Consider the following 922,746-nt stretch of genomic DNA (forward strand, 5'->3'; position numbering starts at 1 on the left):
AGGGCCGACAATGGTCGTGATCGAGCGAGCATCAACACGCAAATTGATTTTCTCTAAGATATTTTTCTCTCCGATAGTGACTGAAATATCACGTAATTCAATCAAGGTTTTTGGTTGTTCGGTCATTTTTATCCTTTAATTTTTTGGCGAGGTTGAAATTAAATATAAAGAGAGATAGGGGATTATTCTATGCAAATAACAGTATAGAGAAAAGAAAAACCATAAAATTATTAGGGTAAAAGATTTTTTCAACCGTTAAATTCCGCTAAAATGACGGCAATTTTGTTGATAAAAGGAGCAAAAAATGAATTATCTTGAAATTGCTAAACAAACGTTAGCAGTTGAAGAACAAGCTTTAAACCGTTTACAACATCAACTTCCTGAAAATTTTAATCAAATTATTGAATTAATTTTGAATTGTCAGGGAAGATTAGTGATAGGTGGTATTGGTAAATCAGGTTTAGTTGGCAAAAAAATGGTTGCAACTTTTGCCTCAACGGGAACGCCAAGTTTCTTTTTACACCCCACCGAAGCCTTTCACGGTGATCTTGGTATGCTCAAACCAATAGATGTTGTACTTCTGATTTCTTACAGTGGTGAAACTGATGATGTCAATAAACTTATTCCGAGTTTAAAGAATTTTGGGAATAAAATTATTGCAATGACGGGGAATTTACAATCGACATTAGCGAAGCACGCAGATTATGTATTGGATATTTCAGTTGAACGAGAAGTTTGCCCAAATAATCTTGCTCCAACAACATCGGTGTTAGCGACTATGGCGTTAGGTGATGCGATTGCCGTTGCATTGATTAGAGCAAGGGATTTTCAACCTGCGGATTTTGCTAAATTCCACCCGGGAGGCAGTTTAGGGCGGCGTTTACTTTGCAAGGTGAAGGATCAAATGCAAACACGTTTACCTATTGTTAGTCCAGATAGTCCGTTTACCGAATGCTTATCAACAATGAATGTAGGCAGAATGGGGGTAGCGATTGTGATGGAGGATCAGCAATTAAAAGGCATTATCACTGATGGGGATATTCGGCGTGCTTTATCGGCAAAAGGAGCGGAATGTTTAGGTTTGACCGCTAAGGCTTTGATGACCTATACTCCAAAAGTGATTGATGCAGATGCCTATTTATCTCAAGCAGAAGAATATATGAAACAGCATAAAATTCATTCATTAATTGTTGTCGATCATCAAAAACAGGTGGTCGGTTTAATTGAGTTTTCAAGTTAAGGAACGAAAATGCAAGCGAAATTAAGTAAGATTAAATTAGTGATTACCGATGTTGATGGGGTTTTAACTGACGGCTCTCTGTATTATGGGGCTGATGATAGTGTGGCTAATGCTGGTGTTGAAATTTTAAAAGTATTTAATGCTAGAGATGGCTTAGGAACTAAAATGTTGCTAAATAATGGTGTACAAGTTGCAATATTATCTGGACGAGATTCAAAAGTGTTACGAAAACGGATTGCAGATCTCGGTATATCATTATTTTCATTAGGAAAATTAGATAAGCAAACTGCCTGTTTAGATTTAATTGAACAGGCAGGCGTAACCGCCGAGGAAACTGTATTTTTAGGTGATGATAGTATTGACCTTCCTGCATTTGAAATTTGTGGTCTAGCTTATGCTGTGGCTGATGCAGCAGATTATATCAAAGCAAAAGCTGATGGAGTCTTAAGTAAAGCGGGAGGAAAAGGTGCATTTCGGGAGCTAGTGGATTTAATTCTCACCGCACAAGGTAAAGCGAATGTATTTACAACGGCAGAAGGTTTTTTAAGCAGCGCTAATAAAATGAAACAATAATTGATAAAAGTGACTAGATTTTTTAATAAGTAAAGAATAGCAAATCTAGTCTTTTTATTTTTATTGGTTTTTATACAAATGATAATAATTATTATTGACAGGTCGCAAATTGCGATGTAGTCTTACCGCAGATTTTTTAACACTAATTTGTTAAATTTGAGAGGAACTATGAAAAAGTCAGTTATTACCGCTGGATTATTAGCCGCAGTATCAATGGGTGTCGCAACGACATCTTTTGCATCGAATGAAGTAAATGTTTATTCTTTCCGTCAACCATATCTTATTCAGCCTATCTTAGATCAATTTACGCAAGAAACAGGGATTAAAGTTAACTTTATTTTTGATAATAAAGGCTTAGTTGAACGTGTAAAACGTGAAGGCGAATTAAGTAATATGGACGTTTTACTGACCGTTGATATTAGTCGCATTATGGAAGCGGTAAATGCTGGCGTTACTCAACCTGTACATTCTAAAGTGTTAGAAGCAAATATTCCTGCTCAATATCGTGATAGCCAAGATCGTTGGTATGGTTTAACTGTCCGTGCAAGAGCAGTCTATTCATCAAAAGATCGTGTTGGTAAATTACCACCTTCTTTCACTTATGAAGATTTAGCTAAACCAGAATTTAAAGGTAAAGTCTGTGTACGCTCAGGTAAACACCCTTATAATGTTTCTTTAGTTGCTTCAATGATTGCTGAAAAAGGTGAACAGAAAGCAAAAGAATTTTTAGTTGGTTTGAAAAATAACTTAGCGAAAAAACCACAAGGTGGAGACCGTGATCAAATCAAAGCCATTAGCGAAGGTGTATGTGATTACTCATTAGGTAATAGCTACTATTACGGTAAAATGCTAACAGACAAAGATCCTGCGACTGTTGCTGCAGCAGAAAATGTGTATATCAATTTCCCTAACCAAGAAACAACAGGAACCCACGTTAATATTAGTGGTGGTGTAGTAGGAAAATATGCACCAAATAAAGAGAATGCGATTAAATTACTTGAATATTTAAGTAGCGATCACGCTCAAGAATTATATGCTGATTTAAATAGTGAATACCCAGTTAAACCGGGAGTTAAACCATCTAAATTAGTTCAATCTTGGGGAACATTCCGTGCAGATAAATTACCATTAGTGAAAATTGCAGAAAATTACGATAAAGCACTGAAGTTAGTTGATGAAGTGCAATTTGACTTGGTTAAATAGATATTCAATTAAGCATAAGTTATCAATTTAGGTGGTTGTTTTCACAGCCGCCTTTTACTTTTTCGTTGCAGTCATATTTTTAAATGAAGACTTTTTTCTCTAAGATTTTCTCATCAATTCGGTTTGATAAGATTAAAATAAATTTACTAATTATTTTAATTAGTGCCTTTTTTTTAATGCCAATTTTAGCGATTTTTAGGCAGTCAATTGGTGATAGTAGTACAAGTATTCGCCATTTATGGCAAACCGTCTTAACAACATATTTAGAAAATTCATTATTATTGGTGTTAGGTACGGTACTTATCAGTTTAATCCTTGCTTTGCCTTGTGCTGTTTTGGTCTCACGTTATCAATTCCGTAGTCGAGCAGTATTACAATGGTTATTGTGTCTCCCTTTAGCAATTCCAGCGTATCTGTTAGCCTATTTTTATACTGATTTTTTAGACTATTCAGGGGTTTTACAACGTAGTTTGCGGGCGTGGTTTGGTTGGAAAACTGCTCAAGATTATTGGTTTCCATCAATCAGAACCTTAGAAGGGGCTTGTATTATCCTAGGGTTGTCGCTTTATCCTTATATTTTTCTCTTAAGTCGGTTAGCTTTGTTAGAGCAAGCTGAAAATTTAAGCCAAAGTGCAGCTTTACTTGGTGCAAAACGCTGGCAGATTTTTTATCGGGTTACTTTACCTTTAATTCGCCCAGCGATTGCTGTTGGTTGTGCTTTAGTCGCTATGGAAACTTTAGGGGATTTTGGAACAGTATTTTATTTTGCCGTTCCGACCTTAACTACTGCAATTTATGATACTTGGTTAGGTTTTAGCGATTTACACGCTGCTTCACAGATTTCTTTAGCAATGCTCGGTTTAATTACGCTGTTTATCCTGTTGGAGCGTTATGCTCGGCGGCGTCAACGGCACTATCAACGTGGAAGTGAAAAAACACATAGTTTAAAACCTTTAAAGGGAATCGCAAGATTACTGCCAATTTATGCTTGGACAATCGTTATTTTTGCTTTTTTTCTGCCAATATCTCGTTTGTTATATTGGTCTTGGTTGTATTTCGATCAAGCGTGGAGCGAAAATTTTGGGCAGTATGCATTAAATAGTCTTTTAGTTTCATCTCTTGCGATGGTGGTTTGTGTCGTATTAGCTTTATTACTCCATTTTTATCGCCGTTTACAACAAAAACAGATTGCTAATTATGGTTTACGTTTTGCAACTTTAGGCTATGCCATTCCGGGAACAGTATTAGCAATCGGTTTATTAATTCCATTGACTGGTGCGGATCATTTATTACATTCCCTAACAAAATTTTTAGGATTGCCTTCTTTCGGTTTGATTTTTTCAGGTTCGATAGTCGCTTTAGTGGTTGCCTATGTTATCCGTTTTTCAACAATGGCTGTAGGGAGTTTGGATACGGCATTAGCCAAAATTCCACCATCATTAGATATGGCAGGTAGAACGTTAGGGCATTCCCCTTTTGCAGTATGGCGAAAAATTCATTTTCCATTGTTACGTAAAGGCATACTGACTGCATTATTGATGGTGTTTATTGAGAGTATGAAGGAATTAAATGCGTCATTATTACTACGTCCATTTAATTTTGATACGCTAGCCACTCACGTTTTTACCTACACTTCTGATGAACAGTTAGAAAAAGCGGCATTACCAGCAGTAGTCCTAGTTTTAGTGGGATTATTACCTGTTATTTATATTACCCGTTCTTTGTTATCTGAAAGCACTACTAAACCTTTTATAAAAATTGAAGATAAGTGTCAGCAAGAGTAATTATATGAAAACTTTAACTTTAAATGCGATTTCTTGTCGCTATGATCGTCAAACGGTATTAGAAAATCTTAATTTAGAATTAGAAGGTGATGATATTGTATGTTTGCTTGGTGCGAGTGGTTGTGGCAAAACGACTTTGTTAAAAGCGATTGCAGGCTTATTACCATTAACACAAGGCGAAATCCTTTTAAAGGAAAAGGCACTCCATCATATACCACTTGAACAACGTCAGATCGGATTAATTTTTCAAGATTATGCACTTTTTCCGCATTTAACTGTGGCAGAAAACATTATCTTTGGTCTATGTTACCAGCCTGCTTGTTGTAAAGGTAAGGTATTACGCAAAATGACTGATTTAGTGCAGTTGACAGGGTTAGAGCAGCGTTATCCACATGAACTTTCAGGTGGACAGCAACAAAGGGTTGCTATTGCTCGTGCTTTGGCGTGTGAACCACAATTGCTTTTATTAGATGAGCCTTTTTCTAATATTGATAGTCAAGTTCGTTATCAATTAATTGCTGAAATGCGACAAATTTTGAAGCAGCACGCTATTCCCGCTATTTTTGTTACTCATAGCAAAGATGAAGCCTTTATTTTTGCTGATAAATTAGCACTTATGGATCAAGGAAAAATTGTTCAGTTTGGTTCGCCTCAACAGTTGTATCAATTTCCAAATAGTCGTTTTGTTGCTGAATTTTTAGGGAAAACCAATTATTTTCCTTGTCATTTTCAATCTGAAACACACTATCATACCCCATTAGGTCACTTTGATTTAGAGCAACCTGCAAAGTTTGCTGACCGAGTTGATGGTAACATTCAAGCTGGAATGCAAGCAGAATGGTTACTTCGTCCTGAAATGCTACGCTTGTCATCGGTTGATGATCCTAGTTTAGCAAATGTTACCTTAAAGCAACGCCTATTCTTAGGTGGTGTTAGCCGTTATCTCGTTGAAGTGGATAATCAGATGGATAATCAAGCTAAGCCACAACTTTGGTTACAGTGTTGTGAGCCATATACTGTTGGTAGTCGTTTACGTTTGACTATTCGCCCACATCAAAAGGTATTTTTTACACCACGTTAATTTTTAACGAAAGTGTTAGATATTTTGGAGTTTACTCAATGCCAATTAATTTGTGTGTTTGTAAACTTAATTGCCAATGAATTGGGCTAGATTGATTTAATTTTCCTAGTAGTTGAACGGTATCCAATAAGTTAAATTTGCCTTCAATTTCGCAAGGCGAAAGATAGTAATGTTCGGCTTTGATTTTTTCGGCAATTTGGTGGCAGAAAGAGAGAATTTCTTGTTGTTCTTGTTCATTACTAAGACTGTCATTAACAATCCGTACTTCATTTGCACGCTTTAGGCAGTTTTGCTGGTATTTTTGCCGATATAAGCGTTTGGGACTAGTGGCAATATAATCAATTTCGGTAGGGACTGGTCTTATTCCATTGGTTTCAATCGCTAAGAAATAGCCTAGTTGTTTAAAGTGGGTCAACAATTTTGTTAAATTAGCGACAATTGTAGGTTCACCACCAGTGATAATGATATTTTTGGCTTGAAAAGCTGTAACTTGTTGGCTTATCTGCTCCAAAGTCATGGATTTGAAACAATTATATTCCGTATCACACCAAGGACAAGTTAAGTTACATTTACCAAAGCGAATAAAAATACTCGGCATACCAGTATTGAAGCCTTCTCCTTGCAAGCTTTCAAAAATTTCAACAATGTTGTAACGTGTTTGCATAGTTAATCTGATATTTCCTTGTATTCACAATAAGAAGTTGGTGTTTCCCATAAACGAACACTAGAGATAGGTAAATTGGCTTTTGTTTTTAATTGATTGAAGATAAAGCGAGCCATTTCTTCGGCGGTGGTTCTTGTTTCTAAAGCGAAGGTTTTTAATTGCATACTTTCGAGTAATTGTGCGATTTTGCATTCTCTTTCGCTGAATTTGTCGTAAATAAAAGCGTGATCAAGTTGATCGATAATGAGTTCTTTTACTGCTTTCTTTACATCACTAAAGTCCATTACCATGCCACGTTTGGCACCCGTAGTATGTAACTTACCTGTGAGTTCAACTTGTAATTTATAAGTATGTCCGTGTAAGTTTTGGCATTTACCATCATGTCCATCAAGTAGGTGTGCCATATCAAAACTAAATTCTTTACTAATCTTTATCACTTTCTTCACCTTAATTCTTCTTTTTGCTGCTTTTCGGCTAAATATTGCTTTAAGCCTTTTTCACGTAATTGACAACTAGGGCATTGATGACAGCCACCTTCAATACCGAGATAGCAAGTGTGAGTATTTTTGATGATATAATCTAGGACACCTAATTGATCGGCTAATGCCCAAGTTTGTTTTTTCGTCAGCCACATTAATGGAGTAATCAGATTGAAGTGATAATCCATGGCAAGGTTTAAGGTGGTATTCATCGATTTAATAAAAGTATCTCGACAATCGGGATAACCGCTAAAATCGGTTTCACATACACCAATAATAATATCGTGAATGTTTTGGCTTTTAGCATAGATTGCACTATAAAGCAGAAAAAGTGCATTACGTCCATCAACAAAGGTATTAGGTAAGCCATTATCATTTTGTTGAATTGCCGTTTGTTGATCAATTAAAGCATTATGCGTAATACTTTGCATTACGCTGGTATCGATAATGGTCTGCTTTAGGTTTAAATCTTTTGCGATTGCTTTTGCTTTTTCAAGTTCGACAGCGTGGCGTTGACCATAGTGAAAACTGATGACTTCAACATTTTCTACGCCATAATGGGCAATGGCTTGAAATAAACAGGTGGTAGAATCTTGTCCGCCAGAAAAGATTACAATGGCTTTATCCGTAGTAGGAGTGAGAGAAGAATTAAGAATATTGAGGTTTTTGGCTGTTGTTGGGGTATTATTTGACATATATTTTCCTAGTTTTTTTACGTGGGAGGGTTGCGAACCACGAGTAATAAAAAACTATATTGTAATATAAAATTCGTTATCTAGCAAAAACTTAGAAGTGAGTTACAACGCAAAGATAAATTTTGTAAAAGCATATTAAGTCTAAATTTATTAAATTTTCATTTTTAATTAAGAGGAAAAGAAATGAATACAATAATTGAAATAAATCAACAAAATATTAATGATGTAATGATGAGTAGTCAGGAACGAGCCGTCATTTTCGTTTTTTATGCACCGAGTCAGCAGGAGTCTGTAGAGTATGTTACACAATTAGAAAGTTGGGTTAACCAACAACAAGGCGCAGTGTTATTAGCAAAAGTAAATTGTGAAAACGAAGCGATGTTAGCAGCTCAGTTTCGCATACAAGCGTTGCCAACTACCTATCTTTTTCGTGATGGTTCTCCCATTGATGCTTTTCAAGGGCGTTTAGTAGATGAACAACTATTTCAACGCTTAAATGTCATTTTACCGAAAGAAGATGAAGTTAAATTTAACCAAGCATTAGATCTATTAGCCTTGAATGAATATGAGAAAGCGTTACCTTTATTAAAAGAAGCGTGGGAGTTTGCGGATAAAAAGAATAGTGATATTGGTTTATTGTATGCAGAAACTTATATTACTTTAAAAAATATTGAATCTGCTCAAGCGATTTTAAAACAAATTCCTTTGCAAGATCGTGATAGCCGTTGGCAAGGATTGCAAGCCCAGATAGACTTATTAAAACAGGCAGCAGATACCCCAGAAATTCAACAGTTACAACAGGATTATCAACAAAATCCAACTGATGCTATTGCAATTAAATTGGCAATTCAACTGCATCAAGCTCATCGTAATGATGAGGCATTAAGCCTATTATTAACCATTTTAAAAAGGAATTTAAACGCAGAAAATGGTGAGGTAAAACAGCAATTTCTCTCGATTTTAGCGGCGATTGGTAATCATGATCCAGTAGTCCAACAATATCGTCGCCAATTTTATTCTTTACTGTATTAATTATTCGGTGAGATTTGATAGCGAATGTAGTGATGATTCGCTATAATGTTGCGAATTTTTGGCAGGGCGTTAGCCGCTGCCTTCACCGAATAGATGAAAGAATACCAGAGGTAAGAATGGTAAAACACGCTAAATTACTTATCTTAGGCTCAGGACCAGCAGGTTATACCGCAGCAATTTATGCAGCGAGAGCGAATTTAAATCCAGTGTTGGTTACAGGAATGCAGCCCGGAGGGCAATTAACAACAACTGATGAAATTGAAAATTGGCCGGGTGATGCAGAAAAAACAACGGGAACAGGTTTAATGCAGCGTATGCTTGAACACGCTGAAAAATTTGCGACAGAGATTGTTTACGATCATATTCATCGAGTTGATCTTTCAAAACGCCCTTTTACCCTATTTGGCGATAGCCAAACTTTTACCTGTGATGCTTTAATCATTGCAACAGGGGCATCGGCAAAGTATTTAGGTTTACCTTCAGAAGAAACTTATAAAGGTCGTGGCGTGTCTGCTTGTGCAACTTGCGATGGCTTTTTCTATCGTAACAAAGAGGTCGCAGTTGTTGGTGGAGGAAATACAGCAGTTGAAGAAGCATTGTATTTAGCCAATATTGCGAGTAAAGTTCATCTAATTCATCGCCGAGATACCTTCCGTAGTGAAAAGATTTTACTTGACCGTTTAGCTAAAAAAGTAGCAGAAGGTCAGATTGAATTACATACTGATCGCACCCTAGTAGAAGTTTTAGGTGATGATATGGGCGTAACAGGCGTTAAACTTCAGGATACAAAATCTGAATTTAGCGAACAACTTGTAGTTGATGGGGTATTTATTGCAATCGGACACGCTCCAAATACCGCTATTTTTGCTGATCAATTAACCCTCAATAATGGCTATATTGTTGTTAAATCAGGTTTAGAGGGGAATGCTACTGCAACTTCGGTAGAAGGTGTATTTGCGGCAGGTGATGTTATGGATCATAATTATCGCCAAGCAATTACATCTGCGGGTACAGGCTGTATGGCAGCTTTAGATGCTGAACGTTATCTTGATAGTCTTGCAGGCTAAGTGATCCCTAATACCCAAACCAATTAGGTTTGGGTTTTAATTTTATGTAAACGTTATGGATAAAGTACGACAAAAGCAACTACAAAAGTGGCTTAAAGCACAACAAAAAAATATCAAACCAATTCTTTATTTAAATGTGATCTTAGCCGCTGTTTCAACAGTAGTCTTAATCAGCCAAACTTGGTTATTAGCAACGGTTTTTCAAAAACTTATCATTGAACAGCAATCTAACCAGAGTTTGCTGAGTTATTTTTTAGTGATGATAGGCTTATTTGCCGTACGTGCAGGGTTGTTATTGTGGCGAGAAAAGTTAGGTTATCGGTGTGGGCAACAACTTCGGCAGCAAATCCGCCAACAAATTTTAACTAAATTAAACCAAGTTGGTCCAGCAAGTGTAGCTTATCGCCCTGTGGGGAGTTGGGCAACAATGGTATTAGAGCAAGTCGAAAATTTACATAACTTTTATGCCCGTTATTTACCACAGCAATATTTATCCGTTATCGCCCCTTTTTTAATCGCTATTGCTGTATTTCCAGTTAATTGGGCTGCTGGAATAATTCTTTTAGGCACCGCACCACTGATTCCAATTTTTATGGCATTAGTTGGAATGAAAGCGGCTGAAGCTAACCAAAAAAATGTTGATGTTTTAGCAAGATTAAGTGGACAATTCTTAGATCGCTTACAAGGTTTACAAAATCTTCGCATTTTTAATCGTACAGCAGAACAAACCGAACAACTTGAAGAACGTACGGAAGATTTTCGTGCAACAACTATGGACGTATTAAAAGTTGCTTTTCTATCATCAGCAGTGCTTGAGTTTTTTACATCAATTTCAATTGCATTAACAGCAGTATATTTTGGTTTTAGCTATTTAGGGCAATTTCATTTTGGCAGTTATAGTACGACAGTAACTTTATTTGCAGGTTTTTTCTGTTTAATTCTTGCCCCCGAATTTTATCAACCATTGAGAGATCTTGGTACTTATTATCACGACAAAGCAGCGGCGGTTGGTGCTGCGGATACTATCGTAACCTTTTTAGAGCAAGACTTTTTTATTCATTCAGCGAAGCAAGCAGATAAAAATTTAGTGCTTGCGAATGATGGTATTAATCTGATTGCAACTGATCTGGTAATTTTATCGCCACAAGGACAAGCATTAAGTAAAAAATTAAATTTTCAATTAAGTGCAGGGCAGAGTGTTGCTCTGGTTGGGCAAAGTGGAGCAGGAAAAACATCATTATTAAATGTTTTGTTGGGTTTTTTACCTTATCAAGGGAGCTTAACTGTCAATGGACAAGAATTAAATCAATTAGATCTAGTGCAATGGCGACAAAGAATTGCGTGGGTAGGACAGAATCCTTTATTACTACAAGGCACAATTAGAGAAAATCTATTATTAGCAAATCCCAACGCAGATGATAGGACAATACAACAAGCCTTAATTGAGGCTTATGCCGATGAATTTACACAAAAATGTGGTTTAGATAAGCCTCTACAAGATGGTGGGATAGGAATCTCAGTTGGACAAGCACAACGTTTAGCAATTGCAAGAGCGTTACTTAAAACATCTACTGATTTCTTACTATTAGATGAACCAACTGCGAGTTTAGATAGTCGTTCGGAACAATTAGTTTTACAAAGTTTACAAAAATTAAGTGAGAGTAAAACAACCTTAATGATTACCCATCGGATTGAAGATCTAAAACAATGTGATCAAATTTGGGTGATGCGACAGGGAGAATTGGTACAGCAAGGTAGCTTCCAACAGTTACAGACAGAGGGTTATTTTGCTGACTTATTAAGTCAACGTATCGCCGATATGGGCTAACGTTGAGGAGAATTTATGCGTGTATTATTTCCATTCTTAGCTCTTTTTAAATATGCACCGGGACGATTACTCGGTGGATTGATTTTAATGATTGTAGGTTTAGCCGCAAGTATTGGTTTATTAACCTTATCTGGTTGGTTCTTAGCGGCAACTGCTATTGCGGGTACAACACTTTTTTTTAATTTTTTCTATCCTTCAGCGGGGGTAAGAGGGTTAGCTATCGGACGAACTGTTACTCGCTATTTTGAAAAAGTTGTAACACACGATGCGACTTTTCAAATTCTGGCTAAGTTGCGTGTGATGATTTTTCAAAAACTCATACCACTTAGTCCTGCAGTTTTACAGCGTTATCGTAATAGTGAACTATTAAATCGTTTAGTTGCTGATGTTGATACCTTAGATTCCCTCTATTTACGCCTTATTGCACCATTTATCAGTGCATTAGCTGTGATTGCTTTTTTAATATTAGGTTTAAGTTTCATTGATCTGACTATTGCTTATATTATTGGTGGTAGCTTAACGTTATTACTCATTATTATTCCCATTCTATTTTTTCAGTTAGGTAATAAATTTGGTGAAGCTTTGACTCAAAGTCGTTCACAATATCGAACACAATTTATTGAATATATTCAAGCACAAGCAGAGTTAATGTTATTTAATGCCGATCAGCGTATTAAACAACGATTAGATCAAACAGAGCGGGCTTGGCAACAATATCAAGCGAAAGAAACATCGTTAAATGGTTTATCCTCCGCTATTTTACTCTTTGCGAATGGTTGTATTGTTCTTTTAACTATTTGGTTAGCGGCTAGTGCAGATCTCGGAAAAGGTGATTTTCATTTAGCATTAATTGCATTATTTGGTTTTAGTGCTTTAGCATCATTTGAAATATTTATACCGATAGGTGCAGCATTTCTACATCTAGGGCAAGTGATTTCAGCTGCAAAACGAGTTGATGATATTATTAATCAACGTCCGTTAGTTGAATTTAAACAAGAACAACATCTCAATTTAGCAATAGACAAAACGCAACCTTTAATTTGTTTTGAGAATGTTTCTTTTTGTTATCCAAGTTATTTTTCAAATAAAAATCAACAGGAAGAATATAGCTTAAAAGCAATTAATTTAGCGATCTACCCTAATCAGAAAATTGCAATTTTGGGAAAGACGGGGAGTGGTAAGTCAAGTTTATTAAAACTCTTAGTAAGAGATTATAATCCAACTCAAGGACAAATATTGTGTGCGGGGCAACCGATTGAAAATTATCAAGAAGCAAGTTTACGTCAGCATATTTGTTTATTAACCCAAAAAATTCATATTTTTAGTGATAGCTTAAAAAATAATTTGTTGTTAGCCAATGATCAAGCTACAGATCAACAACTCATTCAAGTATTAGAGCAAGTTGGGTTGGGGTATTTAATTGAACAAGACGAAAGGCTTGAATTATGGTTAGGTGATGGTGGTCGACCATTATCAGGTGGAGAACAACGCCGTTTAGGTATCGCACAAATCTTACTTAGTCAAGCACCAATATTATTATTAGACGAACCAACCGAAGGATTGGATCGTGAAACCGAGCATCAAATTCTTACTTTATTACAACAACATTGTAAGGATAAAACCATTATTATGGTAACCCACCGTTTAACCTCATTAGAATATTTTGATCAAATTTGTGTTATGGATAATGCTGAATTGATCGAGCAAGGTAGTTATCAGCAATTATTACAACAAAAAGGTCTATTTTTTAATTTATTAAATCGAATTAAATAATTATTATGTCTAAAAAAGAAAGTCGAACATATAAAAGTTTAAAAAATATTCGAGTAGATATTTTCTTTTTTTTAATTGGAATATTGCTTAGTTTTTTTTCCCGTAAAATATTTATTGAATATTTAGGCTCAGAAGTGGTTGGTTTAAATTCAACTATTGCGAGCTTAATTGGTTTTCTAAGTGTTGCGGAGTTAGGAATATCTTGGATAATTTCCTATTCTCTTTATAAACCAATGCGGGATAATGATAGTAAAACAATCAGTGAGATTATTTCAATTCAAGCCTATTTTTACCGAAAAATAGGTTATTTCATATTAGCCTGTTCTATTATTTTAGCCCTATTTTTTCCGATTATTTTTGCTAAAGCAAATGTAGTCAAATATTATCCTTATCTTACCTTAGCTGTAATGTTATTTTCTTCTTTAATTGGCTATTTTTTCAATTATCGAAGTATTTTATTTTTTGTCGATCAGAAAAATTATAAATTAACCTATATTTTTGAAGGTATATTAAGGTTAAAAGTTTTAGCTCAAATTATTTTACTTTTTTATATTCGAAGTAATGCCTACGTATATTGGCTATTAATTGAATTTTTATCTAGTATTATTATGGCAGTTTTATTACATTTTGAGGTAGAAAAAGAATACTCCACTATCAAGATAGATCTCACTACAGCGAAAGGATTAATAACAAAATATAAAGAAATTTTTAATAAAATTAAACAAGTATTTGTACATAAAATTAGCTCAGTTATTGTTACTCATCTATCACCACTGATTGTCTATTCTTTTTTCAATTTAACATTAGTCACTATTTATACTAATTATGTAATTATTACAGGCATACTAAACCGTTTTATGGAAATGGTATCTAATAGTATTTACTCTAGTATTGGAAATTTAACGACAGAAAATGATATAAAGAAAGAAAAAATTATCTTTTATAAATACCTCTCAATCCGTTTTTTTATCTCTTCCATTTTAATTTGGGGTTTTTCTACTTTTGTTAATCCGTTTATTTCTTTATGGTTTGGTAAGCAATATATTTTAAATGATAGTAGTGTTTATCTTTTTAGTGCCGTGCTTTTTGTTTCCTTAACTCGAGGTGTAGTAGATAGTTTTTTATCTATTAAAGGTTTATTCCACGATATATGGGCACCAATTACAGAAGCTAGCATTAATTTGTCTTTATCTTTTCTTCTTGGTTATTTCTTTGGTATCAATGGTATTTTAATCGGAACATTAATCAGTTTTATACTTATCGTTGTATTATGGAAACCATTCTTTTTAGCCACAGAAACGAAAATTATTAAATTATCAGAATACTTTTTTTCTTACTTCTTTTATATTTTGCTTTTAATATCTTCTAGTTATTTATATCAATGCTTTCATTATAGTCAAGTATATATTGAATCAACTTTGTTTAATTTTATTATTGATGTTGCTATTCAAACTATTCAATATATTAGCTTGTTATTTATCTTATATTTATTATTTGATAAGCATTTTAGAATATTATTAAAGCATATATTTGCTTATGTAAGAAGATAATATATTTTTAGGAGTTATTATGTTTTCATTGGTACTTTCCTTAGAGCGTGATTTGTTAAGACGCAAAAAGTTTTTTCAACAAAAGTTTGCGAATACTTTTGAAGTTTTTACAGCAATTGATGCCAAATCTCAATTAGGAAAGGAATATATATTAAAACATTTTGATTTCAACTTAGCTAAGAAATTATATAAAAGAGAGATAACTTTAGGTGAAGCGGCTTGTACTTTATCTCATTTGGCTATGTATCGCTATTTCTTACAGTCATCATTAGAGGAATATTTAATTATTTGTGAAGATGATGCTTTATTTAGTAATGATTTTGCTTTTATTGAGAAGATTATACAGGAACAAAAAGGCTTTGATGTAGTATTATTTGGTGAGTCTAAAGTAAAGAATTTTAATGGAAATTGGAAATATAAATTGATCTATCCGCTACAATTATTCCCACAAAAAATAGGGAAATATAAATTAGGAAAATTATATTATAACTATACAGCTGGTACTGTTGGTTATGTTATTAGTCGAAAATTGATTGAAACATTACTAGGAGTAGATTCAGTTTATTGGCTGGCGGATGATTTTCAAACTATCATTAATAAAGTTAAAACTGAACAAAAGAATTTTTCTGTTGGCTATTTATTTCCCAAGTTAGTGATTGAAAATTTAGATATTATTTCTAACCTTGAAGATGAGCGTGTGATTGAACAGAAAAGAAATGAAAGTATTATAAACATTAATATATTACATAAATTAATAACTTTATTTAAAGCAGTTGTATATTATTTTCCTAAAAAATATATTGCCTATATAAGAAGGTAAGAAGATGAGAAAAATTAGTATAGTCATTCCAGTATATCAAGCAGAAAAATTTATCATAGAGGCGATTGAAAGTTGTATTAATCAAACTTATCAGAATATAGAGGTAGTAATTGTTGATGATGGCTGTACAGATAATTCTATTAATTTAATTTTGCCTTATTTGTCAGATACTAGATTAAAACTAATTCAACACCCGTGTAATTTAGGTACTTTTGCAGCGAGAAAAACGGGTGTACTTAATTGTAGTGGTGATAATGTTTTATTTTTAGACCCCGATGATAAATTAGAATTACACGCTTGTGAGGAATTAGCTAAATATTCAGATAAAGATTTAGTTATATTTCAAATTTTTTGGCAAAAAGATAATACTTGTATACCAAAAAAACTTAGTAATAGAAATGTATCTAATATAGCTAATTTTATTATAGATAATAAATATTATATAAATTATTCATCTGCTGGAAAACTTTATAACATAGATGTTTTAAAACAAGCATTAAACTCTCTAGATTTTGTTCAAGAAAAATTTATTTTAGCTGAAGATGCAGTATTATTTTTGGCTACTTTACCATATATTAAGCAGGTTTATTTTTTAAAAGAAGTATTATATTTTTATCGTTATAATGTTAATTCTATAACAGCAATAGGGGCTACTAATCATATTTTAAATCAATATGATTTTGCTTTAATATATATTACACAAGTAAATAAAAATAATATTAAAATTAATCCCTCTCTATCTAAGGTAGGAGAGTTATTCTATCTTTATATTAAACGAGATAGTTATTATAAAAAATTTAGTAATAAAAGTTTTAGATTATTTCTAAATTTAATTTGTTTATATATTAGAACTTATGGATTAAGTAGGTTTATAAAGGTGGCAATGAAAAAATTATTTAGGAAATTTAAATGAGAAAATTTTCTGTATTAATGTGTGTATATTATAAAGAAAAGCCTGAATATTTATCTCAGGCGTTAGAAAGTATTTGGGATATACAAATATTAAAGCCAACAGAAATTGTTTTGGTTGAAGATGGCATTTTAACAACAGATTTATATTTAGTAATTAAAGAATGGAAAGAAAAATTACAAGATAAACTTATTATTGTTTCATTAGAAAAAAATGTTGGATTAGGGAAAGCAAAAAATATAGGTTTAAAATATTGTCAGTATGATTATGTTGCAATGATGGATAGTGATGATATTTCATTACCTGAACGTTTTCTAAAACAAATGGAATATATAGAAAATAATCAAAATATAGCTATTTTAGGTGGGCAAATAATAGAATTTGAAGAAAATAAGCAAAATAAAAAAATAGTGCCTATAAATTATCAAGAAATTTATACCAAATGTGTGATTAGAAATCCATTTAATCATATGACTGTGGTAATTCATAAAGATACAATAATAAATTGTGGTGGTTACCAACATCATTTATATATGGAAGATTATAATCTTTGGTTAAGAGTGATTGCAGCTGGTTATAAATGCGTTAATTTATCTGAGGTATTAGTTAATGTGAGAGCAGGTAATGCAATGTTATCTAGACGTAGAGGGTTAGAGTATATAAAGAGTGAATTTCAATTAGCAAAATTGAAATATTCTTTAAAGTTACAATCATTATATTTAACCAGTTTTTATTTCTTATTAAGAATGATACCTAGATTATTACCTATTTGGTGTTTAGGAAAAATATATAAATTTATACGTCATAAATTAAGGTAAAAATTTAAAATGAATTCTACTCAATTTATTATTAATAAACGTCATTATAGATGGTATGAGCAATTATGTATAAGTTGGATTATACAAGTTATTTTAGCGATAGGAATAATAGATATTATTCCTGCTATTATTTTATGGGGAAAAGAGAGTATTCTTCAGCCAAATGAACCACAATTAAATAGTATCATCATTGTAGGTATAATTTTACTTTCTATTATTTTAACCTTACGTGTACTTACTCGCTATCCTGGGAATAAATCTGCTAGTTTTATTTTATCTTCTATTGGTGGTTTATATTCAGTTGGTTTATTTATTTTGTGGGGATTAAGAATACAATACTCTGTATATTTGATTTCTTTTTCATTTGTTCTAACTTTATTATTTTGTTTTCTAGGTTATTTTCTATTGAAACGTTTAATTATTCCTAAAATTGCTTATATCCCTTTGGGAGATATAGAGGAATTAATTAAGATTAAAAATATCATTTGGGTTAGATTAGATGATCAATTCACTAATCATTCAATTAATATTGATGCTGTGGCTGTTGATCTGTATTCACCTAATTTAACCGTAGAGTGGCAGAAATTTTTAGCTTTTTGTACTTTAAATTCTATTCCTGTTTATAACTCAGCACAATTAAGGGAGTCTTTAACAGGAAGAGTAAGAATTCGGCATATTTATGAAAATAATTTAGGGCAATTATTACCTTCACCATTTTATTTTTTTATCAAACGGTTGATTGATATAATTTTAGTATTAATAAGCTTACCTTTTGTTATTCCAGTGATGGTTTTAACTGCTATTTTAATTAAATTAGAAAGTAAGGGAGATATTTTATTTACTCAAAAAAGAGTTGGTCAGAAAGGGAAAGAATTTACTATTTTTAAATTTAGAAGTATGTGTATGGATTCAGAAAAATTAGGTGCTAAATTAGCTGATGTTAATGATGTTCGAATTACTCGGATTGGTAGATTTATTCGTAAGACTCGAATAGATGAATTACCCCAATTTTTTAATGTTTTAAAAGGGGATATGAGTTTAATTGGACCTCGTCCTGAACAATTAGTATTTGTTCAGCAATTTGAAAAAGAGATTCCTTTTTATAGTTATCGCCATATTGTTAAACCGGGTATTTCTGGTTGGGCACAAGTAATGCAGGGATATGCAGGTAATACAGAAGATACAAAATTAAAAATAGAATATGATTTATATTATATTAAAAACTTTTCTTTATGGTTGGATATTTTAATTGTCTTTAAAACAATTAAAACTATGTTGACTGGATTTGGTTCTAGATAATTTAATACTTAAGGGAGTAAGTAGCGAATGATAAGGTTTTTGCGATTAGACTATGTTGTTAATTTTTTAATTACTTTTTATTTTATTTCTCTTTTAACTTTGGATAAGGGGTATAACTATGCGCCTGTTGGCTTGTTAATTTTAGCGGTTGGTTTTCTTATCTATGCCAAGCTAACGCAACTACCATTATTAAAATTAGATCGCAGAATAAAAATAATCTTTTTTTCTTTTTTAGCTTATTTTTTAGTTCATCTAATCTCAGTTTTAATTCATTCAGATAGCACTAAATATTTAGATGGTCCTAGTCGTGGGTTATTATTCTTTTTATTATTTTATTTATTTAATTATACTGGGATTTCTTTACGTAATCTTTTACACGCAATTCCTATTGGTGCTTTTTTAACTGGATTAGTTGCTTGTTATCAGCACTATGCTTTAGGAATGGAAAGAGCTTTTTCTGCAGGACAGATGCCAATTCAATCCGGTGATATTGCAATGTCATTGGGCGTTTTTTCCTTTGCAATTTCTATTTATCTTTTAGCTAAGAATAATTTAAAAATTTCTGGTTTATATTTTATTTTTTCATTATTTGGTATGTTAGCAAGTTTCCTTTCTGGTTCAAGAGGAGGTTGGCTTGCGTTTATTTTCCTAATTATTTGGGTATTATATTTAAACCGTCATTATTTGAATTTAAAGGTGATTGGTTTATTTATCGGAGTAATGATCGTTGGTTTAGGTTTATTGTTAGTTTCTTCATCATCAAATGTATTAAATAAACTTGATGAAGCGAGAAGTGAAGTCTCAGGGTATTACACTAAAAAAGAGAGTGAAACCTCGGTTGGGGCGAGATTAGAGTTGTGGAAAGCAGCATATTTAGAAATAAAACAGAAACCACTATTAGGTTGGGGAGTAGTAGGCGGACAACAAGAGCGTAAAGTGCTAGCTGAACAAGGTAAAATTAGTCAATTTGTCAGTGGCTTTGGGCATGTGCATAATCAAATATTAAATAATTTAGTTGAACAGGGTCTTTTAGGACTATTGGGATTATTAGGTGTTTTTTTAATACCTTGTTGGGCATTTGCAACAGCCTTAAAAACAACGAATTTGGAAATTCGTTTGTTGGCAAGTTTAGGCATTATTCATATTTTATCCGTTATTTCTTATGGTGCAACACAAGTATTTTTTGGGCATAATTCAGGAAATATGTTCTATTTCTTTGTATTAGTATTATTTTATGCGTTATTAGAACAATTAAAACAGGAAGATATTAGAAATTAGGATTATAAAATAAAAAACCTAGTTAGATAACTAGGTTTTTTATTATTAAGATAAAACTTCTTGTCGTTGTAATGGTGTAAGGGAATTTAATTTTTTGATAATATAATTTAACACAACTCCATAAGCAGGAACAAAAAATAATAATCCAACACAGAGCTTAAATAGGTAATCAACAAAACCGATTTCTATCCAGTTTTCTGCCATAAAAGGATCACTAGAACGATAAAATGCAATGGCAAAGAAAGCAAATGTATCACAAAGGCTACCAAAAACCATTGAACTTGCAGGGGCAATCCACCATCGTTTTAATTGGCGGAGACGGTTAAATACCAGTACATCTAAGAGTTGTCCAAAAACGTAGGCGGTAAAACTTGCAAATGCAATGCGAAAAACAAAAAGATTAAAATCCAATAAAGCATTAAAACCTTGGAATTGTGCATCAGAAAAGAGTATTGAAATAATATAACTGATAATTAAGGCTGGGATCATAACGATAAATATAATCCAGCGTGCTTCTTTAGCACCGAATACTCGAACAGTAAGATCGGTCGCTAAAAAAATAAATGGAAAAGTGAATGTTCCCCAAGTAGTATGAAAACTAAATTGAGTGAGGGGTATTCTTACTTCAAATGCAATTTGTACTAGATAATTACTTAATGTAATAATTAGGATATGAAAAATACTTAATATAATTAAAGCACGTAGTTTTTCTTGTTGATTAAATAGTGAATTGGCAGAGATCATTGGTTTTTCCTTTTTTCTGTTAAATTGAGTTGGGGTTAGGGAACCCAACGTTAAAAATTAGGTTGGCAATAATACGCTTTTATTTAAAAATTGCAACTAAGTATAAATTTATATATTGGATATTTAATTTTACAAAGTTTATATAATTTATTATTTATAATTGGTAATATTTTATTTTTATTTATTATGTATAGGAAAAATAATGTCCGTTACTGTTATTATTCCAACTACTGGTGCAGTAGAATTAGAACAAGCTGTTAGCTCAGTATTAACACAAACATATCCTACACATTGTTATTTAGTTTGTGATGGAGCTGAATATGTATCCCAAAAAGGGATAGAAAAGGTGCTAGAGAAATATGTTAACAATAAATATTTTCACTTTTGTTGTTTGCCTATTAATGTTGGTGCTAATGGTTTTTATGGGCATCGAATTTATGCCGCATTTAGTCATTTAATTCAAACCAAATATTTAGCTTATCTCGATCAGGATAATTGGTTTGAGCCTAATCATATCCAAGATTGTATTAATAGTTTAGAACATCATAATGCGGATTGGGGATATGCTTTACGCAATATTGTTTTATCTGATGGGAGATTTGTTTGCCGTGATGATTGTCAATCATTAGGTGCTTGGCAGAATTTTTACGGTGAAAATATGGTAGATACCAATGCTTATTTTCTTAAAACAGAAATAGCTATTCGGATTGCATCAAATTGGCATGGCGGTTGGGGACAAGATCGTCATTTTTTCAATATATTATCTCAATATTTTCCTAATTATATTTGTACGCATAAATATAGTGTTAATTATCGTTTAAGTGGTAGAGTGAATACGCCAGAGCCAGCGTTCTTTTTAAATGGAAATCAATTGATGCGAGATAAATATAGCGGTAAGTTGCCTTGGTTATTGTCTAAGTAAAAGGGCTGAATAACAGCCCTAAAATTTATTTGCGTGGTAATTGAATTTTTTGTTGTTCGCTTGGACGATATAAAGCCAGAATATGTCCGATGGTTTGAACAGCCACTGCATCAGTTTCCCGCACAATGGCATTGATAATTAACTGTTTTGTTTCTCTTTCTGTACCTGCAATTTTTACTTTGATTAACTCGTGGTGATTTAAAGCGTTATCAATTTCGGCTAAGACACCTTCGGTTAAGCCATTGCCGCCGAGCATGACAACAGGACTTAAATGATGAGCAAGTCCTTTTAGATATTGTTTTTGTTTGGTTGATAATGTTATTGGCATTGTTATATCCTAATTTTATTATTCAAAAGATTATTAATTTTACCGTTTAATCCTCTGAATAGAAAGCAAATAATCTATCGTATAGATCCCCTGTTGTTGTATAATTTCTTTTTTGATAAAAATTCAAGATAAAAAAATAGTAGTATTATCGGTTTTACCTATCATTTTACTTAGTGATTTAGATAATAAGGCTAACTTTTTGATATACAATAGAAATTAGATGAAATAATAAGAAAGTGGTAATAAGGTTTGAATTTACAACAGTTTATACTTGAAAATTGATTTATAATCACCATATTTAATCGCAATTCGCTTAAAAAACATCTTTTACCACTAAAAAATAGATAAGTAATAGGATTCCTAATGGGTAAAAAGAAACGTTCAGCCAGTTCAACTCGTTGGTTAAATGAACATTTTAAAGATAAATTTGTGCAACAAGCACATAAACAAAAATTGCGTTCTCGAGCATATTTTAAATTAGATGAAATTCAACATTCCGATAAATTGTTTAAACCCGGTATGACCATTGTTGATTTAGGGGCAGCACCGGGTGGTTGGTCACAATATGTAGTCAGTCAAATTGGTGATAAAGGACGGGTAATCGCTTGTGATATTTTAGAGATGGATCCCATTGTTGGTGTTGACTTTCTACAAGGAGACTTTCGTGACGAAAAAGTGCTCAATGCTTTATTAGAGCGGGTTGGTGAAGGGAAAGTAGATGTTGTTATGTCTGATATGGCACCTAATTTTAGTGGTATGCCATCGGTTGATATCCCAAGAGCAATGTATTTGGTTGAGCTAGCATTAGATATGTGTAAACAAGTGTTAGCAACGAAAGGAAGTTTTGTGGTAAAAGTATTTCAAGGAGAAGGATTTGATGAGTATTTAAAAGAAGTACGCTCTCTCTTTACAAAGGTGAAAGTACGCAAACCTGAAGCTTCAAGAGATCGTTCAAGAGAAGTTTATATTGTCGCAACAGGTTATAAATTGTAGCCTGATGCTTATTTATCAATAACAACAAAACGGGGTTTAGCCTTGAAAAACAATAATATGTTAAAAAATATAATGCTTTGGAGTGTAATTGCCGTTATTTTGATGACAATTTTTCAAAGCTTTGGTAGTGGTACACAAAATACGGTAGATTATTCCACCTTTATCAATGATATTGGTGCTAATCAAGTAAAAGATGTACGTTTTGATGGCACTGAAATTAATGTAACAAAAACGAATGGTAATAAGTATGTTACTGTAATGCCAATTCGTGATGATCAAGTGTTAAATGATCTATTGAAGAAAAATGTCAATGTTTCAGGCACATTACCAGAAAAACGTAGTTTATTGGCACAAATTGTAATTTCTTGGTTCCCAATGTTGCTTTTTATTGGTATTTGGCTATTTGTGATGCGTCAAATGCAAGGCGGTGGCGGCGGTGCGATGAAGTTTGGTAAAAGTCGTGCCAGAATGATGACCCAAGATCAGATTAAAACAACTTTTGCTGATGTTGCAGGGTGTGATGAAGCAAAAGAAGAAGTAGGTGAAATTGTTGATTTTCTACGTGATCCTGCAAAATTCCAAAAATTAGGCGGAAAAATTCCAAAAGGAATTTTAATGGTTGGTCCACCGGGAACAGGGAAAACATTATTAGCAAAAGCAATTGCTGGTGAAGCAAAAGTCCCATTTTTTACAATCTCAGGTTCAGATTTTGTGGAAATGTTTGTTGGGGTTGGTGCTTCTCGAGTACGAGATATGTTTGAACAAGCAAAGAAAAATGCACCTTGTTTAATCTTTATCGATGAAATTGATGCTGTTGGTCGTCAACGTGGTGCAGGTTTAGGTGGTGGGCATGATGAGCGTGAACAGACCTTAAACCAAATGTTAGTAGAAATGGATGGATTTGAAGGAAAAGAAGGGGTGATTGTTATCGCTGCAACTAACCGCCCAGATGTTCTTGATCCAGCACTAACACGTCCGGGACGTTTTGACCGTCAAGTTGTGGTTGGGTTACCAGATGTTCGTGGTCGTGAGCAGATCTTAAAGGTACATATGCGTAAAATCCCTGTTGGTAATGATGTTGATGCAATGACATTAGCACGAGGAACACCGGGGTATTCAGGTGCAGACTTAGCTAACTTAGTCAATGAAGCGGCACTCTTTACCGCACGTTCAAATAAACGCTTGGTAACAATGGTTGAATTTGAGAAGGCGAAAGATAAGATCAATATGGGACCTGAACGCCGTACAATGATGATGACTGATAAGCAGAAAGAAGCGACTGCTTATCATGAAGCAGGGCATGCGATTGTCGGTTATTTAGTGCCAGAACACGATCCTGTTCATAAAGTTACTATTATCCCACGTGGACGAGCACTGGGTGTAACTTTCTTCTTACCTGAAGGGGATCAAGTCAGCATTAGTCAAAAGCAGTTAGAAAGTAAGTTATCAACCCTTTATGCAGGACGAATTGCAGAAGATCTTATTTATGGCAAAGAAAATATTTCGACTGGTGCATCTAATGATATTCAAGTTGCAACTAATATTGCGCGTAAAATGGTTACCGAATGGGGTTTTTCAGATAAGTTAGGACCAGTGTTGTATGCTGAAAATGAAGGCGAAGTATTCTTAGGGCGTTCAATGGCGAAAGCTAAGCATATGTCTGATGAAACCGCACATTTAATTGATGAAGAAGTGAGAACGGTAGTTAGTCGTAACTATGAACGTGCAAGAAAATTATTGCAAGATAATATGGATATTCTTCATGCAATGAAAGATGCGTTAGTTAAATATGAAACGATTGATGAACTCCAAATTAAGCAATTAATGGAACGTCAAGAAGTTACACCACCTGCAGGTTGGGCTGAAAAATCGAATGTGACTGCTTCTACAGATACAACGGACACTGCAGCTGAAACAACCACTGTAAAAACAGATGAGCCAGAACAAAATGAAAAATAAGTGATAATTTTTATCACAGTATAGAGAGAAAGTGCGGTATTTCCGCACTTTTTTATTAAGAGCTTACTCTTGATTGATCACTTCAATTTCAACTGAGGAATTTAATCCACGAGGCAGAGTTGAACCCTTACGCCCTCTTTCCGCTCGGAATTTGGTTAAATCTTCAGGTGTAAGTGTGATTTTACGTTTACCTGCATGGAAGATAAGTGTTGATTGTTCATTTATGAGGAGTAAACGAGATAAGCGTTCTTCCCCTGTTTTTGCTTTCTCAGCAGGAATCGTAACAATTTTATTTCCTTTCCCTTTTTGTAGTGCAGGTAAATCTTGTACTGGGAAGATTAGCATACGGTTGGCAGACGTGAGGGCAACCAATAAGCTTTTATCTTGTTCGACTGGTAAAGGGGGTAAAATTTGTGCATTTTCTGGTAAGTTTATTAATGCCTTACCTACTTTATTACGTGAAATAAGATCTTCATATTTACAAATAAAACCATAACCACAATCTGATGCTATTAAGAGTGGTTGATCGTTATTTTCCATTAAGAGATGTTTGACACTAGCCCCCGCCGTAATATTAAGTTTTCCTGTCAAAGGTTCTCCTTGTGAACGGGCAGAAGGGAGAGTGAGAGGATCTAAGGTGTAACTGCGTCCATTACTATCAAGAAAGCATACAGGTTGGTTACTTTTACCACAAGCGTGAGCGAGATAGGCATCTCCAGCTTTGTAATTCAAATTTTTCGGATCGATTTCATGCCCTTTTGCACAACGTACCCACCCCATTTCAGATAGAATTACCGTCACAGGTTCAGCAGGAACAAGATCGCTTTCATTGATTGCTTTAGCTTCACTGCGTTCAACAAGAGGAGAACGTCGTGGACTCGCATAAAGTTTCGCATCTTGTTGGATTTCTTTTTTTAGTAATTTATTTAGTTTTACCTCTGAATTTAGGAGTTGTTGTAATTCTCGCTGTTCTTCTGTAAGTGTTTGTTGTTCTGCTTGTAATTCGTGTTCTTCAAGTTTTGCTAAATGCCGTAACCGTAGGTTTAAAATCGCTTCGGCTTGTTCTTCACTTAGTTGAAAACGTTGTATTAACTCATTTTTAGGATCATCGTGGTTACGGATAATCTCAATTACTTCATCAATATTCAGATAAGCAATTAATAAGCCAGCTAAAATATGTAAGCGAGCAGAGACTTTATCCAAACGATATTGTAAACGGCGAGTAACGGTGGTACGGCGGAAAGTGAGCCATTCCGTGAGAATAGTTAGCAGATTTTTGACCGCAGGTTTATGATCAAGACCAATCATATTCATATTTACCCGATAACTTTTTTCAAGATCGGTGGTCGCAAATAGGTGTGCCATTAATGCATCGGTATCAACTCGATTAGAGCGAGGAACAATCACAATCCGTGTTGGATTTTCGTGATCCCCTTCATCACGTAAATCTTCTACCATTGGAAGTTTTTTATTACGCATTTGGGTGGCAATTTGATCTAATATTTTGGCACCAGAAGTTTGATGCGGTAAGGCATCAATAATAATTTCACCATCTTCTTTTTTCCAAGTTGCTCGCATTTTGATTGAGCCACGCCCTTGTTGGTAAATTTTTCGAATATCCGCTTTTGATGAAATAATTTCAGCATCAGTTGGAAAGTCAGGACCTTGTATCACCTCTAACAGTTGATCTAATGTAGCGTCAGGCTTATCCAGTAATAGTATCGCAGCGTTAGCAATTTCATTTAAGTTATGGGGTGGTATATCTGTTGCCATACCTACTGCAATCCCAGTCGTACCATTTAATAAAATATGTGGTAAGCGAGCAGGGAGGTATTGTGGTTCTTCTAATGAACCATCAAAGTTTGGTTGATAATCTACCGTTCCTTGCCCCAATTCAGCTAAAAGAATTTCTGCAATTTTGGCTAAACGTGATTCTGTATAACGCATCGCAGCAAAAGACTTAGGATCGTCTGCTGCTCCCCAGTTTCCTTGTCCATCAATTAATGGATAGCGATAAGAAAAAGATTGTGCCATTAAAACCATTGCTTCATAGCAAGCACTATCTCCATGGGGGTGAAATTTACCGAGAACGTCCCCAACAGTGCGAGCAGATTTTTTATATTTGGCATTCGCATTCAAGCCTAATTCTGACATCGCATAAATAATACGTCTTTGAACGGGTTTTAAGCCATCACCAATAAAAGGCAAGGCTCGATCCATAATTACATACATTGAATAATTTAGATACGCACTTTCGGTAAAAGTGTGAATCGGCATCTGTTCTACACCTTCGTAATTAATTTGATTATCCATTTTATTATCCATTTATTTATATAGCAGGCGTCTAGTTACACCGTTAATTCAGCGTGATTGCCTTTTGTTTGTAACCAATTTTTGCGATCTTCGGCACGTTTTTTAGCGAGCAACATATCCATTAATTCTAAAGTTTCATCGGTAGTATCGCCTGGTTTTTGTTCATCTATCATACTTGGCTGATAGGTTAACTGCACTAAACGGCGAGTATTAGGATCCATTGTCGTTTCTCGTAATTGTAGAGGGTTCATTTCACCTAACCCTTTGAAACGCTGAACATTAATTTTGCCACGTTTACGTTTTAGGCGATCTAAAATGACATTTTTTTCTTCTTCATCTAAGGCATAATACACTTCTTTACCTAAATCAATTCGATATAGTGGTGGCATTGCGACATAAACATGCCCCGCTTCGACCAATTTTGGAAAATGGCGTAAGAACAAAGCACATAAAAGTGTGGCAATATGTAATCCATCTGAATCCGCATCTGCTAAAATACAAATTTTTCCATAACGTAATTGTGATAGATCATCATTATCAGGATCGATACCTAAAGCGACGGCAATATCGTGTACTTCTTGTGAAGCTAAAACTTGATCTGCGGATACTTCCCAAGTATTTAAAATTTTACCTCTTAGTGGCAAAATTGCTTGATATTCACGATCTCGAGCTTGTTTTGCCGAACCACCCGCAGAATCCCCTTCTACTAAGAAAAGTTCAGTACGGTTTAGATCTTGAGATGAACAATCGGCAAGTTTTCCGGGCAGAGCGGGGCCACTTACCAGTTTTTTACGTACAACTTTTTTGGCTGCACGCAAACGCCGTTGTGCAGAGTTAATTGCCATTTCTGCAAGTTGTTCTGCTTGTTGAACGTGTTGGTTTAACCATAGGCTAAAAGCATCTTTCACCACGCCAGATACAAAAACTGCACTTTGACGAGAAGATAAGCGTTCTTTAGTTTGCCCTGCAAATTGTGGTTCTTGGATTTTTAAGGATAGGACATAAGCACAGCGATCCCAAATATCCTCAGCGGTTAGTTTTACCCCTCGAGGTAAGAGATTGCGAAATTCACAAAATTCTCGGATTGCATCAAGTAAGCCTTGGCGTAACCCATTGACGTGTGTTCCACCTAATGCGGTTGGAATTAAATTCACATAACTTTCAGCAATTAAATTTCCGCCTTCAGGTAACCATAATAACGCCCAGCTTACTGCTTCCGTATCGGTATTAAAATTACCCACAAAAGGTGTTTCGGGAAGGGTAATAAATCCATTGACCGCTTCACTTAAATAATCGCTTAGTCCATCTTGATAACACCACTGTTCTTCAGTGTGATTGACTTTATCAATAAATTTAATTTCTAATCCTGAGCAAAGTACGGCTTTCGCACGCAGAAGATGGCGTAGTCGGCTAACAGAAAACTTGGCTGAATCAAAATATTTTGGGTTGGGTTGGAATTTTACTGTTGTACCAGTGGTACGGCGTCCACAGCTACCAATAACTTCTAATTCTTTGATTTTTTGTCCGTTTTCAAAGGCAATATGATAAATTTCACCATTACGTTTTACCGTAACATCAACTCGAGAAGATAAAGCGTTTACCACTGAAATGCCTACGCCGTGTAAACCACCAGAGAATTGATAATTTTTATTTGAGAATTTTCCACCCGCATGCAGTTTTGTGAGGATTAATTCTATACCAGATATTTTTTCAATCGGGTGAATATCTGTTGGCATACCACGTCCATTATCAATTACTTCAAGAGATTGATCAGGATAGAGAATCACTTCAATTTTGCTTGCAAAACCAGCGAGAGTTTCATCGACACTGTTATCAATTATTTCCTGTCCTAAGTGATTAGGGCGACTGGTATCGGTGTACATTCCGGGGCGTAGTTGTACTGGTTCAAGATCTTTTAAAACGGTAATATCTTGAGCGTTATAGGCTGTTTGAGTCATAAATAAATATAGCGGTATCAATAAAAAAGTAAAAATGACAAAATTCTAACAAAAAACTAATCTAAAGGTTAAGTGGTTTATTGGCTTTTAAAAAATGAGTGCTAAATTTTTATCGCATAAAACATTACAATTTGGTGTTTATTTCAGCAATGATGAAATGAATTTAGGGTGTTTTTATGATCTTGTTTGCAAAAATGGGTGAAGATGATTGCTTTTCTTTTCTCTATTGTTATCGTAACAAGGCTGTTAATATTGAAGAGATGGAAATTAAATAAGAGGGAAGGTATGAAAATAGTATTTTTAGATAGCACTGCAATTCCAAAGCATATTTCTATTCCACGTCCAAATTTTGCCCATCAATGGGTGGAATATGAACATACCGCAGCAGAACAAACCGTTGAACGCTTGCAAGGAGCTGAAATTGCAATTACCAGTAAGGTAGTTTTTAGCCGAGAAGTTATGCAGCAGTTACCAGACCTTAAGTTAATTGCGATTACAGCAACAGGAACAAATAATGTTGATCTTAAGGCAGCAGAAGAATTAGGTATTTGTGTCAAAAATGTAACAGGCTATTCTTCGGTAACGGTTCCTGAACACGTTCTCGGTATGATTTATGCGTTAAAACATAGTTTAATGGGGTGGTATCGTGATCAGTTAACGGATCGTTGGGTCAGTAATAAGCAGTTTTGTTACTTTGATTATCCGATTACTGATGTAAAAGGTTCTACCTTAGGGATTATTGGGAAAGGCAATTTAGGCAGTGAAGTTGGACGTTTGGCTACTTTATTGGGAATGAAAGTATTATATGCAGAACGTCAAGGGGTAACAGAAATTCGAGAGGGCTATACAAAATTTGAAGAGGTGTTAGCCGAAGCCGATATTTTAACACTCCATTGTCCATTAACTGACACAACACAAAATATCATTAATACAAAGACACTTGCTTTATGTAAGAAAGGGGCATTACTCATTAATACAGGTCGAGGTCCGTTAGTTGATGAGCGAGCATTATTAAAGGCTTTAGAAAGTGGACAATTAGGTGGTGCGGCAATTGATGTTATGATTCAAGAACCGCCTGAAAAAGGAAATATTCTAATGGAAGCGGCGAAAGTATTACCGAATTTATTAATTACACCGCATATTGCTTGGGCATCTGATTCAGCGGTAACGACTTTAGTGAAAAAGGTCAGTCAAAATATCGAGGAATTTGTCGCAACAGGGAAATAGCGATAGAAAAGTATAAAACAGCAATGCTTTTTATAAAAATTTCACTATAATGATCAAATCTAGAAGGCATAGTATTATGCCTTTTTTGTTGAAGAGAGATTAAAAAGGAAAAATAATGCAAGTATCTTTTTTGATTGCATTACGTTATTGGCGAGCAAAAAGTGGCGATCGTTTTGGACGTTTAGTTACCACATTAGCTACTGGTGGTATTATTTTAGGGGTTAGTGCACTAATTATTGTGTTATCGGTTATGAATGGGCTAGAAAATTACCAGAAAGATAGAGTATTAGAAAATATTCCACATGCCATAGTACTACCTAAAGCTGAGCCAGCATTTTTATCTCCACAAGCTATCAATCACCCACCTTTTGATCAGTTACCGCCTTTTGTCACCAAAGCAGTGGTAATTAACCAAGTTAATGCGATTTTGCAAAGTGCGGGGGCTTTGCAGCCTGCTAAATTATTAGGTATAAGTCAATTTAGTGATGATCCGTTATTGTCTTCTATCGAACAACCGTTTTCCCAACTTTTACCAGCAGGGCAATTCAATTTAGTGATCAGTTCACAATTAGCCACTCAATTACAATTAAATGTAGGTGATAAAGTACGTTTAATCCTTAGCCAAAATAGTGTCTATACGCCTTTTGGCAGAGTACCACAACAACGTCTTTTTACATTATCAGCGATTTACGAGGATCAAGGGCAAAGTAGTGCGAATGAAGTTTTTGCTAACATCAATGATGTTGGGCGATTATTGCGTTTAAAGCCACAACAGTTGCAAGGTGTAAGGCTATTTTTAGATGATCCATTCAAAATTACTCAGTTATCCCACTATTTTTCAACGGATAAATGGCAAATCGAAGATTGGCGGCAACAAAAAGGAGAGTTTTTTCAAGCCGTACGAATGGAAAAAAATATGATGGGGTTACTTGTTAGTTTGATTATTATTGTTGCTATTTCCAATATTGTTACTTCTCTAAGTTTGATGGTGGTTGATAAACAAGGTGAAATTGCCATTTTACAAACTCAAGGCATGACGAAACGACAGATTATGCAAATTTTTATTTATCAAGGTATGTTAGTCGGTGTTAGTGGAACTTTTATCGGTGGCTTGTTAGGTGTGGTATTAACAAACTATCTTGATCTGTTTATCGGTATATTTAATCCAAATGGTTTGTCTTTGCCAACATTCATTGAACCTTTCCAAATTGGACTTATTTTAAGTCTATCTTTGCTATTTTCTTTATGTTCAACTATTTACCCTGCTTATCGTGCTGCAAAAGTTGAACCTGCAGAGGCATTACGTTATGAATAAAAAGATCGAACAATCTGCTGTATTATTACGTTGCAGTGAATTATCGAAAACTTATCAAGAGGGCGAAAAACAGACAGAAGTTTTAAAATCTGTTTCTTTTGAATTACAAGATCAAGATTTAACTGCAATCGTTGGTTCATCAGGTTCAGGCAAAAGTACATTATTACATTTACTTGGTGGGTTGGATCAACCAAGTAGTGGTACAGTTTTTCTTAAAGAACAAGATCTTTCGTTATTATCGGATCGTAGGATTGCACAATTACGTAACCGTCATTTAGGGTTTGTATATCAATTCCACCATTTAATGGCGGATTTTTCAGCATTAGAAAATGTAATGATGCCCCTCTTAATTGCAGGGGAAAAACGAGATCAGGCGGCAGATCGAGCTGCACAAATGTTACAAGCTGTTGGGCTTTCTCATCGTATTTCGCATAGACCATCGGCATTATCGGGTGGAGAACGTCAGCGAGTGGCAATTGCAAGGGCTTTGGTTAATCAACCTGATATTGTGTTAGCTGATGAGCCAACAGGCAATTTAGATCGTAAGACCACTGAAGCGGTGTTTGAATTAATTCAACAATTAAACCAAGAACAGAAAACGGCATTTCTTTTAGTTACTCACGATTTACATTTAGCACAGAAATTCAAACAGTGTTATTTGATGCAAGATGGTAGCCTAAGGACTAAGGTGTAAGGTGAATATAATGAATACACCTTTTTTTATTAGTTGGCGTTATCAACGTGGGCAAAGACATAATCGTCTTGTTGCCTTGATTGCATTTTTTTCAACCATTGGAATAGCACTTGGTGTTGCTGTTTTAATCGTTGGTTTAAGTGCAATGAATGGTTTTCAGCGAGAATTGGATAATCGAATTTTATCGGTCGTACCACATATTGAGATTAGCACGTTAGGAACAGAGAGTTTAATTAATGATCAACAGCAAATAGCACAGCTATTGCAAAAAAATCCTGAGGTAAAAGCGACTTCCCCCTATGTTTCATTTACAGCGTTAGCCGAAAATGCAGGGAAGTTAAAGGTTGTGTTAGTCAAGGGGATTGAACCTCAGTTATTCAATAAAGTCAGTAATTTAGGGCAATTTGTCTTAAACCACGCTTGGCAAAATTTTGGACAGGATAATGGCATTATTCTTGGCAATGGGATTGCGAAAGAATTGGGGGTAGGCGTTGGGGATTGGATTTCGCTTTTAATCTCACCTCAAACAGCACATTTAGATCAATTATTACAACCACAACGCCAAAGAATACAGGTGAGTGGTATTTTACGCCTTGATGGTCAGTTAGATTATAATTTTGCGTTAATTCCGATTGGTTTAGCTCGTCATTATTTAGGTTATCAACCTGAACAAGCAACAGGGATTGAAGTTGCAGTCAACGATCCTTTTCAGGTACGTTCATTTGATTACAGTGAAATACAAGGTTATCCTCAACCACTTTATGCCAAAACTTGGATTAGTCAGTATGGCTATATGTATAATGATATTTCTTTGATTAGAACAGTAATGTATCTTGCAATGGTGTTAGTGATTGGGGTAGCGTGTTTTAATATTGTTTCAACTTTAATGATGGCAGTGAAAGATAAACAAGGGGATATTGCGATTTTACGCACGCTGGGTGCTGATCGGCATTTTATCAAACGAATTTTTTTATGGTACGGGCTTTGGGCTGGTATGAAAGGGTGTTTGATTGGTTTAGTACTTGGAGTCTTAGTTGCATTAAATTTAACTGAATTAGTTAAAGCAATAGAACATCTTTTTGCGATAAAAATCCTTTCCGATGGTATTTATTTTATTGATTTTTTACCTAGTGAATTAGATTGGCGAGATGTAATACTTGTTTTTATTTCAGCGTTATTATTGAGCTTACTTGCTGCAATCTATCCAGCAATACGGGCAGAAAAGTTACAACCAGCTAAAGTGCTGAGTAACTATTAATATGATAGATAAGTAATAGAAAATAAATGTAAAATTAGATATTGTTATTATACTAGTTTACAAGTACAATCCGTTTCAATAGAGAATTTGATACTCTATAAGCAGGAAGTTTAAATTATTAATCGTATATAGGTAAAATTATGAATTGCAATAATCCAGTTAGCAAAAATGACATCAAAATTGAGAATGACGATCTTCGGATTGTGAAAATAGAAGAATTATTACCACCAGTTGCATTGTTAGAGAAATATCCTGCGAGTCAAGTTGCAGTAGATACTGTGAAAAATACCCGTCAAGCTGTACATAATATCTTACATCAGCAAGATGATCGTCTGTTAGTAGTGATTGGACCTTGTTCTATTCACGATCCAGTAGCTGCGATCGAATATGCAAAACGTTTAAAAGTGATGCGAGAGAAATTTGCTGATAGACTAGAAATTATTATGCGAGTTTATTTTGAAAAACCAAGAACAACTGTTGGCTGGAAAGGTTTGATTAATGATCCTAATTTAGACAACAGTTATGCGTTAAACGATGGTTTAAGAATTGCACGCAAACTGTTATCCGATATTAATGATCTGGAAGTACCAACTGCAGGGGAATTTTTAGATATGATCACCCCACAATATATTGCTGATTTTATGAGTTGGGGAGCAATTGGTGCAAGAACGACTGAGTCTCAAGTTCATCGGGAGCTCGCATCAGGACTTTCTTGTGCGGTAGGCTTTAAAAATGGAACCAATGGTGGGGTACGTATTGCATTAGATGCAATTGGTGCCGCTGAAGCACCACATTATTTCTTATCTGTAACTAAATTTGGGCATTCTGCGATTGTGGCAACAAGAGGGAATCAAGATTGCCATATTATTTTACGAGGTGGGGATAAAGGACCTAATTATAGCGAAGGAGATGTTACTGCCGTCTGCGATGCGATTGCAAAAACAGGGCGTATTCCTCATGTTATGGTTGACTTTAGCCACGCTAATAGTGAAAAACAGTTTAAAAAACAGCTGAATGTTTGTGACGATGTTTGCAAGCAAATTAGTAAAGGTTCAACAGGTATTTTTGGGGTGATGGTTGAAAGCCATTTAGTAGAAGGACGCCAAGATCTTGTTGAAGGTCAACCACTTACTTATGGACAAAGTATTACTGATTCTTGTCTTGGTTGGGAAGACAGTGAAAAAGTGTTATCTGCATTAGCAGATGCAGTCACTGCAAGAAGAAATAAATTAGCTCAGTAAAAATTATTTTGGGGTATTATGGGGTGTAATTAATTAAACATTTAGCTCGTGATTAGCCTTATGTATGCAAGAAAACAGCCCATATTTTTGCTACAATTTTCGTTGAAATTACTAGCAGAAAGAGTCAATAAAGGCAGATTAAGATAATCTGCCTTTATTTTATCTGCAAAATACCACCTAGAATTACATAATGATGTTCGCTAAATTTACGCCAATACAGCAAGCAACGATCACACCGATTAAACCCGGTAGCATAAAACTATGGTTGAAGTAGTATTTACCAATTTTGGTTGTACCTGAAATATCAAAGTTGACGGTTGCAATATCTGAAGGATAATTTGGAATAAAGAAATAGCCATAAGTAGCAGGCAATAAACCGATTAGCAGAGGTGCAGGTAAACCAAGAGCAATACCTACTGGCAATAGCATTCGACCCGTTGCTGCTTGGCTATTGATTACCACCGAAACACTAAATAACGCCAAAGCGAAAGTCCAAGGATAGTTATTTACCATATCAGTAATGCCAGATTTAAAAGAAGGTAAAGCAAATTTAAAATAGGTATCACTCATCCAAGCAATACCAAAAATCGCAATGGTTGCTACCATACCTGAACGGAAAACGACACCTTGAGGGACATTTTTAGCAGGTGTTTTGGTTGCAATGAGAATAATGCCTGCAAAAGCGAGCATCATCATTTGAATTACTAATCCCATTGAGATGGGTTTGCTTTCGTTACCTAGTGTTCTGATTTCAGGAAAGATTGCAATTGCAACAATGGATATCAGTGCAAGTAAAAATAACAAGACGGCATTTTTAGCAGAGCTAGGTAACACTTCATTTAAACTTGTACTGGTTGTTTCTCTAATGAGTTGACCAAATTCAGGATCGTTAAGACGGCGTTGATATTCAGGATCATCTTTTAATTCTTTACCACGACGTAAGCTATAAAGTGATAATGCGATTACACCACCGAGTGTTGCAGGAATAGTAACAGAAATAATGTTTAATAAAGTAATTTGTTCAAATCCCGGTAACTCAATGATTTGTCCGAGATAGTAAACGACTGCTGCAGAAATTGGGCTAGCTGTAATCGCTAATTGTGAAGCAACTGAGGCGGCAGCCATTGGACGTTCTGGACGAATATTATTTTTCAGTGCGATATCACTAATAATTGGCATAATAGTATAAACTGCGTGTCCTGTACCTAAGATCACGGTCATAAAATAGGTAGTTAAAGGTGCGAGAATAGTTACTCGTTTTGGATTTTTGCGTAAGATCCGTTCTGCGATTTGCAGCATATATTTTAAGCCACCAGCCGCTTCTAAGACGGAAGCACAGGTAACCACCGAAATAATAATCAACATAACGTTGATAGGGGGAGATGATGGTGGCATACGTAAAACAAAGACTTCAAATACTAAGCCAATACCAGAGACGACACCTAATCCGATCCCACCATAACGGCTACCGACATAGAGAAAACAGAGTAATAAAATAAACTCAAAATATAACATAACTTCCCCTCCAAAATATTAAATATGAATATCTATGATCATAGGTTAAATATAATGTTTAGCAATTCTCAAATATATTTTTTATTGTATTTTTGCGTAAATATTTACTTAGATCAAAAAATTAAAAGGGGAAATAGCAAGATAAAAATAGACGAAAAGAAAGCTAGATTTTTTACTGGTGAATATCTAATAAAGATTAAAAATCTAGCTATTTAGCTTATAACTTTTTATTTTGATGGCGTTTTGCCCTTGGATGGGCGGAATCGTAAACTTCAGCGAGGTGTTGAAAGTTCAAATGGGTATATATCTGGGTGGTAGATAAATTAGCATGCCCTAAAAGTTCTTGTACTGAACGGAGATCAACGCCAGCTTCTAACAGATGAGTTGCAAAAGAATGGCGTAGCTTATGTGGGTGTAAATGGCTGGCTAAGCCTTGACGTATTCCCCATGCTTTCATACGAAGATGGATAGCACGGTGTGAAATTCGACGCCCTAACTGACTAACAAACAGTGCATTATTGGAAGGATTAAAACGAGGGCGAACTTCAAGCCAAGCTCGAATTGCAGCTAGAGCATATTTCCCAAAAGGAAGTAATCGTTCTTTATTTCCCTTACCTAAAACTCTTAATTCACGATTGCGTAAATCCAGATCTTCTAAATTTAGACTTTGTAACTCGGAGAGACGTAACCCTGCACTATACATTAGTTCCAACATCGCACGATCCCGAAGATCAATAGGCTCTTGGCTTTTATTCTCTAATAATTGAAAAACTTCTTCTGTGGCAATATTTTTTGGAAGGTGGCGTTTTTGTTTTGGAGCAGAAATGCCTTCTGCAGGATTAACGTTGATGACACCTTTTTCAAGTAGATAATGAAAAAAACTACGTAAAGTTGAAAGGCGTAAGGCGAGACTTTTTGCACTTAACCCCGCTTTTTTACTATTGGAGAGAATAAAACGTACAACACTGGCATCAACTTGTTGCCAATTTTCAATTTGATGTTGTTGTAAGATCTCAATACAAGCCGATAATTGACGATAATAGTTTGTCAGTGTATGAGGGCTTAATTGGCGTTCGATGCGTAAATAGTCATAATAGCGTTGGAGCCAATAGGTAAATGAAGTTTGTGTATCCGTCATTGTTATCCCTAATTACTCATCATCTTTTTCATCAATCCAACGCCAAATATGCTGGCTTAATAATTCCATAAAACGGAGAAGAAAAGTGGTTTCTTGTGCTTGATAAAAATGTTCTTCCGCATGTGCAGCGAATAATACGACTGCGGTGTAAGGTTTGTGTGGATAGGCACTTTTTAATAAACAAAGTGCGGTAGAACCAACAGGTAATTCATCTGGCAGAAATAATAATGATTTTTCTCGAGGATTTAATCGTCCTAAATAGATAGAACGTAAGCCAAAACGTTCTAAGCGGATCACTTCAAAGGCTTTACGATCAAGACGATTAGTTGCGGCAATTTGGTCAATATCAATCCACGCATCATTAATTAGGAAGATTTTGCTTAATTTTAACCCCAGATCTTGTGTCCACTCATTTAAAACGTTACAGGCTGTATCAAAATCTTCTGCTTGATTGAATTTTTGTTGTAAGGGTAACAAACTGTAAAACATCTGTTCATTATGGCGAGCAATACGGCTGAGATTTTCTAATTCTTCTTCTAATTCTTCAATACGTTCTTGTTGAAGACCAAGTTTAGCTTCAACTAAAGAAATTCCACCTTTGCGTTCGTGTTGAACATATAAGCTTTTGAGTAACTCTGTATGCCGACTAAAAAAATCAGCGTGGTGAATTAGATAGTGTACAATTTCTTGTTCAGTGATTTTATCGGTGATTTTTCTCATTTTTTATCCCTATAATTATAAGCGAATAAACCCATCATAAACGTGAGTTGCCTCACCACTCATATAAAGAGGCGTATTTTCACCTTCCCATTCAATCCATAATGAACCACCGGGGAGATCAACTTGGACTTTTGATGCAAGTAATCCTTGCATAATGCCGACTGCAACTGCACCACAAGCACCACTACCACAGGCTTGTGTTTCACCTGCTCCACGTTCAAAAACACGTAATTTGATATGGTTTCGATTCACTACCTGCATAAAGCCAATATTAGCTCGAGCAGGAAAGCGTTCGTGGTTTTCAAGTAATGGACCTAATTTCTCAACAGGGGCAGAAGTAATATCTTCAACTTGAAGCACACAATGTGGATTTCCCATTGAAACAACACCGCAAAAAGCGGTTTGTAATTCAGTCCGTAGGATATAATTTTTTTCAAAACGATTGGCAATAAAAGGGATTTTGGCAGGTTCCCAAATAGGTTCTCCCATATTAACACGTACTAAATTGTTATCTTGTAGTGTTAACACAATTTTTCCTTTCGCTGTACTGACAAGGATTTCTCTTTTGTTGGTTAAACCTTTTAGATGCACAAAACGAGCAAAACACCTAGCACCATTGCCACATTGTTCGACTTCACTGCCATCGGCATTAAAAATACGATAATGAAAATCTAGATCTGGATCATAAGGTGGTTCAACGATAAGTAGTTGGTCAAAACCGATACCTCGGTGGCGATCAGCAAGACGGCGGATCAATTCTGGTGGAAAAAAGACACTTTGTGTAATGCCATCGACAACCATAAAATCGTTGCCTAATCCGTGCATTTTGGAAAACTGCATGCTGGGTTTCCTATTGATAATATTATTATTTTGTTTCGCATTATAAAGAGATTAGTTACTAATGTCTAAAGAGTTAAGTAGTGTTTTCTAGATAATTTGCGATGAATTTACAGCTTGTGATACTATCGCCAACATTTTTTATGTTATCACTTCCTAACAGGGATAAAATTAATATGGCAAAACTTTATTTTTATTACTCATCGATGAATGCGGGGAAGTCAACTACGCTTTTACAATCTTCTTATAATTATCGTGAACGTGGAATGAATACCTTAGTATATACTGCGGCGATTGATGATCGTTATGGCGTTGGGAAAGTTACTTCTCGTATTGGTATTTCTGAAAATGCCTGTTTATTCCATCGAGAAACTGATTTGTTCCAAGAGATTTCTTGCAATTTAGAACAAAAAACTTTGCACTGTATTTTAATTGATGAAGCACAATTTTTAACTAAAGAACAGGTATATCAATTAAGTGAAGTAGTCGATAAATTAGATATCCCTATATTATGTTATGGTTTACGCACTGATTTTCAGGCAGAGTTATTTGAAGGTAGCCGTTATTTATTAGCTTGGGCAGATCAGTTGGAAGAGTTAAAAACAATTTGTGCTTGTGGACGAAAAGCAAATTTCGTTTTACGTTTGAATCAACACGGCGAGGTTGTAAAAGATGGCGATCAAATTGAAATAGGCGGAAATGATCGTTATTTGTCAGTTTGTCGAAAACATTACAAAGAAAAAATGGGACGTTAAATTGTTTAAAATTCAAGGCTAGAACATTATTTTCTCCGATAAAGTCCCTAAATAAGGTAAAATGTTTGCTATAATACCAACAATTTTTATTACCGTATTTAACCTATAAAAATAAGAGAAATAACAAAATGGCACAAAAAGACCGCTTACCAACGGCTAAAAAAGGTGCAAATAAATATAAACCAGACTCAGCCCTTGAGGAAATTAACATTCCACCACATTCATTAGAAGCAGAACAAGCTGTCTTAGGTGGTATTCTATTAAATAATGAACATTGGGAAAGCATTACCGATCAAGTCGTTGCAGAGGATTTTTATAACCACGCCCATCGTTTAATTTTTCAAGCCATAGAAGAATTGTTCCGTCATAATAATCCTGTTGATTTAATTACAGTCGATCAATTATTAAAAAATAAAGGGATTATTCAAGAAGTCGGCGGATTTGCTTATCTCGCCGAGTTATCAAAAAATACCCCAAGTGCTGCCAATATTGTTGCTTATGCAAAAATTGTACGAGAAAAAGCGGTTTTACGGGAATTGATAGCCGTTGGGAATAAAATTGCTCAAACTGCTTACACACCGAAAGGTCAAGATGTTAAAACGATTTTAGATCAAGCTGAGAGAGATGTTTTTCAAATTGCAGAAAAACGCACAACCAATAATAATGAAGGACCAAAAAATGTATTGGGGATTTTAGAAACCACTTTAGCCAAGATAGAGATGTTATCTAACATGAAAGAAAATAGTGGGATTACAGGCATTTCTACTGGGTTTAGTGATTTAGATAAAAAAACCATGGGGTTACAACCTTCAGATTTAATCATTGTTGCGGCTCGTCCTTCAATGGGAAAAACGACTTTTGCAATGAACCTTTGTGAAAATGTCGCAATGTCAAGTGAAAAACCCGTACTGATTTTTAGCCTTGAGATGCCTTCTGAACAGATTATGATGCGTATGGTTTCATCATTAGCGTTAGTCGAGCAAACTAAAGTGAGAACAGGAAAAATTGACGATGATGAAGCGTGGTCTAGAATTGCAGGTGTCTTTTCTATGTTTAAAGATAAACCGAATATTTACATTGATGATTCATCGAATTTGACCCCAACAGAAGTACGTTCTCGAGCAAGACGGGTATATCGTGAGAATGGCGGTTTAAGTATGATTATGGTCGATTACTTACAATTAATGCGAGCACCAGAGTTTGGGGATAATCGTACTTTAGAGATTGCAGAAATATCTCGTTCATTAAAAGCGTTAGCAAAAGAATTAGAAGTCCCCGTTATTGCTTTATCACAGTTAAACCGTAGTTTAGAACAACGTGCAGATAAACGCCCGATTAATTCAGATTTGAGGGAATCAGGCTCCATTGAGCAAGATGCTGATTTAATTATGTTTATTTATCGTGATGAGGTCTATCACGAAAATTCAGAAGATAAAGGGATTGCAGAAATTATTATTGGAAAGCAGCGGAATGGTCCTATTGGGAAAGTGAAATTAACATTTCGTGGGCAGTTTTCTCGTTTTGATGACTATGCCAATCCAAAGTATGACGAAAATTATTAAAATTACACTATTGTTTAGTGTAAGAAATGAAACGTGGCTTTTTCAGTCGCTAAGATAAAAGAGGTATAGCATAGTGATAAAAGCAGCAACGGCAAAAATTAGTCCCACAGCTTTATGCCATAATATTCAACGGATTAAGCAACTCGCTCCTCAGAGTAAAATTATTGCCGTAGTAAAAGCAAATGGATATGGGCACGGGATAGAATTTGTTGCAACCACGCTTGAACAAGATATTGATGCAATTGGTGTGGCTAGATTAGAAGAAGCGTTACGTTTACGCTCTCACGGTATCGTTAAGCCTATTGTTTTATTGGAAGGTTTTTTTTCTGCAAAGGATTTACCTATTTTAGCAGTAAATAATTTAGAAACAGTCATTCATTGCCAAGAACAATTAACCGCATTACTTGCGGCAGATTTACCTCAACCAATAAAAGTTTGGTTAAAAATTGATACGGGGATGCACCGTTTAGGAATATTACCAGAACAGGTTGAGGCATTTTATCAAACTTTAAAAGCGAGTTCTCAAGTTAGTCAGATCAATTTTATTAGTCATTTTAGTCGAGCTGATGAAGTTGATAATAATTATACCTTAATTCAGTTAGATCGTTTCTTAACTGCTTGTGCTGGAAAGGTAGGGGATAAAAGTATCGCCGCTTCAGGAGGCATTTTATTTTGGCAACAAGCTCATTTAGATTGGATTCGTCCAGGGATTATTATGTATGGTATTTCACCTGATAGTCGCCCTGCAAGTGAGTATGGTTTAATGCCTGTGATGACTTTAACTTCATCTTTGATAGCGGTTAAAGAGCATAAAAAAGGTGAACCTGTTGGCTATGGTGGTCATTGGGTTAGCCCTACTGATACTAAAATTGGGGTGGTAGCCATCGGCTATGGTGATGGCTATCCAAGAGATGTACCAGCTGGCACACCAGTGATTATTAATGGACGCCGAGTTCCTATTGTTGGACGTGTATCGATGGATATGTTGACGGTTGATCTAGGGAAAATGGCGACAGATAAAGTTGGTGATGAAGTGATTTTATGGGGAAAACAGTTACCGATAGAAGAAGTAGCAACCATTATCGGTGTGATTAGTTATGAATTGGTGACTAAACTTACCCCTAGAGTATTAATTGAATATATTGATTAAGAAAGAAGGACAATTTATGCAAAATATTAATCCAACCACAACCCAAGCTTGGGCGGCTTTAACACAACATAGCCAAGAGCAAAGTACCACTATTGCACAGCTTTTTGCTCAAGATCCCCAGCGTTTCACACGGTATTCATTAAAATTTGAGGATCAAATCCTTGTCGATTATTCAAAAAATCGGCTTGATGAGAAAACGCTTCACTTATTACATCAGTTAGCTGAAGAGTGTAAACTTAGCTCAGCGATTACAAGTATGTTTAATGGTGAAAAAATTAATCGGACAGAAAACCGTGCTGTGTTACATACTGCGTTACGTAATCGAGCAAATACGCCTGTTTATGTTGATGGTAAAGATGTGATGCCTGAAGTAAATGCCGTGTTAGCAAAAATGAAAGATTTTTGTCAGCGTGTTATCAGTGGTGAATGGAAAGGCTATACAGGGAAGGCGATTACTGATGTGATTAATATCGGTATTGGCGGATCTGATTTAGGACCTTATATGGTAACAGAAGCTTTAAGACCGTATAAAAATCACCTTACAATGCACTTTGTTTCAAATGTTGATGGAACACATATCGCTGAAACACTTAAAAAAGTTAATCCTGAAACGACCTTAGTTTTAGTTGCTTCTAAAACATTTACCACCCAAGAAACTATGACTAATGCCCATAGTGCCAGAGATTGGTTTTTAGCACAGGCGAAAGATGAAACACAGGTAGCCAAACATTTTGTTGCTTTATCAACCAATGCCACTGCAGTTGCAGAATTTGGCATTGATACGAACAATATGTTTGAATTTTGGGATTGGGTTGGCGGACGTTACTCTTTATGGTCGGCAATTGGTTTATCTATTGCTTTATCTATTGGCTTTGAACATTTTGAACAGCTTTTAAATGGTGCTCACGCTATGGATAAACATTTCCGTGATACGCCATTAGAACATAATATTCCTGCCACTTTGGCATTAGTTGGTTTATGGAATACGAACTTTTTAGGTGCACAAACAGAAGCCATTTTACCTTATGATCAGTATTTACACCGCTTTGCCGCCTATTTCCAACAAGGTAATATGGAATCAAATGGTAAGTATGTTGATCGTAATGGTAAAGTTATTAATTATCAAACTGGACCAATTATTTGGGGAGAACCCGGAACAAACGGACAGCACGCTTTTTATCAGCTTATTCACCAAGGGACAACATTAATTCCTTGTGATTTTATTGCACCAGCGAAAAGCCATAATCCACTTGGTGATCATCACCAAAAATTACTTTCAAACTTTTTTGCTCAAACTGAAGCATTAGCTTTTGGTAAGGGTAAAGAGGAAGTAGAAGCAGAATTTCTTAAAGCGGGTAAAACGTTAGAGCAAGTAAAAGAGATTGTACCGTTTAAAGTATTTACAGGTAATAAACCGACAAATTCAATTCTACTTGAAAAAATAACACCATATAGCTTAGGAGCATTAATTGCAATGTACGAGCATAAAATCTTTGTACAAGGTGTTATTTTTAATATTTTCAGTTTCGATCAATGGGGGGTGGAATTAGGTAAACAATTAGCTAACCGAATTTTACCTGAATTAACCGATAAACAACCTGTTAATAGCCATGATAGCTCAACAAATGGATTGATTAATCAATTTAAATTGTGGAGCCAAAAATAAAGATTTATTAATGGGTATCTAGATAATAGAGTAAGCTAAACCTAATCTTAAGGTTTAGCTTTTTTAAACTTTTTATTTCCACCAATCTTCAAATTTAACTTTTGCTTTTGCATATTTAACTGCAACAACCGCATTACAATAAGCATTTTGTGGATTTTGCTTGAAATATCCTTGATGGTAGTCTTCAGCAGGATAAAAAGTAGGAGCAAGAGTGATTTTAGTAACAATTTTATTTGCAAAATGGGGTTGTAATTCAGCAATAGTGCGTTCTGCAATCTCTTTTTGCGTTTCGGTGAGATAGAAAATTTCACTGCGATATTGATCGCCAATATCATTGCCTTGTCGGTTGAGTTGAGTTGGATCGTGAAGGGCGAAAAAGATATCTAAAATCGTTTGATAACTAATAATCGCAGGATCAAACTCAATTTTGACGGCTTCAGCATGTCCAGTATTAAGTTTACATACATCAGTGTAACTAGGATTGCTAGTTTTTCCACCAATATAACCTGAAGTTGCTTGCCTTATCCCTTTAATATCGTTGTAAACTGCTTCAATACACCAAAAACACCCACCAGCAAGAATAGCCGTTTCCGTTGTCATACTTTTTCCTTATTGTGTTTGCAATTAAAACTGAATTTATCTTTTAACGGAGTTAGTATTAGAATGCAAGAAAAATTATTTTATTTTAAAAATAATAAAAAACGCTTAATCTTAAGAGATTCAGCGGATGAAGCATAGATAATAGATTGTCTTTTTATTGAAGATTAAAAATCCTATTTAATAGGCAGAGTTATTTATATTACAACTGTTTTAACATTTTGAATGTAAGATTGAATAAAGTTCGATAATTACAACTTCAACATTAGTGACATATCATCAATTGGAGATGGTTGAAAACCATAATGTAAATAGAATTGCTTTGCTTTATTATTCAAAGCATGAACTAGCAATGCCCTTACTCCAATTTGTTCTGATATGGATTTCGATCTTAACACAACATCTTTGAGTAGTGCAGCACCTAATTTTTTTCCTTGATGTTTTACATCTATGGCTAATCGCCCTAAAACAACGACAGGGATAGGTTCTGGCATATTACGTCTTAATGTACTTGATGCAAATTGATGAGTAACCGCCCCTGCTGCTAAAGCATAAAAACCAACAACAATATTTTCCTTACAGATCACAAATGTTCTACTTGCTTGGTTTTGTTGATTTTTAAGTGCATTTCGTCTAAGCCATATATTTAATGATTCTTCTCCGCAATCAAAGAAATCTAGACGATGATTATGCGTTAGTAATTCAGGTGCTGAATACATTTTATACTTCCCAAGGGGATTTAATAGCCATTAATTTTTCTAATTTAGTATTAGCGATGTTAGGTTGTTCTAGTACCTCAATAAAACAGTTAAATTTCTCTTCACTTAATTGAAATACTGTTCTCTCTAAAATGACGTTTTGTGCATAGGTACAAGCCGCATCTAGCATAAAATCAGAACGTGTTTTGCCTAATAATGCAGCAGCTTGATCGATCAAATCACGTTGCATTGGTTTGGCTCGTAAATTAATTGCAGCGGTACGCATAATTATCTCCATATCTTATTTATCTTATAATCTATTAGAAAGTATAGTGTATAGCTATTGTATATGCAATCAGAATTTGGGATGCTGTAATGTTACCGTATATTATTGTTAAGTTTAGATAAGGAGAAAAAGGTATTATAGCTAAAACAAAGGATAAATAATAAAAAACGCTTAATCTTAAGAGATTAAGCGTTTGATTTTATAGGGAATGGGTATTTTTATAATGTTTCAATGCGAGCATATTGATTACGCAATTTATCTAAACCTGCTTGATAGTCTTGCATTTTTTCCCGTTCTTTGGCAATGACCGTTTCTGGTGCTTTAGCGACAAAGTTTTCATTGCTTAATTTGTTTTCAATACGTTTGATTTCTGCAATTAGTTTTTCACTTTCTTTTTGCAAACGGGCTAGTTCTGCTTGTTTATCAATCAAACCCGCCATTGGGATTAATAGTTCAGCATTGTCGAGTAATTTGGTTACTGCTAATGGAGCCTCTTCATCGTTAGTAAGCAGTGTAATACGCTCTAATTTAGCCATTGCTTGAATTAATGTACGATTTTGCTCTAGTGTCATTTTATTTTCATCGCTAATACTACGTAGTAATACTTCTAAGCCTTTGCTTGGTGCGATGTTCATTTCAGCACGAACATTACGAACATTAATAATTAGCTCTTTAATCCAGTTAAGCTGTTTTAATGCTGTATCGTCAGACAATGTTGGATCAAATTTCGGGAAAGGTTCAAGCATAATTGTTGCTGTATTTTTTCCAACTAAAGTTTTTACCCGCTGCCAAATTTCTTCAGTGATAAATGGAATAATTGGGTGAGCAAGGCGTAAAATCCCTTCTAATACTGTAATAAGAGTGTGACGAGTACCACGTTGTTCAGTTTCATTACCCTGTGCTAAGACTGGTTTAGTTAATTCTAAATACCAATCACAGAATTGATTCCAGATAAATTCGTAAAGTGTGGTAGCAGCAATATCAAAACGATATTGATCTAAAGCTTGACGGAAAGCTTTTACTGTATTGTTATATTCAGCTAAGATCCAACGATCTGCTAGAGATAACGTCATTTCTTGATTGTCGCCAAAACCACAATCGTGATTTTCTGTATTCATTAAGACGAAACGACTAGCATTCCAAAGTTTATTACAGAAGTTACGATAACCTTCAAGGCGTTTCATATCCCAGTTAATATCTCGACCAGTTGAGGCGAGAGCGGCTAAGGTAAAGCGTAATGCATCGGTGCCGTGTGCTGTAATACCTTGTGGAAATTCTTTACGAGTTGCTTTTTCAATTTTAGCTGCTAATTGAGGTTGCATCATATTACCAGTACGTTTAGCCACTAAGCTTTCTAAGTCAATACCATCAATCATATCTAAAGGATCGATTACATTCCCTTTTGATTTAGACATTTTGGCACCGTTTTCATCACGGATTAAGCCTGTTACGTAAACGTTTTTAAATGGTACCTGTGGTTTGCCGTTTTCATCTTTGATGAAATGCATGGTAAACATAATCATACGAGCAACCCAGAAGAAAATAATATCGAAACCTGTGATTAATACATCGGTTGGGTGGAACATTTTTAGATCTTTCGTTTGTTGTGGCCAACCTAAAGTTGAGAATGTCCATAAGCCCGATGAGAACCAAGTATCAAGCACATCTTCATCTTGGGTTAAGGTTATATCATCTGCTAATTGGTATTTTGAACGAACTTCATTTTCATCACGTGCAACATAAACGTTACCCTGTTCGTCATACCATGCAGGGATACGATGCCCCCACCATAACTGGCGAGAAATACACCAATCTTGAATATCCCGCATCCAAGAGAAGTAGAGGTTTTCATATTGTTTTGGAACAAATTTAATTTCACCTTCTTCCACAGCTCGAATAGCTTCTTTAGCGAGAGGAGCAACACTTACATACCATTGATCGGTCAGCATTGGCTCAATTGGTACTCCACCACGATCACCATAAGGTACTTTTAAGTCATGGGGTTTGATTTCTTCTAATAAACCAAGTTGTTCAAAATCAGCTACAATTTTTTTACGTGCAGCAAAGCGTTCTAGCCCTTGATAATCTTCAGGAATGATTGCTTGATAATCTGGGTGTAATTTGCCATCAAAAGTAAGTACTTCAGCTTGATCACGAATATCTGCATTTAAGGTAAATACATTTACCATCGGCAAGTGGTGGCGTTTTCCTACTTCATAGTCATTAAAATCGTGAGCTGGGGTAATTTTTACCACACCAGTTCCAAATTCTTTTTCGACATAGTCATCGGCGATGATCGGAATTTCACGATTAACGAGTGGTAAGAGAACTGTTTTACCAATTAAATTTTGATAGCGTTCATCTTCTGGATGAACCGCAACAGCAGTATCTCCAAGCATAGTTTCAGGACGAGTTGTGGCAACAACTAAATAATCTAAACCTTCAGCCGTTTTTACACCATTAGCAAGTGGATAGCGAAAGTGCCATAAACTACCTTTAGATTCTTTATTTTCAACTTCTAAATCAGAAATTGCGGTGTGAAGTTTTGGATCCCAGTTTACTAGGCGTTTTCCTCGATAAATTAAGCCTTCTTCGTATAAACGGACAAATACTTCTTTTACTGCATCAGATAAGCCTTCATCCATAGTGAAACGTTCACGTTCCCAATCAACCGAGTTACCTAAACGTCTCATTTGTTGATTGATTGTACCACCTGATTCCGCTTTCCATTGCCAGATTTTATTAATAAAGTTTTCACGTCCATAATCATGTCGTGTTTTGCCTTCTTCTGCGGCAATTTTCCGCTCGACCACCATTTGAGTAGCGATACCAGCGTGATCTGTACCTGTTTGCCAAAGCGTGTTGTCGCCTTGCATACGGTGATAACGGATCAAGGTATCCATTAATGTTTGTTGGAAGGCATGCCCCATATGTAAACTACCTGTAACATTAGGAGGTGGAATCGCAATGCTATAACTTGGTGCATTTTCATTTTCGGAAGGTTTAAAGTAGCCTTTTTCTTCCCAAATTTGGTAAAGGCGTTGTTCAATATTTTGTGGATTATAAGTTTTTTCCATAGTATTTAACTTGTAATGTAAAACGAAAGTGAATAGTTATGCTTGTTCGGTTTTCATTTCAAAACCTAAAGCACGATATTGTTTATAACGTTCACGTGCGAGTATTTTTTTCTGTTCATCGCTAGCAACAAAATCAATGACTTGATGAAATAAATAGACAAAATCAGGCACAGTTTGCTGTAAATTAATCAGAATATCTCGTTGCTGTGAGTTACGCTTACCTACCCAACAGATTTCTACTGGCGTCCCTGCATAGCCAGTCAGTTCCCCCGAAAGGTTGTGAGGCACGAATTGATCGGGATGACGTTGCCATAGTGCATCATCAAGGCGAAAAGCTTGCTGTTCATCTTCACAAGCGAGTAGTACTTTTTTACCTAAACGCCACGCTTGTGCCGCTAAATCACAGGCGAGAGCTTCATCTGCAGTAAGTTGGTTTAGCGTATTATTTTGTTGAAGTAGGTAAAAAAGTGCTTGTTTTGCCATGGTTTTCTTTAAAAATTGAGTTTGCTAGCTATCATCAATGATTGCAAAATGAAAGATTAATTCTATCTAAAAAATACCATAAGATAAAGTAACCGTCTTATTAAGCCTTGGTCGTATAAAAGTGGTTTTGATAGAGATTAATCTTCTCCTGACATTTCACGCCGCCCAATAAAAGAGTGAATAAGTGTCGTACCATCAACCATATCTAATTCACCACCGACAGGAATACCGTGGGCAATACGGCTCACTTTAATGCCTTGCATTTGGCAGAGGTTAGCAATGTAATTTGCAGTTGCATCACCTTCAATTGTCGGATTTGTCGCTAAAATTACTTCATTAAAGTGTTCTGTTTGCAAATAATGATTAAGTTGATCTAATCCAATTTCTCTAGGCCCTATACCATCAAGTGGCGATAGATGCCCCATTAAGACAAAGTAGCGACCAGAAAATTGCCCTGTTTGTTCAATGGCTTGAATATCGGCAGGTTGTTCAACGATACACAGTTGTTTATTATTTTGACGGCGAGGATTATTGCAGATGGTACAAATATCTTCCTCGGTAAAAGTACGGCAGTATTGACAATGCCCAATTTGTGACATTGCTGCAGTTAAAGCTTGGGCTAATGCCATACCCCCACTTCGATCACGTTGTAATAGGTGATATGCCATTCGTTGTGCTGATTTAGGACCAACACCGGGTAAGCAACGAAGGCTTTCCATTAATTGTTCAAGTAAAGGACTCGTTTGCATAGTGAGATCTTAAAAGGGCGTAAATTTACGCCCAGATTGTTGATTAGAATGGCATTTTGAAACCGGGAGGTAACTGCATACCTGCAGTGACAGAAGACATTTTTTCTTGTTGCATTTCGTTTGCACGACGTACCGCATCATTAAAAGCAGCGGCAATTAAGTCTTCTAACATTTCTTTATCATCTTCAAGTAAAGAAGGATCAATTTCAACACGGCGACAGTTGTGTGCACCATTAACAGTAACTTTGACTAAACCTGCACCAGATTCTCCAGTTACCTCTAACTGTGCAATTTCTTCTTGCATTTTTTGCATACGTTCTTGCATTTGTTGGGCTTGTTTCATTAAGCCACCTAAGCCACCTTTTCCAAACATAAATTTTCCTATTGTTAAAACGAATGTAAGAGTTAAAGTTTAAAGTAAAGTTGGCATTTTAACTGAAAAGCTTTAGCTTGAAAACAGTTAGCCTACCGGGCGAATACTTTGCAGATCTAATTTGGCATCAAAAGCATCTTGAATAGATTGTAATTTGGGATCTTTTAAAAGAGCAGTGTGTGCTTCTTCCCTTAATTGTTGATAACATTTTCGTTGTAACTCTAATGGGGTTATAAATTGGTTATCTTGGATATGGGTAATTTCAAGTTGTATTTCTTGGGCGTAATATTGGTTTAGTGCTTGGTTTAGATCGCTAACCGAAGTGGAAGTAACACAGTTGGTCGCATTTTGTGGTACGCCTAGTACGATTTTATTTGCAGTATGTTCAAGTAAAACACTATTTAATGCAAATTGACGTAAAAGGCTTTGTAGTTTTAGTTCACTAATTAATTTTGACCAAGGATCTTGCTCTTCACATAATTTAATAATTTTTGTGATTAATTCGGGGGTTTTTTCTTGCAAAATTGCCCGCTTAATCTCAGAGGGGCGAATCTCTTGATGTTCTTGCTCTAATTCTGGGTTACGCCATTCCCAACGATATTCTTCCGCTGAGAGTTGTTCTTCATTTTCAAGATCATTTTCTATATTTTCAACCGTAGATTGTTGAATTTTTGGTTGTGCTGTAAATGTAGGTTGTGTTGGTGCTTTATTTTCAATTACAGCTAAGTGGCTCAGTGTTGTGCTTAATTTATCTTGTCCAAAATCTCGAATTGGTAAACGATCTAGTGTATGAACCGTATTATTTACTATTTTTTCACACTTTTTTTTTTGCTCTGAGAGTTGATTTTTTTGGCTATTTAACACTTTTAACGCTGAAATAGCGCCTGCAACAGGAGAGTCAAAACTCATTGTGGTATTTGTTGAAACCTCATCTTGTGCGGTAGGGGGGATTTCAACTGGTTCTTGGGTTGGTATTGCATTAGCATTACCACCGATCTCAGGCTGTATTATCGTTTCAGTGCTTGTTTGCTGTGAAACAGAACTGCTTGGAATAGAGGCGATAATCTTTTCTTTCGGTGGTGTTGCAGCAGGGAGTTGATAACTAAGAGGATGAAAAGCCAAAGCACGCAACATTGTCATTTCAACACCAATTCGCCGATCAGGTGCATAAGCGAGATCTTTTCGTCCATTTAGCATTAATTGGTAATAAAATTGCACATCTTCAGGGGCAAGCATTTTGGCAAGAAAAGCTAGTTGTGTGTTAGCGGTATCAGGTGTTTGTGGGAGCAGTTGTAGTAGTGCAATTTGGTGTAGTTGTTCTGCAATTTCAATTAATAATTGTTCCCAATCAGCCCCTTTTTTCGCTACATTCTCAATGATAGCCATCATTTGTTCACCGTTTGCTTGTGCTAAAGCTTGAATTAATTCAAGGGCTTGATCATTATCAAGCACGCCAAGCATCGTATTCACTTGATCAAGATTAACTTGACCATTACCAATTGCAATCGCTTGATCTGTAAGGCTTAATGCATCACGAACACTACCTTTCGCTGCTTTAGCAAGTTTTTCTAATGCAAGTTGCTGATAAGCGATATTTTCTTGCGTTAAAATATGTGCTAGGTGTTGTGTAATTTGGGCTTGCTCCAAGGCTTTTAAATGGAATTGGATACAGCGAGAAAGCACCGTAATCGGTAATTTTTGTGGATCTGTTGTTGCTAAAAGAAATTTAACATATTCGGGTGGTTCTTCTAAGGTTTTCAAAAGGGCATTAAAACTGTGGCGTGACAGCATATGCACTTCATCTATAAGGTAAATTTTAAAGCGTCCTCGTACGGGTTTATATTGAACGTTATCTAATAACTCTCTTGTATCTTCAACTTTTGTACGAGAAGCTGCATCAATCTCTATAAGATCAACAAAATTACCTTGTTCAATCGCTTGACAGTTATCGCACTTACCACAGGGTTCAGCGGTAATCCCTGTTTCACAGTTTAATCCTTTGGCAAATAAGCGTGCGATAGAGGTTTTACCAACCCCTCGAGTACCAGAGAAAAGATAAGCATGATGTAATCTATTTTGATTCAAACCGTTGGCTAATGCAGTGAGGACATGTTCTTGCCCAACAACATTACTAAAACGATTTGGTCGCCATTTTCGGGCTAAAACTTGATAACTCATACTTATCTATACCTGCTACAACAAATTAAAAATTAGTGTCCTGTAAAGTTGATTAAGGTGAAAGGCTCAACCCCAAATTGACGCAAACGATCTTCCCCACCTAGTTCAGGTAGATTAATAACGAAAGCAGCATGTTCGACTTTTCCACCTAAGCGACGGATTAATTTAATAGTCGCTTCAACTGTACCACCTGTTGCTAATAAATCATCAATGATGAGTACATTATCATCTGGTTGAATCGCATCTTTATGCATTTCTAAGGTGTCTTGACCATATTCTAATTCATAGGATTGGGAAACAGTTTCGCAAGGTAGTTTTCCCGGCTTGCGTACTAATACAAAAGGACAATTTAAAGCTAAAGCAATAGGAGCACCAAAAATAAAACCACGAGATTCAGTTCCTGCCACTTTAGTAATTTTAATATCTTTAAATTGTTCAACAATAAGATCAATGGTAGTACGAAAAGCCGCTGGGTTTTCTAATAGTGTTGTAATATCACGAAAAATAATACCTTGTGCTGGATAATCGGGAATAGATCTAATTGATGATTGAAGTAAAGCTTTTTGTTGTTGGTTCATATTTTTGTCCAAAATGTGGAGTAGTAACCTGAATTAGAGGCTAATGAATTTAATCAAATTTATTAGCCTTTTTATCGCAAAGGTGAAAATTTAGAGAATATTTCACTATATTGCAAGAGTTAAATTAAATTTAGCTAAAGATTAATTTTAACTGTAAATATCTTCGCCATTTTTTCGGGTTTTTAATAAACGTAAAATCCAAACATATTGTTCAGGAGATGGCGTAACTAATTGTTCAATTTTAGTATTCATAATATTCGCCATTTGTTGCGGATCTGAAGATAATTCCAAAGGTGGGTGTAATTGAATTTCATAATAACCATTTTGGGCGTTGTAACAAGAAAACATTGGAATAACAACGGCTTTCGCTACTCGACTCATTTTAAATAAGCCGGGTAAGGTTGCCTTGTAGGTTGCAAAAAAATTTGCATAAACGCTTAATTGTTCACCATAATCTTCATCGGGTAGATAATATCCCATTTCACCTTGTCTTATGGCTTGGAGGAAGGGTTTAATGCCATTTTGTCGAGCGTGCATTTGCCCGCCAAAACGTTGGCGAGTCCAATTCCATAGCCAATCAACTAAAGGGTTACGATGTGGATTATACATAGCAGTCATTGGAATATTTTGAGTATGTAAAATAATGCCTGATGCATCAATTGACCAAGTGTGAGGGACAAACAAAATAATGTTTTTTCCTTGTTGCTGTGCTTGATGTAAATATTCTAAACCTGTTATTTTACTTCGAGTTTGAAGATGTGTTTTTGAACGAATAGCTATTTCACCAATCCCTAACATCGTTTGCCCAACAGTTGCAAACATCTGATCCAGTACTTTTTGTTGTTTTTCTTGAGACCACTGAGGAAAACAGTATTGTAGGTTAATTTTTGCTTTGTGCCGTTGTTTTTTAGCAAGGCGTCCAACTAGAATCCCTAGTTTAGCCGCAAATTTATCTCGCCAACGAAAAGGTAGGTAGGCGAGTAAGACTAAAGCAAAAATACCTAACCATATCCCCCAATATTGAGGTAAAAGATAAGACCAACGGAATTGAGGACGATAGCCCACTTGAGCTGTTAAACGTACATCTTGTTTAGACATAATATCACTATATGTAATTCAAATAAGGAGTAAAGGTGTTTTGATTAATCTAAAAAAATAATGACTTAAAATTGAAACCAACCATGATCATACACCATTTTAGCTGTAATCAGAAAAGACATTACCACCACCATTGGACGAATGAGATGTTGCCCACGAGTTACTACCATTTTGGCACCAAAATAAGCTCCGATAAATTGCCCAAGCATCATGATAAATCCTATACTCCAAAGGACTTTACCACCTAAAATAAAAAAGAACAGCGCGGTAATATTGGAGGTTAAATTGAGTACCTTAGCGTGAGCAGTTGCTTTAGTTAGATTAAAGCCTAATAGGGTTACAAAGGTAAGTGTAAAGAAAGAACCTGTGCCGGGACCGAAAAAACCATCGTAAAAACCGATTGTGAAAGCAATTGTTAAACCAAATAAGAGATAACTTAGACGTTGATGGCGATCTTTTTCACCAATTTTTGGGGTTAATAAAAAATAGATTCCAATAGTAAGTACTAAGAATGGGAGTAGTTTTTTTACAACAGAAGCATCAATACTTTGTACTAAAAGGGTACCAATCATCGCCCCTAAAAAAGCACAAAGAATTAAAAACCAGATAGTTTTTGGGGCAACGACTTTTTTACGAATAAAATAAAGACTTGATGAAAAAGAGCCACCACAGGCTTGTAGTTTATTTGTGCCTAATGCCATTGTTGGCGGAATACCAACTGCTAATAAGGCGGGAATAGTGATTAAACCACCACCGCCAGCAATGGCATCAATAAAACCTGAAATAGTAGCTAAAATAAATAAGATTGTTAGTATTTCTGCACCAAATTCCATTTTTCCTCCCAAATTTAGGTTAATAAATATTCTACCTTGTTGAAAAATTATGTGTGTAATTATTCCTTTTTATTTAGTGAATCTAACACTTGTTGACATAGAGGAGGTGGTGGTGGGGCAGATTTTTTAGGTGCTAGTTTTTTATTTGGTGGTGTTGGTAAGAACCATGAATCTAATGTTGCATCACACCCATCACCTTCTGGAATTGAGGCTTGTTCTTCGCAATAAGGTGCATCTTTAGGACAGTGTAAACGGACATGAAAATGGGCATCGTGTCCAAACCAAGGGCGGATTTTGTGCAACCAACCACGATCTTCTTTTACCGTTTCGCATAATTTCTTTTTAATTGCGGGATTAATAAAAATTCTTGCAACACTAGGATCTGTTGCTGCAAGTTTTAGTAATAATGTATGTTGTTGACTCCACAGGGTATGTTCGACAATCTGTAATTTGCGATTCACCATTAAAGTTGCTGTTGGATTTTGTGTTTGTTCTTTAGGTAATGGACCAAAACGTAGCCAAATATCTGCATCTAAGCCAATTTGATGGCTAGCGTGTCCTGTTGCAAACCGCCCTCCAGCAGGCATTGCAATATCACTGATTAAAATAGGCGGTAATCCAGCTTTTTGAGATCGCTTACCTAGATTTTCTAAATAGGTAATCATTGTTGGGTGGCCAAAATAACGTTTTTTTTGCCAGCGAATAATTTGATATCCAGTCCCTTCTAAGGGTAAAGCTTTTGCTCCAATAAGGCAGCCATTAGTGTACGAGCCTATTGGGGAAGGTATTCCTGAAATAGGATGTTCAATTTTCTGCCATTCTGTTTCAGTAAAACGAGTTTGAATTTCAGCAGAACTCGTTTTAACAAGAGAAAGCATACCGCAGAGTAAAATAAGTGGGTGCTTTAGCTTAAGAATCAACATAAAGGGATATAGTTTGTAAATTTCTGTTATTTACGATGATTAAATATTATTACTCACCTGCCCACGATAGCGAAGTAAATGATCAAGTAAAACAATAGCAACCATTGCTTCAGCAATAGGGACTGCACGAATACCGACACAGGGATCGTGGCGACCACGAGTGATGACTTCAGTTGCTTGATTTTCAAGGGTTACTGTACGCCCGGGGAGAGTAATACTTGAAGTAGGTTTAAGTGCAATGGTTGCAATGATTGGCTGTCCTGTACTGATCCCACCTAGAATACCACCTGCATGATTTGAGCAGAAACCATTTGGAGTCATTTCATCACGGTGTTGACTACCTTTTTGTTGCACAACCGCAAAACCATCACCAATTTCAACCGCTTTTACAGCATTAATCCCCATTAAAGCATGAGCAAGATCGGCATCTAAACGGTCAAAAACGGGTTCACCTAAACCAACGGGAACATTTTCTGCAACGACAGTTAATTTTGCACCGATTGAGTCGCCTTGCTTTTTTAATTCTCTAATAAGATGATCAAATCGTTCAATCGCAAGTGGGTCAGGGCAGAAAAAAGGGTTGCTATTTACCTGATGCCAATCAATTTGATCGAGTAGCTGAGGGCGAATAGCAATTTCCCCTATTTGTGATAAAAAGCCCCTTACTTCTATGTCAAAATGCTGTTTTAGGTATTTTTTTGCAATTGCACCTGCTGCAACTCGCATAGCAGTTTCACGAGCAGAAGCACGTCCACCACCACGATAATCACGTAATCCATATTTTTGTTGGTAGGTGTAATCAGCGTGTCCGGGACGGAAGCAATCTTTTATTTCACCGTAATCTTGTGAACGTTGATCGCCATTTTTAATGATTAAACCAATACTTGTACCTGTTGTTTTCCCTTCAAAAACGCCAGAAAGAATTTGTACTTGATCATCTTCTCGCCGAGCAGTGGTATAGCGAGAAGTACCGGGTTTACGGCGATCGAGATCAGGCTGAATGTCCATTTCACTAAGCTCTAATCCGGGTGGAACACCATCTACAATACAACCTAAGGCAATGCCATGAGATTCACCAAAGGTTGTAACACGAAAAAGTTGTCCAATACTATTACCAGCCATAATATTATCCTTGAGTTGTGTTTGTTGTTGGTTTATTTAGTTGTATTTCTTCTTGTGTCGCAAGATTTTTAATATAGACATCAAGTTGATTAAATGCAATTTCAATATTATGTTGTTTAAACAGCTGATCAATTCGGCGGTTAATGAAATCCATGGTTGAAAGACGATCAGAAATTTGTCCAACATAAACTCGTAGTTCGTGATCAAGTGTACTTGCACCAAAGGATAAAAAGTAGGCTTTTGGTTCAGGATCTTTTAATGCACCAGAGGCTTCATTTGCGGCTTGAAGTAATAATTTATTCGTTAATTCTAAATCAGAGCCATAAGCAACCCCAACTTTTATGACAATACGAGTAATAGTATTAGATAATGCCCAGTTGGTAAGGCGTTCTGTCACAAAGGCTTTATTCGGAACGATGACTTCTTTACGGTCATAATCAATTAATGTCGTTGCACGAATACGAATTTTTGAAACTGTCCCAGAAAATTCACCAATAGTAATGGTATCACCGATACGAATTGGGCGTTCAAAGAGAATGATGATACCTGAAACAAAATTAGCAAAAATTTCTTGTAAACCGAAACCGAGACCAACTAAAAGGGCGGATACTAGCCATTGTAAATTTGACCAAGCAACGCCTAGTGTTGAAAATGCCCAAATAGAACCGATTGCAACTATAAAATAGGTAAATAAGGTTGTGATTGTATAGGGAGCACCTTGGGATAGTTTCATTCTTGAGAAAATAAGTACTTCCAGTAAACCACCAATATTACGAACTAATGCGTACATTACCACTAAAATTAAAATTGCAACAAATAGGTTAAAGAGGGTAACAGATTCAACAGCTGTACCACTTTCAGTGGTGATATGTTGTTGCCAAAGTGTAATACCTTGCAAATAGTAGGTTACAGTTAATAGATCTGACCAGACCCAGTAATAAAGGCTAAACAAGACTGCCCACATTGTGAGATCTGCAACTTGAGTAATTTGTTGCTTAATTTGGCTTAACTCAAGTGTTTCATCATTCACTTCAATGATAGGTTCATCACTATTTGTATTAGTTGGTGTTTCTAATTTAGCTTGTAATTGCTCTTTTTTCTCTTGTAAACGCTTATAAGCTAAACGGCGAGCAGAAACAGTTAAAGCTCGGTTGAGTACTTGTTTGGCAATAAACCAAATAACAGTTACTAAATAACTTAAAATAAGATGATTAATTAAGTTTAGTGCCGTGTAATAATAACCTAAAGCAATCAGTAAAACTAAACTAATAGGAATTAAAATTAATAAGATGAGGACAATTTTTAAAACAGTACCGTCACCATTATTTTGGTTTGAATTATTAAGTGTCTGATATTTCTTAACTGCTTGACCAAAATTTGGGCTAATAACAATTAAGCAAAAAAGGAGTGAACTAATAGTAATGGTTTGACCAATAACATCATTAATCGCACCACGATTTTCGATATTTCCGAAAACTGAGGTATTTACTAAGACAATAATAATCCAAATAGATTTTTTTAATACGGCGAGAAATGTTTGGTTACTTTCCTTAGATTGTCCAAAATGTCGATATCCTAATCCGTCTGGTTTTAATGTTGCGATTAAAAAGGCAAAAAACCACCAGTAAGCAGCCATTTCTATTGACCAATACCATAATTCAGTTGGATTCTTTAAAAAGAATATACCACACAATATTGTAATATTGAGGAATATTAAGGCATTAGGTAAGGTTAATATTAAAGTTAATAATAATGCAATAGGGGTGTGCCATTGGCTGTCAGAGGATACAATTCTAACTTCACGGTTAATTTTGGTTAACTGTGCTTGTAGTTTTTCCTTTTTCCATAAAATTAACCCAATTAAAATAGAAATAAAGGTAGTTAAAGTAACTGGTATTGTTAAGTTTTTTTCTTTGGTTGAAAAAACAAATTGTTTTCCAATATCTTTTAATTGAGAAAGTGCTGTTTTTGGAAAATTTTTTAACCATTCCCAATCAATCGGGCTATTACTTTTTACCCAGAAACTTTGTTGTTGTAATTTTTTCTGTAAATTATCACTGATTAATGTTACTTGGCGTTGATTTAATTCTATTGTAATGGCTAAATTTAATTCATTATTTAATGTTTTGATTATCTCAGATAAAATATTTTTACGTTTATTTAGAATATCTTTCAACTGTTCAACTTCATGTTCTGTTAAATTTTTACCTTCAAGTTGTAGTTTATTTAGATATTCTTGAGGAGAATAGAGTTGATCTCTAGTTTGTGTTAAATCAAAGATTTGTACACGTAAATCAGAGATACGTTTAGATAATCCTTTAATGGTTTTTTCAGCAGGTAGATTCTGTTTTTGTTTATTAATAATACGGGAAAGTACTAAGGTTCCTTGTAAAGCACTAATTTGTTCGTTAATTGTTCTTTGAGTTTGAGTTAAATTATCTAATACATTTTTAATTCGTAAACTTTCTTGTAATAAAATATTAGAGTTTTCAGTTTCTTTTAATAAACTACGACTTAAATTATTATTTAGATCTAATTCTTCTTGAATAATTGGATTTGTTTTTTCAGCATTTTTTTGTGATTGTTCAAGCTTCTCTAATTGTTGTTGAGATTGTTGCTGATGTTTAATATTAATTTGATCTTGTAATTGTTTTAGTTCCTGTTGAGATTGTTGTAAATAATAATTCTGTTCATCACGTTGTAAACTATATAAATTAGTGAAGATGTTATTATCTTTTAATAAACTTTTAGTATAGTTATTTTCTAATTCAATATAGGCTAATTCAGTTTGATATCTATTAGCTGTAATTTCGCTAATTTCAGAATTTAATAATTCTTGATTAATTTTTTGTGAACGGGTTAAATTTTGCCCTAATACTATTTGAGTTTTTTCAGGCAATGTTTGCTGATTAACTAATTCTGAATTAATGTTATTCAGTTTAGTTTGGATCATTTGAATTTTATGTAATGTTTGTTCTAACCTAGTTTGTAGATCCTCAGCAGATAATTCGGCTAGATATTGGTTATTCTGTTTATTTGTATCGCTTTGTAGAGATTTTAACTGTAATTGTAGTTTAGGGATCTCTATTTCAGCTTGAGCGATGTTTTTATTTAATTCATTAATTTTCTTTTTTTGATGTTCAATTTTTTCTAAAAACATCAATGTTGTTTCTAAATCTAAGATCTGTTGTTGATCTGGTGTAGAATCTTTTTTCGCAGACTCTAATTGTTCTTCAATTATTGCTTTCGCTGGTAAATTATCAACAGCTAAGGCAGTAGAATTGAAAATTAACAAAGAGAATAATAATAAAAAATAAGATAATTTGAATTTCATTATTAATTTTCCTATTTAAATTTAATTTGAATTGATTTGTTGCGATAGCCAAAGTGCTAATTGCGAACGTGAAATTTTTATGCCATTAGTACTCGTATTAGCGAGGTCAAGTGAAAAATAACGGATTGGGAATTTAAATTTTTCTAATTTGCCAACTAAATTTTGTTCTAATTGTTGTACTAATGTTAATGAAAATGGTTGTTTGAATGCAATGATTGCAACAGGTCGATGTCCAAATTCTTGATCGGCTTGTGGTAGGATAAAAACTTGTTCAACATTAGGTTGTTGTAAAATAATTGCTTCAATTTCTTCGGGTTGAATATTCTCACCACCAGAGATAAACATATTATCAAACCTGCCTAAAATAAACAATTCGTTATTAATCATCTTGGCTTTGTCTTTGCTTTGATACCAGCCTGTAGCATTGGTTAATGGTCTAATTTTTCGATGATTGTTTTTTTGCCAATAACCAAGTGCAAGACAATGACCTTTTAACCAGACTTCCTGTTCAACCAATTTTGTTTGGCGGTGAGGAAGAAGAAAACCAACACCACTGCTTGTATCACTTTTTTTCGCAAAAACGGTTGATGCCATTTCTGTCATACCATAACCTGAATAACTACAAATACCTAGTTGATGGAGTTGAGTTGTCAATGCAGTTGGAATATGCGATCCCCCCAGCAGAATATGCTGAATCTGAGGTTGTTGTGGATTTTCGTTCAGATAGCTTAAAAAGCGTTGTAGTTGGGTTGGTACTAATGAAGCGTGTGTAACTTGGCATAATGCGGCATAAAATTCTTCACCAACTAAGTGAAGTTTTGATGCTTGATGTAACCAACGCCAAAGAATTGCCTGCCCAGAAACGTGAAAGAGAGGTAATGATAATAACCAAACACTTTCTGCTTTTACTTGCATTAATTTTACAACACCAGTGGCATTAGCTAAATGTGCAGTGAGAGTATGTACCGCAGCTTTAGGTTGCCCAGTTGAACCAGATGTAAGTGTGAGGGTTAAAGGACAATTATTTAATATTTCAACAGGCAAGTTGGTCGTATTATTTAATTGTGTAATTGCAATAGAAAATGGATTTTGTGATTCGTGTGAACAGTCGATTAGATAGTCAATATCATTTTGCTGACACAAAAGATCAATTTTAGATGCAGGAAAATTTGGGTTTAAACACAATATTCTCGCATTGCTATGCAAACTGGCAAGATAATATAGCACTTGGGTAAAACTGTATTTACCTATCAAAGCAATACCACTGCCTTTTTGTACACCCGCCTGTTTTAAATGCTGGCTTAGTTGTTCGATAAGTGTGTTTAACTCTTGCCAAGTCAGTTGAGACTTGGTGAATAAAAAAGTTGGATAGCGAGAAGAGATCTCGCTTTTATTTGTATTGGTATTTTTGCTGATTTGCTTTGGCAAAATAATGGCAATATCTTGTGGTTTTTGCCTTGTATAGCGTTGCCAGAGAAACATCATTAATTTACAAAATAAGGTTTAATTTGTTCAATTAGTTGAGGTGGTAATTGCATTGCTTGCATTGTGCCTTCTAGCATTAACATTTTTCTTGCACTGTTTGTATTCGTAATTACCCAGTATGGGGTTTCTGGAATTTGTTTTGGCTTAGTGTGATTACCAGTAGTGAGTAGCGTTGCTTCATCACGAGCAAAATAGGTTCGTGAACGTCCTACTATTGATTCAACTGCTTGTGCAAAACTCTCAGGGTTAGAGCGATAGAGTGCGGTGAGAATCAGTAAAAATCGGTTAACAGTTTTATTTTCATTTTGAAATGTGTTGCTATGAAGTACGGTATTGACACGTTTTACACTTAAATTAATCGCATCATCGGATAATTTTTTTATTTTGGGAAAAATCCCTTCATTTGCTGTAATTGAAGTAGGGGTATTTAAAGTGATAGGGAGTTCTTCCTGCTGATAGGCTAATTTTTTGGTAGAAAGAGGAGCTTGAGAGGCCGAAGGTGGTAAATTAAGGAGACGGCGTAAAATATCTGAAGCACCTTCACCAATTGAACGTGTATTGCTAGCTAGGTATTGATAAAGTTCATCATCTATTTCTATTGTTCTCATTTTATATTCCCCATTGACTAATTTAATATTTATTTTAACTATTATACGAAATTCAAATAAAAATCAAAGAGAGCAACAGATTTTTTCTAAGTTTAAATCTAAAAGCATTTTAAACTGGAATATATTTGGTTATTTTTTGAGTAAAAACATCTTGTTAAAGATAAATGTTTTTATTGTTGTTTATTAATAATTATTTAGTTTTATTTTATCACGCTATTATTTAGTTATATAAATTAGAAAGAGTATAAACAACCTTATTTGAAAGTGATATTTAGTGCCTAACTTGATTTCACTATTGGGATCTACTAAGGTTAGTAATCCATTTAATTAGTTTAGATATAATGATATGAAAAAACACTTAAATTTTGATTATTCTCAAAGAGATGAGAGTTCAGCACCAACCTTAGTTTTTATTCATGGATTGTTTGGCGATATGAATAATTTAGGTGGGATTGCTAAAGCTTTTGCGGATAATTATTCCTTATTGAGAATTGATTTAAGAAATCACGGTAGCAGTTTTCATAGTGATGAAATGAATTACAGTGTAATGGCAGAAGATCTGTTAATTTTAATTCAAACCTTGAACCTGCATAAAGTCATATTAATTGGTCATTCAATGGGTGGAAAAACAGCAATGGTATTTGCTGATCGTTACCCTGAATATGTTGCAGGTTTAGTCGTGATTGATATTGCACCTGTGAGTTATCACGCCCATCGACATCATGATGTTTTTCAAGGACTTTTTGCCGTACAGAAAAGCCAAGTTGCAACACGGCAACAAGCAAAAACTGAAATGGCAAAATATATTAATGATGAGTCTGTACAACAGTTTTTATTAAAATCTTTTACAACACAATCCCCACAGCGTTTTCGTTTTAATACACAAGTACTTTTTCAACATTATGTCGATATTATGGATTGGCAACCAGTTAAAGTTAATTTACCGACTTTATTTATTAAAGGCGGAAATTCAGATTATATTTTGCCCGAATATCGGAATGTTATTATGGAACAGTTTCCACACGCCACCGCTTTTGTTATTGCTGGTGCAGAACATTGGGTTCACGCTGAAAAACCAGCATCGGTTATTCAAGCAATCAGCAAATTTTTGTCGAAAATAAGAAATTTTGAAGGAAAATAACATTGCAGTTTTTGTTTAGTAAGTAATTTATGGTATAGTTCGCATTTACAAAAGCTAATTCTTATTAGTTGATTAATTTAGAGATCACTTTAAGTGTATTTGGACAGATCGTTGTAAACAATGGCAAAACAAGAAGCAGACTGTATTACGTTAGATCTGTTCGCTAATATTGCAAAAGTTGGACGACCTAAGACAAATCCGTTAACTCGGGAACAACAAATTCGGATTAATAAACGAAATCAACTGCGTCGAGATCGTGCGGTGGGGTTGAAAAGAGTTGAACTGAAATTACATACGGCAATGGTTGAGAAACTTGAAGCGATGGCGGTAGCAGAAAATTTAAATCGTCAACAATTTATTGAACAGATCTTACAAGCATACTTAAATACATATTCGGAGAAATAACAGGTATTACTTATGGCAATCGTTGGCTTATTTTATGGAAGCGATACTGGCAATACGGAAAATGTTGCCAAGATGATTCAAAAAAATTTGGGTAGTGAATTAGTCGATATTCGTGATATCGCAAAAAGTACCAAGGAAGATATTGAAGCTTATGATTTTATTATGATCGGAATACCAACTTGGTATTATGGCGAAGCTCAATGTGATTGGGATGATTTTTTCCCTACTTTAGAACAAATTGATTTTTCAGATAAATTAGTCGCTATCTTTGGCTGTGGTGATCAGGAAGACTATGCTGAATATTTCTGTGATGCTATGGGAACGGTGCGTAATATTATTGAACCGAAAGGGGCAACAATCGTTGGGTATTGGTCAACTGAAGGATATAGTTTTGAAGCCTCTCAAGCATTAGTAGATCAAGAGAACTTTGTTGGGTTATGTATTGATGAGGATCGTCAACCAGAATTAACAGCGACACGAGTAGAACAGTGGTGTAAACAAGTCTATAACGAAATGTGTTTATCAGAATTAGCCTAATTTTTAAGTTAAACTAATAGATAAAAGATATTTTAATTATCGTTTGCATTAAGTATCAAGATAATCCATACTAACAAACACGCAAAATTAGTATGGATTTTTTTCAACTAGTTGCGAGATGATCAACAATATGACTATAGAGGCGGATATGGCAATTTCTACTGAAGAAAATATCAAAATCTTAAAAAAAGTTGGTTTGAAAATTACAGAGCCACGTTTAAAAATCCTTGCACTAATGCAAAAAAGTGATATGCAACATTTCTCAGCAGAAGACGTTTACAAATTGTTATTAGAAGAAGGAGAAGAAATTGGTTTAGCTACCGTTTATCGTGTATTAAACCAATTTGATGAGGCTGATATTTTAACACGCCATAATTTTGAAGGAAATAAATCTGTTTTTGAATTAGCACCAAAGAAACACCACGATCATATTATTTGTATGGATTGTGGTAAAGTCTTTGAATTTAATGATGATGTCATTGAAAAACGTCAAAAAGAGATCAGTGAACAACACGGAATTAAATTAGCAACTCATAACTTATATTTATATGGTAAATGTTCTGATATTGATAATTGTTCAGAACCTAAAAAATAGTTGGCGTGAATGAAAATAAAAATAGCACCTTAATGGTGCTATTTTTTTATTAAGTAATGGGTTTTAGTTAATTGTTACAGATGTAATAATAACTTCATCTACGGGAACATCATCGTGCCAACCTTTGCGGGTAGTTTTAACGCTTTTAATTTTATCCACGACGTCCATACCCTCAATCACTTCACCAAAAACACAATATCCCCAACCATGCAGGCTTTCTTCTTTGAAGTTTAAGAAATCGTTATCTTTTACATTAATAAAAAATTGTGCTGAAGCAGAATGAGGGGCTTGAGTGCGTGCCATTGCAATCGTACCACGTTTATTACTTAAACCATTATTTGCTTCATTTTTAATTGGATCACGGGTGGTTTTTTCTTTCATATTTGTTCCCGCTTCCATTCCACCACCTTGAATCATAAAACCGTCAATTACACGGTGGAAAATTGTGTTATTATAGAAACCGTCTTTACAATAAGTAAGAAAGTTTTCTGCTGTAATAGGTGCTTTATCAAAATTTAATTTAATTTTAATATCGCCGAAATTAGTGTGTAATGTTACCATTATTTTTTTCCTATTTTGGAGTTAAAAAACAGCTATATTATTCCATAAAATCAAGATATGGTCTATTTGATAAGAGTATAAGGTAGTTATATGTTAAAAATTTTTAATACATTAGAACGAGAAAAAACAGAATTTAAGCCAATTCAGCCTAATAAAGTAGGCATGTATGTTTGTGGTGTAACAGTTTATGATTTATGCCATATCGGTCATGGACGGACGTTTGTATGTTTTGATGTGATCGCACGTTATTTTCGTTATCTTGGTTATGACTTAACTTATGTACGTAATATTACTGATGTTGACGATAAGATTATTAAACGAGCAATTGAAAATAAAGAAAATTGTGAACAATTAGTTGATCGCATGGTCGTTGAAATGTATCGAGATTTTGATGCTTTAAATATTCAACGTCCTGATTTTGAACCACGAGCAACGCATCATATTAAGGAAATTATTGCCTTAGTTGAAAAACTGATTAATAAAGGGCATGCCTATGTTGCAGACAATGGTGATGTAATGTTTGATGTTGATTCTTTTAAAGAGTATGGCAAGCTTTCTCGTCAAGATCTCAGTCAACTTCAGGCTGGAGCTAGAGTTGAAATTAATGGTATTAAGAAAAATCCAATTGATTTTGTTTTATGGAAAATGTCAAAAGAGAATGAACCAAGCTGGCCTTCTCCGTGGGGAAATGGACGTCCCGGGTGGCATATTGAATGTTCTGCAATGAATTGCAAGCAATTAGGTGAACATTTTGATATTCATGGCGGTGGTTCAGATTTAATGTTCCCTCATCATGAAAATGAAATTGCACAGTCTTGCTGTGCTCACGGTGGAGAATATGTTAACTACTGGATCCATTCAGGTATGATTATGGTAGATAAAGAAAAAATGTCTAAGTCATTAGGTAATTTCTTTACTATCAGAGACGTTTTAAACCATTATGCTGGTGAAAGTGTTCGTTATTTTCTGCTTACAGCACATTATCGTAGCCAATTAAATTATAGTGAAGAAAATTTAAATTTAGCTCATGCAGCATTAGAACGTCTCTATACCGCATTACGTGATACAGATTCAACCGCTGAAGCAAAAGGGTTTGAACAATATGTAACAGCGTTTCAAGCCGCAATGGATGATGATTTCAATACACCGGGTGCATTAGCGGTATTGTTTGAAATGGCAAGAGAATTGAATAAATTAAAAACTGAAGATAGTCTGCAAGCGAATGCTTTAGCTGCAACAATGCGTCAATTAGCGAGTGTTTTAGGATTATTATATCAAGATCCCGCTACTTTTTTACAAGCAGGGGCAGATCAAGATCAGATTGCTGAAATTGAAAGATTAATTGCACAACGAAACCAAGCACGTGCGGAAAAAGACTGGGCAACAGCAGATCAAGCTAGAGATAAATTGACCGCTTTAGGTATCGTCTTAGAAGATAGTGCAACAGGTACAACTTGGCGAAGAGCTTAAGAGCAAATTCTATTTTATTTATCAAAAAGGAAAACAGAAATGTTGAAAGATATTTTCAAGAAAATAGGGTTGTATCTTTTATTATTTGTTGGATTATCCCAACAATTATCAGCAAAAAATATTACCGTTTATTTAGATTATGCAACTTTGCCTGCATTAAATACATTGTTAGACTTTGCTCAAAATAAAGATGATCGCTCAACAGTACGGATTTTTGGACTTTCACGTTTTCCATTAAGCCAAGAGATTGTTGATCAATATCCAGCTGGTGTGATTAAAGTAGCTAAGATGAAACGTAATGATCAAACAGATTTTGATCAGTTATTGTTTAAAGAGATTGAAGATTCAAAAGAAACAGTGAATTTAACTATCTATGCGAACTTGACTTGGGCGGCGAAAATGTTAAGCCCATTAGCTGCTTATATGCACACCCACCCAAATAAAGTAAAGATTAAACATTTGTATTTATATGATGATGGATCGGGGGATTATTTAGCACTGTACCAAAATAGAAATAAAAATATTCAGCAGGAATTAGAGCAAGCTGAAAAACTGTTACCTTACCTACTTGTGGCGAAAGAAAAAGAATTTTCAGCTGAACAATTTAATTTGCCTGCATTTTATCGTTATGTTTGGCACAAATCCGTTCCAACTACTTACATTATGTTACGTCCAGATTATTTAACTAAAGATCCATTAATGCAACCGTTGAAAACTTATTTAGGAGATCGGATTGAACAAATGGATTGGACAAAATATCAGCATTTAACAGCAGAACAACAACAATTCTTTTTACAATTAGTTGGCTTTACACCTGAAATTAAGCATTCATTGGAGACAAAACAGAAAAAGTTTGTTTTCACTGGTACCACAACGTGGTTAGGAGATAGTAAAGATCGGGAATATTATGCTAAAGCTCAAACCAATATTTTAAATAATTTTATTCAACCGAATGGCGCTTTATATATTGGGGAAGGGTATCAAAATTATTTTAAAGGACATCCTAGAGGTTTAGATATTAATGATTATATTTTAGCTCATACGAAAGAATTGATTAATATTTCAGCAAATATTCCATTTGAATTATTAATTATGACTGACTTACTCCCTGAAAAAGTAGGTGGTATGGCGAGTTCACTTTATTTTTCTTTACCCGAAAAGAATATTAGTCACCTTATTTTTACTACGAGTAAAGAAGTAAAAACAGCTTTAGATGCCTTTAATACCGATTTATTAAAGATGATGTTGTTATTAGAGATAGTAAAGCCAGAACAAGTGGTATTTTGGGATCAATTACCGCAGCTTCCACAATAATTATATTTTGGAGAATGATGAATAAACAACTAAAGATACCGACTTATCTTTGATTAAAATAGGACTGAATATTTATATCCAGTCCTATTTTTTATAGGAGAATATTAATTTAATGCTACACCACCAGTATTGAATGCTTCGAGGTGAATTTGTGTTGTAGGTACACCTAAATTTACTAAAGATTGATACTGTGCTTGCATAAATGCTAATGGACCACAAAGGTAATAATCAGCCTCTTTTGGTAAGAGCGAGGTTGGAATCTGGCTTAAATTTAAATGTCCTGTAGCATCAGCTTGCGGATCTTCCTCTTCATAAACTGTGAAGGTGCTGACATTTGAATATTGTACTTTTAAGTTATTAACGTGATTTTTCATTGCGTGTACATCCGCATTACGGCAAGCGTGAATAAAACTCACTGGTGAAGGTACATTTTGTTCCACAAGCTGGTTAAGCATTGCAATCATTGGTGTCAAGCCCACACCACCGCTAATAAATACATTTGGTTTTTGGCTATCAATTAAGAAAAAGTTACCTGTTGGTGCTGTTGCCTCAATTTCCTCACCTTCATTTAATCCGTGTAAAACGGTTGAAACCCAACCACCTGCAAGCTCACCTTTTGGATCTTCACGTTTTACGGAAATGCGTAAGTATTCTGATTTTGGATTATCTGAAAGTGTATATTGACGTGGCTGTTTTAAGCCTAATTCTGGAACGAAAACACGTACAGAGATATATTGCCCCACTTTATAGGTTGGTAAATCCCCACCATCAGTAGGTTGTAGATAGAATGAGGTAATTTCACTGCTTTCTTCGACTTTTTTAGCAATTTTAAATTTACGCCAGCCTAACCAACTTCCTTTGGTTTGTTGGTGTTCGTCATAAATTGCTTTTTCAGTGCTGATTAAAATTTCTGCTAATTGATGATATGCGACTTTCCAGGCTTCGATTAGAGGATCGTCCATTGAAATTTGTAAAACTTCACTAATAGAGTGTAGTAGATTACTGCCAACAATATCATAATCTGGAGCTTGAATATCCAAGCTAACGTGTTTATGAGCCATTAATTCAACAGCTGGCAATAGTACTGCAGGATTTTCAATATTTTCGGCATAGGCTAGTACTGCATTAGCTAAAGAACGAGCTTGTGCTCCGCTACGTTGATGCCCTAGATTAAAGACTTCTTTTAATTCGGGATGATTGGTAAGCATTCTATTGTAAAAATAAGAAGTCAATGCGACACCATTTTCACGTAATACTGGCACAGTAGCCTTTATTAATTCAATTTGATTTGCTGTTAATGACATAAAAATACCTTTTGCTTTTTAAATGGACGTTTAACATACATTTTTAGCATTAGGCTGACAAGTGATATTTATCAATAAGTATTGTAAAGTAATAGGATAGGAGACTTATTAGGTAGTGAGAGAAAAAAGATGCTTGCTGATTTAAAAGTGAGTAAAAAACCTTATTTACTCACTTTTTGGCTGAAAGGATTAAATGATTTTAGAGGTATGTTTCTTATTTTTAGGTGATTTATTCAGATCGGGCATCATTTTACCCGAGTTTAAATGCAGAGGTTTTATGAAGTCTTGAATGAGAGCTTGAGGATCATATTGACTGACTGGAATAGAATGTCCAATATAGTCTTCTATTGCGGGTAAATTCATCGCATATTGTTCACAAGCAAAACTAATTGATTTTCCCATTTCCCCAGCTCGTCCTGTTCGTCCTATACGATGAACATAGTCTTCTCGATCATCAGGGAGATCGTAGTTAAAAACGTGTGTCACATCGGCGATATGTAAACCACGAGCAGCAACATCTGTTGCAACAAGAATATCAAGTTTACCTTCAGTAAACTGTTTTAGTAGAGATAAACGTTTTTTTTGAGCAACATCACCAGTTAATAAACCTACTCGATGCCCATCAGCAACTAAATGTTTCCAAACCTGTTCACACGTAAATTTAGTATTCGCAAAAACGATACAGCGATCTGGCCATTCTTCTTCAATCAGAGTGAGTAATAGACTAAGTTTATCTTGGTTAGAAGGGTAAAATAGTTCTTCTGTAATGCGATGACCTGTTTTTTGTTCTGGTTCAATTTCAATATATTCGGGTTGATTCATATCTTCGAAAGCTAATTCTCTAACTTTAAAAGAAAGTGTAGCTGAAAAAAGCAAGGTCAAACGTTCTGTTGGAGCAGGGCATTTGCGTAATAAGTAACGAATATCTCGAATGAATCCAAGATCAAACATACGATCAGCCTCATCTAAGACAACCGCTTGAACCTGATCTAAACGAATAATAGCTTGTTTTGCATAATCAATGGTGCGACCAGTTGTGCCAATTAAAATATCAACCCCTTGGGCTAACGTTTGGACTTGTTTGTCATAGCCATCACCACCATAAGCTAATCCCATTTTTAATCCTGTGATTTGAGAGAGTTCTTTGGCATCTTGATAAATTTGCACAGCTAATTCTCGAGTTGGTGCTAAAATCAAAGCTCGGATATGGTTAGTTGAAAGGTTATCTGCTGGGGGAACCGTTAATAAATGATGGAAAACAGCGGTTAAAAAAGCAATAGTTTTACCTGTTCCTGTTTGTGCTTGCCCAGCAATATCTTTGCCTTTTAACGCATAGGGTAGGGACAATGCTTGAATTGGTGTGCAAAATTGATATCCCTTATTTTTTAGCGCTTGTTTTACTAAAGGATGTAGTGGTAATTGATTAAAACGAGTTTGAGTTAAATGATTATTCATATGAAAATTATTTCAATTAAATGGTATAAAAAGTATTCTTATTATTTTTAAATTAGAACAAAAAAATAAAATTGTTTATTTAGAATAACACGCTGAGAAGAAAAGTGTAGAATAATTTGTTTGCAAGGCTAGACACTTAGCGTTTTTAATGGTAATTTTAGCCCGAATTTTTGTTTTTACATATCTAATTCAATTCTAATTTTAATTATCTAACCTTGATTTAACCTTCATTATGAATCTTACACAATTAAAAAATACACCAGTTTCTGAGCTTGTAAAATTGGGCGAAGAACAAATGGGTTTAGAGAATTTAGCCCGTTTACGCAAACAAGACATTATTTTTGCTATTTTAAAACAACATGCTAAAAGTGGAGAAGATATCTTTGGTAATGGCGTATTAGAAATTTTACCTGATGGGTTTGGTTTCTTGCGTTCTGCTGATAGTTCTTATCTCGCAGGACCTGATGATATTTATGTATCACCAAGTCAAATTCGCCGTTTTAATTTACGTACAGGGGATATGATTGAAGGCAAAATTCGTCCACCAAAAGAAGGAGAACGTTATTTTGCTTTATTAAAAGTGAATCAGGTCAATGATGATCGTCCCGAAATTTCTCGTAATAAGATCTTATTTGAAAATTTAACACCATTACACGCTAATTCTCGGTTACGAATGGAACGTGGAAATGGATCAACAGAAGATTTAACCGCAAGAATTTTAGATTTAGCCGCACCTATTGGGAAAGGACAACGAGCTTTAATTGTTGCACCACCTAAAGCGGGTAAGACTATGTTTTTACAAAATATCGCACAAAGTATAACCTATAATTACCCTGAATGTATTTTGATGGTACTTCTTATTGATGAACGCCCAGAAGAAGTGACTGAAATGCAAAGAATGGTGAAGGGCGAAGTGGTTGCTTCTACTTTTGATGAACCAGCAGCACGCCATGTTCAAGTTGCAGAAATGGTGATTGAAAAGGCTAAACGTTTAGTCGAGCATAAAAAAGATGTCGTTATTTTATTGGATTCAATTACCCGTTTAGCTCGAGCTTATAATACGGTAACACCTGCTTCAGGAAAAATTTTATCTGGTGGGGTTGATGCTAATGCATTACATCGGCCAAAACGTTTTTTTGGTGCCGCTAGAAATGTTGAAGAAGGGGGAAGTTTAACCATTATTGCAACCGCATTGGTTGATACTGGTTCGAAAATGGATGAAGTAATTTATGAGGAGTTTAAAGGCACTGGTAATATGGAGTTACATCTTTCACGTAAGATTGCTGAAAAACGTGTATTCCCTGCCATTGATTTTAATAGCTCAGGAACTAGAAAAGAAGAGTTACTCACATCGCCTGATGAATTACAAAAAATGTGGATCTTGCGTAAAATTGTTCATCCTATGGGTGAAATTGAAGCGATGGAATTCTTGATTGATAAACTTTCAATGGCAAAAACCAATGAAGAATTTTTTGAGATAATGAAACGTTCTTAATAGATTGACTATTCACTAATTATTTATTGCATTACCGTTTTGGTTGCTATTATCCTAGATGGGTATTAGCACCAAGTTATGCTGATACAAGGTTTTGAATGTAAATAACTTAATAGTAAGGATAAAATATGAGCTTACATAACTTATTCGATTTATCAAATAAAGTTGCTATCGTTACTGGTGGAGCCAATGGTATTGGCAAAGCGAGTGCCTTATTGTTAGCTGAAGCTGGTGCAGATGTGGTCATTGGGGATTTGAACCTTGAACAAGCTGAAGAAGTCGCAAAAGAAATTCGAGCAATGGGACGTAAAGCAATCGCTGTATCTTGTAATATTCTTGATGATGCTGAAATGGTAAAAGCAGTTGAGACCACCGTTGAACAGCTAGGTGGTATTCATATTTTGGTCAATGTCGCTGGTGGCGGTGGTGGTGGACGAGAAGTTCCAGAAAAAATCACTGTGACGGAAATAGAAAGAGATTTTAAACTCAATGTTTATTCTGTATGGCGAATGATTCAACTTTGTGCACCACATATGAAAAAAGCTGGTTATGGCTCGGTGATTAATATTGCTTCAATGGGAGCTATTACACATAGCCCGGGTATGAGTGGATATGCGTCATCAAAAGCTGCCGTTGTGCATATGGGTGCTAATTTAGCGTTTGATTATCCTTATTTACGTATCAATGCCATTGGACCGGGTGCAACAAGAACAAATGCGTTAGCAACCGTATTAACACCAGAGATTGAAAAAGCGATGTTAGCACATACGCCAATCAAACGTTTAGGAGAACCTGAAGATATTGCAGGTGCAGTTTTATATTTTGCTTCCCCTATTTCATCTTGGGTGAATGGACAAGTTCTATATGTTAATGGTGGTGGTGTACAAACACTCGCTTAGTACATAATTCTTTTTATTCATATTTGGAAGTACAATCTACAATATATTGAGATTGTACTTTTTCTATGCAAGTAATAAGCAAAATAGATTATTCTAGATTTTTTTCTTGCCATTTCGATTTAGTTCCGTATAATACGCCACATATTTCAGACGCGGGGTGGAGCAGCTTGGTAGCTCGTCGGGCTCATAACCCGAAGGTCGTTGGTTCAAATCCAGCCCCCGCAACCAGATTTATTATCCTAATGGTAATCAGGATAAACTAAGAGCAGATCACAAAAATAGTGATTTATTCGCTCCGAACATAAGATACCCCAAAATTGGGGTTTTTTTGTGGCATAAATTTAAGGTTCAATAGTGAATTGAACGGTAAAACGGGGCATAATGCCCTTTTTTTGTATCCTTTTTTTAAGGAGGTTATTTTGGCAACACTAGAACAGACGTTAGAGCAGTTATTAAACCCAAGTGTAGAAGATTTGGGTTGTGAGTTAGTAGGAATTGAAACTCAACGTGCGGGGCGTTATTTCACTGTACGTCTTTATATTGATAAAGAAGGTGGTGTGACAATTGATGATTGTGCTGATGTTAGCCGTCAAGTTAGTGCAATTTTAGATGTAGAAGATTTAATTAAAGATAAATATAACCTAGAAGTATCATCACCCGGGTTAGATCGTCCATTATTTACCTTAGCACATTATCAACGTTTTATCGGTGAAGAGGTTGCATTACATTTACGCATACCTGTTTTAGATCGTCGCAAATGGAAAGGGCAACTTGTTAAGGTTGAAGGGGATACGATTACATTAATGATCGATGATATTCCGCAAGCCTTTGCCTTTGGAAATATTCAGAAAGCTAATATTGTACCAAAGTTTTAAACTATTGGTGAGTTTAAGTATAAAAGAGAGACATTAACGAATGAGTAAAGAGATTTTATTAGCAGCAGAAGCTGTTTCAAACGAAAAATTATTACCTCGTGAGAAAATTTTTGAAGCATTAGAAAGTGCTTTAGCAATTTCTACCAAGAAAAAATATGAACAAGAAATAGATGTTAGAGTGGTAATCAATCAAAAAACAGGCGAGTTTGATACTTTCCGTCGTTGGTTAGTTGTAGAAAATGTAACTAATCCAACAAAAGAAATTACGTTAGAAGCCGCACAACTCGATGACCCAGAAATTCAGTTAGGGGACTATGTTGAGGATATGATTGATTCGATCGCCTTCGATCGTATTACGATGCAAACCGCACGCCAAGTGGTAAGTGCAAAAATTCGTGAAGCGGAAAGAAATAAAGTAGTTGAACAATTCCGTTCACAAGAAGGAAAAATCGTTAGTGGTGTGGTAAAGAAAGTGTCTCGTGAGAGTGTAATGCTAGATTTGGGAAATCAAGCCGAAGCGGTAATTTTAAGAGAAGACTTATTACCACGTGAAAATTTCCGCCCGGGAGATCGAGTCAGAGGAGTACTTTATCGTGTCAGCCCTGAATCAAAAGGAGCACAACTTTTTGTAACACGTTCAAAACCTCAAATGTTAAAAGAATTATTCCGTATTGAAGTACCGGAAATTGGGGAAGAAATGATCGAAATTAAAGGAGCTGCTCGTGATCCGGGGTCCCGTGCGAAAATTGCGGTTAAAAGTAATGATAAGCGAATTGATCCAGTTGGCGCTTGTGTAGGAATGCGTGGTGCAAGAGTACAGGCGATTACAAATGAATTGGGTGGTGAGAGAATTGATATTGTTCTTTGGGACGATAATCCTGCTCAATTTGTTATTAATGCAATGGCGCCTGCTGATGTTAGCTCAATCGTTATTGATGAAGATAATCAAGCAATGGATATTGCAGTTGAAGAAGCAAATCTAGCCCAATCAATTGGACGTAATGGACAGAATGTCCGTTTAGCAACTCAATTGACTGGCTGGAATTTAAATGTCATGAGTGTAGAAGAACTGGCACGTAAACATCAGGCAGAAAGCAGTAAAGTAACAAATTTATTTATTAATACATTAGATATTGATGAGGAATTTGCCCAGTTACTGGTTGATGAAGGCTTTACTTCATTAGAAGAAATTGCCTATGTCCCGTTAGAAGAACTGATCAATATTGATGGATTTGATGAAGATTTAGCTGAAGAGTTAAGTAACCGAGCTAAAGAGGCTATCGGTAAAATTGCACAAGCAGAAGAAGAAGTGTTAGCTAAAGCAAATGTAGAACCAGCGTTATTAAAATTAGAAGGAATGGATCGTCATTTAGCCGTAAAATTAGCCGAAATGCAGATTACTACCTTAGAGGAATTGGCTGAACAAGGGGTTGATGATTTGATTGAAATTGAAGGTCTAACTGCGGATGCTGCTGCAAAATTAATTATGGCTGCACGCAATATTTGCTGGTTTGGTGAAAATGCTACTGAGGGAGAAGAATAATGAGTAATACGAAAGAAACAGAAACTCAAGTGACAGAGAAAAAACCAACAAAATTAACTTTAAAACGTCAAACCCGCAGTACAGTAAAAGTACAACAAAATGGTATGGGTAAAGAAAAAGAAGTGACGATTGAAACCCGTAAAACAAGGGTGGTTAATACAAAAATTAAAGAAGAACAGTTAAAAGCTGAAGCAAAAGCGAAAGAAGAAGCAGCTAAGGCGAAACAAGTCGCTGAAGCAAAAGCAAAGCAAGAAGCTGAACTAAAAGCAAAACAAGAGGCAGAAACCAAAGCGAAACAAGAAGCCGCTGCGAAAGCAAAAGAAGCTGAAACAAAAGTGAAAAAAGCAGAAAAAACGGTTGATTTAGATAAACAAAAACGTAAAGAAGAGGAGGCTCAACTTCGCCGTAAAGCAGAAGAAGCTGCACGTCAGAAAGCGGAAGAACAAGCTCGTAAAGCCGCAGAAGAAGCGAGACGGTATGCAGAAACAGTAGAAGAACAAGAAGAAAATCAAGATAATGATGATTACTCTGATTATCATTTAACCTCTTCTTATGCAAGAGAAGCAGAGCACGAAGAAGAGCGCCGTAAAGAGAATCGTGGCCGTGGCAAAAAAGTTGTCAAAGATAAAAAAAGTAGCCGTGATGATGAATCTGGTAAGAAAGAACGTGAAGCTAATCGCCGTAATCAACAAGGAAAAGCTCGCAAAGGGAATAAGAAAAGTAGTGCTTTACAGCAAAGCTTTAATAAACCTGTTCAGCCAGTTACACGTGATGTTGTTATCGGTGAAACAATTACCGTTGCTGAATTAGCGAATAAAATGGCGGTAAAAGCGACTGAAGTTATTAAAACTATGATGAAAATGGGTGCAATGGCAACCATTAATCAGGTTATTGATCAAGAAACAGCACAATTAGTTGCAGAAGAAATGGGGCATAAGGTTGTTTTACGCCGTGAAAATGAATTAGAAGAAGCGGTAATGAATGATCGTGATGTTAATGCTGTTGCGGTTGCAAGAGCACCAGTAGTAACTATTATGGGACACGTTGACCATGGTAAAACCTCATTACTTGACTATATTCGTAAAGCAAAAGTTGCAGCAGGTGAAGCGGGTGGTATTACCCAACATATCGGGGCATACCATGTTGAAACTGATAATGGCATGATTACTTTCTTGGATACACCGGGACATGCGGCTTTTACCTCAATGCGTGCAAGGGGAGCAAAAGCAACAGATATCGTTGTGCTTGTAGTAGCGGCTGATGATGGGGTAATGCCACAAACTATTGAAGCAATTCAGCATGCTAAAGCTGCTGAAGTGCCTTTGGTGGTTGCAATTAATAAAATTGATAAGCCAGAAAGTGATCCTGATCGTGTTAAAACAGAACTTTCTCAACACGGTGTTATTTCTGAGGATTGGGGTGGTGATACACAATTTGTACATGTTTCAGCGAAGAAAGGTATTGGAATTGATGAGTTGCTAGATGCTATTTTATTACAAGCAGAAGTATTAGAACTTACCGCAGTAGAAGATGGTATGGCAACAGGGGTGGTTATTGAATCATACTTAGATAAAGGTCGTGGTCCAGTCGCAACTGTGTTAGTCCAATCAGGTACTTTACGCAAAGGTGATATTGTTCTTTGTGGCTTAGAGTATGGGCGTGTGAGAGCAATGCGAAATGAACTTGGAAAAGAGGTTACAGAGGCTGGTCCATCTATTCCAGTAGAAATTTTAGGCTTATCAGGTATTCCTGCCGCAGGTGATGAAATGACGGTGGTACGTGATGAGAAAAAAGCCCGTGAAGTAGCACTTTATCGTCAAGGTAAATTCCGTGAAGTTAAATTAGCCCGTCAACAGAAAGCAAAATTAGAAAATATGTTTAGTAATATGACGGAAGGAGACGTATCTGAATTGAATGTGATTGTTAAAGCTGACGTTCAGGGTTCTGTCGAAGCAATTTGTCAATCACTTATTGAACTATCCACCGACGAAGTAAAAGTCAAAATTGTTGGTTCAGGAGTGGGTGGTATCACTGAAACAGATGCGACTTTAGCTGCAGCTTCTAATGCTATTTTGGTTGGCTTTAATGTTCGTGCTGATGCAACCGCTCGTAAAGTTATTGAAAGTGAAAGCATTGATTTACGTTATTATTCAGTCATTTATGATTTAATTAATGAAATTAAAGCAGCGATGAGTGGTATGTTACAACCTGAATTTAAACAAGAAATTATCGGCTTGGCTGAAGTTCGAGATGTCTTCCGCTCACCGAAATTAGGTGCAATTGCAGGTTGTATGGTTGTTGAAGGTATAGTGAAACGTCACAATCCTATTCGTGTTTTACGGGATAATGTTGTCATTTATGAAGGTGAATTAGAATCTCTACGCCGTTTCAAAGACGATGTGAATGAAGTCCGTAATGGTATGGAATGTGGTATCGGTGTGAAAAACTATAATGATGTCCGTGTAGGCGATCAGATTGAAGTATTTGAAACTGTTGAAGTTAAACGTACTATCTAGTTAATTTTTTATCATTAAATGATAGAGAAGCGGTAAGTTACATTACCGCTTTTTTTGGATATAAATAAGGAGAATTAATTTTAGAATAAGATGTAGAGATTATCTAAACGGAAATTAAGTGTCTCTCTAAATATCTATTTTATTTTTTACTGATTATTAGATTTTTTTAAAACAAATTCAAACAGTTGTAGGATAGCAATTAAATCACTACGGGCAATAGGTTTACATAGATTGAGAAAATAATAGATCCCCCGATAATGGTGTAAATAATCTTTGGTTGCTAGCCAGTTATCCATTCCTCCTGCCTGACAGTAGGCTTGCATTGTTTGTTGGATAATTGTGATATCGAGTTGTTTTAAAAATAGACTATGTATAAAGACTAAAATATCTCGAATTTTACGTTTGTTTAGTTGGGTAGGTGAATTGGATTTTAAACAAACGGTTTCAAAATCAATAAAATAGACTTTTTCAGCTTGCCAAGTGATGTCTCGCAAAGCAGGACGTCCGTGGGTTAATTGTTGTTGATGGAGTTGTGCTAGTGCTTTCGCACTATCACACAGAATACGTTGTTTTTGAGCTACTGAAATAGGCTTTTTTAACCAATCATCTACCCCAGTGCCAACGTCTTCTGTGACAAAATAATCTTCACCATAGGCAACCACTTTGGCAATCGGTGCTTGTCGTTGATTCAGGTATTGTAAGGCAGAAAGCTCTCGTTGTAATGCTTTTTTGGGATTAAATTTTAGTAAGCGCATTCCACCACTTAGCTTTTCAACTTGTTTTAGCCAGTATTTTTTTTGGTTAAAAATAAAAGGAAAAACACGTTTATCAGGATTTTCTTTTCTTTGTAAAGTAACAATTTGTTCAAAAGTCATAAGTTATATGAAAGTGTCAATAACACTTTGAGTTATTTTGGATTAATTATTTTAGATTATTGTTTAGTTAAGGATAAGAGTGTAACTCGATTATGTTTTATCAAGCAGTCCATAGCATAAAAATCTTTGCCGTTTAAACGAATATTGGCGGTGAGGCGATCATTGCTTTCTGCAAAGTTTTTAGTATAACGAAAAACCCTTTTAGTTTTAGTAACTTGCTGTAACTTACTAATACACAGATAATTTAATTTTGCATCTTCTCCAGTGTCAATTTGGTCAATTTCCTTATCTGCTTGATTGTAGTTAAAACGTGAGGCGAGTTTTTGTGCATACGTTTTGACTTTTGTACTATTTTTAATTGGTGGCTGAGAGGGTTGATTAAATAAATACCATTGCTGATCATATTCAACTGCAATTACTTTGCCCGCTTGAAGATAAATTTTATTTTTTTGTTTTGTATCTTGATCAAGAATTAAAATAGGTCCTTCGTCATCTAAATAACTAACATATTGATGCCCTTGATAATTAAAAATAAATGGTTGAAGCTCTTGGGCAGTTTTCTCTATTTCCAGTATTGCTTGATCTTGTTGCGTTGTATTAATCTCAGCTTTAACGGTTTTAGTTGGTTCTGGTGATGTTGTAGTAGGGAGCGTACAGCCAGTTAAAGCTAATGTTATCAGTAAACTACTTAATTTAACTATTTTTTGCATTCATTATTTCCTTCGGATTAACGGCTTAAAAATAATGCTGCAGCACCTCGCACACCACCCGAATCGCCATATTTAGCGGATCGAATTAATGGTACTTGGGCATTGCGTAATAGATGTGCTGGTAAAGCTTGAGGTAAAGCGGTATAGAGATGGTCAAAATTAGATAATCCACCTCCTAAGACGATGACTTCAGGATCGAAAGCAGTAATAATATTCCCGATTGAAATTGCCATTAATTCAATAAATAAGTTAACAAATTCAATCGCTTGTGGATTGTTTTGGTAGAAGTGTTTAATAATGGTTTTGGCATCTTTCTTTTCGGCATAAAAATGTTGGTAGAGTAATTCAAAGCCACGTCCAGATAAATATGTATCTAAACAAGCCTGATTGCCACAACCGCAGGAAAAAATCGGGGCTTTATTCCAGCCAAGTAATTTTAATGCGTGATAATTGAGTTGCATATGCCCTAGTTCTCCAGCCATACCAGTTTGACCAGAATAAACTTTACCATTGAGAATTATTCCACCACCGAAGCCAGTACCAAGGATCAAACCTAATACTGAATTAGCGGTTTTATAGTCTTCATCCCAAGCTTCAGATAGTGCAAAACAATTTGCATCATTTTCTACTCGAATTTCTCTTTCTAATAAGCGAGTTAAATCACTCATTATAGGTTGTTGATTAGCCACTTTAATATTCGCGATTTCAGTAATCCCTGTATCAGGGCGTACGAATCCCGGGATACCAATCCCAACCGAACCAGTACAGTTGAATTGAAGATCGGCTTTTTTAACTAAATTGACGATGGCATCTAACCAAGATTGATAGCTATCTTGTGGTGTTGCTATACGTTCACTATATCGTTTTTCTAGTTTCTGGTTAAAAACGGCAAATTCAATTTTGGTACCGCCGATATCAAATCCATACAACATAGTTGCTCCTATACAGATCTAACTTATATTGGTTGTTAGTATTGTGTTGAGGTTAATTATAGTTTGTTGATGTAAATTTTTGTAACCACAGTAGGAGTGGTAAATTAATGATATAGGCTAGGATTATACCGAACAATAGATCTATCGGATAGTGCATACCGAGTTTTATACGACTATATAGCACGGCTATAGCCCAACAGGCTGTAATAATTTGTAAAATTTGACTTGATTTCTGTGTTGTTTGCCCAAGGTGCAACAAGCCTACGACAAGCAATAACCAAGTGGTAGCAAAAATAGTATGGCCAGAAGGGAAACTATAGCCTACTTCGTGCATTCTATGTTTGACTAACCATTCTGGTTGTTGCTTTTGATGATCTTGTACTAATTGTTGACGAGTTGGTTTAGAAAAATGGTAAAAATGCTGGATTGAAACGGGGTCACCTGCAAACATCGCAACAACATAAGGACGAGGTTCAGCAAAAAAATGTTTTAAGCCAGTTTTTATGCCCTGAGTAAGACCAAGAGAAACAATAATGGTTATAAGAATTAATTTCCAGTTTAAACGACGAATTAACAGCAAGAGTAAACAAAATAGAACAAGCGAGGTGAGAATAGCCCAAGGGTTACCACCACTTTGAGTAATTAAAAACCAGAAATAGTCGTTTGTAGAGATAGCATTATCGTTTTGCCATTGAGTGTGGGTTAATAAAAGACCAATAGGCAGAATTAATAAGAGTAAAGTGTAAAAGGTAAGTTTTTTAAACATATTAAACATTCTTTGAAATTAATTATGGTAAAAATGTAGTTATTATGGCAGAAAATACCTTCCCTGCAAGGCGATTTAGAGAAAGAGTAATAAAATTTTATAAAAAACAAGATATAATCAATCTATTTAGGGAATATTGTCAAACTATTTTCTTTATAACAATAGAATTCTATTTAGGAGCAAATTATGGCAACGATTAAAGATGTTGCAAAATTAGCTGGGGTTTCAACCACCACTGTCTCGCATGTGATTAATCGCACTCGATATGTGGCTGAAGATACGAGTAAAGCAGTTTGGGCGGCAATTGAACAACTTCATTATTCACCTAGTGCAATAGCACGTAGTTTAAAGATGAATTCAACAAAATCTATTGGAATGATCGTTACATCTAGCCAAGCCCCTTATTTTGCTGAAATTATTTTAGCAGTTGAAAATTATTGTTATCAGCTTGGTTATTCTCTGTTGTTATGTAATAGTCAAAATCATTTTGAACGCATTCAGAATAATTTGGTGGTATTAGAGAAAAAACGGGTTGATGGGGTATTAGTTATGTGTTCTGAATATACACCAGACTGCCTTGATTTATTGGAAAATTTTTCAATGTTACCAATGGTGGTGATGGATTGGGGGCCTAGTAACGCTAAAACAGATCTTATTCAAGATAATAGTTTTAAAGGTGGATATTTAGCTACACAGTATTTATTAGAATGTGGTCATCGTCAAATAGGGATTATTTCTGGTGATTTAAATAAAACAATGGCAAAAGCACGTTACCAAGGTTTTCTTACTGCATTAACAGAAAATGGTTTAAAGGTGAATCCAGAATGGGTGAAAGAAGGGCATTTTGAACCTGAAGATGGTTATGAATGTATGCAACAAATTCTAGCATTAGAGCAACGTCCAACTGCAATTTTTTGTTGTAATGATACAATGGCATTAGGTGCAATGTCAGCAATTAATCAAGCGGGGTTAAGCGTACCAGAAGATTTTTCTATGATTGGTTATGATGATATTCATTCATCTCGTTATTATTCTCCGCCCTTAACAACAGTACATCAATCGAAGGTTCGATTAGGGAAAATGGCAATGGATCTTTTATTAAAACGTATTGAAGATAAAAATTGTCAGTCAGAAAAATTACAGCTACAGCCTGAGTTAGTAATTAGAAAATCGGTAAAAAAATTGAGTAGTTTTTACTACTCAATTTTTTAATGATAGTAAAAGATTAGATAATTTGTAATTTCGTTTGTAATTCTTTCGCACGTTGCAAGAAATCTTTACGTTCTTTACTGTTTAACGTGTTGTTAGTGCTAGGTAGTTTGACTGTCATTGGATTGACCGACACCCCATTAATTCTCAATTCATAATGTAGATGTGGTCCTGTTGAGCGACCTGTATTCCCTGAAAGGGCAATTCGCTGACCTTTTTTTACTTTTTGTCCGATTTTAACTAAAGGTTTGCTTAAGTGCATATAGATCGTTTCATATTCTCGACCATGTCGCAATACTACATAATGCCCAGCCCCTGCTTTTTGATACGAAATGCGAGAAACAGTGCCATCACTTGGTGCAATAATTGGAGTGCCAATTGGCATGGCAAAATCTACGCCTTTATGTGGGCTAATGCGACCAGTAATAGGGTGCTTACGTTTTGGATTAAATGGTGATGAAATACGATATGGACGTAAAGTAGGATAGCGAGCAAAACCAGTACCAATCGTTTCACCATGTAAGTTATAGTAAGAACCATTGTTTGCCTGAATTGCATAATAACTTTTCTTACCTGTAATAATATGAATAGCTAAAACATTACCTTGTCCTGTCAGTTTACCATCAATATATTCACGAGAGATAAGTAACGAAAAACGATCACCTTTTTTTAGGCGTGTAATTTCAACTTGCCATTGTAATGCTGAACTTAATTGTTTTATTTGTCGAGCAGTAAGTCCAAGATTTTTTAATGCAACATAAAGAGAAGAGTTAATTTCACCTGTTAAGATTTCTTCTTTCCAAATACCTTTTTTACTTATCATCTCTTTGGTAAATTTTCCATCTGCTTGGCGTTGAAAAATATATTCTTCTTTTTGTGAAATTTGCCAATCTAAATATTGCAAATTTCCATTTTTATCTATGGTCCAGTAAAATTGTTGACCTGGTTGTAAATTAGATAAAGATTTATCCACTTGCAATAATTCATGAACAGTATCAGCTTCTAAACCTGAAGAAGATAGAATATCGGCTAAAGTATCTCCTTTGGAGACGGTAGCATTGAATTGATTTTTAATTCGAATGGCTTGTTCTGCGGCATTTAATAAGTCATTAATAGCATCTTTCGCATCTTCAGGGAGATTAGCTTCATCATCATGAAAGTCTGTATCTATATCCTCATCATAAGAGGTAGGGTTAGGATCATTATTATCTGATGAAGCAATACCATCATTATAAGATTGACTAATTGGAGTACCTTGATTATTTGAAACAGTATTTGATTGATGATGTTGAATAAAAGGATATAAAACAGCAAATATTACTAAGGTTAGTAAAAAAAGTAATGTTACCGATTTAATCCTCGCTTGATGTTTTAACTGCTTCAATCTTTCCCTGGCTAATTTTATATGTTTCACAATATTCCTATTTCTTAATTGTCATAAATTTTGGCATTGTACCCTATAATTTGATAATGAACAAAATAATAAAATTAAATTGTGGGTTATTTACGCTTAAATGATTGGTTATGATCTATATTTACAACTTATTACATAAAATAAATGCAGAAGTTGACTTCTGCATTTTTTTATTCAATTTAAACCCGCTAAACGAGCCGCTTCTGGATTATTACCAACGATGGCATAGATATAATGTCCCAAACGAGTTTTATGGCAGTGCTATAGCCAAGAATTGCGACTATTGCAAAGATAATAACGGGTATAGGAATACCAAGTAGCAAGTAGATAGCCACGTCCCCACAAATGATAGCCTAAATCAAAGCCAGCTATTGGTGTACCATCATTAATCACAAGTGTTAAACCACGCCAAATAGTCATACCACCAAGTGTAATATAGACTCATCGGTAAGAATAACAAAGGCCATACCAATAGCCATAATCCTGAAAATAGAGACTTCAGTTAAGATATTGAAGTTATTTCGTTCAGATAAGAAAGCACTATTTGTAGCCAAAATAAAAATTAAGTAGATAAACAGTATTTGTACTGTTTATCTCAAAAACTTTAAGAATAATAATGAATACAATTATTAGTAACCTTTTATTTATTATACTTTTTACTGTAGATATGAAATATTGTGATAAAAATTAGCATACAAAAGATTCCAGATATAAAAATTATTTTGCTAAAATCCAAATAGTTAGATAACACGCCAATTAACCAAAATGAGAAAATCATTATCAAAGAGCATAGTGAGTTTACTGTAGATAAAATAGTTCCTCTATCATTTGGTGAAAGAGAGTGATTTAATAATACTCCGAGAGATGTATCTATAATCTCATAACTAATCAAAATTATAATGAAAGTTAAGGCCACCCATATACCGCCAAACATAAGAGAAATACTTAGAAAACATAACAATAGTAAGGAAAATAGTATTATTGACCTTTTTTCTCCAATTAAATTAGCAATCCATCCTGAAAATACCGATGAAAAAGCACTAAATAAAAAAGAAATAGAGTATATCCCGGAAATAAACAATAAAGAGAAATTATTATCTTTAAGAACCGTTTGATAATATAAGGTAATAGAAGAAAATACTCCTTGAAATATGGCAAGAGAAATGATCAATATATATATGTTTAATGATATATTGCGCAACATTTTAAATGTAGGAATATTTTCTCTGTCATGAATAAAATTTCTCTTATAAAAGTCTACTACAGAAAATAGAACAATTATTGCAATAAATTGACTAATAATTCCTAAATAAAATACTATATCCCACGCATTATTCTCTGCGATTACTCCTCCTAAGAAAGAGCTTATTGCCAAAGCAGATATAGAAATGAAGTTATATCTCCCTATAATCTTATGATATAACTTTTTTCTTTTCTTAAATAAAAGTTCATCATAAATTAATGATTGTTCTGTTCCTGATAGTAATGCAATACCAAATCCATAAATAATGAAGAAAATAAATACAGAGATATTATTTTCGGCAACAAGCATTCCTATAAGATAGATTATAGTACATACTAATCCTAAAAACATTGATATTTTTCGTCCAAACTTATCAGAAACGATTCCAGATGGAATTTCAAATATAAACATTGCTATATTTAATCCAATCTGAAAAAAAGGATATTTCATACATGGAAAATCCTTTACCTTGCAAATATATCATCCATAAGCTTCTTTCAAAAAACAGGCTACTAAAAAAACCAAAAATAAGTACCTTTGATATATTATTTAATTTCATAAACAAACCTTTTCATCTCAAATAATTCTAAACATTCTATAATAAAATCAATATCATCTTCAGTAAATTCATTTTTTAATGAGGTAAATATATCATTTATATCTATCGTTGGATTAATATTTCCTATCATACAAAAATCAATGTATTTATTGTAAATCATATTAGATAAACTATGTAGTAAATAGTCAATATTTCTACTCTCTAAATTAAGCCCTCTAGTATATTGGAATTTTGACTCATCTAAGCAGACCCATCCTATGGATTCAAAAATAGGTATGAATTTAGCTAATGCAGATTCGACATATAATATTTTATTAGGGTATATTTGGTAAATATGTTCTAAAAATACTCTTAACATACCGCATCCTCTTATAATGGGATGGAAGATTATTCTATATAGCACTTTTATTTTATTGTTTATATTTAGCAAGCTATTATTTTCTTCATCATTAGAATAGGGTTATCTAAAAACTAAAACGCCAACAATATTTCCTTTATATACTAATTTATAGTAATCTGCATTATAACTATTATTTATATGTTCTTCTGTTGAAGGGAAATAATGATATTTTTCTAATAATTTATATTCATGATATGTAGATTCTTCTATTATTATATCTTTTTTAAATGGATTACTTTGTGAGATAGGGATTAGTTTTAGATTAATGTTTGAATATAAATCAAATGATAAGTGGCAATCAGGGAAAAGATATTCCTTTATATTCTCATTATTTGATATTAATATAAATTTAAATTTATTAGAAAACCGTCTTAAATTGTAACTAATAAAATAGGCTGTATCTCTATCCAAATCACTGCAAAACTCATCACAATAAACATTTTTTATTCCATTGGAAAGAATTAAGGCAATTAAGAATCTGAACTTTTGGCCAGAAGAAAGGTTATTATATGGAGTTAAATATAAGTATGGTTCTGATAATCCAGAGATATTCAGAAAGTATATAGATTTTTTAAAAGAATATTTTAAAATATCTATTATAGGAAGATCACCATTACTTATTTTTATATCTTTTATACCTAGTCTCAGTAAGTTATCCAAAACAACGCATCCAATACCTCCAATCCCTAATAATAGAATTCTACTATTCGAGATAGTATTTTGAATATCAATTGGAGATCTAGGGTCTCTAGAGTCCATTAAACTTTCAATGAGGTAAATATTTCTGTCTAATTCAGAATTTCAGAATTTTCATAATAATGAGTATAGTTTTTTATAATTAAATTATATTCAATTAAAACTTCTACTAGGTCATTGGGTAAGTCGCTTAAACTCCATTCTCTTTTTTTAAGGAGAGAAAAATATGTTTGAGTATCATCAAAAATCTCAACACATTTAGTACCTAAAAGAATTTTGGTACTAAACTCATCATAGTAAAGCAAAGCATCTGTCTTTAATTTATAATTTTTCCCCATTTTAATAGCTCCAAACCTATTGACAAGAAACTAGCTTAATAGTGTAAGCAAAAATTCCTTTTAATTATAAAAGGTCTATATTCATTACTTTCTAAGTGAGGATATTTATGAACAATAATGCAACTCAAAATAAACCAATGAAAGTTACTGCAAAACACGTTAGAGAAACTGTCACTCGTTGCTAGTTTCTTTTAACTTCAATAATAAAAAAAGAGTTGGTTTCCAACTCTTTTTTTATTATAGGTCAACATAGTTGGCTCATGAAAATCATAAAACTATGCATATGGATAAAGAACTTTAGCGTTGAGTACAATAAAAAATATTCTAGGGTAGCCTAAAATCTGCCTATTCCATGGGCGGATTATTATGATGAATAAACAAGAAATTAAAGACTTAGCCTTTCTCATAATACTCATAATGTATATATATCTACGTTTCCCTTTTTTGAACTACAGTTAGTGAGGAAAATGAAGTTTTATCTAGAATGTATGCACACGGTATCATGAATAAGGAATGATAGCAGGTATTTACAAGGTTCTATTCGATATGGTGGCACAGACTATTTAGAAAATGATGTGTTAGTGTTGTATATTAGTTCAGTTTAAGCTCACTTATACTGTATTTGAACTAAGAGCAGATTTAGATATGCCGAGTATTTTTGCTGCATAAAATGCAAGTAGGAAACAAGCAAAAATTTGGGGATTATTAGAGGAATACAATTGAAACAACCCAACTAATCAAGTTGATCTCAAATATGTATCACATAGCTTAACTTCAGTGTATCAAGCACAAAAAATGTAATGAACTTAATTTTATATGTTTCACAATATTCCTATTTCTTAATTGTTATAAATTTTGGTGTTGTACTCTATAAATTGATAATGAACAAAATAATACAACCGATTTGTTGATTATTTACGCTTAAATAATTGGTTATGATCTATATTTACAACTTATTACATAAAATAAATGCAGAAGTTAACTTCTGCATTTTTATTCAATTTCAATTTAATTTAGCTTTAAATGGCTCCACGGCGATTTTTGGCATAGGTGTCGAAAGATACTGCGAGAATAATCACTAAACCGATAATAATTTGTTGATAGTATGCAGAAACGTCCATTAATACTAAGCCATTAATTAAAACACCCATAATAATAGCACCGAAAATTGTACCAGTGACTCGTCCATATCCCCCCATTAATGATGTTCCACCAATAACAACGGAAGCGATAACACGGAGTTCAAATCCAACACCAGCAACGGATTCAGCACTACCTAATCTAGCACTTAAAATAAACCCCGCTAATCCTGCTAATGCCCCCATCACAACATAAACACTGATTAAGGTGCGGTTAATATTTACACCCGCTAAACGAGCCGCTTCTGGATTACCACCGACTGCATAGACATAACGTCCCCAACGAGTTTTATGTAGTGCTATGTAGCCAAGAATTGCGACTATTGCAAAGATAATAACGGGTACAGGAATACTGAATAGATCGCCACGTCCCCACCAACGATAACCTGAATCAAAGCCAGCTATTGGTGCACCATCATTAATTACAAGTGTTAAACCTCGCCAAATAGTCATACCACCAAGTGTAATAATAAACGGAGGTAGTTTTAATTTTGTGATACCTAAGCCATTTAGCCAACCAATCGCAGTCCCCATAGCTAAGCAAACCACAATACCAATTAACCAGCTATATCCATGCCAAGCACCAACTTCAACCGTAACGGTATTGCTTCCTTTAATAATGTGGGCGGCAAAAATTGCACAAACGGCTAAAATTGAGCCGACGGAGAGATCTATCCCAGCGGTAAGAATAACAAAGGTCATACCAACAGCCATAATCCCGAAGATAGAAACTTCAGTTAAGATATTGAAGATATTTCGTTCAGATAAGAAAGCACTATTTTGTAGCTGAAAAAAGATAATTAATAAAAAAAGGAAGATCAAAACCCCAAAACGTTCAAAAAAAGCAACCAGATCTTTTTTTCCATTTTCATCAATAATACTAAGATTTTTTAACATATTCTCAAACATAAACGATTCCTTATATTGAGCTTAATTCATGGCGATTGACGCCTATAGCCATCATCGACATTAATTTTTCTTCAGTAGCATCATCACCGTGTATTTCTCCAGTAATTCGTCCTTCAGAAAGGGTGATAATGCGGTCAGAAATTGCCATAATCTCAGGTAGATCAGATGAGATAACCAAAATAGCAACCCCTTTTTTTGCCATATCAAAAAGAACTTGATGTACTTCAGACTTTGCCCCTACATCAATGCCACGAGTAGGTTCATCAACAATAAGTACTTTGGGATTCAGTGACATACATCGGGCAAGAATAATTTTTTGTTGATTACCACCCGATAATTTTCGTGCTTCTAAAGTAGTGCTTGCCATTTTTATTTTTAACGCATCACGATAGGCTTCAATTAAGTCCGTTTCTCGATTTTCATTGACGAACCAACGCAAGCTCAGTAAATTTTTCAGATTAGAGAGCGTCATATTAGTACGGATTGGCAAGCCTAAGACTAATCCTTCTTTTTTGCGATCTTCAGGTACTAAAGCAATGCCTTGGTCTAGTGCATCAAGTGGTGATTTAGCATGGTATCTTTGACCATTGAGTATGATCTCACCTTTTTGATAAGGATCTGCTCCAAATAAGCAACGTGCGATTTCTGTTCTTCCTGCACCGACTAAACCTGCAATTCCAAGAACTTCACCTTGATGAAGATCAAAATTAATATCATAAAGGGCAATGCCATGCGGATCTAATTCGGGTTTGTCTTTACATAAATTGCGAACAGAGAGGACAACAGGTGCATTTTCGTGGTGAGTCTCTGTGGCAGGACGGCGTGTAAAAGCAACATTTCTTCCCACCATCATTCTAATAATTTGATCTACTGTTGTTTCTGCTACTAGACCTTTTCCAGCAAATGTTCCATCTTGGAATACCGTAAAACGGTCACAAAGTGCAAAAACTTCATTTAAGCGGTGAGTAACATAAATAACACTTACGCCTCTCTGTTTTAAATCTCGTACAATTTGATGCAATGTTTCTACTTCTTTATCACTTAGTGCAGCAGAGGGTTCATCCATAATGATTAATTTAGCATTGAGCGTTAATGCTCGAGCAATTTCAACCATTTGTTGTTGTGCAACACTTAACCGTGAAACTTGAGTATTGGGAGAAATATTGAGTTTGAGATTGTTTAAAACTAATTGGGCTTCTTGTTCTAATACTTTTTTATCAACAAAACCGTGTTTAACAGGTTCTCTGCCTAAGAAAAAATTCTCAGCAACAGTCATATTAGGTAGGAGATTAAATTCTTGGTAAATAGTCACAATACCTTGTAGTTGTCGTTGATAAGGAGAATCATTTGTTGAAAGCTCTTTTCCTTGGAAGATAATTTGACCACTTGTTTGAGGTTGTGCACCAGATAATGCTTTTAATAAGGTTGATTTTCCTGCCCCATTTTCACCTAAAAGTGCATGAACTTCACCTTGGTTTATTTCAAGATGTACACCTTTTAGTGCCATTACGCCTGAGAAACTTTTCGTTAAATTTTTAACTAATAATAAGGGATTAGACATACTGACCTCACAAGATTGGTCTTTATCTCATTGGAGATAAAGACCTTTATTTATTATTACTGAACTTCGCTGATACGTTCGGCTTGAGATAGATTACTTTTAGTAATAACAATAGGAGCAAAATCTAATCCTGTAATTTTTATACCATTACGAATTTTGGCAGTAACTTGTTCTAATGCTGTTCTAACCGCATAACCCGGGCGTTGATCAGCTGTTGCGTATAGCCAGCCGTCTTTGATTCGTGCTAATGATTCAGGCGAAGCATCAAAACCTGTGACTATAATTTGCCCAGGTTTATAACCTAAAGAGGTAAGTGCTTCGATTGCCCCTAAAGCCATATCATCATTTGCAGCAACTATAACTTCAGGTTTAACTTTTAAAGTAGGTAGAGTACTTTCAATAATGCGTAAACCTTCGGAGCGAAGCCAATTCCCGGTTTGGTCAATGATAATCTCATATTGGCTACCACCTGCTTTAAAACCATCTCTAATGCCACGAGTACGTTCAATATTCGAACTTGAGCCAGGTTGTCCCGTCAACAAAATAATTTTAGCTCCTTGTGGGAATTTCGCTTTCACTGCATTAGCGATTTCCTCGCCCCCTTTATAATTATTTGCACCAAAATGTGGTACAGGTTGGCTTACTTGGACTTTACGATCTATGGTTACTACAGGGATTTTCTCAGCAATAACATCTTCAACGGCACTAGCAATAGCATTAACATCGTTTGGAGCGACAATCATTCCTTTTGCTCCTCGGATAATTGAATTTTCTAGATCTGAAACTTGTTTAGTGGAGTTAGTTTGACCATCTAATACTTGTAAATTAATGTTAAGATCTTTTGCTGCACTTTGTGCCGATTTAGAGAGTTGTACTTCAAAAGGGCTGGAAAGGTTAGGTAGACTAAAAATAACGAGTTCATTTTTAGCATAGACATTGCAAGCTAAACCTAAAGTTAATAGTGAAAGTGCAAACTTGTTAATTTTTTTCATATATTCCACCTATGATGCTGAATAAGTTGATGATTAGAATTTACATCAGCAGATACTGCATTTTGATGTGTCATTAATTAGAAATTGTATAATATGAATTATTTTATAGAATAAAATAATCATTAATTTATATTTATAAAATATTTATTTCATATTATATGAAAAGAATAACAAGATTTGTGTTACTGTCAATTTAGATTGCAATATTTATTTCATTTTTGTTAACCAGATCGCATAAAATGATTAGTTTTACAGAGAAAAGTAAAAAAACGAGCAAAAATAATTTACTCGTTTTGATGCCATAATTAGTTGTATTTAATGTGAAAAATTTAATTTTGTAATCGGTTTATATTAAGAAATAAATTTTTCTTCAAATTGTTTTATATCAATCCAACATCTTTGTTTAGCTGATTCGGCAATCGCTTCTAAGATCAGTGACACTTTATAACCTTCAAGAAAATCAGGGTATAACGGTTGATTATCAAGAATACCACAGACTAGATCTCGAATTTCTACCGTTTTTTGATCGTTGAAACCAATGCCATGCCCAGCACTGATACAAAAAGCTTGATAATCAGGGTGAGTTGGTCCAGTTAGAATAGTTTTAAACCCTTGTCGAGAAGGATTTTGATCGTGCAAATAGAGTTTTAATTCAGCCATTCTCTCTTGCGTAAAACTAATCGCCCCTTTTGTTCCTGTAATGACATAGGTGAGTCCCATTTTGCGACCACAAGCAATCCGAGAAGTTTCAATTGTTCCCATTGCGCCATTTTTAAAACGGAGTAGTGCAGAAGCTTGATCTTCATTTTCGACGGGAATTAAATGCGTTAAATTGGTTGGATCTGGGCGTTGGGTAATTAGCGTTTGCATATCACCACTTACACTAATGATATCTTCACCAACAAGATATTGTGCCATATTAATAATATGCGCTCCGAGATCACCGAGTGTTCCTAGCCCTGCTGTGGCTGTTAGACAATGCCAGTCAATGGGGGTATTAGGGTTAGCTAAATAGTCTTCATTGTGTGTGCCATAAAAATGGATAATCTCTCCTATTTCACCATTTTGGATAATCTGACGAGCTAATTGAGTGGTCGGATTTTTACTATAATTAAACCCAACAAGGGTTTTTACCCCATATTGTTGAGCTAATTGAGCCATTATTTTTGTATCTTTTGCCGTTAAGGCTAAAGGTTTTTCCGAATAGACGTGTTTGCCTTGTTTAATTGCGGCAATCGCAATGTCTTTATGTAAGAAATTTGGTGTACAGATATCTATCACATTGATATCAGGATCGGATACGATTTCACGCCAATCTCCGGTAGAGCGTTTAAAACCAAACTCTTTAGCTCGTTGAGCAGCTAATTCAGGTGTAATTTCGGCAAGGAAGTCCAATTCAATTTTATTTTGTAAATTAAAGACTGTTGGGGCTTGAGCATAAGCAATGGCATGGCATCGACCGATATATCCTGTGCCAATTAATCCAACTTTTAGTGTTTGCATAATTAGTCCTAGTGTTTTTAATGATAAAAAGCTAGAACAATGAGATGTTCTAGCTGATTAGGAAATTAAAGCGTTGGCATACTAAAAGCCGCACTTTCACGTAAATTATGATTTGTCCAACGAGAAGTAATGGTTTTCATTTTAGTGTAGAAACGCACACCATCTGGGCCATAAATGTTCAATGATCCAAAAATTGATGCTTTCCAACCACCAAAACAGTGGAATGCCATTGGAACAGGAATAGGTACGTTAATTCCCACCATACCAGCTTTAATATCGTGACTGTATTGTCGTGCGGCATCACCATCACTAGTAAAAATTGCACTACCATTACCATATTGATGAGCGTTAATTAAGTTTACAGCTTGCTGATAACTTTTAGTTCTAACAACGCATAAGACAGGGCCAAAGATTTCATCTTGATAAATTTTCATTTCAGGGGTAACGTGATCAAAAAGGGTGCCACCAATAAAATACCCATTTGGGTAGCCATCTACTTGATAGTTTCGTCCGTCAACAACAAGTTTTGCCCCTTCGGCAACACCTGAATTGATATAGTCAGTTACCCTAGCTAAATGGTCTTTTGAAATAAGTGGTCCCATATCATTTTCAGTTTGATCTTTAGATACAGTACCAGCACCAATTTTTAACGCTTGTATTTTTGGAATCAGCGTTTGAATGATTTTATCAGCCACTAGATCATCTGTTGTAACAGCAACCGATAATGCCATACAGCGTTCACCCGCTGCACCAAAAGCAGCACCTAATAGTGCATTTGCAGTTGTTTCAATATCTGCATCAGGCATAATTAGAGCGTGATTTTTTGCACCACCTAACGCTTGAACACGTTTTCCATATGCCGAACCAACTTGATAGATATATTGTGCAATAGGGGTTGAGCCTACAAAGCTGATTGCTTGAACACGAGGATCTTTTAGTAATACATCAACGGCTTCTTTATCACCTTGAATAACATTAAAGACCCCTTTAGGAAGACCCGCTTCAGTTAGAAGTTGAGCAAGGCGGAGAGAGAGGGACGGATCTTTTTCTGATGGTTTAAGTACGAAAGTATTACCACAAGCGAGGGCAATAGGGAACATCCACATCGGTACCATTGCTGGAAAATTAAAAGGAGTGATACCAGCAACAACCCCTAGTGGTTGCATCAATGAATAACTATCAATACCTCGCCCAACATTTGCTGAATATTCACCTTTTAATAGGTGTGGGATACCCGTTGCAAACTCTACCACTTCTAAACCTCTGGTTAATTCACCGATTGAATCGGAATAGGTTTTACCGTGTTCTTCTGTGATTAAACGAGCAAGTTGATCAAAGTGTTTTTCTAATAATTCTTTAAATTTAAATAAGATTCTAGCTCGGCGGAGAGGGGGCGTTTGAGACCAAGCAAGAAAAGCGGTTTCGGCGGCATTAATCGCACTTTCAACTTCATTGATTGTACTGAGTTTAACTTGTCTGATTTGTTCTCCAGTAGCAGGATTAAAAACTGGACTGATTCTATTACTTTGACTTTCAATCAGAGAACCATTAATAAAATTAGAAATAGTTTGTTGCATAGTAGCCTCACTAAGATAATGTAAGTGGGAAGGGAGAGATCCTATTTTAGGTTCTTTATAAGTTATACCGTTCAATACAATAAAACGATGAAATTTTTTTTTCAAATATAAAATAGTTAAATGAAATTTTTATTTCATTTTTGTGATCTAGGTAGAAATTTGAGAAAGATTTTCTATTCTGAAGAGAGAGAGTTGCTTATACTTAACTCCAAAATAAGTCTTTCTGAGATTGATTATGAGGAGCTTATAATGAGTAAGTTATTACTAAAATCGACTAAAACAAAGAGTGGTTTTCGGCAACAAGTGATGGCTAAAAATGTTGGTTGGGAATATGTTGGTTTTCAACTTCTCGCTTTAGAAAAAGGTGAGCAATTTATTTTTGATACCACAACCAATGAAGCTTGTTTAGTGTTAGTTTCTGGTTATGCAAGTTTTACTGTTGATGGCGTGTCCTATGCAGGTTTAGGAAATCGTCAAACACCATTTGAGCGTATTCCACCTTATTCCTTGTATGTGTCTTGTAACAAAATGGTTGATATTCGGGCAGAAAGCCCATTGGAATTAGCAATTTGCTTGGCACCAAGTCAAGGGAATTTTCCCGTCAGAGTAATTACTCCTGCTGAAGTTGGAGTAGAAAGACGGGGATATGGGAATAATAAACGTTTAGTTCATAATATTTTACCTGAAACAGAACCAGCAGAGAGTTTATTAGTCGTCGAAGTATTTACAGATGAAGGGAATACCAGTTCTTTTCCAAGTCATAAACATGATCAGAAAAATAGTTTACATGAAACTTATTTAGAGGAGACCTATTATCATCGTTTTAATCCCCCTCAAGGATTTTGTTTACAGCGAGTTTATACTGATGATCGTAGTTTAGATGAGTGTATGGCAGTTTATGATGGTGATGTGGTAGTTGTACCTAGAGGTTATCATCCTGTTGCCACTATCGCAGGTTATGATAACTATTATTTAAATGTTATGGCAGGTCCAGTAAGACAATGGCGTTTTAGCTGGGAGAAAGATCATCAATGGATTAATAGTGAAGATTACGCTAGAAAATTTAAATAATTAGTTTTTGCTATTGTCAAAAATTATCTTGTTATAATAAGAGTAATAATTGATCGATTGCTTGGGATAAAAGTAAGCGATCATGGCGATAATTAATATCATCAGCATTCAGTTTTCTTGCAAGGACTTTGATATTTAAACTTGTTTCAATGACAGTATTAGGTTGAGTGACAATACCATCAATGATAGAACCGCCTAATTGACGATGAATCCAATTAATACGTTGAGTGAGAGATAGGAAAGCAGCAGGACTATGTTCTAATCCTAAATTATCAATAAAGATTTTTTTTGCCTTGCTTTCGAGTAAGGCCATTTTAATTTCATCTAATAATAGCGGTGGCATAATACTTGTTAGAAAACTACCCGGACCAAATAAAATCACTTCGGCTTGCCTGATCGCATTTACCGCTTCTGTAGTTGCTGGGACTTGAGGAATTAAAGTTAAATTTTTAGGGGCGGTAGAAAGTTGATCAATGTTCACCTCACCGACAATTTTATTCCCTGAAGATAAAACAGCGGCTAAATGTACGGGGTGTTCAGACATCGGAATAATATATGGCTTAACTTGGAGTAATTCTCGGATCAGATTGACCGCTTCTAAAGGGCGGATCTTTATATTTTCTAATGCTTTAAGCATTAAGTTACCTAGGTTATGCCCAGCAAGTTCCCCTTCCCCTGTAAAACGATATTCAAATAAAGCGGATGCTGTACTAGGTTGGGTGATAATTTGATTTAAACAATTACGTAAGTCTCCCCATGCAATCCCCCCTTGCTGGTCTCTAATTCTTCCAGTTGAGCCACCATTATCGGTGGTGGTAACAATTCCGGTTAAACGTTCTTGCATAAAATTTAAGGCAGACATCACTCGCCCTAAACCATGACCACCACCAATAGCCACAATACGTTGTACTTGATTCAAGTAGCGAGTGTTATTGAATGTAGGTAGATGGGTAGGTATTGCGTTCATAAGTAATCCTTTTGTTAATTGCCATATAGTCTAACATTTTTTCGTTATTTTTTACATTTTAAAGGTATTCTTCTAGCTAAAAGCTTGTTTTTTCAGCTAAAATGGCAAATTCTATAATAGTTAGGTAACTTTATCTCAGGATAAGATGTAGCGATTGGGGGCAAGATGTTGGAAAGTTTAATGATCGTGTTATTACCATTATTTTTAGGATATACGATTAAAATACGCCGATTAGATTGGGTGAAAAAAATTAATCAAGGTATTACTAGCTTGATGTTTTTTATTTTATTTTTGATAGGAATTTCATTAGGTCAACTTGATGATTTTCTTCAACAATTACCTGTGATTGGCTTTACAGCTTGTCTCTTTGCTAGTGCAATTTTGATATGTAATCTGATCGTTTTATTTTTTTATGATAGAGCTTTCCCTCATACAGTAGTTGTACGTAAAGTTGAAATACCATCAAGGGCAGCATTATTTATTGAGTCGTTAAAATTTCCATTGGTGATTTTTATTGGCTTTATTTGTGGTGTGATAACTAAAACATGGTTAATTTTACCTCACGCATTGAGTACTTATGTTTTAGTATTGTTAGTTTTTTTAGTTGGAATACAGTTACGTAATAATGGGATTACATTACGTCAGGTATTTTTTCATCGTAGAGGCATTATTATTGCATTACTTGTTACTGTCAGTTCTTTGATTGGGGGGATTATTGCAGCATTATTCACTGATATGCCGATTGTACAAGGACTTGCTTTAGCATCAGGAATGGGGTGGTATTCGCTTTCGAGTGTTTTAATTAATGATGCTTGGGGAGCTGTATTTGGTAGTATCGCTTTTTTTAATGATCTGCTGCGTGAAATGGCTAGTTTTCTCTTAATTCCATTGTTGATCCATCGTTTTCGTTCAATTGGTGTTGGTATTTCAGGGGCGGCAGCATTAGATTGTACATTACCGATCATTCAACGTAGTGGTGGTATTGAGGTTGTCCCTTTAGCGATTAGTTTTGGTTTCGTGCTTAATTTAATTGTACCGATTTTTTTAGTATTGTTTACCAGTATTCCAATTAACTAATATCACGATAAAATTAAATTGCCATAAAAAATCCTATTTTGCAGTATAATAGATGCAATTAAAGAGTAATGAGTTAGTGAACCTAAATTTTGTATAGAGATCAAAATAAGGACTGAGAATGAGCCAGTTTTTCTATATTCACCCTGATAACCCTCAAACTCGTTTAATTAATCAGGCGGTTGAGATTTTACAGCGTGGTGGTGTGATTGTTTATCCAACCGATTCTGGTTATGCCTTAGGGTGTAGTTTGGGAGATAAAATCGCAATGGAGCGGATTATTGCCATTCGTCAATTACCCGAACAGCATAATTTTACTTTAGTTTGTAGTGATCTTTCTGAATTATCGACCTATGCAAATGTAGATAATATCGCATATCGTTTGATTAAAAATAATACCCCGGGAAAATATACGTTTATTTTAACTGCCACCAAGGAAGTACCACGTCGCTTAATGACGAAACGTAAAACGATTGGTTTAAGAGTACCAGATAATCGGATTGCATTAGCGTTATTATCAACCTTAGGCGAACCTATTTTATCCTGTTCTTTGATGTTACCTAATGAAGAGTATATAACCCAATCTGATCCCGAAGAAATTCGGTCTTTACTTGAAAAACGGGTAGATTTAATTATTCACGGCGGTTATCTTGGACAGCAGCCAACTACGGTGGTGGATTTAACACAAAGCACCCCTAAAATTTTACGTGAAGGTAGTGGTAGCATTACCCCTTTTATTTAAATTAATTTGAAAAGACGCTTGTGAAAGCGACAAGAGGAAAAAATGAATTTTAGAACAACAACCAAAAATAGTCGTACTTTTAACCGTACTTCTCAAGCTAGCAATAAAAAAGCTGGTCATAATCCTAAGCCAAATGATGAACGAAAAAATCACCGTTCTCCAAAGCGCCCTCTAAAGGTAGCTCAATCTTCTAAGTTAGTAGATGTTAGAACAACAGAGCAAAAAGTGGAACGAAATCGCAATGCTAATGTTCGAGCCAAAGCAAATACGACAGGGGAGAAATTACAAAAAGTTTTAGCAAGAGCGGGGAAAGGATCTCGGCGTGAATTAGAAACAATGATTTCTGCAGGTCGAGTTAGTGTGAATGGAAAAATTGCAAGTTTAGGTGATCGAGTTGAAATTAATGATGGCTTAAAGATTCGCATTGATGGGCATGTGGTTAATCTTGCTTTAGCACAGCAGGCAACTTGTCGGGTTTTAATGTATTACAAGCCAGAAGGGGAACTTTGCACACGCCACGATCCTGAAGGGCGTGCAACAGTATTTGAACGATTACCACGCTTAAAAGGTTCTCGCTGGATTGCCGTTGGGCGTTTAGATATTAATACATCAGGATTATTGCTGTTTACCACTGATGGCGAATTAGCTAATCGTTTAATGCACCCAAGTCAAGAAGTAGAACGGGAGTATTCCGTTCGCATTTTTGGGGAAGTGGACGAGAGTATGCTCCAACGTCTTAAAAAAGGTGTGCAGTTAGAAGATGGACCAGCTTGTTTTAAACAAATTAAAATAGGTGGTGGTAATGGGCTTAACCAATGGTTTGATGTTACTTTAACTGAAGGACGTAATCGAGAAGTCCGTCGATTATGGGAATCACAGGGTGTTCAAGTGAGTCGTTTAATTCGCATTCGTTATGGCAATATCAAGCTAAAAGGGCTACCTCGAGGAGGGTGGAGTGAATTACCCCTTGAAGAAGTGAATTATTTACGCCAATTAGTTGGATTACCACTGGAAACAACGACAAAAGTGGCAGTAGAAAAAGAGAGACGAAAAGTAAAAACGTCACAAATTAGAAAAGCAGTTCGCCAGCATAGTGCGATACGGAAAAAATCTGCCTATTAACATTATATGTGGTGGCTATCAGTGAGTGTAAAGGAGATATTTGATGAAATTACAACAACTTCGTTATTTAGTTGAAATCGTAAATCAAGATCTAAATGTTACCGAAGCCGCCAATAAACTTTATACCTCACAGCCGGGGATTAGTAAGCAAGTACGTTTATTGGAAGATGAATTGGGGGTTGAGATTTTTGAACGTAGTGGGCGGCATTTACGTAGTGTGACGCCCACTGGTGAAAAAATTATTGCTTTAGCTAGAGAATTATTAGTTAAAGCTCAAGGGATTAAATTAATTGCTGAAGAACATAATGATCCAGAAAAAGGTGGTTTACGAATTGCTACTACTCATACGCAAACTCGTTATGTTTTACCTGAGGTGGTTAAACGTTTCCGACAACGTTATCCTCATGTTAGTTTACATATTCATCAAGGTTCACCTCAGCAAATTTATCAAGCTTTGATTGCTGGAGAAGTTGATTTGGCAATTAGTACCGAAGCACAATATCTCTTTGAAGAAGCCATTCTACTTCCGTGTTATTTTTGGAATAGATCAGTGGTGGTACCGCTAGACCACCCTCTTGCTCAGAAACAAAATATTACTTTACAAGATCTTGGGCAATATCCACTGATCACCTACACTTTTGGATTTTATGAACGTTCTGAGTTAGATTTTGCTTTTAACCAAAAAGGCATTATTCCTAATATTGTTTTCACCGCCACTGATACCGATGTGATTAAAACATATATCAGAATGGGATTAGGTATCGGTATTATTGCATCAATGGCATATACTGAAAGTGATCAAGATTTGATTGCAATTAATGCTTCACATTTATTTAATCCAAGTATGACACAAATTGCATTTAAGAAAGGTAGTTTTCTTAGAAATTATATGTATGATTTTATTGAATTTTTTTCACCTCATTTAACACGTCAGCGTGTCGAACAAGCAGAAAGAGGGCGAAATAACCTTGAAGTGCAACAGCTTTTTGCCGATATTGAATTAATCTATAAATAATACTCTTTCTAAATATTGACATAATTTTACATAAATAAATTGAGTGAAATAATAAAATATTATGCTGCCAGACAATAACTATTAAGAGTTAAAAGCTGTTTGAAATGTTTTAGGTGGAATATTATAATTTAGCCTTTTTTAAAATAACATCAAAGTAAACTAACTATTTTTACTAAAATTAACTTAGTAAAAGAATAGTTTACGGTAAGAGTGATAAGGGGCGTAAAATGGATGTTATTAAGGGAACGATATTACTATTAATCGTTTTAGCAAGCTTTTCATTTTTCAGTATGAAAATGCCAAAAGGAATGAAAGCGATGGAGGCTTTGGCTGGAGCTGCAACTGCAAGTTTTCTGGTCGAAGCCTTTCAACGTTTTGTCGGTGGTGATTTACTAAAAATAGCGTTTTTAGGTCAAGTTGGTGATGCTGCTGGTAGTATGGGAGGTGTTGCAGCAGCTATTTTAGTGCCATTAGCATTAGGGGTTAATCCTATATATGCGGTTTTAGTTGGGGTATCGGTAGCAGGATTTGGTATTTTACCCGGGTTTATTGCTGGCTATGTTCTTTCCTTTGTGATTCCAATTTTAGAAAAACGCATTCCAAAAGGAGTAGATTTGATCGTTATGATCTGTTTTATTGCACCTTTAGCGAGGTTAATTGCAACAGGTTGTGATCCTTTGGTTAGTTCTACTTTGTTAAATATTGGTAAAATTTTAGAATCAGCCTCACAGTCAAGTCCGATTTTAATGGGAATTATTTTAGGTGGGGTGATCACTGTGGTTGCAACTGCACCCTTATCTTCAATGGCATTAACTGCAATGATGGGGTTAACTGGTGTACCGATGGCAATAGGTGCATTATCTGTTATGGGATCATCTTTTATGAATGGGGTGTTTTTTCATCGAATGGGATTTGGTGATCGCAAAACGACAATAGCGGTTGCGATTGAACCTTTAACACAAGCTGATCTAATCTCAGCCAATCCAATTCCAATTTATGTGACTAACTTTATTGGTGGTGCATTAGCTGGAGTGATTGTCTCACTTTTTGGCTTAGTTAATGATGCAACTGGGACTGCAACACCAATTGCAGGTTTAATGGTTATGTACGGTTTTAATGATCCAATGACAGTAACCAAAGTCGCCTTAATGTGTGCAACCGCAGGAATTTGTGCTGGTTTCTTGGGTTCAATAATCTTTAAAAATTATAAAATTAAAACGGTTGAGCAAATTAGAGGAACAAATTACCGTTAAATTGAAGTGAATTAGGGAGAAAGGAGAATTATAAATAAAAAATAATTTTCCTTTTTATAAAATAAAGCCTTGTAGATACAAGGCTTTATGCTAAAGGCTTCCTAATTTTGCTTACAGATCATCAATAATTAAATAAACCTGTTTGACAGGACCGTGAACACCAATCACTTTTACTAATTCAATATCCGCTGTTGCACTTGGACCAGAGATAATATTGATACAAGAAGGCATACGTTCTCCTTGTTGTGCTTTTTCATCTAGAATTTTAGCTAATTGAGCTACACGAGGTAGAATAGTACTCTTTCTTAACACAATAATCGAGACAGGTGGTAAAAGGCTAACAGAACGTCCATTGTGTGGTGATGAGAAAAGTACAACTCCGCCTGATTCAGTTAATCCGTACTCTGCAAAAACAATCCCAATATTCGCATTTGCTGCAAAATGACGATCTTCTTCCGCTGTTGTAGATGACCAAACACGATGCGGATATTTCTCACAAACTGTATTTGTAATGCCATACTGTTGTAAACGTTCATCATCATTTAAGATGACATCACCTTCACCATATTTTTGACACAGTTCTAAAATCGTTGTTGAAACTTGCTCTGGTTTAGTTGTAACACAATCAACGGTTAAATCATTTGCTGTTTGCACAAACTTTTGATAACGCTCTTCAAAGGAAAGATCTGTTAATCGAGTAGTAGGATAATCATTGATATGAGGATAGCTGCCGACAGCTTCGGTTCGCATTGGACGTCCTAACTTATTTGCGAGGCGTTCTAAAAATTGTTGACGGTTATGTTGATCCATAATTATCCCCTTCCTTATTTACTACCATTTGTTTTGTTTGAACGTTGTTTAAACCAACTACGGAAACTTTCACCGTCTGGTTTTGGTAAATCACGGGCTTTAGTCCATTCACTGATGGCACCAACATTGATCGGTGCTTTACCATTTTTAATAAATTGCCCCATGACTTTAGCTCCAACATTCATCCCGACTTTCCAAAAACTTGGGTGTGAATTGGCAAAAGCAAAGGCTTTGACAGATAATTTTTCGATGTTATCTGTTTTACCGAGGCTAACAATTTTACGACGATGTTCTAGTAATAAGTTTGATAATGGAATTTTCACTGGGCAAACTTGATTACAAGCCGTACAGAGTGAACACGCATAAGGGAGTTCTTTAAATTTCTCATATCCACCAATCAGAGGCGAAATAACAGAACCAATTGGTCCCGGATAGATAGAACCGTAACTATGCCCACCAATTTGGCGATAAACAGGACAGGTATTTAAGCAAGCACCACAACGGATACAACGTAATACATCATTAAATTCACTTCCTAATGCTTTAGAACGCCCATTATCGACAATGACTAAATGGAATTCTTCTGGACCATCAGTTTCACCAGTAAGGCGAGGACCAGTTAACCAAGTGTTATAGCCAGTTAATTTTGCTCCTACCGCACTACGTGCTAATAAAGTGATTAATACATCGACCGCTTCAAAACTTGGTGCTAGACGCTCCATTCCCATTACTGCAACGTGGATTTTAGGTAGGGTAGTAGCCATACGCAAGTTACCTTCATTGGTTACTAAGCAGATACTGCCAGTTTGAGGAACCGCAAAATTACAGCCACTGACTCCCATATCGGCGGTTAAAAATTCTTCACGAATTTTATTGCGGATAAAGAGCGTCATATCTTCAGGGGTTTCAGCACCTTGATAGCCCAATTTTTCGTGTAATACTTTACGAATTTGATGGCGATCTCGGTGAATTGCAGGGACAACAATGTGTGAGGGTTTATCATCAGCAATTTGAAGAATATATTCACCAAGGTCAGTTTCAACAACCTTAATGTTTTCAGCTTCTAATGCATGGTTCATACCGATTTCTTCAGTAACCATTGATTTTGATTTTACGACTTTTTTAACCCCTTTTTTTACCGCAAGATCTTTAATATAACGGCGAGCATCTTCATCTGTTTCAGCAAAATAAACATGCCCACCATTTTGGGTTACTTTTTCTGATAATTGATAGAGATAAGCATCTAGGTTTTCTAAAACGTGGTTACGGATAGCTTTTGCTTGGTCACGCCAATTTTCCCAATGGCCTAATTCATCCACCATTCTTTGACGATTACCACCAATACGTTCTTGTGCCATTGCCACGGCTTTACGCATAATTTGATCGTGAAGTTCTTCATTGACGTGCGTTTTAAAAGGAATTTGACTGGTTTGAATAGACATATTTTCTCCTTAGCGACTCATCAACACTTCAGCAATATGTAATACTTTAATTGGGCTACCTTCACGATGCAAACGTCCCCCAATATTAATTAAGCAACTTACATCCGCACCGATCAAATAATCTGGTTGGACTTCATTAATATGTTGTACTTTTTCAGTTACCATTTCTCCTGAAATCGCTGCCATTTTTACTGAGAAAGTACCACCAAATCCACAACAAGTTGTTTGATTGTGGATAGGTAATAATTCCAATCCCTCTACTTCTTTTAATAATGCTAAAGGCTCATCCACAATACCAAGTTTACGGAATAGGCTACAAGATGGGTGGTAAACCGCTTTTCCCGGTAATTTTGCACCAACATTAGTGATACCAATGTGGTTTACGATAAAGTCTGTTAAATCATGAAAGCGATCTGCAACTTTTTTTGCACGTTCCGCCCAATCAGGCTCATCTTTTAGATATTCAGGGTAATTTTTAATCGCATAAACACAAGAGCCAGCGGGTGCAACGATAGGGTAGTCATTTACTTCAAAAGTGGTAATGGTATTTTTAATCCCTGCGATTGCATCATTCAAATAACCACTATTTAGTGCAGGTTGCCCACAACAGCCTTGTTTTTCAAGGAAAGTAATTTCACAACCGAGCTGTTCTAGTAATAGAACACTTTGTTTGGCAACGTTCGCTTTTACTGCATCACCAATACAGGTGGCAAAAAAATTGACGTTCATAAAGCCTCCAACAATAAAAATATAGATCTAATAAAGGTCTATTTAATTCCCTAAATAGACCCTGAAATAAAAAATTAGAGATAAGATAATATTAATTAGTAATGATTGAACAGCATTATTACTACTAGGGGTGTATCTTATACTTTAATCCTTATTTCGGCAATGCCATAGGATTAAAGAATAGTACGGCAACGATTGCTGCGATAATACCGTAGATCACCATAGGGATAACTGTTTTCTTAATAATATTTCCTTCTTCTTTTTTCAGATTTAGGATTGTACATACTGCAACGATATTATTAATACAAACCATATTACCCATTGCACCACCAATAGATTGTAATGCAAGGATTAAAGAGGTTGATAATCCTGTTGTTTCAGCAATCGAAAGTTGGATACCGCCGAAAGTTAAGTTTGAAACAGTGTTTGAACCAGAGAAGAATGCACCAATAGCCCCTAAATATGCTGAGAAGTAAGTCCAATATTGTCCTGTTGCATCAGCAAAGCCTTTACCAATGGTCTGTACCATAGAGTCTGCACCACCTACGAGCATTAATTTCACCATAATTAAAGCACCAAGTAAGGCAAAAAATGGTTTTTTCACTTGCTGAAAACTGACTGAGAAAATAGATCCTGTATCTTTCGCACTGGTTTTAAAGATAGCGATAGAGATCAATACAGTGATAACAAAAGGAATAAGTGCAGGAACATATAGGGTTTTATAGCTACCACCAACAGCTTGCCCAAAGATATTTTTCAGACTTAGGATTAAAGCATGGCTAATTTCAAATTGACCTAAATAGCCAAGAGAAACACTAAACCAAGTTGTCGCATCATTTAACATACCTTTAATGCCTAGTTGTTGAATACGAGTAACTATTAAGATTGCAATCAACAATACCGTTGGCAATAATGCTTTGATTACTGCACGAGTTTCCATGGATTGTTTCATTTCTGAGTTATCAATTTTTTGTAACCCAACACCTAAGTTTGCTAAGAAGATAGAAATTAATAGTCCAATTGCACCACCCACTAATGCTGGAAATTCATAATTTACTTGTGCTAACAGGACATAAGGAATTGTACAAGCAAGGATACTTAGATAGATGAAGACGATATTTTTCTTAATATCTTTAGTATCAATGACAAAACGTAATGCCATTAATGGAATAATGAGTGCGGCAAAGAAATGAATAATAGAGGTCTGTTGACCAATTTCAAGCAGTGTTTGGTTACCTAGATTTAATGGTGCAAAACCAAACCAAGTTGGTGTCCCCACAGCTCCGAAAGATACAGGTACAGAGTTCATTACTAAGGCAAAAATAGCAACACGTAATGCTGGAAAGCCTAAACCAACTAAGATTGGTGCAGCAATAGCAGCAGGTGTACCAAATCCAGAAGCACCTTCGATCATAAAGGCAAAAGCCCAACCAATAATCATAAGTTGGGCTACGGGATTAGGATTGATATTAGATAACCAGCTACGTAATACATTCATTGAACCAGTTACTTCCATCATTCGGTTGAAAAGAATTGCACCGAAAATGATGGTAATTGGGGTTAATGTTGAAATTAAGCCTGATACGATATTCGCATTTAAAAGACCAAAATCATTTTGGAAGTAGAATATTTGTAGTAGATAGACCAACAGTGCAGTAATTGGTAATGCAATGTAGGATGGTAAACTATTACGTTTTACCATTAAATAAATGAGTAAAACGATAGGAAAAATACTTAGAAATAGGCTCATAAGTAGTCCTCAAATTTTAAATTAATGGTTTTATTCATAAAAATGAAAAGAATTTCATATTCTGTTACAACAATGTTAATGATAAAGCAATTTGAAATTATTGCTATATTATATCTGTGATAAACTTCACAAATTAGAAACAAATTTGTAATAATTCCACTAATTGTAAAAAAAATAAGCAAAAGATGTTGTTTTTACTAACATTAAATAATCTATTTAACATTAATTAGAGATTGAAATATGAACATATAATTAAATTTATTTAAACATTTTTTTAAATAATATTTATTTTTTTGAATGAGTATTTTTTTAAGAAATATTATTTTTATCATATCCCCATTGTTTGATTAAAAGTGTAATAGCGGCTTCTAATTCTTGAGGAGAAAAATGACCAAAGCCTAAAACAAATAATGTTTGTTTAGGGTGTTTGATAGGATAGGTTTTAATTCCACCAGCTAATGCTAATTGTTGTAATTCCAGCAGAGAACGCTGTTCTTTGCTGAGTTCAATTAATAAATAAAAACCAACTTGTTCACCATAGTAATGAATTTTATCTCGATATGGGTGGAGTAATTTACATAATAATTCCATTTTTTTTCGGTATGTTGTTCGCATACGATAAAGGTGTTTTTCAAAATCACCCGATTGGATGAATTTTGCTAACAGTTGTTGGTTAATTCGAGGAACGGTGCAGTGAGAATGGTAATTTAGCTGGCGATATTGTGCTAATAATATAGGTGGTAGGACCATAAAGGCTAATCGTAAAGAAGGCATTAATAATTTAGAAAAAGATCCTAAATAGATTACTTTACCTTGTTGATCTAAATATTGAAGTGCGGGGATTGGTCGTCCTTTATAACGAAATTCACTGTCATAATCATCTTCAATAATAAAACGAAAATTTTCTTGAGATGACCAATTTAATAATTGATGGCGTTCTGCGATGGGTAATACATTTGAGTATGGGTACTGATGCGATGGTGTTAGATATAATAAATTGACGGGTAACTGGTTAAGTGATGCAAAATCAGTTTTATATTGCCCATTTTTTTGTTCATCAGCAATCAGGGGAAATTTAATGACTTTTTTCTTTCGTTCTAAAAAAAGTTGTTCAACACTAGAATAGCCATAATATTCCATTCCACACACAATATCTTGTTTAGGATCAAGCTGTTCTAACAGGATTAATAGTTTTGATAAGCAAACTTCAACGCCAGCACCTATAATAATTTGATCAATTTCACAATTTACTCCCCTTGAGTGATAAAGATATTGACGGATTTGTTCTCTTAATACCTTATCTCCTTGTGGATCGCCTAAGTCTAATAAATTGTTATCAGTTGATGCAAATAAGAGTTTGAACTGTTTTTTCCAACTGGCAAATGGAAAAAGAGTGGTATCAATTCGATGTGGAGTGAAGTCATAACGATAATGGTTTTTAGGATTATCAGTTGGTGGTGTCGGAGAAATCGCTGGAGGAGTGAAATAAATCGAGCTATCGAAACTAACAAAAAAACCACTGCGTGAGCGGGATTCGATATATCCTTCTGCTTGTAATTGTGCGTAAGCAGTCTCAATCGTTGTTTGGCTTACGGCTAGAAAATCAGCGAGTTTACGTTTTGAAGGTAGTTTGGTTGCAAGTTTTAATCTTCCGTGATCAATATCTTGTTTAATTTGCTGGTAAATTTGTAGATAGAGAGGAATAGGTAACTCTTTATCTAATTTGCACACAAAATTTTGCATAACAATTAACTGACCCTTTTAATTTTAACAAAACTGATACTTTTAATCATACCTGAATGGATCAAAATAGAGCAACTAAATTAACAAATAATTAGTTTTAATTGTTAAACATTTCTAATCATTAACCAAGAGGAAAAGATTATGCAAAAGATCGCAGGGAGTGAAATTGTAAAACGAGGTATGGCACAAATGCAGAAAGGTGGTGTGATTATGGATGTCGTCAACGCCGAGCAAGCCAAAATAGCTGAAGCAGCTGGGGCTGTTGCTGTTATGGCATTGGAACGAGTGCCTTCTGATATTCGAGCTGCAGGTGGTGTAGCAAGAATGGCAAATCCTAAAATTGTGAAAGAAGTGATGAATGCGGTATCAATACCTGTAATGGCAAAAGCGAGAATAGGGCATATTGCTGAAGCAAGAGTATTAGAAGCGTTAGGGGTTGATTATATTGATGAAAGTGAAGTATTAACACCCGCCGATGATGAGTTTCATTTACTAAAAAGTCAATTCACTGTGCCTTTTGTTTGTGGGTGTCGTGATCTAGGTGAGGCGTTACGGCGTATTGGCGAAGGAGCTGCAATGTTACGTACAAAAGGTGAACCGGGAACGGGGAATATTGTTGAAGCTGTACGTCATATGCGAAAAGTTAATGCACAAGTTCGTAATCTTGTTGCAATGAATGATGATGAATTAATGACAGAAGCAAAACGCCTTGCAGCACCATATGAATTACTATGCCAGATTAAAGCGTTAGGACGTTTACCTGTGGTTAATTTTGCTGCAGGTGGGGTTGCAACTCCAGCTGATGCTGCTTTAATGATGGAATTAGGAGCTGATGGTGTATTTGTAGGATCGGGTATTTTTAAAGCTGAAAATCCAGAGAAATTTGCTCGAGCTATTGTCCAGGCAACAACCCATTATCAAGATTACGATCTGATTGCACGTTTATCTGAAGAATTAGGTGAACCAATGCGTGGTATTGATATTGCCACTTTGAATCCAGCAGACAGAATGCAAGAACGGGGTTGGTAAATGGACATTAAACCAAGCATTAAGGTGGGTGTATTAGCCTTACAAGGTGCAGTTAGCGAACATATAGACCAGCTAAAATCACTCGGAGTAGAAGGAGTAGCGATTAAACAGGTTGAACAATTAGAGCAAATAGATGCTTTAATCTTACCTGGTGGTGAAAGCACTACGATGGGTAAATTGATGCGAGAATATGATTTTATTCGTGCGATTCAACATTTTGCTGAAACAAAACCAATTTTTGGTACTTGTGCGGGGATGATTTTACTAGCAAAAATTATTCAAGGAGGAGAAGATCCTCATCTTGGATTAATGGATATTGCAGTGCAACGAAATGCTTTTGGACGTCAGATTGACAGCTTTCAAACGGCATTACCCGTTATCGGATTAACAACCCCTTTTCCTGCAATCTTTATTCGAGCTCCTTATATCGCTGAGTTGTTGAAAGCTGATCAAATAGAGGTTTTAGCAACGATAGATGGTAGCCCTGTATTGGCACGACAGAAAAATCTACTGGCTTGTGCCTTTCACCCTGAATTAAGCCAAGATAATCGGATTATGCAACTTTTTCTGACAATGATCCCAAATTATCAAGGCTAAGAGTTTAGCTTGCAGAAAAGACACTTTTTTTTGCTTAAAAATAAAACAGGCAATAAAAATGTCTGTTTTATTTTTTTAACTTAAATTAATGATTAAAGAAAATAGTAATGACTTTTTTTACACCATCTACTTTACTTGCAATTTGAGCCGCAGTTAGTCCTTGTTCTGGTGTAACTATTCCTAATAGATAGACAATCCCATCTTCAGTAATTACTTTTAAACGACTAGATTTAACTTTAGGATTAAGAAGTAAATCAGATTTAATTTTGCTTGTAATCCACGTATCTTTTGTTGCTTGCGTTAAGCTAATTCGTGGTGATACTTGGATATAGTTATAAATATCTATGATATTTTTTACTTCACGTGCGAGATTATAAGCGGTTTCTTTTAATGCTTCAGTTGGTACAGTACCAATTAATAATACTCGCCCACTATACACCACTGGTGTTACAGATCCTTGTTGCTGTAATTGTTGGTTACGTTGTAACACTCGGATTATCTCAAATTCAGTATTTTGATCATCAAGTTGTGTTCCTGTACTTCTTGGATCGGCTGCAATGTTGGCTACAACTGCTGTTCCACCGACAACAGCAGCGACACAGCCTTGTAATCCTAAACTGACACTAAGTAAGAGGGCTAATTTTGTTAGTTTCATTCCAATTTCCTTATAGTTAATGCTGATCTGGATTAGGATCTGAGATGTGGAAACAGTTCCTGTTCTAATAATTCAGATAAGGTATTAATAATAAATAAATGTTGTTCTAATACTCTTGGCTCAAGTTGTGCTGACACACTAATTTCAACATCATCTGCTGTCAGTAATTCACTAATTTGAGTGGCATTAGTTGTAGAGATGGCAAGTATTGGGATAAATTTATTTTTTGCTATTCGTAATAATGGAAGGACATCTTGTGTATTGCTCTTTGATACTAAAACAACCAAAAGATCACCTTTATTAGCACAGGCGTTGAATTGTTTTTTAAAAAATTCTTCTGAGGTGTTATCTGCTAAAATTGTTGTCCCAACGGTGCCATCAAAAGATAATAAGATAGCAGGAAAGCTGGGGCGGTGGCAATGATAACGGTGAAGTAGATTGGTTACCAAAAGCTGTGCATTACTATTTGACCGTCCTAGCCCACAAACAATAATTTTATTCCCATTTATTAAGCAAGACGTAAGTGCGTTGACCCCTTGTTGAATTGCAACGGGTAGTTGTTCTGCATCAGATTGTTGTTGTTGAATGCTTTGCTGATAAAGGGATTTGATTTTATTTAACATAGTATTTTTTTATCTCGAAGGCGGCTATTGTTGTTCAAATTATTTTAATTATTTATTTCAATAAAATTTTTCCACCAGTGTAACTGATGTTGATTACCATCAAAAGTGATTAAATCAAAACGACAATCTATGGTTTCTAAACTTAATTGATGTTGTGCCAACCATTGATTAGCCGTATTGATTAAACGTTGTTGTTTATTATAAGTAACACTTTCAATTGCTGAGCCATAATGTTGGTGTTTACGTTGGCGAACTTCAACAAAAACTAGCGTTTGCTTTTCTTGCATAATTAAATCCAATTCACCTCTTTTAAATCGTTGATTCGCAGCAATAAAACGTAACCCTTGTTGTTCAAGGTATTGTCTTGCCTTTTGTTCAAAGATTGCACCTTGTTGAGTGGTATTGAATTTATTTCGCATTATTAATTAATCGTTTTTAATGTGCCATTATCATAAAGATACCAAGTCAGTTTACGTTCGATTTGACAAGCACTGTTTGCGGTCAATTTACCCGTAAAACCATTAAAATGATAATCAGGGATAGCTTGGAAGGCTTGTAGGTTATTAATTAAACTCCAAGCATCTGCTCCCATCGCATATAAACGAGTAAGAGAGTAATCTCCGTTCGTTGCCATTAAGGCTGTTTTATAATCACGACTATCAGTTTCACTTAAAAGAGGAATATCGCTGAATTTTACGCCATTCATACCTAAGCGGTAATCCACTCCTGCATTAGGGGAATGGCTACGTGAAGAAGCATATAAAGTAATTTGATCGGCAACAACGGAATTATTTAAAGTGGTTTTTAATTGTTGTGATTGGAGAGCATTTGCTGTTGCAGCGTAGATAGCATCATTAGGTGCAGTGATATTGACAGGGATATATACTTTGTTTTTATCTTCATTTTTTGGTGGTGGCGGTAAAATACCAGCAAGGATATCACTGATGTTGTCATCATTTTCATAGTAATTTGTTTCGGCATCATATCCACTGAGTTTTCGCCATTCATTATTAAAAGCAATAGCAATCCGACGACCTAACGTATTTTGAGGAGCAAAAATTAATGGTGTACGACGCCCATCTTGCCAGATCTGTTGTGCTGCATTGATTGCTTCATCTTCAGGTGATAGAGCAAAATAACAGAGATTAGTTTTGGTTTGTGGCGTAGTTGAGGTATTTAAAGCAAGCACTTTAAGTTGTTTCAGGTTTGCTCGTTGTAGCATTATATCTACGTTTGTTTTTAAGAGAGGACCAACAATCGCCTCTGCTCCTTCTTGACGTGCTTTTTCTATAATCTGAATAATATTACCTTGTTGGCTATCATAAATTTTTACACTGATAGGGGAGTTTCCTTTTGCGGCTAGAAAACCTTGTTCAATTGTTTTTCCAATTAATTGCCCATTCCCACTTAATGGTAGGATCAGAGCGATTTGATGTAAATTACTTGCTTGAAAAGTAGCGACACGCTGTAATGCCGTAGGTAATAAATAAGTTGCAATATGGCGAGGGTGAATCACTTTCCATTGTTGTAGTGAGGCACTTAATTGAGCTGGGTAGCTTAAATTATCATTATACAATTTGATCAGATCTAGCCAGCCTTGTAGTTCAAGTTGATTATCATTTACTGTAATATTATTTAGTTGATCTGCTGGGATTTGACGTAATATAGCCCAGATTTGATCATTATTTTGTTGTTTTTGTGCTAGATCGGTGGTGAGACTTTGGTGTTTAATTAAGGCTTCTATCGCTTTTATATAGTTGCCTTGATTTAACTCTACTTGAGAATCAATTTGATAGTAACGACTTTGTTGTGTTGGCGTTAATTGATTAAAAGGAAGATCTGACAATAAATTTTGTGCTAGTTGATTGTGAGTTTGTGCTGCAGCCAAAGCGGCATTTAACAAATTTTTCTCTAACATTTGTTCAGGTGTATTTAGATTTGTAAGTGAGGTTAATAAACTTTCTGCTTGAGCTAGTTTATTTTCTCTGATTAATGCCTGTACTGTTAGTAAAGCAAAATCATTGCGAGAGGTATGATTGGTTGCTATTTGCATTTGATTACGATAGTAATCAGCACTAGCATAAGCGGTTTGTTGTAAGAGATTATTTGTTTGTTGTGTGAAAGTTGAAAGACAACCTGTTAGACTGTATCCGATGAAAAAAAAAGCTAAAAATTTCTTGACATTAAGATGTGGTAATGAAATAGCCATAAAATATTGCCTAAATTGGGTTAAATTACATTAAAATATACACTATTTGCCGATCTTACTTATCTTGATAAGTAAAATCAATTCATTAGCACAATCTAATTTATTTGCCTAGAAAATTATTAAGCCTAGAGAGAAAGAAATGAATAATACATTTGGGACACTTTATATTGTTGCCACCCCAATTGGGAATTTGCAAGATATTAGCCAAAGAGCATTAGAGGTTTTCCAACAAGTTGATCTCATTGCTGCTGAAGATACTCGGCATAGTGGTTTATTATTAAGCCACTATGCGATTAAAAAGCCGTTCTTTGCTTTACATGATCATAATGAACAGCATAAAGCGAGTTTATTAATACAAAAATTACACCAAGGACAGAATATTGCTTTGATTTCAGATGCTGGTACACCATTAATTAGTGATCCCGGTTTTCATTTAGTACGGCAGTGCCGTCAAAATGGGATTAAAGTTGTGCCTTTACCCGGAGCTTGTGCTGCAATTACAGCATTATGTGCATCAGGGATAGCATCTAATCGCTTTTGTTTTGAAGGTTTTTTACCAGCGAAAAGTAAAGGCAGACGTGAACGTTTACAACAAATCGCTAAAGAAGAAAGAACCTTAATTTTCTATGAATCTCCTCATCGAATTTTAGATACTTTGCAAGATATGTTGCACTGTTTTGGTGAGAAACGTTACTTAATGCTCGCTAAAGAATTAACCAAAACGTGGGAAACTTTTTATGGCGATCAAATCGGAGCAGTAATTGAATGGTTATTAGCGGATCCTAATCGTCAAAAAGGTGAAATGGTATTAATTGTAGAAGGCGTGAGTGCGAGTACAGAAGAACAGTTGCCTGCTGATGCTTTATTTGCCTTAGAGCGTTTATCTCAGGAGCTACCACTCAAAAAAGCAGCCGCTTTAACTGCAGAATTATATGGTTGTAAGAAAAATGATTTATATCGTTATGGCTTAGAACATTTTTAACATTTATCCTGTTTAAAGAAGGTGTAACTTTGTATTTTACCTTTTGTCTAATGCTTTTGTTATTTAAGGAAAAGATGTAGAATGCACGGTTCATTATAAAATTGTAAATTAATGCATAAATTTTTATTTTTTAAATGTTTTCCGAACCGCAGTGAAATGAGGGTGTTATGACAAGTACGGAACAAGTAAAAACCACGATAGAAACTCAAGATAAACCGACAAATTTTATTCGCCAGATTATTGATGCCGATCTTGCGGCAGGAAAACATCAGCAAGTTCATACTCGTTTTCCACCAGAACCTAATGGGTATTTACATATCGGTCATGCGAAAGCAATCTGTGTAAACTTTGGGATTGCACAAGATTATAACGGACTATGTAATTTACGTTTTGATGATACCAATCCAGTCAAAGAAGATTTAGAGTATGTTGAATCGATCAAACGTGATGTTGAGTGGCTAGGGTTTCACTGGCACGGTGAAATTCGTTATTCTTCAGACTATTTTGATGCTTTTTATCGTTATGCGATAGAATTGATTGAAAAAGGGTTAGCTTATGTAGATGAACTTTCTCCAGAAGAAATGCGTGAATACCGTGGAACTTTAACCCAAGCGGGTAAAAATAGTCCATATAGGGAGCGGAGTATTGCTGAAAATCTTGCTTTATTTGAAAAAATGAAAAATGGTGAGATTGAAGAAGGAAAAGCGTGCTTACGAGCTAAAATTGATATGGCATCACCATTTATAGTAATGCGTGATCCTGTGTTATATCGTATTAAATTTGCCCACCATCATCAAACAGGAGATAAGTGGTGTATTTATCCAATGTACGATTTTGCACATTGTATCTCTGATGCTATTGAACGGATTACTCATTCAATTTGTACGCTAGAGTTTCAGGATAACCGCCGTCTTTATGATTGGGTTTTAGAAAATATCTCAATTGAACGCCCATTACCGCATCAATATGAATTTTCTCGCCTCAATCTAGAAGGCACTTTAACCTCAAAACGTAAATTATTACAGCTAGTACAAGACGGGGTAGTTGATGGTTGGAATGATCCTCGAATGCCGACAATTTCAGGATTACGTCGTCGTGGCTATACTCCAGCATCATTACGTGAATTTTGTCGTCGTATTGGGGTAACGAAACAAGATAATATGATTGAATATAGCGCCTTAGAATCTTGTGTACGTGATGATTTAAATTTGAATGCACCACGAGCGATGGCGGTATTAGATCCATTACGGATTGTAATTGAGAATTTCACCGCTGATCTTGAAATCTTACAAGCCGCAAATCACCCTAACCGTCCTGAATTAGGTACACGTCAATTACCTTTCACTCGAGAATTATTTATTGATCGTGCTGATTTTCGTGAGGAGGCAAACAAACATTATAAACGTTTGGTCTTAGGCAAAGAAGTGCGTTTACGTAATGCTTATGTTATTAAAGCTGAACGGGTAGAAAAAGACGAAGAAGGCAATATTACCACCGTATATTGTCGCTATGATGCTGAGACTTTAGGTAAAAATCCTGCCGATGGACGGAAAGTGAAAGGTGTTATACATTGGGTTTCAGCAACGCATAATCACCCAGCAGAGATTCGGTTATATCAACCATTGTTTACCGTGGCAAATCCGGGGAGTGCTGAAAATATTGAAGATGTCCTTAACCCAAATTCATTAGTGATTAAACAAGGCGTCGTGGAGCAAAGTTTGGTTTCAGCACAACCAGAACAAGCTTATCAGTTTGAACGTGAAGGATATTTCTGTGCAGATAGTAAAGATAGTTCTGCGGAGCATTTAGTCTTTAACTTAACTGTTAGCTTAAAAGAGAGTGGTAATTTTTAATTTTATTCAGATCAATTAAGGTTACGATGAAAGCATCAATTATTGCAAAATTAGAAAGCTTGAATGAACGTTATGAAGAATTGCAAGCTTTATTAGGTGATCCTTCAATTATCAGTGATCAAGAAAAATTTCGTGCTTATTCGAAAGAATATTCACAATTAGAAAGTGTTGTACAATGCTTTAGTCGTTGGCAACAGTTACAACAAAATATTGAAGAAGCTAAATTTCTACTTGATGATCCAAGTATGAAAGAAATGGCAGAAGAAGAGTTAGAAAGTTGTAAAGCAGAAGTTATTGAAGTAGAACAACAGTTACAGATCTTATTACTACCAAAAGATCCAAACGATGAATATAACTGTTATCTGGAAATCCGTGCAGGTACAGGTGGAGATGAAGCGGGGATTTTTGCTGGTGATTTATTCCGTATGTATAGCCGTTATGCTGAAAGTAAACGTTGGCGGATTGAACTCTTGAGTGCGAATGAAAGTGAACAAGGGGGATATAAAGAGATCATTGTTAAAATCAGTGGTGAGGCTGTTTATGGGCAGTTAAAATTTGAATCTGGGGGGCATCGTGTGCAACGTGTTCCGAAAACAGAATCTCAAGGGCGTATTCACACCTCTGCTTGTACTGTCGCTGTAATGCCAGAATTACCAGAATCTGAGTTACCTGAAATTAATCCAGCGGATTTAAAAATTGATACTTATCGTTCATCTGGTGCAGGTGGGCAACATGTTAATACCACCGATTCAGCTGTACGAATCACGCATATTCCAACGGGGATTGTGGTTGAATGTCAAGATGAGCGTTCACAGCATAAGAATAAAGCCAAAGCAATGTCGGTGCTGGCTTCCCGTATTGTTCAAATTGAACAAGAACGTCAAGCCGCAGTACAGGCAGATACTCGCCGTAATTTATTAGGAAGTGGTGATCGTTCGGATAAAATCCGTACTTATAATTACCCACAAGGTCGAGTGACGGATCATCGAATTAATTTAACCCTTTATCGTTTAGATGAAATTATGAATGGTAAAATTGATGAATTAATTCAACCTATCATTACTGAATATCAAGCAGATCAACTTGCTGCTTTGTCAGATAATTAATGATGAGTGGTATTTCCTACCAAACTTGGTTGCAGCAGGCTATCAGCTTGTTGCAACAACAACGATCAGATAATCCTTATATAGATCCTAAACGTGATGCACAAGTGTTGTTACAGGCAGTGACAGGTAAGTCAAGTGCTTATTTACTCGCTTTTTCGGAAACAATTTTAAGCCGTCAACTAGAGCAAGAATTAACAGATTGTTTACAACGACGATTACAAGGAGAGCCGATAGCTTATATTTTAGGTGAAAAAGAGTTTTGGTCATTACCATTAGCGGTAAGCCCAGCAACCTTGATACCTCGTCCAGATACTGAAGTATTGGTTGAAGAAGCACTTCAATTAGCCAAGCTTGCTATCTCCACATTGATAGACAATCAGAAGCAATATCGAATTTTAGATTTGGGAACAGGTACGGGGGCAATTATTTTATCGCTAGCTAGTGAGTTATTCCCAATCGTAAAAGCAAAACAGATTGAATTAGCTTTGGTGGCAGTAGATAGTCAAATGCCAGCGGTTAGTTTAGCCCAGAAAAATGCACAACGTTTAGGAATTGAAAATATCACCATTATGCAAAGTGATTGGTTTTCTGCTCTCAATCAGCAAGAAAAGTTTGATTTAATTGTGAGTAATCCACCATATATTGATGCACAAGATCCGCATTTACAATTAGGAGATGTTCGTTTTGAACCAAGATCTGCATTGGTTGCCGCTCAACAAGGTTATGCTGATTTAAGTAAAATTATTCAACAAGCACCGAACTATTTAAAGCAACAAGGTTGGTTGATTTTAGAACATGGTTGGCAACAAGCAGAGGGAGTTCAAGCACTTTTCAGACAAGCAAATTCAAATTTATCAAGACAACAGTTACAATGGCAAAATATTCAATCTAAACAAGATTATGCTGGTTATCCACGTATTAGCTTAGCACAATTAAGGTAAACGTGAATTGGTGATTAAATAAAATAGAGAAAGTAAGATGAAAAATAAAATAATTCAATTAGATCATATTCAAATTGGGAATGATAAACCTTTTGTTCTTTTTGGTGGTATGAATGTTCTAGAAAGTCGAGATCTTGCGATGGAAATCTGTGAACATTACGTTAAGGTTACTGAGAAATTAGGCGTTCCTTACATTTTTAAAGCCTCATTTGACAAAGCAAACCGTTCTTCTGTCCATTCTTACCGTGGCCCGGGATTAGAAGAAGGTTTAAAAATTTTTCAAGAATTAAAACAGATTTTTGGTGTAAAAATTATTACTGATGTCCATGAAACAGCGCAGTGTCAACCTGTTGCTGAAGTGGTTGATATTATTCAATTACCCGCCTTCCTCGCACGACAAACCGATTTAGTGGTTGCAATGGCAAAAACAGGTGCGGTGATTAACGTTAAAAAACCACAATTTTTAAGTCCGGGACAAATGGGAAATATCGTTGAAAAATTTGCTGAATGTGGTAACGAAAAAGTGATTTTATGTGATCGAGGGACAAATTTTGGTTACGATAATCTTGTTGTAGATATGTTAGGGTTCAACATTATGAAGCAAGTTTCACACGGTTGCCCAGTTATCTTTGATGTAACCCATTCATTACAATGTCGAGATCCATTTGGTGTAGCTTCAGGTGGGCGTCGTGGGCAAGTTACTGAATTAGCTCGAGCTGGTATGGCGGTTGGTTTAGCAGGTTTATTTCTTGAAGCGCATCCAAACCCTACTAAAGCGAAGTGTGATGGTCCTTCAGCTTTACCTTTGGCGAAGTTAGAACCTTTTGTCGCTCAAATGAAAGCAATTGATGATTTAGTGAAAAGTTTCACTGAAATTGATACAAATAATTAAGATGGAGAAAGAATATGGCGAGAGAATTTAGCCGTTCACAACGTGTGGCTCAAGAAATTAAAAAAGAAATTGCCGTTATTTTACAACGAGAAGTGAAGGATCCTCGCATTGGTATGGTGACTGTTTCTGATGTTGAAGTCTCCAAAGATCTTGCTTATGCTAAAATTTTCGTTACTTTTCTTTTTGATGATGATGTTCAACAAGTGAAACAAGCGATGCTTGGTTTAGAAAAAGCCTCAGCATATATTCGTACTTTATTAGGTAAAGCGATGCGTTTACGCATTGTGCCTGAATTACGTTTTGAATACGATCGTTCTTTGGTTGATGGTATGCGAATGGCAAACTTAGTTAGTCAAGTGGTACGCCAAGATAATCAGCGTCATCATAAAGAGCAAGAGGATTAAACGGTGGCAAGACCTAAAAAACGAGGACGAGATTTAGATGGTGTTATTCTCTTGGATAAACCACAAGGTATAAGTTCTAACGATATTTTGCAACGAGTAAAAAGGTTATATCAAGCGAATAAAGCAGGGCATACTGGTGCTTTAGATCCTTTAGCAACAGGAATGTTGCCAATCTGTTTTGGTGAAGCAACCAAGTTTTCTCAGTTTTTACTTGATGCAGATAAGAGTTATCGGGTTAAAGCAAAATTAGGCGAACGCACTGATACTTCTGATGCTGAAGGACAGATAGTCGAACGTAAAGAGGTAACTGTTAGTTTAGACGATATTTTACAATCTTTACCTCATTTTCGTGGCGAATTACAACAAGTTCCAACGATGTTTTCTGCCTTGAAACATCAAGGAAGACCATTGTATGAATATGCCAGAGCAGGCATTAGTATTGAACGTCCAGCTCGGCCAATTACAATTTTTTCTTTAGAATTGATTGAATACCAAGCCCCCTATTTAACTTTAGATGTTCGTTGTTCAAAAGGGACTTATATTCGCACTTTAATCGATGATTTAGGTGAGTTTTTAGGCTGTGGTGCACATGTTGTTGCATTACGCCGAACCAGCGTGGCAAATTACCCGCTGGCTCAAATGGTAAGTTGGGAACAGTTACAACAATTAGCAGAACAACAAGCGTTTGAGAAATTGGAACAGTATCTCTTACCTATTGATAGTGCTGTGGCAAATTTACCTGTATTAACCTTAACGGCACACCAAGGGCGACTTATCAGTTTTGGGCAGAGAATTAAAGTGGATAATGTAATGGTTATGCAAGGTTTAGTCCGCTTAAACCTCTACGATGGACGTTTTTTAGGGGTTGCTGAAATTGATCATAATGAGGTTATTCATCCACACCGTTTAGTGAATACGGCTCAAATTTTAGGAGAGATCGATGATAAATAAGCGGTTGTTACTATTGTTGGAACAATTAGAAGCAACAATGCAACGTTTAGATATTTGGCAAATAGATAGCCCTAGTTTTGACGCATTATCTAGTACTCAACCTTTTGCCTTAGATCATTTAACCGCAACAGAGTGGTTACAGTGGATCTTTATTCCAAAATTGCGAGGATTAGCCACACAAAAACAGCCATTACCGTCAAAAATTGCGGTTACGCCTTATTTAGAGGAGGCATGTAAAGAGAGGGATTATTTAGCAGAGCTTTTGCCAGCCGTTGCAGCTATTGAAACTTTTCTTCTATCCGCATCTAATCCAGAAGATGAAGTGTGATGGCAGATCAAACATTAGAAATCTTATATCAAGATGATCTCTTAGTGGCGGTAAATAAACCTGCAGGTATGTTAGTTCACCGTAGTTGGTTAGACCGCCATGAAACCCGTTTTGTTATGCAAACGTTGCGAGATCAAATTGGGAAGCATGTTTATCCTGTACATCGCTTAGATCGTCCGACTTCAGGAGTGCTGTTATTTGCATTAACAACAGAAGTGGCAAATAGTGTATGTCTTCAATTTGAACAGAAAAAAGTTAAAAAAGAGTATTTAGCCGTAGTTCGAGGATATTTGGAGACAAGTGGTCGGATTGATTATCCATTAAAACCTAAGCTTGATAAAATTGCAGATAAATTTAGTTCTGAAGAAAAAGAGGTTCAGCAAGCGGTAACTGATTATCAGTGTATAGCAACAGTTGAACTGGATTATCCTGCTGGACGTTATGCAACTGCACGTTATAGTTTAGTAAAGTTAATCCCTCATACAGGGCGAAAGCATCAATTAAGGCGTCATTTAAAACATATTTTTCACCCTATTTTAGGTGATACTCAATATGGTGATTTAGTGCAAAATCGTTGTTTAAAACAACAAACAGGTATTGGGCGTTTATTGCTTCACGCACAAAGCCTGACTTTTCAGCACCCTAAAACAAGGGAAACTTGCTATCTTACAGCAGGTTTAGATCATCAATGGCAGAAAGCAATTAATTTATTTAATCTAGAATAGTGGTTAATTAAGTTAAAAATTTGTGATGTAATTCAAATATTGTTAAAAATTTTTAACCTTTAGTTTGAATAATCGTTGCGAAAGCTGATGTTGTATTGTATATCTTAGAACGTTTTAATTATTTTAAGAACAAATATTGTGCGATTTAGCCCGCTAATTAAGGAGTTTTTATGAAAAAATTATTTAAGCTATCTCTACTAACCGCACTGATGATAACCTCAGCAAATGTTATGGCAGACGATAAATTTGTTACCATAGGTACTGGTGGACAAACAGGGGTTTATTATGTGGTTGGACAATCTGTTTGTCAGTTAGTTAATCGTAATACAGCAAAAACAGGAGTTAAATGTAATGCACCATCAACAGGTGGTTCTGTTGCAAACTTAAATGCAATTGCGGCGAAACAAATAGATATGGGAATCGCCCAATCAGATTGGCAATATCACGCTTATAATGGAACGAGTTTATTTGATGGTAAGAAAAATGATAAATTACGGGCGGTCTTTTCAATTCATCCCGAGCCTTTTACTGTAATGGCACGAGATGATTCAGGAATTAAAACATTTGATGATTTAAAAGGTAAACGTGTTAATGTAGGGGATCCCGGTTCAGGCACACGTGCTACAATGAAAGTTATTTTAAAAGCAAAAGGTTGGGATGAATCACAATTTAAAATTGCTTCAGAGTTAAAACCAGCAGAAATGGCTTCAGCAATGTGTGATAATAATCTTGATGCTATTACTTATAACGTCGGACATCCGAATGGTGCTTTAAAGGAAGCGGCAGCATCTTGTAATGCTCATTTAGTGCCTGTAACTGGTGCTGAAATTGATCAATTAGTTATAGAAAATCCTTATTATGCTAAAGCTCAAATCCCAGCTGGATTATATAAAGGTTCTGATAAACCAACGGATAGTTTTGGGGTTTATGCGACTTTAGTTAGTTCAACCGATGTATCACCTGATGTAGTGTATGTGGTGGTAAAAGCAGTCTTTGATAATTTTGATCGCTTTAAACGATTGCATCCTGCCTTTGCAAATTTAAAAGAACAAGATATGATAAAAAACGCATTATCTGCACCGTTACACGAAGGTGCTGTACGTTACTATAAAGAAAGAGGCTGGATGTAAATTTAAGCGTTTGATGGATAAAGGCGGGATTATCCTGCCTTTTTTCTTATTAAACTCAGTTTAATTTTGATTAATAAGTAAATAATAAATATGGAGGAATGTGTGTCATCAACAACAAAAAAAGCACACCATATTGATTTTGAGGATTTACAAGATTTAGTTACCTCAAATGATGCAGGTGGAAGAAACCCAAGTGGGATAGCAAAAAAGGTCATTGTTGGTACGGCTATTTTATGGTCGTTATTTCAAATTTATTATGCTTCTCCTTTTCCTTTTTATTTACAGGAATTGATTCGTAGCTGGGGATTACATCTTAATGTTGTAGTTGATGATACAAAAGCACGTTCAATTCATTTATCATTTGCCCTTTTTCTTGCTTATTTATCTTACCCAGCGTTTTCTCATTCTCCTAAGCAACATATTCCAAGTATAGATTGGGCTTTTGCAACCTTAGGTGCCTTTTTGAGTGCTTATCATATCTTTTTTTATGATGAACTGGTGCAACGTGTTGGTGCACCAAACGGTCAGGATATTATAGTTGGTGTTATTGGAATATTATTGTTACTTGAAGCAACAAGACGAAGTTTAGGTTTACCATTAGTTATTATTGCTATTGTATTTTTGCTTTATAACTATATTGGTCAGTTTTTTCCGAGTAGTTGGCTGGTAAGTCATCGTTCAGGTAGCCTATCTAATATCATTGATCAACAGTGGATTACTACTCAGGGAATATTTGGTGTGGCGTTAGGTGTTTCCACTAAGTATGTTTTTCTCTTTGTTTTATTTGGTGCATTGCTCGAAAAAGCAGGGGCGGGTAATTACTTTATTAAAACAGCGTTTGCTTATCTAGGGCATTATCGTGGTGGTCCAGCTAAAGCGGCAGTTGTTGCATCAGGATTAACTGGACTAATATCTGGGTCATCAATTGCAAATGTGGTAACAACAGGAACCTTCACTATACCTATGATGAAACGTGTAGGTTTTAGTGCTGAGAAAGCTGGAGCAGTAGAAGTCGCTTCTTCTGTTAATGGACAAATTATGCCGCCAGTAATGGGAGCAGCTGCTTTTATTATGTTGGAATATGTTAATATGCCATATAATGAATTGATTAAGCACGCATTTTTACCAGCAATTATTTCTTATATCGCATTGGTTTATATTGTCCATTTAGAGGCTTGCAAGGCAAATTTACAAGGTTTAGAGCCACAAGATATTGCAAAACCTTGGGTAATCTCATTACTCAGATTTTTATCTAGTATTATTATTATTGGGGCACTTTATTTTATTGTGAAATTTACGTTAGGTTGGTTAAAAAATGTAGTACCAGATCTCGCATTAAGTATAGTTTGCATATTATCTGCGATCATCTATTTATTATTACTTTATCGTGTCTCTAAATTTCCTGATTTAGAAGCGGATGATCCTAATTCACCGATTGTTACCTTGCCAAAAATTAAGCCAACAGTAAATGCAGGATTACATTTCTTATTACCAGTGGTTATTTTAATTTGGTGTTTAATGGAAGAGAAGTTATCGCCAGGTACCTCCGCATTTTATGGTTCACTAGCTTTAATCTCAATTTTATTAACCCAAAAACCTTTATTAGCATTCTTTCGTAAGCAAGAAGGGCAATTTTTGCATACTTTTCTTGAAGGTTGGCGTGATCTGATAGATGGTTTAGAAACTGGTGCAAGAAATATGATTGGTATTGGGATTGCAACTGCCACTGCTGGTATTATTGTTGGCGTTGTTGCCTTAACGGGATTAGGTGCTCAATTATCAACTATTATTGAAACCTTATCGATGGGAAACATTTTATTAATGTTAATCTTGGTTGCGATTTTTAGTTTGATCTTAGGTATGGGATTACCGACTACGGCTAATTATATTGTTGTATCATCACTAATGGCTGGTGTTATTGTCGAAGTAGGGCGTTTAAATGGGCTAATTGTTCCTTTAATTGCGGTGCATTTATTTGTTTTCTATTTTGGTATTATGGCTGATGTAACACCACCAGTAGGCTTAGCATCTTTTGCAGCTTCAGCGGTATCAGGTGGTGATCCGATTAAAACGGGTATGGTAGCGTTCTTTTATAGTTTGAGAACGGCATTATTACCTTTCTTATTTATATTCAATACTGACCTTTTATTGTTAGATGTTGATTTTCCACATGCAGTATTAATTTTCATTATTGCGACCATTGCAATGTTAACCTTTACAGCCGCAACAATGAATTGGTTCTTTACCAAAAATCGTTGGTGGGAAACTATCTTGTTATTATTGGTTGCCTTTACGCTATTCCGACCGGGATTCTTTATGGAATATATTTCACCAACGGAAAGACATATTCAACCCTCTCATTTAGTACAAGAAATAGAAAAAGCACCAATAGGTGAAACTTTAACCTTAAAGGTCGCAGGATTAAATCCTTATGGAAAACCAATAGAATTCTATGCTGAAATGAAAATACCAGAGGGAAAAACGGGGGCAGAGAGAATTCAGAAACTGGGATTAGAATTATTGAATACAGACGAGAAAATTAATGTTGATGGTAAGCAAATTGACAAAATTTTGATCGATAATGTTGTTCATGATTCACCTGCTGCAAAAGCAAATTTAGATTGGGATCAAACAATTCTTGAAGTTAAGTTACCAATTAAAGAAGCGTTAGCGAAACAATGGATTTTCATTCCAGCATTATTGTTATTATTTGTGATAGGCTGGAATCAATGTAGACGTAGTCGGCAACAATTAGTATAAGTTTATTTATTAAGTTACTAGAGGCTTTTATGGCATTTAATAAAATTTTAATTGCAGTAGATCTCAGCCATTTAGAAAGTGCTAAAAAAGCGGTGAAAACCGCTTTAGAATTGGCACAGCATAATCCTGATGCTGTTTTTCGAGTGGTGAGTATTATTAAACCATTGGAAAATAGCTTTGTTTCATCACTGTTACCACGTAATTTTGATAAAGATGTCTTAAATGAAGCAAATCGAAAATTGCATCAATTTACGCATGATAATTTTCCAGCGGGAACGAAAGTACAGCATATCGTGATGCATGGTACAGTTTATGAGGAGATTAATACCTTAGCTCAGCAAAAAAATGTCGATCTAATTATTATGATGGCAACTAAACCAAATAAAGAGGGATTAAGTTCGAATACGGTAAAAGTTGCTCGTTATAGTGATAAACCAATTTTAATTTTACGTTTGTAACCAACCACACAAAGTGAGAAATTAGGAATTATATTGAATTAAACGGAATTAAGTGGATTAAAGTCTTATGGGATAAGGGGTTAAGAAAGTTTAGCCCCTATTTTATTTGAAAAATTTAAGAATGAGAAAATTAAAGCAATTTGCTGATTTACACGATTTTAACCGTTAAAAATGAGAAACGTTAATTGACGTTTAAAAGCGTTTAAATAATGTTTAAATTCAAATTATGAGAAGTTCTTCACAAAAGTAAAAAAAAGTAAAACAGTCATATTTCAAGTAACAACATAATTAAGTACAATGATACAGTCAAAGAAATCAAATAGTTAGGTAGTAAATTATGATTTTACTACCTCAGTTTATATCTTCAAAATTTTCATTATGCTACTTGATGATCCTTAAATATCTCCGTGCTCTCTTTTTCTTCCTTTTCAGTCTGGGCTGCTAACGCTTCAGCCGTTGCCAACAAACCAACTTGTCTATCCTCATTACACCGTCTGAACGCACACACAAGCTGCCATTCATCATTCGTTAAGCCCTCGGGTGGCTTAGGCAAAACAAAGCCCTGTGCCTTAGTTTCAAGGGCTTGTAGCTTGTTTTCTAGTTGATCTATCCGTTTTTGCAAGTCTTCTTGGCTTGGTGTTATGGGATTACCCACTTCTTTTGTTAGAGGTTTTAAAAATCCCAAAGCTCGTTGAACTTTGTCTGGCAGGCTAGAATAATGAAACTCAAAGCCACCACCTTTTATTCCTTTAGCCTCTCTTTTTATCCAGCCTTCTTGTCTTGCTTTTCTAGTTACATTTGATGGAAATGGAGAAAGCCCACCAATACCAGCCAAATCCTTTGGTAAATACCATTCTTTTTTTGATTTCATAAATCACCTTATTAAATCAAAATTGACTTAATTTGATTTGAAAATAAATATCAATATAAATCAATAAGTTAATCGAAAATAAGGTAAATCATTAAAAATTTTATCAAATCAAATATTGACTTGATAATGAATTGGTAACATAATGCCGATATAGTTAAATGATTTACATTGTCGAAGTAGTTATAAAAACTAATTTTTAAGGATCTCACATAATGAGCAGAAATAAAAGATCTCAAGATATGAGTAACCACGAAATTCGTGGTGAGCTGATGAAAAGAGGCAAATCCTTATCTCGATTAGGAATTGAAAACGGGTTAGCAAAAACGACTGTTCGCAATGCGTTAGATAAACCCTACCCCAAAGGAGAGAAGATTATCGCTGATGCTTTAGGTCTTGAGCCTTGGGATATATGGCCTAGTCGTTACGCCAATCAAAGATAAAGGTTTGGATTATGAAAGAATGGGTTACAGCTAAAGAAATTGCTGGAATTGCTGGCTTATCAACACACCCAAGTAATGTAAATAGACTGGCAAGAAAAGAGCAATGGAAGTTTAGAAAAGTAAAAGGAGTTCAAGGGGGAGGATACGAATACGCCTTCTCTTCTCTTCCCCAAGAAGTCCAAGCAGAACTATTACTTAAAAATGCAAAAGAAACCATTAGTGAATTATCAGTTCCTACTCAATGTGTTAAAGGTAAAAACTACTTACCCGAAGTGATTTGGGTACCATTTGATAAAGCAACAAACCGCCAAAAAGAAGTAGCTCAAAGACGACTAGCAGCGGTTATTGCCGTCGCTAATTTAATAGATAATAAATTACCTTTAATGGAATCACTTCAACGTGTTGCTGATGAATATAACGAATCAGTAGGCTCTATAAAACGTTGGTTCTATAAAGTAAAAAAATTTGAACGTTCTGATTGGCTACCTTTATTAATTGATAAACACAGCAACAAACGCAAAGAACGTGAGGCTGAGTTTACTGAACAAGCGTGGGAGTTCTTTAAAGCAGATTATTTTCGCCCAGAGCGTCCACAATTCGGCAGTTGTTATGAACGCCTAAAAAGAGCTGCGATTGAAAATGCGTGGGTTATTCCCTCAATATCTAGTCTAAAACGCAAAATTGCTAGGGAAATTCCACTTGTACAACAAGTCTATTTACGAGAAGGAGAACACGCATTAAGTCAGTTTTACCCAGCTCTACAACGCAGTGTAGAAGATATTGAGGCACTAGAATGGATTAATGGTGATGGCTATCAACATAACGTCTTTGTTCGCTGGCACAATGGTGAAATTGTTCGCCCTAAAACATGGATTTGGCAAGATGTCCGCACTCGCAAAATCCTCGCTTATCGCACAGACATTAGCGAAAACTCAGACACCATTCGCCTAAGCTTAATGGACTTAGTGTACAAATATGGCATACCTCGCAAATGTACGATTGATAACACCCGAGCAGCTGCCAATAAGTGGATGACTGGAGGCGTTAAAAACAGATATCGCTTTAAAGTGAAAGAAGATGAAGTGCAAGGCATTATTCCCCTACTTGGCATTGAATTGCACTGGACATCTATTCAATTTGGCAAAGGACACGGACAAGCCAAACCGATTGAGCGAGCATTTTCACACGGCGGGCTAGGTGAATTAATCGACAAGCATCCAAAACTTGCGGGCTTTTTTGCAGGCGAAAACATCTACAACAAGCCAGATAACTACAATGGTGGTAAAGAAGGTGTCGCTTATGAAGATTTTATCATAGCCCTTGAAGACGGTATTCAAACTTTCAACCAACGAGAAAAACGTAAAACAGAAATCTGTCAAGGCGTATACAGTTTCTCGCAAGTTTTTGCTCGTGATTATGCCAACACCCAAATTCGCAAAGCAAGTCCCGAACAAATGCGGTTACTTATGTTAATGAGTGAAGCGGTTACGCTCAAAAAAGACGGCACATTTGAACTTTCTTGTGGAGGAAAAGTGTTCGGTCGTAAAAACCGCTATCTCGCCACAGACTTAATTGGCTCACACCACAAAAAAGTCGTTATCAAGTTCGACCCACAGCACCTACACAGCACAGTCTATGTTTACAGCCTTGAAGGCATTTTCCTAGCGGAAGCGACTTGTACTGAAAAAGTTGCCTTTGGCGATAAAGCAGCAGGGCGAGAACACGATAAAGCACGCAAACAGTTTACAAAAGCTAATAAAGCGGCAGCTAAAGCCCAACAAACAATGAATGCTCAACAAGCCAGTCGCTTAATGCCAGAACTAGAAATAGACGATGAAACTACCCCAACCCCAAGAATCATCGAAATGTTCCAACAAGTTGGTAACACCGTCCGCAAAGTTGAAGTCAATCTTGAAGAAGATGAAATCAGTGAATTTGAACAACGTTTTATCAAAATTAAACACCAAAGAGGTTAAAAATGACATTAGCAGAACAAATCAAACAACTTATTAACGATGAAAACCTAACTCAAGTAAAAATAGCGAAAGAAGTTGGTGTTTCAACTGCAATGCTCAGTACTTATTTAAAAGGTACCTATCAGGGCTCACGAGAAACCATCGAAACAGCCTTAAAAAATTGGCTACAGACAAGAGAGAAAAAACAACGTGAATTAGTTATCGCCCCATTATTTATTGAAACTGCCACCGCTAAACAAATCTGGGCAACCTTAGATTTTGCAAAAATGTTTGCGACTATTGCAACTGTATACGGAGCTAGCGGAGTGGGCAAAACCAAATCCGCCCAAGAATACCGAAAAAACACCCCTAATACTTGGCTTATCACCGCTAGTCCAAGTCGTGCAACATTAAGCTCTATTTTATATGAAATGGCATTAGAGCTCGGGATCAATGATGCACCACGTCGCAAAGATAAACTCTCTCGTTTAATCATCAAAAAACTACAAGGTACCGCTGGTTTAATCATCATCGATGAAGCTGATCACCTCCCTTATGATGCTCTAGAAGAAATTCGCATAATGCAGGAACAAGCTGAAATTGGCTTTGTACTCATTGGTAATGACAAAGTCTATAACCGTCTTAGAGGTGGCATTAATCAAGCCCACGAATTTGCTCGATTATGGTCTCGAATCGGTAAAAACACCAGCATTCAAAAATGTAAAAAAGCAGATATTAAAGCGATTGCCAATGCTTGGAATTTAGACACAACTGACACCGATTTAATGAATACTTTATACCAAATTGGCAGTGTTGCGGGCGGTTTACGCAGTCTCACTCAATATTTACGTCTAGCAGGTTTTATTGCGAAAGGCGAAAACAAACTCATCACCTTAGATCTTATTTTATCCGCTAAACAACAAATGGAAGGAGAAAACTAATGAATGCTCGTACCTTAAATGAAATTGTATTTGCTCTACGTCGGCAAGGTTTGGAAGTCGTTGATGTTAAAGACTCTGATCGTAAATACCCACGAATTGTAATTAAAAAACCGAACCAAACCCTTTTAGATAAAGCGATTAATTTTCACATCACTATAAAAGGAAAACGGCAAATAAAACAGATTTATCTGATGGATCATTGCTCAGTTATCTGGTCTTAACTGGTCTTAAATAAGGAGAAAACTATGAAAAAAACTCGTATAAAAAGCGATACTATCCGCTATCAAAACCGTCAAGAAGTAGAAATAGCCATTAAAGAAATTGGCGACTTACAGCGAGAGTTATTGCGATTAGCAACGCATCAAAATGATGAGTTAGCCGCAGTTACTGAAAAATATTCACCACAAATAGTTGCTATTCAAAACAAGATAAAACCGTTACAGAAAGCAATTGAAATCTACTGTGAAGCAAACCGCTCAGAGCTAACAAACAACGGCAAAACTAAAACAGGTTTATTTAATACCGGCGAAGTACAGTGGCGAGCTCGCCCGCCAAGTGTTTCTATTCGCAAAGTCGACGAAGTATTAGCACGCTTACGAGCATTGGGACTCACTCAATTTATTCGTACCAAAGATGAACCAAATAAAGAAGCAATGCTTGCTAATCCAACAATTGCCGCCACCGTAACGGGGATCACTATCAAAACAGCAGTAGAAGATTTTGTGATTAAGCCGTTTGAACAGGAGATAAAAAAATGAACCGCATAGAACGCGAAAATCTTGCTGAAGAGATTGCCGAAATGATCAGCACATTTGAACACGCTCTTTGGGCGTTGCACGATAACAATGATAAAGCGGTAAAAAGTCAATTTAACTATGGTTACAAGATTGCTCAAAGACTTTCTTATCAAATCCGCTTAAAGCTTGATTAAAGCTTATTTATAGCCCTTTAACTTTTTTATTTTAGAGGGCTAAGTAATAAGTTTTCATAAAAATAACAAGGGAACATAATGCACTATACAAAACAAAAATTGATCCAGCTTATTCATATTGCTAAGCATCAACTTAAACTTGATGAAGAGACCTACCGAATGATTTTGATGAATCAAACATGTAAAGTCAGCTGCAAAGCGATGACTGTTGCTGAATTGGTGATTGTATTAGAAAAATTAAAAAAAGCAGGATTTAAAGTAAAACCAACACTCAACAAATCACCAAGTTCAAAAGAAGCGATAGTAAAGCACACTATCGCATTAAAAATCCGAGCAGAATGGATACAAATGTATAAAGAAGGAATTATCAAAGATGGTAGTGAAAATGCACTCAATACATTTGTCCGCAATCTCATCAACCCCGTTTTAAAAAAACAAGGTTCAAATCGCATCATACTCAATGTGCAATCACTCGATTATCAAAACGGCACAATTGTCTTAGAACGGCTTAAGAAATGGAAAAAGCGTGTAATTAAAATAAAAAAAGAGGAGAATTATAATGAACAAAGATGATGTTGAATCATTTGAAGAGACAGTACCTGAAATTCTTCTTGATTTAGCAAAAGATATTGAACTTACACTCGTCAAAAAAACAGATATAAAAACAGAAAGTGCGCGTGAAATTGGTATTGAGATTGCTCAAGCAATTTCAAAAAATTGGGGCGGTTCAGTGGTATATATTCCGCGGAATTTGATTTTCAGACTAAATGAACGTGATAGAAAAATTTTCAATGAGTTTAATGGTAAAAACCACAGAGAACTGGCTAAAAAATATGGTGTTTCAATGCAATGGGTATATACAATTATAAAACGTATTAATAAACAAGAAATTGCAAAACGTCAATTTAATATGTTTGAATAATTGTGAATTAAGACACAAAATAAATATAAAAACGCCCTAATGGGCGTTTTTATATGTGAAAATACTGGATTTCAGAGTAGTATATAACAATTTATAACATAGGAGTTGATATGAAACGTTTAGGATTGATTTTATTATTATGCAGTGTACTAATTACAGGTTGTTCAGAAGAAAAAGGAAAACCAACATACAAAGAAATGGAAGCAATAACGCTTGCTTTTATTAAAATCACGCCACAAAACACTGACTTTGCAGCACAATGTGATTCAAAGAAAATCGGAGAACGCTATTATGTTGCTTGTAATTTTATGGGCGTAGGTAGACGAACTAAGCTTAATATTTTCTTATACAATAACGAAAAAGATAGTACAAAACGTTTTTATGCTCTTAATGGTCCTGCTATGACTATATACGATAATTATTTAAAAAATGAAACAGTATTAGGTTCGTATAAAGATACATTTGGCTTGCCACTTGAACAAGATATTAATTTATCTACTGTGAATAAACAATTTAATCATTTAATGGAATAAAAACTGTAAATATAGAATAGGTTAAATTATTCTTTAAACCACTTTAAAATCAATTTAAAGTCAATTTTATTATACTCCAGTTATTAATAATCACTTGATAACTGGAGTTTTTTTATGCGACAAATCAACAAAATTGTGATCCATTGTGCAGCAACGGCAAATGGTAAACCACTAGGTAATTCACACCAAACCGCCGCCCAAGTTATTGATAACTGGCACGCTAAACGAGGCTTCAAACGCCAAGAAAACAATCTACATTTCAATCCAAGATTGCCCCATATCGGCTACCACTTTGTAATCGACACAGACGGCTTAGTTGAAAGTGGTCGAGCAATTAATGAAATCGGAGCTCACGTCAAAGGACATAATCACAATTCAATCGGTATTTGCCTCATTGGTGGGGTTGGTGTAGGACGAGAAAAAGCCCACGGACGTTACACCGTCGAACAATGGAATAGCCTTGCAAACCTCTTAAGTAACCTTGCTGAACGTTTCCCTCACGCAGAAATTTATGGACACCGTGATTTATCCCCCGATCTAAACGATGACGGTGTAATTACACAAAATGAATGGTTGAAAACCTGCCCAAATTTTGATGTTGCCAGTTGGCTTGACCAATATAACGGCACAGTTAACTACGACCATTTATATACAGAGGGATAAATATGAAATATTTTTTTGCTTCAGTTTGCATTGCAGCAGCAGCCTATTTATTAGCAGTAGGAAATAGCTATTGGGGATGGTTTTTATTTATGGGTTTTTTAGCTGTTTTCTAATACCTGAAAGGAGAAAACATGAAATTTACTGAATTAATTACAAACGATAGCGGCAGACTTAGCACTACTGCATTTATTCAGTTTTTTGGTGCTGTATTAATGGCAGGAATATTACTTTATTCCGTCTATTTAGATCGAGCTAATGTCAGTGAAATGTTTACCACCTTTGCATTATTTTGTGGAGGAGGTGTGGCAACAAAAGGCTTTGCTAATGCAATTAACCGTAAACGACAACAAGGAGAAAGTGAATGATCGGATTAGCTTATTCATGGGGAGCAATTGGGATTGTAATACTTACAGGCTATTTTTATTTACGCTGTCAAAGTAAAAAAATTGCAGAACAAAAACAACAAATAGAACGTATCAAAGTTGAAGCGAAAGCCATTGCAGAGGAAATGGAAAATGCAGAAAAACGTAAGCAAATTGAGCAAGCTAATCAGCGCCTTAATGATGATTCTATTGATAAGCAGTTGCAGTCAAAAAGTTACTTCCGTGACTAAAATCACAGGTTGTCGTGCTTTTGGGCTGATTTATCCGAGCTCAAAAGATACGGTAGAAACCAAACGGCAGGTGCTTAACCATAATTTAACTTATGAAAAAGTGTGTCAGGTAGAAAAATAATGGATTTGGCAGATATTACCCAACAACGTGATGAACAAGCCTACCAACGGTTTTTAGCTCGCCATAAACCGATACAGGTAGATATTGATACCATAACTGAGCGCTTTTGTGTCGATTGTGGTGAGCTTATTCCAGTAAAAAGAGTGAAAGCCGTACCGCACTGTTGTCGTTGCATATATTGCCAAGAAAAGGTGGAACGAAAATGATAGAAGTTTTAGAAATTATTAAACAACACTGGGGCATTATTTTAACTATCGCAGGGCTATTAGCATCTTTATTTTGGCTAAAAATGGATAGTCGTTATGTCAAAAAAAGTGATTTTAATAAATTGAGTGGTGAGTTATCTGGGACAGTACAGAAAGTCAGTGAAATTGAAAATGAAATATTACACTTACCGAGTTCAAAAGATGTAACCGATTTACGTCTAGCCGTTGTTGAAATGAAAGGCGAAACAAAAGCCTTGAGAACTGAAGTAATGGGTTTAACTCATCAAGTACGTTTATTAATTGAAAAGGAAGTAAGCAAACAATGAAAACAAAAGATATTTTTACTCAAGATCAGCGTCTAGTCATTTTACGCTCATTAGTTGATGCGGGTTATGACGCTAATGAGTCAATCTTAGATGACTGTTTAGCTCTCTATGGACATAACATCAGCCGTGATTTAGTGCGTAATCACCTAAATTGGCTAGAAGAAAACGGGCTTGTTCATATTGAACGCTTACAAGGTGGTTTTATGGTCGCAACTATTACTCAACGTGGATTTGATGTTGCAAATGGTGAGGCATTTATAGATGGTGTAAAACGTCCTCGCCCAAAAATTTAAACGTTTTTTAAACGAAATTTAAGGAGCGTTTAAATGACCGAAAAAATCAAAAGAGGGCGAGCATCAAAAGTAGATTTATTGCCAGTGAATATCAAAACGCAATTAGCAATGATGTTGCGTGACAAACAGTTTTCACAAGCAGAAATCTTGGAAGAAATTAATGAGTTAATCCGTGATTGTGGCTTGCCCGAAAGTGCATTATTAAGCAAAACAGGGCTGAATCGTTATGCAACCAGAATGGAAAAAATGGGGGCGAAAATCCGTCAATCCCGTGAAATAGCAGAAATTTGGACGAAGCAATTTGGTGAGGCCCCACAGTCAGACATTGGCAAAATGCTGATGGAAATTGTGAAAAACATTGCATTTGAAACCTCACTGGGAATGAGTGAAGACGGCACGGCTGATCCAAAATCTATTGCCTTACTTTCTGCCGCTGTACAACGCTTAGAACAAGCAGAAAGTTTGAGTTTTAAACGTGAACAGGCTATCCGACAAGAAACAATTAAGCGTGCAGCGGAAGCGGTAGAAGAAGCAGCAAAAGAAACAGGGGCAAGTATAGAAGACGTGACAAAAATGGTGAAAGCAGTCTATGGTATCGAATAACACTGTTCTCTGCGACTATCAGAAAAAATGGCTACAAGATAACAGCCGTTTCAAAGTGGCAATGTTTGCTAGACAAACAGGTAAAACTTTTACTACTACCCTTGAAATCGTACTAGATTGTTTAAAAGCCGAAGCTCGTGGCGAGAAAACTCGCTGGGTTATTCTATCTCGAGGAGAACGTCAAGCCAAAGAAGCGATTAACGAAGGGGTAAAAGTCCATCTTAAAGCTATGGGGATTGTTTGTAAAATTATGGAAGTCCCCTTTAGTCCAACTATCAATGCCTTAGAAGTCATCTTCCCTAATGACTCTAAAATCACCGCATTACCTGCAAACCCCGATACCGCAAGGGGATTTTCTGCCAATGTCTTTTTAGATGAATTTGCCTTTCACCAAGATAGCCGAGAAATCTGGAAAGCCCTATTTCCTGTTATTTCAGCAGGCTGGAAATTACGGGTGGTGAGCACCCCAAATGGTAAGGGCAATAAGTTTTACGAATTGATGACCGACTTGGGAAACACAGAATGGTCACGCCATCAAACAGATATTTATCAAGCAGTCGCTGATGGCTTGCCACGTGATATTGAACAGCTTCGCAAGGGCTTGAATGATGAAGATGCTTGGGCACAAGAATTTGAACTTAAGTGGTTAGACGAAGCCAGTAGCTGGCTCTCTTATGACTTAATTGACAGCGTGGAGCATCCACAAGCAGGAAAACCCGAAAATTATACAGGCAATCCTTGCTTTGTAGGAATGGATATCGCTGTAAGGACCAATTTAACCGTGATTTGGGTACTGGAATTAGTGGGTGATGTGTATTGGACACGTGAATTTACCACCTTAAAACGCACTAAGCTACGTCATCAATTAGAAGAGTTAAACCGTGTGATGTGCCAATACAATGTGATTGCTTGCAATCTCGACCAAACAGGAATGGGTGAAAAGATGGTAGAAGATGCCCAATATCAACACGGCAAGCAACGCGTACAAGGGGTGTTATTTAATGTGGCAACCAAACTCAATATGGCAACCATTGGTAAAAAAGTCTTTGAAGATAAGCAAATCCGTATCCCACAGGGCGATAGCGATTTGCGTGCTGATTTGCATAAGCTCAAAAAAATTACAGGCTCAACAGGACAACCGCGCTTTGTGGCTGAAAATGATAGTCAAGGACACGCTGACCGTACGTGGGCGTGTTTTTTAGCCTTGCTTGCGGCTAAAGATGCCGTATTAACGCCAGTGAAAGCCCATAGCCGAAGACCAAGAACCAGTCGAAAACTCACACAAGGGTATTAATGATGATTGCATTTATCACTTTAGTTAGTGCAGCTACGGTATTAAATATCTATGACAAACCGTATTGGTGGGTATTTTTATTGCTTGCCACCTTTGTGCATTATGAAAAATAAGGAAAGCCGATGACACCAAAAAAACAAGATTTAGTGCGTGAAATTGCCACACGTGCCAGCGCTGTAGATTATTGGGCATTTATGCACTATTTACCCAATCCAGACCCTGTGTTGAAGAAAATGGGCAAAGATATTGCAGCATACCGTGAAATTTTATCCGATAGCCACGTAGGTGGGTGTGTACGCCGACGTAAAGCTGCAATCAAAGGGCTGGAATGGCGACTTACGCCAACAGGTAATAAAAAAGTAGATGAAATTTTGACTACGCTATTTGAACGCTTACCCCTTAATAGCATTATTAACCAAATTTTAGACGCTACACTGTTTGGTTATCAAGTGTTGGAGGTGATGTGGGCGGAAGAAAATGGCTTGCTATTGCCTACGGAAATAGTCGGCAAGCCGCAAGAATGGTTCATGTTTAGTGAAGAAAATAAACTTTTACTTCGCAATAAAAAAGAACACGATGGCAAGCCTGCACCTGAAATGAAGTTTTTACTGGCTACGCAACAGGCAGATTATATCAACCCTTATGGGCGTGCAGATTTGGCACTATGCTTTTGGGCAGCAACTTTTAAAAAAGGTGGATTAAAATTTTGGCTTCAGTTTGTCGAAAAATATGGTACACCTTGGCTCATTGGTAAACACCCAAGGCAAACCCAACCACACGAAATTGAAGACTTGCTAGATAGCATGGAAAAAATGCTGGGAACTGCGGTTGCGGCTATCCCGAATGATAGTACCGTTGAGCTAGTAGAAAGCAGCAGCAAAGGTGGCTCATCACAAGTCTTTGATGATTTTCTACGTTATTGTAAATCTGAAATTGCGATTGCTATTTTGGGACAAAACCAAACTACTGAAGCGGAAGCCAATCGTGCGAGTGCGACAGCAGGTCTTGAAGTGGCAAAAGCTATTCGGGATGAAGATGCCGCGATTGTCAAAGACTGTTTTAACCAACTTTTAAACTGGGTTTGCAAACTCAATTTTAATTTAGAAAAATACCCCACTTTTGAACTCTTTGAGCAAGAAAGTATTGATAAATTGCAAGCCGAACGTGATCAGTTACTCGCTAATATAGGGGTGCAATTTACCGAGCAATATTTAGTCCGTACTTATGGATTTGAGCAAGGTGATATTACGTTAGTTTCAAAACCAAATGAGGAACAAAAATCTACCGAATTTAATGAGTCTATGTCATCAATCCCTCGTAATATCGCTGATAGTATTGTTGAGCAACTAGAAATTGAAGCAGAAAGTCATGTGGATAATTGGTTACAGGCAATACAAGATAGACTGGCATCAGCTGAAAGCCTTGAGGATTTTCGCACTCAATTAGACAGCCTTATCCCAGAACTTGATTTTAGCGAATACGCCCAAGTAATGGCGTGGGCATCGACCAGTGCGGAGCTTGCTGGACGCTTTAGCGTTGCTCAAGAAAATCAGCAAAAAATTAACAAAAAGGAACGCTAAATGGCAATAGAAAACGGTTTCACCTTTAAAGAGCAAGTGCGCTATTTTGAGAAAAAGCTCAATTTGCCCACCGACAGCTATTTAGATGTATTAGGCGAAGAACACGACTATTTTTTTATGGTCGCAGGGGCAAATCGTAATGAATTAGTTAATGCTTTTCGTCAAGCTGTAGATGAAGCGATCACTAACGGTGAAACGCTACAAAGCTTTCGCAAACGCTTTGATAAAATTGTCGATAAAACAGGTTGGCAGTATAAAGGTGGACGTAACTGGCGCACACGGATTATTTACGACACCAATGTGTATGGCGCTTATAACCGTGGACGGTTAAAACAGCATTTAGATTTAGCCGATGTGATGCCTTATTGGGAATACATTCATAATGATAACAGCCACCCACGACCTCATCATGTAAAACTGCACGGTACTATCCGCCCTGCAAACGATCCTTTCTGGCGTTATTACTATCCAATCAAGGCGTATGGTTGTCATTGTACAGTAATCGCCCACGATAAAGATGATTTAGTGGAAATGGATAAGCACGTTTCACCACCTGTTGAAATTGAATTTGAAGATAAATTGGTTGGTGTGAGAAGTGGTAATCCAAGAACCATTAATCTCCCCAAAGGCTATGATGCAGGTTTTTCCCCACATAATTTTGACAACCTCACTGCAAGCAGAAATCAATCTGTGGATGCGGTGCTAATGCAAAAATTAAGTCAGTCTGAGCCACGCTTTGCGAGCCGTTTGATTAATGATGTGATTCGCCAACGCCCACAAGCAATCGCAATGTTAAACACCGCAATGACAGAGATGGTTGAAAGCGTTGCGAAAGAGAAACTCGCACGCGGTCAAATGAAGTATGTAGGTGTGCTGCATGATGATGTCTTGACTAAGTTAGATGGACTAGACAAAGCCCCGCAAAGTGCCGTGATTGCCGTGCGTGATCAAGATGTGTTACACGCCTTACGAGAAAGCAAGCAAGCTAAAGGCATTAATCTGCCGATTGAGTTTTGGAAACAGTTACCTGAAAAATTGCGTAATCCTAAAGCGATTTTACTCGAAAGCCAACAAAAACAGCCAACGTTAGTGTTTGTGTATGATACAGAACAAGGCAAGGTAGCGATCAAAATGGATTATGAGATACAAAAGCAAGATCCTCTAACGCAGAAAAAACAACGGGTCAAAGTAAATATGGTAAGAACGGCAAGCACAATAAAAAGCGATGTTGAATGGAATGATTTTAAGAAAAGCTATGACTTATTATGGGGGAATTTAGATTAGTGCGGTGGTTTGCCTGATTCGAACAGGATAATGACGGATGAAACATTGCCGCCAACCTTTCCAGTAGGAAACCCCCACCGCCGCTTGGTTTGCCTGATTCAAACAGGATAATACGGGCAGAACCGCAACCTTTCCAGTAGGAAACCTCCAAGCTCAAATACTATAAGCTAAACCCTTTTTTTACGCAATAGGTCGCCAATGATTAAAATTCAGCTTAAAAACGAACTTGCCAGCAAGCAAATCGCCCAAATTGCCACTCAGTTACAAAAGCCTCGCCAGCTCTATGGCGTGTTGGGCGAAACGTTGAAAAAAATTCACCAAGAACGCTTTAAACAAGAAGTTGATCCAGAGGGAAAAAAATGGCAAGCCCTTTCCCCGCAAACCAAAGCCCAAAAAGCTAAACGTCGAAAAAGTACAAAAATTTTACGTCAAGACGGTTATTTAAGTGATAAACTTGCTTACAATTATGATGAACATAGCGTGGAGTTTGGTAGCGATGCCAAATATGCTCGTCTTCATCAATTTGGCGGTAAGACGGGGAAAGGGAAAAAAGTTACTATTCCACAACGTCGTTGGTTAGGTGTCAGTCAACAAGATAAACAAATATTGCTGAGAAAAGCTACTGCACTTTTACAACGTCAAATTGAGCAAGTGTTATAGGATTTAAAATAACGCCATAATCACTCGCTGTGGCGTTTTTATTTTTAAGTAGGGTGATTCATTATCTAAAAAAATTTAAACGCTATTAAACGCATTTAAACGTCTTTTAAACGATTTGTAAAATAACATATCGACCAAATTTTAAAAATCCCCCAAAAAATCTTTAAACCACTTTAAAATCTTTTTTATTTCTCTTTCGGTAATCTATCAGTGTTTTAGCAATCAAGGACACTGATATGACCGTTATTGATATTTTTCGTGCAGGGCGTCGCCATGATGCCAATGGTAACTTAGTAGAGATTACTACTGCGTCGTTGCAGCAGGCAATTGATGCCTATGATCCACAATTTCACGAGTCCCCCGTGGTGATCGGACACCCTAAAGACAATCACCCTGCTTATGCGTGGGTGAAAGGCTTACAGCTTAACGGGGATACGTTACAAGCAGAACTTACTCAGATTGATCCTGACTTTGCCGAAATGGTACAGAACGGACGATTTAAAAAGGTGTCCGCGTCCTTTTATTTACCTGATAGTCCCAATAACCCCGTCGCAGGCAAGTTGTATTTACGCCACGTAGGTTTTCTTGGTGCTGTGCCACCTGCGGTAAAAGGTTTGCGTAATCCTGAATTTAGCGAAGAAGAACAAGGCATCGTTGAGTTTAGCGATTGGGCACAATCAAGCCTTTGGCGGCGACTAAGGGATTGGGTGATTGGTAAGTATGGACAGGATGAGGCGGATAAAGCCCTGCCTGATTATTTAGTGAGTTCGGTGCAAGAAGAAAGTATCCGTGGGGAATATCGCCATACTGATGCCCTTGTCCCTGACTTTAACGAAAACAATGCACAATCAGAAGGAGACCCCACAATGAGTGCAGAAGAAAAAGCTGAGCTTGACCGCCTACGTCAAGAAAATGAGCAACTAAAAGCGATACAAGCCAAAGTGGAAGCAGAAAAAGCCGAAGCAGAGCTTAACTCAGCCAAAGCCGAGAATGCGAGCTTTGCGGAAGCCTTAATTTCGGAAGGCAAACTTGCCCCGAAAAATAAAGACAAGGTGGTGTCAATGCTCAATGCAATGACAGTACAAGCAAAAGGTGGTGTTGTGGAATTTGAAGAAGGTGAAAGCCTTGTTCAGCAATTTAAAACCTACCTTAAAGAGCAGCCGAAAGTGGTGGAATTTGAGGAGGTAGCAACCAAAGACAAAGCTGTACCGCCTGCTGATGAAACAGTGGACTATGCTGAAGGTACAAGCCCAGCCAGCATTGATGCGGATAAACGCATTCGCGCCTATATGGGTGAGCACAATGTGGATTACACCACCGCATTTAATGCGTTATTTAACTAATTAACCAACAAGGAGCAATTTTTATGGCACTGGATTTATCAAAATTACGCGTACAAGACCCTGTACTCACCAATTTGGCTTATGGCTATCACAACAATGAACTGATTGGCGATACCTTAATGCCTATTGTCGAAATTGACAAAGAAGCGGCAAAAATCCCGACCTTTGGGCGTTTAGCCTTCCGTATTCCAACAACAACCCGTAACCTACGAGGTGCATCAAATCGCTTAGAGCCTGAAGATTTAGGTGCAATTGATGTCGCATTAGAAGAACATGATGCGGAATATGCTATTGATTATCGTGAAAGCAATGAGGCAAGTTTCCCACTGCGTCAATATGCTTTAAGCGTTATCCAAGATGTGATTGCTTTAGATCGTGAAAAACAAATCGCTACCCTTGCGCAAAACGAGGCGAGCTATGAAAGCACCAATAAAGTGGCATTATCTGGCACGAGTCAATTTAGTCACAAAGACTCCGACCCGTTTGTTGTCTTTGATGCTGCAAAACGTGCGATTAAACGCACCATTGGGCATAAAGCCAATGTGTGCGTGATTGCAGGCGACGTATGGGAAGTGCTGAAATCGCACCCGAAAGTGATTGAAAAAATTAAGTATGTACAAAAAGGCGTAATCACCCCTGAAATTTTTGCAGGCTTAATTGATATTGATACGGTGAAAATTGGTGAAGCCGTTTATGAAGAAAGTAGCCAATTAAAAGATATCTGGACAAAAACAGTCGTGCTGGCTTATGTACCGAAAACGGCCGATAAGAAAGGCACGGTGTATCAGCCAAGTTTTGGTTATACCGTCCGCCGCCGCAAAGGCTTGTTTGTGGACACCTACCAAGAAAGCGGTGGCAAGTTAGAGGTGGTGCGTTGTACCGATATTTATAAACCGCATTTAGTGGGCAAACCTGCGGGTTATTTAGTCAAAGACTGTATCGCTTAACCCTTTAAACCGCATTTAAACTGAATTTAAGTGCGGTTGAAAATATCAATTTTGGGAGAATGCTATGAACGAAAAATTACTCTATGCCGTGATTGGGGTTGCTATTTTGCATAACGGTAAACGTTATGAAGTGGGCGACACCCTTGAACTCACGCAAGAAGAAGCAGAAAACATCGCCTTGTATGTGGAATTAACAGAAAGTGCGAAAGAAAAGCTAGCACAGCAACAACGTCAAGCAGAAGAGGAAAAACGCCAAGCGGAAGAGGCTCAGCGTAAGAAGGAGGAAAAACAACGCAAGTCCAATACAGATAAAAATACCGATGAAACAACCGCATAGGAGCAGTGATGTATATCCAAACAACTGATCTGTTAGAGCTAATGAGTGAGCGAAGCCTGATTGATTTATCTAATGACAGTAGCCGTCCCACGGAAATGAACACCAACGTATTAGAAAAAGCTTGCTTACACGCCTGTGAAATAGTTGATGGGTATTTACGCTCTCGCTACTTGTTGCCATTAGAACAGGTGCCGACTTTAGTACGTAACATCTGTTTACAATTGGCACGCTATTGGCTCTATTCACGTCGCCCAGACGGTAAAGCCTTTCCCGAGCAGGTCAAAGACAGTTATACGCAGGCACTGAAAGATTTAGAGCGTATTCAGTCGGGCAAGTTACATCTTGGTCTGACAGAAATTACGATCGGCGACGATAGCGTGCCTACTGCACCACGTTTTGTCGCACGTGCACCCGAAAAAGTGGATTTATCAGGGTATTAATATGTCTGCCACGTTGCCTATTTTAACGAGTATCCAACAACGCTTACTCAAACAGCTCGATCGCTTTACTGTGGAATTATTTCCTGATGATTTAGCCAATTATTATGTCAGAGATGAATACGGCACGATTTTAGTGCAATACGCTGGCTCAAAATTTGAATTGCAAGGCAGTACCGACCTTATTCATCAACGTCGTTATGTCAATATTGCATTGACAGTGATCGCACGTAGTCAACACGATGACAGTGGCGCATTAGAGGTGCTAGATAAGGTTCGTTTAGCAATAGTGGGATTTCGACCAACTAATTGCGAACCATGCACGCTAATTAGCGAACAATTTGGGGGTGAAGACGAAGGGCTTTGGCAGTATCAGATCATCGTACAAACTAGCACGTGGCAAGTAGAGCAACGTGAACACAAGATTTAACGAAATTAAACACCGCACTGCTTACAGTGTGTGGGAACATAGAGGAGAAAGAAAATGGCTTTTCACCACGGAACAGAAACAAAACGTGTAACAGGTGGATCCGTCCCTGTACAAACTGTTGATGGTGCAATTATTGGTATCGTTGGCACCGCACCAATTGGGGTAGTTAATGACCTTACACTTTGTCAGACTAAAAAAGATTTTGCCCGTTTCGGTACAATTACAGGTAAAGGTTTTACTCTACCTGATGCCTTTGATATTTTGAGTCGCTATGCCAGTGGGCAAGTGTATGTCGTCAATGTATTAGATCCAACACGACACCAAACACAAGTGAATGATGAGACTTTGACACCAGATCCTAACACGCTAATTACTAATACTGCACATCCCGCTTTATTAACGCTTACCGTTAAAGCAGATAGTACGCCTTTGACAGAAGGTACAGATTACATTGTAGATATGCAAACAGGTGAAATCCGTCTAAAAGCGAGTCAGTCAAATTTAACGGCAACTTATACCTATGCTGACCCAACGAAAGTAACGGAAGCAGAAATTAAAGGTGGTGTAGAAAGTAGCACAGGCACACGTAAAGGTTTTGAGTTATTGCGAGATGGCTTTAATAAATTTGGTGCTGATGCCAAAATCCTCATTTGCCCCGAATACGACAAAACCGCTAGCGGTGCAGCAGCGTTACAAGTTCTTGCAGAACAATTAAAAGCCGTGGCATACGTTCAACTTCCTCAAGGCACCAGCTTGTCTAAAGCGATTGAAGGACGAGGGCCACTTGGCACAATCAATGCGAAAGCCAGTTCCGAACGAGTTCGCCACTTCTATCCTTATACACAGGGTATGAGCAATGGACTAGAAAGTCTTGCCACTCACGCCGCAGGGCTTCGAATGAAAACCGATGTAGAACAAGGTTACTGGTTCTCAACTTCCAACCGAGAATTACTCGGAGTAATCGGTATGGAAATACCACTTACAGCGAGAATTGATGATATTCAATCCGAAACTAACCGCCTCAATGCCGTAGGCATCACCACCATTTTCAACAGTTTTGGTACAGGGTTTAGACTCTGGGGTAACCGATCAAGTTGCTATCCAACTGTTACCCACATCATCAACTTTGAAACCGCCCTACGCACAGGGGATTTAATTGATGAATCCATTCGTCGTACTGAATTACAGTTTATAGACCGCCCAATTGATGATGCACTCATCGACAGCTTACTTGAAACTATCGACACCTACCTACGTTCTTTGAAAAGCATAGTCGGCTACAACGTAAACTTCGATTACGACTACGATCTAGTAGATGCATTCAGTAAAGGACAAGTCCCAATTGTCTATGATTATACGCCTAAAATACCTGCAGAAAGGATAACGAATACCAGCATAATGACCCGTAAATACCTAATAAATTTAGTGTCAAAAGGATAAGGAGAAAAAATGAGTATCGCAATCAATCAAATTGTCAATGCTAACGTTTACTTAAATGGTAATTCATTATTAGGCAAAGCCAAAGAAGTTAAACTTCCTGATATTGAGTTTGAGCAAATTGAGCACAAAAGCTTAGGGTTAATCGGCACAATTAAACTGCCAGCAGGATTAAATGCACTTCAGGCAGAAATCACTTGGCAAAGCTTTTATCCTGATATACGTCGCCAGAATTATAATCCAATGAAAAACCAACAATTAATGATTCGCTCTAATCTACAAGCCTTTAATTCTCAAGGCTTAATTGATGAGCAATCAATGGTAACCATTATGAATGTTCAGTTTTCTAAAACCACTGGCGGTTCTATAAAACCGAAAGAAGCAACAGAACACCAAGATACTTGTGAAGTCTATTCAATTAAACAAAGTGTCGGCGGTAAAGAAATCTTATTCTATGATGCCTTTGCCAATATCTTACGGATTGATGGCAAAGATGTTTTACAAAAATACCGCACTAACATTGGGTAGCCATTCTTTAAACAAGTTTAAAATCTATTTCAATTCAAATTGATTAAACTCCTAATAACAAGGCATTAATGATGAAACTATGAAGGAATTTTTTATGAATCAAGCCACGACTTTACTTAAAAATCTTCAAGCATACACAACCTACACGTTAAGTTATCCAATTACTCAACCAGACGGCACTCAAATTAAAGAAGTTGTTTTACGACGGATTAAAGGAAGTGATCAAGCTGCTTTTGAAAGTCAACAATTTGATATGGAAAAAGACAATTACAAAATTAATAGATTTTTCATTGTCCGTCTCTCAAATTTACTTCCAGAAGACGTTGATGAGATGGATTTAAAAGATATCTTGGGACTTGGAGAGCTTATTACTAAGTTAATTAATGAGGGAAAGTCAGACAAATAAGCGATCTTGATGAAGTATTTGCTGATCTCGCTTGGTGGTTTGGTTTTTCTCCAAGCGAGTTAATGGAGATGGATTTAGTCGATATTCCTAAATGGGTAAAGCAAATGCAAAGACAAATTAAAGCAGGTTATGGGCAAATTTTTCGATAAATTTTTTCACCAAGCCAAATGATACCACCGAATATAAAGGAGATACCTGTAATCAGTGGTAAATAAATAAAGCTTAATCCGAGTAAAATCAAACAGTAAAGTGCGATCAATAGACAAGCTAAGATAATGCTACTGAAAAGATTGCCTGTTAACATCGGAATAACATTTGCCCAATAAAGCCAGCTAATCCAAAGTATGCCTCCAATCAGCAAAGTTAGCAGACAAATTTTAAGGCTTTTTTCTGCTAAACCTTGCTTTTTCCAATCAGCAAATAACAGGTAAACACTCTCTATCAAATCGTAAAAGTTATTCAACATTGATTTTCCTTAATAAAGAATTTTATGTCATTTTCTAACATAGGTACACGCTTATGGCAAATAATTTAGCAATCGGCTTAGTAATAGGTGCAAGTTTACAATCAGGCTTTCAAGCCGCCTTTAGTAAAACTGAAAATGCTTTAAAGCGAGTTAATCAAGCCATAGCCAAAGGTACAGAACGTCAACAAGGGTTAAGTGCTGCATTAGTCAAGTTAAAACAACGCCAAAAAGAAGCTGTGCAAGCAGTTACACAGGCTAGAATGTCTGGCAGTAACCTTGCCAATGCCATTACTCAATATCGCCGTTTAAGCCAACAAATAAAACTTGCCGAACAAAACCAGCTTGCCTATGCCAATGCACTAAAGCGTGCTGAAGCAATACAAAGTAAATTAAATCAAGCTTTAATCAAGCAACAAGACCAACACGCCTATCGCCAAGAACTAAAAGGTAAAGCCCTTGGCACGTTAGGTTTTGCCATAAGTGCCGCTGCTCCAATTAAAGCTGCCATTGATTTTGAAAGTGCAATGGCGGATGTGAAAAAAGTGGTAGATTTTGATACGCCAGAAGGCTTTAAAAAACTGAGCAAAGAGATTTTAGAACTAACTAATACTTTGCCTATGACCGCAGAGCAACTCGCTACCATCACGGCAACAGGTGGGCAATTAGGCGTTGCTGAAAAAGATTTAAAAGCCTTCACCACAACCATTGCTAAAATGTCAGTTGCCTTTGATATGTCGGCAGATGAATCAGCTGATGCAATGGCGAAACTTGCCAACGTTTACGCCATCCCGATTAACGAAATTGACAAACTAGGTGATGCGATAAACGAACTATCCAACAATAGCCCAGCTAAAGCGGAACAAATTGTTAAAGTACTAGGGCGAATTGGTGGAACAGCGAAAGATTTTGGTTTAACACAAAATGCTGCTACAGCCTTATCTTCTGCTTTTATCAGTCTGGGGAAACCTGCTGAAGTCGCAGGGACAGCCATTAATGGTATGTTGACGAAATTAGCAACCGCAGATAAAGGCGGAAAGAAATTTCAAGAAGCCTTAAGTATTATTGGGATTTCAGCCAAACAACTGAAAGCAAATATTGCTAAAGATGGCGAAAAAGCCTTGGTCGATTTTCTCAATAAAGTGGCGAAACTGCCAAAATCGCAACGCACTGGCATATTGGTTGATATTTTCGGCTTAGAATATGCCGATGATGTCAGTTTATTAGCAGGTAACGTCAATGTACTTGAAAAACAATTAGGATTATTAAAACAAACCGATCAAAATGGGCAAGCAAGTTATCTTGGTTCAATGTCGAAAGAGTTCTCTGCTAGAGCGGCAACTACTTCTGCTCAACTTCAAACCCTCAAAAATAATGTTGTAGCATTAGCGATTACTATTGGTTCAACAGTTTTACCTGCAGTAAATCAATTCGTTAGTTACTTAAAGCCAATGGTTAAATCTATTACCAACTGGGCAGAACAACACCCAACTTTAGTTAAAGGTTTGATGGGATTTGTATCAGGACTGGTTGGCTTAAAAGTCGCAACCTTAGGGGTACAATTCTTATTTAGTGGACTGATTTCAACTTTCAACGGCGTAAATATTGCTTTAAACAGTATTAAAGCACTGCACGTCTCCGCTCAAATCCTACAATTAAGCGGTTGTGCAGGTAGCTTAGCAAAAGCTTTTGGTGTAGTGAAAACCGCTGTTTTTGCTTTAGGTCGTGCCATGTTAGCCAATCCCATTTTATTAATTGTTACTGCCATTGCAGGTGCCGCTTATCTCATTTATCAATATTGGGAACCGATTAAAGGCTTTTTCTCTCATCTTTGGCAAAATTTGAAAGACTTTTTCACCTCAGGCATTGGAAATATCACCCAAACTATTCTTAATTGGTCGCCATTTGGCTTGTTTTACAAAGCCTTTAGTAAAGTATTGGGCTGGTTTGGTATTGAGTTACCAAATAATTTTAGTGAATTTGGTAAAAATATTATTGATGGTTTAGTGAATGGGATCAGTAATGCGTGGAATACAGCCAAAGAGAAAGTCAGTGAATTAGGTACAGGAGTAAAAAATTGGTTTAAAGAAAAACTGGGTATTCATAGTCCTAGCCGTGTATTTATGGGGTTTGGTCAAAATACCGTTGAAGGATTAGCAATCGGGATCACTCAAAAAACAGCGTTAGCCAATAAAGCCAGTGATAATCTTGCCCAATCAGTTACTCAATCTTCTAAAAAATTAGATATCAGCACCGAGTTTGCAAATCAAGAAAGTAATGAACAAATTAGAAGTAACTATCGTCCTCTTTCTGAGAGTGTAACCTCCCCCCTAAATTCAGCACAACAAGAACCATCAAGGGTATTTAATATTAATTTTAATCCTACTATTAACCTTACATCTCACCAAGATAGTGCAGTTTTAAATCAGGTTAAACAAGGGTTAAATATGAGTTTAACTGAGTTTGAACGATTGTTAGAACGTGTACAAGATCAAAAACGTCGGAGAGCCTATTAATGTATCTAATGCTAGGTAAAGTTATTCTTGAACCGATTAACCTCACCGCTTTTAGTGAAACTCAAAGCGCCAACTTTGCCGAACATCCAGTGCTAAAAGGTAGACCCTTATTGCAAGCAATGGGTTTAAATTTGGCAGAAAAAAATCTTGAAGTAAGATTACATTATCAACTTGGCAAAGTTGAACAACGTTATCAAGCATTATTATCTGCTAAAAATAGTCAACAAGCATTAGCATTCATCTTTGGTAGGGGAAAATTCATTGGTTATTTCGTTATTACTGAATTGAACTCAACCACAGTATTTACCGATCAATACGGTAATGTATTGTGTCGGGAAATATCACTCAAACTCAAAGAATATGCGGGGAAAATTAAACCACCAAAACAAGGTGTAGCCCTTCAAAAAGGGAAGGACGATATTTTAGGTTCAATTATCCCTAAAGACGTGATCAAAACCCTGAATCAAGCTAAAGCTACTTTAAAAAAAGGCGTTGAAACTTTTCAAAAGACAATGCGAACGCTTAATGCTGTACGTAACACGGTTAGCGTTATGCAAAATTTAGTTCACGAACCACAATTAGCGTTAGCTCAACTACCAAATGTGGTCAGTGATCTAAATTCTGCATTAGGTGGTATTGGTGAACTAGTTGGTATGCAACAGACGTTTAGCCAACTACAAGATGGATTAAGTGTAGTTGGTGAATTTACGCAAGGCGTTGCACAAACTCATCATTATTTGCAACAAACTAGCCATATTTTCCAATCTGAATTTAATCTGGAAAATCTGGAGGATTTACTTAATCTAGGTTCAAATGCCTTAGATAACACCTTAGAAACAATCAATAATCTCTCCGCTTCAGTACAAAAAATGGGGGCTTTTGTCGTATTGCGACAAGATGAAATCCTATCTAAAGAGATTGTTGAGCAATCACAACTGTATAAGCCAAAGGAAATACGCAATGGATAATACTGGTAAAACAGCTTTAATTCATCAGGTTAAACAATGCGAACGCTGGGATAATCTGGCTTACCATTATTATGGTGATCCGTTGCTATATAGTCACATTATTGATGCAAACCCTCAACTCGCTTTTTATGAAGTGTTACCTGTTGGGGTTACTGTATTTATTCCTGTTTTGACTGTAACACCTACATCTAATGATACTATGCCACCTTGGCTAAGGGAAAATAATGAATAAATCTAATATACCAACACCTGATTTTTCGTTGTTTTATCAAAAAACGAATATTACTGCTGACCTTGAACCATATTTACTTTCTATTAGTTATACCGATTATTTAGAAGGGCAAAGCGATGAACTGTCACTTGAATTTACCGATCCTGATGGTAAATGGATTAGAAGTTGGTTTCCAACCCAAGGTGATAAACTCAGCCTTTCATTAGGCTATAAAGGTTCGCCATTAGTCAATCTAGGGGATTTTGAGATTGATGAAATTGAGTATCTTTATCCCAGCTCACAAATTCATATTCGTGCATTAAGTACAGGAATTTCAAAAAGCTATCGTACATTAAAACCAAAAGCATATGAAAATACAACCCTAGCTCAAGTTGTTGCTACTATCGCTAAACGTATGAAGTTAAAAGTAATTGGACAGATAAAACCTATTCCAATTGTGCGCGTTACTCAGTATCAAGAGCGAGATTTAGAATTTCTTACTCGACTGGCTAGGACCTATCATCATTCTTTTAAGATTGTGGGTGAACAGCTAGTTTTTACAGACAAAGCGACATTTATTGAACGTCAAAGTGTATTAACCTTAGAACCAGAACAGATTAAAACTATTCGCTTGCGAGATCGCATTAGAGATACGGTGAAAAAAGTCAATGTATCAGGCTTTGATAGTAATGGTAAGAAAGTATTAAAACAATCCAAAGAGGCATCAATACAACGTCAAACTATTCAACAAGCAGCTATCTCAAATGGGGATACATTGAATATTACGACTCGAGGAGAAAGCCAAGAGCAAATTAACGCAATGACTGATGCAGCATTAGCACAACAAAATGAAGATAGACAAGCAGGTACAATCACATTACTAGGTGATCCTAAATTAGTCGCAGGCAATACATTACGATTGCGTAAACTCGGTGTATTTAGTGGCAAGTATTTAATTACCTCTTCACGCCATCATTTAACCCGTTCTTCTGGTTTTACCACTGAAATTGAGGTGAGAATGCTGGAATTTATCCCCGATAATATTGTTGAGGAAAAAACATCACAACCAAAAAACGTGAAAGAAATTATTAAACAAACACCACACCAGCCTAAAACATATCAGCAAACGATGTCTGCCTTAATTAATCTTGTTGGAGAGAAAGCGAATGCTAACTAATTTATGTTCCCATAATTTTTCAGCGACTTATCAAGAAGGGATTATTAGTCAAATCGATCCTAAAACACACAAAGTACGTTGTGTGTTACCTGCATTAGATAACTTAGAAACGGCGTGGCTTTCTTATCTTACTCCCAATGCAGGCGGTAATCAGTTTTATTGTCTGCCCGACGTAGGCGCATTGGTCGCAATACTCCTCGATGCACGCGGTGAGGGCGGTTGTGTGTTAGGAGCAATTTATAACCAACAAGATCCTGTGCCTGTGGCAGACAGTGAGGTGTTTATGCTCAAATTTAAAAATGGCACAATCATCTCACACAATCGCGCAACAGGTGATGTGGTAATTGATGCGGTGGGAACGGTATTAGTCAAATCCCCTAGCCTAATCACGCTTGATTGCTCGGAGACAAAAACCACAGGCAACTTGCTTGTAGAAGGCTCATTAACCTACATGCAAGGCATGACGGGTAACGGCGGTTCTGGTGGTACAACGGCGGTGATCAATGGCTCACTTAAAACACAAGGTGGTGATATTACAGCCGATAATATCAGTCTGAAAAAACACGTGCATACTGAGCAAGGCGACGGTAATGATACAAGTGTCGCCAAATAAAAATCTTTAAACTACTTTAAAATCAATTTCCTTTCTTGTCCTGTAATATCAGGGCTATGAATACACATACTCACTTAACGACACATTGGCAACTTGCCCCGAATAATGAAACACAATCTATTATTCAGGGTATTGAAGACATTCATCTTTGTATTGCCAACATTCTCAATACCATAAAAGGCAGTGATATTTTACGTCCTGATTTTGGCAGTGATCATTTTCAATATCTTGACCAGCCTGAAGATATTGCTATTCCAAATATCGTCCGAGAAATTGTCTTAGCATTACAAACTTGGGAAAAACGTATTCAGATTGAAAATATCCGTATCACAGGTACCGCTCCCCATTTTTACTTTATGCTGGAATGGGTTGTAACCGATGATGTTTCTCAACAACTATACATTACAGAAATCAAGGCTAGTTAAATGAAACAGATTCAAGCAACTGATGTTAAAATAGTCGATGATGATCTGCAAAAAATCCTTACGGAAACTATTACAGATTACGAAAACCGCACGGGTAAAACCCTGCAACCCGCTCATATTGAACGTTCTATTATTCAAACTTATGCCTACCGTGAATTTTTAGTACGTAAAGGTATTAATGAAGCGTTTTTACAAACATTTCCACAATTTGCAACAGGGCTAGCATTAGATCTGTGTGGAGAGATTATTGGTTGTCATCGCCTAGAAAATCAAGCTGCTCGTTGTCTTATTCGTTTTAGTCTTAACGGTGAACATGATGATCTCACTATTGAAAAAGGGACAAAAGTTTTTGCCACTGATACTTTATACTTTTCGACCCTTACAACGGTTAAAATTGCACGCAATCAACAATATACTGATGTTGAAGCTATCGCTAATTTAACAGGAGAAATTGGTAATGATTGGCAAATTGGACAAGTAAAAAAACTTGTCAATGTTAATCCAGCTTTAACCGCGAGTAATTTAGATGTAAGTTCAGGTGGAATTATTACAGAATCTGATGATGATTATCGTAAACGTATTTTACTTGCTCCTGAAGCATTAACAACCTGTGGTTCTATCGGGGCTTATACTTATCACACCTTTAGTGTCTCTCCCTCTATTGCCGATGTCGTTATTTCAACACCAATTGCTGGTACAGTACAAATCACAGTCTTAACCAAAAATGGTTTACCTTCAGCGAGTTTATTAAAACAAATTAAACAAGCATTAAATGCTGAAAATGTTCGTCCTCTTTGCGATAACGTTGAGGTTGTTGCACCAGAAAAAATCAATTATCAAATTAACGCCCGTTTAGATTTATTTTCAGGTTTTATCGCACAAGATGTTCTTGTTCGAGCAAATCTTGCGATTCGCCATTATCTATCTAATCGTAGTAAAAAATTGGGTATTGATATTATTCCACTTGAAATTCAAAGCATTTTAAAAGTTGAAGGCGTCTATAACGTGCATTTAACGTCTCCTGCCTTAATTGAAGTCGCCTCAAACCGATGGGCGGAATGTAGTGAGGTTCAAATTAGTTTAGGAGAGGTAAAAAATGGCTAAATTAGTTTATCCAAATATGATTGCCAAAGATAAAAAATTTAGTGCATTAGCCGATTTAGGTTTATCTCTGTATCAACTAAAACAACATCAACTACTGACTAATTTTATTGATTTAATGCCAACAGAATACCTCTTTTTGCTTGCTGAAAAATGGTCAGTAATAGGCGAAGATGGATGGGATTTAGCTGAAAGTGAAACTGCAAAACGCAATTTAATCAAACAAGCCGTTGAATTACATCATTATAAAGGAACACCTTATGCTATTCGCCAAGTTATTCGTCAATTAGGGTTTGGTGAAGTAGAAATCATTGAGGGACTAAACAATAAAAAATATAACGGGGAAATTAACTATAGTGGAATTTTTACTCATAACGCTCCAACAGCATGGGCAAGTTATGTAGTAGTGTTAAGAAAGATTATTACTCGTGATCAAGCACAACAATTGCGACAAATATTACGTTACTTTGCTCCCGCTCGTTGTCAGTTAGTCGCCCTTGATTATCGTGAAACCGCATTACGTTATAACGCTACGGCTACGTTTAATGGGGAATTTTCTTTTGGTACAGCGTGATGGCATACCTAATTTTTAATTATAGAAGGAACAGAAAACATGGCAAATCTTCAAGTTAGTCCCAGCTGGGAAACAGGTATTTATCAAATAGAAACCTCAGATCCAGTGGTTGGCGGAGAAAACGGCATTGCAAATCGACAAGCAAAACAACTTGCTGCACGTACGCTCTATCTTAAACAACAATTAGAAACACTAGCAAACAAACGTGCTAGCACAACACAGATCGGGCAAGTACAATTAACTAATGCAACTGATTCAAACAGTGAAACACTTGCATTAACTGCCAAAGCAGGAAAAACTCTAGCTGAGCAAATTCTCCAAGTTTCACGTGCTATTCCAACTCAATACACACCCACAGCAGCTACTACAACACAAGCAGGGATAGTACAACTTTCAAATGAAACAAACAGCAATGCTGAAAACAAAGCTCCGACGTTGAAAGCTCTAAAAAGCTTAAATACTAAAATTGAGGGCAGAATATTAGATGCTGATTCTTCCCAGAATGTACGTCCCTATTCGATACCTGCAAACGGAAAATCCCAGTTTTATAGATCAGCCGGGTATGAAAAACCAAGCGATTTACAACAAGCACATAATTATGGGTGTGGAATTGCGATTAGAACAGGTGCAACAAATAGTGGATTTGCAGATATTTATATCCCTCACACTGCGAACGGAAATGCTGAATTTTGGGTAAGAAACGGCTATCAGGGGTTTGCACACAGCAACTGGACTGTTTTTAAGCCACTGCCACCTATAACCTCAGTAGTGAATGATAACTCTGAAAATAAAATCGCAACAGCAAGGGGCGTTAAAACAGCGTATGACAAAGCTGTTGAAGCATTAAATAAAGCAAATGAAAGCCAATTCACGCAAAATTTAGCACAAAATGGTTGGTGTCGGATGCCTAATGGTTTGATTCTGCAATGGGGCTTTCTTTCTAAATCATCATTGAGTGGTTCTTATGCGACAGTAACTTTTCCGATTTCTTTTACAGAAATATTTAATATTTCTTTAACTGCAGCTGCTAGGGGAGTCGATGGAGATAATAGTCATTATATTGATACTGGAGTACATAATCTTACAAATCAATCGTTTAGGGTTTTTTCATGGTGGAATGGCGGAAATTTTGATGGATTTTACTGGACAGCAATCGGGAAATAAAAAATGGATAAGAAGTACATCATTATTTTAGATAAAAACGGAAAAAGAATAACATCGTTAGTTATTGGTATTCATGCTGATACGCTAGAAATGTTAATTGAATTTGCAAAGCAAAATTACTCGGATTTCTCTTATATAGAAGCTGATGAAACATTGCAAAATCAACTGTTAGACCCACAATCAGTTTATCAAAATGGCCAAGTTATTGTGCTTGAAGTTGATAGAGAGGCATTAAAAGCTGAACAACAAACTCAAATGTGGGAACAAATCAAACAAAAACGCTATCAAAATTGTCGATCTGGTGTCTATGTAAAAAGTGTGGATAAATGGTTTCATTCTGATGACGCAAGTCGTCAGCAGTACACCTTTATGCGCACGCTCCCAGATTTTCCACCAACACAATGGAAAACGATGGATAACAGCTTTGTCGAGATGACAAAAGATTTACTAAATGAGTTATCACTCGCAATGTTTGCACACGAGCAAGCGGATTTTGCTAATGCAGAGCGTCATCGCGCAGCAATGTTGGCGGCGGAAAACCCGCTAGATTATGACTACAGCACAGGTTGGCAGGAGGTTTTTAATGGCTAATCAAGTTTATTTAGCCTTGTATAAGGGCAATCGCAGTGGTAAGGGCTTTGGAGCGCTAAAGGCTCGATTAGGCGATTGGCTGACACGCAAGCTCACCAAGGGCAAATACTCGCATTGTGAGATAGCAATCGAGACCTTTGATAAATGGGGGCAATACGATTGGCGCAAGCGTTACCAATGCTACTCTAGCTCTACCAGAGATGGTGGTGTGCGCAGCAAGGAGATTGATTTAGATAGTGGCAAATGGGATTTAATCCCGCTCAATGGCATCACCGAGCATCAAATTAAACGCTATTTTGAGCAAACCCAAGGCAAACGCTATGACTGGCTTGGGGCGTTAGGTGTGGTGTTCTTTATCCCACAATCCCGCGACAAATTTTTTTGCAGCGAGTGGTGTGCGAATGCAATGAATGGCGGTGATGAGGGCTGGCGATTTAGCCCAAATCATTTAGCCGCAATTTTCAAACAAGGAGCAAAATAAAATGAATAAACTAACAAAAGACTATTTAGACAGCTTAGTCGTAAATACTCAGTATGTACATCAAGATTTACTGACTATTTGCACCATTACCCTTAAAAATGGTTTTAAACTGGTTGGTACCAGTGCGTGTGCAGATAAGCAAAACTATGACGCCAAGATTGGTGAGCAAATTGCTTATCAAAATGCCTTTGCAAAACTCTGGGAGCTTGAGGGGTATTTACTCAAACAACGCTTGCACGAGCAATCGCAAGGCTTTGTCACATTACGCAACGGCAATCAGGCTCAAATTGTTTACACAAGCCCTTTTGGCAAATTGCTTGTGGTTGAGCAAACGGGTGATGAGTTGCCCACAGTACATTGGCATAATTCCGATGGCAGTTAACGTCCGAAAGGGCGTTTTTTTGTTTTTTCAGAATATAACTGTTGACAAAAATTAATCTGCAGGTTAAATTAAACCTCAAGGTTAACTTATTGTTAGCGTACTACTAGGAGAAAAATATGAAAAAGACTAATTTTGGAGAATTTATCAGGGGGTATCGGCGCGCCAATAAGATCCTATTAAAACAAATGGCTGACGCTTTAGGCTTTAGTTCTGCATTTTTATCATCTATTGAAAATGGAAATAAGCCAATTCCGCAAGGTATTGAGCAAAAGCTTGTAAATAGCTTCAGTTTTTCAGAACAGGATAAAGAGCGCTTATTTGAGTCAGTTGATACAACAAGAACACAAAGCACGATTACAATCCCTCAAAACTCATTAGATCAAATGATTGTAGGAGCATTTTGTCGGAATTTTAATGAGCTTGATGATACTAAAAAACAAGAATTATTAAATTTATTAAAAGGGGTCAAATAGTGAGTTCAATTTTTTATAACGAAGGGTTTTCAGTTAGCCCTATGTCAAAAAAACAAATAGACTCAATTACTCAAGCTATTCGTGAAATAGCTGATAAGTATGGATGGATAGATTCTAACGGAGCCGTTGATGTTATATCTCTTTTAGAATTTGGTTACGAAAAATTTCGCGTTATACCGGATCATGAAATGACGGGAACGTTAGGACTAACATTACCAACCGGAGAAATTCTTTTAAGGGAAAGTGTCTATAATGGAGCTTGTGATGGTAATGGGCGAGATCGCTTTACAGTTGCTCATGAATTAGCGCACGGTGTTATACATAAGGAACAGATAGGATTTGCTCGACCAGTGGATAGCAATACTAAAATTTATTGCAATGCTGAATGGCAGGCAAATGAATTTGCAGGGCGGCTTCTATTACCTGACAGTAGCATCGAGCGTTTTCACTATATGACGGTTTCTGAAATTGCTGATTTGTTTGGGGTAAGCTACGAATGCGCTCAAACAAGAATTGCCAAATACGGAAAATAAAAACCCAATCACAAAGACTGGGTTCATAAGATTTAGTAAAGTATTGCAGTACTTTATTAAACAGTAAGCAAAAAAATCAGTTCCACAGGGCGTTACTGATTTTCTTAACCTGAAGGTGATGCGAATTTTACTCTTTTAGTAGATTTTCGCAAGGATTAAGTTTGTAAAATGAGATATTTCTCACAAATTACAATAATAAATACGCCCTCCTAACAATTAAGGAGGCTTCAAATGATATTTGAAACTAACCCTAATGGTGAGCAAGTGGCAGTAATTTTTACTCCATACATCACCAAGAAAGGTAAGCGAATTTATCATCCTCACGGCGGTGTTTTCCGCATTGAGATTCCCGCAGATAAATATCGCAACCATTAATTTAAAGGCTGTCTTATGACAGCCTTTTCTTTAAACCTATTTAATACCTCAACCCTCCATTATTTCTTAAAATTTCTTTAGGTAATATTAAAGAGGTTTAAAGAAATGTCCTTATCACTCCCCATCACCAAAATTGTGATTCGTTTACGCGGAGCGACTAGCGCATATTGATGACATTAACAAGTTACGCTCCTAGCTTTACTCCGCAGTTGGTAACGCTACGCCAAAAAACAAACGAATGGCGAAGGATTACAAAGCAGAATACGTCAGAATCATTCAAGCGTTTGATGGTTACAAAGACTTGAACTGCTTGGCGAGCTGGTTGTTATTCAGCGGACAACAAGTTGCAACGCTTGAGGACTTGTTCCAGCATGATTTTTGGCATTGTATTCGCCAAACGGATCATCCGAAAGCGGATGGCTATTTAGACGGTGTTGAGATTATGCGCGAATCGTTTCACACACTCTTGCCTAAGTTTGCAGATGACCCTAAAGCCTTATTTGTGCTAGACCCGCCTTACCTTTGCACAAGGCAAAATAGCTACAAAATGGCAAATTATTTTGACTTGATTGATTTTTTACAGCTTATTGACCTAACGCGACCGCCTTATGTGTTTTTTAGCTCGACTAAGTCAGAGTTTGTGCGATTTATTGAGTATATGGTACAGGCTAAAAAGGATAACTGGCAGGTATTTGACAGCACCGAACGGGTAACGATTAAAGCGGCGTTAAATTATCAGGTGCAATATGAAGATAATCTCGTTTATAAATTCTAAAACAAAGGGGCTAATACCCCTATTTTTGTTTTCCTGCGTTATAGGCTGCCTTCATCATTGCTTTCATACACCATACGGGCATATCGTAAAAATCAAGGTGATCACTCATTCTGGTTTCCAGCGTATCAATACGCCCCACATCTTTAGCAATGGTTTCTAATACGTTGTTAATAGCTTTTTCAGTTGGTTTTTTCATTGTTTATTCTCCTGTTTTTGTGTTGCCGACATCATTGCTCTGTGTGGGGGAAGAGTAAAGGGGAAATCAGTGGTAATGAGTCTGAGTGGTTAGGAATAAAACTGGGGAGGTATGGAGGTCTATTTCAGAAAGTTTAAAGGCGGTTTAAATGGCGTTTAAATATTATAAAAAATCCACATAACGTGGGAAAATTTTTTTCTCAAGTTATGTGGACGCGTTTCTCATTTTGCGCGGACGGCTTCAACGTTAGAAAAGCTCTATGCTACTTAAAAGCCCGATTTTTATATCGGGCTTTTATTTTTGGTAAAATAAAATAAACAAAAATAATGTTTAAAATTGTTTTTTTAATAAAAAAGTTATTTATATTTTACATTTTTATTGCAACTTTAAGTTTGAGTGATAGAATTAGATCAACAAAACAGCGTATTTAACGCTTTATTAACAGAATAATTATAGGATAGTTTATGTCTATAATCGGTTTTAATACTGTTTCTCCTTTGGGGTATAATTTAATTTTAGATGCTGATGCGTATAAAAATGATCATGGTAGAATGTTACCAGCCAATACGCATTATATTTTTTCTACGATTTCTGCACGTAAAGCGAGTGGTTATAATTCACATATTGTTGCTTTTGGCATTCGCTATTTAATTCAAACCTATATTTCTCAACCCATTACTCAAGCTCATATTGATCAAGCGGAGTATTATATTACATTACATGGATACCAATTTGATCGCCGACGTTGGCAGTATATAGTTGATCAACATCAAGGTATTTTACCGTTACAAATTACGGCTATTGCAGAAGGAAATGTTGTACCAGTAGGTGTCCCTTTGGTAAATATAGTTAATACTGATCCAAATTGTGCTTGGCTTGTGAGTTATATTGAAACTCTTTGTTTACGTGTGATTTGGTATATGACAACTGTTGCTAGCGATAGTTTTGCTTTAAAAGTGTTATTGGAAAGTAAATTACGTCAACATAATGGTATAACTGGCAATTTTTCCGATTTATCAGCATATCATTTACATAATTTTGGTGCGAGAAGCTGTGCAGGGCACGAAAGTGAAATAATGAGTGGTATGGCTCATGCTCTTTGCTTTAAAGGAAGTGATAGTATGACCGCTAATTTGAGTATCGATCATTATTATTATCCTCAACATAGTGGTATTGCTTTTGTGAGTTCCGTTATTGCAAGCGAGCATTCAGTCAGTAGTGCTAATTCAAATACTGATACTCAAGATGATTTTGGCATTGCGGTTAAAATGTTAGATTTATTAGATCAGGAAATAATGAGAAAAAAACGAGCAGGAGATGAAAGTCAAACGATTATTTCGGTAGTGATTGATACCTATGACCCCTATCGTTTTGTTAAACAGTACATCGGAGAGCGTCTCAAATCACGAGTAGAACAATTAAAAGAGAATAATGCTAGATTAGTATTGCGTGTCGATTCAGGCAATCCAATTGAAGAACCAATTAAAATTATTCAACTATTGATGGCACAATTTGGCTATCACACTAATGCACAAGGGTATAAAGAATTACCACCTTATCTAGGTGTATTACAAGGTGATGGAGTAGAGGTTGAAAGTATTCAAGGTATCTTAGAACGCTTAGAAGCAGAAAAATTATCTTTGAATAATCTTGTATTTGGTATGGGAGGAAAATTAACTCACCCAACAAAAGGAAGAGATACTTATAGTTTTGCGATGAAGTCAACAGCATTAGGCACTATCACCGAAAAAGGAGAAGTAATCTGGCAAGATTTATTCAAAAATCCTATTACAGATAGTGGGAAACGTTCTTTAAAAGGGCGTTTTACTACGATGAAAAATCATCAAACAGGTGAAATACAGGCAATTTCTTTTAATCAAAAAGAAACGGCATTAAAACAAGGTTTTGAGGATTTAATGATCGAAGTATTTAATGGGAAAAAACAACTTGCAGGAAAACCTGTTATTTTTACCCAAGATTTTGAAGATGTGCGATTACAGATACAAGAAAATCTGATTAAATTATTGTCGCAATAATACAGAAATAATATTGAATAACAGTAAATTCTAGTTATTTAGAAAGATTGGCACCCTACCAGTTTATATTTTGTATTACTGATAGGGTGTTTTTTTATTCTGTTGGCATATTGGGATTAGGTTTAATCGCTAGGAGATTACAATTTAGCTGGCTAATAACATGTTCTGCTGTGTTACCTAATAGAACAGCAGATAATCCAGTGCGACCAATGGTTCCAAGTACAACTAATTCCGCTCCAATTTTTTCAGCAACTTTAGGAATTACTTCTTCAGGTAGCCCTTCGTAAACATGAGTATGATCTTCATCAATACAGAAGTGTTGACGTAACGCTTTCATATTAATTAGATGTTGACCTCGAATGCTGTTTCCATAATCAGGAACACTAAATTCGGGTAAGTCTAATGCAATACTAATGGGTGTTGTAGGATAGGCGGTGACTAAGTGGATATTTCCGCGATCTAAACTTTCCGCTAAACTCATACTTAACCCAACTAATTGCTTATTGAAAGCATCATGATAGCTTTCATCATCAGCAACATTTACTGCGACTAAGATCCGTCGTTGATGTTGCCAGTCTCCGTCTTTGACCATAAAAATAGGGCAAGGTAATTTGCGTAATAATTGCCAATCGGTTGGGGTAAAAATTAAAGAACTAAAATCTTCTTTTTGATGGGTAAATTTGACAACAAGATCGTAATGGTGTTGTTCAATAATATCTTCTATTGCTTGAACTTCATTACTACACCAAACCACTTTTATTTTAAAATGAACATTATCTATATGATGTTGTTCTAATATTTCATTCACCCAAAGTTCTTTTTGGCGAATAATATTATGTTGCATTTCTTCACGCTCTTGATTTCCCGTAACACTAATTGCATAGGATAAATCATAAACAGAAAGAAAAGCTGTAAGTGTAACAGGTTGAGAACTTTGTTGTTGCTTAATTAAAGCAATAGCTCTTTCTAGAGCGGCTTGCTTTTTGTATTCAGGATCGATAACAACTAAAATATTATTGAAGTGCATAAAACCCCCTTATTGATAGTATTATTATAAGGAGGTCAATGTCGAAAGCAAGAAAAAGGATAATAAGTGTTAAATTATTCGTTTTCCTCGGTGGCTTGCACCAGCTAATGCAATTAAAGCAGGCATATCATTGATAGTAATATATTTTCCTTGTACGCTTAATAATCCACTTTTTTGAAAGCGTCCAAGTAAACGGCTAATGGTTTCCACAGTTAAACCGAGATAGTTACCAATATCACTTCTTGTCATTGTTAAACGAAATTCTCTAGCTGAAAATCCCCGAGCAGAATAACGACAAGAGAGATTATGAATGAAAGCAGCCAGTTTTTCTTCGGCACTCATTTTAGAAAGGAGAAGAATCATATCTTGATCACTGCGAATTTCACCACTCATTAAACGCATAATTTGTTGTCTAAGTTTTGACATTTTTCCAGATAGATCATCTAAAACATCAAAAGGAATTTCACATACCATTGATGTTTCTAAAGCTTGGGCAAAACTTGGATGCTGCATATTAGTAATTGCATCAAAACCAACGAGATCACCGGGTAAATGAAAGGAAGTAATTTGTTCTTCACCATTCTCGCTAATAGTGTAACTTTTAATCGTACCAGAGCGGATTGCGTATAGAGATTTTAATTCATCACCAGCTTTAAATATAATCTGTGCCTTAGGAATAGGTTTTTTACGTTCGATGATATTATCTAGTTGATCTAATTCATGTTCATTTAGTGTGAAAGGAATACATAATTGACTTATACTACAATCTTGACAGTGAATTGCACAACCTCCGGATTGCACCCGACGACCGATTTTGCTTTCCGCTGTGGCTCTCATAAAGGACTCCGCAAATATATTATAAAGATATAAAAAAGTATGTTAGACTGCGTTAGTTTTATTTGGTTTAATCCAAAAGATCCTAGCATAAAAAGGTTAAAGGCGAAAGCAGATTTTCGGAGGGAGAAATGCCAGCAGAACATTTAACGAAAAAACGGTTAATTCAACTTTTAGTTATGATGATCTTATTATTATCAGCATTTTTTTATCGCACTTTTTACCCCGTAAATCACCATCAAGGCGTAAAAAAGATACCTGAAGTTTCAAATAGCGTGAAAAAATAAAACTACCAGCTTGATTAGCTGGTAGTTTTATAACTAAAGAGAGGGATATTATAATAGGGAGGGATATTATAATGTTGAGATCGAACCTAGCTCTTTATCAATTAAATATAATCCTTCACCTTCTGAACCGACTAGTTTTAATTTATCTAAAATCCCACTAAATAATTTTTCTTCTTCGTGTTGTTCAGCCACATACCATTGTAGGAAGTTGAAAGCGGAGAAGTCTTTTTCTTCCCAAGTGGCACTCACTAATTCATTGATTTTACGAGTAACTAATTTTTCATGCTCATAAGTTAAGTGTAATATTTCAGGTAATGAAGAAAAATCGTGTTTTGGCGCTTCAATCGCATCAATAATGGCTAATGCACCAGTTTCATTTAAATAGGTGAAAAGTTTACGCATATGTTGCATTTCTTCTGCTGCATGCTCAGCCAAAAACTTTGCAGCACCTTCAAAACCATTATGCTCACACCAAGCACTCATTTGGAGATAGACATTAGATGAATAGAATTCAAGGTTTAATTGATCATTTAACATTTTAACAATTTTTGCTGATAACATAATGCTTTCTCCAAATTATTCTTCAGGGTCTAAAGTGGCTAATTCACGGTCAATAAAATATAAAGCACGACCATCTTCACCAAGTAAATTAAATTTTTCTAAAATAGAGCTAAACAATTTTTCTTCTTCATGTTGTTCTGCTACATACCATTGTAAGAAGTTAAAGGTTGAATGATCGTGATGCATTGCGGTTACTTCAACTAATTCATTAATTTTAGAGGTTACTAATTTTTCATGCTCAAGTGTAATTTCAAAAATTTCTTTTAAAGACACATAGTCATGTTTAGGTGCTTCAATTTTACCTAAGAGTGGTAAACTACCTGTTTCATTCACATAGGTAAATAATTTTTGCATATGCATCATTTCTTCATCTGCATGACGTAAGAGAAAAGCCGCAGCACCACTGAATCCGTGATTTTCACACCATGCACTCATTTGTAGATAAACATTAGAAGAATAAAATTCTAAATTAATTTGTTCGTTTAATTTATCAACGATAGCTTGTTTTAACATTTTTCCTCCCATTTAAGGTAAGTAGAATTAAAGAGTAAGCAAACAGATGTAATACTAACCATTAAATTTTAAAAATCAAATCTTTTTTAGAAGTATAAGTTATTAATTTATAAAGGGAATAATGAAAATAATTTTTATTTTATTAATCAAATAGAAATTATTTCCCTAATATAAAATAAGAATAAAGATGCTATTTTTTAGACAAAAAGAAAAATATTTAAAAATTCGGCTTGACGGATCAATTCAATCTCGTTATTATTCGCCCCGCTTAAAGCCAATCTTGATGCGGAGGAATGGTCGAGTGGTTGAAGGCACCGGTCTTGAAAACCGGCGAGGGTTTACGCCCTCCGTGAGTTCGAATCTCACTTCCTCCGCCACTTTAATCTATTTAAAATTATAAATTCCAGCATCTCATATTTTTCGTTTTTTTACCATTTCTTTTTATCCTATAAAAATAGGATTTATTTAGAATTACTAAATAGCACTATTTATATTATCAGATACTAAGCCAAACGTTACACTTAATCCAATAAGTGTTATTTAAATTAAGTTAATTCCGTAGTTTTAACTTTTATCATTTTTATTTTATTGAATAGAAATTAGACATATGTTGGCTTTTTTGTTAATGTACGACAAAATTTTTTCTATCTTTATCTCAAAAAATCTAATAAAATTTCTCAAAATAGTTAATAAAATGTAAATTGACCTAATATTTTTTACATTTTATTTATAAGTTGTAAAGCTATTATTAAAGCATAAAGCAGGGTGAAATCTATTTAAAAGCAGAGTGAATGGAACACTTATGGGGTTTCGTTTGCTAGTTTTTTTAAGTAGTTTTTACTACATTTTTTAACTTTAAAAAAAGGAACTTACCATGTCAGATATGGTCAGATATGATATCGATCCACCAGAGACTAATGATTGGTTAGATGCGATTGATTCAGTTATTCGTGAAGAAGGTGTAGAAAGAGCACAATTTATTATTGAACAATTACTTCAACGTGCTAGATCTAACAATGTTTCTCTGCCAACAGGTACGACAACAGATTACATCAATACTATTCCAGCATCAGCTGAACCAGCTTATCCAGGAAATATCGATCTTGAGCGCAGAATTCGTGCCGCAGTACGTTGGAATGCGATGATGATGGTCTTAAGAGCTTCAAAAAAAGATTTGGAATTAGGTGGTCATTTATCATCATTCCAATCTGCAGCAACTATTTATGAAGTTTGCTTTAATCATTTCTTTAAAGCACGGACTGAAAAAAATGGTGGTGATTTAGTCTTTTTCCAAGGTCATATCTCACCGGGTATCTACTCTCGTGCTTTCCTTGAAGGACGTTTAACTGAAGAGCAGTTAGATAATTTCCGTCAGGAAGTTGGCGGTAAAGGATTATCTTCTTATCCTCATCCTAAATTAATGCCTGAATTTTGGCAGTTCCCAACAGTATCAATGGGATTAGGTCCTCTAAATGCAATTTATCAAGCTCGTTTCCTAAAATACTTACATAATCGTGGCTTAAAAGATACAGCAGATCAAACCGTTTATGCTTTCTTAGGCGATGGTGAAATGGACGAAGTTGAATCAAGAGGTGCAATTTCATTTGCTGCTCGTGAGAAGTTAGATAACTTAGTCTTTGTAATTAACTGTAACTTACAACGTTTAGATGGTCCTGTTACAGGTAATGGTAAAATTATTCAAGAACTTGAAGGCTTATTCAATGGTGCTGGTTGGGAAGTTATCAAGGTTATTTGGGGAAATCGTTGGGATAGTTTATTACAGCGAGACACTTCTGGAAAATTATTAAAATTGATGATGGAAGTGGTAGATGGTGATTACCAAACATTTAAGTCAAAAGATGGTGCTTATATCCGTGAACATTTCTTTGGACGTTATCCAGAAACTGCAGCCTTAGTTGCAGATATGACAGACGATGAGATTTGGGCATTAAATCGTGGTGGGCATGATCCAATTAAAGTCTTTGCTGCATTCAACCAAGCGAAACAAGTTAAAGATAAGCCAACTGTCTTATTAGTTAAAACAGTCAAAGGCTATGGTATGGGTGAAGCCGCAGAAGGTAAAAATATTGCTCACCAAGTTAAAAAAATGGATATGTCAGGCGTACGCCATGTACGTGATCGTTTTGCATTACCATTTACAGATGCTGAAGTTGAAAAATTACCATATATTAAATTTGAAGAAGGCTCAGAAGAGTACAATTATTTACACCAACGTCGTACTGCTTTAAATGGTTATTTACCAACACGTTTACCACGCTTTACTCAAGCACTAGAAGTCCCATCATTAGATGAATTTTCTCAATTATTTGAAGCACAATCACGCCCAATTTCAACGACTATGGCGTTTGTCCGTTCATTAAACGTATTATTGAAAAATAAATCTGTTGGGAAACATATTGTACCAATTATTGCAGATGAAGCCCGTACTTTCGGAATGGAAGGTTTATTCCGCCAAATTGGTATTTATAATCCGCATGGTCAAAACTATGTTCCACAAGATCGTGAACAAGTTGCTTATTACCGTGAAGCAACCGATGGACAGGTTTTACAAGAAGGTATTAATGAACAAGGTGCTACTGCATCTTGGATTGCAGCTGCAACTTCTTATAGTACCAATGATGTTCCAATGATCCCATTCTTTGTTTACTACTCAATGTTTGGTTTCCAACGTATTGGGGATTTAATGTGGTTAGCAGGTGATCAACGTGCTAGAGGCTTTATGATTGGTGGTACTTCAGGACGTACTACATTAAATGGTGAAGGCTTACAACACGAAGATGGTCATAGTCATATTCAAGCATTAACGATTCCAAGTTGTGTTGCTTATGATCCTGCTTTTGCCTATGAAGTGGCTGTTATTATGCAAGATGGTGTTCGCCGTATGTATGGTGAAGCCCAAGAAGATATTTATTATTATATCACCACCTTAAATGAAACCTATGAACAACCAGCAATGCCAGCTGGTGCTGAAGACGGTATCCGTAAAGGTATTTATAAATTTGAAACGGTTGAAGGTAAAGGTTCAGCGAAAGTTCAATTACTCGGTTCAGGGGCAATCTTACGTCATGTTCGTGAAGCAGCTCAGTTATTAGCAACAGATTTCGGTGTGACTTCAGATGTATATAGTGTGACTTCATTTACTGAATTAGCACGTGAAGGCTCTGCAATTGAACGTGAAAATATGTTACATCCAGAAGCAGAAGCGAAAGTACCTTATATTACTCAAGTAATGAATGATGCTCCAGCTGTTGCCGCAACGGATTATATGCGTTTATTTGCAGAACAAGTTCGTGCTTATGTTCCAGCAAGTAGTTATCGTGTATTAGGTACAGATGGTTTTGGTCGTTCTGACAGTCGTGAAAACTTACGGGAACACTTTGAAGTGAATGCACATTATGTTGTTATTGCTGCATTAACTGAATTAGTGAAAGCTGGTACTTTAGATAAGAAAGTTGTCAGTGAAGCGATTGAAAAATACGCAATTAATCCAGATAAAGTATATTCGCTATACGCATAATTGAGTCAAGCGAACAAAATAAAGGAAATAGAGATGTCAAAACAAATTCAAATCCCTGATATCGGTGGTGATGAAGTTACCGTTACTGAGATTATGGTAAAAGTGGGCGATACAATCGCCCTTGATCAGAGTGTGATTAACGTTGAAGGGGATAAAGCTTCAATGGAAGTCCCAGCACCAGAAGCTGGGGTAGTAAAAGAAATTTTAGTTAATATTGGTGATAAAGTTTCAACTGGTACACCAATGTTAGTTTTAGAGTCGCTAGATGCTGCACCAGCACAAGTAACAGCATCAGCAGCTCCAGTTGCAACAGCAGCAGAGATTGTTGAAGTGTATGTGCCAGATATTGGTGGTGATGAAGTTAATGTCACTGAAATTATGGTGAGCATTGGCGAGCAAGTTACTGAAGAGCAATCTTTAATCACAGTTGAAGGCGATAAAGCCTCAATGGAAGTGCCTGCACCATTTGCTGGTGTAGTTAAAGAAATTTTAATTAAGTCAGGTGATAAAGTTTCGACTGGTTCATTGATTATGAAATTTGAAGTTGCAGGTGCGGTTTCTGCTCCGGTTGCTTCTTCTGAGACTACCACTCAAGTTCAAGCAGCATCAGCAACAACCGCAATTAAAGATGTTGCAGTACCAGATATTGGTGGTGATGAAGTTAATGTCACTGAAATTATGGTTAGCATTGGTGAGCAAGTTGCCGAAGAGCAATCTTTAATTACGGTTGAAGGCGATAAAGCCTCAATGGAAGTTCCTGCGCCATTTTCTGGTGTAGTCAAAGAAATTTTAATTAAATCGGGTGATAAAGTTTCGACTGGCTCATTAATTATGCGTTTTGAAGTTGCAGGTGAGTCAGTGCCTGCAGCACCAGTGGCACAAGTAGCGCCAACACCAGCAGCAAATGCTGCACCGGTACAAACACCAGTTGCAGCAGCACAAGAGACTAATGATGTTGATAGTGCGGCAAGTTTTGCTCATGCAACGCCTGTTGTTCGTCGTTTAGCACGTGAGTTTGGGGTTAACCTTGATAAAGTAAAAGGAACGGGACGTAAAAATCGTATCTTAAAAGAAGACGTACAAGCTTACGTTAAAGATGCTTTAAAACGTTTAGAAAGTGGTGCAACTCAAAGTGGTAATGCAGGTGCAGGTTTAGGTTTATTACCTTGGCCGAAAGTTGATTTTAGTAAATTTGGTGAAACTGAAGAAGTCGAATTAGGTCGTATCCAAAAAATCTCTGGTGCAAATTTACACCGTAACTGGGTGATGATCCCACACGTTACACAATGGGATAAAGCGGATATTACCGAATTAGAGAAATTCCGTAAAGAGCAGAATGTATTAGCTGAAAAACAAAAACTAGAGGTTAAAATCACGCCGTTAGTCTTTATTATGAAAGCGGTTGCAAAAGCATTAGAAGCTTATCCTCGTTTCAACAGTTCCATTACTGAAGATGCTCAGCGTTTAATCTTGAAAAAATACATTAATATCGGTGTGGCAGTCGATACACCAAACGGTCTAGTTGTACCTGTATTTAAAGATGTAAACAAAAAAGGCATTATTGAACTGTCACGTGAATTAATGGAAGTATCGAAAAAAGCACGTGCAGGTAAATTAACGGCGTCTGATATGCAAGGTGGCTGTTTTACTATTTCTAGCCTCGGTGGTATTGGTGGAACTCACTTTACTCCAATTGTAAATGCACCTGAAGTTGCGATTTTAGGGGTTTCTAAGTCAGAAATGACACCAGTATGGAATGGTAAAGAATTTACCCCTCGCTTAATGTTACCATTATCGTTATCTTACGATCATCGTGTGATTGATGGTGCTGATGGTGCGAGATTCATTACCTTTATCAACGGTGTATTAAGCGATTTACGTCGTTTAGTTATGTAATCTTAAATAGCAGGCTAACCTATGCAAATTTAAGCTGAGATCTTAAACAGTATATCGCATAGTCAGCCTGCTTTTGTTTACAGAATATTTGCATTTGTGCAAACAACAAAGAGGTTCATATGAACAAAGAAATTAAAACACAAGTAGTAGTATTAGGTGCAGGACCAGCAGGGTATTCTGCCGCATTCCGTTGTGCTGACTTAGGTTTAGAAACCGTACTTATTGAGCGTTTTTCGACTTTAGGTGGTGTCTGTTTAAACGTCGGTTGTATTCCATCTAAGGCATTATTGCACGTTGCAAAAGTTATTGAAGAAGCAAAAGCATTAGCAGAACACGGGGTGGTTTTTGGTGAACCTAGAACTGATGTTGATAAAATCCGTGGTTGGAAAGAAAAAGTAATTAACCAGTTGACAGGCGGTTTAGCTGGTATGGCTAAGATGCGTAAAGTTCAAGTGGTGAATGGTTATGGAAAATTCACTGGTCCAAATAGTATTGTGGTAGAGAGTGAAGAAGGCGAAACGAAAGTAACTTTTGATAATGCGATTATTGCAGCGGGTTCTCGCCCAATTCAATTACCTTTCATTCCACACGAAGATCCACGTGTTTGGGATTCCACTGATGCATTAGCATTAAAAGAAGTACCGAAAAAACTTCTCATTATGGGTGGTGGTATCATCGGTTTAGAAATGGCGACTGTGTATAAAGCGTTAGGTTCAGAAATTGATGTCGTTGAAATGTTCGATCAAGTGATCCCTGCTGCAGATAAAGATATTGTTAAAATTTATACAAAACGCATTGAGAAGAAATTTAATCTTTTACTTGAAACAAAAGTGACTGCAGTTGAAGCTAAAGAAGATGGCATTCACGTTTCAATGGAAGGTAAAGGTGCAAATGAAACTCGCTGTTATGATGCCGTATTAGTAGCGATTGGGCGTACACCAAACGGCAAATTAATCAATGCAGAAGCCGCAGGAATAGCAGTTGATGAGCGTGGTTTTATTCGTACCGATAAACAAATGCGAACTAATGTTCCTCATATCTTTGCAATTGGCGATATAGTAGGTCAACCAATGTTAGCCCATAAAGGCGTGCATGAAGGTCATGTTGCTGCTGAAGTGATTGCGGGTAAAAAACACTATTTTGATCCGAAAGTGATTCCATCAATTGCTTATACTGAACCAGAAGTGGCGTGGGTTGGTAAAACGGAAAAAGAGTGTAAGGCAGAAGGTATTAATTATGAAGTTGCAACCTTCCCTTGGGCGGCTTCAGGGCGAGCAATTGCATCGGATTGTTCAGATGGTATGACGAAACTCATTTTCGATAAAGATACGCATCGAGTTATTGGTGGTGCTATTGTTGGTACGAATGGTGGTGAGTTACTAGGTGAAATCGGATTAGCGATTGAAATGGCATGTGATGCAGAAGATTTAGCCTTAACCATTCACGCTCACCCAACTCTACATGAATCAGTAGGATTAGCGGCAGAAGTATTTGAAGGAACTGTTACTGATCTACCAAATGCGAAAGCAAAAAAGAAAAAATAATCGCTCCTCTTTTTTCATAAAATGAACAAAGACCTAGTGTAAACCTAGGTCTTTATTTATATTTAAATTCGTTATTTTCTCACTTTAATTTTTTATTCTTACCTACCAGTAGGTTAAATAATACTCTATTACATTTTTTATCACTTCAGAGTACCGTTTATTATATGGATTTTTATTAGTTTGAATAGAATAACTTGACATTAAGTTTTTTTGTACTAGTTTAATAGAACAAATAATAGTTTGAATGAGATGTTAGGAAGTGAAAATGAAAAGTCCCTTTTTGCAGGTTAGTCAGCAACCTATTGCCTACCAACCAGATACCACTAAATTATTTTCCCAGCTTTGTTATGATAGTTCAGCGGCATTGCTGTTAGATTCTGCAGAAATTGGCAGTAAAAATAGCTTAAAAAGTTTACTGTTAGTCAAGGCTGCGGTGAGAATTAGTTGTGAAGGACAGCAAGTTAGTTTTCAAGCTTTAACCGCAAATGGTAGAGCTGTACTCACCGCCCTCTATGCTGAATTAAGTCGTTTCTTTCCGTCCACTGTTTCATATGATTTTATGAATAGTGATACATTATTGTTAATTTTTAATCCGTTAAATTTAAGTTTAGATGAAGATACCAAGCTCCACGCCAAAACAGTTTTTGATGGTTTACGTTGTCTAATTAATCTGTATTCTGCGGATACAGCACAACAGATTTTTCTAGGTGGTTTATTTGCTTATGATTTGGTAACGAATTTTATTCCGATGGAAGGAATTGAATTACAAGATGATCATTTAAATTGCCCAGATTATTGCTTTTACTTAGCAGAACAATTAATTGTGATTGATCACCAAATGCAACAAGCGAGTTTGAAAACATTTTGTTTTACTGCCACACAATTAGACAAGTTAGAACAAGATAAACAGGCGATTATTAGTCAGTTAGCGAGTTCAGTCGATTTTCCTCTTCAATCTGCAAATACTGATGTTACAGTGAATTTATCTGATGATAGTTTTAAACAAATTGTTGAGAAATTAAAACATCATATCAACATTGGTGATGTTTTTCAGATTGTACCATCTCGCCGTTTTTCAGTGGCTTGCCCTAATTGTTTAGCAAGTTATCGTCAGTTAAAGCATAACAACCCTAGCCCATATATGTTTTTTATGCAGGATAGTGTTTTTACCCTTTTTGGAGCCTCTCCTGAAAGTGCCTTGAAATTTAATCCTGTTGATCGGCAATTAGAAATTTATCCTATTGCAGGTTCTCGTCCTCGAGGTTTTGCTGAAAATGGTGAGATAGATCCAGAATTAGATGCACGTTTAGAACTAGAGTTACGCTTAGATCACAAAGAACAGGCGGAGCATTTAATGTTAGTCGATCTTGCTCGCAATGATATTGCTAGAGTGTGTGAGAGTGGAAGCCGCAAGGTGGCTGAATTAATGCAGGTTGATCGTTATTCACATATTATGCACCTTGTTTCTCGGGTGGTAGGTAAGTTACGCCCAGAATTTGATGCCTTGCATGCTTATCAAGCTTGTATGAATATGGGAACTTTAACTGGGGCACCGAAAATTAAGGCGATGCAATTAATTTATCAAGTTGAACAACAAAAACGGCATAGCTATGGCGGTGCGGTGGGATATTTAACTTCTGATGGTAGTTTTGATACTTGTATTGTAATACGTTCTGCATTTGTGCAGGAGAATGTCGCTTATATTCAAGCGGGTTGTGGTGAAGTATTAGATTCAGATCCACAAGCAGAAGCGGATGAAACTCGTCATAAAGCTGCAGCTGTGATTAAAGCAATTAGACAAACACACCAAATGTAATCAAGATAAAAGGGAAGAAAAATGGCAAAGATTATATTTTTAGATAATTTTGACTCTTTTACTTATAACTTAGTCGATCAATTTCGAGTGTTAGGTCATCAAGTAACAGTGTATCGTAATGATTGTGATCTTGAATTATTAATTCAGCAAGTATGCCAACCTGATACCTTATTAGCACTTTCACCCGGACCGGGAACTCCACAACAAGCAGGAAATATGATGGCATTAATTCAAGCAGTGAAAACACAAGTGCCTATTATTGGAATTTGTTTAGGGCATCAAGCCTTAATAGAGGCTTTTGGCGGTAAAGTAATTCATGCTGGTGAAGTGTTGCATGGTAAAGTTTCAAAAATCACACACGATCAACAAGCAATGTTTTCAGGATTAGTACAACCATTACCTGTTGCACGTTACCATTCATTAATGGGAAGTGAATTACCAGCAGAGTTAGTAGTTAATGCTGAATACAATGGTATTGTAATGGCAATTCGTCACCAAAAATTACCGATTTGTGGTTTTCAATTCCACCCTGAATCTATTTTGACTGTTCACGGCGGAAAGTTATTACAACAAGCGATTGAATGGTTATTACTAAAACGCAGTGAAGAATTAAAAAAGTAGTTTTGGTGAGGTATTTATGCAAACACAAGTCTTATTAAATAAATTATTTGATCAACAGACTTTAACTCAGAGTGAAAGTGAAGTGTTATTTAGCCGTATTGTGCAAGGTGAATTAGATCCTGTACAGCTTACTGCAGCATTAATTGCAATGAAAATGCGAGGAGAAACCATTGAAGAAATAAGTGGAGCAGTAAGTGCATTACAGCAATATGCTCAACCTTTTGCAATACCTGAATATATTTTTGCTGATATTGTTGGGACTGGTGGTGATGGTGCTGATACGATTAACATTTCAACAGCGAGTGCGATAGTTGCTGCTACAATGGGGGCTAAAGTAGCGAAGCACGGCAATCGTAGTGTATCAAGTAAGAGTGGTTCTAGTGATGTTCTCGCTGCATTAGGAGTAAATATTAATATGACAGCAGAAAATGCACGCCAAGCTTTAGATCAGATCGGGATCTGCTTTTTATTTGCTCAGCAATACCATCTAGGCTTTAAACACGCAATGCCAGTACGTAATACCTTGAAGACTCGAACAATTTTTAACATCTTAGGCCCTTTAATTAACCCAGCCAAACCCAAGCACCAGTTATTAGGTGTTTATACACCGCAATTATTAAAACCTTATGCCGAAACGGCATTAGCTTTAGGGCATCAACATACTATCGTGGTTCATGGAAGTGGTTTAGATGAAGTGGCTTTACACGGTGTTACTGAAGTGGCTGAAGTAAGACAGGGCAAAATTGAATATTACCAACTGACACCAGCAGATTTTGGATTACCATCGCATTGTTTAGAAGAATTGAAAGGTGGAGACGCTTCTGAAAATGCCCGTATGCTGTTAGATATTTTTCAAGGGAAAGGAAAAGTTGCCCATAATCATGCTGTAGCGGCAAATACAGCATTACTCTTACGTTTATTTGGGCAAGAGGATTTAAAACACAATGTTGAAAATGTATTAGCAACCTTGAATAGAGGACAAGCATTTACCTGTTTACAGCAGTTACAACGGTATTAAATAGGAATGTTTTATGTTAGAGATTAAAAAAAATTTGACTGGACAAGCAACTGTTCTACAACGAATTATTCAAGATAAATTAGAATGGTTAGAAAAAAAGCAACAGCATTTACCTTTACAACATTTGCAAGCAGAAGTAACTAAAAGTGATCGTTGTTTTTATACTGCATTAACAGAGAACAGTGATAAACGTCCTGCTTTTATTTTAGAGTGTAAAAAAGCTTCGCCTTCTAAAGGGACGATTCGTACTGATTTTGATATAGAAGCTATTGCTGAGGTGTATAAAAATTATGCAACAGTAATTTCAGTATTAACCGATGAAAAATATTTTCAGGGAAACTTTGATTTTATTCAGCAAGTGAGAAAAATTGCCCAACAACCTATTTTGTGTAAAGATTTTATTCTTTCTGAATATCAAATTTATTTGGCACGTTATTATCAAGCTGATGCCGTGTTATTAATGTTATCTGTATTAGATGATAAACATTATTTGCGTTTAGCTGAACTCGCTCATTCACTCTCTATGGGAGTTTTAACTGAAGTGTCTAACCAAGCAGAATTAGACAGAGCAATTAAATTAAATGCAAAAGTAATAGGTATTAATAACCGTAATTTACACGATTTAACGACAGATCTTACCCGAACACCACCATTAGCTAGCCAGATTCCAACAGACCGAATTATTATCAGTGAATCTGGTATTTATACTCATCAACAAGTTCGCTACTTACAACCTTATGTACACGGTTTTTTAGTTGGAAGTAGCTTAATGGCGGAACAGGATTTAGTACTGGCGGTAAGAAAATTAATCTTTGGTGAAAATAAAGTTTGTGGTTTAACTTTACCGCAAAATGCGATTGATGCTTATCAAGTGGGAGCAGTTTATGGCGGTTTAATTTTTGCTGAAAAATCGCCACGAAAGTTAAATTTATCCCAAGCACAAGAAATTGTTGCAGCAGCACCTTTGCAGTATGTTGGAGTATTCCAGAATCAAACAGTAGATGAAATTAGCTATTTAGCTGCTCAATTACCGTTAGTTGCAGTCCAGTTACACGGAGAAGAAGATCAGGCTTTTGTTGACCGGCTACGCTTAGTTTTAAATGATGCGTGTCAAATCTGGAAAGCGGTGTCAGTTAATGTTGAAACGGTAGAAGATTTTGAAACGCTACAATGGCAATATTCGCAAGTCGATCGTTATGTCTTTGATAGCCAAGTCGGCTCAAATCAAGGTGGAACAGGACAACAGTTTGATTGGGTAAGGCTTCCACAACAAGACAGAGCGAAAATTATGCTAGCAGGTGGCTTAAAGCTAGAAAATATTCGACAAGCAGTGGCACAAAATTGTTTAGGTTTAGATATTAATTCAGGAGCAGAACAAGCGGTAGGTATCAAAGATCCTATTAAATTAAAGGCTATCTTTACTCAGATTTTAACGAGGCAATAAGTTATGACGACAACAATTCTTAATCCCTACTTTGGTGAATTTGGTGGAATGTATGTTCCTGAGATTTTAGTCCCTGTATTACAACAGTTAGAGCGAGCATTTGTTAATGCTCAGCAAGATCCTGCATTTCATCAGCAATTCCAAACCTTATTAAAAGAGTATGCAGGGCGTCCAACTGCTTTGACGTTATGCCGTAATTTAACTCAAGGGACAAAAACAAAGCTTTATTTAAAACGAGAAGATCTATTACACGGCGGTGCTCACAAAACAAATCAAGTGTTAGGGCAGGCGTTATTAGCACAGCGAATGGGAAAAAAGGAAATTATTGCTGAAACAGGGGCGGGGCAACATGGTGTAGCGACAGCTTTGGCTTGTGCAATGTTAGGTTTGAAATGCCGTATTTATATGGGAGCAAAAGATGTTGAACGTCAAGCACCGAATGTTTTTCGAATGCGTTTGATGGGAGCTGAAGTGATCCCTGTTAAGAAAGGTTCTTGTTCTTTGAAAGATGCTTGCTGTGAAGCGATACGAGATTGGGCGGCGAATTATGATAAAGCCCATTATTTACTTGGAACCGCAGCAGGACCACACCCATTCCCAACCATTGTTCGAGAATTTCAAAAAATGATTGGAGAAGAAACTAAACAACAGATTATGGCAAAAGAAGGGCGTTTACCCGATACAATTATTGCCTGTGTTGGTGGTGGTTCAAATGCGATAGGTATGTTTGCAGATTTTATCGATGAGAAAAGCGTTCACTTAATTGGCATAGAGCCTGCAGGAAAAGGTATAGAAACAGGGAAACACGGTGCACCATTACGCCATGGTTCTGTTGGGATTTATTTTGGAATGAAATCCCCATTAATGCAAACAAAAGATGGGCAGATTGAAGAGTCTTATTCTATTTCAGCGGGGTTAGATTTTCCATCGGTTGGGCCACAACATGCTTATTTAAATGCAATTGGGCGAGTGGAGTATCAGTCTATTACTGATGATGAAGCCCTTGAGGCTTTTCAAGCTTTAGCCCGTAATGAAGGGATTATTCCTGCTTTAGAATCATCACATGCCTTAGCCTATGCCTTAAAATTGATTCGACAAAATCCTGATAAAGAGCAGTTGATTGTGGTTAATTTATCAGGGCGAGGAGATAAAGATATTTTTACCGTAGATAAGATTTTACAACAGAGGGAGGCAGAATAATGCAACATCAGAGCATACCACGTTTTCAACAGCTATTTGAACGACTACAACAACTTAATCAAGGTGCTTTTGTCCCTTTTGTTACTTTAGGTGATCCCAATTTTGACCATTCTTTTGAGATTATTTGTACTTTAGTGGATAACGGTGCTGATGCACTGGAATTAGGGGTTCCTTTTTCAGATCCATTGCTTGATGGACCAGTGATCCAAGCGGCAAATAATCGAGCATTACAGGCAGGTTGTAGTACAGAACAAGCCTTTCAACTACTCGCAAAAGTACGTAGCAAATACCCTGATATTCCAATTAGCTTACTTTTATGTGCTAACCTTATTTATGCTCAAGGACTAGAACATTTTTATCAGCGTTGTCAACAAGTTGGCGTTGATGCTGTCTTGGTTGCAGATATTCCTCTTTTTGCGAGTCAAGAATATCGCCAAGCTGCTGAAAAGTATCAGATTCAACCTGTATTTATCTGCCCACCTAATGCAGATTTAGCTACGATTAAAGCAATTGCTCAACATAGTCAAGGTTATACCTATCTTGTTTCTCGTGCTGGGGTAACCAGTGCGGAAAATCAAGTTTATGCCGCTAATTTAGCCGAATTAATAGAGCAGTTAAAACAAGCACAATCCCCACCTCTTTTACAAGGTTTCGGTATTTCTCAACCTGATCAAGTAAAAGCGGCATTAGAGAGTGGTACTGCTGGTGCGATTTCAGGTTCAGCCGTAGTCAGAATTATTGAGCGAAATTTATCCGATCACACAAAATGTTTACACGAATTGGCTAGCTTTATACAAACGATGAAGGCAGCAACGGTGAAATAAAACGTCCCCCTGTTAGGTTTAACAGGGGGATTTTTTTGTTGCGATAGTTTTTAATGGCGTAAGCCTTTTCCGCTAGTAATAAGATAATATGCAAAGCCGTATAAAGCTAAGATAAACAGGCTAAGGACAGCAAAAGTATAGCTAAGTGAAAGATCACTGTGTCCAAGAAAACCAAAACGGAAACCATTAATCATATAAACAATTGGGTTGAGTTTAGAGATAGTTTGCCAAAATGGTGGTAGTAAACTGATTGAGTAAAATACACCACCTAAATAGGTTAATGGCGTGAGAATAAAGGTTGGAATAATACTGGTATCATCAAAAGAACGTGCAAAAATAGCATTAATTAAACCACCCAATGAAAAAGCTGCTGTGGTCATTAAAAGAATAAGACTAATAACAAGCCAAGAATGAATATGTAATGGGACAAAAAACAGTGATACGATGGTAACCAAAAAGCCGACTAAGATTCCTCGAGCCATACCACCTGAGATATAGCCGAGAATAATGGTATGGGCAGAAACAGGGGCAACAAGTAATTCTTCAACGTTACGAGCAAATTTAGTGCTATAAAAAGAAGAAGCCACATTACTAAAAGAATTGGTTAATGCTGACATCATAATTAGCCCCGGAACGATAAATTGCATATAACTAAACCCGCCCATAGTGCCAATTCTTGCTCCTATAAGTTGTCCGAAAATAATAAAATAGAGTGTCATAGTGATTACTGGCGGGACTAATGTTTGTACCCAAATTCGCATAAAACGAGTAATTTCTTTCCGTAAAATAGTCTGATATGCAATCCAAGATAAAGACATAGTGCTTCCTTTTATTCCTTATTTTTTATCATTCATTCCAACAAATAACTCTTCAAGGCGATTAGCTTTATTCCGCATACTTAATACTTCAATTTGTTGTTGTGCCAGTTGTTGAAAAAGTGCTGTTAATCCTTGTGTGCGTTTCACTTCAACTTCAATAGTATTTTCATCAACTTGTACTAACTTATATCCCTCTAATTCTTTGATGCCATTATTAGGGGCAAGATCGAGGATAAAAATCTCACTTTCTAATTTTGCTAGTAGATTTTTCATTGAGGTATCTACAACTAATTGTCCTTGTTGGATTATCCCAACATTACGACAAAGCATTTCGGCTTCTTCTAAATAGTGAGTTGTGAGAATGATGGTTGTACCTTGTTGATTCAACTCTTTTAGGAATTGCCACATACTACGGCGTAATTCAATATCAACACCTGCAGTAGGCTCATCTAAAATAAGTAATTTAGGCTGGTGCATTAAAGCTCGAGCAATCATTAAGCGTCTTTTCATACCACCTGAAAGCGCCATAGATTTATGTTGACGTTTATCCCACAAATCTAATTTCTTTAGCCAAAATTCGGCACGTTGCAATGCTGTATGTCGATCGACACCATAATAGCCAGCTTGGTTTAGCAAAATATCTTGCACTTTTTCAAATTGGTTAAAGTTAAATTCCTGTGGTACCACGCCAATTTGTTTTTTTAACTCACTGAGTTGACTATCTAGGTCATAACCAAATACTTTGACATTACCACTGGTTTTATTGACTAATGAACAGATAATGCCAATAGTGGTTGATTTTCCTGCACCATTGTGTCCAAGTAGAGCGTAAAAATCACCTGCTTTTACTTTAAAATCAATTCCTTTTAGGGCTTTAACACCATTTTTATATTCTTTAGTTAATTGACTAATTTCTAATGCATACATACTAAGCTCCATTAGTTATTCTTGAGAATAGAGTTATTCATCTACTTCAAGTAATATTTTTAAATATTGAAAGAGTTCTCTAAATGCTTTTGGTGGTTTATTTTGTGCTTTTTCTTTGTGTACCATACGAATTAGATTGCGTAAGTGTTGGCGATCTAGCATCGGATAATCGGTAGAAAGTTGACTAAATACAGCTTTTGCTGATTCATTGTCAGCGACAAGTTGTTCTCTAAGTTGTTCTAATTGATGAAAGAGCACTTTTTGCTGATTATGTTTGTTTTCTATTTGTTCTAACACCGCATAAATTGGATCGGTATCACATTTTCTTAATAATTTACCAATAAATTGTAATTGACGGCGTAAACTTTCACGTTGTAAACGGCGAGCAAGTTGAATAGCATCAAGTAATTGATCGTCTAGAGGGATTTTGGCTAATGTGGCTTCGGGTAAGGCGATAAGTTTGGCACCAAGTTGTTTGAGTTCTTCCGCATCACGTTTTAATTCACTTTTACTTACCCAAATAATTTCTTCCTCTTCTTCGGTTAACCTTCCTTTTACTTCCGCTTCAATGCTATCCCAATCGATGGTATTTTTCTTATGTCGCATAATGTTTATTCCCATTTATGGCTGAATTAAAATGTTAAAAGCGTTTATTCTAGCGAAAAATGGAATTTTAATCAGTATCTTTTATTTGCAATTAAAAGAATAATCTTTACAATAAACCACTGTTTTTTTATACAGTTATAATCCCTAAGATTAGGGGATAGTTAAGGGTTAAAGTAATGCAAAAGATCATTCATATTGATATGGATTGTTTTTATGCGGCGATTGAAATTCGCAATAATCCAGCTTTGCGAGGTAAGCCTGTTGCAGTTGGAGGTGATCCTCATCGAAGGGGAGTGCTAACAACTTGTAACTATGAAGCACGTCATTTTGGTTTACATAGTGCGATGCCTTCAGCACAAGCAGTTAGACGTTGCCCTAATTTAATTTTATTACCTGTTAATATGCCATTGTATCGTCAAGTATCCGCCGAAATTCACCAAATATTTCAACGTTATACTCAATTAATTGAACCTTTATCATTAGATGAAGCTTATCTTGATGTGACAGAATGTCGAGCTTGTAATGGATCTGCAACTTGGATAGCGAATGAAATTCGACAAGCGATTGCAACAGAATTACATTTAACCGCATCTGCTGGAATTGCACCCTTAAAATTTTTAGCCAAAATTGCTTCCGAACAGAATAAACCAAATGGTCAATTTGTGATTCCACCAGAACAAGTTGACGCATTTATTGCTACTTTACCACTGAAAAAAATACCGGGTGTTGGCAAGGTTTCCGCAGAAAAACTGGCTCAATTAGGTTTACATACTTGCGGTGATATTCGTCAATTTTCTCAACATCGTTTATTCGATCTTTTTGGTAAAGCAGGGCAGCGGATTTGGCAATTTAGTCATGGCATTGATGAACGTAAAGTTCAACCACAAAGAATTCGGAAATCTGTTGGTATTGAAATTACGTTAGAACAAGATATTGAATTACTAGAACAAGGAATAGAAATTGCTTTTCAACTTTATCCTAAATTATTACAACGTTTACGCCAGACAAAATGTCAACTTTCGGCTTTAGCGGTAAAGTTAAGTGTCAAATTAAAATTTGATGATTTTCAAACAACAACAATAGAAAAAACCTTTCAACGTTTAACAGAAGATAATGCTCCTGTGTTTGATGACTTTCAGCAATTATTAACCACAATATGGCAACGCCGACAACACAGAAAGATTCGTTTAATCGGTTTACAAATTAATTTACCCGATCCCAATATATTACCTGCTAATCAGCTCAGTTTATGGTAAATATTTTGTTACATTGTAACAAATAAAGATATTAATTTTTATGATAGAGATAAATCTACTTGTAAAAATTTTTTCTCTTCTCTACACTTGAAACGCTTAATTTAACAACCATTTAACACATTGATTTTTTATCTACCCCATTGATTAAGAGGTACTATTTTATGATGCGAATTTTGCTATTTCTTGTAACGAATATGGCGGTTTTATTCGTTTTCAATATCATTTTAAATTTACTTGGCATACAACCTCGTAGTGCAGAAGGATTATTAATTTTTGCGTTACTTTTTGGTTTTGCAGGATCTTTTGTTTCACTGATTTTTTCAAAATCAATGGCACTTCGAAGTGTTGAGGGTGAAATTATTACAACGCCTTCTAATCAAGAGGAAAAATGGCTATTAGATACTATTCAGCAACAAAGCCAAAAAGCAGGTATTCCAATGCCTGAAGTGGCTATTTATCCTTCTCAAGAAGTCAATGCCTTTGCTACAGGAGCAACCAAAAATAATTCATTAGTGGCTGTTAGTTCAGGATTGATGCAGCAAATGAGTAAAGATGAAGTTGAAGCCGTTTTAGCACACGAAATTAGCCATATAGCCAATGGTGATATGGTAACAATGACGTTATTACAGGGTGTATTAAATACCTTTGTTATTTGGTTATCCCGTTTAATTGCTACTGTTGCTTCTAGTACAAGAAATGATGACGAAGAAGAGAGCAGTAATAGTGGTATCTACTTTTTAGTTTCTCTGGTGTTAGAAATTGTATTTGGTTTCCTTGCAAGTCTAATTGCAATGTGGTTTTCTCGTTATCGTGAGTTTCGTGCTGATGCAGGATCTGCACAATTAGTCGGAAAAGAGAAAATGATCGCTGCATTACAACGTTTACAAAGTTTACACGAACCAGTTGAAAGTACAGGAACTTTAGCAGCGTTTGCGATTAATGGTAAAAGAAGTGGTAGCTTCACTGAGTTATTGATGAGCCACCCACCATTAGAAAAACGTATTCAAGCTTTGCGTGAATTATAATAGTTTTTATCTTTAAAATTCCGTCAGTGTTTGGCGGAATTTTTTTAACTAAAATAAAAGTCATCATACATAAACAATCAAATGTAGGTGATAAATTCTGATTGAATTAGGTAGAAATTTAGTTATAATGCCCTCCGTTCTCAACGGGGTGCTTTATTTTTAATTTAATGAATAAAAATAACGCTGAGATAATACCCGTCGAACCTGATCTGATTAGTCGCAGCGAAGGGATTTGAGAGCGTTTTCTGCTATTCAAACTCCTTTTCAGCCACAAATATCTTTTTTATGTGATGAATAAGGACTCACTATGAACAACTTATCAAAGTTTCTTTTATCTACTTTTTGTGTTGGTCTTTTTAGTATTTCAACCGTTTTTGCGGATAAGCCTAGTTTAAACGTCTATACTTATAGTTCTTTTGGCGGTAAGTCTAAATTAAAAAAGGCTTTTGAAGAGAAGTGCGGATGTGAAGTTAAATTTGAAAAATTTGATGATGCAATTTTAGTCTTTAATAAATTACGTTTAGACGGCAACAAATCCAAAGCAGATGTTTTAATCGGCTTAGATGCAAACTTAATTGATGAAGCAAAAAAATCAGGATTATTTGCAGCGAATAATCTTAATTTGAACCATTTACAGTTACCAATTAAATGGACAGATCAAACCTTCCTACCTTATGATTTTGGGGAATTTGCTTTTATTTACAACCAAGATAAATTGAAAAATCCGCCAAAAAGTTTAGCTGAATTAATTAATCGTCAAGATTTAAAAGTTATTTATCAAGATCCACGTACAAGTTCAGTTGGGCGAGGGTTATTACTATGGATGAATAGTGCATTTCCAGCAAATCAAATTGCTGATGAATGGAAAAAACTTGCTAAACATACGGTTACTGTTACGAAAGGTTGGTCGGAAGCTTATGGGGCTTTTTTAAAAGGGGAGGCTGATTTAGTCTTAAGTTATAATACCTCTCCGCTATATCATCAGTTAAACGAGAATGAGTATAAATATGTAGCCACGAAATTTAATCAAGGGGGCATTTTACAAATTGAAGTGGCTGCAAAATTAAAACATAGCCCACATCAAAAATTAGCTGATGAATTTTTAGCTTTTCTGGTTAGTCCAGAAGCTCAGAAAATTATTGCCTTAAATAATGTGATGTTACCAGTGGTCGATGTTAAAATTGATGCAGGATATGATCAGTTAAGACAACAACAATTAAAAGCAAATGTTGTTGATACAACTAAGATTAATCAAGCAATGATTAAAAAATGGTTGACAACGTGGCAAAATGCTTTAGTGGATTAAGTCATTGTTAATGTTAAAAAAATTCTATAAGAGTGTGTTATATCGCTATTCTCAAATCAAAAGTTATTTCTGGGGAATAGCGGTATTTATTTTTTTACTATTTTTTTATGCTTCAAGTCTCATCGCTCTTTGGCAACAAAACGGAACACAGTGGGGCGAGTTATGGCAGGATCCTTATTTATGGCACGTTATCCGTTTTAGTTTTTATCAAGCGAGTTTATCCGTTGTTTTATCGCTGATTTTAGCAATACCAGTTGCAAGAGCATTATTTTATCTTGAATTTTTTGCGAAACCTTTATTATTAAAACTGTTTACCTTAACTTATGTTTTGCCATCATTAGTGGTGATTTTTGGGATTATTGGAGTTTATGGTAATAATGGCTGGTTATCTCATTTCTTTCACTGGTTTAATCTCACTTTACCCAGTGTTTATGGCTTGAATGGGATTTTGCTTACTCATCTCTTTTTTAATATGCCGCTGGCAAGTAAAGTCTTATTACAAAGTTTACAAAGTATCCCACCACAACAACATCAGCTTGCAGCACAATTAAACATTCGAGGTTGGGCATTTTTCCGCTTAATTGAATTGCCGTATATTCGTCAACAACTTCTCCCTTTGGCTAGTCTTATTTTTTTACTTTGTTTTACAAGTTTTACAATAGTCTTAACTTTGGGTGGTGGTCCTAAATATACAACATTAGAAGTTGCGATTTATCAGGCAATTACCTTCGATTTTGATCTTAGCAAGGCAGCCTTTTTTGCCGTGTTACAATTTATTTTTTGCTTTGGCTTATTTACTGTAACGACCTTTTTTCACCAAGCACCTCCTAGTTCACCACATAATAGTTGGTGGATAGCACCAATCTCTCGGTTAAATAAAGTGGTTTTAAGCCTTATCCTCATATCTGCTATGCTTTTTATCATTTTACCGTTATTAAATACATTATATTCAGCCTTGAAAGTATCTGATTTTTGGGCTGTTTGGTTCAATCCAGAATTATGGCAAGCGATTGGTTTTACTATAATACTGGCTCCAACTGCAGGTATGATCAGTGTCTTTTTCTCTTTAGGATTATTATTAACCGCACGTCAGTTACGCTGGCAAAAATATCGTTGGCTGGCAGAGAATTTTCTTAATATTGGTACGTTAATTTTAGCTATCCCAACCTTAGTATTAGCAATTGGTTTGTATTTAAATTTACAATATTTTGATGTAGATATTATTTTGTTATTTTTGATTGTGGCAATTTGTAATGCTTTAATGGCAATGCCATTTGTGATCAGATTGCTAGCCGTTCCATTAAATAACAATATGTTACATTATCAAAATTTATGCTTGTCATTAAATATTCGTGGGTGGAAACGTTGGTTATTAGTCGAAAAGGCAACCTTATTAGCACCTTTAAAATCTGCTTTTGCTTTCGCAACAGCATTATCTTTAGGTGATTTTACAATCATGGCATTATTAGGCTCACAAGATTTTACTTCTCTGCCTCGTTTGTTATATCAACAATTAGGGCATTATAAAACGCAAGATGCAGCAGTAACCGCACTGATTTTATTGCTGATGTGTTGTTTTATTTTTTTATTTATTGAACGTCAAACAATGGAACAGAGAAATGCAACCGATGATTTTAGTTAAACAGCTTGTTTTCGATTATAAAACTATGTTGATGCAGTTTGATTTTTCTGTACCAGAAGGGCAGAAAGTTGCTATTGTTGGTGCAAGTGGGGCGGGTAAAAGTACTTTACTCAATTTGATCGCTGGTTTTGAAAAGGCGACATCAGGAGAAATTTGGTTAAACGGCCAAGAGAATACTGATACCCAACCATATCAACGCCCTGTTTCAATGCTATTTCAAGAAAATAATCTTTTTCCTCATTTAAATGTATTACAAAATATTCTTTTAGGGCTTAGACCAACATTAATTCCTACTTCTCAAGAGCTAGTAGCAGTGGAGCAAGTAGCGGAAAAAGTTGGTTTAGGGCAATATCTCACTCGTCTTCCAACAGCATTATCTGGTGGACAAAAACAGCGAGTAGCGATTGCACGTTGTTTATTGCGAGATCAACCTATTTTATTGCTAGATGAACCTTTTTCGGCGTTAGACCTTGTGTTAAGACAAGAAATGCTTGAACTGCTCGATCAACTTTGTAGCGACAAAAATCTGACTTTATTGATGGTAACTCATCAATTAAAAGAAGTAGAGTCTAGGATTAATCGTGTTATTTCAATTGAAACTGGTCGGATCAATGCAAATTATTTGGTTAATATGAATAGCTAAAGTAGAATAGTCAACTTACTTTTTTAAAACGGCTTGACGATGTTTCTTAACCAAAGTGAATGATAGATTTTATCATCATTTAATTAAACCAAGGTTAATTATATTTATCGTATGTGCTTAAGCTATTTTTAGCTTTGCTAATGCTAGGCTAAATTGAGTAGTTGAGTGATTTTATTACAAGATAATGTTTTATTTAAGTATTTGATTTTATTTATAATCAAATTATTTTTATCAAGGATTTACTATGACAATAACACCAATTCAACTGAGTTCTATTACCCCACATCCATCAGTGGAGTATTGGTCTGTTTGTAAGGTTGAAGCGCTCTTTGAAACTCCTTTTTTAGAGTTAGTATATCGTGCAGCCCAAGTGCATCGAGAAAATTTTAATCCTCAGGCTATCCAACTATCAACTTTAATGTCTATTAAAACAGGGGGTTGTCCTGAAGATTGTGGTTATTGTCCTCAATCAGCTCGTTACCAAACAGGAGTACAAAATCAAAAAATCTTGGATATTGAGGAGATTGTTGAAAAAGCGAAAATTGCGAAAGCTCGTGGAGCAGGACGGTTTTGTATGGGGGCAGCTTGGCGTGGTCCAAAACCGAAAGATATTGAAAAAGTAACAGCTATTATTAAAGCCGTAAAAGAATTAGGGTTAGAAACTTGCGGAACTTTTGGTTTACTTCAAGATGGTATGGCTGAGGAGTTAAAAGAGGCTGGATTAGATTATTATAATCATAATTTGGATACTTCCCCAGAATACTACCACGAAGTTATAGGTACTCGCCGTTTTGATGATCGTATTAATACCTTAGGTAAAGTAAGACAAGCTGGCTTAAAAGTCTGTTGTGGTGGTATTGTTGGTATGAATGAAACCCGTAAAGAACGGGCAGGTTTAATTGCAAGTTTAGCAAATTTAGATCCGCAGCCAGAATCTGTTCCTATCAACCAATTAGTGAAAGTAGAAGGGACACCACTTATGGAAGCAGAAGATCTTGATTGGACAGAGTTTGTAAGAACAATCGCTGTTGCAAGGATTACAATGCCTAAAAGCTATGTTCGTCTATCTGCAGGGCGACATGGCATGCCAGAAGCGATGCAAGCAATGTGTTTTCTTGCTGGTGCAAATTCTATCTTTTATGGCGATAAATTATTGGTGACAGGTAATCCAGAAGAAGATACCGATCAATTATTAATGGCTAAATTAGATTTAGAACCTGAAACCGAACATAATCGTAAATTAGAAGTAGATAATTAAAATTATTTTATTGTGATTCTTTTTTATGTAAAAAAGAATCAAAGAGTGGCGTGATGTTCTTCGCTTAATAACATGAATCCACTTTATATAGTTGAAAGGGGGGCGTTTTATTGCGATAATAACGCCCTTAATCCCGAGATAAAAGGGGAGTTTAGTTAGGGGATCTTTTCTTACTGTAAATTGAGTGGAAGGAATAATTATTCTACTTAATTCATTTTATATGCAGTAATTTTACCGTTGATTAGAGGTATTTTTTGTAAAAGATCAATTACGTATTTTTATTAATATTAGTGTAAAAGCATAATGACAGAAAAAAGAAATATTTTTTTGATAGGACCGATGGGGGCAGGCAAGAGTACTATCGGACGGCAGTTAGCTCAATTACTCAATATGGACTTTGTCGATTCTGATCAGGAAATAGAGCAACGTGCTGGAGCAGACATTGGTTGGATTTTTGATGTTGAAGGTGAAGATGGCTTCCGTAAACGTGAAGAGCGGATTATTAATGAATTAAGTCAACGCCAAGGTTTAGTTCTTTCTACTGGTGGTGGTTCGATTTTATCTAAAGAAACAAGAAATCATCTTTCAGCACGTGGAATCGTTATCTATCTTGAAACAACAGTAGAAAAACAATATCAACGGACTCAGAGAGATAAAAAACGTCCTTTATTGCAAGGTGTTGAAGATCCACGCCAAGTATTAGAAGATTTAGCAAAAGTACGTAATCCTCTATATGAAGAAATTGCTGATATTACATTACAAACAGATGATCAAAGTGCAAAATTAACAGCAAGTCGTATTATTGAATTATTGCAAAATGATCAAAATTAAATAATTTATAGGGGATAGTGTATGGTTTGTGTCAATGTAGCCTTGCAAGAACGAGAATATCCAATTTATATTGGACGTGGTCTGTTATCACAAACTGATTATTTTCGTGGATTAAAGCAAGGCGATAAAGTAATGATTGTTTCTAATCCAACTATTGCTGAGTACTACTTACCAACACTAACCCAAACCCTCCAAAAATGTGGCTGCCAAGTTGATAATGTTCTTTTACCTGATGGTGAAAAATATAAAACATTGGACTCTTTGAATTTAATATTTACTGCTTTACTTGAAAATAAACATGGGCGTGATACCACGATTATTGCATTGGGTGGTGGTGTAATTGGAGATATTGCAGGTTATGCTGCAGCTTCTTATCAAAGAGGTGTACGCTTTATTCAAATTCCAACCAGTTTACTTGCTCAAGTAGATTCTTCGGTAGGTGGTAAGACAGCAGTCAATCATTCTTTAGGGAAAAATATGATTGGAGCTTTTTATCAGCCTGAAATGGTAATTATTGACACAGACACTTTAACGAGTTTACCAGATAGAGAGATTAGTGCTGGTTTGGCTGAAGTCATTAAATACGGTGCGATCTTTGATGCTGAATTTTTTGCTTGGTTAGAACAACATATTGAACAAGTTATTGCGTTAGAGCAAGATGCTTTACAATATTGTATTCAACGTTGTTGTCAGTTAAAGGCTGAGGTTGTTGCCCGAGATGAAAAAGAAAAAGGTGATCGTGCATTATTAAATTTAGGTCATACATTCGGGCATGCGATAGAAGCCCATCTTGGTTATGGTAATTGGCTACATGGTGAAGCTGTTGCCGTAGGGATGTTAATAGCTGCAGAACAATCCTGTTTATTAGGCGATCTTAATCAGCACGATTTACAACGCTTACAACAGTTGTTAGAAAAAGCAAAATTACCTATTTATTCTCCAGAAGGAATGACAGCAGAACAGTATTTACCTTATATGATGCGAGACAAGAAAGTATTATCAGGTAAATTACGTTTGGTCTTACTCAAAGATCTTGGGCAAGCCTATGTTTCCTCAGATAATGCTCAAGCACTAGTAATTAAAGCAATTAGTAAGCGTATTCATTTAAATTAATTACGTAAAAATTATGTCGCCCAGATCTGTTTCAAAAAAGAGTATTAAAAAACATCGTTCTTTTCTTAAATGGGCGGGAGGAAAATTTCGTTTAATTGATGAAATCACTCGGCTACTACCGAAAAAAAAGAAAGGTTGTTTGATTGAACCCTTCGTTGGTGCGGGTTCAGTTTTTTTGAATACTGATTTTGAACATTATATTTTAGCGGATATTAATCCTGATTTAATTAATTTATTCAATATTATTAAACTACATAGTGAAGATTATATTGAAGAAAGCAAAAAATTATTTCAACATCCACAAGCGAATAGCCGACAATATTATTACGATCTCCGCACAGAATTTAATAATACGGATAATCTTTTTAGAAAAGCGATAATTTTTCTTTATTTAAATCGATTTGGTTTTAATGGTTTATGCCGTTATAACAGTAATAATCAATTTAATGTTCCGTTTGGATCTTATCAACGTCATTATTTTCCCGAAAAAGAATTATATTTTTTTGCAGAAAAAGCGCAAAAAGCAGAATTTATATGTGCTTCCTTTGAAAAGACATTGGAACTAGCCGATGAACACACCGTTGTTTATTGTGATCCTCCCTATGCTCCTTTAATCCAAGATACAAATTTTACCAGTTATGCGGGTAATGAATTTGGTTTAGAGCAACAACAACATTTAGCCGAATTAGCACGCAAAATAGCTATTCAAAATGCGAGTACGGTTTTAATTTCAAACCATGATACTCCTTTTACCCGTTCACTTTATGTTGGTGCTAAATTGCGTAAAATTAAAGTACAACGTTCTATTAGTCATAATGCAAAACAACGTGTTAAAGTAAATGAATTAATCGCTGTTTTTAATCAGAATAAACGTTAAATAAAACTTTTAAATAAATAATAGAAGTTATGAAATTCTTAATTAGAGAATTCAGAATATAATTTGAATAACTTAAACTAGATCGATCGTTTTATGATCGAAAATTAGGATTAATTTTTATTTCTAATTTTTTTATATTAGGGGCAAGTTTCTGGAGAGCAAGAAGTAAGGTGTTTTGTTGAAATAACAGTGCTTGACGAATAACGGCATTACTTGTTTCTAAACTGGCAACATCATCTCGAATATTTGCAAGATGAACCTGATATTTATATTCAGGTGGGATTATTTGCGATAGTTTTTGGTTTATTTCAACAATTTTTAATCCTTTCTCAAAGATATTTGCTAATGAAGAGTTATTCATAATATCTCGGATATTTTTGATTTTCTGTGTTTTTTTAAGCATTTTATACTCTTTCTTTTTAAATTGAGAATAAATTTATCTTGCTAAGTATTAAATTTGCTAATCTAAAGCAATACCTTTGTTATTAACAATGACATTGTAGCGGATTTCTTTTATAATGCAGCAATTCTTTTTAGTATAAAGTTAGTTGTTTAGGATTCATTAATGCAACAAGTAGGATTGGGAAAACAGCAATTTTGGTCTCAACTTTTGTTGGGAATGCTCGCTATCTTTGTTTTTCCTCTGCATACCGAACATAAATTAACCGAAACAACGGAAGTAAATTATACTTTTACGTATGAAAAACGATCTCATCGTTATAACTTACTTGCTGAAAATCTGATTATTTCAACCCAAAGATTGATCAAACAGCAAAATGCTAAATATCGTACGAGTAATTTATCATCATTAAATACCCAATATTTTCAAATTCCAATCAAAATTTATACTAAATTCATTAAACGACAATATAGTATTCGAGCAGGGCCATTTTTTTAACTTGTGTAATTATATGTTTATGAAGAAATTATCTTTATATTATTAATATTATTAACTTAACTGTAAGAAAAAATTATGCTTAGAGCCCTTATAACTAAATTATTTGGTAGTCGTAATGACCGTATTTTACGTCGTTTAAATAAACGTGTTGCCCTAATTAATAAAATTGAACCTGAATTTGTCGCATTAACTGATGATGAATTAAAAGCTAAAACAGGGGAGTTTCGTCAACGGTTACAAGATGGCGAAACATTAGATCAAATTTTACCAGAAGCCTTTGCCACTGTACGAGAAGCCAGTAAACGTGTTTTAGGTTTACGTCATTTTGATGTGCAATTAATCGGTGGTATGGTGTTGAATAATCGTTGTATTGCAGAGATGAGAACAGGGGAAGGGAAAACCTTAACAGCAACCTTACCTTGTTATCTTAATGCTTTGACTGGTAAAGGAGTTCACGTTGTTACGGTTAATGATTATCTTGCTCGCCGTGATGCTGAAACAAATCGTCCTTTATTTGAATTTTTAGGAATGAGTGTGGCTGTTAATCTTCCGGGTATGTTACCTGAAGAAAAACGTCAAGCTTATCAGGCGGATATTACCTATGCAACGAATAGTGAATTAGGCTTTGACTATTTAAGAGATAACTTAGCCCGTTCTCCACAAGAGCGTTATCAACGTCCTTTACATTATGCGTTAGTAGATGAAGTTGACTCTATTTTAATTGATGAAGCAAGAACACCGTTAATTATTTCAGGTCAAGCAGAAGATAGTTCTAGTTTATATATTGCGGTTAATAAACTGATTCCTAAATTGATGAAACAGGATAAAGAGGATTCTGAAGAATATCAAGGGAAAGGGCATTATACCGTTGATTTAAAAACTAAACAGGCACATTTAACTGAACGTGGTCAACTAAAAATCGAACAATTATTAGTTGAAGCTGGCTTAATGGAAGAAGGGGAGTCTTTATATTCTCCTGCCAATATTAGTTTATTACATCATGTTTATGCTGCATTGCGAGCTCACTCTCTTTTTGAGCGTAACGTTGATTATATTATTAAAGATGGTGAAGTGGTCATTGTCGATGAACATACTGGACGAACAATGGCAGGACGTCGTTGGTCGGAAGGGTTGCATCAAGCTATTGAAGCAAAAGAAGGGGTTAAGATTCAAAGCGAAAATCAAACTGTTGCTTCTATCACCTATCAAAACTACTTCCGTTTATATGAAAAATTAGCTGGAATGACAGGAACGGCAGATACAGAAGCATTTGAATTCCAACATATTTATGGTTTAGAAACCATTGTTATTCCAACCAATCGTCCAATGATCCGTGATGATAGAACAGATTTGATGTTCTCTGATGAAAAACATAAATTTGATGCCATTGTAGCGGATATTAAAGATTGTATTGCTCGCCAACAACCTGTACTTGTCGGGACTGTGTCAATTGAAAAATCAGAATTACTTTCTGAAATATTAACCAAAGCAGGCATTAAGCATAATGTTTTAAATGCGAAGTTTCATGCTCAAGAGGCAGATATTGTTGCTGATGCAGGGTATCCCGGGGCTGTTACCATTGCAACTAATATGGCAGGACGTGGTACGGATATTGTTTTAGGTGGTAACTGGAAAGCTGAAGTTGCAAAATTAGATAATCCAACGGAAGAACAAATTGCTGCAATAAAACAAGCTTGGCAACAACGTCACGATATTGTCATGCAAGCGGGTGGTTTACATATTATTGGCACTGAACGTCATGAATCTCGCCGAATTGATAATCAGCTAAGAGGACGTTCAGGACGACAAGGGGATCCCGGTTCATCACGTTTTTACCTCTCACTTGATGATGCATTAATGCGAATTTATCTTTCTGAGAGTCGTTTAAACTTTATGAGAAAAACCTTTACTGATCCTAGTCAGGCGATGGAATCTAAGATGCTAGCTAAGGTTATTGCATCAGCTCAGGCAAAAGTTGAAGCATTTAACTTTGATGGACGGAAAAACTTATTAGAGTTTGACGATGTAGCGAATGATCAACGGCATGCAATTTATGCACAGCGGAATGAATTGCTTGAAAATGAAGATATTAAAGAAACGATTGATACTATCCGTAAAGATGTTTTCAATATGGTGATCGATCAATATATTCCACCTCAGTCTTTAGAAGAATTATGGGATATTGAAGGATTAGAGCAACGTTTGAAACATGACTTCCATATGGAATTACCTATTGCTGATTGGTTAGAACAGGATCATAACTTGCATGAAGAAACTTTGCGTGAACGTATTCTTGAACAAGCGGTTGAGGATTATCAGCATAAAGAAACATTAGTTGGTAGTGAAGTTATGCGTAGCTTTGAAAAAGGTGTGATGTTGCAAACCTTAGATGATCTGTGGAAAGAACATTTATCTGCAATGGATCATTTACGTAAAGCTATTCACTTGCGAGGTTATGCACAAAAAGATCCAAAACAAGAGTATAAAAAAGAGTCATTCCAGATGTTTACTGAAATGCTTGATGCACTGAAATTTAGTGTGATTAGTACACTTACTAAAGTGCAAGTGCGTTCTCAAGAAGAAATTGAGGAAGCCGAACAAGCAAGAATTGCAGCGGCAGAACGTAATGCCAAGCGTATGAAAAATTTAGGTGCTGAAACGTCAGATGATGAAATAGAAGATGGTAAGCCTAAAATTGGTAGAAATGAACCTTGTCCTTGTGGTTCTGGCAAAAAATATAAACATTGTCATGGACGGATTAGCTAATGTATTGGTTTAATCAAATCAAATAGAAAATAAACTGGTGTTTGTTATCACAACACCAGTTTTTTTATCTAAAAAATTTAAATAATTTTCGTAGGCTACTTAAAAGGATAATAACTATGTATCGTTTAATTCGACAAATGCTTTTTCGAATGCAAGCAGAAAACGCACATGATTTCAGTTTAAAAGCATTGCATTATGCAGGGAAATTTCCTTTCAACCGTTGTTTACAACGTTATTATAACGCAGTTGGGCAAAAAAGAACTTGCATGGGAATCTCCTTTAAAAATCCAATTGGATTAGCCGCTGGTGCAGATAAAAATGGAGAAGCTATAGATGGATTTGCAGCATTAGGTTTTGGTTTTATTGAAGTAGGAACAGTAACACCTTTAGCACAAGATGGTAATCCTAAGCCACGTCAATTCCGTTTAATCGAAGCAGAAGGAATAATCAATCGAAATGGGTTTAATAATCATGGTATTGATTATTTAATTGAAAATATAAAAAGGGCAAAATATGATGGCGTGTTGGGAATTAATATTGGAAAAAATACTTTTACTCCCGTTGAGAAAGGAAAAGAGGATTATTTAATTTGTTTAAAGAAAGCGTATTCTTATGCCGATTATATTACTATTAATATTTCTTCCCCTAACTCTCCCGGATTAAGAAATTTACAATATGGGGAATTATTAGATGATCTATTACTATCGGTTAAAAATAAACAAGCTGAACTGAGTCAACAATATAAAAAATATGTACCTATTGCAGTAAAAATTGCACCAGACTTAACTGAAAAAGAATTAATTGCGATAGCGGATAGTTTAAAACGGCACAAAATAGATGGTGTAATTGCAACAAATACCACCTTAGAACGAGGAATGGTTAAAGGATTAAGCAATGCGGAACAACAAGGTGGGTTAAGTGGTAAACCATTACAAAATCTTAGCACTCAGGTAATTACTCGATTATTTGCTGAATTAAAAGGCGATATTCCAATTATTGGTAGTGGGGGCATTGATAGTGTGATAAATGCTCAGGAAAAAATCACCGCTGGTGCAGAATTATTACAACTTTATTCTGGTTTAATTTATCATGGCCCTAAATTAGTTCAGGATTTAATCAAATATATCAAATAATTTTAAAAATTTGTCAAATTAGATATTATTTTTAGATAAATAGTAGATTTTTCTAATTTAAATCAGTAGGATATAGCGGGTTTAATTTAAATAATTAGGTATTTTCAATGTTTTTTGATGAATTATGTAAATGGCAATATGATGCGGACAAAGATTGTCTGACGGTATTATTGTCTTCAAAAAATAGCGTGAAAACAACATTGAAAAAACATCATTTAAATCATATGGGATTACAACAAAATACTTGCGATTTGCCAGATTTTGAACTTTTCTCAGATTTTATGCGACAGTTAGAAGTACTTAATTTTAATTATCGAGATTGTGAAATGTTGGCTTATTCAGCTGTCGCAGCTAACCGCTTTTTAGTACCTAATCAACCAAAAAGTTGGTATTTTCACGAACAAAGCACTTCCTTAGACCCAGAGAATAAACTTGCACGTGCAATGATAAAGCAAGATCGGCGGTGGTGTAATTTTTTAATTGCAGCAATTGATGGTGCAGTAGCAACAGTTTTATTACTTGATAATAGTTTACAATTACCGGGTTTAACACTTTCATTTGGTGAACCTTTTAGAATTTTTACCAATCGTTTAGAAAGTAGTGAAATTGTGACAGCATCACATTATTATCTTCAATCTGCTTAACATTTCTTTTTTAATAGTATCTATTTGATTTTTAATGGTTAGTACTCCTATTTCTCACTTAATTCCCGCTTCACCACGTTATGATTTACATTGTCATAGCACAGCATCAGATGGTATGTTATCGCCGACAGAAGTTGTATTACGTGCTGCTGAATACGGCGTAACAACATTAGCGTTAACCGATCATGATACCGTTACGGGCTTAGGTGAGGCACAAATAGCGGCAAAACAAGTTAATCTAAAGTTAATTAATGGTGTTGAAATCTCAACCCAATGGGAAAATCATTCAATCCATATAGTTGGGTTGAATTTTGATCCTACCCATTCGGCAATGGTCGAATTATTACAACAACAGCAAGATTTACGACAACAGCGAGCAAAAGAGATTGGTGAAAGATTAGCAAAAATTGGTGTTGAAAATGCTTTTTTTGAAGCTTCAGCCTTAACACAGGGAGAAGTAACTCGGGCGCATTATGCACGTTATTTAGTTCAAATTGGTAAGGCAGCGAATCAACAACAAGCTTTTAAGAAATTTTTACGTCAAGGTAAAGTTGCTTATGTTAAGACGGATTGGTGTGATATTCCAACAGCGATTCAAACTATTCACGCCAGTGGTGGTATAGCTGTAGTTGCTCATCCTTTACGTTATCAAATGACTACGAGAAAAATAAAAAAATTATTGTTTGAATTTAAGCAGTGGGGTGGTGATGCTATCGAAGTTGCTGGTTGTGGTCAAACGCAAGAACAACGTCAGTTATTAATTCGTTGGGCAAAAGAAAATGGATTAATGGGATCGGTTGGCTCAGATTTTCACTTTCCTTGCCAATGGATTGAATTGGGTAAGTCTTTGTATTTAAATGAAAATGATCCTGAATTGCCAGTTGTTTGGCAATTATTTTAATTGGTAAAACTGATAAACTAACTATATCTGATTAAATGATTATCTATTATAATTCGCTGGATTTTTTGTTCTCCCAATACCAGAAATTATAAGAGGTAATTATGAATTTAAAACATTCAGCAAAAATATTGTTAGCTTGTGGATTATTATCTTTTAGTGCATTTAATCCAGTAATGGCTGCATCACTTGATCAAGAAATGTACGTGATGCAAACTAATGTAGGTGGAATGCTTAATGCAACTGATGCAAGTTCATTCCTAAAGCATTTAGATGCAATGAAACAAGCTGCAACAGTTTCACTTGATCTTGTTCCTACTAGTTTATTAGGTAAAGCATCAGACAGTGCTGAAATTCAAGATTATAAACATGGTATGCAGTCTTTTATTGATGTTCTTGAACAAGCTGAAACACTTGCTAAGAATGGTGATCTTGAGCAAGCTAAAGCAAAAGCAAGAGAAGTTTTATCAATTCGTAATGAATATCATAAGAAATATCGTTAATTTCATTGGATAAAATGGATTAGATTTGAAGACCGTTTTATTAAAAACGGTCTTTTTCATTTCAGAAAAAATACGGTATGCTATTAAAAAGATTGTAGAATTTAATTTAAAAAAGAGGATTGATGATGTGGTCAGAAATTTTAATTAATTATGGTGTATTTATCCTTGAAATTATCACTTTATTACTGGTTATAGTCGCTATCGCTGGTATTATTCTGGCGGTTAGAAAACAGGATAAAGATAAAGCGGGTGAATTAAAAATCATTGATTTGAAGGAGCAATATCAAGAAAATCAAACTAAATTAAAAAATTTTCGCTTGTCTGAAACAATATTAAAAGCACAGGAAAAACAAGAGAAAAAATTAATTAAAGAAGAAGAAAAAGCTGAAAAAGCACGGTTAAAAAAAGCAACTAATAATTTATCCGAGCCTGAATTAAAAAGTTGTTTATTTGTGATTAATTTTAATGGCGATCCAATGGCATCACAAACTTCTTCCTTAAGAGAAGTAATCAGTGCTATTTTACAGGTTGCTCGCCCTGAAAAAGATGAAGTTTTGTTACGTCTTGAAAGTCCCGGTGGGGTTGTACAGGGATATGGTTTAGCAGCTTCCCAGTTAAAACGCATCAAACAAAAAGGGATTAAATTAACTATTGCGGTTGATCAGGTAGCTGCAAGTGGAGGATATATGATGGCTTGTGTGGCAGATAAGATTGTCTCCGCCCCTTTTGCTATTGTCGGTTCTATTGGTGTGGTTGCACAATTACCTAACATTCATCGTTTTTTGAAAAAACATGATGTTGATGTCGATGTTATGACTGCTGGGGAATTTAAACGCACTATGACGGTGCTTGGTGAAAATACTGAAAAAGGAAAACAAAAATTTCAACAAGACTTGGACAATATTCACCAACTTTTTAAACAATTTGTGGTTGAAAATCGTCCGCACATTACAATTGATACTGTTGCAACAGGGGAGTATTGGTTTGGACAACAAGCATTAGAATTAGGATTAATTGATGAGATTGCAACTAGCGATGACTTAATCTTAGCGGCTATTGAAAATGAAGATAAAGATGTACTTGAAGTTAAATATCATACAAAACGTACGTTAGGGCAAAAATTAGGTAAGCAAGCAGAACAAAGCGTTGATAATTTATTAATTCGATGGTGGCAACGTACACAAAAACCTTGGTTATAAATTTCTCTTTATGTAATAACAAGAGCTACATTTGTGTAGCTCTTACTTAGATAAATATTTTTTACTGAAAGTTTTATCTTTTAACTTTAAATTGATTTTTATTTTTTTCTTTCCACAATGAAACGAGCAAGTTGTGCTAATGGCTGAGTGTTGAAAGGTAAATTAGCTAATAAAGTTAAAGCTTGCTGTTGTAATTCTAACGCTTTTTGTTGTGCTTGTTCTAAGCCTAATAGTTTTGGATAAGTACTTTTATCTGCAATTAAATCAGAGCCTGCTTTTTTACCTATTTGTTCGCTACTTGCAGTAATATCCAAAATATCATCTTGTACTTGAAAAGCTAAACCTATTATTTCTGCATATTGAGTTAGTTTTTGTTCTAATTCAAAATGATTAAAATGAGGAGAGGCATAAAGTCCGAGTTTTACTGCTGCAACAATTAATGCCCCTGTTTTATTACGATGAATACGTTCTAATTCTGCTAATGAAATCGTTTTATGTTCTGAAATCAGATCTAGACTTTGCCCTAAACACATTCCGTTTGCACCAGCAGCTTGGGCTAATGTTTTAATTTGTGCTAATTGTTGTTGGGTGGAAAGTGAAGAATGCGTTAATAATTCGAAAGAAAAAGCTTGTAGTGCATCGGCGGCGAGTATTGCTGTGGCTTGATCAAAGACAATATGGCAAGTGGGTTTGTTACGACGTAACGTATCATTGTCCATTGCTGGTAAATCATCGTGAATTAATGAATAACAGTGCATACATTCAATCGCAGCAGCTGCATAATCAAGGTGGTTTAAATCAGCCCCTAACATACGACCAGTCGCATAAATTAGGAATGGTCGAATGCGTTTTCCTCCTAATAACACGCCATATTTCATTGCTTCAGCCAGTGGTGCAGGTGAACTATCAAAAATAGCTAACTTTTCAGTTAAAAAATGATTAATTCGTTGTTGAAAGGTTGTTAGATCTGATGAAAATTGATACATAATTTTACTTTAGCCTAAAAATAGTCATCTTCTGGTTGATATTGGCTTAATTCACCATCAACATTTTTACTCAATAAAATTTGAACTTGTTGTTCAGCTTGTTGTAAGCGTTCTTGCCCTTGCTGTGCAAGTTGTATACCTTTGCTAAATTGGCTAACCGCTTCTTCTAATGATAAATCGCCACTTTCTAGACGATTAACCACCGCTTCTAATTCTTTTAGAGTTGTTTCAAAATCAAGGTTATTAGTTAAATTATCCATAAAAAATGATCTCTATCAAAAATAATATTGTTTTGAATAAATGTTTGTTATTGTAATGGATTTTTTCTTAGTTTGAAATTTATTTCAAATTGACGAACCTACTTATTTTTTGTTATACCTATCCGCCATAAAATAAGATTAATTTTATTTAATAAAGTAAAGGACAAAAGATGATTGAGCAATATTCAGCAATGCGAAATAACGTGAGTATGCTAGGGTATTTATTAGGTGAAACCATTAGTGAAGCTCAAGGTAGTGATATTTTAGATTTAATTGAACAAATTCGTGTTTTATCACGTAATTCTCGTTTGGGGGATAATTTAGCACGTCAAGAATTGTTAGATACTTTAGCTACAATCTCCGAAGATAATATTATTCCAGTAGCAAGAGCATTTAGCCAGTTTTTAAATTTAACAAATATTGCAGAACAATATCAAACAGTCTCTCGTCATCATCAAGATTGTTCGGAGCAAAATCGTTCTTTAGTTTCTTTATGTCAACGTTTAAAACAACACCCTGAAATTACCGATAAAGAGATTTTACAAGCTGTTGAAGGGCTATTGGTCGAGTTAGTTTTAACCGCACATCCAACAGAAGTAACACGTCGTTCTTTGGTGCATAAATATGTTGAAATTAACAAATGTCTTAGTCGTTTGGAAAATTCAGATTTAACAACATCTGAAGAACAAGAAATTAAACGTCGTTTATTGCAATTAATTGCTCAAGCTTGGCATACAAATGAAATTAGAACGCAACGTCCCACTCCATATGAAGAAGCGAAATGGGGGTTTGCAGTGATTGAAAATAGTTTATGGCAAGCAGTACCAGAATTTTTACGAGAATTAAACCAGACGTTTGAACAGCACTTTTCTCTCTCTTTACCTGTTAATTTAGCACCAGTACGTTTTTCTTCTTGGATGGGAGGGGATAGAGATGGGAATCCGTTTGTTACCGCAGAAATTACTCAACAAGTAATTTATTTAGCACGCTGGAAAGCTGCAGAATTGTTTTTAGGGGATATTCAGTCACTGATTAATGAATTATCTATGTTAGATTGTACGCCGGCATTTAAAGCTAAGTATGGCGAGTATGATGAACCTTATCGAGTTATTACGAAAACTTTACGTACTAAATTACAAAAAACATTATCGCACTATGATACGTTATTAGCTGGAGGCGTACCACAAACGACTGAAAGTGAAATTATCACTCAAGATCAACAGTTATGGGAACCGTTATTTGATTGTTATCAGTCTCTTTGTCAATGTGGTATGCGTATAATTGCGAATGGTTTACTTTTAGATTGTCTCAGACGTATTCGTTGTTTCGGCGTTACTTTATCTCGCTTAGATATCCGCCAAGAAAGTAGTCGCCATACCGCTGCATTAGCAGAAATCACAGAATATATTGGTTTAGGTAATTATGCTCAATGGAGTGAAGAAGAAAAGCAGGCTTTTTTAATTAGAGAATTAAACTCTCATCGTCCTCTAATTCCTCGAGAATGGCAGCCTTCCGAGCAAACAAAAGAAGTTTTAGAAACCTGTAAAGTTATTGCAAAGCAACCTAAGGGTGTTATTTCTTGTTATATCATATCAATGACACAAGCCGCTTCTGATGTATTAGCCGTACATTTACTTTTAAAAGAAACCGGTATTACTTATCATCTGCCCGTAGTACCATTATTTGAAACACTTGATGATCTTGAAGCTTGTGAAAGCGTAATGCGGCAATTATTTGACTTAGAATGGTATTATCAAGCGATTGATCATCATCAGATGGTAATGATTGGTTATTCTGATTCAGCGAAAGATGCAGGAATGTTGGCTGCAAGTTGGGCACAATACCGTGCTCAAGAAGCGTTAGTTAATTTATCGGAAGCACGAAATATTAATTTAACTCTCTTTCACGGACGTGGAGGAACTATCGGACGAGGTGGGGCACCAGCACATGCTGCATTATTATCCCAACCACCAAGATCATTAAAAAATGGACTAAGAGTAACAGAGCAGGGGGAAATGATTCGTTTTAAATTAGGTTTGCCTGCAGTTGCAGTTAAAAGTTTAGATCTATATGCTTCGGCAATATTGGAAGCCAATTTGTTACCACCACCACAGCCCAAAATAGAATGGCGGCAAGCAATGGATCAATTAGCTTTAATTTCATGTCAACTGTATCGGGGGGTAGTCCGAGGTAACCCTGATTTTGTGTCTTATTTCCGAGCGGCAACTCCTGAACAAGAATTATCTAAATTACCTTTAGGTTCTCGCCCAACAAAACGTAATCCAAATGGTGGTGTTGAAAGTTTACGTGCTATTCCTTGGGTATTTGCGTGGATGCAAAACCGCTTGTTATTACCAGCGTGGTTGGGGGCTGGTGCAGCATTACAAACTCTGATTGATCAAGGGCAACAAGCAGTTATCAAAGAAATGTACCAATGGCCTTTTTTCTCAACTCGATTGGGTATGTTGGAAATGTTATTTAGTAAAACTGATTTATGGTTGACAGAATATTACGATCAACGTTTAGTACCTAAACATTTATGGAAATTAGGCGAATCTTTGCGGCAGCAGCTACAACAAGATATTAAAACATTATTATCGCTATCTTATGAAGATAAATTAATGGCAGATTTACCTTGGATTGCTGAGTCAATTAAGCTACGTAATATTTATACCGATCCATTAAACCTATTACAGGTTGAGTTACTCCATCGTATTCGTTCGAATCCACAATCAAATCCAGTGTTGGAACAAGCCTTAATGATTACCATCACAGGGATTGCTGCCGGTATGCGTAATACGGGATAATAATTGAGATTGATAAAACGTCTTGCAGTGTGGGCATTTTTTATGAATTATTAATAAAATTTGACCACATTTTATTTTTTATCTTTGAGGTTACTGCTGTATGGCATTATCGCATACTATTTTAGCCATTTTGGCACATGAAGAAGTGAGTGGTTATGATATTGGCAAGAAGTTTAACCAAACATATGGCTTAATTTGGCACGCATCGCACCAACAAGTTTATCGAGAATTAAGCCTTTTAGAAAAACAAGGGGATATTGTTTTTACTTTAAGAGCCCAAGTTGGCAAACCAGATCGCAAAGTGTATCAAATTACAACACAAGGTGAACAAAATTTACGTCAATGGCTATTACAGACCAGTTTAAAAAGTGGTATTAATCGAGATGAATTTACTTCTCGTTTGCTTGCTGCAATTAAATTTCACCCAGAAAATGCACTTGAAGTTGTGCAAGCGAGAATTGATAGCCATCGGCAAAATATTAATAATATGAGTTGTTTACTAGAAAAGTTAGAAAAAGATCCAAACAAAAAGCATTATGATAATTTGATGATGTTAATTCTCAAAAAGAATTTAAAGCAAGAAAAGCTTAACTTAGAATGGGCGGAACAGGATTTTTTACCTTTTTTAAATGATATTATGAGTTTATAAGAAAAAAGCACAATATTTGTCATTTTTATTCTTTTATCCGAGTTTTTACCTTTTACAAAAAAGAGAGCAATAAAAATTCCCTCTTAAAGAGGGAATTTTTATTTGTATGATCTATCTAAATATGGGTAAGGTATTGGCGAATTTGTTGTTCAATACCGATAGCATCAAGTTTTAATTCAGCCCAAAGCTCAGCTTGAGATCCTTGAGGAATAAAGATATCAGGCAAACCTAATTGTAAAACATTAACTGGTTTCCCATTTTGTTTGGATAATGCTTCTAATACAGCAGATCCTGCACCACCTTGAATCGCATTTTCTTCAAGCGTCACTAATAATTTGTATTGTTGTCTTACGTACTCTAGCATTTCTAGATCTAAAGGTTTGACAAAACGCATATCTATAACCGTTGCATTGAGTTTTTCAGCAGCTTCTAATGCAAAGGGTAATAATGTACCAAAATTAAGGATAGCAATCTCTCGTCCTTCTCGTACTATCTTCGCTTTTCCAATCTCAACACCAGTTAATTGAGTTAATTGAGCACCACGACCTGTTCCTCGAGGATAACGAACGGCAACAGGACACTGGCTTAAATAACCAGTATGTAACATTTGACGACATTCATTTTCATCACTAGGGGTCATCACAATCAGATTAGGAATACAACGTAAGAAACTAATATCAAAAGCCCCTTGATGAGTTTGACCATCGGCACCTACGATACCAGCACGATCAATCGCAAATAAAACAGGTAAATTTTGAATTGCAACATCGTGTATAACTTGATCATAAGCACGTTGCAAAAAGGTAGAGTAGATGGCGACTACAGGTTTATATCCTCCGATTGCAAGTCCAGCGGCAAAGGTTACTGCATGTTGTTCTGCAATGGCGACATCGAAAAATTGATCGGGAAAGCGTTGCGAAAATTCCACCATATGTGAGCCTTCTCGCATAGCTGGTGTAATACCAATAATTTTCTGATCTTGTTCAGCGACTTCGCATAACCAATCTCCAAATACTTTGGAATAGGTGAGTGGTAAATGGGTTTCGGGTAATTTACCACTGATATGATCAAATTTAGGTACACCGTGAAAGCCAATAGGATCTGCTTCAGCGGGGGCATAACCTTTCCCTTTTTTGGTTATAACATGAAGAAATTGCGGTCCTTTTAGTGATCGCATATTTTTTAAGGTGGAAATTAATTCATCTATATTATGCCCATCAATAGGCCCAATATAGTTAAATCCTAATTCTTCAAATAGCGTACCACCGGGAGAAATAAAACCTTTCATATGTTCTTCTGTTTTTTGGATAAATTCCCGAATAGGGGGTAAACCTGACAGAATTTTTTTCCCACTTTCACGCAAAGATGAATAGAAAGAACTAGAAAGTAAACGAGCCAAATGATTATTTAATGCGCCGACATTCTCAGAGATTGACATATCATTATCATTTAAAATGACTAACATATCGGTGTGTAATGCACCTGCATGATTCATCGCTTCAAATGCCATACCTGCTGTAATAGCACCATCGCCAATTACACAGATTGTTTTTCGCCCAAGATTTTCTTTTTGTGCAGCAATGGCAATTCCTAATCCAGCACTAATTGAAGTTGAAGAATGACCAACGCTTAAAACATCAAATAAACTTTCTTCACGCCAAGGGAATGGGTGGATACCATTTTTTTGCCGAATAGTATGCATTTGATCTCGTCGGCCAGTAAGAATTTTATGTGGATAAGCTTGATGTCCGACATCCCAGATAAGTTGATCGAATGGTGTATTAAATACATAGTGCAATGCAACGGTTAATTCAACTGTACCTAATCCAGATGCAAGATGCCCACTACTTTGACTGACGGTTTTTAATAAAAATGCACGTAATTGTTGGCATAATTCACCTAATTGTTCACGCCGAAGTTGGCGAAGATCTTCAGGAGAGTTAATCAACGATAAAAGTGAAATATCTTGCTTAGCGTACTCTTGCATAGTTGTTATTAATTAATATAGAAAAATAAATAGAGATTTTAACTGAAAAAAGCTAAACACAAAATAGTAAAAGACTTTTGAGAATGGTTAATAGATGAAAAATAAACGAATAAGAGATTAGAATCCATTCCTAATAATAAATTATGGGGAATGGATTCAAAATTAAATTAACTATTTACAAATCGTTCGCCTAGTTCTATATCTGCTTGTAAAGTCGATAACATTGCATCAATCGCTTGTTGTTCAAATTGACTTAATGTTCCAATAGGGAGTAATTCTTCAACCCCAAATTTTCCTAACCGTACTGGTTGGGCGAAGAAACGTGCATATTTGCCATCTCCTTCAACATAAGTATATTCCACTACATTTTCACCATTGAGACCACGTAAAAGTGAAAGAGCAAAACGTGCAGCCGCTTGTGCCATTGATAATGTTGCTGACCCTGCTCCTGCTTTTGCATTAACGACTTCAGTTCCTGCATTTTGAATACGTTGCGTTAAGAGCGAAATTTCTTCATCACGCCAATTTACAGCGTGAACTTGTGATAATAATGGTAGGATGGTTACTCCTGAATGACCACCAATAACAGGTACTTGCACTTTATTAAGATCAATATTTTTTAATTCAGCGACAAAAGTCTCAGCTCTTAGCGTATCTAAAGTAGTTACGCCAAACAATTTACGCTTATCATATACTCCTGCTTTTTTTAAGACTTCTGCAGCAATGGCAACAGTGGTATTTACTGGATTAGTAATAATACCAATACAAGCTTGTGGGCAAACTGTTGCAACTTTTTCAATCAAATTTTTCACAATCCCTGCATTAATATTAAAAAGATCTGAGCGATCCATACCGGGTTTACGTGCAACACCTGCTGAAATTAATACAATATCCGTACCTTCTAATGCGGGAGTTGGGTCTTCACCAGCGAACCCTTGTACTTTTACATCTGTTGGAATGTGGCTAATATCAGCAGCAACCCCAGGGGTAACGGGTGCAATATCGTAAAGTGATAATTCTGATTTTGCGGGTAATTGTAATTTTAAAAGAAGGGATAAAGCTTGACCAATGCCACCTGCTGCACCTAATACTGCAACTTTCATTTTCTACTCCTTATAAATGTAAGAATCTATCGCTTAGAATCTACGGTTAAAAATTAACAAAATTTTATGCTTGATAAGTTAGAAATTCAAATGGATAAATTGAATATTGAGAGATATAGCACATTTATTATCAAAAATAAGAGCCTCTTCAAAAATCACTGTAAGGGAAGAATATAGAATTAAATTGCATTTTTATGAATTATTATGCAGAATTTATGCATTTTAGTTGTTAGAACTGGTTAAAATAATGAGATAATTTTATGGAAAATAAACAAGATAATTTAGTATCAGCATTTAAAGCCTTATTATTAGAAGAAAAATTTGGTTCACAAAGTGAAATTGTGGCAGCATTGAATCAACAAGGTTTTAATATTAATCAATCGAAAGTCTCTAGAATGTTGAATAAATTTGGCGCTGTGCGTACCCGTAATACTCGAATGGAAACTGTTTATTGTTTACCAAGTGAATTAAGTGTACCAGCGACAAGTAGCCCTTTAAAAAATTTGGTTTTAGATATTGATGCCAATGATCAACTGATCGTGATTAAAACAACTCCCGGTGCGGCTCAATTAATTGCACGTTTATTAGATTCTATTGGAAAAACAGAAGGGATTCTAGGCACCATTGCGGGAGACGATACCATTTTTGTATCGCCGACGAAAGATGTGAATATTGCTCATTTAATTGAAAATATTCAGACACTATTTGCTAATTCTTTTTAGCCACAATTAAAAAATTTTAACTGCTAGTTTATTCAGATTAGAAAGGAGGCGGTATGAAAATCTTTCTAACAGGAGGAAGTGGGTTTATTGGACGTGCATTAGTGCAAACTTTATTAGCAGAAGGACATCAACTCACTTTACTTAGTCGTAATCCGATCAAAACTCAACAATTGTTCCAACATACTGAACTACTGACTACTGTGGCGAGCTTGGATAATTATTCAAATTTTAATGATTATGATGCGGTGATTAATCTTGCTGGTGAACCCATTTTTGATAAACGTTGGACAAAACAACAAAAAGAACATTTACAACAAAGTAGGGTAAATTTAACTACAACTCTGAGTCAATTAATTAATCAAAGCACCATTCCTCCTAAAACTTTTATTTCAGCCTCTGCAGCAGGTTATTATGGTAATCAACCTCATTTGGTTTTAAATGAACAGAGTAAAAAAGGAAAAGGCTTTACCACAACATTATGCGAAGCTTGGGAAAAAGCTGCATTACAGACAAAGAATAGTCGAGTCTGTTTGGTTAGAATGGGGATTGTTCTAGGTAAAGGTGGTGCATTGGCAGCGATGTTACCTTTATACCGTTATTGTTTAGGGGGAAAACTGGGTACAGGAAAACAGTATTGGGCGTGGATAAGCATAATTGATGTTGTAAATGGATTACTTTTTTTACTTAAACAACCTCACTGTCAAGGTGTATTTAACTTCTGTTCTCCAAATCCTACTCAAAATCAAGAGATCAATACGCTTTTATCTCAGTTATTATCTCGCCCAGCTTGGGGAAAAGTACCTGCTGGGATTTTACGATTTTTTTTAGGTGAAAGAGCCTGTTTATTATTAGATGATCAATATTTATTGCCACAACACTTGTTAGATTGTGGCTTTAAATTTCAATATCCAGAGATAAAACAAGCCTTAACTATCGCATTAGATGAATTTACACCTAAAAACAGTTAGAATTATCAGCTTTTGTAACAACTGAGTTAAAGGATAAAAAATGGCACAAACCTTTATTTTGGGCAAAGATGCAGCCCTTGAGGAAAGTATTACTCATTTTCAACAAAAATTAAGTGAGCTAGGCTTTAATATTGAAGAAGCTTCTTGGTTAAACCCTGTACCAAATGTATGGTCGGTACATATTCGTGATAAAGATTGTCCCCAGTGTTTTTCAAATGGGAAAGGTGCAAGCCAAAAAGCCGCTTTAGCATCGGCGTTAGGTGAGTATTTTGAACGTCTTTCAACAAACTATTTTTTTGCAGATTTTTATTTAGGGAAGGCATTAGCTAATGCACCATTTGTACATTATCCTAATGAAAAATGGTTTAAAATTACGGATCAAACTCAGTTACCAGAAGGGATTTTAGATCCTTATCTCTTAAATTATTATGATCCTAACCGAGAGTTAACATCAGATTTTTTAATTGATCTACAAAGTAGTAATTGTGAAAGAGGGATAGTCGCACTACCATATGTTCGTCAATCAGATCAACAAACGGTTTACATTCCACAAGCCATTATTGCAAATTTATATGTTTCTAATGGTATGTCTGCGGGTAACACCGTAAATGAAGCGAGAGTACAGGGGTTATCTGAGGTATTTGAACGCTATGTTAAAAATAAAATTATTGCTGAAGCTATTAGCTTGCCACAAATTCCAACAACTGTTTTAGAAAAATATCCTTCTATTCAAGCTTCAATTGCAAAATTGGAAGAAGAAGGATTCCCTATTTATGCTTTTGATGCCTCTTTAGGAGGACAATATCCTGTCATTTGTGTCGTATTGCTTAATCCACAAAATGGTACTTGTTTTGCTTCTTTTGGTGCTCATCCTAATTTTCAAGTTGCATTAGAGCGTACTGTCACAGAATTGTTACAGGGTCGCAGTTTAAACGATCTTGATGTATTTTCACCACCAGCGTTTGATAATGACGAAGTCGCAGATCATGCGAATCTTGAAACGCATTTTATTGATTCCAGTGGTTTAATTTCTTGGGATTTATTTAAGCAAGATCCTGATTATTCTTTTGTAGAATGGGACTTTTCAGGCACAACCGAGTTAGAATTTAATAATTTAATGCAACTTTTTGCTCGTGAGGAGAGAGAAGTTTACATTATGGATTATCAACATCTAGGGGTTTATGCTTGTCGAATTATTGTTCCCGGAATGTCAGATATTTATCCAGTAGATGATCTAATTTATGCAAATAATAATGCAGGAATGGAATGGCGAGAAATTTTATTGGATTTACCGTATTTTCACCACGATAAAGCAACTTACCAAGAATTGTTGGCACAGTTAGATCAACAAGGAATCGATGATTTAACTCGAATTCGTGAATTTATTGGGCTTGTTGCTCCTAAAAATAGTGGTTGGCAAACATTGAGAGTTGGCGAATTAAAATCAATGTTAGCCCTTGCAATAGGAGATTTGGAACTAGCGTTAGATTGGGCAACTTGGACAATAAATATGAATGGTTCAGTCTTCAGTGCGAAACGAAGCAATTATTATCGTGCTTTAATTGCTGGATTAGAATTACACTTAGATTCCAATAGAGATCCGGTGCAATATCGTGCTGTTTTCAACAGAATGTATGGTGAAGAAACGGTTGATTTTGTTTGGAATACAATTCGTGGTGGTAATCCATTCTATGACTTAGTCGCCAGTGATGAGAATTTCACCAATTTTAATGAACATCAGCAATTGTTAAAGGCATATCATAAATTGCAACAAGCGAAAGAAAAATATTGGAAAAATTAGTTTCATAGTTAATAAAAAAATAAGCTCAAATAATAATATTTGAGCTTATTTAATTTTCACCTGTACTTTTTATTTCTTTTCACCAATAGGTAAAATACTACGACCATAGCATTCATTAATCATTTCTGCCGCTGCCAAATAAAAAGCGAGTAGTGCAGTGATTAAACCTAAAATTCCACCAAGACGGCTGATAGTATGAATCGCTGTTGCATCACCTAATGCTAAAGCATAAAACGTTAAAGTTAAAAAGAAAAAGATCGCTTGCAAAGCTTTTGGTTTTGAGAGTGAGGCAATAAACATCATTAGTGTAAAGGTTCCCCAAATTGCTAAATACCACGCAATAAAAGTTGCATCAGCACCATCATTGAAAAAACGAACAAATAATGCCCAAGACCACCAAAATGCACCATAACTGATAAAAGCAGTAAAACCAAAAGTATTACCTTTTTTAAATTCTAAAATGCCAGCTATTGCTTGGGCGGTACCACCAAATGCAAAAGCCATCGCAATGACTAAACTTACATTATTTGCAGTGTAAAAACCGCCATTAATTAAACTCAATAACCAAGTTGTTAAAGCAAAACCACATAAACCTAAAGGGCCCGGGTTTGCTAATTTTTCTGTTGTAGATATAGACATAAATAATCCTCCATTGTAAAAGGTGGAGGATTATATCAGAAAAAATTTTTTTCTGTAAAAATACTTTAACTTTCTTGCATAAATTCTTCAGCTTTTTTAACCATTTGTTCAGAACCAATGAAAAGAGGCGTTCTTTGATGCAGTTGAGTAGGTTGAATATCTAAAATACGCTGGTAACCATCACTGGCTTTTCCACCTGCTTGTTCCACTAAGAATGCCATAGGATTTCCTTCATATAATAAACGTAATTTTCCGTTTGGATAACGAGTGCTTGTTGGATAAATATAAATACCGCCTTTAAGCATATTACGATGAAAATCAGAAACCAAAGATCCAATATAACGTGAAGAATAAGGGCGTTTGCTGCTTTCATCTTCTTCTTGGCAATATTTAATATATTTTTTCACCCCAGTTGGGAATGTTAAGTAGTGTCCTTCATTAATAGAATAAATATTGCCTTCTTGTGGAATACGAATATTTTCATGGGATAAAATAAACATACCAAGAGAGGAGTCGTAGGTAAAACCATTAACACCATTTCCTGTGGTATAAACAAGCATTGTCGAAGAACCATAGACAATATAGCCCGCTGCAACTTGTTGACGTCCAGCTTGTAAAAAATCTTCCTGCGTGACACATTGTCCAATTGGTGAAACTCGACGATAAATTGAGAAAATAGTACCAACAGATACATTAGTATCAATATTTGATGAACCATCAAGTGGATCGGTAAGAAGAATGTATTTTGCGTTACGCCCACGTTCAGTATCAAAGGCAATGAAATGTTCTTCTTCCTCTGAAGCAAAGCCTGCTACTTCACCCCGAGCAATTAAAGCGGCTTTCATTTTTTCATGAGCAAAGACATCAAGTTTCATTTGCGTTTCACCTTGAATGTTTTCTGCACCTGAATGACCAATAATATCATTATTTAAGCCAGCTTTATTAATATCACGATGGATAATTTTAGCCACTAAACGAATTGATGCTAAAATGCTGGTTAATTCACCTTTGGCTGTAGGGTAGTCTGCTTGTTTTTCAACAATAAATTCACCTAATGTTTTCATTATTTACCTCTAATAGGTTAAAAGCTACCTGTTCAAGATAACAATTTATTTTAAAATTTACAGATAAATTTGAATGAAATAGCAGAATTTTTATAATTTTGTGGGCAAGATCACTTTTTCTTTGGGTATAAGACAAAAAAAGCCACTTAGTTTTAAGTGGCTAATGAATATGTTTAATGTTATTTAGAATGCTGCATTACGTGGTGAACGAGGGAATGGAATAACGTCTCGGATATTTTGTAACCCTGTCACATAAACGATTAAACGTTCAAAACCTAAACCAAAACCTGAATGAGGAACAGTACCATAACGGCGTAGATCACGATACCAGCCATAGTCTTCTTTATTTAAGCCCATTTCTTCCATACGTTGATCTAATATCTCTAATCGTTCTTCACGTTGTGATCCTCCGATGATTTCACCAATTCCCGGTGCTAAAACGTCCATAGCCGCTACAGTTTTTCCATCATCATTTAGACGCATATAGAAAGCTTTAATATCTTTAGGGTAGTTTTTTACTACGACAGGTGATTTAAAGTATTCTTCGGCTAGATAGCGTTCATGTTCAGAAGAAAGATCGATCCCCCATTCGACTGGGAATTCAAAGTTTTTGCCTGATTTTAATAACACCTCAATTGCATCAGTATAATCAATCTGAGCAAAGTCAGAATTGATGAACGCTTGCAAACGATTGATAACGCTATTATCAATATGTTTTTCAAAGAATTTAAGATCATCTAGACGTTCTGTTAGCACAGCATTAAAAACATATTTCAACATATCTTCGGCTAATTTAGCATTATCAGCTAAGGTTGCGAAAGCAACTTCAGGTTCTACCATCCAGAATTCGGCTAAATGACGACTGGTATTTGAATTTTCTGCCCTAAAAGTTGGACCAAATGTATAAATTTTACTTAATGCACAAGCATAAGTTTCTCCATTAAGTTGACCTGATACAGTAAGGAAGGCTTCTTTACCAAAAAAGTCTTGATTAAAATCAATTGCTCCTTTGTCATCACGTGGTAAATTTTCAAGATCTAAGGTGGAAACACGGAACATTTCTCCAGCACCTTCAGTATCTGATGCGGTAATCAATGGTGTTGCTACCCAATAAAAACCTTGTTCGTGAAAAAAACGGTGAATTGCTTGTGCTAAACAGTGACGCACTCGAGCGACGGCACCAATAATATTCGTTCTAGGGCGTAAGTGAGCGACTTCTCGTAAATACTCAATTGAATGACGTTTAGCAGCCATTGGATATGTTTCAGGATCTTCAACCCAACCACAAACCTCAACGTTTTCGGCAGCAAGTTCAAGAGCTTGACCTTTTGCTGGTGAAGCAACAATTTTACCAGTGACAATCACAGAACAACCCGTTGTAAGACGTAACACTTCGGATTGATAATTTTCTAAAGATTGTTCAATTACAACTTGAATTGGATCAAAACAAGAACCGTCATAGACGGATAGAAAAGAAACGCCTGCTTTAGAATCACGACGAGTCCGTACCCAGCCACGTACAGTAACACTTTCACCGATAGCGATTTTTTCTTTTAATACTTCGGCAACAGTAGCAATTTGTGTCATTTTTTACCTCAGAAATTTGGATTAACTCAAGAGAGTAGCTAAAAATAAAATAATTAGAAAAAGTGGGAGGTATTCTACCCCAGTTTACAGCGTTAACCAAACTTTATCCTTGATTTTAGCTAGCTAATTGAACAATAAAGTGAAGGTTAATGAGAAAAAATGTGAAATATTTCTCAAATTTAGATCCTGTATCTTGAGTTTACTTTTTAGCTAGATAAAATTTGAAATATTGTCTTATGGAGTATAAATAAATTTAAATAAAATAGTATTTGGTAAATATTATGCCTAGAACAAAAAATTCTAATTTAACCTCAATACAAAATTTAGGCGAAATTTATCGTTTAATTGAACAATTTGAATTAATTTCACGGATCGATTTATCTAAACTTTCAGGTTTTGCCCCAGCCAGTATTACTAATTTAATTAGAAAATTAATTGATTTAAAACTTGTTATTGAACGAACAGCACAAACTTCTTTAGTACGTGGTCGCCCAGCAGTAGGGCTAACTGTATCGCCTTTCTATTGGCAGACAATTTGTGGGATTATTTCAGAACAGGGGATAGAGCTTTTTCTTTGTGAATTAAATGGCAATGTCGTTGAGCAATGTTTTTATCCTATTGAGAGGGAACAAATTTCACAATTAGATAAAGTATTATTAGAAAAATTACACGCTTTCCAAGAACGTTATCAAGCTAAGTTATCAAAGATATTAGCACTTTCAATTTCAGTTATTGGACAATTAAACCGTTGTCGCACAGGGATAGTTAAACTGGGTAGTTCAAAGCTAGAACTGGATCTGCAAACACCTTTATCTGAATATTTTTCAATACCAATTCTTTTATCTGAATATTTCTCTGCTTGGGTCTTTGCAGAATCAACTTTTGGTAGTGCAATAAATAGTAATAATGTCATTTTTTTACAACTTGATGATGTTATTAATATGAGTGTTTTGTCAAAAGGAGAGGTATTACACAATGAAAAAGAAATGAGAATGAATATAGATCGAGTTTGTCTGCCAAAAATGAGTCCTTTAGCAGAATATATTGGTCAAAATTTACCTAAAATTGAACAGCAACAACTACAACATCATGTCACCTATACAACTATTTATCGCTTAGTTGATCATCTGTTACCTAACACCATTCCTGATGGAAAAAAGAAATTAGAATATTTATGCCAGCAAGTTGCTCAAAATAACCAGAAAGCTATTGATATTCTTTATTATATTGCAGATAACTTATCATATATTTTAATGAATCTAGTTAATATTTTTTCCTCAGAGAAAATCATTGTTAAAGCAGGAATACTTGGAGAAGAAGAAATTTTTCTGCAACGATTAAAACAAAAATTAAACGAAAATTTATTACTCGATCACCATAATATTGATATTGTTACAGGACATTATAATTATTCTGAGCCTGAGGTTGCGACCGCAACAATTAAACAATACCTATATAATGGACGATTACTAGAAAAGATTATTTAATCCTCAATCTGTAAACAAATTGTTTAAAATGTTACTAAATATTGTTTTGGCACAATCTTTTCACCCAAAATTTAGGCTAGAATTGTAAATTAGTTATTGAAAGGAAGGAAAGATGAGTAGTTTTTTTGTAACTGGTACTGATACAAATGTTGGCAAAACAATAGTAAGTCGAGCGATTATCCAAGCTTTACAAAGTCAAGGGATTAAGATTGTTGGCTATAAACCTATTGCTTGTGGTGATGAAGATAGTAGTTATCCGACTTTACCCCAAGAAGGGGATTATACGAATTACGATAATCCAGATGTAAAAGTATTATTAGATAGCACTGAACAAGCTGTTACTTATCAAGAAATTAATAGCTATACTTTTACTCAAAGTAGTACACCAGTTTTAGCTGCTTTGAATGCCGTGCAAAATATTAATATTGAAAAAATTGATAATAATTTGTCAACACTGAACCAAAAATACCAAGCCGTATTGGTTGAAGGAACATATGGTTGGCTCACGCCAATGAATGAAGAAATTAGTTTTGCTAAATGGGTACAACGCCATCAAATGCCAGTCATTTTAGTTGTTGGTATAAAGGAAGGGTGTATTAATCATGCGTTATTAACTGCCCAATCAATTTTAGCAATGGGGTTACCATTAGTTGGTTGGGTTGCAAATCGAGTTAATCCTTGTTTGCGTAATTATGCTGAAATTATTGAATTACTAAAAAAAGAAATTGAAGCACCATTACTAGGTGAAATTCCTTATGTTCATCGCCCTGAAAAACAACAATTAGGGAATTATTTAAATAGCAGTGAAGCATTTTCAATAATACAGAAGATGATTAAATAAAATGCTTATATACTTTTTTATATAACTGTTTTTAAAGGCTTTTTTGTGTTTTTGGATTGCATAGTCAACAGTTAATCCGTAAAATGCTATCCATTATTTTTTATTAGCATATCACTCCGAGCTTGTTCACCTAAGTCTTATTTCACATTTTATAAGGTATGGTAGCAATCCCAGTAAAGTTATTATAAAGGTAACTTTACGCCGGATAAAAGGGAAACGGTTTATCCGCTCGTGTTTAGAAAGGTGTCTTATGCGGAAGATTATTCCAATCCAAAATGTTGGCTATGATCAATTAGTTGATCGTTTTGACCGACACTATTATTACCTACGTTTATCTATAACAGAAGTATGCAACTTCCGTTGTAATTATTGTTTACCGAATGGTTATCAGAGAGATAATCATCGTCCCTCTTTTCTTACACTGGACGAAATAAAACGTCTAGGACGAGCATTTACTGCGATGGGAGTTGAGAAAATCCGTTTAACTGGTGGAGAACCGACCTTACGTAAGGATTTTTTAGCCATAGCTGAAAGTTTAAGCCAGCAAGCAGAGATTAAAACATTAGCCTTAACAACGAATGGCTATCGTATGTTGCGTGATGTTGGTGCTTGGAAAGAGGCTGGTATTACAGCGATTAATGTCAGTGTTGATAGTTTAGATCCCCGTCTTTTTCATACCATTACTGGTGAAAATAAGCTGCAAGATATTTTGCAAGGAATAGATAAGGCTTTTGCGGTTGGTTATAACAAAATTAAAGTGAATGCTGTTTTGATGAAAGGATTTAATCAGAATGCACTTAACCAATTTCTTGCTTGGATTAAAGATCAACCGATTCAACTTCGTTTTATCGAATTAATGCAAACGGGTGAAATGGATTTGTTCTTTCAACGCCATCATCTAGCAGGGCAAGAACTCTTAGATCAACTGCTTCAAACTGGCTGGCAATTACAAGTTAAAGATAAAACAGATGGACCTGCAAAAGTATTAAAACATCCAGATTATCTAGGTGAAATTGGTTTAATTATGCCTTATGAAAAGGATTTTTGTACTTTTTGTAATCGTTTACGGGTTTCTGCTACGGGTAAATTACATCTTTGCTTATTTGGTGATGAGGGGATTGAATTAAGGGATTTACTCCAAGCTGATGATCAGCAATTAAATTTACAAGCTAGACTTTTTTCAGCACTCGCTGGTAAAAAGAAACATCATTTATTACACCTAGGTTATACAGGTATTAGACAACATTTAGCCTCTATTGGTGGTTAATTATTAATAGGATTGAATATGAAATTTACCCATATTAACACGGCTGGTGAAGCAAATATGGTGGATGTTTCAGCAAAAACTGAAACGATACGGGAAGCAAGAGCGGAAGCATTGGTAACAATGTCGGCACAAACTTTAAGTATGATTGTCGAGGGAAAGCACCATAAAGGTGATGTTTTTGCAACGGCTCGCATTGCGGGCATTCAGGCGGCTAAAAAAACTTGGGATCTCATTCCATTATGCCATCCTTTATTACTTTCAAAAGTAGAAGTGAAACTCACAGCTTTACCAGAAACAAATCAAGTTAGAATAGAAAGTTTATGCAAATTAAGTGGTAAAACTGGGGTAGAAATGGAAGCGTTAACCGCTGCATCTGTAGCCGCTTTAACTATCTATGATATGTGTAAAGCGATTCAAAAAGATATAATGATCGAAAATGTACGCTTATTAGCTAAAAGTGGTGGTAAGTCGGGTACTTTTGTTGCTGATTAATTCATTTTAGAAGGAATATTATGCTCACTGTATTATTTTTTGCTCAAACAAGAGAGTTGATCGGTTTAGAACAATTAGAAATTGAGAATAACTATCCAACAGTTGAAGATCTACGCCAAGCATTAATACAACGTGGAGATAAATGGCAGTTAGCTTTAGAAAAAGGCAAATTATATGTCGCAGTTAATCAAGTATTAGTTGATCTTAATACAGCTTTAAATGATGGTGATGAAGTTGCCTTTTTTCCACCTGTTACAGGAGGATAATGACGGATGAAAAATTGCCAGACTGAAATAAAAATTGCAGTACAGACAGAAAATTTTGATCAAAATGATATTTACCGTTGGGTGTCAGCGTCGAATCAAAGTGGTGCGGTTGTTCTTTTCATTGGTAAAGTTAGGGAGATGAATTTAGGTGATCAAGTTTCTTCGCTCTATCTTGAACATTATCCTGCAATGACTGAAAAAGCATTACATAATATTGTTGTCAAGGCGACACAGCGTTGGCAATTACAGCGAGTCTGCGTAGTACATCGAGTAGGGCAATTGAATAGCGGTGATGAAATTGTTTTAGTCGCAACATCTTCAGCACATAGAGAGAGTGCTTATCAAGCAAATCAATTTATTATGGATTATTTGAAAACTAAAGCACCTTTTTGGAAAAAAGAGCAGGTAGGTAATCAACAACGTTGGGTGGCTAGTCGTGAAAGCGATCAGCTAGCTATCCAAAAATGGCAGGATTAACTTTATATAAATGGGGTATCAAAATTGATACCCCAATAGGTCTTAATATTTGCATTGATAGCAGGGTTGATAGGCCTCACCACCCGGTAATTTCATACGATGTTGAGTAATAAAATCACGTAATACCTTATCCATTTTTTCTAAAATATCTGGATCACCATGTAGTTCAAAAGGACCTAATTGTTTAACTTGCTGAATGGCAGCAGGTTTAATATTACCAGCAACAATACCTGAGAATGCTCGGCGTAGGTTCGCAACTAAATCAATTCGTTTTTGATTTTTATGCAAATTAAGCTTTGCCATATTCTGGTGATTAGGTTCAAAAGGAATTTGTAGAGATTCATCTATTTTTAATGACCAGTTAAAGCCATAAGAATCGCCTTGACGACGACGATAAATTTCGACATCAGTCATTGCATTACGCATTTTTTTTGCTACTAGAGCAGGAGCATCGATAATAATTTCATATAACTGCTGAGCATCCTTTCCCAGAACTTCTCCCACAAAACGATCAATGGTGGCAAAATAATCTGCACATTCTTTTGGCCCTGTTAAAATTAATGGTAAGGCTTGTTGATTATTTTCTGTATTCAGTTTAATCCCAAGAATATATAAAAATTCTTCAAATGTACCGGGACCACCCGGGAAAATAAGAATACCGTGCCCCATGCGTACGAAAGCTTCAAGGCGTTTTTCTATATCTGGCATAATAACTAATTCATTTACTATTGGATTAGGGGGTTCTGAAGCAATAATAGATGGTTCAGTTAAGCCAATAAAACGACTGTCTTTATAACGTTGATTAGCATGCCCAATTGCTGCACCTTTCATCGGTGCTTCCATTACTCCCGGACCACAACCAGTCATAATATTTAACTCTCGTAACCCTAATTCTAATCCGACCGCACGACAATAATTATATTCATTTTCATTAATTGAATGCCCACCCCAGCAAACCACAATATTTGGTTTTTCCCCAACATGTAATACTTTAGCATTGCGAGCAATTGAAAAAACTTGATTGGTCAAGTGTTTACTTTTTTCTGAGACCTCAACTTCGAGACAATTTTTAAGCCTATCTTTCATTACTTGCACGAATAAAATATCTCTCAATACAGCAAATAAATGGTATTGAATATTCCGAATAATTTTATCATCAACAAAAGCACTCTTTGGAGGATTATGTAATTCAAGTGCGACACCTCGTTCTCTAGCAATAAGATGAATATCAAAATCAGGATAACGACCGAGTAGAGCATTACTATCATCAGTAACAGCACCTGAATTTAATACGGCTAATGAACAGTTTCGATATAGTGAATATAGATCACCTTTAGCACCTTGTTTAAGTTGTTCTACTTCAATATGGGAGAGCTGATCCATACTTCCTTTAGGATTAACATAATGTATATTCATACCACTACCTTCATTAATAATAGATGGTTATTGTCGAGCTAAACGAAAATTAGCTGGAATAGTCTCAAAATTTGAACGGAATGGATTAATATCTAAACCACCACGTCGAGTATAACGAGCATAAACGCTTAACTTGGTTGGCTGGGCATATTTCAATAAATCACAAAAAATTCGTTCAACACATTGTTCATGAAATTCATTATGTTGACGGAAAGAAACTAGATAACGTAATAACTTTTCTTGATTTATTGCTTTACCTTGATAGTGAATTTGTATGCTTCCCCAGTCTGGTTGCTGTGTAATTAGGCAGTTAGATTTTAGCAAATGGCTGACTAAACATTCTTCTACTTCTTCATCAGCGGTACAGTTTGCTAAAAGTTGAGGATTAAATTGGTAATTTTCAATTTCAATATCTTGGTTATCAATTAACTGACCTGATAACGTATTAATCTGTTGTCCTTGATAATAGTGTAGTGGATTAAGGCGAACGACCACATTACCTTGTACACATTGGCTAAGATCATGTTGAATAATTTGAGCTACTTCATCAATATTTTCAAACTTAGTTTGATTAAAACTATTTAAATATAATTTAAAACTTTTTGATTCAATCAAATTGAGACTACGAAAATCAACCTCAACTTCACCAATTGCCACTTGTGGTATTCCTTTAGAGTTTAACCAAGAAAGTTCATATAAAGTCCAAATATCTGCACCTTGTGTAAAAGGTTGAAGTTCTACAATACCTAATTGTTGGCGATTTAATTGGCGAGCAACAGGCTGGAGTAAAGTAGGATCATAAAATTTGGGATAATGGGTTGTTTTTCCTAATTTCAAATTGGCTAAAACTTGACTATCGTAATTCGTCATAAATTTCCTATCCTAAATAAAAATTTTTAGTTTTTTAAGTAACAATATAAAAAAGTTTAATTCATTTTAGAGTAGATTCACAAGGAATCTGGTTAAATAGCCAAAAGATATGTTTAAACTTTATCAAAGTTTAAAAGAGAAAAATTTACTTCAATAAGCTTAAGCTTAGTTCCTTTGATTATTGTTTTCAATTAATTCTACAATATTTTTACTTTGATTAAGTCTCAGATTTCACGTAGCGTTACCAATTTGAATAAATGCCATTTGAATTGGCAGAGTAGAGTATCAAATCTTGAGAAAATCAATTCTGTCATTATCCTAATTTTAATTCTATTTAGAATTATAGAAATTTTTTACCTCAAAAGTTAATGATCTCAACAAAACTATTAAATTCAAAAAACATCACAAAATATTATCACTTTTATTCTATTTAACATAATATACATTATAAGAATATTGTTACGGTGAGGTATTCAGGGTTAAATTAATATATTTATAAAAATATTAATAGATTTTTGACCATAACATTTTGACTAAGATAGACTTTATTGGCTTATGGTTGATTTTTATTTATGTTGTTTATAATAAAAGTGATGTTCTTAACTAATTAAAGATAAGTAAAACTATAATTATAAAAGATTTCTGATTTCTATCGTGGATAAGAATTGTAGGCAATAAAAAAGCTATTACAAAAAAGTAATAGCTTAAAATGAGAAATTGATAACGCTAGATAAAATCTGGAAATTTATTAAGCTAATTATATTGCAGATTTTAAGTAGCGTGCTCTAGATGGTGATCGTTATTTAAAATATCTAAGATTAAATAATATGTTTTATTTTTCTAATCTTATCATTGTCAAAAACTCTTTTCTGGTTTCACGATCTTGCTGGAAGATACCACCAAACGCCGATGTTACGGTGTAACTATTGGTGTCTCTCACTCCCCTACATTTCACACAAAAATGAGTAGCTTTAACATAAACAGCAACATCATCAGTTTCTAGTAAAGTTTGGAATGCCGTAAGTAATTGTTCGGTTAATCGTTCTTGTACTTGTGGACGACTTGCAAAGAATTTTACAACACGATTAATTTTAGATAAACCAATCACCCAATTTTTAGGATAATAAGCAACGGCAACTGAACCATCAAAAGTAACAAAATGGTGTTCACATGTACTGGTAAGAGATACATCATTAACTAGAACCATTTCACTTACTTTCATTCTATTCTCAATTAAAGTGATTTTAGGAAAGGTGCGATAATCTAAACCACTAAAAATTTCATCAAGATACATTTTAGCTAAACGTTTTGGTGTTTCCTCTAAACTATCATCATTTAGATCTAAACCAATTAATTTCATCACTTCACGCATATGTAGTTCAACTTTCTCTTTACGTTGTGCTACATCTTGTTGCACTGGTATTACTGGTGTTTCAATCCCTTTTGCAATTAAAGCTTGCTTAACTTTATGGGCTTCACTAGAAATGTTATTCATTTATTACTCCGCTGTTAAAAATTTGGCATATTCTAACAAACTACATTTAATTTATAAAACTTGTTTAAAAACAAAATGTAACGATTATAGATTAATATTTCCTTTTTATATTGGTAAAACTGACAAGTTACGCTCATTGAGATAAAATAATTAGTTATTCTATATTTAAAAAGTTAAAAAGGGAAAAGAATGAATCATTTACTTTCACTAGAACAAGCATTAACACAGCTTCTGACTACTCTCCCCGAGCCTAAGATTACTGAAATATTAAATTTAAACGATTGTTATCAACGTATTTGTGCTGAAGATATTTATTCTCCAATTAATGTTCCTTCTTTTGATAATTCGGCTATGGATGGATATGCTGTGCGGTTGGCAGATTTGCAACAAACAACGACTTTAACTGTTGCAGGTAAAGCTTTTGCTGGGCAACCTTTTACACAACAATGGCCACCATTAACTGCGGTGAGAATTATGACTGGTGCAATGTTACCAGAAGGTGCGGATGCCGTAGTTATGCAAGAAAATGTTACGTTAAATTCTGATGGAAGTATTACATTTAACCAATTGCCAACAATAGGACAAAATATTCGTCGTATTGGCGAAAGTGTAAAAAAAGACGATGTTGTTTTAACCGCTGGCACGAAATTAAATGCTGTTTCTCTCCCATTATTGGCATCACTTGGTATTGAAAAAATCAAGGTCTTCCCAAAAATCAAAGTTGCTATTTTATCTACAGGCGATGAATTAGTGCCTGTTGGACAACCTCTAAAAATGGGACAAATCTATGATAGTAATCGTTTTTGTATCAAGCTAATGCTTGAAAATTTAAATTGTGAAATCTTAGATTTTGGCATTTTACCTGATGATCAAGAAAAATTTGAAAATATCTTTACTCAAGCAGAGCAAGAAGCTGATGTTATTATTACCAGTGGTGGTGTATCTGTTGGAGAAGCTGATTTTACTAAGGGTGTTTTAGAAAAATTAGGTCAAATAAATTTCTGGAAATTAGCGATTAAACCGGGAAAACCTTTTGCCTTTGGGAAATTGGATAATGCTTGGTTTTTCGGACTGCCCGGGAATCCTGTTTCTGCATTAGTTACTTTTTATCAGTTGGTTCAACCAGCACTACGAAAATTAAGTGGACAGCGAGAAAGGAAAAAATCATTATTTTTAGCTAAAACAACAACGAAAATTAAAAAAACAGTTGGGCGTTTAGATTTTCAACGAGGATTTTATCAGTATAACGTTAAGGGAGAATTGGAAGTTAAACCTGTTGGATTACAAAGTTCACATATGTTTAATTCTTTTGTTGAAAGTAATTGTTTTATTATCTTAGAACGAGACCGTGGTGATGTTGAGATAGGTGAAACGGTTACAATTGAATTTTTCAATGAGTTATTAAATTAAAGGTGCAAAATGACGACACTAAATGATCATGAAATACTACGCTATAACCGACAAATTATTATGCGAGCTATTGATTTTGAAGGACAAGAACAATTAAAAAAGAGCAAAATATTAATTGTTGGCTTAGGCGGTTTAGGTTGTACTGCTGCACAATATTTAGCGGTTGCAGGAATTGGGCATCTAACATTACTCGATTTTGACCACGTTTCTCTTTCAAATTTACAACGTCAAGTGCTGCATAATGATAGCCGTTTAGATATGCCAAAAGTTGATTCGGCAAAACTTAGCTTAGAACAATTAAACCCGAATATCCAAATAAATGCTTTAAATGCTCTTTTAACTAAGGAGGAATTAAATACACTTGTTCAACAATTTGATCTTGTATTAGATTGTACAGATAATGTGGAAACTCGCAATAATTTAGATTCAGCTTGTGAACAAGCTAAAATCCCACTGGTATCTGGTGCTGTTATCCGAATGGAAGGACAAATTTCTGTATTTACTTATCAAAAAGGTACACCAACCTACCGCTCTCTTAGCCGTTTATTTGGACAAAATGAATTAAGTTGTGTTGAAGCTGGTGTACTAGCACCAATGGTTGGTATCGTAGGTTCAATTCAAGCCTTGGAAGCGATCAAAGTTAGATTAAATATAGGAAAAAATTTATCAGGTCGTCTATTAATGATTGATGGTATGACTATGCAACTCAGAGAGTTAAAATTACCAGCTTAAATTCATAAAACAGGCTATCTTAGATAGCCTGTTTCTATTATATTATTATTTTTTTCTTTCCGTCCATTTACCATCAATATAATCTAAAATCCATTTTGTGGCTTTACCATTTTTTTCAGAAGTAATATATTGACGTTTTTCTTTACGGCTAAAACGAATTATAGTTGGATTCCCTTCTGGATCTTGTATTGGTGCTTCAGTTAGATAGCGTAATTTTTCAGGTAAACGTTGGCGATATTCAACTAATTCAGCGACTAATGGAGAACGAGATTCCCTCGATTTAGGGAAATTATGTGCAGAGAAAAATACCCCACTCGCTCCATCTCTTAAAACAAAATAAGCATCAGATTTTTCACATTTTAATTCTGGAAATGGAATAGGATCTTCTTTCGGTGGTGCTACCTCACCATTTTTTAATATTTTTCTTGTATTACTACATTGAGTACAACCCATATAATTGCCAAAACGCCCCTGTTTTAACTGCATATCTGCACCACATTTATCGCATTCAATAACAGGACCATCATAACCTTTAATCTTATACTGCCCTTTTTCAATTGAATATCCATCACAATTTGGATTATTCCCGCAAATATGTAATTTTCTTTCTGTATCAAGTAAATAGCTGTCCATTGCTGTACCACATTTTGGACAACGTTGGCGTTCCATTAATGCTTTCGTTTCTGAGCTATCATCTAAAATATTAATTAATTCAGCTTCAGGAATAAGATTCATTGTTGTTTTACACCGTTCTTTAACAGGTAATGAATAACCTGAACAGCCTAAGAAAACACCTGTTGCGGCAGTACGAATTGTCATTTTGCGACCACAATCAGGACAATCAATATCAGTTAATACAGGGGTATTAGGTTGCATACCACCCGAACTTTGATCTTTTTCAGCAGTTAATAATTTATTTGAAAAGTTTTTAAAAAATTGATTCAACTCATTTTTCCAGTCAGCTTTACCTTCAGCTATCTGATCTAAGCGATTTTCCATATTTGCGGTAAAATCATAATTCATCAAATCATCGAAAGAATCATTTAATCGATCGGTGACAATTTCTCCCATTTTTTCAGCATAAAAACGGCGATTTTCACTCCGAACATATCCTCGTTCCTGAATGGTTGAAATAATACTTGCATAAGTTGATGGACGGCCAATTCCTCTTTTTTCTAATTCTTTTACCAAAGATGCTTCGGTAAAACGTGCTGGTGGTTTTGTAAAATGTTGCGTTGGTAAAATTTCTTTCAGTGATAAAAGCTCTTGTTTTGCTACCACTGGTAAGATTTGATCTTCGTTTGCTTTGCCTAAAGGCGATAAAATTTTTGTCCAACCATCAAAACGTAATACACGACCTTTAACTTTTAAACTATACTCCCCTGCCTGTATGGTTAATGTGGTAGAATCATATTGGGCTGGTGGCATCTGGCAAGCAAGGAATTGTCGCCAAATGAGATCATAGAGCTTTACTGCATCTTTATCCATTCCCTGTAATTCATCTGCTTTCAAATTTACATCCGACGGTCTAATTGCTTCGTGAGCTTCTTGTGCATTACCTTTGCTGGAATAAAAATTTGGTTTAGCAGGCAAATATTCCTCACCTAAATGAGATAAAAGATAATCCCTCGCCATATTTAAAGCATCTTGACTCAAATTGGTCGAATCGGTACGCATATAAGTAATATAACCAGCCTCATATAGACGCTGAGCTAACATCATTGTTTTCTGTACACCAAAACCAAGACGGGTACTAGCGGTTTGCTGTAAAGTTGATGTTGTAAAAGGAGGTTTCGCTTTTGAAGTTGTTGGTTTAGTCTCTATTTCAGTTACAACGTAACTACTATTTTTTAATATATTGACTGCTAATTTAGCCTCCTCTTCACATTTAGGTAAGAAAGCTTTATTTTGATAATGGGTTACATCTAAATGCAGTATTTCACCAGAATCTGTTTGAGTATCAACTTTTACTTCCCAATATTCTTCTGGACGAAAAGATTTAATTTCACGTTCTCTTTCAACCAATAATTTAACTGCAACAGATTGAACACGCCCAGCCGATAAACCTCTAGCTACCTTTTTCCATAACAAAGGGGAAACCATAAAACCAACAATACGATCTAAAAATCGTCTTGTTTGTTGAGCATTCACTTTATCTAAATTTAATTGTTCAGGTCGTTCAAAAGCTTGAGTTATTGCATTTTTGGTAATTTCATTGAAGACAACCCGACTAAAACGTTGAGTATCACCACCAATTACCTCTTGTAAATGCCAAGCGATAGCTTCCCCTTCTCTATCCAAATCGGTTGCCAGATAGATATGATCAACTTTTTTTGCTAAAGATTGTAATTCGGCAACAACCTTTTCTTTATCTGGTAAAATCTGATAATTGGCTTGCCAATCGTGATAAGGATCAATTCCCATTCGTTTAACTAGTGCTGTTTGCTCTTTCTGTTTTTTTACTTTTTCTTTTTCTGCACTACTAAGCCCTTTAGTTGAAATAGGTTTAGCTTTTTCACCAGCCGCTGAACCAGCTTTAGGTAAATCACGGATATGCCCTACACTAGATTTAACAATATAATTATTTCCCAAATATTTATTGATCGTTTTTGCTTTTGCTGGTGATTCTACAATAACCAATGATTTACTCATATTTAACCTGATTATATTTTGATTGTAATTTTAATGAATAAAATATATGACTGATAAAAAGAAAAGAAGTTACATTTAAAGGTTGTAACTTGAATAAAATTCACTCTAAGAATAACTTAGTACCCTATCATATTTTAATTTATATGATTTTTTTTATTAAAAAGCAATACATCAGTTTTTATTTCATACTATAATTTATACAACATTTAAGATCTGTTTTGGAAATAAACAATGCAATTGCAATTTTGGCAAACAAAACCTTTAACCGCAATGAATGAACAAGAGTGGGAAGCACTTTGTGATGGTTGTGGAAAATGTTGTTTTCGTAAATTTATTAGTGGGCATGGGAGAAAAGAAAAATTATACTATACACGTATAGCCTGTAACCAATTAAATTTAAATACAGGCAAATGTCTTAACTATCAAAATCGTTTCCAACTTGAAGCTGATTGTACAAAATTAACTAAAGAAAATTTAACAGAATTTCATTGGTTGCCTTCAACTTGTGCTTATCGCCTATTAAGTGAAGGAAAACCATTACCCGATTGGCACCCTCTTGTAAGTGGTGATCCAAATTCAGTTGCTAAACATAAACATCTTATTCAAAATGGGATTCACGAAAAAGATGTTATTGATTGGTTTGATTTCATTATTGAACGTGTCTAATTCACTTTTCTATTGTTTAAACACTGAAAAATAGTCATGATAAATATAAAAAAATCTGAAAATACATAATCTTTCAGATTTTTTTAACAGAGTTTAAATAGCCATTAATTTTTCCAAATAACGTGATATTCTGGATTTTCTCGATCGTGAGAAATTAAAAATTTAGCAAAAATATCATCCATTTGATCTTGCTGATTTACTAAGCCAATCCAAACTTCAGCAAAAGCTTCTGGATCAATTAATACTCCAATTTCAGCGTCCCAATCCTCTGCTGTTTCAACCATTTCAACAGCACCACGTTGTTCAAACTGTAAGTTAAAAAGCAAAATATCCGCAGGATCAAGTTGTTCTGGTGCCATTTCAAGAAAAATATCATAGGCAATATCTATTGCTGTATCAGGATCTAATTTATTCATTCCATCTTTCATTTTGAGATACCTTTAAATTATTTAAGTTAGATAGTGTACTACATTTTGCTTAAAAGCTAGATCGACTTCTGTAATATATGCTGAAAATTCAAACTATCCCTTTATATTTGTAAGTTTTTATAAAAAATTTGAATTTAACTGAACTTTTTCACTGATTACTACTCTAATATAATGCTAATGTTTTGTAATAAAGATTCCTTTTTAGAGCTATACTTACTCAAATCTTTCGCCCGAGTTATCGGGCTTTTTTTATTCAAGTTTTCATCATCTCAATCAGCTAAACTTTTTCTCTGCATAAATAGGTGGTATAGTGGCGACGAAAATGACCGACCTATTAAATACACACAACTTACATCATCGAGAGTTATATATGATTGATTACATTATTATCGGTATCGTTCTTTTTTCAATATTCATTAGTCTTTTTCGTGGCTTTGTGCGTGAAGTATTGTCATTAGCAACCTGGATTGTTGCTTTCTTAGTATCATCAAATTTCTATCCAAATATCGCTGATTACCTTACCGAGGTAAAATCTGACTATGTACGTAATGGAACAGCGATTGCACTACTATTTATTGCAACATTAATTGCAGGGGTAATTGTTAATTTTACTGTTTCAAAATTAGTTGATACAACAGGATTAACAGGAACAGATCGTGTTTTAGGTGCTTGTTTTGGTTTATTACGTGGTATTTTAGTTGTCGCCGCTCTTTTATTTTTCCTTGATACCTTTACCGATTTTAGTCAAACAGACTGGTGGAAAGAGTCCAAACTTATTCCTCATTTTGGCTTTGTTATCGATTGGTTTTTTCAACAATTACAACAACATTCAGACTTTATCCAAAATAAATTTAATTTAGATCTTAATCAATAATCAGCTTAACCATGAAAAAACAACGATTAATTATTGGTATCAGTGGTGCATCAGGTGCAATTTATCCTATTCGTTTATTAGAAATATTAAAAAATACTGAAATTGAAACCCATCTCATCATCAGCGATTCTGCTCGTTTGACGATTAACACAGAAACTGAATATACATTTCAGCAGATTAAAGCATTAGCCGATGTTGTTTATGATAATCGCAATCTTGCTGCAGCAATTTCTTCTGGTTCATTTCAAACTATGGGTATGATAATCCTACCTTGCTCGATCAAAACATTATCAGCCATTACTCATAGCTATACAGATGATTTAATTAGTCGAGCGGCTGATGTCTGCTTAAAAGAAGGAAAGCCTTTAATTTTATGCTTAAGAGAAACACCCTTGCATCTTGGACATTTACGTTTAATGACCCAAGCCGCCGAAATTGGTGCCAAAATAGCACCATTAATGCCCGCTTTTTATCATCGGCCACAAACAGTTGATGATTTAATTAATCAAAGTATTAATCGATTATGTGATCAACTGAATATTTATTTAGCACAGGATTTGTTCCAACGTTGGGGAGAACCCCCTCTCTTTGATAAACACTAATTAGATCTCTTGCCAAAATGATTTGTCTAAACGTACCGAAGCTTTCGCCAGAATTTCAGCTAAGTCTTGATAATTAGGAAGCGATGATGCAGGAGGTAATGTTTCTTTTTCTGCTAAACGTTGGCGAATGTGATGAAACCACGTTGCGGTGGTTAAAGGTAAAGGTGTAACGGCTCGTTTACCCAACCACCAATAACCTTGTAGTGGTAAAAGTAATAAAATAATAATTGTTATACTTGTTGCCGCCCAAGAAAGATATTGATAACCAGAAATAAAATATTGCCAACCTAAAGTGAGTAATATCATAGGCAGAATTAAGTTTTGGGCAAATTTTGTCATTTTAATAATTCTATTTTCAGGAAAAATCATACTTAATCTAGGTTCAAGAACCCAAGTTTTTAAATATTTTCGACCATTTTTTAACGTAAGCAGCATAAAACCTCTTATATTTTGAAATAAAACTTTATTTTCGTATCGAATTCTGTATTTTTTACGCTATTTCCCAATCAATATGCTATCATAGTTAGGATATTTCTATCACTCAATAGAGAAAAATGCTTATTCTTTGCAATTAATGACAAAAAAATTTATTAAATTTTTTTAAATTTTAAACTTTTTTATTTTTCTTGATTGCAACAATTTATTTTCAGTAGTTAAACGTGTATCCTATCACGCAACATTTTTCTATCAGCTTATCATTTAAGCAAATGTTATTTATTACAACTCAAGGTGAACTTTATGACACAAAAATTAGTGCTTATTCTTAACTGCGGTAGCTCGTCTTTAAAATTTGCAATTTTAGATCCTAAAACGGGTGAAGAAAAATTGTCAGGTTTAGCTGAAGCATTTCATTTAGATGATGCTAGAATTAAATGGAAATTAAATGGTGAAAAAGGCACTTCTGCCTTAGGCGCTAAAGCAGCACACAGTGAAGCATTGAATTTTATCATCAACCAAATCTTCCCATTAGATCCAAGTTTGAAAGAAAACGTAGTTGCAATTGGACATCGTATTGTACATGGGGGTGAAAAATTTACGTCATCAGTGGTCATTAATGATGAAGTGATTCAAAGTATTAAAGAGGCAATTCAATTTGCACCATTACACAACCCAGCCCACTTAATTGGTATTGAAGAAGCATTCAAAATGTTCCCAGAATTAAAAGAAAAGAATGTTGCTGTATTTGATACCGCTTTCCACCAAACTATGCCGGAAGAAGCCTTTTTATATGCTCTGCCATATTCATTATATAAAGAACACGGTGTCCGCCGTTATGGTGCTCATGGTACTAGCCATTTATTTGTTGCACGTGAAGCTGCAAAAATTTTAAATAAAGCTGAAGATCAAGTAAATTTAATCACCTGCCATTTAGGTAACGGTGCTTCTGTCACTGCAATTCGTAACGGAAAATCGGTTGATACTTCAATGGGATTAACACCACTTGAAGGTTTAGTCATGGGAACACGTTGTGGTGATATAGATCCTGCTATTATGTTCTATATGCACAATAATTTAGGTATGGATGTGGCAGAAATTGAAAAAACATTAACGAAACAATCAGGGTTATTAGGATTAACAGAAATCACCAGTGATTGCCGTTATGCTGAAGATAACTATGATACTGAAATTCCTGCAAAACGTGCATTAGATGTTTTTTGCTACCGTTTAGCAAAATATATCGGTGCTTATATGGCAGCTGTTGGTGAAAAAATTGATGCAATTATCTTTACTGGTGGTATCGGTGAAAATTCAGGGCATGTACGTGAATTAACATTAAGACATTTAAAAGCATTTGGTTATGAAATTGATGAACAACGTAATTTAGCCGCTCGTTTTGGTAAAGATGGCATAATTACAACAGATAATTCACCATTAGCAATTGTTATTCCTACTAACGAAGAATTAGTTATCGCACAAGATACTGCTAACTTGTGTATTGATGCTTAATCATTATCTCCGTACTGCCGACATTTGTCGGCAGTTTATTTTTGCTTAAAAAATATCAAAAGGTTAAATATGTCTCGTACTATTATGATTATCCCAATTAGTCTTGGGGTTGGTTTAACTAGTATTAGTTTAGGCTTAATCCAAGCCTTAGAACAAAAAGGGGTAAAAATAGGGTTTATAAAACCTATTTCTCAGCCATCTAACGGTGGAGAAGATGGTTTAGATCGTACTACTACTATCCTCTATCATACTCCAACAATAGAAACAGCTAAAACCTTCACTTCTGGTTTAGCCGAAAATATGATTAGCCAAAATCAAACTGACGTATTATTAGAAAAAATTGTTGAACGTCATCAGAAATTGGCTAAAAGTAATGAAGTTGTAATTGTTGAAGGTTTAGTGCCTACTCGTAATCATTCATATGCCAATAGCATTAACTATCAAATTGCACAAGCTCTTGATGCTGAAATCATTTTAGCAGCAACACCGGGTTTAAGTTCAGCCTCAGAATTAAAAGAACGTGTTGAGGCAGCAGCATCTTTATTTGGCGGTAAGAGAAATCCAAATTTATTAGGTGTAATCATTAATAAATTTAATGCACCAACAGATTCTATCGGACGCATTCGTCCAGATTTAGCTGAAATTTTTGATTCCTTCCAACACGCTCATATCAGCGAAAATGAAATTATTCAACAGTTTAATCACAGCCCAATCAAATTACTTGCATGTATCCCTTGGAATGCAAATTTAATTGCAACACGAGCAATTGATATTGCAAAACATTTAGGGGCATCAATTATTAAAGAAGGCGAGATACATACTCGTCGTATCAGTGGTATTACTTTCTGTGCGAGAAGTTTACCAAATATGGTCGAACATCTACGCAGTGGTAATTTAGTTGTAACTTCTGCAGATCGCCCTGATGTAATTGTTGCAACTGCTCTTGCGGCAATGAATGGGATAAAAATCGGTGCAATGCTACTTACTGGTGGTTATAAATTAGATAGTCATATTGCAAAATTATGTGAACAAGCATTTGAAACAGGCTTACCTATTTTCAGAGTTGAAGGCACCACTTGGCAAACAGCGTTAAGTTTGCAAACCTTCAATCTTGAAGTCCCAGCAGACGATAGAGAACGTATTGAAGCAATCAAAGAATATATGGCAGCACAAATCGATCAAGAAACCATTAATTCATTGGTAGCTGATAGTGCTCGTGTTCATCGTTTATCTCCACCTGCATTCCGTTTCCAATTAACTGAGTTAGCACGTCAAGCGAAAAAACGTATCGTTTTACCTGAAGGTGATGAACCTCGTACCGTTAAAGCAGCTGTACTTTGTGCTGAACGTGGTATTGCACAATGTGTATTATTGGCAAATCCTGCAGATGTACAACGTGTTGCTGAAGCACAAGGGATAGAATTGGGTAACGGAATTGAAATTATTGATCCTGCTGAAGTCCGTGAAAAATACGTCGCTCGCTTAGTAGAATTACGGAAAAATAAAGGTATGACGGAAGAAAAAGCCCGTGAACAGCTAGAAGATACCGTTGTATTAGGTACAATGATGTTGGAAGCTGATGAAGTTGATGGCTTAGTATCAGGTGCAGTACATACCACCGCAAATACCATTCGCCCACCATTACAAATCATTAAAACTGCTCCGGGTAGCTCTTTAGTTTCTTCAATTTTCTTTATGCTTCTTCCTGATCAAGTTTTAGTTTATGGAGATTGTGCGATTAATCCTGATCCAACTGCAGAAGAACTCGCAGAAATTGCGATTCAATCTGCTGACTCAGCAAAAGCCTTTGGTATTGATCCTAAAGTTGCAATGATCTCTTACTCTACTGGTACTTCAGGTCAAGGTGCTGATGTTGAGAAAGTAAAAGAAGCGACCCGTTTAGCACAAGAAAAACGTCCAGATCTTATGATCGATGGGCCGTTGCAATATGATGCTGCAGTGATGGAAGATGTTGCTCGTTCAAAAGCACCTAACTCCCCTGTCGCAGGAAAAGCAACTGTTTTTGTGTTCCCAGATTTAAATACGGGTAATACTACTTATAAAGCAGTACAACGTTCTGCGGATTTAATCTCTATTGGCCCTATGCTACAAGGTATGCGGAAACCAGTAAATGATTTATCTCGTGGTGCGTTAGTTGATGATATTGTTTATACAATCGCATTAACTGCTATTCAAGCTACACAATAAATAATAATTCAAATACATTCCCCCACTGCTACAAGGAGGGGGAATTTTTCAGAATAATATCCCTCCCGTCCTTGAAGATTTAGCTTGCTTATAAGATAATAAGTTAATTTAATTTATACTAAGGAACAAATAGATATGAGTGATGTTGCCGTACCACTTAATTTTACTGATGCAGCAGCAAATAAAGTAAAATCCTTGCTTGAAGGGGAAGAAAATCCAAATTTAAAACTACGTGTTTATATTACGGGTGGTGGTTGTAGTGGTTTCCAATATGGTTTTACTTTTGATGAACAAGTCAATGAAGGCGATATAACAATAGAAAAAACAGGTGTAATGCTAGTTGTCGATCCAATGAGCTTACAATATTTAATCGGAGGAACGGTAGATTATACAGAAGGTCTCACTGGTTCTCGTTTTATTGTTGATAATCCAAATGCGACAACAACGTGTGGATGTGGTTCTTCATTTAGCATTTAATCATTAGCCCGCTTAGCGGGCTTTCTAATAACTTTAAAGGTGTAGTAAAAATGGAATATCAATTTTTAAGTGATCGATATGCTAAAGTAAATGTGAAATGCTCAATGGAACACCAAGCTATTGCTCATTGGATCAATACAGAAATTCACGGCGATTTAACTAAATTAAAGCAAGTCATTGACCTTATTCAACAATCTAAAATTCATCATACAAAAGAATACCAATTTTTAGGGCGAGAATACTCTCTTTTTCTATCTCAAATGGAAGTGATAGTAAAAGCTAATGGGTTAATGGAAGATGAAAATCTTGATGAAATAAATGAAATGCTAGATGAAGGCTTGCATCTTTATGATGAAGAAAGTTTTGCAATTTGTGGTCTAGACGATTTTTATCATTTTATCTTAGCTTATCAACAATTTTTACAAGCATAACTTAGCAATACTTTTGTGACAATGTCACTTAACTATCCTTTAATTAAGTTATTCTCTGATAGACTATCTATCTTCTCTAATTTACGCTTAAAATTCTCTTTGATTTACTGATATTTAACTATGCAATATGGTAATATTAGCTCGCCAAAATAAATAGAAATAAAAATATAGGTATGTATGATTAGTGTATTTGATTTATTCAAAATAGGGATTGGTCCTTCTAGTTCTCACACTGTAGGTCCAATGAAAGCAGGGAAAGCATTTATTGATCACTTAAAACAAACAAATCAATTACCGCTTGTCGATCGGTTACAAGTTGAAGTCTTCGGCTCCCTTGCAATGACAGGAAAAGGACATAGCACTGATATTGCCGTCATAATGGGATTAGCAGGTTATCTTCCCCATAATGTAGAAATTGATTTTATACCTCAATTTGTTGAACAGGTAAGAAATAGCGGACGTTTACCGTTATTACAAGGAGAATATGAAGTTGAATTCGTTATTGAACGAGATTTAATTTTTCAGTATCGGTTTTTACCTCGACACGATAATGCAATGATTATCCACGCATATAGTGCAGATGAGATAATTTATAGCCAAACCTACTACTCTATTGGTGGTGGTTTTATTGTTGATGAAGATCATTTTGATCAAACTGTTGAAGAAAAAGTACGCGTCCCTTTTCCATATCAAAATGCGGCAGATATTATTTCTCATTGCCATAATAGTGGCTTACCTATTTCAGGTATTATGCGACAAAATGAGTTAGCCCTACACTCAGCAGATGAATTAAGCCAACATTTAAGTTCGATCTGGGAAACAATGCATAATTGTATTAAACGGGGTTTATCCACAGAAGGCTTATTACCGGGACCATTAAAGGTACAACGCCGAGCGACCGCTTTGCGGCGAGTACTAGAAGCAAATAACAATCTCTCTAATGATCCAATGAAAGTTATCGATTGGGTAAATATGTTTGCTTTAGCTGTCAGTGAAGAGAATGCCGCAGGTTCAAGGGTAGTTACCTCGCCAACTAATGGTGCTTGTGGCATTGTTCCAGCCGTTTTAGCCTATTATGATAAATTTGTTACCCCTTTAACTGATGAAATGAGAGACTGTTATTTTCTAGCCTGTGGTGCAATAGGTTCTTTATATAAGATGAATGCTTCTATCTCAGGGGCTGAAGTTGGTTGTCAGGGAGAAGTAGGGGTAGCGTGTTCTATGGCAGCAGCAGGACTTACTGAGATTCTTGGTGGTTCACCCGAACAAGTCTGTATGGCAGCCGAAATTGCGATGGAACATAACCTTGGTTTAACCTGCGACCCAGTCAGTGGACAAGTTCAAGTCCCATGTATTGAACGTAATGCGATTGCATCAGTCAAAGCAATTAACGCAGCTAGAATGGCGTTACAACGTACAACAGCACCCCGAGTCACATTAGATAAAGTGATTGAAACAATGTACGAAACAGGAAAAGATATGAATGCTAAATATCGAGAAACTTCACAAGGTGGTTTAGCCATTAAAGTCATTTGTGATTAATTTATTATTCAATAAAATTAAAGCAGGTTATCTAACCTGCTTTTTTATAAACTCTAAATTAGATGTGATAAAAAGAATATTCCTTTTTAAAAAGCTGAAGTATCTTGGAAAAGTCCTACTTTTAAATCTGTAGCGGTATAAATCACTTTACCATCGACTTCAACTTCTCCATCAGCAACACCCATCACTAATTTACGATTAATCACACGTTTCGTATGAATACGATAGACCACTTTTTTGGCTGTTGGTAAAATTTGCCCTGTAAATTTTACTTCTCCAACACCTAAAGCACGCCCTTTTCCTTTACCACCGATCCAACCGAGATAGAATCCTACTAATTGCCACATCGCATCAAGCCCTAAACAACCCGGCATAACAGGATCGCCAATAAAATGACAATCAAAAAAGAATAAATCTGGTCGAATATCCAATTCTGCTTCAATATATCCTTTACCAAATAATCCTTTTTCTTCATTCATTTCAATAATACGATCCATCATTAACATTGTTGGCGCAGGTAATTGTGGACCATCAGCTCCAAATAACTCACCTCGAGATGAAGCTAATAACTCTTGATAAGAATAAGAAGGTTTTTTATAACTTGTTTGTACAGCTTCTTCTGTATTGAGTGTTTCAGTGTGTTGCATTCGTAATCCTCTAAAATAAAAAATAAACCCTAAATATAGGAATTATGACGATTTTTCAATTCTAGCAAACTCTTAAATAAAAGAAAATAGCTAACACTTGTTAGCTATATATCAATTTAGTTAATTATTTTTTGCTATTTTTTCTTCTGTTTTTTCTTTATATAATCGTTGAAAATAACGATATACGCGAAAAGGAACAGATGTAAGCCAATTTTTATATTTTATGCGATGTAAACTGCTATTTTGTTCAATTCGATTTGAGATTAATTCAATTAATGATGACTCTTTTTGACGGTTATGTTGATTCTCCTCTGTATCTAAAAGTTCTCGTTTAAATAGGATTTTTATCACTTGTTCAACATTTTCAACTGCCCAGATATGAAATTGTTGCTGTTCTAGTGCAACCAATACCTCTGGTGATAAACTCAATTGTGAAATGACTACCGCAGGAATGATAACACCTTGTTTCCCAGTTAATCCTCTCTGTTGGCAAATTGAGAAAAAGCCTTCTATCTTTTGGTTTACACCACCAACACTATGAACTAAACCAAATTGATCGATGCTTCCTGTTAATGCAATGTTTTGCGGTAAAGGTAACTCAGCTAAAGCACTGCATAAGACGCAAAATGCCGCTAAAGATGCACTATCTCCGTCAATTTCAGTATAGGACTGTTCAAAAACTAATGACGCAGAAAAAGGAAGTTGAGATTGTAATTCCAATAAATTAGCAAGGCACGCTTCTGCAATCATCATACCTTTTGCATGTAAATTACCCGCTAATTCATTTTTTCGTTCAATATCTAATAATTCGCCTTCACCAAAACGTACCACACAACTTATCCGACAAGGTTCCCCGAAACTGAATGGTAAACCATCATACTCTACAACAGATAAACCATTGATTTGCCCAATCTCTTCACCATCAGTAGCAATATAAACTTGTTCATTTAAAATTTCAGCATAAACCCGTTGTTGTAATAAATTCCGTTGAGCAACTTTTGCTTGCCACCAATTATCTATATCTTCTACCTCAATTTGAGAAGAAATAGCACTTAAATGGGATATTTGCCGTAACTGATCTGATAATGAAACTGGTAGTGGTAATAAATAGCGATCTTCACTTTCTCGAATACTTAACTGGTATAAACGGTTAATTGCCTGATCGCTAATTGTCGGTTGTATAGTATCAACAGCAACAGGTAAATTTTTAACTAAACTACGAATATAGTTCACCCATTTTTCAGTAATCAACTTTTGTTCTTCTGAAAACATAAGGTATTGGTCAAGTTCAGCATAGTCAGCAAAAGAATACAGGTGTGGAGAAAGTGTATTTAATAATCCTAATTCTTCTCTATCACCAATTAAGATAACTTTAAGATCGAGATTATAACCGGGAATTTGACAAGGTAATGGTTTAAAAGGATTGCAACTCACCCATTCAAAACGTTGAGTAAGTAATATTTTTTCTAAACGTTGCCATAACGCTGGATTTTCTAAAAATGGTGCTACTGGTAAGATTAAGATACCACCATTAGTTTGATGAACTAAACCTGCTTGTAACTGCAATTCCACTGAAACAGGCGGTTGTAGTACATATCCAAACAGCAGATTTTCATCAAATACCATCGTACTTTTTACTTGATAATGAGCAATAAAATTATCTTGTTTAGATTTAGCGGTTTCAAGCGTAATTCTATATTCCCCTGAAGCATGATGACTCACTCGATAATGAACACCAGTCAACTGCTCTGTTTCAGTAAAATAAGCCAAAAGATACTTTTCAATATTTTGAAAAGTTGTAATATGATTTTCTCCTTTTAAGATTAATAATTTAGATACAGGATCTGTAACAAAATTTTGTAACGCTTTTTCAGCTCTAGGTTGTAAGTCAAAATAAGAAACAGATTGATACTCTACGGGAATAGTTAACTGAGGTTCAAGATTTTCTCGACTTAAACGAAATAAATTCACATTTTTCTCACTTTTAAATAGCTGTTTAAATTTACTGGGTTAAGCGGATATTATACACAAGATAAGTCCAAAACGACTAAATAAAGCTTGTAAATTTAGCTTCTCTATTCTACACTTTTAGTTACACTGTAACTCTAAATACTAATAATTTTACTATCAAACAGGCATTTATAATGAAATATCAAAAATTAGATAATCAAGAATCACATTGGAAATGGCTTTATTTAACAAGAAAAGCACGTGAAGGAGAAAACATCACTGCCTATCAAGAAAAAAGTCGTGCCGTTGCAGAGACGGAAAGATTAATAGAATTACTTCACCAACCTGAAGCAATTAATCAATGGATAGCCAATTATCTATCGCCAGAATTAATTGTTAAACTTGATCAAGCAATCAGAGCAAAAAGAAAACGCTTTTATAATGCTGAAAAAAAACATACGAAAAAAAAATCAATCGATTTAGACTACAAAGTCTGGCTTCGTCTTTCACGTTATTCAAAAAAAATGAAAATGACTTTATCCGAAACAATTATGTATATGATTGATGAAAGAGAAACAAAAGCTCGCTATGCTGATCAAGTATCCATCATGCGAGCAAGTTTAAAAGAGTTGTTAGAACAGGAGAAAAAATAGTCTTCCTATTAAAGCATGAAATAACCATAGGCAGTATAAATTAAATACCCACCAAAACAGCTAAAAACAATACCAGCAAAACGATCTAACCACAGGCTATAAGTAGCATAAAGATGTTTTGCGATTTTGTGGGAAAATAAAATCGCAACTAAATAAAAATAGAGAAAGGTTTCGACAATAATAAGGAAAAAAACAATAAGAATTTGTTCGATACCATTTAAGCCAGATAAATATAAAGACATAACGCTACTAAAATAAATAACGACTTTTGCATTAGATAAATTTACCATTAATCCTTTTATAATTTCGTGCCACCAACTAGTTTGACGATTAATTTCAACCTCTGTTAATGCACTAAAAACTACTTTCTGTTTTGAACGCAACATTTTGCTTCCAATATAAGTTAAATAACTTCCACCTAATAAGACAATAATACCGTGTAATTCTGGATTATTATGTAGAAGAATCGCTAAGCCTAAAATTGCGGAAGCCGCCCAAAAACATACTCCAATTGTAATCCCTACCACAGCACAAATAGCATTACGCCGACTACTACCTGTTGATGTTTTAGTGATATAAAAAAAATCAGGTCCCGGTGTCATTAAACCAATTAAATGTACAAATAAAATATTCCACAACATCTTATTCCTCTATGCTTTACTAAAATAACCACTGTAATAATAATAAGCCTAAAATTGTATAAATTGCAGCTAGAAGATCATCAAACATAATACCAAAACCATTATCTAATTTATGATCAAAATAACGAATAGGTTTAGGTTTGATAATATCGAAGAAACGAAAAAGAAGAAAAGCAAAACTCACCCACACTAAATTAATGGTTGGAATTGTAGTTAATACCAGCCAAACAGCCACAATTTCATCCCATACAATCGCACCGTGATCGTGAACTTGCATATCATCAGAGGTTTTTTGACAAAGATAGCAACCTAAAGCAAAAGAAAAAAGGATAAATAATAAAAAGAAAGGAATAGAAAATAATTTTAATAATATTACACCAGTAACTAGTCCTACTAAAGAACCCCAAGTCCCCGGTGCAACTTTTATTAATCCTGAACCAAAGCCAACCGCTAAAAAATGAATAGGATTACTTAATTTTATACGTTCTAATGCAAGTTGATATTGTTGATCTGCCATAGATATTCTAACCTTTAAAATGATCGAACCCCTGTAAGTTTGGAAACTCAACGAGTTGACCTTTACGTTCAAAAAATAACTGACTACCTTGGATAATCTGTCCAATCTTAGTATAAGGTTGTTGTAAATTATTTAGCACCCTTTCTACTTCAGTGCAATTTTCTTCACTTACCGTAAAACATAATTCATAATCTTCACCACCACTAATCGCACTGATTTCAGCTTGCTGTTTTCCTAACTGACGCAATAATGGGGCAGATAAAGGTAAATTTTCAAGCGCAATAACTGCACCACATTGACTACGGTTTAAAATATGCCCTAAATCAGAAATTAACCCATCAGAAAGATCAATAGCAGCATTAGCAATGCCCGCTAAAGCCGTACCAATTAATACCCTAGGCGTTGGTCTTAAATGTCGTTCAATAAGATATTTTTGATCTTTATTCCAATTTTGAATATTGCTATTTGTATTTTGTTCTAACAATAACTGACATCCCGCTGCACTATCTCCTAAATAGCCTGAAACATAAATCCAGTCTCCAACCTTAGCAGTATGCCGATACAAAATTTTATTTTCAGTTAATATACCGTGAGCAGTTAAGGTAAGCGAAAGTTTTCCTCGAGTGGTATCACCACCGATTAAATTAACATTATATTGATTGAGAATAGAAAATAAGCTTTCACTAAAACGAGATAACCAACTATGTTCAACACTAGGTAAAGTTAAAGCTAATGAAATCCAAGCAGGTTCTGCTCCCATTGCTGCTAAATCACTTAAATTAACTGCAACTGCTTTATAAGCTAAATCGGCAGGATCAATTGAAGGCAAAAAATGCGTATCTTCAACCAAAGTGTCTGTTGTCATTGCTAAATATTGATTTGATTTTAAACAAGTTACAGCACAATCATCGCCAATTGCTAATTTAACATCTTGGCGTAAACTACCGTTTAAGCTATTAGTATTTTCCCGATTAAAATAGTAACGAATTAAATCAAACTCTCCGTTATGTTGATTTTGTCTATCTTGCAACATTCTCACTTTGTTCCTTAAAAATTATTTTTGCAAAGATAAATAATCCTCTAAATTATCCATCTCTCCAGCATCATTTTGGTCTAGAAGAATAGTTTTCACTTGTAAGTTTTCTAATAAACCTCTTGGAATATCGTCCCAATATAATTTAGGGTTTGATAATAAATCAGGCATCATAAAATTATTTAAGGCTTTTTTTATTTTTCCACTCTCAACGGGTTTCCAATATGAAACACCCAATAATGACGGACGATTTTCACTGCTAACCATAATTTCTTCAACAAACCCTTGTGAATTAACCTGCGGTATCCACTCATTATGAGTTTTTTCACGTTGAATTAAAAAATAACTACTATAGTCATTTTGAGGTAAAAATATATTTTTAAATAATACTACATCAGCATCAATAACATAAGAATGATGAAAATTATCTATCGCTTTAAAAAAAGAATAAATATTATTATATTCCGCATATTTTTCATTATAAACTAACTTTACTTGGTATTTATCAGTTAGATATGATAATAAGTGGCTATTATGTCCCGTTACGATTGTAATATCATAAATTTTTGCTTGATGTAAATATTCTATTGTTCTCTCTAAATTAGGCTTTCCTTTAATATTAAATAAAGCTTTATGGTTATTTTCAGTTAATTCTTTAAAACGAGATCCTAATCCTGCTGCTAAAATAATTGCATTCATTTTTTATTCCTTTTAAGAGATACGGTTATGACTGAAAATAAGATAAAACTAGCACCTAAAATAGTTTCCCAGCTTATTGATTGATAAAATAATGAAAAAATCACCACCCACAACATATAACTAATATTTAAATTAATTGCATATACAGCACCAATTTTGTTAATTGCTTGATAATAACAAAAATAAGATAATAAACTTAAAATAGAAATAGGTATTAATTTTAATAAAAAAATAAATAAATTTATTTCTGTTAAAAAAATCTTTTCTTTTAGAAAGATAAAAAATAATATTATCCCTATACTGCCTAATCCTATTGAACAGCAATACCTAATTGCAAGTAGTAATTCTGGTGGAAATAATTGTATATTATCTTTCTGATTAGAATAATAATCACATAAAATAGCCTCAGCTCCCCAACACATTGCACTACTAAAAGCAAAAATAAAACCTAATACACTTAATAGATCTAGATGAATACCACCTGATAAAATGATGATACCAATAACAGTCAATATAATAGCAGAATATTGAATGAAGGCGAGTTTTTTACCTAAGATGAAACGGCTTAACAATACCGCTATCACTGGATAGATAGATGAAATAATGGCTGTATTTTCTGCTCCCATACTAATTAATGCAATAACATAACAGAGCATTCCAAGAGGACAAATCAAGAAAAACCATCCGTGAGATAAAATAGTTTTCTTCTGTTGAACTATTTGATTAATAATATTCTTTTTATAAAAAATCAATAAAATTAAGGCATATAACTCGGTAAATAAAAAAATAACAATGGATATAAAGCCTAATTCATATAAAGAATTAGGGAAATTAATAATATGGTTAATCAGTGTAAGATTACAAGCCCATAAAAAACCTGAAAGCAAACCAAAATAAGTACCCTGTACTGAGATATTAAATAGATCTAATTTTAATTTCATTTAAATACCACTTAATATTTTATTATATAATCAGCATATAAAGCTTTAGCTTGCTCTAAACGACGATATTTGTATGAGCCAAAATTATCCCCATTTGCTTCTTTAATTAAAGTCCACAAATACCATAATGTATTTTGTAATATTTTATAAATAATAATTTTTTGCTTTTGTTTTTCTCTTTCTAATTGAGTTAAATCAGAGAAATAAGACACAATAAAATCATTTTCTGCTTGAGGACTAATACTAGTTTCTAAAAATAATGAAGCCAAATCCCAAGTAGGGTCATTCATAGATGAATATTCCCAATCAATTAAATATAATTTTTCCTCATTATTGCCTTCCCCCATCACAAAATTTTCTGCGACTAAATCATTGTGGCAAGGTTTATTTTCTATCCCTAATTCAACTAATTTATCATATAAAGAAAGTGCTTTTTCTTCAAATTCAAGAAAATCTTTTTCGAGAATAATTCCATATTTTTTAATTAAATTTTTATAATGTTTATACTCTTGAAGATAGTCTAACTTATTTGAAAATTTTATCTCTGAATTATGCAATAATTTTAGTAATGATAATATTTTATCTAATTTAGCTGAAATTGAATATGGTGATAATGTCCTTGCTGATGGAATATATTCAGTAACTTTATAACCATTTTTTTCATCAAAGAAAACTATTTTGGGATTAATACCTAAATTTTGAGCTAAAACACTATTTTCATATTCATTATATCTGTTAATTAAATCATTAGAACCATTTCCAGAAACTCTGAAAACAAAGCGTTCTAAATCCTTTGTTGTAATTAAATAATTACAATTTGTCATTCCTCCAATTATCTGACAATCGATTATTTTCTCTTGAGGATAATGAAGAAATTGACAAAATAAATTCACTATTTGTGCTATATTCATCGTAAATATACCTCAACATTATGCCCAATACGCTCTTCTTTAGGTGGTAGTTTCATATAATCACCATAATATTGAGATAAAAAACGGTCATATTCTGCAATCACAGGAAATTGATACCCTTCAAAGTCAAGATTAATCATATTAGTAAACATCTCTTTGGTATAAATATTTTTACTAATATCTCTATCTGGTACGGTACAAGCGGCAATGTAATTTGTATTTGGGTAGGTGTAATTTAATTTGGTTATTTTATCTAAGAAATAATAAATTGAAGGGATTTTTCGACTATATTTTTTAGCAATTAAATTAAGTAAAGCACCATGTCGATAAAAATGAGTTAACATCTTCTTATAAAAACGATGCTTACGTAAAATCTTTTGCTGTTCTTCTTGGTTAGAAGGAATATTATCTAAAGGAAAAATATCAATAAAAATACCGTACTCTATAGCACGTTTATTTATTTGTTCGATCAATAAAGTGTCTTTATCAAAAAACTTTGCAACATATCCAATAAAAAAATTTTCTGGGCTTTCTATATCCCATAATTTATATTTAGTTGTTAATGAATTATTTTCTTTTTGCCAACAAGTTACAAATTTATCATATTGCTCTCTTAGCATAAAGACATCAATATCATCATCCCAAGGAATAAAACCTTGATGACGTACAGCTCCGAGCATTGTTCCGTAAGCAAGGGAATACTGAATTTGGTGTTCTTTACAAAATTGATCAAAGATAAGAAGAGTGTTGAGTAATAACTGCTTATGTTCTATTGCGGTTATTTTTTGTTTCATTTATAACAACCTGATAAATATACAATAATAAATTTGGCTATTATATATAAAATTACATATTGTGTAAAAACATCGGCAGTGACTTTAAGTAATTTGGCTTGATAATATGTATGATTAAATTCAATAGTTAAGAACTTTTTCTTAACCATTGAATTTTATTGACAACATTAACGAGCAGATAAGCAATTTTTCTCCCCTCGAGATAAACTAATTAAGCCAGAGCGAGCAATTTCGATAATATTCGTTTCATTTTTGACTGCTTTGATAAATGCATCTAATTTATCCGTATCCCCACTTAGTTGGATAGTGTACGATTTTGGTGTGATATCAACTATTTGCCCACGATAAATATCACACATACGTTTTAATTCATCTCGTGTATTACCATGTGCTTGAACCTTAAGTAGTAGAATTTCTCGTTCAATATGTTCCACTTCACTTAAGCTAATGACTTTATAAACATCAATCAATTTATGGAGCTGTTTTTCAATCTGTTCTAAAATTGTTTCATCTCCAACGGCTTCAATCGTCATTCTTGATAATGTTGGATCGTCTGTCGGTGCTACGGTTAAACTTTCAATATTAAAAGCTCGTTGAGAAAATAACCCTACTACTCTAGATAATGCCCCTGTTTCATTTTCTAATAAGACTGATAAAATTCTACGCATTAGCTTCTCTCCGTTTTACTTAAAAACATTTCATTCATTGCACCACCACGAATCAGCATTGGATAAACGTGTTCGGTTGCATCAACATTAATATCAACAAATACCAATTTGTCAGGTATTGAAAATGCTTGTGTGAGTTTCTCTTCTAATTCTGAAAAATGATTAATTTGGATCCCTATATGGCCATAGGCTTCAGCCAATTTTACAAAATCAGGTAAAGAATTCATGTATGACTGTGAATGGCGACCTGAATAGATCATATCTTGCCACTGTTTTACCATACCTAGAAAACGATTATTTAAACTAATAATTACGATCGGAATTTCGTACTGCTGTGCGGTAGATAATTCCTGAATATTCATTTGGATACTTCCATCACCTGTTATGCAAATAACCTTTTCTTGTGGGTGAGCCAGCTTAACGCCTAAAGCTGCAGGTAAACCAAAGCCCATTGTGCCTAATCCACCAGAATTGATCCAACGACGTGGTTTATCAAAAGGATAATGTAAAGCGGTGAACATTTGATGTTGCCCAACATCAGAAGCAATATAAGCCTCCCCTTTGGTTAAACGATAAATTGTTTCTATAACTTGTTGCGGTTTGATAACTTCTTCAGAGATTTGATAAGCAAGGCATTTTTTTGCTTTCCATTGAGTAATTTTTTGCCACCAATCCACCAAACGGGTCTGTGCTTTAATAATGTCATCTTCATTTAAGAGCATTAGGAATTCATCTAAGACATTTTCAGCATTCCCTACAATTGGGATATCCGCTTTTACATTTTTTGAAATGGAGGTTGGATCAATATCAATATGAATGACTTTGGCATTTGGACAATATTTCGCTAAATTATTTGTAGTACGATCATCGAAACGGACGCCTATTCCAATAATCAAATCACTATGATGCATTGCATTATTCGCTTCATAAGTACCATGCATACCTAGCATACCTAAAAATTGTTGATGACTGCCAGGAAAACCACCTAATCCCATTAATGAGGAGGTTACGGGTAAATTGAGATCCTGTGCAAATTGAGTTACCTTCTCAGCACAATTAGCTGCAATCACACCACCGCCAATAAAAAGAACAGGTTGTTTTGCCACTTGAATAGCTTTTAATGCTTTCTTAATTTGCCCCTTATGCCCTGTAATAGTTGGATTATAAGAACGTAAATAGACTTTTTCAGGATAATTATAAGGATATTTCACTTCTGGATTTAACACGTCTTTTGGAAAATCGATCACCACAGGACCGGGACGACCACTCGCAGCGATATAAAAAGCTTTCTTCATTACCTCTGGAATGTCAGTCGCATTTTTTATCATAAAGCTATGCTTCACAACGGGACGTGATATACCAACCATATCACATTCTTGAAAAGCATCACTGCCGATTAAGTTACTCATAACCTGACCTGACAAAATAACCAGTGGTACGGAATCCATATAAGCGGTAGCGATACCAGTGATTGTATTGGTTGCTCCTGGTCCTGAAGTAATTAAAACACATCCTACTTCTCCAGTTGAACGTGCATAACCATCTGCCATATGAACAGCACCTTGTTCATGGCGAACTAAAATATGTTCAATACCACCTAAAGTATGGATAGCATCATAAATATCTAATACTGATCCACCGGGATAGCCAAATAAATATTTGACCCCTTGATCACGTAATGATTGCACCACCATTTCTGCCCCAGATAATTTTTTCATACTTCCCCTCCTTAATAATGCCAAATTGCAAATTACTCTTTTTTGAGTGTAATTTCTTTTTACTGTAAGTTTTTTAGTTTGTCTATGTTTATTTTTTGACAGGACAAGAAAGAAAAAAGATTAAAATATCGAAATATTTAAATTTTTAGAATTAAATAAAGAAAAATTATCTAAAAATAAAAAAAATGCGACTTAATGTCGCATTTTATAAAATAATTAGAATTAAATTTTTTTATATTTATTTCGTTTTTATACTTATCTTGACACCGTATTCAGCACTGACGATTTATTTTTAAATAGCCATAGCAAGATGCTTAAACTTATTCCGCTGACAAGGAAGCCTAATCCTGTTGATTCCGTGAATCCTAAGCAGATAAAACCTAATAACGAAGCGACCGCAACAATTACAGCATAAGGTAATTGGGTTGTGACATGATCGATATGATGGCAAGATGCCCCTGTGGATGAAAGAATAGTTGTATCAGAGACTGGTGAACAATGATCACCACAAACTGCACCAGCCATTACCGCTGCCATGCAAGGTAAAATCATATTAGGATCGGCATTAGCCGCAATAGAAGCTGCAATTGGTAACATAATGCCAAAAGTTCCCCAACTTGTTCCTGTAGAAAATGCCATAACTACCGCAAGAATAAACAGTAAAGCAGGTAAAAATTCTGTGGTTAATGTTCCTGATACTAAAGTTGATAAATATTTTCCTGTTTGCATATCACCAACAACGGCATTGATTGTCCAAGCAAAGAATAAAATTGTAATTGCACCAGACATTGATTTAAACCCGACAAAAAATGCTGTGATATATTCTTTAAAACTAATTAATCTGAATACACATAAACTAACGACAACTAATGCAGCAATACCACCAACAACTAATGAAATTCCTACTGTTGTATTTTCAAAAGCACCTAAAATACTAAATGCCTTTCCATCTGCAATTAATGCCTGATAGCCAGTAAATATCATCATAAATACAGTGACAAGAATTAAAGTTAATATTGGTAATAATAATGCGTAAACTCGTCCATTCGTTGCTGAGTTATCCTCATTTGTTGCGATATTATTTGAACTTTCTAATGCTTTTTGTTCATGTTTTGCCATTGAACCAATATCAAAAGAAAAATATGCAACAATAAATACGGTAATTAATGCAAATAAAGCATAATAATTCATAGCACTCATTCTAATAAAAGCACCAATTGGGGAATAATCAGTCACAGCGTGAGTTGTTAATAAGCCAGCGACTAATGTCATTATATAAGCTCCCCAACTTGAAATAGGCATTAAAACACACATAGGTGCAGCCGTTGAATCTAAAATATATGCGAGTTTTGCACGAGAAACTTTAAATTTATCCGTAACTGGGCGAGCAATTGCACCAACTGCTAAACTATGAAAATAATCATCAATAAAAGTAAAAAAGACTAAAGATGCAGTCATTAATTTTGCACCTTTTCTATCTTTAATATGTTTTTGTGCCCAAGCCGCAAAGGCTTGATTACTACCTGAAATAGTTAAAATAGATGTTAATGCGCCTAATAAAAGTAAAAATATAATAATGTTTAAGCTATCATAATTAATACCTTCATCATACACCAAAGAAACAACACTATTTTTTATATAAATAATCGTATTTATCATATTGCCTTGAGTTAACATAAGTGAACCAACAATAATTCCAAGGCTTAAAGATAATAAAACACGACGTGTAATCATTGCTAAAGCTAATGCTAAAATTGGTGGTATTACCGACCAAGCTGATGTAGAAAAATTAGCTAATTCCATTGACCTCTACCTATAAAAATAAAGTGGGAGATCTACAGTAGTTATAACCCTGAATAAGAGGGATTTAAAAGGTGGGATAACAGAGATAATATTAACCAACCCTAACTGTAGCGCTCCATAGTTATAAATAATAAAAATACTATGGCAGTATCGCCCCTTTCGATAACGATACCAACCAATCAAGATGACGCTTGATTGATTTCGGCGGTTACTCCTTTCCCTTTTTTTCAACGTTGTCAGCTCGAAAAAGATACTTATAGTAATCGCACCTCTACAAATGTAGGATAGATAAAAGATTACAATAAGATAATGAAAATGCCAAGTTATTATTTAATAAAAAAGATAAATTACTTTTGTTTAAGATTATATCTGATTATTCTTTTTTAAATATATTAGATTTTATTTCAAACCGAATAATTTTCATATTTACCTCTAATTCTATTTAAGTTATGATTAGCGAACAATAATGCTATTTTACCTATTGGTACATTGAAATTTAATTTAATGGAGGTTCAAAGATGAACGAAACTTTAAAAGTATTGACCAATATTAGAAGTTTACGTGTATTAGCACGTGAATTAAGTTTAGAACAATTAGAAGCAATTGCAGAAAAAATTAATGCTGTTTTAGATGAACGTCGTCATGATGAAAAACAACGTTTAGAAGAGATTGCAGCGAAAAAAGCGAAAATTAATAAATATAAAGAATTATTAGAGCAAGAAGGTCTTTCTGCTGAAGATTTATTTGATTTAAATACAACAACAAGAGAAATATCCACGTCGAAAAAACGTGCAACTCGTCCTGCAAAATATAAATATATTGATGAGAATGGTGAAAGTAAAACTTGGACAGGACAAGGTCGTACACCAAAAGCAATTCAGATGCATTTAGATCAAGGTGGTAGTTTAGAAAGTTTTGAGATTAAATAATATTTTTAAAAAATAAAGATTATATAATCTTATCTATTATAAGTATTCATTCAAAATTAAAAGTTATTTAAAGTGCAATAAATTTAATTATTTATTGCACTTTTATTTTTACTATAAAAGTTTAATTATTACTCAATTAAAATTAGTATAACTGCTGTCATCTGTTTAGATCATCAGCAAACGTTTTACTTTCAACCTCAAGAGAATATTTTCGTATTGAGATATATTCTTATTTATTAACAAGTTAATTAATGTCAATAAATAATCGAAATTAAAAGTGCTTGAACTTTTTCAAAAACACACTATATTGTTGCTGCTTTCAAAAAAAACACTATATATTGTGTTTCTAATCTACAACACATCCACTTCTATACGGGTAAAATCAACATGAATAAAGCATTAATGGTAACAAAACGTGATGGCAGTCTAGAACCGTTAGATTTAGATAAAATCCATCGTGTAATTGCTTGGGCTGCTGAAGGATTAAATAACGTTTCTGTTTCACAAGTTGAATTACGTTCACAAATTCAATTTTATGAAGGTATTCGTACATCAGATATTCATGAAACTATTATTAAATCAGCGGCTGATTTAATTAGTAAAGATACTCCTGATTATCAATATCTTTCTGCTCGCTTGGCAGTATTCCACTTACGTAAAAAAGCCTATGGTCGCTTTGAACCTCCTCGTTTGTATGATCATGTTAAAAAATTAGTACGCATGGGAAAATATGATGATGCACTATTAACCGATTATTCTCGTGAAGAATGGGATTTAATGGATAGCTATCTTGATCACTGGCGTGATATGAATTTTTCTTATGCTGCAGTAAAGCAACTTGAAGGTAAATATTTAGTTCAAAATCGTGTAACAGGTGAGATTTACGAATCTGCACAATTTTTATATATTCTTGTAGCGGCTTGTTTATTTGCTCAATACCCGAAAGAAACCCGTTTGGATTATGTTCGCCGCTTCTATGATGCAACATCAACCTTTAAAATTTCACTACCAACACCAATTATGGCTGGTGTTCGTACCCCTACTCGTCAATTTAGCTCCTGTGTATTAATTGAATGCGATGACAGTCTAGATTCTATTAATGCAACATCTGCTGCAATAGTTAAATATGTATCACAACGTGCAGGTATTGGTATTAATGCAGGTGCAATCCGAGCTTTAGGTAGCTCAATCCGTGGTGGTGAAGCCTTCCATACTGGCTGTATTCCTTTTTATAAACACTTCCAAAGTGCTGTAAAATCTTGTTCACAAGGTGGTGTTCGTGGTGGTGCTGCAACTGTTTATTTTCCATTTTGGCATCTAGAAGTTGAAAGCTTAATGGTGTTAAAAAATAACCGAGGGGTGGAAGATAACCGTGTACGTCATATGGACTATGGTGTACAACTTAATAAATTAATGTACCAACGTTTAATCAAAGGTGGGGAAATTACTCTTTTTAGTCCATCTGATGTGCCCGGGTTATATGCGGCATTCTTTGAAGATCAAGATCAATTTGAAAAACTTTATACCAAATACGAACAAGATCCAACCATTAGAAAACGCCAAGTTAAAGCGGTTGAATTATTTTCGCTATTAATGCAAGAACGTGCGTCAACTGGTCGCATTTATATTCAAAATGTTGACCATTGCAATACACATTCACCGTTCGATCCTAAAGTGGCACCAATACGTCAATCCAACTTATGTTTAGAGGTTGCTTTACCAACTAAACCACTAACACATATTTATGATGAAAATGGTGAAATAGCACTTTGTACCCTTTCAGCCTTTAATTTAGGTACAATTGAAACACTTGATGAGTTAGAAGAACTCGCTGAATTGGTTGTGAGAGCTTTAGATGCATTATTAGATTATCAATATTACCCTGTTAAAGCAGCTGAAGTCAGTTCAAAAGGACGGCGTTCTCTTGGTGTAGGTGTCATTAATTTTGCCTATTATTTAGCAAAAAATGGCGTTAAATATTCAGATGGTAGTGCAAATAATCTGACTCACCGTACCTTTGAAGCAGTCCAATATTATTTATTAAAAGCATCAAATAAATTAGCTAAAGAAGTTGGAGCTTGCGATCTCTTTGATCAAACAACTTATGCAAAAGGTATTTTGCCTATTGATACTTATAAAAAAGATGTCGATGCTCTCACCCAAGAACCTCTGCATTATGATTGGGAAACATTACGTCAAGAAATCAAAACTTATGGTCTGCGTAATTCAACCTTAACAGCGTTGATGCCATCAGAAACATCATCACAAATATCTAATGCAACCAATGGAATTGAACCACCAAGAGGGTTTGTAAGTATCAAAGCTTCAAAAGATGGTATTTTACGCCAAGTTGTTCCTGAATATGAAAATCTTAGTGAAAATTATGAACTCCTTTGGGATATCCCAGATAATGATGGTTACCTCCATTTAGTTGGTATTATGCAAAAATTTGTTGACCAAGCGATTTCAACCAATACCAACTACGATCCACAACGTTTTCCAGATGGTAAGGTACCAATGAAACAGTTATTAAAAGATTTACTCACTGCGTATAAATATGGTCTAAAAACGCTCTACTATCAAAATACACGAGATGGCGCTGAAGATGCTCAAGAAGATCTAGATGATGGTTGTGCTAGTGGTGCATGTAAAATCTAAGTCATCATTTTAACTAAAAAGTATGATTGAGTGATTATTCATACTTTTTGAATAAATAAGCTAAAAATTGGAGTCTATTATGGCATATACTACCTTTTCTCAAACTAAAAACGATCAATTAAAAGAACCTATGTTTTTCGGTCAAAACGTGAATGTAGCACGTTATGACCAACAGAAATACGAAACATTTGAAAAATTGATTGAAAAACAACTCTCTTTCTTCTGGCGTCCAGAAGAAGTAGATGTTTCTCAAGACAGAATTGACTATCAATCTTTACCTGAACATGAAAAACATATTTTTATTAGTAATTTAAAATACCAAACTTTACTTGATTCAATTCAAGGTCGTAGTCCAAATGTCGCATTATTACCTTTGGTCTCAATTCCTGAATTAGAAACTTGGATTGAAACTTGGACATTCTCTGAAACGATTCACTCACGTTCATATACCCATATTATCCGTAATATTGTTAATGATCCTTCAGTTATCTTTGACGATATTGTCACTAACGAAGAAATTATTAAACGTGCGAGAGATATTTCATCTTATTATGATGACTTAATTCGAGATACTCAGCTTTACACTCTATATGGTGAAGGTAATTACACTGTTGATGGGAAAGAATGTAACGTTACTTTACGTAGTTTAAAACGTCAATTATACCTTTGCTTAATGAGTGTTAATGCACTAGAAGCAATTCGCTTTTATGTTTCTTTTGCCTGCTCTTTCGCTTTTGCTGAACGCAAACTAATGGAAGGAAATGCTAAAATTATTAAATTTATTGCTCGAGATGAAGCATTACATCTTACTGGCACACAGCATATCCTCAATATTATGGCGGCAGGCCAAGATGATCCAGAAATGGTTGAAATCGTAGAATCTTGTAAACAAGAAGCCTATGATCTCTTTGTAGCGGCTGCAGAACAAGAAAAAGAATGGGCAGAATATCTATTTAAAGACGGTTCAATGATTGGTCTTAATAAAGATATTCTATGTCAATATGTTGAATATATTACTAATATTCGTATGCAAGCTGTAGGCTTACCACTTCCATTTGAAACACGTTCTAACCCTATTCCTTGGATCAATGCTTGGTTAGTTTCAGATAATGTACAAGTAGCCCCACAAGAAGTAGAAGTTAGCTCCTATCTTGTAGGACAAATTGATTCTAAAGTTGATAGTAATGATTTTGATGATTTCAATCTGTAAAAAGCATAATTACTAGGTTAGAAAATAAAAATGGAACAATTAATGTTCCATTTTTTTATTTTATAAAGATGAATTCTCACCATTCATAACATGATAATTAATCTGCCATTTTAATAATTTAATATATGCGTGAATTTGTTTAATCTCTGCCTCTGAAATAGTTTCTGGTTTATCTCCAACGGTGAGTTTTTCTATATCTTGCCATAAATATTTTACCGGTTGATCGTTAGACAAATCATAAACCGCTTCATTTGTAATCCAAAGTGAATCATTAAAGCCAAAATTCAAATACTGCTCTGCTTGTGGAGCAAATAAATTTCGACCACCTAAATGCCAATATTCAACCTCAGATAAACTAATCGAATACAAAGTTGGCATAATATCTTTATGTGAACCAATAATTTCAGGACGATAGTTAAGAGATATTTGTTGTTGTATCGCAGTTGGAATATGTAAAATAAAAGGTACCGCTTTGGCTAAAAAAAGATCCTTTGGTAAATCTGCCTTCATAGATCGCATATGATGATCGCCTGTTGCAGCAAGAATAGTTTTATCTGCTATTTCACTACAACTAATCCGATCAAAAAATTCCCCTAACGCATTTGCCGCATACTGAAAAGTTTTTAATATTTGAGAACGTTCATCATGTTTTTTTATTTCTAACCTATCCCCAATAAAATTTTCATCAACGGGATACCCTTGATAACCTGCAGGAACTTGGAACGGTGGATGATTAGTAATAGTTAAAATATTAATAAAAAGTGGTACTGTACTTTCTTTTAATAATTTTTCTGCTAATAAAAAACAGAATTCATCTGCAACTCCCCAATAAGTCATTTTTTCTTTAGCTTCAGGAAATAGATCGAGAATCGTTGTCTGATCATAAATTTCATCAACTCCCTGTAAGGGTAAATAATTCCCAAAATTTCTCCATGCAATGTTATCCCCTGTAATAAATATAGTTTTATATCCTTTTGATTTATAGATTCTAAATGGGGTATAAGGGAGAGATGTTTTTTGTGCAATTGATTGGCTAATATTTTGAATCGGACTGTGAAAATAAATAGAAGCAAAACTTGGTGCGGTACCATCATAGCTTGAAACAAAACGAGAAAATAAATAACTATTAGTAAAATAGTAACGTAATTTACCTAATAAATTATTTTTTTCAGGGTGATCAAACGCAAGAAAGTTACTTCCTAAACTCTCCATTAAAGTTACAACAACATGAGGAGGATTGTCTGCTAAATAATCATTTTTTTCTGTCTTTGCAATTAGACTATCAATATTTAATGCTTGCTGTATTAAGTCCTGTCCTTCAGATGAACTGACTTTTTCAAATAAAATATTTTGTTTACGATCATCTAATGCCCAATCTATCGCAATCACACCATTAACAACCATTTTATTAATTATACTTAATGATGATACTTTAGCTTGTAATCGTCCTAATGGATGATTGAAAAATGATCCTCTCGCAAAATAAGCAAGACTAATTAACATTAAACAATTAATTGTAATGGCCAATGTTATTGAATTGGGTAAGAAATTAATATTATTAATAATCTTTAGAAGTATTAAAACAGGAATAAATGCAAGCAAAAAGAGAGAAATAAAAAAACGAATAACAGGATAATCATCCCAAATATTTCTTAAAACAGCTGTTGTCTTATCATCAATTAAGCCAAACATAAAAATATCATAATGATTTTGATAAGTTTGAAAATAATAATAATTACCAGCGAGAATCCCTATATAAAGAAAAGAAATAAGAAAGATATATCCACTAATTAATTTAAATACTATTGTATTTTCTACTTGAAAAAGAAATAAAAAGTTACCAAAAATAAAAGGAATGGTGAGAATTATTGCAATAATTTTTGCATCATAACGAAATCCTAGCCACCACATTCGTCTAAAACTTTCTTGGTAAGTTGGATCATCCTTGATATTTTGGCTAATATAGCTATTTACCATATATTTCCTAATTAAAAAACTAATAAATAATAGGTAAAAGCTAATCACTAATAAAAAAAAGGTTAAATTTATGCTTGATTGAATTAACATAACATCATATTTAATAATATAAAACGTTTATTCTATAAAACAGGTCCAAGAGTTGCAATCACATTTTGCCAAATTTGTTTCCATATAGGTTGATTTTTAATTTGTGTTAAAGTCACTAATTCTGATTGGCTAATATAATCTAATTGTCTCTGATAAATAGCCGTAGTCGTTTTTTCATCCTGCAACAAAATATTATTTTCATAATTTAAATTAAAGCTACGTAAATCTAAATTAGTGGAACCAATAAAACTCACCTTATTGTCAATCGTTAATGTTTTTGCATGTAATAACCCTAACTTATATTCATAAATAGTAACCCCTGCATTTAATAATGCAAAATAATGACTACGACTTGCAGCAGATACAATCCACGAATCATTATATTTAGGAAAAATTATCGTTACTTTTATTCCTCTTAATGCTGCAGCACAAAGAGATTCAATCGTCATTGGATCTGGCACAAAATATGGTGTAGATAGTATAATTTGCTCTCTGGCAACACTAAATAAAGTCGCAAATAATTGTGGGCTTGCATTTTTTCGTTCAGTAGGTCCATCGCCTACAACTTGAGCTAAAATTCCTTTATCTTGTATTTCAAATGGTTGTGGTTGGAACTCCAAGGGAATTAAATTTTCTCCCGTGGCAACCAACCAATCAGAGAAAAAAAGTAACTGCATTTGCTGTACCACCTCTCCTTCAAAACGCAATAAAATATCTACCCAAGGTGCAAATTTAGGTTTAATTCTAAATTCAGGATCAGCACAATTTTGACTACCGCAATAAACAATTTTGTTATCAATTAATGTAATTTTACGATGATTTCTGAGATCTAAACGGCTTGTTAAAATTGTTTTAAGCGGATTTTTCAATGAAAAAGCAACAGCTAATTGTATGCCAGCCTGCTCCATTTGTTGCCAATAGCTAGATTTTATAAATAATCTTGAGCCTAAACCATCAACCATTACTCGGCAAGTAACTCCACGCTTAGCTGCATCAATTAATGCTTGAGCTACCGCTATGCCTGTATGATCTTCTAACCAAATATAATAGAGAATATGTACACTATCTTTTGCTTGCTGAATATCTTTAATTAAACGTTGTCTCGCTAATTGAGCATCAGGCATTAATTCAGCACTATTGCCAGATAAAGTATGAAACCCATTAATTGAACTCGCATAGTTAAATGCAGGTTGGTAAGGTAACTCGATTAGTTTTTGTGCTGGAGAATAATTTGTCGTGCTAATTAAAGTCGGATAACGTTGTTTAAATTGCTGAAAAAGTGCCTTATATTTAGCACTTGCTTCTTTACCAATATTGTTTTCACCAAATAACCAATAAATAGCAATACCAATATAAGGTAATAACATTAATACAGCAAACCAAGCTAATCTCGCAATGGGATCAAGATCATTACGCCATAAAATACGTGCGGTAAAAAGTATAATCAAACAAATATGAAGTATAATTAATAACATAACATTCCCTTAAATAAATGAAAGTGAATTTAAAATCTAGCCTACCACTAAATTTGGTAAAAACGTACTATTTGCGAATAAAATAGCTGTCATTTTTTATTTTATTTGGAAGTAGTTATCAAACAATGTTTGATATAGATCACAAAAAAATCTGTAATTCTCGTGGTACTCAAAGGAGTTGACCTTTTGGTAACGTATAATTTTATGCTATACTATCACCCGTGAATTTTAAGGGGATATCCCCACCCATTTTTGTTTAACTTAAAATATAGGTGAAAATACTATGACTATTAAAATTGGTATTAATGGCTTTGGTCGTATCGGCCGTTTTGTATTCCGTGCTGCTTGTCAACGTAATGATATTGAAGTAGTTGGTATCAACGATTTAATTGATGTTGAATATATGGCTTACATGCTTAAATATGATTCAACTCATGGTCGTTTTAACGGTGAAGTTGAAGTTAAAGACGGTAAATTAGTCGTAAATGGTAAAGAAATCCGTGTAACCGCTGAGCGTGATCCTGCTAACTTAAAATGGAACGAAATTGGCGTTGATGTTGTTGTTGAAGCTACTGGTTTATTCTTAACTGATGAAACAGCTCGTAAACATATCACGGCGGGCGCTAAAAAAGTTGTTATGACTGGTCCATCTAAAGATAGCACACCTATGTTTGTAAACGGTGTAAACTTTGATACTTATGCAGGTCAAGATATTGTTTCTAACGCATCTTGTACAACTAACTGTTTAGCACCGATCGCTAAAGTATTAAATAATAAATGGGGTATTAAAGATGGTTTAATGACTACCGTTCACGCAACAACTGCAACTCAAAAAACAGTTGACGGTCCATCAGCAAAAGACTGGCGTGGTGGTCGTGGTGCAAGCCAAAATATTATTCCTTCTTCTACTGGTGCAGCTAAAGCAGTAGGTAAAGTTATTCCTGAATTAAATGGTAAATTAACTGGTATGGCATTCCGTGTCCCTACCGCAAACGTATCTGTTGTTGATTTAACTGTAAACTTAGCAAAACCAGCGACTTATGCTGAAATTTGTGCTGAAATGAAACGTGCTTCTCAAGAAGAATTAAAAGGCGTTTTAGGCTACACTGAAGATGATGTTGTATCGACTGATTTCAATGGTGAAACTTGCACTTCAGTATTTGATGCTAAAGCAGGTATTCAATTAACTGATACTTTTGTAAAAGTTGTTTCTTGGTACGATAACGAAATTGGTTATTCAAACAAAGTATTAGACTTAGTTGCTCATATCTCTAAATAATTAAGTCTTTTAAATAAAAAATACCGCTTTAAATGCGGTATTTTTTTATCCTATTTTTTGTTAACCTTCAAATAATTCTGCATGCAAGGATTGAACTACTTGATCTGCGGCATTTGAATGTACTAATAAACAGATATTATTTGTACTAGCACCATAACTAATCATTCTAATATTATACTGCTCTATCGTACTAAATAAACGTTTTGCAATCCCAGCAGCAAGATGCAAGTTATTACCTATAAGTGCTACTAACGCCAAATCCGTATCAACTTTAACGTTACATAATTCGCTTAATTCTGCTAATAATTCGTTTGAAAGCAAATCAGCCCCTGATGACGCTGAACCTGTTTTATCCAAGGTTAATGCCACACTTACTTCAGAAGTAGTGATGGTATCTACTGAAATTTTATGTTTTGCTAAGATATTAAAGACATTGGCTAAAAAGCCCTGTGCGTGTAACATACTCAAACTGGATAAAGTCAGCAAAGTTTGATTCCGTCTCAATGCTATTGCTCGAAAAGTTGGTAAGACATCGGGTTTTTGAGTAACCCAAGTACCGCCTTGTTCTGGCGCTTTACTGGAACCAACATAAACAGGAATATTACTTCTTACTGCTGGTAATAATGTTGCAGGGTGTAATACTTTTGCACCAAAAGTTGCCATTTCAGCAGCTTCATTAAAACTCATAGTATCAATGCGTTGTGCCGCTGAAGCCACTCTAGGATCAGTTGTATAAATTCCCGCTACATCAGTCCAAATTAATACATCTTTTGCATTTAATACTTCTGCTAGCAAAGCAGCCGAATAATCACTGCCCCCTCGCCCTAATGTTGTGGTTTTCCCTGTTAAATCACGCCCAATAAAACCTTGTGTAATAACTAATTCACCACGTTCAACCAATGGTTTTAAAACACGATCACAATTTTTTTGTGTTAATTGATCATCTGGGGTTGCTTTTCCATAATGATTATTTGTCGCTATCACATTACGCACATCTAACCAAGTTGCTGTACAGTTTAATTCTCGTAACACTTCCACAAAAATTAATGTTGACATCATTTCGCCGTGACTAATTAATTCATCAGTTAATGCTGGAGAAGTGGCTAATGCTGCAGCTTCAGCTAAAGACTCAATATTTTCTAAAAGACGATCAATCTCTTGCTGTACTACTTCAGCTTGTTTAAGTTGCGATAAAATTGCATATTGAATATCTCGGATTTGTTGCAACTTTTGTGATCTTTCTACACTTTCACAACCATTCGCTAAGTCCACAAGCAAATTAGTGATTCCTGCAGAAGCAGATAAAACCACTACTCGAGTATTAGGATCAGCAATCACAATCTGAGCACAAGCCTGCATTGCTGTATAATTTGCAACACTTGTTCCACCAAATTTTGCGACTGATAAATGTGCCATATGTTTGTTCCTTCCTTGTATTAATTAAAAATAAAATTTAACCGTGTTTGTACTTATCTTATAGAGATGATTTTAAGGAAAGGGTACTGATAGAAATGTATAAGATACAACAATGAAAAGATTGTTTTATCAGAAGCACTCCACCGTGTAACGATGACAGCCTTAGGGATTCAGCCCTAATAGCCGATAAAATTTCCGCTGGTCGGAATTTCTATCTCGGCGAAAACTCCCCTGATTATTTTTCACTGGCTCCAGAGCCTAAAATAACTGCCTGAGTTTCGCACCTCTCCTGCCATAGCGTGCTTTGCTACGGAATGGTAATATAAATACCCGTTAATAATAATGATGTCAAATAAATTCTTATATATCTTGTACTTCAAGTAAGAGGAATTTAGTGTTTGTAGAATATTTAGCCAAATATTGACGTAAATATTGTTGAGTGTCTTGATCAATTATAGGATCTCTTCTCGGATAAAGATTATAAATTACTGTATCAACTTGAATATTGCGTTGCTGGCACGCAAATAAGCTTAAAAGAGTATGATTGATACTGCCTAATTTTCCAGAAGTGACTAAAATGACAGGATAGCCTTGTTGTTCAATATAATCTAAGCTAGTTTGATATTGATTGTAAGGCACCGCCAGTCCCCCTGCTCCTTCTACTAAAACATAATCATATTTAGTTGCTAATTTATCCGTAGCTTGTGTAATTTTTTCTATTTCTATTACTCTATTTTCAAGTTCTGCTGCAAGATGGGGAGAACAAGGATAATCAAATAAATAAACACAGGTTTCACCTTGTAAATCTTCTTCTGTTAAAGAAATTCCTTGTAACTGACGATGCATTAAAATATCTTCAGAAATTCCCGTATTTCCCGTTTGTACCATTTTTTGTGTAATCACCGAAAAACCTTGTTGCATTAAATGTTTCGCATAAAATCCCGTTGCAACACTTTTTCCAACATCTGTATCAATCCCACTAATAAAAATAACTTTTCCTGACATAACATATCCCTACTCTATTAATATATTTATTTTCTTATCGCCAAACAATATATTGGGTGGTAAGTTAAACTTACCTGCTGTTGAGTTGTGGTAAAAGATTGTCGATATTGCTGACAAAAAGTGGTTAAACGTTGTTTGTTCCAAGGCTGCTGTTTAACTGCTGTTACCCCCGTCTGTTTTAAATGTTGTAACACCGCTAATGGTGATGAAAAATCTAAGTTAATCTGATCTTGCTCTAGAGAAATAATTGTAAATCGCTGCTCTAACCATTGTCTCCATTGTTGCAACTTAGGATAAGTTAGACCTATCTCCGTTAAAAAGCGAATTTCATTTAAATTCTCTGGTGCAAAAGTACTAAATAATAACATTCCATTAGGAGATAAATGACTTGCAACCATATCTAAAAAACGCTGTGGTTGCTCAAACCATTGAAAAGTTGACGCACTTACCACTAGATCAAAATCGCCACTAAATGGCCACTGTTCTGCATCACCTTGAATAAAACGATAAACCGAATTTTGACACAGTGCTTGAATATACTGACTAGCATAGAGATCATTAACTATCCACTGTTCGCTTGAAATAATATCCATTAATTGGCGAGTTAATTCGCCTGTACCACAACCAATCTCTAATACTTTCTTACATTGCAACAAATCTACTTGCTGTAAAAGTAATTGCCGTAACTTTTGACAAATGTGTTGTTGCGCAATAGCACTTTGATCATAACTCTTCTCTGCCTTGGCAAAACGTTGAGCAATCTTCGATTTTTCCAAAGGATATAAGGGTTGTGCTATGCCCATAATTGTTCCCAGTGTTGAAATTGATTAAACAGATAATGCCCACTCTCAATATAGCTGATAGGGCAACGTTTCTGCCAATAAACTGTTTGATTCTGCACAGGAAATATCCGATCTTGTTGACCAATAATCGCCTTTTTCCAAGTTAATAAATCAATCCTTCGATCTTGTTGTATTTGATGAAAAAGAAAATGCAATTCGCTATTAACGTCTTCAAATTCTCGACTAGGATAGCTACGGTACTGTGCTAAACTTATCGCATTATCACACATTCTACGTTCAAATTTTTGTCGTGAATTTGGTGTTAAATTTTCAACTGTTGCTTGAAATACTTGAGTTGGAATACCTTGCTGATCATCTATAGGTAGCCCAGTACCATTAATTGCAACCGCTGAGGTTAATTTTTCTGCTGTTACAATACCACCCAAAACACGTTCTGCCACCCAAACGCCTAATGACCAAGCAATTACATAGATCTCTTGATAAGGGATAAAATTAAAATCTAACGTTAATTGTTGATAATCATAACAAATTAAAAGGTCATATTCTGGTGATAATGTTAAATGTGATACGGCTTCTGGTGGTGTTCCCCAACCTGCAAAATAAATAATTAATTTTGAAGCACAATTATTAGTAAAAACAGTTTTCATAAACTCATATTGATACAAAAAATAAAGAGTTAAATTTTAACATAAATTAAAACAAAGAAGAGATGAAGTCGTTTATTCAAACTAACATTCTGATAAAACAGTAATAAAGTCTTTCATCTCATTTTCTGTTAAATCTGCCGTTAAAGAAAAACGAATTCTTGATGTCCCTTGTGGTACCGTTGGTGGGCGAATAGGTAAACAATAATACCCTTGTTGCTGTAAATACTCTGCCCGCTCAAGAGTACGTTGATTATCGCCTAAAATATAAGGAATAATACAACTTTGACTTGGCATTTGTATGCCTTCTTTTTGTAACAAAGCTTGTCTTAATTGTTGACTAATATTAGCTAAATATTGCCGTTTCTGCGTTAATTGAGGTAGTTGTTCAAATAAAAAATAACTCCAAGCAATATTAAATGGCGGTAGCGCTGTTGAAAAAATCAGTGGTCGCATATGGTTGATTAAATATTCTTTAATAATTTGATCACACACAAGGTATGCCCCCATTGAGGCTAACGCTTTGCCAAAAGTCCCCACGAGTAAATCAATTTCTGCAAGGCAAGCATAACTTTCCGCTAATCCTAATCCATTATCGCCATAAACTCCCACGGCATGTGCTTCATCAACATACAGTAAAATTTGGGAATAATCCTCTGCATATTGTTGTTTTAACTGAACCAATTTAGGAAGATCTGCAAAATCACCATCCATACTAAAAAGACTTTCAGTCACGATAATTACTCGCTGAAATTGCTGGCGATAATGCTGTAAAATATGTTGCAAATGCTGGTAATCATTATGCCGATAACGAACAAATTTAGCCCCACTTAATTTTATTCCGTCAATTAAACTCGCATGGACTAATTTATCCGCAATGATTAAGGTTTTTTTATTGGCTAATGCAGGTAAAATACCAATATTTGCGTGATAACCACTATTAAATAATAAACTTGGTCTGCCAAATCGAGCAGATAATAGTTGTTCTAAATCGGTATGAAATGGAAAATTTCCTGTCAATAAACGTGATGATGAGCTAGTAAATGCAGGAAAATTTGTCCCAAATTGAGATAAAAAACGCTGCTGTAATTGAGTATCTGCCGCTAATCCTAAGTAATCATTTGAAGATAGGTTTAACATTAACTGCCCATCTCGTTCAATATATTTTCCTTGCTGTTTTAACACTGGTAAAGCTCGATACTGCTGTTGCTGTTTTAATTTATTTAATTGTTGAGAAAAATCCGCTAAATCTACCATTGTACTACCTACTCACCTAGCCCATTAGATTTTCATTATATTCTTGTTGAATTGCCCTTAACATTCCTTGTGTTAACGCAGAAAGTTGTTCAGCTTGAATAATAAAAGGAGGCATTAAATAGATTAAGCGACCAAAAGGACGCAACCAAACTCCCTCTTTAACAAACCTAGCTTGTAAGCTACTTAAATTAACGGGTTGATGCATTTCTAATACCCCAATTGCACCTAAGACCCGTACCTCTTTTACCGCTTTAAACTTAGTAGCAAAGATTAATTCTTGTTTCAACTGCTGTTCAATTTGTTGAATCTTAGCTTGCCAGTCCATTTCTAATAACAGAGTAATTGATTCAGCAGCAATTGCACAAGCCAAAGGATTTGCCATAAAAGTTGGTCCGTGCATAAAACATTTTGCTTCGCCAGAACAGATGGTATCCGCAATCGTCTTTGTCGTAATGGTTGCAGATAGAGTGAGATAACCACCAGTTAATGCTTTGCCGATACACATAATATCAGGAACAACATTAGCATGTTCACAAGCAAATAACTTTCCTGTTCGCCCAAATCCAGTTGCAATTTCATCAAAGATGAGTAATACATCATATTTTTCACATAATTCTCTGGCTTTAACCAAATATTCAGGAGAATAAAAATACATACCACCAGCACCTTGTACAACGGGTTCAAGAATAAGCCCTGCTAATTGTCCCGAATGCTGTTGTAAGAGATCCTCTAATGGTTTTATCGCTTCATCAGACCAACTTTGTCCAAACTTAATTGATGGTTGTGGTAAAAAATATTGAACAGGCAAACTTTTAGCAAAAAGTGAGTGCATTCCAGTCGTTGGATCACATACTGACATTGCATGCCAAGTATCACCGTGATAGCCAGATTTAATAGTTGCAAAATGTTGCCGTTCAATTCGTCCTTTGGCATGTTGATACTGCACTGCCATTTTCATTGCCACTTCGACAGCGACCGAACCACTATCTGCAAAAAAGATCTTTTCCATACCCTGTGGCAAAATTTTTACTAAGAGATCAGCCAATTTTGCCGCTGGTTCATGCGTAAAACCACCAAACATAATATGACTCATTTTATTCAATTGGGCGGTAGCTGCTGCATTTAACCTAGGGTGATTATAACCGTGTAATGCCGCCCACCATGATGACATTCCGTCCAGTAAACGTTGCCCATTTTTTAACTCTATGATAACGCCCTCCGCCCGTTCTACTGGATAGACTAATGATGGTTCCACTGTGGAGGCATAAGGATGCAGAATATGTTCTCGATCAATTCGGGATATTTCGTTATGATTCATCGTCTTACTTTATTTGTCTTTCGGATAAAGGAAAAGGAATGAAGATTTCCCCCATTCCTTTCTGGCATTAATCAATACCGATAATAATCCATTTACTGATTTTGGTTAATAAAAGATTGATTAATTTCAATTTTCGCTTGTTCACGTAATACTTTTAGCAAAGTTTCTTGCAAATCTTGTGCTTTTAGCAGTTGTAATTGTGAAACCAATTCTTGCTGTTGTTGGACACCAATCGTCCCATCAACGACTTTGTCTAAAGCAATAATGACCACTTCACCTTGAGCATTTTGTGCAATCGCATAACTAGGTTTTCCATTTTTTGGTAATGGCATCGCAAAAATAGTCTGATCTAATGCAGGATCATTTCCTTGAGCATAAATAACTTGCAATGTTTGATTAAAATTAACTGCAGTTTGATCCCCTGTTTCTAATTTTTTCACCAATTCCATTGCTTTTTCTTGTTCAACCTTCACTGCTTTTTCGTGTTGTAACAGCTTTTCAATTTGTGTTTTCACTTGTTCTAAGGTTTGTGTCGTTGCTTCTTTATGATCCACAACTCTTACAACAATAGAATGATTTTCTCCAACCGTAATGGTGGTTGAATTTTCTCCACCTTGGATTAAATCTGAACTAAAAATTTGGCTGATTAAATTCGGATAATTCAAACTTGAAGGAACATCATTTTGCGAAAAATAACCTGTCTCTTGTACAGATAAATCCGCCACTTTAGCTGCAGCTTCTAATGAAGATTGATCTTCAAAAGCCTTATCCGCAACTGCTTTTTGTACTTTAAAGAATGCTTCTAATCCTCGTTCCTGACGAATAGTTTTTATAATTTGTTCTTTTACTTGATCAAAAGGTAAGATTTTTCCTTGATGACGATCTAATACCTCAATAATATGATAACTATCGCCAACTTTTACTGGTTCACTATATTCTCCCACTGCGGTTTTATCTGCGGCTTGTTCAAATGCTTTTGGCATTTCGCCCGGTACTACCCAACTTAAATCTCCACCATTTACGGCTGAAGGGCTATCAATAGAATATTTTTTAGCTAATTCTGCAAAATTTGCTCCCGATTTTAATTGTTGGTAGAGCTTATCAGCTTCATCTAAATTATTAACTTGAATATGGGCTAAATGCTGTTCACTACTTCCAAGATATTGGGATTGATTATCTTGGTAATATTGAGCCGCTTCAACATCAGTTACCTGAATATTTTTTGCAATATCTTTTTCATTTAAATCAATATATTGTACTTTGACTAATTCTGGTACTGCAAAAGCAGATCTATGGCTATTATAATAATTCTCAATCTCCTGTTGCGATACAGATTGCTGTGCTAGAGCTTCCGTTAGTGGTAAAGTTGCCAAACGTACACTACGTTTTTGATATAATAGTTTCACTAATTCATCAATTTGTTTTGGGGTTATAAAGTCACTTAACAATAATGATGAGTTTAATTGATTTGTAATTAAATCTTGTCTCACTAATCCAGCATATTGATCAGGTTGAATTCGGTTACCCTGTAACAAGCGTTGATAACGTTCATTACTAAATTTACCATCAACTTGGAAAATTGGGCTAGAAACAATAGCGACTTTTATTTGTTCATCGCTAACACCTAATTTTAACTCTGTCGCATATTGACGTAACAGTTCTTGATCAATCATTCGATTAATGACTGATTGTCTTAAACCAGTAACAAATTCTGGTGAATCGGCAACATTAGCAAATTGAGCGCCCATTTGACTTGCTAATTGTTGATATTGTTGTTGATATTCTTGTAAAAAAGAACGTTGTGAGATTTCTGTACCATTGACTGATGCAGCAGACGTATTCTGACGGGAAATTAAATACCCTCCCACACCACTCAACACAAATGAAACAGTCACAACCCCCATAATGATTTTCCAGACAATTCCATTTGAATGTCCGTGCAATTTTTCCATCATAGCTAAAAATTCCTTACTTAAATAAATTACAATAATTATTTGATTATACAAAAAAGCAATGATCAATCATAATCAAGTAAAGCAAAAAGTCTAAATAGCAAAAGCCATTTATTTGCTACAACTTTAAAACAAAATAAATGGCTAGTTATTACCTAATTTACAATTAAATTTGTTCTCTTTTTCGAACGTGCTTTTTTCAGCGGTACAAGGTTAAACGGTTCAATCCCCGTTGGTGGATTTTCCAATGCTAACGATAATACCTGATCAATATTTTCAACAGCATGAATTTGTAACGCTGCTTTTACATTCTCAGGAATATCTTCTAAATCTTTCAAGTTATCTTTTGGAATCAAAGCAATTTTTATTCCACCACGATGGGCTGCTAATAATTTTTCTTTCAAACCACCTATCGGTAAAACTTTTCCTCTTAAGGTGATTTCTCCCGTCATCGCTACATCAGCTCGAACAGGATTACCCGTTAAGCAAGAAACTAAAGCAGTACACATTGCAATACCTGCACTAGGCCCATCTTTCGGTGTTGCACCTTCAGGAACATGAATATGAATATCACGTTTTTCATAAAAATCAGGATTAATACCTAATCTTTCAGCACGTGATCTCACCACAGTCATTGCCGCTTGAATAGACTCTTTCATTACATCACCAAGAGAACCCGTAAAACTGAGTTTTCCTTTTCCTAATACTGATGCAGTTTCGATAGTAAGCAAATCACCACCGACCTCTGTCCAAGCTAAACCTGTTACTTCTCCAATTCGATTTTGACTATCTGCACGACCAAACTCAAAGCGTTTAACACCTAAAAACGTTTCTAAATTTTTAGACGTAACTTTAATGCTTTTTAATTGTTTATCTAATAACAGATTTTTAACTGTTCTACGGCAAATTTTTGACAATTCTCGTTCTAAATTACGTACGCCAGCTTCTCGTGTATAGTAACGAATAATATCTAAAATGGCACTGTCATCAATTTTTAATTCATTTTTCTTCACACCATTACGCATCATCTGTTTTGGTAATAGATGGCGAGTAACAATATTTAATTTTTCATCTTCGGTATAACCAGAAAGGCGAATAACCTCCATACGATCAAGTAATGGTGCTGGAATATTCATTGAATTTGAAGTTGCAACAAACATTACATCGGATAAATCATAATCAACTTCTAAATAGTGATCATTAAACGCATTATTTTGTTCTGGATCTAATACTTCTAATAATGCCGAAGCAGGATCGCCTCGCATATCAGAACTCATTTTATCAATCTCATCTAGCAAAAAGAGTGGATTTTTTACGCCTACTTTTGCCATTTTTTGCATTAGTTTTCCCGGTAATGCCCCAATATAAGTACGACGATGACCTCGAATTTCAGCTTCATCTCTCACACCACCCAAAGCCATTCTAATATATTTTCTGCCTGTCGCATGTGCTATTGATTGCCCCAAAGAAGTTTTCCCTACACCGGGAGGTCCAACTAAACAAAGAATAGGTCCTTTTATTTTATTAAGGCGAGTTTGTACCGCCAAATATTCTAAAATTCGTTCTTTAACTCGCTCTAAACCATAATGCTCAGCATCTAAGATTTTTTCTGCTTTAGTAAGATCTTTACTAATCTTACTACGTTTATGCCAAGGCACCTTTGTTAACCATTCTACATAACTTCGAATTACTGTTGCCTCAGAAGACATTTGTGGCATTAATCTTAGTTTTTGCAATTCAGATTCTGCTTTTTCTAATGCCTCTTTTGGCATTTTAGCGATCAAAATTTTCTGTTTTAATTCTTCTAACTCTCGATCGGTTGCTTCGTTATCACCTAACTCTTTTTGAATTGCCTTAATCTGTTCATTTAAGAAATAATCGTGCTGATTTTTTTCCATCTGTTTTTTAATGCGATCACGAATACGTTTCTCTATTTCACTTTTTTCCATAGCAGACAACATATTGCTAATTAAAAATTCAAATCGCATTTTAAGATCTAAGATCTCTAAAGCTTGTTGCTTATCCTCTAGCGATAAAGGTAAGTGTGCCGCAAGTGTACTCGTCAATTGTTCATAATTGGTTACCGAATGCATGGCTTGAACCACTTCAGCTGGTATTTTTTTGCTTGACTGTACAAATAATTCAAATTCTTTTAAGGCGGTTTCACGTAGTACCTTTAATTCTTCGTCATCATATTCGATACTCTCTAATATTTTAACCTTAGCGATAGGGTAATCATTTTCAGTATTTAAATACTCAATTTTTACTCTTTCGCCTCCCTCAACCAAGACTTTAACGGTATCATCAGGCATTTTTAATAATTGAATAATATTAACAACAATCCCAATTTGATAAAGGTCATCTTGTTTTGGATCTTCATTTGCTGAATCTTTTTGAGTAACTAATAAAATTTTACTACCATTATCTACCGCCGCATTTAAGCTACGAATTGATTTTTTACGTCCAACAAATAACGGCATAACCATAGCGGGAAATGCCACAACATCTCGTAATGGTAAGACTGGAATTTCAAACTTTGTACGTTTAGCGCTCATACTTCACTTACTCTTATACTCTGGGATTAATGATATTTGTTCTAGATTGGGATAACCCTTAGGAATCTCAAGTCCTTTTTTTCAAATAACAAAAATTTAACGATGAAAATAATACGTTTGCATTATAGCAATACAATTAAGAAAAATCTGACTTATTAATCTTAAGCCATAAACAATTTAATACTGATCGCTGTTTTCAACTCGCTTTAAGCATAAAATCTATTATTTTTTTTGATTTTAAGCTATCCTATACCACATTTTTTGGTTATTCATTAAAAACACGCAAGGTAATTTAATCTTATGCAAGAACAATATTGTCCAAGTGCTATTGAACCTAATGTTCAAAAATATTGGGAAGAAAATCAAACTTTTAAAGCAACTCAAGATCCAAACAAAGAAAAATATTATTGTCTTTCTATGTTCCCTTATCCATCAGGATACTTACATATGGGACATGTTAGAAATTATACCATTGGTGATGTCATTTCCCGTTATCAGCGTATGAATGGTAAAAACGTATTACAACCTTTTGGTTGGGACGCTTTTGGTTTACCCGCTGAAAATGCAGCAATTAAAAATAAAACTGCACCAGCACCATGGACTTATGACAATATTGACTACATGAAAACACAACTTAAAATTTTAGGTTTTAGTTATGATTGGAGTCGAGAAATTGCAACTTGTAAACCTGAATATTATAAGTGGGAACAATGGTTTTTTACTGAATTATATAAAAAAGGGCTTGTTTACAAAAAAACGGCAACCGTGAATTGGTGTCCAAATGACCAAACTGTGTTAGCAAATGAACAAGTAAATGAAGGATGTTGTTGGCGTTGTGATAGCCCTGTTGAACAAAAAGAAATTCCACAATGGTTTATCAAAATTACCGATTATGCAGAACAGCTCTTACAAGACTTAGATAATTTACCTCATTGGCCAGATCAAGTTAAAGCGATGCAGCGTAACTGGATAGGTCGTTCTGAAGGTGTTGAAATCACCTTCCAAATAAAAGATAGCGATCAAAAAGTTGACGTTTATACTACTCGTCCAGACACTTTCTTTGGAGTTTCTTATCTTGCAGTTGCAGCAGCACACCCTTTAGCAACTAAGGCGGCAGAAAATAATCCTGAGTTAGCCCAATTTATTCAAGAATGCCGTAATACCAAAGTTGCTGAAGCTGAATTAGCCACAATGGAAAAGAAAGGTATGGCAACAGGTTTATTCGCTATTCATCCACTGACAGGTGAAATGATCCCTGTCTGGGTTGCAAATTTCGTTTTAATGCACTATGGCACTGGTGCGGTGATGGCAGTACCTGCACATGATCAACGAGATTATGAGTTTGCGACTAAATATGGTTTAACCATCAAACAAGTGATTAAACCTATCAATGATAATGAATGTGATATCACAAAAACAGCATATACTGAACATGGGATAACAATTAATTCTGGTGAGTTTAATGGTTTAGAGTTTGAACAAGCCTTTAAATCAATTGCAGATAAATTGGAAGCTCTTGGCATAGGTAAACGTCAAATTAATTACCGTTTAAGAGATTGGGGTGTTTCTCGTCAGCGTTATTGGGGAGCACCAATTCCAATGCTAACATTAGAAAATGGTGATGTCGTACCAGTACCACTGGAAGATTTACCTGTTGAATTGCCAGAAGATGTTGTTATGGATGGTGTACAAAGTCCAATTAAAGCCGATCCTGAATGGGCTAAAACCACCTATAATGGGCAACCTGCATTACGTGAAACAGATACCTTCGATACCTTTATGGAATCCTCATGGTATTATGCTCGCTACACTTGCCCTCAATACCACCAAGGCATGCTTAATAGTGAAGAAGCAAATTATTGGTTACCTGTAGATCACTATATAGGTGGTATTGAACATGCAACAATGCATTTACTTTACTTCCGTTTCTTCCATAAATTACTCAGAGATCATGGCTTAGTAACAAGTGATGAACCTGTAAAACAGCTAGTTTGCCAAGGTATGGTACTTGCTGATGCCTTCTACTACACGGCTGAAAATAATGAGCGGATTTGGGTTTCACCAACTAAAGTAACTCTCACTCGAGATGAAAAAGGCCGTATTATAAAAGCAGTTGATGATGAAGGACACGAATTAGTACATACTGGTATGACTAAAATGTCTAAATCAAAAAATAATGGCATTGATCCTCAAGAAATGGTTGAAAAATATGGTGCTGATACTGTACGTCTCTTTATGATGTTCGCTTCTCCTGCAGAAATGACGCTTGAATGGCAAGAATCAGGTGTTGAAGGGGCGAATCGTTTCCTACGTCGCTTATGGAAATTAGTCTTTGATTACACTAAAAATCCAGCTACTCAAGCATTAGATCCTTCTCAATTAACGCCTTCTCAAAAAGGGTTACGCCGAGATCTCCATAAAACAATTGCGAAAGTAAGCGATGATATTGGTCGTCGCCAAACCTTTAATACAGCAATTGCTGCAATAATGGAATTAATGAATAAATTAACCAAAGCACCACTTAATGAAGAGCAAGATCGTGCAGTAATGGCAGAAGCTTTAAATGCTGTTGTTAGAATGCTTTATCCGATTACGCCACATATTTGCTTCCAATTATGGCAAGAATTAGGCAATCAAGAAGGCATTGATTTTGCACCATGGGTAGTCGCCGATCAAACCGCAATGATTGATGATGAGAAACTTATAGTCATTCAAGTCAATGGTAAAGTAAGAAGCAAAATTACCGTTGCTGCTGATACAGATGAAGAATGTATTAAACAACTTGCTTTTACCGATGAAAACGTTACTCGTCATTTAGAAGGATTAAATATCCTCAAAGTCATTTATGTGAAAGGCAAATTACTCAATATTGTTGCTAAATAACATCATTTGTACAACTATTACCTGCACTTTTGATAAAGTGCAGGTTTTTCTAGGAAATTAATATGAAATACCTTCGTTCCTGTCTGCTTTTAATGCTTACAATTTCACTGTCTGCTTGTGGTTTTCATTTTGAAAATCAAAGTGAATTAGCACAGAAACTACAACATTTACATTTAGAAAGTAATGATCCCTATGCTGATATGACCGTTGCTATGCGACAAGAATTAAAACGTCACCAACTCCTAGTAAATGAAAATCAAGTAAAAGATTCCACTGCACCAATCTTGCGTATTAATTCCGTCCAAACTAACAGCCAAGTCGCTTCCGTCTTTCAACAAGGTCGTGCGGCAGAAACGATCCTTTCATTAACAGTTAATGCAGTTTTAATTATTAACAATCAACGTTATCCAATCCAAGTAAAAAGTAATCGGGTTTTCTTTGATAACCCTCGAGAAGCCTTAGCGAAAAATACAGAAAAATCAGCTATTTCACAAGCATTATATCAACAAGCAGCACAACAAATTTGGTTGAAATTATTAACTATTCAAAAACAACTCAATTAATAGTGAATTGACCTAATGCAACGTATTTATCCTGAACACTTATCTCATTCTCTACAACAAGGCTTAAAAATAGCTTATCTTATTAGCGGACAAGATCTACTTCTTTTGGAAGAAAGTAAACAACTGATATATCAAACAGCAATCCAACAAGGGTTTGATGAAAAAAAAGAGATAACGATCAATAACTCTACTGATTGGAATGAGATATATGATTGCTGCCAAGCGATGGGCTTATTTTTCACTCGTCAAATTCTAGTTTTGAATTTACCTGAAAATCTTAATCATTCTCAGCAAACTAAATTAAATGACCTAATTAAATTACTTCATAATGATATTTTACTGCTATTAACTTCCCCTAAATTCAATAAAAGCAGTGAAAAACAACCATGGTTTATTGCCTTTTCTCAATTAAATACAGCCTTAATTAGTTGTAACACGCCTACAGTTGAGCAATTACCACAATGGATCATACATCGAGCAAAAACAATGGGATTAACCATTGAAGCAGAAGCTGTCCAATTATTAGCGTATAGCTACGAAAGCAATTTATTGGCATTAAAACAAACATTACAACTCCTTCAACTACTTTATCCTGATAATAAACTTAGTTTTAATCGTGTAAAATCTTGTGTTGAACAATCATCAGTTTTCACCCCTTATCAATGGATTGATGCCCTTTTAATGGGGAAAAGTTATCGTGCTTTGCGTATCCTTAATCAACTACAACAAGAAGACTTACAACCTGTTTTACTGCTTCGCTTGCTACAACGAGAGCTTCAAATTCTCCTTGAATTAATCAATGAATGTAGCACTCAAACTAAACATGAAATTAATTTTGAACAATTACGTATTGCATTTGATCGGTTAAAAATATGGAAAAACCGCCGTCCTTTATATACCAATATGCTTAAACGTTTAAATAAAGAAAAATTATATAAGCTATTTCAACAACTTGCAGATATAGAAAGAATCTTGAAACGTGATTTTTCAAATAATATTTGGCAACAAATAGAAAATATTTCTCTTACCTGTTGCCAATAAAATTATCGTGAAACCTCAGCTAATAGCTGTTGTACAATCCTTGCATTAGCAGGTGGAAATTGTCCTGCATCAAGTTCAGCTTGATCAACCCAAAAACCTTCTTGTCCTTCTCGTCCAAAAGGTTCATCGATCCACTCCTCAATCAAATAAAACCAAAATTCGATAATTTTCGTTGGATATTCAAAATGAAAATGTTGATATAACTTCTCTTTCCCTAATAAATGAATACCAATTTCTTCCTCTAATTCTCGCTTTAATGCTTGTTCAGGCGTTTCACCTTTATCTACTTTACCACCGGGAAATTCCCAAGATTGGGCAAAATCCTTCCCTTCTAATCGCTTGGTTAAATATATTTGTCCAAATTCATTGCGAATTATACCTGCAGAAACTTGTATTAAAGGCTTATTTCTAGCTTCACTTTGCATAGTTTTTCCTTGTAACAATAAAACACTTTACTTTTTTAATAAAAAAACTGAATTCTGTCTAGCCTAGAATTCAGTTTTTATTTACTTTTCGCTATTATCAACAATTAGAATAGCTTACTGATGTAGTGCTTTATCCACTTTTTCAAATAAGTTTTTCGATAAATTTTCTACTTCAGCTAAACGCTCTAATCCACGTTTCATCAAGGTTTGACGTTGGTTATCATAACGAGAAAAACGAATTAGTGCTTCAACCAGTCTTGCTGCTACTTGAGGATTAATTTCATTTAATTTAATTAAAATATCAACTAAAAAACGATATCCAGAACCATCAATTGCATGGAAAGCATTTGGGTTATGCATCACAAAACTACCGACTAAGGCTCTTACTCGATTTGGATTATTTAAATTAAAACTTGGATGTTCTAATAATTGAATAACCAGTTGTAATACATCTTCATCTGGGCGTGTTGCTTGCAAACTAAACCATTTATCCATCACCAAACCATCGGTGTGCCATTTTTGTTCAAAATCTTGCAATAAGCTATCACGACAAGGCAATTTAGCTGTTGTTGCTGCTGAAAGTGCAGCTAAAGTATCTGTCATATTATTCGCATCTTGATAATGTTTATTTACTAAAACATTGCCTAGCTTAGTGAAAGCCAGATAACTTAAACAAACATTATTTAATGAACGCAATGCAATATCTTGCTGAGTAATTTGATATTGTTCTAAGCGAGTGCGGTTATATGTAACAAGTAAAATATCTTCAAGATGATTTGCAATATTTTGTACCATAAATTGACGCACAGCATGGATACCAGATGGATCGATAGTTTTAAATAATTCTGCAAATTCAGTTTCCTTCGGCATCGTTAGAATTAAAGCGGTTAATTCTGGATCTTGAGAATGTTGTAACACATCTTTTAATGCAGATAATACAGCATCTGAAAATTCAAGCGGTAAGCCTTGTTGATATTGGTGCAAATTATATTGTAATTCATTAGCCAATAACATTTGAGCCGCATCCCAACGTACAACACCACTATCAGCAAAACGTAATAAGGCAATTAACTGCTCGGTGGTATAGTCATAATCTAAACGTACTGGTGCAGAAAAATCACATAATAATGCAGGTACAGGTTTACTAAAAACATTATGAAACTCAAAAGTTTGTTCTTTTTGAGTTACATCTAGTACTTCACTGACTTGTTGCTTACCATCAAATAATGGTTGGGATACACCGTTTTCATCGTATAACGCTATTTTCAATGGAATATGCAAATTCACTTTTTCCATCTGATCTGCAGTTGGAGGGGTAACTTGAGTAACATTGAGGCGATAAATTTTACAACTTTCATCATATTCATCATTAATACGTAACTCTGGTGTCCCTGATTGACTATACCAGCGACGGAATTGGGTCAAATCTATTCCAGATGCCCGCTCCATCGCAGAAACAAAATCTTCACAAGTTGCCGCTTTACCATCATTCTCGGCAATATATAATTTCATACCTTGTTGGAATTTTTCCTCACCTAAAAGGGTATGCAACATACGAATAACTTCCGATCCTTTTTCATATACTGTTACCGTATAGAAGTTATTCATCTCAATCACTTTTTCTGGACGAATTGGGTGAGACATTGGGCTTGCATCTTCAGCAAACTGGATACTACGCATAAATTTAACATTATTAATTCGATTAACTGTACGAGAACCTGTATCTGATGAAAACTCTTGTTCACGAAAAACCGTTAATCCTTCTTTTAAACTTAATTGGAACCAATCACGACAAGTTACTCGATTGCCCGTCCAATTGTGAAAATATTCGTGGGCAATAACCCGTTCTACATCAAGATAATCATCATCGGTTGCGGTTTGTGGATTCGCTAAGACAAACTTAGAATTAAAAATATTTAACCCTTTATTCTCCATCGCCCCCATATTAAAGAAATCTACTGCGACGATCATGTAAATATCTAAATCATATTCCAAACCGAAGCGTTCTTCGTCCCACTTCATCGATTTTTTTAGGCTTTCCATTGCCCAACCAGCACGATCAAGATTTCCTTTATCAACATAAATCTCTAGCTTCACTTCTCGACCACTACAAGTGGTGAAAGTATCTGTTAACAGATCAAAATCCCCTGCAACTAATGCAAAAAGATAGCTTGGTTTTGGAAAAGGATCCTGCCATTTTACCCAATGCTGACCATTTTCTAATTCACCTTGTTCAACTCTATTCCCATTTGATAATAGATAAGGATATTTTGTTTTATCTGCAATAATTTTAGTTGTATAGCGTGCTAAAACATCTGGGCGATCTAGCATATAGGTAATTTGCCGAAACCCTTCCGCTTCACATTGAGTACAAATCCCATCACCAGACTGATATAACCCCTGTAATGAGGTATTTTCTGCTGGAACGACCGTAGTAACGATTTCTAATTCAAAACGCTGATCATCAATACCTGATAAATTTAAGGTAATCCCTTCTTTATCTAATTGATAATCAGTAAAAGGTTGTTGTGCTAATTTAATCGAACATAACTGTAAACTATGCCCATCTAAACGTAATGTTGTTGCTTGTGGATTCAATTTTTGAATAGAGGTTGTGGCTGTAACTTTGGTATTTTGTGGATCTAATTCAAATTCTAAGAAAATATCAGTTACCGTATAATCAGGGGCTTTATAATCTTTTCTATATTTAGCTTTAGGTAGCATAAATCCTTCCATACAATAAAATTAAATAAAACAGTATCTAGGATAAAATTTTCCGCTTTAACTTTCAATCAGATTAGATCTTTTCGACTAAAAAGATAAAAATAACGTAATAGATACTTTTGATAATGTATGAAAATCAGACAAAGTATACACCTAAATAAGTAGAAAAAAGAAAACCGTTTTAATTCTTAAAACGGTTTTAAACTATAATTATCCGACTAACATTAACCTAAAATTTCTCGTAATGCTCTACCTATCTCGGCTAAACTACGAACAGTTTTCACACCTGCGGCTTCTAAAGCGAGGTATTTTTCCTCGGCAGTACCTTTTCCACCACTAATAATCGCTCCTGCATGCCCCATACGTTTGCCTTTTGGTGCCGTAGTCCCAGCAATATAAGCAACAATAGGTTTAGTAACATTTGCCTTAATAAAAGTAGCTGCTTCTTCTTCCTCTGAGCCGCCTATTTCACCAATCATAACAATCGCATCAGTATCTGGATCTTGTTCAAAGAGTTGTAAAATATCAATAAAGCTTGAGCCGGGAATAGGATCACCACCAATACCTACACAGGTAGATTGTCCAAACCCTTCATCTGTTGTCTGTTTTACAGCTTCATAAGTTAACGTGCCTGAACGAGAAACAATACCAATCCGTCCCTTTTTATGAATAACTGCAGGCATTATTCCTATTTTACATTCATCTGCCGTAATTATTCCCGGACAATTAGGGCCAATCATTCTAATCCCTGTTTGGTTTAATTTCTGCTTTATAACTAACATATCCAGTGTTGGAATCCCTTCTGTAATACAAACAATCAGTTGTATGCCAGCATCAATCGCTTCTAAAATGGCATCCTTACAACCAGATGCGGGAACATAGATAACTGTTGCCGTTGCTCCCGTCATTTCCACCGCTTCTTTTACTGTATTAAACACAGGTAAGCCTAAATGAATACTTCCACCTTTTCCGGGAGAAACGCCGCCCACTAATTGGGTTCCATAAGCTAAAGCTTGTTCTGAATGAAAGGTGCCTTGTCCACCAGTAAAACCTTGACAGATAACTTTGGTATTTTTATCAATTAAAATAGCCATTACTTTTTCTCCTCGATTGCTGCTTCGACAACTAATTCAGCGGCTTGACTTAAACTCTCGGCGGCAATAATTTTTAAGCCACTCTCTGCTAAAATTTGTTGTCCTAATACGGCATTATTCCCTTCTAAGCGTACCACCACGGGTACCTTCACCCCTACTTCGCTAACCGCTTCAATAATGCCATTGGCAATTAAATCGCACCGCACAATCCCGCCAAAAATATTAACCAATACCGCTTTAACATTTTGATCAGAGAGAATGATTTTAAATGCTTCAGCAACACGTTCTTTAGTTGCACCACCACCGACATCAAGAAAATTAGCTGGTTGACCGCCATATAATTTAACCATATCCATTGTTCCCATAGCTAAACCAGCACCATTTACTAAACAACCGATATTGCCGTCTAAAGCGACATAATTTAGTTGATGAGCTTCTGCTTGAGCTTCCCTAGCATCTTCTTGAGTAAGATCTCGCATCGCTTGCAAGTCGGGGTGACGATATAAAGCATTACCATCAAGCACCACTTTTGCATCAAGGCAATGTAATGCACCATTTTCTAAAATAACCAAAGGGTTCACTTCTAACAAAGACAGATCTTTTTCGATAAAAAGTTTAGTTAATTGGCAGAAAATATGAGTAAATTGTTTAATCTGATCACCTTTTAAGCCTAACTTAAACGCTAATTCTCGACCTTGATATGGCATTCCACCTATCAACGGTTCTACTTTTACTTTATGTAATAAATGTGGTGTTTTCTCAGCAACTTCTTCAATATTAACACCACCTTCAGTTGATGCCATAACAACAATCGCTTGAGATCCACGATCAACCACAGCACCAAGATACAACTCTTGTTTTATTTCAGAAAGAGGCTCTACATAAATTGTATTTACAGGTTGACCTTTACAATCTGTTTGGAATGTAATTAAACGTTGTCCTAGCCACTTATTCACAAATTCTATAAGTTCTTTTGCATTAACAACTTTTACGCCACCAGCTTTCCCCCGTCCTCCTGCATGAACCTGACATTTAGCCACCCATAAATCACCACCTAATTGTTCGATTGCTTGCATTGCTTCTTCAACACTACGGCAAACAACACCTTGACTAACAGGTAATTGATATTCAGCAAAAATCTGTTTGCTCTGATATTCATGTAGATTCATGCTATTCTCCTATTATGTTGTTTAATGAGACCCACTTTAGTTATTTTATTAAGACTTTATGCAAATTTATTCATATAAAAAATGGCAGATAAAAATTATCTGCCATTATGTTGCTTGATTAAATTTCTAATAAAATCCGTGTTGGATCTTCTAATAACTCTTTAATTGTTACTAAAAATCCAACAGATTCTCGACCATCAACTAAACGATGATCGTATGATAAGGCTAAATACATCATTGGGCGAATGACCACTTGCCCATCTATCGCAACAGGGCGATCTTTAATTGCGTGCATCCCCAAAATAGCACTTTGTGGTGGATTAATGATTGGTGTGGACATTAAAGAACCAAATACACCGCCATTAGTAATGGTAAAATTACCACCAGTTAAATCTTCAACGGTTAATTTACCATCTCGCCCTTTCTCTGCTAATGCTTTAATTTGCTTTTCAATTTCAGCCATACTTAGCTGATCACAATCACGTAATACTGGTGTAACCAAGCCTCTTGGGGTGGAAACTGCAATACTAATATCAAAATAATTGTGATAAACAACATCATCACCATCAAGTGACGCATTAATTTCAGGATAACGTTTTAAAGCCTCAACCACTGCTTTTACATAAAAAGACATAAACCCTAAACGTACACCGTGCTGTTTCTCAAATTTCTCACCGTATTTTTTACGTAAAGCCATAATCGGTGACATATCCAATTCATTAAAAGTTGTTAGCATTGCCGTATTATTTTTAGCTTCTAATAAACGTTCTGCAATCCGTTTACGCAAACGTGTCATTGGTACACGTTTTTCACTCCGATTAGCTAATAATTCTGGCATATCAATTGGCATAGTTGTTATATTTTGCTGTGCTAGATGGGCTTTTATATCCTCTCGACTAATACGACCATGTTTACCACTGCCTTTTACATCATTTGAATTTAACTGATGTTCTGCCAATAAACGGCGTACTGCTGGTCCATAAGGATCCTCATTACTTACGCCAGAGGCTTGCTTCTCTTCAGCTTTTTCAGAAGGTGAAACTGTTGGTGAGGTATGGGGCGTTATTGCTGAGGATAAAATCCCTAACAACTGTTTACTTACAACACTACAGCCCTCATCTTGTTTAATTTCAGTTAATACACCATCAATAGGTGCAGGCACTTCCAATACCACTTTATCTGTTTCAATTTCAACTAATAATTCATCACGTTGAACCTGATCTCCTACTTTTTTATGCCAAGTCGCTACCGTTGCATCGGCAACAGATTCTGGTAGATCAGGGGTAAGAATTTCAACATTTGTATCTGCTAAACTCATTTTCAATTCCTCTTATGAAACATTATTTTCCTAATTAAGCTAAAGTTAAAGCATCATCAACCAGTGCTTTTTGTTGTTTTAAATGTAATGACATATAACCGACTGCTGGTGATGCTGATGCAGGACGCCCGGCATAACGTAATTTTGCCCCTTCTGGTATAGAAGCATGGAAATTATGTTGACTACAATACCATGCACCTTGATTTAAAGGCTCTTCTTGGCACCATACAAAATCTTGTACATGCTGATATGGTGCTAAAATTTCTTTCATTTCCGCATGTGGATAAGGATATAATTGCTCTATCCGAATAATAGCTACATCAGTTTGCTGCCGTTTGCGTCTTTCTTCTAACAAATCGTAATAGACTTTACCTGAACACAAGACAACCCGTTTTACTTGTTGAGCTTCAATTGGATCAATTTCACCTATAACGTTTTGGAATTTACCGTGATAAAGTTCCGCCATTTCAGATGTTACTAATGGATGACGTAATAATGATTTTGGTGTAATCACAATTAATGGTCGTCTAACTTTACGTAGAATTTGACGGCGTAACATATGGTAAACTTGTGCAGGTGTAGAAGGAATACAAACTTGAATATTATCTTGGGCACAAAGTTGTAAATAACGTTCCAAACGTGCAGATGAATGTTCTGGACCTTGTCCTTCATAACCGTGAGGTAATAACATCACCAAACCACACATTCTGCCCCATTTTTGCTCGCCTGAACTAATGAATTGATCAATAACAACTTGGGCAACATTCGCAAAATCACCAAATTGTGCTTCCCATAAAGTTAAAGTCGAAGGAGCAGTAGCAGCAAAACCATATTCATAAGCTAATACCGCTTCTTCAGATAATACCGAATCCCATACTTCAAAACGACCTTGTTCAGTTTGTAAATGGTTTAATGGAATATGAGTGCTGGCATCTTGTTGATTATGTAATACCGCATGACGATGAAAAAATGTTCCCCGACCAGAATCTTCACCTGATAAACGAATATGGTGACCACTATCAAGTAAAGTAGCATAAGCCATTAATTCAGCCATCCCCCAATCCAAAGGTTTTTCACCTTTTGCCATTGCTTGACGATCAGCATAAATTTTTGCTACTCGGCTCTGTAATGGATAATCACAAGGTACTTCACTGACTTTTTGGGCTAAAAATTTAAAATGTTCAGGATCAAAATGACTATCATAAGAACAAGTCCAACTTTGATTTAAATACGGCAACCAATCAATTTTATTCATATCAATCGGACTATATTCAGGGACAACACATTCCCCCCGATCTAACGCATCTCGATACTCATTGATTAAACCTATCACTTCAGCTTCCGTTAAAACGCCTTCGGCAATTAAACGATCCGCATAGACTTTACGTGGTGTTGGATGCTGTTTAATTTTTTTGTACATTAACGGCTGTGTTGCTGATGGTTCATCAGCTTCATTATGTCCATGACGACGATAGGAAACTAAGTCAATAAAAATATCTCGTTTAAAACGTTCTCTATACTCTACTGCTAACTGTGCTGCAAATGCGACAGCTTCAGGATCATCACCATTAACATGGATAATCGGTGCTTGAATCATCTTCGCAATATCAGTGCAATATTCGGTTGAACGGGTATCTTGTGGATTGGAGGTAGTAAAACCAATTTGATTATTAATCACAATACGAATTGTACCACCAACACTATAACCTCGTGTTGCTGACATATTTAAACTTTCTTGTACCACCCCTTGACCTGCAACCGCAGAATCACCATGTACTGTAATCGCTAAAACTTGTTGTCGATCAATATCCCCCATTTTATTTTGTCTTGCTCGTACTGAACCTAAAACAACGGGATTAACAATTTCCAAATGAGATGGATTGAAGGCTAAGGCTAAATGTACAGTACCATTTTCAGTCATATAATTGGCTGAAAATCCCTGATGATATTTCACATCACCTGTTCGGCTTTCATCGTGTTTACCTGCAAATTCATCAAAAAGCTCGCTTGGCTTTTTACCAAGGACGTTAACTAACATATTTAAACGCCCACGATGTGCCATTCCCATTACAACTTCTTTTACCCCTTTACGGCTAGCATGGCGGATAATTTCTTTCATTAATGGAATAAATGCATCACTACCCTCTAATGAAAAACGCTTCGCACCCGGGAATTTTGCACCAAGATAACGTTCCAAACCATCTGCGGCAGTCAACTCTTTTAAAAAGGTCATTTTCTCTTTTGGGCTAAAAAGAGGTTTATCTAGAACACTTTCAATTTTAGTTTGTAACCAACGTCGAACCTCAATATCAGTTACATGCATAAATTCAAAACCAATATGACCACAATATGTCTCTCTTAATGCTTGATTAAGTTCATTAAGTGTCATATTTTCTCGTCCATAGACTAATTGCCCTACATTGAAACTTTCATTTAAATCTTCTTCAGTAAAGCCATGAGTACGATAATCTAAATCTTCAATCACGGGACGTTGCCACATCTCTAGTGGATCTAATTTTGCATTAATATGCCCACGAAAACGAAACGCATTAATCCACATTAATAACCGTACTTGTCTTGCACTTGCTTGCGGATCAATCACGGTACACTGCCCTCTACTATTTTCTCTAGCAAGTTTTTTAAAATAGTCTTTTACTTGAGAATGTAGTTGTTCAGCAGATTGCGAAGTGGAAGCAAGATCTTGAAAAATTTTTGCCCAACTCTCACCTACACTTGTTGGATCATTCAGATAATCTTCATAGAGAGCTTCAATATAAGATTGATTAGCTCCTCCTAAAGCTGTTGTCGCTTTCCACTTTTCCATTGTTGTGATATTTGGTACATCGTTGTATTGCATTTATAAACCCTTTTTAGTTCCTGCATTCACACATAAAACGTTATTATCATTTTATCTTTTTGCGAAGTAGTGTGATAGCAATTTAACGTTTCTATTCTACCTCATTAATTTGATGTGGCTATTATCACTAATTTAAAATAAAAATTCTGTGAACCTTGTAACAAATTTAACAAAAAGAAAACATTTCTACTCCAACTATTTTTTGATCCATGTCTAATTTTTGAAAAAATCTTGTCGTTAATTTAATTTTTGGTGGTATTGTTAGTTTGACTTAACAAAAATTTAACACTAATTATTGTTAATCCTCAAACACAACATGAATATTCTTCACCAAAGGAGTAGTCTATGTCAGATCTAAAAGCAACCTTAAAAATTAGTGATGGTCGTGAATATGAATTGAATGTCTATCAAGGTTCACTTGGTTATGATGCAATAGATGTCCAATCTTTATCCGCAAAACATTTATTCACCTACGATCCCGGATTTATGTCAACCGCATCCTGTAATTCCTCAATTACCTATATTGATGGTGAAGCTGGAATATTATTACACCGTGGTTATCCTATCGATCAACTAGCTGAAAACGCAGATTATTTAGAAGTTGCATACCTACTACTCTTTGGCGAACGCCCAAATAAAGAAGAATATCAAGATTTTGTTAAATTAGTAAAAAGCCACAGTTTAGTACATGAACAACTCAGTCGTTTTTTCCACGGTTTTCGCCGAGATTCTCATCCAATGGCTGTAATGTGTGGTGTAAGTGGTGCTTTAGCTGCGTTCTACCATGATTCTCTGGATATTTCTAATGCTCATCATCGTGAACTTACCGCTATCCGACTCTTAGCAAAAATGCCTACATTGGCGGCTATGTGTTATAAATATTCCATCGGGCAACCCTTTATGTTCCCACAAAACCGATTGTCTTATGCTGGTAATTTCCTATATATGATGTTTGCAACCCCGTGTGAACCTTATGAAGTCAACCCTATTTTAGAACGAGCAATAGAACGTATTCTTATTCTTCACGCTGACCACGAACAAAATGCTTCAACCTCAACCGTACGTACAGCGGCTTCTTCTGGTGCTAATCCATTTGCCTGTATTGCAGCAGGTATTGCATCTTTGTGGGGACCTGCTCATGGTGGTGCAAATGAAGCCTGCATCAATATGCTAGAAGAAATTGGTTCTGTCGAACGTATTCCTGAATTTATCGCTCGAGCAAAAGATAAAAATGATCCATTTCGTTTAATGGGATTTGGACATCGAGTGTATAAAAATTACGATCCTCGAGCTAAAGTTATGCAACAAACTTGCCATGAAGTATTAAATGAATTAAAAATTAACAATCCTCTGCTCGATGTTGCAATGGAATTAGAACGAATCGCACTAAGCGATCCTTATTTTATTGAACGTAAACTCTACCCAAATGTCGATTTCTATTCAGGCATTATCCTTAAAGCAATTGGTATCCCAACATCAATGTTTACTGTAATGTTTGCACTAGGGCGTACTGTTGGCTGGATTGCTCATTGGAAAGAAATGTATAACCAAGGTAATTTTAAAATTGTCCGCCCACGTCAAATTTATAATGGGGAAAAACAACGAGAATTTATTCCAATGGAAAAATAAAAATAGATGTTTATACTTAAAAAGACGTGAAAAGCAATCAAATTTCAGATAGAATAACTACCTAAAATTAGTATACCTCCTATATAGCCTTCCCTGTGTTTTAATCCTCCTTTTAACAGGGAAGGATTTTTTTATCTTTTTTATTCATCTTTAATCAATATTAATAATATTTAACGATTAAAATAGTTAAATTTCATTACTTTTGCTTATTCTTCAAATGAGAAGCAAATTTTTCAATTAATTCAATAATTAAATCTCTATCTGCCTTTTCGAGATCCTGCAACAAAGCAAGAATATAGTCATTTTCATCGCTTACTCTCTCACTTTTACGTGTAATCAAATCGGCTAGACTACATTTAAAAATATTCGCAAACTCAATCAGCCTAATTAAACTCGGAATAACAACGCCTCTTTCAATTCGAGATACTGCTTCATTCCCTATTCCTAACAACTCAGCCAATTGTTCTTGAGTTAATTTCGATTTTTGACGGTATTCCGCAATATTTGCACCAAGTTGTTTAGAAAATTTTTCTTTGTTGATATCCATTTTTACTACCTCTATAACTTTGAGATAGTGAATAAAAGATTAAATACTAATTAAAGGACTTTTAAGGTTGATAATTCAACTTAAAAAGTTGATATAAGAATGTAAATATTGTAATATTCGACTCCACTATCTAATTAGATAGTGAAATAAACTATTTCATAAATATTATTTTTTAAGGAGTTTTTAATGAAAAAACTATTAATTGCCTCTCTATTAACTTTATCAGCCATTCCAGCTTTTGCCTCTAAAGGCAATATTTATGTACAAGGTGATTTAGGTTATTCAGAAGTTTCTACTGATCGTGAAGAAATTAATGGAGAGAAAATCAATTTATCAAATAAATCTTTTACTCAACGTCTTAGTGTTGGTTACAATTTTGGAAATGGCTTTAGAGTAGCTGGTGATTTTACGAATTTCGCTAATATTAAAGGTGAAGTTAATATATTAGGTATTAATGTTGATTACACCGCAAAAATAAAATCTTTTGGTATTTCAGCTTTTTATGATTTTGCTAATAGCACACGTTTTACCCCTTATCTCGGTACTAGACTTTCTTATAATCACGGTTCAATGAATGTTAGCACTAATGTGATTGAAGTAGATGTTTCAAAATCAAGTACAGGTTTCGGTGTATTAGGTGGTATTCAAACTAAACTCACTAATAATTTGAGTATTAACACTGGCTTAGAATACAACCGCTTATTCTCTGATGTTAATCAATTCGGTGCTAACTTAGGCTTAAGTTATAACTTCTAATCTCATTCAGATACCTTACTTATTTCTTTAAGAATAATAGTTAGATCATATTTAACCTAACTATTATTCTTTAAATCAGCCCTTATATTAAGAAAATTATATGAAAAAATATTTTATTTTATTCATTGCAATATTAAGTCTATTTTTATCCGCATGTAGTTCACAAAATAGCCAAGTTAATTTAAAACCATTTGATAAGCGTTATAAAAACTATTATTTAGAAAATATTTCAATTCAAAAATTTGATGATAAAGTAATTAAAACTTTTTCTACAGAATTAGATACTGCATTAAAAGGATACGGCTATGAAACTGGCGATCAATTAGGTATCAAATATGAAATCCTAACATTTGATAAAGGAAATCGAGCCTTAAGATATTTTGTCGGTTTTGGTGCTGATAAAGCAACTGCTACCATTAAAACAACATTAGAGAATAAACAAAAGAAAGCACTAGGATCAATTATTACTGATGCCTCCCTAAGTATTGGTGTTTTTGGTGGTGATGATCTTATTCCAATTATCAATGCAGCAAAAGATGTTGCGAAAAAAATCCACGAATCAGGTATTCTTATAAACAAATAATTAAAAATTCCTCTTACAATACCGCTTAAAAGTAAGGGGAATAATGATTGTTTCAACACCATTCTCCTCTATTTCTACTATTCCTACATTTTGTTTTGATTTTATACTGCCTTTATGCTGTTAATCAGCTATAATAACAACCATTTGTTCTCTTTCATTATTTATTAAATTCGAAAAGACTATGACAGCAAAATTTAATATAAAAACTTTTCAAGGTATGATCCTTGCACTTCAAGATTATTGGGCAGAACAAGGTTGTACTATCGTTCAACCTCTAGATATGGAAGTCGGAGCAGGAACTTCCCATCCAATGACCTGTTTACGAGCAATTGGACCAGAACCAATGGCAAGTGCTTATGTACAACCTTCACGCCGTCCAACAGATGGTCGTTATGGTGAAAACCCTAATCGTTTACAACATTATTATCAATTCCAAGTAGTGATTAAGCCTTCTCCCGATAATATTCAAGAGCTTTACCTCGGTTCATTAAAAATGCTTGGTTTTGATCCAACTCAACACGATATCCGTTTTGTGGAAGATAACTGGGAAAATCCAACTTTAGGTGCATGGGGACTTGGTTGGGAAGTGTGGTTAAATGGTATGGAAGTTACCCAATTTACCTACTTCCAACAAGTCGGTGGTTTAGAATGTAAGCCTGTAACTGGTGAAATTACCTATGGTTTAGAACGTTTAGCAATGTATATTCAAGGGGTAGATAGCGTTTACGATCTCGTTTGGTCTGATGGCCCACTTGGTAAAACGACTTATGGTGATGTATTCCACCAAAATGAAGTAGAACAATCTACTTATAATTTTGAATATGCCGATGTCGATTTCTTGTTCCACTGTTTCGAACAATATGAAAAAGAAGCAAAAGCATTACTTGAACTAGACACCCCATTACCACTACCCGCTTATGAACGTATTTTAAAAGCCGCACACAGCTTTAACTTACTAGATGCACGTAAAGCGATTTCCGTTACTGAACGCCAACGCTATATTCTGCGTATCCGAGCCTTAACTAAAGGGGTTGCAGAAGCATATTATGCCAGCCGTGAAGCATTAGGCTTCCCGGGGTGTAAGAAATAAGTGAAGTCTTATTTTTAAAGCAAGAGATTTGTTACTAAGTTAAAAAAGTATGAATTTCTTGGATAGTTCTATAAAAGATATTTTAAATATAATTCTTAAAAAGAACTTGTTAATAGAATGATGAAATTAAATAGGATTATTTCAAAATGACAAAAAACTTCCTTGCCGAGATCGGTACTGAAGAGCTACCACCGAAGGCTCTGAAAAAATTAGCGGTGGCGTTTAAGGACAATGTTGAGCAAGAACTGAATCAAGCGGGTCTAGCATTTGATAAAGTCAAATGGTTTGCTACCCCACGCCGTTTAGCGGTGAAAGTATTAGGGCTAGCAGAAGCACAGCCAAGTAAAGAAGTGGAAAAGCGTGGACCAGCAATTACAGCAGCCTTTGATGCGGAAGGTAAACCAACCAAAGCGGCAGAAGGTTGGGCAAAAAGTTGTGGCATTAGTGTTGAACAGGCTGAACGGTTCAAAACAGACAAAGGCGAATGGCTAGTGCATCGTGCAGTGATTGAAGGGCAACCAACCAAAAATCTTCTGCTTGATATTATCAGCAATGCCCTTGCGAAATTACCTATTCCCAAAACAATGCGTTGGGGGGATAAAACCGAGCAATTTGTTCGTCCCGTGCATACAGTAACCCTGTTATTTGGTGATGAGTTGATTGAAGGTGAAATTCTTGGCATCGCCAGTGGCAAAACTATTCGTGGGCACCGTTTCTTAGGGGAGCAAGCATTTAGCATTGACAATGCCGATCAATACCCTGAGATTTTGGCACAAAAAGGTAGTGTGATTGCTGATTTTGAACAGCGTAAAGCGATTATTTTGCAAAATTCGCAACAAAAAGCGAATGAGCTTGGTGGTATTGCGGATATTGAAGAAAGCCTGCTTGATGAAGTGACTGCTTTAGTCGAGTTTCCTAACGTACTTACGGCAACTTTTGAAGAACGTTTTCTTGCCGTACCAGCCGAAGCGTTGGTTTACACAATGAAAGGCGATCAAAAATATTTCCCGATTTACGATAAAAACGGCAAATTATTACCGCACTTTATTTTCGTTTCTAATATTAATCCAGAAGATCCAAGTAAAATTATTGCAGGAAACGAAAAAGTCGTACGCCCACGCTTAAGTGATGCAGAGTTTTTCTTTAAAACGGATTTAAAACAGCCTCTAATTAGCCATTTATCTCGCTTAGAAAGCGTATTATTCCAACAACAGTTGGGAACTTTAGGCGATAAAACTAAACGTATTGAAAAATTAAGTGGGATAATCGCAGAACAGATAGGCGCAGATAAAAATAAAGCGGAACGTGCAGGTTTATTATCCAAATGTGATTTAATGACCAATATGGTGTTTGAATTTACTGATACACAAGGTGTAATGGGTATGCACTATGCTCGCCACGATGGAGAAGATGAAGAAGTGGCAGTGGCATTAAATGAACAATATATGCCTCGTTTCGCAGGTGATCAATTACCGCACTCTTTAGTCGCTTGTTCTGTCGCATTAGCAGATAAATTGGATACCTTAACAGGTATTTTTGGTATTGGTCAGCATCCGAAAGGTGATAAAGATCCGTTTGCTTTAAGACGGGCTGCACTTGGCGTATTACGGATTATTGTTGAGAAAAAATTACCTTTAGATTTAGAACTCTTGGTAAAAAATGCAGCAACTCTATATTCAGATAAATTAACCAATCAAAATGTGGTGAATGATGTTGTTGACTTTATTCTTGGGCGTTTCCGTGCTTGGTATCAAGATGAAGGGTATCGTGTTGATGTGATTCAAGCTGTATTAACTCGCCGTCCAACAAAACCTGCCGATTTTGATGCAAGAGTCAAAGCGGTTTCCTATTTCCGTCAATTAGATGCCGCACAAGCTTTAGCCGCTGCGAATAAACGTGTTTCTAATATTCTAGCCAAAGTGGAAAGTGAGATACCATCAGCCATCAATCCAACACTTTGTACTGAAAATGCGGAGATTACCCTTGCTAATCAAGTTGCGACATTACAACAGCAACTACAACCTCTATTTGCAAACGGAGAATATCAAACTGCACTAGAGCAATTAGCAACATTACGTGAACCAGTAGATAATTTCTTTGATAATGTAATGGTTAATGTTGACGATCCTACTTTACGCAACAATCGTTTAGCATTGTTATTTAATTTACGTCAACTTTTCTTACAAATTGCAGATATTTCCGTATTACAATAATGACAACAATCAGCCCCTTATTTTTCATTAGGGGCTTATTTCTCTAATTCTCTTGTTTTTGAATCGAACTATTTCTGCGTAATTAGATTTGTTGTTTTGGTTTAACAACAGAGAAAATATGATTATCTGGTATGGTTTATTCAATAATTTCTACACCCTGAGGTGTACCCACAATGGTGATATTAGCTGGACGAAGTGCAAAAATACCGTTTGTAACAACGCCTGCAATATTATTTAACTCTTTTTCCATTTCAACAGGATTGAGAATTTTAAAATTGTGTACATCTAAGATGACATTGCCATTATCTGTTACCACACCTTCACGGTATTCAGGAGAACCACCTAAACTCACTAATTTACGAGCAACTTGAGAGCGAGCCATCGGAATGACTTCAACTGGTAAAGGAAAAGTAGAACCTAGAATATCAACTTGTTTTGACCTATCTACGATACAGATAAATGTTTTCGCTAAATTAGCAACGATTTTTTCACGAGTTAAAGCAGCACCACCGCCTTTAATCATCATTTTATGTGGTGTTATTTCATCTGCACCGTCAATATAAATATCTAAACTCGAAACTTCATTAGGGCTAAATACTTCAATACCTAACTGACGCAATAATTTTGCTGAATGTTCCGATGCTGCAACTGCTCCTTTAATTTGATCAGCCATTGAACCTAACGCTTCAATAAAACAGTTTACGGTAGAACCGCTGCCAACGCCGACAATGGTATCTGGTTTAACATATTGGAGAGCAGCTTGTGCCGCTGCTTTTTTCATTGTAAGTTGATCCATAATTTGATATTCCTTTCTTGAAAAATGATATTTAGCAGGAGAAAATGTTTGGCAGTGTACACCTTTTGTTGAAAAAACGATAGCATTACACCCTTTTTAGTCTAAGAAAACCTCAAGTAATTCATTAAGAAATAGCTTGCCTTTGTCTGTAATTTGCCAATGATTTTTACTATCCAATATATAGCCTTTTTCAATGGCTAAATTGATTTGAGGTTTCACTGTATTTAATGATAAGCCAGTTAAGGCTTCAAATTGTCGTTTAGGAACAGGTTCAAGCAAACGAAAACGGTTCATAAAAAATTCAAAAGGGCGATCTTCCGCTTTTACTTCCTGTTGTTCAAATAAAAAGTTACCTTGTAAATATCCCTTAGGATGCTTAGTTTTACTGTAACGTATGATACGCCCATCAGGAAAACTAATTTTAGCGTGTCCGCCACAGCCAATTGCAAGATAATCACCAAATCGCCAGTAATTGAGATTATGTTGACACTGATATTCTGCTTTTGCATAAGCTGAGGTTTCATATTGTTGATAACCAGCAGAAAGTAATAATTGATGCCCTTGAGTAAAGATCTCCCAGAGTTGATCATCATCGGGTAATTGAGGTGGACGAGATGCAAAGAGAGTATTAGGTTCTATGGTAAGTTGATACCAAGAGAGGTGAGGGGGAGAAAGTGCAATAGCTTGTTGTAGATCTTCTAGTGCTTGTTGTGGTGTTTGATCAGGTAAACTGTGCATTAAATCTAAATTAAAGCTTTGTAGTTGTGCATTTTTAGCATAACTTACTGCCAGTTTAGCTTCTGCTGCTGAATGAATACGCCCAAGACGTTGTAGTTTGCGATCATCAAAACTTTGAATCCCGATTGAGATACGATTAACACCTGCTTGATGATAACCGACAAAACGGCTTGCTTCTGCTGTGCCGGGGTTTGCTTCTAATGTAATTTCAATATTAGGGCTGAAAGGGATAAGTTGTTCAATCCTCTGTAAAAGAGAATGGATACTTTCGGCAGAAAAAAGACTAGGTGTTCCACCACCAATGAAAATAGAGTGTAGTGGACGTCCTTGGACATAGTGAAGATCAGCTGTTAAATCAGTGAGTAAGCAATCGATATAGTGTTGCTCGGGAATTTCATGCTTAAGTGTATGCGAGTTAAAATCACAGTAAGGGCATTTTTGTACACACCAAGGAATATGAATATATAAACTTAGAGGGGGTAAGATGATTGGGTTAAGCATAATATTATTTGGATAATTTTTGTTTAAGGATATTTAATGCCATAGCACGGTGAGAGATTTTCTTTTTCTCACTGGTATTAATTTGTGCAAAGGTAGCCCCCATTTGTGGTGAATAGAAAAGTGAATCGTATCCAAAACCATTGTCGCCTTGTTCAATAAACGTAATTTCACCTAGGCATTCCCCCTCGGCAATAATAGGACTTGGATCGGTTGCGTGTTGTAAAAAAACGATACAGCTGACAAACTTTGCTTGGCGTTTTTCTTGAGGAACATCTTGCATCTTCTCTAATAATTTAGCACGATTTTTAGCATCATTTCCTTCTTCAGCATAACGTGATGAATAGAGCCCCGGTTCCCCATTCAGTGCAGTAACAACTAAACCAGAATCATCGGCAATAGCGGGTAAGCCACTGATTTTTGCGGCATAACGTGCTTTTAATAAAGCATTTTCAACAAAAGTTAAGCCTGTCTCTTCAGGGCTTTCAATGCCTAATGCCGTTTGAGCGATTACTTCAAAACCAAATTCAGCTAAAACGTCAGACATTTCTTTTACTTTGCCTTGGTTACCAGTAGCAAGAACAATTTTTTGTTTCATAGTTTTCCTTTATGTTATTGATAAACGAAGTGAGATTAATCAAATTCAAGTTCTACTTGGTTTTCACCGAGCATATTGGATAATGCGTTTAATAGTTCATCAGTTGGCTGTATTCGCCACTCTAAGCCAAAGTCTAATTTTACTCGACCGTGTGTACTATCATAATAGAGGTGGATTGGTAATGTACCATTTTTATATGGTTGAAGGATCTCCTGTAATTGTTTAATAAAATCAGGCGTTACTTGATTTTCATGAATGGCAAGCGCCAAACTTGTTGCATAACGACTACGTACTTCATCTAGTGTTGCGATTTCTCTGACTAACATACGTAACCCACCACTAAAATCATCAACAGAAACCTGCCCTGTGGCGATAATAATCGTATCTTTTTCTAATTTATGTCCGTATTTTTCAAGTGCTTCAGAAAAAAGAGTAATATCCAATTTACCTGAGCGATCATCTAAAGTTGCAATTCCCAAACGATTTCCTTTTTTCGTGATTGCGATTCGACTATTTACCACCAAACCACTGACAGTTGTAGAATGATTCTTACCACGAGGAGTTGGGGTGAGCTCCTTTAAGCGTACAGGACTATAATGAGATAATTCTTTTAAATAGCGACTGATAGGGTGGCTGCTTAAATAAAGTCCTAGGGTTTCCTGTTCACCATCTAAGATAGTTTTTTCAGACCATTTAGGCGTATTAGCATAAGCAATTTCAACCGCTTCAGGAGCTTCAGTTAGAACACCAAACATATCTGTTTGCCCCAATGCTTCATCTTTAGCGTGTTGATCAGAGGCTTTTAAGGCGTCTTCTAAGTTTTTGGCAATTGCGGCACGATGTGGTCCTAATTTATCTAGAGCACCTGATTTGATGAGATTTTCAAACGTGCGACGGTTAATTTTTTTTAGGTCAACTCTTGCACAAAGATCGAATAAATCTTTAAAAATACCACCACTTTCTCGTGCAGCAACGATGGTTTCAATGGGACCTTCACCTACGCCTTTAATTGCACCAATTCCATATACGATCTCGCCTTTTTCATTCACACTAAAATGGTGTTTACCGGTATTAATATCAGGTGGAGCAACAGTCAATCCCATACGTAAGCATTCATCGTATAAACCCACAATTTTATCGACATTACCCATTTCGGAACTCATTACAGCTGCCATAAATTCGGCTGGATAGTGGGTCTTCAGCCATAAAGTTTGGAATGAAACCAAAGCATAAGCGGCAGAGTGAGATTTGTTAAAACCATAGCCGGCAAATTTTTCTACAAGATCGAAAATTTTCATTGCAAGGTTGCCATCAACCCCATTTTTAATTGCACCAGCTTCAAAAACAGAACGTTGTTTCGCCATTTCTTCTGGTTTTTTCTTACCCATTGCTCGGCGAAGTAAGTCAGCGCCTCCAAGTGTATAGCCTGCCAAAACTTGAGCGATTTGCATCACTTGCTCTTGATAAAGAATGATCCCATAAGTAGGGTCTAAGATTGGTTTTAAAGAGGGATGTTGATATTCTGCATCTGGATAAGAGATCTCCTCTTGACCGTGTTTACGGCGGATAAAATTATCTACCATTCCCGATTGTAATGGTCCCGGTCGAAATAGGGCTACCAATGCAATAATATCTTCAAAACAGTCAGGTTGTAGCCGTTTAATTAAATCTTTCATACCACGAGATTCCAACTGGAATACAGCGGTAGTTTCAGCTTTTTTTAAGAGTTCAAAAGAGGCTTCATCTTTTAATGAAATGGTATTGATATCTACTAACGGTTTTCCTTCTTTGCTTAAACGAGCATTAATCATTTCCAATGCCCATTTGATAATCGTCAGTGTTCGTAAGCCTAAGAAGTCGAATTTGACTAAACCTGCATATTCAACATCATTTTTATCAAAATGTGTAACAGGGTGCTTTCCTTCACTATCGCAATAGAGGGGAGAAAAATCAGTAATTAATGTTGGTGAAATAACCACACCACCAGCGTGTTTGCCGGCATTTCGAGTTACGCCCTCTAAGATCCGAGCCATATCAATTAAGGCTTTGACCTCTTCATCATTTTCATAGAGTTGTTGCAATGCGGGTTCGATGGCAAATGCTTTTTCTAAGGTCATACCCGGGTCGGCAGGGATTAATTTTGCTATTCTATCTACAAACCCATAAGGGTGTCCGAGTACTCGCCCAACATCTCGAATAACCGCTTTTGCTGCCATGGTACCGAAAGTAATAATTTGTGAAACTGCACCTCGGCCATAAGTATCAGCAACGTGATCTATTACTTGATCTCGCCCATCCATACAAAAATCAACATCAAAATCGGGCATAGATACCCGTTCTGGATTAAGAAAGCGTTCAAAGAGTAGATCAAATTCTAGAGGATCTAAATCAGTGATTTTTAAGGCGTAAGCGACTAGCGACCCCGCACCTGAACCACGTCCGGGACCAACGGGAATATCGTTATCTTTCGACCACTGGATAAATTCCATCACAATCAGAAAGTAGCCGGGAAACCCCATTTGATTGATAACATCAAGTTCTACTTGTAAGCGTTGATCATAGATAGGACGCCGTTCTGCACGGATTTTTTCATCAGGAAAAAGAAATTGCAGACGTTCTTCTAATCCTTCTTGAGATTTTTTAATCAAAAATTCTTCCGTGGTTAGGCTTCCTGTTGGGAATTGAGGCAGGAAATATTCCCCTAAACGTATATTGACGTTACAGCGTTTGGCAATTTCAATGGTATTGTCTAAAGCTTGAGGTAAATCAGCGAACAGCTGACACATTTCTTCTTCTGTTCGAAAATATTGTTGTCGGTTATATAGTTTTGGGCGTTTAGGATCGTCTAGGGTATAACCATCATGAATTGCCACTCGAATTTCGTGTGCTTCAAAGTCTTGAGGAGAAAGGAACATCACATCATTGGTTGCAACTAATGGGATTTGCATCATTTCAGCAAATTTAACCGCATGATTGAGATACAGTTCTTCTTCATTCCGACCTGTACGGCTGATACTTAAATAGAAATGATTTGGAAAATGGGTTTGATAAAACTGCAAGGCTAATTTTGCCTGTTCAAGATTATTCCTTAATAAACATTGACCAATATCCCCATTTTTTCCGCCAGAAAGAACGATAATTCCTTCGGCATATTCTGCTAACCATTCTGGATTAACCAGTGGGAGTTCTGCATAACCTTGTTGATACGCTTTTGATAAAATTAGGGTGATATTTTTATAACCAATATCATTTTTAGCGAGTAAAGTTAGTTCAACTTGTTCTTTACATAGTTCACTATACATTAGAATATCTGCACCAATAATTGGTTTAATCCCGTTTGAGATAGCTTCGCTATAAAACTTAACTAAGCCACAAAAATTGGTGAAGTCAGTTAATCCAATTGCTGGCATACCCGCATTAGCACAAGCTTTAATCAATGGTTTAACTTTAGCAATGCCATTGATCATTGAAAAATCACTGTGAACCCGTAGATGAACAAAACGTGGTTGCGACATAACGATACTTTTCCCTATTTTTTTATTAAACAGTTATTATAAACGAAATTCCTGTTTTTCTGCTAATAAAAGCCTTGTGAAAGCGTAATAGCTAGCATAAAGAATTTACCATTGATTGAAATAGACATAACCTTTTAGATTAATCATCAGTTTTTTCGTTGATCAGTATAGAATATTTTCAAATTTTAGATCTTAAATGACATTTAAAAGGAGAAAATATGGATTATTTAGATCAGCTAATCCAACTAGCTCAAATTGAGGGAGTGCTTAAAACATTAGATTGTTTGTGTGAGGATTGGCAGATTGGAGGTTCAACCGAACTAAAACGAGGTATTTTCCATATTATTTCTGATGGGGAGTGTTGGGTGACGTTAGGGGAAGAAACGTTGCATTTAACCACTGGTGATGTGCTTTTTTTACCACATGGAAAAGACGAGATAATTATCAGAGAAAATACCTTTAATCCTACTACCAGCCAATATATCACCTCTCAATATCAACAGCGACAAGCCAACCCAAGCCAACTCTTTATCGGAAATAAGATAAAAACAGACCAGCAAAAATCACAAGAAAGAAGAAAAGTTGAGATATTTGGTGGGTATTTCCATTATACACAACATTCTGCATTATTAGAGATTTTGCCCAATTATTGGGTGTTAAGACAGAATAAAACGGTTATTCAGCTTTTAGCTTTATTACAAAATGAAGCTACCAACGGATTAGGCTCAGCTTCTATTATTAATTCCCTTTCAAGTGTTTTATTCACTTACCTAGTGCGAGATTTTATTGAAAAGCAAAAGGGAGATATTGCGATAGGGATTTTAGCTGCTTTACAAGATAAGCGGTTGTATCACGCTGTAAATGGTATGTTGCAAGAACCCGGGAAAAACTGGAATATGGAAAATCTGGCTGAAATCTGTTCAATGTCAAGAGCGACTTTTATTCGTCTTTTTAAACAAAAAAGTGGTATTTCACCGGGAAGATTTTTAACAGAATTACGTATGCAAAAGGCAAAATTTTTGTTAAGTCTGCATAATCATTCGATGTTAAATATTGCATTAGAAATTGGGTATCAATCTGAATCTCATTTCAGTAAGGCATTCAAAGCATATTATGGTATTTCACCGGGGAAATATCGTTCTGAGCTACTAAGGAATACGATATGACCAATAAAGTTTCGCTTGATAAAGATAAAATCAAATTTCTTCTATTAGAAGGCGTCCACCAAAGTGCGGTAACTACCCTCCAAAATGCAGGTTATACTAATATTGAATATCATAAAAAAGCTTTAGATGAAGATGAATTAATTGAAATTATTAAAGATGTACATTTTATCGGTATCCGTTCTCGTACTCACCTTACCGAAAAAGTTTTAGCACACGCCCATAAACTCATTGCGATTGGTTGTTTTTGTATTGGAACCAATCAAGTTGATCTGAATGCAGCAAAAACAAAAGGTATTCCTGTGTTTAATGCCCCTTTCTCTAATACCCGTTCAGTTGCTGAATTAGTGTTAGGTGAAATCTTATTACTTATTCGTAACGTACCAAAAGCGAATGCAGAAGTTCATCGAGGTATTTGGAATAAATCAGCATCAGGTTCAAATGAAGCTCGTGGCAAAATTTTAGGCATTATTGGATATGGTCATATTGGATCACAACTAAGTGTTATTGCGGAATCATTAGGAATGCAAGTCTGCTTTTATGATATTGAGAATAAATTACCACTGGGAAATGCACGTCAAATAGCTAATTTAGATGACTTGTTAGCCATGAGCGATGTTATTTCATTACATGTGCCAGAAAATTCATCGACTAAAAACTTATTAAATGCAGACTGTTTCAACAAAATGAAAAAAGGCGCTATTCTTATCAATGCAGCGAGAGGAACGGTTGTAGATATTGAGGCATTAACTATCGCATTGCAAGAAGGAAAACTACGTGGTGCAGCAATAGACGTTTTTCCACAAGAACCTGCCTCAATTGGTGAAAGTTTTGAATCACCTTTACGTGCCTTTGATAATGTGATTCTCACACCTCATATTGGTGGTTCAACGGCAGAAGCACAAGAAAATATCGGCTCTGAAGTTGCAAATAAATTCATCAAATATTCTGATAATGGATCAACCTTATCCGCAGTTAATTTCCCCGAAGTTTCATTACCAAGCCACAGCGGAGCAAAACGTTTATTACATATTCATCATAATCGCCCGGGTATTTTGAATAAAATTAATCAACTTTTCGTTAACCAAAATATCAACATTGCCTCACAATATCTACAAACTGATGAAACTATCGGCTATGTTGTTGTAGATGTTGAAACAGATGATACCACTGAACTAAAACAACAACTCCAGCAAATTGATGGTACTATTCGAGCAAGAGTTCTATATTAATTTTCAATAAAATAAAAGCTGAAATTTTTTATTTCAGCTTTTATTCTTTTATATATTTCTCTTCAAAAATGAAAATAATTAAAATAACCAAGTTTGACTATCTCTGATGGGTTCAGCCTTATTAAGTGCCATAAGCCCTTTTACATTACGCACGATATACCAAATAACAGTTAACAGTAAAAGAATATAGCCAATAAAAATAATACATAAGAAAACCGAAATAACGGAATATAATAAAGATAGCCAGAAAGTACGAATTTGATATGTTGCATGACTTTCAAGATAAGTTCCTTGTAAATTACCACGATAAACATACGGAATAATCACAGCAATAACACTTAAAACCTGAATGAAAATCGTACCAATAATACTTGAAACCTGAATTAAAATCGTACCAATATTTAACCAATACACTATCATGATCATTTTCCCTGAATTATCAGGACGTGGAATAATAGGATCTTGCATTTTTCCCTCTTAATAAATATTTAAAATAAGATTCCTTTAACGCATTTTTACTTTTAAAATAATTGGCATAACAACAAAAGTAATCAAAATACCAACTGATAATATTGTAGCAAAACTTACCAATACTTGGGTACTACTTAATAGTAATAAACCAAAAGAACATTAAATATTAATTAATCCCAAACTTTAGAATCAATTTACAATATATTTTTAAGTGAATAAAATAATTTTAAATTTAAAATAAAAAAACCAAACTTAAAAAAGTTTGGTTTTATCTCAAAAATTAAAAGAATTAACCTGCAACCGCAATACGTTTCATATCTTTCATATAATCACGCAATACTTTACCTATTTTCTCAATTGGGTGGTTGCGAATTGCTTCATTAACCTCTCTTAATTGAATATTATCAACTTCACTTTCTACTTTTTCACCTAAATCACCACGAACTAATAATGGTACTAATTTTTCTGCCATAATCGGTCCTGCCACAAATGCAAATAGATAGTTACCATATTCAGCGGTGTCTGAAATGACAATATTCATTTCATAAAGACGTTTGCGAGCAATTGTATTCGCAATTAATGGTAATTCATGTAAAGATTCGTAATAGGCAGATTCTTCCAAAATACCAGTTGCAACCATTGTATCAAAAGCTAATTCAACACCTGCTTTTACCATAGCAACCATAAGCACACCATAATCATAGTAATCTTGCTCTTTAATTTTACCTTCATATTGCGGTGCTTTTTCAAAGGCAGTTTGCCCCGTCTGTTCACGCCAAGTAAGCAATTTAATATCATTATTTGCCCAATCTTCCATCATAATACGTGAAAATTCGCCACTAATAATATCATCCATATGTTTTTCAAATAATGGTTTTAGCATTTGCTTAATTTGTTCTGCTAATTCAAAAGCACGAATTTTAGCACTGTTGGAAAGGCGATCCATCATTAAAGTGATACCACCTTGTTTAAGTGATTCAGTAATAGTTTCCCAACCATATTGTACTAGTTTCGCAGCATAAGCTGGATCTTTTCCATCTGCCACCAGCTGATCATAACAAATCAATGAGCCTGCTTGTAACATACCACAAAGGATAGTTTGTTCTCCCATTAAATCAGATTTTACTTCAGCAACAAAAGAAGAAGCTAAACAACCTGCTCGATGTCCGCCAGTAGCTGCTGCCCAAGCTTTTGCAATTTCCCAACCTTCATTTTTTGGATCATTTTCAGGATGAACAGCAACTAATGTTGGCACACCAAAACCACGTTTATATTCTTCTCTCACTTCTGTACCGGGGCATTTTGGTGCAACCATTACAACGGTAATATCTTTACGAATTTTTTCACCAACCTCAACAATATTTAATCCGTGTGAATAACCTAAAGCTGCACCTTCTTTCATTAATGGCATTACAGCTTGTACAACTGCAGAATGTTGTTTATCTGGTGTTAAATTAATAACTAAATCTGCATTTGGAATTAATTCCTGATAAGTACCAACCGAAAAACCATTTTCAGTTGCTCGGATATACGAAGAACGCTTTTGGTCGATCGCTTCTTGACGTAATGCATAGCTGATATCTAAACCACTATCTCGCATATTTAGTCCTTGATTAAGACCTTGAGCACCACAACCGACAATAACAATTTTTTTTCCTTTCAAATAGTTGGCTTCGTTAATAAATTCATCACGAGCCATAAAACGACATTGCCCTAATTGTGCCAATTGCTGACGTAAATTTAAGGTATTGAAATAGTTAGACATATTAAATTCCTCTTTACTTATTTTTAGAGATGTTGAGTGCTAGATTTCCAGTATATTGATCTATCTACTTTAAGCAAGATAAATTAATCGTTTATATTGATAAAGGCATACAAGAAAATTATCAAAATATCAGATTAAAATCTTTTACTACCCAAATAGGTTAATAAATTTAATCTTTTATATTACTCATTTTATTATTTTTATCTTCTCTTGAAGCAAAAAAATTCGCTAAAATAGGTCCTGAAACATTATGCCAAAAGCTGAATACAGCACTAGGTACAGCAGATACTGGATTGAAAAATGCTGTGGCAAGTGCCGCACCTAAACCAGAATTTTGCATTCCGACTTCTAAAGAGATTGCCTTACTGTCATATAAATTTAATTTAAGTATTTTAGCGATCCAAAAACCAATTAAATACCCGAAACAATTATGTAAAACAACAACTGCAAAAATAATTAAACCAGAGTCAATAATTCTATTTTTACTAACAGCAACTACTGCAGATAGAATTAAAACGATAGCAACCACAGATATTAAAGGCATACTTTGACTAATTTTAGCAACACTATGTTTAAAAAATGTTCTAATGATTAATCCCAAAAAAACTGGCAGTAAAACAATTTTAAGCACAGACACAAACATCGCTACGGCATTAATATCAATCCATTGACTAGCTAATAAATAAAATACTAAAGGTGTTAAAATTGGTGCTAATAATGTCGATAATGTTGTGCAAGCAAGAGATAATGCGGTATTTCCTCTTGCTAAATAAGTCATCACATTTGAAGATGTTCCTCCTGGACAAGATCCTACTAAAATAACCCCAACTGCTAATTCAGTCGGTAAAGAAAATATTTTTACTAAAATAAAAGCGACACTAGGCATCACTATAAATTGAGCAACTACACCGATAAAAACAGCTTTAGGATTTCTTATAACCTCAGAAAAATCTTTGAAAGTTAATGTTATCCCCATACCAAACATAACTATCCCTAAAAGATAAGGAATATAGTGTAAAAATGGAGAAAATAAACTTGGTAATTGATAAGCAAGAAAAGCAAAGAATAGTACCCAGAATGCAAAAGTTTTACTTAAAAAATGATTAAGTCTAATCAGTGTTTGCATAAATTATCCTTATTAAATTTTATTTATAGGAGAAATTATCCTAACAAAGGATTAAAATTTTGCAATAATAAGATAATTGATAAAATATATTGCTGCTATCTAATATCGCCTATTTAACTATACTAATCTGTTAAAAATATAGGCTTATAAAATAAAAAACGGTCACTAATAAAATATTAGTGACCGTTTTCTTTTAAGTTACAATTTTAAATAAAATTAGAACCTTAATGATAATTTTAAAAATTTAAAATTAGCGACGAAGACCTAAACGTTCAATAACAGATAAATAAAGATTACGATCTGTACGTTTTAAGTAGTCTAATAATTTACGACGGCGAGAAACCATACGTAATAAACCACGGCGACCGTGGTGGTCTTTCTTATGTACAGCAAAGTGCTGTTGTAAATGGTTAATTTGTGCAGTTAATAATGCAATTTGAACTTCTGAAGAACCAGTATCTTTCGCATCACGACCAAATTCAGCAACAATTTTTGCCTTTGCTTCTGCATTTAGAGACATAAATAACTCCTAGTTATAAGTTAAAATACATCGTTAGCCGATCTCTAATCCAGCTACGACAAGGAATCGGCATTGTAATAGTGAACCTTTCACTTTGCAAGCAAATTCCTTCTTAGAATTCAACTAATCTCATACCTATTTCCTAATACCATTTCTAATTTTAACTGTAATTGCCTTATTTGAGTGCGATCTAAGGCTTGACCATATTGATCAGTTAAAATAAAAAAATCCTCAACTTTCTCGCCATTAGTCGTAATTTGGGCATTAACCAAATTCAGTTTTTGTTGGCTAAAAATATCACTAATTGAAGCCAATAATCCCGGTTTATCTAAAGTAATGAGTTCTAATTCTGTTTGATCATTTCTTTCTGTTTGTAAAAAGCGTATTTGTAATGGTACATCAAAATGACGCAATCTGAGATCACAACGACTACTCTGCTTTGGTACAGCTTGTTTCCCCGTTAGTACAGCTTTTAGCGTCAACATAATTTGCTGTCTTCTTTCTTTCGTTGCTGGTACTCCACTAGCTTCAGTTACGATAAAACTATCAAAAACAACACCTAAACGATTAGTAATAATTTGTGCATTATGAATCAGGAAATTTTTAGCATCTAATGTTTTTACAACTTTATTAAATAAATTAGGCTGATCCTGACAATGAATAAAAATTTCAGTTGCACCTCGAGAAAAATGATTACTAACTAGAATGTGGAATTGTGTTTGTTCTAATAATACCTCTTTTTGATCGGAAGAACGTTCAATAGTTTGGCATAATGCCTGTGCATGCCAAGCTAATTGTTTTGGTGTATTACGTAAAAAATAATCATCTGGGCAATCCTGCCACAACGCATTCACATCACTTACTTTTATCTCACCATCAGCTAATTTCGTTTGGAGTATCTCTAATGCTTTTAAACGATGTTGTAAAACATATACTCGATTATCTAAAGGAATATTAATTCCTTGAGCTAGTTGTTGTGTGGTGTATTTATATAAAGTAGTGATTAAACTCCGTTTCCAACTATTCCATAATTTTGCATTTGTCGCACAAATATCAGCAACAGTTAAACAAACTAAATAATCTAAACGCTGTTGTGTTCTTACCATACTGGCAAAGCGTTGTACCACCATCGGGTCATGAATATCTCGCCTTTGAGCTATCGTTGACATTAAAAGATGATCTAATACCAGCCATGCCATCAATTTAGCCTCCCCTTCACTAAAACCATGTAACAACGCAAAATCATACACAGCTATTGCTCCATTTTCGGAATGATTACCACCTTGTCCTTTTGCAATATCATGAAATAAAGCGGCTAATAACAATAAGTTTTTATTTGGTAAGCTCGGATAAACTCGATGGCATAATGGATGTATTTCTGCATTTTCTGCTTCAACAAATTTTTCAAGTTTTAATAAAAGGCGAATAGTATGTTCATCCACACTATATTCATGAAAGAGATCAAATTGCATTAAACCAACAATATTTTTCCATTGTGGTAAATAAGCTTCTAATACACCGTAGCGATGCATTGGTACAATAGCACGAGTGATCACATTAGGTTTGGAAAATAACGCAATAAACTTTTCACGTGCAAGCGGAATATCAACTAAAAATTGCTGTTGTTTTAATAATGCTAAACGCAAAGCCCGTAACGTACTGGAATGAATATAAGCATTAGGAAAAGTGATAAGATGAGAAAAAAGATCTAAAATAATTTCAGGTTTCTTCTCAAAAAGATCTTTCTGCTTGATAGATATCCCCTCATTAATCAATTCAAAATGTTGATCAATATTTTGTGGTATCTCGTGATTATGCTGAGTAAGAAAATGTTCTTGATAATATAAAATCAAGACTTCACTTAATTGTATAACGGCTTGGGTATGACGAAAATATTCTTTCATCATCAATTCAACCGCACGATTTTGTTCTGTGGTTACTGTTGTATAACCTAATAATTCACTAATGGCTAACTGTCGATCAAATAATAGACGGTTATCGTAACGTTTTAATAATAAATGTAAGGCAAAGCGTATTCTAAAAAGAAAACGTTGACAACGCTCTAAGGCTTGATATTCCTCAGGATAAATAATCTTTGCAGACAATAACTGAGCAAAATTTTGTAGATTAAAACAACGTAGTGCAATCCAAGAAAAAAGATGTAGATCTCGCAAACCACCGGGACTGTATTTTAAATCAGGTTCTAAATTATAAGCTGTATTATGGTAACGTTGATAACGTTGCTCTTTTTCGGCTAATTTTGCTTGTACAAAAGCGGTCTTATCCCAAAAATCATCTTGTCTAACAGTTTGTACTAGTGTATCAAATAAAGTTAAATTTCCATTCAAAAAACGTGCTTCTAAAAGATTAGTTGCAATAGTGATATCCGTTTTTCCTTCACTTACACATTGTGCGATAGTTCTCACACTACAACCTATTTCAAAATGACAATCCCAAAGAAAATGAACAAAATTTTCTATTTTTTTTTGTAACTTAGGATCAGGTTCTTGTTCACATAAAATCAAGAAGTCTATATCAGACAAAGGGAACATTTCTTGCCGTCCATATCCCCCTACAACAATTAGGCTTGCACTACTTTCATTTAAATTAAACTGATACCATAGATGGTTTAATAAATGATCATAATATTGGGTACGACGAGCAAGTAATTGATAAATATCTGTGGTTTGAAACTCTGCTAACTCAGTTTGCTTTAAGTTTTGAAATATTTGCTTTACTTGTTGCACACTAAGAGGGTGATCAGCTAAAAATATTGATGTCTTTTGTTTCATTCTTAATCCTTAGATAAAGCAAAAATTATTCAACCAAGGAAAAATAATTCCTATACCACAAAGAGTAAATTTAAATTCATAGAATTTATTAACGAAAACGTGTAGAGAAAATGATGGACAAATTATCATCAATTTGATTATACCAATAAATAAAAAAATAAGCCCCAAAAGGGGCTTGTTTTTTTAAGATTTTATGAAAACTTATTGATTGTTGATTATATTGATAATAAGAATATTATTAACAATTAATCATAAAACGACTAATCTCGCCGAGTTTCTCTTCTTCCTCACGGATTGTCATAATTTCACATCCCGATTCAGTAACAACAATTTGATGTTCATATTGTGCAGAATGGCTACGATCTTTCGTTTTTACCGTCCAATTATCTCCCATTAAACGCACTTCTTTTTTACCAGCATTAATCATTGGTTCAATGGTAAAGACCATTCCGGGCTGCAATATCACACCACCATCATCAGCATAATAATGTAACACTTGTGGTTCACAATGGAATTGATCCCCTATTCCATGACCACAATATTCACGTACTACAGAAAAACCTTGTTTTTCAACAAATTGTTGAATACATTTACCAATTTCATTAAGACGAATTCCCGGTTTTACCGTTTTTAATGCAAGATATAATGCTTGTTGACTCACTTCACATAAACGGCGACTGCGAACTGGTACATCACCTACCAAATACATTTTTGAATTATCACCAAAATACCCATCTTTGATGACAGTTACATCAATATTAACAATATCACCATTTTTTAATTTTTTGCTTTCGCTTGGAATACCATGACAAACCACCTCATTAATTGAAATACAAGTTGATTTTGGAAATCCATGGTAATTTAAGCAAGCTGGAATAGCCTCTTGTTGGTTGACAATATAATCGTGGCAAATTTGATCTAACTCACCTGTTGTGATCCCTGCTTTTACATAAGGCTCTATCATCACCAGCACATCAGCAGCCAATTTACATGCAACTCTTAATTTTTCTAATTCCGCTTCTGTTCTTAAAGGAATTGCCATTTTCATCACCTTTTATACACAAAATTTGGGTTATGATAACATTATTATCTTTAATTCGCATTATTCTTAAAATTTCAATTTAAATTTATAAATAAAATGAATGATTTCTGATCGATTTAATGCTTAAAGATTGTAATGTTACCACCTTAGCAGTATATTAACTGATATTTTTGGATAGGCTTACATTGGTTGTTTAATACCAGAACACAATATCACTTATAAAACTAGCAGAGACTTTAAACACTATGAAGCAATGTCTATCAACCATATCTGTATCTTCGATTATTCAAGGTAAAAATTCACCTTTCATTTTATTCACAACACTCAACTTAATAACTATCTAAAAGGACTTTTTATGTTTGAACAAATTAAGCAAGCACCAGCAGATCCTATCTTAGGTTTAGGCGAAGCCTTTAAAGCTGATTCTCGTCCCAATAAAGTTAATCTTGGCATTGGTGTTTATAAAGATGCTCAAGGGCAAACTCCCATTATTAAAGCTGTCAAAGAAGCTGAAAAACGTCTGCTTGAGAATGAAACCAGTAAGAATTATTTAACTATTGATGGTATTGCTGAATTTAATATTCAAACACAAAAATTACTTTTTGGTGAAAATAGTACAATTATTACCCAAAAACGTGCAAAAACAGCACAAAGTTTAGGGGGAACAGGGGCATTGCGGATTGCTGCTGAATTTATTAAACGTCAAGTAAAAGCTAAAAATATTTGGATCAGTACCCCAACTTGGCCAAACCATAATGCTATTTTCAATAGTGTTGGTATTAATATTTGCGACTACCGTTATTATAATCAACAAAATCATAACTTAGATTGGGAAGGAATGTTAGCCGATTTATCCCAAGCCGAAGCAGGTGATGTCGTTCTTTTTCATGGCTGCTGCCATAATCCAACTGGTATTGACCCAACACCAGAACAATGGGCAATTTTAGCGAAAATGTCGCAAGAGAAAGGGTGGTTACCGCTATTTGATTTTGCCTACCAAGGTTTTGCCAATGGTTTAGAACAAGATGCAATAGGTTTACGTACTTTTGCTGCAAATCATCAAGAATTATTAATCGCAAGCTCATATTCAAAAAACTTTGGCTTATATAACGAACGAGTTGGTGCTTTCACTTTAGTAGCGGCAGATCAAGAAATTGCTGAACGTGCTTTTAGCCAAGTAAAAACTATTATCCGTACACTGTACTCTAACCCCGCATCTCACGGTGGTAGTGCGGTAGCCTTAGTGTTAGCAGATCAAGCATTAAAAACACAATGGCAAGCAGAATTAGATCAAATGCGAGATCGGATTAAATTAATGCGTCAAAAATTTGTTGAAGGACTAAAACGATATGGTGCAACCCAAAACTTTGATTTTATTATTCAGCAAAATGGCATGTTTTCGTTCAGTGGTCTAACCCCCGAACAAGTTGATCAACTAAAAACAGATTTTGCAATTTATGCTGTTCGTTCTGGTCGCATTAATGTTGCAGGAATTACTGAAGATAACCTTGATTATCTTTGTCAAAGTATCGTAAAAGTATTATAAATATCAGCTTAACATAAAAAACCGAAGTACTCCCCTTCGGTTTTTTATTTTTATCCTTAAAGATCTTTCAACATAAATGACTTACTATGACTTTTTAGCTCAGCAATGATATACTTTCACTTTTTATCATAAAAGGCACTTAGAGGTTTAAGTGTCATTAAAATCAGTTATTAATTACATCATAATTTTTCAATAACTATCGTTAATTATTAGAATAAATACTATGACTACTAGCTCAACTCAAGCACTCACCAAAAAACAAACTTATAACTTTAATAAATTACAGAAAAAATTACGCCGTGATGTTGGTAATGCTATTGCCGATTTTAATATGATCGAAGAAGGTGATCGAGTAATGGTTTGCTTATCTGGTGGAAAAGACAGTTACACCCTGTTAGATATTCTCCTTAATCTAAAACATAATGCCCCGATCAATTTTGAGATCATTGCAGTAAACCTAGACCAAAAACAACCCGGTTTTCCTGCCGAGGTCCTACCAACCTACCTTACGTCATTAGGTATTGAATTTAAAATTGTTGAAGAAAATACCTACGGCATCGTGAAAGAAAAAATCCCAGAGGGAAAAACAACTTGTTCGCTTTGTTCACGGTTACGCCGTGGCATTTTATATCGTACAGCAAGCGAATTAGGTGCAACTAAAATCGCTTTAGGACACCACCGTGATGATATGTTAGAAACACTCTTTTTAAATATGTTCTATGGTGGAAAAATGAAGAGTATGCCACCTAAGTTAGTGAGTGATGATGGTAAACAGGTGGTAATCCGTCCTCTCGCTTACTGTCGTGAAAAAGATATTATTAAATATGCTGAAGCAAAACAATTTCCAATTATTCCTTGTAATCTTTGTGGTTCACAACCTAACTTACAACGTCAAGTCATTAAAGAAATGCTACAAACTTGGGATCGCCAATACCCGGGGCGAATTGAAACGATGTTCAGTGCATTACAAAATATCGTGCCTTCACATTTATGCGATCCTACACTGTTTGACTTTAAAAACATTAAAGCAGGGCAAGAATTAGTTGGTGTTGAAGGCGATATTGCGTTTGACAAAATTGAATATTCAAGCTCACCATCACATAACCTCGATAGTTCAGCATTAAATATTGAGATCAAGCAGGTACAATAAAAAATGCAAAGCTGGCAACTTTACAAAATACAAATAAAACAATTAATTAAATTAGCTTATCCAATTTTAATCGCTCAAATAGTACAAAGTTTAATGGGGGTGATTGATGTCATTATGGCTGGTCGAGTGAGTGCAAAAGATATGGCAGCTATTTCTATTGGTACATCAATCTATTTTCCGCTGATCTTATTTGGGCAAGGCTTATTACTCGCTCTACCACCAACTATTTCTTACTTAAATGGTGCAGGTAAACGTGCTGAAATTGCACATCAAGTAAGACAAGGCTTGTGGATTGCTATCCCCATTAGCATTCCTCTCTTTTTGATTATTTATCATAGCCATTTTATTATTGATCTGATGAAAATGGATCAAACACTCGCCACTATCAGTGCCGACTATTTAAAATTTATGGCATTTGGGATCTTTCCTTATTTAATTGCTATTACTTTTCGAGGATTAAATGATGGCATTGCAAAAACCAAACCCGCAATGGTAATTGCCGCTATAAGCTTAATTCTCAATATTCCACTAAATTATGTTTTTATCTATGGTAAATTTGGTATCCCTGCTTTTGGTGGCGTTGGTTGTGGTATCGCTACTATGCTAATTTACTGGTTTCAAGCTAGCTTATTAATCCTTTATTGCTATAAAACACCGAATCAGAAAGATTTAAAAGTTTTTCAACCCATCATTGAAAAACCTGCACCACAAACCTTGCTTAAACTCTCACGTCTAGGGTTACCTATTGCTTTAGCAATTTGCAGTGAGGTCATTCTCTTTACGATTGTCTCTTTATTATTATCTCCGCTAGGTGCTGAAGTGGTTGCCAGCCACCAAATTGCACTTAATACCAGTTCATCAATCTATATCATTCCATTATCAATCGGAATGGCAACCACTATCCTAGTTGGGCAAAGTTTAGGTGAAAATAACCTCTTAAAAGCTCGACAATTTACCTTCTCTGCCCTTAGTTTAGGATTATTAATTACCCTAATCACTGCAGTATTGACCTTTTTCTTACGAGAAAAAATTGCATCAATTTTTGTTGATGATTTTGATGTGATTGCAATGGCGGCTTCTTTACTACTTTTTGCTGCGTTATACCAAGTTTTTGATACTACACAAGTAATTATCGGTGGAGTATTGCGTGGATATAAAGAAACAAAGCCCGTATTATGGATTTCAGTACTAGGGTATTTAGGCTTTGGTTTACCAGTCGGTTATCTATTAGCATTAACTGATCTGATTACCACACCACTTGCTGCCAAAGGTTTTTGGATCGGATTTGTACTCTGCTTAATTTTAGTATCAATTTTGTTATCTATTCGTCTCTACCGTTTACAACATTTACCTGATAAAGAGATCTTACTTCGTTTACAAAAAAGACAATAATAGTTAAAAATAATAGATAAAATGATGATTATAGTTATATAAAACAAACCGTCAAAAACTCACTAAATAAGGATCATTGATTTGCATACTACTAGTTCAACAAAATTAACAAATGCTATTATTATCACTGGCGCAGGGAAACGGATCGGCTTTGCATTAGCTCAACATTTAGTAAAAAGCTATCCGATTATTATCTCTTACCGTACTTTTTATCCAGAAATTGAACAATTACAACAACTAGGTATTACTTGCCTTCAAGCTGATTTTAGTCAGCTAGATGGCATCATGACTTTTATTGAACAAATTCAAACTCGCTGTCATAACCTAAAAGCAATCATTCATAACGCTTCAGATTGGGTTGCAGAACCAAAGGCAATATTATCAACCGATATAAAAAATAATTTACAAACTTTAGAGGCTCTATTTAACCAGCAATTTCAAATTCATACCAAACTGCCCTATCTATTGAACTTTCAGTTATCCCCTTTACTGCAAAACTATGCAACACAAACAGGATTAACTGCCGATATTATTCATCTAACTGATTTTGTGGCTGATAAAGGTAGTGCCAAACACCTTGCTTATGCAGCAAGCAAAACGGCTTTAGAAAATTTAACACGCTCTTTTGCTAGTCGTTTTGCACCCTATATTAAAGTCAATAGTATCGCCCCAGCCTTAATTGCTTTTAATCCACAAGATGATCAAGCCTATCGTCAAAAAGCATTAACAAAATCACTGATGCAAAAATGTGGTGGTTATCAAGAGGTATGTTTAGCAGTTGATTATCTACTCAACAGTCAATATGTAACAGGTGAATCTTTACCAATTAACGGCGGGAGAGGGTTAAAATAACCCTCGAAAAATTTCGCTTAAACCTCCTCTCCCAAACCAAAACGAATTTTGGTTGCAAAACGTTCTTCGTCAACCAAAAAAGCATCGTGTCCAAAATCAGAGCTTATTTCATAATAAGCTAATTCCACTCCTGCTTGCTGCAACTGATCTCGACTTTTTTGCATTTCATTCAATTTAAATAATTGATCGGTAGTCACTGCCACTAAGGTATAGCGTGCTTTAATTTGTCTTAACGCTTGTTGTAAATTGTCAAATCCAATCGCAGGATCAAAAAGATCTAATGCTCGTAACAGTTGAAGATAGCTATTTGCATCAAAACGGCTTAAAAATTTTTGTCCTTGGTAACTTAAATAAGACTCAACTTGAAAATAATCACCCAACAGAGCAGTATCCTGTTTTACTGCTCGTCCAAACGCTTTCGCTAACTGTTTATCAGTACGATAAGTCAACATTCCCAACATTCTTGCTGTTGCTAAGCCTTTATTAGGTGGTGATTGGTGATAATAATCTCCCCCATTAAAATTAGGATCCTGTACAATAATTTGCCGCATTACATGATTAAAGCCTATCGCTTCAGGACTAAAATGTAACGAAGAACAAAGATTAATTACATTACTGACAAAATCAGGATAACTAATCGCCCATTGTGTTGCTTGCATACCACCAAAAGATCCACCAACAACAGCGTGTAAATGTGGAATATTTAAACAATCTAGCAATGCTTTCTGTACTTGTACAATATCTCGAACTGTAATTTGCGGGAAGCGTGAACCATAAGGGCGTTGATCCTCTGGGTGTAGGGAAGATGGCCCTGTCGTACCTTTACACCCCCCCAATACATTACTACAAATCAAAAAATATTTTTCAGGATCTAATGCTCGTCCTTTACCAATAAACTGCTGCCACCAACCTTGCTTACCTTGTTTTAGTTCAAAATCAGCATAATAAGGTTCCGCATCTCCTGTTAAAGCGTGGCAAAGTAAAACGGCATTATTGCGTTGAGGATTTAATTTTCCATAAGTTTGATACGCTACCTGAATCTGCTGTAATTGACCACCTAATGATAAAATAAGCGGATTTTCAACAAAAAGTGTCATCTGTTTTGGCATAAGACTTTCCATAATTAAGTAATTTTTATTGCCAGCATAGAAGTCTAGACTTCTAAAATTGTCAAATAAAATTAACAGTTTTCATCTGAAAGTCAAGAAAAAATAGCCATCTAAACATCTAGAATGATAAAACTACTAAATATAGGTAATAAATGTGAATAAATATAGTCTGAGCATGACGCTATCTTTTCAAAATAAAAGAAATATTTACAAAATTGTTTTTAGGAAAATAGCATTGATTTTTTCATTTTACCCTTTATCCTATAAAAATCTCTTAACATTAATGGAATATATTATATGACTCACTATCCAATTAAAGGTGCTATCGCAATGGTTTCAGCTGGGGTATTTTTTGCTGTCATCAATACCCTCACCCCTTTGCTTAGTCAAACATCTAATATCGCCTCAACCAATGTTGCCCTCTATCAATATCTAATCGCTTTGGTTTTTCTCTTACCTAGTTTGCTTAAAAATACCAGTAGTTTAAAGACACACTATTTTCTCTGGCATTTATTAAGGGTTTTTCTATCTGTTATCGGTATTCAATGTTGGGTAAGTGCCCTAACACACGGTATTCCGATTTGGCAAGGCATTGCTCTTTTAATGACTTCACCATTATTTGTTATCATCGGTTCAGCTATCTTCCTAAAAGAAAAAGTGGATACAAAACGCTGGCTAGCAACCGCTTTTGGTTTTACTGGTGCAATGCTTATCTTAGAACCTTGGTCTGATAAATTTCAATGGCTCAGCCTATTACCCGTATTAGCAGCCTTTTTCTGGGCGGCTTATTCGGTGATGGTAAAAAAACTTTCAGCTAATGACTCTCCTACGACTATGGTTGCCTATCTCTTTATCTTAATCACACCGTTTAATTTTATTATCGGTTTTAAAGATCTCGCTTTTCCAACTTCAATCGAATTAGGTTATTTACTTTTACTAGGTTTCTTAACTGCTTTAGCACAATTAGCGATTGCAAAAGCATATAGCTATGCAGATGCTTCCTATTTGCAAACATTTGATTTTTTTAAATTACCTTTAAATGTTTTTGCTGGCTGGTTGGTCTTTGAATGGGTACCACCGGGTCGTCTCTGGTTAGGGGCTGCAATTATTATTGCCGCAACAATCTACATTACTCGAGAAGAAAGTCGTGATAAATTTGTGGAACAGAAAAACTAATCCTTTCGTTCCTTCTGTATCACCAGTGAGATATAAATAAACCTAATGGTAAATCAACAATTTAAACCCCCAGTTAATACAACTGGGGAAAATAACGTGCGATATTATTCTTTTCTTCAAGCTTTAAAATTTACGCTAAAAATCATCTTACTTATTCTAGGGCTGAGTGTTGTTATCGCCATTCTCATCAATTTCTATATTAGTTGGTCAACCCGAGAACAAATCTATATTCAACTCGAAAATACACCATATCGTCCCTATGCTATTGTCCTCGGAACAGCAAAATATAGTATTAATAATGGAATTAATCCGTTTTATCACCATCGGCTACTTTCTGCCTATCAACTCTTTACTCAGAAAAAAGTCGATCATCTACTTTTAAGCGGTGATAATCGTACCATTCGATATAATGAACCCAAAAGTATGTATCAAGATCTACAAAAAATGGGAATTCCCTTCTCTGCAATGACATTAGATTTTGCTGGATTTAGAACCTTAGATTCTGTTATTCGTGCTAAAAAAATCTTTCAAGCCGAACCTTTTACGCTGATTAGCCAAAAATTCCACTGCGAGCGAGCTTTATTTATTGCAAATTATCATCATATCAATGCGATCTGTTTCGCTACACCAACACCAGTAGGCTATCAACAGGTGCAGATACGGGAATTTTTTGCTAGAATACGAGCTGTTTGGGATGTTTTAACCAATAAAGAACCTTATTATCTCGGTAAGCCAGAACCTTTACCAACACCACAAGTTCTCAATAAAGACGAGTAAAATAAGTGCTAACTATTGTTATCTTTTTGAGAAAAAACGATAATAGCCAATCAATTTTTTAACCATAACAATCTTTATGATCGAGTATATATTACTAATAATCAGTACTGCTCTGATTAATAATTTTGTATTAGTCAAATTTTTAGGGCTATGTCCATTTATGGGGGTTTCAAAAAAAGTTGAAACCGCAATAGGAATGGGGCTAGCAACTACCTTTGTTTTAACTGTTGCATCACTATGTAGCTATTTAGTTGAACACTACTTATTAATGCCTTTTAACGCTGGCTTTTTGCGAACATTAGTCTTTATATTGGTAATTGCTGTTGTTGTACAATTTACCGAAATGGCTATCCATAAAAGTAGTCCTTCGCTTTATCATTTATTAGGTATTTTCTTACCCTTAATTACCACTAATTGTGCCGTTCTTGGCGTTGCACTTTTAAATACAAATTTAGGACATAATTTACTACAATCTATTCTATATGGCTTTAGTGCTGCTTTTGGATTTTCATTAGTTTTAGTTTTATTCGCTGCAATGCGAGAAAGATTAGAAGCTGCTGATATACCTGTTCCATTTCAAGGAGCATCGATCGCTTTGATTACCGCTGGTTTAATGTCAGTCGCATTTATGGGTTTTAGTGGTTTGGTGAGAGTCTAATGTCTTGGCTATTACAACTTCCAGCAATTTATCTTGTTATTTTATTTATTGCACTCCTTGCACTTATTTTTGGTGCTATTCTCGGTTTTGCTTCAATTAAATTGAAAGTAGAAAGCGATCCTATGATCGATCGTATTGATGCTCTTTTACCCCAAAGCCAATGTGGACAATGTGGTTATCCCGGTTGCCGCCCTTATGCCGAAGCAGTTGCAAATGGCGAACAAATCACAAAATGTGTACCCGGAGGACAACCCTTAGTAGAAAAATTAGCAGATTTACTCGGTGTTGAAGCTCCACAGGGAGATTTTGAGCAAACACCTGTTGATAAAGTTGCAATTATTGATGAAAGTATGTGTATTGGTTGCACTAAATGTATTCAAGCCTGTCCAGTTGATGCGATTATTGGTGCCAATAAAGCAATTCATACTGTTATTCCCGATCTCTGTACAGGTTGCGAATTATGCGTACCACCTTGCCCAACAGACTGTATTACAATGAAAGTAGTTCCTCAAACCTTAAATCAATGGAATTGGAAATTTAATCCCGATCTGATCATTCCAATTTTAGAAAAACAACCTACTTCACTCCAGCGGAGGGAAAATGACTGATATTCTCGCTCGCTTGCAACTAAACCGACTTTGGGATTTTCCCGGTGGTATTCACCCTCCAGAGATGAAACAACAATCAAATGGTTCCGTATTATCCCGCGTAGCAGAACCCTCAACTTACTATTTGCCTTTACAACAACACGCTGGTAACGCAGGAATAGTATTAGTAAAAGCGGGAGATTATGTTTATAAAGGGCAAGCTTTAACCCAAGGGGAAGACTATCGCACTCTACCTATTCACGCTCCTACCTCAGGGACAATTATAGGATTAAAAGATATTGTTGCTCCTCATCCGTCTGGGCTTACTGAACCAATGCTAGTGTTAGAAGCTGATGGTAAAGATCAATGGCGAGAACAATATCCAGTTAAAGATTTTTTAACACTAACTCCACAGCAAATTCTGGAAAAAATTTATCAAGCAGGTATTGCTGGGCTTGGTGGTGCAGTGTTTCCAACAGCAGCGAAATTGCACAATGGTGAGAATAAAATTAAATTACTCATCATCAACGCTGCCGAATGTGAACCTTATATCAGTTGTGACGATCGTTTAATGCGAGATTGTGCCTCTGAGATCATTGAAGGAATTAGAATTTTACGCTACTTACTACGTCCCGAACAGGTCATTATTGCCATTGAAGATAACAAACCCGAAGCAATTCAAGCCCTCCAAATTGCTTTACAAGGCGCCAATGATATTGAGATTAAAGTTATCCCAACCAAATATCCATCTGGTGCGGCAAAGCAATTAATTCAGATCCTAACAGGTTTAGAAGTACCAAAAGGGCATCATGCTTCAAGTTTAGGTATTCTAATGCAAAATATTGCAACAACTTTTGCCATAAAACGTGCAATTATTGATGATGAACCCTTAATTGAACGAGTTGTAACCTTAACAGGCGATAAAATCCCTCAACCTCGTAATCTATGGGTACGATTTGGCACGCCAATTTATCATTTATTACAACAAGTTAACTATCAATATGATGCTCGCTTCCCTGTTTTTATGGGAGGACCTATGATGGGATTTATTCTGCCCGATTTAAACGCTCCTGTAACTAAAGCAACTAACTGTTTAATTGCACCAGATCATTTTGAATATAGTCCACCTGCGGCAGAAAGAAATTGTATCCGTTGTTCATCTTGTTCTGATGCTTGCCCAGTGCAACTCCTACCCCAACAACTCTATTGGTTTGCTCGTAGCGAAAATCACGAAAAGGCAAAAGAATATTCGATTAAAGAGTGTATAGAATGTGGTATTTGTGCTTACGTCTGTCCAAGTAATATCCCTCTAGTTCAATATTTCCGTCAAGAAAAAGCAAAATTAACCGTCATTGAACAAAAAGCACGTTCAGCAGAAGCGGCTAAACAACGTTTTGAAGCACGGCAAGCAAGATTAGATCGTGAAAAATTGGCGAGAGAACATCGTACTCAACAAGCTGCAGCACTTCGCCGTGCTGAAATAGCAAAACAGCAAGGTATTGATCCTGTTCAAGCCGCCCTTGAACGTTTAAAAGCCAAAAAAACTGTAATTCAACCTCAACCAATAGCAACTAATCTCAATGCAAAAGGTGAATTAGTACCTGACAATAGTGCGATAATGGCGGAACGAAAAGCTCGCCGTCTTGCTCGTCAACAAGCAATAAAAGATAATTCAGAAACAACACCACAAACAAATACAACAGTTGTAGATAACTCCACTGCTGCTAATCCAGAACAACCGCTTGATCCAAGAAAAGCAGCGATTGCTGCAGCAGTCGCTCGTGCAAAAGCAAAAAAAGCACAACAACAACTAAATTTATCTACGTATTCTCATCGTGATAACGAAGGAGACACAAATGTTTAAAATAGCGAGTTCACCACATACTCATTCAAATAACCTCACAAGCCGAATTATGTTGTGGGTGATGATTGCAATGCTACCTGCAATTGCAGTACAAACCTATTTCTTTGGCTTTGGAACATTAATTCAAATTAGTTTAGCACTCGTTTTTGCCTGTGGTTTAGAATGGTTGGTAACTCGCTTACGCCAAAAATCATCTTGGTTTTATCTTTCTGATTTAAGTGTCGTCTTAACTGCTTTAATTCTCGCAGTATCTATTCCGCCCTATGCACCATATTGGATTATTTTAGTCGGTACTTTTTGTGCGGTAATTTTAGGCAAACACGTCTATGGTGGACTGGGACAAAATTTATTTAATCCAGCTATGGTTGGCTATGCAATTTTATTAGTTTCATTTCCAGTACAAATGACCGCTTGGGTGCCAGCAAATCCTCTTTTACTTGAACCTATCTCTTTTCACGATGCTTATTTATTGATCTTTAAAGGATTGAGTAGCGATGGTTATTCTTTACATCAAATAGCCACCTCAATTGATGCGATTTCACAAGCAACACCACTAGACAGTGTTAAAACAGGTATAAAAAAAGGACTGACTTTAAGTGAGATTTCTCAATCTCCACTCTTTACTCAAAATGGTTTAACTATTCATTTAGGGATCTTATTTTCACATATGGCAGGACTAGGTTGGTGGCAGATTAATTTTGCTTTTCTCATTGGTGGAATATTTCTAATCTGGAAAAGAATCATCCATTGGCAAATTCCAACTGCTTTTTTAGTCACTTTTGCCCTATTAACTACGCTAACTTGGCTGATTGAACCAAATCGTTTTCCTTCTCCTCTTTGGCAGTTATTTAGTGGTGCAACAATGTTTTGTGCATTTTTTATCGCCACAGATCCTGTTACTGCTTCAATCACGCCAAAAGGAAAACTCATTTTTGGTGGTTTAGTTGCATTATTACTTTATGTTATTCGTTGTTATGGTGGCTATCCTGATGGTGTTGCATTCTCTATCTTATTAAGTAATATTTGTGTTCCTTTGATAGATCACTATACTCGCCCACGCATCTATGGTCATTAGAATTGAGCTCAAAATAGTGAAGGAATAAATAATGAATATCAATATTCGCAAAACGACCATTAAATATGGCTTGATCCTAGCGTTAGTTGCATCAATTTGTGTTTCGATTAGCTCACTTGTTTATTTTCTTACCAAGGGAAAAATAGAACAAGATTTAATCAAACGGCAACAGATGTTACTCGCCCAAGTTATTCCGGCAGATTATGCAGATAATGATCTGCAACAAAGTTGTTATCAACCGATAAAAAATACAAATTTATCTTATATCAAACATATCTATTTAGCACAAAAATCAGGTAAAACAACAGCTTATGCAGTAGAAACTATTGCTCCTGATGGTTATTCTGGTGATATTAGATTATTAATTGGCATAACACCTCAAGGTAAAATATTAGGTGTACGTACGTTAGAACATTATGAAACACCGGGATTAGGCGATAAAATTGATTTACGCATTTCTGACTGGATCTTAAATTTTACGAATAAAATCTTTGATCCTAAAAATACAAAAATATGGGCTGTAAAAAAAGACGGCGGTGAATTTGATCAATTTACTGGTGCGACTATCACCCCTAGAGCCGTGGTGAATGCAGTTAAATACACAGCGGAAACAATGCTAATCCGCTATCCAACACTCCAACAAGAAGCCCTACAACCTTGTCAAAGGTAGTTTCAGAAAAGGTAATGGCTATGCAAATAAAACATATCGAAATTAAGGATATTACCCTTGAATCACAACCTACCACCTCAACGACCGAAGCTTCCATCTGGAAAACGCTGTTGTTACAAGGTGTCTGGAAAAATAATGCGACATTAGTGCAGTTACTTGGATTATGTCCTTTATTAGCGGTATCAAATACCGCTACCAATGCTTTAGGTCTAGGTTTAGCAACAATGATCGTATTAATCTGTACAAATAGCATTGTTTCACTTTGTCGAAAAATTGTGCCGAAAGAAATTCGTATTCCAATTTATGTTATGATCATTGCAACCACAGTAACCGCAGTCCAACTTTTAATGAATGCTTATACCTATCCGCTTTATCAGGCATTAGGGATTTTTATTCCTTTAATTGTAACTAACTGTATCATCATTGGGCGAGCGGAAGCCTACGCCTCGAAAAATACAGTGATGCTTGCTGCATTTGATGGCTTTGCTATGGGACTAGGTATGTTACTAACGTTGGTGATACTAGGTTCTTTGCGTGAAATAATTGGTAAAGGAACGCTCTTTACTGGATTAGATCAATTACTGGGAAGTTGGGCAGAACATTTCCACTTAACCTTATTTCATACTGATAGCAAATTTTTACTCGCAATTCTTCCTCCTGGAGCATTTTTAGGATTAGGAATATTGCTTGCACTTAAAAATATGATCGATCATAAAAAGAATAGGCTTTAATAATTATGAATAAACAAAAAAGGATCGAAATCTTAACACGTTTGCAACAACAAAATCCTCATCCAACTACCGAGTTAAACTACAACTCAGTTTTTGAATTATTGATTGCAGTGATCCTCTCTGCACAAGCAACAGATGTTGGCGTCAATAAAGCCACTGCTAAGCTTTTTCCTGTTGCTAACACCCCACAAGCAATTCTTGATCTGGGTATAGATGGATTAAAAAGCTATATCAAAACTATTGGTTTATACAACAGTAAAGCAGAAAATATTATCAAAACCTGCCGTGATTTAATTGAAAAACACCAAGGTGAAGTACCTCAAACTCGATCTGAACTTGAAGCACTCGCTGGTGTTGGGCGAAAAACAGCGAATGTTGTTCTCAATACAGCTTTTGGGTTACCAACCATCGCAGTCGATACGCATATTTTTCGTGTATCTAACCGTACTAATTTTGCCCCGGGTAAAAATGTCGTTGAAGTGGAAGAAAAGCTCAATAAAGTTGTACCCGATCAGTTTAAAGTAGATGTTCACCACTGGCTCATACTTCATGGACGTTATACTTGTATCGCTCGCAAACCTCGCTGTGGGGCTTGCTTAATTGAAGATTTATGCGAATACAAAGATAAAACGGAAATCTAAATACCCCATTTCTATTTTTAACAAGGTGCAAATTCCTTATTTGCACCACCATTTTTTATTGATAGGTTATCTATGACAACAAAAAAACAACGACAAACCTGGTCGAGTAAATTAACTTACATTTTAACAGTTGCTGGTGCTACTGTTGGCTTTGGAGCAACTTGGCGTTTTCCCTATTTAGTCGGAGCGAACGGCGGTGGCGCCTATGTTTTACTTTTCTGTATTGCAATGCTTTTAATCGGTATTCCAATGATTTTAGTTGAAAATGTGATCGGTCGTCGAATTAGAGTCAATGCAATAGATGCTTTCAGTGGAACAACAAATGGGCAAGCAATAGCCAAGTATTGGAAAATTATTGGCTATCTGGGATTACTCGGTGCATTTTGCATAATGTCATACTATATGGTACTTGGCGGCTGGGTAGTTAACTATATCGTGAGCCTTATCGATGGAACACTCAATGTAAGCAATCCTCTTACAGCTAGCCAAACAAAAAACTTTTTTACTCAAAGTATTACCTCTCAACCTTGGCTTATTTGTTTCTATACTTTTTTATTTGTCTTTGCTAACTATATTATTCTAGTCAAAGGGGTGATTGATGGTATTGAAAAATCAGTGAAATACCTTATGCCCCTCCTCTTTATCTTCTTAATTTGTATGGTGATACGCAATATTACTTTACCCGGTGCTTGGGAAGGTATTCGTTTTTATCTTCAACCTGATTTTAGTAAAATAACCCCTAAATTATTTATTTTTGTCTTAGGGCAAGTCTTTTTCGCTCTCAGTCTTGGTTTTGGTGTCATCATCACCTTATCAAGCTATCTCAATAAAGGCGAAAACCTAGTACAAACAGCAATTATCACAGGTTTTACTAATACTATCATCGCCGTTCTCGCTGGTTTTATGATATTCCCTTCTCTATTTAGTTTTGGCATAGCACCAAATTCAGGACCTACTTTAGTATTCCAAAGTTTACCTATTGTATTTTCGAATATGTGGGCAGGAAAAATATTTGCGATCATATTTTTTACTTTATTACTGATTGCCGCATTAACTACTTCATTAACTATTTATGAAGTACTAATTACGGCACTGCAAGAAAAAACTAAAATGAACCGCCGTCTAGCAATTCTATTCGTTTTAGGTTCAATTTTTATCTTAGGAAATATTCCCGCTATCTTAAGTTATGGTCCGTGGCATCATATTTCTATTTTCGGACAGAATATTTTCGATGCTTTTGATTTTCTCAGTGGTAATATTCTCTTTATGTTAACCGCTTTAGGTTGTGCGATTTTTGTTGGTTTTGTAATCAAAGAAGAAGCAAAACAAGAATTACGTCTTTCCCCTAATTCCCGCTTTGCAACTATTTGGTTTAACTATGTTAAATATATTGTCCCACTTATTATTTTCACTATATTTATTAGTAATTTAATTTAAAATCAAAATAGCCCATTCTCTACTGGGCTATTTTATAAATAACACTAAAATTTAAAATATTTTTAATTCACTCAAACTTAATCTCTAAGAGTAAAACCTGCTTTCTTATACTCATAAGCTATTAAAAAATACAATTAAAATGTCGAATAATAAATTTATTGCAATAAAAAAGGATGCTTAAGCATCCTTTTTTATCTTAATCTAAAATTAAAGCGCTGATTTTGCTTTTTCAACTAAAGCAGCAAACGCAACTTTATCAAATACTGCGATATCAGCTAAGATCTTACGGTCAATTTCAACAGATGCTTTTTTCAAACCATTGATAAAACGGCTGTAAGATAATCCATTTTGACGAGCTGCTGCATTGATACGTGCAATCCATAATTGACGGAATTGACGTTTACGTTGACGACGGTCACGATAAGCATATTGACCAGCTTTGATCACTGCTTGGAATGCAACACGATATACACGAGAACGTGCACCATAATAACCTTTAGCCGCCTTAAGCACTTTCTTATGACGAGCTCTTGCGATAACACCACGTTTTACACGGGCCATAGGAATCTCCTTTGTCTATATTTTAAATAATCTATAACTAAACGTTGCAAAAACCTAGTGGCTTATGCGTATGGTAAACAAGCTACTACTAAAACCTGATCAGCTTTAGCAACCATTGATTTATGGCGTAGATGACGTTTACGCTTAGTTGTTTTCTTAGTCAAAATATGACGTAAGTGAGATTGTTTACGTTTAAAACCGCCAGAAGCTGTTTTTTTAAAGCGCTTTGCAGCACCACGTACTGTTTTAATTTTAGGCATGAGAATTTAACTCCGCATTGTTACTCTGTTAATCAATAACAGAAAGTTTACTCAACTAATAACTAGGCGAACTAAGATAAGATAAAATTTATCTTAATCTAGCTACTTGAATTGCACTAATTATTTCTTTTTAGGGGCAAGTACCATAACCATTTGTCTTCCTTCAATTTTTGAAGGTGATGATTCAACAACTGCTAAATCTGACAAATCAGTTTTGATACGTTCCAACATTTCGATACCAATTTGTTGGTGAGCCATTTCACGGCCACGAAAACGTAGCGTAATTTTGGTTTTATCCCCATCTTCTAAGAAGCGAATCAGGCTGCGTAGTTTTACCTGATAATCGCCTTCATCAGTACCGGGACGGAATTTTATTTCCTTCACCTGCACAACTTTTTGCTTTTTCTTCTGCTCTTTTGCAGTTTTGCTCTTTTCATAGAGGAATTTACCGTAATTCATAATACGGCAAACTGGAGGTTCTGCATTAGGGCTAATTTCTACTAGATCAAGATCGGCTTGCTCTGCCATATCTAATGCTTGTTGAATACTTACAATTCCCGCTTGCTCACCATCTTGGTCTATCAAACGGACTTCTTTCACCCGAATTTCATCATTAATACGGTTCGGGCGATTCGCTTGAACACGTTTTGCAGTTTTAATAATCTTATTCCTCTACAAATGCTAAAAAGAAGATCATCTGCATCAAATGCAGATGATTATATATACGATATAACCCTAATCTTAGGACGGCGGAATTTTATAGGATTTTTTTTAACTATGCAAGTATCTTAAACTGTTTTATTTTTATTAAAATCTTATTTGGCATTATTAAACATAAAATAACTTGCAAATTAATTTCACAATTTAATTGTTTTCAAATCAATATAGCTCAGAAAAATATCTAAATAAATTCGCTTATTATTCAAGATAGATTATTAATTATTTAAATATACAATATTTTTATATTTTCTTACTATTTATCTCTGATAATAGATAGTAAAAAATGACTATTTCAAATGACCAACTCAAATAATACTAAAAAAGCTTAAAAAAATATTATTTCAATATAAATAAAGGCAGAAAATTTTCTGCCTTTATTTTATTGATGATTATTCTTCATTAAGTAATTTTAGTTCTCGATTTTTTACTTGAGTTTTTAGGCATGCTAAAAATTCATCGATAGTAAAACTACCTAAGTCTTGCCCTTTGCGAGTGCGAACAGCAACTTTACCTGCTTCAATCTCTTTATCACCACAAACTAGCATATATGGTACACGGCGAAGGGTGTGTTCACGAATTTTAAAACCAATTTTTTCATTACGTAAATCTGATTTTACCCGTAAACCTGCATCACTCAATTTTTTTGTTACCGCTTGTACATAGTCGGCTTGACTATCAGTGATATTCATAACAACCGCTTGCGTTGGTGCTAACCAAGTTGGGAAAAACCCTGCATATTCTTCTGTAATGATACCGATAAAACGTTCTAATGAACCTAAAATCGCACGATGAATCATTACTGGTGTTTTACGTTCATTATCTTCAGCAACATAAGAAGCATTTAAACGCCCCGGTAATGCAAAATCTAATTGGATTGTACCACATTGCCATTCACGTTCTAAACAATCTCTTAATGCAAACTCAAGTTTAGGCCCATAAAATGCGCCTTCACCTTCTTGAATCTGATACTCAAGATTATTATGTGCTAATGCTGCAGCTAAGCTCGCTTCAGCTCGATCCCACATTTCATCTGAACCAATTCGTTTTTCTGGACGAGTAGATAATTTCACCTCAATATTAGAAAAGCCGAAAGTGCTATATACATCATAAACCATCTTAATACAGCTTGTAACTTCACTCTCTATTTGATCTTCGGTACAGAAAATATGTGCATCATCTTGAGTAAAGCCTCTCACTCGCATTAAGCCATGAAGTGAACCTGATGGTTCATTACGATGACAAGAACCAAATTCTGCCATACGCAGTGGTAAATCACGATAAGATTTTAATCCCTGATTAAAGATCTGTACATGCCCCGGACAATTCATTGGTTTAATAGCATATTCACGATTTTCCGATGATGTAGTAAACATCAGATCACCGTAATTTTGCCAATGCCCTGTTTTTTCCCATAACACACGATCCATCATAAATGGACCTTTCACTTCTTGATAATCGTATTCTTTTAATTTAGTCCGAACAAAGGTTTCTAATTCACGGAAAATTGTCCATCCATCATTATGCCAGAATACCATTCCCGGTGCTTCTTCTTGCATATGATATAAATCTAATGCTTTCCCAATCTTACGATGATCACGCTTTGCTGCTTCTTCTAAACGTTGGAGATAAGCAGCGAGTTGTTTTTTATCCGCCCAAGCTGTTCCATAAATTCGTTGTAACATTTTATTATTACTGTTACCACGCCAATATGCACCTGCAATTTTTTGTAATTTAAAATGATGACAAAAACGCATATTCGGTACATGAGGTCCACGGCACATATCAATATATTCTTCATGATGATATAACGCTGGCGTTGCTGTTTTTTCAATATTTTCATCTAAAATAGCTAATTTATAATCTTCGCCACGTGCCGCAAAAGTATCTCTCGCTTCCTGCCAAGTAACAGGTTTTTTGATTACATCATAATTTGTTTTTGCTAACTCAAGCATACGTTTTTCAATTTTTTCAATATCGTCTTGAGTTAATGAGTGTTCTAGATCAACATCGTAATAAAACCCATTGTCAATCGTTGGACCAATTGCCATTTTTACATTTGGATATAGTTGTTTAATCGCATGACCTAGTAAATGAGCACAAGAATGGCGAATAATTTCTAAACCATCTTCATCTTTGGCTGTAATAATTTCTAAGTGGCAATCTTCGGTAATTAGATCACAAGCATCTTTACGTTCACCATTTACTCGTCCAGCGATACAAGCTTTTGCAAGACCACTACCAATACTTGCTGCTACTTCAAGAATTGAAATAGGTTGTTCAAATTGACGTTGAGAACCGTCAGGTAAAGTAATAATAGGCATTAATTTTTTCCTTACAGTGGTAACCCATACTAGAGGTTACTTGTTATTAACAAATCACTATTCCCTGTAAAATAAAAAGATACGGTAAAATACTATCTTGACAAGCTTATTACCGTATCAATGACTACTGAATATAAAAAGGGAAATAATCAAACAAAGTACGATCTTTCGATCAAGTCCATTTTTATAACACCTACAATGTGTCATAGAAATGAGCTTGCCATTCTAACATAGTAAAATAGCAACTTCAGCTACAAAAGTTTAAATTTTAAACTAATGTTTAAAAACTTTTGGCTTAAACCCTTGTTCTTGTAAATAAAGAACTTGTAATTTACTCATTACACCACGATCACAATAAAGCAGATAATTCTTACTTTGATCTAAGTTTGCATATTGAGTTGATAATCGATAGAAAGGCATTTCAATCACCTTCGCTCCTTCGATTCTTAATGGTTTTTCATCACATTCTTCTGGGCTACGAATATCAAGAATAACATCATTCTCACCCAATACAGCTGATTCTTCAACTTCAACAATATCTTGAGCCGTTTGCTCTGCAATTTGTCGAATATCTAAATAGGTCGCTTGTTGCACTACTTCATCTAGCAAATCAAAATTAAAATTTTGTTCTTCTTGTTCAATACGAGATTTAACCGCTTTCACAGTTGGATTTTTTGAAATCACTCCACAAAATTCTGGCATTGATTTTGCTATATCATCAGTGCCAATCTCTTTAGCCATTGCAATAATTTGCTCTTTATCATGAGTAATTAAAGGGCGTAATACTAAACTTTCAGCTGCTTGATCAATTAAACGTAAATTAGTTAAGGTCTGGCTAGATACCTGCCCTAATGCTTCTCCAGTAACAATAGCTTGAATACCAAAACGCTCTGCGACTTTAGATGCGGCTCGCACCATCATTCGTTTTAATATGACCCCCATTTGTCCATTGTCAATTTTTTCTAAAATCTCAGCGACAATAGGTTCAAAATTTATTGCAACAAAGCGTACTTTATGCGAGCCACTATATCGTTGCCAAATATGATAAGCCATCTGTTTTACGCCAATTTCGTGGGCAGAACCACCTAAATTGAAGAAACAATAATGTACTCGACAACCACGACGAATCAACATATAACTAGAAACCCCCGAATCAAATCCACCTGAAATCAAGGATAAAACATCTTCTTGTGTCCCAATCGGATACCCACCTAACCCTTGATGGCGTTGTTTAATCAATAGCATCTGATTCTGTTCTATATCAATACGTACTGTTACATCTGGTTTAATTAAACGCACCTTAGCACTTTCAATATGCTGATTTAGACCACCACCGATATAACGTTCCGCTTCAATTGAGGTAAAATCATGTTTTCCTTTACGCTTTACTCTGACACAAAATGTTTTATTCTCTAATTCATCTCTTACTTGCTGAAGGGTATGTTGAAAAATATCGTGTAGTGTTGTGAACGTTTTTTCCTCAACTTCTAGAAAATGATGAATACCGGGGATACATTGTAAGGTTTCAATTAATACTTGACGATTATTTTCATCCTTAGAACGTACTTCGATATAGTCCCAATGACGAACTACAGCGACACTCTCATCACATTTCTTTAAAACATTACGAATATTTCCCGTTAAAATTTTAACAAAGCGTTTCCGAACGGATTCGCTTTTAATCATAATTTCAGGAAAAAGTTTAATTACAAATTTCATATGTCACTTTAACTTATTTAGTAATAAAAAATTGAAATATTATACACTAAAATTGATAAAAAAGCAGAATCTTCAAGAAGATAGGAGATTAACATTCAAACATAAAACGACATTTAATCTCCTAATTGATAAACAAATGTTTAGACACGTCGAGCTTGCCAGAATACTTTTTTCCAGTAACTATTATTCAAAGATGAATAAGTCACCCCTTTGCTTGTGGAAGCATGAATAAAATGCCCCTCTTTCACATAAATACCAACATGATAACCATTTGGTCCTTGTCCTGTTTTGAAGAAAACCAAATCTCCAGTTTGAAGCTGATCTTTTGTAATTCGGATACCTGCTTTTGATTGCCCAACTGTGGTACGGGGTAAGTGAACCGTAAACCCTTCTGCAAAAACTCTCATAACAAAAGCTGAACAATCTATTCCACGATGAGAATTACCACCCAATCGATATGGCGTATTCTCCCACTGTTTATACTGTTCATCTAAGGTCATTAAGGTATAAATTTGATCTGAAAGAGAACGCTTGTTAGTAGAAATAGATTGAGAACTAGAGCAGCCACCCAAAAACACAATAAAAAATAAAATACCACTTAGTCTTATCAGATTTTTGATCATCACGCTTCCTTAAGATAAAAAAAGTACCTAGATATTAGGTACTTCTTTATACTTACTATCTTTTATTTAACCTTCGCATTTTCGACCCGAGCTCTTAACTTCTGCCCAGATTTAAATACGACTACACGACGTGCTGATACTGGCACACTTTCTCCTGTTTTAGGATTTCGTCCCGGTCGAGAGGCTTTATTTCGTAGTTCAAAGTTGCCAAAACCTGATAGCTTAACATCTTTTCCAGATTCCAAAGCGACACGTAGTTGCTCAAAAAAGCTATCAACTAGAATTTTAGCCTCTTCTTTGCTCAAATCCAGTTTCTCAATCAAGTTTTCAATGAGTTCATTTTTGGTCAAAGTCATAAGTTAATCTCTCAAATAAGCATTGAACCGTGCCTTCAATTCAGATAAAACTTTTTCAATTACTAAGTTAATATCATCATCTTCCAGCGTTTTTTCATTATCTTGTATCGTTAATGTGATCGCTAAACTTTTCTCTCCTTCTGGAATACCAACGCCTTGATAAACATCAAATAAATTCACTTGAGTTAATGTTTCACCACCAGCTATACGACAAGCTTGCAATACTTCTGCTGCTGCTACATCTGTTTTGACAACTACTGCTAAATCTCGTTTATTGGCAGGAAAACGAGAAATCTCTTTTGCTTGAGTAATTTCTTGCCGTGAAATTTTATCCCAAAGAATTTCAAATACAATCGCCGTACCATTTAAACCGAGTTGTTTGCTAATCTTTGGATGTAAAGTCCCAATAAAACCAATTTCTTCGTCATCACAGACAATAGCAGCTGACTGCCCGGTATGTAACGCAGGATATGTTTTTGCGATAAATTGAACTTTCTTTCCAATATTAGTTAAGTCTAAAAGACTTTCTAGATCTCCTTTTAAATCAAAAAAATCAACCGTTTCTGTTTTACCCAACCAACTTTCTGCTTTTTTCGTACCAGTAATTACAGCTCCTAATACAACTTCTTGTCGAATCCCTGCTTCTGCATTTGTATCAGGAATAAAGCGTAACCCTGTTTCAAATAAACGAATACGATTTTGTTGGCGATTTTGATTATATACCACAGCACCAAGTAATCCTGTTAGTAATGATACTCGCATCGCTGACATTTCTTGTGAAATAGGATTTGGCAACACTAAAGCATCTTGTTCTGGATGTAATTTTTGCTGTATTTTGGGATCAACAAAACTATAAGTTACTGCTTCTTGATAATCACGATCGACCAATGCAGTTTTAATTCGATTCAGTTCAAGATCAGCCTCTTGATGTGCTCGCATAGTTAAGTGTGCTAAAGGTGCACAATTTGGAATATTGTTATAACCATAAATTCGAGCAACTTCCTCGATCAAATCTTCTTCTATTTCAATATCAAAACGTTTACTTGTCGGTTTTACATGCCAAGTATCATTCGCATAGTCAACCGAAAAGCCTAAACGGGTTAAAATATCTGTTACCGTTTCCGTGTCAATATGATGACCTAAAATACGATCTAATTTAGATCGAGTTAATTGTACTTGATGCAAGCTTGGTAAATATTCTTGATTAACTACTTCACAAATTTCGCCTGCATTACCTCCGCAAATTTCAAGTAATAAAGCAGTTGCTCTTTCCATTGCACAACGTTGTAATTCAAAGTCAACACCACGTTCAAAACGATGAGATGAATCCGTGTGTAATCCATATTGGCGAGCTTTCCCTGCGATAGCTAATGGGGCGAAAAAGGCAGATTCTAAAATGACATCTTTCGTTGTTTCACTAACACCACTTTTTTTACCACCAAAAATACCCGCTATTGCTAGTGGTGCATTTTGATCTGCAATAACTAAGGTATTTGCTTTTAATTTAGCTGTCGAACCGTCCAAAAGAACCAATTCTTCACCTTCATTTGCCATACGAATTTGAATCGGTTGAGCCACTTTTTCTGCATCAAATGCGTGCATTGGTTGACCAAGCTCTAACATGACATAATTTGTAATATCAACCACTGGATCAATTGAACGAATACCACAACGACGTAATTTTTCTTGCAACCATAAAGGTGATTGGACTTGAGGATTAATATTTCTAATAACACGAGCTAAATAACGAGGACAAGCTTGTGGTGCTTGTAAATTAATCGTAACTTTATCACTGATAGTTGACGTAACAGGTACGATATTAATAGGAGTTAATTCTGCCCGATTAATAACTGCAACTTCATTTGCAATCCCTGCAATACTTAAACAATCCGCCCGATTTGGGGTAAGACTAATTTCAATTTGTTGATCATTTAATTGTAAATAATCACGCAAATCCGTCCCTACTGGTGCATCAAGAGGTAATTCAATAATCCCTTCGGCTTCAACATCAATCCCTAACTCACTAAAAGAACATAACATACCTTCTGATGGTTGACCACGTAACTTAGCTTTTTTTATTTTAAAATCACCAGGTAAAACGGCACCAACCGTTGCACAAGCCACTTTTAACCCTTGACGGCAATTCGGTGCACCACAAACAATATCTAATAATTGGCCACCACCGACATTGACTTTAGTTACTCTTAATTTGTCCGCATCTGGATGTTGCTGACATTCAACCACTTCCCCAACTATAACGCCACTAAATGTACCAGCAACATTTTCCACACCATCAACTTCTAAACCTAACATTGTAATTTGTTCACACAGTTGTTCAGTGCTAATTGCTGGATTCACCCACTCTCTCAACCATAATTGACTAAATTTCATTCATTATCTCCCACACCTAAATTATTTGAATTGTTTTAAGAAACGTAAATCATTTTCGAAAAAAGCTCTTAAATCAGTAACGTTGTAACGTAACATAGTTAATCGCTCCACCCCCATACCTACGGCAAAGCCTGAATATTCATTTGGGTCAATACCAACATTACGCAATACATTAGGGTGAACCATACCACAACCTAATACTTCTAACCACTTACCATTTTTCCCCATTACATCAACTTCTGCTGAAGGTTCTGTGAATGGAAAATATGATGGACGGAAGCGGACTTGCAAATCTTCTTCAAAAAAGTTACGCAGAAAATCGTGTAACAAGCCTTTTAACTCAGTAAAATTCGCTTTTTTATCTACAAATAACAATTCAATTTGATGAAACATTGGGGTATGGGTTTGATCATAATCATTACGATAAACTCGTCCCGGTGCAATCACTCGAATAGGGGGTTGTACTTTTTCCATTGTACGAATTTGCACGCCTGAGGTTTGAGTCCTCAATAATCTTTCTGCATCAAACCAGAAAGTATCATGATCAGCTCGAGCGGGGTGATGAGCAGGGATATTTAACGCATCAAAATTATAATAATCTGTTTCAACTTCAGGGCCATTTTCAACAGAAAAGCCTAATTCAGAAAAGAATTTAACCACACGATTAATGGTAATAGATACTGGATGTAAGCCACCATTTTCAACTTTTCGTCCAGGCAAACTAACATCTAATCTTTCTGCTACTAACTTCGCTTCCAGTTCAGCTTCCTCTAACTCAACTTTTTTCGCATTTAATGCATCTTGAGCTTGCTGTTTTGCTTGATTAATTTTAGCACCAACTGCAGGACGTTCAGCTGGATCCACATCTCGTAAACCTTGCATTAAAGCAGTAAAAGGCCCTTTTTTACCAAAATATTCAACTCGAATTGCATCAAGTGCTTTTGCATCATTTGCTGCAGCAATTGCAGTTAATGCTTGTGCGGTAATCTGTTCTAGATTTTGCATATTTCCTCTACTTATCTGTCAACTATTCCATCACTTGCATAATCCAAGCATGATCAAACACAACTTAAACAACAGCAAGCAACAAAACAATTAATATTAAAGTTCAACTATAATTCCACTAATAATAATCGTAAAACCTATAAAAATCATCTTTTATTTATCTGCTAAAAATAAAATTTTACTATTAATTTCAATAACTCCCCTGTTTTAGTTAGCGATGCTATCTATTTTAATATTATTTAATACGGTAGCCTTTCTAAATAGTTTCCATTAAAAAAGTAACAGCAGAAACCATATACCTCTGTATTATTACATTTTGAATGTGCTATAATTTACACAGTCTTTAAGAAACAGAGGTTTTATTCATGAACAAATTGACTAAATTAACAACCGCTTTACTACTTGCTGGCGTACTCACCGCTTGTGCAGATCTTGATAGTTCCTTGAAAGCTACCGATCAAAACTACCAACAATATGTCAATACCACTGCAGAATATAAAGTGAATGAACAATGGTGGAAAAATTATCACGATCCACAATTAGATCAACTGATTGAAACCGCTTTAAACAATAATCTTAATTTAGCTAAAAGTGCGATTGCTGTAAATTTAGCACTCTATAATGCTAATTTAATTGGTGCCGACTTAGTACCAACTTTTAGTGGTAAAGGCAGCACTTCTGCGACGAAAGATTTACAACATAATGGAAATAGCCAAATAAATTCTACAGCCCAATTTAATCTAAGTTATACCCTTGATTTATGGAGAAAATTATCTGATGCAACTTCAGCAGCAGAATGGGAACATAAAGCAACAGTAGCGGATCTTGCTGCGGCACGCTTAGTATTAATCAATGCGGTTGTAAATACTTATTACACCCTAGCCTATTTAAATAGTGCAATTAATGCCACACAAGATTCTGTTACATACTACAAGCAAATCCAAAATGTTATTGAAAATAAATACAAAGCAGGGATAACCGACGATCTTTCAACAGCACAAGCAATGCAAGCTGTGTTAGTGGCACAAAATAATTTACTTTCTTTACAATCTCAACGAGAAACTGCATTAAATACTATGCGGAATTTATTAAATTTAAAACCTAATCAACCATTAAATTTAACTTATCCAGATATTTTAAAAGTCAAAACTATTGGTGTAAATCTTGATGTACCTGTTTCCGTCATTGCTAATCGTCCTGATGTACAAGCCGCTAAATACCGTTTACAAAGTGCATTCAAAAGTGCCAAAGCAACCCAAAAAAGCTGGTTTCCATCAGTTTCTTTAGGTGCTAATTTAAATATTACAGGTACTCATCTTAATGATATTACAGATACTGTAACAGGCAGTGGCTTAATTGGTATAAGTTTACCTTTCCTTTCTTGGCAACAAGTCAAATGGAATGTCAAAATTTCGGAAGAAAAATATCAACTTGCCTTAATTAATTTTGAACAAGCTATTACTTCCGCATTAAATGAAATTAATAAATTATATTTTAACTACCGTCAATCGGGGAATAGTTTAAAGAATATTCAAGAAAAATATAATTATGATCGAAAAATCAGTAGTTATTATAAAAAACGTTATGATGCGGGTATCTCAGAATTAAAAGATTGGCTTACTGCCGAAAATACAGCAAAAATTGCTGAGATTTCATTATTAAATGCTAAATATAATCAAATTAAAAATGAAACAGCAGTTTATCAGGCTATGGCTGGTTACTATTCTAAATAAGCGCTAAGAAATATCCTACATACCCTGTTTAAATAACGGGGTATTTTTTCGGCGTTATTCTATAGTAAGAAAGTGAAATTAATAACTAGTATTGATGACTAGAATAGGTTAAAAGAGCATTGACAAAAGGAAATAAGGTATGGAATATTATTTGTACTTGCGTAGCCCGTCTGGTGAGAAAATGATTGCAACTGATACAGAAGGCTATTTATTAAATATAAATGACTGGTCAAAAGAAGTTGCAATCGCAATAGCAGAAAAAGAAAATTTAGAATTAACTGATGCTCATTGGGAAGTTATTACGTTCATTCAAAATTTTTATGCAGAATATAAAACCTCACCCGCCATTCGTATGTTAGTCAAAGCAATGGCTCAAAAATTTGGCGAAGAAAAAGGAAATAGCCGTTATCTACAACGTTTATTTCCCGATGGACCGGCAAAACAAGCAACCAAATTAGCAGGGTTACCAAAACCCATTAAATGCCTATAATAATATTCAAAATAAATGATAATCATTCGTATTATCATTTGATGGAGAGATTAGTATAGGCAATTATCTAAAATAATTTAAGGAAACATTATGTTAAAACGTACTATACTTTTCTCTACACTTATCTCCCTAGCTGTTAGTGGTATAACTTTCGCTAAACCCTTCAAAGTTGTTACCACTTTCACTATTATTCAAGATATTGCACAAAATGTTGCTGGGGATTCAGCTATTGTTGAATCAATTACTAAACCGGGAGCTGAAATCCATGACTATCAACCAACTCCAAAAGATATCGTGAAAGCACAATCTGCAGACCTCGTTTTATGGAATGGAATGAACTTAGAACGTTGGTTTGAAAAATTTTTTACTAATATCAAAAATAAACCAGCAGTCATCGTTACCGAAGGTATTACTCCTCTTTCAATTTATGAAGGTCCATACAAAGATTTACCTAATCCACACGCTTGGATGTCCCCATCAAATGCCTTAATTTATATTGAAAATATTCGTAAAGCATTGGTGAAATACGATCCCCAAAATGCGGATAAATATAATCAAAACGCTGCAATCTATGCAGCCAAAATCAAAGCACTTGATGCACCATTACGCCATCGTTTCGATCAAATTCCACCAGAAAAACGTTGGTTAGTTACCAGTGAAGGGGCGTTTTCTTATTTAGCCAATGATTATGGCTTAAAAGAACTTTATTTATGGCCAATTAATGCAGATGAACAAGGTTCACCACAACAAGTAAAAAAAGTTATTGATAAGGTAAAACAATACCATATCCCAGTTGTATTTAGCGAAAGTACCGTATCGGATAAACCAGCTAAACAAGTAGCCAAAGAAACCGGAGCTGCTTATGGTGGCGTGCTTTATGTTGACTCACTCTCAACTGCTGATGGTCCAGTTCCAACTTATATCGATCTACTAAAAACAACAGTGAGTACCATTGCTGATGGCTTTAAAAAATAGGAGTATATGTTATGCAGTTAAGCCACCAAGAGACCTCGGTATCAATTAACGTTGATAATATTACTGTTCGCTATAATAACGGTCATACCGCCATTCACGATCTCTCATTTTGTTTATCTGGCGGGACAATTTGTGGTTTAGTTGGGGTTAATGGGAGTGGAAAATCCACTCTCTTTAAAAGTATTATAGGGTTAGTTCGTCCACAGATTGGTAAAGTTGAATTATGTGGTTTACCAGTAAAAACGGCTTTAAAACGTAATTTAGTGGCTTATGTTCCTCAAAGTGAAGAAGTAGATTGGCAATTTCCTGTGTCTGTTTATGATGTCGTAATGCAAGGGCGTTATGGCTATATGAACTTTTTACGCCAAGCAAAAGATGCGGATAAAATCGCCGTACAACAAGCAATGGAGCGTGTGCAAGTTTCTCATCTTGCAGATCGGCAAATTGGCGAGTTGTCTGGCGGTCAAAAAAAACGTGTCTTTTTAGCACGAGCTTTAGCACAAGCAGGAAAAGTGATCTTACTTGATGAACCATTTACAGGTGTTGATGTCAAAACAGAAAATGCAATTATTGACTTATTACAACAATTACGAGCAGAAGGACATTTAATCCTAGTTTCAACCCACAATCTTGGAAGTGTCCCAGATTTTTGTGATCAAGTTGTGATGATCAATCGTACCATAATTGCTGCTGGTGCAACGAATACCACCTTTACACAAGCAAACCTTGAAAAGGTCTTCAGTGGTGTGTTACGGCACGTCAAACTACTTGGTCAAGAATTACACGAAGATCAAGATGAACGAGCCGTAACTGTTCTCACAGATGATGAACGTCCAGCAGTATTCTATGGGAAAGCAAAAGATGATCCCCCTGCCCCAATAGTTAAACACTGCAACAATGACAAGGAGTAACAACGAATGTTAGCTCTCTTAGTTGAACCATTTCATTATAATTATATGGTTAAAGCAATCTTAGTCAGTGCGGCAGTAGGTGGTGTTTGTGCTTTTCTTTCATCCTATTTAATGCTAAAAGGCTGGTCTTTAATTGGAGATGCGCTCTCTCATTCAGTAGTACCGGGTGTAGCCATCGCTTATGCTTTAACATTACCCTATGCAGTGGGTGCCTTCTTTTCAGGTTTATTGGCGGCGATATCAATTCTTTCAATCAAAGCCATTACTAAATTCAAAGAAGATGCCATCATTGGTTTTATCTTTACCACTTTTTTTGCACTTGGATTATTTATTATTTCACTTAATCCAACATCAATTCGTGTTCAATCGATTATTCTAGGGAATATTCTAGGTATTGCAGATAGCGATCTTATTCAAGTATTGATTATTTTAGGTATTTCATTAGGTTTATTATTAATCTTTTGGAAAGATCTACTCCTAATCTTTTTTGATGAAATTCAAGCTAGTTCTGTTGGCTTAAATCCAACCTATTATAGAATTTTATTTTTTACCCTACTCAGTGCTTGCATTGTTACCGCACTCCAAACTGTTGGAGCAATCTTAGTCATTGCTATGGTAGTAACACCGGGAGCGACAGCTTACCTATTAACCGATCGTTTTGGTAAATTGGTTTCATTAGCAGTCTTATTTGGAGCAACAACATCAGCTGTTGGTGCATATCTAAGTTATTACTTAGATGGTGCAACAGGGGGATTAATTGTGAGTTTACAAACCCTACTCTTTTTACTCGCCTTCTTTTTTTCACCAAAATATGGGTTATGGGGAAAAGAACGAAACTCACATAAAAAATCTTTAGCTAAAAATACAAGCGTTGGGGAATAAGATGGGAATAGTTACAACATTCTTTAATGGTCTATTGGAGCCATTTCAATATCCTTTTATGCAATACGCACTTGGTACAGCTTTGATGATTTCGGCGGTTTGTGCTGTATTATCTTGCTACCTCGTCTTAAAAGGCTGGTCTTTAATGGGTGATGCCATTTCTCACGCAGTATTACCCGGTGTTGTCATTGCTTATATCCTTTCCATTCCACTTTCAATTGGTGCATTCTTTGCAGGGTTATTTTGCGCTGTTTCGGTTGGGTTTATCAAAAATAACTCAAGAATAAAAGAAGACACTGTGATGGGGATTGTCTTTTCAGGTATGTTTGCCGCAGGGTTAGTTCTGTTTAGCAAAATAGAAACTGATCAACATTTATTGCATATTCTTTTTGGTGATATTCTTGGTATTTCATTTGAACAGATGCTGCAATTTAGTATTCCTGCTGCATTTATCTTACTGATTGTCTATCTTAAAGGTAAAGATCTCCTCCTCTATTGCTTTGATGCTAACCACGCTAAAGTGATTGGCTTAAATACCACTTTACTCCACTATGGTCTATTAAGCCTGTTAGCGTTAGCAATTGTTGGTGCAATGCAGATTGTTGGTATATTACTGGTGATTGCAATGCTAATAGCCCCGGGGATTACTGCAGCAGTTTTAACCAAACGTTTTGATAAGATGCTCCAAATTGCACTAAGTGTTTCGTTGGGATCAACGATAAGTGGTATCATCATTAGCTACCACTTAGATGCCTCGCCGGGTGCAACAATTGTATTGGTTCAAGCCTGTTGTTTTTTTAGTGCTGTTGTTATCAGCCGAATACGATTGAATCGTTTAACCACAGTGGAAAACACACAAAAATGCAAAACTAATTAGCATAATCATAAGCCTAATTCTTAATTAGGCTTATTTTTATCCTCTATTTCTACCGATATATTTGATAAACAAGACATTTCTTTTTTATACCAAGAGATAAAATGAGCAAAATTTAGAAGACATTTTTGTATTTAATCAAAAACTTGATATAAAAAATAAAATTTTTGTTTTCATTTTATAAACTTTTGCATAGGATAGGCAGGTTAATTAGGTGGTATGCCTAAAGAATATAATTTTAATTATCAAGGAGTATCTAAATGAAATTAAAATCCTTTGCGTTGGCTATTATGCTTGCTGGTGCCGCTGTTTCTAGTTTTGCCGCTAATCTTAGTAGCTCATCAAACATTACATTTTTAGCGATTGATGGAAAAAAACCTGAAAAATCAGTAAATAAAATGCACAATGTAAATTTAAGTGATAATCAAACTCATCAAGTGGTTGTCAGAGTTTCTGAAATTGTACGCAACGGCTCCGATAGAACATTATTTGAATCAAGTCCTATTATTGTTACTTTTGAAACTACAAATCAAGATCTTACGTTATCTGTACCTCGCATTGATACAGCACGTGATGCAGATAAATTTAGTAGTAATCCAAAAATCACGCTGAAAAATACAAATGGTCAAGAAATTAGCTCTAAACAAGAAGTGCTAAAACAAGAAGGTTTATTCCCTGATAGCCATATTTTAGAAGATCTAGCAACGTATAACACCGCCAAAAATACAGCATCTGTGTATGGCTTTGCAACAACGGTTATTCCAGCAATTCAGCAAGGCTTAGGTAAAACCACAAAAGGAAAAGTAACAGTCCAAGGCGAAAATGTTGCAGAACAGATGTTACAATACTGGTACCAGCAAGCAGATAAACAAACTCAAGCTCGTTTCTTAAAATGGGCTAATCAACTTAAGTAAGAAAATTTAATAATAAAATAAAGCGGGCAAAAGCTCGCTTTTTTACGTTCAATTCAATAATTAATTAATACTTTATTAGAGAAATCATATGCAAACGACCTTTCGTACACTCAATAAATATAAAAATATTGCTCTTGTAGCTCACGATCACTGTAAACAAGATTTAATTAATTGGTGTCAAAAACATTCGGCATTATTAATCGAGCATAAATTATTTGCCACTGGTACCACTGGGCATTTAATTAATAAAATGACAAAGCTTGAAATTCATAATTTATTAAGTGGCCCGATGGGGGGTGATCAACAACTTGGTAGTTTAATTGCTGAAGGTAAAATTGATATTTTAATTTTTTTCTGGGATCCAATGAGTGCCGCACCTCATGATCCTGATGTCAAAGCATTAATGCGTATAGCAAATGTTTGGAATATACCAACAGCGACTAATCAAGCAAGTGCAGATTTCTTAATTTATAGCCCATTATTTAATACAGAAACTAAAATAAAAATCCCAGATTACGCTGGTTATTTAGCTGAACGATTACAATAATAATATTTAAATTCTAAGGTAATTTATGGACTATCAAAGCCCTTTGTATTTATTTCGAACTTGGTTTAATACTAAAATTATTGCCATTATTCCCATTTTTATTGCTGTAAATATCGCTGCTATTTTTGTCTGGTATTTTGAGATTACTAAAATTAGTATGCCCTTAATTCTAGGGGTTATCGCAGGGGGGCTTGTTGATTTAGATAATAATTTAAAAGGGCGAATCTCTAATTTATTTTATACACTTATCGCATTTTCAATTTCATCATTAATAGTGCAATTAACCTTTATTAATCATTCTTTATTTATTCTTAGTATGGCACTTATGGCTTTTACTTTTACCATGTTTGGTGTCATAGGACAACGCCATAATACCATAGCCTTTGGCTCGTTAGTTGTCTCACTTTATACAATGTTAACCTATAATGATGCACAGATTTGGTACCTTAATTCCGTATTAATTTTAATCGGTACAATTTTATATAGCCTATTATCAATGCTGATTTATCTGTTATTTCCATTACGCCCTATTCAAGAAAAACTAGCAAAAACTTTTTTTGATCTCGCAGAATATTTAGATTGTAAAGCATCTTTTTATGATCCTGATGATGATCTAAGCCATCTCAATAAAAAGCAACTTACCTTAGCAATGAAAAATAGCCAATTAATTGATAGCTTTAATAATTGTCGTACATCCCTGCTCTATCGGCTTGGCAGCCAATATTATCATAACAATACAACACAAATGATTAATCAATTTTTTGCGGCACAATCTATTCATGAACAAATGAATTCTAATTATTTTCGCTATCCTGAATTACTCCAAGAATTAAAATATAGTGATCTTCTTTTTCGTATTCAACGTTTATTAGAATTACAAGCGCAAGCATGTCGAGATATTGCAAATGATCTCCAACAACACCGTCAATACCACTACAATCAACGTTTGGAGCAAGTATTTAATCACCTTGAAGCCTCTTTTGAACAATATCGTCAATCACATCAGCAAAGTAAAAATTTAGCTAATTTTGCAATTCTGTTAACCAGTTTACAATCTATTAATCACCAAATTCGTTATCTCAATGACAATAATTCCGCTCAATCAAATGATTCTATCCTTTCTTTACAAGCTAAAGAAGAACACACCTTAAATTTAAAAGAGATTTGGCAGTTATTAAAAAGTCAATGTAGTTTTGAATCACAATTCTTTCGCCACGCATTACGCTTAGCCATAGTCGTTGCAATTTGCTGTTCAATCGTAAAAGGTTTAAACCTAGAACGTGGATATTGGATTTTATTAACCGCTGTTTTTGTTTGCCAACCGAATTACACTGCCACTCGAACTCGTTTAAAACAACGAATTATTGGGACATTACTTGGCGTACTTGTTGGCTCTCTGCTACCTTATTTTACTAGCAGTATTGAAAGCAAACTAGGCATTGTTGTTGCCACCAGTACCTTATTCTTATTTTTCCGTACCAATAATTATAGCTTTTCAACTTTCTTTATCACGATCCAAGTCCTAATGAGTTTTAATATTCTAGGCTTAGATATTGCTTCCGCTATCATACCAAGAGTAATTGATACGCTAATAGGCTCAACAATAACTTGGCTAGCTGTTTCCTATTTATGGCCAGATTGGAAATATTTACGCCTTGATTATATTTTAGATAAAACCATTAAATATGATGCACGTTATCTTCTAATTGCAATTGTACAATTACATTTTGGCCAACGAAACAATAGTCAATACCGTCAAATTTATCATATGGTATATAACAGTGCTTCAGCTTTAAGCACCACGGTCTCTAATATGAATTATGAAGCAAATAAAGATCGAGATAGACTCAATAATGCCTTTGAATTACTTAAATTAAATTCCTCTTTGGTAAGTTATATCACTGCATTATCTGCTTGTTATCAACATATTAATACACACTTCCCAGCTGACTTATACTTATTAGCACGCCGTTTAATGACCCTATTAGAACAATTAGACAGGTTGGAGCAAACTGAATTTAACGATAATATCACCAGTATTCAAAAAGGGTTAACTGAATTCAGTATGCTCCCTGAAGCAGAAAGTAAAGGCTTTAATCTGCCTGTACAACAACTACAAATGCTTACACAGGTATTGATACTCTTTTATACCGCCTATCATCAAGAAAAATGCCTAACAAAAAATAGTTCCAAATAATATGATAAGCCATGCTTTATTCTTGCAAAGCTAACGCATTTTCTTCTAGCTCGTCTGCCATTGAAGCTAAAGCTACTCTGGTTAAACGAGCTAATGCTCGATAAAAAACCGTCTTAGCATGTGCTTCAATTTTTCCCAGAAATTTGGCCATTGTTGGTAATAAATATTGTTCAAATAACTGCTGTTGAGCCTGTAACGAACCGCTATTATCTTCTAACCAAGAAGCAGTTAAAAGTAATAAACCAACTTGATCAGCTTGTGCAACATCTGGAATGCCTCTTTCTTGGCGAAAAGCAACAAACTGCTCGACTGAAATAGCATAATCACTAATACGAAAACTTACCGCTTGATTAAGTGTTTGATAATCTTCAACTAAAACCGCAAGATCTTGTTTTTGTTGCAACTGTTTTAATGCAACTGAAATTTGATCATCCTCAACCAATGCCCAAACCTGACTCAACCCTTGCTGTTCTAACCACTGTAATACCCCTGTTAGCACGGGATCTTGAGGGGAACGGTAAAATAAATTCCCAAATAAGCGACATAATAACGAAAAATCATTAATTTGATTTGACATAACTACTCCATTACATTTAAACGATAACAATTTTAATCATAGGTATAATATTTCGCTAAGAATAAGCATTTCATTTATAATAAAAAATTTTAACGATATTCAAAGGAAAGAGAAAGTGAAATATATTGGTGCCCACGTTAGTGCTGCTGGTGGTGTTGAAAATGCGGTTATACGTGCAGTAGAAATTAATGCAAATGCTTTTGCTTTGTTTACAAAAAATCAACGTCAATGGCAAGCACCTGCTTTAAAAAAAGATACCATTGAGAAATTTAAACGCTTCTGTCAGGTCCATCATTTTACCCCAGATCAAATTCTCCCTCACGATAGCTATCTCATTAATCTTGGACACCCTGAAACAGAAGGATTAGAAAAATCTCGTTCTGCCTTTATTGATGAAATGGAACGTTGTAATCAACTAGGCTTAACTCGACTTAATTTCCACCCGGGAAGTCATTTAAAAAAAATTGATGAACAAGCCTGCTTACTGCGAATTGCTGAATCAATTAATCTCGCCATAAGCCAAGTGCCAAATGTTATGGCTGTAATTGAAAATACTGCAGGACAAGGCTCTAATCTAGGTTGGCAATTTGAACATCTAGCTAAAATTATTGAATACGTGGAGGATAAAAGTCGTGTTGGTGTATGTTTAGACACTTGCCATACTTTTTCTGCAGGGTACGACATCAGTACAACGCAAGGTTGCGAACAAACTTTTAATGAATTTGAACAAATAGTAGGTTTCCAATTTTTAGCAGGCATGCACCTAAATGGTTCAAAAACACCGCTTGGTAGCCGAGTTGATCGACACCACTGTTTACAACAAGGCACTATTGGTACGGCCGTTTTTGAATATATTATGAATGATAATCGCTTTGATCGTATTCCCTTAATTTTAGAAACAATTAATCCTGATATTTGGAAAGAAGAAATAACTTGGTTACGCAGCTTACAAAATTAAAAATCATACATCATATTCTATTTATTTTTTAATTTGTTTGAATTATGTTCAAAAATAATTTGAACATAATTCTATATTTAAATAATTAAAGATCTAAAAAGATATAATCTTCTCTAAATATACTAAAAATCTAAATTTTTTCTCTATATTATTCTATTTTTTATTGGCAGATCTTATTTTTTCCGTTATCTTACCAAAGGGGTAAAACTCAAATAAGAGTTTTGCATATTTAACACAATATCAAATAATAGAAAACTACCTATGACTAATAAAACTTCTTCTCGTTTTCTCACTTTGCTTTATCAGGGATCTCTAGTAAAGAGAATTGCTAGTGGACTGGTTTTAGGAATTGCACTAGCCCTTATTTCACCTTATTTCGTTACCCATTTTGGCTTCAATCCAGCATCTGAAGCAGGCATTTTAGGGCAAATTTTTGTTCGCTCATTACGCTCAATTGCACCTATTCTAATTTTTATTTTAGTAATGGCTGCTATTGCGAATAAAAAAGCGGGAAGTAAGGGAAATTTTAATTCAGTTATTCAACTTTATTTAGTTGGTACTTTCCTTGCCGCTTTAGTTGCAGTCATTGCAAGTTATTTATTTCCAACTAAATTAGATTTAGTTGTTTTAAAAGATACCATCGCACCACCTAAAGGGATTGAAGATGTATTAAAAGTCTTAATTTTTAGTGTGGTAGATAATCCATTTAGTGCATTATTTAATGCGAATTTTATTGGTATTCTAACTTGGGCTATTGGTTTAGGATTAGCTTTACGTCATGCCTCTGATACTACTAAAAATCTAATTAACGATCTTGCAGCTGCAATTTCAATGATCGTTAAATTTGTTATCGCCTTTGCTCCCGTTGGTGTCTTTGGTTTGGTTGCATCAACCTTAGCAGATAATGGTATTTCTGCTCTAGCTGGCTATATTCATATTTTAATTGTTTTACTTGGTACAATGGTATTTATGGCATTAGTGGTTAATCCAATTCTAGTCTTTTGGAAGATCCGTCAAAATCCATACCCATTAATTTGGAAATGTATTCGTGTCAGTGGTGTTACTGCCTTTTTCACTCGTAGTTCTGCTGCAAACATTCCTGTTAATATGTCATTGGCAAAATCATTAGGGCTTAAAGAAGAAACCTATTCAGTCTCTATTCCACTAGGTGCAAGTATCAATATGGAAGGAGCAGCCATCACAATTACCACCCTTACCCTTGCAGCAGTATATACATTAGGTATTGATGTCAATTTACCAACCGCATTACTACTCAGTATTGTTGCTAGTGTTTGTGCTTGTGGTGCTTCAGGTATTGCAGGTGGTTCATTATTATTAATTCCACTCGCTTGTAGCTTATTTGGTGTTTCTAATGATATTGCAGCTCAAGTAATCGGGGTTGGATTTATTATTGGGGTTTTACAAGATTCGACTGAAACCGCATTAAATTCTTCTACTGATGTTATCTTCACTGCCGCAGCCTGTATCGGTGATGAACGTAAGCAACAGTTAAATAGCTAATCAACATAATTAATACCCCAAAGAAATTTTGGGGTATTTTTTCTACCATTTCATACCATTCAAACTTTTTAAACAAAAGAGCCTTTCTCTTTAACCTCTCATTTTTAAATTAACTACAAAATAAAAAGGTTAAACTCCATTCAATGGAATCTAACCTTAAATACAGCTAAAGAATGAGAGAAAATTATTCTCTCGCTCCAAAACCTTTTAAGCCGACTACATGAACAAACTCTTGATTATGTGCGATTTTACGCACTAATTTATAAGTTGTTCCTTTTTCTGGGCTGATATTTTCTGGTGCAGCGATTAATAACTGCATATCCAAACGGTCACATAATTCAAATAAGGTTGAAATTGATTTTGCATCAAGCCGAGCCGCTTCATCAAGGAAGAGTAAACGACACGGAATAATATCTTTTCCTCTTAAACGGCGAGATTCCTCCTCCCAGCTTTGAACAACCATCAATAGAATTGACATTCCTGTACCAATCGCTTCTCCCGTTGATAATGCACCACTTTCTGCCCGCAACCACCCATCAGCACCACGGAATACTTCTACCTCTAAATCAAGATAATTACGATAATCTAATAATGCCTCACCAATAGTTTGTGGGCTACGTTGTCCCATATCAATATGCGGGTTTAGACGTTGGTATAATTTTGCCAATGCCTCGGAAAAGGTAATTTTACTGTTATTGAAAAGATCATCATGTTCGTTTTGCTGATTTGCTAAAGCATCAAGTAACATTGCATGAGTATCACGAATATTCACCATTAAACGCACGCTTTTTACCTGTCCGAAAGCAATATTTTGTAATCCTTGATTCAGCAAGCGAATTCGATTTTGCTCTCGCTGAATCGTTTTTCGCATAATATTCGCTACACTTTCTGCACTAATCGCTAATTTTTGCTCTCGTCCAGTTAACTCCTCAGTAAGACGTGCCAATTCAATTTCCATTTGCTCAATAGCATCAATTGGATCATCAGTGCGAAGAATATCTTGACGAATGCGTTGACGTAAGTGTTGATAAACCTCAATAAAGAATTTCACTTTATTTTCAGGTTTACGATTATCTTCAGATAAACGTAAGCTATCACGCAGATATTCATTATCCGCCACCGCATTACGTAATGCTCCCAATGCCTTATCTGACATCGAACGTAACTCTTCTGCAGATAAATAAGCTAATTCACGCCGATTCAAGCGTTTCTCTACACCACTTTCTCGTGAAAGTCTTAACACTGCACACCAGCTTACTTTGGCTTCAACCACAATTTCTCGTTGTGTTTTATATTCCCGTTCTGCTTTGCGAATTTGTTTATTTAAATTTTCTAATTCACTTTCAATGACAGCTAATTGTTTCTCAACATAAGAATGGCGTTGACGTGTTGTTAAGAGTTGTTGCTGTAAGTGATCTCGCTTCTCTCTTGCTCGCTGTTCAGCATTCTCATCAGCCCTTACGCCAAGCTCACCAATTTCACTCAGCAGTTCATTTAACATCTGATTTTTACTTTCAAATGAACTGCGTAATATAGTAAGTATTTGATGATATTCAGTATATTTGTTCTGCAGTTGGCGAAAAATTTCTTTTTCTTGTTGACGTTTATGCGACATTTGCTCTAAACGTTGGCGTAACTGTTGGTTTAAATCCGAACCTTGTGAAACCATACTCGTTGCATAAGCAAAATGAGGTAATCGATTCACAACATCAGAGAGTGCGAATAAACGTTGTTGAACTAATTTTTGTAGATTAACGGCTTGCTGATAATCTTGTTCTAGCTGTTCATACTGTTGTGGATCAGTTTGTAAGGTCGTTGCAATCGGTTCTAATTGCGCCAAACTTGCACCATATTGACGAATAAATAACGCATCTTCCTCCGCCTGTTCTCGTTGTTCACGACAAATTTCAAGACGATCATACAAACTATCATCAGCGAATAAATGCAAGTGTGGGATAATTTTATGCAAGAGCTGTAACAGTTCTTTTGCTTGAGTTAACTGCTGACGTATTTGCTGTTCTTGTTGATTAATTTGGCTAAGCTTTCTCTCAATCCCACTTCGTTGTTGATTAACCTCTTTTATACTTTGTTCAGGATTAACATCAAAAGCCAGTGCCAAATGAGAACCAACAAACTGAGTTAATTTCTGATGTAAACGTTGGCATTTTTGAACATCAAATGCTACTTGCGCAAACTGTTCGGTAATTTCTTCCCGTTCTATTCTTAATGTTTCTAAACGTTTTTCACGTGCAGCCCGACCGAATAATGGAATTTCAGGGAATTTTGAATAACGTAACTCTCGTTCTGAAATTTGAACTACCACCCCATCATTTAATTCCTGAGCCGAAAACACACTGTCATCAAATGCCGTTGGATCTCCCTCAATCAAGTAAAGATCATCTGGGCAATCTTCTATATCTGCCAACTGAGCCTTTACCACATTCAAATCTCTCACCACTATCGCATGGCGAGCTGGGCCATATAATGCTGAGAAATAAGGGGCATCGTCAAACTCAACATCATCATATAATTCAGATAATAAAACACCACCAAAACGCTCTGCTAAGGTATTTAAACGAGCATCTTCTGCACCATCAGGTTGGGTTAGGCGGGCAATTTGCTGATCAAGTGAATTTTTTCGCTGTTCTAGCTGATCACGTTGCATTGTCAACTGGCGTTCTAATTCAACTTGATTTTGCATAAACGTCATAACGTGCTGAGTAGAACTAAAATGTTGATCGCTTTGTTCTTCTAAGCGTTCCAAAGCGGCTTGAGCGGTTAACCAAGCAGGTACTTTCGCTTGATATTGTTCAATCAGACTAGAAAACGAATTATCTTGCTGACGTAACGCAGAACGTTGTTCAACGCAATCACTTAATTGTTGATTCAGCTGTTCAACCAAAGCTTCTTGTTGTTCATATTGGGCTTCGATTTCAACTTCTTGCGTAAGGACTAAACCACTTTTTTGATTAAACTCTTTTAACTGGCGTTCTAGTTGTTGTTGTCCTGCCAAACGCTGTTCTAATTCGTGCAATTTAGAACGTAGCTGTACTACTTGCTCTGCTTGCATTTTTTGGGCTGGATACGCTTTCAACAAATCTTTTGCATATTGCCAAGCATTTGCTCTTGGTACCTCACCAACAATTTGACAAACTAACTGATATGCCTTATCAAACTGTGTTTTTGCCGCCACTGAAAGCGACATTTTCTGCTCTAATTCCAGCACCCGTTCTGTTAAAATTTCTGCTTGCTGAGCAAATTCATCACAATAAATTTCAACATTTTCTTGATTTAGATCGGCTAAACCGCATAACATTTTCGCCTTTTCTAACGCTTGCACAGCTTGTTGATATTGCAAACTTCTTGTTTGTTCTGCATCAAGGGCTTGTTGATAATCAGCTAATTGGGTTCTAATTTGATCGATTTCAGTTTCAAGCTGTTCAACCACAACTTCCTGTTCTTCAACCTCAAATCTGGTATCCTCTACCACCATTTGCTGTTCTTCAATCTGTTCCTTTAGATTAGCAATATCATCTTGATAACGTTCTATTTTTTCTTGATGACGAACAGCATTAAGCACTAAATTAAGGTGATCGTTCGCACTTTGTGTTTCTATTTCAAGATTTTTTTCTGCTTCAACTAATTCTGCATTTTCTCGGCTTAAATTAACTAATTGATGCTGAGATAAATTCAATGCCGATTTTGCCTGATATAGTTCCTGACGGCACAATAATGCGGTTTTAATGTTATGCTGACGTTCATTCACATTCCGCATATAATCCGCTGCAACATAATCCGTTGATTGGGTAATTAAATGTTTAAAGAGATTGCGATCTGCTTGAGTAACCTTAATTGCTTCTAAGGTCATACGATTTTCTCGCAATGCCACTTCCATATCCTGAAACGCTTTTTTCACGCCAACATTTTCAGGCAATAAATACTCACGTAAAGAACGCGTAATCGCCGATGAAATACCACCATATAAAGAGGCTTCAATTAATTTATAGAATTTACTTCTCTCAGCAGCAGAACGTAATCGTTTTGGAATGATCCCTAGATCAAACATAAAACTATGATAATCACCAATTGAATGATATTGCTTAAAGCTTACACCTTCTACGCTACCTAATTTTTCTTTCAAGCTATTTAGGTCTATCACTTTGGCTTGTGTATCACTGACTTTTTCAGTCAATACCTCCGTTGGAGTCATTTGTACGGGTAGTCCTTGAATAGAAAACGCTTTAATATCTACTTTGCGATCTCGTCCCGCAATCTGCTGTAAGCGTACCCCAACTAATACACGTTGAGACCTAGAATTTACCGCCTCTAGCACTGCATAACATACCCCGGGGCGTAACTTACCATATAACCCTTTATCCCTTGAACCACCCGATGCACCCGCTTCTGTGGTATTACGAAAATGTAATAAAGTTAAATCGGGAATTAACGCAGTAACAAATGCTGCCATCGTAGTTGATTTTCCTGCACCATTTCCGCCTGATAGAGTTGTAACTAATTCATCAAGATCAAAAGTACGAGCAAAAAAACCATTCCAATTCATTAACGTCAGGGATCTAAATTTTCCACGTTCTACCATTGGTATAGTTTGAGAAGGAGAAGTTGTTGTAGTGGTATCCATCACTGTTGCTTGTTGTTCCATTATTCTGCTACTCCACTAAAATTCGTTGTTTGTTCGTCCTCACCATTTTCAATTTCCGCTTGGTCTTGATTTTTGGCTTGTTTTTCTAAAGACAATGCTTCTGGATTTGTAGCCTCACCATCACGAATTAAGCGTAACTGTGCCTCTCGTGGATCATCACCAAGACGAACATCAGCCCCAAAACGAAATACCGCCTCAGTAATGGTAAACTTACCACTATGCTGTTCACCGATATGATGCACCATTCCTAACCGCCGTAAACGCCCTATTGCTGCTCGAACTTTTTCTGCTAATTTTTGTTTATCTAAATCCGAACCACTAGAGCGTTGATTGACCACTTTCAATAATTTATTTTCATCTGCTAAATTCAATAACTCATCATACACCTCTTGCACACTAAAAATCCCTTGTTGTGCTAAACGTTCGGGGCTGAGATAGAGGTAACATAATACTTTGCCAACTAGCATTTCTAATTCAGATAATGCTGACCGTGCAATTAAGGTTGTTGCTTTAGGGCGTAAATAAAAGAAACCTTCTGGTGCAAGGATCAATTCAACATTATAACGCCGATAGAAAAGTTCCAAATCAGACTGAAAGTCCATTAAGAAAGCGTGAGCATCAAGACTATCAATACTTATATGTCGTCCTGACCGTAATAAACTGTCAACTTGAGGAAAAAGAGGATTTGCAATCGCCTGTATTAATTTACTCGGCATTACATCGGTATCAGTTAATGGATTTTTCTCTAACATAATTTTTATCTATTTAGTCAATAATATAAGAATAATTTGCTCGATTTTATCTACTTCAATAGAAACTCAAAATAGCATTATTTATATTCATCAATTGGGTGTGCCTGTACGGCTGCTCCTTGAGCATTAATTGCCTGCCATTGTGGATTAATGCCACTAAAATCTTGGCTAGCAATTCCTAAACGTACCGCTTGATCAACAATAATCCGTGCAACATTAAAATGATATGAAAGTGGATAACGCTCTAATTGCTGGCTAAGCAGTTGGCTTAAATCGATCGGTTCAGAACGTTCACGATATCCGACTAATAAGGTCTGCATCTGTTCGACAATTTGATCCTGTACATTTTGCAAGGATTCATACTCTAATGCTGCTGGTAATTCACCAATTGCACTTTCCTCGTGTAAAATAACCTCTTCTTCTCGTAGATCGATCAATCGTTCGGCTTGTGCACTCCATAAATACCAAGGTAAATCAAAATAATCTGCAATAGAACGGCGTAAGCGTTGTGAAAAAACACGATTTTTATCTAAATCAATCGCTGTACGAATAAATTTATGTACATGCCGATCATAACCAATCCATAGATCAATAGCTTGTTGTCCCCAACTAATAATTCGATCTAGTTTTGCCTGTAAATCAATAATCAACTGTTCAACAAAATAAAGCTTTTCTTCACCAATTATGCAATCTTGAATACGTAACAATCCCGCCTGTAACTTATCACCAGCAGCATTTAAGGTATCTTGTAACTCACGTAAATTGCCAGAAGTTTGATCTAACAACTGTTCACAACTTGAAATAGCAGCTTGCCAATCTTTCGTTAAAAGCTCGGCGATTGCCGCTTTCGTTGTTTGTTGATTTTCATCCATAATTCTTTGTGAAAGGTCGATACTATCGAAAATCTCTGCCACAGAATATTTCAGTGGTGCAAAAACCTTACGCCGCCAATAATGTTCATCACCACCAACTTCTGCCGCTTCTGCCGCTTGTTGAATACCATCAGCAACGATAGATAATTGAATAGATAAGCGTAAAGCGGAAAACTCACGTTGACGAATGTAAAAGTCCGAAATACCAACCCCTAAAGGGGTTAAACGATAGATAGCTAAACCTTCTGTAAATTCACTACTGAAACGATTCAAAAAATTTTGTTTTACCAGTTCATTAATTGCATTGTTCGCCCGAGAAATTAGCGTTTCTTCTGCCTGCCCAAATACGACTGAAACGTGGCGAAACATATCAATTAAGTCACTTTCTAGCATTTCACCATCTGAACGTTCGTTATTATAAATGGCAATTGCCAATAAAAATGTTAACCTTTCGGTGGTTAAATTTAACGAAAATTCTCGTTCTTTTGCCCAACTGACTAATTCTGGGATCGTCTGGTTTAATTCCTTCATCGGTTTATCTTGCTCACTTTTATCTTTACTCAGACTGACTTATTAAATGTTAAGGTATGATTAATTATGAATCAGGGTAAATTTGATTAAGCAAATCACTTATCCCAAACTTAATCGACTTTATACCTAATTAATTTAGAAAAATTGCGACATTTTACCTGATTTTTGGCTGAAATATCAGTAGATATATTTAGGATATCCAAAATTTTTTGATTTTTTACCACTGATATGTAAATAAAAGTTGATTATTTGATCGAATTTTTTTGTATAAATTATTTGTCTAAATACCTCTAAAAGGGGAGGAGTGAAAAATTTTATCTTTTTACATAATATCAAAGTAAAATATTACCATTCCGCAAAATAATCCGTATAATTCTCAATTTCAGTTAAAATATAACAACAAATTAGTAAAGACTTAATCGGTAAATATAGAGGCGGAAATGAAGAATATTCAGCAATCCTATGATGAAATTCCATACAAATCTTATGCTCATGCAAATAGTTCTATTTATAAACTAGAAGGTATTGCTACTTTTCTAGGATTAGCTCCCGTTCCTGTTAATCAAGCAAGAATATTAGAAATCGGCTGTAGCTCAGGTGGAAATTTAGTTACCGCAGCAATTGAAAATCCAAATTCGACCTTTGTTGGGATAGATTTATCGAATATACAGATTCATTTTGGTCAACAAGCAATTAAACAATTAGAGTTAAAAAATCTTTCATTATACCAAATGGATGTCCTTGAATTAGCTAATAAATTTAGACATAATTCTACCCCCCCCACGAGGTTTTTCAGCAAAAATTTGATTATATTATCACCCACGGTGTATATAGTTGGGTGCCAGATGAAGTTAAAGATGCGATTATTTATCTTTCTTCTCAATTACTGTCAGAAGAAGGATTAGCTTATATTTCATATAATGTCTATCCCGGTTGGAAGAGTAGAGAAATCGTGCGTGATTTAATGCTTATTTCATCTAAAAATGAAACTAACCCAATACAAAAAATAATCACTTCTAAAGCTGCACTAACTAATTATATTGAAACGATTAAAGATATTGATGATCAAAGCGTACCATCACTGTGCAAAAATGCTCAAGAAGTGTTAGATAATCCAAATGACTCTTATGTATTTCACGAATATTTAGAAGATTATAATAATCCTTGTTATTTTGAACAATTTATACAACGAGTAAGAAAGTATAATCTGGATTATTTAATTGATGCTTCCATTCTACCAAGCTACAACATCAGAACACAAATTGTAGAAGGAGAAGATCGGATTGCACGTGAACAAATCAATGATTTTCTATTTAACCGCACATTCAGAGCAAGTATTTTAACTCCGAAAGCTAATGCCATTAAGGCTAAAGATAGTTTAAATTTAGTTTTTGCAAAAACTAATTTAGATAAATTAGAGTTTTTTGGGCAATTTACTTTTGAGGATAATAAGATTAAAGATATTACAGGAAGTGCTCAATATCCAGAAAGTTTTACCACTATCACCAAAGAATTGACAGAAAATTATCCAAACACCATTACCACTCAATATTTAATCGATAAATATCCAGAATTAAAAGACATAGTCCACGACCAATTACTTAAATTAATCGCTTATGCAAGTGTTAATTTTACAACTCATAAACTAGAAAAAATTAAGTATGAAGTAGGAAAAAGTCGTTTAAAAAACGGTTACATTCAATACTTTAATTATTTTGCAAATGAAGAAGCCCCAAACTTAATGCCAGCAAATATACTAAATGGTACGCTGAAATTAACGCCTAGCCATGCACGATTCGCTGTAATGTTTGATGGCAATAATAGTGTTGATGAAATTATTGCTGCAGTAAAAGCTTATATGCAGGAATATGACCTTCACTTTACTCAAACACAAGCTGATGGAACAGAGCAAAAAATTCTAGATACTGACGAAATTGAAAAAACTTGTTATACCTTTATTAATGAAATTAAAGCAACATTAGAACTAAACTACTTCTTTGAATATATTAATCACTAAAGCATTTAAATTGTTAATTAATTGTTAACAACATATTAACAATAATTTATGAAAAGCGTGTTTTATAAATAAACACGCTTTTTATTTTAAATTTTTATTACAAAAAATAAAAAACAAGCATTACTTTTAATCAAAATATCTATTTATTACTCAATTAAGAAAATGTAATCACTTATAGGTATATAATGTTTAATTTATTATCTATATAATGTATTAAAGTAATTTTTTTATTATTTTAGTAAACTTATTTATGAATCAAGTGCAACAATCCTATGATAGAACACCATATCTCTCTATGGCATATACAGAAAGTTCTATTTATAAATTAGAAGCAATCGCCACATTTTTAGGTTTAAAACCAGCCTCTATTGAACAGGCAAGAATATTAGAAATAGGCTGTGCATTTGGTGGTAATTTAATCCCTATGGCATTAGCCAATCCCGATTCTGAATTTATTGGTATAGATATTTCCGCCACTCAAATTAATCATGGAAAAAAGATTATTCAAGAACTGGGGATAAAGAATATAAAACTGATTCAACAAGATATTTTAAATTTAGCCGGTAGTTTCAGAAATGCAACTACCCCCCCCCCCAACTGTCTATTTTTCAAACAAAATTTGATTATATAATTACACACGGTGTTTATAGTTGGGTACCAGACGATGTAAAAAATGCGATTCTCTTTTTATCTGCAAAACTATTAAAACCAACTGGTTTAGCATATATTTCTTACAATACTTATCCGGGATGGAAACAACAGGATATTATAAGAGACTTAATGAATTATGCCAGTAGAGATACTACCAATGATTCAAGAAAATTATCCTTAGCAAAAAAAGTATTAAAAACTTATGCAAAGAGTATGCTGCAATCAGACGATGCTTATCGTCAAAAATCCTTCCACCCACTGTTAAATGAAACAATAGAATCAGTATTAAATAATAATAACGACTCTTATATTCTGCACGAATATTTAGAAGAATATAATGACCCTTGTTATTTTACTGATTTTGTCACTCAAGCTAGAAAATACGGTTTGGAATATTTAATTGATGCATTAATGATTCCAACTTATGTTACCTTTACAAATGATTTTGGCCATTTAGATAGAATAGAAAAAGAGCAATACGGTGATTTTTTATGTAACCGTAATTTCCGTGCAAGTATATTAACTCATCCAAGTAATATTCCTACAACGAATCAAAGTCTAAATTTACATTTTGCGCATACTGACTTAGATAAACTAGAATTTTTTGGTAGTTTTATTATTAAAGATGACCATATTACAAATGCAGCTGGAACATCTAAACATCCAAAATCATACGCAACTTTAGCTCAAGAATTAACCGCACATTACCCAAATACAATTACACTAAAATATTTAATTGATAAATATCCAGAAAAGAAAAAAGAATTCTATCAACAAATAGCCTGTTTAATAAGTTATTCGGTCATAGGTTTTCTTAAACACAAATTAGAAACCTTTGATTATGAAAAAGGTAATGTCAGATTAAAACCTAGATATATTAAATATTTCGATTATTTTGCTCGCAATGAGAATCCTTTTATCTGTCTTTCTAATCTGTTAAACAATAATGTCAAATTAAATGCTAGCCAAGCAAAGTTTGCACTGATGTTTGATGGTATAAATAGCAAACAAGATATTATTAACGCTGCTAAAAAATTTATGCTTGATACTAAGCAATACTTTATTATCACTCGCCAAGATGGTTCAAAATATACTATTACAGATCCAGTTGAAATGGATAAAACCTGTAATATTTTTATCACTGAAATAATGGATACGTTGAAAAATCATTATTTCTTTGAAAAATTTTAAGCTGTTAAATAGGTTATGTAACTTAAATTAACTAGAAAGCCCGAAAACCAAGCAAAATCTCGTTTTCAAACAATAGGCTTTCTAGTTGTTTTGTCTCCCTCCAAGAACAAAAATTTATTTTCTTTTGCTATGGTATTTTCCCCTACTCTGTTCTACAATGCGGATACTTTAAAGTTGCTACTTTCTAGTCATAATCTAAATTAAAATATCTGCATAAATTCCTATGCAAAATCAGCAAAGAGTAAATATTTTTAGGTTGAAACACAACCTGTAAGTGGTATTTTTAAATGGTGCTACAATCCTATAAATCTCAATTAATTCAATTAACTAGACTGGCTTTCCCTATCTTAATTGCTCAACTTGCTCAAAATTCAATGGGATTAGTTGACACCATTATGGCAGGGCAGGTAAGTACTGATGATATGGCGGCAATTTCCATCAGTGCTTCAATTTGGCTACCTTTAATCTTATTTGGACAAGGATTATTACTCGCTTTACCACCAACAATTTCGTATCTCAATGGTTCGGGTAAACGGCATTTAATTGCCCACCAAATCCATCAAGGTATGTGGATTGCTTTTTTTATTAGCATTCCAGTTATGCTTATCTCTTATTATAGTGAAGTCATTATTAATACGATGAAAATGGATCAACATCTTGCTGATATCAGTATTAATTACCTAAAAGCAATGGCATTTGGTGCTTTTCCCTATCTATTAATGATTACATTTCGTGGCTTGAATGATGGTATTGCAAAAACAATGCCAGCAATGATTATTGCGTTCATTATGTTGTTACTCAATATTCCGTTAAACTATATTTTCATTTACGGAAAATTCGGTTTACCTGCTTATGGTGCGGTGGGTTGTGGCATTTCAACTACAATATTAAGCTGGGTTGGCTTATTTTTAATCCTTATTTACTGCTATAAAACTCCATCACAAAAAGATTTAAATGTTTTCCATCATTTTTTTGAACTACCGCATAAAAAAACATTAAAAAAATTACTTCGCCTTGGAATACCAATCGCTTTAGCGATTTGTAGTGAAATATTCTTATTCCGAATTATTTCAATCCTTATTGCTCGATATGGTGCAAATGAAATTGCAAGCCATCAAATTGGCTTAAATACCAGCTCTTTTATCTATATGTTGCCCGTCTCAATCGCTATGGCAACAACCATTTTAGTCGGGCAAAGTTTAGGGCAACATAAACCTGAACAAGCCAAACAATTTACCAATACAGCGTTGGTATTAGGTTTATCGGTTACGGTCATTACGGCAATTCTTGTTTTTTCATTCCGCTATCAAATTGCGGAAATTTTTGTCAAAGATCCTGTTGTTATCAAAATGGCAGCTGTTCTCCTGATCTTTGAAGTTATTTATCAATTTCCTGATGCCGTTCAAGCCATCACTGGTGGTGCATTAAGAGGATATAAAGATATTAAACCAATCCTTTGGGTTACCCTTTTCAGCTATTGTCTTGTCGGCTTACCAGTGGGCTATATATTAGGTATGACAAATTTAATTGTCCCAAATATGATGGCAAAAGGTTTTTGGATTGGCTTTGTTCTTTCTTTAAGTTTAGTGGCAATTATGCTTTATTTCCGCTTAAAAAAAATTCAAGCTATACCAGCAGAAAAATTATTAGCCGATTTAGATAAAATCCGTTAGCTCTATATCTAATAAAAATTAAATTTTCAAAATGATATTTGAATTTTTAACTGAGAGGTATTAAAAGGCGAAAGGTGTTATTAATAAAATATAATTAGTTCTAAAACTATTATTTTAAATAATATTCTAATTTTAATAATAAAGAATGGTAATTACTTAGAAATATCTCTCTTTACAATTAAAATAAACAATTTAAACATCCAATTTCAATTTGACAAATAAATACCCAAATTGTAGAATTTTTCGATCATTTTTAATTAAACATAAATATTTTTAAAAAGAGAAATATTATATGCAACAACATAATGCCCTTTCCTTTCCAGTCTCTCGATTAGCAATGAGTATTGCTCTTGCGATTACGTTATCTGCCTGTAATGGAGGGGGCGGTGGTAGTAGCGGGAATAGTAATGCCGAAAAAAACTTTCACACCAATAGTACACCACCTTCATATATTACTACTACCAAAGAAACAAAAAATACACTTGAGACGGATCATAACACCACTACAAAACAACCTCGTGTTAATTTGCCTAAAGACAATCCTCCCAAAGATCCTGATATTACACATAATACAATAGAAGATGTTTTTTCTAGCAATACAGAAGAAACGAAAACAGCTGGTTTTGTTGAAACCAGTGTGACAGAAAATATTCCTTCACCATCTTTGCCTTCATTAAATACGGATTATCACAATCCTTTTAGCAATACTGGAGCAGAAAAAAATACTATTCCTCAATCTGCTGTAAATGATTGGCTCACTGCAGGGGAAAAAAATAAACTGATTAATCAAGAAATATATAATACAAACCACCAAAAAACCTATCGACTACCAAAGAATACAGCGAATCAATACGATGGCATTAAAAAATATTCAACCCATTCAGCCAACACTTCAATCGTGGTAAATGAGAAAACTAAATGGACAAAAGAACAACTAGAACAAGCGTTTAAATGGGATCGATTAGAACGTGATTTTGAAAAACCTAAAGATATTATTACATTCTTAAATGGCATAGATTACGATCTATCTTCTCTCAAAGATAAAATCAATGAAAATTTAGCCAAAATCGCTATCTTAGATACTACAATGACTAAGAATGCTGATCTTTATCAAGATAGATTAAAAAGTGTTGACTATATCTTATCTAAATCCCAAACCCTTAACCTTACTGGTGGCTTAGGACACGGAGATAAAGTAGCGAGTGTATTAATAGGTAAACCAAATAATGCTTTCATTGAAAAATATCATTTAAACAATTATGACTATCGCCTCGGCTTTTTAAGTGAAAAAGGCAGTATTGCATTTCTTGGTTTTCAAAAAAATAACTCTAAATATTCAAGTTTTACAAGCCTAATTTCATCGAATAAACTTAAAGACCTAATCCAACAAGGATATAATATTTTAAATATATCTTTATCTAATTCTTTTACCAAACAATCTCTTGAACTGGCTAAAAATAATCCTCTGGTTACAAGATTAGAACAACAAATTAAATTATTGAATCAATACTCAAAAGAAAATGATATTTTGACCGTGATTTCTTTAGGAAATCAAGCCAACAGACAAGTATCTGCGTTCAACTATGCTTCTTTGACATTTAAAGATAAATATCCAGATTACTATAATGCTCAATTATCCGTTGGTGCTTATGATCCTGAATCTGCAAGCGGTGCTCGCTATACAAATCATTGTAATGACACCAAAGAAACCTGTATTTTTGCCCTTGGTACAACTTTAGTCTATAAAAACTCTGAATATTTAAAATATAGACCTGAAGGCTCAGCTATATCAGAGTTTGAAAAATCTTATGGTACATCGTTTGCAGCACCTTACGTTGCTGGAACACTCGCATTAGTCCGTAGTGTTTTCCCTTTTATGAACAATTACAACGTGCAACAAACAGTTCTCACTACCGCTCAAGATTTAGGTACCCCGGGGATTGATGATAAATATGGTTGGGGGTTAATTCAGCCATTAAGTGCAATTCGAGGTCCAAAACAATTTTATAAGTCTGATTTTATCGTTAATTTATCCCACAACGAAAATTATCAAACCAATAATGAAATATACCGTTTTTCAAATGATATTAGCGGTAATTATGGACTGAAAGTTTATGGTAATAATAAACAGAATGTACTTTCTTTATCTGGTGTAAATACTTATAAAGGCGATACAGTTTTATATTCTAAAGCGATTGTCAATATTGATGGTGTTATTACAAATTCAGATATTATCATTAATCAAAATAGTTATCTTTATGGCTCAGGCTGGGTTAATAATGTCTATAATCAAGGCACACTAAGTAATTATAGTATTTTTGCCACCAAACCAAATCATATTAACGAAACTCGTAGTCATTATGGTATGGTAATTAACGGCGATTATATTCAAGATGAAGCTGGAAAATTAAATGTTCTTTTAGGACAACCACTATTAATTAAAGGCAATGCGACTTTAGCAGGAACATTAAATATTACTGGTTTTAAGAAAATATTTGTTAATCACAATACGCTGATTGGTGATGCTTTAGTTGCTCAAGGTGATTTAAAAGGTACATTTGAACACTTCACTAGTATTCCTTTATTAGAAACTAACACTATCAATACCGAAAAAATAAACGTTGATAATAAAACAATCAATGTTATCTCTGTTACCGCAACTTATGCTGGTGCGATAAATAAATTAAATGAATTTATCTCACCTAAAGAAGAAACTTATTCTATCGCTAAAACTGGTGCAGAAAATCTAGATGCCTTACATCGTAGTGTATCAAACTCACCTCGTACAGAACATCTAGCTCGGGCGGCATCTAGTGATGAAACGGATCAAGAAAATAATTATTCTCCATTAACAACATTAATTGCTGAAATTCAAGCTGAACCTAATAAAGACAGTATTAAAAATTCATATTTCTCTTTATCAGGTAATGAATTTATTAATGCTTATCAACAAAACCAAAGATTAGTTAATTTTACTAACCAAAAAAATCGAGAAAATTTATTAACCAATAATACGCAAGGATTCCAACTTGGCTATACATATTCTCAATTATTTGGCAAAAATAAAAATAATATTCAATTAAACCAATTAAATTTGAATTATCTTTCCTCAAATAATATATCACTTTTATTAGGATTAAATACGGCGAATATCAGTAACCAAGAAGCTGTCTCTAATGCGGATAATAGTGGTAAGAGTAAAGCTATTAATTTGGCAATTAGTTACCCTTTATTAGATAAATTAAATTTAAATTATCAATTTAGTTATAGTGATTTAAAAGGTAAATTAGATCGCCAAGGAAATTTAGATAATCAATCTTATACCTATCAGCATAATTACCACTATCAATCTCTCAGCAATGAATTTTTTATTTCTCATAAATTAACTTTAACTCCAAAACAATGGTTTACCCCCTATTATGGTTTAAGTTTTACTACAACGAAAATGAATAAAATCAATGAAACGCATACAGGGAATTTTAATCTAGTATTAGATCAACAAACTAAAAATTCTAAAGCGTGGTTTGCAGGTCTTATTTACCAATATCAAAACCCTTTCGATTTAAGAAATACACATTTTTATCTTGCATACCAATTAAGTAAAACCTTTAATACGAATAATCAGTTAAAAGGTTATTTACAAGATGACACACTGATTTCTCCATTAAAATTTTATAATAGAGATAGTAAAAAATTAGTGCAGAATTTAAATTTAACGTTAGAAACGAAGTTGACTAAGAAGATAACTTTTAATGGTAGTTTCAACACAAATTTAAAACAAGAAAAAGGATTTAATTTGGGTATTTCTTATCAATTCTAACCATTAATATTTAATCAGATATAAGGCTATTTTTTATAAAATAGCCTTTTATTTTAAATAAACTATTTACTTACCTGATATACTTTAAATTTATTATTTTTCGCTAAAACTTGATGATTACCAAAATATTGATCTAATAAATGAGGATAAGGTAAAAAAGCATTTGCAACAATACGTAATTTTCCGCCAGAAATAAGGTATTCTTTTGCCTGACTAATTAACTTTTCAACCGCTTGATAAGTTATTTCCATACCATTATGAAAAGGAGGATTAGAAACAATAAAATCAAATTTTTCATTAATATGACTAAATACATCACTAGCAACAATCTCACCCGTTGCAGTATTTTGTTCTAATGTTTTCTCTGCCGAAAGTAAAGCTAAAGCATGAATATCACACATTGTTAACTCAATAGAAGGAAAAGAAGATTTCAAATAACTGCCAATAACACCAGCCCCACAACCGAGATCTAACACCTTACCTGTAATTTTGGTCGAATTGTCAAAGCTCTCAAGCAATAATTCTGTACCTTGATCCAAAGCATTGGCACTAAATACCCCCGGTAGGCTCATTACATTCAAATTATAACGAGTTACAGAATATTGTTGCCACCATTGGTTTAAATTAAATTGTGGGCGTTTTTGTAATGAAAAATAATATAAACCACAACGGCGTGCTGAATCTATTTTGCGAACGATACCAAAAGGTTTTAATAAATTTTCAACCGCACGAACACCACTTCGATTTTCACCAACTAATAAAATTTCCTGACAAGCAGATAAATTTGCTAAAAGATAAGTTAATAAAAATAAATTTTCTTGTTTATTCTTTGTCCAATAATACAAAATAAGATCGGTTTCAGCGATAATCTGATTAGATAATGATAAACCAAAAATTGTTGCTGAATGGTGATTAATATAATCAAAATATAAACTCTGTTGAGTTACTTTATCAGCGATTTTATTTAATTGCTGTGCAAAATTATCATTTACTCCACCAGAAATTAAAACTTTTTTACCTTGAAAAAAAGGTAAATGACGTGCAACTACTTCACTTTCAATTGAAATCATTGGTTCTCTCTGTTAATTAAATTTAATTATTATACTAATTTTATAGCGTAAATTCCTCGTTTTTCTCGATAAAATAAAATGGTATGATAATATTTAAGAAAATAAGTCAAATAATAAATAACTACCATTTATGCGAAAAGCGTTATTACTACAAGAAATGGGAATTACTCGCTGGCAATTACGTCGTCCCGAGATATTCAAAGGCTATGCTACTATGTATGTCCCTAGCCACGTTCGCCTTTTAATGATAACTACACAAAAAATTGATCCTTCATCGATTCCACTCTTTCAAGATATTTTACGTGCCTGTCAATTAACTTCGGAACAAGTAATGTGGCTTGAAAAAAGCCAACTTAATCGCCTAAAAACTCACGCTAAATTAATCTACTGTTGTTGGGGAGAAATGCCCGAATTAAAAACACTTTCAAGCGAAAATTCATGGCAATTACCTGAAATCAGCCAATTTTGCCAATCTCCTACGGCTAAACGAGATTTATGGAAAAAAATCCAACAGTTTTTAAATGCTACCCTTGAATAAATATTATGTCAGATCTCAATATCACACCACTTACACTGAATGATTTACCAATTATTTTACAGATTGAACAAAGTAGCCAAGTGATACCTTGGCGCTTACAAAGTTTCCAAGAATGCTGTACTGAGCAATATATAAATTTAAAACTGACAAAAAATCAGGAAATTATTGGTTATTGTATCTGCCACCACCTCTTAGATGAAGCAACACTCTTTAATATTGCAATCTCACCTAATTTTCAAGCAAAAGGCTACGGAAGATTATTATTACAATATTTAAATCAACAATTACAGGCTAAAGGCTGTTCGACACTCTGGTTAGAAGTAAGAGAATCCAATCTAGCCGCCCAGCATTTATATCAAACTATTGGCTTTCAAACGCTTACCGTGCGTAAAGAATATTACCGCACACCAGATAATGGTCGGGAAAATGCGGTAATAATGGCATACTATTTTTAATATTGGTTATGCAACTAAACTTTAGGGCGTAAACCAAGGGTGTGGCAAATCGCATAGGTTAATTCAGATCGATTTAATGTATAAAAATGGAAATCTTTCACACCTTCTTTTGACAGGATTTTTACCATATCAATAGCTACGCTCGCCCCAACTAAGTTACGTGTTGTTTGATCTTTTTCCAAGCCATCATACAATTTACTTAACCAACTTGGAATTTTAACATTGGTCAGTTTTGCCATTTTTTGTAATTGTATAAAATTCGAGACTGGCAAAATACCGGGGACAATCTCAACATCAATACCAACAGTAACGCAACGATCTCGAAAACGTAGATAACTATCAATATCAAAGAAAAATTGTGTAATTGCTCGACTTGCCCCTGCTTCAACTTTTTGTTTCAAATAAATAAGATCAGATTGTGCCGATTTTGCTTCTGGATGTACTTCTGGATAAGCCGCAACAGAAATATCAAAATCTGCTACCTCTCGTAAAAGTTTAACTAAATCAACCGCATAAAATGGTTTCTTAGCATAACCTGCTGGCTCATCACCCCGTAAAGCAACAATATGGCGAATACCATTTTGCCAATAATCTTGAGCTATTAATCTTAATTCATCAGGGCTAGCATCAATCCCTGTCAGATGAGGGGCAGCCTCAATCCCTGTTTCCTGTTTAATATTTTTAACAATACTATGGGTACGATCACGTTCCCCTGAATTTGCACCATAAGTTACTGACACAAACTTAGGCTTTAATACCTCTAAACGATGAATAGAATCCCATAAAATTTCTTCCATTTTTTCATTTTTGGGTGGGAAAAATTCAAATGAAACATTAATATTCCCATTTAAATCTGCAACACTTTGGTTTAGTAAATTAATTTCCTTTGCATAACTCATTTTCGCCTCCTTTTTAACCTTTAGATGTTTAGACGTCTAATTTTTAAATTAAAAAGAATTGGCTTTAAAGTCAATTTAATATTTTTTCTATTCAAAATGAATATTATTCATACTAATGAGTTAATGTAATGAAATAATCGATATAAGAAACAACAATCAAGATAAAAAAACAGCACCCTAAGGTGCTGTTAAATTAGAAATAGTAATTATTCTACACTCAATTCTTCTTCGCAATCCTCATCAACATCACAAACTCGTTCAAGACTAACAAGTTGTTCTGTATCACTGGTACGTATTAAACGTACCCCTTGAGTATTTCGTCCCACTATACCAATTTCAGCGACTCTTGTTCTCACTAGAGTACCAGCATCTGTAATTAGCATAATTTGATCTCTTTCTTCAACCTGAGTTGCTGCAACGACTTTACCATTACGTTCACTCACCTTGATTGAGATCACCCCTTTCGTATTCCGTGACTTAGTTGGATATTCATCTAGCTTAGTGCGTTTACCATAACCATTTTGAGTTGCAGTTAGAATTTCTCCTGTTGTTTTTGGAATAACAAGTGAAACAACTTTATCAATGCTTAAATCTAAGGTTTGTTCGTTATCATCTGTACTCTCTTCAACATCATTCTGATTTTCTTCCTCAGTAAAATCATTTGTTAAAGCAAGTTTAATCCCTCTTACTCCTGCCGCTGTTCGTCCCATCGCTCGAACTGCTGTTTCATTGAAGCGGACAACTCTACCTTGAGCCGAGAATAACATAATTTCGTTATCCCCATTGGTAATATCTACGCCAATTAATTCATCTTCATCACGTAAATTAACAGCAATAATACCACTGGATCTTGGACGACTAAATTCAGTCAGAGCCGTTTTCTTGACGATACCACCTGCCGTTGCCATCACGATATACTTATCATCAGCATAATCATTGACTGGTAAAATAGCAGTGATACGTTCGTTTTCCTCTAATGGTAAAAGATTAACGATTGGACGTCCTCTTGAACCTCGGCTAGCCTGTGGTAATTGATATACTTTCAGCCAATATAAACGCCCACGGCTTGAAAAACATAAAATGGTGTCATGCGTATTGGCAACTAATAATTTTTCAATAAAATCTTCTTCTTTCATTTTAGTTGCCGACTTCCCTTTACCACCTCGACGTTGGGCTTCATAATCATTAAGTGGTTGATATTTAACATATCCTTCGTGAGATAAAGTAACAACGACATCTTCTGGGGTAATTAAATCTTCAAGATTAATATCACCACTTGCGGTCGTAATTTCTGTACGGCGAGGATCATTAAATTGCGTTTTAATTTGTTCCAATTCCTCACGAATAATCGACATTAATCGTGCAGCATTTTGTAAAATATCTAAGAGATCAACAATAATATCTAGCAGAGACTTATATTCATCAAGGATTTTATCGTGTTCTAATCCCGTTAATTTTTGTAAACGTAAATCTAAAATTGCTTGGGCTTGAACTTCCGTTAGATAGTAATAACCATCACGAATACCATATTCTGAGGATAATTCTTCAGGTCGTGCAGTATCAACACCACTTGCCGCTAACATACCGCTTACCTGCCCTAATTGCCACGCTTGCGATAATAGCCCTTCTTTAGCAATAGCTGGTGTCGAGGCTTGACGGATAAGTTCAATTACTGGATCGATATTAGCTAAAGCGATTGCTAAACCTTCTAAAATATGTGCCCGTTCTCTTGCTTTGCGTAACTCATAAACAGTACGGCGAGTGACAACTTCACGGCGATGTAATACAAAAGCTTCTATCAGTTGTTTTAAATTGAATAGCTTTGGTTGTCCGTGATCTAATGCAACAATATTAATCCCAAAAGTAACTTGTAACTGGGTTAAAGCATAAAGGTTATTAAGCACAACTTCACCGACTGCATCACGTTTTACTTCAATAACAATTCGCATTCCGTCTTTGTCGGATTCATCACGTAAGGCACTGATACCTTCAACTTTTTTATCCCGAACCAATTCAGCAATTTTTTCAACTAAACGAGCTTTATTCACTTGATATGGAATTTCGTGAACTATGATGCTTTCACGGCCCTTTTCATCTGTTTCAATTTCAGCTCTAGCACGAATATAGACTTTGCCTCGTCCTGTTTTATAAGCTTCTTCAATCCCTTTACGTCCATTAATTAATGCTGCAGTTGGAAAATCAGGACCGGGAATATAAGTCATTAATTCATCAATGGTAATATCTTCGTTATCAATATAAGCTAAGCAACCATCAACAACTTCCCCTAAATTATGAGGTGGGATATTCGTTGCCATTCCAACCGCAATACCACTTGAACCATTGACTAATAAAGCAGGTACTTTAGTCGGTAAGACATCTGGAATCATTTCTGATCCATCATAATTTGGGACGTAATCGACAGTTTCTTTATCTAGATCAGCAAGCAGTTCATGGGCTATTTTGGTCATTCGAGCTTCGGTATAACGCATTGCTGCAGGTGAATCCCCATCAATAGAACCAAAATTACCTTGCCCATCAACCAATGGATAACGCAATGAAAAAGGCTGTGCCATCCGCACTAAGGTATCATAAACAGCGGAATCACCATGTGGGTGGTATTTACCAATCACGTCCCCCACTATACGAGCAGATTTACGATAAGGTTTGTTGTAATCATTACCACCGACACTCATTGCAAATAATACTCGGCGATGAACAGGTTTTAATCCATCTCGAACATCTGGTAATGCTCTTCCAACAATGACCGACATTGCATAGTCTAAATATGAAGACTTCATTTCTTCTTCAATATTAACTGGAATAATATCTTTCGCTAAATTGCTCATTTAGGCTTATCCTATTTCTTGATTTTTGGTAGAAAAATTGTGTCGATTATAGCAAAATTTTGCTGATAAGTCAGGTATAAAAGGCTTGGGTGTTAATATTTATACTATTTAGTGATATTGATCCCAAAGCCTACATTTTAATTACTCAGCCACTAAGAAGGTTTCTCTTAATTGTTGCAACTGATCTCGAATAGCTGCCGCTTTTTCAAACTCTAAATTCTGAGCATATTTATACATCTGTTGTTCTAAGTGTTTCATCTGTTTTTGTTGTTCTTTTGCTGTTTTTGGCAAATTATACTCAGCCATAGATTCGGCAACTTTCGGCGTTTTTGCTTTTGTTTTACCTTTATAATTTGTTGGTTGCCCAATATCCAATAACTCTCCCACTTTTTTATTCAACGCTTGTGGTACTATGCCATGTTTTTGGTTATAAGCTTGCTGTTTTGCTCGCCGCCGTTCCGTTTCATCTATCGCCCTTTGCATTGAATTAGTAATACGATCCGCATACAAAATCGCCTTACCATATAAATTCCGTGCAGCTCGCCCAATTGTTTGGATTAAAGAACGTTCTGAACGTAAGAATCCTTCTTTATCTGCATCAAGAATAGCGACTAATGATACCTCTGGCATATCTAGCCCTTCTCGCAATAAGTTAATCCCCACTAAAACATCAAATTCACCAGCTCGTAGATCGTGAATAATTTCAACACGTTCAACGGTATCAATATCAGAATGTAAATAACGCACCAATACACCATGTTCAGCTAGATAATCTGTTAGATCTTCAGCCATTTTTTTAGTTAATGTTGTAACCAAAACTCTCTGATTAAGTTCAACTCTTTTACGAATTTCTGAAAGTAAATCATCTACTTGAGTGGCTACTGGGCGAACTTCAATTTCAGGATCAAGTAAACCTGTTGGACGAACAACCTGATCGATGATCTCTCCGCCTGATTTTTCTAACTCATAAGCTCCGGGGGTAGCTGAAACATAAATTGTTTGAGGAGCAAGACATTCAAATTCTTCAAAACGTAGTGGACGGTTATCTAATGCGGAAGGTAAACGGAAACCATATTCGACTAAAGTCTCTTTTCGAGAACGATCACCACGATACATACCTCCAATTTGAGGTACGGTAACATGTGATTCATCAATAATTAGCAAAGCATCACTGGGAATATAATCAAATAATGTGGGTGGTGGTTCTCCCTCTTTCCGTCCTGATAAATAACGGGAGTAATTTTCAATCCCTGAACAATAGCCTAATTCATTCATCATTTCGATATCAAACTGCGTTCGTTGTGTGATCCGTTGCTCTTCAACTAATTTATTATTTTTGAGTAGATATTCACGTCTTTCGGCTAATTCCTGTTTGATTTTATCAATCGCATCTAAAATCCGTTCTCTTGGCGTTACATAATGTGTTTTCGGATAAACAGTATAACGTGGCACAACGCCTAAATGACGCTGTGTTAAAGGATCAAAAAGACTAAGGCGTTCAATTTCATCATCAAATAATTCAACTCTCAAGGCAACATCATCAGATTCCGCAGGAAATATATCAATTACCTCACCTCTCACTCTGAAAGTACCACGTTGAAAAGCTTGATCATTACGAGTGTATTGTAATTCTGCCAACCGAGATAAAATCTTACGTTGGTCAATAATTTCCCCCGTTTGTAAGTGTAACATCATCTTCAAATAAGATTCAGGATCACCTAAACCATAGATTGCTGATACTGATGTTACGACTATCGTATCTCGCCGTTCTAAAAAAGATACCGTGGCAGATAAACGCATTTGTTCAATTTGATCATTTACTGAAGCATCTTTTTCAATAAAGGTATCACTAGAAGGAACATAAGCTTCTGGCTGGTAATAATCATAATAAGAAACAAAATACTCAACCGCATTTTCAGGGAAAAAGGCTTTCATTTCAGCATAAAGTTGTGCAGCTAACGTCTTATTCGGAGCAAAGATCATTGCTGGACGATTTAACCGAGCAATCACGTTTGCAATGGTAAAAGTTTTCCCTGAACCAGTTACTCCAAGCAAGGTTTGATGGGCTAATCCATCATTAAGATTTTCAATGATTTTTTCAATTGCGGTAGGTTGATCACCTGAGGGTTTAAACTCTGAATGTAAAATAAAAGGCTTACTTGTTTTATTCATTTTTTAGGCTCTTGAAACTGTTTTTCAAGATATTCAATCAAATCATTTTTTGTGAAGATAAGTAGTGTATCACTATCAAAGCTTACTTTAAAAGTATATCTAACCTAATTTGTACGAGATGTGTTAGAATAGTATCACTATTTACTATTCATAAGGTGATAAAAACATATGTTATTGAATAAAATTACTAAATTTATACCTGGACTGCTGTTGTCTGGTGGTATAACCATTATTGCCAATCAACTATATGCAATGCATATCGGCAGTAGTATTGGCTTAAGTTCTCTCACTTTTGCTATTTTGCTAGGAATGCTAATTGGCAATACTTTCTATGCTAAGATTGCAACTTATTCGCATACTGGTATTACCTTTGCAAAAAGTTTTCTGCTGCGAGCAGGTATTGTTCTTTACGGTTTTCGGATTACTTTTCAACAAATTAATGCTGTTGGACTTAATGCGGTAATCACTGATGCGATTATGCTGATTTCTACTTTTTTTATTACACTTTGGTTAGGCTATTACTGGTTAAAAATTGACAAACAAACAGTCTATTTAAGTGCTGCAGGTTGTAGTATCTGTGGTGCAGCCGCCGTTATGGCAAGCGAGCCTGTCGTAAAAGCTGAATCTCATAAAGTGGCAGTTGCTGTCGCAATTGTGGTTATTTTTGGTACGGCGGCAATGTTTCTATACCCTGCATTATATACTTGGCTACTTCCTTATTTAGATGATCATCAATTCGGAATTTATATCGGTTCAACTGTCCATGAAGTTGCACAGGTTTATGCAGCTGGGGATAATATCAACCCAAGTGTTGCCGATAATGCTGTCATTACTAAAATGATTCGAGTGATGATGTTAGCCCCATTCTTACTTGCTTTATCCTATTTTCTTACTCCTAAAAATACTCCCCAAGCAAAGAATAAAATTAATATTCCATGGTTTGCAGTTTTCTTTATTTTAGTGGCTATTCTTAACTCATTTCCAATTGTACCTGCCCCAATTGTACAAATTTTAGTTGAAATTGACGGTATTTTATTAATGATGGCAATGGCGGCTTTAGGAGTTACCACTCATATCGGTGCAATTAAACAAGCTGGGATTAAACCTTTAATCTTAGGATTAATAGTATTTGTATGGTTAGTAATAGGTGGTTTTTTAGTGAATCAAACTATGGGACAGCTGTTTAGCTAACATTTCAAACAAATCTATACCTAAATAAGCTAAAAAGGATTGTTCTTATCCAGAACAATCCTTTTTTATAGCAAATAAAGCTGATCTTAATTTAACGCTTTTAAAATCTCATCAACACTTTCTTTCGCATCACCAAATAACATTTGGGTATTTTCCTTAAAGAAAAGTGGGTTTTGAACGCCTGCATAACCTGTATTCATAGAACGTTTGAAGACAACTACATTTGCTGCTTTCCAAACTTCTAATACGGGCATACCCGCTATTGGACTATTTGGATCATCTTGAGCGGCTGGATTGACTGTATCATTTGCCCCAATCACTAAAACAACATCAGTATCAGCAAAATCATCATTAATTTCATCCATTTCTAAAACAATATCATAAGGCACTTTTGCTTCTGCAAGTAAAACATTCATATGCCCCGGTAAACGCCCTGCTACTGGGTGAATACCAAAACGAACATTAATGCCTTTATCACGAAGTTTTTGGGTAATTTCAGCAACTGGATATTGAGCTTGTGCAACTGCCATACCATAACCGGGAGTAATAATCACAGAACTAGCATTGCGTAACATTTCGGCAACTTCTTCTGCTTTAACTTCACGATGCTCACCTTGCTCTTCATCACCAGAAACGACAACTTCTGTTCCAAAACCACCAGCAATAACACTGATAAAGGAACGATTCATCGCTTTACACATAATATAGGAAAGAATTGCACCCGATGATCCGACTAATGCCCCAGTAACAATTAATAAATCGTTGCTTAGCATAAAGCCTGCTGCTGCGGCTGCCCAACCCGAATAAGAGTTCAGCATTGAAACAACAACTGGCATATCTGCACCACCAATTGATGCAACTAAATGCCAGCCAAAGGCTAATGCAATCAATAACATAAGGATCAAGTAAAATAATCCCGGCGATGAAAGAAAGCCTAACATAAGTACAAATGAAACCACTAAAGCCGCTAAATTCATTTTATGACGGTGGGGTAACATTAGCGCTTTTGAATTGATAAATCCTCTTAATTTACCAAAGGCAACAATTGACCCTGTTAAAGTAACCGCACCAATGAAAATACCTAGAAAGACTTCTATGTTATGAATATTTTGCAAACTTTGATCAAGTGGCTGATGTGCTAAATAGCTGTTAAAACCAACCAATACTGCGGCTAATCCCACAAAACTATGTAATAACGCTACCAATTCAGGCATTTCAGTCATTTCCACTTGAATTGCTTTGCGTATTCCAATAATTCCTCCAATAATCATAGCGAGAATGATCCAAAATTGCCCTTCAGTTTGTGGCCCATAAACAGTGGTAAATAGGGCTATCCCCATTCCAACAATACCATACCAACAACCAGCTTTAGCTGTTTCGTGTTTAGACAAGCCAGCTAAACTCATAATGAATAATACCGCAGCGATAATATAGGCGGAATGAACAAAACTCTCTGACATGACTTCTCTCCTTATCCTTTTCTGAACATTGCCAGCATACGCTGAGTAACTTTAAAACCGCCAAAAATATTGATACTAGCAACTAAAATGGCGATAAATGCGAGAAAAGATACCACTAGGTTGCCTTGTCCAATCTGTAATAAAGCACCGACCACAATGATGCCAGAAATCGCATTCGTAACCGCCATTAAAGGGGTATGTAAGGCATGGCTGACATTCCAAACCACGTAATACCCAACAACACAAGATAATACAAATACGGTGAAATGTGATAAAAAGGCTGGTGGTGCAACAGCTAAGACACAAAAATAAAGAGCTATCGCAGTGGCGATGATTCCCCATTTCTTCACAGGATTTTTGACTACTTCTTGTTTTTCAACAAGTTTAGCTGTCGGGGTACTCTGTTTTGGCTGTGCTGAAACTTGAATTGGTGGTGCTGGCCAAGTAATTTCCCCCTCTCTAATCACAGTAACCCCACGTTGTACGACATCATTAAAATCAATATTAATCTTACCATCTTTCTCTTTACACAATAATTTCAATAGGTTAACCAGATTGGTGGCATAAAGTTGAGAGGATTGAGTTGGTAAACGACTTGGTAAATCTGTATATCCGATAATTTTTACTTGATTTTCTGTTATCGTAATTTGATCGGCTTGTGTTAATTCACAATTCCCCCCAGTAGCTGCGGCGAGATCGACAATAACACTACCCGGCTTCATAGTGGCAACCATTTCTTTAGTAATCAAGCGTGGTGCAGGTTTCCCCGGAATTAATGCCGTAGTGATAATAATATCCACCTCTTTAGCTTGTTCAGCATATAAAGCCAAAGCTCGGCGATTAAACTCTTCAGACATTACCTTGGCATAACCATCGCCACTTCCCCCTTCTTCTTGAAAATCAAGTTCGAGGAATGATGCTCCCATACTTTCGACTTGCTCTTTCACTTCGGGACGAGAATCAAAAGCTCGCACTATCGCACCTAAACTATTCGCCGCACCAATAGCCGCTAGTCCCGCAACACCTGCACCAATCACTAACACTTTTGCAGGTGGCACTTTACCAGCAGCAGTAATTTGACCAGTGAAGAAACTACCAAATTCATGTGCTGCCTCAACCACTGCACGATACCCTGCAATATTTGCCATTGAACTTAGTGCATCTAGAGATTGAGCCCGAGAAATCCGTGGGACGGCATCCATCGCTAACACATTAATTTTTTTCGCCGCTAACTTTTCCATTAATTCAGGTTGTTGAGCTGGCCAAATAAAACTAATTAAAGTAGCACCTTCCTTAATTTGAGTAATTTCCTCTTCTTGCGGTGGATTTACTTTCAAAATAATATCCGCCTGCCACACATCATTGACACTACCTATCGTTGCACCAGCAGCCTCAAAAGCACTATCTTCAAAACTTGCTTTAAAACCTGCGTTATGTTCTATCAGCACATCAAAACCAAGTTTTTTTAACTGCTGTACAGTCTTTGGCGTTGCCGCTACCCGACTTTCTTTTTCCAGTAATTCTTTAGGTATAGCAATCAGCATAAACATTCCTTTCTTGATTTATAGATATTAGGATACCCAGATCCTCCCCAAACGATGACTTTGACGTCAAACACAGTCAATTTAACACTAAACCTTCAAAAAAGAATAATCTTTTTTGATTCAAAATAGCTATTGCTCTAAAAACTTTCTGCTCTATAAAAAAGGTTGAACATCAAGCTCTTTCTAACAGCTATACCACAAACACTTTGTAAAAAAATGTAAATAAAATATTATTGAGAACTATTATCATTTATATTTATTTCCGTCTCAAAACCGAGATTACTATAAAAGTAGTTAATACTCCAACATCTTGCACCTCTCCCCCACACTGAGGTGCTTTTTTTTATCTAATCCCTCCACCTACTTTGAATAAGCCTTTTCATTTAACAAATAAGTCTTATAATGATAAAACTTTCGTCTTTATCTAACTTAGATTCGAGAAATAAAAATGAATGACTTAAATACTATATTAGCTGAATTAAAACGTGGAGTAGATGAAATTCTCTCTGAAAATGATCTCATTGAAAAATTAAAAGAAAATCGCCCTTTAAAAATCAAATTAGGGGCAGATCCTACTGCACCAGATATTCATTTAGGGCATACAGTTGTACTAAATAAATTACGTCAATTCCAACAGCTTGGGCATGAAGTTTACTTCTTAATTGGAGATTTTACAGGAATGGTTGGTGACCCTACCGGTAAAAGCACCACCCGACCACCACTCACACGAGAAGATGTTCTACGCAACGCTGAAACTTATAAAGAACAAATTTTTAAAATCCTTGATCCAGAAAAAACCAAAGTGGTCTTCAACTCTACTTGGTTAAGTGAATTAGGGACTGAAGGAATGATTCGTTTAAGTTCTCAATATACCGTAGCTCGTATGTTAGAACGTGATGATTTTAAAAAACGCTTCACTAACCAACAACCTATTGCAATCCACGAATTTATCTATCCACTGCTACAAGGTCACGATTCAGTTGCATTAGAAGCCGATGTTGAATTAGGTGGTACAGACCAAAAATTCAATTTATTAGTTGGGCGTGAATTGCAAAAATCAGCAGGACAAAAACCACAAGTTGCGATTACTCTGCCTCTGCTTGAAGGTTTAGATGGTGAGAAAAAAATGTCTAAATCATTAGGTAACTACATTGGTGTTGCTGAATCACCAACTGAGATGTTTGGTAAGGTAATGTCGATTTCAGATGATTTAATGTGGCGCTGGTATGATCTACTTTCATTCCGCCCATTAGCTGAAATTGCCCAGTTAAAACAAGAAGTAGCTGATGGTCGCAATCCTCGTGATGTTAAAGTATTATTAGCAAAAGAAATTATTACACGTTTCCACGATCAAGCTGCTGCGGATCAGGCTGAACAAGAATTTATTAATCGCTTCCAAAAAGGTGCAATGCCCGATGAGATGCCTGAATTTAACTTTGAGGGTGAAATGCCACTCGCAAATCTATTAAAAGAAGCAGGCTTAGTGAGTTCTACCTCTGAAGCTCTACGAATGATTAAACAAGGTGGTGTAAAAATAGATGGTGAAAAAGTAGAAGATAGCAAACTACTTATTACTGCATCAACAGCGATCTACCAAGTTGGAAAACGTAAATTTGCTCGAGTAACAATAAAATAATTCAAATGACCTCCCCCGTAATAACGGGGGATTTTTTTATTGCTTAGGTGAGATAAATATCAAAACGATGATTTTTAGTAGTATGGCTAAAACTCGGTTTTTTCTCTGCCAAGAAAGGAGCATAGTCAGGACGTTTTACAACCACCCTTTTTCTCGCCAAATTTAACGCAGGCTCTAATAACAGATCTGCATCTAAATCCGCACCAACTAAATGCTGAAAAACCCGCATTTCTTTCTTAACCAAAGCACTTTTCTGTTTATGCGGATACATTGGATCGAGATAAACAACATCATATAATTTTTTGCCTTGTTCAGCCTGTAATGCCATAATGGTCGAAAAAGGTAATAACCGCATTCGCTCTTGCATAAAACCACCTATTTCTGGATCTTGATAAGCTCGCTGTAATCCATCTGCTAATAAAGCTGATACCACAGAGTTACGTTCAATCAAATCGACCTGACATCCTATTGAGGCAAGAACAAAAGCATCTCGCCCTAATCCAGCAGTGGCATCAAGTACAGTAGGTAAATACCCCTGTTTAATCCCAACTGCTTTGGCAACAGCTTCACCTCGACCACCACCAAATTTTCGCCGATGTGCCATTACCCCAGTAACAAAATCAACATAAACGGCTCCCTGTTTAGGTTGATCTAATTGATACAAAGCCAGACAATCTACACTGAATACTAAAGCCAATCTCGCTTTAGGATCGTGCAATAACTGCCAACGCTGGGTGAGTTCCTCAAATTGCTGAGGATCTCTACCTTGATTAACTAATTGAATTTGCATCACAACTTACCGTCTTACTAGCCAAACACCGCTTTCAATATGATCAGTATAAGGAAACTGATCAAAAAGTGCCGCCCGTTCAATACGATGGGTTTGAGTTAGACTCACTAAATTCTCGGCTAATGTATGTGGGTTACAAGAAATATATAAAATATGTTGGTAACCTTGTACCATTGCTAAGGTTTTTTGATCTAATCCTGCTCGTGGTGGATCGACAAAAATCGTATTACACTGATATTGAGTAAGATCGATACCTTTTAAACGATTAAACTGACGTTCTCCATTAATCGCTTGTGTAAATTCTTCGGCAGACATTCGGATTATCTGTAAATTTTCAATTTGATTTGCAGCTATATTATATTGAGCTGCCATAACAGATGGTTTAGCAATTTCCGTTGCTAATACTTGACGAAAATTCTGTGCTAATGCAATTGAAAAATTACCATTCCCACAATACAGTTCTAATAAATCGCCCGAGCTATGACGAGTGCAATCCAATGCCCACTGCAACATCTTACAATTCACCCTTGCATTAGGTTGGGTAAAACTATTTTCTACTTGGCGATAGATATATCTTTTATCGCCAACTGGTAATATTTCATCAATATAATCTTGTTCAAGACAAATTTTTTGTTTAGAAGCACGCCCTATAAGGTGTAAATCAAAGCCTAATGCCATTAACTTCGCTTTTAATTGTTCTGCTTTATCCTGCCATTCTGACGTTAATTTTTTATGATATAACAAACTAATAATTAACTTATCACTTAATGTACTTAGATAATCAATTTGAAAAAGCTTCTGACTAAGTATCTGTTCTTGTTGTAATAAATTAGGCAACAGCTGCATAGCTCGATTAATTAATTGGCTTGCAATCGGAAATTGATCGACACGGTAGCGTTGTTTAGTATCAGGATCAAACATAATGTGATAGAGTTGATCACCATCGTGCCAGATTCTAAATTCAGCTCTCATTCTAAAATGCTGGGGTTCAGATTCAAAAATATCTAATTGCAAATCAGCATTAAATGGATGTAATAATTGTTTTAATTTTTCTACTTTTTTATTTAACAAAAGCGGATAATCCGCAACAGGTAACAAGTTAATATTACTCATAAATTCTGGTCAATTTTTTCATCATTTATCGTCAAAATAGTGCAAAAGTCTAGCATATCTCACTAAGTGGGTAAAATGTACTTTCGTTGCTTTCTTTTAAATATTAAATATTCTAAAATACCTAAACCTAATATTTTCAATAATCTAAGAATTATGTTGAAGAATTATGCCAAACAAACAAATGATCCTATCCAAATGCTTTGGATAGGTAAAGCATTAAGCCGTATTGAATACCTATGTATGCAATCTTTTTTGTCTAATGGACATCCTGTACATTTATATGCTTACGAAAAGATTGACAATGTTCCTCAAGACGTTACTTTCTGTGATGCCAACCAGATCCTACCACAACATACTATTTTTAAGCATATGGGATCTTACGCTGCTTTTGCGGATCTATTCCGTTGGAAATTAATGGTAGAGAAAGGCGGGTGGTATTGCGATACCGATGTTATTTGTCTTCGTCCCTTTGAATTTAATCAAGAAATTGTGCTAGGTTGGCAGGATAAAAATGAATGTACGCCTACTATAATGAAATTTCCAACTAATCACCCTTTGGCAAAAGAGTTATTAAATGCAGCTAAATATCCGAGCATGCCAAAACCCTATGATTCTCTTCGAGTAAAAACACTAAGATTAATTAATAGGCTATTTACTCAACAACAAAATGCGCTTGGTTGGGGAGAAACTGCGGGGCCCTCAGGCTTAACACGTGCATACTTTTACTTACTAAAACAAGGAAAAATTGACTTTCAACCTATCTCTCCAAACTATTTTTATCCTATTGCTTGGCAAAATTGGCAAGATTTAATCACTGCCAATAAAATTAATCTTGAACAACTTCCAAGTGAAAGCTGTGCCATTCACCTTTGGAATGAAATGTGGCGACGTGGCAATATTGATAAAAATAAGCCTTTAGATCCCAATTGTTTAGTGGAAAAGTTATTTAAACTTTATTGCCCAAATTATCCTGCATAATAAAAAATGGCACTGTAATAATATTTAACACAGTGCCAATCTATTCATTTTACCGTTCCAAAACTGATTTATAGGAACTTCTGTTTTAACTCTTTTGCAATTGCTAACTGTTGTTCTGTTGCTGATTTTGTCATTGGTTCACGGCAACAACCAGCTTCTACTCCTTCAAGTTTTAATAACTCTTTTAAAGTGAGATATAAGCCATTTGCTAATATCCCTTCAATTAAGTCATTGGTGGTATGCTGAATCTTTAACGCTTCTTCTAATTTTCCAGCTTGAGTTAATTCAAAGATTTGTCTTGCTCTAATACCATTAACGTTGAAGGTACTACCAATTGCCCCATCAACACCTAAAGCAGCCGCTGGCAACATCATTTCATCAAAACCCGCCCAAATCAGGTGATTTGGATAGTTTTTCTTCAATCTTTCCAGTAAATAAAAATCCCCTGCGGTAAATTTTACGCCTAAGATTTTTGGATTTTTATACAACTCTCCGAATTGTTCTACACCAATATTGACACCTGTTAAAAACGGTATTGAATAAACAATCATATTATTGCCCGTTTCCGCAATAATGGTATCGTAGTAATGTTTAATTTCCGCAAAACTAAATTTATAATAAAAAGGAGTTACCGCTGATAAGCTATCGTAGCCTAATTCTGTTGCATATTTACCAAGCTCCACCGCTTCGTGTAAACTTACACTACCAACTTGTGCAATTAATCCAACTTGATCTTGTGCTTCATCTTTAACAATACGAAAAATCTCTTTTTTCTCGGCTGTTGATAGCATAAAGTTTTCGCCCGTACTACCTCCAACATATAATCCATCGATCTTCATTTTATCGATATTATGTCGAACAATCTGGCGTAAACCTTTTTCATTAATACTGCCATCAGGATTAAAAGACACTAATAATGCACTAAAAATTCCTGTTAACTTTTTCATTATATTCTCCTAAAAGGTTCTTTATTTAATACGTTGTTCCATAATCACATTGATTGTTTTTTGTTTTATTTTGATAGCTTTATCTTCTTCAGCCTGCACTAACAAGGCATAAACCAGATCTAAAACAAATAGCTGTGCCATTTTTGTTCCAATTGAATCCCCTTGCATTTGCCCTTGGCGATTACCGTTAATTAAAACAATATCAGCAATTTGGGTGATCGGGGAACGTAAATTATGGGTAAGGGCAATCGCAGTAGCATTATTACGTTTCGCTATTTTTAAAGCTTGCACCGTTTCTTCAGAATAGCCTGAATGACTTATACCAATCACGACATCATCTTTTTTCATTAATGCTGCTTGCATATACATAAAATGATTATTAGTAACAGCATCAACTTGTAAACCTATCCGCATAAATTTATGTTTAGCTTCTTCTGCCGTTAATCCTGAAGATCCCACTCCAAGCAAGAAAATCCGTTTTGCGTTGCGTAATGCTACAACCGCTTTTTCTAATTCATTGAAATCTAATAGGTTAATTGTTTCAGTGATGACTTTACCTAATGATCGCTGTAATTTCACCGCAATATCTTTTGAGGTATCACTCTTATCAATTTCGGTATCTAATAGCGAACATTCTTGTTTTTCTTGTGTCGCTAATTCAATCGCCAATTCTAATTTAAAATCCGTATATCCTTTAAAACCTAGAGTACGGCAAAAGCGAATAAAAGTTGCTTCACCAACATCAAGTTGTGCTGCCACTTCAGATAATGAGGCTTGACTAAGTAAATTTGGCGATGCCAAAATTGCTGAAGCTATCCGTTTTTCAGTTTTAGTTAAGCTACTATGCAATGCACCTATGGTATCTAAAATTTTACCGCTTCCACTCATATTTATTCCTTATTAATCACGAGAAACTAATTCGACTGGAATTTTTACCACTAACTTTTTTAAAGTGCAAACTGAATTATTAATATAGCAACCGGGTTTATGCGGTTCGTATGGATAAAAGACAGCAAACATCTTCGGTTTTAGCAAAATACCGTTCTTATCTGTTATTTTATCAATTAATTGATAATCATCTTGTGTATTATATTCTGTACAAAGCTGGAGATCAGGATAAGCCACACCATACTCAATATATTCAGTGCCTTGAATAAGTACCTGTAAATCAATATATTTTCGATGGAATTCCGCTTGTTTACTTTCAACCGCTACCGTTTCAAATTCCATTACATTCATATAAATTTGCTCATTTATATGATGTTGTCCATTTTCTAGTGTTGTCAGATCTAAACTATTTAAATATTCACAAACCTCTGCAATCACAGGTGGTAACCCTAGTTTATAATCTGAACGGGTTAAATCGCCTAAAAACATTTTTCCTTCCTATCTTTCGTTTAAAGTTTTAATCCTTGTTGTAAGCGTGATTTCACCCACAACGCAGCACCAATTAATCCCGCATCAGCACCATAATAAGCAGGCTCTAATTCGCAATGATAAAATGTTGGTAATTTTTTTAAGTAACTCTCTACCAAAGGTAAATATCCTTCAGCCAATCCAATACTACCACCGAGAATCACTTTTTGAATATCTAAACTAATCACTTGATCTGCAATTAAATTTGCAATTGCTTTTGCCGAACGTTGTACTAATGCTGTTGCTTGTGGATCATTTTTTCTAAAACGTACAAAAACTTGTTCTGGTTTGCAAGGCTCCGCCCACTGCATTGCCTCAAATTCAATTGCTCTGCCTGAAGCGACAGCTTCAACACAACCTTGACGCCCACACCCACAGATAGGTCCATTTGGATCTGCTAATGTATGCCCAATATGCCCTGCTATCCCTCGTGGTTGCGTTACAAGTTGACGATCTAAAATAATACCGCCACCAACACCAGTTGAAACGGTAATAAATACCATATTTTGTAACTGTTCATTCTGTTTACTGTATTCTGCATAAGCCGCTGCTTGTACATCATTTAATAAACCTATTGGTTTATCTGTATAACGTGCAAGACTGGTATGTAAAGGAAAATATGCTAAACCACCAAGATTTTTAGGGTTAAGAGCGGTTAAAATACCTTGATTAATAATCCCCGTTGAAGCAACGGCAATATAATCAAACTCTCCTTGATATTGTGATAATATCTTGGCTAAGGTCTGTTCCATTGCTCGACTAACATCTATTTGAGGGGTACTCATCTGATGACGCTGAGTAATTTCTCCATTAACCACCAAAGCCGAAGCTATTTTAGTCCCACCGATATCTAAGGATAAACAACGATTAAAGGCATTATTTTGGTCTAACATTTGGTATCTTCCTTTGACAATTACTCAGCTACTTTTCATTTTTTGCACTCTTCACAGCTTGCACAAACCAACTCACAATATGCTCCAAACGAGTCAATGCTGAACCCACTGTGACAGAATAAGCCCCTAATTCAATCGCCTTTTGAGCCAATTCAGGACTATTATAACGACCTTCAGCCATTACTCGGCAACCTGCCTGAACCAATTCTTGAACTAGCTGATAATCAGGTTCAACAGGGACAACGCCACCGGTATAACCAGACATTGTGGAACCAATAATGTCTACACCTAATTGCTGACAATAAAGCCCTTCAGCTAAATTAGAGCAGTCTGCCATTGCAAGGCAGCCTAAATGGTGAATATATTCCACAATCTCTTTTCTTGTGGTAGGACGAATACGGTCAGTTCCATCAAAAGCAATAATATCAGCCCCCGCTTTGGCTAACGCTTCCACATCAGCTAAAAATGGAGTAATCCGAATAGGACTATCTTCTAGATCACGTTTAATAATACCGATGATAGGCACATCAACAACCTTACGGGTTGCAATTAAATTATCAATTCCTTCTATTCTTAAACCAGCTGCACCACCATTAACCGCTGCTTGAGCCATTGCTGCAACAATTTCAGGCTGATCCATCGGACCATCATCAACTGGTTGGCAAGAAGCAATTAAACCATTTTTAATTTGTTCTAACACCTGTTGCTTTGTCATTTTGATACATTAACTCCAATATTTTAAAAAATGTAGAAGATAAACTCCATTGAAACAATAATAATCACTATTTTATGAATCAACAAGCAAAATAATAAATATTTTAGAGATTGATCACAATTTAACTAAGTACACTTTTTTTAAAAAGATAAACTTTAAACAGTCTTTCATCTAATTTAATTGAAATAAGCGGATTCTTTTTTTAAAGTCGGCGATATTCTGCTAAACTAGCCACCAATTTTATCCCTAACTTTTAACAACCATTTTAATCATCATCAAATGAGTCAAGATTTATCCCATATTTTTAGTTCTAACGGCACGCTAAGCCAAAAAATTAAAGGCTTTCAGCCAAGAGCAGAACAAACCACTATGGCGATAGCGGTTGAACAAGCAATTAAAACAGACTCTACTTTGATTGTTGAAGCGGGGACAGGAACGGGAAAAACCTTCGCCTATCTTGTTCCAATCATTTTAACGAAACAAAAAACAATTATTTCTACGGGTTCAAAAAATTTACAAGATCAACTTTATAAACGTGATCTTCCCACAATTTGTCATGCACTGAAATTCTCAGGAAAAATAGCCTTACTTAAAGGGCGATCCAATTATTTATGTTTGGAAAAACTTGCCCAAATTAATGCCCAAGGGCTGCGGGGGGATAAAAATTTACTACCTGAATTAGCTAAAATCCAAAAATGGCGAAACGGAACTCAAACAGGCGATTTAAGCGAATGTCATACTATCGCTGAAAATAGCCCTATTATTCCACAAGTCATCAGTTCTAACGATAACTGCTTAGGTAGTGATTGTCCTTATATAAAAGATTGTTTTGTAAGTAAAGCGAGAAAACAAGCATTAGATGCGGATATTGTCGTTGTTAATCACCACCTTTTTTTTGCTGATATGGCTGTTAAAGAAAACGGTTTTGGAGAATTAATTCCAACAGCTGAAACCATTATTTTTGATGAAGCGCACCAACTTCCTGATATCGCAACACAATATTTTGGTGAATCTCTCACTTCCTACCAATTATTTGAATTAGTCAAAGATATTCAACTCTTACAACGTGTTGAATTGCGTGATATGGAACAGTTAGCCAAAGCAGCTGATTTACTTCAAAAAACTATTCAAGATTTTCGTTTACTATTTGGTGAAAACAATAGTAAAGGTAATTTACGGGAATGGTTAATACCAACTGGGTTAAATTACCACTCCCAGTCAGATCATCAATATGATACAAATGCAATGGAAAAAGGCGTTGTATTACTTAGACAACGATTAGAATTTATTCAAGAAATTGCAAAATCTGCCCTAGGGCGTTCACTGGCTTTAGATGCCATCTTTGAACGTACAAGTACAATTAAACTTTTATTAGAACGCTTAACTAATACCACTCAGATAGGCTATTGTTATTGGTATGAAACAAAGGGCAAGCACTTTGCATTACATATTACACCACTCTCAATTGCTGAAAAGTTTAGCGAGCAAATAAAAAAACAATCCGCTAGTTGGATTTTTACTTCGGCAACTCTTGAAGTTGATGGCAATTTTGAGCATTATCGACGGCGTTTAGGCATAGTACAAGCAAAGGAATTAGTTCTACAAAGTCCTTTTAATTATCCAAAGCAAGCTATGCTCTGCGTACCTCGTTATCTACCTGCAACTAATCAAAAACAAACCTTAAACCAGCTCGGTGAAATGCTCTTACCTGTAATTGAAACAAACCAAGGGCGTTGTTTTCTCCTCTGTACTTCCTATTCAATGATGAAAGGCTTAGCTGAATTTTTACGTGAAAAAAGCACATTAAATATTTTACTGCAAGGAGAAACCGCTAAAAGTCGCTTACTTGAACAATTTTTACAACAGCCACAAAGCGTCTTAGTTGCCACTCAAAGTTTTTGGGAAGGCATTGATGTTCGAGGTGATGCACTTTCTCTAGTTATTATAGACAAACTTCCCTTTGCCTCACCCGATGAACCACTTTTAAAAGCTCGGATTGAAGATTGTCAACTACAAGGTGGTGATCCCTTCCAGCAAATTCAAATTCCCCAAACTGTTATCACTTTAAAACAAGGCGTTGGGCGTCTTATTCGGGATATTAATGACCGTGGGGTAATTATTATTTGTGATTCTCGTTTAGTAACTCGAGCTTACGGTGAAACTTTTTTGCGTAGCCTCCCACCTGCTTACCGTACACGAGATCTATCACAAGCAATAAAATTTTTACAAACAATTCAAACAGATCACTTAAAAAATCAAAAGGAGCAATAATGTTATTACCACAAGATCTTACGCTTTTAGCCCTAGATACAGCCACAGAAGCCTGTTCAGTCGCTTTATTACATCAAGGTAAAATTACCACTTACGCTGAAATCGCCCAGCGTACTCATACCCAACGGATTTTACCTATGATCGATCAAATCCTTACCGAAGCAGATATAAAAATCAATCAAATTAATGGGCTAGCTTTTGGGAGAGGACCGGGAAGTTTTACTGGTGTTCGAGTCAGTGCTGGTATTGCACAAGGATTAGCCTTTGGTTGCCAAAATGGCAATCTTCCTGTTTATCCAATCTCTAATTTAACCGCAATGGCAGAAGCGGCATATCGTCAAATGGGGGTTAAAAAAGTACTCTGTGCCATAGATGCCCGTATGAATGAAATCTATTTTTCGGTACTTGAACGCCAAGAAACAACCACTACTCCTACACCTTACTCTAATTGGCAAACCATTATTAAAGAACAAGTCCTTTCACCAGAACAAGCGATTGAACAAATCCAAAACACGATTAAACCAGAACAATTGCCAGAATGGGTTACCGTAGGTACAGGTTGGCAAGCCTATCCTATTTTAGCCACCATTAATGCACAAAAAAGCGAAATCATCTTACCATCTGCACAAGATATGTTGACTTTAGCTCTGACAGCGATTCAGCAACAACAGCAGATTACTGCATTAGAAATTGAACCTATTTACTTACGTAACCAAGTTACTTGGCAAAAATTACCCGGTAGAGAATAAAAATAAAAAGTCTGTTATCACTAACAGACTTTTTATTTTAACTCTATATGAATTATTCTTTTTCTTCTTCAAGACCTATTTCACCAGATACAGATTTAGAACCTGTATGATTTTGGTGAGGAGAAATTGAACGTGCTGGTACAACAGTTGAAATAGCATGTTTGTAAACCATTTGACTGACGGTATTTTTTAATAAAATAACGAATTGATCGAACGACTCAATTTGACCTTGTAATTTAATTCCGTTAACCAAATAAATTGAAACAGGAATACGCTCACGACGGAGTGAATTTAAATAAGGATCTTGTAGAGATTGTCCTTTTGCCATCTTATGTTCCTTTTTTGATTATAGTGTCAAGGGTTTAATAATATAAAATAACTTCAATTCTTCAAAAAAGTTATGATCAATGCGTTTATTAAAGAAAATAACGTTATTTTTAAATTACCACTCAGTAATATAACAATAAAGCTTAACAATGTCATTAGCTAACAAGAAAGTTTACACATTTTATCCCATTTTTGTTGTATATTATCAATCACTTCCTGTTCTGCACGCTCCATTTGCAAGCTATCTAGCCAAATCAGGGGAGATTTCCAGCCTCTTAACCAAGTAATTTGTCGTTTTGCTAATTGCCGAGTAGCACAAATTCCTCGGTAAATCATTTCTTGATGCGAATATTCACCTTGCAAAAATTCCCACATTTGCCGATATCCGACACAACGCATTGATGGTAAATTTAAATGTAAATCACCTCGTTGATACAGTTTTTCAACTTCTTGTTGAAATCCTTGATTAATCATCGTATGAAAACGTTGTTCTATTCGATGGTGTAAAATACTTCGCTCTTGTGGTGCTAAGGCAAATTGCAGTAATTGATAAGGTAATTCCTCACCTTTTTCAGTTGTTAACTCAGTTAAAGATTTGCCAGTTAAATAATAAACTTCTAATGCTCGATTAATTCGCTGTGGATCATTTGAATGAATACGTTGTGCCGAAATAGGATCAATTTTTGCTAATTCAGTATGCAACGCTTGCCAACCAAATTGTGAGGCTCTCTGTTCTATTTCCGCTCTTAAAGTCGGATCGGCTTTAGGTAAAGGAGATAACCCCTCTAATAAAGCTTTATAATATAACATTGTTCCACCAACTAAAACAGGGATCTTCCCCTCAGCGGTGAGTTGTGCCATTTCTCGCAAAGCATCAGCACGAAAATCAGCTGCAGAATAACTTTCAGTAGGATCTTTAATATCAATCAATCGATGGGGTGCTAATGCTAATTCTGTTGCAGTAGGTTTAGCTGTACCTATATCCATTCCACGATAAATTAACGCAGAATCAACACTAATAATCTCTAACGGTAAACAAGTGCGTAAACGTTGACGAAGCCGAATCGCCAATGCAGTTTTACCTGAAGCAGTTGGCCCCATTAAAAAAATAGCTAAGGGTTTAGTTTTCATCATTTAAATATGGCGTAAAATCTAGTGGGATTAATAAAGCATTTAAAGCTTGTCGATCTGTTGTGGGTAATAATTGTTCTGTTTCAGTTAATAAACGCAGAGCATCAGTATAAACTAATGGTGCTTCAAATTCAGTTAACTGGGATAATCTATCAACAAACGCCTCAAAAGTTGCAAAAGTATTAAACAAAATTTGGCTAATAAGGTGCTGCAAATTCTGTTGACGTAATAAAAGTGGCACAATATTAATTCTTAAACGTTGATTAATCTGCTCTAAATCAAATCCAACTCGACTAAAATGTTGTTGTTGCTGGTGATAATTTTGCCACTGTTGTTCTGTTAAATTTAAATTGAGTGGGATCAATAACCGTTGTTGTTCTATTTTTTCTGTTGTTAAAGTCAGATAAACTTTCAAATGTTGTAGTGCTTTCACTTTCATTAGATAGCAATGTTCGTCTTGTTGTAACAAAATACCATTAGGTTGAACTAAACTTAATAAACGTAAATGTGACGTTAATAACGACTTTGTTTGATTAATTTCTGAACTAACTGCTTGAGTTGTTGGAATACCAGTAGTTAATAATTGATCATACCCTTTTAAATATTGTGAACTTATTTTCTCTGGTGAAATTTGCTGCTTTACTCCCAAACTTGTTTGTTCTGCCTGCTTAAATGAAACATTTTTCTGCATAGCAAAAACATTATTTCCAGCAGCTTGACGATTTTTTACTGGATTAAAATAAGTATTTGGCTGTTCTGCGACTTGAGCTAAGTTACTCTCTGAATTGTTTTGATCATACTGCACCACTATTTTTTTTGTATTTACTGGTGCAGCTTGAGAGAAATCCATTTTCTCTTCTGGTTGAAGTGATAAATGTGTTGCTGTTTGTAATACATTTAACACACCTTGATAAATAAAGTCATGGACTAAGCGTGATTGATGAAAACGCACTTCTTGCTTTGCGGGATGAACATTAACATCAACTTCCGTTGGATTAATATCTATAAAAAGTACAAATGCTGGATAACGATCTAAGGATAAACGATCTGCAAAAGCTTGTCGTACGGCATGGTTAATTGTCTTATCTTTCATACTCCGACCATTGACATAGCTATAATTAAAATCATTTTGTAGGCGATAAAACTTCTCTGTTGCGATCCAACCATAAAGATGCAGATCACCATATTGCCAATCAAGCTGTAATACATTATCGACAAATTCTTGCCCACAAATCGCCGCTAAACGCTTTAATTGCTGATCTTTCGTGGTTGCAATTTTATAATTCCTAACCTGTTTAGCATTATGCGTTAGAATAAATTGTGTTTGTGGTTTTGCTAATGCAATACGCCTTACTACTTCATCAATATGAGCAAACTCTGTTTTATCTGTGCGTAAAAATCTTCGCCGTGCGGGAGTATTAAAAAAAAGGTTTGCGACTTCAACTGTCGTACCTATAGGATGCGAAGCAGGGTTTATAATCGTTTCCATCTCACGTCCTTGAGCAAAAACTTGCCACGCTTGAGTTTGCTCTGCTGGACGAGATGTTAAGGTTAAACGAGAAACAGAACTAATACTCGCTAAAGCTTCACCACGAAAACCTAAACTTAAAATCGTTTCTAGATCTTCTAACGTTACAATTTTACTGGTTGCATGGCGAGCTAATGCAAGAGAGAGATCACTTTTGCTGATACCACAGCCATTATCTCTAATCCGAATTAAATTTGCTCCGCCTTGTTCAATATCGATTTGAATTTTATTCGCACCAGCATCTAAACTATTTTCAATTAATTCCTTAACAACTGATGCTGGACGTTCAACCACTTCACCTGCTGCAATTTGATTGGCTAACTGTGGTGATAAAATTTGAATTGCCATTTTGTTATCCTTTTATCATTCATCAGAGTAAGATTTAAATAAAAATAATTATTTTTAATCTCAAATTGATACAATAAGAATTATTAATCTGCTATTTTTATCTTTTGTCCAACTTGGATATAACCATTTTTAATATGAGGGTTTAATTTTTGCAACTGCCCTAAACTTAAATGATAACGACGAGCAATTGCACTCATCGTCTCTCCTTTTTTCACTTGATGATACATACTTGTTGAAGATTGAGTATCAGGAATTAAAAATAGATTAAGATTATGCTTGCGATATTCAACCAAACCTTGATAAATAGCCTTAGCAATTTGTCGCCGATACGCTAGAGAACTTAATTTTTTCTCCTCAATTTTATTACTGAGAAATCCTGTTTCAACTAAAATCGATGGAATATCAGGTGCTCTTAATACCCCTAAACTTGCGTGCTGTGGTGTTTTATGACTTAGACGTGCTATTTTGCCGAAACTATTTAAAACTGATTTACCTAATTCATATCCAACACGTTGCGAATGCCCAAACTGTAAATCAAGTACGGTACGGTCTAAATATTTCTCATTATGATCGGATAATACTGTCCCTGCACCACCAAGTAATTCAGATTGTTTTTCTTGATCTTCTAACCAACGAGCCGTTTCAGTATTTGCTCGCCGATTAGATAAAACCCAAACTGACGCTCCTTTTGCCTGACTATTAGGGGCTGAATCTGCATGAATTGAAATTAAAAAATTTGCTTTATGTTGACGTGCAATACTTGAACGAGCTTGTACAGAAATATATTCATCTCTATCTCTGGTCATCACTGCCGTAAAATTAGGATCTTTATCTAGCAATGCTTTTAGTTCTTTAGCAATGGATAACGTTACCTCTTTCTCTTTGAGATGTAAAACCCGACCGATTGCTCCGGGATCTTTCCCTCCATGCCCCGGATCGATCGTTACCACCAATTTAGTATAGCGAGGTGTAGAAACTTTTTTCGCCTGATTAATAGAAGTGATTTGTGTCAGTTTAGAGGATTGATTCGTCTTTCCCAAAGCAAGATCTGGCACGGAGATAATAACAATATTATCTCGAGGATTACCACCATTCTTGTTTCGATGCTGAAAACGAACTTGTACATTTTTACGCAAATCCACCACAATACGTAATGTAGTCGTCTTAGGCGGTTTGGATATCCTCACTTTTTCTACACTGCTCTGCTGATTAGCATTCTGTTTAGGTAAAAGTGGTTTCACCATTTGGCTATTAGCAATATCTATTACTAATCTATCGGGATTTTTCAAATAAAAATAACTATATTTGACGGGTAAACTAAAACTTAAATGAATCTCTGTTGACTTATCTTGTTGTTCTAAATGAATAGAATTAAGTGTCGCAGCAAAAGCTGTTGGCATAAAACAACCTAATAATAAAATAAGTAAGTAGAAAAATGATAATAACAACTTTTTCATTTCAGTCTCAATAACCTATAAAATTCAACACAATTTATCTTTAAATTTTTGAGTGGCTATTTTGCGTGATCTACATCTAATTGGCAAATAATTTGCTGACCTAGTTCTGAATGAGCAAATAAGGATAGCTTACGCCCTGTGCCATCATAAGCTATATCTATCACTAAATCTGCTGTTGGAATTGCTCCCAACCCTTTTTCAGCCCACTCTAATAGACCTAATGTATTAGGTCGAAAGTAGTCTCGAATCCCCATAAACTCTAATTCTTCTGGATCACTTAAACGATATAAATCAAAGTGATAAACGATTTTATCAGCCAATGAATATTCTTCTACTAAAGTATAAGTCGGACTTTTAACCTTACCCTGATGCCCCATCGATTGGATAATTCCTCGACTCAGTGTTGTTTTTCCAGCACCGAGATCCCCGTTCAAATAGATAACAATATTTTCTGAAAATTGTGAAAGGATTTGACTCAAACGCCTCCCAAATTCGAGCATAAAAAATTCATCTTTAACAGACATTGAAAAAGTTTTAAACATAATATTTCTCTTTTAAAAATTAAACATAAAAAAACAGCTGCTTACTAATGCGAAAAACGGCTGTTGGAACAAAATATCTATATTAAGAAAAAATTAATCTACTACTAAAGTACGGCAAGTATTAGTACCACCAGCAATAAACTCATCACCTTGTGTTAATAATACTAAATCACCGCTGATTAAATATCCTTTATCTTTCAAAATTTGAATTGCAGCTCTTGCACCTTCTACTGTACGACTCATTTCATCACAAAATACAGGCACAACACCACGATATAATGCACATAAATTTAATGCTTCTTGATTACGAGAAAGTGCAAAAATAGGCAAGCCTGAACTAATACGGCTCATTAAACGTGCTGTTAACCCCGTACTGGTCATTGCAATAATTGCCGCAACACCTTTCATATGATTAGCTGCATACATCGCTGACATCGCTACGGATTCTTCAATTGAAGTAAATTCAACATCCATACGATGGCGAGAAACATTCACACTTGGCATTTTTTCTGCACCTAAGCAAACTTTTGCCATTGCAGTTACAGTTTCAGCTGGATACTGACCAGCGGCTGTTTCCGCTGATAACATTACCGCATCAGTTCCATCTAATACTGCATTTGCCACATCCATCACTTCCGCACGAGTCGGCATAGGATTACTAATCATTGATTCCATCATCTGAGTCGCTGTGATTACAACACGGTTTAATTTACGTGTACGACGAATTAATTTTTTCTGTACTGCAACTAATTCAGGATCACCAATTTCAACACCTAAATCACCACGTGCAACCATAATTACATCTGAAGCAAGAATAATATCATCCATCGCTGCTTCTGTGGCAACGGTCTCAGCTCGCTCTACTTTTGCAACTATTTTTGCATTTAAACCAGCTTCTTGAGCTAAGCGACGTGCATAATGAATATCCTCCCCATTACGTGGGAAAGAAACTGCTAAATAATCTACACCAATTTTTGCTGCGGTAAGGATATCCGCTTTATCTTTTTCAGTTAATGCCGCTGCTGAAAGTCCACCACCTAACTTATTGATTCCCTTATTATTAGATAAAGGTCCACCAACAGTTACTTCTGTATATACCTTTGTTTCATCTGTACTTAATACTTTTAACTGTACCCGACCATCATCTAATAATAAAATATCACCTGGCACAACATCCTGTGGTAAGGTTTTATAATCTAGACCAACTGATTCTTGATTACCTTCGCCTTTTGGCAATTCTGCATCTAATACAAACTTATCACCAATATTTAAAAAGATTTTACCATCTTTAAAAGTTGAAACACGAATTTTCGGTCCTTGTAAATCGCCTAATAATGCAACTTGTTTACCTAGTCTTTTTGCGATTTCTCGTACTTTCTCTGCACGTTGGATATGATCTTCTGCTGTACCGTGTGAGAAGTTCATGCGTACAACATTAGCACCCGCTGCAATAATTTTCTCTAAGTTATTGCCACGATCTGTTGCAGGTCCTAGAGTAGTAACAATTTTGGTTCTTCTTAATCTTCTCGACATTGAATTGCTCCATAATTCCACACTCAACTTTCAAGTGTAAGTATTTTAGTAATAATAAAAAAGATAGTGTTGTTAACCTATTTTACTTAAAATAAAACTAACATTAGAAATAAAATAGGTGGATATTATACGACTATTTCTTAGTAAGATCGAGATCACATTATTGAAAATTTTCTTGGCTTAAATTAAATTTTGAAGTACAAAGACAAATTATTTTCAAATAAACGGTTAAATAATATCAAACTCAAGATTAAATTTAATAAATAACAGGAAAATATAATGAAAATTATTATTATGAGACATGGTAAAGCCGTCACTTTTTCACACAAAGATGCAGCAAGAACTCTTAGTGAAGAAGGAATACAACAAGCTAAAAATCAAGCTATTTATTTACAACAGCAAGGCATTATTCCACACTATATTTTAGTGAGTCCCTATACCAGAACACAGCAAACAGTTGAATATTTAACTCAAACCGCTGACTTTCAGCCCTCTCCAATAATTGAAATTACAGCAGATCTCACTCCCTATGGAGATCCACAAGTCTTGGTTGACTATTTATATGCACTATCCACTAAAGGTATTCAAACTATTTTACTTATCTCTCATCTACCGCTAGTTGAATACCTTGCTTCTAGCCTAGGCGTAAATAATTATATTGGGTTTTCTACCGCAACATTAGCTATTCTAGACTGGAATGGTGATCCTAATGAAAGCGCAAAACTAATTGAGGTTAAACACGCCAATTAGTTAAATTTAATCCTTTAGAGGAATATTATTACACATTAAAATATTTACTTTTCTTTATTAGTTTGTTATATAAAATAAATCTAATAATCTTTAGAAAAAGATGACAGATAATAGATAACTATTAATTTTTTATAAACTTTAATCAACAAATCAGTAACATTTTCTATACATTTATCTTATTCATTCTTTCATGTTGTAATTATTAGAATCTCCACTTATGAATCATATTTTGCAATATATTTTTCCGTCATTAATTTGGTTATTCTCGCTGAGTATTAGTCTGCGAATTTTAACTAAAAAACAATCAATTTCTGTTACATTATCTTGGATTTTAATTATTTATCTTATCCCTATCGTAGGCATTCTAGCCTATTTACTTTTAGGAGAAATCCGCCTAGGAAAACAACGTGCACAACAAATTCGCTACCTAGCACCTAAATACAATAACTGGTTATCTCAACTCTATAAACACCCAAACTTAGTAGAAACAGAACAAAGTTTATACTACAAATCACTTTTTCAGCTATGTAGCCAGAGACTTAATATTCCTTGTATTGTCGGCAATGAACTTCATATTCTCTCAACACCAGAACAGATTTTCCGCAGCTTAATTAATGATATTCAACAGGCTAAAGAAAGTATCAATATGGTTTTTTATATCTGGCAACAAGGTGGATTAATTAATGAAGTAGAAGAAGCACTATTAATAGCGGTACAACGTGGGGTAAAAATCAATATTCTACTTGACTCGGTAGGCAGCCGTACTTTTTTTCGTAGCACCTCTTACCAACGTTTAAATAATGCTGGGATTAACATTAAAGAAGCTATTCATGTCAATATTTTTCGTTTTTTTCTACAACGCTTAGATCTACGTCAGCATAGAAAAATCGTTGTAATTGACAATCAAATTGCATATACCGGCAGTATGAATATGGTAGATCCTAATTATTTCAAACAAACTGCGAATGTAGGGCAATGGATTGATCTGATGGTTAGAATTAACGGGCCTGTTTCAGCAATCTTAAATGTTCTTCATTCTTGGGATTGGGAAATTGAAAGCAATACCTCCCTACCACTCAACATTCCTAACACAACATATTTACCTCTAGAAAAAGATAACTCACACGCAGTACAAGTTTTAGCGACTGGACCGGGATTTCCTGAAGATCTTATGTCTCAATCTTTGCTAACTGCTATTTTTGCTGCTCGACGCTCAATTTCAATTACCACACCTTATTTTGTACCAAGTCAAACAATATTAGAAGCATTACATATTGCAGCACTTAGAGGGGTAAAAATAGATATTATCTTACCTCAAAAAAGTGATTCAATTATGGTGCATTGGGCAAGTAGAATGCTTTTTGAAGAATTGTTAAAAGCTGGTATTGAAATACATTTATTTAATAACGATCTACTCCACACAAAAAGCATCTTAATTGATGATCGCTTAGTCCTTGTTGGTACAGTCAATATGGATGTAAGAAGTTTTACACTAAATTTAGAAGTAACAACTATTGTTGAAGATCCTTCTTTTGCCAATGAAATATCTCAACTACATTGCCAATATCTACAAAAAACCGAGAGTTTAAATTTAAAACAATGGCAAAAACGCCCTTTCTATCACCGAATATTAGAACACTTCTTCTTCTTTTTTAGTCCATTATTATAAAAATGTTCAATGATCAATTACTTCACTAAATGACAACAAAATGCCATTAATAACGGATGATTATTTTTAATCATATTTTCTATATCAGTCATAATCCGACCTTTTTCACTTTTATTCCAACTAAATGATAAAGCAGAATTACTACGATAGTTAATAACTTGCCGACTAATTAATTGACCAGATTCTAAATATGGTTTCACCATTGGATAAGGTAAAAAACCAACACCAACACCAGCAATATGCAGTGCTAATTTTGTTTCAATATTTGGCACAATTAGCTCTTGTTGACCTTTTAATAACCAAGCTTTCCGACGACGGATATAAGTACTCGTATCTTCTATATTTATGGCAAGATATTGCTTTAAAATACTATCAGGTAAAATACCATGATACTGTCGAATGGCATGATGTGGAGCAGCAACAAATACCCACTGTATTTCTCCCATAGAAATTGAATCAAAACGACTGCTAATTGAATTAGCTCCGGGTGTTCCTATCGCAAAATGAGATTTCTCAGCTAATAATGAACTCCATACGCCATTATAGACTTCCCGTCTTAAACGAAATGTTGTTTTAGGATAAGTGGTAGTTAAATAATGTAATAATTGGGTTACCGCTTTAGAATCATACAATAAATTATTAATTGCTATATCAAATTCTAATTCAATATTTTGATTCAACTGGATTAATTCATCTTCTAATCGATCTAAGTCATTTAAAATATTTTTTAATTTGGATTGTAGATGTTCCCCTTCTTTGGTTAACTGGACTAAACGTGTATTACGTTTAAATAAAGACATACCCAAATGATTTTCTAAAGATTTAATACGATAAGTAATAGTTGCAGCTGTTTTATGTAACTCTTTTCCAGCCAAATTAAAAGATTGTAACTGAGCTACTGTCAAAAATGTTTTAATTGTCTCAAGATCAAATTTTGACATCACTACCTCACAAATATTACTTATAATAAAAAATAATAGGAATAAACTAATTATAATAGATACTTTCGTTTATTCCCATCTCATAATTTCCTTTAAAAAATAATGCTATATATCTAATTCCTTTAATTTATCAATAATTTCTAATAATCTTATATTACCATTCGCTTCTGGCTTCCACTTAACTTGAATAACCTCAACGTCTTGTTTTTTTAATGCATCCTCAAGAATTTCTAGCCCTACATTCAATACTTTTAATTGCTTAACTTCTAAAATAGACATAATTTTCTATCCTTTTAAAATTGTCATTGCGAGCTCTACCGCCTCTGAATTAGATGGTGCTACGATAGCACCTGCTTTCTCAAATAATTGTTTTTTCTCATCATAATTTTGATAATCATCTTTACTACCACAAATTATAACGATAATAACAATATCTGAGCGTTGCTGATAAATTGCTTCAATATCTTTGCATAAAATTTCAGCAGCAGAATCATTGGAACCATATCCTAATTCAACATCTGCAAGTAAAATAGATACATTACTATCTAATGCCTCCTGAAGAAATCTTTCACTTCGCTGGATCGGATCTATCATCGGATGAGGTTTTCCTAAGGTAAATTCATCATCCCCCATATCTATTACAGTATGTTCTCTTGAATTTTGTTTGCTGGTTAACTTTTTATCCTTATCTTTAGACAAATTAGAATAAACTGTATAACCATTACTTTTTAGCATTAATAATGTTTCATACGCTAATGTTCCACCACAATATATTCCACGAATATATTTAAACTGCCGGTTATTTCTATTTAGCTCTTCAGATATTTTTTCTATATTAAAATCGTTTTTAATCATTATTCCATTTGCTTCCAATGCCTTTTTAGCTGCACCAGCTAAACTTGGGGAAAAAATAATATTTGAATCTTTGAAAATCTCAGGATCTGCCCCTAAAAAGCAAGCAATAACTATTTTATTAACCTCTCGCAATTTTTCTTTAATTTTATTTAATACCTCTGCTTGTGGAGGTTTAGATACTATAACAATAATATCTGTATTTTTATCTTTAATTAATAAATCTAGGCAATACAACATCATCTTACCACCAACAATATCCTGAATATCTCTCCCCCCTGTACCAAAGGCATTAGATATTCCCCCACCGTGATTAGAAATAATTGTTGCAACTTCCTGTAAACCTGTTCCTGACGCAGCAACAATACCAATATTGCCTTTATTAACTTTATTGGCAAAACCTAACCCTACACCATTAATAATAGCTGTACCACAATCTGGTCCCATCATTAATAAATCTTTTTCAATAGCTAAGTTTTTTAAATTAATTTCATCTTCAATACTTACATTATCACTAAATAATAATATATGCTTTCCTGCATTTAATAATTTTTTAGCTTCTCTTGCTGCATATAAACCGGGCAAAGAAATAACCGCAAAATTAATATCATTATCATATAATGCCAATGCTTCTTGTATTGAAGTAACTGCTTTATTTTTTTCTAATTTCTTATTGTTTTTCTGACTTAATGTCTTTTCAATTAATTCCAATATTTTTTCTTGTTCTAATTCAGTTCGAATTGCAATTAAAACATCACCAGGGTTTGCATTTTCTCCTATTTGGTCTAATAATGCCGATTCAGCTATAATTCGCTTATTCATTTCGGTTGCCATCATTATAGCAATGTCTTCAGGGTTCAACCCTAAACTCTCTTTTACTTTGTTTGTCAGTAACATTAATGTTGCTGAATCATAATATCTATTTTTAATAACAATATTCTTTAACATAATTTATATTCCTAATTCATCTGCCAATGCATATAAAGCGTCTTCAAAAGGTTTTAAAGGCACCGTTGACATCCCCGCCCCCACCATACCAGCTCCAGCTTTATTAGAAGCTATCGCAGTATTCAATACTGGGGTAATTCCTGTTTCAACTATCTTGATCGCATCAAGTCCCAAAGGGATGCCTTTAAAATCATAAATAGGAATTTGATATTTAGGATTTGTACTAGCAGCAATTTTATACATATTATTTGTAGTAGTATGGGCAATATCTACCGTATCATGACCTAAAAATTTAATAATAGCTGGTGATGCAATCATTGCACATCCTCCAAATCCACCAACCTCCATAATGGCACTATCACCTAAATCTGGGTTAGCATCTTTCTCGGTATAGCCGGGAAAATATAATCCTTCTATCATTGGTGCTGGTGCAGTAAACCATCTTCCTTTTAAACCACTAATTCTAATACCAACTTCGACACCATTTCGAGCAATAGCAGTAACAATAGTTGATCCTCTAATACCATCTGCCATATCTGCAATTAATTTATTCGCTCCCATCGCTAAATTAAGGAAAAATTGATCATTACCAATAGAAATAAATCGCAGAATATCAGCCGTATGCTCTCCAGCATATTTTCCTATCGCATGAGAAAAATGCTTTAATATTAATGAAGTTGTTGCAATATTTCTCATATGTAATTCATCTCCCATCGCTAGACCTTGTGCCATAATAGGAGCTAAATCTACAGGACCATCTTGTTGTAAAATTTTCTGAAAAATTGGCATAAAAACATCTTTAATCCAATTCAATCGCTGCAGTGTTTTTTGACTATATTCGCCAAAACGCAATCCTACCCCTTGTCCTTCACTCACATTAACATAAGCTTGTTGTTGAGTATTTTTATCCTCAATAACCCAAAGCGGCATTGACCAAGTCGTTAAACCAGTCATCGGACCAACAACCCCAAATTCATGACAAGGCTTATAAATAATCTGACCACTTACAGCTATTTCTTTAGCTTCTTCAATATCTTTTGCAAAACCTTCATTAATCAATGCACAATATACTGCACCCTTCATCGGCGGACACATCTTTTCAAACTCAATCGGCGGTCCTGCATGTAAAAAGATATTTTTACTAAATCCTTTTAATACATCTTTTGCCTGCTTAATATTCACCAAGATAGGATCTGCTTGAGCCATTCTAGTAATAGCTTCTTTATTTGCTTTTAACATATTTACTCCTTCTATCCTAACAGATTAAAAAAATTAATAACTGCTTGACGTATCCCTTGTATTCCTAATGCTAAAGTCAAGATCACAACTAACCCACCAACAACATTTTGCAATGGTTTATTGACATATCTTCCTAATACTTGCTTATTATTTGTAACAATTAAAATTAAAATTGTAATCAATGGTAAAAAGAAACCACTGGTTGCCTGAGCTAAAATAATTATCTGTTGTGGATTTTTACCAATAATGGCTAGAACTGCACCAAAAAGAATAGCAATAATTGCTAAAATATTCGCTTTTCTTCCCTGAGCACCATCTTTAAACTGAAAAACCCCAGTAGTAATTTTCTTTAATGTAAATGGAATAGCTATTGCTGAAGATAAGCCTGCAGCAAACAGTCCTAAATTTCCTAACAAACTAGCATAATCACCGAGTACTGGTTTTAATGATTGAGTAAACATCAATGCTGGATTACCCGTGATATTTGTACCTTGCAATACGGTTGCACTGGTAACAACAATCGAAAATGTAATTAATCCACCAATAAGAATATTAATACCTATATCCCATTTAGCCTCAATTAAATCAGTTTCTTTACTCCAACGATCTTTCGAAGTAATAGAATGTAAAATTAAATTAATACCAATTAATGTAGTGCCTATTAATGCTAAAGTTAATACATATCCTCCTTCAGGAATATTTGGAATAACCCCTTTTAATATAGCAAATACATTAGGTTGAATAAAAAGAAATGTAATTACAAACACAATTCCCATAAAGCCAACAAATAACTTCATTATTAACTCTAATAAATGACTAGAACCCAATAAAGTAATAAGTAACACAATCATAGTCATTAAAATAACAACATATTTCTGTTCAAGACCTAATGCATTGGCTAAACCTAATGAACCACCAGAAAAATTACCTGCTTGGAATGCGAAACAAACAGTTAAAACGGCAAGTAACATTAAACCTTGAATAAATCTTTTCCAAATAATACTATTTGGAATAACATTAATTGTTGCTTGAATAAGATCTTGTTTAGTAATGATTGCTACTCTTGATGCCATTTCCATTAAAAACATCAATGAAATAACGGCAAATATAACCGCCCAAATCAAACTATATCCAAAAGCAATACCTGCTTTAGTAGAAACTATTATTGTTCCTGGACCAATAAATGCACTTGTTATAATTGCTGCTGGCCCACTAGATTTAATTTTTCTTATTAACGCATTCATAATTAATAATTCCCATTGATTAATTTTTAAAATTTTAACCAAAGTTAAAACCCAATTTAAATTAATTTTTTAAAGTAATAAATAAAACCTTTTTTCAATAATCATATAAAACTCTAAATAAGCCCTCCTATTCGCTGTTTAAAATCATAACATTTAAAATAATCATAAATTCCATAAAGAATATCTTGACCAGAAGAAAATCCCATATTTAATAAATTATTAATACAGTCTTCATCACTAATGTTATTTACCACATCAAGTATTTCTTGTTTAAATAATCTATTACTTGCATTATTTAAATAATTGGCACTAATCTCATTTGTTTTACTTTGAGATAAATTTGCTAATAATCTAAATTCTGGTAATATCCCTTGATGCTGTGAATAATAACCAGCCATATAACCTACAATATAATCATCACCACTTGGTGTTAAACCAATACCTAATCCTAATAAATCTTTTAATATTCCATCTTTCCTTCTGTTTTGAAATGCAATTTCAATTAATCCAAATTCTCTATTTAAACTCTTCAATTTGTTTTCAATACAGGATAATTCTATTAACTTATTATGATTTTCAAGATAACAACTAAATTCCTCTACGTCTAAATTAGGAATAAAGATTGTTTTATTGCTTGAATACTTAAGCTTTAAAAAGTAATCACCATCTACAATTAATGAATATGGTGCTTTATTTATTTTCTGGTTAAAAATAGAATAAATTCTATTTTGATATCTTAAATTAATAACATTATTAAATATACTCACAACCTGATAAGTACAATCTAATTTAAAATTTTTATCTTTTTTATACATCTTTTCACCATAAAGAAAATTTAATCATACTTATTTAAAGAAAAAGAAACACCAAAAGCAATAAATAACAATACCACAGAAAACATAAAACTCATATCTAATGATCCCGTATATTCTAGTACTTTTCCACCCACATAAGGTGCAATAATTGAACTTAATAATCCTACAAAATTAAAAATAGATAATGTAGTACTTAAGTTATTATTTGTATTTAATTTCGATACAGCGACTATTAATATAGGATCCAATGCCATCTTACCAAAAATACCATACATTACTAATGAAAATATTAAAACATTTAACTTATCACTATATACAAAAATACAAATAGATATAACAGTAAAAAATAAAAGAAATTTAATAAAAACACCTATTGCATTATATTTATCAACTAAAAGAGAAAAAATCAAAGAACTAAAAATAGAAATCACTGATATTAATAAAATAGAAATAGAAATAATACTTGTTGATATTAATTTTTCCTCTGACAAATAAACCTGAATCCAGGTTAACAAATGAAAGAAAGCATATAAAGATGAAAATGAAATAAAAAATATCTTTATAAGTTCTTTATTAACTTTAAACTGATTATGTTTATATCCATCTTGGATAACTGGTATATTTTTACCTAACAAATAAACTAAAAATAATGAGATAAAAAATACTATAAAATACAAAAATTTATAATCAATAGAATAATTATCAACTAATAAAACAGGGATCGTATTACCTAGTATAATTCCTATTGACATACCACTATTTATTATAGTAGTAGCAAATGTTTTATATTTTCCTACCACATATTTAGAAGATAATGAAAACTGTGGACCATAATAAATCCCCTCAAAAGCGCCAGCTAAAAATCTTAAGATAATAAAAAAATAAAAACTAGTAACCAATCCATTTAATAAACTTATAATTGCTAATCCTAAAAAACTTATCTTAATTATTTTTTCTATTCCAAATTTACCAGCCAATATTCCACCGGGTATTTGAAGCAATGTATAACCAAGAAAAAAAATACTAAATATTATTCCAACCTCACTAATAGAAATATTAAAATCCGTAAGAACATATTTTATTACTGGTGTTAACATTACCCGATCAAAATAAATCAAAGCCCAACCAAAACTAAAAATAAATGATAACTTTACCCAGCTAACACCATTATTCTTCATTATAATCCCTATAATATAAAACCATACTGCTTTATGTATAAGCACATAATATCAAATTTAATTAGTTCTATCTAAAACAAAATAGACTGTTCTTTAATAATATAGAATTAATTAATAAAAAACACCATATTGTTTAATTTTTTTTAATAATAATTAAAACATTAATTTCTGAATGGATTTTATGCTTACAAAGGTTAAATATAATCACTTATCTACGAATTTATTATCCAGATAATAAATACTTTAATTTAGGAGAAAAGAATGATAACAGCTGCGATCAAACCAAATTGTTTTCAAGATTCTGTTAGCTTGATGATTATCTCTAAAAAATTATCTAGCATGAATTGTGTAGAACAAGTCTCTGTTATGATGGGAACACCTGCAAACAAAGAACTACTGAAAAATACAGGGCTATGGCATGATATATTTAATAATGCAACACCAAATGATATTTGTATCTCAATAAATACAAAAGAGCATAATGATTCTATTATAGTAGAAGTAGAAAAAGCTTTAGATCAAGAATTAACCAATCTTGCTAACCATTCCAAAGGTAAAACATTACCAACTGTACGCAGCTGGACAAGGGCAACCAAAATTTTTCCACAAGCTAATATCGCTCTCATTTCTATTGCTGGAGAATATGCAGCTGATACAGCACATCAAGCTTTAGATAAAGGGCTAAATGTTATGCTTTTCTCTGATAATATTCCCTTAGAACAAGAACGTCAGTTAAAACTTAAAGCCAAAGAAAACAATTTAATTGTTATGGGACCCGATTGTGGAACATCTATTATTGCGGGTATTCCATTAGCTTTCGCCAATAGAGTACCTGAAGGTTGTATTGGAATAGTTGGTGCTTCTGGAACTGGTATCCAAGAGTTATGTTCTCAAATTGTCTTACAAGGAGAAGGTATTTCTCATGCTCTTGGTTTAGGCGGACGAGATCTATCCGAAGAGATTGGTGGAATTAGTGCTGAAATTGCTTTAGATATGCTCAATCAGGATACTAAAACAAAAGTCATTGCTTTCGTTTCAAAACCACCTTCACCATCTGTTAAAGAAAAAATTATTCAAAAAATGCAATCTTTGACTAAACCTGTGATTGCCATTTTTCTTGGTCACAGGCCAACACAACAAAATTTAGGTAATGGCGTTGAACTCGCTTACACTCTTGATGAAGCAGCCAAAAAAGCTGTTATGCTTGCCAAAATACAGCGGATTATCACTTCTCAGAAGACCTCTTTGTATCAAGGAAAAATCTATGGATTATATACAGGAGGTACTCTTGCTACAGAATGTGCGATTCTGATGGCAGAAGCGCTCAATTTACAAGTAGACAATAGCCATCATCAGGGAATTATGCTTAATGCAAAAGGGCATATGATCATTGATTTAGGCGATGATTTTTATACGCTTGGCAGACCGCATCCAATGATAGACCCTTCTACTCGTACAGATCAGATCGAAAAATTAAAAGATACTGAGTTTTCAATTCTTTTAGTTGATATTGTTCTTGGATTTGGTGGACATATCGATCCTGCTGGAGCGATTACACAAGCAATTATTCGCTTACGCCAACAACGTCAACAAGATTTTATTGTGATAGCAACAATCACAGGTACAGATCAAGATCCTCAATCTCGTCAAAAACAAATTCAAATTCTCAACGAAGCCGAAATTATTATTGCTAACAATATTAGAGAGGCTGTTGAACTTGCTGTTGGTTTAATTCATACCAAACCACAAGACCAAATTAGCAAAACAAACACTTTATTAAAACAACCTAAAATCATCAACATTGGTCTAAATAACTTTGCTCAAGATTTATTAAATTGCCAAGCAGAAGCAATTCATTTTCGTTGGGCACCTATTGCAGGTGGCAATCAGAAAATGATCGAATTATTAGCAAAACTCTCTTAATCCCGATAAAAATAAGGAATAACACAATGAAATATGATATTAACCAAGCAAATCTAGAAGTTATTACAAAAATCAAAACTGCTCGTCCTTTCTGGATCGGCGTTAAATTAGCTAAAGAGGTAATCCCTGAACTCAACCAAGGAAAAGTACTCCTGCATGCTGGTCCACCAATTGAATGGCAAGAAATGACTGGTCCAATGCAAGGAGCTTGTATTGGAGCTACTTTATATGAAAATTGGGCGACAACTGAAGAACAAGCAATTGAACTACTATCAACAGGTGAAATTACCTTTATTCCTTGTCATCAAGTCCATGCCGTTGGACCTATGGGAGGTATTACCTCAGCTACAATGCCTGTGCATATTGTTAAAAATACACAACATCAAAATTTAGCTTTTTGCAATCTCAACGAAGGTATAGGCAAAGTAATGCGTTTCGGTGCTTATGGTGCTGATGTTCAACAACGCCTAAGATGGATGCGAGATGAATTAGCACCTGTTTTAAACGAAGCCTTAGAAGATACTGATGGCATAGATCTTACTGCAATTATGGCTCAAGCTATTACAATGGGTGATGAATTTCATCAACGAAACATTGCTGCTTCAGCATTACTCGCCAAAATATTAGCCCCTAAAATTATGCAGCAACAACGTGAAAGATCCATATTAACCCGAGTAATGGATTTCTTAAGTGTAACCGATCAATTCTTCCTAAACCTTGCAATGGCTTATGCTAAATCTGTAATGGATGCTGCTGCCTCAATTGGAAAGGGCTCTATCGTAACGGCACTATCTCGTAATGGCAAAGATTTTGGCATAAAAGTAAGCGGATTAGGTGATCAATGGTTTACCGCTCCCGTCAATACTCCTCAAGGCCTATTTTTTACAGGTTATGATCAAGCTGACGCAAATCCAGATATTGGCGATAGTGCCATTACCGAAGCATTTGGTATTGGTGGTGCAGCAATGATTGCAGCGCCGGGAGTTACTCGCTTTGTTGGAGCTGGTGGGTTTAATGCAGCATTAGACACCTCTGATGAAATGAGTGAAATCTACCTTGATAATAACGAAATGCTACAAATTCCAACCTGGGATTTTAAGGGATGTTGTCTAGGATTAGATATACGTCGAGTGATTGAAACAGGTATTACACCTCTTATCAATACAGGAATAGCACATAAAAAAGCGGGGATCGGACAAATTGGTGCAGGAACAGTTAGAGTACCACTTGCTTGTTTTGAAAAAGCACTTGAAGCCTTAGCAAAAAAATTAAATTAATCTACTTAAATCATTTTTGCGATTATTAATAGCTAATAAAAGGAAACTATTACAATGAAAAAACCAACCATTGTTATTGCTTTAGGTGGAAATGCCTTATTAAGGCGTGGACAAATAATGTCTTACCAAAATCAACTTGAAAATATCCGTATCGCTGCAGATGCTATCGGAAAATTGACTAAAGAATATCGAATTGCAATTGTTCATGGAAATGGTCCACAAGTGGGGCTACTAGCACAACAAAATGAAGCTTATTCGGCAGTTCCTGCTTATCCATTGAGCTGTTTAGTGGCTGAAACACAAGGTATGATTGCCACAATGCTTGTTCAAGAATTACAAAAAATTTGTGATAAGCCCATTACCTCCATTCTTACTCACGTTGAAGTGGATCCTAATGACTTAGCTTTTATCGAACCAACCAAATTTATTGGTGCAGTTTACGACCAAACACAAGCTGAAACATTAGCGAAGAAATATCATTGGCAAATTAAAGCTGATGGTAACTTTTATCGTAGAGTAGTTGCCTCTCCTAAACCTTTAGCCGTCAGAGAAAGCTCGGCTATTCGTACTGCTTTGGATAACGATAACATCGTTATTTGCGCTGGAGGCGGTGGTATTCCTGTTGCCAAACAAGATGGCATTTTTACCAATATTGATTGTGTTATTGATAAAGATGCCACAGCATCTTTATTAGCTACACAAATTAAGGCTGATTACTTCTTAATCCTAACAGATGGTGACGGTATCTATCTTAATTGGGGGAAAGAAAATCAAACTAAATTAACCAAAATTACCGCCTCTGAATTAGCAACTTATCAATTCGATCCGGGGTCAATGCAACCAAAAGTAAATGCTGTCATTAATTTTGTCCAACAAACCCCTGATGGAAAAGCGATTATTACTGACCTAAATTTAGCAAATCAAGCTCTCAAGGGAAAATCGGGTACTTTAATCATTAATTAATACTTATCGCAAGGACAAGTTTTTCTAAAAAATCTTGTCCTTTATTTCAGCATAATAATTAAAATTTAATCACAGCATACTATTTTTTCAAACAATATTTTTTCATCACAAATATACTACATAAAAACACAAATTTAGAATAAAATAACAATTCATAGATAATAAAAGAATATTATTCTATTTAATTGTAAATATTTTCTATATTTTAACCAAAAAACAGAAATTTATTCGTTGACATCCTAAGGTAATTAAGTAAGATGAAGAAAAATCAATATACTTTACTATAAATTAATTAACTGGAATTTTTTATGAAAATGATTTTTTCTTCTTTATCACTCCTCCTACTATGCACTCATTTAGTATGTGCGGTTTGATTGTGGAAGAAAAAAATAAACTTGCAATCACAACATCAACAAACCCGCACTTATAGCGGGTTTTTTTATAACTATTTTATGTTGATAAACATAACTTTAAGAGGAAAATGCAATGAAAGACCGTGTCATTATTTTTGATACCACTTTGCGTGATGGTGAACAGGCTTTAAGCGCAAGTTTAACCGTCAAAGAAAAATTACAAATTGCTTTTGCTTTAGAACGTTTAGGCGTAGATATTATGGAAGTTGGCTTTCCTATTTCTTCAGCAGGTGATTTTGAATCAGTGCAAACTATTGCTAAACATATCAAAAATTCTCGGGTTGCAGCCCTTTCACGTGCGATTGAAAAAGATATTGATGCGGCTTATGAAGCATTAAAAGTCGCTGAAGCCTTTCGTATCCATACTTTTATTGCAACCTCGGCTTTACATGTTGAAGCAAAATTAAAACGGCATTTCGATGATGTCGTTGAAATGGCTGTCCATGCAGTTAAACATGCAAGAAAATATACTGATGATGTTGAATTTTCTTGTGAAGATGCAGGACGTACAGGAATTGATAATATCTGTCGCATTGTTGAAGCTGCTATTAATGCTGGTGCAACAACTATTAATATTCCAGATACCGTTGGTTATACCCTACCAAATCAATTTGGCAACATCATTCATCAGATAATGAATCGAGTACCAAATGTTGATAAGGCGATAATCTCTGTACATTGTCATAATGATCTCGGTATGGCAACCGCCAATTCGTTGACTGCTGTCCAAAATGGTGCAAGGCAAATTGAGTGTACGATTAATGGTATTGGCGAACGTGCCGGAAATTGTTCATTAGAAGAAGTTGTTATGGCATTAAAAACCCGTCAGGATCTTTTTGGTATTGATAGCAAAATTAATCCTAAAGAAATCTATCGTGTCAGCCAAATGGTCAGTCAAATCTGTAATATGCCAATTCAACCGAATAAAGCCATTGTTGGTAGCAATGCCTTCTCTCACTCTTCAGGTATCCACCAAGATGGTATGTTAAAAAATGCCAATACCTATGAAATTATGTCGCCAGAAAGTATCGGTTTGAAAAAAGAAAAATTAAACTTAACCGCTCGTTCTGGTCGTGCAGCGGTTAAAAGTCATATGGCGGAAATGGGATATAGTGAAACAGATTATGATCTAGATAAATTATATAGTAACTTCCTAAAACTTGCCGATAAAAAAGGGCAAGTCTTTGATTATGATTTAGAAGCCCTTGCTTTTATTGATATGCAAAAAGGCGAAAATAATCGCTTAAAGTTAAAAACTATTTCAGTTCAATCCGTAAGTAACTTACCTGCCACCGCTTCAGTCCAATTGATGTTAGATCAAGAACAACAATTAGATGCTGCAACAGGCAATGGACCAGTTGATGCCGTATATAACTGTATTTTACGTATAACAAAACTTGATTTAAATATTCGCAATTATAAATTAAGTGCTAAAGGAGAGGGAAAAGATGCATTAGGGCAAGTCGATATTGTTGTTGAATATAAAGGACGCCGATTCCATGGTGTCGGTTTAGCAACAGATATTGTAGAGGCTTCTGCACTTGCCTTGATCCATGCAATTAATGCAATTTATAGAGCAAAACAAGTAGATGATTTTAAAGAAAAAAGACAAAAAATGGAGACGTTATAATGCAAACTTACAACATTGCTGTATTGGCAGGTGATGGCATTGGCCCTGAGGTGATGGCTGAAGCATTAAAAGTACTTGCTAAAGTTGAGAAAAAGTTTAATTTTAAACTAAATTACCACCACTATGATATTGGTGGTGCAGGCATCGATAATCACGGTAAAGCACTACCTGAGATCACACTACAAGGATGTGAAAATGCTGATGCCATTCTATTTGGTTCAGTCGGTGGACCAAAATGGGAACATTTACCACCTCAAGAACAACCTGAACGTGGTGCATTATTACCACTACGGAAACATTTTTCTCTCTTCTGTAATTTACGTCCAGCAACCTTATACAAAGGATTAGAAAAATTCTGTCCATTGCGTGCAGATATTGCTAACACAGGCTTTGATATGGTTGTTGTACGAGAATTAACTGGTGGTATTTATTTTGGTCAACCCAAAGGAAGAGAAGGTCAAGGTGCAACAGAAAAAGCATTTGATACAGAAGTTTATCATTGTTATGAAATTGAACGCATTGCTCGAATTGCCTTTAAAACAGCTCAGCAACGAAAAAAACACCTTACTTCAGTGGATAAAGCAAATGTATTAACCAGTTCAATTCTATGGCGTGAAGTGGTAACAGAAATTGCTCAAGAATACCCAGATGTTCAGTTAGATCACCTTTATATTGATAATGCAACCATGCAGTTAATTAAACAGCCTGCATTTTTTGATGTGTTACTTTGCTCTAATATTTTTGGCGATATTATTTCCGATGAATGTGCAATGATTACTGGCTCAATGGGAATGTTGCCTTCTGCAAGTTTAAATGAACAAGGTTTCGGATTATATGAACCTGCAGGCGGATCTGCACCAGATATTGCGGGAAAAGGGATTGCTAACCCTATTGCACAAATCCTCTGTGCAGCCATGATGTTACGTCATAGTTTTAATTTAGAAGCCGCAGCACAAGCCATTGAAACAGCAGTACAAACCGTCTTAGCGAATGGTGCACGTACTATTGATTTGGCTGATAACAACCCCGCTATTTCAACAACAGAAATGGGCGATTTAATTGCCGCAGCGATTTAATCAATCTTGCCCGTCATAGGAGATTAATGATGAAAAAAACACTTTACGAAAAATTATTTGATTCGCATATCGTTTATGAAGCTGAAGGAGAAACGCCTATTTTATACATTAATCGTCATTTAATGCATGAAGTAACCTCTCCTCAAGCCTTTGATGGACTGCGTGTTGCTGGTCGATCTGTTCGACAGGCGAATAAAACATTTGCCACTATGGATCACAGTATATCGACCCAAAGTCGTGATCCTTCAGCCTGTGGAGAACAAGCTAGAATTCAAGTATTAGAACTTGATAAGAACTGCCAAGCTAATAATATTTCTCTCTATGATTTAAAAAGCAAAAATCAAGGAATTGTCCATGTTGTTGGTCCTGAACAAGGATTAACTTTACCCGGAATGACCATTGTATGCGGTGATTCTCATACCGCAACGCATGGAGCTTTCGGTGCATTAGCCTTTGGAATTGGTACCTCTGAAGTCGAGCATGTTTTAGCAACACAAACGCTAAAACAAGCACGAGCTAAAAAAATGAAAATTGAAGTCCGTGGGAAAGTTGCAGCGGGAATTACCGCTAAAGATATTATTCTTGCGATCATTGGAAAAACGACTATGGCAGGTGGTACAGGGCATGTTGTCGAATTTTGTGGCGAGGCAATCCGAGATTTATCAATGGAAGGCAGAATGACAGTATGTAATATGGCAATCGAAATGGGAGCAAAAGCTGGATTAATTGCTCCCGATGAAACCACTTTTGCTTATTTAAAAGAACGACCTTTTGCCCCTAAAGGTGAAGAATGGGAACAAGCCGTAGCTTACTGGAGAACTTTATATACCGATGAAGGTGCTGAGTTTGATACAGTAGTCACATTAGAAGCCAGTGAAATAGCACCACAAGTTACTTGGGGAACAAATCCGGGGCAAGTTGTGGCAATTGATCAAGCTGTACCAAACCCTGCTGGTATGTCTGATCCAATCGAAAAACAATCGGCAGAAAAAGCATTAAAATATATGGGATTATTACCAGAAACCGCTATACAAGATATTACTGTCGATAAAGTTTTCATTGGTTCTTGTACTAACTCTAGAATTGAAGATTTACGTGCTGCCGCAGCTGTTGTTAAAGGACGAAAAGTAGCAGCTGGTGTTCAAGCACTAGTAGTACCCGGTTCAGGTTTAGTCAAACAACAAGCTGAAGATGAAGGACTAGATAAAATTTTTATTGAAGCTGGTTTTGAATGGCGATTACCCGGTTGCTCAATGTGTTTAGCAATGAATGATGATCGTTTAGGTGAATGGGAACGTTGTGCCTCCACCAGCAACCGCAATTTTGAAAGTAGACAAGGACGAAATGGTCGAACCCATTTAGTCAGTCCTGCAATGGCTGCGGCTGCGGCTGTTTTTGGTAAATTTACTGATATAAGACAAATCGAATTATTATAAGGAGAGAAGAATGGCTGGTTTTAAACAACATTCAGGCTTAGTGATACCATTAGATGCCGCTAATGTTGATACAGATGCGATCATACCAAAACAATTCTTACAAGCCGTTACTCGAGTAGGATTTGGCAAACATCTTTTTCACGAATGGCGTTATCTAGATGCTGAAGGCACACAACCTAATCCTGAATTTGTACTTAATTATCCACAGTACCAAGGTGCCACTATTTTGTTAGCAAGAGAAAATTTAGGCTGCGGTTCTTCACGTGAACACGCTCCTTGGGCATTAGCTGATTATGGTATAAAAGCAATGATAGCACCTAGTTTTGCAGATATCTTTTATGGTAATAGCTTAAATAATCACCTTTTACCTATTCGTCTTAGTGAAGAAGAAGTCGATGAAATCTTTACTTGGGTAAGATCACACGAAGGAATACCTATCCATATCGATCTAGAACAACAAAGTGTTAATGTTGGTGAAAAAACTTATCATTTTTACCTAGATCCATTTCATCATCATTGCTTATTAAATGGACTAGATAGCATAGGGTTAACGCTTCAACATGAGGAAAAAATAGCGGAATATGAAAAAAATATTCCAACATTTTTACGCTAACTTGCTAGCTCAAAATACAAAAAATTTTAAAGAGTGAATATAAAGATACCTTATTATCAGTAAATTTAAGTTAAAAACTTCTTAAATTTATACTCACAAAATCTATTCACTCTTTTTAATTTTTTTACTAAAGAATAAAAAATAAGCGTGTTTTAGTAAAAATTTACGCTTAGTATAAATTTTAGACTTCACTATTTAAGCAAAACAGAGTATTATTGCCGCCCTTATCGACAATGATAAATTTGGTACAAATTTAGGGAAAGCTTTTAAGCACTTCCCTTTTTTAAGTTTTATAAAAAGTCTTGGGAGTAAAAATGAAAATCGGACAGTTTGAAATAAAAACACCGGTATTTTTAGCTCCAATGGCTGGCATCACAGATCAACCCTTTCGGAGGATCTGTGCCAATTATGGTGCTGGCTTAACTTTTTCTGAAATGATGTCAACCAATCCCCAAGTTTGGCATACCGAAAAATCAAAATTTCGCTTGGCTCACCACCAAGAGATAGGCATTAATGCCGTACAAATTGTCGGAAGTGATCCCATTGAAATGGCTATGGCAGCACAAGTCAACGTTGAATATGGTGCTGAAATTATTGATATCAATATGGGCTGCCCAGCTAAAAAAGTAAATCGTAAAATAGCTGGTTCTGCACTTTTACAATATCCAAATTTAGTACAACGTATTCTTGAAAATGTTGTTGATGCAGTTAGTGTGCCAGTAACCTTAAAAATAAGAACAGGTTGGGATCAAAAAAACCGAAACTGCATACAGATTGCTAAAATTGCAGAACAGGCTGGCATCCAAGCATTAACAATTCACGGTAGAACCCGAGAATGTTTATTTCAAGGAAAAGCCGAATATGAACATATAAAAGCAGTTAAGCAAGCCGTAAGCATTCCGGTAATTGCAAATGGTGATATCGACTCAGCACAAAAAGCTGAATTTGTTCTTGACTATACGGCAGCGGATGCGGTGATGATCGGGCGAGGTGCTTTAGGTCAGCCGTGGTTGTTCCGTGAAGTAAAAGAATTATTAGAGTCTAATACGAAAATATCTACACCAGATATTACTGAAAAACGAGAGGTAATCTTACAACATATTGCTGGATTGCACCAATTTTATGGTGCTGAAAAAGGTTACCGTATTGCTCGAAAACATGTTGGCTGGTACCTAGATCATTTACAAATAGACTCTGGTTTTAAGCGGGCTTTCAATATGATTACAAACCCTAGTGAACAACTAGCGACATTGAAAGCATTTTTAATGAAAATCCAATAAATTGGATTCAACAAACGACTATTAAGGTAAAAAATGTTCGAACAACAACGTAGTAACCCAAGTGTATTAACCGTTCCAACAATCAATGCACAACAACAAATCACTAGTAAACCACTTCGTGATTCCGTAAAACAAGCATTAAGAAATTACTTATCACAATTAAATGGTCAAGATGTAAACGATCTTTACGAAATTGTATTAGCAGAAGTTGAACACCCAATGTTGGATATGATTATGCAATACACACGTGGTAACCAAACTCGTGCAGCTTTAATGTTAGGCATCAATCGTGGTACTTTACGTAAAAAATTAAAAAAATATGGTATGGGTTGATCCTATCACCTAATATAGTTTAAAACCTAAACCGTCGATATTATTCGGCGGTTTTTTCTCATTACGACTCTGATAAATCCTTCTCTGATGAAAAAATAAGTTAAATAATCTAAAAAAACGTTTCGTTTTACACAGTTTGAAAAAGTCAATATGTTTATATCATCTTTTTAAGAAAAAAAAGTGAAAATATTACTAGACTAAAATTAAGTTGTTGATAAATAAAATAATGTTATTTTATAATCAATTTATTCCAATCAACCCTCAAGCCTTACTACATCTACTATCCTTTGCCTTTCCCCTCTCTTATTCCACAGAGTTATCCACAACTTCTGTGAATATTATTTTCTAGCCATTTATTTCTTCTTCAAAGAAGAATTTTTGCAATTTTGAGGTTGACAATACCTTTAACAATCCTTATCATACGCACCTCAATTAGGTAATGAATTATTCCTCCTTAGTTCAGTCGGTAGAACGGCGGACTGTTAATCCGTATGTCGCTGGTTCAAGTCCAGCAGGAGGAGCCAGTTTTCTTTTGGTACTATTTTTATTTGTCTCCTTTTATAAAAATCTAGTGTTTGTTACCAAAAGAATATTTTGCCCGTTATTGTTATAACGGGTATTTTTTTGTATAAAAAAACTCTAGATTAAAACGCATTTAAATTCACAACTCTACTCACTTAATGTTTGGATATAAATCATGTTACTTCCTATTCTTGCCGTAGTCAGTGGACTTATTTTATTAGTTTGGAGTGCAGATCGTTTCGTTGATGGTGCAGCAACGACTGCATATCACTTTAATCTATCCCCATTATTAATCGGTATGCTAATCGTTGGTTTTGGTACCTCATCTCCAGAAATTGTGGTATCTTCTCTTTCCGCATTACAAGGGGCTTCTAATCTTGCCTTAGGAAATGCATACGGTTCGAATATTACGAATATTGCATTAATTCTCGGTATTACAGCACTTATCACACCTATTGTTGTTCAACCCAATATCATTAAAAAAGAGCTACCACTACTCACATTTGTTACCTTGATTACATTAATGATCTTATATAGTGGTAAAATTACTCGGATTGATAGCGCTATTTTACTTGCTATTTTTGCTATATTTATTTTCCATTCTATTCGTCAAAATCGACAAAATACAACAGAGATAACTGAAACAGTTCAAACACCATCACAACCTTTATCTCGGGCAATCTTTTGGTTAATAACAGGGCTTATTCTTCTTATTACCTCTTCACAAGCCTTAGTTTGGGGAGCGATTGAAATCGCTCGCTATTTCAATATCAGTGAAATGGTTATTGGACTAACAGTTATAGCTATCGGAACTTCCCTGCCTGAATTAGCTTCCTCCATTATTGCTGCACGAAAAAAACAACATGATATCGTATTAGGTAATATTATTGGTTCAAATTTATTCAATACCTTAGCAGTTGTAGGATTAGCGGGTATCATTCGCCCTTTCAATGTACCAACCGAAGCTTTTTACCGAGATGGAATTATTATGTTAGGATTAACGCTTGCACTATTTTGCAGTGCAATTCATTATCGTATAGGGCGTTTCTTTGGCTTATGCTTATGCCTAACATATCTCGCATATACCTTATTACTTGCTTATCAAACATTTTAATTAATTGTGGGTAAATAAAAGAAATTTGCTCATAATCAATCCTTTATTCAAAAAAGAACATATAATTTATGCTTATTAATTATTTATTCTGAATAAAGGGCTTATTAATGGGCAAAGAAGATCTATCGCATAATCAGTTATTAACCCGCTTTTTAAATTATATTAGTTACGATACTCAAGCCAAAATAAGTGGAAAAAAATCGCCAAGTAGCTCAGGACAATGGCTCTTAGCTAAACTCTTACAACAAGAATTACTGCAGCTTGGATTAGAGCAAGTCGAATTAAGCCAATACTGTACACTAACTGCTTATTTGCCAACCAATCAGAAACAACCTCAACCTACCATTGGTTTCATCGCCCATTTAGATACAACGACTGACTTAAAAGGTAAAAATATTCAAGCCGAAGTGATTGAACAATATCGTGGTGGAGATATTGCATTAGGTTTAGGTGAGGCATTCATTAGCCCAGTTGAATACCCTTTTTTGCAAAAACTAGTCGGTCATACACTTATTGTTAGTGATGGAACAACATTACTTGGTGCTGATAATAAAGCAGGTATTGCAGAAATAATCACGGCACTTGAACAATTACGCTTATCTGATCAACCTCGTCCAAACCTTAGAATAGCCTTTATCCCTGATAAAAATACTGGATTGGGTATGCAATTTTTTCCTTTAGAACAATTCCATTGTGATTGGGCTTATACTCTTACTGGAGGGGAAGTTGGTGTGCTAGAATATGAAAATGTTTACACAGCATTAGCGACAATTAACATCATAAAACCATCTTCTAAGACAAACAATACTAAAAATAACCCACTTGCCATCGCATATCAATTTCAGCAAGCATTACTTAATGATAACAATACAAAAGAAACAGAACATCAAACAAGTTCTTTCCTGCTACAATCATTCCAAGGTGACCTTGCAAACTGTAAACTAGATTATCTTATCCAAGATTCTGAACCACAAACTTTTCTTCAATGTAAAAACTTATTAAAGGATATTGCCAATAATCTTTCACAACTTCATCATTTATCACCAACAATTGAAGTCGCCTTACAAGATAGTTGCCAAAATATCTCCTCTATCTTTGAGAAAGTACCACAAAGTATCTCTTTAGCTGATCAAGCAATAAAAAATTGTGCGATAACACCAATCCATAAAACCACTCGGCATAATCCTCTGGAAGCTTGGTTCGCTCAGCATGGCGTTGCCTGCCCTAATCTTTTTGCAGGTTGCTATAATCCCCATAGCTATCACGAACTAGCAAGCTTAAATATTATGCAACAGGCGATAGAAGTTATCTTAGAAATTTGTCGTCTAGGAATTAATAAGCAATAAAAAAGGGGAAACATTGATCCCCTTTTTATACTATCAATATTCTCTAATTAATTATCCAACAACTGCGGGTAAATAACCTGCTTGGATTAAAAACGGAATCGCAATAATTAAAATCCCTACCACTAAGGCTAAGATTAATGCCGATGAACCACCCATTACACGGTAATTTAATTTTGGATACTGACGACGAGCTTTCCAAGCCAAACCAATTGGTAATACCAATCCATAAAAAGCAAACATAATCCCTGCATACCCTAATGCTACATAAAAACCTTGTGGGTAAAATAAAGCAAAGGCTAATGGTGGAATAAAGGTTAAAATCCCCAAGCTAACACGATTAGCTTGTAAATTTACTCGACCAAGTAGATCTCTTAGACAATCAAATAACGCTAAAGATACACCTAAGAATGAAGTGATTAAAGCTAATGCTGAGAAAATTCTTACCGCTTCACTTAATACCTTACTTCCTGTCAATTCAAGGGTTGCATTCACTAATCCATTTAAACTCGGATCAACCTTAATAATTTCTAAAAAACGAGTTTGATTTAATACACCGTGGGTTGCGAGTTGCCATAATAAGTAAGCAATTAATGGAATACCTGTTCCAACAATAATTGCAATTCTCAAACGTTTAATATCACCGTCTAAATAATCAACAATACTTGGAATCACAACGTGGAAACCAAAAGCAGTAAAAAAGACTGGTGCAGCTGATAAAATTAAGGCATTGCTCACTGGAACTTCAAGTAAGTTTTGAGTTTTTACCAAAGGTAACATTAAAGCCAATACCAAAATAAAAACAGCAATTTTAGTAAAGAAAAATATGCGGTTTACAACATCAACACTCCCTGTACCAATAACAACGAATCCCCCCAAAATGAAAGTAAAAAGTAACACACCAACTAATGTCATATCCCAACCTTCAACACTAGGTAATAAGCCACTAATTAATGGACCACCACTAGTAACATAGAAAGAGAGAATAGCGTACATAAAAATTAACAATGATAAGGTTGAAATTAAACGTCCAACACCACCAAAATATTTCTCGGCAAGGCTTGCAATACCATCTTTATGGCTAGCAGTTTGATAAACCTCTACAAACAGTAATGCACTAAAGCATAATAAAATCCACAGTAAAAATAATAGCAAAACCGTCATGCCAAAGCCCATTCCAGCGGAAGTTAATGGCATTGCTAACATACCACCACCGATAGTGGTACCAGCAACAATTAAGGTGCTTCCTAATGTTTTATTCTTCATAATTTTCTCTCTTGGTTAATTAACTACTGAAAAACAACCTCATTCTATATAAAACAACTTTACAATGTCATTTATTTTTTACATTTATTTTGCAATTTCTTTTTATTAGCTTATTTTTTAAACCAACCTAAATTAGGTTGCATCAAAGATAGCTATAATCTTTTATAGGAATAACAAGCCAGATATGCTAGAATTGACATTTATTTTCTAACAGATAAACGATTAACTATCTGTTCTGATCTTTAAAAAATAATTACGAAAAAATGGAAAAAATAACTATGACTCAAGTAAAACAACCAAAAAAAATCTCACCTCGCCACCGTGCTAGAGAATGCACCACCCAAGTACTTTATTCTTGGTTAATCAGTAAAAACAGTCCAGAAAGAATTGAACTTGATTTTATAACCAATGAAAAAACTAAAGGGGTAGATTTACCATATTTTCGTAAATTATTTCGTCAAACAATAGAAAATGTTGATCGCCTTGATACCATCATACAACCTTATCTAGATCGCCAATTACAAGAATTAGATCCTATTGAATACGCTATCTTATTAATGGCTGTTTACGAATTGAAATTTGAATTAGACGTACCTTATAAAGTGGTGATTAATGAAGCGATTGAGGTTGCCAAATCTTTCGGTGCTGAAGAAAGCCACAAATATATTAATGGTGTTTTAGATAAAATCGCACCCACAATTCGTCATTAATCATCAATAGAATAACAATTTAAAGCGTGCAGAATGTACGCTTTTCTTTTATGTAAGAAAAGAGATAAAAAAAGATAAAGAAATAGAAAAATTATGATTAACTGTTAAGAAGTCAAAAAAGATAAGATGATTGGTTAATTAAGATATGGAATTGGTTGCGGGGGCTGGATTTGAACCAACGACCTTCGGGTTATGAGCCCGACGAGCTACCAAGCTGCTCCACCCCGCGTCCGATGGCAGCTACTATACCTAACAATATTTTTATTGCAACTTTTTTTTAATATTTATCAACTTAATTGAGAGAAAAAACAACAATTTGATTATTTTTTATAAGAAATATGAGGATTGATTGAAAATCTTATCTCAAAAAATAAAAAAGTTATCTATGCTAACACTTTTTATTAATTTAGGTTTAAAATATCCTTATTTTTCAAATTATTAATAATATTACTTGTCTTTCCATCAGCAATTGACTTGAGGTAAAAATGCAAAAATCTTGGCGACTGCTTCTATCATTCCTAATCGCAATCTTCTTATTAGGCTGTCATTCGACAACAACATTAGAGAATTTACCATCTTCAGCATCTAAACAAATAGCATTTGGAGCAATATATCAAGATCGCCAGTATATGAGCCAGCCTATTCAAGCTATTAAAGCGATTAACTACCATACTCAGGTAAAAAATCAAGCTGACTTTATTACTCAAGTTAACTATATCAGACAAAGTGGAGTTACATTCTTACCTCAGTTTGATCCCACTTATAATAAAATCACTCGGTGGATTACCTCTGGTGAAAATATAGAAAAACTGACTAACTATGGTATTAAATTAGAACAACTCGCTGGTGTCGATGGCTACCAAAATGTTTTAATGACAGGCTATTACTCTCCCGTTATCAATGTCAGCCATAAAAAACAAGGAAAATATCGTTACCCTATTTATGCTTTGCCAAAGAAAAAATATCGTTATAGTCGTACTAAAATCTATGCTGGTGCATTACGAGGAAAAAAACTAGAAATAGCTTACAGTGATTCTTTACTAGATAATTTCTTACTTGGCGTACAAGGAAGTGGCTATCTTAACTTTGGAAAAGGAAAACTGACTTATATTGGATATGCGGGTAAAAATGGCTACCCTTATACCAGTATCGGTCGAATCTTAGTAGAACAAAATAAAATAGAAGCAGATCAAGTTTCTATCCCAACTATCCGTCAATGGGCAGCTAAACATCCCGCACAATTACGCAAACTGCTTGAACATAATCAATCTTTTGTCTTTTTTAAACCCAGCCCTAACAAAAATGTAACAGGTGCTGCTGGTGTCCCTTTAGTTCCATTAGCAGCGGTTGCCTCAGATCGTCAATTAATCCCATCAGGCTCAGTCTTATTAGTTGAAGTACCAGAACTTACCTCTGAAGGAAAATGGTCTGGCAAACATCATTTACATTTAATGATAGCACTTGATATTGGCGGTGCAATTAAAGGGCAACATCTCGATCTTTATCAAGGCAAAGGAAAACAGGCTGAACACACCGCAGGTTATCTACGTCATTACGGTCGAGTTTGGATTCTAAAATAGAAATAGATTACACTACCCTCTTTTTACAACTAGTATGATAACAATATGGAAAAAATAACAACTTTCGAACAACGCTTTGGTGGTATAGGTCGTTTATATGGTAACGAAGAACTACAACGTTTACGTCAAGCACATATCTGTGTAATTGGCATTGGTGGTGTTGGTTCATGGGCTGTGGAAGCGCTCGCTCGCAGTGGTATTGGTAAACTCACATTAATTGATATGGATGATATTTGCACCACCAATATTAACCGCCAAATTCATGCTCTGACAGGAAATATTGGTAAACTCAAAACGGAAGTCATGCAGCAGCGTGTTCAATTAATCAACCCTGAATGTCAAGTAACCATAATTGATGATTTTCTAAACCAAGAGAATTTACAAGATTATCTTCTAGGCTATGACTACATTATTGATGCAATTGATAATGTTAAAGTAAAAGCAGCAATGATCGCCTTTTGTAAGCGTCATAAAATCAAACTTATTACCACAGGGGGAGCTGGAGGGCAAACTGATCCAAGTCAAATCAAAATTGCCGATTTAAGCCGTACTATTCAAGATCCGCTTGCCTCAAAAGTACGCTCTCTCTTACGCAAAGAATATCATTTTAGTGATAACCCTAAACGTAAATTTGGGATTGATTGTGTCTTCTCAACTCAACCCTTAATTTTTCCCAAAACAACGGAAAACTGCCAAATTTCAGCGACGATGAATTGTGCAAACGGCTTTGGGGCAACCACTGTCGTTACAGCAACTTTTGCCTTCTTTGCCGTTGCACGAGTGATTGAAAAACTACTAAAAAATTTACCGAATATTGAACATCAAAAATAAACTTATTTTTTTACAAAAAAAAAGATAGCCAAAAAGAAAAAATCAGTATAACCTACTGGCTGTTTTAACCACTGCTATCTTGTAAAAGGAAAAAATAATGTCATCTCTTTGGAAAAAAACGTTATTCGCTACCTTAATTAGCGGACTTAGCTATACAGCAAATGCAAATATTCTCACGTCTATCCAACCACTTGGTTTTATCGCTTCCGCTATTGCCGATGGTGTAACCACAACTGAAGTTTTAATCCCTGCTACTGCCTCTCCCCATGATTATAGTCTCAAACCTTCAGATGTAAAAAAATTACAAAATGCAGGTTTAGTAGTTTGGATTGGAGAAGATATTGATGGTTTTTTAGAAAAAGCGGTCAAAAAACTACCTACCAATAAAGTGATTACACTTGAAGATGTAAAACAAATTGAGCCTTTATTAGGTCAAGCAGCAGATGATCATGAACATGGACATCATGATGATGATCACCACCATAAAGATCAGCACGATGACGATCATCACGAACACGAACACGAACACGAACACCACCATGATAAGCATGATAATAAACATGAAAATGCCCATCACCACGATGATGAAGATGATTTAGAAACAAACTGGCATATTTGGCTTTCTCCAGAAATTAGTAAAATTATTGCCAGTGAAATTGCCGAGAAGCTGATTAAACAATATCCTGCTAAAAAAGGACTAATTGAAAGCAATCTTGCTGAATTTAATGCCGATCTTAAGGCAAAAAGTGCCAAAATCACCACTCAATTAAAACCAGTAGCAAATCAAGGTTTTTATGTCTTCCACGATGCTTATCGTTATTTTGAAGATGCTTATGGTTTAAAACAGACTGGCTATTTTACAGTAAATCCGTTGGTTGCTCCGGGAGCAAAAACCATTGCGGAAATTAAGCAAAAACTAGCGGAAAACAAAGTAAAATGCCTCTTTACTGAACCACAATTCACCCCTAAAGTTGTTGAAACTTTGAGTAAAAATACAGGTGCTAAAATTGGTCAACTTGATCCTCTTGGCAGCACCATTCCACTAGGAAAAAAAGCTTATACTCAATTTTTACAACAACTAGCAGATAATTTTGAATCTTGCTTAAAATAACTCTTTTCTATTAAAAAATCCCCCATATTTAGAGATGGGGGATTTTTTATTCTAGCAAGGAAAAAGTTTTATTCCTGTTCCACTTGATGCGAACGTTTCACTCCTAAAGAAATTGCTAAAGTTTGAGCTAAGGTCATAGTTGCGCATTGAGAACGAAAACCACTGACTTGTGCTTCTTTAATGATAAAGGCAACATCACTGAAACTGACCAAAGGGCTAATTTGACTATCTGTAATGGCAATATGTTTAATTCCATTACGAGAAGTTGCTTCGACAATCTTTAATGTTTCTTCCGCATAAGGAGAAAAACTAATCGCAACTATTACATCATTTGGGCGTATCATATTAAGTTGTTCTTCAAACATTGCCGCAACACCATCTATGAGAAAGGAACGACAGCCTAAATGTTGTAAAGTATAATTCAAATAATTAGCAATACTAAATGAACGTTTTAAACCAAGAATAAAAATTGTATTGGCAGCATCAAGTAAATTAACCGCTTGTTGTAACTGCTCTACTTTGGTGTGTAAATTTAATTGTTTCAGTGCCAATGTATTTGATTGGACAAAAGAGTTTAAAATATGGCTAGGCATATCTAACTCACTGATATCAATATCAGCTTGATCTAATAAACGAATCCGATCAGGATAATTCATAGTTTCTTCTAATAAATTATCCCGAAAAACCTGTTTCATCTCATTAAAGCCACTAAAACCAAAAGCATTAGCAAAACGAATTAACGTTGAAGGCGGAACATCAGCTCGTTCAGCAATAGTCGCAACAGTATCAAAAACAACACTATTCGTATTATCCAAAATATACTTAGCAACTTGTTTTAACCGCTTAGTTAATCCATCATAGCGTTCTCTGATTTGATTTTCTAATTGTTCTAATGCAATCGATTTATTCATATTCATCATAAAAATTTACCCTAATTCAACATACCGCTTTTGATGGATTATAAATTAGCCATTACAAAATAAAATTATTTTTCTCCATTTAATCCGTCTATTCGCTTCTGCTCTAATTCTTCCCAACGTAAAAAAGCATCCTCTAAAGCTTGTTCCTGTTGAGCTAGATATTGCAGTTTTTCAGTGGTATAAAGATGTGGTTGGCTAAAGAAATCTGGCGAGCTAACCTCTTGTTGTAATTGTGCAATCTGTTGTTCTAATTCTTCAAGTAACGCAGGAAGTTGCTCTAATTCTCGCTGTTCTTTGTAAGATAATTTTACCTTAGGTGGTGTTTGTTTTGGTTTAACCTTTATTGCTGTAACAACTTTCTGGTTTCCTTTCTGTGGTTGTTGAGATTGATTTTCTAAGCGTTGTGCTAATACATTTGCCTGTTGCTGTTTTGCCTCATGGTAGCCACCAACATATTCATTTAACACACCTTCCCCTTCAAAAATAATACATTCGGTTGCTGTATTATCAATAAATTGGCGATCATGGCTCACAATAATTAAAGTTCCTTGATACTCGGTAAGAAGCTCCTCTAATAACTCTAAGGTTTCAACATCTAAATCATTAGTCGGTTCATCTAAAATCAATAGATTATTTGGTTTTAATAATAATTTAGCGAGTAATAATCTATTTCTTTCTCCACCAGATAATGCTTTAACAGGGGTCATCGCACGTTTAGGTGGGAAAAGAAAATCTTGCAAATAGCCAAGGACATGGCGTTTTATGCCATTGACTTCAACATCTTGTTTACCATCAGCAACATTATCCATCACCGACTTTTCAGGATCGAGTTCGGCACGATATTGGTCAAAATAAGCTATCTCTAATTTTGTCCCACAACTCACTTTACCTGAAGTTGGTTGTAATTCTCCTAATAGCAATTTAATCAAGGTTGTTTTTCCACACCCATTTGCACCAACTAATGCAATTTTATCGCCACGCATAATGGTGGTAGTGAAATCTTTAATTAAGATTTTATCTTCAATTTGATAATTTACATTTTCCAATTCAAAGACAATTTTGCCCGAACGCACGCTATTATCTAATTGAATTTTAGCCTTACCCACCAGATCTCGGCGTTGTTTTCTCTCCTCACGCATTGCCTTTAAAGCTCTAACTCTCCCTTCATTCCGTGTTCGGCGAGCTTCAATGCCTTTTCTAATCCAAATTTCTTCTTGGGCTAATCGTTTATCAAACAATTCATTTTGTAAGGCTTCAACACGTAAATTTTCTGCTTTTGTCTCAAGATAAAGTGCATAATCTCCCGGGTAAGAAACTAATTTACCACGATCTAAATCCACTATTCGTGTTGCCATTTTGCGAATAAACGCTCGATCGTGTGAAATAAAAATAATGCTACCATCAAAGGTTAATAGAAATTCTTCCAACCACGCTATCGCTTCAACATCAAGGTGATTGGTCGGTTCATCTAACAAAAGAATATCTGGCTTACAAACTAATGCTCTAGCTAATGCCGCTTTTCTCTGCCAACCACCTGATAACTCTGATAATAAAATATCAGGTTCTAACTGCAACTTGGCTAAAACCTGACGAATTCGATTCTCAGATTGCCAACCATTTAGGTGATCTAATTTTGCTTGTATATGAGCTAATTGATTAAGCAAAGTTTCACTATAATCCCGTTCTAATCTGACTGATAAATGATGATATTCTTTTAACAAATCAGCCAGATCCTGTATTCCTTCAGCAACATAATCAAAAACGGTACCAGCTACATCTCGGGGAGGATCTTGTTCTAACCGAGAAACTACAATCTCTTTTTCAAGGATTACTCTGCCATCATCAAGCCCCATTTCTCCACCAAGAATCTTCATTAGGGTTGATTTGCCCGCCCCATTACGTCCAACCAGACAGACTCGCTCTCCAGCTTCAATACTAAAATCAGTATGATCTAATAATGGGTGGTCGCTGAAAGAAAGATACGCTTTGCTTAATGTTAAGATTGCCATAATTTATTTTTCGCTCTGTTATACATCTAACGTTACTAACCAGCAATTATGAATATGCTTATTCCGTGCAAAATCAAGGGGCAAAGTTTTAGGTGTAATATCAACCGCTGTTAATCCAACTTCTGCTAACCCAGCTAAATCCATTTTAAAACCTCGTTTATTATTTGAAAAAATAATTGTACCCGTTGGAGATAAAATGCTTTTTAATTGTTGTAATAATTGTAGATGATCTCGCTGTACATCCCAACTTTGTTGCATACGTTTAGAATTAGAGAAAGTTGGCGGATCAACAAAAATAACTTCATATTGCTGATGACATTCTTGAATCCATTGTAAACAATCGGCTTGAATAAAAGTATGTTGACTACCTTCTAAGTCATTTAATAGCATATTTTGTTCCGCCCAATTCAGATAGGTATTTGACATATCAACCGTTGTAGTGGTTTTTGCCCCCGCTAAAGCAGCATGAACAGTACAAGAACCTGTATAGGCAAAAAGATTAAGAAAAGTCTTTCCTTTTGCCATTTCCCCTACCATCTTACGAGTTAAGCGGTGATCTAAAAATAACCCAGTATCCAGATAATCCGTTAAATTGACCCACAATTTTGCACCATATTCTTCGACAAAAAAATATTCGCCCTGATTAGCCAATTTTTCATATTGATTCAATCCTTTCTGCTTTTGTCGCACTTTTAATACTAATTTATTGGTGGCAACTCCCGTTACCTGTAACGTTGCCGCCACCGCATCAAGTAAACGTTGTCTCGCTTTTCGTTCATCAATATTTTTCGGTGCAGCATACTCTTGTATAACAATATGATCCGCATAACGATCAACTGCTAAATTATATTCTGGCAAATCAGCATCGTATAAACGATAAGCTTCTAGACCTTGTTGCTTCGCCCATTTTTCAAGTTTTTTACAATTTTTTTGTAATCGATTTGCAAAATCAACCGCAACAATCTGATTCTCTATTGAAGTAGAAAAATTATTTGATTGTTCAACCGATGGAGTATCACCTTCTTCTTCATTTAATGCCTTCCGTGCACTAAGTTGATAATTTTTTTGTACACATTCCAAAGGCCCATTTTTAGCTTTAAATTGGCGATATGCTCGCAGTCGTAAATAATCTAGTAACGTCACATCACCAGTAAAAATAGAGACTTGCCAATTTGAAAATTGTTGTTTCAAACGTTGCCCCAAAACAGAATACAGTGCAATTAAGGCTGGGGTAGTGCCTAATCGTTCTCCATAAGGTGGATTAGAAACTAGCGTACCTGTAACTTCATCTGGACAAGGGTTAACTAAATTCGCAATATCAGCTTGGCGAAAACGAATTAAGTGAGCCACCCCCGCATTTCTGGCATTCTGTTCAGCTTTTGCCAATACCTTGCGATCTATATCCAATCCCCAAAAATGCGGTTGCGGATTAGTTGAAAAACGACTATCGGCTAACTGTTCTGCTTCTTGCTTTACTTGTTGCCAGACAGATTGGTTATGTCCTTTCCAGTGATTAAATCCCCAATGTACTCGCTGTAATTGTGGTGCAATTTTCGCTTCCATTTGAGCAGCTTCAATTAATAACGTCCCTGAACCACACATTGGATCAACTAAGGGAGTACCTAGTTGCCAGCCAGAACGAACAATAATCGCTGCCGCAAGTGTCTCTCTTAATGGTGCGGCACCAGTATCTTGCCGATAACCACGTAAATGTAATGCTTCACCACTTAAATCTAATGAAATAACCGCATCATCACGCTGTAAATAGACGTGAATCCGAATATCAGGATAATGACGATCTACATTAGGACGGGCAACGCCTTGCCGTTCAAAATGATCGACTATGCCATCTTTTACTCGCATAGCCCCATATTGCGTATGGCGTATTTGACGATTAGTCCCATTAAAATCGACTAAAAAGGTACTATTGGCATCAAAATGTTGTTGCCAATTAAAATTGACTACCGCCGTATAAAGATCTAAATCGGTAAAAACTTTTGTTTTCACTAACGGTAACAAAATCCTTGAACTTAATCTGCTCCAAAGCAAGCTTTTATACAACACTTCATCACTTGCCTTAAAATGTACCCCACCTTGAGCAATACAACATTCTGTTGCACCTAATTGTGTTAATTCTGTTTTTAATAATTCTTCAAAGCCACGTGCAGTGGTTGCAAATAGAGATTTCATAAAATTTACTTAAACATTAGAAATAAAAAGTTAGCCAGAGTATAACAAATCTCGCCTCTATCTAGAAACCTAATACAGTTGTCATACTGGATTAAATTCCCTACTTAAATTGATATACCACCTTAAATTAAGGGTGGGTAATTTGTTGCTTCACCATAGCGATGATCTCTTCTACCTCAGATGGAGTTAATTTTCCTTCTTTGATAAAACGAATTCGCCCTTTACGATCCAAAACCATTGTCATTGCCGTTTTCGCTTGTAACCCCCACGCTGCTTTGACTCTACCGTCATTGTCAATAATCACTTGAGAATGAGGGGCTGTTCTTTTCCCATTTTCAGTTTTACTGCGTGCAAAACCTGTTGTTCCCCAAATAGCATCATCAAGATTAACAATCGTTGTTGTTTGATACCGATCTTGAGGAAAATGTGCTGCAGTAATGGCATTAATAAGCTGATCATTTAATGCTTTTGCCGAACTACGAGCAGCAAAATGCTGAACAATGCGTACCTTTCCACTTAAATCAAAGCTATCCCACGGACGATAGATAATTTTTTCCGATGTCAATAATACTTCACCATCTACAACCTTTCGTATCTCTTTAGGCGGCTGCCCCACCATTAAATTATGAGCAGATACACTGATAGAGAATACAGACACCACCAACAGCATCGCAAAATAAATAAATTGTTGCATAAATTAAATTCCTTCTTGTTGTAAAAGAATCAGTAATTGTTCACCAAAGGGTTTACGCCAATTTTGTAACAATTTAGGCACTTTTTCTGTTTTATTTTTTTGCCAATACCAAGTTAATAATTGATGTAACAAACGTTTACTGCCAATTAATTGTGGTGCTAAACCTGTTGGTGTAAGTTTTTTGATGTTATTTTGTAACAAACGTATTGCTTTTTTATAATTCGGATTCAAAGCAATATTTGCGACTAAAGGCGGATATTGTGTAGGATCAATCCGTTGTGCTTGTGCAATTAAACTCAGTAATTTTTTCCCATGATGCCGAATTTCATTTGGATGTAGCTCTAACTCAAACAACTGTGAAGTATGTTTCGGTTGAGTTTGTGCAAGCCGATATAAAGACTCACTTTTAAGAACAAAATTCGGTGCAAGATCCCGTTTAATCGCTTCAGTTAAACGCCATTTTGCTAATTTTTGTAATACCGCAAGTTCTTGTCTATTTAATCGCCACGCATTACCTATTTCCAGATAAGCTAAATCTGGATCGATTTGCCGTTGACGCTTATAGATTAACGCTTCACTCTCATCAATAACCGCTTGATACCATTGTGTTTCAACTAGCTGTTGCTGTAATTTTTGATAAATAGGTAATAAATAAAATACATCGCTTCCAGCATAATAACACTGCTTAAGCGATAAAGGGCGAGCTAACCAGTCCGTACGAGAAATCGCTTTATCAATATGAATCTCAAAAAAATGTTCAACTAACTTGGCAAACCCTACTGATGGTGGAAAACCAAGAAAATCAGCCATAATTTGTGTATCTACCATTGGTATTGGCATTTGTTGAAATTGATGTTGAAAAATCTCCAAATCCTCACTCCCTGCATGTAATAATTTCAGCACCTTAGAGTCTGCAAGTAACTCAATAAAAGGAGTAAAATCTGAGATTTGCAATGGATCGATCAAACTTACTTGCTGTCCGTCATACAACTGAATTAATCCCAATTTTGGATAATAACTCCGAATACGAATAAATTCCGTATCCAATGCAACTACAGGTTGTTGACGAGCTTGTTGGCAGATCTGCTCTAACTCAGTTTCTGTTGTAATTAAAACATAATCAAAATCTGATAGTTTTTGTTTCATTCTCTTTCCATACATTTGTGCAAGAAAGGATCGTTCTCAAGATCCTCTCTGATTTTAATTCATCAAAATAAAAGGGTATGCCTTTAACATACCCCTTATTGTAACGATAATAACACCTTAATTAACTGAAGTTGTCGTACGTTTAGCAAGTTCTTCTTCTCTCACTAAACGACGTAAAATTTTACCTACATTACTTTTTGGTAGCTCATCACGAAATTCAACTTCTTTAGGAATTTTATAGCCAGTCAAATAATGGCGACAATGTTGGCGTAATTCTTCTGCGGTTAAACTAGGATCTTTTTTCACCGCAAAGACTTTGATTATCTCACCTGATACAGAATGCGGTACCCCAATCACCACCGCTTCTGCTATTTTCGGATTCAGCATCACAACATCTTCAATTTCATTTGGATAAACATTAAAACCAGAAACAATGATCATATCTTTCTTACGATCAACCAGTTTCAATTCATAATCATCATCCATTATGACAATATCTCCAGTTGCCAACCAACCATCTTGTAAGACTTTAGCGGTTTCTTCAGGCATATTCCAATAACCTTGCATCACCTGCTGACCTTTCACCCAAAGTTCTCCCGCCTGATTCAAGCCAACTTCTTCACCATCATCATTTACAATTTTAATCTCAGTATTAGGGACTGGAACCCCGATTTTACCAACATGCCGACTAAACCTAGCAGTATTACAAGCGATTAATGGCGAACATTCAGTCATACCATATCCTTCTAAGATTGGGTTACCCGTTAAATCAAACCAACGTTGTGCAACTGCTTGTTGTATAGGCATTCCACCGCCAACTGTTAATTTTAACTTTGAAAAATCAACATCTTTAATCTCATCGTAATTTAATAAAGCATTAAATAATGTATTAACGCCAGTGATAGCAATAGGACGATAACGTTTTAATTCTTTGATAAAATTTGGAATATCACGTGGATTGGTAATTAAAATCCCCGTTAAACCTAATTCAATCCCTAATAACGCATTCATTGTTAAAGAAAAAACATGATATAGCGGTAATGCTATCGTCATAAAACGATTTTCTTTATCTACATCTGCCCCAACAAAAACTGCAGCTAACCATTTTGCTTGTGCAATATTGGTTATCATATTACCGTGAGTCAACATTGCCCCTTTTGCAATCCCTGTCGTACCACCTGTATATTGTAAAAAGGCAAGATCGTCTTGCACAATTTCAGGGCGAACATATTGGCGATATTTTCCAATCCGCAAGACTTCACGAAAAGTAACTGCGTGGGGTAAACGATATTTAGGCACTAACTTTTTAATATATTTAACGACAAAATTAACTAAAGTCCGTTTTCCAAAAGAGAGTTGATCACCCATTCTGGTCAAAATGACGTGCTTTACTTCAGTATCAAAAACAACTTTTTCTAACGTTGAAGCAAAATTAGAGACCACCACTATCGCTTTTGCACCACAATCTTGCAACTGATGCTTCAATTCCCGTGGGGTGTATAAAGGATTAACATTGACAACAATCAAGCCTGCACGTAGCACGCCAAACAAGGCAATCGGATATTGCAAGATATTCGGCATCATTAATGCTACTCGATCACCTTTTTCTAGTTTTAATTCATTTTGCAAATAAGCGGCAAAAGCTCGACTACGTTCTTCTAGTTTACGATATGTTAATACTTGTCCCATATTGACATAAGCCGCTCGATCAGGGTGTGCGACCACCGCCTTTTCAAACATTTCAACTAAAGATTGATATGCTAAAGTTTTTTCATCCATCACTGATTCAGGCGGATAATTTTTTAACCATAACTTTTCCATTTTATTCACTATTTATTATTAATCTACGACAAGTTATTGTATTTTAACATAAAACAAGCTTGATGTTTATTTAATCCTTCCTCATACCATATCAGGACAATTAAACCGCTTTTCAAACTGGATTATTCCTCGAAAATAGTCACGTTTAAGAAAAATACAACCCCACAGGCTGAAATAGCTATTTCAGCCTTGCTCTAATCTATAATTGCAAGAAATGTTGACGATAATAGGCTAACTCAGCAATAGATTCACGAATATCATCTAATGCTAAATGTGTATTTTGTTTAGTAAAACCAGATAAAATCTCTGGTTTCCAACGAGTCGCTAACTCTTTTAATGTACTGACATCTAAATAACGATAATGAAAATAATCGGCAAGTTCTGGCATATAATTAAATAAGAAACGTTTATCTTGAGCAATACTATTGCCACAAATTGGTGATACCCCTTTAGGAACATATTTTTTTAAGAAATCTAACGTTTGTAACTCTGCCGCTCTTTCAGTTAAACGACTTTGGCGAACACGTTCAACTAAACCATTAGCACTATGTGTTTTTATACACCATTCATTCATTGTAGCTAACACGCTTTCAGATTGATGAATCGCAAGTACAGGTCCTTCCGCTAAAATCGTCAAATTCTTATCTGTTACTATTGTTGCTATTTCAAGAATACGATCCTGATTAGGGTTTAATCCTGTCATTTCTAGATCAATCCAGATTAGATTTTGTTTATCTAATTGCATAATTGTTACTTATCCTATATAAATAGTCGCATTTTCTTTCATTTTATCTTAAAACTCATATTATTTTAAGGATTTACTTTGGCAAAGCGTAGATTAACCCAAAATCAACAAAGACGAATTAACGCAAATCGACAAAAAGCACTAATGCTAAAAAAAGCAAGAAATCAAAACCATAATGAAGCCAGCAAGTTCTCTGATGAAATAGATGGTCTCTTTGGTGAAGCACAAGAAGGGCTAGTTGTTAGTCGGCATGCAACCCACGCAGATGTTGAAAATCACAATGGGGAAATTATACGTTGTAATATTAGACGCACACTAGATAGTATTGTTGTCGGGGATCTGGTGGTATGGCGTGCTGCCAATCAACAATTACAAGGGGTTGGTGGTGTCATTGAAGCAAGACATCATCGAATGAGTGAATTAAGTCGCCCAGATTATTATGATGGATTAAAACCTATTGCAGCAAATATCGATCGTATTATTATTGTTGCTACCGCTTTGCCTCAATTATCTCTCAATATTATTGACCGTTATTTAGTTATCTGTGAATTAATCAAGATTGAACCGATTATTATTTTAAATAAAATCGATCTTCTCTCACCAAAAGAACGAGAAGATGCTCAACAAATGTTATCAATTTATAGCCATATTGGTTATCAAACCCTCTCTCTTTCAGCTAAAACAGGGGAAAATATTCCTGAATTAATTCAATTCTTAGCCAATCACACCGCTATTTTTGTTGGGCAATCGGGGGTAGGTAAATCTAGTTTAGTCAATACTATTCTCCCTAATGTAAACGCCTTAACTGGAGATATAAGCTCTCTTTCTGGTTTAGGACAGCATACCACTACCGCTTCACGTTTATATCATTTACCCCAAGGTGGAAAATTAATTGATTCTCCGGGTATCAGAGAATTTGGATTATGGCATTTAGAACCTGATCAAATCACTCGAGGCTATCGAGAATTTCTCCCTTACTTAGGAACTTGTAAATTTAGAGATTGCAAACACGCTAAAGATCCAGCCTGTTCAATTAGAGAAGCCGTTGAAAGTGGTAAAATCAGCACAATACGATATCAAAATTACCACCGTTTAATTGCAGCAAGATCAGAAACAAAATCTCAACGCCATTTCTCCATCTGAATAATTTAAATAAGAATAATGATGATCTGTAACAATATTGAAACACAGATCATCAAAGCATTTTTAGCGTATCTGATACTTATCTTACATAACTTTACCACTTAAAAAGTGTTTATTTATTAATCTGTTTTATGTTTTTTTTGTGCGGTATCTCAAAATTTTTGTGTTTTTTGCTTGATTATCGAAAAAGAATATTGATACTTACCTCACAATTTATTTTAGAAAATAAAATAAATATTAAAAAGTTGTTAAAAAGCTAACACTTAACCTTTTTCAGTTGTTTTTATCCATAAAAATAAGCTAAAAAGAAGTGTTATTTTGCTATTCATCCACATATTTAATTAGGAGATTCCTATGTACAGCAAAGAGATTACTATTACTGCCCCTAATGGTTTACACACTCGTCCAGCAGCTCAATTTGTCAAAGAAGCAAAAGCATTCACCTCTGAAATTACTGTCACTTCAGGTGAAAAAAGTGCGAGCGCAAAAAGTTTATTCAAATTACAAACACTAGGCTTAACGCAAGGTACTGTCATCACTATCTCTGCAGAAGGTGAAGATGAGCAAAAAGCGGTAGATCATTTAGTTGCTCTTATCCCAACTTTAGAATAATTCTATCTTTATTAATAAATACAAAAGGTTACATTATGATTTCTGGTATCTTAGCTTCCCCTGGCATTGTCTTTGGCAAAGCTTTAGTGTTGAAAGAAGAAAAAATTGAGCTTAACTCACGCAAAATTAACGAAAATGAAGTAAATACGGAAATAGATCGTTTTTATGCTGGACGTAAAGCAGCAGTTGCACAACTGACAGCCATTAAAGAGAAAGCAAGACATACATTAGGAGAAGAAAAAGAAGCCATTTTTGAAGGTCATCTAATGATTCTTGAAGATGAAGAATTAGAAGATGAAATCATTAATTATCTTAAAGAAAATTTAGTTACTGCAGATACTGCAGCAGCGACCATTATTGATCAACAAGTTGCAATGCTAACTGAAATTGATGATGAATATCTAAAAGAACGAGCAGGTGATATTCGAGATATTGGTAACCGATTATTAAAAAATATTTTAGGTATGCCAATCATTGATTTGAGTGAAATTGCTGAAGAATCAATTTTAGTTGCTTATGATCTTACTCCATCAGAAACCGCACAGCTTAATCTAGATAAAGTATTAGGATTTATCACCGATATCGGTGGTCGTACTTCCCACACTTCTATTATGGCTCGTTCACTAGAATTACCAGCTATTGTGGGAACAAATAATGTAACTTCTCAGGTCAAAAATGGTGATTTTCTTATTTTAGATGCGATTAATAATGCTGTTTATGTTAATCCAAGCCAAGCAGACATCGACCGTTTACGCATCTTAGAACAAGATCTGGCAGAAGAAAAAGCAGAACTGGCTAAATTGAAAGATCTACCTGCTATGACGTTAGATGGACATCAAGTTGATGTTTGTGCCAATATCGGAACGATCCGTGATGTTGAAGGTGCAGAACGTAATGGTGCGGAAGGAATAGGTCTATATCGTACCGAATTCCTTTTTATGGATCGTGATCAACTTCCGACTGAAGAAGAACAATTCCAAGCTTATAAAGCCGTAGTTGAATCAATGAATAATCGTTTGGTTATTTTACGTACGATGGATATTGGTGGAGATAAAGAGTTACCTTATCTTAACTTACCAAAAGAGATGAATCCATTCCTCGGTTGGCGTGCCATTCGTATTGCTTTAGATCGACGTGAAATTCTTAATGCTCAATTAAGAGCTGTATTGCGTGCATCTGCTTTCGGAAAACTCGCTGTAATGTTCCCTATGATTATTTCAGTTGAAGAGATTCGCCAGCTGAAAGAAATTTTAGAAAATTTAAAACAAGAATTACGTAACGAAGGCAAAGCCTTTGATGAAAACATTCAAGTTGGTGTGATGGTTGAAACTCCGTCAGCCGCTGTCAATGCTAAATTCTTAGCGAAAGAAGTTGATTTCTTTAGTATTGGTACTAACGATCTTACTCAATACACCTTAGCAGTAGATCGTGGTAATGAACTTATTTCTCATTTATACAATCCAATGACACCATCGGTGTTAAACCTTATTAAACAGGTAATAGATGCTTCACACGCTGAAGGTAAATGGACAGGTATGTGTGGCGAACTTGCAGGTGATGAAAAAGCAACTATTCTTCTACTTGGAATGGGATTAGATGAATTTAGTATGAGTTCAATGTCAGTTCCACGCATCAAGAAATTAATTCGTAATGTTAATTATGAAGATGCAAAAGAATTAGCCGAAGAAGCCCTAAAACAACCTACTACAGCAGATATTGAACGTTTGCTTACAGATTTTTTAGCGGAAAAAGCATTAAATTAGATACAAACGTTAATTTTTAAGCTATATTATCAGCTACTTTTAGTGGCTAATTTAGGAGAACAAAAATGGGTTTTTTTGATAAATTATTTGGTTCTAAAGATAGCAAAAGCGTAGAAGTTGAAATTTTTGCACCACTTACTGGCGAAATTGTTAATATTGAAGATGTACCAGACGTTGTCTTTTCTGAGAAAATTGTTGGTGATGGTATTGCAATCCGCCCTACTGGTGATGAAATTGTTGCTCCTGTTGATGGCGTAATTGGTAAGATTTTTGAAACTAATCACGCTTTTTCAATGGAATCTGATGATGGTATTGAACTATTTGTTCATTTTGGGATTGATACTGTTGAGTTAAAAGGTGAAGGTTTTCAGCGTATTGCTCAAGAAGGTCAAAAAGTGAAAAAAGGTGAGACAATAATTAAGTTGGATTTACCATTATTAGAATCAAAAGCCAAATCTATCCTTACCCCTGTTGTGGTCTCTAATATGGACGAAATAAGCCATATGGATAAAAAAACTGGCGAAACAGTCGCTGGTAAAACTGTTGTATTAGTGTTAAAAAAATAAGTAAATTAAACCACAGTAAATACTGTGGTTTTTTTATATCTCAAAATATTAAGTGATCAAAAAACTGCACCAAGTGCAGTTTTTTTGATCTATCTTATAGAACCATTGCCGCAATCCAACCAAAGACAAGTAAAGGAATATTATAATGAATAAAGGTTGGTACAACGGTATCCCAAATATGATCATGTTTTCCATCGGCATTAAGTCCTGATGTTGGCCCTAATGTAGAATCAGAGGCTGGCGATCCTGCATCACCTAATGCTGCAGCCACACCGACTATTGCCGCTGTTGCTAATTCAGAGAAACCAAAACTAATACATAATGGCACGTAAATAGAAGTAATAATTGGTACGGTAGAAAATGAAGAACCAATCCCCATAGTAATAAACAACCCAACTAATAACATCAAAAATGCGGCTAATCCTTTATTATTAGCCCCTAAAGTATGATTAAAACTTTGTACTAGTTCTGTTACACCACCTGTTGCATTAATCACTTTTGCAAAACCAGAAGCCGCAATCATAACAAAACCAATCATCGCCATTAAACGTAATCCTTGCTGAAAAACATCATTACTCTCTTTTAAGCGGAAAATGCCACCTAAAGCAAAAATCATCAAGCCGACTAAAGCCGCAATAATGGTTGATTCAGTAAAGAGTTGTAGTGCAAAAGTTACCAAAATTGCTATAACACTGACCCAAATTTGAGTGGATTTAATCTGAGCAATACGCTGTTCTAATTCAGTGGTTGTTTCCTGAGTTACAGATAGATATTCTCTTGGTTTACGATAGCTAACAAATACCGCAAATAATAAGCCTAAAATCATACCCATCACAGGAATTAACATCGCAAGTGACACTTGAGTGGTAGTAGTATGTAAGTTAAACGACTGTCCAACTTGATTAATATTTGCCACTAAAATACTTTCAATAAAAATTTTACCAAAACCAATTGGCAATAACATATAAGTTGCGGTTAAACCAAAAGTTAACACACAAGCAACTGCACGACGATCTAATTTTAAACGGTTAAAAATTTCCAATAATGGCGGAACAACAATTGGAATAAAGGCAATATGCACAGGAATAATATTTTGTGAAGAAATTGAAAAAGATAATAATATTGCTAAAAGAATATATTTAAACCACATCACCGTTTTTACTTGTGGTTTACTGCCGATTCGCCGAATAAAATTATAAGCGAGTAAATCGGTCAATCCCGAACGAGAGATAGCGACTGCAAATGCACCCAACACCGCATAATTCATTGCAACAGATGCACCACCACCTAATCCATCCGTAAAAACATTAATTGTTTTATCTAATCCCAAGCCACCGAGTAGCCCTGCAACCATTGCCGAAATAATTAGGGCAATAACAACATTGATCCTCAATAAACTTAAGCCGAGTAAAACGATGATCGACACCACCACTTCGTTGGCTAATATCATAAAATCACTTCCTTGGTTAATATCTTGCTAAATTAATACGAACTATACAATCTACAATATTTTTTACATTTGTCGAGAGTTAAGTGATTAATTTTTTAGGATTATTTACGCTTTTGCGTTATTTTGTGAAAATAATGGCAAAAAACCGCCTACTTCTTTGAGTCGATTAACCATTAAACAAAAAAGTTCTGCTGTTTTTTCAGTATCATATAAAGCAGAATGGGCTTGATGTAAATCAAATTCAAGACCAGCCATTTCACAAGCCTTACATAATACAGTTTGACCAAACATAAAGCCCGCTAAAGTCGCTGTATCAAAGCTAGAAAACGGATGAAAAGGATTGCGTTTTAAACCACAACGTTCTACCGCCGAATTTAAAAACGCCTGATCAAAAGACGCATTATGTGCAACAATGATGGAACGTTGACACCCCGCTTTTTTCTGTTCTTTTCGAATTACTTTAAAAAGCTCGCTTAATGCAATATTTTCATGCACCGCTTGTCGAAAAGGGCTATCCAGTTCAATTCCATTTATTTTCATACTTTCTGGATTAATATTTGCCCCTTCAAATGGCATTATATGGGCGTGATAACGCTGATCTATCTCTAAAATACCTTGTTCATTCATTTTTAAAGTAATTGCGGCTATTTCTAATAAAGCATCTGTTTGAGCATTCACGCCTGCCGTTTCAACATCAATCACAACAGGAAAATACCCCCGAAAACGATGTTTTAAGAGATGATAATTCACCTGTTCCGCTTCTGTCTGTATTTCAATTTCTGCAACAGCTAAATGGCCATTACTTTGTTTCAGATTTTCTCTTATCATAGTTCGATTAATTACCTAATCCTGCTTTTGCACTTTTTTTCTCAATAAATTCAATTTTATAGCCATCAGGATCTTCAACAAAAGCGATCACTGTCTTTCCGCCTTTCACTGGGCCCGCTTCTCGAATAATCTTTCCTCCCGCAAGGCGAACGCTTTCACACACTTGATAAATATCATCAACACCAATTGCAATATGCCCATAAGCATTACCTAAGTCATACTGTTCAACGCCCCAGTTATAGGTTAATTCTAATACTGCACTACTATCTTCATCAGCATAACCTAAAAAAGCTAAAGTATATTGATATTCAACATTTTCACTCTGGCGTAATAAACGCATACCCAATACTTCAGTATAAAATTTGATTGAGCGTTCAAGATTCCCTACTCGTAACATTGTATGTAAAATCTTCATTTTCATTCCTTTTTCACTTGATACTTACAAAAAATAACAAGATTATGCCATAATTAGTGATACAAATCAGGTTTTTCAAAAAAATTAAGGAAATCTATGGCTTCCGTTCCATCTAGTTTACAAGATAAAAGTAAAAATATTCTTTTATCTCTATTACCAATATTACTATTGCTCTCAGCCGATTATGCTTTTCTTTGGTTCACGCCAACCTCTGAATTAATTATGTCGCATTTTATTTTTGCGGTCTTATTGGCACAATCTCTCTTTCAACTTATCTTTTTTAAAGGACAACTATGCAATGGACAACGCCATCGCCTAAGTAAGTTTAATCTCTTTTTTTTAATTTTTTGGATTATCTGGTTAATCTTAAGTCTGTTACAGGTTAATGCTTTTGTCCCTTTACGTTTAGCCTATTGTTGCGGTATTTTGCTAACAATAACCACTTGGCAACAACCAAAAGAAAAACAATTACGTCATTCCGTACTCTTACTCGGTGCTTTAGTTGCAGGTTTAGGATTTATCTTGGCACTGTTTCCATTGGTACTACAAAATTTAAATACCACTTTAATTTACAATCCTTTCTGGCAAGCCAATATCGCTATTGCACTTTGCTATTGGGGATTAATTGTTGCACGTAGTCGTTTACAGGTTTTTATCTCACTACTGCCTCTGATTGCGACCATTTTATTACTTACTAGTGCTATTTTTGCTGCTGGCAGTCTATTTTACTTATACCTAAATAAAATCAATATCGCCGAACCGATCTTCATCTCAGGATACTTTATTGGGCATTTAATACTACTTGCCTTATGGGCGATACCTCTACTACAACAAAAACCACTTTCATTAAGTGTAGTCTTGGTTATTTTAGGAATAGCCTCAATCTTGCCTATATTATTCTATTAAAAGATCTGTTCAGAATATAAAATTTCCCCCTTTATATTCTGAACATAACGGCTTCTTTTTATTTATGTTAAAATAGGTTCAATCTCCTTGATAATAGGGCAAAAAATCACTTCAAGGTTAATTAAAGCTATTTAATAAGATAAAAAGTTTAACACTGAATTAACTGTTTATTTAAAGAGAATAAGGATAATCAATGAAACAAAAACATATTCATATTTTAGGCATTTGTGGCACATTTATGGGTGGTGTTGCTATGATTGCCAGAGAAATGGGATATAAAGTAACGGGTTCTGATACTAATGTATATCCACCAATGAGTACGTTTTTAACTCAAAATGGAATTGAGATTATTCCACACTTTGATCCTCAACAACTTCAACCAACTCCAGATATTATATTAATTGGTAATGCGTTAAAACGTGGGAATCCTTGCGTTGAATATATCTTAAATAACAATCTACCTTATACTTCCGCTCCACAATGGTTACACGATAATTTACTCAAAGATCGCTGGGTTCTTGCGGTTTCTGGTACACATGGAAAAACCACCACTACCAGTATGTTAGCGTGGATCTTAGAACAATGCGGTAAAAAACCCGGATTTTTAATTGGTGGGATTAGTGGTAATTTTGGTTTATCAGCTCGTCTTGGCGATAGTGAATATTTTGTTATTGAAGCAGATGAATATGATACTGCCTTCTTTGATAAACGCTCAAAATTCATTCATTACAACCCAAAAACCTTAATTATTAATAATATTGACTTTGATCATGCTGATATTTTTGATGATCTCAATGCTATTCAACGTCAATTTCATCATATGATCAGAACGATGCCAAGTGAAGGACAAATTCTATCATTTGCAGATGAAACCAGTGTTAAAGAAACACTAGCAATGGGATGTTGGAGTCAACAACAATTTATCGGTAAAGATAAAGCGTGGTTTGCAGAACGTCTTCGTAACGACTGCACCCAGTTTAGTGTTTTTCATCATCAACAAAAGATCGCCGAAGTTAAGTGGAATATTATTGGTCAACACAATATGTTCAATGGCTTAATGGCTATTGCTGCCGCACATCAAATAGGTATTAAAATTGAAGATGCTTGCCAAGCACTTGGTAGCTTTATTAATGCCAATCGCCGACTAGAAATGAAAGCAAAAGTCAATGATATTACTATCTATGATGATTTTGCTCACCATCCAGCAGAAATATCCGCTACACTTACCGCTTTAAGAGATAAAGTAGGGGGTGGTGTTAGAATTCTTGCCGTACTAGAACCTCGTTCTAACAGTATGAAAATGGGTATTCATAAAACTGCTCTTGCTCCATCATTAATTCGAGCCGATCATATTTTTATTTTACAACCTGATGACATTCCGTGGGACGTTGTAGATATTACTAACCAATGTATTCAACCGACAACTTGGACTGCCGACTTAGAAATGCTAGTTGATAAAATTGTTGAGGAAGCTAAACCAACAGATCATATCCTTGTTATGAGTAATGGTAGCTTTGGTGGTATCCATCAAAAATTATTCGCTAAGCTAAAAGAAAAAGCACAAGTAGAAAATGATGCAAATTAGTCTGCAAGACTAATTTTACATCAAATTTCTATTATCAAGAAAATAAAAAAATCCCCCTTAAAACAGGGTTTTAAGGGGGATTAAATTAACGATTAAAGATTATTTAGTTAATCCTAAATGTTTACGAATATCATTCGCTAAACGTGGATCAACTTTTTCAAAATGTGCTAATTGAGTTTGCACAGTGTTTTGATCTTTAACATCAGCTAATGATGCTGCAAAGTTAGCCGCAGTACGTGCTTTTTGTTCATCATTGAATAGATTATATAACGCAGCTGGTTGGCTATAATAATCAGTATCATAATCTCTGAAGTTAAAATGCGCAGCTTCACGTTCTAAAGTTAAAGCTGGAACCTGATCGTGTGTTGGTACATAGGTATTAAAACGATTTGGTGCATAGTTAGGATGCTCACCACCATTATAATCAACACGCATTGCACCATCACGATGTGTAGTGTGATATGGGCATTTTGGTGCATTTACTGGAATTTGATGATGATTCACACCTAAACGATAACGTTGTGCATCTTGGTAAGAGAATAAACGACCTTGTAACATACGATCTGGTGAGAAACCAATTCCCGGAACGATGTTAGATGGTGCAAACGCTGCTTGTTCAACTTCAGCAAAATAATTTGCTGGGTTACGATTTAATTCAAGAATACCAACATCAATTAATGGATAATCTTTGTGTGGCCATACTTTAGTTAAGTCGAAGCTATAGTTGTGTTTCGCTGCATCTGCTTCAGGCATAATTTGAACTTTTACTTCCCAACGTGGGTAATCGCCTTGTTCAATCGCATTGAATAAGTCTTCTTGTGCTGATTCTCTGTTTTGACCTACCACTTTCGCTGCTTCTTCATTAGTATAATGACGATGACCTTGTTGATTTTTGAAGTGGAATTTTACCCAGAAACGTTCGTTATTTGCATTGATGAAGCTATAAGTATGGCTACCATAACCGTTCATATGACGATAATCAGTTGGAATACCACGATCACTAAATAAAATCATAATTTGGTGAAGTGATTCAGGGTGTTTTGACCAGAAATCCCAAGCTGCATCTGCATTGCGTAAGTTAGTTTTTGGATCACGTTTTTGTGTGTGAATGAAATCAGGGAATTTTAATGGATCACGGATAAAGAAAACTGGTGTGTTGTTACCAACTAAGTCCCAGTTACCTTGTTCAGTATAAAATTTTAATGAAAAACCACGTACATCACGCTCAGCATCTGCTGCACCACGCTCACCTGCTACGGTAGAGAAACGTAATAATACTTCAGTTTGTTTTCCAACTTCAGAAAACACTGCTGCTTTAGTATAAGCACTAATATCATTTGTTACAGTAAAGGTACCAAAAGCCGCTGAACCTTTTGCGTGTACAACCCTTTCAGGAATACGCTCACGTGCAAAATGAGCTAATTTTTCTTGAAACCAAACATCTTGCAATAATAAAGGACCTTTTGCGCCAGCGCTCATTGTATTGTCATTATCAATAACTGGTGAACCAGCTGCAGTAGTCAAAGTAGCTGAATGATGATCAAAAGGACATTTTGACATAGTAAAATTCTCCAAACATAAGATTTAAGAAAAGGCAAAATAGAATAAAAACATAAAAACTATTTTTAATCTTTTCGCTACTATACTTATCTACCCAAGATTCTCAAGCTATCTGTTTGATAGGCTATAAAAATCAAAATAGATAAAATTAAAAGGAAAAATCTTTCATTATTTATGACAACACTCCTAATTCGTTGTTGTCATATTTTATCAATAAATTATAAAAGTAGATTATAAACTATACTGTAATAATTCCAATGGGTTACACTGACTATTCTCTGTTTTAGTATGATTTATTAGCGAATAAATTCAAGATCTTTGATAGCGTTGTAATTGGCTTTCTTGATCTAATTCTCTTAACCAAGCTAATTTTTGTTTGATTTTAGCTTCCATTCCTCGGTCGGTCGGAAAATAAAATTGTGTCTTTGCCAATTCAGCTGGAAAATAATTTTCTCCAGCCGCATAAGCATTAGCTTCATCATGTGCATAGCGGTATTCAGCCCCAAATCCAAGCTCTTGCATTAATTCTGTTGGTGCATTACGTAAATGGAGAGGAACATCATAATCAGGTGTTTCTTGAGCAAGACGTTTTGCCTGTTTAAAGGCGGTATAAACAGCATTACTTTTTGCCGATACAGCCAAATAAATAATCGCTTGTGCAATCGCTCTTTCCCCTTCCGCTGCCCCCACTTTGGTATAACAATCCCAAGCATTTAAAGCAATCTGCATCGCACGAGGATCAGCATTACCAATATCTTCAGAAGCAATTGCTAATAATCGACGTGCGACATAAAGTGGGTCACCACCAGCCGTAATAATACGTGCATACCAATACAGTGCAGCATCTGGTGCTGAACCACGAATTGATTTATGTAAGGCAGAAATCAAATCATAATAGCGATCCCCTCGCTTATCAAAACGAGCTTGGCGTTCCCCTAATACTTCAACCATTAATTGCTGAGTCAGTTTCTTTCCGTCTTGATCTTCAACCGCCATATCTGCCATTAATTCCAAGCAGTTTAAAGCAAAACGTGCATCGCCATTTACATATTCTGCCAAGAGCGTCAGCAAATTATCTTCAATCACAAGCCTCTGCTTTTTTAAACCAACCTCTTGATCGTTGATCGCTCGAAGTAAAATCTGCTCTATTTCCGTGGTAGTTAAAGCCTTTAGTCGATAAACTCTTGCCCGAGATAACAGGGCATTATTGAGTTCAAATGATGGATTTTCAGTTGTTGCTCCAATAAAAATTACCGTGCCGTCTTCAATATAGGGTAAAAAAGCATCTTGTTGACTTTTATTAAAACGATGCACTTCATCAACAAATAAAATCGTACGCTGTTGTGCTAACTTATTCTGTTTTGCCCTTTCGATTGATTCACGAATTTCTTTCACTCCTGATGATACAGCGGAAAGGCGTTCAACTTGTGCATCAAGACGTTTAGCAATTAGCTCCGCTAAAGTAGTTTTTCCTGTACCGGGTGGTCCCCATAGAATCATTGAGTGCAGAGAGCCTGCTTCTATCGCTTGGCGTAAAGGTTTACCAATACCTAATAAATGGCTTTGTCCACAATATTCATCTAATGTTGTTGGACGCATTCTCGCCGCTAAGGGACGAAAATCTTGTTCAACAAAATTAAACGACATATTCGACTGCATAACATTCCCCACCATTATTTACGTTGATCATCAAGCTCAACGCCTTGCGGTAATTTAAATTGGAACAGACTATCCGCTAACACTTTTGTGCTGATATTTTTCAACTGATACAAATTAATTTGTCCATCTTGTTCAACGGCATTAAACCCTTTTAATTCGCCTTTAGCCGTAATTTCTAAATTAAATTGCCGTAACCGATTTTGCTTTAATTTTGGTGTGAAGGTAAAGGTATCGCCTTTTTGACTGACTTGATACTGTTGCCAAATATTCTGATCATTACTGCTAATTAAGATAAAGGGAGTATTACTTATCACCTCACTGAGCCAATTTGCAGTAACCTGTTCAATAAAAGGATCATAAAACCATAAAGTTTTACCATCTGAAACAATCAAGCTTTCCTGTGGAGATTGATTATCCAAGCGAAATAAATTTGGTCGTTTTAACTGCAAAAGACCACTGCCTTGTGTAATAACCTTACCACTTGGATCTTTAACCGTTTGCTGAAAGGTTGCAGAAAAAGAGTTTAATAAGCCTAAACGTTGCAGTAAAACCTGTTGTGCTGTGGGTGCAGCGAATCCTAACGGTAGGCTTAACAAAAGGCAGAGAAATCCGCCTAAAATATGCCCTATTTTTTTCATTCCAATATCCTCTAATATTCACCACGGCGGTCTAAAATTTCTCTTTTGCCGTTTACAGGTGATGATACAATCCCTTGTTCTTCCATTTGATCCAAAATTCTTGCTGCCCGTGGAAAACCCACACCTAATCTACGTTGTAAATAATTCGCCGAGGTATTGCCTGAATTAAGAACCAATGCAACCGCTTCATCAAAACGATCATCTAACTCCCCACTACCATAACGATTGACAGAATCATTCTGTTCATCTTCTGAGGTTTCCAAAATTTCAGTTAAATACTGTGGCGTACCTCTTGCTCGCCAATCATCAGCCACCCTCACGACTTCATCAGTGGTCATAAATGCACCGTGTACCCGAACTAATTGGTTACTATTAGTGCCAGAATAAAGCATATCCCCCTTTCCTAATAAAGATTCAGCACCTGAAGTATCTAAAATCGTGCGAGAATCAATCTTACTTGCAACGGTAAACGCAATCCGACTAGGAATATTGGATTTAATCAGCCCCGTGATTACATCAACTGATGGACGTTGAGTAGCTAAAATGAGATGAATACCAATCGCTCGTGCTTTTTGGGCTAAACGTGCAATCAATTCTTCGACAGACTTACCAACAATCATCATCAGATCAGCAAATTCATCAACAATAACCACAATATAAGGTAATTTCTCTAAAGCTGGTGGCATTTGATCCATCGTATCACCGGGACGCCAAAGCGGATTTGGAATAGGTAATCCCATCTCCTCTGCCTGTTCTATTTTTTCATTATATCCTTCTATATTCCGTACTCTTAATACCGATAATAATTGATAACGGCGTTCCATTTCATCAACACACCAGCGTAAAGCATTAGCCGCTTTTTTCATATCAGTTACAACTTCCGTCAACAGATGTGGAATATCATTATATACATTTAATTCCACCTGTTTCGGATCGATCATAATGAATTTTACTTGATCTGGCTTAACCTTAAATAACAGGCTTAAAATCATCGTATTCACCCCAACAGACTTGCCCGAGCCTGTTGAACCAGCAACCAATAAATGTGGCATATTCGCTAAATCAACAACCACTGCTTTACCACTAATATCCTTACCCAACGCCATTGATAGCGGAGAGGTTGCATTACGAAACTCTTCACTATCTAAAACATCACGCAGTGCCACAATTTGTCTATGCCGATTCGGAGTTTCAATCCCAACATAAGGTTTTCCCGGGATCATCTCTGCAATCCGTATTGCCCCCAACATCAAAGAACGAGCTAGATCTGTTTCAATACTGGTTACTCTTGAGGCTTTTACTCCAGGGTGGAGTTCAATATCATAGCGAGTAACAACGGGACCAATTAAGACATCTTTAACCGTTGCCTTAATATTAAAGTTACGCAACTGTTGTTCAATACGTTGAGAGATAGAGGTTATTTCACCTTCTGTTACTACCGCTTGCTCAGTTTTCGGCTGTTCTAATAACGCCAAAGAGGGCATTGGTGTCGTCGGTTTTTCTAATGTTTTTGGTTGTAATAACGGGTGAATCAAACTGTTAGCATAAGGTTTATAATGTGGTTTTTGTGTTTCAGCTCTATTTTCTTCCACTTGTTCCGCTACTGCCGAAGTTACCACTACATCGTGTTTCACTTCATCTGCTTGTGGCTGTATCATCGGCTGTGGTATAGCCTCAGTTATTCCCATTTCTACCACTGACGACTGCTCTGCCACCTGTTTGACTTGCAAGATAGACGCTTCTACCAAAGATACCGTTGGTGTTTCTGCCAACGCTATTGGTTGCTGGGCGACCTCATCTTTATTAGGTTGATCAACATTAGGCTGGGTAATAACTTCTGTTGCAACAATACTCTCTTGAGGTGTCGTTGGTGGGATTTGTTCTTCACCTAATAAGATTTTTAAAGTATCTTCTGCATTTAATGCTTTTGCTCGCTGTTCTAATTCTTGACGTTTTTGCCGCTCTAATTCTTTAAACTGGCGAACTAATTCTGCGTGATGCTCATTTTCAAGCTCATCGGCTTGATCTTCACTTGCCAAAGCTAAATTTGAGTTTTCCGCTATTGTTTCAACGATTGAAGTATCTGCTTGTGCAGATAAGTCCTCATTCCTATTCTCTACACTAACAATAGGTAAAATACTCTCTGCGATTTTTTCTACTTGCTCTGTATTTTCTTCTTGTGCTTTCTGTTCTATAACAGAAAAATCTAGTGGATTTTTTTCAGTGGTACCCGTTTCAACAGGATCTACCGTTTTGGATAAACCAATAATATTTGGTGGAGTATAATTATTATCAACAGTAACCATTTCCACTGCTTTTGAAACGCCTTCTTCTGGTGTAGCCTGTGGTTCAAGTTGAGATAATATAACAGAATCGTTCTTTTCTTGATCTAGTTTGAGAATATCCGCAATTGATGCAGTATCCTCTAAAACATTTAGCCGATTATCAGAATTAGAAGATTGTTGTTGGGTTATTTCAGAATCTTTTGATGTATTTTTTTGCTCATCTAATCCACTGATAAACACCTTCTCCGACTCTGTTTCGGTGCTATCTACGATTGGAGCTGAAATTGTCTCTTTCGCATTGACCCAATGGTAAAAATTAACAATACTCCTAAAAAATGCCGTGCCTTCTCCTAATAAAAAGCCACAGAAGGTTGCAACTATCGCCACAAATAACAACCCTGCTTTATTTAAAACAGGGTATAAAATTTGTCCTAATAGCCCGCCAATTGCTCCGCCACCATTTTCCCAATTAAAACTAGGTGATAATAAGGTAGTTAACAGGGATAATCCTGTGATAAAACAACTGATACCGATTAAGAGTAAAATAACTTGCCAACAAGATCTCAATGAAATTTGTCGTGTTAAGATAAAAAATGGAATAAAGAAAACAATAAAAGGAATAAGATTACCTACGTAACCAAAAAAAGAAAAAAAGAGATCAATCCACCAAGCCCCAAAAGCCCCTGCTTTATTTTGAAGCATTGTAGGATCATTAGCGATTGACCACGCATTATCCAATGGTGTATAACTTGCCCAAGCGACCAAGAGATACCCCCCAAATAAAGCCATCATACCAGCCAAAAAACGCCCGAAATAAAGTGGTTTCTCTATCATTTTTGACTTCACTTGAAGATTTTTTCTTTCTATATTACTCAACATCTTTTTCAATTTATAACGCTATTTTAACTGTAAATAACTATTTTGCTTCACTTCTTCCATTACCACATAAGTGCGAGTGTCATTTACTCCGGGTAAACGTAATAAAGTTGTACCTAATAATTTGCGGTATGCTGCCATATCTGCAACCCGAGTTTTCAACAAATAATCAAAATCGCCAGAAACTAAATAACATTCCTGAACATCATCTAAATTCTGTACCGCACGATTAAATTCTTCAAAAACGTCAGGCTTGCCTCTGACTAAGGTAATTTCAACAATCACTAATAGAGGAGAATCTAACAATTCAGGGTTTAATAATGCCCTATATCCCATAATAACCCCTTGTTTTTCCAAACGTCTAACCCGTTCTAAACAAGGTGTTGGGGATAAGCCGACTTTTTTCGATAAATCAATATTAGAAATTTTCCCATTCCGTTGCAATTCATCTAGAATTTTTAGATCAATTGAATCAAAATTTTTCTTTGGCTTAGTCGTTACAATCATCTACTTTACCTCTTTCAATTATCTGATTGACGCCACATCATTCGAAATGGTATGACTTTTAGTGAAAAAAGAACCGCTTGCAGGCGGTTCTTCTAAGCAGAAAATGCTAAGGCATTTCTAGTTCCGCCCCTTCTTTCACCACTTTAGGTGGGATCATATGTTCTCGTTTTAAACCAAAATCAACCGCTAATGCAATCGCAATATAAATTGAGGAATAAGTACCAAAACCAATACCGATTAATAAGGCTAAAGAGAAACTATGGATACTTGCACCACCAAATAATAATAAAGCTAAAACAACAATTAAAGTGGTTGCCGAAGTCATTAACGTTCTAGAAAGGGTCTGACTCAAAGAAATATCAATGATTTCAATTGTTTCTGTCCGACGAATTTTACAGAAATTTTCACGCACACGATCGAAAACAACAATACTATCGTTCAAAGAATAACCAATAACTGATAAGATTGCAGCAACAAAAGTCAGATCAATTTCAATCTGGAAGAAAGAAAAGATACCAATAGTAACAATCACATCGTGGGCTAAAGATAAAATTGCCCCAAGTGCAAGCCGCCATTCAAAACGTAAACCGACATATAACAGCAACATACCTAAAGTAGCAAGGGTTGCATATATGGCAGATTGTGTTAATTCAGCACCGACACTTGGTCCAACAAACTCTAAACTATTAATTTTAATTTGAGGATCAATATTTTTACTTAAAATATTTTTAATAAAAGTCCCAGTGTTCGGATTATTTAACGAAGCAGGTAAACGAATAATAACATTTTTCGAATCGCCTGAACTTTGAACTATTGCACCTTGCACACCGTTTTCAACTAATACAGTTCGAATTTTCGGTAGATCGGCAGGTTGCGAAAAAGTCGTTTCAACAACTGTTCCCCCTGTAAAATCTAATCCCCAATTAAACCCTTTAGTAAAAATGAAGAATAAGGATAAAACAACCACTAATAATGATACAGTATAGCCCCATTTGCGATAGCGCATAAAAGGTACAAGCTTATAAGGTAATTTAATGCTAGGTTCAACTTCTTGTTGATTCTTTTGCATACTACGATTTCCGTTTGTTTTACTCAACATTTACTACTCCCCATCTAAATGGATAATTTATTAATGCGTTTGCCACCATACAGAAAATTAACAATCGCACGAGTACCAGTGATGGCAGTAAACATTGAAATAGCAACCCCTAGCGATAGTGTAATTGCGAAACCTTTTACTGGACCAGAACCAACAGAATAGAGAATGATAGCAGTTAAGATTGTAGTTAAATTCGCATCAAAAATACTTGAAAATGCACCACTGTATCCTTCACTAATCGCTTGTTGAACAGATCGTCCATTGCGTAATTCCTCTTTAATCCTCTCAAAAATCAGTACATTCGCATCCACTGACATTCCGACCGATAAAACAATCCCTGCAATGCCGGGCATTGAAAGTGTTGCACCGGGTAATAACGACATTAACCCGACTAATAACACGATATTAGCTACTAATGCGATATTAGCGATCACACCAAATTTACGATAGTAAAGGATCATAAATAAAATCACTGTCGCTAAGCCCCAAATACAAGCTTGTAAGCCTTGTTGAATATTTTGCGCCCCTAATGATGGTCCAATAGTCCGTTCCTCAACAATTTGAATTGGCGCGATTAATGCCCCAGAACGCAATAACACAGAAAGATTTTGTGCTTCGGCAGGGCTATTAATTCCTGTGATCCGAAAACTATTCCCTAAGCGAGATTGAATAGTCGCAACATTGATTACTTCTTCGTGTTTAACTAAAATTGTTTTCCCTTCGGCATCTTTCTTACCACTGTCTTTATATTCACTATAAAGGGTTGCCATTGGTTTTCCGATTGAAGCTTTAGTTGCCTCAGACATTAAATGCCCGCCTTCACTATCAAGAGAAATATTAACTTGTGGACGCCCATACTCATCGTTTCCAGAATTGGCATCAGTGATATGTTCTCCGCCTAAAATTGTCTTACGGAACAAAACAACAGGGCGATTATCACGATCATATTTTAATTCAGAATCAGCAGGTACCAAACCTTTTAACGCTGCATCAAGATTCGCATCTTGGTTGACCATTCTAAATTCAAGAGTTGCGGTTGCACCTAAAATCTCTTTGGCACGAGCAGTATCTTGAATCCCAGGTAATTCAACCACAATCCGCTCCGCCCCTTGACGTTGTACAATTGGCTCTGCTACCCCTAATTCATTAACACGCTTACGTAAAATCGTAATATTTTGCTCAACTGCATTTTGGCGTAAACGGTTTAAGGTAGCTTCATTTAAAGATAAGGTAAGGGTTTGTCCTGTAATCTTAATATCAAGATCAGGGTGTTGACGCTGTAAAGCTCGGCTAACAGTTTCTGCTGAAATATTATTTGCAAGTGTTACCACCGTGGCGTAATTCTCACCGCCTTTAATCGCAACATAACGGAATTTAGCTTTCCGCAATTCGGTGCGTAAATTCTCTTGTAATTGCTCTTGTTGTTTTGCTAGCACGGAATTCATATCCACTTCCATTAAAAAGCGAACACCACCACGCAAATCCAATCCTAGCTTCATTGGCCCAGCACCAATATCGGTTAACCACATTGGTGTTGCTGGCGCTAAATTCAACGCAACTGAATAGTTATTGCCTAACTTTTCAGCTATTTTATCTTTAGCTAATAACTGCTGTTCAGTATCGTTGAATTTAACGAGTACAGTACCATTCTTTAAACTTATTTTTTTCGGAATAAGATGATTTGAGGCTAAAATCTGCTGTACTTCAGTCAACGTCATTTCTGTTGCTTGTTCCCCTCGAGTACCAGAAATTTGTACAGCGGGATCTTCGCCATAAATATTTGGAAGGGCATATAATATGCCAATGGCGACCACAAGGATCACCATTAAATTCTTCCATAAAGGGTAACGATTTAACACAATAAAATGCCCCTACTAGGAATAAAAAAATTATAGTGATTTAATAGAACCTTTCGGCAACACTGCCACAACAAAGTCTTTTCTAATCGTCACTTCATTACTCTCATTCAATGCCATTACAAGATAATCTTGCTCGGCTGAAATTTTTGTGATTTTTCCCATTAAGCCGCCAGAAGTTAAAACCTCATCGCCTTTACTTAATGAAGCTAAAAGTTCACGTTGCTGCTTGTTGCGTTTTGATTGTGGGCGGAAGATCATAAAATAGAAAATAAGCCCAAAAATCACCAACAAGAAAATCATTTGTAAACCACCACCTTGTTGTGGTACAGCTTCACCTGCGGCATAAGCATTAGAAATTAAGCCCATATCAATTTCCTTATAATAAAAAGTAAATAAAACCTATCTTTCTTTTATCTCCAGCACTTTGTGCTATTCAAACAACAAAGCAGTAGATAAAACCACCGCCAAACATAGCACAAAAACCAACTAATGTGAAAATGATATTGAGTATCTTGAGATTGAATTGAACTATTTTTAAGCATTCTTGACCAAAATCTGAGAAGAATAATCTTAATCTAGCTCAATACCTTTTTATTCTATAAAAAAATGATAAAAATTATTAGCTTGCCGTTAAACGAGCTTTGACAATCTGTTCTACTTTATCTAATAAAGCGATCCGTTGTTGTTGGCTTAACGAATGGAGAGTACCAAACATTTGATATTGAATATCGGTGATACCACAAAAATTAAATAAACCATCAAGCAAGGTATGCTGCAATGAACGATCAAAGCCTTTTGCTTGATACTGTTCAACGCTATTCCCTAGTGTGATAAATTGTTGCAGTTTTTTATCTCCCAACAGCCCTACTGTTCCATTTTCAGTTGAGGTATAAGCAAAACCATAGCCTAATACCCGATCAAGATAGCCTTTTAAGATAGCAGGAAATCCCATCCACCATAGCGGATAGATTAACGTAACTAAGTCGGCTTGTGTTATCAACTGCTGTTCTTGACGAATGTGATCTGCAACCTCTCCTTTCAATTCTGCTAAACTCAACACAGGATTAAAATTAAGCTGATAAAGATCACGAACATTAACCTCCGCTAGCCCTTCACTTGCCTTTATTACCCGCTCTAAAATAGCGTGATTGAAACTGTCTGGATTCGGATGTGAATATATAATCAAATGTTGCATCTAAAATTACCTTATCTAAAAAATACGATCCAATTCTGTAATAACAGGCTGAATCTAGGTCTAAAGATTTTGTAAGAAGGGATAATTTTACTCAATAGTAACATAGCAAGTAAAAATTTTAAGTTTTCTGCGTTAAAATTTTATATAATAATAAATTAAAATTTTTTAGTTAGCCTAAATTTTTGGAATCTCAAATGAAAAAACATCATATTGAACCCCTTATTTCTTCTTCTGACGTGCAAAATCGTATTGCTGAACTTGGTCAAGAAATTAGCCGTTATTACCACCACCAACCTAAACAACAAATTTGCGTTGTAGGTTTGTTGCGTGGTTCGTTTATGTTTATGGCTGATCTAGTTCGCCATATTGAACAACCAATAGAATTAGATTTTATGACTACCACTAGCTACGGTAGCAATATGACAAGTAACCACGATGTAAAAATCGCAAAAGATTTGGATGGTGATATTAAAGGAAAACACGTTTTAATTGTTGAAGATATTATTGATACGGGCTATACCTTAGAAAAGGTCAGAGAAATTCTATTACTACGCAATCCTGCTTCTTTGACTATTTGCACTTTACTAGACAAACCATCTCGGCGTGAAGTTGAAGTCCCTGTCGATTGGGTAGGTTTTAGTATCCCAGATGAATTTGTTGTTGGTTATGGTATTGATTATGCTCAACATTATCGTAATCTTGATTTTATCGGCAAAGTTGTACTCGAAGAAAATTAATCACCAATTTATCTAGGTACAATAAGGTTATTTCTATTTATGATAAAAGGTAATTGCATGAAACTATTTAAAAAAGCTCTCCTACCATTAACAATTTTAACCCTCACCGCTTGCGGTAATTTAAGTAATATTACCTCAGAAGGTACGACAACAAATCCCGTATGGCCAAAAGTTACCGATTCTCGTGTTGAAGGTGGCGAAGGATATGGCATTTGGCCAAACTGGAACAATATTCACCAACTTGAACAAGGTATGAGCAAAGATCAAATCTCGCATTTAATCGGTGTTCCAAACTTTAATGAAGGCTTATTTGGAGTACGTGAGTGGGACTACGTCTTTAACTATCGAGAAAATGGGGAACACAAAATTTGTCAATTTAAAATTCTATTTAATGACAAAGTACAAGCCACCTCTTTCCTCTGGAAACCTGCTGGTTGTGGCTATCATTATGAAATTAATGGTGATTTCTTATTTAACTTCAATTCTGCTGAGATCAGCGAAAGAGGCGAACAAAAACTTAGCAAAATTGCACTTGATTTAACTAGCCTACGCTTCAAAGCAATAGATCCAAAACATATCAAAATTGAAGGTTATACCGACCGTCTTGGATCAGATGAATATAACAATAAATTATCTGCACAACGGGCAAATAACGTCAAAGACTTTTTAATCAAACAAGGCGTACCAGCAGATAAAATCATTGCAGTGGGCTTAGGAAAAGACCACCAAATTAAGGCGTGCCAAAATGAAACTGGAGAAGAATTAAGAGAGTGTTTGCGTCCAAACCGCCGTGTAGTTATTTCTGTTGAATAAGATTAACGATCATCTAAATTTAAAAATGGCTTTTAGATCACCTAAAAGCCATTTTTTATGAGTTTAGCACTATTGATGGCGTTGCTTTAACTTCTCAATCACCGCCGACCAATTCAAATTAGCATTTTGTAACAACACCGTTAAGTGGTAAACCAAATCAGCAGCTTCACTGATAGTTTCTGCTTGATCTTCTACCGTTGCCGCTAACGCCGTTTCTACTCCTTCTTCTCCAACTTTCTGAGCAATCCGTTTTGTTCCCTTCGCATATAATGAAGCAGTATAAGAACTGCTTGGATCAGCGCCTTTTCGCTGTTGAATAAGTTGTTCTAGTTTAGAGAAAAACACCCAATCTATGTGAGCAGAAATTGGACTAAAACAACTATCCGTTCCCTGATGGCAAGTTTTACCAAGCGGATTTGCCAGAATTAATAAACTATCTCGATCACAATCCAAACTATAATCGACAAGCTGTAAAAAATTGCCTGAGGTTTCTCCCTTCGTCCATAATCGCTGTTTAGTGCGAGAAAAAAAAGTAACTCGCTTTTCCGCTAGTGTTTTCTCTAATGCCGCTTGATTCATATATCCCAACATCAACACTTCAGCGGTATTAACGTTCTGCACAATCACGGGTAATAACTGCCCAACTTTTTGCCAATCAATCTCACTTAATATCTGTTTATCGCCCATAATCTTCCCTTACGTTCTAATCTCAATTTGCTGTTGCAAAAGATACTGCTTTAATTCTGCAATATGAATAATTTGTTTATGAAAAACAGAGGCTGCCAAAGCACCATCGACCTTTGCCTGTAAAAAAGCCTCGGCAAAATGTTGCATTTTCCCTGCTCCTCCAGAAGCAATCAAGGGGACTTTACACACTGATCGCACCGCACTAAGCTGTTGAAGATCATAGCCATTACGTACCCCATCTTGATTCATCACATTCAGTACAATTTCTCCTGCCCCTCGCTGTTGTACTTCCTCAACCCAATCTAACGTCTGCCAACGGCTTTGTTGTATCCGACTTTCATCACCAGTAAATTGATACACCTGATAGAGATCCAATTCCTGATTATGCCAAGTATCAATCCCAACCACGATACATTGCACCCCAAAGCGATCCGCCAAACGACTAATTAAACTTGGATCTGCCAGTGCAGGTGAATTGATTGAAATTTTATCCGCCCCAAAGGCTAAAATTTTTTCAGCATCAGCAACAGTTTTAATCCCACCAGCGACACAAAAAGGAATATCAATCACCTCAGCAACTTTTGCTACCCAACTCTTATCAACCGTTCGACCGTGAGCTGAAGCAGTAATATCGTAAAAAACTAACTCATCTGCGCCTTCTTCGGCATAACGTTTAGCCAGAGGAACAATATCTCCGATAATTTGATGGTTACGAAATTGAACCCCTTTGACCACCTGCCCATCACGCACATCTAAACAAGGAATTATCCGTTTTGCCAACATTCAATCGCCTCCTGCAGACTAAATTTATTTTCAAGTAAGGCTCTTCCTACAATCACGCCAGCTACCCCCGTTCCTTTTAAAGCGACAATATCCTCTAATGAACCGATACCACCTGAAGCCTGAAATCCAATTTGCGGAAATTGGGAACAGAGTTGACGATATAACTCAACATTTGAGCCCTGCAACGTCCCATCACAAGAAATATCTGTACAGAGAACCTGTTCCAATCCTACGGGGATAAACTCCTCAATCACTTCCTCTAAAGTTAAGTGGCTAGTTTCTTGCCAGCCGTGAATAGCAATCTGCTTTCTACCGTGCGGATCTATTTTAATATCCAAAGCTAGAACGAATTTTTCCGCTCCATACTTAGCAAACCATTGTTTAACTAATGCTGCTTGCTTTATCGCAGTAGAACCAATCACTACTCGATTCGCCCCAACTGCAAAAAGATCGATAAGATCCTGTTCACAACGAATCCCACCACCTACTTGAATTTGGCTATTAGTTGCCCTGATAATCTGCTCAATTAACTTAGTTTGTCGTGCATTAGGATCTTTCGCACCACTCAAATCAACCAGATGTAACTGCTTAGCGCCCTGTTGCAAATAACTGGCAAATTGTTGAATAGGATCATCATAATAAGTAGTTTGCTTGGCATAATCACCTTGGTGCAAACGCACCACCTTCCCATCAATCAAATCTAATGCTGGAATAATAATTGATTTTTTCATCTTAAATCTTCTCAATAAAATTACACAATAAAGTCGCCCCTACCTGACCAGAGCGTTCAGGGTGAAACTGGACACCATAAAAATTTCCTCGTTGCAACACCGCTGAAAAAGGCACACCATAGTGGCAACTGGCTAAAGTATTAGCATTAGGCAGAACAGCAAAACTATGTACAAAATAAAAATAGCTATTGGTTGGAATATTGTGAAACAAAGCCGAATCCCGTAAAAATTCGACTTTATTCCAACCCATATGCGGTAAAGGCAAGCCTTGATTAGGAATCTTTTCGGTTCGTCCCTTAATTAAGCCTAAAGTCGGTAAATTACCCTCTTCTGAAAATGTCGCCATTAACTGCATTCCCAAGCAGATCCCCAACACAGGTTGGCGAAGGTTTTGAATACAGTCGATCAAACCTCGTTCTTCTAAATTAGCCATTGCTGCCTTTGCCGTCCCCACTCCGGGTAATAACAACTTATCGGCTTGTTCTATCTGTACGGTATCCCGACTGATCTCTGCTTGATAGCCCAAACGATCCAATGCAAATTTAACCGATGAAAGATTGGCACACCCTGTATCAATAATGATGATCTTCATCTCACTTTTCCTTTTCTCAACCTACTACAACACGCCTTTTGAACTTGGTAACGCCTCACTTTCTATTTTGAACGCTTGCCTTAACGCTCGCCCAAAACATTTAAACAAGGCTTCAACTTGGTGGTGTGCATTTTTGCCTTGCACTTTTAAATGCAAGGTACAAGCTAAAGCATAAGACAATGATAAAAAGAAATGTTCGGTCATTTCGGTACTAAAATCCCCCACCTTATCTCGACTAAATTTTGCTTTAAATTTTAAATATGGGCGACCAGAAAGATCTAAGGCACATTCCGCTTTGCATTCGTCCATCGGCAAGACAAAACCAAAACGTGCGATACCTCGCTTATCACCTAATGCCACTTTTAACGCTTCCCCTAATGCCAAGGCGGTATCTTCAATGGTGTGGTGATCATCAATATGTAAATCGCCTTTCACCTTCACTTTCATTCTAAAACCAGCGTGAGTTGCGATTTGATCTAGCATATGATTAAAAAAGCCTAGCCCCGTATCAATCACGTTCAGACCTTGCTCATCTAACCACACTTCAACCTGAATATCAGTTTCTTTGGTGGTACGAGTAACCTGTGCATAGCGAGGTTGAAAGCCCTCTTTGTGTGTTTTTTTAGCTAATAGTTGTTCGGTAATCACTTCCCACGGTAACTTTTGCCGATGATACTGCAAACCTTTAATCCCTAAATTTTCGGCTAATTGTAAATCTGTAACACGATCACCAATAACATAACTATTTTCAGGGTCAAACAACTGCTGCTTAATATACTTTTGCAATAAACCTAATTTAGGCTTACGGCATTGGCAATCATCTTGGCTAAAATGCGGACAAATCAACACCTCATCAAATTCAATCCCTTGTGAATTAAATAACGCCATCATCGCTTGATGTGGCTTGTCAAAATCAGCTTGTGGAAAAGAAGCCGTGCCTAAACCATCTTGGTTACTAACCATCACCAAACGATAGCCTGCTTGTTGTAATGCTAATAGGGCAGGGATCACTTTAGGTTCAAATTGTAATTTTTCTAAGCTATCGATCTGAAAATCAGTTTTTGGTTCATCAATTAACGTGCCATCACGATCAATAAACAATATCTTCTGTTGCTGCATACACTATCCTTACTCTTTGATTTGATTATAAAATTGTTTGATTGCATCACAGGTTTTTTGGTTTTCTTCTGCACTGCCGACCGTCATTCTAATGCAGTTTTGCAACAAAATTTGACTAGCCTGATTGCGTAAAATAATCCCTTGTTGCCACAAGGCATTGAATAACTGCTGTCCATTTTTAGCTTTAAACAGAAGGTAATTCGCTTCACTCGGATAGATCTGCTCTATCCCTTGACAAGTTTCTAACTGCTGTATAATCCAAGCCCGTTGCTGTAACACCAACTGCACCTGTTGTTGCATCTGCTCTATTCCTTCTGGGGTTAAGGCTTGTTCAGCTAAAACAGAAACAGGAACAGGAATAGGATAAGGAGCGATCACTTTTTGAAAAATTTGAATTAACTCAGCATTCGCCAACGCAAAACCACAACGTAAGCCAGCTAAAGCAAAGGCTTTGGATAAGGTTCTAATCACCACCAAATGTGGATAATTGACAATTTCAGTGGCAAATGTTGCAGTTGGACAAAACTCAATATAGGCTTCATCAACCACCACTATCGCTTTCCCTTGGGTTAATTCAAGCAAGCGGAGCAAATCTTGACGTTGTACTAAATTCCCTGTTGGATTATTTGGGCTACAAATAAACACTACTTTGACCTGTGCTAAATGGCGTTCAATGTCAGTCAGATTAAGCTGAAAATCTGCCGTTAGCGGTACTGTAATTTGTTCGACGCCACAAGTTGCCGCACTAACGGCATACATTCCATAGGTCGGAGGACAAAACAAAATCTTATCCTGTTCAGGTTGGCAAAATGCACGGATAACCAACTCAATCGCTTCATCCCCCCCTCGACTCACTAGCACCATCTCAGGCGGCAACTGTGCATAACGAGCATAAGCCTCTAACAATGCTGGGGGTTGTGCCTCAGGGTAGCGATTCAACTGCTGAGGTGTTAAAGCAAATTGCGGAGAAAATGGATATTCATTCGCATTCAACCAAATATCGCCTTTTCCGCCTAAACGGCGTGCCGATTGATAAGGGACTAACTGTTGAATATTGTTGCGTGCAAGCTGATTAATACTCATTTTTTTCCCTCTTAATCTAACAATTCAGGCTGATTTGATAATTTCTGCAACCGAATTTGCACCGCCTGCCGATGGGCTTCTAGCTGCTCCGCTTCTGCCATTAGTGCCACTGTATTGGCTAAATTTTTAAACCCTTGTGGAGTTAATTCCTGTACGGTCATTCTTTTACTAAAATCTGCCAAGCCTAAACTTGAACTTGTTTTGGTATAGCCATAAGTCGGTAAAACGTGGTTAGTCCCTGAGGCATAATCTCCCATACTTTCAGGCGAATAAGCACCAAGAAAGATGGAACCTGCATTATCTAAGAAAGATAACAACTGACGAGGCTTTTCTACCTGCACCACCAAATGTTCAGGGGCATACTGATTGCTAATTTGCACCGCTTGCAACAAATTTTCCGCAATAATAATCCGACTATGTGCTAATGCTTGGCGTGCGATTTCCGCCCTTGGTAAAGTACTAAGTTGTTTTTCAATCGCCTTTTCAACCGCTTGGGCTAATTTTTCACTCGGAGTAACTAGCATCACCTGTGAATCTGCTCCGTGTTCAGCTTGCGACAATAAATCCGAGGCAACAAACTCAGGATCAGCCTGTTCATCAGCAAGGACTAACACCTCTGATGGGCCAGCCTGCATATCAATCGCCGCACCATTGACCGCTTGGCTTACCTGCCGTTTCGCTTCAGTTACAAAGGCATTCCCCGGTCCAAAAATCTTATCTACTTTACTCACCGTTTCAGTCCCAAAAGCCATTGCCACAATCGCTTGTGCACCACCCACGGTATAGACGGTATCAACTCCGCATAATTGAGCGGTATATAAAATTTCATCGGCAATTGGTGGTGGGCTACACAATACCACCTGCCGACATCCTGCCAACTTAGCAGGGATCGCTAACATTAATACGGTGGAAAATAATGGTGCCGATCCGCCGGGGATATATAACCCCACTCGATCAATAGGGCGAGTAACCACTTGGCACCGCACGCCAGCTTGTGTTTCTAAATCAACCTCTGGCATTTCCTGTGCTTGATGAAAACGGCTAATATTTTGCTGTGCATTTTGAATCGCTTGTTTTAATTCAGCTGGCACTCTTGCACTTGCGGCTACAATCTGCTGTTCAGATACCACCAAATGATCCAACTTAATCCGATCAAAACGCTCCGTTAATGCGAATAAAGCCTGATCCCCTTGTTGTTGTACTAATTGTTTTATTGCCGTCACCGTCGCTTGAATCTCAGTAGAACTGCTAATCGCAGGGCGTTGTAACACCGCTTGCTGTTCCTGTTCATTTAACTGATGCCAAATTATCTGTTTCATTGTTGCTCCTAATTCATCATTTTCTCAATTGGTAAGACTAAAATTGAACTGGCACCAACTGCTTTCAGCTTCTCCATCGTCTCCCAAAATAAACTTTCCTTACTCACCATATGCAAGGCAACCCTTGCCTGATCATTAGCTAACGGCAAAATAGTGGGATCTTCCATTCCCGGCAATAATGCGATCACCTCTTGTAACTTCTCTTTTGGGGCGTGCAACATAATATATTTTGATTCTCTCGCCTGTGTTACCCCTTGAATTCTAACCATTAAACGCTCGATCAAGGCTTGCTTTTCAGTATCGATCTCACCTACTCGCTGAATTAAACACGCCTTAGAACGATAAATCACATCAACTTCCCTCAATCCATTTGCTTCTAACGTGGTTCCCGTTGAAACCAAATCACAGATTGCATCTGCTAGACCTGCTCGAGTCGCCACCTCAACTGAACCATTTAACAAACAACTTTTAAAATTAATGCCGTGCTGAGTCATAAAACGCTTTAATAAGTGTGGATAAGAAGTCGCAATCCGCATCTCATTTAACGAACTTACTCCTTGATAATCAGAATCAGTCGGCACCGCTAATGATAAACGGCAATCACCAAAATCCAGACGGCGTAGCATTTTATACTTAGCTACTTCATTTGCTGCAATCCGACTTAATTCTGCTTCTTCCAAGACGTTTTCACCGATAATCCCCAGATCAACCACCCCATCAAAAACAAGTCCGGGAATATCATCATCCCGGACTCGTAATAGATCGATTGGCATATTTTCAGCATAGGCAATTAAGCGTTGTTCACTCAGATTAATCTTCATACCGCACTGTTTAAGTAAGCTCTGCGATTCCTGACTTAAACGCCCAGATTTTTGAATTGCGATGCGTAAACGACTTTTGTATGACATTGTCTGCTCCCTGTTGATTATTATTAATGCTTTTTACTTTTAAAAAAACCCCCTCGGTAGTTGCCTTCCGAGGGGGTTTTTCTTTAATTTTACTATCGCACGCTCGGAAGAACTGATCTTCCAAGCAACACCAAATGCCTGAAAGATTATTCAGGTAAATGATGGTGATGATGGTAAGTGCGAAAGAGTTTCATAATACGTTATCCTAAAAAAATATCGGGGATAAAATACTCAATTTAATCGGGTTATGCAAGCCTATTTCTCTAGAAAAAACCAATTTATTTGATAAATTATTAGTTAATTAAATTAAATTGCTTTTCAGCGTAAATATTAGGTAAAGATAAATGAATTGAGAATAATAAAAAATAATTTCGCTTTACATTTATTATTGTACTACTATAATAGTGCAACTATTTAAACACCGCATAACCAATTTATGGAGTTCAATATGACAAAACAAGCACCTATTCCTTCGTTACTCGGCGGAGCAATGATCGTTGCTGGCACTGCCATCGGTGCAGGTATGTTTGCCAATCCAACCGCAACCGCTGGATTATGGTTTTTAGGCTCAATTCTAGCCCTTGCCTATACGTGGTTTTGTATGACCACCTCAGGTCTAATGATTCTCGAAGCCAACTTGCATTACCCAACAGGAGCAAGTTTCTCAACCATTGTTAAAGATCTACTCGGCAACGGCTGGAACCTGATTAACAGCCTTTCCCTTGTTTTCGTGCTTTATATCCTCACTTATGCCTACATTACATCAGGAGGAGGAATCACTCAAAACCTACTCAATAATGCACTGGGCGACCAGACCTTTAGTCGCTCTACCGCCTCTTTACTTTTCTGCTTTATTGTCGCCGTCAGCGTGTGGCTTTCCACCAAAACGGTTGACCGTTTCACCACCATTCTAATCGGTGGTATGGTGATCGCCTTTTTACTTTCCACCACAGGGCTATTAAGTTCGGTTAAATCCGCCGTCTTATTTGACAGCATAAGCCAAGGCGAACAACATTATCTGCCTTATTTACTCACCGCCTTACCTGTTTGTTTGGTGTCTTTCGGCTTTCACAGCAACGTACCAAGTTTAGTCAAATACTATGATCGCCAGCCAAAACGGATCGCCCGTGCAATTATCATCGGCACCTCTATCGCTTTAGTTATTTACCTTTTATGGCAGCTTGCAGTACAAGGCAATTTACCTCGCAACCAATTCGCTCCAGTAATTGAAAAAGGTGGCGACATCGCTGCCCTACTAAGTGCAATGCAAGCCTATATTCACAGCGACTATGTTAGCTCAGCCTTAAATTTCTTTGCTTATATGGCGATTGCCAGCTCATTTCTTGGCGTTACCCTTGGATTATTTGACTATCTCGCCGATCTCTTTAAATTTGACGATAGCATTTTAGGGCGAACCAAAACCACCCTGATCACCTTCTTACCGCCGTTAATCCTCAGCCTCCAATTCCCTTACGGCTTTGTGATTGCAATCGGCTATGCAGGTCTTGCAGCAACCATTTGGGTGGCAATTGTTCCAGCATTACTCGCCAAAGCAAGTAGGAAAAAATACCCAACCCAAAGTTATACCGTCTTTGGAGGTAACTTTATGATCTACTTCATCTTATTTTTTGGCATTATCAACATCATTGCACAACTTGCCGAACGTTTTGGCATCTTACCAATCTTTTTAGGCAAATAAACCAACCTCTCACCTCCGCCCCTTATTTAAGGGGCTTTTTTTGATTAGTAAAATGCAAGCACAAGAAAATTAATCGTTTAGACTTTTTAATACTTTTAAACTTAATATGTATTGCATTGAATTACATTTTTACGCATAATTTAACTGTATTGCAATGCAATACACTAATCATATATTGAATTAATAAGGAAAAATTATGTCTAGAAGTAATGCCGCTTTCAGTTTTCGAGTAGCTGAAAGTGTAAAAATAAAAGCTTTTCAAGTAATTGAAGAATATGGCTTAACGCCATCTCAAGTTTTAAATTTATTTTTAACCGAGATTGCGAATACAAAAACAATACCTGTTAATTTATCTTACCTTAAGCCAAACAAAGCAACCTTAGAAGCGATACACGAAGTCAGAAGTGGTAAAGCTGAACGTTATAATACTAATACAAACAATTTTTTTAATACAATTAGAGAAATAACCGAGGAAATAAATGAAGAATGAATCGAATAAAGTTCAGAATTATGTATTATCCAAACGTTTTAAAAAAGATATTACCAATTTATCAAAATCTCACCCTGAAATTTTAATTAGTAAACGTTTTACGGAAGTTTTTAATCTATTGATAAACGGAAAGCCTCTTCCTGAAATTTATAAAGATCACGCTTTATCGGGAAATATGCAAGGGATACGAGATTGCCATATCTATAACGATCTCATATTACTTTACGAAATAAAAGAAGATGTCATTTCTTTTATACGTTTAGGATCACATTCTGAACTTTTTGATTAAAAATTTGCAGAAATAGTATGTATCTAATTAGGATTTAATGGCATTTGCTATTTCTGTTTTCAACAATATCATCAATAAACTAAAGACCTCACCAAACCTACCAAATAAATAAACAACTAAGCCAATTCACAATCATAATATCCCCCCTTGATCTATACGGCTAATAGCCGTATGATTTGAATTAAAAGGAGAAAAAAACAACAACGGAGGAAATGTTATGGCGACAAAAATAACAAAAGCAAGATTAGAGGCGAAAGTAAATTTAGATATATACGAATTATTAAAAAAAGCGGCGGCAATTTCAGGGCGAACATTAACTGACTTTGTCATCAGTGTCGCTTACGAAGAAGCTAAAAAAACAATCAATGAACATCAAGTTTTACGTTTAACGTTAAACGATCAAGCTTTATTGATGGAAAGTCTTAGTAAACCATTTGAACCTAATCAATCAATGAAAAATGCTCTTGCTGTATATGATAAATATTTGTCTTTACAGAAGGAGAAAAAATGAAAGATGACTATTTAATAAATTTAAAATTCTTACCTCTCGAAGCTTTGAAGCTCGAACGGACTTCATTTTCTTGCTCGGTTGAACCTTTAGATACTTACTTTCATAAATATGTTTCTCAAGATGTAAAAAAAGGGCTAGCAAAGTGTTTTGTTCTAATCAACGAACAACAAGCTAAAATTATTGGATATTACACTTTATCCGCATTATCAATCCCAATTACCGATATACCGCAAGAACAAATAAAGAAAGGTATTCCATACCCCAATATCCCAGCGGTTTTAATCGGGCGATTAGCGATTGACACACATTTTCAACATCAAGGGTATGGCAAATTTATTATTGCAGATACTATTTATAGAATACAAAATAATAATATAGCCGCTGCAGTATTAGTGGTTGATGCAAAAAATGATACTGCTGTCTCATTTTATCAACGACTAGGGTTTATCGAGTTTAAAACATTGAACCAACCACACAAAAAATTCTTTTATCCGCTAACAAAAATAATGAAATAATCGCTAAAAAGCCCCCTCTTAAAAGAGGGGTTTGTTTTTCAAAAAACACTCTCCCTTCTGAAATTTAGGCAAAACAAAAGCGGGCAAATTGCCCGCTTTTTTTATCTGCTGTTTGAAAGCTAATAACTACCAAACAAAGCCAGCACCGATTGAACCACCGAGGTTACCTCTTGAGTTACTGTTACCAGTAACTTTAATGATGATTCGTCCGTTGTCAGAGACTTTCGAGATACCAAATGCCACCGCATTTTGACCACGATATGAACCACCTGCAACCGAGAAGGTGCTTCTACCTGCCACATTCACAGTTGGTAAACCAGCGGTTGCAATGGCACCAGCGATACCTGCTCTTAAGTCGCTACGTTCTTGATCGAACTCTGAACGTAAAGCAGCTAAATTATGTTTATTCGCCTGTACTTGATTGTTAACAATACGTAATTGGCTAACATTGACCGCATCGGTTGGGTTCACCCCTGCCGCAATATTGGTTAAGCGGCGAGTTTGCGTACCCTCTACTTTGCCTGTCATTGGGTTGTAAGCACCAGCTTTACCGAATGAAATTTCACCGATAACGTCTTTACCTACCCCTTGTAACTGCTGAACAAATTCACCAGCAATATCTGCAGCCACTTGAGTTTGTAATTCAGCAGTAGTTAAGGTTGCAACTGCACCATAACCTACGGCACCACTCATTGCATTTGTAACCACAGTGTTGCTACCTAATGCAACCGCACCGCTTGCTTTACCACTGATCATTACATTGTTACCAATCGCAAAGACATTTTGAGTCGCACTGCTTGTCAACAAGGTATCTTTCTGTTTATCAACTTCAGTTGCTAACTCAGCGATTGTATTAACTTTGCTGTTATCTACTTTCAGACCATCGCTACCTAACTGATTGATAATCGTATCGACTAACTCTTTTTCTGTCTTAGGTTTAGTCTGCTCACCATTATCATTTTCAGCTAGTTTCACGGCAAAGCCTTCTTGACCTAACTTAGTGATCAACTCATCAACACGTTGCTGATCTTTTTCTGCTTGAGTTAATTCAGGTTTCGCTTCAACTTTTGGCTGTTCTGCTGCTTTTTCTGCCGCTTCTTTTGCCGCTTTTTCTTCGCTCGCTTTAATGCTTGTTAGCACGCTTGCTGCTGCTTTCAAGCCATCATTGCTCACGCCGATGCTATTGCCATTACCAATGGTGTAACTGCTATCTGCATTGACATTATTGCCTTTATCATCAGAAGTACCACCAATCGAACCAGAGTTTTCCCCTGATACCACGCCTTTCGTACCGATTGCAATCGCATTACCATTCGCTTTATAAGCTATTGAACTACTTCCTAATCCTGATTGGGTTTGTTTAACTTTCTCCAAGACTTCTCTAATCGCACCGTCAACTGTATTTTGAGTAGTGCCACCAATATTAGACACAGTAACTTTCCCATCATTACTTTGTGCACCATTACCTAAAACTGTTTTAATACTCTCAGCTAAATTATGTAATTGTTTACCAGTGATCGCATCAGTTGAACTACCACTTACTACACCATCACTTAAGTTAGTGATTTTCGCTGTGCCTGAATTGTTTGCACCAACTACACTGATTGAATTATCGTTAAAGGTAAACCCTGAATTTACTGTACCATTATTTTTTCCTTTGATACTTGTACCATCAAGGTATAACTTACTGTTATAGTTGCCTACAATAACACTATCAAAGGTTGGGGCTTTTTTGATGCCAATGGTGAAGGTTGCGGTGTTGTCTGATTTTTCTAGTTTAATGGCTAGGTTTGAACCGTCGGTGTTTTCGCCTGCATTACCAGCTGCTAATTTAACTGTATCGCCTAGCTCAACTTTTTGCGAACCACCACTACCAGCTTCGAAGTTAAGACCTTTGTTTACTTTTTCTTCCGCTCTATTAGCCTTATCTCTTGCTTGCTCTGCTGTAGTATTTGCCTGTTGAGCTGTAGTGTTTGCCTGCTGAGCTGTAGTGTTTGCCTGTTGAGCTGTAGTGTTTGCCTGTTGAGCTGTTCCTACTAGCTTCTGTAGCTGTATTTTTGCCATATCAGCAACAGATTTCGCTTGGTTAGCTACGTCTTTTGCAGTATTAGCTGTTTGTTCTGCTCGAGTAGCCTTTTGTTGTGCTTGTTCTGCTCGAGTAGCCTTTTGTTGTGCTTGTTCTGCAGTGTTTTTAACCTCTTGTAATTGCCCAAAATTCACTGCATCAGTATCATTTACACCAGCGGCAACATTGGTGATTGTAACTCCACGACCATTAGAACTTGCATTTGTTCCAAGTAGTGTAATTTTACTATCAATAAAGCTGAAACCTGATGTAACTTGTCCACTACTTTTAGCTTGAATACTGTTTGCGGCAATTTGTAAACTATTCTGAGCGCCATTAGTGCCTACGGTAATTACACCATCTGCTTTATTAATCGCCAAGCCATTATCATTCAAGATGCTGTTACCAGCGGTTACTTTGGTAACATTAATATTCTGATTTAATGCAAATTGGACTTTGCCACCACTCTTATCAGTGATTAGGATATTGCCACTAGTACCAGTATCTGAATTAGCAACAAAATTTAACTTGTTAGTTTGAGTATTACCACTCACTCCATTAACTTGATATGTGAATTTACCACCAGCATTTTCTTTTACATATTTAATTGCTTCTTCAATGGTAGTTTTACCAGTTCCACCGATACCTTTGCCATCTGTATTATTCAATCCAAAAGTAATAATGCCATTATTTTCTTTAGAAACACTAAATCTATCTCTGCCTAATACTGTTTGTAAGCTATCTGTTACTCTAGTCAACTGATCATAATTGACCGCATCATTGGTAGTTGTACCCTTTGCAACACCTGTGAGTCTAATATCAGTATTACTACCACCATTACTAAAAGTAATGGCACTACCACTCAAAGTGATTTTGCTATCTACGGATCTACCATTGGTTGAATGTTCTAAACCAGATTTGGTTAATTTGGTAAATTCATTACCCTCTTTTGCCGTAACAGTTTTAAATTCTGGGGTTTCGGTTAAACCGATAGTGATCGTTCCTTGACGATCATTTAATTGATACTTAGTTTTTAAATTACTACCTTTGAAACCATTCTCTATATCCCCTTCTGTAATTTTTAGACTAGTACCAAGTATTTGTTTACCCCCTGTTGCACTACTAGCAGAGAATGCATAGCCACCATTTACTGCTGTGATTAAATCATCAATGGTAGCTTTGAAAGTGGTTTTTCCTCGAGTAGGAGGATTGTTAGTTACACCAACAGCGTCTACAGGGGCAAAAGTTGGTAAAGTAAAATCTTTGTTAAAATTACCATTTAAACCTAAAATAGTTATTCCTAACTGGTGTAATTGAGCAGCATTGACAGCATCAGACGAAGTTTCATATATAAGCCCCTTATCTACTCCTGTAAGAGTAATATTATCTCTACCACCTTGAAAGTTTTTCAAAGTAATAATTTTATTACGTGTAAACTCAATCCCTGTTCCCTGAATACCTTCTCCCCAAGCCTGAATACTGTTTTTATTGATAAAAAGGTTTTTACCACTTGCTTTACCTATATTAATACCTTCCGATCCAGCAACCCCACTTAATTTAATACCAAAATTACTTCCCATTACATTCGTGCCAGCCTCATTAGTATCGGCACCTAAATATAAATAAGTTGGGGTGATAACAGCAGTGTTTTGAGTCGAAGCACTCTTATCATAACCTTGTCCACTACTTACCACAATCGAACTGATATTTCCAAAAGGTAGGGCATCACCAAGTGGGGTGACATTTTTATTTCCTGTCGCCCCATTTAAAACAGAAACATTACTTCCATTAATTGGCATTGCTGCTGGGTTTTTCGGACCTATTAATACTTTATCAACAGGAACAGAACTTGTTCCAAATAATGGTTCACCATTGGCTGTATTTACTGGATAAAAATTACCTTGATCATAAACCAACTTAATTTTATTTCCAGTAGAATCAATGGTATAGTAAACTAAATTTGGTTCAGTTTTGGTGAACTCTAACGCACGCAATTGTCCGACAGTGGCAACGTCGGTATCTAATGCTCCCGGGGCAACATTGATAATTCGGCGTAAGCCTACTTCATCTTTATTCCTATTATTCTTTATCCAACCACCAACAGAGATTACCCCTGCACTGTTATCGACTGGAATCACATAACTTGAACCGACAGGAACATAACCGGGTAATCTTGTAGCATCTTGCCCTCTATCCGTATCTAAAGTAGGTGAAAAGTTTTTTTGTGAGGCTCTTGAACTAGCTGTTTGTGGTATATAAAGATAAGTAGTGGTTGATTGGAAACCTAGTGCAACTGAGTTATTCATACTTACTTTTGCCTGATTTCCTAATGCCATTGAACTCGTTACTTCATTTTCAACTTTTGCATTAGTACCAAAAGCAACCGAGTTTTTAGCTTGTTTACCAACAATAGCATTTGAACCAAAGGCAATTGAATTTTCGGCATTGCCTTTACTCTGCTCACCACTATTCATTCCACCTTGTCCAATTTTTGCATTGTCACCAATAACAATTGCCCCACCAGAACCAGCATAAAGTTGAGCATTATTCCCAAACACTAAGGAATTATCTGAATAATTTAGCGTTTTTGCATTTGAACCAATGACTACCGAGTTAGAAGATGAGGTTTCAGCTTTAAAACCGAAAGCAATATTATTCCCTAAAGACTGATTAATTTTAGCATAGGCACCAAGTGCGACTGAGTTAGGGCTACCACTTACTGAGGTAAATGCCCCTCCAGCAAAAGAATTTTGACTTCCTTTTACCGCTGCAAAGGTTCCGACTGCAGTTGAATTAGGTTTATCCTGACCATCATTCCCAAATCTGCCAGAGACATAAGCTCCAACCCCAATAGCAGCAGAATTTACTCCGCCAGCTTGCACTGAGGAATAAGAACCAAAGGCAAATGAGTTATCTGCATCGGCTAAGGCTGCATAACCAAGTGCAATACTGTTTTTCTTTACTGCAAAGGATTTATTCCCAATTACAATCCCGTTACTAGCATCAAAAAAACGTGATGTTTTCTTAATAGCAACATCACCTACAGTAAAATAAGTTGTACCCTCAGAATATAAAGGTAAACTACTAACAGCAACTGAATTATCACCATCATTACCATATTGAAAATATGTAGCATATCCAGTATCAAATGTTGAAAAAGCTTGATTAATATCACTATTCCGTTCATCGACTATAGTTCTACTCAAATCATTATACTTTGATACTAAGGTACTAGTTTTACTTACATCAAAATAAGCATTGGCAGCAACTTCACGTCCAATTGCAATTGAACCTTCCCCGACTGCTTTGGCATCATAACCGTATGCCATCGATCCTATTGCAGAAGCTTCAGTTAAGTTACCCACCGACACAGAGTTGCCTGAGAATACCCGAGAGTTTCGTCCAACCGCAATTCCCCCTTTTGCTCCAACATCAACATAGGATAAAAAACCGACTGCGGTTGATTCATCAGATAAACCCAATGATAAAGCACCCAATGCAGTTGAAGTATCCCCTAATGCTAATGATCGTGTACCAATAGCAATCGCTCCCCGCCCAGCGGCATAAGTAGGGGAGAAAATTCTATAATCATAACCATTTCTATTCCCATAACTATTTAAAAATGCAGTTTCATTAGTAAAAAATGGATTTACTCCTCCTTTACGGAGATATAATCGCTCAAAAATTCTTAGATCTGGAAATTTTAACCCATATCTTCTTTTAGCTGTTTCAGCGCTAATAAACCCATCTTGAGCTGAATAATTAATACTAAAGTTATTATCACTAATTAAATCGTCTCCTCCTAAGGCAATACTACCAGTTCCCCAAGCATAAACGTTCGAACCTAACGCAATTGCTTGCCCATTTGCCCCGGATTTATGCCCAACTACTGTGGCTTCTCCTCTGGCAATAGCCTCTCGTCCAATCGCAACATTATTTCCTTCTTTTGCTTTCGCTTGATAACCTATTGCCACTGATCCTTCACCTAAATTATTACCATCAGTATAACCATCTTTAGCTTCATTTGGAGAATTTAACCCTACAGCTTTTTGAGCTTTTGGAAGATTAGTTTGATCTCCCCAACCACCTGAAGAAATATTTCCCAAAGATATCGTAACAAATCTTGCTTCTGCCGTATGTGGCATAAGGTTTAGAAAGAGAGAGAAAGATAGTAAAGAAAGAGTGAAAGGGAAGGATTGGCGTGTTAATGATTTTTTACTGTCTGCACGCTTGATCTGGCTGCTGCGTTCCTTGCCCTGCCCAGAAGCCAATTCAGACACCGCCATAAAGACACCTAGTGCCTTATTATAGATGACCTTAAAAATCTTATTCATGACAAAACTCCTAACAAATTTAAATTTTTTTAAAATACTTTTAGCCCTCCAAAGGAGAGCGATTAAATTGGATTAAATTAAAAATTGATAAAAAAAGATTATTCCCGCCATTTTAAACCTATACACTCAAAAAAATAATGGTTAATTTCTTTCAATTTAATAGGTTGGATATGAGTGATACCGATTATTTAAAATTTAGCCAGTAAACTTTTTCTGTTATTAATACTTTTTATTAAGCTGTAGTATATAATAAATACAATAAATTTTCCAGTTTTTATACTATTAATCTGTTTTTGCCTTTTATAACAGGACGTTATACTGATAAAATGATAATAAATAGATATAAATATTATTTTTGTAAATTTAAAGTAAGATGAATTAAAGTGAATTAGAAGGTTAGAAAATGGGTTATTTCACCACTTTACAATGCCATTACGCTATCCCCTTGTTGACAAGCGAAAGGGGATTTTTTATGATGAAAGAAGTTGGCGTTTCGCTGCCGTAAATGCGAGTCTTACCAATAGGCGTTTCGCTGCCGTGAATGCGAGTCTTAAAGTTAGAAAAAGAGTGGATTTTTTTATCTGCTCTTTTTTGCTATCAGGGGTTTAAAAATGCCTCTTCGTTTAAACAATATTTTAAAAGCCTATAATTTAGTTGTGGACTTTTTATTTATGTTTTTGACAGAGGCTTGTGTAAAGTTGTTGGCTGCTGAAGAAAAGTATTGGAAAAGATGATGGGGAACTAATGTTCCCCATTATGGTGTTAGCCGCTGCCTAACGCATCAATATTGCTCATTATAAGCTAGCCTTGGTGCCGGCTCGTGCGGATCCCTGCTTTGTTTTAAGACCGAGGGGACATTTACCCTGTCTGTGGAAAATTTTACTCTTTTAAGTCCAAAAATCAAACATATTTTTTGGATAGTGGGCTAAATAGTGTTAATGCAGAAATACTGATAACTTGTGGTGAATATTGTTCAATCAATGTTTTTGCTCGCTTTAAGGTTGTGCCAGAAGTATAAACATCATCAATGAGTAGAACATTGCTAATATTTGTAGGAAGACTAACCTTTTTTACACTTAAAATTGGGATATATATTCTATCTTTGGGGGTTAATCCTTTAATAGTTAGATTTTTCATATCTCTTTGAATAGCTGTTTTTATCCGCTGTTTAATAGCTGAATTAATATGGGGATTATTTATAATTTCATCAATAGCGTCTTGGGGAGTATTTTTCATTAGATAATCTGTAACTATATGAACTTTATATAGTTCTCCTATAATCTTTGCTAATTTATAGCCGATATTATGCTTAGAAGGTATTACAATTACAGTATCAAATGGAAAATTAGATTTAAAATGGTCTTTTATACTATTTCGTGCATACAAAAATAATTTTTTAATAGTTTCCTCATCAGAAAATAATCCATCACTTTTCTTTAAGGCATATAACATTGGGCAATTATCTCCTAAAGGGCGACCTGCTCTTCTTTTTTCTTTTTTCCTTTTTATAATTGAGTAAAGATTTGCATCTACCTCCCACTTATATTGTAGTATTTGTTGAGGCTTCTCAGATTCAATTTTTACACAATTATTTTTATCAATAAAAAATTTCATATTCAAAATATTTGTTTTAACGAGATAAACCAATGATAAATAAAATCATATTTCTTCATACCATCTTTGTAAAGATACTCTCTTCTTTCTCTGATGTTACCTCACAGAAGGTACTTTAGCCCAATTTGTATCCTTGACAAGCGGAGTATGATTTTTTATGATTTGAAGAACTAGGGAGTGGAGACTCCCTAGATTATCGCTAATTACTAGTAAGCTGGTACGCAAACTAGCAATAAAACAACGATAAGGATAATACGTATTAGCATATCATTATCCTCTTCGTTTGTAAGGTTTAAGCCTTACGCTCACTTTCAAGATATGGCTTGAAAGTGAAATGATACTAAAAAACCGCCTAATGGCGGTTTTATTTTGGATTATCGATTATGCTAATACTTTTTCTGTGGCGATTTTGGCTAAAAAGTTGCTGCGGTTTTTATATTCTGGGTGAGTTGCAACAAAGCTGTCAATTTTATGGAGCAGCAATGATGGCAAGGTTATATTAATTTTTTCTGTTTTTCCCATTAAATGAGTTAGATCAACATCTACCACGCTAAAGGTAAATCCTTCATATTCTTTGTTATTCATATGTAGTTGTAGGTCTGTTGGCAATGGGATTTCTTCACCGTCCTCAAGCATACCTGCAATATGAAAAGCTATTGCTTCTTTTGCATTTGTAAAGGCTTCTTCCAATGTATCGCCTGCAGAAAAGCAACCCGGAATATCAGGTACAATAACACTAAAAGCGTGTTTTTCATCACCCATTTCAATTCCAATTGGATATAACATATTGACTCCTTAATCTAATGTTGCCTAAAAGAAAGCTATTTTAGCCTTGCTTGTTTTAAGATTGAATTTACTGTTTTTATATGTAAATCCTTTTTCGGATGAGGGATAGTAACACGTCCTTTTTTTATAGGGTGTTTGAATTGATGATGACTTCCTTTTATTGATACAAGAAACCAGCCATCTTCCTCAATTAGTTTCATTAACGTTGCACTGTTCACCTTATAATCCTTACCTCTATATTTTGTAATTATTATGCTTATAAAATAAGTGCAGTCAATAATTTATAGGTATAATAACCATAATTAAATATTATAATAAAATTGCTCAATGAGGATAAAAAATAAAAAGACAATAGCGGTTTACTGTGGTGAGTGTAAATCTGAAAGTAAGAAAAAGAGTAGATTTTTATCTACTCTTTTATATTTAATAAGAATTACTTTTTAAGTTATTGTTGCTGTTTTTCTTGGTATAACCATTCTGCGACTTGCTTAGCAAAGTAGGTTAAAATTCCGTCTGCACCAGCTCGTTTAAAACAGAGTAAACCTTCTAGAATGGTTGCTTTTTCTTGTAACCAGCCGTTTTGGATTGCTGCCATTTGCATTGCATATTCGCCAGATACTTGGTAGGCAAAAGTTGGGACACCAAAATGCTGTTTTACACGCCAGACAAGATCAAGATAAGGTAACCCCGGTTTTACCATCACCATATCCGCCCCTTCTTGTAGATCAAAAGCGACTTCTTGTAAGCCTTCATCGCCATTGGCTGGGTCAAGCTGGTAGGTGAATTTATTACCACCTTTTAGGTTACTTGAAGATCCAACTGCATCACGGAAAGGGCCGTAAAACGCTGAGGCATATTTGGCTGAATACGCCATTATCAAGGTGTTGATATGCCCTTGTTGTTCGAGGGCTTGGCGGATTGCACCAATTCTGCCGTCCATCATATCGCTTGGTGCAACAACATCAGCACCAGCGGCGGCGTGAGAAAGGGCTTGTTTAACCAAAATTTCAGTGGTGAGGTCGTTTAAAACATAGTTATCTTGATCGATAATTCCATCTTGTCCGTGGGTGGTGAAAGGGTCGAGGGCTACATCGGTCATTACCCCTAATTGAGGAAACTTCGCTTTTAAAACTCTGACCGCACGTTGGACTAGACCTTCTGGATTATAGGCTTCTTCTGCCATCAGTGATTTTTTGTGTTGTGGTACCACAGGGAATAAAGCGATCATTGGTATGCCATATTTAACCAGTAATTCCGCTTCAAGCAGGAGTTGATCGAGGGTTAAGCGTTCTACCTTTGGCATTGAAGGAACCGCTTCTCGTTGATTTTCGCCTTCAATAATAAATACGGGATAGATTAGATCATTGACGGTAAGCTGATTTTCTGCCATTAAACGGCGGCTAAAGTCGTGTTTACGCATACGGCGTAAACGGCGAGCTGGGAAGTGTGAAAATATTTGTTGGGTCATAATGTTTCCTTGTATTCCTTTGAAATATTACTTTTTCGTGATCGCTTTGTTAATCTATTTGGCTTGCTTCGTTATTGGTTTCAGCTTTGCGATTACCGAAAATTATTCCTTGATGTCTGGTCTAATTTTATTTTCGCTTGCTGAAGTTTCTTGCTGTTCTGTTTCTTGCTCTTTGGTATAAAACCTTGCACAAAATACGCCAATTTCAAACAGGAGGTACATTGGTACCGCTAACAGGGTTTGTGAGAATATATCAGGTGGTGTGAGTAACATTCCAATCACAAAAGCGGCAACTAAGATATAAGAACGTTTGCTAGCAAGATCTTGTGGGGTGGTGATACCACTCCAACATAATAAGATAATTGCCACAGGTACTTCAAAGCAGATCCCAAAGGCTAAAAAGAGGGTGAGCACAAAATCGAGGTAACTGGTAATATCGGTTGCAATCGCTACCCCTTGTGGAGCAGTTTTAGTCAAAAAGCCAAATACCAGTGGGAAGACAATATAATAAGCAAAGGCAACGCCGATATAAAAAAGTAGCGTACTAGAAACCAATAATGGATAAATTAGGCGTTTTTCGTGCTTATATAATGCTGGGGCGACAAATGCCCATATTTGATACAGAATATAGGGAATCGACAGAAAAACCGCTGTGATAAGGGTCAATTTTATTGGAGTAAAAAATGGGGCAACGACATTGGTAGCAATCATTGTTGCACCATTCGGCAGTTGATGAATTAAAGGTTCGGCGATTAAATGGTAAATATTATTGGCAAAATAGACTAAGCCACAAAATACGATTAACACACATACTAAACTTTTCAATAGGCGGTTGCGTAATTCAACAAGGTGGCTAATTAGCGGTTGGGATTCATCAACTGAACTCATTTGATTTTCTCTTATCTGCTTGGTTGGAATGGCTTATCGCCAACAGATAGTGGCGTGGTTAAACATTATGCTTAACTGCTACTACTCTGTTGGTGAGTGCTTTGCTGTTTGTTGTTGGTTGAGTTACTACTAAGGTTATTCGCCTGACTGCTTGCCTGTTCGAGCTTGAGGCTAACCGTTTCACTTACTGGCGATTCCCCTGCAGGATCAGCAAGCGGATCATAACTACTGAGATCGAGTTGGGACTCTGTTGCGGTTTCAAATGTTAGTTGGCTATCATCTTCTTCCGCATTTTCTGCTTGGGTATCCGCCTGTGGTCTCTCTGCTGATGTCTGAGTTGGTGTTGCGTTATTTGGCTCTAACTGTGTGGTTAGGGCTTTTCCTTGCTGATGTAACTCACTTTGCATTTTCGCCGCTGAGGCTTTGAGATCCTCAACGGTTTTGGCTAACTCAGGGGCAAATTTCGTTACATTCAATGCTTCCGCTTTTTTTATGCTGTCTTGCAACTCTTGTAATTTTAATTCCTGTGCCAATTCGTTTTGGACATTTGTTGCCATATTGCGTAAGGCTCGAATCCAACTAACAACAGTACGAATAGCAATAGGTAATTTTTGTGGCCCTAAGACGATTAAGCCAATCACAAAAATCAGCAGTAACTCAGAAAAACCTATATCAAACACGGATTATGCCTGCTCTTTATCTTTCGTTGCTTGGGCTTGATGTTGATTTTTGCTTGAATCATTTTCTAATGGTTTGAAGTTGGCATCTTTATCACCATTATCATCACTCATTGCTTTTTTGAAACCTTTAACCGATTCACCTAAGTCTGAGCCTAAATTTTTCAGTTTTTTAGTTCCAAAAAGTAATACTACGATTAATACGATGATTAGTAATTGCCAAATGCTGACACCACCCATAAAGTTCACCTCTAATAAATGTTTAAATTGAAAAAATTGTGCCGATTATACCGCTATCCGAGTAAAACAGGCTATAACTAATTTGATTTTTAGTCTTTATTTTTGTTTTTTTAGTCCTAATAAGGCAAATATTCCGCCCAAAATGAAGCCACTGAGGCTTAGCCATAGGGGGAGTTGTTCGATTTTGCTTAATGTGCCAAGCCATAATAAAGTTGTTAGCACTAAACAGTAACGCTGGCGTTGTTCGGCTTTCGCTTGTTGCTGTAAACGTTGGTTGATCTGGTGTAATTGTTGGCTAATCACACTTTGTTGTTGCAAGGCTTGATACAGTGCTTCTGGCAAGTCAGCAAAATGGGCTCGAAAATAAGGCATTTTTTCTTGCAAATTGCGATACATTGCTTTCACCCCAATTTGATCATTAAGCCATTGTTGTAAAAACGGTTTGGCGGTTTGCCAAAGATCAAGTTGAGGGTAAAGTTGTCGCCCTAGTCCTTCAATATAGAGTAAGGTTTTTTGTAGCAGTACCAGTTGTGGTTGTACTTCCATTTGAAAACGGCGTGCGGTGTTAAATAGATTGAGTAACACTTGCCCAAAAGAGATTTCTGCAAGGGGTTTGGCAAAAATCGGTTCACACACTACACGGAAGGCTTGTTCGAGTTCTTGTACATTGGTATCCGCAGGTACCCAACCTGAATCAATATGTAGCTGTGCCACTCGATGATAATCTCGGTTGAAAAAGGCAAGAAAATTTTCGGCAAGATAGCGTTTATCTTCTTGGTTTAAGCTACCGACAATCCCACAATCTATGCCGATATATTGTGGGTTTTCAGGGTGCTGATAACTCACAAAGATATTGCCTGCGTGCATATCTGCGTGAAAGAAACTATCCCGAAACACTTGGGTGAAAAAGACTTGCACGCCACGTTCTGCCAGTAATTGCATATTGGTGCCATTTTGTTTTAAGCCTTCAATATCCGACACTGAAATACCGTAAATCCGTTCCATCACGATTACATTTTGCCGACAAAACTGTTCATACATTTTGGGAATATACAGCATTTCACTCTGGGCAAAATTACGCCGCAACTGCACGGCATTTGCCATTTCTTGGCATAAATCCAATTCAGCAAGCAAAGTTTTTTCATACTCTCGTACCACTTCTTCTGCTCGTAAGCGTCGTCCTTGTTCGGATAAACGTGGGATTAAGCGTGCTAATTTATACATTAAGGCAATATCCGCTTCAATAATCGGTCTGATTGCTGGGCGGATCACTTTAATCACCACCTCTTGCCCTGCTTCTGGTTGGTTGGCATTAAATTTAGCGGTATGTACCTGTGCAATGGAAGCGGAAGCTAACACTTGCGGATTAAAATCATCAAACCATTGGGAAAGATCCCCTCCTAAGGCTTGTTCGATCTCTCGGCGAGCTATTTCGCCATCAAAAGGTTCAACTTGATCTTGTAAGAGGGCGAGCTGATCTGCCATTTCAGCGGAAAAGAGATCACGGCGAGTCGATAGCATTTGTCCAAACTTGATCCAGATTGGACCTAGTGTTTGTAATGCTAAACGTAAGCGAATACCTAATGCCTGATCTTGGTGCTGAGGACGAATCCAGAAAAATAGACGGCGAGCAAGACGGATTGAGCGTGTAAAAGGTTTTGCAGGAATCAGTTCATCTAAGCCATACTGTAACAGGACTTTAACAATGGTATAGAAACGGTAACACTGTTTTAAATTCATCGTATTCTTCATTACTTAAGCGATCAAAATGAGTTGTTAGCTTGGGATAAGCAAGCAATTTTTTGTTCAAGTTGCTCGACCTGTTCGGCTAATTCCTCAACTTGATCGGCAAAATCAACTAAGGCTAAGCGAGGGGCAAGCAGCTGCCATTCTTCGGTTAGCCGTTCTCCCCAATGGCGTTGGGCTTGGTGTAAATTTTTTTCGATTAATGTTCGCCCTTGCTGAAAAAAACGTTGGGCAAGATGAGTAGCAACATCACCGAAGTAGGGTGAAAGTAACTCTGCAGGATCTTTTTCAATCGCTTCAAACAGTGCGATAACCTGTTGTAACAGTTGCAAATCTCCTTCAAGAATAATCTGTTGTTGGTTGAGTAGTTGCGATAAATCCTGTTTTTTCGGTATTTTGCCTACACAGATTTGTTGTAACAGTTGGCGTTCAAGCTGAACGTGGCAATCCACTTCCCCTTGATAATGGGAAAAAATATCCAAACGTTGGCTAGAAAAGAGAAGATAGGCAAGTGGTACTGTTTTTGCTGTTGCATTCTCTTGTGTTGCAATTTTTGCTAATTCAGCTTGGGTTGAGGGTTGTGGTTTAATGCTAAGGGCAAGCACTTTTCCATTTAGAGGCCGTAACCATTTTTCTCGTTCTGGCGTGCGTGCTAACAGGTAATTAGTAATTTTTTCTGCCGTTCCTGTTAAGAAACTCGGCAGTAACAATGTCGTGGCAAGTGGATCTGTTGCTGTCATTCTTTTACCTCTTTAAAATTTGTAACCACGATGTAATGCAACAATCCCTGCACTGAGGTTGGTGTAATCCGTATGCTCAAAACCTGCTTCGTCCATCATTGTTTTTAAGCTGTTTTGATCTGGGTGCATACGAATTGACTCAGCGAGATAGCGATAGCTTTCACTATCATTCACCACCACCTCACCAATTTTAGGTAAGATATTGAAAGAATAGAAGTTATATAGCTTGCTAAGTGGATCTAAAATCGGTTTAGAAAATTCTAACACTAACAATCTGCCACCCGGTTTTAACACTCGATACATTGAACGTAAGGCTTTCTCTTTATCGGTAACATTGCGTAAGCCAAAACTGATGATAATGCAATCAAAGGTATTGTCCGCAAATGGCAAACATTCAGCATTGGCTTGTATATAATCTATGTTGCCTACCACCCCTAGGTTACGTAATTTTTCTCGCCCCACTTGTAGCATTGAATCATTAATATCTGCCAGAATAACCCATCCTTCGCTGCCGACCATTCGTGAGAATTTGGCACTAAAATCCCCTGTACCACCAGCAAGATCTAGCACTTTCTGCCCTTTGCGTACTCCGCTACAATCAATGGTATAACGTTTCCATAGGCGGTGAATCCCAAAAGAAAGTAGATCGTTCATCAGATCATATTTATCCGCAACCGAATGAAATACATTCGCCACCAAGCGTTGTTTTTCCGCTTTGGCAACGGTTTTAAAACCAAAATGGGTGGTTTCTTCTGTGGCTTGGTTCGTTTCACTCTCTGGTGCAATTATCGTTGAATTTTCTGCACTCGGCATTGGGTTATTCTGTTCAGACTGCATTTTTACCTCTTAGACAACTTTCAATCAATAAGGTTCGATCTTACTACTTTTTACTAGGGATTGTCGCTAATAATCTGGTTAATAGTTGCCAATAAGTTGCAACTGCTGGGATATGGCAACGTTCATCGGGAGAATGTGCTCCTAAGATCGTTGGTCCGATTGAAACCATTTCCATCGTTGGGTAGGCTTGATTGATTAAACCGCACTCTAAACCAGCGTGGATAACTTTGACCGCACAATCTCTACCAAGGATTTGTTGATAAAGCTGTTGCGTTAATTTGACAATTGGTGCATTCGCATTTGGATTCCAACCTGCATAGCGATTAGATAAGGTTAATTTTGCCCCAGCTAATTGGCTAATTGAACCTAAGATTGTTGCAACTCGATCCAAGCCAATTGTATGGAGAGAACGGACTAAAATCACCACTTCAACGGCTGTCGTTGTGGTCGTTAATACACCACAACTAAGGGAAGTTTCCACAACATCTGGCAGTTGATCGCTGTAACGTATCACACCATTAGGTAAGCTATTGAGGAAGGCAAGCGTGGTTTGACTACTCTGCTCGGAAAAAGTACGTTGTGGTAATGCTGTTTGGATAATGGTTAAACTGAGATTTGGTTCAGCCAGTTGCCATTCTGTCATTAAATCGCTATTTAATTGGTTGAGGGCTTGCGTGAATTTTGCCTGATCTGAAGTGGCAATCACCAGTGTAGCAAAAGCTTCTCGAGGAATCGCATTGCGGATTGTTCCCCCTTTAATTTCTGCCAGTTTAAATCTCACTTTCCCTTGTAATGCAGTAAGAATGCTGACCAGTAATTTAATCGCATTGCCTCGTCCAAGGTGGATTTCCGCTCCTGAATGCCCGCCTTTTAAGCCCGTTAACGCAAGTTGAAAAGCTTGTTGCTCGGTAGTATCGGTGCAATCTTGCCATTCAATCGGATAGCTTAAATCGGCATCTTCCCCCCCTGCACAACCAATATAAATTTCGCCTTCTTGTTCGGTATCGGTATTGATCATTACTTCGCTTTCTAACCAATTTGGTTGTAAGCCACTTGCTCCAATCATTCCCGTTTCTTCGGTCATAGTGAGTAGCACTTCTAAGCGAGGGTGAGCAAGATCTTGGCTGTCTAATACCGCTAAACAAGAAGCTAAGCCAATGCCATTATCCGCTCCTAAAGTTGTCCCTTTGGCTTTTACCCATTCTCCGTCAACATAGGGTTGAATCGGATCGGTGGTAAAATTATGTTCGGTGGTGCTATTTGCTTGTGGCACCATATCTAGATGGGCTTGTAATGCAACGGTTTGGCAATCTTCCATACCTGCCGTTGCCGGTTTACGAATTAGGATATTCCCTACCTGATCTCGTTCCACCCAAAGTTGTTTTTCTTTCGCCCAATCCACAATATATTGAGCAAGGGCTTGTTCGTGGTATGAAGGGTGAGGAATTTGGCAAATCCGTTCAAACCATTGCCATACTAATTTAGGTTGTAGATGTTGTAAGTCTGTCATATTCAATTCCTTAAAAATTATTAAACCATCGCAAAGCCTAAGGCTGTTGCCATATTTAGCACCGTATTAACTCACGTTGTGCTTTACTTTTAAACACAATAACCTGCCAAAAATCTTTTTCATCAGCTATTTTCAGCAAATTCTTTTAATTTAGCGATAAATGATAGCATAAAAGCAAATTTCAGGTTATCCTTACGCAATTTTATTTCTTATCTTTCTTAATATTATCAAGGTGTATTCTTATGACTGAAAAATATGTAGTAACTTGGGATATGTTCCAAATGCACGCAAGAAAACTATCCGAGCGTTTATTGCCTGCTTCACAATGGAAAGGCATTATTGCTGTCAGTCGTGGTGGTTTATTTCCTGCGGCGGTAATTGCCCGTGAGTTAGGTATTCGCCACGTTGAAACTGTGTGTATCGCAAGTTACGATCACGATCAACAAAATGAATTAAAAGTGTTGCATCGTGCTGAGGGTGATGGTGAAGGCTTTATCGTAGTTGATGATCTGGTTGATACGGGAAACACTGCACGAGCAATTCGTGAAATGTATCCAAAAGCACACTTTGTTACCGTTTTTGCTAAGCCTGCCGGTGCTCCTTTAGTTGATGACTATGTGATTGATATTCCACAAAATACTTGGATTGAGCAACCTTGGGATATGGGAATTACTTTTGTTCCGCCACTTTCAAGAAAATAAGTATTCATCAAGTTTAAAGCAAAAATGAAAAAACAGCGGAAAAATCCGCTGTTTTTGTTTGTTCTGTTCGTCAAGCTAGCAGTTAATAGGCTAAACCTAACCACTTCAATAATTTTCGACCAATCATTTTCCATAATACAAATACGGCGGCACTTGCTAAGAAAAAGACTGAATAGAAGTCATAACTTTTTAGCGATAGATAATAATGCACTGCAGCTAATACCAATGCGATCAGTGAACATTGATGTAATAAAAACCAATTATCCCCTAATTTACGCCGAATAAAAGGGATTGAGGAAATTGCAATCAGTAGAAATAATACGGCGGAAATAAGCCCTATTTGTAGGTAAAAACGTTCTGTGACTTCTTTGATAAATAAAGAAAAATCAAAACCTAATTCAAATAAAAAATATGCCACAATATGAAGTGTTAACCAAAATAATGCCCATAATCCAATTGCCCGATGCAAAATAAGCAAATCATTACGTTGAAAAATTTGGTCAACTATCCGAAAGAAAAATAAGATGATAAACAGACAAATTGCCACCCAGCCAAGATAGTGGATAATTTCCTTCCCCGGATCGGTACCAAAACTCTGTTCCAAATTAAAATTAAGTGCATAAATTAACCAGCATAGCGGTAAAAATGCTCCTAGATGGGCGGTGATTTGCAATAATTTTTTCATTTTACTACTCCTTATATTGAAAACAGCACACTTTTATCCTTTAAAAAACTGGCTATTTTTAATAATGCGGTTAATTAAATTATTCATATTAAAAATAAAATCTCACCCTATTAAAATAAGTTGATATAACTATTAATCTCCTCTTCAATCTCAATCTTTTAATAATAAAAAACAAAACCCTAAAACGTAAAAAGGCTAAACCATTGTTTAGCCTTTTATAAAAAATATCTTGGTTAGATTAGAAGTTTACACGGAAACCAACACCAACTAAGTTATTTGCTTTATGTTCAGAAGCTTTGAAACGAGCAACTTCAAGGAAAGTTTCTACATTTTTATGTAATTTATAGCCAGTACCTAAAGCATAGCCGTTTAATTTACCACCATTAGCAGTAGTACGGTTATATTGTGCATAAACTCTAGCTGCATCGGTTACTTTATAATTTGCACCCACTAAGAAAGCTTTTACTTTTAAATCTTCTTCTATTTCATTTTCTACAGTAGCACCTAAGTTAAGTTTTGCTTGACCATAGCTCACACCAACAGATACTGGACCTGAAGTTAACTCAGTTGCCACTAACCAGCTTTTAGACTTGTTAGATACAAGTTTTACTGCATTAATGATATCATTGACATCACTTGCAGTCTTAACTTTTGCTTCAGCTTGTTTATCAGCATCTGTTGCTAAGATATTTTTTTGAGTTGTGTAACCAGCATTCGCTTTTAAAGTCACATCATCAGCAAAATTCGCTGTATAGAATGCACTCACACCATAGCCTTGTTTTAAGCCAGCGCCACCTTTTTCTTTGTTACCAACAAGGTAATCAGCACCAAAACTGAAACCTGCAAAATCTGCTGAACGGAATTTAGCAACTTTTTCACCATCAGTAGTTAAGGTTGAGTTACCGCCCCATTTGTAAGTATAATCACCTAAGGCAACATCATCAGCAGTTGTATTTTGTTTACCTAAAGTTAAGGTACCAACACCATCATAGCCAAGACCTGCATAAAGTTTGTTGACGCTTAATTTAGATGCGTTATCGCCATCAATTTTTAAACGAACATAACCTAATGCAGATAAACCATTGCCTAGATCTTGTTTTGCAGAAAAGTTGATACGAGAACCGTCATTACCTAAATTAGCACGAGTTTTGGTGTTTTTATTTAAAAGTACACGAACAGAACCGTTGATGTCTAATTTAGTACCGTCTTGGTTATAAACCACGGCAGCGTTTGCTGAAGTTGCGGCTAATGCTGCAACTGCTAAAGCAACTAATGTTTTTTTCATAATAGAACCTTACTTGTGTTGAGAAAACTCAGACTGGCCTCTGAGAACTGATTAAGCTAAACTTCTACTCAATACTGCAAACAGAAATATAGCCACTTTGTATTTGCAAAGCGGATATTATCAAACTAATGTTTTATTGCCAAACTTAATAGATTATTGATGAAATAAATTAATTTTCATTTTATTTCAATGAGTTATAATATTTTTGATTTTTTTTGTAAATTTTTGTCATTATTTTACTTTTCTTTTTTGTAAGCCCATATTAATCAGCAAAATTTTTCTCAAATAAAATAAGATATTGATTTATAATAGATTTAATTTAAAAAAGAGGCACTATATTGTAGTGCAAATAGCGATATTCTCAGCAATAGAATTTTTTCTTAAGTTGTGATACAGATCACTATTAATTTACATTAAATAACTATTTTCTTTGATTACTACCTGTATTTAACCCTATTTTGGTACAAAAAATAACCATTTTGCGTATTGATAAATTAATAAATAAAAACAGATATTTTTAATATCTGTTTTTATTTGAACAAAAGAAAATACAATAACCGAAAAGATTATTTTAATTGCTGAATTCTTTTAATCACATTGCTGGTTGAACAACCCTGTTCAAAATTGAGGACTTTCACTTCCCCACCATTAGCCCATACTTCTTTGCTACCTGCAATTTGCTCTGGCATATAATCCCCACCTTTCACTAGAATATGCGGTAAGATTTCAGCAATTAAGCGTTGTGGTGTCACTTCATCAAACGCAACTAACCAATCCACGGCGGATAGCCCTGATAAGACTGCCATACGTTCTGCTAACGGATTAATGGGGCGATTTTCTCCTTTCAGACGTTTAACCGATTGATCTGAATTGACGGCGACAATTAAGCGATCACCTAATTGACGTGCATTTTCTAAATAAGAAACATGCCCCGGATGGAGAATATCAAAACAACCATTCGTCATCACAATCTTTTCACCACGTTTTTTGGCTTGAGCTACCACCGCTTTTAATTCGCTTTCAGTCATAATCCCAAACCCATTTTTATTGCGGCGGTGAATTGCATTTTCCAATTCTACATTTGAAACTGTTGATGTCCCTAATTTTCCAACCACAATACCAGCGGCGACATTAGCTAAATAACAGGCTTCTTCTAAACTTCGCCCATCTGCAATGGCAGTTGCTAACACACTAATCACTGTATCTCCAGCCCCCGTTACATCAAACACTTCTTGTGCTTCAGTGGCAAGGTGGTAAACCGCTTGATTTGGTCGAATAAGGGTCATACCTTTTTCTGAACGAGTAACAAGCAAGGCGGTTAATTCAAATTGTTCAATTAATGCTAATCCTTTTTCTACTATTTGTGCTTCACTCTCACAACGCCCTACCACCGCTTCGAACTCTGACATATTTGGCGTGAGCAAAGTTGCCCCACGATAGCGGGTAAAATCAGTGCCTTTAGGATCAATTAACACAGGAATATTGGCATTTCGTGCGAGTTGAATCATCTGCTGAACTTGATTTAGGGTGCCTTTACCATAATCAGACAACACTAATGCTCCATAATGAGGTAAGGCAGTTTGTAGCTGTTGTAGTAGTTCTTGGCTTTCTACATTATGAAAATCTTCTTCAAAATCAAGTCGCAGTAATTGTTGATGGCGAGAAAGCACTCTCAATTTAGTAATGGTTGGGTGGCTATTTAATTTAACAAAATCACACTCAATTTTTTGTCGGTGTAAAATCTGGCTTAACGCATTGCCTGCTTCATCATTCCCAGTTAAACCGAGTAACTTTACTGGGACATTGAGGGCGGCAATATTCATTGCCACGTTGGCTGCACCACCTGCACGCTCTTGATTTTTTTCTACTTTTACTACTGGTACGGGAGCTTCTGGTGAAATCCGATTGGTAGCACCAAACCAGTAACGATCAAGCATTACATCGCCAAGCACTAAAACCTTGGCTTGATCAAATTGAGCTGAATATTGTGTCATTATTGCCTTGTCCTAATTAATGGAAGATTGAAAGTAAAGTAGTCTAAATTCTAACACAAAGAAAAGGGGAATAATGCTATTTACTTGATTTTCCGTTAAACTAGCGAAAATTTTTTAGCTGTTAGATGAAAAATGAAGAAAAAAACAACAATAAAACCAAATTTTAAACTCACTTTTCTTGCTCCAAAATATTGGCTACTTTGGCTAGCCGTTGGGCTTTTTCGCCTTATTTTATGTTTGCCTTACCCTTATTTAGTAAAATTAGGTAAAGGCTTAGGCTGGGTATTTGCTCGGTTAAAAGTAGGGAAAAAGCGGATTAATATCGCACGGCGTAACCTCGAATTATGCTTTCCCGATCTTTCCGAACAAGAGAAAGAAAGATTGTTAGCAAAAAATATTGAAGCAGTTGGGCTCGCTATTATTGAAACAGGTATGGCGTGGTTTTGGTCGGATAAACGGATTAAAAAATGGTCGAAAGTTGAAGGATTAGAACATCTCTCACACGCAGCAGATCAGGGCGTGTTATTTATCGGTATTCATTTTTTAACTCTTGAATTAGGTGCAAGAATTGTTGGCTTATCAACTCCGGGGATAGGTATTTATCGCCCGAATAACAATCCTGTTTTTGATTGGATTCAGACCCGTGGTCGGTTACGCTCTAACAAAGGTATGATTGATCGGCGGAATTTACGTGCAATGTTAAGTGCGTTACGTCAAGGGGAAATTATTTGGTATGCACCTGATCACGATTATGGGCAACAAAACTCTGTTTTTGTACCGTTTTTTGCCGTAGCAGAAACAGCAACGACTACGGGCTCTCATTTACTCTTAAAAGCCTGTCCGAACGCTAAAGTTGTGCCTTTTGCCCCCTTGAGAAATCCTGATTATTCAGGCTATACCGTCTATATCAGCCCTGAGGTAGATTTTTCAGATTGCGAAAATCAACAGCAAACCGCTCAACGTATGAATCAAGCGATTGAAACAGAAATCTTGCGAGATCCTAGCCAATATATGTGGTTACACCGCCGTTTCAAATCTCGCCCTGAAGGGCAAGCAGATTACTATAATAATTAATAGGTTATTTATGGAAAAAATTAAACGTCTCTTTGCCAATAATCACCATTGGGCAAAGCAAATGAAAGAAGAAAACTCTGATTTTTTTCAACAACTGGCAGAACATCAAAAACCTAGCTATCTCTGGATTGGCTGTTCGGATAGTCGTGTTCCCGCCGAAAAACTAACGAATTTAGAACCTGGTGAGCTATTTGTTCACCGCAATGTAGCCAATCAAGTCATTCATACCGATCTCAACTGCCTTTCAGTGGTGCAATATGCAGTTGATGTTTTAGAGATTGAACATATCATTATTTGTGGGCATACCAACTGTGGTGGTATTCACGCAGCAATAAATAATCAGGATCTGGGGTTGATTAATAACTGGTTACTGCATATTCGAGATATTTGGTTTAAGCATAGCCATTTACTCGGCAAAGTATCACCAGAAAAACGTGCTGATATGCTGACAAAAATTAATGTTGCCGAACAGGTATATAATCTCGGTATGTCATCGATTGTCCGTTCTGCTTGGAAAAAAGGAAAAAAATTATCTTTACACGGCTGGGTTTACGATGTGAAAGATGGCTATTTAATCGATCAAGGGGTTATTGCCACCAGTCGTGAAACTTTAGAAATTACTTATCGTCAAGCGATTGCAAAATTATTAACTGAAGATCAAGAAAATAATGGTGAAAACCAAAATAATGAGATGTAAAACTGAAAGTAAAAACCTAAAAAACCGCTAAATAGCGGTTTTTTATTTTATATAGTTTTATGCTAACAACCACAACTGCCCAAAATAATTTAACAGTAGGTTATTACCAAAAATAAGCAGAAAGCCCAATAGCATTACCGAAAAATCTAACATACCTGTATTTGGTAAAATACGGCGTATTGGAGCAAGTAAAGGTTCTGTGATTTGATATAACAGATATTCTACTTGGCTATTTCCTTGGCTAAACCAGCTACTAATGGCACGAATGAAGATCGCCCAGAAAATCATTGTGCCGAATGTTTTAACTAAACTTAGCCCCCCTAATAAAGCATAAATGGGTAATTCACTTAAACCAAAGTCAGAAGTGGTATCTTGCAACCAGATAAATAAAGGTAATTTAATCGCACCAAGCAATACCACTAAGACTAAAGCTGAAAAATCAATATTAGAGTAAGTTGGAATGATTTTCTTCAATGGCATTAATGCTGGTTGGGTTAATTTCACTAATGTTTGCGAAAGTGGATGATAAAAATCCACTCGACAATACTGAAACCACGCTCTTCCCACTAATGCAAACAGGTAAATACTGATTACCGTTTGTAGGATAAATTGTACTGCACTCATAAGTTTCCTTTTAAATAATGCGTGAAAATTGTTGACGTCTTGCCTGACTGCGTGAATAAGTATCAAAACACATACAGATATTACGAATTAATAAACGCCCTTTGGCAGAAACTTGAATCCCTGTTTCAGAGATGGTGAGCAATCCATCTTGGACTAACGGGGCTAATAATTCTAAGTCTTCAGCAAAATGTTGTTTAAAGTCAATTTGATAGGCTTTTTCAAAGACATCAAAGTCTAATTTAAAATTACAAATTAAAGCTTTGATAACATCACGGCGTAAACAATCCTCTTTGGTCATCTCCAGCCCTTTATGTAAGGCAATGCCTCGCATTTCAACATCAGCATAATAGAGTTTTAATTCTTTCTGATTTTGTGCATAGGTATCACCCAATAAACTAATTGCCGAAACCCCTAAGCCAAGTAAATCACACTCCTCTTGGGTGGTATAACCTTGGAAGTTACGATGTAAAACGCCTTTCTCTTGTGCAATGGCTAATTCATCATCTGGTTTTGCAAAATGATCCATTCCGATAAACTTATATCCTTTCGCAGATAAAGTCTCTATCGTTTTTTGCAAAATAGTGAGTTTTTCTTCTGGGGCAGGTAACATTTCATCTTTAATTTTACGTTGTCCTGCAAAACGGCTCGGTAAATGTGCGTAGTTAAACACACTGAGACGATCTGGGTTTAATTCAATAACACGTTGCAACGTGTGCATAAAACTTTGTTCGGTTTGTAACGGTAAACCATAAATTAAATCAAGATTAGTCGATTCAAATCCAAGCTCTCTCGCTTTTTGCATTAATGCAAAAATAAACGCTTCATCTTGCTCTCGATTAACCGCTTTTTGAACCTCTTTATTAAAATCTTGTACCCCCATACTAATACGGTTAAAACCAATATTGCGTAAATGGGTAAGCATTGATAGCTCTATTTCCCTTGGATCGATTTCAATACTAATTTCGGCTTTCTCGCTGACATTAAAATGTTTGCGTAACATTGCCATTAAGCGTAAGGATTGCTCTTCACTCAAATAAGTTGGTGTCCCACCACCCCAGTGAATTTGAGTAACCACTCGTTGCTTAAATAATTCTGCCCGTTCTTTAATTTCTTTTTCTAAATAATCCAAATAAATATCCGCTTTGTGCTGATGGCGTGTAATGATTTTGTTGCACGCACAGAAATAGCAAAGTTTATGACAAAACGGAATATGAACATATAAGGATAACGGACGTTGTGGATAACGTTGACTTGCAGCGATAAAATCTTGATTGTTATAGGCTTCACTAAATTCTAACGCAGTTGGATAAGATGTATATCTTGGTCCTGATTGGTTATACTTACGGATAAGGTTTAAATCCCACACGATTTCTGACATAACTGCCCCTATTATTTAATTGCCTCAAGTAGTTGAGGTAACTCCAATTTAATTTGTGTTTCTAATTTTACTTCGGCACTTTCTCTGCTTAAATCTTGTCGCATACGGACTTGTTTACTCAGTTGTTTGCGTGCCTCGTGAGTCGGCATATCTGCTACCACTTGATATAATTCATTCATCGCTGGATATGCACTTAAAGTTGTTTTTCCTAAAACATCAAGCAACTTTTTTAAACGAATGACGCCTTCCGATAAATTACATTCGCCAGTTAGCATCGCTTGAGCAATAATATGAATACTCTCTTCTATACGTTGACGGCGTTGTTGTTGTGCTTGTAATACCGCACGTTTTTGCTGGGCTAAGGCAGAATAAAGACGGACTAAATATAGGGTCATCACCACAATAATGCTAGTCCCGATAAAAAATAAGATAGTTATTGCCATTATCTAAACCGATTAATATCAATGGTAGCAAAAGTATTATAAAGATCTTCAGTGCTTTCTTCCTCGTTTAACCCTAATTCTGCCATTAGTTCCTCAATCCGTGTTAAACACTCATCAACAAATTGCTGATCTTCGGTTGAAATTCTTTTTCCTGCTTCTAATTGATCGAGTAATTGATGCAAACATTCATTATTTTCTAATTGGGCTAACTCTTGCTCTAATTGTTGTCTTACATTCGTTACGCTTGCTTGTGGCATATTTTTTTCTGCAATAGCGATCGGTTGAATAAACTGTCCTTTTTCAGGTTTATTTACCATTTCAATAACTAAAGCCACTTTTTTTCGGCTACCTATACGAGGATCTTTTATCTCTGAGGTCAAATGCGTTTTCTTCTCACTCGCACCACTATGGCGACTGCCTGATGGTAACCCTTTATGTTTTTTCTTCCGTTTTTCTGCCCACGCTTTTGTATCTAATTCATAACGGCTTAACTTTTTTCCTTTTTTATTTGGCGTTTTTGTTTCACTTCGTTTGTCCGCCTTTCTGATCGGCATAATATCACTGATCTTACGGCTCTTTTTTTGACGACTCATACTATTCCTTGCTTTTTCTTGCTTAATTTTATACTAAAATAAATGCCGTCTATTCTACCACCAAAGCGTAAGGCAAAACAGGGTAGAATCACTATTTCACCCATAATAAAGGGTAATCAAGCTATTTATCTTGATTACCCTCAATTCTTTTCATTAAAACAAGATAGTTTTACTGGCTATCCTATACCTCTAAAAATGCCAAAATACTGTGGGCAGCTTGACGCCCCTCAGCAATTGCAGTAACCACTAAATCTGAACCTCGAGTGATATCCCCACCTGCAAATATTTTCGGATTTGCGGTTTGCTGTGGTAATTCGCCCTTAGTTTCAATACGTCCACGCTGATCAATATTCACCTCAACCTCCGCTAGCCACGGCATTTGATGTGGTGCGAATCCAAAAGCAACAATTATTGCATCACAAGCAATCACTTGTTCGCTTCCTTCAATCACTGTCGCTACTCGCCGTCCATAGCAATCCGCTTCCCCTAATTCGGTGCGTACCACTTTAATACCTACCACCTGTGCTTTATCACCCTCTACGCCAGTAGATTTTATTTCCACTGCAACGGGTTGGGCGTTAAATAAAAATTTTGCCCCTTCTTCTTTGGCATTGGTAAATTCTTTACGACTTCCCGGCATATTCTGTTGATCTCGGCGATAGATACAGGTTACTGAGCTGGCTTGTTGGCGAATGGCTGTCCGCATACAGTCCATTGCCGTATCACCACCACCTAATACCACCACGTTTTTCCCTGCTAAGTTAATATAATCAGGACTTGCTAATCCCATTAAATGTTGGGTATTGCCGATTAAATAAGGCAATGCTGAATAAACACCTTCTGCTTGTTCATTTGGAATACCTGCCTTGATACTTTGATAAGTCCCCACCCCAAGGAAGACGGCATCATATTGTTCAACCAGTTCTGTTAGTTGAATATCTTCGCCAATATTTACTCCCAATTTAAATTCAATTCCCATTGCGCTAAAAATCTCACGGCGGCGACTCATTACTTCTTTTTCAAGTTTGAATGCTGGAATACCAAAGGTAAGCAACCCACCAATTTCCTGTTGCCGTTCATACACCGTTACTGCTACACCATTGCGAATCAGTTGTTCTGCACACCCCAAGCCAGCAGGACCAGCACCAATTACTGCCACTTTTTTGCCAGAAAAAGGCACGTCTTTAACTGTTGGCCGCCAACCCATTGCAAAGGCTTTTTCGGTGATATATTTTTCAATATTCCCAATCGTTACCGCCCCAAACTCAGCATTAAGCGAACAAACACCTTCACATAAGCGATCTTGTGGGCAAACTCGACCACAGATTTCTGGTAAGGTATTTGTTTCATGGGCAAGTTCTGCTGCTTCAATAATTCTGCCTTCATAAGTGAGTTTTAGCCAATTCGGGATATTATTGTGCAATGGGCATTTATGTTGGCAATATGGGTTACCACAACTAAGGCAACGATCAGCTTGTGCTTCGGCTTGGCTTTTATCAAATATTTGATAAATTTCAATAAACTGTTGTTTGCGTTGTTCTAATGGTTTTTTACGTGGTTCAACCCGTGGTAAATCAATAAACTGATAGATATTGCCTTGCTGACTCATAATCTTTTCCTTTGTTTTGTTCCGATATATTTCTAAATTTATTTTCGTTATCGCCTACTATACGGCAGTTACTTAGGGGGATTAATCTGGCTGACGACTTCAAGCTAATCCCCTATTATTTATTGAGTAACAACACCCAGTTCGTTGACCGTCCGCCGTTTATGCCCAAGTAAAGCATTGACATCATTTGCTTTCGGTTTAACTAAAATAAATTTAGCGGCATAATCCTCCCAGTTCGCTAACATTCGTTCAGCCAATGGACTATGAGTATAATCAAGATGTTGAATTAATAATCCACGCAAATACTCTTGGTGTGTAGGTAAGGCTTCAATACTTAATCCTTCGACTAGTTCTGGGTTAATCCGTGTTTTGAATTTACCGTCCCAATCGTAAACATAAGCAAAGCCTCCTGTCATTCCAGCTCCAAAGTTGATCCCCGTTTTACCAAGAATACAGACCACACCACCTGTCATATATTCACACCCATTATCTCCTATTCCCTCGATCACGGCAGTGGCACCTGAATTACGCACGGCAAAGCGTTCCCCAGCTCTTCCTGAAGCAAATAATGCACCACCTGTTGCCCCATACAAACAGGTATTGCCAGCAATGGTTGCTTGTTCAGGGGCAAAGCTGACGCCAGTATGAGGGCGAATAACAATTTTTCCCCCAGCCATACCTTTACCAACATAATCGTTTGCATCTCCTGTTAAGAAGAGATTGATACCGCCTGCAAGCCAAACACCAAAACTTTGCCCAATGGTACCCGTTAAACGTAAGGTAAATTGCTGTTCACTATTACCTGCATTACCATATTTTTTAGCAACTAAGCCAGATAGAGTTGCTCCTACTGAGCGATCTAAATTACTGGTATCAAAAGTGAGATCGAGATCGCAAGCTTGATCAGTTGATAATAGTGGTTCGGCAGCTTCAACAATCGCTTTATTGAGTACCCCTTTATCCAACGGTGGGTTAGCTTGCGTACAATATCTAGCACTGCCTGATGGGACTTGTGGTGCATATAACAATCCTGTTAAATCTAAACCACGTTGTTTAGCCGTTTTACCTTCCACGATGGATAATAAATCAGTGCGACCAATCAGATCGGTGAGTTTCTCTACCCCTAAACTTGCCATAATTTCCCGAACATCTTGAGCAATAAATTTGAAATAGTTCATCACTTTTTCAGGCAAGCCGTGATAGTGCTGTTGCCGTAATTTTTCATCTTGGGTTGCAATACCAGTCGCACAATTATTTAGGTGACAAATTCTTAAATAACGGCAACCTAAAGCCACCATTGGTCCTGTACCAAAACCAAAACTTTCTGCACCTAATATCGCTGCTTTTACCACATCAAGCCCTGTTTTTAACCCACCATCAACTTGCAAGCGGACTTTATGGCGTAAATTATTTTCGACTAAAGCTTGCTGTGCTTCAGCTAACCCTAATTCCCACGGGCTACCTGCATATTTTACACTTGAAAGTGGACTAGCTCCTGTTCCGCCATCATAGCCAGCGATGGTAATTAAATCGGCATAGGCTTTTGCTACACCTGTTGCAATTGTGCCAACCCCCGGTAAAGAAACAAGTTTGACCGAAATCAGCGCTTGAGGGTTAATCTGTTTCAAATCAAAAATTAATTGGGCTAAGTCCTCAATGGAATAAATATCGTGATGAGGCGGTGGTGAGATTAACGTTGAACCGGGAACGGAATAGCGTAATTGAGCTATATATGGCGTTACTTTATCCCCCGGAAGCTGTCCGCCTTCCCCTGGTTTTGCCCCCTGTGCAACTTTAATTTGAATAACATCTGCATTCATTAGATAGGCTGGTGTAACCCCAAAACGCCCTGAAGCAACCTGTTTAATGCGTGACACTTTTTCTGTACCATAACGTTTCGGATCTTCGCCACCTTCGCCAGAATTAGAATATCCCCCCAAGCGGTTCATTGCGGTAGCAAGTGCTTCGTGTGCCTCTGGACTTAATGCCCCGATACTCATTGCCGCACTATCAAAACGTTGATAAAGATTTTCTGCTGGTTCGACTTGATCAACTGAAATCTGTTGTTGAGGATCGATATTTAATTGAAGTAAATCTCGAATGGTGGTAACTGGTCGCTGATTCACCGTTTCTGCATACTGACGATAAATCTTATAATCCCCTGTATTAACCGCTTGTTGCAAATAATTAATTACATCAGGATTATAGGCGTGATATTCCCCTTGTGGTTTATATTTGAGATAGCCCCCTACCTCTAACCCTTTACTCACACGCCAAGCAGCTTTTTGTAAACGTTGTAGATCTTGCTCTAGATCAGCAAAACTCGCTCCTGCAATCCGACAGGTGATCCGTTTAAAACAAAGTTCGGTAATCTCTTGGTTTAAACCAACTGCTTCAAATAAATGGGCACAGCGGTAAGAAGAAATGGTAGAAATTCCCATTTTGGAAATGATTTTATACAATCCTTTATCAATACCTTTCCGAAAATTTGAGAAGGCTTGTGGCAGTGATTTTTGAATTGCACCACTTTTTACCATCTTCGCTAAACTTTCATAGGCTAAATAAGGATAAACTGCCGTTGCCCCTAAACCGATAAGTACCGCAAAATGGTGAGGGTTACGTGCAGAACCAGTTTCAACCACAATATTGGCATCACAACGTAAGTTTTTTTCTACCAAACGTTGTTGTACTGCTCCGACTGAAAGGGCAGCTGGAATAGGCAGATTTTCTCGACTAATCGCACGATCTGAAATAATTAATAAAACTGCACCATTGCGAGCTTCATTTTCGGCTTGATCACATAAGTTTTCAATCGCTGTTTTTAAGCTTATTGTTGCTGGATTATAAGTTGCATCTAAAATGCTATGCTTATAATAAGCCTGTGGAAGCTCCATCAACTGCACTAAATCAGAATAAACTAATATCGGAGATTGAAAATTAACCCGATGCGACATACCTTCTGTTTCAAAGAAAACGCTCATCTCACGCCCAATGCTGGTATTCAGGCTCATCACGTGGGCTTCACGCAGTGGATCAATCGGAGGATTAGTTACTTGAGCAAAATACTGCCGAAAATAGTCGTAAATAACTCGTGGTTGTGTCGATAACACTGCAAATGGGGTGTCATCGCCCATTGAACCAACAGCTTCTTGCCCATTTTCCCCTAAAACACGAATAATACCTTCTAACTCCTCCTGATCATATCCAAACTGCTTTTGATAAATTGTTAAAGTTGTGGTATCAAAATCTGCATAACCTAAAGGGGCATTCTCCATCTGTTCAAAAGGAATAAGACGATGGACATTCTTATCCAGCCATTCTCTATATGGATGGCGAGCTTTCAACTCTTGATCAATCTGCTGAGAATGTAAAAGTTTACCTTGTTCAGTATCAATTACTAGCAATTCCCCCGGTCCTACTCGTCCTTTTTCTATTACCTCATCTGGGGCGTAATCCCAAATTCCCACTTCACTGGCAATAGTAATTAACTTATCTTGAGTAATGACATAACGAGCGGGACGTAACCCATTGCGATCTAAATTACAGGCAACGTGTCGCCCATCACTTAATACAATTCCCGCAGGTCCGTCCCAAGGTTCCATATGCATTGAATTAAAATCATAAAAAGCTCGCAAATCATCATCCATATCAGGATTATGCTGCCAAGCTGGTGGAATTAATAAACGCATTGCCCGAAAAAGATCCATACCACCATTGACAAAAAGCTCCAACATATTATCTAACGAACTTGAATCTGAACCGCTTTCATTTACAAATGGGGCGATAGTCTGTAAATCCGGAATTAACGGTGTGGTATATTTATAGGCTCTCGCTCTCGCCCACGCACGGTTGCCTGAAATCGTATTAATTTCACCATTATGCGCAAGATAACGAAAAGGTTGTGCTAACTTCCATTTTGGTAAGGTATTAGTTGAAAAACGTTGATGAAAAAGGCAAATTCCACTTTCCATACGTAAATCGGCTAAATCAAGGTAAAATTTTGCGAGATCTTTGGGAATACAAAGTCCCTTATAAATAATCACTTGGCTAGATAAACTACAAATATAGAAATCAGGGTGGTCAATTCTTTTTTCAATACGACGCCGTGCCATAAACAGTCGCCGTTCCATATCTTTTATTCCCCAACCAGCAGGCGCATTAACAAAAACTTGTTTAATCGCTGGTAAACTTGATGCGGCAATCGAACCTAATACAGCGGGATTAATCGCAACATCACGCCAAGCAGTAATAGTTAATGTTTCCCGTGTTAATTCTTCTTTAATAATCGCTGAATAGGTGTTGATTAATTCAGGATCCGTTGGAAAGAAGATTTGCCCAACGCCAAAATCTTTGGTTAAACGAAACCCTTGCTCTTCGGCAATATGTTGAAAAAAACGTTTTGGCATTTGTAAATGCAAGCCACACCCATCACCCGTTTTTCCGTCTGATAAGACTGCACCTCGGTGTTGCATTCGTGATAACCCTAAGATAGCAGTACGCACCACTTTATGGCTTGGCTCCCCTTCTAAATGCGCAATTAAGCCAAAACCACAGTTTTCTCTTACTTCGTTTTTATCGTAAAGCATAATCTCACTTCCCTAACTATGTTGTTGCCTGTTTATCGTTGTTTTATATTTGTTATTATCAATTTGAACATACAAAAAAGGTAAAAGTTAGTCAAAAAAAATTTTATAAAAACTATAAAAATCTCATTTTTATTGATGAAACTCGCCTATATTTAGCTTTTTTTTAAATAATCTATGATTTTTATTCAAGATAATTAGATGATAATTATTATCATCTAATAAAATAATCATTATTTTTAGCCGTTATTTACTTTTTATCAAACCTAAAATATGTTAAAAAGCTAGCTTCTTTTTTTAATTCAGTTTTACAGGAAAAACTATGTCAAACTTACAAACTATTATCGAAACCGCATTTGAACGCCGTGCAGAAATCACACCAAAAACTGTTGATACAGAAACAAAAACAGCCATTGAGACTGTTATCGCTGATCTTGATAGCGGTAAATTACGTGTTGCCGAAAAAATCAATGGTGAATGGATTGTTAATCAATGGGTAAAAAAAGCGGTATTACTCTCTTTTCGTATCAATGATAATCAATTAGTTGCAGGTGCTGAAACAAACTATTACGACAAAGTACCAATGAAATTCGCCGATTATGATCAAGCTCGTTTTCAAGCCGAAGGTTTTCGAGTGGTACCACCAGCCGCAGTACGCCAAGGTGCCTACATTGCAAAAAATACCGTATTAATGCCTTCTTATGTAAACATTGGAGCTTATGTTGATGAAGGTACTATGGTTGACACTTGGGCAACCGTTGGCTCTTGTGCACAAATTGGTAAAAATGTACATCTTTCAGGTGGTGTTGGAATTGGTGGGGTATTAGAACCTTTACAAGCAAATCCGACCATTATTGAAGATAACTGCTTTATCGGTGCTCGTTCTGAAATTGTTGAGGGGGTTATCGTAGAAGAAGGTTCTGTTATTTCGATGGGTGTGTTCATTGGTCAAAGCACTAAAATTTATGACCGAGAAACAGGTGAAATTCACTATGGTCGTGTTCCTGCTGGTTCTGTTGTGGTATCAGGTAGTTTACCTAGCAAAGACGGTTCACACAGTCTTTACTGTGCAGTTATCGTTAAAAAAGTTGATGCAAAAACCCGTGCTAAAGTTGGTATTAATGAGCTATTACGTTCAATTGATGAATAATAAATGAACGTTTAGATGAAAAAATAATTTATCTTAACGTAAAATACTATAAAGTTATGTAATTTTTGATTATACTTGCCGCAGATCTGAGCTGTAAATAATACTCAGGTTTCTCTCAAATTTTTTAGGAGTTCGATTATGAAAAAAACATTACTAGCTGTAGTTATTGCTGGAAGTCTAATGATGACAGGTTGTTTTGATCAAGAAAATAAAACCCCTACAAGCAATACCACTACACCAACGGTTGAAAGTCAGAAAGAAACTAAAGAAACAGTGAAAGAAACTGTCGCTACTGAAATTGAAACTGCTAAACAAGTTATCACTGATAGTGCAAATACTGTTGTAGATAAAGCCACTGAAATCAAAGAGGCTAGTGCAGCTAAAATTGATGAGGTGAAACAAGCAACATCTGAAACAGCCAATGAGCTTGCTGAAAAAGCAAGTGAAATCAAAGAAGCAGTCGCTACTACTGTTGATGATGCGAAAAAAGCAACTATTGAAAAAACCAATGAAGTTGCTGAAAAAGCAGACGAGCTAAAAGATAATGCAAGCGAAAAAGTAGAAACAGCCAAGCAAATTCTCAGTGAAGCAGCTACTTCTGCTACAGATCAAGTAAGTGAAATCAAAGATCAGGTAATTCAAAAAGTTGACGAAACAAAAGACATTATTGAAATACCAAAACAAGAAGCTGAAAAAACAGCTGAATAAAAACACATAGTATCCATAATATTCCTAAACTCCACTGCAGTGGAGTTTATTTATTTTACAAATTACCACCATTATTTAAATAAAATAAACTTTATTCAAAAACAAGAATAAATTAATATTAAATAATATTATTATCTTATTTAAATTTAATTAAGTATAACTATTTTATCTCCGTTATTTCTTCTCTTTTTAACATAGCTATTCTATTCTAAACCATTTATTTAAACTCAAAAAATTCAATTAAAACAACAACTAAAGTTACTGTTACTATACGCAATAATTGAGATTTTACTCTGTAAAATAAATGATAACTAATTTACTAAATAAATAATCCCAAAAAAGTTATTTCTATTATTCCTTTTATGTATATAACGATATTTTTATTCTATATTTTCTCCATAAAAAGTTTTGACAAAAGTCAATGAAAGATAAAATTCTACCTGTTAGACTTTTAAAATAAAATTGAGAATTAATCTTAATTATATTAAGAAATAATTCTCAGTACTTTTTATTAAATTTTTAGGAAATACCCAATGTCTATTCTTTACTCTTTAAATAACCTGCCACAAGGTGGTATCGCATATATTGAAAAGATTGTTGCAAATCCTATATTTGGCGAGCAAGATCAGGTCGTTAGTCGGCGTTTGGCTGATTTAGGTTTTTCACCCTATATTCCAATTAAAATAATAGCCAAAGGCTGGCTAGGGCGTGGACCTTATGTAGTACAACTGAATCATCATACACAATTTTCACTACGCCGTGCTGAAGCCGAAAAAATTGTTTGCACCCTTCATCATACTTAATCCGATTGAATAAACTAACCTTAAAATCATCATAATATGAAGAATAATTTATCTTTTGCTCTAGTTGGGCAACCTAACTGAGGGAAAACCGCATTATTTAATCTTTTAACTGGTTCTAATTCCAAAATTGCCAATTATCCCGGGGTAACAGTCGATCGCCGTGAAGGTTATTTACTCGCACAAAGAAAAGTTAAAATCATTGACTTACCCGGCACTTATAGCCTACGCACAACCAGTCCTGATGAGGATATCTCACGTCAAGTATTATTCGGACAATTAGGTCAACGACCTGATGCCATCATTGCCGTTGCAGATGCAACCAATTTACGTATGACCTTACGTCTGGTTTTAGAATTAAAACAGCTTGATTTACCTATGGTTGTTGCCCTTAATTTATTTGATTTAGCCAAAGCTCGAGGGATAAAAATTGATACAGAAAAAATGAGCAAACTATTAGGTATCAGTGTGATTGCTACAACGGCGATTAAAAAAAAGGAATCAGCACAAATTCAACAAGCTATCTTACAATTAGCTAATAGTCGGCTAAAAACCTCTACCAAGAATCCACAAACTATTGCAAATGAAATCGATCACTTAGATAGCCAACAACTCTATCAGGAAGTCGATCGTATTTTATCCGTTTGTGTTTCTCAGCCCCATCAATTACCCACTTGGCATCAAAAATTAGATGCTATTGTATTGCACCCTATTTCGGGAGTATTGATTCTTTTAACTATTCTTTTTGTTATGTTTCAAGCGGTCTATGCTTGGGCAACACCTATTATGGATTTGATTGAAAATAGCATTGCCAATTTAAGTCAATGGGTCGCAACCACTCTGCCAGCAGGTATGCTAAACGATCTTTTAGTTGATGGAGTGATCGCTGGTGTGGGAAGTGTACTAGTCTTTTTACCACAAATTACACTTCTTTTTGCTCTGATTCTCTTGCTAGAAGATTCGGGATATTTACCTCGTGCCGCTTATTTATTAGATAATTTCTTGGCAAAAACAGGGCTATCTGGGCGTGCCTTTATTCCTTTACTTTCTAGTTTTGCCTGTGCAATTCCTTCAGTTATGTCAGCTAGAACCATTCATAATCCACGAGAACGTTTGGTTACTATTGCTATTGCCCCTCTATTAACCTGTTCTGCACGCTTACCTGTATATGCTTTGATTATTGCAGCTGTTATTCCAGATCAAAAGATCTGGGGAATATTTAATTTACAAGGCATAACTCTTTTTGCTTTATATCTTATTGGCGTGCTTTCTGCTGGTATGATTGCCTTTCTAATGAAACTTTTTGCTAGTAAGAAAGGTAAAATCCAACAATTTCCACTATTAATGGAATTACCTACTTATCGTCTGCCTAATCTTCGCCATATTCTGATCGCATTATGGGAACGTGTGAGTGCTTTTTTAAAGCGTGCTGGCACAATTATTTTTGCAATCAGTATCATCTTATGGGCTTTAGTAACCTTTCCAGAAGCACCAATTAATGCTACCTCTCCTGCAATCGATTATAGTTTTGCAGGTATGCTAGGTAATCTGATTCAACCGATCTTTGCTCCTATCGGCTTTACTTGGGAAATGTGTATAGCAATGATCCCGGGATTGGCAGCACGTGAAGTTGTGGTAGCAACATTAGGGACGGTGTATTCCGTTGCAGCGACTTCTGAAGAAATGACGGAACACGCTTTGATAAATTTAATCAATACTAACTGGGGATTACCAACCGCTTTCGCTTTTCTTGCGTGGTATGTTTACGCTCCGATGTGTTTAGCAACACTAGCAGTCATTAAACGTGAAACCAATTCAAATACAAAAACAGTACTTATCGCTGGGTATCTTACTGGCTTAGCTTATCTAATTGCTTTAATTACCTATCAAATTGCATTGAGGTTAGTATCATGATTCAAACAACTATTGTGATAGCAATGATTGTTGCGGCAAGCATCTATCTCGCTTACTACTTTTTCGGTAAAAAGAAAAAAAACACTTGTGGTAGTTGTAATGCCTGTCATTGCAAGACGAAAGATAAATCCTGTTGATAACCACCAATCAAAAAAGCAAGCGATAAACGCTTGCTTTTTTAAAGATTAATATCTGATTAAGCATAAACAGGGAAACGTTTACATAAGTCTAATACTTGTTGTTTCACCTTTTCAATAACCGCTTGATCGTCAATATTATCTAAAATATCACAGATCCAATTTGCTAACTGTTTTGCTTCAATATCTTTGAAGCCACGGCGAGTAATTGATGGTGTACCAATACGGATACCCGATGTTACAAATGGGCTATTTGGATCATTTGGTACTGCATTTTTATTTACCGTGATATTTGCTTTCCCTAAAGCGGCATCCGCAGCTTTACCAGTCAAACCTTTACTGACTAAATTAACAAGGAATAAGTGATTTTCAGTACCATTTGAAACTATGTCATAGCCACGAAGTTGGAAGATTTCAACCATTGCTTTCGCATTTTTGACAACTTGCTGTTGATATTGTTTAAATTCTGGCTCCATCGCTTCTTTAAAACAGACTGCTTTGGCGGCAATAACGTGCATTAATGGACCGCCTTGTCCTGCTGGAAAAACTGCACTATTTAACTTTTTGTATAAAGCTTCATCACCATTTGCCAAAATTAATCCACCTCTTGGACCTGCTAAGGTTTTGTGTGTGGTAGTGGTAACAACATGGGCATAAGGTAATGGGCTAGGATAAACACCAGCGGCAATTAAGCCAGCAACATGAGCCATATCCACAAACAAATAAGCCCCTACTTCATCGGCAATTTCACGCATTTTTGCCCAATCAACAATTTGAGAGTAAGCTGAAAAACCACCAACAATCATTTTAGGTTTTACTTTCAACGCTTGTTGGCGTAACGCTTCATAATCAATCACACCTTCATCGGTAATTCCATACTGCTCTGCATGGTAAATTTTGCCAGAAAAACTCACCGCTGCACCGTGGGTTAAATGCCCTCCGTGAGCAAGACTCATTCCTAAAATGGTATCACCGGGCTGTAATAATGCCATATACACTGCCGCATTTGCTTGAGAACCTGAATGTGGTTGAACATTCGCATAATCTGAACCAAATAGAGCTTTAGCACGATCAATTGCTAATTGTTCAATAATATCAACATATTCACACCCACCATAATAGCGTTTCCCCGGATAACCTTCCGCATACTTATTCGTTAATTGTGAGCCTTGAGCTTGCATTACTCTAGGGCTAGTGTAGTTTTCTGAAGCGATTAGTTCTATATGCTCTTCTTGGCGGCGATCTTCTGCTTGAATAGCTTGCCATAAAATTGGATCGTAATCTGCCAAATTCATTTCTCGTGTCAACATTGTACCCTCCCTATATTTTTACTGAATAATAAAAGAATAAAGATAAAAAAATAGTTACTGCTATAAAATACTGAAGCTGTAACTCATTTCATTTTACATTACTACTATATAATAATGATTTAACCTAATCCTAACTTAGGTCAAAGTTAAACCATTTCATTATACAAACTGCAAAGCAGTTGGCAATCATAGTTCCAACTTATATTTTAATGCCGAAAATGACGAATTCCAGTTAAAACCATCACCATATTATGTTGATCTGCTGCGGCTATCACTTCCTGATCTCGAATAGAACCGCCCGGCTGAATAACACAACTTACCCCTACTTCTGCCGCTGCATCAATCCCATCTCGAAATGGAAAAAATGCGTCTGAAGCCATTACAGCACCCACAACACTTAATCCTTCCTCTTGTGCTTTTATACCTGCAATTTTAGCCGAGTAAACCCGACTCATTTGCCCTGCACCAATCCCTACGGTTTGTTGATTTTTAGCATAAACAATCGCATTCGATTTAACAAACTTTGCTACCTTCCAACAGAATAACAAATCTTGTAACTCTTGCTCTGTCGGTTGTCGTTTACTGACAACTTGCAAATCTTCTTTACTGACATTTGCGAGATCAGTATCTTGCACTAAAAGTCCACCATTCACCCGTTTAAAATCAAATCGCTCCCTTGCTTGTTGCCATCCCCCACAAGCTAATACCCGAATATTTTTCTTAGATTGTAAAATGGTTTGAGCAGCAACACTAATACTCGGTGCAATAATCACTTCAACAAATTGGCGTTCAAGAATGGTTTGTGCGGTAACGGCATCTAATTCTTGGTTAAAAGCAATAATTCCCCCAAATGCAGAGGTTGGATCGGTTTGATAAGCTCGTTGATAAGCTGTTAGTAGATCATCTGCTACCGCTACGCCACAAGGGTTTGCGTGTTTCACAATCACACAAGCAGGCAAGTCAAATTGTTTGACACACTCTAATGCGGTATCGACATCAGCGATATTATTATAAGATAAAGCTTTCCCCTGTAATTGGGTGGCACTGGCAACACACCCACAAGGCACTGTTGGTTCAATATAAAAAGCCGCTTGTTGATGTCCATTCTCGCCGTATCGCATTAGCTGTTTACGGATAAAATTAAGGTTTAAAGTCCGAGGGAATTTACCACAAATTTCACTAACTTTTACTTCTTCAGTTGCATAATATGGTGGGACTAATTCCCCTAAATAATTTGCAATCATCGCATCATATTGTGCAGTATGTTCAAACGCTTTTACAGCAAGATCAAAACGTGTTTTTTCACTAAGACTATTTTCATTCTGTGCCATTTCAGCCAATACAGTAGAAAAATCGGCAGGATTCACCACAATCGTAACATCACGATAATTCTTTGCCGCTGCTCTCACCATTGTTGGTCCACCAATATCAATATTTTCAATCGCAAAGGCTAATTGGCAATCAGGTTCGGCGATCACTTGAGCAAAGGGATAAAGATTAACTACCACTAAATCTATTGTTTCAATCTGATGTTGTTCCATCACCTGATCATCTATTCCCCTCCGTCCTAAAATACCAGCGTGAATTTTAGGGTGCAGTGTTTTAATCCGACCTTCCATCATTTCAGGGAACTGCGTGTAATCTGCAACCTCCCTTACGGGAATCCCATTTTCTATCAATAACTTTGCCGTTCCTCCTGTTGAAAGTAATCTAACACCTCTTGCAACTAAAGCTTGAGCAAAATCTACAATACCTGTTTTATCTGAAACACTTAATAACGCTTGACGAATTGGACGGTGGCTTGACATATCTTTTCCTTCTCTAGAATAAAAATAGTGGTTAAGGATAAAACAAAGTAAAGATTAAAAATAGAGAAAAAATGAAAATTTTATGCAAAGAAATAGTGGTTATTGATCACTCAATAAATAATAAAAAACCGTTCTCTTAAGCCTAATAAAATATCTTTAAGAGAACGGTTGGGTTTATCTCAAAACTTGGAGATTAATAAATTATAATTTTTCGCTGAGCATTGTTTCTAATTTTTCAATATCCAATGCAAATTTACGGATACCTTCTGCCAATTTTTCTACTGCCATTGGATCTAAATTATGTTGCCAATAAAACTCAGCTTCACTCATTGCGGTAGGACGAGCTAAAACTTCACCTTGATAATTTAATTTCACTGGTAATTCAGCTGTGCTTTCTTCCAACTCTTTTAACAGTGCAGGAGAAATAGTTAAACGATCACACCCCGCTAATTCAGTAATTTCACCGATGTTACGGAAACTTGCTCCCATAACAACTGTGTTATAACCATACTGTTTGTAGTAATTATAAATTTTCGTTACTGAGATTACTCCCGGGTCTTCACTTGGTGCAAACTCTTTTTTCTCACCATTCGCTTTATACCAATCTAAAATACGTCCAACGAAAGGAGAGATGAGATACACACCCGCTTCAGCACAAGCCCGAGCTTGAGCTTGAGAGAATAACAAGGTTAAATTACAATTAATTCCTTCTTTTTCAAGAATCTCTGCCGCTTTAATACCTTGCCAAGTTGAAGCGATCTTAATCAAGATACGTTCATTTGCAACGCCTGCTTCATTATAAAGTGCAACTAATTTGCGAGCTTTTTCAACAGTTGCTGCGGTATCATATGACAGACGTGCATCTACTTCAGTCGAAATACGTCCGGGAACAAACTTTAAGATCTCTAACCCGATATTGACTGCTAGTTTATCTTCAGCATCAATTAACTGCTGTGCTTTATCTGTACTTTTACTCTTGGCATAAGCTACTGCATCATCAATTAAAGCAGCATATTGTGGTAACGCTGCAGCACTTAAAATTAATGATGGATTGGTTGTCGCATCTTGCGGTTGATATTTTTTAATCGCTTCAATATCACCTGTATCGGCAACAACAACTGTCATACTGCGTAAAACATCTAATTGGCTCATTTGCTTTCCCTCAATCTATTTACACCATAAGGTGGCTACTCTTTATCAATATGATAATTTCTATTTTTAGAAATTATCACCAACAAAATACATCATTCTCTCTTTCAGATAATAGCATAGAAAACCTTACTTAGTCGTTATCTATTTTATTCATCATAAAATGGAAATAATCCATTGTTATCATACGATTAAGTTAAAAATCACAATTCCAATGCTTTTAGCCCAATTTTCGGTATAATAACTAAATTACTCTTTTTTTATCTATAAAATAAAAAACGAATGAAAAAACAGCTATCGACTTTTTTAACTTTCGCTATTTCTGGTGCTTTGTACGCAAATCAAGCTAAAGCGGATTTACAACAACAGTGTTTATTAGGCGTTCCGCATTTTACAGGTACAGTGATCGATGCCGATCCAAATAGTTTACCGATCTATATTGATGCAGATAAAGCTCAACTCACACAACCTCAAGGGTTTTATCAAGGAAAAGTTATTGTTGAACAAGGCAATAAAAAACTCACAACCGATTATCTTGAATTAACCCAAATCAAACTTAAAAATGGTGATCTTCAACGTACTGCAACCATTCAAGGGGACTTTGACTATCAAGATAATTTAATTCTGTTTAAAGGAAAAAATGCAAAGTTTAATTTAAATACCCAAGATACTGAAGTAGGGCAAAGCAGTTATCACTTAGTCGATCGACAAGGTCGGGGTAGTGCGGAACAAGCTAAATTGTCTTCGGGACTACGTATTCTAAAGAATGCCAGTTTTACCTCTTGTTTACCCAATGATAATGCGTGGAAAATTAAAGCCTCAGAGATGACCCAACATATCAAAGAAGAATATGTTGATTTATGGAATGCGGTTTTCTATGTTAAAGATGTTCCTGTTTTCTATTTCCCTTATTTACAATTCCCTATCGGAGATAAACGCCGTTCTGGTCTATTGATTCCAACCATCGGATCAAGTAATAAGAGTGGTTATTATTATGCCCAACCAATTTATTGGAATATTGCTCCCAATTATGATCTAACCTTAATCCCCAAATATATGACCAAAAATGGATTACAATTACAAGCAGAAACTCGTTATCTAAATATGTTAGGTAATGGTCTTATTGCAGGGGAATATCTAAAACACGATCGGTTATCAACAAATAATACAAATCGTCCTAGGTATTTATTTTATTGGAAAAACAATGGTTCATTAGCACATAATTGGCGCTTTAAAATTGATTATACGAAAGTGAGTGACAAAAATTATTTTACTGATTTTAGCTCACCTTACGGTAATAGCACTGATGGATATGCTGTACAGAATTTTGAAACTAGCTACTATCAACCAAACTATCGGCTATCAATCTCAGCAACCCAATTTCAACTCTTTGAAAATATTAATGTATCGCCATACTATACATTACCAAAAATAAATTTTAATTATTATCGTGATAATCTCTTTACCTCCCCAATTAACTTTTCACTTTTTTCTCAAGCCGTTCAATTTAAAAATAATAAAATTGAAATGCCTACGGCGTGGCGTTTTCACTTTGAACCAAGTTTGACTTTGCCTTTAGTATCCAATTATGGGCGTGCAAATATCGAAACAAAACTCTACACCACACACTACCAACAAAAAAAAGGGCAAGCAACAACTGCTACCGATATTGCAAAAACAGTCAATCGTGTGGTACCTGAAGTAAAAATAGATCTAAGTACGGTTTTAACTTCAGATCAACTTCTTAATACAGGCTATATTCAAACGCTTGAACCACAGGTGCAGTACCTTTACCGTCCATATCGAGATCAAAGTAAAATAGGTAATTTTGATTCGGTTTTATTACAACAAGATTACTATTCTCTTTTTAATGATCGTCGTTATAGTGGCTTAGATCGTATTGCATCAGCAAATCAAGTTTCTCTTGGTTTTACCACGCGTTTCTATGATGCACAAGCGAATGAACGTTTAAACTTATCTCTAGGGCAAATTTATTACCTCAAACCTGCCAGAATTGATGATAACCCTAAAAATAATACTCAAGAAAAAATTTCATCGTGGTCAATTCAATCTAATTGGAAAATCAATGATAAGTGGAATTGGTACGGTAGTTATCAATACGACCCTCAATTACACGAAACCTCTCTGATTAATAGTGCCTTAGAATATCGACCAAGAAAAAATAATCTCATTCAAATTGGTTATCGTTATGCAAGCCAAAAATATATTGATCAGAATTTTAGTAAAGGGTTTAACCAATATCGTCAACGTATTCAACAATTAGGACTGGTTACAGGCTGGCAAATCAATGATAACTGGGCTATTGTAGGGCATTATTATCAAGATCTAGCGATTAAGAAACCAGTAGAACAATACTTAGGCGTTCAATACAGTAGTTGTTGCTGGAGTTTTGATATTGGTTTTCAACGCAATCTAACCGCACCACCAGAAAATCAAAACCCACATAAAGTATATTATAATCGCTCTTTTGGAATTACCTTTCGTTTAACAGGTTTTGGTAATAATAACAGTAATATACCTAAGATGTTGGAGACTGGCATTATTCCTTACCATAACCAATTTAGTCGATATTAATCTCATTTAGCCTTGCAAAACCGAATCAACTAGATTCGGTTTTTTGCGCTTGAAATAAAAATACCAGCACCTTTTACTATCACCACCAACTTCCCCCTTTCCTGCTTAAAAATAAGAAAACATAACCAAAACACCATCCTATCTGTGGGTAAAACGCCTTAATCTCCCTCCTAACTAATTATGCTCTTACGTAAAAAATCAGGTATAATGTCGCTATTTTTGGCAAAATTTTTAGATAATTTGAGGTTTTATGACACCAGTAGTCGCCCTTGTTGGTCGTCCTAATGTAGGAAAATCAACCTTATTTAACCGCTTAACACGCACAAGAGATGCCCTTGTAGCAGACTTTCCGGGATTAACTCGAGATCGTAAGTATGGCCAAGCTAATATAGCGGGGCAAAATTTTATTGTGATTGATACTGGCGGGATTGACGGTTCAGAAGAAGGGGTTGAAGAAAAAATGGCTGAACAATCGTTACTAGCGATTGAAGAAGCAGATATTGTACTCTTTCTTGTTGATGCTCGTGCAGGTTTAACCCCTGCTGATATTGGGATTGCAAATCATCTTCGCCAACGTCAGAAAACCACTATTGTTGTTGCAAATAAAACCGATGGAATTGATGCAGATTCACATTGTGCAGAATTTTATCAACTTGGTTTAGGTAATATTGAACAAATTGCAGCAGTACAAGGTCGTGGGGTTACTCAACTAATGGAAAAAGTACTTTCCCCATTAATCATAGAAGCGGAAAATGAAGCAATACCAGAAAATAGTAAAGAAGATGAACTATGGGAAACAGATTTCGACTTCAATAATGAAGAAGATGCCGCCTTACTCGATCAAGCATTAGCAGATGAAGAAGAAAACATTGTTAAGAAATCAATAAAAATCGCCATTGTTGGACGACCAAATGTTGGAAAATCAACGTTAACCAACCGTATTCTCGGTGAAGATCGAGTGGTCGTTTATGATATGCCGGGAACAACCCGAGATAGTATCTATATTCCAATGGAAAGAGATGGAAAACAATACACCATTATTGATACCGCAGGGGTTCGGAAACGTGGAAAAGTAACATTAACCATCGAAAAATTTTCAGTCATCAAAACATTACAAGCAATTCAAGATGCAAATGTTGTCTTACTCACCATTGATGCTCGAGAAGGAATTTCCGATCAAGATCTGTCTCTACTTGGTTTTATCTTAAATGCAGGACGATCTTTAGTGATTGTAGTCAATAAATGGGACGGCTTAACCCAAGAAATTAAAGATAATATTAAATCAGAACTTGATCGCCGTCTGGACTTTATTGATTTTGCTCGAGTCCATTTTATTTCTGCTTTACACGGTAGTGGTGTGGGTAATTTATTTGATTCGGTAGAAGAAGCTTATGCTTGTGCAACACAAAAATATTCCACCTCAATGCTAACTCGTATTCTACAAATGGCAACGGAGGAACATCAACCACCGATGATGGGGGGACGAAGAATTAAACTAAAATATGCTCACCCGGGTGGTCATAATCCACCAATTATCGTCATTCACGGCAACCAAATAGATCGTTTACCTGATTCTTATAAACGTTATCTCTCGAACTACTATCGCCGTAGTCTAAAAATGATTGGTACGCCAATTCGTATTCAATTCCAAGAAGGAAATAATCCTTTTGCAGGTAAACGCAATACCTTAACGCCAAACCAACTGCGTAAACGCAAACGTTTGATGAAATTTATCAAACAAGCGAAGAAAAAATAGAACAAATAAAACAAAAAAACCGCACTTTAACGTGCGGTTTTTATTACGAAAAATATTTATTCTTACTTATCATCTAACCCTAGGCTTTTTGAAAAAATTTGTAAGCCTGTCGTATCCCCTACTTTCACCATTTCCTGCATTGCATTGGTCGGGATATGAAGTAACCGATTCATTAATTTATAACTCAATTCTTTGATTACCTTTTCACTATCCTGTCCCTGCTGTAAAGCACTGATTGCCTTTTCAACTAAGCCTAAACGTACTTGCTCTGCTTGTTGGCGATAGTTTTTAATTAAACTTGAAGATTGGTGTAGTTTTAGCCATAAGAAAAAATCTTGACATTCTTCAGTAATAATCGCTTCAGCTTGCAGTGAAGCTTGTTCCCGTTGGGCTAAATTATGTTGAATAATATTGTGAAGATCATCAACACTATAATAATAAACGGCATCAACCTGCTCTACTTTTGGATCAACATCTCTTGGTACAGCAATATCAACAATTAACATTGGATCAAAACGGCGTTTTTTTTGGGCTTTTTCGACCATATCTTGGCTAATTAAACTGTGCGGACTTCCAGTTGATGTAATCACAATATCCGCTAAGTCTAGCCCTTGTTGTAACTGATCTAAGCTTAAAACATCCATTTGCCCTAATTGATCGGACAACGCCTGTGCTTTTTCTACTGTTCGGTTAGCAATCATAATATGCTTAGCTCCGTGACGAAAAAGATGGCGTGCTACCAATTCAATGGTTTCCCCTGCACCGACTAATAAAATGCGTAAACGATTAAAACTATCAAAAATTTGGCGTGCTAGGCTACAAGCAGCGTAAGCCACTGACACTGCACTACCACCGATCTCAGTTTCAGTTCTTATTCGTTTTGCAACAGAAAATGTTTTTTGAAATACACGGGATAATTCGGTTGAAAGCGGTAAATTATTCTGCTGGTAATAATTTTCACTAAACTGAAACGCTTGCTTTACCTGTCCTAAAATTTGAGGTTCTCCTAAAATTAAAGAATCTAAACCACAAGCTACTCGCATTAAATGGCTAACTGCTTGTTGATTTTGTTTTAGATATAAGCTATCGGTCAATTCTGTTGGGGCTAACTGATGAAGTTGTGCAAACCATTGCTGACACTTTGCCAACCATTCTTGATTATGATGATGAGATTCTGATGGGGAAATATCTTTGTTGTGTAGATAAACTTCTGTACGATTACAGGTTGAGATAATCACCGCATTGGCTATGCCTTGTAACTGTTGTAAAGCTATTTGACGTTTTTCATCATCAAACACAACCTTTTCACGTAATTCAACACTTGCGGTTTTATGGTTAATTCCCAACACTAAAATTGTCATATAATTGTTCCAACTTCGGGTTGCCCCGTCCCCACTAAACTAGAAAAATAAAAATAATCAAGAAAATAAACTGCTTAATTTTAAAGAATTACCAATTTGGTCGCAAACGAAAAACCGTGAAAAATTGATCTTATCGGTAAAACCTACCTATTATTCATTAAATTTTCATATTTGACCTAAAATAGAACAGCATTCTACTTTCGTTTTTCACAGCACATTTCAAATAAAAAAGACGGGATATCGTTTCACCGTCTTTTAAACAAGATCTGTAATCAATTATTTAAACTGTAATATCATTACCATTGATAACCAACACCAACGCCTCCAGTAAAATCACCTTGACTATTTGAACTTCCCGTCAGTTTCAAGACAATTTTGCCATTATCTGAGATTTTTGAGACACCAACCGCAACGGCACTCTGCCCCTTATACGAACCACCCGCAATTGCAATCATTGATTTTCCCGGAATATACGCCTGTGGCAAACTACCTGTTGCAACTGCACCAGCAATCCCAGCACGATATTCATTCCGATTTTTATTGCTTTGCTTATTCAATTCATTAATTGCATTTGTATTTGCTTTTATGCCTTCAGCATTCGCTTTTACAGCAGCTGCCACTTTATTTAACTGCCCAAAATTTACTGCATCTGTTGGTTTAACTCCATCAGCGACCTGCGTTACACGACGGACATTATTATCCGCACCAAAGGACACTTCACCAATCACATTCACTGCAGCTTCAGAAGCAATGGTAGAGATCTGTTGTAAATCACGCTCATCTAATCTAGCTTGTGCATTACTCCCAATTGCTACACTATCTTTATGCGTTACTTCTGCATTTGCACCTAATGCAACCGCTCTTTCAGCACTCTCATCAATTAAGGTATTGCTACCAATTGCAATCGCTTCTATCGCATTTGCTTGAGCATTACCACCTGTAGCTAAAGCGCCTGCACCTTTGGCTTGTGCAGCTTCTGCATTCCCCTCTTTCGCATTATATTTAAAATATTTTGTTCCTTCTTCATTTAAACTAGTTGCGACTTTACTAAAATCACTAAGATTAACCGCAGTCGTTAACGTTGGATCGGTTGAAACCTCAGCAATATTATCTCTATTTTCATCAACTAATTCTGCTAATTTAGCAAATATATCAGTATTTTCCGCTGGCTCGTCTTCACCTAAAGTCGGCTCTAAAATACTTTTAATCCCACTAATCCCATTTTGATCAATCCTAATCCCATTCTTCATCTCAATTGAATTAAGACCTGTTAAATTTTCTGCTAACTTAACTTTCACACCATTGCCATTAGTAACCACTCCGATATTATTTTCGGTTAACTGATTACTATCCGCACCACCTTTAATCTCAAAGGTATCTCCTAGCTGACGCTTTGTGGTTCCATTGTCCGAAGCAAAACTCAAACCGCCCTCAACTTTTCCTGCTAGATCATCAACTTTCGTATTAACTTCTGAAATTGCACCATCAATCGTATTAGCGGTTGTGCCACCTAGATTTTCGACCGTACCATCTGAATTTGTCTCTTTACCGATTAATCCTGCAAGTTGATCACCAGTGATAGCCTGTTTACTCCCTGATTTGATTTCACCACCTTTTAGATTATCTAAGATAACGCCATCATTACCCCCTACAAGGGTCAGCTTATCTTTTCCTTCTGCTTTGATTCCAGCAAGATTATTCCCTGTTTGATCTTTAAAGACTAATTGATGATCTGTTAATTCAGATGAACCTTCTTTGCCCGTAATAGTTACACCATTTTCACTGATAGCCGTGCCTATTCCATCTTTTCCTTTTACCGTTAAACCATCTTTGTTTAACTTCAGCAGATCATTGTCATTCGCCCCTAAAGTGAGGCTATCTAAGTTAAGATCTTTATTTAGCTGAATATTCACAACCCCATTCTTAGCCACTGAAGTTGTAATATTGTTATCACCGTGAAAATCTAACACTCCCTCTTTTAATGAAATACTTTCTTTAACGCCATTACCATTTGCTTGGTAAGTTAATGATGCACCACTGATATTCTTATTTAATTCTTCAATCGCACCAGTAATAGTATTTGCATTCGTCCCAGCAATCTTACTACTAGCGATAAACTGACCATTTTCATCAATACTAATCCCATTGCCTAAAACAGTACCTAAGGAATCAACAATTTGTCGCACCTGATCACCATTAATGGCTTCTTTACTACCTTGTGCAATTTTACCTGCATTAAGGTTATCTAGCGTAATTCCAACACTACCATTACCTTGTAGCAAGATTTTACCCGTCTCAAATTTTAAGCCTGCTGTAATCTCATCGCCATTTTTCCCGATTATTCCAGTTGAATCTAATTCTACTCTGCTCCCATTTTTCGTTACTTTGAGCGTTTCAAATGTTGGGGTTTTAGTTAAGCCAATGGTGAATTTAGTATCATTATCGCTATACCCCACATATAAATTATCGCCAGAAAACCATTGTTCGGAGAACTGTATATCACTGCTAGCTTTAGCAATAGTCAGGGTTGAACCTAACGCTTTTTCCACCCCAGTTGTTACGCCATCGCTAAACTTATACCCTTTATTTACTGCTGTGATTAAATTATCAACTGCAGCTTTTAGTGAGGTTGGGGCGTGAGTAGCACCAGAGCCTTTTACTTCGGCATAGGTTGGCAGATTAGATAAGTCAGGTAAACTATCTGTTCCCAATACAGCTTTTGTTAATGTATGCAATTGTTTCCCATTGATCGCCTCAGTTGAGGTATTCGAAATCTCACCATCTATAATCCCTGTGATTTTCTTGTTCCCCAAACTAATACCAGTATCACTAAAACTTAGTATCGTACCATTGCCTGCTATTGAAGTAATACCAGTTAAAGCCGTTTTTAAACTGAATGTCACCTTACCACCGTTATTGACACCAGTAGTAATATTCTGATCACCGACAAAGTCTAAACCTTCACTTAATGCAACTGCGATACCTTTTGTTGACGTTGAACCATTTGTAACTTTATAAGCTAATTTAGTTGCACCTAAATTGTCATTGACATCGGTAATTTTCTGATTTAACTTCGCAATCGCATCGCCAATACTCGTGGCATCTTTAACCCCTGCTACATCGGCCTTTGTGGTTAGCTTTTCACCTTCAATTAGCGTAACATTATCACCTAATAAATTTTTCAACGTGGTATAAAGTTGACTACCATTCACTGCTTTATCAGAAGTTGCACTAATTACAGCCCCTTTAACTCCACTGATCGTTTTATCATTTAAACTTAAGCCATCACTATTCAGCGTTAAAGTTGTTCCATTCCCCATAACTGATTGAATACCTGTTAACGCTGAATTTAATCTAATTTTTATCTTATTATTGTCCATTGAGGTGGTGATATTATCCCCACCTGTAATAGCTAAAGTCTCACCTAATGCTTTTTTCACAGTTTGGTTATCATCAGTCGAAAAACTCAAGCCTTTTGCAATTTCAGTGGTATTTTTATTGATATTACTTTCATTTGTCGTAATTTTGTCTTTATTTTCAGTAATACCTTGCTGTAATTTGGCTGTTTCAGCTAATTCTTGCACTTTCTCTTTACTTAACGAAAGATCGAAAGTTTTTACATCACCATTAGTTGTTGTGATTTTCACGCTACTATCGTTACTTGTAACATTCACCGCTTCTTTAGCCAAATTTTTAACCACTGTTTTACCGTTTTGGTCGATATTAGCTAGATTTTTATTTGCATAGGTTTCATTTGCATTATCGGCTAAATTATCTAACTTAGTTTTAAGCGTTGATTCTAACTTGATTTTTAGACTATTCGCCCCACTTTCTGTGCTAATCCCATTCTCACCAGTAATACTCAGAACACTATCATTGCCTAGTGTAAATTGTTGATTGCCTTCATTATCGCCTTTAAATTTAAGAACGGAACTTCCCACATCTAGGAATTTTTTCCAATTATCCTTATTAACGGTTATGCCTTGATTGGTCGCTTTTTCAGGATCATCAGCCAATGCAAAAAGCTGTTTTCCTGTTACTGCATCAGTTGAAGCTGTGCTAATCTCTGCATTGGCTAATCCTGTTAGTTTTTTATGATTAATAGATAAATTATTCCCAGTAAAATCTAGTTCTGGCTTATCACTTCCACCTGAAATTTTATTGAAGATAGGTTCATTTTTAAGTGCAAACGTGAAAGACCCATTTCCTTTAGCATCTTTAGTATATTCAACAGCTAGGTTCTGCCCACCTTGTCCACCAATCGCTAGGTTGTTATCAGCAGGTTTAAGGGTTAATTTACTGCCTAAATATTGAGTCGCTTGGTGTTTATCATTCTCTGCTGTTTGGCTATCACTAAAAATCACCCCTTGATTAACTGTACTAATTAAATTATCAATCGCTTTTTTAAACGTGATCGCTTTATCTTGAGTCGTACCATTGGCTTGCTTCAGAGCAACAAAATCGGGTTGAGTAAAACCTTTGTGACCGTAAAATAATGTGATCCCTAATTTTTCACTTAAATCAGCTAATTGATCGCCATTAATTGCATCTGTTGATTGCTTAGCGATTGTTCCCCTTGCAACATTCCCCATTACCATTGCAGAACCAAGTAAAGTTAACGGTTTATTTCCAGTTTTAACTCCACCATTTTCACCTTTCAACGAAATAAGAACATCTTCAGTCGTTGCATCAGGATTTTTTACCCCAATTTTAATTTCAACACTATCAGGAATTGGAACTGCACCTTTAATCGGTTCTCCAGTGGTTGTATCAATTGGCACAAATTTATTTTCTTCATTAATCGCCAATTTTACTTTTTTTCCATATAACTCTGCGTAATACACCATATTAGGTTCAGTTCTTGCATAATATAAAGCCCGCAACTGTCCCACTGTGGCTACATCGGTATCTAATGCACCGGGTGATACGTTGATAATACGGCGTAGCCCTACCTCACCATTACCTTTATCCCCACCACCAACTGAAATAACTCCTGCACTATTATCAATTGGTAATTTATAACTTGAACCCGGTGGAACATACCCCTGTAAGGTATTTGCATCTGTTCCACTTAATCGTGGACCATAGGTATTTTCACCCGGTTGATTTGGGTCATAAAAATATTTAGTGGTTGAACGATACCCTAAAGCAACAGAATTATCCAAGCTTGCATTCGCTTCATTGCCTAATGCAATTGAGCGAGTAGTTCCCTCTGCAATACTTGCACTTGCACCAATAGCCATTGAGTTTCCAGAATTAGCACCTATTGTTGCACTTTGCCCTATCGCAATGGCATACGGTGAACCCCCTTTATTATTCCCATCTAATATTGAATCTTTTGCAATGCTAGCATTATCCCCAATAATGACCGAATGTCCTGAACCACCACCTAATTTAGACTCATTCCCTAAAACAATCGAATTATCAGAACCAATCGCAATCTTAACATCTGTCCCTAATGCTGTTGATTTACTGGATAATACTTTAGCATTGACCCCAATAGCATTACTGCTTCCAGAACCTTCGCCAACCAAAGATTTTGCCCCTAAGGCGATTGAATTATCTGCTTTAACAGTCGCAGAAGTCCCACCTGCAAACGCATTTTTTCCTGTTACATAAGAACCAACGCCTAAACCGATAGAGTTAATCCCGCCACTGCTAACATAGGTGTAAGATCCTAATGCAAAAGAATTATCTGCATCTGCTAATGTTGCATATCCAACCGCTAAAGAGTTCTTTTTCACTGCAAAAGATTTATTACCGATAACCACTGCATTTTCAGCTGGTTTTGCTGTTGTACCACCATTAGATGTCGCTAATTTTTTAATCTCATCATTCCCGATAGTTAGATAAGTATCTCCATCAGTGGTTAAGGGTAATCCATTATCTAAAACGGTTTTTAAACTATTATCAAAAGTATTGATCGCAACATCATCATTAGTGCCATTTAAAGAGGTATTTAATTGATTATAATATTCGACTAATTTTGCTGATCTTGAAGTATCAAACTTTGCAGCAGCAGCAACATTTGCCCCAATGGCAATCGAGCTTTTCCCTACCGCTTTAGCATTATAACCATACGCTACCGTACCTTGATTAGAGGCTTCAGTACGGTTTCCGATTGCAACTGAGTTACCAGCAAATACCCGTGAGCGTTCTCCTATTGCCGTCCCACCTTTCGCATCACTCGCCACAAAGGCTTGAATCCCCATTGCGGTCGAGTTATCCGCTAGTGCAAAAGACAAAGAACCTATGGATGTTGAGGTTATCCCTGCGGCAATAGTTCTTGAACCAATTGCAATTGCACCTCGTTTCCCTGCAAAGGTAGGAGAAAATTTGCGTTGGTCTCCCCATTTACTATTTTTTCCGTAAAAGGTTTCAAAATCCTTTTCGTTTGCTTTATCAGTTGAATTATCATAACTATTAAAGTATTTATAATCTCCTTCATATAAAGAGCGATAAATATCTTTAATCGTATTTTCAGGTAACTTAATTGAATATTCGGCATAACTTGCATCACTTTCATTTAAACCATCAATTAAGTCATCATTCCCAATCGCAACCGATGAAAGCCCCGTCGCATATGTATTTGCACCAATTGCTACTGATTGTGATGTTGCCATTGATTTCTGTCCAACGGTCACACCTTGGTTACCAAGGGTTTTAGCATCAGAACCAATTGCAATTGCTCCTGTTGTTGAACCTGTAATATGAGGTGCATTTTGTACTGTTGCATTAAAACCAATCGCAATCGAATATTCCATTCCCGCTTTTGCATTTACACCTACTGCAACGCCCATATCTCTAACATCAGCACTATTGGTATTTCCCTCACCAGTTTTAGGATTAAGGGCGATTTTATTTCCACCATTATTTTGATCATATTGACTATGAACCGCACCACTATCTACTGATAACCATTGTGCTTTCACACTCTTAGCTGGCACCATACCTAAAAACACAATTGATGATACTAAGGATCTTTTCATCATCAACTTCGTTCTTCTAAGCCGTCTTTTTAACTTTTTATTTTTCTTGCCTGATGACTTAGTTAATTCAGATACAGCAATCCAGCAACCTTTAGTTCGACTAAACACCGTACGATAGATATGATTCATAATAGCTTCCTTAAAACAACAACTAATACACCATTGAATTCAATAACGTACCTTTCACAATCAAACCTCATTAATTAAACCCAACCATAAAATGTAAATTAACACAATTAAACACCTAACATTAATTTATATTTAAAGAGATTTATTAATTAAATAATCAACTTAATGGTTAATTAATATGGTAAAAAATAGACAAAAAGCCTATTTATTCGACTTTTTGAGATAATTATAGACGATTGATGAGATTTGGAAAGTAATTAATGTCATTCTATATACAAAAAATTACTTTTAATTTAAAAGTAAATTTACATTAAATGACATTAACTTGTTGTATTGATTAGATTTTCTTAGGCTATTAGAAAAATATGATTCAGATCATTGAATGATGATATTTTATACAAAAATATCTTGATAAAATCTAATTTTTTGTTTTTAAAGCTTAATTCTATCTATGACCTAGGCTATTAACCGAGTAATCCGGGAAATAATTTGATAATTCCAGCTGCACTAATTTCTATTCCTAATGCCATCAAAATCAATCCCATTATCCTTGTTACTACATTACTACCTGTTTTGCCAAGGTATTTCATCACGATTGGACCAGAACGAAAAAGCCAATAACAGATAAAAGCAAAGAGAATGATCATTAAGGTAAAACCTAACCAATCCGCCCAACTGGTATAACGTGATCCCCATACAATGGTGGAACTAATTGAACCGGGGCCTGCCATAATTGGCATAGCTAAAGGTACTACGGCGATGCTATCTGCTTCTGAAAAGTCTGTTGCTTTTTCTTCTTTATTTTGTTTTTCTTCTCCTAGTTTTCCGCTAATCATTGACATCGCAATCGACATAATTAATAAACCACCTGCTATGCGGAAAGAATTGAGTGAAATACTAAAAAAATTCAGGATACTTTGCCCAAAATAGAGTGCAACCAATAAAATGATAGCAACGGAAAAAGTCGTGATACGATTTGTTTTATTCCGTTCTTCTTCATATAAATGAGCCGTCATTCCCATAAATACTGGCAAAATCCCAAAAGGATTGATGATTGCGACTAAACCAATAAAAAATTGAAGGTAAATCGAAAAATGATCAATAAAAATGTGGATAAAATCCATTGTAATTCCTTAATAAAAACCGCCATATCAAAGATATGACGGTTAAATTTTTAAATCTTATTTACCACCAATAACAGTTAGCCCATTCATATATGCCTGTAATACTTCTGGCACTTGAATGCTTCCATCTGCTTGTTGATAATTTTCTAAAATTGCAACTAGAGTACGCCCTACCGCTAAACCTGAACCATTTAAGGTATGCACTAATTGTGTTTTTTTATCACCTTGACGGCGATAACGTGCTGCCATTCTACGAGCTTGGAAGTCTCCCATATTTGAACAAGATGAGATTTCACGGTAAGTATTCTGTGCAGGTAGCCACACTTCTAAATCATAAGTTTTACAAGAACCAAAGCCCATATCTCCACTGCATAATAAAACTTTACGATATGGTAAACCTAATAGTTGTAAAACTTTTTCAGCATGACCTGTTAACTCTTCCAACGCTTGCATTGAATTTTCTGGTTGGACAATTTGTACCAATTCAACTTTATCAAATTGGTGCATACGAATTAAACCACGAGTATCACGTCCATAAGATCCTGCTTCAGAGCGAAAACAAGGTGTATGAGCGGTCATACGCAATGGTAAATTCGCTTCATCTAAAATTTCATCACGAACTAAATTTGTTACTGGTACTTCCGCCGTTGGAATCAATGCATAAGCCTGTTGCCCTTCTAATGCTTGAGTATGGAACAGATCTTCGCCAAATTTAGGTAATTGTCCTGTACCATAAAGACTTGTGTGATTGACTAAATAAGGAACATAGGTTTCAAGATAGCCGTGCTGTTGGGTATGTAAATCCAACATAAATTGAGTTAATGCACGGTGTAAGCGAGCAATTTGCCCTTTCATAACCACAAATCTAGCCCCTGTTAGTTTCACTGCCGCAGGAAAATCTAGACCACCACATAATTCGCCTAAATCAACATGATCCTTAATCTCAAAAGCATATTGTTTAGGTTCTCCCCAACGGCTGATTTCCAAATTATCGTTTTCATCTTTCCCTAAAGGGACTTCATCAGCAGGAATATTGGGGATCGTTAATGCAATATCTTGCAGTTGTTGTTGCACTTGCTCTAATTCTAATTTCGCTTGTGTAAGTTGATCTCCCATATCATTTACTTCAGCGAGTAACTGGCTAATATCTTCTCCTCGTGCTTTTGCCATACCGATATTTTTTGATCGGCTATTGCGTTCAGCTTGTAACGTTTCAGTTTTTACTTGTAACGCTTTTCTTTGTTGTTCAAGTTGCTGTAATGTTACAAGATCTAAATTAAAACCACGGCGAATACGCAATTTTTCGGCAGTATCCTCTAAATGATTACGTAAAAGATTTGGATCGATCATATATTTTCCTTAAGTATATTTTACTGCTAATTTAATTTTCTATCTGAGCATTGCTAAAACAGAGATTTTCTCAAAAAAATGTTGCTATTTTAGCGATTATTTTCTCTTAGGACTAGTATTCTATTTGATCTAACCCTTGAAAATTAAAAATTTAATCAAATCTATAACCATCTTCATTGAGACTGAGTAAAAATAAAAAAATCTCCTATCCAAGCTGATAAGAGATTTTAGTGATTTGAGATTATTTCAGAAAAAAGCGATAAGCTTTGCTCTCGGTAACATCTTGATAAGCATAAGCTAACTCACTGAGATGTTGTTCAAACTGATTAAAATCATCTTGTTCAAACTGAAAGCCTGCAAGAATATTGCCATAATCTGCCCCGTGATTACGATAATGAAATAGAGAGATATTCCAATGCGTTCCCAATTTTTCAAGGAATTTTAATAACGCCCCTTTTTGTTCTGGAAATTCAAAACTATACAATCTTTCTTGTTTCTCACAATTTGTTCTACCACCAATCATATAACGAATATGCGTTTTTGCCACTTCATCATTACTCATATCTTCAACCGCAAAACCAGAATAGCTTAATTCAGCGATAATTTCGCTCTTTTCACTTTCATTTTGTGTTCTTACCCCAACAAAAATACAAGCTTGTTGCGTATCAGAATAACGATAATTAAATTCGGTTACCGCACGATCCCCCAGTAAATGACAAAAAGTTAAAAAGCTACCTTTCTGCTCGGGGATAGTAACAGCTAATAAAGCCTCTCGTTTTTCACCAATTTCACACCGTTCAGAAACATATCTAAGAGTATGAAAATTTAGGTTAGCTCCTGATAACACTGTTGCTAAATTTTCATTTTGTAAAGCGTGTTCTTTGGCATATTTTTTTAATCCAGCTAAGGCTAATGCCCCCGAAGGTTCTGCAATCGCTCGTACATTCTCAAACACATCTTTCATTGCTGCACAAACTTCATCACTATCAACTAAAACTAGATCATCAAGATATTGTTGGCAAAGACGGAAGGTTTCATTTCCAATACGCTTCACGGCTACACCATCAGCAAAAAGTCCTACTCGTTCTAAATCAACTGGTTTTCCTGCTTGAAATGCAGCATATAAACAGGCTGAATCTTTTGATTCCACTCCAATGACTTTAATTTCTGGCATCAGCTGTTTAATCAGAACTGCCACCCCTGCTGCCATACCACCACCGCCAACAGGCACAAAAATCCGATCCAACTCGGAATATTGTTGTAACATTTCCAATGCTAAGGTTCCCTGCCCAGCAATCACCATTGGATGATCAAAAGGAGGGATAAAACTCATCTTTTCACTTTCTGACAACGCTATCGCTTTCGCTTTTGCTTCATCAAAATTTGCACCAAATAACAACACTTCTCCGCCAAAAGCTTGCACCGCTTCAACTTTGATCTTTGGGGTATTTTGAGGCATAACAATCAAGGCTTTTAAGCCCAATAATTTTGCGGATAAAGCGACCCCTTGAGCATGATTACCAGCGGAGGCGGCAATAATACCCGCTTTACGTTGTGTTTCAGTTAAAGATGACATCATCGCATAAGCACCACGTAATTTAAAACTATGAACAGGTTGACGATCTTCTCGTTTAATCAAAACCTGATTTCCTAACCTCGCACTTAATTTTTCCATTGGTTGTAACGGGGTGATTTGAGCGGCTTGGTAAACTTTAGAACCTAACGCAATAATTGCTTTTAAATATTCTGCTCCTGTTGGTTCTTGTTTCGTCAGTAACTCTTTCATCAGTAATATTATCCTTCTAACTTAGTCCGATCTCTTACTGCCCCTTTATCCGCACTGGTTGCCAATGACGCATAAGCACGTAATGCTAAGGAAACTTGACGCTGACGATTAACTGGCTTCCACCCTTTTGCATTCATTACTTCTCGCCGTTTTGCCAACTCCTCAGCAGAGACTAATAGTTCGATTCTCCGTTGCGGAATATCAATTTCAATAATATCGCCATTTTCAACTAATCCGATTGTGCCACCATTTGCCGCCTCGGGAGAAACATGTCCAATGGATAATCCCGATGTTCCACCTGAAAAACGCCCATCTGTTAATAATGCACACGCTTTTCCTAATCCCATCGATTTTAAATAACTGGTTGGATATAACATCTCCTGCATTCCCGGTCCGCCTTTTGGTCCTTCATAGCGGATTACCACCACATCACCAGCAATGACTTTTCCACCTAAAATCGCCTCAACAGCCTCCTCCTGACTTTCGTAAACTTTGGCTGTTCCTTTAAAAGTGAGAATACTTTCATCAACACCAGCCGTTTTCACAATACAACCATGCTCCGCCAAATTACCACTTAACATTGCTAAACCACCATCTTTGCTATAAGCATATTCAACACTGCGAATACAGCCATTTTGGCGATCATCATCTAAAGTTTGCCAGCGACAATCTTGTGAAAATGCTTGGGTGGTACGAATCCCTGCTGGCCCAGCCCGATAAAATTTTTTCACATCTTCCGTGGCTTTAGCACGAATATCATAACGCTCTAGCTGTTCTGCTAAACTGATACCCAATACCGTTCGGGTATCAGTATGCAGTAATCCACCTCGATCTAACTCACCTAAAATAGCCATAACGCCACCAGCTCGATGAACATCTTCCATATGATATTTGTTAGTATTTGGTGCAACTTTACTTAGACAAGGAACAATTCGAGACAAGCGATCAATATCCAACATACTAAAATCGACTTCTGCTTCTTGAGCGGCAGCCAGTAAGTGTAAGACTGTATTCGTTGAACCGCCCATTGCAATATCAAGACTCATCGCATTTTCAAAAGCTGCTTTAGTGGCTATTGAACGTGGTAAAACGCTGTGATCATCTTGTTGATAATAGCGTTGGCATAAATAGACAATTTCTTTTCCTGCTTGAATAAACAGTTGTTTTCGATCTGCGTGAGTTGCAAGGCAGGATCCATTCCCCGGTAAACTTAGCCCTAGTGCTTCGGTCAAACAATTCATTGAATTCGCCGTAAACATACCAGAACAAGAACCACAGGTAGGGCAAGCAGAACGTTCAATCTGTTGGCTATCTTGATCCGAAACATTTGGATTTGCTCCTTGGATCATCGCATCAACGAGATCTAATTTAATCAGTTGATCAGATAGTTTTGTCTTCCCCGCTTCCATTGGACCACCTGAAACAAAAATTGCAGGAATATTTAAACGCAATGCTGCCATTAACATTCCCGGAGTGATTTTATCGCAGTTAGAAATACATACCATTGCATCTGCACAATGAGCATTGACCATATATTCAACCGAATCAGCAATTAATTCACGGGAAGGTAAAGAATACAGCATACCGCCATGTCCCATTGCAATTCCATCATCAACGGCAATGGTATTAAATTCTTTTGCAATTCCTCCTGCCGCCTCTATCTGTTCAGCGACTAATTTTCCAAGATCACGCAAATGAACGTGCCCGGGAACAAATTGAGTAAATGAATTGACTACGGCAATAATAGGTTTCCCAAAATCACTCTCTTTCACCCCAGTCGCTCGCCATAATGCTCTTGCCCCCGCCATATTACGACCCTGTGTACTGGTCGCCGAACGTAGTTTCGCCATAAAATTTCCCCCTATTCCACGATAACATTAGTAACGTTATATAATTTAATTAATTGAGCTGTCAGTAAGGAGATAGCCCGTTCACTACTCACACTCATTGTTAATTCAATCTGCTGATTATGTCGTTGCATTTGTAACTGTTCAACAACAAAACCACGGTGTCGAACCACACGTAAAATGCGTTCTAGTGTTTCTGGTCGCCATTGAGCTTGAACTTTGATTTGATAGTTTTGCATTGCTATACTCCAATATCTTCCAACATTTCATCATTACTCGCACCGGGTGGGACTAATGGCCAAACATTTTCATCTTCATCAATAGCGACATGTAAAAGATAAGCTCCTTTCGCATTAAGCATTCGATCCAATGCACCATTAACATCTTTACCTTTTGCAATACTTTCTGCTTCAATTCCAAACGCTTGGGCTAATAGGACAAAATCTGGATTATCTTCCAAAATCGTTTCACTATGACGACCACGGAAAAATAAACTTTGCCACTGTCTTACCATACCTAAACGCTGGTTATCTAATAATAAAATTTTAATCGGCAAGCCAGCACGTTTAATGGATCCCAATTCTTGGATATTCATCATAAAAGAACCATCACCTGTAATTAAAATAACGGGATCTTGTGGTCGGGCTTTTTGTGCACCTACAGCCGCAGGTAAACCATAACCCATAGTGCCAAACCCTGCAGAAGTAATATAATTTTCAGGTTCAAAATGTTGCATATGCTGAGCAGACCACATTTGGTGTTGTCCAACATCTGTTGTGACAACTGCATTCTTTGGCTTTTTCTGCGACAAGGTATTAAGCAACCACCACGGATTAATATTCTCATCACCTGAATTTTCCGCATATTTCACCGCAAAATCTGCTTTTAAACGTAATATATCTTGTTGCCACGCTTCAATCTCTAACGGTAGAGTTAATGCTTTTACGGCTTGACTTAAATCACCTCTTAAAGCCAGATCTGCACGCCGTAATTTATTTAATTCAGCTAAATCAATATCAATATGTATAACCTTAGCGTGCGGTGCAAAAGTCTCTAATTTTCCAGTAACCCTATCATCAAAACGTGCACCTAAGACCACTAATAAATCACTTTCTTGTGCTGCATAATTAGCCGCTTTTGTACCGTGCATACCAATCATTCCCATATAATATGGGTTATTCGGTGGTACACAGCCTAATCCTTTGATCGTTGAAAAACTTGGAATCTGAGTAATAGCTAAAAACTCACGGACTACATCTACTGCTTTTGCCATTCCAACCCCACCACCTATATAAGCGACAGGGCGTTTTGCTTGCTGTAATAATGTTTTTGCTAAATTAAGATCTGATTGAATAATAGAGGGAGGAGCTTGTAGAGGTTTAACAATAGGTTCTGCTTTAATTTGAGCAAATTGAACATCTTTTGGAATATCAACTAAAACAGCCCCCGGACGCCCACTTTGTGCAATATAAAAAGCTTCAGCTAAGATCGTTGGCAATTCTGCAATATCTTGCACAATAAAACTATGTTTCGTACAAGCAAGAGATAACCCTAACATATCAACTTCTTGAAAAGCATCAGTGCCAATAAAAGGAGAAGCAACCTGCCCTGTTATGGCAACAATAGGAATAGAATCCATTGTCGCATCGCCTAGTCCTGTGATTAAATTTGTTGCCCCTGGACCTGATGTTGCAATACAAACCCCCACTTTTCCTGTCGCTCTTGCATAACCAATTGCAGCAATCGCTGCACCTTGTTCATTCCTACAAAGTAAGTGATCGAGCCCTGAATCATAAATCGCATCATAAACTGGCATAATAGCACCACCTGGGTAACCAAATATTGTCGTTACATTATGGGCTTTTAAACACTCAGTGATAAATCTTGCTCCATTCATATAATTCCTCAACGTCTTTTTTTGATATAAAAAACCCTCGCATTATGTAGTTTGCGAGGGCTTATCTGACCAAAAATCTTTTACTGCATGGTTTTATTTTGGTTATCAACAAGCCTCGCAGTGATAATAATCACTACGAGGTTAATAATGCTGACTAAACAAAATAATGCCATATCAATATCCAATGCAGGTCAAGTATGTATGTTGTGTGCTTTAATTCTCTTTATTGATACCATATTTAATAGATTATGCAAGTGGTTTTTAACCATTTCTTAAATTTAAGAAAAATAAGTTAACAAATAGATTTGAATTAAAAGTTTGTTAAAATTATCACACTTTTTATTCGTTAAAATTTCATTCATTAGAAAGATAAGGATTTTTATGCCATTACTTTATATTAGTTTCGGAGCAGTATTTGGTGCTTGCTCTCGCTGGGGATTAGGCATTTTACTTAATCCTTTTTTTAATTCATTAGCGTTTGGGACATTAATTGCAAATTATCTAGGTTGTTTTTTGATGGGCATAATTTTAATGCTGTTCTCTCAATATCCTGCGATCAATCCAGAATGGCGACATTTTTTAATTACTGGTTTTTTAGGTAGTCTGACAACATTCTCTGCTTTTTCGGGGGAAGTAATTGAAAATTTACTTTATCAACGCTATCTGCCTGCAATTGGGATTGCTAGCCTACATTTATTCGGTTGCTTGCTCTGCACGATTTTAGGTGTATTGTTGTGGAAAGTCCTCTTTTAAATAAGGAAAAATTAACTGTTTTGGTAACAACAAATTAAAACAGTTAATTTTTATAATAAATTTATGGCACTAATCAACGAACGCTATTTCACAATCCGTAAATGAGAAAGAGGTTTCTCAGGGCTTGATTTCTCTGTTACTTCATCTGTTTTTTGTGCTGTAACTTGTTCTTTTTTTAGTACTACTGGTTGTTCAATTTCAACTATATCTTGTTGATAACAAGATTCAGGTTCAAACATTATTCCATCGGCAGTTTCCCGTGCATAAATTGCGATTGCTGCCCCCATTGGAATTTCAATTTCTCGAATCCGCCCATTAAAACGAGCATTAAATGCGATTTTCTCGTTGGTTAATTGAAAGCTTCCCACTGCTGTTGGAGATAAATTCAATACAATTTGCCCCTCTTTAACATATTCTGACGGAACAAAAGTATTTGGATAAGTGGCATCCACCACTAAATAAGGTGTAAAACCACTGTCTAATAACCAATCAAAATAAGCCCGGAGTAAATAAGGGCGTTTAGCGACTACTTTGTTTTTCAACATTATTTATCATCCGTAAATAAACAAACACCTTCGCTACCTAGCGATTTTTCAAAGCTTTTACGAGCAAAACCTCTTGCCATATAACTTTTAATTGCTTTACTACCCGCTCCAGTAAATTCAACCCCTAACAGATGTAAACGCCATAACAGTGGTAATAAATAACAATCAACTAAACCAAATTCATCTCCCATAAAATAATTATGTTGAGAAAATAGCGGGGCAATAGCTAATACTTGTTCCCGCAACTGTTTTACAGCTTGTTGTCTTTCTGGATTATCAAAATTTTCCTCTTGAGCTAAAAGTGGATACCAATCTTTTTCAATTCGATACATTAATAAGCGGCTTTTAGCTCGTTCAATAGGATAAACAGACATTAATGGTGGGTGTGGAAAACGTTCATCTAAATATTCAATAATAATTTGTGAATTAAATAATACTAATTCTCGATCAACTAAGGTCGGTAAAGTTCCATAAGGATTCAATTCAATTAAGTCTTCAGAAACAGCATTTTTATCCATAACTTCCAACTCATAAGTTACCCCTTTTTCTGCCAAGACAATTCTCACTTGATGGCTATAAATATCATTTTTATCCGAAAAAAGAGTCATTACTGAACGTTTATTGGCAGAGTTAGTCATTTCTTCCTCCAAAGGAAACTAGCATATAATATTTGTAAAGTCGAAATCTCATCATTTTTTGATGATTTAGTCATTAATTTTAACACAAAATATACGTTATTGGTTAGGATATAACACTGAATATCAATAAATTTAAAGTGAATTACTTTTATTTATCTTATTTAATGAATAATAAGCGATTATTCTCTCAATAACCGCTTATCAATAAAAGTTTAAAGACGAAATGATAAAAAGTTATTTTTTCTTTGCATATTTTAATGAATCTATCGCCACAGCCAAAATAATGATTGTCCCTTTAATAATATATTGCCAGTATGGATTCACGCCAATATAAGTTAATCCGTAGTTAATTACGGTAAAAATAATTACACCTGTTACTACACCAATGACTGTTCCAACACCACCAGCAAATGAAACACCTCCAACAACACAAGCTGCAATTGCATCTAATTCATACATAAAGCCGAGATTATTAGTCGCACTACCAATCCGTCCTGCTTCAAGCATACCACCAAAGGCATAAAAGACAGCGGCTAAAACATAAACAGCAATTAAATTACGTGCAACATTTACACCAGATACACGTGCAGCTTCAGGGTTTCCGCCAATAGCAAAAATATTTTTTCCAAAACGGGTTTTATTCCAAATAATCCAAACAATAACGGTCGCAATTAAAGCATAAATAGTTATATAAGATAAACGAAAAGAACCTAAGCGAAAAAAGCCTTGCGCAAAATTAGAGAAAGATTCACTAAACCCAGCGATAGGAGACGATCCTACTGCATCATAATAAAGTGAGTTAATTCCATAAATAATAATCATCGTACCTAAGGTTGCAATAAAAGGCGTTACATTTAGATAAGCCACCACTAAACCATTCAATAAACCTATTACTGCTCCAACTGCACAAACGATTAAAATCACAACAGGAATAGGCATTTCACCTAAATTGGGAAAGACTTTGTTTACATTATCCATTGCTTGCAATAATGTTGCTGAAATCACTGCGGCTAAACCGACTTGACGTCCTGCAGATAAGTCCGTTCCTTGAGAAACTAAAATCCCTGCCATTCCTAAGGCAATAATTAACCGTACTGAAGATTGGGTTAAAATATTACTCAAGTTGAGTAAACTCAAAAATGTATCATCTTGTGAAACAATAATACCTAATAAGATTAATAATACAAAATAAATTGCATTTTGCTTGAAGAAATCAAACGATTTTTTACGTTTTAGATCTGCCATAATCAAATTCCTTACGTCTAGATGTTGCTTATAAATATTTCGCTGCGAGTTGTAATATTTCTTCTTGTGAAGTTTCAGCGGTATTGACAATACCTGCAACTCTCCCATTACTCATAACCAGAATACGATCAGTTACGCCCAGTAATTCTGGCATTTCAGATGAAATCATAATAATGCCTTTATCTTTTTTGGCTAACTGTAAAATCAATTGATAAATTTCAAATTTTGCACCAACATCAATTCCTCGTGTTGGTTCATCCATCATTAAAATCTCTGGCTGAGTTAATAACCAACGTCCTAAAATCACTTTTTGTTGGTTTCCGCCTGACAGTGAGCCTATATGCGTTTTATGCGTTGGTGTTTTTACATTCATTGCATCTATCACCCACTGCGTATCACTTTTCATTTTAGCGCCGTTTAACAAGCCTAACTTCCATAAATAAGACTTCATATTAGAAATTAGTGAATTAAACTCAATACTTAAATTTGCATAAATACCAGTTGAACGCCTCTCCTCAGTAACTAAAGCAAAACCATGATTAATCGCTTCTAACGCTGTGCGGTTTTTTACCTCTTTTCCTTCTAGCAAAATCGTTCCTGCTGATTTTTCTCTGATGCCAAAAATAGTTTCCACAATATCTGTCCGTTTTGCTCCAACTAGTCCAGCAATCCCTAAAATCTCTCCTTTACGTAAATTAAAGCTAACATCTTGAATAGAAGGTTGATTTTTAGCAGTTAAATTTTTTACTTCTAAGATAGTTTCTTTCGGAACATTGGTTTTTTCTGGAAAACGCTGGGTTAATTCTCGTCCTACCATCATTGCCACCAATTTATCCATATTGGTATCTTTGATCGCAACTGTATTTACCCATTTTCCATCTCTTAATATTGTTACTTCATCACAAATCTTAAAAATTTCTTCCATTTTGTGTGAAATATAAATAATGCCGCAACCTCTTGCTTTTAACTTAGCGATAATTTTAAATAAATGTTCCACTTCTTTTTCTGACAATGACGATGTTGGTTCGTCCATAATCACAATTTTGGCGTTGTAGGAGAATGCTTTAGCTATCTCTATCATTTGCATTTGTGAAACAGAGAGATCCGCTACTTTTTCTTTCGGATCAATCTTAATATCTAACTCATCAAAAATAGCTTTTGTATCTCGATACATTTTGCCATGATCTACCAACCCGCCTTTTACGGGATAGCGTCCTAACCACAAGTTATCCATTACATTGCGTTGACGAACTAAATTTAACTCTTGGTGAACCATTGAAATGCCGTTTTCTAACGCCTCTTTTGAGGTTTTAAAATTGACTTCTTTCCCCAGATAAAGGATCTCCCCTTCATCTTTGGTATAAATTCCAAATAAACATTTCAGCAGTGTTGATTTCCCAGCACCATTTTCTCCCATTAGTGCATGTACAGAAGAAGAACGTACGACTAAATTAGCCTGATCTAATGCTTTTACACCGGGAAAGGACTTACTGACATTTTTCATTTCTAACAGGACATCGCTGTTTTGGGTTACCATTTGCATTCTTATATCCACCCTGTGAAAAAGAGAGGGTATATCCCCTCTCCAAATCTATTACTTACTTAATCATTATTTCAGAAATGTATCTAAATTCTTTTTAGATACTCCAACATAAGGTATGCGGATATAACGATTGACCATTTGCCACTGCGTTCCATCAGTTGCTGGTTTTCCATAAGCTAAATTCTTAGCTAATTGCACCACAGCTAACGCTTGATTTGCACCATCATTTAGCACTGTACCAGCCAACTCTCCTTTTTTGATTAATTGTAATGCTTCTGGTAAAGCATCAACCCCATAAATTGGTAGTTTTTTGCCGTGTGCTTTAGTAGCTTCTAATGCCCCCATTGCCATACTGTCATTATTCGCAATGATTACCTCAATTTCACTTGCTTTTGGACTAGATAACCAAGCATCAGTTTTATCTTTTGCTAAAGCTGCATCCCACATTCCTGTATCTAAAAATAATTCTTCGACAGGAATACCTTTAATTTGCAATTCTTCAATCACATACTTCGTACGTGCTTCCGCATCAGGATGACCGGGTTCTCCTTTTAAAAGAACATACTGAATTTTTCCATCTTTATTTAAATCTAGATCTGGGTTTGCCTGCCATTGTTCAGCAATTAAGTCCCCTTGGATAACGCCTGATTCTTTTGGATCGGTACCTACATAGTAAGCTTTAGCATAACTATCAATTGCTTTTTGCCCCGGATCTTTATTAAAGAAAATAACTGGTACATCCGCATCTTTTGCTTTTCTAATAATCGTTGGTGCTGCAGCAGGATCAACTAAGTTAATTGCAAGAACTTTCACCCCTTTTGCTAACAAGCCATCAACTTGGTCATTTTGAATAGATTGAGCGTTTTGAGAATCATTCATTAATAAATCAATACCACCGATTTTTTTCGCATCACTGAGAATATCTTTACGCATTAAAGCCATAAAGTTATCATCATATTTATAAATTGTTACGCCAATTCGTGGATCTTTTTTAGCATAACTAACAGTGCTTAAACCTAAACCTAGAGCGAGAGATAATGTTAATGCACCAAGTACCGCTTTCTTCATAAGAATGTCTCCATAATTTGAATCAGTCTAGAGAAAATAATTTACTTTTATTCAAACAATTTTGAATTTCAATTTATTTAAAGTAGTTACAAACAGAAAGTAACTATTTTTAGCATACCTATTTTTTAGGCAAAATGATGTGATCTTATTCACAAATCTGTTAAAAATGTAACAATCTTACAAAAAATACGGTATTATGTAGCAGTTGCACAAAACCAAAACTTGAATAATTAACCGTTGAAAAGAAAGCCTTTAGCTTAATGATAAGTTAAAGGCTTTTTGATTTAAAGGGTATTGAAGATGTAACTTACTTAAAAAGAAACATCGTCATCAAAATCCCAAACAGGATTTACTTCTTCAGTGGAAGAGGTCTTTTTAGATGTTTTTTTACTGACAGAATCTTTTTCCCATAACAAATCTTCCATTACTGGTGGATAGGCAACATTTGCCCTTGCTACAAAATCCGATTGGGTCAGATATTTTCTGATTCGAACCGAGCATCGTAGATTACGTTCATCTTCTGCAAAACTCACTTCAATATCTGAGATATTTGGACTTTCATCGCTCTCTGATTCAGAGAGGTTAATTCTAAACACAGCAAGTACAACTTGATTACCTGCAATTTCATACGCTCCATAAAAAGTAAAGAAATCCGAAGGTAGTCGTTCAACATGTTTCGCCATTGAGCTTAAGTCACTGAATAAGGACATGTAGTTACGCTCAAAGCTCACGTTAGAATAAAGCAAAGCAATCCCTTGCATAAATGCTTGAAAATGCTCGTAAGACATTTTTGTTAGGTCTGTATTGATTCTTTTTTCAGTCATTTTGTATCCTCTTTGTTGCAATGTTACGCTGCATTTAGGTAGTGTGAATCGTTTGAAGCAGTCAGGCTTGCTAAACCAAACAATGCTTCGGCTTTTTTATTACCTTGCCAGTACCCTATAAAATCTCGTGATGGCAAGGTGTTTAAGCAACATTTTAGTAATTGCTCAAATTTTTCTTTTACACTTTTTCGGCGATTATCTTCTAGCCACGCTATTTCATTGGCATAGAACATCAGATATTTATTGTTCATCTTGTGGTAGATGCCTGTAATTGCTCGCCGTAGCCGTGAGAAAAAGGATTCGGCAAGATTATTCGTTATACCGTCAATTGAACAGTATTCTTTCGAATGGCTTACTCGCCATAAATCATAATGAAAGGCTAAACTGTCATAAGAAGAATGTTCATCAGTATGAATCCTGCTGTTTGGTTTGACTAAGCGTTGCGTTAAATCCAGTATGTCTTTCGTATTTTCTTCTTTAACTAAGGCTACAATACTTCTATCAGCTCCTTTCATCACTTCTTGATTAACTGCTCTTTGGCGGAATACCAACACACAAGATTTATCTGCACGCTGATAGCATTTCCATCGTCTATCAATACGTTTATGGCGAAAGTTTTTAGGGCGAATATAGTTATTCATGTAAGCCCCATCAATATGAACTTCTCCACTTAACGGTGTTAAATCTTTGGCTTTATCAAGGGATTCTCGGAATTTATGCAGCAGTACCCACGCTGTTTTATATTGCACGTTGAGCTTATGTGATAACGTAATAGCAGATAATCCTTTGCTTTCGGTCGCAAAATAGAAAATTGCCAATACAATTTTACGCAAGGAAAGTTTTGCACCTTGAAAAATAGTGCCTGCTGTAATAGAAAAACGATGTTGGCAATGTTTGCACTGCCATTGTTTACGAGTAGAAATGAAATAGGCGTGGTGGCGAGTATGGCAATGCGGACAAATAACATCGTTCATTTCATCTGCATTTCCCCAACGAGCTTGTTTCAATAGCTGAAAAATTTCGGCATCAGACAAGTTCGCCAAGCTATCTACAGATAGCTGGCGTGCTGCCGCTGATAACCGAAAATGTTGTGCCATAGAAACAAAAATCCCTTCATTAGAACTCTGAATTTTTCAAGCCTTTTTAGGCTTAAAAAGGCAAAGTCATAATGAAGGGACTATTCTCTGTGGGCAAAAAGATATTATTTTATAGGGTGCTTGTCAAGCGTTTTCTTTTGTCAAGTGCTTTTTGAAATTTTCTGCATTTTTGAATATAGCGAGTGCCAAAAAGGTCTTAGTTCTGTCAAGAGAAATTTTTTGACAAGTTTAATTGATGATATTTTAAACACCTTGAGTGATTATCTTAAGTGGCTTATTCTATAATTTAGACGTACTACTTTGGAGGATTTTATCAGGATTTTCCCGACGGTTGGCTTTTAAAAGTTGCAAGGCTTCGTCTTCACTTAAACGAAAGATCTGTTTTAGATTTAAATTTTTAGATTTGCTTGAAAGCAGATAATGCTGCGCCATAAGTATTCCTTGTGTGTACAAGGTACTCAAAGCTAAACGCTAGGCACAAAAAATCGCCCACCTGAATTTTCAGGTCGGCTCAAAACGTTCTGTAGCTCTTGTCGATATATGTTATATTATTTATATGTTGTTTGTAACAGAATTTCGGCAGGAGGTTACATTATGCCAGGAACATTTAGAATACATGGAGATAATATTGTAGAATGTGAGCGTATCGCCAAACTCATATTAGAGGAAACTGAACCGACATCCGTTGAAATATCGCTGATGTCTCCCTCTACAATCGTCTATAATATATATTTCAATTATCTGGGATACCATTTTGAATGGCAGTTAGAATTGCTTCCAGGCTTCAACAAGGCGGGCCGCAGAAGATGGGAAGCTAGCATTTTTACCGGGCTCAAAAACAGCGGCAGTTTCCTTGACGAAACGCCTGATGCGATTGTTACCTATGTTGAAAATGGTCTGGAGACCATTCTTTATGCAATCGAGTTCTGTAGTGCTTTGCAGGCTGGTAATCAGGCATGGCAGCGAAGTGGTCGTGCGTTCTCTACTGGTCGAACAGGATGTCCGTATCTTTATATCGTAGATTTTGTAAAATACGAATTGGATGCCCGCACTCGAGAGAGAAAAGCCCTTCGCTTTCCGAATCCCGCCGTTCCATATAGCTATATTAGCTTTTCAAGAGAGAGCGGTAACTTTGTTGCTCAAGTTTACGTCCGTTCAGAGGAATTTGATAAGCAGTTCGATCGCTCCTTGAGAAACTTCGATGAGGATAACTTTGCAGAAGCAGAGCTATCTCGATACATCGTTAAGCGGATGTGTGGATTTGATACCACAGAGGAGGAAGAAGCCATCCTCCAGAAAAATCTTAATGTGGTGTTGTTTTTGGCAAGTAGTTCTCGTCCGGCTACAAATTTTACGCCCGCACAGTGGCGACGTTTGTATGCCTACCATCAAGGTATCGTTCAGTTTTCATTAGAAAATTCGGGGTTCAATTTCCGAAAAACGATTACCACCAAGGGACATCACGGTAATTCTGCTGAATTTCTTGATTTGGTAGAAAGCCTTAGTGTTGGACTGGCATCCAAAGATCTTCCTTTTGGCATTATTCCAGCCGCAAACAGAAGAAGACTGGCAAACGGAATACATCAATTGTATCCCGCTTATGATGCCGCTATTCTTAATAGAATTGCTTCCGACCATTCGGATTTAATTCTTTGTATGATTAAGGGGTTCAAGCCAAGAGGTGATGATAACCGACCTGATAGAGGAATTCTGCCGTTGACTGCTATGCTTGCATCGACCGATATTGAAGTAATGACCTATATTTATGGTCCGATTATTGAACGTAATTTCAATGTTCTGCTCACAAATCCGAGACATCTTGCAGCTTCCAATGGTTTCTGGCGTGCTATCCTTGCTTTGAGTAATTATCTTGCGCTTGATGTTCCTATAATCGCTGGTCATTCTTATGATAACGAGGTTCTTTTAGACACTTCCGTACTAAAAGAACATTATGTAGGACAACTTCCTGATGAAAGTGAATTGACGCAGAATGATTTTTCCAGCATCCCTCAGTCTTTCCACGAAGATGATGTAGACACTGGAATTCATTTCCTATTTTCACATTTGCTCCGCAAAGTTTGCTTTGAGGGTATGTGCAATCCTCCTGGCGGCGATTGGAGTGGATTGTCTCTCTATTATGGGGACTATGAGGTGCGTTGGTTGTCCTTACCTCGTGTAAGCGAGGAAGTTAACGGGAAGCGCCCTGACCATGTGTTGGAGCTTTTTGGTGTGTTTGATCGCCCAGTTCTGCTCTCCATCGAATCCAAAGAGCGATCCTTTGATTTAGAGGCAAACGTTGGGGAAGGACTTGTAAATTACATCTACAATCTTATGAATTACGTTCCTAATGTAAAACGGTTGGTCCATCCTCGCCTTGGAGAATGGACACAATCAGAGCAGCTTGTCGATTTTAACGGATTTGAAGTAATCTCTGCCGCAGCCTATCTACGTGGCTCAGCACAAGCCAATCACATTGTTTTTGAGCGTAGCCACTGTGATATGCTGTTCATTATGGAGCCGGTTGGACATGGTTGGGAGATTGAAATTGTTGCAACTACCCCGGCCACTGAAATCTTGAAAAAGTTTATCTGTGACAAAGTAGCCGAAATTGGATTTGACGACATAACTCTTTTCTAAATTACCAGTTTAGATACAGAGACTCTGAAACGAGGATGCTTTCTTTATCCATAACCTTTTTGAAACTGGAATTGCCAGAAGGGATGAGCTCATGACGCTTATACAATTCCTTTGGTAATTCAACAGTAAAGTCATCCTCACCTCTGATACCATCAAACGAGAGCATATATTTAATTCCTTTACTGTTTAACTTTTCAAGATTGGTAAGGAAAGTCTCAAAATCAATAGTTCCGTAATAACGCCCCTTCGTATGAAAGTATGGAGGGTCTAAATATATCAGATCCCCCTCTTTGGCCATTTCAGTTGTAATTGTGTAGTCTGCAGCAATAAACTCCGTACCTTGGATATGTTTAGACCAATCCAGAATAATCTTTTCTAAACTGTCTGGGGATATGCCAGGACGAGTATGATGCAAAGAATTATTGAAGTCGCCGTTTGTATTAAAACGAATTAGTCCATTGACGCAAGTTCTGGATAAGAACAAAAGATCTTCAGGAGAACGATTTTTGTTGAAATCATCTCTGATTTCGTAATATGTTTGATAACCTTCTATTTGTAATCTTGTCCAACGGAGTCGGTATGCTTCAGATAATTCAATGGGGTTGTTTTTGATTTCATTCCATAAATCAATTAGCGGTACACAAATATCTCCACAAATAGCATCGACTGGATTTATAGCATATAGCATTGATCCGCCACCAATAAATGGCTCGTAGTACCTATTGAATTTATTGGGTAAAAATTCTTTTATTTTTGAGGATTGGCTTCGCTTACTACCGCTCCACTTTATAACTGGTTTAAACATTTTAGTCCTCAATGGATGTTGTTTCGCTTTCAATTAAGATTTCATGTGGATCCACATTTAAATAGTCACATAAACGAACAAATGCTGCTGACAGCGGAGATTTTCCGTTTATATATTCATATATTGTGGGTTTGGATACTCCAGCCTTTATTGCCAATTCATTGATAGTCTTAATATTCAAATCAATCATCTTTTTGCGAAGTTCTTTTTCGTTGAGTATCAAGTTCTTCATTTGGCAGCCTCGCTTTTGAACAGATTTAAGCTGAATTGGCCAAGCTGATATCCATATTCCTCGAAATAATTCAAACGTTCTGTTGCAATTTCACAGTAGGAATTATCAAGTTCAATACCAATGTATTTTCTTCCTGTCATTTTTGCTGCAACACATTCACTTCCTGAACCTGAAAAAGGAGTGAGCATAATATCGCCTTCTTTGGACGCCAGTTTAATCATTCTTTCGAGGATTCTAATTGGTTTTTGTGTAGGATGCTTGCCGTATGCAAGCTCGCTTTTTTCTTTATTATTGGATATATCCCATACGGTTCGCATTTGCTTTCCAGGCATTTTTAGACCATCATAAGAAAAATCTCCGCTTTTTGAATACTCATAATCAAAATAGTATTCTCTTTTCTTTCCGCCCTTATTGCACCATAAAATAGTTTCATGACTGGCAGTCAACCTTCTTCCTGCCAAATTAGGGAAGGCATTTCTTTTGTACCAAACAACTTCATTGATTATCTCAATTCCAAGCATTTGGCAAATGACATTGATAACACCGCTGTTGTGATAGGTACCAAAAATCCACATAGAACCAGTAGGCTTGAGTATTCTCTTAGCTTCAGCAAGCCATGCTTTTGTAAATGTCATGTAGGATTCAAATGTGAAATTATCCCAATCTTGCATGACTTTATTCCAGTTGCCCCCCATACCTTGTAGTTCAGCACTCTTGTCCCATTTCCACTCCCCACCTTTCGAGAGGTTATATGGCGGATCCGCAATAATTAAATCAATACATGAGTCAGGCAATTTCTTCATTTCAGATATGCACTCTCCATTGATGATAGTATTAATTGGTAATGTGTTATTCATAGAAAATCCTCCTTGCTAATAAATATAGCATACTCCTTTTAATAGTCAATATATTTTAACTAAAAGTAAGAAATAATTAACTATGGTTTTGTATTTAGTGACGAATATATTAATAACTAGGGACTATATTAGATTAGCAAGTATGTTAGTCTATAAAAATGAAGATAAGTCATTGTAACTTAAGGAAATCTATATGGAAAAAGCTCCTTGAATTTTTTGTGTTAGAAGTCACTACTCGTTCTACAGCTGATATTTTAGGGATAAACCCTAATTCCAGTGCATTATTTTAACGTAAACTTCGTGAAGTCATCAGTTACCATTTAGCCCTTGAAGCCGATGAAGTATTTGAGGGGAAAATTGAGTTTGATGAAAGTTATTTTGAAGATCCTCGCAAAGTAAAGCGAGGACGAGGAGCGGCAGGAAAAGTAGCTGTGTTTGGCTTGTTAATGGTGTGGTATTTAGGGCTGATCTGCTTCAGCCCCTAATTCTATATTTAGCAGCTACTTTTTTCAAACAAGTATTTAAAAGAGATATCAAAAGCAATCTGCGTATCATTCGACATTTTTCGATAGTGGTTGATTAGCTGCTTTTCTTTTTCGCTTAGTTCATTTTCATTCATAGAGCTGCGAAACATTTCCCCCTCTCCACGCATTAACCAATTCAAATTGACATTTAATACATCACTAACTTTGATTAAAACTTCAGCACTCGGATCACGTTCATTAAGTAAATAGTTCTGAAGGGTACGGTAAGGCATATCAAGTAATTCAGCAAAGGCTTTGATATTCAAGCCTTTATACTCCATCACTTCTCTTAAACGGTTGCTTATACTCATTTTTGCATCCCATATTGACTTTTATGTAGTTTTTGAGTATGATTAAATCATCTTACATACCCATATTGTACATTTTTTTAGATTTATGGCACAGCATTTTTTGTTATCTAGCTCTGCAAGAAAATTAAGTCCGCTAAAGATAGCTCGTCTATCTGATGCAGATGCATTTTCTTTATTGCATGAATTACGCTGGAGAAGTGAAAACGAACAAGTTTGCCCTAAATGCGGTGTGCAACATCAAGCCTACTTTATCTCTACTCGCAAGCAGTGGCGATGCAAACATTGTAAGCATACCTTTAGCATTACATCAGGTACAATTTTGGCGAACCATAAGCTGCCGATTCAAACCTACTTGTTCGCTATTGCATTATTTGTAAATGCGGTAAAAGGGATTTCTGCTTGCCAACTTTCTCGTGATTTGAATGTACAGTATAAAACGGCTTTTACTCTTGCTCATAAAATCCGTGAGAGTTTAATCCTACAACGTGAGCTATTCCCCCTAGTAGGCGAAATCCATATAGATGGAACTTATGTACATTCTGCGCCACGCCCAAAGAATAAAAAAGCAGAACGTGTGGATAGACGATTAAAAGAAAATACCAACCCAAACAAACGTGCAGTATTGGTTATGCGTGAACGTTATTCAGAACAGGAAACTTCCTCTAATCCACAATTAGTGGGCGCAAAGAAAACCATCACTTTCCCAATTCTCTCAGAGAACACAGAAACAGTGAAGAAATTAGCCACGGCGTACATTGAGCCAAACAGCCGTATTCATGCGGACGAAAACTCAGCCTACGATGAATTGATGGTGAATTACGACCTACAACGAGTAAACCATCAACGTGAATATCGTAGCGATGAGGGCATTACTAATAACCTTGCAGAAAGTTACTTTGCACGTTTCAAACGAATGTATTACGGACAAGTCCACAAGATGAGCAACGTGTATCTCGATAATTATGCGAATGAGGTCGCCTATCGTGAAGATACTCGTAAACTGGACAATTTAACCATTTTCAATGATGTTACCAGCAAATGTCTAAGCACTTCATCAGACAACCACTGGAAAGGCTATTGGCAAGGCAATCACAGACAAGTAGAAAGACTGGTAATATAATGGCAAAGAAAATCTATTTAAGTCAAATTCAGGCAAAAATTGACCGCTTGCAGCGTGAGCGTAAGCAAGTGCTGGAACATCTTGCTTTGGTGGAAAGTAAACTCGATAAGCTACAAGCAGCCATTGAGGTTATGCAATCAGAAGCCCTAACTGATGAATACAATACGGAGCTTTATACCTACCGCACTTATCAGCATCGTTTCAAGGGAAAACTACGCCAAATGGTGCTTGCTGAAATGAAAGTAAAACCAAATCATTACTTTACTGTTAATGAATTAACGGAACTTGTCCTTATACGAGATGGACAAGAGCTAATTATTCAACAGCAGCATACTGTTTCTGTTCGTGGCGCATTGAAGCATTGGCTTAATAAAGATGTGGTAGAACGAATAGCATTAAAAGCAAATGATGTGAGGTGGAGATTGAAAGCGTAACTGTTAATTAGTTTTCAAGGTTTTTAAACGCCAATGAAATCCTGCTCGCTCAACTAATCCTTTTTTCTCCAACCGCAACAACATTCTTTTGACTGCTTTATAATGGTTATCACCAACATCAATAAATTGTAGCTGCCCCACTAATCGTAATGCCTGTTCTGCTATATCTCCACATACCAACCACGTACCCTGATTTTCCTTTAATACTTGTGCGATTAAACGAATGGTAATCACAGACTGGCTTTTCGGTGTTTTCGGCATAAATGGATCTGCCAACTCGCTAATCTCTTGAGCTAAAAGCTGCATTTGCACCGTTAATAAATCTTGTTTTTCTTTCAGTTGAAGCAACCGTTCAACTAACTCGTGTTTGAGTAACTTTTGTGTCATAATAAAAATCCCTATTGAGTGAAAATTTCAATAGGGATGTTAATGTTTTCAAGCGGTTAAATCTTTGTGCAACTGCTACATAATACCGAAAAAATAAATAACGTTTAACAACAATCGAAAAACAAATTCAGTAAAATAATATGCGTATTTTTCACCCAATATAATCACTATTATTTCCAATCTCTCTTTAAAAATGATCTTGTAATCCCCTCCATTTTAAGTCTAGATTTTAAGCATTTTGTGATCTATTTAACATTTTCTTCAGAAAACCATTGCTATACTTTTATCCCATATATCCCTATAAAAATCTTATTCAAGGTAAAAAATGCCAACTAAACGATTTGATCCCAACCAACATCCACATCGCCGTTATAATCCATTAAAAGGCGAATGGGTTTTAATATCACCACATCGAGCCAAACGCCCTTGGAGTGGTCAAAATGAAAAAATAATTAGCGAACTATTACCTAACTATGATCCTGATTGTTTTCTCTGCCCTAACAATACCCGCATCTCTGGTGAAAAAAATCCTAACTATACTCAACCCTATGTTTTCAATAATGATTTTTCTGCGTTATTACCCGATACCCCATTAATCATAGAAAACGAAGATCCTCTCTTTAAAACGATGTCAGTCCAAGGATTAAGTCGAGTAATCTGCTTTTCACCCGATCACAGTAAAACATTACCCGAACTTCCTTTATCTCAAATTGAAGCGATTATTGATACTTGGAATCAACAAATTGAAGAATTAGGCAAGCAATATCTTTGGGTACAGGTATTTGAAAATAAAGGCATTATTATGGGGTGTTCTCAACCACACCCTCATGGGCAAATCTGGGCGAATAGTTTTTTACCAAATGAAATAGCCAAAAAAGATCATCATCTGTTAACTTATTATCAACGTTATGGATGCAATCTACTCCTTGATTATGCAACCGCTGAATTAGAACACAAAATTCGTATAGTAGTAGAAACCAAACATTGGCTGGCCGTTGTGCCTTACTGGGCAGAATGGCCTTTTGAAACATTATTAATACCAAAAACTGCTATTCAACGCTTTCAACAACTCAACCAAGCTCAACGTACCGATCTTGCACTAGCGTTAAAACAACTAACCACTAAATACGATAATCTCTTTGAGTGTTCATTTCCTTATTCAATGGGTTGGCATTATGCCCCATTCTTCAAAGATCAACGTGAGCTAGCACATTGGCAACTCCATGCTTGCTTTTATCCGCCATTATTACGTTCAGCGACAATACGCAAATTTATGGTAGGGTATGAAATGCTAGCCGAAACCCAACGAGATCTTACTCCTGAACAAGCCGCAGAGCGTTTAGCTCAATTAAGTACCATTCACTATAAAGAAAGAGAGATTTAATATGAATCCTAAAATCCTTTCGCCCCAAATTTTTGCACAACAATTTTCGGTTGCTCCCAACTTGCAAGTTTATGCTCCGGGAAGAGTCAATATTATTGGCGAACATACCGACTATAACGATGGTTTTGTGATGCCTTGTGCAATCAATTATGGTACCTCCATCAGTGGCAGAAAACGTGATGATCATCTTTTTCGTGTTTATGCTGCTGATCTTGATGATTATGATCAGTTTTACTTAAACCAACCAATCACAAAAAGTGAGAAAAAATGGCAAAACTATCTACGTGGGGTGGTACATTTTATTCAACAACAATATCCAACTTTTATTCAAGGTGCTGATTTAGTGATCTGTGGCAATGTCCCCCTCTCAGCAGGCTTAAGTTCCTCAGCCTCTTTAGAAATTGCGGTGGGAAATTTTTGTCAACTGCTTGCCAATCTCTCTTTAACACCAACAGAACTTGCTTTAATCGGGCAAAAGGCTGAAAATCAGTTTGTTGGCTGTCAATGTGGTAATATGGATCAACTTATTTCAGCCTTAGGGCAAGAAAATCATTTATTGATGATCGATTGTCGTAATCTAACAACTAAAGCTGTCCCTTTTCCTCCTAATCTAGCAATAATGGTGATAAATTCTAATGTCAAACACGACTTGGTCACTGGGGAATATAATAGTCGCCGTCAACAATGCGAAATGGCAGCAAAATTTTTTAATGTTCCTGCTCTGCGAGATGTCTCTTTAGATCAATTTTTAGCTCAAGAAAAAGCATTAATGGCTATCGATCCACTTGTTGCGAAACGAGCAAAACACGTTATTAGCGAAAACCAGCGAGTGATTGATGCAGTGAATGCTTTACAACAAAACGATATAAAATACTTAGGTGAATTAATGGCACAATCACATCAATCAATGCGAGATGCCTTTGAAATTACTGTGCCACAAATTGATTATTTAGTTGAGTTAGCACAAACCGCCATTGGGCAACTAGGTGGTGCAAGAATGACAGGGGGAGGCTTCGGCGGTTGTGTTGTAGCGATTGCACCAGTTGAAAAGGTTGAGGCTGTCCGCAAAATAATTGCAGAAAATTATCAACAAAAAACAGGATTAAAAGAGGATTTTTATCTCTGTAGTGCAATGGCTGGAGTACATCAATGTTAAGTTTAAGTCATTGTTTAGCACCAGATGGTCAACCATTTCAACTATTCACTTTGTCTAACCGCCAAGGTATGCAAATTCTGTTAACCGATTGGGGAGCAACTTGGTGTTCTGCTCAACTCACGATTACCACTCAAACGGGAGAAGTTGAATTAAGAGAATTACTTTGCGGTTGCAAAATAGAACATCTGGCAGACAACCAAGCCTATCTTGGTGCAACTATCGGGCGTTTTGCAAATCGGATTGCTCACGGTAAATTTAGCTTAGCGGGTAAAGACTACCACCTTACCCGTAATCAAAAACAACGCCATTGTTTACACGGCGGAAAAGGTTTTGATCAACGCCGCTGGCAAGTTGAACAGAGTAATAACAATAGTGTTATCTTTTCACTGTTTTCTGCTGATGGTGATCAAGGGTTTGCAGGAAACCTTTGGGTTAAAGTTAAATACCACCTAACAGATGAAAATCAAGTTAGCATTGAATTTTCCGCTATCAGCGACCAAACAACACCACTGAATTTAACCAATCACGCTTACTTTAATTTAGATAACAAAGCATTACCACTTGATATTCGCCACCACCAATTACAACTCTTTGCAGATTATTATCTCCCAGTTGATGCTGAAGGTATTCCTAATGCACCTCTTACTTCTGTTACACAGACAAATTTTGATTTTCGACAAGCTAAAATACTTGGACAAGATTTGCTACAAGATCTCGAACAACAAAAAGTAAACGGCTATGATCATAGTTTTCTCCTTCAAGAAACTGAAAATTTAGGCTTAAAACCTGCCGCTAATCTTATTTCTAGGGATCAAAAAGTTGAATTAAGTATTTATACCACTCAACCTGCAATTCAAGTTTATACCGCTAATTTCTTCGCTGGCACGCCTAATTTTAAAGGTGAAAAATATCAAAATCATTGTGCTGTCGCTTTGGAAACACAAGCTTTACCCGATACTCCCAATCACCCCGAATGGTTCAAATATGGTGGTATTTCATTAGCCAATCAACCTTATCATCAGAAAACGATTTTTGCTTTCAAACGGTTATAAATTTACCTCTAAGTCCGTTACTATTAACCTTTTAAATACTTTTCTAAAGGTTAAGAATTGCGGTTTTCATCAATTTTTGGCATTATCAAAACTTATCTTCTCAACTAGATTAAGGAATATTTATGCTTACTGTTTATGGAATTAAAAATTGTGATACCGTAAAAAAAACCTTGAAATGGCTAGCGGATAATGGCATTCAAGCGAAACTCCATGACTATCGTGTTGACGGGTTAACACCGACTTTACTAACAGAGCTTGAGGATCTATTTGGTTGGGAAAATTTAATTAATAAACGTAGTACAACTTGGCGTACCCTTGACGAAACACGTAAAACCCTCGACAAAACATCTGCTTTAACCCTGCTTGAAGAATATCCAACGCTGATTAAACGCCCTATCGTATTAGGTGAAGATGTGCAACTTATCGGTTTTAATCAAACACAATATACCGCAGCACTCTTAAAATAAGGCTATCAAATGACAGATCCAATTATTCAATTAGCACAAGCTTTAATTCGCCGTCCCTCTATCAGCCCTGATGATGCAGGTTGCCAACAATTAATTGCTGAACGTTTAGTACAAGCAGGCTTTCAGCTAGAATGGCTACCGTTTAATAATACCTTAAATTTATGGGCAACCCACGGACAAGCGAATAATGGTAAAACTATTGCCTTTGCAGGGCATACAGATGTTGTCCCCGCTGGTAATGAACAACATTGGACTTACCCACCTTTCAGTGCTGAGATTGTCGATGGTATTCTCTATGGGCGTGGTGCAGCCGATATGAAAGGCTCTTTAGCAGCAATGGTAATTGCAGCAGAGAACTTTGTATTACAAAATCCAAATCACAGTGGACGAGTGGCTTTATTAATTACTTCCGATGAAGAAGCTGCCGCAACCGATGGTACAGTCAAAGTGGTTGAAACCTTAATGCAACGTAACGAACCCCTTGATTACTGTATTGTTGGCGAACCTTCTGCTACGGAACAATTAGGAGATGTCGTCAAAAATGGTCGCCGTGGTTCTCTAACGGGTAATCTCTATATTGAAGGGATTCAAGGACATGTTGCTTATCCTCACTTAGCTCAAAATCCAATTCATACCTCTCTTGCATTTTTGCAAGAATTAACCCATTTCAAATGGGATAATGGTAATCAATATTTTCCACCAACTAGCTTACAAATTGCTAATATCCAAGCGGGAACAGGTTCAAATAATGTTATTCCGGGTGAACTTTACGTTCAATTTAATCTACGCTTTTCAACTGAAACGAATGCAGAAAAAATTCAATCTCAAGTCAAGCAGTTATTAGAAAAACACGGATTAACTGCTCGCATTGACTGGTGGTTATCTGGTAAACCTTTTCTGACGCCAAAAGGTAAATTAGTGAATGCGGTGGTACACAGCATTGAACAGCATTTAGGAATTCAACCACGATTGGAAACAGGAGGTGGAACATCTGATGGTAGGTTTATTGCTTTGATGGGTGCTGAAGTCGTTGAGTTAGGTCCAATCAATAAAACTATTCACCGTGTTGATGAATGTGTAAGTTGTCACGATCTCATACAGCTAGGCAAAATTTATCAACAAACATTAAACCAAGTACTAATTGATGTATAACCGAGAATGAAAACATTCACCACCTTACCACTGGAAAATCTGTGTGGGAAAGTCAAGTCGCATTTAATGCATCTTCCCACTCAATTTTCTAATCATCATTGGCTACAACCATCAGTAGTAAAAGCCTTTCTAGGTTTACAACAACAAGCGAAGAAAGCGGGATTCAATCTACAACCAGCCAGTAGTTTTCGTGATTTTCAACGCCAACTAATCATTTGGAATACAAAGTTTAATGGAGAACGAAAAGTACATAATGATCAAGGACAAGCATTAGATCTCACCATTCTTTCACCATGGGAAAAATGTCAAGCGATCTTACGCTGGTCTGCCCTCCCGGGTGCAAGCCGCCATCATTGGGGGACGGAAATTGATATTTTCGATCCCAATTTACTTCCTCAAAATCAAACATTACAACTTGAACCTTGGGAATACGAAAAAGGTGGATATTTTTTTGAACTAAGCCAATTCCTAGCAGAAACTCTAGTACAATTTGACTTTTATCTACCGTTTTCTCACTTAACAGAAGAAAAACAGATTGGTTATGAACCTTGGCATATTAGCTATCTACCACTAGCACAACATTATCAACATCAACTCACAGCAGAAATATTACTCAATGCTTGGCAAAATGAACCACTACAAGGGAAAGAAATCTTAGAAAAAAATATTAAACAAATATTTTATCACTATATTCTTTAACAAAGAGTTTCAAAAATATAAAACAAAAAATTCACTTGCAATAAAACGGCAACTAAAAACTGTTTCTAAATTTTTCTCAATTAAATTTTGTAAGTATTTTTCTTGAGTAAAATTTCTTTTTTCAACTGTTGTTAATTTATCTGCTGAAATATTGAAAAGTGGCACTATTCTATCCTTTTGCATTAAATTAATTTAGATAAAATAGTAACATATTTGTTTTACTCAAAATAGAACTAGAAAGATAATAAGTGGAAATTAAAACGTTAAAAAAACGAAGAGCTATATAAAAATATATTATTTATTTTCGTAAAAATAACAGAATTATCAAATGTTTATTAATGAAAAAACTTGTGGGGCTTCTGCCCCACAAGTTGATAGAAATGCTTTGTTAAAATACAAAGAATATTCTGAATAAAACGTATTAACGTTTTGAGAATTGTGGACGACGACGTGCTTTGCGTAAACCCACTTTTTTACGCTCAACTTGACGTGCATCACGAGTAACAAAGCCTGCTGCACGTAATGCTGGACGTAAAGTTTCATCATATTCAATTAACGCACGAGTGATACCATGACGGATAGCACCTGCTTGACCAGAAATACCACCACCTTTAACTGTGATGTAAAGGTCTAATTTCTCTGTCATTTCAACTAATTCTAATGGTTGACGTACAACCATGCGTGCTGTTTCACGACCAAAGTAAACATCTAATTCACGTTGGTTAATTGTAATTTTACCACTGCCCGGTTTAATGAATACGCGAGCTGAAGAGCTTTTGCGGCGGCCTGTACCGTAATTTTGATCTGCCATAGTCTAAACCTCGTGATTAAATATCTAAAATCTGTGGTTGCTGTGCAGCGTGATTATGTTCGCTACCTGCATACACTTTCAATTTACGGTACATTTGACGACCTAAAGGACCTTTAGGCAACATACCTTTTACTGCGATTTCAATCACACGCTCTGGACGGCGTTCGATCATTTCAGCAAATGTCGCTTGCTTGATACCACCGATATGTCCTGTATGCCAGTAATAGATTTTATCGCTTTCTTTACGACCTGTTACGGCAATTTTCTCAGCGTTGATAACAACAATATAATCACCAGTATCAACGTGCGGAGTATATTCAGCTTTATGTTTACCACGTAAGCGAGTTGCGATTTCGGTAGCTAAACGACCTAAAGTTTTACCTGTCGCATCAACTACATACCAGTCACGTTTTACAGTTTCTGGTTTTGCTACAAAAGTTTTCATTAATTAATTACCAAATTATAATTTAATACCCTGTGTTCAACATTTATTGAACACACCTCTAAACTAAATATCTCACCCCTTCGAGTGGATAAAGTTAAAAAACATTATATGGTGGGAAAAACCGATATAATACAGGGTCGCAGGATTATACTAAAAAGCCTTAATAAAAGCCAACTTTTTTATCCATTCTTTTATGTAAAACAATCCAATTAAAACCCAAAGAAATCAGTATAATACATAGTTTTTTTATATGTATTATTCCCTATATTCGTTTTATCCTTATTTTTCAATGACTTTTTAAGTTCAGCATAAATGATTTGAAGTAAAATATGATTTTAAGCTGAACTTTTTTACATTTTTTTTATCTTAAGCAATGAGACGTCAAGATATTGATGTTAAGTTTTTATTTATTAACTCAATTTCATCTTAAGGTATTTTATGAAAAAGAAAAATGTGCTTTTAACTAGTCTAGCATTAAGTTTAGGTATGCTTACAACCCCAATACTAAGCTATGCAAATCTTCCAGTGGCACTAGAAGGACAATCTATTCCAAGTCTAGCACCAATGTTAGACAAAGTATTACCTGCTGTGGTAACCCTTTCTGTTGAAGGCCAATCTAAGAGTAATTCACGTTTTCAGCAGGAATTGCCACAACTACCACCCGAATTTAAATTCTTCTTTGGTGATCAATTCCCTTTTGATGGGAGTATGAACAACGCACCACAAAAATTCCGAGCATTAGGATCTGGTGTGATTATCAATGCTAACAAAGGCTATGTTCTCACTAATAACCACGTAATTGATGGGGCAGATAACATTACAGTTAAGCTTAACGATGGACGTGAATATAAAGCAAAAGTAGTTGGCAAAGATCCACAATCTGATGTGGCACTGATTCAATTAGAAAATGCCAAAAATCTTACTCAAATTAAAGTCGCTAATTCAGATCAACTCAAAGTTGGCGATTTTGTTGTTGCAGTCGGCAATCCTTTTGGATTAGGGCAAACTGTCACTTCAGGTATTGTTTCTGCAAAATCACGTTCCGCTGATGGCGGGAGTAATAACTATGAAAACTATATTCAAACAGATGCAGCAGTAAACCAAGGAAATTCAGGTGGCCCATTACTAAACCTTAAAGGAGAATTAGTCGGTATTAATACTGCAATTATCGCTCCTAGTGGTGGGAATGTTGGTATTGCTTTTGCGATCCCAAGTGATATGGCAATGAACTTAGCACATCAAATTACTGAGCACGGGCAAGTTACTCGTGGTATGTTAGGTATCAAGGGCGGAGAATTAAATGCCAATTTAGCAAAAGCCTTTAATATTGATGTTCAAAAAGGGGCTTTTGTGAGTGAAGTATTACCAAAATCTGCAGCAGCAAAAGCAGGTTTAAAAGCAGGAGATGTTATTACTGCCTTAAATGGGCAAGCCCTTAATAGCTTTGCCGAATTAAGAGCTAAAATTGCGACCAGTGGTGCAGGTAAAGTAGTCGAATTAACTTATCAACGTGATGGAAAATCAAATACAGTAAAAGTTACTTTACAATCAGATGATGATAATCAAATCAATGGTTCTGGCTTAATACCCGCATTAAAAGGTGCTGAACTTAGTTCCTATAATCTAAAAGGGCAAAAAGGAGTTGAAGTTCGGAGTGTACAAAAACAATCTCCAGCAGCACAGATAGGTTTACAAAAAGGTGATATTATCATCGGTATTAATCGAACTAAGGTCAATAATATTGCTGAGTTACGAAAAATTCTTGAGAACAAACCTGAAGTCGTTGCATTAAATATCCAACGTGGTGATAGCAATCTATTTATTTTAACCCACTAACTTAAGCAATTTATTTAAACAACTTAACTATCAAAAAAGTGCAGTGAAAATTTAACTGCACTTTTTTATCTTTATAACGATAAACAAGTCTTAACGAATGGAATTGTCAGTTTACGTTGGCTTTGCAAAGAGGCTTTATCTAATTGATCTAAGGTACTAAATAAATGTTGTAAATCTCGACTTTGACGTTTTAACAAAAATGTCGCTACCTCTGTTGGTAATTCCAAACCACGCTTGTGAGCCGCTTGTTGTAAAACAATAATCTTCTGTTCATCATTTAAACGATGAAGTTGATAGACTTCTCCCCAAGTTAAACGAGTACGTAGATCAGGTAACTGCATGACTAATTGTTGTGGTGGGCAATCTGCACTGATTAATAAACGATTACCACTGTCTTTAATCCGATTAAAAAGATTAAAAATTTCCATTTCCCATTCGGGATCTTGGATCACACAATGAATATCATCTAAACAAACTAACGCTTGATTCTCTAAATTCTCAAGCACGGCAGGTGAGAAATGATTAGCTTTACTTAAAGGAATATAAATTGAAGGTTGATGCGTTTTTAACATAAAATTGTTAGCCGCTTTCAGCAAATGAGTTTTACCGCTACTTTTCTCTCCCCAAAGATAAAAAAAAGCAGCCTGTGGGCGACTTAATCCCACTTGTAAAGATTGATAAGCAACCACATTAGCAGAACACTGCTCTGCAAGATGAAAATTTTCAAAAGTTTCATCATCTGCAACTAAAATGGGAAGGGTGAGTTGTTGTGATAACACCGTTTTGCTCAATCTAACTATTCACTAAGATCTAGGCTAAATAACGGATAAGAATAAAGAAAAATCGTAGATCGAGCAAGCTTAACCTACGATTTTCAATCGTTTTATTTAGATTTCGCCTAAACCTTCATCATTTCTATTTTGATCTTGATGATCAGTCTTACTTTTTGGCAGAAGTAAATTCAATAAAATTGCTACAATAGCACATAAACTGATTCCTTTAACGGATACTTCACCAAAATTAACAAACATACCACCAATCCCAAAGGTCATTACAACAGAGATAATACATAGGTTGCGTGGTTCGGTTACATCAACTTTTCCTTTAATTAAAGTACTCATTCCGACTACGGCAATTGATCCAAAGACCAACATCATTATACCGCCCATTACAATGGTCGGTATGGTAGATAAAAAAGCACCTACTTTACCACAAAATGAAATGGCAATTGCCCATATCGCTGCCCAAGTCATAATTTTCGGGTCAAAGTTTTTCGTTAACATTACCGCACCCGTTACTTCAGAATAAGTTGTATTCGGTGGTCCACCTAAAAAAGATGCCATTGATGTTGCAATACCATCACCTAATAAAGTGCGGTGTAATCCCGGTTTTTTCAGAAAATTATTCCCCGTTACCGAGCTAATCGCCATAATACCACCCACGTGCTCAACCGCTGGTGCAATTGCAATAGGCAATAAATATAAAATAGCTTCCAATTTAAATTCGGGTTTAGTGATAGTTGGTAAGCTAAACCAAGGTGCATCAATTACCGATTTGAAATCAATTAACCCCATAAATAAGCAAATAATATAACCAACTGCAATACCAAACATAATTGGAATTAATCGCATAATCCCTTTAGCAAAAACAGCGACCGATAACGTGGTTAAAAGCGTTGCCATTGAAACGATAATTGCTTGCTCATAATGATAAGCACTATTTTTACCTGTCGCCATATCTACTGCAACGGGAGCTAATCCCATGCCAATAATAATGATCACAGGGCCGACAACGATTGGAGGAAATATTTTCTGAATAGCATCTACACCTCGCAACTTAACCAAGGCACTTAAAGCGATATAGACTAAACCTGCTCCCATTAATCCACCCATAGTAACAGGTAATCCCCAAGTAGCGATACCGTATTGAATAGGTGCAATAAAAGCAAAAGAAGAGGCTAAAAAGATCGGGACTTGGCGTTTCGTACACAGTTGAAACAATAATGTACCTATTCCCGCAGTTAGTAATGCCGTATTGCTATCAAGCCCTGTAATTAAAGGAACTAATACAAGTGCTCCAAAAGCCACGAATAACATTTGTAAGCCAACAAAGGCTTGTTTACCCACACTCTGAGGTGTTTGAAAAGTTTGATTTGTCATTAGTTTCATCTCTCTGGATAAATTTAACTATTAACGCTCTAATGATAGGATAGTAAAAAAAGAATAGTTAATTTCTCTTATTTAGTACCAAAAATCTTATCACCAGCATCACCTAAGCCGGGAATAATATACCCTTGCTCATTTAAATGATTATCAATTGAAGCCGTATATAATTCAACATCTGGATGCGCTTTAGCTAATGCTTCAATCCCTTCAGGCGCAGCAACTAAAACTAGTACTTTGATATGCGAACAACCCTTACTTTTCAATAAATCAATAGTTGCAATCATTGAACCACCTGTTGCCAACATCGGATCAACAACAATCGCTAAACGTTCTTCTATATCAGCCGTTAATTTTTGAAAATAAGGCACAGGTTCAAGTGTTTCTTCATTACGATACATACCCACAACACTAATTCTAGCACTTGGAATATGTTCTAATACACCGTCCATCATTCCTAAACCAGCTCGCAAAATTGGCACAACAGTGACTTTTTTACCTTTAATTTGTTCTACCTCAACCTTGCCACACCAGCCATCAATTTGAATCATTTCAGTTTCTAAATCTGCGGTTGCTTCATAGGTTAATAAACTACCTACTTCAGTTGCTAATTCACGAAACTGTTTAGTACTAACATCAGCAGCACGCATTAAACCTAGTTTATGCTTAACTAAAGGATGTTTTACTTCAACGATTTTCATTTTTTACTTTCTCCTGAATAAAAAAATCGCAAAATTTTAGTTTATTCTAAAGGAAATAGCCAGAAAAATTTTGAATTTAGAGTTTGAATTAACGTGAAAATGGTGGTTTAGCAAACCAAATCACCACAAACAAACACAAAAAAGCGATTGAGGACAAATAAAAAATCTCATTTGCACCCAAAATCAAGCCTTGTTTAGTGATATTTGAGGCAACTATTGTTGCAATTTGCTGTTCAGAAAAACCTTGCGAGGTTAAGGATTGAAAATATTGTTGTGAAATAGGATTAAAATCATTAATACGATCAATTAATTGACCATGATGTATTGCCTCACGGTTATACCACATAAAAGTGGTGAGTGATGTTCCCACTGAACCTGCTAATGTTCTTAAAAAATTAAATAAACTTGATGCAGATGCCGTTTGTTCATCTTTTAATCCAGATAATGTAATAGTTGTTAATGGCATAAAAAAACAAGCAACCGCAACACCTTGAATTAACTGAGGAAGTGCCACCGCAGAAAAATCCATCTCAGGAGAAAAAGTTGTCGCTCGCCAATAGAAAGTCAACGCATAGACAAAAAAGCTAATAGTTACCAACAACCGCATATCTAATTTATTCCCATATTTACCAATAAGGGGAGAAAGTAGTAGCGGGAATAAGCCTATGGGAGCAGTCGCTAATCCAGCCCAAAGTGCGGTGTAACCATACACTTGTTGTAATAACAATGGAATTAACACCACCGAACCAAGATAAATTAAAAATGCCAGCGAGGTACAAATACAACCAACCGTAAAATTACGATTTTTAAATAATGAAATATCAATAACAGGGTGATCTTCGCCTAATTCCCAAATCACTAAACTGATTAAACCAATAAGAGCAACAATAGTGAGTACAATAATTTCACTCGAATTAAACCAATCTTCTTCTCGACCACGATCTAGCATAATCTGCAAAGCTCCTACACCGAAAACTAATAAGATCAAACCGATCTTATCTATTGGGAGTTGATAAGTTTTACTTTCTCTCTCTCCAAGAGTTAACTTCGTTAAAACAAAAACTAAAACCCCAATTGGAATGTTGATAAAGAAAATCCAGCCCCAATGAAAATCATCACTAATCCAACCACCTAAAATTGGACCGCATATTGGTGCGATAACAACCGTCATTGACCAAAATGCCATTGCCATATTTCTTTTATTTGGGGGGTAATTATTTAAGAGTAAACTTTGAGATAATGGCACAATAGGACCTGCGGCTAAGCCTTGCACTACTCGCCATAAAATAAGCATTGGCAATGATGTAGCTATACCGCATAACCAAGATGCAAGCACAAAGACTGAAATAGAAAAAAGAAATAATCTTACTTCACCAAAACGTTTTGCTAACCACCCTGTTACTGGTATTGCAATCGCATTCGCAACACCAAATGATGTAATAACCCAAGTACCTTGTGCTGCGGATGCCCCCAGATCACCTGCAATCGTAGGAATTGCAACATTCGCAATGGTTGAATCCAACACTTGCATAAAAGTTGCCAACGCTAAACCTAGCGTCATCATCACGAGTGAAGAACCTTGTAAGGGCGGTTTAGACATCTTGTAATCCTAATAGCTATTATTGCGAATAATGGTGGTAATATCCGTATTAATCGGCGTTAAGTCATAATCTAAAGTGTTTGTCTGATATAAAGGTTGCCCACGCATTTTTTTCGCTAAGACTTCTCCATCTTGATGAGATAAATTGACTTTAACTGTTGCAGATAATCCTAAACGTAACGGATATTTTTCTAATTGTTTTGGATCAAGTGAAATTCTCACTGGTAAACGTTGTACAACTTTAATCCAATTCCCCGTTGCATTTTGTGCTGGCAATAAAGAGAATACATTACCAGTTCCCGCTTCAATGCCTTCAATTTTTCCATCAAACTCAATCTCTTTTCCATAAAGATCAAACCAAATTTTAACGGGTTGCCCAAGTCGCATCGGTTTAATTTGAGTCTCTTTAAAATTTGCATCTAACCAAATTTGATTTAATGGTACCACCGCCATCAATGGAATACCGGGGCGTGCTAACTGCCCTACTTGTGCATTACGGCGAGCAATATAACCATCTACTGGGCTTAAGATTTTTGTTCGTTGTAAATTTAACCACGCTTGTCGTACTTTGTCTGCCGCTTGAATCACTGCTGGCTGTTGTTCTAAAGAAGAAGTACCAAGCAAAGCTAATGTTGCATTTAACTGATCTTGTGTTGCAGCTAGATCATTTTTAGCTGCCAACACGGCATCTTGAGAATGTTGTAAACTCTCTTTTGCAACAGCACCAGCTTTATCCAACTTTTGACGGCGAGCAAGATCTCTTTCAGCTTGTTGTAACAAAACCTTTTTCGCGGCTACCGCAGCCCTTAATTGTTCTGCGGTAAACCGAGCTTGAGCTATGTGTCGCACAGCTAAAGCAAGGTTATTTTTTGCCTGAGACAGCGCTAGTTTTGCATCAGTATCATCTAATACCACCAATACATCACCTTTATGCACTAAATCAGTATCAATATAATTGATCTGACGAATATTCCCAGTAACTTGCGTTGAAACAGGTACAATATTCCCATTTGAATAAGCATCATTCGTTTCTGCAAAGTCTTTTACAAAAAAGAACCAATAACCAAAGCTTATAATGGCAACAATAATTAAAATAACAGTAAAAATAGCCAAACGTTTTGTTCTTAATTGACGTTTCCCTTGCGATTTTTGCTGTTGTTCAATTTTAGTCATAGCTCTACTCTTAAATTAATTTTAATATTTAGTTTGAGTTTCTTCTAAACGGGTAGAAATTTTTAATAATAAATTATACAACTCTTTGATTTCTTCTTGCGTCAACACGCCTAAAATAGACTCCATCAACTCCCATTGACGAGGGAAGATACTTTCTAAAAATTCAATGCCTTTTTTACTCATTTTAAGCATAAAGCAACGACGATCTTCAGCTACGGAATGACGTTCTACCCAGCCGTGATCAACTAATTCATCAGAAATACGTGTCGCATTTGTGCGTGAAGAAGCTAAAATATCGCTTAATTTCGAAGGTTGAATTTGATGATCTGGTTGAGAATAGATCACAATTAATGCTTCAAATAAGGTATGGTTTAATTTCACCTCTTTGAGCAGACGATTACGACTATCTAAATAGTTATTGTTAACGTGTAATAATAAACGAACTAACAGCACTTGTTCTGCTGGAATACTAGGATGTTTTTCTAAATGTTGACGAATAACACTTTCAATGTAAGCAAAGTGCTTGCTCATAATTAAATCTCCAAATTAATTTTAATATACATACACAGCAAGGCTAAAATGATAACTAAAGTTATTATTTAATGCAATACTTTAACTGTGTTGATTTTACTATAATTCATTAAAACTATATATAGATCAAAAGAAAAAGACATCATACTTGCAATTTTTATTAGAAAGAGTAAAATTTGACAGCTTTTATTCTTATTTTGCAAGGCGAAATACAAAATAAAGCGTTGTAATCCCCCACTTCGAACGGGGGTTTTCTTTTTACTATCAATTTTAGAGGAAGGTTATGGTAACCATTCGTTTATCTCGTGGCGGAGCTAAAAAACGCCCTTTTTATCAAGTAGTTGTCGCTGACAGCCGTTGTCCGCGTGATGGTCGTTTCATCGAACGTGTTGGTTTTTTCAATCCAGTTGCTTCAGGTAAAGCTGAACGTTTACGTTTAGATTTAGACCGCATTAATTCATGGATTGAGAAAGGTGCTTCTTTATCAGATCGTGTTTCTTCTTTAGTTAAAGAAGCACAAAAAGTAGCATAATTTCTACTTGATACAGAAATTTATAGGTAGGTGAATAATGGATAAGCAAAAAATCGGTGTCGTAGGCAAACTTGGTTCGACTTACGGAATACGAGGTTGGTTGCGAATCTATTCTTCTACCGAACAAGCCGAAAGTATCTTTGATTATCAACCTTGGTTTTTAAAAATTAAAAATCAATGGCAACTTACTGAACTAGAAAGTTGGAAACACCATAACAATGATTTAATCATTAAATTAAAAGGTGTAGATGATCGAGAAACAGCACAAACTTTAGCCAATGTTGAGATTGGTGTAGATTTGAACCAACTTCCAAAATTAGATGAAGGTGAGTATTACTGGCACGATTTAATTGGGTGCCAAGTAATTAATACCACTGGATATCAAATGGGGACTATTACCGAAATTATGGAAACAGGTTCCAATGATGTATTGGTTGTGCGAGCACAAATAAAAGACGCTTTTGGTAAACAAGAACGGTTAATTCCGTATATTGATACAGTAGTTAAAAGAGTAGATCTCACCACTAAAACAATAGAAGTGGATTGGGACGCTGGTTTCTAACCTCAGGTACTCCTGTTGGCTTATATACAATAACATTAAGGTAAAAGATTATGTGGCTTGGCGTTATTACACTTTTTCCTGAAATGTTTAAAGCTATTACAGATTTTGGAGTAACAGGCCGAGCAGTAAAACAACAGCTTTTGCATCTACAATGCTGGAATCCACGTGATTTCACTCACGATAAGCATAAAACCGTTGATGATCGCCCCTATGGTGGTGGTCCGGGTATGTTGATGATGGTAAAACCATTAAAAGCAGCCATTCAAGCGGCAAAAGCAGAAGCAAAAAAAGAAGGAAGTGAAAAGATAAAAGTCATTTATCTTTCACCTCAAGGACGAAAACTCGACCAACAAGGTGTCCAACAACTGGCTCAAAATCAAAAACTGATTTTAGTCTGTGGTCGCTATGAAGGCATTGATGAACGGTTAATTGAAACTGAAATTGATGAAGAATGGTCGGTCGGAGATTATGTTCTCACTGGTGGGGAATTGCCTGCAATGACGTTAATTGATGCGGTTGCTCGGTTTATTCCTGGTGTTTTGGGAAAACAAGCCTCTGCTGAAGAAGACTCTTTTGCTGAGGGTTTATTAGATTGCCCGCACTACACTCGACCAGAAGTGTTAGATGGCTTAACTGTTCCTCCGATATTGATGTCGGGTAACCATGAAGAAATTCGTAAATGGCGATTAAAACAGTCATTACAACGGACGTGGTTACGTCGCCCTGAGCTATTAGAAAGCCTAGCTCTGACTGACGAACAAAGGTTGCTGTTAGAACAGGTAAAAACTGAAAATAACAGCAAGCAGACTGCCTACTAAGGCACTGTTAATTATCAGTTATCTCTAGGATACAAGGTAAATTATTATGAGTAACATTATTAAACAACTTGAACAAGAACAATTAAAACAAAACGTACCAAGCTTCCGTCCAGGTGATACTTTAGAAGTAAAAGTATGGGTTGTTGAAGGTAGTAAAAAACGTCTGCAAGCGTTCGAAGGTGTGGTTATTGCAATTCGTAACCGTGGCTTGCATTCTGCATTTACACTACGCAAAATCTCTAATGGTGTTGGGGTTGAACGTGTGTTCCAAACTCACTCACCAATTATTGATAGCATCACAGTTAAACGTAAAGGTGCGGTTCGCCAAGCGAAACTTTACTACTTACGTGAACGTAGCGGTAAATCAGCTCGTATTAAAGAGCGTTTAAACTAGTTAATTCTTATCAATTAACTTAGTAAAGAAAAAGGGCTCCAATGATAAATTGGGTCCTTTTTCTCTTTTCTGACATTACTATTTTTTTACGGCAATTGTCTTAATTTGAGCAAATACACTTTGCCCTACCGATAAACCTAATTCATCTAATGACCAACGACTAATACTAGAATATAAGACAAAACCACCATCTAGACTTAATTCAACTTCAACTTGATCTAATTTAACGATGATCTGCTGGACGACACCAACTAATAAATTACGAATACTACTCTGTTTTGGGCGAACTAAGCTTAAAGATACATCGGAACTATTGATACTTATCCTCACTTTTTCTTGTTGATTTTTGATAACTTGACCACTAATCCATAGCTGTTGATTACCAAGTTGTAAAGCAGTGATATTATACTCTTGATAATAAGCTCTAACAGGTAAAGAAAAAACAGCATATTTTTCTTGTTCCAATGTTCGCCAAGGTTGAAATGCTGAACTTTGCCAAAGTACCTCTAAAGGCTCATAAGCAACTATTTTTCCTTGTTCAATTAATATCACTCTTTCAGCCAATTGCAATAATTCCTCCAAGCTATGGCTAACATATAACACCGGAATTTTTAATTGTGCAGTTAATTTTTTGAGATAGTCCATTAACTCTCGCTTACGTGGTAAATCAAGTGCCGCTAAAGGTTCATCCATTAATAAAACTTCAGGTGAAGTAAGTAATGCCCTTCCAATAGCAACACGTTGTTTTTCACCACCCGAAAGTGTATTAGGATAACGCTGTAGCAAATGACTGATCCCTAACAAACAAATTAAGTGCTCAAATTCAGCCTGATTTACCAGCTTACCTCCATATAACAAATTTTTTTTCACGCTATAATGCGGAAAAAGTCTTGCATCTTGAAACACATAACCAATATGACGTTTTTCTGGTGGTAAATTTATTTTCTGTTGAGTATCAACCAAAATACGTTGATTTAAGCGAATTCGTCCTTGATCTGGGGTAGATAAACCAGCAACAAGATTAATCAATGACGATTTTCCCGCACCTGATAAGCCAAAAACAGCAGTTACACCCTGCTCGGGGATAATCAAATCTGCCTTTAATTCCAATCTGCCTAAACGTTTTTTTACATTGATCTCTAACATTATTTACTTTTACTCATTTTAATCTATTGTCCTAGCCTTGCTTTCATTCGTTTAGCTAAATATTCCGATAACACTAATGAACTTAAAGATAAAATAATAGACAACACACAAAGTTTAAACGTTTGCTCCTCTGCACCGGGAGTTTGAATAAAAGAATACATTGCCAAAGGAATAGTTTGAGTTTGTCCTTCAATATTCGAAACAAAGGTAATAGTAGCACCAAACTCGCCTAATGAACGAGCAAAACCTAATATTACACCAGCCAATACACCCGGTAAGGCAAGCGGTAAGGTTATTGTAAAAAACACTCGCCACACCGATGCCCCTAAAGTACGTGCGGCTTGCTCTAATTTAGGATCGATACTTTCTAGTGATAAACGAATGGTACGTACCACCAAAGGGAAGGACATCACCATTGCAGCAAGGACGGCACCTCGCCAACTAAAGGCAAAAGAGATACCAAACCAGCTAAATAAATATTGCCCGATAACCCCATTTCTTCCCATTACAACAAGTAAAAGATAACCAATTACGACAGGGGGTAAAACCAGTGGTAAATGTAATAATCCATCAACAATACTTTTTCCATAGAAATTTTTTCGAGCCAATAACCACGCCGCAAAAATAGCAAACGGTAAGTTCCATAACATTGCCGTTACTGATACTTCCAAACTCAATCTTAATGCGCTACTTTCTTGCTGTGTTAATGTAAAAAAATCAATCAGTTGTTCAAGCAAAATTTTAATATCTCAATCAGGATAACAATTAGAAAAAATAGACCGCTATGCGGTCTATCCTTCACTCAAAATAATTATTGTACGTTAAAACCAAAAGATTGATAGATTTTTTTCGCTGTATCCGATTGTAGATAAGTGTAGAAATTTTGTACTGCTTGTGTATCATGCCCTTTAATAATTGTCGCTGGATACTCAATGGCAGGATATGAATCAAGCGGAAACTCAGCAACAACTTTAACTTTGTTACTTTGTTTTGCATCTGTACTATATACCACCCCTAAAGGGGCTTCTCCTCGCTCTACTAAAGCTAATGCCGCTCTTACATCTTTTCCTCTTGCCAATTTAGGTTCTAATTTATCCCAAAAGGCTAATTTTTGCATTGCCGCTTTCATATACTGTCCAGCAGGAACATGATTTGGGTCACCAACCGCAAGATAACTATTCTCAAGATATTTAAACCAATCACCTGAATCGACTTCAAATTGTGTTATTTGGCTATTATTTGGTGCAATCATCACCAAACTATTCCCCACTAATACTTTTTCGCTATCCTGTACTGTCAATCCTTTCTGATTTAAATATGTCATCCATTTCGTATTTGCCGAAACATAAATATCTGCGGGAGCTCCTTGTTCAATCTGTTTAGCTAAGGTTGAAGAAGAAGCGAAAGAAAAAACGATCTTATCTTGAGGATAACGCTGACTATATTCATCTGCGACTTTCTGCATTGCATTAGTCATCGATGCTGCAGCAAATACTGTAATTTCAGCGGCACATACTGATGTAGTAATTAATCCTAAACTTAATGCGATTAATCCAATTTTAAAAGTTACTTGCGGTTTTAAGTTCATAACGATCCTCTCAATATGATATGATAAGGTAAATTTTGATATATAATAAATTATATAACGTTTGTCTAATAAAATTCTAGTGGAATTTTTTGAAAGGATTTAGAGGAAAAAGTGTATGCTAACGCCAGAAATTTTATTAACAATTAAACTAAATGGTATTCTTTTTGCTGATCCTAGACGGATAGAATTATTAAGGCAAATCAAAAACTGCCATTCAATCAATCAAGCTGCTAAGCTGGCTAACGTAAGCTATAAAACAGCTTGGGATAATATTGATGCAATGACTAAAGTCAGTCCACAACCTTTGCTAGAACGTAGCATAGGTGGAAAAAATGGGGGAGGTACTCAGTTAACTGTCTATGCAGAACGCCTTTTGCAACTGTATGAATTAACCACCCAACTACAAGAAAAAGCATTCGCAATTCTACATGATCAAAATATTCCTTTAGATAATTTACTGGTTGCAACCGCTCATTCGTCATTACAAAGCAGTGCTAGAAATCAATTTTTTGGTGAAGTAATTAGCTACCAACAACAAGGTATACAAACTCTAGTCAAGATTCATATTGAAGGATTAGAACAAGCAATAACTGCCTCAATTACGGCTCAAAGTTATCAACGTTTGAAATTACATCAAGGAAAAGAAGTAATGTTAATGGTCAAAGCACCTTGGGTTAAATTATTCCCTTTAGAATCTCTCACCAATAAACAAAAACTAAATTATTTTATTGGAACTGTTATCTCAACCACACAAAATCAAGCTCATCAAGAAGTTGTCGTTCAATTAGGTGAAAATTTAAGTTGTTGTGCAACAACAGAACATACTTTCACTTCTGGCGACAAAGTGCATTTACACATTGATCCTGAACAAATTATTCTTTCAACACTTTATTAAAAACACTCAATATATTGATTGCGATCTGCTAATAGATCGCTTTGCAAAAATTATTTCGCTAATTTAATTAATTGAGTAGCCAAAATATCCGCTGTTTTTTGATAGCCTTTCAAAGTAAAATGAACGCCATCTTGTCGAGCTAAACCTTGCTTGATCCATTTCTTCATACTGCATTTTCCTCCCATTGCAGCCTGCCACGACCAATACAGTAGCTTTTGCTCTTTGGCTAAACGTTTTTGCATCTGCTGAATACGGTCTAAAGAAACCGTTCTCACACCACAACGCTGACGGCTACTCTGTGTCTTTTGTAAGGTTTCAGGTGCAGAAATCACTAAAATACCAGCATTAGGTAACGTTTGACGAATTTCCTTTATTAACTCTCGCCACGCTTTTTCTGTATTCGTCAAATCTAAATTCTGATTTAAACTTTCATTCGTCCCATAAGCTAAAATAATAAGATCCGCTTGTGTTTGTGCTAGATCCTCTGTCCAATTTTCTCGCCATTTCTTAAATTCTGTCAACTGCGAGCCATTAATTCCCATTGCGGATAACACGATGCCAGATGATTGATTTTCAATATTGATACTGCCAAATTGCCATAAATTCCCTTCGTTACTACTATAAGTAACGGGTAATTTTCCTTCAACTTGGATATATTGCCAATTCCCACTCTGTTCAGGCTTAATCTTAAATTTACTGCCTTTCCCATCAATAATAGAAAGTGGTTGTTGGACTAATAATGGACGAAGACTAAAAGTAATCTGCTTTAACTGATTATCTTCTTTTGTCGGACTAATAGTAACCGAATAATGATTATCTTGGTTCCCAGATAACGCTGTTATACCACCTAGTGGAAATTCTACTTGGTCTTTATCTCTTAAGCTGGTTAAACTTATCGCTTGATTATCACTATATTTAACACGTTCTAATACCTGCCCTCGTACTCGATTTGGGTAGATCCAACCAATCCCAGCATCACCCCAATGCTGTTGCAGTTTCCTACGCAGTTCACCACTAAAAAAATCACTTGCCGTATGCGAATCCCCTAACTGTAAAATACGGAATTTAACCGCTTTTCCCTGATTTAATTGTTGTAATTTTTTTAACCAAGGTTGATTTACCGAGTGATTATAATTTATCAAACGTGGGGTTTCTGTTGATTCCGCTATGCTACAAGCAGATAACAAAATGATTCCTAATAGCACTAGTAAAGATTTTTTCATTACACCTTATCTTCTCTTTTATTTTTAAATAGATCTTATATTCATAGATAATGAATATATTGCAAAATATAATCTGCCACATACCTTCCACCCGCAAGAGTAAAATGAATACCATCTTTTGTTCTTACACGGATATTCTTCTGATCAACAGATAAGGTATCGATAAAATGATCTTCTCCACCACTCAAATACCGTTCAAGTGGAATCCAAACACCATACGCTTTGATTTCATCTGCATATAATTGGTTCAAATAACGAGTTTGTTGGTTCAATTTATTTTTCCGGATAAACGGCACTTCAATCCAAATTAACTGTACTTGATGCTGTTTTGCTGAATGAACAATTTGTTGGATACGTTGACGATAAACCTTTTCCCACATTGGGCTTTTAAATTTTAAATAAGCCCCTCTCCGATTTTCTGGGTTAGGCATATCCCAAGGATCATTCGCACCTAACATCACAATTAATAATTTAATTTTAGGATCTTGCTCTAAGGCTTGCTCAATTGTCTCAGGCCAATTAAAAAAATGAGGATAGGATAAGCCTGTACTTTGCTTACTTAAATTAATCGAATTAATCCCAAATTTTTTCTTTAGCAATTTTTGTAATTGTGGGGCTAAGCCTTGCATTAGAGAATCGCCCGCAAACAAAACTTTATTCCCATTCTGTAACGCCGTATATGGTGTTTTAACAGTCTTTTCTGCATCTAAATTTTCTACGGTTTGTTTTAACTGCAACTTATTTTTTTCCAGCATTTTACTATCTAGTTGCTCAGCCATAGGCGATGAAGCAACAAAATTTACACCATTTTGCTGATTCTTCTGTACCGCTATAAAAGACTTCTTAGAGGCTTTCGTTTCACCTTCTTTAATCAATACTGCTTGACCTTTTTCAACCTCTTTATAGAAAGTAAGCTCACCCTGATTGTTTTCTAATTCGCTCTTTTCAATTTCACTAGTTTCTATACCTTGTTCTAAAGTTTCTCCCTGAGATGCTAGATCCTGAGATAACGAAGAAGATTCATTTTGATCAATTAAATAACCATCTTCATTCGCTAACCAAGCAATGAGATCTTTGGATTGTTGATTAACTTTCTGTTGTAATTCAGCACCTGCTCGCCACCAACTAAAACGTTCAAGGGTAACTAATGGGCTATCTTGATGATAGGTCTGTTGCCAATAAAAATTAATTGATTGCTGACTAAACCAAACCAACACCAGCATAATACTGATTAACACTAAATAAAATTTGTGCCAACCTAGATGTTGAAGTTGTAGCTTTGAGTTATTCTTAGAAATTTGCATAGATAAACCCCGGAATGCCAGAAGGTGCAAGGACAATAATTAACATCATGATTAATGTAATCGGCACAAACCACAACCAATAAGGTAAATTCTCTAAAAGCCTCACAAAAGCCTCAAAACCACGTACAAACAATGGGTAAACAATTAATGTAAATATAAATAATCCTAATACCAGCCAATTCTGCAGATTACTCTGCAGAGAAAAATTCTGCCAAAGTGCAGTAAACATTAAATTAGCATCAGATAAACTTGATGTACGGAAGACAACGAAACTAAAGACTACAAAATGGATTGTAACAATAATACCTAACACTTTCCCTAAAGGTGTTATCACTAATCTTTCACGTCCAAAAAAATGATCTGTTATATTCAAAATAACTAATGCAATTCCGTGCAATCCTCCCCATAACAAAAAATTCCACCCAGAACCATGCCAAATTCCTGATAATAACATTGCAATTACTAAGTTTACTTGTGTTCTCCCCCAACCATTTCGGCTTCCACCTAAAGGGATATAGATATAATCTCGAATCCAAGTTGATAATGTAATATGCCAGCGATTCCAAAAATCTCGAATATTAAAAGCTCTCAGTGGCATATTAAAATTCTTAGGTAAATCAAAACCTAATAACATTGCTATACCAATTACTAAATCTGTATAACCTGAAAAATCCAAAAAGAGTTGGGCGGTATAGCCATACATTGCATTTAATACCTCAATACCTTGATATTGCAATGGATTTTCAAAAACAGGATCGACAAATTGTTCTCCTAAAGTCCCACTTAACCACCACTTTTTCGCTATTCCTAATAATACTAAACTGATCGCTAAAGCGGGGCGAATAATCTGTCTAGGCACCACTGTTTTTAATTGAACCGCCATACCTTGATGTTCACCATAAATACTTTTCATTTTTCCTACACGAGCAATAGGCCCTGAGGTAATTGTCGGAAAAAAACTAAAATGCAACAACGTCTCAAACATTGTCAGTTTTATATTTTCACCACGATATAACTCAACTAAGTAAGCAATGGCTTGAAAGGTATAATAAGAAACTCCTAAAGGAAGAACGATATCAATAACTTGTTGCCCAAACCAATTTTGTAACTGAGGGCGAAAAAAATCAAAATACTTAAAAACACCTAAATTCAACAAGGTGATAACGATCGCAGTAATAAAATAACCTTTTTTCCAACCTATTCTTTGTTCATTTGAAATTCGTTGTGCAAACCAATTAATAATAATTGCAAAGCTAAAGACGGTAACTAAAAACCAAGGATTCAACTGCCACAACCAATAACCACTTGCTAACAATAATAAAAAATTCTGACATTTAGGTGAAAAACGACACAACCAATACAAAGGAAAAAAGATAATAAAAAAAAGAGTAAATTCAATCGATAAAAACGGCATATCTGTATCACCTATTCAGATAAAACTCGGTAAAAAAATTGTGATAAACTATAACAAAAAGGCAATAAGAAAGATAAAAATTTTTATTAATTTAAACCAAACCTAGCATAAACTGTATTTAATTTAAGCATCTATCTTTTTTTTACGAAAAAACATTTGAAATCAATTCAAAAATCATTATACTTCGCAACACAAATTCAGTGCTTAATGCGACCGTAGCTCAGTTGGTTAGAGCACCACCTTGACATGGTGGGGGTCGGTGGTTCGAGTCCACTCGGTCGCACCATTCAGCTAAAAATCCCCAAATTCACCTACTAAGATCCAAATCAACCTTTTAAGATATTTTATTGAAATTAAAGGCTTTTTTATCAAATTTACTTCAAAATAACTCTCTTTTTATCGTCATTTTACAGCCTCATTAGATCTACTATAAGATTAGATCACACCTAAATTACACCTTAAATTACACCTCAAATAGGGAAAAATTTATGGCAACATTTATAAAAACAAAAACATCTTGGAAAGCACAGATCAGAAAAAAAGGGATATCAAAATCGAAAAACTTCCGCACAAAAGCAGAAGCACAAAACTGGGCATACAAACTAGAAATGGAAATAGAAAGCGGAAAATATGATGCTATACCGAATTTGCCGTTTTCTCATCTGATTGAAAAATACTTAAGAGAAATAACACCAACTAAGCGAAGTGCAAGACATGAAACATTAAGATTATATCGTTTGCAAGAAATGCCAATTGGAAAAGTTTCGCTAAGAGAACTGACTGATGATCATTTTAGACAATGGCGAGATGCTAGATTGAAAGAAGTCAGCTCTGCAAGTGTAAGAAGAGAATGGTCAACTATCAGCAATATGCTTAATATTGCAGTCACGGAATGGAAACTCTTAAAAGAAAACCCACTTAAAACAGTGAAAAAGCCAGAGCCCCCTAAACCTCGGACACGCAGATATAGTCAGGAAGAGATAGATGCCCTAATTTATAGTTCTGGTTACAACATTAACGAACCACCAGAAACGTCAACCGCCAGAGTCGGTGCGGCAATATTATTTGCAATAGAAACCGCTATGCGAGCTGGTGAAATAGTCAATCTAACGTGGGACAACGTCTATTTTGATGACCGCATAGCTCATCTACCAAAAACTAAAAATGGTTGGCCAAGAGACGTGCCTTTATCTACTAACGCACTAAAAATTCTCAACCATTTAAAACAAATAGAGAATGGCAACAGTGTATTTCAGCTAACTTCACAAAATCTTGATGCTCTATTTAGAAAGTTAAAGAAACGCACAATGTTAGAAAACTTGCATTTTCACGACACAAGACGAGAAGCATTAACTCGATTAGCAGAAAAAGTTGATGTAATGACTCTAGCAAAAATATCGGGTCACAGAGATTTGTCTATTTTACAGAATACATATTACGCCCCAGATATGAAAAAAGTCGCAAATCTATTAGACTAAAAAAACAAAACCCCCGCATTCAGTGGGGGTGATTTAAATAATATTTTATAAATTTAACACAAAATTCTATCTGCTTTTTTCTTTTTTCGTTTTAATACAACAAAATCAACGACTTCCCCAGCAATCCATCTGTTACAGGTTTTTCCTCCTGTTCTACCATTAAATTCTACAGGGTTGGGAAACTGTGGATCAGAAATAATTGAACGTTTCGTATGTTCATACGAATAACCGATAAAGTCAGCAATCTCTTGAGCACTGACTAATTCCATACTCCCTTTAGAAAACTTACTGGCTTTTTCTTTTAGCAATATTTCAACAGAACATAATTTATCAAACAACACTTGATTAGTAATTTCCATAAAATCCCCCGTTAATCACAACTATTTTCAAACCATAATTGGTCAAATTTATCAATAATCAAAACTCGGCCATCACTGACTGTTACTTTTCGATGTTTATCTAAGCATTGCATTTCATCTACGCTTAATTTCACACCGCTATTTCTTAGCCATTTTGATTTTTTACTCATAATATTAGCTAGCCAATCTGATATATTGAACAAAAAACCAACAATAGAGCTATCATCACACTCTTCTTTTTTCCAACCCTCCGTACAGTTATTGACAGAACTCCAAGCCGCACTTCGTGCGGATAAGTTAGCCTCGCTCCGCTCGTTTTTATTTTTAGCTAATAACAAACTGGCTTTTTTCACAATCCGCCATTGTTTTAGTCGAGTAAAAATTGTTTTAATTTCTACTTTTTTCTGATTAAAAAAACCAATAATCTTGCGACTGATTTCACCGTATTTATTCGGTTCTCTATCTTCATACGCTGTGCGAGCGACTAACTCTTTGCGTTTCACAAATGGACCACCTTGTAATAAAGTGTATTCTTTCCAATCACCTCGATCTGCAGCTTCAACTAACGCTGTCAACGCCTCATCATTTTTCACTTTCTCCCCGTGTTTTCTACGTAATTCACGCCATACCGTAACGGGCGAACCACCGATTTGGTGAAATTGGTGAATACGCCATTTTGCCGCCCAAGCCGAGACATTCTTAGCTATATCTTTCAGCTTTTCGCCTGTTTCCTCATCAATATCATCATCACACGCATAGCCATCAATATTTTTTGAGATATATTTCGCAATGTAGCCTGTTGCAGATCCCTTTTCCCAATCAATCGGTTTAGCGGTAAAACGATGCTCTTGTGCTCCAGCTTCATCGCCATCTTCAGCTAACGCATAACGAGAAAAAACCTCTCTCACGGTTTCAACGTGCTGAGGTTGCATAAATAAAAGCAAATGCCAATGCGGTGTTCCATCGTGATGTGGTTCAACAACTCGAAAGCCAAAAACTTTAATTTTTCTACGATCTAAACTAGAACGAATTTTTGCCCAGACAGAACACAAATATTTCTGAGTATCTTTAGGACTGCTAAAATTCCATTTTTTAACAAAGCCCCCTTTACTATGAATAGCGTGATAGCAACTTGGTGCGGTCAACGTATAAAACTCCCCAGCATACTCAAGTTCCTTTGCCACTTCTTCAAACCCTCTCATACGTACCATTAACTCTGCACGTCTAATCGCTGGATTAGACACAGTCGCATAGTACATATCTTGTAAATCAACAACTTCGTCTTCATCATCTTGATTAATCAAAGACATCTGCTTAACAAACTCTTTCGTCCGTTTTTTAGCTGATCGCCATTCTGCCACTGCCTCGTGGCTCGCATAAGGTGATGCTGACTTTTGCACTTGTCCAACTGCAATTTTCAAATGTTCACGAATAAATGAACGAGCTTTTAACAACTCATTTGTCCACCATTTCTCGCATAACATCTTATTCATTGCTATGTCCATTTTCTCGGGGGTTAAACATCCTTTTCTAAAAGCTTTGTAATAAAGCGGCTCAACCCCTTTTAGTTTTGTTAAGTATGCTAATTTTTGATAAAGCCCCTTCATTACTTGATTAATTTCATCTTCTGTTTTCACTCCACGTTTAAGCACTGTTTCTTGAAATTCAAAAAATACATTATTCATTTCAACTGCTGTTTCTCTCGCAAAGTCTGCAAGCTCGTGATCAGAAAATTCATCTAATCCAATAACTTTATTTAAATGTTTCTCGCCTTTTCCTGAATCTGCAATAATCACCTTGCCTTTTGGCAAATTAATTAATTTGCTGATCGGGTATCGTTCCATCACGGCATCAATGCGAGATAACACCCCTTTTTCCATGGTTTGGCGTAACCAACTATTTGCTGAAAAACGCCCTTTATTTTTAAATAAACGGCTATAACGCTTAACAAAATAGCCAGCTAAATAATCAGGAACACCGCAAAAATACTCATTCGCAAAGTCAAAATCTTCTCTCGGGACGTTATAGAACAAGTCCAACTGGCTCATTGAAAGCCCTGTTGGAGCGGGTTTTTCACAGACGACATAGTCTGAATGCTGTAAAAATGGCTTAGTTGCCATTTTTTTAGCGATTGCCGCATCTCTTTCTTGTTCCCAGCCCATCAACGCTTACCTTATTTGTTTAACTGCTCTAAATAATCAGCGTGTTGTAAAAACCAGTTTTTACAACGATCACAAGTTGAAGATACGATGTTTAGCATTTCTTCAACGGTTAATACTTCACTTTTCTCTACAATCTGATATGCCAAAAGCCCCTCTAATGCTTTTGAAAACGAATCAAAACTACCGATTTTTTCAATAACTTTATCTTCATTCACTTCAAATACAGAAAAGTGATTATTCTCTTGAGTGAATAAAATTTCTTGACCATTACTTAGTACGAGATACATCAGCTACCCCCTTGAAATAACAAAACTGTTTTAAAAAAATTTCTGGTTGATGAATGACTTTGTCTAACAACACACAATAATTAAATGCAGTTAAAAGCTTATGCCAGATGACTTCTTTAATATCTCGATCAGAAAATTCACCATACAGGACATACCAATCGAAATAATTTTGCTGCCATTTGCTCAACTGCTTTTGCAACAATGCTTGATTAATCCGCATAATTGACCTCGTCATCAATATTCAAAAAATCACGCTCACACACTTTTAAACAAAACGCTTTACTGATGTGCTTCATCATTCTGACCGCTCTTCCAATCTTACGTTTCTCAATATCGTTGTACTCTCGCAAATGCCGCTTAAACTCAACTTCAGCCACTCTTGCTAATGCTTTACGACTGTTCAAATCTAAATTTTCAAACTGCCGCTCTGCTTGAAATTTTGATTTGTTCAAACAATGGGCGATATACGCCCAAATGTTCTGACCGTTTATGCCTTCAACTTTTTCAACTTTAAAATCATTTTTCATAATGCTTTTATCCTTGACAGTTCAATTTCCAATTCAGCTAAGAGTTCCCCAACTCAACACTAAATCTAAACTTCACTCTATAAATATCGCTGTTATCACAGCCACTCACACCGAAACGCTACCCCCTTTTCTTTTACTAATGCCAAAAACTATTTCAACTTATTAAATAGCCAGCCAAGAAAACTGCCTTTTACTTTTCTGTCATCAACTCGTTCACGTGCTTCTAAGCAATCAATCCGTTCTTTCAAATTGTCTAACGACAAATTAACTGTTTGATTCAGCTCAAACAGTTTATTGTTGGCACGGATTAAAGCGTCAACTTGACGACTTAACAGCTCAACTTTCTTTGATAATTGATAAATATTTACCCGTTTTTTATCTCCCTCAAATCGGGTGTAATACGTCTTTTTTTGTTTACTCATTGTTCAATCTCCTATTTTTAGGTTGCAAAAAACCCTCAGCAAAATTTTCATAAAATGAAAAAATCTGCCGAAGCTCGGTTAATAAAAGGTTTAACTAATTACTAAGTTTTAGAGTTGTCTTCGTTCTGAAAGAAATCCTGTTGATTGAGATCAACTTGAATTAAAGGCTTATTAATTGATAACGCTTCTTGACGTTCGTTATAAATTGGTGTTTCAAGTTTCAATACTTCTGCTAAAACGTGATTGCGAGAACCGCAGTTATTACAAATCAACATCACATTAATGGTTCGCAAACTCACTTTTTGTGATGTTCTGACTCGTAAATTACTACTCCCGCAATTCAAACACCGCATATCAATATTTGCCATTCTTACCGTCCTGTTTAATTTTGCAGATCACTTTTATTTAATTCAGAAAGCAGCTCATCTGCAGTTATTTTTCCGTTTGTTGCATTGACTATTCGTTGAATGTATTTAGCTCTAATACCTCCACCGTTTAGCCATTTACATACTGTTTGTTGTGAAACACCACAGTAATTAGCTAGTGCAGTTTGTGAACCGCATATTTTTATTGCTTTTGAAATAGATTCTTTCATAACACCCTTTGTTGTAATTAATTAACTTTAATTGTGATAATACAACTTTAATTGTTGAAGTCAACAATTTTTTTTCAGTTGATATAACCTAACTTTAGTTGTAATTTATGAAAAAAAGGAGTTTTTATGCCTAATTTATCTACACGCTTACAGAAATTATTGTTAAAAAAAAATGTTTCACAGTCGTGGCTCGCTCAAAAAGTTAATGTTTCTCAACAATCAATCCAAAAAATACTTACAGGTGAAACTCGTAATCCTAAGTATATTTTGGAAATTGCTGCAGCATTAGACGTGGATCCAAACTGGCTTAAAACGGGGGAAGGTGATATACCCAATTTTGCAAATAGCTACGAAACTCAAGCAGAAATTCAGGATAAAGCTATTAAAATAGACTTGCTTGATATTTCAGCAAGTGCAGGAAACGGTACTTTCGTTTCAAGTGATGTTATTGAAGTTGTTTCATCAATTGAATATACACAGGATTTTTTTACAAAAACATTTCACAAGAAAGAAGCCCAAAATATTAAGCTTATTAATGTAAAAGGCGACTCGATGAGCCCAACACTTGAATGCGGGGATCTGATTTTTGTAGATATTTCTATTCAAAAGTATGACGGCGATGGCATTTATATTTTTAGCTATGGTGAAACGCTCTTTGTGAAACGGTTACAAATGGCGGGCGATAAGTTATTTGTCTTATCAGACAATAAATCGTATGAAAAATGGGATATTACCGAAAAAAACTTTTATAAGTTTAGAGTCCAAGGGAAAGTTTTGATAGGGCAATCTCAACAGTTGCAGCGGTTTGGTTAGTTATAATCAATAACTTTTTAAGAGGTTGTCATGAAATCATTTTGTAGATCTTGTGTTTTATTCTTTATAGCTAACATTACTGTTATATTTGTAGCCCTTTTTATAGATTATTTATTTGGGCAAGAAGCAGGTGCATTAACAGCAGGTATCGGCTTACTTTTACTGTGGATATATTTTTTATATTTAATTATTCGATTCTTAAAAAGACTGTGTAACCTAAAAAAATCATATAAATCTAAATCACATCAAATAGAACAACTAGAAAAACAAACTTCTTGCGTTATAAAGAAAGAACCACACGTTTCTAACCAGAGATCAACACAAAAGCAAAACCGACTTTCTCCGTCATCAATGAAAAAAAGAAAGATATTATCAAGTTTTTATATGAAGATTACCACGGAAATCTTACGAATAGGAAAGTTGAAGTAAGAAGTGTGAGTGGACAAAAATTTGATGCATGGTGCTATTCAAGAAAAGCAATCAGAACATTTAAAATTGATAATATTATCGGCTTAGTTGATGTTAATGGCGAAAGTATGTTAATTGAAACTTATCTTGAGTCAAAAGGATTCCTGAAGAAAAAGCCAACAAGCAAAAAACAGATACAATCTGGTAATTCTCAATTAGAAGTATGTTTTACGGGTTTCAAAAAATCAGATAAACAACGATTAGAAGCTGTTGCTAAAGAAAATAATTTTTTTATTAGAACAACTGTTACTAAAAATCTTAACTTTCTTATAACAGGTGAAAATGCTGGTCCAACTAAAATAACTCAAGCCCAAAATAATGGTGTAGTTATTTTAGATGAAAATGGTTTTTTAAACATGATTGAAACAGGCGAACTTATTGAAAGTCATAAAATTTATTAAACTAATAATTATTAGTTCATCATAGCCCCCTTAATTCAAACTCTACCCCACAGCTATACCCACTCTCACTTAGTGAGTGGGTTACTTTGGTAATAATCCATTTTGTATCATCAATCTCTGTTTTAAAACCTGTTACTTTAGCGGGTAACTCGGGGATAAGCTCAGGATTGCCTTTTGCAAGAGTTAATGAAAATGTAGCTACACCTCGTTTTAATTTATCAAAAGCTGCTTTTGCTGCAGTGATCGCTTTTGCTCGATATTTAAAAACGTGGCTTAAAGTCTTTATTTGATTAGTATCTGTTGTGACAGGTTTAGTTTGAATTAAATTATTATGCTTTTGCTTACTTTCTTCTCCATCTTTTTTTATTTTGTTTTTTCGTTCAATTTTACTGTTTTCATCAATGATCACTTCCCCTTTTTTGCCGTTATCTTGATTATGCCAATAGGCTCGCACCGCTTTATAATTCTCACTTTCAGCAAGAGAAAATCTGAAACTATCCCCCACTGATCGGCTAATTTCAACTTCGGGTAAAGGTTTACCGCTCGCTGTTTTCATCTCTCCTGCTTTGATAAACATTAAACAACCATTTTTTACAGTTGATATTGCATCATAATCTTGTGCTAATCGGCTTAATAAATTAATGGTACTTTCGTTTTGCTGATCAAGATGCTCAATCTGTTGACTACCTAAGTTTTTATCTACTAAGGGTTTGAGTTTATTTTCTTCCGCTAATTGCTTAATTAAATCAGCTATCTTAATTTTGTGAAAAGAACGTTCCTGTTTTGTCGTTAAAGAACCAAATAAATCAGCACTTCTCGCCCGAATAGTCAGAGTATCGGGCGAACCGCTATATTCTAGTTCATCAACTTTATATTCTCCTTTTTCAACTAATCCTGTCGTTTTCCAACCCAATTCTAATTTGATAATTGCTCCACGACTTGGAAATGCGAGTTGATTGTCGTGATCACTTAGCGTTAGCTCAAGCATATCTGCTTCAAACCCTCGATTATCAGTTAAGCTTAAACTAATTAATCGTTCGCTCAGTATCTGAGTAATATCATTTGTACCGTTATTACTAGTTACTATTACTTTAAATAAAGGTGTATCGTGATTTAATCGTTGATCAATCGTTTTATTAATATTACTTAATAAGTCCATTAATCGTTTCCCCAACATTATTTGCTACACTACTAACCGCATCACCAACACTACTCGCTACATTTCCTACAGTTTCACCAATACCATTAGCAACACTACCTATAGCTCCTGTAATACTGCTACCAATTTCGCCAACAGCTCCACTAACTTTATCAACTAAGCCGCCTGTTACTTCATTCAATCCACCTGTTACTTTATCGGCTAATTCCAGTAACATTGGGTCATCAGTGCGTTTAAGTTGTACAGTAAAATCAATAGCTCTTGGAGAACCATCACCAAATAATTCTGTGCGAGTTTCGCTAATTTTTTCAATCACAAAAAAGCCAATTAATTCAGAATTTCCCATTAAAAGAGGGTAACTTCCGCCTTTATCTGCCATTAGTTCTAGCATAGCTAAACTTAGCCGTCCGCCTGTAATTTCAGGCATTAACCGCCCACTTAAGGTTATACTTTCGCTCTCTTTACCCAAAAACTGACTTTGTGGCATTTTGCCTACTACGCTATTTGTTGGGTGTCGCCAACTGCTATCTCGTTGTAAACTTTGAAAAGGTAACGTGCTACGCATAAACACAAACATTCCTAAAGTACATAATGCGGTATTCTGAAACATCTCTTTTCCCCTATAAAAAAGGGACGTGTAACGCCCCTATTTCTTATTCATCAACTTGATTGCGTTCTCTGGCTTTTTCTCGCCACATCATTAATTCGTTCAAGTCCATTTGCTCAAAAGCTTGCGGTGTCCAATGAAAAACTGTTGCAATATCTGCAATCGCATCTTCAACTGTCGCAGGAATTAATAGCGGGGCTAAGCTGTCATCACTTCTTCCCTCTGTTCTGTTTTGACGAAAAAACCGATAGTTGCTGTCGCTAATTCGGTGAAATCTGCTATATCTAATTGTTGAATTTCAGTTTTATGCAACATAGGATAAGTAATCCGTGGTAATAGCGTAGTTAATGTATCTACATCTGCATTTAATACGTTGATCATATTTAAGCCCTTCAAACTTAAAACAGTTGGCTTACTCACTTCAACTTCACTAAATTCAGCTTCACCTCTTTTGAGGGTTGACGATAGTTTAATTACTTTTTTATTTAAATCTTTTTCTACTTTTGCCATTGTGTTTTCCTTGGAGTTCTAATTTAATTGAAAAAGGGGTATTGCCCCTTAGGGAATAAGTTATAAACCGATTGCTTTGCGGTGTTCACTCAATCTGTCTTTACCATCAACAACAAAAATACTGTTTAACATATCAATCTCAACAACATCTTTGCCGTTTTCAATCAGTTTGTAATACGTTAAAGGGACTTTAAACGTTTGCTCAGTATCGTCACCCGCTTTGCTATTACCGTTATCAATTTCAGTAAAGCGACCTCGCATTACAATCTCAATTGAAGTAACTTGATTAGTATTATCTTCTTCGTATGCCCCCATAAAACGCAGTGGCATTCCATCAATACTGGCTCCAAAGCCTTTGATCAATTCAGTCATATATCCGCCCATTTTAAATTCACATTCGAGCTTTTCTAATCCCAGATTAATATCGACTGCACCAATCATACCGCCTGAGCGAAACTCTTCGACTTTCATCGCCAATTTTGGCGTTGTAACTTCTGTAACTTGCCCGATATAGCGATTGCCGTCCGCAATAAAATTCATCAGTTTTAATTTTCGAGGTAGTGCCACGTTTTACTCCTTAACTTGCCACTTTATCAGCAAAGTCAACTAAATATTGGTCGGTGATGCGTTGATTAAAGCCTAATTGTTCAAGCGGAGGAACGGGACCATAGTCATAATCAATTAGTAACTTACCATCTTGTAAGCTTTCTTTACCGTTTAACTCTTTCGAAAGCCAAGCTTTACCGCCCATTAGCATTCCTTTAGTAGTTAAGTCTCGCCATTTTGCATTGATCCCTTCGATAATATCTTTAATCAACGTTACCGAAACATCTTTATCAACTGCCCAATCAAAAGAAGCAGCAATCGTATCTTTTAACACTTGAGCAGTACGAGTATAAACTTCAAACTTAAACGCTGGATCATCTGCACAAGTGCGTAACCCCCAGAAACGAAAGCCGTTATAATTGACACAGCAGGTAATACCCTTTTCATTGAGATAATTCACGTCAGTTGAACTGTCATTAATATCAAAATAAATTTCTTTCGTTACACCACTTACACCGTTGATACCCTTATTAGAAATGGAGGTATGCCAGCCAAATTCTTTATCTTGATAAGCTCGAATTGCACAAGCTCGCACTACCGCATAATCTGTTTCAACTTTACTCGTATTCGGATTGAAAGAAAGAAAATCGCCAAAAATCAACATAACTTCCCGTTGTGAGAAATTGCTTTTATATGTAACAGCTTGTTCTTTCGTATTACAGCCATAACAAGATAAATAAGCAAAAGCATTCAACTTAGCAGCAAGAGCTGCTAACTCAACTGCAACTTCTTTAGTATCATGTTTGGGTACGCATAAAATGCGAGGTTTAATGCCGAAATTAACACTAGCGGTCAACAACGCTTTCATTCCAGTGTAAGCCCCGTTTTCATCGACTGTACCAATGATATTCGTATTCATCTCGCTTTTGTATTCGTCTGCTTCGCTCGTTTCATCGTGCGTTGACTCAGCAACTCGGACCACTATCACTTTGCAATTAACAATATCAGCAATCCCATCGAGGGTACGAGATAACGTTCCTTTTTTACCTGCTTTTGCAATATAAGCTTGTGGGTTCGTGAGTAGAACTGCTTTATTCAGCGGAAAAGTTGTTGCATCGGCATCGTTAGCTGTACACACTACGCCGATCACTGCTGTTGAAATTGTAGCAAGTGAACGAACAATATTCGTTATTTCATTCACTCGCACGCCATGTAAGTATTCTTCTGACATAATCGCCCCTTTGTCTATAAACTAAGGCGATTGTCTTAAATGACTAATTGAAATGCACTCAATAGCTTTTGTGGAAGTGGGGTTCACTCAATAAAAAATCAGTTGAAATATTTGGTTTACTTTTCGTTAGCAAAGGAAAATAAGTAATAAAAAGCACCTTAATGTATAAATTAAGGTGCTTTTATTTATTAAAACCTATTTAGGTTAAATTTTATGATACTCCAAGAGAAAACCGCCAAAAGGGCGTTTTTTAAATTAGCTACGAATCCCTAGCATTTCAAAATTTTGGCTAGTTTTAGACATATTTGTCTTAAGCATTTCTGTACTTTTATCATTTGACACGAAGTATTTTTTAAATTTTCATTGGCTAATAATAAATTTTTGTTCTGAATACATTCCTGTACTTTTATCATTTGACACAGCATATTTTTTAAATTTTCATTGGCTAATAATAAAATCTCGTTATGAATATTTAGAACAATATCTTCATCGTCCCGAATGTTTTTTTGAGTATATCTCTTTGCTAAGTTTAAGCTTAATCTTTCCATAAAATATTGAAGATCTAATAAATCTAATAAATCTAATAAATCTAGATCATATAATGATTTTATATCGTCTTTTAGCTTAGACATAATTTGTGAATCTTCTTTGAATTCGAGTAGTATGTTCAAATATTTACTCAAAGAGGAATAACAAGACTTAAAATCACTATTTTTACTAATAATATATATAGAGTTATAAATATCTTCTTGATTGTTTTTCCAAAATTCCAATAACTCATCTTCTGATTTGAGATTTTTCATTTTATCTTTCAGAATCTCATTTTGTCGATTATTTTCGAATTTACTTAACTTTTCCGCTAGTTTATTCGTATAGGGTATTATATTCTTTACTTTATCCTGATGTAACTCAGGAGAAAATTCAATATTTAGTTCGGTTGGTAATAACTCTTTTTTCATACTATCATTAGGATTCAAACTAACATGTAAAGGGTGAACATACACAACAAAATTTTCAAATTCATCAATATATTCACTAATTTTAACTGTATAAGTAAACACATTAAAATAAGATATTATTCCATATAGAACATTATTATCTTTAATAAATGCAATGGTATGTTCAACTTGACTTTCATCGTCCTTCAAAAATGAAGGATAATTTTCAAGCGATATTATATCCATACTAAATTTTATATCACTTAATAGAATTTCTTTGATTTTATCAAGTTTAATTTTTTCTAATGTTTCTCTATCGTAATGCGCAAGAAATGTTATTAACAAATATAATGTTGCTTTGAAAGAATCCTCTGTCCCAAAGGAAATGTCAATACTCAATGTACTCATATATTCTGATATATTTTCTCCTTTTAATGATATCATTTTCATATTATAATTTTTTTGAAATTTTTGCAGAAACTTATGCAAATCTTTATCAGAGGAGTATTCAATCCTCACTTCTTTGCCATCAAGTATTTCATCTATAGAGATATTATCCTCTATAGAAATAGATATATCCCCATTAGATTCTCTTTTATAAACTTTTCTAGTTTTTTTGTCTTTCAACTTTATTGGTTTAGGTTCTCCACGATCGGGGGTTACTCCAAATAAATTATTTATAGCACCTATTTTCGATTCTAATACATTAACATATAAACCTAAATCTGAATTATGCTGTTTACAATAGATTTTTTTATTTTTTAATCTGCCACCAAAAGAAGATGGAAAAACATGTTCAGCAGAAGTTTCATTACTATCACAGAAAATACAATATTTTCCCATATAGACTCCAATTTATATTATTTAATACTATATTCCGTATAGATATTGCCAACCACGGAACCAACCGTTTATTAAAACGTTTTTTGATTATATTTAAAATATACTACAATTTTCCCTAAAAAAAACCTCTGATTAGAGGATTATTTGTTAGAACTTATAAACTAGATTATCTTCATATTTTCCAGAATAAAGGGCGGTCTTGGGTCTATGCAGGTCTGGTCTGCTTAGGCTGTTGTGATAAGTGTTCCTGCACTTATCACTTCACCGCTTTCTCTTATTGATGATCACTTCATACATTCCCCCTTATTTTTGTTGAAAATTGCCGCTAAATGATTAGGACTAAACCGCCAGCCGTGATTTGAATTAAAAATTACATTAAAGCACCACTCACTACAAAAAAAGCGGCTTTTTCTCTCTCTTAATCCAAAAACAACGCCGAGTGCACCGAAAATATCGTATTTTTTGCCTTTTGTTTTTTCAAAATAGCTTTTAATTTGTTCTTCAGTGATATTATCAAGCTGAATTAAATCCCACTTATCTTTGTTTATGTTAATCTGCTTCTTACGTACGCCGCCGTCCCTCGGTGATGATGAATAGCAATCATAAATAATCTCACGTTCATAGTGATAACCGTTTAAATACTCAACACGCTCAACGACTAACTCACAGTGTGAATAAATGCCTTTTGTGAAAAAGCGAATCAATCCATCTTTGATTCGTTCTATTTTTGAACTAGGTTTTCCTTTATATAAAGCTAAGTAGATTTTATTCATTTTCTACCGCCTTTAATTTCGCTTTTTCCTGTTCTAAGAACTCATCGTAAGTAGTAGTCCAGCCCGTTGAATAATCATATTCGAGAGGATTTTCTGCTGCTAGCATTGCTGTTTTATGCTTGATTGCATTAGCGTGATTTTGTTGAATAACACTCATAATCGCTGCCCACATTGAGATTAATTTTTGCTTGTTAATCGGTATCGTGTCGTTATCAGCACAAGTCCAATAAATTTCTTGCTCGCCAAATAAATCAAAACTTGACTTAATATTTGATAAATTACGCTGAGCTTTATCGTCTGTATCTATCCACTTATCAATTTGTTGAACATACACCCCACCCGCCGTTTTTTTATCTCTGAGTGCATTAATTTGATTGCGAATTGCGTTTTGCTGTTCCGCTTTTAACACTTCTCTATCAACTTCAAGTTTTACGACTTTTCCATTTTGATAAACCACTTGTGTGTCTAACAGTTGATTTTGCAATGTTTCATCAGCTTCTATATAAGAGAAATCCGAGTAATTTTGCTTTGCAAATTCAATTAACGCTTCTAGCGTATCAGCGTGAATTCCGACAACTAATGATGTAATGCGTTTCCCGCTTTCATCTAAAATAATTAAATAATTTTTATTCATAATTAAATACCTAAAGCTATGTAATATGTTGTTCCAGGATGAGATGATGCTGCAGATGTAAATCCATTGCTTGTTAAATTTCCTATGCGAGTATCTCTATTCCAAGCTGTTTTTGAATGCGAGACAATAAAACAACGAGTTGGAAAACTGATCGGAAATCTAATATCTGATTGATCACTAACTCCCCATTGCATGATCAGTCCATTTGGAAATTTACACCATCCACTTTGATTAATATTTTGAGTAAATTGCGGAATAATGCCTTGCAATCCTGTGATTTGCTCGACCGTATGAGTATGTTGCAAAGGAGCTTTATCAGCCCCTATTGTCTGCCAGCTGCCCCATCCATCTCTTGTTTTGTTTCTGCAATAATATGTTTTATCATCAAATGAAATATACTCTTGCATTACGCCATATGCCGAAGGCTTAACTATTAATGATCCTGCTTTGTTCACAGGATAATTTCTAGCAGTAGTTGCTTGTCTATTATACGGCTGTCCGTAGATTCCCGCTGTTGTTATATCATTGAGATTAGCAGTAGCTAAGTCATCTTGAACTTTAAAATTAGTGATCCCGTAACCTGCAAGCGTTGTTGCTGGCGATTGCTTGCTTTCTGCGAGAGTTTTAGCTTCTGTGGCTTTTTCATACGCAGTTTTAACTGCACGTGCTGTTGCGAGTTTATTTTGCGAATTGTCATTTACTTCAGAAGTCATTTCAGGCAGCGGTTTAAACACTGTCCAATTGCTGTGTGCAAACCCCTGATAGCCGTTTCTAACCCATATTTCAGCGTTTCTGTTTTCAGTATGAGGAATGTAAATATCAGCAAATCCCGTGTTTGTTTCCCCTGTTCTGATAGCGATTCCGCAGCCGTAATTGTGAGCATTTTGCATATCAGCTGGCTTGCTATACCCTGCAGAGCGATAAAATTGGGATTTCCCCCCAACGGGGATCGAATAAGGGCGTACATTACCTGAATAATCAGCATCTAAAACTCTACGTTCTCCTAAATCTTTTACTGCTTTAGGTGTAGCAGCTTTATCTTCAGCATCACTGTTTGTTTCATTTGAAAGCTGAACAATACCTTTTTGTTGAATGCTTGCATTGGGAATATCGTTTATTTTCTGTTCTATTTCTTCACTTAAATTCTGGTGTAAATTTTCAACATCTTCTCTTGTCGCAAATACTGTACTAGAGTCTATTTTTAGTTCTACGCTATCAGCTGATGCAACACTAATCACTACTCTTAATAATAATGATTGTCCGCTTCCCTCTCTTAATTCTGACTTAAAAGTCTCAGGATAATTACCAACAGCAATTAAATTATCTTCATTATCATAAATGCCAATTTCTCTAATATAAAACCCGCCGATATTTTCGGGTATACGCTGTTCAATAATAATCTGATTGAGATTATTAGGATTAACTCGAATTGATGTTACTTCTTCTCGTCTAATCTCATTAACTAATGATCGTTGGGTTCGATAAGGTTGTACAAATTGTCCATTTCCGTCACCAACTCCTAGTTTAGTGATTTGAATAGTACGTTGTTCATTAATCGCTTGAGCAAAAACTTGCTCACCTTTTACAGTTAATAAAGTATAAAACTGAGGCATATTGCTCCTTACTTTGGATAAATTGTAGTAATCGTGCCTGCCGTTGTGCTCGCAAATAAATTACACGCACAACTATTTGTTAAACTGATATTCAGCTCAGTTAAATGACGTGAAACTGGCTTAGTATTATTAATTAAGCGTGTCAGTTCTTTATTTAATGTTTCGCTTAAGCCCGTTTCTGGTACTTCAATACTTAATTTAAATGTACCCACTTGCCCTTGTGGTTCTTGATTGAACCATTCACTTAATTCAGTAATATAGCCAAATGGTTCTATTACTCGTTTTAATGCAGCAATCGTTCCCTTATATTTATGCACATAGAATGCTGTTTTGATCACTTCTCGTTTCTTTTCAACTCGCCAATTTTCTTCCCAATAATCAACTGAAAATGCCCACGCTAAAAAAGGCAATAGATTTTCTGGGCAAGTATCAGGGTTCCATAGTATTGAAAAATCAACGTGTAACTTTTCTGCCATTGCACAGATTTGTGCGGCACGATGTTCTAGTTGGCTTGATCCATTTGGTAGAAGTGAATTAGTCATCGCTTTCTCTTACTGTTAAATTGATCTGCGAACAAAAACCAGCTTGTTGCCCAGTGAGAACAATATTTTGGCTGGGTTCAGTAACTTCTACTCGTTGTACGCCCTCAACATGTAAAGCAGCGTGTATCGCTGAAATATTAATATCTTTACCAAGTCTAAGTTTTCGGTTGACAAATTCACTTAGTCTTCTTTCAGCTAAGTTTTTTATCGGTTCCGCTTCAGGAGCTTTGTAAGTATAAATTGTGGCAGTAATTTGATATTGATGAATTTCTGCAGATTGTACTGTTACTCTATCAGCAACAGGGCGAACGTTTTCATCATTTAAAGCATTGCGAACTTTATCAAGTAATTCACTGTTTGCTTGTCCGTTATTTAAATGAGAAAGTATTGTTACAGTTACATGACAGGGGGAAGGTGAAATAACATTAACGTCTGCAACTCGACCATCTGCAGATAAAGTATGATATTCGTAAGATGATTTTGCTCCTGCAGTTGAAATACTGTCAAATGCAAGCTGAGTACGATAACGTAATGCTTCATCACTTTCTAATATTTCAGGTAACGGCGGATTAGCTGTTTGATCACCATTTTGAATAACTAAGCGTTTTACATTGTAATTACCAGCAATATTATCTAAGTCAGCCCCTTTAGCGTGAGCAAGAGAGACGGCTAAAGCTCGGTTGTTAATTTGCTGACGTAAGATTAATTCACGATAAGCATTTTCTTGTAACAGTTTGACTATTGGCTCGCTTTCAAGGCTTAATCTTTGTTGCCAAGTGGATTGCTCTTCTTCTGGATATAAACGAATAAATGCAATTTTTCTCGCATTAAAAATTGCTTCAAAGGAAAGAGGTTCAATAAAATCGGGTTGTGGGATTTTACTTAAATCAATTAATGCACTCATTAGTTTAATCTCTGTTGATAGCTAAGTGGGCTATTGTTTGTATTCAATATGCCGTTTATCTCAGCAATAAGTTTTCCTTCGCCGTTAATCGCAACAACAAAACTGTTGATTTGTAATCTGGGTTCCCAGCGTTTTAATGCCATTACACTTGCACTTGAAATCTGTAATAACAAGGCGTGGTTTATTGGTCTATCTAATAAAAACGGCAGATAACTGCCATAATCTCGCCGCTGCAATCTTGAACCAATGGGGGTTAATAAAATATCTCTGATAGATTGGCGAATATGCTGTTGTTCATTTTCTATTTTGTGACCGTTTACATTGTTCATTGCGGTTGTCCTGTGTTACTTGAACCTCTTTCAACTCCATTATGTGTGTGTCCGATTAATGAAATACCATTACATGTAACATCTGAAGTTGAGTTAATCGTACCTTCTGCATTAATTCCCCCTTTTGCACTCATTCCGCTATCAGTTGATACACTTCCCATTAAATGACTGTTACCAAGCACTTTTAAATTTCCGCCAATTTTGCAATCTTGAGTACATTCAAATAATGGAGTAATGGCTTTCACATATTCACTAGCTGTTATCTCTGCAGTGCTAATGCCTGTTACGCTTAAAGCGTGGCTTTTTTGGTTGTATGTAATTCGTGCTTTATCTGCAAATTCAATAACGTGTTCATCAGGGTTTTGACTGGGTGCAGAATGGGTGAGATATAAACCAGTAATAGCAATTGCGGTAGTAACATCACCGCTCGGCGATAACAATAAACACGGCTCACCGACAGTCGGTGGCGACCACGTTTTGGTTGTCCCTGTTCTAAAAGTAGTAAATGGGAGCCAATCAGTAATAATTTTCCCTGTTTCCACCCGTACTAAAGCGTTGGAATAATCTACACTATGGATTAAACCTAGCTTAATCATACTTTCTATTCGTCTAATTAAATCTGCAATATTCATAACCGCATTTTGCTTTTTGCATTACAGCTTGTCTTTTCTTGGCGTGAGTGAAAAGCGGTTTAACAAAAGTGAAAGATAATAAAAAACCGCCATAAAGGCGGTTTTAGTTTATATAACAATAAGATTGTGGTGGAGTTCCTGATTGAACCACTTCAGAAATATGCTTCGGTTCTTGATATAATTCAAATGAATCAATTTCAAAAGCATATGCTAAACGACGATTTAAAAAATATTCATCAAAAAAGCTCTTCGTAATCCCTGAAAACTCTTTTGTTTTGTTCCAAAGAGACTCTGGTTCATATGTATGAGTCGCTTTTACCTTAAATTCGCCAATTACTTTACCTACAGGCATTGTAGAATAAACTACAACTGTCGTAATTCCTTTTCTTTTAGGTAAAGATTTTCTAAATTCAAACTTTTTTTCACCTGAAATTATTTTCTCTACAAATTCAGGCTTAATTGATAATAAAACTTTCATCAGCTTGAGATAACCTTAATATAGACTTAAATACATTATCAGAGATTGGCTCTAATACTATTCTAGTGTCATATCTAATCATTAAATTCTTGGTAATCCTGTTTTAAGCTATCAAAAAGGTATCGTTTAAATCAATTTGATTAAATGATAGATATTTCAAATTATCCATATTTATTCTCCTGATCATAAAGCTCATAATTTCAATATAATATATTGATTATAAAAAACATTTTAAACAAGATCAAATGTAACCACCAAGTTTTGCAACTTTAAACTATTATTTTTTTAAATTCCTCAGACAGCAATACTTGCTTTGTAAACAAACTTTATCTTTCATTCCCTATCAAACAATCTACTCCGTCTTTGGGCTTCTTGTTGCCGTTGTAGTTTTTCAAGTTCCCTTTTTATTGTGTCAGCAAGTTGCTGGGGGTTTTGATTGCTGGCTTGAATATGAATGCTTATATTCATTGGAGTTGAGTTCGCTTGCGTATTTTGCTGAGTTTGACTAGCTAAAGGTGGACGAGTATCTACCTGAAACGGTTGAGCAAATGCAACTGAACTACTCAATCCTGCTGCAAGCATTCCTGCTTTTGCACTTTTTGAATTATGAAGACTTGATAAAAAACCTGTGCCGAGCCGAGAAGTAGCTGATTTATTAAAGACAAATTCGCCTTTATGAACAATTCCTGCTGGATCATATCGTCCACCATTTCCCGTAAAACCACCACTTGCAAAGCCTGTTACATTATCTACACTTCGGTGATCAATTACTGCTGTTTTGTTATCATCACTACCCAAGCTGAAAAAGTTTTTAATTGCACTACCGATACTAGCGACTTTGTCTTTTGCTTTCTCCCATGTTGCTTTTAAGCCGCTGATCAGGCTATCAATTAAATTAGCTCCAAATTCGCTAAATTTACTCGGCATATCTATGCCAAAATATGACATTACACTCGCAAAAATTTTGTAAAATATCCCTAATGGGGACCAATCTAATAATAGTTTGCACACGCCAGCAATTCCGCTATTAAATGCGTTTTTGATTTCTTGCCAAATATTTAAAAAGAACCCTTTAACTTTGTCCCAATTTTTCCAAATTAAATAAACTGCACTAGCTAACAAACCTACTACGACTACAACAGCAAGTATAATAGGATTGACGGTAACTAACGCAATCATGGCTCTACTCACATTTGATATGACTGATAAAAACTTCATTCCTCCAAGAATTAATCTTAAAATTGGATATAACACATAACTACTTGCAATACTCAATCCGCCAAGTGCAACTGCTGCTACGCTAATAGCACCTCCCCATTTAATGATTTTAGCAGTTAATTCTGGGTTTGCTTTAATCCAATCATTCAGTTTTCTAAGCCACCCCGTTACAGTTTGAGTAAGCTCTCTTAACCTTTTTGATTGTTCAGTATAAAGGCTGATACCTATTGCTTCCCAAGCAGAATTTAACCCTTTTAGATCACCAATAAGATTATCACTCATTGTTTTTGCTGCTTTTTCAGCTGTACCTTTTGATTCTTTGATACTTTTTTGATACTCAATCAGGGCTTTATCTGCTTGTGAGATTAATTCTAATGCACCTGCAATGGGGATTTTACCAAAAATAGCATTGATCACTTCTGCTCGTTTACCCGTACCCATTTTGTCAGTTTTCTTTTTAATATCCGCTAAAATTTCTGGGATAGCTCGCATATTCCCAGCCGCATCAGTTGCACTAATTCCTAATTTTTGTAGATGTTTATTATCGACTAAATTCAGTCCGATATTTTTTATTGTTGTTCCTGCATTTGAACCTTTTATTCCAACATTTCCAAGCAATCCAGCCAATGCTGCAGTTGACTCAAACGATTGTCCAAGCGAAGTCATAACTGGAGCTCCTTCTTTCATTGTTTCGTACAATGTTTCTAATGAAGTGTTAGAAGTGGTAGTTGTCATTGTTAGTACATCTGCTACTCGGCTCATTTCAGAAGCAGGAATTTTAAATCCCGAAGCAATATCACTCGCCACGTCAGAAACTCGAGAAAGATCCATTCCTGAAGCAAGTGCCATATTTAAAACAGATTGTAATGATTGTTGAATTTGTTCAGGAGTAAAGCCAGCCATGGCAAGATAACCTTGTGCTTGTGCTACTTCTCCTGAGCTGAATGCAGTTGTTGCCCCTAAATCAATCGCTTGTTTTTTTAAAGCTTCTATTTTCTTGGCTTGTTCTGCATTATTTTTATCTAAGCGAGTTAAAGCAATCACTTTAGAAAATGATTGTTCGAATTCAGCTGCTGGCTTAAACAGTTTATATCCTCCACCTACTCCTGTTCCGCCGATAATTAAGTTTCTTTGTCCAAAATTTTGTAGTTTTTCGCTATTTGCTTTGAGTGTCTGCACTCGTTGTTGATATTTTTGGTAGTTAATCTGCTGTTTATTTAAATCAGATAAGGCTTTTTTCTGCTTATCAATCGACTTAGTAACTTGATCTACTCTATTTTTTAACTGACTATCTGCTTCCCCCAGTCGTTTACTATCAATCCCAGCTTCAGTTAATTTCTGCTTTAATTCTTTAAGTTTAGCTACTTGCTTGTGATGTTTTAGTTTCAATTCATCAACTTCTTTTTTTTGCTTTTCAAAAGTTTTAGTAAGATTTTTAGTGGGTATCTCTGTCGTTTTTAATTCTTTTTTTAACTCTCTTGCTTTATTTTTAGCTAATTCAAATTCATTTGATGTTTTAGAAAGCGATTTTTCTGCTTGTTTAAAGCTTTCAATTAAAGCCTGTTGTTTTTCAAGTTTTTTTCGCTCTTCGTAACTTTGTTTTAATGCACTGGATAATTGTTTAGTCGCTTTTTCCGCACTTTTAAACGGTGCAGTTATTTTATCCACTGCACTTAATAGCACTTGTAAATTTAATTTATTCATAACTTGCCTTATTTAGTTGACTTTATTAACTCTGTTATTTAATAATGCGAAAAAAGGGGGATATATGCTGACATTTATTTTTGCAATCATTTTTGTTATCGCTATTCTTATGACACTTTTTATAGCGTTTATTACCCCTTTAATGTTCTTGGGTGCGGCTATTTGGAGTATTGTTTCCGCTTTCAAAGACGATATATTACTTGGTTGTATCGTGTTAATTAGCCTTATATCTGCAGTCTTATCTTATTTTTATCTTGTCGATAGTGTGTTTTTTTCTTTCCTGTGTTTCTGGTGGGTTCTTAGCTTACAAGGGCTGTTATTACACGCATTGAAAATTAAAATTTCTAATTAAAGACTTAATTGTTTAATAATTAAGTCTTCAATCATTTCTTTATCCGTTTTACTAAAACCTAATAATTCCCGTTGTGTATATTTTACTTTTAAGCCTATTTTGGAGTTTACTACCCCTGTTTTCCCGTATTGATGTATGCTAGCAATTTTAGCCGCACGACTGTTAAACCCTATTTCAACACCCTTATCGTTAATGCGTGTTTTTAAAAAACGACTGGTACGTAACTTTTTAAACATTGCTAGTTGTTTTATTCGTCCAGTTTTAGTCCGTTTTTGTTGTTTTCGTCTAGCATAAAAGCTCCCATCTGGGTTTTGTTGTCTCGCTATTCGTTGACGTTGTGATTGAACTAATTTATTGCCAATCTGACGAATAAGCTGTCGCCTGCTTTGAGGGCTTAAGTTATTTATTAATCCCTGCAGTTTATTTGTTAATTGTTCCACTTCACTATTCTGCATAATATTCTGCTCTTAGTTTTTCTAACGTCAGCGGCTCATCACCATAAGTTAATATCAGATTATTTTCTCTATATTCACTGATCACTTTTTCAGTCAGTTCAAGTTTAATTGAAACGTCTTGTATATCATGATTGATAAAATCACTTTCAAATTGAAAATGTTCTCTTCTATCTGGATTTTGTAGTAGTTCGGGTTGATGGATTTTTAAGTAACCAATTAGCGGAGCAATCACGGTAGCTAGATCACCGTGAAAGTCGGTGAGAATAATATTTAAAGTGTAACGGTATTCAAAGCTTAAACTTTTAGCATTAGTTGTAATAATTTTACCGTTTTCTATAAAAATGAGTAGTTGATCAGGATTATGTTGTAAATAAGTTAAGCTGTCAGTCAAAACTTGTCGAATTTGATTTGGCTTTTTCATTTTCGATATCCTTTTTCTTTATGCTCTAACATTTGTTGACAATTAACACAATGCGTTACCCCTTGAATGGTTTGACGACGAAGCTCAGGAATCGGCTCTTCACATTCAATGCAGTATAGACGACTAACACCTTTAAAAGTTTTACGTTTTCTGATTGCAGTTTCTCGTTCTAACTGTTCAAGTTGGCTGGCTTTATCAAAACTATCCATTTTAGATCTCTTATTGCTTATTATGTTGTTCAATGCAGTGCTTTAATGCTTGGTTTTCAGTGATACAAAACTGTAATGCTTGTTGTGTTTTACTCAATCCATTTACTAGATCTCTATTAGTTCGGATATGCAATGCCACTTTTCTGCATTCGTGGCTTTGCGGGCAGAGTAGGCGTTGTTGTATGGGTGGTGTTTGTATTGAACACCCTTCTAATATCAAAAGGCACAAGCTGATTACTCCAATTTTGATTACGTTCATTTTCTAAGGCTCGCTCTAGTTGTCGTTGTTGTTTATCTGTTATAGTTTTCATTTCTTCTAGCTGATTTAACAGTGCAGTTTGCTGTAATAAAAAGTTGTTTGCTCTTGTTTCGGATTGGTTGTAAGCTATTTGCCATTTTTTAATTTCAGTAGTTGCTTGTTTCAGTTGTTCTGTACGTTGTTTGAGTTGATGCTGTAATATTGAAATATAAAAAGTTATACCGATAAAAAAGACAAAACAGGCAATCGCAAAATAGGTTTTAAAACTGATTATCTTTGTAAACATAAGGCTTTTTCCTTTTCTCGTCGCTTAACTAAGCCCGCTAGTTTTTTGCCGTTCGCATAAACCCAACGTGGGAATTGATCACACATTCTTGGCGTATAACCGTTCATTGCCATTGTGAATAAAGTGGAGTGTTTCATTTTGGAACACCCGAGATTAAAAGTAATACTCGTCATTGCATCAAACGCACCCTGCGGCATATTTCGTCCATTGCCAAATCTATTCACACAATCTTCTGCTTGTTTAATTCCTTTTGTATAAAATTCAGCAATCTCTTTTTCAGTGTAAGTTCTGTTTTGTTCTATTTTTATTCCAATACTTTCTGTTGTACCAATTCCAACAGTTAAGATATTCGCTGGACAAAAGTAAGGGGCTTTACGACAACCTTCTGCATTACCAATTAATTCAAGCCCTGCTTGGCTTGTACTAATTTCTTTGTGATGATCTGTGAGTATCATTCCAATAATCACCGTAACACTACATATTCCACTAATAACTTTATGTTTCATCTATCTTTAATATCCCTTTTTTCAGTGCAATTTTTTTTAGCTTTAAATCTTGCTTTTTGTAGTACCAATGAATCATAAAAGTGCCGACACCCAAAAAAATGCCGATTAAAGACCCCCATTCATGAAGTGATAATCCACAAAAAAAAGATAATATAGCTCCAAAATATGAAAGTTTACTTGTATCCATTTTTAATCCCACAAATTAATACTTTGTTTTACTTTTGTTTTTTTGATTTGACGTGGTAATTCAATTTCCGTCCCTATTGGTATGACTACATCTGCTAAAATATGAGGGTTTAACAGAAGGGCTTGTTCTAATAATCCTTGACTATTACCTAGATGACGATAAACAATTAAATCTAATGTATCGCCTTGCAATGCTTTAACTTTCATTAGATTAACTCTACTGTCATTCGTCTAATTTTAAGTAGATCTCGAATTGCATAACGTGCATCACGTCTTAGATCAGCAATACTTTCATTTAGCTTTTCTTGTTTTTTATCGCTATCACCCGTGCTGTCATAAGCAGTGTAACGTTCATATAAATCAGCGACAGCTAAACAGAAAACAGCTCGTTTATAACGATGAACTAATATTGAGATGCCGTTTATTTTTTCTGCTTTTAAATCAGCTAAACTTTCTGCGTTTTGTCTGTCAAAATCACTTAAATCTTGATTAACACTAATAATTGATTCAATCACTGCTTGTGCTAATCGTTCAGTTGTAATCATTGCATCTATTCGCATGCTGTTACGCACTTCTGTCAGATCAATATCAGGAAAAAAACTGTTATTCGTGATAATTGCTTTGTTAGTTTGTTGAATTATCTTTTTTTCATTAATTGATGCTGTTTGCCTTTCTATTTCTTTCCCAATTTGCGGTTGCTTGTATGCAGGTGTATATGGAATTGAGATTGATGACATAAAATCTCCTTAAAAAAATAGCGGGGTGGGGGCTATTGGTAGATAAATCTACTTTGCCCGCCCCGCTTAGCTCGCAGGCTAGATTAGTTTATTCTGTTTCGCTATCAGGCTCGTTTTCTAACGTTTCATCAGGCATATCTAGCTGTTTTAGCAATTTTTTAACTTCACCTTTTACTCCAATATTGGGGTTAAGTTGTAATGCTCGTTGCAGATTAGCTAGTGATTTTTCGGGTTCAAGTTCTTTTTGTAATAGTCCGATTTCTCGCAATAATCTTGCTCTGCTTTCATCTGGCATATCTTCTTCATTAATGACTTTTTCTACCTTTATGAGTAAATCTAACTCAAAACCTGTTTGGCTTGCTTTCGCTTTATCTGCAAATTCTTCTGCAAGCAAAGTTGCGGGAGTTCTGCTAAACCCATCGGGTAAAACAAGATCGTGAAATAAAGCATATTCACCAATTTCAATCGCAAGTTGATACTCACCGCAGTCAATCGCCCAAACAAGCCACGTCATTAGTATATTGTCTTGTTTCCCTGTTCCTTGTTGTAGAGCTCCCTCAATCCAAGGTCGATAGTCATTTAAAATTTTTCGTTTAAACTCGGCTTTCTTTTCTCTTGATTGAATATTTTTCAAATCTTTTTTATGCCGAGAAAGCAGGAACAACATTTTTTCATAGCCTTCTAACTGTTCTAATTGTTGTTCCTCATTCGCTGACAATTTGCCAGCGATGGTTTTTAAATAATGGGCTTTCGTTGAACGCATAGCTTTTCTTATCCTGTTGCTTTGTCAGTTTCTTTAGTCATATCAGGGCTGACAACTGTATCACTATCAACATCTTTGAATTCTATATTGCGTAATAAAGCGACACAGTCATAACACTCAACAACATAATCATCATTAGACGATACATAATCTTCTAGTTGATCTCGTTTTGCGTTATCAACTAAAGTACGACGCATTGCTCCCTCTTGATAGTAAATTGAAAGATTATCCAAGCGGGTAATTAATACTGTACCTTTTGGTACATAAGGAACTCGAATAGCGGGTAATCCGCCAACTCGTTTTTGGCTAATAATCAGATCAGCGGAAATTTTCTCACTTGGTTTATCGTTGTTATTGACTAATGGGAAATATTTATCTGCTAATAATTCTCGACTCATAATAGCAACTAAGCCGGTGTCATCTTGATACTCTTCAGCGATTAAATCATCAACCGCTGCCATAACTAGTGCATCAAGATTTTGGTATTCTTGCCCTTTACCAATTAAAATTTTGTTTTGTGATTTACCATTTTTTCCATCTTTACTAACCACTCGTTCTGGGGCATTCGTTTCAATTTTTTTCAACCAGCCGACTGCAACGTCTTGTAATAAAGGATAAGTTGTGCGATTTGAAGTAGTCGCTCGTTGCTGACCATTGAATCCCATCATAATGCGATCTAATGCCATACGTTTTGCCTTAATATCGCCAATTTTTTTGCCAAAATCAGGGAATTTCGCCCACAAATCTAAGGTTGGATAGCGAATATGTGAGTCGTAGTTAATTTGTTGGCAGTGATAAGTAACTTTTGTTAAGTTGTGAATATCTTGAGTTTCACGGTCTTTTGCGGTTGTATCTGTTGTACTCGCAATAGTGCTTGCGACACCGAGACCTAATATTTCACCTTGTTGTTCGGTAACACCGATAATATTAATTTTTTGTAAAAAATCGGAACTTAATTGTACTTTTTGTTCGAGTTTTTGTTGTACAGTTGGCGTTACACTAAATTTAGTGTTGACATCGCCAACTGGCATTTCGTTTAAGTGTGCAGTTTCAGTAATATACTTGTTGTACGCTTGACGAGTTTCTTTTTTCATTACTTACTCTCTTTTTTAGAAATATGTACTAGATTTATTCTCTGAACCTGTAACAACAGGACGTTCAGTAAATTGAGGTTGAATAGACAATTGCTGTAATTGCTGTTCAATTTGAGTTAAACGCTGATTAAATTCATTTAATCGTTTTAACTCCTGATCAACATTTACTTTTAAAGTTGCTAAATGTTGTAATTCATCAGCCAATTTTTCGCTAATAAACTCAATCGCCATTTCTTGTTGTTTAAAACGGTCATCGTCCGTTTTATTTTTGTTGTTAAACAATGCTTTAATCTTCTCAACTAAAGCTGTTTTTGATTTACTTTCGTTTTCATCAAACTGAATTAACACGTCAATTGCTTCACTAAATAAATTAGTCGGATTATTCTTTCTTTCAGAAAATGGATTGACTTCAGCTTGTGCAGCAAAACTTAGAATTTGAGTGCCAAGACTTGCGGGGTTATCTGTTACAGCTAAACCGACTAAATAAGCTTCACCTGTATCAGCAAAACTCGGGTCGATTTCAACTGAGGTATAAATTTTCTGCCCACTTTTTACTAGAGAGATTAATTCATTAGTTGGTTGAATTTGAGCGAGAAGTTGCAACTTGCCGTCATCTCGTTCTTGTAGTTTTAAGCTTGTTACGTCGCCATATGATTTAGAATGTGGTTCATCAGGAGAGAAATAGCGGAATTTGATATGTTCTAAATTAATTCTTGCTCCGTATGTGTTTTTTGGATCGTAATTTTTCGCCATTTGTTCTAGCCATTCTCTAGAAATTTTACGCCCGTCTGTTGTTGCCCCTTCCGTTGCAATAACAAACCATTTTGATTTTTTCCCCATATTCTCAAATCCTGTTTTAATTGAATATTCATGCTATTACGTTAGGCTTTGATGTTTTCACTTTTATTGTCAGTCTTCAATTTAGAATAGCTGTTAAATTCTCGTTCACAAACTTAGCGACAATCAAAATCAAGTCTGTTCTTTTAAAGTATCGCCGTTATGGAAAGAATAGAAAAAAACACTGATATTAAAAGTTACGACCTGCATCTTAAACGCCAAGTCCAATTAAAATATTGGGCTGGGTATCGTATTTCTGAATTATCTCGAATTTTTGAATTACCCGTTTCAACTATTGCAAGCTGGAAAGATAGAGAAAAATGGGACGAAACTGCTCCGCTTGGTCGGATTGAAGTTTCACTTGAAGCTCGACTAAATTTATTAATCAGTAAAGAGCAGAAAACTGGCGGCGATTTTAAAGAAATAGATTTGCTTTTTCGCCAAATTGAACGTACTGCTCGGATCAAGAAATATAGCAACGGAGGAGGAAATGAAACTGACCTGAACCCTAAGTTAAAAAATCGTAATAAAGGGGAAAGGAAAGTTGGAGATAAAAACCCAATTAGTGCAGAACAAGAAGAAGCTTTAATTAATGGCTTCTTACCTTTAATGTTTGGTTATCAGAAAATCTGGTATCAAGCAGGCGAACAATATCGGATTAGAAATATTTTAAAAAGCCGTCAAATTGGAGCTACTTATTTTTTTGCTCTTGAAGCCTTGGTCGATGCGTTAAAAACTGGACGAAATCAGATTTTTTTATCAGCTAGTAAAAAGCAAGCGTTGCAATTTCGTTCTTATATTTGTGATTATGCTCGTAAAACAGCCGATGTTGAATTAAAAGGCGAAACTATTCTCTTACCAAATAGTGCGGAACTTATTTTTTTAGGAACAAACTCAAAAACCGCTCAATCTTATCACGGTAATTTATATTTTGATGAAATCTTTTGGGTACAAAAGTTTGATGAAATGCGAAAAGTAGCAAGTGCTATGGCATCTCAAAAGCAATATCGTCAAACCTATTTCTCTACCCCTTCAACTATTGCTCACCCAGCTTATCAATTTTGGTCGGGTAAACAATTTAATAATGGCAGACCTGAGAGTGAACAAAAAGAATTTAATATCTCTCACGAGTTTTTGAAAACTGGACAAGTTTGCCCTGATGGACATTGGCGACAAATAGTGAATATTTATGATGCGGAAAAAGGTGGGTGTACTTTATTTGATATTGAACAGTTGAAACTAGAAAACTCAATTGAAGAATTTGAGCAGTTGTTTATGTGTCAATTTATTGATGATAAAGCTTCTGTCTTCAAATTTAGTTTATTGCAAAAATGTCAAGTTGATTCGTATGAAACTTGGAAAGACTATAAGCCGTTTTATGCTCGCCCATTCGGAAACAGGGAAGTGTGGCTTGGTTATGATCCTGCTTACACTGGGGATCATTCCGCACTAGCAATTATTGCTCCGCCAAAAATAGACGGTGGTGTTTTTCGTATTTTACATATTCATACTTTTCACGGTATGGAATTTGAAAAACAAGCAGAGATGATTAAGCATTATTGCGATAGCTATAACGTTACTCGTTTAAGTGTAGATAGAACAGCTATGGGAGACGGTGTTTATCAATTAGTAAAAAAATTCTTCCCTCGTGCAACAGGTTTAACTTACAACGTCGATTTGAAAAATGAAATGGTGTTAAAAACATTAAATTTAATTCAAAAACGACAATTAGAATACGATTTAGGTGATAACCAAATCACTACTAGCTTTATGACAATTAAAAAACAACCAACTAAAAGTGGTCGTCAGATGACTTATGTTTCAGATCGTTCAAAAGATTCGTCCCACGGCGACATTGCGTGGGCTATTATGAATGCCATGGTTCATATTCCTTATTCTGGTCAGAATGCCTCGAAAGTTACTATTATTGAATGCTAAGGAATTTTTATGCAAGACAAGAAAAACGTAATGACATTTACATTTGGTGAACCTGTCCCAGTATTAGATCGCAGGGAAATTATGCAATATTTTGAAACTACATTGCTTTATAACAAATACTATTCCCCGCCAATTAGTTTTAGTGGACTAGCAAAATCTTATCACTCAACATCTCATCATTCTAGTGCATTGAGCGTAAAAAAGAATATTCTACTTAGTACTTGTAAAACATCTAATCTTTTATCAAGAACAGAACTTGAGAAATTTATCAATGATTTTTTAATTTTTGGCAATGCTTATCTGTTTGTTCAGTTAAATAAATTGGACCAACCGTTAAAAATTACTAGTCCTTTAGCAAAATATATGCGACGTGGTGTGAATGCTGGGGAATACTATCAGATTACAACTACTAGTGAATATCAATTTCCAACTGATTGTGTTTTTCATTTAATTCAGCCAGATGTCAATCAAGAAATTTACGGCTTACCCGAATATATTTCCGCTTTACAATCTTCATTCTTAAATGAAGCAGCTACTTTGTTTAGACGTAAATACTATTTAAATGGAGCTCATGCAGGGAGTATTATTTATTTAACTGATGATATACAAAACCAAGCTGATATTGATAGCATAAAAGAACAACTGAATAAAGCAAAAGGAATGGGTAACTTTAAAAACCTATTTATTCATTCTCCGACAGGGGATAAAAAAGGGTTACAAGTTATTCCGCTTTCTGATATTTCTGCTAAAGATGAATTTCTCAATATTAAAAATACTAGTCGTGATGATATCCTTGCAGCCCATAGAGTTCCTCCGCAATTAATGGGAATTATTCCTAATAATACAGCAGGATTCGGTGATGTTGAAAAAGCAGCAAGGGTATTTTTTATTAATGAAATAGAACCATTGCAAAGACGTTTAGAAGAAGTGAATAATTGGATACAACAGAATTTTCCAAGTGTTAAGAAACCCGTTATTTCTTTTGATAAATATGAACTATTAAAAGAAGATAAATATTAATCTGAAAAAGCGGATCCTAGTTATCAATACTAAAAGACTTTAACCAGCCACCCTAGCCACCTGAAACGGTGGCTTTTTTTATTTATCACAAAATCGCTAAGTAGCAATAACTACACTTTAAATACTTCAAATACGCTAAATACTTGAACAATATTGTTCTACCCTTGTATTTCAAAAAATCGCAATCTTAGCCTCGCCTCGCTCGCACACTAAATAAACATCTTTCTACGCAAATTATGAATAGCGATCCTTTCAGTTTACGCCTAATCTAAAACAGATCCTTTTTTTTAGATCTTTATACGCAAAACAACGAACAATAACGCACAAATCACAATAAAAATTTACAAAAATATACTCAAAATAATACAACTGTTCTTTTTTATTCTTACTTAAAGTAAGTTAATGATTTTTATAAAAATACTACCCCACTCGGTCGCACCATTCAGCTAAAAATCCCTAAATTCACCTACTAAGATCCAAATTAGCCTTTTAAGATATTTTATTGAAATTAAAGCCTGTTGTTTTTCAAGTTTTTTTGCTCTTCGTAACTTTGTTTTAATGCACCGGATAATTGTTTAGTCGCTTTTTCCGCACTTTTAAACAGCGCAGTTATTTTATCCACTGCACTTAATAGCACTTGTAAATTTAATTTATTCATAACTTGCCTTATCTAATTGACTTTATAGACTCTGTTTTTAATAATATTCAATACCTTTTACAATACGGGTAATCACAATGGCGTTTTTATCTATTGCAATAATCCTCTTTGGTTTACTTTCTGGTCTTACTCTTATTTTTTCTACAACACTTATGGCAATAATCAGCGGGATATACCTGTTTTTAATTACTCTACCTGTATTACTTATTATCGCTTGTTTAGTGATATTTCCTATGCTTGCGGTAGTTTTTTATTTAGAACCTACTGCTATGATCCCTTTTGCAATAATTCTTTTCATTAATCTTATTTATCACCGCAAAGATATTTATCTTTGGTTATATGAATTATTAAGTAATGCTAAAAAGAGGAAATAATGCTGACATTTATTTTTGCAATCATTTTTGTTATCGCTATTCTTATGACACTTGTTATAGCATTTATTACTCCTTTAATGTTCTTGGGTGCAGTTATTTGGAGTATTGTTTCCGCTTTCAAAGACGATATATTACTTGGTTGCATTACCTTAATTAGCCTTATATCGGCAGTCTTATCTTATTTTTATCTTGTCGATAGTGTGTTTTTTTCTTTCCTGTGTTTCTGGTGGGTTCTTAGCTTACAAGGGCTGTTATTACACGCATTGAAAATTAAAATTTCTAATTAGAAACTTAATATTACCAACCATCAAAAATTAGAAATTATATTAAATTAATCTTTTATACTTCTACACCTAGTCATCATTTTTCATTATCTTAAAAATGTCGATAAAAAATCATAAATAAATCATTATAACAACAAAATTAAGATATAAAAAAACCACAGCTTAAAGTGTGGTTTTTTTATATGAATAAGCTTATTCAATTACTTTAATGTAATTTCTACCTTATATTTAGCCGTTGAGCCTTTACGTGCAAAATTTCTTGGTTGAAGAATTCTGATTTCATATTCTCCTGTAGCAGGTAAAGTATAAGCCTCCTCTTCAAGGAAATCGTCATAACCATATAAAACAACTTGTGCATTACTCTCTTTTAACAATGAATTGACTGTTAATACTTGTCCTTTTTCTGCCATAAATGTAATTTTTTTCATTTCATAGCCAGTAATTTCACCAGAATAAGTGTGTGTTAATGCCACACTTTGTACAACTGGTTGGGTTGTTTTAGCAGATTGAGTGTGTGTTGCTTGCTCATCACTATTACACGCTGCTAAAAACGTTGCTATTATGCTGACAGCTAAAATTGATTTTAATCTTGACATACAATTTCCTCTATTATTACTAAATTAAACAGAAAATAGTTTTTCTAAATGTTAAATGAAAAAATACTAACACAACATTAACCTAACCACCTTTTATCTGTTTTATTATTTATTTGAATATAATTCGATTATTATCGTGATAAATCACCGCTCGTCCAGTCCGAGCAAAGCCGATTAAACTAAAGTCGTGTTGTGCAGCAATTTGTAACGCTAACTCAGTCGCCGCAGATACAGTGATTAACATTTCCATACCAACGGATAACGCTTTTTGTACCATTTCATAGCTTGCTCGGCTAGTAGCTAATACAAATCCTACTGGTTTTATTAGCTGTTGACTATACCAACCGATTAACTTATCTAATGCAACATGGCGTCCAATATCTTCTCGAATCGCTAAGAGATCACCTGTTATATTAAAAAAAGCACAAGCGTGTAAAGAGCCTGTTTGTTGACCTAATTTTTGTTGTTGTGTTAGTTGTTGAAGACAATGATCTAAGCGGTTTAAATCAAACTGAAAAGTTGCCTTTACTGGAGAAAATTGCTGTCGAATCTGTTTTAACTGCTCACTACCACAAACACCACACCCCGTTCGTCCGACCATTGTTCGTCTTCGTTCTTTTAATCCACTAAATCGCCGACTAGAAAGCTCTATTTGAATTTCAATGCCATTCGATACTGGTATTATCTCTATTGCATAAATTTCTTTAGGGTGTTGAATAATTCCTTCAGTTAAAGAAAAACCTATGGCAAAATCTTCAAAATCCTGTGGGGTACACATCATTACAGCGTGTGAAATGCCGTTGTAAACTAATGCAACAGGCATTTCTACTGCAAGATAATCATTCTCAATTTTATTGAGTGAAAATTGATATTTATCGAATTTTTTGACCTTTCTTTTAATGATCTGCGTCAAACTTCATCTCCAAGTGTTCATTTATTATTCTCTTTTAAAGAATATCTCAAGCCTTACATTTTGATTGTAATCCGAATTAAGAGTAATCTACAAGCTGATGTATTAATTACATTTCCGTTACAAATCTTACACAAACTTTCAAACTAACTCTATTCATTATATGTAAAGGAGTATCTATGCAGATCACTAGAAGAAAATTCTTCAAGATCTGTGCAGGTGGAATGGCAGGAACATCTGCCGCAATATTAGGTTTCACTCCCGAAACTGCATTAGCGGCACCTCGCTCCTATAAATTATTGCGAGCCAAAGAAACTCGCAACACCTGTACTTACTGTGCTGTCGGCTGTGGAATGTTACTTTACAGTCTTGGCGATGGTGCTAAAAATTCTATTGGAAAATTATTACATATCGAAGGTGATCCAGATCATCCTGTTAGCCGTGGTGCTTTATGCCCTAAAGGTGCAGGTGCTTTAGATTATGTAAATAGTCCTCGCCGTGCTTTATATCCTGAATATCGTCCAGCGGGTTCAACAAAATGGCAACGTATCTCTTGGGACGAAGCAATCTCCCGTATCGCTCGTTTAATGAAAGATGATCGTGATGCCAACTTTATTGAAACTAATCAAGATGGCACACCAGTTAATCGTTGGTTAACAACAGGTATGCTAGCTGCTTCTGCTGCGAGTAATGAAACAGGATTGTTGACCCAAAAATGGGCAAGAATGCTGGGATTAGTATCTATTGACAACCAAGCGAGTATCTGACACGGACCAACGGTAGCAAGTCTTGCTCCATCATTTGGTCGAGGTGCGATGACCAATCACTGGGTTGATATCAAAAATTCTGATCTCGTTATCGTGATGGGTGGTAACGCCGCTGAAGCACATCCAGTCGGTTTCCGCTGGGCAATCGAAGCTCAGAAAAAAGGGGCGAAAATTATCGTGGTTGATCCACGTTTCCACCGTACAGCCGCCGTATCCGATATTTATATGCCGATTCGTTCAGGTACGGATATTACATTCCTATCCGGTGTGATTAACTACCTCTTAACTCACGATAAAATTCAACACGAATACGTTAAATACTATACTAACGCCGCTTATCTTGTTGATGAAGGCTTTGGCTTTGAAGATGGATTGTTTACAGGATACGATCCAGAAAAACGTGTTTACGATAAATCTACTTGGAATTATCAATATGATGAGGAAGGTTACGCCAAACGTGATTTTAGTTTACAAAATCCACGTTGTGTAATAAACCTATTAAAACAGCACGTTTCTCGTTATACCCCTAAAGTTGTTGAAAATATTTGTGGCACTAAACAACAAGATTTCCTGACTTTCTGTCAAGAAATAGCAAAAACATCTGCTCCAGAAAAAGCTGCAACCTTTCTATATGCATTAGGTTGGACACAACATACCATCGGTTCACAAAATATCCGTACTATGGCAATTATCCAATTACTACTCGGTAATATTGGTGTCTCTGGTGGTGGTGTAAATGCGTTGCGTGGGCATTCTAATGTGCAAGGTATTACTGATTTGGGACTATTCCCGCATATGTTACCGGGCTATATGCCATTACCAACAGATAAAGATGTTGATTTAACCACTTATCTACAACGTATTACCCCTAAAGCCTTGGAAAAAGGGCAAGTAAACTATTGGGGGAATGCACCAAAATTCTTTATCAGTTTACTGAAAACATTCTTTGGTGAAAAAGCAACCAAAGAAAATGATTTTGGCTATCATTTCTTACCTAAAACTAATATTCGTTACGATCATTTCCGTTTTATCGATATGATGTATGCAGGGAAAGTAAATGGCTATATCTGCCAAGGCTTTAACCCTATCGCTTCTTATCCTGATAAAAATAAGGTCTCCAAAGCATTAAGTCGTTTAAAATTCTTAGTGGTGATGGATCCATTAAAAACAGATACTTCAGAGTTCTGGCAAAACCACGGAGAATTTAACGATGTCGATAGCCAAGATATTCAAACTGAAGTCTTCCGTTTACCAACAACTTGCTTTGCTGAAGAAAATGGTTCAATCGCAAACTCAGGACGTTGGTTACAATGGCACTGGAAAGGACCTGATGCACCAGAATATGCTAGAACAGATAACCAAATTCTTTCTGCTCTACGTGCTGAATTACTCAAACTGTATGCCGAAGAAGGTGGTAAAGGGATTGAGCAACTACACGCTACCGCTTGGGATTATCTCGATCCATTAGAACCAACCACCGAAGAATTAGCGAAAGAAAACAATGGTTATGCTTTAGCGGATATTAAAGATGCTAAAGGAAATATTTTGGTTCACAAAGGTCAGCTATTACCAAGTTTTGGTTTACTGCGTGATGATGGTTCAACCTCTGCTGGAAACTGGATCTATGCAGGACAATGGACAGAACAAGGTAATATGATGGCTCGCCGTGATAATTCCGATCCATCTGGTTTAGGCAATACATTAGGTTGGGCATTTGCATGGCCATTAAACCGCCGTATTATCTATAACCGTGCTTCTGCAGATCTCCAAGGTAACCCTTGGGCGCCAGAACGCCAATTAATTAAATGGAATGGTAAAAACTGGAATTATATTGATATTGCCGACTATGGTTCAGCCCCACCGGGAAGTGATGTTATGCCATTTATTATGCAGCCAGAAGGCGTCTCTCGCTTATTTGCATTAGACAAAATGGCAGAAGGACCATTCCCTGAACATTATGAGCCGATAGAAACGCCGATTGGAACTAATCCACTTCATCCAAATGTAGTGTCAAATCCAGTAGCAAGAATCTTACCAAGTGATAGCGATACTTTTGGTTCTCATCAACAATTCCCTTATGTTGGCACAACTTATCGTTTAACAGAGCATTTCCATTTCTGGACAAAAAATTCAATGTTAAATGTGATTGCCCAACCAGAGCAGTTTATTGAGATCAGCGAACAGCTAGCACAAGAAAAAGGGATTAAGGCTGGAGATTGGGTGAAAGTCAGTTCTTACCGTGGTTATATTAAAGCCGTTGCAGTGGTTACGAAACGGATTAAACCATTAGAAGTGAATGGTAAAACTGTTCATACCATTGGTATTCCAATTCACTGGGGCTTTTCAAGCTTAGGCAAAAAAGGCTTTTTAGCCAATCTTCTTACTCCGAGAGTAGGAGATGCTAATACTCAAACACCTGAGTTTAAGAGCTTTTTAGTCAATATCGAAAAAACCACGGAGGCTTAATAATGGCTGTACAAACTCAAGATATTATCAAAGCCTCTGCAACTTCAGGGCTAACACCACCGCCACAAGATCGCAACCATAAAGTTGAAGTGGCAAAACTGATTGACGTAACGACCTGCATTGGTTGTAAAGCTTGTCAGGTAGCCTGTTCAGAATGGAATGATCTTCGTGGAGAACCGGGTACCTGCAATGGTACCTATAATAATCCTGTTGAATTAGAGGCTAAAGCTTGGACGGTCATAAAATACGATGAAGTAGAAGAAAATGACCGTTTAGAATGGTTAATGCGAAAAGAAGGCTGTATGCACTGCTCTGATCCAGGGTGTCTTAAAGCCTGCCCTTCGCCGGGAGCGATTATCCAATACGCTAATGGGATCGTTGATTTCCAATCTGATAAATGTATCGGTTGTGGATATTGTATTGCGGGCTGCCCATTTAATGTCCCTCGTATTAATCCAGCGGATAATCGAGCCTATAAATGCACCCTTTGTTCTGATCGGGTAAATGTTGGGCAAGAACCTGCTTGTGCAAAAACTTGTCCAACTGGTGCTATTCATTTTGGTAGTAAAGCAGATATGCTTGAATATGCAGAAAAACGTGTAGCTGAACTAAAAAAACGAGGCTATCAACACGCTGGAATTTACGATCCTCAAGGCGTGGGTGGTACTCACGTTATTTATGTACTTCATTATGCTAATAAACCAGAATTGTACTCAAACTTACCACGGGATCCGCATATCAGTGAAACGGTTCAAATCTGGAAAGGCGTCTTAAAACCACTTGCTGGTATGGCAATGGGAGCATTAGCACTTGGTGCTGCTGCACACTATATTGCGGTTGGACCAAATACTGAAGCATTAGAAGATGAAGAAGAGGCAATCGATCCACTTGATGATCCACACCACCAACAAAAAGGAAAATAAGAATGGTTGATTTAAACAAAAAAGTAATTCGTCATAACACGAAAGAACGTTTAAGTCACTGGCTTGTTGCTCTCTGTTTTTTTGCAACAGGTCTTTCAGGCTTATCCTTCTTTTTTGCTGATTTTTCGTGGATTGCGGATATTCTAGGCACACCACAACTTGCCCGTATCGTTCACCCTTTTACTGGATTGGTGATGATTATCGCTTTTATGGTGTTATTTAAAACTTACTGGAGAGATAATCTAATCGAAAAAGGCGACTGGCAATGGTTATTTAATATTATTGAAGTATTGAAAGGGAATGAACACCACGTTGCTGATGTTGGGCATTACAATATGGGGCAGAAATTACTGTTCTGGACGTTAATCGCTGCATTATCGATCCTATTAGTCACAGGCATCATTATGTGGCGACCATACTTTGCCGCCTATTTCTCTATTCCAGTAATCCGTATTGCAATCTTATTGCATGCTACCAGTGCAATTGCCCTCATTCTAGGCATTATGGTACATATTTATATGGCAATCTGGGTTCGAGGTTCAATCACTGGTATGGTTGAGGGAAAAGTAACAGCCCGTTGGGCAAAAAAACACCACCCTCGCTGGTATCGTGAAGATATTGAACCCTTACTTAAAAAACACGGAAAAAAACAGTCTGAAAGGAAATCATAATGGGTATTCGCATTCTTCCAGAAAGCGAAATCAAAAAAACAGCGGCGGGGCTTACTAGCCCCCCGTTACTTTTCGCTAATCCAAAAATTTTATATCGCCGTAGAGCAGAACGTTTACGCCAGCTTGCACAGGACAATCCACTAGCTGACTATTTAAATTTTGTAGCTAAAATCGTTGATATACAGCAAAATCTACTAGAACAACAGCCTATTCCGCTAGATCAACGCCTTCAAGCACAACATTTATCTCCCGAACAACTAGCGAAGCAACCTCTTTCTGTGCAAAATTGGCAGCGTGATCCTATTTGGATCACCTTGTTACGCCAACTGTTAACCGCTTGTCAAACTCTCAATGAGAATGAAATTATCTCAACGACTATTGAGAATTTACAAAAAACCTCGGATAAACAATTAGAGACACTCGCAGACCAACTGTTAACTGAAAATTTTACAACGGTAGCTAGCGATCAAGCGATCTTTATCTGGGCAGCACTCAATTTATATTGGGTGCAACTAGCCCAACAAATTCCTCATAATGCCAGAGCAGAAGGTGGATCTCGTCATCGTTGTCCTGTTTGTGGTTCTGCCCCTGTTGCCTCAGTGGTTCAACTTGGGACTATTCAAGGTTTACGCTACTTACACTGTTCGTTATGTGAAACTGAATGGAATGTTGTCCGCAGTAAATGTACAAATTGTGAAGAAAGTGCACATTTAGATTACTGGTCTATTGATAATGAAAATGCAGCGATCAAAGCAGAAAGCTGTGGAGATTGTGGAAGCTATCTTAAAATTCTTTATCAAGAAAAAGATCCGCATGTTGATGCTGTTGCTGATGATCTGGCAACTATCTTTCTTGATTTAGAAATGGAAAAACAAGATTTTGCTCGTAGTGGGATTAATCCATTTATTTTCATTAATGAATAGCTTCAAAAGCTTAGATTTATTTCAACAAAAATCTAATCCCTGCCAGCACTTTATCCTGAAATAAAGTGCTGGTTATTTAGACTAATAACATCACTTGACCTAGAAATAAGATACCGTAGAATGCCATTTAGAACACCGTATTTATTGATAGGAGATTTAAAAATGAGTAATTTAAGTTATTTCAAAAAGTTATTTGAAAGATCCTCAACAAAAAGTGAACCTGCTGAAGTTAATCCTACTATTGAAGAAAAAGCCCAAGCATTTCTTACTGCTTTAGGTGGGAAAGAAAATATCAGTAAAATAGAAGCCTGTATTACCCGTTTAAGAGTAACACTGCTTGAATACAAAAAAGTAGATGAAGCCAAACTGAAAGCATTAGGTTCAATGGGGAACGTAAAAGTAGGTAAGCAAGAGTTACAAATTATTCTGGGTACTGAAGCAAAATTAATTGCAAATACAATTAAAAAGATAATTGAATAATTTTTTAATAATACAAATGTTATAAAAAAATAGGGGTTTATCTAATCCCTATTTAATTTTTAAATTAGTATTCCCAACTTTCAGGATCAATGCCCTTTTCTCGCATTAATACTTTTGCACTCTCTGGAATCTCATCGTGGCGTTCTTTTAATAGATCTTCATCTGTTGGTAATGGTTGTCCCGTAAAAGCGTGCAAAAAGGCTTCACACAGTAATTCACTATTTGTTGCGTGGCGTAAATTATTGATTTGTCTGCGGGTACGTTCATTAGTCAAAATTTCTAAAACCTTTAAAGGAATGGAAACAGTGACTTTTTTTACTTGTTCACTTTTTTTTCCATGTTCTGCGTAAGGGCTAATATATTTTCCGTCCCACTCTGCCATAATTCACCTTTTACCATATATAATTACCATAAAAAAATCACGGCTATTTTAATAAAAAACCACAAAAATAACAAATCAACGACAATTTTAAATGCAAATCTAATCTTGTTGACTACCCTTTTGATTTAATTCTAAAAAGTTCGTGTTAGAATAATGCCCGTTTTTTGCAACCAAGCATTTAAAGGAGGCATCACCCAATGAACGAACCTAGATCCTATCTTGAGCAACGAAAACAAGTTCATAAATTCGGTGGAAGTAGTCTTGCTAGCGCTGAATTAATCAAAGCAATGGCAAATAACATTCATCATTATGGTGATGACAATGATCTAATTATCGTTTCGGCTATGGGAAAAACCACGAATCATTTAATTGAATGGGTCGAAAATGCCATAAAAAATCCTTTAATTGCCCATCGTATTTTACAAACTCTAAAAAACTATTATTTATCAATTAGCAAACAACTCCTCGCCGATCCTGAACCAATTAACCGTGAATTTTTAGATGATTTACTCCGCTTATCTGCACTTTTAGATCAACCCTTTTCAGACCAAATTTATGCTGAAGTCGTTGGTCATGGCGAAATTTGGTCAGCGAGATTAATCGCAGCGTATCTGACCCAATTAGAAATGCCTGCTATTTTTATCGATGCAAGGCATTTTATGTTTGCTGAGCATACGATTCTCCCCCAAGTTAATGAAAGTATCAGCCGTGCTAAACTACAACAAATTCTCGCTACTTATCCTAACCAGCGTTTAGTTATTACAGGCTTTATTAGCCGTAACCAACATGGAGAAACCGTTTTACTCGGTCGCAATGGTTCAGATTATTCAGCAACACAAATTGCCGCTTTAGCAGGCATCAATAAAGTAACACTCTGGAGTGATGTAGCAGGGGTCTATTCAGCCGATCCACATGAAGTAAAAAGTGCTGAACTACTTACATTTTTACGTTTAGATGAAGTCAATGAACTTGCTCGGCTTGCAACCCCAATTTTACATACTCGCACCTTAGAGCCTGTTAAGCATCATCAACTAACACTTGAACTTCGTAGTAGTTTAAAGCCAGAAAAAGGGATAACACGCATCGAACACGCCTTAAGCACCTATCCACGAGGAAAAATTATTACCTACCACAATAAAATAGGCATAATTGAGTTAGTCATTCCTAAAAATCAGCAAATAGATAGTTGGCTAAAACGCTTGCAGTTATGGTTAGAAGAAAAACAGTTAGATCCATTAGTACAACATCTTGATCAACAAAACCGTACTTTGCAATTAGCCTATACAAATGAGTATATCGATCAAATCTTTGTTTTCTTTAAACATTTACCACTGATTACTGATTCTATTTCAATCCGTTATGATCTCGCTTTGCTCGGGCTTGTTGGGGCTGGGGTGTGCCAAAATTCATTGCAAATGCTACGTTTCTCACAATGGTTAAAAACCCAACCTGTTGAATTAATTTGGCAATCTCCACAAAATATCAGTATTGTGGCGTTACTCCGTCAACCAGTGAATAAAGAGCTATTACGCAGTGTGCATGATGATCTTTTTCGAGCACATAAAAAAATTGGTATTGTCGTTCTTGGAAAAGGAGAAGTTGCCAAAACGTGGTTAAATTTGTTTCAAACTGAACAAGAAAAAATTGCCGCCCGCAGTCATTTCGATTTTTCATTGGTCGGAATAGTTTCAAGTCAAAAAGCTTGGTTAGATTATCAAGGATTACTACCTCAACTTACTGAAACAGAACTGGATAATATTTTTGATCAGCACGCCCAAACTCTCCAACCTACCGAACTGTTACAATGGCTAAAACAACACCCATTTGATGAATTAGTTATTTTAGATATTACCAATAGTGATCTAGTCGCTAAACATTATATTGATTATGCGAAGCACGGCTTTCACGTCATTAGTGCCAACAAACGTGCTGCCGCATTTGAATTAGAACAGTACCACCAAATTGAGAATGCGTTCTATCAATCTGGTAGCCATTGGTTATATAACGCAACCGTGGGCGGAGGATTACCGATTAATACCATTGTGCAGGATCTGGTCGAAAGTGGTGATACTATTCTTTCAATTGAAGGCACTTTTTCAAGTACACTCGCTTGGTTATTTTATCAATATGATGGCACTACTCCCTTCTCACAACTAGTTGAATCAGCTTGGCAACAAGGTATGACGGAAAGTGATCCCCGAGATGATCTTAGTGGCTTAGATGCTTTACGTAAACTACTGATCGTTGCCCGTAGTGCAGGCTATAACTTAGACAAAAAAGATGTCAAAATTCATTCTTTAGTACCGAATGGTACAGAAACATTACCCTTATGTGATTTCTTTGAACAATTACACCAACTAGATCAAAAAATCTTTGAACGTTATCAAGATGCCCAAGATGATCATCTGATGCTCCGCTATGTAGCACGTTTTCAATATAATGGGCAATCAAGCATTAGTCTAGATTTACTCTCTCCAGAAGATCCTATCAGTCAAACCCTTCCGGGGGAAAATTTATTTTTAATCAAAAGTTTATGGTACCGAGATAATCCTTTAGTGATACACGGACCGAGTTCAGGAGTCAAACTGACTGCGGGTGCAATTCAAGCGGATTTAAACCGCTTAGTAAAATTATTATAAAAGGAGAACACAATGATCCGTACTAATCCCATCATTGCTATTATTGCTGGTGAAGTTTCTGGCGATATTCTCGCTGCAGGATTAATCAATGCTTTAAAAATTCGCTATCCAGATGCCAAATTTATTGGTGTTGCAGGACCACAAATGGTTGCTGCAGGTTGTGAAAAACTTGCGGATATGGAAGAATTAGCCGTTATGGGGCTAACTGAAGTGATTAAACATCTACCAAGATTATTAAAATTACGCCAATCTCTGCTTAAACAATTCCTTGCCCTAAAACCCGATATTTTCATTGGTATTGATGCCCCTGACTTTAATTTAGATCTAGAAATTAAATTAAAACAAAACGGAATTAAAACCCTTCACTACGTTAGCCCTTCGGTGTGGGCATGGCGACAAAAAAGAGTACATAAAATAGCTAAAGCAGTAGATATGCTGTTAGCCTTATTACCCTTTGAAAAAGCTTTTTATGATCGGTTTAATGTGCCTTGTCGTTTTGTTGGACATACAATGGCAGATAGCCTGCCATTAAAACCTAATCGTGATGAAGCTTGTCGTTTATTAGGCATCGATCGACAACAACGCTACCTCGCATTACTACCGGGAAGTAGACAAGCAGAAATTGAATTTCTTGCCGAACCTTTTCTACAAACTGTACGCTTATTACAGCAAAAATATCCTAAGTTACAAGTCCTCGTTCCTCTTGTCAACTCTAAACGTAAAGCTCAGTTTGCACAAATTGTGGCAGAAAAAGCAACTGACTTAAACCTAACGCTCTTAGATGGGCAAGCTCGCCAAGCAATGATCGTTGCTGAAGCAACGCTATTAGCTTCAGGCACTGCGGCACTTGAATGTATGCTATGTAAGTCGCCAATGGTAGTGGCTTATCGAATGAAAAGTAGTACTTATTGGCTGGCAAAACGTCTAGTTAAAACTAAATATATTTCATTACCAAACTTACTAGCAGATCAAGCGATTATCCCTGAAATGATCCAAGCGGATTGCCAAGCAGAAAAATTAGCTGAAAAACTTTCAATCTATCTGGAAACAACACCACAAGCCCGCTTAAAACGTCATTCCTTGCTACAACGCTTTACCGATCTACATCGTTTAATTCAGCAAGATGCAGATCATCAAGCGGCTCAAGCGGTTATCGATCTGCTTGAACACCCGATGCAACTTCCAGATACTCAAAAAATATCAGGAGAAGTAAAAAATGACACGCTTTAATTATCCGAATATTGACTTAATCGCTGGCGTTGATGAAGTTGGGAGAGGTCCTTTGATTGGAGCTGTTGTTACTGCCGCAGTTATCCTCGATCCTAATACACCGATCCTAGGATTAAATGATTCTAAAAAGCTATCTGATAAGAAACGATTAAGTTTAGCCGAAGAAATTAAAGCAAAAGCTCTCGCTTGGAGTTTAGGGCGAGCCGAAGCAGAAGAGATAGATCAACTTAATATCTTACACGCCACAATGTTAGCCATGCAAAGGGCGATTGATAATCTTAAGATCCGTCCTAATTTTGTCTTAATTGATGGCAATCGAATTCCACCACAACTCACTATCCCTGCTCAAGCGGTGGTAAAAGGCGATAGTTTAGTCGCAGAAATTAGCGCCGCCTCTATTTTAGCAAAAGTTACTCGAGATCAAGAGATGTTAATCTTAGCTGAACAATATCCCGAATACGGATTTGAACAACATAAAGGCTATCCAACTAAACTACATTTAGAAAAATTAGCCACCTATGGTGCTTTACCCCAACATCGTAAAAGTTTTGCACCTGTTCGCCGAATATTAGCGAATAAAACTTAAAAATCATTGGAAATAACTATGCCAAATCAAGTAACCGCATTAAATATCTACCCAATAAAATCAAGCCAAGCTTATCCTTTGCGACAAAGTGAAGTTTCACCTCAAGGCTTAGTTTTCGATCGTACTTTTATGCTAACCGAGTTGGACGGGCATTTTATTACTGCTCGTAAAGATGCAGAACTATTCAAATTTTCTTCAATTCCCGCTTGGGATAGCCTACAAGTCATTCATCAAGATGGCTCTCAAATTCTTGTCAAACATCAGGAATTTACCACCGAAACAAGCTGTCAAGTATGGGACGATCAATTTAACGCTCTTATTGCACCCGAAAAGATCAACCAGTGGTTTAGCCAAAAAATTGGACGTCCAGTGCAACTTCGTTGGTTAGGAGAGAACAGTCAGAGAGTTATCGAAAAATACCCTACCCACCCTCTATCCTTTGCTGATGCTTATCCGATTTTACTGGTTAGTTTGTCCTCTCTCACCAAACTACAACAACACTGCTCACCTTTGCTAGATATCCAACAATTTCGTGGAAATATTATTATTAATGGAGATCAACCTTTTTCTGAAGAAAACTGGCAAAAAATCCAAATTGGTGAAGTAACTTTTCTACACACTAAGCCTTCAACTCGTTGTATTCTCACCGCAAGAGATCCTAACACAGGGGAACTAGACCCTCGCCTAGAACCATTTCGTAGCTTAAAAAAACTGAATAGAAACGCACAAGGAGAACCCGTTTTTGGGATCAATCTTTTACCACTAAACAGTGGGATTATTAAAGTTGGAGATGAAATTAATATTCTGGAATATCGCACAATATCTTAAAAAAGATAAAGGGCTATTCAAAAAATAGCCCTTTGGAAATTTAAAATATTGAGAAAATAATGGCGTATAACCGAATTACCCTTCAATTAATTCTCCCACAATACTTCTTGTTTCTAATTTGACTGTGGTTAATTTTAATTTAACCGTTTGACCAAGTTGATATTTTCTTTCGCCTTTAATATATAAAGCTAATTGATCACTATTTACCGCTATTTCTTCTTTATTTGAATGTAAAGTTGGCAAAGGAATAAAAACAGTGGCACCATTGTCATTTAAAACTACTCTTAATCCACCACGTGAGATATCAACAATCTCAGCCTGATATTCAAGATTTTGTTCAACTTTAGGTGCAAGATAAATTGCATATAGCCAGTCGGCAATATCTCGTTCAACTAAACGATTTTGTTTACGTGCTTCTTGTAAACGTGCCAGAATACTAGCTTCAGGTGGTTGGCAAGGTTGCTGGTGTAATACGGCTTTAATTAAACGGTGATTAACCATATCGCTATATTTACGAATGGGTGATGTCCAAGTCGCATATCCTTCTAAACCTAAACCGAAATGCGGTGCTAATTCCGTTTTAAATTCAGCAAAAGAGAGATAACGGCGTAATCTCAATTCTAAGTAATGTTGTTGCTCCCCTTCCAGATCACGTTGCATTTGGCAGTAACCTGCTAATGTTGTGAGCTTATCTAAAGCATAACGTTCCGCTAATTGTGCCGTATTTGACTGATCGGCTAAGTTATCTAATAAAAATTGTTGTGCATTTGCTAAGAATTTTTTATCAAACCCACTGTGGGTGTTGAAAATACCACAACCTGCATTTTTGGCTAAGAATTGTGCTGCACAAATATTAGCGACAATCATACATTCTTCAACAATACGGTTTGCAATGCGGCGATATTCTGCTCGAATCTCTTTAACCTCACCATTTTCAGCCAAAATAAAACTATAATCAGGACGATCTTTAAATATCAGTGCGTGTTTAGTACGCCAATCAATCCGTGCGAGGGTAAATTGATGCAATGCTTTAATTTGTTGTCGAGTATCCTCATCTACTGGTTGCCATCTTCCTGTTATTTGCTCAATAAAATCCGATACATCGTCATAAGCTAATTTTGCTTTTGATTCAATCCAAGCTAGTTGAAAACTAGGTTCATTAACTAAAGCCCCCTCTAAATTCACTATTAATTGACACACTACCGCTGGACGTTTTTGCTGTGGCATCAGGGAACAGAGTTGATCCGATAATTCTCGTGGCAACATTGGAATATTAAAGCCTGGCAGATAGTTGGTAAAACAACGTTGTCTCGCATCACGTTCAATTTGGCTATCTTCTGGAATATAAGCAGTTGGATCCGCAATCGCTACCCATAATTGCCACCCTCTTTGTTGCTGTTCTACCGTATAAATCGGTTCAATATAGAGTGCATCATCCATATCCTGAGTAGATACTGAATCAATGGTAACAAAATGTAAATGCGTCAGGTCTTGACGTTCCACGCTCTGATCAAAAGGATAGTCGTCTAGTCCTATAACTGGTTCTCTTGGTTGTTGATGGCGTGCTAACGTTACCCACCAAGGTGCAAATTGATCATCAGCTCGACAGATTAATTGCTCTACTTTTGCACTAAAGAAACGTTGATCTCGTAAAGGATGATTTTTTAAAGTTGCAACAACCCAATCTCCATCAGATAATTTTTGTTCGCATTGTTTTGATACACTAGCAGAAATAGGCTGTTTAATATTGGGATGATCGACAAAAAGTTGTAGTTTATTATCTTTATTAAAATGAACTCGAGCAATAAAACGGGTTAAAAACGGCTCCAATAAACTCTCTGGTTCTGCCTGCTCTTTACCGTCCACCGTTTCAATTAATGCACAAATTTTATCGCCGTGCATCACTTTTTTCATCGCTGGTGGAGGAAGAAAATAACTTTTTTTATCACATTCTAAAAAGCCATAAGCTTTATCTGTGCTTTTTACCGTGCCTTCAACTTTTGGTTTATTATCACGAATTTGTTGTTTTAACTGACTTAATAAAGGATTATTTTGAAACATTAGTGTATGGTTCGCTAAATTGATAGTTATAGAGAAAGGGCGTAGTTATTACTACGCCCTATTTAGTGAAAAAGAAATTAAGCTAAATCTAATTCACTCATCGCAGTAATACTAAAACCTGCATCAACATGTAGCACTTCACCTGTGATACCAGCTGCTAAATCTGAACATAAAAAGGCGGCAGTATTACCTACATCTTCGATAGTAACGGTGCGACGTAATGGGGCAGTCCCTTCAAAATGGCTAAGCATTTTCTTAAAGTTTTTAATACCTGAAGCGGCTAAAGTACGAATTGGACCTGCTGAAATTGCATTAACTCGCACGCCCTCTTTCCCCATTGCTGCCGCCATATAACGTGTATTTGCTTCTAATGAAGCTTTCGCTAAGCCCATCACATTATAATTAGGAATTGCACGTTCAGCCCCTAAGTAAGAAAGTGTAACTAATGCAGCACCCGGGTTTAAATGAGGACGAGCCGCTTTTGCCATTGCAACAAAGCTATATGCACTAATATCGTGAGCAATACGGAAACCTTCACGATTAACCGCATTAACATAATCACCATCTAGTTGATCCCCCGGTGCAAAAGCAATAGCGTGAACAAAACCATCAAAGTTATCCCAATGTTTATTTAATTCTGCAAAACATTGTTCAATACTTTCATCTGTTCCTACATCACAAGGAATAACAATTGATGAACCTAATTCTTTGGCAAATTCTTCTACTCTACTTTTTAGTTTATCATTTTGATAAGTAAAGGCTAATTCAGCCCCCTCACGACGCATTGCTTGAGCAACACCATAAGCAATTGAACGATTACTCGCTACACCTGCAATTAAAATACGCTTGTTAGTTAAAAAACCCATATTATTTTCCTTTTGTCAGTGCTATCTCAATATGATAGCAATAAATAAATGTGGCGAATTATACCAGAATTTAGCTAAGCGACAACTTAAGCTGGATTATCAATATCTTTAAACTCAACATCAAAGCCATATTCTGCGGCTAACCACTCGCCTAATACTTTGACACCATAACGTTCGGTAGCGTGATGTCCTGCTGCAAAAAAATGTATGCCTTGTTCTCGAGCTGAATGAACAGTTTGTTCTGATACCTCACCGCTAATAAAGGCATCACATCCCTGACTTGCAGCTAGATCAATGTATCCTTGTCCACCACCAGTGCAAATTCCAATATGTTGAATTAAGCCCTCAGTCTCTTCAATACCACTAGCTGAAAACGGAGGACAATGTAAACAAGCTCGCCCTAATTTAGCGGAAATTAATGCTGCAAAAGTCTTTGCATTAACTGGTTCGACCAATTTTCCTTTCATCGGAATGGAGTACTTACCACTTTCTAACGGTTGTAATTCTTTAATACCTAATAATTCAGCTAATTGTGCATTATTTCCTAAAGAGGGGTGGATATCTAAAGGTAAGTGGTAAGCAAAAAGATTAAGATCATTTTGTAATAGGGTTTTTATTCTCCGCCCTTTCATACCTAGAATACAAGGATTTTCACTTTTCCAAAAATAGCCGTGATGGACTAAAAGTGCATCTGCTTGTTGAGCCACTGCATAATCAATCAATGCTTGAGATGCAGTAACACCAGTAATAATTTTCTTAACTTGTGGTCGTCCTTCAACCTGTAAACCATTAGGGGCATAATCACTAATATTAGTTGCATCTAATTTTTGGTTAATGATGCGTTCTAATTCTATATTTAACATTCACTTATCCTATCGATGTTCAAAAATCTTTGCTAGTGTAGCACAAACCGCCTTTAACAAAATAAAAACTACCCCGCCAAAGTAAAAAATTAGACCTATTTGCTAGTTCTGGTTAAACTAAGGCGTTTTATGATTTTATTGGCTAGGATCCTATACACTTAAATAATGATGAACAGTTTTTTTAATTTTCCGCTACCAACCAAGGCAAACGATCATAAAGTACTAGGGAATGTAATTGCAGACAGTGATACCTTAGTGATTGTTGAAAGTGCTAAACGCTATCAAGGCTTAATCGTTGTTGTTACTGCAGATACTCGTACCGCACGCCGTTTACAACAAAACTTATTCCAATTTAACCTTCAAGCACAAGTTTTTCCTGACTGGGAAACCTTACCTTATGATAGTTTTTCACCCCATCAAGACATTATTTCATCTCGACTAAGTGCTTTATTTTACTTACAAAATAGGAAAAATGGAGTACTTATTCTACCCGTTTCAACCTTAATGCAACGTCTTTGTCCACCTGAATTTCTCCAACAAAATGTCTTATTAATTCAAAAAGGGGATCGCTATCAACTTGAACGTTTTCGTCTCCAGTTGGAAAAAGCAGGTTATCGTGCAGTGGAACAAGTATTAGAACATGGCGAGTTTGCAATGCGAGGGGCATTACTTGATCTTTTTCCAATGGGTAGCCAACAACCTTATCGGTTAGATTTTTTTGATGATGAAATTGATACTATCCGCCTATTTGATGTTGATAGCCAAAGAACAACGCATGAAATAACACATATTGAACTACTACCAGCTCACGAATTTCCAACAGATGAGAAAAGTATTGAATTTTTCCGCACTCGCTTTCGTGAATACTTTGGAGAAATTCGCCGTGATCCCGAACATATCTATCAACAAGTTAGCAAAGGGACGCTTTCTGCGGGAATTGAATACTGGCAGCCACTATTTTTTGAAAAAATGGCGACTTTATTTGGTTATTTACCACCTGAAATGTTGTTTTTGACCTATGATAATATCAACAATGCTGCTATCCGTTTTTATCAAGATGCTGAACAACGCTATCATAGCCGTAAAGTGGATCCAATGCGTCCGCTATTACCTCCGAATGAATTATGGCTAAAAGAAGAACAGATTAATCACCACTTAAAAGCATATCCACGGCTAAAACTTACTCGGGAAACATTAAGCAATAGTGCCAAACAAAGTAACCTTGCCGTGCAAGCGTTACCCCCATTGACAATTCAAGCTCAACATAAAGAGCCATTACAGCAATTACGCCAATTTATTGAAAATCAAGCTGACATAACAAAATTTATTTTTTCGGTAGAAACTCAAGGACGGCGAGAAACCTTGCTTGATCTCCTCGCACCATTAAAAATAAAACCAAAAGAAATCAAGCAACTTATTCAGACCGAACAGCAAGATTTTAATCTGATGATCGGTAGTTTAGAACACGGTTTTATTCTTGAAGCAAATCAATATCACCCAACCATCGCTATTATTTGTGAAAGTGATCTGCTCGGTGAACGTATTCAACAACGCCAACGTCAACACCAAGAAAAACAGATCAACCCCGATGCTTTAATTCGCAATCTTGCTGAACTAAAAATAGGACAACCCGTTGTTCATTTAGATCACGGTGTAGGACGGTATAATGGTCTCACTACCCTAGAAACAGGCGGAATGCTCGCTGAATATTTAGTGTTAGAATATGCTGATCAGGCAAAACTGTATGTACCTGTTACTGCATTACATTTAATTAGCCGTTATGTAGGTGGAAACGAAGAATCCGCCCCTATTCACAAACTAGGTAGTGATAGCTGGGCAAAAACACGACAAAAAGCCGCTGAAAAAATCCGTGATGTTGCCGCTGAATTACTTGACGTTTATGCACGGCGTGAAGCGAGAGCAGGTTTCGCATTTCAATATGATAAAGAAGAATTTCGTCAATTTTGTGCCACCTTCCCTTTTGAAGAAACCTTTGACCAACAAATGGCGATTAATGCCGTCATCAGTGATATGTGTCAAACTCGCCCAATGGATCGCTTAGTCTGCGGTGATGTGGGTTTTGGGAAAACAGAAGTCGCTATGCGTGCGGCATTTCTTGCGGTAATGAATCATAAACAAGTCGCCGTACTTGTGCCTACCACCTTATTGGCTCAACAACATTACGATAACTTTAAAGATCGTTTTGCTAACTTGCCGATTAATGTTGAAATGCTATCACGCTTTAAAACCACTAAGGAACAAAAAAACATCTTACAGCAAGTTGTTGAAGGCAAAATTGATATTCTGATTGGCACGCACAAACTTATCCAAAGTGAGGTGAAATTCCACGATCTTGGACTCTTAATCATTGATGAAGAACATCGTTTCGGCGTTCGCCAAAAAGAAAAAATCAAACAATTAAGAGCAGATATTGATATTCTGACCTTAACCGCAACACCAATTCCTCGCACCTTAAATATGGCGATGAATGGTATTCGAGATCTGTCAATTATCGCTACCCCACCAGCTCGCCGTTTAAGCATCAAAACTTTTGTACGTCAAGGTGATGATCTCACTATTCGAGAAGCTATTTTGCGTGAAATTTTACGTGGTGGACAAGTATATTATTTACATAATGATGTTGCCACGATTGAAAACTGTGCTGAAAAATTAGCTGAATTAGTCCCTGAAGCACGCATTATCATTGGACACGGTCAAATGCGAGAACGGGAGTTAGAACGTGTTATGAGTGATTTTTATCACCAACGTTACAACCTTTTAGTCTGCACAACTATTATTGAAACAGGTATTGATATACCTAGTGCTAACACAATTATTATTGAACGTGCCGACCGCTTTGGTTTAGCTCAACTCCATCAATTACGAGGACGTGTTGGACGTTCCCATCATCAAGCCTATGCCTATTTACTCACCCCACCACCAAAATTAATGAGTAAAGATGCCCAAAAACGCTTAGAAGCATTAGGCAGTCTTGATAATCTTGGTGCAGGTTTTGTTCTTGCCACTCACGACCTAGAAATTCGTGGTGCTGGGGAATTACTCGGTTCCGAACAAAGTGGACAAATAGAAAGTATCGGCTTTTCTCTATATATGGAACTATTAGAAAATGCAATGGCAGCATTAAAAGCAGGAAAAGAACCATCGCTTGATGAACTGATGCAAAACCAAGTTGACATTGATCTGCGTATCCCAGCATTACTACCAGAAGACTATCTCGGTGATGTTAACCTCCGTTTATCATTCTATAAACGGATTGCTGGTGCAGAAGATTTAAACGCTTTAGATGCGATTAAAGTCGAATTAATCGACCGCTTTGGCAATTTGCCTGTACCTGTTAAAAATCTTCTGCAAATTGCAAAATTACGCTTAAAAATTAAACCATTACGGATCCAAAAAATTGAAGCAAATGCTAACGGTGGCTTTATCGAATTTAGTCCGAATGCTGATATTGATCCAGTTAAATTCTTACAACTGATTCAAACCGATCCACAAACCTACCGCTTTGATGGACCACTGAAATTCCGCTTCAACCAACAATTCGAAAGTTATCAAGCTCGATTAGATTTTATTACACAATTACTGCAACAACTTTCTGAATAATCTCAGCGTTTACTAAGAAAATGGGCAAAGTTTTCATCACTCTGCCCATTTTTTTAGATACAAAATTATAATTAATCCATCTGTTTAAAAATCTGTTGATTATGTTGCCCTAACCACTTACTACTGAGAGTGCCAGCAGTAATCGAGCCATTTACATTCAACGCTGTTCTAGCCATATCAATAATTGGTTCAATTGAAATTAACAACCCAACTAATGCGAGAGGTAATCCCATCGTTGATAAAACGACAATCGCAGCAAAGGTTGCACCACCACCAACACCAGCAATCCCAAAAGAGGAAATGGTAATAATCACCACTAGAGAGAGAATAAAATCAACGGTAAAAGGATCAATACCAATTGTTGGCGCAATCATCACTGCTAACATCGCTGGGTAGATACCTGCACAGCCATTTTGCCCAATAGTTGCACCGAAAGAAGCTGAAAAATTAGCGATTGTTGACGCATTTCCCAATTTATTAGTTTGGGTTTCAATATTTAAAGGAATGGAAGCGGCACTAGAACGTGAAGTAAACGCAAATAATAATGTTGGTAAGACTTTTTTATAATAAGTCAGCGGATTAATACCATTTACAACCAATAATAGACCGTGAATCACAAACATTGTTGCAATGGCTAAGTAAGAAGCCAAAATAAAACTAAATAAATTTAGAATATCCGATAATGTTGATTTGGCAGCCATATTAGTCATTAACGCTAAAATACCATAAGGTGTTAATGAAATAACAATACGTACCAAACTCATAATTAATTTATTTAAACTTTCAATCCCCGATAATAAGCGTTCACCAGTATGTTTATCATTTTGATATACTTTTAAGGTTGCCATACCTAATAATGCTGAGAAAATCACAACACTAATAATAGAAGTAGGGTTTGCTCCCGTTAATTCCGCAAACGGATTACGAGGAATGAAAGATAAAAGCATTTCAGGAATTGTTGAATTCATCACTCGATCAACATGCCCTAAAACACGTTCCTGAGCAGCTAATTCTCTTGCTCCTGCAATCAAACCCTCTGCATTCAGATGAAATAAAGCACTAAATAAAATACCAATAAGTGCGGAAATCGCCGTGGTAAAAAGTAACACAAATAGAATACTAAAACTGATCTTACCTAAAGCAGTAACATCATATAACTTACTCACCGCCGATAGAATAGAGACTAAAACTAATGGCATGACTATCATTTGTAACAATCTAACATAACCGCCACCAACAATATTTACCCAACTTAATATCTGCTTTAAATCAGCCGTATTTTCTGCATAAAAATATTGTAGAACCGATCCAAAGATTAAACCTAAGACCAAAGCTATAAATACTGTTTTTGATAATGATGCCTGCCTTTGCTGCACCAAATATACAGCACCTAATAAAGCGGTAAATAAAACGAGAATAAATAAAACCGACATAAATCCCCCTATATTTTCAAAATATGATAAATGGTTGATAGCATAAAAAATTTACGCTTCTAAACCAATAACATAAAAATATAAACTAGAACCAAAAATCATAACGATATATTTTTAATAAAAAAATCAATAAGTTAAAACAAAAAAGACTGCTCTAAGAACAGTCTTTTAAATGGTATATAAATTAAAAATTTACATAGTTTGAGTGAAAGTACGAGTAATAACGTCTTGTTGTTGCTCTTTGGTTAATGAATTAAAACGCACAGCATAACCAGAAACACGGATTGTTAATTGTGGGTATTTTTCTGGATTTTCCATTGCATCTAATAACATTTCACGATTCATCACATTCACATTAAGATGTTGACCACCTTCAATGGTTGCTTCGTGATGGAAATAACCGTCCATTAAGCCTGCAAGATTACGTTTTTGTGCTTCATAATCTTTACCTAACGCATTTGGTACAATTGAGAAGGTATAAGAGATACCATCTTTAGCGTATGCAAATGGTAATTTTGCCACTGAGGTTAAAGAAGCTACTGCACCTTTTTGATCACGTCCGTGCATTGGGTTTGCCCCCGGTCCAAATGGAGCACCAGCACGACGCCCATCTGGGGTATTACCTGTTTTCTTACCATATACAACGTTTGAAGTGATAGTTAGCACAGATTGAGTAGGCACAGCATTACGATAAGTTTTAAGTTTTTGAATTTTCTTCATAAAACGTTCAACCAGATCGCAAGCAATATCATCAACACGGCTATCATTATTACCAAATTGTGGATATTCACCTTCAATTTCAAAATCAATTGCAATGCCATCTTCATCACGTACTGGTTTCACTTTCGCATATTTAATCGCTGAAAGTGAGTCTGCGGCAACTGAAAGTCCAGCAATACCACACGCCATTGTACGATAAACATCACGATCGTGTAATGCCATCAATGATGCTTCATAGCTATATTTATCGTGCATATAGTGAATGATATTTAAAGCGGTAACATATTGTTTCGCTAACCAATCCATAAAGCTATCCATACGAGTCATAACATCATCGTAATCAAGATATTCCGTTTTAATTGGTTCAGTTTTTGGACCAACTTGCATTTTTAATTTTTCATCAACACCACCGTTGATAGCATAAAGCATTGTTTTCGCTAAGTTTGCACGTGCACCAAAGAATTGCATTTGTTTACCAACAACCATTGGGCTTACACAACAAGCTATCGCATAGTCATCACTGTTGAAATCTGGACGCATTAAGTCATCGTTTTCATATTGAACAGATGAAGTATCAATTGATACTTTGGCACAATAACGTTTAAAGGTTTCTGGTAATTTTTCAGACCATAAAATCGTCATATTAGGTTCTGGTGATGGACCCATTGTGTATAAAGTATTTAAGAAACGGAACGTATTTTTGGTAACTAAAGTACGTCCATCTAAGCCCATACCACCTAAAGATTCTGTTGCCCAAATAGGATCGCCTGAGAATAATTGATCGTATTCTGGTGTACGTAAGAAACGTACCATACGTAATTTCATTACCAAATGGTCAATTAATTCTTGTGCTTCTTCTTCAGTAATTTTACCAGCCGCTAAATCACGTTCGATATAAATATCTAAGAATGACGAAACACGTCCAAATGACATTGCTGCCCCATTTTGGGATTTAACCGCTGCAAGATAGCCGAAATAGGTCCACTGTACCGCTTCTTTCGCATTAGTTGCTGGGCCAGAAATATCATAGCCATAAGTTGCTGCCATTTGTTTAATTTGATCTAACGCTTTGTGTTGCTCAGCAATTTCTTCACGCAACTGAATGGTCATTTCAAGATCTTCGCCACTTTCTAATCTCGCTTGTAACGAATTAAATTGATTAACCTTATCTGCCATAAGGAAATCAATACCATATAATGCAACACGGCGATAATCCCCAATAATACGACCACGTCCATAAGCATCTGGTAAGCCAGTTAAAACCCCTGATTTACGGCAACGTAAAATATCTGGAGTATAAACATCAAACACCCCTTGGTTATGGGTTTTACGGTATTCAGTGAAGATTTTTTTGACTTGTGGATCAAGTTCTCGTCCATAAACTTTACAAGAACCTTCCACCATTTTGATACCACCAAATGGAATAATTGCACGTTTTAATGGTGCATCAGTTTGTAAACCAACGATTTGTTCTAATTCTTTTTCGATATAACCCGCTGGGTGAGAAGTGATAGTTGAAGGTAAGTCTGTATCAAAATCAAGTGGTTCGTGTGTACGATTTTCCTCTTTGATTCCCTCCATCACTTTATCCCAAAGTTTATTCGTTGCTGGTGTTGCACCTGCTAAGAACAATTCATCACCTTCATACGGTGTATAGTTTAATTGAATAAAATCACGTACATTGACATTTTGCTGCCAATCGCCCGCTTTAAAGCCAGCCCAAGCATTTTGTTGTTGTTCTGTTAATTGAGTCATTGTTTATTTCCTCATAAGTAAAATGAAAATGAAAACTTTAATGTGCTTTTGCTAAATAACGATGAAATAATGCGACAAATACTGCACCACCCACTATGTTCCCTAAGGTTACAGGAATTAAGTTCTTCACAATAAAATGGTATAGATCTAAATCTGCGTATAGTGCTGGATCGATCCCAAGCTGCTGCCAAAATTCAGGGGGACTATATTGAGCAGTTAAAATACCTAACGGAAGCATAAACATATTTGCAACACAGTGTTCAAAACCTGAAGACACAAAAAGTGCGATAGGCAAAATCATAATAAAGGCTTTGTCTGTTACCGTACGTCCAGCATAAGATAACCACACTGCAATACACACCATTACATTACATAAAATTCCAAGATTAAAAGCTTCAAACCAAGTATGGTGGATTTTATGTTGAGCCGTTTTTAAAATCGTTAAGCCCCACTGACTATGATCTGCCATTAGTTGTCCACTAAACCAAATAATGGCAACCATCACTAAACTACCAACAAAATTGCCTAAATAGACCACAATCCAATTGCGTAACATCTGCCAAGTCGTAATCCGACCTGCCACACGAGCAGTAATAGTCATAGTCGATGAGGTAAATAACTCCGTCCCAAACAACACAACCATTATAACGCCTAATGAAAAGACTAAACCACCAACTAATTTACTCAATCCCCAAGCCACGCCTGCACTGCCTGTTTGTGTAGTGGTATAAAAAATGAAAGCTAAAGCTATACAAGCCCCCGCTGAAATTGCCGATGCAAACGAAAGGAAAGGACGTTTATTCGCTTTATAAACAGCTGAATTTTCTGCTATTGTCGCCATCTCCGCAGGCGTTAATGCGATAAGTGTAGTTTGATCTTGAGTGGTAGCCATATTTTTTACCTGACAAGGTGATAATTGAAGCTTCACAACTTCAAATAAATTTTATTTTTTCAACAGATTTACTAATTATAAAAAGTCTATATAGAAATAAACAGTCATTTTACGGTTTCTCACCATCTGTTTAGAAAGTTATTGATCTAGATCAAACCTTAAGAATAAATAACTTTATTCAGTTAAATACAAGATTTTATGTTAAAGCAAATAGGTTTTACAGTACAATGGGTATCAGGCAATTAACTTATTTCATCAATCATTAATAAGGAAAAATTATGTCAACTATTTTTAGCAAAATTATCCGTCAAGAAATTCCAGCCAATATTGTTTATCAAGATGAATTAGTCACAGCTTTTCGTGATATTTCACCACAAGCTCCAACTCATATCTTAATTATTCCTAATAAAGTGATTCCAACTGTCAACGATGTTACCACCCAAGATGAAGTTGCGTTAGGGCGTCTATTTACGGTGGCAGCTAAATTAGCAGAACAAGAAGGCATTGCTGAAGATGGTTACCGTTTAATTGTTAACTGCAATAAACACGGTAGGCAAGAAGTTTACCATCTACATATGCACTTAGTTGGTGGTAAACCGCTTGGTGCTATGTTGAAAAAAGACTAAGTCCCTTTTCACCAGCACAGTAAAAATAGATTCAACAAATATGAAATATAAAAATTTAAGAGATTTTATTACTTTATTAGAACAAAAAGGCGAGTTAAAGCGGATTACCCAAGAAATCGACCCTTATTTAGAAATGACTGAGATTGCTGACCGAACTTTACGGCAGGGTGGTCCAGCACTATTATTTGAAAATCCAAAAGGCTACTCTATTCCTGTTTTATGCAACCTCTTTGGTACACCAAAACGTGTGGCTTTAGGAATGGGACAAGAAGACGTTTCCGCCCTGCGTGAATTAGGCAAATTACTCGCCTTTCTCAAAGAACCTGAACCACCTCGAGGCTTTAAAGACTTGATCAATTCATTACCTCAATTTAAACAGGTATTAAATATGCCAACTAAGGTGTTAGGGAAAGCTGATTGTCAAAAAATTGTCCTAACTGGGGAGGAAATCGATCTCTACCAACTGCCAATTATGCAATGTTGGGCTGAAGATGTCGCACCGCTTATCACTTGGGGACTAACCATTACCAAAGGACCGCATAAAAAACGCCAAAATCTCGGTATTTATCGTCAACAATTACTGGGTAAAAATAAACTGATTATGCGTTGGCTTTCACACCGTGGTGGTGCATTAGATTTTCAAGAGTGGAAAAACGCTCACCCGGGTGAAAAATTCCCTGTTTCGGTCGCTCTTGGGGCTGATCCAGCTACAATCCTAAGTGCTGTAACTCCAGTACCTGATACCCTCTCTGAATACGCCTTTGCTGGTTTATTACGTGGCAATAAAACCGAAGTCGTCAAATCAATTAGTAACGATCTGGACGTCCCAGCCAGTGCTGAAATCGTTTTAGAAGGTTATATCGATCCAGACGAAACCGCCCTTGAAGGTCCTTATGGCGATCATACTGGTTACTACAACGAACAAGAATACTTCCCTGTCTTTACCGTTACCCACATCACAATGCGACCAGATCCGATTTATCATTCAACCTATACAGGTCGCCCACCCGATGAACCTGCGGTACTTGGTGAAGCCTTAAATGAAGTCTTTATCCCAATCTTGCAAAAACAATTCCCTGAAATTGTTGACTTTTATCTACCACCTGAAGGTTGTTCCTATCGCCTTGCGGTGGTAACCATCAAAAAACAATATGCAGGGCATGCTAAACGAGTAATGATGGGCGTTTGGTCATTCCTCCGTCAATTTATGTACACCAAATTTGTGATCGTGTGTGATGATGATGTTAATGCACGAGACTGGAAAGACGTCATCTGGGCAATTACCACCCGTTGTGATCCTGCTCGAGATCTCACCCTCGTTGAAAACACCCCAATCGACTACCTTGACTTCGCCTCCCCTGTTGCAGGCTTAGGTTCAAAAATGGGCATTGATGCCACCAACAAATGGCAAGGCGAAACCCAACGAGAATGGGGAACCCCAATCAAAAAAGATCCAAAAGTCGTCGAACGCATCAACCAAATTTGGGAGAGTTTGGGGATTGAGGAAAATTAAGGTTTAAGCAAAAAGAGATAATTAAAAAATTATCTCTTTCTTCAATTATTAGAATTTAATTAAGCCTTTCTAATCGAACAATCAAATTTCGTTTTCTATAAATAGAACCGATTAGCAAAATAAAGTGTAATTCCTTACAAATTTTCAATCAACTCCAAAGTAATACCATCAGGGTCTTTGAAATAGACGGCTTTACATTTACCACAACCATAATGACTAAAATCAAAATATTGTGGTTCTGATAGGAATTCTACGCCTAATTGTGAAAGGCGTTGATATTCGGCATCAATATCACTGACTTCAAAACAGACTTCTGAAATTGAAATATGATTGAGATCGTTTTTATTTTTGATCACTTCAACACCTTCAAGTTGTAGTAATTCAATCGGTGGGCAGTTAATTTCATCACTACCATTTAAATAAGCAATATGGGCTTTGCAATTTGTTAAATTAAATAATTTATCGGTTTCTTTCCCTTCCATTACCATTTGTCCCAAATATTTTAAGCCTAAAATATCACGATAAAAGATAATTGATTTTTCAAGATTAGAAACGGTTAAACCGATATGTAACACTTTCTTTAACATTGTTTCTTCCTAATTAATTAAAATTTGCTATGGTTTAATTTATTAAATAAAGAAAAGATCAAGTAAAAAAATAGCGACCTAAGTCGCTATTTTTAGCTCTTATCCTTTATGTTTCATTGCTGGGAATAAGATAACATCACGGATTGACTCTGCATTTGCAAATAACATTGCTAAGCGGTCAATTCCTAAACCTTCCCCTGCCGTTGGTGGTAAGCCGTGTTCTAATGCGACAACAAAGTCTTCATCTTTAAACATCGCTTCATCATCACCCGCTTCTTTTGCTTGGACTTGTGCATCAAAACGTGCATTTTGATCTTCTGCATCGTTTAACTCTGAGAAGCCGTTACCAATTTCACGTCCACCAATAAATAATTCAAAGCGATCTGTAACTTCTGGATTTTGGTCGTTACGGCGAGCTAATGGTGAGATTTCTGCTGGGTGAGCCATTAAGAAGGTTGGTTGAATGAGGTGGTGTTCTGCCACTTCTTCAAAGATAGCGTTGACTAAACTACCTAAGCCCCAAGATTTTTGGACATCAATACCAAGTTTTTCAGCTACATTTTTTGCACGTTCAAAATCATATAGATCGTCTTTAACAATGCCTTGTTCCGCACCATATTTTAAGATCGCATCGTGCATTGTGATACGTTCAAAAGGCTTGCCAAAGTCAAATTGATAATCACCGTAAGGGACGATAGTTGTACCTAAAATATCTAGGGCTAATTTGCGTAATAATTCTTCGGTGTTATCCATTAAATCGTGATAATCGGCATAGGCTTGGTAGTATTCAAGCATAGTAAATTCTGGATTATGGCGGATTGATACCCCTTCATTACGGAAGTTACGGTTTAATTCAAACACTCGTTCAAAACCACCTACTACGAGCCGTTTTAGATATAACTCTGGTGCAATCCGTAAATACATATCAATATCTAAGGCGTTGTGATGTGTGATAAATGGACGAGCAGAAGCACCACCCGGGATCACTTGTAACATTGGTGTTTCAACTTCCATAAAGCCTTTGTTGATAAAGTATTCACGAATACCTGCAATCACTTTCGAGCGGATAATAAAGGTACGGCGAGAATGTTCATTACTGATTAAGTCAAGATAACGTTGACGGTAGCGGGTTTCTTGATCGGCTAAACCGTGGAATTTATCTGGTAAAGGACGTAACGCTTTCGTTAATAATTCAATCGCAGAACAACGGATCGTTAATTCATTGGTTTTGGTTTTAAATAATGTTCCTTTTGCACCAACGATATCCCCAAGATCAAGCATTGCCATTAATTCTTGATAGACACCTTCGGGTAAAAGATCTCGTGCAACATAAAGTTGAATTCTACCACTCATATCTTGTAGGGTGATAAAACTAGCTTTTCCCATTTTGCGGCGAGTCATAATCCGTCCTGCAACACTCACCTCAATTTCTTCGGCTTTTAAACTTTCGCCTTCAGTTTCGCTATATTGAGTTTGTAGGTCGCCAGCTAGATTTTGACGGCGAAAAGTATTTGGAAAAGCGTTACCTTGTTGGCGTAAGATCGCTAATTTCTCACGGCGAGCTAACATTTCACCGTTAAGATCAAGTTCTTGAGTTTGTTCTGTCATTTTATTTACCTTTAAAAAATTAATCCTTATAGCCCTGCTTTTAAGCTAGCTTCAATAAATTTATCTAAATCCCCATCTAACACTGCTTGCGTGTTACGATTTTCTACGCCAGTGCGTAAATCTTTGATCCGAGCATCATCTAAGACATAAGAACGAATCTGACTGCCCCAACCAATATCAGATTTGCTATCTTCCATTGCTTGTTTTTCGGCATTCTTTTTCTGTAATTCCATTTCATACAACTTAGCTTTAAGTTGTTTCATACATTGATCTTTATTCTTATGTTGTGAACGATCATTTTGACACTGCACTACTATTCCTGATGGGATATGCGTAATTCGCACCGCACTTTCTGTTCGGTTGACGTGCTGTCCCCCTGCTCCTGAAGCTCGATAAACATCAATGCGTAAATCAGCAGGATTAATGTCGATATCAATATCATCATCAATCTCTGGGTAAACAAATACCGCACTAAAAGAGGTATGACGGCGATTATTGGAGTCAAATGGACTTTTACGCACTAAACGATGAATACCTGTTTCTGTACGTAACCACCCAAACGCATACTCACCACTAATTTTAATAGTAGCGGATTTTATTCCTGCAACATCACCATCTGATGCTTCCATTAATTCGGTCTTAAAGCCTTTACTTTCAGCCCAACGTAAATACATACGCAGCAACATTTCTGTCCAATCTTGTGCCTCTGTACCACCAGATCCTGCTTGTAAATCAACATAACAATCCGCACTGTCATGCTGTCCACTAAACATACGGCGAAATTCAAGTTGTGCAAGTTGTTGTTCTAATTGGGTTAATTCAGCAATAGTTTCATCAAAAGTGGCTTGGTCTTCTGCTTCTACTGCTAATTCAAGCAACCCTTCAACATCTTCACATCCTTGTTCTAATCCTTGGATCGTTGCCACTACCGCTTCTAAACTAGAACGTTCTTTTCCTAACATCTGTGCTTTTTCTGGTTGATTCCAAACATCAGGTTGTTCTAGTTCGGCATTCACTTCTTCTAAACGTTCGACTTTGTGATCAAAGTCAAAGATACCCCCGAATAACGGCAGTACGTTGTTTTACATCATAAATTCGGTTTTTTACTGGATTAATTTCAAACATAATTTAACAATTTTAATTAAAAATAAGCCTTGAATTATAAAAGATTTAATCAAATTATGATAGTTTTTAGCCGAGCAAAAATGTGCAGTAAGGGACAAAAAATTTACCATTTTTGAAAAATAGACTAAAATATCTTCCCTTTTGATAGCCAATATCAATTGTTAAAGAGACAAATTATTTAAATTTAAGTCGTAACTTAACTTTTAATCTAAGGAACGTGCATGAAATCAGAATTAGATACCTCAACCTTATCGTATCGGGATAGAATGGCAATTGAAGAACACGAACGTCTAAGTCCTCGTCTTCTGTATGAAATTATCCGTCAAGATGGGATTGAAGAATTAACTCGCCCAACAAAAGCCTTAATTTTTTCTGGTATTACTGCAGGGCTAGTCGTAACGTTCTCCTTTGTGTTTAAAGCAATCTTTACTGCTTATGCACCTAACCAACCTTGGGCACCATTAATTACCAATATGGGATATACCGTTGGTTTCTTACTGGTTATTCTTGGGCGTATGCAGTTATTTACCGAAAATACGATTACAACTGTTGTTCCTCTGTTTAATCCATTAACTTGGAAAAAAATTATTGCTGTCGCTCGTTTATGGAGCATTGTTTTTGCCTCAAATTTAGTTGGTACCGCTTTAGCCGCACTCTTTTTACAAAATGATCAGGCATTTAATCCTGAATTTGTCGAAGCTATGCACAACATTGCACTACACGTTGCACATCAAGATGCGATTAGTAATATTCTTAAAGGTATTCCTGCTGGTATTTTAATTGCTTCAGTGGTATGGATGATGCCATCGGTTAATAGTGGCAAATTTATTATGATTTTCTTCTTTATCTATTTGATTGCATTAGGTGATTTTGCTCATGTTGTCGTAGGTTCAGCGGAAATTGCGTATCTCGTCTTCCAAGGACAAGCTGATCTCTATGATTACTTCATCACCTTTTTACTACCAACCGCTTTTGGAAATATTGTCGGTGGTACAGTTGTCTTTACAATGATGATATATGGGCAAGTCAACCAAGAAATTGAAATTGGAAGTCGAAAATAAAAACAATTAATCTTTAACTCTTTTTGATTAAAAGCCTGATCCTTGATCAGGCTTTTGTTGATTATACCAGCATAAAATCAATAATTATTTGCATAATTATGCAACAAACATTAATATATTTTCACTTTAACGATTGAAATACTTTAAGTTAAGCACTGCCTAATTTTCAGAATAAAAAAACATAAGTAGAGAAACAATGACAATTTCAATTCAAAACGTAAACTTTTTTTACGGTAATACACAAGTCTTATTTGATATTAACTTAACCGCTCAAGAAGGGGATACTGTAGTCTTACTCGGTCCAAGTGGTGCAGGTAAAAGTACTTTAATTAGAACTTTAAATTTATTAGAAATTCCACAATCAGGGCAATTAACCATTGCTAACAACCATTTTGATTTAGCCAAAAACAAAGATCCAAAACAAATCCAGAAATTACGTCAAGATGTTGGTATGGTCTTTCAACAATATAATCTTTGGCCGCATTTAACCGTCATGCAAAATCTGATTGAGGCACCACTGAAAGTATTAAAACTAAATGAAAACGAAGCAAAACAACGTGCAACCAGTTTATTACAACGCTTACGTTTAGCTCAATTTGCTGAACGTTTTCCATTACATTTATCAGGTGGGCAACAACAACGTGTTGCGATTGCAAGAGCATTAATGATGCAACCACAAGTTTTGTTATTCGATGAACCAACCGCCGCTCTCGATCCAGAAATCACCGCTCAAGTTGTTGCAATTATTCAAGAGTTACAACAAACAGGAATTACCCAAGTGATAGTTACTCACGAAGTTGCTGTCGCAAAAAAAGTTGCCACTAAAGTGGTGTATATGGAACAAGGACGAATTATTGAAATGGGTGGAACAGAGTGTTTTACTCAGCCGAAAACAGATCAATTAAAACACTATTTATCACACTAATATCTTAAATTTCACCGCAAGGAGAATATAATGAAAAAATTACTATTCGCTACTTTATTTGCTCTTTTGGCTGTAAATGCTAATGCACAAACGATCACGTTTGCCACTGAGCCAACCTATCCACCATTTGAAAATACCGATGAAAAAGGTCAACTCGTTGGTTTTGATATTGATATTGCTAATGCGATTTGTGCCAAACTTGAGGCAAAATGTGAATTTAAAAATCAACCTTTTGATAGTTTAATTCAAGGTTTAAAAACAAAACGTTACGATGCAGCAATTTCAGCGATTGATATTACACCGGCACGTGCAAAACAAGTTACCTTTAGTAATCCTTATTACGATAGTTCTGCAAGTTTTGTTGCAGCTAAAGAAGGTGTAACCCTTGAAAATGCAAAAAATATCGGGGTACAAAATGGTTCAACCTTCCAACAATACATTACCGCCAAAGCAAAACAATATTCAGCCAAACCTTATGCTAGTTTACAAAATGCTATTTTAGACTTAAAAAATGGGCGTGTTGATATCATCTTTGGTGATACTGCCGTTTTAGCCGATTGGATTAAAAATGATCCAAGTGTTCGCTTTGTCGGTGAAAAAGTGATGGATCCTGCTTACTTTGGTAATGGTTTAGGCATTGCGGTTAATAAGAAAAACCAAGAATTGGTCGAAAAATTCAATAAAGCATTAGCTGAAATCAAAGCAGATGGGCAATACCAAGCGATCTATGATAAATGGATGTCAGGTCAGTAATGTTTACAGATTTTCTTAATTTAATGTTATCTGCCGCACTAATGACCATAGTGTTGGCAGTTTGTGCTTTAGGTATCGGATTAATCTTAGCAGTAATCCTAGTAGTCTTAGAAACAGGTAAAAATCGTTGGATTCGTCAATGTACCAGTGTTGCTGTTACACTATTGCGTGGTTTACCTGAAATTTTAGTTGTCTTTTTAATCTATTTTGGCTCGACTCAACTGTTATTTCTTATCACCGATGAGTATATTGAGTTTAGTGCATTTTGGTGTGGTGCAATATCTTTAGCCATTATTTTTGCGGCTTATGCCTCTCAATCATTGCGTGGGGCAATTCAAGCCATTCCCAAAGGTCAATGGGAATCGGGAGCGGCATTAGGGCTTAGCTACCCACAAACCTTTATCCGTATAATTATGCCTCAAGTGTGGCGACACGCTTTACCCGGATTAAGCAACCAATGGTTAGTTTTGCTTAAAGATACGGCTTTAGTTTCACTTATCGGCGTTGATGACTTAATCCGCCAAGCAGAATTAATTAATTCCAATAGCCACCAACCTTTCACTTGGTTTAGTGTTGCTGCCTTATTCTATCTTTTCATTACATTACTTAGCCAAGTAGGTATCCGTAAGTTAGAACGCTATTTCACTCGATTTGAACGGGGGGCTAATTAATGTTCTATGATTATTTGACAATTATTGCTCAAGGCATTCCAACCAGTCTGTTACTTACTTTTTTTGCCTTAGTGATTGCTTTTATTTTAGCCTTAATCCTAACTCTCCTTCTCTCTGCGGGGGGAATCTGGGTTAAACGGATTATCAATCTATATTTAGTTATCTTTACTGGTACACCACTATTAGTACAAATATTCCTCATCTATTATGGACCGGGACAATTCCAAAGCGTGGTGGATAGTCCTTTATGGTATTTGCTCTCAAATGCGTGGTTTTGTGCCGTACTTGCTTTAGCTTTAAATAGTGCGGCATACTCTACTCAACTTTTTCATGGTGCAGTAAAAGCCATCTCAAAAGGACAATGGGAAAGTTGTGCTGCATTAGGTTTAAGTCGCTGGCAAACATTAAAAATATTAATGCCTTATGCATTAAAACGAGCTTTACCTTCATATACCAACGAGATAATCCTTGTATTTAAAGGTACTTCGCTCGCCTCAACCATTACGATTATGGATATTATGGGCTATGCTCGCCAACTATATGGTACTGAATATGATGCGATCACTATTTACGGCATTGCTGGGGCTATCTACCTAATCATTACTGGTATTGCGACTTATTTCTTACGCAAATTAGAAAAACGTGTACTACGTTTTGAACGCACGGATCTTCCAACCAGCTAATTAAACATTTAATCCCATCAACCAAAAACAGCATTTTACACTGGTAGTAAAATGCTGTTTTAATTTTCTATCTGATGCTTAAATTATTCGACAAACTCTGAACGTAAAATAGAGTAATAAACTTTATCACTCAATCCTCGATCTGTCATAAATGACTGGCGTAACCGACCTTCATACTGCATTCCAACTTTCTGCATTACCTTCCCAGAATTAGGATTACAACTATCGTGTTTAGCCACAATTCGATTAACGTTCACCTGCAAAAAGAAAAAACGAATTAACTCAGCTAATGCCTCACTGGTAATCCCTTGTTGCCACCAAGCTTTACCAATGCAATAGCCAATTTCTACTTCTTGAATACTTTCATTTTGATTGACCGCACCAATACTGCCAATCACCTCACCACTCTCTTTTAACACTATCGCCCATTGATAAAAATTAGCCTGCTGATAATTCTTAACCCAACTATTTAAAATTTCTAAAGTTATTGTTTGGTCAGAATGTGCCTGCCAAGTTAAATATTTTGTTACCTCAGGATCTGATGCCCAATTTTTAAACATTGGATAACTATCATCTAAACAAAAAGGACGTAAAATTAAACGTTTAGTCGTTAATATTTGTGTACCTTGATGTTGCATTTTCCCTCCTTTCATAAACATAACATATAAAAAAATCCTTTAATAATCATTACTATTAAAGGATTTCTAATTTATCTTAAATTAAGTAACAATCAAGCTTTTTTCAAAAACTCAGATTTTAATGAAAAACTTTGACCATCAATTTTACAATCAACATCGTGATCCGCATCAACTAAACGAATATTTTTCGCTTTTGTGCCTTTTTTTAACACAATTGAGCTACCTTTTACTTTTAAATCTTTAATTAAAATAACTGAATCACCATCTTGTAATACGTTGCCATTACTATCTTTAACAACCAACGTATCATCTTCCGCTACTGTATCTTGTTCATTCCATTCATAAGCACAATCAGGGCAAACAAATTGAATTGAATCATGATACACATATTCACTATTACATTTAGGGCAAGCAGGTATTTGCATAAAAAATCCTTATCTACCGAATTATAAAAAGTGGCGATTATATCACCGCTATAACAAAACCACTACTAAAAGATGCTTTATACAGTGGCTCAATCGTGCGACAAAAAACAAACTATGGCATAATATTGCCCTTTGCACCTTTTGATAATTACTCAGGAATAGGATTTCAAACACTATGCAAAATCAAACTATTAGCCAAATTATTGCGGCGGAATTATCCGTTAATCCAAGTCAAATTGACGCTGCAATTAAATTATTAGATGAAGGCAATACTATTCCATTTATTGCTCGCTATAGAAAAGAAGTAACAGGACGATTAGACGATACTCAACTTCGTCATTTTGAAAATCGTTTAACTTATTTACGAGAATTAGAGGATCGGCGTCAAACAATTTTAAATTCAATCGCCGAGCAAGGTAAACTCACCGATGAATTACGTTTAGCTATTGAACAAGTTCAAACTAAAACCGAATTAGAAGATCTCTACCTTCCTTACAAACCTAAACGCAGAACCAAAGGGCAAATTGCGATTGAAGCAGGATTAGAACCACTCGCCGATTTACTTTGGCAAGATCCTCAACATATCCCCGAAAAAGCAGCAGCGGCATTTATTACTGAAGAGAAAGGCATTCCAAATGAAAAAGCAGCATTAGATGGTGCAAAATATATCTTAATGGAACGTTTTGCTGAAAATGCAGGATTATTGGCAAAAGTAAGGCATTATTTACAACAAAATGCCACCCTAGTATCTCAAGTGATAACAGGTAAAGAACAAGAAGGTGAAAAATTCAAAGATTATTTTGATCACCAAGAATTATTAAAAAATGTTCCATCTCATCGTGCATTAGCCATGTTTCGAGGTCGAAACGAAGGGATTTTGAGTTTAAGTTTAAATGCTGATCCGCAACAAGAAGAACAAAACCGTCAAAGTTATTGCGAAGAATTAATCCGTCAATATTTAGATGTTCACTTTACAGGACAACCTGCCGATAGTTGGCGACAACAAGTAATTACTTGGACGTGGAAAATCAAACTTTCGCTACATCTTGAAACAGAGTTAATGTCAACCCTAAGGGAACAAGCTGAAGAAGAAGCGATCAATGTTTTTGCTCGTAATCTCAATGCCTTGTTAATGGCAGCACCCGCAGGAGCAAAAAATACGATGGGGCTTGATCCGGGTTTGCGTACAGGGGTAAAAGTCGCAGTGATCGATAACACGGGAAAATTGCTTGCAACCGATACCATCTATCCACACACAGGACAGAAAGAACAAGCTGAACGCTCGCTTCTTCAACTTGGCAAGCAATATCAAGTAGAATTAATTGCGATTGGTAATGGTACTGCCTCAAGAGAAACAGAACGTTTCGTCAATGCAGTATTAAAACAGCATTCAGAATGGCAAGCTCGTTCGGTAGTAGTCAGCGAAGCAGGGGCTTCGGTTTACTCTGCCTCTGAATTAGCCGCTCAGGAATTTCCTCAATTAGACGTTTCTTTGCGTGGTGCCGTATCCATTGCTCGCCGTTTACAAGATCCATTAGCCGAATTAGTCAAAATTGAACCAAAAGCGATTGGTGTGGGGCAATATCAACACGATGTGAATCAAACCTACTTAGCTCGTAAACTAGATGCTGTGATTGAAGACTGTGTTAATGCCGTTGGGGTAGATTTAAATACCGCTTCCGTACCTCTACTTGCTCGAGTCTCAGGAATGAGTCGTACTCTAGCCCAAAATATTGTTAGCTATCGTGATGAAAATGGTCTGTTTAAACAGCGTAGCGAGTTGAAAAAAGTCCCTCGCTTAGGCCCTAAAGCGTTTGAACAATGTGCGGGTTTTATGCGTATTACCAACGGAACTAACCCACTTGATGCCTCTGGCGTTCACCCCGAAGCCTATCCAGTGGTTGAAAAAATTCTTCAAGCCACAGAAAAATCGATCCAACAATTAATTGGTAACAGCAGTGAATTACGTCAACTTCAACCAACTCACTTTACAGATGAACGTTTTGGCTTACCAACAGTTACCGATATATTAAAAGAGCTAGAAAAACCGGGGCGTGATCCTCGAGGTGAATTTAAAACCGCAACTTTTATTGATGGGGTAGAAGAAATTACCGATTTAAAACTAGGTATGATTCTTGAAGGTACAGTAACCAATGTAACTAACTTCGGGGCTTTCGTTGATATTGGCGTTCACCAAGATGGTTTAGTGCATATTTCAGCATTAAGCGATAAATTTGTTGATGATCCTTACCAAGTAGTCAAAACTGGCGATATTGTGAAGGTCAAAGTATTAGAAGTGGATGTTGCTCGCAGACGCATTGCCTTAAGTATGCGATTAGAAGATAACGTCAACCCAAATAAAGAAAAGGGGACGAATGCTAATCGAGATCAGAGTAAAAACCGTAACAATCAACGCCAACAAACCGCTAATTCAGCCATAGGTAACGCCTTTGCTGCCGCATTCCAAAACTTAAAAAAATAATGATAAAAAATAACGCCGTTAATTCGGCGTTATTTTTCAATAAGTTATATCGTATTCACGCCGAAGCAATAAATTGTTTAACCGTATTTTCTAATCGTTGCATACCTTCTATTAATTCTGCTTCAGTTAAATTCAAAGCAGGAGTAAAACGAACAACATTTTCCCCTGCAACTAATAGCATTAAACCTTGTTCAGCTGCCAGTTGACAAAATTGCATCGCTTTTTTTTGATAAAGCGAATTAAGCTCTGCCCCAATAAGCATTCCTTGTCCTCGAATTTGCTGAAAAATCCCATCATATTGCTGGTTAATTCGGTTTAACTGTTGAAAAAACTGTTGAGAGATCTGTCTTACTTGGGCTAAAAATTCAGGTTTTGCAATAATATCCAGCACTTTTTTTGCCACCGCACAAGCTAAAGGATTACCACCAAAAGTCGTACCGTGTACCCCCACTTTAAATACACTCGCAATCTGGGTGGTCGTCAACATAGCACCAATAGGAAAACCATTTGCTAAGGCTTTAGCGGTGGTAAGAATATCTGGGGTTACTCCATAATGGAGATAAGCATAAAGTTCCCCTGTTCGCCCAACCCCAGTTTGTACTTCATCAAAAATCAATAATGCTTGATGCTGATCACAAAGTTGACGTAAACCTTGTAAAAACTCAGGTTGAGCAGGAATAACTCCACTTTCACCTTGAATCGGTTCAACAATGATCGCACAAGTGTGATCATCTATCACGGCTTTTACCGCTTCTAAATCATTAAAAGGAACGTGAATAATATCAGCCGGTTTAGGTCCAAAACCATCTGAATATTTAGCCTGACCACCGACACTAACAGTAAATAATGTACGCCCATGAAACGCTTGTTTAAAAGCAATAATCTTACTTTTTTGATAGCCAAATTGTTCAAGTGCATAACGGCGAGCTAATTTTAATGCCGCTTCATTTGCTTCTGCACCAGAATTCACAAACATCACTCTTTCAGCAAAGGTATTAGCCACCAATTTTTCCGCTAAAGCTAAAGTCGGTTCGCTGGTAAACCAATTACTGCTATGCCATAAAGTTTCACCTTGTTGTTTCAAAACTTCCACGACCGTTTCAGGACAATGTCCCAACGCATTTACTGCAATGCCACCACTAAAATCAATATATTCTTTCCCTTGCTGATCCCACACTCGACTTCCTTTTCCTTTCACTGGTATAAATTTCGCTGGTGCATAATTTTGTACCATTAGCTGATCAAACATTGCCCGATGATATTGTTGTTGCATAATCCTTCCTATCTTTATCTTATGATTAATCTGTTGCTAAAATTTAGCATTAAAGAATAAAAAATCAATCATAATGCATAAAAATTCAAATAAATTTGAAATAAAAGAAATAAAAAAGTGCGGTATGATACCGCACTTCAAAATTACGCTAAAAATTGGTTTAGAAACGATAGCCTAAATTAAGTCCAACATTCACCCCACTTAATTTTGATTTGAGGTAATGATTATAACCAACTGCTCCACCAATGGTTGCTTTTCCAAACTGTTTACTCGCTTCAAGGCTGAAATGAGTGCGAACATCTTTATCTTTAGTTTGGTGAATGGTTGTTTCACTTAGTGGTAAAACAGTAAATTGTGGTTTATCTACTTGGCTATTGCGTTTAATACCATCTACCCCTACCTTAGCAAGAATTGATAAATCAGGTAACGGCTTATAATTAACATCAACTGACACACCTGCTTGATTAACTGCTAAACGTTGAGTACGAACCTCTAAAGCAGATAATTTAGTTTTTACTCCTGATAGCTCTTGATATTGATAAGAGATAACAGGTGTTACACTTAATTTATCATTAAGAATAAATTTATAACCACCGTTTAAGATAACGCCTAACGTTTTAGCGTTAAACTTCGCTTTTGTTTCAATCGCTGTTAAATGAGAAGTTGCCTTAACACTATCAACCCCAGCGATAATCCCACCTTCAATAAAGACGTTTTGATTACTCGCTCCAATATATGCACCACCTTGTGCTAAGGTATGTTTAAAACTTAAGTCTTGCCCAGCTTTTGTTTCACCTTGACCAACATTCGCTAACACCCCAAAACGCACACCATTTAAGGTTTTTTGGTAACCAAAGCTAGCGGTGGTTAAATTCCCTTTGTTATTCGCAGTCGTAAAGTGTTTTTTCTTATCAGTATGAGCTAGACGTTCGTGATCTAACACCGCCCAGACTCCTGTACCTTGTTGGCGAGTATAATCAAAGGTTTTTTGAGTGGTATTGAGAAGGGAATTTTGTAGATTTTTAAACAGTTCTAAGCCAGTAACATTAAATTTATATTGAACCGCTTTTTCAGCATCTTTATTAAAAGCAGATGTATCAATAAGATTATTAATAATCGCTAAAACATCATCTTCTGAAATATTTTTAGCCTTATCTTTTAATAATAATTGCAAATCTCGACTTTTATCTCGTGCTATATCAACATCTTGCTTAGCTTTATCAGTAATTTTTTCAAATTCATTTGATAACTTAATCGTTTCTGGATCCTTTGTTTCTTTAGCTATATTGACCAATGCCTCTTTTGTTATTCTATTACTAAATTTAGATAAAAGAGGATCATCCTTATTAGGATCTGTTAATAAAGCAAACAAACCTCTTGAGATAGCCTCTTTTTCTGTTAGACCATGCCTTTTAGCTAAATCAGCTGATACTTCTTTTGCTGTTTCTTTAAAGATTGAATCTAAACGATTGTAATTCAAAATCTTTGTTCTAACCGCAACATCTTTGCTTGTTTCAATTTTTTTAATTAAACGCTCTTTTAAACCTAACGAAGCATCAACTTCATTGACTGCTTTCATTTTGGCTTTATATAAATCCAAAGCTTGATCTCGTATTTCATCTGTTACAATCGGTATTGTAGAAGAAGGTTGAACTGTCGTTGGAGCTGGTGCTGGTTCTTCTGCAGCAAAAAGACTACTTGCTAATAAAGCAGAAAATAGAGTAAAAGAAAGCTTAGAATAAGTGAATCTTTTCATAATGGATCCTTAAAAAATAAAAATTGAATAATTAAAGCTTTACTTTAAACTTTAAAGACATCAAAGCTTTTCGTGTGCTAATTTATCAATAAAAATGTAAACAAACTTCAATCATTAAAAATATAAAAGCAAAGCAAAGCAAAGCAAAGCAAAGCAAAGCAAAGCAAAATGCTAATAAAATTTAAAAAATAACGTAAATAAAAAAGTGCGGTATATACCGCACTATTCAAAATCACACTAAAAATTGATGATCAGAAATGATACCCTAAATTAAGCCCAACATTCACCCCACTGAGTTTTGATTTGAGGTAATGATTATAACCGACTGTGCCACCAATGGTTACTTTGCCGAATTGTTTAGTCATTTCAAGACTGAAATGAGTACGAACATCTTTATTTTTAGTTTGGTGAATAATATTAACCTGCTCTAAAGACAGCACCTGTAAATCAGGCAAACTCACTTGTACATTACGTTTTAAAGCATCTACCCCCGCTTTCGCTAAAATTGATAAATCAGGAAGTGGTTTATAATCTACCGTTACAGATACGCCAATTTGATTAACCGCTAAACGTTGGGTTTTAACATCAAGCTCGGCAAACTTGGCTTTCACAGCGGATAACTTTTGATATTGATAAGAGATAGCAGGTGTTACATTTAATTTATCATTAAGAGTAAATTTATAACCACCATTTAAGATAACACCTAGCGTTTTAGTATTAAACTTCGCTTTTACCTCTGCTCTTTTTGGTGCAGTTGTGGCATTAACTTTATCTACCCCAGCAATAATTCCACCTTCTACAAAGACATTTGCATTACTCGCACCAATATAAACTCCACCTTGTACTAAGGTATGTGTAAGTTTTAAATTCTGTGGTGCTTTTGTTTCACCTCGTCCAACATTCGCTAAAATACCAAAACGCACGCCATCTTGCTCTTTTTGATAACCAAAACTCACAGACGTTAAATTCCCTTTGTTATTTGCAAGGGTAAGTTTATTCTTTTTATCGGTATGTGCTAAACGTTGGTGAGTTAATACCGCCCATACTCCATCACTTACTTGGCGAGTATAATCAAATACTTTTTGGTTGGTATTAAGTATATTATCTTGCAGATTTTTGAGTAATTCTAAGGTAGTTACAGTGAGGTTGTAAGTAGTAACATTGACAATATCTTTATTTCTCTCAGCTAAAACATTACTAATATTAGTAAGTTCTGCTGGAAGCTTATATTTATCAATTAATTGCTTAAATTTTTCGGCTAAATTTGTTGTTTCAACAATACTAGCACTAGCCTTTGTTTTTAAATTTTCTAATTTAACTAATAATGTTTTCACTTCTGGATCTTGTGATTGTTCAGCTAATGATTTTAATGTGCCAAATAATGCAGGTACTTCAGGAGGAACTAAAGGAGGTGGTTCTACAAGTAAAGCAAAAAGTGCTTGTAGCTCTGCTTGTTTTTTTTCCAACTCAGATAAACCCGCTGCTTCAGGTAATTTACCTATTTGCTCTGCTAGAACTTTATACTGTTCAAAAGTTTCTTTATAACGAGTAATATTCGGTGCTTCAGGCTGAGACGCCATATCCTTTTCTAATCTTTTTAATAATTTATCATGTGTATCTAAAAATTTTTCCACTAATTCTGTTGTTTCCATTCTAGAAAGATAGAGTTCATAAGCTTCTTGACGAATTTCTTGATCTGATGGGCGTGGTTCGGTCATTTCTGCCACTGGAGAAATTGCCATAACTGGTGGTGCGACAGGATCTGCATTGGCAACAGCAAATCTACTGGTCATCAATATGACAGAAAATAAAGCGAGAGAAAGTTTAGAATAGCTAAGTGTTTTCATACTGATTCCTTAAAATAAACATTAAATCATCAAAAAATCATCAAAGCTCTACTTTAATCCCGAAAAAACAGCAAAGCTTTATCTGCGAATTTAGCAATAAAAATGCAAATAAACCTCAAACACTAAAAAACTAAAGAAAAATAACAAAAAGAAATTATTAACATGTAAGAAATAGGTAAAGAAATAAAACATCACTCATTATTTCATTCGTGATGTTTTTCTCTTTATTATGAATAAATTAACGATATTATTTATCAATACCTAATAATTTTTTTGCAAAGTCTAATACTGGTTTGTCAATCATTTTACCGTTAAACTGAAAAGCACTTTCACCTTGTTGTTGACTAGCATCTAATACATTTTTTGCCCAAACTAACTGCTGTTTTAAATGCTCGCCATAAATATTTTGTACTACCTCAACTTGTATTGGGTGAATACATAATGCCCCTGAAAAACCTTGAGATAAACGGTGTTGACACCGTTTAGCAAAACCTTCTCGATCTTTAAAATTCGCAAATACACTATCAATAGGTGGTGCTAACCCTGCAAGACGGCTATGTAAAGTAAGCTGAAAAGCCAGCTGATCAAAATAACTATCGGCACCGTTTCCCTGTTCAAAACCAAGATCATTCGCAAAATCTAATCCCCCAAATGTCAGTGCCTGTACTCCTTTTGCCTGTGCAATAGTCGCCAAATTCAGATAACCTTTTGCAGATTCAATCATTGGTATTATCGGTTTTGCAAAATGTTGAAATAATTGATTAATCACCTCTCCATTTTCAACTTTAGGTAATACTATCCCTTGTAATTGAGTGAGATCTAATTGTGTTAATGCTTGGCAATCTGAGACAAAATAATCACTATCTTGTGCATTGATACGTAACCATATTGCTTTATGTGGTTCATTTTTTTTAGATAACTGCAACAATTTTTCTTGCGTTAAACGGCGAGCTAATTCTTTTTCGCTAGATTGTACGGCATCTTCCCAATCAAGAATAATCGCATCACTCTTACCATCTAAAGCTTTGTCTAATAAAGTTGGTTTATGAGCTGGAACAAATAGATAAGCATTAGCTATCATCTTCCACCTCCAAACCTAATTCATTAAAAATAGCTTGGTTATGTTGTCCTAATGCAGGCACTGCTCCCATTTGGGCAGTAAATCTATTACTTTGTACTGGGGGTAATAACGCTGGGAGTCTGCCTACTGGTGAATCAATTTGACACCAACGTTGCCGATCTTGTAACTGTGGGTGTTGCCATACTTCTGCCATAGTATTAACTTGAGCATTTGCAATCGCCCCAGCATCAAGCCGTTGCCGTATTTGTTCGCTACTTAAAGTGGTAAACGTGGTTTCAATAATTTGTTTTAACGCCTCTCGATTCTCAACTCTCTTACTATTTTGAATAAATCGAGGATCTTCGCTTAATTCTGGTTGTTGTAAAACAATTTGGCAAAATTGCTGCCATTCCCGTTGGTTTTGTAAACCAAATAGCACCATACCATCTTGGCAGGAAAAGATACCATAAGGGTAGATCGTAGCGTGGCTCGCCCAAGTACGTAGTGGTGGAGATTGATCGTCAATACTATAATAGAGTGGAAAACCTAACCATTCAGTTAAACATTCCAACATTGATACATCAAGATGGCTTCCTTCACCCGTTTTAGAACGTAATAACAACGCATTTAATATACCACTATAAGCATACATTCCAGCACAAATATCTGCGATTGAAATGCCTGTTTTTGCCATTTGATCTGGAGCGGGACCACCTGTTACTGAAAGCAAACCACTTTCACTTTGGATTAATAAATCATACGCTTTTTTATCTTGATAACGCCCGTTTTGTCCATAACCTGAAATATCACATACAATCAAACGAGGATATTTTTCAGATAACTGAGAATAACTTAAACCTAAGCGTTCACTAGCTCCCGGTGCTAAATTCTGAACTAATACATCTGCTTTAGCGAGCAAAGCTTGTAAAACAGCTTGCCCTTTCTGGCTTTTCACATCAATCGCTAAACTTTCTTTACCACGATTTACCCAGACAAAATGCGATGCTAGCCCTTTGACACGTTCATCATATCCACGAGCAAAATCCCCTCCATCAGGACGTTCAACTTTAATCACTCTTGCTCCCATATCTGCAAGTTGTCGAGTACAAAATGGGGCTGCGATTGCGTGCTCTAAACTCACTACCGTAATGCCTTCTAAAGGAAGTTGTACCTTATTCATAAAAAACAACCTCTCCTTGTTGGATTATGCCACGGTCATTACACGCCCAAACCTCTGCAGTTTTCGGTGCAATCATTCTGCCTTCAAAACGGATTAAATCAGGTAGTAAGGAAGGACGTACACCACGATAACGAAAGGTTTTAACAGAACGGTGCGGAAATTGTAACTGTGCGGTATGTAACGCTAAAGTAGCTATCATTGGACCATGTACAACTAAATTTTGATAGCCTTCGGTATCATGAGTATAAGGGTAATCATAATGAATACGATGCCCATTGAAAGTTAATGCAGAATAACGAAACAGTAATGTAGGAGTCGGTAATAAAGTACTCGACCATTCAGCAGTTGGTGGGGCTTTACTCTCACTCTTCGCTGGACTAGGCTCTCGATACACTACTTCTTGCAACTCTCGTACACATAATATCCCATTTTGAGAATAATCGTGCTGCAAACAAACAAAAACCAAACGTCCTGTTGTGCCTTGTTTTTCTTTAATTGACTTAATGGTCGTCTGGCATTGAGCGATTTCACCAATCTTCAAAGGTTGAATAAACTCAAATTCTCCTCCCGCCCACATTCGAATTAAACCTTCCATTGCAGGCAAAAAATCCCCACGCTTAGGATGCCCGTCTCCCCCTAAATATTGTTCAGTTAATTCAGGTTGAAAAAACATCCATTGCCAACACATTGGCAAATCATCAAGATTAGGTTGATAACAACGTTCAGCCAAAGTCGCCTGCATACGTCTAACTAAAATACGACTAATTTCATCCTCGCTATGGCGACTTTTTCCAATCCAAGCAGCATAATTCATAGTCATTTTATTTTCCTTATGTTGTGTTTACTCTATTTTAATATAGATTAATTTTTAGAATTTACTAACACAATATATTGTAAAGATAGGAAAATAAAAATAAGTACCATTCCTTATTGACAGGAATAAAAAAATGCAGTTCAAAAAAGAACTACATTTTTTTACTTAAAATATAAAACTGAAATATTAATTACATCGTATTATTATAATATTTGTATGCGTCATCAATTGAAGAAAAATTATACATATAGCCACTATCTAACACAGAGGCATTATCACAATATTTTCTAATTGCACTTGAATTATGAGAAACCAAAATAATGGAACGATCTTTGCGTTTTTCAAATAATTCATATTTACATTTCTTTGAAAAACGAGAATCACCAACAGCAATAACTTCATCGATCAAATAACAATCAAACTCTACCGACAAAGATAATGCAAATGCTAAACGTGTTTTCATTCCTGAAGAGTATTTTTTCACTGGTTCATAAAGGTAATCACCCAATTCTGAAAATTCTTCAGTAAATTGTTTTACATAATCAAAATCCACATTATAAATACGACAAATAAAACGCAGATTATCCATTCCAGTTAAACTGCCTTGAAATGCTCCAGAAAATGCTAACGGCCAAGAAATACTCATTGTTCGCTGAATACGTCCACTGGTAGGAGATTCAACGCCACTAATTAAACGAATAAGTGTGGATTTACCTGCACCATTTTTCCCTAAAATGCCAATTTTTTCTCCTCTTTCTAGCTTAAAATTGACATCATGCAATACCGTTTTCCACCCGTTTCTTGTTTTATAACGTTTACTAACGTTTTCAACACTTATCATGATGGTTCAATTCCTTTACTAAAACGTTTTACCAATACTAATCCAATAAATAACATAATGAGATCACACTTTAAAATAAACATAGGATCAAAATGAGTAGTGACTGAATGTCCAAAATAACCATCACGAAACATCTCAGTCCCATTTACCATTGGCAGATATAACAAATATTGTTGAATTTTAGGAGGAAAACTATTCACAAAGAAAAATGCACCAGAAAGAGGTAACATAACAAAGCTTAAAGTCCCCCAAATTTTACCAAAAGCTTCAAAATAATACACAATTGAACTAATAATTAGCCCTAAACCAATAGCAAAAAATGCCATTAATAACCAAGCCAATAGCATTTCAAAGACATCAACTGGAAGATTAATCCACCCCACCAACATCAGAACAGCCATAATAACGATTTGTGCAATAGTTGCCCCAGCTATTTCCAACAACATTCGACTCACTAAGGTATCTAATACACGCACATTACGATGATAAAGCAAGCTAATATTAGCTGAAATTGCCCCAATAACACGATTAGAGGTATTTCGCCACATCATCGCCATAGGATAACCTGTTATCACGAAAGCAATTATATTGAGAGTTGAATAATGATTTGCACGAAAAAACTTCCACATCAATACGATGACTAAAGTAAAAAGAAGTGGTTCAACAAATAACCATAAAAAACCGATATTATTTCGCCCATATCGAGTGATAATTTCTCGCATTATTAACGCACCAATCACCCTTCCTTGAATAACTAATGATTGCTTAAAAGTAGTATCATTACCGTATTGCATCAGTTTTTATGCTCTCTAATACTTGCGATTAATAAACTAAAAATACCGTATAAAATTAAGCCAAAAATCAATGTAGAAATAATGCTATAAATTCTATAGGGCAATAATGCTAAATCAGGTAAATTTGGTTTACTAATAACTTCCAAATAAAGCTGTTGTCTTTCTATTTCATCTTTTGCATTTTGCAATGAAGTTAAAGCACCAGTTAACTGCTGCTGTGCTAAAGTATTTTCTAAAATTAAACGCTGATATTCGGCTGTTTGATGTGCAATAGAATCACCTTTACCAAGCATCACGGCAATCTGTTTTTCCATTTCAGTTTGAATACTTTTTTCTCTTATTTGTAAAGTATTTATCTGTGGATTATTGGGTGAAATAGCTCTGATTTGTGCTAACTGAGTTTGAAGACTAATTAGCTCGCCTTGTAATTTAGATATTAATTCTAATTGTACTTCTGATTGTGCTTTAATATCAAAAATACCATTTTTTACCCGATAATCAGCTAACGCTAATGCAGATCTATTTACTCTTTCTTCAGCTTCTTTAACGGATTGTTGTGAAAATAAAAGGCTATCTTTTCTTGCACGTTGATTTAAACGATTAATCAACTGCTCTGCTAATTTTAATAATTCCTTATTAATTTTTTGTGCATCTTCTGCACTAAAAGCACTAATACTTAATGTAGCAATGCCTGAAATAGGATCTAAATTAATAGTTTGCTGTTTTAAAAAGTACTGATAAAAATTTTCCTTTTCATTATTAAAACCAAACGGAGCAAAACGGCTAAATACATCTCCTTTATCATAATACTTTTCAAGTGGTAATACTTTTTCTAACTCATCTACGGCATTACGAGAACGAATAAAGCTCTGCACAGTATAAGTATCATCTTGAGAACGAGAAATACCAATCCCCTGCAATAAAGCACCAAAACTACTTAATGAATTTTGACTACGAGCTGAACGGACAACAAAACTAGATTCAGATACATACATATCTGATGCCCAAAAAGAAAAATAGATTATTGAACAAAACGTTGGAATAATAACTAAAAGCCAAAATAGTGGATTAAAATTTGCTTTAATTTTCATTTTAAATAACATCTCTTAACAACTAAAAATATTAATCAGAAATTTTAGAAATTTCTCTAACATTAATAATAGCTGGTGAAGTAATAGAAAATACCATTCGTAAAAACTTATTAAATTCTGCTAAAGGTGCATTAGAAACATAAACAATATCCTTATCTTGCATAGGAAAACGCTGTAACCAAAATAAAGATTTTGGTTCTAATAAATTAACTTGATATACCGTAGGAATATCCATTCCTGAGCTATAACCTTCTTTTTTCCATTTTTGTTTATCAGATAAAGATAAATGATCAAAAGAAACATACCGAAAAACAAAAACCCCTTGAGGATCTGAACGTGTATCAATTAATCCTCCCATCTTGGCTATCGCTTCAGATAACGATAATCCCCGAGCAGAAAACTTAATAACCCGATTATTATTTAATGCACCAAGACCAGTAAAACTTAATGAATTATTTAATAATGTTAGTACATCGCCAGAACGCAAAGGAATATTTTCCATAGGTTCAGAAGTTAATCGTTCTAAAGCAATTGTCTTAACTTGCTTATCTCTAGCTAACTGAACAGATATATCCTGTAGATCACTTTGTACACCACCAACAGCAGCTACCGCATCTAAAACTCGTTCTCCTGCCGCTGTTAATGGCATACGAATACCATTTCCTTGACGTAAAACCGTAACATTTGCTGAATTATTTTTCACTAAACGAACAATAACTTGAGGCTGATTCGCTATCTTAGCTAATCCATGCTTAATAATAGTCTGAATCTGTTCTAGTGTTTTTCCTTGTACTAAAACACTCCCTAAAAATGGAATTGTAATTTTCCCTGTTTCACTTACCATTTGTTCTGGTAAACGAGCTAAATCTGCTCCTGAGTTATTTTTCCCAGCAGAAAATAATACTGAAGGAGGTGCCTCCCAAATTGAAATATCCAATACATCACCAACATTTACCGCACCAAAATAATTAGTTGAATTATGCTTGAATTGGCTAAAAGATTGAGAAAATTTATATTCAGACAATATATCAACAATTTTTTCATCTACCTTTATAATTCTTACTTCAGGTAATGTTTCTTTTTGATTATTTAAGTCTAGTATTGAGGCTTTATTAATAATTAATCCCGGATTTAAAGAACAACCAGTTAAAACTAAACAACCAATTAAAAATATTATATTTTTATTTTTCAAAATCATCTCTAATCCTATCAATATTCATTAAATTATTTTTAATAATATAATTTTAATTCTTTTATACTTTTCTTAACTAAATTTAAATCAACTTCAATCTCTTTAGGTACTGAAAATGGTCGATGAGATAACCCTCCACTTATTTTTAAAAGCTGCTTGTTCTTACAACAATGAATATGCCATTTTCTCCACGCTTCCCAATACTCTAAACGAATATTTGAAAGCCCGTTACTATCATACCCAGTATCTTTAGAAGTCATTAAAGAGTTTTCTCTGTGGGCTCCGAATGTCAAAGGCTTCCTAATCTTTTTTACAGATTTACTGCCAAAAAATAACTTTAACCTTTCATAAAATTCACTATCCGCACCAATTCTCACATAATCCCAGTAACCAATATTATTTAAAACAATCTCTTTTCTAAACATCAGTGATGCAGGATTATGTCTCATAATAGGATAGATAAAACGGGAATAAGCATTTCCTTTATTATCTAATCGAATCCAATCTGATACAGTACAAATAATATTATTATCTTCCAATAAAGGAATAATTTGTTCTTCTATCTTTCTTGGATGAGCATAATCATCAGAATCTTGACAAGTTACAAATTCTCCTTTTACATACTGTAAGCCAATATTTTTAGCAGAAAATGTACCTATATTATAAGGTAAAGAAATTAATTTTATTCGTTTATCTTCCCGCATAAAATCAATAATTATTTCTAATGTATTATCTGTACTATTATCATCAATCACGATAACTTCTATATTAGAATATGTTTGAAGTAATAAAGATTTTAAACAATACTCTATACTTTCTTGACTATTAAAAGTAGTTACTAAAATAGAGACTAATGGCAAATTCTCAGAATATATTTTCCTACAAACACAAGTAAGATTAAATACATTTAGTTCCCTTTTCTGATTAATTAACTGCATTTTCTCTAATTGATAATCATTAAGAAAACCATTTAAATATTCTAATTGTTTAACAGGTAAAGGAATGCTTGATTGAGTATTATATAAATTTAAATAAAACAACCAATCTTCAGGTATTCTTATTTCTTGAGTTTTTATTTTTATTTCTTTATCCAATGCTAATAGTAGAGAAAAATAACGGGTATCCTTTACGCCAACATTTTCTAAAATAGATAATGATAATTCAGGGTAATATGGGTTTAGCATTCTAGATAATTTTTCTTTCTGCTTTTTCTTTCTATTCTTATATTTATCTAAAAGATTAGCAATATAATAATTAGCCATTTCTCTATTACCAATAGCAGAAAAAGAAATAGCTTTTGCAAAATTAGTATAAAAGTTATTTCCCTTATAGGCTATTTCAGAAACAGTTTTATACATTCCCAATCTAAAATAAAGATAAATTTTAAAAGAAACAAAAAATTTTCTAACCAACCTATTGGAAAGTAAATTTAATATACTATCCTGCTTCACCCTCAATATTTTATTTAAAATCATATTATTTATTTTTACTTAAAAAAGCATATCTACGGCTATTTTTATCATTATCTATTGAAATATACTCATAATTTCTAATTTTTTGTCTCTCCAAAAATTCATTTACAACAATAAAATGATTTTTCTTTTGTTCTTCTATATTATCTATTGATGTATTATTTCCATGTAATACCCTGTTATAACAAATCTTATTAATATGTTTAAATTTTCCTACTTCACTTAATTTTAAATACATATCAAAATCTACAGCATTAGAAATATTCTCATTAAACCCTTCTGTTAAATTCCAAGCTCGAATAGTAAACATTCTAAAATGATGTACTATCATTGCCGTTGTAAATTTTTCTCGTGAAAATTCAGGCCAGTTATACCCATTCGCAATTAATGAACCATCTGGATTCACATTACGATTTGCCGTATATACACAAGCAAGTGTTCTATCTTTGAAAAATTCCTTTAAACAAACTTCTACTGCATCAGGCTCTAAATAATCATCACCATCAAGTTGCCCAATATAAAATCCTCTACAATTTTTTACTGCCATATTAGAGGCTGATGCAATTCCTCCATTTTCTTTACTAAAAATCCGTACTCTAGGATTATTTCCATAAATAGCTTTCAAAATAGACAGAGTATTATCAGTTGATCCATCATCAACAATACAAACTTCCAAATCTGTTATTGTTTGATTTAATGCACTATCTACACTACGTTGAATAAATTTCTCACAATTATACACAGGCATATATATTGACACCAATGGTACCGTATAAATTTTACTTTCTGTAATTGATGATAATTTTCGATATATATAAGGTACTTTTTCTTTTACTATATTTAACGTAATTTTTTTACCTTCACTCCTATCCGTCTCATTTTCTTTTCCTGGGGGCTCTTGATGATAAGCCATAGCCTGAGCTACTACTTTAAAAAAACAACCTGCTCTATATAAACGATAACCAAATTCATTATCCTCTCCTCCCCAATGAGTAAATTCTTCATCAAACTCACCTGCAATCTCTAACCATTTTTTTGCAAATGCAACGTTTCCTCCACTAAAAAACCTAAATGGAGAATCACATAAACGTAAGCCTTCCGTTTTTTTAAAATGATCTAACCGCCAATCTATTGATACACTTCCCTCTATATTATTTGTAATAACCTCAGGTAAAGAAGTTATCAATGAGGCATCATTTAAACAATCCTCAGCATTAATCCATTGAGTATCAATATATTTTCTCGGTCCTATTAATGCGATATTATCATCAAGAATTAAATCCTTCATATAAGCATCAATCCAATAAGGATTAGGAGCCATATCACAATCTAATATTGCCACATATAGATATTTAGAACATCTTAATCCTAAATTTCTAATTGCACATAATTGATAACCATTATCTCGCTGTCTTACATATTTAATATCTAGTTGTTTTTCATATTTTCTAATAATAGAACTTAAATCCTCTTGACTTCCATCATCAGCAACAATAATTTCAAAAGGATATTGTGTTATTTGATTAACTAAACAAGCCAAAGTAATATCTAAAATTCTAGAACGATTAAAAGTAGGTATAACTATTGATAGCCCTACTTTATTATTAAATAATTTATCCTTTTCTATTCTTCCCAAAGAAAGCGTTTTATTATAATTCCAAATATAATCATTTGGACCATCAGGTAATGGAAAAAATTTTAAGTCAGTAGGAAAATCTCTAGGAATTAAATTAACTTTATTTATAGAAATTAATTCTGATTTCTTTGTAGTTCTATCTTGCCAATCTGTAATTAATTTCTCTCTTTCTTCTTTTGATAACTCTAATTCTCCCATATTAGATAATAATATTTTTGTTGCCAAATCTAAATTTGAATTATCCTTATAATTTACTTGATTATATAAATAATCTAAATTATCTGAATCTGGTATTTTTTTCGACATCTTAAAATATTTAGTTTAACAAAATCATACCCATAAATTTCTGCAGCTTGTTCAAATAATCTTAGTGCTTTACTATAAGATTCTTCATTAAATAGCTTAATAGCCTTAGTTAATATATTCATATTGGTCTCTCTATATAAAAATAAAATCTAATAAGAATCAACTATCTTTATTCCAAATATCTCTAGTATAGACTTTATACAAAACATCATTTAATTCAATATTTATTCTATTCGCTATAATTAAATCACTCTCGAATTTAAATTTTACTAAATCCCTTTCGATAGGAATAGAATTAAATGTATCATCTAATAAAACAGGTTCATAAATAACTATTTCTATCCCTTTTAATTTTAATTGAGAAATTATATACTGAACAGAAGATTCTCTAAAATTATCAGAATTAGATTTCATAATTAAACGATATACACCTATTTTTTTAGGATTATTTGATAAAATATCATTAATAATAAAATCTTGCCGTGTTCTATTGGCTAAAACAATAGATTGAATTAAATTCTGTGGAACATCTTTATAATTTGCTAATAACTGTTTTGTATCTTTAGGTAAACAATATCCACCATAGCCAAAAGAAGGATTATTATAATAATTTCCTATTCTAGGATCTAAACCTATACCATATATAATATCTTCAGTATTCAATTTATGAATCATAGCATATGTGTCTAATTCATTAAAAAAAGCTATCCGCATAGCTAAATAAGTATTCGCAAATAGTTTGATTGCCTCTGCCTCAGTATTATTTGTAAATAATATATTTATATCTTTTTTCAATGCCGATTCTTTAAGTAGTAAAGAAAAACTCTTTGCCCTTTCAGATTTTTCACCAAGTATAATTCTACTAGGATATAAATTATCAAATAAAGCTTTTCCTTCTCGTAAAAATTCTGGAGAAAAAATAATATTATTAGCTTTAAATTTTTCCTTTATTTTTTCAGTAAAACCTACTGGAACTGTTGATTTAATAATAATAAGTGCTAATGGATTAATCTCAATAATATCACTAATAACTGTTTCAAGTGAAAATGTATCAAAATAATTTGTATTAGGATCATAATTAGTTTGTACTGCAATGATAATATAATCTGCTTTTTTATATGCAATATTTTTATCTACAGTAGCTACTAAATTTAATGGTTTATTTTCTAAATAATATATAATATCTTTATCTATGATCGGTGATCTTCTTTTATTTATTAAATCAACCTTTTCAGAATCAATATCTATAATTGTTACATTATTTTTTTGAGCTAATAAAACTGCATTAGATAAGCCAACATACCCAATGCCTACAACAGTTATATTGTTCATTTCATCTACCTATTATAAAAAAACAATTTAGGGATTAAACTTTTAAACTCATTAACTTCGGATAATAAAGGTAAAATAGGTGTATATCCCCAAGGATAATTATCTTTTATTAATTTTGTTTGTTTACTATCATTAATAACAAATTCTTTATATAATGTTTCACTAATACCACTATATTCTTTTAACCAATTATTATGACGTTCAATACAAACCTGCAAAATATTATTTTTCTTACACTCTATAGCAAAATAAATATCTACCATTCCTGGAAATTTAAATTCTGAAAGACAAAATCTACTAAATATCCCAACTCTAAATGCTACTGTCCCAGTGCCTAGAATATTTACGGGTATATCTTTTTCGAGTGATTTTCTAAAATGGTAAACTATCCTATCATCTGAAAAATACTTTTTAATTCTATTCGATAAAATAACACCATGAGAACCCACAACTACCTTTTCTTGATATTTATATAAACGCTCTAATAATGTATTAACATAATCAACTGGATATTCTATATCATCATCACAAGTAAAATAGTAACCATCTTTATTTTCTTTTATTAATTCTTCTAATAATAAAAATTTTCCATTATCTCTTAATGAAGTATTTTTATCATTACAAATAACAACTTTAGCCTTATGATGTAATTTTTCAATAAATTTAGGAATATTTTCATATCCATCTAAATATATATGAAAAAAATCACATTGATGATTCAATGCCTGAATAACCTTTTCTAAACTTTTAATTCTAGAAGGAATTGAACAAATACTAATATAGATAGGAAGTTTTGGATTTGGTAATTTAGACATATCATCATCGACATTAATAGCATCTTTACATCTAGGATAATAAAAAACTTCTTTATATTTACTTTTATCTATCTCCTTATGTAAAACTGTAAATTCTTTTACATAATTACATCTACTATTAGAAACAGTTTGAATAATACTAGATTTATCTTTCCACTTTACCATATCAGAGAATAAAGAATTCTCTCTCATAGTATTATAATATAAAGGTAAATCTACAATTGATACCTTTTCTCTACCGTAATAAGCAATGATCCTATTAAAAAACTCATCATCAGATGCCTTAGTCGTACAATTAAAAAAACCAATATCATCAAATACTTTTCTATATACTCCCAAAGTAATTAAACCTATTCTATAAATTGAATCATTAACAGTAATTACAGTATGAGTATTTAAATCAATTCTTGAATAACCACTTCTGACTGCGACACAATTAGGATTTTTCAATAAAGAATTTACACAACGTTCTATTCTCTCAAAATGACAAACATCATCACTATCTTGAAAAAAGATAATTTCCCCTTTTGCTTTTTTTATACCTAAATTTTTTGCATAATAAGTACCTAAATTACTATTTAATCTAAATACTTTTACTTTTGAATTTGAACTAGAAATTCTAGTAGCTATTTCATATGTATTATCATTACTATAATCATCAATAACAATAATTTCTATATTTTTATATGACTGTAATAAAACAGAGTTTATAGAAGACTCTATAAATTCTTGAGTATTATGTGCTGTAATTATAACGGTAACCAAAGGATAAGAAAATGAATCATTCAGTTTATCCTGATAGCTATCTATCGGTGTTTTTTCAACCAGAGAATATAATTCAGGTATTAATAATGAATTAATTTCAGAATTATTAACTATATTCTCACCATTAATTTTTTCTCTACATTTAGATATTTGATATTCAACTAATTCATTTATACCATATAAACGACCAATTAAGATATATAATTCTAATGCTTTATTATACTCTTTACTAAGAAAAAATTTATTTGCTTTTCTAAATAAATCCATTTTAATTAACCTTATACTAAGAAGTTTTATTTTTTTCTTTTCTAAATACCCTTATTGTATTAATTATTTCTTTAGGTAAAAAAATCCATTTGAAAGGTAATTTAAAATTATCTAAAAATACACCACCTAATTTATAAGACAAATGATTTTTTATTTTTTCTGCTTGATAATAATCTTGATATGATGAAATTGAAGGAAGCTTTTCTCTATTATTCATTCTATCAATCTTATATTCACAATAAACTCTTATAAGTGAAAAAGGCATTGATAATATTCCTAATATACTTTTACTACTCTTAATCATTTGAAAACCTAATCTATATCTTAATTGTTGTCTTATTCTTTTCTCAGCACCCAATAAGGCAGGATTAAGTTTAGATTTTAATTTTTTATTCTCAAGAAAGAGCTCTTCAAATTTCTCTTGAACTAAATGTAATTGATTTAATAAAGCCTGATTATCTTCTAAAAGGAGATTATATTTATTTAATATTATTTCTTTATTCTTTTCCTGCTCTAAAATTTTTTCTTGTAAATTATCTTTTGAATTATCTCCATAAAAATATTCTAATATATCATTCCAACTATCAATTGATAATAAAATATCATTATCATACTCATTACTATACTTATAAGGTAAAAAAGATAATTCCTCTAACTGAGAATATAATAATTTTAACTCCTGATTTGATGCAATCATTCTTTCAGTGAGTAATTTAAATATATTATTTTCAGTAATAGAATTGGTTAGATTATTAGATAATTTATTATTTTTTGATCGATTAATTGAAACACCTAATTTATTAAATAATTTTTCAATTGAATCATCTGGAAAGTCTAAAACTTGTTTTTTATTAATTAAAATACAATTATTAGGAAATCGATTGATTAATTCCAATACTCTTTTGGCATATTTAATCCAATTACTAAACTCTGTTTGTAACCAACTTTCATCTATATGTTTTATTTTATCTATATTATTATTAAAAAAGATATCTTCTGGTCTATCATAAACTAAAATAAATTTTATTTTTGAATTCATCTTATACCAGTATTCAACTAAATTTAATGCGTTATCATCACTCCATCCCCAAAATGGTTGATCTAAATTTGCTAAAAATAAATTTAGTGCTAAGTTATCCCAAACTAAATGATTTTTATCCTCTATGGATTTCTTTTTCCTTTTATTTTTAGATTTATTTTTAGAAATAAAAGATGTATTGATTAAATTATTATTTTTTTTAATATCTAAAGGTAATATCTCTTTTGTATCATTTAGTTTATTTAAAATATTATCAATTTCTAATGGAGAAACCCTATTATACTTTGATTTTTGTGCAGGTTTCATACCACACTCAATAAAAAAATCTTCAATGAATTTACTTGAGACATTATCAGAACCAATAATAATGATAATTTTATTCATTAAACTCTATCCTTTAAAAAAACATAAATCATAAAATCTAAACCAACTGATTACAATAACAGATTAAAACAATTACTTCAATTAAATATATTGATGATTAAATAATATTTTAGTGGTAATCTATATATTAGAATGCAATAATAACACTTTATCATGTAAGATAAAACCTTTAATATTAATATTGACATTTATATACAAAAATTTATAATTTAAAACATTTACTTTCATAAAACGAAATAATTAACAAAATAAATGACAAAAAATAATCAATATATTTATATTTGCTTTTCAAAAGAAATGTATAAAATTAAAAACTTATTATCTTTCATAATAAACCCTATTATTTATATATCTCCATATAAACCATTTATAATAAATAACAAGAATTTAAAAGTTTTAGGATGGGGATTGCGTCCAACAACAATCAAAGCCAGAAAATATGCTAAGAAATACAATCTTCCATATATTGCATTAGAAGATGGTTTTTTACGTTCATTGGGGCTAGGTGTAACTGGAAATTCACCATATTCAATAGTATATGACGATATAGGGATATACTATGACACTACTCGAACTTCTCGTTTAGAACAGTTAATTTTGGCAAAAGATATTACTGCTGATATTATTCATCAAGCAAAACAAGCAATACAATTAATTTGCTATAATAAATTATCCAAATATAATCACGCTCCTGAAATTATATTAAAAAAAGAAAAATATCATTCATCTGTTATTTTAATTATTGATCAAACATATGGTGATATGGCAGTCAAATATGGTCAAGCAGATCAATCAGATTTTGATAAAATGCTAGATACAGCAATTGATGAAAATCCTCAAGCAGAAATTTGGATAAAAACTCATCCTGATGTAATCAGTGGTAAAAAACAAGGTTATTTAACAAATTTAAATAAATACAATAAAAGAGTTAAATTAATTATTGAAGATATTAATCCAATTTATTTATTACAGCAGGTTGATAAAGTCTATTGTGTTACCTCTCAAATGGGATTTGAAGCTTTACTTTTAAACAAAAAAGTAGTTACTTTTGGATTACCTTGGTATGCAGGTTGGGGATTAACTGATGATCGGCATAAAAATATCGAAATATTATATAAGCAAAAACGTAGAGCTAAACGTTCTTTAATACACCTCTTTGCTGCTGCTTATTTACAATATAGTCGTTATATCGATCCTAACACAGGAAAAAAAGGATCTATTTTTGATGTAATTAATTATTTAATTAAAGCGAAACAATTAAACCAATTTTTAGCAGGTGATATTTATTGTTTTGGAATGTCGTTATGGAAGCAAGCAATTATCAAACCATACTTTAATTTCCCTGCTTGTAAACTTCATTTTATAAAAGGCATTAAATATTTAAAAACTGAAATAGTTAATTCTAATAGTAAGATCTTAGTTTGGGGAGTAGGTCAAGCAGAAATTATTAATTATGCTAAAAAGCATAATCTACAGATTTTAAGAATAGAAGATGGATTTATTCGTTCAATCGGTTTAGGCTCTAATCTTGTCCCACCTTTGTCTTTAGTAATTGATGATCTTGGTATTTATTTTGATCCAACTCAGCCATCTAGATTAGAATATATTATTCAAAACCATCTCTTTACTGATGAAGATTATATTCGAGGGAATAAATTACTCCAGCAATTATTGAATTATAATATTGGAAAATATAATGTCGGCAATCATCCTTTTATCCTTAATTCAGATAAAAAAATAATTCTAGTTCCCGGACAAGTTGAAGATGATGCGTCTATTCATTTTGGTTCTCCTAAAATCAAAACTAATCTAGATTTATTAAAGCAAGTTCGCAAAGATAATCCTAATGCATATATTCTATATAAACCCCATCCAGATGTATTAACTGGAAATAGAATTGGAAATATTCCTTCTCATTTAGCATTAGAATTTGCTGATCAGATTATAGAAAATAGTAATATTTTAGATTGTATTCAACAAGTCGATGAAGTACATACGATGACTTCTCTAGCTGGTTTTGAGGCTTTATTACGTAATAAAATTGTACACTGTTATGGTTTACCTTTTTATTCTAATTGGGGATTAACTATAGATAAAATTCATTTATCAAGACGACAACGTAAAGTAACCGTTGTTGAATTATTAGTTGCAACTTTAATCTACTATCCTCTTTATTTTAATCCAGAAACCCAACAACTTACTAATGTCGAAACTATTATTTATTACTTACAAAATCAAAAAGAAAAACAAAATCCTAAATTAGATCGTTCTTGGTTTCAAAAACAAGTAACAAAATTAAAATATCTTTATAAAACATTAAGAAATTAACTACTTTTGGAAATCTTTATGATTAATCATAATATTGATGAACTTTTAAGTTCATCACGGAAAATATTATTATTACAATCACCTATTGGATATTTCTTTACTGACTTATCCCAATGGCTAAAAAAACATAATAAAATAGTATTTAAATTAAACTTTAATGCTGGTGATGAGTATTTTTATCCAGAAACAGATGATCATAATAATCCTTATACATATACAGGAAAATTAACTGAGTTTGATAATTTTTTGCGTGATTTCATAAAGAAAAATAACATTGACACTTTTATTTGTTTCGGGGACACTCGTCCTTATCATGTTATTGCAAAAAAATTAGCAAAGAAATTAAATATAACTTTTTGGGTATTAGAAGAAGGGTATTTTCGTCCTCATTTTATTACTCTTGAAAAAGAGGGAGTTAACGCATTTTCAACCATTCCTAGAAATAAAGAATTTTACCTTCAATTTTCTAATTTACCACAATCAGCTAAACCTCAAAATGTTGCTTCTGGCTTCCTACCAGCCGCTAAACTCGCAGCAAAATACTATCATCAAGCAAATAAAAATAAAAACAAATATCCTTTTTATAAACATCACAGAATGCTTAATACAACATATTATATTAAGCATTGGATAAAATCAGGCTTAAAGAAAATTAATAAAAAATTATATACTTATCATTTTATTAAAGATGTGAAAAAAAATAAATTTGGTGATTTTTATATTCTACCTTTACAGGTATATAATGATTCTCAAGTGAAAATTCACAGTGATTTTGATAGTGTTGCTGATTTCTTAATTTATGTTCTTGAATCTTTTGCTAAAAATGCCCCAAAAAATCTAACATTAATAGTAAAACACCACCCAATGGATATTGGTTTTACTGATTATAATAATATCATTGAAAAATATAAAATTTTATATCCTCATCTAAAACATAAACTATATTATATTTATGACGTACCTTTACCAATTTTACTCCGTAAAGGAAAAGGAATGATTACATTAAATAGTACCTGTGGCATTTCTGCTTTAATTCATAATATGCCAGTAATTACATTAGGAAGAGCAAATTATGATTTTGAAGGTTTAACTCACCAAGGAACACTGAAAAATTTTTGGCATAAGCCAACTAAACCAAATAAACAAGTTTTTAGAGGCTTCCAAAATTACCATTTAAATAAAACTCAAATTAATGGTAGTTTTTATAACAAAGTGATTTTACCTTAATAAAATATAAACTTCTGATTTAAAACAGTACAGACTTGATTCTAACTATTTTAATTAACAAATTAAAATATCTTTAATAAGATATATATTTTAGATAAGTAAAATTTATGGTGCTCTGAGTGGGACTTGAACCCACACGTCCTATGGACACTACCCCCTCAAGATAGCGTGTCTACCAATTCCACCATCAGAGCATTAGATGGGTATTTAGAAGATTAACGAGGGATATCTTTATTTTGATCTTCTTTTTTAATCAATGTTTCTTGTTTAGTTTTTTCAACTTGTTGGGCAACACCTGTTAAGTTATCAAATGTACCTTGCGGTGCTGAAGAATGTGAAGTCAAGTTACCGATAACTAAACTAATTAGAAAAAAGAGAAATGCTAAAATTGCTGTACTACGTGTTAGAAAGTTACCTGCACCACTGGCACCAAATACTGTACCTGATGCACCAGAACCGAAAGATGCTCCCATATCTGCACCTTTACCTTGTTGAACTAAAATAAAGGCAATTAAAGCAACTGCAATTACTGGATAGATAACTAAAAGAATTTGGTACATTATATTTTCTCTTTGATTAATTTACTTGATGTTTAAATTATTCTTATTACCTTACTTGTTAGGTAATGAAAAAACTTGCACATCATATAAGATTGCCTAATAGGGTGCAAGCCTTTTCCTCTTTCAACTGTTGTAACTGGTAATTTTTTAAACTATTTAGCCACTCTTTTTATTGTTTGAGTTTTGCTTGAATTTTGTTGTAGTCTTTCTATTTGAGTTAATCTGATTAAGTTGTCTTAAACAAGTTAATTTTTGTGGATCTATATTCTGGACGAGCTGTGGCAAAGTATTGATTAATTTCGCCATAAATTGTTGATAACTTTCCTGTTTGCGACTAATCGCTTCTAATTGCGACTCCCAATTTGCGGTCATATCTGGCTGAGTTGCTATTTCTGGTAGCGATTGAATTAAGATTCTGCCTGTTTCAGTGCTATGAATATTCCGCCCTTTTTTAGTTAAAAAACCACGTTTAAATAATAGTTCGATGATACTTGCTCGAGTCGCTTCTGTTCCCAAGCCATCAGTTTCACGTAAAATTTTCTTTAACGCTTTATCCTGTACAAAACGTGCTATCCCTGTCATTGCTGAAAGCAATGTAGCATCAGTAAAAGGGCGAGGCGGTTGAGTTTGTTTTGTCAGCACTTCTCCTTCACGGCAATATAAAATATCACCTACTTTAACCTGCGGTAATGCGACCACCGCATCTTGATTATCAGGATCTTCTTTTCCAAGTAATTGTCGCCAACCTGCAGAGGCTAATCCTCGAGATTGAGCAACGAATACACCACCTACAATATTTAGGCTGATTTTGGTTTTACGATATATCGCTTCTGGATAAAACTGAATTAAATATTGACGAGCTATTAGATGGTAGATCTGCTTTTCTCTTACAGTTAAGTTATTTTTACTCGCCTTAGCGGTTGGAATAATGGCATGATGTGCCTCAACCAATTTATCATTCCAACAACGACCTTTCCGTTCATATTCTATCCCCGTTGGTAATTCTTGATAGTCTTCATCAACTTGACTAATCGCTGTCAAGATCTGTAACCGCTCTTTAAAATGCTCTTCAGGTAAATAACGACAATCAGAACGTGGATAAGTAATTAATTTATGTGTTTCATATAAACGCTGACAAACATCTAACACCTCTTGTGCCGACATACCATAACGCTTTCCTGCATCTATTTGTAATGCGGATAAAGAATAAGGTAAAGGTGGATTTTCTTTTTCAGGTTTATCAATAAATTCTGTTACTTCAGCTGGTTGCGCAGTAATACGCCTTGCAACATTGTCAGCTAAAGCTTTAAGCAAAATTCGTCCTTCTTCATCTTGGTAAGCTTCGCAAGCTTTACTCGGTTTCCATTCCGCTTTAAATGGAAAACCTTGAATCTGATTATCGCCAACTACAGTACAATCTTGCTGATCAATATGGGCTATAACATCAAAAAAATCTTTTGGTTGAAAATGTTCAATTTCTAAATCTCGGCGAACAATTAAGCCTAATACGGGGGTTTGTACCCGTCCAACCGATAACACACCTTGATATCCTGCTTGTCGTCCTCGAATGGTATAGGCTCTCGTCATATTAATACCGTATAACCAATCTGCTCTTGCTCTCGCTAATGCAGACGTGGCTAATGGCACAAAATTTTTATTTGGTTGTAACTTGTTAATTGCTCGTGTAACAGCATTAGGATTGAGATCACTAATCAGGCAACGTTGAATTTGATCTCGGCGAGTTGAGGGTAATTTCAGATAATTAAACACTTCATCAATTAATAATTGCCCTTCTCGATCTGGGTCACCAGCATGCACAATGATATCGGCTTGTTTAATCAGCTTTTCGATGATCTTTAATTGTTGAGAAGTGTTTTTTTTCGGGGATAATCGCCAGATTTGTGGGACAATAGGTAAATGCTCTAATCGCCACTGTTTAAACTGCGGATCATAAGCATCAGGCTCTGCCTGCTCTAACAAATGCCCGACACACCAAGTTACATAATCTTTTGCACCGCATTGAATATACCCTTCCTTACGCTGATGTGGTTTGGGTAACACATCAGCAATCGCTCGGGCTAAACTTGGTTTTTCAGCAATAAACAAACGCATCATTTTATTAGGCAATTTAATAATCACTTCAATCAAATTGGTTCAAGATAATAATCAATGCGATCAAATAAGTCGAGCAATCTTGCTACACCACATAAAAATTGATGAGAAATCAATCATTTCTACCAATAAAACAAAATAATCCGTTCAAGATCAATTTATTGAAAAAAGGCTTTCAAACTTGAGTTGAAAAACCTTTTAATATGTAAGCTAATCTTCACCTTTAGAATAATTTAACGCCGTTGATCATAGGCTTGCTGGAGTAATTGACGACTTTCTTGCAAAAATTGTTCAGAATAATCACCAAACCATTGATGTACTTGTTCAAACGCTTGGATAAACCCAGTTTTATCATTTTGTTCAAAATATTTAATAGCTGTTTGATAACTTTCAAGTAACGATTTTATCACGGTTAAATTTTCTGACTTATCCAAAATAATATCCGCATATAACTCTGCATCTTGAGCAAACAGTCGTCCGATCATCGCTAACTCTAGACGGTAAATAGGTGAAGATAAAGCTAATAACTGATGTAATTCAACAGGTTGTTTGGATAAATGTAGCCCACTGACAAAGGTAGCAAAATGGCGTAATGCTTGGATATATGTCATACTCTGGTCATGTTCTTTTGCGGTAATGTCAAATATTTTTGCCCCCCAAATCGCCATTTGTTCTAGCAACCACTGATAACGTTCTTGATATCGCCCGTGACAATGTACGATAACTTGCTTCGCCATACTGCCAATATCGGGACCAAACATCGGGTGCAAACCAACTACTGCACCTTGATGTACTGATAACATTTTTTCAACAGGTGCAGCTTTTACTGAAGTAAGATCCGCTAAAATCATTTCTTGAGTGAGATAAGGTTGCAAACGTTCTATTGTTTCAAGCGTTAGGTTAATCGGTACAGAAACGATCACTAAATTTGCACCAGCTAAAATCATTTCAGCCTGATTCCAATCATCTTTATCCAAAATAGCCACAGAATAACCAGAACGAGATAAGTAGGTTGCAAATAATGATCCTAATTTACCTTTTCCACCGACAATCACAATTTTATCTACCGTGGTATTGACCTTTTTAAAGCCAAATTTATTTTCATTTAAATAAGACTCTCGCATTATTCGCCGCAAAATATCTTCTATCAGATCTGGTGAGATACCATATTTTTCTGCTTCTGCACGACGAGCGGCTAACATTTCACTCTCACGTTGTGGTACATAAATGGGTAACCCATACTGATGTTTTACCTTCCCTACATCAGCAACTAATTGTTGTCGTTGAGCCAATAAGGTTAATAATTGCTGATCAAGCTGATCGATTTGATCACGTAATTGCTGTAAAACTACCACTCTTTTATCTCCCTTCTGATTTGCTATGCTTTTTTTGATAAATACTCGTGTATTTTATGTAATAATTGTTCTGTTGTCTGCCAATCTATACAAGCATCGGTAATTAATACGCCATATTCCATTTGTACAAAAATCAAAATAAATTCTTAATATCATAAAACAAATGTAAACATACTAGTACAATCAAACGTAACAAATAAATTACAAGATTTCATTTACAAAGCACAAGTACTTTATTTAATTTTTACTGTTTACAAATTAACCTTGCTATTTCTTTGCATTTCCCTTCTGAAAGCAATACACTAACCAATTCGAATTTTCATCTGACCAAATTGAATCAGGATATTAACATGCGTGTTGCCGACTTTCATTTTGATTTACCTGATGAGCTAATCGCTCGTTATCCTAATCCAGAACGTTCAGCTAGCCGTTTATTACACTTAGATGGTAACAGCGGTCATTTTTATCACCGCCAATTTAAAGATATCGTGGAATTAATTGATGAGGGTGATCTATTAATTTTTAATAACACCCGAGTTATTCCTGCTCGTATGTACGGGCGTAAAATAAGTGGTGGAAAAGTTGAAGTATTGGTTGAAAGAATTTTAGATCAACAACGCTTTCTAGCCCATGTCCGTTCCTCAAAAGCACCTAAAGAGGGAACTATTCTCTACTTAGGTGAAGATAAACTTGGTAACAATCAAGGTATTGAAGTTACTATGTTAGCTCGACACGATACCTTATTTGAATTGTCGATTAACAGCGATACACCAATTTTAGAGGTTTTACAACAAATTGGGCATATGCCATTACCACCTTATATTGATCGCCCTGATGAAGATAGTGATCAAGAACGCTATCAAACTGTCTATAACCAAGTTCCGGGTGCCGTTGCTGCACCAACGGCTGGATTACATTTCGACCATACATTACTTCAACAGCTTCAACAAAAAGGGGTAAATTTTGGCTTTGTAACTTTGCATGTTGGAGCAGGTACCTTTCAGCCTGTCCGAGTTGAAAAACTAGAAGATCATCGTATGCACGCAGAATATGTTGAAGTACCAGCTGATGTCGTTGAGCAAATTATCGCAACTAAAAAAGCAAACAAAAGAGTTATTGCAGTCGGAACAACCTCTGTCCGTTCAATTGAAAGTGCCGCTTTAGCAGCAGCTGAACAAGGTTCAGATAAATTACTTGAACCTTACTATTCTGATACCTCTATTTTTATCTATCCCGGAAAAACATTCCGTGTTGTTGATGCACTAATTACTAACTTTCACTTACCTGAATCCACGCTTATTATGTTAGTTTCAGCTTTTGCAGGGTTCAATAATACAATGAAAGCCTATCAAAATGCGGTTGAAAATCGCTACCGTTTTTTTAGCTATGGTGATGCAATGTTTATCAATAAAAAGCCGAATGTTACTGGCTTAGATTAATTTTTTCATAGGGATAACCATTATCCCTATCAGTGAACTGTTTATTCATTGAAATGGAGTAATAATGAAATATCAATTAAAAACTACTGACGGTCGAGCAAGACGTGGTGAACTAGTTTTTGAACGCCCACAAGGTACTTTTACCGTCCAAACCCCTGCCTTTATGCCTGTTGGTACTTATGGCACTGTGAAAGGTATGACACCAGAAGAAGTCAGAGCCACAGGGGCTGAAATTCTCTTAGGCAATACCTTCCATCTATGGTTACGTCCCGGGCAAGAAATAATGCGTAAACACGGTGATTTACACGATTTTATGAACTGGCATCGCCCAATCCTAACTGATTCTGGTGGTTTTCAAGTTTTCAGCTTAGGTAAATTACGTAAAATTACTGAAGAAGGGGTTAAATTCCAAAACCCAATTAGTGGTGAACGTATTTTTCTCTCACCAGAAAAATCAATGGAAATTCAATATGATCTTGGTTCTGATATTGTGATGATCTTTGACGAATGCACACCATATCCTGCTACTTTTGATTATGCTAAAAATTCAATGGAAATGTCTTTACGTTGGGCAAAACGAAGTCGAGACCGTTTTGACCAACTTGGTAATAAAAATGCATTATTTGGTATTATTCAAGGTGGTACTTATGAAGAACTACGTAAAATTTCACTTGAAGGCTTAGTTAGTATCGGCTTTGATGGCTATGCCGTTGGCGGCTTAGCTGTTGGTGAACCTAAAGAAGATATGTACCGTATTCTTGAATATATTTGTCCACAAATTCCAGCAGATAAACCTCGCTATTTAATGGGCGTTGGAAAACCAGAGGATCTCGTTGAAGGGGTTCGCCGTGGAATTGATATGTTTGATTGCGTAATGCCAACTCGTAATGCACGTAATGGGCATCTTTTTGTTACTGATGGAGTGGTAAAAATCCGCAACGCAAAATACAAAGATGACACCACCCAACTTGATCCAGAATGCGATTGCTACACTTGTAAGCATTACAGTAAATCTTACTTACATCATTTAGATAAATGTAATGAAATCCTTGGTGCAAGATTAAATACCATTCATAACTTACGCTACTATCAACGCCTAATGGAAAAATTACGCCAAGCAGTCGAACAAGGGGAGTTAGAAAACTTTGTCGCAGATTTTTATGCCAAAATAGGCAAACCTATTCCACCATTAAATAGCTACTACAATTTTAATACTAACTAACCTCAATCCTGAAATAATAAAAAGCAGATTAAAAAATCTGCTTTTTTTATTCTATCGTCATTCAAAATACAACAGCTAACTCTCTTCTTTTTCCTGTAATTTTTCAATTTCTGTACTAAATTGAGCAATATTATCAAAACTAAGATAGACCGAAGCAAAACGAATATAAGCAACTTTATCTAATGTTTTTAATTCGTGCATCACTAAATTACCGATCTCTTTACTCGAAACTTCTCTTTCTCCAGTCGTTTGAAGGCGGTGAATAATACGGCGAATCGCACTTTCAACCGCTTCTGCACTCACAGGGCGTTTTTCTAAAGCTCGGTGTAACCCCAAGCGTAGCTTTTGTTCATCAAATAATTCTCGATTGCCATTATTTTTTATAATTTTAGGAATGGTCAATTCAACGATTTCAAAGGTGGTAAAGCGTTCTTTACATTCCAAACACTCTCGCCGTCGCCGTACTTGATTATTTTCAGGAATTAAACGGCTATCGATCACTTTAGTCTCAATTGATGAACAAAAAGGACAATACATAAATTACTCCTTTAAACAACTATTTTTCATTACAGATACCCTACTTTCCTATCGTTGCGATGCTATTTAAAATCCGTTTATCAGAGATAGGGTAGGCAGTACCTAGCTGCTGGGCAAATAAACTTACTCGCAATTCTTCTATCATATAGCGAATTTCCAAAATGTCATCTGAAATAGGTTTCGATTTCGGTAATTTATTTAATAATTGTTGGTAAGCTTGGGTAACTTGTTCCACTCGTAACATAGCAGCCCGATCTTTATTAATATCTTGTGCCAATTTATCAATCCGCTTATCAATCGCCTGTAAATAACGGTTTAAATCCCCTAGGCGTTGGTAACCTGTTTGCTGAACAAAATTTGGATAAATTAAACCGTTTAGTTGTGTTTTAATATCTGATAATGCAAACGCTAAGGTAAAATCCATACGTCCTTTTAAACGTTTATTAATCGCAAAAGTTAAACTCAAGAGTTGTTCAACTTGAGAGGCAATCTCAACTACCATTGGATTAAGGTTTTCTCTCACAAAATCTCGTAACTGCTGAAATTGCGTTTCGTTCCAGACAAAACCACCAAAATCATTAATTAATTTATCAACTGCACAAGCAATACAATCATCAATTAATTGTAATACTGTCCCAAAAGGGGTGAAATATAAGCCAAGTTTAGCTTTATTCGGTAATTTTTCATGAATATATTTAATTGGTGATGGCACATTTAATAATAATAAACGACGTAAACCTTGTTGCATGGCTCGTTGCTGTTCAAATTCGGTTTCAAATAGTTTTATTCCAACGGCATTTTGTTCATCAACAATCGCTGGATAAGCTTTAAGTTTAAAACCTTGTTTTTGTTGCTGATAATACTGTGGTAATTTTCCAAAATTCCAAATATGAATACCACTTTGTTCTATTCCATCATCTGCTACTGCAGATAGGCTTTCTTGTACTTGTTCTTTTAACTCAAATTTTAATTGATCAAGATCTGCACTTTCGGCAATTTTCCGCCCTTTACCATCAACCACTCGGAACGTCATTTTCAAATGATTTGGTAGTTGTTGCCAATTCCAATTCTCTAGTTCAACCCAAACCCCAGTCATACGACGTAGTTCATAACTTAAACTTTCAAGTAATGGTTTAGCGAAAGGCTCAACTCTCGCTAAAAAAGCTTCCGCATAATTTGGTGCTGGGACAAAATTACGGCGTAATGATTTTGGTAAAGACTTAATTAAAGCAATAATTAATTCATAACGTAATCCCGGAATTTGCCATTCAAAACCTGTTAATTCAACTTGATTTAATAAAGGTAGTGGGATATGTACTGTTACGCCGTCCGCATTACTTCCCGGTTCAAATTGATAACTCAGTTTTAACTTTAACTTACCTTGATACCAAAAATTTGGAAAATCTAATTCACTGACGTTTTGGCTATTCTGTTGGGTTAAAAAGGATTTTTCAAAATTCAACAATTCTGATTGTTTCTGTTGTTCTTTTTTCCACCAACTATCAAAATGGCGTTGTGAAACCACCTCTTGCCCTATCCGTTGATCATAAAAATCAAACAACGTTTGTTCATTAACCAAAATATCTCGGCGGCGAGATTTATGTTCTAACTCTTCTATTTTCGCAATTAAACGTTGATTTTGATGAAAAAATGTATGTTTAGTTTTCCAATCCCCTTCAACTAAAGCCGAACGGATAAAGATTTCTCGACTAATAACTGGATCTATTGCACCATAACTTACCACCCGAGCAGCTACAATCGGGACACCATATAGAGTAACTTTTTCATCAGCTATCACTTCTCCACGAGAACGACTCCAGCGAGGTTCGTTATAACTATATTTGACTAAATGTTTCGCTAGCGGTTCAACCCAACTTGGTTCAATACTTGCTACCATTCGTCCCCATAATTTACTGGTTTCAACTAATTCAGCAGCCACACACCATTTAGGCTGTTTTTTGAAAAGAATCGATGCAGGAAAAATTGAAAAATGAGCATTTCTCGCCCCTAAATATTGTGGTTTATCATTCTCTTTGCAACCAATATGCGACAATAAACCGCTTAATAAAGCGGTATGGATAGCAAGATATTCCGCTGGTTGTGAATTAATCGCTAATCCCATTTCCCTCACACTAAGGCGAACTTGATGATAAATATCTTGCCATTCTCGAATACGTAAATAGTTAAGATAATCTTTTTTACATTGACGGCGAAATTGATTATTGCTTAATGTTTTTTGTTGCTGTTGTATATAGTGCCATAAATTGACAAAAGCGAGAAAATCTGAATTTTTATCATAAAAACGCTGATGTTTTTGATCGGCTGCCTGTTGTTTTTCTTGTGGGCGTTCCCTTGGATCTTGGATTGATAGAGCCGAGACAATAATCATCACTTCATGCAAACAACCTAACTGAGTTGCAGTCAACACCATCTTCGCCAAACGGGGATCTAGCGGTAAACGTGCTAGTTGCCGTCCGCTCTCACTCAGAACACGTTTTTCTATCCTTTTTGTTCCAATTCTTTTCTTAATGAGATGAAAGGCTTGTAATTCCTCTAATAAACGAATGCCATCTTGAATTTGACGTTTATCTGGTGCATCAATAAAAGGAAAATGATCAATATCCTCTAATCCTAGTGCCGTCATTTGTAAGATAACAGACGCTAGATTAGTGCGTAAAATCTCTGGATCAGTGAATTGAGGACGATTATTAAAATCTTCTTCAGAATAAAGCCGAATGCAGATCCCTTCACTTACTCGTCCACACCGCCCTTTACGTTGGTTAGCGGAGGCTTGTGAAATCGGTTCAATCGGCAAACGCTGTACTTTTGTACGATAACTATAACGTGAAATCCGTGCAGTGCCGGGATCAATAACATATTTAATTCCGGGAACAGTTAATGATGTTTCAGCCACATTTGTTGCCAAAACAATTCGATTAACCCCTGTAGGGTGAAAGATTTTATTCTGTTCACTGGCAGATAAACGTGCATATAGAGGCAAAATCTCAGTATGTTTAAGCTGGCGTTTTTCCAATGCTTCAGCGGTATCTCGAATTTCTCGCTCTCCGTTCATAAAAATCAGAATATCTCCCCGACCTTCTGCCTGTAATTCATCAACGGCATCAAAGATAGATTGTAATTGATCTTGTTCTTCGGTTTCTGCGATTGGGCGATAACGGACTTCAACGGGATAAGTTCGTCCTGATACTTCAATAATTGGGGCATTATTAAAATGCTTAGAAAAGCGTTCAACATCAATAGTTGCAGAAGTAATAATAATTTTGAGATCAGGGCGTTTCGGCAACAGTTGTTTAAGATAGCCCAGAATAAAATCATTGTTTAAACTACGTTCGTGAGCTTCGTCAATAATCAAGGTATCGTATTGATTTAAATACCGATCTGCTTGAATTTCTGCCAATAATATACCGTCAGTCATCAATTTTATCTGGGTATCTTCACTAACCTGATCATTAAAACGAACCTTATAGCCAACAATTCCTCCCAATTCACTGTCTAACTCTTCAGCAATACGCATTGCAACAGAACGTGCGGCTAAACGGCGAGGTTGAGTATGCCCAATCATTCCCTTTACCCCTAAGCCTAATGCTAAACACATTTTAGGTAATTGAGTGGTTTTCCCCGATCCTGTTTCCCCAGCAATCACAACAACTTGATGCGCTGCAATGAGTTTTAAAATTTCATCTTTACGCTGTGAAACAGGTAAATTCTCAGGAAAATCTATTTGTTTAAGAGTTTTTCGTTGTTCAACCTTCAATTTTGCACTGCTAATTGCTTGTTCAATTTCATAAATAACGGCATTTCTATTCTCTTCGGATTTAATCGCATTTAATCCACGGATTCTTGCCATAATTCTACGTTGGTCAACTAACATTAACGGTTCAAGTTGCTGTACTAATGCTTGTTTTTGGGCTGAAAGTGGAGCGTGTTTAGCCAAATAACCTGATGATTTATTTACTTCTTTTTTCATAGGATTAATCTTGTATTATCTCTAATATTAAAATCAGAATATGACTTTTCTTAGTCTAGTTACGATTTATTTGCTTATTTTTTGTTTTACCATCTGAATGGTTAACTTGCTGAGAAATCAGCTTTTTAGAGGTAAACTGATGATCGAGAGTTGATGGCATTACCACCTTTTTCTTTACGAATGATATTCCCTCTACAATTTTTTTCTCTATCGCTTTCGCAATCAGATTAGCACCAGCTAAACTAAAATGAATCCCATCTTTGATCCGTACTCTTAATTTTTTCCCTACCTGCATTATCGTTTCAACATACTTTCCTTGCGAACAGACAAGAGAATAAGTATCCAACCAGATAACTCGTGAATTTAATGTTGTTTCCATTAACCGATTTAAGTGTTGCATTTTTTTGTTATATCCATTTGGTTTCATACAAGGTAAACTTAACCAAATAAGGGATTGATTTGCTCTTACTTGCTCGACAATTTCATTTAAGCGTTGACGGTATGCTTGATCCCATTCCTTGCTATAAAATTGCCTCACTTTATTATTCACTTTCAATGCTAACGTATCATTTGCACCAAAATGGGCAATAATCAAACCAATATTCGGATCTTGTTGCAAAGCATTAGCCAGCACCTGTTGCCAGTTATAAAATTTTTTATTCACTAAACCACTGCTTGACTTCGCAAGATTAGTTACTTTATACCCTTGTTTGACTAATCGCCGTTCTAACGATGTGCCAATCTGCCGCATCAGAGAATCGCCAATAATAAGGATATGCTCTTTTGTCTTCGCCGTTTTATTTTGTTGTACTTTTTTTACTGGCACAAACAAATGATTTTGCTGATTTGCCATTACGGTTGCTAAACCAATATTTAGCCCAAGAAAAAGTAAAAACCACCACTTTTTCATTTTATTTATCCTTTCTTTAACCTTTACCTATCACTAATGATAACAAGCCTGCGGCAATTAAAGGTCCTACTGGTATTCCACCAAAGAAAGCAACGCCAATAATCGTCCCTACAATTAGACCTGTTACTAAAGTTGGCGATCCACTCATTAAATTAACCCCTCTACCGCCTAACCAAGCAACAATGACACCAACAATTACGGCTAAAATCATTTTCCATTGAAAAAAATAACTAATTCCTTGTAAAGGTACTTTGCCAGTGACCAATGGACTTAAAACACCAAGTGTAAGAATCACAATCCCGATAGATAAACCATTTTTTTCTACCCAAGGTAAATATTGTTTTAATACGGTCTGTTGCATTAATAATAAAATGGTTGAGGCAATAGTCACTGAACTATTATTACTCACTACTCCCAACGCAATTAAAACCACTAGCATCAAAGCGATGGCATTAAATTGTAATAACATTTTGTTTTCCTTAAATTTTTAATTTTTAGGTATATCTATATCAGCACTTACACTAAAACAGATAAACCGGGTAAAGTTGCAAAACTTTGCCCTTTAACGGTTTCATAAAAATAATCTAAATAAGCAAGATCTCGATCTTCTCGCCGAATTGCGGCATATAAATTACTCTGTAATCCCTCTGGCATAATCTGGCGTGCAACAACATATCCTCGTTCCAAATAAGGTTTAACAGCCCAATAAGGTAAAGCGGCAATCCCTCTTTTACTTGCTACTAACTGGATCATCGCAATCGTCAACTCAGTCGTTCGCCGTAACGGATTAATTCCAGCAGGTTTTAATACTTTACGTACTAAATCCAACATTTCATCTGGCACGGGGTAAGTAATTAATGTCTGTTCTGCAAAATCTTCAGCTTGCCACACGGCTTTCTCGGCAAGACTATGATCTTTGGAACAGATCCCGACCATTTCATATGAAAAAAGTGGACGATAAAGAATATTGTCATCTTTTTCAACTTCTGAAACTACCGCCCAATCTGCACGATGGCTTAATAATAAGCCAACTGGATCGGTATGAAATCCTGAGACAATATCTAGTTCAACTAGCCCCCAATGTTGACGAAATTCGTCCATAGCAGGCATCAGCCAATCGAAACAAGTATGGCATTCAACGGCAATGCGTAATTCCCCTGCTTCTCCTTGTTTCACACAAGCTAGATCACGCTCTGCATTAATAATTAAGGGGATAACTTCCTTTGCTAAGGTAATTAAACGCTCACCTGCTGCGGTAAAGCGAATGGGGGTTGTTTTACGTTCAAATAAAGTTAAACCATATTGATCTTCTAACAATTTTAATTGATGAGATAAAGCTGATTGGGTTAAATACACACGTTTAGCCGCTAACGAAACACTGCCTGTTTCTTGTAATGCTAACAGAGTTTTTAAATGCCGTATTTCCAAAAATGTTGCTTTCATTAATTGCATTCATATCAGTTAGAAAAAAGATGACCGTTGATAATACAGAAAATTTAACCTGTTCGCATTAAATATTCACGAAACAATTTCCACTATATTGCTATATATTAAAATTATTCATATCCTTTATGAAAATTATGAACTTGAATCATAGTTTTTTTTTCGGCATTCTCGAACTATAGACGTTTAGCCGTCTATCTAAACAAACACAACAGAAAACGTTATTAATTAAACGAGAAAATATAAGGGGTAATCTATGGCAACATTTCATCTAGCAGGCTTTCCAAGGGTTGGCGCAAAACGTGAATTAAAATTTGCACAAGAACGTTATTGGCGAAAAGAGTTATCTGAAAGTGATCTTTTAACTGTTGCACGTTTATTACGTGAAAAAAATTGGCAACATCAAGCAGAAAATAATGCCGACTTTGTTACCGTTGGTGATTTTACGTTGTATGATCATATTCTTGATTTACAAGTAGCAACTGGGGCAATTCCAACCCGTTTTGGATTTGATAGCCAAAATTTGACCTTAGACCAATATTTTCAACTTGCTCGTGGTAACGAAAGCCAATTTGCAATTGAAATGACGAAATGGTTTGATACCAACTACCACTATCTTGTTCCTGAGTTTCACAAAAATACTGAATTTAAAGCTAATCCACAACATTACTTACAACAATTAAAAGAAGCTCAAGCGTTAGGTTATCAAGCTAAACCAACTTTAGTTGGTCCAATTTCTTTTCTCTTTTTAGGGAAAGAAAAAGGTCAGGAAAGTTTTGATCGTTTATCTCTACTGCCAAAACTTCTCCCTGTCTATCAAGATATTTTGACAACATTAGCACAAGCAGGTGCTGAATGGATTCAAATTGATGAACCGATTTTAGCTTTAGATTTACCTGCTGAATGGTTAGCCGCTTTCCAACCAACCTATGAAAAATTAACTACAGTATCAGCAAAATTATTATTAGCCACCTATTTTGGTTCGGTAAATGAGCACGCTAACTTATTGAAAGCATTACCTGTTTCTGGATTACATCTTGACCTAGTACGTGCTCCACAACAATTATCAGACTTTATTGATTATCCTAACGTACTCTCCCTTGGTGTCGTTGATGGACGTAATATCTGGCGTGCCAATCTTGAACAAGTACTAGATCTGCTAGAACCTCTTCAAGCCCAATTAGGGGAACGGTTATGGATTGCACCAAGCTGCTCTTTATTACATGTTCCTTATGATCTCTCAGTTGAAACACAACTCGATCAAAATCTACGTTCTTGGCTTGCTTTTGCTTTACAAAAAGTGGCAGAACTTAAAATCATCAAAACTGCTTTAAACCAAGGTAGAGATGTTGTATCAGCTGAATTAGCTGCAAGCCGTGCAGCAGCAACTACTCGTGCCGAAAGTACAGAAATTCACCGTCAAGATGTTGCAGCACGTTTAGCAGCTTTACCCGCAAATGCGGATCAACGTCATTCCCCTTACAGTGAACGGGTGAAAGCGCAACAGCAATGGTTAAAACTACCTTTATTACCAACCACAAATATCGGCTCTTTCCCACAAACTAGTGAAATTCGTCAAGCTCGAGCAAAATTCAAAAAAGGTGAACTCAGTGTTGCTGATTATGAAACAGCAATGAAACAAGAAATTGCTTATGTTGTTGCACAACAAGAAGCGCTTGATCTTGATGTTTTAGTACACGGAGAAGCTGAACGTAATGATATGGTTGAATATTTTGGCGAATTATTAGATGGTTTTGCTTTCACTAAATTTGGTTGGGTACAGAGTTATGGTAGCCGTTGTGTGAAACCACCTATTATTTTTGGTGATGTTCGCCGCCCTCAACCAATGACTGTTGCTTGGTCGCAATATGCCCAAAGCTTAACTAAACGTCCAATGAAAGGTATGCTAACTGGACCAGTTACTATCTTACAATGGTCATTTGTACGTAATGATATTAGTCGAGCCACAGTATGTAAACAAATCGCTTTAGCTTTAAACGATGAAGTATTAGATTTAGAAAAAGCAGGAATTAAAATCATTCAAATTGATGAACCTGCTATTCGTGAAGGATTACCACTAAAACGAGCTGATTGGGATAGTTATTTACAATGGGCTGGCGAAGCATTCAGACTATCCTCAAGTGGCTGTGAAGATAGCACTCAGATTCATACCCATATGTGTTATTCAGAATTTAACGATATTTTACCTGCGATTGCAGCGCTTGATGCCGATGTTATTACCATTGAAACTTCTCGTTCTGATATGGAATTATTAACTGCTTTTGCTGACTTTAAATATCCAAATGAGATTGGCCCGGGTGTCTATGATATTCACAGCCCTCGAGTACCAGCAGAAGCTGAAATAGAACATTTATTGAGAAAAGCCTTAGATGTGATTCCAGCAGAACGCTTATGGGTCAATCCTGATTGTGGTTTAAAAACACGAGCTTGGCCTGAAACAATTGCTGCATTAGAAAATATGGTGAAAGTAACTAAAAAATTACGCCGTGAATTAACCGCATAGAAAGTATTCAACTAAATACTGAGTAAACACAACATCAAAGATAAGCCGAATAAAATTATTCGGCTTTTTTAATCAAGATTATAACAAGATTCTATCCCGATTACGTTCTAACGTCACCGTTCCAATTCCCGGTACATCACTCAATTGATCAACCGAGGTAAAATTACCATTTTTTTGACGATAATCTACTATTGCTTGTGCTTTTTTTCGACCAACATTTTGTAAAACTCGCTGTAATTGTTCTACTGTTGCTGTATTAATATTTACTTTTTCTTCAATACCTTGGGCGGCTTGAGCGGTCACTTGAGTTACCTCTTGAGTAACCTGATTCGCAACCGAAGTATCTGTTGCAAACGCTGAAGTGATAAATACCCCACTGCTTATCATCAATAACAATAAAGATCGGATTAAACCCATACTGACTCCTTGATATTCTGTGCTAAAAATCATAAAAAAAGTGTCGCCCATCAACGACACTTCTATCTTCAAGGATATCCCTCTTTTACTGCAATCAAAACAGACATAATTATCGATCTTGATCGCAAACAATATTAACTATTTTCCAATTATCATCTTTATTACAAATAGTCTATTTAGTTATTCGCAATTCTCTAGGGACTTCAAATACAGTATTTTCCTCACAGCCATCTAATTCCTCTACCTCTTTCGCCCCTAATGCTTGTAAGCGTGTCACCACTGATTGTACTAATACTTCTGGTGCTGATGCACCTGCGGTAATGCCTATTGTTTTGACCTGATCTAACCAAGCAGGTTGAATATCCTTTGCATCATCGATTAATTTTGCCGGGATTCCCATTCGAGAGGCTAATTCCGCTAAACGGTTAGAATTTGAGGAATTTTTAGATCCCACAACAATCACTAAATCTGATTGAGTCGCAAGTGCTCTCACAGCTTGTTGACGATTAGTAGTTGCATAACAAATATCATTTTTGCGAGGTCCTTGAATTGCAGGATATTTTTCTTTTAAAGCGGCGATCACATCTGCAGTATCATCAACCGATAATGTTGTCTGTGTCATAAAAGTTAAGTCGTCATCTTTGCCCAAAGGTAAATTTGCAATATCTTCTACATTTTCAACCAAATAAATTCCCCCTGCCGTATTATCATACTGCCCCATTGTACCTTCTACTTCAGGGTGACCTTCATGTCCGATTAAAATTGCTTTTGTCCCCTTTCGACTTGCTCTTGCAACCTGCATATGGACTTTAGTTACCAACGGACAAGTTGCGTCAAAGACTTTTAAATTCCGTTCTTTCGCTTCTTGACGTACAGCTTGTGACACCCCATGAGCTGAAAAAATGACGATGGCACCATCTGGTACATCACATAATTCTTCAACAAAAATAGCCCCTCTCTTGCGTAACCCATCAACAACAAAACGGTTATGTACTACTTCATGGCGTACATAAATTGGTGCACCGTGAATTTCTAAAGCTAACTCAACAATACTAATCGCTCGATCAACACCTGCACAAAAACCCCGTGGGTTCGCTAATAAAATTTTCATTAATTTGATTCCCGTTTATGATGAAGAAAATGATCTAAAATTAAACAGCCTGCCCCTACACAAATAGCAACATCAGCTAAATTAAAGATTGGATAGTGATATATTTTCCAGTGAAAATCTAAAAAATCTATAACAAAACCGTTATACAACCGATCTAACATATTGGCTAATGCGCCTCCAATAATACAAGCATAACCACAATTTAATAATTTTGCAGAACGAGGACTTTTACTCAACCAATAAGTCAGCAAACCTGAAATAAACATCGCAAGCAAAATAAAAAAATATTTTTGCCAGCCATTATGTTCAGCTAAAAAACTAAATGCTGCACCATAATTTCGTACATATGTCAGATTAAATATCGGTAAAACCTCAACACTTTGATATAACGCAAAATGTTTGACAATCCACCATTTACTCAATAAATCACTAATAAAAATCAGCAAACTTAACCACAGAAAGATTAACCCTGTTGATTTTTTTTCAGCGGTATCACGCTTATCCATTATTATTGCCTCATAATTAACTATTTCAGTCGTACTCTCTTGTTTATAACGCTATATATCTAAACTCACTTATAACCTGAAAAAACAAGATTAACACGAAAAAAATGAAAATAGTAAGGGGCGATTACTCGCCCCGATAAATTTAGAAAATGGACTTTTATGCAAACTTACGCTGCTCCCCATTACCAGCGACATTCTCCACACAACGAGAACAAAGCTGAGGATTATCAGCATTTGAACCGATAGTTTCAGAATAATGCCAGCAACGTGGGCATTTTTGCTGTTGCGAACGAATAACTTTTACTGCTAATCCTGCAAATTCTCCTACTGCAACATCAGCTTCGCTTAAAGGTTTTACTTCTGCTTTTGAGGTGATTAACACAAAACGCAACTCATCTCCCAATTGTTGTAAAATTGGTAGAAGTGTGTCATCAGCATACAGTACAACTTCCGCTTCTAATCCACCACCGATAAGTTTATCGTTACGTGCTTGTTCTAGCACTCGGTTGGCTTCAGAACGTACTTGCAATACTTTCTGCCAGTAAGCATCATTCATATTTTCATTGCTGTCTAAACCAAATAAACCTGAATAAAATTCTTCGGTGAAAACAAACTCACTTCTTTCACCGGGAATATATTGCCAAATTTCATCAGCGGTAAAAGACAAGATCGGAGCAATCCAACGTACTAATGCTTCAGCAATATGCCATAATGCAGTTTGGCAACTACGGCGAGCTAAACTATCCGCTTTTGTTGTATATTGACGATCTTTGATAATATCAAGGTAAAACGATCCCATTTCAATTGAACAGAATTTCATTAAGCGTTGTACAACGGTATGGAATTGATAATTATCATATGCTTCTTTAATTTCTTGTTGAGCTTGTAACGCACAAGCAACCGCCCAACGATCTAATACAATCATTTCATCCGCTTTCACTCGATCACGTTTTGGGTCAAAACCATTTAAATTCGCTAATAAGAAACGGGCGGTATTACGAATACGGCGATAAGCATCTGCTGCTCGTTTTAAAATTTCATCAGAAACTGTCATCTCCCCAGTATAATCTGTCGAGGCAACCCATAGGCGTAAAATATCACCACCAAATTTATCCATAACTTCTTGTGGGGTTACGATATTACCGATGGATTTTGACATTTTGCGACCTTGTCCATCAACCGTAAAACCGTGAGTCAATACTTGCTTATATGGTGCTTTATTATCCGTTGCTGTCGAGAGCATTAAGGAAGACATAAACCAACCACGATGTTGATCTGAGCCTTCTAAATACATATCAATCGGTTTACCCTCAAATTCTGGGCGTTGTGCCACCACCGATGAATAAGTCGATCCAGAATCAAACCATACGTCTAGTGTATCAGGGACTTTATGATAATCTTTTGCTTCATCACCCAAAACTTCCGCAGGATCTAAATCCCACCACGCTTGAATACCTTGTTGCTCTACTCGTTTTGCTACTTCTTCAATAATCTCCGCCGTACGAGGATGCAACTCTTCCGTTTCATTATGAATAAAGAGAGTTAATGGTACCCCCCAAGTACGTTGACGAGAGATACACCAATCAGGACGATTAGCGACCATTGTTTCAATTCGAGCTTGTCCCCAATCAGGAATCCAACGTACCCCTTTAATCTCTTCTAAAGCGTTGCGACGTAAATATTGTGTTTCCATACCAATAAACCATTGTGGTGTTGCACGGAAAATGATTGGATTTTTATGCCGCCAACAATGTGGATAGCTATGTTTAATTTTCTCTAATTTTAGTAATGAACCAACTTCTTCAAGTTTTTCAATTACTTTGCCATTCGCACTGAAGACATCAAGCCCTGCAAAAAACTCTGCTGAACTAATGAATTTACCATCATTACCAATTAATCCTGCCATTGGTAGGTTATACTTTCTTGCAACGACAAAATCATCTTGACCATGATCAGGTGCAGTATGTACCAAGCCTGTACCAGCATCATTACCAACATGCTCACCTAAAATAATTGGTACCTCAAAAGCATAGAATGGATGCTGAAAACTCAGTAATTCTAATTCTTGTCCTTTTACACTGCCTAACACTTGATAATCTGCAGCACCAATCACGTTCATTACGCTTTCAACCAATTCAGTTGTCAGAATGAAACGTTTTGTTTCCTCTCCTAATCTCACTTGAATTAATTGGTACTCCAGTTCTGGATGAACAGCAATTGCACGGTTAGATGGTAAAGTCCAAGGGGTTGTCGTCCAAATAACCGCAGATAACTCCCCTTCACCTTTTTCTTGTAAATTAAAAATCTGTTCAACAGCACTTGGATCTTTAGCCTTAAAGGCAACATAAATAGATGGAGAAGTTTTATCATAATATTCAACTTCCGCTTCAGCCAATGCTGAACCACAATCTAAACACCAATGTACTGGCTTAGATCCTTTATAAAGATGACCATTTGCAATTACTTTCCCCAAAGTGCGAATAATCGCCGCTTCGGTGTCAAAATTCATGGTTAAATATGGATTTTCCCAATCCGCTAATACCCCAAGGCGAATAAAATCTTCTTTCTGCCCTTCAACCTGTTCTAAGGCATATTGACGGCAAGCTTGACGAAATTCAGCCGCTGAAACATTTTGATCTGGTTTACCAACTAATCCCTCTACTTTTAATTCGATCGGTAAACCATGGCAATCCCAACCCGGAATATAAGGAGAATCAAAGCCTAACGCAGTTTTAGATTTAATAATAATATCTTTCAGAATTTTATTAACAGCATGTCCAATGTGGATCTTACCATTCGCATACGGAGGACCATCGTGAAGAATAAAACTTTTTTTACCTTTAGTAGCTTGACGAATTTTTTGATATAAACCTTTGTCATACCAATTCTTTAACATACTAGGTTCACGTTTCGCTAAGTCACCACGCATTGGAAAGCCTGTTTCAGGCAAATTTAGCGTACTTTTATAATCAGTTGTTGTTTTTGACATTTGTTTGTTGTCCCACATTCTAATAGTATTAAAATTAAATCTTAGTCTATCGTTATCAAGAGATAAAAACTCTATTAACCCGTTTTTTGACAAAATAGGTCTGATTTTAAAAAATCTCAATAAAATTTCAACCATACTTTATAGCTTTTTTCATACGGTTATGCAAATTGACTTTTGTATTTATTCTGACTTTACCTAAAAAATAAATTTTTCTCAGCCATTAACGACTACTTTGTTAGTTACCAATATCCTTTGGTTCATGTTACAATTATCACTTTATAAATTTTATTTGATTAAATTTAAACTAAAAGAGAACTAAGTCAGTGTTAGATTTTATTGTAGAAAAATTAGATACTTTGAAAGCAAAAGATATTGTAGTTTTAGATGTCACCACAACCTCTCCCATAACCGATAATATGATTATTTGTACGGGGAATTCTAGCCGCCATGTTGCATCATTAGCCCAAAACTTGATCGATCAATGTAAGCAACAAGGTATCGAAAACTTTGGGACAGAAGGTAAAAATACCGCAGATTGGATCGTAGTTGATTTTGGGCAAGTGATGGTACATATCATGCAAGAAGATGCTCGCCATCTTTATCAACTGGAAAAACTTTGGCATTAGTCTTGGATTCAACTAATGAAAATACAGCTTATTGCGGTAGGTACAAAAATGCCGTCTTGGGTAACACAAGGCTTTAACGAATATCAGCGACGTTTTCCAAAAGATATGCCTTTTGAATTAATTGAAATTCCAGCAGGTAAACGTGGAAAAAATGCGGATATCAAACGGATTTTAGACAAAGAAGGGGAACAAATGCTAGCAGCCTGTGGTAAAGGCAACCAACTTGTTACCCTCGATATTCCGGGAAAACCTTGGACAACAGAACAACTTGCAAGCAGATTAGAACATTGGAAAAATGATGGACGTGATCTGAGTTTATTAATTGGTGGACCTGAAGGGTTATCTCTACAATGTAAACAAGCTGCTGATGAGAGTTGGTCTTTATCACCACTCACTTTACCACACCCTTTAGTCAGAGTAATTGTTGCTGAAAGCTTATACCGTGCTTGGAGTTTAACTACTAATCATCCTTATCACCGAGAATAATATTAGGCTTGGAAGGTTTAAATCAAAATGAAATGGCCAAAATTCATGCAAGAAGATCGAAAAACTATCCGTGATAATAAAGCGGAAAGGAATCTTTTTGCACGACGAGCTTTAATTTCATTTATTGGTGTATTATTTTTGACAGGGATATTAATCACTAATGTCTATCATTTACAGGTAACTAACTACGATACCTATCAAACACGTGCGAATGGTAATCGGATAAAATTATTACCTATCACCCCAACTCGTGGCGTGATCTATGATCGAAACAATCATATTCTTGCAGAAAACTTAACCTTCTTTGGTTTATATATCGTCCCTGAAAAAATTAATAACTTAACAAAAACCTTTGATGAATTACGCCCTATTATTGGTTTAACTGATCAAGATATTGAGAATTTCAACAAAGAACGCCGTCGTTCACAACGTTACACCCCAATCTTACTCAAAGAAAATTTGACTGAAGAACAACTGGCTCGTTTTTCTGTCGAACAATATAAATTTCCCAATATTGAAGTTAAACCTTATTTCAAACGCTACTATCCTTATGGCGAACCACTTACTCATCTCTTAGGCTATGTTGGTCGGATTAATGATCGAGATGTTGAACGATTGAAGCAACAAGATAAATTAGCCAATTATGCAGGTTCACATAATATTGGTAAATTGGGTATTGAACGCTACTATGAAGATCAATTACACGGCAAGGTAGGCTTTGAAGAAGTTGAGGTCAATAGCCGTGGTAAGGTGATCCGCAAGTTACGTGAACAACCAGCCATTGCGGGAAGAAATATCAGATTAAGTATTGATGTTAATTTACAACGCTATATTTTTGATCTCTTAGAAGGAAAAAATGGTGCCGTGGTGGTGATGGATCCAAAAGATAGCAGTATCTTAGCAATGGTTTCTAGCCCTAGCTATGATAACAATTTATTCGTTGATGGTATTTCTAGTCAAGAATATCGCCAACTTCTCAATGATCCTGATCGTCCGTTATATAATCGAGCATTACAAGGGGCTTATCCACCCGCCTCGACCGTTAAACCTTTTATCGCCGTAGCAGCTTTAAGCGAAGGAATAATCACTCCGAATACCACTATTAACGATACTAATGGCGTATTTACCTTACCCAATACCACTAAACGTTATCGTGATTGGAAAAAATGGGGACACGGTGTAACTGACATCACAAAAGCAATTACTGAATCATCTGATATTTTTTTCTATAACATTGCTTATATGATGGGAATTGATCAACTTTCTCCTTGGATGAAAAAATTTGGCTTTGGTCAACCAACGGGAATCGACATTATGGAAGAAACATCAGGTGTGATGCCTAGTCGTGAGTGGAAATTAAAACGCTATAAAAAACCTTGGTTTCAAGGGGATACAATTCCAGTGGGTATTGGACAAGGATATTGGATAGCAACACCATTACAACTCGCTAAAGCCAGTAGTATTTTAATCAATAATGGCAAAGTAAACACCCCACATTTAATGTTAGATATCATTGGTGAGGGAACACAAAGCTATCACGATAAACATCAATATCCAGATATTAAAGCCAGTGATGAAGCTTGGCAAATTGCTAAACAAGGTATGTATAACGTCATCAATGCTAAAAATGGTACAGCACAAAGAGCATTTTTAGGCACAACTTATAAAGTTGCAGGCAAATCAGGAACCGCCCAAGTTTTTAGTTTAAAAGAAAACGAAAAATACGATGCAACAAATCTCTCAAAACATTTACATGATCACGCTTGGTTTATTGCTTACGCTCCTTACCAAAAACCAGAGATTGTGGTCTCCATTATTTTAGAGAATGCAGGTGGTGGTTCAAGTAATGCAGCCCCAATTGTTCGCCAAATAATGGATTACTACTTTAATCATCAAACTGTTCAAACAAAGGTGATTCAATAATGATAAAGCCAAGCTTGTGCCAACGTATTTGGCAACGTTTACACATAGATTTTTGGTTACTACTTGGATTAATTAGCATAACGATCTATGGATTATTTATTCTATACAGTGCAAGTGGTGCAAGTGAACGAATGTTTGATAGTCGCCTAATTCAAATTAGCTTAGGCTTTATTGTGATGTTAGTGATGGCACAATTTCCACCTAGATTTTATCAACAAATTGCTCCCTTCCTATATCTTGCTGGTATTATTTTATTAATTCTGGTTGATTTGATTGGTACCACCAGTAAAGGAGCACAACGTTGGTTAGATCTCGGTTTGTTTCGCTTTCAACCCTCAGAATTAGTCAAAATTTCTGTTCCTTTAATGGTGGCAGTCTATTTAGGAAAGCGGCAACTCCCGCCTTCCTTTTTCGACACGCTAATTGCATTATTAATTATTATCATTCCTACTTTACTCGTTGCGATTCAACCTGATCTTGGTACGTCAATTTTAGTGGTAGCTTCTGGTATCTTTGTCATTTTTCTAGCGGGTATGAGTTGGAAATTAATTATAGGGGCGATTATTGCTGTTGCTGGATTTATTCCGATTTTATGGTTCTATTTAATGCACGATTATCAGAAAACACGTGTACTAACCTTACTCGATCCAGAAAAAGATCCTCTCGGTGCAGGCTATCATATTATTCAATCGAAAATTGCAATCGGATCAGGTGGGCTATTTGGTAAAGGGTGGCTATTAGGTACTCAATCTCAATTAGAATTTTTACCTGAACCCCATACGGATTTTATTTTTGCAGTTTTAGGTGAAGAACAAGGATTAATCGGTGTTCTCGTCCTTTTAATGATTTATCTTTTCATTGTTGGGAGAGGCTTAATCATTGGAGCTAAAGCACAACAAGCCTTCGGACGCATTTTATCTGGTGCATTAACTTTACTCTTTTTTGTTTATGTTTTTGTGAATATCGGTATGGTAAGTGGTATTTTACCTGTTGTCGGCGTTCCTCTACCTTTGGTAAGTTATGGCGGAACATCTTTCGTCACTTTAATGGCTGGCTTTGGTTTAATTATGTCAATCCATACACATCGATATAGCCTATCTAACCATAGATAATATTAATGACCCAAATATAACAAGGAAATTTATGCTGAATTTAAAACAATTATCTATATCAATCAAAAGAGCGAGTATTCAATTCCTAGTGGTACAGTTCTAACACTACTCCAAAAAAATAAAAACAGTAACACAACGAATAAATGATCTGTCACTTTTAATAAAAATAGAATAACGCTTATTGTGTTTATATATTAATCATCGAGGATTTACTATGCAAAAACTAATTAAAAACCGCACTATTTCACGCTTTAGCACTGCGTTCTTAACTGGTGCACTAGCCATAAGCACCACAACAGCGATTGCCAATACAACAAGCTCAGAAATTGTTTCTCAAAATTATCAAGCGGTTGATCAACTCTATAATATTATTCCTCCAGTGATTAACGCTCAAACTTATATTCTGATTGATTACAACACTGGTACGGTTCTAGCAGAAAAAGAAGCCGATCAACGTCAATATCCTGCTTCATTAACCAAAATGATGACCAGTTATGTTATTGGACAAGCCTTGAAAAAAGGTCAAATTAATAATAACGATCTGGTAACCATTGATGAACAATCTTGGGGAAAAAATTTCCCGGGATCATCAAAAATGTTCTTAAATTTAAATGAACAAGTTTCAGTACAAGATCTTAATCGAGGGATTATTGTGGTCTCGGGAAATGATGCTTGTGTAGCAATCGCAAATTACTTAGCTGGTTCTCAAGCTAATTTTATTCATTTAATGAATCAATATGTAAAACAATTTGGTTTAAAAAACACTCATTTTGAAACTGTACATGGTTTAGATCACGAAAATCAATACTCCTCTGCTAGAGATATGGCAATTATTGCTAGCCATTTAATTCACGATTTACCAGACGAATATAAAATCTATTCTGAAAAACAATTTACCCATAATAAAATTACTCAAACCAATCGCAACGGTTTACTCTGGGATAAAAATTTAAATGTAGATGGATTAAAAACAGGTCATACTGATAAAGCTGGATATAACTTAGTTGCATCAGCTTACACACCAAATATGCGGTTAATTTCTGTCGTTATGGGGACAAGTAGCAAAAAAGCACGTGAAGTCGAAAGTAAAAAATTATTGCAATGGGGATTTGCTAATTTTGAAGAGGTGAAACCTCTTGCCGCTAATCAGACCGTATCCGAACAAACTGTTTATTATGGCAAAATGGATAAAGTTAAATTAGGATCTTTAAATAATGTGTACTTAGTGATTCCAAAAGGAAGAAGTGGAGACATTAAAGCCCAATATCAACTTGAGAAAAAATATCTTGAAGCACCTTTATATAAAGGTCAAACCATTGGCAAAATCATCTATCAACTTGATGGAAAAGCGATCTATCAAGCGAATTTACAAGTGATGGAAGATATCCCTCAAGCAGGTTTCTTTAGCCGAGCATGGGATTGGTTAGTGCTTACAATAAAAGGGATTTTCAGCTAGAATAGTAGCATTTTAACAAAATTTTAACCTATGCTTTCTGCTTTTTATTTTTCTTAAGTATTTAAATAAAAAGCAGAATTTCTTATATAACTAGCAGTAAATTTAAATTTTGAGGTTAATTATGGATACCACAAAAACAGCAAATAAGACGGAACAAACACAACCAACATTAAAAGATTTACTTCAATTTCCCTGCCATTTTCCTTTTAAAGTGGTTGGCGAAACAGATAAAAATTTAGTCGATCAGGTTGTCGCTACGGTACAAAAATATGTTCCCGGGGATTATAGTCCAACAATAAAACCTAGCCGTACCGGAAAATATGAGTCAGTTAGTATCACCATTTATGCCACCAATATTGAACAGGTAGAAACCTTATATAAAGAATTGGCAGCTATTCCACATGTTCGTATGGTGTTATAACGGTTATGAAAACAGATCTACCGACATCAGAACAACTCTACCACCAGCTGTATATAAGACAGCTGGGAGAACAACCATACGAAACTATTTGGCATTTAATGCAAACTTTCACCGATCAACGAGATGATAATAGCTTTGATGAAATCTGGTTAGTAGAACATCCAGCCGTCTTTACGCAAGGCACGGCTGGAAAAGCAGAACATTTATTACAGCAAACGACCATACCTGTTGTGCAATCTGATCGTGGTGGACAAATTACCTACCACGGTCCCGGACAGCAGGTAATGTATGTTTTAATTGATTTAAAACGGCGAAAACGTTTAAGAGATTCAAATCAGCCAAGAGAGTTTTCAGTGCGAGAACTTGTTACCGCATTAGAACAATGTGTGATTACTACCTTAGCAGAATATGGATTAGAAAGTTATGCGAAACCTGATGCACCGGGTGTCTATATTCAACATAAAAAAATCTGCTCTTTAGGTTTACGAGTACGGAAAGGGCGTTCATTCCATGGTTTAGCCTTAAATATCAAGATGGATTTAACCCCATTTCGTAGTATAAACCCTTGTGGTTATGCTGGCTTAGAAATGTGCCAACTTCAAGACCTTGTAACAGTACCTGTTAGTTGTAAACAGGTTGCAGAAAAGTTAGTAAAACATTTTGCACAACAATTAGATTACAGTGAGTACCACTATATCAATACTCTCCCAACACTTAGCTAACATACTTAGCCTATTAGTTAACAAAGGATAATACTCAAATGAATAAACCGGATATAACGGGTAAACCATTTAAAATGGAACGTGGGGTGAAATACCGTGATGCGGCTAAAACCTCTATTATTCCAGTAAAAAATATCGATCCCAATCAAGAACTATTACCTAAACCTGAATGGATGAAAATCCGTTTACCAGCAAGTTCGGCTAAAATCCAACATATCAAAAATGCCATGCGAAAAAATGGTTTAAATTCTGTTTGTGAGGAAGCTTCTTGCCCTAATTTAGCCGAATGTTTTAACCATGGTACAGCAACCTTTATGATTTTAGGTGCAATCTGTACTCGCCGTTGCCCTTTCTGTGATGTTGCTCACGGTAAACCGCTACCACCCGATCCAGATGAACCAAGAAAATTGGCTGAAACTATTCGGGATATGAAATTACGTTATGTTGTTATCACTTCTGTTGACCGTGATGATCTACGAGATGGCGGTGCTGGTCATTTTTCAGCTTGTGTTGCTGCAATCCGAGAATTAAACCCAGAGATTAAAATTGAAATTCTGGTACCAGATTTTCGTGGAAAAATTGAACAGGCCTTAGAAAAATTAGCCCAAAATCCACCTGATGTATTTAATCATAACTTAGAAAATGTGCCTCGCCTGTATAAAGAAATCCGTCCCGGTGCAGATTATCAATGGTCATTACGTTTATTGCGTGAATTCAAACAGATGTTTCCACACTTACCGACCAAATCGGGTTTGATGGTAGGATTAGGGGAGACAAATGAAGAAATCTTACAGGTAATGCAAGATCTCAGAACCAATGGCGTTACAATGCTAACATTAGGGCAATACTTACAACCTAGCCGCCATCATTTGCCTGTTTCTCGCTATGTACCACCAGCCGAATTTGATCAATTCCGTTCACAAGCAAAAGCAATGGGATTTGAACAAGCCGCTTGTGGACCTTTTGTCCGTTCATCTTATCACGCAGATTTACAAGCAAAAGGTGTAGAAGTTAAATAAGATCTCATCTATATTGATGCGGTAAAAAGTAAAGGGTTAGACTAAAATAGAGAGTACTCATGATCACTGATGGCGTTGAATTATTAGTAAATGTATCTCCCGATGAAACACGGATTGCTTTAGTTGAATCTGGAGTTTTGAAAGAAGTCCATATTGAACGAGATGCCAAACGAGGAATTGTCGGTAATATTTATAAAGGTCGAGTTACTCGAGTGCTACCGGGTATGCAATCAGCCTTTGTGGATATTGGATTAGAAAAAGCTGCATTTCTACACGCCTCTGATATTGTTTCTCACACTGAATGTGTTGATATTAATGAACAAAAACAGTTTGTGGTGAAAGATATTGCTGAATTAGTGCGAGAAGGGCAAGATCTGGTCGTTCAAGTCGTGAAAGATCCGTTAGGAACAAAAGGGGCTAGGCTAACCACTGATATTACTCTCCCATCACGCTATCTTGTTTTTATGCCTGAAAACAGCCACGTTGGGGTTTCACAACGCATCGAAAGTGAAGAAGAACGTGCAAGACTAAAAGCATTAGTCAGCCCATTATGTGATGAATTAGGTGGGTTTATTATTCGTACTGCCGCTGAGAATGTAACAGAAGAAGCGTTACAGCAAGATGCGAGCTTTTTAAAGCGTTTATGGCGTAAAGTCCTTGAACGCAAAGTACGTTATAAAACCCGCTCTATGCTTTACGGTGAAATTGCTTTAGCACAACGTATTATTCGGGATTTTGTTGGTACACCAATATCAACCATTCGGATTGATTCCAATCAAGGCTTCAACACCTTGACAGAATTTACCCGAGAATTTATGCCAGAATTAACCAAACGTTTAACCCTCTATACTGGTCCTCAACCCTTATTCGATCTCTATAATGTTGAAAACAGTATCCAAAATGCTTTGGATAAAAGAGTTAATCTCAAATCTGGCGGTTACTTAATTATCGAACAAACCGAATCAATGACCACCATTGATATAAATACAGGTGCTTTTGTCGGGCGTCGAAATTTAGAAGAAACAATTTTCAATACTAATATTGAAGCGACTCAAGCCATCGCCCATCAACTCCAATTAAGAAACCTAGGTGGTATCATCATCATTGATTTTATTGATATGCAAGAAGAAGAACATCGAGAACGTGTTATTCAATCTCTGCAAGAAGCTTTAGCCAAAGATCGAGTTAAAACTAATGTTAATGGTTTTACTCAACTTGGCTTGGTTGAAATGACTCGCAAAAGGACAAGAGAAAGCCTTGAACACGTTCTCTGTGAAGAATGCCCTACTTGTAAAGGTCGTGGTTCGGTGAAAAGTGTCGAAACAATTTGCTATGAAATTATGCGAGAAATTGTGCGAGTGCATCGGATTTATAGTAGCGAACAAATCCTTGTTTATGCGTCAAACGCCGTGGCAGAACATCTTATCAATGAAGAAAGACACGCTTTACTCGCCGAAGTAGAATTATTTATTGGTAAAAAAGTACAAATAAAAACGGAAGTTTACTACAACCAAGAACAGTTTGATGTGGTTGTTATTTAAACTCCAATATTTATGAATATGCAATCAAAAAGGAAAATAGATTATATGCTACAACAGGTTTCTCAATCATTACTTGAACAAAGTGGATTAACTCTCGATCAACTACCAAATATTTTTGATCACTTCTCTAGTCGTGAGATTGATTTTGCCGATCTCTTTTTCCAAAATTCAATGGACGAAAGTTGGACATTAGAAGATGGAATTATCCGTGAGGGAGGTTTTTATATCGATCGAGGTGTTGGTGTTCGTGCTATTAGTGGTGAAAAAACTGGTTTTGCATACTCTGATATGATTGATTTTAAACAACTACAAAAGTGTGCAATCGCTGCTGGTAGTATTGCTAAACAACGCCTTAATGGTACACAAGCCATTTTCAACCCAAAAGGCTTTCAAACACCAGAACTCATTTTACGTTACGCTAGCATTAATCCACTTGATAGTATTAGTAAAGAGAAAAAAATTGAACTCTTACATTTAGTCGATCAAACTGCAAGAGCTGCTGATCCAAGAGTAAGTCAAGTTTCAGTTAATCTTTCTGCCCTTTACGAAGAAGTATTAGTTGCCGCAACAGATGGTACCCTCGCTGCAGATATTCGCCCTCTAATACGCCTATCTATTTCAGTCTTAGTTGAACAAGATGGTAAACGAGAACGTGGTAGTGCAGGGGTTGGCGGACGAGTCGGTTTAGACTGGTTCTTTGCCGATTATCAAGGGGAACAACGTGCAAAATACTTTGCTAAACAAGCCGTTCGTCAAGCATTAGTTAACCTTTCTGCGATTGAAGCTCCAGCAGGCTTAATGCCAGTGGTATTAGGAGCTGGTTGGCCGGGTGTATTATTACACGAAGCTGTTGGACACGGCTTGGAAGGCGACTTTAACCGCAAAGAATCTTCTTTCTTTAGTGGTAAAATTGGACAATTAGTTACCTCACCTCTCTGTACTATTGTTGATGATGGTACCTTACAAGATCGTCGAGGCTCATTGACTGTTGATGATGAAGGTGTTCCCGGCCAGTGTAATGTACTCATTAAAGATGGAATATTACAAGGTTACCTGCAAGATAAACATAATGCACAGTTAATGGGTGTAAAACCAACAGGTAACGGACGGCGAGAATCTTACGCTCACGTACCAATGCCTCGTATGACGAATACCTATATGCTACCGGGTGAAAGCAAGTTTGAAGATCTAATTCAATCTGTCGATTTCGGTATCTATGCACCTTATTTTGGTGGTGGTCAAGTCGATATTACCTCAGGTAAATTTGTCTTCTCAAGTGCAGAAGCATACTTAATTGAAAAAGGAAAAATCACTAAGCCAGTCAAAGGTGCAACCCTTATCGGTAATGGGATTGAAGTGATGCAAAACATCTCAATGGTCGCAGATCAACTTGAGATCGATCATGGCATTGGTGTTTGTGGTAAACAAGGACAACAAGTACCAGTGGGGGTTGGACAACCTGCATTAAAAATTGAAAAAATTACAGTTGGTGGTACAAATTAACCGTATAAAACCAAAATTAATTAGCAATGAATATAACAAGGATTAAGTGGTATCACTTAATCCTTCTATTTTACTGATATAAATACCTTCTTCTAATACCAAATTCGATTGATATAGAGCAAAACATCACCATTTGGGGTGCTAACTTTGACCTCATCATCAACCGCCTTTCCAATTAAGGCTCGAGCAACGGGAGAATCAATAGAAATCCATTGTTTAGCTGGATCAAATTCATCACAGCCTACTAATCGATACTGTTTACAATTACCTGCCTCATCTTCAACTTCAACCCAAGCCCCAAAAAAGACCTTACCTTCCTGTTTCGGGTGGTAATCTACAATTTGTAACACCTCTAACCTTTTAGTTAAAAAACGTACTCGCCGATCAATCTCTCGTAAACGCCTTTTACCATAAATATATTCAGCATTCTCGCTCCGATCACCCAATGCTGCCGCATCAGAAACAGCTTGTGTTACTTGTGGACGTTCCACTTTCCATAAATATTTTAATTCTTGGTCTAATTGTTCCCAACCTTGACGGGTAATATAATTTGACTTTGCCATATTAATTCTGATGTTTAAATTTCAATAAATCTCTCCGTTCTTTTTTATTTGGACGGCGATCTGGATGTGGCATTGAAAGTGCATTTGCTTTGCGAATTAAAGCAAGCTGTTCCCGTTTTTTAATGCTTTCTGCCGTTTCACGATATAACTGTTGTGCAATTGGAGCAGATCGTCTTTGAGCGGATAATGCTAAAATTTCAATCTCTTTTTCATCACTACCTTGACGCAATTTTAACATTGCTCCCACTTCGACTATTTTACTGGGTTTAGCTCGCTGCCCATTATAATGGACTTTTCCTCCATCAATCATTTCTCTGGCTAAACTTCTTGTTTTATAAAAACGTGCTGCCCATAACCATTTATCTAAACGAACCTGATTATCATCGTCAAGTTTTTTTTCTTTTTTCATTACCTAAACGCCCCATTAATATAAAGCTGATCTTTTCTCTAAACGTCGAATCATTTATCTATTTATGGTATCTTTAATGCCCTAAATTGTAAAATCCTAACAGATAACTTATCGTAAGGCAGAGAATGACGATTCCAACTAAACCAACCATTCTTTCATTAACCACTCTCGCTAAATCTCAATTATTTGAAATTCAAGCCGTTGATCTCCAGTTTTCAAATGGAGAACAACGCACTTACGAACGTTTAAAACCCGCCAGTCGTTGCGGTGTAATGATTTTAGCTATCGATCAACAGCAAAATTTATTGATGGTGGAAGAATATGCAGTAGGAACAGAAAATTATCAGCTCGGTTTTCCGAAAGGATTAATGGAAGTAGGCGAAACAGCGGAACAAAGTGCAATCCGAGAATTACAAGAAGAAATTGGTTTTGGTGCTAAAAAACTGACCTTATTACGTACATTACGTACTTCCCCCAACTATATGAATAACCCTATTCATATTTTTTTGGCTGAAGAGTTATATCCAAGTCGTTTAACTGGTGATGAACCTGAACCTTTAATTTTACGTCCTTATCCACTCGCACAACTTGACCAACTTTTACAAGATCCTACTTTTGATGAAGCTCGCAACTTATCTGCCCTCTATCTTTTGAAAGCACATCTAAACCAACGCCAAAAAATAAAAAAAGGAAAAAATGATGATTAAGTTATCCCCTAATTTAATTGAACAAGTCCTTCAAATAGCAGCAAAAGCTGGACAATATCTTAACCAATTTTATCAACGAGAGATTACCATTGAAACGAAAAGTGATAATACCCCTGTTACTGAAGCAGATCTCTTTATTAGCCAATTTTTAATTCAAAGCCTCTCTCAACTTACACCCAATATTCCGATATTATCAGAAGAAAGCAGTCATATACCTTTTAGCCAACGTCAACATTGGCAACAATATTGGTTAATCGATCCACTTGATGGTACTCAGCAATTTATTGACCGTACCGATCAATTTTCGGTGCTTATCACTTTTGTTGAAAATAACCTACCATTATTTGGCGTAATTCACCAACCTATAACCGAAACAACCTATTATGCAATCCGCCAGCAAGGTGCTTTTTGTCATCGCCAAACAACTACTACTCAGTTAGCCAATAGCCAAACTTTTTCTCCACTTTTTGATCTGACAAAGCAAAAACAGCTACGCCCAATTAACATTGCAGTCGGCAAAACTCTTAATCAAACACGCTTACTTCAACACCTAAACCCTAAATTTACGTATCAATTCCTAACTTATGGATCAAGCAGTTTAAAAGCCTTAATGGTTGCCACTGGTGTCTGCGATTGCTATATCCGCTTAGGCAAAACTGGCGAATGGGATACCGCTGCAGCAGAAGTTCTACTAGGTGAAGTTGGTGGTCAAATTCATACCTTACACCACCAGCCTTTAACTTATAATCAACAAGAAAGTTTAATCAATCCTGATTTTATTATGGTCAACAATAAAAATTGGAATTGGCAAGCGATCTTAATTTAATCAATATTCTATGAATTAATACCTAGATTACAACTGGGTAGATCATTACCCATCGAATAGAGAGAAATAAAGATAATAGGTATTGATTATCGCTATTTTGGCTAAAATCAATTAGTATTATCAAATAAGGATATTCTGATCTGTTTACTTTTTTTAAGGATAGCAAAATGCTGAAACAGGAAAATAACACTATTGTCATTTTTGGTGCATCGGGAGATTTAACCCTACGCAAATTAATCCCTGCGCTTTATCATCTTTTTGCCAATCATCAATTAGCAGATGATTTTGCAATTTTAGGCGTAAGTCGAACAGACTATAATGATCAATCCTATCGCCAGAAACTACAACACACTTTAGAAAAAAATGAGAAAATCATCCCTGAAACCCTAGAACGCTTTTTACAACATATCTATTACCAAGCTATTGATACTAAAAGAGTTGAAGATTATGGCTTAATTAAAACTCGTTTAACTGATCTCGCCCAAAAACATCAAACCAACGGCAATGTACTTTACTATTTATCTACACCACCAAGCTTATATGGAATCATTCCTGCTTGTCTGGCGAACTACGGATTGAATAGTGAAGAACAAGGCTGGAAAAGGTTGATTGTTGAAAAGCCTTTTGGGTATGACTTACAGTCTGCGATTGAATTAGATAAACAACTTCATTTATCTTTCCAAGAACATCAAATTTATCGTATCGATCACTACCTCGGGAAAGAAACAGTACAAAACTTATTAGTTTTGCGTTTTTCAAATGGTCTATTTGAGCCATTATGGAATCGTAACTATATTGAGTACGTTGAAATTACTGGTGCAGAATCAATTGGTGTAGAAGAACGTCGTGGCTATTATGATGGTTCTGGTGCAATGCGAGATATGTTTCAAAACCATTTGTTACAAGTGCTAGCTTTGGTTGCAATGGAAAGCCCTGCCGTGATTAATGCTGATGCAATGAGAAATGAAGTCGTGAAAGTCTTACAAAGTCTTCATCCCCTCGATCAAGATTTAGAAAAAAATTTGGTATTAGGGCAATATACACAATCAACGCTAAAGGGAGAGGTCGTTGCTGGCTATCGTCAAGAAAAAGGGGTTGATCCGCAATCCCAAACTGAAACCTTTATGGCTTTGCGTCTAGCAATTGATAATTGGCGTTGGGCGGGTGTGCCTTTCTACATCAGAACGGGAAAACGTTTACCAACTCGAGTAACTGAAATTGTTATTCACTTTAAAAAAACACCTCATCCTGTATTTAGTTTAAATTCCAGTGAAAATAAATTGATCATTCGTATTCAACCTGATGAAGGAATTATGATGAACTTTAGCTTGAAACAACCGGGAGCTGGTTTTCAAACTAAAGAAGTTTCTATGGATTTTCACTATAATTCTCTGGCTGAAGAAAGTGAGATGTTATCCGCTTATGAACGTTTATTACTCGATGCGTTAAAAGGTGATGCTACCCTCTTTACTCGTAGTGATGCAGTACAAGCCTGTTGGAAGTTTGTACAACCAATTCTTGACTATAAAGCCAATAATCCTACTATCCATGGCTATGCTTGCGGTACTTGGGGACCTGAAGCAGCTGATGCCTTGATGCAACGTAGTAATAGAGAATGGCGCTTTCCATGTAAAAACTTAATTGATACTAACTTTTGTGAACTATGATAAATTATCAACTCTTTTCAACCGCTCAAGCGGCGGTCAATAAAATTGCTAACGAACTGATGGCTTATGCTGAATTAGAACGCCCAGTTCATATTTCACTTTCTGGCGGCAGTACACCTAAATTATTATTTAAAACGTTAGCTCAAGCTCCTTATAACCAGCAAATCCATTGGCATAACTTACATTTTTGGTGGGGAGATGAACGTTGCGTTCCAGCCCAAAGCGAAGAAAGTAATTATGGTGAAGTACAACGCTTACTCTTTGATCACATTCAAATTCCTGCCGATAATATTCATCGGATCAGAGGGGAAAATCCACCTGAACAAGAAGTTAAACGCTTTAGCAAAGAAATGTTAGAGATAATTCCTTGCAATCCAACTAATTCAGCCCCTATTTTTGATTGGGTTATTTTAGGAATGGGAACTGATGGGCATACCGCTTCACTCTTTCCTAATCAAACTGATTATCAAACACAACAACTAGCGGTTATTGCTACACAACCACAAACTGGGCAGAAACGTATTTCTAAAACTGCATTTTTACTTGAACAAGCAAAACGGATTACCTATCTAGTTACAGGTACAAATAAGGCTGAATTATTGGCAGAGATTGAAAGTCAACCAGCGGATACACTAATCTACCCTGCTGCCAAAATTAAGGCTAGAAATGGGACTACCGAATGGTATCTAGACCAAGATGCAGGAAAACTACTCAAATAATTTAAACTTAAAATGCAGTTATTAATCAATAACAACATTTTCCATTTTTCATAAGCATAGGAGAAAAAAATGAAAGGTGATATAGGTGTTATCGGGTTAGCGGTAATGGGACAAAACCTAATTTTAAATATGAATGATCACGGTTTTAAAGTGGTCGCATATAACCGTACAACCTCAAAAGTAGATGAATTTTTACAAGGTGCAGCGAAAGAAACAAATATTATCGGGGCATATTCTTTACAAGATCTTGCTGATAAATTAGAAAAACCACGTAAAGTAATGTTAATGGTACGAGCGGGGGAAGTAGTGGATCAATTTATCCAGAATTTACTTCCTTATTTAGAAGAAGGCGACATTATCATTGATGGAGGAAACTCTAATTACCCTGATACCAACCGCCGAGTTAAAGAATTAGCTGAGAAAGGTATTCGCTTTATTGGTGCGGGTGTTTCTGGTGGTGAAGAAGGGGCAAGACGTGGTCCTTCAATTATGCCGGGCGGTAATCCTGAAGCTTGGCCTTATGTTAAACCTATTTTACAAGCCATTTCAGCTAAAACCTCTGATGGAGAAGCGTGCTGTGATTGGGTTGGTAAAGATGGTGCAGGCCATTTTGTGAAAATGGTACATAATGGTATTGAATATGGTGATATGCAGTTGATCTGTGAAGCCTACCATTTCTTAAAAGAGGGCTTGGGCTTAGATTATAATGAAATGCAAGCCATTTTTAGTGCGTGGAATAAAACCGAATTAAATAGTTATCTCATTGAAATTACAGCAGACATTCTTGGATATAAAGAGCCAGATGGTACAGCACTTGTCGAAAAAATCCTTGATACCGCTGGTCAAAAAGGAACGGGTAAATGGACGGGCATAAATGCTTTAGATTTAGGTATTCCATTAACTTTAATTACTGAATCTGTCTTTGCTCGCTGTTTATCTTCACTTAAACAACAACGAATTGAAACAGAAAAATTATTTGCAAAAACTATTGGTAAAGTAGAAGGCGATAAAGCGAGCTGGATCGAAGCTGTGCGTAAAGCACTATTAGCATCAAAAATTATCTCCTATGCTCAAGGGTTTATGTTAATTCGTGAAGCCTCCGATACCTTTAATTGGGATTTAGATTACGGTAAAACTGCACTTTTATGGCGTGAAGGTTGTATTATTCGTAGCGGATTTTTAGGTAATATCCGTGATGCGTATCAAAATAATCCTGATTTAGCCTTCTTAGGTTCAGATCCATACTTCAATAATATTCTGAAAGAATGTACCAGTGCTTGGAGACAAGTCGTTGCAAAAGCAATAGAAATTGGCTTACCAATGCCTTGTATGACTTCTGCAATCAGTTTCCTAGACGGTTATACTACCGCACGTTTACCTGCAAATTTATTGCAAGCTCAACGTGATTATTTTGGTGCACATACCTATGAACGTACGGATAAAGCCCGTGGAGAATATTTCCACACAAACTGGACAGGAAAAGGTGGAACAACTGCCTCAACGACATATGACGTTTAATCATTAACTCAGATCTGAAAATAAAAAGCGATAATCTTCAATTATCGCTTTTTTAATCCTACCACCAAAGGTCAAGCCCTTTTTTCCTGTAATTGCATATATCGTTGTAGCAATATAATTGCCGCAAGATAAAGTATTTGTGCGAAGACAGTTTGAGTCGTAGCATAAAAACCAATCCATTCTATAGTTGGCAACGAGTCAATAATCTTTAACGGTAGATAACCGATTAATTGTAACGAATGAACACTAACGCCGAGGATCTTAAAGCCAAGAATATATAATAGCCAAGTTAATAGCCTAAACATTGTTGGTACGGGCAATTTAACAGATGTTTTAATCATCACCAATGATAGGAGAAGAAGAATCAAGATTGCAGCTCCTATCCCTAGACTAAAATCAGTCAAACTAATATTCGGCAAAATACCAACATAAAATAAAATTGTTTCTGCCCCCTCACGAAACACCGCAAGAAAACTTAAACTAAATAATGAAATAAAACCACCTGTTGTTAACGCTTTTCCCATATGCTGTTTAAGATAAGCATTCCAAGATTGAATCGAAGATTTACTATGTAACCAAACACCAATAGTTAAAATCATAACCACTGCAATAATTCCAACAATACCTTCAATCACTTCACGATTTGCACCTGAACTTATACTCGGAAAAAAAGTGTGTAATGCAAACGCTACTAGAATACTCGCCATTAAACCAGTAACTACACCACCTGTTACCCATTTATATCCCTGAGGTCGGTTTGCCACTCGCAATGCACTGACCAATGCCATCACAACCAATAATGCCTCTAATCCTTCACGCAATAGAATTAACATTGCATCTAACATAGTATAGGCTTGATGCGGATTAATTTGGTTTAAACTACCGATTAATCTTTGTAATGCTTGTTGTTGTTTTAAATCTTTGCCTTGGGCAACAATAATGGGGATTTGACTTTCAAGCTGGGTATATAAACTCGGATTTCTTGTGCTTACTTGCCCCTCAATAATTGGCCATATTTGAATAAAATGGGTCAGTTTCTCTTGCCCTAAATTTATATTACCTTGTTTAAAGGCAGTTAATCCCTCCTCTAATAATGTAATACCATCACTCAAATTATAATCGCCCACCACCTTGATCTGTGCTTTTTGTCCACTTAAATAAGCTTGAAATAAGTCATCTAATATTTGTGCTTTGCGATCAATCTTTACAAAATCAACAGGTGTGGTCTCAATTGAAATTCTAAGCAACGCCATTGCAGTTTCAATCTCACCATAATAACTAAGGCTTACATCTCGTACTGTTCTTTCATTCTGCACCCAAATAGTATTGAAAATACGATATTGCACCTTGATTTGTTCTAAATTTCCCTCTGCAATACGTTGTCGCAAGAGAACAAAAGCTGGTAATACCCGTTTTTCAAACTGATGCTTTTGTGCCTGAACGTCAATAGGGTGTTGTTCTTTCTCAAAAGCTAATAAAGCAGAAGAAATTCTAGTTAAACTGAATTGATTCAAGTCAGTTTGTGCTTGTTCTATTGCTTGGCTAACCGCATTACCTGCAACAGAAGTATGTTGTGGGAACTGAGTAAAGTTTTGGGCTAAATCAGTAAGCTGGATTTTAGCTTGCTGTACATTATTCTCCTTTACCTCTCCCATAATATCAGACAACTGAATAAATAAAGGGCTAAGATTAACCTCTTTAGTTTCTGTTGCATAAACATTTATTACACTAAAACAGGTAAAGAGGACTACCAAATAACCACTTAATTTTGTTCGACAAAACCTTACCCACTTAACCAAGAAGTGCTTGTCCAATGTATTCCCCTTCTTTTACACCACCAAAACAAGCAAATAATGCACTACCTATATGAGTAATATATTCATTGAGTGTATCAACATTACCTAAAGCACGTTGAATACCAATGAACTGTTTAGGATCTTTCTGAAAACAAATAAACAATAATCCACTATCATACGAACCAGTTCTTGGATTAATGCCATCACTATAAGAATAAGAGCGACGTAATAATTTTAACCCTGTTTCCCGAGCTAAACGAATATGCGCATCATCTGGCATTTTACTTAAATCAACTACCTCAAATTCATCGTTTTTATCAAAACCTGCCCCTGAAATCCGACGACGTCCAAAAGTATTTTCTTGTTCACCATAACTGGTTCGATCCCAAGTATCTAAAAACATAGCAATGTTACGTACCACAAGATATGAACCATCTTTTAACCAATTATTTTCTTCAACCCAAATATCTTCTTCTGGTTGTTCTAACACTTCTTTATTTGCCGTACCGTCTTTAAAACCAAATAGATTACGTGGTGTAACATCTCCCTCTATTCCTAGAAAGCCTAATTTACTCCATTTCAAACTAATATTAGCTCGTCCAACTCTGACTAACTGCCGAATAGCATGAAAAGCCACTTGTGGGTCATCGGCACAAGACTGAATACAAATATCACCACCACAGATTTGCGGCTGTAATTGGTCTCTCGGTAATGAAGGAATCTCTTTAAATTCAGCGGGTGCTTTTTCTGCCAAGCCCAATTTTTCTAAGAATGATGGTGAAACACCAAAAGTCAGTGTTAGACCATAAGGAGATAAATCATAAGATTCCCCCGTATCTGTTGGGGGTAAAAAATGATTTTTAGAATAAGGTTTTACCATTTTGCCTTGGGTCAGACGAACGGCATAATCCGTCCACGCCTTAAACATCTCTCTTACATCATCAAGATTTTTTGTTGTCAGATCTAAAGCAAGAAAATAAACATGACGTTGTTGTGGCGTTATTATTCCTTGCTGATGTTTACCATAGAATGGATAAACCAGATCCGCACCACAATACACACCAGATCGAATAGCCATTTTTTCTTTCCCTGCCTTATCAGCAGCCAAAAGATTTGTGGTTAGACCCACCATACTACCACCAACAGCAAAAGTCGATTTTCTCAAGAAATTACGGCGACCTTGATGAATATCCATTTCATCAACCATTTGATTTTTATCGGATTTTTTATTCATTTTTATACCACTATATTTTTTATTTGAAAACTATCACCAGCCAGAATTGATGAGAGTTTAACAATCAGAATGCTTAGACAAATTTATTTAGTTTCATCTAAAATCACACCAAGTTGAGAAAGTGGTTCACCTAATTTGTTCACCGCATCAGCTAATGCTCGCAAATCAACATCATTAAGTGAGGTATAAGGTTGATAATCATCACCTACTTTATACTTATCCAATAAAGTATTAACCGCTGCAAAACGGTTATTTAACTCTTGAACCAATTTAGGATCTTTTTTTGCCACTTGAACTTTCAAAATCTCAAAAATCTTCTCTGCACCTTCGACATTAGCTTTAAAATCATAAAGATCTGTACGAGAAAAAGTTTCTTCTTCACCAGTTATTTTGCTAGTAGTCACTTCATTTAACAAGTCAATCGCACCATTTACCATAACGTCCCCCGTAATTTCAACGGTAGGAATTTTTGCACGTAACTCTTTAACATCCGCTAATAACTGTTCACCAATAGGAACCGTGCCTGTTGTTGTATTTTCAGTCCATAAAATTTTTTCAATTTTATGAAATCCTGTCCAAACTTGCCCCTCTTCTAAATCTGCTTCTCTAGCATCAATTCGTGGATCTAAATCACCAAAAGTTTCAGCAATAGGTTCAGAGCGTTCATAATACATTCGTACTTTTGGATAAAGTGCTTTCGCTTCATCTAATTTCCCTTGCTGTAAATACATTACAAAAGTTTGCGTATCTTTTACTAACATATCAATTTGCTGTTCAATAAACGCTTTATATTCACTTGTTTCAGCACTTAAATCAGCTGGAGCAGCAAACACTTTGGGTGAAAAAAGAAATACTGATGAAACTAAAGTTGCAACAAGAAGTTTTTTAACTTTGAACATAAATGCTCCTAAACGTTATTATAAGCTTTCAAATTGTATAAATAATAAATACAACCGAGAATTATTCTTAACTATATTGAACCTAAATAGCATACGAAACAATAACGAGATCGGATTAATTAAAAATAAGTAGAATAACGAAAAAAGAGATATAAAACTTTAGGTTATCGCCATAATTACCAAGCTAAATAACCAAAATATTAAATTTATAGAATAGAAATGAAAAGTTTTTAAAAATAAGAAATAAATCTTGGAATTTTAATGAAAATTAAATCCTAGTTAATTAAAGAGAAATATTTATGCTTAGGAAAAAATAAAGATTAATCTGAGAAGAAATGGCGCATCCGAGAGGATTCGAACCTCTGACCGCTCGGTTCGTAGCCGAGTACTCTATCCAGCTGAGCTACGGATGCGTTGAATATTAAAATATTGATTGACTTCCTATTTACTCTTTTTACCACCTAACTTATATCATCTAAAGTTGATTAAGGATTAAATGGCGCATCCGAGAGGATTCGAACCTCTGACCGCTCGGTTCGTAGCCGAGTACTCTATCCAGCTGAGCTACGGATGCGTCGAATAAATGGCGGTGAGAGAGGGATTCGAACCCTCGATAGAGCTTTTAACCCTATACTCCCTTAGCAGGGGAGCGCCTTCAGCCTCTCGGCCATCTCACCACCGTCGGTGTGGTCGCTATAATATGGATTTTCAGAAATAAGTCAAACCTTTTTTCAGAAAAATGCTATTTTTTTGCTTGATTGCACAGATTGCGATCTATTTGATGTTGCCTTAAACAATTTTTTACATTTTTAAATAAAGAAAAAAGAATACTTTCTTTCTACTTTATTTCAATAAAATATTACCTTTTTAATAACGCTCTTAAATCTGCAATTCTAGAAGCTGTTTTCTCAGCTTTCTGCTGTTCAGTTAATTGTGGTTTATCTCTGTCCCAAATTAAATCATCTTGAGGCAACTCAAATAAAAAACGGCTTGGTTCTGGACGAATTAATTCTCCTTGTTGACGACGTTCCTTACATAATGAAAAAGTCAGCTGTTGCTGTGCTCGAGTAATCCCGACATAGGCTAAACGCCGTTCTTCTTCAACATTATCTTCTTCAATGCTCGTTTGATGAGGTAAAATACCTTCTTCCATACCTATTAAAAAAACATAAGGAAATTCTAAGCCTTTTGAAGCGTGTAATGTCATTAACTGTACTTCATCGGTATCTTGATCATCCTCTCCTCGTTCTAACATATCTCGTAAAGTTAAACAAGAAACAACCTGCGTTAAATTCATTGGTAAATTAAAATCATCTCCCTGTAACATCGTTTCAACCCAGCTAAACAGTGTAGCCACATTTTTACTTTGCATTTCTGCCATTTTCGGTGAGGCTGCCTGTTCATACAAATACGCTTCATATCCAATTTTGGCTAACATTTGTTGTAAAACCTGTTTAGGATCACTACGTTTTGCTTGATCTGATAACTCTACAATCCACCGCCCAAATTCCTGTAAAGCAGTATAAGCTCGAGGGGTAACTAATTGAATTAAATCAAATTCAAAAATTGCTGCAAATAACGAACAATGTTTTTCTAACGCTAATTGCCCTAATTTTTTTAAGGTAGCAGTACCAATCTCACGTCTAGGGGTATTTACAATCCGCAAAAATGCAGCATCATCATCTTGATTCACCAATAAACGTAGATATGCCATCATATCTTTAATTTCTGCTTTTGCGAAAAATGATGTTCCACCTGAAATCTTATACGGGATACGATTTTGCACTAAAATCTTTTCTAATAATCGAGATTGGTGGTTTCCCCGATATAAAATTGCATAATCTTTATAACGGGTTTTGGCTAAAAATCGGTGGACAATCAATTCGCCAACGACTTTTTCAGCTTCATGTTCTTCATTTTTAGCTTCAATAACGTTTAACTTCTCACCAACTTGTAGTTGTGAAAATAATTTTTTCTCAAAAATATGGTCATTATTTTCAATTAAAATATTTGCTGCGTGTAAAATACGCTGGGTGGAACGGTAATTTTGTTCTAATTTAATCACCCTTAAAGCAGGAAAATCATTGCGTAAACGCATTATATTTTCAGGTTTTGCCCCTCGCCACGAATAGATCGACTGATCATCATCGCCTACCACTGTGAAACAAGCACGTTCTCCTACCAATAACTTAATTAATTCATATTGACTGGTATTGGTATCCTGATATTCATCAACTAATAAATAACGAATTTTTGCCTGCCACCGTTGTTTTACTTCAATATTTTGTTGAAACAACTGTGTTGGCAACATAATCAAGTCATCAAAATCTAGTGCATTATAAGCTCGCATCTGTTTTTGATATTGCTGGTAACATTGAGAAAAGAGAACCTCTAATTGTTTGTTTGCCTGTTTAATCGCTTGTTCAGGAATAATCAAATCATTCTTACAATTAGAAATATAATTCATTAATTGATTAATCAAATCTTTATCTTTGTGTAAATAAGGCTCTGTTAATTCTGCTAACAACGCACGTTGATCATATTCATCAAATAACGTCATATTGGATTTTAAGCCTAATGCTTGATATTCACGTTTAATAATATCAAAACCTAAAGTGTGAAAAGTACAAACTGTTAATCCCTTACTTTCTGTTTTTCCAATAGATTGGGCGACTCGTTCTTTCATTTCTCTAGCCGCTTTATTCGTAAAGGTGACTGCAGCAATTTGTTTAGGCTGATAGCCACAATTTGCAATCAAATGTGCAATTTTATTGATAATCACTCGAGTTTTCCCCGACCCTGCACCAGCTAATACTAGGCAAGCACCCTCGACATAATTTATTGCTTGTTGTTGTTGTTTATTCAGTTTCATTCTCTACTTCTACTCAATTCATAAAATGTTGCTTATCTTAGTCAATCTCACCCAAGAATGCGAATACTGGAATATAAAAACCCTCAAAATCAAATAGTCATATCAAAAACTAGCTATTCATTAACAAAAAAACGTAGCTAATTAGCTACGTTTCTACAAAACAGAGATTTTAATTAGTATCACTCAGATAAATTGATAATCCAACCTTCTGGTGCTTCAATATCACCAAATTGTATCCCAGTTAATTCTTGATACAAACACTGAGTAATCGGGCCTACTTCAGTTTCTGAATAGAAAACATGGAAATTATCCCCATATTGAATACCACCAATTGGACTAATTACCGCTGCAGTACCACAGGCACCCGCTTCACTAAATTTATCTAACTGATTAATATAGACATCACCTTCAATCGCCTTTAAGCCCAAACGTTTTTCGGCTAATTCAAGTAAAGAATATTTAGTGATACTTGGTAAAATTGACGGCGATAATGGCGTAATAAACTCACCTTGTGGTGTTATACCAAAGAAATTCGCCGCACCAACTTCTTCAATTTTAGTGTGCGTTTTAGGATCTAAATAAATACAATCGCTAAATTGACGTTCTTTTGCTTTCATTCCCGGTAGGAAACTTGCCGCATAATTCCCTCCCACTTTTACAGCTCCTGTACCTTGTGGTGCAGCACGATCATATTCAGAAACAATAAAGTTAGTTGGTTTTAATCCACCTTTAAAATAGGCGCCAACAGGACAACAAAAAACACAAAAAATATATTCTGGAGCAGGACGTAATCCTAAGTTATCCCCCACTCCAATTACAAAAGGACGTAAATATAACGTCGCCCCTGTACCATAAGGTGCAACCCAATTTTGATTAGCTTTCACTACTTGAATACACGCCTCAATAAACATTTGCTCTGGCACCTGTGGTATAAGCAAACGATCACAACTTTGTTGTAGCCGTTTTGCATTTTGATCTGGGCGAAAGAGATTAATTGAGCCATCTTGACAGCGATACGCTTTCAAACCTTCAAAACATTGTTGCCCATAATGTAAAGCAGCTGCTCCTTCACTAATAGTTAGCGTATTATCTGCAACTAATTTTCCTTCACTCCACTTCCCTTCTTTCCAATGGGCAATATAACGAAAGTCAGTTTTAATATAATTAAAACCTAAATTTTGCCAATCAAGATCTTGCATATTTATTCCTTATTCCTTATTACTTAACACTTAATAAACCAAAAAGATAAACTCAATCTACACCATTCTGTTTAACTTGAAAACTATTAATCTAAGCAAACTATAATGGAATTGAAGATCTTTAACTTGATGAGCTAAAAAAAATGCCACCTAAAAGGTGGCATAGGAACCAAAAGGTTACAAAATGAAAAATACAGGAAGTGAAATGAGTAACCTAAATAACCTAAGTTACTCCAAAGTCCGAAAAAACGGACTAACATGCAAACACAACATCATACTTAAAAATCCGAAACTCTTAACTTGTAAGGAATAACTAACTATTAAGTACGTGCGCTATTCTATGTAAAGAACTCTTGCCACTCAAGCCAGTTTTTTTTATTCTATACATAAGAAAAACTAATATATTGCAAATTGAAATATTTTTTGTAATGAAATATTAAGGTTATAAAATTTATGATTAAACGTTTGCCTTCCCTTAATGCTCTAAAAGCTTTTGAATCTGCAGCACGGCATTTAAGTTTTACAAAAGCAGCCGAAGAACTTTTTGTTACTCAAGCTGCAGTAAGTCATCAAATTAAAACATTAGAAGATTTTTTTGGTTTTCCATTATTTTCACGTAAAAACCGTACAATTGAGCTGACTGAATTAGGTAAAAACTACTTTTTTGATGTACAAAATCTGTTACAAAAATTAGCTATCGTTACAGATAATCTAAAACAATTAAACCAACAAAAGACACTCTCAATTAATCTTCCTCAAACCTTTGGTACACAATGGTTAGTCCCTCGGTTAAGTGAATTTAATCAACTTTATCCTGAAATTAATGTCAAAATTAATGGACTAGCTAACGATGAAGAAGGGTTAAGTGAGGACACTGATATCGCAATTTACTACGGCAAAGGAAATTGGCGAGGCTTAAAAGCAGAACGTTTATCCGAAGATCGCCTACTTATTCTCGCTTCACCAAAATTACTGGCAGAAAAACCTATTTTACAACCAAAAGATCTGGCTCAACATACTTTATTGCATGTTCATAGCCGAGATAATTGGCGACAAGTATTAGCTTATCTTGAGGTTGAAAAAGATCTGCAACACAGTCCTTTATTCAGTCATACTTTTATGGCATTACAAGCGGCTATCCATAAACAAGGTGTTATTCTCGCCAATCAAATTTTAGCCGATCAAGAAATTGATAATGGTAATTTAGTCGAAGTATTACATCTAGAAATTAAAGATCCTAAAGCCTTCTATTTAGTCTATCGACAAAATCGCAAAAATGATCCTACTCTGATTGCATTTCGTGACTGGATTTTTAATACAATCAAAACAAAACGGCATTTATCCTGAATAATTCAAACATAGCCCTAAGTATAAAAGCCTGTTATTATGCCTGTTTTATTGATTAATATATGATTAAATTAAAATGTGGAATAAATTAGCGCTCTATTGTCGTAGTGGTTTTGAAAAAGAAACGGCGGCAGAAATCACTGAAAAAGCCACCAATCTTGGTGTTTTTGGTTTTGCTCGAGTAGAAGAAAACAGTGGTTATGTAATTTTTGAATGTTATCAAGCTCAACAAGCTGATTATTTAGCCTGCCAGCTAGCCTGTAATCAATTAATTTTTGCACGACAAATCTTGGTTGTTTCCGATTTAATTGGTGAATTACCTATACAAGATCGTATATCACCACTATTAGAAAAATTACAACAAGCAAAACCGTATTTACCATCATTACCTTGCAACCAAGTATGGGTTGAAACACCTGATACCAATGAAGCAAAATCTTTACTCACTTTTTGTCGTAAATTTACCGTTCCATTACGTCAACATCTCCAACAAAACCACTTATTAAATGAAAACAATAAGTCAAAACAAGCCATTACCTTACATTTATTTTTTATCCGTTCTGGCTATTGTTATCTTGGCTACTCTTATAACCAACGACATGCCCCTCATTTTATGGGGATTCCACGCCTAAAATTCCCCCCTAATGCACCTAGTCGATCCACCCTAAAACTAGAAGAAGCCATCAACTTATTTCTTTCACCGATAGAACAAAAGCAACGAATGAATGAAGAAAAATATGCAGTTGATTTAGGAGCTTGTCCCGGCGGTTGGACATATCAATTAGTAAAACGAGGTATGTTTGTCTATGCGGTTGATCATGGCAAAATGGCAACCTCTTTACACGAAACTGGGCGGATTGAACACTGTATGGAAGATGGGTTTAAATTCCAACCGTCAAAAAGACGGAAAATTGATTGGTTAGTCTGTGATATGGTAGAACAGCCAAGCCGAATCACTCGCTTAATGTTAAAATGGTTAATCAACGGCTGGTGTAATGAAATGATTTTTAACCTTAAATTACCTATGAAAAAACGTTATAACGAAGTAAAACAATGTTTAGAATTAATTGAGAATACTCTAAAAAAACAACAAATTAATTATAAATTACAAGCAAAACATCTCTATCATGATCGAGAAGAGATTAGCGTACACATACATCTTATCTAACTTATTAAGGAGTTATTATGACTATAAGAATTGCAATTGCTGGGGCTGGTGGCAGAATGGGAAGACAATTAATCACAGCCGTTGCTCAAACAGATGGGGTTATTTTAGGGGCTGCTTTTGAACGCAGTGGTTCTAGTTTAATCGGCAGTGATGCAGGGGAATTAGCGGGTATTGGTCAATTAGGTGTCAAAGTTACTGCAGATCTCGAACAAGCAAAAGATCAATTCGATCTGTTAATTGATTTTACTCGACCTGAAGGAACGCTATCACATCTTACTTTTTGTGTTACCCACCAAAAGAAAATGGTGATAGGTACGACAGGTTTTGATCAAACTGGCAAAGAAGCGATTCAACAAGCTGCAGAAAAAATTGGAGTTGTATTTGCTTCTAATTATAGTGTTGGCGTGAATCTTGTTTTTAAACTCCTAGAAAAAGCTGCCAAAGTGATGGGAGATTATTGTGATATTGAGATCATTGAAGCCCACCACCGCCACAAAGTAGATGCACCATCTGGTACAGCACTTTCTATGGGCGAACATATCGCTAAAACACTAGGACGGGATCTAAAAACGCAAGGTGTATTTGCCAGAGAAGGGATTACTGGTGAAAGAAAAGCAGATCAAATCGGTTTTGCTACAATTCGAGCAGGTGATGTTGTCGGCGAACATACCGTATGGTTTGCCGATGAAGGGGAACGTGTTGAAATTAGCCATAAAGCCTCTAGTCGTATGACCTTTGCTAAAGGTGCAGTGCGTGCAGCAAAATGGTTAAAAAACAAATCAACTGGTTTATATGATATGACCGATGTCTTAGAACTCAACCAGCTATAAATTAAAATACTGACAAAAAAGGTGCTAAAATGATCTGCTCCCAAAAAAGTTAGACTACATTTTAATTCAAGGACTGAGTTCTGTATTCCACAGGGCTTAGTCCTTTTAGCTTCACTTGAATACGCTCATTATTGTAGTAGTGAATGTACTCGTGAATCACTTTTTCAAGCTGTTCAAACCTCTCAAACCGCTTGCCAAAGTAACATTCTGTCTTCAATCGTCCGAAAAAGCTTTCTATCGTCCCATTATCAAGGCAATTACCTTTTCTCGACATACTTTGCTTAATACCGTGTGTTTTCAATATCTCTTGATAGCCAATCATTTAATACTGCCATCCTTGATCGGAATGCAGTATCGGTTTTGCCTCATCTAAGCCTTTTATCGCCTGCGTCATCATTCTGATTATCTGCTCAAAACTCGGACTTCTCGCCACATCGTAAGCGATAATTTCGTTATTAAACAAGTCTTTAATCGCCGACAAATAGAATTTGCCCTCTGTGCATTTAAACTCCGTGATATCCGTTACCCACTTCTCGTTCAGCGTTGTTGTTGTAAAACTCTGTTTCAACAGATTATCGGCAATTTGTCCCACTTATTTTCTTAACACCAAGGTAATTCGACGATAACCATAATTTTTGTCATTTTTGTGATAAATCGTGTCTATTTGCTGCAAAATTTCTGCATTCTTATCAACTTTTGACTCCAGCACTTAATGAAATTAACTAAAAATCAAATCTTCAAGTTACCTATGAACCAATAAAACGCAGGCTCAAAATTACTGGTTTATATTTTACTATAAAGACAAAAAACAAATACAGATAATTAATCAAACAGATATTAAACTACCTAATCGTCCGCAAGTTTTAAAGGGCTCTGATGCAGAAGGAAAATGGGCTAGAGAGTGTATTAGGATTATTAAAAAATTTTACCCGGACAATAAAATTGAGTTACAAAATTACCGCTTGGAACATCTAACTAAACTAGTAAATTACTACACAATTTTAGGGGATACATTTGCTCGTGATGATGTTAAAAAGGTAATTGAGTACAGAGAGAAACAGTTAGATTTAGTAGATCAGATTAATTAACATGTAAATTGTGAATTAGTAGAGGTTTAAATTTTAAATGAAATTATTACCTACTTTAGTTAGGTACTAATGATGTTTGTGAAATTCTTGGCATTACGATCAATACTTTATCGATGGTACAATATGTCAGAAGATTACTTATCTTATAACAACTCACCCAATCTATTTAATAAAACTAAATTACGCTGAGCGGTATAATACTTTTATAACACGTATGGTCAAACCCTTTATAATCTCCATTAATTCCATAAGGAATTGCTCTACATCCACCTCCACAACTTTTAAATAAAGAACAATTTTTGCAACTATTCGAAAAATCTCTTAAAATTAGCGATCTAATAACATCAGATTCACAATATATTTTTCTTGCTTCTTCAATTGAATGTTCATTTAGATTCAAAATTTTCTTATTGAATAAAGCGCAAGGAGTTATATCTCCATTAGAATATATATTCAATTGTCCAATTCCTGCATCACACCCACCTATGTAACAATCAACATTATTTATAAAGTCATTATCAATATTTTTCCAGGATGATTTTTCATGAATTACTTTCAATGGATCTTCAGTTTCTATTTCAATACCTACATATTTTTCTTTTAATCTAAAAAATTCATCAAAATGTTTCTTTTTATGAGCGCTAGTGACGAATATATTTTTTGCGCAAGATGCAGCATTACCAGATGGCACAACCGTTCCAAAGGAAACTCTTTTAGCTCCATAAGATGTTACTAAATCAATTATTCTTTCTTTTTCCATAATAGTATCAGGAATTAATGTTGTTCTTGTAGAAACAAAAAATCCTTTATTGGTTAGTTTCTTAATTGATTCTAAAGAGTTTTTAAAACTATTTTTATTTCCTCTAAATTTGTTATGAGTATCTTCATTACAACTGTCCAAACTTATTTGGAATACTATATTTTTATAATTAAAATCTAGTATTTCATCAATTACACGATCTTTTATGTGATAGCCATTAGTTGTAATTACTAATATTCCTATATTTTGACTGGATACAAACTTTAAAATATCAATAATTTTAGGGTGTAAAAATGGCTCTCCACCAGAAATAGTTACATTAACTTTTTCATTATGATCAATAAAACAAAATAGTTTTTTTATTAGATCTAAATTAATGTGATCAGTTGGATCATAGTATGCTCTACAGTGTTTACATTTAAGATTACATACTCCAGTAACCTCGATCTGCAACGTTTTAATAAAAAACTCATATAAACTATCTTCTGTTTCGACTAACATATTGTTCCCCTAAGTATTAACTATTAATAAAAAGGCAATAGAATATCTATTGCCTTTTTAAAGAGTTATTTATATGAAGCACTAGTAGTACAAACAACGGTACCTAAAGTTACTTTTTTAACTTGCTTTTTAACTTGAGACATAAAATTCTCCTTTTTAAAACAAATAACATAGAAAATGTTGAACCTAAATAGGTTCTCGACCAGACTATTTGTAAAAATTTTGATTGTCAATTAGGTTTAGTTTGGATTTTTTGACTGATATCAAATAAAAGTAATAAAAATATATCATTACCGTAAAAATAATATTACCAAACATAATACCAATAAGGTAATGATAAGCATCATTATTTTTCATTGATAAATAAATGCCTAATGGAGTACCTATAAATACAAAGGCTAACCTTAAAAGAGGAGGTATTATTTTTATATTATTAATGCGCAAGTGAAATACAAGAAAAAGACCTACTGAGTCAAACAAAACAATTAATTGTGATAAATGAAGGTATTTGGATATGTCTAAAAAATTTTTTTTATTAAAAAGGTAGGATATTAAATCGGTTGAAAAATACAATAAAATATATACAAATAAATAAAAACAAATTAGTACAATAAGACTCTCTCTACAAATAAGAATATTTGCATTTTTTGAAAAAAATATAGAGTAGGATATACAAAATCCAAGAAATAAGATAGAAATTAAATTCTTATAAGTAAAACTTACACCCAAGTAATTGACATCCATGTTCAAATAAGATAAATAATAAAAAGAAGCAAAAATTGAGAAAGTAAATAAAATGGAAGTTAAAAGCTCAGAAATTCCAAATGAAAACATTTCTTTTATCAAAAAGAAATCTTCCCTTTTATAACTAAAAAATAATTTAATTTTGAAATATTTTTTAATAAAAAAAATACTAATAAAACACTGAAAGATCCTAACAAAACTAATTACAGCTGCAATATATAAACCATAATCAGATATATCAAAAAAACTTATAAACAAACATAGAATTAATGTTAAAAAAAGAGATAAAATAGAAATGTACAAAGATAATTTAGTTTTTTTATATGCTTCTAAAATGGAGGATAAAACCAAATTAATTGAAACAAAAGGTATACCAATTAAAAAAATATTTGTAATGTAAAAAACTTTTTTTTTAAATAAAAAATAAGATATTGCAAAAAAAAACAATGTCAAAATTAAAGAGAATATAAATAAATAAGATACAATCTTATTTGTGGTGTCATATGATTCTAAATTTCTTGATATAATTATATTGGATCCTATATTAATAGAAATTAAAATTATTACTAATATCTGAATATACTGATTAGCTAAGGTATAGTCACCAACAGCAGATAAACTTTTTGAACTTATTACAGAAAGACAGATCGCAGGTATTAATAACAGAATCAATCTGCTAGAAGATATAAAAAGAGATTGTTTAATAATATCTTTATAGTTACTAGACAAAGTCATCATTAATATTTAATTCCTTTTCTACTCAATATTTAATTTTTATCCAATATATTTAGCAACCACATCAATTCTATTGTGTCCCAACTCTTGTGAAATCTGCTCCCTCGCCTGTAAATCAAGAATTTTCTGAATGTCATTCATTTTTGAACGAGATAATCCTGATTGATTCGGCGGTTGCATTCCTCCAGTTAATTCTGTGTAGCGCTGTTGTGCGTATGCGTGCCTAAACCCGTGCGAACCACCCTGTAAAAATCCCTCATTCGAACGTAGAGCGATGATAGGTTGGTTTCATTCTCGGACGACCTTTAGGTTTGGGTAATAAACCATCTATACCTTGTTTTTCGAAAGTTTGCAACCATTGGCTAATTATCCCTGAATTAGGGATATCAAAGTGAAAGCACACTGCTTCGGCGGAACACTGTCTTTTTTTATCGCTTGAATGACCTTTAATTTAAACTCAACAGAATAACATTACTTTTTACCTAACACAGCTAATCCATTGATTCTATTATGATTAAATTTAGCAATCCAACGATTTAACGTTGTTGGGGAAAGTTGAAAATACCGGCGAATAAGCGAACGATTTTTTCCATGTTGAAGATAAATGTCGAGCACTTGTTGTTTGAAACATTGAGTATATTTAGTCATAAAAAATCTGCACCTTCATCAGTTGGTTGTTTAATCCAACTTTTGGGGGGCAGATCAAAAATAGCACCTTTTTTATTAACAATTAACGCTAAATTCCTAATACGCTTGGCGAGTATTGGTTTCAGTCGCCAAATTCCGTAAAAGTAATGCATAATTTAGATCTAAACCTGCTGGTAAAGCTATCCAAACAAAATGCCCATCTCCGGGGGCAGTATCAACCGCTTCCCCTTTACGGTTTTCCATTTTTTCTAAAGTGAAAGTAAAATTCCCTTGTGGAGTCATTACTTCAACACTATCCCCTAGTAAAAACTTATTCTTGACTGCCACTTCTGCCATACCATCTTCACGCTGTTTTCCCGTAAATTCACCGACAAATTGCTGACGATCAGAAACAGAATACCCATAATCATAATTCTGATATTCATCGTGAGTATGACGACGTAAAAAACCTTCAGTATAACCTCGATGGGCTAACGATTCTAAGGTTGTCATTAAACTTTGATCAAAAGGCTTACCAGCAACCGCATCATCAATCGCTTTGCGATATACCTGTGCGGTTCTTGCACAATAGTAAAACGACTTGGTTCGTCCTTCAATCTTTAATGAATGCACCCCAATTTTAGTCAATGTTTCGACATGTTGAACTGCACGTAAATCTTTAGAATTCATAATATAAGTGCCGTGTTCATCTTCAAATGCTTGCATTTTTTCTTCTGGACGTTGTGTTTCACTCAATAAATAAAGTTTATCTGTCGTGGCTCCCTCACCTAAAGTTGGTGCAACATTTTTTACTTCGATCACTTCATTCGCACCAATAATATTACCCACATTGTCTTGTTGAGCTTCTTCAACTTGATATTGCCAACGACAAGCATTAGTACAAGTACCTTGATTAGGATCACGTTTATTAATATACCCCGATAACAAACAACGCCCCGAATACGCCATACATAATGCTCCGTGTACAAAAACCTCTAATTCGATTTCAGGTACTTGACGGTGAATTTCAGCAATTTCCTCTAGCGATAATTCTCGAGATAAAATCACTCGTGTTAGCCCCATACTATGCCAAAACTTAACACTTGCCCAATTAACTGCATTCGCTTGAACAGATAAATGCACTGGCATATCAGGAAAATGCTCTCTCACTAACATAATCAAGCCGGGATCAGACATAATCAAAGCATCTGGCTGCATTTCAATAATAGGCGTAAGATCTTTAATAAAGGTTTTTAACTTAGTATTATGCGGTGCAATATTTACCACAACATAAAACTTCTTACCTAAAGCGTGTGCTTCATCAATACCAATTTTTAAATTGGCATGATTAAATTCATTATTCCGTACTCGTAAACTATAACGGGGTTGCCCTGCATACACGGCATCTGCACCATAAGCAAAAGCATAACGCATATTTTTTAATGATCCTGCGGGTGAAAGCAGTTCAGGTTTAAATGTGGAGTATAAATTAGTTTGTTGCATTATTTCCTCTTTCTGATCACAAGTCAGGCATAGCAGATTGCTATGATGTAAAAGTGAAAATGGATAAATATAAAAAATAGGTGCGGATTTTAGCCCTTATGGGGGATTCTGACAAGAAATTAGATGGTAAGTCTTCCTCCATTATAGAGTAAATGTTGCTAATAATGATCGTAAAGCGGTATTCATCTGTTATTCAATCCTGATGATGGATAAAAAATATCTAAATAAATCAATTAAAAATATTACGCCTTGCAATCTGTTAGCAGATACAGGATAATGCACAGCGTTATTTAATTTTAAAAATATTCATTCAATGGAAACCTTTTCGGTTCCTCGCAACTAGCTTTAGCTCACCGGGTCAGGTTCGGAAGAAAGCAGCCCAAGTTAAACGTTGGTGTGCCGAGAAAAAGCTGGAAAGGTTTCCGCCATTTCTCCCTCTGTAATTTTTCCTGCATAAGATGACTACTCTTTTTTCTCTGGTTTAACCGTCGATGTTGCAGAATAACTACCTTGATCCCAACTTTCACTACCAGCAGGTGCTTTTAATTGTAATAAAAAATGCTGGTACGGTTTTGCAGCTGGCTGAACCACTTCTCCTGATGGCGTTGCAAACGCTATACCACCTTGTAATAACTGTTTTGCTGTGCCAGTTTGAATATTTAACCCTCGCCACCCAAAGTCAACGGAATAACCTGAAGCGAACCAAAATTGACTATTTTGGCGAACTAAATGTTGATACTGTTTTGCAAGTCTAATCTCTACCAATACACGATCTGCATCACTATTTAAGCGAATATGATTGATTACCCCTACTTCTACTCCTCGATACAATATTGGTGAACCAACACTCAGATTAGTCGCATTCGCAGTTTCTAATATTAATGGAAAACCATTTTTATAATCAGCCTGAGTATCACTCTCGCCCTCTAAACTAAAATGATTGCTAAAATTTCCTTGCCCTAATTCAATATTGATATAAGGCTGTAATAAACTTTCAATATTTTTTACGCCACTTAATGAAATTTGTGGAGTAACCAACTGAAAACGGCTACCTTGTCTTGCCAGTAACTTAAAGTTATTTGCAAATAGTAATGCTTCTATCTTTATCTGAGATTTTTGAGGATCTAGTTTAATTGCCATCACTTCCCCAACTTTGATACCTAAGTAACGCAATGGCATACCGATCTGTAAATTCGTTGCATCACGAGTGGTGAGAAAAATTTGTTGTCCGACTGCTTGAGCAAACTGTTTGTTAGAATAAAGCGAAGTATCGATCTGCTTTGTTGTCGCTACACCTAATTGATCAAAACTAATTGCACCTTGCAATACTCTTTGTAGTGGTGATACTTCTACCTTAGCCCCTTGCAAAGACAAATTAATATCAACCGCTTTATCTACCCAAAAACGACTTCTTGTCGTCAAGAGATGTCGATATTGTGGTGGTAAAAAGACCCCTATTTCAAAACCTTTACTGTTTGGTGTGATCTTTATAATCTGCCCAACTTGATATTGGCGATATAACACCACTGAACCTACTTGAATATTAGGTAATTGTTGACTATGCAACACAATAGTAGGTTGTAAATTATAGCTATCAATTCCAGCTTGTGCATCAGCTAAATTCTTATATAAAGGATAAAAAGCTAAAGGTTTTGCACTAGTTGGTTCACCGCTAATCACGCTAATTCCACCTTGCAACCAAGTTTTAGGCGAAGTTGCACTAAACTCCATCCCATTTACACCTAAGTTGACACTAAAATTTGATGCAGCAACAAACTTCGTATTGGCAGTAATTAAATGGCGATAAGCTTTGGCAATAGCGACTTGGTAATAGATCGTTGTTCCTTTAATCTGTCGATCAACAACATTCCCAATATTAATCCCGTTAAATAATAATGGTTGCCCGACTTCAATACCATAAGCTTGTGTTGAACGAAGTTCTACCACTAAAGTACCCGTTTGGTGTAACAACAAATCTGCCTGTTTAATGACCTTAAATTGCTGTTGTGGTTTCCCTTCTCCAGCTTGAATAACAAAATGTTTTCCTTGCAATAATTGCTCTAAATCAGTTATTGAAAAAGAAGCTGAACGATCTTGCAAAATAATTTTTGTACCATCTCGGAGCAAAAATTGTACACTTGGATCGAGTGATAACTCTGCATTAGGTTGAGTATCTGATAAATGCTCTCTACCTAATTCATTACTCTGTTTCCACGCTGATAAAACCCCAACTTGTAAGGATTGGTAGTAAACAGGTGTTTCCCCCACTGTTAATCCACTCACATCAGAAGGTAAAATGATCGGTACCTTAATCCCTCGTTGTGCCGCTGTAATTGATGGATAAAGTGTAAAAACATGCTCATTTTCAACTATCGGACTATTATCTGGTGAATCAAAAGCAATGGCACCTTGAATAACTGAATTAAGGCTCTCAACGTTCACTTTTACACCACTTAAACTAATATTGGCTTGTATGCCACTTGTATTCCAAAAATGGCTATCTCGTCTTACTAAATCAGAATATTGCTTATCAATGACGACACTAATTTCAATTTTTTTATCCGCCGTAAAACGGTAATTAGTTACTTGACCTACAGGTACTTTACGATAATAAACCTTAGCCCCTAAACTGACTGAACCTAAGGTTTCTGTTATCAATTTTAAGGAAAGATCCCCAGTGGTAACTTCAGCAATAGGACCTTGACTTAACGCAACAAACTCATTTTCATCCCTACCAGAGCCGGGTGATAAAGTAATATAATTTCCCGACACTAAAGCATCTAACCCCGAAATACCCGCCAATGATGCAGAAGGTTGTACTAGCCAAAATTTAGTTTCTTCACGTAATAATGAAACCGCTTCAGGATAAATATTAGCAGTAACCCTAATTAACTTTAGATCGGCAGTAAAATTCACTTTTTTGACTATCCCAATTTGCAATCCCTGATAACGAATTTGGGTTTTATTTGCTACTAAACCTGCACCATCATTAAAATAAATGGTAATTTCTTTCCCTTGCTCTTGATGTAATTGGTAAAACAACATTGCCCCAATACATAAGGCAATGAAAGGCAACACCCAAAAAGAAGAAAGACGTTTGCGATACAAAATTTTTGCTTTAGCAATAGTCGGATTTTGATTTTCAATCTTATTTTCTTGATTCTGTGGTATTGTCATAAAACTTCCAAAGTAAACGGGGATCAAATTGAGAAACTGAAATCATAGTTAAAATAACTGCTAAGCCAAAATACACTGCAGCAGGTCCAACTGAAAAATTAATGATTTGCCCTCGAGTAACTAATGCTGTCATCAGTGAAAGAACAAAAAGATCGAGCATCGACCATCGTCCAACAAAATGAACAACCTTATACAATTTAAGCTGTAATTTAATCGGTTGTTTCAACTGCAAATGGATACAAGCAAGCAAGTATAACATAATCACTATTTTGGCTATAGGAATAAAAATACTCGCAATAAAGACTATTGCTGCAATCACATAGTTACCATAATCAAGAAAAGATAAAACACCTGACATCAAAGTATCAGCACTGACAACACCATTGAGAGAAATCTCAGAAATAGGTAAAAAATTCGCTGGAAATAACATAATAATCCCTGCAATTAAACAACTCCAAACACGCTGTAAACTTAATTCTTCAGCAAGATTAAATGTATGACAACGAGGGCATATAGCGTTGTGATTGGAAGTAAGAAAAGTTAAACCACAGGTGGTACATAGATTAATATCTTGTTTTTGCTGTTTCACTAAATAAAAATGATCAGCAACCGATAATGGTTTAATCTCAGGATAAAATAACTGCCATAAACGAGGAAGATTAATTCGAGTGAATAATAAAGCCGTTAATAAAGTTACAAATAAAAATGGAATGAGATAAAGCGTAAAAGACAACTCCGCATATTCACGCACTTTAAATGCCGCAATTCCAAGTGCAACTAAATAAACATCTAACATCACCCACGGTTGTATTTGAGATAAAGCCAATAAAACCAGTCTAGGGCGATGCTGAAAACGATAGCTTAGCTGTAACCATAAAATTAAACCAACAAAAGTAACAGGCATAACAATCGCACAAAGTAAAACAAAAAAAGCGGTATATGGATACCCTATTACTGCCATTTTCCAAATCCCATTCCAAATTGAAGCTTGTATAGGAACGCCTAGTAATTCAATATTTAATAAAGGAAAAGTAAAAGCAAAAGGCATTAATAATAAAATTGTTAATGCAAGAATCGCAGATTTTTTTAAATTCCAGCCTAGCCGAGCTTGTAATAAATTCTGACAACGTGGACAAATGCTAGTTTGCAATGCCAATGGTGGTGGTACTTCAACCAATAAATTACACGCATTACAACGCTGTAAATGAAATTTAGTCGTTTTGGGAAATGGTCTAATTTGCTGGATATACTTCATCGTAGATGACTAGAATTATTGATAAATTTAACGCATTTAATCCAAATTAAAGCATAAATATGATAAAAATGTTGAACAAGTATATAAATCAAGAGAAAATACACAAGCAAAAATCAGCTTAAACGGGTGAAATCTGCTGTAATCTTTCAAGATTTTAACCTTGTCATCAAGCATTGAATCAGGCTAGACTATCCCCGTTTTATTATTATTCATACAAATACGATATTATTCTTATTTAAGTACTAACTTTGGGGATTATCAATGCCAGTAGAAACAAATACGATAGCATCAACAGAACAAAACCTAACTACCTCTCAGGACACGCAGGTAAAATATCCTGATAATAAAGCAGTTATTGCTTATCTATGCGAAAAATTTCCTCTTTGCTTTTCAGTTACTCAACCTAAACCACTCAAAGTTGGTATTTTTCAAGACCTTATCGCCTCTTTAGACAATGAAGAAGAGCTGAGTAAAACTAAACTACGCCAAGCTATTCGTCAGTACACTTCATCTTGGGCATATCTTGCAAGCTGCCAAGTAGGTGCTAAGCGTGTAGATTTAATCGGCGAAGATTGTGGTGAATTAGATCAACAACAAGCAGAACATGCCGCACAACGTCTAGCCGAATCTAAAGCCGTAGTAGCACAACGCCAAGCTGCTCGCAAAGCTCAATTAGCTGAAAAGAAAGCCAAACGCCAAGTAAAAGAACACAAAGAGCAAAAGAAAAAAATAAGAAGACCAGCAAAACCTGCTTTAACGTCAGTAAATCTAACAACCTTACAAGCTCATCATAAAGTTAAAATTAAAGCGGGCAATAGAACACAAAATGCAACAGTTTTAGAAGTATTGAAAGATGGGGCAAGAGTTGAATTAGAAAATGGATTAGTAATCAACATCACCGCAGATCGTCTTTATCAATAAAACACTTTATTTCAGTATGGTACTTTAAAGTGTATGCAGTCCAAAACCGCAATTTTGTGACTGCATTTTTGCCATATAATTAATCATATTAAAATCAAAGAGATAAATTTTTTATGCAACTTTATTTAGGGGATACTCAATGGGTAAAAAAATAAAATTAAAACGAATATCAAACTATATTCTTGCTTTATTGACCTTAACGATTAACCTTCAAAGTTGGGCTATCACACCGACAGTAAAACTAAGCGAGATTAAAACACTCTCCCCTACTGCAGACAATGCCACCGAAACTAAACGCACAACGAATCTACTCAGCATTGCCTACTACCAACCTTTTACACTAGATGATCAACTCTCTCACAAAATTTTTAATCGCTACCTCGATTTTCTAGATTACAGCCACAATACCTTTCTACAATCTGATGTTGATCAAATGAGAAAAAAATATGCTGATACTTTTGATGATCAACTCAAAGCAGGAAAACTTGATGCTGCCTTTGATATGTATAACTTAATGCAAGAACGTCGTTACCAACGTTATACTTATGCCTTATCATTATTAGAAAAAGAGCCGAATTTAACTGGTAATGATCAAATTGAAATCGATCGTTCGAAAAAACCTTTTCCAAAAACGGTTGCTGAAGCTAACCAACTTTGGCAAGAAAGAGTTAAAAATGACATTATTACGCAACGCTTAAAAGGCAAATCTTGGGCTGAAATTCAGAAAAAATTAATTAAACGTTATAATTTAGCCTTAAAACGCCTAACTCAAACAAAAGCTGATGATGTTACTCAACTCTATTTAAATGCTTTTACACGTGAATTAGACCCTCATAGTAGCTATTTATCGCCACGCAAAGCAAAAAATTTCAATGAAAGTATGAACTTATCATTAGAAGGAATAGGGGCTACTTTACAATCTGAAGATGATGAAACCGTGATTAAATCACTAGTTCCCGGTGCACCTGCTGAACGTAGTAAAAAAATTCAGGTTGGCGATAAAATTATCGGCGTAGGACAAGGTGAAAAAGGTGAAATTGAAGATGTCGTTGGTTGGCGACTTGATGATGTTGTTGAAAAAATCAAAGGTAAAAAAGGCTCGAAAGTTCGCTTAGAATTAGAAGCAGCCAAAGGTGGAAAAACACGAATTATAACCTTAACTCGAGATAAAATTCGGATTGAAGATAGTGCGGCTAAATTAAAAGTTAATACTATTAACAAACAAAAAATTGGCGTATTAACTATCCCAAGCTTTTATAATGGATTAACCGATGATGTTCGTAAACTATTAGCTGAAGCTGCAAAGAAAAAAGTTCAAGGATTAGTTATTGATTTACGTAACGATGGCGGCGGATCTTTAAATGAAGCCATTGGCTTAAGTGGTTTATTTATTACTGATGGTCCAATAGTACAAGTACGTGATGCCTATGATCGTATCCGTACTCATTATGATCCTGATACAAAACAAGTCTATACTGGCCCCGTTGTGGTTTTAATTAACCGCTTTAGTGCCTCAGCTTCAGAAATTTTTTCAGCGGCATTACAGGATTATGACCGTGCAGTTATTGTTGGACAAAATAGTTTTGGTAAAGGTACGGTACAACAAAGTCGTCCATTAAGTAAATTTTACCTAAACGAACAGCCATTAGGGTTTCTACAGTACACTATCCAAAAATTCTATCGAATTGATGGTGGCAGTACGCAATTAAAAGGGGTTAAACCAGATATTTTATTCCCTGAAATCATTGATGAAACCGAATATGGTGAAAGCAAAGAAGATAATGCTTTACCTTGGGATAAAATTCCAAAAGCAAATTATAAAGCGACTAATAATGTTCGCAAACATATTCCAACTTTAGAACAAAAACATTTAGCCAGAGTGGCTAAAAATCCTGAATTTATCGTTCTAAACGAAAATCTTGCTGAGCGAGATAGATTGCGTGATCGTCAATATCTCTCCTTAAATTTAGCAGAACGTCAAGCAGAATATGATAAAAATGATGCGAAATACTTAAAAGACTTAAATGCTCGCTTTAAACGTGAAGGAAAAAAACCACTAAAAAATGTTGATGATCTTCCAAAAGATTATCAAGCACCTGATTTTATTCTAACTGAAGCTGAAAATATTGCTGCAGATCTGATTAAATTAGAACAAAAATCCAATTAATCTCTTCTCCTGTTTGTTCTAAAAGAGCAAGCAGGAGAATACAGTTATATTAATATAACGCTTTTGATACCTAGTTTATAAGGATTTTCAATGTTCCCTAAAAAAAATTATCTTCTTTCAGGCTTATTTACTGGGATATTATCCATTGCACTCACTTTTTCTTTCGCTAAAAATATACTGGCTGATGAAAATAACAATCCTAATGCTAATGTTCCAAAAGTAGATCAAAATATTGAACTGATTTCTAATATACCTTTACTTTTTCCTCAAAAATTAGTTGAAATATATTCTGCCCGCCAATTTCAACCGATTTGGCAATCCTCTAATAGTAAAAAATCTTTTTTAAAAGAATATGCTATTCTTGCCTTAGCTAATCTCAATCCAATGATAGCTAAACATTTAAATCTAATTAATTCAAGCAAAGAACAACTCACTCAAGATCTGTTATTAAGTGATGCTTTTTTAACTTACCTTTATTATAGTACCAATGTAAAAAAACACGCACAAACATGGCTTTATTTACCTAATAATTATCAAGTCAAAGTGCCAGAAGAAAAATTGATTAAACGTTGGTTAAATGCAATAAAAAACAATCAATTAGAGCATTTTATTCAGCAAATAACTAATCCAAATAAAATATATCAAGCAACCTTAGTAAAATTAATACAATTAATTTTAGATACAAATACACCACCACAAGAAATTGCTAAATTAGCCATTAATCTTCAACGTTTACGGGTTATTCCTAATTTTGAACAAGGTATTTTCATCAATATTCCTAGCTATCAATTATATTATTATCGTGATGGAAAAGAAGTCCTTACGTCTAAAATTATTGTTGGAAAATTAGCACGAAAAACACCCGTTATGTATAGCAAATTAAGCAATTTAGTCATTAATCCTCCTTGGACAGTTCCTGAACGTTTAATTAATGAAGATTTAATTCCTAAGATAAAAAAAGATCCGAGTTATATTTACCGTAACGGCTATACTATTATTGATTATAAAGGTAATGTTATTGATCCATATACTATTGATTGGGAAAATATTACTTGGAAAAAATTTCCTTATCTTATCCGACAAGTACCAAGTCATAGTGCATTAGGAAATTTTAAATTTAATATGCCAAGTGCTGAAGCAATATTTTTACACGATACGCCAGTCCGTGAACTCTTTACACTTAAAAATAGAGCATTAAGTTCTGGCTGTATTAGAGTAGAAAAATCTGATGAATTAGCCACATTTTTATTAAAAGAAGTAGGTTGGAACGAAGAACAAAAATTAGAAATATTAGAAAATAAAAAAACAAAATCCGTTCATATTCCTTCTAATAATCCAGTGTATATTTATTATGTAACAACTTGGATTGAAAATGGTGAAATGAAAACATTACCAGATATTTATTCCTATGATAAAGAATTTAAATTAACTGAAGCAGATATTAATTTAGTCAAAAAATATCTACATTGAAATTCTTTGAAAGATAAGTAAAATAGACAATTTTATTTATCAAAATCATTCTACTAATTTAATATATTTAAATAAGATATTAACAATAATCATCTTTAATTTATTAAAAATTTATGGAAAAGATCAATCAAACAAAACGAAAATGGTTATCTTTAGGTGGATTAATTTTAGGTGGAAGTTTATTTCCTCATTCAACTTTCGCCACTGTGTTAAATATGCCGCAATCTCGTTTATTAAAATTAAAAAATATCAATACTGGGGAAAAACTAATTTCTAAATATATCAATGGTAAAAGTTTTTCTGCCGAAGATATGAAAAAAATCAATTACTTAATGAGAGATCGTCGTACTAATTTAGTCCACACAATGGATCCTAAACTCTTTGCTAAATTTTATGATATTCAAAATAAACTAGGGTTGCGTAACTGTGAACTTTCAATTATTTGTGGCTACCGTTCGCCGAAAACAAATGCACAATTACATAGTAAGAGTAATCAAGTTGCGGTAAATAGTTATCATATAAAAGGTCAAGCGATTGATTTTCGGATTGATTGTATTTCCCTAGCAAAAGTCCGTGATGCCGCTAAAAGTCTTAAAAATGGTGGTGTTGGCTACTATCCTAAAAGTAATTTTATTCACATTGATACTGGTCCAGTAAGAAATTGGCGTGGTACTTAATCAAATTGAAGGCTATCTATGAAATTTAAACTTATTCCCGTTACCCCATTTCAACAAAACTGTTCTATTGTGTGGGATACTGCAGGTAATGCAGCAATTATCGATCCCGGTGGGGAAGCGGATAAAATTATTCAATTTATTCAACAAAATGATCTCACCCCACAAGCTATTCTCCTTACTCACGGGCATTTAGATCATGTTGGAGCAGCTGTAACATTAAAAAAACAATATGGGATTGATATTATAGGCCCACATCAAGCTGATGAATATTGGTTGACTGGATTACCACAACAAGCTCAACATTTTGGTCTGCCAGATTGTTCTGCATTTACACCTGATCAGTGGCTAAACGAAAATGAAGAAGTTCAAATAGGTTCACTACACTTTAAAGTGCTTCATCTCCCCGGACATACTCCCGGTCATATTGGCTTTATTAATCAAGAAAATAATATCGCTTTTACTGGTGATGTTTTATTTAACGGAGGGATAGGACGGACAGATTTTCCCGGTGGTAGTTATTCACAATTAATTCAATCTATTAAAGAAAAATTATTACCTTTAGATGAACAAACTCAAATCATCGCAGGACACGGCCCGACTACAACTATCGGCAATGAAAAATATACTAATCCTTTTTTGTTAAAAGAGCATAATTAGATTACGGCTTAAGAGAGATGGATATGCTTAGTGCTTTTTCACTTTACCCATTTTTTATTTTTTTCCTATTCAATTTAACCTTTCTTTCTCTCAGTCGTGCAGGATTAGCGATTTGGCAAAGAGAACGGGTAACAGCAGTAAATGGTTGGAAAAACTTATTTTTACAAGGTATCCGTATGGATATCGTTTCTCTCTGTTGGCTATATTCTCCTGTGGTACTACTCAGTACTCTTTTTCTCGATCACAGCACCTTTGGACAATATATCGCCCTCATCATTCGTTTTATTCTAGTAGCTGGAAGCTGTTTTATCCTCTTTATGGAGCTTGCCACCCCTGCATTTATTGCAACCTATGATTTTCGTCCCAATCGGTTATTTATTGAATATCTTGTTAATCCTAAAGAAGTGTTCACTATGCTACTAAAGGGGCATTTGCTCTCAACACTTGCGGTACCAGTGTTTAGTATCACTACCGCTTATCTTCTTTGGCAATTAAGTGGGCATCTTATTGAAAATGCTAATGCAGGTAGTTGGCTTACTCGCCCAATAATTATGCTCGTTGCGGGGGCATTGACTTTTATCGGTGCAAGATCAAGTTTTCGTCATCGAGGAATTAATCCTGCGATGGTAGCCTTTTCTTCTGATCCTTTAATTAATTCATTAGTTTTAAACTCTGGCTACTCTCTTTTATTTGCGGCTCGGCAAATGTTAGATGAAGAAAATGCAACTGAAATCTATGGCAAAATGTCGCCAGAACAAATGATAGAAATCTTAAAACAGACAAATGCTCGCCCTGCGTCTGCCTATTTAAACGGTGATATTCCAATGCTTAGCCATAATCCTGCAAGCTATCGTGGAAAGCCTAAAAACCTTGTAATCATTTTAGAAGAAAGTCTTGGCGCTCAATTTGTAGGTACATTAGGAGGGCTACCACTTTCACCAAATTTTGATCGTTTGGCAAAACAAGGCTGGTTATTTGAACAACTCTATGCGACAGGCACACGTTCTGTACGTGGTATTGAAGCCGTTATTTCAGGTTTCACGCCAACACCAGCAAGAGCAGTGGTAAAACTTCCCAATAGCCAACACGACTTTTTTACTCTTGCCGCTTTACTCAGTCAGAAAAATTATCACACTTCTTTTATTTATGGTGGTGAAAAACATTTCGATAATATGGCTGGCTTTTTCTATGGCAATGGCTTCCAACAAATTATTGATGAAAAAGATTATACAAATCCCACCTTTAAAGGCACTTGGGGTGTATCTGATGAAGATCTTTTTGATAAAGCTCACCATCGTTTTCAACAACTTTATGCTCAGGATAAACCTTTTTTTAGCCTAGTATTTACTTCAAGTAATCACGATCCTTTTGAATTCCCTGAGAATAAAATTGACTTGTACGAACAACCAAAACACACTCGTAATAATGCGGCGAAATATGCTGATTATGCGCTAGGGCATTTCTTTAATATGGCACAACAAGCTGATTATTGGAATGATACTATTTTCCTGATCGTTGCCGATCACGATTCGAGAGTTTATGGTTCATCTTTAGTCCCAATTCAACACTTCCGTATTCCGGGATTAATTTTAGGTGGTGGTATTGAAACTAAACGTGATCCACGTTTAATCAGTCAAATTGATCTTCCAACAACCTTACTATCTTTGATTGGAATAGATGCCGATTATCCTATGCTAGGCTATGATCTTACTCAAACCGCTAATCCAAATCGAGCAATGATGCAATTTGATAAAACACTCGCTTTTATGCAAGGTGATGATGTTGCAATCTTACTTGAAGGTCAAGCAGCAAAAGGCTTCCGTTATAATTATCAAACTCATAAATTAACCGAACAACCGCTCGATCCTTCACTTAAACAACAAGCACTAGCTTATTCCTTATGGGGAAGTTATACCTACAAAAATCGTCTGTTTCGATTAGCAAAATAAAATTAAAGGGTTGCAATCGCAACCCTATTCTCTTTCTATCAATGCTATAAACGCTTTTCCAATAAATGAAAAATCATTTCAATATGTGAATCTGTCGCATTCAAAGCAGGAATATAATGGTAATTTTCACCGCCAGCAGATAGGAAATTTTCACGATTTTCAACTGCAATTTCTTCTAAGGTTTCTAAACAATCATTGGCAAAGCCGGGACAAACTACGGCAATATTTTTTACGCCAGATTGTGCTAAATGTTCTAATGTTTCATCAGTATAAGGCTTTAACCATTCTTCTTTTCCAAAGCGAGATTGATAAGCGACTTGCCAACGATCACTTGCTAAACCTAATTTTTTTGCAACTAGTTCAGCCGTTTGTTGACAATGTTGTGCATAATAATCACCTTCACTTTGATAACGCAGTGGAATACCGTGAAAAGAAAACAATAAGTATTGTTCGGGTTGTAATTCAGCTTGAATACTCTCTGCTAGTGCATTGATATAGTAAGGATTATCTTGATAAGAATGAATAAATTCAAAAGGTAATAAATCTTTCCGTTGACGAAAAGCATCAGTAAAAGCATCAAATACAGCAGCAGTAGTCGTACTGCTATATTGTGGGAATAAAGGTAAAACGATAATTTTATCCACTTTTTCCGCCATCAAGCGTTCAACGGCATTTGCAACGGAAGGATTACCATAAGTCATTGCAATTTCAATTTTAACGTTATAGCCTAAGCGATCAAAACGCTGTTGTAATTGAGTTTGTTGTTGTTTTGCAATAGCTAATAATGGAGAGCCTTCTTCTGTCCAAACAGATTGATACAATTTTGCCACCCGAGGAGAACGTTTTGGTAAAATTATCCAATTTAATAAAAATGCCCATTTCCAACGAGGTAAATCAATTACTCGGGGATCACTTAAAAATTGCTTTAAATAACAGTTAACCGCCTTACTTGTTGGTGCATCTGGCGTACCTAAATTAACTAATAAAATCCCAGTTTTCACGTAAAATACTCCTTACTTCAATTACTTGTATTCTTTATTCGTTTTTGAGCATGACGATTAATTACCGCTAACGTCATTCTCACTCGACAACATAATTCTCTTTCTCCAGATTGTAACTTACCACCAAGGGGATTTCCCTGACTAAAAATATCAACCTGCCAAACCTGTAAACTTTTCCCCAATCGCAATGGTTCTGCTCTTGCAATTACTTTTACCTGCTGTTCTACATTCCCTTTTTTTACCGCTCGTAAATGACTAGCATTCAACTCAACACCGACAACACTTAAATTATCATCTAGCGTACAAAAACCTGCAAGCGAAGCAACAGTTTCCGCTAATGCTGCTGAAATACCACCATGTAAAAAACCCAGTGGTTGACAAGTACGCTGATCTACTGGCATTTCAGCCTCTAACCAGTTATCGCCTTTTGCGGTAAAACGAATACCTAAATGGCTAATTGCACTATTCTCACAAAGTTGATTAAGTTGTTCTAATTGATGTGTTTTTTTCCAAATCATAATTTCATCACCTCTAATAATGCCTGTACAGGGTGTTTAAGCAGTTGCTTTTCCATACGTTTTACTTGGCTACGGCAAGAATACCCCGTAGCTAAACAAGCAGATAATGTTTTATCCTTTAATTTTTCCGCCCACGATAATTGATAGATCTGTTTCGACATCTCAACTTTATCTCGTTCATGTCCAAACGTACCCGCCATACCGCAACACCCTACTTTCTCAATCTGTAAATTTTGTCCAAACAAAGTAAATATTTGCTGCCATAGTTGTGCACTATTTGGCAATAAAGTGCTTTCTGTACAATGTGAAAATAAATACCAATTTGTTGGTGTTGTAGCTAAATTCTCTGGTGGTCTGCTATGAATTAATTCTGTCACAAGATCTTTCACTTGTGGCTGTTGAACTACATCAATTAACCATTCTTGAGCCGTTAATACCTTAAAATTCCCTCTTTTATCAGCAAGAATCTGCTGATATTCATCACGATAAGACAACACTATTGCTGGTTCAATCCCAACCATTGGTACACCCGTTCTCGCTACTCGATTTAACATTTCTGCCTGCTGACTGGCAGTTTTCGCAAAACGACTTAAAAAACCTTTAATATGTTGTGCTTTTCCATTTGGTTTAAAAGGTAAAACAATGGGCTGAAAACCTAATTTTTTCACCAAACGAACAAAATCAGCTACCACTTTCGCCTCATAAAAAGAGGTGAAAGGATCTTGGACGACAAAGATAAGTTTTTGTCGTTTTACTAATAACATTTGTTCAACTTGTTCTAATGTTAGCCCTTGATAGCCAATTTCAACTAATTGTTGCTGTAATGATGGCGATGATAGCTGTGGTAAGTCAACTAAACCTAATGTGTGGTAAGCTAATTTCTCACTCCAACGGTTTGTGCTAAAAAAATTAAAAAATCTTGGTGCTTTTGCCATTAAAGGGGCTGCATATTCAACATTGGCGATAACATAATCTTTAATAGGGCGTAAATAACGGCGGTGATAAAGGGCTAAAAATTCAGCCCTAAATTTAGGAACATCAATCTTGATCGGACATTGTCCAGCACAAGCTTTACAAGCTAGGCAACTGTCCATTGCTGCTTTTACTTCGTGCGAAAAATCATAGGTTCGTTTCTGATTGAAAGAATAATAAAATTTCTTTAATAAATGGGTTAATTTAATCTCATCAGAACGAAAATCTAATTGTTCAGGTGTAATACCTTGTTGTGCTAATAAACGTAACCATTCCCGAATTAAAGCGGCTCGCCCTTTTGGTGAAAATAGGCGATTACCACTGACTTTCATTGAAGGACACATCGTACTATGTACATCAAAGTTAAAACAAAGCCCATTTCCATTACAATTCATTGCCCCCTTAAAAGCTTGGCGAATTGAGATTGGAATTTGTCGATCATAATCTGCTCGCATTGGAGATAAAATCGAATACAGAGGTTCAATTTTAGTCTGGGTTGTCTGTAACGGCGTACATATTTTTCCGGGATTTAAACGATTTTCGGGATCAAACAACCCTTTAATCTGACGTAAGGCTAACCATAATTTTTCACCAAAAAATTGCTCGGCATAACCACTTCGCATACCTTTACCATGCTCACCCCACAATAATCCCCCATATTTTTGTGTTAATGCGGTTATTTGATCTGATAACGCCTTAAATAACTTTACTTGTTCAACATCACAGAGATCTAATGCAGGTCTAACGTGTAATACGCCAGCATCAACATGCCCAAACATTCCATACTGTAACTGGTGTTGATCCAGTAACGCCCTAAATTCTGTAATATAATCAGCTAAATATTCAGGTGGAACACAAGTATCTTCAACAAAAGGAATCGGTTTCGCATTGCCTTTTGTATTACCAAGTAAACCAACGGCTTTTTTCCGCATCGTATAAATTCGTTCTAAAGAATCAAGATCACAACATACTTGATAACCAATAATCCCCTCTTGTTGCTTTGCCATTTTTTGCTCTAGCTGCTGGCAAAGAGAATTTACTTGCGGTTTAACTTTCCTCGCCTCCCCAGCATATTCGACAATATTTAAGCCTAAAATCGGATTGCCATCTGTTTCAGTTAATAATTCACTGACTGAATGCCAAATAATATCTTGTTTCGCTAATTCTAAGACGGTGGAATCAATTGTTTCTACAGATAACGCTTTGGCAGCTAACATAAAAGGTGCATTACGCAACGCCGCATCAAAAGAGTTATATTTAATATTAATTAACATTCTACATTCTGGGATCGGTAAAAGATTCAGTTTTGCTTCAGCGATCAACGCTAAAGATCCTTCTGACCCCGTTAAGATCCGACTTAAATTAAATTTACTCTTATCCGCATTAAAAACGTGCTTTAAATCATATCCTGTAATAAAACGGTTTAACTGGGGTAATTGTGCGATTAATTCACTATTTTGTTGGCAAATGTTACTCACCGCTTGCGATAAATAACGTGCGGTAGACGATAAATGGCTACTATCTAACTGTGCGACATCAATGCTTTCAGTATCAAGAATCTCACCATTGATTAAGACTGAACGTAATCCTAAAACATGATCTGAGGTCTTGCCATATTGTCGTGATCCCTGTCCTGAAGCATCGGTATTAATCATTCCTCCTATTGTTGCACGATTACTGGTCGATAATTCAGGTGCAAAAAAAAGCCCATAAGGTTTCAAAGATTGATTGAGTTGATCTTTTACCACTCCTGCCTGTACTCTTACCCAACGTTCTTTAATATTTAATTCTAAAATTTGGGTAAAATAGCGAGAAAGATCAATAATCAAGGTTTTATTAAGGCTTTGACCATTTGTTCCAGTACCGCCACCCCTTGGCGTAAACTGCAATGCTCTAAATTTCTCCCGCTGTGCTAACCTAGTAATACGCACTAGATCTGCAATATCTTTGGGAAATAAAATTGCCTGTGGTAACTGCTGATAAACACTATTATCTGTAGCTAAAGATAAACGTTCTACATAAGAAGCAGCAATATCTCCTGCAAACTGCTGTTCTTTTAATGCCATTAAATAATCCTGAACGATAAAATCTAAACGACATTCAGAATGTTGATCAAGACGGGGAATAATCATCACTAATTTGCCTATCCATACCCTGTATGGTTTGAAATATTATATTCAATTATGCTAACACAATTTCACCAAGCTTTCTGCTTTACATCATCATAAAATGTATCGCCCTAATACACTTTTTTATGAATAAAAGAACGGCACTTTAAAAAGTACTCTTGATTTTACCGATTTTCCTATGGATAATATCTAACACTGATGAGTGTTTTTTACTCATCTTTTTTGAGTAAGGAAATGCTTTAAACTAATAATTAAAGTTAGTTCTTATATTTCTATTATTAGAGAGGATTCTCAATTATGAAAAAAACAGCTATCGCATTAGCAATCGCAGGTTTTGCGATTGCATCTATCTCTCAAGCCGCTCCACAAGCAAATACTTTCTATGCTGGAGCTAAAGCAGGTTGGTCTTCTGCTCATCACGGCGTTGGCCATGTAAAAAATTTAGGTTTTGATACTCACCGTAATTCTGCCGCTGGTGGTATCTTTGGTGGTTATCAAATCAACGACTACTTTGCAACTGAATTAAGTGTTGAAGAATTTGGTCGTTTCAAAGCTGATAAAGCATCTCAAAAAGCAACTCTAAATGCTTATGGTACAACTTTAAGTCTTAAAGCAAGCTACCCAGTATTAAAAGATTTAGATGTTTATGCTCGTGTTGGTGCAGCTTTAATTCGTTCAGACTATAAAGTAGATCAAGTTAAAACTCACAAAACTAAAGTATCTCCTGTATTCGCTGGTGGTGTTGAATATGCTATCACTCCAGCACTTGCTGTACGTGCTGAATATCAATGGGCGAATAAAGTTGGTAAATACACTTACAACGATAAAAAATTCTCACCAGATATCGCTACTGCAAGTTTAGGTGTTTCTTACCGTTTCGGTCAAGTAACTCAAGCACCAGTAGTAAACCAAGTTTACTCTTTCAATGATGATGTTCTTTTTGCTTTCGGTAAAGCAACCTTACGTCCGGGTGCAGAAAAAACTTTAGATGAAGTACAACAAAAAATCGCTAACGAAGTAAGTGAAATTTCAGCTATCAATGTTGCTGGTTATACTGACCGTATCGGTTCTGAAGCATATAACTTAAAATTATCTCAACAACGTGCTGATAATGTTGCTCAATACTTAGTTTCTAAAGCTATCTCTCCAGAAGTTATCACTGCCGTAGGTTACGGTGAAGCAAATCCTGTAACTGGCAATAAATGTGATAATGTTAAAGGTCGTAAAGCATTAGTTGCTTGTTTAGCCCCAGATCGTCGTGTAGAGATCAACGTTACTGGTATCAGCAAATAATCTTGTTTAATTATTGATAAAATTAAACTGATTAAATAAATAAACTATAACTGTTTCCTTTCTTAGATTGGAAACAGTTTTTTTATAGGCTTCTTTCTCCCACTGATATAAAATTAATGAAAGACTATCTTTATTCTTAAAAATAGATTAAAAAATACTGAAAACGCTCTTGAATTAAAGGTATTTAAATGTTTACACCCTCTCAACACCGCAATCCAACCATACTTTTAAATAATTTCGGTAATTGTGATCAATTAGTTTATCAGCAGAATTTTCCATTCCCTTCTCCTTCAACCTCACAAGTTTTGATTGAAAATGCTTTTGCGGGAGTAAATCCTATTGATTATAAAACTCGTCAGGGACTGGGTTGGTTAGCACAACATTTAGCCCCACAACTTCCAGCCATTCTAGGGTTAGATTTTGCAGGAACAGTGGTACAAAGTATCCCAAACTCAACCATTAACATTGGCGATCGAGTATGTGGCTTAAACTTAAATGCAGGCTGTTATAGTCGCTATCTTAGTATTGAACCTCAATTCTTAGCTAAAATTCCTGAAAAAGTTACACTGGCTCAAGCAGCAGCGTTACCCACAGCAGGATTAACCGCCTATCAATTAATCCGCCAAGCAAACTTACAAGCGGGAGAAAAAGTCTTATTATCCGCACCTGCTGGTGGTGTTGGGCATTTATTACTACAATTACTAAAACAACAACAGGTTGAAGTTACGGTACTCTGCTCTGCTGAAAAAGCTGAATTTGCTTTAGCCTTAGGTGCAGATCACTGGTTAGATTATCACCACCCAGAAACCTTCCCAGATCTATTTGTCGATTTATTTATTGATCTCATTGGTGGAAATTATGGCGTAACTGCATTAAAACTAGTGAAAAATCAAGGTCGTGTTATCTGTGTTCCGACCATTCATGTTCCATTATTACAACAAGCAGGAGCAGAAAGAGGATTAAAAGTTGAACAAATCTTAGTTAGCCCAAATTCACAAGATCTAACCGCACTTCTTTCCCTCTTAGCTAAAGGAGAATTAAAACTGCATCTCTCGCACATTTTTCCATTGTCCGATGTAGCTAAAACCCACCACCTATTAGAAAGTGGCAGAACTATTGGTAAACTGGTCTTACAACTATAATGGCTTTTTTATGTGGCAAGAAGAGTGGCAAGTAATTTGGCTATGGTTAGAACAGCATAATCTCTGGTTAATGTTTTTGAGTGCCTTTTCTAGCTCAACAATATTACCGGGAAGCTCAGAAGTCGTGTTTAGCTCTTTGGCATTTCATTTATTTCAACAAATACCAGTTGATTATTTAGCAATACACTCTCTCTTTTGGATTGCGGTAATAGGTAATAGTTTAGGGAGTTTAACTACTTATTTACTTGGGCGTTTCTTTCCACAACCAACACGATTTTTACACCCTGATAGCCGCACAGAAAAAATTCTCATTTATACTCGACGCTATGGCAGCCCTATTTTATTCTTCAGTTGGCTACCTGTGATCGGTGATCTTTTGTGTGGTATAGCAGGTTGGTTACAACTGCGTTTCTTACCAACCATACTATTTATTACCCTCGGCAAAGCCGTGCGTTATGCTTTACTCTTGGCTGTCTTTTTTCATTAACATATATGACTTTTTTCAAATATCCTCTCGTCAAATTTAATGAAGATAACTCACGATATCACTGATCTCTGCTCCCTTATGTGAACGCTCATATTTTTCTTGTTTTTCCGCTGTACCAAGCATTAATAAAGCAATAATTTTTTCTTGTTGACTGCATTTTAAGGTGTAGCGTAAAGCTCTCCCTTCAACCCAATTACCAGTAATCCAAACATTTGCAAATCCCAACGCATTAGCTGCCAGTTGTAGAGAATAGGTCGCACAACCTGCCGAAAGCATTTGTTCCCATGTTGGTACTTTTTTTATTTCTGCATTTAATTTTGCTATAACTGCAATAAACATTGGTGCTCTTTGCGGAAGGCTTTCTGCTTTTTTCAAACGTTCTTCTCCTAAGCCAAATTCAATTACCGCATCTTTAAAACATTCTTCTAGTTTTTTTAAGCCATTCTTTTCAATCACAACAAAACGATAAGGTGTTAAACGCCCATGATCTGGGGCTTGTAATCCTGCTTGTAAAATAGTTTGCAGTTGTTCCCCTTGCGGTGCTGGATAGGTTAATTTTTTTTCAGAACGGCGATTAAGTAATAAATCAAGTGCATCCATAACATACCTTAATTAAAACAAAATAAACAATTTGGGTAAGAATAACATAATCAACCAATCAAAGGCAGAAATAGCATTCAACCTAATACAATTTTATGTTATTTTTAACCGTATTCAATCCAATAGGAGGAACAATGAAACTGATTTAAAGGCAGAAATAGCATTCAACCTAATACAATTTTATGTTATTTTTAACCGTATTCAATCCAATAGGAGGAACAATGAAACTGATTTAAAGGCAGAAATAGCATTCAACCTAATACAATTTTATGTTATTTTTAACCGTATTCAATCCAATAGGAGGAACAATGAAACTGATTTTTATTTTATGCAAAGGACTTTGGAATGTATTAAATTTTTGTCGCCGAGTGGTAATGAATATTATATTTCTATCCTGTGCATTCATTTTATTTGCTGTAACAGCAACCATCTGGGTACAAAATAAACCCGTTAAACCTTTAAATCAAAAAGTAGCATTACGCTTAAATTTAGATGGAATATTAGCCGATACCACAGAACAAGAAAGTTTAAGACAACTCTTACAATCATTAAACGGTCAAGATATTCCACAAAAGCTATCAACATTTGAAATTGAATATGCGATTTCTAAGGCAAAAGAGGATAAAAATATTACGGGATTAGTCGTTGATCTAAACCATTTTGTTGGTGGAGATATTCCTTCAATCAATTATATCGGCAAAGCTATTCAAGACTTCAAAAAAAGTGGTAAACCTGTTATTGCCGTAGCAGATAGCTATGATCAAAAACAATACTTATTGGCTAGTTATGCCGATAAAATTTACCTCAATTCACAAGGAACAGTTGATATTACGGGATTAGGAACAAGTAATTTCTACTACAAATCTCTATTAGATAAGCTTGATGCAACCCCGCATATTTTTCGGGTAGGTACCTATAAATCAGCGGTAGAACCATTCTTGCGTGATGATATGTCTCCAGAGGCAAAAGCCAATCAAATGCAGTGGTTAGGTTCAATGTGGCATAACATACAACAGCAAATTGCCACAAACCGTCAAATAAAACCTGAACAAGTGTTACCTGCTCCACAAGAGTTACTGGCAGAAGTAAAACAGTTAGGTGGTAATCTCACGCAATATGCCCTTAACCATCACTTTGCTACCCAAGCCTTAACTCGTCTAGAAATTTCTCAAATTTTAAGAAAAGAATTTGGGGAAACCAAAGATTATAGTTATAAAGCGATTAATTGGTTGGATTATTTGGATCGCCTTCCACCGCCTTTTACTTTTATTGGCAAAACTGAAAATCAAGTCGCCATCGTCAATGTTGAAGGAACTATTATTGATGGTGAAAGCGATCAATATGGTGTTGGTGGTGATACAGTTGCCCGCCTTTTACGCCAAGCGTTAAATAATCACAGTATTAAAGCAGTGGTATTAAGAGTAAATAGCCCGGGTGGTAGTGCTTTTGCTTCTGAAATTATTCGTCAAGAAGTAAGTAATTTACAAGCCGCTGGAAAACCTGTCATTGTTTCAATGGGAGGATTAGCCGCTTCTGGAGGATATTGGATTTCATCTACGGCTGATTATATTGTTGCAGATCCGAATACCTTAACGGGTTCAATCGGGATCTTTGCAGCCTTTGTTACGTTAGAAAACAGCTTGAAAAAAATTGGTATCTATAGTGATGGCGTTGAAACTTCACCATTCAGACCTATTTCTCCTTTACAACAATTAAGCCCACAAAATGCAGATTTGATTCAACTATCAATCGAAAATGGCTATCAAAATTTCTTGTCAATTGTTGCTAAGGGAAGAAAAATGACTACCGCTGAAGTTGATCAAATCGCTCAAGGGAGAGTCTGGTTAGGGCAAGATGCGTTAAAGCATAAATTAGTAGATCAATTAGGTAATCTTGATACAGCTATCGAAATTGCACAGGAACGGATTAAAGCAACATTACCAGACAATCAAAAAGATAAAATCAGCGTTACTTGGTTACAAGAAAAAAATATCACTTTCTTAAATGCAATTTTAGCTGAATTACAAAGATCAAGCATAAATCTCCTTGGACAACAAGGCTTAAGCCTATTAGGGATCAAATTTAATAGCAGTACATATCAAACCTTACAGCAATTAAATCAATTAACTCGCTTTAACGATCCTAAAGGGCAGTATATTTATTGTTTAAATTGTGGTGTGGTGCAATAGCACGAAACAACGTTTTCGTAACAAAGAAAACAGCATATTCTGAAAGATATCGTGTGATAAAGTTATAGTGTAATAGGGGTCAAAATGTTAAAGAAATTATTCAAAGCCGTAATTGCTGGCTTAGCTTTAGCAATGTTAATTGTCTTGCTCTTGCCACAAGTACGTAGTGGTAATTTACTTAACCGTTTATTTACTCCGCAAATTGCTTCTTATCGTGATGCCGTACGCATTGCAGCTCCTGCGGTGGTGAATGTTTATAATCGTTCACTACAAAATCAAGGTAGCCAAGATCTTGAAATTAATAACCTTGGTTCAGGAGTTATTATGAGTTCAAATGGTTACATTTTAACGAATAAACACGTGATTCAAAATGCCGATCAGATTGTTGTAGCATTACAAAATGGTAATATCTATCTCGCCACCCTGATCGGCTCTGATACGGTTACTGATTTAGCGGTATTGAAAATTAATGCTGAAAAATTACCAACCATTCCACAAAATCCAACTCGCAAACCCCACGTTGGTGATATTGTCTTAGCAATAGGTAATCCATATAACCTAGGGCAAAGTGTTTCACAAGGGATTATTAGTGCAACAGGTAGAAGGGCATTAAGTGAAACTGGTCAGCAAGATTTTCTACAAACTGATGCTTCAATTAATCGTGGTAATTCAGGTGGTGCTTTAATTAATTCATTGGGCGAGTTAGTTGGCATTAATACACTCACTATTGGAAAAAGTAATAATGATATAGCTGAAGGGTTGGGCTTTGCGATTCCAATCACTTTAGCAGATAAAATTATGAAAAAAATTATTCAAGATGGACGAGTTATTCGTGGTTATTTTGGGATTGAAAGCCGTGTATTATCGAACAACGAAGAGAATAATGATCAACTCGGTATCTTAGTTACAGGGGTAAACCCAAACGGCCCTGCAGCTCAAGCAGGGATTTTACCTGATGATGTATTACTAAAATTTGGTAATGTTCCCGCCCATTCTCCCGCTCAAATTATGGGGCTTATTGCAGATACTAAACCGGGAACTATTAAACAAATTGAAGTTTTACGTCAAAATAAAAAATTTACGATCCCCGTTGAAATTGGCGAATACCCTATTAATTAGACCTAATTGATTAAAAGGAACTAGCAATGGTAGTAGAAAATCTAAAGCTTGATCCACAATGGACAGAACGCTATCAGCCAGATCAATCTCGAGAAAAAGACCATCGTTCCCCCTATCAACGAGATCGAGCGAGGATTTTACATTCTGCCGCTTTCCGTTGCTTACAGGCTAAAACTCAAATTCATGCTATTGGTGAAAACGATTTCTATCGCACTCGCCTAACACATTCTTTAGAGGTCGCCCAAATCGGCAGCAGCCTAAGAACACAACTTCGCTTACCTAGTTCTACCCAAACGCTTGCCCAACATTTTGATCTTAAAGCAGACAAATTATGTCAGCTTCTAAGCCCTATCCTCCCGCCAATTAGCTTAATTGAAAGCTTATGCCTTGCTCACGATATCGGGCATCCTCCATTCGGGCATGGTGGTGAAACAGCACTAAACTATATGATGGCTGAACACGGTGGTTTTGAGGGAAATGCTCAAACCTTTCGGATCTTAAGCCGACTTGAACCCTATACCCAAAATGCAGGAATGAATGTTGCACGCCGTACTTTACTTGGTATCGTTAAATACCCTACTTTACTCGAGCAAGCCTCGCCACAATACCAAGCATTAAATTTATCTCGTCATAGCGATCCCCGTTATATCAAAATGGATGATTGGCAACCGGGAAAAGGACTGTTTAAAGATGATGTAGAGATATTTGATTGGCTACTCCAACCACTTTCTGAACAAGAAAAAAGATTATTCTGTTCGACTAAAACAACACGAAAAACACCAGAAGAACGGCTAAAAACCCGTTATAAGTCATTAGATTGCAGTATTATGGAATTAGCCGATGATATTGCATACAGTGTCCACGATCTTGAAGATGCGATTGTGATTGGCGTAGTTACTCGCCAACAATGGCAAGAAGCCGAAGAAAAATTATTACAATGTCAGTGTGAATGGATTGTGAAAAATATTCAGCAACTTAGTGAAAATCTTTTTTCAAATCAACACTATAAACGAAAAAATGCTATCGGTGCATTAGTCAATTACTTTATCACCAATATTACGTGGAAATATCAACCTGAGTTTACCCAACCTCTACTTGCTTATAATGCTGAATTACCTCCTGCCGTGATTGAAGTATTACAAATCTTCAAAGATTTTGTTTTCAATTATGTTATCCGCCACGTTGATACGCAACGGATTGAATATAAAGGGCAACGAATTTTAACTGAAATGTTCCAAATTTTTGAAACGGATCCCGAAAGACTTCTCCCTACTAATACCGTCAACCGGTGGCGAAAAGCAAAAGATCAGCAGAAAAAGCGGATTATCTGTGATTATATCGCTGGTATGTCTGATGCCTACGCTCTGAGAGTGTATGGAAAACTCTAACTTAACAAAAAAAGGCACTTATAATTCGTTCACTTAAAGATTAACAAAGTAAGTTGCTTTTATACCATTCTAGTCAGTGGTATTATTTTCATATTTTCTGTTATTAAATACATCATAAAATACAGAAAATACCACCCAAAGATAGAATCACAACAAGAAGGAAAAAATATGCCATTACTCGACAGTTTCAAAGTAGATCACACCAAAATGCAAGCTCCTGCCGTACGAATTGCAAAAACGATGACCACTCCAAAAGGGGATATTATTAGCGTATTTGATTTACGTTTTTGCCAACCGAATAAAGAAATTCTTTCTCCGAAGGGTATTCACACACTAGAACATTTATTCGCTGGTTTTATGCGAGATCATCTCAATAGCAAAGATATTGAAATTATTGATATTTCACCAATGGGATGCCGTACTGGCTTTTATATGAGTTTAATCGGAACCCCAACAGAACAGCAAGTCGCTGAAGCTTGGTTAGCCTCAATGAAAGATGTTCTAAAGGTAGAAAATCAACAACAAATCCCAGAATTAAATGAATATCAATGCGGAAGCTACACTGAACATTCACTAGAAGATGCAAAACAAACGGCACAAAATGTGCTGGATAAAGGTATCGGAGTAAATTTCAATCATCAATTACAGTTAGATGAAGCCTTATTAGAATATTAATCACCCTAAAAAATAGGGGAATATTTCCCCTATTTTCATTACGCTATCTTTTAATCTTTTACCACTGGATAATGCGGTTCACCCCATAATTCTTCAGGATTATCCATCATAATATCAATAACTAATGGTACAAAATATTGCATTAAATTTATCGCATCACGAAGTTGATCACGATTGACTGAACCATTCCAAGTTGCCCCTCCGTGTACTATTTGATTGCGTAAGGTATAAAGACGTGAAAAAGTAATAGACAAGATCTTACAGGTCTCTTGATTTGCCAAAGCGATATTAATAACTCTTTTTTGAGCTAAGAATTTTTCTTTCCACTCCGTTTTCCCCTGCCGATAATCATTCCAAAATGGTTGATATACATAATGATTATCTAATAAAATCCGAATAGAATGTGAAAATTTTGCCCAAATGGCTTGATATAATCGCTTATCTTGATCTAACTGGCAAATTTTCTCTAAAAAAAGAGAAAAATGTTGAATTTCAGATAACTCTAAATCAGAAATTTCGTGAGCATAAGCTGCATTAAACGAAACCCATAAACAAACAAACTTTAAGTCTTTATCTTCACCTAACTCCTCAGCCCGTTTCAACCAACTTAATGCCCGATGAATACGCAAATTGAGATTATCAGAATGTTTTTCACGAATTAAACGGTGCTTTTCTTTTAAAGCGTTGTAGTATTGCATAAGATTTTCTCTCAGGTAGCGAATTAAAAATATTAATCAATATCAGCCCCAAGATCTTTGCAAATATTTTTGTTTATTTCAATAATTTCTATCGTTCAGATATAGGTATTCAAAAATAATTACCATAACACCACATTTAATAGCCTATAACTGGTGCAAAATTTTATACTATTAGCCTCTATTTAACTTTTCAAAAAATTAATATCCCTAAATTATTACTCTTACATTTTGTAACATTGATATTTCACGTTAAAAATACGACCAATGGTTAGTTTCAAGCCTGAAACTGAAAAATGATGTTTACAATTATGGCAAACAAGATATTTTCTTTATTATCTATATTCATTACCATGTAATTACCTTACTCTCTCATTTAAATAATCCCGTAACTCATATTCCATTTTTTCTTGCAATTCAGCTGGGCTGATAATAACTAAATGAGGGATCCAATAGCGTACAATTGGGACTATTTCTAATTCATTTATATTCTTGCAGAATAACAATAAATCCCCATTTTCGAGTTTATGAACCTTTTCTTGATTTGGTAATAATTTACGCCGTAAGAAATAAGGAGATACTTTTTTTGATACTTTAATAACAACTTCATTTAATTGATTACCAAAAGAAATACTATCACTTTGTCTAATATTTTCTAAAATTTCAGGCTTAGGAATAAAAGTATTATTTAATAGGCGTGGTAATGAGATTTGACTTAAGCAAAATGTTTTTTGTTTTCCTTGATCTAAACCAATTAAATACCAAATACCATTTTTATTGAGTAATGAATAAGGCTGAATTTGATAATCTTTTTTATTATTTTCATTTGCTTTTTGATAAGAAAAAAGTAATTCTCTTTTTTCATCAATCGCTTTTTTTACTTCGACAAAGATAGAGAGATATTGAGAACTATCTTCATAATAAAAACCTTTTACATGAATATTCTCAAGTAATTTTTCTTGATAAAACTCTTGATCTATTTTAGGTAATAAATCTTTAATTCCAGTAAAACGTGCAAAGCGTTGAATATCTTCTGTTGAAGGTAAGATTCGTTGTTTAGGGTCTAACTGATAGTAAATTGGACCAGCTTCTTGCCAAGGTAATGATACTAATCGCTCTTTTAAATCTCGTTTAATTGTTTTTTCTGACACAGAAAATTCGTCCATTAGAGCCTTTATATTTAAACGTTCTCCCGTAAACAGACGGCTTAATATAATAGCTAATCTACTCGCTAATTTTTCGTGCTTAGATATGTTATCAATCTCGTTTGGCATAATCGTTACCTGTATTCTTAAATTTAGATAAATTTTACTAACTTTAGTGGACAGGATATGTCCTGAAAAATTAATTTATTGATAAATTTAAGTGATTTATTAAAAGAATAACAAATACTCGATCCAAAATCTACTTAAAAAGCATATTCAATGCTTTTTAAGCACTTTTATTTATAGTCTGAATGTCTGATATTCCTCACCTGAGGTATAATTAGATGAAAGTAGAACAACAAATTACACAAACATTGGGGAAAACAATTGCTAGATATCGAAAACTAGCAGGTTTAACACAAGCTGAAGTAGCAGAACATTTAGGTATTGGCATTGATGCCGTTTCACGAATGGAACGTGGAAGTATCGTAATTAATGTTGTTCGATTGTTTGAATTAGCTACTCTGTTTAACTGCGATGTTGCCGATTTAGTGACGGAAAGTAGTCCAAGAATCACAGATCAACTTTTATATCTTAATAAACTTATAAAGGCGCTACCGCTTAACGATCGAAATGAATTGATTTTTCTCATTAAACAATTAATTGAATGGAAAAATAATCATCATTAGTACTATACTTATCTATTTATCAATACGTTAATTCTATTAAAATTTCTTTTGCTTTATTTCATTTAAAATTTCCTTGTATTTAAATTAATCTTAATTTTTTATAAAAATAACAAGGAAAGCAGACAGGTTATGTCTTATTAAAAAATAAAAAAGTAGCCCAATTTGAGCTACTTTAAAAAATAGAAAGGATAATGATTAACTAATTTTAACCTATTGAGGTTGATAGTAAGAAATTTTAATCAAAATAAAGCCTAAAATAGCCAAAAAACCAGCAATAAACATTGCGGTTGTCACAGTAAGCAAACCATAATAAGCAAAACTGGATACTAAAGCACTGGCAATTGAGCAAAACAATGTTTGTAAAAAGTTTAATAAACCTGCGGCAGTAGCACTGCAATGCTTAAATTCAGAAAGTGCAGAATTAATTACCATTGGGCATATTCCTCCATTCGCAACCGCTAATAGACAAAATGGCAATAAAATTGCCCAGATTGTCTCCAGTTCTATGCTAATTGAGATGATAAACATTACTGTAACACTAATAAAAAATAATCCGAGTAACCAAGGTAAAAGTTGTTTTCCTTGATAACGTTTTAACAAGGCTCGACAGCCATAACCACCAATAATAAATGCTAAGGTTTGAGGGATATAACTTAAGCCTATATCTTTCCCTGAATACCCCATTGCTTTCATAACAAAAGGTGATCCCGTTAAATAAGCAAAAAAAGCCCCGGAACAAGCAGAAAAAATTAACATATTACCTAAGAAATTTTTTTAAATTAGGATACTTTTATAATCTCGCCTCAATTGTTGTGTTAAATTTTCTGATTTTTGACTTAAATTCGCACTTTCATTTTCATTTAAAGTCATCAAAACAATTAATACCGCAAAGATAATCAAGCAGATAAAAATACTTTGCCAACCAAAATACTGTTCTAAAATTGCACCAGCTAATGGCGCTAATGCAGGAGAAAGTGCCACTAATGGTATGATAGTTGCAAAAATATGCTCTGAAATTTTATTTGGATAACGATCAACGACAACTGCTTGCCAGATTACTGTTGCACTGCAAGCCCCTAAAGCCTGAAGAAAACGTGCGATTAAAAAGAGTTGAATATTCCTCGCAAAAATACAAAGTATTGTAGCAAGACAAAATAATAACATTCCAGCTAGCAATACTTTTTTACGTCCAATACGATCTGAAAGTGGGCCGTAAACTAATTGCCCAATAGCCATTCCAAAAAGGAAAATACTTAATGTTAAACCAACCATTGCTTTATTCGTTGTAAAAGCAACTCGAATGGTTTCAAAAGCAGGTAGGTACATATCTGTCGCCAGAAAACCTAACATACTTAGACACCCAAACCAAAAGAGGGTCATTTTTGAAGGTTGTTGTTTCATACATCTCTATTATTTAGTAAAAAATGGTCGAATAGTATAAAGAGGCTAAATTGATTTGTAAAACTGTTAAATTTCAAATTTAACAGTGGAAATCCGCTATAACTTGGCATAACATTTTTCAACATTTAAGCACAATATTAGGCTTCAAAGATAGTAAGAATCCTTTTTCAGTGTGCAACCATTCTAAACTCAAATTACTCATCTTTTGGGAAACCATAATAGAGACAAAACAACCAATTACTATTCAGTCAAAACGACCAAGACTAAATCGACTCCATAAGAATTTTGAAATTTAAATTTACTCACCAATTTAAGACAAAAAAAGAAAGGAAAAACCAATGGAAGGATCAGAGATAAAACAGATAAATTCTGAACAAATAACGAAGCAATATTAAGCTAACTTGATTGTAAATAATAAAAAATCCACCCAAAAAATTCACTCCATTTGAAATTACAATACTGACATATCATACTTAATTTACTTTATCTAATTTGGATAATCGGATAGACAGTATAAATAAAGAAAGAATACATTTCCTAACTCTAAAAAAATGGAAAACAATTTATTAATATGGTAGTGAAGGTTAAGCTTAGTAGTTTATAAAGTTCAGAATACCTTTACTAATTGATAATACTAGGAATTCTTTTATGCTAAGTTTAGCAAATTAAGGTTCGATAATCGCTTTCGATAGTATAATTATCCCTCTTCTTTTTTGGCAATTACTTAATCAAATAAAATTAAATAAAAAACATACAATCCCATCTTTTACAATACAGATAAATAAACTATTGTAAATTTATTAATTTATTGATTTTAAAATAAAAATTTGCATTTTAAAACGATTGTTAAGAATATAAATATTTAATTGTAAAAATATTTTACCAAAGTTAAAGATTGTGTTAATATTTACACCAAATGAAATATTTTTTAGAGTAAAAATCTTTTCGTTATGTGATGGTACTTTAATTCTGTATGTAGGAGAAACTTATGAAGTTAAAAAATACCCTCATTTTTCTAATTTCAGCTGGAGTTATGACTCAAAGTTTTGCTACATCTATTTCGAGTTCAACCCAAATGGAAATTCAACAGCTATTACATAATGGTGAAAATCGCCAAGCACTACAAAATAGCTCACGTTTAATCCAAACTGAACTGGAAACACAACGTTTACGATCATTACAACGTAAAGAGAAAGCTACTTCAGAAGCATCTTTACCAACAATCACACCATCAACGCAATGTATTGCGATTAGTGGTATTTATTTAAAAGGAATTACCCTTTTAACAACAAAAGACTTAGAGCGCTTAACAGCGTTACCAAAAGACTGTATTACGACAGCGAATATCAACCTATTAGTAAGAGAAATTACACAACTCTATATTAATAAAGGATATATCACTGCTCGAGTGCGTTTTATTGCTCCTGATAGCAGTGGTAAGTTAGGCATACAAATTGTTGAAGGTTTTATTGAAGATATTCAGGGAGGAAATCCTCAAACTAATATTAATATGCTCTTTCCAAATTTAGTTGGTAAACCATTAAATTTAAAAGAACTTGAACAAGGGATAGATCAAGCAAATCGTTTAGCTTCAAACAACCTAACGATGAAACTTTTGCCGGGAAAAAAATTTGGCGGTACGATTATACAGTTAAATAACCAAGCTTCTTCAATTTGGCATCCATCGATTAGCTTGGATAATACAGGACAAAAAAGTACAGGGCGTGAAATATTACGTGCAAACCTTGGGGTAGATAGTCCATTAGGATTATCAGATTATTTTAATCTTAACCTCTCCACTACACTAGCTAACCCAAAACAGAGATATAACCGAGCTTATTCCGCTTTATATACTCTTCCTTATGGGCGTTGGAGTTGGAGCCTATTTGGAACGCAATCGCAATATTTTAATCATCAAAAACTGACTATTTCAGAAATTGATGTAAGTGGTAATTCAAGTCAATTAGGATCTAGCCTAGATTATGTATTACACCGTGATCAACGCCAAATTAATACTGTTTCGACACAACTTACTTATAAACAAACAAATAATTATATTAATGATGCACGGATTGAAGTAAGTAGCCAGAAACTCACTATTGCTAAACTTAGCTACAACCACTTCCGTATTCTATCTAGTGGTATTTTTAATGCAACTTTCGGGATAGATCGTGGGCTACCTTTATTTGGTGCAGAAACAGCTGGAGATGCCATTAATTATCAATTTACCAAATTTTATACTAATTTATATTGGTTAAATTTTTTCAATTTATGGCAACAACCCTATAAATTAAAAGCTATATTTGTCGCTCAATACAGCAAAGACAATTTACCTGGTGTTGAGTGGATTGGAATTACCGATTCCAGTGCGGTAGGCGATTTTAGATTAAATTCATTATCGTCAAAAAATGGATGGTATGCGACAACTGAGTTAAGTAAAGACTTTTATTATCGCAACTTACTATTATCTCCATTCATTCGCTTGGGATACGGTCAAGTCTTTCAAGAGAAAATGCCTAATTCATCGAAGAGGGAAAATGATGCCTTGGGAATAACTCTTGGTCAAACGATTCAGTTTAATAAATTAAAACTGGATTTGGGGGTAAGTAAAGGTTGGATACTACATTCTTCTTTTAAACAGCAAGAAGAAATCAACGTATTATTCAAACTATCTTACAAATTTTAATTAATCGCATATAAAAATGAGGCAAAGCTATGCGTAAAAATAAACAAAAGTTATTCCCGCTGTCAAAAGCAGGGAAACTGTCGGCATTAGTGGCATTAAATTTAGCAGGTTTGTCAGCTTATTCCGTACAAGCAAGTGGTATTAAACCCGTTGACAATCAGACTGTTACCGTTAAATCTTATGGACGTGGTACAGATGTGATTAATATTGCTGCACCAAGCAATTCAGGTTTATCACATAATAAATATACCGACTATAACGTTAGCCAAGCTGGGGCGGTGCTAAATAATGCAACTCAACAAACTAAGTCTGTTATTTTAAAACAACTCTTAGAAGCAAACCCAAATTTAACTCATAAACAAGCTGCAGATGTTATTTTAAATGAAGTAGTAAGCAGTAATCCTTCGAGTTTGCTTGGTCAGCAAGAAGTATTAGGCAAAGCAGCAGATTTAATTTTAGCGAATCCAAATGGTATCACCTGTGATGGCTGTGGTTTTATTAATACCAACCGTGCAGGATTAGTGGTGGGTAAAGCTGATGTTACGGCAGATGGTAAATTACAAGGTTATACCACTAACAATAACAATCAATTACATATTGGTAAAAAAGGTATTTCTGCTGATAAAGCACTTGATTTAATTGCACCAAAACTTGAAAGTAAAGGTTTCATTGAAGCGAAAGAAGACTTGCAAATTACCCTTGGGCATAACTATGTCGATAATAACTATAAAGTCTCTAAAGAAAAAACCGTATCTAAAGTTGCACACGAACAACAATTAGATAGTACACTTCTTGGTGGTATGCAGGCAAAACGTATTACTTTAGTCAGCACCAAAGATGGTAGTGGTGTCAATCTAAATGGTGGGGATTTTAATGGTGAACAACTATTAAGCGTTGATGTCAATGGTAAATTGGTACTTGATGGCATCTATGCCTCTGGTAAAGAAGTTAAAATCTCAGCAAAAGATTTAACTACGAAAGCAAAGCTAAGACGTAGTAATAGTACAACCTATGATCGGGACAACTATTCTCGATATAACGGTGCTAAACAAGCCAGCACAAAAATTAGTAATGATCACGCTACTCGTACTATAGTGGTGGGTAAAAATATTTCTGTCAATGTTGAAAATAATGCACAGCTAAATGGAACACGGCTATTTGGAAATAATATTGATCTGACCGGTGGTACAGTCAGCTTAGACAGCCAAATTGCTGTGAGTGATAGACAACGTACCGATAATAATTGGTATTACTCTTGGGTAAAAAATACCTTTACCCGTGATTATAATGAAGAAGTCATTAGTTCTGAAATTATTGGTAACGAAGTAGTAAACGTGAAAGCGACAAAAGGCGATCTCATATTAACAGGTAGTAAAATTGTCGCTGACCATAATCTCACTACTTCAGCTGCAGGAAATATTAAACTACACGCTCAAATGAAACAACATATTTCTGGTAATAAGGTTTACCGTAAAAATGATACTGCAGCCTTAAGAACAGGAACAACAACTGAATTAAATACAGAACGTTCTTTTGTTCAATCAAGCTTACAATCTAAGCAAAATCTTGGACTACAAGCAGAAGGACAAATCTTCCTTTACGGTGCTAATGTTCGAGCTGCTCAAGATCTACTAGTTGATGCCAAACAAGGGATTGATATTAACAGTAAGAAAAGTAAATCCGAGAATTTTTCTCTAGATAATTTCACCTATTGGGGTGGTATCGGTGGTGGTGCGAATAAAAATAACAATATTTTACAAGAACATATTGAGAAAACTGTTGTTTCCGCAGGTAAAGATCTGTTATTAAGCACAACTAATGGTAATGTTAAAATTAAAGCAAGTAATGTAAATGGTGCTAATCAAGCACTTGTACAAAGCTTAAATGGAACAATCAACATTGATAGTATTGTTGTAAAAGGTCATCGGAATATTGATGAACGTAACGGTACAGCATTTAATATTACCAGTCATTCTGAACAAAGTAGTCACAGTAACCAACAAGCAGTAGGAAGTGAAGTAAAATCAAAAACAAATCTCAAAGTTGTTGGTACCAATGGCATTAGTATTTCTGGTAGCTTAGTTTCCACTGCTGGTGAGCTAGGGTTAACATCATTAGGTGATATTCAAATTACTAGTGTTGCAACAACCGATCAAATAGATCGTACAACCACTGATTTAGCAGGACAAGCAACGGCAAACCAAACTGATCGTGGTCAATATCAGTACCAAGCAACTGTGGGGATCAAACACTCTAGTGAACATGAAGTTACCACTGAAACCAAACATACTGCATCAAGCATAAGTGGTGGCACGGTTTCTGTTAATAGTGGAAATAACCTAACAGTTGAAGGTTCAAACCTAAACGCAGATAAAGATCTTACTTTAGCGGCTAAAAATATTGCAGTAACAGATGTTACAAATAGCACTGATACACAAAAAGATACTCAAACAGTAAGTGTTGGAATTGGAGTTGAAGGTGGTGCTGAGAAAAGTGGTGTATTACTCAATGTTGGTGTTGAGAAAAATAATCAACAGCTACAAGATCGCCAATCTCAAGGTTCAACAGTTTCAGCTGGTGGTAATCTAACAGTTACTGCTGAACAACAACTCACCAATCGTGGTACAAGTTATCAAGCAGGTGAGGAAGCACACTTATCAGCTGCAACTATTGATAACCAAGCAAGCCAAAATAGCCATAGTGAAACTAATGATAAACAAAGTGTTGGTGTAACATTAGCATTAAATGCTGATTATAGTGCGGTTACTCGCCCGATCATTCCGATAGTAGAACAAGTCGTGAAAGAAGGGACAAAAGGTGTAGGTGATGCAGTTGGTAAACTAACTAAAGTATCTCCGGGTACACCAAACGCTGGTGTTGAATTAGATATTAATGTTACGAATGGTACTACTACCACCGCAACAACTACCGCTAATGCCACTCAAATTAGCGCTGGTTCAATCCAACAAACCGCAAATCAAGTTCAAGATCAAGCAACTAACTATGCTGGAACAAATGGTGTAGCTATCACAGCTGATAACTATCAAAATAGTGCGGTTGAAAACACCTCTACTGAAAGTAGTAATGTTACCTCTGGTGGTGCACATTTACGGGTTTATACAACCACAGGTAAAGATGTCAATGTTGATGTCAGTGGTAAAGGGAAAAACACCCAATCTAACCATAGTACAAGCACTGCTGTAACAGGTAATATTAGCTCAGAAAATGGTAATGTTATCGTACAAACTCAAAATGGTGCAACTTTTGAGGCAACACAGATCAATGCTGGTAGTACGGCAACAGTTCAAGCAACTGCAGGTAATGTTACCTTCAAACAAGTTACCAATACCGAACAACATAGCCAAACTAGCTACAATGCTTCTGCTGGAGTAAAAGTTGGTAGCTCTTCTGATGGTAAAAGTGTTGGTGGTAACATTGGTGGTGGTTATCAAAGCGAAAATAGCACGAGTACGAAAGCTGGAGTTAGCACTATTACAGCACACGATACTACAATTACAGCAAATGGTAATGCTAACTTTGAAGGTACTAAGATCAATAGCACAGGTGGTACAGTTGCAATCCAAGCTGGTGGTGATGTAAATGTTACACAAGTGATCGATACAGCTGATAGTTCATCTCGCAACTATCAGGGTAGTTTGTCTATTAATCAAGGAAAAACTGAAAATAGCGAAAAAACAAGTAGTAATGTCAGTGGACGTCTAGATGGTACCTATGCGACTAAAGATAAGAGTGAAACAACAGGTATTGCAGGAGGAATTACAGGTGCAAATACCGTTACTATCACTTCTGGTCGTGACGTTACTTTACAAGGTGTAGAAATTGGTAGCGAAACACAAAAAACAGGTGATGTTAACATTCAAGCTCAAGGTAATGTCAACTTATCTGCAACTACCAGCTCAAGCCAAGAACATAATGTTGGCGTTAACCTCAATGTGACAGGTTTCCAACAACAGGGTTATACCCAAACTAGTGCTTCAGGAAAACGCAACATAGGCGGTAGTTTGAAAGTGAACTATGAAGATCAGAACGCTCAAAATCAAGCAGGTGGTGCAATCCATTCAACTGGAAGTGTTCAAATTACTAGCCAAGGGCAACAAGGTATTACTGCACAAGGCACACAAATCAGTGGAGAAAATACTACACTAAATGCCGATAATGGTAGTATTACTCTAACAGCCACAGCAAATAAAGAACAACATGTTAAAGTAGGTGTTGGGGTTGATCTGGCTAAAGGTAAAGTTGAATCAACTAAAAGTGCTACTCAAAGCAATGTTGAGGCTGATAGTAACAGTTACGATAAATCCAGTTTTGGTGCCAAAGTGAATGTTGATGTTGGTAACAGTAACTTACACACCAATGCAACAGTTACAAGTACCAATACATCAACATTAAATAGCCACGGTGATATCACTTTAGCGGGTGCAACAGTAAGCGGCAATAATACCCAAGTTACCTCACAAACTGGTGGTATTACAGTCGAAAGTAAACGTGATTCTAATCATCAAACGAAAGTTGATGTAGAATTCCGTCATAGCAACAATGAAGATCCAACTTCTAGTATCTATGAAACTGTAACAAATGGTATTAAATCAATTGTTCCGGGTAAAAACAACAAAGACAAAGTAAGTGCAAAAATTGATGAACTAACTGATCAAGTTAAAGATAAAGTCGATGAAACTTTATCAACTGATGATCAAGAAGATCCTTCATTATGGAAAAAAGCCGCTAAATGGGTAGTTGAAAAAGTAGGTAATGCTTTAACTTCTCCAGCAGGCTCAAGAACAGATGCTGGATTCAATGTCAAAGTTGTAAATGAAGACTTAGTTAATAACCAATCAGGTATTACAGCAACTGATCGATTATCTGTTACAGCCAAAGGAGAGCTCGACGTTACAGCAGCTCAAGTTACTGCACCTAATAGCGAAATTAATGTTAGTAACATTAATACTACCGACCTCGATCAACATAAAAATAATGTTGAAGTTGGCTTAAAAGGTTCATCTTCAGTTGCAGGTTTAGTAACACAAGCGATAACTGATTTGACTAAAGGTAAAATACCATTAGTTACAATCAAAGTGGATACTAAAAATGATACTGTTAAAGCTGAAGTAAGTAAAAATGAATAGCCATTTTATAATGGTTTAAATAAAATAATCCCTGTCTAATAAGACAGGGATTATTTTTATCTAAAATGGATATTTAAAAACTATTACATAGGAAAGCTAAATAACTGCCTTCCTATCCACAATAAAAAATAAGAAGTTTATTTTTATTAGAGGTTGTATGAAAAATATTTTTAGCCGTAATTTTAACGTTATTAAAGATTTTTTAGTTTTATACCTTCCATTTAGTTTCATTCTAATTCTATTACTGAATTTATACTCAAAAAGTGAAGTTCATTTATTACTAACTTCAATACATAATCATTTATTAGATTTTATATTTAAACATATCACCTTATTGGGAAATGCGGCTTTTATTATTACTATCGGTATCCTCTTCTCAATCTATCGACTACGAGCAGGTTGTTATATTTTCTTAACACAGCTAGTAAATGTAACCATTACTCGACTGTTTAAACTCTATTTTTCAGCCGATAGACCTATTGTATATTTTACTAAATATTATCCTGACATTCAGTTACACCAAGTTGAGAATGTTGTTTTATCCACCCATAATAGTTTTCCTTCTGGGCATACTTCTGCAATATTCGCACTAATGCTATCTATCGCAATTATTTTAAAGAAAAAATCAATAACACTAATTTGTGCTATTTTAGCAATCCTTACTGGATACTCCCGAGTATATCTCTCCCAACATTTTGCAAGTGATATTTTATTTGGTTCTTTTATCGGTATTTTTAGTGCGTTGCTATTATCACCGATCTTATATCATTCTAAATCCATAAAAAATAACAAAAAAATACCTTAATAAAAATTAAGGTATTTTCTTGCGACTAAACTACTTATTTTAATGATTGATTAATTTCAGCTAATACAGTAACGGGATCTGCAGCTTGAGTAATAGGTCGCCCGATAACAAGATAATCAGCCCCTACTTGAACTGCCTCAAGTGGGGTCATAACACGACGTTGATCCCCTAATTGATACCCTTGAGGGCGAATACCCGGTGTAACCAATTTAAAATCTTTACCGCAATGTTCTCTTAATACCTCAACTTCTTGTGGAGAACACACTACTCCATCTAATCCTGCTCGATGGCTCAAACGAGCAAGGCGAATAACATGTTCCATAGGGGAGTTATTAATACCTACCTGCAAAAGATCAGCTTCTTCCATACTGGTTAATACAGTAATCGCAATTAAAATTGGTGCATCTTTTCCATAAGGCTCTAAGATTTTTTTCGCTTCTTCCATCATTCTTAAACCACCACTTGCATGCATATCAACCATCCAAACCCCTAAATCGGCAGCCGAACGGATAGCTCTCGCCACAGTATTTGGAATATCGTGGAATTTTAAATCAAGGAAAACATCAAACGCCCGAGCTTGTAGTTGTTTAACAAATTGTGTTCCAAGTGTCGTAAACATCTCTTTGCCAACTTTCAAACGGCATTGAGAAGGATCTAACTGATCCACCAACTGCATCGCTTCTCGCTCTGTTTCATAATCTAATGCAACAATGACTTTAGTATCCATAAGTTTTCCTCGTGTTAGTTAATAATCATTTATATGGCGTGGAAGTACTCTTTCCCATTCCAAACAAGATGGACATTGCCACAATAATTTATGACTTTTAAAACCGCAGTTAGTACATTGATAATGAAAATTCTGCTTCAGTTTTTCGTCAATCAGCTGTTGAATGAATTTCAGACGTTCTTTCCCTTTTCCTTCTTCCGTTTCAGCAATTTGATACTGCATAAAACGATATAACATAGGCATAGTAGAACATTTTTGCAGACGTTGATATAAGTGATTACGTGCCGTATTTATGTCAAATTTTTGTTCAATATGATCAATTAATGCTAACTCAATAGCACTATTCACTTGTTGTTGCCCTATTTTAATTAAAAAATATTCATAGTCTTGTTGATTGGGAAGGTGTTGATAATAATCTTTTAAAATCGGCAAAACTTCACTAATAAATAAAATATTTCTATCAGCAACTTGTTCTAATAATGTAATCGCAGCTTGATATTTTGCTTGATTCGCCAATTCTTCAGCTAATAGAATTAATGCTCGCACAGATTTTGGTGCAATCACCATTGCTTGTTGTAAATATTCAATTCGACTATTTACCTTAATATGAGAGTTATTCTTCAATGTTAAAAAATATTCACAATAATAATGAGATAATGGTAAATACTCGCTAAGTTTAGTCAATTTCTTATATTGGGTCGCAACTTGAATAGCTTTTTCCCATTCTTTTGTCCGCTGGTAAATTTTACTTAATTCTTTTAAAGCTAACTCAGCATATTCAGGCTCTTCTATTAAAGTCATATACAGTGCTTCAGCTCTATCAAGAAAACCAACGGTTAAATAATCTCTTGCAAGCTGTTGTTTAGCTAATAATCGCTGTTCAAAAGTATAATGTGGATTATTATCTAAACTTTGATGGATGCGTAATGCCCGATCTATTTCTCCCCTCGAGCGAAAAAGATTCCCTAACGTTAATTCTGCTTCAAATTGAGAAAAAGAATCGATTGAATTACCACTTTCTTGTTTTTGCAATATATCTAAAAATAGATCAACCGCTTTTTCTTGTTGATTAGACAATAGGAAATTAACCCCAGTAACATAATCTCGGGAAAGTTTATTACTCAAATGCTCTTGATCTTTCTTCGCACTGCGATGCCCCATATACCAACCATAACCAGCAGCAATAGGAAGAAGTAAAAAGAGTAACTCAACCATTATGCAACCTTGTTACGATTTTCAAGTTCATTAATCTGTTTGTTCTGGCGTTTTATTTGATGATTTAAACTGGCATTCTTAAATTTTAATCTTAAATACAGCACTCCAGTCGTTAACCATCCAAGTAAAAAACCAAAACCAAATAAAAGTGCAACCAATGTCGATAAACGAATTTCACTTTTTGCAAATACATAATTGATATTAATCAATTGATCATTATTTGCTCCCACAGTAATACCTACAATAATAAGCGTTAAGATAATAATTAAAGTAAATATATATTTCATATTTTTCCCCATTAAGATCTAGATTACTACATCTATATTGACCTATTATTTATTAAAGCCTCTTTAATTGCAACCTTTTCTAGTTCTTAGCTAAGAGTTAATTTAGTTGTTATAATTCAAAAACTTATATTCCCAATAAAACAAATAATACTATAAAAATGATGATTATTTATATCAGATAAAAATAATATCTATTATAGTGAGAAATATATTTAGGTGGTATAAAATATCATAAAAGGTAAATAAGATTTTATTACTTAATAAGTAGATTAAAATAAATAGAAATAAATTATATATCCCTTTTCAATATATAATCTTCAATACTTTGTATATAATAAAAAACGACACTTTTCAGTGTCGTTTTTTATTATATATTATTAACTCGCTGTCTTAATTCTTTTCCCACTTTAAAATGTGGTACACACTTTGCTTCAAGTTTAACTTGATCACCTGTTTTAGGATTACGTCCTATTCTTGGTTGACGAAAATGCAGAGAAAAACTACCAAAACCACGAATTTCTATACGATCCCCTTTTTCCAAGGTTAAAGACAAATGCTCTAAAATTTCTTTTACCGCACCTTCTACTTGTCGCATAGGAATATTCTGATGTTTAGCAATTAAATTTTCGATTAATTCTGACTTAGTCATATTTTCTCCTTAGCGATTAACAGCGAGCGATATGCTCTAATGAGCATATCGTTCAATGTGAATTAATTATTCACCTTTAGCTGCTTTAAATGCTTCAGCCATTGCGTTAGGAATAACAACTTCTTCTTGTTTATTATTCATATTAGCTACTGCTGCAGCTTCTTCAGCTTCATCTTTAGCACGTACTGATAAGTTGACAATGCGTGCTTTGCGATCTGTACCAGTATATTTAGCTTCAACTACATCACCTGAAGCAACTTCACCATTTAAGTCAGCCGCACGGATATAACCTTCTACACCGCCTTCTAATACAACTTTAGCACCTTTAGCATCAGCTTCTACAACAGTCGCTGAAAGAATTGCACCTTTTTTGTTTGCGGCTACAAAGTTATTAAATGGATCTTCTTCAAGTTGTTTAATACCTAAAGAGATACGTTCTTTCACGGCATCAACTTGTAATACGATTGCGGCAACCTCATCACCTTTTTTGTAGTTACGAACAGCTTCTTCACCTGCAACATTCCAAGAAATGTCTGATAAGTGAACTAAACCGTCAATACCACCTTCTAAACCGATGAAGATACCAAAATCAGTGATTGATTTAATTTTACCTTGAACACGATCGCCTTTGTTGTGGCTTTCTGCGAATTGTTGCCATGGATTTGGTTTACATTGTTTTAAACCTAAAGAAATACGACGACGTTCTTCATCAATTTCTAATACCATTACTTCAACTTCATCACCAATGCTCACAACTTTAGATGGGTGAATATTTTTGTTAGTCCAATCCATTTCTGAAACGTGAACTAAACCTTCAATACCATCTAAAATTTCTACGAAACAACCGTAGTCAGTTAAGTTGGTTACTTTACCAGTTAATTTACTTTCTACTGGGTGGTTTTCAGCAATTGCAATCCAAGGATCTTGACCTAATTGTTTTAAGCCTAAAGAAACACGAGTACGTTCACGATCAAATTTTAATACTTTAACAGTAATTTCATCGCCAACATTCACGATTTCACCCGGGTGTTTAACACGTTTCCATGCCATATCAGTGATATGAAGTAAACCGTCAACACCACCTAAATCAACGAATGCACCATAATCGGTTAAATTCTTAACAATACCTTTAACTTCAGCGCCTTCTTGTAAGTTTTCTAATAATTGATCACGCTCTTGGCTATTTTCTGATTCAATTACAGCACGACGAGAAACAACAACGTTATTACGTTTTTGATCTAATTTGATTACTTTAAATTCTAACTCTTTACCTTCTAAATGTAAGGTATCACGTACTGGGCGAGTATCAACTAAAGAACCCGGTAAGAATGCACGAACACCGTTTAGCTCAACAGTGAAGCCACCTTTGACTTTACCATTGATTAAACCAACGACAGTAGCTTGATCTTCATAAGCTTTTTCTAATGCAATCCAAGACTCATGGCGTACAGCTTTTTCACGGGAAAGTTTAGTTTCACCGAAACCATCTTCAACCGCATCTAAAGCAACTTGTACTTGATCTCCAACTTGTACTTCTAATTCACCTTGAGTATTTTGAAATTCTTCCACAGGAATAGCGGCTTCAGATTTTAAACCTGCATCTACAAGTACAAAGCCTTTTTGGATAGCAACAACAGTACCAGTTACGATAGCACCTTGACGGGTTTCAAGTTCTTTAAGGGACTCTTCAAAGAGTTGAGCAAAAGATTCTGACATAATTAATCTTCAATAAAATAGTTAATAACGACCGCTTAAAATCCTATTAAACGGGGCTGATAATAATTGTCAATTTATCCTTAAATTGACAGACACAAAATTCTATCACTCGATATCTAAGTGATTATGGATATATTCTAACGCAGTATTGATTACTTCGCTAATGCTCATCGATGTTGAGTCTAATAAGACAGCATCAGTTGCAGGAACTAATGGGGCAACAGCTCGATTACGATCTCGATAATCTCGTTCTTCTATCTCGGATAAAATCTGTGCAAAGTTACCACTAATTCCTTTTTCCTGCAACTGTTTCAAGCGTCTTTTGGCTCTTTCTTCCGCACTTGCATCTAAAAAGAATTTTAAATTTGCCTTTGGAAAGACTACTGTTCCCATATCTCGCCCATCTGCAATCAATCCTTTTCCATTCGCAAAATCACGTTGACGTTGTAGTAAAGCATCACGAACAAGTGGAAAAACAGCCACTTGCGAGGCATAATTGGCGACCTCTTGCGTACGAATAAGCTGACTAACATTTTGATTATTTAACCACACTTCAACGCCATTCGTTGTTGGTTCAAAGCTTACATTAAGCCCTTTTGCTAAAGAAGCTAAAGCCTGTTCACTAAAATCACACTTTGCTTGTACTGCTGCTAAACCAAGAACACGATAAATAGCTCCTGAATCTAACAGGGAAAATTGAAGTTTTTGTGCTAATGCAAGACATAAAGTGCCTTTTCCAGCACCACTTGGCCCATCGACAGTAATAATAGTCGTTTTTTTGTTACTTTGATTAGTGAAAGTCATAATACTAATTTTTAAACGTTAATGAATCTGTATCATTTTATCTTACTCAGAATAAATATACCTATTTTACTTCTGATTTATATGTTTGATTCGTCAAATCAAAATGACTGCTTGGTGTTAAATATTCTTCTTTATTTGGATCAACTAATTTTGACTTTTTGATCATTTTTTCGATGGTAACACCTTGCACTAAAATAGAGAATACAACGACAGCATAAGTCATTACTAGGATAATATCTTTGACATCAATATTATCAATAAACACTGTTTTTGCTGGAATTGATAATGCCATAGCCAATGCTAAACCACCTCGTAAGCCACCCCAAGTCATAATTTTTAAGGTATATGGATTATAAGTGCGGAAATATTTTAAAACTGAATATGGAATCCACAAACTAACATAGCGAGCCCCCAAGCAAATAGGAATAGCTAAAAGCATCATAATCAAACCTTTGACAGTGAAATCAATGAGTAATAATGCAAAGCCAATTAGGAAGAATAAGAGTGAATTAAGAAAATGATCAATCATTTCCCAAAAATGATCTAGGTAGCGTTGGCTTTGTTCAGAAAATCCACTATGACGTGTCCAGTTACCAACCATAATACCAGAGACAACCATCGCTAATGCACCAGAAACATGGAACATATTAGCAAGTAGAAATCCTGCGGTCGGTATAGTAAGTGTTAAAAGTATTTCTAAACTTCCGTCATCAGTTGATGAAATGAGTAGATGAGCCGCTAGCCCTAAAAGAAAGCCAAAAAGAATACCTCCCATCGCTTCATGCAAAAATAAACTCATCACATTTCCAAACGTGGCAGTATGCCCATTAAACGCAATGGTAAAAATGGTGATGAAAACAACCAATCCTACCCCATCATTAAATAATGATTCACCTTCAACTTGCATTGAAAGGCGTTTTGGGGCACGTAAGTTTTTGATAATAGCTAATACCGCAATTGGATCAGTTGGTGAGATTAAAGAACCGAATAATAAACAGTAAATAAAAGGGATTGGTAATCCTATTAAGTGTGAAGCGAGAAAAATTAGGCTACCAATAAAAAAGGTTGAAGCTAAAGTAGAAAATAAAGCAAAAATAGTAATTTCCCATTTTTGATCTTTTAGCACTGGTAATTTTATTCCTAATGCACCTGCAAAAAGTAAAAAACCTAACATTCCATCAAGTAATAGACTTTTGAAATCTATCTGTTGCATAACATTCTTAGCAATAACATCTATATCAAATAGACCAAGACTTCCCATTAAAATAAGCACCAGAGACCCCACCATTGCTGCTGCTGTAATTGCAATGGTTGACTGAATTTTGTCACTGATTTTACGGGTAATAAACCCTAATAAAATAGAGATTGCTGAGAGAAAACAGAAATATGTATAGATACCCATTCCCTATGTCCCTTGTTTTATAGATAAAAATTTGCGGCTAATTAAAACAATTCAGCCTTAAGATGTAAAGAAATATGATAAAATGCTATAAAAAATAGACAAATAGGGTTAGATATGAGAAAAATAATCTATTCCATTTTAATACTATTACTTTTTGCTACTATTACCTTTATGTTCCCTTTGTCAAAATTAACAATTTTTGATGAAATTCAATTTTTACACAAAAATGAACCGCAATATATTTATCACGAAAAAGAACAAACGACATTTTCATCACGTTGTTATACCACCAATGCTCAAATTCCACCATTCACTCGAAAGCAGATAAAATTTTTGGTTTGGAATATTCATAAAGGGCAAGATAAAGGTTGGCAACAGGCATTAAAACAATATAGTCATAACGCTGATTTTATTCTATTACAAGAAGCGACTAATCAACAAAATTTACCGTTTCTTTTTTCCAAAATGTATCCTACCCAACTTTTTGCAAGTGCTTTTTCATACAAAAACACCTTATCTGGCGTTGCAATTTTATCTACTGTTGCTCCCTATTATTATTGTGCGGGTTCAGCGGTAGAACCTTGGATTCAGATTCCAAAAGTCGGCTTAGCTGCTGCATATCCTTTAATAAATAATCAATCATTATTAGTCATCAATTTACATCTTGTTAATTTTGAATGGATACCAACGAATTACCGAAAACAACTAGAAGAAGCAATGAAATTAATTGCCGAACATCAAGGGCCAATTATTCTCGCCGGTGATTTTAATTCGTGGAATAAAGAACGGTTAACTTTATTAACTCGCTTAGCGAAACATTATAATTTAGAAGAAGTAAAATATAAAAAAGATATGCGATTAAAATTTAATAATAATCCATTAGATCATATTTTTATTCGTGGCGTAAATGTAATTTCAGCCACCACTGAATTAACCCTATCCTCTGACCATAACCCATTATTCATAACTATTGAAATAAAATAAAAAAATAGGAGATAAATTTTATCTCCTATGATAGCTGTGTTGTTACATTAAAAATATTATTCTTTAGCTATTATGATTTAATAAGACCGCAAGCTAATCTAGCTCCGCCACCACCAAGTGGTGCTGGATGATCTGAATAATTATCACCACCGGCATGAATCATTAAAGCGTGTCCTTTAATATCTTTTAATGATTTTAAACGTGGTGCTAGTACTGGATTAGTTGCTGTACCATCAGCATTTACAGCTAATGCTGGTAGATCGCCTAAATGAGAATTATCATCCCAAGGAGCACCATGAGCTTTTGTATTATATGGATCCCAGTGACCTCCAGCACCTAAACCAGCAACTAACTTGCCATCTTTCTCTTTTGGTTCACAACTTCCATTTTCATGGATTATGAAAACCATGTAAACCTGCAGAAAGATCTTTTAAATGCGGTGTAAATACCAAACCATAAGGAGATTCGGTAATATCTACGGTACCAATATCTTGATTTCCTTTAACAGGATCCAATAATTGCATTTGTACCGTCAGTTTATCTTTACTGTTATACGCAGTAGCTGATGCTGCTGTCGCAGTAAAAAGGCCTAAACCAGCGAATAATGTAACCGCTAATAATGATTTCTTCATAATACCTCCTAAGGTATATATTATTTGAACAAATAGTATAAGAAAATTACTACGATTTTTAATTTTCATCAATCTAACATCAATTGAAAACAATACAATTTATCATATTAATAGGATATAACTATTCTTAATGTTATTATTGACATTTACTCTTACTCTAAATGTATTCAATCATTTTTCACCGAATAAGTTAAAATAAAGTAAAATAAATTTTTACAATAATAGGAATAGATATGCTGAGTTATCGCCATAGTTTTCATGCTGGAAACCACGCTGATGTTTTAAAACATTTAGTTCAAATATTGATACTACAATCACTACAACAAAAAGAAAAAGGATTTTTATATCTTGATACTCATTCAGGTGCAGGGCATTATAGTTTAGTTAGTAAAGAATCAGAAAAAACCGCAGAATTTCAACAAGGTATCGCTCGTTTATGGGATCAAACAGAACTACCTGAAGAAATAGCCTTTTATGTAGAGCAAATAAAACGGATTAACTTCACTCAAAAATTAACTTACTATCCGGGTTCACCATTAATTGCGGCAAACTTATTACGTCCACAAGATCGTGCAATTTTTACTGAATTACATCCTAGTGATTACCCTTTATTACGCAAGAATTTTCTGCATTCATCTCAAATTAAAGTAAAACGGGAAGATGGCTTTCACCAATTAAAAGCTGTCCTTCCTCCTCAAGAAAGACGAGGTTTTATTTTAATCGATCCACCTTACGAGCTAAAAGAAGACTATGATTTAGTTGTCAAAGCTATTTGTGAAGGATATAAACGTTTCGCAACAGGTATTTATGCCATTTGGTATCCAGTGGTATTTAGGCAACAGGTTAAACGACTGTTTAAGGCACTGGAAGCAACAGGGATTCGTAAAATATTGCAAATTGAATTAGCGGTAAAACCTGATTCAGATAAACACGGTATGACTGCTAGCGGTATGATTGTCATCAATCCTCCTTGGATGCTAGAAGCTCAAATGAAAAAACTCTTACCTTATTTAACTCAAACGTTAGTACCAGAGGGTACAGGAAAATGGAGTTTGGAATGGATTGTGCCTGAATAATCCACTTACAAGCTATAAACTAAATGGTAATACCAATTAAACTGATAATTTTGTTTGTTTTACTTTAAACGCTATAACTAATTGTAAAACTTAACGTAGAAAATAGGAAATTTTATGGCTAAACATTATGACTATATTGCTATCGGTGGTGGAAGTGGTGGTATTGCATCCATTAATCGTGCTGCAAGTTATGGTAAAAAATGTGCAATCATTGAAGCAAAATATTTAGGTGGAACTTGCGTTAATGTTGGTTGTGTTCCTAAAAAAGTAATGTGGTATGGTGCACAAATTGCCGAAGCAATTAATCTGTATGCACCTGATTATGGTTTTGATATCACAGTCAATAAATTTGACTTCGCAAAATTACGAGCCAGTAGGCAAGCTTATATTGATCGTATCCATCAATCCTATCAACGTGTTTTAGGAAATAACAAGGTTGATATAATTCAAGGTTTTGCTAAATTTATTGATCAGCATACGCTAGATGTTAATGGTGAAAAAATCACCGCCGATCATATTTTAATTGCAACTGGTGGTCGCCCTTCTAAACCTATGATTAAAGGGGCTGAATATGGTATTGATTCTGATGGTGTTTTTGCCTTAACTGAACTTCCAAAACGGGTGGCGATTGTAGGTGCTGGCTACATTGCGGTTGAACTTGCTGGTGTTTTACATAATTTAGGTGTTGAAACTCACCTTTTTGTACGCAAGCACGCCCCTTTGCGTAACTTTGATCCCTTAATTGTGGATACCTTAGTTGAAATTATGCAACAAGAAGGACCAACTTTACATTCCCACGCAATACCAAAAGAAGTGATAAAAAATCCAGATGGTAGCCTGACATTAAAGCTAGAAAATGGCTCAGAACAAACTGTTGATTGCCTTGTGTGGGCGATTGGTCGTGTGCCAATGACCGATAATCTTAATCTCTCAGCCGCTGGGGTTGAAGTAGATGAAAAAGGTTACATCAAAGTTGATAAATACCAAAATACCAATATTCAAGGTATCTATGCAGTTGGTGATAATACTGGTGCAATAGAACTAACCCCTGTCGCCGTAGCAGCAGGTCGTCGTTTATCCGAACGCTTGTTTAATAACAAACCAAATGAACATTTAGATTATCATTTAATTCCAACCGTGGTCTTCAGCCATCCGCCAATTGGTACAGTAGGGTTAACCGAACCACAAGCCGTAGAATTATATGGTGAAGATCAAGTTAAAGTATATCAATCATCATTTAGTGCTATGTACACCGCTGTCACTCAACATCGTCAACCTTGTCGAATGAAATTAGTTTGCGTAGGCAAAGAACAACGTATTGTTGGATTACACGGAATTGGTTTTGGTGTTGATGAAATGCTCCAAGGATTTGCAGTTGCAATCAAAATGGGAGCAACAAAAACTGATTTTGATAATACCGTAGCCATTCACCCAACTGGTGCAGAAGAATTTGTTACTATGCGTTAATCCAAACGATAACTTTTTGATTATTCTAGTAAAATGTAGCACTTCTTTAACTTTGTGCTACATTTTTAATTTAATCCGAGAAAATAGGATAAAATTGCTTAGATATTGTTTCACCTATACAATGCACGTTCAAATTAGCAAGATTAAGTAATATCAGAGAGAGTTAAAACTTGAAAGGACTATTGTTACGAATAGTATTTACAGTCGCATTACTGTTATGGGCTATTGATATGGTTTTTCCTTGGCATCACTATACTGCCAAACAAAATAACCATTATCAACAGATCCAACAACGAGGCAGCCTAATTGTTGGAACAATCAATCACCCTGTTTCTTATTTTATTAATAGTAACGGTGAAGCTGGTTTAGAGTACGAATTAACCAAAGCTTTCGCACAATATCTTGGTGTTAAATTAAAAATAAAAACGTTTCGTAATACTAAAACGCTTTTTCAAGCATTAAATGATCACCAAATCGATCTGGCGGCAGCGAACTTAATTTTTTCCCCCGAACGTGCCGAAGATTTTCAAATTGGTCCAACTTACTACTCATCGTCATGGCAAGTCATTTATCGAAAAGGTGAAAAACGCCCTTATACAGTAAAAGAATTAATCAATGCCACTAAAACTGGTAATAAACTGATCATTCCTCAAGACTCTGACGTTGAAACATTACTTTTAGAATTAAAAAATACCTATCCAGAATTAATCTGGCAAACAAACAACCATTTTTCACCAGAACAAGCATTACTTGAAGTTGCTGATGGTAAAGCTGACTATACCATTGTTGATTCACTAGATGTGCGTTCTGCCCAACAGGTAAAACCTAATCTGGCAGTGGCATTTGATTTAAATGATGAAACTTCCGTGAATTGGTATTTAGCTAATGATCGCTATAATGAACTACAAGCTGCATTATTAAACTTTATGCATAATGCAACAGAAAATGGCTCGATCAATCGATTGGAAGAAAAATATTTCAGCCATTTTAATCGTTTCAACTCGGTTGATATGCGTGCTTATCTCAATGCTATTCAAACAGTACTTCCGCAATACATACCATTGTTTCAGAAATATGCTGGTAGTTTAGATTGGCGTTTACTCGCTGCTATTGCCTACCAAGAATCCCATTGGGATAGCAAAGCCACTTCCCCAACGGGGGTAAGAGGTATGATGATGTTAACTAGAGAAACCGCTAACTATATGAAAATTAGTGATCGTACTGATCCAGAACAAAGTATTAAAGCTGGCTCTGCCTATTTACAACTTCTGATGAACAAATTACCAGCATCAATCCCGAAAGAAGATCGTATTTGGTTTGCATTAGTTGCATATAATATGGGGTTAGGTCATCTACTCGATTTACGCCGTTTGACCCAACAACTTGGTGGCGATCCCAATAATTGGCTTGATGTTAAACAAAATCTCCCCTTATTGAGCAATAAAAAATATTATTCAAAATTAAAATATGGTTATGCTAATGGCTATCAAGCTTATCAGTATGTGGAAAATATCCGCCGTTATATGAATAGCATTATCAATTATTATCGTATTCAAAAAGAACAAACTAATAACCAAAATTAAGTAAAATAAACTAAAACAGCCAAATTTAATTTGGCTGTTTTTTTACTAGACTGATACTTTGAAAATACTGCCCGCTTAGCTTGAATAAAAATCTTTTTTGCGTATTCCTAATAAAAACAGCACTGAAAAATACACAATAATTGCAATCAAAATCAGCACTGCTAACCAACTAATTTTAGATCCAAACGGCATTATATCCCATTGCATTAATGGTGGATTAAAATAATAGAGAGTTATAATCATCATGATAGTGGAAAGCAAAACTTTAGTTAGAAAAAGCATACTTTTGGCACTGAAACGATAGATATCTTGCCGATGTAAACCACGATAGAGTAAATAAGCATTAAGCGTAGCAGACATTGCCGAAGCTATCGCTAAACCAACATAGCTAAATGGAATTGCTAAAAGATTAAAAAACATATTACTTACCATCGCTATAATTCCATAACGTACTGGTGTTTTAGTATCTTGGCGAGCATAATATCCGTTAGCTAAAATCTTAATTAGCATATAACTGAGTAAACCTGAGTTAAACGCCCATAATGAATAAGAAGCGGCTTGAACATCAGTTAATGCAAAATTACCTCGCATAAAAAGTACTAGCAACATCGGTTGAGCCAAAACAGCAATACCCCCCATAGCGGGAAGTCCTAAAACTAAAACCATTCGTATTCCCCAATCCATAGTTTGACGAAACTTAATTTCCCCTTGTTGTTCTATGGAAGTACGACTTGCGTGGTGATGTGAAAGTGCTGGTAAAATTACCGTAGAAATCGCTATCCCAAATAAGCCAAGAGGAAACTCAAGTAAACGATCTGAGTAATAAAGCCAACTGATAGATCCTGTCATTAAAAAACTAGCAATAAACGTATCTAATAATAAATTAATTTGACTTACAGATACCCCAAATAATGCAGGAATCATCAAAGTGCGTATTTTGATCACGTGAGGATCGTTCCACGCCCAACGTGGACGAACAAGAAAACCCACTTGTTTTAAAAAAGGTATTTGAAAGAGAAACTGTAACAATCCCCCTAAAAATACTCCAATTGCTAATCCAATATCGGGGTTAGATAAATGTGGGGCGATGAATAATGCAGCAGAGATCATCGCAACATTAAGTAAGACGGGTGAAAAAGCCATCACACCAAAACGCCCTATGGTATTTAAAATAGCACCTGAAAGAGCAACAAAAGTTACAAACCATAAGTAAGGAAAGGTGATTTTTAATAGCAAAGAGGCTTGCGTAAATTTTTCTGCATTAGTACCGTCATCAAGCCAATCTAAAAACCATCCAGTACCAAATAAGGCTGCTATGACAGGGGAACCGATCATTGCAATCAAAGTAACAAGTGTCACTAATCCACCTAATGTTCCAGATACTTTAGCAATAAACTCTCGGGTTTTATCAATATCGTGCTGTTTCTGATATTCCGCAAAAACAGGCACAAAAGCCTGTGAGAAAGCCCCTTCAGCAAAAAGTCGGCGTAAAAAATTAGGAATACGATTTGCAAATAAAAAAACATCAGCAGCAACACCTGCCCCTAACAAATTAGCAATTACGACATCACGTACTAACCCTAATACACGAGAAACTAAAGTCAAAATACTAACTAGCAATCCCGATTTTAATAAACCTTTACTCAAAATATTTCACTCTTAATTAATTTTATTTAAATGAAAACAGAAAAATTAGCCTAATTGTATAGATTTTTCGCTTTTACGCTATATTATTCACAAAAAAACTGATAAAATTCCTCCCTACATCGTTGAAGTGAGACAGAGATCCAAAGTGATTTTTCGCTTATATAACGATGCTTTACTTTCGGTTGTGTCTCACCGAAATCATCTTTTTGGCGATTGCCAATAAATTTATTGACAACCAGATAGAAAATAGGCATATTTTACGCCTTTATTTTTTATGACACTTTAATTGAACATTATCGGGAGTTTGACCTTGGCTAATATCAAGTCAGCGAAAAAACGTGCGATTCAATCTGAAAAACGCCGTCAACATAATGCAAGCCAACGCTCTATGATGCGTACTTATATCAAAAAAGTTTATGCAGCAGTAGCAGCTGGTGAGAAAGCAGTAGCAGAAGCAGCTTTTGTTGAGATGCAAAAAGTTGTGGATAGAATGGCTTCTAAAGGCTTAATCCATAAAAATAAAGCAGCAAATCACAAATCTAAATTATCTGCTCAAATCAAAAAATTAGCTTAATTTTAATACTTAGCTTTTAAAATTGCTTAAATTTAAACCGCATTTTACAATGCGGTTTTCTTTTATTTATTATTCACTTGTAACAAAAGCTATTAAGCACGAATAACTCGTAATTTAAACGCTTGATTATGTGCTATTAGATTCAAAAGAAAATCAATATTAGGGTGTTTTCCGGGATTTTCTTTGGCATCTTGAGTATGTTCTGCAAACCACGCTAATCCTTGTTCGGCAGCAGTGACAGTTAATTCAGCATCAAATTGTTGTGCTAAAGCATTATATACTTTTAACGATCCCAGTTTCCCTTCAACAGCAAAGATGCGATGAATAACCTGTTCACCATTAAGAACCTCAATTTGACTAATACCATCAATTGTTGGTAGTGTTGCGAGAACGGCTTGAAAATTCATTATTTCTCCTTCTAAATTGAAATGTACCTAGCTATTTTGTTGCAAATGCTGAGTTAAAATCTCAAGGCAAGCGTTTAATCCAATTTCATCATCTAAACTAAAACGAGCAAATTTAGGACTATCAATATCTAATACCCCAATAATCTGTTGATCTCGCCAAAGTGGAAGTACAATTTCTGAATTACTTGCACTATCACAAGCTATATGTCCAACATACTGGTGAACATCTGCAACTCGTTGGATTTTTCTCTCAGCAACTGCTGTACCACACACGCCTTTCCCAATCGGAATACGATTACAGGCAATCTTTCCTTGAAATGGGCCTAATACAAGGCAATCATTTTTTATTAAATAAAAGCCTACCCAGTTAATATCTTCTAAATGCTGGTTAAGTAATGCAGCAGTATTCGCTAACACACTAACCAAATCATCATCGTCAGCAATTAATGCAGCTAATTCACGTTGAAGTTGACAATAATCCACCACTTTCAAATTCCTTTTTTATAGATAAAAAAGCCGAAAATCATCTTTTCGGCTTTGCTATCAATTCAATTATTTCCAACCTTTAACAATCGCACCATTAAACTCTTTATCCGCTTTTTTATATACTGGCTCTGAGTTATAAGCTTTCACGAAATTTTTTACATCAGGATCATTTTCATTATCCTTACGGGCAACAATAATATTCACATATGGTGATTCATTACTCTCAACAAAAAGTGAATTTTTATTTGGATATAAACCTGCTTGTGCGGCAAATGTATTATTAATAATTGCCAAATCAACTTGCCCTAATGAACGAGGAATTAACGGTGCATCTGCCGTTTGAATTTTTAATTTTTTTGGATTAGCCACAATATCCAATACTGTTTGAGTTAACCCTTTAGGATCTTTTAATGTAATCAAACCTTGAGCTTGTAAAAGTAATAAAGCACGCCCACCATTGGTCGGATCATTTGGAATCAAAACAGTTGCTCCATCTTTTAATTCCGAAATATCTTTAATTTTTTTCGAATAAGCTGCAATAGGATAAACAAAGGTATTCCCAACTATCACTAAATCATCCCACTGGCGATCCGCTTTTTGCTTATCCAAATATGGCTGATGCTGAAACGCATTAACATCAATAATTTTTGATTCTAAAGCGGCATTTGGTGTCACGTAATCGGTAAAAGGAATAAGTTCAACCTCTAAACCATATTGCTCTTTTGCTACCTGTTTTGCTACTTCCGCAACTGCATATTCAGGGCCAGAAATAACGCCCACTTTAATTCTACCATCTTTAGCTAACACATTATTAGACAAGGCAATTAAAGTAGCTAATGCACTGATTTTTAAGACTTTGGTTAATGACATAAGTTTGCTCCTTCTTGTATTTTTATTAATTTAATTTTGCTAAATAATCTTAGATATCTTTCTCCTCGATCATCCGCATTATTGACATTTTTTGAATCTATACCACTCAATTTATTATTTATGATTGAAATAAGAAACCAAATAATCACCGAGAGTTTGAATAATCTGTACCATAATAACTAAGATAACTATCGTGGTGATTAAAATCTCTGGTACATAAGTTTGATAACCATATTGAATCCCAACATAACCTAAACCACCACCACCAACAGTTCCAGCCATAGCCGAATAGTTGACTAATGCCACTAATGTAATTGTGATTGCATTTATAATTGCTGGCAAAGCTTCAGGTAATAAAAACTTCGTGATAATTTGTAAATTCGTTGCTCCCATTGCACGAGCTGCTTCAACCAATCCACTAGGCACTTCCATCAAAGCGCCTTCTACTAAACGTGCTACAAAAGGAATTGCTGAAACGGTTAAAGGTACTATTGCTGCAGTTGTACCAATAAATGTTCCTAGTACAAACATAGTAAAAGGAATAATCGCAACGAGTAGAATAACGAAAGGGACAGAACGTCCAATATTCACTATTGCACTTAGAATAAAATTAATCTTTTGGTTTTCTTTTATCTGCCCTTTTTTGGTGATAAATAACACAATCCCTAATGGAATCCCAAAAAGTGCAGCAAAAAATCCTGAAGCAAATACCATATATAATGTTTCTAATGTTGCCTCACCAATTAATCCCCAGACTTGCGGTGTTAATACCTCAAACATAGCCTAATACCTCAACTTTGACATTGTGTTCAATTAAATAAATCTTAGCGTTAGTAATCGCATCAACATCTCCCTCCATTTCAGCGATAACAAAGCCAAATTTAACACCACCCGCATAATCAATTTGTGAAGTGAAAATATTTAAATCAATCCCAAATTTTTTAGATGCTAACGATAACAACGGAGCATCAACGGATCGTCCACTAAATTCAAATTTAATTAATGGATAAGAATGTTCACCTTTTGGTTTATCACTTAGTTGTGCTAAATATTCCTCTGGTAAATTAATATGAAAAGTAGATTGAATAAATTCCTGTGCTAATTCAGTTTGTGGGTTAGAGAAAATATCACTCACACTGCCCTGTTCAATTAAACGCCCTTTATCAATAATGGCAACTTGATCACAGATCCGTTTTACCACGTCCATTTCATGGGTAATCAATAAGATCGTAATATTTAGCTGGCGATTAATCTCTTTTAATAATTTTAAAATAGATTGTGTGGTAGCAGGATCTAACGCACTAGTTGCTTCATCACAAAGTAATACTTTAGGATCATTTGCTAATGCTCTTGCAATCGCAACACGTTGTTTCTGCCCCCCAGAAAGATTATTCGGATAAACATTGTGTTTATCAGATAAACCAACTAAAGCTAAAAGCGAAGTTACTTTCTGCTTAATTTGCTCTTTACTTATTCCACTTAACTCCAGTGGTAAAGCTACATTATCAAAAACAGTACGGGAACTTAATAAATTAAAGTGTTGGAAGATCATACTAATCTGGCGGCGAGCTTGAATTAACTTCGTCTCACTTAAAGTAGTAAGATCTTCTCCATCAATAACTACCTTTCCTGAGGTTGGTCTTTCCAATAAATTAACACAACGGATTAAAGTGCTTTTTCCCGCACCTGAAGCCCCTATTACTCCAAAAATCTTTCCTTTCGGTACTTGTAAAGAAACCTTATCTAAGGCGATTAATTGTTTGCCATCAACAGTAAACACCTTAGTAATATTATCTAATTTGATCATCTCAGCCCTCTTTACGGCTAAATAAAAATCTTTCCAGCATTTTAGACGTCTAGAATGCTAGTTGTCAACAGAAACTTTTTGTTTAAATGAGAGAATAAAAAAATCTCAGTTAAAGATAATAAAAATAAAATAAAAATTAAAATAACTGAAAAAAGCATAAAATAACACTCCCAACCTTGTAAAAGATTGGGAGTGTTTAAGCTTAATTTATATTTAAATCGTTATTTTTCTCTATTTCTGATCTTTTTCCAAAATCATTTTCAAAAACCTTGCAGTATGTGAACTTGGATGCTTCGCCACTTCTTCAGGGCTACCAGTCGCAATAATTTGTCCACCACCACTCCCTCCTTCAGGGCCTAAATCAACGATCCAATCAGCTGTTTTAATGACATCAAGATTATGTTCAATCACAACGATTGTATTACCTTGATCACGTAAGCGATGTAAAACATCAAGTAATTGTTTAATATCAGCAAAATGTAATCCTGTGGTTGGTTCATCCAGAATATACAATGTTTTACCCGTATCTCTTTTTGATAATTCTGTTGCCAATTTAACACGTTGTGCTTCACCACCAGATAAAGTTGTGGAAGACTGCCCTAAACGAATATAAGACAACCCTACGTCTATCAAGGTCTGTAACTTACGAGCTATTGCAGGAATTGCATCAAAAAACTCTCGAGCTTCTTCAACCGTCATATTTAACACCTGATCGATAGTTTTCCCTTTATAGCGGATTTCTAATGTTTCTCGGTTATAACGCTTTCCTTTACAATGATCACAAGGGACATACACATCCGGTAAAAAGTGCATTTCTACTTTAATCACCCCATCACCTTGACAGGCTTCACAACGCCCACCACGAACATTGAAACTAAAACGCCCCGGATTATATCCTCTTGCTCTCGCCTCTGGTACACCTGAAAATAACTCACGAATTGGGGTAAATAATCCCGTATAAGTGGCAGGATTAGAACGTGGCGTACGCCCAATCGGGCTTTGATTAATATCAATGACCTTATCAAAAAACTCTAAGCCTTCAATTTTCTGATAAGGTGCAAAATCAACATTTTCTGCACGATTTAACGCATTTTGTGCTAATGGAAACAATGTATCATTAATTAAAGTCGATTTTCCTGAGCCTGAAACCCCAGTAATGCAGGTAAATAATCCCACAGGAATTTCAAGATCAACATTTTTTAAATTATTACCACTAGCACCAAATAATCTCAACATTCTCTGAGAATCAACTTGAGTACGTTCAGCAGGAATATTGATTTTTTCAACCCCAGATAAAAATCTTCCTGTTAATGAATTTGGATTTTGCTTAATCTCATCGGCACTACCTTGAGCAACAATTTGCCCACCATGAACACCTGCACCCGGTCCAATATCAATGATATGATCGGCACTTAAAATCGCATCTTCATCGTGTTCGACAACAATCACCGTATTACCAAGATTGCGTAAATGAATTAAGGTATTTAACAGCCTTTCATTATCTCGCTGATGCAGTCCAATAGAAGGTTCATCTAAGACATACATCACACCAACTAACCCTGCTCCAATCTGACTCGCCAAGCGAATCCGCTGCGCCTCTCCACCAGAAAGCGTTTCAGCGGAACGAGAAAGCGAAAGATAATTAAGTCCAACATTCACCAAAAATTGTAAACGTTCTCTAATTTCCTTTAAAATCTTATCGGCAATTTGTGCTTTCTGCCCGTGTAAAGTTAATTGATTAAAAAAACTTAATGCCTCTCCAATACTCATTTCTGCCACTTGTGGCAAATTTGTCTGTTCAATAAATACGTAACGTGCTTCTTGACGCAAACGAGAACCACCGCAATCTTGACAAGAACGTGTACTAATATTCTTAGCTAATTCTTCTCTCACCGCCATTGATTCTGTTTCCTTATAACGGCGAGCCATATTATTTAAAATCCCTTCAAAAGGGTGGCGTCTAATAACAATATCGCCCCGATCATTGACATATTGAAACTCAATTTCTTCATCACCAGAACCGTGTAAAATAACGTGGCGAACATTCGCTGGTAAATCTCGATATGCTTGCTCTAAATCAAACTGATAATGATTCGCTAACGATTTCAACATCTGAAAATAATAAAAATTCCGTCGATCCCAACCTTTAATAGCACCATTCGCCAATGCAACATCAGGATTTTGCACGACACGATTTTCATCAAAATATTGTTGAACCCCTAATCCATCACAAGTTGGACAAGCTCCAGCAGGATTATTAAAAGAAAAAATCCGTGGCTCCAGTTCAGGTACAGAATAACCACAATGCGGACAAGCAAAATTAGCTGAAAACATTAGCTCTTCAGCCTCTTTGTCTTCCATATCGGCAACAATGGCAATACCACCCGAAAGCTCTAAAGCGGTTTCAAAAGATTCAGCAAGCCGAGTCGCTAAATCTGCACGGACTTTAAAACGATCAACCACCACCTCAATCGTATGTTTTTTATGTAATTCTAATTTCGGCGGATCGGATAAATCACAAATTTCACCATCAATTCTGGCTCGAATATAGCCTTGAGTAGCAATATTTTCTAACACTTTCTGATGTTCGCCTTTACGCCCTCGGACAACAGGCGCCAACAACATCAACTTCCTTCCTTCCTCTAAAGAAAGTACTTTATCAACCATCTGACTAATCGTCTGTGCTGTTAAAGCAACATTATGTTCAGGACAGCGAGGTTCTCCTACACGAGCGAATAACAAACGTAAATAGTCATAAATTTCGGTGATCGTCCCAACAGTTGAACGTGGATTATGAGAAGTGGATTTTTGCTCTATTGAAATTGCTGGGGATAAACCTTCAATATGATCAACATCAGGTTTTTCCATTAAAGATAAAAATTGACGAGCATAAGCAGAAAGAGACTCAACGTAACGGCGTTGCCCTTCCGCATACAGCGTATCAAACGCCAATGATGACTTCCCTGAACCCGATAAGCCAGTAATCACAATTAGCTTATCTCTTGGAATGGTCAAATTAATATTTTTTAAATTATGGGTTCTCGCCCCACGCACTTCAATTTTATCCATACAATATTCTCAAAAAATAAACAAACAGCGATGATTATCGCAAAATCACAAAAACTGTGCAAATATCCAGTATTTTTAATTTTAAATTGGGCTTGTTTTACGGTAAGATATCGCCCAATTTGATTAACTTACAAAAAGTAAGAGGATTTTATGGCAGGTGTGAATAAAGTAATTATTGTCGGAAATTTGGGAAATGATCCTGAATTACGCACATTCCCAAATGGTGATGCAGTAGCAAATATTAGCGTTGCAACGAGTGAACGTTGGCAAGATAAACAAACAGGTGAATGGCGAGAAGTCACAGAATGGCATCGTATCGTATTATTCCGTCGTCTTGCTGAAATTGCTGGTGAATATCTACGCAAAGGTTCAAAAGTTTATGTTGAAGGGAAACTCAGAACCCGCAAATGGCAAGATCAAAATGGTCAAGATCGATATAGCACAGAAATTCAGGCAGATAACTTACAAATGCTTGACAGCCGTGCTGATCGTCAACAATCGGGTGGTTATATGCCTAATCAAACAATGGCACCAACACCAAAAACGCAAAATTATATGCCACAACAACAAAGTTACGCTGCCCCTCAGCCAAACCATATTGCTCCACAGCAAAATTACAGCCAACCAACACAACAACCTGCACCAGTATCACCAGAACCCCCAATGGATTTTGATGATGATATTCCGTTTTAACTTCTATAATTAGAAACTGTAAAATATAAAAACATCAAGAAAAGCCTTATTTTATAAGGCTTTTTGTTTGTTATTCATTAAAGAAATTAGATAAATTTATGTTAATTGCTAACTTTTAGCATTAAAAACGTGATCAGCAAATTCATTCAACACTATCATTTTTTATAATAATTTCAACAGAAATTCCTTGATATTAAGGAAGCACAATCCCTTCTATTTTGTTGCCTACATTTACCAATGCTCCAACCTTTTACACCACCTATTTGCCAGTTTTCAAACCTGATATGACTTGTAGATAACCATCATTCTATGAACTAAAGACCATATCCACTCCATACAACGGCACATTCACCATCCAGTCCTGTTCTCTAAAATCTGCCATTGAATACCTGATCGCTTGTTCAGGCTGAAACTGCTCCACATACACTTTCAAGCTTTTCGCTTTGAGATTCTCTTCGGCTTTGACTTCAATCGGAATCACGCTTTGTTTACGTTGTAATACAAAATCAACTTCTGCGGTACCTTTTTCACTTGCCCAGTAGAACACGGGATTTTCTTGAATAGTGATAAGCTGTTGCAGTACATATTGTTCTGTTAAAGCCCTTTTAAATTCGGTAAAAATACGATTCCCTTCTAACAACACACTTGGATCTAAATAACTTTGGGCGGCTAATAATCCCACATCTAGACCATACAACTTAAAGGCATTATCTTGATAGGCAGAAAGTGGTAAATGCGGCTTTTTCACTCGTGGGATAGAATGCACCAAACCACTGTCTTTTAGCCATTGCAAAGCAATTTCATATTCTTTACTTCTCGCACCTTTTTGCAGGTGTGAATACACGAATTTTTTGTTTTCTTTAGCGAGTTGTTCAGGAATTGATGCCCAAATTGACCGTACTTTTTGTACCGTTTGTCCATCTTTAATATGTTTAGAAAAATCTTGTTCGTATGCCATCAATAAATTACGTTGCACTTGGCGAACTTCATCAAAGTTTTGTGTTTCTACAAATACTTTCACCGCTTCAGGCATACCACCGACAAAATAATATTGACGGAGTAAATCAATATAGCGTGTTTTCATTGCAGAAATCAGCGACCAATCTTGCAATGTTAATAATTGCACCAAATCTTGCTTACCAACTGCAGTTAAAAATTCGTGAAAATCCATTGGGTAAAGCGGTAAAAAATCAACCTTCCCCACAGGGAAAGAAATCTGATGATGTAACGATATACCAAGCAATGATCCAGCCGCTACAATATAAAACTGCGGTGCATTTTCATAAAAATATTTAAGTGATGATAATGCCTGTGGTACTTCTTGTACTTCATCAAAAATAATCAACGTGTTTTCTGCTTGAATATCCACACCACTTTCAATTTTTAAACCAAGGATCAAACGATTGATATCGTAATCCCCCGAAAACAGCGTTTGCATTCGAGGATTATTATCAAAATTGATATAAGCCACTTTATCAAATGCTTGCTCACCAAAACGCTTCATTACCCACGTTTTACCAACCTGTCTTGCACCTTGAATAATCAAGGGTTTACGATTTGCTTTCTGTTTCCATCTTTCTAAGGATTGAATAATTTTTCTTTGCATAATTTGCCCATTTTCTACTCTTTAGACGGCAATTCTAAATATACCATTACATTTTTTCAAAGGAAAATTCGTTATAAACTTACACTTTTTCCAATGAAAAAATGTAGAAAAATACATTTTTCTAAAGGAATAACGAGAAAAACCCAATTAAAAACTATTTTTTATTTTTCTATCACATAGAAAACTAAAAAGGTTTATTCCATCGCATAATCTTCAATAAAAATCTGATACAAACCATATCGAACTGTTAGAACATAAAACATAGTGAATTTAAAACATAGGATTTTTATAATAAGTAATTTAATAATCTTCTTATAATCAAAGGTTTAAGGATAGTTTATGCTTGGAAAATATTTAGATAATCTAAAAAATAATGGAGCTTTAGTCCATAGCATTACAAATTATGTAACAGTCAATGATGTTGCCAATTTATTACTTGCTTGTGGAGGAAACCCTATTATGGCTGATGAACCAGAAGAGGTAATAGAAATAACTGCTATTTGTGCTGGGTTAAATATCAATATCGGTACCTTAAATAGTAGAACGATTAAAGCAATGTATCTGGCTGGAGAAAAAGCATACGAATTAGGACATAAAATAGTATTAGATCCCGTAGGAGTTGGAGCAAGTAGCTTGAGAACTGAAACTGCTTTAGGGCTTATGAAAAAAATAAAATTTGACGTTATCAAAGGAAATATTTCTGAAATCAAAGTATTAGCCAATGAAAATGGAAAAGTATTAGGCGTTGATGCAAACATAAAAGATAAAATAACCCTCTCGAATCTGGATCACACAATCACCTTTTTAAAACGATTTACTAAAGAAACTGGTTCTATAATTGTCGCAACTGGAGAATATGATCTTGTATGCGATCAAAATAAATGTTTTGTTATTAGCAATGGCAGACAAGAAATGAGTAAAGTAACTGGAACAGGTTGCCAATTATCAGCCTTGATAACAGCATTTTTAGTCGCTAATTCAAATAACCATCTTGAAGCTACTGCTGCAGCGGTATGCACAATGGGACTAGCGGGAGAAATAGCTTGGAAAAATATGAAAAATACAGAAGGAAGTTCAACATATAGAAACAGAATAATTGATGCTATTTTTAATCTAAATGGAGAAGGATTAAATATAGGGGCAAAATATGAAATTAGATAAAAAACAATTACTATTATACGCAGTAACAGATCGAAAATGGTTAAATGGAAGAAGATTATCGGAAGATATAGAAGCTTCATTACAAGGTGGTATCACGCTTTTACAATTAAGAGAAAAAGAATTAAAAAATGACGATTTTTTCAATGAAGCGATTGAAATAAAAAAGCTATGTAAAGCATACAATGTTCCTTTTATTGTCAATGATAATGTTGAAATAGCTATAAAATCTGATGCAGATGGTATCCACATAGGGCAACAAGATATGCCTATCGATGAAGTCAGAAAATTAATAGGTGAAAATAAAATTCTAGGCGTTTCTGCCCAAACCGTAGAACAAGCTTTACTTGCTGAAAAAATGGGAGCAGATTATTTAGGTGTTGGAGCGGTATTTTCTACGAAGTCTAAAAGTGATGCTATAAATGTTGAGATCACAACCTTAAAACAGATCTGTAAACAAGTGAAGATTCCTGTTGTGGCAATAGGCGGAATAACTGCAGAAAATATCCCATTATTAGCAAAAACTGGGATAGCAGGTATAGCAACAATCAGTGCCATATATGGGGAAAAAGAGATAAAGGAAGCAACTTATAAACTAAAAAACATAGTACAACAAACACTCAAGGAAAATTAAGATGAAAAAAGCAGTACTTACAATAGCGGGTAGTGATTGTTCTGGCGGTGCGGGAATCCAAGCTGATTTAAAAACAATGACAATGAACGGCGTATATGCAATGAGCGTTATCACAGCATTAACAGCACAAAATACCTTAGGTGTAACAGGAATCTTAGATGTTGATGCTAATTTTCTAAAAAAACAACTTGATGCTGTTTTTACAGATATTTATCCAGAAGCAGTAAAAATAGGTATGTTATCTTCACAAGATTTAATATTAACAATATCCTCTTCTTTAAAAGAATATAAAGCAAAAAATATAGTTGTAGATCCTGTGATGGTTTCTACTAGCGGTTCAAAATTAATAGCTGATGAAGCAATAGAAACTATGTGTAAAGAGTTATTTCCGCTTGCTAAAGTTATCACACCAAATATTCCAGAAGCAGAAATATTAAGTGGTATAAAAATAAAAAATAGCGAAGATATGATACAAGCCGCAATAAAAATTAATAAACAATACAACTGTGCTGTTTTATGCAAAGGTGGGCATAATTTAAATGATGCTAATGATCTTTTGTATGATGGAGAAAATATAAAATGGTTTAAAGGAAGAAAAATAAAAAATCCAAATACTCACGGAACAGGGTGTACTTTATCTAGTGCTATTGCTGCTAATCTCGCTAAAGGACAGGAATTAGATATCGCAATAGAAAAAGCGAAAGAATATATATCTAATGCCCTACAACAAATGTTAGATTTAGGGCAAGGTAGAGGTCCTATGGATCACGGATATTTAATAAAAGAATAAAAAAGAAATATAAAAGATAGAAATACATTACCAGTTATAATGATAACAATGGTAATTGCATACATTATAAAAGAATCTTCATATTTAATCTTAAAAAATATAAAGTCAAATTAACATATCTTTGATTTATCCAAATAAAAAAACCGTTCTTAAATTTTCATTTAGAACGGTTTTATTTTTAATAAGTGGTTTAAATTTTATTAATAGAATAAATTATTCTGCCATCTTATTTTCGGCGTATTTTTCTGCAGTTTCTTTTAATAATGGTTTTAATTCACCTTTTTGAAACATTTCTAACAGAATATCACACCCACCGATTAATTCCCCTTCCACCCAAAGTTGTGGGAAGGTTGGCCAGTTGGCATATTTTGGTAATTCAGCACGAATATCCGGATGTTGTAAAATATCAACGTAAGCAAAAGGGACTTCACAATTTATTAATACTTCAGCAGCTCGTGCAGAAAAGCCACAAGATGGGAATTTTGGTGAGCCTTTCATATAAATAAGAATAGGGTTTTCACTAATTTGTTGTTTAATTTTGTCTAAGGTTTCCATAATTCACCTTTATTTCGTAGAAAAAATGTATTGTAACATAGCTTTGAAAGCTATGCAGTATCAGGTTTAAGAAGTGATGGTAGGCTACCAACTACCACCAGCTCCGCCACCACCGAAACTGCCACCACCAAAACCACCGCCACTATGGTGATCGTTATTGCCAAAGCCTCGAAAACGATCATATTCACGTTGTTGATGATGGCGAAAAAAATCATTACCACTGATTCGGCTATTACGACCTTGGCTAATATAACCTCGTCGCCAATTTAATTCTCCAATCACAACAATAGTGATGAAGAAAAATAGCATTAAAGCAGGTACGATGTAATCTGCATATTTTTCACTAGTATCAGGTTTGTATTCTCCTTTTGAGGCTGCAATTAAATAATCTAATCCGTTATTAATACCTTGTGCATAATTACCTTGTTTAAATTGAGGTGTTATGACATTGCGAATAAGTTGAGATAAAAACGCATCTGGCATTGCGCCTTCTAACCCTTCACCAGTAGCAATAAATATTTTTCGGTCATTCTTAGCGATTAACATTAAGACACCATCGTTAAGTTTTTTTCTGCCGATTCCCCATTGATCACCTAATTTAAAAGCATACTCCGCTGGGGTATATTCTCCCGTAGTTGGAATTAGAACCACCGCTATTTGTGAGCCTGTTTCTTGTTGGAATTTAATTAATTTTTGTTCTAACTTGTTCTGCTGTTGGCTTGATAAAGTACGGGTGTAATCATTGAGATAACGAAATGGCGTTGGTGTCGGTGGAAATTCTACTGCCATAGCAAGAGAAGCTAAGCCTCCAATTAAGCAACAGAATAAGAAAACAATTTTTTTCATTTAATCACCACCTCATTGGGTAACTCATTAATATCATCAGCTTGACGTGGAAAGTGCTGTGCAAGGCGTTCGCCAATCTGTTCAATAACATTCACAATCCCTTGAGTATAGTTCCCCTGCCTTGCAGCTTGAGCAATTAAACTACATTGTTGTTGCCAAAAAGTATCATCAACTACTTCATCAATCGCTTTATCGCCAATCACTGCACAACATTTTTGTTTTAATGCTAAGTAAATTAATACACCATTGCGTGCTGCCGTCTGATCCATTTTTAATTCATTAAATAGGTAAGTTGCTCGCTGAATTCCTAGTTGTTGGCGTTGCTGTTCACTGCTAATTTCAGTGGTAATTGGTATTTTACGTTCAACACATACTCGTAATTCAGCTGACGTTTGCAATTCTAATCTCGCTATTGCATCTTCAATCTGCTTGGGTTCTAAAGGTAATTTGAAAAAAATCGCCATGACTTAATCCTACCAATGCTAGTTTAATTAAAAATCACTGTCGGTGCGGTTTCAGCCCCAGCGGAAGCACTAAAATAAGGTTTCTCTTGAAAACCAAATAACTTAGCAATCAATATATTAGGGAAAGAATGAATTTTTTGATTGTAACCACGAACAACATCATTAAAGTTATTCCGTGCGACAGTAATCCGATTTTCAGTTCCCTCTAGTTGAGCTTGTAAAGTCAAGAACCCTTCATTTGCTTTCAATTCTGGATATCTTTCAACTGTAACTAATAAACGAGATAACGCCGAACCTACCGCATTTTGTTGTTGTTGAAAGGCTTGTAAATTTTCTGCGGTCAAATTGGCAGGATCTAAACGAATTTGTGTTGCTTTCGCTCTCGCATCAATCACTTTCGTCAAAGTTTCTTGCTCAAAATTAGCCTGCCCTTTCACTGTATTCACTAAATTAGGAATTAGATCTGCACGGCGTTGATATTGAGATTCAACTTTTGCCCATACAGCATTAACATTTTCTCTTGCCTGTACTAAGCCGTTGTAACTACTGATAGTCGTAAAAAATATTCCTACTCCAAGTATTGCAATCACTAACCACTTTTTCATTTTTACTCCTTAATCTAAAAAGCTATCAAAATTTGCGTTAGTTATTATCCATATTTCAGCAGGTATAATCATCAATTTCTTACCATTAGAGGTAATTTTATTAAATTGTGATCTTTATCACATTTTTATCCCACTTTCTGCACTAAAAATCAGTAGAATAAATAAAGATTTTCACTCACTATTTCTGACAGGAGAAATTATGCAAACATCAACCCAAAACACTAAATTAGGTATTTTAACACTGGCTATGGCTATTGCTTTAACGGGATGTACGGCGAATCAAAAAGAGACTGATCTTATCGCAAAAGAAGCAACCTTAGCGGTAAATTGGGTTCAACAATCTGGTGAATATCAAGCACTCGCTTACCAAGCTTTCAATATCGCAAAACAACAATTTAAACAAGCCAAAGTAACAAAAGGTAAAAAAATTGCCGTGGTTGCCGATCTTGATGAAACGTTAATTAATAATAGTGCTTATGCGGCTTGGCAAGTAGCAAAAAGCCAAGGCTTTAGCCCTGAAAGTTGGAAAAAATGGGTCAATGCCCAAGAAGCTATTGCTATTCCGGGAGCAGTTGATTTTGCAAATTATGTCAATAGCAACGGTGGGACGATGTTCTATGTTTCTAATCGTAAAGAAGATGGAGAAAAAGTTAGCACCATTGAAAACTTGAAAAAATTAGGTTTCACCGGCGTAAACAATCATACCGTGTTACTTAAAACAGATAAATCCGCCAAAGAAGCCAGATTTGCTGAAATTGAAAAACAAGGTTATCAAATTGTTTTATTCTTAGGTGATAATTTAAATGATTTTGGTAATGCAACCTACCATAAAAATAATGCTGAACGCCGAGATTTTGTGAAACAAAATGCTGAATTATTTGGTAAGAAATATATTATTTTACCAAACCCAGTCTATGGTGATTGGGAAGGTGGACTTACTCCAAATTATTTTAAATTAAATGCTAAAGAAAAATTAAAAGCCCGTGAAGCTGCTTTAATGCCTTGGAATGAAAAATAATCTTTTAATCCTTAAAATATTTTCTTAATTCAATTCAAACTGCTTATTATATTTAATATTAATAAGCAGTTTTATTTAAAATTAAACAGAAATGAGAAAATATTAAAATAATTAAATACCAACTTCCTGATATAACCGTTTACACGCTGTACCATCTTTCTTAAATAAATGGCAACGTTCAGGCACAATACCGATATCTAATTCCTGTCCTTCATTCACCAAAACAACATCATTTTGTCGATAAACTAAAGTTGGTTGTTTAATCTCTGGAATTTCTAAATAAATTTGTGTTTCATTACCTAATAATTCAACAACAGTTACAATACCTTTTAATTTAATTTGTGCTTTTTCTGCTGGAATAAGATGCTCTGGGCGAATCCCCAAAGATAAATTATCACCGACTTTAACGCCTGTTCCCTCAACAAGTATCCAAAAGCGGTGATGGTTTGCATCAGGTAATTCTAACTCTACTCTATTACTTTCAACCGCAGTGATTTTCACTGGTAAAAAATTCATTTTTGGTGAACCAATAAAACCTGCCACAAATCGATTCGCTGGATAATGATACAATTCTAATGGTTTGCCAACTTGAGCAACTTGCCCAGCATTTAAAACCACTATTTTATCTGCTAAAGTCATGGCTTCAATTTGATCATGGGTAACATAGATCATTGTACGTTTAAGTCGCTTATGTAATTTTGAGATCTCAACTCGCATTTGTACTCGTAATGCTGCATCTAGATTAGATAGCGGTTCATCAAGCAAAAAGACTTGGGGTTGAGAAACTAAAGTACGCCCAATCGCAACACGTTGGCGTTGTCCTCCTGATAAAGCTTTAGGTTTACGATCTAATAACGGTGTTAATTGCAAAATTTCTGCCACTTGCTGTACACGTTTTTCTCGTTGCTGTTTATTAATACCGGCTAATTTCAAACCAAATGACATATTTTCTGCAACATTAAGGTGTGGATAGAGAGCATAAGATTGAAACACCATACCAATGCCACGTTTAGCCGGTGGAACGTCATTCATTAATTTGCCATCAATATATAATTCACCTGAGGTAATATCTTCTAAACCTGCAATCATACGCAAAAGAGTGGATTTACCACAACCTGAAGGACCAACAAATACAACAAATTCACCTTCATTAATTTCCAGATCAATATCTTTTGAAATGTTAATATTTCCATAAGATTTGCATACTTTACGCAAAGATAATCCAGACATAGTACCTCCAATAATTAAATATTTTGTTTTACTAATTATCTTAAGGAAAAAAATCAAAAAGACATCATACCTGAATAAAAATTTTCTTCTCATTTATTCTAAAATAAGCTTAATTATTTTTTAATTTATGCAAAAAAATATCGCAAAATAGACCTCTTTTCTTCTTTTTTCTGTGATTTACTTCACAATAAATTATCTATTTAAATAATTATGTGATCTATATCACCAATTTAAAACGAAGGTAGTAGTAAAAAGGCTGATGTTAAATATTTAGCTAACCATATAATACAATTACAAGTTATAAGAGGAGTTTTCCATTACTGCAAAGAGGGAGTTTAAGATGACTAAACGATTATTTACTTTGACCTTAACCGCTATCGCTAGTTTAATGATTTCTACCACTGCATTCGCAAAACTTGAAGAAGGTAAATTAGTTATCTGGATTGGTGGTGATAAAGGTTATGAAGGTGTCGCCGAAATAGGAAAAAAATTTGAACAAGATACTGGTATCCCTGTCGTTGTCGAGCACCCTGCAAAATTGGAAGAAGATTATCCTCAAGTCGCTTCAACAGGTGATGGCCCTGATATTATTATGTTTGCCCACGATCGTTTTGGAGGATATGCAAAAGCAGGGCTTTTAGCCGAGATCCATCCTAGTCAAACTTTTAAAGATAAATTTGTTCCTTTTGCGTGGGAAGCTGAAACTTATAACGGCAAGTTAATCGGCTATCCGATTGCAATTGAATCACTTTCATTGATTTATAATAAAGATCTTCTTCCTCATCCACCAAAAACGTGGGAAGAAATTCCTGCATTAGATGCCAAACTCAAAAAGCAAGGTAAATATGCCATTATGTGGAATTTAGCAGAGCCTTATTTTACTTGGCCAATTATTGCAGCCGATGGTGGCTATGCTTTCAAACCTATTGAAGGTGGATATGATCCAAAACAAGTAGGCGTTAACAATTCGGGTTCTATCAAAGGATTACAATTTGTGGTTGATCTGGTTAAACAAAAAGTGATTAATCCAGATACGGATTACTCAATTGCAGAAGCCGCTTTTAATAAGGGTCAAACTGCTCTGACTATCAACGGTCCTTGGGCGTGGGATAATATCCAAAAAAGCGGGATCAACTACGGTGTTGCGGTATTACCAACATTTAATGGACAAGTATCTAAACCTTTTGTTGGTGTTTTAAGTGCAGGAATCAATGCTGCTAGCCCTAATTACGACCTAGCCATCGAATTCTTAGAAAACTATCTACTGACGGATAAAGGACTTGAAACGATCAATCAAGTTCGTCCATTAGGGGCAGTTGCTCTCAAATCTTATCAAGCCAAGTTAGCACAAGATAGCCGCATTGCCGCCACAATGGAAAATGCACAAAATGGTGAAATTATGCCTAACATACCAGAAATGTCATCATTCTGGTATGCCGAACGTAGTGCAATTATCAACGCAATCAATCAACGTCAAAGCGTAAAAGCAGCATTAGATGATGCAGCTACTAGAATAAGTAAATAACTATCATAACCGCACTCACTGTTAGTGCGGTTTATTCTCTGATTGGATTAGGTGTTTTTATGCTACAACATTTTAACCGACATTCTACTCAACCATTCTCACGTTATCTTAAATGGTTTATTGTTACTTTCATTTTATGCCTTGATTTTTATTTAGTCTGGTTAATGTATCTACAAGGGGCTTTTATCTTTGCGATTTTAACTTTAATTGTGTTAAGTACTGGTATTTATACTTTTACAAGTTCTAAAACTTATGCTCTGCGTTATATCTATCCCGGATTAATGGGAATTGGTGTTTTTATTCTATTTCCGCTTATTTGTACTCTCGCTATTTCCTTTACAAATTATAGTGGAACAAATCAGCTCTCTTACCAGCGAACCTTAGAGGTCTTGAGTAAACAACGTTATTTTTCTGGTGAAAAATATCCCTTTACACTTTATTCAAAACCAAATAATCAATGGCAGATAGCAATATCAGTTCAAGGAAACCACTTTATTTCAAATGACTTCACCTTGATAGCTCAACCTCAACAGTTACAACTGAATTTAAACGATACACCTTCTGAAATATCGCCTGTACAAATCAAAACGATTATCGCAAAACGTAGTGAATTACAACAATTACAACTCTTGTTACCGAATGGGAATAGTTTAACGATGAGTTCACTTCGTCAATTTGCTCAACAATCACCACGTTACAGCTATAACGAAAACAGTAAAGAATTACTCAATAATGAAACGGGGAAACGTTACCGAGCAAACGATAATATCGGTTTCTTTCAACACATTAATGATAAAGGTGAATTTCAAACAGAACGTTTAGAACCCGGATATATTGTCTATTCTGGCTGGAATAATTTTATTAAAATTTTTACTGATGAAGGGATTAGAAAACCTTTTATCCAGATTTTTATTTGGACAATTATATTTTCAACGTTAACCGTTCTCTTTACCACCTTACTTGGTATGATCTTAGCCTGTGTTGTGCAATGGGAAATGTTACAAGGGAAAGGCATTTACCGCCTTCTACTTATCTTACCTTATGCTGTACCTGCTTTTATTTCAATTTTGATCTTTAAAGGGCTATTCAATCAAAGTTTTGGTGAAATAAATTTGATTCTTCATCAGCTCTTTGGCATTCGTCCTGAATGGTTTAATTCACCATTTTTAGCGAAAGTCATGATCTTAATTGTAAATACTTGGCTAGGCTATCCCTATATGATGATTTTATGTATGGGATTGCTGAAAGCTATTCCACAAGATTTATACGAAGCTTCTGCAATGGACGGAGCATCAACTTGGCAAAATTTCACCAAAATCACGATGCCACTTTTAATAAAACCTCTCACGCCATTGATGATCGCCTCTTTTGCCTTTAATTTTAATAATTTCGTTTTAATTCAATTACTCACCAATGGGCGTCCTGATATTATTGGTACATCAACTCCTGCTGGTTATACCGATTTATTAGTAAGTTATACCTATCGCATTGCTTTTGAAGGTAGTGGTGGGCAAGACTTTGGCTTAGCGGCAGCAATCGCAACCATTATTTTCTTGCTCGTTGGTGGACTTGCTCTGCTCAATTTACGTGTTAGCAAACTAAAACTAGATTAAGGAGTAAAAAATGGCAATGGTACAACCCAAAAGTACTCGCTATCGCCTATGGGCAACCCATTTTCTGTTAATTTGTTTTTTAGCAATCATTCTTTTTCCATTGCTGATGATTATCGGTATTTCACTTCGCCCCGGAAACTTTGCTATTGGTGAATTAATTCCCCACCAGATTTCCTTTGAACACTGGAAACTTGCACTTGGTTTAAGTGTTACCAATCCTGATGGTACGGTAGTTAATCCACCATTTCCTGTTTTATTATGGTTATGGAATTCAGTAAAAATTGCACTTATCACTTCTGTTGGTATTGTCACACTTTCCACCACCTGTGCTTATGCCTTTGCTCGAATGAAATTTAAAGGCAAAAAAACGTTATTACAGGGAATGTTAATCTTCCAAATGTTTCCTGCTGTTCTATCACTAGTCGCACTCTATGCACTCTTTGATAATCTCGGTCAATATATTCCATTCTTAGGTTTAAACACCCACAGTAGTGTTATTTTTGCCTATTTAGGTGGTATTGCACTCTATGTTTGGACAATTAAAGGCTACTTTGAAACTATTGATCGTTCCCTCGAAGAAGCGGCAACTTTAGATGGTGCAACACCTTGGCAAGCTTTTTATTTAGTATTATTGCCACTTTCAGTGCCTATTTTAGCCGTAGTATTTATTTTATCCTTCATTGCTACTATGACAGAATATCCCGTTGCATCTTTACTCTTACGTGATGTGGATAGTTATACTTTAGCGGTTGGTATGCAACAATATCTCTATCCTCAAAACTATTTATGGGGAGATTTTGCCGCTGCGGCTGTTCTCTCCGCTATTCCGATTACGTTAGTTTTCTTAATTGCTCAACGTTGGCTAATCGGCGGACTAACCGCTGGTGGGGTAAAAGGTTAAGAATCCAAATTAGCTGAAGTTATCCAAATAGCTTAGTAAAACACTAAGCTATTTTTATTTAATTTGAATACCCCATTAATTGTAATAAATGGCGAGTATATTTAATTGATTCAGCTCGATTACTCACCCCTATTTTCTGATATAAATTGCGAATATGTGTTTTAGTCGTCGTCAATGCCACCTGCAATTCTGTTGAAATTTGTTCATTACTGTATCCTGAATAAATTAATCCTAACACTTGCCACTCTCGTTGGGTTAAGGGGCTAATTCGTAAGAGTTCTGGTACTTGAGGATTCTGTAATAACCGTTCAACAAAAGCTTCATCAAAATGGGCAAATTTATGTCGGTAATATTGATTAATACTGCGTAAGATAAATTGTGCTTTATGCGTTAAAAGTTCATCTAAAATATTTAGCTGTAGGATTTGACGCAGTTGTTGCGCCATAATCTGTCCTTCGACAACAAAAATACTGATAAAATTTGTCTGCTTACTGAGTTCTAATGCTTCAAGTAATGCCTGTTGAGCTTGTCCTAAATAGCCTTGTTGATACAAAATATGATTATATAACACGAGGTCTTTATTTAATTCACTCACAAATTGATATTTTCGTGCGGTGGTAATTAATCGTTCAACGATAGTTAATGCCTCACTATGTTGCCCTAACAATAAATTTGCTCTAGCAATATTACGCCATTGACGGTGGGTAAAATGATTAATATCACTTACAGGTGGTTCTGTTTGTACCAACCAAGAATTAATCTGTGATCGATCTTCTCGCATTTGCCAATACAACAGTTCTACTTCATCATAATAAGAACGCCAATCACTATGATAATGGTGTGCTTGTAATAATTCTCTTTCTCTGTTTAAAATCCGTTCGGCATTATCTAAATTTCCTCGAGTAATGGAGATTTTAGCCAGTAAAGATAAACACTGTAATTGATCTTTTTGATTACTGAGAATTTGTAATCCCGCTTCAGCCATTGCTTCCGCTTTATCAAAAGAATGCCATTCCCATAAAATTTGCCCTTTTAAACGCAATAAAAATTCATACATAGGCAATTTATGTAAATGTTGTTTTTCAATTAAGGTGGTTGCCTTGGCTAAAAGATCGTAAGCCGTCTGTAAAAACCCCTGAGCTGATAAAATTTCAGCCTGCTGTAATAATGCCCATAATAAATGGTGATAAGCATGATTTTGCTGTGCCAATACCTCAACGTGGCGCATATTTTTTAATGCTTGTTCTAATTCACCTTGGCAATGCTGGGCTTCTGCTATCACCGCCGTTGCGACAATATGTGCATAATGCTTTTCTTGTGGTAGATAAGTTAAAGCAGCAGTTGCTAATGATAGAGCCAATTGTTCTTTTCCTGCATTAATTGCAACTTGTGCTTTTAGTGCATCAAATTCTGCTTGTAATTGACGATCTAACGTGATGGCCTGTTGTTGAATAGCTTGTTGAAATTGCATTAATAACCCATCTACTTGATGATGTTTATGCTGACTTTGATATAGCCACGCTCTTAATAAAATTAACTGCGGATAATCAATTAATTGAGTTGGAGAGATATTATCCAGACTTTCTTCAAGTAATTTTAACTCACCTTGGTGGTATAACTTCCAACCAATTTGTTGCAAAATATCAAGTAATAATTCATCATTTTCAAGCTGTTTAGCATGATATAACGCCTCTGTCGGATAGCCTATTTCTAACCACGCTTTAGCTGCCTTATGATGTAAACTTAGGCGGATTTGTTCAAATTCAGGATCATAATAATGCCTTAAAAAAGACAAAAATAACGGATGAAAACGCCACCAGCGTTCCTGTTGATCCAAATTAACAGGGTAAATAAATAACCCTTGCTTGACTAATTGATCTAATTTCTGACAACAATCTATCTCCCCAGTAAGTTGTTCAACTAAAAATTCATTCATTGAATGTAACAAAGCACAATGTAATAAAAACCGTCTTGTAACAGGATCAATCTTATTAAAGACTTCATCATTTAAATATTCACTGATTTGATCACTATGAATTTTAGGAATAGATTTAACCGCTTCATCTAAAGAAGTTTGTTGTTGCTTAGCATAGAGATTCACTAATTGTAAGCCAGTTGCCCAACCTTCCACTTGATCACAAAGTAACTTCACTGCTGCTTCAGAAACTACACTATCACTACGTTGTTGAAAAAATTGGATACTTTCTTCCCGAGTAAAAGGTAACTGCGTAACGTCTATTTCCAATAATAATTCTCGTACCCTTAATTTAGCTAAATTCAGAGGTGGCACTGTTCGAGAAATTAAGATCGTTGTCATATTGCTTGGCTGGTGTTTAATCCAAAATTTGATACCTTCATGGATTTCAGGATTATCAATTAAATGATAATCATCAATCACTAAATAAAAGTTTGTAGAAATACTATTAAGCCTAATCAATAGTTCACTTAATCCCGATAAAAAATTAGCTGGAATCCCCGTTATCTCACATTCACCACCTATCGCTTTTTCAATTGCAACTTTAAAATAAGCGAAAAAACGTAAACTATCATTATCACTTTTATCTAATGAATACCAACCAAGGGAAGGTTTATTTTCTGCCCATTGTGAAATAAGTGTAGTTTTACCATAACCTGCAGGTGCATTGATTAAAACCAACGGATAATCGGCAATATTATCTAATAATGTTAATAAACGAGAACGCTCAACAATATGTTGTAAACGAATAGAATGACTGAGTTTAGAAGGAATTAACATAAACTTAAGCAACTTGATTAATCATATTATACTTAATGATAAAAATTATTTTTAATCAAAACAAGTTACTATAAAAAGAAGAGATAAATAAAATCCCCCCTATACATACTCCCTTAAACAAACTTTTAAGGATGAGTAATCCTAATAAAATTTTCGGATAATAGCTCTTATCAATTTAAATTAAGAGGGCTATTTTATGTCAAACACTGGTGTACCATTTAATCAACAACAATTTGAACAAAAAATTCTACAATTTTGCACAACGTTAGGTTTACAAACGCCTCATCAATTAAATTTAGCACAATGGTATCAAGCTATTGCACAAACAGTTTCAACATTAGCTTACACACAAAGCCCTCAACAAGATCAAACACAACGCCATGTTAATTACCTTTCAATGGAATTTCTAATTGGTCGATTAACTGGTAATAATCTACTTAATTTAGGCTGGTATGAAAAAGTACAAACCTACCTACAACAATATCACATCAATCTAAGTGACTTATTAGAACAAGAACGTGATCCTGCATTGGGAAATGGTGGATTAGGACGTTTAGCTGCTTGCTATCTAGATTCAATGGCAACTGTTGCACAACCCGCAACTGGTTATGGATTACATTATCAATATGGATTATTCAAACAATCTTTTGATCAAGGTGCACAAAGTGAAGAAGGTGATGCTTGGGCAAGAGATACCTATCCTTGGCAGACTTATCAAAGTGGACGTAATCTCTGTGTTGGCTTTGGAGGTAATGTTACAACAGACCATACTAACCGATCACAATGGATTCCTGCAGTAACAATTCAAGCAAAAGCTTATGATCTTCCAGTGGTAGGTTATGCCAATGGTATCGTACAAGCATTACGGCTTTGGCAAGCAGACAATGAACAGCAATTCGACTTAAATTGCTTTAATGCCGGGGATTATTTACACGCCGAAAAAGAAGTGATTAACGCAACAGCATTAACAAAAGTGTTATATCCAAACGATAATCACCCTAATGGGCAGAAACTACGTTTAATGCAACAATACTTTCATTGTGCTTGTTCTATCGCCGATATCATTCAACGCCATCTCACAGCGGGGTATCAATTAGATGAATTAGCACAATATCAGGTAATCCAGCTTAATGATACTCACCCAACCTTGGCTATCCCTGAATTAATGCGAGTATTATTAGATCATTATCACTTCAGTTGGGAAAAAGCTTGGCATATCTGCCAACAAACTTTTGCCTATACTAATCATACTTTATTACCAGAAGCTCTGGAGCAGTGGGATCAAACTCTATTACAACAACTCTTACCTAGACACTTCCAAATTATTGATAAAATTAATTTTATCTTTCATCAAACCGTCAAACAAACATTTGGTGATAACTCAGCAATCTGGCAAAAAATTGCCATTTTATTTGATCACCGTGTATGTATGGCAAATCTTTGTGTTGTCGCCTGTGCGAAAGTTAATGGTGTTGCCCAACTTCATTCTGATTTGATCATAAGTGATCTCTTTCCTGAATATCACCGCTTATATCCTAATAAATTCTGTAATGTTACCAATGGTATTACGCCTCGCCGTTGGTTACGCTTAGCCAATCCGAATCTGGCAAAATTATTAGATAAAATAATCCAAGGCGATTGGACAAAACATTTAGATTTGCTTAATCAAGTAGAGAAATATCTTGATGAACCAAACTTTCGAGAAGAATATCAACAAATCAAACAACAAAATAAACTGCTTCTCACTAATGAAATTGAACAAAGTTTAGGTTTAAAAGTAAACCCTAATGCAATTTTTGATGTACAAATTAAACGTTTTCACGAATATAAACGACAACATCTGAATTTACTGCATATTATTCACTGTTATCAACAACTTAAACATAATCCAAATTTAGATTTTACTCCTCGCTTATTTATTTTTGCAGGAAAAGCTGCCCCCGGTTATTACTTAGCTAAAAATATTATCTTAGCAATTAATAAAGTTGCGGAAGTTATCAATAACGATCCAATGGTAAATCAAAAAATGCAAATTGCATTTTTACCCGATTATCGGGTTAGTCTGGCTGAAAAAATTATTCCTGCTGCCGATATTTCAGAACAAATTTCGATGGCAGGAAAAGAAGCTTCAGGTACAGGCAATATGAAACTCGCTTTAAATGGTGCTTTAACGTTAGGAACACTTGATGGTGCTAATATTGAAATCGCCCAATATGTTGGCGAAGAAAATATTATAATTTTCGGGCATACCGTTGATAGTATCCGAGTATTATTACAACAAGGATATGATCCCCATTATTATTACCAACAAAATCCAGCCATAAAAAATGCGATTGACTTTCTCCGTACTAAAGCAGTTTGCGGCAATAATCCCGAATTATTTACACCACTGATAGATAGCTTAGTAAAACAAGATCCTTTCTTAGTATTGGCTGATTTTGAAAGCTATGCTCTTGCCCAACAAGAAGTGGCTAAACGGTATTTAGATCGTGAAAACTGGCTCAAATCAACAATTTTAAATACGGCACGTTTAGGAATCTTTAGTTCAGATCGTTCAATCCGAGATTATCAACAACGTATCTGGCTTTAAAAGTAGGAAGTTATTATGAAGAATCATCGCTTGAAACAGGATTACCAAAAAGCTGGCATCAATAGCTACTTCTATAATGAAAAAGGACTACGTTGTTATGCGAGTGAAACAGTAAAACGGAAACTTTTAGCCAGTTTTCAACAAAACACCCCTGAATATTGGCCAGATTCTCTTTTACCAACGGTTAAAATCTTCACTCAAAATAGACCTGCTTATTTACGTCTAACCAATAAAACAGGACAAAAATATCACGGACAATGGCAACTTACTTTAGAACAAGGACAAATTTTCAACGGAAAAGTGAAAAGAAATTGTATCCAGCTTCCAAAAAAGCTGCCGATTGGTTACCACCAACTTTCCTTGAAATGCCAGAATCAACATTATCAAACTCAGATTATTATTGCGCCCCCTCGTTGCTATCAACCACAAGAAATTGAGCGAAAACAACACCTCTGGGGAAGTTGTTTACAACTTTATACATTAAAATCTGAACAAAATTGGGGCATTGGTGATTTCAATGATTTACAACATTTTATCCAACATTTTCAAAATGTTGGAGGAGATTTTATTGGCTTAAACCCGATTCATTCACTCTTTCCTGCCAATCCTGAAGCTGCTAGCCCTTATAGCCCATCATCAAGAAAATGGCTAAATATTATTTATATTAGTGTTGCAACATTACCTGAATTTCAACAAAGCCAAAATGCCCAAACTTGGTTTCATTCAGCCGATATACAAGAAAAATTACATCACTTAAGAAAGCAAAAATGGATCGATTATAGCCAAGTAATGTCTTTAAAATTAACTGGTTTAAAATTGGCTTTTACACAATTTTGTTCTCAACCCGATCCATTACGCCAGCAACAATATCAACAATTTATTCTTCAAGGTGGGGAAAGTTTACTCGCACAAGCTACTTTTGATGCCTTGCATGCAGAACTAAGTGAAAATTTTGCCGAACAATGGGGTTGGAATGATTGGGAAGCAAAATACCATACCTATCACGCTGATGCAGTAAAACAGTTCCAGCAACAAAATTCCGAAAGTATTGAATTTTATCGTTGGTTACAATGGTGTGCTTATCAGCAACTTACCGATTGCTATCAACTATGCCAACAACTCAAAATGCCGATTGGCTTATATCGAGATCTTGCCGTTGGTGTTGCACCTAATGGTGCTGAAACTTGGCTAGATCCAGAGCTTTTTTGCTTAACCGCCTCAATTGGAGCACCACCAGATCTTCTTGCACCACAAGGACAAAATTGGGGATTAGCGCCAATCAATCCACATATTTTAATACAACGGGCTTATCAACCCTTTATTGAAATGTTAAGAGCTAATATGCAAAACTGTGGGGCTTTACGCATCGATCATATTATGAGCTTATTGCGTTTATGGTGGTTAAATGCCAATGACAGTGCTAAAAATGGTGCTTATATCAGCTACCCTGTTGATGATCTAATCGCCATCATTGCTTTAGAAAGCCACCGCCATCAATGCCTTATTATTGGTGAAGATCTAGGAACAGTACCAAAAGCAATTATCAGCAAACTCAAAAATGCAGGGATTTTTTCATATAAAGTGTTTTACTTTGAATTCGATCATCAAGGAGAAAGTAAAGCATTGAAAGATTATCCATATCAAGCGATGACAACCCTCAGTACTCACGACTTACCCACTATTGATGGTTATTGGAAAGGTTATGATTTTGAATTGGGGGAACGCTATGGTATTTATCCTAATCCAACAATCTTAGCCCAATTAAAACAAGATCGAATTAATGCGAAAGAAAAAATATTGGCAAAATTAACGCAGAACGCTATTCCACTTCCAAGCGAAGTCAATATACAACTGAATACCGATTGCCCCCTTATTTTTAAACATCAATTACAACTATATGTAAGTGCTGTAACAAGCGCATTATTCGGCTTACAACCTGAAGATTGGCTAGGAATCCGTGAACCAGTGAATATTCCCGGTACAAGCAATGAATACCCAAATTGGAGAAGGCGTTTAACTGCTAATCTTGATGAAATATTTCTCAATCCAGAAATTCATAATTTCTTAACGCAAATAAATCACATCAGAAAAAATCTAACTTAAAAATGATTTGGCTGTCGAGTTAGGCAGCCAATAAACTAATAGTTTTATAGCACAAAACAGTAAAAGTAATTAAATTTACGTAATGATAATAAAATAAAAATTTGACATAGCCAATCACTTAAATGATAATAGTTTTCATTTAAATTCAAAATTATTTAACTCAAAATGACTTAGCCTAGCTGCATAACATACTAAGGAGAATCCCCAATGTTAAAACTAAAACATCTCACATTAGCTATCTGCACAGCACTTGCTATTGGAACAATTGCATTACCAACATCTGCGGCAAATGAATTAAATACTCATCAGGTAGCTCAAGCTCAATCATTCTTAACAACTTATGCAAAATTAGCAGATCTTTCTTACGCAGCAGCATTAAAAGATGCAAAAGCATTACAACAAGCTATCAATCAATTTGTTAAAAATCCAACAGCAACAACCTTAGCGGCAGCAAAACAAGCTTGGTTAAATTCACGTGAATCTTATGGTCAAACTGAAATTTTCCGCTTATCGCAAGGTCCGATTGATGCCGAAGAAGGTTGGGTAGAAGCGAAATATGGAAATAAAGAAGGGCAAATCAACGCTTGGCCACTTGATGAAAATCTGATCGACTATACCATTGATGCTGAAGGTAAAAGAACCAGTGGTAATATTATTGATTCAACAGGTGATTTCAATCCCGGTGGTGAAAACCCTACCGCTGTCAATGTGGATCAAATTACCCCTGAAGTGATTACCGAATTAAACGAAAATGGTGGTGAAGCCAATGTTGCTTCAGGATACCACGCCATTGAATTTTTACTTTGGGGACAAGATCAAGATTACAACAATTTTCTAGAAGATAATATTACACACGGTCCAATGACGGCAGGTCAACGTCCGCTTTCTGATTTCACCACAGATAAATTCGCAAAACGCCGTTTAGCATACTTAAAAGCGGCAACCGATAAATTAGTTGATGATTTACAGGTCGTTTATAGTGCTTGGACACCAACGGGAGAATATCGCCAAGCTTTAACAGGAAAACTCACTGGCAAACAGGCAAAAGATAATATTCCAACAGGTAGTGCATTAAAAGATATCTTTATTGGTATGGGAATGTTTATTAAATCTGAACTCGCCAATGAACGTATTGCAGTAGCCGTATTAACCCCAAGTGAAGAAGATGAACATTCTTGTTTTTCAGATAATACCCACCGTGATATTGCACAAAACTTTTTAGGTTTTGAAAATGTTTTGTTAGGTAAATACAATGGCAAAAAAATTGGCATAGCACCAATTGATCAGTTGAATGCAAAAGATAAAACTGAAATTGAAAAAATGCTAAAAAGTATTAATACTCGTATTGCCAAAATCAATCATTTAGCACAAACGACTATGCATTTTGACTATCAGATCCGTCCTGAAAATAAAGAAGCAGTGCAAAATATTGTTAGCCTTAAAAATGAACTCCGCCGTCTAGGAGATAAAATGGTGATTGTTGCAAAAGCATACGGTATCACTTTAACGACCGATGATGTAACCGATAGTGAAGAAAATCATGATTATGAAAAATAACGAATAAAATGCGGAAATATAATTACTCACTATATTTCGCTTAAATAAGGTTATCGTTAATGAACGCTTTTTTATCAATCTTGGGTCGCCATTTTTTAAGGGCGACCTTACTTTTAATGCCAATATCTGCTTTTTCTTCAAGCCATCTTTTTGAAAGCCGTCAATATTTGCCATCTCACAATGCGATTTCTAATTTAACTGATGAAGAAGTCGATCAGTTTACACTCGGACGGTCTTTTTTCACTGTCCCTTGGGTTGCTGCTCCTAGTGCAACGACCGCTCGTGATGGGCTTGGTCCTTTATTTAATGCAAATGCCTGTGTTGCTTGTCATAGTGAAACTCGGCATAAAACACCATTTAAAGCAAATGAAAATGTACATCGAACATTAGTGTTTAAACTCTCTCAACCTCAAAAACACCATTTACGCCCCGCTCACTTAGTTACAATGCCTGATCCAGTGTATGGTTTACAAATTGCAATTAATGCAACTGGCACTGTACCTTTTGAAGCTAAAACAAATGTTAAATGGGAATTTCATACTGAAATGCTTGCTGATGGTACAAAAATTGAATTACGCCGTCCAATTGGTTATTTAACCGAATTAAATTACGGCGATCTCGATCCTGATACCAAAATTAGTTTAAGACTCGCACCTGTTCTAGTTGGGCTAGGTTTATTAGCCCAAGTACCTGATCAACAAATTATTGCATTGGCAGAACAGCAGGCTAAAACAGCAGGAAGTGTTAAAGGTAAAGTACAATGGGTTTTTAATCCTTACACTCAACAAAAAGAACTCGGACGTTTTGGTTATAAAGCGGCACATAGTACAATACGTATGCAAACTGCTGATGCAGCACATAATGATATGGGATTAACCAATCCATTCTACCCTGAAGAAAATTGTTCAGAAAGCCAGATAGCTTGTAAAAATGCAGTGCGTTCAAGGCACTCACCACAAGGAAGAATTGATCTCCCTTTATTAAGGTTAAATGCGATTGCATTTTACTTGGAAAAATTAAAAGCACCTGCAAATTTAACATCACAGTATTCTTCATTAGGTGAAAAAATTTTTGACCAGATAGGCTGTGCTCAATGCCATCAACCATATTTAACCACCCAAAATAATATCCGTTTTCAACCTTATACTGATATGCTATTGCACGATATGGGAGAAGGCTTAGAGGATAATCGACCTGAATTTGAAGCCAGTAGTCGAATGTGGAAAACAACTCCACTCTGGGGGATTGGGGCAAAATTACGTGCAGGTATCCCATTCTTACACGATGGAAGAGCAAGGAATTTAACCGAAGCTATCTTATGGCACGATGGTGAAAGTAAAACTGCAAAACAAAAATTTAAACAGTTAGATCAAACAGAAAGACAAAATTTATTAAAATTTTTGGAGTCATTATGAAAAAAATCTTAATTAGTCTTGGATTAATTAGTCTCGTTCTTTTCTTAATATTTATGAAAAATCCGCATACACAACAAGAAGAAGCCCTTGCAGCAATGTATGATAATGTAATTATTAAAAATGCTGAAAATGCGGTTGCACAATGTACTCGCTGGCAACAAACTTTAAATGAAACCTCATTAGGGCAACGCCAGCCGAATCTTGATAATGCTTTTAGCCATTTAGTATTAGCTTGGAAAGCTGTTGAGGCTACTTATATAGCCGGCGATCTTGATCAAATGGCGATTGATTATCCCCGTTATTTAGATATTTTTCATACTGGCAATGAAAGTATTACCCAACAAATGCAAAAAGTGATCAAAAGTAATTCTAAGGCACAGTATGCTCTTTACAAGCATTCTTATAAAACCATTAATGCACTTGAAGCCATTTTATATATGGAAGATCAATTAACCGAACGCAAATTAGCGTTGGCAAAAGAGATTAGCCATAATATTTGCGAACGTTTAAGCGATATTAATCACGTCTATCAAACGAAACGAAGTGAGTTTTTAAGTAATCGTAATAATGCACTATCAATGTTGGTCAATGTCTTAGCCAATCAAACATTAGTTTTAAAAGATTGGAGAATTGGTGATGTTGCGGGTTTAACCAAAAAATATTTATCCCAACCCGATGCTAAGCGAAGTGAATACTATTTAAGTCATTTAAGCCTTGCGGCAATTAAGACAATTTTAAATACGCAAAAACAATTAATTGAAAAACAAACTTATCCTAACTTTGTTGAAATTGCTGAAATTTATTCAGCTCAAAAACAGCTTGAAAAAGTACAACAAGATCTAATCCAAGCCGAAAATGAAATTACAAAATTAGAAAAAGAACCGCTTCACTTTTCACAACAACCTCAAATTAATACCTTGTATCAAATCATTAGTAGGTTACAAAGTGGTTATTACAATAATCTGATTCACGCTTTACCCGTAACGACAAAAATTTTAGAAGCTGATGGCGATTAATCTTGGAGCGAAAGATGATAATTATTGATGATTATTTATTAAACCCTGAACAACGACTGTATTGGGGCTATTTAGTGGCAGCATTGAGTATTGCAATACTCTATTATGTAGTCAGTCCTAAACCTAATAGCATTCAACTAAAAACTGTTTTCGGTAAAGCAAAAGCCTATTGGTTTCACCCTAGTGCTACCCTTGATTACCGCTATTTCATTGCCGTTTGGTTGATTAAAGTTTACCTATTATTACCCTTACTACTCTCAGCGGAAAGCGTAGCCTTATACGTTAATCTTGCACTGCAAAAATTACATAGTCCATTACATTTAGCTCTACCTAACTGGCTCATTACCCTGTTATATACCACCAGTTTATTTCTTACGAGTGAATTTACCCGTTATTGGTTGCATCGCTGGTTGCATACTGTGCCTTGGTTATGGCAATTCCATAAAGTACACCATAGTGCTGAAATTCTGACTCCTCTAACCTTTTATCGAGTTCACCCTTTTGAAAATTTTTTATTCGGACTACGTTATGCCTTAACTGTTGGTATCGTAACGGGTATATTCCTTTGGGGAGTTGGTTCAGGTTTAACCATCTATACTATCGGTGGTGCAAATATCTTTATTTGGTTAATGGCAATGTTAGGTGGTAATTTACGTCATTCCCATATTTATTTACGTTACCCTAAAGCCCTAGAACGCTGGTTTATTTCACCAGCACAGCACCAACTACATCACACTTACCAATTTGCTGCACGCAATTATGGTGGTTATCTCAGTATTTTTGATCGCCTCTTTAATACATTACAAACCAGTGAAAATATACAACAACCAACACAATTCGGTTTTCCTGAAAAAATGGCAAAACCCTATCGAGGTCTTATCGGCTTACTCAAACAACCTTTCATTGATTGTTGGCAATTATGGAAAAAGACAAAATGAAACAAAATTATGCTAGATTGATAGTGGTAGCATTATCTACCATTATTCAAGCCAATATCGCTTATGGGCAACCTCAAAATTCCATTCCACTCGTTGATAAAGCAACGCTGGGTGGTGAACTTTTTTTTGATCCCGACCTATCACTATATCAAAATCAAAGTTGTTCAACCTGCCACAGCCCAAAACACGCTTTTATTGATCCGAGAAAAAATCAAGCTAATGGTATAGCCTCTGAAGGCAGTGATGGGCATTCTTTTGGTAACCGTAATACACCAACGGCAAGCTATGCTCAATTTTCCCCACTTTTTCATTTTGACGAAAAAACAGGAGAATATGTCGGAGGGCAATTCTGGGACGGAAGGGCGATCGATCTTGCTGATCAAGCTGGTGGTCCACCACTTAACCCTGTTGAAATGGCTATGCCAAATAAAAATACTGTTATCGAACGTTTAAAAACGAAACCGTTTTACTACGAAAACTTTATTCATCTTTATGGAAAAAATGTTTGGGATACCGCAGAAAGTGCTTATTCTGCAATGGCTGATGCAATTTCTCAATACGAAAAAACTGATTTCTTTGCCCCTTTTGATGCAAAATATGACCGCTATTTGCGTGGTGAATATGAATTAACACTGTTAGAAGATCTCGGTAGAACACTCTTTTTCTCAAATAACAACCTGAAGTGTAAAGAATGCCATTCGTTAGATCAGCGTGAAGATCGTATAGGGGAAACTTTTACCAACTATCAATACCACAATATTGGCGTTCCATCTAATCCTGAACTAATTGCCTTAAATCATTTACCACCAGATTATAAAGATGCTGGACTTGCTGATAATCCTTATATCACAGACCCAGTAGAAAAAGAAAAACAACGGGGTAAATTTAAAGTTCCTTCACTACGTAACGTTGCGGTTACCGCACCTTATATGCACAATGGTGTTTTCAAAGATCTACGCACTGTTATTCTTTTTTATGATAGATATAACAATCCGCAAAACACGATCAATCCAGAAACAGGAAAACCTTGGCGGCAGCCTGAGTTTCCTAATACATTAAGCATTGATAAACTGTTAGCAAAAAAACTTAACGATCGGAAAATTGATGCACTAGTCGCTTTCCTTGAAACCTTAACTGATAAACGTTATGAACCTTTATTGGAGCAACAGAAAAAAGCAAAAGCGAGCGAAAAACAACCGATAAAATAAACTACCAAAATAAAAACCTTCTTACATTAAGAAGGTTTTTTATTTAAAAATCAAAGGGATTAAGTCACGCCTAACCTAATCAACAAGTTGTTTTAAAATTCTACGAATAGGCTCCGCCGCTCCCCATAAAAGTTGATCGCCAACAGTAAATGCAGCCAGATATTCTGCACCTAAATTCAATTTACGTAAACGACCAACTGGTACACTTAATGTTCCTGTAACTTTAGTTGGTGTTAATTCTTGTAAAGTCGCTTCTTTTTCATTTGGAATAACTTTCACCCATTCATTATGTGAAGCGAGGATCTGTTCAATCTCAGCAAGAGGAATATCTTTTTTTAATTTAATGGTAAATGCCTGACTATGGCAACGTAATGCCCCAATCCGTACACACAAACCATCAATTGGGATAGGATTTTCACTTAGACCAAGAATTTTATTGGTTTCTGCAAATCCTTTCCATTCTTCTTTGGTTTGACCACTGTCTAATAACTTATCAATCCACGGAATTAAACTGCCTGCAAGTGGTGCGCCAAAATTCTCACAAGGGAGATCTGTTCTCATTTTTTCCGTTACTTTACGTTCAATCTCAAGAATTGATGAAGCTGGGTTGGCTAAATCTGTTTTAACACTCGTTTCTAATTCGCCCATTTGTTTGAGTAGTTCTCGCATATTTTTTGCACCTGCACCACTCGCAGCTTGATAAGTTGCCACCGAAACCCATTCAACCAGATCACGTTCAAATAGACCACCTAATGCCATTAACATTAAACTCACGGTGCAGTTACCACCGACAAAGGTCTTAATGCCATTTTTTAAACCCTCACTAATCACTTGTTGATTAACTGGATCTAAAACAATAATAGCCTCTTTTTCCATACGTAATGCTGAAGCAGCATCAACCCAATAACCATTCCACCCTGTGGCTCTTAATTTAGGATAAATTTCATTGGTATAATCACCACCTTGACAGGTAACAATAATATCTTGCTGTTTTAAAGCCTCAATATCATACGCATTGAGTAGAATACCTGCATCTTTGCCAGAAAATGTAGGGGCTGGTTGCCCTGCTTGGGAGGTAGTAAAAAAAGTTGGAATAATTTTGGTAAAATCTTGCTCTTCTTGCATACGATCCATTAAAACTGAACCAACCATACCTCGCCAACCAACAAAACCGACTTTTTGCATAATGTTTTCCTTAATAAATAATAATAAATGTTGTGTTTACCTAAAATTTATCTAATTAATTACTCTATACGCTAATAAAAATCAATAAATTAGCAAAAATTTTTCTATTTTAATTAATAATGTTAAAAATCAACGCTATTTCAAATTCTAAAAATCACCAAATTAGCATTACAATGCCTTACTAAAAATAAAATAAATATTAAACGGAAAAGTCAACATAGCAATTTATCAACATTAACACCACACTTTTAATCTCATTATTTACATTTTCAATAAAATTTTAGAACTAGATCTCATTTTATTTTTGACAAAACTATTATAATAGTAAGCGATATAGTGATTCACTATAGACAACACAATATCTCCAATCCTGTAAATTCTCTTTCTAACGAGGTAACTTTATGAAAAAAAGTTTTTTTGCCAAGTCTGTATTAGCCACCCTATTATTATCTAGTCTTTTCGGCTGTGCTAGCCAGTCTGAAACCGCAGATCATTGGCAAGCAGGAAAAACTTACTATTTTTCCGTATTACATACTAACGATCACCACGGTCGCTTTTGGCAAAATAGCAATGGCGAATATGGTATGGCGGCAAGAAAAACTTTATTAGATCAAATGCGAGCTGATATTAAAGCGAAAGGCGGAACATCACTATTATTATCTGGTGGTGATATCAATACTGGCGTGCCTGAATCCGATCTACAACACGCAGAACCTGACTTTAAAGGAATGAACCTATTAGGTTATGATGCCATGGCTTTAGGTAATCATGAATTTGATAATCCTTTAGAAGTGTTACGTATGCAAGAACAATGGGCAAAATTCCCTCTTTTATCTGCAAATATCTATGATAAAAAAACAGGAAAACGACTATTCAAACCATACCAAATCTTTAATAAACAGGGATTAAAAATTGCGGTTATCGGCTTAACAACCGAAGATACTGCCAGAATAGGTAACCCTGAATATATCAGTGGGGTGGAATTTAGAGATCCAAAAGTAGAAGCCAAAAAAGTTATTGCTGAATTACGTGCGACTGAAAAACCTGACATCATTATCGCAAGCACTCATATGGGACATTATGAAGATGGAAAACATGGTATCAATGCACCGGGAGATGTTGCTTTAGCACGTTCATTACCAGAAGGATATCTAGATCTAATCGTTGGTGGACATTCCCAAGATCCTGTATGTATGGAAGCACCTAATGTAACCGATAAAAACTTTAAACCGGGTGATAAATGTATTCCTGATCAACAAAACGGTACTTGGATCGTACAAGCCCATGAATGGGGAAAATACGTTGGACGTGCTGACTTTGAATTTAAAGATGGTCAATTACGTCTCGTTAACTATGAATTAGTCCCAGTGAATTTAAAGAAAAAAGTTACCTTACCTGATGGCTCTAAAAAACAAGTCTTCATTCAAAATGAAATTAAACAAGATCCTAAAGTATTGAAATTCCTCACGCCTTATCAAGAGAAAGGGCAAGATAAACTCAATCTAAAAATTGCTGTATCTAACGGTAAATTAGAAGGCGATCGGCATGTTGTTCGTTTTCAACAAACTAACTTAGGACGTTTAATTGCAGCATCTCAAATGGAACGAGCCAATGCTGACTTTGGTATTATGAATTCAGGTGGTGTACGTGATTCTATTCCAGCTGGCAATATCACTTATAAAGATGTCCTCAAAGTACAACCTTTTGGCAATATCGTAGCCTATATGGAGATGAAAGGAAAAGATCTCAAAAAATATCTTGATATAGTCGCCAATAAACCTGTTGATTCAGGTGCTTATCCACAATTCTATAACATTTCAATGACGGTTAAAAATGGCAAAGTTTACAACGTTAAAATTGCAGGTAAACCATTACAAGCCAATAAAACCTATCGTTTCAGTATTCCTAGTTACAATGCCGCTGGTGGTGATGGTTATCCAAAAATCACCGATAAAGCAGGCTATGTGAATACAGGATTCGTAGATGCTGAAGTGTTAAAAGAATATTTACAAAAAAATAGCCCAATTGACGTCAATAAATTTGCACCAAAAGGGGAAATTGTTTATAAAAAATAAACAATTTTAAACCAAGATAAACGACTAAACGGTCATTAATCTCGTTAATGACCGTTTTCCTTTATTTTTAATCGGATAGTAAAAGCTCAAATCAGAAATAAACAAATTAAGGAAAATATTATAATCAGCATTCAACAACCGTAAAAAATATGCCAAAATACAAAGAATTTTGTCATTTATTTTAGAATATCAACTATAGGATAGATATGAAAACCACCGCAGAAATTAGACAAGCATATCTGGATTTCTTTCATAGCAAAGGACATCAAATTGTCGCAAGTAGTTCCCTTGTTCCTGAAAATGATCCAACATTATTATTTACTAATGCTGGTATGAACCAATTTAAAGATGTTTTTTTAGGGCAAGACAAACGTGCTTATCACCGTGCAACCACCGCACAACGTTGTGTACGTGCAGGTGGTAAACACAACGATTTAGAAAATGTCGGTTATACTGCACGGCATCATACTTTCTTTGAAATGCTTGGTAACTTTAGTTTTGGTGACTATTTTAAAAAAGAAGCTATTCATTATGCTTGGGAATTTCTTACTTCCCCACAATGGTTAGCTTTGCCAGCTGAAAAACTATGGATTACTGTTTATGAAACAGACGAAGAAGCCTATGATATTTGGCATAACCAAGTAGGCGTACCAGCCGAACGTATTGTACGGATTGGTGATAATAAAGGCGCACCTTACGCCTCAGATAATTTCTGGCAAATGGGAGATACTGGTCCTTGTGGTCCTTGTACCGAGATCTTTTACGATCATGGTGAACACATCTGGGGAGGACCACCGGGTTCTGCTGAAGAAGATGGCGATCGTTATATTGAGATCTGGAATGTCGTATTTATGCAATATAATCGTCTAGCAGATGGGACGATGGAACCATTGCCAAAACCATCTGTTGATACTGGAATGGGGTTAGAACGTATTAGTGCGGTATTACAACACGTCAATTCCAACTATGAAATCGATATTTTCAAAACTCTGATCGCTAAAACAGCAGAAATTACAGGTGAAAAAGATCTAAATAATAAATCATTGCGTGTAATCGCTGATCATATCCGCTCTTGTGCATATTTAATTGCCGATGGTGTGATTCCTTCCAATGAAGGGCGAGGTTATGTACTACGCCGTATCATTCGCCGTGCTGTACGACACGGTAATCTACTAGGTGCAAAAGAAACCTTCTTCTATAAATTAGTACCAACATTAATTGATGTTATGGCAAGTGCAGGAGAGGAGCTAAAAGCGAAACAACCTCAAATTGAAAAACTATTACGTTTAGAAGAAGAACAATTTGCTCGAACCTTAGAACGAGGTCTAGCCCTACTAGATAATACCCTTAATGAAATACAAGGTAATGTATTATCTGGCGAAATTGCATTTAAACTTTACGATACCTATGGTTTTCCATTAGATCTCACCGCTGATGTTTGCCGTGAACGCAATATCATCATTGATGAAGCGGGTTTTGATCGAGAAATGGAAGCACAACGTTTACGGGCACAATCAGCTAACCAATTTGGAATGGATTATAGCAATGTAATTCGTGTTGAAGGTTCAACCCGCTTTGAAGGCTATGAACAAGAACAAGCCGTAGCCACTGTTAGCGCTATTATTTATGAAAACAAAGAAGTTGACAGTATTTCCGCAGGGCAAAGTGCAATCATCATTTTAGAGAATACCCCATTTTATGCTGAATCTGGTGGCCAAATTGGAGATAGTGGTGTATTAAAAACCCCAAATTGCCTATTTAAAGTACTGGATACACAAAAATATGGGCAAGTATTTGGTCATATTGGTGAATTAGAACAAGGCAACTTAAAAGTTGGCGATCAAGTCAATGCAATTGTTGATTCGGCACGCCGTCATAATACATCATTAAACCACTCGGCAACCCACCTCTTACACGCTGCTCTACGCCAAATTTTAGGGGAACATGTTACCCAGAAAGGATCTCTGGTTTCTGATAAATTATTACGTTTTGACTTCTCTCAACCTGAGGCAATCAATAAAAGCCAATTAATTGAGATTGAACGCCTAGTCAACGCACAAATCCGTGCTAACTACCCAATTCAAACTGAAATTATGGAATTAGAAGCCGCTAAAGCAAAAGGAGCGATGGCATTATTTGGCGAAAAATATAGCGACAAGGTTCGAGTGTTATCAATGGGAGATTTCTCCATTGAGCTTTGTGGTGGTATTCATGCCAAACGGACTGGTGATATTGGTTTCTTTAAAATTGTTACTGAAAGTGCTGTTGCTGCGGGTATTCGCCGTATTGAAGCCGTAACAGGTGAACACGCCTTTAACCGAGTTATAGCTCAACAACAACTCTTAGAACAAAGTGCGGAACAATTAAAATCAGATGCGAATTCTCTTCCAGAGAAAATTCGACAATTACAAGAACGCAGTAAAAAACTGGAAAAATCATTACAGCAATTAAAAGAAAAAGCGATTTTACAAACAGGTGCTGATTTAGTGAAGCAAGCTGAACAGATCAAGGGAGTAAATGTTATCTTACAGCGTTTAGATGAAATTGATCCAAAATCGTTACGCACAATGGTTGATGATCTGAAAAACCAATTAGGCAGTGGTATCGTGATCTTCGCTTCAGTACAAGAAGACAAAGTTAGCCTGATTGTAGGTATCACTAAAGATTTAACCCAGAAAGTCAATGCGGGGGAATTAGTCAATTACTTAGCTCAACAAGTTGGAGGTAAAGGGGGTGGTCGTCCAGATATGGCAATGGCTGGCGGCTCTCAACCTGAAAATCTTGATACAGCCCTAACTCAAGCTAAAACTTGGTTACTAGAAAAATTATAAAAGCAATCATAACGCTCATTTAGAATGGGCGTTATTTTTGTTCAATTTGTTTTACCTCAAACAGAAAGGAAGAGGGTTATGCTAATCTTAACTCGAAAAATAGGTGAAAAACTACGTATCAGTGATGATATCGCTATCACCATCTTAAATATTCGGGGGAATCAAGTAAAAATTGGCGTTGAAGCCCCTGAAAATATACCTGTTCATCGTGAAGAAATTTATAATCTAATCCAACAGACTACTGATAATCAGCAGGACAATAACCAGAATCGTTAATTTAAGGGTGATGTATGGACACAATAACTTGTTTTAAAGCGTATGATATTCGTGGGCGTCTAGGTGATGAACTCAATCCAGATATAGCCTATCGCATTGGACGTGCTTTTGGGCAATACTTACAACCTAAAACTATTGTCATTGGTGGTGATGTCCGCCTTAGCAGTAAAGAACTCAAAACTGCAGTAACAAATGGACTTTTAGATTCTGGTGTTGATGTCATTGATCTTGGGTTAACGGGGACAGAAGAAGTCTATTTTGCAACCTCTTTTTTACAAACAGACGGCGGAATTGAAGTAACTGCTAGCCATAATCCGATGGATTACAATGGATTAAAATTAGTGCGTCAAGGTTCTCGCCCAATCAGTAGTGAAACAGGGTTAAAACAAATTAAACAGCTAGCAGAAGAAAATAACTTTCCACCAGTCACACAGCGAGGAACATACCAACAACGTTCTGTTGTGGAAGAATATATTACCCATATCCTTTCATATATCGATCTGGCTAAACTTAAACCGCTAAAATTAGTTATTAATAGTGGCAACGGTGCGGCTGGTCCAATTATTGATAAAATTGAGACTCGCTTTAAACACCACCAAATTCCAGTGGAATTTATCAAAGTACATAATCAGCCTGATGGCACCTTCCCTCACGGTATTCCAAATCCAATCTTACCTGAAAATCGACAAGATACGATTGATGCCGTATTAAAACACCAAGCAGATATGGGGATCGCTTTTGATGGCGACTTTGATCGTTGTTTCTTATTCGACCAAAATGGAAAATTTATTGAAGGCTATTATATCGTTGGCTTACTAGCACAAGCCTTTCTCAATAAAACTCCAAAAGCAAAGATCATCTATGATCCTCGTTTAATTTGGAATACTGAACAAATTGTTGCTGACAACGGTGGTACAGCCATTATGTCAAAATCAGGACACTCTTTTATCAAAGAAAAAATGCGTGAAGTCGATGCTATCTATGGTGGTGAAATGAGTGCTCATCACTATTTCCGTGATTTTTTCTATTGTGATAGTGGTATGATCCCTTGGTTGTTGGTTACAGAATTACTTTGTACCACGGGAAAAACACTAGGTGAATTAGTTGATCAAAGCCAAGCACAATATCCTTCACCCGGTGAAATTAATAGCAAATTAAGCGATGCTAAAAGTGCTATTGAGAGAGTAAAAACCGCTTTTGCACCACAAGCCATTAAACTAGATCAGATTGATGGTATTAGTCTTGAGTTTGAAGATTGGCGCTTTAATTTACGTAGTTCAAATACAGAGCCTGTTGTACGCCTTAATCTCGAAACTCGAGGTAATCAACAACTTATGGCAGAAAAAACCGCCGAAATTTTAACAATCTTACGCCAAGAATAGGGTGCTTTCAGTTGGGGTTATATAACCCCACTTCATTTTTATTTATCCCTCAAAATATAAAAGGATTAATGATGAAAACAATTATTCCAGTCGCTGGTCTTGGTACTCGTATGTTACCAGCAACTAAAGCTATTCCAAAAGAAATGCTTACCGTCGTAGATAAACCTCTCATTCAATATGTCGTCAATGAATGTATTGCAGCTGGGGTTAAAGAAATTGTTTTAGTAACACACTCATCAAAAAATGCAATCGAAAACCACTTTGATACTTCTTTTGAATTAGAAACGATGCTAGAAAAACGTGTAAAACGTCAATTACTAGAAGAAGTACGTTCAATTTGCCCTAAAGATGTTACGATTATGCACGTTCGTCAAGGGAATGCAAAAGGATTAGGCCACGCCGTATTATGCGGGAAAGCGATTGTTGGAAATGAACCTTTTGCAGTCGTTCTTCCCGATGTGATGTTAGCTGATTTTAGTGCAGATCAAAAAACTGAAAATCTCGCTGCAATGATTAAACGTTTTCAGCAAACTCAAACAAGCCAAATTATGGTTGCACCAGTACAACAAGATGAAGTAAGTAATTATGGTATTGTCGATTGTAATGGCACAGATCTCACTCAACATGAGACAGCTATCATCAATAATATTATTGAAAAACCAGCCCCTGAAAAAGCACCTTCAAATTATGCCGTAGTTGGACGTTATGTTTTCTCACCCAAAATCTGGGATTTACTCGCTAAAACCCCTGTTGGTGTTGGTGATGAAATTCAACTCACTGATGCCATTGATATGCTGATTGCCCAAGAACAAGTTGAAGCTTTTGTAATGAAAGGAAAAACTTTTGATTGTGGTGATAAGATTGGTTATATCAAAGCTTTTATTGAATACGCTATTCACCATGAAAAATTGGCAGAAAGTGTTAAACAATATGTCAAAGAGTTAGCAAAAACATTATAAAATAGAAAACAATTTCCCTAACTAACCTTGTTTAAGCATATATAAAGATGAATAACTAAATTGAATTAAAAGCCTACAAACCGTATAGGAATAGTGCTTAGGATCAACTTAACTGCATTTTTTGCAAGACAAATAAGGGAAATAGTTTTAATATTATCAAGTTACAAACTTCAACTTTTTAAGACTAAACTTTAATAATAGAGGAAAATACAATGGCTAAAATTGTAAAAATCATTGGTCGTGAAATCATTGATTCTCGTGGTAACCCAACCGTTGAAGCAGAAGTACACTTAGAAGGTGGTTTCGTTGGTTTAGCAGCGGCTCCATCTGGTGCATCAACTGGTTCCCGTGAAGCACTAGAACTGCGTGATGGCGATAAAACCCGTTTCTTAGGTAAAGGGGTTTTAAAAGCTGTTGAAGCAGTAAATGGCCCGATTGCTCAAGCATTAATTGGTAAAGATGCATCAAAGCAAGCTGAAATCGATCAAATTATGATTGATCTAGATGGTACCGAAAACAAATCTAACTTTGGTGCAAATGCAATTTTAGCAGTATCTCTTGCTAACGCAAAAGCGGCAGCTGCCTCTAAAGGTATGCCACTTTACGCTTGGATTGCAGAACTCAACGGAACAGCAGGTCAATTCTCAATGCCATTACCAATGATGAACATTATTAATGGTGGAGAACACGCAGATAATAACGTAGATATTCAAGAATTTATGATCCAACCGGTTGGTGCAAAAAACTTACGTGAAGCCTTACGTATCGGTGCGGAAGTATTCCATAACTTAGCCAAAGTATTAAAAGCAAAAGGCTTAAACACTGCAGTTGGTGATGAAGGTGGTTTTGCTCCTAACTTAAAATCAAATGCAGAAGCGCTTGCTTGCATCAAAGAAGCAGTTGAAAAAGCAGGTTATCAACTAGGTAAAGATGTAACTTTAGCGATGGACTGTGCATCATCTGAATTCTATAACAAAGAAACAGGTATGTATGAAATGAAAGGTGAAGGTAAATCATTCACTTCTCAAGAATTTACCCACTACTTAGAAGAACTTTGCAAAGAATATCCAATCGTTTCTATTGAAGATGGTCAAGATGAATCAGACTGGGAAGGTTTTGCATATCAAACTAAAGTATTAGGTGATAAAGTCCAATTAGTTGGTGATGATCTCTTCGTAACTAACACTAAAATCTTAAAAGAAGGTATCGAAAAAGGGATCGCAAACTCTATCCTAATTAAATTTAATCAAATCGGTACACTAACTGAAACTCTAGCAGCAATTAAAATGGCAAAAGATGCAGGTTATACTGCAGTAATCTCACACCGTTCGGGTGAAACAGAAGATGCCACTATTGCAGATTTAGCAGTGGGTACAGCGGCAGGTCAAATTAAAACAGGTTCAATGAGTCGTTCTGACCGTATCGCAAAATACAACCAATTAATCCGTATTGAAGAAGCATTAGGTAGTGAAAAAGCACCTTTCTTAGGCTTAAAAGCTGTGAAAGGTCAAGCTTAGAAATATAATTTGTCATCCAGACTACTAAGTAAAAACGGTTTGAAATATCAAACCGTTTTTTTATTTTAAAGAGTAAAATCTTCCGATTATAGTATTCTGATTAAATTGATGGGATTAAATGATCCATATATTGTTTCACTAATTGTACACGCCGCCGAAATAATTCTTCTCGAATAGCGTGTTGCTGAAAACCTGCCGCAATAATATCTTGCACTTTTACGGTCTGAGCGATATCAAATAACTTAGAAAGATACTCAACATTCGGATAATCTTTTACTTCGCTCTCTGATCGACTTTGAAACTCAGCCATCGCCACTAAACTCAGTTGAAATAAACGTTGTGGTTTCCGCCATAAATCAAGTTGATCGAATAACTCTACCACCGTTTGTGCTTTTAACTCAAATGCACACTGAAAATAGCGGTAAAATTCGGCTGCTAATAAAGCAAACTGTTGATAAGCTTTTGCGACTTTCAACTGCTGACATAACTGTTTAATCGCCTTAATACCTAGCATTTCATCTGTATAATGATGAGAAAAATTATTCTTTTCTCCTATTCCCTTGCCAAAATGATGGCACAATGCGGCAAAACAGATCATAGAACGTTGTTGTGGATCTAATCCACTGGTTAATTTAGCGGCTTGTTCTAACACCAATAAACTATGCGTCCCAATATTTTTCTCTAATGGCTGTTGTGGATTAGTTTTTTCAAATAAAGCAAATAATGGTGGAAAAAGTACTGACAATGCTCCAATCTGATTGAGTACCTGAAAATAAATTTGAGGATTTTCACCTTTTAATGCTTTTTCAGTTTCTAACCAAACCCGTTCAGGTGTTAAATAAGTTAACTCCCCTGATTGCACCATTTTCTGCATTAATTCAAGGGTTTCTTCAGCAATATGAAAACCTAAAGTTGCAAAACGAGCAGCAAAGCGAGCAACCCGTAACACCCGCAATGGATCTTCAGCAAAAGCAGGTGAAATATGACGAAGCAACCGTTGTTCTAAATCTCGCCGACCGAGATAAGGATCTTGTAATTGCCCTTGCGGATCAAGTGCCATTGCATTTATCGTCAAATCTCGCCGAGCTAAATCTTGTTCTAAGGTAATTTCAGGAGAAAAATCACAATAAAAGCCTCCATAGCCATGACCATTTTTGCGCTCCATTCTTGCCAAAGCATATTCTTCCCCTGAAACAGGGTGAAGAAAAACAGGAAAATCCCTCCCAACCTGTTTAAAACCTTGTTGCTTTAATTCATTTGGCGTTGAACCAACTACCACCCAATCTCGATCTTTAATCTCAAGTCCAAGTAACTGATCCCGAACTGCACCACCTACAAGGTAACATTTTAAAGAAGGCATTATCATTACCACTGATCACGGCGACGGCGACGTGGAATAATCACAGGTAAAATTAAACCTAACAGTAAACCACCACCTAATACCGCACCACCATAAACAAACCATCGAATTACCAATTCTTGTTTTTCTGAATCCACAATCGCCTCTAAATCTCGATTCTGATTTTTTAAAGTATCTAATTGGCGTTTAAGTAATGCATTTTGCTCTAATAATTCACCACTTTGCTGTTCAGCTTGCGTCATACGGCGTTGAATTTCCGCCACCCGTTGCTGCCAATCTGAATCTAAACGGTTTAACTTTAATGTTAATTCTTGGATCTGTTGTTGGGCTGCAAGATATTGATTTTTACTGCTAGGTGTTGAACTTAAATCACTTAATAAAATCCAACCTTCACGCTTTCTACTATCTTGAATCAATGCATATTTCTCTTTTTGTGAAAGTACTGTTACAGGCTCACCCGCTTTAATCAGCCCTGATATACGATACTGATCTCCCGGTCCTTTACGCAAGAAAGTACTTAAATTCTCACTGATATAGCGTGTCTCATCAGCGTGAACGACAGAAACTGGTATTAAACTCAACAAGAAAACTAAACAAACACTAAAATAAGATTTCAACATAGCTATTCCAAAATTATGATAATAAAAAATGCGGATAGTTGTTAATTATAAACTATCCGCACTTTAGAAATATACTATTAATCTAGACGATTATGCACCAAAGAAACAGCGTAAGATATAATAAAAGATAATCGCAAATACTGCTCCAGCTGGTAAAGTAACCACCCAAGATGAAATAATATTCCGAATAACGGTTAAATTTAATGCGGCAATACCACGAGCAAATCCAACCCCTAACACAGCACCAACTAAAGTCTGAGTTGTTGAGATTGGTAAGCCTGTTCCTGATGCAATCACCACTGTTGTTGCTGCCGCAAATTGTGCTGAAAAACCACGGCTAGGGGTCAAATCAGTAATCCCTGTTCCAATCGTTCCCATCACTTTATAACCCATAATAGCTAAACCAAGGACGATACCTAAAGCACCTAAAGGTAAAATCCACCACGCTAACATCGTTTTACTCGTGATCACACCACCATGCTCAACAATAGATACAACTGCGGATAAAGGACCAATTGCATTTGCAACGTCATTTGACCCATGAGCAAATGCCATCGCACAAGCGGTAATTAACATTAAAACGTTAAATACTTTTTCAACACTACCGAAAGAATGGGTATCAGAACTTTGCTGAAATCTATCACTACGCAAATATCCCCAGCAAAGAATTGCAGCAGCCAAACTTATGCCAAGAGAAATTAATAATGTTTCAGTACCCGTTAAATTCAATCCGACGTGTTTTAGGCCTTTTTTGATTGTAACAATACTAATAATAAATAGGGTTAACCCCATATAAAAAGGTGCATATTTTTTAGCATTCAATGAAGGTGTTTCAGTGTCAAAAATCAGTTTTTGTGTGCTGATAAAAATACTATAAGCAATAAAACCTGCAATAACAGGTGTAATAAACCAGCTTCCAACAATACTACCAACACTGCCCCAATCAACAGCATAGACACCGACAGTTACACAAGCAAAGCCAATTAATGCGCCAATAATAGAGTGTGTTGTTGAAACTGGCCACCCCATTTTTGAAGCTATTAGTAACCATATCCCCGCTGAAAGTAAAGATGACATCATACCTAATACTAATGTATCTGGTTGACTACTAAATAATGAAGGATCAACAACACTATTTTTTATAGTTTCAGTAACTTCCCCTCCTACTAGGTAAGCACCAGCAAATTCAAAGATAATCGCAATAATAATCGCTTGTTTAGTGGTAATAGCTCCTGAACCAACAGAGGTTCCCATCGCATTGGAGACATCATTCGCTCCAATTCCAAAAGCCATTAATAAACCAAAAAAAGCGGTTACCAGCACTAGGATAGTGCCGTATTGACTAATAATATCCATTGTAAATTCCTATTAAAATTTAAATTAATACGGATTATGAACGAGCCAACATTAACTCAATGCGTGAACCTACACGTTGAGCCTGATCGGCTAAAACGCCAACCCATTCAATAATTTTATAAAGGAAGATAATATCGATAGGATTATAAGATGATTCTAAAAGTAATAAAGCACGACGTAATTTGATCTGCATTTGATCGGTATCGTCCTCAATTTTATCCAATTCGTTAATCATTGTATTAACAAAATTAACTTCTCGCCCCTTAAAGCCTGTTTCAAGTAATTGATCCATTTCATCAATCACTTTACGTGCTTGATCAGAAGCATCTAAACTACGACGAACATAGAGAAGAAAGTCTTGTTGCATACTTTCAGGCACTTTTAAACGGCGACCAATTACCCGTCCTGCAATATCCTTAGCATAATTAGCTAATTTATCTAATTGTGTAACTAACTCCAATAAGTCAGTACGCTCAACAGGCATAAATAGCCCACGAGGTAATTTCAAACGAATCTCTCTTTTTAAAAGATCGGCTTGTTTTTCAATCTCAGAAATACTATTTCGCAACTGTTCGGCTTTTTCCCAATCGTCAGAATAACTCGCTTCAAAAAACGGAATTAATAACTCACAAGCCTCATTGACTTTATTTGAGTGTTTTTGTAACGGTTTTAATGGAGATTGAGCAAATAACCCAAAAATGTTGTTCATTGCCATAGTAATTTTCCTCTTATTTACGGTTATTAAAAGGCAGGCAAATATTACCCTATGTAACAACAAAGTTCACGACTAAATACACAAAATTTACTATTTTTTTGATACAGTATAGGTATTCCAAACCGCTTTTGGAGGTTTAAGATGAAAAATGAGATAGAAATTAAGCTTTTAGTGAATCAAACATTCGCTAACTTCTTTAATCAAAAAATCAATAATTACCAAATTTTACAATGCCATCAGCATCAATTAGACAATTGCTATTATGACACGCACGATCATCTTTTTTCTCAACTTCGTAGTGGATTACGTGTTAGAAAAGAAAATCAACAATTTATAATGACCTTAAAAACTGCGGGCAGTACAACTGGTGGGTTACATATTCGTCCTGAATATAATGTTCATTTAGCAACAGCAGAACCAGATCTGGCTTTGCTACAACAATTTGCAGAGTTACAACTACCACGCCCACTTTCTGTCTTACAAACTGAGTTACAACCTATTTTTCGTACTGATTTTACCCGACATAGCTGGCTATTAGAATTGGAAAATGGCAGTAAAATTGAAGTGGCTCTTGATCAAGGGATAATTAGTGCTAAACAACAACAGATTGAAATTAAGGAAATTGAATTTGAATTACAACAAGGTTGTATCAACGATTTACTCACTTTTATCCAACATTTACCGTTGATTGATGGAATTAGACTAAGTGCAATTAGTAAAGCAGAACGTGGCTATTTGCTAGCAGGAATTGGAGAAAAAAGAACATTCAATTTTACCACTCAATGGCAACATCTCTGCAAACATATCCCACGGGATTTCACTTTTATTACCTCCCTGTTTGAATATGAACAGCAATTAAGTGAATACACGGCTAATTTAGTCCCTGTTGATTTTATTAACAAACCGCAAGAAACCCAACAGCTGCTGAACGCTTTTTATCAGCTTTATCAGTTAGATTTACAACAATTATCTCTCCTAGATAGTATTGCTACTCAAAACAATTTTGAAACGATTAATCAGTTATTTGAATCTAATCAACGTCTATATAGCAACCTACAACAATTAATCAAGTATTATCAACTTGAGCAAAACAATGTGCTTGTAATCCAACGCTTACAAGCTATTTTCCATCAAGCTCGGTATGTTATTCGTAATATCAATTGGCTTAAATTATTACACCAATCATAAAAGAAGGGATACCCAAAATTATGGCTAAAAATAAAGTAAGTTACGTCTGTTCTTCTTGTGGTTATGATACCGCTCGTTGGCTTGGACAATGCCCTGCCTGTAAAGAATGGAATACTATTACTGAATTTAAACCTGCCACCATTTCTAAAACAAGTGCAAGCCTACAACGCTCTACTGGGGGCGGTTATGCAGGGAGTACAACAGGAAAAGGGGCAAGAAAACTCAATGATGTGATCATTGAAGAAGCGAAAAGAGTCAGTACAGGGCAAGCAGAGTTTGATCGTGTGCTAGGCGGAGGAATTACACTCGGCTCAGTTGTACTTGCCTCTGGTGATCCGGGAGCTGGAAAAACAACACTGCTTACTCAAATTGCCGCCTATATGAGTTACTTAATGCCAACAATGTATGTAACAGCGGAAGAAAGTCTATCACAATGGAAAAAACGTGCTTTAGAACGTCTCAATCTTAACTTTAATGATGACAATTTCTGGCTTGATGATACTGATTGTGTTGAAGATATTCTCACCAGTGTAAAAGAAAAAGGGATCAAACTCCTTATAGCCGACTCAATTCAAGCCTTTGAATCTAGCGAAGTCGAAGGATCAGCGGGAGGAATCACTCAAGTTAAGGCATGTGCTAAAATTCTCAATCGACTATGTAAAACCTATGGCGTAACATTAATTTTAGTGGGACAGGTTAATAAAAACTCTCAAATGGCAGGCCCTCAGGTACTCAAACATATTATCGACACGGCGGTACATATTGATGTTACTGAAGGGAGTGTACGTCTCTTACGCTCAGACAAAAACCGCTTTGGAGATACAGATCAAGTGGGTGTCTTTCAAATGACAGGAAAGCGTGGCATGGTATCTGTTACTAACCCAAGCCGTCTTTTTCTTTCTGGTAGTGATGAAAAATTTAGCGGTTCTGCAGTCTGTGTTATTAAAGATGGCGCAAGAAACCTATTAGTTGAAATTCAAGCCTTGGTTACTGAAGTAGAGGGTGAAAAAGCGATGCGAAACTGTATTGGCATCGCTTACAATCGCCTTAATCTGATCACTCAAGTGCTGAAAAAACACGGAGGTATTCGTACCTTCTATGATATTAATGTTGGCTTAGTTGGTGGACTAAAACTTAACGAGACTGAAACCTCAACCGATCTTGCCGTTGCCGCCGCACTGATTAGCTCAATCAATGATACCCCAGTCCCTGATGATAGTGTCTTTATCGGTGAAATCGCTTTAACGGGGGAAATTCGCCAAGTGCAAGGGGGCATTTCAAGAGTGAAAGAAGCTTTAAATCACGGAAAAAAAATCATTTACCTACCGAAAGCTAACTACTGCAAAGAAATGGTGGAGGCTTGTACCGAAGGGCAACGCCTCATTCCAGTAAAAAACATACGAGAATTAATCGAATCTTTAAGTTAAAAAACTTGATTCACAATTACAAGGTGCTTCGGCACCTTTTTATTCGACTAACTATCCTCTATCGTTACCACAACAATTTCTCTACAAAGACCATTCAACTGAAAATAAAAACTCAAGAGCATTTTTCGGTCTAGCTTAAAAATAAAGCTCAAATAATCAACATTTTTTCTATCTAAAATTATGGATACCTGTTACAGAAACAATGATTTTTCACTTATTTAATGCTAATTTATTTCCATCTCTTTTTAATTACATTGTCATTAAAGCTAAAATCTATGAAAAGATTAAAAACTATTATTTTGAAATTTGGTACCAGTGTACTAACGCAAGGTACAGCAAGTTTGAATCGTCCTCATATCTTAGATCTTGTTCGCCAGTGTGCAATATTACATCAACAAGGATATCGCTTAGTCATTGTCAGCTCAGGTGCCGTTGCAGCAGGAAGAGATTATTTAAATAATCCTCCATTACCACCCACCATTGCTTCAAAACAATTACTTGCTGCAGTAGGGCAAAGCCAATTAATTCAAACTTGGGAACAACTTTTTGATATTTATGGGATTAAAATTGGGCAAGTACTTTTAAGTCGAGCCGATGTTGAAGATCGGGAACGTTTCTTAAATGCTCGAGATACTTTATATGCACTTTTAGAAAATAAAATTATTCCTATCATCAATGAAAATGATGCGGTTGCCACTGCCGAAATTAAGGTTGGTGATAACGATAATTTATCTGCATTAGTGGCAATCTTAGTTCATGCAGATCAACTTTATTTACTCACTGATCAACAAGGACTTTTCGATAGTGATCCACGTACTAATCCACAAGCTCAACTGATTGAAACCATTCCTAAAATTAACCACCAACTACGTAAAATAGCTGGTGGTAGTATTTCAGGATTAGGAACAGGGGGAATGAATACCAAAGTAACCGCAGCAGATATCGCTACACGGTCAGGTGTTGAAACAATTATCGCCTCAGGTAGTCGCCAAAATGTCATTATTGAATTAGCTGAAGGAAAGGCGATAGGAACAAAATTTTTAATTCCAACAGATCTGCTAGGACAACGTAAACATTGGCTTTTTGCTGCACCTATTGCAGGCGTACTCCATCTAGATCAAGGTGCAGAACAAGCAATAACAATACAACATAAATCATTATTACCTGCTGGTATTATGCAAATAGAAGGCACTTTTTCACGTGGAGAGGTTGTTTTACTACGCAATCAACAAGGCAAAGATCTGGCTCGGGGTATGGTACGCTATGGTAGTGAAGCTCTCAATTTAATTAAAGGGAAGCAATCACAGCAAATTGAACCTATTTTAGGCTATGAATATGGTGCAGTTGCAATCCATTGTGATGACTTAGTTTGCTTACAATAACAAAGGAAACCAATATGATTAATTTAATTGAAATAGGTAAAAAAGCAAAACAAGCCGCTTTTCAACTTGCTCAAATCTCATCTAAAATTAAAAACCAAGCTTTACTCGAAATAGCACAACAACTTGAATTACAACAAGAAAAAATTTTACAGGCTAATACACAAGATTTAGCCGAAGCAAAACAAAATGGCATTAGTGAAGCATTATTAGATCGTTTACAACTCACTCCAACTCGCCTGCTTACCATTGCAAATGATGTTCGTAACGTTGTATCCCTCGCCGATCCTGTTGGTAGAATTATTGATGGCGGAACTTTAGATAGTGGTCTAAAAATTGAACGTATTCGTGTACCCGTTGGGGTTATTGCAACAATTTATGAAGCTCGCCCAAATGTAACTATTGATGTTGCCAGCCTCTGTTTAAAAACTGGCAATGCGGTCATCTTACGTGGTGGTAAAGAAACATACCGCACGAATGCGGCTTTGGTCGAGGTTATTCAACACGCTTTAACAATCACTGGACTACCACAATACGCTGTACAAGCTATCACTCAACCTGATCGTGAATTAGTGATGCAATTACTAAAGCTCGATCAATATGTAGATATGGTTATTCCACGAGGTGGTGCGGGATTACATCAACTTTGCAAAACACATTCCACTATTCCAGTGATCGTAGGAGGCATAGGTGTCTGCCATCTTTTTGTTGAACAAAGTGCAGATCAAGAAAAAGCTCTAGCTGTCATAGAAAATGCCAAAACCCAACGTTGTAGCACTTGTAATACTTTAGAAACTTTACTGGTAGAAGCCGATATTGCCCAACAATTTTTACCAAAATTAGCTCACCACCTAGCAGGACGAGTAACTTTTCACGCTAGAGGTAAAGCCTTACAACTATTACAACAAACAAATGCCAAAGTCATAGAATTACAAGAGGAAAACCTCTATCAAGAATGGTTATCTTTAGATTTGAATGTCGTGATTGTCGAAAACTTAGATGAGGCAATCACTCATATTCGCCAATATGGCAGTCAACATTCAGACGGTATTTTAACCCAAAACCCACAACTGGCAACAGCATTTGTGCAACAAGTTGATGCAGCAGCAATCTATATTAATGCAAGCACTCGCTTTACTGATGGTGCTGAATTCGGGTTAGGTGCAGAAGTCGCAGTTAGTACACAAAAACTACATGCTCGAGGTCCAATGGGACTTGATGCCTTAACAACGTATAAATGGGTGTGTAGTGGTGATTATCTTTGCCGAAAATAACTTATCTTTCGATTATTTTCGACATTAAGCCTCTTTTCTATTCTATAACAATAAATAAAAATCCCTTTCCAAATGATGAGGAAAGGGAAATTATTCTTATCAGAAAAACTTAACTTTTCGCTTTTGCAGCAGCTTTAACGATAGTGGCAAAAGCCCCTGCTTTTAATGAAGCACCACCAACTAATGCGCCATCAATATCTGGTTGAGTAAATAATTCTGCTGCATTGCTATCATTAACCGAACCACCATATTGTAAAATTACTTGTGCTGCCACTTTTGCATCTTTTTTCGCAATATGATTACGGATAAAAGCGTGCACTGCTTGTGCTTGTGCTGGTGTTGCTGATTTTCCTGTACCAATCGCCCAAATTGGTTCGTAAGCGATAACCGCACCATTAAATGCTTCTGCACCTAAGGTTTCTAATACAGCGTCAATTTGTTTTGCACACACTTCTTCGGTTTTTCCCGCTTCGTTTTCTGCTTCACTTTCACCAATACATAACACTGGTACTAAGCCTTGTTCTTTTAGCACAGCAAATTTTTCAGCAATAAATTTATCACTCTCTTGATGATAAGCTCGACGTTCAGAATGCCCAATAATGACATACTTCACACCAAATTCTTTCAACATTGTTGCAGAGATATTGCCAGTAAAAGCACCATTTTGTTGCAAATCAACATTTTGTGTTCCTAATGCAATCTTGCTATTGGCTAATGCAGTTTCTGCCTCAGCTAAATACATCACAGGTGGAGCAATTGCAATATCACAACCTTCTACTGTGGCTAATTCTTGTTCTAACCCTGCAATCAATTCACGTGTAAATGCTTTGCTACCATTTAATTTCCAGTTACCCATCACTAAAGGACGACGTGCCATTTTATTTCTCCATAGTTAAGTTAAATATAGTGCGGTTACTATAACAAACTTTTGCCTTAAGCATTAGAGCTATATCAAAAATTTGCAGATTTTCTCAACATAATGCGTAATATAAATTTAAATTAGAATGTTGTTTCTTGTTGGGAATTGTTTACTTAGGTGCTATGATCGACAACCAGATTTCAAATGATTAATAAATTTATAGATTAAATAAATGAGAATTCCCCGTATTTATCACCCTGAAAAGCTAGATGGACAACAATCTTGTTACTTGAGTGAAGACGCCACCAATCATATTGCTCGTGTTTTACGAATGAATGTTGGTGATCAACTTGAACTATTCGATGGCAGTAATTATATCTATCCTGCCGAGATTATTGAAATAAGTAAAAAGAATGTAAAGGTTGAAATCAAAGATTGTCTTTTCTCAGATAAAGAATCACCACTTCCAATTCATTTAGGGCAAGTGATTTCTCGTGGCGAGCGAATGGAATTTACCATTCAAAAATCGGTTGAATTAGGTGTTAAAGTAATTACTCCGTTATGGTCGGAACGTTGCGGAGTAAAACTAGACGAACAACGAATGGAGAAAAAAATACGCCAATGGCAAAAAATTGCTATTTCAGCCTGTGAACAATGTGGACGAAATATTGTCCCTACTATTCGTCCATTAATGAAATTACAGGCTTGGGGAGAAGAAAATGATGGTGCATTGAAACTTAATTTGCATCCACGTGCAAAATTCGGCATTCGTCATTTACCCTCGATACCTTCAGCAGGGGTACGTCTTTTAATTGGTGCTGAAGGGGGATTATCTGTTACAGAGATCACACAAATGCAACAACAAGGCTTTATAGATATTCTCTTAGGATCTCGAGTCCTCCGTACTGAAACTGCATCTTTAACTGCAATTACAGCCTTACAAGTTTGTTATGGTGATTTAGGTTAAATAGAAAAAGTAGAAGAATATGGAAAAATTAATAACATCAGAAAATTTAGAACAGAATGTAGAGAAAAAAGTAAAAACACGTAGAAATCGGACAAAAAAAGTAAATACGGCAATGAAAAACAGTCATTCAGCTGAATTACAACAGTTACAAAACCATTTTTTAGTGGCTACCCCTAGGATCAATGATGAAATATTTCAAAATACAGTAATCTATGTTTGTCAGCATAATAATGAAGGCAGTATGGGGATTGTGATTAACCAGCCCACTAGCATTAGTGTTGCTGAAATTATTGCTCAAAGTAATTTTATGATGGCAAAAGAACGGAGTTATCCAGCATCGTGGGTTTTAGCAGGTGGACCAGTGAATACTGAACGTGGTTTTATTTTACATACCCCAACTAAACAGCAGTTTATGAATAGTCGCAAAGTTAGTGAACGCCTCTGTTTGACAACCTCAATTGATATTATTGATATTCTTGGAACTGAACAAGAACCTGAAAAATATCTGGTTGCATTGGGCTGTGCTGGTTGGAGCGAAGGTCAACTTGAAAAAGAAATCCGTCAAAATGTATGGCAGGTATTGCCTGCTGATGAAAAGATTTTATTTGATACTGATTATTTACAACGTTGGGATGAAGTCTATAAACAACTTGGCGTTAATATTCATAGTCTAGCCTCTTATGTAGGAAATGCTTAATGTTAAATTTAACCGTTCTCGCTTTTGATTTTGGATTAAAAAGTATTGGTTGTGCAGTTGGACAAAGTATTACTTGTACCGCTCAAGCCTTACCCGCTTTCAAAGCCCAAGATGGTATTCCAAATTGGCAAGTCGTTGAAAAATGTTTGAATGAATGGCAACCAGACAAATTAGTAGTAGGGTTACCATTAAATATGGATGGGACAGAACAGGAATTAACTCATCTTGCTCGTAAATTTGCTAATCGTTTACACAGTCGTTTTGGATATCAAGTAGAACTCCAAGATGAACGTTTAACCACAACAGAAGCAAAAGCAGAAATTTTTGCTCGTGGTGGGTTTAAAGCATTAGAAAAAGGAAAAATTGATTCAATTTCCGCTTGTTTAATACTAGAAAGTTGGTTTGAAAATCAGTGCTAAAAGAGTGAAGAAAAGCCAAAGTGAGTAAATTTACCTAACTCAATTAGGTTAGAAAAATTCACTAAAGTATGCTATTTTGATACCTGTTTTGAGTTAGAAAAGAGGGAATATTTTTCCCAGTAAGAGAAAAAGATAAAGTTTAATATGGAAAAAGTCATTATTGAGCAAGAACGATTTTTCCGCACTATTTCCCGGATATCACACGAAATTATTGAAAAACATCAAAATTTGAATCAACTAGTGATAGTCGGAATAAAAAGACGTGGTGCGGAGCTTGCCGAATTAATTCAACATAAAATCAATGAATTAACTCAAATCCAACTACCAATTATGGCGTTGGATATTACTTTTTATCGAGATGATCTCTCTTATGCTGAAGTAAATGCATCACCTATTTATCAAGGCGTATCTAATCCTGTTGATATTCAAAATAAGATCGTCATTTTAGTTGATGATGTCCTGTTCACTGGTAGGACTATTCGATCAGCATTAGATGCCTTGGTTGATTTTGGACGTGCTGCCAAAACAGAATTGGTGGTATTAGTTGATCGAGGGCATCGTGAATTACCAATCCGAGCAGATTATGTAGGCAAAAACTTACCTACTTCTCGTCAAGAGCAAGTTCAAGTTTGTACGCAAAAATACGATGGTTGCTATCAGGTTGTTTTAATCACAAAGTAATTGCCTCGTACCAAAGTCTGCTTTACACTCTCAACGTCAAATTATAATTAATGGGAAACTAGTATGAAATCAACCTATTTAAAATCAATTTGTGCCATCGCTTTAACCACTTTTTTAACCTTTAGTAAGCCCACTCTGGCAGCAGTAGAAAAAGTAGTTGCAACAGTAAACGGTATTCCCGTTTTAAATAGTCAAGTTAGTCAAGCCTTAGGGAATAAGGCAAATACACCTGCGAATCGTCAAAACGCATTACAAGAAGTAATTGATCAAATCTTGATTGAACAAGCTATTCAACAATCAGGTATTAAAATCGATCCACAACAAGTGCAATTAGCCATTGAAAATATTGCTATTCAAAATGGTTTAAGTTACAGCCAATTTTTACAAGCTCTCGCACATCAAGGAATGAATATCGATCAATTACGTCAAGAAATCTCGCAACAAATTTTAATGGCAGAAATTAGAAATTACAGCATTAGTCAAAATATTTCTGTTACACCAGAACAAGTTGATGAGTTAGCTAATAAATTATATCAAAAAGCCAAAATGCAAAAAGGCTTTAAACCAGCTTTAGTTCCTGAATATTTAGCCCGTCATATCTTATTACCTACCAATCCGTTATTAAATGATACACAAGCTAAAGCAAAATTAAGTCAAATTCGAGCGGATATTTTAAAAGGTAAAATAAGTTTTGCAGAAGCAGCCAGAATTAATTCAAAAGACTATTTATCTGGTGCAGATGGTGGTAGTTTAGGCTGGGGATTTGCAGATCGGTATGTCCCAGAATTTCAGAAAGCTCTTAGCCAGACAAAAAAAGGGACTATTTCTCAACCTTTTAAAACTCAATTTGGTTGGCATATTGTAGAAGTGGACGATATTCGCCATATCGATCGTAGCCAAGATGCGTATCGTCAAAAAGCTTACGAAGACTTAATCAATAAACAAGCTGAAGTTGCATCACAAGATTGGTTAAAAGCATTACGTCAGCAAGCTGAAATAAAAATTCTAAACTAATACTTAATCATTAACCTTACAAAACGGCTTTACTCGATTAATTTGAGTTTATCGCCGTTTTCTAATCTAATAAAACAATATGACATCAAAAACACATTTAGGACATACCGCTCGAAAACGCTTTGGGCAAAACTTCTTACACGATCAACAAGTTATTAACAATATCGTCGCTGCAATTAATCCTCAAAAAGAGGACTACTTAGTTGAAATTGGTCCGGGATTAGGGGCATTAACTGAACCTGTTGCTGAGCAAGTTGATCATCTAACTGTCGTTGAGCTAGATCGAGATTTAGCTAAACGTTTACGCCATCACCCATTTTTACATCAAAAATTAACCGTCATTGAACAAGATGCAATGCGCTTTAATTTTGCTACATTATCTGCAGAAGTTGGAAAAAAATTACGTGTATTCGGCAATTTACCCTACAATATTTCTACCCCATTAATGTTTCATCTCTTTGATTTCCATCATCAAATCCAAGATATGCATTTTATGTTACAAAAAGAGGTGGTAAAACGTTTATGTGCTGGCACAAATAGTAAAGCGTATGGACGTTTAACAATAATGGCTCAATATTTTTGCCAAGTTATGCCAGTACTAGACGTACCACCACACGCTTTTAAACCTGCACCAAAGGTGGACTCAGCAGTGGTAAGGCTTGTTCCTCATACCACCTTACCATACCCTGTAAAAGAGCTTTACTGGCTAAACAGAGTATGTACTCAAGCATTTAATCAACGACGTAAGACACTTCGCAACGCATTATCTACCCTCTTTACTTCCGAACAATTAAGCGAGCTAAAGATCGATCTAAATGCGAGAGCTGAAAACTTAACTATTGCAGATTATGCACGCCTAGCCAATTGGTTAAGCGATAATCCACCACCAACAGAAAGTGAGTAAAAATCAAACTTTCTTAAAGAATTGATAAAATATAGCTTTCATAAAAGGAAATTAACGACTTATGGCAACTTATTTTGTTGGCGATTTACAAGGCTGTTTTGATGAATTTCAACGCTTATTGGAGCAAGTCAAATTTAATCCACAACAGGATAAGCTCTATTTAGTCGGGGATCTAGTTGCCCGTGGAGAAAAATCGCTGGAATGTTTACGTTGGGTGAAAGCACAAGGTTCAGCAGTACAAACCGTACTAGGTAACCACGATCTGCATTTACTTTCAACCGCTTATGGGATTAAAAAAATTAAACCTATTGATAAAGTTGAAGCCATTTTTTCAGCTCAAGATAGCGAAGAATTAATTGCTTGGCTACAACAACAACCACTATTAATCCACGATCAACAACATAATTTTATCGTTGTACACGCTGGAATTAGTCCGGATTGGGATCTGAATACAGCAATTCATTGTGCAAAAGAAGTTGAACAAGTGTTACAAAAAGGTAATTATTACCAGCTTTTAAGTCAAATGTACGCCGATCAACCAACAAAATGGCATAATGATTTGCAAGGGATTGAACGCCTCAGATACAGCATCAATGTTTTAACTCGTATGCGTTTTTGTTATCAAGATGGTAGCTTAGATTTCGCCTGTAAAGCACCTATTAATCAAGCACCACCCGAATTAAAAGCATGGTTTGAATTACCTAATCCGTTATATCAAACAACATCAATAATCTTCGGACACTGGGCAAGTCTTGTCGATCAGCCTACCCCTTCAAATATTTATGCCCTAGACACGGGCTGTGTCTGGGGAAATAGACTGACACTATTACGTTGGGAAGATAAAAAATTATTTGTACAGCCTAGCCTTAAGGCTTAACGTTAAAATGCACCATAAAAACTCAATCTAAAATTAGGCTTTATGGTGCATTAATTAAATGATTAAATGAATACTATTTTGAAGCGAAAATTAATATAGTTTTCTTGAGGTTTCAAATAATTCTTGGTCAAATTCACGTTTCATATTTTGAATTGCATCAATAATATCGTGATGAACTAATTTTTCATTCCGTACACCAACACAACGTCCTTTTTCACCTTTAAGCAGTAATTCTACTGCATATACTCCCATACGAGAGGCAAGAATACGGTCGTAAGCACAAGGGGCTCCACCACGTTGAATATGCCCTAAAACCGTTGCACGTGTTTCGTGTTTCACTTCCGCTTCAATATCTTTTGCTAATTGATTAACATCACAAATATGTTCTGTGATGGCAATAATTGCATGGCGTTTTCCTTTTTCAATACCAAATTTAACCTTTCTAATTAAAGCCTCTTTATTAAAGTCAATTTCAGGTACAACAATAAATTCACACCCACCAGCAACTGCTGCGGAAAGCGTTAAATCACCACAATAACGTCCCATAATTTCAACAATTGAAATCCGTTGATGTGAGCTAGAAGTATCACGCAGACGGTCTATCGCTTCAACAACAGTTTCCAACGCTGTGTAATAACCGATGGTATAATCAGTACCAGCAACATCATTATCAATAGTGCCGGGTAAACCAATACAAGGGAAACCGTGTTCTTCAGTGAGTAATTTTGCCCCCATGTAAGATCCATCACCACCAATCACCACCAATGCATCAATCTCTAATGCTCTTAAATTCTCCACCGCTTTTGCACGTACAGTAGGATCTTTAAATTCTGGAAAACGAGCGGAGCCTAAAAAAGTACCACCACGATTAACAACATCAGAAACGCTATAACGTTCTAATTTTTTAATCTTATTATGGTATAACCCATAATATCCATCATATATTCCATACACTTCTAAACCTTCTGATAACGCAGCTCGGACAACGCCTCGAATAGCTGCATTCATACCCGGTGCATCGCCCCCACTAGTTAAAACTGCAATTTTTTTAATCATTTGCTGTTCCTCTATAATATAAATATTTCAAACCAAAAAATTAAACTGGGCTAAGATTACACTATTCATCTATTTCGCTCTAGCGAAATCTCTCACTGAACTCAAATAAACCGTTAAAGATTGATCTAAGCCATTTTACTTGCCTGTTCGGCTTCCTGTAATACAATTGATATCGGCTCTTGATGAATCATAATATCGGCTTGGGGAAATACTTGATGTAGTGCTTCTTCAATTTGTTCAGTAATTTCATGTGCTTTCCATAGTGAAAGATTATCATCTAATTCTAAATGTAATTGAATGAATCTTACAGCACCTGAACGGCGTGTTTTAACATCATGAATACCAATAATATCAGGATGATTCAATACTATCGTTTTAATCTGTTCAATTTCGTGAGGTGGTAAGGCAACATCAAGCAGACTTTGTACTGCTTCATAAACCATTTTGCTTGCTTGCCATAAATATAAAACCGCAAGAATTAACGCACAAATAGCATCTGCGAGAGTAAAACCGTAGCTATTTAATAGCAAAGCAACAAGAATAGCAATATTCATTAAGAGATCTGTTTGGTAATGTAAACAATCTGCCTTTATCGCTTGGCTATCTGTTTTTTTTATGGTGTATCGTTGGAATAGCACCAATCCAGCGGTTAAAATGACAGAAATAAGTGTTACGCTTATTCCCCAAATACTATTTTGAATCTGTTCCCCTGAATTTAGGCTATGTATGCCTTGTAAAAATAAAAATACTACTGAGCCAATAATAAACATTCCTTGCGCTAATAATGCGAGGGATTCGGCTTTACCATGTCCAAAAGAGTGGTTATCGTCCGCTGGCATTAAGGCAAAACGTAAAATTAGCATACCTGTGAGTGAAGCAATAAAATCTAATAATGAATCTGTAATTGCTGCTAAAATACTCACTGATCCTGTTTTCCACCAAGCTACTGCTTTAATTATCACCAAAAAGAAAGCTGTGAAAATAGCTAAAAATGCCGCCCGTTTTACTTGACTAGAATATTTATCTAGCATAGCACCTCCACGGTATTGAGATTTTACTCAATGCAAGTAGTTTAGGCTTTGCAACCTGCTGTATAAATTGCTGGAAAAGTTGTTGTTCAGTTTTTCCCTTCAATGCAGACAACGGAAAAATCTGACTATATTGAATTTGAAGAAAACCACAACTTTCTTTATTTTCACCTCTAAATACATCAACTTGATAATTCAGGCTTTGTGGAATAGGAGGATAAAGAACAAATCCTAATAATTGCTGATGTTGCACCATTAATGCAAAATACTGTAATTGATTTTGTGTGAAAGTACGTTGGCGTAGCGCTTTCCGTTGAACAAAATAAGGATCTGTTTTAGCAAAATCTTGTTGTAGATCTTGAAAAATTTCAATATAACGATCTTTAGCTTGTAACGATGGCGATAATGGTCGATAAACCGCTCGAATAACCTTACCTAAATTATCAAGCCTTATTTGTTGGTAAGTTGCCTGTTCAAACTCAATGCTTGTTGGTAATTGGGCTATTTCTAACGGCGGATGTATTGAACACGCCGTTAAAATGGTAACAAATAAGAGGCATAAATATTTTTTTATGCCGTTACACATCGGCTAAATCTCGTTTAAAGACTAATTCAGTTGCAGTTGAAGAAGTAGGATCAAACCAATATCCACCAAGATCAAACCCTTTAATCCCTTCTACTTGATCAATCTGATTTTGAATAAGATAACGACACATCAAACCACGTGCTTTCTTCGCATAAAAACTAATCACTTTATAAGTGCCATTTTTATTATCCAAAAAGATAGGTTTAATCACTTTCGCATTTAATCTTTTTACATTTACTGCTTTAAAATATTCATCAGAGGCTGTATTAATTAAAATACTATCTCCTTGTTGTTCTAATGCTTGTTGTAAATTATCCGCAATCAAATTTCCCCAAAATGTATAGAGATCTTTTCCTCTCGGATTAGCTAATTTTGTTCCCATTTCTAACCGATATGGTTGCATTAAATCCAATGGTCGCAGAACACCATACAAGCCAGATAACATACGCAAATGCTGTTGAGCATATAACACTTGATTCTCAGATAAGCTTTCTGCCTCTAATCCCGTATAAACATCCCCTTTAAACGCAAATAAAGCCGCTTTTGCATTCTGCTCGTTATGTTCTAGTTGCCATTCTGCAAAACGAGCCATATTTAATCCTGCTAACTTATCACTAATAGCCATTAATGATCCTATTTGTGCTGGAGTTAATTGACGGCAAACATCAATTAATTGTTCACTTTCACTAGTCAACTGAGGTTGAGTAAAAGAAAATTTGGGTGCAGGATTTTTATAATCTAACGTTTTTGCTGGGGAAATGACTGCTAACATTTGATACTCCTAATCAAACTGAAAATGAAGATAATGGGGAAAGTTGCCAGTTTATTAAACTTTTACCCACTTGTTGTAGGTAGTTATTCGCTTTTGAAAAATGTTTACACCCAAAAAAACCACGATGTGCAGAGAGTGGTGAAGGATGAGGTGCGGTTAAAACACAATGCTTTTGTCGATCTATAAAGTGTCCTTTTTTCTGTGCATGACTGCCCCATAATAAAAAAACTAAATGCTGTTGTTTTTGGTTTAATTGTTCAATAACTCGATCGGTAAAAGTCTCCCAACCAAAATTAGCATGAGAATGAGCTCGTCCATGTTCAACGGTTAATACCGTATTTAATAACAACACTCCTTGCTTTGCCCATTCAATGAGATAACCGTGATCAGGAATTTGAAAATCCTCAATATCATTCTCTAGCTCTTTATAAATATTAACCAATGAAGGAGGTGGTGCAATGCCGGGTTTTACCGAAAAAGATAAACCGTGTGCTTGGTTTGGACCATGATAAGGATCTTGTCCCAAAATCACCACTTTCACCTGATCAAACTCTGTTAATTTAAACGCATTAAAAATTTCATTTTGTGGTGGATAGACTGTTTTACCACTCTCTTTTGCTTGCTTAACTTGAGTTAAAATCTGTTGAAAATAGGGTTGTGTTTTTTCTGTCCCTATGACATCTTTCCAAAGTTGCATACCATATCCTTACTTACCACAGCGAATTCCAGAACGGCATTATAAAAAAATCTAACCTAAATTTATAGGATAGCATCTATTCTAAATCAGTATTTTTATCTTGATCTATCCCAAATTTTGGCTTGGCATTTTTCTAAGCATTTCATAAAAGTTGACATAGATCAACAAAGCATAGCATTACTTCATCTTTCGTTCTTTTCCTCAACAATCATTGTTTAAAATTTATTTTAAAAGATAAAATATTTTGATAAACTCAAAATCAGATGATTAATTTCCACACAGCTAATTAAGGAGCATTTATGATTAAAGGGATTCAAATTACTCAAGCTGCGAATGATAACCTGTTAAATTCTTTTTGGTTATTAGACAGCGAAAAAGGAGAAGCACGTTGTTTATGTGCCAAAGGTGATTATAGTGAAGACCAAATTGTCGCAATTAATGAATTAGGTCAAATTGAATACCGTGAATTACCAATTGATGTTGCACCAACAATCAAAGTTGAAGGTGGGCAGCACTTAAACGTCAATGTATTACGTCGTGAAACTTTAGAAGATGCCGTCAAAAATCCAGAAAAATACCCACAATTAACTATTCGTGTTTCAGGTTATGCGGTACGTTTTAATTCTTTAACGCCAGAACAACAACGTGACGTGATTACACGTACTTTCACTGAAAGCCTATAATCTTATAAAAGAAATAAAAAACCGTACTATTTCATACGGTTTTAATTTAAAAAAATAAAGCCCATAAAATTTTATGGGCTTTAATATTTTATCTCGCAGAACTATTTTTTCGGACCAGCACTAACAAGTGCTTTACCTGCTTCCGTTCCAGTATATTTTTCAAAATTTTTGATAAAACGATCGGCTAAATCATTTGCACGATCTTGCCATTCCTGTTTTTCCGCATAAGTATCACGTGGATCTAAAATCATAGGATCGACATTCGGCAATGCTGTTGGAATTTTAAAATTAAAAACAGGAACCGTTTTAGTTGGTGCTTTATCTATTGAACCATCAAGAATCGCATCAATAATGCCCCGAGTATCTTTAATTGAAATCCGTTTACCACTGCCATTCCAGCCTGTATTGACTAAATATGCTTGTGCACCATTCGCTTCCATTTTTTTCACCAATTCCTCTGCATATTTAGTTGGGTGTAAACTTAAGAAAGCTGCACCAAAACAAGATGAAAATGTTGGTGTAGGTTCAGTAACGCCACGTTCAGTTCCAGCTAATTTTGCAGTAAATCCTGAAAGGAAATAATACTTAGTTTGTTCAGGTGTTAAAATCGAAACGGGTGGTAATACGCCAAACGCATCAGCAGATAAAAAAATCACTTTATTCGCATGACCTGCCTTAGAAACAGGCTTAACAATATTTTCAATATGATAGATAGGATAAGATACACGAGTGTTTTCAGTCACACTTTTATCTGAAAAATCAATTTTTCCTTCTGCATCAACAGTAACATTTTCTAATAAAGCATCACGTTTAATTGCATTATAAATATCTGGTTCATTCTCTTTCGATAGGTTAATGACTTTGGCGTAACACCCTCCTTCAAAGTTAAAGATACCATCATCATCCCAACCATGCTCATCATCGCCAATTAATAAACGTTTTGGATCGGTCGAAAGCGTTGTTTTACCTGTTCCTGATAAACCAAAGAAAATTGCGGTTTCTTTACCATCCTTACTGGTATTTGCCGAACAGTGCATTGAGGCTATTCCTCTTAATGGTAAAAGGTAATTCATATAAGAGAACATACCTTTTTTCATCTCACCACCATACCAAGTATTTAAAATCACTTGTACTTTTTCTGTTAAGTTAAAAACAACCGCAGTTTCTGAATTTAAGCCTAATTCTTGATAGCGAGTAACTTTAGCTTTAGAAGCATTCATAATAACAAAATCAGGTTCACCAAAATTAGCTAACTCTTCTGACGTTGGTCGAATAAACATATTTGTTACAAAATGTGCCTGCCATGCAACTTCCATCACAAAACGTAACTTAAGACGAGATCCTTCATTTGCACCACAAAAAGCATCGACCACAAAAAGTGGTTTACCACTTAATTCATCGGTTGCAATTTTTTTAATTTCTCGCCAAGCTTCTGGTGTAATTGGTTTATTATCATTTTTGTATTCTTCGGTACTCCACCAGATAGTCTCTTTTGTTATATCATCTTTCACAAAAAATTTATCTTTCGGCGAACGACCAGTATATACACCTGTCATGACATTCACTGCCCCTAATTCAGTTACTTGCCCTTTTTCAAAGCCCTCTAAACCAGCTTTAGTTTCCTCTGCAAATAATCGGTCATAACTTGGGTTATGAATAATTTCAGTAACATTGTGAATACCTAAAGACGCAAGATAAGATTTTAAATCTGACATAACATTCCCTCGTAATGATTGATATCAATAAAGAATAAGAAACCATTGTATGCTTTTTTCTACCTAAAAAATGTTATACCGATCAAATTTTTGAATTTTGCTCAAATAAAAAAGAGCGTTTTCACGCTCTTTCAATCTATAAGAAATAATATTTAACTAAATAATCCTGCAAGAATAGCGATAAATATCCCCATACCCGCATAATTATTATTCAAAAAAGCTTGAAAACAGCCTTCTCGACTACGATTTTTTGTCAATTTACTTTGATACCAAAAACAAATGGTTGATAGTGCTAACAAAATAAAATAACTTGAGGCTAAATTAAGTACTTTCCCTAGCACAGCTAAAATAATTACTGCAATTAATTGCAAGAATGCAATCATTTTTCTGTCATAACGTCCAAACAAAATTGCACTCGATTTCACACCTATGCGTAAATCATCATCACGATCTACCATCGCATACTGTGTATCATAAGCCACTGTCCAAGCTAAATTAGCCAGAAATAATAACCAACATTCTGGTGGTAAACTCTGACTTACTGCAGCATACGCCATCGGAATTGCCCAGCCAAAAGCAGCCCCTAAAAACATTTGTGGTAAATGAGTATAACGTTTCATAAAAGGATAAATAAACGCCAAAATAGCTGCAACGACTGATAAGCCTATCGTGTAAATATTCAGTTGTAATACTAAAAGAAAAGCAAGAAAGATTAAAAATAGAAACAAATATTTAGTTTCTTGTTCACTAACTTCATCTGTAGCCAAAGGACGTTGTGAAGTACGTTTAACCTTTCCATCAATCTTTCGATCTGCATAATCATTAATCACACAACCTGCCGATCGCATCACAACCACACCTAAAACAAATATGAGTAAAGTACGCCAATCTGGCATTCCTTTAGCAGCAAGAAATAATGCCCATAATGTTGGCCATAATAATAATAATATTCCGATAGGTTTATCTAAACGCATTAAACGAATATAGACCGATATTTTATCGGTATAATAAAACATATTCTCATCCTTGATTATGACAAACGATCCAAAGGACAAATTTGAACTTGTAACTTACTTCCGTGCATTTTTTCTTGAATAGCTTGCGGTAATGCTTGATCGGTAAATAAATAGCTTAAATCGAACACTGATCCTAAACGTACCATTGCATTACGACTAAACTTGGAATGATCTGCCACTAATAAACTAGTACGAGAACTTTCAATAATCGCTCGTTTAACTTGCACTTCATGATAATCATAATCCAACAAAGAACCATCGCCATCAATTGCACTAATTCCAAGCACACCAAAATCCAAACGAAATTGAGAGATAAAATTCACCGTTGCTTCACCAATAATGCCACCATCACTACGCAAACCACCACCAGCAATAATAATTTTAAAATCTTTCTTGGCCATTAAAATATGAGCCGCATTCAAATTATTGGTAACAATACGTAAATTTTGATGTTGAAGTAAAGCATACGCAACCGCTTCTGGCGTTGTACCAATATCAATAAATAGCGATGAGCCATTAGGAATAGTCGCTGCAACCGCTTGAGCAATTGCTTTTTTTTCAGCGGAAAAAAATGTTTTTCGATCAAGATAATCACTATTTTCTGAAGATGAAGGAGAAGCAGCACCACCATGATGACGTCTAATCGCATTATTTTCAGCTAATTCATTTAAATCTCGCCGAATAGTTTGTGGACTAACATGTAATTCTTCAACCAATTCCTCAGTGCTGACATATCCTTTTAATTTAACCAATTCAATAATTTTGTTATGACGAATAACTTGCTTCATACTCAATACCTAATATTTTCTTTCTATTCATACTCATTAAAAAAGATATTTCATTATTTCTATTAATAACATTTGATATTTATTAAGCAACTGGATTACTTGCCCTCTTTTGATGAATATTTAACCTTAAACTTTATTATTTTTTCTCAATATATCTGCCCAAGCCCAAATACAACCGATAAATAAACCAGAAATATGTGCTGTGTTACCAAAATATACGCCAAAATAAGGAGAGATAAAGCCACTTACAATCCCTATGAACAAAAACCAACCAAATCCAGCTGGTAATGGAAATTGTTTTGGTTGAAAACGACTTTGTACTAAAACATAACCTAGCACAGCATAGACAACACCTGATAGTCCGAAGAAATTCACCCCAGTATCTAAATATTGTGCGAAACCACTTAAAATAGCTGTACTCAAAAAAAGGAATACGAGCTTCACTGAACCGCATCGACGTTCAATAATTCCTGCAAAAATTTGCCACCAAGTGAGATTAAATAAAAAATGCCAAATAGATAAATGGACGAAAGCATGGGAAAAATAGCGCCACGGCTGGTATAACCCTTCTTCAGAAAAAGGAGATGATGGAAAATGCAACGTCATAAAAATAGTTGAGGCAAAAGGCATTAATGTCAATAAATAAATGATGCTACAAAGGATCGTTATCAAACTTGTAAATTTCGTTGCCACTAATGCTTGTTGGAGTTGGTTAAGTTGATGAGGAATTATTTTTAGCCAAGGTTGCCATAAAATTGATAACCTTTGTGTTTTTCCTTGTTCCCAACTCGCTTCCTCATAACGAAGATCAAAAGGATTTTGTTGAAAATGCTTCGCTTCTTGTTCGATCGTTTGAATAAGGTATTGTGAATCAGAATTAGTAATAGCTTGAGTATCTAAATATACATGAATACCTTGTTCGTCTTCCTTCAATAACAAAACTTGCTGATAATGAAGTTGAATATAATCTTTAAAATGTTGGGCTATATGTTCACTCATTGACGTAAAAAGGTACTGCATTTTCTCTCCATCTGCTATTGGATTCATCATAAATCAGCTATACTTATTGCTAAAATTCGTGATTAAATTGTTATTCAAGGGTTAAAAATGAAATCAAGAAAAAAGAATAATTTTCCCTCAGGATTTTCTGCTTTTGCTTGGGCTATTGCGATCTTCTGTTTACCCGCTTTACTCTGGCCTTTAGCTTTATTACTCTCACCAAACTTAAGTAATAATCCTAGCTTAAATTCAAATCAACTTATGTTTATGAATATCTTTCTCTGGAGTTATCCTTTCTTTCTGTTTTTATTAGCCCGCTTATTGTACGTTTTATCCCATCACTTTGCCAAACTAGCTCGCTTTTTACTGGGTTTTGCCTATTTAACATTCTATGCGATTTTATATTACGTGTTCCATACAGGGTTTAACTATTAAAAATCCAAGGCTAGTTATTGCTTAACTAGCCTTATGCTTAATTAATAACCATTGCGATAAATTACTTCTGCTAAAGTAACGGATAAACGAGCCAACGCAAAATGTTGTTCATCACACACTAACCAGAAACGATAGCCATTTTCTGTTTCTTCAAAACGGCTGATATGTAACTGTGGTAATTGCTCTGAAGACGCTTCTTCGCCATTTAAAACTGGTGTGATAGTTTTGTCTGAATGGAACTGAATAAGATCATTATTCTGCCATGATGCCACTATCTGTTCTCTATCAGGTAAATAATCACTACTTAGTGAAACCATCTGACTTAAACCATAAAAAACGGGGGTATTAACACTATGTAAACAAAATTCACCATTAAATGTAGGCAGAACTTTATGTAACATAGCAACAAGAGATTGTTTTTCATCAGCAGGAAAAAGATCAAACGCTAAACGCTGTTTTCCATCTTCTAGCGGAATACCATTTAGCAATCGAGCAGTTTGTCCTGCCAACTCATTTACTTGATTACTATAAGCGGCTGATAATAATGACGTTACGAATAAACGCTCGATGCTCGCTTCTGTTAAAATTGGTTGTAAACTCACAGCTAAAGCCGAAATTTGAGGACTCGGCAACGCAACAACATTATGTTGGCGTAAATTGGTTAAAGCAGTTTCATTGATGCTAGGAATAACAGTAGGTACCCCCGCTAAGCTGGCACTCACGCCTGACAAATCAATGACCACACAACCAGCATCGGCTAATTTAGCTAATAACTCAACCTGTTTACTTTTACCAGCGAAAAAAAGTAAATCAAATTCCTTATACTGAACTTGTTCTGATTCTAATTGTTCGACACTTTTTCCATTAAAACGAATTGATTGTTCTTCCTTGAAAGGTTTTGCTTCAACTATAGTAATATGGCTTTGTGACAATTCACTTTTTTCTAAACTCTCACAAATTTTTTCTGCCAATTCAAACTCTGCCAAAACCGCAATACGTAACTCTACACTCATTTTTTTCTCCAAATTAATTCAATTAGCATTATTTTACGGGATTTTATGTCGAATGTCCTGTTTACACCACTTAAACTAAAAAAAGTAATAATAATACTAAACAAAATAAAATATGATATGCTTATAAAAATAAAATAATTTTATGATATTTTGATAAATAAATTATCATTACTTAATAGTTAAGGTTAAGGCTAACGCAGTGAAAACGCTTTTTCAAAAAATCATTAACTCTCTCATTGAACGTAAACAATCTTCCTCTCTCATTGTACAAAATCCACAACCAATAAAATCAATCAAACTAAATAATTACAGCAAAATACAAAGTCACGATAAACCTTTTAAATAAATCCAGAATACTGTATAAAAATCCTATTTTAAGCAAAAATAAAGGAAAAAAGTGAATCAGATAAACTTGAAAAGTTTTTTTAAAAAGATGTATTAACATATTCCTAAACTTACAGTAGAAATATTTTATATCTACGTTTAATTAATCCTATTAAAGGGGGCTATTTTGACTCAAGATATTCGTCAGCTTGTCGCAGATAAAATGTCAAAATTTGGTATAAATATTCAACCTCATGATGATCTTTCTACCATAATATTGTTAACATTTTGTTGTTTAATCGCCTTTATTACTTATGTTGTAGTGCGTTGGGGACTATTAAAAATACTTAACCCGATGATTAAACATAGCAGTTCTAATTTAGGTGAAATTATCGTTCATCATAAAGTATTGGAAAAACTCTCACTTACTATCCCAGCAATAGTAGTGAATTTGTTGATTCCACTGGTACTCGACAAATATATTTTACTAAGTGATTTGATTGATCGTATTTTAGGTGTTTGGCTGGTTATCGTTCTAATCCGAAGTAGTTATGCTTTCTTAGATGCAACTAATGATTTTGCCGATCTAAAAAATCTAAGTAAAAATATGCCCATTAAGAGTTTCGTTCAGCTATTTAAACTGATTTTCTTTACCATTGGCTTTTTTATTATCATTTCAATCTTAGCAAATCGTTCACCAATTTATTTTCTCAGCGGTTTAGGTGTTGCTACTGGTCTCGTTTTATTAGTATTTAAAGATACTATTCTTGGCTTTGTTGCAGGGATTCAACTTGCAGCGAATCAAATGCTCCAAATTGGAGACTGGATTCAAGTAGATAAATACGGTGCTAATGGTAGTATTATTGAAATCTCTTTAACAACGATAAAAGTTCAAAATTGGGATAATACGGTCACTAATATTCCTGCTTATGCCTTAGTGCAAGACTCCTTCATTAATTGGCGACATATGGAAGAATCTGGTGGACGGAGAATTAAACGCTCAGTGTTAATTAATATTGACTCTATTTACTTTATCTCAGCACAAGATGAAGAAAAATTAGCCCAGATTCCATTAGTTGCAGACTTAATCAAGAAACGTAAAAAAGAGCTAGAAAAATTTCCTTCTGCTACACAAATGAATCGGTTAACAAATATCACATTATTTCGTGCTTACCTAGAAGAATTTCTGAAACAAAATATCAATATTCGTCAGGATATGACCTTTTTAGTCCGAGAATTAGATCCAACCCCTCAAGGGCTACCTATTCAAATCTATATTTTCACCAACGATACACGTTGGGTGTATTATGAAGGGATTCAATCTGATATTTTCGACCACATTTATGCTATCTTACCGCAATTCGGTCTAACTGCCTTCCAAGCACCTGCTTCAATAGACATTCGTAGCTTAAAAGCAAATTAAATAAAAAACCATTAAATCTTAAGGGTTTAATGGTTTTTAATAATTTGATTAAAAATGCTTATCTCATCAACTAACTTATGATCACTTTTGACTTTTATCCTTTTCTGTCAACTCTGGATCTTCTTTATAGATTGGCACACAACTACGGCAAGCTCCCTTATCTATCCCTAACTCTTTACAAAATTGATCATATTTTGCCAAAGCTCGTTTAAAAAAGCCGAGTTTAGAGGTCGTTTTATTTTCTACCTTAGCCATTTACTTACTCCTCCAAATTAGTTGTGAACCTTTGTTATAAAAACAAGCGCTATTCTTGATTTTTAATCACGGAAGTTAGTGAACTGAAATGGTTGTCCAAGTTCTGCTTCTTTAACTAAGCGAATAACGGCTTGTAAATCATCTCTTGATTTTCCTGTTATTCTTACTTGATCACCTTGAATTTGACTTTGCACCTTGATTTTCGACTCTTTAATCATTTTAGTGATCTTTTTTGCAATATCTGTTTCAATGCCCTGTTTTAATTTCACTTCCTTACTATAAATTTTACCACTATGTTCATAATTTTCAGGGATCTCTAGTGAACTAGATTCAATTCCTCTTTTCATCATTGCATTACGTAAAATATCAAGTAACTGTTCTAATTGAAAATCTGATTCAGTTGCAACTTTTACAGTTTCGTTCTTTTCATTTAATTCAATACTAGCTTGAACATTACGGAAATCCCAACGATTACTCAAGTCTCGTTTAGCATTATCTACTGCATTACTCACTTCATGCATACTAATTTCTGACACAATATCAAATGATGGCATAAGTTTTAATTCCTCTTTAAGTTAAAATTTAATGTTCAACTGCAGTTAAAATACATAATAATGCAGTGAGATCAGCAAAGTTTACCACAGTTTCGACCTGTTGCTGTACTTTCGGTTTCGCATGAAAGGCGATCCCTAAACTCGCTCGATGTAACATTGGTAAATCATTTGCACCATCACCTATTGCAATAGTTTGTGTTAGGGGAATATTGTAATCCTGTGCTAAAGATAGCAAAGTATCCGCTTTATATTGTGCATCTACAATCTGTCCTTTTAGCTCTCCAGTTAATACGCCATCAACAATATCTAGTTCGTTTGCCACTGTAAAATCCAACTGTAAACGTTGTTTTAGATCTTCCGTAAAATAGGTAAATCCCCCCGATGCAATTGCGATTCGCCAGCCTTTTTGTTGTAAGGTTTTTACCAAGCGAGTTAACCCCGAAGTTAATGGTAACTGTTGTCGTACCTGTTCAAGTAACTGTTCAGATTGCCCTTTTAAAGCTTGCACTCGTTGACGTAAACTTTGTTCAAAATCTAATTCTCCACGCATAGCTTGTTCTGTAATTGCTGAAACTTGCTCTCCAACGTTCGCTAATTTAGCTATTTCATCTATACATTCAATTTGAATTGCGGTGGAGTCCATATCCATAACTAATAATCCTTGGGAAAATAAAGTTGGATAAGTTTCTAACTTAGCAAAATCTATTCCCAATTGCGCTGCCCACTGTTGAATAATGGCTAATTGTTCACTTGCAATAAGGACACAACGATATTCAAAGACGTGCCAAGTAGATAATAATGCTATTTTTGTATCCAAAGATAATAATTCACTTAAATGTTCTGGTGTGAAAGTAGTTGAATATAAAATACATTTAGTTTGAGTTGGTAAAATATTGTTAGGCGAAAAATAATATGAATCAAAAGAGAGTTTATTTGCCATTATAGCCTCATTAATCTAGGATTATTTTAGTAAGTGACTAGATGATTGTTGAAAACAAAATTTCTGTTACAATTTAAACTTTTACTTAATAACATATTTTTAGAAATATTAAAAACTATCTGATTAAATAGATACAAACTCTAGAGGTATTTAGCTTGCAATTTAGGAAAGAAAGAAAATATAAATTCTGCTTATTATCTATAATTATTGGATTATGTGTGCTTATTTTAAGCATTATCCTTATCGGAGTCAGTCAATTTAAAGTAGGATCACAACAAGCCAGTATTGAACAAGTCGCAGATCTTTCACATACCTTAGTTCGGCAACAAGCCAATCTTTTTTCTGTATTACTACTCAATAAAGCAGATAATGAAAGTCTCACTGAAAATTTATCCCGTTTCACTCAAGAAAAATTTATTGTTGATGCAAGTCTTTACAATCAAAATGGTGAACTATTAGCCCACAGTCAGCATTACCTAACTCAACCTCACCAAGAACAACAAATAACCCAACAAGTGGTAGAGCCTATTTATTCATCATCTGGTTTAATTGGTTTTCTACGAGTTACGTTTAATGGACAATTTGGACAAGATGCAAATGAAATTTTAGATCGGCAATTTCATCGTTTATATGGACAAATCATTATTGTCTTTTTAACAGGTATATTATTCACTAGTAGTCTTCTTTATTGGAAAAGAAAACGTAGAAAAACAAATATAATCAATACATTAAATACAAGATCTACTTCACATTTAAAGCAAACCATGCCATATCATCGTCGTCGCCGTTTGTATAAATAAAGGAACATTTATGTCTATATCAGCACTCAATTACCTTATTGGATTACTTGCTCGGCGAGATTATAGTGAATATGAAATTCGTTATAAAATGCAAGCGAAAGGTTTCTCTGATGATGATATTGATCACGCTTTATTACACTGCCAACAACGTAATTGGCAAAGTGATCAACGATTTTGTGAAAATTACCTTTTAGCTCGTGCCCACAAAGGATATGGATTAAAACGAATAAAACAAGAATTAAAATTAAAGGGAATTACTAACCAAACTTTATCTCTAGTCTTAGAAGAACAAGAGATTAATTGGCAAGAATTAGCGATTGCTTGCTTAAAGAAGAAATTTCCTGACTATCACCACGTAAATGATCTGAAAATAAAACAAAAAATCTGGCGGTATATGTCTAATCATGGTTTTGAAACAGAAGATTTTATCCATTTAATTGGGAAATAACACCTCTACAATCCATTTAAAAAGCCCCTATTCTAGGGGCTTAATTTTATTTAATACTTAGCAGATGAATTAACGTGTGCTGGTACTTGTTGTTGTACGATTAGCTCGCTTACGTTCAACTTCTGTGAGTAATTTTTTACGAATTCGTACTGAAGTTGGTGTAACTTCAACTAACTCATCATCATCTATAAATTCTAAGGCTTGCTCTAAGGTATAACGCACTGGTGGAACTAATACAACAGCATCATCTTTTCCAGAAGCACGCATATTCGTCAATTTTTTCCCTTGTAAACAGTTTACAGTTAAATCATTAGAACGACTATGAATACCAATTATCTGTCCTTCATAAACTTCAGCACCATGCTCAATCATCAATTTACCACGTTCTTGTAAGCTAAATAAAGCATAAGCTAACGCTTTACCCGTTGCATTTGAAATTAATACACCATTTTTACGTTGTCCAATTTCACCCGGTTTTACATCATCATAATGACTAAAACTTGAATACAACAATCCAGTACCTGAAGTCATTGTCATAAATTCATTTCGGAAACCAATTAAACCACGACTAGGAATAATATATTCAAGGCGAGTTCTGCCTTTACCATCTGGTACCATATCTTTTACTTCACCTTTACGGATCCCTAGTGCTTCCATCACAGATCCTTGGTGCTGTTCTTCAATATCAATGGTAACTTGTTCAAAAGGTTCTTGTTTACGCCCATCAATTTCACGGAAAATAACTTTTGGACGAGAAACGGCTAATTCATACCCTTCTCGACGCATATTTTCAATTAATACCGATAAATGCAACTCACCTCGCCCTGATACACGAAACGCATCAGGATCTTCTGTTTCTTCCGCTCGTAAAGCAACATTATGTACTAATTCTTTATTTAAACGCTCTAAAATTTGGCGTGAGGTAACATATTTTCCTTCTTTACCACAGAATGGCGAAGTATTAACACAGAAGAACATAGTTACAGTTGGTTCATCTACTGTTAAGGCAGGTAAGGCTTCAACATGATTCACTTCACAAATCGTATCAGAAATATTTAGTTCACCTAATCCAGTGATAGCAATAATATCACCAGCATTAGCAACATCTTCTTCAAAACGTTGTAAGCCTAAATGCCCTAATACTTGCCCAACTTTTCCGTTACGAGTTTTTCCTTCACTATCAATAATAGTAACTTGTTGATTTGGTCTGACAGAACCACGCTTAATACGTCCAATGCCAATAACACCGACATAATTATTATAATCAAGCTGAGAAATTTGCATTTGGAAAGGTTTATCTAATTCCACTTGAGGCGGTTCAACGTGTTCGATAATAGCTTCAAATAATGGAGTCATATCATTAGCAAGTGCTTCATGATCTAGTCCTGCCACACCATTTAATGCTGAAGCATAAATGATTGGGAAATCTAATTGTTCGTCTGTTGCTCCTAAGTTAACAAAAAGATCAAAAACTTGATCTACTACCCAATCAGGTCTTGCACCCGGGCGATCCACTTTATTAATAACCACGATAGGCTTTAAACCATGAGCAAAAGCTTTTTGTGTTACAAAACGAGTTTGAGGCATTGGTCCATCAAAAGCATCTACCAGTAAAAGAACGCTATCTACCATTGATAATACACGTTCAACCTCACCACCAAAATCAGCGTGTCCCGGTGTATCGACAATATTGATTCGATAATCGTGCCAATTAATTGCTGTATTTTTCGCTAAAATTGTAATTCCACGTTCTTTTTCCAAATCATTAGAATCCATTACTCGTTCATCTGTATCACCATTACGAGCTGCTTCTAAAGTACCTGATTGTTGTAATAATTTATCCACCAAGGTTGTTTTACCATGGTCAACGTGAGCAATAATCGCAATATTACGAAGTTTGCTAATATCTAAGTCATTTTTCATATAGAATCTTTATTTAAAAATTATTTAATTGAGTATCTGACAACCAAACCGTATTATTCTGTTTTGGATCTCGATAAAGTGTGAAAGACCGTAAAGTATACAGATTTTTATGCTTTTCGGCTATCAAATAATTGCAAAATAGAAAAACCAATTTGTAATAAAAAAAATTAAATTTTATACGAAAAAATCATTTTATTTTTCAAAAAAATAAGCTATTGTTTAGTTGATTTTCAATCATTTCCTTTCATTTTTATAAATTAACTACTCTAAATTAAGAAGGATATTACTATGGCAAACACACAAGCAATTGAAAATGTTTTTAACCTAATTGAAGAATTCGATATTAAATTTGTTGACTTACGCTTCACTGATATAAAAGGTAAAGAACAACATGTTTCTATTCCCGTTAGTGCCGTTGATGAAGATTTCTTTGAAGATGGGAAAATGTTTGATGGTTCCTCTATTGCAGGTTGGAAAACAATCAATAAATCAGATATGGTTCTCATGCCTATCGCTGAATCTGCCTTAATCGATCCATTTTTTTCTATTCCAACCCTCTCAATCCGTTGTGATGTGTATGAGCCTACAACAATGCAAGGTTATGATCGTGATCCTCGTTCTATTGCAATAAGAGCGGAAGAATATTTAAAAGCCTCTGGTATTGCAGATACGGTTTTAGTTGGTCCTGAACCTGAATTTTTTATCTTTGATGATATTCGCTATAAAACAGGTATGAGTGGTTGCTCCTATCAAATTGATGATATTGAAGCAAGTTGGAATACCGATAAAAAATATGAAGGAGGGAATAAAGGTCATCGTCCTGCAACTAAAGGGGGATATTTCCCAGTTCCGCCCGTTGATTCTTCACAAGATTTACGCTCTGAAATGTGTTTAGTAATGGAAGAAATGGGGCTAGTGATTGAAGCGCATCACCATGAAGTTGCAACTGCAGGACAAAATGAAATAGCCTGCCGTTTTAATACCCTAACGTTAAAAGCAGATGAAACACAAATCTATAAATACGTTGTCCATAATGTTGCCTATGAACATGGTAAAACCGCTTGCTTTATGCCAAAGCCACTCTTCGGTGATAATGGTTCAGGTATGCATTGCCATCTGTCTCTAAGTAAAGATGGCGTAAACCTATTTTCTGGTGATAAATACGCTGGTTTATCTGAATTAGCTTTATTCTTTATCGGTGGTGTAATCAAACATGCTAAAGCATTAAATGCTTTCACTAATCCAACAACTAATTCATATAAACGTTTAGTTCCGGGCTATGAAGCTCCTGTGTTACTTGCTTATTCTGCAAGTAATCGTTCTGCTTCAATTCGTATTCCAACCGTTTCTAGCCCGAAAGCTCGCCGAATTGAAGTCCGTTTCCCAGATCCCGGTGCAAACCCATATTTAGCATTCTCTGCACTATTAATGGCTGGTTTAGATGGTATTATCAATAAAATCCATCCTGGTGATGCAATGGATAAAAACCTCTACAATCTACCACCTGAAGAACTTCAACAAGTTCCACATGTTGCTGGTTCGTTAGAAGAAGCTCTAAACGCCTTAGCCACAGATCACGATTTCTTAACCCGTGGTGGTGTATTCAGCCAAGACTTTATTGAGGCTTATATTGACTTAAAAGCAAAAGATGTTGAACGTCTGCGAATGCTACCTCATCCTGTTGAATTTGAAATGTACTACTCACTATAACACCAAGATAGGGCAAAAGTTTTTTGCCCTATCCTTTTATTTCCTTGAAATAAAACATAATTATTCTGTTAAAGCTATAACTCACCTGTTATACTCACAACCTTAACGATTAAAAGACTAAATACAGTAGTTTAATTGTTTTCTATATCTTACTTATTTGAATTATCTCGCCTTATTTAGGCTTTGGAGGACTCGAAAATTGAAATCTCTATTCACTAAATCTATCACTGCTTGTACTCTTGCATTTTTTACCCTACTTAGTACTCCTCTCTTAGCAGCTGAAAAACTCTATGTCTATAATTGGACTGAATACATTCCACCTTCACTATTAAAACAATTTACACAAGAAACAGGAATTGAAGTTATCTATTCAACCTTTGAAAGTAACGAAGAAATGTATTCAAAACTCAAATTAACTGGAAGTGGTAGTTACGATCTTATTTTTCCATCAAGTTACTATGTAGGTAAAATGGCAAAAGAAGGAATGTTAGCTAAATTAGATAAAAGTAAAATTCATAACCTTGCTAACATTAACTTAAGTGTTTTAAATAAAGATTTCGATCCAAATAATCAATATTCTCTACCTTATGTTTACGGTATGACTGGCATTGCTGTCAATGCTGCCGATATTGATCCTAAAAAAATAACCAGTTGGGCTGACTTATGGAATCCAGAGTATCGAGGTCGAGTCCTATTAACCGCTGATTCTCGAGAAGTATTTCATATCGCTTTATTATTACAAGGGAGCTCTCCAAATACTCAAAACCCACAAGAGATTAAAGAGGCTTATCAACGCTTAAAAAAATTAATGCCTAATGTGTTAGCCTTTAACTCAGACTCTCCAGAAGTTCCTTATTTACAGGGCGAAACTGAAATCGGTATGATCTGGAACGGTTCTGCATTCCGAGCTGAAAAAGAAAATCCAAATATCCGTTTTGTCTATCCGCAAGAAGGGGCTATTCTTTGGATGGATAATTATGCGATTCCCAAAGATGCTAAGCATAAAGATGCGGCTTATAAATTTATTGACTTTATGCTGCGTCCTGAAAGTGCCAAAGCAATGATTGAAAGTATGGGATTCTCAACCCCAAATGAAAAAGTAAAAACGCTATTATCACCTGAAGATGCAACAAATCCTGTCTTATTCCCACCTGAACAGGAAATTAACAAAGCTATCCTACAAGCCGATGTTGGGAATGCAATAGATACTTATGAGCGATATTGGGAAAAATTAAAAACAGATTAATTTTTACAATTTTACTAACTAACCCACTCTGCCACTTATTCAAACAAATAAGTGGCAGCATCCTCTAATACTAGCTAAGGAACACGAAAATGAGCATACGTAGTTATCACCTCTATCGTTATACCATTCCGATGGATTCACAAGTTATATTACGTAACCGTTTTTTAAAACAACGTGAAGGATTACTCGTCCAGATTAAATGTGATCAAGCGGAAGGATGGGGAGAAATTGCACCTTTACCTGAATTTAGTAGTGAAACTTTAGAACAAGCTCAACAGCAAACAATAGAATGGTTACAAAACTGGGATCTGGCACGCACCCAACAACAAAAATTACCTTTTGATGGCCTATCCCCTTCAGTCGCATTTGGATTAAGTTGTGCAATGGCAGAGTTAAAAGACCAACTAACCCCAAATGCAAATTACCAAGTCGCTCCTCTTTGCTATGGCGATCCTGATCAACTTTACACAAAATTAGAACAACTGAATGGTAAAAAAATTGCCAAAATTAAAGTTGGCTTATATGAAGCGAATCGTGACGGGCTTATTGCTGATATGCTATTAGAGGCAATCCCAGATCTATCTCTACGTTTAGATGCAAACCGTTCTTGGAGCTTAGAAAAAGCATTAATGTTTGCAAAATATGTAAAACCAGAACATCGCCATCGTATTCAATTTGTTGAAGAACCTTGCAAAACAATGACTCTTAGCCGACAATTTGCGACAGAAACAGGAATTGCTATTGCTTGGGACGAAAGTGTTAGAGAAAAAAATTTCCATCTCATTTCTGAACCTCAACTAAATGCAATAATTATCAAACCAACACTAATAGGTTCCTTAGAAAAATGTATTAGTCTAATTCAACAAGCAAAAACACTTGGAATTGAAGCGATTATTAGCTCAAGTCTTGAAAGTAGTTTTGGTTTGAGTCAACTTGCTCGCATTGCTCAGCAATATACTCCTGATACCATTCCGGGCTTAGATACCTTAGATCTGATGAAAGTACAAATAGTACGTCCTTGGTTAAATTCAACACTACCACTGGTCGGACTTGAAAGTGAATATATTGATAAAATTTTATAATTTAATGATTTAAAATATAATTAATCGTTTTACTTAACTAAACTTAGAATTAATCCTCACCAGATATTAAAATAGGATAAGTTATGGCGTTTCAAATCTTACTATTAAATGGTCCAAACTTAAATATGCTAGGAAAGCGAGAGCCAAACCATTATGGAAACCAAACTTTACAAAATATTGAGGAAAATCTCCATTGTTTAGCTAACAAGTTAGGCATTACTCTCTCTTGTTTTCAAAGCAATAGTGAAGAAAAGTTACTAGAAAAAATTCATCAATCATTTCAACAAATTGATTTTATTTTGATTAACCCAGCTGCCTTTACTCATACTAGTGTTGCCTTACGTGATGCCTTACTTGCTGTTGATATTCCTTTTGTTGAAATTCACCTTTCTAATGTACATCGCCGAGAACCATTTCGCCACCATTCCTACCTGAGTGATATTGCAGTCGGTGTTATCTGTGGTTTAGGGGAAAAAGGCTATCATTATGGATTAGAATTTGCGTACAATTATCTTACAAAAAGAAAGCAAAATTCATCAAAATAAGAGAAAATAGTCGCTAAATTAATAAAATTCAGGTAATCTCGCTTCCACGCAATTACCGAGAAAATTACTTTTATAGAAACAGGAATTAAATCTATGGATATTCGTAAAATTAAAAAATTAATCGAGCTAGTTGAAGAATCAGGCATTATGGAACTAGAAATCTCAGAAGGTGAGGAGTCTGTTCGCATTAACCGAGGAGCAACGACTGCACCTGTTGCTGCTCAATACACTATCCCTGCTCCAGCACCAGTTGCTGCACCTGCAACACCTTCCCCTGTCACCCCAGCAGCCACAGAAAAACCAGCAGAAATCAGTGGGCATATTGTACGTTCTCCAATGGTGGGGACTTTCTATCGTAGTCCGAGTCCAGAAGCCGATCCTTTTGTAGAAGTAGGAAGTAGTGTCAAAGTTGGCGATACACTTTGTATTGTTGAAGCGATGAAAATGATGAATCGTATTGAAGCAGATAAATCAGGTGTAATCAAAGCAATCTTAGTCAATAATGGTGATGCAGTTGAATTTGATGCTAAATTAATTGTCATTGAATAATCCTCAATTCAAATTAATAAAGTGCATTTACCACTAAATTTTAAATGCACTTTTAATCTTAAAATGGATACAGCTTATGTTAGAAAAAGTAGTAATCGCCAACCGTGGAGAAATAGCTCTCCGAATTTTACGGGCATGTAAAGAACTAGGCATCAAAACAGTTGCCGTCCATTCAACTGCAGATCGTGATCTGAAACATGTCCTACTTGCAGATGAAACTATTTGTATTGGTCCTGCACCTTCAGCCAAAAGTTACCTTAATATTCCAGCCATCATCGCTGCTGCAGAAGTAACAGGTGCTGATGCTATTCATCCTGGCTATGGTTTCTTATCTGAAAATGCTGATTTTGCAGAACAAGTAGAACGTTCAGGCTTTACTTTTATTGGCCCTACCGCTGAAGTTATCCGCTTGATGGGAGATAAAGTATCTGCCATTAAAGCAATGAAAAAAGCAGGTGTACCTTGTGTTCCGGGTTCAGATGGACCAGTTGGTTCAGATATTGCAAAAAATAAAGAAATTGCACAACGTATTGGCTACCCAATTATCATTAAAGCATCTGGTGGTGGTGGTGGACGTGGTATGCGTGTTGTTCGCCAAGCTGAAAATCTAGAAGAAGCTATTGCAATGACCAAAGCTGAAGCTAAAGCTGCCTTTAATAATGATATGGTATATATGGAAAAATATTTAGAAAATCCTCGCCATATTGAAATTCAAGTTTTAGCTGATACGCATGGCAATGCCATTTATCTTGCAGAACGAGATTGTTCAATGCAACGTCGTCACCAAAAAGTTGTTGAAGAAGCACCAGCACCCGGCATTACAGAAGAATTACGCCGTTATATCGGTGAACGTTGTGCCAACGCCTGTATTGAAATTGGCTATCGTGGTGCTGGTACATTTGAATTCTTATATGAAAATGGTGAATTTTACTTTATTGAAATGAACACCCGTATTCAAGTTGAACATCCTGTTACTGAAATGATCACTGGTGTTGATCTCGTTAAAGAACAACTACGCATTGCTGCTGGTTTACCATTATCTTTTAAACAAGAAGATATTCAAGTACGAGGACATGCGATTGAATGCCGTATTAATGCTGAAGATCCGAAAACGTTCTTCCCATCTCCGGGAACTATTGCTCATTTACACCCTGCTGGTGGGTTGGGTATTCGTTGGGATTCGCATATCTATGGTGGCTATACAGTACCACCTCACTATGACTCGATGATTGCTAAATTAATCAGCTATGGTGAAAACAGAGAAGTGGCAATTCGTCGTATGCAACAAGCACTATCAGAAACAATCATTGATGGAATTAAAACCAACATTCCATTGCACGATCAAATCTTAACCGATGAAAACTTCCAAGCAGGTGGAACAAATATCCATTACTTAGAGAAAAAATTAGGTTTGCACGATTAATTATTTGATCAAACAAAACCACGATAATAAATCGTGGTTTTGTTATTTAAGACTAATAATATGTCAGAATTATCTTTAGCCTCAAAACAACAGTTACGCCATTTAAAACGTCAAGTTCAACAACGATTGAATACTTGTTTAAAGATTGCTGAACAACATTTCCAACGGGATTTTTTATTACCACAGGTTAATTATCAAGTAAGAGGATTAAAAGCTGGGGTTGCTTATTTACAGCAATGGCAAATCCGATTAAATCCATTACTGCTATTAGAAAACCCAACTGACTTTATTCAACAAGTTGTCCCACATGAGTTGGCTCACTTAATCGTATATGCGTGTTATGGTAATGTCCGTCCACATGGAAAAGAATGGAAGTTTGTTATGGAACAACTCTTTCATCTAAAAAGTGATGTCTATCATCAATTTGATATTACAAATGTTCAAGGAAAGACATTTGCTTATTCTTGTCACTGCCAAACCCATTATCTTAGCCTAAGAAGGCATAACCGAGTTATACGTCAACAAGCGATTTACCGCTGTAAACAATGTAACAGTCAATTACAATATCAAGCAGAATAATCTCACTTTGTTAGCGTTTTTTTCTTAATTTCGCCAATACATTATCTTCTTGTCCTCGCCAAATCCGCTGAATATTATCGTGATGACGATAAACAAGTAAACAAGCGACTAATGCAACAGGAAAAGTAAATTCAGGTCTCACCCACCACACATAAAAAGGAATTAATATCGCCGTCACCACTGCACTTAAAGAGGAATACCCACTAATCAAAAAAACAACTAACCAAATACTCAGCATAAAAGCAGCTACAGACCAACCAATCGGTGCAATTGCACCAAAAGAGGTCGCCACGCCTTTTCCACCTTTAAAACCAAAGTAAATGGGAAAGATATGCCCTAAGCAAGCACTTAATGCTACCATACCTAATTCAAACTGAGTTAAGTGCAAATAATAACCTAACCAAACGGGTAACATTCCTTTCGCAATATCAAAAATCAGCACCCAAAAAGCAGGTAATCGCCCGCCAATTCGTAAAACATTTGTTGCACCAGGATTGTGCGATCCTGTCTCTCTCGGATCGGGTAGGTTAAAAAGTTTGGAGAATAAAATAGCACCAGAAATTGAACCAATTAAATATGCCAATAGCAGATATAACAAAACAAACACGCTGATTTTACTCCTTAAAAATAGCAATAATTGTCGTTTATTGTACCTAAAGTCGTTAGAATACGCATAATAAATTAAATAGGAAGCAAATTTATGTATGATATTATCTTTATTGAAGGATTAACTGTTTTTGCCCAAATTGGGGTTTATGATTGGGAGCAACAAATCAAGCAAAAACTTATCTTTGATCTCAAAATGGCTTGGGATAACCAACAAGCAAGTCAAACAGATAATGTTCAATACTGTTTAAACTATGCTGAAGTAAGCGAATTTATCCTTAATTATGTTGAAAATCGTGCCTTTTTACTGATAGAAAGGGTTGCACATGAAGTTGCAGAAGCATTACAACAACAATTTAATATTCCATGGATACAAATTAAATTAAGTAAACCTACCGCTGTTCCTCAAGCCAATAATGTCGGTATTATCGTTGAAAAAGGTTCATTAAAATCATCACTTTGATACGGGGTTTTCCCGTACTTGTAATTTAATATACTTTTCCAATGTAGTAACATCTTGTTGCCAATACAGTGTAATCTGCTCTAGCCATTTAGCAATATTGTCTTGCCATTCCAGTGCCTGCTGCTCTTGAGCTAATTGGGCTAGTTGTTGAATACGTTTTAAACCTATGGCGGCTGCTGCACCTTTAATTTTATGTGCAATATCCGCTAATACTTTTCGTTCCCCTTGTTGTAAATAGATTTGATAGCCATTTTGGCTCTCTAGTAAATAAGTCGGCATTGTTTGTTGAAATAACTGCAAATTCTTTAATACAATCTCACTTCCTAACATTTCAAGCAATGCCAAGATTAATTCGCTATCATAAACATCAGCCTCTAATTCTATCTTTTTAGAACAATTGTTAATAATAGGAAGATCAGTTTTCTCAAAAGATGATTGGGTTTCGCTACTTTCACTTTGAGGTAAATCCAATATATTTTTTAAACAATCGAATAAAGCATCTACCGAGAGAGGTTTTTGTAATACATCATCTAACCCTTGGCATAAATAATCTTGTTTATCGCTAACAACATTTGCGGTCAACGCCACTAATGGGGGTAAAAATTCCAACTGTTCTTGCTGATAACTTTTATGCAACTTTTTAGCTATCTCAAATCCTGTCATATCAGGCAAATGAATATCCAATAACACAAGATCATATAACGTCTGATGCACCTTCTTAATCGCCGTTTTACCATCAGTCGCCACTTCTACTTTACAGCCTAGTTTTTCTAAAATTGATCGAGCTACAATGATATTAACCTGTATATCTTCCACTAATAACACGGAAAAATTAGTTAAATTAATCTGTTGAGATGAAGTTGATTTTTTAATTTCATCTGCTTGGAAAGTAAAAATAAAAGTAGATCCTTCCCCAAGTTGACTATGAACGGTTAAATCTCCATTCATCAATCGAGCAATCCGTTTTGATATTGCCAAGCCAATACCGCTACCTAACGCCTTATTTTCGCTTCCCTTAACCTGATAAAACATTGCAAAAATTTTGCGTTGTTCAGCAGTAGGAATCCCTATTCCTGTATCAATAACAGATATGCTGTAATGGTGTGAATCTAATCGTTTAACCTGTAAACAAATTTCACCTTTAGGGGTAAATTTCACCGCATTACTAATCAAATTCCATAAAATCTGAGATATTCTCGCTTGGTCTATACTGATAAAATCAGGTAAATTTTTTGGATATTCCAGTCGGAAGGTAAGTCCTTTTTGTTGAGCCATTAAAGTCGCAAAATTACTAATATTATTTAACAAATGATAAAAATTCGTTTCTTGGTAAAATAATTTAATCCGTCTTGTATCTAATTTTTCTAAATCAATAATATCGCTAAAAATATGCCCTAATGAGATCGCACTGATATTAATTGTTTGCAGGTAATTACGTTGCTCATCATTTAAATCCCCATCAAGTAAAATTTGGCTTAAACCGATAATACCATTTAATGGGGTACGTAGTTCATGGCTAATTGTCGCCATTAAAGCGGTTTTATCACGGCTGGCTTTTTCAATTGTCTCTTGATAACGTTTGCGTTCAGTAATATCACGTCCAAATCCCATCAAACAATGTTGTTGCCGAATCTGATCATAGTAGGGAACTTTTCTGATTTCAAAACAAACCCATTTTTTGTTAGGATATTGTAACCACTGCTCATAAGTGACACTATCATTTCCAGCTAAAACATCTCGATCTGTTTCTCTAATATAATTAGCAATCTCTGGAGAAAAGATCTGCTCTACTGAGAGTTGACGTAATTCATTTTTTGTCTTACCTGTCAACAATTCCATCGCTCGGTTACAATCTAAAAAATGACTATTGTTTAAACGAGAAAAAACTAAATCAGGCGAAGCATCAATAAAAGCCCGTAAGAAATCTGCTTTCTGCGTTAACGCCATTTCAGCTTTATTTTTTTGTTCTATCTCATATTCTAATTTTTTTAATAGCTCTGAAAGTTGTGAGTTAGACTCACTTAACTGCTGGCGAGAAAGCTCTAACTTTTCAACAAGAACATTAAAAAAATAAATAACAAAGGGTGCTGAAATTAAACCAAAGCAGATAGAAAGAGATATTTCAGTCCAATTAACCCCGCCCAGAAAAACAAGACTCAGTGAAAATTGGACAAAAATTGCAAAGGTAGCGAGGACAACTATCCCTAAAACTGAAAATCTCCATCGCCCTAGGCGGATAACCCAATCAATATAATGCTGTAAAGACCGCCGTAATCCGCCCATTTTTACTCCTTTTACTTAAACAAACGCCGTCTTGTTGCTTGCCCTCGTTTAAGCTGACTTAATAACACAAAACTCAAAATAACAATATACACAGCAAAAACAACAATTAACCATTGAGGCATTGAATAACCTAAAAATTGCCATTGAACTTGACTACAATCTCCCGTAGCTTTAAACATTGCTGGCAACCAATGATCTAATGGGAGTGTTTGTGGAAAATTAACAAAAAGATCACAACGATTCCAAGGAGCAGGATTTAATTGATAATCGACGTGTTGTACCGCTAAAAATAATCCTTTTACTGCACTCCACAATCCAACTCCAATGCCCAATAGACGTAATAACCACGATGAAGGTGCGAGAAAGCCTATTACTCCGCCAAAAAATACGCCCCATAAAGCAATTCGTTCATAAATACACATTACACAAGGTTTTAAGCCTAAACCATGTTGAAAATAAAGTGCTACCACTTCTAATACAAGTGCTGAAAATGCCAGTACAAACCAACTGCTACGCTGTTGCGACCACTGTTTCAAATTCTCCCACATAATATCTCCCTTTCGATATTTAGTTAATTGGGTAACCAACCCCAAGCTATCATTAAAGAATTTACAGGTTCTAATAAGTATTCAATACAAAATAGTCCCATTAAAGTGAGTATCAGAGTATAAGGTAACGCCATATATACCATACGCCCGTATGATAAGCGAATTAATGGTGCAAAAGAGGACGTTAACAAAAATAAAAATGCAGCTTGTCCATTTGGAGTTGCAATTGAAGGTAAATTCGTACCAACATTAATTGCAACAGCAATTGCTTCAAATTGTTGTAATGAAATTCGCCCAACTTCTAAAGCCGCTTTCGCTTCACTAATATAGACAGTACCGACAAATACATTATCAGAAATAGCAGAGAGTAATCCATTAAAAATATAAAATAAAGCTAATTGAATATGTTGATCTGCACTCAAGACAAACTCAATAATAGGGGCAAATAACTTTTGATCGATAATCACTGCCACGACAGTAAAAAATACGACTAAGAGTGCTGTAAAAGGTAATGCTTCCTGAAAAGCACGACCAATCACATGTTCATTAGTAATGCCACAAAAAGCCGTCACAAAAATAATTACACTCAATCCAATTAACCCAACCATCGATAAATGAAAGGCTAATCCGATAATTAACCAAATTGCAATAACCGCTTGAAAATATAATTTCACCTTTTCTTGCTTGGTCATTTTTTCAGTTTGAGTACGATCTAATTTAGCTAAAACAGCCCATACTTTTGATGGTAACTTTGCGCCATAACCAAAAACTTTAAATTTTTCGACTAAAATACAAGTAACAATCCCACAGAATAAAACAGGTAAAGTAATAGGTAACATTCGTAAGAAAAATTCACCAAAATGCCAACCTGCCTGCTCTGCAATAATTAAATTCTGTGGTTCTCCCACCATAGTCATAACACCGCCAAGTGCAGTCCCAACACCAGCGTGCATCATTAAACTACGTAAAAAAGCCCGAAAGTCATCTAATGTTTTACGAGAATTGACAATCTTATCATCGTTCGTAATATCTGTTGAATCATCAAATTTCATACCTGAAGCGACTTTATGATATACCCCATAAAATCCAATAGATACGCTAATAATAACTGCAATCACAGTTAACGCATCTAAAAACGCCGATAAGAATGCGGCACTCAAACAAAATGCAAGTGAAAGTTTAATTTTAGAACGGATCGATAATAATAACTTGGTAAATATAAAAAGTAACAGTTGCTTCATAAAATAGATCCCTGCTACCATAAATACCAATAATAAAATTACTTCAAAATTAAGCAAAATTTCATGCTTAATATGTTCAGGATGAGTCATACCAATAAAGACAGCTTCTATTGCTAGCAATCCTCCTGGCTGTAAAGGATAACATTTTAATGCCATCGCTAGGGTAAAAATAAATTCAGCAACAAGTAACCACCCTGCAATAAAAGGGCTAATAAAATATACCAAAGGGTTCAGTAGTAAAAATAAGATTATTACTAACTTATACCAATTAGGACTATTTCCTAAAAAATTGCGTGTAACTGCTTGACAGTAATCCATAAACGCCTCTTACTATTTACTGCATTAAATTTAGTATGCTGCATTGTAATATAATTTAGATTAACGGATAATATCTAACTAAATGTTAAATAATATTTTTAGTTAAATTATGCTAAAAGAATGATTTGAGACAAGTTTTTATGTCCCCAAAAGATGACTTATTAAAATCACAAAGTCCCGCTGGATTAGCCGAGGAATATATTATTAGGTGTATTTGGAATAATCAATTTCCACCCGGCTCCGATTTGCCCTCTGAACGAACATTAGCCGAAAAAATAGGGATAACACGTACAACCTTAAGAGAAGCTCTGCAAAGAATGGCTCGTGATGGCTGGTTAAATATCCAACATGGCAAACCAACCAAAGTAAATAACGTTTGGGAAACATCAGGGCTAAATATTTTAGAGGTGTTAATCCGTCTTGATGGTACCAGAATCCCAGCATTAATTTCGAATGTTTTATCTGCTCGAACCAATATAGCATCAATTTATATCCGTAAAGCATTTAAAATAGCCCAAAAAGATTCTCTAGCCGTGTTTAAACCACTAGAACATCTAGAAGATACCGCTGCAGCATATACCCAATTTGATTATGATCTTTTCCGTAAACTTGCTTTTGCTTCAGGTAACCCAATTTATGGGCTTATCTTAAACAGTTTAAAAGGCTTATACGAAAGGGTCGGTTTATTCTATTTCTCCAACCCTCGGGGGCGAGATCTTGCCAAATGGTTTTATCATCAATTATTAGAAATCTGCCGTAATGGTGAGATTGATAAAGTACAAACCTGTATCCATCAATATGGTAGAGAAAGTGGTATTATTTGGTCTGCCATGCAAAAACAAATTCCACCTGATTTTTAATCAATAACTTTGTTTTATTATCTGTTACATTAAAAAAATAAAAAGACATAATTTTGTTTTCTAACCTCACAACTATCTAATAGTTTGATGAAATTATTGTCTTTTATGAAAAAAATATTGACTTATTTAACAGAATTGATTTAAATCCGTATCCATTTTTTATAACTTGTTTTTAGATTGCGATAATTATTACATCGCACTAGTAGCTTGAATCATAATCCATAGCAAAGATAGGAAAATATTATGGCAGAAAGTTTTGTTACAACCCGCCGTTTCTTTGATGATAAAAATTACCCTCGTGGTTTTTCTCGCCACGGTGATTATACCATTCGAGAATCCCAAGCATTAGAAAACCATGGCCAAGCGTTTTTAGAATTAGAACAAGGTAAACGCCAACCACAAACTGAAGAAGAAAAATGTTTTGTTGCTTTCTGCCAAGGTGAACGCCCTGCAGAAACCTTTTTTGAAAAAACGTGGCAAAAATATCGTAATCGTATCTCACACATCAAAAGAGTTTACACTTTATCTGGTGTAGCTGCCACCGATAATCTTGACGATTATTCTGCCGAATAAAATCAGAAAAACCTTCCAAAATGGAAGGTTTTTTAATTAAGGATGCTGATCTTTAACTATTTTTTCATTGTTACAAAGCAAAGCCCCTTTCGCAATCATTCTTAATTGTAAAATTAAACGTTGCTTTAAGTGTTCCCGTTCTTTTAACGACATATCTAAAGCTAACGATCCACTCGCAAATACTAACGTTACCATCGCTTCTGCTTGTACATACGCAAGTTCACTGTCATTCTTGACCCTCACTTGAATATACTCACTTAATTCCGCAACAAAATGAGCGATTTCTCTAGAAATAGCAGTACGAAAAGCAGCCGAAGTACCAGAACTTTCTCTTAATAAAAGACGAAAAACATTGGGACGTTGATGAATAAACTCAAAAAATGTTTCAACTGAAATGGCAATCACACTACCACCATATTCAATTCTCTGACGAGCTTGCCGCATTAACTGTCTTAAAATTAAACCCGCTTCATCAACTAAACTTAAACCTAACTCATCAAGATCTCTAAAATGACGATAAAATGAAGTAGGGGCAATACCAGCTTCACGTGCAACTTCACGTAAGCTTAAATTTGAAAAACACTTATCCACACTTAAATGATCAAAAGCCGCATCAATTAAAGCACGCCGTGTTTTTTCTTTTTGTTTTGCCCGAATTCCACTCATATCAATTTATTCCTCAATTTTATTTTTACTAAAACGACTCAGTTGTGGTGTGATTATACGTTCAATCATTCGAGCTACTTTCTGATAGCGTGTTCTTAATGGTGAACCCGGACGATACACTAACTCAATGGTTCGACTTGGTTCAGGATCAATACAAGGAAGATAACAAATATTCTTACAACTTTGTGGCAAAATAACATCCACAGAATTATCTATTTTCCTATTCGCAACATTACGTAGCTTACAATTTTGAGAAGGTACCGCTAATTCAGGAATTAAAGTTATCCCAGCGTTAGCTGCAACCATATTCCGTAGCGTCTCTAAGCTCGTCGCTTGGAAATGACTATTCTCTTTTGCACCAGCCGTAAAACAATAATCTAATGTTTGCTCTCGTAAACAATGCCCATCATCTAACATCAGCATTTCACAATCTTTTAATTCTGACATTTCAATCCAAGGTTTATTTGCCCAAGGATGCTGGTGTGGTACCGCTAATAACATCTTCTCTTGATATAAAGGCATACTAATAAAAGGATCACTCTCTTTTACTTTTGCCAATACAACACAATCCAATTGTCCTTTCTCTAATTGATCTAATAATTGGTTAGTTTGTGCTTCATATAAATAGAGTTCAAGATCAGGAAATTCTTGATGCAATAAGGGAACAATATGTGGTAATAAATAAGGTCCTACCGTTGGAATAACTCCTAGATGTAAAGGACCTGTCATTTCTTTACCTTGATTACTCGCCATCTCACGAAAAAGTTGAATTTCACGCAAAATATTACGAGCTTGTTCAACTAACAACAATCCTGATTGCGTAAATAAAACTTTACGACTAGTTCGCTCAAGTAAAACAATTCCCAATTCATCTTCTAGTTTACGAATTTGCCCACTTAATGTAGGCTGGCTAATATGGCAGGCATCTGCTGCTCGGCGAAAATGCTTATAATCAGCAAGTACAACTAAATATTCCAAATCACGGATATTCATAAATCCCTCATTGTTAAAAAAACAATCAAAGTAATAGGTGTAAGATTAGAACACTATACCATATTATTAGGTCAATTGGTGGGTATATAAACATACTTTATTATTTATTCTATTAAGGAGTTAATTATGTCTCAAAATCTTGAAGGAAAAAAACTTCCTGAAGTAACCTTTAAAATCTATCAAGACGGTACTTGGGTTTCACCTACTACTTCTGAACTTTTCGATAACAAAACTATCGTTTTATTTGGATTACCGGGTGCTTTTACTCCAGCGTGTAGTATTTCTCACCTACCACGTTATAACCAATTAGCCGATACCTTTAAACGCTATGGTGTTGATGATGTTCTTGTTGTATCTGTCAACGATACCTTTGTAATGAATGCTTGGAAAAAAGCAGAAAAGGCTGATAAAGTTACCTTTATCCCTGATGGTAATGGAGAATTTAGTCAAGCTTTAGGTCTATTAAGTCCAAAAACAGCAATTGGATTAGGTGACCGTTCACGCCGTTATTCAATGTTGGTGAAAAATGGAGTAGTTGAGAAATTCTTTATTGAAGAAGATGATCACGATGTTACCGTTTCTGGTGCTGATGCTATGTTGGCATACATTGCACCAAATCATCAAGAACAAATTGCCACTCTTTTCACTAAAACAGATTGCCCATACTGTGCTAAAGCAAAACAACTCCTAACAGATCATCATATCCAATACGATGAAATTGTTATTGGAAAAAATGCAACAGCTGACAGTTTGAAAGCTGTTTCTGGTCGTACCACTGTACCTCAAGTATTCATTAATGGAAAACATATCGGTGGTAGTGATGATCTAGAAAAATATTTAGCTGATAACACTTGTTAAGTTAAAAAACACATAACACTTAAAAAAGACCATTTTGGTCTTTTTTATTATCTTGCATTTTAAGAAAATATACGTATAATTTTGCCCTCACAGTCGTACCTATTTTCGTTCCTTGCTTCCGCAGATTGGCGACTGGTCTAGTGTCGGAGGCTGATTAACCCGTAAGGAGCAGTAATGCGTCACTACGAAATCGTGTTTATGGTCCACCCAGACCAAAGCGAACAAGTACCAAGCATGATTGAACGCTATACAGGTTCTGTAAAAGAAGCTGGTGGTCAAATTCATCGCTTAGAAGATTGGGGTCGTCGTCAATTAGCGTACCCAATTAATAAACTACATAAAGCACACTATGTGTTAATGAATGTAGAAGCACCGCAAGAAGTCATCGACGAGCTAGAAACAACTTTCCGTTACAATGACGCAATTCTTCGTAACGTAATCATTCGTACTAAGCACGCCGTAACAGAAGCGTCCCCAATGGTTAAAGCCAAAGATGATCGTAAGGCTTTAGCTGAAGTTGAAAACAACGATTTTGAGGATGCTGAAGAGTAATCTAAAACTTGATAACTGTTTTTCATTGATAGGCAAAGTTGCTTCTCATTTGAAACATAATACTAGCCCTAGTGGTATTGAACATTGTCGATTTTGGTTAGAACACCGTTCTGAACAAATAGAAGCAGGTTTATCAAGAAACGCTTGGTGTAAAATACCCGTTCAACTTAGTGGTAAGTATTTAACAAGTAAAACTCAAAGCATTACGGTCGGCAGTAACGTTTTAGTGAAAGGATTTTTAACCTCACATAAAACACAAAGTGGAATATTCCAACTAGTATTACATGCCGAGCAAATCGAATTTATAGATTAGGAGACTAGCCAAATGGCACGTTATTTCCGTCGTCGTAAGTTCTGCCGCTTTACAGCGGAAAATGTAGTTGAAATTGATTATAAAGATATCGCTACATTAAAGAACTATATCTCAGAAAGCGGCAAAATTGTTCCAAGCCGTATTACCGGTACTCGTGCGAAGTATCAACGTCAATTAGCTCGTGCAATCAAACGTGCACGTTATTTAGCGTTGTTACCGTACACTGACAATCATCAGTAATTAAGTGAGGATACGGTAATGCAAGTAATTCTTTTAGACAAAGTAGTTCACCTAGGTAATGTAGGTGATCAAGTGAATGTTAAATCTGGTTATGCACGTAACTTCTTAATCCCAAAAGGAAAAGCAGTTATGGCAACCAAAGCTAACATTGAATATTTTGAAGCTCGTCGTGCAGAATTAGAAGCAAAAGCAGCTGCAGCCTTAGCAGCAGCACAAGCTCGTGCAGATAAATTATCTGCTTTAGCAACTATTACTATCGCTTCTAAAGCTGGAGATGAAGGTCGTTTATTCGGTTCTATCGGTACCCGTGATATTGCAGATGCAGTAACTAAAGCTGGTGTTGAAGTAGCGAAAAGCGAAGTACGTTTATCTGAAGGTCCATTACGTACCTTAGGAGAACATGAAGTTCGTTTCCAACTTCACGGTGAAGTGTTTGCAACATTAAATGTAGTTATTGTTGCAGAATAAAATTAAATTCTAACTTTCAGAAGTTTTAATAAATAAAAAGCAATTAGTTTATCTAATTGCTTTTTTTATTCTTTAACTCATTTAATCTCTTGTGGAATACCAAAATAAAACTTAAAAGATAACTTTATCATCTATTATTTTCTATAACAGATTAAAGAGTGTAACTAGAAAATTTATTTTCTTGTCGCAAATATCAGATAAATAGTGCCTATAATTCCACTGATTAATGATGCTGCTAAAATAGCAATCTTAGAAACAATCACTGCATTTTGACCATCAAAAGCTAAATTAGAGACAAAAATTGACATTGTAAAACCAATACCTGCTAGCATTCCAGCACCAATAATTTGCGGCCAAGTAATTCCATTCGGTCTTGTTGTAATTTTAAATTTTTCACAAATAAAAGTAATTAAAACGATTCCTAACGGTTTACCAACAACTAAGCCTAATATAATTCCCCAAAAAATATAATCTATATTTAAATTAATTTCCCCTTGAATATTTACACCAGCATTCGCAAAAGCAAAAAGCGGCATAATAAAATAAGCACTTAAAGGATGTAATCTTTCTTCTAATACGGCTAACGGACTACGTTTATTATGAATATATGTTTTAATACTATCTAATAATTTAATTTGCTCACTTGCAACCATTTTTATTGATGGATCAACCTTAAATGTATCAGCCAATTCAGATAAAGATCTTGAAAATTCTTGTTTATTACCATTACTACCTGATGGAATACAGAAAGCCAAAATAACAGCGGCAATAGTTGCGTGAATACCACTATGATGAATACAAAACCATAATCCAAAACCAACTAGAAGATAAACTGATATATTTTTTACGCCTAATTTATTTAAAATAATCAAGACTAAAATAAAGCCAAGGGAAACTAATAAATAATAAAAACTAATTTCTGTGGTATAAAATGTTGCAATAATAATTATTGCACCTAAATCATCTGCTACGGCTAAAGTAACTAAAAATACTTTTAATGCCATCGGTATTCGTTTTCCGAGTAACATAACAACACCTAATGCAAAAGCAATATCGGTTGCCATTGGTATTCCGAAACCATCCACTGATGGTGTATTCAAATTTAAAGCTATATAGATAATACCCGGTACAATCATTCCACCAATTGCAGCTAAAATAGGAAAAGAAGCTTGTTTAAGACTAGATAACTCACCAAATAAAATTTCTCGTTTTATTTCTAATCCAACCATTAAGAAAAATAATGACATTAAAACATCATTAATCCAATGATATAAACTCAAACCAATAAAACCATCATTGCCTATTTTTAAACCAAAAATTTGGCTTTGACTTAATTTAATACCAAAATCAACATTCCATAATTTAAAATATTGTTCACTCAAAGGTGAATTTGCCATTACCATTGCTAACAAAGCGCAAATAAATAAAAATACACCACCAAAAGATTCACTTTTAATGAAATTAACTAAAACATACTTAAAACCTTTTATTTCTTTCATAAAGTCTCCAACAACATCTAAGTTATTTAATAGCTTAAATTCTTGAGTAGTTTGATAAGTTCAAATAGACAAGTAAATATAATTTACATAATCTTTAACATAGAAAAACATTTTCTATATTAAACCATTTTTATATTATACCTAATTCTTATTACTTAAATTTAAATAGTATTGAACACTTTTCAAAAAGTAAAATCATTTATACCATAGAAAATAACTAAAGATTGAGCCAAAACATTGCCGCTTACAAAATTTAACCTATAATTATCGTTTATTAATTAATCAGAGAATATTTACTATTATGCCCTCCATCTCTCCTTTACAACAGCAAGAAATCACTCGACTTTGTGCTAAAACAGCACTTTTATTATTACAACACGGTGCTGAGAGTACCTTAATAGACCAAATTACTTATCGTCTAGGCATTGCTTTAGGAATGGACTCGGTTGAATGTGCTTTAACACCAAATGCTATCGTTTTAACCACTCGTTATCAATCTCATTGTATTACCACCACACGTAAAAATAATGATAAGGGAATCAATATGCATATTGTTACTGAAGTACAACGGATTGTTATCGCTGCCGAACATCATATTTATGATATCTATCAGGTACAAAAACATCTTAATAATATTAAGCCTTTTAAATATAACCGCTGGTTAGTTGTATTCATGGTTGGTTTATCTTGTGCAAGTTTTTCTCATTTAGCTGGTGGTGATGGTGTTATTGCCTTAATTACCTTCATTGCCTCTGCTTTTTCTATGTTTATTCGACAAGAATTAATTAATAAACATTTTAATCCGATGATTAGCTTTGCAGTTACAGCTTTTGTTGCTTCATGTATTGCTGGACTATCCTTACGCTATAATTGGGGTAATGATCCACAAATTGCCTTAGCTTCAAGTGTATTATTGCTTGTTCCTGGTTTTCCTTTAATTAATGCACTTTCTGATATATTAAAAGGGCATATAAATATGGGAATCAGCCGTTGGACTATTGCTACTATCTTAACTTTAGTGGCGTGTATTGGAATTGTTTTCGCTTTGACACTGCTACAAATCAGTGATTGGGGACACGCATAATGGATATGTTTTTCTATCTAGCAAATGATATGTTATTTTCTGCAATTCCTGCGATTGGTTTTGCTTTACTGTTTAATGTACCAATCTCAGCATTAAAATATTGTGGTGTTTTAGGTGCACTAGGACATCTTTGTCGAACTATTTTAATGACCTATTTTGATATTCCAATGGTGTTCTCTACCTTTTTCTCTGCCACATTAATTGGTTTTATCGGAGTCTACCTTTCTCAGCGCTATCTCGCTCATCCAAAAGTATTTACTGTTGCCGCCATTATTCCAATGATTCCCGGAATTTATGCCTATAAAGCAATGATAGCAATTGTTCAAATTAGTCATTATGGCTTTACTTTAGCCCTTTTTACTCAAGCGTTAGATTATTTCTTAAAAACCTGTTTTCTTTTAGCCGCATTAGTTTTTGGTCTAGCTTTACCTGGATTATTATTTTATCGTTCCAAGCCTGTGGTCTAAAGTGATATAATATCTACCCATTTAAAAAAGATGAATTGAACGTTAAACAATGATAATAAGCTTAATAGTCGCCATGACTAAAAACCGTGTGATAGGTAGAAATAACAAAATGCCATGGCATTTACCCCAAGATCTCCGTTGGTTCAAACAAAATACCTTAGGAAAACCAATTATTATGGGGAGAAAGACTTTTTTATCCATTGGAAAAGCGTTACCTCAACGACAAAATATAGTCCTTTCTCGTACCCAGTTTAATCATCCTAATATAAATTGGGCAAACAATTTATCTCAAGCGATAGAATTAGCTCGCCCAGCGAATGAAATAATGGTAATTGGTGGAGGAGAGTTATTTACACAAACCCTAAAACTGGCAGATAAATTATATCTAACCGAGATTCAAACTGAATTAGAAGGAGATACCTACTTTCCTGAAATTCATTTTGATGAGTGGGAAACAGAATATGAAAATTATATTTCTGAAGATCAAGAGAATCCTTATTCCTGCCGTTTTATGATTTTAAAACGTAAATGTAGCAATAAATAAAAAGACTAAGTTTTAAAAATAAAACTTAGTCTATGATAATACATCTTTAAATTAACGAATAATTCCACGGGTAGAACGTTTAAAAAAGTCCACAAAGAAACTAATTGCACTATCAGTTTCAGCAATTTGTTCGATCTCTGGTAGCACTTCTTCCAACGTTTTTCCACTACGATAAATTAATTTATAGACATTACGAATTGCGTGCAAAGTAGGTTTATCAAAACCACGGCGTTTTAAGCCTTCAATATTCACTCCAAACGGACGAGCGTGATTTCCTTGAGCCATAACATAAGGCGGAACATCTTGGCTAACCATTGAGCCACCACCTAACATAACGTGCGCCCCAATAATGACAAACTGATGAATGGCTGACATTCCACCGACTATCACAAAATCATCTAATTCTACATGCCCCGCTAAAGTCGCATTGTTGGCTAAGATACAATTATTTTTGATCTGGCAATCGTGTGCAATATGGGAGTTAATCATAAATAAATTATTGTTGCCTATCCGAGTAGTACCGCCACCTTGTACTGTTCCTCGATGGATTGTAACATTCTCACGGATAAGATTATGATCACCAATGATAGTTTCAGTCGGTTCACCCGCATATTTAAGATCTTGGTTGATCTCACCAATGCTCGCACCTTGAAAAATTTGATTATTTTCACCAATAATCGTATTCCCTTTTACAACAACATGCGATTTTAAAACTGTTTTATCTCTAATTTCAACCGTACTTTCAACTAAGCAAAAAGGTCCAATTACAACATCTTTACCTAATTTAGCCCCTTTTTCAACCAATGCAGTTGGATGAATAGTAGCACCTGGATACGCTTTAATATATTCAATATGGTTCATATTCTTTTACTATCAGTTACATACCACGTCTTGCACACATTAATTCTGCCTCACAGACAACTTGTTGATTAACAGTTGCAATGCCTTTAAAACGTGTTACACCACGTCTTTCTTTTAAAAACTCAACAAATAATTCCATTTGATCACCGGGAACAACTGGATGTTTAAAACGAGCATTATCAATTGCGGCAAAATAGTATAATTCATCTTTCGATAATTGAATTGTTTTAAAAGCCAAAACACCTGCAGCTTGAGCCAATGCTTCTAAGATTAATACTCCCGGAAAAATCGGTTTTTGTGGGAAATGACCAGTAAAACAAGGTTCATTGAAAGTAACATTTTTGATTGCTTTCAACCATTTACCTTCTTCAAAATCAACTACTCTATCCACTAATAAAAATGGATAGCGATGAGGTAATAGCTGCATTATTTCGTCAATATCAACTATTTTACTTTTATTTTCTTCTATAGCCACTTGTTAATCCTTATTACTTTTACTTTCGTTAATTTATTGTTAATTATGCCTTATCTTTAACTATTTTTTCCAGTGCTTTAAGACGTTTATTCAAACCATTAATCCCTAAAGTTAAGGTTGCGGTTTTTCGCCATTCTTTATTTGTTTGTAATGGAATCCCTGAGGAATAGGTGCCTGCTTGTGTAATTGGACGCATTACCATACTCATTCCTGTAATAGTCACACCATCACAAATTTCCATATGACCATTAATAACACTTGCCCCGCCAATTAAGCAATATTTGCCAATACTTAAACTACCAGCCATAATTACACCACCAGCAACTGCTGTTCCCGTCCCGATATGAACGTTATGTGCAATCTGGCACAAGTTATCAATGATAACATTATCCTCAATGATAGTTGAATCTAAAGCCCCTCGATCAATACAGGTACAAGCCCCGATTTCTACCCTGTTACCAATAATAACGCTGCCTGTCTGTGGTATTTTTACCCATTGACCTTTATCATTTGCATAGCCAAAACCATCACTTCCAATAACCGCCGAAGCTTGAATTAAACAATCACAACCAATTTGGACTTGATGATAAATACTCACATTTGACCAAAGCTTAGTTCTTGCCCCAATTTTAACATTCTCACCAATAAAACAGCCTGCACCTATTTGTACATCATCACCAATTTCTGTACCTTGCTCAATAACAACATTTTCACCAATTGAAACATTATTACCTAATTTGCAATTTTCTGCGATTACGGCACTCTTAGCTATTCCTACTCGAGCTGATTTTGGTGTGCTATCCATATATTGTGCTAACTTAGCGTATGCTAAATAGGGATCTTTAACAATCAACAAATTACTCTGCTCAGAACAAAACGGAAGATCATCTTCAGTAATCAGAATTGCACCTGCTTTACTTTCTGACAGCAATTTACGAAATTTAGGATTAGAAATAAAAGTTAGTTGAGTCTCACCGGCTTGTGTAAGCGGTGCAATGGCTTCAATTAAAACATCGGCGTTACCACGAACGGTACCGCCGATTTTTTCCGCCAATTGTTTTAGACGGTATTGTTGCATATCTTTATCCGCTTATTTTTTTGCTGGAGTTAGCTTAATTAATACTTTTAAAACATCTTGAGTAATATCTTTACCATCTACAGCATAGGCAGCAGCTTCAGTTTTAAATACGATTGTGTAACCTTTCTCTTTTGCAACTTTATTTAGTGCTTCTTGTGCTTCTTGAGTAACACGCTCTAGCTCTTGATTTTGACGAACTTGAACTTTTTGCTGTAATTCATTTGCAGCACGAACATAATCAGCTTGTAATTTATTTAACTCTTCTTCACGTTTTTTCAAATCTGCTGCTTTTAATTTTTTACGATCTTTTTCTAAAGCTTCTGCTTTAGTTACAAGTGTTTTTTGTTGTGCTTGTACTTTTTCAATTTCAGATTTAAATTCATTATCAATTTTCTGACCAACATTTTCTGAAGTAATTAATTGTTGAATAAGTAAATCACCATTTACTAATGCAATTTTCTCATCAGCTTGAGCAAAAGCAGTAGCACCCATCAGTGCTAAAGTTAAAGCAGCAGTCTTAAATACTTTTTTCATAAGATAGAAACTCCTAAATATAAATAAAAATTCTTGAATAAATAAAATAATTATTTAGAAAATTCAATAAAGATAGATTGAATTATATTAATTAAAGACCTGATTTTACCGATAGATCATACAAGATGCTATCGGCAAATACAAACATTAGACTTTAATTTTATTAAAAAGTTCCACCAATATTAAATTGGAATTGTTCAACATCATCGTTTGCATATTTTCTAACCGGTTTAGCATATGAAAAGACTAAAGGTCCAATTGGTGATTGCCACTGTAATGCAATACCTGCTGATGCACGAAAACGTTTTGCATTTCCAAAATCAGGTAAATTTTCAATTGCTGGTTTCGGTGTTTTTTTCCAATGAGTATCCCAAACAGAAGCAGCATCAACAAACACTGAGGTTCTGACATTAATTTGATGGCGATCACTCACTAATGGTGTTGGAAAAATCAATTCTACACTTGCTGTTGCCATTGCATTACCACCTACCACTTGATTGCTTAAACTCGTATAACAAGCTGGATTAGGATTAACCCCTACTTTGCAATTATTGTCTGCATTATTTGGTAAATAAAGTGCTTTTGGACCAATAGAACCATAACTAAAACCACGTATTGTTCCTATGCCACCCGCTGAAAAATATTGGTTAAAAGGTAATTTTTTCCCTCCGAAACCATTCGCAAAATTAAATGATGCTCGACCTGTTAATACCCACGTTTGATCTCGATTCAGTGGATAGAAACTTTGTGTATTGAAATTTAAGGTATAATATCGATTAGTCGAAACAGGCAAAGTAACGCCTCCACCAATATTTGCCGTTGTTCCCTGCGTTGGGAAGAAACCTCGATTTAAACTGTTATAATTCCATCCAAAACTTAAATTAAGATCTTTGGTGGTATAGCTCCATTGCTTAGCCCCAAGCGAATCTAAATACAAGGCACGGCGATACTCTGGGTCAATGTTACTTAATTTATTATAGTTGTAACTTAATCCAGTGGAATAAGAGTTATTTTCATTAACAGGAAAGCCTAACGTTGTACCTACACCATAACTAGTTTGAGAATAACTCGCTGAGTTTTTATTTTTAGAGTTGTCATAGGTACTATAAGAAACATTACCACCTAAACTGATCCCATCTTGAGTAAAGTAAGGTTCGTTATAACCTAAATTAATACTTGTACCATAATCGTTACGAGTACCACCCAAGCTGATAGATGAGCCTTTGCCTAAGAAATTGTCTTGACGAATACTTGCGTTATAGCTAAAACCACTTTCTGTGCCATAGCCAACTCCAAAATTGATACTGCCAGTATTACGTTCTTTTACATTATAAATAATATCAATTTGATCTTTAGTCCCCGGTACAAGTTTTGTACTACTACTAACACTTTCAAAAAAACCTGTACGTTCTAAACGTAACTTACCAAGATCAACCGCATTCGCTGAATACCAGCTCCCTTCTTGTTGACGCATTTGTTGACGTAATGTGCTATCGTGAGTACTACTATTACCTTCAAAAATAATTTTATCAACGTAATAGCGTTCTCCTGCATCAACAACAAAAGTAATATTCATCGTCTGTTTAGCAGGATCAAAAGTCGGGCTTACTGTGACTTGTGGACTAGCATATCCTGCATTACCTAAAATACTTTTAATATTATTTTCAACATCTGTAACATCACTGCCACGGAACGTCTTACCAATCGCAATTTTATCTAACAATGGTTGTAATTTAGAAGCTAAACCTGCTGTATTCCCCACAATTCTAACACTTGCGACATTATATTTTTCACCTTCGTAAATTTTGTAAATAAGTGTGAGATTTTCTTTATTATCACTTAACTTAGTTTGTACATCATCAAGACGGAATTGTGCATAGCCTTTATTTAGATAAAAATCCCGTAATTGAGTAATATCATTTTGTAATTTCTGCTGTGAAAAACGACTACTCGCAAAGAAATTAAATAACGAAACATCAGGGTGAATTTCTAATTGTTCTAATAATTTGCTATCAGAAAAAACTTTATTTCCTTCAAAAATCACGGATTTAACTAATGCTTCATTACCTTCTTTAATCTCTAATTTGATATTGACACCATTATTTGCCGCTGGCGTATAAATAACGTCAACTGTGGCATTATAACGACCAATAGTAGCGTAGTGCTTTTTCAATTCATCAATGAAGGCATTTAATTTCTCTTTATTTAGAATATTGCCATCAGTCAAACCATTCGCTGCTAAATTTTGTTTTAAAGCATCCGTTGGTACCGCTTTATTCCCAGTAATTTCAAACGTTGCAATTTTCGGTTTTTCTACAACCTGAATAACAAGTGTATTGCCTTGCTGTTTAGCCTGTACATCACTAAAATCACCTTGAGTGTAAAGTGTTCTCACTAGATTTGCTAATGTTTGATCACCAACACGTTGCCCAACTTTTACTGGTAATTGAGAAAGAATAAGTTGCTCTGTGCTTGGATTAGCGCCATCAATTTGGATATTTTTAACAACAAAAGGAGCGGCAGCAACCATAGTTGAACTACCAAAAAGTAAAGAGGTTAAAAGAAATTTTTTCATCAATTCAATCCTATTCCCCTGCATTAGGGATAACTTATTTAAAGTTGAGTAAAATATGGCTTAATCCCACAATTTACCTAGTTATAAACGTGCTACATCATTAAATAATGCGACAATAGTTAAAGTCAGTAATAATATAGCACCAATTCTATATGCAATACCTTGAATATGCTCAGAAACTGCTTTTTTAGTAATGGCTTCCACACCTAAAAAAACCAAATGTCCGCCATCTAAAATTGGCAAAGGAAATAAATTCATTATTCCTAAATTAATGCTTATTAATGCCATAAAACTCAAATAATATACCAATCCAATACGAGATGATATGCCTGCACCTTGAGCAATAGAAATTGGACCACTTAAATTTTTTACTGAAATATCACCAGTCAATAATTTTCCCATTACTTTAACTGTTGTCCAACTTAATTGTTGTACTTTTTCTAATGCTAAACTAAAAGCTGGCAGAATATCATATTTTAGAGTAGCACGGTACTTTTGCTCAAGTGGTTTAAATACAGGCACCACCCCAATATAAGGTTGATTGTTATCATTTAATTTCGGCTGTAATGTCACTGTTTTTTGTTTTCCGTCACGTTCAATAACTAACGTAATTTGTTGTTCTTTTCCCTGCCGAATTGTTCTAACTAAATGTTGCCAATCCATTACTTGTCCATTGACAGATAAGATTATATCCCCTGCTTGTAAGCCAGCTAAAGCTGCTGGAGACTGTGCCATCACCTGTTGTAATTTATTTTCAGCTATTGCACGTTTAGGCTCTATACCTAATGAAGTAAAAGCACTTTCTTTCTCAGGATTATAGTTCCAATGCTGTAAATTAATCGTTTTAATGATGCTACTATCATTCTCAAATTGGCGTAATTTTAATGTTACACTCGGATTACCAATTTTAGTTGCTAACTGTAAGTTAATACTCTCCCAATCAGGTGTATTAACGCCATCTACCGCTTCAATTAAATAATCAGGTTTAATCCCAGCTTGTTCAACAAGTGACTGTGGAACCACATTGCCTATCACAGGCTTCACAATGGGTAAACCATAAAGAAATACCACCCAATAAGCAAAGATAGCAAATAAAAAGTTAGCTAATGGACCAGCGGCAATAATAAATGCACGTTGCCCAACACTTTTATGATCAAAGGTGTATTCTTTTAATTCCTCAGGTACTGCTTCATTCCGTGTATCAAGCATTTTGACATACCCCCCCAGAGGAATAAGGCTTATTGCAAATTCTGTTCCATGCTTATCCGTTTTCTGCCAAAGTACTTTGCCAAAACCGATTGAAAAACGCTGTACAAATACTCCACATTTGCGTGCAGCCCAAAAATGCCCATATTCATGGACAAAAACTAATACAGCAATCACAATGATGAATGAGAACGCCGACCACCAAAATCCTGCCATAACGCCTCCTACGACAGAATGAGATAAAATAGCGTAAATAATGGCAATGCCGCAGTTAAACTATCAATACGATCTAATATTCCACCATGCCCCGGGATTAAATGACTACTATCTTTCAGATTGGCTTCACGTTTAAACATACTTTCGGTGAGATCACCTAAAATTGAAATTGCAACGGTTGCCACAGAAATTAAAATAAATTGTAGTAATCCTAACCCTGCTTTGTATTGGTATAACGGTTCAAACTGTAAAAAAATAAATGCTGTCAATGTAGCGGTTACCACTCCGCCAATAGCACCTTGCCAAGTTTTACCGGGAGAAACCTGTGGTGCTAACTTATGTTTTCCAAAAGCTCGTCCAACAAAATAAGCCCCAGAATCAGCACTCCAAACTAAAATAAATACATAAAGTAATAACACTAAACCGTGTGTTTGGTCGATATTATAGTTATCAAAACGTAAAGCAATCAAAGCTAATGCAAAAGGAATTAAACTCATAGTGGCAAAAATTGCATGGGCGATAAAAGACTTACGCCAAAACTTGGCACTTTTAGGGTAGGTTATTACTAAGCAAAGTGCAATTAACCACCAAGGTAGCGAAAACATCAGTAAAAATTCTGTTTGGTTATTTAAAATATTACCCGCACTGATATAACCACTATTTGCATAGATATAGACAAAAATAAAAATACCCGCAAGAAAGGTGGTTAACCCACGAGTAAAGGCTTGTTTTAATTCAGCAAACCCTGTCCACTCCCAGATTGCGGCAATTACTACACAAGCTACTCCACAAACAAACCAAAGTGGTGGAAAATAAAATAGAGTAATAAGAACAATAGCAATCATTACTATCGCAGATAAAATACGTTCTTTAAGCAAAATAAACTCCTTAAATAATCTAATGACTCTCTTTAATCCTCACAACCACCAAAACGACGTTCTCTTTGTTGATAAACCAATAGTGCTTGTTCAAATTCAATTTCATCAAAATCTGGCCATAATACAGAGCTAAAATAAAGCTCTGCATAAGCTATTTGCCATAATAAAAAATTGCTAATGCGTTGTTCGCCGCCTGTACGAATTAATAAATCTGGTGCAGGTTGTGAACCTGTTACTAATAATTGAGAAAAATACTCCTCAGTTAAATTCTCCAATCCAATTTGTCCATTTCTCACCTGTTCAGCAAATCTCTTACTTGCTTGTAAAATGTCCCAATGCCCACCATAATTTGCTGCAATATTGAGTACTAAACCAGTATTTGTTGCAGTCAAGGCTTCAGCTGCAACGATTTTTTTCTGTAAAGAAGGGCTAAAACGAGAAATATCACCTAGAATATGAAGCCGTATATTATTTTTATGTAATTTTGTTACTTCGATATCCAATGCACGCACAAATAATTCCATTAAAGCATTAACTTCTTGTGCCGGACGTTTCCAATTTTCACTGCTAAAAGCATATAAAGTAAGATACTTAATTCCCTTTTTAACGGCAAACCCAACCGTACGACGCACAGCTTGAATACCATTGCGATGACCAAAAATTCGTAATTTTCCTTTCTGTTTCGCCCATCGACCATTACCATCCATAATAATTGCAATATGTTGGGGTAAATTTGGGGTAACTATCATGCTTTATTCCATTATATTTAATTAACTAAACTAAAATTAATTTTTTCACTATATCACAGACCAGTAATTATTCTATTTGCTTTTATTCTAGCTTGCTGATCTATTTCTAATACCATTTCAATTGAATCAATCTGATTAGTCTGACTAAATAGCTCTACCGTTCTATAATTTACTTCAGCAATTTGTGTAAACTTGATTTGCCCTTGTAAAAAAGCCGCAACAGCAACTTCATTTGCTGCATTCATTGCAGTAGTTGCCACCTGCCCACATTGGCTAGCTTCTATCGCTAATTTTAAATTTGGATAACGTTGAAAATCAGGTGATATAAAAGTTAACCCATTTAACTGATAAAAATCTAAGGCCTTTACCCCTGCATTAATACGTGCTGGATAAGCTAAAGTTTGAGCTATTGGAGTACACATATCTGGCACTCCCATTTGAGCTAGCACACTACCATCAACATAACGTACCATTGAATGAATAATAGACTGTGGATGAATGATTACTTCCATCTGTTCAGGTTGAGCATTAAACAACCAACGTGCTTCGATATACTCCAACCCTTTATTCATCATTGTAGCTGAATCAACTGAAATTTTTTGTCCCATTGACCAATTTGGATGGGCAACTGCTTGTGCTGGTGTAATTTGATCAAATAATGCTAGAGGTAGGCTTCTAAATGGCCCTCCCGATCCCGTCAAGACTATCTTCGTGATCCCTAATTGCTCTAGCGAACAATACCCGAGTTGTTGTTGAGCCGATAATGGTAGTACTTGAAAAATAGCATTATGTTCACTATCCACAGGTAAAAGCTCTGCCCCTGATTGCTTTACAGCATCAATAAAAAGCTGACCACAAGTTACTAGGGTTTCTTTATTTGCCAATAAAACACGCTTTCCTGCTTTTACTGCGGCTAAAGTCGGTAACAGACCTGCTGCCCCTACAATTGCAGCCATCACAATATCAGTTTGTGTATGAGCGGCTAATTCACTTGCCGCATCAAGCGTATCTAAGACGACGGTTTTACTTCCTTGTTGCTTTAAAGCAATAGCCAGTTGACGTGCAGCCTCAGGATCTGCCATAGCCGCAAAACTCGGGTTAAATTGTAAACACTGCTGCAACATTAGGTTAATATTCTGACCCGCCACCAAGCCAAATACTTGATATTTTTCTGGATTTTTTGCAACTACGGATAATGTACTACAGCCAATAGATCCGGTTGAACCTAAGATCACTATCTTCTTCATATCTTCCCAACTTACCTGCAAACAGAGAATATAATTAATTTGCTCTAATAAATAAGGGGCGTGATACTTCACGCCCTCAATTTAAGCTACTTGGCGAAATGGATTAAATTAAAAATCCATCAATTCTTTTTCTTTATCAGCCAAAGCTTCATCAACTTTTTTAATAAACTGATCTGTCAATTTTTGTACTTCGTCTTGTGCTTTACGTTCTTCGTCTTCGCTGATTTCTTTTTCTTTTAATAATGCTTTAATTTTATCATTAGCATCACGACGAACATTACGAACAGCAACCCGACCTTGTTCTGCTTCAGAACGTACAATTTTAGTTAAATCACGACGACGTTCTTCTGTCAAAGGAGGTAAAGGTACACGAATAGTCGTTCCTGCTGATGCTGGGTTTAAACCCAAATCTGAGGTTAAAATAGCTTTTTCAACACTGCTAATTAAACTACGATCAAATACAGTAACAGCTAAAGTACGAGCATCTTCTGCTACCACATTAGCTAACTGACGTAATGGCGTTGCTGCACCATAATATTCAACTTGAATCCCATCTAGCAAACTTGGGTGAGCACGACCAGTGCGAACTTTTGAAATTTGCGATTTAAATGCTTCAACGCTTTTTTCCATACGTTGTTGCGTATCTTCTTTAATTGCCTTAATCACTTGTTTTTTTCCTTTATTAAGTTATCTTTGATTCAGCCACTAAAGGTAGTCTTATTTGACTATTTAGTGATAACTCTTTGTTACTATTATATTTTAACGAATAAGTATTAATTTTAAAATGCTTTTTTCTCGGTGATTAATGTTCCCTCATCTTCCCCTAAAATGACACGTTTTAATGCACCTGATTTATTCATATTAAATACTCGAATTGGCATTTTATGATCTCTTGCTAAAGTAAATGCCGCCAAATCCATCACTTTTAATTCTTTTTCTAGAACATCTTGATAACTCAATTCTTGATATAAGATCGCATCAGCATATTTGGCTGGATCACGATCATAAACTCCATCAACCTTAGTCGCTTTTAAAACCACATCTGCTTCAACTTCAATACCACGTAAACACGCCGCTGAATCAGTTGTAAAAAATGGGTTACCTGTTCCTGCAGAGAAAATAACTACTTGTCCTTGTTTCAACATACGGATTGCAGTTGTCCAACTATAACTATCACATACCCCATTTAATGGGAATGCTGACATTAATTTTGCATTCACATCAGCACGGTGTAAGGCATCTCGCATCGCTAAACCATTCATCACTGTGGCTAACATTCCCATATGATCACCAACAACACGGTTCATACCCGCTTCCGCCAGTTTTGCACCACGGAAAAGATTGCCACCACCAAGCACTACGGCAACTTGTACGCCAAGATCTAATAACTCTTTGATTTCTTCAGCCATACGATCTAACACTGAAGGATCAATCCCAAATCCTTCATTACCTTGTAAAGCTTCACCACTCAGTTTTAATAAAATTCGCTTATATACTGGATTTTTTGCTGTCATCTTTCTTTTCTCAATTTTCTCATTATTACAAAGTAAAAACATTGGAAAATATTGATTAAACTTTACAATGCTTTCTCTATAAGCCTGATTAAATGGCTTTTACAAAACATAAAAAAAGCGAGTTTCCTCGCTTTTTTAAGCTTAATTAAGCTTTTGACATTGCAGCAACTTCTGCGGCAAAATCAGTTTCAACTTTTTCGATACCTTCACCAACTTCTAAACGAACAAAGTTAGTAACAGTTGCACCTTTTTCTTTTAATAGATCACCTACTGATTTAGAAGGATCCATAACAAATGGTTGACCAGTTAATGATACTTCACCAGTGAATTTCTTCATACGACCTTCAACCATTTTCTCTGCAATTTCACGTGGTTTACCAGATTGCATTGCGATATCAACTTGGATTTGACGTTCACGTTCAACTACTTCAGCAGGAACATCTGAAGGATCTACGAATTCTGGACGGCTTGCTGCGATATGCATTGCAATGTGTTTTAATAACTCTTGATCAGCACCAGTTGCAGCGACTAACACACCAATTTTTGCACCATGTAAATATGAACCAACTGCATCACCGCTGATAGCCGCTACACGGCGAATATTCATATTTTCACCAATTTTTGCTACTAATGCTGCACGCTCATCTTCAAATTTTGCTTTTAATACTTCAACATCAGTTTCTTTATTAGCTAAAGCATAATCAGCAACTTTATTTGCTAATTCTAAGAAACCAGCGTCTTTAGCAACAAAGTCAGTTTCACAGTTCATTTCAACTAAAACACCGAAGCTATCCTCAACACGAGCAATAATTACGCCTTCAGCTGCAACACGACCTGCTTTTTTCGCTGCTTTCGCTTGACCTGATTTACGCATATTATCAATGGCTAATTCAATATCACCATTTGCTTCTACTAATGCTTTTTTACATTCCATCATACCAGCGCCGGTACGTTCACGAAGTTCTTTTACTTGAGCCGCTGTAATTTCAGCCATTTTTCAATCCTCTTTATACCTGTTGCTATGCAACACGATTAACACTCTATCTGTCGATTAATTGATAAAAAAACAGGGAGACACTAACGCCCCCTGCTAACCAATTAAACCCTTCGGTTAAATAAGGGCTTGCTTTACTTAAAGAGCAAATTACTCTGCAACTTCTGCTGAGAAGATTTCTTCAGCAACAGTACCGCCTTGTGCTTGAGCACGACCTTCTTTTACTGCTGCTGCCGCTACTGTTAAGTAAAGTTGAATTGCACGTACTGCATCATCATTACCCGGAATTACATAATCAACGCCATCTGGATCTGTATTAGTATCAACGATAGCGAAAACAGGAATACCTAGGTTATTAGCTTCTTTAACTGCGATATGCTCATGATCCGCTGCAATGACGAATAAAGCATCTGGTAAACCACCCATATCTTTGATACCACCAAGGCTCAATTCTAATTTTTCCATTTCACGGGTACGCATTAAAGCTTCTTTCTTAGTTAATTTATCGAAAGTACCGTCTTGAGCTTGGTTTTCTAAGTCTTTTAAACGTTTGATTGATTGACGTACTGTTTTCCAGTTAGTCAACATACCACCTAACCAACGATGATTTACATAGAATTGTTGGCAATCTAATGCTGCAGCTTTAACACCTTCAGTTGCTGCACGTTTAGTACCAACGAATAAAATTTTACCGTTATTGCTTGCAATGCGTTGTAATTCAGCTAATGCCGCATTGAACATAGGAACAGTTTTTTCAAGATTGATGATATGAACACCATTACGTGGTCCAAAGATGTAAGATTTCATTTTTGGATTCCAATAACGAGTTTGGTGTCCGAAGTGAACGCCTGCTTGAAGCATTTCACGCATTGTAACTTGTGCCATACTATTTTCCTTCTATTGGGGTTTAGCCTCCACATACCCTGAAAAATCGACCGTTTGGCACCCCGATTTTCAGTCATGGTATGTGTGTGATTTCTAAAATAACTAAAAAAATAACCGTCTTTTATCATTAAAAATAAGTTAGCAATAACCTAAATTGACGATAAAAAGACGGTGCGTTTTATACCATAAAATAAGATAAAATCCAAATGATAAATTGGTGCCTTGCTGATTTATCCTTCCATATTCACTACAATATCTTTGGCAAATTCAGCAGTAGAACGCAATTTAGCACCTTCAAGCATTTCAGCAAAATCAGCTGTTACTGTTTTATTCGCTATAGTTTTAGAAACAGCCCTGACAACTAAATCTGCCGCTTCAAACCAACCGAGATGGCGTAACATCATTTCACCACTTAAAATCAATGAGCCCGGATTAGCAATATTTTTACCTGCAATCTTCGGTGCTGTACCGTGTGTAGCTTCAAAAATAGCTGTTTCACTCCCAATATTTGCACCCGGTGCAATACCAATTCCTCCAACTTGTGCAGCCAGTGCATCAGAAATATAATCACCATTAAGGTTCAATGTTGCGATAACATCGTGATCTTGAGGGTGTAAGAGAGCTTCTTGTAAAAAAGCATCAGCAATACAATCTTTAATGATGATCTCTTTTCCTGTTTTTGGATTAATTAATTTATATCCATTTCCACCATTGATCTCTTGCGCACCAAATTCTTTTGCAACTTGATAACCCCATTCTTTAAATGCCCCTTCAGTAAACTTCATAATGTTCCCTTTATGAACGAGAGTTAAAGACTCACGATCATTATCAATCACATATTGCAATGCCGCCTGAACTAAACGTTGTGTTCCTGCTTTTGATACAGGTTTAATTCCTATGCCACACTCTTTGGAAAAACGGATCTTGGCTACCCCCATTTCAGTTTGTAAAAAGTGAATAACTTTATCTGCCTCTGCAGAACCTGCGCTCCACTCTATCCCTGCATAAATATCTTCAGAATTTTCTCGGAAAATAACCATATCAACCAATTCAGGGTGCTTCACTGGGCTAGGTGTACCTTGATAATAACGGATAGGGCGTAAACAACTATAAAGATCCAAAGCTTGACGCATTGCAACATTCAATGACCGAATACCTCCTCCAACAGGAGTCATTAATGGACCTTTAATCGCAATATGATATTCTTGAATGGTTGCAATCGTTTCATCAGGTAACCAAATATCTCCACCATAAAGCTGATTTGCTTTACCACCAGCATAAATTTCTAACCAATGAATCTTCCGCTGTCCGCTATAAGCTTTTTCTACTGCGGCATCAATCACACTTTTCATCGCTGGTGTAACATCAACCCCAATTCCATCACCTTCAATGAAAGGAATAATTGGTTGATCTGGCACAATGAAACTACCATTTTGTCGTGTAATTTTTTCACCTTGTGGTGGTGTAATAATATGTGATTGCATAACCATTTCCTTCTATTAAAATCATTGCAAAACAGGACGAGAATAGACGTACCCAGACGAAAGCAATTTAGTATAAAATATCTCTAACGACAAACGTCAATTTACGACTTAGTTCACATTTTTAACATTTTTTTAATCATTATGCAGAAAAAACACCACCATACCTTTCAACCTAAATTTAAAACATCTACCATTAACAAAAAATCCTTCTCTAAATGTCAACAAAAACATTTTTCTTCTTCACTTACTTTTCAAACCACCAAAGTCGTTCTATTTAATAAACCCTATGACGTGCTATGCCAATTTAGTGACGAACAAGGCAGGCAAACTTTAAAAGATTTTATTCCAATTCCACATATTTATCCTTGTGGACGTTTAGATCGAGACAGTGAAGGCTTATTAATACTCACTAATAATGGTGAAGTACAACATCGGCTAAGTCATCCTCAATTTAAAACAGAAAAAACCTATTGGGTACAAGTCGAAGGCATTCCTACCGAAAATGATCTTGATTTATTACGTCAAGGTATCATTTTAAAAGATGGAAAAACTCTCCCTGCTAAAGTCCAGCAAATAAAACAACCCGTCAATTTATGGCAACGCCATCCCCCTATCCGAGAACGAAAAACTGTGCCAACTAGCTGGCTATCTATCACAATCTGTGAAGGTAAAAACCGTCAAGTCCGTAGAATGACCGCTAAAATAGGTTTTCCTACTTTACGTTTAATTCGAGTATCTGCTGCAAATTTCACTTTAATTCAACAATACAGTACTCTCAAAACTTTTCTAAAAAATGGTGAATATTACCAACTCGATCAAAAAGAAAAAGAAAAATTATTTCAATATCTTAAATTAAGACAATAAGGATCAACATAATGCATAAACCCCATATTACTCTTGCTTGCGTTGTTCATTGCCAAGGAAAATTTTTATTTGTTGAAGAATTTGAATATGGCAAGATGACGCTTAATCAACCTGCTGGGAATTTAGAAGCAAATGAAAGTTTAGTTGAAGGTGCGGAAAGAGAATTATTTGAAGAAACAGGCATTAAAGCCAAAATGCAGTCTCTTCTTGGCATATATCAATGGCAGGCACCACAGTCAGGAATTGATTATTTACGTTTTATTTTTATTGTTGAATTAGATCAATGCTTACCCACTCAACCTCAAGATACTGATATTAATCGAGCTTTATGGCTTACTCTTGGCGAAGTACAAGAATATATTCAGCAACCGAATCAATGTTTGAGAAATCCCTTAGTATTAGAAGTTATTAATGATTACTTAAGTGGTAAGAAATTTCCTCTGACTATTTTACAACAGTACTAAAATAACAACACCTCAAAAAAACTGAGGTGTTGTTTATCAAACAATGAAATTATAATACATCACGGCAATTTAAGTCGTCATATGCTTGTTCTAAGCGTTTTGACATTGACTCTTCACCTTTACGCAACCAAACACGAGGATCATAGTATTTTTTATTTGGTGCATCAGAACCTGTAGGGTTACCTAATTGACCTTGTAAATAGGCTTCATTTGCTTTGTAATAATCTAAAATACCTTCCCAAGTTGCCCATTGAGTATCAGTATCAATATTCATTTTTACTACACCATAGCTCACCGCTTCACGAATTTCTTCTTGGCTTGAACCAGAACCACCATGGAAGACAAAGTCTAATGATTTTGCAGGAATACCATATTTTTCAGAAACATATTTTTGTGAATTATCTAAAATTTTTGGTGTTAACTTAACATTACCCGGTTTGTAAACCCCATGAACATTCCCGAAAGATGCAGCAATGGTAAAACGGTGGCTGATTTTACTTAATTCTTCATACGCATAAGCGACATCTTCTGGTTGAGTGTAAAGCATTGAATTATCTAAATGGCTGTTATCCACGCCATCTTCTTCCCCACCAGTACAACCTAATTCAATTTCTAAGGTCATATCTAGTTTAGCCATACGCTCTAAATATTTTTTACTGATTTCAATATTTTCTTCTAAACTTTCTTCTGAAAGATCAATCATATGAGATGAAAATAATGGTTTACCTGTTTCTGCAAAATGTTTTTCACCTGCCTCAAGCAAGCCATCGATCCAAGGTAATAATTTTTTAGCTGCGTGATCGGTGTGTAAAATTACTGGTACACCATATGCTTCTGCTAAGGCATGCACATGTTTTGCACCTGCAATAGCCCCAATAACATCTGCACGTTGACCTTCTGGTAATTTAATTCCTTTTCCTGCATAGAAAGAAGCACCACCGTTAGAGAATTGAATAATAATTGGTGCTTTCACTCGTGCAGCAGTTTCTAATACGGCATTCACCGAATCTGAGTTAACACAGTTTACCGCAGGGATCGCAAACTCTTTTTCTTTTGCAATTTTAAAGACTTTTTGTACATCATCACCGCTAAGCACACCCGGCTTAACAAAATCAAAAATTTTAGACATAAATTTTTCCTCTCAATAAATAAGAAGGGGAAAACTCCCCTTCAATTATAAAAAATTAAGCTTTTGCACGCTCTTCAAGAACCGCTACCGCTGGTAATACTTTGCCTTCAACAAATTCTAAGAAAGCACCACCACCTGTTGAAATATAAGAAATTTTATCCGCAATTCCAAACATATCAATTGCTGCTAAAGTATCGCCACCACCTGCAATAGAAAAGGCTTCACTCTCTGCAATCGCTTGGGCAACAATTTCAGTTCCTCTACGGAAATTAGGAAACTCGAATACACCTACTGGTCCATTCCATAAAATCGTTTTTGCATTTTTAATAATTTCTGCAAGCTGTTGAGCTGATTGGTCGCCTAAATCTAAGATTTGCTCATCATCTTGAACTTCAGTTGCTGATTTTACTGTTGCTGTCGCTGTTTCTGAAAACTCTTTTGCAACTCGAACATCTATCGCACTAGGAATATCACACTCTTGCATTAAACGTTGTGCTTCAGGAATTAAATCTTTTTCACATAAAGATTTGCCGACATTATACCCTTCAGCCGCAACAAAAGTATTAGAAATACCACCACCAACAACTAATTGATCAGCAATTTTTGCAAGAGAGTCTAATACAGTTAACTTGGTAGAAACTTTAGATCCCCCCACTATTGCAATCATTGGACGTTGAGGATTTTTTAATGCTTTACCTAACGCTTCTAATTCATTCGCTAATAATGGCCCTGCACAAGCAACGGTAGCAAACTTTGCAACACCATGTGTAGAAGCTTGGGCTCTGTGAGCAGTACCAAACGCATCCATTACAAAGACATCACATAATGCTGCGTATTTTTTTGATAAGGCTTCATCATCTTTCTTTTCGCCTTTATTAAAACGAACATTTTCTAATACAACTAATTCATTTGGAGCTACTTCAACGCCTTCAAGATAATCTTTTTCTAAACGAACAGGAATATCTAACGCTTGATTTAAGTAATCTACAACAGGTTGTAATGAGTATTCAGCATTGTACTCACCTTCGGTTGGACGACCAAAGTGGGAAGTAACCATTACTTTTGCACCTTGTTCAAGTGCTAACTTAATGGTTGGCAGTGAAGCTTTAATACGTGCATCAGACGTTACTTTACCATCTTTTACTGGTACATTTAAATCTGAACGGATTAACACACGTTTTCCTGCTAAATCCAAATCGGTCATTTTGATTACTGACATAATAAGTCCTCTTTATTTACTTAAAGTTGAATAGAATTCCGTTAATACTACTTAATCTAAGATACATTATAACAACTCTTAATTTGAAAAGTGTGGATTAGATCAAATTGTAACAACTTAACCATTAATTTGTTTTATTAAATAAAATAATTCTATAAAGAATATTACTTTGTATAAATAAATAATTTTCAATACTCTCTATTTTATGACAACTACCAAGGACAACTCATCACTTGCCAATCTAAGTCATAACAAATTTTTATTTCATTCTTATTCACGCTAATTCTTTTATTTTCTAAGTTGGGATTATATCGTTTTAACCAATTAATCAATGCTTTTTTCTCAAAATTATTATCTGGTAATACGAGCTGATGAAACAGTTCACTTTGCTTAGCAAAATAATCTTGTGCTTGATTAAAGATACAAGCACCGTGCTTTTCCCACTCACCTTGAAGTAAATGGGCTGAAGGCGACTCCTTTAAATAAGATTGAATAATCTCAGGTTTTACTTCAGGTAAATCGCCTTGGCAAAATCTAGGATGATCTGTAATCTGCTGGGCAGCAGCATTTTCTGCCCATAAACCATGAATGATCCAGCCAAAACGATGTTCGCATTGCAAACGATCTTTAATAGGAATAGCTCCCTGATTGCGTTGTTTAACTCTTTCACAATAAGCTGGCGACCACGATAAAACCAAAGTATAAAAATCTACTTGTGCAGTAGGATTTGCCCCAAATTTATCTTTTGCAAGGTGATAATCATAATTTTTTATTGGGAACTGAGTAAGCTCATATTGGTTTGATTGAGATGTTATCTCTGCGATTCGATTTGTCCGAATAACAAAAAAAGTCGCACCTAAAACGATAATCAATAGGATTAATAACAATTTGATACGAAAAGATAATTGCATCATCAGATTAATTCATTTTAAAACTAATAGTATCAACCGATTACAGGTCGAACAATATAAACAAAAACGGAGAACAAAATAACATATTGGATTTTAAAAGGCTATTTCTTTATAATCGCCCGATTTTACGACTATTGAAGGTAATACCAATGAAATTATTAACGTTGAGGTGTTATGGCACTTTTAATCACAGCTAAATGTACTAATTGCGATATGTGCGAAGCAGAATGCCCAAACCAAGCTATTTCTCTGGGAGAGCAAATTTATGTAATCGACCCAACACTTTGTACAGAATGTGTCGGACACTATGAAACGCCAACTTGTCAAAAAGTCTGTCCGATTAATAATTGCATTATTCAAGATCCTGCACATATTGAAAGTGAAGATGAACTATGGGAACGCTTTGTCTTACTCCATCATTCGGATAAAATCTAACCACCACCAAGCAAAAACACTGCTTTTTTGAATATCATCTAAAAAATACGATTTAAATTAGATAATATCTAACGGTATAAAACTTTATTAAAATTTTCTCTTGCAATACGGCATTTTTTTTGAATAATAACCAACAAGCAAATAACAGCAGTCTGAAGTTGTAACTGCGTTTCTATCTAACTCATATTTTAAGAGAACACAAATTATGAAAAAGTCATTTATTCTTCAACAACAAGAAATTAGTTTTGTTAAAGACACTTTCTCTCACAAATTAGCTGAACACTTAGGTTTAGTTGAAGTCCAAGGACCAATCTTAAGTCAAGTTGGTAATGGAATGCAGGATAACTTATCAGGAAAAGAAAAAGCAGTTCAAGTTAAAGTAAAACAAATTGAAGATGCTCAGTTTGAAGTCGTCCACTCATTAGCCAAATGGAAACGTCATACTTTAGCCCGTTTTGACTTCAAACCAGGTGAAGGATTATTTGTCCATATGAAAGCCTTACGCCCTGATGAAGATTCTTTAGATTGCACTCATTCAGTTTTTGTTGATCAATGGGATTGGGAAAAAGTTATTCCTGAAGGTCGCCGTGATCTTACATTCCTAAAAGAGACTGTACGTTCAATCTACGCTGCAATGCGTGAAACACAACAAGCTGTTGAAAAACAATTCGGTATTAAAGCAACCTTACCTGAAGAAATTACTTTTATTCATTCTGAAGATTTAGTACAACGTTACCCAGATTTAACCGATAAAGAACGTGAAAGTGCGATCTGTAAAGAATACGGAGCTGTATTCCTAATCGGAATCGGGGGTGTATTATCAGATGGTAAACCACACGATGTTCGTGCACCAGACTATGATGACTGGACAACTGTCTCTGAAGGCGAATACAAAGGATTAAATGGTGATATTCTTGTTTGGAATGAAGCATTAGGTAGTGCATTTGAAATTTCATCAATGGGAATCCGTGTTGATGAAAGTGCTTTACGCCGCCAATTAGCAATTACAGGCGATGAAGATCGTCTAGCATTTGAATGGCATCAAAAACTTCTTGCGGGAGAACTTCCTTTAACCATCGGTGGTGGTATTGGTCAATCACGTATGGCAATGTTTATGCTACAGAAAAAACACATTGGTGAAGTACAATCTAGCGTATGGCCAACTAAAGTCTTAGAAGAATTTGAAAACATTCTTTAATTTCACTCAGTAAAATTCTCCTTAATTCTATTATCAATCCTATTGAATCCTTTCAATAGGATTTTTTTATCTCATTGTTACTCCCTCCACCCGTCTAATTAAACAGTGATTTTGTTGTGATCTAGTTAACAATAATTCATTTTCTATTTTGACTTTTTTCTAAGCCAGTCCTATATTTAACAAAAATTCAACAATTCAGTTAGGGTATTTTCAATGGTACGTTAATGATGGATTGATACATGCAACACCCAATTCTCTACTCTAAATTTGACGAGGAAGCACTATGTCTGACTTTCTACTTTCCTATCAACAACAAGTTGAACAACGCAAAGCTGAAGGCGTTTGTCCTCAACCTCTAACCGCAGAACAAACGGCAGAATTAATCGAGTTATTAAAAAATCCTCCAGCCATTAATCAAGACTTTCTACTCGAACTTTTTGAAACTCGTATTCCTGCTGGTGTTGATGAAGCAGCTTATGTGAAAGCCTCTTTTCTGTCTGCGGTAGCTAAAGGTGATGTTATCTCTCCCTTAATCTCACCTGAAAAGGCAATCGAAATTCTAGGTACCATGCAAGGGGGATACAATATTGAACCCTTAATTAATGCCCTAGATAACCCCAAATTAGCCACTATCGCTGCTCAAGCCTTATCAAAAACATTACTTATGTTTGATAGTTTTCATGATGTAGTTGAAAAAGCAACCGCAGGAAATGCCTTTGCACAACAAATTTTACAATCTTGGGCAGATGCTGAATGGTTTTTATCCCGCCCATCACTTGCGGAAAAAATTACCGTTACAGTATTTAAAGTAAGTGGTGAAACAAATACTGATGATCTTTCCCCCGCTCAAGATGCTTGGAGCCGTCCAGATATTCCACTCCATGCTCAAGCAATGCTAAAAAATGCCAGAGAAGGGATTATACCTGATAAAGAAGGGGAAATTGGTCCAATTAAACAGCTTGAAAAATTAAAAGAGCAAGGTTTTCCTCTTGCTTATGTTGGCGATGTTGTCGGCACAGGTTCATCACGCAAATCAGCAACTAATTCGGTGTTATGGCATATGGGAGAGGATATTCCTTTTATTCCAAATAAACGAGCAGGTGGTGTGGTACTGGGTGGTAAAATTGCCCCAATATTCTTTAATACTCTCGAAGATGCAGGTGCATTACCAATTGAAGTCGATGTTAGCCATTTCAAGATGGGAGATATTATTGATATTTACCCATATCAAGGCAAAATTTGCAGTCATAACAGCGATAAAGTTATCGTTAATTTTGAATTAAAAACCCAAGTACTACTTGATGAAGTCCGTGCTGGTGGTCGTATCCCGTTAATTATTGGGCGTGGGCTAACCCATAAAGCCAGAACACAACTTGGCTTACCTGAAAGTGATGTTTTCATCAAACCCCAAGTAGTCACTGAGAGTAAAAAAGGCTTTACCTTGGCACAAAAAATGGTTGGTCGAGCCTGTGGTGTTGCAGGAATTCGTCCCGGTCAATACTGCGAACCGAGAATGACCTCCGTAGGCTCTCAAGATACCACGGGTCCTATGACTCGAGATGAATTAAAAGATCTTGCTTGCCTTGGTTTTTCGGCTGACTTAGTGATGCAATCATTCTGCCATACTGCGGCTTATCCAAAACCGATTGATGTTACAACACATCATACCTTACCAGATTTTATGATGAACCGAGGTGGTATCTCTTTACGCCCTGGCGATGGTATTATTCACTCTTGGTTAAACCGAATGTTATTACCTGATACAGTTGGCACAGGCGGAGATTCCCACACCCGCTTTCCGTTAGGGATATCTTTTCCAGCGGGATCAGGTCTAGTGGCATTTGCGGCTGCAACGGGGGTTATGCCGCTAGATATGCCTGAATCTGTTTTAGTCCGTTTTACTGGCACAATGCAACCGGGCATCACTTTACGTGATCTGGTTCATGCAATTCCTTATTATGCCATTCAACAAGGTTTATTAACTGTTGAAAAACAAGGAAAGAAAAATATTTTTTCAGGTAGAATTTTAGAAATTGAAGGCTTAGAGCATCTAAAAATTGAACAAGCCTTTGAACTATCTGATGCCTCAGCAGAACGTTCTGCCGCTGCTTGCACAATTAAGTTAAATAAAGAACCAATTATTGAATACATCAATTCTAATATTACCCTATTGAAATGGATGATCGCAGAAGGCTATGGCGATGCTCGCACCTTAGAACGGCGTATTCAAAATATGCAAGCATGGTTAGCAAACCCACAATTAATCGAAGCCGATCCTGATGCTGAATATACTGCAATCATTGAAATCAATATGAATGAAATCAAAGAACCAATCCTTTGTGCACCAAATGATCCTGATGATGCTCGCAAACTTTCTGAAGTTGCAGGGGATAAAATTGATGAGGTCTTTATCGGATCTTGTATGACAAATATTGGGCATTTCCGTGCTGCAGGTAAATTATTACAAAATTTTGATGGGGTTATTCCTACTCGATTATGGATTGCACCACCAACTAAAATGGATGCCGCCCTACTGACCGAAGAAGGGTATTACAGCTTATTCGGTAAAAGTGGAGCAAGAACAGAAATGCCGGGGTGCTCTCTCTGTATGGGAAATCAAGCTCGAGTAGCCCCTCAAGCGACTGTTGTTTCAACCTCCACACGTAATTTTCCTAACCGTTTAGGACAAGGTGCTAATGTCTATTTAGCATCAGCAGAATTAGCTGCAATTGCTGCATTATTAGGCAAATTACCGACAGTAGAAGAGTACCTTGCTTATACAGAACAATTACAACACGATAAAGAGGATACCTATCGATATATGAACTTTGATCATATTAATAGTTATGTTAAAAAAGCTGATAAAGTTATTTTTCAAACAAAAATCTAAGCATAATATTTGATCACCACTTAAACTCTCTTTTATTTAAATGTAAAAGAGAGTTTTCTTTTTTCACATTTCAGCCACAGATACAAATCAGTGCAAAATCTTGTTACAATTAAAACCATTATTTATCATTAAAAATAAATTACTTAGGCACAAAGAAAAATCTAATGGAAACTCAACAACAATCTCTACCCTCAATTGATGTTATTATTCCTTGTTATAATGCTGAAAATACATTATTAAGAGCCGTTGAAAGCGTTTTAAAACAACAATACGTTCAACATCTCTATCTCGTTGATGATGGTTCAACTGATAATACTTGGTACATCATCTCTCAATTAGCTGAAGCTATTCCAAAAGTAAAAGCACTACAAATGCCACAAAATAGTGGGGTTGCTGCAGCACGTAACTGGGCAGCATTACATAGCTCAGCCGATTTAATTGCGTTTCTTGATGCAGATGATGCTTATCAAGATAACGCTTTAGCTGCACCGATTTTATCTTTTGCACGATTTAATGAGCTTGCCTTAGTTCGCTTATCATTAACAGCGGTAGATCTCGACCCTAAATACACCGCCTATGCAGGTAAAGGTTTAGAAGAAGCGTGGAAAACCTTGCAAATGACTGTTGGCGGCAATATGATCTTCCGCCGTTCAATTTTTCTTGCTGCGGGTGGTTTTCCCACTGATGAATTATTTAAAATCTATGGTGGGGAAGATGCCTCTCTTGGGATCGCCTTTACTGAGGCTGCCGTTGTTGGTGTGTTATTTGAAGATAAAGTTCCCGGTGTTTTACATTATTGTCGCCCAGGTATGCACGCAGAACGTCTCCTAAATGCTTCTCTTTTTGGTGAAAGAGATCCACATATCGTTTCATTAGTTCCGCAAGCTGAAGCTGTTACAGCTAGAATTGTCGCTCAATTAAACCAATTAAAAACAGTATTAAACCAAGAAAATTTAGGTATTATCCCACTTTATGTTGAATATAAAACAACTAATGCCGAAGAAAATACAACCACTGATGAATCCTCCGCTCCATCACCAATAGCCAATACAACTGACGAAAAACACCAGTAGGTAAATATGAAAATCTTAGATGTTATTATTATCGGTGCGGGGGCTTCTGGATTATTTTGTGCCGCTTTAATCGCTAAAAGTGGCAAATCAGTTTTAGTGTTAGAAAGTGGAAAAAAAGTCGGGAGAAAAATCCTGATGTCGGGTGGTGGTTTTTGCAATTTTACTAATTTAGATGTCAATCCAAGCCATTATCTTTCACAAAACCCACATTTTGTAAAATCTGCACTGGCTCGTTATACACAATGGGATTTTATTACCTTAGTATCAAGTTATAACATTGCTTATTATGAAAAAGAACTGGGGCAATTATTTACTCAACAAGGGGCAGAACAAATCGTTTCAATGCTACTCACTGAATGTGAAAAAAATGGGGTGGTGATTCAACTACGTTCTACTATACAACAGCTCAGTAAACAAACTGACTATTTTACATTAACTAACAATAACGGAGAGAAATACCACGCCAGACACGTTGTTATTGCGACTGGTGGTCTTTCTATGCCAAAACTGGGAGTCACACCATTTGGCTATCAAATTGCAGAACAGTTTGGTTTAAAAGTCGTATCACCAAGAGCCTCTTTAGTCCCTTTTACTTGGCGAGAACAGGATAAATGGCTAGCGGAATTAGCAGGAATATCCTTACCCGTCAAAGTAACCGCCACCTGTGGACAAAGTTTCTATAATCAACTTCTTTTTACTCATCGAGGTATTTCAGGCCCCGCTATTTTACAAATCTCTAACTATTGGCAAAGCGGAGAAAGTATTGAAATTGATCTCCTACCACAGCTTGAATTAAAAACATATCTCCAGCAACTCCGTCAATCCACTGCCAAAATACAGCTAAAAACGGCTTTAAATCGCCAATTACCTAAAAAATGGGTAGAACTATTTTTTACTCATTCTGATTTTGCCAATTGGGGGCAACTAACACTAGCACAACTAAGCCACGCTCAACTAAATAAATTAGAACAATACATTCACCATTGGCAATTTATCCCTAATGGAACCGAAGGCTATCGCACAGCAGAAGTAACTTTAGGTGGTGTTGATACTCACACCATCTCATCAAAAACGATGGAAGCAAATCAGGTTAAGGGGTTATATTTTATTGGGGAAGTACTAGATGTGACAGGTTGGCTTGGTGGTTATAATTTCCAGTGGGCTTGGAGTTCTGCTTATGCCTGTGCAGAAGCAATAAATAATCACTAAATAAAAACCACATTATTATTAAATAATGTGGTTTAAGTTTATTTATGAATAAAATTAAAATAATCTTATACTTTTTTATCCATCATTATATCTGATGGTTTTGATATAATATCAGCATTATTAGATACTACATTAGTGTCCTTATTTTGGCTAATAACTTCACTAAAGCTAATGGGTTTATCATATAAATTAACCCCTCCTTTAACACCAAAATCTAAGGTTGTTACTTCATAAGCAATACAAATATCTTCTTCTTCAAAACGTTTTTTTAGCAATACAATCCCATCATTAATTGCTTTCATATATTGATTATGACTTTCAAAATTTATCCAAATCCGTAATTCAAAATTATAAGTTGAACTGCCTATATTCGTAAAAAATAATCTAGGTAAAAATAACTCATCTTCACTTTCAGTAATAACTCCTTCAATTTGTGGCACACAATCCATCACCACGTTCTTTACTTTATCTAAGTCATCACCATAAGAAACACCTGTGGATACGATCGCCATACGCTTACCTGATGAAGAATAATTCACTACATTTCCTGTATAAATCAATTGGTTAGGAATATAAACATTCTGTCCTTCAACAGTCATAATGATAGTTAATAATGAACCTATTTGTTTCACTTGCCCATACTGACCATTAATCGTAACCCAATCTCCCACTTTAAATGGCACTTGAATATTAATTAAAATACCAGAGAAAAAATTTGCCGTTGTTTCTTTAGTTGCAAAACCAATAACAATACCAATGACGCCCGCACTGGCTAATAATTGAGTTAATAATCCTTCTAATCCTAATATATGAATTGCAATAAAATAACCGACAATCATAAAACTAAAGGATAAACAAAATGTAATAAATTTATTTAAATGATGTCGTTCGGCAAAATAATTCTTCGATTTTACTTCATATAAATATCGTATCTTTTTACCAAAATAATAAGTTACCGCAATAACTAATGCAGCTAAAACAATTTTTATTAAATAAATAAAAATTATATCTGACCATTTTTCAACTAGATCAATAAAATACGCTGAATTAAACATCATTTCCTCACACTAAAGTTAATTTTTCCACCAAGTAAATATAACAATAATCAAGCTAAAAATAACTAACCAAATTAGCTGTATTTTCGCATTTTGACGGTTTAAAGCTTGTCGTTCTGCAATATTTTTTTTAAAACTTTGTTGATACTGCATAAGCGATATATTTTGTAATGGAAAACCACACCTCACACATTTTTCAGCCTCACTACTCACTTTTTTTCCACAATCAGGACATTGAATTAACGCCATTTTTAGCTCCAAGTTCACCAACAAATAACTCACAATAAGTATTCTGAGAATTAATGCTCTTTTTATCTAAATATGTTATCTTTAGCAATAGAATTTAAGCCTAAAATCATCACAACAAGGAAAAATCAAATGTACCTTTCACAAATCACGTCTGAATTAAATCAAGCCGCAGAGGTATTAAATAAATTTATTAATAACGGACAAAATATAAAATCAATTCAAGAAGCAGCTCTGTTATTAGCGGAAAGTTTTCAACAAGGGGGAAAAGTACTTTCTTGTGGTAATGGCGGTTCACACTGTGATGCAATGCACTTCGCTGAAGAATTAACAGGTCGCTATCGTGAAAATCGTCCGGGCTATCCAGCAATTGCTATTTCTGATCCTAGTCATCTAAGCTGCGTCAGTAATGATTTTGGTTTTGACTATGTATTCTCTCGTTATGTTGAAGCGGTCGGACAAAAAGGAGATGTCTTATTCGGACTCTCAACCTCAGGAAATTCACAAAATATCATCAATGCAATCCATGCTGCTAAAGCGAAAGGAATGAAAGTTATTGCTTTAACAGGAAAAGATGGTGGTAAAATGGCAGGCTTAGCCGATATTGAAATCCGAGTACCTCACTTTGGCTATGCAGATCGTATTCAAGAGGTACATATCAAAGTTATCCATATTTTGATGATGTTAGTTGAATTTGAAATGGCAAAATTTGCTGAGAAACAAGCCAATGAATAAAAATATCTAATAAAAAAGGCGGTTCACCGCCTTTTATTCTCGCTCTATTAATAATTCCCTTCTTGCCTGCTGTATAATTTGCCAAGCCCCCTGAATTGCCAAATACGCCATTAAAAAAGCAACCAGTAAATCAGGAATATAGGATTGAGTGAAATAAACTGCCACTGCAGCTAAAATAACTAAAATATTCCCAATAGCATCGTTACGTGTACAAATCCATACTCCCTGCATATTACTATCACCCTTACTATAAGCGTATAAAATCCAAGCTGAAATTAAATTAGCCACTAAAGCCAATCCGCCAACCACACTCATTTGATGGTAATTTGGTATTTCTCCCAAGAAAAGATGATAAAGTGTACTACACAACACCCAGCTCCCAAAAATTGCCATAGAACCACCTTTTAATAAAGATGCTTTTGCTCGGATCTTTAATGCTTTTGATAATACAAATAGGCTAATTGCATAATTAGCACTATCTCCAAAAAAATCTAAAGAATCAGCCAATAACGATATAGAACCAGAAGTTTGACTGGTAATTATCTCTACTATAAACATTACAAGATTAATTAGCATCGCAACCCATAATACAGTACGATATTTTGCTTGATTAAAAGATGATGAACATCCACTTGAACAGCAATGAGACATAATAGCTCCTTCTTTGTTTTCCGCAAAAATTTGAGTTAGACTATAAACTCCGTAGTGACTACAAGGTCAAGCATCAAATGACAGATTTTTTAAAAATCAACCAACTGAGCCAACAAAGTGGAATCAACCTAGAAACAATTCGTTATTACGAAAAAATTGGCTTATTACCACCACCCATGCGAGCAAATAATGGCTATCGACTGTATAGTCAACAAAGCTTAGACTTACTTCATTTTATTAAGAAATGCCGTACTCTAGGTTTTAGTTTGAAGGAGATAAAACAACTTAACCAACTTAGAACCAATCTTACAGCTGACTGTGAGAATGCCGATAAACTCATTCAAACCCACCTAAAACAAGTGCAAATTAAACTTCAGCAATTAAAAGAGATTGAAAATTTCTTACAAAGTATCGCTCAATGTAACCAACATCGTATCGAAGATTGCAAAGTAATAAGTGGTATAGAACAAAAAGAATTTATCTAATTAAACTAACTCATACCTTGAATCAGAATAAAAGGGAAATAATTAATAAATGAAAAGGAATTTTAATGGCACGCCCTACTGGATTCGAACCAGTGACCTACGGCTTAGAAGGCCGTTGCTCTATCCAGCTGAGCTAAGGGCGCAGGTGAGGTAAAGATAGATAAAAAAATGGTCGGCGAGATAGGATTTGAACCTACGACCCACTGGTCCCAAACCAGTTGCGCTACCAAGCTGCGCTACTCGCCGACAACGGATCTGAATTATAGTAGGAAGAAGATAGAGATCAACCTTTTTTTTTAAAATTTGTTTTAATTGCCTAAAATTATTCCACTTTTTCTCAATTAAATTCGGATTTAGCTAGTAAACCCTTATCAAATCCTGCTTTTTTTGCGACAATAATCAATATCATTTTAGCCTTTATGGGATAACAAAATCTATGTCAGCACAGGTTATATCAGGCACAGCACTTGCTAAAACAATTAAAGCAGAATTAGCCGAAGAAATACAAACTCTCACTGCCACAGGAAAACGCCCACCAGCATTAGCAGTGATCTTAGTTGGAACAGATCCCGCCTCACAAATTTATGTTGAAAACAAACGTAAAAGTTGTCTTGAAATCGGCATCAAGTCAACGGCATACAATCTCCCTACCAGCACTTCAGAAAACGAATTGTTGGATCTTATTCAACGACTAAACCAAAATCCTCAGATAGATGGCATTTTAGTGCAACTTCCACTGCCTGAACATATAGATAGTAGCAAAGTGATTGAAAACATTGCTCCCGATAAAGATGTTGATGGTTTTCATCCCTATAATGTCGGCAGACTCTGTCAACGTATTCCAACCTTACGAGCTTGCACCCCATACGGCATAATAAAATTGCTAGAAAACACCACCATTCCATTACAAGGTAAACACGCCGTTATTGTTGGTGCTTCAAACATTGTCGGACGCCCAATGGCACTAGAATTACTCCTAGCAGGTTGCACTGTTACCGTTACACACCGTTTTACAACCAACTTAGCTGAACAAATCAAACAAGCTGATCTAGTCGTTGCTGCAGTCGGCAAACCACATTTAATTAAAGGCGAATGGATCAAAGAGGGAGCAATCGTTATTGATGTCGGTATTAACCGAGTTAACGGTAAACTCATCGGTGATGTCGAATTTGAACAAGCCCAACAAAAAGCAAGCTATATCACGCCTGTTCCCGGTGGTGTTGGTCCAATGACTGTCGCAATGCTAATGGCAAATACGGTGCAGGTGTATAAACAACATAAAGATACGTCTAAATAACTGTGATACCATCTCATATAGCGAACAAAATAAGTTATTCAAACATTGAGAAAAAATAGCGAGTTTTAACTCGCTATTTTTATATATTACTCTATTCAACCGTAACCGCTTTTGCTAAGTTTCTTGGTTGGTCAACATCGGTGCCTTTGATTAAGGCGACATGGTAAGCAAGAAGTTGTAGAGGCACGGTATAGAAAATCGGGGCAGTGATTTCACTTACTTTTGGTAAAGTGATGATTTTCATTCCCTCACTAGCAGTAAAGCCAGCTTCTGCATCTGCAAATACATAAAGTTGCCCACCTCTTGCTCTGACTTCTTCAATATTAGATTTCACTTTTTCTAATAATTCGTTGTTTGGTGCTACCACTACCACTGGCATATCAGCGTCAATTAAGGCTAATGGACCGTGTTTTAATTCACCAGCAGCATAAGCCTCAGCATGGATATAAGAGATTTCTTTTAGTTTTAACGCTGCTTCAACAGCAATCGGATAAAACTCTCCCCGTCCTAAGAATAAAGTATGGTGTTTTTCTGCAAAATCTTCGGCTAAATGTTCAATGTCTTTCTCAAATGCCAATACTTTTTCTACATCTCTTGCAATACCTTTTAATGCAGCAACAATTTGTTTTTCTTGTTCTGCTTTAACTTGACCATTTAATTTACCAATAGCAGTAACTAGCATTAGCATTGCGGTTAACTGTGTAGTGAAAGCTTTAGTTGATGCCACACCGATTTCTACCCCAGCTCGGGTCATAAAGGCTAGATCAGACTCTCGTACTAACGATGAACCAGCAACATTACAAATTGTCATTGCTGCCATATAACCTTTTTCTTTCGCTAAACGTAAAGCTGCTAGCGTATCTGCAGTTTCACCTGATTGTGAAAGAGTGAGCAATAAGCTATTTGGACGTGTAACAAATTTGCGATAACGAAATTCTGATGCAATTTCAACATCACAACTTACTCCTGCAATAGCTTCAAACCAGTACCGAGCAACCATTCCAGCATTGTAAGAAGTACCGCAAGCAATAATTTGAATATGTTCCACTTTTTCAAGAATGGCTTTTGCTCCATTACCAATACTTTCAACGATAACGTTATCACCTGCTATACGTCCTTCCAGCGTATTTAAAATAGCGGTCGGCTGTTCAAAAATTTCTTTCTGCATAAAATGACGGAATTTTCCCTTATCCGCTGCATCTTGTTCTAAGTTTGACTCACTAATTTTACGCTCTACCTGCTCACCTTGTTGATTGTAAATTGTCACGCTACGGCGAGTAATTTCTGCAATATCTCCTTCTTCCAAATAGCTAAAACGACGGGTTACACTTAATAATGCAAGCTGGTCTGAGGCTAAAAAGTTTTCCCCTACGCCATAGCCAATGACCAATGGACTCCCTGAACGAGCAGCAATTAAGCGATCGGGATCACGGCGATCTAACACCACCATTCCATAAGCACCTGTCAGTTGTGCCACCGTTTTTTGAACCGCTTCAAGTAAAGTTTGGCTTTGTTGTAATTCCCAAGCGACTAAATGAGCGATCACTTCAGTGTCAGTTTGAGAACTAAAGTGGTAACCTCGTTGCTGTAATAGTTCTCTTAACGGTTCGTAATTTTCAATAATACCATTATGAACAACAACAATATCTCCTGAACGATGTGGGTGAGCATTAGCTTCACAAGGTTCGCCGTGCGTTGCCCAACGAGTGTGTGCAATCCCAGTACCACCAGTAATTGGGTTATTTTCAATTTCATCGTCTAATACTTTTACTTTGCCAACACAACGAATACGTTGTAATTCTTTTGCTTGATTAACTACTGCAACACCCGCAGAATCATATCCACGATACTCTAAACGGTGTAATCCTTGTACAAGAATTTCAACAACATCACGTTGTGCTACCGCACCAACAATCCCGCACATAATAGACTCCCATAATTAATAACAACTTTTTATCTACAATATTATAAGTTATCTCTACTCCATTTGCAGTAATAAGATGTTGGATTTAATGATAACGTATTGAAATAAAAAGAATAAGACAGATTTGATAGATAAAAATTAGAGATAAAATAAAACCCTAACTTCACTGTTAGGGTTTTACTTATGCAGGCAAAATTATTTTACTGCATCTTTTAATGCTTTCCCTGAAACAAAAGCGGGCACTTTAGAAGCTGGAATTTGAATAGTTTCTAGTGTTTTTGGATTACGACCTGTACGGGCTTTGCGTTCATTCACTTTAAATGTACCGAAACCAATTAGCTGTATTGTTTCACCAGCTTTTAAAGTTTCTGTAATTGTTTCCAAAGTTGCTTCTAATGCTGCTTTAGCATCTTTTTTACTTAATTCCGCTTTTGCAGCGATTGCATCAATCAACTCAGTCTTGTTCATAAATAATTACCTTTCGCATTTATTTAAATTTTGTGTTCAGCTGTTAAATTAGTTCATTAACTTAACACCTATTCGCTGTAACCACTGTTTCAAACAGTGCTACAAGCTTAATCTAACTTGCTAAATATTCAAAGAATTTTATGAGGAAAATTAGAAGAAAATCACACTATTTTATGATCTCGATCCCAATATTACTCACTAATTGTTCTCTGATCTCATTTTTAAGTTCTAATAACAAGTTTATATCACGTTTTTCAGCTTGATTTAACGCTCGATAAATAGCCCATTGAACATCTAGTTCTTGTTGAATGCTTTCATGTTGCTTCAACTCATTGTCTGTCAATTCACATTGATTTTCAGCCTCTAATAAAGTTGCTACTGTCTTTAGAGATAACCGACTTATTTTAATTGCTTGTTCTAAAGTAGAACCAGCAATAATACTATGTAATAGCTCAGCTAAACCTTCACACGCATCAACTGCAGGATAAATACCATAAAAATCATAACCATTAATATCGGGAATGACTTCTTCAAATTTTTCTAGCTGGCTTTCAAAATTAATTTTTATCCCTTTAACCGTTAAATATTCCCAAACTAAATTTAAAATTGAGGAATAACGTTTAGCACTTTGACTTTGTGCAGTAAAATGACAAAAATTTTGAAAGTTAGGGTACATTCTTTCACATAAACACAACATAAAAGCGATATGTTGCCAACTTTCAAAATGTTCCAATCTTTTATGAATAGGATTTCGCATACTACCACTGCTCTTATTTTTGTTGTTGATGGTAAGGTTGAGAATAACGGTGAACCGCATCAACTAAAATTTTTGGTGCATCTTCTGGAACATCTTGATGAATACCATGTCCTAAATTAAACACTTGTCCGTTGGCACTACCCGTAGTGTGGAAATCATGTAAAATCTGTTGAACTTCTTGTTCAATCCGCTGTGAAGGTGCATATAACACGCTAGGATCTAAATTTCCTTGTAATGCGACTTTATCTCCAATTCTCACTTTTGCATCGGCAAGATTAACTGTCCAATCTAAACCTACTGCATCACACCCCGTATTTGCAATGGCTTCTAGCCATAAACCACCACCTTTGGTAAAGAGTGTAACAGGTACTTTTCGCCCTTCATTCTCTCGAATCAATCCTTCAACAATTTTTTGCATATATTGTAAAGAAAACTCAGGATATTCACGATGCGCTAATACGCCACCCCAAGTATCAAAAATCATCACCGCTTGAGCGCCTGCTTTAATTTGGGCATTAAGGTATAAAATAACACTATCAGCTAACTTATCTAATAATTGGTGTAATACTTGCGGTTCGCTATATAGCATTTTCTTAATTTTAGTAAAGGCTTTGCTACTCCCACCTTCCACCATATAAGTTGCCAAAGTCCAAGGACTACCTGAAAAACCAATCAATGGGACAGCACCATTAAGTTCTCGACGGATTGTGCGTACAGCATTCATTACATACTGCAACTCCCCTTCAGGATCAGGAATTGGCAATTGTTCTACATCACGGTTTGAGCTAATCACTTTCGCAAATTTTGGCCCTTCACCTGCACCGAAACTTAACCCTAATCCCATAGCATCAGGAACAGTTAAAATATCAGAAAAAAGAATTGCGGCATCAAGTTGATAACGACGTAAAGGTTGTAAAGTTACTTCACAAGCGAGATCCGCATTGCGACATAATGACATAAAATCGCCTGCTTGTGCTCGAGTAGCTTTATATTCTGGTAAATAACGCCCTGCTTGTCGCATTAACCAAATTGGTGTCATCTCAACAGGTTGGCGTAATAATGCCCGTAAATAACGATCATTTTGTAATGGTTTCATTTATCTTATTCCTTAATATTTTGACTAGATGCTAAACTTTCAGCACGACAAAGCTCTAAAGTCATTTCAATAAGTTGTCGTGCAATGGTACCTGTTTCAGGGAGAGGTGGTAAAGGTTGGTTGCAATGAAACCAATCAGCAGTCTGAATTTCATCGACTTGTAGATCAATATCACCAGCAGCATAATCGGCTAAATACCCTACCATCAGTGAATTTGGAAATGCCCAAGGTTGGCTTGCAACATAACGAATATTTTTAACTATAATGCCACTTTCTTCAAAAACTTCTCGTCTAACAGCGTGTTCAAACGTTTCCCCCGTTTCAACGAACCCCGCTAAAGTAGTATATATTCCACCTTTATGCCGTTGATGATTTGCCAGCAAAATATGCGCCCCTTTACGGACTGCAACAATAATGCAAGGGCAAATAACAGGGTAATGTCGATATTCACAATTTGGACAATAAACGGCTAATTCATCCTTTGCTACTTCTGTTGGCGTAGCACAACACCCACAATACCTGTGAGTGTTAAAAAAATGGTTAAGGCTAACCCCTCGTCCAAGTAAATTAAATTCAGTGGCACTAAGAGATAACTGACTGCGTAACGATTCCCAACGTAAAGTGCTTGGCAGTTGAAAGCTGTTATCGGTTAAAACTAACCACAAGGGTTGTGCTTTAAACTCTCCAATTAAACGGACAGGTAAATTTAAGCTATTCCATTGTTTCGCAGAACCAAAAGGTAAATTACCCTCTATTAAGGCTAACATATTGTTTTGGCTAAAAAGCCAATAACCTTGCTGTTCTGCAATCATAATACCTGCTATTCCGTGATTAAATAAGGTAAAGGAGCGATGATGAATTTTGCTTCTTCTTGTTCAGACAATCGAAAAATAGCTTCAGATTCAATATCTTGATTTAAAACGACTTGTAACCAAACTCTCTCTTCAATCTGAATAGAAGAAATAATCACCCCAGTTTTTCGCCAACCTGTTTCAAGCTTAAGCTCAATACCATCACCAATTTTAGGCAAAGCAAGACCAGTATTTTGTTCACTGACTAATGTAAACATTGCTCGCTTATTTGCGCCACGATATTTGGCTCTTGCAACCATTTCTTGTCCGATATAACACCCTTTACTAAAAGAGATAGTTGCTTCTAAACATTGTAGATTAATTGCTTGAGGTAAAAATTCCGCTTGGTTATCAAGTGTTAATAATGGTTGACCATTTTGCATGGCAAGTAATTGCCATTCAACCTGCTCTCCATTGACATCCACTAGATGATTGCTTACCACTAAAACATACGGATTAGCTTGATCAACCTTAATCGTAACTTGTTCAGAAGATAAACTAATAACTGAATTCACAGAAAAATCAATCTCAGTCGCTATTTCAGTAAAGCGATGTAGTGAAAAAGCATACAAATATTTTTGCTCTAATGGTGTAAAAGTCACTTTTGAGAACACTGCATATTTTTTTAGAAAATTAATAGCAGATGGTAAAAATGAACGCTCAAGAATAAGCCAAAACTGTTCTGGATTAAATTTAACTAGACGAAAAAGGGAATTGACCTTGCCTTTCGGATCACAATGTGCTGCTAAAGTTGAACACTTATCCGCTAATTTAATAACATCACAGGTTAATTGTCCTTGTAAGAATTTAGTTGCATCACTACCTTCTACTAAGACCACTACATAATCAGGCAAAGCACAAGCAAGTTGGCTAAACTTTCCACATTCACGCATTTTTTACTCCAAGTTTTGAATCTGTTCTCTCATTTGTTCAATCAATACTTTCAGTTCTATTGCTGAATTTGTTACTTCTGCATTAATTGATTTTGATGCTAAGGTATTTGCTTCCCGATTTAATTCTTGCATCATAAAATCTAAACGACGCCCAACTGCACCACCTTTATTTAAAATTGACTGCGTTTCTTTAACATGCAGTTGTAAACGATCTAATTCCTCTGCAACATCTGTTTTTTGTGCCAATAACACCATTTCTTGTTCTAATCGTTGCGGGTCTGGCTGTAATTGAATGTCATTAAAACGTTGTAAGAGACGTTCACGTTGCCAAACTAAAACTTCAGGCATTTTACACCGCACTTTTTCTATTTCATTATTAATAGCGATAAGGCGCTGGTGGATTAATTCAGCTAATTTATCCCCTTCTCGTCCTCGCATAGCGACAAACTCATCAACTAGCTGATCGAAAGAAAGTAATAAATCTTGTTCAATCTGATCAATATCCTGCTCCGTTGCTTCAACAACCCCCGGATAACGTAACAAATCAACTAGATTAATTTCTCCTTCGCCTAGTTCACTTTTTAATACTTTTAAAGAACCAGTAACTTGAGTAACCAATTCTCGATTCAAATTTAATTCTGCTCGACTTTGCTGCAATTCAATTTTTAAACCACACTCAATTTTACCGCGAGTTACACGTTGGCGTAATTTTTCTCTTAAATTATTTTCTAATCCACGAAATTGTTCTGGTAAACGGAAAAATGTTTCTAAATAGCGTTGATTTACCGAACGAATTTCCCATACGGCATTGCCCCAATCTTGTTTAAGACTATGACGAGCAAATGCAGTCATACTATAAATCATTACGATCCCCTCTTTAAACCTGTACAGTGTCATCAATATTTTACTGATTTTACTCAATAAATCCTATTTATTTCATATTCTCTCAAACAATTTTAAAAAATATTCTCATTATCTGATTAGAAAAGGTTGGCAATTTACAAACAATCACGCAAAATAGAACATTTTAGTACAATAAGGATCATTTATGCTTGATATAGTACTTTACGAACCAGAAATTCCACAAAATACAGGAAATATCATTCGATTATGTGCTAATAGTGGTTTTCGTCTTCATTTAATTCACCCATTAGGTTTTGGGTGGGAAGACAAAAAACTCCGTCGTAGTGGTTTAGATTATCACGAATTTGCGGATATTCAACATTATCCTGACTTTGCTACTTTTATTGCACAAACAAAACCACAGCGACTATTTGCACTGACCACCAAAGGTGGACCAACCCATAGTCAAGTACAATATCAAATAGGTGATTTCTTAATTTTTGGCCCAGAAACACGGGGATTACCAGCAACTATCCTAGATAGTTTGCCATTAGAACAAAAAATTCGTATTCCAATGTGTGAAAATAGTCGGAGTATGAATTTATCTAACTCTGTTGCTGTTGCTGTTTATGAAGCATGGCGACAACTTAATTATACAGGAGCAGTCAATCTGTATTCACGATGAAAACAAAAATATTAGTAGTAGGTCCAGCTTGGGTTGGGGATATGATGATGTCGCATAGCCTCTACCAAATGCTGAAGCAACAATATCCACAAGCTCAAATTGATGTTATTGCACCAAACTGGAGTAGAGCATTACTTAAGCGTATGCCTGAAGTACGACAGGCAATTGAAATGCCACTAGGACACGGACGTTTAGGCTTAATAGAACGTTATAAGATTGGCAAACAATTACGATCGGAACAATATGATCTAGCCATTATCCTACCTAACTCATTTAAATCTGCCTTAATTCCTCTTTTTGCTCAAATTAAACAACGCCGTGGTTGGAAAGGTGAAACACGTTATCTTTTACTGAATGACTTACGCCAAAATAAAGATGATTATCCAATGATGGTGCAACGTTATGTCGCATTAGCATTCCAAGCAAATCAAGTACCAAGCCCTTCTCATTTACCCTTACCAAAACCTTACTTACGAATTGAAACATCACAAGTTGCCCAAACTTACCAAAAATTCTCTCAACAGGGATCAACTCTAGAAGAACAAGAACGCCCAATTATTGCTTTTTGCCCGGGTGCCGAATTTGGGCCAGCTAAACGTTGGCCTCATTACCACTATGCTACTTTAGCCGAAAATCTCATCAATCAAGGATTTAAAATTCAACTGTTTGGTTCCATAAAAGATCAGGAAATAAGTGAAAATATTCGGACAATGTTACCAATGGGATTACAAACTTATTGCCAAAATCTTGCTGGATTAACAACACTAGAAGAAGCGATTGATCTTCTTTCTGGTTGTCAACTAGTTGTCAGCAATGATTCAGGTTTAATGCACATTGCAGCTGCATTACAACGACCTCTTGTCGCACTTTATGGTCCAACAAGCCCTAAATATACCCCACCACTGGCAGAGAAAGTTGAAATTCTCCGCACAATTGAAGGAGGCTTAATCAAAATTCGTGAGGATAAAAATAATCAACAAGGGTACCATCAAAGCCTAATCGATCTCTCACCTTCAATGGTTGAAAATGCAATACATCGTTTATTAACTGAGAGTTAAATAAATGATAAAAATTATTATAGTCAGAATGATAGCGTTAGCTAAGCTCACAAAATTTACTAATTTTCGTGAAATTATCCGCTAACTGAGGTAGAATGGGGCAATGATAATATCCTGTCAAAGCATATAAACAGAGGAAACGACTATGTCATTACAAATTTTAGATCAATTAGAAAGTAAAATTAAACAAGCGGTTGAAACAATTCAATTATTACAAATGGAAATTGAAGATTTAAAAGAACAAAACAATGCCCTTGTAACAGAAAAAAATGAATTAGCAGCTAAAGCAGAAAGACAACAAGCAGAATCTCAACAATTCCAAGAACGTTTACGTTCTCTTTTAGGTCAAATTGATGAGATCTAATCTATTTTATTCTTTTATTTGATTAAAACCGTTTGTTATTACAAACGGTTTTTTTACTTAAATAGCAACAGAAACTTAATTTAATAAAGCTGTTTACAATCAACTGGTTTTACAATATCACTTGGATAGCAACCTAAAATTTTCAAATAACTACAATAATGCGTTAATTCTTGTAATGCTTGCTGAGTGGTATCAGTATTTAAATTTGCTTCAATTTCAATATAAAACATCTCTTCCCAAGGTTTACCATAAATAGGGCGAGATTCAAGTTTAGTCATATTAATCTGGTGCTTTTTAAAAACTAATAACGCATCGACTAAAGCCCCCGCTTTCTGTGATGTTGAAATTAATAATAACGTTTTTGCATTAACTTGCGATGATACCTCTACATCATTTTTACTCAAAATAATAAAGCGAGTGATATTATGCATCTGATTAGCAATATTATCTTCTAAAACCTGTAAACCATATAAATTACCGCCCTCAGCATTTCCTAAAGCTGCAACATTAGGCTGATTAATTTTAGCAACTAACTGCATCGCATGCGAAGAACTCTCACAATACTTAACATGAATTGGATTTAAATTATGAATGAAATGGCTACATTGCTGAATAACTTGTGGGTGGCTATATAATGTATCAATCCTGCTAAGCTCTGTTACTTGACTCACCAAAACACAGTGTTTAATTGGATAACTCAATTCTCCTACTAAGGTTAAACTGGTATCTTGTAATAGATCATATACTTCATTAATTGACCCTGAAGTTGTATTTTCTAATGGTAAAATCCCATAATCTGCTTCTCCTGATTCAACCTTAGCCAACACTTGTTGAAATGACTCACAACTTAATTCAAATAATTCTTTTTGATAACGCTGAGCATATTGTCGTGCTGCAAGATTAGAATATGATCCTTTCATACCTAAAAACGCAATTCGAATATTATTTTGCAGCTGTTCGTTCAATTTAGTTTGTAAATAAGCCTGCTGAGTTAAAACAGAGTCTTCGATAATTTTATGAAAAACTTCAGTTATATATTGTGGATTCAAAGGATAATTTTGTGCTTGAGCATAACGAACCAGAGATTGCAGAAGTTGTTGTTCTCGTTCAATATCACGTAGCGGCTTTTTAGTGATCTCTTTACTCTTTACAACTTCATATGCTAATTGATGCCGTTGAGCAAGTAAATTTAACAATGTCCGATCGACTTCAGTAATTTTCTGACGAATTTGGCTTAGATCTAACGACATAAATATTTCCTGTTATAGTTACTGTCTTTAAGTATATTTAAGGATTGTAACTAGCAAAAAAATTTTCTCAAGCATAAACAAAAGATCACTAAAAAAAAGTCATAAAAAAGCCCGACCTTTAGTCGGGCATTATATAATTATCTTAGAAAGAATCTTTTAAACGTTCGGTCGCTCGCCGAGATTCACTTTTATGTTGCCGTTTATTTAATTGCCGTTCCAACTTCTCTTCAACTTCATTGATTGCTTTATACATATCTTCATTTGCAGAATGTGCAATTAAAGTACCATACGGGGTTCCAATTGTTGCTTCAACTTCAAAACCTTGTGGTAATTTATTCAAAATAAAATGAGGATTAATTAGCTGTGTATGCCATTTTTTCAATTTATTAAGACGATCCTCAATATGACTACGAATTGCTGGGGTAATATCCATTTGTTTACTAGTGATATTTAATGTCATCTTATTTACCTCACTGAGTTAAGCGTAACGTTATTCATCTGTCTAAAACATAATACCAACTTATTTACTTTTCAATAGGTTCAGAAAATAAATTTTAAAATAGTGAGCTTGATCGAAAAATAGTGAAAATCCGCTTTTCTTTTCCGAAATATGGCAATAGGATAGGTAAGATTTTATCAACTATTTTTCTTGCTAAATCAACCTACAATTTCAGACTTCTTACCCGTTCCGACTTCACTTTCTTGCTGATCACGATCATTTCCCTCTTGTTTCAAACGCTCAAAATAATCTTTCGTTTCACTAATAATCACTTTACGTAGTCCAATTAAGGCAATTAAATTTGGTATCGCCATCAAACCATTTACAATATCCGCTAAAGTCCAGATGACTTCCAACTGAATGAAGGCACCAACTGCAATCATCAAAATAAATAAAGTTCGATATAACTTAATCGCTTTAATACCAGCCAAATACACAAAACAACGTTCACCGTAATAACACCAACCAAGAATGGTTGTAAAAGCAAAAAAGAGTAAACCGATAGTAACAATAGTAGCCCCTATTCCTGTACCAAGACCTTGTGAAAAAGCTAAATTTGTTACTGCAGCTCCCGTAACATCATATTGCCAGCCCCCTGTAATCACTAGTACCAATCCTGTCATCGTACAAACGATCAAAGTGTCTAAAAAAGTCCCTGTCATTGAAATTAAACCTTGGCGTACTGGTTCTTTAGTTTGAGCAGCTGCAGCTGCGATTGGTGCTGACCCTAAACCAGATTCATTTGAAAAAATTCCTCTCGCCACCCCAGATTGGATCGCTTTCATCACACTAAAACCTAACGTTCCCCCTAAAGCAGCTTGTGGATCAAAAGCACTATGAATAATTAAACTTATTGCCGCTGGAATAGCCTGCCAGTTTAAGATCAAAATAATCAATGCTGTAACAACATATAAGACCGCCATAAATGGCACAATTAATGATGAAGCTACGGCAATACGGTTAATCCCACCGAGGATAATTAAAGCGACTAAAACGGTCATTACCATAGCAGTTACTTCTACTGATACGTGAAACGTATCTTGCATAGCATGGGTAATCGCATTAATTTGTGGGAAGGTACCAATGCCAAAAAATGCAACTAAGATCCCAAAAATAGCAAAAAGATTAGCCAGCCATTTAATCCCTAGCCCACGTTCAATGTAATACATTGGACCACCAGCCATAAAGCCGTTTTTATCTCTAACCCGATATTTTACTGCTAACAAACATTCCGCATATTTTGTTGCCATTCCAAAAAAAGCAACAATCCACATCCAAAAAATAGCACCGGGACCACCAGTCTGTACCGCTGTGGCAACCCCAACAATATTTCCTGTACCAATAGTCGCTGATAATGCGGTACAAAGTGCAGCAAACGCAGAAACATCGCCTTGCCCTGTACTACGTTGAAAAAGATATTTTAAAGCTCTTGGTAATTGTAAAACTTGTAAAAAGCCCAAACGAAGAGATAAATAAATGCCCGTCCCAGTTAATAAAATAAGTAGTGGTGGTCCCCAGACAAAATCATCAATTAAGCTTAAAATTTGCTGAATAGTCATGAAATTTCCTCGTAAAAAACAACATATACAAGGAGATGAAAAGCACAAAAGAAAAGATATCCGCCTTAAATAGCGTAACTTAGGATAAATAGAATATGTCTTTCCAGCCCCTGTCCTTTTGCCTGAGCGTTTGAAAAGTATCTGATACTTTTTTGCGCCTTCGGCGTCCTAATCCAAATATCTCACGTATTTGCTAGGCTCTCTCCAAGGGTTCGTCCAGTAACAGTCCCTGCTGGAATAACCAGCACCTGAAAGATTTTTCCTCGTCGGTGTAGGGTCTCTTCCCTACTCTCCAGCTACCTTCGTCCGAACTTGCTAAATTAATCTAAAAATTTAGGCGGAAAATGCTAACAAGGAATGATCCTGAAATCAAGTCGATTTTCTTGCCTGTTTAGCTGCAATATAACTACATCCAGCTACTAGTTTTTTGGGATGCTGTGCTAACCAAGCTAACAATGCTTGGTAAAGTTGATCTGCTATACCTTGTCCTCTTAATTCAACCGCAACAAAGGTATGGTTTGCATTAATTGTATCAGGATCTTGATAAAAATAACTTAATTCAGCTAAACGTTTTCCAGAACGTTCAATAAAAAACATTCCTTGCTTACCATCATCAAACTGTTGAATTTCTGAATTAATCATCTGCATAATTCACCACTTTGCTATAATCAAATAAAAAAATTAATCTTGATAAAATACATTATCATCTTCAAATACACTTTCAGTGATAACAGTTTCCCCTGCAATGACTTTTTCTTCATTTGCCCATTCACCTAAATCAATTAATTGGCAACGTTTACAACAAAAAGGGCGAAACAGGTTTTCACTTGACCATACCACTTCAGCTTGGCAAGTTGGGCATAAAACCTTCAAAACTTCATCACTCATTTTCTTCTCTCTTCATTATTTTTTGTTGGCTTAATTCTAAATAAAACTGATGTAATTTGATAACTTGTTGGCGTAACTTAACTAAGTTGTCATTCAAATCTCGATTATTCTCTATTATATCATCAGCTTGAGCTAATCGTTCTGAACGGCTAACCTGACTTGCCATAATCTGTTTAATCAAGGTAACAGAATTTTGATCCCGTTTAGTTGCACGCTGGATCTGAATCTCTTCATTCACATCTACTACTAAAATCCGATCACAAAAAGGGGTTAATTTATTCTCAAATAACAGTGGTACCACCCATAAAACATATCCTTGTGTATATTGAGCTAAACTTTCCAACATAGCTTGGCGAATTGCAGGGTGTAATAGCTGGTTTAACCATACTTTTTCAGCAGGATCAGTAAAAATCTTTTGCCGTAATAAAATACGATTTAATTCCCCTTCACTGGTTAAAATATCATCGCCAAAATGCCCCTTAATTTTCTCTAATAATAGCGAGCCTTTTGCTACCACCTTACGAGCAACAATATCCGCATCTACAATTGGAACCCCCATCTCAGCAAAAAGATCGGCAATCGTACTTTTACCACTACCAATTCCTCCTGTTAATCCAACCACATAACTCATTTCTAATCTCTTTATTCACACTTTTTAAATAAATATTGTTAAATGTTAGGCACTATAACAAGATATGATTGGAGATTAAAGATAAGCCCCGCAGAAAGGTTTAAAAATGGTGCAAAGGGTAACCCTTTTTGCCTTAGCGTAATTTTATCTTTAGAAAAGATAAACATCACTAAAGCTGTAAGACAAGCAAAAAAGAGATAATAGCCAAGTACTTGCCAAGTTAATACTGTCGCCGTTGCACTAGCTAATACAACATCACCAAAGCCAAATCCCTCTCGTTTCAATATCAAGCGACAAATAAAATAAAAAATCCCCATTAATAATAAAGTGAGGGTGATACTTAATAAACTCTGAGATAAAGAAAAGGATAGCGGCAATAATTCAAATTGTACCAAATATAGCCCCGCTATCAGCACTAAAAAACAGTGAAAGAGTGAAATCAAACGATAATAAAGGTCAATAAAAGCAATCAACCATAATAAAAGATAGAAAGAAAACAGTATAAACTGTTCAATCGGTGTCATAGTTTGGCAATAAGCAACAATAAAAATCAATAAACTAACTATACTAAATAGACTGAAATGAGCAATCCCTAGTTTAGGCATATATAATGCCTCACGCTTACTCAATTCTGGTATCAAAGATGATGTTAAATACCCTAAATACCCTATACTGATACCAAAACTTACCAGTGAAAAGACAATAAATAAAAATGAAATTAACTCCATTTAATCGCCTCTTTTTGCTTTCATCTTCTTAGATACATAAATTAGCCTAACGTACTACCTAAATTAAAAATAGGAAGATACATTCCTGCCATCACCATACCGATTAAACCACCAATGACTAGCATTAATAATGGCTCTAATAATTGTGAAAGGAGATCAATTTGATAGGCTAATTTCTGCTGATATTGGCGGGAAATATGCTGTAACATCTCAACTAAATTTCCACTCTTTTCTCCAAGAGCTAGCATCTGCTTTGCTTGCTGTGGAAAAAGGTTATAACTCAAACTTTGAGAAAAAGAATACCCTTGTTCTAATCCCTGTAAGCAACGTTCAATTTCAGCATCTAAAGGATTAATTGATGCTTGTTGTTGTCTTTGAATAACTGTTTTTTTAGGAGAGAAATGATGAGGTAAAAAAGTACGTAACGCCTGTGGTAAGGTGATACCTGCTTTTAACATCAAAGCTAATCCAGCCGTAAAATTAACCAGTTTTGTTTGAGTGTAGAGAGTTCGGATTAATGGTATTAACAGTACAATTCGTAATAATATCTGTTGTAACCAAATGGATTTTTGATACAGTATCCTCATCAACCACACTGTTGCACTTATGCCACATAACAAACTAATAAAATGTTGATGTAACATATTAGATAATAACAATAGAAATGCTGTTAATGCAGGTAAATTAGCCTGTTGATTTTGATATAAATCCGCAAACTGCGGTACAATAAACCATAACAACGCTAAGGTTAAAAGCAAAGAAATAGATAACACCACCAAAGGATAAAAAAGAATTTTTTGTATTTTCTGTTGTAAACTAGCTTGCTGAGCTTTTGCTAAAGCTAATTGCTGGATAATTTGTGCTAACTGTCCACTAACCTCACCGCTACGTAACAATTGCCGTTCCTGCAGTGAAAATATACGATGTTTCGTTTGCAAAGTAGCAGAAAAAGCTAACCCTAATTCCAATCCCTCTAACCATTCCCCTAACCACTGGTATAAACATAGCTGTTGACAATTTTCTCGCAACAAATACAGCGTTTGAGCTAAAGGCACGCCAGCTTGTAACAATAAAGCAAATTGCTGTAAGAAATCATAACTTTCTTGCAAGTCAGGATTACGCTTAAATTGCCAATTACGCTGCAAACGTATATCAGATAACGCCTGTTGTAATAAACGCTCTTTTGCCTGCTGTGCTGATTCTGCAATAATTTTTCCTTGCTGTTTTAATTGAAACTGATCTATCGCTCGCCAACGATATTCAGGCATAAAATCTCCTTATCCTAGTAATGAATTTGTTGAGTGCCTAATACTCGATCGACTTCTGCCTGATCAGTAATGCCTTTTTCCAATAAAGGAAGTGCAGCTTGTTCAAGGCTGTCATAATCACTGATAAACGACTCTTGTTGATTAACAGTTTGGCGAACTAAAAATTGATATACCCCTATTCGCCCAGTATAACCATTAGTACACTGACAAGCTGTTTGCGATAAATGACAACAATTTTGACATTTTTTTCGCAGTAAGCGTTGAGCAATTACTAGCAACAACGTATTTTCTAACTCACTTTGTTGAATACCTAATTGCTGTAAACGTGTGATCGCCGATCTGGCGGTATTAGTATGCAAGGTCGATAAAACTAAATGCCCTGTTTGTGCTGCTCTTAATGCCATTTCAGCGGTTTCTTGATCTCGAATTTCTCCAACCATAATGACATCAGGATCTTGCCGTAAAAAGGTACGCAATAACTTTGCAAAGGTTAATCCAATAGGATTATTTACCTGTGTTTGAATTACGCCTACTAATGGAATTTCAATCGGATCTTCCGCCGTCATTAAATGTTTATCTTCAGCATTTAAAAAGCTTAACCCACTGTATAAAGTTAAACTTTTACCACTACCAGTTGGTCCTGTTACTAAAATTAAGCCTTGTGGTTGTAACAATGCAGTTTTAAACATCTCAACTTGTGCTGCCGTCATACCTAACTCAGTAAAATTCAATGTAGTAGGTTGATTATGCTGTAAACGTAATACCATTTTTTCACCAAATTGAGTCGGTAAGGTGGAAAGACGCAATTCTAAGGTTTCAGCAAAAGTGGTTTTAAAAGAAAAATGCCCATCTTGTGGTAAACGTGTTTCACTAATATCTAACTTCGCTAATAGCTTTAGACGAGATAGCAATCGCCCGCCCAAAGAAAAGTTAAACTGCTGTTGTAACTGCAAAATACCATCAATCCGAAAACGTACTAGATAACTTTCTGCACTTGGTTCAAGATGAATATCAGATGCTCTGTGTTGAATACTCTGTTCTAACAACTGATTAAATAACTTGATCATTGGTTCATCTGAATCCAATTCCACACTATCAGATAAATAATCACTTTGTGGTTCATATAAAGTATTTTCCTTAGCCACAGCATAAATTGCATCATTCTGTGGATTTAATGCTTGCAATAACTGTTTTAAACCAAATTGCCCAATTACTACGGGTTCAACGATTTTTCCAGTTAAAAAAGAAAAGGTTTCGCAGCCACGAATATTATTCAACGATTCAATAGCTAACCATAAAGTCGTTGAGTCTTCTTGCACTGGTACAGCTAAATAACGCAGTAATAATGGGTATTTTTGTTGGTTCTGTTGCCATAACTCAGTCGATATCGTAAAGACCCGTTGGCTATCTTGCTCAAACACGCTATACAACATATTCTCCCCACCAACCTTTATCTAATTAGCACAAAAACCTACTGGAAATATTCCTTTATCCCCCGTACAGTTTACAGCCCAATCAATGACCTCTCCATTTTCGCCACCATTTGGCGTCAGTGTATATCCAATATTCTCCAATGTTCCTTTACCTGTTACTGAAATAACACCTGCATTTACTCCGACCGTTTTCAAATATTTTACTTTCTCACTCTCAGTAACCGCCGCTTGAATACCATTTTGCCCTGCTGAGCAATTTGTCTTAGAACCTGAATTATAAATACATAACTCAACTTCAGCCTTATACGGCGAAGCAGCTTGAATCAATTCTGACATTGCAGCTTTCTTGGTATAGTTTTGATAGGAAGGAATAGCCACCGTGGCTAATACAGCAATGATTGCGATGACAATCATCAATTCAATTAAAGTAAAGCCTTGAGATAATCCAACTCGAGATAAAGCTGCTTGAGTTAAGGTTGATCTTTTCATTCTCACCTCCAAAAAGTTATACTCTGTGATCTAAAATCTGTGCCAATAAAATCGCAAACTTTTTTCTTCTTTCAAAGAATGAATTACACGACTGCGAGAAAGATCGCAAAAAAGAGAAAATCACCAATGCCATCGCAACACGCTCAACGAGATAACACCTCTAACATTGAAAAATATCAAGTACAACAAGGATTAATCTTCCCTTGTCGTTACCTCCCTTCTCCTCATTTTGATCTTCGTCCTGATCCTACTGACATTTCTCTCTTGGTTATCCATTACATCAGCTTGCCTGAAAATCATTTTGGCGAAAAATATATTGATGATCTCTTTCTCGGTAGGCTAGATCCTATGGCTCACCCAACGTTTCACGATTTAAAAGGACTCAAAGTTTCTGCCCACTGTCTTATTGATCGACAAGGAAAACTTACACAATATGTAAATCTTAACCACCGAGCATGGCACGCTGGTGTTTCATACTTTGCTGGGAGAGAAAAATGCAATGATTTTTCTATTGGAATAGAATTAGAAGGAAGTAACCATCACGCTTTCACCCCTGAACAATACCACACACTGATCTATCTAACTCAAGCAATTTGCCAAACCTATCCCAAAATAACCCCTGAACGGATCGTGGGACACTGCCATATTGCACCTAATCGAAAAATCGATCCGGGACAATATTTTGAATGGGACAAATATTTCAATGCACTGATAAAAACAAAATAAGCATTAAAAAAGAGGATTACGGTTTTATTTATAACAAACTCAACTATCCTTTTTTAATTCCTCTTTTAAGCCATTTAACTTATTGATATGCGGCGTTATAATAGAAATGCTTAAACAGCAAAAGAATGAGATTATCTAAACACTAAAAAAAATGAGGCGAGTATGAATAGGAATGAAGAACAACATTTAGAACCAGATCAAAATGACAATATGAAGAAAGACCCGCCTCAACAAAATGAATTAAACTTAGATTTCAGTGAAATGGAACCAATCACACCGAAAAAAACTGTTGAACCTAATGTAGGGTTAATCAATAGTTTACAGCTCTGGTACCAGCGACAAAGCCAAAAATGGCAACAAGCTATGCTAAGTAAAAAGTCAAAAAAAACTCAAGCAACAACCACAGAAACTACCGCTGAAACATTAGCGTCTGAACAAACAGAAACAGCCCCTATTAATACACTCGAAACACACCAAAAATCTAAATTTTTTGCTATATTACCAATCAAACATCGCCGTTTAGCCATCACTTTAAGTGGCTTAATAGTAATTTTATTAATTTTTTTCTGGTTGAAACCTGAACAATCTCCAGTAGATAGTTTACAACATGGTAATGTAGCCATTACCTATCAACCGTTAGACCAAAATAATAGTGCAGATAACACAGATATTCCATGGTTAGCACAATCTACCGAGAGTATTTCAGCATTCACGCCAACAGAAAACACCTCTATTGATCAAAATATCACTCCTCTTCCAAATACCACAATTGAACAAAATAGTGATGGCTATACTATTATTCGAGAAAATAGCAATCAGGCACAAAATGAGGTTGTAGAAAACATTAAAAATGAACAAGCAGAAGCAGCAAGAGCATTAGCCATTTTAAATGGCGGTACCATTCCAGAAAATCAGCAAATAGCTTCGGTAGAGCCTACGACCCTCGCACAAACTGTTTCAAATGGGCAGACTGATAATACAACAATAAATTATAAGACCTTAGTGATTTCTTCTGGTAAGTCTTTAATGCAAGTTTTTCGAGATAATCATTTAAATATATCTGATATTATTGCGATGAATAAAACTAAAGGTGCAAAAATGTTAAGCCGTTTTAAACCTGGTGATAAAGTCCAAGTCAATGTTAAACATGGTCGGGTAACTGAATTACGCCTATCTGATGGTAGTCGATTTATTCGTAATACAGATGGTAGTTATCAATATCAAAAGTAACAATTAAAAGCAAAATTGCCCAGTAAACTGGGCAATTTTTTTATGAAAGAAACAGGGATAATTAAGGCTTATAAATAAATTCAACCCCTTCTTCATCTTCTTCTGACCAATCATCATCCCAATCATCTTCTGCAACCGCATCAAGTTGTTGTTGATGATAATCATCCCATTTAAAGGTTACCTCATTATCAGTTTCTGCTTGTTGTTCTTCACGTGGATGTGCTTCAATGAAATCCATTAATTCTCGCTCCAACTCAATAATATTTTGCTGAGTGGCGGCCGAGATTAAGTAATACTTATCATCATAACCCAAGCGAGTGATGATATCGGTTACTCTTTCATTCATCTCTTCTTCGCTTAAAGTATCAATTTTATTGAAAACTAACCAACGAGGTTTCTCCGCTAATTTTTCACTATATTGCAATAATTCACTTTCAATAATAGCAATGTTATCAGCTGGATCACTGCCATCAATCGGATTAATATCCACAAGATGTAATAAAATACGGCAACGTTCCAAATGTTTTAGAAAACGTGTTCCTAACCCTGCACCTTCCGCCGCTCCTTCAATCAATCCCGGAATATCCGCCACCACAAAACTACGGTGAGCATCAACTCTCGCCACACCAAGGCTAGGCACTAGGGTGGTAAAAGGGTAATCTGCCACTTTCGGTTTTGCAGCAGACACTGCCCGAATAAAGGTGGACTTCCCTGCATTAGGTAACCCTAACATTCCAACATCTGCCAATAACAGCAGTTCTAACTGAAGATCCCGTTTTTCTCCCGGTGTACCACTGGTTTTTTGACGTGGTGCTTGGTTAACTGAAGACTTAAAACGTGTATTTCCAAGCCCATGATATCCCCCTTTTGCCACCAATATTTTCATATTATGTTGGGTAAGATCGCCTAAGATTTCTTTGGTATCATTATCAATCGCTCGAGTACCTACTGGTACTCTTAAAGTAATATCTTTCCCTCGATGTCCTGTACAATTTGAACTCCGCCCGTTTTCACCACGACCTGCCGCAAAACGTTTTTCAAAGCGATAATCAATTAAGGTATTAAGATTTTCATCAGCGATAAGATAAACATCACCACCATCACCACCATCACCACCATCTGGCCCACCTTTTGGAACATACTTTTCTCGGCGGAAACTAGCACAGCCATTACCACCATCACCCGCTTCAACTCGGATCAATGCTTCATCAATAAATTTCATCTCTTTTATCTCCTAATAATATAGTTTTATTTTAATCGGCAGTTTAAGGGGTAGAACGATAAAATTTATGGCCAATCGCAGAAGTTAACGCACCTGTTACCACAATAAATGCCCCAATATAAGCTAAAGTATTCATATCTGGCCCACTGAACCTTTGTGGATACAGTAGGGAAAGAATTTCTGAAAAAGTAATTGTAAATAGTGGTGTTAATGTAATAATCGCACTCACTTTGGAAATATCCCAACGGTTTAATGCTTCAGCATAAGCACCATAAGCGATCAGCGTATTTAAACAACAATAAGCTAAACAAAGTCCATAAAACCAGTTTAAGTGTTGAATTTGGCTAACATGACTACTAGGTGTAAAAATAACAGCACAGCCAATATAAAATACAAACAGGATCTGTTGTGAATTAAAACGGCGGAGCATAAATTTTTGAGCAAGGCCATATAACACCCAAAGAATTGCAGCAGACAAGCAGAGTAATACGCCTTTAGTATAGCTTGTCATACTTGTAAAAAGTTCAAGTAAACGGCTATTAAAAAATAGGAGTAAGCCTGTAATTAATAAGCCTATGCCTATTTTTTGATGTAATCCTAACTTTTCTTTAAAAATCACCACACCACTTAACATCATAATAAAAGGGGAAATTTGCCCAATTATTTGAGATACCGAGGGTTTGATATATTCGAGAGAAGTATTAAATAAAATAAAATTTGCCGATAATCCTAACGTACCAATAATTAACCAAATAAGAAAACGTGATTTAAGCATTAGACGGATAGGAGGTAACTTGCCAGAGATACGTAATAAAATCATTAAACCTATCGCCGCAACCATAAAACGAAACCAAACAATAGTTTGACTATCCATTACCTTTAAGACTTCTTGTAAAGCAAAAGGTAATGATCCCCAGCACAAAGCCGTGCTTAATGCTAAAAAGAAACCAGAAACGGGACGGTAAGTATGCTTCATCAGTTTTCCTATTGACTATTTGAAAATTACAAGAAGATTGATTCGTTCTCTTTCACTAAGAGAGGCATTATAACGGATTTTTTATTTTAATTATTTAAGACTTTTCTAGTAAAGAGAAGTAATAAAAAACCCCACAAAATATTGTGGGGCTCTAAAAAATCGAATTGAAGTTTATTCCGCAACAATACTTACATATTTACGGTTTTTGTCGCCTTTCACTTCAAATTTTACTTTACCGTTAGCAGTAGCAAATAAAGTATGATCACGTCCCATACCTACATTAGTACCAGCGTGGAATTTAGTACCACGTTGACGAACAATAATGCTACCTGCTAAAACTGATTCACCGCCGAAGCGTTTAACACCAAGGCGTTTACTTTCAGAATCACGACCGTTACGGGTTGAACCACCAGCTTTTTTCGTTGCCATCTGTCTGATCTCCTCTGAAATTACGCATTAATACCAGTGATTTTCACTTCTGTGAACCACTGACGATGACCTTGTTGTTTACGGCTGTGTTTACGACGACGGAACTTAACGATTTTAACTTTATCGCCACGTCCGTGAGATACAACTTCAGCCACTACTTTTGCACCAGCTAAAACGGGTGCACCGATTTTTACATCTTCACCATTAACGACCATTAACACTGAATCAAACTCAACTGCTTCACCAGTTGCAACTTCAAGTTTTTCTAAACGAACAACTTGACCTTCGCTTACTCTGTGTTGTTTGCCGCCACTTTGGAAAACCGCGTACATAGAAAACTCCGCTAATTTCGTGCTTGAAATAAAACTTTTTGTTTATCTGTTAGCACGTTAAATATTCATATAATAGGTTGCGGATTTTACGCAAAAAATCTTTATTTGGCAAGTGTAGAATTCAAACAAAATGAAAAAATCAACTTTATGATCAATTAACCCGATCATTTTTGATCCTCGCCGAATTAAGATCGAATTTATTTAATGATTAGCATAGGCAAGCTTTTTATCATCTATTATACTATCCATCAAATTTCGACTAATAACAATAAATTATTGCGAGAAAATAGGTTAAATAACGTGAAATATCCAATGGATTTAAAAACGATTCAAGCTTTAGCTGCTCCTGATATGCAGGCAGTCAATGAAATGATTTTAGCACAGCTAAATTCTAATGTGGTGTTAATCAACCAACTAGGGCATTATATTATTAGTGG

Annotated in this window: 832 protein-coding genes, 11 tRNA genes, 1 other RNA gene, 12 pseudogenes, 7 riboswitches and 1 other annotated feature (2 of these 864 running past the window's edge); of the genes and pseudogenes, 410 read left to right on the forward strand and 446 right to left on the reverse strand. The window is 35.5% G+C overall.

Going from position 1 to position 922,746, the window contains the following annotated elements; genetic code table 11:
• Window positions 1-126: the beginning of a zinc ABC transporter ATP-binding protein ZnuC gene (znuC, locus tag CEP47_RS02520; RefSeq protein WP_261919566.1), read on the reverse strand. Its footprint begins 675 nt before the window's first position; the window shows 126 of its 801 coding nt (coding positions 1-126); the start codon lies at window positions 124-126; the stop codon falls past the left edge of the window.
• A 178-nt stretch (window positions 127-304) separates the two neighbouring features.
• Here znuC and CEP47_RS02525 point away from each other — a divergent pair, with 178 nt between their 5' ends.
• The 5 genes from CEP47_RS02525 (at window position 305) to CEP47_RS02545 (ending at window position 5,881) form a co-directional block, all read left to right on the forward strand.
• On the forward strand, window positions 305-1,240 hold the full coding sequence (locus tag CEP47_RS02525; RefSeq protein ID WP_261919565.1) for a KpsF/GutQ family sugar isomerase: 936 nt from the start codon (window positions 305-307) through the stop codon (window positions 1,238-1,240).
• Window positions 1,241-1,249: 9 nt separating this feature from the next.
• Window positions 1,250-1,813 (forward strand): KdsC family phosphatase, encoded by a 564-nt coding sequence (locus CEP47_RS02530; protein ID WP_261919564.1) that lies wholly within the window; start codon window positions 1,250-1,252, stop codon window positions 1,811-1,813.
• A gap of 168 nt (window positions 1,814-1,981) precedes the next feature.
• On the forward strand, window positions 1,982-3,016 hold the full coding sequence (locus CEP47_RS02535) for a Fe(3+) ABC transporter substrate-binding protein (protein ID WP_261919563.1): 1,035 nt from the start codon (window positions 1,982-1,984) through the stop codon (window positions 3,014-3,016).
• A gap of 83 nt (window positions 3,017-3,099) precedes the next feature.
• Window positions 3,100-4,800, forward strand: coding sequence for an ABC transporter permease (locus tag CEP47_RS02540; protein ID WP_407657794.1), 1,701 nt, complete (start codon window positions 3,100-3,102; stop codon window positions 4,798-4,800).
• Between the two features lie 4 nt (window positions 4,801-4,804).
• Entirely contained in the window at window positions 4,805-5,881 is a 1,077-nt protein-coding gene (locus CEP47_RS02545) for an ABC transporter ATP-binding protein (RefSeq protein ID WP_261919561.1), read from the forward strand.
• 31 nt (window positions 5,882-5,912) lie between these two features.
• On the opposite strand, the gene CEP47_RS02550 is transcribed toward CEP47_RS02545, so the two are convergent.
• Genes CEP47_RS02550 through queC form a run of 3 tightly spaced genes read right to left on the reverse strand, consistent with a single transcriptional unit; the run spans window position 5,913 to window position 7,719 of the window.
• Window positions 5,913-6,545, reverse strand: coding sequence for a 7-carboxy-7-deazaguanine synthase QueE (locus tag CEP47_RS02550; protein WP_261919560.1), 633 nt, complete (start codon window positions 6,543-6,545; stop codon window positions 5,913-5,915).
• 2 nt (window positions 6,546-6,547) lie between these two features.
• On the reverse strand, window positions 6,548-6,982 hold the full coding sequence (queD, locus tag CEP47_RS02555) for a 6-carboxytetrahydropterin synthase QueD (protein ID WP_261919559.1): 435 nt from the start codon (window positions 6,980-6,982) through the stop codon (window positions 6,548-6,550).
• 5 nt (window positions 6,983-6,987) lie between these two features.
• Window positions 6,988-7,719: a 7-cyano-7-deazaguanine synthase QueC gene (gene queC, locus CEP47_RS02560; RefSeq protein WP_261919558.1), complete on the reverse strand. Its 732-nt coding sequence runs from the start codon at window positions 7,717-7,719 to the stop codon at window positions 6,988-6,990.
• A 2-nt stretch (window positions 7,720-7,721) separates the two neighbouring features.
• Window positions 7,722-7,766: riboswitch (PreQ1 riboswitch) on the reverse strand.
• Window positions 7,767-7,902: 136 nt separating this feature from the next.
• Here queC and CEP47_RS02565 point away from each other — a divergent pair.
• From CEP47_RS02565 to CEP47_RS02610, 10 genes are all read left to right on the forward strand, one after another.
• Window positions 7,903-8,751, forward strand: coding sequence for a co-chaperone YbbN (locus CEP47_RS02565; protein WP_261919557.1), 849 nt, complete (start codon window positions 7,903-7,905; stop codon window positions 8,749-8,751).
• 116 nt (window positions 8,752-8,867) lie between these two features.
• A complete protein-coding gene (trxB, locus tag CEP47_RS02570; protein ID WP_261921002.1) occupies window positions 8,868-9,818 on the forward strand; it encodes a thioredoxin-disulfide reductase in 951 nt (316 codons plus the stop codon).
• A 55-nt stretch (window positions 9,819-9,873) separates the two neighbouring features.
• Entirely contained in the window at window positions 9,874-11,646 is a 1,773-nt protein-coding gene (gene cydD / locus CEP47_RS02575; RefSeq protein WP_261919556.1) for a heme ABC transporter permease/ATP-binding protein CydD, read from the forward strand.
• 15 nt (window positions 11,647-11,661) lie between these two features.
• Entirely contained in the window at window positions 11,662-13,419 is a 1,758-nt protein-coding gene (gene cydC, locus CEP47_RS02580) for a heme ABC transporter ATP-binding protein/permease CydC (protein WP_261919555.1), read from the forward strand.
• 5 nt (window positions 13,420-13,424) lie between these two features.
• Window positions 13,425-14,969 (forward strand): MATE family efflux transporter, encoded by a 1,545-nt coding sequence (locus CEP47_RS02585; RefSeq protein WP_261919554.1) that lies wholly within the window; start codon window positions 13,425-13,427, stop codon window positions 14,967-14,969.
• A 19-nt stretch (window positions 14,970-14,988) separates the two neighbouring features.
• Window positions 14,989-15,789 (forward strand): glycosyltransferase family 25 protein, encoded by an 801-nt coding sequence (locus tag CEP47_RS02590; protein WP_261919553.1) that lies wholly within the window; start codon window positions 14,989-14,991, stop codon window positions 15,787-15,789.
• Window positions 15,790-15,793: 4 nt separating this feature from the next.
• Entirely contained in the window at window positions 15,794-16,702 is a 909-nt protein-coding gene (locus tag CEP47_RS02595; protein WP_261919552.1) for a glycosyltransferase family 2 protein, read from the forward strand.
• Window positions 16,699-17,517, forward strand: coding sequence for a glycosyltransferase (locus CEP47_RS02600; protein WP_261919551.1), 819 nt, complete (start codon window positions 16,699-16,701; stop codon window positions 17,515-17,517). The genes CEP47_RS02595 and CEP47_RS02600 overlap by 4 nt, the downstream gene beginning before the upstream one ends.
• Window positions 17,518-17,526: 9 nt before the next feature.
• Window positions 17,527-18,816 carry a sugar transferase gene (locus CEP47_RS02605; protein WP_261919550.1) on the forward strand — a complete coding sequence of 430 codons (1,290 nt, stop codon included), beginning with the start codon at window positions 17,527-17,529 and terminating at the stop codon, window positions 18,814-18,816.
• Between the two features lie 27 nt (window positions 18,817-18,843).
• On the forward strand, window positions 18,844-20,094 hold the full coding sequence (locus CEP47_RS02610; RefSeq protein WP_261919549.1) for an O-antigen ligase family protein: 1,251 nt from the start codon (window positions 18,844-18,846) through the stop codon (window positions 20,092-20,094).
• A gap of 45 nt (window positions 20,095-20,139) precedes the next feature.
• Here the strand turns inward: CEP47_RS02610 and CEP47_RS02615 are convergent, their stop codons facing one another.
• The gene (locus tag CEP47_RS02615) at window positions 20,140-20,838 is read right to left on the reverse strand and encodes a 7-cyano-7-deazaguanine/7-aminomethyl-7-deazaguanine transporter (RefSeq protein ID WP_261919548.1); all 699 of its coding nucleotides are present in this window, start codon (window positions 20,836-20,838) and stop codon (window positions 20,140-20,142) included.
• A 202-nt stretch (window positions 20,839-21,040) separates the two neighbouring features.
• On the opposite strand from CEP47_RS02615, the gene CEP47_RS02620 reads away from it, so the two are divergent.
• Window positions 21,041-21,760 carry a glycosyltransferase family 2 protein gene (locus CEP47_RS02620; RefSeq protein WP_261919547.1) on the forward strand — a complete coding sequence of 240 codons (720 nt, stop codon included), beginning with the start codon at window positions 21,041-21,043 and terminating at the stop codon, window positions 21,758-21,760.
• Window positions 21,761-21,785: 25 nt separating this feature from the next.
• On the opposite strand, the gene yhbY is transcribed toward CEP47_RS02620, so the two are convergent.
• Window positions 21,786-22,088 (reverse strand): ribosome assembly RNA-binding protein YhbY, encoded by a 303-nt coding sequence (yhbY, locus tag CEP47_RS02625; protein ID WP_261919546.1) that lies wholly within the window; start codon window positions 22,086-22,088, stop codon window positions 21,786-21,788.
• 363 nt (window positions 22,089-22,451) lie between these two features.
• Between yhbY and rlmE the strand changes: the two genes are divergently transcribed.
• Window positions 22,452-23,081: a 23S rRNA (uridine(2552)-2'-O)-methyltransferase RlmE gene (rlmE, locus tag CEP47_RS02630; RefSeq protein ID WP_261919545.1), complete on the forward strand. Its 630-nt coding sequence runs from the start codon at window positions 22,452-22,454 to the stop codon at window positions 23,079-23,081.
• 57 nt (window positions 23,082-23,138) lie between these two features.
• On the forward strand, window positions 23,139-25,040 hold the full coding sequence (gene ftsH, locus CEP47_RS02635; protein ID WP_261919544.1) for an ATP-dependent zinc metalloprotease FtsH: 1,902 nt from the start codon (window positions 23,139-23,141) through the stop codon (window positions 25,038-25,040).
• A 63-nt stretch (window positions 25,041-25,103) separates the two neighbouring features.
• On the opposite strand, the gene parC is transcribed toward ftsH, so the two are convergent.
• Window positions 25,104-27,353, reverse strand: a complete 2,250-nt coding sequence (gene parC / locus CEP47_RS02640) for a DNA topoisomerase IV subunit A (RefSeq protein ID WP_261919543.1) — start codon at window positions 27,351-27,353, stop codon at window positions 25,104-25,106.
• Window positions 27,354-27,388: 35 nt separating this feature from the next.
• A complete protein-coding gene (parE, locus tag CEP47_RS02645) occupies window positions 27,389-29,311 on the reverse strand; it encodes a DNA topoisomerase IV subunit B (RefSeq protein ID WP_261919542.1) in 1,923 nt (640 codons plus the stop codon).
• 285 nt (window positions 29,312-29,596) lie between these two features.
• On the opposite strand from parE, the gene CEP47_RS02650 reads away from it, so the two are divergent.
• The 5 genes from CEP47_RS02650 (at window position 29,597) to aroG (ending at window position 35,046) form a co-directional block, all read left to right on the forward strand.
• Window positions 29,597-30,538, forward strand: a complete 942-nt coding sequence (locus CEP47_RS02650; RefSeq protein WP_261919541.1) for a 2-hydroxyacid dehydrogenase — start codon at window positions 29,597-29,599, stop codon at window positions 30,536-30,538.
• A gap of 115 nt (window positions 30,539-30,653) precedes the next feature.
• Window positions 30,654-31,853, forward strand: a complete 1,200-nt coding sequence (locus CEP47_RS02655) for a lipoprotein-releasing ABC transporter permease subunit (protein ID WP_261919540.1) — start codon at window positions 30,654-30,656, stop codon at window positions 31,851-31,853.
• Window positions 31,846-32,547, forward strand: coding sequence for a lipoprotein-releasing ABC transporter ATP-binding protein LolD (gene lolD, locus CEP47_RS02660; protein ID WP_261919539.1), 702 nt, complete (start codon window positions 31,846-31,848; stop codon window positions 32,545-32,547). The genes CEP47_RS02655 and lolD overlap by 8 nt, the downstream gene beginning before the upstream one ends.
• Window positions 32,548-32,557: 10 nt before the next feature.
• Window positions 32,558-33,805: a lipoprotein-releasing ABC transporter permease subunit LolE gene (gene lolE, locus CEP47_RS02665; protein ID WP_261919538.1), complete on the forward strand. Its 1,248-nt coding sequence runs from the start codon at window positions 32,558-32,560 to the stop codon at window positions 33,803-33,805.
• A 140-nt stretch (window positions 33,806-33,945) separates the two neighbouring features.
• Window positions 33,946-35,046, forward strand: coding sequence for a 3-deoxy-7-phosphoheptulonate synthase AroG (gene aroG / locus CEP47_RS02670; RefSeq protein WP_275979636.1), 1,101 nt, complete (start codon window positions 33,946-33,948; stop codon window positions 35,044-35,046).
• Between the two features lie 183 nt (window positions 35,047-35,229).
• Here aroG and CEP47_RS02675 read toward each other — a convergent pair whose 3' ends face one another.
• The 4 genes from CEP47_RS02675 to dapF all read right to left on the reverse strand — a co-directional run bounded on the left by CEP47_RS02675 (window position 35,230) and on the right by dapF (window position 39,259).
• Entirely contained in the window at window positions 35,230-36,561 is a 1,332-nt protein-coding gene (locus CEP47_RS02675; protein ID WP_261919537.1) for an anaerobic C4-dicarboxylate transporter, read from the reverse strand.
• Window positions 36,562-36,778: 217 nt separating this feature from the next.
• Entirely contained in the window at window positions 36,779-37,699 is a 921-nt protein-coding gene (xerC, locus tag CEP47_RS02680) for a tyrosine recombinase XerC (RefSeq protein WP_261919536.1), read from the reverse strand.
• Between the two features lie 12 nt (window positions 37,700-37,711).
• On the reverse strand, window positions 37,712-38,419 hold the full coding sequence (locus tag CEP47_RS02685; RefSeq protein WP_261919535.1) for a DUF484 family protein: 708 nt from the start codon (window positions 38,417-38,419) through the stop codon (window positions 37,712-37,714).
• A 15-nt stretch (window positions 38,420-38,434) separates the two neighbouring features.
• A complete protein-coding gene (gene dapF, locus CEP47_RS02690; protein WP_261919534.1) occupies window positions 38,435-39,259 on the reverse strand; it encodes a diaminopimelate epimerase in 825 nt (274 codons plus the stop codon).
• 173 nt (window positions 39,260-39,432) lie between these two features.
• On the opposite strand from dapF, the gene CEP47_RS02695 reads away from it, so the two are divergent.
• From CEP47_RS02695 to pgi, 4 genes are all read left to right on the forward strand, one after another.
• A complete protein-coding gene (locus CEP47_RS02695) occupies window positions 39,433-40,011 on the forward strand; it encodes a thymidine kinase (RefSeq protein WP_261919533.1) in 579 nt (192 codons plus the stop codon).
• Between the two features lie 128 nt (window positions 40,012-40,139).
• Window positions 40,140-41,573: a replicative DNA helicase gene (locus tag CEP47_RS02700; protein ID WP_261919532.1), complete on the forward strand. Its 1,434-nt coding sequence runs from the start codon at window positions 40,140-40,142 to the stop codon at window positions 41,571-41,573.
• Between the two features lie 76 nt (window positions 41,574-41,649).
• Complete coding sequence (alr, locus tag CEP47_RS02705; protein WP_261921000.1) at window positions 41,650-42,723, forward strand: alanine racemase; 1,074 nt, start codon at window positions 41,650-41,652, stop codon at window positions 42,721-42,723.
• Between the two features lie 16 nt (window positions 42,724-42,739).
• A complete protein-coding gene (pgi, locus tag CEP47_RS02710) occupies window positions 42,740-44,389 on the forward strand; it encodes a glucose-6-phosphate isomerase (protein ID WP_261919531.1) in 1,650 nt (549 codons plus the stop codon).
• 72 nt (window positions 44,390-44,461) lie between these two features.
• Here the strand turns inward: pgi and msrA are convergent, their stop codons facing one another.
• The 16 genes from msrA to seqA form a co-directional block, all read right to left on the reverse strand.
• The gene (msrA, locus tag CEP47_RS02715) at window positions 44,462-44,989 is read right to left on the reverse strand and encodes a peptide-methionine (S)-S-oxide reductase MsrA (protein ID WP_261919530.1); all 528 of its coding nucleotides are present in this window, start codon (window positions 44,987-44,989) and stop codon (window positions 44,462-44,464) included.
• Between the two features lie 248 nt (window positions 44,990-45,237).
• Entirely contained in the window at window positions 45,238-45,705 is a 468-nt protein-coding gene (locus CEP47_RS02720; RefSeq protein ID WP_261919529.1) for a GNAT family N-acetyltransferase, read from the reverse strand.
• Window position 45,706: 1 nt separating this feature from the next.
• Entirely contained in the window at window positions 45,707-45,970 is a 264-nt protein-coding gene (locus CEP47_RS02725) for a type II toxin-antitoxin system TacA family antitoxin (RefSeq protein ID WP_261919528.1), read from the reverse strand.
• Window positions 45,971-46,188: 218 nt separating this feature from the next.
• Window positions 46,189-49,047, reverse strand: a complete 2,859-nt coding sequence (locus CEP47_RS02730; RefSeq protein WP_261919527.1) for a valine--tRNA ligase — start codon at window positions 49,045-49,047, stop codon at window positions 46,189-46,191.
• Between the two features lie 36 nt (window positions 49,048-49,083).
• Entirely contained in the window at window positions 49,084-49,530 is a 447-nt protein-coding gene (locus CEP47_RS02735; protein ID WP_261919526.1) for a DNA polymerase III subunit chi, read from the reverse strand.
• Between the two features lie 137 nt (window positions 49,531-49,667).
• The gene (gene recR / locus CEP47_RS02740) at window positions 49,668-50,279 is read right to left on the reverse strand and encodes a recombination mediator RecR (RefSeq protein WP_261919525.1); all 612 of its coding nucleotides are present in this window, start codon (window positions 50,277-50,279) and stop codon (window positions 49,668-49,670) included.
• Between the two features lie 43 nt (window positions 50,280-50,322).
• Window positions 50,323-50,652, reverse strand: coding sequence for a YbaB/EbfC family nucleoid-associated protein (locus CEP47_RS02745; RefSeq protein ID WP_261919524.1), 330 nt, complete (start codon window positions 50,650-50,652; stop codon window positions 50,323-50,325).
• 87 nt (window positions 50,653-50,739) lie between these two features.
• Window positions 50,740-52,830, reverse strand: a complete 2,091-nt coding sequence (dnaX, locus tag CEP47_RS02750; protein WP_261919523.1) for a DNA polymerase III subunit gamma/tau — start codon at window positions 52,828-52,830, stop codon at window positions 50,740-50,742.
• A gap of 32 nt (window positions 52,831-52,862) precedes the next feature.
• Entirely contained in the window at window positions 52,863-53,408 is a 546-nt protein-coding gene (gene apt / locus CEP47_RS02755) for an adenine phosphoribosyltransferase (RefSeq protein ID WP_261919522.1), read from the reverse strand.
• Window positions 53,409-53,555: 147 nt separating this feature from the next.
• Window positions 53,556-54,506, reverse strand: a complete 951-nt coding sequence (gene lpxM, locus CEP47_RS02760; RefSeq protein WP_261919521.1) for a lauroyl-Kdo(2)-lipid IV(A) myristoyltransferase — start codon at window positions 54,504-54,506, stop codon at window positions 53,556-53,558.
• A 65-nt stretch (window positions 54,507-54,571) separates the two neighbouring features.
• The gene (locus CEP47_RS02765; RefSeq protein WP_261919520.1) at window positions 54,572-55,339 is read right to left on the reverse strand and encodes a TSUP family transporter; all 768 of its coding nucleotides are present in this window, start codon (window positions 55,337-55,339) and stop codon (window positions 54,572-54,574) included.
• 59 nt (window positions 55,340-55,398) lie between these two features.
• Window positions 55,399-56,217, reverse strand: coding sequence for a penicillin-insensitive murein endopeptidase (mepA, locus tag CEP47_RS02770; protein WP_373463126.1), 819 nt, complete (start codon window positions 56,215-56,217; stop codon window positions 55,399-55,401).
• 84 nt (window positions 56,218-56,301) lie between these two features.
• Complete coding sequence (gene aroC / locus CEP47_RS02775; RefSeq protein ID WP_261919518.1) at window positions 56,302-57,384, reverse strand: chorismate synthase; 1,083 nt, start codon at window positions 57,382-57,384, stop codon at window positions 56,302-56,304.
• Between the two features lie 4 nt (window positions 57,385-57,388).
• Window positions 57,389-60,718: a mechanosensitive channel MscK gene (gene mscK / locus CEP47_RS02780; protein ID WP_261919517.1), complete on the reverse strand. Its 3,330-nt coding sequence runs from the start codon at window positions 60,716-60,718 to the stop codon at window positions 57,389-57,391.
• Between the two features lie 21 nt (window positions 60,719-60,739).
• Window positions 60,740-62,149 (reverse strand): o-succinylbenzoate--CoA ligase, encoded by a 1,410-nt coding sequence (gene menE / locus CEP47_RS02785; protein WP_373463127.1) that lies wholly within the window; start codon window positions 62,147-62,149, stop codon window positions 60,740-60,742.
• Between the two features lie 53 nt (window positions 62,150-62,202).
• Window positions 62,203-62,811 carry a replication initiation negative regulator SeqA gene (seqA, locus tag CEP47_RS02790; RefSeq protein WP_261919515.1) on the reverse strand — a complete coding sequence of 203 codons (609 nt, stop codon included), beginning with the start codon at window positions 62,809-62,811 and terminating at the stop codon, window positions 62,203-62,205.
• A 346-nt stretch (window positions 62,812-63,157) separates the two neighbouring features.
• Between seqA and CEP47_RS02795 the strand changes: the two genes are divergently transcribed.
• From CEP47_RS02795 to fur, 4 genes are all read left to right on the forward strand, one after another.
• Complete coding sequence (locus CEP47_RS02795; protein WP_261919514.1) at window positions 63,158-63,952, forward strand: alpha/beta fold hydrolase; 795 nt, start codon at window positions 63,158-63,160, stop codon at window positions 63,950-63,952.
• A gap of 120 nt (window positions 63,953-64,072) precedes the next feature.
• Entirely contained in the window at window positions 64,073-64,357 is a 285-nt protein-coding gene (gene ybfE, locus CEP47_RS02800; protein WP_261919513.1) for a LexA regulated protein, read from the forward strand.
• Window positions 64,358-64,369: 12 nt separating this feature from the next.
• A complete protein-coding gene (fldA, locus tag CEP47_RS02805) occupies window positions 64,370-64,894 on the forward strand; it encodes a flavodoxin FldA (protein WP_261919512.1) in 525 nt (174 codons plus the stop codon).
• Between the two features lie 148 nt (window positions 64,895-65,042).
• A complete protein-coding gene (gene fur / locus CEP47_RS02810; protein ID WP_261919511.1) occupies window positions 65,043-65,489 on the forward strand; it encodes a ferric iron uptake transcriptional regulator in 447 nt (148 codons plus the stop codon).
• 63 nt (window positions 65,490-65,552) lie between these two features.
• Here fur and CEP47_RS02815 read toward each other — a convergent pair whose 3' ends face one another.
• Window positions 65,553-66,050, reverse strand: a complete 498-nt coding sequence (locus CEP47_RS02815) for a peptidylprolyl isomerase (RefSeq protein WP_261919510.1) — start codon at window positions 66,048-66,050, stop codon at window positions 65,553-65,555.
• 90 nt (window positions 66,051-66,140) lie between these two features.
• Here CEP47_RS02815 and cysS point away from each other — a divergent pair, with 90 nt between their 5' ends.
• The gene (cysS, locus tag CEP47_RS02820; protein WP_261919509.1) at window positions 66,141-67,520 is read left to right on the forward strand and encodes a cysteine--tRNA ligase; all 1,380 of its coding nucleotides are present in this window, start codon (window positions 66,141-66,143) and stop codon (window positions 67,518-67,520) included.
• Window positions 67,521-67,559: 39 nt separating this feature from the next.
• Window positions 67,560-68,834 (forward strand): sialyltransferase, encoded by a 1,275-nt coding sequence (locus CEP47_RS02825; protein WP_261919508.1) that lies wholly within the window; start codon window positions 67,560-67,562, stop codon window positions 68,832-68,834.
• Window positions 68,835-68,938: 104 nt separating this feature from the next.
• Here the strand turns inward: CEP47_RS02825 and hmpA are convergent, their stop codons facing one another.
• Window positions 68,939-70,138, reverse strand: coding sequence for an NO-inducible flavohemoprotein (hmpA, locus tag CEP47_RS02830; protein WP_261919507.1), 1,200 nt, complete (start codon window positions 70,136-70,138; stop codon window positions 68,939-68,941).
• A 189-nt stretch (window positions 70,139-70,327) separates the two neighbouring features.
• Window positions 70,328-71,593 carry an ATP-dependent RNA helicase RhlB gene (gene rhlB, locus CEP47_RS02835; protein WP_261919506.1) on the reverse strand — a complete coding sequence of 422 codons (1,266 nt, stop codon included), beginning with the start codon at window positions 71,591-71,593 and terminating at the stop codon, window positions 70,328-70,330.
• A 232-nt stretch (window positions 71,594-71,825) separates the two neighbouring features.
• On the opposite strand from rhlB, the gene rho reads away from it, so the two are divergent.
• The 6 genes from rho (at window position 71,826) to infB (ending at window position 78,921) form a co-directional block, all read left to right on the forward strand.
• A complete protein-coding gene (gene rho / locus CEP47_RS02840; RefSeq protein ID WP_261919505.1) occupies window positions 71,826-73,088 on the forward strand; it encodes a transcription termination factor Rho in 1,263 nt (420 codons plus the stop codon).
• 128 nt (window positions 73,089-73,216) lie between these two features.
• Window positions 73,217-73,987, forward strand: coding sequence for a glucose 1-dehydrogenase (locus tag CEP47_RS02845; protein WP_261919504.1), 771 nt, complete (start codon window positions 73,217-73,219; stop codon window positions 73,985-73,987).
• 151 nt (window positions 73,988-74,138) lie between these two features.
• A tRNA-Met gene (locus CEP47_RS02850) sits at window positions 74,139-74,215 on the forward strand.
• A 191-nt stretch (window positions 74,216-74,406) separates the two neighbouring features.
• Entirely contained in the window at window positions 74,407-74,862 is a 456-nt protein-coding gene (rimP, locus tag CEP47_RS02855; RefSeq protein WP_261919503.1) for a ribosome maturation factor RimP, read from the forward strand.
• A 40-nt stretch (window positions 74,863-74,902) separates the two neighbouring features.
• Entirely contained in the window at window positions 74,903-76,405 is a 1,503-nt protein-coding gene (gene nusA / locus CEP47_RS02860) for a transcription termination factor NusA (protein WP_261919502.1), read from the forward strand.
• Window positions 76,405-78,921 carry a translation initiation factor IF-2 gene (gene infB, locus CEP47_RS02865; protein ID WP_261919501.1) on the forward strand — a complete coding sequence of 839 codons (2,517 nt, stop codon included), beginning with the start codon at window positions 76,405-76,407 and terminating at the stop codon, window positions 78,919-78,921. The genes nusA and infB overlap by 1 nt, the downstream gene beginning before the upstream one ends.
• Window positions 78,922-79,067: 146 nt before the next feature.
• On the opposite strand, the gene CEP47_RS02870 is transcribed toward infB, so the two are convergent.
• From CEP47_RS02870 to CEP47_RS02885, 4 genes are read right to left on the reverse strand one after another with little or no spacing between them, the layout of a single operon-like run.
• Window positions 79,068-79,796, reverse strand: a complete 729-nt coding sequence (locus tag CEP47_RS02870; protein ID WP_261919500.1) for a lipopolysaccharide kinase InaA family protein — start codon at window positions 79,794-79,796, stop codon at window positions 79,068-79,070.
• Between the two features lie 56 nt (window positions 79,797-79,852).
• A complete protein-coding gene (locus CEP47_RS02875; RefSeq protein WP_261919499.1) occupies window positions 79,853-80,506 on the reverse strand; it encodes a hypothetical protein in 654 nt (217 codons plus the stop codon).
• A gap of 17 nt (window positions 80,507-80,523) precedes the next feature.
• Complete coding sequence (gene nagK / locus CEP47_RS02880) at window positions 80,524-81,438, reverse strand: N-acetylglucosamine kinase (protein WP_261919498.1); 915 nt, start codon at window positions 81,436-81,438, stop codon at window positions 80,524-80,526.
• Between the two features lie 52 nt (window positions 81,439-81,490).
• Window positions 81,491-82,204, reverse strand: coding sequence for a phosphatase PAP2 family protein (locus tag CEP47_RS02885; protein ID WP_261919497.1), 714 nt, complete (start codon window positions 82,202-82,204; stop codon window positions 81,491-81,493).
• Window positions 82,205-82,390: 186 nt separating this feature from the next.
• Between CEP47_RS02885 and purR the strand changes: the two genes are divergently transcribed.
• Complete coding sequence (purR, locus tag CEP47_RS02890) at window positions 82,391-83,416, forward strand: HTH-type transcriptional repressor PurR (RefSeq protein ID WP_261919496.1); 1,026 nt, start codon at window positions 82,391-82,393, stop codon at window positions 83,414-83,416.
• 13 nt (window positions 83,417-83,429) lie between these two features.
• Here purR and mepM read toward each other — a convergent pair whose 3' ends face one another.
• The 11 genes from mepM to CEP47_RS02945 all read right to left on the reverse strand — a co-directional run bounded on the left by mepM (window position 83,430) and on the right by CEP47_RS02945 (window position 95,744).
• On the reverse strand, window positions 83,430-84,827 hold the full coding sequence (mepM, locus tag CEP47_RS02895; protein WP_261919495.1) for a murein DD-endopeptidase MepM: 1,398 nt from the start codon (window positions 84,825-84,827) through the stop codon (window positions 83,430-83,432).
• A gap of 261 nt (window positions 84,828-85,088) precedes the next feature.
• Window positions 85,089-85,247, reverse strand: coding sequence for a hypothetical protein (locus CEP47_RS02900; protein ID WP_261919494.1), 159 nt, complete (start codon window positions 85,245-85,247; stop codon window positions 85,089-85,091).
• Between the two features lie 220 nt (window positions 85,248-85,467).
• Complete coding sequence (locus CEP47_RS02905) at window positions 85,468-86,520, reverse strand: MFS transporter (RefSeq protein WP_261919493.1); 1,053 nt, start codon at window positions 86,518-86,520, stop codon at window positions 85,468-85,470.
• 95 nt (window positions 86,521-86,615) lie between these two features.
• Window positions 86,616-86,987 (reverse strand): hypothetical protein, encoded by a 372-nt coding sequence (locus CEP47_RS02910; RefSeq protein WP_261919492.1) that lies wholly within the window; start codon window positions 86,985-86,987, stop codon window positions 86,616-86,618.
• 102 nt (window positions 86,988-87,089) lie between these two features.
• On the reverse strand, window positions 87,090-87,788 hold the full coding sequence (locus CEP47_RS02915) for a ThiF family adenylyltransferase (protein ID WP_261919491.1): 699 nt from the start codon (window positions 87,786-87,788) through the stop codon (window positions 87,090-87,092).
• A gap of 29 nt (window positions 87,789-87,817) precedes the next feature.
• Window positions 87,818-88,063 carry a hypothetical protein gene (locus tag CEP47_RS02920; RefSeq protein WP_261919490.1) on the reverse strand — a complete coding sequence of 82 codons (246 nt, stop codon included), beginning with the start codon at window positions 88,061-88,063 and terminating at the stop codon, window positions 87,818-87,820.
• A gap of 1,019 nt (window positions 88,064-89,082) precedes the next feature.
• A complete protein-coding gene (locus CEP47_RS02925) occupies window positions 89,083-90,111 on the reverse strand; it encodes an ABC transporter permease (RefSeq protein WP_261919489.1) in 1,029 nt (342 codons plus the stop codon).
• Between the two features lie 10 nt (window positions 90,112-90,121).
• Window positions 90,122-91,672 carry a sugar ABC transporter ATP-binding protein gene (locus CEP47_RS02930; protein WP_261919488.1) on the reverse strand — a complete coding sequence of 517 codons (1,551 nt, stop codon included), beginning with the start codon at window positions 91,670-91,672 and terminating at the stop codon, window positions 90,122-90,124.
• A 56-nt stretch (window positions 91,673-91,728) separates the two neighbouring features.
• Window positions 91,729-92,664: a substrate-binding domain-containing protein gene (locus CEP47_RS02935; protein WP_261919487.1), complete on the reverse strand. Its 936-nt coding sequence runs from the start codon at window positions 92,662-92,664 to the stop codon at window positions 91,729-91,731.
• A 351-nt stretch (window positions 92,665-93,015) separates the two neighbouring features.
• Complete coding sequence (locus tag CEP47_RS02940; RefSeq protein WP_261919486.1) at window positions 93,016-94,167, reverse strand: Gfo/Idh/MocA family protein; 1,152 nt, start codon at window positions 94,165-94,167, stop codon at window positions 93,016-93,018.
• A 65-nt stretch (window positions 94,168-94,232) separates the two neighbouring features.
• Window positions 94,233-95,744 (reverse strand): CoA-acylating methylmalonate-semialdehyde dehydrogenase, encoded by a 1,512-nt coding sequence (locus tag CEP47_RS02945; RefSeq protein WP_261919485.1) that lies wholly within the window; start codon window positions 95,742-95,744, stop codon window positions 94,233-94,235.
• A 249-nt stretch (window positions 95,745-95,993) separates the two neighbouring features.
• Between CEP47_RS02945 and iolB the strand changes: the two genes are divergently transcribed.
• The gene (gene iolB, locus CEP47_RS02950) at window positions 95,994-96,815 is read left to right on the forward strand and encodes a 5-deoxy-glucuronate isomerase (protein WP_261919484.1); all 822 of its coding nucleotides are present in this window, start codon (window positions 95,994-95,996) and stop codon (window positions 96,813-96,815) included.
• A gap of 31 nt (window positions 96,816-96,846) precedes the next feature.
• On the opposite strand, the gene CEP47_RS02955 is transcribed toward iolB, so the two are convergent.
• Complete coding sequence (locus tag CEP47_RS02955) at window positions 96,847-97,782, reverse strand: gluconeogenesis factor YvcK family protein (RefSeq protein WP_261919483.1); 936 nt, start codon at window positions 97,780-97,782, stop codon at window positions 96,847-96,849.
• Window positions 97,783-97,947: 165 nt separating this feature from the next.
• Here CEP47_RS02955 and CEP47_RS02960 point away from each other — a divergent pair, with 165 nt between their 5' ends.
• The 5 genes from CEP47_RS02960 (at window position 97,948) to CEP47_RS02980 (ending at window position 102,988) form a co-directional block, all read left to right on the forward strand.
• Window positions 97,948-98,859, forward strand: coding sequence for a lysine exporter LysO family protein (locus CEP47_RS02960; protein ID WP_261919482.1), 912 nt, complete (start codon window positions 97,948-97,950; stop codon window positions 98,857-98,859).
• A 118-nt stretch (window positions 98,860-98,977) separates the two neighbouring features.
• Window positions 98,978-99,598, forward strand: coding sequence for an L-threonylcarbamoyladenylate synthase (locus CEP47_RS02965; protein ID WP_261919481.1), 621 nt, complete (start codon window positions 98,978-98,980; stop codon window positions 99,596-99,598).
• Between the two features lie 42 nt (window positions 99,599-99,640).
• Entirely contained in the window at window positions 99,641-100,720 is a 1,080-nt protein-coding gene (gene rluB, locus CEP47_RS02970; RefSeq protein ID WP_261919480.1) for a 23S rRNA pseudouridine(2605) synthase RluB, read from the forward strand.
• Between the two features lie 43 nt (window positions 100,721-100,763).
• Window positions 100,764-101,735, forward strand: coding sequence for an HTH-type transcriptional regulator CysB (cysB, locus tag CEP47_RS02975; protein ID WP_261919479.1), 972 nt, complete (start codon window positions 100,764-100,766; stop codon window positions 101,733-101,735).
• Between the two features lie 227 nt (window positions 101,736-101,962).
• Complete coding sequence (locus tag CEP47_RS02980) at window positions 101,963-102,988, forward strand: PTS sugar transporter subunit IIC (protein WP_261919478.1); 1,026 nt, start codon at window positions 101,963-101,965, stop codon at window positions 102,986-102,988.
• 111 nt (window positions 102,989-103,099) lie between these two features.
• Here CEP47_RS02980 and CEP47_RS02985 read toward each other — a convergent pair whose 3' ends face one another.
• From CEP47_RS02985 to pdxR, 5 genes are all read right to left on the reverse strand, one after another.
• Window positions 103,100-103,798, reverse strand: a complete 699-nt coding sequence (locus CEP47_RS02985; protein ID WP_261919477.1) for a LutC/YkgG family protein — start codon at window positions 103,796-103,798, stop codon at window positions 103,100-103,102.
• A gap of 14 nt (window positions 103,799-103,812) precedes the next feature.
• Window positions 103,813-105,240, reverse strand: a complete 1,428-nt coding sequence (locus CEP47_RS02990; protein WP_261919476.1) for a LutB/LldF family L-lactate oxidation iron-sulfur protein — start codon at window positions 105,238-105,240, stop codon at window positions 103,813-103,815.
• Window positions 105,241-105,249: 9 nt separating this feature from the next.
• On the reverse strand, window positions 105,250-105,969 hold the full coding sequence (locus CEP47_RS02995) for a (Fe-S)-binding protein (RefSeq protein ID WP_261919475.1): 720 nt from the start codon (window positions 105,967-105,969) through the stop codon (window positions 105,250-105,252).
• Between the two features lie 151 nt (window positions 105,970-106,120).
• Complete coding sequence (locus CEP47_RS03000) at window positions 106,121-107,719, reverse strand: L-lactate permease (protein ID WP_261919474.1); 1,599 nt, start codon at window positions 107,717-107,719, stop codon at window positions 106,121-106,123.
• A 309-nt stretch (window positions 107,720-108,028) separates the two neighbouring features.
• Window positions 108,029-109,462, reverse strand: coding sequence for a MocR-like pyridoxine biosynthesis transcription factor PdxR (pdxR, locus tag CEP47_RS03005; RefSeq protein ID WP_261919473.1), 1,434 nt, complete (start codon window positions 109,460-109,462; stop codon window positions 108,029-108,031).
• A 141-nt stretch (window positions 109,463-109,603) separates the two neighbouring features.
• Between pdxR and pdxS the strand changes: the two genes are divergently transcribed.
• The gene (gene pdxS / locus CEP47_RS03010) at window positions 109,604-110,491 is read left to right on the forward strand and encodes a pyridoxal 5'-phosphate synthase lyase subunit PdxS (protein ID WP_261919472.1); all 888 of its coding nucleotides are present in this window, start codon (window positions 109,604-109,606) and stop codon (window positions 110,489-110,491) included.
• Window positions 110,492-111,088 carry a pyridoxal 5'-phosphate synthase glutaminase subunit PdxT gene (gene pdxT / locus CEP47_RS03015; protein ID WP_261919471.1) on the forward strand — a complete coding sequence of 199 codons (597 nt, stop codon included), beginning with the start codon at window positions 110,492-110,494 and terminating at the stop codon, window positions 111,086-111,088. It abuts the gene before it with no gap.
• Window positions 111,089-111,173: 85 nt separating this feature from the next.
• Here pdxT and dolP read toward each other — a convergent pair whose 3' ends face one another.
• Genes dolP through CEP47_RS03035 form a run of 4 tightly spaced genes read right to left on the reverse strand, consistent with a single transcriptional unit; the run spans window position 111,174 to window position 114,575 of the window.
• Entirely contained in the window at window positions 111,174-111,743 is a 570-nt protein-coding gene (dolP, locus tag CEP47_RS03020) for a division/outer membrane stress-associated lipid-binding lipoprotein (protein WP_261919470.1), read from the reverse strand.
• Window positions 111,744-111,775: 32 nt separating this feature from the next.
• Window positions 111,776-112,366: an SIS domain-containing protein gene (locus CEP47_RS03025; protein WP_261919469.1), complete on the reverse strand. Its 591-nt coding sequence runs from the start codon at window positions 112,364-112,366 to the stop codon at window positions 111,776-111,778.
• 44 nt (window positions 112,367-112,410) lie between these two features.
• Complete coding sequence (locus tag CEP47_RS03030) at window positions 112,411-112,785, reverse strand: YraN family protein (protein ID WP_373463118.1); 375 nt, start codon at window positions 112,783-112,785, stop codon at window positions 112,411-112,413.
• Between the two features lie 2 nt (window positions 112,786-112,787).
• Window positions 112,788-114,575 (reverse strand): penicillin-binding protein activator, encoded by a 1,788-nt coding sequence (locus CEP47_RS03035; protein WP_261919468.1) that lies wholly within the window; start codon window positions 114,573-114,575, stop codon window positions 112,788-112,790.
• Between the two features lie 139 nt (window positions 114,576-114,714).
• Here CEP47_RS03035 and rsmI point away from each other — a divergent pair, with 139 nt between their 5' ends.
• From rsmI to CEP47_RS03095, 12 genes are all read left to right on the forward strand, one after another.
• Window positions 114,715-115,557 (forward strand): 16S rRNA (cytidine(1402)-2'-O)-methyltransferase, encoded by an 843-nt coding sequence (rsmI, locus tag CEP47_RS03040; RefSeq protein WP_261919467.1) that lies wholly within the window; start codon window positions 114,715-114,717, stop codon window positions 115,555-115,557.
• A 167-nt stretch (window positions 115,558-115,724) separates the two neighbouring features.
• Window positions 115,725-117,410: a glutamine--tRNA ligase gene (gene glnS, locus CEP47_RS03045; RefSeq protein WP_261919466.1), complete on the forward strand. Its 1,686-nt coding sequence runs from the start codon at window positions 115,725-115,727 to the stop codon at window positions 117,408-117,410.
• 26 nt (window positions 117,411-117,436) lie between these two features.
• Window positions 117,437-118,516, forward strand: a complete 1,080-nt coding sequence (prfA, locus tag CEP47_RS03050; protein ID WP_261919465.1) for a peptide chain release factor 1 — start codon at window positions 117,437-117,439, stop codon at window positions 118,514-118,516.
• Window positions 118,517-118,527: 11 nt separating this feature from the next.
• On the forward strand, window positions 118,528-119,457 hold the full coding sequence (prmC, locus tag CEP47_RS03055) for a peptide chain release factor N(5)-glutamine methyltransferase (protein WP_261920998.1): 930 nt from the start codon (window positions 118,528-118,530) through the stop codon (window positions 119,455-119,457).
• Between the two features lie 37 nt (window positions 119,458-119,494).
• Entirely contained in the window at window positions 119,495-120,349 is an 855-nt protein-coding gene (gene kdsA / locus CEP47_RS03060; protein ID WP_261919464.1) for a 3-deoxy-8-phosphooctulonate synthase, read from the forward strand.
• A gap of 14 nt (window positions 120,350-120,363) precedes the next feature.
• A complete protein-coding gene (gene rbfA / locus CEP47_RS03065; protein WP_261919463.1) occupies window positions 120,364-120,753 on the forward strand; it encodes a 30S ribosome-binding factor RbfA in 390 nt (129 codons plus the stop codon).
• 3 nt (window positions 120,754-120,756) lie between these two features.
• Window positions 120,757-121,704 carry a tRNA pseudouridine(55) synthase TruB gene (truB, locus tag CEP47_RS03070; RefSeq protein WP_261919462.1) on the forward strand — a complete coding sequence of 316 codons (948 nt, stop codon included), beginning with the start codon at window positions 120,757-120,759 and terminating at the stop codon, window positions 121,702-121,704.
• Entirely contained in the window at window positions 121,694-122,032 is a 339-nt protein-coding gene (locus CEP47_RS03075) for a YqcC family protein (protein ID WP_373463119.1), read from the forward strand. The genes truB and CEP47_RS03075 overlap by 11 nt, the downstream gene beginning before the upstream one ends.
• On the forward strand, window positions 122,032-122,757 hold the full coding sequence (truC, locus tag CEP47_RS03080; RefSeq protein ID WP_261919461.1) for a tRNA pseudouridine(65) synthase TruC: 726 nt from the start codon (window positions 122,032-122,034) through the stop codon (window positions 122,755-122,757). Before CEP47_RS03075 ends, truC begins: the two co-directional genes overlap by 1 nt.
• Window positions 122,758-122,927: 170 nt before the next feature.
• Window positions 122,928-123,887 (forward strand): TAXI family TRAP transporter solute-binding subunit, encoded by a 960-nt coding sequence (locus CEP47_RS03085; RefSeq protein ID WP_261919460.1) that lies wholly within the window; start codon window positions 122,928-122,930, stop codon window positions 123,885-123,887.
• A gap of 102 nt (window positions 123,888-123,989) precedes the next feature.
• A complete protein-coding gene (locus CEP47_RS03090) occupies window positions 123,990-126,647 on the forward strand; it encodes a TRAP transporter permease (protein ID WP_261919459.1) in 2,658 nt (885 codons plus the stop codon).
• Between the two features lie 29 nt (window positions 126,648-126,676).
• Window positions 126,677-127,105, forward strand: coding sequence for a universal stress protein (locus CEP47_RS03095; RefSeq protein WP_261919458.1), 429 nt, complete (start codon window positions 126,677-126,679; stop codon window positions 127,103-127,105).
• Between the two features lie 376 nt (window positions 127,106-127,481).
• On the opposite strand, the gene CEP47_RS03100 is transcribed toward CEP47_RS03095, so the two are convergent.
• Window positions 127,482-127,976, reverse strand: a complete 495-nt coding sequence (locus CEP47_RS03100; RefSeq protein WP_261919457.1) for a DNA-binding protein — start codon at window positions 127,974-127,976, stop codon at window positions 127,482-127,484.
• Between the two features lie 212 nt (window positions 127,977-128,188).
• On the opposite strand from CEP47_RS03100, the gene CEP47_RS03105 reads away from it, so the two are divergent.
• The 29 genes from CEP47_RS03105 (at window position 128,189) to CEP47_RS03245 (ending at window position 147,355) form a co-directional block, all read left to right on the forward strand.
• A complete protein-coding gene (locus CEP47_RS03105; RefSeq protein WP_017807582.1) occupies window positions 128,189-128,416 on the forward strand; it encodes a helix-turn-helix domain-containing protein in 228 nt (75 codons plus the stop codon).
• Window positions 128,417-128,427: 11 nt separating this feature from the next.
• Entirely contained in the window at window positions 128,428-130,392 is a 1,965-nt protein-coding gene (locus CEP47_RS03110; protein ID WP_261919456.1) for a transposase domain-containing protein, read from the forward strand.
• A gap of 2 nt (window positions 130,393-130,394) precedes the next feature.
• Window positions 130,395-131,312, forward strand: coding sequence for an AAA family ATPase (locus CEP47_RS03115; protein WP_261919455.1), 918 nt, complete (start codon window positions 130,395-130,397; stop codon window positions 131,310-131,312).
• Entirely contained in the window at window positions 131,312-131,533 is a 222-nt protein-coding gene (locus CEP47_RS03120) for a hypothetical protein (protein ID WP_261919454.1), read from the forward strand. The genes CEP47_RS03115 and CEP47_RS03120 overlap by 1 nt, the downstream gene beginning before the upstream one ends.
• Before the next feature lie 24 nt (window positions 131,534-131,557).
• Window positions 131,558-132,070, forward strand: coding sequence for a host-nuclease inhibitor Gam family protein (locus CEP47_RS03125; RefSeq protein WP_261919453.1), 513 nt, complete (start codon window positions 131,558-131,560; stop codon window positions 132,068-132,070).
• Window positions 132,067-132,243, forward strand: a complete 177-nt coding sequence (locus tag CEP47_RS03130; RefSeq protein WP_261919452.1) for a hypothetical protein — start codon at window positions 132,067-132,069, stop codon at window positions 132,241-132,243. Before CEP47_RS03125 ends, CEP47_RS03130 begins: the two co-directional genes overlap by 4 nt.
• A gap of 78 nt (window positions 132,244-132,321) precedes the next feature.
• The gene (locus tag CEP47_RS03135; protein ID WP_261919451.1) at window positions 132,322-132,816 is read left to right on the forward strand and encodes a gp16 family protein; all 495 of its coding nucleotides are present in this window, start codon (window positions 132,322-132,324) and stop codon (window positions 132,814-132,816) included.
• Window positions 132,803-133,165 (forward strand): Mor transcription activator family protein, encoded by a 363-nt coding sequence (locus CEP47_RS03140; RefSeq protein ID WP_261919450.1) that lies wholly within the window; start codon window positions 132,803-132,805, stop codon window positions 133,163-133,165. Before CEP47_RS03135 ends, CEP47_RS03140 begins: the two co-directional genes overlap by 14 nt.
• 110 nt (window positions 133,166-133,275) lie before the next feature.
• Entirely contained in the window at window positions 133,276-133,698 is a 423-nt protein-coding gene (locus CEP47_RS03145) for a hypothetical protein (RefSeq protein ID WP_261919449.1), read from the forward strand.
• A gap of 114 nt (window positions 133,699-133,812) precedes the next feature.
• Window positions 133,813-134,361, forward strand: a complete 549-nt coding sequence (locus tag CEP47_RS03150; RefSeq protein ID WP_261919448.1) for an N-acetylmuramoyl-L-alanine amidase — start codon at window positions 133,813-133,815, stop codon at window positions 134,359-134,361.
• A gap of 131 nt (window positions 134,362-134,492) precedes the next feature.
• A complete protein-coding gene (locus tag CEP47_RS03155) occupies window positions 134,493-134,726 on the forward strand; it encodes a DUF2644 domain-containing protein (RefSeq protein ID WP_261919447.1) in 234 nt (77 codons plus the stop codon).
• Window positions 134,723-134,974 carry a DUF2681 domain-containing protein gene (locus tag CEP47_RS03160; protein ID WP_261919446.1) on the forward strand — a complete coding sequence of 84 codons (252 nt, stop codon included), beginning with the start codon at window positions 134,723-134,725 and terminating at the stop codon, window positions 134,972-134,974. The genes CEP47_RS03155 and CEP47_RS03160 overlap by 4 nt, the downstream gene beginning before the upstream one ends.
• A 120-nt stretch (window positions 134,975-135,094) precedes the next feature.
• The gene (locus CEP47_RS03165; RefSeq protein ID WP_265482668.1) at window positions 135,095-135,301 is read left to right on the forward strand and encodes a TraR/DksA C4-type zinc finger protein; all 207 of its coding nucleotides are present in this window, start codon (window positions 135,095-135,097) and stop codon (window positions 135,299-135,301) included.
• Window positions 135,298-135,627 carry a DUF2730 domain-containing protein gene (locus CEP47_RS03170; RefSeq protein ID WP_261919444.1) on the forward strand — a complete coding sequence of 110 codons (330 nt, stop codon included), beginning with the start codon at window positions 135,298-135,300 and terminating at the stop codon, window positions 135,625-135,627. Before CEP47_RS03165 ends, CEP47_RS03170 begins: the two co-directional genes overlap by 4 nt.
• A complete protein-coding gene (locus CEP47_RS03175) occupies window positions 135,624-135,920 on the forward strand; it encodes a VpaChn25_0724 family phage protein (protein ID WP_265482669.1) in 297 nt (98 codons plus the stop codon). The genes CEP47_RS03170 and CEP47_RS03175 overlap by 4 nt, the downstream gene beginning before the upstream one ends.
• 33 nt (window positions 135,921-135,953) lie before the next feature.
• Window positions 135,954-136,523 (forward strand): DUF3486 family protein, encoded by a 570-nt coding sequence (locus CEP47_RS03180; RefSeq protein ID WP_261919442.1) that lies wholly within the window; start codon window positions 135,954-135,956, stop codon window positions 136,521-136,523.
• Window positions 136,510-137,817 (forward strand): terminase large subunit domain-containing protein, encoded by a 1,308-nt coding sequence (locus CEP47_RS03185; protein ID WP_261919441.1) that lies wholly within the window; start codon window positions 136,510-136,512, stop codon window positions 137,815-137,817. Before CEP47_RS03180 ends, CEP47_RS03185 begins: the two co-directional genes overlap by 14 nt.
• Window positions 137,818-137,939: 122 nt before the next feature.
• Complete coding sequence (locus tag CEP47_RS03190) at window positions 137,940-139,397, forward strand: DUF935 domain-containing protein (protein WP_261919440.1); 1,458 nt, start codon at window positions 137,940-137,942, stop codon at window positions 139,395-139,397.
• The gene (locus CEP47_RS03195; RefSeq protein ID WP_261919439.1) at window positions 139,398-140,681 is read left to right on the forward strand and encodes a phage minor head protein; all 1,284 of its coding nucleotides are present in this window, start codon (window positions 139,398-139,400) and stop codon (window positions 140,679-140,681) included.
• A gap of 198 nt (window positions 140,682-140,879) precedes the next feature.
• Window positions 140,880-141,341, forward strand: coding sequence for a phage virion morphogenesis protein (locus CEP47_RS03200; protein ID WP_261919438.1), 462 nt, complete (start codon window positions 140,880-140,882; stop codon window positions 141,339-141,341).
• 236 nt (window positions 141,342-141,577) lie between these two features.
• The gene (locus CEP47_RS03205) at window positions 141,578-142,684 is read left to right on the forward strand and encodes a peptidase (RefSeq protein ID WP_261919437.1); all 1,107 of its coding nucleotides are present in this window, start codon (window positions 141,578-141,580) and stop codon (window positions 142,682-142,684) included.
• A 23-nt stretch (window positions 142,685-142,707) separates the two neighbouring features.
• Window positions 142,708-143,631, forward strand: coding sequence for a major capsid protein (locus CEP47_RS03210; protein ID WP_261919436.1), 924 nt, complete (start codon window positions 142,708-142,710; stop codon window positions 143,629-143,631).
• Between the two features lie 64 nt (window positions 143,632-143,695).
• Window positions 143,696-143,968, forward strand: a complete 273-nt coding sequence (locus tag CEP47_RS03215; protein WP_261919435.1) for a DUF1682 domain-containing protein — start codon at window positions 143,696-143,698, stop codon at window positions 143,966-143,968.
• 8 nt (window positions 143,969-143,976) lie between these two features.
• On the forward strand, window positions 143,977-144,408 hold the full coding sequence (locus CEP47_RS03220; protein WP_261919434.1) for a gp436 family protein: 432 nt from the start codon (window positions 143,977-143,979) through the stop codon (window positions 144,406-144,408).
• 1 nt (window position 144,409) lies between these two features.
• The gene (locus CEP47_RS03225; RefSeq protein ID WP_261919433.1) at window positions 144,410-144,835 is read left to right on the forward strand and encodes a Gp37 family protein; all 426 of its coding nucleotides are present in this window, start codon (window positions 144,410-144,412) and stop codon (window positions 144,833-144,835) included.
• Between the two features lie 54 nt (window positions 144,836-144,889).
• The gene (locus CEP47_RS03230; protein WP_261919432.1) at window positions 144,890-146,275 is read left to right on the forward strand and encodes a phage tail sheath family protein; all 1,386 of its coding nucleotides are present in this window, start codon (window positions 144,890-144,892) and stop codon (window positions 146,273-146,275) included.
• A gap of 9 nt (window positions 146,276-146,284) precedes the next feature.
• Window positions 146,285-146,800 (forward strand): phage major tail tube protein, encoded by a 516-nt coding sequence (locus CEP47_RS03235; protein ID WP_261919431.1) that lies wholly within the window; start codon window positions 146,285-146,287, stop codon window positions 146,798-146,800.
• A gap of 94 nt (window positions 146,801-146,894) precedes the next feature.
• Entirely contained in the window at window positions 146,895-147,206 is a 312-nt protein-coding gene (locus CEP47_RS03240; protein ID WP_261919430.1) for a phage tail assembly protein, read from the forward strand.
• Window positions 147,203-147,355, forward strand: coding sequence for a GpE family phage tail protein (locus CEP47_RS03245; protein ID WP_261920996.1), 153 nt, complete (start codon window positions 147,203-147,205; stop codon window positions 147,353-147,355). The genes CEP47_RS03240 and CEP47_RS03245 overlap by 4 nt, the downstream gene beginning before the upstream one ends.
• Here CEP47_RS03245 and CEP47_RS03250 read toward each other — a convergent pair.
• On the reverse strand, window positions 147,334-147,672 hold the full coding sequence (locus CEP47_RS03250) for a hypothetical protein (RefSeq protein ID WP_261919429.1): 339 nt from the start codon (window positions 147,670-147,672) through the stop codon (window positions 147,334-147,336). The two genes, CEP47_RS03245 and CEP47_RS03250, sit on opposite strands and share 22 nt — an antisense overlap.
• A 53-nt stretch (window positions 147,673-147,725) precedes the next feature.
• Between CEP47_RS03250 and CEP47_RS03255 the strand changes: the two genes are divergently transcribed.
• The 16 genes and pseudogenes from CEP47_RS03255 to CEP47_RS03330 all read left to right on the forward strand — a co-directional run.
• Window positions 147,726-150,185, forward strand: coding sequence for a phage tail tape measure protein (locus CEP47_RS03255; protein WP_265482670.1), 2,460 nt, complete (start codon window positions 147,726-147,728; stop codon window positions 150,183-150,185).
• Window positions 150,185-151,153 carry a phage tail protein gene (locus CEP47_RS03260; RefSeq protein WP_261919427.1) on the forward strand — a complete coding sequence of 323 codons (969 nt, stop codon included), beginning with the start codon at window positions 150,185-150,187 and terminating at the stop codon, window positions 151,151-151,153. The genes CEP47_RS03255 and CEP47_RS03260 overlap by 1 nt, the downstream gene beginning before the upstream one ends.
• Window positions 151,146-151,385 carry a tail protein X gene (locus tag CEP47_RS03265; protein ID WP_261919426.1) on the forward strand — a complete coding sequence of 80 codons (240 nt, stop codon included), beginning with the start codon at window positions 151,146-151,148 and terminating at the stop codon, window positions 151,383-151,385. The genes CEP47_RS03260 and CEP47_RS03265 overlap by 8 nt, the downstream gene beginning before the upstream one ends.
• Entirely contained in the window at window positions 151,378-152,541 is a 1,164-nt protein-coding gene (locus CEP47_RS03270) for a phage late control D family protein (protein ID WP_261919425.1), read from the forward strand. The genes CEP47_RS03265 and CEP47_RS03270 overlap by 8 nt, the downstream gene beginning before the upstream one ends.
• Window positions 152,531-153,154, forward strand: coding sequence for a phage baseplate assembly protein V (locus tag CEP47_RS03275; protein WP_261919424.1), 624 nt, complete (start codon window positions 152,531-152,533; stop codon window positions 153,152-153,154). The genes CEP47_RS03270 and CEP47_RS03275 overlap by 11 nt, the downstream gene beginning before the upstream one ends.
• A 56-nt stretch (window positions 153,155-153,210) precedes the next feature.
• Window positions 153,211-153,579, forward strand: a complete 369-nt coding sequence (locus CEP47_RS03280; RefSeq protein WP_261919423.1) for a GPW/gp25 family protein — start codon at window positions 153,211-153,213, stop codon at window positions 153,577-153,579.
• The gene (locus CEP47_RS03285; protein ID WP_373463120.1) at window positions 153,580-154,683 is read left to right on the forward strand and encodes a baseplate assembly protein; all 1,104 of its coding nucleotides are present in this window, start codon (window positions 153,580-153,582) and stop codon (window positions 154,681-154,683) included.
• Entirely contained in the window at window positions 154,676-155,254 is a 579-nt protein-coding gene (locus CEP47_RS03290) for a phage tail protein I (protein ID WP_261919422.1), read from the forward strand. Before CEP47_RS03285 ends, CEP47_RS03290 begins: the two co-directional genes overlap by 8 nt.
• A gap of 39 nt (window positions 155,255-155,293) precedes the next feature.
• Window positions 155,294-156,418 carry a phage tail protein gene (locus CEP47_RS03295; protein WP_261919421.1) on the forward strand — a complete coding sequence of 375 codons (1,125 nt, stop codon included), beginning with the start codon at window positions 155,294-155,296 and terminating at the stop codon, window positions 156,416-156,418.
• 3 nt (window positions 156,419-156,421) lie between these two features.
• Window positions 156,422-157,009, forward strand: coding sequence for a DUF4376 domain-containing protein (locus CEP47_RS03300; RefSeq protein ID WP_261919420.1), 588 nt, complete (start codon window positions 156,422-156,424; stop codon window positions 157,007-157,009).
• Window positions 157,002-157,490: an enoyl-CoA hydratase gene (locus CEP47_RS03305; RefSeq protein ID WP_261919419.1), complete on the forward strand. Its 489-nt coding sequence runs from the start codon at window positions 157,002-157,004 to the stop codon at window positions 157,488-157,490. Before CEP47_RS03300 ends, CEP47_RS03305 begins: the two co-directional genes overlap by 8 nt.
• 1 nt (window position 157,491) lies before the next feature.
• Window positions 157,492-157,872: a Gp49 family protein gene (locus CEP47_RS03310; protein WP_261919418.1), complete on the forward strand. Its 381-nt coding sequence runs from the start codon at window positions 157,492-157,494 to the stop codon at window positions 157,870-157,872.
• A gap of 116 nt (window positions 157,873-157,988) precedes the next feature.
• Window positions 157,989-158,345 carry a helix-turn-helix domain-containing protein gene (locus tag CEP47_RS03315; protein WP_261919417.1) on the forward strand — a complete coding sequence of 119 codons (357 nt, stop codon included), beginning with the start codon at window positions 157,989-157,991 and terminating at the stop codon, window positions 158,343-158,345.
• Between the two features lie 41 nt (window positions 158,346-158,386).
• A complete protein-coding gene (locus CEP47_RS03320; protein WP_261919416.1) occupies window positions 158,387-158,878 on the forward strand; it encodes an ImmA/IrrE family metallo-endopeptidase in 492 nt (163 codons plus the stop codon).
• Window positions 158,879-159,109: 231 nt separating this feature from the next.
• Entirely contained in the window at window positions 159,110-159,253 is a 144-nt protein-coding gene (locus CEP47_RS03325) for a hypothetical protein (RefSeq protein WP_261919415.1), read from the forward strand.
• A 145-nt stretch (window positions 159,254-159,398) separates the two neighbouring features.
• Window positions 159,399-160,028 (forward strand): annotated as a pseudogene (locus CEP47_RS03330) (hypothetical protein); the annotation flags it as partial.
• A 19-nt stretch (window positions 160,029-160,047) separates the two neighbouring features.
• Here CEP47_RS03330 and CEP47_RS03335 read toward each other — a convergent pair.
• A complete protein-coding gene (locus CEP47_RS03335) occupies window positions 160,048-160,224 on the reverse strand; it encodes a DUF6900 domain-containing protein (RefSeq protein WP_261919414.1) in 177 nt (58 codons plus the stop codon).
• A gap of 464 nt (window positions 160,225-160,688) precedes the next feature.
• Here CEP47_RS03335 and CEP47_RS03340 point away from each other — a divergent pair, with 464 nt between their 5' ends.
• Window positions 160,689-162,260 (forward strand): nicotinamide phosphoribosyltransferase domain-containing protein, encoded by a 1,572-nt coding sequence (locus CEP47_RS03340; protein WP_261919413.1) that lies wholly within the window; start codon window positions 160,689-160,691, stop codon window positions 162,258-162,260.
• A 94-nt stretch (window positions 162,261-162,354) separates the two neighbouring features.
• On the opposite strand, the gene uspE is transcribed toward CEP47_RS03340, so the two are convergent.
• Entirely contained in the window at window positions 162,355-163,287 is a 933-nt protein-coding gene (gene uspE, locus CEP47_RS03345; RefSeq protein ID WP_261919412.1) for a universal stress protein UspE, read from the reverse strand.
• A gap of 69 nt (window positions 163,288-163,356) precedes the next feature.
• Window positions 163,357-164,124, reverse strand: a complete 768-nt coding sequence (locus CEP47_RS03350) for an FNR family transcription factor (RefSeq protein ID WP_261919411.1) — start codon at window positions 164,122-164,124, stop codon at window positions 163,357-163,359.
• Window positions 164,125-164,252: 128 nt separating this feature from the next.
• Here CEP47_RS03350 and CEP47_RS03355 point away from each other — a divergent pair, with 128 nt between their 5' ends.
• Window positions 164,253-164,408 carry a hypothetical protein gene (locus tag CEP47_RS03355; protein ID WP_261919410.1) on the forward strand — a complete coding sequence of 52 codons (156 nt, stop codon included), beginning with the start codon at window positions 164,253-164,255 and terminating at the stop codon, window positions 164,406-164,408.
• A gap of 66 nt (window positions 164,409-164,474) precedes the next feature.
• Here the strand turns inward: CEP47_RS03355 and ftnA (CEP47_RS03360) are convergent, their stop codons facing one another.
• Both ftnA (CEP47_RS03360) and ftnA (CEP47_RS03365) read right to left on the reverse strand, forming a co-directional pair.
• Window positions 164,475-164,969: a non-heme ferritin gene (gene ftnA / locus CEP47_RS03360; RefSeq protein ID WP_261919409.1), complete on the reverse strand. Its 495-nt coding sequence runs from the start codon at window positions 164,967-164,969 to the stop codon at window positions 164,475-164,477.
• A 15-nt stretch (window positions 164,970-164,984) separates the two neighbouring features.
• Complete coding sequence (gene ftnA / locus CEP47_RS03365; RefSeq protein WP_261919408.1) at window positions 164,985-165,482, reverse strand: non-heme ferritin; 498 nt, start codon at window positions 165,480-165,482, stop codon at window positions 164,985-164,987.
• Window positions 165,483-165,769: 287 nt separating this feature from the next.
• On the opposite strand from ftnA (CEP47_RS03365), the gene CEP47_RS03370 reads away from it, so the two are divergent.
• The 10 genes from CEP47_RS03370 (at window position 165,770) to trpA (ending at window position 179,383) form a co-directional block, all read left to right on the forward strand.
• Window positions 165,770-165,859: transfer RNA gene (locus CEP47_RS03370), tRNA-Ser, on the forward strand.
• Between the two features lie 497 nt (window positions 165,860-166,356).
• Complete coding sequence (gene aceE, locus CEP47_RS03375; protein ID WP_261920957.1) at window positions 166,357-169,020, forward strand: pyruvate dehydrogenase (acetyl-transferring), homodimeric type; 2,664 nt, start codon at window positions 166,357-166,359, stop codon at window positions 169,018-169,020.
• 33 nt (window positions 169,021-169,053) lie between these two features.
• Window positions 169,054-170,916: a pyruvate dehydrogenase complex dihydrolipoyllysine-residue acetyltransferase gene (gene aceF / locus CEP47_RS03380; RefSeq protein WP_261920956.1), complete on the forward strand. Its 1,863-nt coding sequence runs from the start codon at window positions 169,054-169,056 to the stop codon at window positions 170,914-170,916.
• A 119-nt stretch (window positions 170,917-171,035) separates the two neighbouring features.
• Window positions 171,036-172,460 (forward strand): dihydrolipoyl dehydrogenase, encoded by a 1,425-nt coding sequence (lpdA, locus tag CEP47_RS03385; RefSeq protein ID WP_261920955.1) that lies wholly within the window; start codon window positions 171,036-171,038, stop codon window positions 172,458-172,460.
• Window positions 172,461-172,725: 265 nt separating this feature from the next.
• On the forward strand, window positions 172,726-174,276 hold the full coding sequence (trpE, locus tag CEP47_RS03390) for an anthranilate synthase component I (protein WP_261920954.1): 1,551 nt from the start codon (window positions 172,726-172,728) through the stop codon (window positions 174,274-174,276).
• A 21-nt stretch (window positions 174,277-174,297) separates the two neighbouring features.
• Window positions 174,298-174,897: an aminodeoxychorismate/anthranilate synthase component II gene (locus CEP47_RS03395; RefSeq protein WP_261920953.1), complete on the forward strand. Its 600-nt coding sequence runs from the start codon at window positions 174,298-174,300 to the stop codon at window positions 174,895-174,897.
• A 16-nt stretch (window positions 174,898-174,913) separates the two neighbouring features.
• Window positions 174,914-175,915, forward strand: a complete 1,002-nt coding sequence (gene trpD / locus CEP47_RS03400) for an anthranilate phosphoribosyltransferase (protein WP_261920952.1) — start codon at window positions 174,914-174,916, stop codon at window positions 175,913-175,915.
• A gap of 13 nt (window positions 175,916-175,928) precedes the next feature.
• Window positions 175,929-177,359, forward strand: a complete 1,431-nt coding sequence (trpCF, locus tag CEP47_RS03405) for a bifunctional indole-3-glycerol-phosphate synthase TrpC/phosphoribosylanthranilate isomerase TrpF (RefSeq protein WP_261920951.1) — start codon at window positions 175,929-175,931, stop codon at window positions 177,357-177,359.
• Window positions 177,360-177,362: 3 nt separating this feature from the next.
• A complete protein-coding gene (gene trpB, locus CEP47_RS03410) occupies window positions 177,363-178,559 on the forward strand; it encodes a tryptophan synthase subunit beta (protein WP_261920950.1) in 1,197 nt (398 codons plus the stop codon).
• A complete protein-coding gene (trpA, locus tag CEP47_RS03415) occupies window positions 178,559-179,383 on the forward strand; it encodes a tryptophan synthase subunit alpha (protein WP_261920949.1) in 825 nt (274 codons plus the stop codon). The genes trpB and trpA overlap by 1 nt, the downstream gene beginning before the upstream one ends.
• Window positions 179,384-179,433: 50 nt before the next feature.
• Here the strand turns inward: trpA and CEP47_RS03420 are convergent, their stop codons facing one another.
• From CEP47_RS03420 to yjgA, 3 genes are read right to left on the reverse strand one after another with little or no spacing between them, the layout of a single operon-like run.
• Window positions 179,434-180,201 (reverse strand): ABC transporter permease, encoded by a 768-nt coding sequence (locus CEP47_RS03420; RefSeq protein WP_261920948.1) that lies wholly within the window; start codon window positions 180,199-180,201, stop codon window positions 179,434-179,436.
• Window positions 180,202-180,219: 18 nt separating this feature from the next.
• On the reverse strand, window positions 180,220-181,128 hold the full coding sequence (locus CEP47_RS03425; protein WP_261920947.1) for an ABC transporter ATP-binding protein: 909 nt from the start codon (window positions 181,126-181,128) through the stop codon (window positions 180,220-180,222).
• Between the two features lie 33 nt (window positions 181,129-181,161).
• Window positions 181,162-181,737: a ribosome biogenesis factor YjgA gene (gene yjgA, locus CEP47_RS03430; protein WP_261920994.1), complete on the reverse strand. Its 576-nt coding sequence runs from the start codon at window positions 181,735-181,737 to the stop codon at window positions 181,162-181,164.
• Window positions 181,738-181,910: 173 nt separating this feature from the next.
• On the opposite strand from yjgA, the gene dinB reads away from it, so the two are divergent.
• The 9 genes from dinB (at window position 181,911) to CEP47_RS03475 (ending at window position 191,685) form a co-directional block, all read left to right on the forward strand.
• Complete coding sequence (dinB, locus tag CEP47_RS03435) at window positions 181,911-182,990, forward strand: DNA polymerase IV (RefSeq protein ID WP_261920946.1); 1,080 nt, start codon at window positions 181,911-181,913, stop codon at window positions 182,988-182,990.
• A 161-nt stretch (window positions 182,991-183,151) separates the two neighbouring features.
• Window positions 183,152-184,015 carry a protease HtpX gene (gene htpX, locus CEP47_RS03440; protein ID WP_261920945.1) on the forward strand — a complete coding sequence of 288 codons (864 nt, stop codon included), beginning with the start codon at window positions 183,152-183,154 and terminating at the stop codon, window positions 184,013-184,015.
• Between the two features lie 134 nt (window positions 184,016-184,149).
• Window positions 184,150-184,264, forward strand: a riboswitch (TPP riboswitch).
• Window positions 184,265-184,322: 58 nt separating this feature from the next.
• Complete coding sequence (gene thiB / locus CEP47_RS03445) at window positions 184,323-185,321, forward strand: thiamine ABC transporter substrate binding subunit (protein ID WP_261920944.1); 999 nt, start codon at window positions 184,323-184,325, stop codon at window positions 185,319-185,321.
• 10 nt (window positions 185,322-185,331) lie between these two features.
• Window positions 185,332-186,963 carry a thiamine/thiamine pyrophosphate ABC transporter permease ThiP gene (gene thiP / locus CEP47_RS03450; protein ID WP_261920943.1) on the forward strand — a complete coding sequence of 544 codons (1,632 nt, stop codon included), beginning with the start codon at window positions 185,332-185,334 and terminating at the stop codon, window positions 186,961-186,963.
• Complete coding sequence (gene thiQ / locus CEP47_RS03455; protein WP_261920993.1) at window positions 186,950-187,606, forward strand: thiamine ABC transporter ATP-binding protein; 657 nt, start codon at window positions 186,950-186,952, stop codon at window positions 187,604-187,606. The genes thiP and thiQ overlap by 14 nt, the downstream gene beginning before the upstream one ends.
• 244 nt (window positions 187,607-187,850) lie before the next feature.
• A complete protein-coding gene (gene bioB, locus CEP47_RS03460; protein ID WP_261920942.1) occupies window positions 187,851-188,864 on the forward strand; it encodes a biotin synthase BioB in 1,014 nt (337 codons plus the stop codon).
• Between the two features lie 303 nt (window positions 188,865-189,167).
• Window positions 189,168-189,695 carry a shikimate kinase AroK gene (aroK, locus tag CEP47_RS03465; RefSeq protein ID WP_261920941.1) on the forward strand — a complete coding sequence of 176 codons (528 nt, stop codon included), beginning with the start codon at window positions 189,168-189,170 and terminating at the stop codon, window positions 189,693-189,695.
• A gap of 21 nt (window positions 189,696-189,716) precedes the next feature.
• Window positions 189,717-190,808, forward strand: a complete 1,092-nt coding sequence (gene aroB, locus CEP47_RS03470; protein ID WP_261920940.1) for a 3-dehydroquinate synthase — start codon at window positions 189,717-189,719, stop codon at window positions 190,806-190,808.
• A gap of 13 nt (window positions 190,809-190,821) precedes the next feature.
• Window positions 190,822-191,685 (forward strand): Dam family site-specific DNA-(adenine-N6)-methyltransferase, encoded by an 864-nt coding sequence (locus CEP47_RS03475; RefSeq protein WP_265482671.1) that lies wholly within the window; start codon window positions 190,822-190,824, stop codon window positions 191,683-191,685.
• Between the two features lie 91 nt (window positions 191,686-191,776).
• Here CEP47_RS03475 and CEP47_RS03480 read toward each other — a convergent pair whose 3' ends face one another.
• On the reverse strand, window positions 191,777-192,088 hold the full coding sequence (locus CEP47_RS03480) for a DciA family protein (RefSeq protein ID WP_261920939.1): 312 nt from the start codon (window positions 192,086-192,088) through the stop codon (window positions 191,777-191,779).
• Window positions 192,089-192,250: 162 nt separating this feature from the next.
• On the opposite strand from CEP47_RS03480, the gene secM reads away from it, so the two are divergent.
• The 7 genes from secM to sohB all read left to right on the forward strand — a co-directional run bounded on the left by secM (window position 192,251) and on the right by sohB (window position 199,726).
• Window positions 192,251-192,583 (forward strand): secA translation cis-regulator SecM, encoded by a 333-nt coding sequence (secM, locus tag CEP47_RS03485; protein WP_261920938.1) that lies wholly within the window; start codon window positions 192,251-192,253, stop codon window positions 192,581-192,583.
• Window positions 192,584-192,658: 75 nt separating this feature from the next.
• On the forward strand, window positions 192,659-195,349 hold the full coding sequence (gene secA, locus CEP47_RS03490; RefSeq protein ID WP_261920937.1) for a preprotein translocase subunit SecA: 2,691 nt from the start codon (window positions 192,659-192,661) through the stop codon (window positions 195,347-195,349).
• A 116-nt stretch (window positions 195,350-195,465) separates the two neighbouring features.
• Complete coding sequence (gene pyrD / locus CEP47_RS03495) at window positions 195,466-196,482, forward strand: quinone-dependent dihydroorotate dehydrogenase (protein WP_261920936.1); 1,017 nt, start codon at window positions 195,466-195,468, stop codon at window positions 196,480-196,482.
• Window positions 196,483-196,589: 107 nt separating this feature from the next.
• Complete coding sequence (locus tag CEP47_RS03500; RefSeq protein ID WP_261920935.1) at window positions 196,590-197,126, forward strand: cell division protein ZapC; 537 nt, start codon at window positions 196,590-196,592, stop codon at window positions 197,124-197,126.
• 34 nt (window positions 197,127-197,160) lie between these two features.
• On the forward strand, window positions 197,161-198,027 hold the full coding sequence (rnm, locus tag CEP47_RS03505) for an RNase RNM (protein WP_261920934.1): 867 nt from the start codon (window positions 197,161-197,163) through the stop codon (window positions 198,025-198,027).
• A 101-nt stretch (window positions 198,028-198,128) separates the two neighbouring features.
• Window positions 198,129-198,527 (forward strand): cytochrome b562, encoded by a 399-nt coding sequence (locus CEP47_RS03510; RefSeq protein ID WP_261920933.1) that lies wholly within the window; start codon window positions 198,129-198,131, stop codon window positions 198,525-198,527.
• A gap of 125 nt (window positions 198,528-198,652) precedes the next feature.
• Window positions 198,653-199,726 carry a protease SohB gene (gene sohB / locus CEP47_RS03515; protein ID WP_261920992.1) on the forward strand — a complete coding sequence of 358 codons (1,074 nt, stop codon included), beginning with the start codon at window positions 198,653-198,655 and terminating at the stop codon, window positions 199,724-199,726.
• A 98-nt stretch (window positions 199,727-199,824) separates the two neighbouring features.
• Here the strand turns inward: sohB and ispA are convergent, their stop codons facing one another.
• Both ispA and xseB read right to left on the reverse strand, forming a co-directional pair.
• Entirely contained in the window at window positions 199,825-200,712 is an 888-nt protein-coding gene (gene ispA / locus CEP47_RS03520) for a (2E,6E)-farnesyl diphosphate synthase (RefSeq protein WP_261920932.1), read from the reverse strand.
• Between the two features lie 14 nt (window positions 200,713-200,726).
• A complete protein-coding gene (gene xseB, locus CEP47_RS03525; RefSeq protein ID WP_261920931.1) occupies window positions 200,727-200,972 on the reverse strand; it encodes an exodeoxyribonuclease VII small subunit in 246 nt (81 codons plus the stop codon).
• Window positions 200,973-201,142: 170 nt separating this feature from the next.
• Here xseB and ppc point away from each other — a divergent pair, with 170 nt between their 5' ends.
• Both ppc and CEP47_RS03535 read left to right on the forward strand, forming a co-directional pair.
• Window positions 201,143-203,779: a phosphoenolpyruvate carboxylase gene (gene ppc / locus CEP47_RS03530; RefSeq protein ID WP_261920930.1), complete on the forward strand. Its 2,637-nt coding sequence runs from the start codon at window positions 201,143-201,145 to the stop codon at window positions 203,777-203,779.
• A 100-nt stretch (window positions 203,780-203,879) separates the two neighbouring features.
• Window positions 203,880-204,428, forward strand: coding sequence for a PadR family transcriptional regulator (locus CEP47_RS03535; protein ID WP_261920929.1), 549 nt, complete (start codon window positions 203,880-203,882; stop codon window positions 204,426-204,428).
• 115 nt (window positions 204,429-204,543) lie between these two features.
• On the opposite strand, the gene dxs is transcribed toward CEP47_RS03535, so the two are convergent.
• Together dxs and mdh are read right to left on the reverse strand one after the other, a co-directional pair.
• A complete protein-coding gene (gene dxs / locus CEP47_RS03540) occupies window positions 204,544-206,415 on the reverse strand; it encodes a 1-deoxy-D-xylulose-5-phosphate synthase (protein ID WP_261920928.1) in 1,872 nt (623 codons plus the stop codon).
• 167 nt (window positions 206,416-206,582) lie between these two features.
• Window positions 206,583-207,518 (reverse strand): malate dehydrogenase, encoded by a 936-nt coding sequence (gene mdh, locus CEP47_RS03545; protein ID WP_261920927.1) that lies wholly within the window; start codon window positions 207,516-207,518, stop codon window positions 206,583-206,585.
• A 260-nt stretch (window positions 207,519-207,778) separates the two neighbouring features.
• On the opposite strand from mdh, the gene argR reads away from it, so the two are divergent.
• From argR to ycaO, 3 genes are read left to right on the forward strand one after another with little or no spacing between them, the layout of a single operon-like run.
• Window positions 207,779-208,240: a transcriptional regulator ArgR gene (gene argR, locus CEP47_RS03550; RefSeq protein WP_261920926.1), complete on the forward strand. Its 462-nt coding sequence runs from the start codon at window positions 207,779-207,781 to the stop codon at window positions 208,238-208,240.
• 53 nt (window positions 208,241-208,293) lie between these two features.
• Window positions 208,294-209,208: a TIGR01777 family oxidoreductase gene (locus CEP47_RS03555; protein ID WP_261920925.1), complete on the forward strand. Its 915-nt coding sequence runs from the start codon at window positions 208,294-208,296 to the stop codon at window positions 209,206-209,208.
• Between the two features lie 40 nt (window positions 209,209-209,248).
• The gene (gene ycaO / locus CEP47_RS03560; protein WP_261920924.1) at window positions 209,249-211,009 is read left to right on the forward strand and encodes a 30S ribosomal protein S12 methylthiotransferase accessory factor YcaO; all 1,761 of its coding nucleotides are present in this window, start codon (window positions 209,249-209,251) and stop codon (window positions 211,007-211,009) included.
• Between the two features lie 69 nt (window positions 211,010-211,078).
• Here the strand turns inward: ycaO and CEP47_RS03565 are convergent, their stop codons facing one another.
• From CEP47_RS03565 to asnS, 3 genes are all read right to left on the reverse strand, one after another.
• Complete coding sequence (locus CEP47_RS03565) at window positions 211,079-211,648, reverse strand: acetate uptake transporter (protein WP_261920923.1); 570 nt, start codon at window positions 211,646-211,648, stop codon at window positions 211,079-211,081.
• Between the two features lie 65 nt (window positions 211,649-211,713).
• Entirely contained in the window at window positions 211,714-212,712 is a 999-nt protein-coding gene (fbp, locus tag CEP47_RS03570; RefSeq protein ID WP_261920922.1) for a class 1 fructose-bisphosphatase, read from the reverse strand.
• 183 nt (window positions 212,713-212,895) lie between these two features.
• Window positions 212,896-214,299, reverse strand: coding sequence for an asparagine--tRNA ligase (gene asnS, locus CEP47_RS03575; protein WP_261920921.1), 1,404 nt, complete (start codon window positions 214,297-214,299; stop codon window positions 212,896-212,898).
• 281 nt (window positions 214,300-214,580) lie between these two features.
• On the opposite strand from asnS, the gene CEP47_RS03580 reads away from it, so the two are divergent.
• The 6 genes from CEP47_RS03580 (at window position 214,581) to moaE (ending at window position 219,129) form a co-directional block, all read left to right on the forward strand.
• The gene (locus tag CEP47_RS03580) at window positions 214,581-215,786 is read left to right on the forward strand and encodes an ROK family protein (RefSeq protein WP_261920920.1); all 1,206 of its coding nucleotides are present in this window, start codon (window positions 214,581-214,583) and stop codon (window positions 215,784-215,786) included.
• A 112-nt stretch (window positions 215,787-215,898) separates the two neighbouring features.
• Entirely contained in the window at window positions 215,899-216,627 is a 729-nt protein-coding gene (gene bioD / locus CEP47_RS03585; RefSeq protein ID WP_261920919.1) for a dethiobiotin synthase, read from the forward strand.
• A 102-nt stretch (window positions 216,628-216,729) separates the two neighbouring features.
• Window positions 216,730-216,889: riboswitch (molybdenum cofactor riboswitch) on the forward strand.
• On the forward strand, window positions 216,878-217,894 hold the full coding sequence (moaA, locus tag CEP47_RS03590) for a GTP 3',8-cyclase MoaA (protein WP_261920918.1): 1,017 nt from the start codon (window positions 216,878-216,880) through the stop codon (window positions 217,892-217,894). (Overlaps the previous riboswitch by 12 nt.)
• An 18-nt stretch (window positions 217,895-217,912) precedes the next feature.
• Window positions 217,913-218,386, forward strand: coding sequence for a cyclic pyranopterin monophosphate synthase MoaC (gene moaC / locus CEP47_RS03595; protein WP_373463121.1), 474 nt, complete (start codon window positions 217,913-217,915; stop codon window positions 218,384-218,386).
• Window positions 218,387-218,406: 20 nt separating this feature from the next.
• Window positions 218,407-218,652, forward strand: a complete 246-nt coding sequence (gene moaD / locus CEP47_RS03600) for a molybdopterin synthase sulfur carrier subunit (protein WP_261920916.1) — start codon at window positions 218,407-218,409, stop codon at window positions 218,650-218,652.
• 6 nt (window positions 218,653-218,658) lie between these two features.
• Entirely contained in the window at window positions 218,659-219,129 is a 471-nt protein-coding gene (gene moaE / locus CEP47_RS03605) for a molybdopterin synthase catalytic subunit MoaE (RefSeq protein WP_261920915.1), read from the forward strand.
• Between the two features lie 42 nt (window positions 219,130-219,171).
• On the opposite strand, the gene ppnN is transcribed toward moaE, so the two are convergent.
• From ppnN to folE, 3 genes are all read right to left on the reverse strand, one after another.
• Window positions 219,172-220,545, reverse strand: a complete 1,374-nt coding sequence (ppnN, locus tag CEP47_RS03610) for a nucleotide 5'-monophosphate nucleosidase PpnN (protein ID WP_261920914.1) — start codon at window positions 220,543-220,545, stop codon at window positions 219,172-219,174.
• Between the two features lie 27 nt (window positions 220,546-220,572).
• Window positions 220,573-221,415 (reverse strand): NADPH-dependent 7-cyano-7-deazaguanine reductase QueF, encoded by an 843-nt coding sequence (gene queF, locus CEP47_RS03615; RefSeq protein WP_261920913.1) that lies wholly within the window; start codon window positions 221,413-221,415, stop codon window positions 220,573-220,575.
• Between the two features lie 832 nt (window positions 221,416-222,247).
• Window positions 222,248-222,910: a GTP cyclohydrolase I FolE gene (folE, locus tag CEP47_RS03620; protein ID WP_261920912.1), complete on the reverse strand. Its 663-nt coding sequence runs from the start codon at window positions 222,908-222,910 to the stop codon at window positions 222,248-222,250.
• 189 nt (window positions 222,911-223,099) lie between these two features.
• Here folE and moeA point away from each other — a divergent pair, with 189 nt between their 5' ends.
• Window positions 223,100-224,320 (forward strand): molybdopterin molybdotransferase MoeA, encoded by a 1,221-nt coding sequence (moeA, locus tag CEP47_RS03625; RefSeq protein ID WP_261920911.1) that lies wholly within the window; start codon window positions 223,100-223,102, stop codon window positions 224,318-224,320.
• Window positions 224,321-224,329: 9 nt separating this feature from the next.
• Window positions 224,330-225,052, forward strand: a complete 723-nt coding sequence (moeB, locus tag CEP47_RS03630; protein WP_261920910.1) for a molybdopterin-synthase adenylyltransferase MoeB — start codon at window positions 224,330-224,332, stop codon at window positions 225,050-225,052.
• A gap of 45 nt (window positions 225,053-225,097) precedes the next feature.
• Here the strand turns inward: moeB and topA are convergent, their stop codons facing one another.
• Window positions 225,098-227,704, reverse strand: coding sequence for a type I DNA topoisomerase (topA, locus tag CEP47_RS03635; RefSeq protein ID WP_261920909.1), 2,607 nt, complete (start codon window positions 227,702-227,704; stop codon window positions 225,098-225,100).
• Window positions 227,705-227,935: 231 nt separating this feature from the next.
• On the opposite strand from topA, the gene CEP47_RS03640 reads away from it, so the two are divergent.
• The gene (locus CEP47_RS03640) at window positions 227,936-228,370 is read left to right on the forward strand and encodes a YcgN family cysteine cluster protein (RefSeq protein WP_261920908.1); all 435 of its coding nucleotides are present in this window, start codon (window positions 227,936-227,938) and stop codon (window positions 228,368-228,370) included.
• Between the two features lie 104 nt (window positions 228,371-228,474).
• Here CEP47_RS03640 and CEP47_RS03645 read toward each other — a convergent pair whose 3' ends face one another.
• A complete protein-coding gene (locus tag CEP47_RS03645; protein ID WP_261920991.1) occupies window positions 228,475-228,786 on the reverse strand; it encodes an HI1450 family dsDNA-mimic protein in 312 nt (103 codons plus the stop codon).
• A 382-nt stretch (window positions 228,787-229,168) separates the two neighbouring features.
• Here CEP47_RS03645 and CEP47_RS03650 point away from each other — a divergent pair, with 382 nt between their 5' ends.
• The gene (locus tag CEP47_RS03650) at window positions 229,169-229,672 is read left to right on the forward strand and encodes a CvpA family protein (protein ID WP_261920990.1); all 504 of its coding nucleotides are present in this window, start codon (window positions 229,169-229,171) and stop codon (window positions 229,670-229,672) included.
• Between the two features lie 11 nt (window positions 229,673-229,683).
• Window positions 229,684-230,274, forward strand: coding sequence for a UbiX family flavin prenyltransferase (locus tag CEP47_RS03655; protein ID WP_261920907.1), 591 nt, complete (start codon window positions 229,684-229,686; stop codon window positions 230,272-230,274).
• Here the strand turns inward: CEP47_RS03655 and yfbV are convergent, their stop codons facing one another.
• The gene (gene yfbV, locus CEP47_RS03660; RefSeq protein WP_261920906.1) at window positions 230,275-230,709 is read right to left on the reverse strand and encodes a terminus macrodomain insulation protein YfbV; all 435 of its coding nucleotides are present in this window, start codon (window positions 230,707-230,709) and stop codon (window positions 230,275-230,277) included.
• A gap of 303 nt (window positions 230,710-231,012) precedes the next feature.
• Here yfbV and CEP47_RS03665 point away from each other — a divergent pair, with 303 nt between their 5' ends.
• The 5 genes from CEP47_RS03665 to CEP47_RS03685 all read left to right on the forward strand — a co-directional run bounded on the left by CEP47_RS03665 (window position 231,013) and on the right by CEP47_RS03685 (window position 236,879).
• Complete coding sequence (locus tag CEP47_RS03665; protein WP_261920905.1) at window positions 231,013-232,221, forward strand: acetate kinase; 1,209 nt, start codon at window positions 231,013-231,015, stop codon at window positions 232,219-232,221.
• Between the two features lie 69 nt (window positions 232,222-232,290).
• Window positions 232,291-234,429 (forward strand): phosphate acetyltransferase, encoded by a 2,139-nt coding sequence (gene pta, locus CEP47_RS03670; RefSeq protein ID WP_261920904.1) that lies wholly within the window; start codon window positions 232,291-232,293, stop codon window positions 234,427-234,429.
• A gap of 135 nt (window positions 234,430-234,564) precedes the next feature.
• Window positions 234,565-234,906 carry an iron-sulfur cluster insertion protein ErpA gene (erpA, locus tag CEP47_RS03675; protein WP_265474553.1) on the forward strand — a complete coding sequence of 114 codons (342 nt, stop codon included), beginning with the start codon at window positions 234,565-234,567 and terminating at the stop codon, window positions 234,904-234,906.
• 50 nt (window positions 234,907-234,956) lie between these two features.
• Complete coding sequence (locus tag CEP47_RS03680; protein WP_261920903.1) at window positions 234,957-235,337, forward strand: YacL family protein; 381 nt, start codon at window positions 234,957-234,959, stop codon at window positions 235,335-235,337.
• Window positions 235,338-235,514: 177 nt separating this feature from the next.
• Entirely contained in the window at window positions 235,515-236,879 is a 1,365-nt protein-coding gene (locus CEP47_RS03685; RefSeq protein WP_261920902.1) for an L-serine ammonia-lyase, read from the forward strand.
• Window positions 236,880-236,965: 86 nt separating this feature from the next.
• Here the strand turns inward: CEP47_RS03685 and fabA are convergent, their stop codons facing one another.
• Together fabA and CEP47_RS03695 are read right to left on the reverse strand one after the other, a co-directional pair.
• On the reverse strand, window positions 236,966-237,526 hold the full coding sequence (gene fabA, locus CEP47_RS03690) for a 3-hydroxyacyl-[acyl-carrier-protein] dehydratase FabA (protein WP_265482672.1): 561 nt from the start codon (window positions 237,524-237,526) through the stop codon (window positions 236,966-236,968).
• 120 nt (window positions 237,527-237,646) lie between these two features.
• Window positions 237,647-239,497 (reverse strand): Lon protease family protein, encoded by a 1,851-nt coding sequence (locus tag CEP47_RS03695; RefSeq protein WP_261920900.1) that lies wholly within the window; start codon window positions 239,495-239,497, stop codon window positions 237,647-237,649.
• Between the two features lie 173 nt (window positions 239,498-239,670).
• Between CEP47_RS03695 and matP the strand changes: the two genes are divergently transcribed.
• On the forward strand, window positions 239,671-240,129 hold the full coding sequence (gene matP / locus CEP47_RS03700; protein WP_261920899.1) for a macrodomain Ter protein MatP: 459 nt from the start codon (window positions 239,671-239,673) through the stop codon (window positions 240,127-240,129).
• Window positions 240,130-240,137: 8 nt separating this feature from the next.
• On the opposite strand, the gene CEP47_RS03705 is transcribed toward matP, so the two are convergent.
• The 10 genes from CEP47_RS03705 to CEP47_RS03750 all read right to left on the reverse strand — a co-directional run bounded on the left by CEP47_RS03705 (window position 240,138) and on the right by CEP47_RS03750 (window position 249,854).
• Window positions 240,138-240,767, reverse strand: coding sequence for a LysE family transporter (locus CEP47_RS03705; protein WP_261920989.1), 630 nt, complete (start codon window positions 240,765-240,767; stop codon window positions 240,138-240,140).
• Between the two features lie 22 nt (window positions 240,768-240,789).
• Complete coding sequence (locus tag CEP47_RS03710; RefSeq protein WP_261920898.1) at window positions 240,790-241,287, reverse strand: phosphatidylglycerophosphatase A family protein; 498 nt, start codon at window positions 241,285-241,287, stop codon at window positions 240,790-240,792.
• 7 nt (window positions 241,288-241,294) lie between these two features.
• A complete protein-coding gene (gene thiL, locus CEP47_RS03715; protein WP_261920897.1) occupies window positions 241,295-242,320 on the reverse strand; it encodes a thiamine-phosphate kinase in 1,026 nt (341 codons plus the stop codon).
• Between the two features lie 21 nt (window positions 242,321-242,341).
• Window positions 242,342-243,019 carry an NTP transferase domain-containing protein gene (locus CEP47_RS03720; RefSeq protein ID WP_261920896.1) on the reverse strand — a complete coding sequence of 226 codons (678 nt, stop codon included), beginning with the start codon at window positions 243,017-243,019 and terminating at the stop codon, window positions 242,342-242,344.
• Window positions 243,016-243,960 (reverse strand): DMT family transporter, encoded by a 945-nt coding sequence (locus CEP47_RS03725; RefSeq protein WP_261920895.1) that lies wholly within the window; start codon window positions 243,958-243,960, stop codon window positions 243,016-243,018. The genes CEP47_RS03720 and CEP47_RS03725 overlap by 4 nt, the downstream gene beginning before the upstream one ends.
• A gap of 11 nt (window positions 243,961-243,971) precedes the next feature.
• Complete coding sequence (locus CEP47_RS03730; RefSeq protein ID WP_261920894.1) at window positions 243,972-244,871, reverse strand: choline kinase family protein; 900 nt, start codon at window positions 244,869-244,871, stop codon at window positions 243,972-243,974.
• Window positions 244,868-245,665, reverse strand: a complete 798-nt coding sequence (locus CEP47_RS03735; protein ID WP_261920893.1) for a LicD family protein — start codon at window positions 245,663-245,665, stop codon at window positions 244,868-244,870. Before CEP47_RS03735 ends, CEP47_RS03730 begins: the two co-directional genes overlap by 4 nt.
• A 167-nt stretch (window positions 245,666-245,832) precedes the next feature.
• Window positions 245,833-246,333, reverse strand: a complete 501-nt coding sequence (gene ilvN, locus CEP47_RS03740; protein ID WP_261920892.1) for an acetolactate synthase small subunit — start codon at window positions 246,331-246,333, stop codon at window positions 245,833-245,835.
• On the reverse strand, window positions 246,333-248,051 hold the full coding sequence (locus CEP47_RS03745) for an acetolactate synthase 3 large subunit (protein ID WP_261920891.1): 1,719 nt from the start codon (window positions 248,049-248,051) through the stop codon (window positions 246,333-246,335). Before CEP47_RS03745 ends, ilvN begins: the two co-directional genes overlap by 1 nt.
• 255 nt (window positions 248,052-248,306) lie before the next feature.
• Window positions 248,307-249,854: a Na+/H+ antiporter NhaC family protein gene (locus tag CEP47_RS03750; protein WP_261920890.1), complete on the reverse strand. Its 1,548-nt coding sequence runs from the start codon at window positions 249,852-249,854 to the stop codon at window positions 248,307-248,309.
• Window positions 249,855-249,954: 100 nt separating this feature from the next.
• Window positions 249,955-250,136, reverse strand: a riboswitch (Lysine riboswitch).
• Window positions 250,137-250,372: 236 nt separating this feature from the next.
• Between CEP47_RS03750 and CEP47_RS03755 the strand changes: the two genes are divergently transcribed.
• From CEP47_RS03755 to nrdB, 3 genes are all read left to right on the forward strand, one after another.
• Window positions 250,373-250,783 (forward strand): H-NS family histone-like protein, encoded by a 411-nt coding sequence (locus CEP47_RS03755; RefSeq protein ID WP_261920889.1) that lies wholly within the window; start codon window positions 250,373-250,375, stop codon window positions 250,781-250,783.
• A gap of 387 nt (window positions 250,784-251,170) precedes the next feature.
• On the forward strand, window positions 251,171-253,441 hold the full coding sequence (nrdA, locus tag CEP47_RS03760) for a class 1a ribonucleoside-diphosphate reductase subunit alpha (protein ID WP_261920888.1): 2,271 nt from the start codon (window positions 251,171-251,173) through the stop codon (window positions 253,439-253,441).
• A 79-nt stretch (window positions 253,442-253,520) separates the two neighbouring features.
• Window positions 253,521-254,651, forward strand: a complete 1,131-nt coding sequence (gene nrdB / locus CEP47_RS03765; protein ID WP_261920887.1) for a class Ia ribonucleoside-diphosphate reductase subunit beta — start codon at window positions 253,521-253,523, stop codon at window positions 254,649-254,651.
• A gap of 60 nt (window positions 254,652-254,711) precedes the next feature.
• Here nrdB and CEP47_RS03770 read toward each other — a convergent pair whose 3' ends face one another.
• Both CEP47_RS03770 and cls (CEP47_RS03775) read right to left on the reverse strand, forming a co-directional pair.
• Window positions 254,712-256,628 carry an LTA synthase family protein gene (locus tag CEP47_RS03770; protein ID WP_261920886.1) on the reverse strand — a complete coding sequence of 639 codons (1,917 nt, stop codon included), beginning with the start codon at window positions 256,626-256,628 and terminating at the stop codon, window positions 254,712-254,714.
• 122 nt (window positions 256,629-256,750) lie between these two features.
• Window positions 256,751-258,193: a cardiolipin synthase gene (gene cls / locus CEP47_RS03775; protein WP_261920885.1), complete on the reverse strand. Its 1,443-nt coding sequence runs from the start codon at window positions 258,191-258,193 to the stop codon at window positions 256,751-256,753.
• Between the two features lie 283 nt (window positions 258,194-258,476).
• On the opposite strand from cls (CEP47_RS03775), the gene gap reads away from it, so the two are divergent.
• The gene (gene gap, locus CEP47_RS03780; RefSeq protein WP_261920884.1) at window positions 258,477-259,472 is read left to right on the forward strand and encodes a type I glyceraldehyde-3-phosphate dehydrogenase; all 996 of its coding nucleotides are present in this window, start codon (window positions 258,477-258,479) and stop codon (window positions 259,470-259,472) included.
• Window positions 259,473-259,532: 60 nt separating this feature from the next.
• Here gap and lysC (CEP47_RS03785) read toward each other — a convergent pair whose 3' ends face one another.
• The 8 genes from lysC (CEP47_RS03785) to lon form a co-directional block, all read right to left on the reverse strand.
• Entirely contained in the window at window positions 259,533-260,888 is a 1,356-nt protein-coding gene (gene lysC, locus CEP47_RS03785) for a lysine-sensitive aspartokinase 3 (RefSeq protein ID WP_261920883.1), read from the reverse strand.
• Between the two features lie 125 nt (window positions 260,889-261,013).
• Window positions 261,014-261,185: riboswitch (Lysine riboswitch) on the reverse strand.
• A gap of 63 nt (window positions 261,186-261,248) precedes the next feature.
• Window positions 261,249-261,893 (reverse strand): dethiobiotin synthase, encoded by a 645-nt coding sequence (gene bioD / locus CEP47_RS03790; RefSeq protein ID WP_261920882.1) that lies wholly within the window; start codon window positions 261,891-261,893, stop codon window positions 261,249-261,251.
• Window positions 261,894-261,919: 26 nt separating this feature from the next.
• A complete protein-coding gene (gene bioC, locus CEP47_RS03795) occupies window positions 261,920-262,696 on the reverse strand; it encodes a malonyl-ACP O-methyltransferase BioC (protein ID WP_261920881.1) in 777 nt (258 codons plus the stop codon).
• Complete coding sequence (locus CEP47_RS03800) at window positions 262,687-263,343, reverse strand: DUF452 family protein (protein WP_261920880.1); 657 nt, start codon at window positions 263,341-263,343, stop codon at window positions 262,687-262,689. The genes bioC and CEP47_RS03800 overlap by 10 nt, the downstream gene beginning before the upstream one ends.
• Before the next feature lie 81 nt (window positions 263,344-263,424).
• Window positions 263,425-264,597 carry an 8-amino-7-oxononanoate synthase gene (locus CEP47_RS03805; RefSeq protein WP_261920879.1) on the reverse strand — a complete coding sequence of 391 codons (1,173 nt, stop codon included), beginning with the start codon at window positions 264,595-264,597 and terminating at the stop codon, window positions 263,425-263,427.
• A 16-nt stretch (window positions 264,598-264,613) separates the two neighbouring features.
• The gene (gene bioA, locus CEP47_RS03810; RefSeq protein ID WP_261920878.1) at window positions 264,614-265,915 is read right to left on the reverse strand and encodes an adenosylmethionine--8-amino-7-oxononanoate transaminase; all 1,302 of its coding nucleotides are present in this window, start codon (window positions 265,913-265,915) and stop codon (window positions 264,614-264,616) included.
• A gap of 92 nt (window positions 265,916-266,007) precedes the next feature.
• Window positions 266,008-267,870, reverse strand: a complete 1,863-nt coding sequence (ppiD, locus tag CEP47_RS03815) for a peptidylprolyl isomerase (RefSeq protein WP_261920877.1) — start codon at window positions 267,868-267,870, stop codon at window positions 266,008-266,010.
• Between the two features lie 152 nt (window positions 267,871-268,022).
• A complete protein-coding gene (gene lon, locus CEP47_RS03820; protein WP_261920876.1) occupies window positions 268,023-270,422 on the reverse strand; it encodes an endopeptidase La in 2,400 nt (799 codons plus the stop codon).
• A 300-nt stretch (window positions 270,423-270,722) separates the two neighbouring features.
• On the opposite strand from lon, the gene leuS reads away from it, so the two are divergent.
• The 3 genes from leuS (at window position 270,723) to holA (ending at window position 274,909) form a co-directional block, all read left to right on the forward strand.
• Window positions 270,723-273,305 carry a leucine--tRNA ligase gene (leuS, locus tag CEP47_RS03825; protein ID WP_261920875.1) on the forward strand — a complete coding sequence of 861 codons (2,583 nt, stop codon included), beginning with the start codon at window positions 270,723-270,725 and terminating at the stop codon, window positions 273,303-273,305.
• Between the two features lie 62 nt (window positions 273,306-273,367).
• Window positions 273,368-273,868: an LPS-assembly lipoprotein LptE gene (locus CEP47_RS03830; protein ID WP_261920874.1), complete on the forward strand. Its 501-nt coding sequence runs from the start codon at window positions 273,368-273,370 to the stop codon at window positions 273,866-273,868.
• A gap of 15 nt (window positions 273,869-273,883) precedes the next feature.
• Entirely contained in the window at window positions 273,884-274,909 is a 1,026-nt protein-coding gene (gene holA, locus CEP47_RS03835; protein ID WP_265482673.1) for a DNA polymerase III subunit delta, read from the forward strand.
• A 2-nt stretch (window positions 274,910-274,911) separates the two neighbouring features.
• Here the strand turns inward: holA and mutT are convergent, their stop codons facing one another.
• From mutT to sucA, 6 genes are all read right to left on the reverse strand, one after another.
• On the reverse strand, window positions 274,912-275,334 hold the full coding sequence (gene mutT, locus CEP47_RS03840) for an 8-oxo-dGTP diphosphatase MutT (protein ID WP_261920872.1): 423 nt from the start codon (window positions 275,332-275,334) through the stop codon (window positions 274,912-274,914).
• Between the two features lie 114 nt (window positions 275,335-275,448).
• Window positions 275,449-278,058, reverse strand: a complete 2,610-nt coding sequence (gene pepN / locus CEP47_RS03845; RefSeq protein ID WP_261920871.1) for an aminopeptidase N — start codon at window positions 278,056-278,058, stop codon at window positions 275,449-275,451.
• A gap of 224 nt (window positions 278,059-278,282) precedes the next feature.
• Window positions 278,283-279,152: a succinate--CoA ligase subunit alpha gene (gene sucD, locus CEP47_RS03850; protein WP_261920870.1), complete on the reverse strand. Its 870-nt coding sequence runs from the start codon at window positions 279,150-279,152 to the stop codon at window positions 278,283-278,285.
• Complete coding sequence (gene sucC, locus CEP47_RS03855) at window positions 279,152-280,321, reverse strand: ADP-forming succinate--CoA ligase subunit beta (protein ID WP_261920869.1); 1,170 nt, start codon at window positions 280,319-280,321, stop codon at window positions 279,152-279,154. Before sucC ends, sucD begins: the two co-directional genes overlap by 1 nt.
• Window positions 280,322-280,439: 118 nt before the next feature.
• Window positions 280,440-281,639, reverse strand: a complete 1,200-nt coding sequence (gene odhB / locus CEP47_RS03860; RefSeq protein WP_261920868.1) for a 2-oxoglutarate dehydrogenase complex dihydrolipoyllysine-residue succinyltransferase — start codon at window positions 281,637-281,639, stop codon at window positions 280,440-280,442.
• Between the two features lie 34 nt (window positions 281,640-281,673).
• Window positions 281,674-284,496 (reverse strand): 2-oxoglutarate dehydrogenase E1 component, encoded by a 2,823-nt coding sequence (gene sucA / locus CEP47_RS03865; protein ID WP_261920867.1) that lies wholly within the window; start codon window positions 284,494-284,496, stop codon window positions 281,674-281,676.
• Window positions 284,497-284,841: 345 nt separating this feature from the next.
• Here sucA and CEP47_RS03870 point away from each other — a divergent pair, with 345 nt between their 5' ends.
• Window positions 284,842-286,125, forward strand: a complete 1,284-nt coding sequence (locus CEP47_RS03870; protein ID WP_261920866.1) for a citrate synthase — start codon at window positions 284,842-284,844, stop codon at window positions 286,123-286,125.
• A gap of 196 nt (window positions 286,126-286,321) precedes the next feature.
• On the opposite strand, the gene CEP47_RS03875 is transcribed toward CEP47_RS03870, so the two are convergent.
• Window positions 286,322-286,672: a helix-turn-helix domain-containing protein gene (locus CEP47_RS03875; RefSeq protein ID WP_261920865.1), complete on the reverse strand. Its 351-nt coding sequence runs from the start codon at window positions 286,670-286,672 to the stop codon at window positions 286,322-286,324.
• A gap of 186 nt (window positions 286,673-286,858) precedes the next feature.
• On the opposite strand from CEP47_RS03875, the gene CEP47_RS03880 reads away from it, so the two are divergent.
• The 4 genes from CEP47_RS03880 (at window position 286,859) to glyS (ending at window position 291,314) form a co-directional block, all read left to right on the forward strand.
• A complete protein-coding gene (locus CEP47_RS03880; protein WP_261920864.1) occupies window positions 286,859-287,428 on the forward strand; it encodes an opacity family porin in 570 nt (189 codons plus the stop codon).
• Window positions 287,429-287,528: 100 nt separating this feature from the next.
• Window positions 287,529-288,011, forward strand: coding sequence for a DUF4410 domain-containing protein (locus tag CEP47_RS03885; protein WP_261920863.1), 483 nt, complete (start codon window positions 287,529-287,531; stop codon window positions 288,009-288,011).
• Between the two features lie 181 nt (window positions 288,012-288,192).
• The gene (gene glyQ, locus CEP47_RS03890) at window positions 288,193-289,101 is read left to right on the forward strand and encodes a glycine--tRNA ligase subunit alpha (RefSeq protein WP_261920862.1); all 909 of its coding nucleotides are present in this window, start codon (window positions 288,193-288,195) and stop codon (window positions 289,099-289,101) included.
• Between the two features lie 146 nt (window positions 289,102-289,247).
• Window positions 289,248-291,314, forward strand: a complete 2,067-nt coding sequence (glyS, locus tag CEP47_RS03895; RefSeq protein ID WP_261920861.1) for a glycine--tRNA ligase subunit beta — start codon at window positions 289,248-289,250, stop codon at window positions 291,312-291,314.
• 136 nt (window positions 291,315-291,450) lie between these two features.
• Here glyS and rpiA read toward each other — a convergent pair whose 3' ends face one another.
• The 4 genes from rpiA to dnaE form a co-directional block, all read right to left on the reverse strand.
• Window positions 291,451-292,110 carry a ribose-5-phosphate isomerase RpiA gene (rpiA, locus tag CEP47_RS03900; protein WP_261920860.1) on the reverse strand — a complete coding sequence of 220 codons (660 nt, stop codon included), beginning with the start codon at window positions 292,108-292,110 and terminating at the stop codon, window positions 291,451-291,453.
• 96 nt (window positions 292,111-292,206) lie between these two features.
• Window positions 292,207-293,349, reverse strand: coding sequence for a radical SAM family heme chaperone HemW (hemW, locus tag CEP47_RS03905; RefSeq protein ID WP_261920859.1), 1,143 nt, complete (start codon window positions 293,347-293,349; stop codon window positions 292,207-292,209).
• A gap of 4 nt (window positions 293,350-293,353) precedes the next feature.
• Window positions 293,354-293,944, reverse strand: a complete 591-nt coding sequence (gene rdgB / locus CEP47_RS03910) for an RdgB/HAM1 family non-canonical purine NTP pyrophosphatase (RefSeq protein WP_261920858.1) — start codon at window positions 293,942-293,944, stop codon at window positions 293,354-293,356.
• Between the two features lie 35 nt (window positions 293,945-293,979).
• Window positions 293,980-297,459: a DNA polymerase III subunit alpha gene (gene dnaE, locus CEP47_RS03915; RefSeq protein WP_265482674.1), complete on the reverse strand. Its 3,480-nt coding sequence runs from the start codon at window positions 297,457-297,459 to the stop codon at window positions 293,980-293,982.
• A 218-nt stretch (window positions 297,460-297,677) separates the two neighbouring features.
• On the opposite strand from dnaE, the gene CEP47_RS03920 reads away from it, so the two are divergent.
• Together CEP47_RS03920 and serA are read left to right on the forward strand one after the other, a co-directional pair.
• Complete coding sequence (locus CEP47_RS03920; RefSeq protein ID WP_261920857.1) at window positions 297,678-298,625, forward strand: AraC family transcriptional regulator; 948 nt, start codon at window positions 297,678-297,680, stop codon at window positions 298,623-298,625.
• Window positions 298,622-299,854 carry a phosphoglycerate dehydrogenase gene (serA, locus tag CEP47_RS03925; protein ID WP_261920856.1) on the forward strand — a complete coding sequence of 411 codons (1,233 nt, stop codon included), beginning with the start codon at window positions 298,622-298,624 and terminating at the stop codon, window positions 299,852-299,854. Before CEP47_RS03920 ends, serA begins: the two co-directional genes overlap by 4 nt.
• Window positions 299,855-299,932: 78 nt before the next feature.
• On the opposite strand, the gene CEP47_RS03930 is transcribed toward serA, so the two are convergent.
• From CEP47_RS03930 to map, 6 genes are all read right to left on the reverse strand, one after another.
• Window positions 299,933-300,322: a DUF4870 family protein gene (locus CEP47_RS03930; protein ID WP_261920855.1), complete on the reverse strand. Its 390-nt coding sequence runs from the start codon at window positions 300,320-300,322 to the stop codon at window positions 299,933-299,935.
• Window positions 300,323-300,614: 292 nt separating this feature from the next.
• A complete protein-coding gene (gene ilvC / locus CEP47_RS03935; RefSeq protein ID WP_261920854.1) occupies window positions 300,615-302,090 on the reverse strand; it encodes a ketol-acid reductoisomerase in 1,476 nt (491 codons plus the stop codon).
• A gap of 169 nt (window positions 302,091-302,259) precedes the next feature.
• Complete coding sequence (locus CEP47_RS03940) at window positions 302,260-303,216, reverse strand: bile acid:sodium symporter family protein (protein ID WP_261920853.1); 957 nt, start codon at window positions 303,214-303,216, stop codon at window positions 302,260-302,262.
• Between the two features lie 250 nt (window positions 303,217-303,466).
• Window positions 303,467-303,736 carry a 30S ribosomal protein S15 gene (gene rpsO, locus CEP47_RS03945; RefSeq protein ID WP_261920852.1) on the reverse strand — a complete coding sequence of 90 codons (270 nt, stop codon included), beginning with the start codon at window positions 303,734-303,736 and terminating at the stop codon, window positions 303,467-303,469.
• 119 nt (window positions 303,737-303,855) lie between these two features.
• Complete coding sequence (gene glnD, locus CEP47_RS03950; protein ID WP_261920851.1) at window positions 303,856-306,528, reverse strand: bifunctional uridylyltransferase/uridylyl-removing protein GlnD; 2,673 nt, start codon at window positions 306,526-306,528, stop codon at window positions 303,856-303,858.
• A gap of 238 nt (window positions 306,529-306,766) precedes the next feature.
• Complete coding sequence (map, locus tag CEP47_RS03955) at window positions 306,767-307,570, reverse strand: type I methionyl aminopeptidase (RefSeq protein WP_261920850.1); 804 nt, start codon at window positions 307,568-307,570, stop codon at window positions 306,767-306,769.
• A 355-nt stretch (window positions 307,571-307,925) separates the two neighbouring features.
• Here map and CEP47_RS03960 point away from each other — a divergent pair, with 355 nt between their 5' ends.
• The 4 genes from CEP47_RS03960 to folM all read left to right on the forward strand — a co-directional run bounded on the left by CEP47_RS03960 (window position 307,926) and on the right by folM (window position 312,510).
• Window positions 307,926-309,116 (forward strand): amino acid aminotransferase, encoded by a 1,191-nt coding sequence (locus tag CEP47_RS03960; RefSeq protein ID WP_261920849.1) that lies wholly within the window; start codon window positions 307,926-307,928, stop codon window positions 309,114-309,116.
• Between the two features lie 214 nt (window positions 309,117-309,330).
• Complete coding sequence (ttcA, locus tag CEP47_RS03965) at window positions 309,331-310,266, forward strand: tRNA 2-thiocytidine(32) synthetase TtcA (RefSeq protein WP_373463128.1); 936 nt, start codon at window positions 309,331-309,333, stop codon at window positions 310,264-310,266.
• A 3-nt stretch (window positions 310,267-310,269) separates the two neighbouring features.
• Entirely contained in the window at window positions 310,270-311,658 is a 1,389-nt protein-coding gene (locus tag CEP47_RS03970; protein WP_261920847.1) for an MATE family efflux transporter, read from the forward strand.
• Window positions 311,659-311,739: 81 nt separating this feature from the next.
• Window positions 311,740-312,510, forward strand: coding sequence for a dihydromonapterin reductase (folM, locus tag CEP47_RS03975; protein ID WP_261920846.1), 771 nt, complete (start codon window positions 311,740-311,742; stop codon window positions 312,508-312,510).
• Between the two features lie 17 nt (window positions 312,511-312,527).
• Here the strand turns inward: folM and metX are convergent, their stop codons facing one another.
• Window positions 312,528-313,619, reverse strand: a complete 1,092-nt coding sequence (gene metX, locus CEP47_RS03980) for a homoserine O-acetyltransferase MetX (protein ID WP_261920845.1) — start codon at window positions 313,617-313,619, stop codon at window positions 312,528-312,530.
• A gap of 297 nt (window positions 313,620-313,916) precedes the next feature.
• Between metX and CEP47_RS03985 the strand changes: the two genes are divergently transcribed.
• The 10 genes from CEP47_RS03985 (at window position 313,917) to CEP47_RS04030 (ending at window position 323,235) form a co-directional block, all read left to right on the forward strand.
• A complete protein-coding gene (locus CEP47_RS03985) occupies window positions 313,917-314,795 on the forward strand; it encodes a DMT family transporter (protein WP_261920844.1) in 879 nt (292 codons plus the stop codon).
• Between the two features lie 45 nt (window positions 314,796-314,840).
• Window positions 314,841-315,572 carry a SanA/YdcF family protein gene (locus CEP47_RS03990; protein ID WP_261920843.1) on the forward strand — a complete coding sequence of 244 codons (732 nt, stop codon included), beginning with the start codon at window positions 314,841-314,843 and terminating at the stop codon, window positions 315,570-315,572.
• 76 nt (window positions 315,573-315,648) lie between these two features.
• Window positions 315,649-316,230, forward strand: a complete 582-nt coding sequence (gene rsxA / locus CEP47_RS03995; protein ID WP_261920842.1) for an electron transport complex subunit RsxA — start codon at window positions 315,649-315,651, stop codon at window positions 316,228-316,230.
• On the forward strand, window positions 316,230-316,838 hold the full coding sequence (gene rsxB, locus CEP47_RS04000; RefSeq protein WP_261920841.1) for an electron transport complex subunit RsxB: 609 nt from the start codon (window positions 316,230-316,232) through the stop codon (window positions 316,836-316,838). Before rsxA ends, rsxB begins: the two co-directional genes overlap by 1 nt.
• Window positions 316,831-318,681, forward strand: a complete 1,851-nt coding sequence (gene rsxC / locus CEP47_RS04005) for an electron transport complex subunit RsxC (protein ID WP_309016521.1) — start codon at window positions 316,831-316,833, stop codon at window positions 318,679-318,681. The genes rsxB and rsxC overlap by 8 nt, the downstream gene beginning before the upstream one ends.
• Entirely contained in the window at window positions 318,674-319,756 is a 1,083-nt protein-coding gene (gene rsxD, locus CEP47_RS04010) for an electron transport complex subunit RsxD (RefSeq protein WP_261920840.1), read from the forward strand. The genes rsxC and rsxD overlap by 8 nt, the downstream gene beginning before the upstream one ends.
• Window positions 319,757-319,793: 37 nt before the next feature.
• On the forward strand, window positions 319,794-320,426 hold the full coding sequence (gene rsxG / locus CEP47_RS04015; RefSeq protein WP_261920988.1) for an electron transport complex subunit RsxG: 633 nt from the start codon (window positions 319,794-319,796) through the stop codon (window positions 320,424-320,426).
• A 20-nt stretch (window positions 320,427-320,446) separates the two neighbouring features.
• Window positions 320,447-321,157, forward strand: coding sequence for an electron transport complex subunit E (locus CEP47_RS04020; protein WP_261920839.1), 711 nt, complete (start codon window positions 320,447-320,449; stop codon window positions 321,155-321,157).
• Between the two features lie 5 nt (window positions 321,158-321,162).
• Window positions 321,163-321,798 carry an endonuclease III gene (gene nth, locus CEP47_RS04025; RefSeq protein ID WP_261920838.1) on the forward strand — a complete coding sequence of 212 codons (636 nt, stop codon included), beginning with the start codon at window positions 321,163-321,165 and terminating at the stop codon, window positions 321,796-321,798.
• Between the two features lie 72 nt (window positions 321,799-321,870).
• Complete coding sequence (locus CEP47_RS04030; protein WP_261920837.1) at window positions 321,871-323,235, forward strand: sodium-dependent transporter; 1,365 nt, start codon at window positions 321,871-321,873, stop codon at window positions 323,233-323,235.
• Window positions 323,236-323,442: 207 nt separating this feature from the next.
• Here CEP47_RS04030 and rplT read toward each other — a convergent pair whose 3' ends face one another.
• From rplT to pheS, 9 genes are all read right to left on the reverse strand, one after another.
• Window positions 323,443-323,796 (reverse strand): 50S ribosomal protein L20, encoded by a 354-nt coding sequence (rplT, locus tag CEP47_RS04035; protein ID WP_066108956.1) that lies wholly within the window; start codon window positions 323,794-323,796, stop codon window positions 323,443-323,445.
• A 62-nt stretch (window positions 323,797-323,858) separates the two neighbouring features.
• Window positions 323,859-324,056, reverse strand: a complete 198-nt coding sequence (gene rpmI, locus CEP47_RS04040) for a 50S ribosomal protein L35 (RefSeq protein ID WP_005596065.1) — start codon at window positions 324,054-324,056, stop codon at window positions 323,859-323,861.
• A gap of 120 nt (window positions 324,057-324,176) precedes the next feature.
• Window positions 324,177-324,719, reverse strand: a complete 543-nt coding sequence (gene infC / locus CEP47_RS04045) for a translation initiation factor IF-3 (protein ID WP_456085534.1) — start codon at window positions 324,717-324,719, stop codon at window positions 324,177-324,179.
• A 446-nt stretch (window positions 324,720-325,165) separates the two neighbouring features.
• Window positions 325,166-327,097: a threonine--tRNA ligase gene (thrS, locus tag CEP47_RS04050; protein WP_261920836.1), complete on the reverse strand. Its 1,932-nt coding sequence runs from the start codon at window positions 327,095-327,097 to the stop codon at window positions 325,166-325,168.
• Between the two features lie 273 nt (window positions 327,098-327,370).
• Window positions 327,371-328,816 (reverse strand): tRNA uracil 4-sulfurtransferase ThiI, encoded by a 1,446-nt coding sequence (gene thiI / locus CEP47_RS04055; protein ID WP_261920835.1) that lies wholly within the window; start codon window positions 328,814-328,816, stop codon window positions 327,371-327,373.
• 140 nt (window positions 328,817-328,956) lie between these two features.
• Entirely contained in the window at window positions 328,957-329,439 is a 483-nt protein-coding gene (locus tag CEP47_RS04060; RefSeq protein ID WP_261920834.1) for a C40 family peptidase, read from the reverse strand.
• Between the two features lie 62 nt (window positions 329,440-329,501).
• A complete protein-coding gene (locus tag CEP47_RS04065) occupies window positions 329,502-329,795 on the reverse strand; it encodes an integration host factor subunit alpha (RefSeq protein ID WP_261920833.1) in 294 nt (97 codons plus the stop codon).
• A gap of 3 nt (window positions 329,796-329,798) precedes the next feature.
• The gene (pheT, locus tag CEP47_RS04070; protein WP_261920832.1) at window positions 329,799-332,186 is read right to left on the reverse strand and encodes a phenylalanine--tRNA ligase subunit beta; all 2,388 of its coding nucleotides are present in this window, start codon (window positions 332,184-332,186) and stop codon (window positions 329,799-329,801) included.
• 21 nt (window positions 332,187-332,207) lie between these two features.
• Complete coding sequence (gene pheS / locus CEP47_RS04075; RefSeq protein WP_261920831.1) at window positions 332,208-333,191, reverse strand: phenylalanine--tRNA ligase subunit alpha; 984 nt, start codon at window positions 333,189-333,191, stop codon at window positions 332,208-332,210.
• 365 nt (window positions 333,192-333,556) lie between these two features.
• On the opposite strand from pheS, the gene tdeA reads away from it, so the two are divergent.
• The 9 genes from tdeA to yccS all read left to right on the forward strand — a co-directional run bounded on the left by tdeA (window position 333,557) and on the right by yccS (window position 342,714).
• Window positions 333,557-334,924 (forward strand): toxin/drug exporter TdeA, encoded by a 1,368-nt coding sequence (gene tdeA / locus CEP47_RS04080; protein WP_261920830.1) that lies wholly within the window; start codon window positions 333,557-333,559, stop codon window positions 334,922-334,924.
• A 139-nt stretch (window positions 334,925-335,063) separates the two neighbouring features.
• Entirely contained in the window at window positions 335,064-335,414 is a 351-nt protein-coding gene (locus CEP47_RS04085) for a TusE/DsrC/DsvC family sulfur relay protein (protein WP_261920829.1), read from the forward strand.
• A 90-nt stretch (window positions 335,415-335,504) separates the two neighbouring features.
• Window positions 335,505-336,389, forward strand: a complete 885-nt coding sequence (locus CEP47_RS04090) for a metal ABC transporter substrate-binding protein (RefSeq protein ID WP_261920828.1) — start codon at window positions 335,505-335,507, stop codon at window positions 336,387-336,389.
• An 11-nt stretch (window positions 336,390-336,400) separates the two neighbouring features.
• Window positions 336,401-337,300: an ATP-binding cassette domain-containing protein gene (locus CEP47_RS04095; protein WP_265482675.1), complete on the forward strand. Its 900-nt coding sequence runs from the start codon at window positions 336,401-336,403 to the stop codon at window positions 337,298-337,300.
• 6 nt (window positions 337,301-337,306) lie between these two features.
• Window positions 337,307-338,182, forward strand: a complete 876-nt coding sequence (locus tag CEP47_RS04100) for a metal ABC transporter permease (protein WP_261920827.1) — start codon at window positions 337,307-337,309, stop codon at window positions 338,180-338,182.
• A 1-nt stretch (window position 338,183) separates the two neighbouring features.
• Window positions 338,184-339,059 (forward strand): metal ABC transporter permease, encoded by an 876-nt coding sequence (locus CEP47_RS04105; RefSeq protein WP_261920826.1) that lies wholly within the window; start codon window positions 338,184-338,186, stop codon window positions 339,057-339,059.
• Between the two features lie 257 nt (window positions 339,060-339,316).
• Window positions 339,317-339,970, forward strand: coding sequence for a curli polymerization inhibitor CsgI-related protein (locus tag CEP47_RS04110; RefSeq protein WP_261920825.1), 654 nt, complete (start codon window positions 339,317-339,319; stop codon window positions 339,968-339,970).
• Window positions 339,971-340,058: 88 nt separating this feature from the next.
• Complete coding sequence (locus CEP47_RS04115) at window positions 340,059-340,517, forward strand: methylglyoxal synthase (RefSeq protein ID WP_261920824.1); 459 nt, start codon at window positions 340,059-340,061, stop codon at window positions 340,515-340,517.
• 25 nt (window positions 340,518-340,542) lie between these two features.
• Window positions 340,543-342,714 carry a YccS family putative transporter gene (yccS, locus tag CEP47_RS04120; RefSeq protein ID WP_261920823.1) on the forward strand — a complete coding sequence of 724 codons (2,172 nt, stop codon included), beginning with the start codon at window positions 340,543-340,545 and terminating at the stop codon, window positions 342,712-342,714.
• A 16-nt stretch (window positions 342,715-342,730) separates the two neighbouring features.
• Here the strand turns inward: yccS and CEP47_RS04125 are convergent, their stop codons facing one another.
• Complete coding sequence (locus tag CEP47_RS04125; protein ID WP_261920822.1) at window positions 342,731-343,291, reverse strand: TorD/DmsD family molecular chaperone; 561 nt, start codon at window positions 343,289-343,291, stop codon at window positions 342,731-342,733.
• 115 nt (window positions 343,292-343,406) lie between these two features.
• On the opposite strand from CEP47_RS04125, the gene nfo reads away from it, so the two are divergent.
• Both nfo and sstT read left to right on the forward strand, forming a co-directional pair.
• Window positions 343,407-344,249, forward strand: coding sequence for a deoxyribonuclease IV (nfo, locus tag CEP47_RS04130; protein ID WP_261920821.1), 843 nt, complete (start codon window positions 343,407-343,409; stop codon window positions 344,247-344,249).
• A 261-nt stretch (window positions 344,250-344,510) separates the two neighbouring features.
• Window positions 344,511-345,770, forward strand: a complete 1,260-nt coding sequence (gene sstT, locus CEP47_RS04135) for a serine/threonine transporter SstT (RefSeq protein ID WP_261920820.1) — start codon at window positions 344,511-344,513, stop codon at window positions 345,768-345,770.
• Window positions 345,771-345,954: 184 nt separating this feature from the next.
• On the opposite strand, the gene mukB is transcribed toward sstT, so the two are convergent.
• From mukB to mukF, 3 genes are all read right to left on the reverse strand, one after another.
• Window positions 345,955-350,409 carry a chromosome partition protein MukB gene (mukB, locus tag CEP47_RS04140; protein WP_261920986.1) on the reverse strand — a complete coding sequence of 1,485 codons (4,455 nt, stop codon included), beginning with the start codon at window positions 350,407-350,409 and terminating at the stop codon, window positions 345,955-345,957.
• A 20-nt stretch (window positions 350,410-350,429) separates the two neighbouring features.
• On the reverse strand, window positions 350,430-351,182 hold the full coding sequence (gene mukE, locus CEP47_RS04145; protein ID WP_261920819.1) for a chromosome partition protein MukE: 753 nt from the start codon (window positions 351,180-351,182) through the stop codon (window positions 350,430-350,432).
• A gap of 77 nt (window positions 351,183-351,259) precedes the next feature.
• Window positions 351,260-352,585, reverse strand: coding sequence for a chromosome partition protein MukF (gene mukF, locus CEP47_RS04150; protein ID WP_261920818.1), 1,326 nt, complete (start codon window positions 352,583-352,585; stop codon window positions 351,260-351,262).
• A gap of 440 nt (window positions 352,586-353,025) precedes the next feature.
• Between mukF and CEP47_RS04155 the strand changes: the two genes are divergently transcribed.
• From CEP47_RS04155 to CEP47_RS04180, 6 genes are all read left to right on the forward strand, one after another.
• Window positions 353,026-353,490 (forward strand): class I SAM-dependent methyltransferase, encoded by a 465-nt coding sequence (locus tag CEP47_RS04155; protein ID WP_261920817.1) that lies wholly within the window; start codon window positions 353,026-353,028, stop codon window positions 353,488-353,490.
• Window positions 353,424-354,602, forward strand: a complete 1,179-nt coding sequence (locus CEP47_RS04160; RefSeq protein WP_261920816.1) for a methyltransferase regulatory domain-containing protein — start codon at window positions 353,424-353,426, stop codon at window positions 354,600-354,602. The genes CEP47_RS04155 and CEP47_RS04160 overlap by 67 nt, the downstream gene beginning before the upstream one ends.
• Before the next feature lie 250 nt (window positions 354,603-354,852).
• Window positions 354,853-355,233 carry an SAM-dependent methyltransferase gene (locus CEP47_RS04165; RefSeq protein WP_265482676.1) on the forward strand — a complete coding sequence of 127 codons (381 nt, stop codon included), beginning with the start codon at window positions 354,853-354,855 and terminating at the stop codon, window positions 355,231-355,233.
• A 149-nt stretch (window positions 355,234-355,382) separates the two neighbouring features.
• On the forward strand, window positions 355,383-356,444 hold the full coding sequence (locus CEP47_RS04170) for a methyltransferase regulatory domain-containing protein (RefSeq protein WP_265482678.1): 1,062 nt from the start codon (window positions 355,383-355,385) through the stop codon (window positions 356,442-356,444).
• A gap of 287 nt (window positions 356,445-356,731) precedes the next feature.
• Complete coding sequence (locus CEP47_RS04175; protein ID WP_261920813.1) at window positions 356,732-358,117, forward strand: MATE family efflux transporter; 1,386 nt, start codon at window positions 356,732-356,734, stop codon at window positions 358,115-358,117.
• Window positions 358,118-358,409: 292 nt separating this feature from the next.
• Window positions 358,410-361,937, forward strand: a complete 3,528-nt coding sequence (locus CEP47_RS04180; RefSeq protein WP_261920812.1) for a S8 family serine peptidase — start codon at window positions 358,410-358,412, stop codon at window positions 361,935-361,937.
• Between the two features lie 62 nt (window positions 361,938-361,999).
• Here the strand turns inward: CEP47_RS04180 and rsmC are convergent, their stop codons facing one another.
• The gene (gene rsmC / locus CEP47_RS04185; protein ID WP_261920811.1) at window positions 362,000-363,007 is read right to left on the reverse strand and encodes a 16S rRNA (guanine(1207)-N(2))-methyltransferase RsmC; all 1,008 of its coding nucleotides are present in this window, start codon (window positions 363,005-363,007) and stop codon (window positions 362,000-362,002) included.
• A 130-nt stretch (window positions 363,008-363,137) separates the two neighbouring features.
• Here rsmC and CEP47_RS04190 point away from each other — a divergent pair, with 130 nt between their 5' ends.
• Both CEP47_RS04190 and rimI read left to right on the forward strand, forming a co-directional pair.
• Window positions 363,138-363,545 carry a DNA polymerase III subunit psi gene (locus CEP47_RS04190; protein WP_261920810.1) on the forward strand — a complete coding sequence of 136 codons (408 nt, stop codon included), beginning with the start codon at window positions 363,138-363,140 and terminating at the stop codon, window positions 363,543-363,545.
• Window positions 363,546-363,550: 5 nt separating this feature from the next.
• A complete protein-coding gene (rimI, locus tag CEP47_RS04195; protein WP_261920809.1) occupies window positions 363,551-364,000 on the forward strand; it encodes a ribosomal protein S18-alanine N-acetyltransferase in 450 nt (149 codons plus the stop codon).
• Between the two features lie 14 nt (window positions 364,001-364,014).
• On the opposite strand, the gene metF is transcribed toward rimI, so the two are convergent.
• The 3 genes from metF to uvrB form a co-directional block, all read right to left on the reverse strand.
• Complete coding sequence (gene metF / locus CEP47_RS04200) at window positions 364,015-364,899, reverse strand: methylenetetrahydrofolate reductase (protein ID WP_261920808.1); 885 nt, start codon at window positions 364,897-364,899, stop codon at window positions 364,015-364,017.
• Between the two features lie 206 nt (window positions 364,900-365,105).
• Window positions 365,106-367,745, reverse strand: a complete 2,640-nt coding sequence (gene gyrA, locus CEP47_RS04205) for a DNA topoisomerase (ATP-hydrolyzing) subunit A (RefSeq protein ID WP_265482679.1) — start codon at window positions 367,743-367,745, stop codon at window positions 365,106-365,108.
• A gap of 141 nt (window positions 367,746-367,886) precedes the next feature.
• Window positions 367,887-369,917: an excinuclease ABC subunit UvrB gene (uvrB, locus tag CEP47_RS04210; RefSeq protein WP_261920806.1), complete on the reverse strand. Its 2,031-nt coding sequence runs from the start codon at window positions 369,915-369,917 to the stop codon at window positions 367,887-367,889.
• A gap of 174 nt (window positions 369,918-370,091) precedes the next feature.
• On the opposite strand from uvrB, the gene CEP47_RS04215 reads away from it, so the two are divergent.
• Window positions 370,092-371,108, forward strand: coding sequence for a YeiH family protein (locus tag CEP47_RS04215; protein WP_261920985.1), 1,017 nt, complete (start codon window positions 370,092-370,094; stop codon window positions 371,106-371,108).
• Between the two features lie 86 nt (window positions 371,109-371,194).
• On the opposite strand, the gene pntB is transcribed toward CEP47_RS04215, so the two are convergent.
• Both pntB and pntA read right to left on the reverse strand, forming a co-directional pair.
• On the reverse strand, window positions 371,195-372,568 hold the full coding sequence (gene pntB / locus CEP47_RS04220; RefSeq protein WP_261920805.1) for a Re/Si-specific NAD(P)(+) transhydrogenase subunit beta: 1,374 nt from the start codon (window positions 372,566-372,568) through the stop codon (window positions 371,195-371,197).
• Window positions 372,569-372,579: 11 nt separating this feature from the next.
• On the reverse strand, window positions 372,580-374,112 hold the full coding sequence (pntA, locus tag CEP47_RS04225) for a Re/Si-specific NAD(P)(+) transhydrogenase subunit alpha (RefSeq protein ID WP_261920804.1): 1,533 nt from the start codon (window positions 374,110-374,112) through the stop codon (window positions 372,580-372,582).
• Between the two features lie 448 nt (window positions 374,113-374,560).
• On the opposite strand from pntA, the gene tyrS reads away from it, so the two are divergent.
• Window positions 374,561-375,748 carry a tyrosine--tRNA ligase gene (gene tyrS, locus CEP47_RS04230; RefSeq protein WP_261920803.1) on the forward strand — a complete coding sequence of 396 codons (1,188 nt, stop codon included), beginning with the start codon at window positions 374,561-374,563 and terminating at the stop codon, window positions 375,746-375,748.
• Window positions 375,749-375,791: 43 nt separating this feature from the next.
• On the opposite strand, the gene CEP47_RS04235 is transcribed toward tyrS, so the two are convergent.
• Window positions 375,792-376,538, reverse strand: coding sequence for a class I SAM-dependent methyltransferase (locus CEP47_RS04235; protein ID WP_261920802.1), 747 nt, complete (start codon window positions 376,536-376,538; stop codon window positions 375,792-375,794).
• A 6-nt stretch (window positions 376,539-376,544) separates the two neighbouring features.
• Complete coding sequence (trmA, locus tag CEP47_RS04240; RefSeq protein WP_261920801.1) at window positions 376,545-377,651, reverse strand: tRNA (uridine(54)-C5)-methyltransferase TrmA; 1,107 nt, start codon at window positions 377,649-377,651, stop codon at window positions 376,545-376,547.
• A gap of 153 nt (window positions 377,652-377,804) precedes the next feature.
• Between trmA and CEP47_RS04245 the strand changes: the two genes are divergently transcribed.
• A complete protein-coding gene (locus CEP47_RS04245; RefSeq protein WP_261920800.1) occupies window positions 377,805-378,629 on the forward strand; it encodes a glycosyltransferase in 825 nt (274 codons plus the stop codon).
• A gap of 68 nt (window positions 378,630-378,697) precedes the next feature.
• On the opposite strand, the gene nanA is transcribed toward CEP47_RS04245, so the two are convergent.
• Genes nanA through CEP47_RS04270 form a run of 5 tightly spaced genes read right to left on the reverse strand, consistent with a single transcriptional unit; the run spans window position 378,698 to window position 382,600 of the window.
• Window positions 378,698-379,576, reverse strand: a complete 879-nt coding sequence (gene nanA / locus CEP47_RS04250; protein ID WP_261920799.1) for an N-acetylneuraminate lyase — start codon at window positions 379,574-379,576, stop codon at window positions 378,698-378,700.
• Between the two features lie 21 nt (window positions 379,577-379,597).
• Window positions 379,598-380,464 (reverse strand): MurR/RpiR family transcriptional regulator, encoded by an 867-nt coding sequence (locus CEP47_RS04255; RefSeq protein ID WP_261920798.1) that lies wholly within the window; start codon window positions 380,462-380,464, stop codon window positions 379,598-379,600.
• Window positions 380,465-380,476: 12 nt separating this feature from the next.
• Window positions 380,477-380,953 carry an N-acetylneuraminate anomerase gene (nanQ, locus tag CEP47_RS04260; RefSeq protein WP_261920797.1) on the reverse strand — a complete coding sequence of 159 codons (477 nt, stop codon included), beginning with the start codon at window positions 380,951-380,953 and terminating at the stop codon, window positions 380,477-380,479.
• A 20-nt stretch (window positions 380,954-380,973) separates the two neighbouring features.
• Complete coding sequence (locus CEP47_RS04265) at window positions 380,974-381,885, reverse strand: N-acetylmannosamine kinase (RefSeq protein ID WP_261920796.1); 912 nt, start codon at window positions 381,883-381,885, stop codon at window positions 380,974-380,976.
• Between the two features lie 28 nt (window positions 381,886-381,913).
• The gene (locus CEP47_RS04270; RefSeq protein WP_261920795.1) at window positions 381,914-382,600 is read right to left on the reverse strand and encodes an N-acetylmannosamine-6-phosphate 2-epimerase; all 687 of its coding nucleotides are present in this window, start codon (window positions 382,598-382,600) and stop codon (window positions 381,914-381,916) included.
• Between the two features lie 279 nt (window positions 382,601-382,879).
• On the opposite strand from CEP47_RS04270, the gene CEP47_RS04275 reads away from it, so the two are divergent.
• Both CEP47_RS04275 and tsaB read left to right on the forward strand, forming a co-directional pair.
• Window positions 382,880-384,871 carry an ATP-dependent DNA helicase gene (locus CEP47_RS04275; protein ID WP_261920794.1) on the forward strand — a complete coding sequence of 664 codons (1,992 nt, stop codon included), beginning with the start codon at window positions 382,880-382,882 and terminating at the stop codon, window positions 384,869-384,871.
• Window positions 384,871-385,620 (forward strand): tRNA (adenosine(37)-N6)-threonylcarbamoyltransferase complex dimerization subunit type 1 TsaB, encoded by a 750-nt coding sequence (gene tsaB, locus CEP47_RS04280; protein ID WP_265482680.1) that lies wholly within the window; start codon window positions 384,871-384,873, stop codon window positions 385,618-385,620. Before CEP47_RS04275 ends, tsaB begins: the two co-directional genes overlap by 1 nt.
• Window positions 385,621-385,672: 52 nt before the next feature.
• Here tsaB and hfq read toward each other — a convergent pair whose 3' ends face one another.
• From hfq to pyk, 7 genes and pseudogenes are all read right to left on the reverse strand, one after another.
• A complete protein-coding gene (gene hfq, locus CEP47_RS04285) occupies window positions 385,673-385,948 on the reverse strand; it encodes an RNA chaperone Hfq (RefSeq protein WP_261920793.1) in 276 nt (91 codons plus the stop codon).
• Window positions 385,949-386,106: 158 nt separating this feature from the next.
• Window positions 386,107-387,078: a tRNA (adenosine(37)-N6)-dimethylallyltransferase MiaA gene (gene miaA / locus CEP47_RS04290; protein ID WP_373463129.1), complete on the reverse strand. Its 972-nt coding sequence runs from the start codon at window positions 387,076-387,078 to the stop codon at window positions 386,107-386,109.
• Entirely contained in the window at window positions 387,068-388,954 is a 1,887-nt protein-coding gene (gene mutL, locus CEP47_RS04295; RefSeq protein ID WP_261920791.1) for a DNA mismatch repair endonuclease MutL, read from the reverse strand. The genes miaA and mutL overlap by 11 nt, the downstream gene beginning before the upstream one ends.
• Before the next feature lie 268 nt (window positions 388,955-389,222).
• Window positions 389,223-389,958 (reverse strand): annotated as a pseudogene (locus CEP47_RS04300) (N-acetylmuramoyl-L-alanine amidase); the annotation flags it as partial.
• Between the two features lie 114 nt (window positions 389,959-390,072).
• A pseudogene (locus CEP47_RS04305) lies at window positions 390,073-390,411 on the reverse strand (AMIN domain-containing protein); the annotation flags it as partial.
• A 56-nt stretch (window positions 390,412-390,467) separates the two neighbouring features.
• Window positions 390,468-390,953, reverse strand: coding sequence for a tRNA (adenosine(37)-N6)-threonylcarbamoyltransferase complex ATPase subunit type 1 TsaE (gene tsaE / locus CEP47_RS04310; protein WP_261920790.1), 486 nt, complete (start codon window positions 390,951-390,953; stop codon window positions 390,468-390,470).
• A gap of 93 nt (window positions 390,954-391,046) precedes the next feature.
• Window positions 391,047-392,486, reverse strand: coding sequence for a pyruvate kinase (pyk, locus tag CEP47_RS04315; RefSeq protein ID WP_261920789.1), 1,440 nt, complete (start codon window positions 392,484-392,486; stop codon window positions 391,047-391,049).
• Window positions 392,487-392,765: 279 nt separating this feature from the next.
• On the opposite strand from pyk, the gene sixA reads away from it, so the two are divergent.
• Window positions 392,766-393,236 carry a phosphohistidine phosphatase SixA gene (gene sixA / locus CEP47_RS04320; protein WP_261920788.1) on the forward strand — a complete coding sequence of 157 codons (471 nt, stop codon included), beginning with the start codon at window positions 392,766-392,768 and terminating at the stop codon, window positions 393,234-393,236.
• 217 nt (window positions 393,237-393,453) lie between these two features.
• Entirely contained in the window at window positions 393,454-394,905 is a 1,452-nt protein-coding gene (gene cls, locus CEP47_RS04325; RefSeq protein ID WP_265482681.1) for a cardiolipin synthase, read from the forward strand.
• Window positions 394,906-394,922: 17 nt separating this feature from the next.
• Here cls (CEP47_RS04325) and CEP47_RS04330 read toward each other — a convergent pair whose 3' ends face one another.
• From CEP47_RS04330 to CEP47_RS04360, 7 genes are all read right to left on the reverse strand, one after another.
• Window positions 394,923-395,846 carry a LysR family transcriptional regulator gene (locus CEP47_RS04330; protein ID WP_261920787.1) on the reverse strand — a complete coding sequence of 308 codons (924 nt, stop codon included), beginning with the start codon at window positions 395,844-395,846 and terminating at the stop codon, window positions 394,923-394,925.
• A gap of 105 nt (window positions 395,847-395,951) precedes the next feature.
• Entirely contained in the window at window positions 395,952-396,125 is a 174-nt protein-coding gene (locus CEP47_RS04335) for a hypothetical protein (protein WP_261920786.1), read from the reverse strand.
• A 6-nt stretch (window positions 396,126-396,131) separates the two neighbouring features.
• A complete protein-coding gene (gene fdrA, locus CEP47_RS04340) occupies window positions 396,132-397,646 on the reverse strand; it encodes an acyl-CoA synthetase FdrA (protein WP_261920785.1) in 1,515 nt (504 codons plus the stop codon).
• A gap of 3 nt (window positions 397,647-397,649) precedes the next feature.
• Window positions 397,650-398,885: a YlbE family protein gene (locus tag CEP47_RS04345; RefSeq protein WP_261920784.1), complete on the reverse strand. Its 1,236-nt coding sequence runs from the start codon at window positions 398,883-398,885 to the stop codon at window positions 397,650-397,652.
• 11 nt (window positions 398,886-398,896) lie between these two features.
• Window positions 398,897-400,129: an Nramp family divalent metal transporter gene (locus tag CEP47_RS04350; RefSeq protein WP_261920783.1), complete on the reverse strand. Its 1,233-nt coding sequence runs from the start codon at window positions 400,127-400,129 to the stop codon at window positions 398,897-398,899.
• Between the two features lie 113 nt (window positions 400,130-400,242).
• Complete coding sequence (locus CEP47_RS04355; RefSeq protein ID WP_261920782.1) at window positions 400,243-400,944, reverse strand: DUF2877 domain-containing protein; 702 nt, start codon at window positions 400,942-400,944, stop codon at window positions 400,243-400,245.
• A gap of 20 nt (window positions 400,945-400,964) precedes the next feature.
• Entirely contained in the window at window positions 400,965-402,122 is a 1,158-nt protein-coding gene (locus CEP47_RS04360; protein WP_261920781.1) for an MFS transporter, read from the reverse strand.
• Window positions 402,123-402,383: 261 nt separating this feature from the next.
• Here CEP47_RS04360 and fdrA (CEP47_RS04365) point away from each other — a divergent pair, with 261 nt between their 5' ends.
• The 12 genes from fdrA (CEP47_RS04365) to pepT all read left to right on the forward strand — a co-directional run bounded on the left by fdrA (CEP47_RS04365) (window position 402,384) and on the right by pepT (window position 416,048).
• The gene (gene fdrA, locus CEP47_RS04365; protein WP_261920780.1) at window positions 402,384-404,045 is read left to right on the forward strand and encodes an acyl-CoA synthetase FdrA; all 1,662 of its coding nucleotides are present in this window, start codon (window positions 402,384-402,386) and stop codon (window positions 404,043-404,045) included.
• A gap of 26 nt (window positions 404,046-404,071) precedes the next feature.
• Complete coding sequence (locus CEP47_RS04370; RefSeq protein WP_261920779.1) at window positions 404,072-405,322, forward strand: YlbE family protein; 1,251 nt, start codon at window positions 404,072-404,074, stop codon at window positions 405,320-405,322.
• 54 nt (window positions 405,323-405,376) lie between these two features.
• A complete protein-coding gene (locus CEP47_RS04375; protein WP_261920778.1) occupies window positions 405,377-406,285 on the forward strand; it encodes a carbamate kinase in 909 nt (302 codons plus the stop codon).
• 486 nt (window positions 406,286-406,771) lie between these two features.
• Entirely contained in the window at window positions 406,772-408,328 is a 1,557-nt protein-coding gene (leuA, locus tag CEP47_RS04380; RefSeq protein ID WP_261920777.1) for a 2-isopropylmalate synthase, read from the forward strand.
• On the forward strand, window positions 408,328-409,404 hold the full coding sequence (leuB, locus tag CEP47_RS04385) for a 3-isopropylmalate dehydrogenase (protein WP_261920776.1): 1,077 nt from the start codon (window positions 408,328-408,330) through the stop codon (window positions 409,402-409,404). The genes leuA and leuB overlap by 1 nt, the downstream gene beginning before the upstream one ends.
• A 29-nt stretch (window positions 409,405-409,433) precedes the next feature.
• A complete protein-coding gene (gene leuC / locus CEP47_RS04390) occupies window positions 409,434-410,840 on the forward strand; it encodes a 3-isopropylmalate dehydratase large subunit (RefSeq protein WP_261920984.1) in 1,407 nt (468 codons plus the stop codon).
• A gap of 10 nt (window positions 410,841-410,850) precedes the next feature.
• Window positions 410,851-411,453, forward strand: a complete 603-nt coding sequence (gene leuD / locus CEP47_RS04395) for a 3-isopropylmalate dehydratase small subunit (RefSeq protein ID WP_261920775.1) — start codon at window positions 410,851-410,853, stop codon at window positions 411,451-411,453.
• A 314-nt stretch (window positions 411,454-411,767) separates the two neighbouring features.
• Window positions 411,768-412,733 (forward strand): tRNA dihydrouridine synthase DusB, encoded by a 966-nt coding sequence (gene dusB / locus CEP47_RS04400; protein ID WP_261920774.1) that lies wholly within the window; start codon window positions 411,768-411,770, stop codon window positions 412,731-412,733.
• A gap of 33 nt (window positions 412,734-412,766) precedes the next feature.
• Window positions 412,767-413,066: a DNA-binding transcriptional regulator Fis gene (fis, locus tag CEP47_RS04405; RefSeq protein ID WP_261920773.1), complete on the forward strand. Its 300-nt coding sequence runs from the start codon at window positions 412,767-412,769 to the stop codon at window positions 413,064-413,066.
• Window positions 413,067-413,514: 448 nt separating this feature from the next.
• Window positions 413,515-413,590 (forward strand) — tRNA-Asn (locus tag CEP47_RS04410).
• A 173-nt stretch (window positions 413,591-413,763) separates the two neighbouring features.
• The gene (locus CEP47_RS04415; RefSeq protein WP_261920772.1) at window positions 413,764-414,702 is read left to right on the forward strand and encodes a calcium/sodium antiporter; all 939 of its coding nucleotides are present in this window, start codon (window positions 413,764-413,766) and stop codon (window positions 414,700-414,702) included.
• Window positions 414,703-414,809: 107 nt separating this feature from the next.
• On the forward strand, window positions 414,810-416,048 hold the full coding sequence (gene pepT / locus CEP47_RS04420; RefSeq protein WP_261920771.1) for a tripeptide aminopeptidase PepT: 1,239 nt from the start codon (window positions 414,810-414,812) through the stop codon (window positions 416,046-416,048).
• 51 nt (window positions 416,049-416,099) lie between these two features.
• Here pepT and CEP47_RS04425 read toward each other — a convergent pair whose 3' ends face one another.
• On the reverse strand, window positions 416,100-417,311 hold the full coding sequence (locus CEP47_RS04425; RefSeq protein ID WP_261920770.1) for an aromatic amino acid transport family protein: 1,212 nt from the start codon (window positions 417,309-417,311) through the stop codon (window positions 416,100-416,102).
• A 278-nt stretch (window positions 417,312-417,589) separates the two neighbouring features.
• Here CEP47_RS04425 and nusB point away from each other — a divergent pair, with 278 nt between their 5' ends.
• Window positions 417,590-418,021, forward strand: a complete 432-nt coding sequence (nusB, locus tag CEP47_RS04430; protein WP_261920769.1) for a transcription antitermination factor NusB — start codon at window positions 417,590-417,592, stop codon at window positions 418,019-418,021.
• A 152-nt stretch (window positions 418,022-418,173) separates the two neighbouring features.
• Here the strand turns inward: nusB and CEP47_RS04435 are convergent.
• Window positions 418,174-418,250, reverse strand: a tRNA-Met gene (locus tag CEP47_RS04435).
• Between the two features lie 256 nt (window positions 418,251-418,506).
• Between CEP47_RS04435 and mltA the strand changes: the two genes are divergently transcribed.
• From mltA to znuA, 3 genes are all read left to right on the forward strand, one after another.
• Window positions 418,507-419,601, forward strand: coding sequence for a murein transglycosylase A (gene mltA, locus CEP47_RS04440; RefSeq protein WP_261920768.1), 1,095 nt, complete (start codon window positions 418,507-418,509; stop codon window positions 419,599-419,601).
• Between the two features lie 45 nt (window positions 419,602-419,646).
• Window positions 419,647-420,432, forward strand: coding sequence for a tRNA cyclic N6-threonylcarbamoyladenosine(37) synthase TcdA (tcdA, locus tag CEP47_RS04445; protein ID WP_261920767.1), 786 nt, complete (start codon window positions 419,647-419,649; stop codon window positions 420,430-420,432).
• Window positions 420,433-420,529: 97 nt separating this feature from the next.
• A complete protein-coding gene (znuA, locus tag CEP47_RS04450; RefSeq protein WP_261920766.1) occupies window positions 420,530-421,543 on the forward strand; it encodes a zinc ABC transporter substrate-binding protein ZnuA in 1,014 nt (337 codons plus the stop codon).
• 68 nt (window positions 421,544-421,611) lie between these two features.
• On the opposite strand, the gene CEP47_RS04455 is transcribed toward znuA, so the two are convergent.
• The 7 genes from CEP47_RS04455 to orn form a co-directional block, all read right to left on the reverse strand.
• Window positions 421,612-422,454, reverse strand: a complete 843-nt coding sequence (locus CEP47_RS04455; protein WP_261920983.1) for a MurR/RpiR family transcriptional regulator — start codon at window positions 422,452-422,454, stop codon at window positions 421,612-421,614.
• Between the two features lie 74 nt (window positions 422,455-422,528).
• Complete coding sequence (locus tag CEP47_RS04460) at window positions 422,529-424,472, reverse strand: ABC transporter ATP-binding protein (protein WP_261920765.1); 1,944 nt, start codon at window positions 424,470-424,472, stop codon at window positions 422,529-422,531.
• An 18-nt stretch (window positions 424,473-424,490) separates the two neighbouring features.
• Window positions 424,491-426,662: a bifunctional 23S rRNA (guanine(2069)-N(7))-methyltransferase RlmK/23S rRNA (guanine(2445)-N(2))-methyltransferase RlmL gene (rlmKL, locus tag CEP47_RS04465; protein WP_261920764.1), complete on the reverse strand. Its 2,172-nt coding sequence runs from the start codon at window positions 426,660-426,662 to the stop codon at window positions 424,491-424,493.
• 127 nt (window positions 426,663-426,789) lie between these two features.
• Complete coding sequence (locus tag CEP47_RS04470; RefSeq protein WP_261920763.1) at window positions 426,790-427,356, reverse strand: YtfJ family protein; 567 nt, start codon at window positions 427,354-427,356, stop codon at window positions 426,790-426,792.
• Window positions 427,357-427,359: 3 nt separating this feature from the next.
• The gene (gene rnd / locus CEP47_RS04475; RefSeq protein WP_261920762.1) at window positions 427,360-428,502 is read right to left on the reverse strand and encodes a ribonuclease D; all 1,143 of its coding nucleotides are present in this window, start codon (window positions 428,500-428,502) and stop codon (window positions 427,360-427,362) included.
• A gap of 117 nt (window positions 428,503-428,619) precedes the next feature.
• The gene (fadD, locus tag CEP47_RS04480; protein ID WP_261920761.1) at window positions 428,620-430,323 is read right to left on the reverse strand and encodes a long-chain-fatty-acid--CoA ligase FadD; all 1,704 of its coding nucleotides are present in this window, start codon (window positions 430,321-430,323) and stop codon (window positions 428,620-428,622) included.
• A 199-nt stretch (window positions 430,324-430,522) separates the two neighbouring features.
• The gene (gene orn / locus CEP47_RS04485) at window positions 430,523-431,068 is read right to left on the reverse strand and encodes an oligoribonuclease (protein WP_261920760.1); all 546 of its coding nucleotides are present in this window, start codon (window positions 431,066-431,068) and stop codon (window positions 430,523-430,525) included.
• A 78-nt stretch (window positions 431,069-431,146) separates the two neighbouring features.
• Between orn and rsgA the strand changes: the two genes are divergently transcribed.
• The 4 genes from rsgA to crr all read left to right on the forward strand — a co-directional run bounded on the left by rsgA (window position 431,147) and on the right by crr (window position 435,152).
• Window positions 431,147-432,211, forward strand: a complete 1,065-nt coding sequence (gene rsgA / locus CEP47_RS04490) for a small ribosomal subunit biogenesis GTPase RsgA (RefSeq protein ID WP_261920759.1) — start codon at window positions 431,147-431,149, stop codon at window positions 432,209-432,211.
• A gap of 354 nt (window positions 432,212-432,565) precedes the next feature.
• Window positions 432,566-432,823, forward strand: a complete 258-nt coding sequence (gene ptsH, locus CEP47_RS04495) for a phosphocarrier protein Hpr (protein WP_261920758.1) — start codon at window positions 432,566-432,568, stop codon at window positions 432,821-432,823.
• 35 nt (window positions 432,824-432,858) lie between these two features.
• Window positions 432,859-434,586, forward strand: coding sequence for a phosphoenolpyruvate-protein phosphotransferase PtsI (gene ptsI / locus CEP47_RS04500; RefSeq protein ID WP_261920757.1), 1,728 nt, complete (start codon window positions 432,859-432,861; stop codon window positions 434,584-434,586).
• A 65-nt stretch (window positions 434,587-434,651) separates the two neighbouring features.
• Window positions 434,652-435,152 (forward strand): PTS glucose transporter subunit IIA, encoded by a 501-nt coding sequence (crr, locus tag CEP47_RS04505; RefSeq protein ID WP_261920756.1) that lies wholly within the window; start codon window positions 434,652-434,654, stop codon window positions 435,150-435,152.
• Between the two features lie 94 nt (window positions 435,153-435,246).
• Here the strand turns inward: crr and CEP47_RS04510 are convergent, their stop codons facing one another.
• The 3 genes from CEP47_RS04510 to gloA all read right to left on the reverse strand — a co-directional run bounded on the left by CEP47_RS04510 (window position 435,247) and on the right by gloA (window position 437,845).
• Complete coding sequence (locus CEP47_RS04510) at window positions 435,247-436,599, reverse strand: Na+/H+ antiporter family protein (protein ID WP_261920982.1); 1,353 nt, start codon at window positions 436,597-436,599, stop codon at window positions 435,247-435,249.
• Window positions 436,600-436,707: 108 nt separating this feature from the next.
• Complete coding sequence (gene rnt / locus CEP47_RS04515) at window positions 436,708-437,373, reverse strand: ribonuclease T (protein WP_261920981.1); 666 nt, start codon at window positions 437,371-437,373, stop codon at window positions 436,708-436,710.
• A gap of 64 nt (window positions 437,374-437,437) precedes the next feature.
• On the reverse strand, window positions 437,438-437,845 hold the full coding sequence (gene gloA, locus CEP47_RS04520) for a lactoylglutathione lyase (protein WP_261920755.1): 408 nt from the start codon (window positions 437,843-437,845) through the stop codon (window positions 437,438-437,440).
• 96 nt (window positions 437,846-437,941) lie between these two features.
• Here gloA and CEP47_RS04525 point away from each other — a divergent pair, with 96 nt between their 5' ends.
• A complete protein-coding gene (locus CEP47_RS04525) occupies window positions 437,942-438,751 on the forward strand; it encodes a hypothetical protein (RefSeq protein ID WP_261920754.1) in 810 nt (269 codons plus the stop codon).
• A gap of 193 nt (window positions 438,752-438,944) precedes the next feature.
• Window positions 438,945-440,336 (forward strand): UDP-N-acetylmuramate:L-alanyl-gamma-D-glutamyl-meso-diaminopimelate ligase, encoded by a 1,392-nt coding sequence (gene mpl / locus CEP47_RS04530; RefSeq protein WP_261920753.1) that lies wholly within the window; start codon window positions 438,945-438,947, stop codon window positions 440,334-440,336.
• A 99-nt stretch (window positions 440,337-440,435) separates the two neighbouring features.
• Here mpl and CEP47_RS04535 read toward each other — a convergent pair whose 3' ends face one another.
• The 9 genes from CEP47_RS04535 to CEP47_RS04575 form a co-directional block, all read right to left on the reverse strand.
• A complete protein-coding gene (locus tag CEP47_RS04535; RefSeq protein ID WP_261920752.1) occupies window positions 440,436-441,896 on the reverse strand; it encodes a catalase in 1,461 nt (486 codons plus the stop codon).
• Between the two features lie 309 nt (window positions 441,897-442,205).
• Entirely contained in the window at window positions 442,206-443,555 is a 1,350-nt protein-coding gene (locus tag CEP47_RS04540; RefSeq protein WP_261920751.1) for a replication-associated recombination protein A, read from the reverse strand.
• Between the two features lie 14 nt (window positions 443,556-443,569).
• Complete coding sequence (gene lolA / locus CEP47_RS04545; protein WP_261920750.1) at window positions 443,570-444,193, reverse strand: outer membrane lipoprotein chaperone LolA; 624 nt, start codon at window positions 444,191-444,193, stop codon at window positions 443,570-443,572.
• An 11-nt stretch (window positions 444,194-444,204) separates the two neighbouring features.
• Window positions 444,205-447,312: a DNA translocase FtsK 4TM domain-containing protein gene (locus CEP47_RS04550; RefSeq protein ID WP_261920749.1), complete on the reverse strand. Its 3,108-nt coding sequence runs from the start codon at window positions 447,310-447,312 to the stop codon at window positions 444,205-444,207.
• A gap of 63 nt (window positions 447,313-447,375) precedes the next feature.
• Window positions 447,376-447,861, reverse strand: coding sequence for a leucine-responsive transcriptional regulator Lrp (lrp, locus tag CEP47_RS04555; RefSeq protein ID WP_261920748.1), 486 nt, complete (start codon window positions 447,859-447,861; stop codon window positions 447,376-447,378).
• Between the two features lie 106 nt (window positions 447,862-447,967).
• Window positions 447,968-448,930, reverse strand: coding sequence for a protein translocase subunit SecF (gene secF, locus CEP47_RS04560; protein ID WP_261920980.1), 963 nt, complete (start codon window positions 448,928-448,930; stop codon window positions 447,968-447,970).
• Window positions 448,931-448,974: 44 nt separating this feature from the next.
• A complete protein-coding gene (gene secD / locus CEP47_RS04565) occupies window positions 448,975-450,819 on the reverse strand; it encodes a protein translocase subunit SecD (protein WP_261920747.1) in 1,845 nt (614 codons plus the stop codon).
• 30 nt (window positions 450,820-450,849) lie between these two features.
• A complete protein-coding gene (yajC, locus tag CEP47_RS04570) occupies window positions 450,850-451,185 on the reverse strand; it encodes a preprotein translocase subunit YajC (RefSeq protein ID WP_261920746.1) in 336 nt (111 codons plus the stop codon).
• 253 nt (window positions 451,186-451,438) lie between these two features.
• Complete coding sequence (locus CEP47_RS04575) at window positions 451,439-452,014, reverse strand: NAD(P)H-dependent oxidoreductase (RefSeq protein ID WP_261920745.1); 576 nt, start codon at window positions 452,012-452,014, stop codon at window positions 451,439-451,441.
• Window positions 452,015-452,208: 194 nt separating this feature from the next.
• Here CEP47_RS04575 and hpt point away from each other — a divergent pair, with 194 nt between their 5' ends.
• A complete protein-coding gene (gene hpt / locus CEP47_RS04580) occupies window positions 452,209-452,751 on the forward strand; it encodes a hypoxanthine phosphoribosyltransferase (RefSeq protein ID WP_261920744.1) in 543 nt (180 codons plus the stop codon).
• A 57-nt stretch (window positions 452,752-452,808) separates the two neighbouring features.
• On the forward strand, window positions 452,809-453,564 hold the full coding sequence (locus tag CEP47_RS04585) for an OmpA family protein (protein WP_261920743.1): 756 nt from the start codon (window positions 452,809-452,811) through the stop codon (window positions 453,562-453,564).
• Between the two features lie 69 nt (window positions 453,565-453,633).
• Here CEP47_RS04585 and hisIE read toward each other — a convergent pair whose 3' ends face one another.
• From hisIE to hisG, 8 genes are read right to left on the reverse strand one after another with little or no spacing between them, the layout of a single operon-like run.
• Window positions 453,634-454,251 carry a bifunctional phosphoribosyl-AMP cyclohydrolase/phosphoribosyl-ATP diphosphatase HisIE gene (hisIE, locus tag CEP47_RS04590; RefSeq protein WP_261920742.1) on the reverse strand — a complete coding sequence of 206 codons (618 nt, stop codon included), beginning with the start codon at window positions 454,249-454,251 and terminating at the stop codon, window positions 453,634-453,636.
• Between the two features lie 9 nt (window positions 454,252-454,260).
• Entirely contained in the window at window positions 454,261-455,034 is a 774-nt protein-coding gene (gene hisF / locus CEP47_RS04595; protein WP_261920741.1) for an imidazole glycerol phosphate synthase subunit HisF, read from the reverse strand.
• Window positions 455,016-455,765: a 1-(5-phosphoribosyl)-5-[(5-phosphoribosylamino)methylideneamino]imidazole-4-carboxamide isomerase gene (gene hisA / locus CEP47_RS04600; RefSeq protein ID WP_261920740.1), complete on the reverse strand. Its 750-nt coding sequence runs from the start codon at window positions 455,763-455,765 to the stop codon at window positions 455,016-455,018. The genes hisF and hisA overlap by 19 nt, the downstream gene beginning before the upstream one ends.
• Before the next feature lies 1 nt (window position 455,766).
• Window positions 455,767-456,357 (reverse strand): imidazole glycerol phosphate synthase subunit HisH, encoded by a 591-nt coding sequence (gene hisH / locus CEP47_RS04605; protein WP_261920739.1) that lies wholly within the window; start codon window positions 456,355-456,357, stop codon window positions 455,767-455,769.
• Window positions 456,358-456,381: 24 nt separating this feature from the next.
• On the reverse strand, window positions 456,382-457,476 hold the full coding sequence (gene hisB, locus CEP47_RS04610; protein WP_261920738.1) for a bifunctional histidinol-phosphatase/imidazoleglycerol-phosphate dehydratase HisB: 1,095 nt from the start codon (window positions 457,474-457,476) through the stop codon (window positions 456,382-456,384).
• Between the two features lie 9 nt (window positions 457,477-457,485).
• Window positions 457,486-458,559, reverse strand: a complete 1,074-nt coding sequence (hisC, locus tag CEP47_RS04615; RefSeq protein ID WP_261920737.1) for a histidinol-phosphate transaminase — start codon at window positions 458,557-458,559, stop codon at window positions 457,486-457,488.
• Window positions 458,560-458,570: 11 nt separating this feature from the next.
• Window positions 458,571-459,878, reverse strand: coding sequence for a histidinol dehydrogenase (hisD, locus tag CEP47_RS04620; RefSeq protein WP_261920736.1), 1,308 nt, complete (start codon window positions 459,876-459,878; stop codon window positions 458,571-458,573).
• Between the two features lie 8 nt (window positions 459,879-459,886).
• Window positions 459,887-460,786, reverse strand: coding sequence for an ATP phosphoribosyltransferase (gene hisG / locus CEP47_RS04625; RefSeq protein WP_261920735.1), 900 nt, complete (start codon window positions 460,784-460,786; stop codon window positions 459,887-459,889).
• A 41-nt stretch (window positions 460,787-460,827) separates the two neighbouring features.
• Window positions 460,828-460,957: a sequence feature (His leader region), on the reverse strand.
• Between the two features lie 277 nt (window positions 460,958-461,234).
• Here hisG and mtr point away from each other — a divergent pair.
• From mtr to CEP47_RS04650, 5 genes are all read left to right on the forward strand, one after another.
• On the forward strand, window positions 461,235-462,485 hold the full coding sequence (mtr, locus tag CEP47_RS04630) for a tryptophan permease (protein WP_261920734.1): 1,251 nt from the start codon (window positions 461,235-461,237) through the stop codon (window positions 462,483-462,485).
• A 196-nt stretch (window positions 462,486-462,681) separates the two neighbouring features.
• Entirely contained in the window at window positions 462,682-462,975 is a 294-nt protein-coding gene (locus CEP47_RS04635) for a type II toxin-antitoxin system RelB/DinJ family antitoxin (protein ID WP_261920733.1), read from the forward strand.
• Window positions 462,965-463,264: a type II toxin-antitoxin system RelE/ParE family toxin gene (locus CEP47_RS04640; protein ID WP_261920732.1), complete on the forward strand. Its 300-nt coding sequence runs from the start codon at window positions 462,965-462,967 to the stop codon at window positions 463,262-463,264. The genes CEP47_RS04635 and CEP47_RS04640 overlap by 11 nt, the downstream gene beginning before the upstream one ends.
• A 217-nt stretch (window positions 463,265-463,481) precedes the next feature.
• Window positions 463,482-463,775 carry a type II toxin-antitoxin system TacA family antitoxin gene (locus CEP47_RS04645; RefSeq protein ID WP_261920731.1) on the forward strand — a complete coding sequence of 98 codons (294 nt, stop codon included), beginning with the start codon at window positions 463,482-463,484 and terminating at the stop codon, window positions 463,773-463,775.
• The gene (locus tag CEP47_RS04650) at window positions 463,772-464,290 is read left to right on the forward strand and encodes a GNAT family N-acetyltransferase (protein ID WP_261920730.1); all 519 of its coding nucleotides are present in this window, start codon (window positions 463,772-463,774) and stop codon (window positions 464,288-464,290) included. Before CEP47_RS04645 ends, CEP47_RS04650 begins: the two co-directional genes overlap by 4 nt.
• A 126-nt stretch (window positions 464,291-464,416) precedes the next feature.
• Here CEP47_RS04650 and CEP47_RS04655 read toward each other — a convergent pair whose 3' ends face one another.
• The 12 genes from CEP47_RS04655 to CEP47_RS04710 all read right to left on the reverse strand — a co-directional run bounded on the left by CEP47_RS04655 (window position 464,417) and on the right by CEP47_RS04710 (window position 481,195).
• Window positions 464,417-470,689: an ESPR-type extended signal peptide-containing protein gene (locus CEP47_RS04655; protein ID WP_265482603.1), complete on the reverse strand. Its 6,273-nt coding sequence runs from the start codon at window positions 470,687-470,689 to the stop codon at window positions 464,417-464,419.
• 900 nt (window positions 470,690-471,589) lie between these two features.
• The gene (locus tag CEP47_RS04660) at window positions 471,590-472,303 is read right to left on the reverse strand and encodes a phosphoribosyltransferase (RefSeq protein ID WP_261920726.1); all 714 of its coding nucleotides are present in this window, start codon (window positions 472,301-472,303) and stop codon (window positions 471,590-471,592) included.
• Between the two features lie 381 nt (window positions 472,304-472,684).
• On the reverse strand, window positions 472,685-473,089 hold the full coding sequence (locus tag CEP47_RS04665) for a type II toxin-antitoxin system HicB family antitoxin (protein WP_261920725.1): 405 nt from the start codon (window positions 473,087-473,089) through the stop codon (window positions 472,685-472,687).
• Window positions 473,090-473,124: 35 nt separating this feature from the next.
• On the reverse strand, window positions 473,125-473,307 hold the full coding sequence (locus CEP47_RS04670) for a type II toxin-antitoxin system HicA family toxin (protein WP_261920724.1): 183 nt from the start codon (window positions 473,305-473,307) through the stop codon (window positions 473,125-473,127).
• A 227-nt stretch (window positions 473,308-473,534) separates the two neighbouring features.
• On the reverse strand, window positions 473,535-474,557 hold the full coding sequence (hemB, locus tag CEP47_RS04675) for a porphobilinogen synthase (protein WP_261920723.1): 1,023 nt from the start codon (window positions 474,555-474,557) through the stop codon (window positions 473,535-473,537).
• 102 nt (window positions 474,558-474,659) lie between these two features.
• Complete coding sequence (tatC, locus tag CEP47_RS04680) at window positions 474,660-475,445, reverse strand: Sec-independent protein translocase subunit TatC (RefSeq protein WP_261920722.1); 786 nt, start codon at window positions 475,443-475,445, stop codon at window positions 474,660-474,662.
• 71 nt (window positions 475,446-475,516) lie between these two features.
• Entirely contained in the window at window positions 475,517-476,125 is a 609-nt protein-coding gene (tatB, locus tag CEP47_RS04685; protein ID WP_261920721.1) for a Sec-independent protein translocase protein TatB, read from the reverse strand.
• Window positions 476,126-476,128: 3 nt separating this feature from the next.
• Entirely contained in the window at window positions 476,129-476,362 is a 234-nt protein-coding gene (gene tatA, locus CEP47_RS04690; protein WP_261920720.1) for a Sec-independent protein translocase subunit TatA, read from the reverse strand.
• A gap of 96 nt (window positions 476,363-476,458) precedes the next feature.
• Complete coding sequence (gene ubiB / locus CEP47_RS04695; RefSeq protein WP_261920719.1) at window positions 476,459-478,102, reverse strand: ubiquinone biosynthesis regulatory protein kinase UbiB; 1,644 nt, start codon at window positions 478,100-478,102, stop codon at window positions 476,459-476,461.
• Window positions 478,103-478,125: 23 nt separating this feature from the next.
• Window positions 478,126-478,848 carry a ubiquinone biosynthesis accessory factor UbiJ gene (locus tag CEP47_RS04700; protein ID WP_261920718.1) on the reverse strand — a complete coding sequence of 241 codons (723 nt, stop codon included), beginning with the start codon at window positions 478,846-478,848 and terminating at the stop codon, window positions 478,126-478,128.
• A 12-nt stretch (window positions 478,849-478,860) separates the two neighbouring features.
• Window positions 478,861-479,661, reverse strand: coding sequence for a bifunctional demethylmenaquinone methyltransferase/2-methoxy-6-polyprenyl-1,4-benzoquinol methylase UbiE (gene ubiE / locus CEP47_RS04705; protein WP_265482683.1), 801 nt, complete (start codon window positions 479,659-479,661; stop codon window positions 478,861-478,863).
• Window positions 479,662-479,728: 67 nt separating this feature from the next.
• Window positions 479,729-481,195 (reverse strand): aminoacyl-histidine dipeptidase, encoded by a 1,467-nt coding sequence (locus CEP47_RS04710; protein WP_261920716.1) that lies wholly within the window; start codon window positions 481,193-481,195, stop codon window positions 479,729-479,731.
• 242 nt (window positions 481,196-481,437) lie between these two features.
• On the opposite strand from CEP47_RS04710, the gene gpt reads away from it, so the two are divergent.
• Complete coding sequence (gene gpt, locus CEP47_RS04715; RefSeq protein ID WP_261920715.1) at window positions 481,438-481,896, forward strand: xanthine phosphoribosyltransferase; 459 nt, start codon at window positions 481,438-481,440, stop codon at window positions 481,894-481,896.
• 82 nt (window positions 481,897-481,978) lie between these two features.
• Here the strand turns inward: gpt and CEP47_RS04720 are convergent, their stop codons facing one another.
• From CEP47_RS04720 to hldE, 3 genes are all read right to left on the reverse strand, one after another.
• On the reverse strand, window positions 481,979-482,581 hold the full coding sequence (locus CEP47_RS04720) for a ferric reductase-like transmembrane domain-containing protein (RefSeq protein ID WP_261920714.1): 603 nt from the start codon (window positions 482,579-482,581) through the stop codon (window positions 481,979-481,981).
• A 238-nt stretch (window positions 482,582-482,819) separates the two neighbouring features.
• Entirely contained in the window at window positions 482,820-483,866 is a 1,047-nt protein-coding gene (locus CEP47_RS04725) for a porin (protein ID WP_261920713.1), read from the reverse strand.
• A gap of 566 nt (window positions 483,867-484,432) precedes the next feature.
• A complete protein-coding gene (gene hldE, locus CEP47_RS04730) occupies window positions 484,433-485,860 on the reverse strand; it encodes a bifunctional D-glycero-beta-D-manno-heptose-7-phosphate kinase/D-glycero-beta-D-manno-heptose 1-phosphate adenylyltransferase HldE (protein ID WP_261920712.1) in 1,428 nt (475 codons plus the stop codon).
• A gap of 132 nt (window positions 485,861-485,992) precedes the next feature.
• On the opposite strand from hldE, the gene CEP47_RS04735 reads away from it, so the two are divergent.
• Window positions 485,993-486,934 (forward strand): Kdo(2)-lipid IV(A) acyltransferase, encoded by a 942-nt coding sequence (locus CEP47_RS04735; RefSeq protein ID WP_261920711.1) that lies wholly within the window; start codon window positions 485,993-485,995, stop codon window positions 486,932-486,934.
• A gap of 10 nt (window positions 486,935-486,944) precedes the next feature.
• Entirely contained in the window at window positions 486,945-487,631 is a 687-nt protein-coding gene (gene can, locus CEP47_RS04740; protein WP_261920710.1) for a carbonate dehydratase, read from the forward strand.
• Between the two features lie 57 nt (window positions 487,632-487,688).
• On the opposite strand, the gene CEP47_RS04745 is transcribed toward can, so the two are convergent.
• From CEP47_RS04745 to gltB, 6 genes are all read right to left on the reverse strand, one after another.
• Window positions 487,689-488,255 carry a YggT family protein gene (locus tag CEP47_RS04745; RefSeq protein ID WP_261920709.1) on the reverse strand — a complete coding sequence of 189 codons (567 nt, stop codon included), beginning with the start codon at window positions 488,253-488,255 and terminating at the stop codon, window positions 487,689-487,691.
• 10 nt (window positions 488,256-488,265) lie between these two features.
• A complete protein-coding gene (gene hemN / locus CEP47_RS04750; protein WP_261920708.1) occupies window positions 488,266-489,633 on the reverse strand; it encodes an oxygen-independent coproporphyrinogen III oxidase in 1,368 nt (455 codons plus the stop codon).
• Window positions 489,634-489,644: 11 nt separating this feature from the next.
• The gene (locus tag CEP47_RS04755; protein ID WP_261920707.1) at window positions 489,645-490,076 is read right to left on the reverse strand and encodes a DUF2489 domain-containing protein; all 432 of its coding nucleotides are present in this window, start codon (window positions 490,074-490,076) and stop codon (window positions 489,645-489,647) included.
• Window positions 490,076-490,669, reverse strand: a complete 594-nt coding sequence (gene yihI / locus CEP47_RS04760) for a Der GTPase-activating protein YihI (RefSeq protein ID WP_261920706.1) — start codon at window positions 490,667-490,669, stop codon at window positions 490,076-490,078. The genes CEP47_RS04755 and yihI overlap by 1 nt, the downstream gene beginning before the upstream one ends.
• Before the next feature lie 181 nt (window positions 490,670-490,850).
• Window positions 490,851-492,278 (reverse strand): FAD-dependent oxidoreductase, encoded by a 1,428-nt coding sequence (locus CEP47_RS04765; RefSeq protein ID WP_261920705.1) that lies wholly within the window; start codon window positions 492,276-492,278, stop codon window positions 490,851-490,853.
• A gap of 119 nt (window positions 492,279-492,397) precedes the next feature.
• Window positions 492,398-496,864 carry a glutamate synthase large subunit gene (gene gltB / locus CEP47_RS04770; protein ID WP_261920704.1) on the reverse strand — a complete coding sequence of 1,489 codons (4,467 nt, stop codon included), beginning with the start codon at window positions 496,862-496,864 and terminating at the stop codon, window positions 492,398-492,400.
• A gap of 319 nt (window positions 496,865-497,183) precedes the next feature.
• On the opposite strand from gltB, the gene dapD reads away from it, so the two are divergent.
• From dapD to CEP47_RS08890, 6 genes and pseudogenes are all read left to right on the forward strand, one after another.
• On the forward strand, window positions 497,184-498,011 hold the full coding sequence (dapD, locus tag CEP47_RS04775; protein WP_261920703.1) for a 2,3,4,5-tetrahydropyridine-2,6-dicarboxylate N-succinyltransferase: 828 nt from the start codon (window positions 497,184-497,186) through the stop codon (window positions 498,009-498,011).
• Window positions 498,012-498,149: 138 nt separating this feature from the next.
• Window positions 498,150-498,719 (forward strand): prolipoprotein diacylglyceryl transferase, encoded by a 570-nt coding sequence (locus CEP47_RS04780; RefSeq protein WP_261920702.1) that lies wholly within the window; start codon window positions 498,150-498,152, stop codon window positions 498,717-498,719.
• Window positions 498,720-499,252: 533 nt separating this feature from the next.
• Entirely contained in the window at window positions 499,253-499,522 is a 270-nt protein-coding gene (locus CEP47_RS04785; RefSeq protein ID WP_261920701.1) for a FeoA family protein, read from the forward strand.
• Window positions 499,523-499,615: 93 nt separating this feature from the next.
• Window positions 499,616-500,032: pseudogene (locus CEP47_RS08910) on the forward strand (FeoB small GTPase domain-containing protein); the annotation flags it as partial.
• A gap of 339 nt (window positions 500,033-500,371) precedes the next feature.
• The gene (locus CEP47_RS08915; protein WP_261920979.1) at window positions 500,372-501,433 is read left to right on the forward strand and encodes a ferrous iron transporter B; all 1,062 of its coding nucleotides are present in this window, start codon (window positions 500,372-500,374) and stop codon (window positions 501,431-501,433) included.
• On the forward strand, window positions 501,430-501,570 hold the full coding sequence (locus CEP47_RS08890) for a FeoB-associated Cys-rich membrane protein (protein ID WP_407657792.1): 141 nt from the start codon (window positions 501,430-501,432) through the stop codon (window positions 501,568-501,570). The genes CEP47_RS08915 and CEP47_RS08890 overlap by 4 nt, the downstream gene beginning before the upstream one ends.
• 59 nt (window positions 501,571-501,629) lie before the next feature.
• Here the strand turns inward: CEP47_RS08890 and glyA are convergent, their stop codons facing one another.
• The 3 genes from glyA to tal form a co-directional block, all read right to left on the reverse strand.
• A complete protein-coding gene (glyA, locus tag CEP47_RS04800; protein WP_261920700.1) occupies window positions 501,630-502,880 on the reverse strand; it encodes a serine hydroxymethyltransferase in 1,251 nt (416 codons plus the stop codon).
• Between the two features lie 206 nt (window positions 502,881-503,086).
• Window positions 503,087-504,688 (reverse strand): bifunctional phosphoribosylaminoimidazolecarboxamide formyltransferase/IMP cyclohydrolase, encoded by a 1,602-nt coding sequence (gene purH / locus CEP47_RS04805; protein ID WP_261920699.1) that lies wholly within the window; start codon window positions 504,686-504,688, stop codon window positions 503,087-503,089.
• Window positions 504,689-504,889: 201 nt separating this feature from the next.
• Window positions 504,890-505,840 (reverse strand): transaldolase, encoded by a 951-nt coding sequence (gene tal, locus CEP47_RS04810; protein WP_261920698.1) that lies wholly within the window; start codon window positions 505,838-505,840, stop codon window positions 504,890-504,892.
• Window positions 505,841-506,119: 279 nt separating this feature from the next.
• Here tal and lptD point away from each other — a divergent pair, with 279 nt between their 5' ends.
• Window positions 506,120-508,432, forward strand: a complete 2,313-nt coding sequence (gene lptD, locus CEP47_RS04815) for an LPS assembly protein LptD (protein ID WP_261920697.1) — start codon at window positions 506,120-506,122, stop codon at window positions 508,430-508,432.
• A gap of 250 nt (window positions 508,433-508,682) precedes the next feature.
• Window positions 508,683-510,188, forward strand: a complete 1,506-nt coding sequence (gene der, locus CEP47_RS04820) for a ribosome biogenesis GTPase Der (RefSeq protein ID WP_261920696.1) — start codon at window positions 508,683-508,685, stop codon at window positions 510,186-510,188.
• 62 nt (window positions 510,189-510,250) lie between these two features.
• Here der and hemA read toward each other — a convergent pair whose 3' ends face one another.
• The 8 genes from hemA to ilvG form a co-directional block, all read right to left on the reverse strand.
• Window positions 510,251-511,549 (reverse strand): glutamyl-tRNA reductase, encoded by a 1,299-nt coding sequence (hemA, locus tag CEP47_RS04825; protein WP_261920695.1) that lies wholly within the window; start codon window positions 511,547-511,549, stop codon window positions 510,251-510,253.
• A gap of 296 nt (window positions 511,550-511,845) precedes the next feature.
• Entirely contained in the window at window positions 511,846-518,667 is a 6,822-nt protein-coding gene (locus CEP47_RS04830) for a YadA-like family protein (RefSeq protein ID WP_261920694.1), read from the reverse strand.
• A gap of 464 nt (window positions 518,668-519,131) precedes the next feature.
• On the reverse strand, window positions 519,132-519,776 hold the full coding sequence (locus tag CEP47_RS04835; protein ID WP_373463131.1) for a YchE family NAAT transporter: 645 nt from the start codon (window positions 519,774-519,776) through the stop codon (window positions 519,132-519,134).
• A 72-nt stretch (window positions 519,777-519,848) separates the two neighbouring features.
• Window positions 519,849-521,141: a serine--tRNA ligase gene (serS, locus tag CEP47_RS04840; protein ID WP_261920692.1), complete on the reverse strand. Its 1,293-nt coding sequence runs from the start codon at window positions 521,139-521,141 to the stop codon at window positions 519,849-519,851.
• Between the two features lie 241 nt (window positions 521,142-521,382).
• Window positions 521,383-522,927: a threonine ammonia-lyase, biosynthetic gene (gene ilvA / locus CEP47_RS04845; RefSeq protein WP_261920691.1), complete on the reverse strand. Its 1,545-nt coding sequence runs from the start codon at window positions 522,925-522,927 to the stop codon at window positions 521,383-521,385.
• Window positions 522,928-522,935: 8 nt separating this feature from the next.
• A complete protein-coding gene (gene ilvD / locus CEP47_RS04850) occupies window positions 522,936-524,777 on the reverse strand; it encodes a dihydroxy-acid dehydratase (protein ID WP_261920690.1) in 1,842 nt (613 codons plus the stop codon).
• An 11-nt stretch (window positions 524,778-524,788) separates the two neighbouring features.
• Window positions 524,789-525,013 (reverse strand): acetolactate synthase 2 small subunit, encoded by a 225-nt coding sequence (ilvM, locus tag CEP47_RS04855; protein WP_261920689.1) that lies wholly within the window; start codon window positions 525,011-525,013, stop codon window positions 524,789-524,791.
• 2 nt (window positions 525,014-525,015) lie between these two features.
• The gene (ilvG, locus tag CEP47_RS04860) at window positions 525,016-526,671 is read right to left on the reverse strand and encodes an acetolactate synthase 2 catalytic subunit (RefSeq protein ID WP_261920688.1); all 1,656 of its coding nucleotides are present in this window, start codon (window positions 526,669-526,671) and stop codon (window positions 525,016-525,018) included.
• A 381-nt stretch (window positions 526,672-527,052) separates the two neighbouring features.
• Between ilvG and crcB the strand changes: the two genes are divergently transcribed.
• On the forward strand, window positions 527,053-527,424 hold the full coding sequence (gene crcB, locus CEP47_RS04865; protein ID WP_261920687.1) for a fluoride efflux transporter CrcB: 372 nt from the start codon (window positions 527,053-527,055) through the stop codon (window positions 527,422-527,424).
• 83 nt (window positions 527,425-527,507) lie between these two features.
• On the opposite strand, the gene CEP47_RS04870 is transcribed toward crcB, so the two are convergent.
• The 8 genes and pseudogenes from CEP47_RS04870 to CEP47_RS04905 form a co-directional block, all read right to left on the reverse strand.
• Complete coding sequence (locus CEP47_RS04870) at window positions 527,508-527,966, reverse strand: ClpXP protease specificity-enhancing factor (RefSeq protein WP_373463132.1); 459 nt, start codon at window positions 527,964-527,966, stop codon at window positions 527,508-527,510.
• A gap of 2 nt (window positions 527,967-527,968) precedes the next feature.
• The gene (gene sspA / locus CEP47_RS04875; protein WP_261920685.1) at window positions 527,969-528,607 is read right to left on the reverse strand and encodes a stringent starvation protein SspA; all 639 of its coding nucleotides are present in this window, start codon (window positions 528,605-528,607) and stop codon (window positions 527,969-527,971) included.
• Window positions 528,608-528,841: 234 nt separating this feature from the next.
• Window positions 528,842-529,852, reverse strand: a complete 1,011-nt coding sequence (mglC, locus tag CEP47_RS04880; RefSeq protein ID WP_261920684.1) for a galactose/methyl galactoside ABC transporter permease MglC — start codon at window positions 529,850-529,852, stop codon at window positions 528,842-528,844.
• Between the two features lie 28 nt (window positions 529,853-529,880).
• On the reverse strand, window positions 529,881-531,395 hold the full coding sequence (mglA, locus tag CEP47_RS04885; RefSeq protein ID WP_373463122.1) for a galactose/methyl galactoside ABC transporter ATP-binding protein MglA: 1,515 nt from the start codon (window positions 531,393-531,395) through the stop codon (window positions 529,881-529,883).
• Window positions 531,396-531,461: 66 nt separating this feature from the next.
• Complete coding sequence (mglB, locus tag CEP47_RS04890) at window positions 531,462-532,463, reverse strand: galactose/glucose ABC transporter substrate-binding protein MglB (protein ID WP_265482604.1); 1,002 nt, start codon at window positions 532,461-532,463, stop codon at window positions 531,462-531,464.
• Between the two features lie 311 nt (window positions 532,464-532,774).
• Complete coding sequence (locus CEP47_RS04895) at window positions 532,775-533,287, reverse strand: hypothetical protein (protein ID WP_261920683.1); 513 nt, start codon at window positions 533,285-533,287, stop codon at window positions 532,775-532,777.
• 23 nt (window positions 533,288-533,310) lie between these two features.
• Window positions 533,311-534,384, reverse strand: a complete 1,074-nt coding sequence (locus CEP47_RS04900) for an IS1595 family transposase (protein WP_261920682.1) — start codon at window positions 534,382-534,384, stop codon at window positions 533,311-533,313.
• 306 nt (window positions 534,385-534,690) lie between these two features.
• A pseudogene (locus CEP47_RS04905) lies at window positions 534,691-534,816 on the reverse strand (IS1595 family transposase); the annotation flags it as partial.
• Window positions 534,817-534,978: 162 nt separating this feature from the next.
• Here CEP47_RS04905 and CEP47_RS04910 point away from each other — a divergent pair.
• Window positions 534,979-537,021 carry a hypothetical protein gene (locus CEP47_RS04910; RefSeq protein ID WP_261920681.1) on the forward strand — a complete coding sequence of 681 codons (2,043 nt, stop codon included), beginning with the start codon at window positions 534,979-534,981 and terminating at the stop codon, window positions 537,019-537,021.
• A 1-nt stretch (window position 537,022) separates the two neighbouring features.
• Here the strand turns inward: CEP47_RS04910 and CEP47_RS04915 are convergent, their stop codons facing one another.
• From CEP47_RS04915 to CEP47_RS04925, 3 genes are read right to left on the reverse strand one after another with little or no spacing between them, the layout of a single operon-like run.
• A complete protein-coding gene (locus tag CEP47_RS04915; RefSeq protein WP_261920680.1) occupies window positions 537,023-537,826 on the reverse strand; it encodes a Dam family site-specific DNA-(adenine-N6)-methyltransferase in 804 nt (267 codons plus the stop codon).
• A 1-nt stretch (window position 537,827) separates the two neighbouring features.
• On the reverse strand, window positions 537,828-538,058 hold the full coding sequence (locus tag CEP47_RS04920; RefSeq protein ID WP_261920679.1) for a helix-turn-helix domain-containing protein: 231 nt from the start codon (window positions 538,056-538,058) through the stop codon (window positions 537,828-537,830).
• Window positions 538,055-538,915, reverse strand: a complete 861-nt coding sequence (locus CEP47_RS04925; protein ID WP_261920678.1) for a DNA-methyltransferase — start codon at window positions 538,913-538,915, stop codon at window positions 538,055-538,057. Before CEP47_RS04925 ends, CEP47_RS04920 begins: the two co-directional genes overlap by 4 nt.
• 158 nt (window positions 538,916-539,073) lie before the next feature.
• Here CEP47_RS04925 and CEP47_RS04930 point away from each other — a divergent pair.
• Window positions 539,074-539,361, forward strand: a pseudogene (locus tag CEP47_RS04930) (IS1595 family transposase); the annotation flags it as partial.
• A 47-nt stretch (window positions 539,362-539,408) separates the two neighbouring features.
• Here the strand turns inward: CEP47_RS04930 and CEP47_RS04935 are convergent.
• Window positions 539,409-539,750: a helix-turn-helix domain-containing protein gene (locus CEP47_RS04935; protein WP_261920677.1), complete on the reverse strand. Its 342-nt coding sequence runs from the start codon at window positions 539,748-539,750 to the stop codon at window positions 539,409-539,411.
• 85 nt (window positions 539,751-539,835) lie between these two features.
• On the opposite strand from CEP47_RS04935, the gene CEP47_RS04940 reads away from it, so the two are divergent.
• Window positions 539,836-540,870 carry an IS1595 family transposase gene (locus CEP47_RS04940; protein ID WP_261920676.1) on the forward strand — a complete coding sequence of 345 codons (1,035 nt, stop codon included), beginning with the start codon at window positions 539,836-539,838 and terminating at the stop codon, window positions 540,868-540,870.
• Entirely contained in the window at window positions 540,870-541,304 is a 435-nt protein-coding gene (locus CEP47_RS04945) for a DNA repair protein (protein ID WP_261920675.1), read from the forward strand. Before CEP47_RS04940 ends, CEP47_RS04945 begins: the two co-directional genes overlap by 1 nt.
• A 3-nt stretch (window positions 541,305-541,307) precedes the next feature.
• On the opposite strand, the gene CEP47_RS04950 is transcribed toward CEP47_RS04945, so the two are convergent.
• Window positions 541,308-541,691, reverse strand: coding sequence for a hypothetical protein (locus tag CEP47_RS04950; protein WP_261920674.1), 384 nt, complete (start codon window positions 541,689-541,691; stop codon window positions 541,308-541,310).
• A gap of 325 nt (window positions 541,692-542,016) precedes the next feature.
• On the opposite strand from CEP47_RS04950, the gene CEP47_RS04955 reads away from it, so the two are divergent.
• The 6 genes from CEP47_RS04955 to CEP47_RS04980 all read left to right on the forward strand — a co-directional run bounded on the left by CEP47_RS04955 (window position 542,017) and on the right by CEP47_RS04980 (window position 547,601).
• Complete coding sequence (locus CEP47_RS04955; protein WP_261920673.1) at window positions 542,017-543,075, forward strand: UDP-glucose--hexose-1-phosphate uridylyltransferase; 1,059 nt, start codon at window positions 542,017-542,019, stop codon at window positions 543,073-543,075.
• A 1-nt stretch (window position 543,076) separates the two neighbouring features.
• Complete coding sequence (gene galK, locus CEP47_RS04960) at window positions 543,077-544,231, forward strand: galactokinase (RefSeq protein WP_261920672.1); 1,155 nt, start codon at window positions 543,077-543,079, stop codon at window positions 544,229-544,231.
• On the forward strand, window positions 544,225-545,283 hold the full coding sequence (galM, locus tag CEP47_RS04965; protein ID WP_261920671.1) for a galactose-1-epimerase: 1,059 nt from the start codon (window positions 544,225-544,227) through the stop codon (window positions 545,281-545,283). The genes galK and galM overlap by 7 nt, the downstream gene beginning before the upstream one ends.
• Window positions 545,284-545,405: 122 nt before the next feature.
• Window positions 545,406-545,750 (forward strand): Spx/MgsR family RNA polymerase-binding regulatory protein, encoded by a 345-nt coding sequence (locus CEP47_RS04970; RefSeq protein ID WP_261920670.1) that lies wholly within the window; start codon window positions 545,406-545,408, stop codon window positions 545,748-545,750.
• Window positions 545,751-545,759: 9 nt separating this feature from the next.
• On the forward strand, window positions 545,760-546,902 hold the full coding sequence (gene dapE, locus CEP47_RS04975; RefSeq protein WP_261920669.1) for a succinyl-diaminopimelate desuccinylase: 1,143 nt from the start codon (window positions 545,760-545,762) through the stop codon (window positions 546,900-546,902).
• Between the two features lie 6 nt (window positions 546,903-546,908).
• Complete coding sequence (locus CEP47_RS04980; RefSeq protein WP_261920668.1) at window positions 546,909-547,601, forward strand: M15 family metallopeptidase; 693 nt, start codon at window positions 546,909-546,911, stop codon at window positions 547,599-547,601.
• 9 nt (window positions 547,602-547,610) lie between these two features.
• On the opposite strand, the gene CEP47_RS04985 is transcribed toward CEP47_RS04980, so the two are convergent.
• From CEP47_RS04985 to rplM, 3 genes are all read right to left on the reverse strand, one after another.
• On the reverse strand, window positions 547,611-547,766 hold the full coding sequence (locus tag CEP47_RS04985) for a hypothetical protein (RefSeq protein ID WP_261920667.1): 156 nt from the start codon (window positions 547,764-547,766) through the stop codon (window positions 547,611-547,613).
• Window positions 547,767-548,022: 256 nt separating this feature from the next.
• On the reverse strand, window positions 548,023-548,412 hold the full coding sequence (gene rpsI, locus CEP47_RS04990) for a 30S ribosomal protein S9 (protein WP_261920666.1): 390 nt from the start codon (window positions 548,410-548,412) through the stop codon (window positions 548,023-548,025).
• A 16-nt stretch (window positions 548,413-548,428) separates the two neighbouring features.
• The gene (rplM, locus tag CEP47_RS04995; RefSeq protein ID WP_261920665.1) at window positions 548,429-548,857 is read right to left on the reverse strand and encodes a 50S ribosomal protein L13; all 429 of its coding nucleotides are present in this window, start codon (window positions 548,855-548,857) and stop codon (window positions 548,429-548,431) included.
• 438 nt (window positions 548,858-549,295) lie between these two features.
• On the opposite strand from rplM, the gene CEP47_RS05000 reads away from it, so the two are divergent.
• On the forward strand, window positions 549,296-550,693 hold the full coding sequence (locus CEP47_RS05000; protein ID WP_261920664.1) for a Do family serine endopeptidase: 1,398 nt from the start codon (window positions 549,296-549,298) through the stop codon (window positions 550,691-550,693).
• Between the two features lie 71 nt (window positions 550,694-550,764).
• Here CEP47_RS05000 and hda read toward each other — a convergent pair whose 3' ends face one another.
• From hda to mprA, 6 genes are all read right to left on the reverse strand, one after another.
• A complete protein-coding gene (hda, locus tag CEP47_RS05005; protein WP_265482605.1) occupies window positions 550,765-551,472 on the reverse strand; it encodes a DnaA regulatory inactivator Hda in 708 nt (235 codons plus the stop codon).
• A gap of 108 nt (window positions 551,473-551,580) precedes the next feature.
• Entirely contained in the window at window positions 551,581-552,852 is a 1,272-nt protein-coding gene (locus CEP47_RS05010; protein ID WP_261920662.1) for a uracil-xanthine permease family protein, read from the reverse strand.
• 77 nt (window positions 552,853-552,929) lie between these two features.
• Entirely contained in the window at window positions 552,930-553,556 is a 627-nt protein-coding gene (gene upp / locus CEP47_RS05015) for a uracil phosphoribosyltransferase (RefSeq protein WP_261920661.1), read from the reverse strand.
• 88 nt (window positions 553,557-553,644) lie between these two features.
• On the reverse strand, window positions 553,645-555,156 hold the full coding sequence (locus tag CEP47_RS05020; RefSeq protein ID WP_261920660.1) for a DHA2 family efflux MFS transporter permease subunit: 1,512 nt from the start codon (window positions 555,154-555,156) through the stop codon (window positions 553,645-553,647).
• A 9-nt stretch (window positions 555,157-555,165) separates the two neighbouring features.
• Window positions 555,166-556,329 carry an EmrA/EmrK family multidrug efflux transporter periplasmic adaptor subunit gene (locus tag CEP47_RS05025; protein WP_265482606.1) on the reverse strand — a complete coding sequence of 388 codons (1,164 nt, stop codon included), beginning with the start codon at window positions 556,327-556,329 and terminating at the stop codon, window positions 555,166-555,168.
• A 21-nt stretch (window positions 556,330-556,350) separates the two neighbouring features.
• Window positions 556,351-556,860 carry a transcriptional repressor MprA gene (mprA, locus tag CEP47_RS05030; RefSeq protein WP_265482607.1) on the reverse strand — a complete coding sequence of 170 codons (510 nt, stop codon included), beginning with the start codon at window positions 556,858-556,860 and terminating at the stop codon, window positions 556,351-556,353.
• A 283-nt stretch (window positions 556,861-557,143) separates the two neighbouring features.
• On the opposite strand from mprA, the gene rpsP reads away from it, so the two are divergent.
• From rpsP to rplS, 4 genes are read left to right on the forward strand one after another with little or no spacing between them, the layout of a single operon-like run.
• Entirely contained in the window at window positions 557,144-557,392 is a 249-nt protein-coding gene (gene rpsP / locus CEP47_RS05035) for a 30S ribosomal protein S16 (protein ID WP_261920657.1), read from the forward strand.
• 37 nt (window positions 557,393-557,429) lie between these two features.
• Window positions 557,430-557,954 (forward strand): ribosome maturation factor RimM, encoded by a 525-nt coding sequence (gene rimM, locus CEP47_RS05040; RefSeq protein ID WP_261920656.1) that lies wholly within the window; start codon window positions 557,430-557,432, stop codon window positions 557,952-557,954.
• 50 nt (window positions 557,955-558,004) lie between these two features.
• The gene (trmD, locus tag CEP47_RS05045; RefSeq protein WP_261920655.1) at window positions 558,005-558,772 is read left to right on the forward strand and encodes a tRNA (guanosine(37)-N1)-methyltransferase TrmD; all 768 of its coding nucleotides are present in this window, start codon (window positions 558,005-558,007) and stop codon (window positions 558,770-558,772) included.
• A gap of 46 nt (window positions 558,773-558,818) precedes the next feature.
• Entirely contained in the window at window positions 558,819-559,166 is a 348-nt protein-coding gene (gene rplS / locus CEP47_RS05050; RefSeq protein WP_261920654.1) for a 50S ribosomal protein L19, read from the forward strand.
• A gap of 78 nt (window positions 559,167-559,244) precedes the next feature.
• Here the strand turns inward: rplS and modC are convergent, their stop codons facing one another.
• From modC to modA, 3 genes are all read right to left on the reverse strand, one after another.
• On the reverse strand, window positions 559,245-560,312 hold the full coding sequence (gene modC / locus CEP47_RS05055) for a molybdenum ABC transporter ATP-binding protein ModC (protein WP_261920653.1): 1,068 nt from the start codon (window positions 560,310-560,312) through the stop codon (window positions 559,245-559,247).
• A gap of 23 nt (window positions 560,313-560,335) precedes the next feature.
• Window positions 560,336-561,049 (reverse strand): molybdate ABC transporter permease subunit, encoded by a 714-nt coding sequence (gene modB / locus CEP47_RS05060; RefSeq protein ID WP_261920652.1) that lies wholly within the window; start codon window positions 561,047-561,049, stop codon window positions 560,336-560,338.
• A 74-nt stretch (window positions 561,050-561,123) separates the two neighbouring features.
• Window positions 561,124-561,900, reverse strand: a complete 777-nt coding sequence (gene modA, locus CEP47_RS05065; protein ID WP_261920651.1) for a molybdate ABC transporter substrate-binding protein — start codon at window positions 561,898-561,900, stop codon at window positions 561,124-561,126.
• Between the two features lie 115 nt (window positions 561,901-562,015).
• Between modA and CEP47_RS05070 the strand changes: the two genes are divergently transcribed.
• Window positions 562,016-562,795: a TOBE domain-containing protein gene (locus CEP47_RS05070; protein ID WP_261920650.1), complete on the forward strand. Its 780-nt coding sequence runs from the start codon at window positions 562,016-562,018 to the stop codon at window positions 562,793-562,795.
• A gap of 50 nt (window positions 562,796-562,845) precedes the next feature.
• Here the strand turns inward: CEP47_RS05070 and CEP47_RS05075 are convergent, their stop codons facing one another.
• From CEP47_RS05075 to CEP47_RS05085, 3 genes are read right to left on the reverse strand one after another with little or no spacing between them, the layout of a single operon-like run.
• Window positions 562,846-564,018: an SGNH/GDSL hydrolase family protein gene (locus CEP47_RS05075; RefSeq protein ID WP_261920649.1), complete on the reverse strand. Its 1,173-nt coding sequence runs from the start codon at window positions 564,016-564,018 to the stop codon at window positions 562,846-562,848.
• A gap of 41 nt (window positions 564,019-564,059) precedes the next feature.
• Window positions 564,060-565,322, reverse strand: a complete 1,263-nt coding sequence (locus CEP47_RS05080) for an SGNH/GDSL hydrolase family protein (RefSeq protein ID WP_261920648.1) — start codon at window positions 565,320-565,322, stop codon at window positions 564,060-564,062.
• The gene (locus CEP47_RS05085; protein WP_261920647.1) at window positions 565,309-566,736 is read right to left on the reverse strand and encodes an MBOAT family O-acyltransferase; all 1,428 of its coding nucleotides are present in this window, start codon (window positions 566,734-566,736) and stop codon (window positions 565,309-565,311) included. Before CEP47_RS05085 ends, CEP47_RS05080 begins: the two co-directional genes overlap by 14 nt.
• Before the next feature lie 209 nt (window positions 566,737-566,945).
• Between CEP47_RS05085 and CEP47_RS05090 the strand changes: the two genes are divergently transcribed.
• Together CEP47_RS05090 and CEP47_RS05095 are read left to right on the forward strand one after the other, a co-directional pair.
• Window positions 566,946-567,022: transfer RNA gene (locus CEP47_RS05090), tRNA-Val, on the forward strand.
• A gap of 202 nt (window positions 567,023-567,224) precedes the next feature.
• On the forward strand, window positions 567,225-568,214 hold the full coding sequence (locus tag CEP47_RS05095) for a tyrosine-type recombinase/integrase (RefSeq protein ID WP_261920646.1): 990 nt from the start codon (window positions 567,225-567,227) through the stop codon (window positions 568,212-568,214).
• Window positions 568,215-568,267: 53 nt separating this feature from the next.
• Here CEP47_RS05095 and CEP47_RS05100 read toward each other — a convergent pair whose 3' ends face one another.
• The 8 genes from CEP47_RS05100 to CEP47_RS05135 form a co-directional block, all read right to left on the reverse strand.
• Window positions 568,268-568,573: a hypothetical protein gene (locus CEP47_RS05100; protein WP_261920645.1), complete on the reverse strand. Its 306-nt coding sequence runs from the start codon at window positions 568,571-568,573 to the stop codon at window positions 568,268-568,270.
• Between the two features lie 11 nt (window positions 568,574-568,584).
• Window positions 568,585-570,735, reverse strand: coding sequence for a replication endonuclease (locus CEP47_RS05105; RefSeq protein WP_261920644.1), 2,151 nt, complete (start codon window positions 570,733-570,735; stop codon window positions 568,585-568,587).
• An 11-nt stretch (window positions 570,736-570,746) separates the two neighbouring features.
• Window positions 570,747-571,022 (reverse strand): YbaK/EbsC family protein, encoded by a 276-nt coding sequence (locus CEP47_RS05110; RefSeq protein WP_261920643.1) that lies wholly within the window; start codon window positions 571,020-571,022, stop codon window positions 570,747-570,749.
• Window positions 571,003-571,242 (reverse strand): hypothetical protein, encoded by a 240-nt coding sequence (locus CEP47_RS05115; protein ID WP_261920642.1) that lies wholly within the window; start codon window positions 571,240-571,242, stop codon window positions 571,003-571,005. Before CEP47_RS05115 ends, CEP47_RS05110 begins: the two co-directional genes overlap by 20 nt.
• Window positions 571,232-571,549, reverse strand: coding sequence for a hypothetical protein (locus CEP47_RS05120; RefSeq protein WP_261920641.1), 318 nt, complete (start codon window positions 571,547-571,549; stop codon window positions 571,232-571,234). The genes CEP47_RS05115 and CEP47_RS05120 overlap by 11 nt, the downstream gene beginning before the upstream one ends.
• A 149-nt stretch (window positions 571,550-571,698) precedes the next feature.
• Window positions 571,699-571,971, reverse strand: a complete 273-nt coding sequence (locus CEP47_RS05125; RefSeq protein ID WP_261920640.1) for a hypothetical protein — start codon at window positions 571,969-571,971, stop codon at window positions 571,699-571,701.
• A 101-nt stretch (window positions 571,972-572,072) separates the two neighbouring features.
• Entirely contained in the window at window positions 572,073-572,339 is a 267-nt protein-coding gene (locus CEP47_RS05130; RefSeq protein WP_261920639.1) for a hypothetical protein, read from the reverse strand.
• 14 nt (window positions 572,340-572,353) lie between these two features.
• Window positions 572,354-572,566: a transcriptional regulator gene (locus CEP47_RS05135; protein ID WP_261920638.1), complete on the reverse strand. Its 213-nt coding sequence runs from the start codon at window positions 572,564-572,566 to the stop codon at window positions 572,354-572,356.
• Between the two features lie 126 nt (window positions 572,567-572,692).
• On the opposite strand from CEP47_RS05135, the gene CEP47_RS05140 reads away from it, so the two are divergent.
• Genes CEP47_RS05140 through CEP47_RS05150 form a run of 3 tightly spaced genes read left to right on the forward strand, consistent with a single transcriptional unit; the run spans window position 572,693 to window position 574,248 of the window.
• Window positions 572,693-573,379: an XRE family transcriptional regulator gene (locus CEP47_RS05140; protein WP_261920637.1), complete on the forward strand. Its 687-nt coding sequence runs from the start codon at window positions 572,693-572,695 to the stop codon at window positions 573,377-573,379.
• Between the two features lie 30 nt (window positions 573,380-573,409).
• On the forward strand, window positions 573,410-573,808 hold the full coding sequence (locus CEP47_RS05145; protein ID WP_261920636.1) for a hypothetical protein: 399 nt from the start codon (window positions 573,410-573,412) through the stop codon (window positions 573,806-573,808).
• A 5-nt stretch (window positions 573,809-573,813) separates the two neighbouring features.
• Window positions 573,814-574,248: a BRCT domain-containing protein gene (locus CEP47_RS05150; protein ID WP_261920635.1), complete on the forward strand. Its 435-nt coding sequence runs from the start codon at window positions 573,814-573,816 to the stop codon at window positions 574,246-574,248.
• Between the two features lie 19 nt (window positions 574,249-574,267).
• On the opposite strand, the gene CEP47_RS05155 is transcribed toward CEP47_RS05150, so the two are convergent.
• The 16 genes and pseudogenes from CEP47_RS05155 to CEP47_RS05230 all read right to left on the reverse strand — a co-directional run bounded on the left by CEP47_RS05155 (window position 574,268) and on the right by CEP47_RS05230 (window position 588,909).
• Entirely contained in the window at window positions 574,268-575,407 is a 1,140-nt protein-coding gene (locus tag CEP47_RS05155) for a phage late control D family protein (protein WP_261920634.1), read from the reverse strand.
• Window positions 575,408-575,585: 178 nt separating this feature from the next.
• A pseudogene (locus CEP47_RS05160) lies at window positions 575,586-576,017 on the reverse strand (phage tail protein); the annotation flags it as partial.
• Window positions 576,018-576,060: 43 nt separating this feature from the next.
• On the reverse strand, window positions 576,061-576,303 hold the full coding sequence (locus tag CEP47_RS08895; RefSeq protein WP_373463133.1) for a GpE family phage tail protein: 243 nt from the start codon (window positions 576,301-576,303) through the stop codon (window positions 576,061-576,063).
• Window positions 576,213-576,524: a phage tail assembly protein gene (locus CEP47_RS05170; RefSeq protein ID WP_261920633.1), complete on the reverse strand. Its 312-nt coding sequence runs from the start codon at window positions 576,522-576,524 to the stop codon at window positions 576,213-576,215. The genes CEP47_RS08895 and CEP47_RS05170 overlap by 91 nt, the downstream gene beginning before the upstream one ends.
• Before the next feature lie 60 nt (window positions 576,525-576,584).
• Window positions 576,585-577,091: a phage major tail tube protein gene (locus tag CEP47_RS05175; RefSeq protein WP_261920632.1), complete on the reverse strand. Its 507-nt coding sequence runs from the start codon at window positions 577,089-577,091 to the stop codon at window positions 576,585-576,587.
• Between the two features lie 10 nt (window positions 577,092-577,101).
• Complete coding sequence (locus CEP47_RS05180) at window positions 577,102-578,301, reverse strand: phage tail sheath protein (protein WP_261920631.1); 1,200 nt, start codon at window positions 578,299-578,301, stop codon at window positions 577,102-577,104.
• 269 nt (window positions 578,302-578,570) lie between these two features.
• The gene (locus CEP47_RS05185) at window positions 578,571-580,082 is read right to left on the reverse strand and encodes an HNH endonuclease (RefSeq protein WP_261920630.1); all 1,512 of its coding nucleotides are present in this window, start codon (window positions 580,080-580,082) and stop codon (window positions 578,571-578,573) included.
• Window positions 580,083-580,366: 284 nt separating this feature from the next.
• Window positions 580,367-580,855 (reverse strand): enoyl-CoA hydratase, encoded by a 489-nt coding sequence (locus tag CEP47_RS05190; protein ID WP_261920629.1) that lies wholly within the window; start codon window positions 580,853-580,855, stop codon window positions 580,367-580,369.
• Window positions 580,848-581,489 (reverse strand): DUF4376 domain-containing protein, encoded by a 642-nt coding sequence (locus CEP47_RS05195; protein ID WP_261920628.1) that lies wholly within the window; start codon window positions 581,487-581,489, stop codon window positions 580,848-580,850. Before CEP47_RS05195 ends, CEP47_RS05190 begins: the two co-directional genes overlap by 8 nt.
• Before the next feature lie 2 nt (window positions 581,490-581,491).
• Entirely contained in the window at window positions 581,492-583,102 is a 1,611-nt protein-coding gene (locus CEP47_RS05200; protein WP_261920627.1) for a phage tail-collar fiber domain-containing protein, read from the reverse strand.
• An 8-nt stretch (window positions 583,103-583,110) separates the two neighbouring features.
• Complete coding sequence (locus CEP47_RS05205; RefSeq protein WP_261920626.1) at window positions 583,111-583,644, reverse strand: phage tail protein I; 534 nt, start codon at window positions 583,642-583,644, stop codon at window positions 583,111-583,113.
• Window positions 583,637-584,548, reverse strand: coding sequence for a baseplate assembly protein (locus tag CEP47_RS05210; protein ID WP_261920625.1), 912 nt, complete (start codon window positions 584,546-584,548; stop codon window positions 583,637-583,639). The genes CEP47_RS05205 and CEP47_RS05210 overlap by 8 nt, the downstream gene beginning before the upstream one ends.
• Window positions 584,548-584,877, reverse strand: coding sequence for a GPW/gp25 family protein (locus CEP47_RS05215; RefSeq protein ID WP_261920624.1), 330 nt, complete (start codon window positions 584,875-584,877; stop codon window positions 584,548-584,550). The genes CEP47_RS05210 and CEP47_RS05215 overlap by 1 nt, the downstream gene beginning before the upstream one ends.
• The gene (locus CEP47_RS05220) at window positions 584,874-585,509 is read right to left on the reverse strand and encodes a phage baseplate assembly protein V (RefSeq protein ID WP_261920623.1); all 636 of its coding nucleotides are present in this window, start codon (window positions 585,507-585,509) and stop codon (window positions 584,874-584,876) included. The genes CEP47_RS05215 and CEP47_RS05220 overlap by 4 nt, the downstream gene beginning before the upstream one ends.
• A gap of 103 nt (window positions 585,510-585,612) precedes the next feature.
• Window positions 585,613-585,987, reverse strand: coding sequence for an ASCH domain-containing protein (locus CEP47_RS05225; protein ID WP_261920622.1), 375 nt, complete (start codon window positions 585,985-585,987; stop codon window positions 585,613-585,615).
• A 333-nt stretch (window positions 585,988-586,320) separates the two neighbouring features.
• The gene (locus tag CEP47_RS05230) at window positions 586,321-588,909 is read right to left on the reverse strand and encodes a phage tail tape measure protein (RefSeq protein WP_261920621.1); all 2,589 of its coding nucleotides are present in this window, start codon (window positions 588,907-588,909) and stop codon (window positions 586,321-586,323) included.
• Window positions 588,910-588,973: 64 nt separating this feature from the next.
• Between CEP47_RS05230 and CEP47_RS05235 the strand changes: the two genes are divergently transcribed.
• Window positions 588,974-589,261, forward strand: coding sequence for a hypothetical protein (locus CEP47_RS05235; protein ID WP_261920620.1), 288 nt, complete (start codon window positions 588,974-588,976; stop codon window positions 589,259-589,261).
• On the opposite strand, the gene CEP47_RS05240 is transcribed toward CEP47_RS05235, so the two are convergent.
• From CEP47_RS05240 to CEP47_RS05295, 12 genes are all read right to left on the reverse strand, one after another.
• A complete protein-coding gene (locus tag CEP47_RS05240; RefSeq protein WP_261920619.1) occupies window positions 589,258-589,716 on the reverse strand; it encodes a phage virion morphogenesis protein in 459 nt (152 codons plus the stop codon). The genes CEP47_RS05235 and CEP47_RS05240 overlap by 4 nt on opposite strands.
• Complete coding sequence (locus tag CEP47_RS05245; RefSeq protein WP_261920618.1) at window positions 589,706-590,137, reverse strand: phage tail protein; 432 nt, start codon at window positions 590,135-590,137, stop codon at window positions 589,706-589,708. The genes CEP47_RS05240 and CEP47_RS05245 overlap by 11 nt, the downstream gene beginning before the upstream one ends.
• Window positions 590,134-590,346, reverse strand: coding sequence for a TraR/DksA family transcriptional regulator (locus CEP47_RS05250; protein ID WP_261920617.1), 213 nt, complete (start codon window positions 590,344-590,346; stop codon window positions 590,134-590,136). Before CEP47_RS05250 ends, CEP47_RS05245 begins: the two co-directional genes overlap by 4 nt.
• Window positions 590,347-590,356: 10 nt before the next feature.
• Entirely contained in the window at window positions 590,357-590,563 is a 207-nt protein-coding gene (lysC, locus tag CEP47_RS05255) for an Rz1-like lysis system protein LysC (RefSeq protein ID WP_265482684.1), read from the reverse strand.
• Entirely contained in the window at window positions 590,463-590,891 is a 429-nt protein-coding gene (locus CEP47_RS05260) for a hypothetical protein (protein ID WP_261921046.1), read from the reverse strand. Before CEP47_RS05260 ends, lysC (CEP47_RS05255) begins: the two co-directional genes overlap by 101 nt.
• On the reverse strand, window positions 590,876-591,346 hold the full coding sequence (locus tag CEP47_RS05265) for a lysozyme (protein ID WP_373463134.1): 471 nt from the start codon (window positions 591,344-591,346) through the stop codon (window positions 590,876-590,878). Before CEP47_RS05265 ends, CEP47_RS05260 begins: the two co-directional genes overlap by 16 nt.
• Window positions 591,347-591,386: 40 nt before the next feature.
• Entirely contained in the window at window positions 591,387-591,584 is a 198-nt protein-coding gene (locus tag CEP47_RS05270) for a phage holin family protein (protein ID WP_261920615.1), read from the reverse strand.
• Window positions 591,585-591,586: 2 nt separating this feature from the next.
• On the reverse strand, window positions 591,587-591,790 hold the full coding sequence (locus tag CEP47_RS05275) for a tail protein X (protein ID WP_261920614.1): 204 nt from the start codon (window positions 591,788-591,790) through the stop codon (window positions 591,587-591,589).
• On the reverse strand, window positions 591,790-592,320 hold the full coding sequence (locus CEP47_RS05280) for a head completion/stabilization protein (RefSeq protein WP_261920613.1): 531 nt from the start codon (window positions 592,318-592,320) through the stop codon (window positions 591,790-591,792). Before CEP47_RS05280 ends, CEP47_RS05275 begins: the two co-directional genes overlap by 1 nt.
• An 88-nt stretch (window positions 592,321-592,408) precedes the next feature.
• The gene (gene gpM / locus CEP47_RS05285; protein ID WP_261920612.1) at window positions 592,409-593,083 is read right to left on the reverse strand and encodes a phage terminase small subunit; all 675 of its coding nucleotides are present in this window, start codon (window positions 593,081-593,083) and stop codon (window positions 592,409-592,411) included.
• A gap of 8 nt (window positions 593,084-593,091) precedes the next feature.
• Window positions 593,092-594,177: a phage major capsid protein, P2 family gene (locus CEP47_RS05290; protein ID WP_261920611.1), complete on the reverse strand. Its 1,086-nt coding sequence runs from the start codon at window positions 594,175-594,177 to the stop codon at window positions 593,092-593,094.
• A gap of 15 nt (window positions 594,178-594,192) precedes the next feature.
• On the reverse strand, window positions 594,193-595,017 hold the full coding sequence (locus tag CEP47_RS05295) for a GPO family capsid scaffolding protein (protein ID WP_261920610.1): 825 nt from the start codon (window positions 595,015-595,017) through the stop codon (window positions 594,193-594,195).
• Window positions 595,018-595,176: 159 nt separating this feature from the next.
• Here CEP47_RS05295 and CEP47_RS05300 point away from each other — a divergent pair, with 159 nt between their 5' ends.
• Both CEP47_RS05300 and CEP47_RS05305 read left to right on the forward strand, forming a co-directional pair.
• On the forward strand, window positions 595,177-596,952 hold the full coding sequence (locus CEP47_RS05300; protein ID WP_261920609.1) for a terminase large subunit domain-containing protein: 1,776 nt from the start codon (window positions 595,177-595,179) through the stop codon (window positions 596,950-596,952).
• Between the two features lie 9 nt (window positions 596,953-596,961).
• Entirely contained in the window at window positions 596,962-597,972 is a 1,011-nt protein-coding gene (locus tag CEP47_RS05305) for a phage portal protein (protein ID WP_261920608.1), read from the forward strand.
• A 508-nt stretch (window positions 597,973-598,480) separates the two neighbouring features.
• Here CEP47_RS05305 and CEP47_RS05310 read toward each other — a convergent pair.
• Window positions 598,481-598,630: a hypothetical protein gene (locus CEP47_RS05310; RefSeq protein WP_261920607.1), complete on the reverse strand. Its 150-nt coding sequence runs from the start codon at window positions 598,628-598,630 to the stop codon at window positions 598,481-598,483.
• A 77-nt stretch (window positions 598,631-598,707) separates the two neighbouring features.
• On the opposite strand from CEP47_RS05310, the gene CEP47_RS05315 reads away from it, so the two are divergent.
• A complete protein-coding gene (locus CEP47_RS05315) occupies window positions 598,708-599,004 on the forward strand; it encodes a hypothetical protein (protein WP_261920606.1) in 297 nt (98 codons plus the stop codon).
• Between the two features lie 484 nt (window positions 599,005-599,488).
• Here CEP47_RS05315 and CEP47_RS05320 read toward each other — a convergent pair whose 3' ends face one another.
• Together CEP47_RS05320 and fdhD are read right to left on the reverse strand one after the other, a co-directional pair.
• Entirely contained in the window at window positions 599,489-599,884 is a 396-nt protein-coding gene (locus CEP47_RS05320) for a hypothetical protein (protein WP_261920605.1), read from the reverse strand.
• 109 nt (window positions 599,885-599,993) lie between these two features.
• Complete coding sequence (gene fdhD, locus CEP47_RS05325) at window positions 599,994-600,797, reverse strand: formate dehydrogenase accessory sulfurtransferase FdhD (RefSeq protein ID WP_373463124.1); 804 nt, start codon at window positions 600,795-600,797, stop codon at window positions 599,994-599,996.
• Between the two features lie 176 nt (window positions 600,798-600,973).
• Here fdhD and fdnG point away from each other — a divergent pair, with 176 nt between their 5' ends.
• From fdnG to CEP47_RS05350, 5 genes are all read left to right on the forward strand, one after another.
• The gene (gene fdnG, locus CEP47_RS05330) at window positions 600,974-604,027 is read left to right on the forward strand and encodes a formate dehydrogenase-N subunit alpha (RefSeq protein ID WP_261920604.1); all 3,054 of its coding nucleotides are present in this window, start codon (window positions 600,974-600,976) and stop codon (window positions 604,025-604,027) included.
• A 2-nt stretch (window positions 604,028-604,029) separates the two neighbouring features.
• Window positions 604,030-604,950: a formate dehydrogenase subunit beta gene (gene fdxH / locus CEP47_RS05335; protein WP_261920603.1), complete on the forward strand. Its 921-nt coding sequence runs from the start codon at window positions 604,030-604,032 to the stop codon at window positions 604,948-604,950.
• 2 nt (window positions 604,951-604,952) lie between these two features.
• The gene (locus CEP47_RS05340; RefSeq protein ID WP_261920602.1) at window positions 604,953-605,621 is read left to right on the forward strand and encodes a formate dehydrogenase subunit gamma; all 669 of its coding nucleotides are present in this window, start codon (window positions 604,953-604,955) and stop codon (window positions 605,619-605,621) included.
• Window positions 605,621-606,544, forward strand: coding sequence for a formate dehydrogenase accessory protein FdhE (gene fdhE, locus CEP47_RS05345; protein ID WP_261920601.1), 924 nt, complete (start codon window positions 605,621-605,623; stop codon window positions 606,542-606,544). The genes CEP47_RS05340 and fdhE overlap by 1 nt, the downstream gene beginning before the upstream one ends.
• 162 nt (window positions 606,545-606,706) lie before the next feature.
• Window positions 606,707-607,024 (forward strand): PTS glucose/sucrose transporter subunit IIB, encoded by a 318-nt coding sequence (locus CEP47_RS05350; protein ID WP_261920600.1) that lies wholly within the window; start codon window positions 606,707-606,709, stop codon window positions 607,022-607,024.
• Window positions 607,025-607,088: 64 nt separating this feature from the next.
• Here CEP47_RS05350 and metJ read toward each other — a convergent pair whose 3' ends face one another.
• On the reverse strand, window positions 607,089-607,406 hold the full coding sequence (gene metJ, locus CEP47_RS05355) for a met regulon transcriptional regulator MetJ (RefSeq protein WP_261920599.1): 318 nt from the start codon (window positions 607,404-607,406) through the stop codon (window positions 607,089-607,091).
• Between the two features lie 197 nt (window positions 607,407-607,603).
• Between metJ and metL the strand changes: the two genes are divergently transcribed.
• The 4 genes from metL to CEP47_RS05375 are packed head-to-tail and all read left to right on the forward strand — an operon-like array spanning window position 607,604 to window position 612,689.
• Window positions 607,604-610,045, forward strand: a complete 2,442-nt coding sequence (gene metL, locus CEP47_RS05360) for a bifunctional aspartate kinase/homoserine dehydrogenase II (protein WP_261920598.1) — start codon at window positions 607,604-607,606, stop codon at window positions 610,043-610,045.
• Between the two features lie 12 nt (window positions 610,046-610,057).
• Window positions 610,058-611,275, forward strand: coding sequence for a lipid-A-disaccharide synthase (lpxB, locus tag CEP47_RS05365; RefSeq protein WP_261920597.1), 1,218 nt, complete (start codon window positions 610,058-610,060; stop codon window positions 611,273-611,275).
• A complete protein-coding gene (gene rnhB / locus CEP47_RS05370; RefSeq protein WP_261920596.1) occupies window positions 611,262-611,861 on the forward strand; it encodes a ribonuclease HII in 600 nt (199 codons plus the stop codon). The genes lpxB and rnhB overlap by 14 nt, the downstream gene beginning before the upstream one ends.
• 18 nt (window positions 611,862-611,879) lie before the next feature.
• Window positions 611,880-612,689 carry an MOSC domain-containing protein gene (locus CEP47_RS05375; RefSeq protein ID WP_261920595.1) on the forward strand — a complete coding sequence of 270 codons (810 nt, stop codon included), beginning with the start codon at window positions 611,880-611,882 and terminating at the stop codon, window positions 612,687-612,689.
• A gap of 75 nt (window positions 612,690-612,764) precedes the next feature.
• Here the strand turns inward: CEP47_RS05375 and rnb are convergent, their stop codons facing one another.
• From rnb to CEP47_RS05390, 3 genes are all read right to left on the reverse strand, one after another.
• The gene (gene rnb, locus CEP47_RS05380; RefSeq protein WP_265482608.1) at window positions 612,765-614,750 is read right to left on the reverse strand and encodes an exoribonuclease II; all 1,986 of its coding nucleotides are present in this window, start codon (window positions 614,748-614,750) and stop codon (window positions 612,765-612,767) included.
• A gap of 77 nt (window positions 614,751-614,827) precedes the next feature.
• A complete protein-coding gene (gene fabI, locus CEP47_RS05385) occupies window positions 614,828-615,616 on the reverse strand; it encodes an enoyl-ACP reductase FabI (RefSeq protein ID WP_261920594.1) in 789 nt (262 codons plus the stop codon).
• Window positions 615,617-615,702: 86 nt separating this feature from the next.
• The gene (locus tag CEP47_RS05390; protein WP_261920593.1) at window positions 615,703-616,479 is read right to left on the reverse strand and encodes a Nif3-like dinuclear metal center hexameric protein; all 777 of its coding nucleotides are present in this window, start codon (window positions 616,477-616,479) and stop codon (window positions 615,703-615,705) included.
• Window positions 616,480-616,644: 165 nt separating this feature from the next.
• Here CEP47_RS05390 and mfd point away from each other — a divergent pair, with 165 nt between their 5' ends.
• Window positions 616,645-620,100 carry a transcription-repair coupling factor gene (gene mfd, locus CEP47_RS05395; protein WP_265482609.1) on the forward strand — a complete coding sequence of 1,152 codons (3,456 nt, stop codon included), beginning with the start codon at window positions 616,645-616,647 and terminating at the stop codon, window positions 620,098-620,100.
• A gap of 71 nt (window positions 620,101-620,171) precedes the next feature.
• Here the strand turns inward: mfd and CEP47_RS05400 are convergent, their stop codons facing one another.
• From CEP47_RS05400 to focA, 3 genes are all read right to left on the reverse strand, one after another.
• Window positions 620,172-621,533, reverse strand: a complete 1,362-nt coding sequence (locus tag CEP47_RS05400) for an L-cystine transporter (RefSeq protein ID WP_261920592.1) — start codon at window positions 621,531-621,533, stop codon at window positions 620,172-620,174.
• Window positions 621,534-621,725: 192 nt separating this feature from the next.
• Window positions 621,726-624,008: a formate C-acetyltransferase gene (gene pflB, locus CEP47_RS05405; protein WP_261920591.1), complete on the reverse strand. Its 2,283-nt coding sequence runs from the start codon at window positions 624,006-624,008 to the stop codon at window positions 621,726-621,728.
• 37 nt (window positions 624,009-624,045) lie between these two features.
• Complete coding sequence (focA, locus tag CEP47_RS05410) at window positions 624,046-624,900, reverse strand: formate transporter FocA (protein ID WP_261920590.1); 855 nt, start codon at window positions 624,898-624,900, stop codon at window positions 624,046-624,048.
• A 278-nt stretch (window positions 624,901-625,178) separates the two neighbouring features.
• On the opposite strand from focA, the gene hinT reads away from it, so the two are divergent.
• Both hinT and ubiD read left to right on the forward strand, forming a co-directional pair.
• Window positions 625,179-625,526, forward strand: a complete 348-nt coding sequence (hinT, locus tag CEP47_RS05415; RefSeq protein ID WP_261920589.1) for a purine nucleoside phosphoramidase — start codon at window positions 625,179-625,181, stop codon at window positions 625,524-625,526.
• 40 nt (window positions 625,527-625,566) lie between these two features.
• Window positions 625,567-627,039 (forward strand): 4-hydroxy-3-polyprenylbenzoate decarboxylase, encoded by a 1,473-nt coding sequence (ubiD, locus tag CEP47_RS05420; RefSeq protein WP_261920588.1) that lies wholly within the window; start codon window positions 625,567-625,569, stop codon window positions 627,037-627,039.
• A 134-nt stretch (window positions 627,040-627,173) separates the two neighbouring features.
• Here ubiD and CEP47_RS05425 read toward each other — a convergent pair whose 3' ends face one another.
• The 3 genes from CEP47_RS05425 to prfB form a co-directional block, all read right to left on the reverse strand.
• A complete protein-coding gene (locus tag CEP47_RS05425) occupies window positions 627,174-627,626 on the reverse strand; it encodes a VOC family protein (protein ID WP_261920587.1) in 453 nt (150 codons plus the stop codon).
• A 99-nt stretch (window positions 627,627-627,725) separates the two neighbouring features.
• Window positions 627,726-629,234, reverse strand: coding sequence for a lysine--tRNA ligase (gene lysS / locus CEP47_RS05430; RefSeq protein ID WP_261920586.1), 1,509 nt, complete (start codon window positions 629,232-629,234; stop codon window positions 627,726-627,728).
• 26 nt (window positions 629,235-629,260) lie between these two features.
• Window positions 629,261-630,359, reverse strand: a protein-coding gene (gene prfB / locus CEP47_RS05435; protein WP_261920585.1) for a peptide chain release factor 2 whose coding sequence is annotated in 2 segments (ribosomal slippage) — window positions 629,261-630,283 and window positions 630,285-630,359 — 1,098 coding nt in all. Because the reading frame shifts where the segments join, the coding sequence is not laid out codon by codon here.
• Between the two features lie 221 nt (window positions 630,360-630,580).
• Here prfB and CEP47_RS05440 point away from each other — a divergent pair.
• The 5 genes from CEP47_RS05440 to artM all read left to right on the forward strand — a co-directional run bounded on the left by CEP47_RS05440 (window position 630,581) and on the right by artM (window position 634,452).
• The gene (locus CEP47_RS05440; RefSeq protein WP_261920584.1) at window positions 630,581-631,420 is read left to right on the forward strand and encodes a formate/nitrite transporter family protein; all 840 of its coding nucleotides are present in this window, start codon (window positions 630,581-630,583) and stop codon (window positions 631,418-631,420) included.
• Window positions 631,421-631,616: 196 nt separating this feature from the next.
• A complete protein-coding gene (gene artP / locus CEP47_RS05445) occupies window positions 631,617-632,345 on the forward strand; it encodes an arginine ABC transporter ATP-binding protein ArtP (RefSeq protein ID WP_261920583.1) in 729 nt (242 codons plus the stop codon).
• Window positions 632,346-632,375: 30 nt separating this feature from the next.
• Window positions 632,376-633,098 carry an arginine ABC transporter substrate-binding protein gene (locus CEP47_RS05450; RefSeq protein WP_261920582.1) on the forward strand — a complete coding sequence of 241 codons (723 nt, stop codon included), beginning with the start codon at window positions 632,376-632,378 and terminating at the stop codon, window positions 633,096-633,098.
• Complete coding sequence (artQ, locus tag CEP47_RS05455) at window positions 633,098-633,769, forward strand: arginine ABC transporter permease ArtQ (protein ID WP_261920581.1); 672 nt, start codon at window positions 633,098-633,100, stop codon at window positions 633,767-633,769. Before CEP47_RS05450 ends, artQ begins: the two co-directional genes overlap by 1 nt.
• Window positions 633,769-634,452 carry an arginine ABC transporter permease ArtM gene (gene artM / locus CEP47_RS05460; protein WP_261920580.1) on the forward strand — a complete coding sequence of 228 codons (684 nt, stop codon included), beginning with the start codon at window positions 633,769-633,771 and terminating at the stop codon, window positions 634,450-634,452. Before artQ ends, artM begins: the two co-directional genes overlap by 1 nt.
• 83 nt (window positions 634,453-634,535) lie before the next feature.
• On the opposite strand, the gene CEP47_RS05465 is transcribed toward artM, so the two are convergent.
• Both CEP47_RS05465 and CEP47_RS05470 read right to left on the reverse strand, forming a co-directional pair.
• A complete protein-coding gene (locus CEP47_RS05465) occupies window positions 634,536-635,090 on the reverse strand; it encodes a GNAT family N-acetyltransferase (protein WP_261920579.1) in 555 nt (184 codons plus the stop codon).
• 92 nt (window positions 635,091-635,182) lie between these two features.
• Entirely contained in the window at window positions 635,183-635,515 is a 333-nt protein-coding gene (locus tag CEP47_RS05470; RefSeq protein ID WP_261920578.1) for a zinc ribbon domain-containing protein YjdM, read from the reverse strand.
• Window positions 635,516-635,690: 175 nt separating this feature from the next.
• Here CEP47_RS05470 and CEP47_RS05475 point away from each other — a divergent pair.
• Window positions 635,691-637,860: pseudogene (locus tag CEP47_RS05475) on the forward strand (Tex family protein); the annotation flags it as partial.
• A gap of 192 nt (window positions 637,861-638,052) precedes the next feature.
• Here the strand turns inward: CEP47_RS05475 and CEP47_RS05480 are convergent.
• The 15 genes and pseudogenes from CEP47_RS05480 to CEP47_RS05550 all read right to left on the reverse strand — a co-directional run bounded on the left by CEP47_RS05480 (window position 638,053) and on the right by CEP47_RS05550 (window position 657,861).
• Complete coding sequence (locus CEP47_RS05480) at window positions 638,053-639,270, reverse strand: aspartate aminotransferase family protein (protein WP_261920576.1); 1,218 nt, start codon at window positions 639,268-639,270, stop codon at window positions 638,053-638,055.
• Between the two features lie 160 nt (window positions 639,271-639,430).
• A complete protein-coding gene (locus tag CEP47_RS05485; protein ID WP_261920575.1) occupies window positions 639,431-641,026 on the reverse strand; it encodes an autotransporter domain-containing protein in 1,596 nt (531 codons plus the stop codon).
• Between the two features lie 251 nt (window positions 641,027-641,277).
• Window positions 641,278-642,873: an autotransporter outer membrane beta-barrel domain-containing protein gene (locus CEP47_RS05490; RefSeq protein ID WP_261920574.1), complete on the reverse strand. Its 1,596-nt coding sequence runs from the start codon at window positions 642,871-642,873 to the stop codon at window positions 641,278-641,280.
• 247 nt (window positions 642,874-643,120) lie between these two features.
• Window positions 643,121-643,954, reverse strand: coding sequence for an HpcH/HpaI aldolase/citrate lyase family protein (locus tag CEP47_RS05495; RefSeq protein WP_261920573.1), 834 nt, complete (start codon window positions 643,952-643,954; stop codon window positions 643,121-643,123).
• Window positions 643,944-645,113 carry a CaiB/BaiF CoA transferase family protein gene (locus CEP47_RS05500; protein ID WP_261920572.1) on the reverse strand — a complete coding sequence of 390 codons (1,170 nt, stop codon included), beginning with the start codon at window positions 645,111-645,113 and terminating at the stop codon, window positions 643,944-643,946. The genes CEP47_RS05495 and CEP47_RS05500 overlap by 11 nt, the downstream gene beginning before the upstream one ends.
• Window positions 645,106-645,933: an FAS1-like dehydratase domain-containing protein gene (locus CEP47_RS05505; RefSeq protein ID WP_261920571.1), complete on the reverse strand. Its 828-nt coding sequence runs from the start codon at window positions 645,931-645,933 to the stop codon at window positions 645,106-645,108. The genes CEP47_RS05500 and CEP47_RS05505 overlap by 8 nt, the downstream gene beginning before the upstream one ends.
• Window positions 645,934-646,117: 184 nt before the next feature.
• Window positions 646,118-646,768: an ABC transporter ATP-binding protein gene (locus CEP47_RS05510; protein WP_261920570.1), complete on the reverse strand. Its 651-nt coding sequence runs from the start codon at window positions 646,766-646,768 to the stop codon at window positions 646,118-646,120.
• A complete protein-coding gene (locus tag CEP47_RS05515; RefSeq protein WP_261920569.1) occupies window positions 646,765-647,562 on the reverse strand; it encodes an ABC transporter permease in 798 nt (265 codons plus the stop codon). Before CEP47_RS05515 ends, CEP47_RS05510 begins: the two co-directional genes overlap by 4 nt.
• Window positions 647,562-648,653, reverse strand: a complete 1,092-nt coding sequence (locus CEP47_RS05520) for a capsule biosynthesis protein (protein ID WP_261920568.1) — start codon at window positions 648,651-648,653, stop codon at window positions 647,562-647,564. Before CEP47_RS05520 ends, CEP47_RS05515 begins: the two co-directional genes overlap by 1 nt.
• A 31-nt stretch (window positions 648,654-648,684) precedes the next feature.
• Window positions 648,685-649,851: a polysaccharide biosynthesis/export family protein gene (locus CEP47_RS05525; RefSeq protein WP_261920567.1), complete on the reverse strand. Its 1,167-nt coding sequence runs from the start codon at window positions 649,849-649,851 to the stop codon at window positions 648,685-648,687.
• Between the two features lie 32 nt (window positions 649,852-649,883).
• Window positions 649,884-651,320, reverse strand: a complete 1,437-nt coding sequence (locus tag CEP47_RS05530) for a glycosyltransferase family 2 protein (RefSeq protein WP_265482610.1) — start codon at window positions 651,318-651,320, stop codon at window positions 649,884-649,886.
• Between the two features lie 19 nt (window positions 651,321-651,339).
• Window positions 651,340-653,381, reverse strand: a pseudogene (locus tag CEP47_RS05535) (glycosyltransferase); the annotation flags it as partial.
• Between the two features lie 37 nt (window positions 653,382-653,418).
• The gene (locus CEP47_RS05540; protein ID WP_261920564.1) at window positions 653,419-654,591 is read right to left on the reverse strand and encodes a nucleotide sugar dehydrogenase; all 1,173 of its coding nucleotides are present in this window, start codon (window positions 654,589-654,591) and stop codon (window positions 653,419-653,421) included.
• A gap of 5 nt (window positions 654,592-654,596) precedes the next feature.
• The gene (locus tag CEP47_RS05545) at window positions 654,597-656,438 is read right to left on the reverse strand and encodes a glycosyltransferase family 2 protein (protein ID WP_261920563.1); all 1,842 of its coding nucleotides are present in this window, start codon (window positions 656,436-656,438) and stop codon (window positions 654,597-654,599) included.
• A 16-nt stretch (window positions 656,439-656,454) separates the two neighbouring features.
• A complete protein-coding gene (locus CEP47_RS05550; protein WP_261920562.1) occupies window positions 656,455-657,861 on the reverse strand; it encodes a hypothetical protein in 1,407 nt (468 codons plus the stop codon).
• Window positions 657,862-658,113: 252 nt separating this feature from the next.
• On the opposite strand from CEP47_RS05550, the gene CEP47_RS05555 reads away from it, so the two are divergent.
• The gene (locus tag CEP47_RS05555; protein ID WP_261920561.1) at window positions 658,114-660,189 is read left to right on the forward strand and encodes a capsular polysaccharide biosynthesis protein; all 2,076 of its coding nucleotides are present in this window, start codon (window positions 658,114-658,116) and stop codon (window positions 660,187-660,189) included.
• An 18-nt stretch (window positions 660,190-660,207) separates the two neighbouring features.
• Window positions 660,208-661,416, forward strand: a complete 1,209-nt coding sequence (locus CEP47_RS05560) for a capsule biosynthesis protein (RefSeq protein WP_261920560.1) — start codon at window positions 660,208-660,210, stop codon at window positions 661,414-661,416.
• Window positions 661,417-661,524: 108 nt separating this feature from the next.
• On the opposite strand, the gene CEP47_RS05565 is transcribed toward CEP47_RS05560, so the two are convergent.
• The 4 genes from CEP47_RS05565 to tyrA all read right to left on the reverse strand — a co-directional run bounded on the left by CEP47_RS05565 (window position 661,525) and on the right by tyrA (window position 665,443).
• Window positions 661,525-661,610, reverse strand: a tRNA-Leu gene (locus CEP47_RS05565).
• Window positions 661,611-661,631: 21 nt separating this feature from the next.
• On the reverse strand, window positions 661,632-661,976 hold the full coding sequence (gene secG, locus CEP47_RS05570) for a preprotein translocase subunit SecG (protein WP_261920559.1): 345 nt from the start codon (window positions 661,974-661,976) through the stop codon (window positions 661,632-661,634).
• Window positions 661,977-662,132: 156 nt separating this feature from the next.
• Complete coding sequence (locus CEP47_RS05575; protein ID WP_261920974.1) at window positions 662,133-664,088, reverse strand: DNA topoisomerase III; 1,956 nt, start codon at window positions 664,086-664,088, stop codon at window positions 662,133-662,135.
• Window positions 664,089-664,321: 233 nt separating this feature from the next.
• Window positions 664,322-665,443: a bifunctional chorismate mutase/prephenate dehydrogenase gene (gene tyrA / locus CEP47_RS05580; RefSeq protein WP_261920558.1), complete on the reverse strand. Its 1,122-nt coding sequence runs from the start codon at window positions 665,441-665,443 to the stop codon at window positions 664,322-664,324.
• Between the two features lie 350 nt (window positions 665,444-665,793).
• On the opposite strand from tyrA, the gene queA reads away from it, so the two are divergent.
• Together queA and tgt are read left to right on the forward strand one after the other, a co-directional pair.
• A complete protein-coding gene (gene queA / locus CEP47_RS05585; protein ID WP_261920557.1) occupies window positions 665,794-666,882 on the forward strand; it encodes a tRNA preQ1(34) S-adenosylmethionine ribosyltransferase-isomerase QueA in 1,089 nt (362 codons plus the stop codon).
• 64 nt (window positions 666,883-666,946) lie between these two features.
• Window positions 666,947-668,104 carry a tRNA guanosine(34) transglycosylase Tgt gene (gene tgt, locus CEP47_RS05590; protein ID WP_261920556.1) on the forward strand — a complete coding sequence of 386 codons (1,158 nt, stop codon included), beginning with the start codon at window positions 666,947-666,949 and terminating at the stop codon, window positions 668,102-668,104.
• Window positions 668,105-668,179: 75 nt separating this feature from the next.
• Here tgt and nrdR read toward each other — a convergent pair whose 3' ends face one another.
• The 5 genes from nrdR to CEP47_RS05615 are packed head-to-tail and all read right to left on the reverse strand — an operon-like array spanning window position 668,180 to window position 674,982.
• Window positions 668,180-668,641 (reverse strand): transcriptional regulator NrdR, encoded by a 462-nt coding sequence (nrdR, locus tag CEP47_RS05595; RefSeq protein ID WP_261920555.1) that lies wholly within the window; start codon window positions 668,639-668,641, stop codon window positions 668,180-668,182.
• Window positions 668,642-668,681: 40 nt separating this feature from the next.
• Window positions 668,682-672,629, reverse strand: a complete 3,948-nt coding sequence (gene hrpA, locus CEP47_RS05600; protein ID WP_261920554.1) for an ATP-dependent RNA helicase HrpA — start codon at window positions 672,627-672,629, stop codon at window positions 668,682-668,684.
• A 55-nt stretch (window positions 672,630-672,684) separates the two neighbouring features.
• Complete coding sequence (locus CEP47_RS05605) at window positions 672,685-673,539, reverse strand: SGNH/GDSL hydrolase family protein (protein ID WP_261920553.1); 855 nt, start codon at window positions 673,537-673,539, stop codon at window positions 672,685-672,687.
• Window positions 673,540-673,555: 16 nt separating this feature from the next.
• Window positions 673,556-674,008: a DUF441 domain-containing protein gene (locus tag CEP47_RS05610; protein ID WP_261920552.1), complete on the reverse strand. Its 453-nt coding sequence runs from the start codon at window positions 674,006-674,008 to the stop codon at window positions 673,556-673,558.
• Window positions 674,009-674,055: 47 nt separating this feature from the next.
• The gene (locus CEP47_RS05615; RefSeq protein WP_261920551.1) at window positions 674,056-674,982 is read right to left on the reverse strand and encodes a LysR family transcriptional regulator; all 927 of its coding nucleotides are present in this window, start codon (window positions 674,980-674,982) and stop codon (window positions 674,056-674,058) included.
• A gap of 256 nt (window positions 674,983-675,238) precedes the next feature.
• Between CEP47_RS05615 and metE the strand changes: the two genes are divergently transcribed.
• Window positions 675,239-677,506, forward strand: coding sequence for a 5-methyltetrahydropteroyltriglutamate--homocysteine S-methyltransferase (gene metE / locus CEP47_RS05620; protein ID WP_261920550.1), 2,268 nt, complete (start codon window positions 675,239-675,241; stop codon window positions 677,504-677,506).
• 78 nt (window positions 677,507-677,584) lie between these two features.
• On the opposite strand, the gene CEP47_RS05625 is transcribed toward metE, so the two are convergent.
• From CEP47_RS05625 to ileS, 4 genes are all read right to left on the reverse strand, one after another.
• Window positions 677,585-677,923, reverse strand: coding sequence for a ComEA family DNA-binding protein (locus CEP47_RS05625; protein WP_261920549.1), 339 nt, complete (start codon window positions 677,921-677,923; stop codon window positions 677,585-677,587).
• Window positions 677,924-678,095: 172 nt separating this feature from the next.
• Complete coding sequence (gene ispH, locus CEP47_RS05630) at window positions 678,096-679,034, reverse strand: 4-hydroxy-3-methylbut-2-enyl diphosphate reductase (RefSeq protein WP_261920548.1); 939 nt, start codon at window positions 679,032-679,034, stop codon at window positions 678,096-678,098.
• Window positions 679,034-679,540, reverse strand: a complete 507-nt coding sequence (gene lspA, locus CEP47_RS05635; RefSeq protein ID WP_261920547.1) for a signal peptidase II — start codon at window positions 679,538-679,540, stop codon at window positions 679,034-679,036. The genes ispH and lspA overlap by 1 nt, the downstream gene beginning before the upstream one ends.
• A 157-nt stretch (window positions 679,541-679,697) precedes the next feature.
• On the reverse strand, window positions 679,698-682,529 hold the full coding sequence (gene ileS / locus CEP47_RS05640; RefSeq protein WP_261920546.1) for an isoleucine--tRNA ligase: 2,832 nt from the start codon (window positions 682,527-682,529) through the stop codon (window positions 679,698-679,700).
• Window positions 682,530-682,852: 323 nt separating this feature from the next.
• Here ileS and rsfS point away from each other — a divergent pair, with 323 nt between their 5' ends.
• The 10 genes from rsfS (at window position 682,853) to tldD (ending at window position 693,338) form a co-directional block, all read left to right on the forward strand.
• Complete coding sequence (gene rsfS, locus CEP47_RS05645) at window positions 682,853-683,155, forward strand: ribosome silencing factor (protein ID WP_261920545.1); 303 nt, start codon at window positions 682,853-682,855, stop codon at window positions 683,153-683,155.
• A 15-nt stretch (window positions 683,156-683,170) separates the two neighbouring features.
• Entirely contained in the window at window positions 683,171-683,641 is a 471-nt protein-coding gene (gene rlmH / locus CEP47_RS05650) for a 23S rRNA (pseudouridine(1915)-N(3))-methyltransferase RlmH (RefSeq protein ID WP_261920544.1), read from the forward strand.
• A 27-nt stretch (window positions 683,642-683,668) separates the two neighbouring features.
• A complete protein-coding gene (mrdA, locus tag CEP47_RS05655; RefSeq protein WP_261920543.1) occupies window positions 683,669-685,564 on the forward strand; it encodes a penicillin-binding protein 2 in 1,896 nt (631 codons plus the stop codon).
• The gene (rodA, locus tag CEP47_RS05660; protein WP_261920542.1) at window positions 685,564-686,676 is read left to right on the forward strand and encodes a rod shape-determining protein RodA; all 1,113 of its coding nucleotides are present in this window, start codon (window positions 685,564-685,566) and stop codon (window positions 686,674-686,676) included. The genes mrdA and rodA overlap by 1 nt, the downstream gene beginning before the upstream one ends.
• A gap of 226 nt (window positions 686,677-686,902) precedes the next feature.
• Window positions 686,903-688,132 (forward strand): serine hydrolase, encoded by a 1,230-nt coding sequence (locus CEP47_RS05665; protein WP_373463135.1) that lies wholly within the window; start codon window positions 686,903-686,905, stop codon window positions 688,130-688,132.
• A gap of 121 nt (window positions 688,133-688,253) precedes the next feature.
• On the forward strand, window positions 688,254-688,553 hold the full coding sequence (gene ybeD / locus CEP47_RS05670; RefSeq protein WP_261920540.1) for a DUF493 family protein YbeD: 300 nt from the start codon (window positions 688,254-688,256) through the stop codon (window positions 688,551-688,553).
• A 5-nt stretch (window positions 688,554-688,558) separates the two neighbouring features.
• Window positions 688,559-689,275 (forward strand): lipoyl(octanoyl) transferase LipB, encoded by a 717-nt coding sequence (gene lipB, locus CEP47_RS05675; protein ID WP_261920539.1) that lies wholly within the window; start codon window positions 688,559-688,561, stop codon window positions 689,273-689,275.
• Window positions 689,276-689,313: 38 nt separating this feature from the next.
• On the forward strand, window positions 689,314-690,294 hold the full coding sequence (gene lipA / locus CEP47_RS05680) for a lipoyl synthase (protein WP_265482611.1): 981 nt from the start codon (window positions 689,314-689,316) through the stop codon (window positions 690,292-690,294).
• A 59-nt stretch (window positions 690,295-690,353) separates the two neighbouring features.
• Window positions 690,354-691,835 (forward strand): ribonuclease G, encoded by a 1,482-nt coding sequence (rng, locus tag CEP47_RS05685; RefSeq protein ID WP_261920538.1) that lies wholly within the window; start codon window positions 690,354-690,356, stop codon window positions 691,833-691,835.
• A gap of 45 nt (window positions 691,836-691,880) precedes the next feature.
• The gene (gene tldD, locus CEP47_RS05690) at window positions 691,881-693,338 is read left to right on the forward strand and encodes a metalloprotease TldD (protein ID WP_261920537.1); all 1,458 of its coding nucleotides are present in this window, start codon (window positions 691,881-691,883) and stop codon (window positions 693,336-693,338) included.
• Between the two features lie 92 nt (window positions 693,339-693,430).
• Here the strand turns inward: tldD and greB are convergent, their stop codons facing one another.
• Together greB and hslR are read right to left on the reverse strand one after the other, a co-directional pair.
• On the reverse strand, window positions 693,431-693,901 hold the full coding sequence (gene greB, locus CEP47_RS05695) for a transcription elongation factor GreB (RefSeq protein WP_261920536.1): 471 nt from the start codon (window positions 693,899-693,901) through the stop codon (window positions 693,431-693,433).
• 1 nt (window position 693,902) lies between these two features.
• Window positions 693,903-694,310: a ribosome-associated heat shock protein Hsp15 gene (gene hslR / locus CEP47_RS05700; RefSeq protein WP_261920535.1), complete on the reverse strand. Its 408-nt coding sequence runs from the start codon at window positions 694,308-694,310 to the stop codon at window positions 693,903-693,905.
• 125 nt (window positions 694,311-694,435) lie between these two features.
• Between hslR and nudE the strand changes: the two genes are divergently transcribed.
• The 5 genes from nudE to gnd all read left to right on the forward strand — a co-directional run bounded on the left by nudE (window position 694,436) and on the right by gnd (window position 699,747).
• Window positions 694,436-695,017 (forward strand): ADP compounds hydrolase NudE, encoded by a 582-nt coding sequence (nudE, locus tag CEP47_RS05705; protein WP_373463125.1) that lies wholly within the window; start codon window positions 694,436-694,438, stop codon window positions 695,015-695,017.
• On the forward strand, window positions 695,010-695,843 hold the full coding sequence (cysQ, locus tag CEP47_RS05710; RefSeq protein WP_261920972.1) for a 3'(2'),5'-bisphosphate nucleotidase CysQ: 834 nt from the start codon (window positions 695,010-695,012) through the stop codon (window positions 695,841-695,843). The genes nudE and cysQ overlap by 8 nt, the downstream gene beginning before the upstream one ends.
• 167 nt (window positions 695,844-696,010) lie before the next feature.
• On the forward strand, window positions 696,011-697,510 hold the full coding sequence (zwf, locus tag CEP47_RS05715) for a glucose-6-phosphate dehydrogenase (RefSeq protein ID WP_261920534.1): 1,500 nt from the start codon (window positions 696,011-696,013) through the stop codon (window positions 697,508-697,510).
• Complete coding sequence (gene pgl, locus CEP47_RS05720) at window positions 697,510-698,229, forward strand: 6-phosphogluconolactonase (protein ID WP_261920971.1); 720 nt, start codon at window positions 697,510-697,512, stop codon at window positions 698,227-698,229. Before zwf ends, pgl begins: the two co-directional genes overlap by 1 nt.
• Before the next feature lie 69 nt (window positions 698,230-698,298).
• Window positions 698,299-699,747: a decarboxylating NADP(+)-dependent phosphogluconate dehydrogenase gene (gene gnd / locus CEP47_RS05725; RefSeq protein ID WP_261920533.1), complete on the forward strand. Its 1,449-nt coding sequence runs from the start codon at window positions 698,299-698,301 to the stop codon at window positions 699,745-699,747.
• 71 nt (window positions 699,748-699,818) lie between these two features.
• On the opposite strand, the gene CEP47_RS05730 is transcribed toward gnd, so the two are convergent.
• The 8 genes from CEP47_RS05730 to CEP47_RS05765 form a co-directional block, all read right to left on the reverse strand.
• Entirely contained in the window at window positions 699,819-701,561 is a 1,743-nt protein-coding gene (locus CEP47_RS05730) for an FTR1 family iron permease (protein ID WP_265482612.1), read from the reverse strand.
• Entirely contained in the window at window positions 701,539-702,777 is a 1,239-nt protein-coding gene (gene efeB, locus CEP47_RS05735) for an iron uptake transporter deferrochelatase/peroxidase subunit (protein WP_261920531.1), read from the reverse strand. The genes CEP47_RS05730 and efeB overlap by 23 nt, the downstream gene beginning before the upstream one ends.
• An 83-nt stretch (window positions 702,778-702,860) precedes the next feature.
• Window positions 702,861-703,676 carry an iron uptake system protein EfeO gene (efeO, locus tag CEP47_RS05740; RefSeq protein WP_261920530.1) on the reverse strand — a complete coding sequence of 272 codons (816 nt, stop codon included), beginning with the start codon at window positions 703,674-703,676 and terminating at the stop codon, window positions 702,861-702,863.
• A 336-nt stretch (window positions 703,677-704,012) separates the two neighbouring features.
• Window positions 704,013-704,089, reverse strand: a tRNA-Arg gene (locus CEP47_RS05745).
• Window positions 704,090-704,173: 84 nt separating this feature from the next.
• Window positions 704,174-704,250: transfer RNA gene (locus CEP47_RS05750), tRNA-Arg, on the reverse strand.
• A gap of 10 nt (window positions 704,251-704,260) precedes the next feature.
• Window positions 704,261-704,353, reverse strand: a tRNA-Ser gene (locus tag CEP47_RS05755).
• Between the two features lie 182 nt (window positions 704,354-704,535).
• Window positions 704,536-706,548, reverse strand: coding sequence for a DNA helicase Rep (gene rep / locus CEP47_RS05760; RefSeq protein ID WP_261920529.1), 2,013 nt, complete (start codon window positions 706,546-706,548; stop codon window positions 704,536-704,538).
• Between the two features lie 179 nt (window positions 706,549-706,727).
• Complete coding sequence (locus tag CEP47_RS05765; RefSeq protein ID WP_261920528.1) at window positions 706,728-707,747, reverse strand: branched-chain amino acid aminotransferase; 1,020 nt, start codon at window positions 707,745-707,747, stop codon at window positions 706,728-706,730.
• 453 nt (window positions 707,748-708,200) lie between these two features.
• Between CEP47_RS05765 and CEP47_RS05770 the strand changes: the two genes are divergently transcribed.
• The 3 genes from CEP47_RS05770 to dapB all read left to right on the forward strand — a co-directional run bounded on the left by CEP47_RS05770 (window position 708,201) and on the right by dapB (window position 711,092).
• Complete coding sequence (locus CEP47_RS05770) at window positions 708,201-709,094, forward strand: transcriptional regulator GcvA (RefSeq protein WP_261920527.1); 894 nt, start codon at window positions 708,201-708,203, stop codon at window positions 709,092-709,094.
• A 76-nt stretch (window positions 709,095-709,170) separates the two neighbouring features.
• Window positions 709,171-710,262, forward strand: a complete 1,092-nt coding sequence (gene rlmM / locus CEP47_RS05775) for a 23S rRNA (cytidine(2498)-2'-O)-methyltransferase RlmM (RefSeq protein WP_261920526.1) — start codon at window positions 709,171-709,173, stop codon at window positions 710,260-710,262.
• Window positions 710,263-710,279: 17 nt separating this feature from the next.
• The gene (gene dapB, locus CEP47_RS05780; protein ID WP_261920525.1) at window positions 710,280-711,092 is read left to right on the forward strand and encodes a 4-hydroxy-tetrahydrodipicolinate reductase; all 813 of its coding nucleotides are present in this window, start codon (window positions 710,280-710,282) and stop codon (window positions 711,090-711,092) included.
• A gap of 61 nt (window positions 711,093-711,153) precedes the next feature.
• On the opposite strand, the pseudogene CEP47_RS05785 reads toward dapB, so the two are convergent.
• The 6 genes and pseudogenes from CEP47_RS05785 to trhP all read right to left on the reverse strand — a co-directional run.
• A pseudogene (locus tag CEP47_RS05785) lies at window positions 711,154-711,798 on the reverse strand (IS3 family transposase); the annotation flags it as partial.
• 557 nt (window positions 711,799-712,355) lie between these two features.
• The gene (locus CEP47_RS05790) at window positions 712,356-713,441 is read right to left on the reverse strand and encodes a radical SAM/SPASM domain-containing protein (RefSeq protein WP_261920524.1); all 1,086 of its coding nucleotides are present in this window, start codon (window positions 713,439-713,441) and stop codon (window positions 712,356-712,358) included.
• 207 nt (window positions 713,442-713,648) lie between these two features.
• Window positions 713,649-714,923: an MATE family efflux transporter gene (locus CEP47_RS05795; RefSeq protein ID WP_261920523.1), complete on the reverse strand. Its 1,275-nt coding sequence runs from the start codon at window positions 714,921-714,923 to the stop codon at window positions 713,649-713,651.
• 36 nt (window positions 714,924-714,959) lie between these two features.
• A complete protein-coding gene (locus CEP47_RS05800) occupies window positions 714,960-715,100 on the reverse strand; it encodes a hypothetical protein (protein ID WP_261920522.1) in 141 nt (46 codons plus the stop codon).
• A gap of 97 nt (window positions 715,101-715,197) precedes the next feature.
• Window positions 715,198-715,568: pseudogene (locus tag CEP47_RS05805) on the reverse strand (helix-turn-helix domain-containing protein); the annotation flags it as partial.
• A gap of 96 nt (window positions 715,569-715,664) precedes the next feature.
• Entirely contained in the window at window positions 715,665-717,050 is a 1,386-nt protein-coding gene (gene trhP / locus CEP47_RS05810) for a prephenate-dependent tRNA uridine(34) hydroxylase TrhP (RefSeq protein WP_261920521.1), read from the reverse strand.
• A gap of 322 nt (window positions 717,051-717,372) precedes the next feature.
• On the opposite strand from trhP, the gene ffs reads away from it, so the two are divergent.
• Window positions 717,373-717,470, forward strand: an RNA gene (gene ffs / locus CEP47_RS05815) — signal recognition particle sRNA small type.
• A 42-nt stretch (window positions 717,471-717,512) separates the two neighbouring features.
• Here the strand turns inward: ffs and CEP47_RS05820 are convergent.
• Together CEP47_RS05820 and CEP47_RS05825 are read right to left on the reverse strand one after the other, a co-directional pair.
• Entirely contained in the window at window positions 717,513-720,221 is a 2,709-nt protein-coding gene (locus tag CEP47_RS05820) for an MlaD family protein (protein WP_373463136.1), read from the reverse strand.
• The gene (locus CEP47_RS05825; RefSeq protein WP_261920519.1) at window positions 720,199-721,482 is read right to left on the reverse strand and encodes a paraquat-inducible protein A; all 1,284 of its coding nucleotides are present in this window, start codon (window positions 721,480-721,482) and stop codon (window positions 720,199-720,201) included. The genes CEP47_RS05820 and CEP47_RS05825 overlap by 23 nt, the downstream gene beginning before the upstream one ends.
• Window positions 721,483-721,743: 261 nt before the next feature.
• Here CEP47_RS05825 and proQ point away from each other — a divergent pair, with 261 nt between their 5' ends.
• The 6 genes from proQ to CEP47_RS05855 all read left to right on the forward strand — a co-directional run bounded on the left by proQ (window position 721,744) and on the right by CEP47_RS05855 (window position 729,323).
• On the forward strand, window positions 721,744-722,403 hold the full coding sequence (gene proQ / locus CEP47_RS05830) for an RNA chaperone ProQ (protein ID WP_261920518.1): 660 nt from the start codon (window positions 721,744-721,746) through the stop codon (window positions 722,401-722,403).
• Window positions 722,404-722,542: 139 nt separating this feature from the next.
• A complete protein-coding gene (gene prc, locus CEP47_RS05835) occupies window positions 722,543-724,570 on the forward strand; it encodes a carboxy terminal-processing peptidase (protein ID WP_261920517.1) in 2,028 nt (675 codons plus the stop codon).
• Window positions 724,571-724,660: 90 nt separating this feature from the next.
• The gene (locus tag CEP47_RS05840) at window positions 724,661-726,040 is read left to right on the forward strand and encodes a L,D-transpeptidase family protein (protein WP_261920516.1); all 1,380 of its coding nucleotides are present in this window, start codon (window positions 724,661-724,663) and stop codon (window positions 726,038-726,040) included.
• Window positions 726,041-726,153: 113 nt separating this feature from the next.
• Window positions 726,154-726,717 carry a DUF882 domain-containing protein gene (locus CEP47_RS05845; RefSeq protein WP_261920515.1) on the forward strand — a complete coding sequence of 188 codons (564 nt, stop codon included), beginning with the start codon at window positions 726,154-726,156 and terminating at the stop codon, window positions 726,715-726,717.
• Between the two features lie 18 nt (window positions 726,718-726,735).
• Window positions 726,736-727,374: an MBL fold metallo-hydrolase gene (locus tag CEP47_RS05850; RefSeq protein WP_261920514.1), complete on the forward strand. Its 639-nt coding sequence runs from the start codon at window positions 726,736-726,738 to the stop codon at window positions 727,372-727,374.
• 23 nt (window positions 727,375-727,397) lie between these two features.
• Window positions 727,398-729,323, forward strand: a complete 1,926-nt coding sequence (locus CEP47_RS05855) for an LTA synthase family protein (protein ID WP_373463137.1) — start codon at window positions 727,398-727,400, stop codon at window positions 729,321-729,323.
• Between the two features lie 44 nt (window positions 729,324-729,367).
• Here the strand turns inward: CEP47_RS05855 and hemH are convergent, their stop codons facing one another.
• The 3 genes from hemH to ydiJ are packed head-to-tail and all read right to left on the reverse strand — an operon-like array spanning window position 729,368 to window position 733,946.
• Window positions 729,368-730,324: a ferrochelatase gene (gene hemH, locus CEP47_RS05860; RefSeq protein WP_261920512.1), complete on the reverse strand. Its 957-nt coding sequence runs from the start codon at window positions 730,322-730,324 to the stop codon at window positions 729,368-729,370.
• Between the two features lie 17 nt (window positions 730,325-730,341).
• Window positions 730,342-730,842 carry a hotdog fold thioesterase gene (locus CEP47_RS05865; RefSeq protein ID WP_261920511.1) on the reverse strand — a complete coding sequence of 167 codons (501 nt, stop codon included), beginning with the start codon at window positions 730,840-730,842 and terminating at the stop codon, window positions 730,342-730,344.
• Window positions 730,839-733,946 carry a D-2-hydroxyglutarate dehydrogenase YdiJ gene (gene ydiJ / locus CEP47_RS05870; RefSeq protein ID WP_261920510.1) on the reverse strand — a complete coding sequence of 1,036 codons (3,108 nt, stop codon included), beginning with the start codon at window positions 733,944-733,946 and terminating at the stop codon, window positions 730,839-730,841. Before ydiJ ends, CEP47_RS05865 begins: the two co-directional genes overlap by 4 nt.
• 294 nt (window positions 733,947-734,240) lie before the next feature.
• On the opposite strand from ydiJ, the gene ompA reads away from it, so the two are divergent.
• From ompA to CEP47_RS05885, 3 genes are all read left to right on the forward strand, one after another.
• Entirely contained in the window at window positions 734,241-735,236 is a 996-nt protein-coding gene (gene ompA, locus CEP47_RS05875; protein ID WP_261920509.1) for a porin OmpA, read from the forward strand.
• A gap of 188 nt (window positions 735,237-735,424) precedes the next feature.
• A complete protein-coding gene (locus CEP47_RS05880; RefSeq protein ID WP_261920508.1) occupies window positions 735,425-736,378 on the forward strand; it encodes an NADP-dependent oxidoreductase in 954 nt (317 codons plus the stop codon).
• 10 nt (window positions 736,379-736,388) lie between these two features.
• A complete protein-coding gene (locus tag CEP47_RS05885; RefSeq protein WP_261920507.1) occupies window positions 736,389-736,865 on the forward strand; it encodes a YqaA family protein in 477 nt (158 codons plus the stop codon).
• A 36-nt stretch (window positions 736,866-736,901) separates the two neighbouring features.
• Here CEP47_RS05885 and CEP47_RS05890 read toward each other — a convergent pair whose 3' ends face one another.
• Complete coding sequence (locus tag CEP47_RS05890) at window positions 736,902-737,465, reverse strand: NAD(P)H nitroreductase (RefSeq protein WP_261920506.1); 564 nt, start codon at window positions 737,463-737,465, stop codon at window positions 736,902-736,904.
• Between the two features lie 308 nt (window positions 737,466-737,773).
• On the opposite strand from CEP47_RS05890, the gene sppA reads away from it, so the two are divergent.
• The 4 genes from sppA (at window position 737,774) to luxS (ending at window position 742,836) form a co-directional block, all read left to right on the forward strand.
• On the forward strand, window positions 737,774-739,654 hold the full coding sequence (gene sppA / locus CEP47_RS05895) for a signal peptide peptidase SppA (protein WP_261920505.1): 1,881 nt from the start codon (window positions 737,774-737,776) through the stop codon (window positions 739,652-739,654).
• Between the two features lie 84 nt (window positions 739,655-739,738).
• Window positions 739,739-740,773 (forward strand): outer membrane-stress sensor serine endopeptidase DegS, encoded by a 1,035-nt coding sequence (degS, locus tag CEP47_RS05900; RefSeq protein WP_261920504.1) that lies wholly within the window; start codon window positions 739,739-739,741, stop codon window positions 740,771-740,773.
• A gap of 26 nt (window positions 740,774-740,799) precedes the next feature.
• Complete coding sequence (locus tag CEP47_RS05905; RefSeq protein WP_261920503.1) at window positions 740,800-742,161, forward strand: anti-phage deoxyguanosine triphosphatase; 1,362 nt, start codon at window positions 740,800-740,802, stop codon at window positions 742,159-742,161.
• Window positions 742,162-742,329: 168 nt separating this feature from the next.
• Window positions 742,330-742,836, forward strand: coding sequence for an S-ribosylhomocysteine lyase (luxS, locus tag CEP47_RS05910; protein WP_261920502.1), 507 nt, complete (start codon window positions 742,330-742,332; stop codon window positions 742,834-742,836).
• 50 nt (window positions 742,837-742,886) lie between these two features.
• Here the strand turns inward: luxS and CEP47_RS05915 are convergent, their stop codons facing one another.
• Both CEP47_RS05915 and CEP47_RS05920 read right to left on the reverse strand, forming a co-directional pair.
• Window positions 742,887-743,534, reverse strand: coding sequence for a HEPN domain-containing protein (locus CEP47_RS05915; RefSeq protein WP_261920501.1), 648 nt, complete (start codon window positions 743,532-743,534; stop codon window positions 742,887-742,889).
• A gap of 356 nt (window positions 743,535-743,890) precedes the next feature.
• Window positions 743,891-744,805 (reverse strand): helix-turn-helix transcriptional regulator, encoded by a 915-nt coding sequence (locus CEP47_RS05920; RefSeq protein WP_261920500.1) that lies wholly within the window; start codon window positions 744,803-744,805, stop codon window positions 743,891-743,893.
• 215 nt (window positions 744,806-745,020) lie between these two features.
• Here CEP47_RS05920 and CEP47_RS05925 point away from each other — a divergent pair, with 215 nt between their 5' ends.
• Entirely contained in the window at window positions 745,021-745,365 is a 345-nt protein-coding gene (locus tag CEP47_RS05925; protein WP_261920499.1) for a helix-turn-helix domain-containing protein, read from the forward strand.
• 210 nt (window positions 745,366-745,575) lie between these two features.
• On the opposite strand, the gene CEP47_RS05930 is transcribed toward CEP47_RS05925, so the two are convergent.
• Window positions 745,576-746,121: a hypothetical protein gene (locus tag CEP47_RS05930; protein WP_261920498.1), complete on the reverse strand. Its 546-nt coding sequence runs from the start codon at window positions 746,119-746,121 to the stop codon at window positions 745,576-745,578.
• A gap of 18 nt (window positions 746,122-746,139) precedes the next feature.
• Window positions 746,140-746,766, reverse strand: coding sequence for a Bcr/CflA family efflux MFS transporter (locus tag CEP47_RS05935; RefSeq protein ID WP_261920497.1), 627 nt, complete (start codon window positions 746,764-746,766; stop codon window positions 746,140-746,142).
• Between the two features lie 988 nt (window positions 746,767-747,754).
• Between CEP47_RS05935 and CEP47_RS05940 the strand changes: the two genes are divergently transcribed.
• From CEP47_RS05940 to CEP47_RS05950, 3 genes are all read left to right on the forward strand, one after another.
• A complete protein-coding gene (locus tag CEP47_RS05940) occupies window positions 747,755-749,452 on the forward strand; it encodes a ShlB/FhaC/HecB family hemolysin secretion/activation protein (RefSeq protein ID WP_261920496.1) in 1,698 nt (565 codons plus the stop codon).
• A 29-nt stretch (window positions 749,453-749,481) separates the two neighbouring features.
• Window positions 749,482-754,599: a hemagglutinin repeat-containing protein gene (locus CEP47_RS05945; RefSeq protein WP_261920495.1), complete on the forward strand. Its 5,118-nt coding sequence runs from the start codon at window positions 749,482-749,484 to the stop codon at window positions 754,597-754,599.
• A gap of 157 nt (window positions 754,600-754,756) precedes the next feature.
• Window positions 754,757-755,404 (forward strand): phosphatase PAP2 family protein, encoded by a 648-nt coding sequence (locus CEP47_RS05950; RefSeq protein WP_261920494.1) that lies wholly within the window; start codon window positions 754,757-754,759, stop codon window positions 755,402-755,404.
• A 34-nt stretch (window positions 755,405-755,438) separates the two neighbouring features.
• Here the strand turns inward: CEP47_RS05950 and pyrF are convergent, their stop codons facing one another.
• From pyrF to CEP47_RS05985, 7 genes are all read right to left on the reverse strand, one after another.
• Entirely contained in the window at window positions 755,439-756,131 is a 693-nt protein-coding gene (gene pyrF / locus CEP47_RS05955) for an orotidine-5'-phosphate decarboxylase (RefSeq protein WP_261920493.1), read from the reverse strand.
• Between the two features lie 18 nt (window positions 756,132-756,149).
• Window positions 756,150-757,346 (reverse strand): lipopolysaccharide assembly protein LapB, encoded by a 1,197-nt coding sequence (gene lapB, locus CEP47_RS05960; RefSeq protein WP_261920492.1) that lies wholly within the window; start codon window positions 757,344-757,346, stop codon window positions 756,150-756,152.
• Window positions 757,346-757,633: a LapA family protein gene (locus CEP47_RS05965; RefSeq protein WP_261920491.1), complete on the reverse strand. Its 288-nt coding sequence runs from the start codon at window positions 757,631-757,633 to the stop codon at window positions 757,346-757,348. The genes lapB and CEP47_RS05965 overlap by 1 nt, the downstream gene beginning before the upstream one ends.
• Window positions 757,634-758,000: 367 nt before the next feature.
• Entirely contained in the window at window positions 758,001-758,282 is a 282-nt protein-coding gene (locus CEP47_RS05970) for an integration host factor subunit beta (RefSeq protein ID WP_261920490.1), read from the reverse strand.
• A gap of 66 nt (window positions 758,283-758,348) precedes the next feature.
• Window positions 758,349-759,998: a 30S ribosomal protein S1 gene (rpsA, locus tag CEP47_RS05975; protein ID WP_261920489.1), complete on the reverse strand. Its 1,650-nt coding sequence runs from the start codon at window positions 759,996-759,998 to the stop codon at window positions 758,349-758,351.
• A gap of 105 nt (window positions 759,999-760,103) precedes the next feature.
• On the reverse strand, window positions 760,104-760,802 hold the full coding sequence (gene cmk / locus CEP47_RS05980) for a (d)CMP kinase (RefSeq protein ID WP_261920488.1): 699 nt from the start codon (window positions 760,800-760,802) through the stop codon (window positions 760,104-760,106).
• A 61-nt stretch (window positions 760,803-760,863) separates the two neighbouring features.
• Complete coding sequence (locus tag CEP47_RS05985; protein ID WP_261920487.1) at window positions 760,864-762,204, reverse strand: cation:proton antiporter; 1,341 nt, start codon at window positions 762,202-762,204, stop codon at window positions 760,864-760,866.
• Window positions 762,205-762,318: 114 nt separating this feature from the next.
• Between CEP47_RS05985 and CEP47_RS05990 the strand changes: the two genes are divergently transcribed.
• Window positions 762,319-763,188, forward strand: a complete 870-nt coding sequence (locus tag CEP47_RS05990; protein WP_261920486.1) for an endonuclease/exonuclease/phosphatase family protein — start codon at window positions 762,319-762,321, stop codon at window positions 763,186-763,188.
• Between the two features lie 70 nt (window positions 763,189-763,258).
• Here the strand turns inward: CEP47_RS05990 and sodC are convergent.
• Window positions 763,259-763,820 (reverse strand): annotated as a pseudogene (gene sodC / locus CEP47_RS05995) (superoxide dismutase [Cu-Zn] SodC).
• A gap of 233 nt (window positions 763,821-764,053) precedes the next feature.
• Here sodC and CEP47_RS06000 point away from each other — a divergent pair.
• The 3 genes from CEP47_RS06000 (at window position 764,054) to mltF (ending at window position 767,946) form a co-directional block, all read left to right on the forward strand.
• Window positions 764,054-764,896 carry a 23S rRNA (adenine(2030)-N(6))-methyltransferase RlmJ gene (locus CEP47_RS06000; RefSeq protein ID WP_261920485.1) on the forward strand — a complete coding sequence of 281 codons (843 nt, stop codon included), beginning with the start codon at window positions 764,054-764,056 and terminating at the stop codon, window positions 764,894-764,896.
• 114 nt (window positions 764,897-765,010) lie between these two features.
• On the forward strand, window positions 765,011-766,363 hold the full coding sequence (gene gorA / locus CEP47_RS06005) for a glutathione-disulfide reductase (RefSeq protein WP_261920484.1): 1,353 nt from the start codon (window positions 765,011-765,013) through the stop codon (window positions 766,361-766,363).
• 170 nt (window positions 766,364-766,533) lie between these two features.
• Window positions 766,534-767,946: a membrane-bound lytic murein transglycosylase MltF gene (gene mltF / locus CEP47_RS06010; RefSeq protein ID WP_261920483.1), complete on the forward strand. Its 1,413-nt coding sequence runs from the start codon at window positions 766,534-766,536 to the stop codon at window positions 767,944-767,946.
• A gap of 75 nt (window positions 767,947-768,021) precedes the next feature.
• On the opposite strand, the gene murJ is transcribed toward mltF, so the two are convergent.
• On the reverse strand, window positions 768,022-769,593 hold the full coding sequence (gene murJ / locus CEP47_RS06015; RefSeq protein WP_261920482.1) for a murein biosynthesis integral membrane protein MurJ: 1,572 nt from the start codon (window positions 769,591-769,593) through the stop codon (window positions 768,022-768,024).
• A 310-nt stretch (window positions 769,594-769,903) separates the two neighbouring features.
• Between murJ and rpsT the strand changes: the two genes are divergently transcribed.
• Complete coding sequence (gene rpsT, locus CEP47_RS06020) at window positions 769,904-770,167, forward strand: 30S ribosomal protein S20 (RefSeq protein WP_261920481.1); 264 nt, start codon at window positions 769,904-769,906, stop codon at window positions 770,165-770,167.
• Between the two features lie 92 nt (window positions 770,168-770,259).
• Here rpsT and CEP47_RS06025 read toward each other — a convergent pair whose 3' ends face one another.
• The 6 genes from CEP47_RS06025 to uvrA form a co-directional block, all read right to left on the reverse strand.
• On the reverse strand, window positions 770,260-770,574 hold the full coding sequence (locus CEP47_RS06025; protein ID WP_261920480.1) for a DUF2322 family protein: 315 nt from the start codon (window positions 770,572-770,574) through the stop codon (window positions 770,260-770,262).
• A gap of 27 nt (window positions 770,575-770,601) precedes the next feature.
• Window positions 770,602-771,060, reverse strand: a complete 459-nt coding sequence (locus CEP47_RS06030; RefSeq protein ID WP_322597383.1) for a GAF domain-containing protein — start codon at window positions 771,058-771,060, stop codon at window positions 770,602-770,604.
• 66 nt (window positions 771,061-771,126) lie between these two features.
• A complete protein-coding gene (locus tag CEP47_RS06035; RefSeq protein ID WP_261920478.1) occupies window positions 771,127-771,930 on the reverse strand; it encodes a MetQ/NlpA family lipoprotein in 804 nt (267 codons plus the stop codon).
• Window positions 771,931-772,044: 114 nt separating this feature from the next.
• Window positions 772,045-772,710 (reverse strand): methionine ABC transporter permease, encoded by a 666-nt coding sequence (locus CEP47_RS06040; RefSeq protein WP_261920477.1) that lies wholly within the window; start codon window positions 772,708-772,710, stop codon window positions 772,045-772,047.
• Entirely contained in the window at window positions 772,703-773,737 is a 1,035-nt protein-coding gene (metN, locus tag CEP47_RS06045) for a methionine ABC transporter ATP-binding protein MetN (protein WP_261920476.1), read from the reverse strand. The genes CEP47_RS06040 and metN overlap by 8 nt, the downstream gene beginning before the upstream one ends.
• Before the next feature lie 231 nt (window positions 773,738-773,968).
• Window positions 773,969-776,806 carry an excinuclease ABC subunit UvrA gene (gene uvrA, locus CEP47_RS06050; protein WP_261920475.1) on the reverse strand — a complete coding sequence of 946 codons (2,838 nt, stop codon included), beginning with the start codon at window positions 776,804-776,806 and terminating at the stop codon, window positions 773,969-773,971.
• 150 nt (window positions 776,807-776,956) lie between these two features.
• Between uvrA and ssb the strand changes: the two genes are divergently transcribed.
• A complete protein-coding gene (gene ssb / locus CEP47_RS06055) occupies window positions 776,957-777,499 on the forward strand; it encodes a single-stranded DNA-binding protein (RefSeq protein ID WP_261920474.1) in 543 nt (180 codons plus the stop codon).
• A gap of 307 nt (window positions 777,500-777,806) precedes the next feature.
• Here ssb and CEP47_RS06060 read toward each other — a convergent pair whose 3' ends face one another.
• Window positions 777,807-779,105: an ATP-binding protein gene (locus CEP47_RS06060; RefSeq protein ID WP_261920473.1), complete on the reverse strand. Its 1,299-nt coding sequence runs from the start codon at window positions 779,103-779,105 to the stop codon at window positions 777,807-777,809.
• Window positions 779,106-779,444: 339 nt separating this feature from the next.
• On the opposite strand from CEP47_RS06060, the gene thiM reads away from it, so the two are divergent.
• The 3 genes from thiM to thiD are packed head-to-tail and all read left to right on the forward strand — an operon-like array spanning window position 779,445 to window position 781,687.
• Window positions 779,445-780,266: a hydroxyethylthiazole kinase gene (gene thiM, locus CEP47_RS06065; RefSeq protein WP_261920472.1), complete on the forward strand. Its 822-nt coding sequence runs from the start codon at window positions 779,445-779,447 to the stop codon at window positions 780,264-780,266.
• Complete coding sequence (gene thiE, locus CEP47_RS06070) at window positions 780,253-780,897, forward strand: thiamine phosphate synthase (RefSeq protein WP_261920471.1); 645 nt, start codon at window positions 780,253-780,255, stop codon at window positions 780,895-780,897. Before thiM ends, thiE begins: the two co-directional genes overlap by 14 nt.
• Window position 780,898: 1 nt before the next feature.
• The gene (thiD, locus tag CEP47_RS06075; protein WP_261920470.1) at window positions 780,899-781,687 is read left to right on the forward strand and encodes a bifunctional hydroxymethylpyrimidine kinase/phosphomethylpyrimidine kinase; all 789 of its coding nucleotides are present in this window, start codon (window positions 780,899-780,901) and stop codon (window positions 781,685-781,687) included.
• Window positions 781,688-781,900: 213 nt separating this feature from the next.
• Here the strand turns inward: thiD and grxD are convergent, their stop codons facing one another.
• From grxD to CEP47_RS06095, 4 genes are all read right to left on the reverse strand, one after another.
• Window positions 781,901-782,242 carry a Grx4 family monothiol glutaredoxin gene (grxD, locus tag CEP47_RS06080; RefSeq protein ID WP_261920469.1) on the reverse strand — a complete coding sequence of 114 codons (342 nt, stop codon included), beginning with the start codon at window positions 782,240-782,242 and terminating at the stop codon, window positions 781,901-781,903.
• A gap of 84 nt (window positions 782,243-782,326) precedes the next feature.
• The gene (locus CEP47_RS06085) at window positions 782,327-783,088 is read right to left on the reverse strand and encodes a TPM domain-containing protein (protein WP_261920468.1); all 762 of its coding nucleotides are present in this window, start codon (window positions 783,086-783,088) and stop codon (window positions 782,327-782,329) included.
• Window positions 783,085-783,552 carry a TPM domain-containing protein gene (locus tag CEP47_RS06090; RefSeq protein ID WP_261920467.1) on the reverse strand — a complete coding sequence of 156 codons (468 nt, stop codon included), beginning with the start codon at window positions 783,550-783,552 and terminating at the stop codon, window positions 783,085-783,087. Before CEP47_RS06090 ends, CEP47_RS06085 begins: the two co-directional genes overlap by 4 nt.
• A gap of 23 nt (window positions 783,553-783,575) precedes the next feature.
• Complete coding sequence (locus CEP47_RS06095) at window positions 783,576-784,157, reverse strand: LemA family protein (RefSeq protein ID WP_261920466.1); 582 nt, start codon at window positions 784,155-784,157, stop codon at window positions 783,576-783,578.
• Between the two features lie 199 nt (window positions 784,158-784,356).
• Between CEP47_RS06095 and CEP47_RS06100 the strand changes: the two genes are divergently transcribed.
• Entirely contained in the window at window positions 784,357-785,175 is an 819-nt protein-coding gene (locus CEP47_RS06100; RefSeq protein WP_261920465.1) for a 5'-nucleotidase, lipoprotein e(P4) family, read from the forward strand.
• Window positions 785,176-785,286: 111 nt separating this feature from the next.
• Here the strand turns inward: CEP47_RS06100 and malK are convergent, their stop codons facing one another.
• Window positions 785,287-786,405 carry a maltose/maltodextrin ABC transporter ATP-binding protein MalK gene (gene malK, locus CEP47_RS06105; protein WP_261920464.1) on the reverse strand — a complete coding sequence of 373 codons (1,119 nt, stop codon included), beginning with the start codon at window positions 786,403-786,405 and terminating at the stop codon, window positions 785,287-785,289.
• 340 nt (window positions 786,406-786,745) lie between these two features.
• Between malK and malE the strand changes: the two genes are divergently transcribed.
• From malE to malG, 3 genes are read left to right on the forward strand one after another with little or no spacing between them, the layout of a single operon-like run.
• Window positions 786,746-787,930 (forward strand): maltose/maltodextrin ABC transporter substrate-binding protein MalE, encoded by a 1,185-nt coding sequence (gene malE / locus CEP47_RS06110; RefSeq protein ID WP_261920463.1) that lies wholly within the window; start codon window positions 786,746-786,748, stop codon window positions 787,928-787,930.
• Between the two features lie 59 nt (window positions 787,931-787,989).
• Window positions 787,990-789,543: a maltose ABC transporter permease MalF gene (gene malF / locus CEP47_RS06115; protein WP_261920462.1), complete on the forward strand. Its 1,554-nt coding sequence runs from the start codon at window positions 787,990-787,992 to the stop codon at window positions 789,541-789,543.
• A gap of 10 nt (window positions 789,544-789,553) precedes the next feature.
• On the forward strand, window positions 789,554-790,444 hold the full coding sequence (gene malG, locus CEP47_RS06120; RefSeq protein ID WP_261920461.1) for a maltose ABC transporter permease MalG: 891 nt from the start codon (window positions 789,554-789,556) through the stop codon (window positions 790,442-790,444).
• Window positions 790,445-790,502: 58 nt separating this feature from the next.
• Here the strand turns inward: malG and malT are convergent, their stop codons facing one another.
• Window positions 790,503-793,199: an HTH-type transcriptional regulator MalT gene (malT, locus tag CEP47_RS06125; protein ID WP_261920460.1), complete on the reverse strand. Its 2,697-nt coding sequence runs from the start codon at window positions 793,197-793,199 to the stop codon at window positions 790,503-790,505.
• A gap of 196 nt (window positions 793,200-793,395) precedes the next feature.
• Between malT and glgP the strand changes: the two genes are divergently transcribed.
• The 7 genes from glgP (at window position 793,396) to CEP47_RS06160 (ending at window position 804,026) form a co-directional block, all read left to right on the forward strand.
• A complete protein-coding gene (gene glgP / locus CEP47_RS06130) occupies window positions 793,396-795,789 on the forward strand; it encodes a glycogen/starch/alpha-glucan family phosphorylase (protein WP_261920459.1) in 2,394 nt (797 codons plus the stop codon).
• Between the two features lie 15 nt (window positions 795,790-795,804).
• Window positions 795,805-797,892 (forward strand): 4-alpha-glucanotransferase, encoded by a 2,088-nt coding sequence (gene malQ, locus CEP47_RS06135; RefSeq protein WP_261920458.1) that lies wholly within the window; start codon window positions 795,805-795,807, stop codon window positions 797,890-797,892.
• A gap of 207 nt (window positions 797,893-798,099) precedes the next feature.
• Complete coding sequence (locus tag CEP47_RS06140) at window positions 798,100-799,449, forward strand: imelysin family protein (protein ID WP_261920457.1); 1,350 nt, start codon at window positions 798,100-798,102, stop codon at window positions 799,447-799,449.
• A 59-nt stretch (window positions 799,450-799,508) separates the two neighbouring features.
• Entirely contained in the window at window positions 799,509-800,864 is a 1,356-nt protein-coding gene (locus CEP47_RS06145; RefSeq protein WP_261920456.1) for a di-heme oxidoredictase family protein, read from the forward strand.
• Complete coding sequence (locus CEP47_RS06150) at window positions 800,861-801,880, forward strand: imelysin family protein (RefSeq protein WP_261920455.1); 1,020 nt, start codon at window positions 800,861-800,863, stop codon at window positions 801,878-801,880. Before CEP47_RS06145 ends, CEP47_RS06150 begins: the two co-directional genes overlap by 4 nt.
• Window positions 801,881-801,894: 14 nt before the next feature.
• Window positions 801,895-802,818: a sterol desaturase family protein gene (locus CEP47_RS06155; protein ID WP_261920454.1), complete on the forward strand. Its 924-nt coding sequence runs from the start codon at window positions 801,895-801,897 to the stop codon at window positions 802,816-802,818.
• Complete coding sequence (locus CEP47_RS06160; RefSeq protein WP_261920453.1) at window positions 802,815-804,026, forward strand: cytochrome-c peroxidase; 1,212 nt, start codon at window positions 802,815-802,817, stop codon at window positions 804,024-804,026. Before CEP47_RS06155 ends, CEP47_RS06160 begins: the two co-directional genes overlap by 4 nt.
• A gap of 75 nt (window positions 804,027-804,101) precedes the next feature.
• Here CEP47_RS06160 and asd read toward each other — a convergent pair whose 3' ends face one another.
• Window positions 804,102-805,211 carry an aspartate-semialdehyde dehydrogenase gene (asd, locus tag CEP47_RS06165; protein ID WP_261920452.1) on the reverse strand — a complete coding sequence of 370 codons (1,110 nt, stop codon included), beginning with the start codon at window positions 805,209-805,211 and terminating at the stop codon, window positions 804,102-804,104.
• Between the two features lie 401 nt (window positions 805,212-805,612).
• Between asd and ushA the strand changes: the two genes are divergently transcribed.
• From ushA to eno, 6 genes are all read left to right on the forward strand, one after another.
• Window positions 805,613-807,286, forward strand: a complete 1,674-nt coding sequence (gene ushA, locus CEP47_RS06170; protein ID WP_261920451.1) for a bifunctional UDP-sugar hydrolase/5'-nucleotidase UshA — start codon at window positions 805,613-805,615, stop codon at window positions 807,284-807,286.
• A 206-nt stretch (window positions 807,287-807,492) separates the two neighbouring features.
• A complete protein-coding gene (gene alaS / locus CEP47_RS06175) occupies window positions 807,493-810,117 on the forward strand; it encodes an alanine--tRNA ligase (RefSeq protein WP_261920450.1) in 2,625 nt (874 codons plus the stop codon).
• A gap of 78 nt (window positions 810,118-810,195) precedes the next feature.
• The gene (gene csrA, locus CEP47_RS06180; protein ID WP_261920449.1) at window positions 810,196-810,393 is read left to right on the forward strand and encodes a carbon storage regulator CsrA; all 198 of its coding nucleotides are present in this window, start codon (window positions 810,196-810,198) and stop codon (window positions 810,391-810,393) included.
• A 14-nt stretch (window positions 810,394-810,407) separates the two neighbouring features.
• Complete coding sequence (locus tag CEP47_RS06185) at window positions 810,408-811,775, forward strand: phosphohexomutase domain-containing protein (protein ID WP_261920448.1); 1,368 nt, start codon at window positions 810,408-810,410, stop codon at window positions 811,773-811,775.
• Window positions 811,776-811,846: 71 nt separating this feature from the next.
• Entirely contained in the window at window positions 811,847-812,734 is an 888-nt protein-coding gene (gene galU, locus CEP47_RS06190) for a UTP--glucose-1-phosphate uridylyltransferase GalU (protein WP_265482613.1), read from the forward strand.
• A gap of 212 nt (window positions 812,735-812,946) precedes the next feature.
• A complete protein-coding gene (gene eno, locus CEP47_RS06195; RefSeq protein WP_261920447.1) occupies window positions 812,947-814,251 on the forward strand; it encodes a phosphopyruvate hydratase in 1,305 nt (434 codons plus the stop codon).
• 100 nt (window positions 814,252-814,351) lie between these two features.
• Here the strand turns inward: eno and CEP47_RS06200 are convergent, their stop codons facing one another.
• From CEP47_RS06200 to CEP47_RS06215, 4 genes are all read right to left on the reverse strand, one after another.
• The gene (locus CEP47_RS06200) at window positions 814,352-815,617 is read right to left on the reverse strand and encodes a multifunctional CCA addition/repair protein (RefSeq protein WP_275979944.1); all 1,266 of its coding nucleotides are present in this window, start codon (window positions 815,615-815,617) and stop codon (window positions 814,352-814,354) included.
• Window positions 815,617-816,228 (reverse strand): TIGR04211 family SH3 domain-containing protein, encoded by a 612-nt coding sequence (locus CEP47_RS06205; RefSeq protein WP_373463138.1) that lies wholly within the window; start codon window positions 816,226-816,228, stop codon window positions 815,617-815,619. The genes CEP47_RS06200 and CEP47_RS06205 overlap by 1 nt, the downstream gene beginning before the upstream one ends.
• Window positions 816,229-816,321: 93 nt before the next feature.
• A complete protein-coding gene (locus tag CEP47_RS06210) occupies window positions 816,322-817,587 on the reverse strand; it encodes an inorganic phosphate transporter (protein WP_261920444.1) in 1,266 nt (421 codons plus the stop codon).
• A 34-nt stretch (window positions 817,588-817,621) separates the two neighbouring features.
• Window positions 817,622-818,302 (reverse strand): TIGR00153 family protein, encoded by a 681-nt coding sequence (locus tag CEP47_RS06215; protein WP_261920443.1) that lies wholly within the window; start codon window positions 818,300-818,302, stop codon window positions 817,622-817,624.
• Window positions 818,303-818,443: 141 nt separating this feature from the next.
• Between CEP47_RS06215 and CEP47_RS06220 the strand changes: the two genes are divergently transcribed.
• The 4 genes from CEP47_RS06220 (at window position 818,444) to proA (ending at window position 823,570) form a co-directional block, all read left to right on the forward strand.
• Entirely contained in the window at window positions 818,444-819,490 is a 1,047-nt protein-coding gene (locus CEP47_RS06220; protein WP_261920442.1) for a CYTH domain-containing protein, read from the forward strand.
• Between the two features lie 20 nt (window positions 819,491-819,510).
• Entirely contained in the window at window positions 819,511-820,917 is a 1,407-nt protein-coding gene (gene radA, locus CEP47_RS06225) for a DNA repair protein RadA (RefSeq protein ID WP_261920441.1), read from the forward strand.
• A gap of 275 nt (window positions 820,918-821,192) precedes the next feature.
• Window positions 821,193-822,299, forward strand: coding sequence for a glutamate 5-kinase (proB, locus tag CEP47_RS06230; RefSeq protein WP_261920440.1), 1,107 nt, complete (start codon window positions 821,193-821,195; stop codon window positions 822,297-822,299).
• Window positions 822,300-822,313: 14 nt separating this feature from the next.
• Window positions 822,314-823,570, forward strand: a complete 1,257-nt coding sequence (gene proA / locus CEP47_RS06235; RefSeq protein WP_261920439.1) for a glutamate-5-semialdehyde dehydrogenase — start codon at window positions 822,314-822,316, stop codon at window positions 823,568-823,570.
• Between the two features lie 109 nt (window positions 823,571-823,679).
• Here proA and tpiA read toward each other — a convergent pair whose 3' ends face one another.
• Complete coding sequence (gene tpiA, locus CEP47_RS06240; protein WP_261920438.1) at window positions 823,680-824,447, reverse strand: triose-phosphate isomerase; 768 nt, start codon at window positions 824,445-824,447, stop codon at window positions 823,680-823,682.
• A gap of 214 nt (window positions 824,448-824,661) precedes the next feature.
• On the opposite strand from tpiA, the gene rsmE reads away from it, so the two are divergent.
• The 7 genes from rsmE to apaH all read left to right on the forward strand — a co-directional run bounded on the left by rsmE (window position 824,662) and on the right by apaH (window position 829,988).
• Window positions 824,662-825,396 carry a 16S rRNA (uracil(1498)-N(3))-methyltransferase gene (gene rsmE / locus CEP47_RS06245; RefSeq protein ID WP_261920437.1) on the forward strand — a complete coding sequence of 245 codons (735 nt, stop codon included), beginning with the start codon at window positions 824,662-824,664 and terminating at the stop codon, window positions 825,394-825,396.
• A gap of 112 nt (window positions 825,397-825,508) precedes the next feature.
• The gene (locus tag CEP47_RS06250; RefSeq protein ID WP_309016541.1) at window positions 825,509-826,093 is read left to right on the forward strand and encodes a YqgE/AlgH family protein; all 585 of its coding nucleotides are present in this window, start codon (window positions 825,509-825,511) and stop codon (window positions 826,091-826,093) included.
• Complete coding sequence (gene ruvX, locus CEP47_RS06255) at window positions 826,093-826,512, forward strand: Holliday junction resolvase RuvX (RefSeq protein ID WP_261920435.1); 420 nt, start codon at window positions 826,093-826,095, stop codon at window positions 826,510-826,512. The genes CEP47_RS06250 and ruvX overlap by 1 nt, the downstream gene beginning before the upstream one ends.
• A 144-nt stretch (window positions 826,513-826,656) precedes the next feature.
• Complete coding sequence (pyrR, locus tag CEP47_RS06260; RefSeq protein WP_261920434.1) at window positions 826,657-827,193, forward strand: bifunctional pyr operon transcriptional regulator/uracil phosphoribosyltransferase PyrR; 537 nt, start codon at window positions 826,657-826,659, stop codon at window positions 827,191-827,193.
• Between the two features lie 63 nt (window positions 827,194-827,256).
• Window positions 827,257-828,207, forward strand: coding sequence for a peptidylprolyl isomerase (locus CEP47_RS06265; RefSeq protein WP_261920433.1), 951 nt, complete (start codon window positions 827,257-827,259; stop codon window positions 828,205-828,207).
• 79 nt (window positions 828,208-828,286) lie between these two features.
• Window positions 828,287-829,111 carry a 16S rRNA (adenine(1518)-N(6)/adenine(1519)-N(6))-dimethyltransferase RsmA gene (gene rsmA, locus CEP47_RS06270; RefSeq protein ID WP_261920432.1) on the forward strand — a complete coding sequence of 275 codons (825 nt, stop codon included), beginning with the start codon at window positions 828,287-828,289 and terminating at the stop codon, window positions 829,109-829,111.
• 61 nt (window positions 829,112-829,172) lie between these two features.
• Window positions 829,173-829,988, forward strand: a complete 816-nt coding sequence (gene apaH, locus CEP47_RS06275; RefSeq protein WP_261920431.1) for a bis(5'-nucleosyl)-tetraphosphatase (symmetrical) ApaH — start codon at window positions 829,173-829,175, stop codon at window positions 829,986-829,988.
• Between the two features lie 90 nt (window positions 829,989-830,078).
• On the opposite strand, the gene pfkA is transcribed toward apaH, so the two are convergent.
• From pfkA to ung, 5 genes are all read right to left on the reverse strand, one after another.
• Window positions 830,079-831,044 carry a 6-phosphofructokinase gene (pfkA, locus tag CEP47_RS06280; RefSeq protein ID WP_261920430.1) on the reverse strand — a complete coding sequence of 322 codons (966 nt, stop codon included), beginning with the start codon at window positions 831,042-831,044 and terminating at the stop codon, window positions 830,079-830,081.
• A gap of 125 nt (window positions 831,045-831,169) precedes the next feature.
• Complete coding sequence (locus CEP47_RS06285) at window positions 831,170-832,075, reverse strand: cation diffusion facilitator family transporter (RefSeq protein ID WP_261920429.1); 906 nt, start codon at window positions 832,073-832,075, stop codon at window positions 831,170-831,172.
• Window positions 832,065-832,658 (reverse strand): hypothetical protein, encoded by a 594-nt coding sequence (locus CEP47_RS06290; protein ID WP_261920428.1) that lies wholly within the window; start codon window positions 832,656-832,658, stop codon window positions 832,065-832,067. The genes CEP47_RS06285 and CEP47_RS06290 overlap by 11 nt, the downstream gene beginning before the upstream one ends.
• Window positions 832,651-833,430, reverse strand: a complete 780-nt coding sequence (gene yaaA, locus CEP47_RS06295) for a peroxide stress protein YaaA (RefSeq protein WP_261920427.1) — start codon at window positions 833,428-833,430, stop codon at window positions 832,651-832,653. The genes CEP47_RS06290 and yaaA overlap by 8 nt, the downstream gene beginning before the upstream one ends.
• Window positions 833,431-833,443: 13 nt before the next feature.
• Window positions 833,444-834,127 (reverse strand): uracil-DNA glycosylase, encoded by a 684-nt coding sequence (ung, locus tag CEP47_RS06300; protein WP_261920426.1) that lies wholly within the window; start codon window positions 834,125-834,127, stop codon window positions 833,444-833,446.
• Between the two features lie 299 nt (window positions 834,128-834,426).
• Between ung and grcA the strand changes: the two genes are divergently transcribed.
• Window positions 834,427-834,810, forward strand: coding sequence for an autonomous glycyl radical cofactor GrcA (grcA, locus tag CEP47_RS06305; protein WP_261920425.1), 384 nt, complete (start codon window positions 834,427-834,429; stop codon window positions 834,808-834,810).
• A gap of 101 nt (window positions 834,811-834,911) precedes the next feature.
• Here the strand turns inward: grcA and pckA are convergent, their stop codons facing one another.
• The 4 genes from pckA to CEP47_RS06325 form a co-directional block, all read right to left on the reverse strand.
• Complete coding sequence (gene pckA / locus CEP47_RS06310) at window positions 834,912-836,525, reverse strand: phosphoenolpyruvate carboxykinase (ATP) (RefSeq protein WP_265482614.1); 1,614 nt, start codon at window positions 836,523-836,525, stop codon at window positions 834,912-834,914.
• Between the two features lie 152 nt (window positions 836,526-836,677).
• Window positions 836,678-837,541: a 4-hydroxybenzoate octaprenyltransferase gene (gene ubiA / locus CEP47_RS06315; protein WP_261920424.1), complete on the reverse strand. Its 864-nt coding sequence runs from the start codon at window positions 837,539-837,541 to the stop codon at window positions 836,678-836,680.
• Between the two features lie 14 nt (window positions 837,542-837,555).
• Complete coding sequence (locus tag CEP47_RS06320; protein WP_261920423.1) at window positions 837,556-838,329, reverse strand: DeoR/GlpR family transcriptional regulator; 774 nt, start codon at window positions 838,327-838,329, stop codon at window positions 837,556-837,558.
• 126 nt (window positions 838,330-838,455) lie between these two features.
• Entirely contained in the window at window positions 838,456-839,379 is a 924-nt protein-coding gene (locus tag CEP47_RS06325) for a rhomboid family intramembrane serine protease (RefSeq protein ID WP_261920422.1), read from the reverse strand.
• A gap of 57 nt (window positions 839,380-839,436) precedes the next feature.
• Here CEP47_RS06325 and CEP47_RS06330 point away from each other — a divergent pair, with 57 nt between their 5' ends.
• Entirely contained in the window at window positions 839,437-839,763 is a 327-nt protein-coding gene (locus tag CEP47_RS06330) for a DUF5389 domain-containing protein (RefSeq protein WP_261920421.1), read from the forward strand.
• Window positions 839,764-839,804: 41 nt separating this feature from the next.
• Here the strand turns inward: CEP47_RS06330 and CEP47_RS06335 are convergent, their stop codons facing one another.
• Window positions 839,805-840,776 carry an oxidoreductase gene (locus tag CEP47_RS06335; RefSeq protein WP_261920420.1) on the reverse strand — a complete coding sequence of 324 codons (972 nt, stop codon included), beginning with the start codon at window positions 840,774-840,776 and terminating at the stop codon, window positions 839,805-839,807.
• A gap of 511 nt (window positions 840,777-841,287) precedes the next feature.
• On the opposite strand from CEP47_RS06335, the gene CEP47_RS06340 reads away from it, so the two are divergent.
• On the forward strand, window positions 841,288-842,523 hold the full coding sequence (locus tag CEP47_RS06340) for a mechanosensitive ion channel family protein (protein WP_261920419.1): 1,236 nt from the start codon (window positions 841,288-841,290) through the stop codon (window positions 842,521-842,523).
• 81 nt (window positions 842,524-842,604) lie between these two features.
• Here CEP47_RS06340 and CEP47_RS06345 read toward each other — a convergent pair whose 3' ends face one another.
• The 3 genes from CEP47_RS06345 to serB all read right to left on the reverse strand — a co-directional run bounded on the left by CEP47_RS06345 (window position 842,605) and on the right by serB (window position 844,272).
• Window positions 842,605-842,778 (reverse strand): DUF5363 domain-containing protein, encoded by a 174-nt coding sequence (locus tag CEP47_RS06345; protein WP_261920418.1) that lies wholly within the window; start codon window positions 842,776-842,778, stop codon window positions 842,605-842,607.
• Window positions 842,779-842,840: 62 nt separating this feature from the next.
• Window positions 842,841-843,332 (reverse strand): YajQ family cyclic di-GMP-binding protein, encoded by a 492-nt coding sequence (locus CEP47_RS06350; RefSeq protein WP_261920417.1) that lies wholly within the window; start codon window positions 843,330-843,332, stop codon window positions 842,841-842,843.
• Window positions 843,333-843,360: 28 nt separating this feature from the next.
• Window positions 843,361-844,272 carry a phosphoserine phosphatase gene (gene serB, locus CEP47_RS06355; protein WP_261920416.1) on the reverse strand — a complete coding sequence of 304 codons (912 nt, stop codon included), beginning with the start codon at window positions 844,270-844,272 and terminating at the stop codon, window positions 843,361-843,363.
• Between the two features lie 155 nt (window positions 844,273-844,427).
• Between serB and CEP47_RS06360 the strand changes: the two genes are divergently transcribed.
• Window positions 844,428-845,072, forward strand: a complete 645-nt coding sequence (locus tag CEP47_RS06360; protein WP_261920415.1) for a YtjB family periplasmic protein — start codon at window positions 844,428-844,430, stop codon at window positions 845,070-845,072.
• 10 nt (window positions 845,073-845,082) lie between these two features.
• Complete coding sequence (gene recX / locus CEP47_RS06365; RefSeq protein WP_261920414.1) at window positions 845,083-845,520, forward strand: recombination regulator RecX; 438 nt, start codon at window positions 845,083-845,085, stop codon at window positions 845,518-845,520.
• A 69-nt stretch (window positions 845,521-845,589) separates the two neighbouring features.
• Here recX and typA read toward each other — a convergent pair whose 3' ends face one another.
• On the reverse strand, window positions 845,590-847,443 hold the full coding sequence (gene typA / locus CEP47_RS06370) for a translational GTPase TypA (protein ID WP_261920413.1): 1,854 nt from the start codon (window positions 847,441-847,443) through the stop codon (window positions 845,590-845,592).
• A 288-nt stretch (window positions 847,444-847,731) separates the two neighbouring features.
• On the opposite strand from typA, the gene glnA reads away from it, so the two are divergent.
• From glnA to CEP47_RS06405, 7 genes are all read left to right on the forward strand, one after another.
• On the forward strand, window positions 847,732-849,153 hold the full coding sequence (gene glnA, locus CEP47_RS06375) for a glutamate--ammonia ligase (protein WP_261920412.1): 1,422 nt from the start codon (window positions 847,732-847,734) through the stop codon (window positions 849,151-849,153).
• A 199-nt stretch (window positions 849,154-849,352) separates the two neighbouring features.
• Entirely contained in the window at window positions 849,353-850,399 is a 1,047-nt protein-coding gene (locus CEP47_RS06380) for an extracellular solute-binding protein (protein WP_373463074.1), read from the forward strand.
• Window positions 850,400-850,488: 89 nt separating this feature from the next.
• Window positions 850,489-851,481: an o-succinylbenzoate synthase gene (gene menC / locus CEP47_RS06385; RefSeq protein WP_261920411.1), complete on the forward strand. Its 993-nt coding sequence runs from the start codon at window positions 850,489-850,491 to the stop codon at window positions 851,479-851,481.
• Between the two features lie 83 nt (window positions 851,482-851,564).
• Entirely contained in the window at window positions 851,565-852,026 is a 462-nt protein-coding gene (aroQ, locus tag CEP47_RS06390) for a type II 3-dehydroquinate dehydratase (protein ID WP_261920410.1), read from the forward strand.
• Window positions 852,027-852,119: 93 nt separating this feature from the next.
• A complete protein-coding gene (gene accB / locus CEP47_RS06395) occupies window positions 852,120-852,575 on the forward strand; it encodes an acetyl-CoA carboxylase biotin carboxyl carrier protein (RefSeq protein WP_261920409.1) in 456 nt (151 codons plus the stop codon).
• A gap of 76 nt (window positions 852,576-852,651) precedes the next feature.
• The gene (accC, locus tag CEP47_RS06400) at window positions 852,652-853,998 is read left to right on the forward strand and encodes an acetyl-CoA carboxylase biotin carboxylase subunit (RefSeq protein WP_261920408.1); all 1,347 of its coding nucleotides are present in this window, start codon (window positions 852,652-852,654) and stop codon (window positions 853,996-853,998) included.
• 60 nt (window positions 853,999-854,058) lie between these two features.
• Entirely contained in the window at window positions 854,059-854,577 is a 519-nt protein-coding gene (locus CEP47_RS06405; protein ID WP_261920407.1) for a SprT family zinc-dependent metalloprotease, read from the forward strand.
• A gap of 10 nt (window positions 854,578-854,587) precedes the next feature.
• On the opposite strand, the gene plsY is transcribed toward CEP47_RS06405, so the two are convergent.
• Window positions 854,588-855,190: a glycerol-3-phosphate 1-O-acyltransferase PlsY gene (gene plsY, locus CEP47_RS06410; protein ID WP_261920969.1), complete on the reverse strand. Its 603-nt coding sequence runs from the start codon at window positions 855,188-855,190 to the stop codon at window positions 854,588-854,590.
• A gap of 87 nt (window positions 855,191-855,277) precedes the next feature.
• Here plsY and folB point away from each other — a divergent pair, with 87 nt between their 5' ends.
• Complete coding sequence (gene folB / locus CEP47_RS06415; protein WP_261920406.1) at window positions 855,278-855,646, forward strand: dihydroneopterin aldolase; 369 nt, start codon at window positions 855,278-855,280, stop codon at window positions 855,644-855,646.
• On the opposite strand, the gene CEP47_RS06420 is transcribed toward folB, so the two are convergent.
• From CEP47_RS06420 to nhaB, 3 genes are read right to left on the reverse strand one after another with little or no spacing between them, the layout of a single operon-like run.
• Window positions 855,638-857,929, reverse strand: coding sequence for an ATP-binding protein (locus CEP47_RS06420; RefSeq protein ID WP_261920405.1), 2,292 nt, complete (start codon window positions 857,927-857,929; stop codon window positions 855,638-855,640). The genes folB and CEP47_RS06420 overlap by 9 nt on opposite strands.
• Window positions 857,930-857,940: 11 nt before the next feature.
• Window positions 857,941-858,477, reverse strand: coding sequence for a disulfide bond formation protein DsbB (gene dsbB, locus CEP47_RS06425; protein WP_261920404.1), 537 nt, complete (start codon window positions 858,475-858,477; stop codon window positions 857,941-857,943).
• Between the two features lie 23 nt (window positions 858,478-858,500).
• Window positions 858,501-860,036 (reverse strand): sodium/proton antiporter NhaB, encoded by a 1,536-nt coding sequence (gene nhaB, locus CEP47_RS06430; protein ID WP_261920403.1) that lies wholly within the window; start codon window positions 860,034-860,036, stop codon window positions 858,501-858,503.
• Window positions 860,037-860,176: 140 nt separating this feature from the next.
• Here nhaB and fadR point away from each other — a divergent pair, with 140 nt between their 5' ends.
• Window positions 860,177-860,896 (forward strand): fatty acid metabolism transcriptional regulator FadR, encoded by a 720-nt coding sequence (fadR, locus tag CEP47_RS06435; protein ID WP_261920402.1) that lies wholly within the window; start codon window positions 860,177-860,179, stop codon window positions 860,894-860,896.
• A gap of 243 nt (window positions 860,897-861,139) precedes the next feature.
• Window positions 861,140-861,469, forward strand: coding sequence for a DUF413 domain-containing protein (locus CEP47_RS06440; RefSeq protein ID WP_261920401.1), 330 nt, complete (start codon window positions 861,140-861,142; stop codon window positions 861,467-861,469).
• A 36-nt stretch (window positions 861,470-861,505) separates the two neighbouring features.
• Here CEP47_RS06440 and fabR read toward each other — a convergent pair whose 3' ends face one another.
• The gene (fabR, locus tag CEP47_RS06445; RefSeq protein WP_261920400.1) at window positions 861,506-862,135 is read right to left on the reverse strand and encodes an HTH-type transcriptional repressor FabR; all 630 of its coding nucleotides are present in this window, start codon (window positions 862,133-862,135) and stop codon (window positions 861,506-861,508) included.
• A 6-nt stretch (window positions 862,136-862,141) separates the two neighbouring features.
• A complete protein-coding gene (gene oxyR, locus CEP47_RS06450; RefSeq protein ID WP_261920399.1) occupies window positions 862,142-863,128 on the reverse strand; it encodes a DNA-binding transcriptional regulator OxyR in 987 nt (328 codons plus the stop codon).
• Between the two features lie 126 nt (window positions 863,129-863,254).
• Here oxyR and CEP47_RS06455 point away from each other — a divergent pair, with 126 nt between their 5' ends.
• From CEP47_RS06455 to rplI, 5 genes are all read left to right on the forward strand, one after another.
• Window positions 863,255-863,986: a glutathione peroxidase gene (locus tag CEP47_RS06455; RefSeq protein WP_261920398.1), complete on the forward strand. Its 732-nt coding sequence runs from the start codon at window positions 863,255-863,257 to the stop codon at window positions 863,984-863,986.
• A gap of 174 nt (window positions 863,987-864,160) precedes the next feature.
• Window positions 864,161-864,538: a 30S ribosomal protein S6 gene (gene rpsF, locus CEP47_RS06460; RefSeq protein ID WP_261920397.1), complete on the forward strand. Its 378-nt coding sequence runs from the start codon at window positions 864,161-864,163 to the stop codon at window positions 864,536-864,538.
• The gene (gene priB, locus CEP47_RS06465; RefSeq protein WP_261920396.1) at window positions 864,525-864,851 is read left to right on the forward strand and encodes a primosomal replication protein N; all 327 of its coding nucleotides are present in this window, start codon (window positions 864,525-864,527) and stop codon (window positions 864,849-864,851) included. Before rpsF ends, priB begins: the two co-directional genes overlap by 14 nt.
• 12 nt (window positions 864,852-864,863) lie before the next feature.
• A complete protein-coding gene (rpsR, locus tag CEP47_RS06470; protein WP_005598105.1) occupies window positions 864,864-865,091 on the forward strand; it encodes a 30S ribosomal protein S18 in 228 nt (75 codons plus the stop codon).
• Window positions 865,092-865,109: 18 nt separating this feature from the next.
• Complete coding sequence (gene rplI, locus CEP47_RS06475) at window positions 865,110-865,559, forward strand: 50S ribosomal protein L9 (RefSeq protein ID WP_261920395.1); 450 nt, start codon at window positions 865,110-865,112, stop codon at window positions 865,557-865,559.
• A gap of 173 nt (window positions 865,560-865,732) precedes the next feature.
• Here the strand turns inward: rplI and nhaA are convergent, their stop codons facing one another.
• Window positions 865,733-867,058 (reverse strand): Na+/H+ antiporter NhaA, encoded by a 1,326-nt coding sequence (nhaA, locus tag CEP47_RS06480; protein WP_261920394.1) that lies wholly within the window; start codon window positions 867,056-867,058, stop codon window positions 865,733-865,735.
• Between the two features lie 301 nt (window positions 867,059-867,359).
• On the opposite strand from nhaA, the gene CEP47_RS06485 reads away from it, so the two are divergent.
• The 3 genes from CEP47_RS06485 to folA are packed head-to-tail and all read left to right on the forward strand — an operon-like array spanning window position 867,360 to window position 869,153.
• Entirely contained in the window at window positions 867,360-868,142 is a 783-nt protein-coding gene (locus CEP47_RS06485; protein ID WP_261920393.1) for a threonine/serine exporter family protein, read from the forward strand.
• Window positions 868,142-868,609, forward strand: coding sequence for a threonine/serine exporter family protein (locus CEP47_RS06490; RefSeq protein ID WP_261920392.1), 468 nt, complete (start codon window positions 868,142-868,144; stop codon window positions 868,607-868,609). Before CEP47_RS06485 ends, CEP47_RS06490 begins: the two co-directional genes overlap by 1 nt.
• 49 nt (window positions 868,610-868,658) lie before the next feature.
• The gene (folA, locus tag CEP47_RS06495) at window positions 868,659-869,153 is read left to right on the forward strand and encodes a type 3 dihydrofolate reductase (protein ID WP_261920391.1); all 495 of its coding nucleotides are present in this window, start codon (window positions 868,659-868,661) and stop codon (window positions 869,151-869,153) included.
• Between the two features lie 51 nt (window positions 869,154-869,204).
• On the opposite strand, the gene lpxA is transcribed toward folA, so the two are convergent.
• The 14 genes from lpxA to icd all read right to left on the reverse strand — a co-directional run bounded on the left by lpxA (window position 869,205) and on the right by icd (window position 883,849).
• Window positions 869,205-870,014, reverse strand: a complete 810-nt coding sequence (gene lpxA / locus CEP47_RS06500) for an acyl-ACP--UDP-N-acetylglucosamine O-acyltransferase (RefSeq protein ID WP_261920390.1) — start codon at window positions 870,012-870,014, stop codon at window positions 869,205-869,207.
• A 16-nt stretch (window positions 870,015-870,030) separates the two neighbouring features.
• On the reverse strand, window positions 870,031-870,483 hold the full coding sequence (gene fabZ / locus CEP47_RS06505; protein WP_261920968.1) for a 3-hydroxyacyl-ACP dehydratase FabZ: 453 nt from the start codon (window positions 870,481-870,483) through the stop codon (window positions 870,031-870,033).
• Between the two features lie 49 nt (window positions 870,484-870,532).
• Window positions 870,533-871,567 carry a UDP-3-O-(3-hydroxymyristoyl)glucosamine N-acyltransferase gene (gene lpxD, locus CEP47_RS06510; protein ID WP_261920389.1) on the reverse strand — a complete coding sequence of 345 codons (1,035 nt, stop codon included), beginning with the start codon at window positions 871,565-871,567 and terminating at the stop codon, window positions 870,533-870,535.
• 12 nt (window positions 871,568-871,579) lie between these two features.
• The gene (locus CEP47_RS06515; RefSeq protein ID WP_261920388.1) at window positions 871,580-872,101 is read right to left on the reverse strand and encodes an OmpH family outer membrane protein; all 522 of its coding nucleotides are present in this window, start codon (window positions 872,099-872,101) and stop codon (window positions 871,580-871,582) included.
• 163 nt (window positions 872,102-872,264) lie between these two features.
• The gene (gene bamA / locus CEP47_RS06520) at window positions 872,265-874,676 is read right to left on the reverse strand and encodes an outer membrane protein assembly factor BamA (RefSeq protein ID WP_261920387.1); all 2,412 of its coding nucleotides are present in this window, start codon (window positions 874,674-874,676) and stop codon (window positions 872,265-872,267) included.
• An 81-nt stretch (window positions 874,677-874,757) separates the two neighbouring features.
• Window positions 874,758-876,098 (reverse strand): sigma E protease regulator RseP, encoded by a 1,341-nt coding sequence (gene rseP, locus CEP47_RS06525; protein WP_261920386.1) that lies wholly within the window; start codon window positions 876,096-876,098, stop codon window positions 874,758-874,760.
• A gap of 8 nt (window positions 876,099-876,106) precedes the next feature.
• On the reverse strand, window positions 876,107-876,976 hold the full coding sequence (locus tag CEP47_RS06530) for a phosphatidate cytidylyltransferase (RefSeq protein ID WP_261920385.1): 870 nt from the start codon (window positions 876,974-876,976) through the stop codon (window positions 876,107-876,109).
• Window positions 876,977-877,008: 32 nt separating this feature from the next.
• Window positions 877,009-877,725, reverse strand: coding sequence for an isoprenyl transferase (locus CEP47_RS06535; protein ID WP_261920384.1), 717 nt, complete (start codon window positions 877,723-877,725; stop codon window positions 877,009-877,011).
• Window positions 877,726-877,778: 53 nt separating this feature from the next.
• Window positions 877,779-878,972, reverse strand: coding sequence for a 1-deoxy-D-xylulose-5-phosphate reductoisomerase (gene ispC, locus CEP47_RS06540; protein WP_261920383.1), 1,194 nt, complete (start codon window positions 878,970-878,972; stop codon window positions 877,779-877,781).
• Between the two features lie 108 nt (window positions 878,973-879,080).
• Window positions 879,081-879,638: a ribosome recycling factor gene (gene frr, locus CEP47_RS06545; RefSeq protein WP_261920382.1), complete on the reverse strand. Its 558-nt coding sequence runs from the start codon at window positions 879,636-879,638 to the stop codon at window positions 879,081-879,083.
• A gap of 113 nt (window positions 879,639-879,751) precedes the next feature.
• Window positions 879,752-880,486, reverse strand: coding sequence for a UMP kinase (gene pyrH, locus CEP47_RS06550; protein WP_261920381.1), 735 nt, complete (start codon window positions 880,484-880,486; stop codon window positions 879,752-879,754).
• Window positions 880,487-880,631: 145 nt separating this feature from the next.
• Window positions 880,632-881,480 (reverse strand): translation elongation factor Ts, encoded by an 849-nt coding sequence (tsf, locus tag CEP47_RS06555; RefSeq protein WP_261920380.1) that lies wholly within the window; start codon window positions 881,478-881,480, stop codon window positions 880,632-880,634.
• A 150-nt stretch (window positions 881,481-881,630) separates the two neighbouring features.
• On the reverse strand, window positions 881,631-882,365 hold the full coding sequence (rpsB, locus tag CEP47_RS06560; RefSeq protein ID WP_261920379.1) for a 30S ribosomal protein S2: 735 nt from the start codon (window positions 882,363-882,365) through the stop codon (window positions 881,631-881,633).
• Between the two features lie 230 nt (window positions 882,366-882,595).
• Window positions 882,596-883,849, reverse strand: coding sequence for an NADP-dependent isocitrate dehydrogenase (gene icd / locus CEP47_RS06565; RefSeq protein WP_261920378.1), 1,254 nt, complete (start codon window positions 883,847-883,849; stop codon window positions 882,596-882,598).
• Between the two features lie 141 nt (window positions 883,850-883,990).
• Here icd and CEP47_RS06570 point away from each other — a divergent pair, with 141 nt between their 5' ends.
• Window positions 883,991-884,713: an rRNA large subunit pseudouridine synthase E gene (locus CEP47_RS06570; RefSeq protein ID WP_261920377.1), complete on the forward strand. Its 723-nt coding sequence runs from the start codon at window positions 883,991-883,993 to the stop codon at window positions 884,711-884,713.
• An 11-nt stretch (window positions 884,714-884,724) separates the two neighbouring features.
• Complete coding sequence (locus tag CEP47_RS06575; protein WP_261920376.1) at window positions 884,725-885,177, forward strand: NUDIX hydrolase; 453 nt, start codon at window positions 884,725-884,727, stop codon at window positions 885,175-885,177.
• 49 nt (window positions 885,178-885,226) lie between these two features.
• Here the strand turns inward: CEP47_RS06575 and fbaA are convergent, their stop codons facing one another.
• From fbaA to CEP47_RS06590, 3 genes are all read right to left on the reverse strand, one after another.
• Complete coding sequence (gene fbaA / locus CEP47_RS06580; RefSeq protein ID WP_261920375.1) at window positions 885,227-886,306, reverse strand: class II fructose-bisphosphate aldolase; 1,080 nt, start codon at window positions 886,304-886,306, stop codon at window positions 885,227-885,229.
• 55 nt (window positions 886,307-886,361) lie between these two features.
• A complete protein-coding gene (gene pgk, locus CEP47_RS06585; RefSeq protein WP_261920374.1) occupies window positions 886,362-887,525 on the reverse strand; it encodes a phosphoglycerate kinase in 1,164 nt (387 codons plus the stop codon).
• Between the two features lie 212 nt (window positions 887,526-887,737).
• A complete protein-coding gene (locus CEP47_RS06590) occupies window positions 887,738-888,439 on the reverse strand; it encodes a ribonuclease T2 family protein (protein WP_261920373.1) in 702 nt (233 codons plus the stop codon).
• 171 nt (window positions 888,440-888,610) lie between these two features.
• Here CEP47_RS06590 and CEP47_RS06595 point away from each other — a divergent pair, with 171 nt between their 5' ends.
• The 5 genes from CEP47_RS06595 to CEP47_RS06615 all read left to right on the forward strand — a co-directional run bounded on the left by CEP47_RS06595 (window position 888,611) and on the right by CEP47_RS06615 (window position 895,241).
• Window positions 888,611-888,871 carry a YfhL family 4Fe-4S dicluster ferredoxin gene (locus CEP47_RS06595; RefSeq protein ID WP_261920372.1) on the forward strand — a complete coding sequence of 87 codons (261 nt, stop codon included), beginning with the start codon at window positions 888,611-888,613 and terminating at the stop codon, window positions 888,869-888,871.
• Window positions 888,872-889,076: 205 nt separating this feature from the next.
• Window positions 889,077-890,069 carry an aspartate--ammonia ligase gene (gene asnA / locus CEP47_RS06600; RefSeq protein WP_261920371.1) on the forward strand — a complete coding sequence of 331 codons (993 nt, stop codon included), beginning with the start codon at window positions 889,077-889,079 and terminating at the stop codon, window positions 890,067-890,069.
• Between the two features lie 283 nt (window positions 890,070-890,352).
• The gene (gene acnB, locus CEP47_RS06605) at window positions 890,353-892,959 is read left to right on the forward strand and encodes a bifunctional aconitate hydratase 2/2-methylisocitrate dehydratase (RefSeq protein WP_261920370.1); all 2,607 of its coding nucleotides are present in this window, start codon (window positions 890,353-890,355) and stop codon (window positions 892,957-892,959) included.
• Between the two features lie 164 nt (window positions 892,960-893,123).
• On the forward strand, window positions 893,124-894,032 hold the full coding sequence (locus CEP47_RS06610; RefSeq protein ID WP_261920369.1) for a glycosyltransferase family 2 protein: 909 nt from the start codon (window positions 893,124-893,126) through the stop codon (window positions 894,030-894,032).
• A 6-nt stretch (window positions 894,033-894,038) separates the two neighbouring features.
• The gene (locus CEP47_RS06615) at window positions 894,039-895,241 is read left to right on the forward strand and encodes a BaiN/RdsA family NAD(P)/FAD-dependent oxidoreductase (protein WP_261920368.1); all 1,203 of its coding nucleotides are present in this window, start codon (window positions 894,039-894,041) and stop codon (window positions 895,239-895,241) included.
• Between the two features lie 65 nt (window positions 895,242-895,306).
• Here the strand turns inward: CEP47_RS06615 and CEP47_RS06620 are convergent, their stop codons facing one another.
• Together CEP47_RS06620 and CEP47_RS06625 are read right to left on the reverse strand one after the other, a co-directional pair.
• Window positions 895,307-896,296, reverse strand: a complete 990-nt coding sequence (locus tag CEP47_RS06620) for a mechanosensitive ion channel family protein (RefSeq protein ID WP_265482615.1) — start codon at window positions 896,294-896,296, stop codon at window positions 895,307-895,309.
• Window positions 896,297-896,314: 18 nt separating this feature from the next.
• Entirely contained in the window at window positions 896,315-896,545 is a 231-nt protein-coding gene (locus CEP47_RS06625; RefSeq protein WP_261920366.1) for a hypothetical protein, read from the reverse strand.
• Window positions 896,546-896,674: 129 nt separating this feature from the next.
• On the opposite strand from CEP47_RS06625, the gene lpcA reads away from it, so the two are divergent.
• A complete protein-coding gene (gene lpcA / locus CEP47_RS06630; RefSeq protein ID WP_261920365.1) occupies window positions 896,675-897,277 on the forward strand; it encodes a D-sedoheptulose 7-phosphate isomerase in 603 nt (200 codons plus the stop codon).
• Between the two features lie 33 nt (window positions 897,278-897,310).
• Here the strand turns inward: lpcA and CEP47_RS06635 are convergent, their stop codons facing one another.
• Window positions 897,311-897,928, reverse strand: coding sequence for a cation transporter (locus CEP47_RS06635; protein WP_261920364.1), 618 nt, complete (start codon window positions 897,926-897,928; stop codon window positions 897,311-897,313).
• Between the two features lie 77 nt (window positions 897,929-898,005).
• On the opposite strand from CEP47_RS06635, the gene CEP47_RS06640 reads away from it, so the two are divergent.
• A complete protein-coding gene (locus tag CEP47_RS06640; protein ID WP_261920363.1) occupies window positions 898,006-898,413 on the forward strand; it encodes a MerR family transcriptional regulator in 408 nt (135 codons plus the stop codon).
• Between the two features lie 66 nt (window positions 898,414-898,479).
• On the opposite strand, the gene CEP47_RS06645 is transcribed toward CEP47_RS06640, so the two are convergent.
• Both CEP47_RS06645 and CEP47_RS06650 read right to left on the reverse strand, forming a co-directional pair.
• Window positions 898,480-898,556: transfer RNA gene (locus tag CEP47_RS06645), tRNA-Arg, on the reverse strand.
• A 26-nt stretch (window positions 898,557-898,582) separates the two neighbouring features.
• Window positions 898,583-898,659 (reverse strand) — tRNA-Pro (locus tag CEP47_RS06650).
• A gap of 190 nt (window positions 898,660-898,849) precedes the next feature.
• Between CEP47_RS06650 and folD the strand changes: the two genes are divergently transcribed.
• Window positions 898,850-899,710: a bifunctional methylenetetrahydrofolate dehydrogenase/methenyltetrahydrofolate cyclohydrolase FolD gene (folD, locus tag CEP47_RS06655; RefSeq protein WP_261920362.1), complete on the forward strand. Its 861-nt coding sequence runs from the start codon at window positions 898,850-898,852 to the stop codon at window positions 899,708-899,710.
• 91 nt (window positions 899,711-899,801) lie between these two features.
• On the opposite strand, the gene glmS is transcribed toward folD, so the two are convergent.
• From glmS to CEP47_RS06690, 7 genes are all read right to left on the reverse strand, one after another.
• A complete protein-coding gene (gene glmS / locus CEP47_RS06660) occupies window positions 899,802-901,634 on the reverse strand; it encodes a glutamine--fructose-6-phosphate transaminase (isomerizing) (RefSeq protein WP_261920361.1) in 1,833 nt (610 codons plus the stop codon).
• Between the two features lie 195 nt (window positions 901,635-901,829).
• Complete coding sequence (locus CEP47_RS06665) at window positions 901,830-902,102, reverse strand: HU family DNA-binding protein (RefSeq protein WP_261920360.1); 273 nt, start codon at window positions 902,100-902,102, stop codon at window positions 901,830-901,832.
• Window positions 902,103-902,268: 166 nt separating this feature from the next.
• On the reverse strand, window positions 902,269-902,859 hold the full coding sequence (locus tag CEP47_RS06670; protein ID WP_261920359.1) for a YjaG family protein: 591 nt from the start codon (window positions 902,857-902,859) through the stop codon (window positions 902,269-902,271).
• A 13-nt stretch (window positions 902,860-902,872) separates the two neighbouring features.
• On the reverse strand, window positions 902,873-903,955 hold the full coding sequence (gene hemE / locus CEP47_RS06675; protein WP_261920358.1) for a uroporphyrinogen decarboxylase: 1,083 nt from the start codon (window positions 903,953-903,955) through the stop codon (window positions 902,873-902,875).
• 5 nt (window positions 903,956-903,960) lie between these two features.
• Complete coding sequence (gene nudC / locus CEP47_RS06680) at window positions 903,961-904,767, reverse strand: NAD(+) diphosphatase (protein ID WP_261920357.1); 807 nt, start codon at window positions 904,765-904,767, stop codon at window positions 903,961-903,963.
• Between the two features lie 8 nt (window positions 904,768-904,775).
• Window positions 904,776-905,699 (reverse strand): tRNA-modifying protein YgfZ, encoded by a 924-nt coding sequence (ygfZ, locus tag CEP47_RS06685; protein WP_261920356.1) that lies wholly within the window; start codon window positions 905,697-905,699, stop codon window positions 904,776-904,778.
• A gap of 3 nt (window positions 905,700-905,702) precedes the next feature.
• The gene (locus CEP47_RS06690; protein WP_261920355.1) at window positions 905,703-906,563 is read right to left on the reverse strand and encodes a YicC/YloC family endoribonuclease; all 861 of its coding nucleotides are present in this window, start codon (window positions 906,561-906,563) and stop codon (window positions 905,703-905,705) included.
• 184 nt (window positions 906,564-906,747) lie between these two features.
• Between CEP47_RS06690 and trmL the strand changes: the two genes are divergently transcribed.
• The 3 genes from trmL (at window position 906,748) to CEP47_RS06705 (ending at window position 908,649) form a co-directional block, all read left to right on the forward strand.
• Window positions 906,748-907,227 (forward strand): tRNA (uridine(34)/cytosine(34)/5-carboxymethylaminomethyluridine(34)-2'-O)-methyltransferase TrmL, encoded by a 480-nt coding sequence (gene trmL, locus CEP47_RS06695; RefSeq protein ID WP_261920354.1) that lies wholly within the window; start codon window positions 906,748-906,750, stop codon window positions 907,225-907,227.
• The gene (waaF, locus tag CEP47_RS06700; protein ID WP_261920353.1) at window positions 907,224-908,285 is read left to right on the forward strand and encodes a lipopolysaccharide heptosyltransferase II; all 1,062 of its coding nucleotides are present in this window, start codon (window positions 907,224-907,226) and stop codon (window positions 908,283-908,285) included. The genes trmL and waaF overlap by 4 nt, the downstream gene beginning before the upstream one ends.
• Before the next feature lie 145 nt (window positions 908,286-908,430).
• Window positions 908,431-908,649, forward strand: a complete 219-nt coding sequence (locus CEP47_RS06705) for a cell division protein ZapB (protein WP_261920352.1) — start codon at window positions 908,431-908,433, stop codon at window positions 908,647-908,649.
• Window positions 908,650-908,729: 80 nt separating this feature from the next.
• On the opposite strand, the gene pheA is transcribed toward CEP47_RS06705, so the two are convergent.
• The 10 genes from pheA to CEP47_RS06755 form a co-directional block, all read right to left on the reverse strand.
• Entirely contained in the window at window positions 908,730-909,899 is a 1,170-nt protein-coding gene (pheA, locus tag CEP47_RS06710; protein WP_261920351.1) for a prephenate dehydratase, read from the reverse strand.
• A gap of 142 nt (window positions 909,900-910,041) precedes the next feature.
• Window positions 910,042-910,359 (reverse strand): ribosome hibernation-promoting factor, HPF/YfiA family, encoded by a 318-nt coding sequence (hpf, locus tag CEP47_RS06715; RefSeq protein ID WP_261920350.1) that lies wholly within the window; start codon window positions 910,357-910,359, stop codon window positions 910,042-910,044.
• Window positions 910,360-910,556: 197 nt separating this feature from the next.
• Complete coding sequence (locus CEP47_RS06720) at window positions 910,557-911,957, reverse strand: alanine/glycine:cation symporter family protein (RefSeq protein ID WP_261920349.1); 1,401 nt, start codon at window positions 911,955-911,957, stop codon at window positions 910,557-910,559.
• Between the two features lie 100 nt (window positions 911,958-912,057).
• Window positions 912,058-912,170, reverse strand: a riboswitch (glycine riboswitch).
• A riboswitch (glycine riboswitch) is annotated at window positions 912,171-912,263 on the reverse strand.
• A 63-nt stretch (window positions 912,264-912,326) separates the two neighbouring features.
• Window positions 912,327-912,599, reverse strand: a complete 273-nt coding sequence (locus tag CEP47_RS06725; protein WP_261920967.1) for a GNAT family N-acetyltransferase — start codon at window positions 912,597-912,599, stop codon at window positions 912,327-912,329.
• A 39-nt stretch (window positions 912,600-912,638) separates the two neighbouring features.
• Entirely contained in the window at window positions 912,639-912,845 is a 207-nt protein-coding gene (gene yacG / locus CEP47_RS06730; protein ID WP_261920348.1) for a DNA gyrase inhibitor YacG, read from the reverse strand.
• Complete coding sequence (gene coaE, locus CEP47_RS06735; protein ID WP_261920347.1) at window positions 912,838-913,476, reverse strand: dephospho-CoA kinase; 639 nt, start codon at window positions 913,474-913,476, stop codon at window positions 912,838-912,840. The genes yacG and coaE overlap by 8 nt, the downstream gene beginning before the upstream one ends.
• Before the next feature lie 38 nt (window positions 913,477-913,514).
• Window positions 913,515-914,204 (reverse strand): prepilin peptidase, encoded by a 690-nt coding sequence (locus CEP47_RS06740; RefSeq protein ID WP_261920346.1) that lies wholly within the window; start codon window positions 914,202-914,204, stop codon window positions 913,515-913,517.
• A gap of 41 nt (window positions 914,205-914,245) precedes the next feature.
• Window positions 914,246-915,472, reverse strand: coding sequence for a type II secretion system F family protein (locus tag CEP47_RS06745; RefSeq protein ID WP_261920345.1), 1,227 nt, complete (start codon window positions 915,470-915,472; stop codon window positions 914,246-914,248).
• 14 nt (window positions 915,473-915,486) lie between these two features.
• Window positions 915,487-916,905 carry a GspE/PulE family protein gene (locus CEP47_RS06750; RefSeq protein ID WP_261920344.1) on the reverse strand — a complete coding sequence of 473 codons (1,419 nt, stop codon included), beginning with the start codon at window positions 916,903-916,905 and terminating at the stop codon, window positions 915,487-915,489.
• Between the two features lie 21 nt (window positions 916,906-916,926).
• Window positions 916,927-917,394 (reverse strand): pilin, encoded by a 468-nt coding sequence (locus CEP47_RS06755; protein ID WP_261920343.1) that lies wholly within the window; start codon window positions 917,392-917,394, stop codon window positions 916,927-916,929.
• Between the two features lie 126 nt (window positions 917,395-917,520).
• On the opposite strand from CEP47_RS06755, the gene ampD reads away from it, so the two are divergent.
• Both ampD and CEP47_RS06765 read left to right on the forward strand, forming a co-directional pair.
• Window positions 917,521-918,120 carry a 1,6-anhydro-N-acetylmuramyl-L-alanine amidase AmpD gene (gene ampD / locus CEP47_RS06760; RefSeq protein ID WP_373463079.1) on the forward strand — a complete coding sequence of 200 codons (600 nt, stop codon included), beginning with the start codon at window positions 917,521-917,523 and terminating at the stop codon, window positions 918,118-918,120.
• A gap of 162 nt (window positions 918,121-918,282) precedes the next feature.
• Window positions 918,283-919,350: a LysM-like peptidoglycan-binding domain-containing protein gene (locus tag CEP47_RS06765; RefSeq protein ID WP_261920342.1), complete on the forward strand. Its 1,068-nt coding sequence runs from the start codon at window positions 918,283-918,285 to the stop codon at window positions 919,348-919,350.
• 61 nt (window positions 919,351-919,411) lie between these two features.
• Here the strand turns inward: CEP47_RS06765 and cgtA are convergent, their stop codons facing one another.
• The 4 genes from cgtA to rplU form a co-directional block, all read right to left on the reverse strand.
• Entirely contained in the window at window positions 919,412-920,572 is a 1,161-nt protein-coding gene (cgtA, locus tag CEP47_RS06770) for an Obg family GTPase CgtA (protein ID WP_261920341.1), read from the reverse strand.
• A gap of 43 nt (window positions 920,573-920,615) precedes the next feature.
• Window positions 920,616-921,548 carry a DMT family transporter gene (locus tag CEP47_RS06775; RefSeq protein WP_261920340.1) on the reverse strand — a complete coding sequence of 311 codons (933 nt, stop codon included), beginning with the start codon at window positions 921,546-921,548 and terminating at the stop codon, window positions 920,616-920,618.
• A gap of 171 nt (window positions 921,549-921,719) precedes the next feature.
• Window positions 921,720-921,977 (reverse strand): 50S ribosomal protein L27, encoded by a 258-nt coding sequence (rpmA, locus tag CEP47_RS06780; protein ID WP_261920339.1) that lies wholly within the window; start codon window positions 921,975-921,977, stop codon window positions 921,720-921,722.
• 20 nt (window positions 921,978-921,997) lie between these two features.
• Window positions 921,998-922,309: a 50S ribosomal protein L21 gene (rplU, locus tag CEP47_RS06785; protein ID WP_261920338.1), complete on the reverse strand. Its 312-nt coding sequence runs from the start codon at window positions 922,307-922,309 to the stop codon at window positions 921,998-922,000.
• Window positions 922,310-922,621: 312 nt separating this feature from the next.
• Here rplU and ispB point away from each other — a divergent pair, with 312 nt between their 5' ends.
• Window positions 922,622-922,746 carry the 5' end (the start) of an octaprenyl diphosphate synthase gene (gene ispB / locus CEP47_RS06790; RefSeq protein ID WP_261920337.1) on the forward strand. 847 nt of this gene lie beyond the right edge of the window, so 125 of the gene's 972 nt are visible here — the first part of the coding sequence; its start codon is at window positions 922,622-922,624; its stop codon lies beyond the right edge, outside the window.

It is taken from the genome of Mergibacter septicus (genome assembly GCF_003265225.1).
Lineage (GTDB): Bacteria > Pseudomonadota > Gammaproteobacteria > Enterobacterales > Pasteurellaceae > Mergibacter > Mergibacter septicus.

Excerpts from the sequence above, each read along its gene's own strand:
- CEP47_RS02525 (WP_261919565.1), top strand. The coding sequence starts at position 305 with ATGAATTATCTTGAAATTGCTAAACAAACGTTAGCAGTTGAAGAACAA.
- CEP47_RS02530 (WP_261919564.1), top strand. The coding sequence starts at position 1,250 with ATGCAAGCGAAATTAAGTAAGATTAAATTAGTGATTACCGATGTTGAT.
- CEP47_RS02535 (WP_261919563.1), top strand. The coding sequence starts at position 1,982 with ATGAAAAAGTCAGTTATTACCGCTGGATTATTAGCCGCAGTATCAATG.
- CEP47_RS02540 (WP_407657794.1), top strand. The coding sequence starts at position 3,100 with ATGAAGACTTTTTTCTCTAAGATTTTCTCATCAATTCGGTTTGATAAG.
- CEP47_RS02545 (WP_261919561.1), top strand. The coding sequence starts at position 4,805 with ATGAAAACTTTAACTTTAAATGCGATTTCTTGTCGCTATGATCGTCAA.
- CEP47_RS02550 (WP_261919560.1), bottom strand. The coding sequence starts at position 6,545 with ATGCAAACACGTTACAACATTGTTGAAATTTTTGAAAGCTTGCAAGGA.
- queC (WP_261919558.1), bottom strand. The coding sequence starts at position 7,719 with ATGTCAAATAATACCCCAACAACAGCCAAAAACCTCAATATTCTTAAT.
- CEP47_RS02565 (WP_261919557.1), top strand. The coding sequence starts at position 7,903 with ATGAATACAATAATTGAAATAAATCAACAAAATATTAATGATGTAATG.
- trxB (WP_261921002.1), top strand. The coding sequence starts at position 8,868 with ATGGTAAAACACGCTAAATTACTTATCTTAGGCTCAGGACCAGCAGGT.
- cydD (WP_261919556.1), top strand. The coding sequence starts at position 9,874 with ATGGATAAAGTACGACAAAAGCAACTACAAAAGTGGCTTAAAGCACAA.
- cydC (WP_261919555.1), top strand. The coding sequence starts at position 11,662 with ATGCGTGTATTATTTCCATTCTTAGCTCTTTTTAAATATGCACCGGGA.
- CEP47_RS02585 (WP_261919554.1), top strand. The coding sequence starts at position 13,425 with ATGTCTAAAAAAGAAAGTCGAACATATAAAAGTTTAAAAAATATTCGA.
- CEP47_RS02590 (WP_261919553.1), top strand. The coding sequence starts at position 14,989 with ATGTTTTCATTGGTACTTTCCTTAGAGCGTGATTTGTTAAGACGCAAA.
- CEP47_RS02595 (WP_261919552.1), top strand. The coding sequence starts at position 15,794 with ATGAGAAAAATTAGTATAGTCATTCCAGTATATCAAGCAGAAAAATTT.
- CEP47_RS02600 (WP_261919551.1), top strand. The coding sequence starts at position 16,699 with ATGAGAAAATTTTCTGTATTAATGTGTGTATATTATAAAGAAAAGCCT.
- CEP47_RS02605 (WP_261919550.1), top strand. The coding sequence starts at position 17,527 with ATGAATTCTACTCAATTTATTATTAATAAACGTCATTATAGATGGTAT.
- CEP47_RS02610 (WP_261919549.1), top strand. The coding sequence starts at position 18,844 with ATGATAAGGTTTTTGCGATTAGACTATGTTGTTAATTTTTTAATTACT.
- CEP47_RS02615 (WP_261919548.1), bottom strand. The coding sequence starts at position 20,838 with ATGATCTCTGCCAATTCACTATTTAATCAACAAGAAAAACTACGTGCT.
- CEP47_RS02620 (WP_261919547.1), top strand. The coding sequence starts at position 21,041 with ATGTCCGTTACTGTTATTATTCCAACTACTGGTGCAGTAGAATTAGAA.
- yhbY (WP_261919546.1), bottom strand. The coding sequence starts at position 22,088 with ATGCCAATAACATTATCAACCAAACAAAAACAATATCTAAAAGGACTT.
- rlmE (WP_261919545.1), top strand. The coding sequence starts at position 22,452 with ATGGGTAAAAAGAAACGTTCAGCCAGTTCAACTCGTTGGTTAAATGAA.
- ftsH (WP_261919544.1), top strand. The coding sequence starts at position 23,139 with ATGTTAAAAAATATAATGCTTTGGAGTGTAATTGCCGTTATTTTGATG.
- parC (WP_261919543.1), bottom strand. The coding sequence starts at position 27,353 with ATGGATAATCAAATTAATTACGAAGGTGTAGAACAGATGCCGATTCAC.
- parE (WP_261919542.1), bottom strand. The coding sequence starts at position 29,311 with ATGACTCAAACAGCCTATAACGCTCAAGATATTACCGTTTTAAAAGAT.
- CEP47_RS02650 (WP_261919541.1), top strand. The coding sequence starts at position 29,597 with ATGAAAATAGTATTTTTAGATAGCACTGCAATTCCAAAGCATATTTCT.
- CEP47_RS02655 (WP_261919540.1), top strand. The coding sequence starts at position 30,654 with ATGCAAGTATCTTTTTTGATTGCATTACGTTATTGGCGAGCAAAAAGT.
- lolD (WP_261919539.1), top strand. The coding sequence starts at position 31,846 with ATGAATAAAAAGATCGAACAATCTGCTGTATTATTACGTTGCAGTGAA.
- lolE (WP_261919538.1), top strand. The coding sequence starts at position 32,558 with ATGAATACACCTTTTTTTATTAGTTGGCGTTATCAACGTGGGCAAAGA.
- aroG (WP_275979636.1), top strand. The coding sequence starts at position 33,946 with ATGAATTGCAATAATCCAGTTAGCAAAAATGACATCAAAATTGAGAAT.
- CEP47_RS02675 (WP_261919537.1), bottom strand. The coding sequence starts at position 36,561 with ATGTTATATTTTGAGTTTATTTTATTACTCTGTTTTCTCTATGTCGGT.
- xerC (WP_261919536.1), bottom strand. The coding sequence starts at position 37,699 with ATGACGGATACACAAACTTCATTTACCTATTGGCTCCAACGCTATTAT.
- CEP47_RS02685 (WP_261919535.1), bottom strand. The coding sequence starts at position 38,419 with ATGAGAAAAATCACCGATAAAATCACTGAACAAGAAATTGTACACTAT.
- dapF (WP_261919534.1), bottom strand. The coding sequence starts at position 39,259 with ATGCAGTTTTCCAAAATGCACGGATTAGGCAACGATTTTATGGTTGTC.
- CEP47_RS02695 (WP_261919533.1), top strand. The coding sequence starts at position 39,433 with ATGGCAAAACTTTATTTTTATTACTCATCGATGAATGCGGGGAAGTCA.
- CEP47_RS02700 (WP_261919532.1), top strand. The coding sequence starts at position 40,140 with ATGGCACAAAAAGACCGCTTACCAACGGCTAAAAAAGGTGCAAATAAA.
- pgi (WP_261919531.1), top strand. The coding sequence starts at position 42,740 with ATGCAAAATATTAATCCAACCACAACCCAAGCTTGGGCGGCTTTAACA.
- msrA (WP_261919530.1), bottom strand. The coding sequence starts at position 44,989 with ATGACAACGGAAACGGCTATTCTTGCTGGTGGGTGTTTTTGGTGTATT.
- CEP47_RS02720 (WP_261919529.1), bottom strand. The coding sequence starts at position 45,705 with ATGTATTCAGCACCTGAATTACTAACGCATAATCATCGTCTAGATTTC.
- CEP47_RS02725 (WP_261919528.1), bottom strand. The coding sequence starts at position 45,970 with ATGCGTACCGCTGCAATTAATTTACGAGCCAAACCAATGCAACGTGAT.
- CEP47_RS02730 (WP_261919527.1), bottom strand. The coding sequence starts at position 49,047 with ATGGAAAAAACTTATAATCCACAAAATATTGAACAACGCCTTTACCAA.
- CEP47_RS02735 (WP_261919526.1), bottom strand. The coding sequence starts at position 49,530 with ATGGCAAAACAAGCACTTTTTTACCTACTTCAACAAAATAATACGCTA.
- recR (WP_261919525.1), bottom strand. The coding sequence starts at position 50,279 with ATGCAAACGAGTCCTTTACTTGAACAATTAATGGAAAGCCTTCGTTGC.
- CEP47_RS02745 (WP_261919524.1), bottom strand. The coding sequence starts at position 50,652 with ATGTTTGGAAAAGGTGGCTTAGGTGGCTTAATGAAACAAGCCCAACAA.
- dnaX (WP_261919523.1), bottom strand. The coding sequence starts at position 52,830 with ATGAGTTATCAAGTTTTAGCCCGAAAATGGCGACCAAATCGTTTTAGT.
- apt (WP_261919522.1), bottom strand. The coding sequence starts at position 53,408 with ATGAACCAACAACAAAAAGCTTTACTTCAATCATCAATTAGATCTATT.
- lpxM (WP_261919521.1), bottom strand. The coding sequence starts at position 54,506 with ATGTCTAAACAAGATGTACGTTTAACAGCTCAAGTGGGCTATCGTCCT.
- CEP47_RS02765 (WP_261919520.1), bottom strand. The coding sequence starts at position 55,339 with ATGGAATTTGGTGCAGAAATACTAACAATCTTATTTATTTTAGCTACT.
- mepA (WP_373463126.1), bottom strand. The coding sequence starts at position 56,217 with ATGCTTTCTCTTGTTAAAACGAGTTCTGCTGAAATTCAAACTCGTTTT.
- aroC (WP_261919518.1), bottom strand. The coding sequence starts at position 57,384 with ATGGCTGGTAATAGTATTGGACAACTTTTTCGTGTTACAACCTTTGGT.
- mscK (WP_261919517.1), bottom strand. The coding sequence starts at position 60,718 with ATGAAATTCAAATTATCTTATTTTTTATTATTATTCTCTTTGTTAATT.
- seqA (WP_261919515.1), bottom strand. The coding sequence starts at position 62,811 with ATGAGAACAATAGAAATAGATGATGAACTTTATCAATACCTAGCTAGC.
- CEP47_RS02795 (WP_261919514.1), top strand. The coding sequence starts at position 63,158 with ATGAAAAAACACTTAAATTTTGATTATTCTCAAAGAGATGAGAGTTCA.
- ybfE (WP_261919513.1), top strand. The coding sequence starts at position 64,073 with ATGGCAAAACAAGAAGCAGACTGTATTACGTTAGATCTGTTCGCTAAT.
- fldA (WP_261919512.1), top strand. The coding sequence starts at position 64,370 with ATGGCAATCGTTGGCTTATTTTATGGAAGCGATACTGGCAATACGGAA.
- fur (WP_261919511.1), top strand. The coding sequence starts at position 65,043 with ATGGCAATTTCTACTGAAGAAAATATCAAAATCTTAAAAAAAGTTGGT.
- CEP47_RS02815 (WP_261919510.1), bottom strand. The coding sequence starts at position 66,050 with ATGGTAACATTACACACTAATTTCGGCGATATTAAAATTAAATTAAAT.
- cysS (WP_261919509.1), top strand. The coding sequence starts at position 66,141 with ATGTTAAAAATTTTTAATACATTAGAACGAGAAAAAACAGAATTTAAG.
- CEP47_RS02825 (WP_261919508.1), top strand. The coding sequence starts at position 67,560 with ATGTTGAAAGATATTTTCAAGAAAATAGGGTTGTATCTTTTATTATTT.
- hmpA (WP_261919507.1), bottom strand. The coding sequence starts at position 70,138 with ATGTCATTAACAGCAAATCAAATTGAATTAATAAAGGCTACTGTGCCA.
- rhlB (WP_261919506.1), bottom strand. The coding sequence starts at position 71,593 with ATGAATAATCATTTAACTCAAACTCGTTTTAATCAATTACCACTACAT.
- rho (WP_261919505.1), top strand. The coding sequence starts at position 71,826 with ATGAATCTTACACAATTAAAAAATACACCAGTTTCTGAGCTTGTAAAA.
- CEP47_RS02845 (WP_261919504.1), top strand. The coding sequence starts at position 73,217 with ATGAGCTTACATAACTTATTCGATTTATCAAATAAAGTTGCTATCGTT.
- nusA (WP_261919502.1), top strand. The coding sequence starts at position 74,903 with ATGAGTAAAGAGATTTTATTAGCAGCAGAAGCTGTTTCAAACGAAAAA.
- infB (WP_261919501.1), top strand. The coding sequence starts at position 76,405 with ATGAGTAATACGAAAGAAACAGAAACTCAAGTGACAGAGAAAAAACCA.
- CEP47_RS02870 (WP_261919500.1), bottom strand. The coding sequence starts at position 79,796 with ATGACTTTTGAACAAATTGTTACTTTACAAAGAAAAGAAAATCCTGAT.
- CEP47_RS02875 (WP_261919499.1), bottom strand. The coding sequence starts at position 80,506 with ATGCAAAAAATAGTTAAATTAAGTAGTTTACTGATAACATTAGCTTTA.
- nagK (WP_261919498.1), bottom strand. The coding sequence starts at position 81,438 with ATGTTGTATGGATTTGATATCGGCGGTACCAAAATTGAATTTGCCGTT.
- CEP47_RS02885 (WP_261919497.1), bottom strand. The coding sequence starts at position 82,204 with ATGTTTAAAAAACTTACCTTTTACACTTTACTCTTATTAATTCTGCCT.
- purR (WP_261919496.1), top strand. The coding sequence starts at position 82,391 with ATGGCAACGATTAAAGATGTTGCAAAATTAGCTGGGGTTTCAACCACC.
- CEP47_RS02900 (WP_261919494.1), bottom strand. The coding sequence starts at position 85,247 with ATGACTATTTGGCGTGGTTTAACACTTGTGATTAATGATGGTACACCA.
- CEP47_RS02905 (WP_261919493.1), bottom strand. The coding sequence starts at position 86,520 with ATGAAATATCCTTTTTTTCAGATTGGATTAAATATAGCAATGTTTATA.
- CEP47_RS02910 (WP_261919492.1), bottom strand. The coding sequence starts at position 86,987 with ATGTTAAGAGTATTTTTAGAACATATTTACCAAATATACCCTAATAAA.
- CEP47_RS02915 (WP_261919491.1), bottom strand. The coding sequence starts at position 87,788 with ATGGACTCTAGAGACCCTAGATCTCCAATTGATATTCAAAATACTATC.
- CEP47_RS02920 (WP_261919490.1), bottom strand. The coding sequence starts at position 88,063 with ATGGGGAAAAATTATAAATTAAAGACAGATGCTTTGCTTTACTATGAT.
- CEP47_RS02925 (WP_261919489.1), bottom strand. The coding sequence starts at position 90,111 with ATGTTTGAGAATATGTTAAAAAATCTTAGTATTATTGATGAAAATGGA.
- CEP47_RS02930 (WP_261919488.1), bottom strand. The coding sequence starts at position 91,672 with ATGTCTAATCCCTTATTATTAGTTAAAAATTTAACGAAAAGTTTCTCA.
- CEP47_RS02935 (WP_261919487.1), bottom strand. The coding sequence starts at position 92,664 with ATGAAAAAAATTAACAAGTTTGCACTTTCACTATTAACTTTAGGTTTA.
- CEP47_RS02940 (WP_261919486.1), bottom strand. The coding sequence starts at position 94,167 with ATGCAAACACTAAAAGTTGGATTAATTGGCACAGGATATATCGGTCGA.
- CEP47_RS02945 (WP_261919485.1), bottom strand. The coding sequence starts at position 95,744 with ATGCAACAAACTATTTCTAATTTTATTAATGGTTCTCTGATTGAAAGT.
- iolB (WP_261919484.1), top strand. The coding sequence starts at position 95,994 with ATGAGTAAGTTATTACTAAAATCGACTAAAACAAAGAGTGGTTTTCGG.
- CEP47_RS02955 (WP_261919483.1), bottom strand. The coding sequence starts at position 97,782 with ATGAACGCAATACCTACCCATCTACCTACATTCAATAACACTCGCTAC.
- CEP47_RS02960 (WP_261919482.1), top strand. The coding sequence starts at position 97,948 with ATGTTGGAAAGTTTAATGATCGTGTTATTACCATTATTTTTAGGATAT.
- CEP47_RS02965 (WP_261919481.1), top strand. The coding sequence starts at position 98,978 with ATGAGCCAGTTTTTCTATATTCACCCTGATAACCCTCAAACTCGTTTA.
- rluB (WP_261919480.1), top strand. The coding sequence starts at position 99,641 with ATGAATTTTAGAACAACAACCAAAAATAGTCGTACTTTTAACCGTACT.
- cysB (WP_261919479.1), top strand. The coding sequence starts at position 100,764 with ATGAAATTACAACAACTTCGTTATTTAGTTGAAATCGTAAATCAAGAT.
- CEP47_RS02980 (WP_261919478.1), top strand. The coding sequence starts at position 101,963 with ATGGATGTTATTAAGGGAACGATATTACTATTAATCGTTTTAGCAAGC.
- CEP47_RS02985 (WP_261919477.1), bottom strand. The coding sequence starts at position 103,798 with ATGGATCAACATAACCGTCAACAATTTTTAGAACGCCTCGCAAATAAG.
- CEP47_RS02990 (WP_261919476.1), bottom strand. The coding sequence starts at position 105,240 with ATGTCTATTCAAACCAGTCAAATTCCTTTTAAAACGCACGTCAATGAA.
- CEP47_RS02995 (WP_261919475.1), bottom strand. The coding sequence starts at position 105,969 with ATGAACGTCAATTTTTTTGCCACCTGTATTGGTGATGCAGTAAAAGCG.
- CEP47_RS03000 (WP_261919474.1), bottom strand. The coding sequence starts at position 107,719 with ATGAGCCTATTTCTAAGTATTTTTCCTATCGTTTTACTCATTTATTTA.
- pdxR (WP_261919473.1), bottom strand. The coding sequence starts at position 109,462 with ATGCAAAATTTTGTGTGCAAATTAGATAAAGAGTTACCTATTCCTCTC.
- pdxS (WP_261919472.1), top strand. The coding sequence starts at position 109,604 with ATGCAAAAGATCGCAGGGAGTGAAATTGTAAAACGAGGTATGGCACAA.
- pdxT (WP_261919471.1), top strand. The coding sequence starts at position 110,492 with ATGGACATTAAACCAAGCATTAAGGTGGGTGTATTAGCCTTACAAGGT.
- dolP (WP_261919470.1), bottom strand. The coding sequence starts at position 111,743 with ATGAAACTAACAAAATTAGCCCTCTTACTTAGTGTCAGTTTAGGATTA.
- CEP47_RS03025 (WP_261919469.1), bottom strand. The coding sequence starts at position 112,366 with ATGTTAAATAAAATCAAATCCCTTTATCAGCAAAGCATTCAACAACAA.
- CEP47_RS03030 (WP_373463118.1), bottom strand. The coding sequence starts at position 112,785 with ATGCGAAATAAATTCAATACCACTCAACAAGGTGCAATCTTTGAACAA.
- CEP47_RS03035 (WP_261919468.1), bottom strand. The coding sequence starts at position 114,575 with ATGGCTATTTCATTACCACATCTTAATGTCAAGAAATTTTTAGCTTTT.
- rsmI (WP_261919467.1), top strand. The coding sequence starts at position 114,715 with ATGAATAATACATTTGGGACACTTTATATTGTTGCCACCCCAATTGGG.
- glnS (WP_261919466.1), top strand. The coding sequence starts at position 115,725 with ATGACAAGTACGGAACAAGTAAAAACCACGATAGAAACTCAAGATAAA.
- prfA (WP_261919465.1), top strand. The coding sequence starts at position 117,437 with ATGAAAGCATCAATTATTGCAAAATTAGAAAGCTTGAATGAACGTTAT.
- kdsA (WP_261919464.1), top strand. The coding sequence starts at position 119,495 with ATGAAAAATAAAATAATTCAATTAGATCATATTCAAATTGGGAATGAT.
- rbfA (WP_261919463.1), top strand. The coding sequence starts at position 120,364 with ATGGCGAGAGAATTTAGCCGTTCACAACGTGTGGCTCAAGAAATTAAA.
- CEP47_RS03075 (WP_373463119.1), top strand. The coding sequence starts at position 121,694 with ATGATAAATAAGCGGTTGTTACTATTGTTGGAACAATTAGAAGCAACA.
- truC (WP_261919461.1), top strand. The coding sequence starts at position 122,032 with ATGGCAGATCAAACATTAGAAATCTTATATCAAGATGATCTCTTAGTG.
- CEP47_RS03085 (WP_261919460.1), top strand. The coding sequence starts at position 122,928 with ATGAAAAAATTATTTAAGCTATCTCTACTAACCGCACTGATGATAACC.
- CEP47_RS03095 (WP_261919458.1), top strand. The coding sequence starts at position 126,677 with ATGGCATTTAATAAAATTTTAATTGCAGTAGATCTCAGCCATTTAGAA.
- CEP47_RS03100 (WP_261919457.1), bottom strand. The coding sequence starts at position 127,976 with ATGAAATCAAAAAAAGAATGGTATTTACCAAAGGATTTGGCTGGTATT.
- CEP47_RS03105 (WP_017807582.1), top strand. The coding sequence starts at position 128,189 with ATGAGCAGAAATAAAAGATCTCAAGATATGAGTAACCACGAAATTCGT.
- CEP47_RS03110 (WP_261919456.1), top strand. The coding sequence starts at position 128,428 with ATGAAAGAATGGGTTACAGCTAAAGAAATTGCTGGAATTGCTGGCTTA.
- CEP47_RS03115 (WP_261919455.1), top strand. The coding sequence starts at position 130,395 with ATGACATTAGCAGAACAAATCAAACAACTTATTAACGATGAAAACCTA.
- CEP47_RS03120 (WP_261919454.1), top strand. The coding sequence starts at position 131,312 with ATGAATGCTCGTACCTTAAATGAAATTGTATTTGCTCTACGTCGGCAA.
- CEP47_RS03125 (WP_261919453.1), top strand. The coding sequence starts at position 131,558 with ATGAAAAAAACTCGTATAAAAAGCGATACTATCCGCTATCAAAACCGT.
- CEP47_RS03130 (WP_261919452.1), top strand. The coding sequence starts at position 132,067 with ATGAACCGCATAGAACGCGAAAATCTTGCTGAAGAGATTGCCGAAATG.
- CEP47_RS03135 (WP_261919451.1), top strand. The coding sequence starts at position 132,322 with ATGCACTATACAAAACAAAAATTGATCCAGCTTATTCATATTGCTAAG.
- CEP47_RS03140 (WP_261919450.1), top strand. The coding sequence starts at position 132,803 with ATGAACAAAGATGATGTTGAATCATTTGAAGAGACAGTACCTGAAATT.
- CEP47_RS03145 (WP_261919449.1), top strand. The coding sequence starts at position 133,276 with ATGAAACGTTTAGGATTGATTTTATTATTATGCAGTGTACTAATTACA.
- CEP47_RS03150 (WP_261919448.1), top strand. The coding sequence starts at position 133,813 with ATGCGACAAATCAACAAAATTGTGATCCATTGTGCAGCAACGGCAAAT.
- CEP47_RS03155 (WP_261919447.1), top strand. The coding sequence starts at position 134,493 with ATGAAATTTACTGAATTAATTACAAACGATAGCGGCAGACTTAGCACT.
- CEP47_RS03160 (WP_261919446.1), top strand. The coding sequence starts at position 134,723 with ATGATCGGATTAGCTTATTCATGGGGAGCAATTGGGATTGTAATACTT.
- CEP47_RS03165 (WP_265482668.1), top strand. The coding sequence starts at position 135,095 with ATGGATTTGGCAGATATTACCCAACAACGTGATGAACAAGCCTACCAA.
- CEP47_RS03170 (WP_261919444.1), top strand. The coding sequence starts at position 135,298 with ATGATAGAAGTTTTAGAAATTATTAAACAACACTGGGGCATTATTTTA.
- CEP47_RS03175 (WP_265482669.1), top strand. The coding sequence starts at position 135,624 with ATGAAAACAAAAGATATTTTTACTCAAGATCAGCGTCTAGTCATTTTA.
- CEP47_RS03180 (WP_261919442.1), top strand. The coding sequence starts at position 135,954 with ATGACCGAAAAAATCAAAAGAGGGCGAGCATCAAAAGTAGATTTATTG.
- CEP47_RS03185 (WP_261919441.1), top strand. The coding sequence starts at position 136,510 with ATGGTATCGAATAACACTGTTCTCTGCGACTATCAGAAAAAATGGCTA.
- CEP47_RS03190 (WP_261919440.1), top strand. The coding sequence starts at position 137,940 with ATGACACCAAAAAAACAAGATTTAGTGCGTGAAATTGCCACACGTGCC.
- CEP47_RS03195 (WP_261919439.1), top strand. The coding sequence starts at position 139,398 with ATGGCAATAGAAAACGGTTTCACCTTTAAAGAGCAAGTGCGCTATTTT.
- CEP47_RS03200 (WP_261919438.1), top strand. The coding sequence starts at position 140,880 with ATGATTAAAATTCAGCTTAAAAACGAACTTGCCAGCAAGCAAATCGCC.
- CEP47_RS03205 (WP_261919437.1), top strand. The coding sequence starts at position 141,578 with ATGACCGTTATTGATATTTTTCGTGCAGGGCGTCGCCATGATGCCAAT.
- CEP47_RS03210 (WP_261919436.1), top strand. The coding sequence starts at position 142,708 with ATGGCACTGGATTTATCAAAATTACGCGTACAAGACCCTGTACTCACC.
- CEP47_RS03215 (WP_261919435.1), top strand. The coding sequence starts at position 143,696 with ATGAACGAAAAATTACTCTATGCCGTGATTGGGGTTGCTATTTTGCAT.
- CEP47_RS03220 (WP_261919434.1), top strand. The coding sequence starts at position 143,977 with ATGTATATCCAAACAACTGATCTGTTAGAGCTAATGAGTGAGCGAAGC.
- CEP47_RS03225 (WP_261919433.1), top strand. The coding sequence starts at position 144,410 with ATGTCTGCCACGTTGCCTATTTTAACGAGTATCCAACAACGCTTACTC.
- CEP47_RS03230 (WP_261919432.1), top strand. The coding sequence starts at position 144,890 with ATGGCTTTTCACCACGGAACAGAAACAAAACGTGTAACAGGTGGATCC.
- CEP47_RS03235 (WP_261919431.1), top strand. The coding sequence starts at position 146,285 with ATGAGTATCGCAATCAATCAAATTGTCAATGCTAACGTTTACTTAAAT.
- CEP47_RS03240 (WP_261919430.1), top strand. The coding sequence starts at position 146,895 with ATGAATCAAGCCACGACTTTACTTAAAAATCTTCAAGCATACACAACC.
- CEP47_RS03250 (WP_261919429.1), bottom strand. The coding sequence starts at position 147,672 with ATGTTGAATAACTTTTACGATTTGATAGAGAGTGTTTACCTGTTATTT.
- CEP47_RS03255 (WP_265482670.1), top strand. The coding sequence starts at position 147,726 with ATGGCAAATAATTTAGCAATCGGCTTAGTAATAGGTGCAAGTTTACAA.
- CEP47_RS03260 (WP_261919427.1), top strand. The coding sequence starts at position 150,185 with ATGTATCTAATGCTAGGTAAAGTTATTCTTGAACCGATTAACCTCACC.
- CEP47_RS03265 (WP_261919426.1), top strand. The coding sequence starts at position 151,146 with ATGGATAATACTGGTAAAACAGCTTTAATTCATCAGGTTAAACAATGC.
- CEP47_RS03270 (WP_261919425.1), top strand. The coding sequence starts at position 151,378 with ATGAATAAATCTAATATACCAACACCTGATTTTTCGTTGTTTTATCAA.
- CEP47_RS03275 (WP_261919424.1), top strand. The coding sequence starts at position 152,531 with ATGCTAACTAATTTATGTTCCCATAATTTTTCAGCGACTTATCAAGAA.
- CEP47_RS03280 (WP_261919423.1), top strand. The coding sequence starts at position 153,211 with ATGAATACACATACTCACTTAACGACACATTGGCAACTTGCCCCGAAT.
- CEP47_RS03285 (WP_373463120.1), top strand. The coding sequence starts at position 153,580 with ATGAAACAGATTCAAGCAACTGATGTTAAAATAGTCGATGATGATCTG.
- CEP47_RS03290 (WP_261919422.1), top strand. The coding sequence starts at position 154,676 with ATGGCTAAATTAGTTTATCCAAATATGATTGCCAAAGATAAAAAATTT.
- CEP47_RS03295 (WP_261919421.1), top strand. The coding sequence starts at position 155,294 with ATGGCAAATCTTCAAGTTAGTCCCAGCTGGGAAACAGGTATTTATCAA.
- CEP47_RS03300 (WP_261919420.1), top strand. The coding sequence starts at position 156,422 with ATGGATAAGAAGTACATCATTATTTTAGATAAAAACGGAAAAAGAATA.
- CEP47_RS03305 (WP_261919419.1), top strand. The coding sequence starts at position 157,002 with ATGGCTAATCAAGTTTATTTAGCCTTGTATAAGGGCAATCGCAGTGGT.
- CEP47_RS03310 (WP_261919418.1), top strand. The coding sequence starts at position 157,492 with ATGAATAAACTAACAAAAGACTATTTAGACAGCTTAGTCGTAAATACT.
- CEP47_RS03315 (WP_261919417.1), top strand. The coding sequence starts at position 157,989 with ATGAAAAAGACTAATTTTGGAGAATTTATCAGGGGGTATCGGCGCGCC.
- CEP47_RS03320 (WP_261919416.1), top strand. The coding sequence starts at position 158,387 with ATGTCAAAAAAACAAATAGACTCAATTACTCAAGCTATTCGTGAAATA.
- CEP47_RS03325 (WP_261919415.1), top strand. The coding sequence starts at position 159,110 with ATGATATTTGAAACTAACCCTAATGGTGAGCAAGTGGCAGTAATTTTT.
- CEP47_RS03335 (WP_261919414.1), bottom strand. The coding sequence starts at position 160,224 with ATGAAAAAACCAACTGAAAAAGCTATTAACAACGTATTAGAAACCATT.
- CEP47_RS03340 (WP_261919413.1), top strand. The coding sequence starts at position 160,689 with ATGTCTATAATCGGTTTTAATACTGTTTCTCCTTTGGGGTATAATTTA.
- uspE (WP_261919412.1), bottom strand. The coding sequence starts at position 163,287 with ATGCACTTCAATAATATTTTAGTTGTTATCGATCCTGAATACAAAAAG.
- CEP47_RS03350 (WP_261919411.1), bottom strand. The coding sequence starts at position 164,124 with ATGAGAGCCACAGCGGAAAGCAAAATCGGTCGTCGGGTGCAATCCGGA.
- CEP47_RS03355 (WP_261919410.1), top strand. The coding sequence starts at position 164,253 with ATGCCAGCAGAACATTTAACGAAAAAACGGTTAATTCAACTTTTAGTT.
- ftnA (WP_261919409.1), bottom strand. The coding sequence starts at position 164,969 with ATGTTATCAGCAAAAATTGTTAAAATGTTAAATGATCAATTAAACCTT.
- ftnA (WP_261919408.1), bottom strand. The coding sequence starts at position 165,482 with ATGTTAAAACAAGCTATCGTTGATAAATTAAACGAACAAATTAATTTA.
- aceE (WP_261920957.1), top strand. The coding sequence starts at position 166,357 with ATGTCAGATATGGTCAGATATGATATCGATCCACCAGAGACTAATGAT.
- aceF (WP_261920956.1), top strand. The coding sequence starts at position 169,054 with ATGTCAAAACAAATTCAAATCCCTGATATCGGTGGTGATGAAGTTACC.
- lpdA (WP_261920955.1), top strand. The coding sequence starts at position 171,036 with ATGAACAAAGAAATTAAAACACAAGTAGTAGTATTAGGTGCAGGACCA.
- trpE (WP_261920954.1), top strand. The coding sequence starts at position 172,726 with ATGAAAAGTCCCTTTTTGCAGGTTAGTCAGCAACCTATTGCCTACCAA.
- CEP47_RS03395 (WP_261920953.1), top strand. The coding sequence starts at position 174,298 with ATGGCAAAGATTATATTTTTAGATAATTTTGACTCTTTTACTTATAAC.
- trpD (WP_261920952.1), top strand. The coding sequence starts at position 174,914 with ATGCAAACACAAGTCTTATTAAATAAATTATTTGATCAACAGACTTTA.
- trpCF (WP_261920951.1), top strand. The coding sequence starts at position 175,929 with ATGTTAGAGATTAAAAAAAATTTGACTGGACAAGCAACTGTTCTACAA.
- trpB (WP_261920950.1), top strand. The coding sequence starts at position 177,363 with ATGACGACAACAATTCTTAATCCCTACTTTGGTGAATTTGGTGGAATG.
- trpA (WP_261920949.1), top strand. The coding sequence starts at position 178,559 with ATGCAACATCAGAGCATACCACGTTTTCAACAGCTATTTGAACGACTA.
- CEP47_RS03420 (WP_261920948.1), bottom strand. The coding sequence starts at position 180,201 with ATGTCTTTATCTTGGATTGCATATCAGACTATTTTACGGAAAGAAATT.
- CEP47_RS03425 (WP_261920947.1), bottom strand. The coding sequence starts at position 181,128 with ATGTATGCATTAGAAATTAGTCAATTAACTAAAGAATATAAAAATGGT.
- dinB (WP_261920946.1), top strand. The coding sequence starts at position 181,911 with ATGCAAAAGATCATTCATATTGATATGGATTGTTTTTATGCGGCGATT.
- htpX (WP_261920945.1), top strand. The coding sequence starts at position 183,152 with ATGATGCGAATTTTGCTATTTCTTGTAACGAATATGGCGGTTTTATTC.
- thiB (WP_261920944.1), top strand. The coding sequence starts at position 184,323 with ATGAACAACTTATCAAAGTTTCTTTTATCTACTTTTTGTGTTGGTCTT.
- thiP (WP_261920943.1), top strand. The coding sequence starts at position 185,332 with ATGTTAAAAAAATTCTATAAGAGTGTGTTATATCGCTATTCTCAAATC.
- thiQ (WP_261920993.1), top strand. The coding sequence starts at position 186,950 with ATGATTTTAGTTAAACAGCTTGTTTTCGATTATAAAACTATGTTGATG.
- bioB (WP_261920942.1), top strand. The coding sequence starts at position 187,851 with ATGACAATAACACCAATTCAACTGAGTTCTATTACCCCACATCCATCA.
- aroK (WP_261920941.1), top strand. The coding sequence starts at position 189,168 with ATGACAGAAAAAAGAAATATTTTTTTGATAGGACCGATGGGGGCAGGC.
- aroB (WP_261920940.1), top strand. The coding sequence starts at position 189,717 with ATGGTTTGTGTCAATGTAGCCTTGCAAGAACGAGAATATCCAATTTAT.
- CEP47_RS03475 (WP_265482671.1), top strand. The coding sequence starts at position 190,822 with ATGTCGCCCAGATCTGTTTCAAAAAAGAGTATTAAAAAACATCGTTCT.
- CEP47_RS03480 (WP_261920939.1), bottom strand. The coding sequence starts at position 192,088 with ATGCTTAAAAAAACACAGAAAATCAAAAATATCCGAGATATTATGAAT.
- secM (WP_261920938.1), top strand. The coding sequence starts at position 192,251 with ATGCAACAAGTAGGATTGGGAAAACAGCAATTTTGGTCTCAACTTTTG.
- secA (WP_261920937.1), top strand. The coding sequence starts at position 192,659 with ATGCTTAGAGCCCTTATAACTAAATTATTTGGTAGTCGTAATGACCGT.
- pyrD (WP_261920936.1), top strand. The coding sequence starts at position 195,466 with ATGTATCGTTTAATTCGACAAATGCTTTTTCGAATGCAAGCAGAAAAC.
- CEP47_RS03500 (WP_261920935.1), top strand. The coding sequence starts at position 196,590 with ATGTTTTTTGATGAATTATGTAAATGGCAATATGATGCGGACAAAGAT.
- rnm (WP_261920934.1), top strand. The coding sequence starts at position 197,161 with ATGGTTAGTACTCCTATTTCTCACTTAATTCCCGCTTCACCACGTTAT.
- CEP47_RS03510 (WP_261920933.1), top strand. The coding sequence starts at position 198,129 with ATGAATTTAAAACATTCAGCAAAAATATTGTTAGCTTGTGGATTATTA.
- sohB (WP_261920992.1), top strand. The coding sequence starts at position 198,653 with ATGTGGTCAGAAATTTTAATTAATTATGGTGTATTTATCCTTGAAATT.
- ispA (WP_261920932.1), bottom strand. The coding sequence starts at position 200,712 with ATGTATCAATTTTCATCAGATCTAACAACCTTTCAACAACGAATTAAT.
- xseB (WP_261920931.1), bottom strand. The coding sequence starts at position 200,972 with ATGGATAATTTAACTAATAACCTTGATTTTGAAACAACTCTAAAAGAA.
- ppc (WP_261920930.1), top strand. The coding sequence starts at position 201,143 with ATGATTGAGCAATATTCAGCAATGCGAAATAACGTGAGTATGCTAGGG.
- CEP47_RS03535 (WP_261920929.1), top strand. The coding sequence starts at position 203,880 with ATGGCATTATCGCATACTATTTTAGCCATTTTGGCACATGAAGAAGTG.
- dxs (WP_261920928.1), bottom strand. The coding sequence starts at position 206,415 with ATGCAAGAGTACGCTAAGCAAGATATTTCACTTTTATCGTTGATTAAC.
- mdh (WP_261920927.1), bottom strand. The coding sequence starts at position 207,518 with ATGAAAGTTGCAGTATTAGGTGCAGCAGGTGGCATTGGTCAAGCTTTA.
- argR (WP_261920926.1), top strand. The coding sequence starts at position 207,779 with ATGGAAAATAAACAAGATAATTTAGTATCAGCATTTAAAGCCTTATTA.
- CEP47_RS03555 (WP_261920925.1), top strand. The coding sequence starts at position 208,294 with ATGAAAATCTTTCTAACAGGAGGAAGTGGGTTTATTGGACGTGCATTA.
- ycaO (WP_261920924.1), top strand. The coding sequence starts at position 209,249 with ATGGCACAAACCTTTATTTTGGGCAAAGATGCAGCCCTTGAGGAAAGT.
- CEP47_RS03565 (WP_261920923.1), bottom strand. The coding sequence starts at position 211,648 with ATGTCTATATCTACAACAGAAAAATTAGCAAACCCGGGCCCTTTAGGT.
- fbp (WP_261920922.1), bottom strand. The coding sequence starts at position 212,712 with ATGAAAACATTAGGTGAATTTATTGTTGAAAAACAAGCAGACTACCCT.
- asnS (WP_261920921.1), bottom strand. The coding sequence starts at position 214,299 with ATGACACAAATTGCTACTGTTGCCGAAGTATTAAAAGAAAAAATCGCT.
- CEP47_RS03580 (WP_261920920.1), top strand. The coding sequence starts at position 214,581 with ATGCCTAGAACAAAAAATTCTAATTTAACCTCAATACAAAATTTAGGC.
- bioD (WP_261920919.1), top strand. The coding sequence starts at position 215,899 with ATGAGTAGTTTTTTTGTAACTGGTACTGATACAAATGTTGGCAAAACA.
- moaA (WP_261920918.1), top strand. The coding sequence starts at position 216,878 with ATGCGGAAGATTATTCCAATCCAAAATGTTGGCTATGATCAATTAGTT.
- moaC (WP_373463121.1), top strand. The coding sequence starts at position 217,913 with ATGAAATTTACCCATATTAACACGGCTGGTGAAGCAAATATGGTGGAT.
- moaD (WP_261920916.1), top strand. The coding sequence starts at position 218,407 with ATGCTCACTGTATTATTTTTTGCTCAAACAAGAGAGTTGATCGGTTTA.
- moaE (WP_261920915.1), top strand. The coding sequence starts at position 218,659 with ATGAAAAATTGCCAGACTGAAATAAAAATTGCAGTACAGACAGAAAAT.
- ppnN (WP_261920914.1), bottom strand. The coding sequence starts at position 220,545 with ATGAATATACATTATGTTAATCCTAAAGGAAGTATGGATCAGCTCTCC.
- queF (WP_261920913.1), bottom strand. The coding sequence starts at position 221,415 with ATGACGAATTACGATAGTCAAGTTTTAGCCAATTTGAAATTAGGAAAA.
- folE (WP_261920912.1), bottom strand. The coding sequence starts at position 222,910 with ATGAATAACATTTCTAGTGAAGCCCATAAAGTTAAGCAAGCTTTAATT.
- moeA (WP_261920911.1), top strand. The coding sequence starts at position 223,100 with ATGAATCATTTACTTTCACTAGAACAAGCATTAACACAGCTTCTGACT.
- moeB (WP_261920910.1), top strand. The coding sequence starts at position 224,330 with ATGACGACACTAAATGATCATGAAATACTACGCTATAACCGACAAATT.
- topA (WP_261920909.1), bottom strand. The coding sequence starts at position 227,704 with ATGAGTAAATCATTGGTTATTGTAGAATCACCAGCAAAAGCAAAAACG.
- CEP47_RS03640 (WP_261920908.1), top strand. The coding sequence starts at position 227,936 with ATGCAATTGCAATTTTGGCAAACAAAACCTTTAACCGCAATGAATGAA.
- CEP47_RS03645 (WP_261920991.1), bottom strand. The coding sequence starts at position 228,786 with ATGAATAAATTAGATCCTGATACAGCAATAGATATTGCCTATGATATT.
- CEP47_RS03650 (WP_261920990.1), top strand. The coding sequence starts at position 229,169 with ATGATTGATTACATTATTATCGGTATCGTTCTTTTTTCAATATTCATT.
- CEP47_RS03655 (WP_261920907.1), top strand. The coding sequence starts at position 229,684 with ATGAAAAAACAACGATTAATTATTGGTATCAGTGGTGCATCAGGTGCA.
- yfbV (WP_261920906.1), bottom strand. The coding sequence starts at position 230,709 with ATGCTGCTTACGTTAAAAAATGGTCGAAAATATTTAAAAACTTGGGTT.
- CEP47_RS03665 (WP_261920905.1), top strand. The coding sequence starts at position 231,013 with ATGACACAAAAATTAGTGCTTATTCTTAACTGCGGTAGCTCGTCTTTA.
- pta (WP_261920904.1), top strand. The coding sequence starts at position 232,291 with ATGTCTCGTACTATTATGATTATCCCAATTAGTCTTGGGGTTGGTTTA.
- erpA (WP_265474553.1), top strand. The coding sequence starts at position 234,565 with ATGAGTGATGTTGCCGTACCACTTAATTTTACTGATGCAGCAGCAAAT.
- CEP47_RS03680 (WP_261920903.1), top strand. The coding sequence starts at position 234,957 with ATGGAATATCAATTTTTAAGTGATCGATATGCTAAAGTAAATGTGAAA.
- CEP47_RS03685 (WP_261920902.1), top strand. The coding sequence starts at position 235,515 with ATGATTAGTGTATTTGATTTATTCAAAATAGGGATTGGTCCTTCTAGT.
- fabA (WP_265482672.1), bottom strand. The coding sequence starts at position 237,526 with ATGCAACACACTGAAACACTCAATACAGAAGAAGCTGTACAAACAAGT.
- matP (WP_261920899.1), top strand. The coding sequence starts at position 239,671 with ATGAAATATCAAAAATTAGATAATCAAGAATCACATTGGAAATGGCTT.
- CEP47_RS03710 (WP_261920898.1), bottom strand. The coding sequence starts at position 241,287 with ATGGCAGATCAACAATATCAACTTGCATTAGAACGTATAAAATTAAGT.
- thiL (WP_261920897.1), bottom strand. The coding sequence starts at position 242,320 with ATGTTGCAAGATAGACAAAATCAACATAACGGAGAGTTTGATTTAATT.
- CEP47_RS03720 (WP_261920896.1), bottom strand. The coding sequence starts at position 243,019 with ATGAATGCAATTATTTTAGCAGCAGGATTAGGATCTCGTTTTAAAGAA.
- CEP47_RS03725 (WP_261920895.1), bottom strand. The coding sequence starts at position 243,960 with ATGAAATTAAAATTAGATCTATTTAATATCTCAGTACAGGGTACTTAT.
- CEP47_RS03730 (WP_261920894.1), bottom strand. The coding sequence starts at position 244,871 with ATGAATATAGCACAAATAGTGAATTTATTTTGTCAATTTCTTCATTAT.
- CEP47_RS03735 (WP_261920893.1), bottom strand. The coding sequence starts at position 245,665 with ATGAAACAAAAAATAACCGCAATAGAACATAAGCAGTTATTACTCAAC.
- ilvN (WP_261920892.1), bottom strand. The coding sequence starts at position 246,333 with ATGCGTAGAATTTTATCAGTCTTATTAGAAAATGAAACAGGGGCATTA.
- CEP47_RS03745 (WP_261920891.1), bottom strand. The coding sequence starts at position 248,051 with ATGAAAAAATTATCTGGGGCAGAAATGGTGGTGCAATCATTACGTGAT.
- CEP47_RS03750 (WP_261920890.1), bottom strand. The coding sequence starts at position 249,854 with ATGGAATTAGCTAATTTTTCTACATCAGCTTGGTCGGTAATACCACCA.
- CEP47_RS03755 (WP_261920889.1), top strand. The coding sequence starts at position 250,373 with ATGAACGAAACTTTAAAAGTATTGACCAATATTAGAAGTTTACGTGTA.
- nrdA (WP_261920888.1), top strand. The coding sequence starts at position 251,171 with ATGAATAAAGCATTAATGGTAACAAAACGTGATGGCAGTCTAGAACCG.
- nrdB (WP_261920887.1), top strand. The coding sequence starts at position 253,521 with ATGGCATATACTACCTTTTCTCAAACTAAAAACGATCAATTAAAAGAA.
- CEP47_RS03770 (WP_261920886.1), bottom strand. The coding sequence starts at position 256,628 with ATGGTAAATAGCTATATTAGCCAAAATATCAAGGATGATCCAACTTAC.
- cls (WP_261920885.1), bottom strand. The coding sequence starts at position 258,193 with ATGTTATTAATTATACTTCATATTTGTTTGATTATACTTTTTACCGCA.
- gap (WP_261920884.1), top strand. The coding sequence starts at position 258,477 with ATGACTATTAAAATTGGTATTAATGGCTTTGGTCGTATCGGCCGTTTT.
- lysC (WP_261920883.1), bottom strand. The coding sequence starts at position 260,888 with ATGGCACATTTATCAGTCGCAAAATTTGGTGGAACAAGTGTTGCAAAT.
- bioD (WP_261920882.1), bottom strand. The coding sequence starts at position 261,893 with ATGTCAGGAAAAGTTATTTTTATTAGTGGGATTGATACAGATGTTGGA.
- bioC (WP_261920881.1), bottom strand. The coding sequence starts at position 262,696 with ATGGGCATAGCACAACCCTTATATCCTTTGGAAAAATCGAAGATTGCT.
- CEP47_RS03800 (WP_261920880.1), bottom strand. The coding sequence starts at position 263,343 with ATGAAAACTGTTTTTACTAATAATTGTGCTTCAAAATTAATTATTTAT.
- CEP47_RS03805 (WP_261920879.1), bottom strand. The coding sequence starts at position 264,597 with ATGGTAGATTTAGCGGATTTTTCTCAACAATTAAATAAATTAAAACAG.
- bioA (WP_261920878.1), bottom strand. The coding sequence starts at position 265,915 with ATGAATCATAACGAAATATCCCGAATTGATCGAGAACATATTCTGCAT.
- ppiD (WP_261920877.1), bottom strand. The coding sequence starts at position 267,870 with ATGATGGAAAAATTGCACGGACATTCAAATGGAATTGTCTGGAAAATC.
- lon (WP_261920876.1), bottom strand. The coding sequence starts at position 270,422 with ATGAGCGCTAAACGTACAAAGTTTGAAATTCCAGTCTTACCATTACGA.
- leuS (WP_261920875.1), top strand. The coding sequence starts at position 270,723 with ATGCAAGAACAATATTGTCCAAGTGCTATTGAACCTAATGTTCAAAAA.
- CEP47_RS03830 (WP_261920874.1), top strand. The coding sequence starts at position 273,368 with ATGAAATACCTTCGTTCCTGTCTGCTTTTAATGCTTACAATTTCACTG.
- holA (WP_265482673.1), top strand. The coding sequence starts at position 273,884 with ATGCAACGTATTTATCCTGAACACTTATCTCATTCTCTACAACAAGGC.
- mutT (WP_261920872.1), bottom strand. The coding sequence starts at position 275,334 with ATGCAAAGTGAAGCTAGAAATAAGCCTTTAATACAAGTTTCTGCAGGT.
- pepN (WP_261920871.1), bottom strand. The coding sequence starts at position 278,058 with ATGCTACCTAAAGCTAAATATAGAAAAGATTATAAAGCCCCTGATTAT.
- sucD (WP_261920870.1), bottom strand. The coding sequence starts at position 279,152 with ATGGCTATTTTAATTGATAAAAATACCAAAGTTATCTGTCAAGGTTTT.
- sucC (WP_261920869.1), bottom strand. The coding sequence starts at position 280,321 with ATGAATCTACATGAATATCAGAGCAAACAGATTTTTGCTGAATATCAA.
- odhB (WP_261920868.1), bottom strand. The coding sequence starts at position 281,639 with ATGAGTTTAGCAGATACAAATGTTGAAATTCTTACCCCTGATCTACCA.
- sucA (WP_261920867.1), bottom strand. The coding sequence starts at position 284,496 with ATGCAATACAACGATGTACCAAATATCACAACAATGGAAAAGTGGAAA.
- CEP47_RS03870 (WP_261920866.1), top strand. The coding sequence starts at position 284,842 with ATGTCAGATCTAAAAGCAACCTTAAAAATTAGTGATGGTCGTGAATAT.
- CEP47_RS03875 (WP_261920865.1), bottom strand. The coding sequence starts at position 286,672 with ATGGATATCAACAAAGAAAAATTTTCTAAACAACTTGGTGCAAATATT.
- CEP47_RS03880 (WP_261920864.1), top strand. The coding sequence starts at position 286,859 with ATGAAAAAACTATTAATTGCCTCTCTATTAACTTTATCAGCCATTCCA.
- CEP47_RS03885 (WP_261920863.1), top strand. The coding sequence starts at position 287,529 with ATGAAAAAATATTTTATTTTATTCATTGCAATATTAAGTCTATTTTTA.
- glyQ (WP_261920862.1), top strand. The coding sequence starts at position 288,193 with ATGACAGCAAAATTTAATATAAAAACTTTTCAAGGTATGATCCTTGCA.
- glyS (WP_261920861.1), top strand. The coding sequence starts at position 289,248 with ATGACAAAAAACTTCCTTGCCGAGATCGGTACTGAAGAGCTACCACCG.
- rpiA (WP_261920860.1), bottom strand. The coding sequence starts at position 292,110 with ATGGATCAACTTACAATGAAAAAAGCAGCGGCACAAGCTGCTCTCCAA.
- hemW (WP_261920859.1), bottom strand. The coding sequence starts at position 293,349 with ATGCTTAACCCAATCATCTTACCCCCTCTAAGTTTATATATTCATATT.
- rdgB (WP_261920858.1), bottom strand. The coding sequence starts at position 293,944 with ATGAAACAAAAAATTGTTCTTGCTACTGGTAACCAAGGCAAAGTAAAA.
- dnaE (WP_265482674.1), bottom strand. The coding sequence starts at position 297,459 with ATGTCGCAACCACGTTTTGTTCATCTACGGGTTCACAGTGATTTTTCA.
- CEP47_RS03920 (WP_261920857.1), top strand. The coding sequence starts at position 297,678 with ATGGATTATTTAGATCAGCTAATCCAACTAGCTCAAATTGAGGGAGTG.
- serA (WP_261920856.1), top strand. The coding sequence starts at position 298,622 with ATGACCAATAAAGTTTCGCTTGATAAAGATAAAATCAAATTTCTTCTA.
- CEP47_RS03930 (WP_261920855.1), bottom strand. The coding sequence starts at position 300,322 with ATGCAAGATCCTATTATTCCACGTCCTGATAATTCAGGGAAAATGATC.
- ilvC (WP_261920854.1), bottom strand. The coding sequence starts at position 302,090 with ATGTCTAACTATTTCAATACCTTAAATTTACGTCAGCAATTGGCACAA.
- CEP47_RS03940 (WP_261920853.1), bottom strand. The coding sequence starts at position 303,216 with ATGCAAACACTGATTAGACTTAATCATTTTTTAAGTAAAACTTTTGCA.
- rpsO (WP_261920852.1), bottom strand. The coding sequence starts at position 303,736 with ATGTCTCTAAATGCAGAAGCAAAGGCAAAAATTGTTGCTGAATTTGGT.
- glnD (WP_261920851.1), bottom strand. The coding sequence starts at position 306,528 with ATGAAACAAAAGACATCAATATTTTTAGCTGATCACCCTCTTAGTGTG.
- map (WP_261920850.1), bottom strand. The coding sequence starts at position 307,570 with ATGGCAATTCCTTTAAGAACAGAAGCGGAATTAGAAAAATTAAGAGTT.
- CEP47_RS03960 (WP_261920849.1), top strand. The coding sequence starts at position 307,926 with ATGTTTGAACAAATTAAGCAAGCACCAGCAGATCCTATCTTAGGTTTA.
- CEP47_RS03970 (WP_261920847.1), top strand. The coding sequence starts at position 310,270 with ATGCAAAGCTGGCAACTTTACAAAATACAAATAAAACAATTAATTAAA.
- metX (WP_261920845.1), bottom strand. The coding sequence starts at position 313,619 with ATGCCAAAACAGATGACACTTTTTGTTGAAAATCCGCTTATTTTATCA.
- CEP47_RS03985 (WP_261920844.1), top strand. The coding sequence starts at position 313,917 with ATGACTCACTATCCAATTAAAGGTGCTATCGCAATGGTTTCAGCTGGG.
- CEP47_RS03990 (WP_261920843.1), top strand. The coding sequence starts at position 314,841 with ATGGTAAATCAACAATTTAAACCCCCAGTTAATACAACTGGGGAAAAT.
- rsxA (WP_261920842.1), top strand. The coding sequence starts at position 315,649 with ATGATCGAGTATATATTACTAATAATCAGTACTGCTCTGATTAATAAT.
- rsxB (WP_261920841.1), top strand. The coding sequence starts at position 316,230 with ATGTCTTGGCTATTACAACTTCCAGCAATTTATCTTGTTATTTTATTT.
- rsxC (WP_309016521.1), top strand. The coding sequence starts at position 316,831 with ATGACTGATATTCTCGCTCGCTTGCAACTAAACCGACTTTGGGATTTT.
- rsxD (WP_261920840.1), top strand. The coding sequence starts at position 318,674 with ATGTTTAAAATAGCGAGTTCACCACATACTCATTCAAATAACCTCACA.
- CEP47_RS04020 (WP_261920839.1), top strand. The coding sequence starts at position 320,447 with ATGCAAATAAAACATATCGAAATTAAGGATATTACCCTTGAATCACAA.
- nth (WP_261920838.1), top strand. The coding sequence starts at position 321,163 with ATGAATAAACAAAAAAGGATCGAAATCTTAACACGTTTGCAACAACAA.
- CEP47_RS04030 (WP_261920837.1), top strand. The coding sequence starts at position 321,871 with ATGACAACAAAAAAACAACGACAAACCTGGTCGAGTAAATTAACTTAC.
- rplT (WP_066108956.1), bottom strand. The coding sequence starts at position 323,796 with ATGGCCCGTGTAAAACGTGGTGTTATCGCAAGAGCTCGTCATAAGAAA.
- rpmI (WP_005596065.1), bottom strand. The coding sequence starts at position 324,056 with ATGCCTAAAATTAAAACAGTACGTGGTGCTGCAAAGCGCTTTAAAAAA.
- thrS (WP_261920836.1), bottom strand. The coding sequence starts at position 327,097 with ATGCCTATTATTACTTTACCTGACGGTTCTCAACGTCAATTTGAACAA.
- thiI (WP_261920835.1), bottom strand. The coding sequence starts at position 328,816 with ATGAAATTTGTAATTAAACTTTTTCCTGAAATTATGATTAAAAGCGAA.
- CEP47_RS04060 (WP_261920834.1), bottom strand. The coding sequence starts at position 329,439 with ATGATCAAAAATCTGATAAGACTAAGTGGTATTTTATTTTTTATTGTG.
- CEP47_RS04065 (WP_261920833.1), bottom strand. The coding sequence starts at position 329,795 with ATGACTTTGACCAAAAATGAACTCATTGAAAACTTGATTGAGAAACTG.
- pheT (WP_261920832.1), bottom strand. The coding sequence starts at position 332,186 with ATGAAATTTAGTCAATTATGGTTGAGAGAGTGGGTGAATCCAGCAATT.
- pheS (WP_261920831.1), bottom strand. The coding sequence starts at position 333,191 with ATGCAAAATCTAGAACAGATTACCGCACAAGCATTAACTGCAATTGCT.
- tdeA (WP_261920830.1), top strand. The coding sequence starts at position 333,557 with ATGAACAAATTGACTAAATTAACAACCGCTTTACTACTTGCTGGCGTA.
- CEP47_RS04085 (WP_261920829.1), top strand. The coding sequence starts at position 335,064 with ATGGAATATTATTTGTACTTGCGTAGCCCGTCTGGTGAGAAAATGATT.
- CEP47_RS04090 (WP_261920828.1), top strand. The coding sequence starts at position 335,505 with ATGTTAAAACGTACTATACTTTTCTCTACACTTATCTCCCTAGCTGTT.
- CEP47_RS04095 (WP_265482675.1), top strand. The coding sequence starts at position 336,401 with ATGCAGTTAAGCCACCAAGAGACCTCGGTATCAATTAACGTTGATAAT.
- CEP47_RS04100 (WP_261920827.1), top strand. The coding sequence starts at position 337,307 with ATGTTAGCTCTCTTAGTTGAACCATTTCATTATAATTATATGGTTAAA.
- CEP47_RS04105 (WP_261920826.1), top strand. The coding sequence starts at position 338,184 with ATGGGAATAGTTACAACATTCTTTAATGGTCTATTGGAGCCATTTCAA.
- CEP47_RS04110 (WP_261920825.1), top strand. The coding sequence starts at position 339,317 with ATGAAATTAAAATCCTTTGCGTTGGCTATTATGCTTGCTGGTGCCGCT.
- CEP47_RS04115 (WP_261920824.1), top strand. The coding sequence starts at position 340,059 with ATGCAAACGACCTTTCGTACACTCAATAAATATAAAAATATTGCTCTT.
- yccS (WP_261920823.1), top strand. The coding sequence starts at position 340,543 with ATGGACTATCAAAGCCCTTTGTATTTATTTCGAACTTGGTTTAATACT.
- CEP47_RS04125 (WP_261920822.1), bottom strand. The coding sequence starts at position 343,291 with ATGTCAAATCAAATTAATGATTTTTCGTTATTATGTCGCTTATTTGGG.
- sstT (WP_261920820.1), top strand. The coding sequence starts at position 344,511 with ATGACTAATAAAACTTCTTCTCGTTTTCTCACTTTGCTTTATCAGGGA.
- mukB (WP_261920986.1), bottom strand. The coding sequence starts at position 350,409 with ATGGATACCACTACAACAACTTCTCCTTCTCAAACTATACCAATGGTA.
- mukE (WP_261920819.1), bottom strand. The coding sequence starts at position 351,182 with ATGTTAGAGAAAAATCCATTAACTGATACCGATGTAATGCCGAGTAAA.
- mukF (WP_261920818.1), bottom strand. The coding sequence starts at position 352,585 with ATGAAGGAATTAAACCAGACGATCCCAGAATTAGTCAGTTGGGCAAAA.
- CEP47_RS04155 (WP_261920817.1), top strand. The coding sequence starts at position 353,026 with ATGAAGAATATTCAGCAATCCTATGATGAAATTCCATACAAATCTTAT.
- CEP47_RS04165 (WP_265482676.1), top strand. The coding sequence starts at position 354,853 with ATGAATCAAGTGCAACAATCCTATGATAGAACACCATATCTCTCTATG.
- CEP47_RS04170 (WP_265482678.1), top strand. The coding sequence starts at position 355,383 with ATGAATTATGCCAGTAGAGATACTACCAATGATTCAAGAAAATTATCC.
- CEP47_RS04175 (WP_261920813.1), top strand. The coding sequence starts at position 356,732 with ATGGTGCTACAATCCTATAAATCTCAATTAATTCAATTAACTAGACTG.
- CEP47_RS04180 (WP_261920812.1), top strand. The coding sequence starts at position 358,410 with ATGCAACAACATAATGCCCTTTCCTTTCCAGTCTCTCGATTAGCAATG.
- rsmC (WP_261920811.1), bottom strand. The coding sequence starts at position 363,007 with ATGATTTCAATTGAAAGTGAAGTAGTTGCACGTCATTTACCTTTTTTT.
- CEP47_RS04190 (WP_261920810.1), top strand. The coding sequence starts at position 363,138 with ATGCGAAAAGCGTTATTACTACAAGAAATGGGAATTACTCGCTGGCAA.
- rimI (WP_261920809.1), top strand. The coding sequence starts at position 363,551 with ATGTCAGATCTCAATATCACACCACTTACACTGAATGATTTACCAATT.
- metF (WP_261920808.1), bottom strand. The coding sequence starts at position 364,899 with ATGAGTTATGCAAAGGAAATTAATTTACTAAACCAAAGTGTTGCAGAT.
- gyrA (WP_265482679.1), bottom strand. The coding sequence starts at position 367,745 with ATGAGCAATTTAGCGAAAGATATTATTCCAGTTAATATTGAAGAAGAA.
- uvrB (WP_261920806.1), bottom strand. The coding sequence starts at position 369,917 with ATGAATAAAACAAGTAAGCCTTTTATTTTACATTCAGAGTTTAAACCC.
- pntB (WP_261920805.1), bottom strand. The coding sequence starts at position 372,568 with ATGTCAGAGAGTTTTGTTCATTCCGCCTATATTATCGCTGCGGTATTA.
- pntA (WP_261920804.1), bottom strand. The coding sequence starts at position 374,112 with ATGCTGATTGCTATACCTAAAGAATTACTGGAAAAAGAAAGTCGGGTA.
- tyrS (WP_261920803.1), top strand. The coding sequence starts at position 374,561 with ATGAATGACTTAAATACTATATTAGCTGAATTAAAACGTGGAGTAGAT.
- CEP47_RS04235 (WP_261920802.1), bottom strand. The coding sequence starts at position 376,538 with ATGCAAATTCAATTAGTTAATCAAGGTAGAGATCCTCAGCAATTTGAG.
- trmA (WP_261920801.1), bottom strand. The coding sequence starts at position 377,651 with ATGAGTAATATTAACTTGTTACCTGTTGCGGATTATCCGCTTTTGTTA.
- CEP47_RS04245 (WP_261920800.1), top strand. The coding sequence starts at position 377,805 with ATGTTGAAGAATTATGCCAAACAAACAAATGATCCTATCCAAATGCTT.
- nanA (WP_261920799.1), bottom strand. The coding sequence starts at position 379,576 with ATGAAAAAGTTAACAGGAATTTTTAGTGCATTATTAGTGTCTTTTAAT.
- CEP47_RS04255 (WP_261920798.1), bottom strand. The coding sequence starts at position 380,464 with ATGAGTGGAAGCGGTAAAATTTTAGATACCATAGGTGCATTGCATAGT.
- nanQ (WP_261920797.1), bottom strand. The coding sequence starts at position 380,953 with ATGTTTTTAGGCGATTTAACCCGTTCAGATTATAAACTAGGGTTACCA.
- CEP47_RS04265 (WP_261920796.1), bottom strand. The coding sequence starts at position 381,885 with ATGTTAGACCAAAATAATGCCTTTAATCGTTGTTTATCCTTAGATATC.
- CEP47_RS04270 (WP_261920795.1), bottom strand. The coding sequence starts at position 382,600 with ATGACAAAGCAACAGGTGTTAGAACAAATTAAAAATGGTTTAATTGCT.
- CEP47_RS04275 (WP_261920794.1), top strand. The coding sequence starts at position 382,880 with ATGAGTCAAGATTTATCCCATATTTTTAGTTCTAACGGCACGCTAAGC.
- tsaB (WP_265482680.1), top strand. The coding sequence starts at position 384,871 with ATGTTATTACCACAAGATCTTACGCTTTTAGCCCTAGATACAGCCACA.
- hfq (WP_261920793.1), bottom strand. The coding sequence starts at position 385,948 with ATGGCAAAAGGACAATCTCTACAAGATCCTTATTTAAATTCACTCCGT.
- miaA (WP_373463129.1), bottom strand. The coding sequence starts at position 387,078 with ATGAAAACTAAACCCTTAGCTATTTTTTTAATGGGGCCAACTGCTTCA.
- mutL (WP_261920791.1), bottom strand. The coding sequence starts at position 388,954 with ATGGCAATTCAAATTTTATCACCACAGTTAGCCAATCAAATTGCAGCA.
- tsaE (WP_261920790.1), bottom strand. The coding sequence starts at position 390,953 with ATGTTTAAAACTTTTTCAATGTCTGTTAAAGATGAATTTTTTATGCTC.
- pyk (WP_261920789.1), bottom strand. The coding sequence starts at position 392,486 with ATGTCGAGAAGATTAAGAAGAACCAAAATTGTTACTACTCTAGGACCT.
- sixA (WP_261920788.1), top strand. The coding sequence starts at position 392,766 with ATGAAAATTATTATTATGAGACATGGTAAAGCCGTCACTTTTTCACAC.
- cls (WP_265482681.1), top strand. The coding sequence starts at position 393,454 with ATGAATCATATTTTGCAATATATTTTTCCGTCATTAATTTGGTTATTC.
- CEP47_RS04330 (WP_261920787.1), bottom strand. The coding sequence starts at position 395,846 with ATGTCAAAATTTGATCTTGAGACAATTAAAACATTTTTGACAGTAGCT.
- CEP47_RS04335 (WP_261920786.1), bottom strand. The coding sequence starts at position 396,125 with ATGTCTATTTTAGAAGTTAAGCAATTAAAAGTATTGAATGTAGGGCTA.
- fdrA (WP_261920785.1), bottom strand. The coding sequence starts at position 397,646 with ATGTTAAAGAATATTGTTATTAAAAATAGATATTATGATTCAGCAACA.
- CEP47_RS04345 (WP_261920784.1), bottom strand. The coding sequence starts at position 398,885 with ATGTTAAAAGCAAATAAAGAAGCTATTACTAGAATGGCTCAAGCAGAT.
- CEP47_RS04350 (WP_261920783.1), bottom strand. The coding sequence starts at position 400,129 with ATGAATGCGTTAATAAGAAAAATTAAATCTAGTGGGCCAGCAGCAATT.
- CEP47_RS04355 (WP_261920782.1), bottom strand. The coding sequence starts at position 400,944 with ATGTATAAAAAAGATAAAAATTTTAAATTAGATTGTACTTATCAGGTT.
- CEP47_RS04360 (WP_261920781.1), bottom strand. The coding sequence starts at position 402,122 with ATGAAGAATAATGGTGTTAGCTGGGTAAAGTTATCATTTATTTTTAGT.
- fdrA (WP_261920780.1), top strand. The coding sequence starts at position 402,384 with ATGATAACAGCTGCGATCAAACCAAATTGTTTTCAAGATTCTGTTAGC.
- CEP47_RS04370 (WP_261920779.1), top strand. The coding sequence starts at position 404,072 with ATGAAATATGATATTAACCAAGCAAATCTAGAAGTTATTACAAAAATC.
- CEP47_RS04375 (WP_261920778.1), top strand. The coding sequence starts at position 405,377 with ATGAAAAAACCAACCATTGTTATTGCTTTAGGTGGAAATGCCTTATTA.
- leuA (WP_261920777.1), top strand. The coding sequence starts at position 406,772 with ATGAAAGACCGTGTCATTATTTTTGATACCACTTTGCGTGATGGTGAA.
- leuB (WP_261920776.1), top strand. The coding sequence starts at position 408,328 with ATGCAAACTTACAACATTGCTGTATTGGCAGGTGATGGCATTGGCCCT.
- leuC (WP_261920984.1), top strand. The coding sequence starts at position 409,434 with ATGAAAAAAACACTTTACGAAAAATTATTTGATTCGCATATCGTTTAT.
- leuD (WP_261920775.1), top strand. The coding sequence starts at position 410,851 with ATGGCTGGTTTTAAACAACATTCAGGCTTAGTGATACCATTAGATGCC.
- dusB (WP_261920774.1), top strand. The coding sequence starts at position 411,768 with ATGAAAATCGGACAGTTTGAAATAAAAACACCGGTATTTTTAGCTCCA.
- fis (WP_261920773.1), top strand. The coding sequence starts at position 412,767 with ATGTTCGAACAACAACGTAGTAACCCAAGTGTATTAACCGTTCCAACA.
- CEP47_RS04415 (WP_261920772.1), top strand. The coding sequence starts at position 413,764 with ATGTTACTTCCTATTCTTGCCGTAGTCAGTGGACTTATTTTATTAGTT.
- pepT (WP_261920771.1), top strand. The coding sequence starts at position 414,810 with ATGGGCAAAGAAGATCTATCGCATAATCAGTTATTAACCCGCTTTTTA.
- CEP47_RS04425 (WP_261920770.1), bottom strand. The coding sequence starts at position 417,311 with ATGAAGAATAAAACATTAGGAAGCACCTTAATTGTTGCTGGTACCACT.
- nusB (WP_261920769.1), top strand. The coding sequence starts at position 417,590 with ATGACTCAAGTAAAACAACCAAAAAAAATCTCACCTCGCCACCGTGCT.
- mltA (WP_261920768.1), top strand. The coding sequence starts at position 418,507 with ATGCAAAAATCTTGGCGACTGCTTCTATCATTCCTAATCGCAATCTTC.
- tcdA (WP_261920767.1), top strand. The coding sequence starts at position 419,647 with ATGGAAAAAATAACAACTTTCGAACAACGCTTTGGTGGTATAGGTCGT.
- znuA (WP_261920766.1), top strand. The coding sequence starts at position 420,530 with ATGTCATCTCTTTGGAAAAAAACGTTATTCGCTACCTTAATTAGCGGA.
- CEP47_RS04455 (WP_261920983.1), bottom strand. The coding sequence starts at position 422,454 with ATGAATAAATCGATTGCATTAGAACAATTAGAAAATCAAATCAGAGAA.
- CEP47_RS04460 (WP_261920765.1), bottom strand. The coding sequence starts at position 424,472 with ATGGCAATCTTAACATTAAGCAAAGCGTATCTTTCTTTCAGCGACCAC.
- rlmKL (WP_261920764.1), bottom strand. The coding sequence starts at position 426,662 with ATGAAATCTCTATTTGCAACCACTGCACGTGGCTTTGAAGAATTATTA.
- CEP47_RS04470 (WP_261920763.1), bottom strand. The coding sequence starts at position 427,356 with ATGCAACAATTTATTTATTTTGCGATGCTGTTGGTGGTGTCTGTATTC.
- rnd (WP_261920762.1), bottom strand. The coding sequence starts at position 428,502 with ATGAAACAAAAACTATCAGATTTTGATTATGTTTTAATTACAACAGAA.
- fadD (WP_261920761.1), bottom strand. The coding sequence starts at position 430,323 with ATGGAAAAGTTATGGTTAAAAAATTATCCGCCTGAATCAGTGATGGAT.
- orn (WP_261920760.1), bottom strand. The coding sequence starts at position 431,068 with ATGCAATTAGATAAACAAAATCTAATCTGGATTGATCTAGAAATGACA.
- ptsH (WP_261920758.1), top strand. The coding sequence starts at position 432,566 with ATGTACAGCAAAGAGATTACTATTACTGCCCCTAATGGTTTACACACT.
- ptsI (WP_261920757.1), top strand. The coding sequence starts at position 432,859 with ATGATTTCTGGTATCTTAGCTTCCCCTGGCATTGTCTTTGGCAAAGCT.
- crr (WP_261920756.1), top strand. The coding sequence starts at position 434,652 with ATGGGTTTTTTTGATAAATTATTTGGTTCTAAAGATAGCAAAAGCGTA.
- gloA (WP_261920755.1), bottom strand. The coding sequence starts at position 437,845 with ATGAAGATTTTACATACAATGTTACGAGTAGGGAATCTTGAACGCTCA.
- CEP47_RS04525 (WP_261920754.1), top strand. The coding sequence starts at position 437,942 with ATGGCTTCCGTTCCATCTAGTTTACAAGATAAAAGTAAAAATATTCTT.
- mpl (WP_261920753.1), top strand. The coding sequence starts at position 438,945 with ATGAAACAAAAACATATTCATATTTTAGGCATTTGTGGCACATTTATG.
- CEP47_RS04535 (WP_261920752.1), bottom strand. The coding sequence starts at position 441,896 with ATGTCAAAATGTCCTTTTGATCATCATTCAGCTACTTTGACTACTGCA.
- CEP47_RS04540 (WP_261920751.1), bottom strand. The coding sequence starts at position 443,555 with ATGCAGTCGAATATGTCGTTTAATTTTGTTGAACAAGATTTTCGTCCC.
- lolA (WP_261920750.1), bottom strand. The coding sequence starts at position 444,193 with ATGAAAAAAATAGGGCATATTTTAGGCGGATTTCTCTGCCTTTTGTTA.
- CEP47_RS04550 (WP_261920749.1), bottom strand. The coding sequence starts at position 447,312 with ATGATAGAGAAACCACTTTATTTCGGGCGTTTTTTGGCTGGTATGATG.
- lrp (WP_261920748.1), bottom strand. The coding sequence starts at position 447,861 with ATGATTGTAACGACTAAGCCAAAGAAAAATTTTGATTCAATTGATCTA.
- secF (WP_261920980.1), bottom strand. The coding sequence starts at position 448,930 with ATGCAAAAGAATCAACAAGAAGTTGAACCTAGCATTAAATTACCTTAT.
- yajC (WP_261920746.1), bottom strand. The coding sequence starts at position 451,185 with ATGGGCTTAATTTCTAATGCTTATGCCGCAGGTGAAGCTGTACCACAA.
- CEP47_RS04575 (WP_261920745.1), bottom strand. The coding sequence starts at position 452,014 with ATGCAACATTTGATTATATATTCACATCCGAATCCAGACAGTTTCAAT.
- hpt (WP_261920744.1), top strand. The coding sequence starts at position 452,209 with ATGAAAAAACATCATATTGAACCCCTTATTTCTTCTTCTGACGTGCAA.
- CEP47_RS04585 (WP_261920743.1), top strand. The coding sequence starts at position 452,809 with ATGAAACTATTTAAAAAAGCTCTCCTACCATTAACAATTTTAACCCTC.
- hisIE (WP_261920742.1), bottom strand. The coding sequence starts at position 454,251 with ATGGGCGATAAACAGATATTAAGTGAGATTGATTGGCAAAAAGTTGGG.
- hisF (WP_261920741.1), bottom strand. The coding sequence starts at position 455,034 with ATGTTGGCAAAACGGATAATTCCTTGTTTAGATGTGCGTGATGGGCAG.
- hisA (WP_261920740.1), bottom strand. The coding sequence starts at position 455,765 with ATGAAAAAATCAATTATTATTCCAGCATTAGATTTGATTGATGGGAAG.
- hisH (WP_261920739.1), bottom strand. The coding sequence starts at position 456,357 with ATGAAGATCATCATTATTGATACAGGGTGTGCCAATCTTTCATCGGTT.
- hisB (WP_261920738.1), bottom strand. The coding sequence starts at position 457,476 with ATGCAGCAACAGAAGATATTGTTTATTGATCGTGATGGCACGTTAATT.
- hisC (WP_261920737.1), bottom strand. The coding sequence starts at position 458,559 with ATGAGTATTAATCAGCTTGCACGCAACAATATTCAACAGTTAGTCCCT.
- hisD (WP_261920736.1), bottom strand. The coding sequence starts at position 459,878 with ATGAAACAGATAATTTGGCATCAGTTAAATGAACAGGAACAGCAAGCG.
- hisG (WP_261920735.1), bottom strand. The coding sequence starts at position 460,786 with ATGTCATACAAAAGTCGTTTACGCATCGCAATTCAAAAATCTGGGCGT.
- mtr (WP_261920734.1), top strand. The coding sequence starts at position 461,235 with ATGACAAAACAAGCACCTATTCCTTCGTTACTCGGCGGAGCAATGATC.
- CEP47_RS04635 (WP_261920733.1), top strand. The coding sequence starts at position 462,682 with ATGTCTAGAAGTAATGCCGCTTTCAGTTTTCGAGTAGCTGAAAGTGTA.
- CEP47_RS04640 (WP_261920732.1), top strand. The coding sequence starts at position 462,965 with ATGAAGAATGAATCGAATAAAGTTCAGAATTATGTATTATCCAAACGT.
- CEP47_RS04645 (WP_261920731.1), top strand. The coding sequence starts at position 463,482 with ATGGCGACAAAAATAACAAAAGCAAGATTAGAGGCGAAAGTAAATTTA.
- CEP47_RS04650 (WP_261920730.1), top strand. The coding sequence starts at position 463,772 with ATGAAAGATGACTATTTAATAAATTTAAAATTCTTACCTCTCGAAGCT.
- CEP47_RS04655 (WP_265482603.1), bottom strand. The coding sequence starts at position 470,689 with ATGAATAAGATTTTTAAGGTCATCTATAATAAGGCACTAGGTGTCTTT.
- CEP47_RS04660 (WP_261920726.1), bottom strand. The coding sequence starts at position 472,303 with ATGAAATTTTTTATTGATAAAAATAATTGTGTAAAAATTGAATCTGAG.
- CEP47_RS04665 (WP_261920725.1), bottom strand. The coding sequence starts at position 473,089 with ATGTTATATCCAATTGGAATTGAAATGGGTGATGAAAAACACGCTTTT.
- hemB (WP_261920723.1), bottom strand. The coding sequence starts at position 474,557 with ATGACCCAACAAATATTTTCACACTTCCCAGCTCGCCGTTTACGCCGT.
- tatC (WP_261920722.1), bottom strand. The coding sequence starts at position 475,445 with ATGAGTTCAGTTGATGAATCCCAACCGCTAATTAGCCACCTTGTTGAA.
- tatA (WP_261920720.1), bottom strand. The coding sequence starts at position 476,362 with ATGGGTGGTGTCAGCATTTGGCAATTACTAATCATCGTATTAATCGTA.
- ubiB (WP_261920719.1), bottom strand. The coding sequence starts at position 478,102 with ATGAATTTAAAACAGTGTTACCGTTTCTATACCATTGTTAAAGTCCTG.
- CEP47_RS04700 (WP_261920718.1), bottom strand. The coding sequence starts at position 478,848 with ATGACAGCAACAGATCCACTTGCCACGACATTGTTACTGCCGAGTTTC.
- ubiE (WP_265482683.1), bottom strand. The coding sequence starts at position 479,661 with ATGCCGAGTGCAGAAAATTCAACGATAATTGCACCAGAGAGTGAAACG.
- CEP47_RS04710 (WP_261920716.1), bottom strand. The coding sequence starts at position 481,195 with ATGACAGACTTACAACATCTACAACCTAAATTAGTATGGCAATGGTTT.
- gpt (WP_261920715.1), top strand. The coding sequence starts at position 481,438 with ATGACTGAAAAATATGTAGTAACTTGGGATATGTTCCAAATGCACGCA.
- CEP47_RS04720 (WP_261920714.1), bottom strand. The coding sequence starts at position 482,581 with ATGAAAAAATTATTGCAAATCACCGCCCATCTAGGAGCATTTTTACCG.
- CEP47_RS04725 (WP_261920713.1), bottom strand. The coding sequence starts at position 483,866 with ATGAAAAAAACATTAGTTGCTTTAGCAGTTGCAGCATTAGCCGCAACT.
- hldE (WP_261920712.1), bottom strand. The coding sequence starts at position 485,860 with ATGACACAATATTCAGCTCAATTTGATCAAGCCAAGGTTTTAGTGCTT.
- CEP47_RS04735 (WP_261920711.1), top strand. The coding sequence starts at position 485,993 with ATGAAGAAAAAAACAACAATAAAACCAAATTTTAAACTCACTTTTCTT.
- can (WP_261920710.1), top strand. The coding sequence starts at position 486,945 with ATGGAAAAAATTAAACGTCTCTTTGCCAATAATCACCATTGGGCAAAG.
- CEP47_RS04745 (WP_261920709.1), bottom strand. The coding sequence starts at position 488,255 with ATGAGTGCAGTACAATTTATCCTACAAACGGTAATCAGTATTTACCTG.
- hemN (WP_261920708.1), bottom strand. The coding sequence starts at position 489,633 with ATGTCAGAAATCGTGTGGGATTTAAACCTTATCCGTAAGTATAACCAA.
- CEP47_RS04755 (WP_261920707.1), bottom strand. The coding sequence starts at position 490,076 with ATGGCAATAACTATCTTATTTTTTATCGGGACTAGCATTATTGTGGTG.
- yihI (WP_261920706.1), bottom strand. The coding sequence starts at position 490,669 with ATGAGTCGTCAAAAAAAGAGCCGTAAGATCAGTGATATTATGCCGATC.
- CEP47_RS04765 (WP_261920705.1), bottom strand. The coding sequence starts at position 492,278 with ATGAGTCAGCAAGGCAATATCTATCAGTTTATTGATTTACCACGGGTT.
- gltB (WP_261920704.1), bottom strand. The coding sequence starts at position 496,864 with ATGCTTTACGATAAAAACGAAGTAAGAGAAAACTGTGGTTTTGGCTTA.
- dapD (WP_261920703.1), top strand. The coding sequence starts at position 497,184 with ATGTCAAACTTACAAACTATTATCGAAACCGCATTTGAACGCCGTGCA.
- CEP47_RS04780 (WP_261920702.1), top strand. The coding sequence starts at position 498,150 with ATGAAAAAAACATTACTAGCTGTAGTTATTGCTGGAAGTCTAATGATG.
- CEP47_RS04785 (WP_261920701.1), top strand. The coding sequence starts at position 499,253 with ATGTCTATTCTTTACTCTTTAAATAACCTGCCACAAGGTGGTATCGCA.
- CEP47_RS08915 (WP_261920979.1), top strand. The coding sequence starts at position 500,372 with ATGCTAAACGATCTTTTAGTTGATGGAGTGATCGCTGGTGTGGGAAGT.
- CEP47_RS08890 (WP_407657792.1), top strand. The coding sequence starts at position 501,430 with ATGATTCAAACAACTATTGTGATAGCAATGATTGTTGCGGCAAGCATC.
- glyA (WP_261920700.1), bottom strand. The coding sequence starts at position 502,880 with ATGTTGACACGAGAAATGAATTTGGCAGATTACGATCCAATTTTATGG.
- purH (WP_261920699.1), bottom strand. The coding sequence starts at position 504,688 with ATGTCAAGCCACCGTCCAATTCGTCAAGCGTTATTAAGTGTTTCAGAT.
- tal (WP_261920698.1), bottom strand. The coding sequence starts at position 505,840 with ATGAGCCAATTAGATGTTTTACGCAGTATGACAGTTGTTGTTGCCGAT.
- lptD (WP_261920697.1), top strand. The coding sequence starts at position 506,120 with ATGAAAAAACAGCTATCGACTTTTTTAACTTTCGCTATTTCTGGTGCT.
- der (WP_261920696.1), top strand. The coding sequence starts at position 508,683 with ATGACACCAGTAGTCGCCCTTGTTGGTCGTCCTAATGTAGGAAAATCA.
- hemA (WP_261920695.1), bottom strand. The coding sequence starts at position 511,549 with ATGACAATTTTAGTGTTGGGAATTAACCATAAAACCGCAAGTGTTGAA.
- CEP47_RS04830 (WP_261920694.1), bottom strand. The coding sequence starts at position 518,667 with ATGAATCATATCTATCGTACGGTGTTTAGTCGAACTAAAGGTTGCTGG.
- serS (WP_261920692.1), bottom strand. The coding sequence starts at position 521,141 with ATGATCGATCCAAATCTTTTACGTAATCATTTAGAGGATACTGCCGAA.
- ilvA (WP_261920691.1), bottom strand. The coding sequence starts at position 522,927 with ATGAAAGAGTTACTGACGAAACAAGAACCAACAGGAGCAGAATATTTA.
- ilvD (WP_261920690.1), bottom strand. The coding sequence starts at position 524,777 with ATGGCGAAACTACGTTCGGCGACCAGTACACAGGGTCGTAATATGGCG.
- ilvM (WP_261920689.1), bottom strand. The coding sequence starts at position 525,013 with ATGCAAAACTATCAAATCAAAGTTCAAGCTCAATGGCGACCAGAAACA.
- ilvG (WP_261920688.1), bottom strand. The coding sequence starts at position 526,671 with ATGAATGGAGCAAGATTTATCACTGAGTGTTTAAAAGCCCATAATGTA.
- crcB (WP_261920687.1), top strand. The coding sequence starts at position 527,053 with ATGCCATTACTTTATATTAGTTTCGGAGCAGTATTTGGTGCTTGCTCT.
- sspA (WP_261920685.1), bottom strand. The coding sequence starts at position 528,607 with ATGACTAACTCTGCCAATAAACGTTCAGTAATGACTCTTTTTTCGGAT.
- mglC (WP_261920684.1), bottom strand. The coding sequence starts at position 529,852 with ATGGCAGATCTAAAACGTAAAAAATCGTTTGATTTCTTCAAGCAAAAT.
- mglA (WP_373463122.1), bottom strand. The coding sequence starts at position 531,395 with ATGCAAATGGTAACCCAAAACAGCGATGTCCTGTTAGAAATGAAAAAT.
- mglB (WP_265482604.1), bottom strand. The coding sequence starts at position 532,463 with ATGAAGAAAGCGGTACTTGGTGCATTAACATTATCTCTCGCTCTAGGT.
- CEP47_RS04895 (WP_261920683.1), bottom strand. The coding sequence starts at position 533,287 with ATGACTGAAAAAAGAATCAATACAGACCTAACAAAAATGTCTTACGAG.
- CEP47_RS04900 (WP_261920682.1), bottom strand. The coding sequence starts at position 534,384 with ATGGCACAACATTTTCGGTTATCAGCGGCAGCACGCCAGCTATCTGTA.
- CEP47_RS04910 (WP_261920681.1), top strand. The coding sequence starts at position 534,979 with ATGCCAGGAACATTTAGAATACATGGAGATAATATTGTAGAATGTGAG.
- CEP47_RS04915 (WP_261920680.1), bottom strand. The coding sequence starts at position 537,826 with ATGTTTAAACCAGTTATAAAGTGGAGCGGTAGTAAGCGAAGCCAATCC.
- CEP47_RS04920 (WP_261920679.1), bottom strand. The coding sequence starts at position 538,058 with ATGAAGAACTTGATACTCAACGAAAAAGAACTTCGCAAAAAGATGATT.
- CEP47_RS04925 (WP_261920678.1), bottom strand. The coding sequence starts at position 538,915 with ATGAATAACACATTACCAATTAATACTATCATCAATGGAGAGTGCATA.
- CEP47_RS04935 (WP_261920677.1), bottom strand. The coding sequence starts at position 539,750 with ATGAGTATAAGCAACCGTTTAAGAGAAGTGATGGAGTATAAAGGCTTG.
- CEP47_RS04940 (WP_261920676.1), top strand. The coding sequence starts at position 539,836 with ATGGCACAGCATTTTTTGTTATCTAGCTCTGCAAGAAAATTAAGTCCG.
- CEP47_RS04945 (WP_261920675.1), top strand. The coding sequence starts at position 540,870 with ATGGCAAAGAAAATCTATTTAAGTCAAATTCAGGCAAAAATTGACCGC.
- CEP47_RS04950 (WP_261920674.1), bottom strand. The coding sequence starts at position 541,691 with ATGACACAAAAGTTACTCAAACACGAGTTAGTTGAACGGTTGCTTCAA.
- CEP47_RS04955 (WP_261920673.1), top strand. The coding sequence starts at position 542,017 with ATGCCAACTAAACGATTTGATCCCAACCAACATCCACATCGCCGTTAT.
- galK (WP_261920672.1), top strand. The coding sequence starts at position 543,077 with ATGAATCCTAAAATCCTTTCGCCCCAAATTTTTGCACAACAATTTTCG.
- galM (WP_261920671.1), top strand. The coding sequence starts at position 544,225 with ATGTTAAGTTTAAGTCATTGTTTAGCACCAGATGGTCAACCATTTCAA.
- CEP47_RS04970 (WP_261920670.1), top strand. The coding sequence starts at position 545,406 with ATGCTTACTGTTTATGGAATTAAAAATTGTGATACCGTAAAAAAAACC.
- dapE (WP_261920669.1), top strand. The coding sequence starts at position 545,760 with ATGACAGATCCAATTATTCAATTAGCACAAGCTTTAATTCGCCGTCCC.
- CEP47_RS04980 (WP_261920668.1), top strand. The coding sequence starts at position 546,909 with ATGAAAACATTCACCACCTTACCACTGGAAAATCTGTGTGGGAAAGTC.
- rpsI (WP_261920666.1), bottom strand. The coding sequence starts at position 548,412 with ATGGCAGATCAAAATTACGGTACAGGCCGCCGCAAAAGCTCTTCAGCT.
- rplM (WP_261920665.1), bottom strand. The coding sequence starts at position 548,857 with ATGAAAACTTTTGTAGCAAAACCAGAAACTGTAAAACGTGACTGGTAT.
- CEP47_RS05000 (WP_261920664.1), top strand. The coding sequence starts at position 549,296 with ATGAAAAAGAAAAATGTGCTTTTAACTAGTCTAGCATTAAGTTTAGGT.
- CEP47_RS05010 (WP_261920662.1), bottom strand. The coding sequence starts at position 552,852 with ATGACAAATCAAACTTTTCAAACACCTCAGAGTGTGGGTAAACAAGCC.
- upp (WP_261920661.1), bottom strand. The coding sequence starts at position 553,556 with ATGAAAATCGTTGAAGTAAAACATCCTTTAGTTAAGCATAAACTAGGT.
- CEP47_RS05020 (WP_261920660.1), bottom strand. The coding sequence starts at position 555,156 with ATGTCTAAACCGCCCTTACAAGGTTCTTCACTCGTGATGATGACGCTA.
- CEP47_RS05025 (WP_265482606.1), bottom strand. The coding sequence starts at position 556,329 with ATGACTAAAATTGAACAACAGCAAAAATCGCAAGGGAAACGTCAATTA.
- mprA (WP_265482607.1), bottom strand. The coding sequence starts at position 556,860 with ATGAGCAAGCACTTTGCTTACATTGAAAGTGTTATTCGTCAACATTTA.
- rpsP (WP_261920657.1), top strand. The coding sequence starts at position 557,144 with ATGGTAACCATTCGTTTATCTCGTGGCGGAGCTAAAAAACGCCCTTTT.
- rimM (WP_261920656.1), top strand. The coding sequence starts at position 557,430 with ATGGATAAGCAAAAAATCGGTGTCGTAGGCAAACTTGGTTCGACTTAC.
- trmD (WP_261920655.1), top strand. The coding sequence starts at position 558,005 with ATGTGGCTTGGCGTTATTACACTTTTTCCTGAAATGTTTAAAGCTATT.
- rplS (WP_261920654.1), top strand. The coding sequence starts at position 558,819 with ATGAGTAACATTATTAAACAACTTGAACAAGAACAATTAAAACAAAAC.
- modC (WP_261920653.1), bottom strand. The coding sequence starts at position 560,312 with ATGTTAGAGATCAATGTAAAAAAACGTTTAGGCAGATTGGAATTAAAG.
- modA (WP_261920651.1), bottom strand. The coding sequence starts at position 561,900 with ATGAACTTAAAACCGCAAGTAACTTTTAAAATTGGATTAATCGCATTA.
- CEP47_RS05070 (WP_261920650.1), top strand. The coding sequence starts at position 562,016 with ATGCTAACGCCAGAAATTTTATTAACAATTAAACTAAATGGTATTCTT.
- CEP47_RS05075 (WP_261920649.1), bottom strand. The coding sequence starts at position 564,018 with ATGAAAAAATCTTTACTAGTGCTATTAGGAATCATTTTGTTATCTGCT.
- CEP47_RS05080 (WP_261920648.1), bottom strand. The coding sequence starts at position 565,322 with ATGCAAATTTCTAAGAATAACTCAAAGCTACAACTTCAACATCTAGGT.
- CEP47_RS05085 (WP_261920647.1), bottom strand. The coding sequence starts at position 566,736 with ATGCCGTTTTTATCGATTGAATTTACTCTTTTTTTTATTATCTTTTTT.
- CEP47_RS05095 (WP_261920646.1), top strand. The coding sequence starts at position 567,225 with ATGGCAACATTTATAAAAACAAAAACATCTTGGAAAGCACAGATCAGA.
- CEP47_RS05100 (WP_261920645.1), bottom strand. The coding sequence starts at position 568,573 with ATGGAAATTACTAATCAAGTGTTGTTTGATAAATTATGTTCTGTTGAA.
- CEP47_RS05105 (WP_261920644.1), bottom strand. The coding sequence starts at position 570,735 with ATGGGCTGGGAACAAGAAAGAGATGCGGCAATCGCTAAAAAAATGGCA.
- CEP47_RS05110 (WP_261920643.1), bottom strand. The coding sequence starts at position 571,022 with ATGTATCTCGTACTAAGTAATGGTCAAGAAATTTTATTCACTCAAGAG.
- CEP47_RS05115 (WP_261920642.1), bottom strand. The coding sequence starts at position 571,242 with ATGCGGATTAATCAAGCATTGTTGCAAAAGCAGTTGAGCAAATGGCAG.
- CEP47_RS05120 (WP_261920641.1), bottom strand. The coding sequence starts at position 571,549 with ATGAAAAATGATTTTAAAGTTGAAAAAGTTGAAGGCATAAACGGTCAG.
- CEP47_RS05125 (WP_261920640.1), bottom strand. The coding sequence starts at position 571,971 with ATGAGTAAACAAAAAAAGACGTATTACACCCGATTTGAGGGAGATAAA.
- CEP47_RS05130 (WP_261920639.1), bottom strand. The coding sequence starts at position 572,339 with ATGGCAAATATTGATATGCGGTGTTTGAATTGCGGGAGTAGTAATTTA.
- CEP47_RS05135 (WP_261920638.1), bottom strand. The coding sequence starts at position 572,566 with ATGAAAGAATCTATTTCAAAAGCAATAAAAATATGCGGTTCACAAACT.
- CEP47_RS05140 (WP_261920637.1), top strand. The coding sequence starts at position 572,693 with ATGCCTAATTTATCTACACGCTTACAGAAATTATTGTTAAAAAAAAAT.
- CEP47_RS05145 (WP_261920636.1), top strand. The coding sequence starts at position 573,410 with ATGAAATCATTTTGTAGATCTTGTGTTTTATTCTTTATAGCTAACATT.
- CEP47_RS05155 (WP_261920634.1), bottom strand. The coding sequence starts at position 575,407 with ATGGACTTATTAAGTAATATTAATAAAACGATTGATCAACGATTAAAT.
- CEP47_RS05170 (WP_261920633.1), bottom strand. The coding sequence starts at position 576,524 with ATGGCAAAAGTAGAAAAAGATTTAAATAAAAAAGTAATTAAACTATCG.
- CEP47_RS05180 (WP_261920631.1), bottom strand. The coding sequence starts at position 578,301 with ATGTCAGAAGAATACTTACATGGCGTGCGAGTGAATGAAATAACGAAT.
- CEP47_RS05185 (WP_261920630.1), bottom strand. The coding sequence starts at position 580,082 with ATGGGAAAATATTGTATTTTCTGTGATAGTAATGAAACTTCTGCTGAA.
- CEP47_RS05190 (WP_261920629.1), bottom strand. The coding sequence starts at position 580,855 with ATGAATAAAATCTACTTAGCTTTATATAAAGGAAAACCTAGTTCAAAA.
- CEP47_RS05195 (WP_261920628.1), bottom strand. The coding sequence starts at position 581,489 with ATGAATAAAAATTATTTAATTATTTTAGATGAAAGCGGGAAACGCATT.
- CEP47_RS05200 (WP_261920627.1), bottom strand. The coding sequence starts at position 583,102 with ATGCCTCAGTTTTATACTTTATTAACTGTAAAAGGTGAGCAAGTTTTT.
- CEP47_RS05205 (WP_261920626.1), bottom strand. The coding sequence starts at position 583,644 with ATGACTAATTCACTTCTACCAAATGGATCAAGCCAACTAGAACATCGT.
- CEP47_RS05210 (WP_261920625.1), bottom strand. The coding sequence starts at position 584,548 with ATGAGTGCATTAATTGATTTAAGTAAAATCCCACAACCCGATTTTATT.
- CEP47_RS05215 (WP_261920624.1), bottom strand. The coding sequence starts at position 584,877 with ATGAACAATGTAAACGGTCACAAAATAGAAAATGAACAACAGCATATT.
- CEP47_RS05220 (WP_261920623.1), bottom strand. The coding sequence starts at position 585,509 with ATGAATATTGCAGATTTAATTAGACGAATAGAAAGTATGATTAAGCTA.
- CEP47_RS05225 (WP_261920622.1), bottom strand. The coding sequence starts at position 585,987 with ATGAAAGTTTTATTATCAATTAAGCCTGAATTTGTAGAGAAAATAATT.
- CEP47_RS05230 (WP_261920621.1), bottom strand. The coding sequence starts at position 588,909 with ATGAATAAATTAAATTTACAAGTGCTATTAAGTGCAGTGGATAAAATA.
- CEP47_RS05235 (WP_261920620.1), top strand. The coding sequence starts at position 588,974 with ATGCTGACATTTATTTTTGCAATCATTTTTGTTATCGCTATTCTTATG.
- CEP47_RS05240 (WP_261920619.1), bottom strand. The coding sequence starts at position 589,716 with ATGCAGAATAGTGAAGTGGAACAATTAACAAATAAACTGCAGGGATTA.
- CEP47_RS05245 (WP_261920618.1), bottom strand. The coding sequence starts at position 590,137 with ATGAAAAAGCCAAATCAAATTCGACAAGTTTTGACTGACAGCTTAACT.
- CEP47_RS05250 (WP_261920617.1), bottom strand. The coding sequence starts at position 590,346 with ATGGATAGTTTTGATAAAGCCAGCCAACTTGAACAGTTAGAACGAGAA.
- CEP47_RS05260 (WP_261921046.1), bottom strand. The coding sequence starts at position 590,891 with ATGTTTACAAAGATAATCAGTTTTAAAACCTATTTTGCGATTGCCTGT.
- CEP47_RS05265 (WP_373463134.1), bottom strand. The coding sequence starts at position 591,346 with ATGATACTCACAGATCATCACAAAGAAATTAGTACAAGCCAAGCAGGG.
- CEP47_RS05270 (WP_261920615.1), bottom strand. The coding sequence starts at position 591,584 with ATGGATACAAGTAAACTTTCATATTTTGGAGCTATATTATCTTTTTTT.
- CEP47_RS05275 (WP_261920614.1), bottom strand. The coding sequence starts at position 591,790 with ATGAAAGTTAAAGCATTGCAAGGCGATACATTAGATTTAATTGTTTAT.
- CEP47_RS05280 (WP_261920613.1), bottom strand. The coding sequence starts at position 592,320 with ATGTCATCAATCTCAATTCCATATACACCTGCATACAAGCAACCGCAA.
- gpM (WP_261920612.1), bottom strand. The coding sequence starts at position 593,083 with ATGCGTTCAACGAAAGCCCATTATTTAAAAACCATCGCTGGCAAATTG.
- CEP47_RS05290 (WP_261920611.1), bottom strand. The coding sequence starts at position 594,177 with ATGAAAAAAGAAACTCGTCAAGCGTACAACAAGTATATTACTGAAACT.
- CEP47_RS05295 (WP_261920610.1), bottom strand. The coding sequence starts at position 595,017 with ATGGGGAAAAAATCAAAATGGTTTGTTATTGCAACGGAAGGGGCAACA.
- CEP47_RS05300 (WP_261920609.1), top strand. The coding sequence starts at position 595,177 with ATGGAAAGAATAGAAAAAAACACTGATATTAAAAGTTACGACCTGCAT.
- CEP47_RS05305 (WP_261920608.1), top strand. The coding sequence starts at position 596,962 with ATGCAAGACAAGAAAAACGTAATGACATTTACATTTGGTGAACCTGTC.
- CEP47_RS05310 (WP_261920607.1), bottom strand. The coding sequence starts at position 598,630 with ATGAATAAATTAAATTTACAAGTGCTATTAAGTGCAGTGGATAAAATA.
- CEP47_RS05315 (WP_261920606.1), top strand. The coding sequence starts at position 598,708 with ATGGCGTTTTTATCTATTGCAATAATCCTCTTTGGTTTACTTTCTGGT.
- CEP47_RS05320 (WP_261920605.1), bottom strand. The coding sequence starts at position 599,884 with ATGTCAAGATTAAAATCAATTTTAGCTGTCAGCATAATAGCAACGTTT.
- fdxH (WP_261920603.1), top strand. The coding sequence starts at position 604,030 with ATGGCTGTACAAACTCAAGATATTATCAAAGCCTCTGCAACTTCAGGG.
- CEP47_RS05340 (WP_261920602.1), top strand. The coding sequence starts at position 604,953 with ATGGTTGATTTAAACAAAAAAGTAATTCGTCATAACACGAAAGAACGT.
- fdhE (WP_261920601.1), top strand. The coding sequence starts at position 605,621 with ATGGGTATTCGCATTCTTCCAGAAAGCGAAATCAAAAAAACAGCGGCG.
- CEP47_RS05350 (WP_261920600.1), top strand. The coding sequence starts at position 606,707 with ATGAGTAATTTAAGTTATTTCAAAAAGTTATTTGAAAGATCCTCAACA.
- metJ (WP_261920599.1), bottom strand. The coding sequence starts at position 607,406 with ATGGCAGAGTGGGACGGAAAATATATTAGCCCTTACGCAGAACATGGA.
- metL (WP_261920598.1), top strand. The coding sequence starts at position 607,604 with ATGAACGAACCTAGATCCTATCTTGAGCAACGAAAACAAGTTCATAAA.
- lpxB (WP_261920597.1), top strand. The coding sequence starts at position 610,058 with ATGATCCGTACTAATCCCATCATTGCTATTATTGCTGGTGAAGTTTCT.
- rnhB (WP_261920596.1), top strand. The coding sequence starts at position 611,262 with ATGACACGCTTTAATTATCCGAATATTGACTTAATCGCTGGCGTTGAT.
- CEP47_RS05375 (WP_261920595.1), top strand. The coding sequence starts at position 611,880 with ATGCCAAATCAAGTAACCGCATTAAATATCTACCCAATAAAATCAAGC.
- rnb (WP_265482608.1), bottom strand. The coding sequence starts at position 614,750 with ATGTTTCAAAATAATCCTTTATTAAGTCAGTTAAAACAACAAATTCGT.
- fabI (WP_261920594.1), bottom strand. The coding sequence starts at position 615,616 with ATGGGTTTTTTAACTAACAAGCGTATTTTAATTGCAGGTGTAGCGAGT.
- CEP47_RS05390 (WP_261920593.1), bottom strand. The coding sequence starts at position 616,479 with ATGTTAAATATAGAATTAGAACGCATCATTAACCAAAAATTAGATGCA.
- mfd (WP_265482609.1), top strand. The coding sequence starts at position 616,645 with ATGATGAACAGTTTTTTTAATTTTCCGCTACCAACCAAGGCAAACGAT.
- CEP47_RS05400 (WP_261920592.1), bottom strand. The coding sequence starts at position 621,533 with ATGTCGGTTTTATTTATTCTCGTTTTATTTACCGCTTTATTAGGTGCT.
- pflB (WP_261920591.1), bottom strand. The coding sequence starts at position 624,008 with ATGACTCAATTAACAGAACAACAACAAAATGCTTGGGCTGGCTTTAAA.
- focA (WP_261920590.1), bottom strand. The coding sequence starts at position 624,900 with ATGGCTACCACTCAAGATCAAACTACACTTATCGCATTAACGCCTGCG.
- hinT (WP_261920589.1), top strand. The coding sequence starts at position 625,179 with ATGTCAACTATTTTTAGCAAAATTATCCGTCAAGAAATTCCAGCCAAT.
- ubiD (WP_261920588.1), top strand. The coding sequence starts at position 625,567 with ATGAAATATAAAAATTTAAGAGATTTTATTACTTTATTAGAACAAAAA.
- CEP47_RS05425 (WP_261920587.1), bottom strand. The coding sequence starts at position 627,626 with ATGTTAAAGAAAGTGTTACATATCGGTTTAACCGTTTCTAATCTTGAA.
- lysS (WP_261920586.1), bottom strand. The coding sequence starts at position 629,234 with ATGACAGAACAAACTCAAGAACTTGATCTTAACGGTGAAATGTTAGCT.
- CEP47_RS05440 (WP_261920584.1), top strand. The coding sequence starts at position 630,581 with ATGAAATCAGAATTAGATACCTCAACCTTATCGTATCGGGATAGAATG.
- artP (WP_261920583.1), top strand. The coding sequence starts at position 631,617 with ATGACAATTTCAATTCAAAACGTAAACTTTTTTTACGGTAATACACAA.
- CEP47_RS05450 (WP_261920582.1), top strand. The coding sequence starts at position 632,376 with ATGAAAAAATTACTATTCGCTACTTTATTTGCTCTTTTGGCTGTAAAT.
- artQ (WP_261920581.1), top strand. The coding sequence starts at position 633,098 with ATGTTTACAGATTTTCTTAATTTAATGTTATCTGCCGCACTAATGACC.
- artM (WP_261920580.1), top strand. The coding sequence starts at position 633,769 with ATGTTCTATGATTATTTGACAATTATTGCTCAAGGCATTCCAACCAGT.
- CEP47_RS05465 (WP_261920579.1), bottom strand. The coding sequence starts at position 635,090 with ATGCAACATCAAGGTACACAAATATTAACGACTAAACGTTTAATTTTA.
- CEP47_RS05470 (WP_261920578.1), bottom strand. The coding sequence starts at position 635,515 with ATGCAAATACCTGCTTGCCCTAAATGTAATAGTGAATATGTGTATCAT.
- CEP47_RS05480 (WP_261920576.1), bottom strand. The coding sequence starts at position 639,270 with ATGCAACAACAATATCATCGGGCAATGTTTGATCAGCTAATGGTACAA.
- CEP47_RS05485 (WP_261920575.1), bottom strand. The coding sequence starts at position 641,026 with ATGAAAAGATTCACTTATTCTAAGCTTTCTTTTACTCTATTTTCTGCT.
- CEP47_RS05490 (WP_261920574.1), bottom strand. The coding sequence starts at position 642,873 with ATGAAAACACTTAGCTATTCTAAACTTTCTCTCGCTTTATTTTCTGTC.
- CEP47_RS05495 (WP_261920573.1), bottom strand. The coding sequence starts at position 643,954 with ATGATAGCTAATGCTTATCTATTTGTTCCAGCTCATAAACCAACTTTA.
- CEP47_RS05500 (WP_261920572.1), bottom strand. The coding sequence starts at position 645,113 with ATGAATAAGGTACAACTTCCTTTAGAAGGCATTACGGTAGTGAGTTTA.
- CEP47_RS05505 (WP_261920571.1), bottom strand. The coding sequence starts at position 645,933 with ATGACTATGAATTATGCTGCTTGGATTGGAAAAAGTCGCCATAGCGAG.
- CEP47_RS05510 (WP_261920570.1), bottom strand. The coding sequence starts at position 646,768 with ATGATAAGTGTTGAAAACGTTAGTAAACGTTATAAAACAAGAAACGGG.
- CEP47_RS05515 (WP_261920569.1), bottom strand. The coding sequence starts at position 647,562 with ATGCAATACGGTAATGATACTACTTTTAAGCAATCATTAGTTATTCAA.
- CEP47_RS05520 (WP_261920568.1), bottom strand. The coding sequence starts at position 648,653 with ATGAAAATTAAAGCAAATTTTAATCCACTATTTTGGCTTTTAGTTATT.
- CEP47_RS05525 (WP_261920567.1), bottom strand. The coding sequence starts at position 649,851 with ATGATTTTGAAAAATAAAAATATAATATTTTTAATTGGTTGTTTAGTT.
- CEP47_RS05530 (WP_265482610.1), bottom strand. The coding sequence starts at position 651,320 with ATGATTTTAAATAAAATATTGAGGGTGAAGCAGGATAGTATATTAAAT.
- CEP47_RS05540 (WP_261920564.1), bottom strand. The coding sequence starts at position 654,591 with ATGAACAATATAACTGTTGTAGGCATTGGGTATGTTGGCTTATCTAAT.
- CEP47_RS05545 (WP_261920563.1), bottom strand. The coding sequence starts at position 656,438 with ATGGATTTATTTAGAAAAGCAAATAAATTTTTTCTTAGTAAAGAGTAT.
- CEP47_RS05550 (WP_261920562.1), bottom strand. The coding sequence starts at position 657,861 with ATGAATAAAATTATCATTATTATTGGTTCTGATAATGTCTCAAGTAAA.
- CEP47_RS05555 (WP_261920561.1), top strand. The coding sequence starts at position 658,114 with ATGACAAAAAATAATCAATATATTTATATTTGCTTTTCAAAAGAAATG.
- CEP47_RS05560 (WP_261920560.1), top strand. The coding sequence starts at position 660,208 with ATGATTAATCATAATATTGATGAACTTTTAAGTTCATCACGGAAAATA.
- secG (WP_261920559.1), bottom strand. The coding sequence starts at position 661,976 with ATGTACCAAATTCTTTTAGTTATCTATCCAGTAATTGCAGTTGCTTTA.
- CEP47_RS05575 (WP_261920974.1), bottom strand. The coding sequence starts at position 664,088 with ATGCGTTTGTTTATTGCTGAAAAACCAAGTTTAGCCCGAGCGATTGCT.
- queA (WP_261920557.1), top strand. The coding sequence starts at position 665,794 with ATGCGTGTTGCCGACTTTCATTTTGATTTACCTGATGAGCTAATCGCT.
- tgt (WP_261920556.1), top strand. The coding sequence starts at position 666,947 with ATGAAATATCAATTAAAAACTACTGACGGTCGAGCAAGACGTGGTGAA.
- nrdR (WP_261920555.1), bottom strand. The coding sequence starts at position 668,641 with ATGTATTGTCCTTTTTGTTCATCAATTGAGACTAAAGTGATCGATAGC.
- hrpA (WP_261920554.1), bottom strand. The coding sequence starts at position 672,629 with ATGAAAAAAGAAGTAAATAAATCATCAGGTTATTTGGCTAAACACGCT.
- CEP47_RS05605 (WP_261920553.1), bottom strand. The coding sequence starts at position 673,539 with ATGAAAAAGTGGTGGTTTTTACTTTTTCTTGGGCTAAATATTGGTTTA.
- CEP47_RS05610 (WP_261920552.1), bottom strand. The coding sequence starts at position 674,008 with ATGTTATTACAATTTAATGCCATCGCTTTGATGCTAGTGGTTTTAATT.
- CEP47_RS05615 (WP_261920551.1), bottom strand. The coding sequence starts at position 674,982 with ATGAAAGCAACATTTTTGGAAATACGGCATTTAAAAACTCTGTTAGCA.
- metE (WP_261920550.1), top strand. The coding sequence starts at position 675,239 with ATGGCAACATTTCATCTAGCAGGCTTTCCAAGGGTTGGCGCAAAACGT.
- CEP47_RS05625 (WP_261920549.1), bottom strand. The coding sequence starts at position 677,923 with ATGGGTTTAATCCGATCTTTATTGTTATTGATGATAAGCAGTGGGGTA.
- ispH (WP_261920548.1), bottom strand. The coding sequence starts at position 679,034 with ATGAAAATTTTATTAGCGAACCCACGGGGTTTTTGTGCAGGTGTTGAT.
- lspA (WP_261920547.1), bottom strand. The coding sequence starts at position 679,540 with ATGGATAAGCGTGATACCGCTGAAAAAAAATCAACAGGGTTAATCTTT.
- ileS (WP_261920546.1), bottom strand. The coding sequence starts at position 682,529 with ATGTCAAAAACAACAACTGATTATAAAAGTACGCTAAATTTGCCTGAA.
- rlmH (WP_261920544.1), top strand. The coding sequence starts at position 683,171 with ATGAAAATACAGCTTATTGCGGTAGGTACAAAAATGCCGTCTTGGGTA.
- mrdA (WP_261920543.1), top strand. The coding sequence starts at position 683,669 with ATGAAATGGCCAAAATTCATGCAAGAAGATCGAAAAACTATCCGTGAT.
- rodA (WP_261920542.1), top strand. The coding sequence starts at position 685,564 with ATGATAAAGCCAAGCTTGTGCCAACGTATTTGGCAACGTTTACACATA.
- ybeD (WP_261920540.1), top strand. The coding sequence starts at position 688,254 with ATGGATACCACAAAAACAGCAAATAAGACGGAACAAACACAACCAACA.
- lipB (WP_261920539.1), top strand. The coding sequence starts at position 688,559 with ATGAAAACAGATCTACCGACATCAGAACAACTCTACCACCAGCTGTAT.
- lipA (WP_265482611.1), top strand. The coding sequence starts at position 689,314 with ATGAATAAACCGGATATAACGGGTAAACCATTTAAAATGGAACGTGGG.
- rng (WP_261920538.1), top strand. The coding sequence starts at position 690,354 with ATGATCACTGATGGCGTTGAATTATTAGTAAATGTATCTCCCGATGAA.
- tldD (WP_261920537.1), top strand. The coding sequence starts at position 691,881 with ATGCTACAACAGGTTTCTCAATCATTACTTGAACAAAGTGGATTAACT.
- greB (WP_261920536.1), bottom strand. The coding sequence starts at position 693,901 with ATGGCAAAGTCAAATTATATTACCCGTCAAGGTTGGGAACAATTAGAC.
- hslR (WP_261920535.1), bottom strand. The coding sequence starts at position 694,310 with ATGAAAAAAGAAAAAAAACTTGACGATGATAATCAGGTTCGTTTAGAT.
- nudE (WP_373463125.1), top strand. The coding sequence starts at position 694,436 with ATGACGATTCCAACTAAACCAACCATTCTTTCATTAACCACTCTCGCT.
- cysQ (WP_261920972.1), top strand. The coding sequence starts at position 695,010 with ATGATTAAGTTATCCCCTAATTTAATTGAACAAGTCCTTCAAATAGCA.
- zwf (WP_261920534.1), top strand. The coding sequence starts at position 696,011 with ATGCTGAAACAGGAAAATAACACTATTGTCATTTTTGGTGCATCGGGA.
- gnd (WP_261920533.1), top strand. The coding sequence starts at position 698,299 with ATGAAAGGTGATATAGGTGTTATCGGGTTAGCGGTAATGGGACAAAAC.
- efeB (WP_261920531.1), bottom strand. The coding sequence starts at position 702,777 with ATGAATAAAAAATCCGATAAAAATCAAATGGTTGATGAAATGGATATT.
- efeO (WP_261920530.1), bottom strand. The coding sequence starts at position 703,676 with ATGTTCAAAGTTAAAAAACTTCTTGTTGCAACTTTAGTTTCATCAGTA.
- rep (WP_261920529.1), bottom strand. The coding sequence starts at position 706,548 with ATGAAACTGAATAAACAACAACAACAAGCAATAAATTATGTCGAGGGT.
- CEP47_RS05765 (WP_261920528.1), bottom strand. The coding sequence starts at position 707,747 with ATGCAAGATCTTGATTGGCAAAATTTAGGTTTTAATTATATTAAAACT.
- CEP47_RS05770 (WP_261920527.1), top strand. The coding sequence starts at position 708,201 with ATGATTAAACGTTTGCCTTCCCTTAATGCTCTAAAAGCTTTTGAATCT.
- rlmM (WP_261920526.1), top strand. The coding sequence starts at position 709,171 with ATGTGGAATAAATTAGCGCTCTATTGTCGTAGTGGTTTTGAAAAAGAA.
- dapB (WP_261920525.1), top strand. The coding sequence starts at position 710,280 with ATGACTATAAGAATTGCAATTGCTGGGGCTGGTGGCAGAATGGGAAGA.
- CEP47_RS05790 (WP_261920524.1), bottom strand. The coding sequence starts at position 713,441 with ATGTTAGTCGAAACAGAAGATAGTTTATATGAGTTTTTTATTAAAACG.
- CEP47_RS05795 (WP_261920523.1), bottom strand. The coding sequence starts at position 714,923 with ATGATGACTTTGTCTAGTAACTATAAAGATATTATTAAACAATCTCTT.
- CEP47_RS05800 (WP_261920522.1), bottom strand. The coding sequence starts at position 715,100 with ATGCAACCGCCGAATCAATCAGGATTATCTCGTTCAAAAATGAATGAC.
- trhP (WP_261920521.1), bottom strand. The coding sequence starts at position 717,050 with ATGCAACAAACTAATTTATACTCCACATTTAAACCTGAACTGCTTTCA.
- CEP47_RS05825 (WP_261920519.1), bottom strand. The coding sequence starts at position 721,482 with ATGAAGTATATCCAGCAAATTAGACCATTTCCCAAAACGACTAAATTT.
- proQ (WP_261920518.1), top strand. The coding sequence starts at position 721,744 with ATGCCAGTAGAAACAAATACGATAGCATCAACAGAACAAAACCTAACT.
- prc (WP_261920517.1), top strand. The coding sequence starts at position 722,543 with ATGGGTAAAAAAATAAAATTAAAACGAATATCAAACTATATTCTTGCT.
- CEP47_RS05840 (WP_261920516.1), top strand. The coding sequence starts at position 724,661 with ATGTTCCCTAAAAAAAATTATCTTCTTTCAGGCTTATTTACTGGGATA.
- CEP47_RS05845 (WP_261920515.1), top strand. The coding sequence starts at position 726,154 with ATGGAAAAGATCAATCAAACAAAACGAAAATGGTTATCTTTAGGTGGA.
- CEP47_RS05850 (WP_261920514.1), top strand. The coding sequence starts at position 726,736 with ATGAAATTTAAACTTATTCCCGTTACCCCATTTCAACAAAACTGTTCT.
- CEP47_RS05855 (WP_373463137.1), top strand. The coding sequence starts at position 727,398 with ATGCTTAGTGCTTTTTCACTTTACCCATTTTTTATTTTTTTCCTATTC.
- CEP47_RS05865 (WP_261920511.1), bottom strand. The coding sequence starts at position 730,842 with ATGATTTGGAAAAAAACACATCAATTAGAACAACTTAATCAACTTTGT.
- ydiJ (WP_261920510.1), bottom strand. The coding sequence starts at position 733,946 with ATGATTATTCCCCGTCTTGATCAACATTCTGAATGTCGTTTAGATTTT.
- ompA (WP_261920509.1), top strand. The coding sequence starts at position 734,241 with ATGAAAAAAACAGCTATCGCATTAGCAATCGCAGGTTTTGCGATTGCA.
- CEP47_RS05880 (WP_261920508.1), top strand. The coding sequence starts at position 735,425 with ATGTTTACACCCTCTCAACACCGCAATCCAACCATACTTTTAAATAAT.
- CEP47_RS05885 (WP_261920507.1), top strand. The coding sequence starts at position 736,389 with ATGTGGCAAGAAGAGTGGCAAGTAATTTGGCTATGGTTAGAACAGCAT.
- CEP47_RS05890 (WP_261920506.1), bottom strand. The coding sequence starts at position 737,465 with ATGGATGCACTTGATTTATTACTTAATCGCCGTTCTGAAAAAAAATTA.
- sppA (WP_261920505.1), top strand. The coding sequence starts at position 737,774 with ATGAAACTGATTTTTATTTTATGCAAAGGACTTTGGAATGTATTAAAT.
- degS (WP_261920504.1), top strand. The coding sequence starts at position 739,739 with ATGTTAAAGAAATTATTCAAAGCCGTAATTGCTGGCTTAGCTTTAGCA.
- CEP47_RS05905 (WP_261920503.1), top strand. The coding sequence starts at position 740,800 with ATGGTAGTAGAAAATCTAAAGCTTGATCCACAATGGACAGAACGCTAT.
- luxS (WP_261920502.1), top strand. The coding sequence starts at position 742,330 with ATGCCATTACTCGACAGTTTCAAAGTAGATCACACCAAAATGCAAGCT.
- CEP47_RS05915 (WP_261920501.1), bottom strand. The coding sequence starts at position 743,534 with ATGCAATACTACAACGCTTTAAAAGAAAAGCACCGTTTAATTCGTGAA.
- CEP47_RS05920 (WP_261920500.1), bottom strand. The coding sequence starts at position 744,805 with ATGCCAAACGAGATTGATAACATATCTAAGCACGAAAAATTAGCGAGT.
- CEP47_RS05925 (WP_261920499.1), top strand. The coding sequence starts at position 745,021 with ATGAAAGTAGAACAACAAATTACACAAACATTGGGGAAAACAATTGCT.
- CEP47_RS05930 (WP_261920498.1), bottom strand. The coding sequence starts at position 746,121 with ATGTTAATTTTTTCTGCTTGTTCCGGGGCTTTTTTTGCTTATTTAACG.
- CEP47_RS05935 (WP_261920497.1), bottom strand. The coding sequence starts at position 746,766 with ATGAAACAACAACCTTCAAAAATGACCCTCTTTTGGTTTGGGTGTCTA.
- CEP47_RS05940 (WP_261920496.1), top strand. The coding sequence starts at position 747,755 with ATGAAGTTAAAAAATACCCTCATTTTTCTAATTTCAGCTGGAGTTATG.
- CEP47_RS05945 (WP_261920495.1), top strand. The coding sequence starts at position 749,482 with ATGCGTAAAAATAAACAAAAGTTATTCCCGCTGTCAAAAGCAGGGAAA.
- CEP47_RS05950 (WP_261920494.1), top strand. The coding sequence starts at position 754,757 with ATGAAAAATATTTTTAGCCGTAATTTTAACGTTATTAAAGATTTTTTA.
- pyrF (WP_261920493.1), bottom strand. The coding sequence starts at position 756,131 with ATGGATACTAAAGTCATTGTTGCATTAGATTATGAAACAGAGCGAGAA.
- lapB (WP_261920492.1), bottom strand. The coding sequence starts at position 757,346 with ATGGTTGAGTTACTCTTTTTACTTCTTCCTATTGCTGCTGGTTATGGT.
- CEP47_RS05965 (WP_261920491.1), bottom strand. The coding sequence starts at position 757,633 with ATGAAATATATATTTACTTTAATTATTATCTTAACGCTTATTATTGTA.
- CEP47_RS05970 (WP_261920490.1), bottom strand. The coding sequence starts at position 758,282 with ATGACTAAGTCAGAATTAATCGAAAATTTAATTGCTAAACATCAGAAT.
- rpsA (WP_261920489.1), bottom strand. The coding sequence starts at position 759,998 with ATGTCAGAATCTTTTGCTCAACTCTTTGAAGAGTCCCTTAAAGAACTT.
- cmk (WP_261920488.1), bottom strand. The coding sequence starts at position 760,802 with ATGACTTTCACTAATCAAAGTAACAAAAAAACGACTATTATTACTGTC.
- CEP47_RS05985 (WP_261920487.1), bottom strand. The coding sequence starts at position 762,204 with ATGGGTATCTATACATATTTCTGTTTTCTCTCAGCAATCTCTATTTTA.
- CEP47_RS05990 (WP_261920486.1), top strand. The coding sequence starts at position 762,319 with ATGAGAAAAATAATCTATTCCATTTTAATACTATTACTTTTTGCTACT.
- CEP47_RS06000 (WP_261920485.1), top strand. The coding sequence starts at position 764,054 with ATGCTGAGTTATCGCCATAGTTTTCATGCTGGAAACCACGCTGATGTT.
- gorA (WP_261920484.1), top strand. The coding sequence starts at position 765,011 with ATGGCTAAACATTATGACTATATTGCTATCGGTGGTGGAAGTGGTGGT.
- CEP47_RS06025 (WP_261920480.1), bottom strand. The coding sequence starts at position 770,574 with ATGAATTTTCAAGCCGTTCTCGCAACACTACCAACAATTGATGGTATT.
- CEP47_RS06035 (WP_261920478.1), bottom strand. The coding sequence starts at position 771,930 with ATGTCATTAACCAAAGTCTTAAAAATCAGTGCATTAGCTACTTTAATT.
- CEP47_RS06040 (WP_261920477.1), bottom strand. The coding sequence starts at position 772,710 with ATGTTTGAGGTATTAACACCGCAAGTCTGGGGATTAATTGGTGAGGCA.
- metN (WP_261920476.1), bottom strand. The coding sequence starts at position 773,737 with ATGATCAAATTAGATAATATTACTAAGGTGTTTACTGTTGATGGCAAA.
- uvrA (WP_261920475.1), bottom strand. The coding sequence starts at position 776,806 with ATGGATAAAATTGAAGTGCGTGGGGCGAGAACCCATAATTTAAAAAAT.
- ssb (WP_261920474.1), top strand. The coding sequence starts at position 776,957 with ATGGCAGGTGTGAATAAAGTAATTATTGTCGGAAATTTGGGAAATGAT.
- CEP47_RS06060 (WP_261920473.1), bottom strand. The coding sequence starts at position 779,105 with ATGCAAAGAAAAATTATTCAATCCTTAGAAAGATGGAAACAGAAAGCA.
- thiM (WP_261920472.1), top strand. The coding sequence starts at position 779,445 with ATGCTTGGAAAATATTTAGATAATCTAAAAAATAATGGAGCTTTAGTC.
- thiE (WP_261920471.1), top strand. The coding sequence starts at position 780,253 with ATGAAATTAGATAAAAAACAATTACTATTATACGCAGTAACAGATCGA.
- thiD (WP_261920470.1), top strand. The coding sequence starts at position 780,899 with ATGAAAAAAGCAGTACTTACAATAGCGGGTAGTGATTGTTCTGGCGGT.
- grxD (WP_261920469.1), bottom strand. The coding sequence starts at position 782,242 with ATGGAAACCTTAGACAAAATTAAACAACAAATTAGTGAAAACCCTATT.
- CEP47_RS06085 (WP_261920468.1), bottom strand. The coding sequence starts at position 783,088 with ATGAAAAAAATTGTTTTCTTATTCTGTTGCTTAATTGGAGGCTTAGCT.
- CEP47_RS06090 (WP_261920467.1), bottom strand. The coding sequence starts at position 783,552 with ATGGCGATTTTTTTCAAATTACCTTTAGAACCCAAGCAGATTGAAGAT.
- CEP47_RS06095 (WP_261920466.1), bottom strand. The coding sequence starts at position 784,157 with ATGAAAAAGTGGTTAGTGATTGCAATACTTGGAGTAGGAATATTTTTT.
- CEP47_RS06100 (WP_261920465.1), top strand. The coding sequence starts at position 784,357 with ATGCAAACATCAACCCAAAACACTAAATTAGGTATTTTAACACTGGCT.
- malK (WP_261920464.1), bottom strand. The coding sequence starts at position 786,405 with ATGTCTGGATTATCTTTGCGTAAAGTATGCAAATCTTATGGAAATATT.
- malE (WP_261920463.1), top strand. The coding sequence starts at position 786,746 with ATGACTAAACGATTATTTACTTTGACCTTAACCGCTATCGCTAGTTTA.
- malF (WP_261920462.1), top strand. The coding sequence starts at position 787,990 with ATGCTACAACATTTTAACCGACATTCTACTCAACCATTCTCACGTTAT.
- malG (WP_261920461.1), top strand. The coding sequence starts at position 789,554 with ATGGCAATGGTACAACCCAAAAGTACTCGCTATCGCCTATGGGCAACC.
- malT (WP_261920460.1), bottom strand. The coding sequence starts at position 793,199 with ATGTTAATTCCTTCTAAACTCAGTCATTCTATTCGTTTACAACATATT.
- glgP (WP_261920459.1), top strand. The coding sequence starts at position 793,396 with ATGTCAAACACTGGTGTACCATTTAATCAACAACAATTTGAACAAAAA.
- malQ (WP_261920458.1), top strand. The coding sequence starts at position 795,805 with ATGAAGAATCATCGCTTGAAACAGGATTACCAAAAAGCTGGCATCAAT.
- CEP47_RS06140 (WP_261920457.1), top strand. The coding sequence starts at position 798,100 with ATGTTAAAACTAAAACATCTCACATTAGCTATCTGCACAGCACTTGCT.
- CEP47_RS06145 (WP_261920456.1), top strand. The coding sequence starts at position 799,509 with ATGAACGCTTTTTTATCAATCTTGGGTCGCCATTTTTTAAGGGCGACC.
- CEP47_RS06150 (WP_261920455.1), top strand. The coding sequence starts at position 800,861 with ATGAAAAAAATCTTAATTAGTCTTGGATTAATTAGTCTCGTTCTTTTC.
- CEP47_RS06155 (WP_261920454.1), top strand. The coding sequence starts at position 801,895 with ATGATAATTATTGATGATTATTTATTAAACCCTGAACAACGACTGTAT.
- CEP47_RS06160 (WP_261920453.1), top strand. The coding sequence starts at position 802,815 with ATGAAACAAAATTATGCTAGATTGATAGTGGTAGCATTATCTACCATT.
- asd (WP_261920452.1), bottom strand. The coding sequence starts at position 805,211 with ATGCAAAAAGTCGGTTTTGTTGGTTGGCGAGGTATGGTTGGTTCAGTT.
- ushA (WP_261920451.1), top strand. The coding sequence starts at position 805,613 with ATGAAAAAAAGTTTTTTTGCCAAGTCTGTATTAGCCACCCTATTATTA.
- alaS (WP_261920450.1), top strand. The coding sequence starts at position 807,493 with ATGAAAACCACCGCAGAAATTAGACAAGCATATCTGGATTTCTTTCAT.
- csrA (WP_261920449.1), top strand. The coding sequence starts at position 810,196 with ATGCTAATCTTAACTCGAAAAATAGGTGAAAAACTACGTATCAGTGAT.
- CEP47_RS06185 (WP_261920448.1), top strand. The coding sequence starts at position 810,408 with ATGGACACAATAACTTGTTTTAAAGCGTATGATATTCGTGGGCGTCTA.
- galU (WP_265482613.1), top strand. The coding sequence starts at position 811,847 with ATGAAAACAATTATTCCAGTCGCTGGTCTTGGTACTCGTATGTTACCA.
- eno (WP_261920447.1), top strand. The coding sequence starts at position 812,947 with ATGGCTAAAATTGTAAAAATCATTGGTCGTGAAATCATTGATTCTCGT.
- CEP47_RS06200 (WP_275979944.1), bottom strand. The coding sequence starts at position 815,617 with ATGATAATGCCTTCTTTAAAATGTTACCTTGTAGGTGGTGCAGTTCGG.
- CEP47_RS06210 (WP_261920444.1), bottom strand. The coding sequence starts at position 817,587 with ATGGATATTATTAGTCAATACGGCACTATCCTAGTGCTGGTAACCGCT.
- CEP47_RS06215 (WP_261920443.1), bottom strand. The coding sequence starts at position 818,302 with ATGGCAATGAACAACATTTTTGGGTTATTTGCTCAATCTCCATTAAAA.
- CEP47_RS06220 (WP_261920442.1), top strand. The coding sequence starts at position 818,444 with ATGAAAAATGAGATAGAAATTAAGCTTTTAGTGAATCAAACATTCGCT.
- radA (WP_261920441.1), top strand. The coding sequence starts at position 819,511 with ATGGCTAAAAATAAAGTAAGTTACGTCTGTTCTTCTTGTGGTTATGAT.
- proB (WP_261920440.1), top strand. The coding sequence starts at position 821,193 with ATGAAAAGATTAAAAACTATTATTTTGAAATTTGGTACCAGTGTACTA.
- proA (WP_261920439.1), top strand. The coding sequence starts at position 822,314 with ATGATTAATTTAATTGAAATAGGTAAAAAAGCAAAACAAGCCGCTTTT.
- tpiA (WP_261920438.1), bottom strand. The coding sequence starts at position 824,447 with ATGGCACGTCGTCCTTTAGTGATGGGTAACTGGAAATTAAATGGTAGC.
- rsmE (WP_261920437.1), top strand. The coding sequence starts at position 824,662 with ATGAGAATTCCCCGTATTTATCACCCTGAAAAGCTAGATGGACAACAA.
- CEP47_RS06250 (WP_309016541.1), top strand. The coding sequence starts at position 825,509 with ATGAAAAACAGTCATTCAGCTGAATTACAACAGTTACAAAACCATTTT.
- ruvX (WP_261920435.1), top strand. The coding sequence starts at position 826,093 with ATGTTAAATTTAACCGTTCTCGCTTTTGATTTTGGATTAAAAAGTATT.
- pyrR (WP_261920434.1), top strand. The coding sequence starts at position 826,657 with ATGGAAAAAGTCATTATTGAGCAAGAACGATTTTTCCGCACTATTTCC.
- CEP47_RS06265 (WP_261920433.1), top strand. The coding sequence starts at position 827,257 with ATGAAATCAACCTATTTAAAATCAATTTGTGCCATCGCTTTAACCACT.
- rsmA (WP_261920432.1), top strand. The coding sequence starts at position 828,287 with ATGACATCAAAAACACATTTAGGACATACCGCTCGAAAACGCTTTGGG.
- apaH (WP_261920431.1), top strand. The coding sequence starts at position 829,173 with ATGGCAACTTATTTTGTTGGCGATTTACAAGGCTGTTTTGATGAATTT.
- pfkA (WP_261920430.1), bottom strand. The coding sequence starts at position 831,044 with ATGATTAAAAAAATTGCAGTTTTAACTAGTGGGGGCGATGCACCGGGT.
- CEP47_RS06285 (WP_261920429.1), bottom strand. The coding sequence starts at position 832,075 with ATGCTAGATAAATATTCTAGTCAAGTAAAACGGGCGGCATTTTTAGCT.
- CEP47_RS06290 (WP_261920428.1), bottom strand. The coding sequence starts at position 832,658 with ATGTGTAACGGCATAAAAAAATATTTATGCCTCTTATTTGTTACCATT.
- yaaA (WP_261920427.1), bottom strand. The coding sequence starts at position 833,430 with ATGTTAGCAGTCATTTCCCCAGCAAAAACGTTAGATTATAAAAATCCT.
- ung (WP_261920426.1), bottom strand. The coding sequence starts at position 834,127 with ATGCAACTTTGGAAAGATGTCATAGGGACAGAAAAAACACAACCCTAT.
- grcA (WP_261920425.1), top strand. The coding sequence starts at position 834,427 with ATGATTAAAGGGATTCAAATTACTCAAGCTGCGAATGATAACCTGTTA.
- pckA (WP_265482614.1), bottom strand. The coding sequence starts at position 836,525 with ATGTCAGATTTAAAATCTTATCTTGCGTCTTTAGGTATTCACAATGTT.
- ubiA (WP_261920424.1), bottom strand. The coding sequence starts at position 837,541 with ATGTTTTATTATACCGATAAAATATCGGTCTATATTCGTTTAATGCGT.
- CEP47_RS06320 (WP_261920423.1), bottom strand. The coding sequence starts at position 838,329 with ATGAAGCAAGTTATTCGTCATAACAAAATTATTGAATTGGTTAAATTA.
- CEP47_RS06325 (WP_261920422.1), bottom strand. The coding sequence starts at position 839,379 with ATGATGAATCCAATAGCAGATGGAGAGAAAATGCAGTACCTTTTTACG.
- CEP47_RS06330 (WP_261920421.1), top strand. The coding sequence starts at position 839,437 with ATGAAATCAAGAAAAAAGAATAATTTTCCCTCAGGATTTTCTGCTTTT.
- CEP47_RS06335 (WP_261920420.1), bottom strand. The coding sequence starts at position 840,776 with ATGAGTGTAGAGTTACGTATTGCGGTTTTGGCAGAGTTTGAATTGGCA.
- CEP47_RS06345 (WP_261920418.1), bottom strand. The coding sequence starts at position 842,778 with ATGGCTAAGGTAGAAAATAAAACGACCTCTAAACTCGGCTTTTTTAAA.
- CEP47_RS06350 (WP_261920417.1), bottom strand. The coding sequence starts at position 843,332 with ATGCCATCATTTGATATTGTGTCAGAAATTAGTATGCATGAAGTGAGT.
- serB (WP_261920416.1), bottom strand. The coding sequence starts at position 844,272 with ATGGCAAATAAACTCTCTTTTGATTCATATTATTTTTCGCCTAACAAT.
- recX (WP_261920414.1), top strand. The coding sequence starts at position 845,083 with ATGTCTATATCAGCACTCAATTACCTTATTGGATTACTTGCTCGGCGA.
- typA (WP_261920413.1), bottom strand. The coding sequence starts at position 847,443 with ATGAAAAATGACTTAGATATTAGCAAACTTCGTAATATTGCGATTATT.
- glnA (WP_261920412.1), top strand. The coding sequence starts at position 847,732 with ATGGCAAACACACAAGCAATTGAAAATGTTTTTAACCTAATTGAAGAA.
- menC (WP_261920411.1), top strand. The coding sequence starts at position 850,489 with ATGAGCATACGTAGTTATCACCTCTATCGTTATACCATTCCGATGGAT.
- aroQ (WP_261920410.1), top strand. The coding sequence starts at position 851,565 with ATGGCGTTTCAAATCTTACTATTAAATGGTCCAAACTTAAATATGCTA.
- accB (WP_261920409.1), top strand. The coding sequence starts at position 852,120 with ATGGATATTCGTAAAATTAAAAAATTAATCGAGCTAGTTGAAGAATCA.
- accC (WP_261920408.1), top strand. The coding sequence starts at position 852,652 with ATGTTAGAAAAAGTAGTAATCGCCAACCGTGGAGAAATAGCTCTCCGA.
- CEP47_RS06405 (WP_261920407.1), top strand. The coding sequence starts at position 854,059 with ATGTCAGAATTATCTTTAGCCTCAAAACAACAGTTACGCCATTTAAAA.
- folB (WP_261920406.1), top strand. The coding sequence starts at position 855,278 with ATGTATGATATTATCTTTATTGAAGGATTAACTGTTTTTGCCCAAATT.
- CEP47_RS06420 (WP_261920405.1), bottom strand. The coding sequence starts at position 857,929 with ATGGGCGGATTACGGCGGTCTTTACAGCATTATATTGATTGGGTTATC.
- dsbB (WP_261920404.1), bottom strand. The coding sequence starts at position 858,477 with ATGTGGGAGAATTTGAAACAGTGGTCGCAACAGCGTAGCAGTTGGTTT.
- nhaB (WP_261920403.1), bottom strand. The coding sequence starts at position 860,036 with ATGGATTACTGTCAAGCAGTTACACGCAATTTTTTAGGAAATAGTCCT.
- fadR (WP_261920402.1), top strand. The coding sequence starts at position 860,177 with ATGTCCCCAAAAGATGACTTATTAAAATCACAAAGTCCCGCTGGATTA.
- CEP47_RS06440 (WP_261920401.1), top strand. The coding sequence starts at position 861,140 with ATGGCAGAAAGTTTTGTTACAACCCGCCGTTTCTTTGATGATAAAAAT.
- fabR (WP_261920400.1), bottom strand. The coding sequence starts at position 862,135 with ATGAGTGGAATTCGGGCAAAACAAAAAGAAAAAACACGGCGTGCTTTA.
- oxyR (WP_261920399.1), bottom strand. The coding sequence starts at position 863,128 with ATGAATATCCGTGATTTGGAATATTTAGTTGTACTTGCTGATTATAAG.
- CEP47_RS06455 (WP_261920398.1), top strand. The coding sequence starts at position 863,255 with ATGTCTCAAAATCTTGAAGGAAAAAAACTTCCTGAAGTAACCTTTAAA.
- rpsF (WP_261920397.1), top strand. The coding sequence starts at position 864,161 with ATGCGTCACTACGAAATCGTGTTTATGGTCCACCCAGACCAAAGCGAA.
- priB (WP_261920396.1), top strand. The coding sequence starts at position 864,525 with ATGCTGAAGAGTAATCTAAAACTTGATAACTGTTTTTCATTGATAGGC.
- rpsR (WP_005598105.1), top strand. The coding sequence starts at position 864,864 with ATGGCACGTTATTTCCGTCGTCGTAAGTTCTGCCGCTTTACAGCGGAA.
- rplI (WP_261920395.1), top strand. The coding sequence starts at position 865,110 with ATGCAAGTAATTCTTTTAGACAAAGTAGTTCACCTAGGTAATGTAGGT.
- nhaA (WP_261920394.1), bottom strand. The coding sequence starts at position 867,058 with ATGAAAGAAATAAAAGGTTTTAAGTATGTTTTAGTTAATTTCATTAAA.
- CEP47_RS06485 (WP_261920393.1), top strand. The coding sequence starts at position 867,360 with ATGCCCTCCATCTCTCCTTTACAACAGCAAGAAATCACTCGACTTTGT.
- CEP47_RS06490 (WP_261920392.1), top strand. The coding sequence starts at position 868,142 with ATGGATATGTTTTTCTATCTAGCAAATGATATGTTATTTTCTGCAATT.
- folA (WP_261920391.1), top strand. The coding sequence starts at position 868,659 with ATGATAATAAGCTTAATAGTCGCCATGACTAAAAACCGTGTGATAGGT.
- lpxA (WP_261920390.1), bottom strand. The coding sequence starts at position 870,014 with ATGAACCATATTGAATATATTAAAGCGTATCCAGGTGCTACTATTCAT.
- lpxD (WP_261920389.1), bottom strand. The coding sequence starts at position 871,567 with ATGCAACAATACCGTCTAAAACAATTGGCGGAAAAAATCGGCGGTACC.
- CEP47_RS06515 (WP_261920388.1), bottom strand. The coding sequence starts at position 872,101 with ATGAAAAAAGTATTTAAGACTGCTGCTTTAACTTTAGCACTGATGGGT.
- bamA (WP_261920387.1), bottom strand. The coding sequence starts at position 874,676 with ATGAAAAAATTTCTTTTAACCTCTTTACTTTTTGGTAGTTCAACTATG.
- rseP (WP_261920386.1), bottom strand. The coding sequence starts at position 876,098 with ATGGCAGGATTTTGGTGGTCGGCGTTCTCATTCATCATTGTGATTGCT.
- CEP47_RS06535 (WP_261920384.1), bottom strand. The coding sequence starts at position 877,725 with ATGATAGTTACCCCAAATTTACCCCAACATATTGCAATTATTATGGAT.
- ispC (WP_261920383.1), bottom strand. The coding sequence starts at position 878,972 with ATGAAGAAGATAGTGATCTTAGGTTCAACCGGATCTATTGGCTGTAGT.
- pyrH (WP_261920381.1), bottom strand. The coding sequence starts at position 880,486 with ATGACAGCAAAAAATCCAGTATATAAGCGAATTTTATTAAAACTGAGT.
- tsf (WP_261920380.1), bottom strand. The coding sequence starts at position 881,480 with ATGGCTGAAATTACAGCGGCTCAAGTAAAAGAACTTCGTGAACGTACC.
- rpsB (WP_261920379.1), bottom strand. The coding sequence starts at position 882,365 with ATGGCACAAGTTACAATGCGTGAAATGCTTCAAGCAGGCGTTCACTTC.
- icd (WP_261920378.1), bottom strand. The coding sequence starts at position 883,849 with ATGCAATCACATATTATTACACCACCACAAGGTGAAAAAATTACACGA.
- CEP47_RS06570 (WP_261920377.1), top strand. The coding sequence starts at position 883,991 with ATGCAGAAAAAACACCACCATACCTTTCAACCTAAATTTAAAACATCT.
- CEP47_RS06575 (WP_261920376.1), top strand. The coding sequence starts at position 884,725 with ATGCATAAACCCCATATTACTCTTGCTTGCGTTGTTCATTGCCAAGGA.
- fbaA (WP_261920375.1), bottom strand. The coding sequence starts at position 886,306 with ATGTCTAAAATTTTTGATTTTGTTAAGCCGGGTGTGCTTAGCGGTGAT.
- pgk (WP_261920374.1), bottom strand. The coding sequence starts at position 887,525 with ATGTCAGTAATCAAAATGACCGATTTGGATTTAGCAGGAAAACGTGTG.
- CEP47_RS06590 (WP_261920373.1), bottom strand. The coding sequence starts at position 888,439 with ATGATGCAATTATCTTTTCGTATCAAATTGTTATTAATCCTATTGATT.
- CEP47_RS06595 (WP_261920372.1), top strand. The coding sequence starts at position 888,611 with ATGGCACTTTTAATCACAGCTAAATGTACTAATTGCGATATGTGCGAA.
- asnA (WP_261920371.1), top strand. The coding sequence starts at position 889,077 with ATGAAAAAGTCATTTATTCTTCAACAACAAGAAATTAGTTTTGTTAAA.
- acnB (WP_261920370.1), top strand. The coding sequence starts at position 890,353 with ATGTCTGACTTTCTACTTTCCTATCAACAACAAGTTGAACAACGCAAA.
- CEP47_RS06610 (WP_261920369.1), top strand. The coding sequence starts at position 893,124 with ATGGAAACTCAACAACAATCTCTACCCTCAATTGATGTTATTATTCCT.
- CEP47_RS06615 (WP_261920368.1), top strand. The coding sequence starts at position 894,039 with ATGAAAATCTTAGATGTTATTATTATCGGTGCGGGGGCTTCTGGATTA.
- CEP47_RS06620 (WP_265482615.1), bottom strand. The coding sequence starts at position 896,296 with ATGTTTAATTCAGCGTATTTTATTGATCTAGTTGAAAAATGGTCAGAT.
- CEP47_RS06625 (WP_261920366.1), bottom strand. The coding sequence starts at position 896,545 with ATGGCGTTAATTCAATGTCCTGATTGTGGAAAAAAAGTGAGTAGTGAG.
- lpcA (WP_261920365.1), top strand. The coding sequence starts at position 896,675 with ATGTACCTTTCACAAATCACGTCTGAATTAAATCAAGCCGCAGAGGTA.
- CEP47_RS06635 (WP_261920364.1), bottom strand. The coding sequence starts at position 897,928 with ATGTCTCATTGCTGTTCAAGTGGATGTTCATCATCTTTTAATCAAGCA.
- CEP47_RS06640 (WP_261920363.1), top strand. The coding sequence starts at position 898,006 with ATGACAGATTTTTTAAAAATCAACCAACTGAGCCAACAAAGTGGAATC.
- folD (WP_261920362.1), top strand. The coding sequence starts at position 898,850 with ATGTCAGCACAGGTTATATCAGGCACAGCACTTGCTAAAACAATTAAA.
- glmS (WP_261920361.1), bottom strand. The coding sequence starts at position 901,634 with ATGTGCGGGATTGTTGGTGCGGTAGCACAACGTGATGTTGTTGAAATT.
- CEP47_RS06665 (WP_261920360.1), bottom strand. The coding sequence starts at position 902,102 with ATGAACAAGACTGAGTTGATTGATGCAATCGCTGCAAAAGCGGAATTA.
- CEP47_RS06670 (WP_261920359.1), bottom strand. The coding sequence starts at position 902,859 with ATGCGAAATCCTATTCATAAAAGATTGGAACATTTTGAAAGTTGGCAA.
- hemE (WP_261920358.1), bottom strand. The coding sequence starts at position 903,955 with ATGAAACCATTACAAAATGATCGTTATTTACGGGCATTATTACGCCAA.
- nudC (WP_261920357.1), bottom strand. The coding sequence starts at position 904,767 with ATGATTGCAGAACAGCAAGGTTATTGGCTTTTTAGCCAAAACAATATG.
- ygfZ (WP_261920356.1), bottom strand. The coding sequence starts at position 905,699 with ATGCGTGAATGTGGAAAGTTTAGCCAACTTGCTTGTGCTTTGCCTGAT.
- CEP47_RS06690 (WP_261920355.1), bottom strand. The coding sequence starts at position 906,563 with ATGATTTATAGTATGACTGCATTTGCTCGTCATAGTCTTAAACAAGAT.
- trmL (WP_261920354.1), top strand. The coding sequence starts at position 906,748 with ATGCTTGATATAGTACTTTACGAACCAGAAATTCCACAAAATACAGGA.
- waaF (WP_261920353.1), top strand. The coding sequence starts at position 907,224 with ATGAAAACAAAAATATTAGTAGTAGGTCCAGCTTGGGTTGGGGATATG.
- CEP47_RS06705 (WP_261920352.1), top strand. The coding sequence starts at position 908,431 with ATGTCATTACAAATTTTAGATCAATTAGAAAGTAAAATTAAACAAGCG.
- pheA (WP_261920351.1), bottom strand. The coding sequence starts at position 909,899 with ATGTCGTTAGATCTAAGCCAAATTCGTCAGAAAATTACTGAAGTCGAT.
- hpf (WP_261920350.1), bottom strand. The coding sequence starts at position 910,359 with ATGACATTAAATATCACTAGTAAACAAATGGATATTACCCCAGCAATT.
- CEP47_RS06720 (WP_261920349.1), bottom strand. The coding sequence starts at position 911,957 with ATGACTATTCAGCAAATTTTAAGCTTAATTGATGATTTTGTCTGGGGA.
- CEP47_RS06725 (WP_261920967.1), bottom strand. The coding sequence starts at position 912,599 with ATGATTAATTCAGAAATTCAACAGTTTGATGATGGTAAGCAAGGAATG.
- yacG (WP_261920348.1), bottom strand. The coding sequence starts at position 912,845 with ATGAGTGATGAAGTTTTGAAGGTTTTATGCCCAACTTGCCAAGCTGAA.
- coaE (WP_261920347.1), bottom strand. The coding sequence starts at position 913,476 with ATGAGTTATGTGGTTGGATTAACAGGAGGAATTGGTAGTGGTAAAAGT.
- CEP47_RS06740 (WP_261920346.1), bottom strand. The coding sequence starts at position 914,204 with ATGGAGTTAATTTCATTTTTATTTATTGTCTTTTCACTGGTAAGTTTT.
- CEP47_RS06745 (WP_261920345.1), bottom strand. The coding sequence starts at position 915,472 with ATGCCTGAATATCGTTGGCGAGCGATAGATCAGTTTCAATTAAAACAG.
- CEP47_RS06750 (WP_261920344.1), bottom strand. The coding sequence starts at position 916,905 with ATGTTGTATAGCGTGTTTGAGCAAGATAGCCAACGGGTCTTTACGATA.
- CEP47_RS06755 (WP_261920343.1), bottom strand. The coding sequence starts at position 917,394 with ATGAAAAGATCAACCTTAACTCAAGCAGCTTTATCTCGAGTTGGATTA.
- ampD (WP_373463079.1), top strand. The coding sequence starts at position 917,521 with ATGCCATCGCAACACGCTCAACGAGATAACACCTCTAACATTGAAAAA.
- CEP47_RS06765 (WP_261920342.1), top strand. The coding sequence starts at position 918,283 with ATGAATAGGAATGAAGAACAACATTTAGAACCAGATCAAAATGACAAT.
- cgtA (WP_261920341.1), bottom strand. The coding sequence starts at position 920,572 with ATGAAATTTATTGATGAAGCATTGATCCGAGTTGAAGCGGGTGATGGT.
- CEP47_RS06775 (WP_261920340.1), bottom strand. The coding sequence starts at position 921,548 with ATGAAGCATACTTACCGTCCCGTTTCTGGTTTCTTTTTAGCATTAAGC.
- rpmA (WP_261920339.1), bottom strand. The coding sequence starts at position 921,977 with ATGGCAACGAAAAAAGCTGGTGGTTCAACCCGTAACGGTCGTGATTCT.
- rplU (WP_261920338.1), bottom strand. The coding sequence starts at position 922,309 with ATGTACGCGGTTTTCCAAAGTGGCGGCAAACAACACAGAGTAAGCGAA.